General features: G+C 70.0%; 794 protein-coding genes and 2 pseudogenes. 330 read left to right on the forward strand and 466 right to left on the reverse strand.

The features are described from left to right. Nucleotides 1-415: 415 nt before the first annotated feature. Nucleotides 416-1,513, forward strand: a complete 1,098-nt coding sequence (locus ABZW60_RS16660; RefSeq protein ID WP_355477614.1) for a glutamine synthetase family protein — start codon at nt 416-418, stop codon at nt 1,511-1,513. Further along, nucleotides 1,510-2,643 (forward strand): amidohydrolase family protein, encoded by a 1,134-nt coding sequence (locus tag ABZW60_RS16665; protein WP_355477615.1) that lies wholly within the window; start codon nt 1,510-1,512, stop codon nt 2,641-2,643. The genes ABZW60_RS16660 and ABZW60_RS16665 overlap by 4 nt, the downstream gene beginning before the upstream one ends. A 6-nt stretch (nt 2,644-2,649) precedes the next feature. Here ABZW60_RS16665 and ABZW60_RS16670 read toward each other — a convergent pair whose 3' ends face one another. Further along, nucleotides 2,650-3,354: an NUDIX hydrolase gene (locus ABZW60_RS16670; protein WP_355477617.1), complete on the reverse strand. Its 705-nt coding sequence runs from the start codon at nt 3,352-3,354 to the stop codon at nt 2,650-2,652. Between the two features lie 69 nt (nt 3,355-3,423). Between ABZW60_RS16670 and nadC the strand changes: the two genes are divergently transcribed. Genes nadC through nadB form a run of 3 tightly spaced genes read left to right on the forward strand, consistent with a single transcriptional unit; the run spans nt 3,424 to nt 6,852 of the window. Next, nucleotides 3,424-4,290: a carboxylating nicotinate-nucleotide diphosphorylase gene (nadC, locus tag ABZW60_RS16675; protein WP_355477619.1), complete on the forward strand. Its 867-nt coding sequence runs from the start codon at nt 3,424-3,426 to the stop codon at nt 4,288-4,290. Nucleotides 4,291-4,342: 52 nt separating this feature from the next. Continuing rightward, the gene (gene nadA / locus ABZW60_RS16680) at nt 4,343-5,311 is read left to right on the forward strand and encodes a quinolinate synthase NadA (RefSeq protein ID WP_355477620.1); all 969 of its coding nucleotides are present in this window, start codon (nt 4,343-4,345) and stop codon (nt 5,309-5,311) included. Then, on the forward strand, nt 5,308-6,852 hold the full coding sequence (gene nadB, locus ABZW60_RS16685) for an L-aspartate oxidase (protein WP_355477621.1): 1,545 nt from the start codon (nt 5,308-5,310) through the stop codon (nt 6,850-6,852). Before nadA ends, nadB begins: the two co-directional genes overlap by 4 nt. Here the strand turns inward: nadB and ABZW60_RS16690 are convergent. The 3 genes from ABZW60_RS16690 to ABZW60_RS16700 are packed head-to-tail and all read right to left on the reverse strand — an operon-like array spanning nt 6,831 to nt 9,798. After that, complete coding sequence (locus ABZW60_RS16690; RefSeq protein WP_355477622.1) at nt 6,831-7,772, reverse strand: TAXI family TRAP transporter solute-binding subunit; 942 nt, start codon at nt 7,770-7,772, stop codon at nt 6,831-6,833. The two genes, nadB and ABZW60_RS16690, sit on opposite strands and share 22 nt — an antisense overlap. After that, on the reverse strand, nt 7,769-9,145 hold the full coding sequence (locus ABZW60_RS16695) for a HAMP domain-containing sensor histidine kinase (RefSeq protein WP_355477623.1): 1,377 nt from the start codon (nt 9,143-9,145) through the stop codon (nt 7,769-7,771). Before ABZW60_RS16695 ends, ABZW60_RS16690 begins: the two co-directional genes overlap by 4 nt. Beyond that, nucleotides 9,142-9,798 carry a response regulator transcription factor gene (locus tag ABZW60_RS16700; protein WP_355477625.1) on the reverse strand — a complete coding sequence of 219 codons (657 nt, stop codon included), beginning with the start codon at nt 9,796-9,798 and terminating at the stop codon, nt 9,142-9,144. The genes ABZW60_RS16695 and ABZW60_RS16700 overlap by 4 nt, the downstream gene beginning before the upstream one ends. Nucleotides 9,799-10,015: 217 nt before the next feature. On the opposite strand from ABZW60_RS16700, the gene ABZW60_RS16705 reads away from it, so the two are divergent. The 6 genes from ABZW60_RS16705 (at nt 10,016) to ABZW60_RS16730 (ending at nt 24,662) form a co-directional block, all read left to right on the forward strand. Beyond that, nucleotides 10,016-13,294 (forward strand): LamG-like jellyroll fold domain-containing protein, encoded by a 3,279-nt coding sequence (locus ABZW60_RS16705; RefSeq protein ID WP_355477627.1) that lies wholly within the window; start codon nt 10,016-10,018, stop codon nt 13,292-13,294. Nucleotides 13,295-13,344: 50 nt separating this feature from the next. Beyond that, nucleotides 13,345-19,485 (forward strand): RHS repeat-associated core domain-containing protein, encoded by a 6,141-nt coding sequence (locus tag ABZW60_RS16710; protein ID WP_355477629.1) that lies wholly within the window; start codon nt 13,345-13,347, stop codon nt 19,483-19,485. 183 nt (nt 19,486-19,668) lie between these two features. After that, nucleotides 19,669-21,696: a TRAP transporter fused permease subunit gene (locus tag ABZW60_RS16715; RefSeq protein WP_355477630.1), complete on the forward strand. Its 2,028-nt coding sequence runs from the start codon at nt 19,669-19,671 to the stop codon at nt 21,694-21,696. A gap of 11 nt (nt 21,697-21,707) precedes the next feature. Then, entirely contained in the window at nt 21,708-22,670 is a 963-nt protein-coding gene (locus ABZW60_RS16720) for a TAXI family TRAP transporter solute-binding subunit (protein WP_355477632.1), read from the forward strand. 73 nt (nt 22,671-22,743) lie between these two features. Beyond that, nucleotides 22,744-23,772, forward strand: a complete 1,029-nt coding sequence (locus ABZW60_RS16725; protein WP_355477634.1) for an AraC family transcriptional regulator — start codon at nt 22,744-22,746, stop codon at nt 23,770-23,772. Nucleotides 23,773-23,789: 17 nt separating this feature from the next. Beyond that, complete coding sequence (locus ABZW60_RS16730; RefSeq protein WP_355477635.1) at nt 23,790-24,662, forward strand: SDR family NAD(P)-dependent oxidoreductase; 873 nt, start codon at nt 23,790-23,792, stop codon at nt 24,660-24,662. 36 nt (nt 24,663-24,698) lie between these two features. Here ABZW60_RS16730 and hrpB read toward each other — a convergent pair whose 3' ends face one another. From hrpB to ABZW60_RS16850, 24 genes are all read right to left on the reverse strand, one after another. After that, nucleotides 24,699-27,263, reverse strand: a complete 2,565-nt coding sequence (gene hrpB / locus ABZW60_RS16735; RefSeq protein WP_355477637.1) for an ATP-dependent helicase HrpB — start codon at nt 27,261-27,263, stop codon at nt 24,699-24,701. A 25-nt stretch (nt 27,264-27,288) separates the two neighbouring features. After that, on the reverse strand, nt 27,289-27,969 hold the full coding sequence (locus ABZW60_RS16740) for a hypothetical protein (RefSeq protein ID WP_355477639.1): 681 nt from the start codon (nt 27,967-27,969) through the stop codon (nt 27,289-27,291). A gap of 4 nt (nt 27,970-27,973) precedes the next feature. Further along, nucleotides 27,974-29,878, reverse strand: coding sequence for a DUF4157 domain-containing protein (locus ABZW60_RS16745; RefSeq protein ID WP_355477641.1), 1,905 nt, complete (start codon nt 29,876-29,878; stop codon nt 27,974-27,976). A 39-nt stretch (nt 29,879-29,917) separates the two neighbouring features. Then, entirely contained in the window at nt 29,918-33,964 is a 4,047-nt protein-coding gene (locus ABZW60_RS16750; protein WP_355477643.1) for a DUF6519 domain-containing protein, read from the reverse strand. A 13-nt stretch (nt 33,965-33,977) separates the two neighbouring features. Next, nucleotides 33,978-36,074, reverse strand: coding sequence for a hypothetical protein (locus ABZW60_RS16755; protein ID WP_355477645.1), 2,097 nt, complete (start codon nt 36,072-36,074; stop codon nt 33,978-33,980). Then, nucleotides 36,074-38,644: a hypothetical protein gene (locus tag ABZW60_RS16760; protein ID WP_355477647.1), complete on the reverse strand. Its 2,571-nt coding sequence runs from the start codon at nt 38,642-38,644 to the stop codon at nt 36,074-36,076. The genes ABZW60_RS16755 and ABZW60_RS16760 overlap by 1 nt, the downstream gene beginning before the upstream one ends. Next, on the reverse strand, nt 38,641-40,956 hold the full coding sequence (locus ABZW60_RS16765; protein ID WP_355477649.1) for a baseplate J/gp47 family protein: 2,316 nt from the start codon (nt 40,954-40,956) through the stop codon (nt 38,641-38,643). Before ABZW60_RS16765 ends, ABZW60_RS16760 begins: the two co-directional genes overlap by 4 nt. Then, nucleotides 40,953-41,312 (reverse strand): GPW/gp25 family protein, encoded by a 360-nt coding sequence (locus ABZW60_RS16770; RefSeq protein WP_355477651.1) that lies wholly within the window; start codon nt 41,310-41,312, stop codon nt 40,953-40,955. The genes ABZW60_RS16765 and ABZW60_RS16770 overlap by 4 nt, the downstream gene beginning before the upstream one ends. Continuing rightward, nucleotides 41,309-41,629, reverse strand: a complete 321-nt coding sequence (locus ABZW60_RS16775; protein ID WP_355477653.1) for a hypothetical protein — start codon at nt 41,627-41,629, stop codon at nt 41,309-41,311. The genes ABZW60_RS16770 and ABZW60_RS16775 overlap by 4 nt, the downstream gene beginning before the upstream one ends. Beyond that, nucleotides 41,629-42,132: a phage baseplate assembly protein V gene (locus tag ABZW60_RS16780; protein WP_355477655.1), complete on the reverse strand. Its 504-nt coding sequence runs from the start codon at nt 42,130-42,132 to the stop codon at nt 41,629-41,631. Before ABZW60_RS16780 ends, ABZW60_RS16775 begins: the two co-directional genes overlap by 1 nt. After that, nucleotides 42,129-43,238 (reverse strand): hypothetical protein, encoded by a 1,110-nt coding sequence (locus tag ABZW60_RS16785; RefSeq protein ID WP_355477657.1) that lies wholly within the window; start codon nt 43,236-43,238, stop codon nt 42,129-42,131. The genes ABZW60_RS16780 and ABZW60_RS16785 overlap by 4 nt, the downstream gene beginning before the upstream one ends. Nucleotides 43,239-43,243: 5 nt before the next feature. Further along, nucleotides 43,244-43,546 (reverse strand): LysM domain-containing protein, encoded by a 303-nt coding sequence (locus ABZW60_RS16790; protein WP_355477658.1) that lies wholly within the window; start codon nt 43,544-43,546, stop codon nt 43,244-43,246. 1 nt (nt 43,547) lies between these two features. Further along, the gene (locus tag ABZW60_RS16795; RefSeq protein WP_355477660.1) at nt 43,548-44,204 is read right to left on the reverse strand and encodes a hypothetical protein; all 657 of its coding nucleotides are present in this window, start codon (nt 44,202-44,204) and stop codon (nt 43,548-43,550) included. Nucleotides 44,205-44,408: 204 nt separating this feature from the next. After that, complete coding sequence (locus tag ABZW60_RS16800) at nt 44,409-46,307, reverse strand: ATP-binding protein (RefSeq protein WP_355477662.1); 1,899 nt, start codon at nt 46,305-46,307, stop codon at nt 44,409-44,411. Then, a complete protein-coding gene (locus tag ABZW60_RS16805; protein ID WP_355477664.1) occupies nt 46,307-47,515 on the reverse strand; it encodes a DUF4255 domain-containing protein in 1,209 nt (402 codons plus the stop codon). Before ABZW60_RS16805 ends, ABZW60_RS16800 begins: the two co-directional genes overlap by 1 nt. After that, nucleotides 47,512-48,000 (reverse strand): hypothetical protein, encoded by a 489-nt coding sequence (locus ABZW60_RS16810; RefSeq protein ID WP_355477666.1) that lies wholly within the window; start codon nt 47,998-48,000, stop codon nt 47,512-47,514. The genes ABZW60_RS16805 and ABZW60_RS16810 overlap by 4 nt, the downstream gene beginning before the upstream one ends. A gap of 347 nt (nt 48,001-48,347) precedes the next feature. Then, a complete protein-coding gene (locus tag ABZW60_RS16815; protein ID WP_355477668.1) occupies nt 48,348-49,064 on the reverse strand; it encodes a hypothetical protein in 717 nt (238 codons plus the stop codon). Next, a complete protein-coding gene (locus ABZW60_RS16820; RefSeq protein WP_355477670.1) occupies nt 49,061-49,576 on the reverse strand; it encodes a phage tail protein in 516 nt (171 codons plus the stop codon). The genes ABZW60_RS16815 and ABZW60_RS16820 overlap by 4 nt, the downstream gene beginning before the upstream one ends. 11 nt (nt 49,577-49,587) lie before the next feature. Beyond that, a complete protein-coding gene (locus ABZW60_RS16825) occupies nt 49,588-51,147 on the reverse strand; it encodes a phage tail sheath C-terminal domain-containing protein (protein ID WP_355477671.1) in 1,560 nt (519 codons plus the stop codon). 60 nt (nt 51,148-51,207) lie between these two features. Next, nucleotides 51,208-51,408 (reverse strand): hypothetical protein, encoded by a 201-nt coding sequence (locus ABZW60_RS16830; RefSeq protein WP_355477673.1) that lies wholly within the window; start codon nt 51,406-51,408, stop codon nt 51,208-51,210. A 24-nt stretch (nt 51,409-51,432) separates the two neighbouring features. Continuing rightward, nucleotides 51,433-52,137, reverse strand: coding sequence for a BTAD domain-containing putative transcriptional regulator (locus tag ABZW60_RS16835; RefSeq protein WP_355477675.1), 705 nt, complete (start codon nt 52,135-52,137; stop codon nt 51,433-51,435). A gap of 125 nt (nt 52,138-52,262) precedes the next feature. Beyond that, nucleotides 52,263-53,303, reverse strand: coding sequence for a DUF4157 domain-containing protein (locus tag ABZW60_RS16840; RefSeq protein ID WP_355477677.1), 1,041 nt, complete (start codon nt 53,301-53,303; stop codon nt 52,263-52,265). Nucleotides 53,304-53,342: 39 nt separating this feature from the next. After that, nucleotides 53,343-53,819 carry a ribonuclease H gene (locus ABZW60_RS16845; RefSeq protein WP_355477679.1) on the reverse strand — a complete coding sequence of 159 codons (477 nt, stop codon included), beginning with the start codon at nt 53,817-53,819 and terminating at the stop codon, nt 53,343-53,345. Between the two features lie 23 nt (nt 53,820-53,842). Beyond that, nucleotides 53,843-55,306 (reverse strand): glycosyl hydrolase family 65 protein, encoded by a 1,464-nt coding sequence (locus ABZW60_RS16850; protein ID WP_355477681.1) that lies wholly within the window; start codon nt 55,304-55,306, stop codon nt 53,843-53,845. 104 nt (nt 55,307-55,410) lie between these two features. On the opposite strand from ABZW60_RS16850, the gene ABZW60_RS16855 reads away from it, so the two are divergent. Both ABZW60_RS16855 and ABZW60_RS16860 read left to right on the forward strand, forming a co-directional pair. After that, complete coding sequence (locus ABZW60_RS16855; protein WP_355477683.1) at nt 55,411-55,809, forward strand: DUF6458 family protein; 399 nt, start codon at nt 55,411-55,413, stop codon at nt 55,807-55,809. A 9-nt stretch (nt 55,810-55,818) separates the two neighbouring features. Further along, entirely contained in the window at nt 55,819-56,160 is a 342-nt protein-coding gene (locus ABZW60_RS16860; protein WP_355477685.1) for a DUF2200 domain-containing protein, read from the forward strand. A 4-nt stretch (nt 56,161-56,164) separates the two neighbouring features. Here the strand turns inward: ABZW60_RS16860 and ABZW60_RS16865 are convergent, their stop codons facing one another. Beyond that, a complete protein-coding gene (locus ABZW60_RS16865) occupies nt 56,165-56,899 on the reverse strand; it encodes an alpha/beta hydrolase (RefSeq protein WP_355477687.1) in 735 nt (244 codons plus the stop codon). A gap of 133 nt (nt 56,900-57,032) precedes the next feature. On the opposite strand from ABZW60_RS16865, the gene ABZW60_RS16870 reads away from it, so the two are divergent. The 3 genes from ABZW60_RS16870 (at nt 57,033) to ABZW60_RS16880 (ending at nt 61,440) form a co-directional block, all read left to right on the forward strand. Next, nucleotides 57,033-59,783: an AAA family ATPase gene (locus ABZW60_RS16870; protein WP_355477689.1), complete on the forward strand. Its 2,751-nt coding sequence runs from the start codon at nt 57,033-57,035 to the stop codon at nt 59,781-59,783. Nucleotides 59,784-59,863: 80 nt separating this feature from the next. After that, nucleotides 59,864-60,655 carry an alpha/beta hydrolase gene (locus tag ABZW60_RS16875; protein ID WP_355477691.1) on the forward strand — a complete coding sequence of 264 codons (792 nt, stop codon included), beginning with the start codon at nt 59,864-59,866 and terminating at the stop codon, nt 60,653-60,655. Beyond that, the gene (locus ABZW60_RS16880) at nt 60,652-61,440 is read left to right on the forward strand and encodes an SDR family oxidoreductase (protein ID WP_355477693.1); all 789 of its coding nucleotides are present in this window, start codon (nt 60,652-60,654) and stop codon (nt 61,438-61,440) included. The genes ABZW60_RS16875 and ABZW60_RS16880 overlap by 4 nt, the downstream gene beginning before the upstream one ends. A gap of 19 nt (nt 61,441-61,459) precedes the next feature. On the opposite strand, the gene ABZW60_RS16885 is transcribed toward ABZW60_RS16880, so the two are convergent. The 4 genes from ABZW60_RS16885 to ABZW60_RS16900 are packed head-to-tail and all read right to left on the reverse strand — an operon-like array spanning nt 61,460 to nt 62,776. Then, nucleotides 61,460-61,789, reverse strand: coding sequence for a DUF3140 domain-containing protein (locus ABZW60_RS16885; protein WP_355477695.1), 330 nt, complete (start codon nt 61,787-61,789; stop codon nt 61,460-61,462). Then, nucleotides 61,789-62,001, reverse strand: a complete 213-nt coding sequence (locus ABZW60_RS16890; protein ID WP_355477697.1) for a DUF2945 domain-containing protein — start codon at nt 61,999-62,001, stop codon at nt 61,789-61,791. Before ABZW60_RS16890 ends, ABZW60_RS16885 begins: the two co-directional genes overlap by 1 nt. A gap of 11 nt (nt 62,002-62,012) precedes the next feature. Continuing rightward, entirely contained in the window at nt 62,013-62,258 is a 246-nt protein-coding gene (locus ABZW60_RS16895) for a hypothetical protein (protein WP_355477699.1), read from the reverse strand. A 50-nt stretch (nt 62,259-62,308) separates the two neighbouring features. Further along, nucleotides 62,309-62,776, reverse strand: coding sequence for an SRPBCC family protein (locus ABZW60_RS16900; protein ID WP_355477701.1), 468 nt, complete (start codon nt 62,774-62,776; stop codon nt 62,309-62,311). Between the two features lie 117 nt (nt 62,777-62,893). Between ABZW60_RS16900 and ABZW60_RS16905 the strand changes: the two genes are divergently transcribed. Further along, nucleotides 62,894-63,313 (forward strand): hypothetical protein, encoded by a 420-nt coding sequence (locus tag ABZW60_RS16905; RefSeq protein ID WP_355477702.1) that lies wholly within the window; start codon nt 62,894-62,896, stop codon nt 63,311-63,313. Between the two features lie 15 nt (nt 63,314-63,328). On the opposite strand, the gene ABZW60_RS16910 is transcribed toward ABZW60_RS16905, so the two are convergent. Then, entirely contained in the window at nt 63,329-63,988 is a 660-nt protein-coding gene (locus ABZW60_RS16910; protein ID WP_355477704.1) for a GAF and ANTAR domain-containing protein, read from the reverse strand. Nucleotides 63,989-64,388: 400 nt separating this feature from the next. On the opposite strand from ABZW60_RS16910, the gene ABZW60_RS16915 reads away from it, so the two are divergent. Both ABZW60_RS16915 and ABZW60_RS16920 read left to right on the forward strand, forming a co-directional pair. Further along, the gene (locus tag ABZW60_RS16915) at nt 64,389-65,144 is read left to right on the forward strand and encodes a GAF and ANTAR domain-containing protein (protein ID WP_355477706.1); all 756 of its coding nucleotides are present in this window, start codon (nt 64,389-64,391) and stop codon (nt 65,142-65,144) included. A gap of 263 nt (nt 65,145-65,407) precedes the next feature. Continuing rightward, nucleotides 65,408-66,133 (forward strand): GAF and ANTAR domain-containing protein, encoded by a 726-nt coding sequence (locus ABZW60_RS16920; RefSeq protein WP_355477708.1) that lies wholly within the window; start codon nt 65,408-65,410, stop codon nt 66,131-66,133. Nucleotides 66,134-66,195: 62 nt separating this feature from the next. Here ABZW60_RS16920 and ABZW60_RS16925 read toward each other — a convergent pair whose 3' ends face one another. After that, complete coding sequence (locus tag ABZW60_RS16925) at nt 66,196-66,972, reverse strand: phytanoyl-CoA dioxygenase family protein (protein ID WP_355479042.1); 777 nt, start codon at nt 66,970-66,972, stop codon at nt 66,196-66,198. A 138-nt stretch (nt 66,973-67,110) separates the two neighbouring features. Here ABZW60_RS16925 and ABZW60_RS16930 point away from each other — a divergent pair, with 138 nt between their 5' ends. Further along, a complete protein-coding gene (locus tag ABZW60_RS16930; protein ID WP_355479044.1) occupies nt 67,111-69,453 on the forward strand; it encodes an alpha-L-rhamnosidase C-terminal domain-containing protein in 2,343 nt (780 codons plus the stop codon). Between the two features lie 39 nt (nt 69,454-69,492). Here the strand turns inward: ABZW60_RS16930 and ABZW60_RS16935 are convergent, their stop codons facing one another. The 4 genes from ABZW60_RS16935 to ABZW60_RS16950 all read right to left on the reverse strand — a co-directional run bounded on the left by ABZW60_RS16935 (nt 69,493) and on the right by ABZW60_RS16950 (nt 75,197). Next, complete coding sequence (locus tag ABZW60_RS16935) at nt 69,493-69,957, reverse strand: helix-turn-helix domain-containing protein (RefSeq protein ID WP_355477709.1); 465 nt, start codon at nt 69,955-69,957, stop codon at nt 69,493-69,495. Continuing rightward, nucleotides 69,954-71,180, reverse strand: a complete 1,227-nt coding sequence (locus ABZW60_RS16940; RefSeq protein ID WP_355477711.1) for an MFS transporter — start codon at nt 71,178-71,180, stop codon at nt 69,954-69,956. Before ABZW60_RS16940 ends, ABZW60_RS16935 begins: the two co-directional genes overlap by 4 nt. 102 nt (nt 71,181-71,282) lie before the next feature. Further along, on the reverse strand, nt 71,283-72,197 hold the full coding sequence (locus ABZW60_RS16945; RefSeq protein WP_355477713.1) for an SDR family NAD(P)-dependent oxidoreductase: 915 nt from the start codon (nt 72,195-72,197) through the stop codon (nt 71,283-71,285). A gap of 39 nt (nt 72,198-72,236) precedes the next feature. Beyond that, entirely contained in the window at nt 72,237-75,197 is a 2,961-nt protein-coding gene (locus tag ABZW60_RS16950; RefSeq protein WP_355477715.1) for an AAA family ATPase, read from the reverse strand. On the opposite strand from ABZW60_RS16950, the gene ABZW60_RS16955 reads away from it, so the two are divergent. Both ABZW60_RS16955 and ABZW60_RS16960 read left to right on the forward strand, forming a co-directional pair. After that, nucleotides 75,196-75,885, forward strand: coding sequence for a sigma factor (locus ABZW60_RS16955; protein ID WP_355477717.1), 690 nt, complete (start codon nt 75,196-75,198; stop codon nt 75,883-75,885). The two genes, ABZW60_RS16950 and ABZW60_RS16955, sit on opposite strands and share 2 nt — an antisense overlap. Beyond that, nucleotides 75,870-76,739 (forward strand): GTP-binding protein LepA, encoded by an 870-nt coding sequence (locus ABZW60_RS16960; protein WP_355477719.1) that lies wholly within the window; start codon nt 75,870-75,872, stop codon nt 76,737-76,739. Before ABZW60_RS16955 ends, ABZW60_RS16960 begins: the two co-directional genes overlap by 16 nt. On the opposite strand, the gene ABZW60_RS16965 is transcribed toward ABZW60_RS16960, so the two are convergent. Genes ABZW60_RS16965 through ABZW60_RS16980 form a run of 4 tightly spaced genes read right to left on the reverse strand, consistent with a single transcriptional unit; the run spans nt 76,707 to nt 80,268 of the window. Continuing rightward, nucleotides 76,707-77,654, reverse strand: a complete 948-nt coding sequence (locus ABZW60_RS16965; RefSeq protein ID WP_355477721.1) for a hypothetical protein — start codon at nt 77,652-77,654, stop codon at nt 76,707-76,709. The two genes, ABZW60_RS16960 and ABZW60_RS16965, sit on opposite strands and share 33 nt — an antisense overlap. Next, nucleotides 77,651-78,139, reverse strand: coding sequence for a hypothetical protein (locus ABZW60_RS16970; protein ID WP_355477723.1), 489 nt, complete (start codon nt 78,137-78,139; stop codon nt 77,651-77,653). The genes ABZW60_RS16965 and ABZW60_RS16970 overlap by 4 nt, the downstream gene beginning before the upstream one ends. Nucleotides 78,140-78,142: 3 nt before the next feature. Further along, entirely contained in the window at nt 78,143-79,366 is a 1,224-nt protein-coding gene (locus ABZW60_RS16975) for a macrolide family glycosyltransferase (RefSeq protein ID WP_355477725.1), read from the reverse strand. Next, nucleotides 79,363-80,268, reverse strand: coding sequence for a patatin-like phospholipase family protein (locus ABZW60_RS16980; RefSeq protein ID WP_355477727.1), 906 nt, complete (start codon nt 80,266-80,268; stop codon nt 79,363-79,365). The genes ABZW60_RS16975 and ABZW60_RS16980 overlap by 4 nt, the downstream gene beginning before the upstream one ends. A gap of 155 nt (nt 80,269-80,423) precedes the next feature. On the opposite strand from ABZW60_RS16980, the gene ABZW60_RS16985 reads away from it, so the two are divergent. Next, nucleotides 80,424-81,671: an FAD-dependent oxidoreductase gene (locus ABZW60_RS16985; protein ID WP_355477729.1), complete on the forward strand. Its 1,248-nt coding sequence runs from the start codon at nt 80,424-80,426 to the stop codon at nt 81,669-81,671. Nucleotides 81,672-81,685: 14 nt separating this feature from the next. Continuing rightward, the gene (locus ABZW60_RS16990) at nt 81,686-82,579 is read left to right on the forward strand and encodes an RNA polymerase sigma-70 factor (RefSeq protein WP_355477731.1); all 894 of its coding nucleotides are present in this window, start codon (nt 81,686-81,688) and stop codon (nt 82,577-82,579) included. Here ABZW60_RS16990 and ABZW60_RS16995 read toward each other — a convergent pair. The 4 genes from ABZW60_RS16995 to ABZW60_RS17010 all read right to left on the reverse strand — a co-directional run bounded on the left by ABZW60_RS16995 (nt 82,566) and on the right by ABZW60_RS17010 (nt 87,271). Then, on the reverse strand, nt 82,566-83,969 hold the full coding sequence (locus tag ABZW60_RS16995; protein ID WP_355477733.1) for a PLP-dependent aminotransferase family protein: 1,404 nt from the start codon (nt 83,967-83,969) through the stop codon (nt 82,566-82,568). The genes ABZW60_RS16990 and ABZW60_RS16995 overlap by 14 nt on opposite strands. A 63-nt stretch (nt 83,970-84,032) precedes the next feature. Further along, on the reverse strand, nt 84,033-85,025 hold the full coding sequence (locus ABZW60_RS17000) for an aldo/keto reductase (protein ID WP_355477735.1): 993 nt from the start codon (nt 85,023-85,025) through the stop codon (nt 84,033-84,035). Nucleotides 85,026-85,128: 103 nt separating this feature from the next. Continuing rightward, a complete protein-coding gene (locus tag ABZW60_RS17005; RefSeq protein WP_355477737.1) occupies nt 85,129-86,601 on the reverse strand; it encodes a HAMP domain-containing sensor histidine kinase in 1,473 nt (490 codons plus the stop codon). Next, nucleotides 86,594-87,271, reverse strand: coding sequence for a response regulator transcription factor (locus ABZW60_RS17010; RefSeq protein ID WP_355477739.1), 678 nt, complete (start codon nt 87,269-87,271; stop codon nt 86,594-86,596). Before ABZW60_RS17010 ends, ABZW60_RS17005 begins: the two co-directional genes overlap by 8 nt. A gap of 92 nt (nt 87,272-87,363) precedes the next feature. Between ABZW60_RS17010 and ABZW60_RS17015 the strand changes: the two genes are divergently transcribed. The 3 genes from ABZW60_RS17015 to ABZW60_RS17025 are packed head-to-tail and all read left to right on the forward strand — an operon-like array spanning nt 87,364 to nt 92,083. Continuing rightward, the gene (locus tag ABZW60_RS17015) at nt 87,364-88,740 is read left to right on the forward strand and encodes a DUF2079 domain-containing protein (protein WP_355477741.1); all 1,377 of its coding nucleotides are present in this window, start codon (nt 87,364-87,366) and stop codon (nt 88,738-88,740) included. Then, on the forward strand, nt 88,722-89,669 hold the full coding sequence (locus ABZW60_RS17020) for a glycosyltransferase (protein ID WP_355477743.1): 948 nt from the start codon (nt 88,722-88,724) through the stop codon (nt 89,667-89,669). The genes ABZW60_RS17015 and ABZW60_RS17020 overlap by 19 nt, the downstream gene beginning before the upstream one ends. Further along, a complete protein-coding gene (locus tag ABZW60_RS17025) occupies nt 89,666-92,083 on the forward strand; it encodes a YfhO family protein (protein ID WP_355477745.1) in 2,418 nt (805 codons plus the stop codon). Before ABZW60_RS17020 ends, ABZW60_RS17025 begins: the two co-directional genes overlap by 4 nt. Before the next feature lie 382 nt (nt 92,084-92,465). Here the strand turns inward: ABZW60_RS17025 and ABZW60_RS17030 are convergent, their stop codons facing one another. After that, nucleotides 92,466-95,963 (reverse strand): indolepyruvate ferredoxin oxidoreductase family protein, encoded by a 3,498-nt coding sequence (locus tag ABZW60_RS17030; protein WP_355477747.1) that lies wholly within the window; start codon nt 95,961-95,963, stop codon nt 92,466-92,468. A gap of 157 nt (nt 95,964-96,120) precedes the next feature. Between ABZW60_RS17030 and ABZW60_RS17035 the strand changes: the two genes are divergently transcribed. After that, entirely contained in the window at nt 96,121-96,570 is a 450-nt protein-coding gene (locus ABZW60_RS17035; protein ID WP_355477749.1) for an Lrp/AsnC family transcriptional regulator, read from the forward strand. Between the two features lie 21 nt (nt 96,571-96,591). Here ABZW60_RS17035 and ABZW60_RS17040 read toward each other — a convergent pair whose 3' ends face one another. The 3 genes from ABZW60_RS17040 to ABZW60_RS17050 all read right to left on the reverse strand — a co-directional run bounded on the left by ABZW60_RS17040 (nt 96,592) and on the right by ABZW60_RS17050 (nt 97,980). Continuing rightward, nucleotides 96,592-96,846: a helix-turn-helix transcriptional regulator gene (locus tag ABZW60_RS17040; RefSeq protein WP_355477751.1), complete on the reverse strand. Its 255-nt coding sequence runs from the start codon at nt 96,844-96,846 to the stop codon at nt 96,592-96,594. Then, nucleotides 96,846-97,334 (reverse strand): DUF2975 domain-containing protein, encoded by a 489-nt coding sequence (locus tag ABZW60_RS17045; RefSeq protein ID WP_355477753.1) that lies wholly within the window; start codon nt 97,332-97,334, stop codon nt 96,846-96,848. Before ABZW60_RS17045 ends, ABZW60_RS17040 begins: the two co-directional genes overlap by 1 nt. A gap of 61 nt (nt 97,335-97,395) precedes the next feature. Continuing rightward, nucleotides 97,396-97,980, reverse strand: a complete 585-nt coding sequence (locus tag ABZW60_RS17050) for an HD domain-containing protein (RefSeq protein ID WP_355477755.1) — start codon at nt 97,978-97,980, stop codon at nt 97,396-97,398. A 178-nt stretch (nt 97,981-98,158) separates the two neighbouring features. Here ABZW60_RS17050 and ABZW60_RS17055 point away from each other — a divergent pair, with 178 nt between their 5' ends. Further along, entirely contained in the window at nt 98,159-99,073 is a 915-nt protein-coding gene (locus ABZW60_RS17055; protein WP_355477757.1) for an NADP-dependent oxidoreductase, read from the forward strand. A gap of 70 nt (nt 99,074-99,143) precedes the next feature. Here ABZW60_RS17055 and ABZW60_RS17060 read toward each other — a convergent pair whose 3' ends face one another. Continuing rightward, on the reverse strand, nt 99,144-99,326 hold the full coding sequence (locus tag ABZW60_RS17060) for a hypothetical protein (RefSeq protein WP_355477759.1): 183 nt from the start codon (nt 99,324-99,326) through the stop codon (nt 99,144-99,146). Nucleotides 99,327-99,492: 166 nt separating this feature from the next. Here ABZW60_RS17060 and ABZW60_RS17065 point away from each other — a divergent pair, with 166 nt between their 5' ends. Beyond that, nucleotides 99,493-100,224 (forward strand): GAF and ANTAR domain-containing protein, encoded by a 732-nt coding sequence (locus ABZW60_RS17065; RefSeq protein WP_355477761.1) that lies wholly within the window; start codon nt 99,493-99,495, stop codon nt 100,222-100,224. A 36-nt stretch (nt 100,225-100,260) separates the two neighbouring features. Next, complete coding sequence (locus tag ABZW60_RS17070) at nt 100,261-101,451, forward strand: MFS transporter (protein WP_355477762.1); 1,191 nt, start codon at nt 100,261-100,263, stop codon at nt 101,449-101,451. Nucleotides 101,452-101,493: 42 nt separating this feature from the next. Here the strand turns inward: ABZW60_RS17070 and ABZW60_RS17075 are convergent, their stop codons facing one another. From ABZW60_RS17075 to ABZW60_RS17150, 16 genes are all read right to left on the reverse strand, one after another. Beyond that, nucleotides 101,494-101,757 carry a hypothetical protein gene (locus ABZW60_RS17075; protein ID WP_355477764.1) on the reverse strand — a complete coding sequence of 88 codons (264 nt, stop codon included), beginning with the start codon at nt 101,755-101,757 and terminating at the stop codon, nt 101,494-101,496. A 42-nt stretch (nt 101,758-101,799) separates the two neighbouring features. Further along, a complete protein-coding gene (locus ABZW60_RS17080; RefSeq protein ID WP_355477766.1) occupies nt 101,800-102,624 on the reverse strand; it encodes a hypothetical protein in 825 nt (274 codons plus the stop codon). An 18-nt stretch (nt 102,625-102,642) separates the two neighbouring features. Then, on the reverse strand, nt 102,643-103,014 hold the full coding sequence (locus ABZW60_RS17085; RefSeq protein ID WP_355477768.1) for a phage holin family protein: 372 nt from the start codon (nt 103,012-103,014) through the stop codon (nt 102,643-102,645). Between the two features lie 14 nt (nt 103,015-103,028). Continuing rightward, nucleotides 103,029-103,367 (reverse strand): hypothetical protein, encoded by a 339-nt coding sequence (locus ABZW60_RS17090; protein WP_355477770.1) that lies wholly within the window; start codon nt 103,365-103,367, stop codon nt 103,029-103,031. A 17-nt stretch (nt 103,368-103,384) separates the two neighbouring features. Then, nucleotides 103,385-103,678 carry a gas vesicle protein K gene (locus ABZW60_RS17095; protein WP_355477772.1) on the reverse strand — a complete coding sequence of 98 codons (294 nt, stop codon included), beginning with the start codon at nt 103,676-103,678 and terminating at the stop codon, nt 103,385-103,387. After that, a complete protein-coding gene (locus ABZW60_RS17100) occupies nt 103,671-103,859 on the reverse strand; it encodes a gas vesicle protein (protein ID WP_355477773.1) in 189 nt (62 codons plus the stop codon). Before ABZW60_RS17100 ends, ABZW60_RS17095 begins: the two co-directional genes overlap by 8 nt. Next, on the reverse strand, nt 103,856-104,617 hold the full coding sequence (locus tag ABZW60_RS17105; RefSeq protein WP_355477774.1) for a GvpL/GvpF family gas vesicle protein: 762 nt from the start codon (nt 104,615-104,617) through the stop codon (nt 103,856-103,858). Before ABZW60_RS17105 ends, ABZW60_RS17100 begins: the two co-directional genes overlap by 4 nt. Beyond that, a complete protein-coding gene (gene gvpJ / locus ABZW60_RS17110) occupies nt 104,610-104,942 on the reverse strand; it encodes a gas vesicle protein GvpJ (RefSeq protein WP_355477776.1) in 333 nt (110 codons plus the stop codon). The genes ABZW60_RS17105 and gvpJ (ABZW60_RS17110) overlap by 8 nt, the downstream gene beginning before the upstream one ends. A 4-nt stretch (nt 104,943-104,946) precedes the next feature. After that, complete coding sequence (locus tag ABZW60_RS17115) at nt 104,947-105,324, reverse strand: gas vesicle protein (RefSeq protein ID WP_355477777.1); 378 nt, start codon at nt 105,322-105,324, stop codon at nt 104,947-104,949. Nucleotides 105,325-105,330: 6 nt separating this feature from the next. Next, nucleotides 105,331-105,558 carry a gas vesicle protein GvpG gene (locus ABZW60_RS17120; RefSeq protein WP_355477779.1) on the reverse strand — a complete coding sequence of 76 codons (228 nt, stop codon included), beginning with the start codon at nt 105,556-105,558 and terminating at the stop codon, nt 105,331-105,333. Nucleotides 105,559-105,566: 8 nt separating this feature from the next. Continuing rightward, nucleotides 105,567-106,322, reverse strand: a complete 756-nt coding sequence (locus ABZW60_RS17125; protein ID WP_355477781.1) for a GvpL/GvpF family gas vesicle protein — start codon at nt 106,320-106,322, stop codon at nt 105,567-105,569. A 2-nt stretch (nt 106,323-106,324) separates the two neighbouring features. Beyond that, nucleotides 106,325-106,795, reverse strand: a complete 471-nt coding sequence (gvpJ, locus tag ABZW60_RS17130; RefSeq protein WP_355477783.1) for a gas vesicle protein GvpJ — start codon at nt 106,793-106,795, stop codon at nt 106,325-106,327. Between the two features lie 24 nt (nt 106,796-106,819). After that, nucleotides 106,820-108,127, reverse strand: a complete 1,308-nt coding sequence (locus tag ABZW60_RS17135) for an SRPBCC family protein (RefSeq protein WP_355477785.1) — start codon at nt 108,125-108,127, stop codon at nt 106,820-106,822. 6 nt (nt 108,128-108,133) lie between these two features. Beyond that, nucleotides 108,134-109,063: a hypothetical protein gene (locus tag ABZW60_RS17140; protein WP_355477787.1), complete on the reverse strand. Its 930-nt coding sequence runs from the start codon at nt 109,061-109,063 to the stop codon at nt 108,134-108,136. A gap of 74 nt (nt 109,064-109,137) precedes the next feature. After that, nucleotides 109,138-109,365 (reverse strand): hypothetical protein, encoded by a 228-nt coding sequence (locus ABZW60_RS17145; RefSeq protein WP_355477789.1) that lies wholly within the window; start codon nt 109,363-109,365, stop codon nt 109,138-109,140. Nucleotides 109,366-109,381: 16 nt separating this feature from the next. Continuing rightward, nucleotides 109,382-109,597, reverse strand: a complete 216-nt coding sequence (locus tag ABZW60_RS17150) for a DUF6458 family protein (RefSeq protein WP_355477791.1) — start codon at nt 109,595-109,597, stop codon at nt 109,382-109,384. A gap of 232 nt (nt 109,598-109,829) precedes the next feature. On the opposite strand from ABZW60_RS17150, the gene ABZW60_RS17155 reads away from it, so the two are divergent. Continuing rightward, entirely contained in the window at nt 109,830-110,012 is a 183-nt protein-coding gene (locus tag ABZW60_RS17155; protein ID WP_355477793.1) for a hypothetical protein, read from the forward strand. 213 nt (nt 110,013-110,225) lie between these two features. On the opposite strand, the gene ABZW60_RS17160 is transcribed toward ABZW60_RS17155, so the two are convergent. Next, complete coding sequence (locus ABZW60_RS17160; RefSeq protein ID WP_355477794.1) at nt 110,226-110,669, reverse strand: Hsp20/alpha crystallin family protein; 444 nt, start codon at nt 110,667-110,669, stop codon at nt 110,226-110,228. A gap of 122 nt (nt 110,670-110,791) precedes the next feature. On the opposite strand from ABZW60_RS17160, the gene ABZW60_RS17165 reads away from it, so the two are divergent. Then, nucleotides 110,792-111,409 (forward strand): hypothetical protein, encoded by a 618-nt coding sequence (locus ABZW60_RS17165; protein WP_355477796.1) that lies wholly within the window; start codon nt 110,792-110,794, stop codon nt 111,407-111,409. 10 nt (nt 111,410-111,419) lie between these two features. On the opposite strand, the gene ABZW60_RS17170 is transcribed toward ABZW60_RS17165, so the two are convergent. After that, nucleotides 111,420-112,910, reverse strand: a complete 1,491-nt coding sequence (locus tag ABZW60_RS17170) for a carboxylesterase family protein (RefSeq protein WP_355477798.1) — start codon at nt 112,908-112,910, stop codon at nt 111,420-111,422. Nucleotides 112,911-113,009: 99 nt separating this feature from the next. Between ABZW60_RS17170 and ABZW60_RS17175 the strand changes: the two genes are divergently transcribed. Further along, nucleotides 113,010-115,781 (forward strand): AAA family ATPase, encoded by a 2,772-nt coding sequence (locus tag ABZW60_RS17175; RefSeq protein WP_355477800.1) that lies wholly within the window; start codon nt 113,010-113,012, stop codon nt 115,779-115,781. Between the two features lie 10 nt (nt 115,782-115,791). Here ABZW60_RS17175 and ABZW60_RS17180 read toward each other — a convergent pair whose 3' ends face one another. Continuing rightward, entirely contained in the window at nt 115,792-116,544 is a 753-nt protein-coding gene (locus tag ABZW60_RS17180) for an alpha/beta hydrolase (protein ID WP_355477802.1), read from the reverse strand. Between the two features lie 73 nt (nt 116,545-116,617). Between ABZW60_RS17180 and ABZW60_RS17185 the strand changes: the two genes are divergently transcribed. Then, nucleotides 116,618-117,673: a LacI family DNA-binding transcriptional regulator gene (locus ABZW60_RS17185; RefSeq protein WP_355477804.1), complete on the forward strand. Its 1,056-nt coding sequence runs from the start codon at nt 116,618-116,620 to the stop codon at nt 117,671-117,673. Further along, entirely contained in the window at nt 117,670-118,779 is a 1,110-nt protein-coding gene (locus ABZW60_RS17190) for a LacI family DNA-binding transcriptional regulator (protein WP_355477806.1), read from the forward strand. The genes ABZW60_RS17185 and ABZW60_RS17190 overlap by 4 nt, the downstream gene beginning before the upstream one ends. On the opposite strand, the gene ABZW60_RS17195 is transcribed toward ABZW60_RS17190, so the two are convergent. The 5 genes from ABZW60_RS17195 to ABZW60_RS17215 form a co-directional block, all read right to left on the reverse strand. Then, nucleotides 118,747-119,277 carry a LacI family DNA-binding transcriptional regulator gene (locus ABZW60_RS17195; RefSeq protein ID WP_355477808.1) on the reverse strand — a complete coding sequence of 177 codons (531 nt, stop codon included), beginning with the start codon at nt 119,275-119,277 and terminating at the stop codon, nt 118,747-118,749. The two genes, ABZW60_RS17190 and ABZW60_RS17195, sit on opposite strands and share 33 nt — an antisense overlap. Before the next feature lie 6 nt (nt 119,278-119,283). After that, nucleotides 119,284-120,840 (reverse strand): DUF3502 domain-containing protein, encoded by a 1,557-nt coding sequence (locus ABZW60_RS17200; RefSeq protein ID WP_355477810.1) that lies wholly within the window; start codon nt 120,838-120,840, stop codon nt 119,284-119,286. Nucleotides 120,841-120,882: 42 nt separating this feature from the next. After that, nucleotides 120,883-121,815, reverse strand: coding sequence for a carbohydrate ABC transporter permease (locus tag ABZW60_RS17205; RefSeq protein WP_355477812.1), 933 nt, complete (start codon nt 121,813-121,815; stop codon nt 120,883-120,885). Next, nucleotides 121,812-122,768, reverse strand: coding sequence for an ABC transporter permease subunit (locus ABZW60_RS17210; RefSeq protein ID WP_355477814.1), 957 nt, complete (start codon nt 122,766-122,768; stop codon nt 121,812-121,814). Before ABZW60_RS17210 ends, ABZW60_RS17205 begins: the two co-directional genes overlap by 4 nt. Nucleotides 122,769-122,890: 122 nt before the next feature. Beyond that, nucleotides 122,891-123,883: a hydroxyacid dehydrogenase gene (locus ABZW60_RS17215; protein ID WP_355477816.1), complete on the reverse strand. Its 993-nt coding sequence runs from the start codon at nt 123,881-123,883 to the stop codon at nt 122,891-122,893. Nucleotides 123,884-124,073: 190 nt separating this feature from the next. Here ABZW60_RS17215 and ABZW60_RS17220 point away from each other — a divergent pair, with 190 nt between their 5' ends. From ABZW60_RS17220 to ABZW60_RS17240, 5 genes are read left to right on the forward strand one after another with little or no spacing between them, the layout of a single operon-like run. Further along, nucleotides 124,074-127,535 (forward strand): putative Ig domain-containing protein, encoded by a 3,462-nt coding sequence (locus tag ABZW60_RS17220; RefSeq protein WP_355477818.1) that lies wholly within the window; start codon nt 124,074-124,076, stop codon nt 127,533-127,535. An 18-nt stretch (nt 127,536-127,553) separates the two neighbouring features. Beyond that, the gene (locus ABZW60_RS17225) at nt 127,554-130,823 is read left to right on the forward strand and encodes an alginate lyase family protein (RefSeq protein WP_355477820.1); all 3,270 of its coding nucleotides are present in this window, start codon (nt 127,554-127,556) and stop codon (nt 130,821-130,823) included. Between the two features lie 14 nt (nt 130,824-130,837). Beyond that, nucleotides 130,838-132,592, forward strand: a complete 1,755-nt coding sequence (locus tag ABZW60_RS17230; protein ID WP_355477822.1) for a putative Ig domain-containing protein — start codon at nt 130,838-130,840, stop codon at nt 132,590-132,592. A 23-nt stretch (nt 132,593-132,615) separates the two neighbouring features. After that, nucleotides 132,616-133,824: an alginate lyase family protein gene (locus ABZW60_RS17235; protein ID WP_355477824.1), complete on the forward strand. Its 1,209-nt coding sequence runs from the start codon at nt 132,616-132,618 to the stop codon at nt 133,822-133,824. 10 nt (nt 133,825-133,834) lie between these two features. Continuing rightward, nucleotides 133,835-134,821: an NAD-dependent epimerase/dehydratase family protein gene (locus ABZW60_RS17240; RefSeq protein WP_355477826.1), complete on the forward strand. Its 987-nt coding sequence runs from the start codon at nt 133,835-133,837 to the stop codon at nt 134,819-134,821. 3 nt (nt 134,822-134,824) lie between these two features. On the opposite strand, the gene ABZW60_RS17245 is transcribed toward ABZW60_RS17240, so the two are convergent. The 5 genes from ABZW60_RS17245 to ABZW60_RS17265 form a co-directional block, all read right to left on the reverse strand. Then, nucleotides 134,825-136,138: an alpha-L-fucosidase gene (locus ABZW60_RS17245; RefSeq protein ID WP_355477828.1), complete on the reverse strand. Its 1,314-nt coding sequence runs from the start codon at nt 136,136-136,138 to the stop codon at nt 134,825-134,827. 61 nt (nt 136,139-136,199) lie between these two features. Further along, on the reverse strand, nt 136,200-137,885 hold the full coding sequence (locus ABZW60_RS17250) for an ABC transporter substrate-binding protein (RefSeq protein ID WP_355477830.1): 1,686 nt from the start codon (nt 137,883-137,885) through the stop codon (nt 136,200-136,202). Nucleotides 137,886-137,922: 37 nt separating this feature from the next. Then, nucleotides 137,923-138,891: a carbohydrate ABC transporter permease gene (locus ABZW60_RS17255; protein ID WP_355477832.1), complete on the reverse strand. Its 969-nt coding sequence runs from the start codon at nt 138,889-138,891 to the stop codon at nt 137,923-137,925. Next, complete coding sequence (locus ABZW60_RS17260) at nt 138,888-139,880, reverse strand: ABC transporter permease subunit (RefSeq protein ID WP_355477833.1); 993 nt, start codon at nt 139,878-139,880, stop codon at nt 138,888-138,890. The genes ABZW60_RS17255 and ABZW60_RS17260 overlap by 4 nt, the downstream gene beginning before the upstream one ends. A 25-nt stretch (nt 139,881-139,905) precedes the next feature. Next, nucleotides 139,906-142,257 (reverse strand): glycoside hydrolase family 95 protein, encoded by a 2,352-nt coding sequence (locus ABZW60_RS17265; RefSeq protein ID WP_355477835.1) that lies wholly within the window; start codon nt 142,255-142,257, stop codon nt 139,906-139,908. Between the two features lie 136 nt (nt 142,258-142,393). Here ABZW60_RS17265 and ABZW60_RS17270 point away from each other — a divergent pair, with 136 nt between their 5' ends. Genes ABZW60_RS17270 through ABZW60_RS17280 form a run of 3 tightly spaced genes read left to right on the forward strand, consistent with a single transcriptional unit; the run spans nt 142,394 to nt 146,485 of the window. Continuing rightward, nucleotides 142,394-143,713 (forward strand): L-fuconate dehydratase, encoded by a 1,320-nt coding sequence (locus ABZW60_RS17270; protein ID WP_355477837.1) that lies wholly within the window; start codon nt 142,394-142,396, stop codon nt 143,711-143,713. Beyond that, a complete protein-coding gene (locus tag ABZW60_RS17275; protein ID WP_355477839.1) occupies nt 143,710-144,459 on the forward strand; it encodes a FadR/GntR family transcriptional regulator in 750 nt (249 codons plus the stop codon). Before ABZW60_RS17270 ends, ABZW60_RS17275 begins: the two co-directional genes overlap by 4 nt. A gap of 7 nt (nt 144,460-144,466) precedes the next feature. After that, on the forward strand, nt 144,467-146,485 hold the full coding sequence (locus ABZW60_RS17280; protein ID WP_355477841.1) for a glycoside hydrolase family 36 protein: 2,019 nt from the start codon (nt 144,467-144,469) through the stop codon (nt 146,483-146,485). Here the strand turns inward: ABZW60_RS17280 and ABZW60_RS17285 are convergent. Beyond that, complete coding sequence (locus tag ABZW60_RS17285) at nt 146,482-148,128, reverse strand: DUF4091 domain-containing protein (protein WP_355477843.1); 1,647 nt, start codon at nt 148,126-148,128, stop codon at nt 146,482-146,484. The two genes, ABZW60_RS17280 and ABZW60_RS17285, sit on opposite strands and share 4 nt — an antisense overlap. 158 nt (nt 148,129-148,286) lie before the next feature. On the opposite strand from ABZW60_RS17285, the gene ABZW60_RS17290 reads away from it, so the two are divergent. The 7 genes from ABZW60_RS17290 to ABZW60_RS17320 all read left to right on the forward strand — a co-directional run bounded on the left by ABZW60_RS17290 (nt 148,287) and on the right by ABZW60_RS17320 (nt 153,118). Beyond that, nucleotides 148,287-148,862, forward strand: coding sequence for a hemerythrin domain-containing protein (locus ABZW60_RS17290; RefSeq protein WP_355477845.1), 576 nt, complete (start codon nt 148,287-148,289; stop codon nt 148,860-148,862). A 125-nt stretch (nt 148,863-148,987) separates the two neighbouring features. Then, nucleotides 148,988-149,629: a GAF and ANTAR domain-containing protein gene (locus ABZW60_RS17295; RefSeq protein ID WP_355479046.1), complete on the forward strand. Its 642-nt coding sequence runs from the start codon at nt 148,988-148,990 to the stop codon at nt 149,627-149,629. 1 nt (nt 149,630) lies between these two features. Next, nucleotides 149,631-150,530, forward strand: coding sequence for a PfkB family carbohydrate kinase (locus ABZW60_RS17300; protein WP_355477847.1), 900 nt, complete (start codon nt 149,631-149,633; stop codon nt 150,528-150,530). Continuing rightward, on the forward strand, nt 150,523-151,425 hold the full coding sequence (locus tag ABZW60_RS17305; RefSeq protein WP_355477848.1) for a pseudouridine-5'-phosphate glycosidase: 903 nt from the start codon (nt 150,523-150,525) through the stop codon (nt 151,423-151,425). The genes ABZW60_RS17300 and ABZW60_RS17305 overlap by 8 nt, the downstream gene beginning before the upstream one ends. Before the next feature lie 102 nt (nt 151,426-151,527). Further along, nucleotides 151,528-152,022, forward strand: coding sequence for a DUF6328 family protein (locus ABZW60_RS17310; protein ID WP_355477850.1), 495 nt, complete (start codon nt 151,528-151,530; stop codon nt 152,020-152,022). 15 nt (nt 152,023-152,037) lie between these two features. Then, nucleotides 152,038-152,715, forward strand: a complete 678-nt coding sequence (locus tag ABZW60_RS17315) for a GAF and ANTAR domain-containing protein (RefSeq protein ID WP_355477852.1) — start codon at nt 152,038-152,040, stop codon at nt 152,713-152,715. A 49-nt stretch (nt 152,716-152,764) separates the two neighbouring features. Continuing rightward, nucleotides 152,765-153,118, forward strand: a complete 354-nt coding sequence (locus ABZW60_RS17320) for a hypothetical protein (RefSeq protein WP_355477853.1) — start codon at nt 152,765-152,767, stop codon at nt 153,116-153,118. 67 nt (nt 153,119-153,185) lie between these two features. Here the strand turns inward: ABZW60_RS17320 and ABZW60_RS17325 are convergent, their stop codons facing one another. After that, the gene (locus ABZW60_RS17325; protein WP_355477855.1) at nt 153,186-153,329 is read right to left on the reverse strand and encodes a GPGG-motif small membrane protein; all 144 of its coding nucleotides are present in this window, start codon (nt 153,327-153,329) and stop codon (nt 153,186-153,188) included. A gap of 127 nt (nt 153,330-153,456) precedes the next feature. Here ABZW60_RS17325 and ABZW60_RS17330 point away from each other — a divergent pair, with 127 nt between their 5' ends. From ABZW60_RS17330 to ABZW60_RS17345, 4 genes are read left to right on the forward strand one after another with little or no spacing between them, the layout of a single operon-like run. Further along, the gene (locus tag ABZW60_RS17330; RefSeq protein WP_355477857.1) at nt 153,457-154,764 is read left to right on the forward strand and encodes a cytochrome P450; all 1,308 of its coding nucleotides are present in this window, start codon (nt 153,457-153,459) and stop codon (nt 154,762-154,764) included. Between the two features lie 10 nt (nt 154,765-154,774). Next, entirely contained in the window at nt 154,775-155,767 is a 993-nt protein-coding gene (locus tag ABZW60_RS17335; protein WP_355477859.1) for an SDR family oxidoreductase, read from the forward strand. A 59-nt stretch (nt 155,768-155,826) separates the two neighbouring features. Beyond that, complete coding sequence (locus ABZW60_RS17340) at nt 155,827-156,804, forward strand: TIGR03557 family F420-dependent LLM class oxidoreductase (protein ID WP_355477861.1); 978 nt, start codon at nt 155,827-155,829, stop codon at nt 156,802-156,804. Continuing rightward, a complete protein-coding gene (locus ABZW60_RS17345) occupies nt 156,797-157,240 on the forward strand; it encodes an SRPBCC family protein (protein WP_355477863.1) in 444 nt (147 codons plus the stop codon). The genes ABZW60_RS17340 and ABZW60_RS17345 overlap by 8 nt, the downstream gene beginning before the upstream one ends. Before the next feature lie 16 nt (nt 157,241-157,256). Here ABZW60_RS17345 and ABZW60_RS17350 read toward each other — a convergent pair whose 3' ends face one another. From ABZW60_RS17350 to ABZW60_RS17395, 10 genes are all read right to left on the reverse strand, one after another. Further along, nucleotides 157,257-158,078 (reverse strand): amidohydrolase family protein, encoded by an 822-nt coding sequence (locus ABZW60_RS17350; protein WP_355477865.1) that lies wholly within the window; start codon nt 158,076-158,078, stop codon nt 157,257-157,259. After that, nucleotides 158,075-158,530 carry a MaoC/PaaZ C-terminal domain-containing protein gene (locus ABZW60_RS17355; RefSeq protein ID WP_355477867.1) on the reverse strand — a complete coding sequence of 152 codons (456 nt, stop codon included), beginning with the start codon at nt 158,528-158,530 and terminating at the stop codon, nt 158,075-158,077. The genes ABZW60_RS17350 and ABZW60_RS17355 overlap by 4 nt, the downstream gene beginning before the upstream one ends. Continuing rightward, nucleotides 158,527-159,648, reverse strand: a complete 1,122-nt coding sequence (locus tag ABZW60_RS17360; RefSeq protein WP_355477869.1) for an extracellular solute-binding protein — start codon at nt 159,646-159,648, stop codon at nt 158,527-158,529. Before ABZW60_RS17360 ends, ABZW60_RS17355 begins: the two co-directional genes overlap by 4 nt. Beyond that, complete coding sequence (locus tag ABZW60_RS17365) at nt 159,645-160,787, reverse strand: CaiB/BaiF CoA-transferase family protein (RefSeq protein ID WP_355477871.1); 1,143 nt, start codon at nt 160,785-160,787, stop codon at nt 159,645-159,647. The genes ABZW60_RS17360 and ABZW60_RS17365 overlap by 4 nt, the downstream gene beginning before the upstream one ends. A 33-nt stretch (nt 160,788-160,820) precedes the next feature. Then, complete coding sequence (locus ABZW60_RS17370; protein ID WP_355477873.1) at nt 160,821-161,915, reverse strand: Gfo/Idh/MocA family oxidoreductase; 1,095 nt, start codon at nt 161,913-161,915, stop codon at nt 160,821-160,823. After that, nucleotides 161,915-162,814, reverse strand: coding sequence for a carbohydrate ABC transporter permease (locus ABZW60_RS17375; RefSeq protein ID WP_355477874.1), 900 nt, complete (start codon nt 162,812-162,814; stop codon nt 161,915-161,917). The genes ABZW60_RS17370 and ABZW60_RS17375 overlap by 1 nt, the downstream gene beginning before the upstream one ends. Next, nucleotides 162,814-163,773: a sugar ABC transporter permease gene (locus ABZW60_RS17380; RefSeq protein ID WP_355477875.1), complete on the reverse strand. Its 960-nt coding sequence runs from the start codon at nt 163,771-163,773 to the stop codon at nt 162,814-162,816. The genes ABZW60_RS17375 and ABZW60_RS17380 overlap by 1 nt, the downstream gene beginning before the upstream one ends. Before the next feature lie 9 nt (nt 163,774-163,782). Beyond that, nucleotides 163,783-165,120: a hypothetical protein gene (locus ABZW60_RS17385; RefSeq protein WP_355477877.1), complete on the reverse strand. Its 1,338-nt coding sequence runs from the start codon at nt 165,118-165,120 to the stop codon at nt 163,783-163,785. 139 nt (nt 165,121-165,259) lie between these two features. Then, entirely contained in the window at nt 165,260-166,279 is a 1,020-nt protein-coding gene (locus ABZW60_RS17390; protein WP_355477879.1) for a LacI family DNA-binding transcriptional regulator, read from the reverse strand. Nucleotides 166,280-166,289: 10 nt separating this feature from the next. Continuing rightward, on the reverse strand, nt 166,290-167,420 hold the full coding sequence (locus tag ABZW60_RS17395; protein WP_355477881.1) for a CoA transferase: 1,131 nt from the start codon (nt 167,418-167,420) through the stop codon (nt 166,290-166,292). Nucleotides 167,421-167,605: 185 nt separating this feature from the next. On the opposite strand from ABZW60_RS17395, the gene ABZW60_RS17400 reads away from it, so the two are divergent. The 3 genes from ABZW60_RS17400 (at nt 167,606) to ABZW60_RS17410 (ending at nt 173,426) form a co-directional block, all read left to right on the forward strand. Next, complete coding sequence (locus tag ABZW60_RS17400; protein ID WP_355477883.1) at nt 167,606-169,198, forward strand: DHA2 family efflux MFS transporter permease subunit; 1,593 nt, start codon at nt 167,606-167,608, stop codon at nt 169,196-169,198. Between the two features lie 70 nt (nt 169,199-169,268). Next, nucleotides 169,269-171,257: an NAD-dependent DNA ligase LigA gene (gene ligA, locus ABZW60_RS17405; RefSeq protein WP_355477885.1), complete on the forward strand. Its 1,989-nt coding sequence runs from the start codon at nt 169,269-169,271 to the stop codon at nt 171,255-171,257. Between the two features lie 66 nt (nt 171,258-171,323). Next, complete coding sequence (locus ABZW60_RS17410) at nt 171,324-173,426, forward strand: hypothetical protein (protein WP_355477887.1); 2,103 nt, start codon at nt 171,324-171,326, stop codon at nt 173,424-173,426. Nucleotides 173,427-173,504: 78 nt separating this feature from the next. Here ABZW60_RS17410 and ABZW60_RS17415 read toward each other — a convergent pair whose 3' ends face one another. From ABZW60_RS17415 to ABZW60_RS17425, 3 genes are read right to left on the reverse strand one after another with little or no spacing between them, the layout of a single operon-like run. Beyond that, nucleotides 173,505-173,726 carry a hypothetical protein gene (locus ABZW60_RS17415; protein WP_355477889.1) on the reverse strand — a complete coding sequence of 74 codons (222 nt, stop codon included), beginning with the start codon at nt 173,724-173,726 and terminating at the stop codon, nt 173,505-173,507. Between the two features lie 39 nt (nt 173,727-173,765). After that, nucleotides 173,766-177,167 carry a sugar-binding protein gene (locus tag ABZW60_RS17420; protein ID WP_355477891.1) on the reverse strand — a complete coding sequence of 1,134 codons (3,402 nt, stop codon included), beginning with the start codon at nt 177,165-177,167 and terminating at the stop codon, nt 173,766-173,768. Between the two features lie 11 nt (nt 177,168-177,178). Next, nucleotides 177,179-178,252, reverse strand: a complete 1,074-nt coding sequence (locus ABZW60_RS17425) for a LacI family DNA-binding transcriptional regulator (RefSeq protein WP_355479048.1) — start codon at nt 178,250-178,252, stop codon at nt 177,179-177,181. A gap of 165 nt (nt 178,253-178,417) precedes the next feature. Between ABZW60_RS17425 and ABZW60_RS17430 the strand changes: the two genes are divergently transcribed. Both ABZW60_RS17430 and ABZW60_RS17435 read left to right on the forward strand, forming a co-directional pair. Continuing rightward, nucleotides 178,418-179,347, forward strand: a complete 930-nt coding sequence (locus tag ABZW60_RS17430) for an LLM class flavin-dependent oxidoreductase (RefSeq protein WP_355477893.1) — start codon at nt 178,418-178,420, stop codon at nt 179,345-179,347. After that, nucleotides 179,344-180,897: a mucoidy inhibitor MuiA family protein gene (locus ABZW60_RS17435; RefSeq protein WP_355477895.1), complete on the forward strand. Its 1,554-nt coding sequence runs from the start codon at nt 179,344-179,346 to the stop codon at nt 180,895-180,897. Before ABZW60_RS17430 ends, ABZW60_RS17435 begins: the two co-directional genes overlap by 4 nt. On the opposite strand, the gene ABZW60_RS17440 is transcribed toward ABZW60_RS17435, so the two are convergent. Both ABZW60_RS17440 and ABZW60_RS17445 read right to left on the reverse strand, forming a co-directional pair. Further along, nucleotides 180,898-182,433, reverse strand: coding sequence for a multicopper oxidase family protein (locus ABZW60_RS17440; RefSeq protein ID WP_355477897.1), 1,536 nt, complete (start codon nt 182,431-182,433; stop codon nt 180,898-180,900). Nucleotides 182,434-182,437: 4 nt separating this feature from the next. Then, entirely contained in the window at nt 182,438-182,818 is a 381-nt protein-coding gene (locus ABZW60_RS17445; protein WP_355477898.1) for a hypothetical protein, read from the reverse strand. Between the two features lie 72 nt (nt 182,819-182,890). On the opposite strand from ABZW60_RS17445, the gene ABZW60_RS17450 reads away from it, so the two are divergent. Beyond that, the gene (locus tag ABZW60_RS17450) at nt 182,891-183,772 is read left to right on the forward strand and encodes a LysR substrate-binding domain-containing protein (protein WP_355477900.1); all 882 of its coding nucleotides are present in this window, start codon (nt 182,891-182,893) and stop codon (nt 183,770-183,772) included. On the opposite strand, the gene ABZW60_RS17455 is transcribed toward ABZW60_RS17450, so the two are convergent. Then, nucleotides 183,764-184,261 carry a DUF2505 domain-containing protein gene (locus ABZW60_RS17455; protein WP_355477902.1) on the reverse strand — a complete coding sequence of 166 codons (498 nt, stop codon included), beginning with the start codon at nt 184,259-184,261 and terminating at the stop codon, nt 183,764-183,766. The genes ABZW60_RS17450 and ABZW60_RS17455 overlap by 9 nt on opposite strands. A 176-nt stretch (nt 184,262-184,437) precedes the next feature. On the opposite strand from ABZW60_RS17455, the gene ABZW60_RS17460 reads away from it, so the two are divergent. The 3 genes from ABZW60_RS17460 (at nt 184,438) to ABZW60_RS17470 (ending at nt 185,711) form a co-directional block, all read left to right on the forward strand. Beyond that, nucleotides 184,438-185,010, forward strand: coding sequence for a sigma-70 family RNA polymerase sigma factor (locus tag ABZW60_RS17460; protein WP_355477904.1), 573 nt, complete (start codon nt 184,438-184,440; stop codon nt 185,008-185,010). A gap of 149 nt (nt 185,011-185,159) precedes the next feature. Beyond that, entirely contained in the window at nt 185,160-185,459 is a 300-nt protein-coding gene (locus tag ABZW60_RS17465; RefSeq protein WP_355477906.1) for a hypothetical protein, read from the forward strand. Nucleotides 185,460-185,474: 15 nt separating this feature from the next. After that, complete coding sequence (locus ABZW60_RS17470) at nt 185,475-185,711, forward strand: antitoxin (protein ID WP_355477907.1); 237 nt, start codon at nt 185,475-185,477, stop codon at nt 185,709-185,711. A 67-nt stretch (nt 185,712-185,778) separates the two neighbouring features. Here the strand turns inward: ABZW60_RS17470 and ABZW60_RS17475 are convergent, their stop codons facing one another. Beyond that, a complete protein-coding gene (locus ABZW60_RS17475; RefSeq protein ID WP_355477909.1) occupies nt 185,779-186,240 on the reverse strand; it encodes a hypothetical protein in 462 nt (153 codons plus the stop codon). 184 nt (nt 186,241-186,424) lie between these two features. On the opposite strand from ABZW60_RS17475, the gene ABZW60_RS17480 reads away from it, so the two are divergent. From ABZW60_RS17480 to crcB, 3 genes are all read left to right on the forward strand, one after another. Continuing rightward, nucleotides 186,425-187,366 carry a hypothetical protein gene (locus ABZW60_RS17480; RefSeq protein WP_355477911.1) on the forward strand — a complete coding sequence of 314 codons (942 nt, stop codon included), beginning with the start codon at nt 186,425-186,427 and terminating at the stop codon, nt 187,364-187,366. Between the two features lie 234 nt (nt 187,367-187,600). Next, a complete protein-coding gene (locus ABZW60_RS17485; protein ID WP_355477913.1) occupies nt 187,601-188,083 on the forward strand; it encodes a CrcB family protein in 483 nt (160 codons plus the stop codon). Next, complete coding sequence (gene crcB, locus ABZW60_RS17490; RefSeq protein WP_355477914.1) at nt 188,080-188,451, forward strand: fluoride efflux transporter CrcB; 372 nt, start codon at nt 188,080-188,082, stop codon at nt 188,449-188,451. The genes ABZW60_RS17485 and crcB overlap by 4 nt, the downstream gene beginning before the upstream one ends. On the opposite strand, the gene ABZW60_RS17495 is transcribed toward crcB, so the two are convergent. Further along, the gene (locus ABZW60_RS17495; protein WP_355477916.1) at nt 188,448-189,017 is read right to left on the reverse strand and encodes a putative glycolipid-binding domain-containing protein; all 570 of its coding nucleotides are present in this window, start codon (nt 189,015-189,017) and stop codon (nt 188,448-188,450) included. The genes crcB and ABZW60_RS17495 overlap by 4 nt on opposite strands. A gap of 35 nt (nt 189,018-189,052) precedes the next feature. On the opposite strand from ABZW60_RS17495, the gene ABZW60_RS17500 reads away from it, so the two are divergent. Both ABZW60_RS17500 and ABZW60_RS17505 read left to right on the forward strand, forming a co-directional pair. Continuing rightward, nucleotides 189,053-190,399, forward strand: coding sequence for an ADP-ribosylglycohydrolase family protein (locus ABZW60_RS17500; RefSeq protein WP_355477918.1), 1,347 nt, complete (start codon nt 189,053-189,055; stop codon nt 190,397-190,399). Then, a complete protein-coding gene (locus ABZW60_RS17505) occupies nt 190,399-191,592 on the forward strand; it encodes an MFS transporter (RefSeq protein WP_355477920.1) in 1,194 nt (397 codons plus the stop codon). Before ABZW60_RS17500 ends, ABZW60_RS17505 begins: the two co-directional genes overlap by 1 nt. A 9-nt stretch (nt 191,593-191,601) precedes the next feature. On the opposite strand, the gene ABZW60_RS17510 is transcribed toward ABZW60_RS17505, so the two are convergent. The 4 genes from ABZW60_RS17510 to ABZW60_RS17525 are packed head-to-tail and all read right to left on the reverse strand — an operon-like array spanning nt 191,602 to nt 195,794. Next, the gene (locus ABZW60_RS17510) at nt 191,602-191,775 is read right to left on the reverse strand and encodes a CsbD family protein (protein WP_355477922.1); all 174 of its coding nucleotides are present in this window, start codon (nt 191,773-191,775) and stop codon (nt 191,602-191,604) included. A 57-nt stretch (nt 191,776-191,832) separates the two neighbouring features. After that, complete coding sequence (locus ABZW60_RS17515) at nt 191,833-193,506, reverse strand: alpha-amylase family protein (RefSeq protein WP_355477924.1); 1,674 nt, start codon at nt 193,504-193,506, stop codon at nt 191,833-191,835. A 45-nt stretch (nt 193,507-193,551) separates the two neighbouring features. Further along, entirely contained in the window at nt 193,552-195,468 is a 1,917-nt protein-coding gene (locus ABZW60_RS17520) for an acyl-CoA dehydrogenase family protein (protein WP_355477926.1), read from the reverse strand. A 50-nt stretch (nt 195,469-195,518) separates the two neighbouring features. Further along, nucleotides 195,519-195,794: a hypothetical protein gene (locus ABZW60_RS17525; RefSeq protein ID WP_355477928.1), complete on the reverse strand. Its 276-nt coding sequence runs from the start codon at nt 195,792-195,794 to the stop codon at nt 195,519-195,521. 158 nt (nt 195,795-195,952) lie between these two features. On the opposite strand from ABZW60_RS17525, the gene ABZW60_RS17530 reads away from it, so the two are divergent. Next, the gene (locus tag ABZW60_RS17530) at nt 195,953-196,747 is read left to right on the forward strand and encodes an NPP1 family protein (protein ID WP_355477930.1); all 795 of its coding nucleotides are present in this window, start codon (nt 195,953-195,955) and stop codon (nt 196,745-196,747) included. Nucleotides 196,748-196,768: 21 nt separating this feature from the next. Here ABZW60_RS17530 and ABZW60_RS17535 read toward each other — a convergent pair whose 3' ends face one another. From ABZW60_RS17535 to ABZW60_RS17600, 14 genes are all read right to left on the reverse strand, one after another. After that, a complete protein-coding gene (locus tag ABZW60_RS17535) occupies nt 196,769-197,392 on the reverse strand; it encodes a helix-turn-helix domain-containing protein (RefSeq protein WP_355477932.1) in 624 nt (207 codons plus the stop codon). Then, a complete protein-coding gene (locus ABZW60_RS17540; protein WP_355477934.1) occupies nt 197,389-198,321 on the reverse strand; it encodes a GTP-binding protein LepA in 933 nt (310 codons plus the stop codon). Before ABZW60_RS17540 ends, ABZW60_RS17535 begins: the two co-directional genes overlap by 4 nt. Nucleotides 198,322-198,500: 179 nt before the next feature. Further along, on the reverse strand, nt 198,501-201,065 hold the full coding sequence (locus tag ABZW60_RS17545) for a X2-like carbohydrate binding domain-containing protein (RefSeq protein ID WP_355477936.1): 2,565 nt from the start codon (nt 201,063-201,065) through the stop codon (nt 198,501-198,503). A gap of 61 nt (nt 201,066-201,126) precedes the next feature. Continuing rightward, on the reverse strand, nt 201,127-202,767 hold the full coding sequence (locus tag ABZW60_RS17550; RefSeq protein WP_355477938.1) for a carboxylesterase family protein: 1,641 nt from the start codon (nt 202,765-202,767) through the stop codon (nt 201,127-201,129). Continuing rightward, nucleotides 202,764-203,231 (reverse strand): hypothetical protein, encoded by a 468-nt coding sequence (locus tag ABZW60_RS17555; RefSeq protein WP_355477940.1) that lies wholly within the window; start codon nt 203,229-203,231, stop codon nt 202,764-202,766. The genes ABZW60_RS17550 and ABZW60_RS17555 overlap by 4 nt, the downstream gene beginning before the upstream one ends. Nucleotides 203,232-203,340: 109 nt before the next feature. Next, a complete protein-coding gene (locus ABZW60_RS17560; RefSeq protein ID WP_355477942.1) occupies nt 203,341-204,720 on the reverse strand; it encodes a glucose-6-phosphate dehydrogenase in 1,380 nt (459 codons plus the stop codon). 36 nt (nt 204,721-204,756) lie between these two features. Continuing rightward, nucleotides 204,757-206,025, reverse strand: coding sequence for a hypothetical protein (locus ABZW60_RS17565; RefSeq protein ID WP_355477944.1), 1,269 nt, complete (start codon nt 206,023-206,025; stop codon nt 204,757-204,759). Nucleotides 206,026-206,083: 58 nt separating this feature from the next. Next, nucleotides 206,084-208,162: an AAA family ATPase gene (locus tag ABZW60_RS17570; protein ID WP_355477946.1), complete on the reverse strand. Its 2,079-nt coding sequence runs from the start codon at nt 208,160-208,162 to the stop codon at nt 206,084-206,086. Between the two features lie 70 nt (nt 208,163-208,232). Further along, entirely contained in the window at nt 208,233-208,613 is a 381-nt protein-coding gene (locus tag ABZW60_RS17575) for an immunity protein YezG family protein (RefSeq protein WP_355477948.1), read from the reverse strand. Then, nucleotides 208,610-209,266, reverse strand: coding sequence for a DNA/RNA non-specific endonuclease (locus ABZW60_RS17580; RefSeq protein ID WP_355477950.1), 657 nt, complete (start codon nt 209,264-209,266; stop codon nt 208,610-208,612). Before ABZW60_RS17580 ends, ABZW60_RS17575 begins: the two co-directional genes overlap by 4 nt. Before the next feature lie 25 nt (nt 209,267-209,291). Next, entirely contained in the window at nt 209,292-211,973 is a 2,682-nt protein-coding gene (locus ABZW60_RS17585; RefSeq protein ID WP_355477952.1) for an alkaline phosphatase family protein, read from the reverse strand. Nucleotides 211,974-212,047: 74 nt separating this feature from the next. Then, nucleotides 212,048-213,421: an ABC transporter permease gene (locus tag ABZW60_RS17590; RefSeq protein WP_355477954.1), complete on the reverse strand. Its 1,374-nt coding sequence runs from the start codon at nt 213,419-213,421 to the stop codon at nt 212,048-212,050. Beyond that, nucleotides 213,421-214,365, reverse strand: a complete 945-nt coding sequence (locus tag ABZW60_RS17595) for an ABC transporter ATP-binding protein (protein ID WP_355477956.1) — start codon at nt 214,363-214,365, stop codon at nt 213,421-213,423. Before ABZW60_RS17595 ends, ABZW60_RS17590 begins: the two co-directional genes overlap by 1 nt. A gap of 100 nt (nt 214,366-214,465) precedes the next feature. Beyond that, nucleotides 214,466-215,482: a ferritin-like protein gene (locus ABZW60_RS17600; protein WP_355477958.1), complete on the reverse strand. Its 1,017-nt coding sequence runs from the start codon at nt 215,480-215,482 to the stop codon at nt 214,466-214,468. Nucleotides 215,483-215,581: 99 nt separating this feature from the next. Between ABZW60_RS17600 and ABZW60_RS17605 the strand changes: the two genes are divergently transcribed. Continuing rightward, a complete protein-coding gene (locus tag ABZW60_RS17605) occupies nt 215,582-215,998 on the forward strand; it encodes a cupin domain-containing protein (protein ID WP_355477960.1) in 417 nt (138 codons plus the stop codon). Nucleotides 215,999-216,201: 203 nt separating this feature from the next. After that, nucleotides 216,202-216,463, forward strand: a pseudogene (locus ABZW60_RS17610) (transposase); the annotation flags it as partial. A 779-nt stretch (nt 216,464-217,242) separates the two neighbouring features. Here the strand turns inward: ABZW60_RS17610 and ABZW60_RS17615 are convergent. From ABZW60_RS17615 to ABZW60_RS17635, 5 genes are all read right to left on the reverse strand, one after another. Further along, nucleotides 217,243-219,066 (reverse strand): DUF222 domain-containing protein, encoded by a 1,824-nt coding sequence (locus tag ABZW60_RS17615; protein ID WP_355477962.1) that lies wholly within the window; start codon nt 219,064-219,066, stop codon nt 217,243-217,245. Between the two features lie 889 nt (nt 219,067-219,955). Next, on the reverse strand, nt 219,956-221,749 hold the full coding sequence (locus ABZW60_RS17620; protein ID WP_355477964.1) for an ABC transporter ATP-binding protein: 1,794 nt from the start codon (nt 221,747-221,749) through the stop codon (nt 219,956-219,958). Next, nucleotides 221,742-223,493 carry an ABC transporter ATP-binding protein gene (locus ABZW60_RS17625; RefSeq protein WP_355477966.1) on the reverse strand — a complete coding sequence of 584 codons (1,752 nt, stop codon included), beginning with the start codon at nt 223,491-223,493 and terminating at the stop codon, nt 221,742-221,744. The genes ABZW60_RS17620 and ABZW60_RS17625 overlap by 8 nt, the downstream gene beginning before the upstream one ends. 121 nt (nt 223,494-223,614) lie before the next feature. Continuing rightward, nucleotides 223,615-224,664 carry a M4 family metallopeptidase gene (locus ABZW60_RS17630; RefSeq protein WP_355477968.1) on the reverse strand — a complete coding sequence of 350 codons (1,050 nt, stop codon included), beginning with the start codon at nt 224,662-224,664 and terminating at the stop codon, nt 223,615-223,617. A 97-nt stretch (nt 224,665-224,761) separates the two neighbouring features. After that, nucleotides 224,762-225,220: a nuclear transport factor 2 family protein gene (locus ABZW60_RS17635; protein ID WP_355477970.1), complete on the reverse strand. Its 459-nt coding sequence runs from the start codon at nt 225,218-225,220 to the stop codon at nt 224,762-224,764. A gap of 53 nt (nt 225,221-225,273) precedes the next feature. Here ABZW60_RS17635 and ABZW60_RS17640 point away from each other — a divergent pair, with 53 nt between their 5' ends. Beyond that, nucleotides 225,274-225,780 (forward strand): helix-turn-helix domain-containing protein, encoded by a 507-nt coding sequence (locus tag ABZW60_RS17640; protein ID WP_355477972.1) that lies wholly within the window; start codon nt 225,274-225,276, stop codon nt 225,778-225,780. Here ABZW60_RS17640 and ABZW60_RS17645 read toward each other — a convergent pair. The 3 genes from ABZW60_RS17645 to ABZW60_RS17655 are packed head-to-tail and all read right to left on the reverse strand — an operon-like array spanning nt 225,757 to nt 227,759. After that, entirely contained in the window at nt 225,757-226,161 is a 405-nt protein-coding gene (locus ABZW60_RS17645) for a hypothetical protein (protein WP_355477974.1), read from the reverse strand. The two genes, ABZW60_RS17640 and ABZW60_RS17645, sit on opposite strands and share 24 nt — an antisense overlap. A 15-nt stretch (nt 226,162-226,176) precedes the next feature. Next, nucleotides 226,177-226,536, reverse strand: coding sequence for a VOC family protein (locus tag ABZW60_RS17650; RefSeq protein ID WP_355477975.1), 360 nt, complete (start codon nt 226,534-226,536; stop codon nt 226,177-226,179). A 41-nt stretch (nt 226,537-226,577) separates the two neighbouring features. Further along, a complete protein-coding gene (locus tag ABZW60_RS17655; RefSeq protein WP_355477977.1) occupies nt 226,578-227,759 on the reverse strand; it encodes an ROK family transcriptional regulator in 1,182 nt (393 codons plus the stop codon). Nucleotides 227,760-227,878: 119 nt separating this feature from the next. On the opposite strand from ABZW60_RS17655, the gene ABZW60_RS17660 reads away from it, so the two are divergent. Genes ABZW60_RS17660 through ABZW60_RS17685 form a run of 6 tightly spaced genes read left to right on the forward strand, consistent with a single transcriptional unit; the run spans nt 227,879 to nt 234,548 of the window. After that, nucleotides 227,879-228,805, forward strand: coding sequence for an ROK family protein (locus ABZW60_RS17660; protein ID WP_355477979.1), 927 nt, complete (start codon nt 227,879-227,881; stop codon nt 228,803-228,805). A 31-nt stretch (nt 228,806-228,836) separates the two neighbouring features. Beyond that, on the forward strand, nt 228,837-230,558 hold the full coding sequence (locus ABZW60_RS17665; RefSeq protein ID WP_355477980.1) for an ABC transporter substrate-binding protein: 1,722 nt from the start codon (nt 228,837-228,839) through the stop codon (nt 230,556-230,558). 33 nt (nt 230,559-230,591) lie between these two features. Next, nucleotides 230,592-231,596, forward strand: coding sequence for an ABC transporter permease (locus tag ABZW60_RS17670; protein ID WP_355477982.1), 1,005 nt, complete (start codon nt 230,592-230,594; stop codon nt 231,594-231,596). 3 nt (nt 231,597-231,599) lie between these two features. Continuing rightward, a complete protein-coding gene (locus tag ABZW60_RS17675; protein ID WP_355477984.1) occupies nt 231,600-232,529 on the forward strand; it encodes an ABC transporter permease in 930 nt (309 codons plus the stop codon). Further along, on the forward strand, nt 232,513-233,502 hold the full coding sequence (locus tag ABZW60_RS17680; protein WP_355477986.1) for an ABC transporter ATP-binding protein: 990 nt from the start codon (nt 232,513-232,515) through the stop codon (nt 233,500-233,502). The genes ABZW60_RS17675 and ABZW60_RS17680 overlap by 17 nt, the downstream gene beginning before the upstream one ends. Further along, nucleotides 233,499-234,548 (forward strand): ABC transporter ATP-binding protein, encoded by a 1,050-nt coding sequence (locus tag ABZW60_RS17685; RefSeq protein WP_355477988.1) that lies wholly within the window; start codon nt 233,499-233,501, stop codon nt 234,546-234,548. Before ABZW60_RS17680 ends, ABZW60_RS17685 begins: the two co-directional genes overlap by 4 nt. Here ABZW60_RS17685 and ABZW60_RS17690 read toward each other — a convergent pair. After that, nucleotides 234,545-238,162: a GH116 family glycosyl hydrolase gene (locus tag ABZW60_RS17690; protein ID WP_355477990.1), complete on the reverse strand. Its 3,618-nt coding sequence runs from the start codon at nt 238,160-238,162 to the stop codon at nt 234,545-234,547. The two genes, ABZW60_RS17685 and ABZW60_RS17690, sit on opposite strands and share 4 nt — an antisense overlap. A 135-nt stretch (nt 238,163-238,297) precedes the next feature. Between ABZW60_RS17690 and ABZW60_RS17695 the strand changes: the two genes are divergently transcribed. The 4 genes from ABZW60_RS17695 (at nt 238,298) to ABZW60_RS17710 (ending at nt 243,965) form a co-directional block, all read left to right on the forward strand. Further along, entirely contained in the window at nt 238,298-239,689 is a 1,392-nt protein-coding gene (locus ABZW60_RS17695) for an MFS transporter (RefSeq protein WP_355477992.1), read from the forward strand. A gap of 19 nt (nt 239,690-239,708) precedes the next feature. Further along, a complete protein-coding gene (locus ABZW60_RS17700; RefSeq protein ID WP_355477994.1) occupies nt 239,709-241,700 on the forward strand; it encodes a heparinase II/III family protein in 1,992 nt (663 codons plus the stop codon). 40 nt (nt 241,701-241,740) lie between these two features. Beyond that, nucleotides 241,741-242,568, forward strand: a complete 828-nt coding sequence (locus tag ABZW60_RS17705; RefSeq protein WP_355477996.1) for an EamA family transporter — start codon at nt 241,741-241,743, stop codon at nt 242,566-242,568. Between the two features lie 119 nt (nt 242,569-242,687). Then, complete coding sequence (locus ABZW60_RS17710; protein ID WP_355477998.1) at nt 242,688-243,965, forward strand: peroxidase family protein; 1,278 nt, start codon at nt 242,688-242,690, stop codon at nt 243,963-243,965. Here the strand turns inward: ABZW60_RS17710 and ABZW60_RS17715 are convergent. The 4 genes from ABZW60_RS17715 to ABZW60_RS17730 all read right to left on the reverse strand — a co-directional run bounded on the left by ABZW60_RS17715 (nt 243,943) and on the right by ABZW60_RS17730 (nt 249,481). Then, nucleotides 243,943-245,295, reverse strand: coding sequence for an FAD-dependent oxidoreductase (locus tag ABZW60_RS17715; protein WP_355478000.1), 1,353 nt, complete (start codon nt 245,293-245,295; stop codon nt 243,943-243,945). The genes ABZW60_RS17710 and ABZW60_RS17715 overlap by 23 nt on opposite strands. A 62-nt stretch (nt 245,296-245,357) precedes the next feature. After that, nucleotides 245,358-248,090: an AAA family ATPase gene (locus tag ABZW60_RS17720; protein WP_355478002.1), complete on the reverse strand. Its 2,733-nt coding sequence runs from the start codon at nt 248,088-248,090 to the stop codon at nt 245,358-245,360. Between the two features lie 64 nt (nt 248,091-248,154). Then, a complete protein-coding gene (locus ABZW60_RS17725) occupies nt 248,155-248,646 on the reverse strand; it encodes a sigma-70 family RNA polymerase sigma factor (RefSeq protein WP_355478004.1) in 492 nt (163 codons plus the stop codon). Nucleotides 248,647-248,770: 124 nt separating this feature from the next. After that, a complete protein-coding gene (locus tag ABZW60_RS17730) occupies nt 248,771-249,481 on the reverse strand; it encodes an alpha/beta hydrolase (RefSeq protein ID WP_355478005.1) in 711 nt (236 codons plus the stop codon). Between the two features lie 134 nt (nt 249,482-249,615). Here ABZW60_RS17730 and ABZW60_RS17735 point away from each other — a divergent pair, with 134 nt between their 5' ends. Then, a complete protein-coding gene (locus ABZW60_RS17735; RefSeq protein ID WP_355478007.1) occupies nt 249,616-251,346 on the forward strand; it encodes an FAD-dependent oxidoreductase in 1,731 nt (576 codons plus the stop codon). After that, complete coding sequence (locus ABZW60_RS17740) at nt 251,343-252,092, forward strand: methyltransferase domain-containing protein (protein ID WP_355478009.1); 750 nt, start codon at nt 251,343-251,345, stop codon at nt 252,090-252,092. The genes ABZW60_RS17735 and ABZW60_RS17740 overlap by 4 nt, the downstream gene beginning before the upstream one ends. Here ABZW60_RS17740 and ABZW60_RS17745 read toward each other — a convergent pair. Next, nucleotides 252,069-252,950 (reverse strand): LysR family transcriptional regulator, encoded by an 882-nt coding sequence (locus ABZW60_RS17745; protein WP_355478011.1) that lies wholly within the window; start codon nt 252,948-252,950, stop codon nt 252,069-252,071. The two genes, ABZW60_RS17740 and ABZW60_RS17745, sit on opposite strands and share 24 nt — an antisense overlap. Before the next feature lie 72 nt (nt 252,951-253,022). Here ABZW60_RS17745 and ABZW60_RS17750 point away from each other — a divergent pair, with 72 nt between their 5' ends. Then, nucleotides 253,023-253,913 (forward strand): EamA family transporter, encoded by an 891-nt coding sequence (locus ABZW60_RS17750; RefSeq protein WP_355478013.1) that lies wholly within the window; start codon nt 253,023-253,025, stop codon nt 253,911-253,913. A 387-nt stretch (nt 253,914-254,300) separates the two neighbouring features. On the opposite strand, the pseudogene ABZW60_RS17755 reads toward ABZW60_RS17750, so the two are convergent. The 6 genes and pseudogenes from ABZW60_RS17755 to ABZW60_RS17780 form a co-directional block, all read right to left on the reverse strand. Next, nucleotides 254,301-254,990, reverse strand: a pseudogene (locus ABZW60_RS17755) (NADPH-dependent F420 reductase); the annotation flags it as partial. Continuing rightward, the gene (locus ABZW60_RS17760; RefSeq protein WP_355478014.1) at nt 254,963-256,024 is read right to left on the reverse strand and encodes an LLM class flavin-dependent oxidoreductase; all 1,062 of its coding nucleotides are present in this window, start codon (nt 256,022-256,024) and stop codon (nt 254,963-254,965) included. The gene ABZW60_RS17760 and the pseudogene ABZW60_RS17755, both read right to left, overlap by 28 nt. Before the next feature lie 44 nt (nt 256,025-256,068). Then, complete coding sequence (locus ABZW60_RS17765; RefSeq protein WP_355478016.1) at nt 256,069-256,407, reverse strand: hypothetical protein; 339 nt, start codon at nt 256,405-256,407, stop codon at nt 256,069-256,071. A gap of 40 nt (nt 256,408-256,447) precedes the next feature. Beyond that, the gene (locus ABZW60_RS17770; protein WP_355478018.1) at nt 256,448-257,314 is read right to left on the reverse strand and encodes an RNA polymerase sigma-70 factor; all 867 of its coding nucleotides are present in this window, start codon (nt 257,312-257,314) and stop codon (nt 256,448-256,450) included. Continuing rightward, entirely contained in the window at nt 257,307-257,531 is a 225-nt protein-coding gene (locus ABZW60_RS17775; RefSeq protein ID WP_355478020.1) for a hypothetical protein, read from the reverse strand. The genes ABZW60_RS17770 and ABZW60_RS17775 overlap by 8 nt, the downstream gene beginning before the upstream one ends. Next, a complete protein-coding gene (locus tag ABZW60_RS17780; protein WP_355478022.1) occupies nt 257,528-258,274 on the reverse strand; it encodes an SDR family oxidoreductase in 747 nt (248 codons plus the stop codon). Before ABZW60_RS17780 ends, ABZW60_RS17775 begins: the two co-directional genes overlap by 4 nt. 139 nt (nt 258,275-258,413) lie before the next feature. Between ABZW60_RS17780 and ABZW60_RS17785 the strand changes: the two genes are divergently transcribed. Next, entirely contained in the window at nt 258,414-259,634 is a 1,221-nt protein-coding gene (locus ABZW60_RS17785; RefSeq protein WP_355478024.1) for a low temperature requirement protein A, read from the forward strand. On the opposite strand, the gene ABZW60_RS17790 is transcribed toward ABZW60_RS17785, so the two are convergent. Further along, on the reverse strand, nt 259,591-260,154 hold the full coding sequence (locus ABZW60_RS17790) for a TetR family transcriptional regulator (RefSeq protein WP_355478026.1): 564 nt from the start codon (nt 260,152-260,154) through the stop codon (nt 259,591-259,593). The two genes, ABZW60_RS17785 and ABZW60_RS17790, sit on opposite strands and share 44 nt — an antisense overlap. 88 nt (nt 260,155-260,242) lie before the next feature. On the opposite strand from ABZW60_RS17790, the gene ABZW60_RS17795 reads away from it, so the two are divergent. After that, nucleotides 260,243-261,172: an SDR family oxidoreductase gene (locus ABZW60_RS17795; RefSeq protein ID WP_355478028.1), complete on the forward strand. Its 930-nt coding sequence runs from the start codon at nt 260,243-260,245 to the stop codon at nt 261,170-261,172. 48 nt (nt 261,173-261,220) lie between these two features. Here the strand turns inward: ABZW60_RS17795 and ABZW60_RS17800 are convergent, their stop codons facing one another. Further along, the gene (locus ABZW60_RS17800) at nt 261,221-262,213 is read right to left on the reverse strand and encodes a Gfo/Idh/MocA family oxidoreductase (protein WP_355478029.1); all 993 of its coding nucleotides are present in this window, start codon (nt 262,211-262,213) and stop codon (nt 261,221-261,223) included. 12 nt (nt 262,214-262,225) lie between these two features. Continuing rightward, on the reverse strand, nt 262,226-263,206 hold the full coding sequence (locus ABZW60_RS17805) for a Gfo/Idh/MocA family oxidoreductase (protein WP_355478031.1): 981 nt from the start codon (nt 263,204-263,206) through the stop codon (nt 262,226-262,228). A gap of 178 nt (nt 263,207-263,384) precedes the next feature. Here ABZW60_RS17805 and ABZW60_RS17810 point away from each other — a divergent pair, with 178 nt between their 5' ends. From ABZW60_RS17810 to ABZW60_RS17820, 3 genes are read left to right on the forward strand one after another with little or no spacing between them, the layout of a single operon-like run. Beyond that, a complete protein-coding gene (locus ABZW60_RS17810) occupies nt 263,385-264,536 on the forward strand; it encodes an ROK family transcriptional regulator (RefSeq protein ID WP_355478033.1) in 1,152 nt (383 codons plus the stop codon). A gap of 59 nt (nt 264,537-264,595) precedes the next feature. After that, nucleotides 264,596-266,329 carry a DUF4832 domain-containing protein gene (locus ABZW60_RS17815; RefSeq protein WP_355478035.1) on the forward strand — a complete coding sequence of 578 codons (1,734 nt, stop codon included), beginning with the start codon at nt 264,596-264,598 and terminating at the stop codon, nt 266,327-266,329. An 8-nt stretch (nt 266,330-266,337) separates the two neighbouring features. Beyond that, nucleotides 266,338-267,738, forward strand: coding sequence for a DUF4832 domain-containing protein (locus ABZW60_RS17820; RefSeq protein WP_355478037.1), 1,401 nt, complete (start codon nt 266,338-266,340; stop codon nt 267,736-267,738). Between the two features lie 57 nt (nt 267,739-267,795). Here the strand turns inward: ABZW60_RS17820 and ABZW60_RS17825 are convergent, their stop codons facing one another. Next, a complete protein-coding gene (locus tag ABZW60_RS17825) occupies nt 267,796-268,701 on the reverse strand; it encodes an alpha/beta hydrolase (protein ID WP_355478039.1) in 906 nt (301 codons plus the stop codon). A 101-nt stretch (nt 268,702-268,802) separates the two neighbouring features. On the opposite strand from ABZW60_RS17825, the gene ABZW60_RS17830 reads away from it, so the two are divergent. Then, the gene (locus tag ABZW60_RS17830; RefSeq protein WP_355478040.1) at nt 268,803-269,639 is read left to right on the forward strand and encodes a helix-turn-helix transcriptional regulator; all 837 of its coding nucleotides are present in this window, start codon (nt 268,803-268,805) and stop codon (nt 269,637-269,639) included. Here the strand turns inward: ABZW60_RS17830 and ftsH are convergent. Then, the gene (gene ftsH, locus ABZW60_RS17835) at nt 269,636-271,609 is read right to left on the reverse strand and encodes an ATP-dependent zinc metalloprotease FtsH (RefSeq protein WP_355478042.1); all 1,974 of its coding nucleotides are present in this window, start codon (nt 271,607-271,609) and stop codon (nt 269,636-269,638) included. The two genes, ABZW60_RS17830 and ftsH, sit on opposite strands and share 4 nt — an antisense overlap. 58 nt (nt 271,610-271,667) lie before the next feature. Here ftsH and ABZW60_RS17840 point away from each other — a divergent pair, with 58 nt between their 5' ends. Next, nucleotides 271,668-272,597 carry a nucleoside hydrolase gene (locus tag ABZW60_RS17840; protein WP_355478044.1) on the forward strand — a complete coding sequence of 310 codons (930 nt, stop codon included), beginning with the start codon at nt 271,668-271,670 and terminating at the stop codon, nt 272,595-272,597. Between the two features lie 74 nt (nt 272,598-272,671). Continuing rightward, nucleotides 272,672-273,448 (forward strand): ATP-dependent Clp protease proteolytic subunit, encoded by a 777-nt coding sequence (locus tag ABZW60_RS17845; RefSeq protein ID WP_355478045.1) that lies wholly within the window; start codon nt 272,672-272,674, stop codon nt 273,446-273,448. Nucleotides 273,449-273,558: 110 nt separating this feature from the next. Here ABZW60_RS17845 and ABZW60_RS17850 read toward each other — a convergent pair whose 3' ends face one another. The 5 genes from ABZW60_RS17850 to ABZW60_RS17870 are packed head-to-tail and all read right to left on the reverse strand — an operon-like array spanning nt 273,559 to nt 277,659. Then, nucleotides 273,559-274,521 carry a zinc-binding alcohol dehydrogenase family protein gene (locus ABZW60_RS17850; RefSeq protein WP_355478047.1) on the reverse strand — a complete coding sequence of 321 codons (963 nt, stop codon included), beginning with the start codon at nt 274,519-274,521 and terminating at the stop codon, nt 273,559-273,561. Nucleotides 274,522-274,530: 9 nt separating this feature from the next. Further along, nucleotides 274,531-274,893, reverse strand: coding sequence for a hypothetical protein (locus ABZW60_RS17855; RefSeq protein ID WP_355478049.1), 363 nt, complete (start codon nt 274,891-274,893; stop codon nt 274,531-274,533). Beyond that, nucleotides 274,890-275,753 (reverse strand): hypothetical protein, encoded by an 864-nt coding sequence (locus ABZW60_RS17860; protein WP_355478051.1) that lies wholly within the window; start codon nt 275,751-275,753, stop codon nt 274,890-274,892. The genes ABZW60_RS17855 and ABZW60_RS17860 overlap by 4 nt, the downstream gene beginning before the upstream one ends. A gap of 11 nt (nt 275,754-275,764) precedes the next feature. After that, nucleotides 275,765-276,535 (reverse strand): citryl-CoA lyase, encoded by a 771-nt coding sequence (locus ABZW60_RS17865; RefSeq protein ID WP_355478053.1) that lies wholly within the window; start codon nt 276,533-276,535, stop codon nt 275,765-275,767. Further along, nucleotides 276,532-277,659: a CoA transferase gene (locus tag ABZW60_RS17870; protein WP_355478055.1), complete on the reverse strand. Its 1,128-nt coding sequence runs from the start codon at nt 277,657-277,659 to the stop codon at nt 276,532-276,534. Before ABZW60_RS17870 ends, ABZW60_RS17865 begins: the two co-directional genes overlap by 4 nt. Before the next feature lie 163 nt (nt 277,660-277,822). Here ABZW60_RS17870 and ABZW60_RS17875 point away from each other — a divergent pair, with 163 nt between their 5' ends. Genes ABZW60_RS17875 through ABZW60_RS17885 form a run of 3 tightly spaced genes read left to right on the forward strand, consistent with a single transcriptional unit; the run spans nt 277,823 to nt 280,555 of the window. Next, nucleotides 277,823-279,271, forward strand: a complete 1,449-nt coding sequence (locus ABZW60_RS17875) for an amidohydrolase family protein (protein ID WP_355478057.1) — start codon at nt 277,823-277,825, stop codon at nt 279,269-279,271. 22 nt (nt 279,272-279,293) lie between these two features. Beyond that, complete coding sequence (locus ABZW60_RS17880) at nt 279,294-280,115, forward strand: IclR family transcriptional regulator C-terminal domain-containing protein (RefSeq protein WP_355478059.1); 822 nt, start codon at nt 279,294-279,296, stop codon at nt 280,113-280,115. An 8-nt stretch (nt 280,116-280,123) separates the two neighbouring features. Further along, nucleotides 280,124-280,555: a VOC family protein gene (locus ABZW60_RS17885; protein WP_355478061.1), complete on the forward strand. Its 432-nt coding sequence runs from the start codon at nt 280,124-280,126 to the stop codon at nt 280,553-280,555. Nucleotides 280,556-280,597: 42 nt separating this feature from the next. Here the strand turns inward: ABZW60_RS17885 and ABZW60_RS17890 are convergent, their stop codons facing one another. The 3 genes from ABZW60_RS17890 to ABZW60_RS17900 form a co-directional block, all read right to left on the reverse strand. Then, on the reverse strand, nt 280,598-281,059 hold the full coding sequence (locus ABZW60_RS17890; protein WP_355478063.1) for a hypothetical protein: 462 nt from the start codon (nt 281,057-281,059) through the stop codon (nt 280,598-280,600). Nucleotides 281,060-281,076: 17 nt separating this feature from the next. After that, nucleotides 281,077-281,658 carry a sigma-70 family RNA polymerase sigma factor gene (locus ABZW60_RS17895; protein WP_355478065.1) on the reverse strand — a complete coding sequence of 194 codons (582 nt, stop codon included), beginning with the start codon at nt 281,656-281,658 and terminating at the stop codon, nt 281,077-281,079. A gap of 66 nt (nt 281,659-281,724) precedes the next feature. Then, nucleotides 281,725-284,343: a CHAT domain-containing tetratricopeptide repeat protein gene (locus ABZW60_RS17900; RefSeq protein WP_355478067.1), complete on the reverse strand. Its 2,619-nt coding sequence runs from the start codon at nt 284,341-284,343 to the stop codon at nt 281,725-281,727. 45 nt (nt 284,344-284,388) lie between these two features. On the opposite strand from ABZW60_RS17900, the gene ABZW60_RS17905 reads away from it, so the two are divergent. Next, nucleotides 284,389-285,663 carry a S8 family serine peptidase gene (locus ABZW60_RS17905; protein ID WP_355478069.1) on the forward strand — a complete coding sequence of 425 codons (1,275 nt, stop codon included), beginning with the start codon at nt 284,389-284,391 and terminating at the stop codon, nt 285,661-285,663. A gap of 200 nt (nt 285,664-285,863) precedes the next feature. On the opposite strand, the gene ABZW60_RS17910 is transcribed toward ABZW60_RS17905, so the two are convergent. Continuing rightward, complete coding sequence (locus tag ABZW60_RS17910; protein WP_355478071.1) at nt 285,864-286,178, reverse strand: hypothetical protein; 315 nt, start codon at nt 286,176-286,178, stop codon at nt 285,864-285,866. 269 nt (nt 286,179-286,447) lie between these two features. On the opposite strand from ABZW60_RS17910, the gene ABZW60_RS17915 reads away from it, so the two are divergent. Beyond that, nucleotides 286,448-287,887, forward strand: a complete 1,440-nt coding sequence (locus ABZW60_RS17915) for an alkaline phosphatase PhoX (RefSeq protein WP_355478073.1) — start codon at nt 286,448-286,450, stop codon at nt 287,885-287,887. Here ABZW60_RS17915 and ABZW60_RS17920 read toward each other — a convergent pair. Further along, complete coding sequence (locus ABZW60_RS17920) at nt 287,856-288,962, reverse strand: serine hydrolase domain-containing protein (protein WP_355478074.1); 1,107 nt, start codon at nt 288,960-288,962, stop codon at nt 287,856-287,858. The genes ABZW60_RS17915 and ABZW60_RS17920 overlap by 32 nt on opposite strands. 71 nt (nt 288,963-289,033) lie before the next feature. Between ABZW60_RS17920 and ABZW60_RS17925 the strand changes: the two genes are divergently transcribed. Continuing rightward, entirely contained in the window at nt 289,034-289,618 is a 585-nt protein-coding gene (locus ABZW60_RS17925) for a TetR/AcrR family transcriptional regulator (RefSeq protein WP_355478076.1), read from the forward strand. Here the strand turns inward: ABZW60_RS17925 and ABZW60_RS17930 are convergent. Genes ABZW60_RS17930 through ABZW60_RS17975 form a run of 10 tightly spaced genes read right to left on the reverse strand, consistent with a single transcriptional unit; the run spans nt 289,584 to nt 299,589 of the window. Next, nucleotides 289,584-290,738 carry an MFS transporter gene (locus tag ABZW60_RS17930; protein ID WP_355478078.1) on the reverse strand — a complete coding sequence of 385 codons (1,155 nt, stop codon included), beginning with the start codon at nt 290,736-290,738 and terminating at the stop codon, nt 289,584-289,586. The two genes, ABZW60_RS17925 and ABZW60_RS17930, sit on opposite strands and share 35 nt — an antisense overlap. A gap of 22 nt (nt 290,739-290,760) precedes the next feature. Further along, entirely contained in the window at nt 290,761-291,060 is a 300-nt protein-coding gene (locus ABZW60_RS17935) for a metalloregulator ArsR/SmtB family transcription factor (protein ID WP_355478080.1), read from the reverse strand. A gap of 1 nt (nt 291,061) precedes the next feature. Further along, a complete protein-coding gene (gene groL / locus ABZW60_RS17940; RefSeq protein WP_355478082.1) occupies nt 291,062-292,711 on the reverse strand; it encodes a chaperonin GroEL in 1,650 nt (549 codons plus the stop codon). A 19-nt stretch (nt 292,712-292,730) separates the two neighbouring features. Beyond that, nucleotides 292,731-293,756, reverse strand: a complete 1,026-nt coding sequence (locus ABZW60_RS17945; protein ID WP_355478084.1) for an NAD(P)-dependent alcohol dehydrogenase — start codon at nt 293,754-293,756, stop codon at nt 292,731-292,733. Next, nucleotides 293,753-294,454 carry an iron-sulfur cluster assembly protein gene (locus ABZW60_RS17950; RefSeq protein WP_355478086.1) on the reverse strand — a complete coding sequence of 234 codons (702 nt, stop codon included), beginning with the start codon at nt 294,452-294,454 and terminating at the stop codon, nt 293,753-293,755. Before ABZW60_RS17950 ends, ABZW60_RS17945 begins: the two co-directional genes overlap by 4 nt. Continuing rightward, nucleotides 294,451-295,482: an amidohydrolase family protein gene (locus ABZW60_RS17955; protein ID WP_355478088.1), complete on the reverse strand. Its 1,032-nt coding sequence runs from the start codon at nt 295,480-295,482 to the stop codon at nt 294,451-294,453. The genes ABZW60_RS17950 and ABZW60_RS17955 overlap by 4 nt, the downstream gene beginning before the upstream one ends. Before the next feature lie 9 nt (nt 295,483-295,491). Beyond that, a complete protein-coding gene (gene mimD, locus ABZW60_RS17960; RefSeq protein ID WP_355479050.1) occupies nt 295,492-295,827 on the reverse strand; it encodes a propane 2-monooxygenase effector subunit MimD in 336 nt (111 codons plus the stop codon). Nucleotides 295,828-295,829: 2 nt separating this feature from the next. Beyond that, the gene (locus tag ABZW60_RS17965; RefSeq protein WP_355478090.1) at nt 295,830-296,927 is read right to left on the reverse strand and encodes an aromatic/alkene monooxygenase hydroxylase subunit beta; all 1,098 of its coding nucleotides are present in this window, start codon (nt 296,925-296,927) and stop codon (nt 295,830-295,832) included. Between the two features lies 1 nt (nt 296,928). Next, entirely contained in the window at nt 296,929-297,948 is a 1,020-nt protein-coding gene (locus ABZW60_RS17970; RefSeq protein WP_355478092.1) for a 2Fe-2S iron-sulfur cluster-binding protein, read from the reverse strand. A gap of 9 nt (nt 297,949-297,957) precedes the next feature. After that, nucleotides 297,958-299,589, reverse strand: a complete 1,632-nt coding sequence (locus ABZW60_RS17975; RefSeq protein ID WP_355478094.1) for a hypothetical protein — start codon at nt 299,587-299,589, stop codon at nt 297,958-297,960. 150 nt (nt 299,590-299,739) lie between these two features. On the opposite strand from ABZW60_RS17975, the gene ABZW60_RS17980 reads away from it, so the two are divergent. Further along, nucleotides 299,740-301,437, forward strand: a complete 1,698-nt coding sequence (locus tag ABZW60_RS17980) for a helix-turn-helix domain-containing protein (protein WP_355478096.1) — start codon at nt 299,740-299,742, stop codon at nt 301,435-301,437. On the opposite strand, the gene ABZW60_RS17985 is transcribed toward ABZW60_RS17980, so the two are convergent. Further along, the gene (locus ABZW60_RS17985) at nt 301,430-302,719 is read right to left on the reverse strand and encodes a BNR-4 repeat-containing protein (protein ID WP_355478098.1); all 1,290 of its coding nucleotides are present in this window, start codon (nt 302,717-302,719) and stop codon (nt 301,430-301,432) included. The two genes, ABZW60_RS17980 and ABZW60_RS17985, sit on opposite strands and share 8 nt — an antisense overlap. 56 nt (nt 302,720-302,775) lie before the next feature. Continuing rightward, complete coding sequence (locus ABZW60_RS17990) at nt 302,776-303,675, reverse strand: TIGR03619 family F420-dependent LLM class oxidoreductase (protein WP_355478100.1); 900 nt, start codon at nt 303,673-303,675, stop codon at nt 302,776-302,778. A gap of 80 nt (nt 303,676-303,755) precedes the next feature. Between ABZW60_RS17990 and ABZW60_RS17995 the strand changes: the two genes are divergently transcribed. After that, complete coding sequence (locus ABZW60_RS17995) at nt 303,756-304,388, forward strand: LysE family translocator (protein ID WP_355478102.1); 633 nt, start codon at nt 303,756-303,758, stop codon at nt 304,386-304,388. A 60-nt stretch (nt 304,389-304,448) separates the two neighbouring features. Then, nucleotides 304,449-304,931, forward strand: coding sequence for a MarR family transcriptional regulator (locus tag ABZW60_RS18000; RefSeq protein WP_355478104.1), 483 nt, complete (start codon nt 304,449-304,451; stop codon nt 304,929-304,931). Here the strand turns inward: ABZW60_RS18000 and ABZW60_RS18005 are convergent. Beyond that, a complete protein-coding gene (locus ABZW60_RS18005; RefSeq protein WP_355478106.1) occupies nt 304,909-305,937 on the reverse strand; it encodes an L-idonate 5-dehydrogenase in 1,029 nt (342 codons plus the stop codon). The two genes, ABZW60_RS18000 and ABZW60_RS18005, sit on opposite strands and share 23 nt — an antisense overlap. A gap of 124 nt (nt 305,938-306,061) precedes the next feature. Here ABZW60_RS18005 and ABZW60_RS18010 point away from each other — a divergent pair, with 124 nt between their 5' ends. Both ABZW60_RS18010 and ABZW60_RS18015 read left to right on the forward strand, forming a co-directional pair. Beyond that, nucleotides 306,062-309,346, forward strand: a complete 3,285-nt coding sequence (locus ABZW60_RS18010) for a LodA/GoxA family CTQ-dependent oxidase (protein WP_355478108.1) — start codon at nt 306,062-306,064, stop codon at nt 309,344-309,346. Nucleotide 309,347: 1 nt separating this feature from the next. Beyond that, nucleotides 309,348-310,529, forward strand: coding sequence for an FAD-dependent oxidoreductase (locus tag ABZW60_RS18015; RefSeq protein WP_355478110.1), 1,182 nt, complete (start codon nt 309,348-309,350; stop codon nt 310,527-310,529). 107 nt (nt 310,530-310,636) lie between these two features. Here ABZW60_RS18015 and ABZW60_RS18020 read toward each other — a convergent pair whose 3' ends face one another. Both ABZW60_RS18020 and ABZW60_RS18025 read right to left on the reverse strand, forming a co-directional pair. Further along, nucleotides 310,637-314,068: an error-prone DNA polymerase gene (locus ABZW60_RS18020; RefSeq protein WP_355478112.1), complete on the reverse strand. Its 3,432-nt coding sequence runs from the start codon at nt 314,066-314,068 to the stop codon at nt 310,637-310,639. A gap of 26 nt (nt 314,069-314,094) precedes the next feature. Next, on the reverse strand, nt 314,095-314,667 hold the full coding sequence (locus ABZW60_RS18025) for a hypothetical protein (RefSeq protein WP_355478114.1): 573 nt from the start codon (nt 314,665-314,667) through the stop codon (nt 314,095-314,097). Between the two features lie 33 nt (nt 314,668-314,700). On the opposite strand from ABZW60_RS18025, the gene ABZW60_RS18030 reads away from it, so the two are divergent. The 4 genes from ABZW60_RS18030 (at nt 314,701) to ABZW60_RS18045 (ending at nt 317,086) form a co-directional block, all read left to right on the forward strand. Continuing rightward, nucleotides 314,701-315,513, forward strand: coding sequence for an MBL fold metallo-hydrolase (locus ABZW60_RS18030; protein ID WP_355478116.1), 813 nt, complete (start codon nt 314,701-314,703; stop codon nt 315,511-315,513). A 172-nt stretch (nt 315,514-315,685) separates the two neighbouring features. Continuing rightward, the gene (locus ABZW60_RS18035; RefSeq protein ID WP_355478118.1) at nt 315,686-316,453 is read left to right on the forward strand and encodes a GNAT family N-acetyltransferase; all 768 of its coding nucleotides are present in this window, start codon (nt 315,686-315,688) and stop codon (nt 316,451-316,453) included. A 2-nt stretch (nt 316,454-316,455) separates the two neighbouring features. Next, nucleotides 316,456-316,680 (forward strand): translation initiation factor IF-1, encoded by a 225-nt coding sequence (infA, locus tag ABZW60_RS18040; RefSeq protein WP_355478120.1) that lies wholly within the window; start codon nt 316,456-316,458, stop codon nt 316,678-316,680. A gap of 70 nt (nt 316,681-316,750) precedes the next feature. Next, nucleotides 316,751-317,086: a hypothetical protein gene (locus ABZW60_RS18045; RefSeq protein WP_355478122.1), complete on the forward strand. Its 336-nt coding sequence runs from the start codon at nt 316,751-316,753 to the stop codon at nt 317,084-317,086. Here ABZW60_RS18045 and ABZW60_RS18050 read toward each other — a convergent pair. The 3 genes from ABZW60_RS18050 to ABZW60_RS18060 form a co-directional block, all read right to left on the reverse strand. Continuing rightward, the gene (locus tag ABZW60_RS18050; RefSeq protein ID WP_355478124.1) at nt 317,083-319,137 is read right to left on the reverse strand and encodes a transglycosylase domain-containing protein; all 2,055 of its coding nucleotides are present in this window, start codon (nt 319,135-319,137) and stop codon (nt 317,083-317,085) included. The two genes, ABZW60_RS18045 and ABZW60_RS18050, sit on opposite strands and share 4 nt — an antisense overlap. Nucleotides 319,138-319,215: 78 nt before the next feature. Next, complete coding sequence (locus tag ABZW60_RS18055) at nt 319,216-324,726, reverse strand: carboxyl transferase domain-containing protein (protein WP_355478126.1); 5,511 nt, start codon at nt 324,724-324,726, stop codon at nt 319,216-319,218. Nucleotides 324,727-324,803: 77 nt separating this feature from the next. Then, the gene (locus ABZW60_RS18060) at nt 324,804-325,703 is read right to left on the reverse strand and encodes an LLM class flavin-dependent oxidoreductase (RefSeq protein WP_355478128.1); all 900 of its coding nucleotides are present in this window, start codon (nt 325,701-325,703) and stop codon (nt 324,804-324,806) included. 63 nt (nt 325,704-325,766) lie between these two features. Between ABZW60_RS18060 and ABZW60_RS18065 the strand changes: the two genes are divergently transcribed. After that, nucleotides 325,767-327,146, forward strand: a complete 1,380-nt coding sequence (locus ABZW60_RS18065; RefSeq protein ID WP_355478130.1) for an FAD-binding oxidoreductase — start codon at nt 325,767-325,769, stop codon at nt 327,144-327,146. Here ABZW60_RS18065 and ABZW60_RS18070 read toward each other — a convergent pair. Beyond that, nucleotides 327,089-327,973 carry an NAD(P)-dependent oxidoreductase gene (locus ABZW60_RS18070; RefSeq protein WP_355478132.1) on the reverse strand — a complete coding sequence of 295 codons (885 nt, stop codon included), beginning with the start codon at nt 327,971-327,973 and terminating at the stop codon, nt 327,089-327,091. The two genes, ABZW60_RS18065 and ABZW60_RS18070, sit on opposite strands and share 58 nt — an antisense overlap. A 50-nt stretch (nt 327,974-328,023) precedes the next feature. On the opposite strand from ABZW60_RS18070, the gene ABZW60_RS18075 reads away from it, so the two are divergent. After that, nucleotides 328,024-329,181 (forward strand): pyridoxal phosphate-dependent aminotransferase, encoded by a 1,158-nt coding sequence (locus tag ABZW60_RS18075; RefSeq protein ID WP_355478134.1) that lies wholly within the window; start codon nt 328,024-328,026, stop codon nt 329,179-329,181. On the opposite strand, the gene ABZW60_RS18080 is transcribed toward ABZW60_RS18075, so the two are convergent. Continuing rightward, entirely contained in the window at nt 329,162-329,866 is a 705-nt protein-coding gene (locus tag ABZW60_RS18080) for a hypothetical protein (RefSeq protein WP_355478135.1), read from the reverse strand. The two genes, ABZW60_RS18075 and ABZW60_RS18080, sit on opposite strands and share 20 nt — an antisense overlap. A 41-nt stretch (nt 329,867-329,907) precedes the next feature. Here ABZW60_RS18080 and ABZW60_RS18085 point away from each other — a divergent pair, with 41 nt between their 5' ends. After that, entirely contained in the window at nt 329,908-330,639 is a 732-nt protein-coding gene (locus tag ABZW60_RS18085) for an alanyl-tRNA editing protein (protein ID WP_355478137.1), read from the forward strand. Between the two features lie 33 nt (nt 330,640-330,672). On the opposite strand, the gene ABZW60_RS18090 is transcribed toward ABZW60_RS18085, so the two are convergent. After that, nucleotides 330,673-331,044, reverse strand: coding sequence for a DUF5997 family protein (locus tag ABZW60_RS18090; protein WP_355478139.1), 372 nt, complete (start codon nt 331,042-331,044; stop codon nt 330,673-330,675). Between the two features lie 33 nt (nt 331,045-331,077). Between ABZW60_RS18090 and ABZW60_RS18095 the strand changes: the two genes are divergently transcribed. Both ABZW60_RS18095 and ABZW60_RS18100 read left to right on the forward strand, forming a co-directional pair. Next, entirely contained in the window at nt 331,078-331,743 is a 666-nt protein-coding gene (locus ABZW60_RS18095; protein ID WP_355478140.1) for a LysR family substrate-binding domain-containing protein, read from the forward strand. A 33-nt stretch (nt 331,744-331,776) separates the two neighbouring features. Next, nucleotides 331,777-332,292, forward strand: coding sequence for a VOC family protein (locus ABZW60_RS18100; RefSeq protein WP_355478141.1), 516 nt, complete (start codon nt 331,777-331,779; stop codon nt 332,290-332,292). A gap of 110 nt (nt 332,293-332,402) precedes the next feature. Here ABZW60_RS18100 and ABZW60_RS18105 read toward each other — a convergent pair whose 3' ends face one another. Next, nucleotides 332,403-334,346 carry a GMC family oxidoreductase gene (locus tag ABZW60_RS18105; protein WP_355478143.1) on the reverse strand — a complete coding sequence of 648 codons (1,944 nt, stop codon included), beginning with the start codon at nt 334,344-334,346 and terminating at the stop codon, nt 332,403-332,405. 68 nt (nt 334,347-334,414) lie between these two features. Between ABZW60_RS18105 and ABZW60_RS18110 the strand changes: the two genes are divergently transcribed. Further along, nucleotides 334,415-335,512 carry an aldo/keto reductase gene (locus ABZW60_RS18110; RefSeq protein WP_355478144.1) on the forward strand — a complete coding sequence of 366 codons (1,098 nt, stop codon included), beginning with the start codon at nt 334,415-334,417 and terminating at the stop codon, nt 335,510-335,512. Here ABZW60_RS18110 and ABZW60_RS18115 read toward each other — a convergent pair. Both ABZW60_RS18115 and ABZW60_RS18120 read right to left on the reverse strand, forming a co-directional pair. Next, nucleotides 335,499-336,083, reverse strand: a complete 585-nt coding sequence (locus ABZW60_RS18115) for a TetR family transcriptional regulator (protein ID WP_355478146.1) — start codon at nt 336,081-336,083, stop codon at nt 335,499-335,501. The genes ABZW60_RS18110 and ABZW60_RS18115 overlap by 14 nt on opposite strands. A 22-nt stretch (nt 336,084-336,105) precedes the next feature. Further along, nucleotides 336,106-337,107 carry a hypothetical protein gene (locus ABZW60_RS18120; protein WP_355478148.1) on the reverse strand — a complete coding sequence of 334 codons (1,002 nt, stop codon included), beginning with the start codon at nt 337,105-337,107 and terminating at the stop codon, nt 336,106-336,108. 63 nt (nt 337,108-337,170) lie between these two features. Here ABZW60_RS18120 and ABZW60_RS18125 point away from each other — a divergent pair, with 63 nt between their 5' ends. Beyond that, nucleotides 337,171-337,797: a helix-turn-helix domain-containing protein gene (locus ABZW60_RS18125; protein ID WP_355478150.1), complete on the forward strand. Its 627-nt coding sequence runs from the start codon at nt 337,171-337,173 to the stop codon at nt 337,795-337,797. On the opposite strand, the gene cpt is transcribed toward ABZW60_RS18125, so the two are convergent. Beyond that, complete coding sequence (gene cpt, locus ABZW60_RS18130; RefSeq protein ID WP_355478152.1) at nt 337,787-338,314, reverse strand: chloramphenicol phosphotransferase CPT; 528 nt, start codon at nt 338,312-338,314, stop codon at nt 337,787-337,789. The genes ABZW60_RS18125 and cpt overlap by 11 nt on opposite strands. Next, nucleotides 338,311-339,561 carry an MFS transporter gene (locus ABZW60_RS18135; RefSeq protein WP_355478154.1) on the reverse strand — a complete coding sequence of 417 codons (1,251 nt, stop codon included), beginning with the start codon at nt 339,559-339,561 and terminating at the stop codon, nt 338,311-338,313. The genes cpt and ABZW60_RS18135 overlap by 4 nt, the downstream gene beginning before the upstream one ends. Before the next feature lie 71 nt (nt 339,562-339,632). Between ABZW60_RS18135 and ABZW60_RS18140 the strand changes: the two genes are divergently transcribed. The 5 genes from ABZW60_RS18140 to ABZW60_RS18160 all read left to right on the forward strand — a co-directional run bounded on the left by ABZW60_RS18140 (nt 339,633) and on the right by ABZW60_RS18160 (nt 345,316). Beyond that, a complete protein-coding gene (locus tag ABZW60_RS18140; protein WP_355478156.1) occupies nt 339,633-341,582 on the forward strand; it encodes a potassium transporter Kup in 1,950 nt (649 codons plus the stop codon). 3 nt (nt 341,583-341,585) lie between these two features. Then, nucleotides 341,586-342,434: a DUF6597 domain-containing transcriptional factor gene (locus tag ABZW60_RS18145; RefSeq protein ID WP_355478158.1), complete on the forward strand. Its 849-nt coding sequence runs from the start codon at nt 341,586-341,588 to the stop codon at nt 342,432-342,434. Further along, on the forward strand, nt 342,415-343,641 hold the full coding sequence (locus ABZW60_RS18150) for an FAD-binding oxidoreductase (RefSeq protein WP_355478160.1): 1,227 nt from the start codon (nt 342,415-342,417) through the stop codon (nt 343,639-343,641). The genes ABZW60_RS18145 and ABZW60_RS18150 overlap by 20 nt, the downstream gene beginning before the upstream one ends. Beyond that, nucleotides 343,638-344,192 carry a dihydrofolate reductase family protein gene (locus ABZW60_RS18155; protein WP_355478162.1) on the forward strand — a complete coding sequence of 185 codons (555 nt, stop codon included), beginning with the start codon at nt 343,638-343,640 and terminating at the stop codon, nt 344,190-344,192. The genes ABZW60_RS18150 and ABZW60_RS18155 overlap by 4 nt, the downstream gene beginning before the upstream one ends. A 116-nt stretch (nt 344,193-344,308) precedes the next feature. Next, nucleotides 344,309-345,316, forward strand: a complete 1,008-nt coding sequence (locus ABZW60_RS18160) for a family 43 glycosylhydrolase (RefSeq protein ID WP_355478163.1) — start codon at nt 344,309-344,311, stop codon at nt 345,314-345,316. Nucleotides 345,317-345,341: 25 nt separating this feature from the next. On the opposite strand, the gene ABZW60_RS18165 is transcribed toward ABZW60_RS18160, so the two are convergent. Next, entirely contained in the window at nt 345,342-345,956 is a 615-nt protein-coding gene (locus ABZW60_RS18165; protein ID WP_355478165.1) for a maleylpyruvate isomerase family mycothiol-dependent enzyme, read from the reverse strand. A gap of 85 nt (nt 345,957-346,041) precedes the next feature. Between ABZW60_RS18165 and ABZW60_RS18170 the strand changes: the two genes are divergently transcribed. The 6 genes from ABZW60_RS18170 to ABZW60_RS18195 all read left to right on the forward strand — a co-directional run bounded on the left by ABZW60_RS18170 (nt 346,042) and on the right by ABZW60_RS18195 (nt 353,941). Continuing rightward, nucleotides 346,042-347,256, forward strand: a complete 1,215-nt coding sequence (locus tag ABZW60_RS18170) for a helix-turn-helix domain-containing protein (RefSeq protein WP_355478167.1) — start codon at nt 346,042-346,044, stop codon at nt 347,254-347,256. A 162-nt stretch (nt 347,257-347,418) separates the two neighbouring features. After that, a complete protein-coding gene (locus ABZW60_RS18175) occupies nt 347,419-349,299 on the forward strand; it encodes a PQQ-binding-like beta-propeller repeat protein (RefSeq protein WP_355478169.1) in 1,881 nt (626 codons plus the stop codon). Further along, entirely contained in the window at nt 349,296-351,242 is a 1,947-nt protein-coding gene (locus ABZW60_RS18180) for a hypothetical protein (protein WP_355478171.1), read from the forward strand. The genes ABZW60_RS18175 and ABZW60_RS18180 overlap by 4 nt, the downstream gene beginning before the upstream one ends. A gap of 16 nt (nt 351,243-351,258) precedes the next feature. Further along, nucleotides 351,259-352,491 (forward strand): DegT/DnrJ/EryC1/StrS family aminotransferase, encoded by a 1,233-nt coding sequence (locus ABZW60_RS18185; protein ID WP_355478173.1) that lies wholly within the window; start codon nt 351,259-351,261, stop codon nt 352,489-352,491. Next, nucleotides 352,488-353,216 (forward strand): hypothetical protein, encoded by a 729-nt coding sequence (locus tag ABZW60_RS18190; protein ID WP_355478175.1) that lies wholly within the window; start codon nt 352,488-352,490, stop codon nt 353,214-353,216. The genes ABZW60_RS18185 and ABZW60_RS18190 overlap by 4 nt, the downstream gene beginning before the upstream one ends. Next, the gene (locus ABZW60_RS18195) at nt 353,210-353,941 is read left to right on the forward strand and encodes an amidohydrolase family protein (RefSeq protein WP_355478177.1); all 732 of its coding nucleotides are present in this window, start codon (nt 353,210-353,212) and stop codon (nt 353,939-353,941) included. The genes ABZW60_RS18190 and ABZW60_RS18195 overlap by 7 nt, the downstream gene beginning before the upstream one ends. A gap of 107 nt (nt 353,942-354,048) precedes the next feature. Here the strand turns inward: ABZW60_RS18195 and ABZW60_RS18200 are convergent, their stop codons facing one another. The 4 genes from ABZW60_RS18200 to ABZW60_RS18215 all read right to left on the reverse strand — a co-directional run bounded on the left by ABZW60_RS18200 (nt 354,049) and on the right by ABZW60_RS18215 (nt 356,483). Beyond that, nucleotides 354,049-354,570: a GNAT family N-acetyltransferase gene (locus ABZW60_RS18200; protein WP_355478179.1), complete on the reverse strand. Its 522-nt coding sequence runs from the start codon at nt 354,568-354,570 to the stop codon at nt 354,049-354,051. Nucleotides 354,571-354,614: 44 nt separating this feature from the next. Further along, the gene (locus ABZW60_RS18205; protein ID WP_355478181.1) at nt 354,615-354,947 is read right to left on the reverse strand and encodes a hypothetical protein; all 333 of its coding nucleotides are present in this window, start codon (nt 354,945-354,947) and stop codon (nt 354,615-354,617) included. 72 nt (nt 354,948-355,019) lie between these two features. Continuing rightward, the gene (locus tag ABZW60_RS18210; protein ID WP_355478183.1) at nt 355,020-355,895 is read right to left on the reverse strand and encodes a type II CAAX endopeptidase family protein; all 876 of its coding nucleotides are present in this window, start codon (nt 355,893-355,895) and stop codon (nt 355,020-355,022) included. Nucleotides 355,896-355,898: 3 nt separating this feature from the next. After that, nucleotides 355,899-356,483 carry a TetR/AcrR family transcriptional regulator gene (locus ABZW60_RS18215; RefSeq protein ID WP_355478185.1) on the reverse strand — a complete coding sequence of 195 codons (585 nt, stop codon included), beginning with the start codon at nt 356,481-356,483 and terminating at the stop codon, nt 355,899-355,901. Between the two features lie 46 nt (nt 356,484-356,529). On the opposite strand from ABZW60_RS18215, the gene ABZW60_RS18220 reads away from it, so the two are divergent. Further along, complete coding sequence (locus ABZW60_RS18220; RefSeq protein WP_355478187.1) at nt 356,530-358,944, forward strand: glycoside hydrolase family 3 C-terminal domain-containing protein; 2,415 nt, start codon at nt 356,530-356,532, stop codon at nt 358,942-358,944. A 19-nt stretch (nt 358,945-358,963) separates the two neighbouring features. Here the strand turns inward: ABZW60_RS18220 and ABZW60_RS18225 are convergent, their stop codons facing one another. Beyond that, nucleotides 358,964-359,935 carry a transcriptional regulator gene (locus ABZW60_RS18225; protein WP_355478189.1) on the reverse strand — a complete coding sequence of 324 codons (972 nt, stop codon included), beginning with the start codon at nt 359,933-359,935 and terminating at the stop codon, nt 358,964-358,966. A 59-nt stretch (nt 359,936-359,994) separates the two neighbouring features. On the opposite strand from ABZW60_RS18225, the gene ABZW60_RS18230 reads away from it, so the two are divergent. Genes ABZW60_RS18230 through ABZW60_RS18240 form a run of 3 tightly spaced genes read left to right on the forward strand, consistent with a single transcriptional unit; the run spans nt 359,995 to nt 362,628 of the window. Further along, complete coding sequence (locus ABZW60_RS18230; RefSeq protein WP_355478191.1) at nt 359,995-361,221, forward strand: hypothetical protein; 1,227 nt, start codon at nt 359,995-359,997, stop codon at nt 361,219-361,221. Then, nucleotides 361,160-361,975 (forward strand): ABC transporter ATP-binding protein, encoded by an 816-nt coding sequence (locus ABZW60_RS18235; RefSeq protein ID WP_355478192.1) that lies wholly within the window; start codon nt 361,160-361,162, stop codon nt 361,973-361,975. Before ABZW60_RS18230 ends, ABZW60_RS18235 begins: the two co-directional genes overlap by 62 nt. Then, a complete protein-coding gene (locus ABZW60_RS18240; RefSeq protein ID WP_355478194.1) occupies nt 361,972-362,628 on the forward strand; it encodes a hypothetical protein in 657 nt (218 codons plus the stop codon). The genes ABZW60_RS18235 and ABZW60_RS18240 overlap by 4 nt, the downstream gene beginning before the upstream one ends. Here the strand turns inward: ABZW60_RS18240 and ABZW60_RS18245 are convergent, their stop codons facing one another. Beyond that, a complete protein-coding gene (locus tag ABZW60_RS18245; protein ID WP_355478195.1) occupies nt 362,629-363,687 on the reverse strand; it encodes a LacI family DNA-binding transcriptional regulator in 1,059 nt (352 codons plus the stop codon). It abuts the gene before it with no gap. 4 nt (nt 363,688-363,691) lie between these two features. Further along, nucleotides 363,692-366,055 carry a glycoside hydrolase family 3 N-terminal domain-containing protein gene (locus ABZW60_RS18250; RefSeq protein WP_355478197.1) on the reverse strand — a complete coding sequence of 788 codons (2,364 nt, stop codon included), beginning with the start codon at nt 366,053-366,055 and terminating at the stop codon, nt 363,692-363,694. A 257-nt stretch (nt 366,056-366,312) separates the two neighbouring features. Between ABZW60_RS18250 and ABZW60_RS18255 the strand changes: the two genes are divergently transcribed. The 4 genes from ABZW60_RS18255 (at nt 366,313) to ABZW60_RS18270 (ending at nt 370,224) form a co-directional block, all read left to right on the forward strand. Further along, nucleotides 366,313-367,677 carry an extracellular solute-binding protein gene (locus ABZW60_RS18255; RefSeq protein WP_355478199.1) on the forward strand — a complete coding sequence of 455 codons (1,365 nt, stop codon included), beginning with the start codon at nt 366,313-366,315 and terminating at the stop codon, nt 367,675-367,677. Nucleotides 367,678-367,709: 32 nt separating this feature from the next. Next, complete coding sequence (locus ABZW60_RS18260; protein WP_355478200.1) at nt 367,710-368,603, forward strand: sugar ABC transporter permease; 894 nt, start codon at nt 367,710-367,712, stop codon at nt 368,601-368,603. 1 nt (nt 368,604) lies between these two features. After that, on the forward strand, nt 368,605-369,498 hold the full coding sequence (locus ABZW60_RS18265; protein ID WP_355478202.1) for a carbohydrate ABC transporter permease: 894 nt from the start codon (nt 368,605-368,607) through the stop codon (nt 369,496-369,498). Between the two features lie 84 nt (nt 369,499-369,582). After that, nucleotides 369,583-370,224, forward strand: a complete 642-nt coding sequence (locus tag ABZW60_RS18270; RefSeq protein ID WP_355478204.1) for a hypothetical protein — start codon at nt 369,583-369,585, stop codon at nt 370,222-370,224. Here the strand turns inward: ABZW60_RS18270 and ABZW60_RS18275 are convergent. The 3 genes from ABZW60_RS18275 to ABZW60_RS18285 are packed head-to-tail and all read right to left on the reverse strand — an operon-like array spanning nt 370,205 to nt 372,797. Then, complete coding sequence (locus ABZW60_RS18275) at nt 370,205-370,963, reverse strand: FAD:protein FMN transferase (protein ID WP_355478206.1); 759 nt, start codon at nt 370,961-370,963, stop codon at nt 370,205-370,207. The genes ABZW60_RS18270 and ABZW60_RS18275 overlap by 20 nt on opposite strands. Further along, nucleotides 370,960-371,442 (reverse strand): FMN-binding protein, encoded by a 483-nt coding sequence (locus tag ABZW60_RS18280; RefSeq protein ID WP_355478207.1) that lies wholly within the window; start codon nt 371,440-371,442, stop codon nt 370,960-370,962. The genes ABZW60_RS18275 and ABZW60_RS18280 overlap by 4 nt, the downstream gene beginning before the upstream one ends. 5 nt (nt 371,443-371,447) lie before the next feature. After that, nucleotides 371,448-372,797, reverse strand: a complete 1,350-nt coding sequence (locus ABZW60_RS18285) for a ferredoxin reductase family protein (protein ID WP_355478209.1) — start codon at nt 372,795-372,797, stop codon at nt 371,448-371,450. A gap of 214 nt (nt 372,798-373,011) precedes the next feature. Between ABZW60_RS18285 and ABZW60_RS18290 the strand changes: the two genes are divergently transcribed. Continuing rightward, nucleotides 373,012-375,276, forward strand: a complete 2,265-nt coding sequence (locus tag ABZW60_RS18290) for an ATP-binding domain-containing protein (RefSeq protein WP_355478211.1) — start codon at nt 373,012-373,014, stop codon at nt 375,274-375,276. Here the strand turns inward: ABZW60_RS18290 and ABZW60_RS18295 are convergent. After that, nucleotides 375,245-375,646 (reverse strand): cupin domain-containing protein, encoded by a 402-nt coding sequence (locus tag ABZW60_RS18295; protein ID WP_355478212.1) that lies wholly within the window; start codon nt 375,644-375,646, stop codon nt 375,245-375,247. The two genes, ABZW60_RS18290 and ABZW60_RS18295, sit on opposite strands and share 32 nt — an antisense overlap. 5 nt (nt 375,647-375,651) lie before the next feature. Then, entirely contained in the window at nt 375,652-376,518 is an 867-nt protein-coding gene (locus ABZW60_RS18300; protein ID WP_355478214.1) for a helix-turn-helix transcriptional regulator, read from the reverse strand. A gap of 101 nt (nt 376,519-376,619) precedes the next feature. On the opposite strand from ABZW60_RS18300, the gene ABZW60_RS18305 reads away from it, so the two are divergent. From ABZW60_RS18305 to ABZW60_RS18315, 3 genes are all read left to right on the forward strand, one after another. Further along, nucleotides 376,620-377,657 carry an alcohol dehydrogenase catalytic domain-containing protein gene (locus ABZW60_RS18305; protein ID WP_355478216.1) on the forward strand — a complete coding sequence of 346 codons (1,038 nt, stop codon included), beginning with the start codon at nt 376,620-376,622 and terminating at the stop codon, nt 377,655-377,657. Nucleotides 377,658-377,758: 101 nt separating this feature from the next. Further along, entirely contained in the window at nt 377,759-380,173 is a 2,415-nt protein-coding gene (locus tag ABZW60_RS18310; protein WP_355478218.1) for a penicillin-binding protein, read from the forward strand. 43 nt (nt 380,174-380,216) lie between these two features. Continuing rightward, complete coding sequence (locus ABZW60_RS18315) at nt 380,217-381,488, forward strand: aminotransferase class I/II-fold pyridoxal phosphate-dependent enzyme (protein ID WP_355478220.1); 1,272 nt, start codon at nt 380,217-380,219, stop codon at nt 381,486-381,488. On the opposite strand, the gene ABZW60_RS18320 is transcribed toward ABZW60_RS18315, so the two are convergent. Further along, a complete protein-coding gene (locus ABZW60_RS18320; RefSeq protein ID WP_355478222.1) occupies nt 381,479-381,991 on the reverse strand; it encodes a PaaI family thioesterase in 513 nt (170 codons plus the stop codon). The two genes, ABZW60_RS18315 and ABZW60_RS18320, sit on opposite strands and share 10 nt — an antisense overlap. Nucleotides 381,992-382,056: 65 nt before the next feature. Between ABZW60_RS18320 and ABZW60_RS18325 the strand changes: the two genes are divergently transcribed. Together ABZW60_RS18325 and ABZW60_RS18330 are read left to right on the forward strand one after the other, a co-directional pair. After that, entirely contained in the window at nt 382,057-382,545 is a 489-nt protein-coding gene (locus ABZW60_RS18325) for a helix-turn-helix domain-containing protein (RefSeq protein ID WP_355478223.1), read from the forward strand. Nucleotides 382,546-382,623: 78 nt separating this feature from the next. After that, nucleotides 382,624-383,292, forward strand: a complete 669-nt coding sequence (locus tag ABZW60_RS18330) for an excalibur calcium-binding domain-containing protein (RefSeq protein ID WP_355478225.1) — start codon at nt 382,624-382,626, stop codon at nt 383,290-383,292. Here the strand turns inward: ABZW60_RS18330 and ABZW60_RS18335 are convergent. Both ABZW60_RS18335 and ABZW60_RS18340 read right to left on the reverse strand, forming a co-directional pair. Next, a complete protein-coding gene (locus tag ABZW60_RS18335) occupies nt 383,232-384,128 on the reverse strand; it encodes a hypothetical protein (RefSeq protein ID WP_355478227.1) in 897 nt (298 codons plus the stop codon). The genes ABZW60_RS18330 and ABZW60_RS18335 overlap by 61 nt on opposite strands. Before the next feature lie 84 nt (nt 384,129-384,212). After that, nucleotides 384,213-385,574 (reverse strand): NAD-dependent succinate-semialdehyde dehydrogenase, encoded by a 1,362-nt coding sequence (locus ABZW60_RS18340; RefSeq protein ID WP_355478229.1) that lies wholly within the window; start codon nt 385,572-385,574, stop codon nt 384,213-384,215. Between the two features lie 53 nt (nt 385,575-385,627). Between ABZW60_RS18340 and ABZW60_RS18345 the strand changes: the two genes are divergently transcribed. Beyond that, on the forward strand, nt 385,628-386,755 hold the full coding sequence (locus tag ABZW60_RS18345; RefSeq protein WP_355478231.1) for a hypothetical protein: 1,128 nt from the start codon (nt 385,628-385,630) through the stop codon (nt 386,753-386,755). 132 nt (nt 386,756-386,887) lie between these two features. Beyond that, nucleotides 386,888-388,945, forward strand: a complete 2,058-nt coding sequence (locus ABZW60_RS18350) for a M6 family metalloprotease domain-containing protein (RefSeq protein ID WP_355478233.1) — start codon at nt 386,888-386,890, stop codon at nt 388,943-388,945. On the opposite strand, the gene ABZW60_RS18355 is transcribed toward ABZW60_RS18350, so the two are convergent. Further along, on the reverse strand, nt 388,910-389,551 hold the full coding sequence (locus tag ABZW60_RS18355; protein WP_355478235.1) for a histone deacetylase: 642 nt from the start codon (nt 389,549-389,551) through the stop codon (nt 388,910-388,912). The two genes, ABZW60_RS18350 and ABZW60_RS18355, sit on opposite strands and share 36 nt — an antisense overlap. A 143-nt stretch (nt 389,552-389,694) precedes the next feature. Between ABZW60_RS18355 and ABZW60_RS18360 the strand changes: the two genes are divergently transcribed. Further along, nucleotides 389,695-391,728 carry a phosphocholine-specific phospholipase C gene (locus ABZW60_RS18360; protein WP_355478236.1) on the forward strand — a complete coding sequence of 678 codons (2,034 nt, stop codon included), beginning with the start codon at nt 389,695-389,697 and terminating at the stop codon, nt 391,726-391,728. Here ABZW60_RS18360 and ABZW60_RS18365 read toward each other — a convergent pair. After that, on the reverse strand, nt 391,725-392,345 hold the full coding sequence (locus ABZW60_RS18365; protein ID WP_355478237.1) for a LysE family translocator: 621 nt from the start codon (nt 392,343-392,345) through the stop codon (nt 391,725-391,727). The genes ABZW60_RS18360 and ABZW60_RS18365 overlap by 4 nt on opposite strands. Nucleotides 392,346-392,472: 127 nt before the next feature. Between ABZW60_RS18365 and ABZW60_RS18370 the strand changes: the two genes are divergently transcribed. Both ABZW60_RS18370 and ABZW60_RS18375 read left to right on the forward strand, forming a co-directional pair. Further along, complete coding sequence (locus ABZW60_RS18370; RefSeq protein ID WP_355478239.1) at nt 392,473-395,250, forward strand: BTAD domain-containing putative transcriptional regulator; 2,778 nt, start codon at nt 392,473-392,475, stop codon at nt 395,248-395,250. Between the two features lie 42 nt (nt 395,251-395,292). Next, nucleotides 395,293-396,069, forward strand: coding sequence for a methyltransferase (locus ABZW60_RS18375; RefSeq protein ID WP_355478241.1), 777 nt, complete (start codon nt 395,293-395,295; stop codon nt 396,067-396,069). Here the strand turns inward: ABZW60_RS18375 and ABZW60_RS18380 are convergent. From ABZW60_RS18380 to ABZW60_RS18405, 6 genes are all read right to left on the reverse strand, one after another. Beyond that, on the reverse strand, nt 396,062-396,949 hold the full coding sequence (locus tag ABZW60_RS18380) for an ABC transporter ATP-binding protein (protein WP_355478243.1): 888 nt from the start codon (nt 396,947-396,949) through the stop codon (nt 396,062-396,064). The two genes, ABZW60_RS18375 and ABZW60_RS18380, sit on opposite strands and share 8 nt — an antisense overlap. Next, a complete protein-coding gene (locus tag ABZW60_RS18385) occupies nt 396,946-397,767 on the reverse strand; it encodes an ABC transporter ATP-binding protein (RefSeq protein ID WP_355478245.1) in 822 nt (273 codons plus the stop codon). The genes ABZW60_RS18380 and ABZW60_RS18385 overlap by 4 nt, the downstream gene beginning before the upstream one ends. Next, nucleotides 397,760-398,635, reverse strand: coding sequence for an ABC transporter permease (locus ABZW60_RS18390; protein WP_355478247.1), 876 nt, complete (start codon nt 398,633-398,635; stop codon nt 397,760-397,762). Before ABZW60_RS18390 ends, ABZW60_RS18385 begins: the two co-directional genes overlap by 8 nt. A 5-nt stretch (nt 398,636-398,640) precedes the next feature. Next, nucleotides 398,641-399,735 (reverse strand): ABC transporter permease, encoded by a 1,095-nt coding sequence (locus ABZW60_RS18395; protein ID WP_355478249.1) that lies wholly within the window; start codon nt 399,733-399,735, stop codon nt 398,641-398,643. Then, the gene (locus tag ABZW60_RS18400) at nt 399,732-401,573 is read right to left on the reverse strand and encodes an ABC transporter substrate-binding protein (protein WP_355478251.1); all 1,842 of its coding nucleotides are present in this window, start codon (nt 401,571-401,573) and stop codon (nt 399,732-399,734) included. Before ABZW60_RS18400 ends, ABZW60_RS18395 begins: the two co-directional genes overlap by 4 nt. A 250-nt stretch (nt 401,574-401,823) precedes the next feature. Next, nucleotides 401,824-404,874: a hypothetical protein gene (locus ABZW60_RS18405; RefSeq protein WP_355478253.1), complete on the reverse strand. Its 3,051-nt coding sequence runs from the start codon at nt 404,872-404,874 to the stop codon at nt 401,824-401,826. Between the two features lie 89 nt (nt 404,875-404,963). Here ABZW60_RS18405 and ABZW60_RS18410 point away from each other — a divergent pair, with 89 nt between their 5' ends. Further along, nucleotides 404,964-405,758 carry an SGNH/GDSL hydrolase family protein gene (locus ABZW60_RS18410; RefSeq protein WP_355478255.1) on the forward strand — a complete coding sequence of 265 codons (795 nt, stop codon included), beginning with the start codon at nt 404,964-404,966 and terminating at the stop codon, nt 405,756-405,758. 2 nt (nt 405,759-405,760) lie between these two features. Here the strand turns inward: ABZW60_RS18410 and ABZW60_RS18415 are convergent, their stop codons facing one another. The 3 genes from ABZW60_RS18415 to ABZW60_RS18425 all read right to left on the reverse strand — a co-directional run bounded on the left by ABZW60_RS18415 (nt 405,761) and on the right by ABZW60_RS18425 (nt 407,278). Next, a complete protein-coding gene (locus tag ABZW60_RS18415) occupies nt 405,761-406,549 on the reverse strand; it encodes a GNAT family N-acetyltransferase (protein WP_355478257.1) in 789 nt (262 codons plus the stop codon). Then, nucleotides 406,546-406,713, reverse strand: a complete 168-nt coding sequence (locus ABZW60_RS18420; RefSeq protein ID WP_355478258.1) for a hypothetical protein — start codon at nt 406,711-406,713, stop codon at nt 406,546-406,548. Before ABZW60_RS18420 ends, ABZW60_RS18415 begins: the two co-directional genes overlap by 4 nt. Nucleotides 406,714-406,783: 70 nt before the next feature. Next, complete coding sequence (locus tag ABZW60_RS18425; RefSeq protein WP_355478260.1) at nt 406,784-407,278, reverse strand: MarR family transcriptional regulator; 495 nt, start codon at nt 407,276-407,278, stop codon at nt 406,784-406,786. Nucleotides 407,279-407,344: 66 nt separating this feature from the next. On the opposite strand from ABZW60_RS18425, the gene ABZW60_RS18430 reads away from it, so the two are divergent. Together ABZW60_RS18430 and ABZW60_RS18435 are read left to right on the forward strand one after the other, a co-directional pair. Continuing rightward, a complete protein-coding gene (locus tag ABZW60_RS18430) occupies nt 407,345-408,100 on the forward strand; it encodes a hypothetical protein (protein WP_355478262.1) in 756 nt (251 codons plus the stop codon). After that, complete coding sequence (locus ABZW60_RS18435) at nt 408,097-408,855, forward strand: hypothetical protein (protein ID WP_355478264.1); 759 nt, start codon at nt 408,097-408,099, stop codon at nt 408,853-408,855. The genes ABZW60_RS18430 and ABZW60_RS18435 overlap by 4 nt, the downstream gene beginning before the upstream one ends. 63 nt (nt 408,856-408,918) lie before the next feature. On the opposite strand, the gene ABZW60_RS18440 is transcribed toward ABZW60_RS18435, so the two are convergent. The 10 genes from ABZW60_RS18440 to ABZW60_RS18485 all read right to left on the reverse strand — a co-directional run bounded on the left by ABZW60_RS18440 (nt 408,919) and on the right by ABZW60_RS18485 (nt 423,907). Beyond that, entirely contained in the window at nt 408,919-409,626 is a 708-nt protein-coding gene (locus tag ABZW60_RS18440; protein WP_355478266.1) for a DUF2071 domain-containing protein, read from the reverse strand. A gap of 8 nt (nt 409,627-409,634) precedes the next feature. Beyond that, the gene (locus tag ABZW60_RS18445) at nt 409,635-409,946 is read right to left on the reverse strand and encodes a hypothetical protein (RefSeq protein ID WP_355478268.1); all 312 of its coding nucleotides are present in this window, start codon (nt 409,944-409,946) and stop codon (nt 409,635-409,637) included. A 57-nt stretch (nt 409,947-410,003) separates the two neighbouring features. Then, on the reverse strand, nt 410,004-411,005 hold the full coding sequence (locus tag ABZW60_RS18450) for a sugar phosphate isomerase/epimerase family protein (RefSeq protein ID WP_355478270.1): 1,002 nt from the start codon (nt 411,003-411,005) through the stop codon (nt 410,004-410,006). A gap of 169 nt (nt 411,006-411,174) precedes the next feature. Continuing rightward, on the reverse strand, nt 411,175-416,544 hold the full coding sequence (locus tag ABZW60_RS18455; protein WP_355478272.1) for a ThuA domain-containing protein: 5,370 nt from the start codon (nt 416,542-416,544) through the stop codon (nt 411,175-411,177). An 86-nt stretch (nt 416,545-416,630) separates the two neighbouring features. Beyond that, a complete protein-coding gene (gene xylA / locus ABZW60_RS18460) occupies nt 416,631-417,791 on the reverse strand; it encodes a xylose isomerase (protein ID WP_355478274.1) in 1,161 nt (386 codons plus the stop codon). Beyond that, nucleotides 417,788-418,951, reverse strand: coding sequence for a Gfo/Idh/MocA family oxidoreductase (locus ABZW60_RS18465; RefSeq protein WP_355478275.1), 1,164 nt, complete (start codon nt 418,949-418,951; stop codon nt 417,788-417,790). Before ABZW60_RS18465 ends, xylA begins: the two co-directional genes overlap by 4 nt. Before the next feature lie 10 nt (nt 418,952-418,961). After that, a complete protein-coding gene (locus tag ABZW60_RS18470; RefSeq protein WP_355478276.1) occupies nt 418,962-420,002 on the reverse strand; it encodes a substrate-binding domain-containing protein in 1,041 nt (346 codons plus the stop codon). Between the two features lie 22 nt (nt 420,003-420,024). Further along, on the reverse strand, nt 420,025-421,053 hold the full coding sequence (locus tag ABZW60_RS18475; protein ID WP_355478278.1) for an ABC transporter permease: 1,029 nt from the start codon (nt 421,051-421,053) through the stop codon (nt 420,025-420,027). Next, nucleotides 421,053-422,555, reverse strand: coding sequence for a sugar ABC transporter ATP-binding protein (locus ABZW60_RS18480; RefSeq protein WP_355478280.1), 1,503 nt, complete (start codon nt 422,553-422,555; stop codon nt 421,053-421,055). The genes ABZW60_RS18475 and ABZW60_RS18480 overlap by 1 nt, the downstream gene beginning before the upstream one ends. Next, complete coding sequence (locus ABZW60_RS18485) at nt 422,552-423,907, reverse strand: ROK family transcriptional regulator (protein ID WP_355478282.1); 1,356 nt, start codon at nt 423,905-423,907, stop codon at nt 422,552-422,554. The genes ABZW60_RS18480 and ABZW60_RS18485 overlap by 4 nt, the downstream gene beginning before the upstream one ends. A 158-nt stretch (nt 423,908-424,065) precedes the next feature. Between ABZW60_RS18485 and ABZW60_RS18490 the strand changes: the two genes are divergently transcribed. Further along, on the forward strand, nt 424,066-425,568 hold the full coding sequence (locus tag ABZW60_RS18490) for a lectin (protein ID WP_355478284.1): 1,503 nt from the start codon (nt 424,066-424,068) through the stop codon (nt 425,566-425,568). Here the strand turns inward: ABZW60_RS18490 and ABZW60_RS18495 are convergent. The 3 genes from ABZW60_RS18495 to ABZW60_RS18505 form a co-directional block, all read right to left on the reverse strand. Beyond that, entirely contained in the window at nt 425,565-426,110 is a 546-nt protein-coding gene (locus ABZW60_RS18495; protein ID WP_355478285.1) for a hypothetical protein, read from the reverse strand. The genes ABZW60_RS18490 and ABZW60_RS18495 overlap by 4 nt on opposite strands. Before the next feature lie 393 nt (nt 426,111-426,503). Further along, complete coding sequence (locus ABZW60_RS18500) at nt 426,504-427,301, reverse strand: dienelactone hydrolase family protein (protein ID WP_355478287.1); 798 nt, start codon at nt 427,299-427,301, stop codon at nt 426,504-426,506. Between the two features lie 32 nt (nt 427,302-427,333). After that, the gene (locus ABZW60_RS18505) at nt 427,334-428,689 is read right to left on the reverse strand and encodes an amidohydrolase (protein ID WP_355478288.1); all 1,356 of its coding nucleotides are present in this window, start codon (nt 428,687-428,689) and stop codon (nt 427,334-427,336) included. A 115-nt stretch (nt 428,690-428,804) separates the two neighbouring features. Between ABZW60_RS18505 and ABZW60_RS18510 the strand changes: the two genes are divergently transcribed. After that, a complete protein-coding gene (locus ABZW60_RS18510; RefSeq protein ID WP_355478290.1) occupies nt 428,805-429,449 on the forward strand; it encodes an alpha-ketoglutarate-dependent dioxygenase AlkB in 645 nt (214 codons plus the stop codon). 87 nt (nt 429,450-429,536) lie between these two features. On the opposite strand, the gene ABZW60_RS18515 is transcribed toward ABZW60_RS18510, so the two are convergent. Then, nucleotides 429,537-430,175: a hypothetical protein gene (locus ABZW60_RS18515; RefSeq protein ID WP_355478292.1), complete on the reverse strand. Its 639-nt coding sequence runs from the start codon at nt 430,173-430,175 to the stop codon at nt 429,537-429,539. A gap of 121 nt (nt 430,176-430,296) precedes the next feature. Between ABZW60_RS18515 and ABZW60_RS18520 the strand changes: the two genes are divergently transcribed. From ABZW60_RS18520 to ABZW60_RS18530, 3 genes are all read left to right on the forward strand, one after another. Further along, the gene (locus ABZW60_RS18520) at nt 430,297-431,553 is read left to right on the forward strand and encodes an MFS transporter (protein ID WP_355478294.1); all 1,257 of its coding nucleotides are present in this window, start codon (nt 430,297-430,299) and stop codon (nt 431,551-431,553) included. Further along, nucleotides 431,553-432,191: a pyridoxamine 5'-phosphate oxidase family protein gene (locus tag ABZW60_RS18525; RefSeq protein WP_355478296.1), complete on the forward strand. Its 639-nt coding sequence runs from the start codon at nt 431,553-431,555 to the stop codon at nt 432,189-432,191. The genes ABZW60_RS18520 and ABZW60_RS18525 overlap by 1 nt, the downstream gene beginning before the upstream one ends. 79 nt (nt 432,192-432,270) lie before the next feature. Continuing rightward, nucleotides 432,271-433,404, forward strand: a complete 1,134-nt coding sequence (locus ABZW60_RS18530; protein ID WP_355478297.1) for a sensor histidine kinase — start codon at nt 432,271-432,273, stop codon at nt 433,402-433,404. A gap of 20 nt (nt 433,405-433,424) precedes the next feature. Here ABZW60_RS18530 and ABZW60_RS18535 read toward each other — a convergent pair whose 3' ends face one another. Then, on the reverse strand, nt 433,425-434,636 hold the full coding sequence (locus ABZW60_RS18535) for an alpha-hydroxy acid oxidase (protein ID WP_355478299.1): 1,212 nt from the start codon (nt 434,634-434,636) through the stop codon (nt 433,425-433,427). 73 nt (nt 434,637-434,709) lie between these two features. Between ABZW60_RS18535 and ABZW60_RS18540 the strand changes: the two genes are divergently transcribed. Next, on the forward strand, nt 434,710-435,471 hold the full coding sequence (locus tag ABZW60_RS18540; RefSeq protein WP_355478301.1) for an FCD domain-containing protein: 762 nt from the start codon (nt 434,710-434,712) through the stop codon (nt 435,469-435,471). Here ABZW60_RS18540 and ABZW60_RS18545 read toward each other — a convergent pair. Further along, the gene (locus tag ABZW60_RS18545; RefSeq protein ID WP_355478302.1) at nt 435,394-435,735 is read right to left on the reverse strand and encodes a DUF6069 family protein; all 342 of its coding nucleotides are present in this window, start codon (nt 435,733-435,735) and stop codon (nt 435,394-435,396) included. The genes ABZW60_RS18540 and ABZW60_RS18545 overlap by 78 nt on opposite strands. Before the next feature lie 291 nt (nt 435,736-436,026). Between ABZW60_RS18545 and ABZW60_RS18550 the strand changes: the two genes are divergently transcribed. From ABZW60_RS18550 to ABZW60_RS18575, 6 genes are all read left to right on the forward strand, one after another. Further along, nucleotides 436,027-437,166: a histidine kinase gene (locus ABZW60_RS18550; protein ID WP_355478304.1), complete on the forward strand. Its 1,140-nt coding sequence runs from the start codon at nt 436,027-436,029 to the stop codon at nt 437,164-437,166. After that, complete coding sequence (locus tag ABZW60_RS18555) at nt 437,163-437,810, forward strand: response regulator transcription factor (RefSeq protein ID WP_355478306.1); 648 nt, start codon at nt 437,163-437,165, stop codon at nt 437,808-437,810. The genes ABZW60_RS18550 and ABZW60_RS18555 overlap by 4 nt, the downstream gene beginning before the upstream one ends. Nucleotides 437,811-437,980: 170 nt before the next feature. Continuing rightward, complete coding sequence (locus tag ABZW60_RS18560; RefSeq protein ID WP_355478307.1) at nt 437,981-438,646, forward strand: response regulator transcription factor; 666 nt, start codon at nt 437,981-437,983, stop codon at nt 438,644-438,646. 34 nt (nt 438,647-438,680) lie between these two features. Further along, complete coding sequence (locus ABZW60_RS18565) at nt 438,681-439,106, forward strand: hypothetical protein (protein ID WP_355478308.1); 426 nt, start codon at nt 438,681-438,683, stop codon at nt 439,104-439,106. 76 nt (nt 439,107-439,182) lie between these two features. Then, nucleotides 439,183-440,094, forward strand: a complete 912-nt coding sequence (locus tag ABZW60_RS18570; RefSeq protein ID WP_355478310.1) for an ABC transporter ATP-binding protein — start codon at nt 439,183-439,185, stop codon at nt 440,092-440,094. Then, nucleotides 440,084-440,929, forward strand: coding sequence for an ABC transporter permease subunit (locus ABZW60_RS18575; protein ID WP_355478311.1), 846 nt, complete (start codon nt 440,084-440,086; stop codon nt 440,927-440,929). Before ABZW60_RS18570 ends, ABZW60_RS18575 begins: the two co-directional genes overlap by 11 nt. Here the strand turns inward: ABZW60_RS18575 and ABZW60_RS18580 are convergent. Genes ABZW60_RS18580 through ABZW60_RS18595 form a run of 4 tightly spaced genes read right to left on the reverse strand, consistent with a single transcriptional unit; the run spans nt 440,922 to nt 446,239 of the window. Continuing rightward, nucleotides 440,922-442,190: a glycoside hydrolase family 125 protein gene (locus ABZW60_RS18580; protein WP_355478313.1), complete on the reverse strand. Its 1,269-nt coding sequence runs from the start codon at nt 442,188-442,190 to the stop codon at nt 440,922-440,924. The genes ABZW60_RS18575 and ABZW60_RS18580 overlap by 8 nt on opposite strands. Before the next feature lie 8 nt (nt 442,191-442,198). Next, entirely contained in the window at nt 442,199-443,374 is a 1,176-nt protein-coding gene (locus tag ABZW60_RS18585; protein WP_355478315.1) for an ROK family transcriptional regulator, read from the reverse strand. Between the two features lie 46 nt (nt 443,375-443,420). Further along, nucleotides 443,421-445,001, reverse strand: coding sequence for a hypothetical protein (locus tag ABZW60_RS18590; RefSeq protein ID WP_355478317.1), 1,581 nt, complete (start codon nt 444,999-445,001; stop codon nt 443,421-443,423). 32 nt (nt 445,002-445,033) lie between these two features. After that, entirely contained in the window at nt 445,034-446,239 is a 1,206-nt protein-coding gene (locus tag ABZW60_RS18595; RefSeq protein ID WP_355478319.1) for a cysteine desulfurase-like protein, read from the reverse strand. 100 nt (nt 446,240-446,339) lie between these two features. On the opposite strand from ABZW60_RS18595, the gene ABZW60_RS18600 reads away from it, so the two are divergent. Beyond that, nucleotides 446,340-447,299, forward strand: coding sequence for a DMT family transporter (locus ABZW60_RS18600; RefSeq protein ID WP_355478321.1), 960 nt, complete (start codon nt 446,340-446,342; stop codon nt 447,297-447,299). Nucleotides 447,300-447,418: 119 nt separating this feature from the next. Here the strand turns inward: ABZW60_RS18600 and ABZW60_RS18605 are convergent, their stop codons facing one another. Genes ABZW60_RS18605 through def form a run of 4 tightly spaced genes read right to left on the reverse strand, consistent with a single transcriptional unit; the run spans nt 447,419 to nt 451,340 of the window. Next, a complete protein-coding gene (locus tag ABZW60_RS18605) occupies nt 447,419-448,411 on the reverse strand; it encodes a DMT family transporter (protein WP_355478323.1) in 993 nt (330 codons plus the stop codon). A gap of 48 nt (nt 448,412-448,459) precedes the next feature. After that, complete coding sequence (locus tag ABZW60_RS18610; protein WP_355478325.1) at nt 448,460-449,866, reverse strand: transcription antitermination factor NusB; 1,407 nt, start codon at nt 449,864-449,866, stop codon at nt 448,460-448,462. Further along, nucleotides 449,863-450,795, reverse strand: a complete 933-nt coding sequence (gene fmt / locus ABZW60_RS18615) for a methionyl-tRNA formyltransferase (protein ID WP_355478326.1) — start codon at nt 450,793-450,795, stop codon at nt 449,863-449,865. The genes ABZW60_RS18610 and fmt overlap by 4 nt, the downstream gene beginning before the upstream one ends. Continuing rightward, entirely contained in the window at nt 450,792-451,340 is a 549-nt protein-coding gene (def, locus tag ABZW60_RS18620) for a peptide deformylase (RefSeq protein ID WP_355478328.1), read from the reverse strand. The genes fmt and def overlap by 4 nt, the downstream gene beginning before the upstream one ends. A 403-nt stretch (nt 451,341-451,743) precedes the next feature. On the opposite strand from def, the gene ABZW60_RS18625 reads away from it, so the two are divergent. Both ABZW60_RS18625 and ABZW60_RS18630 read left to right on the forward strand, forming a co-directional pair. Beyond that, the gene (locus tag ABZW60_RS18625) at nt 451,744-452,883 is read left to right on the forward strand and encodes a C39 family peptidase (RefSeq protein ID WP_355478330.1); all 1,140 of its coding nucleotides are present in this window, start codon (nt 451,744-451,746) and stop codon (nt 452,881-452,883) included. Next, on the forward strand, nt 452,883-454,013 hold the full coding sequence (locus tag ABZW60_RS18630) for a hypothetical protein (RefSeq protein ID WP_355479052.1): 1,131 nt from the start codon (nt 452,883-452,885) through the stop codon (nt 454,011-454,013). The genes ABZW60_RS18625 and ABZW60_RS18630 overlap by 1 nt, the downstream gene beginning before the upstream one ends. 7 nt (nt 454,014-454,020) lie before the next feature. On the opposite strand, the gene ABZW60_RS18635 is transcribed toward ABZW60_RS18630, so the two are convergent. From ABZW60_RS18635 to ABZW60_RS18645, 3 genes are read right to left on the reverse strand one after another with little or no spacing between them, the layout of a single operon-like run. Beyond that, nucleotides 454,021-454,563: a DUF1707 domain-containing protein gene (locus ABZW60_RS18635; protein ID WP_355478332.1), complete on the reverse strand. Its 543-nt coding sequence runs from the start codon at nt 454,561-454,563 to the stop codon at nt 454,021-454,023. Between the two features lie 4 nt (nt 454,564-454,567). After that, nucleotides 454,568-455,188: an HAD family phosphatase gene (locus tag ABZW60_RS18640; protein WP_355478334.1), complete on the reverse strand. Its 621-nt coding sequence runs from the start codon at nt 455,186-455,188 to the stop codon at nt 454,568-454,570. Between the two features lie 41 nt (nt 455,189-455,229). Further along, nucleotides 455,230-456,441 (reverse strand): MFS transporter, encoded by a 1,212-nt coding sequence (locus tag ABZW60_RS18645; RefSeq protein ID WP_355478336.1) that lies wholly within the window; start codon nt 456,439-456,441, stop codon nt 455,230-455,232. 64 nt (nt 456,442-456,505) lie between these two features. Between ABZW60_RS18645 and ABZW60_RS18650 the strand changes: the two genes are divergently transcribed. Next, nucleotides 456,506-457,495: a helix-turn-helix domain-containing protein gene (locus tag ABZW60_RS18650; protein WP_355478338.1), complete on the forward strand. Its 990-nt coding sequence runs from the start codon at nt 456,506-456,508 to the stop codon at nt 457,493-457,495. A 190-nt stretch (nt 457,496-457,685) separates the two neighbouring features. Next, complete coding sequence (locus ABZW60_RS18655) at nt 457,686-458,759, forward strand: aminoglycoside phosphotransferase family protein (RefSeq protein ID WP_355478340.1); 1,074 nt, start codon at nt 457,686-457,688, stop codon at nt 458,757-458,759. A gap of 4 nt (nt 458,760-458,763) precedes the next feature. Here the strand turns inward: ABZW60_RS18655 and ABZW60_RS18660 are convergent, their stop codons facing one another. The 11 genes from ABZW60_RS18660 to ABZW60_RS18710 all read right to left on the reverse strand — a co-directional run bounded on the left by ABZW60_RS18660 (nt 458,764) and on the right by ABZW60_RS18710 (nt 468,446). Next, on the reverse strand, nt 458,764-460,800 hold the full coding sequence (locus tag ABZW60_RS18660; RefSeq protein WP_355478341.1) for a primosomal protein N': 2,037 nt from the start codon (nt 460,798-460,800) through the stop codon (nt 458,764-458,766). Between the two features lie 86 nt (nt 460,801-460,886). Beyond that, nucleotides 460,887-462,080 carry a methionine adenosyltransferase gene (gene metK, locus ABZW60_RS18665; RefSeq protein WP_355478343.1) on the reverse strand — a complete coding sequence of 398 codons (1,194 nt, stop codon included), beginning with the start codon at nt 462,078-462,080 and terminating at the stop codon, nt 460,887-460,889. Nucleotides 462,081-462,269: 189 nt separating this feature from the next. Beyond that, entirely contained in the window at nt 462,270-463,382 is a 1,113-nt protein-coding gene (locus ABZW60_RS18670) for a winged helix DNA-binding domain-containing protein (RefSeq protein WP_355478344.1), read from the reverse strand. A gap of 9 nt (nt 463,383-463,391) precedes the next feature. Then, nucleotides 463,392-463,883, reverse strand: coding sequence for a GNAT family N-acetyltransferase (locus ABZW60_RS18675; protein WP_355478345.1), 492 nt, complete (start codon nt 463,881-463,883; stop codon nt 463,392-463,394). Nucleotides 463,884-463,896: 13 nt separating this feature from the next. Continuing rightward, nucleotides 463,897-465,126, reverse strand: a complete 1,230-nt coding sequence (coaBC, locus tag ABZW60_RS18680; protein ID WP_355478347.1) for a bifunctional phosphopantothenoylcysteine decarboxylase/phosphopantothenate--cysteine ligase CoaBC — start codon at nt 465,124-465,126, stop codon at nt 463,897-463,899. A gap of 10 nt (nt 465,127-465,136) precedes the next feature. Next, nucleotides 465,137-465,439, reverse strand: a complete 303-nt coding sequence (gene rpoZ, locus ABZW60_RS18685; protein ID WP_355478349.1) for a DNA-directed RNA polymerase subunit omega — start codon at nt 465,437-465,439, stop codon at nt 465,137-465,139. A gap of 2 nt (nt 465,440-465,441) precedes the next feature. Beyond that, nucleotides 465,442-466,062 carry a guanylate kinase gene (gene gmk, locus ABZW60_RS18690; RefSeq protein WP_355478351.1) on the reverse strand — a complete coding sequence of 207 codons (621 nt, stop codon included), beginning with the start codon at nt 466,060-466,062 and terminating at the stop codon, nt 465,442-465,444. A gap of 55 nt (nt 466,063-466,117) precedes the next feature. Then, complete coding sequence (mihF, locus tag ABZW60_RS18695) at nt 466,118-466,432, reverse strand: integration host factor, actinobacterial type (protein ID WP_132145957.1); 315 nt, start codon at nt 466,430-466,432, stop codon at nt 466,118-466,120. A 105-nt stretch (nt 466,433-466,537) separates the two neighbouring features. Next, nucleotides 466,538-466,912 (reverse strand): hypothetical protein, encoded by a 375-nt coding sequence (locus ABZW60_RS18700; protein WP_355478354.1) that lies wholly within the window; start codon nt 466,910-466,912, stop codon nt 466,538-466,540. Between the two features lie 157 nt (nt 466,913-467,069). Continuing rightward, nucleotides 467,070-467,447, reverse strand: a complete 378-nt coding sequence (locus ABZW60_RS18705) for a hypothetical protein (RefSeq protein ID WP_355478355.1) — start codon at nt 467,445-467,447, stop codon at nt 467,070-467,072. Nucleotides 467,448-467,456: 9 nt separating this feature from the next. After that, nucleotides 467,457-468,446: an EamA family transporter gene (locus tag ABZW60_RS18710; protein ID WP_355478357.1), complete on the reverse strand. Its 990-nt coding sequence runs from the start codon at nt 468,444-468,446 to the stop codon at nt 467,457-467,459. Between the two features lie 70 nt (nt 468,447-468,516). Here ABZW60_RS18710 and ABZW60_RS18715 point away from each other — a divergent pair, with 70 nt between their 5' ends. Next, a complete protein-coding gene (locus ABZW60_RS18715; RefSeq protein WP_355478359.1) occupies nt 468,517-469,380 on the forward strand; it encodes a LysR family transcriptional regulator in 864 nt (287 codons plus the stop codon). Here ABZW60_RS18715 and ABZW60_RS18720 read toward each other — a convergent pair. The 9 genes from ABZW60_RS18720 to pyrR all read right to left on the reverse strand — a co-directional run bounded on the left by ABZW60_RS18720 (nt 469,350) and on the right by pyrR (nt 480,125). Beyond that, the gene (locus ABZW60_RS18720; protein WP_355478361.1) at nt 469,350-470,312 is read right to left on the reverse strand and encodes a DUF4037 domain-containing protein; all 963 of its coding nucleotides are present in this window, start codon (nt 470,310-470,312) and stop codon (nt 469,350-469,352) included. The genes ABZW60_RS18715 and ABZW60_RS18720 overlap by 31 nt on opposite strands. 134 nt (nt 470,313-470,446) lie before the next feature. Continuing rightward, a complete protein-coding gene (pyrF, locus tag ABZW60_RS18725) occupies nt 470,447-471,310 on the reverse strand; it encodes an orotidine-5'-phosphate decarboxylase (RefSeq protein ID WP_355478363.1) in 864 nt (287 codons plus the stop codon). Next, on the reverse strand, nt 471,307-472,410 hold the full coding sequence (locus ABZW60_RS18730; protein ID WP_355478365.1) for a quinone-dependent dihydroorotate dehydrogenase: 1,104 nt from the start codon (nt 472,408-472,410) through the stop codon (nt 471,307-471,309). The genes pyrF and ABZW60_RS18730 overlap by 4 nt, the downstream gene beginning before the upstream one ends. Next, a complete protein-coding gene (carB, locus tag ABZW60_RS18735; protein ID WP_355478367.1) occupies nt 472,403-475,705 on the reverse strand; it encodes a carbamoyl-phosphate synthase large subunit in 3,303 nt (1,100 codons plus the stop codon). The genes ABZW60_RS18730 and carB overlap by 8 nt, the downstream gene beginning before the upstream one ends. Further along, the gene (gene carA, locus ABZW60_RS18740; protein ID WP_355478369.1) at nt 475,705-476,826 is read right to left on the reverse strand and encodes a glutamine-hydrolyzing carbamoyl-phosphate synthase small subunit; all 1,122 of its coding nucleotides are present in this window, start codon (nt 476,824-476,826) and stop codon (nt 475,705-475,707) included. Before carA ends, carB begins: the two co-directional genes overlap by 1 nt. Then, on the reverse strand, nt 476,823-477,308 hold the full coding sequence (locus tag ABZW60_RS18745) for a hypothetical protein (RefSeq protein ID WP_355478371.1): 486 nt from the start codon (nt 477,306-477,308) through the stop codon (nt 476,823-476,825). Before ABZW60_RS18745 ends, carA begins: the two co-directional genes overlap by 4 nt. Further along, on the reverse strand, nt 477,305-478,597 hold the full coding sequence (locus ABZW60_RS18750) for a dihydroorotase (RefSeq protein ID WP_355478373.1): 1,293 nt from the start codon (nt 478,595-478,597) through the stop codon (nt 477,305-477,307). The genes ABZW60_RS18745 and ABZW60_RS18750 overlap by 4 nt, the downstream gene beginning before the upstream one ends. Then, nucleotides 478,594-479,532 (reverse strand): aspartate carbamoyltransferase catalytic subunit, encoded by a 939-nt coding sequence (locus ABZW60_RS18755; protein ID WP_355478375.1) that lies wholly within the window; start codon nt 479,530-479,532, stop codon nt 478,594-478,596. Before ABZW60_RS18755 ends, ABZW60_RS18750 begins: the two co-directional genes overlap by 4 nt. After that, a complete protein-coding gene (gene pyrR / locus ABZW60_RS18760) occupies nt 479,529-480,125 on the reverse strand; it encodes a bifunctional pyr operon transcriptional regulator/uracil phosphoribosyltransferase PyrR (RefSeq protein ID WP_355478376.1) in 597 nt (198 codons plus the stop codon). The genes ABZW60_RS18755 and pyrR overlap by 4 nt, the downstream gene beginning before the upstream one ends. 204 nt (nt 480,126-480,329) lie before the next feature. Here pyrR and ABZW60_RS18765 point away from each other — a divergent pair, with 204 nt between their 5' ends. Beyond that, nucleotides 480,330-480,845, forward strand: coding sequence for a transcriptional regulator (locus ABZW60_RS18765; RefSeq protein ID WP_355478378.1), 516 nt, complete (start codon nt 480,330-480,332; stop codon nt 480,843-480,845). A 228-nt stretch (nt 480,846-481,073) separates the two neighbouring features. Here ABZW60_RS18765 and nusB read toward each other — a convergent pair whose 3' ends face one another. Together nusB and efp are read right to left on the reverse strand one after the other, a co-directional pair. Further along, the gene (nusB, locus tag ABZW60_RS18770) at nt 481,074-481,484 is read right to left on the reverse strand and encodes a transcription antitermination factor NusB (RefSeq protein WP_355478380.1); all 411 of its coding nucleotides are present in this window, start codon (nt 481,482-481,484) and stop codon (nt 481,074-481,076) included. Between the two features lie 33 nt (nt 481,485-481,517). Next, a complete protein-coding gene (gene efp / locus ABZW60_RS18775; protein ID WP_355479054.1) occupies nt 481,518-482,051 on the reverse strand; it encodes an elongation factor P in 534 nt (177 codons plus the stop codon). A 166-nt stretch (nt 482,052-482,217) separates the two neighbouring features. On the opposite strand from efp, the gene ABZW60_RS18780 reads away from it, so the two are divergent. After that, nucleotides 482,218-483,024: a hypothetical protein gene (locus ABZW60_RS18780; protein ID WP_355478382.1), complete on the forward strand. Its 807-nt coding sequence runs from the start codon at nt 482,218-482,220 to the stop codon at nt 483,022-483,024. Between the two features lie 4 nt (nt 483,025-483,028). On the opposite strand, the gene ABZW60_RS18785 is transcribed toward ABZW60_RS18780, so the two are convergent. Further along, nucleotides 483,029-483,526, reverse strand: a complete 498-nt coding sequence (locus tag ABZW60_RS18785; protein ID WP_355478383.1) for a MarR family transcriptional regulator — start codon at nt 483,524-483,526, stop codon at nt 483,029-483,031. Nucleotides 483,527-483,600: 74 nt separating this feature from the next. Between ABZW60_RS18785 and ABZW60_RS18790 the strand changes: the two genes are divergently transcribed. Further along, nucleotides 483,601-484,506, forward strand: coding sequence for an EamA family transporter (locus ABZW60_RS18790; protein ID WP_355478385.1), 906 nt, complete (start codon nt 483,601-483,603; stop codon nt 484,504-484,506). Here the strand turns inward: ABZW60_RS18790 and ABZW60_RS18795 are convergent. The 3 genes from ABZW60_RS18795 to ABZW60_RS18805 form a co-directional block, all read right to left on the reverse strand. Further along, entirely contained in the window at nt 484,499-485,170 is a 672-nt protein-coding gene (locus ABZW60_RS18795; protein ID WP_355478387.1) for a response regulator transcription factor, read from the reverse strand. The genes ABZW60_RS18790 and ABZW60_RS18795 overlap by 8 nt on opposite strands. Before the next feature lie 174 nt (nt 485,171-485,344). Then, nucleotides 485,345-485,782: a type II 3-dehydroquinate dehydratase gene (gene aroQ / locus ABZW60_RS18800; RefSeq protein WP_355479055.1), complete on the reverse strand. Its 438-nt coding sequence runs from the start codon at nt 485,780-485,782 to the stop codon at nt 485,345-485,347. Nucleotides 485,783-485,796: 14 nt separating this feature from the next. Next, nucleotides 485,797-486,384 (reverse strand): TetR family transcriptional regulator, encoded by a 588-nt coding sequence (locus tag ABZW60_RS18805; RefSeq protein ID WP_355478389.1) that lies wholly within the window; start codon nt 486,382-486,384, stop codon nt 485,797-485,799. 56 nt (nt 486,385-486,440) lie between these two features. Between ABZW60_RS18805 and ABZW60_RS18810 the strand changes: the two genes are divergently transcribed. Further along, a complete protein-coding gene (locus ABZW60_RS18810; RefSeq protein WP_355478391.1) occupies nt 486,441-488,369 on the forward strand; it encodes an AAA family ATPase in 1,929 nt (642 codons plus the stop codon). On the opposite strand, the gene ABZW60_RS18815 is transcribed toward ABZW60_RS18810, so the two are convergent. From ABZW60_RS18815 to ABZW60_RS18835, 5 genes are all read right to left on the reverse strand, one after another. Further along, nucleotides 488,366-489,451, reverse strand: coding sequence for a Gfo/Idh/MocA family oxidoreductase (locus ABZW60_RS18815; RefSeq protein ID WP_355478393.1), 1,086 nt, complete (start codon nt 489,449-489,451; stop codon nt 488,366-488,368). The genes ABZW60_RS18810 and ABZW60_RS18815 overlap by 4 nt on opposite strands. Before the next feature lie 33 nt (nt 489,452-489,484). Further along, nucleotides 489,485-490,594, reverse strand: coding sequence for a 3-dehydroquinate synthase (aroB, locus tag ABZW60_RS18820; RefSeq protein ID WP_355478395.1), 1,110 nt, complete (start codon nt 490,592-490,594; stop codon nt 489,485-489,487). Continuing rightward, nucleotides 490,591-491,091 (reverse strand): shikimate kinase, encoded by a 501-nt coding sequence (locus ABZW60_RS18825; RefSeq protein ID WP_355478397.1) that lies wholly within the window; start codon nt 491,089-491,091, stop codon nt 490,591-490,593. Before ABZW60_RS18825 ends, aroB begins: the two co-directional genes overlap by 4 nt. Beyond that, on the reverse strand, nt 491,088-492,287 hold the full coding sequence (gene aroC, locus ABZW60_RS18830; protein WP_355478399.1) for a chorismate synthase: 1,200 nt from the start codon (nt 492,285-492,287) through the stop codon (nt 491,088-491,090). Before aroC ends, ABZW60_RS18825 begins: the two co-directional genes overlap by 4 nt. A 61-nt stretch (nt 492,288-492,348) precedes the next feature. After that, nucleotides 492,349-492,549, reverse strand: a complete 201-nt coding sequence (locus ABZW60_RS18835; RefSeq protein WP_355478401.1) for a hypothetical protein — start codon at nt 492,547-492,549, stop codon at nt 492,349-492,351. A gap of 123 nt (nt 492,550-492,672) precedes the next feature. Here ABZW60_RS18835 and ABZW60_RS18840 point away from each other — a divergent pair, with 123 nt between their 5' ends. Then, nucleotides 492,673-493,788 carry an ADP-ribosylglycohydrolase family protein gene (locus ABZW60_RS18840; RefSeq protein ID WP_355478403.1) on the forward strand — a complete coding sequence of 372 codons (1,116 nt, stop codon included), beginning with the start codon at nt 492,673-492,675 and terminating at the stop codon, nt 493,786-493,788. On the opposite strand, the gene ABZW60_RS18845 is transcribed toward ABZW60_RS18840, so the two are convergent. From ABZW60_RS18845 to ABZW60_RS18925, 17 genes are all read right to left on the reverse strand, one after another. Continuing rightward, nucleotides 493,789-495,366: an FAD-binding protein gene (locus ABZW60_RS18845; RefSeq protein ID WP_355478405.1), complete on the reverse strand. Its 1,578-nt coding sequence runs from the start codon at nt 495,364-495,366 to the stop codon at nt 493,789-493,791. A gap of 87 nt (nt 495,367-495,453) precedes the next feature. Beyond that, entirely contained in the window at nt 495,454-496,161 is a 708-nt protein-coding gene (locus ABZW60_RS18850) for an A24 family peptidase (RefSeq protein WP_355478407.1), read from the reverse strand. Nucleotides 496,162-496,181: 20 nt separating this feature from the next. Beyond that, the gene (locus ABZW60_RS18855; protein ID WP_355478409.1) at nt 496,182-497,234 is read right to left on the reverse strand and encodes a DUF2330 domain-containing protein; all 1,053 of its coding nucleotides are present in this window, start codon (nt 497,232-497,234) and stop codon (nt 496,182-496,184) included. Between the two features lie 14 nt (nt 497,235-497,248). Further along, entirely contained in the window at nt 497,249-498,817 is a 1,569-nt protein-coding gene (locus tag ABZW60_RS18860) for an FAD-binding protein (protein WP_355478410.1), read from the reverse strand. Continuing rightward, nucleotides 498,804-499,628, reverse strand: coding sequence for a shikimate dehydrogenase (locus ABZW60_RS18865; protein ID WP_355478412.1), 825 nt, complete (start codon nt 499,626-499,628; stop codon nt 498,804-498,806). Before ABZW60_RS18865 ends, ABZW60_RS18860 begins: the two co-directional genes overlap by 14 nt. Beyond that, nucleotides 499,628-500,821 carry an endolytic transglycosylase MltG gene (gene mltG / locus ABZW60_RS18870; protein WP_355478414.1) on the reverse strand — a complete coding sequence of 398 codons (1,194 nt, stop codon included), beginning with the start codon at nt 500,819-500,821 and terminating at the stop codon, nt 499,628-499,630. The genes ABZW60_RS18865 and mltG overlap by 1 nt, the downstream gene beginning before the upstream one ends. Further along, complete coding sequence (gene ruvX / locus ABZW60_RS18875; protein ID WP_355478416.1) at nt 500,818-501,276, reverse strand: Holliday junction resolvase RuvX; 459 nt, start codon at nt 501,274-501,276, stop codon at nt 500,818-500,820. The genes mltG and ruvX overlap by 4 nt, the downstream gene beginning before the upstream one ends. 13 nt (nt 501,277-501,289) lie before the next feature. After that, entirely contained in the window at nt 501,290-503,959 is a 2,670-nt protein-coding gene (gene alaS / locus ABZW60_RS18880) for an alanine--tRNA ligase (protein ID WP_355478417.1), read from the reverse strand. A gap of 5 nt (nt 503,960-503,964) precedes the next feature. Continuing rightward, on the reverse strand, nt 503,965-504,201 hold the full coding sequence (locus tag ABZW60_RS18885) for a DUF6167 family protein (protein WP_355478419.1): 237 nt from the start codon (nt 504,199-504,201) through the stop codon (nt 503,965-503,967). Next, nucleotides 504,198-504,608 carry a DUF948 domain-containing protein gene (locus ABZW60_RS18890; protein WP_167209706.1) on the reverse strand — a complete coding sequence of 137 codons (411 nt, stop codon included), beginning with the start codon at nt 504,606-504,608 and terminating at the stop codon, nt 504,198-504,200. The genes ABZW60_RS18885 and ABZW60_RS18890 overlap by 4 nt, the downstream gene beginning before the upstream one ends. A gap of 209 nt (nt 504,609-504,817) precedes the next feature. Then, complete coding sequence (locus tag ABZW60_RS18895) at nt 504,818-505,582, reverse strand: excalibur calcium-binding domain-containing protein (protein ID WP_355478421.1); 765 nt, start codon at nt 505,580-505,582, stop codon at nt 504,818-504,820. Nucleotides 505,583-505,666: 84 nt separating this feature from the next. Continuing rightward, a complete protein-coding gene (locus ABZW60_RS18900; RefSeq protein WP_355478422.1) occupies nt 505,667-507,100 on the reverse strand; it encodes a replication-associated recombination protein A in 1,434 nt (477 codons plus the stop codon). Nucleotides 507,101-507,159: 59 nt separating this feature from the next. Continuing rightward, nucleotides 507,160-508,104: a hypothetical protein gene (locus tag ABZW60_RS18905; protein WP_355478424.1), complete on the reverse strand. Its 945-nt coding sequence runs from the start codon at nt 508,102-508,104 to the stop codon at nt 507,160-507,162. Next, the gene (locus ABZW60_RS18910; protein ID WP_355478426.1) at nt 508,101-508,349 is read right to left on the reverse strand and encodes a hypothetical protein; all 249 of its coding nucleotides are present in this window, start codon (nt 508,347-508,349) and stop codon (nt 508,101-508,103) included. The genes ABZW60_RS18905 and ABZW60_RS18910 overlap by 4 nt, the downstream gene beginning before the upstream one ends. Then, a complete protein-coding gene (locus ABZW60_RS18915) occupies nt 508,350-508,979 on the reverse strand; it encodes a VC0807 family protein (protein ID WP_355478428.1) in 630 nt (209 codons plus the stop codon). 70 nt (nt 508,980-509,049) lie between these two features. Then, the gene (locus ABZW60_RS18920) at nt 509,050-511,629 is read right to left on the reverse strand and encodes an accessory Sec system translocase SecA2 (protein ID WP_355478429.1); all 2,580 of its coding nucleotides are present in this window, start codon (nt 511,627-511,629) and stop codon (nt 509,050-509,052) included. Nucleotides 511,630-511,674: 45 nt separating this feature from the next. After that, nucleotides 511,675-512,472: a GNAT family N-acetyltransferase gene (locus tag ABZW60_RS18925; RefSeq protein ID WP_355478430.1), complete on the reverse strand. Its 798-nt coding sequence runs from the start codon at nt 512,470-512,472 to the stop codon at nt 511,675-511,677. A gap of 64 nt (nt 512,473-512,536) precedes the next feature. Between ABZW60_RS18925 and ABZW60_RS18930 the strand changes: the two genes are divergently transcribed. Then, nucleotides 512,537-513,139: a hypothetical protein gene (locus tag ABZW60_RS18930; RefSeq protein WP_355478432.1), complete on the forward strand. Its 603-nt coding sequence runs from the start codon at nt 512,537-512,539 to the stop codon at nt 513,137-513,139. A 51-nt stretch (nt 513,140-513,190) separates the two neighbouring features. Here the strand turns inward: ABZW60_RS18930 and ABZW60_RS18935 are convergent, their stop codons facing one another. Together ABZW60_RS18935 and ABZW60_RS18940 are read right to left on the reverse strand one after the other, a co-directional pair. Next, on the reverse strand, nt 513,191-515,212 hold the full coding sequence (locus ABZW60_RS18935; RefSeq protein ID WP_355478434.1) for a GxGYxYP domain-containing protein: 2,022 nt from the start codon (nt 515,210-515,212) through the stop codon (nt 513,191-513,193). 77 nt (nt 515,213-515,289) lie between these two features. Beyond that, complete coding sequence (locus ABZW60_RS18940) at nt 515,290-515,829, reverse strand: hypothetical protein (RefSeq protein ID WP_355478436.1); 540 nt, start codon at nt 515,827-515,829, stop codon at nt 515,290-515,292. A 57-nt stretch (nt 515,830-515,886) separates the two neighbouring features. Here ABZW60_RS18940 and ABZW60_RS18945 point away from each other — a divergent pair, with 57 nt between their 5' ends. Beyond that, nucleotides 515,887-516,606: a class I SAM-dependent methyltransferase gene (locus tag ABZW60_RS18945; RefSeq protein ID WP_355478438.1), complete on the forward strand. Its 720-nt coding sequence runs from the start codon at nt 515,887-515,889 to the stop codon at nt 516,604-516,606. On the opposite strand, the gene ABZW60_RS18950 is transcribed toward ABZW60_RS18945, so the two are convergent. From ABZW60_RS18950 to ABZW60_RS18965, 4 genes are read right to left on the reverse strand one after another with little or no spacing between them, the layout of a single operon-like run. Next, nucleotides 516,591-516,944, reverse strand: coding sequence for a GntR family transcriptional regulator (locus ABZW60_RS18950; RefSeq protein WP_355478439.1), 354 nt, complete (start codon nt 516,942-516,944; stop codon nt 516,591-516,593). The genes ABZW60_RS18945 and ABZW60_RS18950 overlap by 16 nt on opposite strands. Nucleotides 516,945-516,956: 12 nt before the next feature. Continuing rightward, a complete protein-coding gene (locus tag ABZW60_RS18955; RefSeq protein WP_355478441.1) occupies nt 516,957-517,382 on the reverse strand; it encodes a VOC family protein in 426 nt (141 codons plus the stop codon). A gap of 33 nt (nt 517,383-517,415) precedes the next feature. Then, nucleotides 517,416-517,841 carry an AraC family transcriptional regulator gene (locus tag ABZW60_RS18960; RefSeq protein WP_355478443.1) on the reverse strand — a complete coding sequence of 142 codons (426 nt, stop codon included), beginning with the start codon at nt 517,839-517,841 and terminating at the stop codon, nt 517,416-517,418. Between the two features lie 29 nt (nt 517,842-517,870). Beyond that, nucleotides 517,871-518,815: a glycoside hydrolase family 19 protein gene (locus tag ABZW60_RS18965; protein WP_355478445.1), complete on the reverse strand. Its 945-nt coding sequence runs from the start codon at nt 518,813-518,815 to the stop codon at nt 517,871-517,873. Nucleotides 518,816-519,016: 201 nt separating this feature from the next. On the opposite strand from ABZW60_RS18965, the gene ABZW60_RS18970 reads away from it, so the two are divergent. Together ABZW60_RS18970 and ABZW60_RS18975 are read left to right on the forward strand one after the other, a co-directional pair. Next, a complete protein-coding gene (locus tag ABZW60_RS18970) occupies nt 519,017-520,363 on the forward strand; it encodes a chloride channel protein (RefSeq protein ID WP_355478447.1) in 1,347 nt (448 codons plus the stop codon). A gap of 54 nt (nt 520,364-520,417) precedes the next feature. Then, nucleotides 520,418-521,290 carry an aquaporin gene (locus ABZW60_RS18975; protein ID WP_355478449.1) on the forward strand — a complete coding sequence of 291 codons (873 nt, stop codon included), beginning with the start codon at nt 520,418-520,420 and terminating at the stop codon, nt 521,288-521,290. 3 nt (nt 521,291-521,293) lie between these two features. On the opposite strand, the gene ABZW60_RS18980 is transcribed toward ABZW60_RS18975, so the two are convergent. From ABZW60_RS18980 to ABZW60_RS19000, 5 genes are all read right to left on the reverse strand, one after another. Then, nucleotides 521,294-522,025, reverse strand: coding sequence for an ion channel (locus ABZW60_RS18980; RefSeq protein ID WP_355478451.1), 732 nt, complete (start codon nt 522,023-522,025; stop codon nt 521,294-521,296). A gap of 21 nt (nt 522,026-522,046) precedes the next feature. Then, nucleotides 522,047-523,489: a DUF2252 domain-containing protein gene (locus ABZW60_RS18985; protein WP_355478453.1), complete on the reverse strand. Its 1,443-nt coding sequence runs from the start codon at nt 523,487-523,489 to the stop codon at nt 522,047-522,049. A 142-nt stretch (nt 523,490-523,631) separates the two neighbouring features. After that, nucleotides 523,632-525,410 carry an aspartate--tRNA ligase gene (gene aspS, locus ABZW60_RS18990; protein WP_355478455.1) on the reverse strand — a complete coding sequence of 593 codons (1,779 nt, stop codon included), beginning with the start codon at nt 525,408-525,410 and terminating at the stop codon, nt 523,632-523,634. After that, nucleotides 525,407-526,753: a histidine--tRNA ligase gene (gene hisS, locus ABZW60_RS18995; RefSeq protein WP_355478457.1), complete on the reverse strand. Its 1,347-nt coding sequence runs from the start codon at nt 526,751-526,753 to the stop codon at nt 525,407-525,409. Before hisS ends, aspS begins: the two co-directional genes overlap by 4 nt. A 13-nt stretch (nt 526,754-526,766) precedes the next feature. Then, nucleotides 526,767-527,456 carry an MBL fold metallo-hydrolase gene (locus ABZW60_RS19000; protein ID WP_355478459.1) on the reverse strand — a complete coding sequence of 230 codons (690 nt, stop codon included), beginning with the start codon at nt 527,454-527,456 and terminating at the stop codon, nt 526,767-526,769. A 238-nt stretch (nt 527,457-527,694) separates the two neighbouring features. On the opposite strand from ABZW60_RS19000, the gene ABZW60_RS19005 reads away from it, so the two are divergent. Together ABZW60_RS19005 and ABZW60_RS19010 are read left to right on the forward strand one after the other, a co-directional pair. Further along, nucleotides 527,695-528,921, forward strand: coding sequence for a DUF349 domain-containing protein (locus ABZW60_RS19005; RefSeq protein WP_355478461.1), 1,227 nt, complete (start codon nt 527,695-527,697; stop codon nt 528,919-528,921). Between the two features lie 289 nt (nt 528,922-529,210). Further along, nucleotides 529,211-529,696: a hypothetical protein gene (locus ABZW60_RS19010; RefSeq protein ID WP_355478463.1), complete on the forward strand. Its 486-nt coding sequence runs from the start codon at nt 529,211-529,213 to the stop codon at nt 529,694-529,696. 71 nt (nt 529,697-529,767) lie between these two features. Here ABZW60_RS19010 and ABZW60_RS19015 read toward each other — a convergent pair whose 3' ends face one another. Next, nucleotides 529,768-530,442: an HNH endonuclease family protein gene (locus tag ABZW60_RS19015; RefSeq protein ID WP_355478465.1), complete on the reverse strand. Its 675-nt coding sequence runs from the start codon at nt 530,440-530,442 to the stop codon at nt 529,768-529,770. 68 nt (nt 530,443-530,510) lie between these two features. Here ABZW60_RS19015 and ABZW60_RS19020 point away from each other — a divergent pair, with 68 nt between their 5' ends. Continuing rightward, the gene (locus ABZW60_RS19020; protein ID WP_355478467.1) at nt 530,511-531,374 is read left to right on the forward strand and encodes a hypothetical protein; all 864 of its coding nucleotides are present in this window, start codon (nt 530,511-530,513) and stop codon (nt 531,372-531,374) included. Nucleotides 531,375-531,380: 6 nt separating this feature from the next. Here the strand turns inward: ABZW60_RS19020 and ABZW60_RS19025 are convergent, their stop codons facing one another. The 3 genes from ABZW60_RS19025 to ABZW60_RS19035 all read right to left on the reverse strand — a co-directional run bounded on the left by ABZW60_RS19025 (nt 531,381) and on the right by ABZW60_RS19035 (nt 533,452). Beyond that, nucleotides 531,381-531,947 (reverse strand): GrpB family protein, encoded by a 567-nt coding sequence (locus ABZW60_RS19025; protein ID WP_355478469.1) that lies wholly within the window; start codon nt 531,945-531,947, stop codon nt 531,381-531,383. A gap of 166 nt (nt 531,948-532,113) precedes the next feature. Next, entirely contained in the window at nt 532,114-532,869 is a 756-nt protein-coding gene (locus ABZW60_RS19030; protein WP_355478471.1) for a hypothetical protein, read from the reverse strand. A gap of 1 nt (nt 532,870) precedes the next feature. Further along, nucleotides 532,871-533,452 carry a papain-like cysteine protease family protein gene (locus tag ABZW60_RS19035; protein WP_355478472.1) on the reverse strand — a complete coding sequence of 194 codons (582 nt, stop codon included), beginning with the start codon at nt 533,450-533,452 and terminating at the stop codon, nt 532,871-532,873. Nucleotides 533,453-533,638: 186 nt separating this feature from the next. Between ABZW60_RS19035 and ABZW60_RS19040 the strand changes: the two genes are divergently transcribed. Further along, nucleotides 533,639-534,538 (forward strand): hypothetical protein, encoded by a 900-nt coding sequence (locus ABZW60_RS19040; RefSeq protein WP_355478474.1) that lies wholly within the window; start codon nt 533,639-533,641, stop codon nt 534,536-534,538. Here ABZW60_RS19040 and ABZW60_RS19045 read toward each other — a convergent pair. The 11 genes from ABZW60_RS19045 to ABZW60_RS19095 all read right to left on the reverse strand — a co-directional run bounded on the left by ABZW60_RS19045 (nt 534,535) and on the right by ABZW60_RS19095 (nt 546,328). Continuing rightward, nucleotides 534,535-535,509, reverse strand: coding sequence for a hypothetical protein (locus ABZW60_RS19045; RefSeq protein WP_355478476.1), 975 nt, complete (start codon nt 535,507-535,509; stop codon nt 534,535-534,537). The genes ABZW60_RS19040 and ABZW60_RS19045 overlap by 4 nt on opposite strands. Nucleotides 535,510-535,549: 40 nt before the next feature. Then, nucleotides 535,550-537,739, reverse strand: a complete 2,190-nt coding sequence (locus ABZW60_RS19050) for a bifunctional (p)ppGpp synthetase/guanosine-3',5'-bis(diphosphate) 3'-pyrophosphohydrolase (protein ID WP_355479057.1) — start codon at nt 537,737-537,739, stop codon at nt 535,550-535,552. Nucleotides 537,740-538,044: 305 nt separating this feature from the next. Then, complete coding sequence (locus ABZW60_RS19055; protein WP_355478478.1) at nt 538,045-538,584, reverse strand: adenine phosphoribosyltransferase; 540 nt, start codon at nt 538,582-538,584, stop codon at nt 538,045-538,047. Next, entirely contained in the window at nt 538,584-539,759 is a 1,176-nt protein-coding gene (secF, locus tag ABZW60_RS19060) for a protein translocase subunit SecF (RefSeq protein ID WP_355478480.1), read from the reverse strand. Before secF ends, ABZW60_RS19055 begins: the two co-directional genes overlap by 1 nt. Next, nucleotides 539,759-541,513 carry a protein translocase subunit SecD gene (gene secD, locus ABZW60_RS19065; RefSeq protein WP_355478482.1) on the reverse strand — a complete coding sequence of 585 codons (1,755 nt, stop codon included), beginning with the start codon at nt 541,511-541,513 and terminating at the stop codon, nt 539,759-539,761. Before secD ends, secF begins: the two co-directional genes overlap by 1 nt. Before the next feature lie 87 nt (nt 541,514-541,600). Further along, entirely contained in the window at nt 541,601-542,086 is a 486-nt protein-coding gene (gene yajC / locus ABZW60_RS19070) for a preprotein translocase subunit YajC (protein ID WP_355478484.1), read from the reverse strand. 237 nt (nt 542,087-542,323) lie between these two features. Further along, complete coding sequence (ruvB, locus tag ABZW60_RS19075; protein ID WP_355478486.1) at nt 542,324-543,376, reverse strand: Holliday junction branch migration DNA helicase RuvB; 1,053 nt, start codon at nt 543,374-543,376, stop codon at nt 542,324-542,326. Nucleotides 543,377-543,379: 3 nt separating this feature from the next. Then, nucleotides 543,380-543,982: a Holliday junction branch migration protein RuvA gene (gene ruvA / locus ABZW60_RS19080; RefSeq protein ID WP_355478488.1), complete on the reverse strand. Its 603-nt coding sequence runs from the start codon at nt 543,980-543,982 to the stop codon at nt 543,380-543,382. Nucleotides 543,983-544,023: 41 nt separating this feature from the next. Then, nucleotides 544,024-544,620 carry a crossover junction endodeoxyribonuclease RuvC gene (gene ruvC, locus ABZW60_RS19085; RefSeq protein WP_355478490.1) on the reverse strand — a complete coding sequence of 199 codons (597 nt, stop codon included), beginning with the start codon at nt 544,618-544,620 and terminating at the stop codon, nt 544,024-544,026. Between the two features lie 73 nt (nt 544,621-544,693). After that, nucleotides 544,694-545,854, reverse strand: coding sequence for a GNAT family N-acetyltransferase (locus tag ABZW60_RS19090; RefSeq protein WP_355478492.1), 1,161 nt, complete (start codon nt 545,852-545,854; stop codon nt 544,694-544,696). Nucleotides 545,855-545,863: 9 nt separating this feature from the next. Beyond that, nucleotides 545,864-546,328, reverse strand: coding sequence for a hotdog fold domain-containing protein (locus ABZW60_RS19095; protein WP_355478494.1), 465 nt, complete (start codon nt 546,326-546,328; stop codon nt 545,864-545,866). A gap of 128 nt (nt 546,329-546,456) precedes the next feature. On the opposite strand from ABZW60_RS19095, the gene ABZW60_RS19100 reads away from it, so the two are divergent. The 10 genes from ABZW60_RS19100 to ABZW60_RS19145 all read left to right on the forward strand — a co-directional run bounded on the left by ABZW60_RS19100 (nt 546,457) and on the right by ABZW60_RS19145 (nt 559,782). After that, a complete protein-coding gene (locus ABZW60_RS19100; RefSeq protein ID WP_355478496.1) occupies nt 546,457-547,473 on the forward strand; it encodes a LacI family DNA-binding transcriptional regulator in 1,017 nt (338 codons plus the stop codon). Further along, entirely contained in the window at nt 547,473-548,108 is a 636-nt protein-coding gene (locus tag ABZW60_RS19105) for a DUF1961 family protein (RefSeq protein WP_355478498.1), read from the forward strand. The genes ABZW60_RS19100 and ABZW60_RS19105 overlap by 1 nt, the downstream gene beginning before the upstream one ends. A gap of 453 nt (nt 548,109-548,561) precedes the next feature. After that, the gene (locus ABZW60_RS19110) at nt 548,562-549,179 is read left to right on the forward strand and encodes a DUF624 domain-containing protein (protein ID WP_355478500.1); all 618 of its coding nucleotides are present in this window, start codon (nt 548,562-548,564) and stop codon (nt 549,177-549,179) included. A 10-nt stretch (nt 549,180-549,189) separates the two neighbouring features. After that, nucleotides 549,190-550,737 carry an extracellular solute-binding protein gene (locus ABZW60_RS19115; RefSeq protein ID WP_355478502.1) on the forward strand — a complete coding sequence of 516 codons (1,548 nt, stop codon included), beginning with the start codon at nt 549,190-549,192 and terminating at the stop codon, nt 550,735-550,737. A gap of 18 nt (nt 550,738-550,755) precedes the next feature. Then, on the forward strand, nt 550,756-551,748 hold the full coding sequence (locus tag ABZW60_RS19120) for an ABC transporter permease subunit (RefSeq protein WP_355478504.1): 993 nt from the start codon (nt 550,756-550,758) through the stop codon (nt 551,746-551,748). Between the two features lie 11 nt (nt 551,749-551,759). Further along, entirely contained in the window at nt 551,760-552,647 is an 888-nt protein-coding gene (locus ABZW60_RS19125; RefSeq protein WP_355478506.1) for a carbohydrate ABC transporter permease, read from the forward strand. Continuing rightward, nucleotides 552,644-555,244, forward strand: coding sequence for a Tat pathway signal sequence domain protein (locus tag ABZW60_RS19130; protein ID WP_355478507.1), 2,601 nt, complete (start codon nt 552,644-552,646; stop codon nt 555,242-555,244). Before ABZW60_RS19125 ends, ABZW60_RS19130 begins: the two co-directional genes overlap by 4 nt. 5 nt (nt 555,245-555,249) lie before the next feature. After that, nucleotides 555,250-557,910 carry a Tat pathway signal sequence domain protein gene (locus ABZW60_RS19135; RefSeq protein WP_355478508.1) on the forward strand — a complete coding sequence of 887 codons (2,661 nt, stop codon included), beginning with the start codon at nt 555,250-555,252 and terminating at the stop codon, nt 557,908-557,910. Between the two features lie 10 nt (nt 557,911-557,920). Continuing rightward, nucleotides 557,921-558,919 carry a rhamnogalacturonan acetylesterase gene (locus ABZW60_RS19140; RefSeq protein ID WP_355478510.1) on the forward strand — a complete coding sequence of 333 codons (999 nt, stop codon included), beginning with the start codon at nt 557,921-557,923 and terminating at the stop codon, nt 558,917-558,919. A 68-nt stretch (nt 558,920-558,987) separates the two neighbouring features. Further along, complete coding sequence (locus ABZW60_RS19145) at nt 558,988-559,782, forward strand: hypothetical protein (protein ID WP_355478512.1); 795 nt, start codon at nt 558,988-558,990, stop codon at nt 559,780-559,782. 105 nt (nt 559,783-559,887) lie between these two features. Here the strand turns inward: ABZW60_RS19145 and ABZW60_RS19150 are convergent, their stop codons facing one another. From ABZW60_RS19150 to ABZW60_RS19170, 5 genes are all read right to left on the reverse strand, one after another. Next, nucleotides 559,888-560,649, reverse strand: coding sequence for a YebC/PmpR family DNA-binding transcriptional regulator (locus ABZW60_RS19150; protein ID WP_355478514.1), 762 nt, complete (start codon nt 560,647-560,649; stop codon nt 559,888-559,890). 33 nt (nt 560,650-560,682) lie between these two features. Then, on the reverse strand, nt 560,683-561,276 hold the full coding sequence (gene pdxT, locus ABZW60_RS19155; RefSeq protein WP_355478516.1) for a pyridoxal 5'-phosphate synthase glutaminase subunit PdxT: 594 nt from the start codon (nt 561,274-561,276) through the stop codon (nt 560,683-560,685). Further along, nucleotides 561,273-561,854 (reverse strand): hypothetical protein, encoded by a 582-nt coding sequence (locus ABZW60_RS19160; protein WP_355478518.1) that lies wholly within the window; start codon nt 561,852-561,854, stop codon nt 561,273-561,275. Before ABZW60_RS19160 ends, pdxT begins: the two co-directional genes overlap by 4 nt. Continuing rightward, complete coding sequence (gene pdxS, locus ABZW60_RS19165) at nt 561,851-562,750, reverse strand: pyridoxal 5'-phosphate synthase lyase subunit PdxS (RefSeq protein WP_355478519.1); 900 nt, start codon at nt 562,748-562,750, stop codon at nt 561,851-561,853. The genes ABZW60_RS19160 and pdxS overlap by 4 nt, the downstream gene beginning before the upstream one ends. A 72-nt stretch (nt 562,751-562,822) precedes the next feature. Then, nucleotides 562,823-564,175, reverse strand: a complete 1,353-nt coding sequence (locus ABZW60_RS19170) for a PLP-dependent aminotransferase family protein (protein WP_355478521.1) — start codon at nt 564,173-564,175, stop codon at nt 562,823-562,825. Between the two features lie 67 nt (nt 564,176-564,242). Between ABZW60_RS19170 and ABZW60_RS19175 the strand changes: the two genes are divergently transcribed. Further along, entirely contained in the window at nt 564,243-565,898 is a 1,656-nt protein-coding gene (locus tag ABZW60_RS19175) for a bifunctional 3'-5' exonuclease/DNA polymerase (protein ID WP_355478522.1), read from the forward strand. Nucleotide 565,899: 1 nt separating this feature from the next. Here ABZW60_RS19175 and ABZW60_RS19180 read toward each other — a convergent pair whose 3' ends face one another. Both ABZW60_RS19180 and ABZW60_RS19185 read right to left on the reverse strand, forming a co-directional pair. Beyond that, nucleotides 565,900-566,832: an RNA polymerase subunit sigma-70 gene (locus ABZW60_RS19180; protein ID WP_355478524.1), complete on the reverse strand. Its 933-nt coding sequence runs from the start codon at nt 566,830-566,832 to the stop codon at nt 565,900-565,902. Next, the gene (locus ABZW60_RS19185; RefSeq protein ID WP_355478526.1) at nt 566,829-567,323 is read right to left on the reverse strand and encodes a hypothetical protein; all 495 of its coding nucleotides are present in this window, start codon (nt 567,321-567,323) and stop codon (nt 566,829-566,831) included. The genes ABZW60_RS19180 and ABZW60_RS19185 overlap by 4 nt, the downstream gene beginning before the upstream one ends. A gap of 116 nt (nt 567,324-567,439) precedes the next feature. On the opposite strand from ABZW60_RS19185, the gene ABZW60_RS19190 reads away from it, so the two are divergent. Both ABZW60_RS19190 and ABZW60_RS19195 read left to right on the forward strand, forming a co-directional pair. Next, nucleotides 567,440-568,237 (forward strand): S-methyl-5'-thioadenosine phosphorylase, encoded by a 798-nt coding sequence (locus ABZW60_RS19190; protein WP_355478528.1) that lies wholly within the window; start codon nt 567,440-567,442, stop codon nt 568,235-568,237. Further along, a complete protein-coding gene (locus ABZW60_RS19195) occupies nt 568,234-569,259 on the forward strand; it encodes an NAD-dependent epimerase/dehydratase family protein (protein ID WP_355478530.1) in 1,026 nt (341 codons plus the stop codon). The genes ABZW60_RS19190 and ABZW60_RS19195 overlap by 4 nt, the downstream gene beginning before the upstream one ends. Here ABZW60_RS19195 and ABZW60_RS19200 read toward each other — a convergent pair. After that, nucleotides 569,239-570,408 carry a HAMP domain-containing sensor histidine kinase gene (locus ABZW60_RS19200; protein WP_355478532.1) on the reverse strand — a complete coding sequence of 390 codons (1,170 nt, stop codon included), beginning with the start codon at nt 570,406-570,408 and terminating at the stop codon, nt 569,239-569,241. The genes ABZW60_RS19195 and ABZW60_RS19200 overlap by 21 nt on opposite strands. After that, nucleotides 570,405-571,103, reverse strand: a complete 699-nt coding sequence (locus ABZW60_RS19205) for a response regulator transcription factor (protein WP_355478534.1) — start codon at nt 571,101-571,103, stop codon at nt 570,405-570,407. The genes ABZW60_RS19200 and ABZW60_RS19205 overlap by 4 nt, the downstream gene beginning before the upstream one ends. A gap of 122 nt (nt 571,104-571,225) precedes the next feature. On the opposite strand from ABZW60_RS19205, the gene ABZW60_RS19210 reads away from it, so the two are divergent. Genes ABZW60_RS19210 through ABZW60_RS19225 form a run of 4 tightly spaced genes read left to right on the forward strand, consistent with a single transcriptional unit; the run spans nt 571,226 to nt 575,364 of the window. Further along, complete coding sequence (locus ABZW60_RS19210) at nt 571,226-571,876, forward strand: glycosyltransferase family 2 protein (RefSeq protein ID WP_355478536.1); 651 nt, start codon at nt 571,226-571,228, stop codon at nt 571,874-571,876. Continuing rightward, nucleotides 571,873-573,123 (forward strand): DUF2064 domain-containing protein, encoded by a 1,251-nt coding sequence (locus tag ABZW60_RS19215; RefSeq protein ID WP_355478538.1) that lies wholly within the window; start codon nt 571,873-571,875, stop codon nt 573,121-573,123. Before ABZW60_RS19210 ends, ABZW60_RS19215 begins: the two co-directional genes overlap by 4 nt. After that, nucleotides 573,123-574,559, forward strand: coding sequence for a DUF3040 domain-containing protein (locus tag ABZW60_RS19220; protein ID WP_355478539.1), 1,437 nt, complete (start codon nt 573,123-573,125; stop codon nt 574,557-574,559). The genes ABZW60_RS19215 and ABZW60_RS19220 overlap by 1 nt, the downstream gene beginning before the upstream one ends. Further along, on the forward strand, nt 574,516-575,364 hold the full coding sequence (locus tag ABZW60_RS19225; protein ID WP_355478541.1) for a hypothetical protein: 849 nt from the start codon (nt 574,516-574,518) through the stop codon (nt 575,362-575,364). The genes ABZW60_RS19220 and ABZW60_RS19225 overlap by 44 nt, the downstream gene beginning before the upstream one ends. A gap of 25 nt (nt 575,365-575,389) precedes the next feature. On the opposite strand, the gene ABZW60_RS19230 is transcribed toward ABZW60_RS19225, so the two are convergent. Then, on the reverse strand, nt 575,390-575,650 hold the full coding sequence (locus ABZW60_RS19230) for a WhiB family transcriptional regulator (protein ID WP_355478543.1): 261 nt from the start codon (nt 575,648-575,650) through the stop codon (nt 575,390-575,392). Nucleotides 575,651-575,734: 84 nt separating this feature from the next. On the opposite strand from ABZW60_RS19230, the gene ABZW60_RS19235 reads away from it, so the two are divergent. Next, nucleotides 575,735-576,664, forward strand: a complete 930-nt coding sequence (locus ABZW60_RS19235) for a threonine/serine dehydratase (RefSeq protein WP_355478545.1) — start codon at nt 575,735-575,737, stop codon at nt 576,662-576,664. Here ABZW60_RS19235 and ABZW60_RS19240 read toward each other — a convergent pair. Both ABZW60_RS19240 and ABZW60_RS19245 read right to left on the reverse strand, forming a co-directional pair. Continuing rightward, entirely contained in the window at nt 576,661-578,106 is a 1,446-nt protein-coding gene (locus tag ABZW60_RS19240; RefSeq protein WP_355479059.1) for a glycosyltransferase 87 family protein, read from the reverse strand. The genes ABZW60_RS19235 and ABZW60_RS19240 overlap by 4 nt on opposite strands. Before the next feature lie 144 nt (nt 578,107-578,250). Beyond that, a complete protein-coding gene (locus tag ABZW60_RS19245) occupies nt 578,251-578,742 on the reverse strand; it encodes a MarR family transcriptional regulator (protein ID WP_355478547.1) in 492 nt (163 codons plus the stop codon). Nucleotides 578,743-578,782: 40 nt separating this feature from the next. Between ABZW60_RS19245 and ABZW60_RS19250 the strand changes: the two genes are divergently transcribed. Together ABZW60_RS19250 and ABZW60_RS19255 are read left to right on the forward strand one after the other, a co-directional pair. Beyond that, nucleotides 578,783-579,784 carry an EamA family transporter gene (locus ABZW60_RS19250; protein ID WP_355478548.1) on the forward strand — a complete coding sequence of 334 codons (1,002 nt, stop codon included), beginning with the start codon at nt 578,783-578,785 and terminating at the stop codon, nt 579,782-579,784. Beyond that, nucleotides 579,693-580,700 (forward strand): LacI family DNA-binding transcriptional regulator, encoded by a 1,008-nt coding sequence (locus ABZW60_RS19255; protein WP_355478550.1) that lies wholly within the window; start codon nt 579,693-579,695, stop codon nt 580,698-580,700. The genes ABZW60_RS19250 and ABZW60_RS19255 overlap by 92 nt, the downstream gene beginning before the upstream one ends. On the opposite strand, the gene ABZW60_RS19260 is transcribed toward ABZW60_RS19255, so the two are convergent. Genes ABZW60_RS19260 through ABZW60_RS19275 form a run of 4 tightly spaced genes read right to left on the reverse strand, consistent with a single transcriptional unit; the run spans nt 580,680 to nt 586,209 of the window. After that, nucleotides 580,680-582,683, reverse strand: coding sequence for a beta-galactosidase (locus tag ABZW60_RS19260; RefSeq protein ID WP_355478551.1), 2,004 nt, complete (start codon nt 582,681-582,683; stop codon nt 580,680-580,682). The two genes, ABZW60_RS19255 and ABZW60_RS19260, sit on opposite strands and share 21 nt — an antisense overlap. 4 nt (nt 582,684-582,687) lie before the next feature. Next, on the reverse strand, nt 582,688-583,593 hold the full coding sequence (locus tag ABZW60_RS19265; RefSeq protein WP_355478553.1) for a carbohydrate ABC transporter permease: 906 nt from the start codon (nt 583,591-583,593) through the stop codon (nt 582,688-582,690). Next, nucleotides 583,590-584,498 carry an ABC transporter permease subunit gene (locus ABZW60_RS19270; RefSeq protein WP_355478555.1) on the reverse strand — a complete coding sequence of 303 codons (909 nt, stop codon included), beginning with the start codon at nt 584,496-584,498 and terminating at the stop codon, nt 583,590-583,592. The genes ABZW60_RS19265 and ABZW60_RS19270 overlap by 4 nt, the downstream gene beginning before the upstream one ends. A gap of 46 nt (nt 584,499-584,544) precedes the next feature. Further along, the gene (locus tag ABZW60_RS19275; protein ID WP_355478556.1) at nt 584,545-586,209 is read right to left on the reverse strand and encodes an ABC transporter substrate-binding protein; all 1,665 of its coding nucleotides are present in this window, start codon (nt 586,207-586,209) and stop codon (nt 584,545-584,547) included. 143 nt (nt 586,210-586,352) lie between these two features. Between ABZW60_RS19275 and ABZW60_RS19280 the strand changes: the two genes are divergently transcribed. After that, a complete protein-coding gene (locus ABZW60_RS19280; protein WP_355478558.1) occupies nt 586,353-587,543 on the forward strand; it encodes an ROK family transcriptional regulator in 1,191 nt (396 codons plus the stop codon). A 172-nt stretch (nt 587,544-587,715) separates the two neighbouring features. After that, a complete protein-coding gene (locus ABZW60_RS19285; protein WP_355478559.1) occupies nt 587,716-590,589 on the forward strand; it encodes a glycoside hydrolase family 3 C-terminal domain-containing protein in 2,874 nt (957 codons plus the stop codon). Here the strand turns inward: ABZW60_RS19285 and yicI are convergent. Further along, on the reverse strand, nt 590,538-592,781 hold the full coding sequence (gene yicI / locus ABZW60_RS19290; protein WP_355478560.1) for an alpha-xylosidase: 2,244 nt from the start codon (nt 592,779-592,781) through the stop codon (nt 590,538-590,540). The two genes, ABZW60_RS19285 and yicI, sit on opposite strands and share 52 nt — an antisense overlap. A gap of 120 nt (nt 592,782-592,901) precedes the next feature. Here yicI and ABZW60_RS19295 point away from each other — a divergent pair, with 120 nt between their 5' ends. The 3 genes from ABZW60_RS19295 (at nt 592,902) to ABZW60_RS19305 (ending at nt 595,284) form a co-directional block, all read left to right on the forward strand. Continuing rightward, complete coding sequence (locus tag ABZW60_RS19295) at nt 592,902-593,579, forward strand: response regulator transcription factor (RefSeq protein ID WP_355478562.1); 678 nt, start codon at nt 592,902-592,904, stop codon at nt 593,577-593,579. Nucleotides 593,580-593,593: 14 nt separating this feature from the next. Beyond that, the gene (locus tag ABZW60_RS19300; protein WP_355478564.1) at nt 593,594-595,006 is read left to right on the forward strand and encodes a HAMP domain-containing sensor histidine kinase; all 1,413 of its coding nucleotides are present in this window, start codon (nt 593,594-593,596) and stop codon (nt 595,004-595,006) included. Between the two features lie 86 nt (nt 595,007-595,092). After that, nucleotides 595,093-595,284 (forward strand): DUF1918 domain-containing protein, encoded by a 192-nt coding sequence (locus tag ABZW60_RS19305; RefSeq protein WP_355478565.1) that lies wholly within the window; start codon nt 595,093-595,095, stop codon nt 595,282-595,284. Nucleotides 595,285-595,294: 10 nt separating this feature from the next. Here ABZW60_RS19305 and ABZW60_RS19310 read toward each other — a convergent pair whose 3' ends face one another. Next, entirely contained in the window at nt 595,295-596,182 is an 888-nt protein-coding gene (locus tag ABZW60_RS19310) for a LysR family transcriptional regulator (RefSeq protein WP_355478566.1), read from the reverse strand. Nucleotides 596,183-596,263: 81 nt separating this feature from the next. Here ABZW60_RS19310 and ABZW60_RS19315 point away from each other — a divergent pair, with 81 nt between their 5' ends. Beyond that, nucleotides 596,264-597,127: a DMT family transporter gene (locus ABZW60_RS19315; protein ID WP_355478568.1), complete on the forward strand. Its 864-nt coding sequence runs from the start codon at nt 596,264-596,266 to the stop codon at nt 597,125-597,127. Between the two features lie 6 nt (nt 597,128-597,133). On the opposite strand, the gene ABZW60_RS19320 is transcribed toward ABZW60_RS19315, so the two are convergent. Both ABZW60_RS19320 and ABZW60_RS19325 read right to left on the reverse strand, forming a co-directional pair. Next, nucleotides 597,134-598,516, reverse strand: coding sequence for a ricin-type beta-trefoil lectin domain protein (locus ABZW60_RS19320; RefSeq protein ID WP_355478570.1), 1,383 nt, complete (start codon nt 598,514-598,516; stop codon nt 597,134-597,136). A gap of 31 nt (nt 598,517-598,547) precedes the next feature. Next, nucleotides 598,548-599,651, reverse strand: coding sequence for a crosslink repair DNA glycosylase YcaQ family protein (locus tag ABZW60_RS19325; protein ID WP_355478571.1), 1,104 nt, complete (start codon nt 599,649-599,651; stop codon nt 598,548-598,550). Between the two features lie 162 nt (nt 599,652-599,813). Between ABZW60_RS19325 and ABZW60_RS19330 the strand changes: the two genes are divergently transcribed. After that, nucleotides 599,814-600,617: a hypothetical protein gene (locus ABZW60_RS19330; RefSeq protein WP_355478573.1), complete on the forward strand. Its 804-nt coding sequence runs from the start codon at nt 599,814-599,816 to the stop codon at nt 600,615-600,617. Between the two features lie 117 nt (nt 600,618-600,734). Next, nucleotides 600,735-601,004: a hypothetical protein gene (locus ABZW60_RS19335; protein ID WP_355478575.1), complete on the forward strand. Its 270-nt coding sequence runs from the start codon at nt 600,735-600,737 to the stop codon at nt 601,002-601,004. Between the two features lie 19 nt (nt 601,005-601,023). Here the strand turns inward: ABZW60_RS19335 and ABZW60_RS19340 are convergent, their stop codons facing one another. From ABZW60_RS19340 to ABZW60_RS19360, 5 genes are all read right to left on the reverse strand, one after another. Further along, on the reverse strand, nt 601,024-603,393 hold the full coding sequence (locus ABZW60_RS19340) for a glycoside hydrolase family 65 protein (RefSeq protein ID WP_355478577.1): 2,370 nt from the start codon (nt 603,391-603,393) through the stop codon (nt 601,024-601,026). Beyond that, the gene (locus ABZW60_RS19345) at nt 603,390-604,142 is read right to left on the reverse strand and encodes a beta-phosphoglucomutase family hydrolase (protein WP_355478578.1); all 753 of its coding nucleotides are present in this window, start codon (nt 604,140-604,142) and stop codon (nt 603,390-603,392) included. Before ABZW60_RS19345 ends, ABZW60_RS19340 begins: the two co-directional genes overlap by 4 nt. Nucleotides 604,143-604,152: 10 nt before the next feature. After that, nucleotides 604,153-605,139: an RNA polymerase subunit sigma-70 gene (locus ABZW60_RS19350; RefSeq protein ID WP_355478580.1), complete on the reverse strand. Its 987-nt coding sequence runs from the start codon at nt 605,137-605,139 to the stop codon at nt 604,153-604,155. Further along, on the reverse strand, nt 605,136-605,561 hold the full coding sequence (locus tag ABZW60_RS19355; RefSeq protein ID WP_355478581.1) for a glyoxalase superfamily protein: 426 nt from the start codon (nt 605,559-605,561) through the stop codon (nt 605,136-605,138). The genes ABZW60_RS19350 and ABZW60_RS19355 overlap by 4 nt, the downstream gene beginning before the upstream one ends. 94 nt (nt 605,562-605,655) lie before the next feature. Further along, nucleotides 605,656-606,660, reverse strand: a complete 1,005-nt coding sequence (locus ABZW60_RS19360; RefSeq protein WP_355478583.1) for an acetylxylan esterase — start codon at nt 606,658-606,660, stop codon at nt 605,656-605,658. Nucleotides 606,661-606,745: 85 nt separating this feature from the next. Between ABZW60_RS19360 and ABZW60_RS19365 the strand changes: the two genes are divergently transcribed. Continuing rightward, nucleotides 606,746-608,266 carry a sulfatase gene (locus ABZW60_RS19365; RefSeq protein ID WP_355478585.1) on the forward strand — a complete coding sequence of 507 codons (1,521 nt, stop codon included), beginning with the start codon at nt 606,746-606,748 and terminating at the stop codon, nt 608,264-608,266. Nucleotide 608,267: 1 nt separating this feature from the next. Here ABZW60_RS19365 and ABZW60_RS19370 read toward each other — a convergent pair whose 3' ends face one another. Then, nucleotides 608,268-611,006, reverse strand: a complete 2,739-nt coding sequence (locus tag ABZW60_RS19370) for an AAA family ATPase (RefSeq protein WP_355478586.1) — start codon at nt 611,004-611,006, stop codon at nt 608,268-608,270. Nucleotides 611,007-611,140: 134 nt separating this feature from the next. Between ABZW60_RS19370 and ABZW60_RS19375 the strand changes: the two genes are divergently transcribed. Genes ABZW60_RS19375 through ABZW60_RS19395 form a run of 5 tightly spaced genes read left to right on the forward strand, consistent with a single transcriptional unit; the run spans nt 611,141 to nt 615,656 of the window. Continuing rightward, nucleotides 611,141-612,007, forward strand: coding sequence for an alpha/beta hydrolase (locus tag ABZW60_RS19375; protein WP_355478588.1), 867 nt, complete (start codon nt 611,141-611,143; stop codon nt 612,005-612,007). Continuing rightward, nucleotides 612,004-612,720, forward strand: a complete 717-nt coding sequence (locus ABZW60_RS19380; protein ID WP_355478590.1) for an SDR family oxidoreductase — start codon at nt 612,004-612,006, stop codon at nt 612,718-612,720. Before ABZW60_RS19375 ends, ABZW60_RS19380 begins: the two co-directional genes overlap by 4 nt. Nucleotides 612,721-612,730: 10 nt before the next feature. Continuing rightward, nucleotides 612,731-613,588: a DUF427 domain-containing protein gene (locus ABZW60_RS19385; RefSeq protein ID WP_355478592.1), complete on the forward strand. Its 858-nt coding sequence runs from the start codon at nt 612,731-612,733 to the stop codon at nt 613,586-613,588. Beyond that, the gene (locus tag ABZW60_RS19390) at nt 613,585-615,225 is read left to right on the forward strand and encodes an MOSC and FAD-binding oxidoreductase domain-containing protein (protein WP_355478594.1); all 1,641 of its coding nucleotides are present in this window, start codon (nt 613,585-613,587) and stop codon (nt 615,223-615,225) included. The genes ABZW60_RS19385 and ABZW60_RS19390 overlap by 4 nt, the downstream gene beginning before the upstream one ends. Next, nucleotides 615,225-615,656, forward strand: a complete 432-nt coding sequence (locus tag ABZW60_RS19395) for a VOC family protein (RefSeq protein ID WP_355478595.1) — start codon at nt 615,225-615,227, stop codon at nt 615,654-615,656. The genes ABZW60_RS19390 and ABZW60_RS19395 overlap by 1 nt, the downstream gene beginning before the upstream one ends. Here the strand turns inward: ABZW60_RS19395 and ABZW60_RS19400 are convergent. Beyond that, nucleotides 615,643-616,677 carry an enolase C-terminal domain-like protein gene (locus ABZW60_RS19400; RefSeq protein WP_355478596.1) on the reverse strand — a complete coding sequence of 345 codons (1,035 nt, stop codon included), beginning with the start codon at nt 616,675-616,677 and terminating at the stop codon, nt 615,643-615,645. The genes ABZW60_RS19395 and ABZW60_RS19400 overlap by 14 nt on opposite strands. A gap of 3 nt (nt 616,678-616,680) precedes the next feature. Continuing rightward, on the reverse strand, nt 616,681-617,712 hold the full coding sequence (locus ABZW60_RS19405) for a DUF4037 domain-containing protein (protein WP_355478598.1): 1,032 nt from the start codon (nt 617,710-617,712) through the stop codon (nt 616,681-616,683). 42 nt (nt 617,713-617,754) lie between these two features. On the opposite strand from ABZW60_RS19405, the gene ABZW60_RS19410 reads away from it, so the two are divergent. From ABZW60_RS19410 to ABZW60_RS19435, 6 genes are all read left to right on the forward strand, one after another. After that, the gene (locus tag ABZW60_RS19410; RefSeq protein WP_355478600.1) at nt 617,755-618,396 is read left to right on the forward strand and encodes an HAD hydrolase-like protein; all 642 of its coding nucleotides are present in this window, start codon (nt 617,755-617,757) and stop codon (nt 618,394-618,396) included. Nucleotides 618,397-618,520: 124 nt separating this feature from the next. Next, nucleotides 618,521-619,264 (forward strand): universal stress protein, encoded by a 744-nt coding sequence (locus ABZW60_RS19415; RefSeq protein ID WP_355478601.1) that lies wholly within the window; start codon nt 618,521-618,523, stop codon nt 619,262-619,264. 43 nt (nt 619,265-619,307) lie between these two features. Further along, nucleotides 619,308-622,040, forward strand: coding sequence for an AAA family ATPase (locus ABZW60_RS19420; RefSeq protein WP_355479061.1), 2,733 nt, complete (start codon nt 619,308-619,310; stop codon nt 622,038-622,040). A gap of 51 nt (nt 622,041-622,091) precedes the next feature. After that, nucleotides 622,092-622,460, forward strand: coding sequence for a VOC family protein (locus ABZW60_RS19425; RefSeq protein ID WP_355478603.1), 369 nt, complete (start codon nt 622,092-622,094; stop codon nt 622,458-622,460). A gap of 67 nt (nt 622,461-622,527) precedes the next feature. Next, a complete protein-coding gene (locus ABZW60_RS19430; protein ID WP_355478604.1) occupies nt 622,528-623,703 on the forward strand; it encodes an amidohydrolase family protein in 1,176 nt (391 codons plus the stop codon). An 82-nt stretch (nt 623,704-623,785) separates the two neighbouring features. Then, nucleotides 623,786-625,051 (forward strand): ABC transporter ATP-binding protein, encoded by a 1,266-nt coding sequence (locus tag ABZW60_RS19435; RefSeq protein ID WP_355478606.1) that lies wholly within the window; start codon nt 623,786-623,788, stop codon nt 625,049-625,051. Between the two features lie 974 nt (nt 625,052-626,025). On the opposite strand, the gene ABZW60_RS19440 is transcribed toward ABZW60_RS19435, so the two are convergent. From ABZW60_RS19440 to ABZW60_RS19455, 4 genes are read right to left on the reverse strand one after another with little or no spacing between them, the layout of a single operon-like run. After that, the gene (locus ABZW60_RS19440; RefSeq protein ID WP_355478608.1) at nt 626,026-626,868 is read right to left on the reverse strand and encodes a carbohydrate ABC transporter permease; all 843 of its coding nucleotides are present in this window, start codon (nt 626,866-626,868) and stop codon (nt 626,026-626,028) included. Then, complete coding sequence (locus ABZW60_RS19445; RefSeq protein ID WP_355478610.1) at nt 626,852-627,802, reverse strand: sugar ABC transporter permease; 951 nt, start codon at nt 627,800-627,802, stop codon at nt 626,852-626,854. Before ABZW60_RS19445 ends, ABZW60_RS19440 begins: the two co-directional genes overlap by 17 nt. Before the next feature lie 4 nt (nt 627,803-627,806). Then, complete coding sequence (locus ABZW60_RS19450; RefSeq protein ID WP_355478611.1) at nt 627,807-629,093, reverse strand: extracellular solute-binding protein; 1,287 nt, start codon at nt 629,091-629,093, stop codon at nt 627,807-627,809. Between the two features lie 17 nt (nt 629,094-629,110). Continuing rightward, the gene (locus ABZW60_RS19455; protein ID WP_355478613.1) at nt 629,111-632,497 is read right to left on the reverse strand and encodes a DNRLRE domain-containing protein; all 3,387 of its coding nucleotides are present in this window, start codon (nt 632,495-632,497) and stop codon (nt 629,111-629,113) included. Between the two features lie 184 nt (nt 632,498-632,681). Here ABZW60_RS19455 and ABZW60_RS19460 point away from each other — a divergent pair, with 184 nt between their 5' ends. After that, complete coding sequence (locus ABZW60_RS19460) at nt 632,682-633,707, forward strand: LacI family DNA-binding transcriptional regulator (RefSeq protein ID WP_355478614.1); 1,026 nt, start codon at nt 632,682-632,684, stop codon at nt 633,705-633,707. An 11-nt stretch (nt 633,708-633,718) separates the two neighbouring features. Here ABZW60_RS19460 and ABZW60_RS19465 read toward each other — a convergent pair whose 3' ends face one another. Both ABZW60_RS19465 and ABZW60_RS19470 read right to left on the reverse strand, forming a co-directional pair. Then, nucleotides 633,719-634,399 carry an N-acetylmannosamine-6-phosphate 2-epimerase gene (locus ABZW60_RS19465; protein WP_355478616.1) on the reverse strand — a complete coding sequence of 227 codons (681 nt, stop codon included), beginning with the start codon at nt 634,397-634,399 and terminating at the stop codon, nt 633,719-633,721. Between the two features lie 326 nt (nt 634,400-634,725). After that, complete coding sequence (locus tag ABZW60_RS19470; RefSeq protein ID WP_355478618.1) at nt 634,726-635,385, reverse strand: type 1 glutamine amidotransferase domain-containing protein; 660 nt, start codon at nt 635,383-635,385, stop codon at nt 634,726-634,728. Nucleotides 635,386-635,457: 72 nt separating this feature from the next. On the opposite strand from ABZW60_RS19470, the gene ABZW60_RS19475 reads away from it, so the two are divergent. Then, nucleotides 635,458-636,333 (forward strand): LysR family transcriptional regulator, encoded by an 876-nt coding sequence (locus tag ABZW60_RS19475; RefSeq protein ID WP_355478619.1) that lies wholly within the window; start codon nt 635,458-635,460, stop codon nt 636,331-636,333. Nucleotides 636,334-636,485: 152 nt separating this feature from the next. Continuing rightward, on the forward strand, nt 636,486-637,766 hold the full coding sequence (locus tag ABZW60_RS19480; protein ID WP_355478620.1) for a hypothetical protein: 1,281 nt from the start codon (nt 636,486-636,488) through the stop codon (nt 637,764-637,766). On the opposite strand, the gene ABZW60_RS19485 is transcribed toward ABZW60_RS19480, so the two are convergent. After that, on the reverse strand, nt 637,767-638,531 hold the full coding sequence (locus ABZW60_RS19485; protein WP_355478622.1) for a sulfite exporter TauE/SafE family protein: 765 nt from the start codon (nt 638,529-638,531) through the stop codon (nt 637,767-637,769). Between the two features lie 308 nt (nt 638,532-638,839). Here ABZW60_RS19485 and ABZW60_RS19490 point away from each other — a divergent pair, with 308 nt between their 5' ends. The 6 genes from ABZW60_RS19490 to ABZW60_RS19515 all read left to right on the forward strand — a co-directional run bounded on the left by ABZW60_RS19490 (nt 638,840) and on the right by ABZW60_RS19515 (nt 646,874). Then, nucleotides 638,840-640,120 (forward strand): sugar ABC transporter substrate-binding protein, encoded by a 1,281-nt coding sequence (locus ABZW60_RS19490; RefSeq protein WP_355478624.1) that lies wholly within the window; start codon nt 638,840-638,842, stop codon nt 640,118-640,120. Further along, a complete protein-coding gene (locus ABZW60_RS19495; protein ID WP_355478626.1) occupies nt 640,120-641,079 on the forward strand; it encodes a sugar ABC transporter permease in 960 nt (319 codons plus the stop codon). Before ABZW60_RS19490 ends, ABZW60_RS19495 begins: the two co-directional genes overlap by 1 nt. Nucleotides 641,080-641,088: 9 nt before the next feature. Continuing rightward, the gene (locus ABZW60_RS19500) at nt 641,089-641,958 is read left to right on the forward strand and encodes a carbohydrate ABC transporter permease (protein ID WP_355478627.1); all 870 of its coding nucleotides are present in this window, start codon (nt 641,089-641,091) and stop codon (nt 641,956-641,958) included. Nucleotides 641,959-641,964: 6 nt separating this feature from the next. Then, nucleotides 641,965-643,908 carry a family 43 glycosylhydrolase gene (locus ABZW60_RS19505; RefSeq protein WP_355478628.1) on the forward strand — a complete coding sequence of 648 codons (1,944 nt, stop codon included), beginning with the start codon at nt 641,965-641,967 and terminating at the stop codon, nt 643,906-643,908. Between the two features lie 21 nt (nt 643,909-643,929). Next, complete coding sequence (locus ABZW60_RS19510; RefSeq protein ID WP_355478630.1) at nt 643,930-644,997, forward strand: LacI family DNA-binding transcriptional regulator; 1,068 nt, start codon at nt 643,930-643,932, stop codon at nt 644,995-644,997. 134 nt (nt 644,998-645,131) lie between these two features. Beyond that, complete coding sequence (locus tag ABZW60_RS19515) at nt 645,132-646,874, forward strand: beta-galactosidase family protein (protein ID WP_355478632.1); 1,743 nt, start codon at nt 645,132-645,134, stop codon at nt 646,872-646,874. Here the strand turns inward: ABZW60_RS19515 and ABZW60_RS19520 are convergent. The 12 genes from ABZW60_RS19520 to ABZW60_RS19575 all read right to left on the reverse strand — a co-directional run bounded on the left by ABZW60_RS19520 (nt 646,871) and on the right by ABZW60_RS19575 (nt 665,829). Then, nucleotides 646,871-648,682 carry a heparinase II/III family protein gene (locus ABZW60_RS19520; protein ID WP_355478633.1) on the reverse strand — a complete coding sequence of 604 codons (1,812 nt, stop codon included), beginning with the start codon at nt 648,680-648,682 and terminating at the stop codon, nt 646,871-646,873. The two genes, ABZW60_RS19515 and ABZW60_RS19520, sit on opposite strands and share 4 nt — an antisense overlap. 17 nt (nt 648,683-648,699) lie before the next feature. After that, on the reverse strand, nt 648,700-650,025 hold the full coding sequence (locus ABZW60_RS19525; protein WP_355478635.1) for an EsaB/YukD family protein: 1,326 nt from the start codon (nt 650,023-650,025) through the stop codon (nt 648,700-648,702). A gap of 5 nt (nt 650,026-650,030) precedes the next feature. After that, nucleotides 650,031-651,047, reverse strand: a complete 1,017-nt coding sequence (locus ABZW60_RS19530; RefSeq protein WP_355478637.1) for a DUF6177 family protein — start codon at nt 651,045-651,047, stop codon at nt 650,031-650,033. Next, entirely contained in the window at nt 651,040-651,426 is a 387-nt protein-coding gene (locus ABZW60_RS19535) for a hypothetical protein (protein ID WP_355478638.1), read from the reverse strand. Before ABZW60_RS19535 ends, ABZW60_RS19530 begins: the two co-directional genes overlap by 8 nt. After that, nucleotides 651,423-655,424, reverse strand: a complete 4,002-nt coding sequence (gene eccCa, locus ABZW60_RS19540; RefSeq protein ID WP_355478640.1) for a type VII secretion protein EccCa — start codon at nt 655,422-655,424, stop codon at nt 651,423-651,425. Before eccCa ends, ABZW60_RS19535 begins: the two co-directional genes overlap by 4 nt. Before the next feature lie 26 nt (nt 655,425-655,450). Beyond that, a complete protein-coding gene (locus tag ABZW60_RS19545) occupies nt 655,451-655,774 on the reverse strand; it encodes a hypothetical protein (RefSeq protein ID WP_355478641.1) in 324 nt (107 codons plus the stop codon). Between the two features lie 6 nt (nt 655,775-655,780). After that, entirely contained in the window at nt 655,781-656,326 is a 546-nt protein-coding gene (locus ABZW60_RS19550) for a YrhB domain-containing protein (protein ID WP_355478643.1), read from the reverse strand. Further along, nucleotides 656,323-663,696, reverse strand: coding sequence for a toxin glutamine deamidase domain-containing protein (locus ABZW60_RS19555; RefSeq protein WP_355478645.1), 7,374 nt, complete (start codon nt 663,694-663,696; stop codon nt 656,323-656,325). Before ABZW60_RS19555 ends, ABZW60_RS19550 begins: the two co-directional genes overlap by 4 nt. Next, nucleotides 663,696-664,208 carry a DUF6507 family protein gene (locus ABZW60_RS19560; protein WP_355478647.1) on the reverse strand — a complete coding sequence of 171 codons (513 nt, stop codon included), beginning with the start codon at nt 664,206-664,208 and terminating at the stop codon, nt 663,696-663,698. The genes ABZW60_RS19555 and ABZW60_RS19560 overlap by 1 nt, the downstream gene beginning before the upstream one ends. 10 nt (nt 664,209-664,218) lie before the next feature. Then, a complete protein-coding gene (locus ABZW60_RS19565) occupies nt 664,219-664,524 on the reverse strand; it encodes a hypothetical protein (protein ID WP_355478649.1) in 306 nt (101 codons plus the stop codon). 12 nt (nt 664,525-664,536) lie between these two features. Continuing rightward, complete coding sequence (locus ABZW60_RS19570; RefSeq protein WP_355478650.1) at nt 664,537-664,887, reverse strand: hypothetical protein; 351 nt, start codon at nt 664,885-664,887, stop codon at nt 664,537-664,539. 99 nt (nt 664,888-664,986) lie between these two features. Continuing rightward, entirely contained in the window at nt 664,987-665,829 is an 843-nt protein-coding gene (locus tag ABZW60_RS19575; protein ID WP_355478651.1) for an AraC family transcriptional regulator, read from the reverse strand. 87 nt (nt 665,830-665,916) lie between these two features. On the opposite strand from ABZW60_RS19575, the gene ABZW60_RS19580 reads away from it, so the two are divergent. Further along, on the forward strand, nt 665,917-666,735 hold the full coding sequence (locus tag ABZW60_RS19580) for a phytanoyl-CoA dioxygenase family protein (protein WP_355478653.1): 819 nt from the start codon (nt 665,917-665,919) through the stop codon (nt 666,733-666,735). A gap of 121 nt (nt 666,736-666,856) precedes the next feature. Here the strand turns inward: ABZW60_RS19580 and ABZW60_RS19585 are convergent, their stop codons facing one another. The 5 genes from ABZW60_RS19585 to ABZW60_RS19605 all read right to left on the reverse strand — a co-directional run bounded on the left by ABZW60_RS19585 (nt 666,857) and on the right by ABZW60_RS19605 (nt 670,985). Continuing rightward, complete coding sequence (locus ABZW60_RS19585) at nt 666,857-667,615, reverse strand: trypsin-like peptidase domain-containing protein (RefSeq protein ID WP_355478655.1); 759 nt, start codon at nt 667,613-667,615, stop codon at nt 666,857-666,859. A 181-nt stretch (nt 667,616-667,796) separates the two neighbouring features. Continuing rightward, entirely contained in the window at nt 667,797-668,735 is a 939-nt protein-coding gene (locus ABZW60_RS19590; protein ID WP_355478656.1) for a VWA domain-containing protein, read from the reverse strand. Continuing rightward, complete coding sequence (locus tag ABZW60_RS19595) at nt 668,732-669,661, reverse strand: DUF58 domain-containing protein (RefSeq protein ID WP_355478658.1); 930 nt, start codon at nt 669,659-669,661, stop codon at nt 668,732-668,734. The genes ABZW60_RS19590 and ABZW60_RS19595 overlap by 4 nt, the downstream gene beginning before the upstream one ends. Beyond that, entirely contained in the window at nt 669,658-670,665 is a 1,008-nt protein-coding gene (locus tag ABZW60_RS19600; protein ID WP_355478660.1) for a MoxR family ATPase, read from the reverse strand. The genes ABZW60_RS19595 and ABZW60_RS19600 overlap by 4 nt, the downstream gene beginning before the upstream one ends. Further along, entirely contained in the window at nt 670,662-670,985 is a 324-nt protein-coding gene (locus ABZW60_RS19605; RefSeq protein WP_355478662.1) for a hypothetical protein, read from the reverse strand. The genes ABZW60_RS19600 and ABZW60_RS19605 overlap by 4 nt, the downstream gene beginning before the upstream one ends. Before the next feature lie 125 nt (nt 670,986-671,110). Here ABZW60_RS19605 and ABZW60_RS19610 point away from each other — a divergent pair, with 125 nt between their 5' ends. The 4 genes from ABZW60_RS19610 (at nt 671,111) to ligD (ABZW60_RS19625) (ending at nt 674,960) form a co-directional block, all read left to right on the forward strand. Beyond that, the gene (locus ABZW60_RS19610; protein WP_355478663.1) at nt 671,111-671,803 is read left to right on the forward strand and encodes a response regulator transcription factor; all 693 of its coding nucleotides are present in this window, start codon (nt 671,111-671,113) and stop codon (nt 671,801-671,803) included. Beyond that, a complete protein-coding gene (locus ABZW60_RS19615) occupies nt 671,800-673,053 on the forward strand; it encodes a HAMP domain-containing sensor histidine kinase (protein ID WP_355478664.1) in 1,254 nt (417 codons plus the stop codon). Before ABZW60_RS19610 ends, ABZW60_RS19615 begins: the two co-directional genes overlap by 4 nt. A 99-nt stretch (nt 673,054-673,152) precedes the next feature. Continuing rightward, the gene (gene ligD, locus ABZW60_RS19620) at nt 673,153-674,073 is read left to right on the forward strand and encodes a non-homologous end-joining DNA ligase (protein WP_355478666.1); all 921 of its coding nucleotides are present in this window, start codon (nt 673,153-673,155) and stop codon (nt 674,071-674,073) included. Continuing rightward, entirely contained in the window at nt 674,070-674,960 is an 891-nt protein-coding gene (ligD, locus tag ABZW60_RS19625) for a non-homologous end-joining DNA ligase (protein ID WP_355478668.1), read from the forward strand. Before ligD (ABZW60_RS19620) ends, ligD (ABZW60_RS19625) begins: the two co-directional genes overlap by 4 nt. Here ligD (ABZW60_RS19625) and ABZW60_RS19630 read toward each other — a convergent pair. Genes ABZW60_RS19630 through ABZW60_RS19660 form a run of 7 tightly spaced genes read right to left on the reverse strand, consistent with a single transcriptional unit; the run spans nt 674,957 to nt 684,804 of the window. Beyond that, complete coding sequence (locus ABZW60_RS19630; RefSeq protein WP_355478670.1) at nt 674,957-676,090, reverse strand: glycoside hydrolase family 172 protein; 1,134 nt, start codon at nt 676,088-676,090, stop codon at nt 674,957-674,959. The genes ligD (ABZW60_RS19625) and ABZW60_RS19630 overlap by 4 nt on opposite strands. Before the next feature lie 25 nt (nt 676,091-676,115). Further along, entirely contained in the window at nt 676,116-677,279 is a 1,164-nt protein-coding gene (locus ABZW60_RS19635; protein WP_355478672.1) for a Gfo/Idh/MocA family oxidoreductase, read from the reverse strand. After that, nucleotides 677,276-678,328, reverse strand: a complete 1,053-nt coding sequence (locus ABZW60_RS19640) for a Gfo/Idh/MocA family oxidoreductase (RefSeq protein ID WP_355478674.1) — start codon at nt 678,326-678,328, stop codon at nt 677,276-677,278. The genes ABZW60_RS19635 and ABZW60_RS19640 overlap by 4 nt, the downstream gene beginning before the upstream one ends. Before the next feature lie 17 nt (nt 678,329-678,345). Beyond that, nucleotides 678,346-681,552, reverse strand: a complete 3,207-nt coding sequence (locus tag ABZW60_RS19645) for a glycoside hydrolase family 97 catalytic domain-containing protein (RefSeq protein WP_355478675.1) — start codon at nt 681,550-681,552, stop codon at nt 678,346-678,348. A 7-nt stretch (nt 681,553-681,559) separates the two neighbouring features. Next, the gene (locus tag ABZW60_RS19650; RefSeq protein WP_355478677.1) at nt 681,560-683,188 is read right to left on the reverse strand and encodes a hypothetical protein; all 1,629 of its coding nucleotides are present in this window, start codon (nt 683,186-683,188) and stop codon (nt 681,560-681,562) included. Nucleotides 683,189-683,218: 30 nt separating this feature from the next. After that, on the reverse strand, nt 683,219-684,127 hold the full coding sequence (locus tag ABZW60_RS19655) for a carbohydrate ABC transporter permease (RefSeq protein WP_355478679.1): 909 nt from the start codon (nt 684,125-684,127) through the stop codon (nt 683,219-683,221). Then, on the reverse strand, nt 684,124-684,804 hold the full coding sequence (locus ABZW60_RS19660) for an ABC transporter permease subunit (protein WP_355478680.1): 681 nt from the start codon (nt 684,802-684,804) through the stop codon (nt 684,124-684,126). Before ABZW60_RS19660 ends, ABZW60_RS19655 begins: the two co-directional genes overlap by 4 nt. Before the next feature lie 482 nt (nt 684,805-685,286). On the opposite strand from ABZW60_RS19660, the gene ABZW60_RS19665 reads away from it, so the two are divergent. Further along, nucleotides 685,287-686,315 (forward strand): LacI family DNA-binding transcriptional regulator, encoded by a 1,029-nt coding sequence (locus ABZW60_RS19665; protein ID WP_355478682.1) that lies wholly within the window; start codon nt 685,287-685,289, stop codon nt 686,313-686,315. Here the strand turns inward: ABZW60_RS19665 and ABZW60_RS19670 are convergent. Beyond that, the gene (locus tag ABZW60_RS19670) at nt 686,254-687,441 is read right to left on the reverse strand and encodes a helix-turn-helix domain-containing protein (protein WP_355478684.1); all 1,188 of its coding nucleotides are present in this window, start codon (nt 687,439-687,441) and stop codon (nt 686,254-686,256) included. The two genes, ABZW60_RS19665 and ABZW60_RS19670, sit on opposite strands and share 62 nt — an antisense overlap. Before the next feature lie 115 nt (nt 687,442-687,556). On the opposite strand from ABZW60_RS19670, the gene ABZW60_RS19675 reads away from it, so the two are divergent. After that, on the forward strand, nt 687,557-688,483 hold the full coding sequence (locus ABZW60_RS19675; RefSeq protein ID WP_355478686.1) for a proline dehydrogenase family protein: 927 nt from the start codon (nt 687,557-687,559) through the stop codon (nt 688,481-688,483). Between the two features lie 12 nt (nt 688,484-688,495). Here ABZW60_RS19675 and ABZW60_RS19680 read toward each other — a convergent pair whose 3' ends face one another. From ABZW60_RS19680 to ABZW60_RS19690, 3 genes are all read right to left on the reverse strand, one after another. Further along, nucleotides 688,496-691,228 carry a TIM-barrel domain-containing protein gene (locus tag ABZW60_RS19680; protein WP_355478687.1) on the reverse strand — a complete coding sequence of 911 codons (2,733 nt, stop codon included), beginning with the start codon at nt 691,226-691,228 and terminating at the stop codon, nt 688,496-688,498. A 362-nt stretch (nt 691,229-691,590) separates the two neighbouring features. Further along, the gene (locus tag ABZW60_RS19685; RefSeq protein ID WP_355478689.1) at nt 691,591-694,884 is read right to left on the reverse strand and encodes a TIM-barrel domain-containing protein; all 3,294 of its coding nucleotides are present in this window, start codon (nt 694,882-694,884) and stop codon (nt 691,591-691,593) included. Between the two features lie 75 nt (nt 694,885-694,959). Next, nucleotides 694,960-696,141 carry an ROK family transcriptional regulator gene (locus ABZW60_RS19690; RefSeq protein WP_355478691.1) on the reverse strand — a complete coding sequence of 394 codons (1,182 nt, stop codon included), beginning with the start codon at nt 696,139-696,141 and terminating at the stop codon, nt 694,960-694,962. Nucleotides 696,142-696,302: 161 nt separating this feature from the next. Between ABZW60_RS19690 and ABZW60_RS19695 the strand changes: the two genes are divergently transcribed. The 6 genes from ABZW60_RS19695 (at nt 696,303) to ABZW60_RS19720 (ending at nt 703,874) form a co-directional block, all read left to right on the forward strand. Next, complete coding sequence (locus ABZW60_RS19695; protein ID WP_355478693.1) at nt 696,303-697,502, forward strand: ROK family protein; 1,200 nt, start codon at nt 696,303-696,305, stop codon at nt 697,500-697,502. Then, nucleotides 697,499-698,452 carry a sugar ABC transporter permease gene (locus ABZW60_RS19700; RefSeq protein ID WP_355478695.1) on the forward strand — a complete coding sequence of 318 codons (954 nt, stop codon included), beginning with the start codon at nt 697,499-697,501 and terminating at the stop codon, nt 698,450-698,452. The genes ABZW60_RS19695 and ABZW60_RS19700 overlap by 4 nt, the downstream gene beginning before the upstream one ends. After that, nucleotides 698,445-699,248 carry a carbohydrate ABC transporter permease gene (locus tag ABZW60_RS19705; protein ID WP_355478697.1) on the forward strand — a complete coding sequence of 268 codons (804 nt, stop codon included), beginning with the start codon at nt 698,445-698,447 and terminating at the stop codon, nt 699,246-699,248. The genes ABZW60_RS19700 and ABZW60_RS19705 overlap by 8 nt, the downstream gene beginning before the upstream one ends. Nucleotides 699,249-699,261: 13 nt before the next feature. Continuing rightward, on the forward strand, nt 699,262-700,521 hold the full coding sequence (locus tag ABZW60_RS19710) for a sugar ABC transporter substrate-binding protein (RefSeq protein WP_355478699.1): 1,260 nt from the start codon (nt 699,262-699,264) through the stop codon (nt 700,519-700,521). 131 nt (nt 700,522-700,652) lie between these two features. Then, nucleotides 700,653-701,729: a glycoside hydrolase family 15 protein gene (locus tag ABZW60_RS19715; protein WP_355478701.1), complete on the forward strand. Its 1,077-nt coding sequence runs from the start codon at nt 700,653-700,655 to the stop codon at nt 701,727-701,729. Then, nucleotides 701,730-703,874, forward strand: coding sequence for a TIM-barrel domain-containing protein (locus ABZW60_RS19720; protein WP_355478703.1), 2,145 nt, complete (start codon nt 701,730-701,732; stop codon nt 703,872-703,874). A 50-nt stretch (nt 703,875-703,924) separates the two neighbouring features. On the opposite strand, the gene aqpZ is transcribed toward ABZW60_RS19720, so the two are convergent. After that, nucleotides 703,925-704,689 carry an aquaporin Z gene (gene aqpZ, locus ABZW60_RS19725; RefSeq protein WP_355478705.1) on the reverse strand — a complete coding sequence of 255 codons (765 nt, stop codon included), beginning with the start codon at nt 704,687-704,689 and terminating at the stop codon, nt 703,925-703,927. 127 nt (nt 704,690-704,816) lie between these two features. On the opposite strand from aqpZ, the gene ABZW60_RS19730 reads away from it, so the two are divergent. Beyond that, nucleotides 704,817-705,791 (forward strand): L-threonylcarbamoyladenylate synthase, encoded by a 975-nt coding sequence (locus tag ABZW60_RS19730; protein ID WP_355478707.1) that lies wholly within the window; start codon nt 704,817-704,819, stop codon nt 705,789-705,791. Here the strand turns inward: ABZW60_RS19730 and ABZW60_RS19735 are convergent, their stop codons facing one another. Next, nucleotides 705,792-706,517, reverse strand: a complete 726-nt coding sequence (locus tag ABZW60_RS19735; protein ID WP_355478708.1) for a hypothetical protein — start codon at nt 706,515-706,517, stop codon at nt 705,792-705,794. It lies immediately after the preceding gene. Nucleotides 706,518-706,625: 108 nt separating this feature from the next. Here ABZW60_RS19735 and ABZW60_RS19740 point away from each other — a divergent pair, with 108 nt between their 5' ends. Beyond that, complete coding sequence (locus tag ABZW60_RS19740) at nt 706,626-707,435, forward strand: inositol monophosphatase family protein (protein WP_355478710.1); 810 nt, start codon at nt 706,626-706,628, stop codon at nt 707,433-707,435. On the opposite strand, the gene ABZW60_RS19745 is transcribed toward ABZW60_RS19740, so the two are convergent. Further along, nucleotides 707,422-708,042 carry a hypothetical protein gene (locus ABZW60_RS19745; RefSeq protein WP_355478712.1) on the reverse strand — a complete coding sequence of 207 codons (621 nt, stop codon included), beginning with the start codon at nt 708,040-708,042 and terminating at the stop codon, nt 707,422-707,424. The two genes, ABZW60_RS19740 and ABZW60_RS19745, sit on opposite strands and share 14 nt — an antisense overlap. A 213-nt stretch (nt 708,043-708,255) precedes the next feature. On the opposite strand from ABZW60_RS19745, the gene ABZW60_RS19750 reads away from it, so the two are divergent. Continuing rightward, the gene (locus tag ABZW60_RS19750; protein ID WP_355478713.1) at nt 708,256-708,768 is read left to right on the forward strand and encodes a pyridoxamine 5'-phosphate oxidase family protein; all 513 of its coding nucleotides are present in this window, start codon (nt 708,256-708,258) and stop codon (nt 708,766-708,768) included. A 13-nt stretch (nt 708,769-708,781) separates the two neighbouring features. Here ABZW60_RS19750 and ABZW60_RS19755 read toward each other — a convergent pair whose 3' ends face one another. Continuing rightward, nucleotides 708,782-709,255, reverse strand: a complete 474-nt coding sequence (locus ABZW60_RS19755) for a GyrI-like domain-containing protein (RefSeq protein ID WP_355478715.1) — start codon at nt 709,253-709,255, stop codon at nt 708,782-708,784. A gap of 91 nt (nt 709,256-709,346) precedes the next feature. Next, nucleotides 709,347-710,567 carry a low temperature requirement protein A gene (locus ABZW60_RS19760; protein WP_355478716.1) on the reverse strand — a complete coding sequence of 407 codons (1,221 nt, stop codon included), beginning with the start codon at nt 710,565-710,567 and terminating at the stop codon, nt 709,347-709,349. Between the two features lie 158 nt (nt 710,568-710,725). On the opposite strand from ABZW60_RS19760, the gene ABZW60_RS19765 reads away from it, so the two are divergent. Then, on the forward strand, nt 710,726-711,226 hold the full coding sequence (locus ABZW60_RS19765; protein WP_355478718.1) for a nitroreductase family deazaflavin-dependent oxidoreductase: 501 nt from the start codon (nt 710,726-710,728) through the stop codon (nt 711,224-711,226). Between the two features lie 15 nt (nt 711,227-711,241). Here ABZW60_RS19765 and ABZW60_RS19770 read toward each other — a convergent pair whose 3' ends face one another. After that, the gene (locus ABZW60_RS19770; protein ID WP_355478720.1) at nt 711,242-712,606 is read right to left on the reverse strand and encodes a beta-N-acetylglucosaminidase domain-containing protein; all 1,365 of its coding nucleotides are present in this window, start codon (nt 712,604-712,606) and stop codon (nt 711,242-711,244) included. A gap of 69 nt (nt 712,607-712,675) precedes the next feature. Further along, a complete protein-coding gene (locus ABZW60_RS19775) occupies nt 712,676-713,635 on the reverse strand; it encodes a DUF5937 family protein (RefSeq protein WP_355478722.1) in 960 nt (319 codons plus the stop codon). A 56-nt stretch (nt 713,636-713,691) separates the two neighbouring features. Between ABZW60_RS19775 and ABZW60_RS19780 the strand changes: the two genes are divergently transcribed. Beyond that, the gene (locus ABZW60_RS19780; protein WP_355478724.1) at nt 713,692-714,942 is read left to right on the forward strand and encodes an MFS transporter; all 1,251 of its coding nucleotides are present in this window, start codon (nt 713,692-713,694) and stop codon (nt 714,940-714,942) included. A gap of 3 nt (nt 714,943-714,945) precedes the next feature. On the opposite strand, the gene ABZW60_RS19785 is transcribed toward ABZW60_RS19780, so the two are convergent. Further along, nucleotides 714,946-716,295, reverse strand: coding sequence for a serine/threonine-protein kinase (locus ABZW60_RS19785; RefSeq protein ID WP_355478726.1), 1,350 nt, complete (start codon nt 716,293-716,295; stop codon nt 714,946-714,948). A gap of 110 nt (nt 716,296-716,405) precedes the next feature. Between ABZW60_RS19785 and ABZW60_RS19790 the strand changes: the two genes are divergently transcribed. Further along, complete coding sequence (locus ABZW60_RS19790) at nt 716,406-717,248, forward strand: NmrA/HSCARG family protein (protein WP_355478728.1); 843 nt, start codon at nt 716,406-716,408, stop codon at nt 717,246-717,248. On the opposite strand, the gene ABZW60_RS19795 is transcribed toward ABZW60_RS19790, so the two are convergent. Genes ABZW60_RS19795 through ABZW60_RS19805 form a run of 3 tightly spaced genes read right to left on the reverse strand, consistent with a single transcriptional unit; the run spans nt 717,235 to nt 722,627 of the window. Further along, entirely contained in the window at nt 717,235-719,436 is a 2,202-nt protein-coding gene (locus ABZW60_RS19795; protein WP_355478729.1) for a discoidin domain-containing protein, read from the reverse strand. The genes ABZW60_RS19790 and ABZW60_RS19795 overlap by 14 nt on opposite strands. Nucleotides 719,437-719,466: 30 nt before the next feature. Then, nucleotides 719,467-720,492 (reverse strand): LacI family DNA-binding transcriptional regulator, encoded by a 1,026-nt coding sequence (locus ABZW60_RS19800; RefSeq protein ID WP_355478731.1) that lies wholly within the window; start codon nt 720,490-720,492, stop codon nt 719,467-719,469. An 11-nt stretch (nt 720,493-720,503) separates the two neighbouring features. Further along, nucleotides 720,504-722,627: a discoidin domain-containing protein gene (locus ABZW60_RS19805; protein WP_355478733.1), complete on the reverse strand. Its 2,124-nt coding sequence runs from the start codon at nt 722,625-722,627 to the stop codon at nt 720,504-720,506. Nucleotides 722,628-722,863: 236 nt separating this feature from the next. Here ABZW60_RS19805 and ABZW60_RS19810 point away from each other — a divergent pair, with 236 nt between their 5' ends. Further along, nucleotides 722,864-723,796 (forward strand): DUF1996 domain-containing protein, encoded by a 933-nt coding sequence (locus ABZW60_RS19810; protein WP_355478735.1) that lies wholly within the window; start codon nt 722,864-722,866, stop codon nt 723,794-723,796. A gap of 64 nt (nt 723,797-723,860) precedes the next feature. Continuing rightward, the gene (locus ABZW60_RS19815) at nt 723,861-724,409 is read left to right on the forward strand and encodes a DUF305 domain-containing protein (protein WP_355478737.1); all 549 of its coding nucleotides are present in this window, start codon (nt 723,861-723,863) and stop codon (nt 724,407-724,409) included. Between the two features lie 8 nt (nt 724,410-724,417). On the opposite strand, the gene ABZW60_RS19820 is transcribed toward ABZW60_RS19815, so the two are convergent. The 10 genes from ABZW60_RS19820 to ABZW60_RS19865 form a co-directional block, all read right to left on the reverse strand. Continuing rightward, nucleotides 724,418-726,040 carry a helix-turn-helix domain-containing protein gene (locus tag ABZW60_RS19820; protein WP_355478739.1) on the reverse strand — a complete coding sequence of 541 codons (1,623 nt, stop codon included), beginning with the start codon at nt 726,038-726,040 and terminating at the stop codon, nt 724,418-724,420. Between the two features lie 94 nt (nt 726,041-726,134). Next, the gene (gene menC / locus ABZW60_RS19825) at nt 726,135-727,241 is read right to left on the reverse strand and encodes an o-succinylbenzoate synthase (protein ID WP_355478741.1); all 1,107 of its coding nucleotides are present in this window, start codon (nt 727,239-727,241) and stop codon (nt 726,135-726,137) included. Next, nucleotides 727,238-728,113: a GNAT family N-acetyltransferase gene (locus ABZW60_RS19830; RefSeq protein ID WP_355478743.1), complete on the reverse strand. Its 876-nt coding sequence runs from the start codon at nt 728,111-728,113 to the stop codon at nt 727,238-727,240. The genes menC and ABZW60_RS19830 overlap by 4 nt, the downstream gene beginning before the upstream one ends. Then, complete coding sequence (locus tag ABZW60_RS19835) at nt 728,110-729,222, reverse strand: M20/M25/M40 family metallo-hydrolase (protein WP_355478745.1); 1,113 nt, start codon at nt 729,220-729,222, stop codon at nt 728,110-728,112. The genes ABZW60_RS19830 and ABZW60_RS19835 overlap by 4 nt, the downstream gene beginning before the upstream one ends. Next, complete coding sequence (locus tag ABZW60_RS19840) at nt 729,222-732,497, reverse strand: serine hydrolase (protein WP_355478747.1); 3,276 nt, start codon at nt 732,495-732,497, stop codon at nt 729,222-729,224. Before ABZW60_RS19840 ends, ABZW60_RS19835 begins: the two co-directional genes overlap by 1 nt. Next, nucleotides 732,494-733,246 (reverse strand): ATP-binding cassette domain-containing protein, encoded by a 753-nt coding sequence (locus tag ABZW60_RS19845; RefSeq protein ID WP_355478749.1) that lies wholly within the window; start codon nt 733,244-733,246, stop codon nt 732,494-732,496. The genes ABZW60_RS19840 and ABZW60_RS19845 overlap by 4 nt, the downstream gene beginning before the upstream one ends. Next, the gene (locus ABZW60_RS19850; RefSeq protein ID WP_355478751.1) at nt 733,243-735,153 is read right to left on the reverse strand and encodes a dipeptide/oligopeptide/nickel ABC transporter permease/ATP-binding protein; all 1,911 of its coding nucleotides are present in this window, start codon (nt 735,151-735,153) and stop codon (nt 733,243-733,245) included. The genes ABZW60_RS19845 and ABZW60_RS19850 overlap by 4 nt, the downstream gene beginning before the upstream one ends. Further along, nucleotides 735,154-736,152 carry an ABC transporter permease gene (locus tag ABZW60_RS19855; RefSeq protein WP_355478753.1) on the reverse strand — a complete coding sequence of 333 codons (999 nt, stop codon included), beginning with the start codon at nt 736,150-736,152 and terminating at the stop codon, nt 735,154-735,156. A 4-nt stretch (nt 736,153-736,156) separates the two neighbouring features. Beyond that, entirely contained in the window at nt 736,157-737,695 is a 1,539-nt protein-coding gene (locus tag ABZW60_RS19860) for an ABC transporter substrate-binding protein (protein ID WP_355478755.1), read from the reverse strand. A gap of 26 nt (nt 737,696-737,721) precedes the next feature. Next, nucleotides 737,722-739,110 (reverse strand): serine hydrolase domain-containing protein, encoded by a 1,389-nt coding sequence (locus tag ABZW60_RS19865; protein ID WP_355478757.1) that lies wholly within the window; start codon nt 739,108-739,110, stop codon nt 737,722-737,724. A gap of 195 nt (nt 739,111-739,305) precedes the next feature. Here ABZW60_RS19865 and ABZW60_RS19870 point away from each other — a divergent pair, with 195 nt between their 5' ends. After that, nucleotides 739,306-740,019: a neutral zinc metallopeptidase gene (locus tag ABZW60_RS19870; protein WP_355478760.1), complete on the forward strand. Its 714-nt coding sequence runs from the start codon at nt 739,306-739,308 to the stop codon at nt 740,017-740,019. Between the two features lie 2 nt (nt 740,020-740,021). Here the strand turns inward: ABZW60_RS19870 and ABZW60_RS19875 are convergent, their stop codons facing one another. Next, complete coding sequence (locus tag ABZW60_RS19875) at nt 740,022-740,699, reverse strand: GAP family protein (protein WP_355479063.1); 678 nt, start codon at nt 740,697-740,699, stop codon at nt 740,022-740,024. Between the two features lie 226 nt (nt 740,700-740,925). Between ABZW60_RS19875 and ABZW60_RS19880 the strand changes: the two genes are divergently transcribed. Beyond that, entirely contained in the window at nt 740,926-741,909 is a 984-nt protein-coding gene (locus ABZW60_RS19880) for a lysylphosphatidylglycerol synthase domain-containing protein (protein WP_355478762.1), read from the forward strand. 164 nt (nt 741,910-742,073) lie between these two features. After that, on the forward strand, nt 742,074-743,216 hold the full coding sequence (locus ABZW60_RS19885; protein ID WP_355478764.1) for a trypsin-like peptidase domain-containing protein: 1,143 nt from the start codon (nt 742,074-742,076) through the stop codon (nt 743,214-743,216). Here ABZW60_RS19885 and glsA read toward each other — a convergent pair. The 8 genes from glsA to ABZW60_RS19925 form a co-directional block, all read right to left on the reverse strand. Next, nucleotides 743,213-744,199 (reverse strand): glutaminase A, encoded by a 987-nt coding sequence (gene glsA, locus ABZW60_RS19890; RefSeq protein ID WP_355478766.1) that lies wholly within the window; start codon nt 744,197-744,199, stop codon nt 743,213-743,215. The genes ABZW60_RS19885 and glsA overlap by 4 nt on opposite strands. 1 nt (nt 744,200) lies before the next feature. Then, complete coding sequence (locus ABZW60_RS19895; protein WP_355478768.1) at nt 744,201-745,997, reverse strand: SLC13 family permease; 1,797 nt, start codon at nt 745,995-745,997, stop codon at nt 744,201-744,203. A 9-nt stretch (nt 745,998-746,006) separates the two neighbouring features. Further along, nucleotides 746,007-747,722, reverse strand: coding sequence for an AbgT family transporter (locus tag ABZW60_RS19900; protein ID WP_355478770.1), 1,716 nt, complete (start codon nt 747,720-747,722; stop codon nt 746,007-746,009). Continuing rightward, a complete protein-coding gene (locus ABZW60_RS19905; RefSeq protein WP_355478772.1) occupies nt 747,671-749,200 on the reverse strand; it encodes a leucyl aminopeptidase in 1,530 nt (509 codons plus the stop codon). The genes ABZW60_RS19900 and ABZW60_RS19905 overlap by 52 nt, the downstream gene beginning before the upstream one ends. A 121-nt stretch (nt 749,201-749,321) precedes the next feature. Beyond that, nucleotides 749,322-751,976: a LuxR C-terminal-related transcriptional regulator gene (locus ABZW60_RS19910; RefSeq protein ID WP_355478774.1), complete on the reverse strand. Its 2,655-nt coding sequence runs from the start codon at nt 751,974-751,976 to the stop codon at nt 749,322-749,324. 127 nt (nt 751,977-752,103) lie between these two features. Continuing rightward, nucleotides 752,104-752,937 (reverse strand): c-type cytochrome, encoded by an 834-nt coding sequence (locus ABZW60_RS19915; RefSeq protein WP_355478775.1) that lies wholly within the window; start codon nt 752,935-752,937, stop codon nt 752,104-752,106. A gap of 32 nt (nt 752,938-752,969) precedes the next feature. Beyond that, nucleotides 752,970-753,476 carry a hypothetical protein gene (locus ABZW60_RS19920; protein WP_355478777.1) on the reverse strand — a complete coding sequence of 169 codons (507 nt, stop codon included), beginning with the start codon at nt 753,474-753,476 and terminating at the stop codon, nt 752,970-752,972. Between the two features lie 108 nt (nt 753,477-753,584). Then, nucleotides 753,585-754,481 carry a YhjD/YihY/BrkB family envelope integrity protein gene (locus ABZW60_RS19925; RefSeq protein WP_355478779.1) on the reverse strand — a complete coding sequence of 299 codons (897 nt, stop codon included), beginning with the start codon at nt 754,479-754,481 and terminating at the stop codon, nt 753,585-753,587. Between the two features lie 211 nt (nt 754,482-754,692). On the opposite strand from ABZW60_RS19925, the gene ABZW60_RS19930 reads away from it, so the two are divergent. Next, complete coding sequence (locus ABZW60_RS19930; RefSeq protein ID WP_355478781.1) at nt 754,693-754,914, forward strand: hypothetical protein; 222 nt, start codon at nt 754,693-754,695, stop codon at nt 754,912-754,914. A 21-nt stretch (nt 754,915-754,935) separates the two neighbouring features. Next, nucleotides 754,936-755,316: an SHOCT domain-containing protein gene (locus ABZW60_RS19935; RefSeq protein ID WP_355478783.1), complete on the forward strand. Its 381-nt coding sequence runs from the start codon at nt 754,936-754,938 to the stop codon at nt 755,314-755,316. Between the two features lie 21 nt (nt 755,317-755,337). Here ABZW60_RS19935 and ABZW60_RS19940 read toward each other — a convergent pair whose 3' ends face one another. Continuing rightward, complete coding sequence (locus tag ABZW60_RS19940) at nt 755,338-755,802, reverse strand: RDD family protein (protein ID WP_355478785.1); 465 nt, start codon at nt 755,800-755,802, stop codon at nt 755,338-755,340. Beyond that, nucleotides 755,799-756,416, reverse strand: coding sequence for a hypothetical protein (locus tag ABZW60_RS19945; RefSeq protein ID WP_355478787.1), 618 nt, complete (start codon nt 756,414-756,416; stop codon nt 755,799-755,801). Before ABZW60_RS19945 ends, ABZW60_RS19940 begins: the two co-directional genes overlap by 4 nt. Before the next feature lie 125 nt (nt 756,417-756,541). On the opposite strand from ABZW60_RS19945, the gene ABZW60_RS19950 reads away from it, so the two are divergent. From ABZW60_RS19950 to ABZW60_RS19960, 3 genes are all read left to right on the forward strand, one after another. Continuing rightward, nucleotides 756,542-757,300, forward strand: a complete 759-nt coding sequence (locus tag ABZW60_RS19950) for a GAF and ANTAR domain-containing protein (protein ID WP_355478788.1) — start codon at nt 756,542-756,544, stop codon at nt 757,298-757,300. A gap of 283 nt (nt 757,301-757,583) precedes the next feature. Continuing rightward, nucleotides 757,584-759,077, forward strand: a complete 1,494-nt coding sequence (locus ABZW60_RS19955; protein ID WP_355478789.1) for a cryptochrome/photolyase family protein — start codon at nt 757,584-757,586, stop codon at nt 759,075-759,077. A 40-nt stretch (nt 759,078-759,117) separates the two neighbouring features. Further along, nucleotides 759,118-760,347, forward strand: coding sequence for an NAD(P)/FAD-dependent oxidoreductase (locus ABZW60_RS19960; RefSeq protein ID WP_355478791.1), 1,230 nt, complete (start codon nt 759,118-759,120; stop codon nt 760,345-760,347). A 15-nt stretch (nt 760,348-760,362) separates the two neighbouring features. Here the strand turns inward: ABZW60_RS19960 and ABZW60_RS19965 are convergent, their stop codons facing one another. Further along, complete coding sequence (locus ABZW60_RS19965) at nt 760,363-761,700, reverse strand: TIGR01777 family oxidoreductase (protein ID WP_355478793.1); 1,338 nt, start codon at nt 761,698-761,700, stop codon at nt 760,363-760,365. 168 nt (nt 761,701-761,868) lie between these two features. Here ABZW60_RS19965 and ABZW60_RS19970 point away from each other — a divergent pair, with 168 nt between their 5' ends. The 4 genes from ABZW60_RS19970 to ABZW60_RS19985 are packed head-to-tail and all read left to right on the forward strand — an operon-like array spanning nt 761,869 to nt 764,773. Then, nucleotides 761,869-762,708, forward strand: coding sequence for a DUF4397 domain-containing protein (locus ABZW60_RS19970; protein WP_355478795.1), 840 nt, complete (start codon nt 761,869-761,871; stop codon nt 762,706-762,708). After that, nucleotides 762,705-763,397, forward strand: coding sequence for a sortase (locus ABZW60_RS19975; protein ID WP_355478797.1), 693 nt, complete (start codon nt 762,705-762,707; stop codon nt 763,395-763,397). Before ABZW60_RS19970 ends, ABZW60_RS19975 begins: the two co-directional genes overlap by 4 nt. 25 nt (nt 763,398-763,422) lie before the next feature. Further along, nucleotides 763,423-764,001: a sigma-70 family RNA polymerase sigma factor gene (locus ABZW60_RS19980; protein ID WP_355478799.1), complete on the forward strand. Its 579-nt coding sequence runs from the start codon at nt 763,423-763,425 to the stop codon at nt 763,999-764,001. Next, on the forward strand, nt 763,982-764,773 hold the full coding sequence (locus tag ABZW60_RS19985) for an anti-sigma factor (RefSeq protein WP_355478801.1): 792 nt from the start codon (nt 763,982-763,984) through the stop codon (nt 764,771-764,773). Before ABZW60_RS19980 ends, ABZW60_RS19985 begins: the two co-directional genes overlap by 20 nt. Nucleotides 764,774-764,776: 3 nt before the next feature. Here ABZW60_RS19985 and ABZW60_RS19990 read toward each other — a convergent pair whose 3' ends face one another. The 3 genes from ABZW60_RS19990 to ABZW60_RS20000 all read right to left on the reverse strand — a co-directional run bounded on the left by ABZW60_RS19990 (nt 764,777) and on the right by ABZW60_RS20000 (nt 768,939). Then, on the reverse strand, nt 764,777-765,646 hold the full coding sequence (locus ABZW60_RS19990; protein WP_355478803.1) for a MerR family transcriptional regulator: 870 nt from the start codon (nt 765,644-765,646) through the stop codon (nt 764,777-764,779). Nucleotides 765,647-765,672: 26 nt separating this feature from the next. Next, entirely contained in the window at nt 765,673-767,388 is a 1,716-nt protein-coding gene (locus ABZW60_RS19995) for a ubiquinol-cytochrome c reductase cytochrome b subunit (RefSeq protein WP_355478805.1), read from the reverse strand. Nucleotides 767,389-767,511: 123 nt separating this feature from the next. Next, nucleotides 767,512-768,939 carry a PLP-dependent aminotransferase family protein gene (locus ABZW60_RS20000; RefSeq protein ID WP_355478807.1) on the reverse strand — a complete coding sequence of 476 codons (1,428 nt, stop codon included), beginning with the start codon at nt 768,937-768,939 and terminating at the stop codon, nt 767,512-767,514. A gap of 140 nt (nt 768,940-769,079) precedes the next feature. Here ABZW60_RS20000 and ABZW60_RS20005 point away from each other — a divergent pair, with 140 nt between their 5' ends. Next, nucleotides 769,080-769,574 carry a hypothetical protein gene (locus tag ABZW60_RS20005; RefSeq protein WP_355478809.1) on the forward strand — a complete coding sequence of 165 codons (495 nt, stop codon included), beginning with the start codon at nt 769,080-769,082 and terminating at the stop codon, nt 769,572-769,574. A 6-nt stretch (nt 769,575-769,580) separates the two neighbouring features. Here the strand turns inward: ABZW60_RS20005 and ABZW60_RS20010 are convergent, their stop codons facing one another. After that, entirely contained in the window at nt 769,581-770,795 is a 1,215-nt protein-coding gene (locus ABZW60_RS20010; RefSeq protein WP_355478811.1) for an ROK family transcriptional regulator, read from the reverse strand. 153 nt (nt 770,796-770,948) lie between these two features. Here ABZW60_RS20010 and ABZW60_RS20015 point away from each other — a divergent pair, with 153 nt between their 5' ends. The 7 genes from ABZW60_RS20015 to ABZW60_RS20045 are packed head-to-tail and all read left to right on the forward strand — an operon-like array spanning nt 770,949 to nt 777,561. Continuing rightward, a complete protein-coding gene (locus ABZW60_RS20015; RefSeq protein ID WP_355478813.1) occupies nt 770,949-772,337 on the forward strand; it encodes a sugar ABC transporter substrate-binding protein in 1,389 nt (462 codons plus the stop codon). A gap of 1 nt (nt 772,338) precedes the next feature. Beyond that, nucleotides 772,339-773,235, forward strand: coding sequence for a sugar ABC transporter permease (locus tag ABZW60_RS20020; RefSeq protein ID WP_355478815.1), 897 nt, complete (start codon nt 772,339-772,341; stop codon nt 773,233-773,235). Continuing rightward, nucleotides 773,232-774,125 carry a carbohydrate ABC transporter permease gene (locus tag ABZW60_RS20025; protein WP_355478817.1) on the forward strand — a complete coding sequence of 298 codons (894 nt, stop codon included), beginning with the start codon at nt 773,232-773,234 and terminating at the stop codon, nt 774,123-774,125. Before ABZW60_RS20020 ends, ABZW60_RS20025 begins: the two co-directional genes overlap by 4 nt. Before the next feature lies 1 nt (nt 774,126). Beyond that, the gene (locus ABZW60_RS20030; RefSeq protein ID WP_355478819.1) at nt 774,127-774,444 is read left to right on the forward strand and encodes an EthD family reductase; all 318 of its coding nucleotides are present in this window, start codon (nt 774,127-774,129) and stop codon (nt 774,442-774,444) included. Continuing rightward, nucleotides 774,441-775,526, forward strand: coding sequence for a Gfo/Idh/MocA family oxidoreductase (locus tag ABZW60_RS20035; RefSeq protein ID WP_355478821.1), 1,086 nt, complete (start codon nt 774,441-774,443; stop codon nt 775,524-775,526). Before ABZW60_RS20030 ends, ABZW60_RS20035 begins: the two co-directional genes overlap by 4 nt. Beyond that, a complete protein-coding gene (locus ABZW60_RS20040) occupies nt 775,526-776,734 on the forward strand; it encodes a Tm-1-like ATP-binding domain-containing protein (RefSeq protein WP_355478823.1) in 1,209 nt (402 codons plus the stop codon). The genes ABZW60_RS20035 and ABZW60_RS20040 overlap by 1 nt, the downstream gene beginning before the upstream one ends. Further along, on the forward strand, nt 776,731-777,561 hold the full coding sequence (locus ABZW60_RS20045; protein WP_355478825.1) for a phosphoenolpyruvate hydrolase family protein: 831 nt from the start codon (nt 776,731-776,733) through the stop codon (nt 777,559-777,561). Before ABZW60_RS20040 ends, ABZW60_RS20045 begins: the two co-directional genes overlap by 4 nt. Nucleotides 777,562-777,673: 112 nt before the next feature. Here ABZW60_RS20045 and ABZW60_RS20050 read toward each other — a convergent pair whose 3' ends face one another. The 4 genes from ABZW60_RS20050 to ABZW60_RS20065 form a co-directional block, all read right to left on the reverse strand. Further along, nucleotides 777,674-778,066, reverse strand: a complete 393-nt coding sequence (locus tag ABZW60_RS20050) for a hypothetical protein (RefSeq protein ID WP_355479064.1) — start codon at nt 778,064-778,066, stop codon at nt 777,674-777,676. Beyond that, nucleotides 778,066-779,436: a DUF4331 domain-containing protein gene (locus ABZW60_RS20055; protein ID WP_355478826.1), complete on the reverse strand. Its 1,371-nt coding sequence runs from the start codon at nt 779,434-779,436 to the stop codon at nt 778,066-778,068. The genes ABZW60_RS20050 and ABZW60_RS20055 overlap by 1 nt, the downstream gene beginning before the upstream one ends. A gap of 47 nt (nt 779,437-779,483) precedes the next feature. After that, nucleotides 779,484-779,762 (reverse strand): twin-arginine translocation signal domain-containing protein, encoded by a 279-nt coding sequence (locus ABZW60_RS20060; protein ID WP_355478828.1) that lies wholly within the window; start codon nt 779,760-779,762, stop codon nt 779,484-779,486. Nucleotides 779,763-779,899: 137 nt separating this feature from the next. Beyond that, a complete protein-coding gene (locus ABZW60_RS20065; RefSeq protein WP_355478830.1) occupies nt 779,900-781,708 on the reverse strand; it encodes a GAF domain-containing protein in 1,809 nt (602 codons plus the stop codon). A 161-nt stretch (nt 781,709-781,869) separates the two neighbouring features. Between ABZW60_RS20065 and ABZW60_RS20070 the strand changes: the two genes are divergently transcribed. The 9 genes from ABZW60_RS20070 to groL (ABZW60_RS20110) all read left to right on the forward strand — a co-directional run bounded on the left by ABZW60_RS20070 (nt 781,870) and on the right by groL (ABZW60_RS20110) (nt 790,973). Next, complete coding sequence (locus tag ABZW60_RS20070; RefSeq protein ID WP_355478832.1) at nt 781,870-782,115, forward strand: hypothetical protein; 246 nt, start codon at nt 781,870-781,872, stop codon at nt 782,113-782,115. Nucleotides 782,116-782,200: 85 nt separating this feature from the next. Then, entirely contained in the window at nt 782,201-783,853 is a 1,653-nt protein-coding gene (locus ABZW60_RS20075; RefSeq protein WP_355478834.1) for a hypothetical protein, read from the forward strand. 19 nt (nt 783,854-783,872) lie between these two features. Then, the gene (locus ABZW60_RS20080; protein WP_355478835.1) at nt 783,873-784,910 is read left to right on the forward strand and encodes a 2Fe-2S iron-sulfur cluster binding domain-containing protein; all 1,038 of its coding nucleotides are present in this window, start codon (nt 783,873-783,875) and stop codon (nt 784,908-784,910) included. Beyond that, nucleotides 784,907-786,094, forward strand: a complete 1,188-nt coding sequence (locus ABZW60_RS20085) for a hypothetical protein (protein WP_355478836.1) — start codon at nt 784,907-784,909, stop codon at nt 786,092-786,094. The genes ABZW60_RS20080 and ABZW60_RS20085 overlap by 4 nt, the downstream gene beginning before the upstream one ends. Continuing rightward, entirely contained in the window at nt 786,091-786,465 is a 375-nt protein-coding gene (gene mimD / locus ABZW60_RS20090; RefSeq protein ID WP_355478838.1) for a propane 2-monooxygenase effector subunit MimD, read from the forward strand. The genes ABZW60_RS20085 and mimD (ABZW60_RS20090) overlap by 4 nt, the downstream gene beginning before the upstream one ends. A gap of 15 nt (nt 786,466-786,480) precedes the next feature. Further along, complete coding sequence (locus tag ABZW60_RS20095; RefSeq protein ID WP_355478840.1) at nt 786,481-787,524, forward strand: amidohydrolase family protein; 1,044 nt, start codon at nt 786,481-786,483, stop codon at nt 787,522-787,524. Then, on the forward strand, nt 787,524-788,231 hold the full coding sequence (locus ABZW60_RS20100; protein WP_355478842.1) for an iron-sulfur cluster assembly protein: 708 nt from the start codon (nt 787,524-787,526) through the stop codon (nt 788,229-788,231). Before ABZW60_RS20095 ends, ABZW60_RS20100 begins: the two co-directional genes overlap by 1 nt. 2 nt (nt 788,232-788,233) lie before the next feature. Next, nucleotides 788,234-789,259 carry an NAD(P)-dependent alcohol dehydrogenase gene (locus ABZW60_RS20105; RefSeq protein WP_355478844.1) on the forward strand — a complete coding sequence of 342 codons (1,026 nt, stop codon included), beginning with the start codon at nt 788,234-788,236 and terminating at the stop codon, nt 789,257-789,259. A gap of 19 nt (nt 789,260-789,278) precedes the next feature. After that, nucleotides 789,279-790,973, forward strand: coding sequence for a chaperonin GroEL (gene groL / locus ABZW60_RS20110; RefSeq protein WP_355478846.1), 1,695 nt, complete (start codon nt 789,279-789,281; stop codon nt 790,971-790,973). A 6-nt stretch (nt 790,974-790,979) separates the two neighbouring features. Here the strand turns inward: groL (ABZW60_RS20110) and ABZW60_RS20115 are convergent, their stop codons facing one another. The 3 genes from ABZW60_RS20115 to ABZW60_RS20125 are packed head-to-tail and all read right to left on the reverse strand — an operon-like array spanning nt 790,980 to nt 793,527. Continuing rightward, nucleotides 790,980-791,636, reverse strand: a complete 657-nt coding sequence (locus ABZW60_RS20115) for a DUF2278 family protein (RefSeq protein WP_355478848.1) — start codon at nt 791,634-791,636, stop codon at nt 790,980-790,982. 50 nt (nt 791,637-791,686) lie between these two features. Beyond that, the gene (locus ABZW60_RS20120; protein ID WP_355478850.1) at nt 791,687-792,322 is read right to left on the reverse strand and encodes a response regulator transcription factor; all 636 of its coding nucleotides are present in this window, start codon (nt 792,320-792,322) and stop codon (nt 791,687-791,689) included. After that, on the reverse strand, nt 792,319-793,527 hold the full coding sequence (locus tag ABZW60_RS20125) for a sensor histidine kinase (RefSeq protein WP_355478852.1): 1,209 nt from the start codon (nt 793,525-793,527) through the stop codon (nt 792,319-792,321). Before ABZW60_RS20125 ends, ABZW60_RS20120 begins: the two co-directional genes overlap by 4 nt. Nucleotides 793,528-793,660: 133 nt before the next feature. On the opposite strand from ABZW60_RS20125, the gene ABZW60_RS20130 reads away from it, so the two are divergent. From ABZW60_RS20130 to ABZW60_RS20140, 3 genes are read left to right on the forward strand one after another with little or no spacing between them, the layout of a single operon-like run. Further along, nucleotides 793,661-794,737 (forward strand): ABC transporter permease, encoded by a 1,077-nt coding sequence (locus ABZW60_RS20130; RefSeq protein ID WP_355478854.1) that lies wholly within the window; start codon nt 793,661-793,663, stop codon nt 794,735-794,737. Then, nucleotides 794,734-795,402 carry an ABC transporter ATP-binding protein gene (locus ABZW60_RS20135; protein ID WP_355478856.1) on the forward strand — a complete coding sequence of 223 codons (669 nt, stop codon included), beginning with the start codon at nt 794,734-794,736 and terminating at the stop codon, nt 795,400-795,402. Before ABZW60_RS20130 ends, ABZW60_RS20135 begins: the two co-directional genes overlap by 4 nt. Before the next feature lie 42 nt (nt 795,403-795,444). Beyond that, nucleotides 795,445-796,323 carry an NAD(P)-dependent oxidoreductase gene (locus tag ABZW60_RS20140; RefSeq protein WP_355478858.1) on the forward strand — a complete coding sequence of 293 codons (879 nt, stop codon included), beginning with the start codon at nt 795,445-795,447 and terminating at the stop codon, nt 796,321-796,323. Here the strand turns inward: ABZW60_RS20140 and ABZW60_RS20145 are convergent. Together ABZW60_RS20145 and ABZW60_RS20150 are read right to left on the reverse strand one after the other, a co-directional pair. Then, complete coding sequence (locus ABZW60_RS20145) at nt 796,318-796,509, reverse strand: hypothetical protein (protein WP_355478860.1); 192 nt, start codon at nt 796,507-796,509, stop codon at nt 796,318-796,320. The two genes, ABZW60_RS20140 and ABZW60_RS20145, sit on opposite strands and share 6 nt — an antisense overlap. A 176-nt stretch (nt 796,510-796,685) precedes the next feature. Further along, nucleotides 796,686-797,081, reverse strand: a complete 396-nt coding sequence (locus ABZW60_RS20150) for a hypothetical protein (RefSeq protein WP_355478862.1) — start codon at nt 797,079-797,081, stop codon at nt 796,686-796,688. A 174-nt stretch (nt 797,082-797,255) separates the two neighbouring features. On the opposite strand from ABZW60_RS20150, the gene ABZW60_RS20155 reads away from it, so the two are divergent. The 8 genes from ABZW60_RS20155 to ABZW60_RS20190 all read left to right on the forward strand — a co-directional run bounded on the left by ABZW60_RS20155 (nt 797,256) and on the right by ABZW60_RS20190 (nt 807,298). After that, complete coding sequence (locus ABZW60_RS20155; RefSeq protein ID WP_355478864.1) at nt 797,256-797,603, forward strand: hypothetical protein; 348 nt, start codon at nt 797,256-797,258, stop codon at nt 797,601-797,603. A 24-nt stretch (nt 797,604-797,627) separates the two neighbouring features. Then, nucleotides 797,628-798,512: a hypothetical protein gene (locus ABZW60_RS20160; protein ID WP_355478866.1), complete on the forward strand. Its 885-nt coding sequence runs from the start codon at nt 797,628-797,630 to the stop codon at nt 798,510-798,512. Next, nucleotides 798,509-799,027: a hypothetical protein gene (locus tag ABZW60_RS20165; protein ID WP_355478868.1), complete on the forward strand. Its 519-nt coding sequence runs from the start codon at nt 798,509-798,511 to the stop codon at nt 799,025-799,027. The genes ABZW60_RS20160 and ABZW60_RS20165 overlap by 4 nt, the downstream gene beginning before the upstream one ends. Next, a complete protein-coding gene (locus ABZW60_RS20170) occupies nt 799,024-799,605 on the forward strand; it encodes a hypothetical protein (RefSeq protein ID WP_355478870.1) in 582 nt (193 codons plus the stop codon). The genes ABZW60_RS20165 and ABZW60_RS20170 overlap by 4 nt, the downstream gene beginning before the upstream one ends. A 13-nt stretch (nt 799,606-799,618) precedes the next feature. Continuing rightward, nucleotides 799,619-800,401: a PASTA domain-containing protein gene (locus ABZW60_RS20175; RefSeq protein WP_355478872.1), complete on the forward strand. Its 783-nt coding sequence runs from the start codon at nt 799,619-799,621 to the stop codon at nt 800,399-800,401. Nucleotides 800,402-800,407: 6 nt separating this feature from the next. After that, complete coding sequence (locus tag ABZW60_RS20180) at nt 800,408-806,146, forward strand: FAD-dependent oxidoreductase (protein ID WP_355478873.1); 5,739 nt, start codon at nt 800,408-800,410, stop codon at nt 806,144-806,146. A 16-nt stretch (nt 806,147-806,162) separates the two neighbouring features. Next, nucleotides 806,163-806,435 (forward strand): hypothetical protein, encoded by a 273-nt coding sequence (locus ABZW60_RS20185; protein ID WP_355478875.1) that lies wholly within the window; start codon nt 806,163-806,165, stop codon nt 806,433-806,435. Nucleotides 806,436-807,043: 608 nt separating this feature from the next. Next, complete coding sequence (locus tag ABZW60_RS20190; protein ID WP_355478877.1) at nt 807,044-807,298, forward strand: LuxR C-terminal-related transcriptional regulator; 255 nt, start codon at nt 807,044-807,046, stop codon at nt 807,296-807,298. 15 nt (nt 807,299-807,313) lie between these two features. Here the strand turns inward: ABZW60_RS20190 and ABZW60_RS20195 are convergent, their stop codons facing one another. Continuing rightward, nucleotides 807,314-808,615 (reverse strand): HAMP domain-containing sensor histidine kinase, encoded by a 1,302-nt coding sequence (locus ABZW60_RS20195; protein ID WP_355478879.1) that lies wholly within the window; start codon nt 808,613-808,615, stop codon nt 807,314-807,316. A gap of 16 nt (nt 808,616-808,631) precedes the next feature. Beyond that, nucleotides 808,632-809,309: a response regulator transcription factor gene (locus tag ABZW60_RS20200; RefSeq protein ID WP_355478881.1), complete on the reverse strand. Its 678-nt coding sequence runs from the start codon at nt 809,307-809,309 to the stop codon at nt 808,632-808,634. A 99-nt stretch (nt 809,310-809,408) separates the two neighbouring features. Here ABZW60_RS20200 and ABZW60_RS20205 point away from each other — a divergent pair, with 99 nt between their 5' ends. Genes ABZW60_RS20205 through ABZW60_RS20215 form a run of 3 tightly spaced genes read left to right on the forward strand, consistent with a single transcriptional unit; the run spans nt 809,409 to nt 811,599 of the window. Then, nucleotides 809,409-810,344 (forward strand): ABC transporter ATP-binding protein, encoded by a 936-nt coding sequence (locus ABZW60_RS20205; protein ID WP_355478883.1) that lies wholly within the window; start codon nt 809,409-809,411, stop codon nt 810,342-810,344. Beyond that, complete coding sequence (locus tag ABZW60_RS20210) at nt 810,341-811,126, forward strand: ABC transporter permease subunit (RefSeq protein WP_355478885.1); 786 nt, start codon at nt 810,341-810,343, stop codon at nt 811,124-811,126. The genes ABZW60_RS20205 and ABZW60_RS20210 overlap by 4 nt, the downstream gene beginning before the upstream one ends. Continuing rightward, nucleotides 811,123-811,599, forward strand: coding sequence for a hypothetical protein (locus ABZW60_RS20215; RefSeq protein ID WP_355478887.1), 477 nt, complete (start codon nt 811,123-811,125; stop codon nt 811,597-811,599). Before ABZW60_RS20210 ends, ABZW60_RS20215 begins: the two co-directional genes overlap by 4 nt. Before the next feature lie 67 nt (nt 811,600-811,666). On the opposite strand, the gene ABZW60_RS20220 is transcribed toward ABZW60_RS20215, so the two are convergent. The 7 genes from ABZW60_RS20220 to ABZW60_RS20250 are packed head-to-tail and all read right to left on the reverse strand — an operon-like array spanning nt 811,667 to nt 819,059. Continuing rightward, complete coding sequence (locus ABZW60_RS20220) at nt 811,667-813,358, reverse strand: right-handed parallel beta-helix repeat-containing protein (RefSeq protein ID WP_355478889.1); 1,692 nt, start codon at nt 813,356-813,358, stop codon at nt 811,667-811,669. A gap of 7 nt (nt 813,359-813,365) precedes the next feature. Then, the gene (locus ABZW60_RS20225; RefSeq protein WP_355478891.1) at nt 813,366-814,355 is read right to left on the reverse strand and encodes an acetylxylan esterase; all 990 of its coding nucleotides are present in this window, start codon (nt 814,353-814,355) and stop codon (nt 813,366-813,368) included. A gap of 10 nt (nt 814,356-814,365) precedes the next feature. Further along, nucleotides 814,366-815,238 carry a MurR/RpiR family transcriptional regulator gene (locus ABZW60_RS20230; RefSeq protein WP_355478893.1) on the reverse strand — a complete coding sequence of 291 codons (873 nt, stop codon included), beginning with the start codon at nt 815,236-815,238 and terminating at the stop codon, nt 814,366-814,368. After that, a complete protein-coding gene (locus ABZW60_RS20235) occupies nt 815,235-816,713 on the reverse strand; it encodes an extracellular solute-binding protein (protein WP_355478895.1) in 1,479 nt (492 codons plus the stop codon). Before ABZW60_RS20235 ends, ABZW60_RS20230 begins: the two co-directional genes overlap by 4 nt. Nucleotides 816,714-816,730: 17 nt before the next feature. Further along, nucleotides 816,731-817,642, reverse strand: coding sequence for a carbohydrate ABC transporter permease (locus ABZW60_RS20240; RefSeq protein WP_355478897.1), 912 nt, complete (start codon nt 817,640-817,642; stop codon nt 816,731-816,733). After that, nucleotides 817,639-818,535 (reverse strand): ABC transporter permease subunit, encoded by an 897-nt coding sequence (locus ABZW60_RS20245; RefSeq protein WP_355478899.1) that lies wholly within the window; start codon nt 818,533-818,535, stop codon nt 817,639-817,641. The genes ABZW60_RS20240 and ABZW60_RS20245 overlap by 4 nt, the downstream gene beginning before the upstream one ends. Continuing rightward, nucleotides 818,532-819,059, reverse strand: coding sequence for a YesL family protein (locus tag ABZW60_RS20250; RefSeq protein ID WP_355478901.1), 528 nt, complete (start codon nt 819,057-819,059; stop codon nt 818,532-818,534). Before ABZW60_RS20250 ends, ABZW60_RS20245 begins: the two co-directional genes overlap by 4 nt. A 147-nt stretch (nt 819,060-819,206) precedes the next feature. On the opposite strand from ABZW60_RS20250, the gene ABZW60_RS20255 reads away from it, so the two are divergent. Beyond that, nucleotides 819,207-821,384: an SGNH/GDSL hydrolase family protein gene (locus ABZW60_RS20255; RefSeq protein WP_355478903.1), complete on the forward strand. Its 2,178-nt coding sequence runs from the start codon at nt 819,207-819,209 to the stop codon at nt 821,382-821,384. A gap of 3 nt (nt 821,385-821,387) precedes the next feature. Here ABZW60_RS20255 and ABZW60_RS20260 read toward each other — a convergent pair whose 3' ends face one another. From ABZW60_RS20260 to ABZW60_RS20275, 4 genes are all read right to left on the reverse strand, one after another. After that, complete coding sequence (locus ABZW60_RS20260) at nt 821,388-822,848, reverse strand: hypothetical protein (RefSeq protein WP_355478905.1); 1,461 nt, start codon at nt 822,846-822,848, stop codon at nt 821,388-821,390. A 5-nt stretch (nt 822,849-822,853) separates the two neighbouring features. After that, nucleotides 822,854-824,239, reverse strand: coding sequence for a hypothetical protein (locus ABZW60_RS20265; RefSeq protein WP_355478907.1), 1,386 nt, complete (start codon nt 824,237-824,239; stop codon nt 822,854-822,856). A 152-nt stretch (nt 824,240-824,391) separates the two neighbouring features. After that, nucleotides 824,392-827,622, reverse strand: a complete 3,231-nt coding sequence (locus tag ABZW60_RS20270) for a hypothetical protein (RefSeq protein ID WP_355478908.1) — start codon at nt 827,620-827,622, stop codon at nt 824,392-824,394. A gap of 73 nt (nt 827,623-827,695) precedes the next feature. Continuing rightward, complete coding sequence (locus ABZW60_RS20275) at nt 827,696-827,866, reverse strand: hypothetical protein (protein WP_355478910.1); 171 nt, start codon at nt 827,864-827,866, stop codon at nt 827,696-827,698. A gap of 606 nt (nt 827,867-828,472) precedes the next feature. Here ABZW60_RS20275 and ABZW60_RS20280 point away from each other — a divergent pair. Together ABZW60_RS20280 and ABZW60_RS20285 are read left to right on the forward strand one after the other, a co-directional pair. Further along, nucleotides 828,473-829,051, forward strand: a complete 579-nt coding sequence (locus ABZW60_RS20280; RefSeq protein ID WP_355478912.1) for a Na/Pi symporter — start codon at nt 828,473-828,475, stop codon at nt 829,049-829,051. A 47-nt stretch (nt 829,052-829,098) separates the two neighbouring features. Next, nucleotides 829,099-829,980, forward strand: coding sequence for a universal stress protein (locus ABZW60_RS20285; RefSeq protein ID WP_355478914.1), 882 nt, complete (start codon nt 829,099-829,101; stop codon nt 829,978-829,980). A 98-nt stretch (nt 829,981-830,078) separates the two neighbouring features. Here the strand turns inward: ABZW60_RS20285 and ABZW60_RS20290 are convergent, their stop codons facing one another. Continuing rightward, nucleotides 830,079-830,927 (reverse strand): LLM class flavin-dependent oxidoreductase, encoded by an 849-nt coding sequence (locus ABZW60_RS20290; protein WP_355478916.1) that lies wholly within the window; start codon nt 830,925-830,927, stop codon nt 830,079-830,081. Nucleotides 830,928-831,034: 107 nt separating this feature from the next. Between ABZW60_RS20290 and ABZW60_RS20295 the strand changes: the two genes are divergently transcribed. After that, nucleotides 831,035-831,277, forward strand: a complete 243-nt coding sequence (locus ABZW60_RS20295; RefSeq protein ID WP_355478918.1) for a hypothetical protein — start codon at nt 831,035-831,037, stop codon at nt 831,275-831,277. Between the two features lie 286 nt (nt 831,278-831,563). Here ABZW60_RS20295 and ABZW60_RS20300 read toward each other — a convergent pair whose 3' ends face one another. From ABZW60_RS20300 to ABZW60_RS20310, 3 genes are all read right to left on the reverse strand, one after another. Next, on the reverse strand, nt 831,564-832,163 hold the full coding sequence (locus ABZW60_RS20300; RefSeq protein WP_355478919.1) for an acyltransferase: 600 nt from the start codon (nt 832,161-832,163) through the stop codon (nt 831,564-831,566). 48 nt (nt 832,164-832,211) lie between these two features. Then, a complete protein-coding gene (locus tag ABZW60_RS20305) occupies nt 832,212-833,909 on the reverse strand; it encodes a SulP family inorganic anion transporter (RefSeq protein ID WP_355478921.1) in 1,698 nt (565 codons plus the stop codon). A gap of 98 nt (nt 833,910-834,007) precedes the next feature. Continuing rightward, complete coding sequence (locus ABZW60_RS20310) at nt 834,008-835,831, reverse strand: alkyl sulfatase dimerization domain-containing protein (RefSeq protein ID WP_355478922.1); 1,824 nt, start codon at nt 835,829-835,831, stop codon at nt 834,008-834,010. 470 nt (nt 835,832-836,301) lie between these two features. Between ABZW60_RS20310 and ABZW60_RS20315 the strand changes: the two genes are divergently transcribed. The 7 genes from ABZW60_RS20315 to ABZW60_RS20345 all read left to right on the forward strand — a co-directional run bounded on the left by ABZW60_RS20315 (nt 836,302) and on the right by ABZW60_RS20345 (nt 842,661). Further along, entirely contained in the window at nt 836,302-836,493 is a 192-nt protein-coding gene (locus ABZW60_RS20315; RefSeq protein WP_355478924.1) for a hypothetical protein, read from the forward strand. Next, complete coding sequence (locus ABZW60_RS20320) at nt 836,490-837,221, forward strand: LysM peptidoglycan-binding domain-containing protein (RefSeq protein WP_355478926.1); 732 nt, start codon at nt 836,490-836,492, stop codon at nt 837,219-837,221. Before ABZW60_RS20315 ends, ABZW60_RS20320 begins: the two co-directional genes overlap by 4 nt. Nucleotides 837,222-837,296: 75 nt before the next feature. Next, entirely contained in the window at nt 837,297-838,490 is a 1,194-nt protein-coding gene (locus tag ABZW60_RS20325; RefSeq protein ID WP_355478928.1) for a patatin-like phospholipase family protein, read from the forward strand. A 27-nt stretch (nt 838,491-838,517) separates the two neighbouring features. Next, nucleotides 838,518-840,047: a hypothetical protein gene (locus ABZW60_RS20330; protein ID WP_355478930.1), complete on the forward strand. Its 1,530-nt coding sequence runs from the start codon at nt 838,518-838,520 to the stop codon at nt 840,045-840,047. Continuing rightward, complete coding sequence (locus ABZW60_RS20335) at nt 840,040-841,218, forward strand: hypothetical protein (protein WP_355478932.1); 1,179 nt, start codon at nt 840,040-840,042, stop codon at nt 841,216-841,218. Before ABZW60_RS20330 ends, ABZW60_RS20335 begins: the two co-directional genes overlap by 8 nt. A gap of 83 nt (nt 841,219-841,301) precedes the next feature. Beyond that, nucleotides 841,302-841,955, forward strand: a complete 654-nt coding sequence (locus ABZW60_RS20340) for a hypothetical protein (RefSeq protein ID WP_355478934.1) — start codon at nt 841,302-841,304, stop codon at nt 841,953-841,955. Nucleotide 841,956: 1 nt separating this feature from the next. Further along, a complete protein-coding gene (locus ABZW60_RS20345) occupies nt 841,957-842,661 on the forward strand; it encodes a hypothetical protein (protein WP_355478936.1) in 705 nt (234 codons plus the stop codon). Nucleotides 842,662-843,245: 584 nt separating this feature from the next. Here ABZW60_RS20345 and ABZW60_RS20350 read toward each other — a convergent pair. Continuing rightward, a complete protein-coding gene (locus tag ABZW60_RS20350) occupies nt 843,246-843,848 on the reverse strand; it encodes a hypothetical protein (protein WP_355478938.1) in 603 nt (200 codons plus the stop codon). A 1,155-nt stretch (nt 843,849-845,003) separates the two neighbouring features. On the opposite strand from ABZW60_RS20350, the gene ABZW60_RS20355 reads away from it, so the two are divergent. The 3 genes from ABZW60_RS20355 to ABZW60_RS20365 all read left to right on the forward strand — a co-directional run bounded on the left by ABZW60_RS20355 (nt 845,004) and on the right by ABZW60_RS20365 (nt 846,947). Continuing rightward, nucleotides 845,004-845,294, forward strand: coding sequence for a hypothetical protein (locus ABZW60_RS20355; RefSeq protein ID WP_355478940.1), 291 nt, complete (start codon nt 845,004-845,006; stop codon nt 845,292-845,294). Nucleotides 845,295-845,910: 616 nt separating this feature from the next. After that, complete coding sequence (locus ABZW60_RS20360) at nt 845,911-846,453, forward strand: hypothetical protein (protein ID WP_355478941.1); 543 nt, start codon at nt 845,911-845,913, stop codon at nt 846,451-846,453. Nucleotides 846,454-846,653: 200 nt separating this feature from the next. After that, nucleotides 846,654-846,947 carry a DUF167 domain-containing protein gene (locus tag ABZW60_RS20365; protein WP_355478943.1) on the forward strand — a complete coding sequence of 98 codons (294 nt, stop codon included), beginning with the start codon at nt 846,654-846,656 and terminating at the stop codon, nt 846,945-846,947. Here ABZW60_RS20365 and ABZW60_RS20370 read toward each other — a convergent pair. From ABZW60_RS20370 to ABZW60_RS20385, 4 genes are all read right to left on the reverse strand, one after another. Then, complete coding sequence (locus ABZW60_RS20370; RefSeq protein ID WP_355478945.1) at nt 846,918-847,718, reverse strand: hypothetical protein; 801 nt, start codon at nt 847,716-847,718, stop codon at nt 846,918-846,920. The two genes, ABZW60_RS20365 and ABZW60_RS20370, sit on opposite strands and share 30 nt — an antisense overlap. Nucleotides 847,719-847,778: 60 nt before the next feature. Beyond that, the gene (locus ABZW60_RS20375; protein WP_355478946.1) at nt 847,779-849,158 is read right to left on the reverse strand and encodes a glutamate decarboxylase; all 1,380 of its coding nucleotides are present in this window, start codon (nt 849,156-849,158) and stop codon (nt 847,779-847,781) included. 219 nt (nt 849,159-849,377) lie between these two features. Further along, complete coding sequence (locus tag ABZW60_RS20380; protein WP_355478948.1) at nt 849,378-850,181, reverse strand: GAF and ANTAR domain-containing protein; 804 nt, start codon at nt 850,179-850,181, stop codon at nt 849,378-849,380. Nucleotides 850,182-850,369: 188 nt separating this feature from the next. Beyond that, on the reverse strand, nt 850,370-851,197 hold the full coding sequence (locus tag ABZW60_RS20385; protein ID WP_355478950.1) for an aminoglycoside adenylyltransferase domain-containing protein: 828 nt from the start codon (nt 851,195-851,197) through the stop codon (nt 850,370-850,372). 361 nt (nt 851,198-851,558) lie between these two features. Between ABZW60_RS20385 and ABZW60_RS20390 the strand changes: the two genes are divergently transcribed. Beyond that, nucleotides 851,559-851,723, forward strand: a complete 165-nt coding sequence (locus tag ABZW60_RS20390; RefSeq protein WP_355478952.1) for a hypothetical protein — start codon at nt 851,559-851,561, stop codon at nt 851,721-851,723. Nucleotides 851,724-851,828: 105 nt separating this feature from the next. Further along, complete coding sequence (locus tag ABZW60_RS20395) at nt 851,829-853,052, forward strand: aminoglycoside phosphotransferase family protein (protein WP_355478953.1); 1,224 nt, start codon at nt 851,829-851,831, stop codon at nt 853,050-853,052. Between the two features lie 379 nt (nt 853,053-853,431). Here the strand turns inward: ABZW60_RS20395 and ABZW60_RS20400 are convergent, their stop codons facing one another. Continuing rightward, complete coding sequence (locus ABZW60_RS20400; RefSeq protein ID WP_355478955.1) at nt 853,432-854,004, reverse strand: hypothetical protein; 573 nt, start codon at nt 854,002-854,004, stop codon at nt 853,432-853,434. Between the two features lie 293 nt (nt 854,005-854,297). Here ABZW60_RS20400 and ABZW60_RS20405 point away from each other — a divergent pair, with 293 nt between their 5' ends. After that, nucleotides 854,298-854,753, forward strand: a complete 456-nt coding sequence (locus ABZW60_RS20405) for a hypothetical protein (protein ID WP_355478957.1) — start codon at nt 854,298-854,300, stop codon at nt 854,751-854,753. 7 nt (nt 854,754-854,760) lie between these two features. On the opposite strand, the gene ABZW60_RS20410 is transcribed toward ABZW60_RS20405, so the two are convergent. Continuing rightward, nucleotides 854,761-855,282: a DUF1360 domain-containing protein gene (locus ABZW60_RS20410; RefSeq protein ID WP_355478958.1), complete on the reverse strand. Its 522-nt coding sequence runs from the start codon at nt 855,280-855,282 to the stop codon at nt 854,761-854,763. Nucleotides 855,283-855,460: 178 nt separating this feature from the next. On the opposite strand from ABZW60_RS20410, the gene ABZW60_RS20415 reads away from it, so the two are divergent. Further along, a complete protein-coding gene (locus tag ABZW60_RS20415) occupies nt 855,461-855,685 on the forward strand; it encodes a hypothetical protein (protein WP_355478960.1) in 225 nt (74 codons plus the stop codon). A 114-nt stretch (nt 855,686-855,799) separates the two neighbouring features. On the opposite strand, the gene ABZW60_RS20420 is transcribed toward ABZW60_RS20415, so the two are convergent. After that, complete coding sequence (locus tag ABZW60_RS20420) at nt 855,800-856,357, reverse strand: hemerythrin domain-containing protein (protein ID WP_355478962.1); 558 nt, start codon at nt 856,355-856,357, stop codon at nt 855,800-855,802. Between the two features lie 82 nt (nt 856,358-856,439). Beyond that, nucleotides 856,440-857,981, reverse strand: coding sequence for an FAD-dependent oxidoreductase (locus tag ABZW60_RS20425; RefSeq protein WP_355478963.1), 1,542 nt, complete (start codon nt 857,979-857,981; stop codon nt 856,440-856,442). A 280-nt stretch (nt 857,982-858,261) separates the two neighbouring features. Between ABZW60_RS20425 and ABZW60_RS20430 the strand changes: the two genes are divergently transcribed. Then, nucleotides 858,262-859,140, forward strand: coding sequence for an SDR family oxidoreductase (locus tag ABZW60_RS20430; protein WP_355478965.1), 879 nt, complete (start codon nt 858,262-858,264; stop codon nt 859,138-859,140). A gap of 103 nt (nt 859,141-859,243) precedes the next feature. Here ABZW60_RS20430 and ABZW60_RS20435 read toward each other — a convergent pair whose 3' ends face one another. Next, the gene (locus ABZW60_RS20435; RefSeq protein ID WP_355478966.1) at nt 859,244-859,474 is read right to left on the reverse strand and encodes a hypothetical protein; all 231 of its coding nucleotides are present in this window, start codon (nt 859,472-859,474) and stop codon (nt 859,244-859,246) included. A 204-nt stretch (nt 859,475-859,678) separates the two neighbouring features. Here ABZW60_RS20435 and ABZW60_RS20440 point away from each other — a divergent pair, with 204 nt between their 5' ends. Then, entirely contained in the window at nt 859,679-859,846 is a 168-nt protein-coding gene (locus ABZW60_RS20440) for a hypothetical protein (RefSeq protein WP_355478968.1), read from the forward strand. Nucleotides 859,847-860,058: 212 nt separating this feature from the next. Here ABZW60_RS20440 and ABZW60_RS20445 read toward each other — a convergent pair whose 3' ends face one another. The 4 genes from ABZW60_RS20445 to ABZW60_RS20460 all read right to left on the reverse strand — a co-directional run bounded on the left by ABZW60_RS20445 (nt 860,059) and on the right by ABZW60_RS20460 (nt 863,103). Next, nucleotides 860,059-860,667, reverse strand: a complete 609-nt coding sequence (locus ABZW60_RS20445; RefSeq protein ID WP_355478970.1) for an NAD(P)H-dependent oxidoreductase — start codon at nt 860,665-860,667, stop codon at nt 860,059-860,061. Nucleotides 860,668-860,759: 92 nt separating this feature from the next. Next, nucleotides 860,760-861,584: an SDR family oxidoreductase gene (locus ABZW60_RS20450; RefSeq protein ID WP_355478971.1), complete on the reverse strand. Its 825-nt coding sequence runs from the start codon at nt 861,582-861,584 to the stop codon at nt 860,760-860,762. A gap of 20 nt (nt 861,585-861,604) precedes the next feature. Continuing rightward, the gene (locus ABZW60_RS20455) at nt 861,605-862,561 is read right to left on the reverse strand and encodes a TIGR03557 family F420-dependent LLM class oxidoreductase (RefSeq protein WP_355478973.1); all 957 of its coding nucleotides are present in this window, start codon (nt 862,559-862,561) and stop codon (nt 861,605-861,607) included. A gap of 17 nt (nt 862,562-862,578) precedes the next feature. Then, on the reverse strand, nt 862,579-863,103 hold the full coding sequence (locus tag ABZW60_RS20460; RefSeq protein WP_355478975.1) for a pyridoxamine 5'-phosphate oxidase family protein: 525 nt from the start codon (nt 863,101-863,103) through the stop codon (nt 862,579-862,581). A gap of 178 nt (nt 863,104-863,281) precedes the next feature. Here ABZW60_RS20460 and ABZW60_RS20465 point away from each other — a divergent pair, with 178 nt between their 5' ends. Beyond that, nucleotides 863,282-864,106 (forward strand): endonuclease/exonuclease/phosphatase family protein, encoded by an 825-nt coding sequence (locus ABZW60_RS20465; RefSeq protein WP_355478977.1) that lies wholly within the window; start codon nt 863,282-863,284, stop codon nt 864,104-864,106. Here ABZW60_RS20465 and ABZW60_RS20470 read toward each other — a convergent pair. Next, the gene (locus ABZW60_RS20470) at nt 864,073-864,723 is read right to left on the reverse strand and encodes a response regulator transcription factor (RefSeq protein ID WP_355478979.1); all 651 of its coding nucleotides are present in this window, start codon (nt 864,721-864,723) and stop codon (nt 864,073-864,075) included. The genes ABZW60_RS20465 and ABZW60_RS20470 overlap by 34 nt on opposite strands. Further along, nucleotides 864,692-865,681: a sensor histidine kinase gene (locus tag ABZW60_RS20475; RefSeq protein ID WP_355478980.1), complete on the reverse strand. Its 990-nt coding sequence runs from the start codon at nt 865,679-865,681 to the stop codon at nt 864,692-864,694. Before ABZW60_RS20475 ends, ABZW60_RS20470 begins: the two co-directional genes overlap by 32 nt. A 195-nt stretch (nt 865,682-865,876) precedes the next feature. Between ABZW60_RS20475 and ABZW60_RS20480 the strand changes: the two genes are divergently transcribed. From ABZW60_RS20480 to ABZW60_RS20490, 3 genes are read left to right on the forward strand one after another with little or no spacing between them, the layout of a single operon-like run. Then, nucleotides 865,877-866,218 (forward strand): TraR/DksA C4-type zinc finger protein, encoded by a 342-nt coding sequence (locus ABZW60_RS20480; protein WP_355478982.1) that lies wholly within the window; start codon nt 865,877-865,879, stop codon nt 866,216-866,218. A 20-nt stretch (nt 866,219-866,238) separates the two neighbouring features. Beyond that, a complete protein-coding gene (locus ABZW60_RS20485; RefSeq protein WP_355478984.1) occupies nt 866,239-866,601 on the forward strand; it encodes a TraR/DksA C4-type zinc finger protein in 363 nt (120 codons plus the stop codon). Next, a complete protein-coding gene (locus ABZW60_RS20490) occupies nt 866,598-867,359 on the forward strand; it encodes a rod shape-determining protein (RefSeq protein WP_355478986.1) in 762 nt (253 codons plus the stop codon). The genes ABZW60_RS20485 and ABZW60_RS20490 overlap by 4 nt, the downstream gene beginning before the upstream one ends. A gap of 44 nt (nt 867,360-867,403) precedes the next feature. Here the strand turns inward: ABZW60_RS20490 and ABZW60_RS20495 are convergent, their stop codons facing one another. Next, nucleotides 867,404-867,835 carry a DoxX family membrane protein gene (locus ABZW60_RS20495; RefSeq protein ID WP_355478988.1) on the reverse strand — a complete coding sequence of 144 codons (432 nt, stop codon included), beginning with the start codon at nt 867,833-867,835 and terminating at the stop codon, nt 867,404-867,406. A gap of 86 nt (nt 867,836-867,921) precedes the next feature. Here ABZW60_RS20495 and ABZW60_RS20500 point away from each other — a divergent pair, with 86 nt between their 5' ends. Further along, nucleotides 867,922-868,641, forward strand: coding sequence for a helix-turn-helix domain-containing protein (locus tag ABZW60_RS20500; RefSeq protein WP_355478990.1), 720 nt, complete (start codon nt 867,922-867,924; stop codon nt 868,639-868,641). 92 nt (nt 868,642-868,733) lie between these two features. Here ABZW60_RS20500 and ABZW60_RS20505 read toward each other — a convergent pair whose 3' ends face one another. The 3 genes from ABZW60_RS20505 to ABZW60_RS20515 all read right to left on the reverse strand — a co-directional run bounded on the left by ABZW60_RS20505 (nt 868,734) and on the right by ABZW60_RS20515 (nt 869,798). Beyond that, nucleotides 868,734-868,913: a hypothetical protein gene (locus ABZW60_RS20505; RefSeq protein WP_355478992.1), complete on the reverse strand. Its 180-nt coding sequence runs from the start codon at nt 868,911-868,913 to the stop codon at nt 868,734-868,736. Between the two features lie 175 nt (nt 868,914-869,088). Further along, entirely contained in the window at nt 869,089-869,556 is a 468-nt protein-coding gene (locus ABZW60_RS20510; RefSeq protein WP_355478994.1) for a universal stress protein, read from the reverse strand. A gap of 98 nt (nt 869,557-869,654) precedes the next feature. Then, nucleotides 869,655-869,798, reverse strand: a complete 144-nt coding sequence (locus tag ABZW60_RS20515) for a hypothetical protein (protein ID WP_355478996.1) — start codon at nt 869,796-869,798, stop codon at nt 869,655-869,657. 84 nt (nt 869,799-869,882) lie between these two features. Here ABZW60_RS20515 and ABZW60_RS20520 point away from each other — a divergent pair, with 84 nt between their 5' ends. Further along, nucleotides 869,883-870,458, forward strand: a complete 576-nt coding sequence (locus ABZW60_RS20520; protein ID WP_355478998.1) for a helix-turn-helix domain-containing protein — start codon at nt 869,883-869,885, stop codon at nt 870,456-870,458. Nucleotides 870,459-870,721: 263 nt separating this feature from the next. On the opposite strand, the gene ygiD is transcribed toward ABZW60_RS20520, so the two are convergent. Continuing rightward, nucleotides 870,722-871,579: a 4,5-DOPA dioxygenase extradiol gene (gene ygiD, locus ABZW60_RS20525; RefSeq protein WP_355479000.1), complete on the reverse strand. Its 858-nt coding sequence runs from the start codon at nt 871,577-871,579 to the stop codon at nt 870,722-870,724. 178 nt (nt 871,580-871,757) lie between these two features. Here ygiD and ABZW60_RS20530 point away from each other — a divergent pair, with 178 nt between their 5' ends. After that, nucleotides 871,758-873,629 carry an FAD-dependent oxidoreductase gene (locus ABZW60_RS20530; RefSeq protein WP_355479002.1) on the forward strand — a complete coding sequence of 624 codons (1,872 nt, stop codon included), beginning with the start codon at nt 871,758-871,760 and terminating at the stop codon, nt 873,627-873,629. A gap of 476 nt (nt 873,630-874,105) precedes the next feature. Next, on the forward strand, nt 874,106-877,750 hold the full coding sequence (locus ABZW60_RS20535) for a discoidin domain-containing protein (RefSeq protein WP_355479004.1): 3,645 nt from the start codon (nt 874,106-874,108) through the stop codon (nt 877,748-877,750). Between the two features lie 324 nt (nt 877,751-878,074). On the opposite strand, the gene ABZW60_RS20540 is transcribed toward ABZW60_RS20535, so the two are convergent. Then, nucleotides 878,075-878,515, reverse strand: coding sequence for an SRPBCC family protein (locus ABZW60_RS20540; protein WP_355479005.1), 441 nt, complete (start codon nt 878,513-878,515; stop codon nt 878,075-878,077). A 325-nt stretch (nt 878,516-878,840) separates the two neighbouring features. Beyond that, nucleotides 878,841-881,033, reverse strand: a complete 2,193-nt coding sequence (locus tag ABZW60_RS20545; RefSeq protein ID WP_355479007.1) for a hypothetical protein — start codon at nt 881,031-881,033, stop codon at nt 878,841-878,843. Nucleotides 881,034-882,020: 987 nt separating this feature from the next. On the opposite strand from ABZW60_RS20545, the gene ABZW60_RS20550 reads away from it, so the two are divergent. Both ABZW60_RS20550 and ABZW60_RS20555 read left to right on the forward strand, forming a co-directional pair. Then, nucleotides 882,021-882,686, forward strand: a complete 666-nt coding sequence (locus tag ABZW60_RS20550) for a fasciclin domain-containing protein (protein WP_355479009.1) — start codon at nt 882,021-882,023, stop codon at nt 882,684-882,686. A gap of 323 nt (nt 882,687-883,009) precedes the next feature. Next, a complete protein-coding gene (locus ABZW60_RS20555) occupies nt 883,010-883,852 on the forward strand; it encodes a serine hydrolase (protein WP_355479011.1) in 843 nt (280 codons plus the stop codon). Nucleotides 883,853-883,921: 69 nt separating this feature from the next. On the opposite strand, the gene ABZW60_RS20560 is transcribed toward ABZW60_RS20555, so the two are convergent. After that, a complete protein-coding gene (locus tag ABZW60_RS20560) occupies nt 883,922-884,773 on the reverse strand; it encodes a GNAT family N-acetyltransferase (RefSeq protein ID WP_355479013.1) in 852 nt (283 codons plus the stop codon). A gap of 332 nt (nt 884,774-885,105) precedes the next feature. Beyond that, a complete protein-coding gene (locus ABZW60_RS20565; protein WP_355479015.1) occupies nt 885,106-885,594 on the reverse strand; it encodes a hypothetical protein in 489 nt (162 codons plus the stop codon). 333 nt (nt 885,595-885,927) lie between these two features. Between ABZW60_RS20565 and ABZW60_RS20570 the strand changes: the two genes are divergently transcribed. The 5 genes from ABZW60_RS20570 to ABZW60_RS20590 all read left to right on the forward strand — a co-directional run bounded on the left by ABZW60_RS20570 (nt 885,928) and on the right by ABZW60_RS20590 (nt 888,258). Continuing rightward, nucleotides 885,928-886,374, forward strand: a complete 447-nt coding sequence (locus tag ABZW60_RS20570) for an Hsp20/alpha crystallin family protein (protein ID WP_355479016.1) — start codon at nt 885,928-885,930, stop codon at nt 886,372-886,374. A gap of 67 nt (nt 886,375-886,441) precedes the next feature. Then, a complete protein-coding gene (locus ABZW60_RS20575) occupies nt 886,442-886,729 on the forward strand; it encodes a hypothetical protein (RefSeq protein ID WP_355479018.1) in 288 nt (95 codons plus the stop codon). A gap of 245 nt (nt 886,730-886,974) precedes the next feature. Continuing rightward, entirely contained in the window at nt 886,975-887,451 is a 477-nt protein-coding gene (locus tag ABZW60_RS20580; protein WP_355479019.1) for an Hsp20/alpha crystallin family protein, read from the forward strand. After that, nucleotides 887,448-887,852 (forward strand): J domain-containing protein, encoded by a 405-nt coding sequence (locus ABZW60_RS20585; RefSeq protein WP_355479021.1) that lies wholly within the window; start codon nt 887,448-887,450, stop codon nt 887,850-887,852. The genes ABZW60_RS20580 and ABZW60_RS20585 overlap by 4 nt, the downstream gene beginning before the upstream one ends. Further along, nucleotides 887,839-888,258: a hypothetical protein gene (locus ABZW60_RS20590; protein WP_355479023.1), complete on the forward strand. Its 420-nt coding sequence runs from the start codon at nt 887,839-887,841 to the stop codon at nt 888,256-888,258. The genes ABZW60_RS20585 and ABZW60_RS20590 overlap by 14 nt, the downstream gene beginning before the upstream one ends. Before the next feature lie 509 nt (nt 888,259-888,767). On the opposite strand, the gene ABZW60_RS20595 is transcribed toward ABZW60_RS20590, so the two are convergent. The 3 genes from ABZW60_RS20595 to ABZW60_RS20605 form a co-directional block, all read right to left on the reverse strand. Further along, nucleotides 888,768-889,607, reverse strand: a complete 840-nt coding sequence (locus tag ABZW60_RS20595; protein ID WP_355479025.1) for a GNAT family N-acetyltransferase — start codon at nt 889,605-889,607, stop codon at nt 888,768-888,770. Next, complete coding sequence (locus tag ABZW60_RS20600) at nt 889,604-890,074, reverse strand: GNAT family N-acetyltransferase (protein ID WP_355479027.1); 471 nt, start codon at nt 890,072-890,074, stop codon at nt 889,604-889,606. Before ABZW60_RS20600 ends, ABZW60_RS20595 begins: the two co-directional genes overlap by 4 nt. Before the next feature lie 102 nt (nt 890,075-890,176). Then, nucleotides 890,177-891,409 carry a cytochrome P450 gene (locus ABZW60_RS20605; RefSeq protein WP_355479029.1) on the reverse strand — a complete coding sequence of 411 codons (1,233 nt, stop codon included), beginning with the start codon at nt 891,407-891,409 and terminating at the stop codon, nt 890,177-890,179. 146 nt (nt 891,410-891,555) lie between these two features. Between ABZW60_RS20605 and ABZW60_RS20610 the strand changes: the two genes are divergently transcribed. Continuing rightward, a complete protein-coding gene (locus tag ABZW60_RS20610) occupies nt 891,556-892,038 on the forward strand; it encodes a peroxiredoxin family protein (RefSeq protein WP_355479031.1) in 483 nt (160 codons plus the stop codon). Between the two features lie 45 nt (nt 892,039-892,083). Here the strand turns inward: ABZW60_RS20610 and ABZW60_RS20615 are convergent, their stop codons facing one another. The 4 genes from ABZW60_RS20615 to ABZW60_RS20630 form a co-directional block, all read right to left on the reverse strand. Continuing rightward, nucleotides 892,084-892,395: a hypothetical protein gene (locus ABZW60_RS20615; protein WP_355479033.1), complete on the reverse strand. Its 312-nt coding sequence runs from the start codon at nt 892,393-892,395 to the stop codon at nt 892,084-892,086. Next, a complete protein-coding gene (locus tag ABZW60_RS20620) occupies nt 892,395-892,682 on the reverse strand; it encodes a hypothetical protein (RefSeq protein WP_355479035.1) in 288 nt (95 codons plus the stop codon). The genes ABZW60_RS20615 and ABZW60_RS20620 overlap by 1 nt, the downstream gene beginning before the upstream one ends. 14 nt (nt 892,683-892,696) lie before the next feature. Then, entirely contained in the window at nt 892,697-894,142 is a 1,446-nt protein-coding gene (locus ABZW60_RS20625) for an NAD(P)/FAD-dependent oxidoreductase (protein WP_355479036.1), read from the reverse strand. 77 nt (nt 894,143-894,219) lie between these two features. Next, complete coding sequence (locus ABZW60_RS20630) at nt 894,220-896,949, reverse strand: AAA family ATPase (protein ID WP_355479038.1); 2,730 nt, start codon at nt 896,947-896,949, stop codon at nt 894,220-894,222. Between the two features lie 160 nt (nt 896,950-897,109). On the opposite strand from ABZW60_RS20630, the gene ABZW60_RS20635 reads away from it, so the two are divergent. Beyond that, the coding region (locus ABZW60_RS20635) for an ATP-binding protein (RefSeq protein WP_355479040.1) at nt 897,110-899,669 on the forward strand (2,560 nt) is incomplete at its 3' end.

An 899,669-nucleotide genomic window follows, 5' to 3' on the forward strand; every position in this document is an offset into this window, starting at 1 on the left:
CGAACCGCCTTGGCCCGGGTCTGCGCGTCGTACTTCCTCGGCATAGATGCCACCTTCCCAACGAAGGAGGTGTGCATCAAACCCGGGGTGGTTCACTGTCGGTATGTTGACCGCCGCTTGGCTGTCTCGTCGGGTCGTGTGGGGTTGAGCGGCGGCGAGTGAGAAGGTCTCTTGTATGGCCTCGTATCTCCTTCCCGTGCTCGGTGATGGTGAGCTTGTTGAGCTCGACGCTGAGCTTGCTCGGGCCGCGGTCAGTGCGGTCGCGGTCACCGTCGTTGATCCCGGGGGTGTGCCTCGGGCGAAGTTTGTGCCGCGGGAGAGGATCGCGGAGACGCACCGGTCTGGGCTGGGGGCGGCGCCGAGTTGGCATGTCTTCTGCGTTGACAATGGGATCGCGTTCACGCCTGAGCTGGGCGTGGTTGGTGACCAGCGGCTGCGCCCCGATCTGCGCGCGTTGCGTGTGCTCGGCGGCGGGCTGGCCTGGGCGCCGGCGGAGGTGCATGAGCAGTCCGGTTCGCCCTCGCCGCTGTGCACACGTGGCCGGCTACGGGAAACGGTGGGCGAGCTGGCGGCGCTCGGCGTGACCGCGACCGTCGGTTGTGAGGTCGAGTTCGTCCTCACCGCCGCTGACGGCGCGGCGCTGACCGAGCGCCCGTGGAACTGCTACGGCCTGACCGCGGGCCTGGACCGGGAGGCCTTCCTGCTGCGGCTCCTGGACGACTGCCGAACCGCCGGGCTCGACGTCGTGCAGTGCCATGCGGAGTACGGCGACGAGCAGTACGAAATCTCCTTCTCCCCCGCAGATCCGGTCACCGCGGCCGACATGGTTGTTCTGGCGCGCATCGTGATCGGCCGCGCGGCGCGGCGCGCAGGGCTTGCTGCGTCGTTCTCGCCGGTGCCGTTCGCGGGTGGTAGCGGCAACGGGGCGCACATCCATGTCTCGCTCGATCGCGACGGTACGCCGATGCTGTCCGGCGGACCCGGACCACACGGGCTGACCGTGGAGGGCGAGTGGGCGATCGGCGGAATCGTCGCCGGGCTGCCCGGCATGGTCGGCGTACTCGCCGGCTCCGTGCTGTCGGGTCAGCGGCTGCTCCCCGGGCACTGGTCGGGCGCGTTTGTCTGCTGGGGACTGGAGAACCGCGAGGCCGCAGTGCGTCTGTGCGCGGTCGAGGCAGGCAGCGCCAACATCGAGGTCAAATGTGTCGACCCGTCAGCCAACCCGTACCTCGCGACCGCGGTGGTGCTCGGCTTGATCGCGGACGGACTGCGGCGCAGGTCCCCGCTGCCGGCCGAGGCCACCACTCATCCGGCCGACGCGCAGCACCGGACGCTGCCTACCGATCAGACGGCGGCGCTGGACGCGCTCCAGGATTCGGCTCAGGCCGAACACATCCTCGGCGCCGACCTGCTCTCCGCGCTACTTGCCGTGCGGCGCCACGAGGCGACCGCCTTCGAAGGACAGGATCCGTCGGCCGTGGCCGACCGGCTGCGGTTCGCGTGGTCGGCATGAGCGAAAGCGTCGCCGAGCTGGCCGCCGAGTTGCCGCTGATCGACCACCACTGCCACGGCGTCCGGACCGGCACCGCGACCGATGCGGAGGTGCAGCTGCTGGCCACCGAATCGGACTGGCCTGCCCCACCCGGCACGTCGGTGTTCGACAATCTGTTCGGGATCACGGTGCGCGCGGTGTGCGCGCCGCTGCTCGACCTGCCGCGGCATTGCACCGCCGAGGAATATCTTCGGCGCCGCGGCGAGCTGGGCGGAGCGGAGGTCAGCGCGCGGCTGTTGGCTGCGAGCGGCACCGAACGGTACCTGCTCGACACCGGCTTTCGGGCTTCGACGATCACGACGCCGGACGAGCTGGCGAGACTGACCGGCGCGGCTACCGAGGAGATCGTGCGCCTGGAAACACTCGCCGAGTCGATCGCGCCAGGCTGCACCGCCGCAGGGTTCGCGGACGCGTTCGACGAGGCGCTGGACACAGCCGCCGCGAACGCTGTCGGGGTCAAGTCGATCATCGCCTACCGGTACGGTCTCGACTTCGACCCCGCCCCACCGGAACCTGCTCAGGTCACCGCGGCCGCGGGCCGCTGGCTGACGGCGATCGAGGCGGGCGCACCTGCGCGTCTCGCGGAACCGACTCTGCTGAGGCATGTGCTGTGGCGGGCGGTGGAACTCCGCAAGCCGATCCAGTTGCACGTCGGGTACGGCGACCCGGACATCGTGCTGCACCGCTGCGATCCGTCCCACCTCACCGGGTTCGCGCACGCGACGCGTACGACGGGCGCTCAGCTGATGCTGCTGCACTGCTACCCGTACATCCGTCAGGCCGGGATTCTCGCGCAGCTCTTTCCGCATGTTTGGCTGGACACCAGTTGCGCAGTCAGCCATACCGGGCCGTCCAGCGAGACGCTCGTGCGTGAGTCACTGGAGATCGCGCCGCTGCACAAGGTGCTTTACGCCTCGGACGCGTTCGGCCTGCCCGAGCTGTACGCGTGCGGATCCTGGCTCTGGCGCCGAGCCGTCGGCCGGGTGCTCGACGAGTGGCTGGCCGACGATCTGATCGGCGCGGCGGACGCACGTCGCTACGTCGAAATGCTCGGTCGCGGCAACGCCGTTCGAGCCTACGGTCTGGAGTAGACAGGGTCAGCGTGGTGGGCGCAGTACTGCGAACGGATCGGTGACGGTCAGTTCGCGGGCTGCGAACTTGTAGACGGTGGCCGGGCGGCCGCCGCTTTGGCCGGGGGTGGCTCGGCGGTTGGTGGGGGCGATGACGTGTCTGCGGGTCAGGACGCGGGTGAGGTTGGTGGCGCCGAGCTCGTAGCCGAGTGCGGCGCCGAAGAGGTCGCGTAGCTCCGCGATGGTGAACTCCAGCGGGGCCAGGGCGAAGCCGATGTTCGTGTACGACAGTTTCGCGCGCAACCGCGCGACCGCGGCCTCGATGAAGAAGTGATGGTCGAACGCGGTCCGCGGCAGCTCGTCGACGGGATGCCACTGCGTGTCGGACGGAAGCTTCGGCTGCACGTCGGACGGAACCAGGCCCAGATAGCCCGTCGCCAGCACGCGGGCCCGCGGATCACGATCGATCGCACTGTGCGTGGCCAGCTGTTCGAGGTGCGCGACGTCGCGAACGTCGACCTTCGTCGCGAGGTGCCCGGTGATGGCTTCCCGGAGCCGCTCGGTGGGCTCGACCCCGCCGCCGGGAAGCGCCCAGCGGCCGCGGTACGGACCCTGTGCGCGTTTCCACAACAGCACGCACAGCCTGCCGTCGCGAACGGACATGACCACGGCGAGCACCTCGTGCGGGTAACCGGGGAAGTTAACCGGATCACCTTTCTTGGCTGTTGACACGAGGCCGATGGTAGCGTGCAGCTAGTTATCGCCTCAGAAGCGAAAACATCACAGAGAGCAGGCCGGCAGATGCAACTGACGACGGAGACGGTCCGGACCGCGGTGGCGGCCGCACTGTTCGAGGACCAGGCGGCAGACGATGTCACCACCCGATGGAGCGTCCCGGAGACGCTGGAGGTCGAGGCGACGATGATCGCCAAGCAGTCCGGTCGCGTGGCGGGCCTGACTGCCGTACAGGAGGTGTATGCCGCGGTCGATCCCACCGTGAAAGTGCGGACGGCCGTTGCCGACGGCGAGACGGTGGTCCCGGGGCAGCCGCTCGCCTGGATCAGCGGCCCGGCGCGGTCGGTCATCACCGGCGAGCGGGTGGCGCTGAACTTCGCCCAACGGATGTCGGGCATCGCGACCCTGACGTCGGCGTTCGTCGCCGCGATCGGGGCGCGCCCGGTAGCGCTCCTCGACACCCGGAAGACAGCACCCGGCCTCCGGGCCATGGACAAGTACGCCGTGAGCTGCGGCGGCGGGACCAACCACCGGCTCGACCTGTCCGCGATGGTGCTGCTCAAGGAGAACCATCTCGCCGCGGCCGGCGGGGTCCGTCAGGCGGTTCAGCGTGTCCGCAAAGGCATGGTTGCCGAGGGCGACAGCATGGCGATCGAGGTCGAAGTCACCACTGCCGAGGAGGCCCGCGAGGCGCTGGACTGCGGGGTCGAGTGGATCCTGCTGGACAACATGCCGGTCGAGCAGATGGCCCTGATCGTCGAGCGGCGCAACGCCTCCGGATCGACCACCCGGCTCGAAGCCTCCGGCAACATCACCCTGGACACCATTGCGGAGGTCGCCGCCACCGGCGTCGATGCCGTTTCGGTCGGCGCCCTGACCCACTCCCCCACCGCACTCGACATCAGTCTGCTCGTGACCCGCAACCACGGGTGAACCCATGCCCAGTTATCGCTTATCAAGCGAAAACCACCCGAAAGAAGGACCTGTGACCACGACAATCACCTGGCAGGAAGAGGTACGGCGCCTCGCCCGGGAACGCGATGCCGTGATTCTCGCCCACAACTACCAGGAACCGGCGATCCAGGACGTGGCCGACCACGTCGGCGACTCACTCGCACTGTCGCGGATCGCTGCCAGTACCGAGGCGTCCACGATCGTGTTCTGCGGCGTGCACTTCATGGCGGAGACGGCGAAACTTCTCAGCCCCGCCAAGACCGTGTTGATCCCGACGGCCCAGGCGGGCTGCTCGCTGGCGGACACCATCGACGCGGACCAGCTACGGGCCTGGAAGGCCGAGCACCCCGACGCCGTTGTTGTTGCCTACGTCAACACCAGCGCGGCGGTGAAGGCCGAGGCCGACATCTGCTGCACCTCGTCCAACGCGGTGGAGGTGGTGAACTCGATCCCGGCGGACCGGCCGGTCTTGTTCCTGCCGGATCAGTTCCTCGGCGCGCACGTCCGGCGGCAGACCGGCCGGGACAACATCGAGGTGTGGATGGGCGAGTGTCACGTGCATGCCGGGATCACCGCGGCCGACCTGCGCGCTCAGGTGGCCGCCGATCCCGCGGCCGAGGTCCTCGTGCACCCCGAGTGCGGCTGCGCGTCGTCGGCCGTCTGGCTCGCCGGCGTGGGTGATCTTCCGGCCGAGCGGACCCACATCCTGTCCACCGCCGGCATGCTGGACACCGCTCGCGGCATGACCGCGAAGACGGCACTGGTCGCGACGGAGATCGGCATGCTCCACCAGCTGCGCAAGGTCAACCGTCGGACGACGTTCCTGCCGGTGAACCCGAAGGCCTCGTGCCGCTTCATGAAGATGATCACCCCCGAGCTGCTGGTGCGGTGCCTGCGGGAAGGACGCGACGAGATCCAGCTACCGCCGGAGGTCGTCGAGCGGGCACGGCGTTCGGTCGAGCGGATGGTTGCCATCGGCAAGCCTGCGGGTGCGCGATGACACGCGCAGCCGATGTCGTTGTGATCGGCTCCGGTGTGGCAGGCCTGTCGACGGCACTCGGTCTCGCAGCGACCCGCTCGGTGATCCTGCTGAGCGCCGGCGACGGCAGCACGCCCTGGGCACAGGGCGGCATCTCGGCCGCGTACGGCGACGACGATCCACTCGACCACTGGCACGACACCGAGGTCGCGGGCGCGGGATTCTGCGATCCCCGCACTGTCCGCGCGCTGGTCGAGGAGGGACCGCAGCGGCTCGCCGAACTCATCGCTCACGGGGCGCGCTTCGACCGGAACGGCGACGGCTCACTGTCGAGGACCCTGGAAGGCGGCCACGGCCGTCCCCGGGTCGTTCACGCCGGCGGCGACGCCACCGGTGCCGAGGTCCATCGCGCGCTCCTCGCCGCCCTGCAGCGAAGCAGCGTACAGACGGTGACCGGCCGTACCGTCGGTCTGCTTCAGTCGGAGTCCGGCAGCGTGGTCGGGGTGCTCGTCGAGACGGGCACCGAGCGCACACAGATCGAGGCGCGCGCCGTCGTACTGGCCACCGGCGGTATCGGCAACGCGTACCTGGCCAGCACCAACCCCGCGTCGGTGCGTGGTGACGGGATCGCCCTGGCGCTGCGAGCCGGCGCGTCGCTGGTGGACATGGAGTTCGTCCAGTTCCACCCGACCGCGCTCCACACCGGGGAGACCAGCGGTCAGCTGCCCCTGGTCACCGAGGCTGTCCGAGGTGAGGGCGCCGTACTGCGCGACGCCCACGGCCGCCGGATCATGGCCGGACGGCATCCGCGAGCCGACCTGGCGCCGCGGGACGTCGTCGCCCGGGCGATCGAGGCGACGATGCGCCGCGACGGATCCGATCATGTCTGGCTGGATGCGACGGATGTCGCGCCGGACGTACTCCGGAAGCGGTTCCCGACCGTACTGGCCTCCTGCGCCCGCATCGGCGTCGACCTGTTGTCCGAGCAGATCCCGGTCGCGCCGGCCGAGCACTTCCTGTGCGGCGGCGTTCGGACCGATCGGAACGGCGCCACCGACGTACCCGGCCTGTACGCGGTCGGCGAGGTCGCCGCGACCGGCGTCCACGGGGCCAACCGGCTCGCCTCGAACAGCCTGCTGGAAGGACTCGTCTTCGGGCGACGCGTCGCAACGGCTCTGACCCTCGACCTGCCCGCGAGGGACCTCGGCAGGGTCCGTGAGCTCGTGCTCGGCGAGGATCCCCGACCGGAGCGGATCCGCACGATCCTCAGCAGGTACGCCGGCATCCGTCGCGACGGAGCCGGTCTGAACGCCGCCGCGGACGAGCTCGACGCCATGGGCACCGGGCCGCTCGCGACGGTGGCGCGGGCTGTCGTCGTCGCGGCGACCACACGACAGGACAGCCGCGGCTGCCACTGGCGTTCCGACCATCCGCAGACCGACGAACGATGGGACGAGCACATCGTCGTACGCCTCGGCCGAGAAGGCCGCCCGACTGCTCTCCTGGAGCAGAACCTGTTGCCTTCTCTGGAGACGTCCGCTCAGCCGTGGACGCTGCGGTAGCGCTCGGCCGCGCCCGGGTGGAGCTTCAACGGGCTGGTGCCGATGAGTGAGTTCGGATCGAGGTAGTGCGCGCCGACCGCAGCGGCGGGCACTAGCCCCGAAGCACGCTTGACGAGCACGTCGACGATCTTCGACGCGACCGCCCGCGGGACTTCGGGCCGGCAGATCAGCAGGTTCGGTACGCCGATCGTGCTGATCTCCTCGACACCGCTGTAGGTGCCGGCCGGGATCTGCGCGCGCTGGTAGACCACGCCGTACGCCGTACGCAGCGTGGACAGCCAGCGATCGAGTGGCAGCAGGCGGATCGGCACCTGAGCGGAAAGATCCGACAGCCGCCGGGTCGGGACCCCACCGGACCAGAACATCGCGTCGATCCGCCCGGCGGCAAGCGCGTCCGTGGCGTCCGACAGATGGAGGTTGGCGATCACGGGGGCGCGCTCGGCGTGCATGCCGGCTGCGATGAGCAGCCGGTTCGTGGTCAGCGCGGCGCCGGCGCCTGGCGGCCCGGAGGAAACCCGCCGGCCCACGAGGTCGGGCAACCGGCGAACGGGGCCGGCCGCGCGGACAACGCACTGTAGATAGTTCTCGTACACCCTGCCGAGGGCGACCACCTCACGGGACTGCGCCGCGGCGTCGGCGAGGCAGATTGCCAGGTCTGCCTGCCTGAGACGCAGGAGCTCGAGATTCTGCAGGCTGCCCTCGGTCGACCGCACCTCGACGGCCCGGGCGACCTTTGCAGCCGTCAGCTGGGTGGCGAGGAGCTGCGCGAACTCCAGGTAGAACCCGCCACGCTCACCGCCGGCCACCACCAGCCGATCCACCAGGGGGCGGTCAGCGCCGCAACCACCGACGAACGACGCCAGTCCGGCAGCCAGCAGAGCCCGCCGGGACAAGCGCAGCATGCCTACTCTGTCGCTCATGTCGCCGTCCGCAGGTCGACGTGCACCGCCAGGCCGTGTGGCGGCACCGCCTCGATCGTGAGCGTCCCGCCGGCCGCGCTCACCAGCTGGTCGACGATCGCCAGGCCGAGACCGCTGCCTCGCGACGACTGGTGCTGATCGGCGCGCCAGAACCGCTGCAACGCCAACTCACGTTGCTCCTGAGGAAGGCCCGGCCCGTCGTCGACGACACTCAGCCGTACGCCGTCCGCGCCTGCCTGCTCGATCCGGACGATCACCCGCGCTCCGGCGCCGGCGTACTTGATCGCGTTGTCGACGAGAGCGCCGACGATCTGGCGGAGGTCGGTCTCGCTGACCGCCACCGGCGGCACCACGGCGAGATCGGATGCCAGGTCGACACCGTTCTCGGCAGCGAGCAGCCGCCACGCTCCCACTTCACCGGGCAACACCTCGGACACCACCGACTGACCGGCCACGGCATCCGGGCGCCGGCTCTCGGCCTCGGCCAGCCTGAGCAGATCGTTGAGCAGCGCTTCGAGCCGATCGAGGTCCTGCTGGATGCCGGCGAACCGCGGGCTGGACGGATCGCGGAGCTCCGAGGCCAGGGCGTCGAGCCGGAGCCGGACGGCCGCCAGCGGGTTCCGCAGCTGGTGCGACGAATCGGCCACCATCCGGCGCTGCATCTCCAGGGATCGTGTGACCGTGGCCGCCATGTCCGCGAACGATCGGGTCAGATGGCGCAGCTCCGGCGGACCGGACAGCATCACAGCCGGGCCCGTCGTCGGTGTCTCGGCAAGACCGACGACGGCCTCCTCGAGCCGCCGGACCGGAAGAACCACCCAGCGGGTCAGCAGGATCGCCAGCTCGAGGAGGAGCAGCTCGGCGGCGATCGCCCCGGTCACGATCAGCGCCCAGTCGCGACGGACGCCGGAGATCGCCCGGCCGGCGTCGACGCGCAGCACGACTGCGCCGGCCAACTCATGCGGGGTGCCGACGGGACGGGCCAGCAGATGCCGTGGCTCGCTCCACGGCCGAACCGGGTCGAGGGTCGTCTGCGCAAGGTTCCGCGACGCGGATGCCAGGGTCTCGCGCACACCCGGATCGTTGAGGTCCAGCGAGCCAGTGGACATGAGAGGGTGTCCGCTCGGGCCCACCAGCAGCAGGTCTTCGCCGTACACCTCGGTCATCCGGGACGCTTCCGCCTGCACGGTGGCCAGGTCGCCGGCATCCCTGACCTCTCTGGCCAGTGCGGCGAGCTGGTCGAGCGTTGCGACGCGGCTGAGCAGCAGCGCCTGCGTGCGGGCCTGAGAGGTGGTCGCGAGCAGCGGCAGAACCAGTCCGGCAACGGCGACGAGCGAGAAGATCGTCAGCACGATCAGCACTCGCGTTCTCATGAGCCGAGCCGGTATCCGAAGCCGCGGATGGTGGTGATCAGGCCGGGCCTGCCGAGTTTGACGCGCAGCTGGGCAAGATGGACGTCGAGCGCCCGTGAGCTCGCCAGGAAGGCGTCGCCCCACAGCTCGTCGAGGATCACCTCGCGACTCACCGCGGCACCTGCTCGGCGTGCCAGCGCCCCGAGCAGGTCGAACTCCTTCGGAGTGAGCGCGATCTCTTGCTCGTCGACCCGGACGCGTCGAGCGGTCAGGTCGATCACGACGTCACCGGCCTCGACCACCCCGGCCGGCAATGAGCTCCGGGCGCGACGGGTGACCACCACGTCGATCCGGGCCAGCAGCTCGCCCAACCGCACGGGCTTCACCAGGTAGTCGTCCGCGCCGAGCCGCAGGCCGCGCACCACCGACCGCTCGTCACCGCGTGCGGTGACGACCAGCAGCGGGACCTCGCTGACCTGACGCAGCTTCCGCAGTACGTCCAGCCCGTCTCCGTCGGGCAGGCCGAGGTCCAGCAACACGACATCGGCCGAGCTGTGCCGAAGAAGCACGTCGGCGCCTCTGGACACCCGATGTGGTTGGTGACCGTGCGCGCCGAGGACGTCGACCAGCGCCTCACCGACGCTGTCGTCGTCCTCAGCAATCAGTATCCGCACATGGACATCCTGTCATCGCAACGGTCTCGGCGTAGAAATCCTTACGCGCACGTCTGTTGTTGGTACGCGCAGGATCGTCGGGGACTTCGTGGACGCGACCGTGCCGGACCATGTTCCTTGACACGGAGGACTCAGTTCTTCCTTCGTCGCCATGGAGGCCGTCATGCCGTCTCGTACTCTTCAACGCCCGCGTAAGGCCGGTTGGTTGGCGGTGGCGATGAGCAGTGTGCTCGCCCTCCTCGGAAGTTTGCTGGTCGTCATCGCGGCGAGGCCGGCTGCTGCCGCAACGGTGTTGGATGAAGAACAGGCGCGCGATGCCGCCGCCAGGACAGGGCGCCAGGTCGAGGTCGGCGCGCTGACCACCGAGACAGGGCAGGTGTTCGCCAATCCGGACGGCTCGTACACCCGGCACGAGTCGGCGTTGCCGGTCCGGGTCCGCGGGTCGTCCGGGTGGGTGCCGGTGCACATGACGTTGCGGGCCAGAGCGGACGGAACGGTAGCGCCGGTCGCCGGCCCTCTCGATCTGGCGTTCTCCGGCGGCGGCGATACGCCTCTGGTGCGGCTTCGCCGGGACGGCCGTGAGCTGGCTGTCGGCTGGCCGGGCAGACTGCCCCAGCCGGTGTTGTCCGGCGACACCGCGACGTACCGGGAGGTCTTTCCCGGTGTCGATCTCGTCCTGACTGCCTCGACTGCCGGCCTGTCGCAGATCCTGGTGGTCAAGAACGCGGCGGCCGCGGCGAACCCGGCGCTCGGATCGCTGCCGTATCGCCTGACAGCCAAGGGTTTGGTGGTTCGTGCCACGGCGGCCGGTCTGACCGCGACCGATCCGTCCGGCGAGGTCGTGTTCAGCGGACCCGCGCCGTACATGTGGGACTCCTCCGGTCACGGGTCCGCCGTACAGCCCGGTGGCCGGGTCACGGCAGTCGGCGCCCGGGTGGCCGGGGATCAGCTGTCACTGGTGCCGGATCGGGCGTTGCTGACCGCCAAGACCACCCGGTTCCCGGTCTACATCGACCCGTCGTGGTCCGGCAGCAAGCAGGCCTGGACCCAGGTGTGGAGCAACTACCCGACCACGTCGTTCTACAACGGAGCGAACCTCGGCACTTCGGAGAAGGTCGCCCGGGTGGGCTACGACAGCACGGACAACAAACGCACCCGTTCGTTCTTCCAGTTCGACACCAGCGGCGTGAAGTACAAGCACATCCTCAAGGCCACGCTGCAGACATTCGCGAACTGGTCGTGGTCCTGCACGGTGCGCGAGGTGCAGGTGTGGGCGACCAACCCGATCTCGTCGGCGACGACCTGGCGGAACCAGCCGACCTGGGCGTACCAGATGGAGAAGAAGAGCTTCGCGAAGGGCTTCTCGTCGTCCAGTTGCCCGGCCGGCGGGGCGGAGTTCAACGTGACCAGCCAGGTCACGAACGCCGCGGCCAACGGCTGGTCCAACGTCACGCAGGGGCTCCGGGCGTCGACGTGGGCGGAGAGCCACAACGATGCGTACTCGTGGAAGAAGTTCGCCAACAACCCGAGCATCACCATCGACTACAACACGATCCCTGACAACCCGGCCAACCTCACCACGGAAGGCTCGGCGTCGTGTGTGACGGGCGCCGATCGGCTCGTCGTGTCCACGGTGACGCCGACCCTTCGAGCGACTCTCCAGGACGCCGACAACTCGGTCCAGGCGCACTTCGAGTGGTGGACGGTCGACGGTTCGGCCCCGGTCGGTGAGTACGTCTCGCCGACCGTCGCGGGCGCGACGCCGACGGTCGTGGCGACCTCTGTTCCGTCGGGCGCCTTCGGCAACGGCGCGGTCGGCAAGTGGCGGGTGCGGGCGGAGGACGGCATCGACGTCAGCGCGTGGAGTCCGTGGTGTGAGTTCGCCGTGGATGCCACCGTGCCCGAGGCGCCGACGGCGGCGTCGTCGGGGTTCCCGGACAACGGGGCCGGTGACGCGGTGATGGGGACGAGCCTGCCCGTGACGTTCGGCGCGAACGGGGAGTCCGATGTCGTCAGGTACGAGTACGCGCTGAACGGGACCTCGACCGCGCTGAACCTGACCGCGACACCGTCGGCGCCGGGTGGCGAGGTGACGGTCTCGGTCGTGCCGGACCGGTACGTGAACTGGGTGCACGTCCGCTCGGTCGATGCCGGGGGCAACCGTTCCGCGGTGGTCACGGCAGTGTTCTACGCGGGCCCGGCGCCGGGCCCGGTCGCGGACTGGGGGCTGGACGAGACCGGTGACGGCACGGTGGCGGTCGACTCCGGGCCGGGAGGGCACAGCGCCTCCCTGGGTGGCGGCGCGTCCTGGGGTGACGGCAGGCAGGGCGGTGCCCTGACGCTCAACGGCACCACGGGGTACGCGGCGACGAGCGGGGCGGTGGTCAACACGCTGAACTCGTTGTCCGTGTCGGGCTGGGTGCGGCTGACCGACACGTCGCGCAACTCGGTGATCGCCACCCAGGTCGGGAACCAGGCCGGCGCCTTCACGTTGTACTACTCGAGCTCGTACCGGCGGTGGATCTTCAACCGCACCTCGGCCGACGTCGCCTCGCCGACCTACGTCCGGGCGATCTCCACCACGGTGCCCGCGGCGGACGGCAGGTGGGTCCACCTGGCCGGTGTGTACGACGCGCCGAACGCCCAGATCCGGCTTTACGTCAACGGTGTTCTCGAGGCCACCACGGCGTACACCACGCCGTGGAGCGCGGCCGGCGCGTTCCAGATCGGGCGGTCGAAGGTCAACGGCGTCTACGGCGAGTACTGGCCGGGTGACCTGGACCAGCTCCAGGTGTACAACCGGGTGTTGCTGCCGGGCGAGATCCAGCAGGTGGCCCGCCGCGACGGTCAGTGGCTGATGGACGAGAGCTCCGGCACGACGGCCGGGGACACCGCGGGGGCGCATCCGGCCAGTTGGTCGGCCGGCGGTGTGTCACGCGTGGCCGGCAAGACCGGCAACGCGGTGCAACTGAACGGCACCACCGGTGTGTTGACGGCGTCCGGTCCGGCGGTCCGCACCGACGGCAGCTTCACGGTGGCCGCCTGGGTGAAGCCGTCCGCGATCGGCAAGAACGAAGTCGTGATCAGTCAGGACGGCTCGCAGGTGAGCGGTTTCAGCCTGGGATACGTCTGGGACGACATGTACGGCGGTTACCGCTGGTCGGTGGCGATGCCGGTCGCGGACTCTGCGGCGGCGGAGGTGCACACGGCGGTCGGCCCGTTCGACGAGCCGGTGGCCGGCGGATGGACGCACGTCGCGGGGGTCTACGACGCGAAGGCCCAGATGCTGCGGCTGTACGTGGGCGGCCAGTTCGTGGCCGAGACGTATCACCGCAGTGCGTGGAACGCGGCCGGGGCGTCCCGCTTCGGAGCGGGGTTCACGTCGGCGGCCGGCCTCGGTGGCTTCTTCACCGGCGCCATCGACGACGTGCAGATGTACTCCGGGGTGCTCTCGGATCAGCAGATCGCTGACCTGTACCTGCCGTCCCAGCAGTAACCCACTCGTGGTCACAGAGTTCCGCCCCGCTCGATGAAAGGAGTGGCGCCATGCTGGTGCCGTTCACCGGAATAGTCACGGCCATCGCGCTCGCTACCGGCAGCCTGGTCGACGTACCCGCGGCGCACGCCGATGTCGGTGCGTCGGATGCCTGGCGGCCCGCGGCACAGACCGAGTGGTCGGTGCCTGGGCACGATGCCGCGCCGAGGTCGCGTCCGGCCGATCCGAAGGCGGCGTCCGTGCTGCGGCAGCCTCCACAGGTGAGTCGACCGGAGTCGGGTGAGGCGGAGGTCTCGCTCCCCCGCGACGGCACCACGACGCAGGCCGGCCGGTGGCCGGTTCGGGTCGGCGCCGGGCGGGTCCAAGGCGCTGCGTCGACACCCGTGAACCGTGTCCGCGTTCAGGTTCACGACCGATCGGCTGCTGAGAAGGTCGGCGCCTCGGGGATGCTGTTCAGCGTCGGTCGTACCGACCAGGTCGCGAGCAGTGGCCAGGTGAAGGTCGAGGTGGACTACTCGACGTTCCGTTCGGCGTACGGGGGTGACTGGGCAAGCCGGCTGCGGCTGGTGCGGCTGCCGGCGTGTGCCCTGACCACACCGGACAAGGCCGGGTGCTCGGACGGGCAGGTGCTGACGTCGAGTGCCAGCGGCAACAACCGGATCGCGACCGAGATCGCCGCCTCGACTGAGGCGACGGTGCTGGCGTTGACGTCGGCGCCGGCCGGCAGCGCCGGTAGCTACAAGCCGACCGCGTTGTCGGCGTCGGCGTCGTGGAACGCGGGCGGCTCGTCGGGCGCGTTCACCTGGGGTTACTCGATGGATGGCCCGGAGAGCCTCGGCGGCCCGGAACCGGATCTGGATCTGGGCTATTCGTCCGGTGACATCGACGGCCGGGTGGCGTCGACGAACAACCAGTCGTCGTGGGTCGGGGAAGGCTGGGGCCTGGACGAGGGGTTCGTCGAGCGGCGGTACACGTCGTGCTCGGACGAGGTGACGACGACACCGAAGCCGCAGGACCTGTGCTGGGAGACCGACAACGCCTACCTGGTGCTGGGTGGGACCGCGTCCGAACTGGTCCGTGACGACGCCACCGGTGTCTGGAAACTGCGCGACGACGACGGCTCGCGGCTGGAGCGGTTGACCGGCGGAGTGAACGGCGACAATGACGGCGAGCACTGGCGGCTGACGTCGCTGGACGGAACGCAGTACTACTTCGGGTTGAACCGGCTGCCGGGGTGGGCCGCGGGCAACGAGGAGACCGGTTCGGTCTGGACCGCGCCGGTGTTCGGCAACGACGCGGCTGAGCCGTGTCACGGGACGTCGTTCGCGGCGTCGTACTGCACGCAGGCGTGGCGCTGGAACCTGGACTACGTCGTCGACCCGAACGGCAACGCGATGTCGTACTTCTACGACAAGGAGACGAACTACTACGGCCGGAACCTGACCGCGACCGCCGGCACCCAGTACGTGCGCGGCGGGTACCTGAAGCGGATCGACTACGGCCAGCGGTCCACGTCGATGTACTCGGCGCCGGCTCCGATGCGGGTGTCGTTCACGGTGGACGAGCGCTGCGCGGCGGGTGCGACCTGCGGGACCGGCGACATCACGTCGGCCAATGCCGCGAACTGGCCGGACGTGCCGTACGACCAGAACTGTTCGGCGGGTAAGTCGTGCACCGGGCTGTATTCGCCGACGTTCTGGACGCGCAAGCGGCTGACGTCGGTGACGACCCAGCTGTGGGTGTCCGGGACGACCTACCGGGATGCGACGTCGTGGGCGTTGGGCTACGAGTTCCGTGACCCTGGCGACGGAACATCGCCGGCGTTGTGGCTGGCGTCGATCACCGCGACCGGCAAGGTCGGCGGGACCGCGTCGCTGCCTTCGGTGTCGTTCCAGGGTGTGCAGCTGGCCAACCGGGTGGACGCCGCGGAGGGGATTCCGCCGATGTACAAGTGGCGGCTGACCGACGTGTACGACGAGGCCGGCGGGCACATCCACGTGAACTACTCGGCGGCGGAGTGTACGGCGGGGTCGTTGCCGGCTCCGGACCAGAACACCAAGCGGTGTTTCCCGCAGTACTGGCAGGCCGACGGGTCGGAATCGTTGACGCGGGACTGGTTCCACAAGTACGTACCGGTCACGGTGCTGGAGGATGACCAGGCCGGCGTGGCCGGGACCGAGCGCACCGACTACGAGTACGTCGGCGGCGGCGCGTGGCACTACGACGACAACGAGCTGACCCCGGCGAAGTACCGCACGTGGGGACAGTGGCGCGGCTACGGCCAGGTCCGGGAGCTCCACGGCAACCCCGGCGAGACCCGCTCCCAGGAGGAGAGCCTGTACCTGCGCGGCATGGACGGCGACAAGCTCGCGAACGGCAGCACCCGCTCGGTGACCGTCAGCGACTCCCTCGGCGGCACGATCACCGATCACCCCGCGCTGGCCGGGTTCCAGCGCGAGTCCCTCACCTACACCGAGGCGGGCGGCAGCGTGCTCGAGGGCCAGATCACCGACCCGTCGATCTCCTCCCCCACCGCCACCCAGGTCACCCGCAACGGCACCATCAAGGCCTACATGGTCAACGAGGCCGCCGAACGGTCCCGCGAGGCGCTGTCGTCCGGCGGATGGCGCAACACCGAGACCCGCACCACCTACGACTCCTACGGACTCGAGGTCGAGGAGAACGACCTCGGCGACACCGCCAAGACCGGCGACGAGGAATGCACGCGCACGACGTACGCCCGCAACACCTCGTCGTACCTGATCGATCTCGAGGCCCGCGAACAGACAGTGTCCGTGGCCTGCACCGTCACACCGTCGTACCCGGCCGACGCGGTGTCGGACGACCTGACCTACTACGACGGATCCACCACGCTGGGTGCGGCGCCGACCAAGGGTGACGAGACCCTCAGCAAGGAACTCGCCTCCTACTCGGGCACCACGCCGGTGTACACCCAGGAGGGACGCACGGTCTACGACACCTACGGCCGGCCGATCGAGACCTACGACCAGCTGGACCGCAAGTCGTCGGCCACCTACACGCCTGCCAGTGGCGCGGCCGTCACCACCATCACCGTGACCAACCCGGCCGGGCATGTGACCACGACGACCGTCGAGCCCGCGTTCGGTGAGTCGGTCGCCGAGGTCGACCAGAACGGGCGGCGTACCGACACAACGCGGGACCCGCTCGGCCGGATCACCGCGGTGTGGCTGCCGGACCGGTCCAAGGCGGCCGGGAAGACCCCGAACACCAAGTACTCCTACCTCATCCGGCAGGACGCGCCGTCGGTGATCAGCACCGAGGAGGTCCGGGACGACGGCACGTACGAGGCCAGCTACGACCTGTTCGACGGGCAGTTGCGCGAACGGCAGACCCAGGACCCCGCGCCTGACGGCGGCCGGGTCGTGACCGACACGTTCTACGACTCACGCGGCCTGGAGGTGAAGTCCAACGGCGCGTACTGGAACAACGGCACCGCCGGTACGACGTTGCTGACCGGCGTGAGCGACGCGGCCGTGCCCGGCCAGGACCTGACCGTGTACGACGGCGCCGGACGCGAAACGGTGGAGATCTTCCGCTCGCACGGGTTCGAGAAGTGGCGCACCACCACCACGTACGGCGGAGACCGCATCAGCGTGGACCCGCCGGACGGCGACACGGCCACCACGTCGATCACCGATGCGGACGACGCGGTCGTGGAGCTGCGCCAGTACACCGGCGGCTCGCCGACCGGTTCCTACGACGCGACCACGTACACCTACAACAACCGCGGCGACATGGTCGCCACGACCGACCCGGCGGGCAACACCTGGGACACCACCTACGACCTGCGCGGCCGGGTCACCCAACGCGAGGACCCCGACACCGGGACGAGCAGCTTCACCTACGACAACGCCGGCCAGCTGCTCACCAGCACGGACGCGCGCGGCACCACCCTCGCGTACACCTACGACGCCATAGGCCGCCGTACTGCCATGTACGACGGGTCCACCTCCGGCACCAAGCGCGCTCAGTGGACCTACGACACACTCGTCTCAGGCACCAGCGTGAAGGGCATGCTCGCGAGCTCGACCCGCTTCGTGAACGGCAACGCCTACACCAAGTCGGTCGACGCCTACGACATCCGGTACCGGCCGCTGACCAGCACGGTCACGATTCCCGCGTCCGAGGGCGCGTTGGCCGGGTCGTACAAGACCAACACCGGCTACACCGCCACCGGGCTGCCGTCGCTGGTGTCCTACCCGGCAGCGGGTGGGCTCGCGGCGGAGACGCTGCGGTACGGCTACGACGCGGCCGGCCGGTTGCAGACGGCGAGCAGTGGCCTCGGCACGATGCTCACCGCGGCGACCTACACCCCCTACGACGAGGTCGCCCAGTCGACCCTGTCCGCCGCGGCCGGCAAGCAGCTCGTCCACACAGCGTTCTACGACGACGCGACCCGGAACCTGGACCGCGTCCTGGTCGACCGCTCCACTGCCCCCGAACACCTGGCGGACGTGAAGTACACCTACGACCCGGCCGGCAACATCACGAAGATCGCCGACACGCCCCAAGGCGGTACGAGCGATGTCCAGTGCTTCAGCTACGACTACCTGCGCCGAATCACCGAGGCATGGACCCCGGCTGCCGACTGTGCCACCCAGCCCGGAGCCGGCGCACTGGCCGGACCAGCGGCGTACTGGCAGAGCTGGAGCTACGACAAGACCGGTAACCGGCTCAGCGAGACCAATCACGACCCGGCCACCGGCGCCGCCACCACATCCAACTACACCTACCCAGCCGCCGGAGGGCCCCGGCCGCACGCGCTGGCCGGCGTCGCCACCGGCACCCGGAACGACACCTTCGCCTACGATGCCGCGGGCAACACCACCGCCCGCAACGTCGCCGGGAAGGCCCAGACGCTCACCTGGGACGCCGAAGGCAATCTGGCCACCCTCACCGAGAACGGCAAGGCCACCAGCTACCTGTACGACGCCGACGGTGAGCGGCTCATCGCCCGCGACACCGGCGGCACCACCCTGTACCTCGACAACACCGAACTCCACCTCAGTCCCACCGGCACGGTGACACCCACCCGCTTCTACGACCTCGGCAGCACCAGCGCCGTCCGCAACGAGTCGGGTCTCACCTTCACCGTTGCCGACCACAACGGCACCAACACCCTGTCGGTCAACGCCACGGACCTCAGCCAGGAGCAGCGTCGCTTCACACCGTTCGGCGTCGAACGCGGCACCAAGCCCACGACCTGGCCCGACCAGCACGGGTACGTCGACGGCGTCGACGATCCCACCGGACTCACCCACCTCGGCGCCCGCGAATACGACTCCGCCCGCGGACGCTTCATCTCCACCGACCCCGTGGCCGACTTCGACAACCCGCAACAGCTCAACGGCTACGCGTACGCCGACAACACGCCGATCACGGCCAGCGACCCCGACGGCCAATGGCGCGTCCTGCCCGGCGGCCACTACTGCGACGGCTGCGGCGGCTACAACCACGCCCCCAAGAAAAAGAAGAAGGCCGCGAAGCACAAGAAGGCTGCCAAGAAGGCCAAGCACTACTGCGACGGCTGCGACTACCAGCGCTACCTCGCGAAGAAGAAGAAGGAGAAGATCGCGGCGGCCAAGCGGGCCGCCGCCAAGAAGGCGGCCAAGAAGGCGCGCGAGAAGGCAGCAAAGCTCAAGAAGAAGAAGGCCAAGAAAGCCGCCAAGAAGCCCAAGAAGAAGGAACAGCGCAAGCGGCCGAAGAAAGGCAAGAATTCGATCCTCGGCGGCGAGAACTACACGCTGGTGAAGGTCGCCGGTACCGGATACGCGATCTGCCGGTTCATCAGGGGCACGCCGGCCAACACCTGCGCCGTCCTCGGCTCGGCTCTCGCCAAGGGGAAGACCGATGGCGGCGGGTGGTACTACGTCAAGTGGTACGTCGTCGCCCGTGGCAGCTGGACCCTCTACCGGGTCGGCGAGATCTGGAAGAAGGGCGGCGTCACCCCGAGAGGACAACTCGGCAAGGTCAAGGGCGAGTTCAGAGCCGATGGAAAGGCCATGAGACGAGGCCTCGGCTTGTGGTTGCTCTACGACATGCTCGGCGGAGACACCCGCTCACCACATCGCAACGACAAGCCCAAGCAGAAGACGAAGTGCGTGGTCTCGTGGAAGGTCTGGGGCCACAACGTCTTCAGCATCTGCTGAACCTGACCGCAAGTTCTGCCTGCACCGGCGGGGATCACCCCGCCGGTGCAGGCGTCCGTCCGGCCTCCGAACAGTGTTGTCCAGGGATTCTTCTTAAGGCGAGGTAAGGATGCGGCAGTGGGGGTTGTGAGATAGCTGCGGACTGAGGATTGTTTGCGGAAGATCATTCACAGGAGGCCCCTTATGCCGGTGTCTGTAACTGTCGATTCGGTGAGCGCCGGCCCGAGTGCGGAGGAACTGGCAGCTTTCGAGCAGGAAAGGCCGGCGCGGAGGCTGAGCCCGGTCCTGGACCGCGCTATCTCGGTGTGCTGCGCATTGGTCAGTGTCGGCGTTCTGGTGCAGGTATTCCTTCCGATTCCCGCAGGGACGCAGTTCTACCTGATGCTGTTTCTTGCCGCGGTGCTGCCGGGTGCGCTGCTGTGTTACCGCGGTTGGCGTGTGCCGGCGTTCCTGAACCCGTTCCGCGGAGATCGGCGCCGCGACGACCCGCCGGTGGCGGACTGGGTCCTGGCGTCGGTCGCGCTGGTGGTCTCGCTGTATCCGTTGCTGGACTTCGACGCGTTTCTGGAGCGGCGGCAGGCTCCGACGCAGCTCGACCTGCTGGCGGGGTCGTTGCTGCTGGTGCTGGCGCTGGAGGCCTGCCGGCGTACGACGGGCTGGGTCCTGCCGGTGGTGAGCCTGTTGTTCATCGGATACGCCTATTACGGCGGCTATTTGCCGTACACGTGGTCCTTGGCGCACCAAGGTTTCGACTTCTCGGCGATCGTGGCGCAGTTGTTCATGGGTACGGCGGGCTTTTACGGGACGCCATTGGCAGTGGCCGCGAGTTACATCGTCCTGTTCACGATCTATGGCGCCGTACTGGACGCCTCGGGTGCGGGCAAGTTCTTCATCGACGTGTCGTTCGCGGCTTTCAAACGCAGTCGCACGGCGCCCGGGCGGACCGTCACACTGGCGGGTTTCCTGCTGGGCACGGTGTCGGGTTCCGGTACGGCGACCGCGGTGTCGCTGGGCACCGTCGCCTGGCCGATCCTGCGCCGCGCGGGATATCCGTCCGAGCCGGCGGGCGGCATGCTGGCAGCGGCCGGTATCGGGGCGATCCTGTCGCCGCCCACGCTCGGCGCGGCGGCGTTCATCATCGCCGAGTATCTCCAGGTGAGCTACCTCGTGGTCCTCGGCTACGCGACGGTCCCGACGGTCTTGTACTACCTCGGCATCTTGCTGGCGATCGAGATGGACGCCCGGCGACACGGCACCGAAGCGGCCGAGCCGTCGACCCGGTCGGCGCGCCGGCTGCTGCTGCGGTTCGGATACCACTTCGTGTCGCTGTTCCTCATCATCGGCTTCATGGCGATGGACATTCCGCCGTTCAAGGCCGTCGTCTACGCGACGTTGCTGCAGATCGGGCTGTCGTTCCTGGACCGTGAGCACCGGTTGACGCCACGCCGGCTCGGCCTGGCGCTCGCGCAGGGCACCCGCTCGGTGCTGCCCGTCGTGGCGACCTGTGCCGTCGCCGGCATCATCGTCGCCGTCGTCACCCAGACCGGTCTCGGCCTGAACCTGGCCGAGATCATCGTGTCCGCGGCATCCGCGATCTCCGAGAATCACACCGTGGTGCTGATCATGACCGTCACGCTGTCGGCGTTCGCGGTCATGGTGCTCGGGTTGGCGGTGCCCGTCACCGCCTCGTTCATCATCGCCGCCGTGGTGATCGCGCCCGCCCTGTTCCAGCTCGGCGTGGCTCCGGCCGAGGCGTACATGTTCATCTTCTACTACGCCGTCCTGTCGGAGGTCTCGCCGCCCACAGCGCTCGCTGCCGTCGCGACGGCGGCGATCACCGGCGGGCGGGCGATCCCGACGATGTGGCAGGCGTGGAAGTACACGCTGCCCGCGTTCCTGGTGCCCTTCGCGTTCGTGCTGACGCCGAACGGGGCCAACCTGCTGGGTCTCGAGGGCCTGGGAGGTGCGGCGTGGACGCTGGTGGTCTCGGCGCTCGCCGTCGCCGCGCTGGCGGTGGTCACCGGCGGATGGATCGCCGTCCGGACCGGCTGGCTGGAGCGCGTCATCTGTTTCCCGGCCGCGTTGTTGTTGCTCTATCTCGCACCCACCACCATCGGCGTCGGCCTGGGACTGCTCGGGGCCGCCGTCGTCATCAACCTCGCACGGCGTCAACGCCTGCAGAACACCACAGAAGGGCCGAACCCCACATGAGACTCCGTTCTTTGTCCACTCTGGTGGTCGCACTCGCGGTGACGGTCTCGATGGCCGCCTGCGGCGGGCAACGCAAGCCCGAGCAGGGTGACGGCGCGGGAGGTGGTCGCCTCACCATCGCCACCGGTAACACCACCGGCGTGTACTACCAGCTCGGCGGTGCCCTGGCTTCACTGATCTCGGACAACCTCGAGGGTTACCGCGCCACCGCGAGCGAGACCGGCGCCTCGGTGCAGAACATCCAAGGACTGACCGCCGGGAACTACGACATCGCCTTCTCCCTGGCCGACACCGCCGCCGACGCGGTCGAGGGCAAGAACAGCTTCACCGCGCCGCAGGACGTCGTCGCGCTGGCCCGGCTGTACTCGAACTACACCCAGGTCGTCGTGCGGGCGTCGTCCGGCATCACCACGATGGCCGATCTGAAGGGCAAGCGGGTCTCCACCGGCTCGCCGAACTCCGGCACCGAGGTGATCGCGCGGCGCCTGCTCACCGCCGCCGGCGTCGACCCGGTGAAAGACGTCACGGCCCAGCGGCTCGGCCTGCCCGAGTCGGTGGACGCGATGAAGAGCGGACAGATCGACGCGCTGGTCTGGTCCGGCGGCCTGCCCACCAGCGGCATCACCGACCTCACCACGTCGATGGGCGCCAAGGTGCGCTTCATCCCTCTCGACGACGTGCTGCCCGCCCTGCAGAAGGAGCACGGCAAGGTGTACGCCGCGGGCGTGATCCCGGCCGCGACGTACAAGCAGCCGGCCGACACCCGGACGATCATCGTCCCGAACCTGCTGCTGGTCCGTAAGGACATGCCCGACGACCTGGCCGAGAAACTCACCAGCCTGCTCCTCAAGAACAAGGAAGCCCTCGTGCAGGTCAATCCCGCGGCCAAGGGGATCGAGCTCAAGAACGCCGCGATGACCGACCCGGTGCCGTTGCACGCGGGCGCGACGAAGGCCATCGACGCACTCGACTGATCCTCCACCGTCGATCGACGAGCCGTCAGAAGTAACCGCCCAAGGCTCTTTGCGCCGGAAAAGTGAGGCCCCCATGTCAACCGTGATCTGCAGAGGTGCGTCCTATTCGATCGACTCGTGGACGACGGACGACGTCAGACCGCCGGAACGTGTCGAGTACTGGATGAGCGTGATCAGCGCGGCAACCCGTTACCGGGTGGATCCGACCTGTTCGCCAGGGACCTTCCGGGGCCGGCTGCTTCGCATCGGCACGGTCGCCTACACACTCGGCCGGGTGTCGGCCGACTGTGCGCAGGGCCATCGGACCGCGGCGATGGCGTCCGAGGATCCGCACGACGTGCGCACGCTGATGGTGACGATCCGCGGGCAGTTGCTGGTCCGCCAGGATGATCAGGAGTTCCGGGTCGGCCCGGGTGCGGCGTTCCTGGCCTCGTCGAACTCGACCTTCGAGGCGAAGCTCGACCACGCCGACATCGCGCTGCTGACGATTCCCGGGGCGGAGGTGGACCACCGCCTGCGCCCCGGGGCGCGCCGGTCGGCATCCCGGTTTCTCGACATCAACCGCGGCTTGGGCCGGGTCCTCGTGGGCATGCTGGGTGAACTGTTCGCTCAGCGGGCACACCTGTCGGCAGCCGAATTCGACGCGGTCTGCGATCGGCTCGTCGATCTGCTGTGCATGCTCGCCGTCGGTGACGACCGGCCGGACACCGAGGGCGGCCTGGGCGAGGTCGAAGCGATGGTCAGACGATACGTGCGAGAGCATGCCACCGATCCAGGGCTGACCGGCGCCACGGTGGCACGTGCCCTGGGCTGGTCGCTGCGGCAGGTTCAGCTGGCCATGCAGCAGGCAGGCACGACGCCCCGGGAACTGATCCGGGAGGAACGACTCGCGCTCGTGCACGAACGCCTGCGCAGCCCTGCTCACATCGTCATCGGCGACCTCGCCCACAGCAGCGGCTTCTCCTCCAACAGCGCACTGAGCGCCGCATTCCGTCAGCGCTACGGCATCAGCCCTCGGGAGTTCAGAGCGCAGTATCTGCTGGCCGCAGGCGGCCCGCCGGGCAGACCTGAGCGGTTCGGGTTGCGTTTGAGTGCGCTCTAAGCCCTAGCGTCGCGGGCATGAACACGACAAGGGACAACAGGACCTGGATCATTACCGGCGCCAGTTCCGGGCTGGGGCTGGCGTTGGCCGAGGGTGCGTTGGCGGCCGGGGAGCGGGTTGTCGGGACGGCTCGCCGGGTTGAGCGGTTCGACACACTTGCGGCTCGGTACGGCGGCCAGTTCCTCGCGGTCGAGCACGACGTACGGGACACGTCCACGGCTGCCGACGTCGTCGAGCGCGCTCTGGACACATTCGGGCGGGTCGACGTACTGGTCAACAACGCCGGCGCCGGGCAGGTCGGCGCGGCTGAAGAGGTCACCGACGACCAGCTGCGCGACATGCTCGAGCAACACCTGTTCGGCCCCGCCGCCTACGTCCGCGCGGTACTCCCCCACCTGCGCGCCAACCGCTCCGGCGCGATCGTCCAGATGAGTAGCCAGGGCGGCCGGATGTCATTCCCCGCCGTCGGCAGCTACTCGGCCGGAAAGTTCGCTCTGGAAGGCTGGTCCGAGGCTCTCGCCGGTGAGGTCAGGCCGTTCGGCATCCGGGTGCTGATCGTCGAGCCGAGTCGCTTTCGCACCGAGTTCAACGCATCCGACGTCCTCAACACCGCCGAGCAGAACACGACGTACGACGATGTCGTCGGAGCGGTGCGCTCCAACATGGCCGAGGCCGACGGCCTGCAGGAAGGCGACCCCGAACGCGCCGCTCAGGCGATCCGCACCATCCTCGACACCCCCGACGCACCCCTGCGCCTACCTCTCGGCGCCGAAGCCGTCCGCAACCTGACCCGCGTCTACCAACGCGACCTGGACGACGTCCGGAAGTGGGCCGCAGTCAGCGAGTCGGCGGACTTCCCTGGCATGCCGCCGGCGGTCCGCGCCTTCTGAACCCGCAACACCCGCTGAACGGCAACTCGCGGTTGTTCAGTGGCGGGGTTTTGGGCGCTTGGTCGGGATGGCGGTGAGTGGGTCTTCGGGCCAGGGGTGGCGCGGGTAGCGGGCTCGTAGGTCGGCTCGGACCTGGGGGTAGCCCTGGTGCCAGAAGGAGGCGAGGTCGCTGGTGATGGCCACCGGGCGTCGTGCGGGCGACAGCAGGTGGAGCACGACCGGGACGCGGCCGTCGGCGACGGTGGGGGTGGCGGTCCAGCCGAAGACCTCCTGCAGCTTTACGGCGAGGACCGGCGGCTCGGCACCGTCGTACGCGAGTCGTATGTCGGAGCCCGACGGGACCTTCAGCCGTTCCGGTGCGAGCTCGGCGAAGCGGGTTGCTGCGGGCCAGGGCAGTAGTCGCCGGAGCGCCGACGTCACGTCGATGGTGGCGAGGTCGCGCGAGCTTCGTACGGAGGCGAGCTCGGTGCCCAGCCAGTCGTCGAGATCGGCCAGGAGCGCCTCGTCGTCGACCGCGGGCCACGGAGCGCCGAGGTGGGCGTGGCAGAACGCGAGCCGCTGCCTCAAGGCGAGTGCGGCGTCCGACCAGCGCAGTACGGACAGACCGCTGCGCCGGATCCCGTCGCGGACGGCGGCTTGGACGAGCAGCGGGTCGGGGTGGGCCAGCGGTACGTCGTTGAGCACGATCGCGCCGAGCGCCTCGACCCGCCGGGTGACGATCCGGCCGCCGTCCCAGCGGATCTGGTCGGTGGTCGAGACGAGGTCGCCGGCGACGTCGCGCGCGGTCTGCTCGTCGATCGGCGCCGCGGACCGGATCCTGGCATCGGCCCGACCAGGCGCCCGGTCCGCAGCCGCGACCGCCAGCCAGGTCGTGCTCCGCAACGCCGACCGCGGATCCAGCGCAGCCCCCGTCCCCCCAGCCATCTGATACGTCGCCGAGCCAACCCCCCGAACCCGCGCAACCCGATCCGGATAAGCCAGCCCCACCACAACCCCCACCACCAGATCATCCGGCACAAAGTGCGCGCCCCCACCGCCCGCCGGCCGTGCGACGGCATCGCCCGCCAGTCGCGCTTCGGCTGCGTCTGCTGGGTTGCCGTTCGTCGTGCCTCGGGTGAGGCGTTTTGTTTCCTCTCGCCAGCGGGCTGTGGCGGCGCGGTCGTCGCCGCGGCGGAGGGATCTCCAGCGGGCCGGGAGGTCGTCGCCGAAGTCGCGGCCGGCGTCGTCCGAGAGCATCGCGACGATCTCGCGCGCCCGGTCGGCGCCGACCCTCGGCGTACCGTCCAGCAACGCGCGCGCCAACCGTGGGTGCGCCCCGATCGCCGCCATCCGCCGTCCGCGCTCGGTGATCCGGCCGTCGTCGTCGACCGCCTCGAGGCGATGCAGCAACTCCGTGGCCGCGTTCATCGCCACCGCCGGCGGCGCCTGCAGCAACGTCAGACCGGCACCAGCAGGCGCACCCCACGCCGCGAGGTCGAGAGCGAAGGACGCCAGGTCGGCGATCTCGATCTCCGGCGCCGGATGATCGTCGAGATGGACATGGTCGGTCGCGGACCAACAGCGATACACCCGACCGGGCGCCTCCCGGCCGGCGCGCCCCGCTCGCTGCTCGGCCGACGACTTGGACACCCGGCAGGTGACCAACGCACCAAGCCCCCGCGACTGATCGGTGCGCGGCTCCCGGGCAAGCCCCGAGTCGACCACGACCCTGACCCCGGGCACAGTCAGCGAACTCTCCGCCACCGATGTCGTGACCACGATCCGGCGAGCCACGCCGGGCGCCAGCGCGCGGTCCTGCTCAGCCTTGGACTGGCGACCGAACAACGGCAGAACATTCTGACCAGCCAACCGGCGAGTCACACCGTTGATCTCGGCCTCCCCCGGCACGAACACCAGGATGTCGCCGTCGTTCTCGGCCAGTGCACGCTGCACGACGGCCGCGATGTGATCCAGCAGGCGTGGGTCGACCCGCCCGCCGGGAAGCAGCGGCACCGGGATCGGCGGCGGGGCCCACTCGACCGCCACGTCGAACAGCGCGGCAGTCGCGGTGATCACAGGCGCCGGACCGTCCACGCCCAGAGCGCGACCGAGTCTGACCGTGTCCGCCGTGGCCGAGGTCGCGACGAGCGCCAGGTCGTCGCGGAGATTCGCCCGGATGTCGAGGCAGAACGCGAGCAACAGATCGGCGTCGAGATGCCGCTCGTGGCACTCGTCGATCACGATCGCGGCGACTCCCGGCAGCTCCGGGTCCTGCTGCAGACGCCGTACGAGGAGCCCTGTCGTGACCACCTCGACCCGGAGTCCCTTGCCGCCGCTCCTTTCACCGCGCATGGCGTATCCGACCCGCCGGCCGAGCGGCTCGCCGACCAGCGACGCCAGCCGCGAGGCCGCCGCCCGGGTCGCCATCCTGCGCGGCTCGGCGACGACGATCGTGCCCCCGAGCGCGTCACCCAACGCAAGCGGCACCAACGAGGTCTTCCCCGATCCAGGCGGCGCCACCAGCACCGCCGTACCGCCCGAACGCACCGCATCGACCGTCGCAGGCAACACCGCCCGCACAGGCAGATCAGCCCCCGGCACCGACAACCCAGGCAACAACACGCCCCGACGCTATCCGACGGTTCCGTCAGCGCCGCAGGGCTTCGATGATGTGCAGGGCGGCGTCGAGCTCGACGGTGGTGGCGGCCAGGTGCAGGTCGGCCCGGTCGGCACGGTCGGCCAGGGTCAGTCCGAATCCGTGGGCATGCGGTAACAGGGCGCGGGCCGGCCCGGCCCGGTCGGCTGTCAACGGCAGTGAGAACAGGATGGGACGCTCGGCCGCCATCTGATCGAGGTCGGTGGCATCGACCTCGTCCGGGCTCGGTTCCTGCAGGATCGGCCACCCGTCGGTGAGGTTCGGGAAGATCTCGACCTGAACCCAGTCCGGAGCCGGATCGCCGTACTCCGTCCAGCGGCGAGTAATCCACTCCGGGTCGTCGTCCTCGTCGGCCGGCACCCGTCCCAGCGTCCATCCGATGCCACCGGCGGCGAGTTCCTCGCGCCATTCCCGTGCAGCGGGGAGGTTCCACGGAACCTGGACCCAGCGGGCGGCGAGACCTCGCGCGACTGCGAGTGCCGATCCGTTCTCGCGGAGCTCGACGCAGACGGCAGCCTGGTCCACGGCGTCGGCCACGGACTTCGCCGACGCCATGTCGAGGATCCGCCCGTTCGCCCGGTCGTCGACGACGAGGCCGATGACATCGGCGCCCGCCGATTCCAGCCACCGGGCTTCGGCCGGCTGCGCGACGCCGTACACCGCTATCCGCACGGCGTCATTCCTCCTCGTCCGGCGCGGGTCCACCGACCGGGACGGCCTCGCCGGCGCTCTGTGCGAGGCTGTTCGCAGCCACCGCGCGCACCAGCCAGCCCTCGAGATTACTCATGTAGAGGATTGTCGCCTTCTCGCCGGCGATCGGGACGTACGTGGCCTTGTCCACGACTTTGATGATGCCCTTGTCCGAGGTCGAGATCTTGTAGTACGACCCGCCGTGACGGCCGCCACCGGGGTGCACCTGGATCTGCGCGATCCGCCGGTCGCCCTTCACCTCGAGAATCTCGGCGAGCTTGGAACCCTTCCTGGACTGCCTGGTCACGACGTTGCGGCCGGCCAGGCGCAGAGCGTCCGCGATCTCCTGCGGGCTACGACCCCAGATGATCCTCGGGTTGGCCAGCAGGCGCTCGATCCAGCGCGCGGCGGCGACCGCGTCCTCGGCGATGACGCCGCCTCTGGACAGGACCCGGCTCAGCCGTTGCGCTGCCTTGCTCGCCTTCACCGCCTCGACGAACTTCTCCACCTTCGGCAGCGTGGCGATGACCTTCGCCACCTTCGATGCCTTGCCGATCCATTTGATGCCGGCGATCACCCCCTCGGAGAAGACCAGCAGCAGCACTTCCATGATCGCGTAGCCGATGACCCACCCGCGGAAGTGCCACCGAGCGAGCAAGCCCGGCGCGTTCCATCGCTCGAGGAAGTGGTCCAGCCACCCCTGCACCAGAGCACCCCAGTCGAGGTTCATCAGCTGCTCCCAGAGCGCTTTCGCATCCGTCAGCAGATTGCCGGTGAACAGGCTCTTCAGGATGTCCCACACCATCACCACGAGGTCCTTCAGACCGACCAGGACGTCCCACAGCGATTCCAGCGCACCATGGATCAGGCCGGCGATGAACGCGGCGCCGCCGGCGACGAACTCGGCGACCGCTTCGGCTGCGGCCTTCACCGTCTGCCAGGCCTCGTACGTGATCGAGCCCGACGGCACCTTGCCGCGCAGTGTCCGCAGGAACGCCAGGCTGGGGATCCAGATCATGAAGCCGGCGCGCGTCTGCGTCGTGTCCCAGTCGGCCTCCGCTGAAGGTTTGTAGATCCCGCGGCGGCCCTCCCCGGCGTTGACGAACACCAGACCGTTCACGAAGAAGCGATGGTCACTGCCCCATTCGGCCTCGCCGCCGTAGTAGCGCCGCGAGATGTCGAGCGCGGTCTCTCCGGGCACGATCCAGTGGATCTTCGCGTCCGGTTCGGGCAGTCCGGTCTTGATGTGTGTCTGGGCGCAATAGCCCCACCGGCCGTCGTCCGTCGTCACCAGATACCAGCCGGATTGTGCCGAGTCCACGAACACCCGGGTGTTGAACGGCAGGAGGGTGACCGTGGTCGCCTGCGGGACCGGGGCGTCCCGCAGCGTCACTCCCTCCAGCTTGTAGACGATCCCGTACTGCTTGACACTCGTCGTCGGCAGGGGTGCGGTAGCCGTTGCCTCCTGGCGCAGCACCGCACCGCGGCTCACCCGGCCGGTCGAGAACTGCACGACGTGGGCGAGTTCGTGTGCCAGCAGACGCTGGCCGGCGCGCGAGTCGGGTCGGTAGGCCCCGCGGGCGAACACGATGTCCGGCCCGATCGTGTACGCGGTCGCGCCGAGCGACGCCGCCTTGCCGGCAGCGGCCGAATCCGCATGGATACGGACGTCGCCGAAGTGGTGGCCCAGGCGGGACTCGAAGAATCGCCGCGTCCCACCATCCAGTGGCCCACTGCCACCTGAAGGCCCCGGGAGGTTGCCCGTGCGCAGTACGTCGTCAGCGACACGGTCGGCCTCGAGCTCCTCGGGATCGCCACGCGTGCTGACTCGCCAGGCGCCATCGGACTGCGGGTGCTCGGCGTGGACACGAGATGCGCGACCTCCGGCCATGCGCCCAAGCTAGTCTCGAGACGTCACTGAGCCGTCACTTCAGTCGCCGTTGGTCCGTAGGTCGTTCAGTTGGGTCTCCAGGGTCTCGAGACGGGTGCGGAGGTCGGTGAGGTCATCGGTGGTGGGGCGGGCGGGTTCTGGCGGTGGGGAGATGCGTAGGGCGTTGCGAGCCTCTGTCCACTGGCCGGCAGTGGCGAGGCGGGCACTGGTTCGGAGCGAGTCTCTTCCCTTGCGCAGCAGGGCGAGCGGGTCTTCGCCCTGGACCGCTTCCAAGAAGGCCAGCAACGTGGACGCCGGCACGCGGTCGGTCGAGTTGTCGTGGTTCGCGGTGCTGTAGCTCGCGAAGCGGTCGGTCAGGAGCTCGCAGGCGAACTTGATCAAGTGCTCACGGAGGAAAGGCAGGAGCGGGACCAGCGACAGCCAATAACCGACTGTGGGGAACGACTTGACGTACCGGCGCCGTGAGAAGTTGCAGACGCGGTAGACGGAGCCACCGCGGATCGAGATCGCGGCCAGATCCAGGTCCTTCGTGGGTGGAGCTTTCGGCGGCCGCACCAGCAGATGGTCGAATGCGCAGTCCTTCACGTACTGCGTGAAACCGCCGAGCAGGTCCCCGAAGGCTTCGACGGCCTGGCGCCGGTACTGCGTGAGCGGCGCGAGATCGAAGCTGTTCGCCCTGACGATCGAGGGATCGATGACCGTCAGCGAGTTGCTCACCAGGTTCAGTACTGTCAGCCGGCCCGGTGGGACGACGAATGGACCGAGGCGCAGCGGCGGCGGCTCGATGGTCATCGAGGTCGGAGTGACTTGCACAGGGATCCGCAGACCGTCGACCAGTGCCCCGGTACGTGTCTCGTAGACCGACGCCGTCGTGGTGTCGCTGCCGACGATGACGACGCGACCCTCGACCACGGCGAGCGAGATCGACCCGCTCGTGTCAGGGAGCGGGACCGCGTTGCGCAGCGGCTGGCCGTCCGAGCAGTTGAAACCGACCAGTGAGCGGGTCGTCCCGCGTCCTGTGACCGTGTACACCAACGTCCGGAGTACGACGTTCAGCGGCAGCTGCTGCCGCACGGTCTGGAGCGCGAGGTCGTCGGTGCCGTCGGCTTGCAACAGGATCTCGATGCCCAGGCTCGGTCCGTTCGCCGAGATGCTGATCACCCGCAGCCGGTTGTACGACGTCGCCGCCGCGCCGGCCGCTCCGCAGCTGACCACCGCGGTCCCGTCGGGTGTGATCGCCATCGGACCGACCGGGTTGAGCTGTTCGGTGCCGGGAACCGGCCCGAGGTCGTCGGGTACGTCGGCGAAGGGGATCCGCCAGACGCCCGCACCCTCGAACTCCTTCAAGCTGAACCCTGACCTGCCCGTCGCCCGGCGCCGGAGCCCGACGGCGTACACGAAGCCAGGGTCCGCGGCCGTGGTCACGAGGGTGACGAGCCGGACGCCGCAGATCGTCGCCGCCGGCCGCCAGTTGACCGTAGCGCCGGAGATCTCGCCGACCCGGAAGATCGTGTCGTTGTCGTCGCGGGTCGGCACCGCCACCGCGACCAGTTTGCCGTCGGGTGAGAAGGTCACATCCGTGACGGCCGCCGTGGTGCTCGACGCCGAGTCGCCGCGGGCCAGCTCCCGGCCGGCGATCGGGTCGATCCGCGCGACCAGCGTCTCGGTGTTGAGGTTGTAGCGGTTGACGAGCGTTCCCGGCGTCAGAGGGCTCAGCCCGCCACCTGTCGTCCAGACCTCCTCGCCGCCCGGCCGGTTCCGGACCCGGGAGTGCGAGCCCACACCGGAGACGGTGCGGATCCCGGTGAGCGAGGCCGGGTAGTCGGGATACGGCCGTGCGTCGTCGAACAAGGCGCAGAACGTCTCGCTCTGCAGCCGCTTGCGGAGCCCCGCGTAGAAATCACGGAGCAGCGCGTCCTCGGTCTCGGCCACGAAGACGTCGCCGCCCGACTTCGGATTCGCGACGTACGTCGCCAGGTTCGTCAGCGCGGTCCGCAACCGGTAGGCGCGCTGGTCGGCCACCGGGTCGCTGCCGTCGCCGGGGTTCAGTTGCCGGCGGATCCAGTTGAACGGCGACGCGATGCAGTCGTCGTAGATGTCCTTCAGCAAGGTGCCGTCGAGGAAGTCCCGCGGTGGTGTCTCCGGCTCGTACTTCTTCACGGCGACCAGTGGGCCGTTGTCGTCGCCGCGCAGGACCAGGCAGACTTCGCCGTCGCCGTCGGGATTCAGCACACCTCCGATCCCGCCGATCTCGGTGAGCACGTCGACCACCGTCGGTTCCGGCAGGTCGAGGTCGTTGCCGTCCGCATCGATCGCGCTTCCCGGCTGCACGGTGACGTGGCGCCGCAGGTCGACGTCGGCGCCGTCCCGGAACGCGGTCCGCCGTTCCTCGGTCGGCAGGACGGCATGCACCCGCTGGTCCGGCGGCGCGGTCTCGTCGCCGCAGTGCACCGCGAGACCGGACACGATCCCGTACCCGTGCAGGAGCCGGTTGTGCCGCCGCAGATCGTTCGCCCGGCACAAGGCGTCCAGCGCGTCCTGCACGGTGGCGACGGCCGGCAGGTCGCAGATCTCGTTGCTGACGGCAATGTCTTCGGCAGCGAGTGCGGTCAGCGCAGGGAACCGATCGCGCCGGTCCCGGACGACTGTCACACCGTCGACGTCGTGTCGCAAGAGGGCGATCTTCGCCGTGTGGTGCCTGACTCCGGCGGGCAGCTGGGCCACCGGCCGGCCCGACGAGTCTTCCGGCCACTCGATGCCGGCCTGTGAGCTCCGGGCCGGCACCAGCCAGTAGTCGTGCCGGTGGAAGGTCCCGCCGGCCGGGAACCGCACCTGCACACCCTTCTCCAGTCGTAGCCAGTCGTCGGTGCTCACGGTGACCGAACCGTCCCACCGCCGGACCTGCGGATTCCTGCCGAAGTCTTCGATCGTCGTCGGACCGTTCGGCGCGGTCGTCGTGTCAAGAATCAGCTGATCGCCGCGTGCGTCCTTCAGCCGGACCAAGGTTCCCGGCCGGCCGTGCAGTACGCGGGTGTCGTCGAACAGCTCGACGAGATCACCCGGACCGAATCCGAGGACCGCGTCGCGCCCGATGCTCTCCACCTGCAAGGTGCCGGCGGCGGCGTTGCCGAGCCAGCGCGTGACGACCGACCCGTTCTCACGACTCCAGACGATCACCGGGTCGCCCGCGTCGACGTCGTACAACTGGATCCGGTAGAGCTGGTTCTCGAGGCCGATGTACCCGCCGGCCGGCGTCGGCCGGCAGAGATCGACGCCGGCGGGTGGCGGTACGGCGCGCGCCGCCATCCGGCCGGTTCCTCCGGCGACCTCCGCAAGTACGGCGTCCAACTCGACCTCCTCCGGCACGTCGGTGAGATCGAGCAACCGGACCTGCCACACCACCTTGCTGCGCGTGGTCGTGTCGACGCCCAACGCAGCCTCGGCCAGCGACGGCTCATCAGCCGCGGTGATCGGTCGTTCCCACACGTCCAGGTACGCCAGGTAGGTGCCGTCGGCGAGATCCAGGACCCGGGGACCCGTGCTGACCGCCTGAGCCGTGTGCTCGGGCTCGGGCAGATCGGGCTGGGTGCAGTACGACGTCCGTCGGCGCAACCCGACCGCCTGCCCGACCGGCGCAGCGAGCGTGACTGTCCTCGAACCCGTGTCGACGGTCTCGATCCGGGCGATACCGGACGAGCCGACGACATCCATGGCCTCGACCCAGTCATGGGCCCGCAGTTCGGCGCCGTCGAGCACCAGCGACGTCACCACCACCGACGTCGTCGACGGCTGGTCCGTCACCTGGGTCACCTCGCCGTCGACCTCGCACAGCAGGCCACCGACCCATGCCCGCCCGGTCGACAACAGCAGATCGCCGTCGACGACCTCGACGCCGAATCCGCCGCCGGTCTTCGGCACGCCGGACGCTCCGACGACGTCGGCCGACTGCGCCTCGTCCCGGTACGCCGTCACGTCGACCTGTTCGTTCCAGTCCGCGTCGAGCTGGACGCGTCCTTGCTGCATACGCACGCCTGAGTAGTGCCGGTACGCCCGGAACGTCGATCGGGTCAGGTCCCCACCGTTCATGCTTCGCATCCCCTCAGCTCTCCCGCACCACCCCGGCGTCCAGACCGATCCGCAGGTACTCGTCCAGCACGGCCGCCAGGTTGGCTTCCCGCTGCGGCTCGGCCAGCTCCGCATAGGCCCCCATCGCCGAACCGTTCGACGATCCGGCCCGCAACGCGACGTCGCTGCGGCTGTCCAGTCGCGCGAACGCCGGATCGCCGTACTCGGTCGCCGTGAAGACCGGAGCAAGCCGGGCGCGGACGGCTGCGGCCTCGGCCGGATCGGTGACGGCTGCCAGTGCCAGATCCGGCTGGCAGCGGTATCTCCGCGGCGTGGCCGTCCCGCCGGCCAGATAGCTGAAGCGGAGGCAGCCCTGTTGCCGGCGTTCGACGGTGACCAGACCGTCCAGCAGGCAGTCAGTCGCGTCCAGCTGCCGCGCCACCACCGGACCGAGCACGGTCACCTCACGCAGCACCACAGGTGCACCGACCGCAGTGATCCGCTCCACCACCGACTTGGTCACCTGAAGCTCGGGTCCCTGAGCAGGAATCGTCACACCGGCGGCGATGCTGCGTTCGACCTCCACCACAAGGCGTCCGTTGTCGGTATCGGACGAGACCGGCTCTTCGACCCTCAGCTCGAGCACCGTGCAGCTCCGGACGTCGAGGCGACCAAGGTCACCCGCCGCGACTGTCACCGCTCCCTCGAGCAGGAAGCCGTCCAGCGTCAGTTCCCCCGGCACACCGTCCCCCGCGCCGCCGAGAACCGTCAGCGACCCGAGCACATGAGGCCGGCGGTCCGCAGGCACGGCGTCCGCGGGATCCAGCGCGGCCGGAAGGTCGGTCTCCGCCGCGGGCCAGCCGGCCGCGACGATCAGCAACTCGCTTCCGGAGGGCATTGTCACGTCCAGATCACCCGGGTAGCTGCGGTTGTCCAGGACAACGATGACGCCGACCGCGCCCGGCGGAACGGCGTTCCAATCGGCGACGGCCTCGGCCAGGCCGGCCAGACGGACGTCCGCGATCGGCTCCTGCGCACTGCTGACCACGCGGAACCAGGTTGCCCGGCTCAGCACATCCGCAGTTCGGGGGTCGCGCCGATCATAAGCACCCGCGCCGACTCGGCCGGGCGAGGCGACCGACGCGGTGACTTCGACGGTCGTCGGCAGCAGACCGGCGCGGAAGGCAAGCCGCCCGAGAACCGGGTCGACGGCGACCGTCAGCGGTGCAGCAGGCCGGGGCCAACCGCCCGCCGACCCAGTGAGGTCGGCCGCGGTCAGCTCGGCCCGCGGTACTGCTCGCACGCCGGTGCCCAGATCGGCGAACACCTCGACGACCGGATCGTCACCGAACCAGCGCGGCGGTCCGGGCTCTCCCCCGCGGAGCGCCTCGAGTTCGTCGTACAGCGCCCGGCGCCGCAACGGCGCCGGCACGTTGTGCTCGGCCGTCCGGCTGTCGAACGACGGCTCGGTGCTGCCCGGGTTGAACAGCGGTACGTCGAGACCGCGCGGATCGACCGTGTAGCGGCCGTCGGGAGGATCGACGACCGCGTGCGCCGTCGCCCTGCCGACCCGCTGGGGAACCAGCCGCCAGACGTGGAGTCCGATCGTTCCGATCCCGAAACGTCCGCCGGGCGGCCGCCGGACCTCGGCTGTTTGCGCAGTCGTGCCGAACGGGCCTCCGATCAGCTCCAGGTCGGCCGGCCGCCGCAGATCGGGAACCTGCAGACGATCCGGACGCGGATGTGCCAGGTACTGCGTGGTGCCGAGCCGGGTGAAGTACTCCGCGGCGGCGGTCGGCCATCCGGTCACGTCGTACCCGAGCCGTTCCAGGCCCGCAACGGTTCCCTTGCGGCGGCGGTGGTCGAGTATGTCGGCCACCAGTGCTCTCGTCCGACCGGCGCCTGGCCCGACCGGGTACAGCAGCCGGACACCCAGCAAGTCGCCGATGTACGGGACCAGGGCATCGGCGCACGTCTCGATGAACCAGTCGTCGTACAGCAGGCCGAGGTCCTTCGCCACGACATCGGCCTGCTCGCCGAGGACCTGCAGGAAGGCCTCCAGGACTCCGTCGGCATCGCGCCGTCGGTGCAGTTGCGGAAGCAACCGGATCAGCTCGTCGCGGTAGCTCATCACGACACCGTCAATCCGTTCGGCGCCATCGCGACCAATTGCGCGGGCCGCACCCGGCCGGCCGACATCCGGGCCGGAAGAGCCGGCATGTCCGTCGCGGGTTCGGTGACGTTGACCGCCTCGACGCCTGGTACGCGATGCGCGGCAAGGACGATCTCGCCCGTGGTGAGTGGCTCGGCGAGCTCGCGTCCGCCGACCGCGAGCGCAGCTTCGACCTCGACCGTGACACCAGCCAGTACGGACGCGCGGTCGTAGCCCGCAGCAACGAAAACGGTCATGGCCACCGGGACCAGCAGCAGCTCGGCGCGGTCGACGAGCAACGGCATTCGCCGGTCACCAGCGGCCCGCAGCACCGCCGCAAGGTCCTTCAGGGCCTGGTCGTCGACGTCCTGACCGGCGACGCCGGTGACCGTGACGTGCACGGCCGGCCGGCGACCGTCCCAGAGCCTGGCCGCCCGCGCCTTTCCGATGCCGGTAACCGTCCGGGCGAAGTCCTCCACGTCGAGGAGCGAGACGACCCGGTCGAGAGTGAAGAGAGGCCGGGCCGCGTTGTCCCGGACACTGTCCGCCGGTTCGGGGTCAGCCGCCAGACCGGCCGCCAGCCGGTTGGTCACCGCCTTCAATCCGAGCGGCCGGGTCATCGGCAGCGTGAGCTGCCCTGCGTCCACGCGACCCTCGAGTCCGGTGCCGATGCGATACACGGCGGTGACGTTGGCGGTCCCGGTCGGCAACCGCGACCCGGTGATTCCATCGCCGAATCCGATGGTCGTGACGCCATCAGCATCCGCGCGGGTCGTATAGACCTCGTCCTCGGGGCCGGCACCGTACAGCTGCGGTACTTCGGTCCACAGCCGACCGCCGACTCTGACCTGCAAAGTCGACACCACCGCGCCACTGGCTGCCGCGACGTAGGTCAGTGGCGACTGCGTCAGCTTGAAGCTCTGGTACGCGGTCGCCGCGTCCCCGCTGCCCAGTACCTGGGACCGGGTCTCGCCATGAGTCGCCGCCGCGACGTTCGCCTCCACCCGAACCGACTCACGGTCGTAGCATCCCGTCAGCGCGACCGCGAAGACCGCGCCGTCCACCGTCTCCGTGTCGGCGGTCGGTCCCGCGATGATCGCGAGCTCGGTATGCACCTGCGCGTCGTCGGGGGGACGGATCGTCACGACCTCGCGTGGCAGCGCAGTGACCGTGCCACGACTCGTGGGCCAGGTGATGGAGCCGTCGTCGTTGCGCACGACGGGAGCGATCACCTCGAGGATCTCGCCAGGGTGCAAGGCCACGCTGCCTCCGTGCTCCGGCGTGATCGCGAGCCCACGCACTCCGGACGCCACCTGGACCAGTGGATGCGGACCCCGGACGACGACACGCCGGCCCGCGTCGAGAGTCGGCACCGAACGGGCGAGGTCGAGCCGATCCCCCTGCACCGGTGTGGGGTCCGGCACCTCCGCGAGCGGGATGCGCTCGGAGCCGACCCACACGCTCGTCTCACGGACCTTGACGTCGAACCGCCGGCGTACCGACGGTCCGCGCACGGTGAGCCGGCTGACTCGGGAGGTGAGCGCGAAATCCGTGCGCGACTCCGCGCGCACGACCTCGATCAGGTACGGCTCCACTGTCCCTGTGCGACTGAGAACCGCCCACGATCCGGCGATCGCCGTTGGATAGAGCGCGTCCAGGTCCACGACGTTGTCCTTCTCCCCGGGCGCGACGACCTCCCAGCCGGGCCAGTCACCGGTCGGGATCGGCTCCGGCAGCGGCAGCTGGTCCCCGGCCGGCCGCGCGACCGCCCGCGGTGCCGTTTGCTTGATCAGTCGATGATCCGGCGCGTTCACGCCGAACACCCCGGCCCGGCGACGCAGCACGTACAAACCGGCGTCGACCGGATCCGGCGGCGTCGCCAGCGGTTCGATCCAGGACAACCTGGTCACGTCCAGCGCGGGCAGCAGCTCGACACCGGACAGCATGCGGAACTCCCACTCCGCCGCGGTGTCCGAGATCTCGCGTTCCCGGCCGACGAGCAGGAGCGCGTCCCCCACCGTCAGGTCGGTCCGGAGACCCGCGGCGTACGCGTCCACGGCGCCGGGGCCGAGCTCCTGGACGGAGGTGCTCCGCGCGCCCATCGCATTCCAGGCCGGCCGCGCGTCGAGGTGCTCGACTGTTTCGTAGTTCTGCGGCGTCTGCCCGGGTCCGGGCATGCTCGCGACCTTCGTCCCCGCCGGGATCGGCACCCGCGGTGGTGCGCCGATCGCGTCTTCGACCGTGAAGCTCAGCCAGGTCGCCGCGGCCCGTCCGCGGCCAGGCTGGTAGCCGACACCGTGGGCGAGCTCGTCCACCGACCAAGCTTCGGTTGCGGTCGGCAGATACGCCTCGTTCGCCAGCCGCTCGGAGTAGAACGTCAGAACGTCGAGTACAGCGGACCAGGCGTCCACCAGCGCGATCGACGGATCATCCGTCCGCCGCTCGGTGAAGCCGTCGAGCGCCGGCTGCCGTCCCAGGCGGCTCACCATGGCCGCACCGAACGTGGCCGCGGTGCCGGCCCGCCGCTGGACGGCCGGAGTGTCCGTCATCGCGCACCGACCACGGTCACGGTCAGCAGCCCGCGCTCGGGGCGGTCGGGATCGTTCGTCAGCTGGGCGATCTCGAGGTCGTGCACCCGCAGGACCCCGGCAACGAGTTCCCCGCCGGCGGGCTCGCCGTACCGCTGGAACGTCGTGGCCCGCACCGACGCCACCCCCGGGACCGCGAGCACCGTCGCGTACACCGGGCTGAGGTACACCGGTGTGCCGAACGTGAAGTTGTCGGGGTGGAACAACCCCCGCCGGCCGTCGCGCAGTACGCCGGACGACAGCACTTCGAGCACGGCGGCCGCGATATCGGCGCCGAACCGGGTCGGCCGTGCTCCGACGAGCAGCTCGAGCTCCAGCGGCACGGGCTTCGGTGCGGACACTTCGACGTCGACGCCGGCCATCCGGTAGCGATCCAGGAAGTGTTTGACGGCCTGGATGAACGGCGCATCGATCGCCGCGCCGCCGACCCGGTCGGCGGTGACGTAGGCCGTGTACCAGCTGCCGGTCCAGCGCATCCGCCCGGACGCACGCTGGATGCCGGGAAAGCGCTCCGTGGTGAGGGTTCCGTAGTCGGCCTCGGTGACGGCGCGGTCCTGCGTCCGGAAGGCACGAGGCGCGTCCGTCCGGACCTTCTCCACCGGCTCCGGGTCGACGCCACCCGTCGCGGCGAGCGGGTTGCGAACTCCCCGGACACGGTGGTCGCCGGGTTCGAGAAGCGCGATCGACTCCGGTCCGACGTTCCCGACGGTCCCGTGGCCCTGGCGGTAGCGCACCGTGTGGCGGGTCGTGGGGTCAGGGCGCCGCCCGTAGACGCCATCACCGAAGCGAAGCGTCGCCGTGCCGTCGTCCTCCGGCTCCACGACGAACTCGGCTGCATCCGGGTCGGACCCGAGGAGATCCACGACCGGGTCGTAGTCGCGGTCGCCGTCACTCACCTCGACAACCGGCCTGGCATCGCTGGGCTCGACAGCGAGCTGGCCGACCGCAGGCGCGCTGTCGTCGAAGGGCACCGCGTACGTCGGACGGCCGCCGGGCAGGGCCGGTCGCCAGCGGTCCGCGGCGTCGATCTCGTCCGTCAGCTCGACCGGTGGCATCCGGGCGCCGTGCTCGACCAGCACAACGTTGCCGCGGGCAACGCCGCAGACCACCCGTTGCCGGGGGCCGTCCCGGGTGTCGACGATCGAGCTGACCCGCAGCGGGAACGGCAGCGCGTCCTCGGGCGACCAGGTGGCTTCCACCACCTGTGTACCGTCCAGTGGGTCGACTGTCGGAGCCACTGTGACCAGTCGTACGACATGTCGATGATCACGATCCGCATCGGCCGCCCGTCCCGATGCTGGTCCGGCGATCTCTTCGAGCAGCAAGAAGTCGCCGGGCGCCAGCGTTCCGCCCGACGTCAGGGTCGCGGACGTCGCACCGGCCGGCAGCACGCACTGGTCGTCCGTCCAGGTGTAGAACTCCATCCGGTTGTTGCTCGGGTCTGCCGCCATTTCGTGCAGGGCTTCGAACGCGAACTCCCGGTCGGCCGTGCGGAACTGCCGACCGGCTTCGATCACCGCCGGCTGACTTGACTCAACCTGGACGAAGGCGCGAGCCGCGCAGCCCTCGTGCACGCGATAGCCGAGGAGGCGGGCATGTCGCCGTATCGAGACCCTGCGCCGCGCCGTGCCGAGGTAGGCCTCCATGCCGACCGCGTCCTGCTCGTAGCTCAGCCGGTCCGCCACGAAAGCGAGCAGTTCTATCAGGGTGACCTGCAGATCGGCCGGGTTGCGCTCGGTCCACTCCGGCACGGTCGCGGCGAATCGGTCCAGCATCAACTGCCGGAAACTGTCGTAGTCCTTCGCCAGATAGTCCCGCACGCGCGAGCTGTCGACGGTCGCTGGGACGTCGGGCCGGGTGCGGCAGTCGAAACGCGTCGGGCAGCCGGCCTTGAACGAGAAGGCGATCTCACTCAGCCGCGGGTCGAACCCGTCGGGCGTGCGACCGGTCACCGGGTCCACCAGCTCGAGCCGGTACGTCGAGAAGTCGCCAGGACCGGACAATGTCACGGTCAGCACGTCGCCGGACGTCGAGGTGGCGACGACGCGGATGTTCCTGACCCGGTCCCCGCCGGCAACGACGAGGTGCGTCCGATTGAGGCGGGTGCCGCCCACGGGTATCCCGTCCACCTGGCCCGGCAGCCGATGGAGGAAGTGCACTTCGAGCCGGGTCTGGCCGCCGACCACCTCGAGGTAGTCGATGCCGTTGACGGTGTCGGCGTCGCGGACCGCCTCGGCGCGGAGCTCGTCGGCACAGGCGTACGGCCTCGTCACGGCGTACTCCGGAACTCGTCGACGCGTGCCTCGTCGGTCGCCCGCACCGTGTAGGCGACGGTGACGCGCAAGATCTCTTCGTCGGCACGGACCTCGACCTTGTCGACGCTGATCAGGTCGCCGAGCCATTCGTGCAGGGCGGCCTGCACGGTGACCCGCACGGCCACGGCCAGCGGTTCGGAGTTGGGCTGGAACACCAGCTGCAGCAGGCCGCATCCGAACGTCGGTCGATTGACACGCTCGCCGGGAGCCGTGAACAGCACCTGCTCGACCAGCTGCCGGACATGGTCCTGCCGACCGGCCCGGGCGGTGCGGCCGCGGCTGTCGATCCGGAGCGGGAATGCGATGTCGCTCATGTCGCCTGGACCCGGGTCTGGAACGCCACCACCTGCAGACCGGTTCCGGTCGGCACACAGACCGCCGTGCCGCTGTTGATGAGCAGCGGCACCCCTGACGACATCACGCGCGTCGCGGCGACCACCCAGTTCGCGGTCACACACGGAGGGGGTGTGCTGGGCGGCGTCAGCGGGCAGCCGGAGATCGTGTACGGCGACGACTGACCGATCGCCGGCCGGCCGTCCACCTTGACCCTGGGCAGTGGCGTGGCCGGCTGAGCCTGACCGCCGTGCATGCACAGCACGGTGTCGCTCTGCGAGACCACGAAGGCGGCCATCAGATGACCTCGAGCGCGCCGTCGTTGACCGCGACCTTCGGTCCGGTCAGCTTGATCGAGCCGCCGCTGCCGTTGACGATCTCGAGGCCCGTCGCGCTCAGCTTCACCGACGCGCCGTCCGCCGTCTCCAGCGTGATGCCGCCGGCGCCCGGAGTGTCGTCGATCGTGATGCTGTGCCCGGCCGAGGTGACGATCATGACCTTCTGGTACGGCGGTGACAGCCACTTGCCCGGCAGTTCGGAGCTCGAGCCCCACCAGCAGCCGGACCAGATCGGATAGTCCGGGTCGCCGTGCTCGAACTCGATCCAGACGCCGGCCCCGACGTCCGGCAGTGCGAAGAACCCGAGCTGGTCGCCACCGAAGGGCGCGCAGGGCAGGGCCCAGCCGCTCGAACCGTCGCCGTACACATCAGGGACGTCGGCCTTGATCCGCATCTGCATCAGTGGGTCGTTGACGTCGTTCACGACTCCGCGGTACTTGCCCCAGAACTCCTTGGTGCTCACGGCGCCACCACCGGTGTCAGTGACGAGGTGCCCTCCCGGCTGAGCGCGAAGCTCTGGGTGTACGAGCCGACCGAGATCCGATGGGTGACGCTGCGGACGTAGTAGTAGCCGTCGTAGTCCGTGCCGGCGCCACGCAGCCCGACCAGACCACGCGCTCGCAGGATCGATCCGTACCGGGCCGTGTCGACAGACCCGGTTCCGCTGACCGCCTCGGGCGCCTTCGTCGCGGCGGCCGCCGAGGCCAGCAGCCCGAGCGCCGGCCCGGCGTTGGCCGCCGTGCGCAGCTGGGTGGTGCGCCGGACCGGCGCCGGCCGCGCCGACAGTGGCGGCAGGCGCAGGGCGGGCATCGCGGGGAGCGGGATCTTCAGCTTCAGGATCGGATCGACGACCGACCCTTCCGCGCCGACGGCCGCCAGGGAGTCGAACCCGAACGACAGGCTGCTCACGTTCTGATGGGCTCCCATACCGACGGTGAGCCGTGGCTGCGGAAGTGACGTGCGCAGCACCGGCCCCCAGTAGGCCTTGTTCACGCCGAACGTCAGCGGCTCGGTGTAGAACACGAAGCCGTTCGTGCCGGCCAGCCGTTCGATCAGCGACAGATCGGTCTCGTTCTGCTGCGGCGTGCGTTCGAGCTCGAGCGGTATGTCGGTGGTCGGGGTGACCGCGGGCACCAGACCGAGTTCCGGATACTGCCCGAGCACCTTCGCGACGATGACCGAGTCGGGCTGATTCGGATGCGGCTGGTTCCGTTCGGACAACCCCAGCAGCGAGGTGATCGTCGTGCCAGTGACGGTGAGCGTCGACTCGCCGGGCGTTCCGCTGGGCGTCAGGTCGTGGCGCTCGACGACTGCGTCGATCAGCGGCTGCGGTACGACGCCGAGCACCGCACCGATCCACACCCGCGTGCCGGGCGCCAGGGTGTCGATGATGTCGTACCGGCCGAGGCGATTCTTGGTCAGCGCGAAGCTGAGCTGGAAACCGTCCATCGAGTCGCTGTCGTTCGTGACCTCCGCCCTCCGCAGGGCAGACAGCAGGTGCGGCTGCGGAAGCGGCAGCGGATCACCGGCCCACAGCAGCAGCCGGACACCGAGTACGTTCTCGAGCACGGCCGTCACCCGCTCGGCGGCATCGCGATCGGTACCCGCCGGCCCGGCCGTTCCAGCTCGGCCGGCCGGAGTACTCCGGCGGCGTCGCAGATGCGCCAGAACTGCGTGGCATCGCCGAGATAGCGCTCGGCGAGGTGATCCAGCCGCTCCCCCGGCTCGACCGTGTGCTGGGCGAGCAGAGCGTGGTCCGCGGGCCGCGGGAGCACGCGCCGGCGGACGTACGTGAGCTCGCGCGGCTTTCCGTCGGGCCCCGGAACCGTGATCGTGGTGGTCGCGAGGGCCGCGTACCGGCTGGTCGGGCTGAACACGTCAGACCCTTCCGCCGAGGCCGGCGGTCGCGGTCGCGGTGAAGGCGTTCGCTCCGGCCATGGTCGCCATGACCTCCTTGGCGATCTGGTGCACCAGGTACAGGCCACCGCCCACGCTCGCCAGGCCGAGGTCGTCGTAGGTCAGGACGCGCAGTGCCACCGTGGCCTTGGCCTGGATGGGGTTGAGAGCCGGGTCGTACGCCTCCTCGGCCACGGTCAGATCGGTCACGCGGACCGGCAGCACCCGGCTCGGACCCCAGACCAGCAGCGCCAGCGGGGCTTCCGGTGCGATGACCTCGATCAGGCCCGCGAGCATCAGCGCCTCGTTGGCGATCACCAGAGCGGACGGCGGATAGAGCATCATCTCCAGTGACGCGAGCTGTGGCGCGATCCCGAGGCCTTCGGCGATCGGATCACCACTGGCCAGTTGGTCGGCCGCGTCGATCTCGATGTCCAGGTCGAAGGTCTCTTCCGGTGGACCGGACAGCCGCAGCGCCTCGCCCTCGGAACCGTCCGACCCGGTGGTCTTCGGCCGCAGCCGCCGGGTGACCCGCTCCGGGTTGTACTGGAACACGACGACGCCGGCCACCGGCTTCAACGGGTCAAGGCCGATCAACGCGCCCTTGAACACCTGCGGAGAACCCGAGAATCCCGTCACCCGTCCAGCGTCCCGACCGAGCCGTCACCGCCCCGTCACGAGAGTTCAGGCGTCGGACGGCGTCCGCTACAGCAGACTCCAGCGTTCCCTTGTCCGTGGTGCGGGCCTCCCGCAGAGCCTGCGCAATCGCTGCGAGCAGCGCTGCCCGTTCGACCCGTCCACCGGTGACGGTGACGTCGTGCAGCACGACTGTCCTTTCCTCGTTCACCGCGTGACCTCCTGGCGGAGCGACGACACCGGCAGTCCTGCCTTGACCGCTTCCAGCCGCGCCGCCTGGACCAGGTGGGCCATCCGGAGCGGTGTTCCTGCGTCCGCGGCGAGTACGGCTGCATTGACGGCAACGTTGCGGATGCCGCCGCCGGACAACGCGAACTTGGCCAGCTCGGGTACGTCGAGCTCTTCCGTCGGCGTGTCCACCCCGAACGCCCGCCGCCACAAGCCGGCGCGCAGCGTTTCGTCGGGAAAGGGGAACTGCACGACGTATCGGATCCGGCGCAGGAAGGCGGCGTCGATCGCCTCGGCCAGGTTGGTGGTGAGGATCGCGATCCCGCGGTAGGCGTCGAGCCGCTGCAGGAGGTACGACACTTCGACGTTCGCGTAGCGGTCGTGGCTGTCCCGGACCTCGGTGCGCTTGCCGAACAAGGCATCGGCCTCGTCGAAGAGCAGGACAGCGGCTCCGTGGTCGGCGGCGTCGAAGACCTGGCGCAGGTTCTTCTCGGTTTCGCCGATGTACTTGCTCACCACCGCGCTGAGGTCGACGCGGTAGAGATCGAGCCCGAGCTCGTGCGCGATCACCCCGGCCGCGAACGTCTTCCCGGTCCCGCTCGGCCCGGCGAACATCGCCGTGCTGCCGAGTCCGGTGGTGCGGCCCATCCGCAAGCCCCAGTCGTCGTACACCCGCACCCGATGCCGGGCATGAGCGACCAGCACCTCGAGCGTACGGCGCTGTGGCGCGGGCAGGACCAGATCGTCCCAGTGCGCGGCCGACTCGACCCGCTGCGCGTGCGCAGCCAGCCTCGGGCGGTCGACGGCCCGGCATGCCGGCCACAGCGCGGCAGTGTCACCGTCGGCTGCCGCGGCCGCGGCGCCGATCGACGCCGCGTTCAGGTCGAACGTGGCGACCAGTTCCCCGACCGGCGCGTCCGGGCCGACGGCCGCGCGCCACAGGCCGCGCTGTTCGACGGCAGTCGGCGCCGGCACCTCGATCGCCAGCGTCGGGCAGCGGGGCAGGTCGGCGGGCTGGTCCGCCGAGACCGCGATCCGTGCCCGCGCCGTGGCCACCAGCGCGTCCACGCCGGGCCATGACGGATCATCACCGCAGTCGATGACGAACGCGGTGGCGCCCAGGACGGCCTCGCGCTCCAGCAACCTCGCGAGCTCCTCCCGGGCCGGGACGGCGGCCGGGATTGCCGTTGCTTCTAGCAACGACAAACGCAGGCCGAACTCCTGCGCCGCATGGGACGCGACGGCGGCGCGGGTGCTGCGGTCCGCTCCGATCAGCACCCCCACGAGATCCCCGGTCGATCGCCACGCGTTCACCAACGAACGTACGGCAGGTCGTTGCCCAGGCGTGATCGGCGCGGTGCTCCCGACCGGGGCGACCAGACCGGCCAGCTTCGCATCGGACGTGCGCAACCCGGTCAGGTGATGGAGGACGCGTTCGTCGATGCGCAACTCGGCCGTCGTCAGCGGGCTGTGCCCGGCGACCTCGAGCAACCGCCAGCGCCGGAGGGCTCCGTCCGGCGTGAGCGCCGACCAATGCGCAGCCGGAAGCGCCGCGAGTGCGAGTCCGAACGTCGGCCAGGGCCGGGTAGGGTCACCAGCCGCTTCCGCGCACAGCGAAGCGAAGCCGGAGTCCAGTTCGATCCCTGCACACAACAGCAGAATCGCACGCTCGAACGACGACAGACCGAACGCCTCACACAGTGTCTCGAGGGCGGGCGGTGGCTCCGGCTGCCGGAGCGGTCGTCCGGTCACAGGCTCGGATCTGTGGGTGAGGGCTGCCGACACCTCCGCGAGGGCGGCGACCAGGTAGGCCTGGTTCGCGTCTGCCCAGCTCCGCTCGTCCGTGGCAGCTCCCTCGGTGCCCACAGCTGCGGCCATCAGATCGTCACCACCGGCGCCGTGATCGGCAGACCGGTCGCCGGCGTCAGTGGACTGTCGGCGCCGTCGACCTGCAGGACAACGGCGTACTGGCCACTGGCCAGATCCTTCAGCGTGACGCTCACGGTCGCCGAGTCACCAGGCCGATCGGGCACGTCGACGGTCCGGACGACGCGACCGGTCGTCGGCGCCAGCAGGCGGATCGACACGCTTTGACGTGCGCCGATGATCAGGTCGCTCGTCACCGCCAGCTGATCCCCACCGAAGGAGGCGGTGATCCGGGGCGCGAGCACAATGCCGGCGACATTGCTGGTCTCACCGGCGCGCGGTTCCGCCGGGTCCCCGACCAGCCAGCGATGGGCGACAACCACCGGCAGGAGACCGGCGTGCAGTCCGGCGGCTGACCCCAGAGCGACGGTCAGCTGGGTGGCGCTCACAGCTGTCGGTGCGAGTTCGGCGCCGCCCACGCGAACCGCCGTCTGTTCGCCGCGCAGACCGCTGCCCTCGACGACGAGTTCGCTGTCGGCGATCACCGGGGCGCCGGCGCCGGCGGAGTTGCGGACTCCGATGATCGTCGGCCGAAGGAGACCGCGAACGGTGAGCTGCTCGCTGAGGACCGGCGGCGCAGGTAAGGCGACGTCCTTCGTCTCCTCGAGGAGAACGGGCGAAGCGACGTACGTTGCCGACAGTTGGTAGGCCGTCTGGAAGAAGACCGACCACAGCTTCGTGAGCTCGTCCAGATCCATCGGATCGGGTGACAGCCGGACGAGCTCGTCGGCGGCGGCGAGATCGGTCGCGGCGAGGAACTCGTTGCGAGGCGTCGGGTCCGTTGCCTCGGCGACCACCTGATCGATCAGTGCGCGGGTGATCAGCGGGCGCGAGTGCAGCCGAGCCAGGGTCGCGCCGAGCAGCCGCTGCGGAACCAGCTCGTCGTCCTTGCCGTGGAAGGTCAGCAGGTAGTGCAACCGGGTGGCCAGACGCGGTCGATTGCGGATCGCGCCGTTCAGCTCCCGGGTCGGGAGGTCGTCGTTGCGTCGCGCCGCGTCGTCCGATGTGCGGTAAAGATAGATGTTCACGCCGGCTGTCTGGCGAGGTACGTCCGACCGGTCGGTCCACACCGTCGCGCCATGGACCGCGGCTTCGATGGCGTCGGTCAGGAGCTCCTGAACTGCGGCCGTGACCGTGGCGACCGCCAGCGAGTTGCTCACCGCCCGCTCCGCGATCGCAGGTACGCCGCGAGGTCAGGGGTCGACGTCGTACGACGTCGTGGCCCGGCTCGTGAGTCGGCTTGCGGGGCGGCGGCTTGTCGGGCGGCTTGTGCTGCGGTGGGCTTGCCCGCGGAAGGCTCCACGATCTCGATCCGCCCGATCGTCACGGTCACTCGAGGCTCCGCCTGCGCGCCGCGAGCCTGCAACCGCGGCACGGCGACCACCGGCTCGTTCCACACCAGCGAGTCCGGCTCACGAGGGTTGTCCGGGCCCTCCGGGGTGGCAGGCACTCTCTGGCGCGCATCTCCAGGATCCGCGCCGTCCGGGACCGCAGGCTTGTCCGGCATCGCACGCTTCAGCACCACGTGGTCCGCGCTGCTCGACAATCCGCGATCGACCTCTGCGCAGACCTCGTCCTCGATCCCGGCATGTTTCGCGGTCCGTGCGGCCTCGTGGTCCGAGCCGGCCGGGGCGTGGTGCCGCACGGCCGGTCCAACAGCGGCCGGAGTGGCCGATTCGGGATGTTCTTCCGGCACAGGCCGTCCGCGCGCAGGCATCTCCCGGGTGACCGTTCGAGGTGCTCCAGGCGTCTCGACCCCCGGCATCTCGCGAACACGGGTCACCGGCGGCACGCGCTGCTCCCCAGTCTCTGTCACCTGGTTCGCCGGGCGGGCCGGAACCGCGCTCGCCCCGGGCGCGTCGGCGGGCGATCGTCCTAGGTCAGGCTCATTGTCGGCGGCGGGTGTCTCGAACACTCCCGGCGGCCGCGGCCGCAGACCGGTGTCGCCCCGGGCCGAGCGCAACACCAGCCGCCTGAGGTATCCCGAATCGCTCACGGCGCGACCGCCGACAAGTACAACCGCCGCCGGAAGGGACTCAACCGGAGGATCTCCGCCTCACTCCACCCATAGGCCTGGGCCAGCGTATGTACGTCGACCGCGAGTCGCCGGGCCGCGTGCTCGACAGACGTCCACGCGAACCGCACCGGGTCCAGCGAGCTCGACCACTCCGCGCCGCACTCGGCGCACGACAGCGTCACCTGCACGTCGGCGCCCGGGTCGGCCGCCGCCATCGCCGACTCGACAGCCAGCAGGACCGGCTCCGGCAGCACAGACGATTCGACCGCGCGTCCGGCATGGTCAGCCGACACCACACACCGCGCGAGCAACGCAGTACGAAGCTCCTCGACCAGCCCTGACGGCGATAGCTGGGCGAGATCGTCACCTGTGGGCAACCTGGCAACGACTCGGTACTCGCCGCAAACCACCGACACCTGAGGCTCAGAGGCAGTTGGAGCCACCAACGCCGCCGGATCGAGTTCGACGTCGAGCTGCGACCCGCAGGACGGACACTCTGTCACCGCATCCAGCCAACGGCCGGCCGGAAGACAAGCTTGCAGCAGGGCCCGGTCACGCTCGCCGACCGGCCGGCTGCCTGCGTCGTGGCGGCCTGCCGCGCCCAGCAGCAGCAACGCACGGGCGGCCGGCGTCATCGACAGGCCGATCTCCCAGACGTCGAGCGCGTTCCCGACCTGGTGGTGGCTGGTCATGTCAAAGCCGGCTCCTCCGGCTCGGTCACCTCGAGGTCGCGTTCCCAGCCCTCGTTCTCGAGCTTGATCGTCTGGATCGCGACCGCGTTGGCGTTCGCATCCAGATCCGGCAACGCCTGGTACTCCGACACCCAGCAGCGGAACACCTTGTAGGCGAGGACCTTCTGGCCGGCCTCGTTGTAGACCTCGATGATCACGTCCTTGCGGAAGTCCCGTAGTGACGACTCGGCGCCGAGGCCGGCGCCGAAGTTCCAGACCTTGGCCGCCCAGTTCTCGAACTCGGCGTCATGGGTGACCCCGCGCTCCAGGGTGACCGCCTCGTACTCGCTGCGGCCGGCGGACTTCCGGGTGGTGCTCGGATCGCCGCCCTCGCGATGCTTGACCACCTCGGTGGTCCGTTTCAGCGCGCCGACCTTGCTGACCCCGGCGACGTACCGTCCATCCCACTTCACCCGGAACTTGAAGTTCTTGTACGGGTCGAAGCGCTGCGTGTTCACGGCGAACTGGACCATCGTGCTGCCTCTCAAGCGGCGGCCTGGCCGGCCATCTGCTGGATCTGGATGACGACGAACTCGGCCGGCTTCAGCGGCGCGAACCCGACCAAGATGTTGACGATCCCGCGATCGACGTCGCCCTGTGTCGTCGTGGTCCGGTCGCAGCGGACGAAGTACGCGTCCCGAGGAGTCGCGCCCTGGAATGCCTGCTTGCGGAACAGGTCCTGCAGGAACGCCCCGACGTTCAGCCTGATCTGCGACCACAACGGCTCGTCGTTCGGCTCGAAGACGACCCACTTGAGACCGGCGCGCAGACTCTGCTCGATGTAGAGCGCTGTACGTCGCACCGGAACGTACTTCCACTCGCTCGCGAGCAGGTCGGCGCCGACCAAGGTCCGTGCACCCCACACGACGTTCCCGACCACCGGGTACGTGCGCAAGGCGTTGACGCCGATCGGGTTCAGGCGCGCGCTGTCGGCATCGTTCACGACCGAGTTCAGGTCCGCGCCCCGCAGCGTCGCCTCGATGCCGGCCGGGGCCTTCCAGACGCCGCGGGTCGCGTCGGTCCGGGCGAAGATCCCGGCCACCGCGCCGCTCGGACCGATGTCGCGCGGCACCCCGTTCGCCAGCGGGTCCGGCATGCGCAGGCGCGGCCAGTAGATCGCAGCGTTCCTCGATCCGGCGGGGGCGTCGGTACCGGCCGCCCAGGCCGCCATCTCCGCGCCGGTGTCGGTCGCCGCGCCGGGCGGTGGGTCGACGATCAGGAACGCGAAGTTGTCCTCGCAGAACTTCGACGCCTTGTCGACGAGATCGTCCAGGTCGCCGCCGAGCGTCGCGGCCGCCGGGATACAGAGCAGGTTGAAGACAGCCGGCTCGATCCGGGTCAGCGGAGCCAGGCCCGCCTCCAGGGCGGCCGACAGCCGCGTCGCGTCGTTCGCCGTACCGTCGGCCTTCAGCACGGTGGCGTCCGCACCGCCGGTCAGCGCCCCGTAGGTCGTCGCGTCCGACGGCTCGCCCGTGGACGTGGCGGCGACGGGTTCCGGGCCCTTGGGTGTGGCCGCGATATCGGTCAGCCGGATCAGGTCCGACGCCTCGTTGACTGCCGCGATCAGCTCCGCCGCCTGCAGGTTCCGGTGGACCTCGCGGACCGCGATCGTTCCGTCGGCGCCGACCTCACCGACGACGACGTTCACCGCACCGGCGGCGCCGGCCGTCACCGCGACCCGAACGCCGTTGCCCCACGCGCCTGCGGCCGACGCGGTCACCGTCAGGGTGTCCGCGTCGTCCTCGTCCTTCAGGCTCCCGGTAGCTGCTTTGTCATCAGCCAGGCCGACACGAACGATCCATGCGGTCGCGCCGCCGTTCAGGAAGTACTGCATCACGGCGTACGACGCGCAGCTCTGAGCGTGCAGCCCGCCGAAGACGCGGGTGAACTCGTCGAAGCTGTCCACCCGCGTAGCGACGCCGACCGGTCCACGCGCGAACCAGTCGACGAACGCCGTGAAAGACGTGCTGACCCCGACGATCGGGCCGGGCCCTCCGCGCAACTCCTCGATGTAGATTCCGGGTGCGCTCAGTGTCGAGGGCATGATCTGTGTCCCATCCGCCGGTCGGCCAGTGCTCCCAGCGAACTCCGGTGCCCGTCACATTCACGTCACCGGTCCGAGGATCTCGTCGAACCAGCGCTCGACGAGCCTCAGCACCTCGTCCCGGCTCGTGACCACCTCCGTCCGCGCCGCCTTCTCCCGGGGGTCGGTGGACATGGTGAGGCGTACGCGGATCACCCCGTCCGCCTCCGTCCACAGCCGGATCACGACGAGGCCGCCGGGCCGGGAGTCCTCGATGCTCATGGACCATTCATGCGCTCCCGACCGTCACGTCGGTGTCAACATCCGGCTCCGTTGCGGCAGCATCACACTCAGTCGCTGCGACGGCTCGATGCCCAGCTCGCTCCACAGCAGGTCGCGGTACACCCGGTAGTGCTGGATCGCGTCGGACATGTTTCCCTCCGCGACGTACACGGTCATCAGCACCTCGTTCGCGGTCTCGCGCAACGGTTCGGTCCGCACCGCCTCCAGTGCCAGCCGCAGCGCGGCGTCCAGCCTCTCCTTCTCGACGAACAGCCGAGCAGCGAGCTCCAGTGCGTGCAAACGGAGCTGGCTCAGCCGCTCTCGTTCGAATACGACCCAGTCGTCGTACCAGCCGGCCAGCAACTCCGGCTGGCAGAGAGTCTTCAACGTCGAGTCGTCGACCTCCCGCCGACTCAGCACATCGTCGACGACCCGCTCCTGCTCAACAGTGTCGACCCAGGCGCCGGGGGCGAGGCACAGCCCGTCGCCGGCAGTCTCCAATATCCCTGCCGCCAGCCGGTTCATCCGCCACACTGTCGTCCGCAGACTCGCCAGAGCTTGTGTCTCCGGTACGTCCGGCCACAACGCGCCGGCCACCAGGCAGCGGTGCGAGATGCCGCGAAGCCCCAGGAACGCCGCCAGCCGCTGCAGACCGAGTGGCAACTCGATCGGTGCTCTGGCCCGCTCACAGGAGAAGCGTCCGAGCAGACGCACCCGTAGTTCATCCATAGCGCACCCCCCTGGCTCAGCCATGGCGAGTCGGACTCACCGGGAAGCGCAACGAGCGGTAAGCCTGGCCCTCCCCCACTGTGACACGATGCGCAGCACGCGCCAAGGCGTCGCCAGGCCGGAGATCACGGCGCCTTGGGGTAGGTGACGGAGACCTTCGTGAGACCGATGACGCTGTGATAGTTCAGCCGCTTGATCGTGCTCATGGTTCCCCAATCGACGTGTACACAGCCATGTGAGCTGGCGTCGACAGGACCCGCGTGGAGCGCCTCGCCCCGGTTGTAGAACACCGCGAAGCTCATGTTGCTGAGCCGGTCACCCAATGCGTCCGGTTTGCTGTACCTCTGATTCGGCCCTTCTCGTTCGGACAGCTTGAAGTCCACCCCGGCCGTCCCGGAGAAGGAGCCGCTGTTGTAGCCGGCACCCTCGATCCGCTGCACGGTGAAGTTGCCCCGGTCCGTCAGCCCCAGCCCGCTGGACCCGCCGGCTACCGGAAAGGTGAAGTCGGTGCCCTTCACCGGATTGTTGAAGTACGACGCCGTGCCCGTTCCCTTCCAGAAGCTGAAGCCGTCCGCATCCGTGTCCTTGCTCGCGAACGACACTGCGACCGACTGAATCCAGGGCTTGGTCGCCTTGTCGGTCGTCGGGTTGAACGAGTCCTCCTTCAGCCCCGCTTCGTCTTCCACCCCGAAGTTGAACGCCTTCGCGCTGCGATAGCGCCGAACCACTCCGGGGGTGCCCTGGACGACGTGCGCCAGCTCGTGCGCGAGCACCTGCCGTCCCGCCGGGCTCGTCGGAGCGTAGGAGCCGCGACCGAAGACGATGTCGTCCCCGACGGTGAACGCGGAGGCGCCGACGTCTCGGGCCGATTCGCTCGCGCTGTCGTCCGTGTGCACGCGCACCTTCGAGAAGTCGTGCCCGAACCGGCGCTCCATCCTGGCGCGGACCTCGGACGCCAAGGGCCTCCCGCTCCCGGCCAGCGCGCGGCCCACGCTCGCCGGAGCTCGCCTGGCGCCAGGCCCGGCTGTTCCCGGTGACCGCAGACCGGGCCGACGCCCGAGCCCTGTCATTGCCGCGGCGGTCTCCGCCTCGCGCTCGACGGATTCGTCGTCGGCGATGACGGGTGCGGGCTTCTTCAGCACACCTACGGCGTACCTGCGATCCATCCCTCGATCATGCGCCGACCATCGACCGACCGGCAACGGTCAGTGTGAGGGGAAGCAGGCGGCGACGGCCAGTTGGTCGACGAAGTCGTTCATCTCGTGGCCGGAATGACCCTTCACCCACTGGAAGGCGACATCGCCACGCTCGACCACCAACTCGACCAGCGGCTCCCAGAGGTCCCTGTTGGCGACCGGCTTCTTCGCCGACGTGAGCCACCCGCGCTCGAGCCACCCGGCGTACCAGCGGTCGCGGAAGCAGTTGACGACGTACGTCGAGTCCGACACCACCAGCAGCGGACCGTCGTTGGCCCGCACGGCCTCGAGCGCCGCGCGGATCTCCATCCGCTGATTCGTCGAGACGGCCTCGTGACCGGCCGCGAACTCGGTCGTCGACAGCGCCCAGGCCCACCCGCCGGGCCCGGGGTTGCCCGAGCACGCGCCGTCGGTGAACACCGTGCGCGCGCCGGCGGGAACGGTCATGTCGGCCGGGCGCGGCCGGCGAGCGCGAACTGTAGGCATCGGAACCAGATGCTACCCCGGCGCTACAGCCTGGCCGTGTCCAGCGTGATCTCGATCGTGTGTTCCCCCTGCAGTGATGCCGGTACGCCGAACTCCGTCCGCGGGCTGCCGTCGAGCTCGAACGCGCGGACGACGTTGCCCGTACCGCGAAGCGTCACCGACAGGCCGGCGTCGCGGTACCGCAACCCGCTCAGCGTGACCTCGCCCCAGCCGGCCGGGAGGGACGGCGCGAACGTGAGGCCGTGCGCGTCGAACCTCATCCCGAACAGACCGGTGTGCATCATGTCGATGAACGCCGTCGCCGACCAGGTCTGGTCCGGCTCCGAGTCCCAGCGGCGTGTCAGTACGCCGGTTGCGCCCTGGTACCCGCCCTCGACCGCACCGGTGTTCCCGTCGTAGATCTCCCAGAAACCGCCGCTGTTCCTGACGAGCTGCGCGAGCAGCGTGGTCTCGCTCGCGAACCCCTCCAGGTCGCCGCGCTCGGCCAGGCCCTTCGCCCAGAGTCCTTGCACGAGCGGCCAGACGATCCCGTTGTGCCGCCCGGGCTCCGCGCTCGAGTACCTGTCCCAGTGCGGATAGGTGTCGGGCATTCCCCACGGCATCCGCTGCGCGTTCGAGATCAGGGCACTGGCTCGAGCGTCGTCGGCGATGCCGAAGAGCAGAGCGAAGGCGAGCCCCGTACCTTCCTGATAGACGCCCGGTGTGCCGTCGGCCGTGAGCTCGTAGTTGTAGCTTCCGGTCTGCGGGTTCCAGAAGTGCTCGTTGACGGCCTGCTTGATCGCCGTCGCCTTGGCGCGATGACTGTCGGCCGGCCCGCCGAGCATGTCAGCCATCTCGGCGGCTCGGGTGTAGGCCGCGTAGTAGAGCGCGTTGGTGCTGAGGTACATGGACGAGACGACATCCGGGTACGACGTGCTCTCGCTCCCCCGCGACTCGCCGCCGTCGGCCGTCGGCGCCGGGAAGCCGGACACGCCGTCGTTGAAGAACGACGGACCGGTGAACAGGCCGTAGCGCGCATCGGGGCCGAAGACCGTCGCCTGCTCGCGGAGAGCGAGGGTGTTCGCGACGGTGGCGTACGCGCTCTGCAGGAAGTCCTTGTCGCCGGTCACCAGATAGTGGTGCCAGGCGCCGACCGTCCACACCACCTGATCCCACTGCTGGCTGTCCTGCTGCAGCCTGAGCTTGCCCTCGGCATCTTTCTCGACGACCGCCCACAACGTGTTCGCGGCCAGCGCCGGCGCCAGCAGGCTCGTCGCGTTCCAGCTGTTGATCGTCGCGTCCCTGGTCCACGGCTGCTCGTAGCCGCCGCCGGCCCGGACCATACCGACGGCCGGATCCATCAACCCGCTCCGCGCGTGGATCTCGCCGTACGGAACCGTGTTGGTGCCCAGCAGGTTCTCGAGCGCCGCCGCGTACGTCGCGCCGTACAGCGCCTGGCTCTCCGGATCGTCGAACCGCAGCGCCGGCCGCGCGTCTGTCGTGGTCATCCGCTCATTCCATCAGACCGGCCGACCACGACGGCAAGGCGCTGTCCAAGGGTTGACGGTGGGTACCGGGGGCTCGTCAGAGCCCGGTCAAGGGAGGCGGCGTGATGAGTATTGGGTTCGGGATCTTTCTGATGGCCGCGGGCGCGATCATCGCCTTCGGCCTGCGCGACCGCAGCGACGCGGTCGACCTGCCCGCCGTCGGAGTGATCCTGATGCTGGCCGGAGCGGCCGGCATCTGGCTGTCGTGGGTGATCACCAGCAAGCGCCGCCGCGTCGCGACACCGGCCCTGGACGAGTCGGTCGAGGAGGAGTACCGAGACGTCCGATCGGCGCGACGCTTCCGCGCGTACGTCGCCCGCAGACCCAGGCCCGCACCGCCGACCACGGACACGCCGGCACCCCGCACGATCAACCTCGACCCGGCCGCCAACGGCCTCCCCACCGCGCCCACAACCGCAGAACCCGCCGATGTCGCCGCCAGGAGTCATCCGGGCACACGTTAGCTTTGGTGGATGAGCCGGATCTTCGCCGTCAGTTTCGCGTCTGTGTATCCCTTGTACGTGGCGAAAGTCGAGAAGAAGGGGCGCACGAAGGCCGAGCTCGACCAGGTGATCGGGTGGCTGACCGGATTCGACGACGCGGCGTTGAAGGGTCACTTGGAAGCGGGTACGACGTTCGAGGACTTCTTCGCCGACGCGCGACTGAATCCCCGCGCGTCGTCGATCACGGGCGTCGTCTGCGGTGTGCGCGTCGAGGACATCGACGACCCGCTGATGCAGAAGATCCGCTACCTGGACAAGTTGGTCGACGAACTCGCCAAGGGCAAACCGATGACCAAGATCCTGCGGGAGTAGCCGGTCACCCGATGCCTCGGGCGGCCTCGAGGATCGTTTCGGTGACGGCTGCCGGTTGGGACAGCATGACGGCGTGTGAGGAGCCGACGGAACCGAGGGTCGCGGCGGCGCGTTCGGCCATCCAGCGCTGGCCGGCGGGCGGGATCGCGTTGTCGTGCTCCGCGATCAGTGCCCAGGACGGCTTGTCGAGCCAGGCGGGGCGGGCGGCCGCGACGCCGGTCAACGCGCTGAGCGACAGCGGCCGCTGCTCCAACGACATCAGCCGCGTCTGCTCCTCGGGGAGGTCCGCCGCGAACACCTCGGCGAAGTGATCCACCGCGATGTACAGGTCGCTGTCGGTACCACCGGGGGCGTCGGGGTTGGCGAACGGCCGCTCGAGGGTGGTGTCCGGGCCGAGGAGGCTGCCGGGGAACCGCTGCGGATCGAGGACGGTTGCGATGCTCTCGCCCTCGTCGAGGATGTACGCCGCGACGAACACGAGCGCCGCGACGTTGTCCGCACCGCGGGCGGCCTCGCCGATCACTGCCCCGCCGTACGAGTGTCCGACGAGCACCACCGGGCCTTCGATGGTCTCCAGCACGCTGCGGACAGAGCGGGCGTCACCGGCGAGCCCGCGCAGCTGATTGGGGATCGCGATGACCGGGAACTTCTCCGCGTCCAGCGCCGCGATGGTCGCCGACCAGCCGCTGGAGTCGGCGAACGCGCCATGGACGAAGGCAATCGTGGGTCGGCTGATCATCGGGCGCTCCTGGTGGTCGGGGACGGTTTCCCCGAGACTGTTCCGTCGGACCGCCGCGCGCTTGAGGACGATGACTCAATCGACGACTGCAGGCGGCTTGGACGGAAGGCACCCGGCAGCGCATGCTCTGTTCATGACGGTGACCGATGGTGGGCGGCTCTTCGGTCGCGACGAGGTACAGGACCGCCTGCGGCGCCGGCTCGACCAGGTGGACAGCGGCGGCTTCTCGATCGGTCTCACCGGCGAGCCCGGTGTCGGCAAGAGCGCGCTGCAGGCGTGGATCGCGACGTACGCGGAGAGCGCGGGCTTCACCGTACTGCGCGCCCGCGGCATCCAGTCGGAGTCGCAACTGCCGTACGCCGTACTGCACCAGGTGCTGGCGCCGGTGCTGCCGCGCATCTCCGCGATGCCGGCGCCTCAACGGCAGTCGCTGCTGGCCTGTTTCGGGCTGGTCGAGGCACCCGACGTCAACCCGTTCTTCACATCGCTCGCGGTCCTGGACCTGCTCGTCGAGTCGGCCGCCGACGCACCGGTCCTGGTCTGTCTCGACGACCTCCAGTGGATGGATCGCGCCTCGGTCGACACGCTGGCGTTCGTGGCGCGACGGATCGCCGCCGAGCGCGTGGTTCTGCTCAGTACGTCGGGATCCGAGTCGCCGCTGCTCGGCGACGATCGGACGACCGCCTGGATCCAGGTCGAGGGTCTGCCCGCGGACGCGGCGCACGATCTGCTGCGCTTCCGGGCGCCCGACCTGTCGACAGCGTTCCGTGACCGCGTCGTCGCGCAGGCCGCCGGCAACCCGCTCGCACTGATCGAGTTCGCGAGTACGCCGCCGGCCGGGGCGGACGACGAACTGCCCATGACCACGCGGCTCGAGCGCGCCTTCACCGCGCGCGCCGACGAGCTGGATCCGGTCGGCCGTGCGGTGGCGGATGTGGCCGCGTTGGACGACGGCGAGGAGGTCGACCAGGTCCTGGCCGCGGCGGCGATCGTCGCGGGCGAGGCTGTCGACCGGGACGCCGTACGGCGCGTGCTCGACGCCGGTCTCGTCACGCTGTCAGGGTCGAAGTACGCGATCGTCCATCCGCTGATCGGCTCGGCCCTTCGCCGGGCGATGACGCCCGACCGGCGTCGGCAGGTGCACTCCGCGCTGGCGACGATCCTGTCCGGCGTTCCGGACCGGGCCGTCTGGCATCGGGCCAGTTCGGTGTCCGGGCGGGACGAGGCCATGGCGGCGGAGCTCGAGCAGGCCGCGGGCGAGGCGCAACGTCGGGGAGCGTTCGCGACCGCTCTGTCCAGGCTCGAGCGAGCGGCAGCGCTCAGTCCCGACCCGCTGGACGAGGCCGGGCGGCTGATCAGCGCCGCCGAACTGGGGTATCAGCTCGGCCGGTTCGCCCAGGTCGAGCAGGTGACGTCCCGGGTCACCCGCAGCACGCTGCGCCCGCGGGACCGGTCGCGGCTCACCCGGTTGACCGGCGTCTTCCACGACGGCGCGACCAGCGAGCCGGGCGAGATCCTTCACCTGGTGCAACTGGCGCGACGAGCGTCCGGCGACGGCGACGCCGACCTGGCACTGCAACTGCTGTTCGGAGCCGCTCGCCGGGTCTGGTGGCGCGACCCGGGTGAGTCGGTACGGCGGGACATCGTCAGCGCGACACGCGAGGTCCCGGCGCCGTCCGGCGATCCCCGCGTACTGGCCGTGCTCGGCCTCGCCGACTCGCTCGAACTGAGCGCCTCGGTCATCCAGCAGCTGGACCGGACACCGCCGGAAGCCGGTGACCGCGCGGACGTCGCGGCGCTGCTCGGCATCGCGGCCTTCTGCGCCGGTGATTTCCTCCGGGCGGAGTCCTTCCTCTCGACCGCGGTCCAGGATCTGCGCGCGGACGGCCGGTTGAGCCTGCTCGCGGAGGCGCTCGCGATCCGCTCGTGGGCCGAGATCAACCTCGGCGTCTTCGACGCGGCCCGGTCGGCCGACGAGGGCATCCGGCTGGCGGACGAGACCGGCCAGCGGGTCTGGGCCGGTACGGCGCGGCTCGCGGCAGCCTTCGTCGACGCCGTCAGTGGACGCTGGGGCGCGTCGCCCGCGCTGCTCCTCCAGGCCGAACACACCGCGCTCCAGTTGCCGAACGCGAGCTCGTCCCTGCTGGCCGGCGCGCAGCTCGCCCGCGGCCTGGGGGAACTCGGCGCGGATCGACCCGGCCAGGCGTACGCAGAACTCCATCGGGTGTTCGTGCCGACCGACTCCGCCTACCAGCAGGTGCAGCAGCTCTGGACCATCAGCTACCTGGTCGAGGCCGCGACCCGCAGCGGCCGGCGTGACGAGGCGAGGAAAGCCGTCGACTTCCTCGAGGAGCAGGCACACGGCTCCTCGGCGATCGGCACCACGATCGCCTTCGAGTACTGCCGGGCCGTGCTGGCCGACGACACGGTCGCCGAAGACCAGTTTCGCCGGGCACTGGCAGGCGCCGCGCGCCCGTTCCCCTGGCACCAAGCCCGGCTACAACTCAGCTACGGCTCGTGGCTGCGCCGCCAACGACGGGTCACCGAGTCCCGGGATCCACTGCGTGCGGCCCGAACCGCCTTCGACGCACTCGGCACCAAGCCGTGGGCACTGCGAGCCGACCAGGAACTGCGAGCGACGGGCGAGCGCGGCTGGCACCCCACCGCCAGTGGACGCGAACAGCTGTCGCCACAGGAGGCCCAGATCGCTGAACTCGCAGCGCAAGGGCTGTCCAACCGGGAGATCGGCCAGCGGCTCTTCCTGTCGCACCGCACGATCGGCTCGCACCTCTACCGGCTGTTCCCCAAACTCGGGGTCACCAGCCGACAGCAGCTGGCCGGGGTACTGACGGACCGGCTGAAGGACGTGCAGTCATCCGACTGAAGCACACCGCGTCCCGGCCGTCATAGCGTCGCAGGTGCCGCGGTGCGCTCCAGCACCCGGCGGGGACGAGGGAGCCGACTGTGGGAACATCCGTGCTTTTCATCCACGGGCTGTGGCTGCACGCCACGTCGTGGGAACCGTGGCTGGCACGGTTCCGCGACGAAGGGTACGACGCGCAGGCGCCGGGCTGGCCGGGCGACGGCGAGACCGTCGAGGAGTCGCGCCGGACCCCGGAGGCGATCGCGGATCACGGGATCGACCAGGTGGTGGCGCACTTCGCCGGGATCATCGACGAGCTGCCCGAACCACCGATCCTGATCGGTCACTCGTTCGGTGGGATGATCGCCCAGAAGCTCCTCGGGCAGAACCGCGCCAAGGCGGCGATCGCCATCGACGCCGCTCAGATCAAGGGCGTCCTGCCCGTGCCGCTGTCGGCGCTGCGGGCGACGCTGCCGGTGTTCAAGAACCCGGCCAACAAGCACCGGGCCGTCTCGCTGACCGTCGAGCAGTTCAAGTTCGCCTTCGGGAACGCGGTCTCCGACGAGGAGTCGGCCCAGCTGCACAGCCGCTGGACCATTCCGGCTCCCGGCCGGCCCCTGTTCGAGGCGGCGAGCGCGAATTTCACCCCGCACTCCCCTGCCGAGGTCGACACCGCCAACCAGGACCGTGGCCCGCTCCTGCTGATCGCCAGCGGGAAGGACCACACGGTTCCCGAGTCGGTGACCCGGGCGACGCTGAAGCAGTACCGGCATTCCGATGCCGTCACGGAGCTGAAGACGTTCCCTGATCGGGGCCATTCACTGGTCATCGACGCCGGGTGGGGCGAAGTCGCGGAGACATGCCTCGCCTGGCTGCGGGGGCAGTCCCTGTGAAGCTCGGGCTGGACGGGAAGACCGCTGTGGTGACGGGCGCGAGCAAGGGCATCGGGCTCGCGGTGGCCCGGGCCCTTCGGGAGGAGGGTGCGTCCGTCGCTGCCGGGGCGCTCAACGGCAGCGACGAACTGGCCTCGCTGACGAAGGACGGTCAGGCCGTGGCGGTGCTCGGCGACCTCACCACGACGGCAGGCTGCCAGGCGCTCGTGGACGAAGCCGTCGACCGGTTCGGCGGCATCGATGTGCTCGTCAACAACGTGGGCGGGGTACGGCCGCGCACGCAGGGCTTCGAATCGGTCACGGACGCCGATTGGCAGTGGGCGCTCGAGGTCAACCTGCTCTCCGCCGTCCGCGCGACGAGGGCCGCGCTCCCCCATCTGATCCGTGCGGCGCCGTCGACGATCGTCACGATCTGCTCGGTCAACGCCTCGCTGCCCGACCCGGGCGTGATCGACTACAGCGCCGCGAAGGCCGCCCTCCGCAGCTTCTGCAAGTCTCTGTCCAAGGAACTCGGTCCCGCGGGCGTCCGCGTCAACACCGTCAGTCCGGGCCCGGTCGAGACGGCACTCTGGCTCGGTCCTGGCGGCGTAGCAGACACCCTGAGCCAGGCGCAGGGTGTAGACGCCCGAACGATCCGCGACGCGGCCGTAGCCGACACGCCGACACGCCGATTCACCCACCCGGACGAAGTAGCCCAGGTCGTCCTCCTGCTCGCCTCGTCCGCGGCCGGCAACATCACCGGCACCGACATACTGATCGACGGCGGCATGGTCACCACGATGTGAGCCAGGGGCCTACATCCGGCTACTTGGCTGGGTCGTGGCCCCAGTTCATGAGGGAGTAGCGCCAGTCGGTGTCGGTGACGTCGCCGGACGGGCGCTGCTTGCTGTGACGGTGCACGTAGCCGATGACCTTGCGCATGTGGGCGTAGTCGCTGTCGGTCAGGTCGTCCTTCTTGGTGTTCAGAAGCTCGATGATCCGGCGGCCGCTGCGGTGGCCGACGGATTCGGAGTCGCCGCCGGACTTCTGGCCCACGTCCTTCGACTCGTCCGTCCCGAGCCAGTCCTCCAGCTGCTTCGGCGTCATGTTCACGGCGTCGCGGAACTCGCGGCGGGTCGCGTCCTGGTCGGTCATCACGAGCTCCGGCGGCGCAGGGCCGATGGTTTGTGGACCGCCGTGCCGCCGGACTTCTCGCTGCGGACCAGGTACTGCGGCTCGTCCGGCGATGCGTCCACCGTGCGACCACCGGCTTCGGTGCGTTCGGTGATCTTGCGTTCCACGGTGCCGTACGCCGTACCGCCGTGGCTGTCCCACTCCACCGTGTCGCCCTTCCGGAAGTCACTCACGTCGTCTCTCCTTACCTGCGTGTCCTGCTGCGAGTCCTGAACACCAGCAGGGTCATCGTGATGATCAGCACGAAGGCGACCGCGGCGCCGACCACGACCCACGGCGTACCCGTGAAGTCGTTCGGATCCCCGTCCGCCGACCCCGGCGGGTTCGGCGCGGGCGTCGGCGACGCCGCCTCCGCCGCGCCGGCCGACAGGAGCAGCACCAACACCGGCGCGAGTACGGCGACAGCTGTCCGCGTGATCTTGCGGCACATCGATCCTCCTCGGCTCAGGTGTGGTCAGGCCCCGCGAGCGGGATGTAGCGCTAGTTCTTGCTGCCCGGATCGACGTTGCCGCGCCACGCACCGGTCTCCCGGCCGTCGCGGGTCTCGATGAATTCCTTGAAGCGCGCCATGTCGCCCTTGACCCGCCGGGACACGACGCCGGTCTTGTCGGCGACCGTTTCGGCCAGCCCGTCCGGGTCCATGTCCATCTGCGCGGTCACCCGCGTCTTGTCCTCGCCCAGCCGGTGGAACGTGATCACGCCGGCGTGTCGCGGACCGGAGTCCGACGTCCAGGCGACCCGCTCGTCCGGGTGCTGCTCGGTGATCGTGGCGTCGAACTCGCGCCGTACGCCGCCGATCGAGACGACCCAGCGGGTGTGGGTCGCGTCCAGCTGGCGGATCTCGTCGACGCCCTCCATGAAGCGTGGGAACGACTCGAACTGGGTCCACTGGTTGTACGCCGTGGTGACGTCCACGTCCACGTCCACCGATTCGGTCGTGTTGCTCATCAGGTCGTCCTCCTCGTCGGGTAGCGGCTGATGGTCACGCGGTGCCCATCCGCGGAAGCTGCAAACTTATGCACCATCGATGCGCAAGGACCGCTTCGTTCCGGGTACCGACCACGCATGAACGAACTTCCTGAGCGATTCGCCCGGCCGGCCGGCGTCGACCATGAGACCGTCGAGGCCGTCGGCGCGCTGACGCTGGCCATGGAGACCGTGATCCGGGCGCGCGGCGCGCTGTACGAGTTCCATCAACTGACCGGCAAAGCCGACAACGAACTCATCGAAGCGATTCGCCTGCTTCGCGGCGCCGGTCACGCGCACATCGCGGACGAACTCGAGAAGGAACTCGTCGGGCTCAACGTCAACGCCGGCCGATGGACCTTCCAGATCGTCGAGGACTACGAGCGGATCTACTACACGGCCTGGGACAGGCACCATCATCGGGTCGTCGACGACCTCGTCGACGGCCGTCCGCACCAACGCGAGGCCGAGATGAAGCAGGACCGAGCCACCCCCGGCGAGCCGAACCACGGCTTCTGAACCGCGACTGGGCGGTCAGGCGAGTTTGCCGGTGTCGATCAGTTGCTGGGCGACCTCGCGCAGGGTCAGTCTGGTGTCCACGGAGTCTTGTTTGAGGACCTCGAACGCGTCGTAGCCGTCCATACCCTCGCGCTCCATCAGGATGCCGGTCGCGCGTCCGACCAGCTCCCGGGCGTCCGCGGTCACGACCAGGCCGGCTTCGGGACGGGCGGCGGCGATCGCGATCGCCGCGTGGGTGCCGAGGATGTGCGCGAACGCGACATCGTCGTCGTCGAACCCGTCCCGGATGTCGCTGAACAGGCTCAGGATCACCAACGAATGCTCACCGACCAGCAGCGGCACGTGGACCAGGCTGCGGATGCCGGCCGCGAGTATCCGATCGGTCCACAGGTGCGACCAGCGCTGCTCGATCAGCACGTCCGGAACGAACTGCACCTCGTCCGTCGCGAGCGCACTGATCAGCGGCCCCTCACCGAGGTCGATCTGCACCTGGTAGAGCCCGGCCAGCTTCGCGTCGCTCAGCGCGACGATCTCGAGGCTTGCGCGCTCGCGGACCAGGACCACCGACGCGTACGTACAACCGGCCGCCTGGACGGCGAACCGGGCGACCGCATCGACGGCCGGCTCGACACACTCGACAAGACGCAGCCCGGCCGGCGGCCGATCCTCAGTCATCGCGTCACTCCGCATAGTGGCCACATGTCGTAACCAAGACGCACAGGGACCCTCGTGGCGAGAGTCCTGTTCGCGCACTATCGGTGCCCGCATCACAGCACCCCCAAACCGCTGACGCTGTCGAGATCTCTGGTTCGAGGTGTAATTCCCTGATTTCTGGGCACCGCTGCACCAACGCGGCGGTCCCGTGTCACGGGGGCCGGTTGCCGCGCGAACGGGGAACGGGGTGGACGCAGGGGCGTCGTACGAAGCGGGGGCGCCCCTGCTGCTCACCGCCGAGCGCCCGGACGACGCTCGAACCTCCGGGCACCTGCTGAAATCCTCGTGAATTGCCGCCGGCGCAGCCCGGACCTAGCTGCGCGCCTTGTGTGTACGGCGGCACAGGGAGGAGGTACAGGTCATGCCGGAGGAGACGAACAGTGGCCGGACGGGCCGGGGCCGGCCGTCGCCGCAGGACACCGGGACGATGGAGGGACAGGACCTGCTCGCCATCGAGCTAGGACACGTCGCACGTGCGCTGCAGGAGACGGACGACTCCGGGGATCTCCTGAACGAGATCGTCACAACGGCCGTGCACATGGTCCCCGGAGCTGAGCACGGATCCATCGCCGATGTCATCGCGCACCGGCGGATCCAGCACAAGGCGGCGTCCAGCGACCTGGCCCGTGGAGTCGACCTGCTGATGCAGGAGACCGGCCAGGGCCCCTGCCTCGATGCAGCCTGGGAGCACACGACCGTCCGGGTCGACGACACGTCGACGGAACAGCGCTGGCCGAGATTCGCGAAACTGGCGGCCGAAGCGGGAGTCCGCAGCATGCTGTCGATCCAGCTGTACGTGAAAGCGGACGACCTGGGCGCGCTCAACCTCTACAGCGGCCGAGCCGGTGCCTTCACCGACGAGTCCGAGCACGTCGGCCTTCTCGTCGCCGCCCACGCCGCGGTCGCCTATGCCGACGCCCAGCGCCAGGACCAGCTCGAACGGGCGATCGACACCCGCGACCTCATCGGCCGCGCCATCGGCATCACCATGGAGCGGTACCAGATTCCCGGCAATCGCGCGTTCGCCGTCCTGGCCAGGCTCAGCCAGCAATCCAACCGCAAGCTGCATGACCTCGCCGACGAACTGGTCCGGGCCACGGAGAAGCGCTACGGGTAGACCGGCGCGTGCTTACCGGCGAGTCAGCTGGGCACTGCTTGATCAGGCGGCACTGACGCCCGCGGGTGAACCTGTCGCCAGGTCGTGCACGTCGGGAACACGGCGTGCGCGACCGCCCCAGTTTTCGGCACAGCTTGACCTGCGCCGCCTCCACGGCGAAGGATGGAAGGGCTGTGCGGTGCGGTGCGTTCCAGGCGCTGCCCGTTACGGCTGGCTCAGACCGAGGGCCTGTGGATTCTTATGCCCCCGGAAGCGGTGCCACCGTGACGACTCACATCGAGCACGCGAGCAAGTTGGCCACCATCGTTCATCAGTTGCACGAGCTCGACGACGTCGAGGAAGTCGCCGCAGCCGCCGTCGAGGAAGGCGCGGCACTTCTCGGCTCCGGACACCTCAACCTGATGCTGAGCCGTCACCGGCGTCTCCAATCGGACTCAGCGTCCGACCACGCGCTGGCAACGGCCTGTGAGGCGCAGACAGATCTGGACCAAGGCCCTGCGATCGACGTTCTCCACGGGAGCGGCGCGGACTACTGCCCGGATCTGACACAGACCGGCCTCTGGCCGCTGTGGGCGCCGGTCGCCGCCGATCAGGGCTGGCGCAGCTGGCTGAGTATCGCCCTGGTCGCACGCGGCCGCCTGATCGGAGTCTTCAACTACGCGGACACCGACGCGGGAACCCTGAGCACCGACCAGAGCGACCTGCTCCGCGAACTGTCGGTCCACAGCGCGGTCGCGCTGGACTCGATCCAGACACGGGTCAACCTCGCGCGCGCCGTCGAGGCGAGATCCCACGTCGGCCAGGCGATCGGCGTCCTGATGGAGCGCTTCGGTATCACCGCCGACCAGGCGTTCGCGATCCTGCGTCGCTACTCCCAGGACCAGCAACGCAAACTCCACGACGTCGCCACCGAACTGCTCGACACCAACGAGCTTCCCGCCCCGTCCCCCACCAACCGCTCAGGCTGGACCGACCAACCACGACCCTGAACATCGGCCGGCGAGGCACCGGCCTTCGATGTGGATCGGAGGCCGGTGCAGTTCGGCGTGGGTCAGATGGGTAGCGGCTCGTAGTTGGCGCCGAACGGGGCGTCCGGCCTGGCGAACTCTCCCATCAGGGCCCGTCGCAGCGGTGTGGTGCGTTCGAGGAACTCGGGGTCGTTACTGAGGCGGTCGGCCGCGCGGACCCACGGCGGGCTGTAGACGTAGTGCGTGGTGAAGCGGTCGTAGTCGCCGTCGTGGCGGAAGGTCCGGTGCCAGACACCGTTGTGGAAGACCAGGGCGGCGCCCGCCTCGGCGCACACGACGTGGCCGATCGCGATGTCGCCCTTGGTCTTGCGGATCGAGTCAGGCAGGCCGACCCGCGAGCGGTGACTGCCGGGAATCAGCTCCATGTTGCCCGTACCGGGCACCGTCTGGTCGGTCAGCAGGTACGACACGCGCAACTGCAGCAACGGGACCGGGTAGCCCAGGTCCTTGAAGTCGAAGGCTGACGATCCGTCCTGGTGCCACCCGCCGTTCCCCGCGTGCGCCGGCTGCATGGTGTTCCAGCCGGCCTGCAGGACGAACCGGTCGCCGAGCAGACCCTGCACCTTCGGCAGCACGTCGGGGTGGTCGATGAGCCGCTCGAGCACCGGCTCGCTCTCGTAGGTCCGGCCGATCTGCCCGAACTCGCGGTCGCGGCTCTGGTGCAGACGCTGTGACACGTCGTAGGCCTCGGCGGCCTCGTCCTTGGTCAGGACGTCGGGAATCAGGAAGTAGCCCCACGACTCGAAGATGAAGCGGTCGGTCTCGGTCAGCTGACCTTTGCCGACGACAGGATCGAGCATCACTCTGCCCTCTTCTTCATGGTGTTGGACGTTCTCGGATCGGGTATGACGGCCCACCCCGGAGGCAATTCTGACGCCAGTCGTGTACCGATAAACATCCCAAAACATCGATTTCCCGCAGAATGGACACCTGTGACGATGCCCGAGCACACCGACGTTCAGCAGCTCCAACTCGAGGACGACCCGTTCGCGGGAGACTGGCCCGCCCGCTGGATCGTGGCGGCGGGGAGCGGCGACGTGGCCGGCTTCCGGCTGCGGGTCGAGTGCGCGGAGGCGGCCGAGGTCGTCGTCCACGTGTCCGCGGACGAGCGGTACGAACTATGGCTCGACGGCGACCTCGTCGGCCGCGGACCGTCACGTGGCGAGGTCGGGCACTGGGCGTTCGAGAGCTACCGGCTGCGGCTGTCCGCCGGCGGGCACTGGCTCGCGGCCCGCGTGTGGAGTCTCGGCGACGACGCTCCCCTGGCCCAGCTGAGTCTCGGCGACGGCCCGACCTTCCTCCTCGCCGCCGAGGCTGTCCGCGGCGAGCTACCCGAGCTCGGCACCGGTACGGCGACCTGGCGAGCGGCCGCACTGCCTGGCCACGGCCGCCGACCGAAAGGCGACGGGTACGGGTGCGGCGCCAGGCATGTCAGTGACGGCCGTGCGTATCCGTGGGGTTGGCAGACCGGTGCGGACAACCTCGCCTGGTCCACAGCCGAGACCGGACGTGAGGCGGCGCGGTTGCTGGTGCCGTCCAGCCTGCCCGCACCGGCGCAGCGCTGGGCCGAGGGCGCCCGGATCCGCCTGGTCGCGGAGCATCCCGCGGGCGAGCCGACGCACGATCGCGTCGTCGATCCGGCGGACAACCTCGACGGCGAGGCCCGCGACTGGCAACGGCTCCTCGACGGTACGGCGCTGGTGCTGCCGCCCCGGACGTGCCGGCGCGTGCTCATCGACCTCGACCAGTACGTCTGTGCGTACCCCGTGCTCGACCTCGCCGGCGGACGTGACGCCGCAGTGCGGGTGCACTGGCAGGAGTCCCTCTACGAGACCGAGCCCGGAGCAGGCAAGGGCCATCGCGATGTCGTCGCGGGCAAGCTGTTCGGCCGGCCCGGGCTCGAGGCAGACGGTATCGGTGACCTCTTCATCGCCGGCGGCGGTCACGAGCAGCACAGCACGCTGTGGTGGCAATCCGGCCGGTACGTCGAGGTCCTCGTCACCACCGCGGCCGAACCGCTCACGATCACCGGCCTGCGATTCCGCGAGACCCACTATCCGTACGAGGACCGCAGCCACTTCACCGCCAGTGACCCGCGCCTGGCGCAGGTCGGCGTACTCGCGTTCCGGACGCTGCAGGCCTGCAGTCACGAGACGACCATGGACTGCCCCTACTACGAGCAGCTTCAGTACGCCGGCGACACCCGGCTGCAATGCCTGATCGCCTATGCCACCACCGGCGACGACGCCCTCGCCCGGCAGGCACTGCGCGCGTTCGCTCACAGCCAGGGTGACGACGGGTTGGTCAAGTCCCGGACACCGTCCCGGCAGTCGTCGCCGATCCCGCCGTTCACGCTGTGGTGGGTCGCGATGGTGCACGACTTCGCGCTGTGGCGCGGCGACCTGGCGTTCGTCACCGAGTTGATGCCCGCTGTCCGTGCGGCCGTCGAAGCTCACCTCCGGACGGTCGACGACCGCGGGATCTTCCACGCCCTGCACGGCTGGAACTTCACGGACTGGGTGCCGGGCTGGGACGCCGGCACTCCGCCCGGGATCGTCCAGGACGGGGAACAACACCCTGACTGGCCGGGCCCCGGGCGCGGTGTGTCGGCAGTGCTGCAACTGCAGCTGGCACTGGTGGCGCGACAGGTCGCCGACCTGGAGTCCTGGGTCGGCGAGTCCGACGCCTCCGCCCGGTACTCACAGCTGACCGACCAGCTCCTCGAGGCCGCCGACGAGACCTTCTACGACACCGATCGCAGGCTGTACGCCGACGACCTCGACCACACCGCCTTCAGCGAACACGCGCAAGCCCTGGCCCTGCTCGCGGGGGCGAAGTACGGCGACACGGCTGTCCGGACCATGCTCCAGGAACCACCCGAGGCGCTGGCGCGAACCACTGTGTACTTCGACCACTACCTGTTCGAGGCGCTGCATTCGATCGGGCGGACCGACGTGCTGCTCGCCCGGCTCGAGCTCTGGTTCGGGCTGCTGGAGCAGGGCCTGCGCACAGTGATCGAACACCCCGAACCGACCCGCAGCGACTGCCACGCGTGGGGCGCACATCCGCTGTACCACTATGTCGCGACGCTGCTCGGTGTCCGGCCGACAGCCCCGGGCATGGCGTCCGTGACAGTCGCTCCGCAACTCGGCGGCCTCGAGTGGGCCCAGGCTTCCGTACCGACCCCGCACGGCCCGCTGGAGGTCAGAGCCGAGACCGGCAGACCAGCCGATGTCAGCGCCCCGCCAGAGATCACCGTGACGATCGCACCGACACGCTGATATCTCAGCTCCAGGTGATCCCGGTCGCGGCTGATGTGATCAGCGCCAGGCGCGGCGGGTGGTCGGGAGGCCGGGGGCTGGGTCGAAGGTGACATTGTCGGTGGCGACCGGGGTGCCGGATTCGGTGGTGAAGGTGACGTTGACCAGTTCGCCGGAGTCCTTGGCGTGCCGGAGGACGGTCGGGCCTTGCTCGCGAGGGACGTGGACGTCGCCCCATTGCTGGAGGGCGGCGAGGACCAGCTTGAGGTCCTCGCCCGCGGGGGTCAGGTGGTACGACGAGCGGGTGCGTTCGCCCTGCTCCCGGTACTCGCGCTTCTCCAGGAGGCCGGCGTCCACGAGGTCGTTGAGGTGATTGGTGAGGATGTTGGGCGCGATGCCGAGGTAGTCGCGGAAGTCCGCGAACCGGGTGGTGCCGAGGTGTGCCTCGCGGAGGATCAGGAAGGTCCAGCGATCGCGCAGGTACTCCAGGGTTCGGGCGATCGAGCAGGCCGGCTGGGTTGTCATGCGCCCTCCTTGCGAGTGAGTACGAAGGTGGCCGCCAGGACCAGGAGGGCCAGCGTACCGATCACCGTGACGCCGAGAGCCAACGCCGTACTCAGGCCTGCGGCGGTTGCCACGACACCGAGCGTCAGCGCCGTCGCGCCCTGCAGGATGTAGGCGACGAGGTAGACGGCCGACACGGTCGCGCCACGGTGGTGAGCCGGCGCGTGCGCAGCGATCAGGCCGAGTCCGCCGGCGAACAGCAGCGCGTACGCCGTGCCGCCGACGGCGGTCGTGGCGACGAAGAACGGGAGCGAGTGCACGGTCGCGGCCAGCTCGAGCAGGACCAGGTCGACGATCGTCAGGACGGCGCCGAGCGGGACGAGGCGGCGCGGCGCGAAGCGGCGGCCGACGATCGCGGTCGTCCCGGTGGCGACCGAGAAGATCGCGAGCAGCAGGCCGATGACGAAGATGTTGCCGGTGCCGACCAGGTCACGAACGATCTGGGCGCCGAGGGCAAGGAAGACCGAGCCGAACGCGTAGGCAGCGGTCACCGAGAGCGCCGCGGCCAGGTACAGCAGTCGGATGCCTCGGGCAACGGTCACGCCACGTGGACGCCAGCGCCCCTGAGCCTCGTCCTTGGTGTGGCGCGGCATTCCCCAGACCGCGGCGAACACACCCGCGACGACGGCGAGCAGGACCCAGAAGTCCAGGTGCAGCGGAGCCGGCGCGTACTCGATCAGTCCCCCGCCGACGATCGTCGCCAGAGCCAGCCCGGCCGCGGTGGCGGCCGTCGTCACCGAAGCGGCTCGTGCCGCGCGACCGCGGGCGCTGAACTCCACAGCTGCCGCAGTCGCCGGGGCCAAGGCCAGACCAACACCGGCGCCCATGAACGCGCGGCCGGCATACACCCAGGCCACGGACGGGGCGAGCGCGAAGAGCAGTACGCCGACGAGCATGGCGCCGACGCCGTACAGCATGGTGGCGCGCCGGCCGATGTAGTCCGAGAGCTGGCCGAACAGCAGCAGGACCACGACCAGGACGACCGGGTACACCGCGAAGATCGCGGTCGTCGCCGTCGGCGTCAGATGCCAGGTCTTGGCGTAGAGCGGGTACGACGTCGTGGGAGCCGCGCTCGTCCACAGACTGATCCCCGCCACCGCCGCGGCGGTCCAGAAGCTACCGCGCCGGCCGAGCACGCGAGGCGACCGGGAGCCGGCCGAAACAGGAAGATCAAGGGTGGTCATGCCGAGGTGTCCTTCCGAGCTGAGTTGCGCGATGAAACTCAGAACGCCTGGATAGCTCTCGGCAATCCAGCTGACGGTGTGACCTCGGTCACACGACGCGGGTCAGGCCGGGTCCGGCCGCACCCCGGTCAGCTCGGCGGTGCGGGTCCACAGGCGCGCGCGGAGTGCCTTGTCCTGGGCCCGTGGATCGATGCGGGCCGGGCCGACCCCGCGGAAGAACTCGCCGAACTTGCTCGGCCCGTAGTAGTCGCCACCCCGGACGTCGGGCGCGGTCGCGGCGTACAGCAGCGGCAGCGTGCCTTCGGGCACGGACTGGGACAGCGCCTTGGTCAGCGCGTTCAGCGGCCGCGCGAACGCGCCGAGACCCTGGTTGCGGGCGCCCGCGGCGCCGACCTCCGTGCCGGTGAATCCGGGGTGGGCGGCGACGCTGACCACCGGTGAAGCCTCGTTGTGCAGGCGTTCCTGGAGTTCCAGCGCGAACATCAGGCAGGCCAGCTTGGACTGGGAGTAGCCATACGCCATCCGGAACCGCCGGTGATCGAAGTTCGGGTCCTCGACGTCGAACCCCTTGCCGCGGTGGGCGATGCTGGACATGGTCACGACGCGGGCCGACTTCCCCGCGCGGAGTGCGGGCATCAGCAACCAGGTCAGCGCGGCATGCCCCAGGTAGTTGGTGGCGAGGATCGACTCGTGTCCCTGAGCGGTACGCCGGAACCGGCCGGCCGGGATGCCCGCGTTGTTGATCAGCAGGTCGACGCGCTCTCCCGTACGGTCGTGGATCTCCGCGGCGGCCCTTCGTACCGAGTCCAGGTCCGCGACGTCCGCCAGTACGAGCTCGCCGCCGACCGCGGCCGCGGCGCGCTCCCCGCGCTCACGGGACCGGCAGGCGAGGATCACCCGTGCCCCTTTGGCCGCGAGCACGGTCGCCGCGCGCAACCCCAGCCCCGAGTTCGCGCCGGTGACCACGACCGTACGGCCTTCCTGGTCGAGGATGTCGTCGTCGCCCCAAGTCAGCATCGCTGAATGCTAGCGCTGTAAAAGGGCACCCCAGCCGCCCTAGGCCGACGTCGCCGCGCCCTCGGCCAGTCGGTTGGCGATCTCGCGGCGGGAGGCGATGCCGAGTTTCGAGAAGACCTTGCGCAGGTGCCAGTCGATGGTGTGCGGGCTGAGGAACAGGCGCGCGGCGATCTCGTGGTTGGTGAGCCCGTCGCCGGCGAGGCGGGCGATCTGGGACTCCTGGGCGGTGAGTGCGGTCTGTGCCGCGACGGTGGGCTCGCGGATCGTCGCGCCTGTCGCCTGCAGTTCGCGGCGGGCGCGCTCGGCGAACGCGTCGGCGCCGAACTGGCGGAGCAGGTCGTGGGCGATCGTGAGCTGCGTCCGCGCGTCGACGGCGCGGTCCTCCCGCCGCAGCCACTCGCCGTACAGGAGATGGGTCCGGGCCAGGTTGAGGCGGACGCGGGTGCGTCCGAGTCGCTCGATCGCCTCGCGGTACCGGTCCTCGGCGGCCGTCCCCTCGCTGAGCAGGGCGCGTGCGCACGCCTCGGCACCGAGCGCCCAGTCCGTACCGCTGGCCCGCGCCGTCTCCGAGAGCTGGTCCAGAGCGTTGTACGCCGCCCCTGGCGAGCCGCTGCGTACGGCCGCCTCGATCAGCTCGGCGAGTGCCCATCGCGGAGCGCCGAACTCCTCCTGGTACCGCGCTGCGCGGCCGGCCGCGCTCATCGCCTCCTCGTACTGGGCCAGGCCGTTGCAGAGCACCGCATGGTGGCAGTTCGCGACCGTCACTCCGAGGCCCTGACCGTGGAGCGACCCTTCCTTGACAGTGCCGTCGATCAGCGCGCGTGCGTCACGCGCCTGACCACGCGCCGCGGCCAGCGCCAGCGCCCCGAAGGGTGGCTGGACGGTGCCGGTCGCCGTACTCACCGTTCGCACTTCCTCGACCACCGCGGCCGCCGCCGCCAGCTCACCGGCGAACACCAGCACGACCGCCGACGAGTCCAGCGCCAGCGGCAGGCCGCTGAGCGCGCCTGTCCGGCGGGTGAGCTCGACATGGCGCGTCGTGACCGTCTGCCAGCGCTCGAGATCCCACAGGTCCGCCGCGATGACTCCCGCCAGCAGGAGCCACCGCAGCGACTCCTGCACCGGAAGGTCGTCGGCCGAGAAGGCCGTGAGCGCGCTCTCGATCATCGGCACCGAGGCGGTGAAACCGTCGGTCAGACGGATCGCCAACGCGTCGAGCAACTCGTCCGCGGCACCTGGCGGTTGCGACGGCGGCGGCGCACCACGCGCCGCCGCCCCGACCTCCGACCATCCCGGGCTGCGCGCGAGATGGCCGTTGAAGATGACTGCCGAGACCGCCTCCAGGTAGGTCTCACGAGCCGAAGCCGCGTCGAGCTTCTCGAGCCGGCGCGCCGCGGCGAGCAGTGGCGCGGGAGCGTCCAGGCCCCGGCCCTGCGCGAAGGCCAGACCGGCCCGCAGTACGTCGATGCCCGCGCGCGTCAGCTCGTCGGGCGGGTCGGCGCTCGCTGTCACCAGCAGATTCGTCGCCGGCTCGAACGCCCCGGCCCGGAACTTCGCCGAGGCCGCGGCCAGCGCGCGGGACGACCGCCGGCCGGGATCCTCGGTCAGCTCGGCCGCGCGTTCCAGGAACGCGGCCACGGCTGCCGCGCCGCCGCGTGCCTGGGCACGGACGGCCGACCGCTCGAGCTCGGCCGCCACGTCCTCGTCGGGGCCCGGCGCGGCCTGCGCCCGGTGCCAGGCCCGCCGATCGGGATCCACCTCCGGATCGATCGAGTCCGCCAGCGCGCGATGTGCCGCCCGGCGATCGCTCCCGGACGCGGCCCGGTACGTCGCCGAGCGCACCAGCGGATGCCGGAACCGGACGTCGGAGCTCACCGACAGCAGGTCCGCCGCGTTCGCGAGGGCCGCGCCGACGTCGATGCCGAGCCGCTCGGCCGCCCGTCGCAACAGCCCGGCGTCACCGACCGGCTCGACGGCCGCGACGACCATCAGCGATCGGGTCCCGACCGGGAGCGACCGGATCCGGCGGACGAACTCCCCCTCGATCTGGCTCTCCAGCAGCCGCGTGTCCGGGGCCGCGACGCCGCCGGCCACTCCCGCCTCCGCCCAGCTGTGCGGCAGTTCGAGAAGGGCCAGCGGGTTGCCGCCGGCCTCGGCCACGATGCGGTCGCGTACCCGCGCGTCGAGCGGACCGGTGACGACCGAGTCCAGAAGCCGTCGGGCGTCCCGGTCGCGCAGGCCCTTGACCGGCAGCTCGGGGAGGCCTGCCAGCGATTGGTGCGCTGCTGGTTCCCGGACGGCCAGCAGCAGTACGACGGACTCCGCGAGCAGCCGGCGGCCGACGAAACCCAACGTCAGGGCCGACGCCTGGTCCAGCCACTGCGCGTCGTCGACGACGCAGAGCAGCGGCTGGTCGCCTCCGGCCTGCGCGAGCAGCCCGAGCGCGGCGAGGCCGACGAGGAACCGGTCGGGAGCGATTCCCGGCCGGACGCCGAACGCGGCGCCGAGCGCATCGCGCTGCGGCCCCGGGAGATGATCCAGCCCGGCCAGCAGCGGAGAGCAGAGCTGGTGCAGGCCGGCGTACGAGAGCTCCATGTCCGACTGGATCCCGGCCGCGCGCACCAGGCGGTATCCGTCCGACCGCTCGAGCACGTAGCGCAGGAGTGCGGTCTTGCCGATCCCGGCCTCTCCGCGCAGGACCAGAGCCGCGCTCCGTCCCACCCTGGCGCCTCGCAGGAGGTCGTCAAGGGCTCGGCATTCGTTGCGCCGCCCGATCAGTGCGGCGTTGTGCGGGCCAGGTCCCACCGGTCGAGCGTACCCGCAATCGCCTCCGGGCCGGTACGACCACGAGGCCCGTAGTTGCACCGGGCACGTAGTTGCCAGGCCCACGTGGTCGGCCACGGGTGCTCGGGGGCGCGAAACCAGGGACGGCGGCGGGAGCGTGATGGGTGGGGGGATTTCGCGCACCACCGGCCGGAACGCGAGGAGGGCCAGGAGCATGAGCGTCGGAATCGAACCATCCACACGGCAGGACGGGCTGCGGCCCTGGCAGGTGATCGAGGGTGCGCCCGAGCCCGAACTCGCCGAGGCGCTCGCCGTGTTCCTCGGTGAGCGGCGGCGACTGACCGCGATCGCGTCGAGGATCCTGCGGAACCGCAGCGAGGCGGAGGATGTTGTCCAGGAGGTCTGGCTGCGCTGGCAGCAGACCGACCTGACGACGGTCGGCAACGCACGGGCACTTCTGGTGACCATGACGACCCGCAGAGCCATCAACGTCAAACGATCGGCCAGGCGTCGCCGTGAGACGTACGGCCCGGCGGCCCCGGACGTCGCGGATCCGAACGCGAATCCGGTGGCCAGGATCGAGCAGGGCGAGGCTCTCGAGGAAGCGGTCGCGCTCGTCCTCACGCGGCTCACCGCGAACGAACGCGCGGCCTACATCCTCCGGGAGCTGTTCGACTATCCGTACGACCGGATCGGGGTGCTGCTGCGCCTCAGCCCGGTCTACACCCGCCAGCTGGTGTGCCGCGCTCGGCGGCATCTCGCCACCGACCGGCCCGGGGTCGTGAGCCCGGCCCACCACCGCCGGTTCCTGCGGACGTTCCTCGACGCGACCCGCGGCGGCAACCTCACCGGCCTCGAGGATCTGCTGAGTGGACGCACGGCAACGCCATGTCTCACCGAGTGACTCCCGACGGCCTTCGCCGCTTCGTCGAGCAGTTCGCCGACGACCATCCGCCCCTGTCGCTCGGCGCCGCGGATCTGACGATTCATCGTCCGGATCTCGTCCGGCAGCGGTACGGCGCGGTCTTCCACTACCTTGCCCGCGTCGAGCTCGATGTGGAGCGCAACGTGCTCGAGTTGCGGGCCCTGATGCCCGACGCCACCGCCACGGACAAGTTCTTCTACGAGGACGTCTGGTCACCGCAGGAGCTCCAACACGGCGTCTTGCTGGACGCGGTCCAGCAACGCTGCGGGCTCACCCCGGTGACCGCGGACGTCAACGTGAGCGCCAGGATCCAGCTGCTCGGGCTGCTGTCGCACCTGCCGGGCATGCTCGGCGTCGTCCGGCTGCTCTACTACCTGACCGGTGCCGCCACCGAACGCTCAGCCGTGGTGGCCTACTCGCGCCTGGTCGACGGGCTCCGGCACCTGGGCGAGCACGCGATCGCCGAGACCGTCGTCGCGCCGATCAAGCGCCAGGAACCGGGCCACTTCGCGTTCTACCGGCTGTCGGCCGAGGTCCTGGTCGGTGCGGAAGGGCTGCGTGACTGGCAGCTCCAGCTCGCGCGGATCCTGCGCCGGCGATCGTTCAAGCCGGTCGGTGTGAACAACCGCCGGCAGCTGGCGGACTTCGGTGACGTGGCCCGCGCACTCGGCCTCGACCGGGATCTCCTGGAGGTCGCCCGGCAGGTCAGTCTGGTGGAACGCGAGCTCCTCTGGGCCCGGCACGCCGGCCTCCAGGTGCCGCAGTACATCTTGTCCGCGCTGCGCAACGCGATCGAGCTGTCAGGCCTCCGCGACGCCGGCCTGAAGATCTGACCGCGGTGCGGCGCAGTACTCCCTGATCAGGTCGATCACCGTGCCGGTGGTGCGATCGAGGTGGCTGCGTCTGTCCGGCAGGGTGGCCGTCGGGCTGATGTAGCTGCGTGGGCCGACGTGCGTCGCCGGCTCGAGCGTCCGGACGGTGACCTTCCCGGCCCGGACGGCGCGGTTCCAGCCGCTGCCGCGGAACAGCCGCCACCGCTGCGGGAAGATCCAGGTCCCGACCCGCTCGATACGATCCTTCGAGCTCGTCAGCCGGTACACGTGGTCGACCCGCGACAGGTCGTTGGCGCCGTTGTGGAAACCGCCGAGCATGATCACCAGCACACGCGCGCCCAGCGCGCGATGGATCTCGTCGACAGCGCCCGTGGAGACCTGGGCGCCACCGCTGTAGCTGAGGAGCACCACCGGGATGTCACTGCCGTCCCGGTATCCGGCCAGCCGGAGCTGCACGACGATCTGCTGACCGACGGCCCGGTTGTACAGCGGACGGTACCGGCGGTCGGCCGCCACGAAGGTCTGCATGACGTTGTGCAGGAACAGCAGCAGACCAGCCCGGCGACGCAGCCACGCCCACACGGGCCGGTCCGCGAGCGGCGCGGCCAACGGCGAGTAGGGCTGCACCTGGCCGAGCACGCGCAGCTCCGGAGCCCCGGCGATCACGGCCTGGACGAGCTGGCCGCCGTCGCGGGTGTCACGGAACTGCCGCTTCCCGATGCCGTCGAGATAGACCAGGTACGCCGAGGGCGGGCGATCGGGCGCCGCGCCGCGCGCGTACGGCAGGCCGTCCGGCAGCTCGGTCGTCGAGACCCGCCAGCCGACGCTGTACGCGAGTAACTCGTACCGGGCCAGGACGCCCTCGACGATCAGCACCAGTCCGATCCCACCGAGCAACAGCACGACGCTGTTCATGCGAACGACTCCCCTACCCGGAAGGCCAGTACTCTCGCGACAAGCCGTCGAACCAGCTCGACCGCACTCGCCAGGCCGAACCCGGCGACAGCCAGACAGCACGCGGCTGCCGGCCAGCTCAGGCCACTGGCGTCTGCCAACGGACCGGTCAGCGTGGCACCCACCGCGACCAGTAGCAGCAGGTGAAGCAACGGACCGAGCCACGGAAAGGCCAGCACGCCCGCGAGCACCAACGGTGCGATGAGGCCCGGTGTCCAAACCAGTCCGGCGGCGTCGGGCACCGGGTCGGACTGCAGTGCCTCGGCCAGCGCCCAGGCGGTCCGCGGCCAGAGCGCGATCACGGCGCTCTCGATCAGCGTGCCGGTCAGGAGCAAGCCGACGACCACGGGCCGGGACATCCCGGGGCGGCGGGACACCAGCGGCAGGACACGTCCGGTCGCCTCGGAGAGTCCGGCGATCAGCAGCAACACCAGAACCGGCGACATCGGTCACGCTCGCCGCGAGGGATCGGCAGGTGTTTCGAGGTCACCGCGCCCGGCCGCGCGCAGGTACCGCTCGAGCTCGTCGGCGGCCCGGCGGAACCCGCCCGCGTCGCGCTCCGCGTCCTGCAGGGCCAACGCCGCCTTCCGGAACCCGGGCTCGTCGAGAAGTCGTCGCGCGAGTGTCCGTACGGCGTCCTCGGTGATCTCCTCGTTCCGGATCGTCAGCCCCGCGCCGAGCTGCACCACCCGGCCGGCCACCAACGGCTGGTCGGCGCCCTGCGGAACCAGCAGCATCGGAACCCCGGCGTACATCGCCTCGTTGACGCCGTTCATGCCGCCGTGCGTGACGAACAGGGACGCACGGGCCAGCACCTCCGGCTGCGGCACCGAGCGACGGGCGAGGACGTTCGCGGGCAACGGACCGAGCGCCGACGGATCGGTCTGCCCGGTTGCGACGACGACGGTGTCGGCCAGCGGCGCGAGCGCGGCCGCGACTGTCCCGAGCAACTGCGGATCCGCCTTGAACACGGTGCCCAGTGAGAGGTAGGCGACGCGGCCCCGCAGCCGGTCGATGGGGAACGACGGGTCGGGCGGGCGTGCCCCGATACTCGGGCCGACGAAACGGAACGAGTCGTCGAACTCCTCGGCCCCGGGCTGGAACGTCTTGGACGTGTAGACGAGGTTGAGCGGCTGGCGGATGTTGCCCAGGTCAACCAATCGCAGGCCGCCGGCGTCGAAGCGCCGCCGCAGGACCCACCGGGATCGCACGTAGCGCTTGACGTGCAGCGGGTTCGCCGCCGCTGCGCGCAGCAAGCTCCGCGACGCCCCGGTCGGACTGGGTGCGTGGCGGTTGAAGGCGAAGGTCGTGAACGACGACGCCGCAGGCACTGCGAGTTCCCGGGCCGCGATCGCACCCCACAGGCACGCCGAGTCGTGGACCACAAGATCGGGCCGTACCGCGCGCAGGTCGTCGATCACGCCGGGCAGCACCTGTACGGCGGTGTGCGCGAGCCCTTCGAGCAACGCGATCGGCGTCGGCGGATCCGGCAGGGACTGCTCGCCGCCGGCGTAGTAGTGGACCGTGGCGCCGGCGCGTTCCACCTCCGGACCGAAGGCCGGTGAGGTGTGATAGCTGACCGCGTGGCCGCGCCGGACCAGGTCGGCCACGATCGGCAGGGTCGGGTTGACCCGGCCGTGCATCGCGATGTTGAGGAAGGCGATTGTGCTCACTGGCTGGTTCCTGTCTCGGCGCGAGCCGGCGACGACTCGCGATCGGGGTCGGCTCGGTACAGGCCGGGGCCGTCGACCTCGAGCCCGTCGAGAAAGCGCTCCGCGGTCGCCATCGCGGTGCTGATCAGCCGTTGCGAATGGCTGAAGTCCCACGGCGCGGGCCACTTGTCGATGCCGGTCGGCAGCACGACGGCCGGGATGTGCGCGGACACGTCCTGCAGATCACACTCGATCTGGTGGTGCACCTGCAGGACGGCGGACCGCCAGGCGATCGCACCGGCGCGCCGATGCGGTGATGCCGGCGGCAACGGCCAGCTCGACGGCCCGGTCGACAGGACCAGCACACTGGCCGCGCCGGCCGCGTAGGCGGCGCGCACCGGCACGTAGGCGATCAGCCCGCCGTCCACGAGCGTCCGGCCGTCCCGGACCACCGGCGGCAGTACGCCGGGGATGGCGGAGCTCGCCAGCAACGCCGACTCGAGGTCGCCCTGATCCATCCGCACCTCCGCACCGGAGGCGAGATCCATCGCCACGGCGGTGAACGGAACCGGCAGATCGCCGATCCGTGCCGGCAGCTCGGCAGCCGAGATCAACCGGCGCAGGCCACGGTCGGAGAACAGACTCGCCCGCGAGGACAGATAGCCGAGCGGGAACACCTCCCGCCGGCGCAGATGGATCCACAGCTCGTCCAGCCGCGCGGCCGCGGAATCGGGACGGGCGGCCGCGATCGCGCCGGTGAGAGCGCCGACCGACGTACCGACGATCAGGTCCGGGACGAATCCGCGCCGTTCCAGCGCGTGCCCGATCCCGACATGGGCCGCGCCGAGCACGCCGCCGCCGCCCAGGACCGCGGCGACCGGGCGCGGCAGCGTCGCCAAACCTCCACTGATCATGTCCCGCATGGCCCACCTCGTGGCGCTGACTGACTCCTCACAGGGAAAGACCGGGTAGCGCCCCGCCGTGTGACACACGACGCCCCGAAGTCGCCGGTGCGGACCTGTCACAACCGCCGATGTGCCGGTGTCTTTAAGGCTGCACCTGGAGCGAAGGAGTTGCCATGACAAAGAAGACCGACGTCGTCGTGGTCGGCGGCGGCTACGCCGGCGTGATGGCGGCGAACCGCCTGACCCGGCGGCACGACGTGAACGTGACGCTGATCAACCCCCGTCCCGAGTTCGTCGAGCGGATCCGCCTGCACCAGCTCGTCACCGGATCGGACGACGCCGTGGTCGACTACCGGAAGGTTCTCGCCGGCGGCGTCACACTGGTGGTCGACACCGTGACGCGGATCGACGCGGCAGGACGCCGGGTGACGCTGGACAGCGGCGGCGAACTCGGGTACGACTACCTGATCTACGCCGTCGGCAGCGGGAGCCCCGTGCCCGATGTGCCCGGCGCGGCGGAGCACGCCTACCGGATCTCCGTCCTGGAAGAAGCGGAGCGACTGCAGCCGGTCGTCGACGCCGCACCTGGCTCGGCAACCCTGACCGTGGTGGGAGCCGGACCGACCGGCCTCGAGACCGCGTCCGAACTGGCCGAGCAAGGGCGCAAGGTCACGCTGGTCTGCGGGAAGACCCTCGGGCCGTACCTGCACCCGCGGGCCCGGCGAGCGGTCGCCAAGCGGTTCGCCAAGCTCGGCATGACCGTCGTCGAAGGGCCTGACGCTACGGTGACGGGCGTGACGGCGGACGCCGTCCAGCTGGCCGACGGCCGCGAACTCCCGAGCGACGTGACCATCTGGACCGCGGGATTCGGCGTCCCGGATCTGGCGGCCCGCAGCGGGCTGAGTACCGATGCGATCGGGCGGTTGCTCACGGACGAAACCCTGACGAGCATCGACGACCCGCGAGTGATCGGTACCGGGGACTCGGTGGCACCGTCGGACCTGCCCGTGCGGATGAGTTGCCAGTCCGCGGTCCAGATCGGTCCCCAGGCCGCCGAGACCGTGCTCAGCCGGATCGCCGGGAAACAGCCCGAGAACTTCGAGGTCGGATTCTTCGGCGAGTGCATCAGCCTGGGACGGCGCGCGGGCGTCGTGCAGTTCGCCCGCAAGGACGACAGCGTCTCGAGGGTGTACCACGAAGGCACCAAGTCGATGGCGATGCTCAAGGAGGCCGTGTGCTGGAGCACGGTCTGGCAGCTGCGCCAGGAGGCGCGCAAGCCCGGCCAGCTCGACCTGTGGTTCAAGGACCGGCAACGCCCGAAGCGGCTCCAGGCCAAGAACGCCAAGGATTCCAAGGATTCCAAGTCCGCCCAGACCGCCGAGACCGCCGAGGCGCCGGTGGACGCCGGCCCCGCAGCCTGAGGAGAACTGCCCGGATGAGCGACGACCAGGCCGCCGCGACCGAGACCTTCGTTGCCCTGCGCAACCTGCTGTTCACGGTCGCGTACGAGATCCTCGGATCGGCCGTCGATGCGGAGGACGTGCTCCAGGAGACCTGGCTGCGCTGGGCGAAGGTCGACCTGGACGAGGTGCGGGATCCGCGCGCGTACCTGATCCGGATCACCACCCGCCAGGCGCTCAACCGGCTGCGCACCCTGCAACGCCGCCGCGAGGCGTACGTCGGTCCGTGGCTGCCGGAACCGTTGCTCACCGCACCGGACGCGGCCGACGATCTCGAGCTGGCCGAGAGCGTGTCGATGGCGATGATGCTGGTCCTCGAGACGCTCTCGCCGACCGAGCGGGCCGTCTTCGTCCTGCGCGAGGCGTTCGAGCTCGGGTACGACGAGATCGCGGCCGCCATCGGCAAGACACCGGCGGCGGTGCGGCAGATCGCCCATCGCGCGCGGCGGCACGTCGACGCGCGCCGACCGCACCGGACCGCCACGCCGAGCGAGGGCGAGGCGGTGGTGAAGGCCTTCCAGCGCGCGGTCGAGGCCAGTGATCTCGAAGAGCTGATGCAGCTGCTCGCGCCCGACGTGGTCGCGGTCAGCGACGGCGGCGGGCTCAAGCTGAACGCGATGCAGCCGATCGTCGGTGTCGAGAAGGTGATCCGGATGTTCCTCGGCAGCATGCAGAAAATCGGCGGGACGCTCACCACCCGCCCGACACAGATCAACGGGAACCCGGCGCTGCTGTTCAGCTTCGACGGCCGGCTCGACGGTGTCGTCGCGCTGCGGATCGAGGACCGGCGCATCGCCGGCATCTACTACGTCCGCAACCCGGAGAAGCTGTCCCGCCTCGAGCGCGAGACCTCGCTCACCCTGCGCTGAGCGACTCGGCGGCCGTCGCGAGGGAGCGGATCGCCGGGTCGACCTCGTTGTCGGCGAGGTTGCCGTAGCCGAGCACGAGGCCGGCTTCGCGGCCGTCGGCGTGGACTCGGTAGTCGGCCAGCGCAACGACGCGGGTCCCGGCGTCCCGGGCCGCGAGCGTGAGCCGGCCCGTGTCGAGGCTTGCCGGTTGGGTCAGCGTGAGATGAAGCCCGGCCGCCGCCCCGCCGATCGTCCACGTCGGCAGCTCCCGTCGTACCGCCGCGAGGACCTGGTCCCGGCGGCGCTTGTACCGGCGCTGCATGGCCCGCAGATGCCGGTCGTAGGCGCCGGCGGCCATGAGTTCCGCGAACGTCGCCTGGTCCAGCGTCGACGGGCAGTGGCCGGACGATCGTTCCAGCAGCTCCCGCCACCGGCCCTGGGCCACGAGCCAGCCGATCCCGATCGCCGGGCTCAGCGTCTTGCTCACCGAGCCGAGCAGGACGACGTGCTCGGGCGCCATCCCCTGCAGCGTGCCGACCGGGCTGCGGTCGTACCGGAACTCGGCGTCGTAGTCGTCCTCGAGGATCACGCCGTCGTTCCGCCGGGCCCACTCGATCAGCTCCAGCCGGCGCTGCGGTGCGAGCACGACGCCGGTCGGGAACTGATGGGCCGCGGTGACGAGCACGGCCCGTGCGTCGTCCCGCCGGGCGAGGCACGCGACGTCGAGGCCGTGCTGGTCGACCGGTATCGGCTCGGTCCGCAGGCCCGTCGACTCGATCACCGCACGCAGCCGCGTCCAGCCCGGGTCCTCGACCGCGATGCGATCGATCCCGAGCTCGCGCAGGCCCGTGCAGAGCTGGCGGACGCTCGCGCTCACGCCGCTGCGGATCACGACGTCCTCGGCGGTCGCGATCGCGCCGCGACTGCGCTGGAGGTAGTCGGACATCAACTCGCGCAACGGCGGGTAGCCCTGTTCGTCCGGATAGCCGAGGCTCGCGGTCGGCACCGTCCCCGCGGCCGCGCGCGCCGCCTCGGCCCACCGTGTGCGCGGGAACGCCCGCAGGTCGGGAGCGCCCGGCGCCAGGTCGAACCTGTACGTCGAGACGCGGGCCGCGGTCGTACTCCGGACCGGCCGGCGACTCCGGCCCGACCAGCTGACCCAGGTCCCGGACCCGACGCGGGTGGCCAGGTAGCCCTCGGTCACGAGCTGTCCGTACGCCTGCGTGACGGCCCAGCGCGAGCAGCCCAGCTGCGCGGCCAGTTCGCGGCTGGGTGGCAGCACCGTCCCGCTCGACACCCGTCCTGATCGGATGGCCTCACGCAACGCGCGCTCGACCTGCCGGTGCAGCTTCCCGGAACCGTCGAGCGTCAGGACGACAGTCCAGGCCGTGCGCGTGGACTGCCTCGCCATGACCACAGATCCTAGTCACGACGCCGGAAGGCCGGTACGGCGCGTCGCCGTACCGGCCCGGGGTCAGCGCTGGAAGTTGCGGAGCAGGTCGTACGGATAGACCGGCGGCTTCTCGCTGACCGCCGTCAGACGGTCGAGCTGGTCTTCGCTCAGCGACCAGCCGACGGCACCGATGTTGTCGACGTAGTGCTCGAGCGTGCGCGGTCCGATGATCGGAGCGGTGACAGGCTCGGTCTGGATCAGCCACCGCAGCGCCACCTGCGCCACGCTCCGTCCGGTCGTGGCCGCGATGTCGTGCAGCGCGTCGAGGACGTTCCAGGTCCGCTCGTTGTTGTAGTAGTCCCATGCCTCCAGCAGGCCACGGTCCGCCGCGGCCGCCACCCTGCTGTCCGCCGGCGGCGCCTCCATCCCGCGGTGGAACCGGCCCGCCAGCCATCCCGCACGCAGCGGGCTCCACGGCATGACGCCGAGACCCTCGTTGCGGCAGATCGCCAGGAGCTCCCACTCGGCCTCACGGTCGAGCAGGTTGTAGAGCGGCTGCAACGCGCTGTACCGGTTCGGCCCCGCGAGGTCGATCGCCTTCTGCAGCTGCCAGCCGGTGACGTTGCTCGCCCCGAGGTACCGGACCTTGCCCGACGTGACGAGAGTGTCGAGCGTCGCCAGCGTCTCCTCGAGCGGCGTCGCGGTGTCCCAGACATGCGTGTAGTACAGGTCGATGTAGTCGGTGCCGAGGCGCCGCAGGCTCGCTTCCACGGCGGACAGGATGTGCTTGCGGCTCAGCCCGTCGTCGTTCGGACCGTCGCCCATCGCGCCGTACACCTTGGTCGCGATCACGAAGGCGTCGCGGTCGCGGCCCTTGAGCCAGCGGCCGAGGACCGCCTCGGACTCCCCCGCGTTGTACACGTCGGCCGTGTCGATGAAGGTGCCGCCGGCGTCGGCGAACTCGTCGAGGATCCGGACGCTGGTCTGCTCGTCGGTCGGTCCGCCGAAGTGCATCGCGCCGAGACAGACCTCGCTGACCTTCAGTCCTGTCTTCCCGAGATTGCGGTACTCCATGAATCGATCCAGTCCTTTGCCCTGTTGGTCGTTGCGCACCGCCAATCTAGGCGCGAGCCGGTCGGAATCCACGCCCAATCGGCCGGTGGAATCACGGACCAATTCAGCCGGCGGCCGTGCGCATCGTCACCGTGAGCCGCGCGCCGCCGGTGGGTGGCTCGGCGGCGGTGAGGGTGCTGTGATGCCGGTGCGCGATCTCCCGGGCGATGGCCAGGCCGAGCCCGGCTCCGCCGGCATCTCGGGTGCGGGCCTCGTCCAGGCGGGTGAACCGCTCGAACACCCGTTCGCGGTCGGCCGGCGGGATACCGGGGCCGTCGTCGTCGACGTGCAGTACGACGTGCTCGGGCCCCTGCTCGATCCGCACGGTGACGCTGGTCCGGGCGTGCCGTACGGCGTTGTCGAGCAGGTTGCGGAGCAGCCTCTCCAGCTGCCTGGGGTCGCCGTTCACCATCGCTGACTGGGCCGACTCGAAGTGCAGCCCAGGCCCCTCGTCGATTCGCCGTGCGACCTGGCGGCGAGCCAGTTCGGCCAGGTCGACCGGCTGCAGGGTGCTTGACGCGTCGGCGTCGAGCCGGGCCATCAGGAGCAGGTCGTCGGCGAGTTGCTGGAGCCGGTGGATCTCCTCGACGGCGGTGCTGTTCACCTGCGGCCAGTCCGCCCGGTCGGGATGCTCGCCTGCCACCTCCAGGGTGGTCCGCAGCGTGGCGATCGGGCTGCGGAGTTCGTGGGCGGCGTCGGCGACGAAGCCGCGCTGCTGCTCGGCGGCCGCCTCCAGCCGCGCGAGCGTGTCGTTCAGCGTGGTCGCCAGCCGTGCGACCGCGTCCCCGGTCGCGGGAATCGGCAGGCGCTCGTGCAGGTTCCGCTGACTGATCGCCGCGGCCCGCGCCCGCATCCGGTCGACCGGCCGGAGCGCCAGCCGCGTGCCGACGTACGTGCCGACCATGATCAGCAGGACCGCCAGCGGCAGCGTTCGCTCGAGCACCCGGTCCACCTCGGCCGCCGCGTCCTCGGCCTCGAACGGCAGCACGAAGACCGACACCACCACGACCCTGTTCGGATCGCCTTTCAGCAGGACAGCGCGGGCCGGGACGACCTCCCGGTCCACCCACAGGCGCCGCCCGGCCATCCTGGCGGCGACGGCACAGTCGCCCTGCGGCGCGAGGGCGCAGTGCGAGTCGGGGGCGAGACCGCGAACGGTCACGAACCTGCTGTCCTTCAGGTTGTGGCGGTCCGGGCCGGGCGCGACAGGATCCGGTCCGAGCGCGACCGGATCCGCTCCGAGCGCACGGATGACGAAGCTCGAGTCCACGACCTTGCCGGCGTCGTCGACAACCTCGAACACCGCGTTGGTGTGCGGCGCGGCGAGGCTTCCGGCGACCGGTTGGAGGGTTCGGTAGCCGTACATGTTCGCGATCAGCTGCTGCCGGTCGGTGTCCGCCTGATCCCGGAGGTCGTGGTAGCGCGAGGTGTAGATCTGGTGATGGATCCAGAACGCGAAGCCGATGGCCAGCACCGCGGCGACCAGTCCAGCGACCAAGGCGGCACGGACGGCGGTCGACAGGCGGAGCTCACGCATGGGTACTGCCGGTGAGCCGGTAACCCATGCCGCGCACGGTCTGCAGGGTGTTCCGGCCGAACGGCTGGTCGATCTTGCGCCGCAGGGCACTGACATGGACCTCGACCACATTCACGTCACCGTCGTAGTGGGCGTCCCAGACCTGTTCGAGGATCTCCCGCTTGGTGACCACCACGTCGCGCCGCCGCGCCAGACACTCGAGGATCGCGAACTCCCGCGCCGTCAGGTCGATCGCCTCCGCACCCCGCCGGCAGGTCCTGGCGGCCGGATCGATGACCAGGTCGCCGACCTCCAGTTCGACCCGGACCGCGCCGCTGCGCCGCAGGAGTGCGCGCAGCCGGGCCACCAGGACAACGTACGAGAACGGCTTGGTCAGGTAGTCGTCGGCGCCGGTGTCCAGCCCTTCGGCCTGGTCGTACTCGCCGTCCTTCGCGGTCAGCATCATGATCGGTGTCGCGTCGCCGCCGCGGCGCAGGCTCTCGCAGACGCGGTAGCCGTTCAGGCCGGGCAGCATGACGTCGAGGATGATCGCGGCGTACACGTTCTCCTCCGCCGCCCAGAGCGCCTCGGGACCGCTGTGCACGACGTCGACGGTGAAGCCGTGCGACTCCAGTCCCCACTGCAGCGCCGCGGCGAGCCGGCGCTCGTCCTCAACCACCAGTAGCCGCACCGTCCAAGGATCACATACCCGGCGCCGCATCCTGAAGAAGTCTTCAGGTTGCTTCAGGCCCCCTTCGGGACGCCGAACCCATACTCCCCCGCATGCTCCTCGCCCATCGCCGGCCCGCGCGCCGGTTCGCGCGTTCGCTGGCAGCCGTCGCGGAACGTCGCGCCGGCGCCCGGCCGTCCGCTGCTCTGGCCGCCGGGTTCGCGGCCGCCTACACCTGGTTCGCGGTGCAGCGGCACTGGTCGTACCGCTCGGGTGGTTTCGACCTCGGCATCTTCGACCAGGCCGTGCGGAGCTACGCGCACGGCCGGCTGCCGGTGTCGACGATCCGGGACCCGCAACTGATCCTGCTCGGCGACCATTTCCATCCGATCCTGGTCGTACTCGCCCCGTTCTACCGGCTCTTCCCGACAGCCGAGACGCTGCTGGTCGCGCAGGCGCTGCTGTTCGCGGCTTCGGTCTTTCCCATCACCCGACTCGCGTGTACGGCGCTCGGCAGCAGGATCGGACTGGTCGTCGGAGCGTGCTACGGCCTGTCGTGGGGTCTGCTGAACGCGATCACCTTCGACTTCCACGAGATCGCGTTCGCCGTACCGCTGGTCGCGTTCGCGGTGACCGAACTGCTCCACGGCCGGCCGGGACGCGCCGTCGCGATCGCTGCTCCTCTCGTCCTGGTCAAGGAGGACCTCGGCCTGACGCTGGCCGTGCTCGGCCTCCTGATCGCCCTGCGCCCCGGCACCCGCCGGCTCGGGCTGCTCACCGCCGCCGGGGGCACCGCGGCGTCGCTGCTCAGCGTGTTCGTGATCATCCCGGCGTTCAGTGCCTACGGCAACTACAGGTATCTGGGAGCGGGTGGGCTGCGCGCGCCGGAGGCCGCGCTCTCCGGCGACTTCCTCTCGTCGGGGAAACTTCATTTGGTGCTGCTGCTTCTGCTGCCGACGCTGTTCATCGCGCTCCGATCGCCCCTGGTGCTGTTGCTTCTGCCGACCTTGGGGTGGCGCCTGATGAGCACGTACATCCTCTATTGGATCCCGACTTTTCACTATGACGCCGTACTCATGCCGATCCTCTTCTGCGCGCTGATCCACGGCCTGGTGCTTTTCAAGCCGCGGCTGCGCGGCGTTCTGCCTGCCGTGGCCGCCGCGCTGACGGTGACCTGCGTGACGCTGTTCCTGCAGTCCTCGGCCGCGAACGGCCCCGGGCATCGCTCGGAGTTCACCGCCGCTGCCGACCGGCTGATCGCCAGGATCCCGGACGGGGCCACGGTGAGTACGACGGACTCGATCGCGCCGCACTTGTCGTCCCGGACCGACGTGTACCTGCTCAAGGCGAAACGTCCGACCGAGTGGACGCTGGCGCCGTACGACGATCCGCACCTGGCGCCGCACCCGGACGATCTGGTCGTCCGGGACGGCGACCTGGTCCTGCTCCGGCGCAACGCGGAAGGAGGAACATGGACGCGGTCGCGGTGATCGTGCCCTGCTACAACGAGGCGGCCGCGGTGCGGAAGGTGGTCACGGAGGTCCGCGACTCGTTGCCTACGGCGCACATCTACGTGTACGACAACAACTCGACCGACGACACGGCCGCGATCGCCGTTGCCGCGGGGGCGACCGTCCGGCACGTCGCGCGCCGCGGCAAGGGCAACGTGATCCGCCGCGCGTTCGCCGACATCGAGGCCGAGGTCTATCTGCTGATCGACGGCGACGACACCTACGAGGCCGCCCGTGCGGCCGAACTGGTGGACGTCCTGCTCGCCGGACCGTACGACCACGTCGTCGGCGTCCGGCGGCACGCGGACGCCGCGGCGTACCGGCCGGGCCACACGCTCGGGAACCGGATGCTGACCGGGGCCGTCGGCGCGTTGTTCGGCCGCGACATCACCGACATGCTCAGCGGCTACCGGGCCTTCTCGCGGCGGTACGTGAAGTCGTTCCCCGCGCTGGCCCAGGAGTTCGAGATCGAAACGGAGCTCACGATTCACACACTGCACCTGCGGGTCCCGGTCGCCGAGGTCGAGGTCGGCTACAAGGAACGGCCGCCCGGCGGCGAGAGCAAACTGCGGACGTATCGTGACGGGCTGCGGATCCTGCGCTGGATCCTGCAACTCGCGCGACTGGAACGGCCGGCGTTGTTCCACGGCATCCTCGCGGCGATCCTCGGTACGGCGGCGTTGGTGCTCGGCGCTCCCGTCGTCCTCGACTTCCTCCGGACCGGGCTGGTGCCGCGTTTCCCGACCGCGATCCTGGCGTCGTCCGTCGGCCTGGCGGCGATCCTCGTGCTCGTGCTCGGCTATCTGCTCGACGCGGTCTGCCGGAGCCGGCAGGAGGCCGCACGGCTCAGCTATCTGAGACATCCGGCGCCTTCGCAGGCTCCGGCGCCGGCCGGGACCGACTCGTGAGGCGGCACTGGCCGGCGCCGGTCGCGGCCGTCCTCGCCGGTCTGACCTTCGTGGCGAGCGGGATCCTGCGCCACACCTATCCGTTCGGCGATCGTCCGCGGAGCACCAACGACCTCGGTCAGCAGATCGTGCCGATGTACGCGCACTACCGCGACGTGCTGACCGGCCACGGCGGTGATCTGTTCTTCAACTGGTCGAGCGGATTCGGGGTGCCGTTCCTCGGCGACTTCATGGCGTACGTCGGTTCCACGCTGTCGTGGATCACCGTGCTGTTCCCGCGGGACCGGGTCGACCTGGTGTTGTTCCTGGTCGACGTCCTGGCGATCGGGCTCGCGGCCGGCGCGATGACGGCGTACCTGCGGTATCTGCGTCCGGGCCCGGCCTGGGTGGCGGTGATCGCGGGGGTGTCGTACGGCGCGTGCGGGTGGGCGATCGACGACGCGGCGTACATGAGCGTCTGGCTGAACGGGCTCGTCGCGTTCCCGGTGCTGTGCTTGTTGTGCGAGTGGATCCTGCGGCGGCGATCGGCGGTGTCGATGATGGTGACGCCTGTCGTGGTCGCGCTGCTGTGGACGTCGCACTTCTATACCGTCTACATGGCGTTGATCGGCGCGGCGCTCGTCGTGGTGGCGCGTCTGCTGGCGTACGACGCGACCGTGTCGTGGCGGCATCGGCTGACCGGTGGCGTGCGGTGCATCGTTGCCGTCAGCCTCGGAACCGGGCTGGCGGCTCCGTTGCTGCTGCCGACGTTCGAGGCCGTGCGGGCCGCGCGGCCCAGCCCGGATGTCGTGTTCCAGCCGGTGCTTCCGCTCAACTTCCTGGCCCGGTTGCTGCCCGGCAGTGAGGGGGTCGGCACGACGCCGGGGCTCGCTGTCGGCACGGTCATGCTGCTGCTGGCGGTGAGTCTCCCGTTCAACCGGTTGGTCCCGGCCCGCGAACGGATCGTGTGGACCGCGACGGTCGTGCTCGCGATGCTCAGCCTGCAGTTCCGGATCACGCACGAGATCTGGCACGGTTTCGACGCGCCGAACGGGAGCCCGTACCGGCAGGCGTTCGTCGTGGCCGGGTTGCTGGTCGTCGTCGGCTGGATCTCCCTGTCCGCCGGGATCCGGTCCGTGCTGACGGTCGCTGCGCCGATCGGTGCTGTGCTGCTGCTGTACTTCGTGTCGCGGGACATCCGCAGTTCGACGCGGGTGACGCATCTCGTAGTACCCGTGATGGTGGTCGTCGCGCTCGGGGTGTGGGTGCTGAATCGATGGCCTCGTTGGGTACGGCGTGGCGCGGTGGCGGTGCTCGTTGCCGCGGTGTTCGTCGAGGTCACGCTGTCGTCGGCGGCGATCGACGAGCGCCGGAGCAAGATCCTGAGCGCGAAGGCGCCGTGGGGCGACGAGCACACCGCGCTGCGCTCGCTGGTGACGTCCGCGGCGGACTGGCCGACGTACCGCACGGCACCCGGTGCGGAGCAGACCGTCAACGATCCGATGCTGATCGGCGGGCAGGGGCCGCAGTACTACTCGAGCACGATGCCTGACAGGGTCTCGCAGCAATTGCTGGACCTCGGGTTCGGGTACAGCTCGTACGGCCGGGCCGTGGTCGATCCGCGGAACCCGGTGGTCGACGCGATCTTCGCGATCCGGTCGCGCGTCGTGGTCGATCCCGGGGCGCGGCTGGAGCGGTCCGACGTACCGCCGGTGGTCACCGTTCGACCGGCTACGGCCTGGTCGTCGAGTGATCCCGGTCCGTTCGGTGCGCAGGAGTCGGCGCTCGGCGCGGACGTGTACACCGTGCCGAGCGTGCGCACCGAGAAGGGCCGGGCGACCGTGTTGCTCGCGTCCTGCGCGCCCGGCTCCGAGATCTGGTTCGCGGCTCCCGACCTCGTCGGCACGGTTCTGGTGCCCGGCCGCGGCTGGGTCGTCAACCTGTCCGCGCGAGTGAAGTCCCCGGGCCTCTACGCCGGCGCACCGATGCTCCGCGCCGGCACGGTAGGCGCGAGCGGCATCGCCGCCGTACCGATCCGCCCCGGCCCGCGCGCGACCCTCCCCGCAACCCCCATCGGCTGCCTCGACCCGGCCAAACTCAAGTCCGCCGTCCGCTCCCTGACCCCACCCACCCCACCCAAGGTGAAGGCCACCGGCCACACCATCACCATCCACCTCACCCCGAGCACCACCGCGACCACGCTCGTCATCAGCACAATCCGAACCAAAGGCTGGCACTGCTCCCCCAACGCCACCCCCGACAACCGCGCAGGCCTCATCGCCGTGCCACTCCCCCCGGGCACCTCCGACCTGTCCTGCACCTACCACCCACCCGGCCTGAGCCAGGGCCTGACAATCGGAGCAATCACCGCCCTGGGACTCCTGCTGGCCGCAGTAGCTCTGGCCCGGGTACGCCGGACCAGAGCTGCGCGGTAGGTCAGGAAGAGGTTTGAATGGCGTCGTCGAAGATTCGCTCCGAGCTCGCGCAGTACGCGTAGGACCCCGAGACCGGCCGCTTCCACGCGCCGAACCGCACGGTCACCGCTCCGGTGCTCGTGTGGCAGTACGCCACCGCACGATAGGTACCTGTCCCCCCATCACACGTAGCCATCGCGTAGTTCGCCCAGGAACCGGGGACCCACGAGCTGCAGCCGTACAGCGCGACCGACTCGGCAGCCTGGGCCGGCACCGTGATCAGACCGCTCGCAACCGCCATCGTTCCAGCACCAACACATCCCACAAGAAGCCGTCGCATCTGTCCTCCTGGTCGAGCCGAATGGTGGCCACGACGCTAGACAGCCGTCCTTTCACTTGCCTTTCACTCGCAGAGTGCGGGTGGTTCGACGTCGAGGGCGCGGAGGGCGGTGGCGTAGCGGGTGATGTTGCGGAGTTTGACGGATTCGTAGCCGCGGATGAGGTCCGGGAGGTCGGCGAGTTGGACTGCGCGGTCGTAGGACTCGGCGGTCAGGGTGGCTGTCACATCGGTCATCAGGGTGCGGTAGTGGTCGCGCAGGGTGCGCTCGAGTGTGCGGAGGTGGGCGTAGCCGAAGAGGTCGGCGCGGGTGCCGCGCAGCGGCTTCAGCTTCGCGAGGATGCGCAGGGTGGCGTGTGACTTCGGGCCGAAGGTCAGCTTCTTCTTGCGGCCCAGCGCACGCAGGACCGGCGGGTGCAGCTTGAACGAGACCGCGCCGCCCGGGAAGGACTCGCCGGTCGAGTCGAGGAACGCCGGGTCCGTGAGCAGGCGGGCGACCTCGTACTCGTCCTTGTACGCCGTCAGCTTGAACAGGTTGCGGGCCACCGCCTCGCTGAGCCGGGTGTCCGCGGTGACGGCCTGCTCGGCGGCCGCGACCCGCGCGACGAAGTCGACGTACGAGTTCGCGAGCCCCACGTTCTGGTACGCGACGAGATCAGCGGCGCGCCGGGAGACCAGGCGCAACACCTCGCCCTGCAGACCGGACGCCGCAACCGACGCCGGTACGACGGGACTCGCCACCGCGGCCGGCTTCGTCCCAGCGGCGCTGAACGCGGCCGGGTCGGCGACCGCCACACGGCCCCAGGTGAACGCGGCGATGTTCGCGGCCACCGCGGTGCCGTTGATGCTGATCGCTTCCTCGATCGCCGCGGCGGGCAGCCGGAGCGCGCCGGTCTGGTACGCGGCACCGACCAGCAGGAAGTTCGCCGCGATCGTGTTGCCGAAGATCCGGTCCGCGGCCTCGAGCGCGTCGAAGTCGAACAGTTCCGCGCTCGCGGTCCGCACCCGCTCCAGCAGCCCGGCCTCGTCCGGGTGCTGGACGGCCGGGTCGTACACCATCGCCCCGGTCGCGGTGCGACTCGTCGAAACCACCGTCCGGCTCACCGCACGGTTGCCGTAGGCAAGGTTCCGGTCCTCGGCGAGCGTCAGCAGGTCGAAGCCGAGCAGGCAGTCCGCCGACCCGGGCGTGAGCCGGTTGGCCGGCTCGAGCTCCCCGTCCGCGAACCGCAGATGACCGGTGACCGGTCCCGCCTTCTGGCTCAGCCCGGTCTGGTCGAGCGACTCGACGGCGTACCCGGCACGATGCGCGGCGGTCGCGAGGACCTGGTTGACCGTGACGATGCCGGTGCCGCCGATGCCGGCCAGGAAGACGTTCTGGGTGGCGGTGACGCGGTCCTCGGCGCTGCTCGGCGCGACCGGCGGCGGCGCCGGGAACGACGCCTTCTTCCGCGTCACCTTCCGGGTACGACGGGAGGCCGTCTCGACGACCACGAACGACGGGCAGTCGCCGTCGAGGCAGCTGTAGTCGGTGTTGCAGGACGTCTGCTCGATGCGGGTCTTGCGGCCGTACTCGGTCTCGACCGGCTGCACCGAGAGGCAGTTGCTCTTCACGCCGCAGTCGCCACAGCCCTCGCACACCGCCTCGTTGATCACGACGCGCTGCGTACGAGCGGGAAGGCTGCCACGCTTGCGCTGACGCCGCGCGTCGGCGGCGCAGTGCTGGTCGTAGATCAGCACCGTCACACCGGGCACCTCGCGCAACATCCTCTGCGCCTCGTCGAGACGGTCGCGGCTCCACAGCAGCGTGCCGGGCGCCAGGTCGCGACGGCGGTACCGGTCCGGCTCGTCGGCGCAGACGACGATCTTGCGCACACCCTCGACGGACAGCTTGCGGGTCAGCTGCGGCACGGTCAGCGCACCCTCGGCGTCCTGCGCACCGGTCATCGCGACGACGTCGTTGTAGAGCACCTTGTAGGTGATGTTCACCCCGGCCGCGATACAGGCCTGGACGGCGAGCTGCCCGGAGTGGAAGAAGGTGCCGTCGCCGACGTTCTGGAACATGTGGCCGGCGTCGGTGAACCACGCCTGGCCGATCCACTGGGCGCCCTCGCCGCCCATCTGGGTGACGCCGGTGACGGCGCTGTCCTGCCGGTCGGAGATCGTGACCATGGCGTGGCAGCCGATCCCGCCACCGCCCATCGACCCCTCGGGGAGCGCGGTGGAGCGGTTGTGCGGGCAGCCGCTGCAGAAGTACGCCGAGCGGCTCGTCGACAGCAACGGGAGCGGGGTCCGCGGCGCCGGGGGCGGTGTGATGGCGACCAGGTCCTGCAGCAGGGACCGCAGCGGCGCGAGCAGCCGGCCCGACGTGAGCTCGCCGTCGGCGGGAATCAGCGGCCGGCCGCCGGTGTCACGCTTGCCGACGATCTGCGGCGCGTCCGGCGTACCGTAGAGGATCTCCCGGAGCTGGGTCTCGACGAACGCGGTCTTGTCCTCGACCACGACGATCCGGTCCAGCCCCTCGGCGAACGAGCGCACGGTGCCGGGCGCGACCGGGCTCATCAGCCCGAGCCGCAACACCCGGACGCCGGCCCGCGCGAGTGCCTCGTCCGTGACGCCGAGGTCCTTCATCGCCTGCCGCATCGAGTCGTAACAGCTGCCCGAGGCGACGAATCCCACCCGCGCGTGCACCGGGTCGACGTCGACCACGTCGAGGCCGTTCTCGACCGCGTACGCGCGGACCAGCTCGGTGCGGGGCCCGACCAGATCGGCTTCGGCGCGCACGATCGCGTCGGGCCGGACGACCATCGGGCGCTGCTGGTAGGTGTAGGGCTTGCCGTCCCACTCGATCGCCGGCATCACCGGGAGGACGTCGCCGGCGGCCGCGTCGACCGCCCAGGCGCCGTCGGCGACGTCCGCGACGATCTTGAGCGCGACGACGCAGCCCGTCACCCGCGACAGCTCGATCGCGTGCAGGCCGAGCGTCACGATCTCGGCCGCGTTCCGCGGGAACAGCACCGGGATCCCCAGCGCGGCCAGCGACCGCTCGCTGACCGCCGGTACGGTCGAGGACTTCGAGGCGGGGTCGTCGCCGACCAGCAGGACGGCGCCACCGCGCGGGTTCACGCCGTACATGTTGGCGTGCCGCAGCGCGTCGGTCGCTCGGTCCACGCCGGGCCCCTTGCCGTACCAGAAGCCGGTGACGCCGTCGTGCGTACCGGTGCCGAGCGGCAATTCGATCTGGCTGCCCCACACCGAGGTCGCGGCGAGCTCCTCGTTCAGGCCGGGCACGAACCGGATGTCGTTCTCGTCGAGCACGTCCCGCATCCCCGCGAGCAGCCGGTCGAGTCCGCCGAGCGGGCTGCCCTGGTAGCCGGACACGAACGACGCCGTCCGCATCCCGCGGCGCCGATCGAGCGCGCGGTGCTCGACCAGCAGCCGAGCGATCGCCTGGACACCGGTCAGCAACGTCGGCGGTCCGGACGGACGGAACCGGTCGTCGAGGTCGTACGGCGGCGCAGCGGCGAGTCGCTCCGCAGTGATCTCGGCAGGGGCGATGGCGGTCATCGGCTCTCCAGGGGTCCGCGGCAGTTCCCCAGAGAGTGCGGGCTGGGTGGGCCGGGTCACAAGACTTGTCGTCGAGTTTGGCGACGATCCGCAATCCCCGCCACGCTGCCTCCGGCATCGGCGCAACAAATGGTCTCTCCGGAGTAGAGTTCGTTGCGTGCCCGAGCAAGCCAGCCTGGACGACACCGACCGCGCGATCCTCGACCTGCTCCGCGACAACGCCCGCCGTCCGCTGCGCGAGATCGCGACCGCGGTCGGCCTCACCGTCGCGCCGGTCCAGCGCCGGATCACCCGGCTGGAGAAACTCGGCGTCATCGAGCGCTACACCGTGCAGATCAACCACGGCCGGATCGCCGGCGGTATCGAGGCGATGACCGAGCTGCACTTCGCCGACGACCTCGACCTCGCCCAGATCATGGAGTTCGTCGCCCAGGTCCCCGAGGTCAAGGAGGTCCTCACCCTGGCCGGCGACCCGGACGCCCTGGTCCGCATCCAGGTCGAGGGCGTGGAGGACCTGCGCCGCGTCGTCAGCTCGTTGCGCTCCGCCGAGGCCATCGCCAGCACCAAGACACTCGTGGTTCTCGAGCAGTGGACCCGCCGCGGCTGACCACGCAGCCTGTCCCGCGCTTCAGGCCCCGCGGCCGGCCGTCGAGCTCGAGGTGGCGGCGGGATCCTGGTCGTCCGGGATCCAGCGCAGGAGGTCACCGGGCTGACAGTCGAGCACCTCGCACAGCGCGGCCAGCGTGCTGAACCGGACGGCCTTCGCGCGGCCGTTCTTCAGCACGGCCAGGTTCGCCGGGGTGATGCCGACGCGCTCCGCGAGCGTACCGACGGCCATCTTGCGGCGCGCGAGCATCACGTCGACGTCGACGACGATCGGCATCAGATGACCTCGTCGAGCTCGGCCCGGAGCTGCTGCGCCTCGTTGTCGGTGGCAACGGCCTGGACGAGCAGCATCCGCAGCACGTAGACGACCAGCGCGACACCGGCCACGACCACCGACAGCCCGCAGACCAGGCCGACGACGCCCGGCGCGACCGCCTCGCCCGGCGCCAGGGTGACCGCCAGACCGAAGATGAGCAGTGACGCGGCGGCGATCGCGCCGATCACGATGTCGACGTACCGGAAGGCGCCGCGGGAGAACACCGTGCCACGCCCGACCATCGTCAGCAGCCGCCAGACGCAGACCGCCGTCACCTGCAACGTCACGATGGCCAGCACCACGATCACGATCACCGGGACCCGCACCGCGGCGGGCGCGTCGTCGAGGTCCGTCCACAGCAGCGGCACCATCACGCCCTGCACGACCAGCGATCCCAGCAGCGCGACCGCCAGCACGGCCCGCAACGCGAGCACAGCAACTCGTCCCATTCCAACCCCCTTGACCGACCAACGATATAAATCTATCGACAGTCGATAGCCGCCGCAAGGCTCACAGGTCGAGCGGGTTCGCTGCCATCCGTGTCGTGAGGCCGGACCCGACGGCCCGGGCCGCGGAGCTGCCGGGCTTGCGGGCGGCCTGGGCCTGGAAGCAGGCAAGGAACTCGGTGGCGAGGCCCGAGCGGGGATACCGGTCCAGGATCTCGGCGCGGAAGGCCGGGGTGAAGTCGTCGAGGTCCCTGCCCACGATGTCGACCGCCGCGGCCCGCGACAGCAGGTGGCCCTCGACGTCGTCGGCCGGATCCACCTCGGGCCACATGTGCCGGACGATGACCTCGCCGAGGCGTTCGCGGCGTTCGCCCGGCCAGCCCGCACCGGCGGCGAACACCCGGGCGACATGGCCGCCGGCCTCCTCGAAGGACATGGTGTGGCTGTCGAACACCGGCACCAGGCTGATGTCGTGGAACATCGCCGCGACGAACAGCAGCTCGGCGTCGTACCGGAGGCCGTGCTCGTCACCGTACGTCGCTCCCCAGAGATAGACGCGGTGTGAGTGACTGAGCATGGTCGCGGACAGGTAGGTCGCGGCCACGTCGAGGGCCGCCGACGAGGCGGCCGTGTCAGGAATCCCGATCATGATTCGACGGTACGGCGCGGCAGGCCCGCGTCGCCGGTCCAATCCACTGCCGCTCCGGTGGGCCACCCGGACCCGAATTGGCCCATCGTCACCGGTGCCGAATGGCCGTCCGGTCGTGGGCCGGGAGCGCGTAGCGTCGGAATCGACGCAAGCCCGACGACTACCCCCGAGGATCATCATGCGAGCCATCACGGCCCGGGACCGCGCGGCGGGTGTGGACGGATTGGCGCTGGCCGATCTGCCCTACCCCCACGCGTCCGAGAACGACGTCATCGTCCGAGTCCACGCGGCGGGCTTCACCCGTGGCGAGCTCGACTGGCCGGGAACGTGGACGGACCGCGCCGGTCACGACCGCGCGCCGTCCGTGCCCGGCCACGAGCTGTCAGGCGTGGTCGCCGAGCTCGGCTACGGCACCACCGGTCTCACCGTCGGCCAGTCCGTCTTCGGCCTGGCCGACTGGACCCGCAACGGCTCGCTCGCCGAGTACACGGCCGTCGAGGCCCGTAACCTCGCGCCGCTGCCGGCCGGCGTCGACCACGTAGCGGCCGCCGCGCTGCCGATCTCCGGCCTGACGGCGTGGCAGGCGCTGTTCGACCACGCCGACCTGAAGGCCGGGCAGACCGTCCTGGTCCACGGCGTCGGCGGCGCCGTCGGGACCATCGCCGTCCAGTTGGCTCGCGAGGCCGGAGCCCACGTGATCGGCACCGGCCGGGCCTCCGACCAGGACGCTGCCCGCGATCTCGGCGTCCAGAGGTTCCTCGACCTGGACAGCGATCGGCTGGAGGACGCCGGCGGCGTCGACGTGGTGCTCGACGTGATCGGCGGCGAGATCCGCGACCGCTCCACCGCGCTGATCCGCCCGGGCGGCACCCTGGTCACGATCGCCGATCCGCCCACGGTGCAGCCGTCCGGCGGCCGGGCGATCTTCTTCGTCGTCGAGCCGGACCGCGGGCAGTTGACCCAGCTCGCCGACCGCCTCCGCGACGGCCGGATCGTCCCCCTCGTCAGCACCGTCCGCGACCTGGCCGACGCCCCGGCCGCCTTCGCGCCGGGCGTCCGCGGCCGAACCATCGTGACCGTGGCGGCCGACTGAGGTCTGCGATTGCGGACCCGCCCCCTCCCCTGAACTTCGACGGGCCCGCAATCGGACTGTGGGGCAGCGATCACGCGACGGCGGACCGGTGCCGGCGGCGGCAGGCCAAGGTGCTGAGAATCCTGCGTTTGCGCTCGATCACGGCGTTGAGTTGCTCACGGTCGGCGTGCCGGCGCGCAGTTCGCAACTCGTCCTCGACCTCGTGCAGGGCGAGCAACAGTTCACGAACGGTGCGGGGATCGGAATCGCGCATGACACCCCTCGGCATGCTCGAAAGAAATTCGGCGCCCGGGCTGTCTGAGGCTGAACCACTATGACCGGACGAACGTGTTCCCGGCAAGCCCCGTCCGGAAGTTTCTTCTGCTGCTGGACGATCCCGGCCGGTCGGTGCTATTCAGAAATGGTCCGAGGGAAATGCCATGAACGATTCCAGCTCCGCGCCGAGATCCACACCGGCCTCAGGGCCGGACGGACTGGCCCGCGATCTCAGCGAACTGGCCCGTGACCTGCACCGCGCCGAGGCGCCGGACGCTGTGCTGCGGGAGGCGGTGCAGGCCGCCGTCGAGCTGGTGCCGGGCGCGCAGGACGGCTCGGCGACCACGATCGTGGTCGGCAAACTCGTGTCCCACAAGGCCGAATCCGGCACCCTGCCGATGCGCGTCGACGCCCTGATGTCGGAGCTCGGCGAAGGCCCGTGCCTGGACGCGTTGCGCGAACACAAGCCGCTGGTCCGGGTCGACGACATGCGCACGGAATCGCGCTGGCCGCGCCTCGCGCCCCGGGCCGCGGAACTCGGCGCACTCAGCGTGCTGACCTTCCCGTTGTACTACAAGGACGACAACCTCTCGGCGCTCAATCTGTACGCCGGCAACGCGCACGCCTTCACCGAGGAGTCCGAGCAGATCGGCTGCCTGATCGCCGTCCACGCCGCGGTGGCCTACGCGGGCGCCCAACGCACGGAGAACCTCCTGGCCGCCCTGGAAACCCGCGACCAGATAGGCCAGGCGGTCGGCCTCCTGATGGAGCGCTACTCGATCTCCTCCGACCGCGCCTTCAACACCCTCGTCCGCTTCAGCCGCCAGACCAACCGCAAACTCCGCGACGTAGCCCTCGAACTCATCACCGACGCCGAGGCAGGCTCCATCAGGTAAGTGATTGACTCATAGCCCGTCGGGCACAGGTCCCGGGTGCGGACCCCTTTCCTGCGCCTGGTGCTGCCCGGCGTCGCGATGATCGCGGTCACGTTCGGCCTGGCGCGGTACGGCTACGGACTCCTGCTGCCGCAGATGCAGGCCGACCTCGGGATCACCTCCCACACCGCCGGCCTGATCGCGTCGGGCGCCTACGCGTCGTACCTGAGCACCAACATCGCCGTCATCTGGATGACCGTCCGGCTGGGCTCCCGGTGGCCGATCGCGCTCGCGGCGGTCCTCGCAGCCGCCGGTATGACGGTCGTCGCGGTGGCACAGACCTCCACTGGTGCGGCAGTCGGCGTCATCATCGCCGGCGCGGCCGCCGGCCTGGCGTTCCCGCCGTACGCCGACATCGTCGATCAGGAGGCACCGGCCTCGCGGCGCGCGCAGGCGTGGTCGACGATCAGCTCGGGCACCGGCTGGGGTGTCGCGATCGCGGGGCCGGTCGCGGTCGGGTTCGGGGAGAACTGGAGGTTCGCCTGGCTCGCGTTCGTCGTCCTCGCGGTCGCCGCCGGGATCGCCGCGACGGCGTTGGCACCGGCGAGGATCCGGCACGAAGGACGAGCGCGACCGCCGCAGCTGAGCTGGACCTGGTTCGTGTGCCCGAAGTCGCGACCGTTGCTGCTGTCATCGGTGCTTGTCGGCGCCGGAAGTGCCGTCTGGTGGACGTTCAGCGTCGAGGCGCTCCGATCGGCCGGGCTGTCGTCCGGCCAGGCCCGCTTCGCCTACGCCTTGTGCGGAGCGGCGTCGATCATCGCCTCGTGGAGCGGTTCGGCCGTCCATCGCATCGGTCTTCGCAACTGCTATCTCAGTGCCTGCGCAGTGCTCGCGATCGCGTTGACACTCGTCGCCCTCGGCACCAGTCAGTTCGCCGCCGTGCTCGCCGCGGCCGTGATGTTCGGAGCGTCGTACGGCGCGGTCGTCGCGAGCCAAGGCATCTGGAGTGCCCAGGTCTTCGCGTCCCGGCCCTCGGCCGGTCTCGCCGCCGTCAACACCGCCCTGACCCTCGGCACCATCAGCGGACCGGCCGCCGCCGGACTGGCCATTCAACCGGTCGGGTACACCACGACCTTGCTCGCCGCAGCTGCCCTTGCCGGCGTCGCAGTCTTCTTCTGCCCTCCGTCCGCCCACCGCAGAAGGGTTCTCGCCGCCCATCAGTGCCGCGCGGCACCCGTGCGAGACTGACCCGCGCCGCCCCTCAGAGCGCAGGTCAGTCTCCGTTCGGAGTCAGGAGGAACGGCGTACGGCCTGGGCCAGTTGCTCCTTCGTCATCTTCGAGCGGCCCTTGACGCCCAGGCGCTTCGCGTCGGCGTACAGCTCCTCTTTCGACGGCGCGCGACCTGTCGGCCGTGCGTTGCCGGGCCGGCTGGGCGTGAGGCCGATGCGCGGTTCCGGGTCCGGTTCGGTGAGCTTCTGGGCGACGTCCTTCAAACCGGTCTTGACGTTCTCGACCTGTCGTTCGAGCTTGTCGCCCAGTGACTTCTTGGGCATGATCTCTCCTTCTTTTCGAGCTGTACGGCGTACCGCCCCGCGTCAGACGATGCCGTCGCTCCGCGGCGGAGGCGGCGGCGTGGACCTGCGAGCTCCGCCCAGCGGCTCGCCAGGCAGGCCGACCGTCGACGACTCCCCCGGCTCCGTGTGCCACTGGGTGCGTTCCGCGTCGTCGCGGCCGCGCGGGTACGTATGCTCGCGCGCCCGGGCGTTCGGAAGGTCCTCCTCGGCCCGGTCGAGCCACCGGTCCCAGCGCCGCTGCATCGGCCGGATCATCCCGCCGCCCATCCCGACGACGATGACGCCGCCGACCGTCGCGAGGACCGCGACCAGGACCGGAGTGGTCACCGCGGTGGCGACACCGATCTGGTTCAGCGCCGCGATCACGCCGAGCGCGATCACGAAGATCTGCACGATCCTCGCGATCAGCTGTCCGTAACTCAACGCCGACAGTGCGCTCCCGACCAGGTCGCGCAAGGCGTTGGCGATCGCCGCGGCGACCACGACGATCACGATCGCCACCACCGCTCTCGGCAGCCAGCCGACGATCGCCGCCAGCAGGTCACTGACCGGGTTCGGGCCGAAGACGCCGAACGCGAACTGCAAGGCGATCAGCAGCACCGCGTAGTAGACGAGCGCGGCGATCAATCCGCTGGCGTCGTACTTGGACTGTGCGAGGGCGCGTCCGACACCGCCGCGCTCGACGGCGCGGTCGAACCCCACGCGGGACAGTACGACGTCGACGAGTTTGCGCAGCGCCGCCGCGATCAGCCATCCGATGAACAGGATGACGAGGAACAGCACGAACTTCGGCAGGAAGGTGATCACCGCGCCCACCGCGTCGTTCCATGATTGGGTCAGATCCATTGTCCTGTTTCCTTCCGCTCAGTCCGTCTCGAGCTTGTCCGGGAGGACGACGTTCATCAGCCAGCTGACCACCGTGATGATCAGCGCGCCGATCAGCGCCGTGCCGAAGCCGTTCACCTCGAACGGGATGTCGAGGCCGTCGCTGATCCAGGACGTGATCAGCAGCATCAACGCGTTGATGACGAAGATCAGCAGGCCGAGGGTGAGCACGATGAACGGCAGCGACAGGATCGTCGCCAGCGGCTTGATCAGCGCGTTCACCAGTCCGAAGATCGCGGCCACCACGATCAGCGTGACGATCTTGGCGGCGGTGCTCGAGCCGCTCAGCACGATGCCGTTCAGCATCCAGGCGGCGACGGCCAGCGCCACCGCGTTCACGACCAGTCTCATGACGAGCTTCATCGTCAGCCTCCGACCGCACCGGCCAGGCGGCCGGTCATCTTCTTCAGCTTCTTGCCGGCCTTCTTGCCGCCCTTGCGCACCCGTTTGCCCACGCGTTCGGCATCGCCGGACAGGTCACCGCGCGCCCGCAGGCCGAGACGCTTCCGCACGCCGCGTTTCACCTCAGGCGCCGACGGCACCAGCAGTTGTACGCCGTACCCGTACAGGCGCAGCCCGAGCGCCATCAGGGGCAGGCCGAGCGGCAGCAGCACGATCGTCACGCACAGCACCGCCGCGAGAATCATCACCACCGTCGCGAGCAGCCAGACCAGCGCCGCGCCGAGTCCTCGAAGTACCTTCATCATCACCACATCCAGACCTATTCCGGCAGGAGTGAACCGAGCGGGCCGAGATCGATGTTGAGATCGGACGCGCTCAGGCCGAACTGCTCGCGCAGCGCGGTCATGGCTTCCTCGAGCCGCATCAGGCCGAGCCCCAGTTCCTCGACCTGAGCCGTGCTCAGGTCGCCCTGGTCCATCCGGCGGATCGCCTGCCGTTCCATCAGCTGGCGGACCAGTTCGACGATCGTCAGCACGAGCTTGAACAGCTCGCGTTCGACGGTGTCGGCGTTCGCCTCGATCCGGTCGGTCAGCGGCAGCAGCGGGTCAGTCATGCATCCCCATCTCCTCGCGGACGGAGCCGATCACGGCCGAGAGCTGGATCCGCACCAGATCGACCTCGGCCAGCGACACGACGATGTCGCCGGTGATCACGACGCCCTTGCCGAGCAATCGGTCGAGCAGGTCGACCAGGCTCGGTTCGGCCGCTGTCGCCGGGTACGACTGGACGGTCATGACTTGTCCAGCACCGCGAAGGAGTACGGCGGCCAGGGCCCGTTCACCTCGACGTCGAGCGACGGGTACCGGGTGCGGATCGCGTCCACCAACTCGAAGAAGTCCGTGCTGCGGTCGTCGTCGACGAGGAACGCGACGTTCAGCGCCATCGTCTCCCGGCGCCCGCTGAGGCGCTGGTCCTGTGCCGAGAGCCGCCGGGTCGCGGCGGCCGCGGGCACGAGGTCCCAGAACAGCTGGTCGGCCAGCAGTTGCTGCTCGGTCACGGCCTCGCGCTGTTCCCGGATCTCGGCGCGACGCCGTTCCAGGTAGGCGATGCCGGACCCGGCCGGTGCGGACGGCACCGACGCGCCCGGCTGCACGCGGCAGAAAGCCTTCACGCTCCACTCGCTGCGCCGGTCGACGCGGTCGAGTGCGCGGACGAGGTCGTCGTACAACTCCTCCAGCCGGTCGCGCGCCGCGTCGTCGGACCGGTAGATCGTGACGAGCCGGAACGGCGCGAGCGCCGTCGTGATCGCCGCCACCCGCCGGACGATCTCGTCGTGCCGGCGGGCGGTCTGCTCGACCCAGGCGAGATTCTCGAGATTGCGGCGCAGGGCGGCCTCGCCGAACTCGCCGAGGTCCACACTGCTCACCACGGCGGTCAGCTCCCGGTGGCCGATCACCCGGACCGGCGCGTCGCCGACGCCTTCCAATCCGTTGAGCAGTTCCTCGTCGATGGTCCGGCCCACGGCGTAGACGTACGTTCCTGTCTCACTCACGGTCGCGCTCCAGCTCCTCCAGCCGCTCGCGGAGCTCGCGGTTCTCGTCGGCCAGTTGCTGGGCGTCGACGGACAGCATCGGATCGCGTTTCCACCAGTCGATGCCCATTTCCATCGCCTTGTCCACCGAGACCACCAGCAGCCGGATCTTCACGGTCAGCAGCTCGATGTCGAGCAGGTTCACCCGGATGTCGCCGGCGATGATGATGCCCTTGTCGAGCACCCGCTCGAGGATGTCGGCCAGGCCCTCCGGACGCGGCGCCGGCGAGCTGAACCCGTACCGGTCCATCCCCGGGCGGCGGGAGGAGATCGTCGGTTCGCTCATCGCCCTACTCCTGGATCCGTCCGCGGACGTAGCGGTCCGCGCGCCGGTAGCCGGTGACCGCACCGTCCTCGCCGACCTCGACCTCGTACACCGCGAGGATGTCCGTCGTCGCCGGGATCCGGCGCGCCTCGACCACCTGGACCTGGACCAGCCAGCCCTCGTCCCGCTTCTCGACCGCGACGATCGACTCGGGGGTGTGGCCGATCAGTTCCGCGAGCTCCCGCGCGGCCGAGACCGCGACCGTCCGCAAGGACTGCGGCCTGGGCTTGGGCTCGGCCTCTGGCTCCGGGCGTGGTTTGGCCTCTGGCTCGGACCGTGGTTTGGGCTGTGGTTTGGGCTGTGGTTTGGCCCGGGTCTGGGTCGTCTTGCGCGTGGTTGCCATCGATGATCAGGTCTCCTCGCGTCGTGCGTAGAGCCGGCTCACCAGTTCGTCCTCCCAGATCGCGGCCTGCTCCGGGTCGAGCTGCCCGCTCTCCCGCAGTACGTCGATCTGCTCCAGCTGCAGCCGGATCCGGGCCGGGTCGTAGTACTCGGCCTCGGCCTGGCGGCGAATCTGCTCGGCCAGCGCGATCGTGGCCCGAACCGGTGCGAGCGGCAGGGTCAGCAGGTTCGTCATCAGGCCCATCACTGCTCCGCATCCACGAAGTCGTACGGCGCCGTCGGGCCGATCAGCTTCAGCCGTGCCCGGCCGGCGAACCTCTCGGCCAGGTCCTCGACGGCCCGCTCGAACTCCGCGCGCCGGCTGTCCTCGACCAGCACGGCGACGTCGAGCAGCCGGTCGATCCCGGCGCTCTCCCGGATGTTCAGGGCGGCCACGTGCCGGTCGAGCTCGGTGAGCAGGGCTCGCCCGTCGTCGGCGCTCTTCACTTCCAGCGCCCTGGCCACCAGCTCGCCGAGCCGGACCCGGGCGCCGTACGTCGACTCGTCCTCGCGGTCGCGCGTCAGCTCCCGGAGCCGCGCGATCTCCGGGTTCTCGGCCACGACCTCACCGAGCACCTGCTGCTCCTCGTACCGGGCCCGGACGGTGAACTGCACGCGGCCGGTGAGCTCCTGGAGCATCGCCCGGAAGCGGTCGTGCTCGGGTTCCAGCAGTTCGCTGGTGACGGCGTCCTGGTCCTGCAGCACCGACCCGAAGCGCACCGGAACCACAGGTCCCAGCCCTGCCAGTGTGTCGAGGACGCGGCCGTGGGCCAGCAGATCCGAGCGGCCGGCGAGCGTGCCGTCGCTGTCCATCGGGCTGATCACGGCCGCCACGTCGCCGTACGGCGCGACGCCGACGACCTGGTCGCCGACACCCCGCAGATCCGCCGGTACGACGACGTCCGCCGCGACGATTCCGTACACGTAGCATCCGAGGCCGATCTGGCCCGGCGTGGTCACGGTCACTCCTCAGTCCTCCGGCGACGGGCGGCGGCGGCCTTCTTGGCCGGGCGACGGCGGCGCGGACGGGCTTCCTCCGGCTCCTCGTCCTCGTCCTCGTCGCCCCGCTCGAGCTGGCGATCGTCGTCGTCGGACCCGAACAGTGCCTCCTTGGCGCCGGTGAGCAGGCCCTTCGACTTGCCCTGCGCCGTGCTTTCGGTCATGTCCTGGATGACCTCGGGAAGGTCTTTGCCCTTCTCGTACAGGTCCAGGCGGTTCGTGGCCTCCGCGAAGTGCAGGTAGGTGTCGACGCTGGCGACGACGATGCGTGCGTCGATCGTCAGCAGCTCGATCCCCACCAGGGAGACCCGGACGTAGGCATCGATCACGAGCCCCTTGTCGAGGATGCTGTCGATGACGTCCGCGAGACTGCTCGGGGCAGGCCGGTCCAGGTAGCCGCCGGACCGGCGTTGGCCGTTGGCCGCGATGGTCATGAGTCTTCCTTCCGATCGGCTCGCTCAGCTCGCCCGGCGGCGAGGCCGCGACTCAGGCTCTTCCTCGTCGTCCTCGTACTCGTCCTCGGGCAGGTCTTCCTCGTCGTCGTACTCGTCCTCGCCGTACTCGGCGTCCTCGTCCTCTTCGCCCTCGTCGTCCTCGTACTCGTCCTCGGGCAGGTCTTCCTCGTCGCCCTCGTCCTCGTACTCGTCGGCCGGCTCTTCGTCCTCGTCGTACTCGTCGTCCTCGTACTCGTCCGCGGGCTCTTCCTCGTCCTCGTCGTACTCGTCGCCCTCGTCCGCTTCCTCGTCCTCGTACTCGTCCGTGGGCTCTTCCTCGTCCTCGTCGCCCTCGTCCTCGTACTCTTCCTCGTCCTCGTCGTACTCGTCGGCCGGCTCTTCGTCGTCCTCGTACTCGTCGTCGTCCTCGTACTCTTCCTCGCCCTCGTCGTCGTACTCGTCCTCGTCGTACTCGTCGCCGGACTCGTCCTCGTCCTCGGAGCCTTCCGACACCCGGCCCTTGTGGATCTCGCCGCGCCAGCCCTCGACCTCGTCGGGGTGCAGGATCACGTCGGTCATCACGTGCCGCTGGAAGTGCTTCAGCTCGACCCGCGCCCGGCGGCCCTGGGCGCGCCAGATGTTGCCGACCCGCTCGAACAGGCCCTGCGGGTAGTACTCGAGGACCACCAGCACCCGGGTCAGGTTCGAGGCGAGTTCGTGGAACGTGACGGTGCCGTCGACGTGGCCCTTCTCGCCCTTCGAGCGCCAGACGATCTTCTCGTCCGGCACCTGCTCGAGGATGCTCGCCTCCCAGGTGCGGTGCGACCACAGGATCTTCGCCTTGAAGTCGAGCTTCTCGTCGGTCTTCTGCTCGACCTTCTCGACCTTCTTCATGAATCCGGAGAAGTCCTGGAACTGCGTCCACTGGTTGTACGCGACGTCGATCGGTACCCCGACGTCGATCGACTCGATGATCGTCGTCGCCTTCAGCGGGTTCTTGCCGCCGGAGCCGCCGGATCCCCCGCCGAGCATCTCCGCCGCCTTGTCCTTGGCTCCCATCACTCCGCCCTTCAACGCACCCAGCAGGGGCGACCCGCCGGTCGCCGCCGCCTTGCCTCCCTCGGCCAGCGCCTTACTCGCGACGCCACCGTTGGACGCCACGTCGGTGAGCCGGTCGGTGAGACTGGAGATCTTGTCCGTCGCGGCTTCGGCCGTGCGCTCCGCGGCGGCCGAGAGCGCCCCCTGGAGTTCGCTCTTCAGCCGGTCGACCGGGAGCTCGTCGAGGATCGACAGGAAGCCGTTCTGCTCCTCGTCGCGCGATCGTTCGGCCATCATCGGTCACCCACGCTTCCGAGCCGACGAGCCGCTCGTGGACCGGCTCGCGCTCTTCTTGGCCGCGGTCTTCTTCGCGGCGGTCTTCTTGGCCGCGGCCTTCTTCGCCGGCGCCTTCTTGGCGGCCGACTTCTTGGCGGGCGGCGCGGTCTTCTTCGCCGTGGCCTTCTTCGCGGCCGACTTCTTGGCGGGTGCCGGGCTCTTCCGCGCCGCGGTCTTCCGCGCCGTCGAACTCCGCGTACCCGACGCCGAGCCGTTGCTGCTCGCCGCGCGGGCAGCAGTCCGCTTGCGGGCGGGCCGCGAGCCCTCGCCGGACGAGGAACGCTCGCCGGAACCCCGCTCTGCGGAGCTCCTGTTCTCGGAACCCCTGCTCCCGGAGCCGCTGTCCTCGGAGCCGCTGTCCTCGGAGCCACTGTCGCTCGCGCCGCGATCGGACCCGCCGTCGCTCGATCCGCTGCTGTCCTCGTCGCTGCGGCGGCGACGGCCACGGGCACCTTCACTCCGGCGGCCGCTCGGGCGGCTACTGCGGCGACCCGGGCGCCTGCGACGCCTCGGCCGCTCCTCGTCCTGCCCGGCGTCCTCGCCAGTGTCCTGATCCGAATCCTCGTCCGCGGCCTGTCCGTTGCCGGCCGACAGCATCCGGTCGGTCCGGTCCCTGATCGAGTCGCTGACCCGGTTCAGCCGGTTGCTCGCCGCGGCCACGGCTGCTTCGCGGCCCGCCGTGACGAGTCTGCCGCGCACCTGGTCGGACAGCTTCGACAACTCGGGATTCTGCTCCACGACCTCGGCGAGTTGCTTCACGATGGCGCGTGGATCGGTGGCGATCCGCTTACCGGCCAGCAGTCCGCCGACCGTGATCGCCAGCTTGAGCTTCTTGGTACGTCCGAGCAGGTAGCCGCTCGCGACGGCGGCCGCCACCTTGGCGGTGGTATTCATGGATTCTCCCTACAGTGGTACCGCCCGCGGCGGCTTCTCAAAAACGTGGCCTGAGGCAACGAACGGTGTGGCTGTCACTCCGTGAGCGCGGCGATCCGGCGCAGGATGGGCAGGCTCGGATACTTCTCGTCGCGCATCCGGCGCACCAGCAGCCGTACGTACATGTCCACCTCGTCCGGGCGGAGCTGCGCCTCGATCATGTCCAGCATCGACACCGACGGGTACCGATCCTCGGCGATCTTGTCGAACAACAGGTCGAGCAGCACCTCGCGTGCGTCGCGCGGCTTGCGTTCTTCAGGCATTCTCACTCCCCGTGCGTCACAGGTCGTCGATGTCGCGACGTTCGTGGACGGTGGTCCGGGTCGCCCTGGTCCGCTGGTTGGCGAACATCAGGACCACCGCGAGGCCGATCGCGCCGGCGCCCATCAGCACATACCCGACGACAGTCAGGTCGACGCCGCTGAGCCGGTCCGAAACCCCGAACGCCAGAATTCCGCCCACCGCGAGCAGGAACACGGACATTCCGATTCCCATGAATCCTCCTAACGAGCCACCCCGTTCCGAAAATGCGATAGCCCAGCGGTACCCACGCGAAATGCTGCAAAACGATCACAACCCTGCATACTTTCCGCGTCGGACCGAATGCATTACGCGTCGGTTCAAATAAACGACCACTTGAAATGCACGGTTCAAATCGGTGCTCGGGAATGCGGGCAGCACGGATGGGTACCGGGCGGCATTCTGTTCGACCGGTGGAGGGACGACGATGCGTTTCCCCTGGTCCCGGCACTGCGAATGCGTCGCCGACCTGGCGGCGTACTGCGTCCGCCCGGGCTGCACCCGCAACGCCACCCACGCCGACCCGCTCGCGATCTCCCGCGCCGGCGACCTGATCGAGGAACTCACCTGCTGCCGGCACCACCACCGCCCCGGCGTTCATACGTCCTGAATTCCAGGTGTTTCCGGGCTGAATACGCACCGCAAAAACAATGACCGCCCGGCCTTTCGGCGGGGCGGTCACGAGATAACTGCGGCTTGGGTGGGGGACGACGTGGCGGCCGCCGGTGGGACGTGAACCCGCGGAGTCGGCGCATGGACTCGCGCGTGGCACCCGGGGGCCGCCACATCGCGCTTCGGTCGGCCGGGACCGGGCCCGGCCGGGTCAGGCGTTGATCTGGCGCGGACGGTCGGCGCCGGTGACCGCGATCCGCCGCGGCTTGGCCTGTTCCGCGATCGGGATCCTCAGCGTCAGCACGCCGGCCTCGTAGCCGGCTTCGATCTTGTCGGTGTCCAGCGTCTCGCCGAGGAACAGCTGGCGCGAGAACACGCCGAGCGGCCGTTCGGCCACCTGCATCTCGACATCCTCGGGCAGCTCCGGCGGACGTCGCTCCGCCTTCACCGTCAACACGTTGCGCTCGACGTCCAGCTCGATCGCATCCGGCGCGACACCGGGGAGATCGAAGGCGATCACGTACTCGTCGCCGACGCGGTACGCGTCCAGCGGCATCGGACTCGGCCGCGACCACGTGCCTTGACTCCCCGCAGCACCGAAGAACTGCTGTGTCAGGCGGTCGAGCTCCCGGAAGGGATCTGTGCGCATCAACATCTGTCCTGCACCTCCTGATCGTCGCTGGGGATCGGTGGCGTCAACACGCATTCCTGTTCTAACATGTCATCGAATCGATGACAAGATCAGTGGTCAGCAATCCGTTGACGAATGAGGATGCGATGGACGACCGATTCGACGGGCTCGAGCTGCTCGGCAACCCCGGGGCACTCGAGGACGCCGACGCCGCGGAGGTTCTCGGCACGCTCACGACACTGCACCGCCTGCGCGAGTACCTCGATCAGTGGGAGCCGGTGCTCGTGGACGCGGCGCGGGCGCGCGGCGTGACCTGGGCGGAGATCGCGCCGACCCTCGGGCTGGCGAGCCGGCAGGCGGCGGAGCGGCGCTACCTGCGGCTGAAGCCCCACACCGCCGACCAACCGGGCACCACCCGCGAGCGCCGCGTCCAGGCTGCGCGGGATCGTCGGTCGGGTGACCGCGCCGTCGCCGGCTGGGCCCGCGACAACGCCGGGGCGCTGCGCCAACTCGCCGGACAGGTCACCGCGCTGCCGTCCGACAGCAGCAATCCGTCCGCGGCCGACGCGGCGCCCGCGATCGACCGCCTCCGCGACGCGCTCGGCGGCGACGACGTCGCCGAGCTGATCCAGCCGCTGGCCGCCGCCGGCCGAAAGCTCCGCGAGAGCCATCCGGACCTCGCGGACGAGATCTCCACCGTCACCCGGACCGCCGACACGGTCCGGACCACCGATCTCGCCCGCCGCACACCGGCGGACGACTGACCTCCAGCTGCTACCGCGGAGCGACCGGTTCGAGCGGCACGAAGGGATGGTTCTGCCAGAGGGCACGGGAGGCTTCTTCGGGGTAGGTGGTGACGGCCGGTGGGACGTCGAAGAGGCGGGTACGGCGGTGGGCGGTGTCGTACGGTGGCCAGCCGGGATCGCCGTGGGTGGCGAAGGCTGTCCACGCCGTGCGGAACTGGGCGGAGAGGTCGAACGCCTCCGCGGGCGGCGGATCGCCGATCAGCATCGCGGGCCCGCCGCTGCTGAGGTTGCCGAAGACCAGCGGTACGTCGAGGCCGTGGCAGGCGCCGAGCACCGGGGCCGGCCAGGTCAGCTCGTAGAGGTGTGCCCGGCCGCCGCCGGCGACCTGTGCCTCGACCAGGTGAAGGCTCGGCATCCGGAACAGCCAGTCCGCGTTGACCAGCTCGTACAGCTGCTCGTCGGTCGCGGCCGGGTACGCCTCCCGGTACCGGCGAGGATCCGGCGCGAGCATCCGCAGCGCGGTCTCGGTCTGCTCGTGGGTGACCTGGCCGAGGACACCGTCGATCAGGCTGAACAGCCGATGCTCGTCCCGGGTGTGGCCGGCGAGCAGGTCGACGTCCCGCCCGGCGCCGGCGGCCAGCGCCTGCCACGGCGTCACCGGCAGAACGTTGCCGTCGACAACTGGTGCGAACGGGATCGGCCGGTGCGTGATCGGCCCCCACCGCTCGCGCCACCGGCCCATCTCCGGCAGGATCGCATCGCCCACCGCGGGCAGCATCGCCGCAGGTACGTCGGCCAGCGCCGCGGCCGTCGGCGCGACACCCACCTGGCCGGCCAGGGCGGCCGCGATCTCAGCGGCCAGCTCGGCGGAGAAGAACGTGCCCGGCACACTCTGGGCGATCGCCCGGCGGAAGAGTCCGGCGGCGCTGGGCATCGCGAGCAGCGCCGCGACCGATCCGCCGCCCGCCGACTCCCCGAAGATCGTCACCCGGTCCGGATCGCCGCCGAAGGCGCGGATGTTGGCCCGCACCCACCGCAGCGCGGCGACCTGGTCGAGCAGCCCCCGGTTGGCCGGCGCCCCGCCGAGCTGCGCGAACCCCTCGATCCCGAGCCGGTAGTTGACGGTCACGACGACGACACCGCCCGCGACCAGGTGCGCGGCGTCGTACTCCGGCAGGCTGGAGTTGCCCAGTGCGTATCCACCGCCGGGAATCCACACCATCACCGGCAGCCCACCGGCGAGGTCCGGCGTCCACACGTTGAGCGTCAGCCAGTCGTCGCCGGTTGTGTCCGGTGCCGATCCCAGCAGACCCGACTGCGGTGGTGGCGGACCGTACGCCGTCGCCGGCCGGACGCCCTCCCACGCGAGCACCGGTCGCGGTGCCTGGAACCGGAGCCGGCCGACCGGCGCCTCGGCGTACGGGATGCCGCGGAACACCAGCAGCTCGTCCGTACCGCTGCCGCGAAGGACGCCGCTCGCCGTACGGACGTCCACGTCACTGCGCGTGTCGCCGGCCACCCGCCGAGCATCACAACACCTGTCCATGCAGAGCAAACCAATAAGGAGCAGTCGCGTTTGCCGCCGAACAGCTTTAGCCTCTGGACAGGAGGGGGCGCGATGATCGGTGGTGGGTCGTACGCACTGCGCGGCCGGCGGCCGGAGCTTGCCCGATTCAAGCGTCTCGTGGCCGACCTCCGCGCCGGGCACGGCCAGGTCCTGCTCGTCCGCGGCGAAGCAGGTATCGGCAAGTCGGCGCTGCTCGACCATCTCGCCCGGACCGCCGACGGCTGCGTCGTCGCCCGCGCGTCCGGTGTCGAGTCCGAGATGGAGCTGCCGTTCGCCGGGCTGCATCAGCTGTGCGCGCCGATGCTCGACCTCGCCGACCGCCTTCCGCACCCGCAGCGTGAGGCGCTGGAAGTGGCCTTCGGCGTCCGGGCGGGCGCCGCTCCGGACCGGTTCGTTGTCGGCGCGGCAACGTTGACCCTGCTCTCGGAAGTGGCGGCCGACCGTCCGCTGCTGTGCATCGTCGACGACGCGCAGTGGCTCGACCAGGCGTCGGCCCAGGCGCTGACCTTCGCCGCGCGGCGGCTGTTCGCCGATCGGATCGGCGTGGTGTTCGCTGCCCGGCAGCCGGTCACCCGGCCCGAATGGCGCGGGCTGCCAGAGCTGGTGATCCGCGGCCTCGCGGACCACGATGCCCGGGCGCTGCTGGCCGCGGTGGTGCCCGGCCGGATCGACGAGCACGTGCGGGACCGGATCGTGGCCGAGACCCGCGGCAATCCGCTCGCTCTCCTCGAACTCCCGCGCGGCCTCAGCCCGGCCGAGCTCGCCGGCGGATTCGAACGGCCGGACGCCCAGCCCCTGGCGAGTCAGCTCGAGCAGAACTTCGCCCACCGCATCTCGGCACTCCCCGCGCAGTCCCGACGACTGCTGTTGACCGCGGCGGCGGAGCCGGTCGGGGACATCGGCCTCCTGCAGCGCGCACTGGCTGTCCTCGACGTACCGATCGGTGCGGCCGGTCCGGCCGAGGAGGCAGGGCTGATCGAGCTCGGGGCCACGGTCCGCTTCCGGCATCCGCTGGTGCGCTCCGCCGCGTACCGGGAAGCGTCGCCGGCCGACCGCCGGGCGGCACATCAGGCGCTCGCCGACGCCACCGATCCGGATCTCGATCCCGACCGGCGGGCCTGGCACCGCGCGAACGGCGCACTCGGCCCGGACGAGGTCATCGCCGGCGAGCTGATCGCGTCCGCGGATCGTGCCCTTCGCCGCGGCGGGATCGCGGCCAGCGCCGCGTTCCTGCACCGCGCGACAGACCTCACCCCGGACCCCACCGTCCGGGCCGACCGGGCGCTGGCCGCCGCGCAGGCAGCACTGGGCGCCGGCGCCTTCGAGACCGCGCTGAAGCTGCTCGTGATCGCCGACGAGGACCCGGCCAACGAGCTCCGGCAGGCACAGGCCGAGCTGCTCCGGGCGCAGATCACGTTCGTCACCGGTCACGGCATGGAAGCGCCCCGGCTGCTCCTCGACAGCGCGCGCCGGCTCGAGCCGCTCGACGCCGGCCTGGCCCGCGACACCTACCTCGACGCGCTCATGGCCGCCATGCTCGCCGGCCGGCTCAGCGGTGACGTCGATCTCCCGGTAGTCGCGCAGGCGGCCCGGGCCGCGCCGGTTCCCCCGATCCCGGACAAGCGGGACGTGCTGCTGGAGACGCTGGCGCGGTTCTTCTCCGACGACTTCCCGGCCGCGGTGCCGCTCGGCCGGGAGGTGATCGAGTCGTTCTCCGGACGCAACGGGTCCGACGACTACGCCGACCTGCGGTGGCTGTGGCTGGCCGGGCTGGTGGCGATCAACCTCTGGGACGACGCGGGCTGGGACGTCCTGACCGCGCGGCACGTCCGGGTCGCGCGCGACGTCGGCGACCTCACGCAGCTCCCACTCGTGCTCGGCCCGCGGCTGGTCATCGACCTGTTCGCCGGGGACTTCGCGGTCGCGGAGTCGATGGTCCGCGAGATCGAGATGGTCCGCGAGGCGACGTACGCCGTCGCCGCCCGGTACGAGGCGATCACCCTGGCCGCCTGGCGTGGCCAAGCCGATCTGGCCGGCCGGCTCATCGACGCGAGCCTGACGGATGCGCGAGCGCGCGGCGAAGGCGGCGGTGTCGCGTCCCATCTGTGGGCTCGCGCCCTGCTGATGAACAGCCTCGGCCAGTACCAGGACGCGCTCGCCGCGGCGGAGGAGGCCACGGCGTACCCGATCGAGTACGGCGTCTCGAACTGGGCGTGGAGCGAACTGGTGGAGTCGGCGGTGCACACCGGCCGTCCGGAGGTGGCGGCGAAGGCTGTGGAGCGCCTGGCCCTGTTGGCGGAAACCAGCGCGACGGACTGGGGCCTGGGCGTCCTCTCCCGTTCACGCGCACTACTCGCCGTCGGCGACGTCGCCGAGTCGCACTACCAGGAAGCCATCGACCTTCTCAGCCGGACGCGGCTCCGGATGGAACTCGCGCGGGCCCACTTGCTGTACGGCGAGTGGCTCCGCCGGGAGGGACGGCGACGGGACGCGCGCGGGCAGCTCCGCACGGCGTACGAGATGTTCTCCGAGCCTGGCGCGGACGCGTTCGCGGAGCGGTCGCGCCGGGAGCTTGCCGCCACCGGGGAGACCGTCAACCACCGTGCCGAGCAACCGCGTGAGGCGCTCACCGCGCAGGAGGCGCTGATCGCCGAGCTCGCCGCCTCCGGGCTGACCAACCCCGAGATCGGCGCCCAGATGTTCCTCAGCCGGCACACCGTCGAGTGGCATCTCCGCAAGGTCTTCACCAAGCTCGGCATCACTTCACGACGCCAGCTACAGTCCGCGCTCCCCCGGTCCACGAACGGCGGCCCGGTCTCCTGAAGGCCTCGGGTCATCTGACCAACAGGTCCTGCTGCCAGCTGTCGACCAGGCGAACGAAGGCTTCCGGGCGGTCGTGGTGGAGGAAGTGGCCGGTGCCCGGCCAGACGACGACGCGGGATCCGGGCGGCAGGTCACAGGTGACGTCCCAGGCCGCCATCGACCGCGTCGGCCGGATGCACAACACCGGTTGCGTCAGGCGGCCAAGGACTTCCGCGGCGGCCGGGCGGGCTCCGAAGGCATCAGGCTCGGTGTACATCCCCGCGTAGCTCGCCGCCAGCACCTGCCCCGGCGTACGCGACAACTGCTCGCGAACGCCGGTCGTCAGCTCCCCCAACTGCCGTACGGCGGCGGCCGCGCCGTCGCGCCGGAGCTCCGCCAGCCGCCGCTCGAACGTCGCGGCCTCCACCTCGTCCGCGCCGTACGCCGGATCGACGACCACCAGCGCGCGCACCAGGTCGGGATGATCCAGCGCCAGCCGTACGACGATCTGACCGCCCATCGAATGACCGACCGCGACCACCGGCCCGAGACCCGATGAGCGCACCAGCGCGGCAAGGTCGGCGGCGTAGTCCGCGGGACGATACCCGGCGGCCGGCACCGGGGACCGGCCGTGCCCGCGCAGGTCGGCCGTCAGGACCCGGCGGCCCGCGAACCGGACGGGCTCCCACGCCCGGCCGTCCCCACCCCAGCCGTGCACCAGCAGGATCGCGTCGCCGACGTCGCCGGTCACGACACTGTGGAGGGTTTCGACATCGGGCAGCATGAATGGCAGCATAGTTAACGTTTTCTATCCGCTGCCACGGCAGAAAGTTTCGATCCGCGAGGAGCGCGTCCAGGTGGCCCGAACGACCTCCGGCCGACGGCCGACCGTCAAGGACGTCGCCGCGTCCGCCGGCGTCAGTGCCACCACCGTCTCCCGGGTGCTCGGCGGCAGCTACCCGGTGAGCGCCTCGACCCGCAACCGGGTGATGCGGGCGGTCCGCGAGCTCGACTACGTCATCAACGCCCAGGCCCGGGCCCTCGTCGGCGGCTCGACCCGCACGGTCGCGTTCATCGTCCGCGACCTGGTCGGCCCGCTGTTCGCGTACATCGGGCAGGGTGTCGAACTGCAGGCGACCGCGGAGGGCAGGGTCTGTCTCGTCTGCACCCATCACGGCGACCCCGATCGTGAGCTCGAACTGATCGAGCTGATGCGCCAGCAGGGCGCCGAGGCGGTCGTCCTGGTCGGCGGCGGGCTGCGGACGGAATCGCACGTCCGCCGGATGGCGGAGATCGCACACTCGCTCGACCGCGCCGGTTCGCGGCTCGTGCTGTGCGGCCGGCCGCCGATCGGCGCGGACGTCCCGGCCACCGTCGTCGAGTACGACAACGAGGGCGGCGCCTTCGCGGTCACCGACTACCTGATCTCGCTCGGGCACCGCCGGATCGCGTTCGTCGGCGCCGGTGAACGCGAGCACACCACGACCGGGGCGCGCCTCAGCGGGTTCCTCGACGCGCACGCCACCCGGGGGCTCGCGGTCGACGAGGAACTGGTTGTCGACGGCAACTACGACCGCGAGTCCGGGTACCGGCAGACCAGGATGCTCCTGGACCGCGGGGCCGCGATGACAGCTGTCGTCGCCGTCACGGACGTGGTGGCCAGCGGTGTGCTGGCCGCCCTGCGGGACGCCGGAGTCCGCGTGCCGGACGACGTCTCGGTCGTCGGGTACGACGACATCCCGCTCAGCGCCGATCTGAACCCGGCGCTGACGACGGTGCATCTTCCGTACGAGGAGCTCGGGCGGGCCGCCGTACGGCTCGCGCTGCACCGCGACGAGTACGCGCTCGACCAGCACCTCAAGCTCGGCACCCATGTGGTCATCCGGTCGTCCACCGCGAAGAGGGAGTCATGACAGAGTCAACGCCGGGGCGCCGCCGGCCTTCGACCGGCCCGACGCTCGCCGACGTGGCGGCCCACGCCGGCCTCTCCCCCGCGACGGTGTCCCGGGTCCTGGCCGACAACTACCCCGTCTCGCGGTCGGCACGCCAACGCGTGCTCAACGCGGTCCGGGAGCTGAACTACTCGGCGAACACGCACGCGCGAGCGCTCGCGGCCGGGGCCCGGTCGAAGACGATCGCGTTCATCCTCGCCGACGTCCGCGGGCAGTCCTTCGCCGATGCCGCGCACGGCGTCGAGCAGGAGGCCGCGAAGCAGGGCTGGCTGAGCCTGATCGGCACCACCCAGGGCGACGCGGACCGGGAGCTGGCCCTCGTCCAGCTGATGCGCGAGCAGCGGGCCGGTGCGGTCGTGCTGATCGGCGGCATCATGGAGGGCGCCGCCGAGTACCGCCAGAAGCTGACCGAGCTGGCACGGTCGCTGCACGCGGCCGGGTCGCTGCTGGTGTTGTGCGGTCGGCCGTCGCTCGGGGACGACGTACCCGCCGCGGTGATCGAGTACGACAACGAGAACGGCGCGTACGCGCTGACGAGTCATCTGCTGTCGCAGGGCCATCGGCGCATCCTGTTCCTGGCCGGGCCGGAGCGGCAGACCACCAGCAACGAGCGGCTCGCGGGTCATCGCCGGGCGCTGTCCGACTTCGGCGTACCGGACGCGCCGGAACTGGTCGAGCACGGCGTCTTCACCCGCGCGTCGGGCTACCAGGCGATGCGGCGCCGGCTGGCCGCGGGGGTGGACTTCACCGCTGTCTTCGCGGCCACCGACGTCGTGGCCGCCGGGGTGTACGCCGCCGCGGCCGAGCAGCGGCTGACGATCCCCGACGACCTGTCCGTCGTGGGGTACGACGACGTCGAGCTCGCCCAGGACCTCCGCCCCCGGCTGACCACGGTGCACGTGCCGTACGAGGACCTCGGGCGGACGGCGGCGCAGATCGCCGTCGCCGACCAGCACCTGCAGCCGGGCTGGACCGGCGACCACCGGCTCTTCAAGACCCACGTGGTGATCCGCAACTCGGTCACCCGGCCGGAATCACCCCGCCAGGTCGACGGGAACCGCGGCTGATCCGTCCAGTACGACGGCCAGCGCCGGCCCGACCGTGTTCTCGGCGCCTGGCCCGACCTGCACGCACGGGATCTCGTGCGCCGCGAGGTAGCCGAGCTGGGCGTCGGTGAACTCGGCGCCCAGCCCGATCACGCCGCGGGTGCCGCGCGCGAACACCTGCTCCAGCCAGACCCGGGGCACCCGCGACCCCGGGGCGACCGTCGTGACGACGACGGCCAGCCCGGGCTCCCGGACACGCTCGGCGAGGCCGGCGAGAACCTCGCCGGCCCAGCTCCGCCCCGCACCGGCCACGACGACGTCGACCAGCGCCGACTCCTCCCGCCGTACGCCGGTCGCGGCGTTCTCCACCGGGTACCCGAACCGCCGTAGCGCCTCGCGCACCCGGGCCCGGGTCGCCGGCGCGACGTCCGGGTAGGCCCGTAGCACCTTGGACACCGTCGACACCGAGACGCCGGCTTCACGGGCGACGACGGCGAGCTTCCTGCGTGGGGCGGTCATCGGCGCTCACTGGCCCTTGAGGTACGCGTTCGCCTGCTTCTCCAGCTCCGCCTGGAGCTCTGCCAGTCCGGCCTTCTCGACCGCCTTCTTCAGCGCGTCGAGCCCCTTGTCCACGTCGACCGCGCCGATCCACAGCGGGTTGCCGTACTGCGTCATCGCCGCGCTGACCTGGCTGTCCTGCCGCTTCACCGGCGTCACGTCCGGGACGAACGACGCGTACGGGTCGACGGTGAAGTTGTTGTAGTCCTGCGCCCAGTCGAACCACGCCTCCTCGGTCGGCGTGATGTCCTTGATCTTCAGCTCGAGCTTCTGCCGCCAGCACAGGGCGTACCCGGGGAAGCCGTACTGCGAGAGCTGCTGGAACTTGTCCTCGCCGACCGGCTTCCAGTCCGTGCCCTCGATGCCGTAGCTGAGCAGGTCGTGGTTCTCCTTGATCGAGACCCAGTCCTCCAGCTGCATCGCGCGTTCGTTGCTCTTGCCCTTGACGTTGAGGACGACGAAGTTGTCGGCCTGGAAGGTCTGGTTCGGCTTCGCGCTCCGGCCGCCGCCCAGCGGCATGACGTTCGCGATCTGCGCGCTCGGCACCGCCTTGCGGAGCGGGGTCAGCGACTGCGACGACAGCCCGTCGGTCATCGCCCACCGGGTCGCGATCCGGCCGGACTCGAACTGGGTGCCGATCGTCGAGGAGTCGACGTTCAGCGCGTCCTTGTTGATGATGCCGTCCAGGTAGTACTTGCGCACCCGCCGCAGGGCGTCGACGACCCCGGGCGCCTCCCAGAACGGGATCGGGTGCGCCGAGCCGGTGGTCTTCCCGTCCTGCGCCAGGTAGAACGGGAACGAGCCGCCGCTGAACGACTGCACGCTGACGTGCGGGTTCTCCCAGTCGTGCTGGTTCAGCCAGCCGACCGGCGCGAACGCGACCAGCAGCTTGGGCATGTTGGAGGAGATGCCGACCGGCGTGACCTTCTCCTTCTGCTTCACGTCGTACCAGAACTTCTCCAGCTGGTCGAACGCCGTGATCTCGCCGATGCCGAGCTTGTCGGCCAGGTCCTGGCGGACGGTGAAGTGGTGGAACCGGGCGGCCGAGTTCACCTGCGGGATCCCGTACAGCTTGCCCGACCACTTGTTCTGCTCGAGCAGCTGCGGGTCGAGCGTCTTGCTCAGGTTCGGGTACTTGCCGATCAGGTCGCCGACCGGGACCAGCGACTTGCTCGCGACCAGCTGGATCATGTTCAGCCAGCGGGCCTGCAGCGCGGTGTCGAAGGTGTCGCCGGCGGTGAACTTGAGCAACGACTGCTGCTGGTAGTTCGACCAGGCGACGAACTGCGGCGCGATCGTGAAGCCGAGGTCGTTCTTCAGCTTCTCGTTGACCTTGGCCAGGACGGTGTCCCAGCCCGGCTTCGCGTCCCCCGGGAGCAGCACGGTGAGGGTGTCGGCGGTGCTCTTGGTGCCGGACGACGAGTCGCCGCAGCCGTTCAGCCCGAGAAGGGCCGCGATGGACAGGCCGCCGCTCGCGGCCAGAAAGCCGCGCCTGCTGAGACCGGCGGGAGATGTGGCGGGCACGATGCCTCCTGAAAGTAGTGCCTGAGGTGAGGGAGGGAGCCGTCAGCCCTTGGTGGCTCCGAGGGTGATGCCTTTGACGAAGTAGCGCTGCGCGAACGGATACGCGAGCAGGATCGGGCCGATGGTCACGACCGTCAGGGCGAGCCGGAGCTGGTAGACCGGCGTCGACTGCTCCGCGGCGGTCGGCAGCATCTGCGAGAACGACACGTTCGAGATCAGGTTCTGCAGCAACAGCGGGAGCGGGTACTTGTGGATGTCCGACATGAACAGCAGCGCGGTGAACCATTCGTTCCAGTAGTGCACCGCGTAGAACAGGCCCACCACCGCGAGGATCGGCTTCGACAGCGGCAGCCCGATCCGGAAGAAGATCTGCATCTCCCCGGCCCCGTCGACGCGCGCGGAGTCGAGGATCTCCTCCGGCAGCTGGCGGAACGCCGACACCTGGATGAACACCAGGAAAGGTGCCACCAGCAACGGAAGGATGACGGCGAAGTAGCTGTTCTGGAGCTTCAGGTACTGCGTGACGAGCAGGTACAGCGGGACGAGCCCGCCGGTGAACAGCATCGGGATGTAGGCGAACACCGACAGCGGCCTGCTGATGTAGGGCAGCCGGCGCGCGATCACCCAGCTCAGTCCGGACGTGCAGGCGAGCGCCAGCGCCGTACCGACGAGGGTGATGAACACGCTCGCGGCGTACGCGCTCAGCAGCGTCGGGCCGGTGAAGATCAGGTCGTACGCCGCGGTGGAGAAGGGGCGCGGGACGATGCTGTAGCCGGTCGTCGCGAGCGTCTGCTCGTCGGTGAACGACCCGGACACGATCATCCAGAACGGCACCAGGCAGACGATCATGAACGCGGTCACGCCGATCGCGCTGATCACGGTGAACGCCTCCGGCCGCCGCCGGCGGCGGGTCGCCGTCCGCGCGGACGTCTTGGCCAGGCTCGAGGTCAGGGCCTCGGTAGCAGCAGGGGTCACAGCAGGCTCGTTTCCTTCGAGTACTTGCGCTGGATCAGCACCGCCGTCGCGACCAGGACGAAGCCGACGACCGACTGGAACAGGCCGATCGCGGCCGTGGTGCCGAAGTCGCCGATCTGGCGCAGCGAACGGAAGACATAGGTGTCGATGACGTCGGTGGTCGGGAACAACGTGCCGTTGTCGCCGACGATCGCGTAGATCGTGCCGAAGTCGCCGTAGAAGATCCGGCCGACTCCGAGCACGAGCAGCACCGCGGCCGTCGGTTTCAGCAGCGGCAGCGTGATCCGCAGCGCCATCTGGGCCCGGCTGGCGCCGTCGATCTGACCGGCCTCGTAGACGTCCTCGGGAATCGACGTGATCGCGGCCAGGAAGATGACGCTCAGGTAGCCGCCGAGCTGCCAGACCTTCACGACCGTGAGGATCCACGGCCACGGCCCGGGCTCGGTGTACCAGCTGACCGTCGGCAGACCGAAGCCCGCGAGCGCGTCGTTGACCGCGCCACCGGAGCCGGCGGGGCCGGACAGCAGCACCTGGAGCATGATCGCGATCACGACCGGCGACACGAAGTACGGGAAGAAGATCGTGGACTGCGCGACCCGCTTGAAGTACCGGCCGCGGAGCTCGTTGAGCATGATCGCGAGCGTCACGCCGGCCGCCAGGGTCGCGGCCAGGAACAGCACGTTCAGCAGCAGCGTGTTCACCAGGATCCGCTGGGCGTCGCCGGAGCTGAAGAAGTACCGGAAGTTGTCCAGGCCGTTCCACGGGCTGCCGAAGATTCCCTTGCTGATGTCGAACTCCTTGAAGGCCACCACCAGGCCGGCCATCGGCGCGTAGCTGAAGACCAGGAAGAACGCCACGGCCGGCAGGGCCAGCACCCCCAGCCACAAGTTGCCCCGCAGCGTCGCACGACGGCGTGCGGCGCTCCGCCCGGGGCCGGTCGACCGGTCGGTCACGGCGATCTCCTCTCTGCGAACCTGCACGATATAGAAAGCGCTTTCCATCTGGCCGTGACCGTAGCCGTGGCCATCGGAGGGTGTCAAGGGCTGAACCGGGTAGGAATCGTTGTCCTGCCGGGTCAGGCGCCGCGGTCGAGGTCGGCGAGCGCGACCGGGTGCCGGAGCGGCTCTCCGGCCAGGAACCGCGCGAGTTCGTCCGCGACGCAGGCCCCGAGCCGGGCCAGCTCGTTGCCGTGCGATCCGGCGACGTGCGGCGTCACGAAGGCGTTCGGCAGGTGGAACAGCGGCGACTCGGGCGGCAGCGGTTCGGGGTCGGTGACGTCGAGGACGGCCGAGAGCCGACCCGACCGCAACTCCTCGATCAGCGCGTCCGTGTCGACGAGCTGCCCGCGGGCGGTGTTGACGAGGGTGGCGCCGTCCGGCATCAGTGCGAGCTCCGCGCGGCCGAGCATCCGATACGTCTCGGCCGTCGACGGCGCGTGCACGCTGACCACGTCGCTGGACGTGAGCAACGTCCGCAGGTCGACCAGGGGTACGTCGAGATCGGCGGCGTACGGGTCGTACACCCGCAGGTCGACGTCGAACGGCCGCAACAGGTCGATCACCTGCCGCCCGATCCGCGAGGCTCCGATGATGCCCACGCTGCGCCGGTAGTTCCCCACGCCTGGATGGATGAATCCCAGTTCGAAGAAGCGTTCCCGGCGATAGCGCTCGCGGAAGCCGAACGCGCCCTTGCCGGCCAGCAGGATCGCGGCGAGCGCGTACTCGGCGACCGGTACGGCGTTGGCGGCGGCGGCCGACGAGACCGCGATGCCGCGCTCCCACACCTCCGGGCACAGGTGGCCCTTCACGCTGCCGGCCGCGTGCAGCACCGCCCGGAGCTTCGGCATCGCGTCGAGTGCCGGTCCGTCGATCGCCGGGCACCCCCAGCCGGTGACCAGGATCTCGGTGTCCGCGAGCCGGGCGCCGAGCCGCGGATCGTCCAGGCGGTCGACGACCAGGGCCGGATCGAACTCCACGAGCTCACCGAGCCGGCGGTGGACGAGGTCCGGGAACAGCGACGGCCAGTGCTCCGCGGACATGGCGACGACGGCCGTCGGTCGATCGGACACGGTACCTCCAGGGGTCGGAGCGCCCATCGAGAGCGCTTTCTTCCGGCAGGCGGGATCTGCGCCTCAGCGTGGCATAGCAAACGTTGTCTTTGGGGTTCGGAAATTTTCGGAGTGCGCTGCGTTCTTGGCCCCGCACGGCCGTGATGCCAGGCTCCGATCGCGCCGAGACCGACGACCTGGGAGTGCAGCGATGCCTGATCCGGACCGAGTTCCCCCGCCCCGCCGCCGCTTCGCCTGGCTGGGCGCCACCACGGTGATCGCAGTCCTGTGCGGCCTGCTCGGCACACCGTCCGCTCAAGCGCAGCAAGTGGCGTACCCGCTGCCGGCCATCAACCGGGTGACCTCGGCGGCAGGGTTCGTCCATCCCGGCATCGCCGTCAGCGCGTCGTCGCTGGAACGGGCCCGCGCGCAGGTGCGGCAGGGCGCCGAGCCGTGGGCGTCGTACTACGCCGCGATGATCGCGACGTCGTACGCGTCGGCGACGTTCAGCTCGAAGAACGCCGGCCCGGGCACCGACCAGCCCGCGAACACCGCGTTCAACTCGCAAGGCGTCCAGTCGCTGTTCATCGACGACGCGTTCCGCGCCTACACTCAGGCGATCCAGTACGTCGTCACCGGCGACCCGGCGTACCGCGAGAACGGGCTGCGGCTGGTCCGGATCTGGAGTCACATGGATCCGGCGAAGTACGCGTACTACCCGGACGCGCACATCCACAGCGGGCCGCCGCTGATGCGGATGCTCGCCGCCGCGGAGATCCTCCGCTACACGAGCGTGAACCCCGGGTCCACCGGCTACGACCTGCGCTGGAACGCCGACGACACCGCGAACCTGGCCACCAACCTCGTGGGGCCGATGACCCAGACGTTCCTGTATCGCAACCGCAACTTCATGAACCAGCACAGCTACTCACTCGTCGGTGCGATCGCCGGCTACATCTTCACCGACAACCTTCCCCGCTACCGCGAGGCGGTCGAGTGGTTCTCGGTCAACGCCACCAACCCGGACGACGACACGAACGGCGCGCTGAGCAAGGTGATGCCCGTCATCGCCGCCGACGACCCGCGCAATCCGTACCACCGCACGTTCGTGCAGCTCCAGGAGATGGGCCGGGACCAGGCCCACGCCTGGGACGACGTCACGATGCTGACTCAGCTGGCCCGGGTCGTCGACGTGCAGGGAACCCGCCTCGATCCGGTGCGGGGTACGCCGTCGACGCGGCGCGACGCGGTCTCGCCGTACGTGTTCGGCGGCTACCGGCTGCTGCGTGGGTCCGAGCCGTTCTTCGCGTTCATGATGGGCAAGGACATTCCCTGGATCGACACCACCCAGCGCGGCGGCGTGCTCTCGCAGGCTTATCGCGGGCGGCTGTTCGACCCGACCAACGAGCTCTACCACGTCTACAAGGACCTGCTCGGGCCGGCGATCTCCGCGGTCGCGCCGAGCATCACCGAGTTCGCGACGACGCAGGACGGCGGGCCGCGGTTCTTCTGGGGCACGTCGGCGTACAACTACTGGAACAGCAACCCGGACTTCAACCCTGACGCCTGGCTGTCCTTCCCCGCATCGGCCGCCTCTCCCCCGGTGCAGCAGGACGCGTTGGTGCAGGCGGAGACTCGCACCGTGCCGGTCACGCCGGGGACCTCTGTACGGCGGGAGGACGAGCGCACGTTCGTGCGGATGAAGACCCGAGCCACCCTCGCGGTGCGCACCCTGCTGTACGCCGACCGGACCGGGTACAGCCCCGTCGGTGTCCTGATCCGGACCAACGGAACGGCGACGCTGCAGATCCGCAAGGAACGAACGCTCGCTCCGTACGCCACCGTGACGCTTCCGAACACGCACGGGCTGTGGCGCTACATCGCCTACGACATGAGCACCGCCAAGCTCCGGGGCAGCGCCGGCGGCGAGAACCTCGCGTACTACACGATCCTCAGCTCGCCGACCGTCGACGTGGACCTCGATGCCGTCAACCTGCAGGCCAAGACACAACTCAGTCCTCCGCAATTCCAGCAGGGCGACGACGTCCACCTGCTCGCCGTCGCGGGTGAACCGCTAACGGCCCCACTGCCGGCCACGGATCAGGACCCCCTGACGTACGCGGCCGGTACGACGCTGCCCACCGGGGCGAGCCTCGACAGTGGCACTGGCACGCTCGCCTGGACACCCACAACAGAGCAGCTCGGTCGGCACCATGTCCTTGTGGTGGCGTCCGACGCCGCGACAGATGCCGTACTACGGGTCCGGCTGACCGTCAGCCCGGATCGCCGTACCGCGATCGACGCGGCGCTGGAGGGCTACGAGCCCGCCGCCGAGTACGTCGAGGCGACGAAGAACGCCGTCGAGGGTGCGAAGTCGCTCGCGGAGTCGCACGTGGACAGCGCCGATGCGGCGGCGTTCGCCAAGGATCTCGCCGCCGTCCAGGCCGCGGTCGCCGGGCTGGAGAAGCTGACACCGGCCATGCCGGACGACGGGTCGTTCGACTACTGGGGACGGGCCACCTCGGCGGCGCTGTCCCAGGTTGCCCTGGGCAACCTGCTCGACGGTGACTTCAACACCTTCTCGGGCGACCTGCGGGCGCCGGCGGTCATCGACTACGGGACCGGGTTCCGGATCCGCTCCGACGCGTTCGGGTTGCAGGCCCGCTACAACTTCGCCAACCGGTCCCAGGGCGCCAACGTGTACGGCTCGAACGACGGCCGGACCTGGACCCTGCTGACCTCCCGCGAGACCACCGACACCTCGGGCAACGGTTTCGCGCTCGAGCGGATCCCGGTCCGCGCCGAGGTCAAGAACCTGAGCTTCCGGTTCCTGAAGCTCCAGGTCGACCACCCGGGCGTACCGACCGATCCGGCGTACCCGGGCCTGTCGAGCTTCAGCGAGTTCCGGATCTACGGCGAACGCGTCGAGATGAGTACGGCGCTGACCTCGGTCTCGATCGCGTCGAGCAACAGTGACCCGAAGGTCGCGCAGAACGGCGACAAGGTCACGCTGACCCTGGCAGCCACCGAGCCGCTGAGCACGGTGACGGCAACCGTCGAGGGCGCCGACGCACAGGTCGAGCGCTCCGACGCGACACATTGGACGGCGTCCGTGACGCTTCCGGACAACGTGGCGTACGGGCGCGCGCTTCGCTTCACGGTCGACTACACGACGGCCACCGGACACACCGGCGCGACGATCGTCGACACGACCGACGGCACCGCGCTCCAACTCTGGAACAGCGCTGTTCGCACGGTCGCGGTCAACCAGAGCTGGGTGACCGCGTCCAGCCCGGCCTTCCCCGGCGTCGGCACTCCCGAGGCGAACGGCTGGCGGATGTTCGACGGCGACCTCAACACCTTCACCGACACCACCAGCGGCAACGGCTGGGTGACAGTGACGCCGCCCACCGGTACGACCCTCGACTTCGACACCGTCCGGGTCCGTCCCCGGAGCAACCTCCCGGCCCGCGCCAACGGCACGCTCGTGCAAGGCTCCGCGGACGGCGGCGCCACCTGGACGACGCTCGCCACGATCACCGGCATCACCGACGGGAACCAGTGGTACGCCTTCCCGCTCGCGGCCCCGGCCGCGCAGCCGATGCTCCGGATCTATGACGGCCACGGCGGCTTCACCAACCTCGCCGAGGTCCAGCTCCTCGACGCCCCCTGATCCGCGGAGGAACCCAGCGTGAACCCACGACCCAGCCGCCGTACCGTCCTGCTCGCCACCGGCGGATCGCTCGTCGCCACCCAACTCTCCTTCCAGCCGGCGCAGGCCGCGACCACCGGCTTCGCCCACCCAGGCATCCTGCACAGCGCGGCGGATCTCGGCCGGATGCGCGCCGCGGTCGCCGGCCGGCAGGCGCCGCAGTACGACGGCTTCCTCGCGCTCGCCGCGCACCCCAGATCGTCGTACGACTACGTGGTCCGCAACACCGGTCACATCACCTCGTGGGGTCGTGGCCCGGCCAACTTCATGGCCGAAGCGGTCAGCGACTCGTGCGCGGCGTACCAGAACGCGCTGATGTGGTCCGTGACCGGCGACGTCCGGTACGCCGACAAGGCGCGCGACATCCTCGACGCCTGGTCGGGGAGCCTCGAAGCGATCACCGGCGCGGACGGTCAACTCGGCTCCGGCCTGCAGGGCTTCAAGTTCGTCAACGCGGCCGAGCTGCTCTGCCACACCGGCTACACCGGCTGGCCGGCGGCGGCCGTCGACCGGTGCCGCGAATCGTTCCGCAAGGTCTGGTACCGCTCGTTCGCCGGCAATGCCCTGTTCGCCAACGGCAACTGGGACGTTGCCGCGCTGCAGACGATCATCGCGATCGCGGTGTTCTGCGACGACCGGGTGATGTTCGAGAACGCCGTCCGGTACGCCGTCGCGGGCGCGGGGAACGGGCGGATCGAGCACATCGTGGTCGAGGCGACCGGCCAGGGCCAGGAAAGCGGACGCAGTCAGGCGTACGCGCAACTCGCGCTCGGCCTGCTCGCCGACACCGCCGCGGTCGCCTGGAACCAGGGCGTCGACCTCTTCGGGCACAGCGACGACCGTCTGCTCAAGGGGTTCGAGTACACCGCCCGTTACAACCTCGGCGACGACGGTGTGCCGTTCGGGCCCGACCTCGACCGCACCGGCAAGTACCTCAAGACGGTCATTGCCACGGGCAACCGTGGACAGTTCCAGCCGATCTACGAGCTTGCCTACGGCCACTACGTCGGGCGACGCGGGCTACGGGCGCCGTACCTGGAGCAGGTCGTGTTCCGCAACGGCAGCCGCTTCGTGGAAGGCACGAACGACGACCACCCGGGCTGGGGCACGCTCACCCACGCGCAGGAACCCGGCGCGACGTCGGCGCCGGACGCCCCACCCGGAACGCCGTACGGCCTCACCGCACAGGCCGATCCGGCCGGCGTCGCACTGCGCTGGGCGGGATCCGTCGAGCCGCTGAGCTGTACGAACGCGGCGAGCTACACCGTCAAGCGCTCGACCGGCGACGCGTTCACAACGATCGCGGGCGGGGTCACCAGCACCTCCTACACAGACACCACAGCGCGTCCGGGCCGGACGTACTACTACACGGTCGAGGCGACGAACGCCGCCGGCACCAGCGCGGCCTCGCTGCCCGTGGCGGCCGAGCGGTCACCGTTGGCCGGCCGCGACATCGGACCGGTGCGACGCACGGGCAGGACCGATTTCGACGGCCGCACCTTCGTCCTCGAGGCCGCGGGCGCGGACATCGGCGGGACGCGGGACAGCTTCCGGTTCGCGTACGTGCCGATGACCGGCGACGGCGTCGTCACGGCCCGCGTCGTCCATCCGGTGAGTTCGCAATACGCGAGCGTCGGTGTGATGATGCGGCGCTCGCTCGAGCCCGGGTCCGCGCACGCGTCCATGCTGATCAAGGGTCTCCCGCTGCACACGTGGAGCGGAGTATGGACCGTCCGGCCCGACACCGACGCGCCGACGACGGGCACCGGAAGCACGCTGGTCCCGCCGTCACAGCAGGTCGCGATCACGTCGGACGCCGGATTCCCGATCTCGAACCTCGGCACGCTGCCCCGGTCCGCGACGCCGCTCGAGGCGCCGTACGTCGAGGCGGCGAGCGACGGCTACCGGCTGCGCAGACCGTACTGGGTCCGGCTCGTTCGCAAGGGCACGACCTTCACCGGCCTCATCTCCCCCGACGGCACGACCTGGACCGAGGTCGGCTCGTCGAAGCTCCAGCTCGGCGCCCGCCTGTACGTCGGGATCGCCGCGTGCTCGACGCTCGACACGACGTACGCCGAGACGACCACGGCCGCGTTCGACAACGTCACCGTGCCGGGCTGGTCGGTCCGCCGGCCGGACCCGATCGCCGGTCCGCTCACGGCGACGAGCGCCGCGAGTGCGATCGAGCTGGCCTGGACCGATCCGGACGTCTCGGCCTCGTACGCGATCCACCGCAGCGCGGGCGGCCGGTACCAGGTGATCGCGAGCGACGTGTCCGGGTCCGGCGTCGAGGCCCGCTATCGCGACGCGACCGGCGTACCGGGGACGACCTATCGCTACGTTGTCACGAAGACCAACGTCGCGGGGGGCGGCGAAGTCTCGGCGGAGGCCCGCGCGGTGATGCCGACCCCGGCCGCGCCCGCCATCACCAGCGCGACCGTCGCGTACGCCAACGCACGCAGACCGTTCCGCTACCGCATCGCGGCCACGAACGATCCGGCGACCTACTGCGCGAACGCCCTCCCCCGCGGGCTCTCCGTCGACCCCCGAACCGGCGTCATCTCCGGCACTCCCGTCGAGCAAGGCACCTTCACGATCACGATCGCCGCGACCAACGCCACGGCCACCGCCACCGCGCAGGTCACGCTGACCGTCGCCGCCCCGCCACCCGAGCCGTGGTCGTACCGCGACATCGGCGACTACGTCCTGGACGAGCGCGAGCTCGGCACGTACAGCGCGGTCGCGATCCGTGCGCCCGGCATCACGAGCCACGCCGACGGGAGGTTCACGGTCCGGGGCGCCGGCTCGGACCTCAACTTGATCAACCAGGGCATGACCGCGCAGTACGCCTCCGTGCCGCTCATCGGCGACCACACCATCACCGCGCGCATCGTGAGCAGCGACCCCGGCGGCCGGGTCGGACTCGTCATGGCCAAGTCGTTGTCGCCGTTCGACCAGCTGGCCGGTGTGATCGTGACCGGCGACAAGACGCAGTTCGTACGACGCCTGCGCGTGGCGACCGGTCTCGTCACGACCGAGGCCGGCAGCGCCGTCTGGCTGCGGCTCCGGAGGGCCGGCGCGACGTTCGCAGCCGAGACCTCCCCCGACGGCCAGAGCTGGACGCCGCTCGGTGAGCCCGCCGCGATCGCGGGCTTCGGCGACGCGCCGTACCACGCCGGTCTGGCGGTCGTGTCCCGCAATCCGTTCGTCCTCAACACCACCGTGTTCGACAACGTCTCGATCAGCTGAGGAGCGCCCCACCGATGAATCCAGACATCACCCGACGCCGGCTGCTGCAGGCCACCGGCGCGAGCATCGCCGCCGGTTACGTCACCACCCGGGTCAGCACGGCGACCGCCACGCCCACGGCCCCGGCCGTGGTCACCTACCCGATTCCGGACGGGATCACGCAGGCCTCGACGTTCGAGGTCAAGGTCCGCACCGGCCCCGGTCCGTGGCAGCCGGTGGCGACCTACTCGGTCAACCTGAAGCAGATCAACGCCACCACCGGCGCCGGCCAGGTGCTGAAGTCCTCACTCGCGTACTTCGACTTCGACGGCGCGGTCGAGGTGATGGTCAGGTACACCAAGGGCACCGTCGACACCGCCCGGATCCGGCCGCTGTCGTACGGCATAGAGCCGCGGATCGAGGACGACACGCTCCGGTTCACCCTCACCGGGCCACGCAAGATCGTGGTCGAGGTGAACGGCGAGATCTTCGACTGCCTGCATCTGCTCACCCGCCCGGTCGAGACCTCGGTCCCGGCCCCGGACGACCCGGACGTCATCTACTTCGGCCCCGGCGTCCACACGACCGCGACCGGTCAGCTGGTCGTCCCGAGCGGCAAGACCGTCTACCTGGCCGGCGGCGCCGTGCTGAAGACGTCGGTGATCTTCAGCAACGTCACCGACGCCCGCTTGCGCGGTCGCGGCGTCATCTACGGCACCGCCGGCGGCGGCTGCACCATCGTGAGCTCGAAGAACATCAGCGTCGACGGCATCTCGATGCTCAACCTGACCACCGGGTACGCCATCACGGCCGGCATGTCCGACCAGGTCTCGATCACCGACTTCGGCTACTTCAGCGCCGGACAGTGGGGTGACGGGATCGACATCTTCTCCAGCAGCGAGGTGCTGATCGACCGCTCGTTCCTGCGCTGCTCCGACGACTGCATCGCGCTCTACACGCACCGCTGGGACTACTACGGCGACACCCGCAACGTCACCGTCTCGAACTCCAGCCTCTGGGCCGACGTGGCACACCCGGTCAACGTCGGGACGCACGGCAACACCGCCGACCCCGAGGTGCTGGAGAACCTCACGATCAGCAACGTCGACATCCTCGACCACCGCGAACCGCAGAAGTGGTACCAGGGCTGCATCGCGCTCAACCCCGGCGACAGCAACCTGGTCCGCAACGTCCGGATCGAGAACGTCCGGGTCGAGGACTTCCGCTGGGGACAGTTCCTGCACCTGCGCGTCGCCTACAACAAGTCCTACAACACCTCGCCCGGCCGCGGCATCGACGGCGTGTACGTCAAGAACCTCACCTACACCGGCCGGAACGCCGAGACCGCGATGATGCTCGGGTACGACGAGGCGCGCGGCATCAACGACGTGACGTTCCAGAACCTCGTCGTCAACGGCACCGTGATGGCGTCGACGATGCGCAAACCCGGCTGGTTCGCGGTCGCCGACATGGCGAACGTGCACGTCAACGAACACGTGACGAACCTGCGCTGGCTGGACGCGGCCACGGCCCCGACGACGGCGCCACCGGCGATCACGACCCCGGGCAACGCGGCGGTCACGGCCGGCGCACCCGTCGTACTCACGATCACCGCAACCGGCTTCCCGACCGGCTTCGGCGCCCAGGGCCTGCCCGCCGGCCTGACCGTCGACGCGACCACCGGCGTCATCTCCGGCGTCCCGACGACCCCCGGGACCCACAACGTCGCCCTGACCGTGACGAACGCGGCCGGCACCACCACGAAGAGCCTCATCCTCACTGTGTCCTGACACCACCGCCCCGAAGGAGAAGGATGAAAGACAGGGAGATCGATCGACGCACACTGCTGAAAGTCGCCGGAGGTGCGGCCGCGGCCGCGGCCGGCGTCCTCGGGCTCGGCCGGAGCGCGGATGCCGCGCCCGCGACGTTCACCCACCCGGGTGGCCTGCACAACTGGGGTGACCTGAACCGGGCGAAGGTTCGGGTCGCGGCCGGTGACGACCCCTGGCTGTCCGGATGGAACCGGCTGGTCGCGAACGGGCACGCCCAGTCGACCTGGCGGCCGAACCCGCAGGCGACCATCGTCCGCGGTGGCACCGGCGAGAACTACGGCATCCTCTACAACGACATCCACGCCGCCTACCAGAACGCGCTGCGCTGGTGGGTGCAGGGTTCGACGGCGCACGGCGACTGCGCGCGGGACATCCTGAACGCCTGGTCCGCCACGCTCACCACGGTGACCGGTAACGCGGACCGGTTCCTGGCGGCCGGCATCTACGGATACCAGTTCGCGAACGTGGCCGAGCTGATGCGCGGCTACTCCGGCTTCGACCTGACCCGGTTCAAGACCATGATGCTGAACGTCTTCTATCCGCTGAACAACTCGTTCCTGCTGAACCACAACGATGCGTGCATCACCAACTACTGGGCCAACTGGGACCTGTGCACGATGAACTCGATCCTTGCCATCGGCATCCTCTGCGACGACGCCGCGAAGTACGACCAGGCGGTGAACTACTACAAGTTCGGCGCCGGCAACGGCTCGATCCGGCACGCGATCCCGTTCGTGTACGACGACCAGGGGCTGGCGCAGTGGCAGGAATCCGGGCGCGACCAGGGCCACACGCTGATGGGCATCGGGCAGCTGGGCGCGTTCTGCGAGATGGCGTGGAACCAGGGCGAGGACCTGTACGGCTACGACAACAACCGTTTCCTGAAGGCCGCGCAGTACGTCGCGAAGTACAACCTCGGCGAGGACGTGCCGTTCACCACGTACACCTGGGGCACCGGGCAGAACTGCGCACACCAGGAGCACACCGTGATCTCGAGCGCGAGCCGCGGCCAGCTCCGGCCGGTCTGGGAGATCCTGCACTACCACTACACCCGGCGGAAGTACCTCTCGGTCCCGTACATCTCGGCGATGGCCGCACAGGTCCGTCCCGAGGGCGGTGGTGGCGACTACGGCCCGAACAGCGGCGGTTTCGACCAGACCGGCTTCGGCACGCTGGCGTACGCCAAGTAGATTGCGAGGTATGAGTAGCCTGCGTGTGCTGTTCCTCGGCGGGACCGGAATCATCAGCTCGGCCTGTTCGTGGCGAGCGATCGAGTCGGGCCTCGACCTGACGATCGTCAACCGCGGCAAGACCGCCAGCCGTCCGGTCCCGCCGGAGGCGCGGGTGATCACCGCCGATATCGACGACCCGGCGACGCTCGCCGAGATCGCCGGGCAGGACTTCGACGTCGTGGTCGACTGGATCGCGTTCACCCCCGATCACGTGCGCGCCCGGACCGGCGCGCTACGCGGGCACGTCGGCCAGTACGTCTTCATCAGCTCGGCCTCGGCGTACCAGACGCCGCCGGCCCGGTTGCCGATCACCGAGTCGACGCCGCTGCGGAACCCCTACTGGCAGTACTCGCGCAACAAGATCGCCTGCGAGGACCTGCTCACCGGGCTGTACCGCGACGAGGGCTACCCGGTCACGGTGATCCGGCCGTCGCACACGTACGACCGCACGCTGGTCCCCTTCGACGGCGGCTGGACGATCGTCGAGCGGATGCGCCGCGGCCTGCCGGTCGTCGTCCACGGTGACGGTACCTCGCTGTGGACCCTGACGCACCACCGCGACTTCGCCCGCGGCCTGGTCCCGCTGCTCGGCCACCCCCGCACGCTCGGCGACACCTTCCAGATCACGTCCGACGACATCCTGACCTGGGACCAGATCGCACACACCCTCGCCGCTGCGGCCGGTACGTCGGCGCAGATCGTCCACGTCCCCTCGGACGCCATCGCCGCCGTCCACCCGGGCTGGGGCGACGGCCTCCTCGGCGACAAGACCCACTCGGCGGTCTTCGACAACAGCAAGCTCCGCAGCGTGGTCCCCGACTACGTCGCCACCATTCCCTTCGAGGCCGGCGCCCGCGAAATCATCGCCTGGCACGACGAGGACCCGGCCCGCCGCCACGTCGACCCGGCCGTCGACGAGGCGATGGACACTCTGATCGCCCGCTACCGCCCCTGACCGTCAGCCGGCCAGATCGATCGCGAGGCAGTTCGCGACATCGACCGGTGCGGTGTCGGGGAGGCGGACCACGAGTACGCCGTGGGCCTGCTCGAACGGGACCGGCCCGTGGCCGAGCAACCGGACACCGGTCACGGTCTCGTGGCCGGTCAGGCTCCGGACGACTGCTCGCCGGTCGTCCGGCCAGGCCAGCATGAACGCGTACAGGGTGTCGTCGCGCCGGGTGAACCGGAAGTCGGAGCTCGTCCAGCTCACCCGGTCCTCGGTGAAACCCTTGATGACGACGGTCGACGGTCCCTCGCCGAACACCCGGAACGGCCGGGTGCCGTAGATCCCCTCCCCGCAGATCCGCGTCCACGCGCCGAGATCGTCCAGGAGCTGGGAGCACTCGACGTCGATCGTGCCGTCGGGCAGCTGCGGGACGTTGAGCAGCAGGTTCCCGTTCTTCGCCACGATGTCGACGAGCATCTCGATCACGTGGCCGGCCGTCTTGTAGACGTCGCGGACGTTGTAGAACCAGTCACCGACCGACGTGTCGGTCTGCCACGGTGCCGGGTTGATACCGGGTGTCTGGCTCCGCTCGATGTCCATCACGCCGACCGCGCTCACCTCGGGCCGGCGGTCCTTCTGCTGGTACACGGCGCGGGGGTTGGTGTTGTAGAGGCGGGCGACCGCGCGGAGGCCAGGTGTGTAGTCCACCTCACCGAACGGCAGCGGCCCGTCGGAGTACAGCAGGTCCGGCTGATAGCGGTCGATCATCTCGGTCACGGCCTCGAGCCAGTGCCGGTGCCACGCGGGATCGTCGGTGTACCAGGGATCCGGCACCTCGGGGCCTTCGGTGGCCTTCATCCAGGTGAACGACGCGCCGTGGTGCTCGGTCAGCCCGAACGGTAGCCCGCGCCGGTCGGCGGCCGCCTTCCACAGCCCCACGATGTCCTTGCCCGGTCCGACCTTCACCGAGTTCCAGGGGTTGACGGCCGAGTCGTAGTTGAAGAAGTTGTCGTGGTGCACGGCCTGCGCCACGAAGTACCGGGCACCGGCGGCCGCGAACCGGTCCATCAGCTCCTCGGGGTCGAAGCGCTCCGCCTTCCACAGCCTGACGACGTCCTCGTAGCCGAACCGCGACGGGTGCCCATAGGTCCGCAGGTGATAGCGGTACTGGTCGCTGCCCTCGCGGTACATGTGCCGCGCGTACCAGTCGCCGTACCGGGGCACCGACTGCGGTCCCCAGTGCGACCAGATGCCGAGCTTGGCGTCGCGGAACCAGTCAGGGCATTCGAACGTGGTCAGAGAGTCGAAGGTTGCGTCGAACGACACAGGTTGCTCCTCGTCAGGGGTGAGGGACCGGCCGGAGTGCCCCGGCCGGTCCGCGGAGGTGCTACTTGTTGGGCATCTTGTCGTAGGCGGCCTGCTGGATCTCCAGGTAGCGCTTCAGGCCGAGGCCGTCGAGGCCCTTGACGTAGCCGTCCCAGTCGGTGTCCAGGTTCTTCGAACCGGTGACGAACTGGAGCGCGTTCTGCTGCACGTAGTTGTCGATGTTGGTCTGCAGCGTCGCCATCTCGTTGGCCAGCGTCGGCTCGATCCACACCTTCCAGTACGGGTAGATCTTGGACTTGTCCTCCTTGCCCGCGTAGAGCTTGGTCGCCTCGTACAACCGCCGCTCGTAACCCGCCGGCGAGTACACATCGGTCGCGATCGCCTCGGAGTTCCGGTACTTCGCGTTGTTGTTGTACTGCGCGAGCGCCTGCCAGCCCGAGTTCGGCGGCTTCGCCCCCGGCTTCTGCTGGATCTGTGCGTACAGCGGTTTCAGCGACTTGTCGAGCGCGACGTCACCGGCCTGCGGCTTCCGCCAGGTCTTGCCCTCGGTGCCCCAGAACGCGTTGATCTCGCCCTCTTCGGTGAACATGTAGTCGAGCAGTTTGATCGCCTGGATCTGCTCCTCCGGTGTCGCCTTGTTGGTCAGCACGAAGGTCGCGCCGGGCGCGCTCGGGAAGTTGTAGCCGGTGAAGTTCGCGCCGCTCGGCCCGGTCAGCGGCGGTACGGCGTCGTACTGCTTGTCCCGTCCGTCCGGCGAGCCGGTGTTGACGAAGATCCCCGGGTGCAGCACGGTCGCGGAGCCGAGCACGACCGTGCCGGCCTTGTTGCCCTGCTGCGCCAGCGCGTCGGGGTTCTGGGTGAACGCGCCGCGGTCGATCAGGCCTTCCTTGTACAGCGAGTTCAGGTACCGCAGGCCTTCACGCCAGCCGTCCTTGTTCGCCTGGATGTCGACCTTGCCGTCGTTCAGCACGAGCGTCGAGTTGTTGTTGCCGCTGGTGCCCTGCGGGTCGTAGATGAACGCGTTCATGAAGTACGGGATCAGGACGTCCCGGACGTCCGCGCTGAGCGGGATCTCGTCGGCCTTGCCGTTGCCGTTCGGGTCCTGGGTCTTGAACGCCTGCAGCACCTTGCGCATGTCCTCGGTGGTCTTCGGCTGCTCGAGACCGAGCTTCTTCAGCCACGCCGAGTTCATCCAGAGCTTGTCCTGGTAGGTGCAGTGGAAGCAGTCCACCCACTGCGGCATGCCGTAGATCTTGCCGTCCGGCGCGGTCGCCATCGCCTTCCACTCGGGCGTGGAGTCGAGGGCCTTCTTGATGTTCGGCGCGTACTGGTCGATGAGCTGGTTGAGGGGGATGACGACGCCCTGGTTGGACAGCTTCAGCAGGTCGGCCTGGGTGAACTGGTCGACCCACGGGATCAGCAGGTACAGGTCCGGGTAGTCGCCGCTGGCCAGCGAGATCTGCCGCTTCTCCTTGGCCGGGCCGCCGTCGAACGTCGTGTTCTGCCACTTGATCGTGATGTTGAACTTCTCCTTCACCGCCTTGGTGAAGTCGTTCGTGGCCAGGTTCCAGTCGGCCGACTGGGGTGCGAAGACGTCGAGGGTGACGCCGGGATTCCCGGTGATCGTGGGCAGCGGTTTGGCCTGCTCGTCGCTCGAGCTGCCACCGGAACACGCCGCCAGGGCGAGTGCCAGGAGACTCGTGCCGACGATCGCGGCACGCCTCCGCCTTCTGAACTGTACAGACATAGGTCCCTCACAGGGGTCGAGGTGGTGATGCGGAGGATCAGCCCTTCACGGCGCCGATCATGATTCCCTTGGTGAAGTAGCGCGCGACGAACGGATAGATGAGCAGCACCGGCACGCTCGCGACCACGATCAGCGAGTACTTGAGCAGGTCGGCCAGTTGCTGGCGTTGCAGCAGGACGGAGGCGTCGACCGCCCCACCGCCGGTCGTGTTCAGGATCAGGATGTTGCGCAGCACCAGCTGCAACGGGAACAGATCCGGGTTCTTCAGGTAGATCAGGGCGTCGAAGTACGAGTTCCACTGCATGATCGCGTACATCAGCGCGACCACCGCGATCATCGGCTTGGCCAGCGGGATCACCACCGACCACAGGAACCGCAGGTCGCCGCAGCCGTCCAGCTGTGCGGCCTCGACCAGTTCCTCCGGGATCGCCGTCCGGAAGTAGGTCCGGGCGATGATCACCTGCCAGACCCCGATCGCCTGCGGGATGATCAGCGCCCACCGGGTGTCCAGCAGACCGGCCGACTGCACCACCAGGTACGTCGGGATCAGCCCGCCGGTGAACAGCATGGTGAACAGGATCAGCGTCATCACGACGTTGCGGCCGACGAGCGTCCGGCGGGACATCGGGTAGGCGATCGCGATCGTCAGTGTGACGCTGACGATCGTGCCGACCACCGTGTAGAACAACGAGTTCAGGTAGCCCTGGACGATCTGCGGGTTCTCGAAGACGGCGTGGTAACCGCGCAGCGAGAACTCCACCGGCCAGAACAGCACCCGGCCCGACGACACCGCCTCCGGACTGCTGAACGAACTCGCCACGATGTAAAGCAGCGGCAGCAACACCACAGCCAGGAAGACGAGCAGCAGCAGATAGACACAGAACAGGAACATCCGGTCGGTCCGCGACTCCCGGATCCGCCGGGCCCGGGCCGCCCGGCGTTCGTTCCGCTTGGTCGACCTGGTGGGCCGGCCGGGCATGGTGCGCGCTTCGGCTTGGATGGTCATGACCACAATCCGTTCCCGGTGATCCGCTTGGCCACCGCGTTGACCCCGAGCAGCAGGACCAGGTTGATCACCGAGTTGAACAGCCCGATCGCGGTCGCGGAGCTGAAGTCCGCGTTCAGCAGACCGGTCTTGTAGACATAGGTGGCGATGATCTCGGATTCGCTCAGGTTGAGGGGGTTCTGCAGCAGGAAGGCCTTCTCGAAACCGATCGCCATGATGTTGCCGACAGCAAGCACGAGGATGATGACCGCGGTCGGCATGATGCCGGGCAGGTCGACGTGCCGGATCCGCTGCAGCCGGCTCGCGCCGTCGATCCGGGCCGACTCGTGCAGCGCCGGGTCGATGCCGGCCAGGGCGGCCAGGTAGATCACCGCGGAGTACCCAGTGGTCTGCCACACGTCGGACCAGACATAGATATGCCGGAAGTAGTCAGGGTTCCCGAGGAAGTCGATCGACGGGACGCCGAAGAACCCGAGGCCCTCGTTGACGATGCCGAGGCGCGGGGACAGCACCAGGATCGTCATCGACACGACGACCACGGTGGAGATGAAGTACGGCGCGTACGTCACCAGCTGCACGGTCCGCTTGAACAGGCCGGTCCGGATCTCGTTCAGCGCCAGCGCGAGGATGATCGCAATCGGGAAGCTGGCCGCGACGGTGTAGACCGAGAGCAGGAAGGTGTTCTTCACCAGGGTCCAGAACACCGGATTGTGGAAGAACAGCTCGAAGTTCTGCCAGCCCACCCACGGGCTCCCCCAGATGCCCTTGACCACGTTGAAGCTCTTGAACGCCAGCACGGCGTTCGACATCGGGATGTACTTGAAGACCGCGAACCAGACCAGCGGCACGACCATCAGCAGATACAGGGTCCAGTGCCGGCGGAAGCTGCGCCGCAGGCCCTGGATGCCCGGGCGCTCCCGGCGCCGCCGTTTCCTGGACCGGGACGGTGTCTCGCCGGCCGGTGGCCGGATTGTCGTCAGGGTTGCCATGTCTCCTCCTCGTCCACGCCGGCGATCAACTCGAGCTCACGCGATGACCGACACCGGCCGTCAGCCTGACCCGCACCCGGCTACCGCCGCGGCGGACGACGCACTCCTGGTCACGGTCGGCGGTCAGAACGGCCTCGATCCCGTGCGGTGTCCAGGCGATGTCGACCGCCACGCCGCCCCGCGCCCGCAGGCCGGTCACCCGTCCGGTGGTCCAGGCCGCAGGCAGCGCCGGCAGCAGTTCGATCTCACCGGCGTGGCTCTGCAGGAGCATCTCGGCGATCCCCGCGGTGGCACCGAAGTTGCCGTCGATCTGGAACGGCGGATGGGCGCAGAACAGGTTCGGGTAGACCCCCGCGCCACTTCCCGGCCGCCCCCTGGCGGAGTCGTCGGCCGGCTTCAGGAAGGCCTGGACCATGCGATGGGCGGCGGCGGCATCGCGCAGGCGGGCCCGCAGACAGATCTTCCACGCCAACGACCACCCGGTCGCCTCGTCACCGCGCAGGTCGAGCGTCCGTGCGGCGGCAGCCGCGAGTTCCGGCGTGCTGTCCGGTGTGATCGCCTCTCCCGGGAACAGGCCGACCAAATGCGACGTGTGCCGATGGTGGGGATCCTCCTCCGGCAGGTCGGCGGCCCACTCCTGCAATTGCCCCCGCGCGCCGATCGACGGATCAGGCAGCCGCTTGCGCGCAGTGGAGATCTCGACGACGAGCGGATCCACGACCTCGAGCAGCTCCGCCGCCTGCTCGACCCGGGCGAACAGGTCCGAGATCAGCGCGAGATCCATCGTCGACGACTCGGTGACCGATGCGGGCTGCCCGTCGGGCGCGATGTAGTCGTTCTCCGGCGACGTCGAGGGCGACGTGCCGAGACTGCCGTCGGGCATCTCGACCAGCCAGTCGAGGCAGAACTCCGCGGCGCCCCGCAGCACCCGCCACGACCCGCCGAGGAATTCCAGGTCGCCGGTGAACTCGTAGTGGTCCCAGAGGTGCCGGGCGAGCCAGGCGCCCGCGAGCGGCCAGTTCGACCAGCGGGGATCACCCTCGACCGGCGGGGTCCAGTACCAGGCATCGGTGTTGTGATGCGCGGTCCAGCCCCCGCAGCCGTACCGTTCGCGGGCGGTAGTACGGCCGGCTTCGGCGAGATGATCGATAAACCTGAGCAGGGGTTCGTGGCATTCCGGCAGGTTGGTGGTCTCGGCCGGCCAGTAGTTCATCTCGGTGTTGATGTTCACCGTGTAGTTCGAGCTCCACGGCGGCCGGAGGATGTCGTTCCAGATCCCTTGCAGCGTGGTCGGCAGACCGCCCGGCCGGGAGCTCGCGACCATCAGATAGCGCCCGTAGTTGAAGACCAGCGCGGCCAGGGCGGGGTCGTCACCGGCGCGGCTGATCCGCTGATCGGTGGGCAGGCCGGAGTCGGCGGTCCCCGGCAGGTCGAGTGCCGCGCGGCGGTACAGCGTCCGGTGGTCCTGCTGGTGATCGGCCAGCAGCCCGTCGTACGCGCGATCGAGTGCCGCGAGCACGATCTCATCCGCTGCGGACCAGCACTCCTCCGCGGTCGTCGAGCTGCCGTAGCCCGTGGCGGTCGAGAGAATCAGCGTGATCTCGGTCGCGCCGGAGATCCTGAGTCCGGCGTCGCCGGACCGGATCTCGCCGTCGCTGGTGGCACGCAGGGCGATCGCGGCGGCCATCCCGCGGTCCGCGCCGTCGGAGTACCGGATCGGCTCCGGCACGTCGCGATGCGGAGGGGCCACGTCGGCCGGCGCCCGGACAAGCAGTCCGAGCCCGTTCGCGACGGCGTGCGGACGGGACCTCAACTGCGACGTCAGCCGGCAGCTCAGCCCCAGCACCGGCTCGGACGCGGTCAGTCTCTGGACAAGGACGCCGTCCGGCGCGCTGACGAAGACCTCCTGCCTGACCGTCACTCCTCCGGCCTCGTACGCCGCCGTCGCCGTCGCGGCGTCGAGGTCGAGTTCCCTCCGGTACCGCGTGACGTCGCCGGCCGCGGGGACGACGCCGTCGAGGGAAACCTCGAGCAGGAGATCGCCGAGCGGCAGGTACGCCTGCGAGTAGCCGGAGTGGAAGCCGCAGGACAACTCGTGCGCCCGGCGGATGTCACCGGCGCGCAAGGCGTCGCGCACCGCCTGCACCGCGTCGGCACCGACCGCGCCGAGCGGAGCCGACAGCAACCGCGCGGTCTCGGGACCGCCCGACCACAGGGTTTCGTCGTTCAGTGCGATCCGGTCGGTGCCGATGCCGCCGAAGCACATCGCACCGATCCGGCCGTTGCCGAGCGGCAACGCCTCCAGCCAGGTGTCCGCCGGGCGGTCGTAGTGCAACCGCCGGGTGCCGGACGAGTCCGGGCTCACCAGGTGCCCCATACACGATCCTCCGTCAAGGAGAGGAGATTGATCCTATGAATTGCCGGGATCGTAGCGCTGTGCTCGGCAGTGGTCCATACTGAACGCCAACCAAAAGGCAGAAAGATCCCATCTATCTCTGACAGTGAGGGCCGCCATGCCGCGCATCACCTCGGTGGAGGTTGTCGATGTCCGCTTCCCGACGTCCCTGACCCGGGACGGCTCGGACGCGATGAACAAGGACGGCGACTACTCGGCGGCGTACGTCGTGCTGCACACCGACGACCCGGCTTTGTCCGGGTACGGGTTCACGTTCACGATCGGGCGCGGCAACGACCTGTGCGCCGCCGCGGCCGCCCAGCGCGGCGCCGCGCTCGTGGGCCGCGAGGTCGACGAGCTCCGCGCCGACCTCGGCGGGATCTACCGGGAGCTGCAGTCCGACAGCCAGTTGCGCTGGCTGGGTCCGGACAAGGGGGTCGTCCACCTCGCGCTCGCGGCGGTGATGAACGCGGTCTGGGACCTCGCCGCGCGACGGGCCGGCGTACCGCTGTGGCGGTTGCTGTCGGAGATGTCGCCGGAGCAACTCGTCGCGGCCGCCGACCTCCGCTACCTGTCCGACGTGCTCACTCCCGAGCAGGCGGTCGCGCTGCTGGCCGGGCAGGAAGAGGGCCGCAAGCAGCGGATCGCGGAACTGGAGGCCACCGGCTACCCGTGCTACACGACGTCGGCCGGCTGGCTCGGGTACTCCGACGCCAAGCTGCGCAGGCTCTGCGAGGAAGCCGTTGCCTCCGGCTACAAACACGTCAAGCTCAAGGTCGGCGCGAACCTGGCCGACGACATCCGGCGCTGCGGGATCGCCCGCGAGGTGCTCGGGCCGGACGGTCACCTGATGATCGACGCGAACCAGGTGTGGGACGTCCCGGAGGCGATCGAGTGGGTCCGGGCACTGGCCGGGTTCGACCCGCTGTGGATCGAGGAGCCGACCAGTCCCGACGACGTCCTCGGTCACGCCGCGATCCGCAAGGCGGTGGCGCCGATCGGCGTCGCCACCGGCGAGCACGGCATGAACCGGGTGCTGTTCAAGCAGATGTTCCAGGCCGGCGCGATCGACTACTGCCAGCTCGACGCGGCGCGTCTCGGCAGCGTGAACGAAGTACTCGCGGTCTACCTGCTGGCCGCCTGCTTCGACGTGCCGGTCTGCCCGCACGCGGGCGGCGTCGGCCTGTGTGAACTCGTGCAGCATCTGGCGGTCTTCGACTACGTCGCCGTGTCGGGCAGCCTCGACGGACGCGTGACCGAGTACGTGGACCATTTGCACGAACACTTCGTCGAGCCGTGCGTGGTCCGGAACGGCTCGTACGTCCTGCCGGACGCGCCCGGTTACAGTGCCGAGATGCACACCGAGTCAGTCGAGATGTACCGGTTCCCGGACGGCGCCTACTGGGCGGCGCGCGCGGAGACGGATCCGCTGCCATGACGTCCGGGAAGCTGGCCGAGCAGCCACGGACCCCCGGCGTCTCGCAGACCGACGTCGTGGTGCAGGGCATCCGCCAGATGATCATCGAGGGGCGCCTGCGGCCCGGCGCCCGGCTACCGGTCGAGAAGGATCTCGCGGCGGCGCTCGGGGTGTCGCGGAACCCGTTGCGCGAAGGGGTCCGCGCGCTGTCCGTGATGGGTGTCCTCGAGACGCGGCAGGGCGACGGTACCTACGTCACCAAACTGGATCCCTCGATGCTGCTCGCCCCGATCGGCTTCGTCGTCGACCTGCACGACGGCACCGGAACGACCCACCTGCACTCGGTGCGCCGCATCCTCGAGACCGAGGCGGCCGCCCTGGCGGCACGGCAGGTCGGCCCCGGCGAACTCGAGGCCGCGGCGGAGCTGCTGCGCGCCAACGAAGCCGAACTGGCGCACGACCAGCCCAACCACGAAACGGTCATCGAGAACGACATCGCGTTCCACCGGATCATCGCGGAGGCGTCCGGCAACCCGGTGCTGGCCGCCCTGATCGACGCGCTGGGCGGCCGCACCATGCGGGACCGGCTCCGTCGGTCGATCTCCCAGCCGGGCGCCGACGAGACCGCCCACCGGGAACATCTCTCGATCCTCGCCGCCCTCACCGCCCACGACCCCGACCGGGCCCGCACCCGGATGTCCGCCCACCTGCTCACGGTCGAGGACTACCTCCTCGAAAGAGACGTCGTGACGACCACCACGGAATGAGATCCGCGTGAACCTGCTGCGCTGGAGTACTGCTGAGCTGACTCTGATCTTCACGCTCGACGACGGGCCGGTGCGGCTGGTCGCCGTACGGGAAGCCGATCAGCCTGTGCCGGAGACGAGTCAGGCGCTGGTCGAGGCCTCGGCTGTCGGGTCCGGGCGGTCGCCGAGCAGCAACCGGCATGTCGAGACAGTGCTCGGTCAGCGGCTGCGGTACGTGAGCCACGAGGACTCCGGCAGCACCTTGCGCATCGTGCAGGAGGACGCGGACTCCGGGCTGCGCGTCACCAGTGTGTTCGAGGGCGGAGCCGGGGTGCGCGCGTGGTCGGAGGCGTCGATCGCCGGTTCCGGTTCGCTCGAGCTGACGTTCCTGTCGTCGCTGGCCGTCGGCCTCGCGTCGGTCGAGGCCGAGCTGTACTCCGCGGCCAACAGCTGGATGGCCGAGAGCAGATGGTCGTCCGGGACGCTCCGGGCCGGGGCGCTCGCCGACATCGTGAGCGAAGGCCATCGGCACGTCGCGCGGACGCGGCATGCGGTGACCAACTTCGGCTCGTGGTCCTGCGGCGAGCACCTGCCGATCGGCGTACTCGTCGACCGGAGTACGCCGTACGCGCTCGGCTGGCAGGTCGAGCACAACGGGCCGTGGCACTACGAGATCGGCGAGAGTCGGCACGGTGGCTACCTATTGCTGAGTGGCCCGACCGATCAGGAACACCAATGGAGCGTGACGCTCACCGAGGACGCACCGTTCACCTCGGTGCCGGTCTCACTCGTCGCCGGGACCGACCGCGACACCACGTTCGCCGCGCTCACCCGCCAGCGACGCGCCGTCCGTCGGACGCGGCCCGTCGACGACCGGATGCCGGTGATCTTCAACGACTACATGAACACGCTGCTCGGCGACCCGACCACGGAGAAACTCCTGCCGCTGATCGACGCGGCCGCCGACGCCGGCGCGGACTACTTCTGCATCGACGCCGGCTGGTACGCCGAGGGCGACTGGTGGAACACCGTCGGCGCCTGGCAGCCCTCGACGACCCGCTTCCCGAACGGTCTCGGCGAGGTGATCGACCGGATCCGCTCGCACGCGATGGTGCCCGGCCTCTGGCTGGAACCCGAGGTGATCGGCGTCCGGTCGCCGATCGCCCACGAACTGCCCGACGACGCCTTCCTCACCCGGCGCGGCATCCGCGTCGCCGACTCCGGCCGGTACCTGCTCGACCTGCGGCACCCGGCCGCGCGCAAGCATCTCGACGACACCGTCGACCGGCTGGTCGCGGAGTTCGGCGTCGGCTTCTTCAAGTTCGACAACAACACCATGACCGGACCCGGAACCGACAAGGGCGGTACGTCGCCGGGCCACGGGCTGCTCGAACACCAGCGCGCGCTGCTGGACTGGCTCGACGGACTCCACACCCGTCATCCGGACCTGCTGATCGAGAACTGCGCCTCCGGCGCGATGCGGATGGACTACGCGATGCTGTCCCGCCTGCACCTGCAGTCGACCTCGGACCAGGAAGATCCGTTGCTCTACGCACCGATCACCGCGGCCGCGCCCGCCGCCGTACTGCCGGAGCAGGCCGGTCACTGGGCCTACCCGATCACCGGAACCACCCGCGAGCAGTTCACCTTCGCGCTCGTCAACGGCATCCCCGGCCGGCTGTACCTGTCCGGCCACCTCAACCGGATGACGGCGCCGGAACTCGACCTGGTCCGGTCCGCACTCGCGGCGCACCGGGAGATCCTCAAGGACCTCGACTCGCTCGTCCCCAGCTGGCCTCTCGGCCTGCCCGGCTGGACCGACGAGTGGATCGCCCTCGCCCTCGACGGCCCGAGTGCGACGTACCTGACGTTGTGGCATCGCGGTCCTGGCCCGGCCACGATCAGTCTCCCGATCCGCCGGGCCACGATCACGCCGCACTTCCCCGGTGACGACGACACCTGGACCTATACCTGGGCCGACGACGTACTCACCGTGACCACCGACGTCGCCGAGCCGTCCGCGCGCGTCCTCCGGCTGACGCCCTAGGACGCTGTCAGGGCCTCGGTCATCCGGCGGCGGGCTTGGTAGTAGTGGTCCGGGTCGAGCACCGGCCGGTCGAAACGCAGGGTGCGGCCGGGGTCGGCGATGTCGTGCGCGGCCTCGGCGCCCTGGGAGGCGCGCACCGCCTGGAGCGCGCGGTGGTCCCACATCGCCTGGGCGAACACGCGGTGCCGGATCGACGGCCACGGCGTACCGTCCGGGCCCGGGTAGACCACGAACGGATCTCCGGACGGGAACGCGCCGCCGGCCGAGGTGTCCGCGAACGGGTCGATCCGGCGGAGCGCGTGCCAGGTGTACCAGAAGTTGAATCCCCAATGGAGAAAGCCGTCCACGCCCGACGCGAACAGCTGGTGCCCGATCGCGCGGTTGCGCGCCGAGGGCATCCCGATGAAGCGGTTCGCGACGTCGCGGTCCTGGCTGACGCAGTAATACACCCAGAGGCGTTCCGGTCGCTCGGCCAGGAACGGTTCGACATGGTCCGTGGCGACAACCGGTACGGCGACTGCGCCGGACGTGTAGAACGAGTGCTCGCTGAGGGCGTCGACGACCGTCCAGCCCTTCAGGAGATCGGAGACGACTGCCTTCGCGGCGAGGTAGCCGGCGAGACCTTCCTCGCCGGAGGGCTCGTCCGACACGTGGAACACCACGTGCTCGCGATCCCACTCCTCGTCGAGCACGGCCTGCAGCGCCGGCAGCAGCGCCTCCATCAGCTCGCGGTACCGCGCGTCGGTGGCCGCGACGTCCCAGCCGAACGCGCGCTCGCCGTTCACCACGATGCCGGGCGTGGCCTTCGCGCCCCACTGGGTGAACAGATGCGCGACCTCGACCCCGGTGATCCCGGTACGCCGGCAGATGCCGAGCCACCGGCGCAGCCGCTCGAAACCGAAACGGTAACCGTCGTCGGTCGCGGTGATCTCGATCAGCTGCACCACGGTGCGGTACGTGCCGATCGCGGTGTCGAGCGGCGGCGTCCAGACCGGCGCGAGCAGCGAGGTCGCGCCCATTTCCGCCGCCGACGCCATGAAGCGCTCGACGACGGCCCAGTGCTCCTCGCCGAAGACCTCGAGGCCGTAGTGATCCGCGAGCGCGTCGACGTGCAGCCAGTGGCTCGACACGATGTCGAGCGGCGGCAGCTGGATCCCGGTGAGCTCGACGGTGACGGGCACGCGGTGCAGTTCGGAGCCGTCAGGCGCGACGATCACGATCGTCAACTCGTGGACGCCGCCCCGCGCCTGATCGGTCGTTGCGACGTCGAACCAGAGGGCTCCCCAACTGCCGAAGCGCACCGGGACCTCGCCGTTCGGCAGCGGGCGCAGGAGGTCCGGGTAGAGGCCGGGCTCATCGTACTCGTAACCGTCGTCATGCCCGGGGAGCGCGACGAACGAGCACGGCACGAGCTCCACACACGACACGGCGACCAGGTCGGCCGCTGCGCCCTCGACCCGCACCTGCAGCGGACTCGGGTTGCGGAACGCAGGGTCGAGCGGCGGACGGTAGGCCAGCTGGAAGGACGCCGGCTCCCCGAGGAACGCCTGGAACCGCGTCTCCGCGGACACCGGACGCGGCTCCCGGACCGGGTGCACCTTGGCCAGCGCATCGCAGAGCACGAACTCCCACTTCGCGGTCACTCCGGACCACTCCTCTCCCGATCCTGCGTATTCGTGGAACCAATGATGCAGATTCGCGCATCAACGCACAACGCCCGGTCCGCGCACCGAACCACTCCCGCGTTTGCCCACCGCGCGCCGGGGCACCGCTCGCACACGTCGAGTTCGAGGAGCTGACCATGGCTACCGTCTCCCCCGGGGACCGGAACGACCTGATCGGTCTGATCATGAGCGACCATCGGGCGGTCGAGGGGGTCTTCGCCGAACTGATCGCCGGCGCGGGTGACGCGCAGCACCGGCGCGCCCTGGCCGACCACCTGACGACCGAACTGGTCCGGCACTCGGTGTCCGAGGAGCTGTACCTGTACCCGGCCGCCCGTCGGGCACTGCCGGACGGGGACCAGGTCGCCGACCGTGAGATCGAGGAACACGCCGACGTCGAGCGGATCCTCAAGGAGCTGGAAGGCGTCGAGCCGGCCGATCGCCTGTTCGACGACCTGATCGGGAAGCTGTACGTCGACGTCCAGGACCATGTCACGCAGGAGGAACGCGATCTGCTCCCCCGGCTCCGGGAGGTGTGCGATCCCGGCGAGCTGCAGGAGCTCGGCGAGCTGGTAGCCCGTACCAAGGCGGCGGCACCTACGCGACCGCACCCGTCCGCGCCGGACCGCCCGCCGCGCGATCGCGTCCTCGCTTCCGGTACCGGGATGATCGACAGGCTTCGCGACGCGCTGACCGGCGGCAACCCCCGCTGACGCCCGGGCTGACGCGCCGCTGATCCCGGTGGCTGTGGTCGCGCAGGTCGGCGATGCATGATGAACGGGTGGACGAGAACTCTGGCGACGTCGCCCCGACCGCGGAGACCTTCGCGCAGCTGGCGATGGAGATGCACGACGCCGAGGGCGTGGAGGAGACCGTTCAGGCCGTCGTCGATTTCGCTCTGCACGCTCTCAACTGCGACTACGCCGGCGTGGCGCTGCGCACGAGCGGCGGCCGTCCGGAGATCCCGGCGGTCACCGACCCGGTGGTCGCCGAGATCTACAACTTCCAGCTGGCCGGTGCGGACGGAGCGCTGGTGCAGTGCATGCGCGACCGGGCGACCGTCCGCGTTCCCGACACCGTGCACGAGACCCGCTGGCCCGAGTGGTCACGCAAGGTTCTCGAGCTCGGGGTCCACAGCGTGCTCGACGTACCGCTGTGGGACGGCGGCGGCACGGTCGGCGTCCTGGGCCTGTACAGCAAGCAGACCGACGCGTTCGGGACCGACGAGGAGGCGATCGCGTACATCCTCGCCCGGCACGCGGCGGTGGCGGTCGCGACCGCACGGCGCGAGGAACACCTCTCGGTCGCCGTCGACGCCCGCAAGCTGGTCGGCCAGGCGATGGGCATCCTGATGGAGCGCTACAACCTGAGCGGCGACCAGGCCTTCCAGGTCCTGCGACGCTACTCGCAGGACACCAACACCAAACTCCGCGAGGTCGCCCAGCAACTCATCAACAACCGCCGCCTCCCCCACACCTGAGATGGCCACGGATCGAGGCCTGCTGGTCTGTGTCGGGGATCTTGTCGAGGATGTGGTGGTGTGGGCGGCGGAGACCGCGCGGGTGGGGACCGACAACGTGGCGCGGGTGTGTCGGGCGCGGGGTGGGGCGGCCGCCAATGTCGCTGCTTTCGCAGCCAGTTCGGGGACGCCGGTGCGGTTCGTCGGGCGGGTGGGTGCCGACCTCGTCGGCGAGGCACTGATCCGGGGACTGGCCGCCGCAGGCGTTGACGCCAAGGTCCAGAAACAAGGTCGGACCGGGACCATCGTCATCCTCGTGGATCCGCAGGGCGAACGGACGATGTACCCCGATCGTGCGGCCGCGGCGGAGCTGGCCGACGTGCCTGACGGCTGGCTGTCCGGTGCCGGCGCGGTGCACCTGTCTGCGTACTCCCTCGCGGGTCCCTCGCTGTCCGTTCTGCGCCGAGCGTCGCAGCTCGCCCGGAGCGACGGTGCGGTGCTGACCGTCGACGCGTCCTCGGTCGCCCTCATCGAGGCGATCGGCCCGGCCCGGTTCCGCGACCTGATCAGGTCGCTCCGTCCGACGTACCTCTTCGCGAACGGCGTCGAGGCCGACGCCGGTTCTCTGCGCGATCTCGCAACCTCCGGTACGACGGTTGTCGTCAAGAACGGCGTCGAACCCACCGAGCTTCACTTCGACGGCATGCTGTCCGCCACCGTGCCCGTCCCGCCCGCGAGCGACGTGCGCGACACGACCGGCGCCGGTGACGCCTTCGCCGCCGGCTTCCTCACCGCCGTACTCGATGACGCGGACGCCGTCGCAGCGGTCGCGGCCGGTCATACGCTTGCCCAGCGGGTCCTGGCCGAACCAGGCGCGGCGCTGTCCCCGAAGACCGAGATGAACGGAGCCACAGGTGATTGAGCCGATCCTGTCCGACGACGTGGCGCGCGCACTGTCCGGCGGGCGCGCGGTCGTGGCGCTCGAGTCGACGATCTTCTCGAACCTCGGTCTGCCCGCCCCGGCGAACGCCGACGCGCTCGAACTGTGCAAACAGGCAGTCGTCGGCAACGGCGCCGTACCGGCCGTGGCCGCGATCCTCGACGGCCGGCCGCAGCTCGGGCTGTCCTCGGACGAGGAGAAGCGCGTCCTCAACGGCACCCGCAAGGTCGCCGAACGCGATCTCCCGGTCGCGCTCGCACAGGGCTGGGACGTCGGCGTCACGACGGTGTCGGCCACCGTCTCCCTGGCCCACGCCGCCGGTGTCTCGGTGTTCGCGACCGGCGGTATCGGCGGCGTGCATCGCGGCGCCGAGCTGACCGGCGACGTCTCGGCCGATCTCGATGCCCTCGCCAACCATCCGGTCATCACCGTCTGCGCCGGCGCCAAGGCATTCCTCGACCTGCCGCGGACGCTGGAGTATCTCGAGACCGCGGGCGTGCCGGTCCTCGGCTGGCGGCACGACTGGTTCCCCGCGTTCTACACCCGGTCGAGCGGCTTGCCCGTCCCGCACCGCGTCGACGACGAGCGCACGGTCTGCGACGTCCTGCGGTACCGGTCGCGGCCGCACACCGGCGTACTGCTGACCGTGCCGATCCCCGTCGACGACGAGATCCCGGCGGCACGCATCGACGCCGGGATGACCGCCGCGCTGGAGGCGAGCGCACAGGCCGGCATCACCGGCCCGGCCGTCACGCCGTACGTACTCGCGAGGATCGAGCGGGAGACCGACGGCCGCAGCATCCCGGCCAACCTCGCACTGGCCCGCAACAACGCCGCCGTCGCGGCCCGGGTCGCCGTCGCCCTGACTCGGCAGTAGCCGGCCGGAGGAATCAGGTTGTCCGCAAGGGCCTTCGCCATCGTGTGTGGCGGCCGGACTTCGTGGGTACCGGCGCGTAGACGTATGAGGGAAGGCCGGCCGATGGAGTTCGATCAGGTGACGTACAAGCGGGACGACGAGAGTTCCGGTGAGCGCCTCGATCGGCACTGGAGCGAGCTGCTGCAGGAACTGCGGCTCGCCCAGACGGGGACACAGATCCTGTTCGCCTTCCTGCTGGGGATCGCGTTCCAGAGCCAGTTCCACTCGGCGGACGCGTTCACGCACGTGATGTACGCCGCCACGCTGGTCGCGGCGGCGCTGGCCGCCGCGTTCTTCCTCGCGCCGGTCGCGCTCCACCGCGCGCTGTACGGGCTGGGCCTGCGTGACCGCCTGGTCACTGTGACGGATAGGCTCGCACGCGCCGGTATGACGCTGCTCGTCGCGTCGATGTCCGGCGGCGTACTGATCGCGCTGGACGTCGTACTCCCCCGGCCGCTCGCGGGGGTGACGGTCGGTGGCGTGCTGATCGTGTTCGTGTCCTTGTGGCTCGTCCTGCCGGCGTACGTCAAGCACAAAGCACCGGAGAAGCGGAACTGACCCCACGGAGACGCAGTGGATCGCGCGGCGGTACTCGGACGGCTCGCCAGGCTGGTTGCGGCCGGTGACCGGCGGCAGCAGTTCGCGATCCGGCTGTGCGACGCGGGCCGTCGGCTCGTCGGCGGTCAGGGCAGCTCGATCAGCATCAACAGCGGCGACACCGAGGCGCGGATGACGCTGGCCGCGACCGACCAGGTGGCGGCGCAGCTCGAAAGCCTGCAGGACATCCTCGGCGAAGGTCCGTGCCGAGAGGCGTACCGGCAGGACGAGGCGATCGTGACGGACCTGGACGATGCCGTCAGCACCTTGTGGCCGGAGTTCACCCGCTCGGCCCTCGAGACCGCGGGCGGAGTCACCTTGCACTGCTTCCCGATGCGCGCGGCGAGCCGTCCGTTCGGCGTCTACGCCGTCTACGCGTACGACGACCTCAGCGAGCCGGACGACGTCGTACAGTTCCTGGCCGACGTCGTGGGTATCGCCGTACTGCAGGACGCTTCCGCCCCTCGTCCGGACGACATCTGGTCGGCCCGCTCGGTCGTCTACCAGGCCACCGGCATGGTGTCGGTGCAACTGCAGGTGACCCCCGCCGACGCTCTCGCCATGCTCCGCGCCCACGCGTTCGCCCACGACGCAACCCTGGACGAGATCGCCGAACACGTCGTGGCCCGCCGCATCGACTTCCGGACCCGCTGACCGCGTCCGAGATGCGTGGTTGCCCCCGTGACCGGGCACCGGCAAGGTCATGACTGTGAAGCTGAACGAGAAAGCCTTCGAGCACGCGAAATCCCTGGTACGCAAGGGACAGACGGCCAAGGACGAGCGGGACGACTGGAGTGAGCACGCCCCGACCGCGGCCGAGCAGAACGCGTACCTGGACAAGCACGGCTGGCAGGACTACGGCTTGTGGTTCCTCGGGGTCGACACCGAGATGGACGAGGACACCAAGGGGCACTACGAGTTCCCGTACGGCGACTTCCGGCGGGTGCACCGCTGTGGCGTGATCAGCGCCGAGTCCCGCGCCGCGCAGTACGACCACCCCGACATCCAGCACGCCCTCGAGCAGATCCACGCGTTGCTCGACGGCGACCACAGCTGAACCGCCTGAACCGGCAGGCGCGCCACCCCCACCAGGAGCGTGGGGGTGACGCGGAGGCCGACGTCGGTCAGGTGAACAGGCTGACGCCACCCGGGCCGACGAGCAGGCCGAGGACGATCAGTGCGGCGCCCCACAGCATCTGGCCGCGGAACAGCGACACGATTCCGGACACGACGAGGATCACAGCGATGATCCACAGAATGAACTCCATGGCCCTTCCCTTTCCGACACCGGGTAGGCACCCGGCAGTTGAAATCCCCGTGCGACCTTTCGGTGCCCGCGCGATCCGGGCGCAAACCTGACCGTTTCGGCCGCGGACCGGCGGACACCGGACCGGTATGCCGACACTCCTGCCGACCGCCTCCGCGCCGGACAGCGGCCGGATCCTGCGCGACGTCCTCGGCCCGGTCGTGGCCCGGGGAGCGATCCTGCGCAGACCCCGTCTGGGCGCGCTGGCCGAGACGCTGCGCGTCGACGACCGTGCGCTGCGTTGCGTCCGACGGCTCCGTCGCACGTACGGCGACGGCCCCGTACTGTTCCGCGTCCCCGGTCGCACGCTCGCGCTTGTCCTCGCCCCGGACGACGTCCACCGACTGCTCGCCGAGACACCTGACCCGTTCGCCGCCGCGACCGGGGAGAAGGTCGGCGCCCTCAGGCATTTCCAGCCGCACGCGGTGTTGGTGACCGATCCCCCGCTCCGCGCCGCGCGCCGGGAGCTGAACGAGCAGGCCCTCGACACCCACAGCCCCGTGCATCGCCACGGTCATCGGTTCGTCGAGGTGGTCCGCGAGGAGCTCGGCGACCTGCACGCGACCCTCGGCTGGACCGACTTCCGCGAGATCTGGTCGCGGACGGTACGCCGGATCGTGCTCGGCGACGGAGCCCGGGACGACGTGGAGCTCACAGCGCACCTCGACCAGCTCCGTGCCGACGCGAACTGGGCGCAGTTCGGCCGGGGCCACGACCAGCTCCGCAGCCGTTTCCTCGCCGCGCTGTCGCAGTACGTCGACAAGGCCGAACCGGGGAGCCTGGTCGATGCCCTCGACCACCGGCCGGGAACGCTCGACCCGGCAGGTCAGGTGCCGCACTGGCTGTTCGCGTTCGACGCCGCGGGCATCGCGCTCTGGCGCCTCCTCGCGGTCCTCGGCACGCATCCGTCGGCGCTCGGGACCATCGTCTCCGAAGCTCGCCACCCGGAGGCTTCGCCGCTGCTGGCCGAGGCCGGAGCCGCCGTGCAGGAATCCCTCAGGCTCTGGCCGACCACCTTGGTGATACTGCGTCAGTCGTCGGCGGACACCGAGTGGCGCGGGCGATCCGCACCGGCCGGTACCGAGTTCGTGATCGTCAGCTCGGTGTTCCACCGCGACGACGAGGCACTCGACTTCGCGGACCGCTTCGAGCCGGGCGCCTGGCTGGACGGCCGGACCGACGGCGGGTGGCCGATCATCCCGTTCAGCGAGGGTCCGGCCGAGTGCCCCGGGCGGAACGTCGTCCTGCTCACCGCGAGCACCGCGGTCAGTCACATCGCCGACCGCTACGACCTCGACGTCGATCCCACCACCCGGGCGAAGCTCGGCGGCGTCCTGCCCCGCACGTTCAACCATGCCCCGGTCCGCATCGGATTCTGGCCGCGGGCAACCAACTGAGGAGTCATCGATGGGACAGGTTGTTGTGGTGACCGGAGCCAGCGCCGGCGTCGGCCGGGCGACCGCGGTCGCGTTCGCCCGGCGCGGCGCCAAGGTCGCGCTCCTGGCGCGCGGCGAGGCCGGCCTGGAGGGCGCCGCACGCGACGTGACCGAGGCCGGCGGTACGCCGTTGCCGATCCCGGTCGACGTCGCCGACCACGCCGGGGTCGAGGCTGCCGCGGATCAGGTCGAGAAGGAGCTCGGCCCGATCGACGTCTGGGTGAACGTTGCCTTCACCTCGGTGTTCGCGCCGTTCCTGGAGATCGAGCCGAGCGAATTCAAGCGGGCCACCGAGGTCACCTACCTCGGGTACGTCTACGGGACCCGGGCCGCGCTCCGGCGGATGAAGCCGCGCGACCACGGCACGATCGTGCAGATCGGCTCGGCGCTCGCCTACCGCGGGATCCCGCTGCAATCGGTGTACTGCGGGGCGAAGCACGCGATCCAGGGCTTCCACGACTCGCTGCGCTGCGAGCTGCTGCACGACAAGTCCCAGGTGCGCGTCACCATGGTCCAGCTTCCGGCCGTCAACACCCCGCAGTTCTCCTGGGTCCTGTCCCGCCTGCCGAAGCATCCGCAGCCGGTGCCGCCGATCTTCCAGCCCGAGGTCGCCGCGGACGCGATCGTGTACGCGGCCGACCACCCGCGCCGGCGCGAGTACTGGGTCGGCGCGCCGACGGCGGCGACCCTGATCGCGAACAAGTTCGTGCCCGGGCTGCTGGACCACTACCTCGGGCGTACCGGCTACAAGTCGCAGCAGACGGACATGCCCAACGAACAGGCCGCGAACCTGTGGGGACCGGCCGACGACCGCAGTCGCGACTACGGCGCACACGGTGCCTTCGACAACAAATCGTCCGGGCGCAGCTATCAGGTCTGGGCGTCGAGGCACCGGGGCCTGATCGGCGCGGTGGCCGCCGGTGCCACGGCGGCGACCATGTACTTCGCCCGCGGCCGGCGCTAGGTGATTGGAGAACGGCGCGGCCGGGCACCCGAGGGGTAAGCGACGACGCGGAGGTGCGCGTGAAGATCGGATATTTCCTGTCCAGCGAGGAGTACACGCCGGCAGAGCTGATCGAGCAGGCGCGGATGGCCGAGGAGGCCGGGTTCGACGGCTTGTGGATCAGCGATCACTTCCACCCGTGGAACGACGAGCAGGGCGAGAGTGCGTTCGTCTGGTCGACGATCGGCGCGATCTCGCGGGTGTGCGAGTTGCCGGTGACGACCGCGGTCACCTGTCCGACCGTGCGGATCCACCCGGCCGTGATCGCCCAGGCGGCGGCGACCAGCGCGGTGCTGCTGAACGGGCGGTTCACGCTCGGCGTCGGGACCGGCGAGGCGCTGAACGAGCACATCCTCGGATCGGTGTGGCCGACCCTCGACGTCCGCCTGGAGATGCTCGAGGAGGCCGTCGAGATCATGCGCCGGCTGTGGACCGAGGACGGCTTCGTCAACCACCACGGCAAGCACTACACCGTCGACACCGCGCGGATCTACACCCGGCCGCAGGAGCCGTTGCCGATCTACATGTCCGGATTCGGGCCTGAGGCAACCGATGTCGCGGCGCGGATCGCGGACGGGTACATCACCACGGCGCCGGACCGGGACCTGCTCCGGCGGTTCCGCGACCACGGCGGCCTCGACAAGCCGGCGCAGGCCGGATTCAAGGTCAGCTACGCGCCGACCGAGGACGAGGGCGTCGAGCAGGCCCACCGGATCTGGCGCAATTCGGGTCTGCCCGGAGAGCTCGCCCAGGTTCTTCCGTCGCCGCGGCACTTCGAACAGGCCAGTGAACTGGTCACGAAGGAGTCCACGGCGCGGTCGGTCGCCTGCGGGCCGAAGGCCGAGACACACGTCGAGGCGTTCACGCCATATGTCGATGCCGGGTTCAACGAGGTGTACGTGGCGAACATGGGCCCGCACAGCGTCGACATGATGAATCTCTACCGTACCGAGGTCCTGCCCGAACTCCGTCTCCGCAAGGAGCAATCCCATGAATAGTCACCAAGCCTGGACCACCGTCGACGTCGCGCCGAACATCCTGTTCGACCGGCTGTCCGACCTCGAGCACCTCCCCGACTACCTGCCCTGGCTGACCTCGCTGCGCCGTACCGAATCGACGCCGGTCGAGGCCCAGGGCCCCGAGGCGCGCCGCCCGCACCAGGCCGTCCACGAGGAGGTCGACGTCACGGCCGGCGACGGCCACCGCGAAGGCTGGATCGACGTCCTCGACGAGGACCGCATCCTGCGGTGGCGGGTCGACGGACCGCACGCGTACCACGGCGAGCTGGCCGTGGACTTCGTCGCCGACGGTACGTCGAAACTCACTGTCCAGCTGGAAACCACCGCGAGCACTGACATCGACCGCGAACTCCAGCAGGCACTGTCCGACATCAAGACCTCGTTCGAGCAGAACCCGCCGACCGAACAAGCGTGAGACGTTCCGGCGCGGGTTACTCGGGGATCTTGTAGAAGCGGCGGGCGGTGGTCGAGTAGATCTGTTCGCGGTCGGGCGCTGACAGGTCGGCGAGGGCGGCGGACAGGCCGGCGAAGACCTGGTCGTAGCCGCCGGCCGCCGTTGAGATCGGCCAGTCGCCGCCGTACATCAGGCGGGCGGGGCCGAAGACGTCGAGGGCGCGGTCGACGAAGGGCTGGATCGACTCGCGGTCCTCGGGGTAGAGACCGGAGAGTTTCGCGTGCACCAGCGGGTTCTCGGCGGCGGTCTCGATCAGGCTCCACCACGGCTCATGCCCGGTCTCGCCGATCGGAGGCTTCGCGAGGTGGTCGATGACGATCCGCAGGCCGGGGTGCCGCTCCGACAGGGTCGGGACGTGCTCGAGATGCCGGGGCAGGACGGCGACGTAGTCGAACGTCACGTCCGCGCGCTCCAGGACGCCGAGGCCCTCGTCGACCTCGGGCCGCAGGATCCAGTCCGGGTCCGGGATGTCGTGGATCAGGTTGCGGATCCCCACCACGCGAGGATCCTTGCGTAGCTGGGCGAGGCGATCCGCCGCGGCATCCGGCCGGTCGAGCGGCACGTACGCCACCACGGCCACGACCTCGGGATGCCGATCGGCCACCTCCAGCATCAGGTCGGTGTCGCCGTCATGGTCGTCGGACTGCACCAGCACCGTCGCATCGACGCCGTTGCGGACCAACTGCGGCTGCAGCTCCTCGAAGGTGAACGTCCGGTTCCACTGCGGCACGTGTGGTCCGAGCCACGGGTACGGCGAACGGTCCAGGTCCCACACGTGCTGGTGGGCGTCGATGATCATGACTGACCTCGCTTGTCGACCAGGTAGAGATGGGTAAGGACCAGCACGGTCTCCCCGCGCTGGTTGGTCACGCTGACCTGCTCGTGAACATAACCGTGCGTCTCGGGCGTGCGCTTGTGGTCGGACTTCTCGCTGATGACCGCGGTCACCGTGATGGTGTCGCCGATGAACACCGGCTTGATGAACCGGATCTTGTCGTAGCCGTAGGACATCGACCGCGGGTTGATGTCGCCCGCGGTCATCCCGACGGCGACCGACAGGATGAGCGTGCCGTGCGCGATCCGCTGCCCGGCCGGCTGCGTCGCCATCCACTCGGCGTCCATGTGGTGCGGGAAGAAGTCGCCGGTCTGACCGGCGTGCAGCACGATGTCGGCCTCGGTGATCGTCCGCCCGACGGTCGTCCGGGTCTCCCCGATCTCGTGGTCCTCGAACCAGCGGTCGGCAACCTTCATCGATCCCCCAGCAGTCGTTCGGCCAGTGCGTTCGCGCGCCGGACCAGGTCCGCGTCGGTCGACTCGCCGCGCAGGGTCGCGGTGACCCAGGGCGAGACGACGTCCTGGAACTCCATGTAGCCCGCGGTTCGCGGCCGCACCCACGCGCCTTCCAACGTCTGCCGGGTGCTGCGGAAGAAGTCCCACGAGTCCTCGTTCAGCCTGTCGTCGTCCCACGACGACGCGTACCCGGGCTGACCGCCGGCGTCGTAGTACACACCGGCCTGGACCTCCGGCGACGCGAGCCACACGGCGTACGCACGAGCCGCGTCGAGTTCCTCGGTGTACGCCGAAACCGCGATCCCCGCCCCGCCCAGCTGCGATCCGGCGACGCCACGCGGCCCGGCCGGGATGTCGACGTACTTGAGCCGGTGTGGCCGGAAGCCGCGACGCGAGTAATTCGTGTACCCGTACGCCAGCGGCGCATAGGACCACCGCTCCTCCCCCGCCAGCGCCTCCGCGACCTCGATCGGGTTGGCCTCCAGACACCAGTCCGGCACGCGCTGCGCGAGCCGGTGCATCAGGTCGAGTACGGCGCCCGCGTCGTCCTCGGCGAGGAAGCGTCCGGGCTCGGCCGCGACCGGTGTGCCGCGGTTGGCCGCGAGCGTGCACAGTGTCGAGTACGCGTCGATCGGCTTCGCGGGCCACAGCACCCGGCCTTCGCCGGCCAGTTCGAGGACGCCGTCCCAGTCGGTCGGCGGCGCCGGCAGCAGATCCGGCCGGTGGACGGCGACCTGCGCGGCGGAGTCGGTGGCGAGACCGTACTGGTGCCCGTCGTAGGCGTACGACGCATGACTGTTGCCCACGGCATCGGCCGCGAGCGCTGCCAGCTCCTCGTCGTGCCCGGCGCCGTCCAGCGGCGCCAGCAGACCGGCCGCCAGCGGGACGTGCGGATGGTCGATGACGAGCAGGTCGTAGCGGGCGGCGAGGCCCGCGATCGGCTCGTCGGCGAAGGCCTGCAGCGAGCGGTACTCCCACTGGACGTCGACGCCCGTCCGGCGGGCGTACTCCTTGGCCGCCGCGACCTGGCAGTCGTACCCGCGGGGATGCTCCCAGGTCATCCCTCGCAAGGTGGTCATGCGCTCTCCTCCACGTCGACGAGGTCGTGCTCGCCCAACCGAGGCGCCGGCCGCTCGCTGGTCAGCCGCTCGCCGTCGATCCGGATCGGGCTGCGGGTCGTGGTCAGGTCGAGACCGTCACGACGGAGCTGCTGCGTCATCGCGATCGCCCGGAAACCGTCGTGCTCGACCAGTTCGTCCAGAGTCAGGACCGGCGCGCACCAGACATCCTCGGCGTCCAGAACGGCGAGCCACTCGTCCCGCGTCCGGGTACTCAACCGCTGTGAGAGCAGCTCCTCGATCTCCTCCTGCCGGTCCCACCACGACTGCGGATCGGTCATCGCGGCGACCTCCGGCAGGTCGAGCAGCCGGCCGATCGTCGGCACCGGGTTCATCGCGATCGCGAGATAGCCGTCGCTGGTCGGATAGATGCCGTACGGCGCCGGCAGGAACGCGTGCGCCGACCGGATCCCCTTGCGCCGTACCTCGATCGACGGGTCATTGAGCCGCGTCGTCAGCAGCTCGAACTCGAGGTCGAGCAGGGCCTCCAGCAGGCTGGTCTGCGCGTGTCCACCTCGGCCGGTGCGGAAGCGGCGTACCAGCAGGGCGGTGATCCCCTGCGCGAGGTGACAGCTGGCCAGATGGTCGGCGACGGCCAGCCCGACAGGCATCGGTGGATCGTCGCGGGAGCCGTTCAGCCAGGGCAGTCCGGCGATCGATTGGGCGAGGAGGTCCTGTCCGGGGCGGTCCTTGAACGGGCCGGTGTCGCCGTACCCGCTGACGCTGCCGTACACGATGCCAGGGTTGATCCGGCGGACCGTCTCGTAGTCCAGGCCGAGGCGTTCCATCACACCCGGGCGGAAGTTCGAGACGACCACGTCGGCCGTCGCGACCAGCGCACGGACCCGCGCCAGGCCGGCCGGATCCTTCAGGTCAGCGACGATGCTCTCCTTGTTCCGGTTCATCGCGTGGAACGACATGCTGTCGCCGTCCACCGTCCGGCCCGCGAACGCCAGCTGCCGGCCCGCGTCACCGCTGCCGGGGCGCTCGATCTTGATGACCCGCGCGCCCAGGTCGGCCAGGCGCAACGCCGCGACCGGCCCGGCCAGGAACTGGCTGAAGTCGAGCACGGTGACCCCGGACAGGGGTAGTTCGGTCACTCGTGGGTCCTCTCAGGTCGTAGTTCAGGCAGTTCAGGTCTCGTACGGCGGCGGCTCGCCACCGCTCGCGGCGGACGTGTGGGCCGCCTCGACGACCGCCATCGTGTGGAAGACGTCCTCCACCGACGTCGGCAGCGACGGGATCGAGCCGTCGAGGTAGCGCTGCACCACGCCCATCGAGCCGATGAACGCGTCCGGGAACCACGAGCCGTCGAACGGCACCGGTCGCCAGCCGTCGGCCGGCCGGTCGTCGGTGACCAGCTCGAGCCGGTCCTCGCCCCCGCGCGGGTAGTCCAGCAGGAGCCCGAGCTGCACCCGTACGGCGCCCTTGGTGCCTTCCCACTTGATGAAGCTCTCCTCGTACCGCTCACCGAAGTGGTGATCGTGGTTCGTCGACACCACGACCCGCAGCGGGCGGTCGCCGTACGTCAGGGCGATGTCGGAGCGGCTGTTCGCGTGGGACTTCCCGGGATGCCGGAGTGTCACCGCGGACACGCCGGTCGGATCGCCGAGGAACGAGCGGACCAGGTCCAGGTAGTGGACACTGTGCATGTTGATCTCGAGCCGGTCGAGCGCGAGGACGTACGGGAACATCTCCCACGGCGTCCGGACCGAGACCCGGATCTCCAGGTCGTACAGCTCGCCGATGGTGCCGTCGGCAATCAACTTGCGCGCGACGGCGACGTACGGCGCGAACCGCAGCTGGGTGTTGACCGCCGCGACCAGCCCTTTGCGACGGCAGACCTCGCGGGTCCGGACGCCTTCCGCGAGGTGGTTGCCGAGCGGCTTCTGGAGCAGTACGGCGGCCCCGTCCGGCAGCTGTTCGAGGACCTCGACGTGCGCCTCGGGCGGGAGAGCGACGTCGTACACCGCGTCGGCGGGCGCGGCCGCGACGGCTGCGGCAACGTCGGCGTACGCCTCAGGTACGCCGTACTTGTCGGCGAGCGTCTGTGCGCGGTCCAGCTGGAGGTCGGTGATGCCGGCGACCGGGAACCCGGCCTTGCTGTACGCGGGCAGGTGGGCGTCGCGGACGATTCCGCCGGCCCCGACGATCACGATCGGGCGTGGGTTCGCCGGCCGCTCCAGGGTGTAGCCGGGGTGCGGGGCGAACTCGGGCAGGCCGGTCATCAGCCCTTCACCGCCCCGACCGTCTCACCGCGGATCAGGAACCGCTGGGCCCCGAGGAACACGGCCAGCAGCGGCAGCATCGAGATGAACGTCGCCAGCGCCAACTGGGGCATGTAGAGCTTCACGTCCAGCCCGGCGGCCACGGTCGGGTTGAACAACGGGCTCGCTCCGATCAGTTGCTGCAGACCGATCGACACGGTCTGGTTCTTCTGGTTCGACGACAGCAGGGCGAGCGGCAGGAAGAAGTTCGTCCAGTTCGCGACGAACGCGAAGAAGGCGACCAGGACGACGACCTGCTTGGAGATCCGCAGCCCGATCCACCAGAAGACCGAGACCTCGCCCAGCCCGTCCAGGCGGGCGGCTTCGACGAGCTCCTTCGGCATCGTGGTCAGGTAGTGGATGTAGGACAGGTACACGCCGAACGGGAAGAAGCCCATGATCAGCGCCACCGGCCAGAGCTGCCCGACCGCGCCGACCGCGTTCACCTCGAGGAACAGCGGGATCACCAGCACCGTGTTCGGCATCACCATCGTCACGAGGGTGACCAGCAAGACGGCCCGCCGGGCGCGGAACCGCAGCCGGGCCATCGCATAGCCGGCCGGCAGCGCCGCGACGACGGCGAGGATCGCACCGCCGCCGGCGACGATCAGCGAGTTCGTCAGCCAGCGGGAGAACAGGCCGCCTTCCGGCCCGAAGCCGTTGACCTGCGACCAGCTGTACCGGACGTTGCTCCAGGCAATGTCCCCGAGGCCGAGGAATCCGCCGCTGCCGGCCTCGACGCCGTCGTTCGACCGGAAGGCCATCGCGACGAAGCCCGCGATCGGCAGCAGGAAGATCGCGGCGACGAACAGCATCGACACGACACGGGCCAGCCGGCCCGGGCTCCAGTTCTCGATCATCAGTCGTCCTCCTCGCCGAACAGCCCGCTGCGGAACACGATCAGCAGGCCGATGCCGAGGGTGATCACCAGCAGGATCAGCGACATCGCCGCCGCGGCCGGGAAGTTGTAGTTGCTGAAGGCGAACGCGTACCCGAGCTGGGTCGGCGTCCACTGGTCGGGCAGGGCGTTGCTCGCGACCTGGTCCAGCAGTTGCGGTTCGAGGAAGAGCTGGAAGCCGTACGCGAGGTTCATCAGCGCGGCGTACCCGATCCACGGCCGGATGATCGGCAGCTTGACGTGCCAGGCGAGCTGCCAGGCGTTCGCGCCGTCCAGCGCGGCCGCCTCGAAGAGCTCGTCGGGGATGCCGTTCAGCCCGCCGTTCACGACCACGATCCAGGAGCCGACGCCCTGGAAGAACATCATCGCGGTGAGGATGAACGGCAGCTGCCCGGGCGCGGCGACCGCCTGCTTGATCGTGTCGACGCCGATCGCGTGCCAGAACCCCTCGATCGGCGACTGGCCCGGATTGAGCAGGTACACCCAGAGGACGAAGTTCGCGATCCCGGCCAGTGCGCCGGGGATGTAGTACACGAACCGCATCGCCGAGCCGAACCGGCCGGGACTGGCGTGGATCAGCAGTGCCAGCCCGACGATGCCGATCATCATGATCGGCAGCCAGATCACCAGCGTCGCCAGGACGTTCTGGAAGGTGTCGACGAAACGGTAATCGGTGAACACCGTCTTGAAGCTCGTGACGCCGCCGAACCCGGTGCTCGGGTCCAGCGGTGTCGGCGGCTTCTCCAGGGCGGTCTTGACGGCGTACCCCACCGGGACGATGCCGCCGACCAGCAGCAGGACGACGTACGGCGACAGCAAGAGCCAGGCGCCGCGGGCCTCACTCGACCTGGACGCCTTCGACCGCTGGGGACCCGGCACCCGGACGTCGGTGTCGCGCTCGTCGATCAGGGCGGTTGTCATCCGGTGCCCCTACTTGACCGTGTAGCCCATGGCCTTGGCCTGCTTGAGGAGCTCGTCGTTGAACCCGGTCCAGGCCTGGTCGACGGTCTTCCCCGAGGCCAGGCCGGCGGCCATCGTCTCGGTCCAGACGCTGCCGGTGTTGTAGAGCAGGTAGGAGTGGTCCGGCTGGACGGCCGCGTTCGCGCCCTTCATCGCGGCGAACGTCGTCGCGTTGTCGGCGAAGTACTTGCCCTTGGTCTGCTTGGCGATCCACGCGTCCTGGGCCGGGCCGTAGGCCGGCAGACCGGTGGACAGCTCGACCTGCCACTTGGGGTCGGTGGCAACGAACTTCGCGAAGGTGAGCGTGTTCTCCAGTTGCTTGCCGGTGATGTGGCGCGAGAAGCCCCACAGGCCGCCGCCCTCGTTGCCGGTGGCCGGCTTGTCCTCGCCCTGCCAGGGCAGCGGCGCGACGCCCGTCATCTGGCCGGCCGGGATCTTCCAGGACTGCCGGAACAGGTAGTCGCCCCACCAGGCGGCGCCCGGGCTCATCACGAGGTCCTTGCCGGCCTTGGCGGCGTCCGCGTCGAAGATGCCGAGGGTCGACACCGCCTTGGCCTGCACGAGTTTCGCCAGCAGCTCCTTCGCCCGCACGCACTTCGCGTCGCTCAGGTCGACGTGCACCTCGGTCTCGGACTTGCGCGCGTTCGTCGGGCAGCCGGAGGCCCACAGGTACCGGTCGGGCGCGTACGCGTCGCCGGTGAAGCCGCTGAGCTTGCCCGGGTGCTCCTTCGCGATCCGCACCGCCAGGTCGCCGTACTCCTCCCAGGTCTTCGGGACCTGGTAGCCGTACTGGGTGAAGAACGCCTTGTTGTACCAGAAGATGTCCGGCGCGGCGTCGTTTCGCAGGCAGCGGATCTTGCCGTCGATCTTGCACGGCGCGATCACCGCGTCCTCGTAGCCCTTGATCACGTCGGGCACCAGGTCGGTGAGATCGGCGGTGTAGTTGACCTGGGCCCCCGACGCCCAGGCGATGTCGTCGTTCGACGGGAAGAAGATCGCGTCCGGCCAGCCCTTGCCGGCCTGGTTGAACTGCGCGAACTGCTGCTGCAGCGACTTGCCGCCGACGGTGCCGTCGATCTGGTTCAGCGTCACCTTGATCTCGGGATGCGCCTGCTGGAAGGCCTTCGCGGCCGGCACCCGCGGCGGGTCGACCCAGACGGTGATCGCGCCACCGGAGTCGGTCTGCTTGACATCCGCGCCGGCGCCGCCGGCCGACGAGCCGCACGCGGTCAGCAGCGCCGCCGCGCAGGCGAGGGTCGCGGCGGCCAGCGTGCGCACGGTTCCGGGACGAGAACCGGGTGACTTCATGACGGACTCCTTCGGGTGCCACCAGCTGCTCAAACGTTGGAGCAGAACGCTAGACCGGGGCGCCGGATCTGGTCAATCGTTTGAGCACGGACTTTTGCGCAACCGCGACACAATCCCGCGCGGTTCAGTTCGGGTGGGATCAGCTGGTACGGCGTGGAGCCGCCGTGGACTCGCGGACGACGAGCTCCGGCGGCGGGTCGGTGACCACCTCGTCGGAGGTCTCCCCCGTCTCGATCCGCCGGATCACGCTGCGCACCGCGGTACGTCCGACGGTGTAGAACTGCATCTTGACCGCGGTCAACGGCGGCCAGGTGTTCTCGGCGGTCCACGAGTCGTGCACGGTCACCACGGACAGGTCGTCCGGCACCCGGATCCCCGCCCGGCGCGCCTCCCCCAGCAGGCCGACGGCAGCGTTGACGTTGGCCACCACGATCCCTGTCGGTCTCGGGTCCAGCGCCATCAGCCGGTGCAGCGCCGTCCGCCCGTTGTCCACGGTGTAGCCGACCCTGGTCTCGTACTCCTTCGGCACCCGCACGCCGGCCGTTTCGAGCGCGAGCTTGTACCCCGTACGGCGCCGCTTGGCAGTGAAGGACCGCGGCAACCCGTTCGCGAACGCGATCCGCTCGTGCCCCAGCTCGAGCAGGTGCTGCGTCGCGATCAGCGCACCGCGGTGATCGTCCAGGGTCACCGAGCCGACGTGGTCGGGACTGGACGAGTTCACCAGCACGATCGGCGCCTGCGTGGTCAGCAGGTCCCGCAGACCCGCAGGCAGCACGGCGTCACCGACCTGCAGCGCCATACCGTCCACGCGGCCTTCACCGATCAGGCGCGCGATCACCTCACCACCGGGCCGTACGTCGTCCGAGCGCCCGAGCAGGACGGTGTACCCGCGCTCGGTGGCCTCGTCCTCGGCGCCGTGCATGAGCTCGGTGAACAGCGCGTTGGTGATGTCCGGCACGACCAACCCGACGACCTGCGTCCGCGCGGACTTGAGCGCCCGCCCAGCGAAGTTCGGGCGGTACTGCAACTCCCGCGCCGCGTCGACGATCCGCTGCCGGGTCGCCGCACTCACCCGCGAATCCGGCGCGTCGCTCAGCACCCGGGACACCGCGGAGATCGACACGCCGGCACGGGCAGCAACATCACCCAGGGTCGCCATGGGCCACACCCTACTGATCGATCGGCGCGCCGACGGTGAACGGGGCCGCACCGTCGCGCAGCCTTCCCTGGGCTCCCAACCGCGGGGCGGCCCGGCCGGTCCGAAGGACCTGGCCGTCGATCCGGATCGGGCTACGCGTGGTCGTCAACCGCAGCGTCTCACCACCCGGCTCGACCGGCTCCCGCTCGACGACCTGCGTCATCCCGATCGCGCTGAATTCCGCCGACGCGATCAGCTCGTCCAGCGTGCGCAACGGCGCGCAATCAACTCCCTCAGCACGCAGCATCTGGACCCAGTCCGCGGTACGTCCCGCCGCCAGCCGCTCCGCGACCCAGTCGAATCCGACTGCTCCGTGGTCGCCCTGGAGGGCGCGGAGCAGCCTGTCGGGGTGCGTCGGCCCGATGGCCAGGTGGCCGTCGGCCGTGGCGTAGAGGGCGGACGGCACCAATGCGTCTCGGGCGGGCAGGTCGGTTGCCGGCCGGTTGAGGCGGGCGGTGAGGCGGGCGGACTGCAGATCGAGCATGCCCTCGAGGAGACTTGTCTCGATCAGGCCCCCGCGGCCGGTGCGCAACTTGCGGACGAGCAGGGCCGTGACGCCCTCGGCGAGGTGGCAGCTCATCAGGTGGTCGGCCAGTGAGAGTCCGACGGTCACGGGACGATCGCCGCCGCCGACCCGGGCGAGCGCCGACACGGATTGGGCGAGCAGGTCCTGTCCCGGGCGGTTGGCCCACGGGCCGTCGGCGCCGTACCCGGACGCGGCCGCGTACACGAGACCCGGATTCAGCGCCCGCGCCGACGTGTAGTCGAGCCCCAGCCGCTCCATGACTCCCGGCCGGAAGTTGTGGATCAGTACGTCGGCACGCGCGACGAGCCGCCGCACCTGCTCGAGCTCGCCCGGGTCCTTGAGGTCGGCAACGACGGCCTCCTTGTTCCGGTTCATCGCGTGGAACGAGACCGTGTCCTCGTCGGCCCACCGTCCCGCGAACGCCAGCGTCCGGCCGATCTCACCCGTCACCGGCCGCTCGATCTTGATCACCCGGGCCCCGAGATCGGCGAGCCGCAGCGCCGCCACCGGCCCCGCCAGGAACTGACTGAGGTCCAGCACCACGACACCGGCCAGCGGAAGGTCCGCGTCCTCCACCCCGTCCCCCGTTCCGAGCTGCTCAATCGTTTGCGCAAACGATAGGCCACGCACTCCCCCACCTTCAACCGAGCGATGGGTGACATCTGGTCACTCTCGGTAGCCGTCGGCCGAAAATCTAGCCAGGGAGCGGGTCGACGGGCGTAGTGTCTGCACAGAGCGCATCGTGCGAGGGGGGCCAGACCGTGAGCGATCCAGCAGCGACCCGTTCCGAGTATCCCGACCACATCGACGCCGCGGTCCTGAAGGTGGCCGGCGTCGTGGTGCTGGGCGCGATCATGTCGATCCTCGACATCACCGTGGTCAACGTCGCGCTGCCGACGTTCCAGGACGAGTTCGGCACACCCGAGAGTCCGGTCGCCTACTCGACGGTCGCCTGGACCGTCACGGCGTACACGCTCGCGCTGGCGACGGTGATCCCGTTGACCGGCTGGGCCGCCGACCGGTTCGGCACCAAGCGGCTGTACATGATGGCGATCCTCCTGTTCACCCTCGGTTCCGCGCTCTGCGCCACCGCGACCAGCATCAACATGCTGATCGGCTTCCGGGTGCTGCAGGGTCTCGGCGGCGGCATGCTGATGCCGCTCGGCATGACGATCATGACGCGGGCCGCCGGGCCGCACCGGATGGGCCGGCTGATGGCCATCCTCGGCGTCCCGATGCTGCTCGGCCCGATCCTCGGCCCGATCCTCGGCGGCTGGCTGATCCAGGTGGCGAGCTGGCACTGGATCTTCCTGATCAACGTCCCGCTCGGCGTGATCGCGCTCGTCTACGCGTGGTTCGCGTTGCAGCGGGACACGCCGCACCGCTCCGAGACCCTCGACGTCGTGGGCGTCCTGCTGATGTCGCCGGGGCTGGCGTTGTTCCTGTTCGGCGTCTCGTCGCTGCCCGCCGAGAACGGTGACTTCGGTGCGCCGCGGGTCTGGGTCTCGATCCTGGTCGGGCTGCTGCTGATGGGGGCGTTCGTGTGGCACTCGTTCCGGCCCGAACATCCGCTGCTCGACCTGAGGCTGTTCAAGAGCCGCAACCTCACGGTGTCGATCGTGACGATGTTCCTGTTCGCGGCCGCCTTCTTCGGCGGGCTGCTGCTGGTGCCGACGTACTTCCAGCAGATCCGCGGCGAGTCGACGCTGCAGGCCGGTCTGCTGGTCGCGCCGCAGGGGCTCGGTGCGATGGTGACGATGCCGATCGCGGGACGGCTGGTCGACAAGGTGCCGGTGGGCCGGATCGTGCCCTTCGGACTCGCCCTGATCGTGATCGGCATGTTCGGGCTGACCCAGCTCACCGCGACGACGCCGTACGGCATCATCATCGTGATGCTGGTCGTGATGGGCTTCGGGATGGGCGGCACGATGATGCCGCTGTTCACCTCGGCGCTGCGGACGCTCGCCGGGCCCCAGGTCGCGCGCGGCTCGACGCTGCTCAACATCACCCAGCAGATCGCGTCCTCGGTCGGTGTCGCGACGATGTCGGTCATCCTCACCAACCACCTCAACGACTCGCCGATCATCCCCGGGACGGACCAGATCCCCGGGCTGGGCGACGGGCTCCGCGAGACCGAGGCCGCCATCCTGGCCAACACCCGCCCGGTGATCATCGCCGCGCTGCACCTGGATCCGGCCGCGCTCGCCCGCGGCCTCGCCGACGCGGCGGCCGCGTTCTCGAGCACGTTCTGGGTGGCGTGGGTGCTGGTCCTGCTGACCCTGATCCCGGCACTGATGCTGCCCCGCAAACGCGAGGAGACCCACCTGACCGAGGGCAGCGCGGTCATCGAGTAGCCGTCGCCGTTCTCGCACCACGGTCCGGGAGATCGCACGGATTGTCCGACGTCCCCGGTAGGGTCCTGGCGTGGATATTGGGGAGCGGATTCAGGAACTCGCCGAGCGCATCGTCGTGCTGCGGGACGCCTACTACCAGGGGACGCCGACGGTCGCCGACGCTGAGTACGACGCGATCGAGGACGAGTTGCGCACGCTCCTCGCCGCCCACCCGGAGCTGACCCCCGACCCGAACCCGCTGGACCAGGTCGGCGCCCCCGCGGTGCTGCACGCGCCGGTGCGGCACTCGCGGCCGATGCTGTCGCTGGAGAAGGCCACCCGCCCCGAGCAGGTCGAGGCGTTCTTCGCCCGCTTCCCCGGCCAGTCGGTGGTCGTGATGCCGAAGCTCGACGGCCTGTCCCTGGCGCTCGTCTACGAGAACGGTCGCCTCGCCCGGGCGGTCACCCGCGGCGACGGCACGACCGGCGACGACGTGACCCCGCTCGTGCGCGCGCTCGCCGACGGCGTCCCCGACCGGCTCGACATCCCGGACCGGACCGAGGTGCGCGGCGAGGCGGTCATGTTGCGCTCCACCTTCGCCGCCTACAACGCGGCGCACCCGGACAAGCCGCTGATCAACCCGCGGAACGCGGCGGCCGGCACGCTGCGCGCGAAGGATGCCGCCACCGTCGCCGAGCGGCGCCTGCAGTTCCTCGCGTTCGATCTGCTCAGCGACCAGGCCGAGGCCGATCTCGAGCGCGCCCTGCAGACCATGGGCTTCACCGTGGCCGACATGCGCCACTGCGACGACGCCGCCGCGGCGCAGGCGGTGATCACCACGATCGAGCAGCAACGCAACGAGCTCGACTACGACCTCGACGGCGCCGTCCTGCGGCTCGCCGACCGGGACGCCTTCGCGGCCGCCGGCACCCGGTCGAGTTCGCCCCGCGGCGCGCTGGCGTTCAAGTTCGCCGCCGAGGAGAAGACCACCCTGCTCGCCGACGTGGTCTGGGACGTCGGCAAGACCGGCAAGATCGCGCCGGTCGCCTGGCTCGAGCCGGTCTTCGTCGGTGGTACGACGGTCACCCGCGCCACCCTCGCGAACCAGGAGGTGATCCGCGCCCGCGACATCAAGATCGGCGACACGGTGCTGGTCCGCCGGGCCGGCGACGTGATCCCGTTCGTGGCCGGTGTGCTCGACGCGTCGAAGCGCACCGGGCAGGAGCGCGACATCGTGCCGCCCAGCACCTGCCCGTCGTGCGAGCAGCCGCTGACCGAGCAGGGCAACAGCCGCGAGCTGTTCTGCACCAACGTCTCCTGCCCGGCCCAGACGGTGCGGCGGCTGATCCACTGGGCGTCCCGCGCGGCGGCCGACATCGACGCGATCGGCGGCGTCTGGATCGAGCGCCTGGCCGAGGCCGGGATCCTGGAGAACCCGTCGGACTTCTACCGGCTGACCGCCGAGGGGCTGCTGGAGTTCGACCGGATCGGCGAGATCTCGGCCGCGCGGATGATCGAGTCGATCGACACCAGCCGGCAGGTCGGCCTCCGGCGCGCGCTGATCGGCCTCGCGATCCCGATGGCGTCCGAGGGCACCGCGGCCCGGTTGTGCCGGGCCGGGTTCGGCTCGCTCGAAGAGGTCGCCGACGCGGGGGTCGACGGCCTGGTCGCCGTGGACGACATCGGCCCGAAGGTCGCCGCCTCGCTGATCGAGCACCTCACCCGCCTGCGCCCCGAGCTCGAGCGGCTCCGGGCCGCTGGCGTCTCGCTCGACGTCCGCGAGGAGGACCTGCCGCCGGTCGTCGCGGCCGGCGCGCCGCTGGCCGGCAAGACCGTCGTCGTCACCGGTGCGATCAGCGACCCGCGCTCGGGTGAGAAGGTCGCGCGGCCCGCCTTCCAGCGACTGTGCGAGCGGGCCGGTGCGAGCATCGCGTCGTCGGTCTCGGCGAGCACCGACCTGCTCATCACCGGCGCCGACGTCGGCGCGTCCAAACTCACCAAGGCCGAGAAGCTCGGCGTCACCGTCGTCGACCAGTCCGAGATCTGGCAACAGCTCCAGGCCGCCGATCTGCTGCGCTGATCGCGTCGTGTCCACTTCCTGACAGCACGCTGGCGTCCGGCGCGCGGCAGCGGACAGGGTGGAGATATGACGACCAGCAAGGACGACGAGCTGACGGGCTTCCAGGAGCAGGCGCCGTACGACGAATCGATCGATCTGCGCACCGATTTCGTCATGGCCTACGGCCTCAACGACAGTACGCCGGAGCGCATCGCCCGCTGGCGCGCGGCGGGCTACCGGGTGCACCTGATGACCGGGATCTCCTGGGGGACGTACCAGGACTACCTCGACGGGCGGTGGGACGGCGCCGGCCACTGGGACGACGCGCAGACCGCGGGCGACGGGTCGCCGATCCTGCACGGCGAGAGCACCGACATCCCGTACATGGTGCCGACCTTCACCTTCACCGAGTACCTGCTGCACAAGCTCCGGCCGATCATCGAGCTCGGCGTCGAGGGCATCCATCTCGAGGAGCCGGAGTTCTGGGCGCGGGCCGGCTACTCGGAATCGTTCAAGCGCGAGTGGCAGGCGTTCTTCGACGAGCCGTGGCAGCCGCCGCACAGCACGCCGGAGGCGCACTTCCGCTCCGGGCAGCTCAAGCAGCACCTGCTCTCCCGCAGCCTCGACCGGGTCACCTCGGTGCTCCGGGACGAGGCGCTGCAGCAGGGCCGCCAGGTGCGCTTCTACGTCCCCACACACAGCCTTCTGAACTACACGCAATGGCAGATCATCAGCCCCGAATCGCGGCTGCGGACCCTGCCGTCGATCGACGGCGCGATCGCGCAGGTGTGGACCGGCACGTCCCGGACCCCGAACGTGTACGCCGGGAAGGTCGCCGAGCGCACGTTCGAGACGGCCTACCTGGAGTACGGCATCGCGCAGGACCTGACCCGTGGCACGGACCGGCGGATGTGGTTCCTGCACGACCCGATCGAGGACCACCCGGACCGCACCTGGGAGGACTACCTCGCCAACTATCAGCGCACCCTCGTCGCGTCGCTGCTGCATCCCGGCGTCTCGCGGTACGAGGTGGCGCCGTGGCCGCACCGGATCTTCAACCGTCCGTACCTGCGGGAGGGATCGACCGAGCGCGAACTCATCCCGCCGGACACCGCGACCAGCTACCTGATCGCGATGAACAGCCTGCGCGATCTCGACCAGCCCGACGTGCGCTGGTCCCAGGAGGGCCCGCGGATCGGGATCGCGCTGTCGGACACCGCCATGTTCCAACGCTGGGCGCCGGGTGGTGAGAGCGGCCACTACGACGGCCTGCAGAACGCGTTGGCGCTGGAGGGTCGCGAACAGCTGCACTTCTCCGACTTCTACGGACTGGCGCTGCCGGCGCTGTTCGAGGGGCAGCGGGTCTGCCCGGTCCAGCTGGAGAACGTCATCGATACCCCGGACGCGCTGGACGACGTCGACGTCCTCGTTCTCAGCTACGAGTTCCAGAAGCCGCTGGCGCCGGGCATCCACTACGCGCTCGCCGGGTGGGTCGACCGCGGCGGCAGCCTGCTGTACGTCGGCGACGGCGCGGACCCGTACCACGAGATCCGCTCGTGGTGGACCGGGCGGTACGACACGTGCGCCGATCATCTGGCCGAGGCGCTCGGGGCGGACCGCTCGCGCGACGGCGTGCAGGATGCCGGTCAGGGGCGGGTGCGATTCATCGCGTCCCGGCCGGCCGACTTCACCGCATCGCCCGAGCGCGCGGCCGAGCTGGTCGGGGCGATCCGCGAGCTGGCCGAAGCGGGCGGGCACAGCTGGAAGTCGAGCAACTGGCTGTCGGTGCAGCGCGGTCCGTACCTGATCGGCGCCGTGCTGGAGGAGGCCGGCGGCTCACAGGTCGTCGAAGGCACCTACCTCGACCTGCTCGACCCGCGCCTGCCGCTGGTGCGGCACCGGGAACTCGGCCCCGGGCAGTTGGCGTGGCTGCGCGACCTCACGTACGACGACGAGGCGGTCCTGGCGTCAGCGGGCCGGATCGTCGACTGGGAGCAGGACCAGAGCGGCATCCGGTTCAGCTGCGAAGCGCCGCGCGGCGTACAGGTCACGACCGCTCTGCGCGTGCCGTCCGAGCCCGAGGTGGTAGGCGGCATCACCGAGACGAAGTACGACGACGGCATCCTGTGGCTTCAGCACCCGGGTGACCCCGCCGGCACCCGCATCGAGCTCAGCTTTCCGCAGCCCTGACGGGTGCGGACGCGCGCTCGGCCGGACGGCCTCCGGTGGAGGTCGTCCGGCCGGGCGGATGATCGCCTCGGTCCCCGGTCAGAGGTTGTGCAGCTTGTGGAACGGGGCCATGACCCGCAGGAGATGGCCCTTCCCGAGGTCCACCACCACTGCTTCGGTGCCCTCGACCGCAGCGATGCGGCCGATGCCTTCCTTGTCGTGGGAAACCCGGCCACCGACTTCGAACGTCTTGATCGGTGCGGCCACCGGCTGCTTGAAGGGACTTGTGGCTAGGCGGCGCTTCGCGCGTGATGTCTCCATTTGCCCCCAGTATGCGCCAGCCGGCGCCGTCTTGCCGACCTACGGGGTGTGGCGCAGGACCACGGTCGCCTGGGTGGTGCCGCGGGGCAGGCGGACGGTGCCGGTGGCCTGGTCGACGACGGCGCCCTTGGTCGAGACCTGGGCGATGTTGTCGCGCAGCGCCGGCAGTTCGAGGCTGTAACCGGTCGGCTTCGAAGTGTCACCGGTGAGCCGGAGCGTCACCGTCCTGCCGGACGTGGTGAGCTGGTAGCCGATGCGGCCTCCGGTGACCGGGTAGCTGTTCAGCGCGATCCTCTGCCGGTTGCCGATCCACTCGTCCGGTACGCCGCGGCCGATGACCACCGTGCCGTCCGACTTCTCCGCGATCAGCGAGTCGAACAGCACCTTCGTGGCCGTGGACTGGCCCCACATGTGCTGGTTCGAACCGCCGCCGCCCCGGGCGTGGTCGATGTCCCACGGCGAGTCCGCGCTCGGGTAGTCGACGCCTTCCCACCAGCCGAACGGCCCGCTCATCGTCTTGTCGATCATGTACTGGTACGACTTGATCCCGAGGTCGCGGTACTGCTCACCGCGCAGCGCCGCGCTGCCGTACCCGGCGTTGTACGCGCTGGAGAAGTACCCGTGCGGATAGCCGCCGAAGTTGTAGATCGTGTCCGAGACGTCCTTGCGCCGCTCGAAGCCGTGCGTGTACGTGGCGTCGATCTTGTCGAACATCGTCCCGTGCTGGTCGGCGCCGAACAGGTACCCGTCCCAGGCCCAGCGCCCGAACAGGAACATCGACGCCCAGTTCGCGTCCCGCGGGTCCTTGCGCGGCCCGGTCTCGTTCGGCTCCACCATCGAGATCGGGATGTAGTCGAGGTCGTACTGCTTCATGGTCTGCTCGATGCGCGCGGTCGCCACCTTCAGCAGGTCGTCGTACTCCGCCTTCGCCCACGCGGCCTCCGCGGTCTCGCCGAGCGCCGTCGCGAGGTAGCGGTACGTCGTGAGTCCGGTCAGCGCCGACCAGTTGTCGATCGTCCAGTAGCCGTGCGAGTCGATCGCGTCGGTCTGCTTGATGATGCCGGTGCCGCCGTCGATCCGGTCGGTCTCGATCGTGTGGGTGTTCTTCTTGATCGTCTCGAACCGGCTGCGGAGGAAGTCCTTGTCGCCGGTGCGCTGCAGATACAGGGCGTACGGCCAGCTGTACTTCCACTTCGCGTCGTCGTACTGCAGCTGCGCCGGCAGCGTCGACAGGTAGTCGCGCGCGTAGGTGAAGTCGCCGATCGTCAGCAGCGTCGACACGATGCCGATCGTGTCGTGGTCGAACATCTCGTCGTACCCGTTCTCGCCGACGTGCAGCTCCTTGGCGCCGTTGACGTCGTCGCGGATGATCAGCGTGTAGATGTATCCGGCCTTGTAGGCGTTGATCAGCCGCTTGTCGGGCAGGTCGGTGATGTCCGCGATCGCCGAGAGCCGGCTGTTCCAGTACTGCCGCATGTGGCCGTAGTGCTGGTCGAAACCGCCGAGCTGCTGCAGTTGCGCCCCCGACACCCAGTCGTACGTGCCGCCGAACCGGTCAGCGGCCACCGCGTAGTCGCGGACGACGGTCTGCCCGGCGCCGATCGTGGTGGCCGACGTGTCGTTGAGCGGCGTCAGCAGGCTGGACACCCGCGGCAGGCGGGCCGGCGCCGAGGTCGTGTTGGTGACCGTCATCCGCGAGTACGCGACCTCGAAGCGGTTGCCGTCGACAACGACGAGGTCGGCGAAGTTCTCGACCTTGATGCCGAGACCGTCCTTGGCGTACTCGCTGACGAACGCGGGCAGGTAGCCCTCGGCGTTGGACCACTTGATCTTGCCCGGGATGTTCGGGACGCCGAACGTGATCATCGCGTCGCCCCGGCTGCGCAGCCGGTAGCTGCCGTCGATGAAGGCGATCGGCGCGTTCAGGTCGCCTTCCCAGCCGAACGACGAAGTGAGTCCGGGGTTCGTGACGTAGGTGTACTGCGCGTTCGCCGCCGACGAGACCGCCTCGTCGAAGGCCGCCTTCAGGAACGCGTACGCGAGCCGTAGCTCGTCTGCCTGCGCTCCGCCGTCGGCAAGGGTCGCCGTCGCCGCGGCGATCTCGTTGTCCAGCTGCTGTTGCGCGGACTCGCTCGCCGCGTACACGTCCGCCGCCGCGGCCTGGTCGAGCATGTTCTGCACCAGAGCCCGGTAGTTGCCGGCCGAAGCCAGCGTCACGCCCGCGAGCGTGACGTTGCCGGAGGCATGCGTCTTGCGGGTCAGCTGAGCGCTGACACGGGCCGACTGCCCCGGCTCGAGGTTCAGCTCGAACACCCGGGTGACCGACGGGTCGGTGCTGACCAGTTCGGTGCTCACGTACGTCGGCGTCGACGCACCGTCGAGGTAGACCGAGATCTTCGCCGCGGCACGCCAGACGCCGGAGACGAAGTGCAGGGTACGCCGTTCCGCCGCGGCCGGGACCGTGAGGTCGTAGCCGTACGGATCGGTGAGGTCCACGCCCGTGTTCGCGCCGTCGGCGAAGAAGATGCCGCCGTGCCGGGTGCCGGGCTCGGACGCGGTCGGCGTACCGTCGGTCCACGCATAGCTCACGGGGTTGTCGCTCTGCGATCCGATCGCTCCCCCGGACTGCCGATTGGCGACCGCGAGCACCGGCGCACCGGCCCGGCGGTTGATCGTCGATCCGTCGAGATGCATCCAGTCGCCGACACCCTCGGCCGTCAGGTTCAGCGACACCGGCGTGGCGGTCGCGGAGAACCCGGTGCCCAGCGTCGAGAGCGCCGCGGCCGCCAAGGACAAGTTGCCGGCGGCATTGAGTTTGCTCGCGAACCGGCCGGTCACCACGACGCCCTGACCCGGCCGGATCGTGACGGTGTACCGCTTGACGGCGGCGGTGCCGCTCGCGGTGATCTGTGTGGTGTAGGCACTGCTGCCGTCGGTCGCGGTCACGGTCACCGATCCACGCGCCTGCCAGATCCCACCCACGAACACCAGGCGTCGTGGCGAGTCCGCGGCCGGGACGGTGATCCGGTACCCGGCGTCGTGGGCGGTCGTGTCGCCGACGGTCGTCGTGTCGTAGTTGAAGACGCCGCCGGTCGTCACGCCGCTCGCGGGCGACGCACCGTCCGACCACCCGAAGGAGACCGGGCTGTCGTCGAGCGTCGTCCGCCCGCCGGCCGGGTTCAGGTCGTCGACGGTGAGCGCCTGCGGTACGCCGGCCTTGCGGTCGATGCCGGTACCCGTCAGGTGGACCCAGTCGAGATCGCCGTACGACGTCAGGTCCATGGCTCCGCCGACGCCACGGCCGTTCGGGAGGTTCTCGACGCCGACCACGAACGGGCCGGCCGGCAGGGTGGCCGCCGGAGCGGCCGGGGCGGAGATCACTGCGGTCACCACGAGTGCCGCGGCGGCGACCGCCGCGAGCATTCTGGTTCCGTGCCTCATCTTGTGTCCCTTCAGGAGGTTGGCACAGCGGACGTGCGGGGCCCGGGGAGGCTGGATCCGCGAACCACCAGCTCCGGCTCGAGCAGCACGTGCTGCGGCTCACGGGGATCGCCGGCCATCAGGTTGTCGATGGCCTGGATCAGTTGCCGTCCGACCTCGTCGATCGGTTGGCGCAGGGTGGTCAGTCCGGGACTGACCAGGGCGGCGGTCGGCGAGTCGTCGTACCCGGTGATCGCGACGTCGGCTCCCGGTCGCAGGCCGCGCTCGTGCAGGGCGCGCATCACGCCGAGCGCGAGCGTGTCGGACCCGCAGACCAGGGCGGTCGCGGGACGGGACGCGTCGAGCATCCGGTGCGCGGCCTGCCGGCCGGCCTCGAGCGAGTCGACCACCGCCGCCTGCAGGTCGGTCTCCAGCTCGCGGTCGCGACAGGCGTCGAGCCACCCTTCGCGGCGGTCCTGGCCGAGCTCGGACTCCGCGACCCAGCCGATATGGCCGATCCGCCGGTGCCCTTGGGCCGCCACGTGCTCGGTCGCCGCCCGCGTCCCGGCGCGGCCGTCGACGTCGACCCAGGCCAGGCTCTCGTCGCCGTCCCAGGAGCGGCCGAACGACGCGAACGGCACGCCCCACGAACGCAGCGCCGCGACCCGGTCGTCGTGGTGATGCGTCTCGGCCAGCACGAACGCGTCGATGGACGTCTTCTTCAGCAGCTCCCGGTACGCCTTGATCTCGCCGGCCGGGCCGTCCTCGGCGTGGCACAGGATGAGGTGGTACCCGGCCTCGACCGCGGCGGCGTTGAGCACGTACAGGAAGTCGTCCATCAGCAGTGACGCCTTGTCCGGGCGGGACGGCCGCATCTTGAAGGCGATCAGCGACGAGCTCCGGTTGCGCAGCGCCCGGGCGGACAGGTTCGGCTCGTACCCGAGCTCCTCGACCGCGGCCAGGATCCGCTTCCGCGTCTCCGGCGCCACCCGGTCGGGGTTGTTCAGCGCGTTCGACACCGACTGTGCCGACACTCCCGCCCGCTGCGCGACCTGCACCAGCGTGACGTGACCGTGCGGAACCGGCCCACGGTTCGTGTGCTGCATCGGCACCCCAGGGATATTAACGTTAAAAAGATTGCCTGCAAGCTACTGAGTCGCGAGCGGCATCGTCAAGACCTCGGGCGCCTCGACCGGTTTTAACGCTAACCAAAGCGCCGATTCCCGGGCGGGAATTGTCCGGGCGGCCCGGTGATCGCGACGATCGGCGGCATGAACTCGGAGGCGAAGGTCGGCGTCTTGCTGCCGACGGTGAGAGCGCAGTGGACCGCCGGCGACGACCCACGGCAGGTGGTCCGGCTGGCGGTCGAGGCCGAGCGGCTGGGGTACGACTCGGTGTGGGCCAACGACTCGGTGCTGACGCCGCGGATCGAGGCGCTGACGGCCTTGACCGCGGCGGCCGCGGTGACCGAGCGCGTGACGGTCGGTACGGCGACCTTGATGCCGGTCACCCGGCGCCCGGTGAACGCGGCGCACAGCCTGGCGTCGCTCGACCTGCTGTCGGGCGGACGGCTGGTGGTCGGCGTCGGCGCGGGATTCCCCGGGCGCTTCGGCGTACCACTGCATCGGTTGTCGGAGGTTCCGTGGGAGCGGAGGTTCGCGCGGCTCGACGAGACCGTCGCGCTCTGGCGGCGGCTGTGGAGCGCGGACGGGCCGGTGACGTTCCACGGCGACGTGCTGCAGCTGGACGACGTACCGCCGACGATCCGGCCGCACACGACGGGCGGACCACCGATCTGGCTCGGCGGATCGACCCCGGCCGCACTGGAACGGACCGGCCGGCTGTACGACGGCTGGCTCCCCTATCCCCCACGCGCCGACGACTACGCCACCGGCCTGAAGGTCGTGCAACAGGCCGGTCGCACCGTCACGCCCGCGCTGTTCGTGTCGGTCGCGATCACCGACTCGCTGCCCGAGGGCGAGGCGCGTCTCACCGGCTATGCCCGCACCAATTACGGCATGGACCTCGAAGACCTCCGGCAGATCCAGGCCGTCGTCGCCGGCCCCCCGTCCCACGTCGTTGAATACCTCCAGGCGTACGTCGACGCCGGCGCCACGCACCTCGTCTGCAGGCTCGCCGCCGCCGGCCTCGATGATTACCGCCGACAACTCGAACTGCTCGCGGCTACTGTCAACGCATGAGCGAACTTGTGGTGCATGCGCCGATCGTCGCGGTGACCGTGTATCCCGATCGGGCGCGGATCACACGGCGCGGGCGGGTGGTGGTGCCGGCCGGGGATCAGACCGTGTACGTCGAGCCGCTGCCGCTGTTGCTGCAGGACGACTCGGTGCGGGTGTCCGGGCGTGGGCCGGCGACCGTGCTCGGGGTGGACGTGGCGACGCGGCACCACCCGCAGGCGCCGGACGAGACGGTCGCCGAACTCGAGCGGCAGCGGCGTCAGGCGCAGGACGAGATCGCCGCGCTGACCGACGCGGACGACGTCCAGGTCCAGCTCGAGACCTTCCTTGCGCAGCTGGCCAAGCGGGCCGGTGGAAGTTTCGCGCGGACGCTGGCGTCGGGTGACGCGACCGCCGAGCTCGGCGGGTTCACCGAGTCGCTCGCGAGCCGGCTGGCCGCCGTACGGGCGACGCGCCGGGAGCTGACCGTGCAGCGCCGGGACGTCGAGGACCGTCTCGCCGCGGTCGGCCGGCGACTCGCCGCGCTCTCCGAACAACGCGTACCCGACCGGCGTTCCGCGGCCGTCACGCTGGAGGCGGAGTCCGAGGCAGAGGTCGAGATCGAGCTCTCGTACGTCGTGCCCGCGGCCGGGTGGAGCAGCTCGTACGACGTGCGTCTCCGCGGCGATCAGCTGACACTCAACTGGTACGGCCTGGTCACCCAGGCCACCGGCGAGGACTGGCCGGAGTGCGACCTGACGCTCTCGACGGCACGGCCGACCGTGACGGCGAAGGTGCCCGAGCTCGACCCGTGGTTCCTCGACCGCTCTCATCCTCCGGTGCCCGTCGCTGCTGCCCCGCTGAGCCGCGGCATGGCGAGGACGGACGCCTTCGCTGAGACCCTCCAGGCCGCCGCTCCGGCGTTCGTCGAGCAGCAAGCAGCCGTCGAGCAGGGCGTGACGGCGGCCAGTTACACCCCGCCGCGCCCGGTCGCCGTCCCCGCGGACGGCGCGACCCACCGCGCGACCATCGCCGCGATCGAGCTCGACGCGGCGCTGGACTACATCACGGCCCCGGTGCGGTCCACCGACGTCCACCTACGCGCCACCGTGGTGAACTCGTCCGCCCACACGCTCCCGGCCGGGAAGGCCGCGGTCTTCCACGACGCGGATTTCGTCGGCTCGGCCGCGCTGCCGCTGTGGGCTCCCGGCGAGGACGTCGAACTCGCGCTCGGCCTGGACGACCGCGTCCGGGTCGAGCGGAAGCTGGTCCGGCGGGATGCGACCAAGGCGACCCTCGGCTCGACGCGGCGACGGCAGGTCGAGTACGAGACCAAGATCGAGAACCACACCCCGCGGGCCGCCCGGATCACGGTCCTCGACCAGTTCCCGGTCGCCCGCGACCACGAGATCACCGTCAAGCGCCTGACCGCCGAGCCCGAACCGGCCGAGACCACCGACCTGGGCGTCGTCACCTGGAAGCTGGACCTCGGGCCCGGTGCGACGGCCACCGTCAGGTTCGCGTTCCGGGTCGACTCCGCCAAGGCGGTCGACCTCACCGGCTGGCGCGAATGATCAGGTGATCTCCAGGTTGGCCATCATGCCCATGTCCTCGTGCTCGGCGTTGTGACAGTGGAAGAGGTAGCGGCCGCGGTACCCGTCGAAGCGGGTGATGATCTCGGCGGACTCCCCCGGGCGCAGCGACACCGTGTCCTTGAGCCCGGCATCGTGCGGAAGCGGTGCGCGGCCGCCGCGTGACAGGATCCGGAAGCCGACCAGGTGCAGGTGCACCGGATGGTGGACGTCGGCAACCAACCGCCAGATCTCCACGTCGCCGAGCCGGGCGGTGACGTCGGTCCGGTCCGGAGCGAACGGCCTGCCGCCGATCAGCCAGCCGTGGCCGTCGCCCATCTGCCCGGCGCGGAACGAGAAGTCCCGCACCCGCACGGCCTCCGATCGTTGCCACTGCGGCAGGTCGTCGGACAGCACGTCCGGGATCCGGCTCGGGTCGGCGGCCTTCCGTACGACGTGGAACGCCATCACGTCGCGGGTCCGGCCGGTGCCCGAGCGATTCACGATGCGGACCCGGCTGCCGACAGGGATCCGGCCGAAGTCGAGGATCACGTCGTACCGCTCGGCCGGGGCGATCGGCAGGTTGCGATGCGTCACGGGGGTGTGGAGCAGGCCCTGGTCGGCGCCGATCTGGACGAGGTCGAGCCGGCGTCCGTCGTCGAGGACCGCCTCGAGGTCGTAGTGTCGCGCGTTCGAGGCGTTCAGGATCCGCAGCCGGTAGCGCGCCGCGTCGACCTCGTGCACCGGCCAGGGTGCGCCGTTCACCAGGACGACATCGCCCAGAACCCCTGCCAGATAAGGCTCTTCCACGCCGGGCCGCGTCATCAACGACGGATCGATCGAGGGATACGTCAACGAACCGTCGGCCGCGAAGGCCCGGTCCGCGATCATCAGCGGCAGTTCGCGCGAACCTGACGGCAGGCCGAGCGAATCCTCGGCGTCGTCGCGGACGAGCTGCATCCCGGCGAGGCCGCGCCAGACCGCCGGCGCGGTGAAGTCCATCCGGTGATCGTGGTACCAGAGCATCGTCGGCCGCTGGCCCAACGGGAAGGTGTACTCCCGTGTGACATCGCTCGTCACCGCCCGCGGATCGTGCATGCCGTGGCTCAGGTGTCCCCATCCGGCCGGCAGCACGAGGTCGGTCGGGTACCCGTCGGACGCCGCCGGCGTCCGCCCGCCGTGCAGGTGGACGACGGTCGGCACCGGCAATTCGTTGCGATGGGCAACCGTGATCGCGTGTCCCCGGCGCGACTCGATCGTCGGGCCGGGGAACGTGCCGCCGTACGTCCACACCTTGGTCGGCACACCGGGCAGGATCTCGGCGGTGACCTCGCGCTGCACGATCTCGTACCGGTCGGCGCCGGACAGCACCGGCGGGATCGGCAACGGGACCTGGAAGGCGGGCGGCAACGGTACGTCGCTCCGCAGCTCGGCTCCCGTCGACGCGGGCCGCCGCGACAGTGCGGCCGCGCTCGACAACCCGCCCGCTGCCACCAGTCCCAACGCTCCGCCGATGCCCAGCACCTGACGTCTACTCATCCGCTCACGCATGCGCGGCCTCCCGCCGTACGACCGGTTGCCGCCAGACCGCGATGAACAGCACGACGACGGCGGCGACCGTCAGCACGCCCAGCGGGAGGTGCAACCACAGCGCGCCGTCCTGTCCCGCGAAGTACTGCATGGTCTCGGCCGCCACCACTCCCAGCGAAGCGACGAACGGCCAGACCTGCCGCAGCCGCACCCACACGACAAGCGCGGCGATCACCTGCAGATAGCCGATCGACGTGACGATGTCCGCGCCGGCCGCATGCAGGCGCAGCCCGTCGAAATCGCCGCTCAGGTAGACGCCGGCGAACACCGGCTGACCGAAGACCGCCACCAGATGCGCGCTCACCAGGCCGCGCAGAACCCAACCACTGACCATGCGGCGACACTATGATTCACGCGTTATGAGCGTCCAAGACCAATATCGCTATCTCGTTATGACGGAAGGGTCATGATGGACCTGACCATGCTCCGCCAGTTCGCGGTCGTCGCGCGCCTGGAACACCTCAGCCGCGCGGCCGACGAGCTTCACGTCGCCCAGCCGTCGCTAAGCCGCACGATCGCGCGACTGGAGAGCGAGCTCGGCACGCCGCTGTTCGACCGGGCCAACCGACTCCGGCTGAACCCGGCCGGCGCCTTGTTCCGCGGGTACGTCGAGCGTGCGCTCGGCGAGCTCGACGCCGGTCGGCGCGCGGTGGCGGAGGCGACCGAACAAGGCTCGGGCAGCGTGCGGCTCGCGGCGGAGACCTTCCTCGCGCTCACCGAGCCGATCGCGACCTTCAAGCGCGAGCACCCGGCCATCGAGATCGAGCTTCAGCAGATGTCCGCGGTGGACATGCCGCGACGACTGCGCGCCCAGGACATCGACTTCTGCGTCGCGTCGCAGCCGGTGCCGGGCGCCGGCCTGGAGTCGGCCGTGCTGCTCGACGAGGCCATGCTCGTCGTGACGCCGCTCGACCATCCGCTGGCCGGCCGTGCGTCGGTGTCGGTGGCGGATCTGGTCGACGAGCCGTTCGTCATCGCCCGCAAGGGACAGTGGCAACGCCGCCTGCTCGACCGGCTGTTCGCCGAGACCGGCGTGACACCGCGGATCGTCTGTGAGAGCGACGAGGCGGCCGCGATCCAGGAACTGATCCGGTCCGGTCTCGGCATCGGCTTCAACCCGGTGTTCGCCCGTCGCGCGATCCCCAGCTATCCGGTCGCGGCCGTTCCGGTCGCGCATCCCGAGTGCCGCCGTACGCTCACCCTGCTGTGGAACGCCGACGCGCACCTGTCCGCCGCGGCGCAGCTCATGCGCGCGGCGATCACCGGGTGGGACTGGCCGTCAGAGTGAGCCCGACAGCCAGGACCAGGCGACCTCGAACTTCTTCTCCAGCCGGAGACGGACCGCCTCGGCAACTAGTTGCTCGAGGCGCGCACCGACGACCGGGACGGAAGCCGTCACGTGCAGATCGAAGGCCTGCGTGGTCCCCCGGCCTTCCGGGATGATCCGCGTCGTGCCGCTGAGCTTCACCGGTACGCCGGTCACCGCTCCGTCGACGTCGGCCAGTCGCGCGCCGTCGATGCCGGCCCGGTGCCAGAGCTTGGACTGCTCCAGCTCCAAGGTGTTCCCGACGAACCGCCGGGCCACGACCGGTACGTCGGACAGTTGCGTCTGCCAGTGGAACTGCACCGCCAGGTCGTCGCCGTCGTCTCCCACCACCACGTCGTACGACCGCGCCTGGAGCCGCTCGAACACCTGCTCCTGGAACGTGATGTCGGTGATCATCGCGAACACCTCCTCCGGAGAGGCGTCGTACGACGTGGCGAGAGACAGATCCATGCGCCCATCTTGCAGGTGTTTCGGCGACTGTGTGGACAGGTGGTGACACGGTGGGCGACATTCGGTAACCTTTTCGTGATGTTCACGGCGTAGCTGACTGAGAACGGGGCTTAGGAAGCGCATGGCCATCAACCACTTCGCACCGGGCGGTGCGTAACCGAGACATGTCCATCCATATGTCCGCACACACCGCCACACCTTCCGACGATTCCGACGACGAGGACGAACTGATCAGGCTCGCGCAAGCGGGCGACGGAGCGGCCTTCGGGCGGCTCTACGATCGGTACCTGCCGTCGATCTACCGGTACACCTACTCCAAGACCTCGTCGCGCAGTGCGGCCGAGGATCTGACCAGCGAGACGTTCCTGCGGGCGTTCCGTGCGATCGCGCGCCGGCCGCGGGCGCGGCTGAACTTCGCGGCCTGGCTGGTGACCATCGCCCGGAACGTGGTGATCGACCATCACCGCTCCGGCTGGAGCCGGCTGGCGATCGTCACCGACGAGGTCGACCCGCAGGTCGACGACGCCATCGGGCCGGAGCAGGCCGCGCTGGCGTCGGTGAGTGAGGCGTCGCTGCGCGGCGCGCTCACCCACCTGCCCGACGACCAGCGTGAATGCCTGCTGCTGCGGTTCTTCGCCGGTCTGTCGATCAGCGAGACCGCCGCCGCGATGGACCGCACCGACGGCGCGATCAAACAACTCCAGTTCCGTGCCACGAACCGGCTGCGGCGCGTGCTGCAGGAAGTGTGAACACCCTCCGAACACGGCAGCGCAGTGCTTGCGCGGCCTTCTACCTTCCGGTAGGAAAGGGCGGGTGCCATCCGGCTCACGACCGCCCCGCCGGACAGCTTGTGCGGCACCGGGCGGTCGGAAACTCATATCTCACGGGGAGATAGCGCATGAGCAATCCGTACGAAGAGCAAGGCAACGACAGCGAGTACGGCGAGCAGGGCGGTCGCGAGGATTCCGGCAACAGCTACGAATCCGGTGACCGGGGCAACGAGTTCGGCGGGGATTCCGGCGGAGGGGAATCCAGCGGCGACCACGGCCAACGCGAAGAGTCCGGCAACAGCTACGGCTCCAACGAAGAGTCGGGAAGCAACTACGGCTCCGGCTCGGGCGAGGAGTCGGGCGGCGGTTACGGGCAGTCCGACGCGGACGACGGCGGCAGCAACGACAACAGCAACTACGGAAACTGAACGGGGAACACGGACATGGGCGTTTTCGACAACCTCAAGGACGCGGCCGAAGGCCTGAAGGACAAGGCGGCCGACCTGGTCGACGGCCACGGCGACAAGGTGTCCGACGGCCTCGACAAGGCCGGCGACTTCGTCGACGAGGAGACCGGCGGCCAGTACGGCGACAAGATCGACCAGGGCGTCGGCGTGGCCAAGGACCAGCTCGACGGCCTCGACGGCCAGAACGACGACATCCCTGACAACCAGGGCTGATCAAAAGTCAGCACGCTGAGGCGGTCGTGGGCACACCCCACGACCGCCTCACGGCTTGTCGGGGCTGTTAGTCCTCGGGTTCTTCGGTGGTGGCGAGGTGGATGAGGCGTTCGGCGACCTGGGCGCAGCGTTCTTCGGCGCGGCCGCGGGACGAGCCGGTGAAGCGTAGGCGGGCGGTGGCGGTGAGCGGGTCGGCGCGGACCTCGATCAGTGCGCCGCCGGGCCGGGGCTGGACGTTCACCGCGATCCGGACCCAGCCGCCCAGCCCGCTGCGCAGCCGGACCACCAGTTCGTGATCGGGTCGCCAGGTCTCGACGACCGCGACGACCAGCTGCCGGTTGTGGGCGTGGCGGGCGCGCGGCTCGCGGCCGTCGTCGCGCTCGATGACACTGCCGACCTGTGGCCAGTTCGCCGCGGCGCGCAGCTCGGGCGGTACGGCGATCATCCAGTCGGCGAAGGTTGCCGGGTCACGGATCACGGTCATGACGGCGTCGACGTCGACGGCGCCGAACCGCCAGGCCATCACCATCGAATCCGCTTCCCCAGTCCACTCCGCGTGCGTACTCCCGTGTCTACCAGTAGGCAGCGCCACCGGGGCGTACGCACCGCTGTAGCGGACGTCACATCGGCGTCGAACTTTTCTCCCGCCGCCCGACTCCAATGCGGTACGACGGAGGCTGGGGTGCCTCCGCGTACAGGGGAGGACGATCCAGATGTTTCGTAAGACCGTAGGTCTGGCTTCGGCCGGCGTGCTCGCGATGGGTCTCGGGGCGGCCATGGTGCCGTCGGCGCAGGCCAGGCCTGCCGCGGCGGAGAGCACGACGGCCACGACCGCGGCGTGCGCGCTGCGGCTCGGCTCGGTGACGTCGACCGGTGCGTTCACCAGCCGGATGATCAACGCGACCGCGCCGATCACGATCGGCGGGGTCCGCGGGACGGCCGGGGTGTTCTCGGCCAACCAGGTACAGAAGATCAGCACGTTCACCGGTACGCCGGTCGGCACCAGCGGCGAGGCCCGGTCCGGCCTCACCGTGATGTCCGGCGCGCTGTACTCGAGCTCGTTCGTCGTCGACGGCCAGAGCCAGCTCGACCCGCACTACCCGCACAACAACCTGCGGATCGGCGGCGGCTGGTCCAACTACCGCTGGATCGAGCAGTCGGTCCTGCAGCCCGCGAACGCCGGGCAACCGGCCCGCACGCTGCTGTACGGCCAGCGCACCGACGGCATCACGCTGCGCTGGATCTCCGAGGGCGCGGGCTGGCGCAGCACCGGCGGCGCCGGCGGGCTCAGCACCGTCAAGGGCATCGCGCTGATCGGCCGCTCCGCCACCTCGGAGACGTTCCTCGCCAACACGCGCGGCGGCTCGCTGGTGACGGTCACCTGGCCGACGAAGTACAACGCCGGCCCGACCAGCCGGGTCGTCCGGAGCTCGACCTGGCAGGGCTTCGAGCAGCTGATCGCGACCAAGTGCGGCGCGACCGGCACGCTGCTGCTCGGGATCGACCGGGACACCAAGTCCGGTTACCTGTACGCCGTTGGTCACGCCAACGGAACCGGCACCGTGATCAAGAGCCTGGGCAAGGTCCCGCTGACCTTCTCCGACCCGCAGTACTTCCGGATCGCCCCGAAGTACGACGTGCTCAACGGCGGCTGAGCGATCTCCCCGACGCCGTCCCCCGAGCGCCCGCGCCTGGCGGACGGCGTTCCCATGCCGTCCACGTGGGGGACGCCGCCGGTGGACCGCTGAGCGGCGACGGTATGCTGGTGCGAGTTCGACCGGCGGTGGGGCTCGCCGGCTCCAACTGTCGCCGTCCGGCGGCCAACAGTCCCTACCTGAGGAACCTCGTGGCGCCGTGCCGCGAGGTCGATTCCGGTAGGAGGACTGTCTGTGGAGCACCACCCCGTCACCCCCTTGCCCAAGGGGCCCGTCGACCCCGACGTCGACCTGCGGATCGACGGCCGCGCGGGGCGCGCGCACGACCCGGTGATCCTGGGCGTCATCGCCGTCGGCGGAGCGATCGGCGCCACGTCCCGGTACCTGGTCGGGCTCGGCTGGCCGACGCCGGCGGGCGGCTTCCCGGTGGCCACGCTGGTCATCAACGTGGTCGGCTGTGCCCTGATCGGAATCCTGATGGTGCTGGTGTCCGACGTCTTCACCCGGCAGCGGCTGCTGCGTCCGTTCCTCGGCACCGGCGTCCTCGGCGGGTTCACCACGTTCTCGACGTACGCAGTCGACATCCAGCGCCTCGTCACCGGCGGTCACGCCGGGACCGCGCTGGTCTATCTCGCGGTGACGATCGCCGGTGCGCTGCTCGCGGTCCGCGCAACGGTGTCCGCGACCCGTGCGCTGATCGTCCGGAGGACCCGATGACGCGGCTGCTGCTGGTGATCGCGGGCGGCATGGTCGGGGCGCCGCTGCGGTACGTCGCCGACCGTGCGGTCCAGGCCCGGCACGACTCGCTGTTCCCGTGGGGCACGTTCAGCGTGAACGTGCTGGGATCGCTCGTCCTGGGTTTCCTGGCCGGCGCCGCGGCCGCGCTCCCCCACGACGTCCAGCTCTTGGTCGGCACCGGGTTCTGCGGCGCGCTGACGACGTACTCGACGTTCTCCTACGAGACCATCCGCCTCTCCGAGGACCGGGCGCGGTTCCTCGCGATCGCCAACGTCATCGCGAGCATCGTGGCCGGTCTCGGCAGCGTGTTCCTGGGCGCGGCCGTCAGCGAGGCGATCTGGGGCTAGCGGTCCCGGGTCGCGATGCCCGGGTAGTCCAGCACCAGCCCCGACGCGTCGAAGACCAACTCGCACGCGAAGTCGAACGTCGCGGACTCGTAGTGGAAGACGTGACGCTGCTCGTCCGAGCTCGTCAGCGTGTACCGCTGCTCGAGCCGCAGGACGGTCAGGTCGTCGGCCCGGACGAACGCGGCCGGTACGTCGAGGGCCGCGCCGGGGACGAACGGCAGCCGGTGCACCGGGAGCGTGTTCGTGACCGCCGACGACTCGAAGTCGACGTCGCGGCAGCCGTCAAGGTCCGGCCGCGCGACACCGTCCACGACCCAGCGGTCCGCGGCGGAGCGGGTCAGCACGACCTCGTGATCACCGGTGACCGTCGAGTTCACCGCCTTCACGGCCTCGGTCGCCCAGTCGGCGCCGACCGTGATGTCGTACCCGACGAACCAGGTCGAGTCGTCCTCGCGGGCCGCCGTCCGGCCGCGCAACCGGCCCGGGGCCGCGAACAGCACCTCGAATCCGGCCCGCGCGCCGCGGTGCGTCCACGAGGCGGCGGCGGGCAGGGCGCGCAGGTCCATGTCCAGACTTTATCGGGACATGATGGACTTATCAGGTGACTGTCGATCTGGCGCCGGGATACTCGAGCGAGCACTACGACGCGATGCAACCGGTGAATCTCCTGCACGACGAGGTGCGGCAGCGGCGCGAGACGGGGTACGACGTCGACGAGCTGGTGCGTGAGGCCAACCGGACCGACCCGGCCGACCGGCAGGCGGTGCTCGACCTGGTGGACCGGCTGTCACTGGCCGCGCGTCTGCCCGGCTGGCAGTACGTCGAGCCGGACGACCTCGCCGACATCGAGGAGACCCTGACCGCCGTCCCGGAGGCGATACCGGTGCCGGAGACCGAGCTCGCGGACAAGATCCACGCCGCGTGGCTCGGGCGGATCGCGGGCTGCAACGTCGGGAAGCCCGTCGAGTCCGGCAACTACTGGACGTCGGACCGGATCCGCGCGTACCTGACGCTCGCGGACGCCTATCCGCTGCGGGACTACGTGCCGGTGCTGGACCCGATGCCGGACGGGTTCCGGCTGACGGACTGCTGGCCGGAGACCACCCGCGGCAACGTGCAGGGGTCCGCGCGCGACGACGACATCGACTACGCGATCCTCGCGCTGCACCTGCTCGAGACCCACGGCGCCGCGTTGCGCCCCGAGCACGTCGGCGTGGCGTGGACACGGCTGTTTCCGATCGGGCAGGTGTTCACGGCCGAGCGTGCGGCGTACCTGAACCTGGTCAACGGGTTCACGGTGCCCGAGGTCGCGCGGCGACGGAACCCGTACCGGGAGTGGATCGGGGCACAGATCCGCGGCGACGTCTTCGGGTACGTGCACGCCGGCGACCCGTGGTCGGCCGCCAGGCTCTCGTACCAGGACGCCGCGCTGTCCCACGTCGGGAACGGGATCTACGGCGAGATGTGGGCGGCGGCGCTGGTCGCGGCCGCGTTCACGGCGTCCTCCCCGCGGGAGGTCGTCGAGCGGGCGTCGGCCGTCGTACCGCCACGGTCACGGCTGGCCGAGGCGCTGCGGGACGTCCTTGAACTCGCCGCGTCGGGCAGCACCTGGGAGGCCGCGCTCCGGGCGATCCAGGAACGCTACGGGCACTACTCGTGGGTGCACACCATCAACAACGCGGCGATCGTCGCCGCCGCGCTGCTGTGGTCGGACGGCGACTACGCGACCGGCGTCGGCCGGGTGGTGATGAGCGGCTGGGACACCGATTCGAACGGCGCGACCGTCGGGTCCGTCCTCGGCGTCCTCACGGGTACGAAGCACCTGCCCGAGCACCTCGTCGCGCCGTTGGAGGACCGCACCCGCTCCGCCCTCTTCGGCTTCGACAACTCCCGGATCTCCGACCTCGCCGACCGCACCGTGCGCCTCGCCGTCCGGGGACCGGAGTGATGCTCGACCGGTCCGAGTCCGCGCTGGGCATCGTCCTCCGCTCACGGTTCTACCGCTCCGCGTTCCTGTCGCTGCTGATCGCGGGTGTGGGTCTGTCCGCCGCGACGCCACAACTGACGCTGTTCCTGGTGCGCGAGCTGCACACACCGCTCCCGGTCGCCGGGCTGTACTACGTGACGAACCTGGCCGCCCCGGTCGCCGGCTTCCTGGTCGGGCGATGGTCGGACCGCACCCAGGACCGGCTGTTGTGGTTCCGGATCTGCTCGGTGATCGGCGCGGCCGGCTGGCTCGCGATGGCGTCGGCGACCGCGGTCTGGATGCCGTTCGTGATCAGCGCGCTCGCGCTGAGCGTGGCCGGCGGCTCGATGGCGCAGCTGTTCGCGGCCTGCCGCGACGAGTTGAGCCGGCATCCGACCCGGGCCGAGAACCGGGTGGTCGCGACCATCCGGATGGCGTTCACCACCGGGTGGATCCTCGGGCCGGTGTTCGGCAGCTGGTTCGGCGGCGTCTTCGGCCTGCGGACGTTGCTGGTGGCAACGGCTGTCTGCGTGTTCGCGCAGATGATCCCGCTCGGCCGGCAACGCGTCGAGCGGTACGACGAGCCGGGCCGGGAGGCGTCGTCCGAGCGCCGCCGGATCGACCACATGATGCCGCTGCTGGTGTTCACCGCGGTCTGTGTGCTGGCGATGACCGGCGACACGATCAAGTTCGGTTACCTGCCGATCTACATGGCCGAGGAACTGCACGTGTCGGACTCGATGCGCGGCGCGGTGATCGGCATCCAGCCGCTGCTCGAACTTCTCCTGCTCCCCGTGGTCGCGCGGCTCGCCGACCGGTACGGCGCGATCCGGGCGATGACGGCCGGCGCCGTGCTCGGGCTGGCGGGCAATCTCGCCTACGCGCTGAGTACGTCGGTGGTCGGACTGTTCGTCGGCCAGGCGCTGACCGCCGGGCTGTGGGCCTGTGTCGGCGCCCTCGGCGTCTCGATCGCGCAGCGGCTCTACCCCGAGGGTGTGGGGACCGCGTCCGGAATCTTCCTGAGCGCGATCCCCCTCGGATCGGCGATCGGCGGCACGATCGGCGGGATCGGCGTGGCCGCGATCGGCCTGCCGCACGTGTTCTTCATCCCGGCCTGCCTGACCGCGCTCGCGATCGTCGCCTTCGTCGTCCTCGGCAATCGTGAGAACAGCTGACCCGGCGGGTCAGTCCTTGAAAGCGTCCTTGACCTTCTCGCCGGCCTGCTTCAGGTCCGCCTTGGTCTTCTCGGCGCGGCCTTCGGCCTGCAGGTCCCGGTTGTCGGTGGCGTCGCCGGTCGCTTCCTTGACCTTGCCCTTCGCGGACTCCGCCGCGTTCTCGACCTTGTTCTTCTTGCTCATCGTCGTCTCCCGTCTTCTCCTACGAGCCGCCCGGTACCCGGCCCGCGGCCCGGCGAATCACACCAGATAGCGGTCCCCCGGGCGAACGATCCGCAGCCAGCGGCAGCCGTACGGCGCGAGGTCGAGCGACAGCACACCGTCGTCGCCGACGGTCGTCGTACCGGTGGTCAGCAGGTCGACCGCCCGCAGCCCCAGGCCGTTGCCGGCGACGGCCAGGTCGACCCGGGTCGCGTCCGGCGCGAAGTTGTGCACGGCAACGATCGTGCCGTCCTCGTGGTCCGAGCGGTGCGCGAACACCGACCGTACGCCGCTGTCCAGGACGGTGCAGCTGCCCCAGGACAACTCGGGCGACTCGCGGTACCTCCGGATGAGCAGCTTCATCCAGTTGAACAGGGAGTCGGGATCGTGGCGCTGGGCCGCGACGTTCACCTTGTCCGGGCCCAGCTCGCCCTCGACCATCGGGGCCGGCAGCCGCGCGGGATCGGCCGTCGAGAAGCCGCCGTTGGCGTCGGCGGTCCACTGCATCGGCGTCCGGACCGCGTGCCGGTCCTCGGCGGCCAGGTTCTCCCCCATCCCGATCTCCTCGCCGTAGAACAGCACCGGCGTACCCGGCAGCGAGAACAGCAGGCTGTAGACCATCCGGAGCCGCTCCTGGTCGTTGCCCAGCATCGGCGGCAGCCGGCGCCGCAGTCCGCGCCCGTACAACTGCATGTTCTCGTCCGGGCCGAACGCGTCGAACACCTCCTGCCGCTCGGCGTCGGACAGCTTGTCCAGGGTCAGCTCGTCGTGGTTGCGGACGAACGTCCCCCACTGCGACTCCTCCGGCGGATCGGGCCGCTCGCGCAACGCCTGCACGAGTTCGGCCGGGTCGTTGCGGGCCAGCGACAGGTAGAGCCGTTGCATGCCGATGAAGTCGAAACACATCGTCAGCTCGTCGCCGTCCTCGTCGCCGAAGAAGCGCCGGACGTCGGGATACGGCAGGTTGACCTCGCCGAGCAGGATCGACGAGCCGTGCCGCCGGTGCAGGAACGCGCACAGGTCCCGGAGGAAGTCGTGCGGATCCGGCAGCCCGGCCGCGTCCGCGGCACCGGCCGTGTCGAGCAGGAACGGCACCGCGTCCACGCGGAACCCGGACAGCCCCAGCTCCGACCAGAAGCCGACCACTCGCTCGATCTCCTCGCGCACCTCACGATTCGCGATGTCGAGATCAGGCTGGAACTTGCGGAACCGGTGCAGGTAGTACTGACCCGCCTCCTCGTCGTACTGCCACAGGCTGGTCTCCTGGCCCGGGAAGACGACGCCTTTGTCCGCGTCCGGCGGCGGCTCGTCCCGCCACACGTACCAGCCGCGGTACGGCGACTCGCGCGACGCCCCCGCACTGCGGAACCACGGGTGCTGGTCCGAGGTGTGGTTCACCACCAGATCGGCCATCACCCGGATGCCGCGGTCCTGTGCCAGCCGGATCAGCTCGACCAGGTCGCCGTGCGTCCCGAGCCGCGGGTCGACGCCGTAGAAGTCGGTGATGTCGTAGCCGTCGTCGCGGTCCGGGGTCGGGTAGAACGGCATCAGCCACAGGCAGGTCACACCGAGCTCGGCCAGGTGGTCGATCCGCTGGCATACCCCGCGCAGATCACCCCGCCCGTCACCGTCGGTGTCGAAGAAGGTCTCGACGTCGAGGCAGTAGATCACCGCGTTCTTCCACCAGACGTCGGCCGTTTCCGTCAGCCGCATATCGCGCCGGTACCCGCCGGGTGCCGACGTACACGTCCGGGTTCGTCAGCGGTAGTGCCGGTGGAGGTTGTCGGCCTTCGAGGGGCCGGCCGTCCACTCGGCGATCCACGGGCCGGTGCCCTCGGACGGGTCGACGATGCCGGTTTCGAGCCAGGTGTAGGCGCCGGCGAGAACTCTCGCGGCGGTTCGGCGGTCGGTGTCGTCGGTGTTCGACCAGAGGGCGTCGAACAATCGCTCCACCCGGACCCTCGACTGCTCGCAGAAGGCGCCCGCCAGCTCGTACGCCGTTTCGCCCTGCGCCCGGTCTGTTGTTCTGAGCGTGTCGGCGTAGGAACAGGCGGCGGCCATCGCGAACAGCTCGGCGCCGATGTCCACGATCCGGCCCAGGAAACCCTGCCGGTATTCGAGTTTCGCCTGCCAGCGCGCCATCCCGTAGAACGTCTGCCGGGCCAGCTTGCGAGCCGACCGCTCGACGTAGCGCAGGTGCTTGGCGAGCGGGCCGAACTCGCCGTACGAACGGGGCACGGATCCCTTGCCGACGGCGAGTTGCGGCAGCCACTTCGCGTAGAAGCCGCTCGCCCCGACCGCCGCGCGCGCCTTGTCCTGGAGACCTGCGTCGGCCGACGCGAGATCGCCTGCCGCGGCCAGGTGCGCATCGACGGCCTCGCGGGCGATCAGCAGGTGCATGATCTCGGTCGATCCCTCGAAGATCCGGTTGATCCGCAGGTCGCGCAGCACCTGCTCGGCCGGTACGGCGCGTTCGCCGCGGGCCGCCAGCGAGTCCGCGGTCTCGTAGCCGCGTCCGCCGCGGATCTGCACCAGCTCGTCGGCGATCTTCCACGCCATCTCGCTCGCCCACAGCTTCGCCAGCGCGGCCTCGATCCGGATGTCCTTACCGCCCGCGTCGGCCAGCCGCGCGGACAGCGCGAGCACCGACTCGAGTCCGAACGTGGTCGCGGCGACGAACGAGATCTTCTCCGCGACGGCGGCGTGCTCCCCGACCGGCCGTCCCCACTGGACCCGCGCCGCGGACCATTCACGGGCGATCTTCAGGCACCACTTGCCGGCCGCGGTGCACGTCGCGGGGATGGACAGCCGGCCGGTGTTCAAGGTGGTCAGAGCGATGCGCAGGCCGTCGCCCTCCCGCCCGAGCCGGTTCCCGGCCGGGACACGGACCTGGTGGAACCGCGTCACGCCGTTCTCGATCCCGCGCAGTCCCATGAACGCGTTGCGGTTCTCGACGGTGATGCCGGGCGCGTCCGCCTCCACCACGAACGCGCTGATCCCGCCGCGTTGTCCGTCGTGTTCCGGAACTCGGGCCATCACCACGACCAGCTCGGCGATGACGCCGTTCGTCGTCCACAGCTTCACGCCGTCCAGCAGGTACGCCGTACCGTCGTCGGTCGGCGTCGCGGTCGACGCGAGCCGCGCCGGGTCCGAGCCGACGTCCGGCTCGGTCAGCAGGAACGCGGTGACGGCTCCGGCGGCGCAGCGCGGCAGGAACTCCTGCTTCTGCTCGTCGGTCCCGAACTGCTTGACCGGCTCGGGCACGCCGATCGACTGGTGCGCCGAGACCAGCGCGCCGAGGCTGGGATGGACCGAGGCGATCAGCATCAGGGCCTCGCCGTAGTACGTCATCGGCAGGCCGAGACCGCCGTACGCCGTGGGGATCTTGATCCCGAACACGCCGAGCTCGGCCAGGCCTCGGAGGTACTCGTCCGGGATCTTCGCGTCGCGTTCGATCAGCGCGCCGTCCAGCGTCTCGCAGTACGCCCGGAGCCGCGCGAGGAACTCGTCGCCGCGCGCGGTCTCCTCGGCGGTCCCGACGCGCGGCTGCGGATGGATCAGCGACAGGTCGAAGTCGCCCAGGTACAGCTTCTTGGCGAAGCTCGGCCTCGTCCACTCGGTCTCCCGCGCCGCCTCGGCAACCGACCGCGCCTCCCGCTCGCTGACCTGCGCCATGCTGCCTCCCTCCGATCTACCCGCTGGTACCCGGCGGGCTCAGGGACCAATCAGACATGGACGGCGAGCGCCGCGACGAGCACCGAGAGCGCCACGCCGCCCAGGATGATCAAGGCAACGATCAGCAGCGGGCTCTCGTCGGACGGTGGCCCGTGATCGCCGACCTGGTCGAGCCGGTCAAGGTCGGGTCCCCAGCCGAACGGGCCCGACCACCGTTGCTCGCCGTGGGCGGCTCCTGGCAACGGGTGACGGCCGTAGGTCGGCATGGATCCATCGGGCAGTGCGGGCGGCGGATGACGAAGCTCCGCCTGCTCCTCGTCAGGCACGTGTCCTCCCGGCACAGCCGCCGTTCCTCACGGTCTCCCCACCGCGGCAGCTGACCGTTCCCACTCTATCCATCCGACGTCTAGGCGGGAGTGGCCAATTCCTGCCATTCTCGTTCTCGTTCCTTTCCGCCCTGAATTAAGTTTCGAAGGAGCAATCGATGCAGGACTCCGCCCCACCCCGCCGCGGCCTGCGCAGGACGCTCGGCGTCGTGCTCGGCACCGCCGCACTGACCGTCACGTCGGCCGCGCTGGCGTACGCCGCCCCGCCGCCGCACCTGCCGCAGAACGCCGGCGGCTACGAGCAGTCGTTCTCACCGGCGTACGACTACGACACCGACGGCTGCTACGCCACACCCGCGATCGGACCCGACGGCACGCTCAACCCGGGCCTGAACCCGACCGGCGCCGTGAACGGCAACTGCCGTGACCAGTCCGACCTCGACAACTCCCAGACCTACGCCCGCTCGAAGTGCAACAACGGCTGGTGCGCGATCGTCTACGCCAGCTACTTCGAGAAGGACCAGGCCGTCCCCGGCAGCAGCCTCGGCGGCCACCGGCACGACTGGGAGCACGTGATCTCCTGGGTGAACCAGTCCGCCAACCAGGTCGAGTACGTGACCACGACCCAGCACTCGAGCCAGGTCACCTACACCCGCTCGCAGGTCCGCTTCGACGGCTCGCACCCGAAGGTCGTCTACCACAAGGACGGCGCCGGCACGCACTTCTTCCGGCTCGCCAACAGCAACGACGAGCCGCCCGAGAACCACTACCACGACTGGCGCTACCCGCCGCTCGTCGACTGGAACGGCTACCCCAGTACGGCGCTGCGGGACACGCTGATGACCGCCGACTTCGGCTCCGCGACGATCAAGATCACCGACAAGGACGACCGGTTCCGCAATCTGCTGAACGCTTCCAAGCCGTCGGGGATCCCGTTCGACCCCTGGGCCTGACCGTCCGGCCGGCGTGCGCGCTCAGTCCCGGGCGCGCACGCCCCCGGTCAGCGACTCGGCGATCAGGTCGATCATCGCGGTGTGGCGTTTGACGGCCGTGTCGGCCTGCCCGAGCGCGACCGTGTCGAGGAAGACCCGGGCGACCACCAGTTCCGCGGCCGCCTGCACCCGCTCGGGTTCGGCCACGACGTCGTCGGCGCCGGACAGGACGTCGGCGATCGTGTCGGTCGCCTCGGCGAACAGCTCGGCCGCCCGGGACGCGATCTCCGGCCGCCCCTGCGCCTCGCGGAACACGATGATCCGGGCCGCGCGGTCGTTCTCCAGCTCCTCGGCCATCGCCGCGACGATCGCGCGCAACCGCCGCCGGACCGTCCGGCCGCGTGCCGCGGACCGCAGGACCTCGCTCGGCGCCGGGCGCTCCTGCACCACCGCGAGCAGCAGGTCGAGCTTGGTGGCGAAGTGGTAGAACACCAGCCCCGACGGCACGCCGGCCTCGGTCGCGATCCGGGCCGTCGAGGTCGCGTCGTACCCGTGCTCGGCGAACAGCCGCTCGGCGTTCTCGATGATGAGCTGCCGCTTCGACGGCCGCCCGGTCGGACGTCCCGGGTGTCGCGTGGGATGGCGCGCGTGCGCGTGGGTGGTCATGAGCCTGCTGGTTGGGCCGCCGGCCAGACCTCGCCTCTCCGCTCGGCAGCGAGCACGGCGGCCCGCTTGAGGGACTTGAACACGTAGTCCGGCACCCGCAGCCCGCGCCGGTGCGCGAACATCAGCTCGTACTCGGCGCGGCCGACCTGGCGCGCGTACTCGCGCAGCTCCGCCTCGCCGCCGTCGCTCATCTTCAGCCTGTCCATCACGTCCCCGAAATCAGCCACCTGCCGCTTGTTGTAGGCACCGACTACTTCGAACGTACGCTTCCGCAGGCCGCGCGTCAGCCATTTCTGCCACCCCGACAACTGGTCCCACAGCTGCTGGGCGGCCATCTGGTAGTACGCGAAGTGCCCCGGCTCCTGGCGGCGGATCGGCGTGACCACCGTCGCGGCGATGGCGCGCTCGCCGAGCTCGACCAGCCCGGCGTGAAGCTTGTTGTAGGCAAGGACCGCGGAGCGCTCGGTGGCCAGCCCGGTCAGGTAGTAGAGCATCCGGCTGATGTCCTGCACGCCCGGCATCCGGCCGAGCGCACCGAGCAGCTTCAGGCTGAACGACACCTGGTCCAGGTTCGCCTCGTGCGGGTCGACACCGATCAGCTGCTGCAGCTTGTCCAGGATCTGCCCGTGCCGGGTCTCCTGCGGCATCCACACGTCGGCGTAGAAGTGCCGGTCGACCTCGGGTGGATCGGGCAGCAGGATGTTGAGCTCCAGCACGTTCCGCTCGACCTCGAGCTCGACCCGGGTCATGTAGGCCAGGACCGGCCCGAAGCGGTCGGCGAGCAGGCCGGGCTTCTTCATCGTGTAGTCGACACTGCCGAGCTCGATCGGCGGATGCTCCTCGCCCAGCCGATCGACGTGGTCGGCGAGCCGGGAGTCTTCGCGCCGGCGACCACGCCGGCGCGGAACGGTCAGATCGCTCAACGACATAAGGCGGCACCTCGCTCGTTCGTCGGGGATGCCAACGTGATCCCCCAAGGCAAGGCTAACAAAGTAACTGACTGATCAGTCAGTCAGAGCGCCACCAGTTCTGTGACCCCGGCAACACGACGGCGGGTGGCGGTCCCGAGGACCGCCACCCGCCGCAATGCTTTGTATTACTGGGCAATCTATTTGGCGACGGAATACCGGAGCGCGTCGTTGCGCAGCACGTCGCCGTTGACCTTGACGATGCGCACCACGTGTTGCGCGTTCTTCAGTCCGGTCGCGGAGAACACCGTCTTGTTCGTCACCCGGGCATCGCCGTGCAGGTGCACCCGGCGGACCAGCTTGCCGTCGACGTACACGTCCGCGTCGCCCTGGTCCGGGGCGAGCGCCGTACTCCAGTCCACGCCGGTGCCGGTGAACGTGAGGCTGACCGCCGCACCGTCGGCCTTGGTGGCGTGGATGTCGTCGCGGTAGTCACCGCGGAACCGGACGTCGAGCGCCGCGTTGCCGACCGGCAGGGTCGCGAGGTACGCCTTGCTGATCGTCACCAGGTTGCCGTTGACGGTGTAGTCGGCGCCCTTCACCAGGTCCTTGCCCGCGTTCGCGATGCCGTCCAGTTCGCCCGGGTCACGCCCGAGCTGGACGCTGACGTCGACCGGCGCGCCCTTGTCGAACGTCGCGGTGTCCGGGGTGAGCAGGCTCTCCTGCCGGATGTTCAGCTTGTCGAGCAGCATGAACTGGCCGGACTTCTTCACACCGCGGATCGTGTGGCTGCCGTTCGGCAGGTCCGAGACGCTGTACACGACCTGCTGGGGTTTGTTGTGCCCCTGGGCCGGATCCAGGTAGGTGCTCACGGTCTGCTTGAACTCGCCGTCGATGTAGATGTCGACGTCGCCCTGCCCCGGATCGGTCTCGGTCACGTAGTCGACGCCGGTACCGACGAAGCTGTACGAGAACGAGTCCCCGTTCCCCTCCGTCCACTGCACGTCGTCCTGGTAGTCACCCAGCCCGCGGCCGCCGCTGTAGTTCCAGTTGCCCTGGTAGACGATCTGCGAGTTGTTGTTGTTGATCTCGACCGTCCTGGTGCCGACGTCCGCCGTAGCAGTCGCTGTCGCCGCCGTCGCCGCCTGGTCGGTGTCGCCGGCCGGTGCCAGCTTCTTCGCGAGCGCACCCTGCGGCTCGGTCGCCTGCTTCGCCTGCGGGGCGCCGGCGGACGAGTCCGTCACGCCGACGGTCAGGGCCTGCGAGACCGCGGGAACCTCGTAGTTCTTGTTGCGCTCCCACACTCCGTCGTACGCGACCCGCGGGTCGTCGTCGTTGACGGTGATCGCGGCGCCCTTCTGCGGCGTGACCTTCAGCAGCCGGACGCCGTGGATCGGGACGTCCTTCGCGGTGTAGCCGGAAGCGAACGTGCCGAGGTCCTTGCGGGCCCACAGGTCGCGCACCGCCGCGGCGCCGTTCAGGCCGAGGTCGGAGAAGTTCACGGTCATGTCGGCGTCGGTCTGGCCGAGGTTGAACAGGGCAACGGTGTACGAGCTGTCCGGGTTGAGCGCGAACCACACCTGGCGGTTGGTCTTCATGGACAGCGGATGCGCGGGACGGCCGGCCTGGTTGACCGCGATCACCTCGCGGTTGGTCAGCAGCTCGAGACCGTACGAGTCCAGCCGGGTCATGTCGTTGCCGACGTACATCGGCGCCGCGGACACCGCCCACAGCGTGGCCGCTGTCCGCCGTTCGTCCTTGGTGAGACCGTCCATCTGGCCGTTGCCGACGTCGAGCGAGTCGAGGTCGTTCCAGCCGCCCGGCCCCGCGTGCCGCCACCACTCGGCGAGCTTCGGGAACAGCCGGTTGATGTTCGGCCAGGCGGTGAGCGCCGTACCGGTGCAGTAGCACTCGACGTCCCACTCGATCCGCCAGCCGTTGGCGTACTGCTTCCAGGTGTCGGCGTAGTTGATGTCCAGCGCCCAGGACAGCTCGAGCCAGATGTTGCGCCGCTTCAGCGCCTGCGACCACGCCTTCACGTCGTCACGGGCGTCCACCGACAGGTCGCTGATGCCCGAACCCGGCGTCACGCTGTCGAACTTGAGGAAGTCCAGGCCCCACGAGCCGAACAGGTCGGCGATCGAGTCGATGTACTTCTGCGCGCACGGCTTCGAGAAGTCGATGCGGTAGCCGATGCCCCAGTAGTCGCCCTTCTGCAGCGGCTGCACCGGCAGGTCGGCGGTCGTGCACCCCGGGGCGTTGTAGATCGGCAGCTTGGCGTCGATGACGGCCTTGCTGATGCCGGGGATCGTGTAGAGACCGACCTTCTGGCCGTTGGCGTGGATGTGGTCGATGACCGCCTGCAGGCCGTTCGGGTACAGCTTCGCGCTCGGCTTCGGCCGGCCGTACTCGTCGATGCCGTCGTTCCAGCCGGCGTCGATGTTGATGTATTCGTACCCGTACGGCTGCAGCTTCGCGTGCATCGCGTCGGACTGGGCGATCAGCTGATCCGCCGTGATCCAGCTGCCGCCGTTCGGGTTGTAGACCTGCATGCTGTAGCTGCTCCAGCCCATGTACGGCTTGAGCGCCTTGTCCCCCGCCGGCCCGGACAGCCCGGTCGCGGCGACGGTGGCGCTGGTCGGTGCTGGTGCTGCCGGTGATGCTGGTGCTGCTGTCGACGTACTCAAACCTGTCGGCAGCAGCCCAGCGACTACGAGCCCCGCAAGCGCGGCTCGCAACACCCTGCTCCGAACGGATCTGGTCATGGCGGTGACCTCTTCCCAAGAGAACTTCTCAGAAACCGAATCGGATAGGATATTGGAACTATTACTTAACCTTGTCAAGATTCTGTGCGAAAGTGGCACAGTGATGACGGGCCGCGAAGTCCGTCGAGACCTGCGCCGCCGGGAGCTCCAGCGACAGGACCTTGCCGTACGACGGCCAGTGAACCGCGGCTGTCGACGGGCTGCCGGTTGCCGCGAACTTGACCCAGGCCGCGCGCATCGTGTCCGCGAGCTTGGTCTGCTCGGCGTTCAGCGGGACCGGGAAGGGGGCGTTCGGAAGGTCGAACAGGTACCACATCTCGGAGCCGTGGGTGGCCACGTCAACGAGGCCTGCCGGAGCGAAGAGGAAGGGGGCCGTGTCGTCGTTGAACTCGTAGCCGTAGGTCGGTACGTGGCGCGCGGTCCAGGTGTTGACCTGATCCACACCGCAGGCGAAGGTCGCGTCGCCGATCAACGTGCCGAACGCCTTGTCAGGTGTCGGGTAGGCCGACAGCGGGTAGTCGGCGGCGATGGCTGCGGCTTGGGTCGGCGTGATCCGCAGAGCGGAGGCGATGTTGGACTGGTAGTTGTCCGCGGTGACCGGGCTCGTGTAGGCGACGTTGTAGCCGCGGCTGACCACGCGGCCGCCCAGTGTGAAGAGGGCCTCCTCGTCGTGGTTGCTGCCGTTCAGGATCGTCACGTGGTTGAACCGGCCGGCCGCGAGCGCGGTCCCGATCGACTCCTTCAGCACCGCGCCGTCGACCACGCCGGGGATCAGCGCGGTCGCCGTGGAGATGTTGTCGACGAGCGTCTGCACGGGAGCCTTGCGCAGGCAGTCCGCGGACTGATCGGCGCAGCCGACCTTCGTGGCGAACTCCTTGCCGAAGGCCTCCGCCTTCGCCAGCGGCTCCTGCTCCAGCGCGAACGCTCCGCTCTCCACGATCGCCCGCTGGAACAGACCCTTCGAGCTGCGGGACGTGACGTGCGCGAGCACCGACAGCCCGCCCGCCGACTCACCGGCGATCGTGACATTGTGCGGGTCCCCGCCGAACCGTCCGATGTTGCGCTGCACCCAGCGCAACGCGGCCTGCTGGTCCATCAGCCCGTAGTTGCCGGCCGCTCCCCCCGATTCCAGCGCCGGGTGGGCGAGGAATCCCAGGGCGCCGAGCCGGTAGTTGACGGTCACGACGACCGCTCCGGCCTTCGCCAGCTTCGTGCCGTCGTAGTTCGAGCCGCTGTCGCCGGTCAGTCCGCCGCCGTGGATCCACACCAGCACCGGCTTCTTGACGACCGGGTGCAGCGCCGGTGTCGTGACGTTCAGGAACAGGCAGTCCTCGGAGAGGGCGGCGCTCGGCGGAGCGACCACGCTCGGCGCCTGCGGACAGCTCGCGCCGTACGAGGTGGCGTCGCGGACGCCGTACCAGCCGGCGGCCGGCTGCGGCGGGCGCCAGCGCAGGTTCCCGGTCGGTGCGGCGGCGTACGGCACACCCCGGAACGACGACGTGCCGTCGGCGGACAGGCCGCGCACGGCGCCCTTGTCGGTGGCAACGACCGGACTTGCCTCGGAGGTCGAGATGGCAGTGGAAGCGGTGGTGGAGCTGGCGTCGGCCGCGCCGGCGGCGGTCAGTGCGCCGGCGCCGACCGCCAGCACCGCGGCCGCGGCGCCGAGCAGGACGCGCGGGCGCCGGGAACGGATGATTCTCATGCGTCGTGTACCTCGTTCGTCAGGGGGTAGCGGGCCTCGATCGCCCGGAGGGTGCCGGCGAATGCCTTGCCCAGGACCTGCTTGCCGACCAGCGCGAACAGGGCGCCGACCAGGCGGCCCTTCACGTTCTTGCCGTCCCGGACCACGACCGCGTCGATCGCGGTCGTGCCGTCGGCACGCTCGGTGAGCGTGTAGGTGTGGCCGGACGCGCCGCCCCAGTGGCTGGAGTCGGTCGTCGTCAGGACGATGTGCCGCGGGTCGGACCAGTCGTAGCTGAGTCGCTCCCACACACCGCCGGCACCCTCGGTGACATCGGCGTACCCCGGTCCCTGACTGTGGACGCGGAGGTAGTCGTCGTGGCTGTTGGCGAAGAGTTCCGCGCGGCCGGGCCCGAAGTCGGTCAGCCCCGCGACGAACTGCTCAGGCTTCAGCGTGGTCACCGCGCTGAAGTGGATGGTGGTCATGGATCCGTTCCTATGCTCGAGAGTGAATCGCTACTGCCTTCACTCTCCAGCCCGTCGACCACCCGTCGCCCCAGGGTAAGTCCCTGGTCCCGTGGTGACAGCCGCGCGGCTAGGCGGCGGACTCCCGCTCCGCCTGCCAGTCGGCCGGACCGTCGGAACCGGCGCCGTACTCCTCCAGCGGCACCTCGTCGGCCCGCCAAGCAGCCACCACGGGCTCGACGATCTCCCAGCACCGCTCGGCCACGTCACCGCGCACCGACAGCAGCGGGTCACCGCGCAGGATGCCGTTCAGCACCTCGCCGTACGGGAGCACCGCCGACGACGGCAGCGTCGCGTCCAGGAACACCTGGCCCATCGTGTACGGGCCGTCGACGCCGAGCGCCGGGACGGACAGCGACAGCTCGCCCGGATTCAGGCCGATGCGCAGCGTTTCGCCGTCGCGGCCGCCGTGCAGGCCCGACGGGAGATGCCGCAGGGGCTTGAACTTGATCACGATCTCCTTGCGCGCGGCACCGAGCGCCTTGCCCGAGCGCAGCGTGAACGGGACACCGGCCCACCGGTTCGTCCCCACCTCGACCGTCACCTCGGCCAGCGTCTCGGTCGCCCGGTCCCGGTCGACGCCCGCTTCGTCGGCGTACGACGGAACGACGCGACCGTCGGCGACGCCCGCGGTGTACCGGGCGCGCCGGCTCGCCTCGATCGCCGAGCCGCCGTACAGATGGGTGCTGCGGAGCGCGCGGGCCATCTCGCTGCGGACCTCGACGGCGTCCATCGTGGCTGGGGCGTCCATCGCCAGCAGCGCGAGGACGAGCAGCAGGTGGCTCTGGATCATGTCCACCAGGGCGCCCGCGTTGTCGTAGTACTGGGCGCGGCCCTCGAGGCCGAGCGTCTCGTCGTACACGATCTCGACGCTCTCGATGTGTTCGGCGTTCCAGACCGGCTCGAAGAGGCGGTTGGCGAACCGCAGGCCGATCAGGTTCAGCACCGCGGTGCGGCCGAGGAAGTGGTCGACGCGGTGCACGTTCTCCTCGGGGACGAGGTCGCCGACGAGCTTGTTCAGCGCGGCGGCGGAGGCGGCGTCGGTGCCGAACGGCTTCTCGAACGCCAGCTCGGTGCCGTCGGGGAGGTCGGCCTCCTGCAGCTTCGCGACGATCTCGGTCGTCACGGCCGGCGGCAGCGAGAAGTACAGCACCGGGGCCGGCCCGGCGAGCTCCAGCAGCGCGCGCAGGTGCGCGGCGTCCGTCGGGTCGCCGGCGACGTACTGCGTGGTCGCCAGGGTGTCGGCCGCGGCGGGGCTCAGCTCGCTTCCGAACGCGGACCGGACGCGGTCCGTCCACTCGTCCGCGGCGAGCGGCGAGCGGCCGGTGCCGATGATCCGCACGCTGGAGGCGCGCGGCCCGGCGAGCAGACTGCCCAGGCCGGGCAGCAGCAACCGCGAGCTCAGGTCGCCGCTGGCACCGAAGATGACGACGGTTCGTTGACTCAACACGGTCAAACTCAACCATGTCAGGGGCAACCGCATTCCCTACCCGGCGGTTGTCTCAACGGGTGGGTACGGCGCCTCGGCGAGGCCGAGGTTGCGCCAGACGAACCGCGGCACCCGGCCGAGGAAGCCGCGCAGGTACGCCGAGCAGAACGCGATCGCGGGCTGGCTGTGTTCCCCCGGCGAGAACCAGACCCAGTCCTCCTCGATCCGGAACGGCGCGCCCGGCGTCGCCATCAGGTACTCCATCTGGCGCGGATGGATCACGTCGTACGCGAACTTCGTGTCCGCCGCGTTGACCGCGAACCGCTCGTTGAACGCGTTGCTCTCGAAGCCGATGCCCTTGCGCAGCCCACGCTGCGCGACGCTCAGCGGCGGCATCCGGATCGGCAACTGGAACCCGAGGATCGGTTCGGAATGGTGGTCGGTCACGGTCCGGGTCTGCGAGTTGCCGTTGCTGTCGGTGTACGTCTCGGTGTGCGACGTCTTCCAGTGGTGCTCGAACGCGACGAACGGCGGACCGTCGCCGTCCCGGCCGCGGATCACGTCCTCGGTGCGGTGACCGTAACCGCCGCGATTGACCGGCGTGTACTGCAGCAGGCTGTCGTCGACCCCGACCCAGTACCACTCCGGGTGGTGGTAGAACCTCAGCCGCGGCTCCGGCTCCGGCTGGACCCAGTGGTCGAGCGGTGTCGCGTCGATCGCCGCCGCGATCGCGCCGAGCTGGTCCAGCCAGGGACCGAGCTGCTCGATCTCCTTCCGGGGCGGGTTCAGCACGACGACCTGGTCGCCGTCGACACCGAGGTTCACGCCCGGCTGACCGGCGGCCATCGCGTTGAGCTGGACACACAGCTGCGGGGTCATCACCTCGTGCGCGAACGCCGGGTCCATCGCGCCGACCTGCCACCCCGGCCCGAGCTGCGCCGGGGCGGCCACGCCGTGCGCGAGGACGCCGTACCGGGGCGCGGTCTCGCCGCCGGTGATCCACAGCTCGGGGAGCCGGCGCGACAGGGTCACCATGCCGACCCAGCCGGACCAGTACGCCGACTTGTACTCGATCACCTGGAAGGGCCGGCCGGCGGCGGTCAGCCCGGTGATCTGATCGTCGGGTTTGCGCGCGAAACCGAGACCGAACGGCGGGTTGCTCAGCCGGGCGACCGCGTCGAACGTCGGGCTGTTGACGAACGCCCAGCCGCGCTGACGGATCGAGCCGATGTACTGCTGCCGGCGGACGAGCGCGACGATCCCCCAGGCGATCGCGGCCACCACCAGCAGCAGCGCGATCGCCATCAGGATGATCAGTCCGCTCACGTCCGCTCTCCCCCGCTCCGCTCCGTCCGGCTGCCTGCACGATAGCGTCGCGGTGGGATCAGGCCAGGGCGTCCGGCAGCGGTTCGGCGTGGATGATCTGCAGGCGGCTGACGGCCCGGGTGAGGACGACGTACAGGCGGTGCAGGCCGCGGGGCTCGGCGGCCACGATGTGCGCCGGCTCGGCGACCACGACCGCGTCGAACTCCAGGCCCTTGGCCAGCGTGGCCGGCACGCAGACCAGCCGGACGGTGTCGATCTCGTCCTCGGTCTCGCCGAGCATGGCCGTTTCGAGCCCGGCCGCGGTGATGGCATCCCGCAGTCCGGCGACCTGGTCGTCCGCCGCGATCAGCGCCACCGAACCTTCACCGGCGAGCGCGGCCCGGCACTCGGCGACCACCTGGTCGGCGAACGTCGACGCGTCGGCGGTCACGATGCCCAGCGCGTCGGCAACCGTCCGGACGCCGCTCGGGGTGCCGAGCGTCGGCGCGATCGCCGGCAGCAGCTTGGCCGCGAAGTTGATGATCTGGGCCGGCACCCGGAACCCGCGGTCGAGCTCGGCCACCACGCCGTCGCTCTTGCCGAGATGACCGAGCACCCGGTCCCACGATCCGGCGGCCCACGGCGTCGTCGCCTGCGCGAGATCGCCGAGCACCGTCGCCGAGCCCGTGCGGCAGCGCCGGCCGAGTGCTCGCAGCTGCATCGCCGACAGGTCCTGGGCCTCGTCCAGCACCAGGTGCCCGAGCGATCCGGTCCGCCGCTCGATCAGGTCCTCGAGCTCGTCGAGCAGGACCGTGTCCGCGAACGACCACTTCGCCGACTTCCACGAGCGCGGCGGCTTCGTCCACACCAGCGCGGCCCGTTCCTCGTCCGTCAGCTCCGGGGCCGCCGCGGCCAGGAAGTCGGCGTCCGAGAGCAGGCGGTGCAGGATCTGCTCGGGGACGACGCGGGGCCAGACCGCGTCCAGCACGTCCTTCACGGGCTTGGAACGTGCGACCGCGTTCTGCACGCGATCGTCGGGCGACTCGGCCCGCTCCTCCATCCGGACCAGCACGACGTGCGCGATCCGCTGCGCGAGAGCGTTCCGGCCGGGCGCGTACCGGGTCGACTCGCGCAGGTCCGACACGATGTCGACGACCTCGTAGTCGTGCACCCGGTAGCGCCGGGAGCCCTTGCTGTACAGGACTCCCTCGGTCGGCGTCCCGACGTACGACCACAGGGCGCGGCGCAGGACGCCGGCCATCCGCGCGTCACCCTTCAGGGCCTCGGCGGCCGGCTGGTCCGTCGCCGCGAACGGGCGAGTGAGCAGCTCGTCGATCGTGATCTGCCGGACGTCGACCTCACCCAGTGCGGGCAGGACCTTGCGGATGTAGGACAGGAACGACCGGTTCGGGCCGACGATCACGACGCCGCCGCGGCCGAGCCGGTCCCGTTCGGTGTAGAGCAGGTAGGCGACGCGGTGCAGACCGACTGCGGTCTTCCCGGTGCCGGGCGCACCCTGCACGCACACGCTGGGGTGCAGCGGGGCGCGGACCAGGTCGTCCTGCTCGGGCTGGATGGTGGCCACGATGTCGCGCATCGGGCCGGTGCGCGGACGCTCGATCTCGGACCGCAGGAACTTGTCCGCCTGGTCCGAATCGACGGCCCCGGTCAGCGGCTCGTCCTCGAAGCCGGTCAGCTCGGCGTGGTCGGAGAACCCGTAGCGGCGGCGCATCAGCACGCGTCGCCGGTCGGTCTGGGTCGCCCGGTAGAAGGGCACCGACACCGGCGCGCGCCAGTCGATCACCAGCGGGACGCCGGTCCCGTCGTGGACGTGGCGGCGGCCGATGTAGATCTGGTCCAGGTCCTCGATCGTGCCGTGCTCGTAGTCGAGCCGGCCGAAGAACAGGGGTACGTCGGGCAGGTCTAGGAGCGCGTGGGTGCGCCGCTCCTTGGCCCGCTGGTTGGCCTCGTTGGTGAAGCGTTCGTCGTTGTCCTCGCCGCCGATGACCTGGACCTCACGGTCCACGACCTCGGCGTACATACCGCGCAGGGCGGTGCGGGCTTGGGAGAGATAGGCGCGTTCGGCCTCTAGTTCCGGTTCGACCATCGTCGAGGAGCCTCGAATCGTGAGCTGGGTCCCGCCCCGGAGCAGATCCATCCGGTTCGATTCGATCCCGAAAAAGACAGGCGAGCGACGCTACCAGCAGCTCTCGGTCGTCACCACCGATTTATTTCATCCAGGCGGGCACGTGCTCCGGGTCCCGGGGAAACGTGGACAGGTCCTCGGCGTAGATGCCTTCGTCGACCGGGATCGACCAGGCCGGCCGGTTGTCGTAGTCGAAGTCGGTCGCGAAGTGCCCGGTGGAGGTGACGGTCAGCTTCGCCGTCAACCACGCGCCCTTGCCCGGCTGGTACATCTCCCGCCGCAGCTCCTCGAACTGGTCCTCGAGCCCTTCCGGCAGCGGATCCAGTTGCGCACCGTCGACGTCGGCGTCCAGCTCGGCGTACGACGTCGTGGCGCGGTACACCGCGGACACCTGCTGCCACTGCGCGGGCAGGTCCGCCACCAGCGCGCGGGCGATGGTGTCGATGACAGCGATCTCGCTCATCCAGTTCCTCGGGCCGTCGGCTTGGTCTCTCTGAAGATACGCCTCGGCGATCGTTCGCCCTGACTGCGCGACACCACGGTCCGGCTCGACGGCCGCAGCGTCGTCCCGTTCGCGTGCTTGACGTCGATCGCGGCGTGCACCTGGACGCCGGCGACCCGCATCGCCTGCCAGGTCTGTTCCATCCGGCGCCAGTTCTCGCTGCCCCTGACCGCACGATTCTGCTCCTGCGACTGCGCGGTCAGGTTGATCGACTCCCCCGGCCCGTCGAACACCGTCGCGAACAGGTGCCCGCCGTCGTCGGTCCGCTGCCGGTCGGGCACGCCGGCCTCCCGCTGCGCCTCGACGTTGCGGCGCTCGTCGTTCTCCGCAGTGGGCAGCCGGCCGAGCCAGCCTTCGGCATGCGAGACCCGGCCGTGGTCGTCGGTGACGTACAGGTACCGCTCGTCGACCACGTACACGGCCGACGGCTCCGGCTCCATCAGCGAGTTGTTCCAGTCGCCGATGTGTCCCGACTCCTCCTTGTGCACCGGCAGCCGGGCGTACCGCTCCGGGACGACCGGTACGTCGTCCGGGCCGTAACCGACCGCGCGGACGTCGGCCGGATCGGCGGGTTGCTCGATCCGGGCCGACGCCCGCGACGGTTGGTCAGGCATGCGCTCTTTGTACCGGCCGAAGGTGTCAGCCGTCGTTCTCGGCGGCCGGGATCACCGCGCCGGGAACGTTCTGCGGCGCGAAGATCTGGGCCTCACCCGGGTAGGGCAGGGACCAGCTGTGCGCCTCGTACCAGTTGTAGTGGTTCATCTGGGCCGGGTTCGCGAAGTCGGCCCGGGCGTTCGGACCGGTGGTGCGCTGCTGGTCCTTCCACGCCGACCACTGCGCCGCCATCGACTCCATGCCGGCCGGTACGGACACCGCCGGGGCGGCCGCGACGGTCGGGTTCTGCGCCGCCGGCACGTCGAGACCGCAGGACGGCGGGGTCTTCAGGCCGTCGGTCAGCGCGACCCGGTTGGGCAGCGCCGTGAACGGCGTGAAGTCCGGCTTGGGGGTGAAGGCACCGAACATCGGAGTGGCCGCGGTGTCCTTCTGGTTCATCGGCTTCATCCCGAGGATCTGCTCGATGGTCCGGATCATCGTGATCTGGGTGTAGTAGTGGCTGTCCACCGCACCGTGCTGCGCGTACGGGCTGATGATCTGGATCGGCGCCCGGTGCCCGTCGACGTGGTCGAGACCGGCCTGCGAGTCGTCCTCGACGACGAAGATCGCCGAGTCCTTCCAGTACTTGCTGTGGGTGATCTCGTCGACGATCCGGCCGGTGGCCAGGTCGTTGTCCGCGACCTGCGCCGGACCGTTGGCCGGACCACCGGTGTGGTCGTTGGACAACCAGAACATGTTCAGGTTCGCCGGGCCGTTCTTGCGGAAGTCCTTGCGCCAGATCTCGGTCTTGTAGATGTCCGGGACGCTCGTGTCGAACTGCGGGAAGCCCTGCACCGACACGTCGTTCAGCGACGGGATCGCCGAGCCGGTCGTGATCGGGTACTTGGTGTCCGCCCCGGTCGCGATCATGTTCTTGGTGTCGCAATAGTAGTTCTGCCAGGTGCCGTCGGCCGGCTTCTGCTCGATCGACAGGAACTCGCCGTAGTTCTTCACGGTCTTCCCGGCCGCCTGCACACCGGTCCACAGGAAGCCGCTCTTCTGGTGGCCGAGGGCATCGTTCTCGGTGTCGTAGCTGCGCAGGTACTCACCGGCCGAGGACTCGGTGTACTCCGGGTTGTCGGCCTGCATCAGCCAGTTGTGGCCCTCGGCGGAGTTCGTGCCGATGTCGTAGGTGTTGTCGTACAACCCGAACTGCCGGGCCAGCGCGTGCTGGTTCGGCGTGACGTTCTCGCCGTACTGCGTCAGCGCCGCGTCGCCGTTGCCCTCCGGCATGTCGCCGTACACCTGGTCGTACGTCCGGTTCTCCTTGACGATCAGGAACACGTGCTTGATCGTCGACGGGTCACCGAGCTTCGCCGGGACCGGCACCGGGTTGCGGTGCCCCTGACCAGTGTCAGAACCGGTCGCGACCTGCGCCGAGCCCTTCGTCCAGCCGTTCTGGTCGAAGACGGTCTGCGTGTACTTCTTGATCGCGTGGTCGTCCGGCAGCTGGAACTTGGTCAGGCTCGACGTGGTGTCGTGGGTGCCGTGACCGGCAGCGGTGGTCTCGCGACGGGCGTCGACCCCGCGGGTGTTGGACACCACGATGTCCTTGCCCACCTGCGCGAGCTCCGCCGGGAAGTAGTCGGTCGGCAGCAGGCCGACGTAGCTGACCGGCTCGAGCGGGTTGCGGTACTTGTAGACCGCGACCGCGTTCGCACGGCCGAGCGACACCAGCAGGTGACCGTCGTCGGTGAGCGTGACGCCGTCCGGCTCGTAGCCGACCGAGGCTTCCGCCCAGGGCTGCGTCGCGATGGTCTGGACGACCTTGTCCCGCTTGGTGTCGATCACGGACACCGAGTTGGTGGCGGTGTTGGTGACGAACACGGCGCCGTTCTTGGCGTAGATCGCCGTCGGGTGCAGGCCGACGTCGATACTGGCCGGCGCGGCCGACGGGTTCGACAGGTCGATCACGCTGACCGTACCGGTGGTGGTGATCGCGTTCCGGTTGGACACGACATCGGTGCCGTACGAGTTGACCGTCAGGTCGCCGGGCTTGGCCGTGCGGCCGCCCTCGTTGCTGACGTACAGCTTGGTGCCGACCATCACCATGTCACGCGGCGCGTTGCCGGTCGCCCAGCTCTGCTTGATCGCGCCGGTCGCGGTGTCGATCGCGACCACCTTGTTCTGGCCGTTCACCGCGGAGTACACGGTCGAGCTGTCCGCGGAGAACACCGCCTCGGCCGCCAGCGAATGCTTCGCGCCGTCGGCCGGGATCGCGACGAACGCCGGGTTCGCCAGCGTGCCGTCCGAATTCACGGTGAACTTCCGGTAGCCGTCGGTCTGCCCGAGCCAGACCTGCTTGCCGTCCGGCGAGTACGTCGGGCCTTCCTGGCCGACGTCGTTGCCGGGGATCTTCAGGTCCGCGGCGGCGTTGTTGCCGACGTACTGCTGGACCTTCCAGTTCTTCAGGTCGATGATCGCCAGCGCCATCCCACCGTCGGTCACGGAGGCGGCCAGGTGGCTGCCGTCCGGGCTGACGGTGGACGACATGATCTTGCCCTTCTGGAGGACGAGCCGGTCGCCGAGCGGCTTGATGTACTGGTCGGCGGCGACGACCTGGCCCTTGTCGGTCACCTGCCCGACCTGGTCGTGACCGAAGCCGGTCGTCGAGGCGACAGCGGTACCGGCCAGCGTCACCGCGACGGCCGTCGTACCGGCTGTCACCAGTGGTACCCTGCGCCGGAGGGGACCGGACGATCTCTTTTCGTCACGCCTGCGGCGTGTTACCTGCATGGGTGCTATCCCTTCGGGTTGACAGGTAGCAGTTCGATGTTGCCGTCGAACTGCCACAGGGGGTTCGGTTCGTCCCCGGACGGGGTGCGGACCAGGAAGAAGCCGTTCACTTCTTTCGGTCCGTCCCCGTCGGCCACGTACCGACCGAGTGGGTTGATGTCGAGCTGGTAGATCGCCGAGCCGGCCGCGGCCACGCCGGGGATGTGCCAGCTGACGACGCAGCGCCAGTCGTTGCCGGGTCCGCGCGCCGCGACCTGGTCGCCGCCCTTGGTGCACTCGGCGCCTGCTTGCAGCTGGTCCTCGGTGACGTCGGCGCGGTTCAGCTGTTTGGTCTGCAGCCGGTACAGGTGCGCGAACTCGACCGCGACCGCCCGCTGCACCTTGTCCTGGTCGATGCCCGATCCGAAGCCGGTCACCGGGGCCACGGCCGCCGTCGTCACGCCGAGCAGTACGACGAGAGGCAGCAGGCCGGCCGTCAGCGCGAGCCGGCCCGATCCGTCGTGGGTCGGGTTGGTGAAGTCACGGCGGACGAACAGGAAGTAGGCGAGACCGGTCGCCACGAGAGCCCAGACCAGGCTGACGATCACGCCGATCAGCAGCGGGCCGAGCTGCGCCGGGCTGGTGAACAAGCCGTTCCAGCTGATGAACGCGTAGCCCGGCAGCGCCAGGCGGAAGGCCACCGGAACCGGGAGCTGCTGGACGATCTGCATCGCGAGCGCGACCACGGCCGGGAGCAGCAGGCCCATCGGCGAGCGGCCGAGCGCGACCGAACCGAGTAGCCCGATCGCCGCCAGCGCGAGGGTCGGCGCGAGCGCGCACAACCAGGCGAGGAAGACGGTGCCGACCGCACTGCCCGGCGACAGCAGGTGGCCGTCGAGGCCGATCAGTTGCCGGTTGCCGACGACCAGCAGACCGCTGATCGTGCTCGACACCACCAGGCCGATCACCAGTACGAGGATCACGGTCAGGCTGGACAGCGCCTTCGACACGAAGATCCGGCGCGGCGAGCGGACCGCGACCAGCAGATGCCGCCAGGTGCCGAGGCGGTCCTCGGACGCGAACACGTCACCGGCGATCAGCGACGTCAGCAGCGGCAGCGCCCACGAGCCGGAGAAGCCCAGCAGAACAAGGGGTCCGGCCCAGCCGGTGGCGTGCATCCACCGGCCGAACAACGTGTCGACCGGCAGCGAGGCCTGCTGGCTGACCACGGCGACGAAGAGCGCCGGCGCCAGCCAGCACGCGACGATCAGCACGCGGACGCGCCACTGCGTGAGCAGCTTGACGAGCTCGAACCGGTAGCCGCGGAGAATGGGTACACGACGGACCGCGGGGGTCTCGGGGGTCTCGGATGTCTCGGGGGCAGCCGCGGTGGCTGTCATCAGTTGGTCTCCTGCTGCTCGGTGAGGGCGAGGAACGCGGCCTCGAGGGGCGACACCACCGGCGCGAGTTCGCGGACGGCGATGTCGTCGCGGACCAGCCGCTTCACGAACTCGTCCAGCGTCGGCACGGACGCCGAGACCACAAGGACCTCGACACCGTCCTGTACGGCGTCCTGCGCGCGGAGGCGGAGACCCGCCGTACCGATGGCGTGGCGCCGGGCGGCCGTCGGGTCGGAGGTACGGATCCGGTAGTCGAGCTCGCTGGTCTCCGAGGCCAGCTTGCTGATCGGGCCCGAGAACGCGACGCGCCCGGTCGACAGGATCGTCACCTCGGAGCAGAGCGCCTCGACGTCGTCCATGCGGTGGCTCGACAGCATCACCGCCGTACCGTCCGCGGCGAGCCGGGTGAGGACGCCGTACACGTGCTTCTTGCCGGCGGGGTCGAGGCCGTTGGACGGCTCGTCGAGGATGAGCAGCCGCGGCTTCGTGAGCAACGCCGCGGCGAGGCCGAGGCGCTGGCGCATGCCGAGCGAGAAGCCGCGCACCCGGTCGTCGGCCACGTCGGTCAGCCCGACCTGGTCGATGGCGTCGTCGATGTCCATCGTGTTGTCGCCCGTGTTGTCGCCGCGGAGAGCTGCCAGGGCGGCGAGGTTCTGCCGGGCGGTCATCGCGGGGTACAGGCCGGGGCCGTCGACGAAGCCGGCGACGCCTTCAGGGACGGCGAGGGCGCGGCCGACCGGCGTACCGAGGATCTCCAGGGCGCCGCGGTCGGGAACGGCGAGACCGAGCAGGAGCCCGAGGAGCGTGGTCTTGCCGGCTCCGTTCGGTCCGACCAGGCCGTGGATCTGGCCGGGGGCGACGTCGAGGTCTACACCGTCGAGCGCGACGACCTCACCGAAATACTTGGTGATGTCGCGGGCACGGACAGTGGGCGGGGCGTCCATGGTTAATACATTAGAAAGCAATGTACGGCGAAGTGAAGACCGAAGGTTAACTATTGGCGAACTGGGAGGAACTCCTTTCAGCTCGGCTCTCAGCGGCCTCTCAGTCTCGCTGCTCCGGATCGACGTACTGGAAGGTCGGACCAGCTGTCGTGTGGTCGTCCTCGCTCAGCTGCATCAGTTTCAGGGCTTCGGATTTGAGCCCGAACATCGCGCGGACCGCGTCCCGGATCAGGGCCGGCTCACCGGTGAACGCCTGCTCCAGCAGGAACAGTAGCGTGCAATAGGTGTTGTCGAACTGCTCCTGCGCGGCGCGGATCTGTGCGTTGTCCGAGCGGTGCGGGTTCACCTGCATCGGCGAGACGCCGGTCAGGTCGACCGTCACCGGCTCGCCGGTCGGACCGGACTGTGGGGTGTCGCCGCGCTGGTAGCGGCGGCCGAGCTTCAGTTCCTGGAACCGGTAGTAGTGCGCGACCTCGTCACGATCCGGGTGGAAGATGTCGTGATCGCCGTCCCAGACCTCGCCCCGCGACGTACCTTCACCCTGCTCGACGATCTCGTCCAGCGCGGCCAGTGCGGACGCGAGGTCGGTGACCGGCTGCAGCGTGCCGCCGGTGTGGTGGAACGGGCCGGCCGTCACCTGGCGGGCTTGGTCGCCGGAGAACAGCTTGTCCTCGCCGAGCGTCTCAGCCAGGTACCGCAGGCCGTCTTCGATCGCGTCGTAGAACTGTCCGATGGTTTCGTAGTCGTCGCCCTCGGCCGGAGAGCTGGGCGCTTCGGGCTTCTCCAGACGCAGGAACATTTCCAGCGCATCCGGACCGAACGGCAACAGCGACAGGTCGATCGAGCTGTGCGGGAGTTGGCGCGGATACCCGGGAAGCAGCTCCGGCCGGTCGAGCCGCGGTTCGCCACCGACGGCGTTCAGCAGGTTGGACACCAGCGAGAGATGAATCATCTCCTCGACGAACACGCTGCTCACCAGCTCGACCGCGTCCAGGTTTCGCGCCGGGTCCAGTGAGTACAGGGCACACAGATACGGCGGGAGCGTCGCGTGCTCGAGCTCGATCGCCCACTGCAGGTGCTCGTGGAGACTGTCCAGGGTCTCGATGCGCTGGTTCATACCTGAAGAGACAGACCAACCCCCTCCCCTGTGACCGTCACACCGGGTCTTCCTGCCTGGTCTCTCAGTACAGACCGATCAACCGGAAGGTGAACCCCGATGACCGACACGACCGAGCACCGGTCCACTGCCTGGCAGACCGCCCTGACAATGCTGCAGGAGGTCGAGCCGCCGTACGTCCCCGAGGGCTTCCACGTGATGACCGTCGACATCGAGTACCCACCCGGCGACCCCGGCGCCCCACCCCACCGCCACTCCGGCCCCGCCTTCGGCTACGTCGTATCCGGCGAGATGCTCTTCGAACTAGAGGGCGAACCACCCCGCGTCATCAAGACCGGCGAGGCGTTCTGGGAACCCGGCGGCGACATCATCCACTACCAGGACGGCAACAACCGCTCCGACATCCCGCTGAAGTTCACCGTCACCATGCTGTGCGCCCCTCACCAGGAAATGTTCACCCTGGTCCCAGAAGCCGAACTAACCCAACGAGCCAACCGCCGCGCCCAAAGAGCTTGAGAGTGGTGGCCGGCGTCGCCGGTCAGCCGTCAATTTGTCGGCCCGACGAGAGCGTGTCACTGGGCTGCTCGGCCAGGTGTTTCGGGTTCTTGACGACCGGCCGCAGGGCTCGGCCCCTTCGGTAGACCACCTACCGAGGGGGCTGCTGGGGGCGCGCGCCGTGCCTTGTGCTGTACCGGCAGGTCGCGCTGTTTCTGTACCTGTTGCTGTCCTCGGACGCCGACAACGTGTGCGGTGTCGCCTTCGGGACCCGCAACCCCGGCCAGATGAACTCCCGCAGCGGCTATCGCACGGCGAGCTCGACACCCGGATCGGCGCGCCGGATCTCGCGGTCCCCACCTGCGCGAAGGGACCTACTTCCTCGACTGACTGCTGGAACGGCGCCGGCGCACTGAGGCGGCGCTCACGAACGTCGTGGCGACATGTGACCTGCTCGGTGTGTCGACACGGCGGATGGACCACCTGGGCACTCAGGCAGTCCTCCACGTCCTTGCTCAGCCTCCGGCCCTCTCACCGGCCGGCTGACCGCCCCGCGGCACCGCACAGCCTGGCCCGGCGCCCCGCAGCGCCGTACGACGCGAGCGCCCCGCGGCGCCGCACGGCGTGCCTCGGCGTCCGGCAATCCCCACGGCCTTGCCCAACCTCCACCTCCCACCAGCCCCGCTAAGCGCCCGCGGCACCGCACAACCTGGCCCGGCGCCCCGCAGCGCCACACGACGCGAGCATCCCACGGCGCCGCACGACGTCCCTCGGCGTCCAGCAATCCCCCACGGCCTCGCCCAACCTCCACCTCCCACCAGCCCGGCTGAGCGCCCGCGGCACCACACAGCCTGGCCCGGCGCCCCGCAGCGCCGTACGACGTGAGCGTCCCACGGCGCCGCACGGCGTGCCTCGGCGTCCGGCCTCGGCGTCCGGCGATCCCCCACGGCCTTGCCCAACCTCCGCCTCCCACCAGCCCGGCTGAGCGCCCCCGGCACCGCACAACCTGGCTCGGCGTCCGGCGGCGCCGTACGACGTGAGCGTCCCGCGGTGCAGTACGGCGTGGCTGAGCGTCCGGCGGCGCCGAGCGTCGTGCTGCGGCGACGGCGGGGCCCAGCTCGGGCGGGTGACTGGACGACCCCGCTGGCGATGTGGATATGCCAGTGGCCGTTGTGCAGCTCGGCGTGGTGGCGGCGGCAGGGCAGAGTCAGGTTGCCGATCTTGGTCTCGTGCCGTCAATCCAAACGTTGTTGTATTGCCCGGCATCAACCGGTTGCCGCGAAGGCAGCCGCTTGCTCCAAAGCGGCATGGTCCGCCCGCCACCGCGACCGGGCCGCGCTGGTCTCTCCGGCGGCTGGTGGATGGACGTCCGGCAGTGCCCTACATCCGGGCTGCGCGTCCGGCGGTCCCGCACGATCTGGCTCAGCATCCGGCGGTGCCGTGCATCCAGGCAGGGCATCCGGGGGTGCCGTAGGTCGTGGCTGAGTGTCCGGCGGCGCCGTACGGCGTGGCTGAGTGTCCGGCGGGGCCGTACGGCGTCGCTGGGCATCCGGCGGCACCGTACGGCTTGGCTGGGCATCCGGCAGCCCTGATCGTCGTGCTGCGGCGGCGGCCGGCGGGTCCGTGGCCCAGCTCGGGCGGGCGACGTGGACGACGCCGTCGAGGATGGTGATGCGCCAGTGACCGCGGTGGACGTCGGTGTGATGGCGGCGACAGAGCAGAGCCAGGTTGGCGACCTTGGTGTCGCCGCCGTCGATCCAGGAGACCAGGTGGTGGGCGTCGCACATGATCGGCGGCGCTCCGCAGACCACGCAGCCGCGGTCGCGGGCGTCCAGGGCGCGCCGCATCGCCTTGGTGACCAGGCGCTCGCGGCGCCCGACATCCAGCGGCTCAGAGTTCGAACCCAGCACCAGCGGGATCACGTTCGCGTCGCACGCCAGCCGCCGGATCGTGGCGGCCGACAGCCCACCGCTGTAGACGGTCCGCCCGATCGCGTCCGCGGTCGCGGCCTTCAGGTCCTCGAAGTCGATCGTCACCGTGATGTTCGCCTTCGCGCCGTACCCGGCCACCCGACGATCCTTCCCCACGCTGCCAGCACTGCCAGCACTGCCAGCACTGCCTGCGTTGCCCGCATTGCCCGTACTGCCAGCACTGCCCGTACTGCCCGCATTGCCTGCGCTGCCAGCGCTGCCCGTGGCGGGTGCAGCTGCTGTGGGTGCGGTGGGTGTGGTGGGTGTGGTGGGTCGCGTGGTGTCCCATGCGGCGGCGGCGATGCTGAGGGCGGTGGACAGGGCGTCGGCCTGGCGTTTGTCGCGGGGTCTCGGGTCGGGTTCGCCGTCGACGGTCTTGTGCGGGCGGGCGCCGGCGTGCACGACCGCGCGCAGGAGTTCGGCGTTCTCGTTGGCCAAGAACCCGGTGAGCTTCACCCCGTTGTCGGCGGCCGACAGTGTCAGGGACTCGCGGGCGTAGGCCTTGTGTTCTTCGGGTTCGGGGCCGTCGGAGTCGAGCAGGTCGGCGATCTCCTTGGCGGCGGTGCGCAGTTCGCCGGGTGACAGGTGACCTGCCAGGGCGACCAGCTGTTCCGCGGCCGCGTCCAGGTGTTCCACCGGGACCCGCGACCTCACCCGGTCGAGCCCGAACACGATCGCGGCCGCCTGCGCCGGCCGCAGCAACCATCCACCCCCAGAGCCTCCGCCCGCCGCGTCGGTGCTGTCGGTGCTGTCGGTGCTGTCGGTGCTGTCGGTGCTGTCGGTGCCGTCGGTGGCGGTTGTGCCGGCGTCAGGTACGTCGGACGTCGCGCTGGAGGCGGTCTGCTCGAGGGCGGTCGACACGGCCGGGTAGTGCGTGGCGGTTTGGGTGAGGCGGAGGGTGCGGCGGGCGGTGGCGGCGTCCAGGCGGTAGCGGAAGCGCAGGAGCTCGGCGGTGTCGCGGGCTCCGAGCTCCTCGGCGTACCCGGTGGTCTCGATCGCGGCGATCACGCTCAGCCGGTAGGACTCCAGACGGGCGAGCTCGGCCTCGAGCGTGTCGAGGGTGGACAGCAGTTCGCTGCCACCCATCGACCACGCCGGCCGCCCGCCCAGGAGTTCCATGGCATCGACTCTAGACGGTCCCACCGACAGTTTCTGAGCCGGAATCCCCTTATTTTGTGGGCAATTCGGGGGCCCACACCAGTAAACACCACGCGCACCCTCGGGGGCTGGGCGTCATCCGCCGTGGGCGCCAGCACTTGCTCCGTACGCCGCACGGTTCACATCATCGACACAGCTCCAGACCTGCGCCTGATCCTGGCTGATCGCCGCTGGCCACCGGCCCGCAGGGTTGAGTGGCAGGATGATTCGGCAGCTGACGACATCCTCAGGGCCACCCGGTCTGGAGCTGCCGCCTGGCCGGTTGAACAGGCAGACCGCGGTGGGATGGGTACCCAAAGGGCCGACGCGTCAGAAGTCGCCTCGGCCCACGTTTCGCGACACCGACCAGCAAACGGTGCTTCAAGCCGAGTTCATGCTCCTGGCATCTTCTTCCACCCACCCTTGTGAGGGCGAGCACCAGGTAGGTGCTTCAAGACGAGCTCACGCTCCCGCATGCTGCTTCGAACCCAGTCAGGCGAGTGATTCACACCTCGAACTGGGTGCCTGACGCACCGGCTGATCAGCTGAGGTGTGGTCGGCTCGTACGCAGAAAGCAGATGCGTCGCCACCCTCGGGCCGGTCCTCCGGGTGGTGCAGCATGTCGCCACCTGAGTCGGCGAGCGCCAGCGGGTTGTGCTGGTCCGGCAGGGTAAGCCCGAACCAGATGGTTCCTCGAAGGTCGCCGGCCTGACTCCGTAGTCCTGGAGCACCGCCGACTGCAGCCGACCCCTGGCAGGCACCCAACGTCGCTCTGTCGCCCTTGCTTTGGCGCCCGTCGAAGAGTTACCAGACCGCCAGCCAACTTCCTGGTGCTGGAGCGCCGCCGGCTGCAGGCGGGCACCCAAGTGCGTCAGCGGTAGGCGCGGGCTTGGAGTTCGAAGAGTTCGGCGTAGCGGGCGTTGGCGGAGAGGAGGGCTTCGTGGGTGCCGAATTCTTCTATGCGGCCGTTGTGCATGACGACGATCAGGTCGGCCATGCGGACGGTGGAGAAGCGGTGGGAGACGAGGACGGTGATGCCGCCGGTTTCGGCGGCGGCTATCTTGGCGGCTGCGGCGTACTGCTCGTAGAGGCGGTGCTCGGCCTCGGGGTCCAGGGCCGCGGTGGGTTCGTCCAGCAGGAGGAGTAGCGGGCGTTCGCGCATGAAGGCTCGCGCCAGGGCGAGCCGCTGCCACTGGCCGCCGGAGAGTTCGACGCCGTCGGTGAACTTCTTGCCCAGCTGGGAATCCAGCCCGCGCGGCAACCCGGCGACCACCGACGCCGCGTCGCCGCGCAGAACGGCGGCCCGTACGGCGGCCTCGTCGTCGGCCCGCTCCACGTCGCCGATGCCGACGACCTCGCGCGCGGTGAGTTCGAACTTCACGAAGTCCTGGAACCCCGCCGACAGTTGCGACCGCCACGCGTCCGGCTGGATCGTCGCGAGGTCCACCCCGTCGACCAGGATCCGCCCGGTCGTCGGGTCGTACATCCGCGCGAGGAGTTTGACCAGCGTCGTCTTGCCGGCGCCGTTCTCCCCCACCAGCGCGACCGCCGACCCGGCCGGCACGCTCAGATTGATCCCGCTCAGCACGGCCGATTCCGAACCAGGGTAGGAGAACCCGACGTCCCGCAACTCGATCCCCGAGGTCAGCCGCTCGGGTGCCGGCGTCTGGCTCGAGCGCCACGAGTTCTGCTTCGCGTACTCACGCAGCCAGTCGTAGCGGCTGAAGCTCCGCACGACCTCGCCGACCCAGTACACGTTCTGCGCGATACCGCCGGTCATCTGGTCCACCTGCGGCGCGAGCAGCAGCACGAGCACGACATCCCCCGCGTCGGACTGCCCGTTCCGCGCGCGGACGACGACCCAGACGACGGCCGCGGCGTACGCGATCCCGAACACCAACCGCACCGAGCCGTCGACCTTCCCGCCCCACCGGGCCGCGGCGACGCGCCGCTCGAAGCGCTCCGTCTGCAACGCGAAAATCCTGTCCAGCAAGACCTTCCCGAGCCCGAACACCCGCAGCTCCAGCGCCGTCCGCGGATCCTTCGCGACCTCGATCAGCTTGTCGACCAGGCGCTCCTGCGGCAGCGAGTCCTCCCAGGCCTCCTGCTGCCGGGTGCTGCTCAGGTACGCCGACCAGATCCGCGCGCCGCCCAGCAACGGCAGCACGAGCAGCAACGGATGCACCGACCCGAGCAGCGTCAGTACGGTCGCCGTGTTCGTGACGGTGGCGAACGCCCAGAGCAGGACCTCGGCGCCGACACCCATCCGCCACGCCCGCTCCCGCACCAGCTCGAGCCGGTCGGCGACGTCCGGACGCTCGTGATGGGACAGGCCCGGGATCCCTGCGGTCACGTCCAGCAGGTCGGCGTGCACGCGGCCGGCCATCCGCTCCTGTGCGGTGTCCTGCAGCGGCCAGCCGAGTCCGTCCGCGAGGAACGACACCGCGAGACCGCCGATGATGATGCCGATGCCGAGCGCGATCGTGCCCGAGTCGTCGGACGCGATCCCGTCGACCAGCCGGCTCACGCCGTACGTCTGGGCCGGTGCGGTGATCGCGCGGGCGGCGACCAGCACGGTCGAGATCGCCATCAGCCACGGCGCCGCGCGGAACGACGTGCTCAGCCACAGCCACAGGATCCGCGGTGTGCGTCCCCGGTCAGACATCGATCGCCTCCGATCCGGTCACGTACCGCTCGGCCTGCAGCCGGAACATCCCGGCGTACTCGCCGTCGCGGGCGAGCAACTCCTCGTGCGTCCCGTCCTCGACGATCCGCCCGTCCGACAGCACGCAGATCCGGTCGGCGTTGCGCACCACCGAGAACCGGTGCGAGATGATCAGCGACGCCACACCCGTGGTGAGCTCGAGGTACCGCTCGACGAGCTCGGCCTCGGCCCGGACGTCGAGCGCCGCCGCCGGCTCGTCCAGCACCAGCACCCCCGCGCCCGCGTGCACCGCGAACAACGCGCGGGCCAGCGCGATCCGCTGCCACTCGCCGCCGGACAGGTCGACGCCGCCGTCGAACGTCTTGTCCAGCACGGTGTCCCAGCCTTTCGGCAGACCACGGACGACGTCGTCGATACCGGACTCGCGCGCGACCCTGGCCAGGTTGAGCTCGTCACCGGCGCGCTCCACCGCGCCGAACACCACGTTGTCCGTGACCGGCAGCGGGAACCGGAGGAAGTCCTGCACGATCGCGGCCACCCGCCGCTGCCACGCCGTGAGGTCGAGGCCGGCCAGGTCGACACCGTCGACGAGGATCCGGCCGCTCGTCGGCTGGTACGCACCGCCGAGGAGTTTGACCAGCGTGGACTTGCCGGCGCCGTTGACCCCGACCAGCGCCAGCGCCTCGTGTGCGTTGATCGTGAGGTCGAGCTCGCGCAGGACGTCGACGTCCGAGCCCGGGTAGTGGAAGCTGACCTTCTCGAAGCGGATCTCGCGGGCCGGCATCGTCTCGATCCGGTGCTCGGTCGTGGCGACCGGCTCCGGGTGCCGCTCGGCGATCGTGTCCGGCAGGTCGCGCATCGCCCGGTACGCCGACAGGCCGCGGCGGACCTGCACCACGCCGAACCCGTTGTTCGCCTGGCCGATGGCGAGGATCGCGGGCAGCGTCGTCGCGACCTGGGTGAGCGGGAGCGAACCGTTCATCGCGGCGCGGCCGACCGCGAGGATCGCGACGCCGTTGGCCAGCAGGTGCACGCCGCCGATCAGCAGCGACCACTTCGCGTTCGTCCGCCGGCGGGCCCACACCGGGAGGTAGCCCGTGGTCCAGTCCCGCACATACCGCTCGACGAGCCAGCGGTGCAGGCCGAAGACGCGCAGCTCCTTCGGGGCGTCGCGCATGCCGAGGTTGAACAGGTACTGCGCCCGGCGCTGCTCCTCGGTGTTGCCCCACCAGACGTCGATCTCACGCTCGACCAGGCGGCCGCCGTACCACTCCAGGAGCAGCGTGACCGCGACCAGCATCGCGGCCACCCACCACCGGAACATCGCGCCGACGATCAGCGCGGAACCGATCAGCGTCACCCGGCTGGCGAGCAGCCACGGCATCTGGCTCATCCCTTGGGCGAGGTGGAACCCGCCCTTGCCCTTCGCCCGCTCCTGCACGTCCAGCACCTCGGCGTCCTCGAGGTGCGCGATCCGGCGCGGCCGGAGCAGCGGCTCGGTGATCCGCGCGCCGATCGCGCGGACCAGGCCGGCGTCCATCGTCAGCGAGGCGACATGCTGCAGCGCCGGCGACAGGCTGTCGACGACGAAGACCGCCAGCAGTGCGCCGAGCAGCCAGCTGAACTCGCCGAGCGGCATGGCGTCCGGGCGTCCTTCGACGACACCCGGGACCGCCCCCACGACTTGGCCGGTCAGCAACGTGACCGCCATCCCCAGCAACGAGCCGAGGACGGCCAGACCCATCGTCAGAAGGGTGCTCCCAGGTGCAACACGAACCCCGTACCGCAGCAATGTCAGCACTCGACCGACCGTAACCGCCCCCACCGACAGAACGCATCCGAGTTTCCGGTCAGGCCCGCAAACCTCAGAGGATGCCGCGGTCCGCGAAGGCCTTCTGTACGACGCTCGCCTGGCTCGGGCCGTACAACGAGCGGGCTGTCGCGACCGTAGCGCGGGCGGCGTCGGCGAAACTCGTGTCCGGGGCGAAGTCGAACTGGGCGTCGACGATGATCCGGTCCGCGACTGCCGGGCCGAGGGCCGTGCGGATCTGGAACAGGGCCTGCGACCAGATCTCACCGTCCGCGTGCACCTCGCCGACCACGCTCTCCGGGTAGTGCTTGCCGGCGTCGAGGCGGCGCAGGCAGTGCGGCACCGTCGACGTGTACGACGTCGCGTCCCAGTCCATCACGCACGCCAGCGGCGCCTTGACGGGTACGCCGTACTTCTTCGCCACCCAGTCGCCGACGGTCACCGCGAAGTAGTCGCCGAACGCCTCGCCGATCGACCCGGCCTCGAGCGACGTACCGAACCCCGGCACCTGCGCGTCGTGCACGGCGTGACCGGTCTCGTGGACGATCACCTCGCCGTCCTCGGCGTCGTCGACGCCGCCCTTGCCGAGCGTGATGGTGTCGTGCTTGTCCCACGAGAACGAGTTGTCGACGCCGTACTGGTCGACCTTGTAGTCCTGGCTCTCCGCGTTCACCGGCGGCAGGGTGCTCCCGAAGCCGAGCGACTGCAGGTACTTCTGCGCCTCGGTCCCCCAGAAGTACGCCATCACCTGCTCGAACTGGTCGTCGTGCCGGTCGTAGAAGTAGGTGCCGTTCGTGGTGTACGCCGGTGTCCCGGTGGTACTACGGACGTTCGCCCAGGTCCCGCTCAGGTACCCCGAGCCGTCCAGGTCGGTCAGCGTCACCTCGTAGTAGTCGCCACGCGGCACCGCCGCCGCCGAGTCCTTCTGGTCGGTCAGCGACTCGTCACCGCTCGACTGCACCGGGTTCGGGATGAAGACCAGCGCCTTCGCCGTCGTGGCGCCGGTCGGCGGTTTCGCGTCGGCGGCGGAGGCGGTCAGGGCCGCCAGGGTCAGCACGGCAGCGGAGGTCAGGGCAACGGATGTTCTCCAGGTCTTCGACCGCATGGCTCGCTCCGGATCGTTCGCAGGGGACTGCACTGGGACTTCCTAGGGAAGTGCCCCCACAAGGTAGATGCCGATCAGCTGCGGTGGAAGATCTCGGTTATCCGGTGATCGGGGCCGCGTGGGCCTCGGGGTAGCCGGCGGCGGCGAGGCGGTCGAGGGTTCGTTGCAGGACGGCGGTGTCCTCGAGGGTGCGGACCTCGGTGATCCTGCCCCACCTGATCCGCAGGAACTGGTGCACGACGTTCTCGTACGTCGACCCGTCGACGACGTTGACGTGCACGGTGACCGCGGTCGCGACCTGCGTGTTCCACGGCCACCCGCCGACGATCACGTCCCGGACGTCGAACCGCGTCCCGGGCAGCAGCCGGAAGCAGCGCTCCCACCAGCGCCGCAGCGCTTCAGGTGTTCGCCGCTCGCCGCCGAGCGCATGGTCGCCGTAGAACCGGTACGTGAACGACGGCGCCATCCCGGCCACCATCGCCTCCCAGTTCCCCGCGCTGATCTGCGCGAACGCGTTCCGCACCTGCCGCGCCACGATCCGGTGGTAGATCCCCATGCCCCCACCGTAGGGCCAGTGAGTTCAATAACGCAACTGACTACACTCGGGGCATGCGGAACACCAGCTTCGCCCCGATGCACTGCTCGCTCGCCCAGTCCCTGGAGCTGATCGGCGACTGGTGGACGCCGCTGGTGCTGCGCGACCTCTACCTCGGCCTGAACCGCTTCGACCAGTTCGTCGCCGACCTCGGCATCTCCCGCAACCTGCTGACCGACCGCCTCGCCACACTCGTCGACGGCGGCCTGGTACGACGGACGCCGTACCAGCAGAACCCGGTGCGCTACAGCTACGAGCTGACCGAGGCGGGGCGGGAGCTCGTACCGATCCTGATGGCGCTGACCGCCTGGGGCGACCGCTGGGCGACTCCCCCGGCGGGCCAGCCGATCCGGTTCACGCACGCGACCTGCGGCAAGCTCACGACGCCCACGGTCTGCTGCTCGGAGTGCGGCGAGGCGCTGGACATGGCCGACGTCGAGCCGTCGCCGGGACCGGGCGGGCGGACGGCGCCCGGTACGGCGTTGATCGCGAGCGTGCTAGGACTCGAGCCGGAGGCGTAGCAGCTCGGCCAGCGGCATCGACTCGCCGTCGCGGGCGCCCTGGCCGACGATCAGCGGCGGGTCGGACGGCTGGACCCGCACGCCGGCGACGCGGGACTTGAGGCTGGCGGGCACGCCGAGGATGTAGAAGTTGCCGTCGACGTCCACGGCGAGTGAACGGTTGCGGCGCAGGTACCACCCGGTGAGATCGGTGCGGTAGCTGGCGTTCGACCCGACGACCTGGGCCCGCAACGGCTCGGGCTGCTCGCCGCGCTCCTGCATCGTCGCGACGAAGCCGGCCAGCAGCTCACGCGCCTGCGCGGCCTCGGCGGCTCGCTTGCGTTCCAGCGCGGCGCCGTGCTCGGCGGCCGCCTGCCGTCGTTCCTCGCGCCAGCTCGTCACGCTCTCAATCTATCCTCAATCAATACAGAGGCAGAACGGGTGTCCGGCCGGGTCCAGGAAGACGCGGAACGACGTACCGGGCTGGTGGTCCGGCTTGGTGGCGCCGATCGCGAGGACCTCCGGTTCGGCCTCGTCGAGGTCGCGGACCATGACGTCGAGATGCAGCTGCTGCGGGACGTCCTGGGTCGGCCAGGTCGGCGGTTTGAAGTCGGACACCTGCTGGAAGGAGATGCAGTTGCTGCCGTCCTCCGGGCGGATCTCCGCCCAGCCTTCGCGGGACTCGACCTTCCAGCCGAGCAGTTCACCGTAGAACTGCGCGAGCCGGGTGGAGTCCGGACAGTCCAGGACGAACGCCGGGTACATTGCGATAGCCATGGCTCGCACACTAGCCGCGGTTGCGGACGTTCTGCGTCCGGTTATGCGGCCGAGTTTCCGACCAATGTCTGCCAGGCCCGGTCGACACCGGCCGCGAGGCAGCCGGCCACCACGGTCTCGGTGCCGAGCACGCTCGCCTTCACCTCGGGCATCACCGGCGCGAGCTGGCGTAGCTGCTTGGTGACGGCCTCGAGGAATCCGGGCGCCTGCCCGATACCGCCGCCCAGCACGACCAGGTCCGGATCGACGACAGTGATCACCGTGCAGACCGCCTTCGCAACCAGCAACGCCTCTTCGGCGACCACCGCGGCGGCGAGTACGTCGCCCCGCGCCGCGGCCGCGAACACCTTTTCGGCCGTCGTGGCGCCGCGGACACCTGCCCGACGTGCCGCCCGGACGACGGCGGCCGCCGACGCGGAGGCGTCGAACCCGCCGCGCTTGCGGGCGTCGCGCGGGTCACTGCCGCTCCCTTCGGTGAACGGCAGGTACCCGATCTCCCCGGCCACCCCGTGCGAACCGTGCCGGAGCTTGCCGTCGAGCACCAGGCCCATGCCGATACCGGTGCCGACGCTCACGAAGGCGAAGCTGTCGACGTCCCGCCCGTGGCCGTGCACCCGCTCGGCGATCGCGGCGGCGTCGACGTCGTTCTCGATCATCAGCGAGGGCCCGAACCGCTCGCGCAGCGCGGCCAGCGTCGCCGGCGAGTCCCAGCCGGACAGCCTGCCGGTCAGGGTCAGCGCGTCGAGCCGGGGATCGTAGACACCCGGACTGCCGAGCACGGTCTGCGTGAGTTGCCCGACCTCGATCCCGGCCTCGGCGGCCAGCGTCGCCGTCAGGTGCTCGAGCTCCTCGATCCGCGCCATCGCGTCGCCGGCCTTGGTCCGCACACTCAGCCTGCTCCGCACGGTGCCCGCGAGGTCCGCGATCCCGCCGCGCAGGTACTCCCGCCCGACGTCGAGGCCGAGCACGAACCCGGCCTCGGGCCGCACCTCGTACAGACTGGCCGCCGGCCCCGGGACGCCGGTGCGCTGACCCGTCACGTGCACCAGACCGGTCCGTTCGAGCGAGCCCAGCGCCGCGGACACCGTCGGTTTCGACAGACCGGTGCGCCCGGCGAGCTCGGTCCGCGAGATCGGCCCGGACCGCCTGATGTGGTCGAGCAGCACCTGCTCGTTGATCTCGCGAATCAGCTGTGGTCGCGCCCCGCCGGCGACAACTGTCACGTCGACCCCCTCGCTCGCTAACAACTCGGCCAACAAGTCGTAGTTAAGGCTTGTGGTGCGCTGGTTGTTAAGTTAGTTTCCTATCGATTCTATTGGTCGGCGCGAGGAGGTGCCACCCCGTGGTTTCGACACCGGTCGTCCTCGGGCTGGACTTCGGCGGGACGAAGATCGCTCTCGCCGTCGGTGACCTCACCGGCCGCCGTCTGGGCGGCACGGTCATCGACAGCCGGGACGGATCCGGTGACGCCGCCGAGGCACTCACCCGGAGCCTCGCCGCGGCCCACGAGCTCCTCGCCCCCGGCCAGGAGCTGGCCGGGGTCGGCGCCGCCACGCTGGGTATCCCGTACGACGACCGCGTCGAACTGGCTCCCACCTTCCCGGGCTGGGGCGAGCTGCCCTTCGGGCGGCTGGTGCGGGAGGCCTTCCCCGGCGTACCGGTCCGGCTGGCGACCGACGTGAAGGCGGCCGCGGAGGCCGAGCTGCGCTGGGGTGCGCTGGCCGGCTGCGACCCGGCGCTGTACGTCAATCTCGGCACCGGTCTGGCGGTCGCGATCGTTGCCGGCGGCACCGTGATCACCGGCGCGCACGGCGCGTCCGGCGAGATCGGCTACAACCTGCGCTCCCCCGCCGACGTGTACGCCGGCGGCGACGGGCGCACGATCCTGGAACACGTCGTCAGCGGCCAGGCGCTCGAGACCACCGGCACCGCCCGGCTCGGGCGACCGGTCACGGCCGCCGACGTCTTCACGATGGCGCGGACCCGCCCGGACGCCGCCGTCCTCACCGACGAGTTCGTCCGGGAGCTGGCGATGCACCTCGCCAACCTGGCCATCGCCGTCGATCCGGCCCGGATCGTCGTCGGCGGCGGGCTGGTGCGGTCCTGGGACCAGCTCGGACCCGGCCTGCGTCGCGCCCTCGACGCGGCCGTCCCGTTTCCACCGGAGCTCTCGGTGGCACGGTTCCCGACGGAGGCACCGCTGATCGGGGCGCTCGCCCTGGGCGTCGAGGCCGCAGGTGCCGTCCTCGGCGCGGAAGCATTCGCATGAGCAGGATTCCAGTAGCGAAAGGCAGAAGACGATGAGGGGCATCACACGCATCGCCGTCGCCGCCCTGGCGGTCGGCGCACTGACCGCCGGATGCGGCGGTGGCGACAAGCCGATCGGGAACGCGGCGTCGTCCAACCCGTCGTCGTCGAGCAGCGGCGGCAACGCGGGCGGCAGCACCGGCGAGCACAAGAAGGGCGGCACCGTCACGATCGCCAACGTCGGCGGGCAGACCTGGCCGTGCCAGTTCAACCCGTTCAACCCGGCGGTCAACCAGGTCGCGCTCGGCTTCGTCTACGAGCCGCTGACGTTCGTGAACGTGCTGAAGGCCGGCGCCACCACACCGATGCTGGCGACCGGATTCAGCTGGTCGCCGGCGAAGGACTCGATCGTCTTCACGATCCGCGACGGCGTGAAGTGGAGCGACGGCCAGCCGTTCAGCGCCGACGACGTCGTCTACACCTTCAACCGGATGAAGGAGCAGCCCGCGCTCGACCTGTACTCGCTGTGGACCGGCGCCGGCCTGACCAGCGTCACCGCCGCCGGCAACAAGGTCACGCTGAAGTTCAAGTCCGCGGCCGAGCCGTACTTCTTCAACTTCGCCGGCCAGGTCGGCATCGTGCCGAAGCACATCTGGTCGACCGGCGAGGCCGCCTCGAAGCCCGCCACCTGGACGAACACCAAGCCGATCGGCACCGGGCCGTTCACCGTCGAGTCGTGCAGCCCCAACAACATCTCGTACGTCGCCAACGGCAGCTACTGGCAGCCGGGCAAGCCGTACGTCGAGAAGGTGCAGTACCCGGCGTACCTGGACAACAACCCGGCCAACCTCGACCTGGCCAGCGGCAAGGCGCAGTGGGGCGGCCAGTACATCCCGAACATCGACAACTTCTACAAGGCGAAGTCGCCGGAGAACAACTACTGGTTCCCGCCGACCGCGAACGTCGCGCTGGTCCCGAACAACGACCCGTCCCGGCCGGCGACCAGCAAGCTCGAGGTCCGGCAGGCGATCGCGTACGCGCTCGACCGCGAGCAGATCTCGAAGATCGGTGAGAGCGGGTACCAGCCGGCCGCGAACCAGACCGGTGTGGTCACGCCGACGTTCGACAAGTACTTCGACAAGGACGCGCTGGCCGCGGCCGGGTACGACAAGCCGAACCCGGACAAGGCGAAGCAGTTGCTGCAGACCGCCGGGTACTCGGAGTCGAACCCGCTGAAGCTGAACGTCATCACGGTCACCGGCTACACCGACTGGGACGCGTCCCTGGCTGTCGTGAAGCAGCAGTTGGCGAAGGTCGGGATCGAGCTGACGATCCAGGACCTGCAGCAGCAGTCGTACAACCAGAAGCTGTACACCGGTGACTACGACCTCGCGTACTCCAGCCTGTCCGGCGGCCCGACGCCGTACTACGAGCTGCGGCAGCTGCTGTACTCGAAGAACTCGGCGCCGATCGGCAAGCAGGCGAACAGCAACTACTCGCGCTACATGAAGCCGGAGGTGGACAAGCTGTTCGACCAGTACGCCGCCGCGGACCCGGACACGCAGGTCAAGCTGATCAAGCAGATCTCGTCGTACATGATCAAGGACGTGCCGCTCATCCCGACCACCGAGTCGGTCGACTGGTACCAGTACAACACCAAGGACCTGCAGGGCTGGCCGACCCAGGACGACCCGTACGCGCAGCCCGCGCCGTACAACATCCCCGACGTCGGCCAGGTGCTGACCAACCTGTACTCGAAGTCCGCCCAGAAGTAGTGAGGATCTGACAAGCGTGAGCACGAGGAGCTGGTGGGAGTGCGATACCTGATACGACGCCTCGGGTTCTTCGTGCTCACGCTGTGGGCGGCGATGACGCTGAACTTCTTCATCCCGCGGATGATGCCGGGCAGCCCCGAGGAAGCACTGCGGCAACGGCTGAGCAAGGGCGGCGCGGTGGTCACGCCCGAGCAGTTGCGGACGGTCCTGGCCGAGTTCGGATTCGACCCGGACAAGAACATCGTCCTGCAGTACGGCGAGTACCTGAGGTCGATGGTCACCGGGCACTGGGGCGTGTCGATCGGCAGCAGTCTCGGCGTCCCGGTGACGACGCTGATCGGCGACGCGCTGCCGTGGACGCTCGGGCTGGTCGGTATCGCGACCGTGCTCGCGTTCGTGATCGGCACGCTGATCGGCACCGTGGCCGGCTGGCGGCGCGGCGGCCTGATCGACGGGATCGTGCCGCCGGTGTTCATCGTCACCTCGGCGCTGCCGTACTTCTGGGTGGCGCTGCTGCTGATCTCGCTGTTCGCGATCGGCAGCAACCCGATCCTGCCGAACGACTTCAACTACGACCAGGGCCTGACGCCGGCGTTCACCGGCGAGTTCGCCTGGAGCGTGGTCAAGCACGGCATCCTGCCGGCCGCGACGATCCTGATCACCGCGGTCGGCGGCTGGATCCTCACCATGCGGAACAACATGGTGACCACGCTGGCCGAGGACTACGTCCGGATGGCCCGCGCGAAGGGCATCCCGAACCGCAAGATCATGTTCGGGTACGCCGGGCGGAACGCGTTCCTGCCCAACCTGTCCGGGTTCGCGATGTCGCTGGGTTTCGTGATCTCCGGGACGATCCTGGTCGAGTACGTCTTCAACTATCCCGGGCTCGGCTACATGTTCTACAACGCGACGGTGAGCACCGACTACCCGTTGCTGCAGGCCCTTTTCCTCCTGGTCACGCTGGCGGTGCTGATCTGTGTCCTGCTCTGCGACTTCGCGGTGTTCCTGCTCGACCCCCGAGCCCGGACGAAGGGGTAGCCGATGAGTGCAGTTGTCGCCGGTGCGTCGGCTCCGGTCTCGGGTGCGGCCCGCCGCCCGCGTGGTGGTCTGTTCCGCGCCATCCTGCGCAACCGCAAGGCCATGGTGGGGGCGGGTCTGCTGCTCCTCTTCATCCTGCTCGCCGCCTTCCCGGCGCTGTTCGTGCCGGGGGCGCACCACGATCCACAGGCGATCGGCGACCTGCCGCTGCAGAAGCCGTCCGCCGAGCATTGGCTCGGTACGACGGGACTCGGGCAGGACGTGTACGCCCAGCTGATCTACAGCACCCGGGAATCGCTGGTGATCGCCGTGGTCGCCGGCCTCGGCGCCACGATCCTGTCGGTGCTGATCGGCGTCTCGGCGGCGTACCTCGGCGGGTTCGCGGACGACGGGCTGTCGATGCTGACCGACATCTTCCTGGTGCTGCCGACGTTCCCGCTGATCATCGTGCTGGCGACGTACGCCGGCAAGGGCAACCTGACCGTGATCATCATCGTGCTGATCCTGACCGGCTGGTCGTACGGCGCCCGGCAGATGCGGGCGCAGGCGCTGTCGCTGCGGAACCGGGACTTCCTGGAATCGGCGCGGGTCAGGGGCGAGCGGCGCTCGTACATCATCGTGGTCGAGGTGCTGCCGACGATGATCTCGCTGATCGTCGCGAACTTCCTCGGCGCCGCGCTGTACGCAGTGCTGACCGCCGCCGGCCTGCAGTTCCTCGGGCTCGGTGATCCCAACTCGCTGAGCTGGGGCACGATGCTCTACTGGGCGCAGAACCAGGGCGCCCTGGTGAACGGCCTGCCCGCGTGGGCGCTCTCGCCGGGCCTGGCGGTCGCGCTGCTCGGTGTGTCGTTCGCCCTGCTCAACTACGCGTTCGACGAGATCAGCAACCCCGCGCTGCGGCCGGTTCGGAGGCGACGTGCACGGCAACACTGAGAGCAGGCAGCTTCTCGAGGTCCGGGACCTGACCGTCTCGTACGACACCGGGGACCGCCCGGTCGTCGCGGTCGATCAGGTCGACCTCGACGTCCATGCCGGCGAGTTCGTCGGCATCGTCGGCGAGTCCGGCTGCGGCAAGTCGACGCTGCTGTTCGCGATCGCGCAGCTGCTGTCGTCGCCGGCCGCGATCACCGGCGGCAGCGTGACCTTCCAGGGGCAGAACCTGGTGACGATGACCGAGAAGCAACTGTCCGCGTTGCGGTGGCGCGACTTCTCGGTCGTGATGCAGAGCGCGATGAACGCCCTGAACCCGGTGAAGAGCATCGGGGCGCAGTTCCACGACGCGATCATGGCGCACGACGAGACGGTCGACGACAACCGCCCGGCCGAGGTGCTGCGGCTCGTCGGCATCGACCCGATCCACCTTCGCAGTTACCCGCATCAGCTGAGCGGTGGCATGCGACAGCGGGCGATGATCGCGATGGCGCTGCTGTTCACCCCCGATCTGATCATCATGGACGAGCCGACGTCCGCGCTCGACGTGGTCGCGCAGCGGTCGCTGATGGTGCAGATCAAGGAGCTGCAGAAGCAGCTCGGGTTCGCGGTCGTCTTCGTCACGCACGACATGTCGCTGGTCAGCCACTTCTCGGACAAGCTGGTGGTGATGTACGCCGGGCAGGTCGTCGAGTTCGGCGACACCCGGGCGGTGTTCGACGCGCCGCAGCACCCGTACAGCGCCGGGCTGCTCGACGCGTTCCCGTCGATCCGCGGGCCGAAGGTGCCGCTGACGGGGATCCCGGGCAGTCCGCCGAACCTGGCCGATCCGCCGCCGGGCTGCCGGTTCCAGCCGCGGTGCCCGAAGGCGTTCGAGGACTGCCCGAAGATCGCCCCGGACCTGTACCAGGTGGGCGGCGGCGGACAGGCTCGTTGCCTGTTGCACGTACCTGATCTCGTTCGGGAGGCGCAGTGACCACCGCCGACATCTCCCCCGCGGAGACCGCGTCCACGGCCGAGGCACCGTTGCTCGAGGCCAAGGGGCTGACGCGGCACTTCCGGGTCGGGCGCGGGTTCTCGCCGCAGCTGCTGCACGCGGTCGACGACGTGAACTTCTCGATCGGCCGGCAGGAGATCGTCGCGCTCGCCGGCGAGAGCGGGAGCGGCAAGAGCACGATCGCGCGGCTGCTGGCCGGGGTGTACCGGCCGACCGGCGGCGAGATCTTCTACCAGGGACGGGCGATGTCGACGTACCGCTCCCGCAAGGACCAGCTGTCGTACCGCGGTGACGTACCGATGGTGTTCCAGGACCCGTTCAGCTCGCTGAACCCGGCGTTCCGGGTGTCGCACGGTGTGCTGCGGTCGCTGAAGCTGCACCGGCGGTCGCTGTCGCGGGCGGAGCGGTTCGCGGAGGCCGAGCGGGTCATCGAGGCGGTCGGGCTGTCGCCGGCCGGTGAGATCATGCACCGGTACCCGTACGAGCTGAGTGGTGGCCAGCGGCAACGGATCGGGTTCGCGCAGGCGCTCGCGCACAAGCCGAAGCTGATCCTCGCCGACGAGCCGGTGTCGATGCTGGACGTGTCGATCCGGATCGGGCTGCTGAACCTGATGGCGGAACTGCGCAGCTCCGAAGGGGTCTCGTTCCTCTACATCACCCACGACATCGCGAGCGCGCGGTACGTCGCCGACCGGTTGATGATCATGTACGCCGGGCACGTGGTCGAGACCGGTCCGACCGAGTCGGTCCTGCAGAACCCGAAGCACCCGTACACCGATCTCCTGCTGGGCGCCGTCCCCGACCCGCGAGCCCCGCTCACGACCGGCATCGAGGGCGACACCGGCGAACCCCCGAAGGTCATCGACCCCACCCCCGGCTGCCGCTTCCGCTGGCGCTGTCCCCTGGCCATCGACCGCTGCCACCAGGAAACCCCGGTCCTCCGCACCCTCGGCGAGAACCACCAGGCCGCCTGCCACGTCGCCACACCCGACACCACCTCGCCTGGTGACTCCTCGGCCGGCTAGCTGACGGTCACCTCCAGCGTGACACCAGGTACGACGGCCGCCGGCCGGCCGAGTGTGACGACCGCTCGGTTGCCGACAGCAACGACTCGGGCGGGCACCACGGCATGCCCGAGCTTGACCTCGACGTGGTGAGCCGGCTTGGTGGTTTCGAAGGACAGGGTGTTGAGGGTCAGGCGGCCGTAGCGGATCTCGATCGAGGCGGAGAGGTTGCCGGGCGTGCGGCGCTGGCGGTACGAGCCCCAGCCTTCCGCTGCGGTGAACGCGGAGCGGAAGTTCTCCGGGTGGATGCGGGGCGCGAAGCCGAGGTGACCGCGGGGGCCGTGGTACTCGTAGCCGCAGGCGGCGAGGTAGACGCCGTAGCCCATCATCGCGCGGGCGTAGTGGTCGCTGGCCTCGATCTCGTTGTAGGGGTTGCGTTTCTCCGCGGAGTACCGCTCGTACATCGCCCGGGTGACGGCCAGCGCCTCCGCGGTCAGGCCCTCGGCGAACAGATGGGCCGCGAACTGGTACTCCTGCCCGGTCCAGACCTCGTTGAAGTACATCAGCCCGCGCGTCTCGGACGACCCGCCGTGCGGCCAGGTCGCCATGATCACGCCGCTCTCCCCCTCGGTCGTGTACACCCGCCCGACGCCGATCCCCGGCGGCCGGTACGTGCCCGGCTCGGCGCGGAAGTTGGACTCGTACAGGCGGCGCAACGCCGTCCGCGCCTGGTCCGCCGGGAACACCCGCGGCAGCCCGAGCTGCGCCGCGTACGTCTGCCCGTACATCTGGTCGACGAACAGCCCCCGGTTGCTGTTCTCCGCCGTCGGATGCGCCGGGTCGACCTTCTGCACGTAGTACCCGTACTCCTCGTTCCACAAGTTCTTGGAGAGGTACGCCGACCCGCGCTCGGCGATCGCCGCGTACCGGGCAGCGCTCGCAGCATCGCCGACCTCGCCGGCCATCGCGGCGGCCGCCCGGAGCGCGGCGACGTACAGCCCGCTGATCCACGGGACCTCGCCGAACCACTCGGTGTCGAGCGTGTTCCACTGACTGCCGCGGAAGATCCCGTCCTCGTCCGGCCCGTCCCGGTGCGTCACCAGGAACTCGACCGCCGTCCGCACCCGCGGCCAGACGCGGCGCAGGAACGCCGAGTCCTTGCTCATCTGGTGCTCGCGATAGATCCGCAGGATCGTCCCGGTCTGCCCGTCCGCGAACGACGTCGACGCGTCGCCGGCCTCGCCGCGGTTGCCGATCTCGCCGGTCGGCCGGAACGCGATCCCGAGGTCGACCCGCTCCCGGGTGTCACGTTCCAGGTCGGGGAACAGCCGGCCGATCGCCTGCGCGTAGTTCCACACGTGCTCGCAGGTCCCGGCGCAGCAGTACGTCCCTTCCCAGGCGTAGAAGCGGCCGTCGTCCCAGCGATAGCAGGTGCTCGTCGCGATCGTGGACGCGGTGGCCAGGGTCCGCTCGAGGAACCAGTGCGGCAGCGTCGAGTCGTCGTACCAGGTCTTCACCCACAGCTTGGTGTCGCGCTCGAGACGCTCGACATGCACGGCCAGATACGACACGACGTCGCGCGCGGAGTCGAACCGGGTCGCGTAATGCCGACGGAACGTCGAGGCGCCGACGAGCTCGGCGAACAGCTCGCGCTCGGGGTTCGGGAAGAACCATCCGTACGCGAACCGGAGCGTCCGCGACTCCCCCGGCTGCAACGTCACCGTCACGGCGACGGTCCCGGCCTGCGGCCCGACTGAATCCGCCGGCGCCGAGCCCGAGTCGAAGAGCGCGTCGGCGGAGGACCAGTCGGCGATCGACGGCCGCACCACCCCGCCCGGCGTCAGCGCGGCGAGCGCGAACGTGCCGCCGTCGGGGCGGTCCGCCACCGGCTGCCGGCGGATCGGGCGGTCGCTGAACAGGATCCGGTCCACGTTCACGTGACCCCAGCCGCCGGTGTTGCTGTCGACGATCTGGAGGTGCGCCGTCTTCCCGGCGTAGGCGCCGACGTCCAGCGACACCGCGGTCAGCGGCTCGATGTCCGTGCCCGCCGCCGACGCCACGACCTGCCCGTCGACCACGACGTTCAGGCAGGTCTCGCCCTTGTGATGCCCGCCGCCGACCCAGGCCGTGACGAACCGCCGCTCGACCACGAAGTCCCGGCTCGTCAGCGTGCCCGTGGACCGGTCCGGGTCGCCGGTGCCGCGGAAGTTGTACGACGTGACGAACCGCCCGCTCACGTTCAGCTCGGTCCGCACCCCGAACGGCCGGCGGAAGCCCTCGGGCGTCTCGGCCGCGGTCACCGGGCCCGCGCCGAACGCCTCACCCGTCACGGTCCAGCCGTCGTACGCCGGCCGGTCCCAGGTCTCGAACACGATGTCCGGCCGGTCGGTGAACACGATCGCGTCACAGCTGAGGTGACCCCACGCCCCCGTGGACGCGTCGACGATCTCGATCCGCGCCGTCCGCCCCGCGTACGCGCCGACGTCGAGCATCTGCGCGACCAACGGCTCGCTCTCGTCCCCTGTCGCGGACGCCACCACCTGCCCGTCGACGACCACGTTCACGCACGTCTCTCCGGGATGTCGCCCGCCGCTGACGCCGACCGCGACGTACCGGCGCTCGATCGTGAACTCCCGGCTGGTCAGCTTCCCGACAGGCCCGTCGTACCCGCCGCCGCGGAAGTCGTACGACGTCACGAACCGGGTCCCGGACACGTTCAGATCGCCGAACCGTTTCATCAGGTTCGGTACGTCGAGGGGCCGCACCGGGCCCGCACCGAACGCGTCGCCGGTGACGGTCCACCCGTCGTACGTGTCCTTCTCCCAGTCCTCGAAGACGATGTCGTCCTGCTCCGACTCGTCGTCGACGGCGCCGAACTCGAGACCGCCCCGGAAGCCGCGCGCCCGCAGGGTGGTGGGCTGGCGGAAGCGGCTCTCGATGCAGACCGGGTTCTCGGCGTACCCGAGCAGCGTCGCGCGGACCGGGGCCGACGTGGTGTTCCGCAGCGTGAACGCCATGACCGTCGCGGGCAGCGTCGAGTCCAGCGTGGCCAGCGGGACGAACGGCGAGAAGGCCTCCAGCCGCACGGACACCGGGCTGTCCGGGTCGGCGTACCCGACCCGGCCGATCGGGTACGAACCGGTGAACTCCACGTCGGCGAACCCGGTCGCGTCGACGCGGCGCGTCGTGGTCCGGCCGCGGGACGTCGTCCGGAGCGCGAAGCCCTGGCCGAACTGCGCGGCGCCGGGCTGGTCGGCGGACAAGGGATCGGCGTAGTTGTGCCCGGAGAAGTCGGCGCCGCCGAGCGGGAACGACGTCGGGTTGAAGATGTCCCACGCCCACAGCCGCCCGTCGCCGGCCAGGTAGACCTGTCCGGTCGTACCGCCGCTGACCGGCATCCCGATCCGCGGCAGCGCGGCGCCGGTGTACGACGTCGGTGTACCGCGGTCGAACAGCACCGCGTGGGAACGCTGTGGCGGCGCTGCGAGGGCGGCGACCGCCTGACCGGGAACGGCGAGCGCACCGACCGCGGTGGCGCCGAGAGCGATGAAGGTACGGCGACTCAGGTGGGCCCGGGGACAGTCGCCGGCACAGGATCTGCTGGCACAACCGGGCGGCGTTTCCTGCGGGGTCATTCGGTTCTCCTTGACGGGCGGGTGCGGGAGAAATCGATTTCCGACACCGTAGCCAGCGATCGGGACGAGGTCAACGGGTCCCAGCTGCCGGAATATTGTTCGACGCATATCGAACATGGTCGTAGGGTGGCCGGCATGCCCCTGGAACACCGCCGGCCGGTCGTCGCGCTCGCGCTGATCGCCTCGTTCATGGTCTTCGTCGACAGCACGATCGTGAACGTCACCCTCGCCCAGCTCGCGACCCACCTGAGCGCCTCCCGCGCCGAGCTCGAGTGGTCGCTGAACGCCTACACGTTGTCGTTCGCCGCGCTGATGCTCGGCGCCGGCGCGATCGCGGACACGCTCGGCGCGAAGCGGGCCTTCCTCACCGGCTTGCTCGTGTTCACGCTGTCGTCGGCGGTCTGCGCGGCGGCCGGTTCGATGCTGATGCTGAACCTCGCCCGGCTGGTCCAGGGCGCGGGCTCGGCCCTGCTGCTGCCGAGCGCGCTGGTCCTCGCGACCGCCTCCGCGACCGACGAGCACGCCCGCCACCGCCTGGTCAGCTGGTGGGCCGCGGCCGGTGGTGCCGGGATGGCGGCCGGTCCGCTGCTCGGCGGCGGCCTGGTCGCGCTCGCGGACTGGCGCGCCGTTTTCGCGGTCAATGTCGTGATCGGGATTCCCGCCGCGCTCTGGGCCTGGCGTTCGATGCCGTCGGTCGAACGACGCTTCCGCCGACTCGACGTCGGCGGGATGGGGACCGCGACCGCGTTCATCGGCGGGCTGGTGTTCGCGCTGATCGAGGCTCCGGCGCGCGGCTGGCTGGATCCGGCCGTCATCGGTGCGGTCGCGATCACCATTGCGGGCCTGGTGGGTTTCGTCCTGGTCGAGCGATCCGTCCGGTCGCCCCTGCTGCCATTGAAGCTGTACGCCGAGCGCGGCTTCGCGACCGCGGCGTTGCAGGGCACGCTGCTGAACTTCGCCTTCTACGGCGTGCTCTTCACGATGAGCCTGCTGCTCCAGCAAGGACGGCAGCTCAGCGCACTGGTCACCGGCCTGCTGTTCCTGCCGCTGACCGGACTGATCTCGATCGCCAACCTCTGCTCCGCGCCGCTCACCCGCCGCCTCGGCAGACCGGCCGTGCTCGCGATCGGCCAGGCGGTGCTGACCGTCGCGCTGCTCGCCCTGGCCTGGGCGAGCTCGTCGCCGGCCGTGTGGCCGATGGTGCTCGCACTGGTCCCGATCGGGTTCAGCTCCGGGTTGCTCGTCCCGACCATGACCGCACAGTCGATCGCCGCGGTCGAGCCCGGTCTGCACGGTGCCGCGTCGGCCGCCTTCAACACGTCCCGGCAGATCGGCGCGGCGATCGGTGTGGCGACGTTCGGCCCGCTGCTGGGCGCCGCGCACAATCTCGCGAGCGGCTTCGTCACCTGCGCGCTGGTGGCCGCCGCGGCGAGCCTCGCGGGCCTGTGCGTCACCGCGTTCGGCCGGCGGACGCCGGTTCTCGTACCCTCTACGGACGCAACCAATCGGGGGGCACGGAGCGTCTAGTGGGTGGAGGAGGGGGCGAGTGACGCAGCCGACCAGGCGGTTGGGTAGGACCGTCGCGCTGACGCTTGCCTGCGTCCTGGTCTGCGGCATCGCCTTCGCCGGCGCGGTCTTCGTCCTGATGCCGGGCGCCCGCCACCGCGGTACGACGGCCTCCGCCGACGGGCCGCTGACCCCGGGCAGCCCGCCGCCGAGCCCGAAGCCCAGCCCCCGGCCGTCCGTGCCCGACACAACCTCGAGCGAAGAGCCGCTGCCGGGCGTCGACACCCCGGCCACTCCCCCACCGTCGACGCCGGTCGCGAACACCGGCACCTACGAGTGCCCCGGGTTCAGCGGTATCCAGTCCGGCGTCCCGCTGCCGATGCTGCTGCAGGACACGTTCGCGTGGGGCGACGACCCGCCGTACAAGGTCGGCAACGGCAGCGGCGACATCAACTGGCGCTCCAACCCGTACCAGAAACCGAGCTGGTACATGTGGCTGCACTCGCTGCGCTGGCTGGGCAACGGCATCGAGGCGGGGCAGCGCGGCGACCGCAAGGCGTTGCGGCATGTGCTGGCGATCATCCGCGACTGGGTGCGGGACAACCCGTACACCTGGAAGGGCGACGTCGGCGCGTGGGAGGCCACGATGCACCGCACGAACGTGCTGCTGTGCGCTCGCCAGGCCGTTCTGACCGGGATGCGCGTCAGCTCGCTGCCGGCGCAGTACGCCTGGCTCGACAAGGCGCTCGTGGACCACGCGCAGTTCATGATCGTGAACTGGAGCGGGCCGTCGAACCACGGGACGGACGAGAGCATCGCGCTGTTCGGGGTGGGCTGCACGCTGAAGCGCCCGGAGCTGAAGAAGCTGGCCGTGGACCGGCTGACGCAGGCGATCACGACGGCGATCGATCCGCAGGGGTCGACGAACGAGCAGTCGGTCGGGTACGCGATGTTCAACTACCTGCTGTGGGGTCGCGCGACGACGACGCTGCAGCGCTGTGGAGCCAACCCGGGGCAGGTGATCGCCCAGCGGCGGGCGGCGTTGTCGGAGTGGCTCGCGCTGGCGACCAAGTCGACCGGTGAGCTGCAGCAGGTCGGTGACGCCGTCCGGCAGAAGCCGACCGGCGCGGCCGGGACAGCGCTCGACTACGTGGCCACGCTCGGGAAGCGCGGCACGAAACCGTCCAAGCGGGTCGCGGTCTTCGACGCCGGCTATGTCTTCGGCCGGACAGGGTGGGGCGAGACGCGGCCGTTCGGGCAGGAGTCGACGTACAGCATCCGGTACGGCGCCGCACGGACCCTGCACGGCCACGACGACCACATGTCGATCACCTACTCGTCCCACGGGCAGGACGTGCTGATCGACCCGGGCCACTCCGGGTACCAGCTCGACAAGTGGCAGGCGTGGTCGAAGAGCCAGGCCGCGCACAACGTGATGAGCATCCCGTCGGCGGAGACGGTGAGTGTGCAGACCCAGCTGCTCCGCGCGTCGATCACGCCGACCTGGGAGTCGTACTCGCTCGCCGACTCGCCCGCGCCGGGCGTGACCCGCAAGCGCGACGTCCTCGTCCTCAAGGATCCGGACCTGATCATCACGCTCGACCGTGGGCAGGCGACGAGCTCCCAGCGGTACGAGACGCTCTGGCACCTCGCGCCCAACCAGAAGGTGACGGTCCAGTCGCCGACCACCGCGATCGCCACCGGCGGCAAGGCGAAGACCTACCTGCTGCAGATCCCCTACCAGCAGCAGCCGCCCGGCGACGGCATCAAAGTCGTCCAGGGTCAGCAGGACCCGGTCCAGGGCTGGTACTACCCCGACATCTTCCACCGCGAGCCGGCCCCGGTCGTCAAGTTCAGCCGCAACGGAAACGCCGCAACGGTCCTCTCCGCGATCGTCCCCGCCGCCTCCACCGAGACCGTCACCTACAAGACCCGCACCGCCAGCGGCATGTTCTTCGTCGACCTGACCGTTGGATCCCGCAAGACCACGATCCGCATCCAGCAGGACGGCCGCCTCACCCGCATCGGCTGATCACCGTTTGGTACCCGACGGGCCGGATACCGGACACCCGATGGGTGTCGGACTCGCACTGGCGTCCGCGCTGTGCTTCGGGCTGTCGGACTTCGCGGCCGGACTGGCCGCCCGCCGCCTGCACAGCGCGGTCGTCGTCCTGCTCGGTCAGATCTGCGGAGTCGTCCTGGTCACGCTGACGGCCCTGTTCGTGGCCGCACCGGGCGTCACGCCGACGGATCTCGCCTGGGGTGCGGTGTCCGGGATCGGGACCGGCCTCGGTGCCGCGTTCCTGTTCCAGGCGATGAAGGTCGGCCGGTTCAGCCTCGTCGTGCCGCTGAGTGATGTCGCCGGCGTGGCGATCCCGGTGGTGATCGGCGTGGCGCTGCTGCACGACCACCTGCACTGGTGGGCCTGGGCCGGATTCGCGATCGCCGCACCTGCGATCTGGCTGATGACGAGCCGCCGCGGACCACGCAACGGTACGACGGCGGGCGCGGGGTGGGCATTGCTGTCCGGCGCCGCGTTCGCACTGCAGTACGTCGCCCTCGCACGCGCCGACGAAGCCGCGGGGCTGTGGCCGCTGGCGTTCAACCGGCTGGTGGCCGTGCTGACGGTCGCGCCGATCGCCGTACGGCGTGAGCGGCTGCGGATGGCCGGCCGGACGGCGATGCTCGCGGTCGCGTCCGGGGTGCTCGGGACGTGCGCGATCGGCGCGTTCCTGCTCGCCTCCCGCGAGCAGGCGCTCTCGGTCGCGGTCGTGCTGACCTCGCTCTATCCTGCCGTCACCGTGCTGCTCGGCCTGACCGTGCTGCACGAACGCCTGACCGTTCGGCAGGTGGCCGGGCTGCTGTGCGCCGCGGCGACCGTGGTCCTGGTCTCGCTCTGAGCAGCGCGGTCACAACCGCGGCGGCTGCTCGGTCTTTCCTGTGGATTCGGATCTTCGGGAGGTAGTGGATGAGCAGGCATCCGGCGGCACGCGACCATTGTCTGAGCCTGGTGCGCAGCGTGGATCGGCCGACTGGCGGGGCGCGGTACGGGCGGATGTTTCCGGGGCTGGAGCCGCTGGGGGCGGATCCGCAGGTGCTGATGCGGGCAGGCGCGGACGGCGGGATCTGTGACGCCGCCGCGGTGCTCGATCCCGGCAGCGGCGGGGACGACGCGGACCAGGCGGCCGGGTGGCCGTTCTTCGGGCAGTTGCTGGCGCACGACACGACCGCGGACCGCTCACCGATCGCGGGCGGCGTCGAGACCGGCGCGTTGCGGAACGCGCGCTCGCCGCGGCTCAACCTCGAGATGCTGTACGCCGACGGGCCGATCGGCTCGCCGTACCTGTTCGACCTGCACGACCCGGCGAAATTCCTGCTGGCCGGGGACGACGTGCCGCGGAACCCGCAGGGCGTGGCGCTGATCGGTGACCCGCGCAACGACGTCCACCTGTTCTCACTGACGCTGCACGTGGCGTTGCTGCGGGCCCACAACCGGATCGTCGACTGGCTGCGGGCGAGCGGCATCCCCGAGCAGGAGGTGTTCGAGCGGGCGCGGATCACCCTCACCTGGCACTACCAGTGGGTCGTGGTGCACGACTTCCTGCCGCGGCTGGTCGGGCGGCCGCTGGTGGACGAGGTGCTGACCGACGGCGGGACGTGGTTCACGCCGGAGCCGCTGCAGGCGTTCATCCCGTTGGAGTTCGCGGACGCGGCGTACCGCTACGGGCACGGCCAGATCCGGCACACGTACCGGCTGGTCGAGGGTGGACCCGAAGTGCCGCTGTTCCCCGATCTGGTCGGCTTCGGCCCGCCTCGGCAGCGGCTCGATCTCACGCAGGTGTTCGACGTCCCCGGCCATCCGCCGGCGCAACGCGCGAAGCGGCTCGACGGCCGGCTGCCCGCGAGCCTGATCGGACTGCCCGAGCAGGTCACCGGCGCCGTCGACGAGACGGCCTACAAGTCCCTCGCGGTGCGCGACCTGCTCCGCGGCGGCACCACCGGTCTGCCCAGCGGCGAGGAGGTCGCCAAGCTGCTCGACGTACCGCCGCTCGCCGACGGCACCTGGCCGGGCGGTACGCCGCTGTGGTTCTACATCCTGAAGGAGTCCGAGTACCTCGGCGACGGCGACCGCCTCGGACCGGTGGGCGGCCGGATCGTCGCCGAAGTACTGATCGGACTGCTGCGGGCGGACCCGGCGAGCTATCTGAGTCTCGAGCCCGGCTGGCAGCCGACGCTGCCGGCCGCCGGCGAGACGTTCGGGCTGACCGACCTGCTCATCCCGGACGGCTCGCGCTGAGGCTGCGGGACGGCGTCGACGTCCGAGCCTCGGTCTGGAACGCCTCCCGCGGACTCTGGACCGAGGCCAGCGACACGATGTCGCGGCCGTAGAAGAACGACACCAGCCAGATCGACAGCACCCGCATCTTCCGGTCCCAGGTCGGGACCGCCAGCACGTGGTAGCCGCGGTGCATCAGCCAGGCCGGCAGGCCCTTGATGACGAGCCGCTTGTACTGGAAGATCCCGTGGCCGAGGCCGAGGGTCGCGATCACGCCCAGGCTGTTGTGCCGGTAGTTCTTCGGCGCCCGCCCGCGCAGCGACCGCAGCAGGTTCTTGGCCAGCAGCTTCCCCTGCCGTACGGCGTTCTGCGCGTTCGGCACCGTGTAGGCGCCCTTGACCGGCGACGCCAGGTCGGGCACGGCCGCGTCGTCACCGGCGGCCCAGGCGTCGGTGATCACCTCGGCGTCGGTGCCGATCCGCAGGTCCGCCCGGACCTGGACCAGGCCGCGCTCGTTGTGCGGCAGGTCGGTGTGGTTGCGCAGCAGCCGGGTCGCGGCGTTGCCCGCCGTCCAGACGATCAGCTCCGAGTCGAACTCGGACCCGTCCGACAGCACCACGTGACCGTCGTCGGCCGACTGCATCGTGGTGTTCAGGTGCACGACCGCGCCGCGCTTCTCGAGCATCTTCACCACCCACTCGCCCGGCCGGTCGGTCACCTCCGGCAGGATCCGCGGGGTCGCCTCGACGAGATGGAACCCGAGCTCGTCCGCGGACAGCTCCGGGTACTTCTTCAGCAGCGCGCGAGCCAGCGACAGCAGCTCCGCGAACCCTTCGACGCCGGAGAACCCGCCGCCGACGAACGTGACCGTCAGCAGCTTGCGCCGCTCCGGCCCCGGTGGCAGCCCGGCCGCCTCGTCGAAGGCGGTGAACAGCCGGTCCCGGATCGCCACGGCCTCCTCGACGTGCTTCATCCCGATCGCCCGCTCCGCCACGCCCGGTACGTCGAACGTCCGCGTCACCGCGCCGGCGGTCACCGCGATCACGTCGTACGTCATCTGGTAGTCCGGCCCGTCCGCCGGGTGGATCGTCACGGTCCTGTCCGCGTGCGAGATGTTCGTGACCATGCCGGCCACGAGCTTGGTGTGCCGCAGGTTGCGCCGCAGCGACACCGCCGCGTGCCGGGCCTCGACGGACCCGGCGACCACCTCGGGCAGGAACGGCTGGTACGTCATGTACGGCCGCGGGTCGACCACGACCACCTCGGCCTCGCCGCGCCGCAGCTTCTTCTCCAGCCGCCACGCCGTGTAGAACCCGGCATACCCGCCGCCCACCACCAGGATCCTGCGCACCGCACTCTCCGTCCGTCGACTTTCCCACAAGTAAGACACCCGGCCACGGCCGGATGTGACATCTACGGGCGGAGCTGTTTGCGGGAGGTGATCCCCAGCTTGGCGAAGACCTTGCGCAGATGCCACTCGACAGTGTGCTGGCTGAGGAACATCTGTGCACCGATCTCGGCATTCGTCAGCCCCGCGCCGGCCAGCTCGGCGATCCGCGCCTCCTGCGCGGTCAGCGAGTCCCGGCCCGAGGTGTCCGCCGCCCGGCGTTCGTCCAGCACCTCGCCGGTCGCCGCGAGCTCCCGCGCCGCCCGCTCCGCGAACGCGCCGGCGCCGGCCTCCGAGAACAGCTTGTACGCCATCCGCAGCTGGCCGCGCGCGTCCTGCCGGCGTCCTTCCCGCCGCAGCCACTCGCCGTACACCAGGTGTGTGCGCGCCAGGTCCATCCGCATCCGCGTCCGGCTCAGCCGCTCGATCCCTTCCTGGTACGCCGCCTCGGCCGCACGGCCGTCCGATCGCAGACCGGTCGCGCGGGCCAGGATCCCGAGGCCCCAGTCCGTCCCCGTCGCCTCGGCCTGTTCCTTCAGCCGGGCGTACCCCTCCGCCGCGTCGTCCGGCCGACCCGCGCGCGACGCCGCCTCGATCAGCTCCGGCAGGGCCCAGCTCGCCGCGCCGAGCTCCGCCGGATAGGCGGTCGCCGCGAGACCTGAGGCCAGCGCGGTCGGGTACTGCGCCTGGCCGTTGTGCAGCAAGGCGTTGGCCATGTGTGCGAACGACACCGCACCGCCCTCGCCGCGCGTGGCCGAGTCGTCCAGGCTGGCGGCGATCAACGCCGCCGCGTCGGTCTGTCCACGCCACGCCGCCAGGCAGATCTCGCCGTACGACGCCAGGTCCGCGCCGGTCGCGTCGTGGATGGTCCGCACCTCGGCGAGCAGCGCGGCGCCCGCGGTGAGCTCGCCGCCGAACAGGCTCAGCATCACGCGGTGGTGGAGGACGAGCGGCAACTGGTTGAGATCGCCGACGTCGCGGGCGATCCGGAGGTGCCGGGCGGTGAGCAGGTCCCAGTTGCGGTCGTCCCACAGGTTCACGGCCAGCACCGCGGTCAGCCACATCCAGGTGAGGTCGTCCGTCTCCGCCGTCCCGTTCTCCGCCTCGAACGCGCTCATCGCAGCCCGGGCCGGCGCGACCATGGCCGGGTAGCCGTCCGCGAACAGCGTGGCGACCGCGTCGTACAGCAGGTCACGTTTGCGCGGTTCCGCCAGCCGCGGCACGGCCTTGGCGGCGCGGGCGACGTACGCGATCCCGTGGTCCCGGCCGAAGCGGCCGGCGAACTGGGCCGCGGCGAGGGCGTTCAGATAGGTGTCCCGCGCCAGGCCGAGGTCGAGCGGTTCGAGCCGCCGGGCGGCGTCGAGCAGCAGCGGCGGCGCTTCCAGACTGTGCCCGGACGCGAAGGTCACCTGGGCACGCATCAGGTTCACGCGCGCCTGGTGCAGGTCGTCGACCGGCCCCTGGCCGGCGGTGTTCAGCAGTCGCAGCGCGGTCTCGAACGCGCCCGCCGCCAGGCTCGCCTGCGCCGCGGCCAGGGCACGGACCGAGCGCATCGCAGGATCCGGCGTCAGCTCGGTCGCGCGCTGCAGGAACGCGGACGAGGCCGCCATCCCGCCGCGGCGCTGCGCCCGGTCGGCCGAGCTCACCAACTCGGCGGCGACGTCCTCGTCCGGGCCGTCGGCGCCCTGGGCGCGATGCCAGGCGCGGCGGTCGGGATCGAGCTCCGGGTCGATCGCCTCCGCGAGGGCCTGGTGCGCGGCGCGCCGGTCCGCCGGATCCGCGGCGCGGTACGTCGCCGAGCGGACCAGCGGGTGCCGGAACCGGACCCGGGCCGCGATATCGATCAACCCGGCTGCCTCGGCAGAAGCCACCGCGCTCATAGGTACGCCGAGCAGGGCCACGGCGCGCACCAGCAGCGGTACGTCGCCGACCGGCTCGGCGGCCGCGGTCAGCAGCAGCCGCTGCGTGTCCCGCGGGAGCGTCTGGACGCGGAGCGCGAAGTTCTGCTCGATCTGGCTCGCGAGCGGCCGGGTGTCCGGTCGCTCGAACCCGCCGGCCAGTTGCGCGGCGGTCAGCCCGCGCGGCAGCTCCATCAGCGCGAGCGGGTTGCCCCGGGTCTCGGCCACGATCCGGTCGCGCACCGGCGCGTCGAGCCGCCCGGGGACGACGGAGTCGAGCAGCGAACCGGCGTACTCGTCGGCCAGCCCTCCGACCGCCAGCTCCGGGAACCCGCTCCACTCCGGTCCGGTCACCGGCTCGCGCAGCGAGAACACCAGACCGATCCGGTCCGCGAACAGCCGGCGCCCGACGAAGGTCAGCGTCTGGACCGAGGCCTGGTCGAGCCATTGCGCGTCGTCGACGACACACAGCAGCGGCTCCCGATCGGAAGCCGCTGACAGCAGACTCAGCGTCGCCGCACCGATCAGGAACCGGTCCGGCGGTCCCCCGCTGCTCAGACCGAACGCGACCTCCAAGGCTCCGCGCTGCGGACCCGGCAGCCGGTCGCTGAGACCGAGCATCGGCAGACACAACTGGTGCAGGCCGGCGAACGGGACTTCCATCTCCGACTCGACCCCGGACGCGCGCGCGACCCGGCAGCCGTCGGCCCGTGCGGCGACGTACTCGAGCAGCGCCGACTTGCCGATGCCGGCCTCGCCGCGCACGACGAGCACCTGCCCCTCACCGGAGCGCACCCCGGCGACCACGTGGTCCAGGCGTGCGCATTCCGCTCGCCGCCCGCGTAATCGCTCCCACCCCACCCGTCAGAGGCTACGTGGGAACAGCGATACGGGTACAGAACCCCCGAGTACCGCAACCGCCCGGTCACACGGCTTCCTGCGCCAGCCGGTCGCGGGCGCGCTTGACGAGCTGCCGCGCGTTCGGCGTACCGATGCGGAGCGTCTCGGCGATGTCCCGGTACGGGTACCCGAAGCCTTCCCGCAGGACGTACGTCGCCCGCTCGGCCGGCGAGAGCCGGTCCTTCAGCAGCTGGACGGCGACCGCGAACGCCTCCTGGTCCTCGGCATGCGCCTGCGGATCGGGCCCGGTCGCCACGCGCTCGTCGGGTAGCCAGGGCCCGACCGTCGTCTCGTGCCGGCGCCGCGCCGACTGCACCAGGTTGATCGCCAGCCGCGACACCGTGGTCGCCAGGAACGCCTGCGGGTCGGCGACCCCCGACCGGTCCGTCCGCTGCCAGCGCACCCAGACGTCCTGCACGAGCTCCTCGGCCTCGTGCGGATTGCCGACGATCCGGCGCGCGATCCGGAACAACCGCGGCCGGGCCTGCAGGAACTCGTCCAACCCCGCCGTACTCACGATCCGGCCTCCTGACGCTGGGGAACACTGTCAGCGTCGGCCGTCGACCACGGGGTCCGCGCCCTGGAGACCCCATGGTCGAGTTCGTGGTCGGGTTCGTGGCCGCGTGCGTGGCCACGGGTGGTCAGGCGTTCATGGCGTCCAGGATGGTGGCCGTGACGGCCTCCGGCTGGGACACGCTGAGGGCGTGCGAGGCGCCGGCGATCTCGCGGGTGTCCTTGGCGCCGGCGCGGTCGGCGAGGAACCGGTGCAGCGCCACCGGGATGTTCAGGTCCTGGTCACTGAACACGAACCAGGACGGGATCGTCTGCCACGCGGGCGTGGCCGTGGGCAGCGGCGCGGTCAGCGCGGCCTCGGTGGCCGGCCGCTGGGTCGCGGCCATCAGCGCGGCCTGCTCGGCGGGGACGTCGGCGCAGAACTGCTGACGGAACACGTCCGTACGGATCGCGAGCTCGTTGCCGCCGGTGCTCACCGGGTACGCGTTCAGTGCCGCGCCGAGCGTGCTGCCCGGGAACATCAGCGACAGCTGGAACGCGGTCTCGCCGTGGTCCGGTGCGAACGCGCAGACGTACACGAGCGCCTGCACGGCGTCGTTGCCGGCGGCGGCCTGCGTGATCACCATGCCGCCGTACGAGTGCGCGACCAGGACCACCGGCTTGCCGATCCCGGCGATCACGTCGCGGACGTACTGCGCGTCGCCTTCGAGGCTGCGCAGCGGGTTGGCGACCGCGACGGTCTCGATCGACCGCGCCCGCAGCCGCTCGACGACGCCGTTCCAGCTGGCCGACTCGGCGAACGCACCGTGCACCAGGACGACGACCGGATTCTCACTCATGGGGATCTCCTCTTGTCTCGGGTACTGGGTGAGACCGGACAGACAGCCGGGGTGTGACCGGGGAGACAGTCACAGAACGCCACTCTGCGTTGTCCTGGTGAGTGAGAGCATCCGCGGCGCACGAAGGAGAACAGATGAGCATCACCGAGCAGCAGATCGCCACGTCGGTCCTGGTGATCGGAACCGGTGGTGCCGGCCTCCGGGCGGCGATCGAGCTGGCCGAGCAGGGCGTCGAGGTTCTCGCCCTCGGCAAACGCCCGCGCTCCGACGCGCACACCTCACTGGCGGCCGGCGGCATCAACGCGGCACTGGCGACGATGGACCCGGCCGACACCTGGCAGCAGCACGCGGCCGACACCCTGCAGGAGAGCTACCTGCTCGCGAACCCGGTGACCGTGCAGGTCGTCGCGCAGGGCGCGGCCCGCGGGATCGAGGACCTCGAACGCTGGGGGATGCCGTTCGCGCGCGAGGCCGACGGGCGGATCTCGCAGCGGTTCTTCGGCGCGCACACCTACCGCCGGACCGCGTTCGCCGGCGACTACACCGGGCTGGAGATCCAGCGCACGCTGATCAACCGCGCGGTCCAGCTCGGCGTACCGATCCTGGACACCGTCTACGTCACCCGGATCCTGGTGAAGGACAACACGGTCTTCGGCGCGTACGGGTTCGACCTGACCACGGGCCGGCGGTATGTCATCCACGCCGACGCGGTGATCCTGGCCGCGGGCGGTCACACCCGGATCTGGCGGCGGACGTCGTCACGGCGCGACGAGAACACCGGCGACGCGTTCCGGCTGGCCGTGCTGGCGGGCGGGCGGCTGCGCGATCCCGAACTGGTGCAGTTCCACCCGTCCGGGCTGATCGAGCCCGAGAACGCGGCCGGCACGCTCGTCTCCGAGGCGGCCCGCGGCGAGGGCGGCCAGTTGCGCAACGCGCTCGGCGAGCGGTTCATGGCCCGGTACGACGCGGAGCGGATGGAGCTGTCGACACGGGACCGGGTCGCGCTGGCGGAGTACACCGAGATCGCGGAAGGCCGCGGGACGCAGAACGGCGGCGTCTGGCTGGACGTGTCGCACCTGCCCCGCGAGACGATCATGCGGCGGCTGCCGCGGGTCTACCAGACGCTGCTCGAGCTGCAGATGCTCGACATCACCAGGCAGCCGATCGAGATCGCGCCGACCGCGCACTACTCGATGGGCGGGGTCTGGGTCCGTCCCGAGGACCACGGCACCGGCGTCGACGGGTTGTGGGCGATCGGCGAGGCGGCCAGCGGGTTGCACGGCGCGAACCGGCTCGGCGGCAACTCGCTGATCGAGCTGCTCGTCTTCGGGCGGATCGTCGCCGAGGAAGCCGCGAAGTACTCGATCGGCCGGCAGGCCCAGCTGCGCTCCGCGGATGCCGTCGCCGAGGCCCGGGCCGAGGTCGACCAACTGCTGACGAACGACGGCCCGGAGAACGTCCGCGCCCTGCAGCGTGCGCTGCGCGACACGATGACGGCGCGGGCCGGTGTCGTCCGCGACGAGGCGGGTCTGGAGGCCGGCCTCGCGGAGCTCGCGGACGTCGAGGAACGGATCACGCAGATCGGCGTCCACCCGGACATCGCCGGCTTCCAGGACCTGGCCCACGCCTTCGACCTGAAGGCGTCGGCGCTGGCCGCGCGGGCGACGCTGGATGCGGCGCTCGTACGACGGGAGACCCGCGGCTGCCACAACCGGTCGGACTACCCGGACCTCGACGAGTCGCTCCAGGTCAACCTCGTCTGGTCCGGTCCGGGCGCGATCGACCAGGAGCCGATCCCGCCGATCCCGGACGAGCTGCGCACGCTGATGCGGCACGTCTCGTCCGACGGCAAGCTGGTGGAATGACCGCGCCGGCGATGGTCGCCGAGTTCGACGACGTGGCCGCCTGGACCGCGGAGGCCGTCGAGCACCTCGGGGACCAGCACGCGATCCCGGCGGCCTGCCGCGGCAGTTCGAGCCCGGCCGCGCTGGCCTGGCTCGCCGAGGCGTGCGAATTGTCGCCGGGCGACCGGCTCCTCGACGTCGGCGCGGGCTCCGGCGGCCCCGCGGCCTGGGCGGCCCGGCGGTTCGGCGTACGTCCCGTGCTGCTGGATCCGATGCCCTCCGCGGGCCGCGCCGCGTCCCGGCTGTTCGGCCTGCCGGTCGTCACCGCCGACGGCCGGCACCTCCCGCTGCGCGACGGGTCGATCGAGGTCGCCTGGTGCCTCGGCGTCCTGTGCACGGTCGAGGACAAGGCCGCCGTACTGCGGGAGATCCACCGCGTCCTCGGACCGCGCGCGTCCCTCGGCCTGCTCGTCGTGGTCGCGAACCGTCCCGTCCCGGAACCGCCCGACGGTAACCACTTCCCCACCCAGGCCGAACTCACCGCCGTCCTCGACCACACCGGCTTCGACCTCGTCGAGCAGACCGAACGCCCCGCCGCCGTTCCCCTGTCCTGGACCCGCCGAGCCGCCGAGGTCACCGCCCACATCACCGCCCGCTACCGAACCCACCCCGCCTACACCCTCGCCACCCGCCAGGACACCCGCCTCACCCACCTCTTCGCCAACGGCCACCTGACCCTGCAACTACTTCACGCGGTCAGGCGCTAGCAGGCCGAGCAGGAGTGCGAGGGGTGGCCAGTCGGTGCGGCCGCGGCGGATCAGGGCGTGGGCTCGCATTCGGGGCTCGGGGTCGTGGAGGCGGCGGAGGGAGAGGCCGGTCGCTCGCGGGTAGGAGGCGGGGAGGAGGGCGACGCCGAGGCCGGCGAGGATCATCTCCTGGACGAGCCGCAGACTGTCGGCGCGTTGGGTGACGCGGGGTTCGAAGCCGGCCAGGGCGGCGATGGTGCGGACGACCTGTGCGTCGGCGGTGTGCCGGGAGTTCACGATCCAGTCGCTGTCGGCGTACGCGCCGATGACGTCGACCGCCGTACCCGTCGTACGCCGGGAGCGTGACGGGACGGCGAGGCTCCAGCTGTTCTCCCACAGCGGGACGGCTTGCACCGCGGCGTCATGTGGCGCGGGCGCGAGGTTGTAGTCGTAGGTGAGCGCGAGGTCGACCTGATCGCGTTCGAGCAGTGCGATCGCCTCGGGTGGTTCGTGCTCCTGGATCTCCACCCGGACGGCGGACGGCAGCCGCGGTACGACGGGCAGCAGCGTGTCGCGGATCGCGGTGTGGAAGGCGGCTACGCGGACGGTGCCGGCCGGTTCGGCGGACGGGTCGAGGTCGGCTCGGGCTGCCTCGTGGGCGGCGAGGATGTGGACGGCGTGCTCGGCCAGCCGGCGGCCTGCCGGGGTGAGACGGACGCGGCGGCCGTCGGGCTCCAGCAGCGGTGTGCCGACCTCCTGGGCGAGCGCCGCGATCTGTTGCGAGACGGTCGAGGTGGTGACGCCGAGCACGTCGGAGACGGCGCGCATCGAGCCCAGGCGCGACAGGGCGAGCAGGAGCTCGAGCCGGCGGACGTCCATTCACTGATCATGAACGATATATCCAGGATTCTCACGTGGACGCGAACGAAATCCCCGGCTTCACTGGACGGTATGCGCACACGTGAGACCGGTATCGCCTTCGCCGTGCTGTCGATGACGATGGTCCAACTGGGGCTGGCCGCCTCGGTCGGGCTGTTCGACCGGGTCGGGCCCGAGGGTGCTGCCTGGCTGCGTCTGGTGTGCGCCGGGCTGATCGTGCTGGTGCTGTTCCGGCCGCGGCCGAGCTCGTTCGATCGCAACGCGTTCCTCGCGGCGGTCGGCCTCGGCGTCGCCACGGCCGGCGTGACGCTGTTGTTCATGGCCGCCGCGGCTCGTCTCCCGCTCGGCACGGCGAGTGCGCTGGAGTTCCTCGGCCCGCTGTCGGTCGCCGTACTGCGAAGTCGCGGGCGACTGGTCTGGCCGGCGCTGGCGTTCGCGGGCGTCCTGCTCCTGACGCAGCCGTGGCACGGGTCGGTCGACGGGCCCGGCGTACTGTTCGCGCTCGGCGCGGCGGTGTGCTGGGCGGCGTACATCGTCCTGACCCAGCGCGTGGGCAGCAACGTCACCGGTCTTCAGGGGATGGGCGTGTCGCTCCCGGTCGCCGCGGTCGTCGCGACGGCCGCCGCCGGACCCGCGACGATCCCGGTCATGACGTGGCAACTGGCGGTCGTCGGTTTCGGGCTGGCGCTGCTGCTGCCGGTCATCCCGTTCAGCCTGGAGTACTTGGCACTCCGCCGCCTGGACGCCGGGGTCTTCGGAACCCTGATGAGCCTCGAACCGGCCCTGGCACTGCTGATCGGCTGGCTACTCCTCAGCCAATCCCCCACCCTTCTCCAGGCCTTCGGCATCGCCTGCGTGATCGCCGCCGGTATCGGAGCGGAAAAAGCAGTCCGCCATCGCCCCGAGCAGACAAAGCACGACCACCCCGACAACACCGTGATACCACTGCCAGCCGACGCCTAGCCCGACGAACCCGTCGACCACCATCACGGCCGCCCCGGAGCCGGCACCTGCCAACAGCAACACCACACCGGCCAGCAACACCCTCCGCGGTACGCCGAACCCGCGCACCGTCGCCACCGCGAGGGCCGCGCCGACCAAGCCGGTGATCGCGGCGAAAGCCTGCGCCGGCGCCGGGTCCAGGAAGTACGCGTCCTGCTCCGCGGCCGTCACGACCGGGCCGGTCGGGAAGCCCAACCGGCCCTCGACCGCGAACACCGCTTTGCCGACGGCATACCCGACCATCAGCACGGCAACGCCGTACGCCGGTAATTTCCGCATAGCCCGACCGTAGGAGTTCGCCCGGCGAACGGACTCCCTCCTACGGGTGATCGCTGTCCCCCACCTGAGCTAGGCGGCTGTGCGGGCTCTCGCTACTTCCTGGCCGCGGATGGTTTCCGGGTAGCGGTCCAGCATCTGCTGGAGTTCGCGGGCGTCGACGTTCGCGCCGAAGGGTTCGGTGCCCGGCTCCAGACGCTTGCCCTCGGCAAGTGGTCCGGCGAGGACCGGGTCGAAGCCGAGGGCGTCGACGATCTTCGCGACCTGCTCGGCGTCGGCCGGCTCGCCGGCGACGGCGATGGCCTTGCGATGCGCGGCGTGGGCGCCTTCGTCGAGGTCGTGGTAGCCCATGTGGTTGAAGGCCTTGACGACGCGCGACTCCGGCAGGAAGCGCTGGACGATCTCCGACGAGGACGTCCGCGGATCGGTGAGGTCGTCGCGGATGCCGTCGACCTCCCACCAGTAGTTCATCGCGTCGACGACCAGCTTGCCGCGCAGCGCCTCGACCGGGATCGTCCGGTGCTTGCCGAGCGGCAGCGCGAGGATCACCACGTCGGCCTCGGCGGCCGCCTGTTCCGCGGTCACCGCCACGGCGCCCGGCGTCACCACCTCGACGATCAGCGCGATCCTCGACACGTCACCCGACCCGGCGATCAGCACCCGGTACCCGGCCGCGACGGCGAGCCGCGCCAGCACCGTCCCGACCTTGCCGGCGCCGAGGATCCCGATCGTCGTCATGCGGACTCCGCCAGGATCTCGCGCACCAGCGGGACGACCTTGGTGCCGTACAGCTCGACGGCCTTCAGCCGTGCGCTCGACGGCAGCGGACCACCCGAGTAGATCAGGTCGAACCGCTCGACCCCGAGCGCCTTGACCGCGCCCGCGATCCGGCGCGCGACGGTCTCCGGCGAACCGACGTACATCGATCCGTGCAGCACCTCGGACTCGAACTCCTCCCGCTTCAGCGGCGGCCAGCCGCGCAGCGCGCCGATCCGGTCCCGCATCACCTTGTACGGCGCGTAGTAGATCTCCTTCGCCTGCTCGTCGGTCTCCGCGACGAACCCCGGCGAGTGCATCCCGACCGGGTGCGCGACGGTCCCGAACTGCTGGGCCGCCCGCTGGTAGAGGTCGATGTACGGCGCGAACCGGTCCGGCGACCCGCCGATGATCGCGAGCATCAGCGGCAGGCCGTAGTACGCCGTCCGCACCACGGACTGCGGCGACCCGCCGACCCCGACCCAGGTCGTCAGCCGGCCGGACTCGGTCTTCGGGTAGACCTCGATGTTGTCCAGCGCCGCCCGCACGGTGCCTTCCCAGCTCACCGGCTTCTCGTCGAGCAGCCGCACGAACAGCTGCAGCTTCTCCTCGAACAGCTTGTCGTAGTCCGCGAGGTCGTACCCGAACAGCGGGAACGACTCGGTGAACGAGCCGCGCCCGAGGATCACCTCGGCGCGCCCGTTCGACAGCGCGTCGACGGTCGAGAACCGCTGGAACACCCGGACCGGGTCGTCCGAGCTCAGCACGGTCACCCCGGATCCGAGCCGGATGTTCGAGGTCTGCGTCGCGATCCCGGCCAGCACCGTCTCCGGCGTCGAGATCGAGAACTCCGGCCGGTGGTGCTCACCGAGCGCGATCGCGTCCACGCCGATCTGGTCGGCCAGGACGGCCTCGTCGACCACCTGCCGGATCGCGGCCGCGGCCGTCACCGGCGCACCGCTGTCGTCCACCGGGATGTCACCGAAAGTATCGAGTCCGAAGGCCAGTTCGGCCATCTCCGCACGCTCCTGTCCACTCACGCACCAAGTCTAGGTTGACATGTCAACATCAGACCGGCCGGGGTTCATTCCCGCGGGCGCCAGTGCCGGAGCTTGTCCGGGTTCAGCACGATCCACACGGCCGACACCTTCGGGCCGGTGACCTTCAGGCTGATCACCGCGACCACCCGGCCGACGGCCCGCAGGACGACGCCCGGCTGCCCGTTGACCGCCTCCACAGTCAGCACCGTCTCCGGACCGACCAGTGCGGTGACGCAGCGCGCGACCTGGTCGGCGCCGTGCACCGGGTCCGGCGCCGCGACCACCCGGCCGCCGCCGTCGCTGACCGCGACCACCTCCGCCGCGAGCACGCTGCGCAGCGCCCCGGCACTCCCGGCCCGGCAGGCCGTCGCGAACCGGTGCACGACGGCATGATCGCCTCGCCTGAACAACTTCGCCTCCTGCTCAAGCGACCGCGGTGAGCTTCGCCGGGTTCATCTGCCACAACACCTCGTCGATCCCTTCGGCGGACGCGGTCACCGTGCAGACCGCGAACACCTCGCCGTCGCGGCGCAGCATCGCCGCCGCGCGGCCGTTCGCCGTACCGAACTCCACCTCGACACCGACCCAGAACCGGGTGTGGAACGACCGGTAGTACTTCGCCACCCGCGACCGGCCGACCACCGGGAACTTCGACGCCCGGGCCGCGCCGCCGCCGTCGGAGTAGCTGATCGCGTCCTTGGCCAGCAACTGCTCCAGTACGGCGAGATCGCCCGACCGCGCCGCCGCGACGAACGCCGTCAGCAAGGTCTTCTGCTGGTCCCCGCTGACCTCGGTCCGGCGTTCCGCCCGGATCCGCTTGCGGGCCCGACTGACGAGCTGCCGTACGGCGGCCTCGCTCGTCTGCAGCATCGCGGCCAGCTCGTCGTACGGGTAGTCGAACGCCTCCCGCAGGATGTACGCCGCCCGCTCGGTCGGCGACAGCCGTTCGAGCACGAGGAGGACCGCGAAGCTCAGCGCCTCCCCGTGCTCGGCGCCGAGGTACGGATCGGCGCTGGTGTCGACCGGTTCGGGCAGCCACGGCCCGATGTAGGTCTCCCGGCGCGCCCGCGCGGACTGGCTGGCGTTGATCGCGAGCCGGGTGACCGCCGTCGACAGGTACGCGACCGGGCTCTGCACCGCGTCGCGGTCGGCGGCCTGCCAGCGCAGCCACACCTCCTGGACCAGGTCCTCGGCCTCGGTGTGGCTGCCCAGCATCCGGTACGCGATCCCCATCAGACGCGGCCGCACCTGGTTGAAGACCGCGACCGCGTCGTCCAGATCCTCAGTCATCTGCTGGAGGATACGGCCCGGGATCTCCCTCCAGCGCCTCGATCGCGCTGTGCAGGCTGTTCAGGTCGGCGGCCTCGGCCTGCACCTCGAACGGGTCCATCAGCCACTCCGCCGGCGACTCCTCCTCGGGCGGCGTCCCGGCCGCGTTCAGCCGGATGTCCGCCTCCACCTCCACATCGAGCTCACGGAGGAACTCCGACTCCGACGCGCCGTTCATCGGGCCGCGTACCAGTCGGCGTAGTGCAGCTCGCCCAGCGTGGCCTCGCCGAGCGGGACCAGGCTGCGCTCGGTGAGCTCGGAGCCGAAGTACGTCGCGTGCGGGTCGGAGACCACCTCGCGGGGGTCGCCGCTCTCGGCCAGCGCCTTGCGGATGAACTCGTCCATCCGGACCTCGTCCGGCCCGGCGATGTCGATCCGCCGGTTCAGCGGCTCGCCGACCGCGGTCCGGCCGAGGATCCTGGCGACGTCCTCGGCGGCGATCGGCTGCCAGGCGACCGGCGCGATGTGCACCTTCCCGTCCTCCTGGGTTCCGGAGTCGGCGGTCGCCGGCACGAACTCGAAGAACTGGGTCGCGTGCACCAGCGAGTACGGGATGCCCGAGGCCTTGATGAGCTCCTCCTGGGCGATCTTCGCGGCGAAGTAGGCGTTGTCCGGCATCCGCTCGGTGCCGACGATCGAGATGCCCACGTGGTGCCGGACGCCGGCCTCGTCCTCGGCCTGCAGCACGTTCGCGGTGGACGTCCTGAAGAACTCCATCACCGGCCCGGCCTCGAACGACGGCGAGTTGGCCACGTCGACGACCACGTCCGCGCCCTTCAGTACGTCCGCCAGCCCCTCACCGGTGATCGTGTTGACGCCGGTGCTCGGTGCGGCCGCGACCGCCTCGTGGCCGTGCTCGGTGAGCTTCGCCACCAGCTTCGTGCCGATCAGGCCGGTGCCGCCGATCACGACGATCTTCATCGCAGATCCCTTTCGATTGTCCTGAGCTGTCATCAGGTAAGACAGGGCACCCCCGGCGCTTGTGACAGTCACATCGGCGGCCGCTGCCCTGTCTTATCAGTGCTGTCTTGTCTGTGACGTCATACGAGAGGAGAGGCAGTTGCCCAACGCCACGGTCCGCATCCGGGTGCGGATGACGGCGCGGCCGATCGACGAGCCGCACCGGGTCGCCAGTCAGCTCGAACTGCTCTTCGACCTGACCTTCGTGGTCGCGGTCGCCGCGATCACCGAGCAGTTCGCGCACACGATCGCCGAGGGGCACGCGGGCGACGGCGTGCTGCCGTTCCTGCAGGTGTTCTTCGCGATCTGGTGGGCGTGGATGAACTTCACCTGGTTCGCGTCGTCGTACGACACCGACGACGTCACCTACCGGCTGCTCACCATGGTGCAGATGGCCGGCGTGCTGCTGCTCGCCGCCGGCGTCCCGGCCGCGGCGGACCACGGCGACTACCTGATGATCACCTCGGGCTACCTGGTGATGCGGCTCGGGCTCATCTCGCTGTGGCTGCGCGCGGGGATCGAGGACCCGGCGTCGCGGCGGACGGCGTTCCGCTACGCGATCGGGATCGGGGCACTGCAGATCGGCTGGTTCGGCCGGCTGTACCTCGCCAACACCGGCGCGTCCGACGCCGTACTGCTCGTTGCCTTCCTCGCGCTGGCGGTCCTGGAGCTGTCGGTGCCGCTGTGGGCCGAGCGGCCGCGGGCGACGCACTGGCATCCGCACCACATCGCGGAACGGTACGGCCTGTTCACGATCATCCTGCTGGGCGAGGCGGTGCTGGCCGCGTCCAACGCCGTACGCCGGGCCGTGGCGGAGACCGATGTCAGCGCCGAGCTGATCGCTGTCGCGGGCTGTGGGCTGGTGATCCTGTTCGCGCTGTGGTGGCTGTACTTCCTGCATCCGGCCGGTCCGCGGCTTGAGGACCGGCGGAACCGCTCGTACCGCTGGGGTTACGGCCACTACGGCCTGTTCGCCTCGCTCGCCGCGCTCGGCGCCGGCCTCGAGGTCGCCGTCGAGCAGACCGGCCACGAGCTCCACCTGTCCCCCACCGGAGCGAGCTACGCGGTCGCCGTACCGGCCGCGTCGTTCATCGCTTTGCTCTGGGCTGTGCACCGGGTCATCGCCGACGTGTCCCGGGTTCACCTCGGTACGGCGGTGACGGGCGTCGCCGTACTGCTCGCGCTGCCGCTCGCGACACCGGCGATCGGCTCGATCGCGGACCTTGCCCTGATGGCCGCGACCTGCGTCACCGTCGTCGCGGTGGCCTCGTGGGACGCTAGGCAGTCAGCGCGGACAGTGTCTTCAGCGTCGACCGGATGACGTCGGCGATCGGCACGTCGTCCGGCGCGGTGATCCAGCGCTCGAACGACACCCGGAACACCGCGACCCCGGTCTCGGCCGCCAGCGCGGCGACGTCCGGGTCGACGCCACGCGCGAGCAGACCTTCGGTGAGCGACGTCGTCATCGACGCCATCTTGATCAGCTCGCGCTCGCGCAGCTCCGGCGTCGACGCGATCACGGCGGCCCGGCGGCGCGAGTAGTCCCGGCGGGTGCCGTCGAAGAACTCGGCCGAGGCCAGCACCGCGGCGGTCACGGCCTCCATCGGGGACGCGTCCGCGGGCGCCGCGGCGAGCGCCGCGACCATGTCCTGCCCGAGCAGTTCGGATCCGGCGAACAGCACCTCGCGCTTGTCCGCGAAGTGCCGGAAGAAGGTCCGCGCGGTGACGCCGGCCCGGTCGGCGATCTCGGCGACGGTCGTGCCGTCGTACCCGCGCTCGGCGTACAGCGCCATCGCCGCTTCGCGCAGCCGCCCGGCCGCGTCCGGTTCCCACCGTGCCATGGCCTCGATCCTAGCCGATGTCATCCAGTGACATCAGGGTGTAGCATCGGTGATGTCAGTCAGTGACATCACTGGAAGGATTCCCGCAATGCGTATTTTCGTCACCGGAGCGTCAGGCCACGTCGGCTCGGCGCTGGTCCCGGAACTCCTGCACAACGGTCACCAGGTCCTCGGCCTGGCCCGCTCCGACGAGTCGGCGAAACGGCTCACCGACCGGGGCGCCGAGGTCGTCCGCGGCGACCTCGACGATCTCGACCGGCTCAGCACGGCGGCGGCCGCCGCGGACGGCGTCGTCCACCTGGCGTTCCGGCACGACCTGATGGTCGCCGGCGATCTGGCCGGCGCGGCCGAGTCGGACCTCGCCGCGCTGCGGACGATCGGCGACGCCCTGGCCGGCACCGGGAAGCCGCTGGTCAGCACATCGGGCACCGGCATGCTCGCCGGCGTCGTGAAGGACCGTCCGGGGACCGAGGCCGACTTCAGCGACGCGGGCGGCTACCGCATCGACGCGGAGAATCTCGTCGTCTCGCTGGCGGACCGAGGCGTCCGGTCGTCGATCGTCCGGCTCCCCCAGGTGCACAGCGAGCTCGACCACAACGGCTTCGTACCGTCGCTGATCAGGTTCGCCCGCCGCAACGGCTTCGCGGCGTACGTCGGCGACGGGTCGAACCGCTGGCCGGCCGTGCACACGCTGGACGCCGCCCGGCTCTACCGCCTGGCGCTCGAGTCGGCGCCGGCGGGTTCCCGCCTGCACGCCGTCCAGGACGAGGGCGTCACGTTCCGGACCATCGCCGACGCGATCGGACGCGGCCTGCAGTTGCCGACCCGCTCGATCACTCCCGAGCAGGCTCCGGAGTACCTCGGATTCCTGGCGGCCTTCGCCGCGATGGACAACCCGGCCACCGCGGCGCTGACCACCGAGCTGCTCGACTGGCACCCGACCCAGCCGACCCTGCTCGACGACCTCGCCAAGCCGTTCTACTTCGAGGAGGACCAGACCTTGAACACCTCCCGGTGACCTTGGACAAGTCATGACCTGTCCAAGGTCCCGGCGACGTGTGGCTGGTTACACCTTGAGGACCGGCGCGACGGTCTTGGACTTCGAGCCCTCGTACGCCGCGAGCAGGATGCCGAGGACGGCGATGCCTTCCTCCTCGGTGTGCAGCGGACGCTGCTTGCCGGCCAGCGAGTCGGCGAAGTGGCCGATCTCGGCGACGAACGTGTCGACCGGTTCGAACGTGAAGGTCTCGGTCTCGCCCGACCGGAGGCGGTAGGACAGCGTCGTACCGTCGCTGGTCAGTGAGCCGAGCTCGCCGACGGCCGAGAACCGCTCGGTGCCTTCGGCCGGCTGGTACGCCCAGCTGGTCACCAGTTGGCCGACGACCCCGTTGTCGAACCGGATCAGGACCTGGGCGGAGTCCTCGCCCTCCATGAACTTCAACCGGTGCGTGGAGAGCATCGCGGTCGCCTCGACCGGCAGCCCGCCGGCGAGGTGCAGCATCAGATAGGTGGGGTGGTACCCGGTGTCAATGAGCTCGCCACCACCGCTCGTCCTACTGCTCGCCCGCCAGCCCATCGACGACGGATCGAAGTCGTTGTAGAAGCTGTCCGTCGTCCGGACCTCGTACACCGTGCCGATCGCCCCGGCCTGCAGCAACTCCCGGGCCTTCGCGACCGCGGGCATGAACAGCTGGTTGTGCGCACACATCAGCGTCACGCCGTTCTCGGTCACCGCCTTGCGGACGTCCGCGGCCTCCTCGGCGGACAGGCACAGCGGCTTCTCGCACAGGATGTGCTTGCCCGCCTCGGCCGCCGCGACGATCGCGTCCCGGTGCAGGTGGTGCGGCAGGCAGATGTCGACCGCGTCCAGCTCCTCGGTGGCGAGCATCTCCCGGTAGTCCGTGTAGACCGCGGCGTCCAGCTCCTCGCCGCGCTTCTTCGCCGTCTCCTCGACCGCGTCCGCCACCGCGGTGACGGCGATCCGGTCCGCGTGCGCCCGGTACCCCTTGATGTGTGCCGAGGCGATCCCGCCGGCACCGATCAAACCGACCTTGATCATCCGCAGGTCCTCTCAGCTGTAGGAAATCACTCGGTTGGACTCGGCCGCCGCGTTCGCCGCCACCACCAGGCGCGTCAGCTCCACGGCGCGTTCGATGTTCTCGTCGGCCCGGGTGTCGTGGACGATGTGGTCGACCCACTGCGCGAACGGATCCGGCGAGTGGTCGGGCACCTCGACCTGCTCGCCGTTCACCAGGAGCACGTTCCCGCGATCGGTGTAGGTGAGCGTGCCCTCGGTCCCGAACAGCTCGATCGTGAACGGGTTGTTGCTCGCGAACCCCGCCTCGATCACGCCGATCTTCTGGTCGCCGTACCCGGCCACCACGACCGCGTTGTCCTCGAGCCCGCGCCCGGCCACCGACCGGTACGTCGCGCTCACGGTGTCCGGCGTCGCGCCGAGGAACAGCTGGGTCAGGTACACCGGGTGGCAGCCGAGGTCGGTGAGCGCGCCGCCGATCGCCGCCTTCGGCTCGAAGAACCGCTGCGGCAGCCAGCCCTCCTTGCCGTCGCGCGGGATCGCGCCGTCGTGCGAGAGCCTGACCCGGCCGTAGGTCAGCTGTCCGAGCGTGCCCTTGTCGAGCACCTCCCGGATCGCGGTCGTGTACCCGTGCGCGAGCCGCGGCAGCGAGACCGTCAGCTTGACGCCGGCGGCATCGGTGGCGGCCACGATCTCCTCGGCCTCGGCGACCGTCGGCGCGAGCACCTTCTCGGTGTAGATGTGCTTACCGGCCCGGGCGGCCTTGACCATGATGTCGCGATGCACGTCGGTCGGCGTCGTGATCACCACGCCGTCCAGGTCCTCGCGCGCCAGCAGCGCGTCGAGGTCGCCGGTGAACTCCACGCCGAACTGGCCGGCGCCGGACCGGCCGCGCTCGGCGTCGTCGTCCCAGACGGCCACCAGCTCCGTCCCGGGGTGCGCCTGGGCCTGCCTGGAGTAGTCGCCGGCATGGACGTGCCAGAAGCTGAGCGTCGCGATCTTCAGCGGATTGGACACGCTGGTCCTCCTCAGTGGAAGCCTTCGGAAACGTTTCGGATCGAGCGTCGGCAGATCACGGTACAACGTTGTCAGGAGTGCGCAACAGACTTCCGGCGCGCCCGTTCACACGGTGAGACCCGCGCGCAATCGGGATGCTTATAGTTATCCAGGACTCCACGAATAAGTGAGGTGGCAGATGAGCGAGGAACCGGTCGGCGGGGACCTCTCGCGGCTGCGCCAGCTCAACGCCGCCGCCGTCCTGCGGGCATTGCGCGGGGATCAGCCGCTGACACTGACCGAGTTGTCGAAGCGAACAGGTCTGTCGCGCGCTTCGACCGAGGACGTGGCGCGGGACCTGCTCGGGCGCGGCTGGCTGACCGAGGTCGCGCCGGCGTCCGGGTCCGTCGGGCGGCCCGCGCGGCGGTACCGGTTCAACGCGGGTGCCGGCCGATTACTGGGGATCGACATCGGCGGCCACAAGGCGCTCGCCCTGGTCACCGATCTGGACGGCGAGGTGATCAGCCAGGCGCGGCTCGAGGTCGACGCCGGGGTCGGCCGCCGCGCGCGGCTGGGGGCGCTGGACCGGTGCGTGACGAAAGCGCTGGCGGGCGCCGGCGACGGGCAGATCTGGGCGACCGGGGTCGCGACCACCGGTCTCGTCGACGGGACCGGGAAGGTGATGCTCTCGGACTCGCTGCCGGAGTGGAGCGGGGTCGACCTGGCCGCGCACGTCCGGCGCCTGGTCCCGGGCCCGGTCCGCGTGGAGAACGACTGCAAGCTCGCCGCGCTCGCGGAGACCTGGCGCGGGGTCGCCCGGTTCGCCAAGGACGTGGTCTTCCTGCTGGCCGGCCTGCGCACCGGCGCCGGGCTGATCATCGACGGCAAGCTCCACCGCGGCTTCGCCAACTGGTCCGGCGAGATCGGCGCCCTCCCCGCCGCCGGCTGGTTGCAGGCCCCGACACACCTCACCGCGTGGCTCGAGAAGGCTGGCCGAACGGCAGCGGCCCCCGGCGCACCGGAGGTAGACGGGTTCGAGCGGGTGTTCGTGGCTGCCCGGGCGGGCGATCAGGAGGCCCAGGCGGCGGTCGAGGAGTACGTGCGTGACCTGGCGGTGGGCGCGTCGGCGCTGGTGCTGACGCTGGATCCGCAGCTGGTCGTCATCGGCGGCGGATTCTCCCGGTCGGCGGACGTGATGGTGGAGCCGTTGCGGCGCGAGCTGGACCGGTGGTGCCTGCGGACCCCGGAGATCCGGGTGTCGGCGTTCGCCGACGAGGGCGTCGCGCTCGGCGCCGTCCGGCTGGCGCTCGACGAGGTCGAGTCGACCATCACGACCGAGCTCAGGCCTTGACATAATTTTCCTGGACTCCATGATTATCCCCATCGCCACGCCCAGCGAGAGGAAGCATCATGATGCGTCCGTTCCGTCTGCTCACCGTCGTCGCCACCGCGGGTGCCCTGCTGGCCGCGGTGCTGACGTCCCCGGCCCAGGCCACCATCAGCGGCGCGACCGCGACCAATACCGCGACCACCGTCACCTACCGCTTCTCCTACACCGGCACCCCGCAGTTCCTCCGGGTGTACGTCGACACCGACCGCAACCCGTCGACCGGGTTCGCCCAGGCCGGCACCGGCGCCGACTACCTGCTCGAGAACGGCAGCCTGTACCAGCACACCGGCACCGGCTGGAGCTGGACGCTGGTCCGGGCGGTCACCTTCAGCACCACCGGCGGGGTCGCGCAGTGGACGACCGCACGCGCCGACCTGGGTGAGACCGCCACACCGAACGACGCCGACCTGATCTTCCAGGCGGAAGCTCCGCTGGAGACGTCCGCGAAGTACACGCAGGTCTACACCGGAACCAGCGGCGGAGTGACCTACACGCCGTCGACCGAGAACTTCGCCAACCCCGAACGCGGCTTCTATCACCACACCGGCGACTGCGACAAAGCCGACTTCTCCCAGTCCACCCTGCAGAGCTACCGCACCAGCCAAGGCATCTCGCTGGTGATGTGCGTCTTCTACCTGGCCGAGTACAAGAACGGCCCGATCGCGCAGGCTGCGCTCGACCAACTGCAGCAACAGCTCAACACCGTGCGCGCGGCCGGCCTCAAGATGGTCCTGCGCTTCGCGTACACGACGTCCACCAGCGGCGACGACGCGACGAAGGACCGTGTCCTGGCGCACCTCGACCAGCTGGCGCCGTACCTCGCGGCCGGCAAGGACGTGATCGCCGTCGTCCAGGCGGGGCTGATCGGCGCCTGGGGCGAGTGGTACTACACGCAGAACTTCGGCAACGCCGGCGTGGTGACGGCAACGGACTGGGCGAACCGCAAGGCGGTCACCGACAAGCTGCTCAGCGTCGTGCCGTCGACCCGGATGATCCAGCTGCGGACACCGAAGTTCAAGCGCACCCTGTACTCGACCTCCCCGGTCCAGCCCGGCGACGCATACAGCGGCTCGACCCTGTCCCGCATCGGCCACCACAACGACTGCTTCCTCGCCAGCGCCGACGACTTCGGCACGTACGAGAACCCGTCCGTCGAGTACCCGTACCTGCAGGCGGACACGACGTACGTCGCGATGGGCGGCGAGACCTGCGCCGTGAACGCGCCGCGCTCCCAGTGCCCCACCGCGACCGGGGAGCTCGCGCAGTTCCACTGGTCGTACCTCAACACCGACTACGAGCCCAACGTCCTGAACTCGTGGAACTCCGGTGGCTGCCTGACGACCGTCAGCAAGAATCTCGGGTACCGCTTCCGCCTCGAGTCCGGGACGTATCCGGCCACGGCCTCACCCGGCGGCAGCCTGCCGGTGTCCTTCACCGTCCACAACGACGGCTACGCGACGCCGTTCAACCCCCGCACGCTCGAACTGGTCCTGCGGAACACCGCGACCGGCAGCACCTACAAGCTCCCGATGACGTCGGACCCGCGCCGCTGGACCGCGGGTGCGTCGACCACGGTGTCGCAGACCCTCACCGTGCCCACCAGTCTTCCGGCAGGTTCGTACACGCTGCTGCTCAACCTGCCGGATCCGCTTCTGTCCACTCGCCCCGAGTACTCCGTCCGCCTCGCGAACCAGGGCACCTGGGACGCGGCGACCGGGATGAACTCGCTCCTGCACACCGTCAGCATCAGCTAGGAGACGACATGAGACGAAGGCTCGCTGCAGCCGTCTGCGCGATCGGCCTGCTGCTCCCCGCGCAGCAGGCGCTCGCAGCACCGACCAGCACGCACACCTACACGACCAGCGACGACGTGATCGCCAACCCCGAGCGCGGCTTCTACCACCACACCGAGACGCATTACCGGGCCGACGGCACCGGGTACGTGCCGCTCGACCTCACCACCCTTCGCAACTTCCGCACCCAGGAGAACGTCACCCAGATCCTGCGCGTGTTCTACCTGGAGAAGTTCGCGAGCCAGGACGTGCTCGACAAGCAGTACCTCGACCTGGTCCGGGCCGACTTCCGGACCGCCCGCGCGGCCGGCATCAAGGTGATCGTCCGGTTCGCGTACGCGCTGCCCGGGGCGGGCTGGCCGCCGCCGACGCCGTACGGCGATGCACCGGTCGCCCGCGTGCTCAAGCACATCCAGCAGCTCACGCCGGTGCTGCGCGAGAACGCCGACGTGATCGAACTCGTCCAGTCCGGCTTCGTCGGCCTGTGGGGCGAGGGCTACTACACGGATCACTTCAGCGACCCGCAGGACCCGAGCCAGGTCTCGGACCAGAACTGGGCCGACCGCAAGGCCGTCACCGACGCCTTGCTGAAGGCGCTGCCGAAGGACCGGATGATCCAGGTGCGCACGCCGTACATGAAGCAGCGGATGTACGGCGTACCGACCGGGACCGAGGGCGCGCTGACCGCCGAGCAGGCGTACGACGGTTCGCCGCTGGCCAGGATCGGGCATCACAACGACTGCTTCCTGGCCAGCCCGGACGACTTCGGCACCTACCTGAGCGACCCGGTCGAGCTGGACAAGGACTTCGTTGCCCAGGACACCAACTATCTGCCGGAGGGCGGCGAGACGTGTGCGGTGAACCCGCCGCGCTCGGAGTGGGACTCGGCCGCCGCGGAGATGGCCCGGCTGCACGTGTCCTTCCTGAACACCGACTACAACAAGGACGTGCTGGGCAGCTGGGGCACGAACATCGAGGTGGCCAAGCAGAAGCTCGGCTACCGGTTCGCGCTCGACCAGAGCACGGTCACGACCCGGCGCGGAAAGGTCGAGGTCGACCTGCGGCTGCGCAACGACGGCTGGGCCGCGCCGTACAACCCGCGCAAGGTCCAGCTGATCCTCCAGAGCGCCAAGCACACCTACAAGGTCGACGTCCCCGCCGACCCGCGCCGGTGGGGAGCCGGTACGACGACCGACCTCAGCTGGAAGGTCGCCGCACCGCCCGTGCCCGGCAAGTACAAGTTGTCGCTGAACCTGCCGGACCCGCGTCTGTCCACGCACCCCGAGTACTCGATCCGCCTGGCGAACGACGGCACCTGGCAGCCGAGCACCGGTTACAACGATCTCCAGCAGACCGTGACTGTCGGATAGGCCCCACACGGTCTGTTCGGTGCGCCCGGAGACCTGCATCCGGGCGCACCACGTCGATCAGGCAAGCGCCCCGGCGAAGTAGCCGGTGAGCTTGCTGACCGCCGGTGTCACGTACTCGTCCCGGTCGTACAGATCGACGTGCGTGGCGTCGTCGATCCAGGCGAACTCCTTCGGGCCGCGCGCCTTCTGGAACGCCTCGACACTCATCCAGGCGGTGACGGCGTTGCGGCCGGCGATCATCAGCAGTGGACGCGGTGCGATCAGTTCCACCGCGTGGAAGGCGTCGAAGGTCGCGATCCGGTCGACGCTGGTCCACGGGAGGATCTTGGTCGACCGTTCGTGGCAGCCGCGGGGCGTGCAGTAGTACTCCCACCCCTCGTACACGTGCTGCCCGCCGGCCCGGGCCGCGTCCTCGGTTTCCGGGAAGAGGCTGAAGGTCTGGACGTCCGCGCCGCCCGCCTCCGCCGTACGAGCAGCCGCCGCGGCGGCCAGCAGCCCCTCGAACACAGCCGGATCCTGCGTGCCGTCGGCGCCGACACGGAACTGCCGCGCGATGTCGGCCGCGCTCACGGTGGCGAGCGCCTTGATGCGCGGATCGGTCGCCGTGGCGACGAGACCGTATCCGCCGGACGCACAGATGCCCAGGAGGCCGATGCGCTCGGGGTCGACCTCCTCCCGCGTCGTCAGGTACGAGACGGCGGCCTTCAGGTCCTCGACGCGGTGCGCCGGGTCCTCGAGTCCGCGCGGCAGGCCCGCACTCTCACCCTGGTACGCCGCGTCGTAGGCCAGGGTCACGAAACCCTGTTCGGCCAGCCGCCGCGCGTACAGTCCGGCCGCCTGCTCCTTGACGCCGGTGCCCGGGTGACCGACCACGATCGCCGGCCGCGGGCCGTCGCCGTCCGGAACGTAGAGGTTTCCGGCGATCGTCAGGCCGCCGCTGATGAAGTTCACGTTGGTTCGCATGTCTCCAAGCTCGCGTCCGCGCAGCCTGTGTTCCAGGGAGGGTTCTGCCTAGGCAAGCCAGTACCAGGCACGCAGTACGGCGACCCCGCACACTAGGAGGCATGGACAACGAGCTCGGCGAATTCCTCCGGTCCCGACGCGCCGCCCTGGAGCCGGCGCAGGCCGGGCTGCCGGACGACGGACGGCTGCGGCGCGTGCCGGGGCTGCGCCGCGAGGAGCTCGCCCAGATCGCCCACGTGAGCGTCGACTACATCGTCAGGCTCGAACAGGGCCGCACCCGGCGCGTTTCCCGCCCCGTCCTGGACGCCCTCGCGGACGCGTTGCAGCTCGCCCCGGACGAGCGGGCGTACCTGTTCACTGTCGCCGACGTCACGCCTGCCTCGTCACGCCGGCCGGTCCAGCCCGACGTTGCACCTCAGCTCAGGCAACTTCTCGACCGCATGCACGACGTACCGGCGATGGTCCTGCACCGCGGCATGGCCGTCCTCGCCTGGAACCAGGGCGCCGCCGCGCTCCTCACCGACTTCGGCGCGCTGCCCCCGGCGCACCGCAACCTGATCCGGCTCACGTTCCTCGACGAGCGCGTGCGGGCTCTGTACGACGACTGGCCGCGGGCCGCCCGGGACTGCGTCGCCGTCCTGCGGATGGAAGCCGGCCGCACACCGAACGATCCCGCGATCAGGTCGCTGGTCGGTGAGCTGAGCGTGCAGGACCCGGACTTCCGCACCTGGTGGGCGTCCCACCAGGTGCGCGGCCCGCGGCAGCTGGTCAAGACCTACAACCATCCGGCCGCGGGCAAGCTCACCCTCGACGTGCAGCAGTTCACCGTCGACACCCATCCGGAGCAGTTGCTCGTCGCCTACACCGCCGAGCCCGGCACCCCGTCGTACGACGGGCTCCAGTTCCTGCTCCAGTGGTCGGGGGCGCCGGTTCGCTAGGTGCGCGAGCCGTGGGTGAGCCCGGCCGCGGCGTAGGCGTCGGCCTCGTCGAGGGTTTCGTGTTCGAGCAGCTGCTCGGCGATCGAGTCCAGTCTCGGACGGTTCTCACGGAGCAGGCGGCGGGCCTCGGCGTAGCACTGCTCGATCAGCCGCCGGACCTCGTCGTCGACGGTGTTCAGCAGCTCGTCGGAGACCCCCGCCATCCGGGCGTCGCCCTCGGACGGAAGGACCGAGACCGGGCCGATCGCCTCGGACATACCCCAGCGGCCGACCATCGACCGGGCGATCCGGGTCGCGGTCTCCAGGTCGCTCTCCGCGCCGGTGGTGACCACGCCGAGCACCTCCTGCTCGGCCGCCATCCCGCCGAGGGCGCCGATGATCCGGCCGCGCAGGTAGTCCACGTCGTACCCGTAGCGGTCCGACTCCGGCGTCGACAGCGTCACGCCGAGCGCCCGGCCGCGCGGGATGATCGACACCTTCCGGACCGGGTCCGCGCCCTTCTGGATCATGCCGAGCAGCGCGTGTCCGCCCTCGTGGTACGCCGTCCGCCGCCGCTCCTCCTCCGGCATCACCACGTTGCGCGCCGTCCCGAGCTGGACCTTCTCCAGTGCGTCGGTCAGGTCCCGCTGGGTGATCTGCGACTCGCCCTGCCGGGCCGCTGCGAGCGCGGCCTCGTTCAGCAGGTTGGCGAGGTCGGCGCCGGTCATGCCGGGCGTGGACCGCGACAGCGCCGCCAGATCGGCGTCGGCCGCGAGCGGCTTGCCGCGCGCGTGCACCTTGAGGATCGCCTCGCGGCCCGGCTGGTCCGGCGCGTGCACGGTGATCGTCCGGTCGAAGCGTCCGGGCCGCAGCAGCGCCGGGTCGAGGACGTCGGCGCGGTTGGTCGCCGCGAGCACGACGACGCCCTCGGTGCCGGAGAAGCCGTCCATCTCGGTGAGGATCTGGTTCAGCGTCTGCTCGCCCTCGTCGTGCCCGCCGACCGAGCGGGCGCCGCCGCGGGCGCGGCCGATGGTGTCGATCTCGTCGATGAAGATGATCGCCGGCGCCACCTTGCGCGCCTCGCCGAACAGCTCCCGCACCCGGCTCGCGCCGACGCCCACGATCATCTCGATGAACTCCGAGGCGCTGGCGGAGAAGAACGGCACGCCGGCCTCGCCGGCGGTCGCCCGCGCGAGCAGCGTCTTGCCGGTGCCGGGCGCGCCGGCCAGCAGCACACCCTTCGGCGCCCGCGCACCGAGCCGCCGGTACTTCTCGGGATCCTTCAGGTAGTCGACGACCTCCTCGATCTCGGCCTCGACCTCGTCGATCCCGGCGACGTCGGAGAACGTCACCCGGACGGTGCTCGGGTCGATCGGCTTCTTCTGCCGGCCGCCGCCGCCGAGCAGGCCGCCCAGGCCGCCGCCGGCCCGGCTGCGCCGGATCAGCCAGAAGTAGAACGCCGCGATCAGGATGAACGGGCCGAGCGAGATCAGCAGGTTCCACAGCACACCGCGCTGCGCGACCACCGGCGTCGCCCGGACCGTGGCGCCGCCCTTCTGCAGGTCGCCGTACAGGTTGTCGTTGGCGAACGTCGGCCGCTCCGTGGTGAACTTCGTGTAGGTCTCGCCGCTCTTGCCCGGCACCTCCGCGGCTTCCTTCAACCGGCCCTCGATGGTGTCGCCGCGGGAGAAGATCTCGGCCACGTTCTGCTTCTGCACCTGTGCGGTGAAGTCGGTGTAGGCGATCGTCTGTTCGCCGCCGGCCATCTGGTCCTGCATCGTGGTGAGCAGGAAGAGCACCAGGTACCCGCCGACGATCCACGCGACCCACCGCCACCACCGCGGCCGGCGAGGCTTGTCGTCGTCGCCGTGCCCGGCCGGCAGCCCCTCGGTCCGCCACGGCTTGTGCGGCGGCCGCTGCGCACCGTCGCTCTTGCGATCAGCCTGGTCGGGGCCGGACTCGTTCGTCGCCGGCGGCTCCTTCTCGCTCATGAAGCCAAACATAGGACCTGAATCGGCTGCGACCCAGCAACAACTCGTACTCTGGCCCATGGCCACACCGTTGATCCTCGACTGCGACCCGGGCCACGACGACGCGCTGGCGATCCTGCTCGCGGTCGCCGATCCGGCCATCGACCTGCTCGCGGTGACGACCGTGGCCGGCAACCAGACCGTCGACAAGTGCACGGTGAACGCGCGTCGCGTGCTCTCCTTGGCCGGGGTGTCCGATGTGCCCGTCGCGCGGGGTGCCGACCGGCCGCTGGTGCGGCGGTTGCGGATCGCCGACGACGTCCACGGCACGACCGGGCTCGACGGTTCGGCGTTCATGGGCGAGCCGTCGGTGCCGGAGTCGCCGTACTCGGCGCACGAGGTGCTGGTCGACGTACTGCGGTCCCGGCCGGCGACGGTCGTGGCGACCGGGGCGTTGACGAACATTGCTCGGCTGCTGGTGGACGAGCCCGGACTCGCGGCGAACATCACCGAGATCGTGTGGATGGGCGGGTCCACGGAGCGCGGCAACATCGCGCCGCTGGCCGAGGCGAACGCGTTCGTGGATCCGGAGGCGGCGGATCTGGTGGTGCGGTCGGGGATTCCGTTCACGATGTGCGGGCTGAACGTGACGCACCAGGCGCTGGTGACGGACGACGTCCTGGCCCGGCTGGAACGGATCGGGACGCCGCTGGCACGGATCTGCGGCGAGTGGATGACGTTCTTCGCGTCGACGTACCGTGACCTGTTCGGCTTCGAGGCGCCGCCGCTGCACGACCCGGTCGCGGTGGCGCGGGTCGTCGACCCCGCGATCGTCCGGTGCGTCGAGGCCAACCTCGTCGTCGAAACCACCGGCGAGTGGACCGCCGGCGCCACAGTCGTGGACCTGGACGGCTACACCGGCCGCCCGCCGAACGCCCGGATCGCCGTCGCCCTTGACCAAGAAGCCTTCTGGAACAGACTCCTCACCGCGATCGCTGCCCTCCCCTGATCCGTCTGCTCACAGCGGAACCCCCTTCACGCCCGCGGCCGACTGCCCCAAGGTGGATGTGTCGAGGAGGACAGATGAGCACCAAGAACCGACCGACCACCAGCGCCCTGAAACACCCCGGCGCGGCCGCACTACCCCATACCGGCGCAGGCCTGCCGGGCCGGCCCCGCGCGGGCGTGCTGGGCGCGGGGGTTCCGGGGACGCCAGGCCCTGGGGTGCCCGGGCCGGGCCGGCCCTGGCCCGAGATTCCCGGGGTGCCTGACGTGCCGGGGCAACCGGAGCGGGCGCCACAGCCGATTCTGCCGTCCTGGTACGAGCCGACGGCGATCACGCTGGAGCGGGAGTTGGCTGACCGGCTGCTGGCGGAGCGGGTGATCCTGGTGGGCGGGCGGCTGGACGACGCGCTGGCGAACCATGTCGCCTCGCAGCTGCTCCTACTGGGTGCCCAGAGCAACGACCCGATCAAGCTCCACCTGTCCGCGACCGACGCCGACCTGGACGCCGCCCTGTCCGTGGCCGCCGCGATGGACCTGATCACCGCCCCGGTCCACGTCGTCGCCCGTGGCACCGTCCGCGGCGCCGCGATCGCCGTACTCGCCGCCGCACCACAGCGCGAGGCCCACCGCCACGCCACGTTCGTCCTGTCCGCACCCCACTTCACCGCCGACGGCACCGCCGACGAACTCGCCGCCCTCGCCGAAGAACACGAACACCAGACCGCCCGCCTCCGCGACCTCGTCGCCCAGGCCACCGCCCGCCCCGCCGACGAGATCGCCGCGGACCTCGACCCCGGCCGAGTCCTCGACGCCCAGCAAGCCCAGGCCTACGGCCTCATCACCCGCATCCTCTGACGACACGGCAGCTCGACAGTACGTATGCGTCTACTACCCGCGCTCGCACGCCGGGCGACCTGCCCGGTCGCCCGCCAGTGGGCGTATACGTACTGTCGTCCTGCAGAGGTTCAGATGGTGAGGACCAGGCGGCCGGCAGTGTTGCTGGTGGATTGGCGCGTCCAGGCGGTGCTGACCTCGGCGAGCGTGACGGTCTCGTAGGCGACCTTGATCGCCCCGACGGCGGCGTGCTGGAGTACGGCGGTCAGGGCGTCGCGACGCTGGTCCGTGGTGAGGGCGTTGTTCGTGTAGCCGAGCACACTCGCCGACCGGCTCCGCAGTAAGGACGACGAGAACACCGCCTCATCACCGGACGAACCCCCGAGGTTCACCAGCCGTCCGCCTGGGGCCAGCACCCGCGAGGCGGCGGTGGCGGCGACCCCGAACACCGGGTCGATCACCACGTCGTACGCCGGTTCGCCCAGCCGCTTCGTCAGCTCGTCGACATCGGCGCTCAGCGCAACCACTTCGTCCGCACCCGCCGCCAAGGCACGCTCCCGCGACGCGTCCGACCGTACGACGGCCACGACCCGCGACGCCCCGAGCACCCGCGCGGCCCCGATCGCCACCTGCCCGACCGCGCCGCCACCGCCCAGCACCAGCACCCGCTCCCCCGCCTGCATCCCGGCCCGCGCCGTCAGCGTCATCCAGCCCGCGACCCCGGACAACCCGATCGCGGCCACTGCCGCGTCGAGCACCGGCACGTCCAGCGCCACCAGATCCACGTCCGGTACGGCGGCCCGCTCCGCGAAGCTCCCGTCGCCGGCCGTCATCCCGGCCGAGGTCGCGAAGAACACGCGAGTACCGGCGGGGACGCTCGACGACTCCTCCACCACGCCGACGCCTTGCACGCCCGGTACGTACGGAAGCGCCGGCGGGCCGAAGTACGACGTACCGGAAGCGCACAGCAGGTCGAGCGGGACGATCGGCGCCGCGGTCACCCGGACGATCGAGAAACCTTCACCGGCGACCGGGTCGGGGTGTTCGGCATGCGACGGCGGTTCGCCGTGGGTGTGCAGGACTGCGGCGCGCACGCGGACTCCTCAGGTAGCGATATCGGGATACGGCAACGCGTACTGCTGCCGCAGCGCGCGGCCGTACGCCTTCTGGTACTCCAGCGGGCCGTGATCCCGCTCGAACATCGCGATGAACAAGGTCAGCGTAAGGAACGGATGCGCACCCAGGCCGAACAGGGCGAGGTGGTCGTGCTCACGCAGCGCCTTCCGCTCGTCGTCGGTGAACGCGAGCCAGGTCGACTTCTCCGCGACCGCGCAGTTGAGGATCTCGTTCGCCTTCTCCTGCTCCCACCAGTCCACCGTGCCGGCGGGATCCTCCCGGTACCGCTCCACCAGGTCCGGGTCCCGGTCGACGGTGTAGAGGAACTTGTTCAGCAAGTACTTGCTCATGCCGGCACTCCGTTCGGGTACCAGGTGAAATACGCCTCCATCGTATGGAACAGGTCGAGCGAGTCGACATGGTCCGCCTTCGCCCCGGCGCCCGCGACACCCATCATCAGCATGAAGTCCATGAAGCCGTGCGTCGCGTTGCCCGGCAGGTGCAGGCTGTCCAGCGTCACCTCGGACAGGCACCCGTCGAGGTCCCCGCTCGCGATCCAGTCCACCGCCTTGCGGTCGAACTCCGGGTCCGGGCCGTGCTCGCCGAACTGCCGCGGCCCGCCCAGCTCGAGCGACAGGTGCCCGGTGCCGATGATCGCGACCCGTTTGTCGATCGGCCACGACTCCACCAGTTGCCGGATCGTCCGGCCGAGCTCGACGAACCGGCCGGGGCGCGGCAGCGGGGGCGCGAAGATGTTGGTGTAGATCGGCACGATCGGCAGGTCCGCGTCCGGACGCAGCGTGATGATCGGGCAGGTGATGCTGTGGTCGATCCGCAGTTCGTTGCTGAAGGCAAGGTCGAAGCCGGCGTCCAGGCCGTTGCGCAGGATGTGCCCGGCGAGCTGCTCGTCGCCGGCCAGCCGCATCCGGGGCAGGCCGAACTCGCGCTCCTCGTTGTACCAGTTGGCGTCGAAGTACGGCGCCTTGCCGACCAGGAACTGCGGCATGTTGTCGAGCCACAGCTGGTGGAAGTGGTCGCTGCCGACCATCACCAGGATGTCCGGCCGCGCCTTCGTCAGGGTCTCCCGGAAGGCCTCGATCTTCGCGACCCACTCATCGGCGAACGGCGGGCGGTCGGCGCCGGTGGCGGTGCTCGCCCGGTAGTAGAACGGATGGTGTGTGGAGGCGATCACCGCGGCGACTGTGGCCATGTGGTGCTCCTTCAGGGTTCGACGTACACGGCGTTGCGATCGACGGTCAGGTAGGCGTCCATGCCGATGGGCCTGCGGCGCTCCTCGGCCAACTGGCCGAGCAGTCCGGCGGCTCTGGCCAGCAGGGCGAAGCCGCGCAGCATCTCCACCGGCAGGCCGAGGTCCGCGAGTGCGGCGCCGCACACTCCGGCGCCGTTGAGCGGCAACTTGCGTCCCAGCACCTGCTCGTGCACCCGCCCGATCGCCTGGAAGAGCTTGAGATGCGGCCCTTCGAGCCCTTCCTCGCGGGCGATGCCGATCAGCACAGGCGTCCGAGGGTCCTCCACTTTGTGCACCGGGTGCCCGAGCCCGGGGATGTAGGTCCCGCGGGCCTTGGACTGCCGAACCAGTTCCAACGCAAGCGCATCCCACCCGGCCTCGTCCTCCGGGGCGGCGGCGGTGTCCAGGCTCTGGTGCAGGAAGGTGGCGCAGTCTTCCGTGACGCCGAGGAAGCGGGATCCCCCGCCCAGCAGACCTGCTGCGAGGGCGCCCTGCAGCGAGTCCGGGGCCGACAGGTACGTCAGCCGGGCGGCTATGGCAGTGGGGGTGAAGCCGTGGTCGGCGAGGGCGACGAGGACCGACTCGAACACCCGGGTCTCGGACGGCGTCGGCCGGCGGAGCGCGACCAGCCAGAAGGCGAGCTCGCCGAAGCCGACCTTCCCCATCAGGTCCTTGGTCAGGTCCTGGCCGAGCAGGCGGATCTCGTCCGCCGTCGACGTCCCCAGAGAAGTAGGAAAAGTCATGCGGACAACCACTTCCTCAGCTCGGCGCCGTGTTCGTCCAGCTCGGGCGGCGGCAGCCGGTACGACGCCGCGCTGCCGGAGAACGTGATCGGGTTGCGTACCGTCGGGATGTCCCCGACCGTCACCACCGGGTCGAGCCCGATGTCCTCGGCGAACGCGACCCCGGCGTCCACGGTGTTGATCGGTCCGCACGGCACCCCGGCGGCGATGATGTCGCGGAACCACTCCAGCTTGGTCCGCGTCATCAACCGTTCCACGAGCAACGGCCGGAGCTCCTCCCGACGCGCCGTCCGCTTCTCGTTCCGGTCGAACCGCGGGTCGTCGGCCAGCTCCGGCACGCCGAGCACCTCGACCAGCTTGCGGAACTGCCCGTTGTTCCCGGCCGTGATGATGAGGTCCCCGTCGGCGCACGGCAGCGGCTCGTACGGGAACAGGCTCGGATGGCTGTTCCCCATCCGCAGCGGTACGACGCCGCCCGCGACGTACGCGCTCGACTGGTTGACCAGCCCGGACAGCGCCGACGACAGCAGGTTCACCTCGACGTGCTGCCCACGCCCGGTCTCGTGCCGCAGGTTCAACGCCGACAGCACCCCGATCGTCGCGTGCATCCCGGCCATCACGTCGAACACCGAGATCCCCGCCCGGTACGGCTCGCCCGACGGGTCGCCGGTCAGGCTCATCAACCCGGAGATCGCCTGCACGATCAGGTCGTACCCGGGCAGCGCGGCGCCGCCGGGCCCGGACCCGAACCCGCTGATCGACGCGTACACCAGCCTCGGGTTGCCGGCGGCAACGGTCTCGTAGTCGAGCCCGAACCGGGCCAGCCCGCCGGGCCGGAAGTTCTCCACCAGCACGTCCGCGCGCCGCGCCAGCTCCTGCGCCGCGGCGAGGTCGGACGGATCCTTCAGGTCGAGCGCGATCGACCGCTTGTTCCGGTTCACCGCGAGGTAGTACGTCGAGACGCCGTCGCGGACCGGCGGCTGCCAGGACCGGGTGTCGTCACCGCCGGGCGACTCCACCTTCACCACGTCGGCGCCGAGGTCGGCGAGCAGCATGGTCGCGTACGGACCGGCCAGGATCCGGGAGAAGTCGGCCACCAGCACCCCGGACAGTGGACCCTTCACCTGACCTCCCGGATCTACGGACACCTGTCCGCATCAGTCTCGATCTCCCTGTACGACCTGTCAACAGGCTCTTGACACCATCAGGCAGCGCTCAGATAGTGAGGCTGACCGCCCCAGTGACCGTCATACGGACGTATGTCCGGGCAACTTGTTGGAGGCATCGATGACCACAGTGCTGTTGCGGGGCGGGACCGTGCTGACGATGGACGACCACCACACGGTGGTCCAGGACGGCGATGTGCTGATCGAGGGCGACACGATCACGGCCGTCGGGCAGCCGGGGCAACGCCTCGACGTCCCCGAGGGCACCCAGGTCGTCGACGCGTCCGGCGGCATCGTGATGCCGGGGATGATCGACACCCACCGGCACATGTGGCAGACCGCGATGCGCGCGTACGGCGCCGACTGGACGCTCACCCAGTACTTCGTCTGGTACTACCTCGAGCACGGCAAGACCTTCCGGCCCGAGGACATCCACGCCGGCAACCTGACCTCGGCCTGGGAGTCGCTGGAGGCCGGCGTCACCACCACCGTCGACTGGTCGCACGGGCTGCAGAGCGTCGACCACGCCGAGGCCGCCGTGGACGCGCTGAAGGCCGTGCCCGGACGGTTTGTCCTTGCCTACGGCAACATCCAGGCCGGGCCGTGGGAGTGGACGGCCGATCCGTCCGTGCGCGCGTTCCTCGAGCGCCTGCGCGACGACGACCGGATCGGCCTGCAGCTGGCGTTCGACGTCACCGGCGACCCGGCGTTCCCGGAGCGGGCCGCGTTCGAGGTCGCCCGCGAGCTCGGCCTCGGCGTCACCACGCACGCCGGCGTCTGGGGCGCGACCAACGACAACGGCATCAAGCTGATGCACGAGAACGGCTTCATGACGCCGCAGAACATCTACGTGCACGCGGCGACCCTGACCACCGACTCGTACCAGCGGATCGCCGCGACCGGCGGCTCGATCTCGGTCTCCACCGAGTCGGAGCAGAGCGCCGGCCAGGGCTACCCGCCGACCTGGCAGGTCCGCCGCCACAACATCCCGGTGTCGCTGTCGCAGGACACCAGCGTGTGGTGGAGCGGCGATCTGTTCAGTGCCATGCGGACCACACTCGGCGCCGACCGGGCCCGCGAGCACCTGGAGGCGCACATGAAGGGCGCCACCGTGACGCACAGCCACCTGCGCGCCGAGCACGTCGTCGACTGGGCCACCCGCGGCGGCGCCCGGGCCCTCGGCCGCGACGACCTCGGCAGCCTCGAGACCGGCAAGAAGGCGGACGTCATCCTGATCAAGAACGACGCCTCACCGGTGTCGTTCCCGCTGATCAACCCGTACGGCCAGGTGGCGTTCCAGGCGCAGCGCGGCGACGTCCACACCGTGATCGTCGACGGCCGCGTGGTCAAGCACGAGCACCAGCTGGTCGGCTGCGACCTGCCCGCCGTACGACGGGAGGTCGAGGCGACCGTCGACTACTTGCGCTCGGCGCTCGGCGAGGAGGCCTGGCGGAGCGGGATGAACCCGGAGCTGCCGAAGGGCGAGGTGCTGGACAACCCGTACCAGTACACCGACTACAAGTCCGACTCCACCCGCGAGGCACGTGGCACCATCTTCGGTGAGCGGTAGCCGACCAACCAGGAGGAACCAGATGGCAGGGCGTGGCGCGGGCCCGGACTTCGTCGAGTCGCTGGCTCGCGGGCTGGACGTGCTCGCCTGCTTCGACGCGGACCATCGCACGATGTCGCTCAGCGAGGTCGCGGCCGCGGCCTCGCTCGCCCGGCCGACCGCGCGGCGGTTGCTGCTGACGCTGGAGGAGCTGGGCTTCGTCCGCACCGTCGGCGGCGCCTTCCAGCTCACCCCCAAGGTGCTGACGCTGGGGATGGCGTACGTCGGTTCGCTCGGCCTGTGGGACATCGCGAAACCGCATCTCGAAGCACTCGTCGCGCGCACCGGCGAGTCGTCGTCGATGGCGCAGCTCGACGGTTCCGACATCGTGTACGTCGCTCGCGTGTCGGTGCCGAAGCTGATCGCGCTGCGCGTCGACATCGGCACCCGGTTCCCGGCCGCGCAGACGTCGCAGGGCAAGGTGCTGCTCTCGGCGCTGTCCCCCGACGAGCTGGCCGACGTCCTCGCCCAACCGAGCCGCGCCGGACTCCCGCCGTACATCGGGCGGACCGCGGACCAACTGCGCGACGAACTGACCGGGATCCGGGCCCGCGGATGGGCACTCGCGGACGAGGAACTCGCCCCGGGGGTCCGCTCGGTCGCCGCGCCGGTGCGCGACGGCAACGGCACCGTGCGGGCCGCGATGAACGTGACGGTGCACGCGGCCGAGACCTCGGTCGACACGCTGCTGCACGACCACTTGCCGCTGCTCCTGCGGACAGCCGGCGACGTCAGTGCGGAGTGGGCGCTGTGGCAGTCCAGGCCACACGTCGAGATCGAGCAGCGCGACGAAACGACTGCTTGAATGGAAGCATGACTGTTCTCGACTCGCCCATCCCCCGGTTCCATCTCGCGATGCCGGTCGACGACCTGGACGCGGCGCGGCACTTCTACGGCGAGGTCCTCGGCCTCGAACAGGGCCGCAGCTCGCAGACCTGGATCGACTGGAACCTGCGCGGCCACCAGTTCGTCACGCACGTCGCACCCGAGCGGGCGCAGCGGATCCACAATCCGGTCGACGGCCACGACGTCCCGGTGCCGCACTTCGGGCTGATCCTGACCGTCGAGGAGTTCCGGACGTTCGCCGAGCGACTGAAGGCGGCCGGCACCGAATTCGTCATCGAGCCGTACGTGCGGTTCCAGGGACAGACCGGCGAGCAGTGGACGATGTTCTTCCTCGACCCGGCCGGGAACGCCCTGGAGTTCAAGGCGTTCGCGGACGACTCGCAGGTGTTCGCGGCCTGAGGCCATTCACAGCCGCTCACAGCCGCTGACAGCCGCTGACGGCTAGGGCGTGATCCACCCGGTCAGGATCGTCGTACCGGACCCGGTCTGGCACACCAGCCGGTACGGCGTGGTCGGCGGCGGGCCGAGCACGAAGAAGCCGAGCTCGTCGATCTCCGCGGTGGCCAGCTTGCCGCCGTCGCCGCGGGCCGTGACCGTGCCGACGTCGGGCGGGTCGAGCTGTCCGAGCACGGCGTCCGGCGTCAGTTCGAGCTCGACCGTCCAGCCGTCCGAGGCGAACGTGAGCGACCGCAGGATCGCACTCTCCGAGCGGATCGCCAGCGCGTCCAGCGGATCCTGCGCGGAGTCGTAGGTGAGCGCCGCCAGTTCGGCGTCGATGGTCCGCCACGCGAACGCTGCCTTACCGGCCTCGACGAACGCCGGCGGTACGTCCTCCGCGGAGGCCAACGCCTCACGCAAGGCCTCGATCAACTTCTCGTCGTCGTGCCACTCGGGATCCATCACGGGTCTCACCTCCCCACTCACTCGTCGGTCCGTCCGGGGCCGTCCGCCGCCAGCATGGCCAGCGCGGGCGTCTGCCGCAGCCTGCTCAGGCACCGCGCCCGGTTCGGCCCGATGCTGCCGATCGGCAGACTCAGTCGCTTGCTGATCTCGTCGTACGGCGCCGGCGGGTCCTGCATCAGCAACGACAGCAACTGCTGGCATTTCCGCGAGAGCTCGCCGAACGCGGTCCGCAGGATCGCGCCGCGTTCGTGCCGCAGGACTTCTTCCTCGGCGATCGCCTGCTCGGGAATGTCGGGCGACTGCACGAGGTCGACCGGCTCGACCCGGCTGGTCGCGCGGATCAGCCGGAAGCACTCGCGTTGCGTCGTGGTCGCGATCCAGCCCGGCAGCGCGGCCGGCTCCCGCAGACCGGGCAGGTGCTCGACCAGCCGCAGCCACACGCTCTGGCCGATGTCGTCGATGTCCGGCTGGGTCAGGCGATATCGCCTGCACACCGAATAAACGAGCGGCGCGTATCTCTCCACCAGCTCGTCCCAAGCGTTCTTCTCGCCGTCCCTGGCCCGGATGACCAGGTCGACGACTGTCGGATCGTCCCGCATGCCGTCCCCCTTTCCTCCGGACCGCTCTCTTACTGATACAGAGCGGTTCGGACCACTGCTGATACATCACGCGCCGAGCGCGACGAACGACCGGCCGGCGGCGTCGGCGACCGGGTCACCTCCTGTCCCGTGACGCGCCGTGGTGAACGCGGCGGCCAGTGACCGGCCGGCCCGCAGGTTGTCGTGCAGCGCGAGCATCAAGGGAGCGGTCGCCGGGTCGTTCACCGGTACGACGCTCGCGAGGATGCCGGCCGCGCCCAGCGGGATCAGGCTGCTGCTCAACCCGAGCAGCTCGTCCGCGCCGACCGGTTTCGCCAGGCCGGAGTCGCAGCTCGACAGCACCATCCGGTACGGCGCCCTGCGCAGCCGCTCGAAGTCGTACACGGTCAAGGGCCCGTCGTCGAGCCGCAACGACGAGAACAGCGGACTGTCCGAGCGGAACGTGCCGTGCGCCGCGATGTGCGCGATCCAGGCGCCGTCGAGCTCGCGCAGTACGTTCTCCGCGGTGGCGTCGCCGTCGGCCAGGACCGTCGCGTCCGGGTACTCCTTGGCCAGCCGCAACACTTCGGCGCGACCTGCGGACAACCCGGGCCCGAGCACCAGCACGACCCGCCGGTCCGCGGGCGGCCGCAACTTCCGCGCCCGCAACCAGGTCGCCGCCGACGGCACCACGTTCACGGACCGATCGGCCAGCGCCGGCACCAGTCCCCAGGGCAACGCCTGCAAACGTCCCGGCGGCACCACAACCATCGGCCGATCCCCCAGCAGCTCCTGCGCACTCCCGAGAATCGCTTGCCCCAGCCGGGCGCCCAGCACCTCGAGCGACGGTCCACCCTGCGGCCGGCCATGCGGATGACCATTCGGATGGCCATGCGGACGCGTATGGGCCAGCCGCCGCAGACGGAACCTGGACCGCTCGACCTCCAGCGCGGCCGCGGCCATCGGACCGACCTCGTGCCTGCTGATCCGCCCGTCCCGCACCACCACCGCGTGCAGCACGCCACCAACCTCGACCAGCTCGACGAGGACGGTCTCCCCCAACGCCTCGACCAACTCGTCGACGTCGAACCGCGACACACCACCTGAATCCCCACCAGCAGCACGCAATGCCCGGTCGCGAACAGCCTTCTCGAGGCGTCGGCGTTCCTTGTCCAGCGAAGGATCCGGTGACGCGTCCAAGCGCCGTACGACGTCGCGCAGGGCGGCGAGTTCGCCGACCAACTGCTCGTCGTCGGGCGGCCGGACCGGTGGGACGCCGAGGGCCGTCGCGCGCCACCGCTCAGCCCAGCTCAGCAGCCGGCGCGGATCGTCGCGCCGCAACGCGTCCCGCAGCGCCAGCTCCGCCAGCTCGGCGCCCTGACCGGTCGCCAGCGCGCGCAGCTCGGTCGCCCCCATCGCCAATCGGTGCTCGTCCAGCGCGTCCAGCCCGCGGGCGCACGCCGACAACATCCCGCGCACCTCGCCCCGGGCCTCGGCGCGCAACGCCTTCCCCAACCAGGCAGCGCTCCGCGCGATCGGCGGCGCGTCCTTGCTGTGCCGTCCGGCCAGCTCCAGTTGACGATCCGCCGCCCGCGAACGCCCCGCGGCCAACGCGAGCCGTCCCGCCAGCAGATGCGCGCCCGAAGCCTCGGATGCACCCAGCGCATCCAGCCGGGCCGCCACCGCACTCACGCGGCGCAGCAGCCGCTCGCCGCGCTCACCCGACTGGTACCGAGCCTCGAGCAGCACCATCGACGAACGCACCGACCACCACTCCCGCCGCTGCGCCGAGAACAACCGCCGGGCCTGCTCCGCCCGCTCCCGCGCCGCCGCCGGATCACCGGCCGCCAACGCCGCGGTCGCCGCCGCGAACCACAGCTCGCCGCGCTTGGTCGCCGCACCACCCTCGGCCGCGATCGCGTGGTCCATCTCAGTCAGTGCCTCCGCGCTGAGACCGGCCGCCAGTAGGACGCCGCACCGATCGATCGCGAGGTCCGGCCAGACGACACCGACGGCCGCGAACCGCCGGCCGGCTTCGTCCAGATACCGCAGGGCCGCCGGCAGGTCGCCCCGCGAATACGCGACCAGTCCCCGGTTCTGCCGGGCTTCGGCGTACTCGAACTCCTGCCCCGTCGCGGCGTACAACTTCTCCGCGACCGCGAAATCCGCGTCCGCCCGTTTCGTCCCGCCCAGCGCGAGCTGGATGAATCCGCGATAGTTGCGCGACCGCGCCTCCCAGACCTGGTCGCCCGACCGCCGCAGCCGCGTGATCGCCGACCGCAGGTCGTCGAGCGCCTCACGGTGCCGCCCGAGCACCAGCAGTACGTCGGCCCGCCGCAGCAGCACCCGCCCGGTCAGGGCGCCGCGGCTGAGGTCGACAGCGCGGTCGAGGCGCGCCAGCCCCTCCCGGCTGCGGCCGGCCCGGCCGAGCGTCGCGCCCAACGTGGCAAGGACATCCGCCTCCCGCTCCGACCGCCCGGACTGCTCGGCCAGCCGCAGCGCGGTCCGCAGCTCGCGGACCGCCTTCGTCACGTCGCCGAGCTGCCGCAGACCGATGCCCCAGGCCTGATGCGCGATCGAGGCCTCGACCTGCGCCGGATCACCGGCCAGCAGCGTCCGCGCGGAAGCGATCGCGTCGTGCGGGCGCGACAAAGCGAGCGGCAGCAGATTTTCTGCTGCCTCAGCACTCCCCCCTGCCGATGGCACTCTGTAATCATATCGACCATTCATGCATCTGGGGGAAGGAAAGAAATGGCGGATCAAACGAGTGAGAGAAAATACATCTCTCAGATCGAACTGATTCTGGAGGCTTTCGGGCGCGAGGTCGCGGTCTGGCCGGAGGACTGGGAGAAACGGCCGGAGGGGGCCGACTATCTGTACCGGACCGGGGTCGTCCTGGTCCGCGACGAGGACGTCCCGCGCGTGGTCGAGCTGTTCCGCGGCGGCCGGCCCGCGGAGGGCGGGATCGGGGGCGTCACCCGGCTGCTGCTGCCGGACGAGGTGCCACCGGAGGCGCCCGAGGACCGGTCGCCGACGCAGCGGTTCCTGAAGTACGCCGACCTGCGGCTCGGCCGCGGCGTGGTCACGCCGGAGCACCTGTTCTACGTGACGCCGAGCGTCAGCCCGTGCCCGGCGACCGAGCCCGAGGAGGTGCCGCCCGGGATCCCGCCGGACCCGGTGCTGCCCACGCCGTTCCTGACCGCGGGCGCCGCGGACGGTCGCGGCGTCAAGGTCGTCGTCCTCGACGTGGGCTGGTCGGACGCGCCGGCGGCGTACTGGTTGGCCGGGGTGACCGGCGATCCGGAGAACGCGTTCGACGGCTCCGGGCGGATCCGGCCGTACGCCGGGCACGGGACCTTCATCGCCGGCGTCCTGCGGGCGATCGCGCGCAACGTGGAGGTCGTGGTGAAGAGCTACTTCACCACCGCGGGGGCGATGTGGGAGTTCGATCTCGCGCAGGCGCTGGACGAGGTGCTCGACCTGGCGCCGGACATCATCAGCCTGTCGGCCGGGACCCGGACCCGGTTCGACCTGCCGGCGCTCGGCCTGGACGTGTTCATCCGGACCCGGCTGAACCGCGTCAACGGCCTCACGCTGGTCGCCGCGGCGGGCAACGAGTCGTCCAGGGACTACTTCTGGCCGGCCGCGTTCCCGGAGGCCGTCGGCGTCGGCGCGCTCGCCGAGAACGGGCGCGACCGGGCGTCGTTCAGCAACTTCGGCGGCTGGGTCGACGTCTACGCACCGGGCGAGCACCTGGTGAACGCGTTCCTGACCGGCGACTACGAGTGCACCGAGCCGCCGAACACCGGCCAGCTGCGCTCGTTCCAGGGCATGGCCCGCTGGAGCGGTACGTCGTTCGCGACGCCGCTGGTGGCCGGCCTGATCGCCGGCCGGATGTCGGTCACCGGTGAGAACGCGAAACAGGCGGCCGACGCGCTGCTGGCGTTCGCCCTCACGCAGCCGGAGCCGGGCGTGGGTCCGGTCCTGCACGCCGGCGACGCACTCGGGTCCCTCGGCGCGCCCTGAGCCATATCCTGAGAGGCGCCTTGACAGCGCCGACGCGGTGCGGACCTCCGGCCTGACCAACCGGACCACCGCACCGCGTCAGCCTCCCCCTCTGCGCGCCCTCGTCCCGTCCTCCCCCCTGCGACGGCCCGAGGGCTTGCCCCCATTTCTGCGGAGTCACCCTCGGTGCGGGTTGATACACCCCGCATTCAGGAAAGTTTTCAACGAGCGGGCGGCTGCGGCTGCTCACAAAGGAACGGCGCCCGGTGGCCGCCGGAGTGGTAGTGGTACTGCTTGCCGCCGGCCTCCAGCACGGTCCGGTTCCCGGGCACCAGGGCCTGGGTGTAGTGCATACCCGGCTCCGGGCAGCCGAGGCTGCCGTCCGGCCAGGTCACGTCCTCCGAGCTGACCACGGTGACGTCGGCGGCCGCGACACCGAGCCGCTTCACGAGGTCGGCCTTCGCCTGGTCGGCGACACCGCGACCCGGGCTAGCGGATGCGGAACCGCTACTGCTGCTACTGCTGCTCGGGGTCATCGACGGTTGTCCTCCTGTCGGGGCTTCATTGCCACATGCAACCAGAAGCACGGCTGCCGCCACCATGCCCACCACCATGCCCACCACCCTGCCGACCACAGGGCCTGCCACGGTCGTCACACTGCGCATCACCATCACCTCCCACAGTAGACGTCCGGCCGGGACGATTCGTTGCGGATCGTTTGTTCAAGTTCTGTTTGCCGTGCGTCAGTCCACGGCGTGAAGTATCTCGACTGCTCGGGAACCGCCTTTTCCAAGGAGTCAGACCCATGTCAGTCGATCGTCGTTCCGTCCTCCGCGGCGCCGCCGCCGGTGCCGCCGGGGTCGGGTTCACCACCGTCGGGGCCGTCCCGACGCTCGCCGAGGCCGCGCCGGCCTCGCACGGCGACCGTTCGCCGTTCCCTCAGCACAAGCCGTTCCCGCCGCTGCTGGACGACCCGAAGGGCATCCTCGCGCTGCCGCCCGGCTTCCGGTACAAGATCGTCACCCAGGCCGGCGAGACCAAGCTCGCCAGCGGGCAGGCGACACCGAACGCGCACGACGGGACCGCGGTGTTCAGCACCGGGAACAAGTACCTGCTGATCCAGAACCACGAGATCAGCGCCGACAGCGCCCTCGGCGTGCCGCAGATCCCGGGCACCGTGTACGACAGCGGCGTCGGCGCTGCCGGCGGCTGCACGGTGATCAGCGTCGACCGCGACGGCACCAACCGCGGTGAGTGGGTCGGCATCTCCGGCACCCTGACCAACTGCGCCGGCGGCCCGACGCCGTGGGGCACCTGGATGACGTGCGAGGAGACCGAGAACAAGGCCAACGGCACCACCCGGCTGAAGGACCACGGCTACGTCTTCGAGGTCTGGAGCGACGGCAAGACCGCGCACCCGGTGCCGCTGAAGGCGCTCGGCCGGTACGCCCACGAGGCGCTCGCGATCGACGAGGACCGGACCCACATCTACCTGTCCGAGGACGCCTCCGGCCCGAACGGCACCTTCTACCGCTGGTCCGCGCCGCGCGGCTACAAGCTCGGCCCGAGCAGCTGGAAGGACCTGCAGAACAAGGACTTCGGCACCCTGGAGGCGCTCGCCATCCTCGGTGACGACGGCAAGCCGATCCCGGACGTCGCGTACCTGACCTCGGCGCAGCTGCTGCGCCCGTTCCGGGTCGCGTGGGTGCCGGTGCCGGACCGCGACGGCGCGACGACCTCGGTGCGCAAGCAGTTCACCGACGGCCAGATCACCCGCGGCAAGAAGTTCGAGGGCGTCTTCGGCACCGAGCAGGGCGTGTACGTCGTGAACTCGTACGCCGAGTCCGGCACCGCCGACCTGCCCGCCGACGCGGTCCCGCACGACGGCATGGTCTGGTTCTACAACTACGCCGAGCGGACCATCCAGCTGGTCACGTACTTCCCGGAGAACGCCGCCGCGAACTCGCTCACGTCGAAGTTCCAGGACCTCAACTTCGACGGTCCGGACAACGTCACCGTGACGCCGTGGGGCTCGCTGATCCTCGCCGAGGACGGCCAGGCCGCGAGCCACGTCCTGAGCGCGACGCCCGGCGGCCCGACGTACGCCATCGCCCGCAACATGCTGAACGACTCCGAGTTCACCGGCCCGACGTTCTCCGCCGACGGCAAGGTCCTCTTCGTCAACATCCAGACCCCGGGCATCACCCTGGCCATCACCGGCCCGTGGCGCGACTACCTCGACTGAGCCCCTCGAGCAACACAGCCGGGCGTTCGTCGGGGCCGATGCGCACCTGGTTCATCAAGTAGGAGAAGGCGATCTCGCGGCGCGGCCAGGCGCCGTGTCGCGAGCCGCCGGCTCCGGCGTGGCCGAAGGCGTCGGGGGCGTCGCCCATCCGGCCGTCGCCGGTCTGCAGTTCGAAGCCCGCGCCGTACCTCATCGGGCTCCCCCAGGTCGGCTCGGTCCCGCGCCGGATCTCCCGGCGCCCGAGTTCGACGGTCTCCGGGGTCAGGACGCGGGACCCTTCCACGTCGCCGACCAGCGACGCGTAGAACCGGGCCATCCCGCGGGCCGTGGCGTACCCGCCGACCGCGGCCAAGCCGGCGGTACGGTACTCGGGGCTGTTCCAGATCTTCTCCGAGCCCGGGATCCACAGCGGATTCGGCCGGTTCAGCTCGGTCCACGGCCCGTCGACGAGGACGCCGTCCGGCGCCACCATCGTCGCGGCCCGGCCGTGCAGTTCCTCGGGAAGCCCGATCCACACCTCGAGTCCGAGCGGCCGCGCGAACTCGTCCGCGAAGAACCGGCCGACGGTCCGCCCGTCCACCCGGCGCACCAGCTCGTCCAGCAACCAGCCCCACGTGACGGCGTGATACATGAACCCGGCACGGGCATCCGTCGCCGGAGGCTGCGCGGCCAGGTGTGCCGCCATCGCCTCGTGGTCGAGCAGATCGGCGTACCCGGCCTCGACCCACGGCAACCGCGCCTGGTGGGAGAGCACCTCGGCGATCGTGACCGCTTCCTTGCCCTGAGCACCGAACTCCGGCCAGTAGCGGGCGAGCGGATCGTCCAGCCGGAGCTGCCCGCGCTGCATCAGCAGCAGGACGCACGCGCTGGTGAGGCCCTTCGTGCCGGAGAACATCAGGTGCACGGTGTCGCGATCCCAGGCCCGGCCGGTGTCCGGGTCCGCCGTACCTCCCCACAGGTCGACCACGAGCTCACCCCGGTGGTACGCCGCGAACGCCGCGCCCACCTCGCCGCGCTCGGTGAAGTTCTGCCCGAAAGCCTCGGCCACGTCCTCGAAACCCGCTGCTGTCCACATGAACGATGATGGTACCGATCGTTCTTAACTTGGTCCAGCTCGGTAAGGTGGACCCCGGAGGTGGTGACGCGATGCCGGTCAAGGCTGGGGAACGGCTGGACCCGGAGGCGACGAAGGCCCGGATCCTGAAGGCGGCGGCGGACGTGTTCGGCCGGCGCGGGATCCACGCGACCGGGATCAGCGACATCGTCGAGGCGGCCGGCGCGTCCAAGCTCACCATCTACCGGAACTTCGGCTCCAAGGAGGGACTGGTCGAGGCCGTTCTCACCGACCGCACGCACCGGGTCCGCGCCTGGCACGACCAGGCCGTCGAGGCGGCGGCGCCCGGCCGGGACCGGATCCTCGCGGTGTTCGACCTGGTCGCGACGTGGTACGCCGAGGCCGGGTTCCGCGGTTGCGCCATGATGAACGCCGCCACCGAGGACCGCGGGCAGGACGGGGCGCCACGGCGGCTCGCGCAGGACCATCTCGCCTTCTACCGCGACCTGTTCGAGCGACTGTTGTCCGAGGCCGGAGCCCTGGACCCCAGGACCACGGCGCGGCAGCTGGTCGTCGTACTCGAAGGTGCGACGCTGATCAGCGCGGTGGACCAGGATCCCGGACTGGGCACGGAGGCCCGGGTCATCGTCGAGACCCTGCTGGACGCGGCATTCTGAGCAGGACGGCGACGCACACGACTCCCGCCCCGGCGGCCACCAGGAAGGCCGCGCGGAACCCGGCCCGCTCGGCGACGAGCCCGCCGAACGGACCCGCGACCAGCACCCCGAGATCCCAGAACGACGTCATCACTCCCATCGACACACCGGGACGCAGCCCGCGCACGCGATCCAAGGTCATCGACACACACGCCGGGTAGATCAGCGCCAGCCCGACCCCGGCCGACGCGACGAACACCAGCGCTCCGACAGGACTGCGAGCCAGCGCGATCCCGGCCAGCGCGACGATCTCCACCGCAACAGTCCAGGTAGCGACCACGCGCCCGCCGAATCGATCGACCAGCGGGCTGCCGGCGAACCGCACCACCAGGAAAGCTCCGGCGAACACCGCCAGCGCACTGCCGTCGACGCCGATCGCATCCGCCCGCAGTCGCAACACCAGCAGCGCGGCCACGGTGCCGTAGCAGTACGCCGCCAGCCCGATGATTGCCCCAGGCAAAGGAACGCCGGGCGGCACCAGATCCCGGACCCCGCGGATCCGGACCAGCGGTTCGACCGGGCCGGAGTCGCGACGGGTGGTCAGCACCAGCACCGCCGACGCCAGGGACAACCCGACAACCACCCACCAGACCGCACCTGCCGGGGCGCCACCGAACGCCGGCGCCATGATCGCGGACGCGATGACCGGCCCGCCCGCCAACCCACCCCACATCGACAGTCCGAACCAACCCGCCAGCCGGCCACGCTGCGCCGGTCGCACACCCGACAGCACCCACGGCAACGCGGCCGAGAACAGCGCCGCCTCCCCCGCGCCCATCACCAGCCGCGCGACCAGCAGCACCCCAAGATCCGGCGCCAGCAGTTGCCCGAAGCCACCGATCGCCGCCAGCACTCCCCCGGCCAGGACGACCGGCCGCGACCACCCCGCGTCCGCGAGCCACCCCGCGAACGGCCGTCCGCAGGCCGTCGCGAGGAACGCGATCCCGATCGCGGTCGCACTCGCCAGAGCCCCACCGCCGTACCGGTCCGGCACGTCGGCCGGCAACACCTGCAGCGCCGCCCCGAACGCGAGATACCCGCACAAGACCGCGACCCACAACCGCCGTACCGGAACCACCATGGACTGATGGTACCGATCGTTACTATCTATTGTCGACGTGGTCGAACATCTGGTCGACGAGGGTGCTGATGTGCGGGTCGTCGACCGTGTAGAAGTGCTGCCGGCCGTGGCGGCGGACCTTGATCAGGCCGGCGATGCGGAGCTTGGCGAGGTGCTGGCTGGCGGTGGCGATCGGTACGCCGGCCTGGGCCGCCAGGGTACCTACGTCGTGCTCCCCCCGGGCGGCGAGCCAGACCAGGTGCAGCCGGACGGGCGGCACCAGCAGGCTGAACGTCCGGGCCGCCGCGGCCAGCTGCGCCGCGGTCGGCTCGGAGGTGTGCATCTCAGTAGATGTTCGAGGGCCGCACCATGCCCTCGGCCAGGTCACCGAAGCCGGGAGCCAGGATCGCGCCCGGGTGCGTGAGGACCTCTTCGACCACCGCGGTCTCGGTGGTGATCAGCAGCGCCGCGATCGACGCCGCACTCTCCAGCGCCGCGCGGGTGACCTTCAGCGGGTCCATCACGCCTTCGTCGAACATGTCGTCGTAGTGCCCGGTCAGCGCGTTGAACCCGTGGCCCAGCGGCAGGCTCGCGACCTTCGCGACGACCTCGTCGCCGTCGTACCCGGCGTTGATCGCGATCCACCGCAGCGGCTCGGGCAGCGCGCGACGGACGACCTCGCGGCCGATCGCGTCGTCACCGGTGAGCTCGACCCGCGACACCGCCTCCTGCGCCTGGACGAGCGCTGTACCGCCGCCGGCCACGACGCCCTCCTCGACCGCCGCGCGGGTGGCCGCCAGCGAGTCCTCGACCCGCAGCATCCGCTCCTTGAGCTCGACGCTCGTCGCGCCGCCGACGCGGATCACCGCCACCCGCCCGGACAGCCGCGCCATCCGCAGCTGCAGGCTGTCCCGGTCGGCATCGATCCGGGCCCGCTCGAACTGGGTCTCGAGCTGCCGCAACCGCGCCTCGACCAGCGCCGGGTCACCGTGCCCGCCGACGATCGTCGTACTCGCCTCGCTGATCGTGATCCGGTCGCACGTCCCGAGGTGCTCCATCGCCACCTCGGCCAGCTCGAGCCCGGTGTCCTGGGCGATCACGTGGCCGCCGAGCGCCACCGCGAGATCCTCCAGCTCGGCGATCCGGCGGTGCCCGAACCCGGGCGCCCGGACGACCACCGACCGCATGGTGCCGTGCATGTTGCCGCCGACCAGGAACTGCAGCGCCGGGCCGGTGACGTCCTCGGCGAGCACCACCAGCGGCCGGTCGGCCCGCTTGGCCACCTCGACCGTCGGCATGATGTCCTGCACCTGGCTGATCTTCCGGTTGGTGAGCAGCACGACCGGCCGCTCGTGAACGGCCTCCATCCGCTCCTTGTCGGTGACCATGTACGCCGACGTGTAGCCGTGGTCGAACTCGATGCCGTCGACGACCTCGACCGACATCCCGAGCTCGTCGGACTCCTCGGTGGTGACGACCCCGGTGCGCCCGACCCGCTCGACGGCGGTCGCGATCACCTCGCCGATCGACTCGTCGTCACCGGCGGCCATCGTCGCGATGTGCCGCAGGTCCTGCCCGCCGCCGACCTCGGCCGCCCAGGACCGCAGCGTCGCCACCACGACCGGTACGGTCTGCTCGATGCCGCGGCGGACCCGCATCGGGTTGGCGCCCGCGTCGACGGCCCGCAGCCCTTCGCGGACCATCGCCTGGGCGAGCACCGTCGCGGTCGTCGTCCCGTCGCCGACCACGCCGTTGGTCTTCATCGCGACTTCCTTGACCAGCTGGGCGCCCATGTTCGCGAACGGTTCGCGCAGCTGGATCTCACGGGCGATCGTCACCCCGTCGTTGGTGATCGTCGGCGGCCCGGTGAGCTTCTCCAGGACCGCGTTGCGGCCCTTCGGCCCCAGCGTCACCTTCACCGCGTCGGCCAGGGCGTTCACCCCGGACTCGAGCAGCCGTCGTGCTTCCTCGTCGAACCGCAGTTCCTTGGCCATCGTCGGGCCGCCCTTCGGGTTATGGGATGAGAATCGCCCGGCCGCGGACCAGGCCGCGGTCGAGGTCGTCGATCGCCCGCTGGAAGTCGGCGAGCGGGTACTTGCTGGTGTGCAGGGTGACCTTGCCCTGCGCGGCGAGAACCATCAGCTCCTGCAGGTCGGTGTAGGAGCCGACCAGGTTGCCGACGAAGTTGATCTCGGTCGAGATGATGTCGATCGTCGGGACGTCGAGGTTCTCGCCGTAGCCGACGACGAAGTAGTTGCCGGCCCGGCGCAGCATCGCCACGCCCTCCGCGGTGGAGCCGCCCTCGCCGACGAAGTCGATCACCGCCTCGGCGCCGCGGCCGCCGGTGAGCTCCAGGACCTGCTGCACCTGGGTGCCGTCGGCAACGATTCCGTGGTCGGCGCCGATCGAGATCGCCAGCTCGACCGCGGCCGGGTTGCGGTCGACGACGACCAGCGTGGCCGCCGAGATCGCCTTCAGCACCTGGATCCCGATGTGCCCGAGACCGCCGGCCCCGATCATCAGGCAGACGTCGCCCGGGTGCAGCGCCCGCGCGGCCTTGCGCACCGCGTGGTACGCCGTCAGCCCCGCGTCCGCGAGCGCCGCGACGTCGGCGGGTTCGAGGCTGTCGTCGATCCGGACCACGCTGCGGGCGGTCGTGCGGAGGTACTCGGCGTACCCGCCGTTGGTGTCGATCCCCGGGAAGCTGCTGTTCTCGCAGTGCACGTCGTCGCCGCGCCGGCAGGCCCGGCAGAGCCCGCAGGTGATCAGCGGGTGCAGGATCACCTTGTCGCCGGGCTTCACGTTCGTCACGGCGTCGCCGGTCGCGTGCACCCAGCCGGCGTTCTCGTGCCCGATCGTGTACGGCAGCGCGACGCCGGACTTCTCGGCCCACTGTCCTTCGAGGATGTGCAGATCGGTCCGGCACACCCCCGCCCCGCCGACCCGCACGATCACGTCGAGCGGGCCCTCGATCTTCGGCTCCGGTAGGTCGCCGAGCTGGAGGTCGGTGTGATACCCGACCACTTGAACCGCTCTCATGGTGTGCTCCCATATCTCGTCGCCAGCAGTCCACGGCAGAAGTGCGCGTTGCCTTCCATCGAGATCCGCACCGACTTCGCGAACCGCAGCCTGAGCGGGACGTCCGCGGCCGCGAGTGCCGCACCGGTCTCGTCCACGACCAGCAGGCCGCCCGGGTCCGTGCCGAGCCCGACCGCGGCCCGGCGCCGGAGCAAGGCGTCCTTGTGCGCGCCTTCCGGTACGTCGGCGAGCGTGACCAGGTGCAGATCGTCCACCGTCACATCGGTGGTCCTGAGCAGGTGCTCGGCGCACCGTTCCATCGCCGCCGTGTGCGCCTTCTCCCGGAAGATCCGCCGCAGGTCCTCCAGGCTCTCCTCCGCCTCGACGCCGAAGGTGCCGACGTACCCGGCGTCCGCGGCCAGGCCGGCGTTGATCTTGTCCGAGTCGTGGTGGTCGTCCAGCTGCACCTCGACCCCGCGCAGGCCCTCGACCCGGCGCAGGGCGTCGACCGCGTCGGACGCCATCAGGTAGGCGAAGTTCGGCGAGCAGAACGACGTCGGCAACCGCAGGTGCACGGTCACGCGGCTGTTCTCGATCCGGACCGAGCGGACGAAACCGAGGTCGGTGATCGGCTCGTCCAGCTCGGGGTCCGTCACGTCCGACAGGGCCGCCAGGACCCTGTCGGACAGTGACGTCGCGGTGCCGGCGACCGCGATCATGGCCGGGCGCCCGCCGCGACCTCGACGGTCGCGTCGCCGGCTTCGGTAGGCAACCGCAGTTCAGCCGGTACGTCCAGGTCGTACAGCTTGGCCGCGTTGAGGCCGAGGATCTTCTTCTTCTGCGCCGTGGTGATCGGCGCGTACTCGGTCAGGTCCTCGGGGATCTGGAAGTCGACGAACTTCTCCACCAGCCACTTCGGCGTCCACAGCGCGTAGTCGCTGGAGAAGAAGATCTTGTCCTCGCCGATCCAGTAGAGCAGCTCCCCGATGATCTGGGCGAAGTACTTCGGCCGGGTGTGGATGAACGGCATCGCCACCGCCAGCCCGCCGTACACGTTGGACTCCTGGGTGGCGATCCAGCAGAAGTCCTCCAGCCGGGGCAGGCCGACGTGCTCGACGACGAAGTTCAGGTCGAGGTAGTCGGTCGCGACCTTGTCGATGTCGGCGACGTCGAACGCGTCCCGGTCCAGCGGCCGGATCGTGGGGCCCTTGTGGATGTGGATGTTGTGGATCCCGAGCTCGAGACACTCCTCGAGGTACCGCCGCGACCACGGGTCGTCGAGCTTGTAGCCGCGCGAGTCACCGTGCCACTCGGCGGTGTAGAGCTTGACGCCCTTCAGGTTCATCCGCTCCGCGTCCCGGCGGAGTTGCTCCAGGCCCGCTTCCCCGTTGCGCGGATCGTAGGCGTGGTTGTACGTCAGCTTGTCCGGATGCTCCTGCGCCAGTCCGAAGGCCTCCTCGGTCTGCCCGAACCCGTTCGTGTAGAACTCACCGAGGATCGCCGGCTGGAAGATCGCGTGGTCGACGTAGCCGTCGTCGAACAGGTCCTTCATCAGCCGCTGGCCGCCGTAGTACGTGTAGGTGTCGTAGTCCCACAGGACCTCTTCCGGGCTGAGGTTCTTGTGGTAGTCGTAGAAGCAGTCGATGAACTGCTTGCCGTGGATGTTCTTGTGGTTCGACGCCCGCCCGTCCCACAGGGCGATGTGCGCGTCGACCACGAAGTAGTTCTCGCCGTCCTTGCTGTACATGCGCGTCTCCTAGTGGACGGTGAGGTCGAAGCCGATGTACTCCGCGGCGTCCTCCGGGCTCGCGAACAGCAGCGTCCGCTCGTCGAGGTGGACCATCCGGCCGTAGTGCGTCGAGCTGATCTCCTCGAACACCGAGCCGTCGAACTCCGACCCGAGCGCGTCGGTCAGCTCGGCGTAGTCGAAGTCGAGGACGCCGGTGCCGTCGACCCGGATCATCGACGGGTACTCGGTCAGCTCGACGCCGTCCTTGGCGCCCATCACCCGGGCCACCACCCGGCCGATCGGCGTGTTCATCAGCGTCACACCGCACTTGTTGGAGAACTCGGTGGCGGATCCGAACTGCATGCTCACTGGTCCAGCTCCTTCGGAGTGTCGAGCCCGAGGTCGTCGAGCAGGGAACGGAACTTCTGCTTGGCCGCGTCCAGGCTGACCGCGAACGTGACGGACTTGTCGGCCGGCTGCGACCAGATCGGCTGCAGCGCGTGCGCGGCGTCGAGGCACCGCGGCACCCAGAGCGCGAGCCACTCGCCGAACAGCGCCTTGTTGGCCTCGCCGAACTCGGGGTCGCGGGTCAGCAGCCGGAACAGGCTGCGGGTGTAGCCGAGGTCGCGGTCGTAGTCGTGCTCGCCGGTACCGACGATGGTCGGCGTGATGTAGTCGCCGTTGCGGGCCGCGATCTGCATCACGAGCTCGGTCCGGAACAGCGAGCCGACCAGCTGCTCGAACACGATGTTGGTGGCGAACAGCAGCTGGCACCAGTCGCCGACGGCGGTCAGCCGCTCGACCACCTCGCGGGTCGGCTGCCACTCGGGCGCGTCCTTCCAGACCTCCTTGTGCGCGCTGCCGTCGAACGGTACGTCGGCCTCGGCGAGGTCGAGGTTGAACAGGGCCAGGTCCTGCGCGAACCGCATCTTGTGCGCGGCGTTGACCGCGACCGCGGTGTTGATCATGTTCGTCGGGCCGGACCGCTGGATGCTGGTGAAGACGTGCAGCGCCAGGCCGTTCTCGGCGTGCATCCAGGCGCCGAGGTTGCGCTCGATGAACTTCAGCCAGGCCGGGTTCCAGCTGTCGTACGCCCTGGCCCGCTTGGCGTTCTGCAGGCACAGGTCGACCTGCCGGACGACCGCGGAGTTGTTCCGGTAGATGGTCTGGTTCCACTCCTCGTTCGGGTCGAGGAAGGCGTGCCAGTTCGACGACTTCGCGGCCGTCCACTCCTTGGGGTAGCCGCCCGGGCCGTCGCCGAAGCCGTAGATCCAGCCCTGCGTCAGGTGCCGGTCCGGGTCCGGCTGGACGTCGACGGTGACGTCCTCGTACATCGTGGCGCGCAGCTTGGCCGGCTTGTAGTAGTTGTAGCTGCGGCTGGTCGAGCTGGGGAACTCCAGCGCGCCGGCCTCGGAGTCGGTGAACTCGATCCTCGGGAAACTGCGTGGCTTGGTCTGCGTCATCTCAGACTCCCTGAGTAGCTGGGCTGGTGAATTTGTCGTAGAAGACCTGGTCCTTCGGTACGCCGTGGTTGTCGAGCAGCGCGAGCGCGGCGTCGACCATCGGCGGCGGGCCGCACAGGTACGCCTCGCACTTGCCGAGCTGCGGCTCGCGGCGCTCGACCACGTCGGTGACATTGCCGGTCTCGAACGCCCCGTCGGCGGTCTCCGACAGGCAGGCCACGAACTCGAAGTCGGCCAGCGCCGCTCCCAGCTCGCGGATCGCGTCCAGGTAGAACAGGTCGGCCGCCGTCCGGGCCCCGTAGTAGAACCGGACCGGACGGGTGCTGCCGGTCGCGCCGAGGTGCCGCAGGATGGACAGGATCGGCGCCATCCCGGCACCGCCGGCGATGCAGACGACCGGCAGCACGTGGCCGTCCTTCAGCGTCGACGAGCCGTACGGTCCGGTCATCGACAGCTCGTCGCCGACCGCGAGGCCGTCGTCGAGCAGCCCGGAGAACCGGCCGCCCGGGTACTTCTTGATCAGGAACTCGATCTCGTTCGCGGGGGTGGTAGCCATCGAGAACGACCGGTGCTCGTCGGTACCGGGGATGGTGAGGTCGACGTACTGCCCGGGCTTGAAGTCGAACTCCCCGTCCGGTGTCAGCCGCAGCGACACGATGTCCCGGGTGACCGGCTCGATCGCCGCGACCGTCGTGGTCACGGTCCGGATCGGGATGCCGCCGAGCAGTTCGTCCTCGTCGAAGTTGAGCAGCTCGATCGTGCAGTCGCTGAACGCGTGCGACTTGCACAGCAGCACGTACCCCTCGGCGACCTCGGCGTCGTTGCAGGCGAACGTCGAGTACCGCTCCATCTGGATGTCACCGTCGAGCAGGTACGACTTGCAGGCGGAGCACTGCCCCTCGCGGCAGCCGTGCATCAGGTGGATGCCCTGCCGGAACGCGGCGTCGAGGATCTTCTCGTCCTCGTCGACCTCCATCTCGATCCCGACCGGCTCGAACTGGATACGGTGCTTGTCTGCCATGGTCAGTCCTCAGGCGACCTTCGTGCCGTTGGCGCGGTACGCCGCGACGTGGGCCTCGCGGTCGGCGTCGGACATCTCGTTCAGCAGCACGTTCGGGCTGTTGAACGTGTTGCCGCGGACGTCGTCGAGGGTCCACATCTTCTTCGGGTCCAGGTCGAGGTGCGGCTGCCCGATCAGGGTCTTGCCGTCGTCGCGGACGTACCCGAGGTCGGAGACGATGTCGGCCAGGTCCTTGCCGTGGTGCAGGGTCTCCCACTCGCGGAATCCGGTCAGGCGGCCCATGTTCGGCGTCGGCCGGCCGTCGTACTCGCCGCGGAAGGCGACCGCGTCGGTCCAGTAGCAGGTCTCCGAGCAGTATGTGCGCCACTGGTCGTCGACCTTCTCGACCACCATGTCCTCGCGGATCAGCGCCGGCACCATGCAGGTCCAGCAACGGTGCGGGTACTGGTAGCCGACGTCCTCGAAGGCGATCGGCTTGTTCCGGCCCGGGTACGCGAGGCGGTTGTAGTTCTCCCACCACTTGCCGTACTTCGAGTACCAGCCGGGGTACTTGCCCTCGAACCACTCGAAGTCCGCGTCCGTCATCGCGTCGATCCGCCAGTAGTTCACCGGCCAGCCGGTGGCGAAGAACCGGGCCACCTCGTGCACGTAGCCCTTGGTGGTGATCCGGTTCCACGCTTCCTCGACCAGGTCGTGCGGAATCGTGAGCCCGTACTTCTCCAGCGGCAGCAGGTAGCTGCGGTAGTAGTCGTCGTAGATCCAGCGGCGCCACATCTCCGCATAGCTCTCACGATCCTTGCGGCGGTCCTTCGTGCCGTACTCGATGAACGTGCCGATGGCCGCGTCCACGACACAGTGGTTGTTCCACCACGCGTAGCGCAGGTCGCGCTCGAGCAGCGGGCGGTTGCGTTCGTCGGCGAGCGCCATCAGCAGGATCGAGTACCCGTTGCTGATGTGCCGCGACTCGTCGGACTGCACCGAGTGGAAGACGGTCGGCAGCAGGTAGTCGCCGTTCGCGGCCGCCTCGTCCGGCATCGCGACGAACAGCGTGTTGGTGAACGCGGTCTCGGCGACCACGGTCAGGTAGATGTTCGCGGCGGTGATCGCGTCACCGGTGATGAACCCCTCGCCGAACTGCCGGCCGATGGTGCCCGCGTAGTTGTTCGCGAACGCCTTCTCGGTCATGTCGAAACCGGCCGGGTCGATGTAGTTGTTCATGTACAGCTTCTTCAGGTTCATCTGGATCGTCGAGTGCCGGACCTCGTCGATCATCTGCACCGCGAGCCCGTTGTGGATCTCCGGGTTCGGGACCGCGTCGATGGCCATCGGCATCGCCCGCGCCGCGGAGATCTCCGGGAACGGGATGATGCTCAGGAACAGCTTCTGCCACTCCAGCCAGCGCTGCTGGACCTGGCGGAACATGTTGCCGCGGATGGCGCCGTCCATGGCGCCGTACACCCGGTTGTCCTTCTCCTCCTCCATCGGGAAGTACGACCGCATGATCTGCTTCAGCGGGTCCTTCTTCGGCGCCTTCTCGAACGTGTAGTCGGTGCCGAACCGGGTCGCCGGGGTCGCGAACGTCGGCTCCCACGAGAGCTCGGTGATCTTGGCGTGCGCCTTGGTGAGACTCTGCCTGCTCATTTGTCTGCCTCCTGCGTAGGCGAGCTGATTGCAGAGATGAAAGCGGTCCGGCGCAGGGGGTGCTGTCTCAATGTGAGATACCGGTCACACTGTTGCGGAACTACCTTGGGCAGTGTTCGCTGGCTGTTCTTCGGCGCGAGGAGGTTGCAGATGGCATCCAGCCGATCGGTGCGTGACTCGATCCTGATGTCCTGGCAGCGCTCGGAGGCGTCGCTGGTCGACGCCGACCAGCCGTCACCGGCGTACTTCGCCGGGATCGACGTCGACACCACGCTCACCCGCGCCGCCCGGCCGGTCATCGACGCGCTCGCCTCGGAGCTCACCAACGAGCCGGTGTGCATCATCCTCACCGACGCCAAAGGCATCGTCCTGGACCGTCGCGGCGGCGATCCGTCGCTGATCCGCCGCCTGGACGCGGTCGACCTGTCCCCCGGGTTCACCTACGCCGAGTCCGCGGTGGGGACGAACGGGATCGGCACCGCGCTCGAGGTCGGCGGCCCGATCCTGGTGCTCGGGCCGGACCACTACAGCGGTGTCCTGCGCCGGTTCGCCTGTGCCGGCGCGCCGATCACGCACCCGGTCACCGGCGGGCAGCTCGGCGTCCTCGACATCACCACCCAGGCCCAGAACTCGAACGCGGTGCTGTTGTCGTTCGCCAAGCTCGCGGCCCGGCGGATCCAGGAGCGGATCGTCGAGGAGGCGAACGCGCTCGACCAGGCGCTGCTGAGCGACTACTACGCGGCCTGCCGGCACTCCGGCGGATCGGTCATCGCGCTCGGCGACGAGGTGTTCATGATCAACGCGCACGCCCAGGCGCACTTCGACTCGGTCGACCAGGCCGCGCTGATCGACCGCACCCGCGACGCCCGCGGCGGGACCAGGCCGTGCACGTTCATCGCCGACCTGCCGAGCGGGATCACCGCGCGGCTCGCGTACCAGCCGACCTTCCTGGGCGACAGGCTGGCCGGCGGCGTCGTCCAGGTCCGCGAGCAGCGGGCCGGGCTCAAGAGCGCGGGCGGCTCGGCGCGGGTGCCGACGCTGCCAGGTGTGATCGGTACGAGCGCGTTGTGGCGGCACACCACACAGGAGGTGCTCGAGTCCGCCGGCCGGGCGGAGTGGATCGTCACCGAAGGCGAGCCGGGCACCGGCAAGCTGACCCTGCTGCGCGCGGTGCACCACTACTCCCGGCCCGGCAACCGCCTGGCGATCGTCGACGCGGACGATCCCGGACTCGTCAACGCCGTCGCGAGTGAGCTCGAGTCAGGCTCGGATCTCATCCTCCGGCACGCGCACCGGCTGTCCACCGAAGCCATTCACGCCCTCGTCGACGTCTTCCAGGGCGTCCGCGACAGCCTGGCCGAGGACCAGTGGATCGCGCTGACGGTCGCCACCGGTCAGTCCGGCGCGCGGGACGAGCTCGACACCCAGCTCCTGCGGTTCTTCCCGCGCACGGTCGCCGTCCCGCCGCTGCGGCATCACCTGGACGACGTCCAGGCCCTCGTACCGCACCTGCTCGCGCGGACCGGAGTCGCCGGCGTGACCCTGTCCCAGGGCGCGATCAACCAGCTGATGCGGCTGCCGTGGCCCGGCAACGTGACTCATCTGCGCACGGTGCTCGCCGAGGTGGCACGGCGGCGCCGGTCGGGTGTCGTGGAGCTCGACGGCCTGCCCGCCGAGTGCCGGGCGACGACACGCCGGCACCTGACCCGGCTCGAGGCCCTCGAGCGGGACGCGATCGTGGACGCGCTCGCCGCGCACCCGGGCGACAAGGCCGCCGCCGCGGCCGCGCTCGGCATGTCGCGGGCGACGATCTACCGCAAGATCCGCGACTACGCGATCGTCACCTGACCCGGTCGAGCAGGACGACCTCGCAGTCGTAGTGCTGGGACGCGGTCATCTCGCCGCGGAACCAGAGCAGCGGGACGCGGCCCGGGTCGCCGGGGGCAACGATCGGACGGAGGTTGTCGACGGTCGAGTTCTCGGTCACCGGCGTCCACGTCCAGGTGGCCCCGGCATCCGTCGTCCGGCCGTGGAAGATCTCGTGGTGCTTCAGCGCGCTGCCGTCGCGTGGGTCGATCGGCGTCGAGGCGTACAGCGAGTCGAGGTCGTACGGGTCGATGGCGACCAGACCCGTGTAGTCGTTCTCGTGGACGAGGAGACCGTGGCCGGCCTTGGCCAACTGGCGGACCTGCCAGGTGCCGCCGGTCAGGCGTGCGTAGAAGAATCGGTGGTCAGGCACCGGATGCTCCCGCGCGAACGCGTCCTCCGGCTTCTCCGGCACGTCGTGACGGGCCAGCAGGATCGCCGCGAGCTCGTCGCCGACGCGGCGGATGTCGACCGTCCAGCAGTGTGTCATCGGCTCGCCGTCCCAGACCGAGTCCGCGGCGAGGAGCGTGGTCAGTTCCACCTGCGACGGCGCGTCGGCGTCGAGCGCGTGGGGATCCACGACGGTCCCGTCGGCGCGGTGCAGCGCGCCGGCTTCCAGGTAGCCGTGGTAGATCGAGTTGTTGTAGTCGCGTGGATGGTGGTCGGTCGTGATCAGGTCGACGCGCGCCGGCGTCGAGACGTAGCGGGTGTAGCCGTTGACGTAGCCGACCTTGGGGCGGGTGAAGAGCTTCCCGGCGTACGTCCAGGTGTCGCCCTCGTCGTCGGACACCAGCGCGCACGGGTCGTCGTTGACGGCTCTCGCGAAGCAGTACAGGCGGCCGTCGAGCTCGTGCAGATTGGAGTACGTGACGCCGCGGCCGCCGGTGAACTCGCTCCAGTCGAAGGTCTGCTCCGGGCCCCACGTGCGCGGATCACCCGGCTCGCTGATCCGCCACCGGGTCAGGTTGTCGGTCTTGTGTTTGGTGTAGACCGCCAGCCAGCGCCCGTCCCGGCGCCGCCACAACGCCGGTACGTCGTGGTCGTCGGCCTCGAAGCGCTCGTGCAGTACGACGACGTCGGCCGCGCCGGACCGCAGGTCCACCACGGTCAGCTCGACGTTGCCCGCCCGGCCGTCACCCCCGGGCCCCTCCGGCGCCGCGATCGATCCGGCCACCAGCACACCGCCGTCCGGATCCACCACCGCCCGCTCGTCCTGGAACCAGCACCAAGCACCGTTGTCGTTGATCACCCGAGCCGTCTCCATGGACAGTCAGTCTGGCAGCTTCCGCACGCCATGGGTAAGCGTTTGCCAGTATGTGGTCAGATCGTTCGGCGCAACTCCGCCAGCAGACCGAGCTGCTGGTCGGCGTCCTCGGCGGAGTCCCAGAAGACGTGGTCCGCGCCGGACCCCGAGAGCCGGCCGAGATCCTCGAGCACCTGCTCGACGCTGCCGGTCAGCGGCGCCCGGTCGTCGACCGGCGAGGCGCTCAGCCCGCCGTTCACCCGCACGACGACCGGCAGCGTCGACAGGTCGTGACCCGCCTTCGCGGCCGCCGTGCGGAACGTGGCGATCGCCCCGTCGAACATCTCCCACGTCATCATGATCAGGTTCAGCCCGACGCCCGTCCGGCCGGCCCGCTCGATCGCCGTCGGCGCCATCGCGCCGGCGAGCAGCCGGACACCGCCCGGAGCGGCCGGTTTCGGGCCGACCCAGGACGAGGCGATCTTGTAGAACGCGCCGTCGTGTGTCACCGGGTCGGGGCCCCAGACCGCGCGCACCGCGCTGATGTGCTCCTCCATCCGCGCCCCACGCCGCTCGGTCGGGACGCCGGCCGCCTCGAACTCGGCGACCATCCAGCCGACCCCGACCCCGGCCAGCAGCCGGCCGCCGCACAGCTGGTCGAGCGTCGCGAGCCGGCGCGCGAGCACGATCGGGCTGTGCAGCAGCAGGTCGAGCACACTCGTCCCCAACGTGATCGTGCTGGTGCGCGCGGCGACGTACGCCAACGTCTCGAGCGGGTCGTACACGCTGCGGTAGCTGTCCGGGAGCAGCGTCGGCTCGGTGCTGCCGATGCCGATCGCGCCGTCGACCGGGCTCATCAGCCGCTCGAACGTCCAGATCGAGTCCAGGCCGATCCGCTCGGCCTCCTCGGCCACCCGGGCGATCACCGCGGGGCTCGTCCCGGCCCCGGAGGTCGGCAGTCCCATCCCAAGTTTCATCTCAGCTCCTGTCGTCACCGCCCATCTCACCGCGGCACGCTTTCAAACCGCTGTCACGGGCCGCGTGCGACGATCGGAGTATGCCGATCGATCAGCATCCTCTGCTCGCGTTCCTGCTCACCACGACGATCGCGATGATCACGCCGGGACCGGACATGCTGTTCATCCTCGGCTGCGGGATGCGCAGCGGACCGCGGGCCGGTCTGCTCGCCACGGCCGGCGTGGCGACCAGCGAGGCGGTGCACGTCGCGGTCGCGGCGGCCGGGCTGGCCGCGTTGTTCGCGGCGGTGCCGGTCGCGTTCACCACGGTGCGGATCGCCGGCGCGGCGTACCTGGTCTACCTCGGCGTCCAGATGATCCGGCACCGCAACGACCCCGTCGACGACACGCCGGCCGGCCAGGCCGCGATGTCCGGGCGGAAGGCGTACCTCGCCGGGCTGACCACGAACCTGCTGAACCCGAAGATGGTCACGTTCACGATCGCGTTCCTGCCGCAGTTCGTGGTGCCGGCGCACGGGCACGTGTGGCTGCAGTTCGCGGTGCTCGGCGCGATCCTGATCGTGCTGGAGTTCCTCGTCGACGGGACGGTCGGCCTGCTGGCCGGGCGAATCGGCGCCTGGCTGCGCACCCGGCGCACCGCCCGGCGCCGGATCGACACCGCCACCGGCGGCATCTTCATCGGCCTCGGCGTCCGCCTGGCGCTGCTGCGCTAGCGGTCGCCCGTCCCCACAAGATGGTTGTAGAGACAATCATCGGGATGGCAGGATGGCGGCGTGCGCACACGGTGGCTGGACGAGACGGAGATGACCGCCTGGGTGCGGCTGGCCGCCGTCCTCGAGCTGCTGCCGGGCGTTCTCGACTCGCAGCTGCGGCGGGACGCGGAGCTGACCCACTACGAGTACTACGTGATGGCGATGCTGTCCGAGGCGCCGAAGCGGACGCTGCGGATGACCGCGCTCGCGCAGCGGACGAACGCCACGCTCCCCCGGCTGTCGCATGTCGTGAAGCGGCTGGAGGGCCGTGAACTGGTCGAGCGGTTCCCGTGCCCGGAGGACGCCCGGGCCACCAACGCACGGCTGACCGCGACCGGCTGGAAGAAGCTCAGGGCGACCGCGCCCGGCCATGTCGAGACGGTCCGGCAGCACGTGATCGACGTCCTCACCCCGGAGCAGATCTCGCAGCTGGCCGGGATCGCCGGGGCGATCCTGGAATCGGTCGACCCCGACGGCAACCTCAGCGCCGTGTATCGCCGCTGAGGTCCAGCAGCACCTTCGACGCGACCGTCCGGTCGGTCGCCAGGTCGAACGCCGCTTGCGCCTCGTCGAGCGGGAACGCGTGCGTGACGATCGGGTCGACGGGCAGCCCGCCGGCCAGCAGCGCGATCGCGGTGTCGAACTCGTGGTCGAACCGGAACGCACCGGTCAGCGTGAGCTCACGCGTCATCAGCAGGCTCCCGGCGAACGCGGTGTCGCCGCCCGGCAGCGATCCGACCTGCACGACGGTGCCGCCGCGCCGCACCCGCTCCAGGCAGGTCCGCAGGCCGCCCGCCGTACCGGATGCCTCGATCGCGACGTCGATCTCCTCCGGCCAGTCCGTCGTACCGGGGTGGATCGTCTGCGTCGCACCCACCTGCGCCGCCAGCGCCAGCGGGGCCTCGTGCAGATCCGTGACGACGACCTCGACCGCACCGGCCTGGCGGAGCGCCGCGGCCACCAGCAGGCCGATCGGCCCCGCGCCGGTGACCAGCGCCCGCTTCCCCTGCACGGCCCCGTCGCCGGCCTGCCGCACGGCGTGGATCGCGACCGACAACGGCTCCGCGAGGACGGCGGTCCGCAGCTCGAGGTCGGCCGGCAGCACCCGGACCTGTTCGGCCGGGACGATCAGTTCCTGGACGAACCCGCCCTGGATGTGCGGATCCCGGGCCGCGCTGCCCAGGTAGTTGCTGTAGGCACAGATGTTCCGGCGGTCCCGGACGCATTCGGCGCACCCGCCGCACGGTGTCGCCGGGTGGATACCCACCGGCGTACCGGCCGGGAGATCGCCCGCGCTGATCCGCCCGACCACCTCGTGCCCGAGCACCAACGGCTCCCGGATCCGGAAGTTCCCGACGCCGCCGTCGTGGTAGTAGTGCAGGTCCGACCCGCAGATCCCGCCGTACTCGATCCGCACCGCGACCTGCCCCGCACCGGGCTCGACGGCCGCCCGCTCCTCGACCCGCAGGTCCCCCGCGGCATGCACCACACAGGCGTACACGTCATCCACCGTCCCGGTAATCGCTCTCCACCCCGACCCTATCCGCCCGCGCCGCCGGGCGGATGCGGTGTATCGCGGGGTGGTCCTCGATCCTCCGTCCGGGTAGGGGCGAACCAACTTGGGGGGGAAACGTATGGCGACGACGTACAAGATCCATCCGGCGATCGGCATCGCGCGGGTCGGGAACAGCCCGGACGAGTTCTTCGTCGGGCCGGAGCGGCTCGGCGAGCGGCCGGAACCGGCGGGTGGGTTCAAGGACGCGCAGTGCCGGGTGAAGCGGCAGGCGGCGCGGTTCCGGATCTTCGCGCATCACGACGACGGCAGTGTCGAGGAGCTGACCGACGCCACCGCCGAGATCTCGTGGACCGTGCACCTGGTGAACGCCAAGGCCGCGCACCCGAACCGCGGCAACAGCGAGCCCGCCGGTCAGCTCACGATCGACCCCGGCCCGCGGACACTGACCGGGCCGGACCAGCGGGAACTGTTCGACACCGGCACGATCGACTTCTCCGGCGAGCCGTCGGTGACGGTGCCGCTCGGCGAGATCCGCAGCGACGACGACAACCACCTGCTCGTCCTCGGCGGGCACGGGACCTCCGCGTCGCCGGCCGGCAACGTGATCGGCAGCTTCTGGGGCAACGCCGGATGGTACGACGACGTGTCGGACGGGCCCGTGACCGCGACGATCACGCTGCGGGCGGACAACTCGACGCCGGCGGTCGAAGGCGCCTGGGCGATCGTCGCGCCGCCCAAGTTCGCGCCGCACCAGGACAGCGTGACGACGCTCTACGACCGGGTCCTGCAACGGATGATCGACGTCGGGCTCGCCGCGGCGCCCACCACCACGTCGTACACGAACGACGTGTACCCGATCCTGCAGCGCGCCCGCGACATGCGCTGGGTGGAAGGGATCTTCGGCGCGCACAGCTGGCCGGACCCGGTCACCGCGCAGCCGCTCGTCGACGCGATCTTCGCGCGGCTGCGGCCGCCGGGCGACATGCCCCGGCTCAACGGCGGCGACTCCGCGCTGACGCCGACGCAGTACGCGCACATGCAACGCTGGCAGGCCGGCAACTACGCCGCGGACTGGACCGGCGTACCGCCGCCGCAAACCGACCTGACCCCGGACGGTATGGACCGCGCCGCGCTCGAAGCCTGTGTCGGGGGCGCGTTCTTCCCCGGGATCGAGGCCGGCGGGCTGTCGGCCGGAGACCGGCCGATCATCGAGACGTCGTACGCCGAGGCGTTCCGGATCGACCCGGCCGTCGCCGCCGGCACGATCAGCCAGGCGATGGCGCTGCCGTGGCAGGCCGACTTCAAGGCCTGCGGTGACAACTGGTGGCCGGTCCCCCGGCCCAACGACGTCATCGCCCAGGACGCCGGCAGCCCCGCCCGCTGGGACCGCGACGTCGCCAGCATGGACGACATGGTGACGCTGTGGCACACGCTCGGGTTCGTCGTCGAGCAGGGGTCCGAGCACGTCGAGGTCGAGCACTGCGACGAGGCGTCGATCACGCTGCTCACCCCCGAGCTGCGGTTCGTCGACGTACCGCAGGGGCCGATGGGCATGGTCCGCGAGGCCGCGCTGGCGATCACTTTCGAGGTGCTGTCGCCGGGGTCCGCGGTCACGCTCGACTACGCGCCCGGAGGTGCGCCGGCGCATCCGCAACTGGTCGCCGCCACCACCTCGGTCACCGTCGGCCCGACCGCGCCGAACGGCGTCGCCACCGCTCGGCTGTGGGTCGTGTACCGCACCGGCGCGGCGCCGTCGTCGATCCCGCCGCAGGTCCTCACGGTCCAGGAGGCCGCATCCGGTCAGACCTGGCAGGTGACCGTGACCGGCAACACGGTCCCGCGGACGACGGCCGCGACCGCTCTGGTGCTGGACCGCTCCGGCAGCATGAGCGAGGACCGCGGCGACGGCCAGAGCAAGCACGTCGCGCTCCAGCAGGCCGCGAACATCTTCGTCGACCTGATGCTCGAAGGCGACGGCGTCGGCATCGTCCGCTACAACGAGGACGCGCAGCCGCTGCAGTCCGTCCTCGAACTCGGCGCGGGCGGTCTGTCCGACCTGAACCGCAGCGCGACCCACGACACGATCAACGGCACCGGGCTCGATCCGCAGGGCGCGACGTCGATCGGCGACGGCATCTTCGAGGGCCGCGGCCTGCTCGACGCGGCACCGCCGTACGACGTGAAGTCGCTGGTCGTCCTCACCGACGGCATCGAGAACAGCCCGCGCTTCATCTCCGACGTCGCCGCGCAGATCAACGAGCGCACGTACGCCGTCGGACTCGGGCAGCCGCAGAACATCAGCGTCCCGGCGCTGCAGACCATCTCCGGAAACAACGGCGGGTACCTGCTGGTGACCGGCGCGATCACCACCGACAACAGGTTCCTGCTGCAGAAGTACTTCCTGCAGGTGCTGGCCGGGATCAGCAACGCCGAGGTGGTGCTCGACCCGGACGGTGAACTGACGGTCGGCGCGGTGCACCGCATCCCGTTCCAGCTGTCCGACGGGGACTCGGGCGTGGACGTCGTCCTGCTGACGCCGCGGCCGGACGCCGTCGACTTCCGGCTCCAGACGCCGAACGGCCTGCTGATCGAACCGTGGCGGGCGCAGTCCGAGCCGGCGATGCGGTACGTGACCGGCGACGGCGTCGCGTACTACCGGCTCACACTGCCCGTCCAGCTCCGGCCGAACCGGTTCGACCAGGCAGGGACCTGGCACGCGCTGCTGACCATCGGCCGGCCACACACCGGGAGGACCCCAGATGACTCCGACGGCGTCGACCTGTCGATCCTTCGCGGCCGCGCGCATCCGGCCGTGCACGCTGCTCCGCCCGCGCGGCGTCCGTTCGAGTTCGAGCGCGCGTTCGCGGTGGCTCAGGAGCCCGTCGCCGGGGAGCAGCCCGGGCGGCGCGGTCTTCCGTACAGCCTGGTGGTGCACTCCTACTCGAACGTGTCGTTGCGCGCCGCGGCCGACCAGCGATCCTTCGAGCCCGGCGCCTCGGTGACGATCAACGCTTCGCTCACCCAGTCCGGTGTGCCGGTGTCCGGGGATCCCTCTGTCTGGGCCGACGTGACACGCCCGGACGGGTCGATCGTGACGCTCGTGCTCGATCCGTTCGCGGCTGGGGAGTTCGAGACGAGCTTCGGTACGACGGTCCCGGGCGTCTACCGGATCCGCGTACGCGCTCGCGGCCGGACACGCATCGGGCGGCCGTTCACGCGGGAACGCACGCTCACCGCGGCGGTCTGGCGCGGCGGTGACAACCCGCCACCGACCGGCGGTGGTGGCGACTCCTGCTGCTGCGAATTGCTGTCCTGTGTGCTCAAAGGCTTCGACGACAAGCTGATCGAGCGGTTGCGGCGCCTCGGTTTCGACCTCGACGCGATCCGCAAGTGCGGCTGCTGACATGGTCCCGACGTACGACGTCGTTGTCGCCGGCGGTGGACCCGCCGGCGCAGCGACCGCGTTGCGGCTGGCGCGCGCCGGGCACAGCGTCGCGTTGCTGGAGCGCAGCCGTTTCGAGCGGCCGCGCGTCGGCGAGACGCTTGCCCCCAGCATCCAGCCGCTGCTGCGGGAGCTCGGCCTGTGGTCGCGTTTTGTTGCCGCAGGCCACCTTCCGTCGTGGGGGACGCGGAGCCTGTGGTCCGGGCCGGCCGCCGAGCATTCGCACCTGATGAGCGGCTACGACTCGGGGTGGCACGTCGACCGCCTGACCTTCGACCGGATGCTCTTCGACGCGGCCGGCGAGGCGGGCGTGTCGACGTACCTCGGTTCGTCGCTCAGCTCCTGCGCGTACGACGGGACGTGGCGACTCGCCTGCTCCGACGGCAGCCGGCTGAGCGCCCGAGCCCTGATCGACGCGACCGGCCGCTCGGCCACGATCGGCCGCTCACTCGGCGCCCGCCGCATCGCCTTCGACCGGCTGGTCGGGATCACCACGCGCTGGGACGGTGTCGAGGTGGCGAACGAGCAGTACCTGCTGATCGAGGCGGCTGCCCACGGCTGGTGGTACACCGCACCGCTGCCGGACAACGCCCTGATCGCCATGCTCATCACAGACACCGACCTCAGCCGCCACTACCACCTGGCCACGTCCACCGGCTGGACCAGCCACCTCGACACCACCACCGCAACCGCCCACCGTCTACACACCGCCGGCGCGCTCCCGCCAGACCCCGGCGGCACCGCACCGACCGCTTCGTCGGCGCACTCCACCGCCCCGCGACCGTCGTGCTCCGGCGGTCCTGCGCCGCGGGTCTACTCGGCGGCCAGCCAGCGGTTGATCCGGCCGGACGACTTCCGGCCGTGGCTTGCCGTCGGCGACGCCGCGCTCGCCGTCGACCCCGTCTCAGGCAGCGGCGTGCCCCGTGCGCTCCGTACCGCCGAGGCCGCCGCCGAGGCCGTCACTCGCCTGCTGGCCCACCCCACCGACCCCGGGCCGATCACCACGTACGAGTCCGACCGCAACACCGAATGCACCACCTACCTGACCACCCGCGCCACCTACTACAACGCGGCCGCCCACCACCCCACGCCCTTCTGGACCCGCCGCCAGACCCCTGTTCCCCGAGTCGTGGAATACGGCTGACAACCTGTTCGTCGAGTCGTGGGATGTGGCTGTGGAAAGCGACCACGATCCACGACTCGGCATTCCCGCCACGAACCAATTGCCACGACTCGGCGTGCGAGGGTGGATCAGCGGAAGTCGCGGGATCTGGTGCGGGCTGCCAGCGGGAGGTGCTGGAGGTGCTCGGCGGAGAGGTTGGTGACTTCGCCGGCGCGTTCTACCCGGCCGCGGACGATCAGAGCGGCGGCGTTGCGGGCCACGGCGGCGTGGTGGTGCCAGCAGCCGACGGTGATGACGATGTTGGCCATGCCGGTCTCGTCCTCGAGGTTCATGAACGTGACGCCGGAGGCGGTGGCGGGGCGCTGCCGGTGGGTGACGACGCCGGCCACCCGGACGCGGGCGCCGTCGGGGGCGGCGCGCAGCTCGGCCGCCGACAGGATGCCGTCGGCGCGCAACTGCTCGCGGACGCGTTGCATCGGGTGGCTGGTGGTGGTGATCGACGTGGACCACAGGTCGGCCATGTCGGCCTCGATGTCGCTCATCCCGGGCAGGGTCGGCGGCGGGCCGGCCGCGGTGATGCCGGCCAGCTGGCCGGGGCGCTCCTCGGCGGCGCGGCCCGCCTCCCACAACGCCTGCCGCCGGTCGAGGCCGAAGCAGTCGAACGCGCCGGCGGTCGCCAGCGCCTCGACCTGGGCCGCGGTGATCCCGGTACGCCGGACCAGGTCGGCCATCTCCGTGAACGGCCCGCCCCGCTCCCGCTCCTCGACGATCAGCTTCGCGCCCTTCTCCCCCACGGTGCGTACTTCGGCCAGCCCGAGCCGGACCGCGAACGCGCCGTCCCGCCGATGCACCGTGGTGTCGAACGGCGCCTTCGGGTCGAACGGCCCCACCACCGGCTGCGGATCCGCCAGGCACGAGTCGAGACCGGTCGGCCCGGTCAGCTCCTGCCCCTCGACCAGGAACTCGAGCCCCGCGTCGACACCGGAGAGATGCAGGTGCGGGCGCCGTACCTCGACACCATGCCGGCGGGCGTCGGCGACCAGGGACTGCGGCGAGTAGAAACCCATCGGCTGCGCCCGGAGCAGCGCGGCCAGGAACGCGGCCGGGTAGTGCAGCCGCAGCCAGGTGCTGGAGTAGACCAGCAGCGCGAAGCTGATCGAGTGCGACTCGGCGAACCCGAAGTTCGCGAACGCCTCGATCTTGGCGTAGATCTCGTCGGCCAGGTCCCCGGTGATCCCGTTGCCCGCCATCCCGGCGTACAGCTTGTCCTTCAGCGACGAGATCTTCTCGATGCCGCGCTTGGACCCCATCGCGCGGCGCAGCAGGTCGGCCTCGTCGCCGTCGATCTCGCCGACCGCCATCGCCATCTGCATCAGCTGCTCCTGGAACAGCGGCACGCCCATGGTCCGCTCCAGCACCGGCCGCAGCTTCGGGTGCAGGTAGGTGACCGGCTCCTCCCCGGTCCGGCGGCGGATGTACGGGTGCACGGCGCCGCCCTGGATCGGGCCGGGCCGGATCAGCGCGATCTCGGTGACCAGGTCGTAGAACCGCCGCGGTTTCAGCCGGGGCAGCGTCGCCATCTGCGCGCGGGACTCGACCTGGAACACGCCCACCGAGTCCGCCCGGCAGAGCTGGTCATAAACCCCGGCCTCTTCCCGGGGGATCGTGTGCAGCTCCCACGACTCCCCGATCTGCTCACGGACCATGTCCAGGCAGTACTGCAGCGCGGCCAGCATGCCGAGCCCGAGCAGGTCGAACTTCACCAGCCCCATCCAGGCGCAGTCGTCCTTGTCCCACTGCAGGACCGTCCGGTTCTCCATCCGGGCGTGCTCGATCGGCACCACCTCGCCGACCGGGCGCTCGGTCAGCACCATGCCGCCGGAGTGGATCCCGAGGTGCCGCGGGAACTTCAGCAGCTCGGTCGCCATCGCCACCACCTGCGGCGGGATGTCGTGCTCGGTCGAGGTGATCTCCGGGCTCCAGCCGTCCACCTGCTTCGACCACGCGTCCTGCTGACCGACGGAGTAGCCGAGCGCCTTGGCCATGTCCCGGACGGCGGACTTCGGCCGGTACGAGATCACGTTCGCCACCTGGGCGGCGTTGTGCCGGCCGTACTTGGAGTAGACGTGCTGGATCACCTCCTCGCGGCGCCCGGAGTCGAAGTCGACGTCGATGTCCGGCTCCTCGGCGCGCGTCGTGGCCAGGAACCGCTCGAACGGCAGGTTGTAGAGGATGCTGTCCACCGCGGTGATCCCGAGCGCGTAGCAGACCGCGGAGTTCGCCGCCGAGCCCCGGCCCTGGCAGAGGATCCCGTGGTCGTGGGCGAACCGGACGATGTCCTCGACGATCAGGAAGTACCCCGGGAAGCCCTTCTCCTCGATGACGTCGAGCTCCCGCTCCAGTCGCTCGTACGCATCCGGGCGCTGCTCGCGGGTCCCGTACCGCTTCGCGGCCCCGCGGAACGTCAGCTCCCGCAGCCACGACATCGGGTCATGACCATCCGGTACGTCGCGCAGCGGCAGCTTCGGCTTCGCCCGGGCGAGGTCGAACGCGAGCTGGTCCGCCAGCGTCACCGAGCGCGCCACCGCCCCGTCGTACCGCTGGAAGCGGGCGGTCATCTCCGCGCCGGAGCGCACGAACGCCATCCCGCTCGACGGCAGCCAGCCGTCCATCGCGTCCAGGTCGCGGCGGGCCCGCACGGCGGCCAGCGCGGCCGCCAGCTTGTGCTGGGCCGGGGTCGCGTAGTGAACGTTGTTCGTGGCAACTACCGGGAGGCCGCGGTCGGCGGCCAGGCCGGCCAGGACCCGGTTCCGCGTGGTGTCGGCGGGGAGGTGGTGGTCGATCAGCTCGACGACCACCCGGTCCTTGCCGAACAGCGCCGTCAGCCGGTCCAGCTCACGCCCAGCCGCGGCCGGGCCGTCGGCCCGGCCGCCGAGCTCGAGCGCCTGCCGGACCAGGCCTTTACGGCAGCCGGTCAGGATCACCCAGCTACCAGCGCCTTTGTCGGCCAGCCGCTCCAACGAGTAGACCGGTTTGCCCTTCTCCCCGCCTTTCAACTGCGCCTCGGTGATCTCGCCGGCCAGCCTGTGGTACCCCTCCTGCCCTTCGGCCAGCACCAGCAGGTGACTGCCCTCCGGATCGGCGACCCCGTTCTGCGGGCCGGTCAGCCCCAGCGACAGCTCGGTGCCGAACACGGTCGGCAGCGAGTACGCCGCCGCGGCCTCGGCGAACCGCGCCGCGCCGTAGAACCCGTCGTGATCGGTCAGCGCCAGCGCGTGCAGCCCCTGCCGAACGGCGGCCTCGACCAGGTCCTCGGGCTGGGAGGCACCGTCCAGGAAGGAGAAGTTCGAGTGCACGTGGAGCTCGGCATACGGCACCGCGTGCTCCGGGCGGACAGCCAGCCCCTTCGAAGGCACATACGGCCCGCGATGCTGGGACCAGGCAGGACTGTCCCCGCCGTCCGCCGTCACCGGACGACCACCATGGCTGCCCGGACGCGAGCGATCCGACAACTTACGCTCGAGCTCCGACCACTTGATCGGCGGATTGTTGTAACCCACGCGACCATATTAGAACATATGTTCCCCTAGGTCCTCGGTTGCTGCAGCGCGTCGAACACATCCCGGACGAAGTAGGTGTCTGCCAGCGCATCGTGGATCGCGTAGGACGACTGGTCGATGCCGATGGTTGCCGACATCTCGCCGACCTCCGCGGTCGGCGGGTGCTTCGTGTGGCCCAGCAGTTGGCTGATGACGCAGACGAGGCGGAAGTCCCACGGCACGTCCGCCGCGTCGTCGGCGACCAAGCCGTTGAGGTGCATCAGATGCAGTACGTCGGTGGCATCCATCCACGGCGCGGCCCCGACCCACAACGGCTCGTCCGCGGTCAGCTCGACCATGAGCTCCGCGACGTCCCGGCCACTGCACACATCCTGTTCGGATCCGTTCAGCGACGGGTGACGATGGAAGCGGCTGATCTCCAGCGCCCGCTCCGTCGCGGCCGACAGGTCCAGCTCGTCCAGCCGGATGAACCGGTTGTACGCCGTCTCCCGCCCGTCGTCCTCGCGGCGGATCACCGCCAGCTGCCAGATCTGCCGGCCACCTGGGAGCCACGGCTCCCGGACACTCGTGGTTTCCAGGTCGACGAAGAGAATCGGCATCCTGCAATCCAACCAAAGCGATACCGTGGCGGCATGTTGAGGCAGGTTGCGGAGGGTGTGCTGGTCCACCGGAGCGAGTTGCTCCAGAACAACACCGTCGTCGTGCAGGGCACCGCGGGTGCGCTGCTCGTCGACCCGGGCATCACGGGTGCCGAGATGGGCTGTCTCGCCGACGACCTGCGGGCGATGGGTCGACCCGTCGTCGCCGGCTTCTCGACGCATCCCGACTGGGATCACACCCTCTGGCATCCCGACTTCGGCGACGCACCCCGCTACGCCACCGCTCGAGGCGCGGCCTTCCTGCACGAGCTCCTGTCCGACGCCGGCTGGAAGGACCGCGTGGCCGAGGGGTTGCCGCCGGAGATCGCCGACGAGATTCCGCTGGACCTGTTCGGCCGCGTCACCGCCCTGCCGGCCGGAACCACGAGGTTTCCGTGGGACGGACCCGAGATCCGGATCATCGAGCATCCGGCGCACGCCCAGGGCCATGCGGCGCTGCTGGTCGAGGAGCCCGGCGTCCTGATCGCCGGCGACATGCTGTCCGACATCCTGATGCCGTTCCCCGACCCGGCGGCCGCGGATCCGCTGGCGGATTACCTCGCCGGACTGCAACTCCTCGAGGAGGTCGCGGACTCCGTTCAGGTCGTCGTCCCCGGGCACGGCTCCGCCGGCGCGGCCGATCAGGTCCGGCCGCGGATCGCCCTGGACCGGGAGTACGTGCAGGCCTTGCAGGACGGCCGTCTCGCCGACGACCCGCGGATCGGCGCGTCGGCCACCTACGGCACGGACTGGCTGCCCGCCGTGGCGGACTGGCATCTGCAGCAGTTCGGCCGGAAAACCGATTGACCGGCACCACGGCCGCACTGATACCGTGCCGTCGTCCGTGACAATCACACCAGGAGGTGAGGCCCCGATGAACGCTGTAGCGCAGTGGGTGCTCCCCCTCTCGTGGTCACGGGCGGGCGATTGACGTAGGTGTCGTCGGGAGCACCGCAGAAGCTCCCGAAGGGAAACACCTATGAACTCTTTGCCTTTCAGTCCGGGCGTCGGCACGGTGACGATCACCCGCGTCGCGGACAACCAGTGGCACGCGATCGAGAACGATCTCGTCGTCGGCCGCGGTCACGCGTCCCGGCGGCTCGACGGCCGGACCTTCCTCAGCATCGACACCTGGCGGGACCCCGTCTTCGACCGGCTCGCCGCGGCGATGCTGGCCGACCGGGCGGAGCCGCTGTACACGGTGGTCGACGAGACCGACCGTGACCTCACGGCCAACTGGGAACGCGCCGGACTCAGGATCTGGCGCTGCGAGTCGGAGTACGTCGTCCCGACCCGGCCGTTCACGCCGACCGGGGTGGATATCGTCACCGACGTGGCCGAGGCGCCGCTGCGCGAACTGGACCAGGCGATCCGCGACGAGGTCGGATCCACCGTCGGCTGGCAGACGATGCCCGCGGAGGTGCTGCCCTGGCAGGGCGGGACGAGACCCCTCGACCCGTCGAAGTTCACCGTCGCGATCCGGGACGGCCGGTACGTCGGCATGATCCGGGTGGCCACCAGGACGCGGCGCCCACGGATCGGGCTGGTCGCCGTCCTGGCGGCCGAGCAACGGCAGGGCATCGGCCGGGCGTTGCTCGGCCACGTGCTGGACGGGCTGCACCGGGCCGGCGTCGAGGCGGTCACGGCGGAGGTCGACGAGACCAACACCGCGGCGACGGCCCTGTTCGAAGGGATCGGCGCCGAACGCACCGGCCGCAGTCTCGAACTCACCAGCGGAAAGGCCTGACCATGCCCAGAGCAGCAGGCGGTATCGAGATCGAGGGCACCGTCGTCGAGTGCCTCCGCAACGCCAACTTCCGGGTCGAACTCAGCAACGGCCACAAGGTCCTCGCCCACATCAGCGGCAAGATCCGGAAGAACTACATCAAGATCCTCCCCGAGGACCGCGTCCTGGTGGAACTCAGCCCCTACGACCTGGACCGGGGCCGGATCATCTTCCGCTACCGCAACTGATCCCATCGCACACACCTCCCACTGCGATCAAGACTAGAACATGTGTTCGATGAAGAGTTAATCTGAAAACATGCTTGGTCGGTTCACGGTTCGCCCGGCCGACGACGGATCCGACGGGTTCGGCGTCTGGGACGGTGCGGTCAACGGGTGGCGTGCAACAGGTATCGGCGACGAGGCGCGGGCCCGGGAGGTGGCCGCCGATCTCGACGTGCAGTACGACGCCCACGGTCCCCGGGCCGCGGACGCCGTGCGGCACGTCGACCCCGCGCAGCCGGTGCAGCGGGCGACCTGGTCGACCGGCGAGCTGGACGTCTGGGTGCGGGACAACGGCGTCTGGCTCGGCCGGTTCCGCGACAAGGACGGGCAGGTCACCTGGGTGCCGGGGACGGACCTCAGGCCGCTCTAGCCGGGCGGCCTGGGCTTCTGCGCGGGCTCGGCGGGCTTGGGGTTCGGGTCGCCGATCAGCCGCTTCGGCGGCGCGACGAAGCGCTCGGCGGGCAGGCCGCGCAGGGCGCCCTGCATGGCGGTCTTCCACAGCGGCCCGGCGGTGCCGGAGCCGGTGGGGTCGGCGATGTCCTGCCCGTTCAGCGTGTGCCGGTACATCAGGTTGGTGTACGGCAGGTTGGCGTCGGCGACCACCGCCGCCGCGGCCAGGTTCGGCGTGTAACCGGCGTACCAGACGGCCAGGTTCTCCTGGATCGTGCCGGTCTTGCCGGCCATGTCCCGGGTACCGAAGCGCAGCCGGCCGCCCGTCCCGCCCGGCATCATCACCGCGCTCAGCACCCGGTTCACACCGTCGGCGACCGCGCGCGGCAGGACCTGCCTGCAGTCGAACCCGGGACCGGGGATCGGGCGCCCGGACTTGTCCCGCACCGACGTGACGACCAGCGGGTTGCAGTACTTCCCGCGCGCCGCGAAGGTCGCGTACGCGTTCGACAGCATCAGCGGCGTCACGTACCCGACACCCAGCGTCATCGAGATCACCTGGTCGAGCGGCTGACCGGTCTGGCCGTTGTACATCCCGAGCTTGGCCGCGACCGTGGCGACCGCGCACAACCCGGTCCGCTGCGACAGTTGCAGGAAGTAGGTGTTCGTCGAGTACCGCGCGGCCTCGACCATGGTCAGGTTCCCGCTGCGGGTCGAGTTCTTCGGCCGGTACTCCGGGTCGCGCGTCCAGCCGTGGCAGGTCCGGAACTTCTTGTTGCTCAGGTCGATCTGGTCCGGGGAGTTGATCCGGTAGTCCATCGGGATGCCCTTGGCCAGCGCCGCCGCGATCGTGAACGCCTTCATCGTCGAGCCGTTCTGGAACCCGCCGTACCCGCCGGCGTAGGACTTCTCGACGTTGTAGTTGTAGTTCGTGTGGAAGCGCCCGTTGCCGTACGGGCGGCTCTGCACCATCGCCTTCACCAGGCCGGTGCCGGGCTCGACGATCGTGATCGCGGCGATCGCGGAGTCGGTGCGCTTGCTGTGCTCCAGGATCGACGCCTGCGCCGCGGCCTGGATCTTCGGGTCGATCGACGTCCGGATCAGCAGCCCGCCGGTCTTCAGGTAGTGGTCGCGGTCCTTCACGGTCGCGCCGAGCGCCGGGTTCGCGAGCAGTTTGGAGACCACGTAGTCGCAGTAGAACGGGTACCGCGAGTTGGCGCAGCCGTTCGGCACCGGCTCGACCAGCGCGAGGTCGATCACCGGCGTCTTCAGCGCCTGGTTCGCCTGGTGCACGGTGACCACGCCGAGTTCGAGCATCCGTTTGATCACCAGGTCCCGGCGGGCCTTGGCGCGGACCAGGTCGTTGGTCGGGTCGTACCCGGTCGGGTTCTTCACCAGTCCGGCCAGCATCGCGGCCTGCGGCAGCGTGAGATCGGCGGCGGTGGTCCGGAAGTAGTGCTGGGCCGCGGTCTGGATGCCGTACGTCCCGTCGCCGAAGTTCGCCAGGTTCAGGTAGCGCTCGAGGATCTCGTCCTTGGACAGCTCGCTCTCGACCGCGATCGCGTACCGCAGCTCGGTGAGCTTGCGCTGGTAGGAGACCTCGGTGGCCTTCGCCCGCTCGGCCGCGGTCCTCGCCTTCTCGACCAGGCTCATCTTCACGTACTGCTGGGTGATGCTCGAGCCGCCCTGCTGTACCTCGCCGCCGGTCTGGTTGCGCACCATCGCCCGCACGGTGCCCTTGAGGTCGAGCGCGCCGTGGTCGTAGAACCGGGAGTCCTCGATCGCCACGATCGCCTTGCGCATGATCGGGCTGACCTCGCTCAGCGGCACCGGCACCCGGTTCTGCTCGTACAAGGTGGCGACCAGTGTGCCGTCCGCGGCCAGGATCCGGCTGCGGACGGCCAACGGGTCGCTCTCGAACTCGCGCGGCAGGCTCTGCACGGTCTCGGCGACCTGCTCCGAGCCGCGCCCGGCGAAGCCGGCGAACGGGACCGCGAGCCCCGCCGCCAGCGCACCCGAAAGTACGCTCACGCCGATGAACAGAATCAACGACCGAGCCTTACTGCGACCGCCCCTGCCGGTACGCACCCTTCCAGGCTAGACCAGCGATCAAGCTCCGGGTACCCCGGAATTGATTGCCTCGATCAACTTTGGTCGCAGTTCCCGGGCACTGATCACCGCGTCGACCGACCCGACGTCGCGGGCCCGCTCGATGCTGTGCACCCGGTCGAACTCGGCCGCGACCTCGCCCAGTTTCTCTGCCCGGACGACGGTTCGCACGTCCGCGAGCTCCGTGGCCAGGGCCGCGCGCTCCGCGCCCGACGCCTCGCCGACCCGCTCGGCCAGCGACGCCACCCGCGGATCCGCGGCGGTGCGCGCGTCGACCTCGGCCGCGAACACCACCGCCGCCGCCGGCGCGCCGCCGAGCACCGAGGCGAACGAGCCCTCGACCGCGAGCACGGTCATCGACGGGTTCAGCGACTTCGAGAACACCACGAACGCGCCGCCGTGGTACCGCGACACGACACAGAACACGATCGGCCCGCGGAAGTTCACCATCGCGCGCCCGATCTCGGCGCCGTACTCGAGCTGCAGGTTGCGCATCGAGTCCGGTGACCCGTCGAACCCGGACAGGTTCGCGAGCACCACCAGCGGCCGGTTCCCGCTGGCCGAGTTGATCGCCCGGGCGACCTTCTTCGACGACCGCGGGAACAGCGTGCCGGCGGTGTAGGTGTCCGGCCCGTCGGTGGGCGGGAACCCGCGCCGCGGCACCGACCGGGACTCGATCCCGACCAGGCACACCGGGAACCCGCCGAGCCGGGCGTCCTGCACGACCGCGGTATCGGCGTCGGCCATCCCCGCCCAGCGCTCCAGGACCGGGTGGTCCTGGTCGGTGACGGCCCGCATCAGCGTACGGATGTCGAACGCCTTCTTCCGGTCCGGGTTCGTCGCGCTCGAGAAGATCTCGCCGATCGTCTTGAAGTCGCTCCCGGCCACGTCGTGCGGGTACGGCGTGACGTCGCGATCCGCCGGGTCCGAGGTCTGAGCCCGCCGCGGCCCGCTCTCCCCCGGCAGGACGTACGTGTGGTCGTAGTACGTCATCAGCACGTCCCGGGCGCCCTTCAGGTCCGGCGCCCAGTACTGCGCCTGGCCGTTCGGGCCCATCACCCGGTCGTAGCCGCCGATGCCGAAGTTGTCCTCGGCCGAGACGCTGCCGGAGAAGTCCAGCGTTTGCTTGCCGGTCAGCACCATCGCGCTGTCCGGCGTCATCACCAGGATGCCCTTGGTGTGCATCAGCATCGTCGCCTCGGCGTTCCAGTACGGCTGCGCGCCGACGTTGATGCCCGCGACCACGACGTTGATCTCGCCGCCGGCCTGGGTGAACTCGACGATCCGCTTCAGCGCCTTCGCGACCCAGTCCATGTTCTCGGTGCCGGAGTCCATCGAGATCCGGGCGCCGGCGGACAGCGAGTACCACTCGACCGGGACCCGCATCCGCTCGGCCAGGTCGAGGGCCGCGATGATCCGCGAGCACTCCGCCTCGGCGACCGCGCCGAGCGCCTTCGTCGGGTCGCCGCTCATCGCGACCCGGGTGACGCCCTCGGGGTACCGCTCGGTCGGCGTGCTGACCAGGCCGACGATCAGGCCGGCCTTGTTCAGGCCCTTCGGCCGGTCCACCGGGACCAGGGCGCCGCTGTCGTCGAGGTCGTGCTCGACGAACGAGCCGCCCTGGCCGGCGACCATACCGCTGACCTCGTACGGGTAGATCGTGTTCCGCCGCTTGGACCGCTGCACCTTCTGCGCGTAGTCGTCGAGCGGCAGCAACCGCCCGGTCGGCGGCTGCTCGATCGACGTGACGACGCCGGCGCCGTGCTGGTAGTAGAACCGCGCCGCGACCGGGTTGACCGAACCGTCCGGCGCCGCGACGTCGCCCTGGACCAGGACCTCCTCGATCCCGGCGCCCGCGGTCATCGGGGCGATGTTGCGCTGCAGCGCGGTCACCTCGTCGACCTGGACGTCGACCACCGGCCAGATCTGCACCCACACGTGGTTCATGTCGAGCTTCGCGCCGGCCGCGCCGCGCGCGGTGCGGGCCCGGCGGATCGCCTCGAGGCAGTTCGAGATCGCGCGCTCCGCGTGCGGCAGCGACGTGACCTGCCCGTCCTCGTCCCGGACGACGGCGAACTGACGGACCTGCGCCAGCGCGACGAGCCGCCGGTCGGCCTCGTTGTCGCGGGCGACGCAGTAGTAGAGCAGCACGTCCTCGGGCGCGTCCAGCCGGGTGATCCGGAAGTCGCGCAGCCGCCACAGGTTCAGCCGGCGGCCGACCATCGGGTGCACGCCGCGGACGTTGTCGTCCTCGGCCATCGACCCGCCGGCCGGGCGGTAGGTGAAGTACGAGACCGGCCCGTCGTGGCCGGGCGCGACCGCGACCGAGATCCGGCGGACCCGCTGCGCGATCGGCAGGTCGGCCACCATCCGGCGGTACAGGTCCGAGGCCTCCTGCTGCGACTCGGGCAGGTCCGGGCCGTGCAGGTAGAGCTCGACGACGGCCTCGTGGCCCGCCGTCCGGGCGTCGATCCGGTCGGTCAGCGCGCGCACCAGGCCGCTGCCGGTGTCGGCCAGCTCGGCGACCGTCCCCACCGTCGTCACCAGGTGGCTCGGCCGGTCGTCGATCGTGTAGTCGGCGGTCGCGAACGGCCGCCCGTCGACGGCGAACGCGCGCAGGTCGTGCAGCTCGTACTCGCGGTAGTGCCGCCGGACGAGCACCTCGAGCATCGGCTCCCGCTCGCCCCAGCCGCGCTCCAGCCGCTGGGCGAGGAACCGGACGATCGGCTCCGGGATCGCGGCCAGCGCGTCGATCCGCCGCTGCCGGTCCGGCGAGTCCGGCTGCGCGGCCAGGTCGGCGACCTCGTCACCCACCCCCGCGATGATCGACGCCCGCTCGGCGTCCACCTGCGGCTGGTCGAACCAGCGGAACCGCACGCTCCGGGCCAGGTCCCCGACGACCGGGAAGCGCAGCTGCGTGGCCAGCACCAGCCGGTCCAGCAGCTCGTGCACGGCCTCGTCGAGCGGCGCGTCCGGCAGCGGCTCGGCGATCCACCGCTGCAGCACCGACGTCACCAGCAGGACGTCGGGAGTCGAGCGCAGCTGCGCCAGGAAGATCCGGAAGACGGCCTCCTCCAGCTCCGGGCTCCGCTCCAGCCCGGTCACGCCGTAGTGGCTCAGCACGCGGGTCAGACGGGCCTGGAACTCGGCCGGCAGCCCGCCGCGGTCCGGGTCGAGGCTCTGCAGGTAGGTGTAGAAGTACTCCCGCGGGCTGTGCACCCGGTTCTCGAGGGTGGTGTCCGTGCCGGCCGGCCGGTTGCGGCTCAGCTCGGCGAAGTCCGCGAACACCGTCAGCAGCTCGATCTCGGCGCCCACCGGCGGCTCGGAGCGCTGGTGCGCGAGCTCGGACCGCGCGGACAGGTAGTCGGCGAGCATGCCGCCCTCGTCCTGCGGGTCGATGTCGAACCCGAGCAGCATGCTGCGCAGGTCGTCCAGGCCGCGCTCCACCCGCTCGGCCGCGGACTTCTCCCCGGTCCCGTTCGGCAGATCGAGCTGTACGCCGTTGTGGACCGGAGCCGCTTCCTCGGCCGCGGCCTCGTCCGCCACCGGCTCCAGCCGGATCAGCGGCGCGCCCGTCTCCACCTGGCTGCCGGTCGAGACCAGCAGCTCCTTCACGGTCGCCTTGAACGGCGCGTACAGCACCGTCTCCATCTTCATGCTCTCGAGCACCAGCACCGGAGCGCCCGCCTCGATCTCGGCACCGGTCTGGACCGGCGTCGCCACCACGAGCGCCGGCGCGGGCGACCGCAGGACGCCGCCCTCGTCGCGGCTGACGCGGTGCGTGACGCCGTCGACCTCGACCAGGTGCACCGGGCCGTGCGTCGCGGTCACCAGGCGGAACCGCTGCCCGCCGACGACCAGCCGGCTCCGGTAGTCGTCCAACCGCTCGAGCTCCGCGTCCACGATCTTCAGGTGCCCGTTGCCGACCCCGACCCGGAACCGTTCCGGCCCGATCCGTGCCACGGTCACCTGGTAGCTCGCGCCGCGCAGTTTCAGGTCGATCGCGCGGCCGACCTCGTGCTGCACCTGCGGACGGCCGCCGTGCGCGGTCTCCAGCAGCCGGGTCCGCTCGACCTGCTCGGCGTCCTCGTACCCCTCGATCGCGGCCGCGACCAGCGCGACGCCGGAGTGCCGGTGCGAGACCAGGCGGCCCTCGCCGCGGACCCGGTCGATCCAGCCGGTGTCCGCGCTGCCGTCGATCACCTCGGGCTGGTCGAGCAGCTCGAGGATGAAGCTCTTGTTGGTCGCGCCGCCCTCGATCAGCACGGTCGTCGCCTGCATCGCGCGCCGCAGCCGGGCCAGCGCCTCCTCGCGGGTCCGCCCGTAGCCGATGATCTTCGCGATCATCGAGTCGAAGTCGGCCGGGATGCTGTCCCCGGCGCTCACGCCGGTGTCGACCCGGATGCCCGGGCCGGCCGGCAGGTCCAGGACGACGATCCGGCCGGGTGACGGCGCGAAGTCGCGGTCCGGGTCCTCGGCGTTCAGCCGGGCCTCGACCGCGTGCCCGCTCTCCACCGGGCGGGCACCCTCCAGCCGGCCGCCGGACGCGACGTGCAGCTGCGCCTTCACCAGGTCGAACCCGGTGGTCAGCTCGGTGATCGGGTGCTCCACCTGCAGCCGGGTGTTCACCTCGAGGAACGCGAACGACTTCTCCCCCGGGTGGTACAGGAACTCGACCGTCGCGGCCCCGCGGTAGCCGACCGCGATCGCGAGCCGCTCCGCCGACGCCTTCAGATCCTCGACCTGCGACGCGGACAGCAGCGGCGACGCGGACTCCTCGATCACCTTCTGGTTGCGGCGCTGCACCGAGCAGTCCCGGACGCCGAGCGCCCACGCCGTGCCCTCGCCGTCGGCGATCACCTGGACCTCGACGTGCCGGGCGCCGGTGACGAGCCGCTCCAGGAAGACGATGCCGCTGCCGAACGCGCGAGCGGCCTCCTCACTGGTCCGCGCGTACGCGTCGGCCAGCTCCTCCGCGGAGCTGACCATCCGGATCCCGCGGCCGCCGCCGCCGGCCGTTGCCTTGAGCATCAACGGGTACCCGATCCGCTCGGCCGCCTCGAGCGCGGCGTCGAGCGACTCGACCGCGCCCCGGCTCCACGGCGCGACCGGTACGCCGACCTCCTCGGCGATCAGCTTCGAGCCGATCTTGTCGCCGAGCTTGCGCATCGCCCCGGCCGACGGGCCGATGAACGTCACGCCGATCCGGTCGCACAGCTCGGCGAACGCCGGGTCCTCGGCGACGAAGCCCCAGCCGACCCAGGCGGCGTCCGCGCCGGTCTCGCGCAGCGCGCGCTCCAGCACCTGCAGGTCCAGGTACGGCCGCGCCGACGCCGGGCCGAGCGGGTAGGTGATGTCCGCGGCGCGCACGAAGGTCGCGGTGCGCTCGCCGTCGGTGAACAAGGCCACGGTCTCGATCGGGTCACCGCCTTCGGCGTTGACTTCCCGGACCGCGTTGATCAGCCGCATCGCGGCTTCTCCCCGGTTCACTATTGCGATACGCTTGAACATCGACCGCCTCCGTGTCTCACCCTGCCTTGTGCAGCAGGGATCGCCTACTGCTGGCACAGGTTTTCAGCACATGGCCGTTACCGTCGAGTCGGCCCCCTGTTCAGGCGTGTTTCGACCTCTGGTACGACGTCTCGCGCGAACCGGATCGTCTGCGCCAGCGGGTCGCCTTCCGGCCAGAACACGAAGGCGCGGAACGGCTGCTCCGTCACCAGCCCGGCGATGAAATCGGCCCACTGCCCCGGCGTGCCCCGCAACGGAGCGTCACCATTCGTCGTGTCGTTGTCACCTGGCGCGTCGGTCACGGTGCCGACGATCTGCACGATCCGCAGCACGTCGGCGGGATCGCGGCCCGCGGCCTTGGCCGCCTCGTCGATGATCGCGTTCGCCGGCGCCAGGTCCTGGTACGGCAGATAGCTCGGGATCGGCGCCGCCCAGCCGTCGGCCAGCCGGCCGGTCAGTCGCAGCGAACGCGGCCCGATCGAGCCGATCCAGATACCGATGTCGTGCGCCGGCGGCGGTCCCGGCCGGGTGTTCAGCGAGTAATACTTGCCGTCCGCAACCACTCGCTCGGTGCCGGACCACAGCCGCCGCAACAGGCCGATCCCTTCCTCCAGGGCCTCGAGCGCCGCACCCGGCGCCCGGTCCGGACCGCCGAACCCCTTGATCGCCCGCGGGATGCCGCCGGCTCCGAGGCCGAGCTCGAACCGCCCGCCCGACACCTGGTCCAGTGTCGCCGCCAGGTTCGCCAGCATCCCCGGCGGGCGCAGCGGCAGCGGCGTCACGTCGGGGAAGAACCGCAGCCGCTCGGTGCGGCTCATCAGATCCCCGATCACCGCCATCGCGTCGAGCTGCGTCGGTGCGTACGGGTGGTCCTGCACACCGACGTACGTCAATCCGCCCTCCTCCGCGGCCGCGACGACCTCGCGGTGTTCGGCGAGGTCCGGGGTCGGGGTCACCTGTACTCCGAAATCAACCATGCAACGAGCATGACCCCAGGGTGGGGAAAACTGCCCGGCAGGGCTTATGGGAGGGGAACCGAAGTGACTCAGGAACTGATCACCCAACTACGCAGCGAGGTCGCCGGACCGGTCCTCGCGCCGGGTGACGAGGGGTACGCCGAAGAGCTGTCCGGGTTCAACCTGGCGGTGACGCACACGCCGGACGTCGTCGTCGGGCTCACGTCCGAGAGCGACGCGGTGGCGGTCGTGCGGGCCGCGGCGGCGACCGGTACGCCGGTCCGCGTGCTGGCGACCGGCCACGGCATCCCGAACCCGATCCGGGACGGGATCGTCGTGACGACCGGCCGGATGACGGGGGTGAGCGTGGACGCCGAGGCGCAGGTCGCGCACATCGCCGCGGGCAGCCGCTGGGCCGAGGTGGTCGCGGCGGCGGCACCGCACGGGCTGGCGCCGATCACCGGCGCGTCCGACGCGGTCGGCTGCATCGGGTACACCCTCGGCGGCGGGCTCGGGCCGCTCGCCCGGACGTACGGCTTCTCCTCCGACTGGGCCCGGAGCTTCCGGGTCGTGACCGCGGCCGGTGAGGCGGTGACCGCGAACGAGACCGAGCACGCGGACCTGTTCTGGGCGTTGCGCGGCGGCAAGGGCGGGTTCGGCATCGTCACCGCGATGGACTTCGGGCTGGTCGAGCTGAGCACCCTCTACGGCGGCTCGGTGTTCTTCGACGCCGGGTCCATCGCACCCGCGCTGACCGCCTGGGCCGAGTGGACCAAGACGCTGCCGGAGAGCGCGAACACGTCGGTCGTGATCCTGCGGCTGCCGCCGCTGGAGTTCATCCCGGAGCCGTTGCGCGGCAAGACGGTGCTGAGCGTGCGGTTCGCGTACGTCGGCGCCGCGGCCGACGGGAAGCGGCTCTTCCAGCCGATCCGGGACGCCGGTCCGACGCTGATCGACGCCGTCGGCGAGATGCCGGCCGGCGACATCGCGCTGATCCACAACGACCCGAAGGACCCGACGCCGGCGTGGGACCGCGGGCTGATGCTGGACGAGCTGGACGCCGAGTTCGTCACCGCGTTCCTCGAGGTGGCCGGCCCGGACCAGCAGATCCCGCTGGTCGCGGTCGAGCTGCGGCACCTCGGCGGCGCGACCGAGCGCGACGTCCCCGAGGGCAGCGCGGTCGGCGGCCGCGGTGGGGCCGGCACGCTGACGATGATCGGCGTACCGGACCCGAACCTGTTCGAAAAGGTGCTTCCGGCAACGGTCGACGCGGTGCTCGGGCGGCTCGAGCCGTGGGTGTGCGCGGAGACGACGGTGAACTTCGCCGGCGGGTTCGCGCTGCCGGGCTCGTACGAGGCGTCGTGGCCGGCCGACACGTTCGCGCGGCTGGCCGACGTCCGCGCGGCCTACGACCCGGACTCGCTCTTCCCGTTCGGGCCCCGCCAGGAGAACTCCGGCTCGTAGCCGAGCAGGCGGCGCGCCTTCTCGATCGACAGCAGCGTCTCGTTCGGGCCGAACGGGCGCTTCACCGGTACGCCGGGGAACACCTCGGCGAGCAGCTCCTCGTTCGGCCGGGACATCACGGTGTCGGCGTTCGCGACGATGAACACGTCCGTGCCGGTCACGTCGTACTCGAGCGACTTCCGGACGGCCTGCGCGCCGTCGCGGGCGTCGATGTAGCCCCAGAGGTTCCACTTGCGCGCGTGCGCGTCGGCGTCGAAGCCGGGGAACCGTGCGTAGTCCTCCGGGTACATCACGTTCGAGAAGCGCAGGCCGATCAGCTTCAGGTCCGGGTGCCACCGGCAGAGCTGGCGGGCCAGTTCCTCCTCGAGCGTCTTCACCAGTGAGTAGGTGCTGTTCGGCCGCGGCGGGTAGTCCTCGTCCACCGGCACGTACGGCGGGAACTCGTCGAACGGCAGGCCCAGCACCGTCTCGCTCGACGCCCACACGATGTTGCGGACCCCGGCCCGCAGCGCGGCGGAGAACACGTTGTACGTCACGGTCATGTTGTTGTGGAACGTCGCCGCGTTCGGCCGCAGGCCCGGCGCCGGGATCGCGGCCAGGTGCACGACCGCGTCGACCCCGTCGTGCCGGTCGTCGACGCCCGCGATCGCCTCGTAGGTCTGGCCGAAATCGGTCAGGTCCACGCGTGTCGACGTCACATCGGCCCGCGCCGGTGCAGCCTGGTCCAGGGCGACCACGTCCCAGCCGTGGTCCGCCAGATGATCGACGACGGCCTTGCCGAGCTTCCCGCTGCTCCCGGTGACCGCTACCCGCCTCGTTTCGCTCACGCCGAGATCATCGCACTAGGGTGTGACATGCCACGTTGGAAGGACACATCGTGAAACTTGCTGGCCGGATGGACCGTTTGGGGACCGAGTCGGCGTTCGAGGTGCTCGCCAAGGCGAAGGCCCTGGAGGCCCGCGGACGCGAGATCGTGCACCTGGAGATCGGCGAGCCCGACTTCGACACGCCGCCGCACGTGATCGCGGCCGCGCAACAGGCCCTGGACAAGGGCTTCACGCACTACGTGCCGGCGCCGGGGATCCCCGAGCTGCGGACCGCGGTCGCGGACTTCCTCGGCCGCACGAACCGGCTGACCGCGACGCCCGACCGGGTGCTGATCACGCCCGGCGCCAAGCCGATCATGTTCTTCACGATCCTGGCGCTGTGCGAGGAGGGCGACGAGGTCCTCTACCCGGACCCCGGGTTCCCGATGTACGCGTCGATCACGTCCTTCGCCGGCGCCAAGCCGGTGCCGGTCCCGCTGCGCGAGGAGAACGGGTTCGTCATCGACCCCGACGAGCTGCGGTCGCTGGTGACGGACCGGACGAAGCTGCTGATCCTCAACTCCCCGCACAACCCGTGCGGCAGCGCGTCGACGCCCGAGCAGCTGCAGGCGATCGCCGAGATCGCGATCGAGCACGACCTGGTCGTGCTCAGCGACGAGGTCTACTGGGCGCTGCGGTACGACGGGGAGCACCACAGCGTGCTCGACCTGGACGGCATGGCCTCGCGGACGATCCTGCTCGACGGCTGGTCGAAGACGTTCGCGATGACCGGGTGGCGGCTGGGGTTCGGCGTGTTCCCGGAGCCGCTGGTCGAGCCGGTGACCCGGCTGATGATCAACTCGGTCTCGTGTACGTCGGCGTTCAGCCAGCACGCCGCGATCGCCGCCCTCGAAGGCCCCTGGGACGACGTCGACCGGATGCTCGAGGCGTTCCGCGAACGGCGCGAGGTGATCGTGTCCGGGCTCAACGCCGTACCGGGCGTGTCGTGCGTGGAGCCGGGCGGCGCGTTCTACGCGTTCCCGAACATCACCGAGCTCGGCGTCTCCGCCGCCACCCTGGCCGACCGCCTGCTCGACGAGGCCGGGGTCGCCTGCCTCCCCGGCACGTCGTTCGGCGCGTACGGCGAGGGCCACCTGCGCTTCTCGTACGCCAACTCGGTCGACAACATCCGCCGCGCCCTCGACGCGTTCACGACTCTCGTGCGCTGACCGCCATCAGCCAGTCGGCGCCGACCACCCGGTACCCGAGCCCGTACAGGCCGCGGAGAATGCCCGGCACGTGCTTGGCGCCGTACACGACAGCCACCTCGAGCTCCTCGTCGCCGCGGTCCCGAACCACTTCGGCGACCGCGGCGACGGCCCGGTCGTCGCGGCGGTCGAGCAGCAGGTCGAAGAAGCGGTCCCACTCCTCGCCGCGCAGCTCCTCCTGCCTGGTCGGCAGGTCGTGCACCTCGATGTCGGGCGTCAGCAACGCGCGCCGGCCGGCGAAGAACTGGCTGATCGTCACCACCGGCGTCGCCGCCCACATCATCGCCCTGGTCTTCCACGGCAGCTCCTGGAAGCCCTCCTGGAACTCCTCGCCGGTCATGTCCGGCGCCACGAACGGCACGCCGAGGTCGTCGTACGGGATGTCGTCCTCGACCAGCCCGGACTCCTCGTCGGCCGGCAGCACCCGGTACGTCATCGTCATGCCGTCGACCGCCGAGGACTCGCCGCGGATGCCTTCGACGACGAGCAGATCGCACGCGCGCAGGCGGGCCTCGACGTCGCGGAAGAACTGCGGGTCGGCCACGTGCAGCATCGGGAAGACCACGATCCCCGGTCCACCGCCGTGCTTGGTCAGCCGCAGGACCGCGGACCGGGTGCCCACGATGCTGTTCTCGATGATCTGCATGGTCCCATCCCCCAACCGCCCTGTGGCACAGTGAGCTGATCATGACCAATCAGCACGGGCACACGCATCGGCTCGATCTCGACGACGCTACGGTGCGGGAGTGGGACGCGACGGTCGTCGGTTCGGATCCCGCGCGCGGGATCGTGCTCGACCGGTCCGCGTTCTACCCCGGGGGCGGTGGGCAGCCGCCGGACCAGGGCGTGTTGCTGTGGGGTGGCGTGCGGACCCGGATCGTCGGGACGAGCAAGGGCGACGACCTGTACCTCGTGCCGCACGAGGACGACCCGGTGCCGCCGGCCGGGACCGCGGTCCGCGGGGCGCTCGACGACGAACGGCGTACGCAGCTGATGCGGACGCACTCCGGGCTGCACGTGCTGACCGGGGTGGTGTTCCGCGACTTCGGCGCACTCGTCACCGGCGGGAACATGGAGCCGCTGTCGGCGCGGATGGACTTCGACCTGGCCGAGGTGCCGCCGGACTTCAAGGACCGGGTCGCCGAGGCGGTGAACGCGGAGATCCGCACCGACCGGCGGATCTCGGTCAGCAATCTCCCGCGCGAGGAGGCGTTCGCGATCCCGGACATCATCCGGACCGCGACCAACCTGCTCCCGCCCGATATCGAGATCGTCCGGATCGTCGACATCGCCGGCCTCGACACCCAGGCCGACGGCGGCACCCACGTCGCCTCGACCGCCCTGATCGGCCGGATGGAAGTCGTCAAGATGGAAAGCAAAGGCCGCGGCTTCCGCCGCCTCCGCGTCCGCATCACCTGACCCCTGGCGCCGGCCGGGCGAGTCCGGCGGCCGTCAGTCGGTGGGCTTCTGCTTCTGCTCGGCGGCCTGTCGGCGGACGTCGGCCTGGACGGCGCGCTCGTGGTCCAGCCAGTCGGGGTTGTCCGACTTGATCGCGTCGATCTGATCGGTCGTGAGGGCATCGGTGATACCGGCGCGGGCCAGCCCACTGATCGACACGCCGAGCTTGGCGGCGACCACCGGGCGCGGGTGCGGGCCGTCGCGGCGCAGGTCGCGCAGCCACTCGGGCGGATCCGCCTGCAGGGCGTTGAGCTCGTCCCGCGACACCACACCGTCCTGGAACTCCGCGGGAGTGGCCGGCAGGTACACGCCGAGCTTCTTCGCCGCCGTGGCAGGCTTCATGGTCTGGGTCTTGCGCGCCGTCATGGCAGCAGCGTATCGGCAGGTAGCCTGACCACCGTGACCGGATTCCGGCTGGGGTACGTCCCCGGCGTGACGCCCGCGAAATGGGCCCGGATCTGGACCGAGCGGCTGCCCCGCGTCCCGCTCGAGCTCGTCCAGGTCTCCGCCGCCGACGCCCCCGACGTGGTCCGCCGCACGGAGGTCGACGCCGCCCTGCTCCGGTTCCCGATCGACCGCACCGGGCTGCACGCGATCCCGCTGTACGTCGAGCAGACGGTCGTCGTGGTGCCCAAGGAGCACCTGATCACCGCCGCCGACGAGGTCACGATCGACGACCTCGCCGACGAACTGATGCTGCACCCGCGCGATGACGTCCTCGACTGGGAGCGCCCGCCCGGCCGGCTGATCGACGACCGCCCGGTCCGGACCGCCGACGCGGTCGAGTTGGTTGCCATGGGCACCGGGCTGCTGGTGGTGCCGCAGTCACTGGCCCGCCTGCACCACCGCAAGGATCTCACCTACCGCCCGCTGACCGGCGCTCCGGAGTCGCAGGTCGCGCTCAGCTGGCCCGAGGACGAGACCAGCGAACTCGTCGAGCACTTCATCGGCATCGTCCGCGGCCGGACCGTCAACAGCACCCGCGGCCCCGCCACACCCAAGAAACGGCCGGCCCGGACCCAGCCGCCACCACCGCGCCAGAAGAAACCCCGTCGCCGCCGCTAGATTTCAGTTGAGCTTTCAACTATCATCAGCGGTATGGCGATCTTCCGGTTGAACCACGCGGTCCTGTACGTGCGCGACGTCGCGGCGAGCGTCGCGTTCTACCGAGACGTCCTCGGCTTCGGGTACACCGAGACCGGTGACGCCATCCCCGGCGCGGCGTTCCTGCGCGCGCCCGGCTCCACCAACGACCACGACCTGGGCCTGTTCCAGATCGGTTCGCAGGCAGGCCCGTCGGGCGCCGGGCGGACCACGGTCGGGCTCTACCATCTCGCCTGGGAGGTGGACACCCTCGGCGACCTCGAGGACCTGGCCGCCGCGCTCGGCGAGAACGACGCACTGGTCGGCGCGTCCGACCACGGCACCACGAAGTCCCTCTACGGCAAGGACCCCGACGGCCTCGAGTTCGAGATCGTCTGGATCATCCCGGCCGACCTGCTCACCGACGAGGACCGGAACAAGACCGGCATCGCCCGGCTGAACCTCCCGGCCGAGATCACCAAGTACGGCCGCGAGGCGCGCAGCGGCGTCGGCATCTCCCGGGTGGGCTGACCCGGCCTCCCGCCCGATAGCGGGTTGTTTCGCCGCTGGCCGGTTGCAGGCCGCTAGCGGGCAAATAACCCGCTAGCCGGGCGTGGTGCCTCAGCCGCGGGTGTGGTGCCTCAGCCGCGGGTGAGGTGGTCGGCGACTCGGAGTGAGTTGGCGAGGACCGTGAGGACCGGGTTCACTCCGCCGTTGGTTACGTGTAGAGAGGCATCGGCGATCCAGACGTTGCCGTGGCCCCAGACCTTGCCGAACGGGTCGGTGACCGAGCGCGCGGGGTCGTCGCCCATCCGGCAGGTTCCGGCCTGGTGCTGGCCGATACTGGGCCGGCCCAGCGTCCCGGGCCCACCGACCGCCGTCCGGGACGCGCCCGCCTCCTCGAGCCAGGCCTTCGCCTTGGCGCTCATGAAGGCCTGTGCGCGGACGTCCTCGGGATGGATCGAGCCGCTGGACACCACCACGGGATTGCCGAGCCGGTCCACGACGGCCGGATCGACGCGGACGCGTGAGTCCGCCGACGTGACCTCCTGGATCGGGCCGACCACCCGCAGCATCCGCCGGACGTGGTGCCGCATCGCGTCCAGGCTCTCCGCACCGGCCGGCGGGATCAGCCCGGCACCGGTCAGATAGTCGTACGTCGACGCGGGCGTCGGCACGAACTCGTTCGCGAGCATGCCGCCGCCGACGACGCCGTCGTTGCCGTGCCGGAAGTCGCAGGTCGCGATCGACACGCCGGGCCCGACGAGATCGACGACCTCGTCCGTGAACAGTCCGACGGCACCGGCGTACACATGCGCCTGCAGGTGCCGGCCGACCTGGTCCTGGTTGTTGCCGATCCCGTCCGGCTCGCCGTCGTGCGCGCTGTTCAGCAACAACCGCGGCGTCTCCGACGCTCCGGCGGCGACCACCACCTCGTCGCAGGAGACAGTCCGCCGCCAACTCCCGTCACCGGCGGCCAGCGCGACGGCCACGACTCGGCCGGTCGGGTCGGTGACGAGACGCTCGGCCGTGGTCTCGGTGACGAGCGTGCAGTTCCCGGTCGCGAGCGCTGCCGGCAGTGCGGTGTTGTGAGTCCCGCCCTTCGCCTCGACCGGGCAGGCGAACCCGACGCACAGGCCGCAGCGCACACACCCGGAGCGGCCTTGGTAGTCGACCGAGTTGATCAGCAGCGGTACGTCGAGCGTTCCCCACCCGAGGCGCTCCGCCGCGGCGGCCAGCATCGAGGTCGGTCCGGTCCGTGGCAGCGGCGGCATCGGCAGCGGGATCGACCGCGGCCCGTGCCACGGGTCGATCCCGCCGCCACTCACCCCGAACCGCTGCTCCGCCATCGAGTAGTAGGGCTCGAGGTCGTCGTACGAGATCGGCCAGTCGGCCAGTGCGCTGCCCTCCGGAACGCCGTACGTGGTGGCCATCCGGAAGTCCTGTGGCACGAAGCGCCACGCCTGCGCGCCGTACACTCGGGTGCCACCGCCGACCGTGAACGCGTTGTTACCCCAGCCGCCGTCGGGCGGGAGCACCTGACTCCGCACGCCGTCCACCACCGAGACCCGCGGCCGTCCCGCCGGGTCCGGGTCCGTCGGCGCCGGGAGCCCGGCCACCGACCGCGGGTTGCGCAGGTGGTCACGCGCCAGCGATTCCGTCGACGGGTAGCTGCCCAGTTCGACGACGAGCACCGACCGGCCCGACTCGGCGAGCACCTGAGCCGCCGCACCACCGCCGGCGCCGGACCCGATCACCACGCAGTCGTACCGCTCCGCAAGCTGCTCCCGTGAAGTCACGCGCAGCTCGGTCTTGACTGGCTCGAACGTCTCGCTCCGCCAGCCGACCATCTCCCAGGCCGCCGGGTCCGCATAGAACCCCTGCGCGACCAACCGCACCAGCCAAGCCCGGTCCGCGTCCGCTGTGTCAGCCAGCGCACGCTCCACCCTGGCAAGCCAGTCCGGCCGATCGGCCGTCAGCACCTGCTCGACAAAGCCCACAGCCGCCCGCTGCCACCCGTGCCCCGGCACCACGGACTCCGCCAGCCGCTCCAACTCGACCCGCTGCTGCTCAGACAAACGCATTCCCAGATCCTTTCACGATCCAAGGTTCTGTACTTGCCGGTCCATTTTTGCCGAGCAACGCTGTGGGCATGGCACTTGACGACTACTACCTTCTCGGGCGGTCCGGGCTGCGCGTCAGCCGGCTCGCCCTGGGCACGATGAACTTCGGGCAGTCCGGTTTCCACGCGCCGTACGGCAAGACCGAGGACGAGGCGCGGGCGATCTTCCGGGCGTATATCGATGCCGGCGGCAACTTCATTGACACCGCCGACTTCTACACCGCGGGTGAGAGCGAGCGGATCCTCGGCCGGCTGATCGCCGAGGCTGGGGTCCGGGAGCGGATGGTGCTCACCACGAAGGCGACCAACAGCGTCGACTCCGGCGACCCGAACGCGGGCGGCAACAGCCGCAAGCACCTGATCCGCGCCCTCGACGAGTCCCTGCGCCGGCTCGGCACCGACTACGTGGACCTGTTCCTGCTGCACACCTGGGACCGCATCACGCCGGTCGACGAGGTGCTGCGGACCCTCGACGACCTCACCCGCGCCGGCAAGATCCGGTACGCCGGGCTGTCCGACGTACCGGCCTGGTACGCCGCCCGCGCGCAGACCCTCGCCGACGCGCACTCGCTGACGCCGATGGTCAGCCTGCAGCTGCCGTACTCGCTGGCCGAGCGGACGATCGAGACCGAGCACGTCGCGATGGCGCAGCAGCTCGGCCTCGGGATCACGGCGTGGAGCCCGCTGGCCGGCGGCTTCCTGACCGGCAAGTACCGGCGTGACGACACCCACGGCGTGACCGGCGACGGCCGGCTGACCGGGGACGGCGCACCGGAGCGCACGTGGAGCGACCGGCACTGGGACCTGCTCGCGACGGTGCAGGACGTTGCCGGCAAGCTCGGCGTGACACCGGCCCAGGTCGCGGTGAACTGGGCCGCGACCCAGCCCGGCATCGCGTCCGCGATCGTCGGCGCGAGCCGCCCGGAGCAGCTCGAATCCAGCATCGCGGCGCTCGGCTTCGAGCTGCCGGCCGAGCTCCGGGCCGCGCTCGACGAGGCCGCCGCCGTACCGCCGGACTCGGTCTACCGGATGTTCACGCCCGAGTACCAGGGCTGGCTGGTGAACCCGGGCGCGAAGGTCGCGGACAAGCCGGCCGGGTACCAGCCGCCGGTGCTCAACTGGCGCTGAGGTAGTCCAGGCACAGATCGAGCGCGTACTCCAGGTGGGTCGACGATCCGGACGACATCAGGATCGCGACCCCGCCCTGGATCGCGGCGATCAGTGCGCCGGACGCGCGGGCGGGATCCACGTCGGCACGGATCTCGCCCGCGGCCTGCATCTCCTCGATGCCGAGCTCGAGCCGGTGCTGCCACTGCGCGAGCAGCTGACCTGTGACCGCCTGCGCGGCCGGGGTGTGCCGGCCGATCTCGGTGATCAGGACGCCGAGCGGGCAGTGCACGCCCTGCCGGCGGTACTTCTCGACGACGGCGTCACGCCAGTCGTGCCACGCGTCCCAGGTGGTCAGCTTCCCGAGGTGCGGCTCCTGGTCGTCGAGCACCTGCTGGGCCTCCCGCTCGGCGACAGCGAGCAGCAGCTGTTCCTTGCCGTCGGGGAAGTAGTGGAACAGCTGGCTCTTCCCAGTCCGGCTGCGCCGTCCGACGTCGTCCAGCTTCACCGAACTGATCCCGCGCTCCCGGATCTCCGCCGCGGCCGCCGCCACGATCCGCTCGCGCGTCGCCGCGCCTTTCGCTGTCAGCACGCCCTCAAATGTACCTACGGGTTCACTCGTTCAGCACGGCCAGCTTCGCGAACACCTGCTTCGGCTCCCAGTGCCCGTCGTCGTCGACCGCGACCAGCCCGTACGACGAGAGGTCGAGGTCGTGCTCCGGGTCGTCCGGCCGGTGCGGCAGCGCGAAGCCCGCGAAGCTGAACCAGAACGCCGCCGCGAGCTCGATCCGGTCGAACTCCTCGACGAGCTCGCTCAGGTACTCCACCTGCTCCTCCTCGTCCCGCTCGTACACACCGTCGAGCGCGGGCGGGTCGACGCTGCGGTTCACGATCATCCAGCCGGCACCGCCGCGGTCGGCCGCGCCGCGATAGGCGCAGCAGCCGAACTCGGTCGCGACGACCGGCTTGCCCCACTTCTTCCGCGCCGCCAGCTCGTCGGCGAAGGTCGCCGCGTTGGCCGCGTCCCGGTACGCGTCGACGCTGACGATGTCGAACAGGTCCCAGTTCACGTCCTCCCACAGCCCCGCGGCGTAGGTGATCCTGCCCGCGAAGACGCTCCGGGCCGCGGACGCCAACTGCTGCTGCACCTCGCCCCAGCGCGCCAGGCCTGCCTGAAGCTCGGTGAGCTTGGCGGGATCGGTCCAGGTCGCGGGGTCGGCCATCAGCGCCAGCCGCTCCCCCGAGGTCTCGCCGGGCACGAATCCCTTGCAGAACACGGAAAGCTCGCACCCCAGCACGAGAACGACCTCTCCCCGGCCCGACCGCCGCAGTGCCTCCGCGCGCCGGCCGCAGTCGGTCAGGAAGGCGACGAAGTCGTCCGGCTCCAGATCCATCGGGACCGGCGAGAACCAGAGATCGAGGCCCGCGGCGAGCGCTGCCTCCCCGGCCGTCACCAGCCGGTCCGGATCATTGCCCGACACCCGGACGGCGGGCGCGTGCAGCTCGCCGGCGATCACCGCCAGGTCCTGCCGCACCTCGTCGGCGTCGAAGCGCTCGCGGGTGCTGCGGCCGTCGTACCGCAGGCCGGTGTCGTAGTTCACCCCGATCGAAAGCATGACCAGCACAGTAGCAAGCAAAGTCATACTCAGTACATCTTTTTATCCGGTATGGTTAGCGCCGTGGAGGGTCGCCGGGAGCGGAAGAAGGCGGAGGTCCGCGCCCGGATCTCGGACATCGCGACCGGGCTGTTCCTCGCGCGCGGTTTCGACGCGGTGTCGGTGTCGGAGATCGCCGAGGCGGCGGATGTCGCGCGGCCGACGGTGTTCGCGCACTTCGCCCGCAAGGAGGACCTGCTCTTCGACCGCTACCCCGAGGCCGAGGCGCTGGTCGTTGCCGCGATCAACGACCGTCCGGCCGGGACGTCCGCGGTGCGGGCGCTGTCCGGCCTGCTCGTCACGCTGGCCGACGAGGGGCACCCGCTGTCGGCGATGCGCGGGCAGTTCCGGCGGTTCTGGGAGGTCGTCGCCGAGTCCAGGGCGCTGCAGTCCCGCGCCCGCGAGCTCCTCGACCAGCTCGAGCAGGCGATCGCCGCCGCGATGGCGCACACCGCCGTACCGGAGCCCAGGCTCACGGCCGCGCTGGCGGTCGCCGCGTATCGCACCGTCCACCTGGAAGCAGTACGCCGGATCCTCGCCGGCGAGGACGCCACGGCCGTCGCGGCGGACCACCGCACACAAACCCTGCACGCCCTCGCCGTCGTCGACGATCACCTGGCAGCGGGCCGGCGCGGATCCGCTACTGAGTGAGGTAGCCGGCGATCGCGCGGGCGCAGTCGACGGACTCCGCGTGCGAGCTGTCCACCTCGACGTCGTACGTGACGCCCTCGTGGACGACGTACGCCTGCTGCTCGGCCATGCCGCGGGTGCGGTCGCCGCGGGCCAGTTCGCGGCCGGCTGCGATCTCGGGGTCGCAGCGGACGCCGACGAAGAGCGTCTCGACGTCACCGGCCGCGTCCCGCCAGCGCTGCTGCGAGCCGGCGCCGCCGAGGAAGACGTCGTCGACGATCACCCGGCCGCCCGCCCGGCACATCGCCACGATCCCGGCGGTCCAGGCCGCGTCCAGCTCCCGGAACGCGGGCCCGACCGACACCTCGCCGTCCGGCCCGAACTCGATCCCGCCGTCCATCACCGCGGGCAGCGCGTCCACGAAGTCGTCCACGCTGAACCCGAGCCAGGGCTCCGGCAGCACCGCCTGCAGACACCGCACGATCCCGGTCTTCCCGGAACTGGACCCACCGTTGAGGATGATCAGTCGAGCCGTCACCCGCGCAAGGCTAGGGCCTGGTCGGCCGTGTCCTCGACAGGTTTCCTGCGCCGCGCCAGCCCGAGCAGCGGCACCGCCAGCGTCTGGATGGCCGCCGTCACCAGGTACGCCGGGCCGTAGCCCCACGCGTCGGCGGACCGGCCGAGCACCGGCTGGATCACGACCCCGCCGGCCGAGCCGAGCAGACTGTCGAACGACAGCACCGTCGCCCGCTGCGCCGACGGGATGTGGCTGTTCAGGTACGCCTGCCGCACCGGCGACATCGCCGCGAACAACGTGCCCCACAGCATCAGCAGCACGAGCGCGACACCGAACGACGTCACCAGCCCGATCACCGCGATCACCGCCCCGGACGCGGCGATCGCCCCGATCAGGACCCCGATCCGGTCCCGGAACACGCGGGCGACGGACGACGCGGACGCACCGCCGGCGATCTGCGCCCCGGCGACGATCCCGGCCGACAGGCCCGCGATCGCGTACGAGCCGGCGTGCCCGTACAACTGCAGCAGGTACGGCTGCGCGGCGTAGAAGCCGTAGACGCTCGCGCCCGCCGTGAACGGCCCGGCCAGCATCACCCAGCGGACCCGCCGGTCGAGCAGGCCGTGGCGCAGCGACGCCCGGACGATCCCGGCCATCTCGCCCCGCACCGAGCCCCGGGTCTTCGGCGTGAAGCCGATATCGCGCATCGACCGCGCGGCCACCGCGAGCGTGACCAGCAGCAACACGGCCCGCACGACGTACGGCGCGCCCAGGTTCGTGAGCTGCGCCAGCACCCCGCCGCCGATCGTGCCGGCCATCATCGCGATCCCGCTCGCCACCTGTCCCTTCGCGAACGCCGCGTCCAGCGATCCGGTGTACCCGGTCGCGTGCAGCCCGTCGACGAGCCAGGCCTCGGTCGCGCCGCTGAAGAACGTGAACCCGAGACCGAGCAGCATCGACACCGCCGCCCACAGCACGAACGGTGCGTGGGCGCGCCACAACAGCAGATAGAGCAGCGTGGTCCCGATCAACGTCACGGTGCCGAGCAGGTACGACGTCCGCCGCCCCACCGTGTCCGCGACCACGCCGGTCGGCACCTCGAACAGCACCATGCCCGCGGTGAAGAACGCGTTCGCCGCGAAGGTCTGCCCGATCCCCAGTCCGGCGTCGAGCAGGAACAACGTGTTGATGCCCCAGATCATCGACGACGCGCCCGTCGACACCACGACCAGCGTGAGATACGTCCGGAGTACCCGTTCGGCTGTCATACCCGCTACGTCGGAGCCCGGAGCGGCGGTTCGACACGCACTCGTTCCCCGGGCGGGTATCGTCCGGGGACGTGACGGACCAGAAGGCGGAGTCGGCGCAGGCGCCGCAGCCTCATCCCAACGCCCACGACACGGCCAGGCTCGCGGTGATCGTCGGGGCGCTCGGCGTCGTGTTCGGTGATATCGGAACCAGTCCGATCTACACCCTGCAGACGGTCTTCAACCCCGAGGACCCGCACCCGGTGCCGCTCAGTGACCACAACGTGTACGGCGTGGTGTCGCTGATCTTCTGGTCGGTGATGATCATCGTCACCGTCACGTACATCCTGCTCACGATGCGCGCGGACAACAACGGCGAGGGCGGCGTGGTGGCGCTGATCACGCTGCTCCGCAAGTGGACCCGTACGCACCCGGGCCGGAAGGCCTCCGCGGTGCTGGCGACGGTGGGCCTGTTCGGTGCGTCGCTGTTCTTCGGCGACGGCATGATCACGCCGGCGATCTCGGTGCTGTCCGCTGTCGAGGGACTGAAGACGGTGGAGCCGTCGCTGGGCGAGTACGTGGTCCCGATCACCGCGGTCATCATCATCGGGCTGTTCATGGTCCAGCGGCGCGGCACCGAGCAGATCGGCCGGGCGTTCGGGCCGGTGATGATCGTGTGGTTCGCCGTGATCGGCGCGGCCGGGATCGGCGGCATCCTCGAGCACGGCGAGATCCTGAAGGCGCTCTCCCCGACGTACGCGATCGGGTTCCTGGCCGGGCACTTCCACATCGCGTTCTTCGCGCTGGCGGCGGTCGTGCTGTCGATCACCGGCGCCGAGGCGCTGTACGCCGACATGGGGCACTTCGGCCGGAAGGCGATCAGCCGCGGCTGGTTGTTCCTGGTGCTGCCGGCCCTCACGCTCAGCTATTTCGGCCAGGGTGCGCTGATCCTGAAGAACCACGAGAACATCACCAGCCCGTTCTTCCTGCTGGTCCCGGACTGGAGCCGGCTGCCGCTCGTCCTGCTCGCGACCGCGGCGACCGTGATCGCCTCGCAGGCCGTCATCACCGGCGCCTACTCGGTGATGGCCCAGGCCGCCCAGCTCGGGTACCTGCCCCGGCTCCGGGTGACGCACACGTCGGCCACGACGATCGGCCAGATCTACGTACCGTTCGTGAACTGGCTGCTGTTCGTGTCGGTGCTGACGCTGATCTTCGCGTTCCGCAGTTCGGCCGCACTGGCGTACGCGTACGGCATGACCGTGACCGGGACGATCACCATCACCACGCTGCTGTTCTTCTACGTCGCGCACTACCGCTGGAACGTGCCGCGGTGGCTGATCCTGGCCGGCGCCGTACCGCTGCTCCTGATCGACGGTCTGTTCATCGCGGCCAACCTGACCAAACTGCTGCACGGCGCGTGGCTCCCGCTGCTGATCGCCCTCACCGCGTTCACGGTGATGACGACCTGGCAGCGCGGCCGTGAGGTCGTCACTCGCGAGCGGGAGCGCGCCGAGGGCCCGCTGCAGGAGTTCATCGACGAGCTGAGCTCCGGCAAGCTGCCGGTCCGGACGGTCCCCGGTACGGCGATCTTCCTCAACCGCGGCGGCGTCAGCGCACCGCTCGCGCTGCGGGCGAACGTCGAGCACAACCAGGTCCGGCACGAGCACGTCGTGATCGTCGCGATCGAGACCGAGCCGGTACCTCGGGTCCCTGACGACCAGCGGGTCACCGTGAACGACCTCGGCTACGGCGACGACGGCATCACCCATGTCACGATCAAGTTCGGGTACATGGAGTCCCCCGACGTCCCGGCCGCCCTGGCACGGCTGGAGCCGGCCGAGTCCGAAGGCCCGCTCGACCTCGCCAAGGCGTCGTACTTCCTGTCGAAGATCGAGCTGCGCCGTGGCAAGGCCGCCACGATGGCGGGCTGGCGCAAACAGCTGTTCCTCGCCACCTCGCACATCACCGCGGACGCGGCCGAGCACTTCGGTCTCCCCCGCGACCGCACGGTCATCATCGGATCGCATATCGAGGTGTAGGCCGTGGAGCAGACGTACGACGAGAGCGCGCCGGTGCCGGCACTGACCGGCCTCGTCCGTACGGTCTGGATCCAGCGGACCGGCGCGCGGCCCTATCCGCAACGGGACCTGCCGACCGGCGGCGTCGAGCTGCACTGCCCGGTCGGCGGCGTACCGCGGCTGATCGGGCCGTTGACGCGGGCGCACCTGCAGGTGATTCCGCCGCGGACGACGATCGTCGGCGTGCGGTTCCTGCCGGGGGCGGGGACGCCGCTGCTCGGTGTACCGGCGGACGAACTGGTCGACTGTGCCGTGGACCTGTGGGGTCCAGCGGCGGACGCGATCGGGTCCGCGGTCGCCGTCGCACCGAGTCCGCAGGCGGCGCTGCTCGGGGTGCAGCGGTATCTGGCAGGGCAGGAGCTGCGCCCGGATCCGGTCGTGGCGGAGTTGGTGCGGCGCCTGATGCCGTGGGAGCGGACCGGGATCGCGTCGCTCGCCGACGAGTTGGCGTTGTCGGAGAGCCAGCTGCGGCGGCGGTGCCTGACAGCGACCGGGGTCGGACCGAAGGCGTTGCAGCGGACACTGCGTTTCCAGGGATACCTCGCGCTGGCGCAGGCGGGATTCGGCAGCGGGCTGTCGGACCTCGCCGCCGAGACCGGGTACGCCGACCACGCGCACCTGACCCGCGAGTGCGTCCGCCTGACCGGCGTGACGCCGCGCGACCTGCTCGGCGACAAAGCCGATCGCTGCGACTGCGGCCACGACCATTCGGCGTCGTACCGGCCGTTCCTCGCCGGGTGGTACGCCCGTTTCGTTCAAGCGCGACGAGGCGGTCCGCTTCTAGCGTCGGCTCATGGAACTGATCGGTCCTGACCACGAGCTGTACGACGTGCTGCGGCGCCCGGCGCTGCCGCAGTACGACGAGATCCGTCCACAGGCGATCGCCCGCTGTGCGTCGGTCGACGACGTGGTCGAGGCGCTGGCCTACGGCCGGTCGGCCGGGCTGCACGTCGTACCGCGGGGTGGCGGGCACTGTTTCGCGGGGCGTTCGTCGACGACAGGTTTGATGCTCGATCTCTCGGCGCTGTCCGCGATCTCGGTGGATGAAGGGGTGGCGACCATCGGGGCCGGCGCTCGGTTGGCTGACGTGTACCGGGAGTTGTACGAGTCTGGCCTGACGATTCCGGCGGGGTGTGGGCCGACCGTGGGGATCGTCGGGCTGACGTCGGGCGGCGGACTCGGGTTGCTCGGGCGCCGGTACGGGCTGACGTGCGACCGGCTCGTCGCGGCGACCGTCGTGCTCGCGGACGGCGACGTCGTGAGGTGCGACGCGGAGCGCGAGCCCGAGCTGTTCTGGGCGCTGCGCGGTGCGGGCGGTGGTCAGTTCGGCGTGGTCACCTCGCTGGTCTTCGCCGCCGTACCGTCGCCGGCCGCGACCCGGTTCCGGCTCACCTGGTCCCGTGACCGGGCTGCTGAGGTGATCGCCGCGTGGCAGGCTTGGGCCCCGGACGCGCCGGACGAGATCACCGCGTGTCTGCAGGTGACCGCCGACGGAGTGCAGGTGTTCGGTGCCACGCTGACGGATTTCGACGCCGGTCCGCTCGGCGCGCTCGCTCCCGGGGTCGACCTCCGGAGCGACTTCAGCTGGCCCGCGCTCAAGGCGTCTCTCTCGGAGGGCGGCGCCGACCAGCAGGTCGTCCACAGCAAGTCGGAGTTCTTCCGCGCTCCGCTGCCGCCGGACGCGGTGACCCGGCTCCTCGACGCCGGCTGCGAACTGAACTTCACCCCGATGGGCGGCGCCTACAACCGCGTACCGGTCGACGCCACCGCCTTCGCCCACCGCACCGAACGCTTCCTGCTCGAACACGTCGGCCCTGACCGGACGGCCGTCCGCCGCTCCTGGTCGATCGCCCACGATCACGCCTCGGGGCATGTCTATCCCAACTTCCCGGACCCCGATCTGACCGACTGGGCCACCGCCTATCACGGCCCGAACTACCCGCGCCTGCGCGACCTGAAAGCCCGGTACGACCCCGCAGACGTGTTCAACTTCCCTCAATCGCTAGGAGGTAGCAGATGATCCGGCTGGACATGAGCATGTCACTCGACGGTTTCGTGGTCGGGCCCGACGACAGCACCGAGGAGCCGATGGGGCGCGGCGGGTTCCGCCTGTTCAACTGGCTCGACGACCGCGACTCCGACGGGCCGAGCGGACAGGTCTATCGCGAATGCCTGGCCACGGGTGCGCTGATCGCGGGCCGGCGCACGTACGAGCACGCCGGCCGCTGGAACGGCGACCACCACGACGGCGTACCGATGTTCATCCTCACCCATCACGTGGACGACGAGCCGCCGGGCAGTGCCGTCTACGTCACCGACGTCGCCGACTGCGCCGCCCGGGCGAAGGCCGCCGCCGGCGACCGCGACGTGATGGTGCACGGCGCCGGCGCGGGCCAGTCCCTGCTCCGCGCCGGCCTCCTCGACGAGATCGAGGTCCACGTCGTCAATGTCCTGCTCGGCCAGGGCCGTCGCCTCTTCGACAACCTCCCCGCCGAATACATCGAGCTCGAGCAGGTCCGCCAGCTCCCCGCCCGCGACGTCACCCACCTCCGCTACCGCGTGCTGAAGTAACTTCCCGCAGTTTTAACTGCAGGTGGCAAAAATGTTCGGGCTGTGGTCTTGAGCCCGTCGGACATTGCCTTCAAGCTGTGGTGCGACTGGTCCCACGCCCCTGGGAGGTTGTCCGCATGTGGAAGGCTGTGCTGCTCGCTGTCGTCGGTTCGTTGGTGGCCGTGGTGCCTGCGCACGCTGCCGCGCCCGGTCCTGTGTACGCGCCGGACAACTCGGTCGCCGATCCAGGAGTCCTGCGATCCGGCGGTGATTTCTACACCTTCACGACTGGCCCCGAAGGACGGGTGAGCCGCGGCGACACGGCGAGCGGGCCGTGGCAGAGCGTCGGTGCGGCGCTCGATCTGTCGACGCCGCCGGCCTGGATGGACACCAGCGCCGACGTCTGGGCGCCGGACGCGTGGCAGACGTCCGCGGGATTCGTCCTCTACTACTCGGCCGTCGCGAAGAGCTTCGGCGGGCAGCGCTGCCTCGGGGTCGCCACGTCGAGCACCATCGGCGGACCGTACAAGCCCATCGGCGACACCCCGCTCGTCTGCCCAGGAGGGCGGCACGGCGGCGAGGACGCCGTCCCCGGCCGGCCGATCGCGTCCGCCGGCGTGATCGACCCGTCTCCGTTCCAGGACAGCGAAGGGCGGCGCTTCCTGCTGTACAAGACGCAGCAGGTCCCCTCGTCGTTGCGGATGGTGCGACTGACCGACGCCGGCCTGCACTGGGCGGGCAGCGACAGCCGTGAACTCCTGCAGCGTGACGGGATCATCGAGAACCCGACGATGGTGCAGCGCGGCTCGCAGTACGTGCTGTTCGCGTCCCGCTACGGCTACGACAACTGCAGCTACGCGACCGTCTGGCTGCGCTCGACGGATCGCTGGAACTTCGCCGGCGCTACCGAGCACTCACTGATGACGTCGGGCGGCACCGGTCTCTGTGGCCCCGGCGGCGCGGACGTCACCCCGTCGCTCGACGGCGGCTGGCGAATCTTCCTGCACGGCTGGGTCTGCGGCACCGGTACGTCGCCCTGCACCGACAGCCAGATCGCCAACGGCGTCGCCCACCGCCGCGCGCTCTACGCCGCGATCCTCAACTGGGCCTCCGACGGCACACCGTCCGTCGGCATGTTCCTCTGATCAGACCTCCGCGCCGTGATGCCGGTCAGAGCCAGGGCGGGAGTGGCGGCGCCGGTGTGCCGTCCGGGCTGACGACGTCGGCGTACGGGCGGCCGGACAGGTACGCCGCGAGCTCAGGCAGTGGCCCGCCGACCTCGGGTACCTCGCCGCGCTGGGTGCGGATGTCCTCGCACAGCGCCTCGAGGAAGTCCGCGGGGAGATCCGTGAAGGTCAGACCGCCGCCGAAGTCCACGGCGTGGATCAACACCTCGTGGGACCGCATCCACGGGATCCTGGTCGCCGGGATCGGCGCGCCCTGCGCGGTCCGGACCGGGGCCTGCCACTGCGCGTCGGTCAGCGTCGCCATCGCCGCGTCCAGCCCGGCGGACGACTCGTCGAACCACGACCGCAGTTCGTCGGCCGACCGCGACGTACCGGCCTCGATGTCGGCGTTGCGCGCCGCGGCGGACGGGTACATCGGCCGCTCCTCGCCGGTGCGCGCCCACTCGACCAAGTTGCCGAGGGCTTCCGCGTTCAGCGACAGATGCGCGGCCAGGTGCCGCCTGGACCAGCCCGGTAACAGCGACGGTGCCTCCAGGTCACCCAGTGCACTCCGGCACAGCGCCGTACCCTCGTCGATCCACTCCAGCACGCGCTCCATCAGGCGAACGTAGCCCACGTCGGCGCGGGTTCTTGCAGCGGTGGGGTGTTGTGGTGAGACTGGCCCGCATGAAGGGGGACCGCACATGGTGACGACGATCGGCGTAGTAGGACCGTCGGACCTGGTCACCTCCACCAGCCGGATCATCAAAGGACTGCGCGGTGTCGAGGTGGTCCCGCTGCGCTACCGCCGGGAGACCGACACGCCGAAGGTGATGGCCGACGCGCCCGGCAGCGTCGACGCGTGGCTGTTCACCGGTGTCGTCCCGTACCAGATCGCCGCCGCGCAGGACCTGCTGGACCGGCCGGCCGCCCACGTCGAGTACACCGGCGCCACCCTGATGCGCGCCCTGGTCCAACTGCTCAACGACGGCCAGGACGTGACCTCGCTGAGCATCGACGTCCTCGACGAGGCCGAGGTCCGGGAGACCTTCGACGAGGTCGGGCTGCCGATGCGCGGCGTCCAGGTGCTGCCGTACCGGCCGGGGCTGAGCCTCGACGAGATCGTGGCCTTCCACCAGGAGGCCGGCGCGACGGTCGCGATCACCTGCCTGCGGTCGGCGTACGAGAAGCTCCGCACCGAGCAGACCACGCTCCGCCTGGCCCCCTCGGTGCACTCCGTCCGCGCCGCGGTGAACAGACTGCTGCTCGTCCATGACGCTTTGCGCAGTGACGATGCGCAGATCGCGCTCGGCCTGGTGGAGATCTCCCCGGACGCCGAGACCGCGCTCCGGCGCGAGGCCGGGTCGCTCGGCGGCAGCGTCATCCGGTACGACGACAAGCGCTGGCTCGTGGTCGCGACCCGCGGCCCGCTCGAGCAGGCGACCGCCGCGTTCACCGAGCTCGGCATGCTGACCCGGCTGAAGGAGCAGTTCGGACCGGTCCGGATCGGGTTCGGCATCGGCGGATCCGGGACCGAGACCGAGGCCCTCGCCCGGCGCGCGCTCGGCCGGGCGAAGACGGCCGGACGGACGGCGGCCGTCGTGTCACTGCGCAACGACATCGACCTCGTCCTGGTCGGTGGAGCGCCGCCACGGGCGCAGCAGCGCTCGAAGCTGCAGCTGCTCGCGCAACGCGCCGGCCTCTCGAAGGCCACCCTCGAGCGGCTGCAGGAGCTCGTCCACTCCACCCCGGACGAGGGCCTGACCACGCGCTCGGTGGCCGACTACCTCGGCATCCAGCCGCGCACCGCGCGCCGCGTCCTGAACCGCCTCGAGCGCGCCGGCCTCGCGGACGCCACCGGCACCCAGCTCGGCACCGGCAGCGGCCGGCCGCTCGTGGTTTATCGCGTTCATCTCTGATTCCCGCTGTTGAGAAGACGCAGTCCGAACGGTTGACGCACTGACGCGCGTCCGGCTAATTTCAGCCATGACCGTAATTCGGTGCGTACTGTCCCGGGAGGCCTTGTGGACAAGCGATTCGCACGGGGATTGATTGCTCTGGTGGTCAGCTGCGCAGGGTGGGTGAGCGTTTCCGCTCCGGCCGGCGCCACGATTCCGGTCGGGACCGAAACCCCGACCGTCACCAGCCTCGGTCCGGCGTCCGCCGTGACCTCGACCAGCGTCGCCGAGCAGGTCGGCGACCGGATCTGGACCATCACCTCCGGCGTCTCCCCCGTCCAGGTCGGAGCGTTCGACCCGGTCGGCAGGACCGTCGACCGCAAGTTCTCGCTGCCGACCGGCGCCGGAGCGTGGGCGATGACCCACCTCGGCACCGACCTGTACATCGGCCTCTACACCCCCGGTGACGTCTACAAGGTCGACACCACCACCGGCACCGCGGCCAAGGTCGCGCAGTTCGGCTCGTTCATCTGGTCGCTGGCCGCGACGCCGGACGGCAGGATCGTCGCCGGGACCTACCCCGACGGCGGCGTCCACGAGTACGACCCGGCGACCGGTGCCACCAAGTCGTACGGCGCGGCCGTCGCCGGTGAGCAGTACGTCCGCAGCATCGCCGCCGACGCCACCACGATCTACGCCGGCGTCGGCACGAAGGCGCACCTGATCGCCATCGACCGCGCGACCGGCGCCCGCCGCGACGTCCTGCCGGCCAAGTACGCGGACCGCACGTTCGTCGCCACGCTCGCGCTCGACGGGACCAAACTCGCCGCGAGCCTCTCCCCCACCGGCACGATGCTGGTCTACGACACCGCCGACCTGAGCAACCCGGTCGAGGTCCAGACACCGGGCGGCGACCAGTACATCACCGCGATCACCATCGCCGGCCCGGACATCTACCTCGGCACCCGCCCCTCCGGCACCCTCTACCGGTACCGCGACAACGCGCTGACGCGCCTCGGTTCGCCGTACGACGGGGCGTACTTCAACCGGATCTTCGTCGACGGCGTCACGCTACGGGCCGAGCTGACCAGCCAGGTCGTCGACTTCGACGAGGCGAGCGGGACGTTCACCGGCACCGATCTCGGTCAGGCCGGCCTGCCGCCCGCGCCCGAGCAGGCGATGGCGATCACCGCCACGCCGACGTCCGTCCTGGTCAGCGGCAAGGCAGGCATCCAGGTGCACGACCTCGCCACCGGTGGCAGCAGCCGCACGTTCCTGCCCGGCGAGGCGAAGACCATGACCCCGATCGGGAACAGCGTCTACCTCGGCGTCTACACGCTGGCGCGGCTCTGGCAGATGCGGCCCGACGGCTCCGGCCTGCACGAACTCGGCCAGATCGGCAACGAGCAGACCCGCCCGACCGACGCCGCGTACGACGACCGCTCGCGGACGTGGCTGGTCTCCACCGAGCCCGACTACGGCAAGTACGACGGCACGCTCGTCGAGCAGCACCTGGACAGCGGCGCGCGCGAGGTGCACCGCGGCGTCGTACCGCACCAGTCGGTGCGCTCGGTGACCACCGCGGACGGCGTCGCGTACCTCGGCGGCGCTACCCGGAACAGCCTCGGCACCGACCCGATCCTGCCCGAGGCCACCGTCGTCGCCTTCGACCCGCGCCGCAACCGGGTGCTGTGGGAGTCCGCCGCGCTGCCCGACGCCCAGACCTACAGCGATCTCGTGCTGTACCGAGGCCGCCTGTACGCGACCACCGACGACGGCCGGCTCGCCGTCATCGACCCGAAGACCGGGAAGCTCGTCGGCAGTGCCACGCTGGGCACCGGTCAGTCCACGCTGACGATCGCCCGCTCCGGCCTGTACGGCACCGACAGCAAGCGCGTCTTCAAGGTCACGCCGAGCCCCAGCGGCGCTCCGGCGGTGAGCACCGCGGTCGACGGCCTGGCCGCGCAGATCTACAGCTACCCACTCATCACCACGTCCTCGACGGGCGACGCCCTGTACACGATCAAGGGCCGCGACCTCGTCCGGATCGGAGGGCTCCGATGATCATCTCCCGCCGTACGGCGCTCGCCGGCGCGCTGGCGACCGGCGCGGTCGCCGCTCTGCCCACAACCGCTCATGCGGAGGACAGTCCCATCGACGGATCCACGCTGCCCACGTCAGGTCCCGCGGTCGTCACGGCCGCCGTCGTCGCGATGGCGGTGCACGACGGCCACGCGTACGTCATCAGCCGCGGCATCGTGCCGCCCCGGCTGAGCGAGGTCGACCTGACCACCCGCCGCGTCACCAGGACGGTCGAACTGCCGACCGGCGAGGGCGGCTGGGGCATCACCGTTGCGGCCGGCAAGGTGTACGCCGGTCTCTACCCGACCGCGGACGTCTACTGCTTCGACCCTGCCGACGGGTCCGTCGTCCACGTCGGGGCCCTGGCCGGTCCCGGCGGCTTCGTGTGGGACATGACGACGGCGCCCGACGGGCAGGTGTTCGCGGTCAGCTACCCGAACGGCGCGGTCTGGCAGATCGACCCCGCGACGAACGTCCCGACCCGGCTCGGCGCGCCGGTCGCCGGTGCGCAGTACGGCCGGTACGTCGGGGCCGCGGGCAACTACGTGTACGCCGGCATCTACACGCCGTCGCAGCTCGTCGGGTACGACCGCGGTACCGGGACCTTCCGTGATCTCACGCCCGAGTCGTCGCGCGGGCAGACGTTCGGCCCGATCACCGGCGCCGGTGACCGGGTCTACGTCGGCAGCAGCAAGGCCCTGCTGACCATGGCGCTCGACGGCAGCGACGTGCGCAGCGTGCCGTTGCCCGAGGGCGAGTCGAGCGTCGACGCGATCACGGTCGCCGCCGACGGTACGGCGTACCTCACCACCCGGACCTCGGGCACCGTGTGGTCCTGCGGGCCGCAGGACACCAGCCTCACCGCGGTGGCGACACCGGCGCCGGCCGACGAGCACCGCCGGCTCGTGATGCTCGACCCGGCCACGCTGCTCGGTTCGACCGGGTCCGGCGTGCTGTGGTGGCTCGACGTCGGAACGGGTGAGTTCGAGCTGCTGGACCTCGTCGACGCCGGGTTCACGCCCGCGCCGGACAAGCCGCAGTCGATCGTGACCGGCGACCCGCACCTGTACGTCGGCGGCCACTGGGTCGTCACCGAGCACGCGATCGACACCGGCGCCACCCGCCGGATCCGGGTCGCCGGCGAGGCCAAGACGCTGACCTGGGTCCAGGGCGAGCTGTACTCCGCGCTGTACCCGAGCACCGAGGTGGTCCGGATCAACCCGCGGACCAAGGACGTGCACAGCTTCGGTCACATCGGCCACGAGCAGATCCGCCCCTGGCAGGCGGCGTACGACCCGAAGTCGAAGCTGCTCGCGATCGCGTCGGCGCCGGGCACCGGCAAGCTCACCGGCGCCCTCACGCTGCTGGACGTGCGTACGGGCGAGCTGGACGTGCGCTACGGGGTGCTCCCCGGCCAGAGCGTGATGACGGTGTCGGTCGTCGACGGTATCGCCTACCTCGGCGGCGACGTGGTCGGCGGCGGTGGCATCACGCCGACCCGCACCTCGGCAGCGATCGCGGCCTTCGACCTCTGCCGCCGCGAGCTCCTCTGGACGGTCGAGCCGCTCGCCGGAGAACGCTCGATCCAGAGCGTCGCCGTCCACGACGGCATCCTGTACGGCGTGCTGAAGCGGACCAGCGGCGCGTGGTTCACCTACGACCTGCGAACCAAAACCGTGGTCCGCGGCGCGAACAAGCTGTCCGGCTACGGCCAGATCCACACCGACCGGACCGGCGTCTACTGTGAAACCAACTTCGGCGGCAACCTGTACCAGCTGGGGCCGGGACTCGGCACGGCGAAGCTGCTCGTCAACAAGCTCGGCGACGGCTGGTACACCGTGCCGCAGCTGACCCCGGTGCGTGGCGCAAGGCACAGTGTGTGGGGTCTGTCCGACCGCGATCTCGTCCACCTGCCGTTGCCTTAAGCAAAGGATTCTTGTGATGGAGAACAGTCAGCTCGCCCGCGACGGCGGGACGCCGGTGCGCACCGATCCGCTGCCGTCGGTGATGAACGCCGGCGGCCGGCGCTTCGGCGACGACGAGGTCAAGGCGGTCGAGCGGGTGCTGCGCAGCGGCATGCTCTCGGCCACCTGGGGGACGGAGGTGCCCGCGCTCGAGCTCGAGTTCGCGTCCCTGCTCGGCGCCGGGCACGCGGTCGCCTGCAGCTCGGGGACGGCGGCGCTGCACCTGGCCGTCGCGGCGGTGAACCCGGAGCCCGGCGACGAGATCATCACCACGCCGATCAGCGACATGGGCACGGTGTTCCCGATCATGATGCAGAACGCCGTCCCGGTGTTCGCGGACGTGGACCCGCTGACCGGGAACCTGACGCCGGAGACCGTGGCGGCCGCGATCACGCCGCGCACGAAGGCCGTGATCGTCGTCCACCTGTTCGGCAAGCCGGCCGCGGTCCGGGAGCTGCGCGCGCTCTGCGACCGGCACGGGATCCTGCTGATCGAGGACTGCGCGCAGGCCTACCTCGCCCCGGTCGGCGACACGTACGTCGGCCGGATCGGGCACATCGGCTGCTTCAGCCTGCAGCAGACCAAACACATCAGCGCCGGCGACGGCGGTCTCGCGGTGACCGACGACGCGCAGCGGGCCCGCAGGATGCGGCTGTTCGCGGACAAGGGCTGGCCGCGGGACACCGACGAGCGCACCTACCTGTTCCTCGCGCTCAACTACCGGATGACCGAGCTGGTCGCATCCGTCACGCGTGCCCAGCTGAACCGGCTGCGCGGCGTCGTCCAGGACCGTCGTACGGCGGCGCTCCGGGCGACGGCCGGGATCGCGGACCTGGCCGGGGTGACGGCCCCGACCGACGGTCAGGACCACGTGTACTGGCAGTACCCGCTGATCATCTCCGAGGAGGCCGGCGACATGCGCGAATGGGCCGCCGCGCTGACCGCCGAGGGCGTGCCCGCGAACGGCGGGTACCTGACCAGCCCGCTGTACGCCGCGCCGGCCGTCCGCGAGCGGATCACGTACGGACGGTCCGGATTCCCGCTGCAGGACGTCGCGTATCCGGCCGGCCTGTGCCCGAACGCCGAGGAGCTGATCGAGCGCCGGCTGCTCGTCCTCGGCTGGAACGAGAACTACACCGAGTCCGACGTCGACGACATCGTGGCGGCGATCCGCAAGGTCCACCACGCCCTGTCCCGGAAGGAATCATGACCGACACTCCCCTGCTGCTCGACTGCGACATCCTGGTCGGGCACGACGTGACGACGGGCCGCTGGGGGCGGCCCGAGAACGTCGCGAAGGTGTTCACCGACAGCGGGATCTCGGGCGGTGCCGTGGCCGCGCTGCGGGCGGTGCACTTCGACGTGCCGTCCGGGAACGACGAGGCCCGGCAGGTTGCCGACAGCAACGGGTGGACGACGTGCCCGGTGCTCGACCTGCGGGACCCGCTCGGCGCGGAGAAGGAGCTCGAGCGGCAGCTGGCCGGCGATGTACCGCCGCGGGCGATCCGGCTGGCGCCGACCGCCCAGAGCGTCGAACCGGCGTACCCGGCCTTCGGACACGTCGTGCAGCTGCTGGTGAACGCCGGTCTGACGATCTTCGTCGAGGGCGACGTCCGCAAGGTCGGGCCCGCGCTGCGCGGGCTCGGCGCCCGCGTGGTGTTCCTCGACACGCACTTCTACTACCTCGGCGACTTCGTGCTGCTGGCCCGCTCCGAGCCCGGGTTCCACACCTCGACCCGGATGCTCACCGGGCCGGATTCGCTGGAGATCGTGGCCGCGGAGGTCGGCGCCGAGCGGCTCGTGCTCGGCTGCCGGACGCCGTTCCACGAGACCCGCTCGGTGATCCGCCGGCTGCTGACGTCCAAGCTCAGCGCCGACGAGATCGCGCAGGCCGGAAGCCGCAGTCTCACGACCCTGCTGGAGCCCGCATGCTGATCGACGTACACGCCCACTGGGGACCGTGGTTCTTCTCGATGGACGTCGCGAGCATCGACACCAACATCGACGGACTCGACCGGTTCGGCATCGACCTGCAACTGGTCTCGGCGATCGAGGCCATCGTGTACGACGCCCCGCTCGGCAACCGGTCGCTCGCCGCGCAGTTGCCCGCCGACCCGCGGCTGCGCGGGATGGTCGTCGTCGACCCGCGCCGCCTGGACGAGGCCCGGACCGACCTCGACGAGCTGCTGTCCGGCGACGGGCGGTCGCGGTGGGTCGGCGCGAAGATCCACAGCGAGTACAGCCGGACGCCGATCAGCTCCCCCGCGATGCAGGCCGCGATCGAGCTGACCACGGAGTACGGGCTGCCCACGCTCGTGCACACCTGGGGCGACACCGTCGTCGATCTGGCCGACGTCGCCGCCCGGGTGCCGGGTGCGCGGCTGCTGGCCGGCCACATGGGCGCGAACGGCTGGCCCCGGGTCCCCGAGGCGGCGGACCGCTCGGACCGGATCTGGTTCGAGCCCTGCTGGTCCGCCCCCGAGGCGAACCGGATCCGCTGGATCCTGGACCGCATCGGCCCCGGCCGGATGATGTTCGGCACCGACGCAACCCTGATCGACCCGTCCGTCGCCCTCGGTGCCCTGGAGGCGGCCGACCTGACCCCCGAGGAACACGAAGCCATCACCCACGCCAACGCCGAGGCCCTCTTCACCCTCTGACCACCACCAGGGGATATCCCCGCGAACTGGGGGTTCTTCGCTGGTACGGGAAGGAAGAACCCCCACCGCGAGGGGTTATCCCCTCGCGGTGGGCGGTGGGCGGTGGGTCAGGGGGTGACGAAGACGACGATGTCGGTTTCGGGGCCGTGGGGCTGGGGTTCGCGCCAGCCGACGTGGCGGTAGAAGGCCAGGGCGTCGTGGTTCTGGTTCCAGGCCAGCAGCCAGGCGCGGTCGCGCTCGCGGGTGACGGACTCGAGGAGGCGGCGGGCCAGGCCGGTGCCGCGGGCGTGCTGGAGTACGCCGAGCTCGTCGACCTCGAAAGCGCCGATCAGCAGCTCCCCGACCTGCTCTGCGCCGAGCCGGTCGAGCACGCTGCCGTACGCGCGGTCGGTGCGGAACGGCGCCGGCGTCGTCCAGCCGGTCAGGAACCCGGCGATCCGCCCGTCCGCGGACCGCTCGACCCACGCCCGGAACCCGTCCCGCTCCGCGTCGGACTCGAGCCGCGTGCGGAACGCGGCCCCGGTCTCCCCGGGATCGCGATGCTCGAACGGCGGCGCCGTGAACACCTCGACGTACGCCGTGGTGAGCTCGTCCGCGATCTCCAGGATGTCCCGCCCATGCGTCTGCACCGCTCCAACCTACTGATGGAGCGGTGCTTCCCGCGGGGACGCCGTCAGTTCGTCGTGACCGCCGGCTCCAGACCGGCCGGAGCACTCTCGGCCGGCCCGCTGCGCGCGGCGGTCATCGACGCCGGTGCCGCCGCGATCGTCTCCAGCTCGGTGCGGAACTGCGGAAGCATCCAGCGCAGCGGCTGGTCGAGAACGCGGGCGATGGCCGCCTCGTCGACCTTCAGCAGCGCCCCGATCCGGGCGAGCGCGTCCGGCTCGTCGGTGGCGGCGTACAGCAGGTGGACGACCTCGTGCCGGTGCGCGAACACGGCGAGTGCCGCGGCCGCCAGGCCGGCGTCGATCTCGGGCGGACTGGTGATTTCCCCGTTGACTGTCACGACACCAACAACCCGTCCGGGCCCTGATCGGTTACGTGTCGGTCTTGACAGTTGACCAATGCTCAACAGGCGTCAGCTGGGCAGCCAGGACACTTTGCCGAGCAGATACGTGGCGCCGATCAGGGCGGCGGTGTCGATCAGGGTGTGGGCGACGACGAGCGGCATCACGCGGCCCCAGCGCCGGTACAGGTAGGTGAAGATCACGCCCATGACCACGTTTCCGACGAACCCGCCGAGGCCCTGGTACAGGTGGTACGACCCGCGCACCAGCGAGCTGGTCGCGGTCGACTTGCGCACCGACCAGCCGAGCTGGTCCAGGCGGTGGTTGAGGTAGCCGAGCACGATGACTTCCTCGAGGACGGCGTTCTGCGCGGAGACCAGGATCAGGATCGGGATCCGCCACCAATAGTCGGGCAGCTGGGACGGATCGACGGTCAGGTTCGCACCGGTCGCGTGTGCACCGATGTAGAACAGCAGTCCCGCTCCCCCGACGGCGGCCGCGATCGCCGTACCGCGGCCGAGGTCGCGGAGTCGGTCCCGCAGGTCGAACCCGATCGTGTGGAACGACTCGCGCGTGCGGGCCAGGAGATGCCCGACCAGCGCGACCGGGACCAGCGCGGTCACCACCGCGAAAACCTGCCAGGACAGATCGAGCCACGGCCGCCCCGGCGCCCGGGACCCCACGATCACCGCCGTCTGTCCGCTGATCGGCTTCGCCGACGTCAGCACCCCGGCGAACGAGATGATCGCCGCAACCCCGGAGGCGCCGAGGGACAGCGCCAGCACGAGCCAGACCTCCTTCGTCAGCACCGACCGGGTGATGGCCGCGGGCTCGACAGGCGCTGCAGGTGCCGGAGTCGCGGCGGAGGGCCCGGACGCCGCCGAAGCTGCGGCTGGTGGACTGGCGAGCTCCGCCGGAGGGTCCTGGTCGTCGGCGGCACTCGTCATGGATCAACTATCGCGCGCGGGTCCAGCCAGCAGGGTGAGCAGGTGGTCGAAGAGGTCGCCGGGGTCGGTGGACAGCTCGTACTGGGACTGGATCTGGAGGCCGTCGGACAGGGCGATCAGCAGCGTGGCGATGGCGTCGGGGTCGGCCGCCGGGTTGAACGTGCCGGCGGACTGGCGGGTGCGGACCGCGTCGGCGAGGGACTCGCGGATCCCGGCGTAGCGCTCGACGAAGTACTCGTGTGAGCTGTGGTCGGGATCGCCGGCCTCCGCGGAGAACGTCGAGTACAGCTGCACGAGCCCCGGCACCGACCGGTTGTGCCGGACGATCGCGGTCAGGTTGTCGATCGGATCGGCCGTCCCGAACCGGCTGAGGTCCGCCTCGTCGCGGGCCCGGAGCACCGCCTCGAACAGCTGCTCCTTCGAGCCGAAGTAGTGCAGCATCCCGGCCTCACTCAGCCCCGCCGCGGCCGCCAGCTCGCGCGTCGACGTCTTCCGGTAGCCGTGCCGCGCGATCACCTGCAGCGCCGCCCGGAGGATCTCGGCGCGCTTCGCGACGCCCTTCGCGTACGGACCGCGGGAATTCGCCATGACCAAAACCTAGCATCACTCGGTTTTCAGACGTACAGTTTCCGCCATGAACGTCGACGACCTGCTCGCCCGGCTCTCCCTGGAGGAGAAGGTCCGGCTCCTGACCGGCCAGGACTTCTGGTCCACGCACGCGCTGCCCGCGATCGGGCTGCGCTCGATGGTGCTGTCCGACGGCCCGAGCGGCGTCCGCGGCGCGGTCTGGGACGAGCGCGACCCGTCGCTGAACCTCCCGTCCGCCACCGCGCTCTCGTCGTCCTGGGACCTCGGCATCGCGCATCGGTACGGCGTGGTGTCCGCCCTGGAGGCCCGCCGCAAGAACGTCGACGTGGTGCTCGGCCCGACGATCAACCTGCACCGCTCCCCGCTCGGCGGCCGGCATTTCGAGGCCTTCAGCGAGGACCCGGTGCTGACCGCGGATCTCGCCGCGGCGTACGTGGCCGGCGTGCAGGAGCTCGGCGTCGGCGCCACCCCGAAGCACTACGTGGCCAACGACTTCGAGACCGACCGCTTCACCGCGAACGTGGTGGTCGACGAGCGCACGCTGCGCGAGGTGTACCTGCTGGCCTTCGAGAAGGCGGTCACCGAGTCGAAGGCGTGGCTGGTGATGAGCGCCTACAACTCGATCAACGGCGCCACCGCGTCGGAGAACGAGCTGCTCGAGACGCCGCTCAACACCGACTGGGGTTTCGACGGCGTCGTCGTCAGCGACTGGACCGCCGTCCGCAGCATCGAGAGCGCCAAGCACTCGCAGGACCTGGCGATGCCGGGGCCGGTCGGCGCCTGGGGTGACGCGCTCGTCGAGGCCGTCCGGTCCGGCGAGGTCAAGGAGGAGGCGATCGACCGCAAGGTCCGCCGGATCCTGGCGCTCGCGGCCCGCGTCGGCGCGCTCGAAGGCTTCGAGAAGCCGGCCGACCCGCAGCGGATCGACGGTGTCGCCTTCGCCCGTACGGCGGCCGCCGAAGGCACGGTCCTGCTGCGCAACGAGAGCGGCGCGCTGCCCTGGGGCGACGTACAGAAGCTGGCCGTCATCGGTCACAACGCCCGGGACGCGCGCACCCAGGGAGGTGGCAGCGCGACCGTGATCCCGGAGCAGGTCGTCTCGCCGCTCGAGGGTCTGCGCCGGGCGCTACCGGACGCGGAGATCACGTACTCGATCGGCGCGATCGTCCAGGAAGGCGTCGCCGAGCTGCCGCCGGCCACCATGACCAACCCGCGGTCCGGCGGGCCCGGGGCGCACGTGCGGTTCCTCGGCGCCGACGGCTCCGAGCTGTTCGCGGAGGACCGGTTCTCCAGCGCGCTCGTGTACCTCGGCGGCGACGCACCGGTCGTCGAGACCGCGGTCTTCGAGTTCCGCACCACCTGGACGCCGACCGAGTCCGGCGCGGTCCGGCTCGGCTTCGCCTCGGTCGGCCACGGCCGGATCTTTGCCGACGGCAAGCTTCTCCACGAGGACACGGCGGTCCCGGTCGGCAACGATCTCGGCGCCGCGATCCTGTCGCCGCCGTCGGTCTCCACCCCGCTCGACGTGACCGCCGGGACGCCGGTCGAGGTCCGCGTCGAGCTGGACCTGCACACGGCCGAGGGCGGCCTGGGCAACGCGCTCAGCATCACGGTCGGCGTCGAGCCGGCCGACGAGGACCCGCAGGCCCTGATCGACCAGGCGGTCGCGGCGGCCCGGGCGGCGGACGTCGCGCTGGTGGTCGTCGGCACCAACTCGAAGGTCGAGTCCGAGGGGTACGACCGGACCTCGCTCGCCCTCCCCGGCCACCAGGACGACCTGGTCCGCGCGGTCGCGGCGGCGAACCCGCGCACAGTGGTCGTCGTGAACGCGGGCTCGCCCGTCCTGCTCCCCTGGCGCGACGACGTCGCCGCGGTGCTGGCGACGTACTTCGGCGGTCAGCAGTACGGCGACGCGCTCGCCGATGTGCTGCTCGGCCGGGTCGAGCCGGGCGGTCGCCTCCCGACCACCTGGCCGCGGACACAGGAGGACGTCCCGGTCATCGACGTGACCCCGAAGGACGGCGTCGTGCGGTACGACGAGGGCGTCCACATCGGGTATCGCGCCTGGCTCAAGGCCGGCACCGAGCCGGCGTACGAGTTCGGGCACGGTCTCGGCTACACCACTTGGGAGCTGTCGGACCTGCGCGCGAACGACCCGTCGTCGGTCGCGCTGACCGTCCGCAACCTGGGTGACCGGGCCGGCAAGCACGTCGTCCAGGTGTACGTCGAACGCCCGGACAGCACCATTGACCGTCCGGTCCGCTGGCTGGCCGGGTTCACCATCGTACGCCTCGACGCGGGCCAGGCCCGCGAGGTCACCGTCACCCTGCACGAGCACACCTTCGAGCACTGGGACGGTGGCCAATCAACGGGCTGGACCACGGAACCCGGTGCCTTCACGATCCGAGCCGGCTCGTCGGTTTCGGACCTCCCGCTCTCCACGGAGCTCGAGATCCGTTAGCTGCCCGGCTGTACGAGCTTCATCGGGGCTCGGGGCGGTTCGACGCCGGTCGCCGAACGATCCGGCGGCCGGTGTCGGACTGCCAGTACAGGACCGATCGGCCGGAGCGGCGGCGTTCCAGCAGCCCGGCGTCGGTCAGGACGCGCAGGTGGTCGGACACCGTGGCGAGCGATAGTCCGGTGGTCGCCACCAGCAGGGTCGTGCTGACCGGTTCGGAGGCCTCGACGAGGATCCGGGCGCGGTTGCGACCGAGCAGCTGGACCAGCGGTTCGTCGGGAGTCGCGGTGGTCGCGAAGATCCCGGTCACGGGGTACGTCAGCGCGAACCGGTCCGGCAGCCGCCAGCTGACGTTGACGCGCTGCGTGTGCGCGGCGATGAACATCAGGTCCCGCCCGCGCACGTCGGTCACCGGATAGTCCCAGCGATTCACCTGGATCCGCCCGTCACCCAGCCAGCGCACGTCGGGGCCGAGCCCCCGCAGCACGCCGGACCACCCCTGCTCGCTGAGGCGCGACGTCCGCGACACGATGTCGGCCTGCAGCACCCGCAGCCGCCGCGGCCAGTCCGGCTCGACCGTCTCCTTCCACACCCAGCGCAGCAGCTCGGCCACCGCGGCGGACAAGCCGGAGCTTTCGCGGAGGACGAGCGGCAACGGCGTCCGGACGACGCTCAGGTCCGCGCGGATGTGCTCGTCGTCCAGCGACGTCAGGTACTCGAGCTCCTCCTCGATGGTGAGGTCGGGCTCCAGCGGCGGCACGGTGAGGAAGTCCGCGACCCAGCTCCGCCCGAACGCGGCGTCCAGCAGCCCGGCCCAGACCGGGTACGCCGCGACGGCGGCCTGGAACGCGGCGCCGTGCGTGTCCTTCCACGGCCGGAACCACGGCTCCACGGGTGCGCGGAGCAGCTTCAGCGCGGACACCGTCTCGGTGAGCTGCGATGTACCGAACCGTGCGTTCACCAGCGTGTCGGCATCGACCAGGAACTCGGACAACGTTTCGCCTCCACCCGAAACTGTAGGTGACGCGCGGACGACGGTCGATGCTGCCTGGCATGGGCACCTACCGGGCGATCTTCGCCAACCGCGAGTTCCGGAACCTGTGGATCAGCAGTGCGCTGGGCAACGCGTCGTCGACGATGACCAGCCTGACGCTCGCGATCCTGGTCGACGCCGCGACCGGCTCCGCGTTGCTCGCCGCAGCGGTCATGTTCGGGCCGTCGCTCGCCCAGGTCCTCGGTGTCTCCACGCTGATGTCCGCCGCGGACACCGCGCGGCCCCGCCAGGTGCTCACGCTGCTCGCGGTGCTGTCGGCCATCGCGGTCGGCGTCCAGGCCGCGGTCGATCTCTCCCCCGGCCTCCGGCTCGTCCTCTCGCTCGCGGTCGCGTACGGGCTGTCGATCGGCGCGGGTGTTCGGTGGGGGCTGCTCGGCGAGGTGGTGCGTTCGGACCAGTTCGTCCTCGGGCGGTCGGCGATGAACCTGTCGGTCGGCGCGATGCAGATCGCCGGGTTCGGCGTCGCCGGTGTCCTCCTGCAGGCGGTCAGCCCGTCGACGGTGTTGTGGATCGCGACCGGGTGCGCGGCGCTCGCCGTACCGGTCATCCGTCTCGGTCTGCACGACCGCGCGCCGCGCCGGGTCGCGCGGACCGGGCTCGCCGAGACGTGGCGCGGCAACCGCACGCTTCTCGCGGAGCGTCGCACCCGTCCGCTGTTGCTCGCCCTGACGCTTCCCAACGGCCTGATCGTCGGCTGCGAAGCTCTCTTCGTGCCGTACGCCGGGTCACGTGCCGGCTGGCTACTCGCCGCGGGGGCCGCCGGCATGATGACCGGCGACCTCGTCGTCGGCCGCTATCTCACCCGGCAGAGGCGCCGCAGCGTGGCCCACTGGCTGCGCTTCCTGCTCGCCGTACCGTTCCTGGGCTTCGCCTTCGACCTCCCCCTCGCGGTGCTCTGCGTCCTGGTCGCGGTCGGCAGCAGCGGGTACTCCGCGTCGCTCGCCCAGCAGGAGATCCTCGTCGACCTCACACCGGCCGAGCTGCGAGGCCAGGTGCTCGGGCTGGAGTCCGCGCTCCGGATGACGACGTTCGGCGTGACGGCGATCCTGGCCGGCGCGATCGCCGACCTGACGTCGGCCGCTCCCACGATGACCGCCTTCGCGGCCGCATCCCTGCTGGTTTCGCTCGTCCTGAGTAGACCACTGGCCCGGCTAGGCTCGCCGCATGGAAGTGGTCCGGCTGCGGAAGGTCTCCAAGCGGTACGGGCGTCGGGAGATCCTCGCTGACGTCGACCTGGGGCTCGACGCCGGTGAGCTGCTGGCCCTGGTCGGCGCGAACGGGTCCGGCAAGTCGACCGTCCTGCGGCTGATGGTCGGCCTGTCGCAACCGTCCGCCGGGACGGTGCAGCGCAACGCTCGCGTGGTCAGCTACGTGCCCGACGTGTTCACATCCCACGACCGCCTGTCGGCGTCGGCGTACCTGCGGCATATGGGGCGGATCCGTGGACTCAGCACCCGAGCGGCGCGGGACCGGTCCCTCGAGCTGCTCGACCGTCTCGCGCTCGCGGGCGGTGCGGACACCCCGATGCGGAAGCTGTCGAAGGGCAACGCGCAGAAGGTCGCGCTGGCGCAGGCGCTCCTCGATCCGCCGCAACTGCTCGTCCTCGACGAACCCTGGGCCGGCCTCGACACCACCGCCCACTCGACGCTGCGCGAGCTCCTGACCGAGGCCGCCGACCAGGGCGCCGCGGTCGCGTTCACCGAGCACTCCGCCGACGTCGTCCGCTCGACGGCGACCCGGGTCTGCGCACTCGACCGCGGCCGGTTGACCACCGTGCACCGACCGGCCGACCTCACCGAGCTCCAGCTGATCCCCGGCGCCGACATCGACTGGGACCACCACCCGGACGTCCTCGGCGTACGGCGTACCGCTGCCGGCGTCGCCGTGCTGCTGCCGACCGGCCGTCACGACGCCGCCCTGCTCACCGCGCTGAACCACGGCTGGTCGGTCGTCACCGTGCGGCAGGTGAAGCCCGAGTGAGCGCGCTCTACCGCTACCTGCTGGCCAGCGCGCTGCTCTCCCAGCGATACCTCCCGCCGACGCTGATCTTCCTCGCCGCGATGGCCGTGGGTACGACGTCCGACAACGGGCCGCTGCAGTCGTCGTACGCGTTCTGCGTGCTCGCGATGCTCGTCTGCACCACCTGGCTCACGGTCAGCATCGTCAATCACGAGGATCCGACCCAGCGCAAGATCACGCTGGTGACGGTCGGCAGCTCACTGCGCGTCCTGACGACCACGGTCGCGGTCGTCATCACCTGGTGCGTACCGCTGCTGGTGATCGGTCTCGTCTACCCGATCGTCACCGGCAAGCACACCGTCACCGCCGCGGACCTGGCCGTCGGCGCTGCCGCGCAACTCGGTGCGGCGATGACCGGGATCGCGATCGGCCTGCTCTGCTCGCGCCTGGTCATCCCGCGGATCGGTGTCGCGATGCTGACCGCGGCGGCCGCGATCCTCGCCGTGCTGCTGATCCGCTGGATCTCGCCGATCCGGCCGATCATGACCGTGCTGTCCGACGAGAAGTCCGCCGGCGCGAACGCCGTACCGCTGACGCTGCTCGCCGTGCTCTCGGCGCTGCTGCTGGCGGCCGCCGTACTCGCGACGAAGGTGCTCGCCGACCGGAAGGAATGATCAGGACGCGGCGACCGACGACAGCCCGTGCGGGGCGGCCGAGCCGCGGACGATCAGCGACGTGGCCAGCTCGACGTGATGCGACGCGACCGGCTCGCCCGCGGCGAGCTGCAGCGCGGTACGCACGGCGACCGCGCCCATCTCGCGCAGCGGCTGCCGGACCGTGGTGAGCGGCGGCGAGGCGAGCCGGGCGACCTCGGTGTCGTCGAATCCGACCACGCTGAGATCCTCCGGTACCCGCAGGCCGCGCGCCCGCGCCGCTTCCAGGATCCCGAGCGCGACCTCGTCGCTGCCCGCGAAGATCGCGGTCGGCCGGTCCGGCAGGTCGAGCAGCTTGGTACCGCCGGCCAGCCCGTCGTCGTACAGGAAGTCGCTCATCCAGATGTACTCGGTCCGTACGCCGGCGCCGATCGACTCCATCGCGCTGCGGTAGCCGCTCAGCCTGGCCTGGTTGCAACCGGACGTCGGCGGACCCCCGACGTATCCGATCCGGCGGTGGCCGAGGGACAACAGGTGCTGCGCCGCGGCCATTCCACCGGCGAAGTTCGTCGAACCCACGCTGATCACTTCGGGCTCCGGGGTGTTCGCGGGGTCGATGACCACCAGCGGCAACCTCGCCCGGGCCAGCGCGGCCAGGTCGGCGGCGGACAGCTCGCTGGTGACACCGATCGCGGCCAGCCGGCCGCTGGCGGTCAGCTGCCGGATCCAGCCCGCCGCCCGGCCCGCGGTCGCGCCGCCGCTCGCGGTCGGCGGATGCTTCGGATGCGAGGTCAGCACGACATCGACGCCGGCGGCCTGACCGGCCTCGACCACGCCCTGGATCACCTCGACCGAGTAGGCGTTGACGACGCCCTGGTAGAACAGCTCGATCGTCTCCCGCCGCACCGTGTCCGGGCGGCGTCCGACGTACCCGTGCTTCTCCAGGACCTCCTGGACCCGCGCGCGGGTCGCCGACGACACGTCGCTGCGCCCGTTCAGCACCTTGGAGACGGTGGCGACCGAGACTCCGGCCGACCCGGCCACGGTGGCCAGGGTGACGCGACCCTTCAACCGCGACATCTCATCACCCTCCTCCAGGGTCCTCGCTGATCGTCACCGGGGTGGTCAGCACCCGGTCGTGCCCGACTACCCTCACATCCCCGGTGATCCGCAGCATGGCACGACACGGCAGGTCGAGCGACGACGTGCCCACCATCACTTCCAGGTCACCGGGCTCGACGATCCGCTGCAGGCCGGGATCCGTGTAGGCGGTGCGATCGGCGTGCACCCGGAACGTGACGTCGGCCGCCTGTCCCGGCGCGAGCGACACGCGGGCGAAGCCGGTCAGCAGCTTCAACGGCCGGGCGACCCGGGCGACGACGTCGCGCAGGTACAGCTGCACGACCTCGTCGCCGCCCCGGTCACCCGTGTTCGTCACCCGCACCGTGGCGGTGAACTCGCCGTTGCTGCCGATCTCCGGCACGCTCAACCGGAGATCGGCGACCGTGAAGTCCGTGTACGACGCCCCGTACCCGAACGGATAGAGCGGCCTCGTCTCGAGCCCGCTGATGCCCGCGCTCTCCACACTCCCGAGCGCCGGCTGCAGATACGTACCGGGCTGCCCGCCGACGTGCCGCGGGATCTGCACCGGCAGCTTCCCGCTCGGCACGATCCGGCCGCTCAGCACGCCCGCGATCGCCGCAGCGCCTTCCTGCCCCGGAATGAACGCCTGCACCAGGCCTGCCGCGCGGTCCGCGAACAACCCGAGCGCGTACGGCCGCCCCGAAATCACGACCACCACGACCGGCTTCCCGGTGTCGAGCAACGCGTCGAGCAGGTCACCCTGGACGCCGGGCAGTCGCAGGTCCTCCGCGTCGCACCCTTCCCCGGAGGTCCCGTGCCCGAACAACCCGGACAGGTCCCCGACGAACGCCACGCACAGCTCCGAGTCCTGCGCCAGCGCGACGGCCTCCTCGAACCCGGAGCGGTCGTCCCCCATCACGCCACAGCCCTTGGCGTACGAAACCTCGACCCCCGCCAACTCGTTGCGCAGGGCATCCAACGGCGAGGCGATCTCGATCCCGAGCCCGCGCTCCGGGTACCGCGGCAGCACGTGGTTCGGGAACGCGTAACAGCCCATCAACGTCCGCGGGTCGTCGGCACACGGCCCGACGACCGCGACCTTGGTGAGATCGGTGAGCGGGAGAACGGACCCGGCCTCGAGCAGCACGACCGACTTCTCGGCCAGCTCGGCGGCGATGCTCCTGTTGCCCTCCGAATCGAGGTCGATCGAGCCGTTGCCGATGGACCGCTCCGGCGTCCAGTCCTCGTCGAGCAGACCGAGGTCCGCCTTCTGCAGCAGGACGCGGCGGGCCGCCCGGTCGATCAGGTCCTCGGACAGCTCGCCGGCCTTCACCTTGTCCAGCAGACCGGCGTACCCGATCGTGTCCGGCAGCTCGACGTCCGTCCCGGCGGTCAGGGCCAGGGCACCCGCGTCCGAATCGTCCGCGGCCACCCGGTGCATCGACGCGAGGAACGGCACCGCCCAGTAGTCCGAGACGACCGTCCCCTCGAAACCCCACTCGCCGCGCAGCACGTCGGTGAACAGCCACGGGTCCGCGCTCGCGGGCAGGCCGTCGAGATCGGAGTACGAACTCATCACCGACCCGGCGCCGGCCGTCGCGATCGCGGTCTCGAAGGTCGGCAGGATGATGTCCAGCAGCTCACGGCGCCCCATCGACACCGGCCCGTGGTTCCGCCCGGCGCGCGAGGCGGAGTACCCGGCGAAGTGCTTCAGCGTCGCGATCACGCCGCCGCTCTGCAGACCCCGCACGTACGCCGAGCCCAGCATCGCCACCAGGTAAGGGTCCTCGCCCATCGTCTCCTCGACGCGACCCCACCGGTAGTCACGCACGACGTCGAGCACCGGCGACAGTCCCTGGTGGACGCCGACCGCGGCCATGTCCCGCCCGATCGCCGCGGCCATCCGCTCGATCAGCTCCGGATCGAACGTGGCACCCCACGCGATCGACGCCGGATAGACGGTCGCGCCGTACGTCGTGAACCCGGTCAGGCACTCCTCGTGGACGATGGCGGGCACACCGAGCCGGGAGCCCTTCAGCACCACCTCGTGCTGCCGGATCACCTCGGCGACGCCCTGCTCCACCGTCTGCGGGTAGCTGCCCCAGACCCGCGTCAGATGGCCCAGCCCCTCGCGACTGGCGTCCTCCAGCGACAGCGAGCCGCCGACCGAGAACACGTCCTCCATCGGCGCGACGTTGATCGTCTCGTCCTCGGGCAGCTCGGCATCGGCCATGTCGTTACCGGCCCAGCGGCTGCCGAGCTGCGCGATCTTCTCCTCCAGGGTCATCGCCGCCAGCAGCAGTTCCGCCCGTTCCGCGGCCGGCCGCGCCGGGTCGCGCCAGGGCCGCTCAGTGTCGATGGACAAGAAAATCTCCCTTGATGATCATTCGTTTCGGTGAGCAATTATCGAAAAGTTTTCGACACTCTCCGTTCGACCCGGCGAGTTGGCCCCGGTCGCTGAATCGCCTGTGTAACAGGGGATTGCGTGACCTTACTGTGACCCCAAACTGAGGTTAGTTCAAGTCTTGACAGCACTATCTCCGAAATCTATGTTTCGAAAACAAGTCATATCGGCAGGTGCTTCCGCAACCTGTGGGGGCAGCACGGACGACGGAGATCACTGTGGATCCCAACACGACATCCCGGCGGACCTTCCTGGGTCTCGTCGGTGGCGGCGCACTCGCTGCCGGCCTCGCCGCGTGCGGCAGTTCCGGCCCGACGAGCACGCCCGGGTCGACCACCGGGGCCAGCGGCAACGCCGGCAGCGGGGCGACCTACTGGTTCCTCACCGGCCAGCCGCAGCAGGGCATCCGGGAGGCGCAGGTCAAGCGGTTCAACGACGCGAACTCCAACACCAAGATCAAGACCACCGAATTCCAGAACGACGCGTTCAAGGCCAAGATCAAGACCGCCATCGGCGCCGGACAGGGTCCGACGCTGATCTGGGGCTGGGGCGGCGGCGGCCTGAAGGCCTACGTCGACGCCGGCCAGGTCGAGGACCTGACCGACTGGTTCAACAACGAGCAGGCCGACCTGAAGAACTCGATCTTCCCGTCCGCCTTCACCGCGGCGACCGTCAACGGCAAGCTCTACGCGATTCCGGGCGAGACGGTGACGCCGATCGTGCTGTTCTACGACAAGCGCTCGTTCGAGAAGATCGGCGCCGAGCCCCCGAAGACGTGGCAGGACATCATGAACCTGGTGCCCAAGTTCAACGAGAAGGGCATCGCGCCGTTCTCGCTCGGCGGCCAGTCGCGCTGGACCAACATGATGTGGCTGGAATTCCTGTTCGACCGGATCGGCGGCAGCGAGGTCTTCCAGAACATCTACGACGGCAAGAAGGACGGCTGGTCCGACCCGTCCGCGCTGAAGGCGCTCGAGGAGATGCAGAACCTGATCAAGGCGAACGGCTTCATCAAGGGCTTCTCGTCGATCACCGCGGACTCCAACGCCGACCAGGCCCTGCTCTACACCGGCAAGGCCGCGATGATGCTGCACGGCGCCTGGACCTACGGCAACATGAAGGCGTCTGGTGGCGACTTCGTGACCGGTGGGCACATGGGCTACATGAACTTCCCGACGTACGAGGGCGGCAAGGGCGACCCGAGCGACACCGTCGGCAACCCGGGTCAGTACATGTCGGTCTCCTCCAAGGCGAGCCAGGCCGACAAGGACACCGCGAAGAAGTTCATCGCGAACAACACTCTCGACGACGCCACGGTGGACGCCTGGGTGAAGTCCGGCAACATCCCGGTCGTGAAGAGCGCGAAGGACAAGCTGTCCTCGATCACGGACAAGAACGACTCCGAGTGGCTGAACTTCGTCTACGACACCGCGGCGAACGCGAAGAACTTCGCGCAGTCCTGGGACCAGGCGCTCAGCCCGACCCAGGCCGAGACGCTGCTCGACAACATTGCGAAGCTGTTCCAGCTGTCGATCTCGCCGCAGCAGTTCGCCGGCAACATGAACGCGGTGATCGGCCAGTGACGGCGACCGCTCCGCCCGTAGCGCCGGAAGCAGTGCGTACCAGGCCCACGTCCGGCGTCGGGCGGAGCGGTCCGGTCGCCTGGATGGTGCTGCCGGCGCTCGTGCTGTTCATCGTGTTCGGGGTCGTGCCGCTGGTCGGCGTCCTGGTGCTGAGCTTCACCACCTGGGACGGTCTCGGCGCCATCACGCCTGCCGGAGTGTCCAACTGGAAGACCGTGCTGAACGATCCCCAGTTGCCGCACACCATCCTGGTGACCTTCGAGATCATGATCTTCTCGTGGCTGGTGCAGACACCGATCAGCCTGCTGCTCGGCACGTTCCTGGCCGGCCGGCAGCGGTACCGCGCGTTCCTCGCGGTGCTCTACTTCATCCCGCTGCTGCTCAGCTCGGCCGCGATCGCGATCACCTACAAGGCGCTGCTCGACCCGAACTTCGGGCTCGGCCCCGGTCTGCACCTGGACTTCCTCACCCAGGACTGGCTCGGCAACAGCACCCTGGCGGTCGCCGTGGTGATCTTCATCGTGTCGTGGCAGTTCATCCCGTTCCACTCGCTGATCTACCAGGGCGGTGTCCGGCAGATCCCGACCACGATGTACGAGGCGGCGTCGATCGACGGCGCCGGCCGGGTCCGGCAGTTCTTCAGCATCACCGTGCCGCAGCTGAAGTACACGATCATCACGTCGTCCACCCTGATGGTCGTCGGGTCGCTGACCTTCTTCGACCTGATCTTCGTGCTCACCGCGGGCGGTCCCGGCGACGCCACCCGGGTGCTCGCCCTCGACATGTACAAGCGGGGCTTCATGTCCAACCAGATGGGGCCGGCCAGTGTGATCGCGGCGCTGATCGTGCTGCTCGGCCTGGCGCTCGCGCTGATCCTGCGCCGGCTAGGCGGCAGTACGACGGCCAGCCAGCAGGAAGGTGCGTGACATGGCAGTGGCAACCAGCAGCACGAGTACGGCCGCGCGCCGCCCCGTGAGCCAGCGGCCGAGCCGTGCCTACAAGCTGCTCCGGCTGAACTGGTTCGGCGGCCTGGCCGGCTGGATCTGGCTCGGGATCGTGCTGGTCCCGCTGTACTGGATCGTCGTCACCAGCTTCAAGGACCAGAGCGCGTACTTCACCCAGAACCCGTTCGCGCTGCCGTCGGCGCCGACGACGAACAACTACAAGCTGGTCATCGAGTCCGACTTCCCGCGGTACTTCCTGAACAGCGTGATCGTCACCATCGGCACGATCCTGCCCGCGGTCGCGATCGCCTTCATGGCGTCGTACGCGATCATCCGCGGGGCCGGCAGCAAGTTCCTGGCCGGCGTCAACGGCCTGTTCCTGATGGGGCTGGCGATCCCGCTGCAGGCGACCATCATCCCGGTCTACCTGCTGATCATCCGGATGCGTCTGTACGACAGCCTGCTCGCGCTGATCCTGCCGTCGGTCGCGTTCGCGATCCCGCTGTCGGTGCTGGTGCTGTCGAACTTCATCCGCGACGTGCCGAAAGAGCTCTTCGAGTCGATGCGGGTCGACGGCGCGACCGAGTGGGGCATGATGACCAAACTCGCGCTGCCGCTCACGCGGCCCGCACTCGTCACGGTCAGCATCTACAACGGCCTCGGCGTCTGGAACGGGTTCCTGCTGCCGCTGATCCTGACCCAGAGCCCCGACAAGCGGACCCTGCCGCTGGCGCTGTGGACGTTCCAGGGCCAGTACAGCGTGAACGTCCCGGCGGTCCTCGCATCCGTCGTGCTCACCACCCTCCCGGTCGTCATCCTGTACGCCGTCAGCCGCAAACAACTCCTCGGCGGCCTCACCGCAGGCTTCAGCCGCTAGCCTGCTTGCTCATCACCCCACTCCGGGTCGTGTTCGTGGCCTCACGGACTGCTAGCCTCGACGCTCGGCCTGGCCAGTGGGGTGATGAGTACTTTGGCTGACGAGAAGCCCGAAGCGAACAGCTGGTTCGACAGGCACCAGAGGAGTGCCTGGATCGCTGCCGGTGCGTCGATCGCCACCGCTCTGATCGCCACATTGGTGCCGGTGTTCGCCAACTCCGGTGACGACAAGGACACCGCGGGCGGCCCGGCCGCCGTCTCCACGCCGTCGGCTTCCACATCGCCGACGGCGTCGGCACCGACCACCACGCCGACGCCGGGCGAGAGCGAGTCGCCGAGCTCCAGCGGCTCGCCCGCCGGGAGCCAGCGGTGGAAGGGAGTGCTGCTGGTCGACGCCGAGCCCAAAGACCTGGACGCGTTGCCGGATCCGGATGGTTCCGACGACAAGGGCGACGTGTTCATGGTGCTCAACTACGAGTTCGGCGGTCAGAACAGCACGCGGATCGCGCAGTGGGCGGGAGCTTCCGGTGCCCTGCCCGGGTACCAGGAATGCTCGGATGCGGTCGACGCCCTCGGGAGCCGCGACAACGTGAAGCTCTCGAAGAAGACCGTGCTCTGTGTGCGGACCAGTGCCGGGAACGTCGTCAGGCTCAAGGTCTCCAAACTCGGCGAGACCAGCATCGACACCCACACCACGTTCGACGGGGTCATCTGGAACGGGAGCTGAGCCGGGCAGTCTGCCCGAACACCTGGCGGGTGCCGTCGGCGTGGATGATGAGGCCGGTGCGGTTCGGGCGGGTTTGTAGCCAGGCGGGGCCTTCGGCGCCGAGGGCGAAGGCTGTGGTGGCGTCGATGTCGGCCTGGGTCAGTGAGCGATGTACGACGGTGACCGACGCGAGCGCCGTCGGGGTGTCGCCGGAGCGGGCGTCGGTGATGTGGTGGCCGCGGCGGTGCAGGCCGGAGGTGGCGATCGCGCCGTTGCGGATCGGGACGACCGCCGCCACTCGGTCCGGGTCGAACGGGTCCTCGATACCGATCCGCCAGGCCTCGGACCGCGGACCCACGCGGCAGGTCATGTCACCGCCCGCCGAAAGGCAGTAGTCGGTGCCGGCCAGCCGCTTGAACGGAGCAGCGGCGCGTTCGACGGCCCACCCCTTCACCACCCCGCTCGGATCGAGCCCGCCCGAACGCCGTACGTCGAACGCGCCGCCGGACTCGATGCGCGCCTGCTCGCCGAGCTCGAGGACCTCGGCGACCTCGGGCGGGCAGTCGGCGACGGCCAGCTCGCCGCGATTGAGGCGGGAGACGTGCGAGTCGTCGCGATACGTGCTGAAGATCCGGTCTGCGGTGCGCAGGATGTCCAGCGCGTCGGCCCATGCCTGTGCCGCGAGCTCGTCGTCGGCGTGCCGGCCGCGCAGGGCGAGGCTGATCGGCATGCCCATGACGTGCTCGACGTACCGCTTCACTTTGCCTGGTCCAGGGCGCTTTGCAGGGAACGGATGTAGCCGTCGCTGGTGACCGTCGCGCCGCTGACCATGTCGATCTGTGCGTTCTGCGCCTTGACGGTCTCGTCGATCAGGATCGGCAGCGCGTAGTCGTTGATCTCGACGTCGCGGTGGTTCCCGTTCGGGTACTGCAGGACGTTGACCGCGGTGATCTTGCCGGCCTGCACGGTGAGCTGCACCTGCACCGGACCCCACTGCGTCTGCGCCACGTCGCCGGTGACCGTCGACGACCCCGACGAGGCCGACGGCGCCGAGGAGGACGGCTCGGACGACGGTGCGGCCGAGGGGCCGGTCGACGGCTCGGCAGGCGTGCTGTCGGTGCCGTCGCCGCCGGCGATCGGCGCGACCGCGGCTTCCGGGCCCGAGGTCGAGGTGTGGTAGCCGAACATCAGGACCACCGCCGAGACGGTGCCGAGGAGCCACAGGACGATTCGTTTCACGGCGGTCACCACTTGAAGGTCTCGAGATGGAGCCGCTCGGCCGGCAGACCGGCGGCAGTGAGGCTGGAGCTGACCAGCGCGGTCCACGCCTCGGGCCCGCACAGGTAGACGTCGCGCTCGGCGATGTCCGGGATCCACTGCAGGAGCGCCCGGACGTCGTCGTCCTCGCGGACTCCGGCGCCGAACCACGAGTCCGGCCGCCGCCGCGTGCCCGGCAATGTCAGCAACGACAGGCCCCGGTCCCGCCACAACGCCTGGAACTCGTCGTGGAACAGCTGCTGGTCCGTGTACCGCTGCACCAGCACCGCGTCGCCCGGCGCGTAGTCGAGTCCCTCGGCGAGCGCCCGCAGCGGGGTGACACCGACACCCGCACCGATCAGCGCGACCTTGCGCCGGGTCCGCGCCCGCGGGCTCATCCGCCCGTACGGTCCCTCGATCAGGACCCGCGTCCCCGGCACCAGCGAGCCGACGGCCGCGCTGCCGTCCCCCGCGTCCTGCACCGTGATGCGCAGACCGCGACCGTCCGGCGCGGCCGACAACGAGTACGGGTTCGCCCGGGTCCAACCGGGTCGCCCGAGGAACCGCCACGAGAAGAACTGCCCCGCCTCGGCCCGCAAACGGTCCAGCCGGCGCCCGGCGACATACACGGACACGACCCCCGCCGCCTCCGGTACGACGGCAGTCACGCGGAGCCGGTGCCGCACGTTGCGGTGGATCGGTACGCCGACCCGGAAGACGAGCACGGCCGCGGCGGCGACCGCCCAGGCCGTCCACCAGAACACGGTCCGCCCGGTCGACGACAGGAACTCCTGCCCGGTCCACAGCTGGTGCGGCAGCGCGATCCCGACTCCGAGGTAGGCATAGAGATGCAGGAGATGCCACGACTCGTACCGGATCCGGCGGCGGGCCGCCCTGATGCTCGTCAGCACACTCAGGCACAGACAGACGGTGCCGCCGACCGCGAGCAACATGCCCGGGTAGTCGACCGTCAGATCCCACAGCGTCGCAGGGGTCCTGCCCAACTCCCCCGCCGCGTAGCCCCAGGTGATCGTGACGACATGCGCCAGCATCAGGTTGAAGGACGTGAAGCCGATGATCCGGTGCAGGCCCGCCAGGCGGTCCTGGCCGAAGGCAGATTCCAGCATCGGTACCCGAGCCATCAGCACGACCTGCGCGAGCAGTAGCACCGACGCGGCAAGACCGGTGATCCGGCCGGCCGAGGTGAGGCCGGTCGCCCAGCCGCCGAGCTCCTGCACACCACCACCGGCGACCCACCAGTACGTGACGAGCAACAGACTCAGCCACAGGGCTGCCAGTGCGCCGAGCCGGACGGCGCTGTCGTTACGAGACCGCATGCCCGTCAGTGTTGCGGCGCCGGCTGAGTGCGTCCTTCGGCTTGTCTGTGAGTCGGCTGTGAAGCGCCCGTTCGGCTCCGCCGGTTGCCGGCTGCCCGGGAAATAGATATCGTTGAGTGTTTGTGCCGAAAAACAAAAAAGAAGCCCTCTTCGGGCTTCTGAGTTCAGAATATCAGAGCTTTCCGGGCAAAGCAAGAATCGATCGGGGGCAGGGGTGCTGGAGCAGGAGATCGCTGCTGAGCAAGGCGAAGTGACGCTGATGTACGAACGGCTCGACGTGCTGCGCGAAAAGGCCCGCGGTGAACTGGGGCGCGTCCAGGTCGAGGAAACCACCGGGACGGAGCAGGCCTGGTCGGAACGCGAATCGTTCACGGATCTGTTCTCCGGCCGGTTCTCACAATTGTCGTCGGTCGAACGCGGATTGTGTTTCGGCCGGATCGACGAGACCGCCGGCGAGCGGTTCCACATCGGGCGGATCGGGTTGTTCGACGACGACTACAACCCGCTGCTGATCGACTGGCGGACGCCGGTCGCGCAGGTGTTCTACCGGGCCACCGCCGCCGAGCCCCTCGGCGTCAAGCGCCGGCGGCACATCCGTCTGCACGGCCGGACCGTGGTCGGGGTCGACGACGACCTCCTGGACGCCGGGGCGCTGGCGGACGGCGAACGCAGCACGCTGATCGGCGAGGCGGCACTGCTGTCCTCGCTCGGCGCGAGCCGGACCGGGCGGATGAACGAGATCGTCGCGACGATCCAGTCCGAGCAGGACGAGATCATCCGCTCCGGACTGCCCGGGGTGCTCGTGGTGCAGGGCGGTCCGGGCACCGGCAAGACGGTCGTCGCCCTGCACCGGGCGGCGTACCTGCTCTACACGCATCGCGAGCAGCTCGGGCGCAGCGGTGTGCTGGTCGTCGGGCCGAACAGCACGTTCCTGCGCTACATCGACGAGGTGCTGCCCTCGCTCGGCGAGAACGACGTCGTGCTCGCGACGATCAGCGAGATGTTCCCGGGCGTCGCAGGCACCGCGCCGGAGCCGGCCGACGCGGCGCGGATCAAGGGCAACCCGGCGATGGTGGACGTGATCGCGCAGGCGATCGCCGGCTTCCGGGTGGTGCCTGCCGAGCCGGTCCGGCTGAAGGTCGACCAGGACGAGCTGGTGCTCCGGCCGGCCGCGATCCGCAAGGCGCAGCAGGGCGCGCTCGCGGCGCAACCGCTGCACAACCGGGCCCGGCCACTGTTCGTCCGGCGCATCCTCAAGACCCTGACCAGCCAGGTCGTCGACCGCATCGGCCGGCAGTACGTCGGGGAGGCGGACATCGAGGACATCCAGCGGGAGCTGTTCGAGGACGAGCGTGTGCTGCACCTCCTCGACCGCCTGTGGCCCGAGCTCACTCCTCAGCTCCTCGTGTCGGTCCTGTTCTCCTCCGACGATCGACTGGCCGCCGCGGCGCCGCACCTCACCGCGGCGGAGCGTTCCGCCGTACTGCGACCCCTCGGCGCGGACTGGGCTCCGTCGGACGTCGCGCTGCTCGACGAGGCGGCCGAGCTGCTCGGCGAGACCGCGGACGTCGTGGTCGGACGCCAACGCCGCGCGGCCGAGGAGTCCGCGGCGGCGGAGGCGAGCCGGGAGTACGCGCACGGCATCGTCGACATCGAGCTGACCGCCGAGCGGATCACGATCGAGCCCTGGGAGATCGAGCAGTTCAAGGACCTGGTCGCCCAGCGCACGCGGGTGTTCGACAACCCGGCGGACCGCGCCGGCAGCGTGGTGTACGACCGGAGGTGGGTGTTCGGGCATGTGATCGTCGACGAGGCCCAGGAGCTGTCCGCGATGGACTGGCGGATGCTGATGCGCCGGTGCCCGCGACGGTCGATGACGATCGTCGGCGACATCGCGCAGACAGGTTCCGCGGCCGGCGTCCGGTCCTGGGCCGAGCTCCTCGACCACTACGCGCCACGCCGCTGGCGCACCGCCGAGCTCACCGTCAACTACCGCACGCCGTCCGAGATCATGACCGTCGCCGCCGACGTCCTCGCGGCGATCGACCCGGCCCTGACCCCGCCGACGTCGGTCCGCGAGACCGGTACCGAGCCCATCATCGACCCGGTCCCGGCCGCGGCCCTCGCCGATTCGGTCCGCACCGCGATCAAGTTCGAGCGGGGCGAGATCGACGACGGCCGGCTGGCGGTCATCGTCCCGGCGGGCCGGTACGGCGAGTTCGCCGCCGCCCTGCCGGAGGTTGCCCACGGCCACGACCCGTCGGTCCTCGACGGCACGGTCGCACTGCTCGACGTACCGCAGTCCAAGGGGCTGGAGTTCGACGCCGTGCTGATCGCCGACCCGGCCGGCATCGTCGCCGGGTCCGACCGCGGCCTGTCCGACCTCTACGTCGCGATCACCCGCGCGACCAAACGACTGGTCGTCCTCGGCAACCTTCCGGAGGTGCTCACCCGGGGACCACGTACTCCGCGTCCGTGACGTGTTCGCCCCACTCGGTCTCGGGCTGGTCGCCGTCGGCGCCTTCCCAGATCGCGGTGTGGACCATGAAGTTGTCCGGGCAGCCACCGTGCCAGTGCCACTCCCCCGGCGGCGTGTAGATCACGTCGCCGGGGCGGATCACGGTGACGGCGCCGCCGCGGGACTGGATCAGGCCGACGCCGTCGGTGACGTGCAGGGTCTGGCCGTTCGCGTGCCGGTGCCAGGCGGTGCGGGCGCCGGGAGCGAAGCGGACGGTGTTCACCCGGACGCGTGACGGGGCCTCGCCCCGGATGATCACGTCGAACCAGACGTCACCGGTGAACCACTCCGCCGGGCCTTTGGCGGTCGGCGGCTTGGGAAGGATCTCCACAGCAGCTATTCCTTGTCGTGAGCAACGGTTTCCTGGGTGGCCGCCCAGCTGGCCAGCAGCGCGAACGCGTCCGCGGTCGGCGAGCCGGCCGGCGCGGTGTAGACGACCATCGCGAGCCCGGGGTCGGACGGGAACTCCATCGCCTCGAAGTCGACCTCGAGGTCGCCGACCACCGGGTGGTGCAGCCGCTTGCGGCCGGAGCGGTGGAAGCGGACGTTGTGGTCCGCCCAGCGCGTCCGGAACGTCTCGCTGCGGGTCGACAGTTCACCGATCAGCTCGCTGAGCGCCTTGTCGTGCGGGTTCTTGCCGGCCTGCAGCCGCAGGACCGCGGCGATGTCGTCGGCGGCCCGGTCCCAGTCCACGAAGAACTCCTGCGAGGCCGGGTCGAGGAACGTGAACCGGGCGGTGTTCGGCGGCCGGTGCGGGTCGGCGAACATCGACGCGTACAGGGCCCGCGACATCCGGTTCGCCGCGAGGATGTCCAGGCGGCCGTTACGGATCCATGCCGGTGCGTCGGCGATCGCGTCGAGGACCTGCTGCAGGGCCGGTCGGAGCCCTTTGGCCGCGGCGCGCCGACGTACGGGTGTCGCGTCCGCGTCGCGGGCCAGCGTGAACAGGTGATCGCGCTCGGCCTCGTCCAGCTGCAGCGCCCGCGCGAGCGCCTCCAGGACGCTCTCGGACGCGCCGGACAGGTTCCCGCGCTCCATCCGGACGTAGTAGTCCACCGAGACACCGGCGAGCAGGGCGACCTCTTCGCGGCGCAGCCCCTTCACCCGGCGGTTGCCGCCGTACGCCGGCAGGCCTGCCTGCGCGGGGCTGATCCGGGCGCGGCGGGAGCTGAGGAACTCCTTGATCTCCGCTCGGTGGTCCATGCCGTCCAGCCTACGGACCGGGCGGCACCCGAGGGAGGCACTGGCGTTACCTGGAACGACAGGCACTGCCACGCCGGCGGACGGCGCCCTTCACTGGAGCCATGCGAGCGACTTATCTGTACGGCGCCGGAGATGTACGTGTCCTCGACGTGCCGGATCCGGTGATCCAGCAACCAACAGACGCCGTGGTGCGGGTCGTCAGATCCTGCATCTGCGGCAGTGACCTGCATCCGTTCCACAACCTGCCCGCGACGCCGGGCGGCAAGACCATGGGCCACGAGTTCGTCGGAGTGGTCGAGGACGTCGGGCGGGATGTGGTCACGCTGCGGCAGGGCGACTTCGTGATCGCACCGTTCGCGTGGTCGGACGGCACCTGCGACTTCTGCCGGGAGGGCCTGCAGACCTCCTGCCGCCACGGCGGCTTCTGGAACGCGAACGGCGTCGCCGGCGGTCAGGCCGAAGCGGTCCGGGTACCGCTGGCGGACGGCACGCTGGTCAAGGTGCCCGGCGGCGAGGACCCGGCGCTGCTTCCGTCACTGCTGACGCTGTCCGACGTGTACGGCACCGGGTACCACGCGGCGCTCAAGGGCGGTGTCTCGCCGCGCACGACGGTCACCGTGATCGGCGACGGTGCGGTCGGGCTGCTCGCCGTCCTCGCGGCGAAGCAGTTCGGCGCCGAGCGGATCGTCCTGATGGGCCGGCACCAGGACCGCACCGATCTCGGCGTCGAGTTCGGCGCGACCGACGTGGTGCCCGAGCGCGGCGCGGAGGGCATCGCGAAGGTCCGCGAACTGACTGGCGGCGACGGTACGCACGTCGTGCTCGAGGCGGTCGGGCATCTGCCGGCGTACGAGCAGGCGCTCGGCGTGGTCCGTGCGGGCGGGGTGATCAGCCGCGTCGGCGTACCGCAGTACGACGAGGCGCCGATCGGCTTCGGCACGCTCTTCCTGCCCAACCTCACGCTCACCGGCGGCCCCGCTCCGGCCCGCGCCTACATCGAGCGGCTGCTCCCCGGCGTCCTCGACGGAACCGTTGCGCCCGGCAAAGTCTTCGACCGGACCGTCGGCTTCGACGGTATCCCGGCCGGTTACCGCGCCATGGACGAACGCAGCGCACTGAAGGTCCTGATCCAGCCCTGAGTGACCGAGCGTTCACCAACGGTGAGATCGTGAGGTTAATGTGTAAATTCCGTAACCAGGAGACTGCCGGAAGGCACTCGGCTCACGTACTCTGCCCAACCATGCACAGAGGCGAGCGGCGGGCCAGGCGGCCCAATGTCGTGTGGTCCGTGTTCGTGTTCCTCGCGGTCAGCGCCCTCGCCGGTGCGCTGACCGCCGGGCTGGCCCTTCCGTTCGCCGGCCTGGCCGGTGTGACCACGTCCGCGGCGCACGACAGCGTGCAGTACCTGCCCCAGGACCTGCAGACGGCACCGCTGGCGCAGAAGTCGATCATCCAGGACAGCGAGGGCAAGGTCATCGCCACGCTGTACCAGCAGAACCGGACGCCGGTGACGCTGAAGCAGATCAGCCCGGTGATGCTGCAGGCGATCGTCGCGATCGAGGACGACCGCTTCTACGAGCACGGCGCGCTCGACTTCAAGGGCACCCTGCGCGCGCTGCTGCGCAACCAGTCCTCCGGCGGGGTCCAGCAGGGCGGCTCGAGCATCACCCAGCAGTACGTGAAGCTGAGCCTGATCAACAAGGCCCGGACGCCGGAAGAGGTCAAGCAGGCCACCGCCGAGACCTACGAGCGGAAGGTCGCCGAGCTGCGCTATGCGATCGCGGTCGAGAAGGAGGTCAGCAAGCGCGAGATCCTGAACCGCTACCTGAACCTGGCCTTCTTCGGCGACCGGTCGTACGGCATCGAGGCCGCGGCCATGCACTACTACGGCGTGCACGCCGCCAAGCTGACGCTGCCGCAGGCCGCGATGCTGGCCGGCTTGGTGAAGAACCCCACCGGCTACGACCCGATCGACAACCCGAAGCGCGCCAAGGCCCGCCGCGACGTCGTCCTGCGCCGGATGCAGGAACTGAACATCATCACCGCCAAGCAGGCCCAGGACGCGCTCAAGACGCCGGTGATCGACCTGGCCAAGGTCCGCGTGATCCCCAGCGGCTGCGCGAACTCGACGTACCCGTTCTTCTGCGAGTACGTCGTGTCGAAGCTGAAGGCCAACAACGCGTTCGGCAAGAACCCGGAGGAGCGGGAGAACTACATCGAGACCGCGGGCCTGGTGATCAAGACCTCGCTCGACCGGAAGATGCAGACCGCCGCCCAGACCGCGATCACGCAGCATTCGAAGGCCGGCGACCAGGCGATCGCCGCGATCACGATGGTCGAGCCGGGCACCGGCCTGGTGAAGGCGATGGCGCAGAGCCGTCTGTACGGCGCGAAGAAGGGCCAGACGGCGTACAACTACAACGTCGAGAAGACCTACGCGGGCGGTTTCGGCGGCTTCCAGAACGGTTCGACGATGAAGGCGTTCACGATCGCCGCCGCGATCGCGAAGGGCGTGCCGACGACGTACCGGATCCGTTCACCGCAGACGATCGACCTCAGCGGACAGAACTTCAGCACGTGCAACGGCCCCGTCGCGGACGACTCGTACATCCCGAAGAACTCCACCAAGACCGTGCTCGACCCCTCGATGGTCGACGCGGCCCGCGCCTCGACCAACACCTACTTCCTGCAGCTCTCGCAGCAGATCGGTATCTGCCCGATCGCGACGATCGCGTCGAAGCTCGGCATGTACGACGGGCAGACGCTGAAGCCGCTGGATCAGGTTGTCTCGTTCACGCTCGGCTCCGTGGGTCTGATCACGCCGCTGATGCTGTCCAACGCGTACGCGACGTTCGCCGCCCGCGGGATGTACTGCACCCCGCAGATCATCACGGCGATCGCCTCGCTGAAGACCGGTAAGGCGATCCCGACACCCGGCCCGAACTGCCACCGGGTGCTGTCGCCGGGCGTCGCGGACGGCGTCAACTACGTCCTGCAGCAGGTGATGGCCAAGGGCGGCACCGGCGCCAAGCTGAAGTTCGGCAAGAGCGACCTGGCCGGCAAGACCGGCACGATCGACGAGAACATGGCGGTCTGGTTCGCCGGGTACTCGTCGAAGCTCGCGGCCGCGTCCGTGGTCGCCGACGCCGACCCGCCGGCGAAGAACCTGATCGGCCAGGTCTTCAACGGCAAGAAGCTCAAGGACGCCTCGGGTTCCGGCACCGCCGGACCGATCTGGGAAGCCGCGATGCAGGCCGCGCTGCAGGGTCTCCCGACAACCAAGTTCGTGAGGCCCGACGACATCATCATCCGCGGCAAGGTCAAGGACCTGCCGTACCTGAAGGGCATGACGCCGGCCGACGCCGCCGCGAAGTTGATCTCGATGGGCTTCAAGCCACAGATGGACCGCGGCCCCCGCGTCGACTCGGACGCCCCGAACGGGACCGTCGCCTGGACCAACCCGCGTCAGGAGGACGGCGCACCTGACGGCGCGACGGTCGTCCTGTACATCTCCAACGGCAGCAAGGCTCAGCCCCCGACACCACCGGTCACCCCACCGGTCCCACCCGGCACCCCACCAACGATCAAGCCACCACCCGGCTTCCCCACCTGTCCGCCATGGGACCCGCGCTACCCGAAGTGCAATCGCCGCTGACTAGGCTGGGGTCCAACACCTAGTACTTGTGAAAGGACCCCCCGTGAGTGTGGATGAGCTGGTAGGTCAGGTCGAGCGTGCCCGTCGCGATTACGAGGCGCTGGTGGCCAAGGGGCTCAAGCTGGATCTGACGCGGGGGAAGCCGTCGCCGAAGCAGCTCGACGCGGCCAACGGGGTGCTCGGGCTGAGCGGTGACCCGGTAGGAGCGGACGGCACGGACCTGCGGAACTACGGCGGGCTGAACGGCCTGCCGGAGGTGCGGGCGATCTTCGCCGCGGACCTGCAGGTGCCGGTCGAGCAGCTGCTCGCGGCCGGGAACTCCAGCCTCGAGCTGATGCACGACGCGGTCGTGTTCGCGCTGCTCGGCAAGGTGCCGGGCGCCGAGCGGCGGTGGGCCGACGTCGAGGGCCTGACGTTCCTCTGCCCGGTCCCCGGGTACGACCGGCACTTCGGGATCTGTGAGCGTTTCGGCATCACGATGGTCCCGGTGCCGATGACGCCCGAGGGCCCGGACATGGACGTGGTCGAGCGCCTGGTCGCCGAGGACGCCGCGATCAAGGGCATCTGGTGCGTGCCGAAGTACAGCAACCCGGACGGCACCGTGTACTCCGACGAGACCGTCCGGCGGCTGGCCGCGATGGAGACCGCGGCGCCGGACTTCCGGATCTTCTGGGACAACGCGTACGCCGTGCACCACCTGACCGACTCCCCCGCGCAGCTCGCCGACATCCTCGCCCTGAGCGCCCAGAACGGGCACCCGGACCGGCCGTTCGTGTTCGGCTCGAGCTCGAAGATCACCTTCGCCGGCGCCGGCGTCGCGTTCTTCGGGTCCTCGCCGGCCAACATCGAGTGGTGGCTGAGCCACACGGTCAAGCGCAGCATCGGGCCGGACAAGATCAACCAGCTGCGGCACGTGCAGTTCCTCCGCGACGCCGACGGCCTGCACGAGCACATGCGGACCCTGGCGGCGCTGATCCGGCCGAAGTTCGACGTGGTCGACAAGATCCTCACCGCCGAGCTCGGCGGCACCGACCTGGCCTCCTGGACCGCTCCGGCCGGCGGCTACTTCGTCAGCCTGCAGGTCCCCGAGGGCTGCGCGCGTGAGGTGGTCGCGAAGGCCAAGGCCGCCGGGATCGCGATCACGCCCGCGGGCGCCACGCACCCGTACGGCGACGACCCGGCCGACCGCACCATCCGGATCGCCCCGACCTACCCGGAGCTGCCCGAGGTCGAGGCGGCGATCGCCGGCCTCGCGACCTGCGTCCGCCTGGTGGCGAGCGAGAAGCTGCTCGCCGACCAGGGCCGTCAGGCCTGAGGCAGGTCGAAGATCAGGCAGTTCGACGTCGCGTGGGCGAGGAGCTTGCCGCGTTCGTCGTACAGGTGCGCCTCGGCGACCGCCGTACGACGACCGCGGCTGATGATCCCGCCCTCGCAGCGGAGCACGCCTGAGCCGATCGTGACCGGCCGGACGAAGCGGGTCATCAGGTCGAGCGACGTGTAGCCGACGCCGGCCGGCAGCGTCGAGTGCACGGTGCAGCCGGCGGCGGTGTCGAGCAGGGTGGCGATGACACCGCCGTGCACCGAGCCGAGCGGGTTGTAGTGGAACTCGGCCACCGGCATCAGCACCGTGACCTTGCCCTCCTCGACCTCGATGCCGGACCCGCCGACGAGGTGCAGGATCGGCGGCGCCGGAAGCTCGCCGTCGCGCATCGCCCGCAGCATCTCCAGCCCCGACGAGCGGCCGACCCGGGCCGCGGTCTCCGCCGGGTCCGACCACGCGAACGTCCGGCTCCGGGTCGCCTGCTGAGTCTCCGTCATGGACCGAGCGTCACACCGCCCAGCTGGGTCTGTCAACGAGACCTAGACCTCACTACCATGACGGCATGAGTGGTACGACGTACAACGCGCTCGACTGGTCGGTGGCGAACTGCCCGATCGGCCGCGCCATGGAGATCATCGGCGAACGCTGGACCGTGGTCGTGCTGCGCGAGGTGTTCAACGGCATCCGCCGGTTCGACGACCTCCGGGTCCGCACCGACATTCCCCGGCAGGTGCTGTCCAACCGGCTCGCCACCCTCGTCGAGCACGGCATCCTGCGGCGCACGCCGTACCGCGAACCTGGCGCGCGGCAGCGGTACGAGTACCGGCTCACCGAGCAGGGGCTCGACCTGTACCCGGTGCTGATCGCGATCCGCGACTGGGGCGACAAGTACCTGGCCGGTCCCGAGGGCTCGCCGCTCAGCATCGAGCACCGCGACTGCGGCGCCCCGGTCCACACCGAGATCCGGTGCGCGTCGGGCCATCGCGTGGTGTCACCGCGCGACGCCGTACCGCGACCGGGTCCGGGCGCCCGCCGGCGGACAAGCGCTTAATTTCCAGGGATTTCCGGCCCTGCTGTCTCCCCGTGACCCGTCAGTCGCTAGTCTTCTGCGGGTACTGGGGGAGGAAGAGTGAGGCAGTTCAACGCACCGCCCGGTTGGCCCGACCCGCCGACCGCACGCTGGCGACCACCGAAACGCTGGGAGCCGCCCGAATCGTGGCCGCCCGCACCGGCAGGATGGGCCTTCTGGGTCGACGCGTCCGGCAAACGGGTTCGCGGTCCGATCGGCAGGTACGGCGCACCGAGCAGGACCAAGGTCGCCACGATCGCGACCGTGCCGCTCGCGCTGATCACGCTGGTGCTGCTCAACCCGTTCGACGGCGGCGACGAGTCCGCGAGCACGGCGCCGGTACGGACCTCGGAGCCCACGTCGGCGCCGGCGAGCACGCCGGTCACGGAGCCGACGACCACCGGTCCGACCGCGACCACCGAGCCGACGACTCCGCACCCGACCGAGCCGACCTCGGTGCCGACGACGACGCCGTCAGCGGAGCCGTCGGAGAGCCGGACGCCGAGCGCGACGCCTGTTCCGACCGAGCCGGCCGAGCCGTCACCGACGAGCTCGCGGACGGAGCCGACGCCGACCACGGCCCCGGTCACCACGTCGGCGGTTGTGTACAAGAGCTGCGCCGAGGCGCGCGCAGCCGGCGCGGCGCCGCTGCATCGCGGGGACCCCGGCTACTCGGCGGCGCTCGACCGCAACGGCGACGGCGTGGCCTGCGACCGCGGCAACTCCTGACGCAGACCCTCGTTCCACAGCTCCTGCGTCTGGCTGATCCAGAAGGCGGCGAACAGCACGATCAGCGTGCCCTCGATCCACAGCACGGCATGCTCCCAGCCGAAGGCCTTCTTCCAGCCGAACATCAGCAGCGGGACGACGACCATCGCCGCGGCGATCACCGAGTACCGGTTGGCCGGTGAGTGCCGGACCGCATGCGTGCGCTGCTTGCGCCGGAACTGCTCGGCGTTCAGCAGGACGACCGCGACGATGCACCCGAACATCACGATCGCGGCCGCGTAGTGCGCGTTGGCGATGAACCCGGCCCGGTCGACCAGGAACCAGGCCAGCCCGCCGCCGAAGATCAGCGCCGCGACCACGAGACCGAGCACGTACATCGGCGTCCACCCGGCGGGCTGCCGGATCCGGTCCCGGACGATGAAGACGGCGGCCAGCAGCAGGCACGGTACGCCGACCACGAACACCGCGAGCATGTTGTTCGTGACGTTCGCCGCCGCGTCGCCGAGCACCACCGGCACCGAGTGGCACCGGCCCTGCCCCGGCGTCGGCACCAGCGCGACCCCCGGGGCGAGGATGCCGGCCACGTTGAGCAGGATGTCCTCCGGCTCGGTGTTGCCCTTCAGCACCACCATGCAGACGCCGATCGTGATCAGCGAGCCGACGAAGATCGCCCGCACCGGCGTGTAGTAGTACGCGCTGATCGAGGTCTGCAGGCAGTGCGGGTCGGTCTTCGACCACTCGATCACCAGTGACACGGCGAGCAGGGCGATCATCGCCACCATCGCCATTCGCAGGTACCGATAGGTCTTGATGGCGTAACCGCCGGGCACGGTCATCCGCGGTCCCCTCGCGACGAGCTCCCTGGTGCCGTCAGTATGCGCCCGTTCACGGACCGGCACGAGAGGAGGGCGCGCCGTCCGTCAGCCGAGCCGGATGGACTTCTTGTTCATGAACTCCTCGATGCCGGCCGGGCCGAGTTCGCGGCCGAGGCCCGAGCGTTTGATGCCGCCGAACGGCAGGTCCGCCTGGGAGCCGCCGGCCCGGTTGAGGTAGACCATGCCGGCGTCGATCCGGTCGGCGACACGACGGTTGCGCTCGGGGTCGGTCCCCCACACCGAGGCGCCGAGGCCGAAGGGCGTGTCGTTGGCGAGCTCTACCGCGTGGTCCTCGTCGGTTGCTCGGAAGACGATCACGACCGGGCCGAAGATCTCCTCGTAGTACGCGTCCATGTCCGGCGTGACGTCGGTGAGCACGGTGGCCTCGAGGTAGGCGCCAGGAGTGATCCGGTGACCGCCGGCGCGCAGCGTGGCGCCCTGCTCGACCGCCTTCGCGACCTGTGCGGCGACCTCGTCCGCGGCGGCGGCCGAGGCCAGCGGCGGGAGCTTCGTCGCGGGATCGGCCGGGTCGCCGGGCACGTAGTACTCCGTCACGCGCTTGGTCAGCCGGTCGACGTACTCGTCGTAGATGTCGGCCAGCACGATCATCCGCTTCGGTGCGTTGCAGGACTGGCCGCAGTTCCGCATCCGCGCGGTCGCGGTGGCGTTGACGGTCTCGTCCAGGTCGCCGGTGTCGAGGACGATCAGCGGGTCGGAGCCGCCGAGCTCGAGCACCGTCCTCTTCAGGTTCTTCCCGGCCTCGGCGGCGACCGAGATGCCGGCCTGCTCGCTGCCGGTCAGCGAGACGCCGGCGATCCGCGGGTCGGCGAGGATCGCCGGGATCTGCCGGCTCGAGGCGAAGGTGTTCACGTAGACGTCGGCCGGGACGCCGGCCGCGTGCAGGATCTCCTCGATCGCGCGCGCCGACCGCGGGCAGATCGAGGCGTGCTTGAGCAGGATCGTGTTGCCGAGCACCAGGTTCGGCGCGACGAACCGGGCGACCTGGTAGCACGGGAAGTTCCACGGCATGATCCCGAGCAGCGCGCCGATCGGGCCCTTGGTGATGACGGCCCGGCCGCCCTTGATGTCGATCGGCTCGTCGGCGAGCAGCGCCGGCCCGTGCTCGGCGTAATACCGGAAGATGTCGGCGACGATCCCGACCTCGCCCAGCCCCTCGCTGACCCGCTTGCCCATCTCCAGCGTCATGATCGCGGCCAGCTCGTCCGCCCGCTCCGCGAACAACTCCGCCGCCCCCGCGACGACCGCGGCCCGCTCCCCCACACCCCGCCCCCGCCAGTCCGGGTACGCCGCATGCACCCGGCCGATTGCCGCCCGCACCTCCTCCTCCGTCGAGTTCGCCACTTCCTCCACCAACACCCCGCGCGCCGGATCGGTGACCGAGTACATGGGTACCTCCATCCAGAATCAGAAGACGCCACCATACTGTATACAGTCTTCGCATGACGTGTCGCCTGCGCGATCGACAAGCAACGCTTACGCTCTTAGAACGGACGATCACACAGGGTGACGGAGGCCGCGCCATGGAGCCACATGCAGACTTCCTGACGCTCGTCGCCTTGCGCGCCAAGAAGGGAGAGTTCATGGCGCTCAAGTCGCTCCGTGCCGACCAATCGGTCCAGCCGCTGCTGATGCTCGACCAGGTACCGGAGGATGGCGCAGAGCGTCTGCTCGACCGTGTAGAAAGCGCAGTACGCGGGCTGTGGACGCTCGGTCGGGTCGCGATGATCGATGCGACAAACCTGGCTGTGGGTCCGGGCCCTGGAGCCGCAACCGTTCTCGAGCGTCTGAGCCATCGGCTCGAGCCGGACGCGGTCCTGCTTCTAGAGGACGACTTGGTGCCGTTCATCCCGGTGGTCAACACCGGTGCGGACCAGACGCTACTGACCCGGGTCGGCCAGTTGTCCGGCGAGATCGGCTATGGCTGCGCGGTGCGTGCCGACGTACCTGGCACAACGCCCGCGGCGCTCGGACACCTGCTCGAGCGACTGGCGTTCGATCCCGCGCGAACAGACCTGATCCTCGATGCCGGCTACGTCGCCGGGCTCGACCAACAGTTGGTGGACGAACTGCTGGCACTGCTCGACAGCCTGCCGATGTACGACCAGTACCGATCGATCACCGTCCTCAGCGGGTCTGTCCCCAAGCAACTCGAGCAGATCCATCATTGGGAGCAGCCGCGCTTCGAGGAGATCCTCTGGCGCACGATCAAGGCGTCGGCATCGGACCGGATCAGGTTCGGTGACTACGGCGCGGTGCATCCGGCTCCGTCCGAGCCATGGCCCAGCAAGCACATCAATCTCAAGTACACCTGCTCGGATCACTGGCTCTACCTCCGGGAGCGAATGCTCGACACCGACGCCGAGAATGCGCGGGCAGCGACCGTCCGCTTGGTGTCGAGCGAGTTGGTGAACTCCGGAAGCTTCTCCGGAGCGGACTACTCGTGGGGCGATGATCGACTCGCCGAAGCTGCCGACGGTCGAGGGCGCGGTCTCGGCGACACCAGCGCTCCGGTCGCCTTCGCGACCTCCCACCATCTCGCCTACCTGGGTGCATTCGCGGCTGCCTGAGCGGCGAACCCGCGTACGCGCCGGGACGTCTTGTGACATGGGTGTCGAAAGGGCATGCTCATGTCTGCCCGTTGTCCCGCCTCATTGATCGGATGCCCGCCCGTGTCTGAGCAACGGAAGTTTCGTCGTGTTGTGCAGTTGATCGCCGTACTGGCTGCCGTTTCGGTGCCCTCGATGGCGCTCGCCGCGCCGGGTGCGCCGCCGGATCCGGTGAACGCCTGGCAGTATCCGCACTGGCCGCAGAAGCAGCCCTGGCAGGAGTCGGGGGCCGACGCGCGGGTCGCGAAGACCTTGGCCTCGGGGCTGCCGGGGCCGATCGACCCGCAGAACTGGGAGAACCCGGACCACATGACGTGGGACGACTACGTCAAGCCGCCGGGGACCAACTGGGCCGACCCGAAGGTGAAGGGATCCCAGCGCACCTTCAAGGGCGCGCTCGTGCTGCTCGACTACCCGAACCAGGACTTCGTGGTCACCCAGCCCAAGGGCTCGACCGTGTTCGGCAACCCGAGCGCCGCCGCGAACGGCGTGCCGCGCGACCAGGTCGCGAGCTTCTACCACGACTTCCTCAACAAGCCCGAGCCGCTGAACCACGGCCACACGCTGCACGAGTACTGGATGGAGGACTCCGGCGGCCGGTACGGCGTGGACCTCACCGCGTTCGGCCCGTACCGGATGCCGGGCAAGTCGCACGAGTACGCGATGGAGTTCCAGGGCCCGACGGCCTGCCCCGCGGGCGACACCTGCGACCGCGACATCCGCACCGACGGGCGCGCCGCCTGGGTCGCCGACCAGGGCCCCGACGTACCGGCCGGCTACGACTTCGTGTTCTTCCTCAGCGCCGGGCAGGACGAGTCGTCCACCTGGCAGGAGTTCGGGATGATGAAGTTCCCGACCAAGGAGGACGTCACCGACGACTTCGGCCCGCCGGACCCGGCGCTGCCGAACTGGTCCGACACCCGGTACGTCGACTGGACGTCGTGGGCGGCCGGCGCGTCGATCTGGCCGAACGCCGGCGGCGGCTCGTCGACGCAGGCGGAGAGCTCCGGGATGGCGGTGTTCGCGCACGAGTTCAGCCACATCCTCGGCATCGGCGACAACTACAACAACCCGTACGGCGTGCCGCCCCGGCGCGCGTACACCGGCATCTGGGAGATGCTCAGCCGGGGCAGCTTCAACGGCCCGGGCGGCCCGCACAGCCGCTGGATGATCCCGGCGACCGGCGGCGCGTCGATGGGCGCGCAACACATGCTGCGCAACAAGATCAAGCTGCAGATGGTCGACGAGCAGAACGTGCTGCGGCTGTCCCGCGAGGCGCTCGCGTCGTCGGGGGTGGTGATCGCGAACGTGACGGCCCGCAGCGTGAACCCGGGCGTCAACGACCTGTCCGGGATCAACATCGAGCTCGGCGGCGCCGGTGATCTGGACGCACCGTGCAGCACCGCCACCGACCCGATGTGCGACGGCCGCGGCTACCAGAACTACACCGTCGAGGTCGTCGACCGGATGGGCACCGACTCGTTCACGCCCGATGCCGGTGTGCTGCTGGCGAAGACCAAGAACCAGGACCGTGCGCCCTTCGAGTGGGTGATCGACGCGAACCCGCAGAACATCGACATGACCGACTATGTGCTGCCCGACGGCACGAAGGTCCCGATCACGATCGGCGACTACCGGCAGCTGTCCGACGCGCTCTTCCACGCCGGCACGAACTCCGGCAGCGAGTACGAGTACACCGACACCGCGAACCGCCTGCACTTCTACATCACCAACGTGCACCGCAACGCGAAGGGCGAACTGTCCTACACGGTCGCGGTCCGCTCCCTCGACGGCGCCGGCGTCCAGAAGCGCGGCGTCCGGCTGCTGCCGACCGTCGCGAAGCCGGACCGCAACGGCGTCCAGACCTGCAACTTCAGCCTCACCAACACCGGCAGGGCCGGGACGACGGCCGGCCCCGAGGACATCACGCAGTACGTGAAGGGCGACGTCTACCGCCTGTCCGCCAAGTCCGACGGCTGGCCGATCTCCCTGCCGAACGCACTCGCCACCGCGAACGCGGGCCAGCAGGTGACCGTCCCCGTCCACACCAAGGCCGCTGCCGGCCCGCTCGCCAAGATCACCCTGACCGCCACGTCCGAGAGCGACCCGACCAAGTCAGCCACCGCGACCTGCGTCGCCGTCAAGCGCTGACCGCAGCGCGCCGGGCGTCCATGCCAACCGGACGCCCGGCGCCGCCTGCAGGTAGTCGACCACCCGGGCGAGCTCCCAGCCGTGCGCCTCGATCAGGCCGGTCGCGATCCAGCGCAGGTACGGCGCGGTGGGTGCGACCGGTTCGAGGCCGGCGGCTCCGTCGTGGGTGACGGTGAACATCGGTACGCCGTCGCGCTCCCCCAGCCGGACCACGGTCTCGTACCGGCCCGGGCCCATCGTGTGGAGCGCGGCGACGTCGGGCAGCAGCGCCGCGAGGTCGCGGGCGAACTGCCCGCCGGGTTCGCGGCGCATCTCCTGCGCGGCGACGTCGCCGACCTGGTCGGGTGTCAACAGGTACGCACGGGCAGCGACCTGGCCGGGCGCGGACAGGTCGTAGAAGGCCGATCCGCCGCCCCACACCTTGGACGCGCCGGCGAAGACCAGCCCGCCGGGCACCAGCACGCCCTCGGCCCGGACGGGATCGGAGCGATCACGGCAGCCGGGGTACACCCGGGCGCCACCGTGTGGCCGCCCGCCGGACAAGTAGCAGCGGAATCGTGCGAGGGCGAGGTTGGAGCCGTAGGCGACGTACCAGACGCGATCCACCGCACCTCCGTGAGCCGGCCACCAGCGTCCGCTCACAATAGTTTGAAACTCACCTCAACTGAACAGCACGGTTCATCTTCCGTCAGTTAAACGTTCAGACTAAGGTGCCGGGAGGCTCCACCCGCCCCGACAAGGAGACCCAGATGCCAGACATCAACCGCCGGAGGTTCCTGCAACTGGCCGGAGGGTCGGCCGCGTTCGCCGCGATGACGAACAGCATCGAGCAGGCCGCCGCGATCCCGGCGCACCGCCGCCTCGGCACCATCCAGGACGTCGAGCACATCGTCGTCCTGATGCAGGAGAACCGGTCCTTCGACCACTACTTCGGCACCCTGAGCGGCGTCCGCGGGTTCGGCGACCCGCGGCCCGCGACGCTGCCGAGCGGCAAGCCGACGTTCTACCAGAAGAATGCCCTCGGCAAGGAGATCCTGCCGTTCCGGCCGGAGGCGGACAACCTCGGCCTGCAGTTCATCCAGGACCTCGCGCACGGCTGGCCGGACGCGCACCAGGCGTTCGCCAACGGCCGGTACGACCAGTGGATCGCGGCGAAGACGTCGACCACGATGGCGTACCTGACGCGCGAGGACATCCCGTTCCACTACGCGCTCGCGGACAAGTTCACGGTGTGCGACGCGTACCACTGCTCGTTCATGGGCTCCACCGACCCGAACCGGTACTACATGTGGACCGGGTACACGGGCAACGACGGCACCGGCGGCGGCCCGGTCCTCGGCAACGACGAGGCCGGCTACGGCTGGACGACGTACCCGGAACGGCTCGAGCAGGACGGCGTCTCGTGGAAGATCTACCAGGACATCGGCGACGGGCTGGACGCCGGCGGCAGCTGGGGCTGGATCGACGACGCCTACCGCGGCAACTACGGCGACAACTCGCTGCTGTACTTCAACAGTTACCGCAACGCGCAGCCCGGGAGTCCCTTGTACGACAAGGCGCGCACCGGCACGAACGCGAAGGCGGGTGAGAGCCTCTTCGCGCAGCTGGCCGCCGACGTGCAGAACAACCGGCTGCCGAAGATCTCGTGGATCGCGGCGCCGGAGGCGTTCACCGAGCACCCGAACTGGCCGGCCAACTACGGCGCCTGGTACATCTCCCAGGTCCTCGACGCGCTCACCGCGAACCCCGAGGTGTGGAGCAAGACGGCGCTGTTCATCACCTACGACGAGAACGACGGCTTCTTCGACCACGTCGTCCCGCCGTACCCGCCGATGGACGCCAACCAGGGCCTGTCGACCGTCGACCCGAACCCGGACCTGTACACCGGCAACAAGGCCGCGCACGGCCAGTACGGTCTCGGTCAGCGCGTCCCGATGCTCGTCGTGTCGCCGTGGAGCACCGGCGGCTACACGTGCTCGGAGGTGTTCGACCACACGTCGATCATCCGGTTCATGGAGACCCGGTTCGGCGTCCACGAGCCGAACATCTCGCCGTGGCGCCGCGCGGTCTGCGGCGACCTGACCTCGGCGTTCGACTTCGGTACGTCGGCCACGCGCCCGGCGCAACTGCCGGACACCAGCGCCTACGAGCCGCCGGACAACAAGCGGCACCCGGACTACGTGCCGACGCCGCCCGCCGTCGGCCAGCTCCCGGCGCAGGAGCGCGGCTCCCGGCGTACCCGTCCGTTGCCGTACGCACCGGTCGTCGACGGCGCTGTCGCCGACGGCAAGTACCGGCTGACGTTCGGGTCCGGGGCGCGGGCCGGCGCGCAGTTCCTGATCACGTCCGCGAACCGCACCGACGGCCCGTGGACGTACACCACCGAGGCGGGCAAGACCGTCGCCGACAGCTGGAACCCGGTCTACTCCGGCGGCGTCACCGACCTCACCGTCCACGGCCCGAACGGCTTCCTCCGCACCTTCAAGGGCAAGCCAGCCACCGCCCTCGAACTCACCGCCCGGGAGAACCCGGCCACCGGCAACGTCGACCTCACTTTCACCTCCGACGTGGCCCGCACCGTCACTCTCACCAACGCCTACGGCGGCACCCCCAAGCAACTCGCCCTCCGCCAGGGCAAGACCACCTATACCGTCACCACCACGAACCGCTGGTACGACGTCGCCATCACCACCACCGCCGACCCGACCTACCTCCGCCGCCTCGCCGGCCACGTCGAAACCGGCGCCCCGGGCGTCACCGACCCGGCGATCAAGACCGTCTAGGTCAGCACCGCGAGTCCGGCGAGGGTCAGGTAGACGCCTCCGGTGGTCTGCTTGATCCGTCGCCGGGCTCGCGGAGACTGCCGGATCCGCGGCGCGAGCGCGCCGGCCACGGCCGCGTAGGTGGCGTCGCAGGCGGCGGCCAGAAGGACGAAACACACGCCGAGGACGAGGATCTGCGTCGGCCCGGACCTCTCCGCCGGGCGGACGAACTGCGGCAGGAACGCGAGGAAGAACAGCACGGTCTTCGGGTTCAGCAGGTCGACGAGCACGCCGTCGCGAATCATCCGCAGGCTGTTCCTCGGCAGCGCACGATGCTTGGGCGCGCTCTCCTTCACCGGGCCGAGCTCGCGGACCCCCATCACCAGCAGGTAGGCGGCCCCGGCGTACTTGACCAGCCGGAACACCTCGGGTGACGACGCCAGCACCGCGCCGAGTCCCGTGGCAGCCGCGATCACGTGGACGAGTGCACCGAGTTCCAGGCCAAGGACACAGGCGAGGCCGGCGGCGCGGCCGTGGCGCAGACTGCACGCGACGACGTAAGCGACCGACGGCCCTGGTGCGACGAGTACCACCAGGGCCGCAAGGCAGAACGACAGGACTGTTGTCCCGCTTGGCATGATCCCCCCGATCCGGGCCTTCGCCCGCTCGCCAAGAGACAGTACGGATGGGCGCTGCCAATTCGCTGTCAGTCCGCGACGACCCGGTCGATCGGTACAGTGGACAGCCATATCTCTCGGGGGTGAGATGGGACGTCTCGACATTCGGCTGCTCGGCCCGTTCGAGATCTGGTCGGACGGGCAGGTGGTCCGCGTTCCGGGGCGCAAGGTCCGGGCGTTGCTGACAGTGCTCGCGCTGAACTGCGGGCAGACGGTTTCGTTCGACGAGCTCGGTCGCGCGCTCTGGGCCGACGATCCGCCGCAACGCCTGCGCGGCAGCCTGCAGACGTACGTCGGGCGGCTGCGACGCGTGCTCGGCGACGACGCGGTGACGACCGAGCCGACAGGTTATCGCCTCGACATTCCGGCGGAGAGTGTCGACGTACTGCGCTTCCATCGCCTGCTGGACGACGGGAAACCCGAGCAAGCATTGACGATGTGGCGCGGAGACCCGTTCGGCAGCGCGCTCTCTCCGTGGCTCGAGGACCACGAAGCACCCGCGCTGGTCGAGCGCTATCTCACTGCGTGCGAACAACAGGCCGACGCAGACATTCCCGAACTGCAGAAGCTGACCGCGCGCTACCCGCTCCGGGAAACGCTGTGGCTGAGGCTTCTCACCGCACTCCGCGACGCCGGCCGCCAGGCCGAAGCACTCGAGCGCTACGAGACCGTCCGCCGGCATCTCGCCGACGAACTGGGCACGGACCCGGCCCCCGCGTTACAGGCCCTCCACCAGAACCTGCTCACGATGCCGAGGTCCAAGGCACGCAGCGTCGCGCTGACCCGCTTCTTCGGACGCACCGCGGAGCTTGCCCGGGTCGGCCGCCTGCTCTCCGAATCGCGACTCGTCACGATCGCAGGACCTCCCGGGGCGGGTAAGACCAGGCTCGTCCGGGAGTACGCGGCCCAGCACGACGCCTCCATCCTTGTCGAGCTCGCGACCGCTGACTCTGTGGCGAGCGGAGTCGAGCGGGTGCTCGGGCCGGACACGGCGCGGGAGCCGGCCCGTGAGCTGTTACTGATTCTCGACAACTGCGAGCACCTGGCGACGGAGGCCGGAGAGTACGTCGTCCAACTGCTCGAGGACCGCCCAGCCATGCGGATCCTCGCCACCAGCCGGGTCCCGCTCGGAGCACCGGGCGAACACGTCTACCGGCTCCCACCCCTGCCGGACCGGACGGCGGCCGAACTCTTCGTCGAGCGCGCGCGGCTCGTCAACGCAGACTTCCCCGGCGAGCACACCGCGACCGTCCACCGGATCTGCCGCCGGCTCGACGGTCTCCCCCTGGCCATCGAACTCGCCGCGGCCTGGATCCGCGTCCTGTCCGCGCAGCAGGTCCTCGACCGCCTCACCCCGCTGCTGCACGAGCAGCACGGACGGCGAGCGACGATGCGCGCCGCACTCGACTCGAGCTACCGCCTCCTGCAACCACCGCAGCAGCGGTTGTTCGGACGTCTGGCCGTGTTCGCCGGCGGGTTCGACCTGGACGCCCTCGAAGCGGTCGCGGGCATGGGCACCGAGCTCCTCACCGCACTCACCGCCCTTGTCGACCACTCGCTCGTCCTCACCGAGCCGCTGCCCGACGGCCGCCTGCGGTTCCGCCTCCTGGAACCTGTCCGCCAGTACGCCGTCACCGTGTCCACCGACGACGACGCCGTACGCGAACGTCACGCCCGTCACTACCTGGCGATCGCGCGCGCCGGTGACGCGGGCCTTCGCGGTCCGGATCGCGCCGCGGCGCTCGTCGACCTGGAGCGCGAGGAAGCCAATCTCCTGGCCGCGGTGGCGTGGGCGCGCACGCAACCCACGGACCTCGCCCTGCGCTTGTGTACGACCCTCGGCTACTACTCGGAGCATCGCGGCCAGGTCAACGAGGCCCGCACGCGGATCGAAGATGTTCTCGACCACGCTCCGGCCGAGCCCAAGGTGCGCGCCGCCGCGCTGGCCCGGCTGGGTCGCCTCGCCTGGCGGCAGCGCGACTATTCAGCCGCGCAGCGCACGTACCGGCAAAGCCTCGTCCTGCGCCGGCAGATCGGTGACGAGTACGGCGCTGCGCGCAGCCTGCGCGATCTCGCGCTGGCCACAGCCTCCGGCGGCGACACGGCGCTCGCGGCAGAGCTCTGCGAGCGGAGCATCGCGATGTTCGCGCGGTCCGGCGACGAGCGCGGTCGCGGCTGGGCGCTGACCGTGCTGGGCCTGACGCTGTTCGAGACCGGTCGCTGGGCCGAGGGCGAAACGCACTACCGCGAAGCGCTGGCGGTCAGCCTGGCCGGCGGCGGCGCCGCGATGACCGTGACCGCGCGACTCGGTATCGCGTTCGCTGCGGCGGTGGCCGGCGACGTCGAGACCCATCGGCGGCAGCTGGCCGGCGTGGTGGATCAGCTCCGCGCGGCCTCGGGCCTGATCGAGGATCCGGAATGGCTGTGGGCCGCCATGAGCCTGGCAGCCAACGAAGGACGCGGTCGCGCCGCGTTGCGGCTCGCCGGAGCGGCGGTCGCACTCAGCCGGCAGGGCGGACGGATGTCCGGAACCATGACAGCCTTCTGCGACGCGACCGTCGAACGCCTGCGCCGCGAGGCGGGGGCCCGCCGCGCGGGCCGGCTGATGACCGCCGGCCGGGAGCTGTCACAGGACGAGCTGATCGCCGAGGCGCTCGCTCCGCCGACCGTCGACGACCGGCCGTTGAGCCGCCGCGAGCTGGAGGTCGCCGACCTCGCCGGCCAAGGGCAGAGCAACGACGACATCGCGCGCTCCCTGGCGATCTCCCGGCGGACCGTCGAGACCCATCTCGACCACGTCCGGCAGAAGCTCGACCTGTCCAGCCGGTACGAGGTGGTCGCCTGGGCACTGACGCGATCCGGATGATCCCGGATGTGCGTGGTGCCCGGCCCGCGCGACCCTGCCGGGATGGACTACGTCTTCGAAACCGGCAGCGACCTCGGCCGGGACCACATGCAGTATCTCGGCACCCTGCTCGATGCCCCGACCCGCTGGTGTCTCGAACGCGGCGGTCTGTCGGCCGCCGCGCGCTGCCTGGAGCTCGGCGCCGGCGCCGGCTCGATCGCGAACTGGCTGGCGGCGCGCACCGGCGAGGTCGTTGCCGTGGACATCGACACCAGCCGGCTGACGGACGTCGCGGCGAACGTCGAGGTCCGGCGGCACGACCTCCGCGAAGGCCTCGGCGTGGACGGCCCGTTCGACCTGATTCATGCGCGGCTGGTGCTCGTGCATCTCCCCGAACGCGAGCAGGTCTTCGCCCGGCTGGTCGAGGCGCTGGCGCCCGGCGGCCGGCTCGTGATCGGTGACTTCACCGGCCGCCGGCTGCATCCGATCACCATGCCCAGCCCCGAGGACGAGGCAGTCTGGGCGCGCATCCAGTACCTCTCACACGAGGTCGCGGGTCCGGCCAGCGGCATGAGCATGACGTGGGCGGGCAGCACGGCAGCCCGGATGACCGACGCCGGCCTGGTCGACGTACACACCATGGAGTACTCCGAGACGACGACGGGTGGCACCGACGGTTGCTTGCTGCACCGCAACCTCAACCAGCAGGCCGAGCCGCTGCTGCTCGGCGTCGGCGCCACCCCGGACGAGCTCAGGCGCTATCGCGAACTGATGACCGACCCGTCCTTCAGCGCGTGGTTCTACCAGTTCCTGTGTACGTCGGGAGTGCGGCCTAAATGATCGGCACCTCCGGTTTGGTGGTGTCGGCCGGGGTGTTGTCGTCGACCTGGTCGAGTTCGTCGACGGCGATGCGGCTGGTCCAGCGCTGGTCGGGGTCGGGCTGGGGGATGGAGTCGAGCAGGAGTTTCGTGTAGGCGTGGGACGGCTCGTGCATGACCGTGGAGACCGGGCCGCGTTCGACGATCTGGCCCTTGGTGATGACCATGACCTCGCCGCCGAGGTAGTAGACCGTGGACAGGTCGTGGGTGATGAACAGCGTCGTCATGCCGTGCTCACGCTGGAAGTCGAGCAGGATGTCCAGGAAGTGCTTGCGCACCTGGGCGTCCAGCATCGACACCGGCTCGTCCGCGATGATGAACGACGGCCGCAGCATGTGCACCCGGGCCAGCATGATGCGCTGCCGCTGGCCGCCGGACAGCTGGTGCGGGTACCGTCCGAGCACGTTCTCGGGCTCCAGGCGGACGGCGCGCAGCGACTCCTCGATCAGCTCGAGGCCCTTGGCGCGGGTGTCCGCGAGGTTGAACTTCTTCACCGCCTTCCAGAGCACGCGGTCGACCCGGTAGAACGGGTTGAAGATCGCGTACGGGTCCTGGAAGACCGGTTGCACGTCGCGCCGGTACTCGTCGTACTCGGCACGGCTGAGCTTGAAGATGTCCTTGCCGCCGTACAGCACCTGCCCGGCCGTGGGCTTCTGCAGGCCGAGCACGTTGCGGGCGATCGTGCTCTTCCCGCTGCCGCTCTGGCCGACCAGGCTGACGATCTGCGGCGGCGACGCGGCCAGGCTGAAGCTCACGTCGTCCACAGCGGTCACGTACCCGTCGGCGACCCCGCGGGCGTGGAACCGTTGCTGGACGCCGCGCAGTTCGAGTTCCGATTTCATGAGGCCCTCCGTCCGACCTGCGGGATCGAATCGATCAGCTGCCGCGTGTAAGCGTCCTGCGGGTCCTTGAACACCTGCCGTACGTCGCCTACCTCGACCAGCCGGCCCTCGTACATCACCGCGACCCGGTCGGCGAGCTGCGCGTGCACGCCCATGTCGTGGGAGATCACCATCAGCGTGACGCCGAAGTCGGTGCGCAGGTCCGCGAGCGACTGCAGGATGACCCGCTGGATCGTCACGTCCAGCGCGGTGGTCGGCTCGTCGGCGATGACCAGGTCGGGCTCGAGCGCGACCGCGATCGCCATCAGCACCCGCTGCTTCATCCCACCGGACAGCTCGTGCGGGTACATCCGTGCCACCCGCGGTTCCAGCCCGACCTGGTTGAGCAGCCGCGGGATCAGTTCCCCGAGCGAGTCCTTGCGCTGCGGCGCGTGCTCCAGGATCACGTCCTTGAACTGGTCCTGGACGCGCATCACCGGGTTGAGGGAGCTCATCGAGCCCTGCGGGAGGTACGAGAGCGCGCTCCAGCGCAGCACCCGCAGTTCCTCGCCCTGCACCTTCAGCAGGTCGACCGGCGAGCGGCCGCCCGGGTGGAACATCACCGAGCCGCCGGTCACCTTGCCGGGCGCCTTCAGGAGCCGCAGCAGCGCGACCGCGAGTGTGCTCTTCCCACTGCCCGATTCCCCGGCGATGCCGAGGATCTCGCCGCGGCGGACGTCGAGGTCGATCCCGCGGACCGCCTTCACGTCGCCGCGGTTCGTGGAGTAGGCGACCTCGAGCCCCTTGACCTCCAGGACGTTCTCGGCAGCGTTACTCACCGGCCACTCCCCTCAGCCGCGGGTTGTAGACCTCTTCCAACCCGATGTTCACCATGTTCAGCGCCGCGAACAGCAGCGTCAGCAGTGCGATCGGCACGACGAACATCGGCCACGCGCCGAGCGTCAGCGCCCCGGTGCCGATCGCGTTGAAGATGATCTGGCCCAGGTCGATCACGCCGCCCGGCCCGAGGCCGATGATCTCGAGTCCGACCAGGCCGAAGATCGCGCCCAGCGCCGACGACGCGAACCCGACGCCGATGAACGGCAGCAGGTTCGGCAGCAGCTCGGTGACGATGATCTCCAGGTCGCGCGACTTGCTCACCCGCGCCAGGTCGACGTACGGCCGGGTGCGCAGGCTCAGCACCTGGGACCGGATCGTCTTGGCCGCGAACGGCCAGGAGAAGATCGAGATCATCACGCCGACCTGGAACAGGCTGACGTTCTTGGCGTACGCCGACAGCGCGATCAGCAGCGGGAACGTCGGGATGACCAGCAGGATCCCGGTGAAGGTCGAGAGCACGTTGTCGATCCAGCCGCCCTTGTAGCCGGCCACGAACGCGACGATCACACCGGCGACCGTCGAGATGACACCGGCGATCGCGCCGATCTGCAGCGAGACCGACAGCGCCTTCACCACCATCGCGAACACGTCGCGACCGAACTGGTCGGTGCCCAGCAGGTGATCGGGGCCGGGGACCAGCCACTTGTCGTAGGCCGCCAGCTCGATCGGGTCCTGGCCACCACCGATGGCCTTGCTGATCAGCGGGCTGAACAACGCGATCAGCACCAGCACCCCGAGGATGACCAGCCCGGTCGCGAGCCGCCTGCTGTTCCGGATCGTCCGCAGTACCGCGGTCAGGAGTCTCATCGGCATCACTTCCAGTACTTGACCCGCGGGTCGAGCAGCGGGAGCAAGAGGTCGAGGAGCAGGACAGCGGTCAGCACCGAGAAGATCGCGATGTCGGTGACTCCGAGGATCGTGTTGAAGTCGAGCTGCTGGATCGCGGTGACCAGCGTGGTGCCGAGCCCCGGGTAGTTGAACAGCTGCTCGACCAGCACGTTGCCGTTGAAGATGAAGCCGAGCGAGATGCCGAACGCGGTGACCTGCGGCAGGTAGCAGTTGCGCAGCGCGTACCGGGTCAGGATCCGCCAGCCCTTGAGGCCCTTCGCCTCGGCGTACACCAGGTAGTCCTCGCCGAGCACGGGGATCATCAGCATCCGGGTGGACAGGATCCAGCTGAAGGTCCCGATGATCACGATCGACAGGCCGGGCAGCAACCCGTACTTGAGCACACTGCCGATGAACTCCGGTGTGATCCCCGGATTGATATTGGAGTCGTACGCCGATCTGGCCGGCAGCACACCCATCGAGTACGCGAAGACGTACACCAGGATCAGCGCGACGAAGAAGTACGGCACGTGCGACAGCGCGATCGACAGGTTGGTGGCGATCGCGGAGCCCAGCTTGCCGCGCCGCCAGCCGGCGAGTGCGCCGATCACGACACCGAGGATCCAGGCCAGCACGGCCGAGATGCCGAGCAGGCCGATGGTCCAGGGCAACGACCGCAGGATCACGGTCTGCGCCGGTGTCGGGTAGTTGATCAGGCTCGGCCCGAGGTCGCCGTGCAGGACCAGCTTCTGCATGTAGGTCACGTACTGGGTCAGCAGGTTGCCGTCCAGCCCGAACTCGTGCTTGTAGCGCGCGATGATCTCCGCGCTGGCCGTCTGGTTGTAGATGTAGTTCTGCTGCAGCGTCTGGATCAGCGTGTTGATCGGGTCGCCCGGCATCAGCCGGAAGAAGAAGAACGCGATGGTCAGCGCGCCCCACAGCTCCACGACGTACAGCCCGAGCCTGCGGATGGCGTACGCCGCCAGCGGATGCCGCGACAGCCAGGCCCGCACCCCCGAACGGGGTGCGGAGTCCTGGCTCTTGTCGACAGCTACCACCGGCGGGGCCTCCGCCGTCACGCCGGTCCCTTCTGCCCGGTGGGCTCGATCTTGCCGAGCACGAAGATGAAGTGCTGCCACCAGTTCAGCGGCACCTCGTACAGGTCGTCGTCGGTCGGCCAGCCCTTCCAGAACGTGGTGTTGAAGTACGACGGGTAGCCGGTCTGGATCACCGCCAGCATCGGCAGCTCCTGGAAGTAGATCTCCAGCGCCTCGCTCAGCAGCGGCTTGGCCTCCTCGCTCTCCGGGTCCAGCCCGGCCAGCTTCTTGGAGATCTCGTCGAACTTCGCGTTCCGGAACCGCAGCTTGTTCTTACCGGCCGCGTTCTTGCCGACCGGCTGGTACTTGTCGCTGGTCCAGTCGGTGTACAGCTGCTCGGGGTCGATCGCGATCCCGGCCCAGCTGGAGTCGATGTCGTACTCGCCGCGCTGGAACTTCTCGTCGTGCACGTTACCGGCCAGGCTGCGCAGGGTGGCCGGGACGCCGACCTTGGCCAGCTCGGTCTTCAGCACGTTCGCGATCGCGTACTCACCACCGTCGACCGGCGACGGCGTGATGATCTCGAGGTTGATCTCCTTGCCCTTGTAGGTCCGCTTGCCGGCGGCGTTCTTCGGGGCGATCTCGTCGAGCAGCTGGGTGGCCTTCTCCGGCGAGAACTCGAACTTGTACTTGTTCGCGATCTCGTCGTTCTTCCACTTGTCGTTGGTCGGGTAGTCCGCCCACGGGTACTGCGCCGGCGGCACCGGGACCGGCCAGATCGACTTGCCGATCTTCTCCCGGTCCAGGCAGTAGTTGATCGCCCAGCGCATCTTCGGCTCGGAGATGACCCCGCGGGACGGGTCGCAGTTCAGCCACATCACCCGCGGGTTCGGGTCGTGGAACTGCGTGGTCTGCAGCGCCGGGTAGCCGGTGTTGCGCAGCTGCTTGGCGTGCTGCTCGTCGACCGAGCCGACGTCGAACTCCGCGCGCTCGAAGGCCAGCGACGCCTGGTCGAGCTGCTTCGACGTGCTCTGGTACACGACGTACTGGGGCTTGACGTCGAGTTTGTCCTTGTTCCAGTAGTTCGGGTCCTTCTCCCAGACGAACATCTTCTGGTTCCGGATCGCCTGCTTCAGCTTGTACGGCCCGCTGTGCACCGGCGGGTTGTCCTTGTACTTCGTCGGGTCCTGGGTCTTCCAGATGTGCTCGGGCATGATGCCGAGCGGCGGACCGGCGATCGCGGAGATGAAGTTGTAGTGGAACCGGGGCGCCGGCTTGAGCATCTTCACGACCGCGGTCTGGGCGTCCGGAACGTCGATCGCCTTGACGAACTCCTTCAGCTCACCGCCGCCGCCGAACAGGTCCGGCCGGTCCTTCAGCAACATGATGGTGAACTTGAAGTCGGCGGCGCCGAGCGGCTTGCCGTCGTTCCAGTGCGCCTTCGGGTCGAACTTGAAGGTGACCTCGGTGAAGTCGTCGTTGTACTTGTACTCGGTCGCCAGCCAGGGCTTCATCTCGCCGGTGGCGAAGCTCAGGTAGAACAGCGGCTCGGTGCTGAGCTCGACGCCCGCACCACCCGGTGAGCCGTTCGGGATCATCCCGTTGAAGCTGTCGAAGACCGTGTACTCGACCTGCCCGACGATGACCGCCTGGTCCCGCGGCACCGGGATGTTGGCCTTGCCGATCTGGATCGACTTGGTGGCGACGGGTTTGTTGTTGTTCGCCGGTTTGTCGGAGTACGAGGAGCCACCGCCGGAGCAGGCCGCGAGGAAGGCGGTCATCGCGGCCGCGGCACCTCCTCCGACCAGGCTTCGCCGACTCAGCTGATAGCGGACGACGTCTTGGACGTCTTCGAACTGGGGCCGCGGTGCTTCGTTCATGACGAAAGTCACCTCCGTTTCCGTTGCGCGGACAGGCTGATCACCGACCGAGAGGTGCCACGGACTATAAGTAGGGCTGACAACGTTGGCAAGAGTTCATTCCCACGTTGAAACCGTGAGGTTATATCCGCAGATCAGTCGATATACCAACCGATGACAACGTTGGCTCGCTCTCCGTGACGCCGCACGCGGAAACGCTTCCAGCAACCGTCACGCGGCGTGTACTTTCGGGCCCCGCGTCCGGATCCGGTCAGTCGTAGACCGCGTCGACCAGAAGTTCCACGGAACGGTCCGGTTCGTTGAGAACCGCGCGGATCACATGCCGCCGGTCCCAGCGCCCGGCGGCCCAGGCGAGCGCCTTCGCCAGCCCGTCGAACGTGGCGGCGTGCGGCGCCCCGTCGGCGTCCACCCACCACGACACCTCGACACCGTCGACGGTGAGCTCCTCGTGCTCCCACCAGGTCGCCGGCACCTCGGGCACCAGCTCGGCGACCAGGGCCGGTACGTCGGCCTCCGTCCCGCCGGCGTCAAGATTGCCTTCAGCAACTTCTTGGGCGAGCGGTACGTCGAACAGGTCGCTCAGCCCGTCCGCCGCCGCGCCGGACCCGATCACGAACCCGCCGAGGTCCTCGCGCTGCACCCACATCGGGCCGTCGACCACCACCGCGCCGTCCGCGTCGGTGACCCGGGTCGTCCCGTCGGGGTCCAGCACCCGGACCTGGTCGGGCGCGTCGCCGGGGAACAGCGCGAGCGTGCCGAGCCGGTCCCACAGCCGCAGGATCGACGCCTCGTCGACCTCGCGCGCGGGGTCGGCCAGCCGGTCGAGCACCAGCGCGATCCCGTCGGCGTCGAGGTCGCCGACGTCCCGGACCAGGCCGACCGCCGTCCGGACCTCGGGATCGAGCCCGGCGGTCCAGGCGGGCGCCACGTCGAGGAAGGTGGCGAGCACCGGTTCGGCGTCGGGATCCGCACGTCCGGCGAGCGGTTCGCCGTCGTCCAGCAGGACGTGCTCACGGATCCACCAGGCGGCGTACGACGGCACGCCGAGCGGCCGGTCGTCCGGGCCGACGACCCGCACCTGGGTGACCAGCGCGCGGCGCAGGCCGGGGTCGGATCCCAGCAGCTGAAGGACTTTCGGCCAGCTGCCGTCGGTGATCCAGTCGAGGTCACGGATCGCCTCGAGCTCGCCGACGGTCGCACCGAAGCGGGATCCGTCGGGTGCCACGTCGTACGCCCAGTCCTCGATGCCGTCGAGGTCCTGGAGGGCCTCGGGCAACCGGTCGAGGGTGACGTCGGACGCGGCGATCACGCCGAGCGAGGCGAGGACACCGACGGCCTCCAGCGCGGGCAGACCGTAGCGGTCGAGCACGTCGCGCGCGATCGGCGCGACTTCCTCGGCGTCGAGGACCGCGTGCGCGTCGGAACCCTCGACCACCAAGGCGTTCGCGGGCACGAGGTCGCCGTCGGCGTCGCGCAGGACGAGGTCGGACAGCCACCACAGGCCGTCGGCCTGCGAGGGGTCGGCGGCGACCAGACTGAGGACGGCGTGCGCGATCGCGTCCGGGTCGGCCGAGTTGTCAGGGTCGGCGGAGTGCTCGACCGCGGTCCGGACGGCGCCGTCCTCGAGGAGCGAGCGTGGTGTCGCGGGGATCGCGCCGAGCCGTTCGAGGACCGGGTCGACGGCGTCGGGGTGGACGACGCGGACGCCGTACTCGCCGAAGGCGGCGAGGGTGTCGAGTGGGAGCTCGGGGCCGGGCAGGAGCAGGCCGCGGGCGCCGCGGACCAGGCGGCCGTCGGCGAGCGGGACCGGGAGGGTGCCGAGCGCTTCGCGGATCAGCGGGTCGGTGGTCATGGTTCCGAGGCTGGTGTAGAGCGTGCGCCACCAGGCCGGCGACTCCTCTCCCCCGAGCTGGTCCACCACGTCGGCGAGCTCGAGACGCCTTACCTGCAAGGCATCCAGCGCGAGCCGGTCCTCGCGGCGCGCGTGCACCAGGCCGGGGACGAGCGGCGCGAGTACGGCGTTGAACGCCTCGTCGGCGCCCTCCACCACGACCGCGTCCTGCGGTCGGAGAACGGCGCCGTCGACGGCTGTGAGCATGGGCGTTCGGGGCAGGATCGCGAGGATCTCTTCGCGCAGCATCCGGTCGAGGGCGCCCGCGGCGAGACCGGTCGGGACGAGTCGCAGTACGTCGTCCGCGGCCCGCTCCTGCAAGAGGTTTGCGTAGGCTGTCGCGGCTTCGTGCACCAGTCGGTCTGTCAGCGGTCCTCTGGCCACGTGCCGGCGGGTGGAGTCGAGCGGGAAAGTTGCCAGCAGCAACGCCGGCAGCGCGAACGGTTCGTCGGTCGGCGTCGGTGCGTGGATCACGGCCGGCAGATCGACGTGCGGGGCGCGCGGGAGGGCCCAGACGACGGACCAGGCCGGGCGGGAGCGTTCTTCGGTCGGGCGGTCGGCGAGCAGGGTTTCGCGTTCGGCGGTGTCGAAGGTGCCGCCGGTGCGGTGGATATGCCAGCGGGCGTTGACGTTCTCGAGGATCCGGTGGCCGTCGTCGGTCTCGATCTCGATGCGTTCCAGACCTGGCAGGGCGAGCAGGAGAGCATCGTCGGCTTCGGCGAGCAGGCGGCGCACGAGAGCCGCGGCGGCCTCGTCGCGGAGCGGGAGAATGACGGCGGTGTCGTACCCGGCAGGCGGTTCACCTTCAGCCGCGAACGGCAACCGCAGCACCGGAACCTGCCCGTCCCGCCGGCGCACCTCGGTGTCGAGCGACGCCTCGCCGAGCTCGGCGATCGCCGCCGCGGTATCAGCCTTCGAGAACCGCACTCCCCCGGTCCTGGACAACACCACCGGCTCATCGGTCACCGCCAGCACCGCGGAGAACCCCACACCGAACCGCCCCACCGCCCCAACCTCGCCCACAGCGTCGCCCACGCCCGGCTGGGGAGGATTTCTGCCCGGCTCGGGAGGGAAAACCTCCCCGGCCGGGGCGGTTCGGGTGGGGAGGAGCTTGGCGGAGGCGCGGAGGGTTGCGAGGGACTCGACGCCGTCCGCATCCAGCGGGGCGCCGGTGTTGGCGACGACGAGGGTGTTGTTGCGGAACTCGTACAGGACTCGGCCGGGTAGGCCCGCGCGGGCGGCCGCGTCGGCGGCGTTCTGGGCGAGTTCGACGACCAGGCGGTCGACATACCCGCCGAGGGCGAGTTCCTCCTCGGCGTTGGCGTCCTCGCGGAACCGCACGGGTGCGGCCGCCCATCCCGCCAGCACCCGTTCGCGGATTCCCGTCGTACCGAAGGCGTCGTCAGTCACCGACGCAGTATGCCGTACCTCCGGGCACCGGCCGGCGGGCTGCTTCTGTCGTCGGCTGGACAACCCGGCTCATCATCTATCGTGGTCCGGTGATCGCATCCGGCAGTCGGTACGTCGCTCTCGGCAGTTCGTTCGCGGCCGGACCGGGGATCAGCCCGATCGTGCACGCGCCGGCCGGTCGCTCGGGCAACAACTACGCGCAGCTGGTCGCGCGTGAGCTCGGACTCGACCTGGTCGACGTCTCGTACTCCGGCGCCACCACAGCGCACCTGCTCGACACCCGGCAGGACGACGCCCCGCCGCAGCTCGAAGCGCTCACACCGGACACCGCGCTCGTCACGATCACGGCCGGCGGCAACGATCTCGAGTACGTCGGGACGTTCCTGCGCGGGAGTTTCCTGAACACGATCGCGAGACCCGCGACGATCCTCGGCCGCCGGGTGGCGAACCGGATCCGCGCGCGGGTCAGCTATCTGAAGGACGAAGCGTCGTACCAGGCCGTCACCGATGCGCTGACGGCTGTGGTCGAGCAAGCCCGGGAGCGATCCCCGCAGGCGCGGATCCTGCTGGTCGACTACCTCAGCCTGGTCGGACCTGCGACGCGGCCGCGCCTGGACGTACCGCTGAACGAGGAGCAGTTGCCGAGCATCGCGCTGATGGCCGACGGCCTGGCGGCTGCCTTCGCGAAGGCAGCCGCCGCCACCGGAGTCGACCTGGTCGCCGCGTCGGCGGTGAGCCGGGAGCACGCCATCGGCTCCGCCGAGCCGTGGACCACGGGTTTCACGATGCTCCCGCCCACCCTCGGCGGTTTCGTCCCGTACCACCCGAACGCGGCCGGCATGCGCGCCGTCGCCGACCTGATCCTCGGGGTCCTGCGGGACTGAAGCTACTTCCCGGGCGTGGAGACGTACGGCGTGGTGGTGGTCACCGCGACGAAGCCGAGACGCTGGAGGATCGGGGAGCTGTCGTCGGAGGCGTCGACGTGGAGGTACTTGTAGCCGAGGTCGACGGCTCGCGCGGCGCGGATCGCGACCAGCGCCTTGTAGATACCCCGGCCGCGCCATTCGGCGAGCGTCGAGCCGCCCCACAGGCCGGTGAACTCGGTGCCCTTCTTGTACACGGCCCACGCCGCGGAGACCACCTGGCCGTCGGCTTCGGCGACGTAGACGTCGGTGCCGCTCGCCTGCCGGCGGACCAGGTCGTCGGCCAGCCAGGACCAGTCCTCGCCCCAGACCGTCGACTCCATCGCGGCGATGCGCTCGAAGTCCGCGCGGTCGGTGACGAGCCGGATCGTGATGCCGTCGACCGCGTCGCGGCCCTGCAGGCGCTCGGCGATGGCGGCGCTCTCGGCGACGAGGACGGTCTCCTGCTCCTCGGGCTCGAACCCGGCGGCCTTCAGCCGGTCCGGGAGGTCGGCCGGCAGGTCGTGGCCGCGGAGCTTCCACTCGACGGCCTGCCCCTTGGCGGCGAAGTAGTCGCGCTGGCGGGCGATCAGGGCGTCGATCCCGGCGCCGTCGAGCCCGTCCAGCGAGCGGTAGCTGACGAATCCGCGGCTCGGGTACTCGACCCGGATCACGGGTCCGTCGGTGCTCGTCGGTACGTCGGCGGTCTCGCTCGTCCCGCGCAGCTGGTCGTCGTACGCGGCGAGCAAGTCGTTCTTCAAGGCATCAGTCACGGGGTGACTCTGACACGACTCGCCCAGATCCGCCGGACATTTCGGGCCGCCAGGACCTTCGGGGCGCGGCGGCGCCGCCCGGCGGCCTCACTCAGTCCGTGCTTGTTCTCACGCTCGGCGTTCGCGAAGTGGCTCAGCGACACCATCAGGTTCAGCGGTTCCATCGATCCGTCCTCCAGTTTCCGGCGCTTTGACCAGAGGTCGGATCAGATCGGCCGAACTCGACATCGGCGGCTAGGACTTGTTCTCGGTCACCAGAACCAGGCGCCGCAGCAGGCCGTCGAGAAGGGCGCGGTCGGCCTCCGGCAGGTGGTGGACCAGCTCCTCCTCGACCCGCTGGATGTCGCCGATCCCGCGCTGCCAGAGCTCGTTCCCGGCCGGCGTCAGCGTCGCGACGACCTTGCGCCGGTCGTCCCGGTCGTGCGCACGCTCGACGTACCCGCGCCGCTCGAGCGCGTCCAGCCGGTTGGTCAGGGCGGCCGCCGACATGCCGAGCTGCCGCGCCAGCTGGCCGGGTGTCGCGCGGTACGGCGTACCCGCGCGGCGGAGCATGTGCAGCGTCTTGAACTCCCACAGCTGCAGCCCGTACGCCGCGAGCACGGCCTCGCGGCGGCGCTCGAGGTACCTCGTCAGCACCTGCAGCCGCACGGTGATGCCCTCGACCTCCCGGTCCAGGTCGTCCAGCTGCCCGGCCCAGAGGTCGACGTGCGCGTCCACGAAATCCTTCACCCGTCCAACTTTTCAGCGACTGAAGGTTAGTTGTCAAATATTTCGACGTCGAAATACCGTGGCGGCATGAGCCATCTCGCAGCCACCGATCTCGTCACCGCCGCCACCCATCTCCTGCGCGCCGGCCAGTGGGCCGCCGCGACCGACCTGCTGACCGCGGCCGGCACGGACGATCCCGCCGAGCGCGAGCTGCTCGCGCTCGCCCGGGCGGAGGTCGCCGTCGACCAGGACTTCGGCCGGCCGACCGACCACGCCGGCGCCGCACTCGCGGCGGTTCCCGGCGATTCGTGGGACCTGGCGATGCTGAGGTTCCGCAAGGACTACGCGACCGCCCTGTTCCAGGGCGGTGATCGCGACCTCCAGGTCCGCGCTCGGGCGCTGATCGAGCAGGCGCCCGACGACGCGCGCCGAGGGTGGGCGAGCTTCTGGACGGGCGCGACCGCCGACAACGTGGGCGAGCAGCCCGCGGAGGCGTGCGCACACTACGAGGTCGCGTTGGAGCTCGGCGAGAAATGCGGCGACGAGTTGCTGGTGGCGCAGGCCCTGCGGCATCTCGGCCATCACGCTCACGCGGCCGGCGACCTGGCCCTCGCGCGGACCCGGTGGGAGCGGTCGACCGAGCTCTTCCAGCAGGCCGGCCAGCTGCGCCCCGCACTCGCGCAGCAGGCGTCACTCGCGGTCCTGCTCCGCGACGAGGGCGACCTCGCGGGAGCGCGAGCACTCGCGACCGAGACGAACCGTTGGGCGCGGCAGCTCGATGTCCCGTTCATCGCCCAGCAGACCGCCGAGCTGATGGCTGAGCTGATGGAGGTGCCGGCATGAGCCGGCTTGCTGCGACTGACGTCGTCGCCGCCGCCACTCAGTTGATGCGCTCGGGGCAATGGACTGCCGCGACCGATCTGTTGACCGCCACCCGGCCCGACGATCCGGCCGAACGCCGCACCTTGGCCCTGGCACTGGCCGAAGTCGCGGTCGACCAGGACTTCGCCCAGCAGACCGATCACGCCTCGGCCGCACTGGCCGCCGTCGAGCAGGTCGCCGACGAGAGCATCGCGTGGGACGTCGAGATGCTGAAACTCCGCAAGGACTACGCGAACGCACTGTTCGGATCGGGCGGCGACGCCGAGGAGCTCGCGGAGCGGGCCGCGCGGCTGATCGACCAGGCGCCGGACGACGGGCGGCGTGGAGCCGTCAGCTTCTACGCCGGTGTCATGGCGGACAACCTCCTCGACCGGCCGGACCAAGCGTTCGCCCACTACGCCGACGCGCTCCGGCTCGGCGAGAAGACCGGCGACCCGTTGCTGATGTCGTACGCGCTGCGACACCTCGGCGACCACGCACACACCGCCGGCGACCTCGCCCTCGCCCGGCAGCACTGGGAACGCTCCACCGAGCAGCGCCAGCAGGTCGGCCACCTGCTGGGCGCACTGGCGCAGCAAACCCTGCTGGCCGTGCTCCTGCGGGACGAGGGCGACATCGCCGGATCACGAGCACTGGCGACCGAGATCAACCGCTGGGCACGCCAGGTACCGATCCCCTCGCTGGCGCACCAAACAGCTGATCTGATGGGTCGTTGACACGCTCGGCGTACCCGGACTCTCTGCGTGTGAGCGGACAGGTCGTCTGGGATGCGGCGGTGATCAAGCGGTCCAGCGGGCGAACTCCGCAGGAACACCGGCGCTGAACGCCACATGATCGGGCTCGCGCTCCGGCGGGACGAGGCCGACCGAGCCGAGCAGGTCGTCGGCCTCCAGCGCGGTGATGCTCGCGGCGTTCAGGATCCACGGCGGGTGCCGGTTCGGCAGGTACCAGGTCCGGCCGGCGTGGTGGACGTGCAGGCCCCAGCGCGCGGTCAGGAAGTCCTCGAGCGGCCCGGCAGGGAGCCGCTCGCCCATCTCGACGCCGACGACCGCCGCGGCGCCGGAGCTCCGGACGGTCGACGTGTACGTGTGGTGGTTGCCGTGGCGCTCGTGGCACATCCGGGCCCAGCGGTACGGCAGCCCGAAGACCGTACGCGCCGTCTTGACCACGGCCAGCCGGTTCGCGTCGAGGCTGAGGAACACGACACCACGCCGGCCCGTGTCGTCCACCGAGTACAGGCGGATGTTCGTCTCCAGGAACGAGCCGACGTACGGAACGGCGGGGCCGTACGGGAGCCCGGTGCCGACCATGCGGAACGGGATCAGGCCGACGTACGTGCGTCCCTCGAAGGTGTCCGGCCGGGTCCCGGGCGGGAAGAAGTGCGCGACGTCGTCCGGCGCGAACGCCCAGTGCACGAACGTCAGATCCAGCCACCGCTGCCGCAGGATCCGCGGCCACGGCAGCTCCGGCGCCTCCGGCCAGCTCACCGGCCGGCTCACTCCGCCGACGCTCGGACCTCGCACGTCGGCCTGCCGTCGTTCAGTTCACACACCAGGTACGCCGGCGCGCCCGGCTCGGCGGGCTTCCACGGCATCACCGCGTCGCCGGCCAGGAGCGCGTCGAGCGTCTGCAACTCCGGATCCCGCTGCTCCGCGTGATGCCGGTACCCGGCCGCGCCCAGCGCCAGCGCGACCGCCATCCCGAGCAGATTCACCTCGGTCGGCTTCTCGGGCACCGTCGTCCCGTCCCCCGGCTCGAGCTTGATGCCGTGGTCCGGGACTTCGACGATGCGGGCTACGTACCTCATGGGATCGAGCGTAGCCCCAGCGATCGGGTTCTGGGTGCCGTCGCCGCCGGTTTCGGTCTAGGACGAGAAGGCGGCGTCGAAGGACGCGGTCGGTGGGTCGAAGGCGAGCTCGCGGACGAACTTCACGGCTTCGGCGGCGCCGACCAGGCGGTCCATGCCGGCGTCCTCCCACTCGACCGAGATCGGGCCGTCGTAGCCGATCGAGTTCAGCATCCGGAAGCACGCCTCCCACGGGACGTCGCCGTGCCCGGTGGAGACGAAGTCCCAGCCGCGGCGCGGGTCGCCCCAGGCCAGGTGCGAGCCCATCCGGCCGTTCCGCCCGTTGCCGACCTGGCGCTTCGCGTCCTTGCAGTCGACGTGGTAGATCCGGTCCTTGAAGTCCCAGAGGAAGCCGACCGGGTCCAGGTCCTGCCAGACGAAGTGCGACGGGTCCCAGTTCAGCCCGAACGCCTCCCGGTGCCCGATCGCCTCCAGTGTCGCGGTCGTCGACCAGTAGTCGTAGGCGATCTCCGACGGGTGCACCTCGTGCGCGAACTTCACCCCGACCTCGTCGAACACGTCGAGGATCGGGTTCCACCGGTCCGCGAAGTCCTGGTAGCCGGCCTCGAGCATCGCCGGCGGCACCGGCGGGAACATCGCCACCGTCTTCCAGATCGACGACCCGGTGAACCCGACGACCACGTCCACACCGAGCGCCCGGGCGGCCCGGGCGGTGGTCTTCATCTCCTCGGCGGCGCGCTGCCGGACGCCTTCGGGGTCCCCGTCGCCCCAGATGTGCGCGGGCAGGATCGCCTGGTGCCGCTGGTCGATCGGGTCGTCGCAGACCGCCTGCCCGAGCAGGTGGTTCGAGATCGTCCACACCTTCAGGTTGTGCTTGGCCAGGATGTCCAGCCGGTCCTGGACGTACGCCGGGTCCTCGGCGGCACGGCGGACGTCGAGGTGGTCACCCCAGCAGGCGATCTCCAGCCCGTCGTACCCCCACGACGACGCCAGCCGGGCCACCTCCTCGAACGGCAGGTCGGCCCACTGGCCGGTGAACAGCGTGATCGGTCGTGCCATCGTTCTCTCCTTGTCGGGTGGTACTGCAGGGGTGTCCCCGGCGGCGTCCGGAGCGCGTGTACGCCGCCGGGGACGGTCACCGCGGGACTCGCCGGGCCGTCGCCCGTCCGGGGCCGAACCAGCCGGGGCGGCGGCAGGTGTACGGCGACGAGATCCCGCGGCGACGTCATCAGCCGAGCCGCGTCTTCAGGTCCTGGCCGACCGCGGTCAGCAGGGTCCGGGCCGGTACGTCGGCGACCGTGCGGGCCGTGGCCAGGTACAAGGTCAGGGCGACGTTCGCGGCCACGCTCTGGTGCCTGGCCGCGGCGCGTTCGGCGGTTCTGAGGTGTGCCTTCAGCACCGTGGCAGTGGCCAGCGGCACCTTTCCGGCGGAGTAGTAGCGGTCGACCAGCTTGACCGCCTCGGCGTACGACGCGACCACCGTGAACGGCACGTTCTTCACTGCGCTGTTCCCCGCGACGTCAGTAGCAGTCGCGGTCAGGACGTGCTCCCCGAGCCCCAGCACCGCACCGTCGACCGCTCCTGTCGTCGCCTTGCTGTCCAGGGCCAACACGACAGTTCCTGGCCCGGAGAGGGCATCCGTAACAGTCGCGCGCACCGAGGCGGTCGAGGCAACGCCCAGCGTCGCCGCCAGACCGGTGACCGCCGTACCAGGTGGTGTCTGGTCGATCTTCACCGTGACGGACGAGGGCTCCGAGACGTTCCCGGCTGTATCACTCCCCCGGACCGTCAGCGTGTGGGTCCCGTCGGCGGTCAGCATGACCGGCGCGGTGTACTCCGACCAGTTGCCGTCGCCAAGTTTCTGCTCCAGGTACACCTGCCCGGGCCGGTCGTCCACACCCATCGCCGTAGCGGTCACCGGCCCCGTCCACCAGCCCGCTTGTCCGGACGGTGTCGAGGGGTTGAGCCCCACGCTGACCGTGGGAGCCGTCGTGTCGGTGACCCGCCGGAAGTAGTCGAACTTCGCCTTCTTGGAGGCGGCCTGGTCGACGCCGAACGCGTACACACCGAACTTCGCCGAGCTCAGCGCGGTGTTCGTCACGGGTGCGAGCGCGGTCCAGGTCACGCCGTCCGAGCTGTACGAACCGGTGAAGGTCGCGTCGGACTTCGAGAGCCGGAGGTACCAGACGCCCTGGGTCGGTGACGGGGCGGCGTTCGGTTGTGGCGACTGGACCACGTCGGCCACCTCGCTGCGGAGCTCGATGCCTCGGGCAACCGGTGATCCGGCCGCGTTGGTGGTCAGGTAGTCGAGTTTCACGTAGTTCGCGTCGTCGGCGTACACCAGCAGACCTGCCTGCTGGAACGCCTCGTCGAACGACGACGCGTCGACCTTCGTCTCGATCGTCCAGTCGCCGTCCGGCGCCGGCTGCAGCATCAGGTTGCGCGGGTTGGTCGCCGTACCGCCGTAGATGTCGCCCTTGCCGGTGTCGATCTCCAGCCCGCCGCCGGTCACCCGGTAGGCGGCCGGATCCGGCCGTACGACGTCCGTCCAGCGACACGCGTCGAGCGTCGTCCCGCCGAACTCGTCGTCCGCGGTGGGCTGCTCGGCGGTGTCGTCAGGTGTGATCGAGAAGTAGTCGAACGACGCGGTGATCGGCAGTGCCTCGGTCCGGTTCGTCAGGCCGAACAGGCCGATCCGCGGGTTCGTGATGCCGGCCAGCTGCTTGGTCTCCGGCATCTCGGTGAAGGTTGCGCCATCGGCGCTGTACGCCGCCTTCAGGTTCGCGCCGTCGGAGGTGAATCGGACCCAGACGGTGTCCGGGTAGGCCGCGCCGAGGTTCGCCGTGTTCGACGCGGCGACCTCGTTCGGTACGCCGTTCTCCTCGCGGATGAACTGGAAGATCCGGTCCGCCGCCGAGGGTGATCCGGTGGAGCGGCCCTGCAGAACCATCTTGGCGTAGTTGTCGTCGTCGCCGTAGACGATGAGTCCGGCCTGCTGGTAGGCCAGCCGGGCCGGCAACGTGACCTTGGTGGTCGCCGACCAGGCTCCGGCCGGGAGCGGCTGCAGGACGAGGTTCGGCGTCCCGGTGTTGCCTGTGCCGTAGATGTCGGTCGCGGTCAGCGGGATCGAGAGGTTGCCGTCGGCCACCGAGAGCTCTTGGTTGCCTCGGACAACTGCCGACCAGCGGGTGGTGTCGAGAGCGCTGCCGTCGAAGCCGTCCGAGCGTCCGGTCAGGCAGGTCGGCGCCGACGGTGAGTCGACGGTTACGTCGACCTTCGCTGTTCCCGCGGCCCCGCGCGCATCAGTGACCGTCGCTGTGACGGTGTGTTTGCCCGGGACGGTGAAGGTATGCGAGGCAGCCGGCCCGGTGGCAGTACCTCCGTCGCCGAAGGTCCAGGCGTAGGTCAGCGGGAGGTCTCCCTCCGGGTCGGTGGCCGCGGCCGTGAAATCGACGGCCAGGGGTGCCTTGCCTTGAGTCGTCGAAGCCGTGACCGTGACTGCGGGACGTTGGTTCTCCGTGACGCCCTTGCCGATGAACTTGACCCAGTTGACGTTCAGCTGGCCGGTCGTCTTCACGAAGTACAGCGGCCCGCTGTCGAGTGAGGCGCCGCTGACCGCGCCGGTGAAGTCGCCGTAGGTCTGCCAGGCGCCGGTCGGGGACACCTGGATGGTGGCGACGACAGGGCCGTCCGTCGGCGACCCCTGCCGGACCTGCACCGTCGCGCCGGCGTCGGGAGATGCCGCGCGCAGCTGGATCTGGTCGATGTTGGTCAGGTTGGTCGGTTTCCAGCCCCACCAGTCGCCGTCCTCGATGAACCCGATGTTCTTCCCGCCGCCCGCGGTGTCACCGGTGTCCTCGACCTGCACGCCGGGCGCCGAGCCCGGTCCGCCGGTCTCGCTGAAGAACTCTGCCTCCCGGGTCTTCGGCTGCAGCTGGACCACCTTCTGCGTGGTGATCCTGCCGGTTCCCGGCGCTCCCTGGTCGGTATAGGTGACCGTGACGATGCCGAAGATGTTCGCGCCGACATGCCCCTGGTCACCGGGTAGCGGGAACGTCCCCTCACATCCGTGGTACTGCTCGTACCCGTGGGCGTGCTCGTCGTGCCCGAGCGCCGGCTGGGTGATGACGTCGTCGCAGTCGACCGTTCCGTCCTCGGGATCGGTGACCGTCACCCGGTAGTGGATCGTGTCGCCGAAGTCGAAGAACCCGCCGTCGACCGGCGCCTGCACGGTGATCGTCGGCGCGGTGTTGCCGGCCGTGATCGTCCGGTTCGACACCGCCGTCCGCCCGTCCGGATCCGTCACCGTCAACCGCGCGGTGAAGACCCCGGCCGTCGTGTACGTGTACGACGGCTTGGCGTCGGTGCTGTCCGTCGTACCGTTGCCGTCGAAGTCCCACGCCAGCGTCACCGGCTGACCGTCCGGATCACGTGAACCGGTGGAGTCGAACGCGACGGTCAGCGGCACCGGACCGGAGGTCTTGTCGGTGCCGAACTGCGCGATCGGCGCCCGGTTCCCCTGGATGTAGTCGATGCGGTAGATCCCCGAGTCCGCGTTGTTCCCGCCGAACCCGCTCCCCCACTCGATCACGTACAGCGCGCCGTCCGGCCCGAACTGCAGCGCGTGCGGCCGGATGAAGTTCAGCTTCTGCAGCATCCGCGACACGTCGGCCACACCGGTGCGGTCGTCGTTCAGCTGCACCGAGAACAGCCGGCTGTCGTTCCAGTCGGCCCACACGGCCTTGCCGTCGAAGTACGCCGGCCACTTGCGATCCGACGGGTTCGCGGCGTCGTACTTGTAGGCCCCGCTCGTCATCGGCGCGCCGCTGCCGCCGATCTCGGGGACGCCGGTCGTCGACTTGCCCTGCCACATCGTCGCGGGAATTGCCGCCGGCAACTGGGTCAGGCCGGTGTTGTTCGGCGACTCGTTGACCGGCGCGGCGCAGTTGAAGGTGGCTCCGGAGGTTCCCGTCGCGAAGTCGTAGTCGTTGTACGGCGTGTTCGCGCCGACGCAGTACGGCCAGCCGTAGAAGCCCGGCCTGGACAGGATGTTCCACTCGACGCGGCCGTCCGGACCGCGGGTCGGCGAGACGGCACCGGCGTCCGGTCCGTAGTCGGCGACGAACAGGTGGTTGGTGGTCGGGTCGATCCCGATCCGGAACGGGTTGCGGAAGCCCATCGCATAGATCTCGGGCCGCGTCTTCGCCGTCCCCGGCGGGAACAGGTTGCCGGCCGGCACGGTGTAGCTGCCGTCGGCCTCCGGGTGGATGCGGAGCACCTTGCCGTTCAGCACGTTGCTGTTCGCCGCCGATCGCTGCGCGTCCCAGGCGGTCCGGCCGGCGCGCTCGTCGATCGGCGCGTAGCCGTCGGAGTCGAACGGGTTGCTGTTGTCGCCGGTCGCGATGTAGAGGTTGCCGTCGCCGTCGAACTCGAGCGCACCACCGGCGTGGCAGCACTGGTCGCGTTGCGTGTCGATCCGCAGAACCTGCTTCTCGCTCGCGAGGTCGAGGGTGTCACCAGTCACCGTGAACCGCGAGACCCGGTCGTACGGCTCCGTGCTCACCGGCGAGTAGTAGAGGTACACGAACCCGTTCGTCGCGAAGCCGGGGTCCAGCGCGATCCCGAGCAGCCCGAACTCCTGGCCGGTGTAGACACTGAGCGTCCCGGCGGTCACGACCGAGCCGTCGGTCTTGACGATCTTCACCGCGCCGTTCCGGTCGATGTAGAAGACCCGGCCGTCGTCGGCGATCGCCAGCTCCATCGGGTTCGACGTGTCGTCGTCCAGCGTCACCTTCTCGTAGCTGTCGCTCAGCGACGCGCCGCAGTCCGCGGGCTCGGCGCCGGCCGCGGTCTTGATACCGCCGAGCAACTGCTTGCGGAACGTCGGGTCGGTGTACGACTCGATCGTGTGGCCCATACCCGTGTACCAGGCCCGTCCGCCGTCGTAGTCCTGGCACCAGGTGATCGGGTGCTCGGGGCCCATGTTGCCGCCGCTGTACGACGACTCGTCGAGCGAGGCGAGGACGTGGACGGCGCCGCGCGGATTGGTCCGGTAGTTGTACCACTCGTCCGTCCGCGGCCACAGCGTCGGCGCGTCCTTCGTCGACGGGTGCGCGTGGTCCTCCACCTTCACCGTCGCGTCCGGCGTCCCCGCGGGGTGGCTGTCGAAGTAGCTGCCGACGAGCTTGCCGTACCAGGGCCAGTCGTACTCGGTGTCGGACGCGGCGTGGATACCGGCGTACCCGCCGCCGCCGCGGATGTACCGCTCGAACGCGGCCTGCTGGTCCGCGTTCAGCACGTCGCCGGTCGTGGACAGCCAGATGACGACCTCGTACTTCGCCAGCTCGGTGTCGTTGAACATCGTCGCGTCCTCGGTCGCGGTGACCGTGAAGCCGTTCGCGGTCGCCAGGTCCTTGATCGCCTGGATGCCGGCCGGGATCGAGTCGTGCCGGAAACCGGCGGTCTTGCTGAAGATCAGGGCGTTGAAGGTCTCGTCACCGTGACCGGGATGGGCCCGGGCCGGCAACGGGGTCAGCAACGCCGCGAACAGGGCGAGCACGAGCATCATCAAGAGGCCGTGCCTGCGTAGCTGGATCATGCGGAGCTCCTCATGGGTCGGACAAGGGCGCGCGCTCCACTACAAGTCCCGTGCTCTGCCCTGCGCGGGATGTACTACCGGTCAGATCAGCGAACGCCGAGCAGGTGCTCCATCGCCAGCTGGTCCAGCCGTTCGAACCCGAGACCGCGCTCGGCCAGCGCCTCCCGGTCGTACGTCGCGTTGCGGAGGTCGTCCAGCGACTCACCCTCGGCCAGGGTGGGTTCGGACATCTCCGCGACCCGTGCGGCGGCGAGCGCCTCCGCGACCTCGGGGTCGGCACGGAACGCCTGCACCTTGTCGCGCAGGATCAGGTAGTTCCGCATACAGCCCCGCGCGGTCTCCCAGACGCCTTCCTCGTCCTCGGTCCGCGGCGGCTTGTAGTCGAAGTGGATGTAGCCGTCGTAGGCCGGCTGGTTGCCCGAGCCCTGCAGGACGTCGACCGTCCAGAAGGCCTCCCGCAGGTTCCCGGCGCCGAACCGCAGGTCCTGGTCGAACCGCGGACCGTGCTGGCCGTTGAGGTCGATGTGGTAGAGCTTCCCGTGCCACAGCGCCTGCGCGATGCCGTGCGCGTAGTTCAGCCCGGCCATCTGCTCGTGCCCGACCTCGGGGTTGATCCCGACCAGCTCGGGGTCGGCGAGGTCGTTGATGAACGCGATCGCGTGCCCGATCGACGGCAGCAAGATGTCACCGCGCGGCTCGTTCGGCTTCGGCTCCAGCGCGAACCGGATGTTGTAGCCCTGCGCGCGGACGTACGCGCAGAGGATGTCCATCGACTCCTTGTACCGGTCGAGTGCCGCCCGGACGTCCTTCGAGCCGCCGGACTCGGCGCCCTCCCGGCCGCCCCACAGCACGTACGTCGTCGCGCCCAGCTCGGCCGCCAGGTCGACGTTGCGCAGCACCTTCGCCAGCGCGTACCGCCGGACCTGACGGTCGTTGGCGGTCAGGCCGCCGTCCTTGAACACCGGGTGCGCGAACAGGTTCGTGGTCATCATCTCGACGACCATGCCGGTGTCGGCCAGCGACTTCGTGAAGCGCTCGAGCGTCTGCGCCCGGGTGCTGTCGTCCGGTACGACGTCGTCGTCGTGGAACGTGACCGCCGCGGCGCCCAGTTCCGCGAGCTTCTCGACCGCGTGCACCGGGTCCATCGCCGGGCGGACCGCCGTACCGAACACGTCGACGCCCTGCCAGCCGACGGTCCACAGACCGAAGGAGAACTTGTCGTCCTTGGTCGGGGTGTACTCACTCATTGCGGAATCTCCTGCCATTGTCGGGATGCCGAGCTGGCCTCGACCGCGGCCAGCACGCGCTGGACTCGCAGCCCGTCGGCGAACGACGGTTCCGGATCGGCGCCTTCGGCGATCGCGGTGACCAGGTCGACGACCTGATGGGTGAACCCGTGCTCGTAGCCGAGCAGGTGACCCGGCGGCCACCAGGCGGCGACGTACGGGTGCTCGGGTTCGGTGGCGAGGATGCGGCGGAAACCCGCCGTCCTCGAGTCTTCGGTGGCGTCGTAGAAGTGCAGGAGATTCATGTCCTCGAAGTCGAACGCCAGACTGCCGAGGCTTCCGTTGATCTCGATCCGGATCGCGTTCTTCCGGCCGGTCGCGAAGCGGGTCGCCTCGAAGACGCCCAGCGCACCGGAGCGGAAGGTGGCCAGGAACACGGCCGCGTCGTCGACCGTCACGGGTCCGCGCTCGCTTCCGGCGGTACCGGCCAGGCCGGAGTGCTCGGCCGCGACCGGGCGCTCCTTGACGAACGTCTCGAGCCGCGCGCTGACCTCACCGATGGTGTCGCCGGTGATGTACTGCGTGAGGTCGATGATGTGCGCGCCGATGTCGCCGAGCGCGCCCGAGCCGGCCTTCTCCTTGTCCAGCCGCCACGACAGCGGCGCCTCCGGATCGGCGATCCAGTCCTGGAGGTACTGCGCGCGGACGTGCCGGATCGTGCCCAGCTTGCCTTCGGCAACCAGCTGGCGGGCCAGCCCGATGGCCGGCACGCGACGGTAGGTGAACCCGACCATCGACCTGATCCCCCGGGCCCTGGCCGCCTCGGCGGCCGCGGTCATCGCCTCGGCCTCCTCGACGGTGTTGGCCAGCGGCTTCTCGCACAGCACGTGCTTGCCGGCCTCCAGGGCTGCGATCGCGATCTCGGCGTGGCTGTCGCCCGGCGTGCACACGTCGACCAACTGGACGTCGTCGCGAGCGATCAGCTTGCGCCAATCGGTCTCGGTCTCCTTCCAGCCGAGCTTCGTCGCCGCCGCCCGCACAGCCTCGGCGTTGCGGCCACCGAGCACGTTCAGCTGGGGATCCAGCGGCAGGTCGAAGAAGCGCGGCGCGCTCCGCCAGGCCTGCGAATGGGCCGCCCCCATGAACGCGTAGCCGATCAGGCCGATGCCCAGGTTCGTCATTGCTCTCCTCTTAGCTCTCGAATGCGGTGGGCAGGTACTGGTCCACGTTGTCCTTGGTCACCACCGGCGCGTACAGCTGCACGGTGCGCGGCACCTCGACCTCCACCAGGTCGCCGAGGGCCTTCTTCTGCACGAGCAGCCGGGCCAGCCGGACACCGTCGGCACCCTGCGTGGACGGGTAGATGACGGTGGCCTTGAGCAACGAGTTGCCGGACTTGATGTCCCGCATCACGTTCGCCGAGCCGGCCCCGCCGACCACGAAGAACTCCTTGCGGCCGGAGTTCTTGATCGCGGCCATCACGCCGACACCCTGGTCGTCGTCGTGGTTCCAGATCGCGTCGATCTTCGGCGCGGCCTGCAGCAGGTTGGCGGCGGCCTTCTCACCGGACTCGACGGTGAACTCGGCGGCCACCCGGTTGCTGACCTTCAGCCCGCAGTCGGCGAGCGCGTCCTTGAACCCCTTGCTGCGGTCCTGAGTCAACGGCAGCGAGTCGATCCCGGCGATCTCCGCGACCACCGCGTCCTTCTTGCCCTTCAGCTGCTGGCAGATGTACGTGCCGGCCGACACGCCCATCCCGCGGTTGTCGCCGAGCACCGTCGTCCGGGCCGCGAACGAGCTGTCGAACTCGCGGTCCACGTTCACCACCGTGATGCCGGCCTCCATCGCCTTCGTCGCGACCGGGGTGAGCGCGGCCCCGTCGAACGGCAGCAGGACGATGGCGTCGACCTTCTGGTTGATGAACGTCTCGACCTGGCTGATCTGCAGGTTCACGTCGTTGGTGCCCTCGGCGACGACCAGCTCGACGTCGGAGTACTTCTTCGCCTCGGCCTGGGTGGCCTTCGTGATCGCACCCATCCAGCCGTGGTCGGCGGCCGGTGCGGAGAACCCGATCTTGACCTTCTTGCCGGGCTCGTCGTTCTTCACCGCGGCCTGCTCGGCCGGCTTGTTGCCGTTGTCCTCCTCGGCCTTCGGGGTGTTGCTGGTGCAGGCGGCGAGTGCGAGCACACCGAGTCCTGCGATCACCAGTGTGCGAGCGGAACTTCGGGACATCCTTGTCCTCCTTCTGTGACTGCTACGAGCTGGTGGTACGACGCGCCAGCCGTTGCTGGAGGAGGACGGCGATCACGATGATCGCGCCCTTCGCCACCGACTGGGCGGAGATGCTCAGGTTGTTGAGGGTGAAGACGTTGTTCAACGTCGTGAAGATCAGTACGCCGAACACGGTGCCGACGATCGTGCCGCGGCCGCCGGACAGCAGCGTGCCGCCGATCACCACCGCCGCGATCGCGTCGAGTTCGTACAACTGACCGTGGGTGGAGCTCCCCGTGGTCGTCCGCGCCATCAGCATCACCGCGGCGATCCCGCAGCACAGTCCGGCCAGGACGTACAGCGCCACGGTGTGACGCTGGACCTTGATGCCCGCCAGGCGGGCGGCTTCGGCGTTCCCGCCGACGGCGAAAGTGCGGCGGCCGAAGGTGGTGCGGTTCAGGATCACCCAGCCGGCCGCGGCCACCAGCACGAAGATCCAGACCAGCACCGGGACGCCGATCAACGAGCCGCCGAAGAAGTCGACGAACGAGTTGACCGTGATGATCTGGGTCTTCCGGTCGGAGATGATCTCGGCCAGGCCGCGGGCCGCCGCCAGCATCGCCAGCGTGGCGATGAACGGCACGATCTTGCCGTAGGCAACCAGGAGACCGTTGACCAGGCCGCAGGCGGCGCCGACCGCGAGCGCCGTGGTGACCATGAAGATCCAGTGGTAGTCGGCGGCCAGCTGCTGGGTCGCCAGCGTGGTCGCCCAGACCGACGCCAGCGCGACCATCGCGCCGACGCTGAGGTCGATCCCGCCGCCGGTGATGACGAACGTCATCCCGACGCTGACCACCCCGATGACCGCGGCCAGTCGCAGGATGGTCAGCACGTTCGCACCGGTCGCGAACGTGTCTCCTGCCGTGACCGCGCCGACGATGCAGAGCAGGACCAGCGCGATGACCAGGCCCAGGTTGCGCCCGAAACCGGTCTGCAGAAGGCTCGTGGACCGCTGGGCGGCCGGTGGGGTGACAGTTTCCTGGGTGGATGAGGTTGTGATGTCCTCACTCATCACATGGCACTTCCTTCCATCACCAGGTCGAGGACCTGGTGCTCGTCGATGTCTTGCGCGGGCCCCGTGTGGACGGCACGCCCCTCCCGCAGTACGACGACCCGGTCGGACAGACCGAGCACTTCCTCGACCTCGCTGGAGACCAGCACGATCGCGACCCCGTTGGACGCCAGCTCCCGGATCAGCGCGTAGATCTCCGACCGCGCCCCGACGTCGACTCCCCGGGTCGGCTCGTCCAGCAGCAGCACCCGGCAGTCCCGCAGCAACCAGCGCGCGAGTACGACCTTCTGCTGGTTGCCGCCGGACAGGTTGCGCACCGGGTGGTCGACCCCGGGCGGACGGACGTCCAAGGCCTTGGCCAGCTTGGTCGCCGCCTCCCGCTCGGCCCGGCTGTTCAGGAATCCGGTGCTGGCGAAGCGTCCCAGCGTCGACACGGTGATGTTCTTGAACACCGCCTCGTCGAGCAGCAACGCCTGACTCTTGCGTTCCTCCGGGGCGAGCCCGACCCCGGCCTTGACCGCGGCCTGCACCCGGCCCGGTCTGAGCGTGACCCCGCCGACTCGCACGGACCCGGTCGCCGGGCGGCGGGCGCCGTACACGGTCTCCAGTACTTCGGAACGGCCGGAGCCGACCAGTCCGGCCAGCCCGACGATCTCGCCCGCGCGGACCTGGAAGTCGATCCCGGAGAACTCACCCGGCCGGCTCAGGCCGACGACCTCCAGCAGGACGGGCGCGGTGGACGGGATCTCGGCACGGGGCGGGAAGACGTACTCGATCGACCGGCCGGTCATCAGCTGGATGAGTTCCTTGGTCGGCGTCTCGCGGGCGTCCAGGCCGGTCGCCACGGTCGCGCCGTCCTTCAGCACCGTGACCCGGTCGCCGATCTCCCGGATCTCCTCGAGCCGGTGCGAGATGTAGACGACCGCGACACCGCGATCGGTCAGGCCGCGGATCACCCGGAACAGGTTCGACACCTCTTCCGGGTCGAGCACGGCCGACGGCTCGTCCATCACGATCAGGCGGGCGTCGCGGGACAGCGCCCGGGCCATGCTGACGATCTGCTGCCCGGCGGCCGGCAACGAGCCGACCGTACGGTGCACCGGGATCTCGGCATGGCCGAGGCCCTGCAGGATCGTGCGTGCCTTCGCGTTCGCCTCGTGCGTGCGGCTGAAGCCGTAGCGGGACGGCTCGTGACCGAGGAAGATGTTCTCGGCAACGGTCAGCTCCGGCACCAGGTCGAGCTCCTGGTAGATCGCGGCGATACCCCGCTGGATCGCCGCCGTCGGGCTGTTCAGCTGCACCGGCTCGTCGTTGATCCGGATCGTGCCCGCGTCCGGCTGGTGGGCGCCGGTCAGCACCCGGATCAGCGTGGACTTTCCGGCGCCGTTCTGCCCGAGCAGGCAGTGCACCTCGCCCGCGCGGACGTCGAGGTCCACGCCGTCGAGTGCCCGGACGCCCGGGAACTGCTTGACGATGCCCGTCATGGTCAGCAGGTCGCTCATGCCGCCGCCCCGATCCGGGTCGGGTCGACGAAGATCCGGTCGAGCGAGATCTGCGCCCCGCCGCGGACGGCCGCCGCGAAACCGAGCTCCGACCGGACGACCCGGCAGCCGCCGCCGTCCGGTGCGATCACGCGGTCGCGGATCGCCTTCTCCAGAGGTTCCTTCAGCCACGGCCCGAGGACGGCGAAGTAGCCGCCCAGTACGAGCACGTCCGGATTCAGGATGTTCACCAGGATCGCTCCCCCAATCCCCAGCCAGGTGCCGACGTCCTTCAGCGCGGACAGCGTCCGCGTGTCCCCCGCTTCGGCGCGCCGGGTGATCCCGGCCAGCCGTTGCTCCACGTCCAGCGACGGGTCCCGCACCGGGTCGTCCCTGTCCGTTGCCTTATGCAACAGTGCGGTCAGCCCGACGACGGTCTCCCAGCAGCCGGTCCGCCCGCATCCGCAGGTCCGCCCGGGCGGCGCGACCGGCATGTGCCCGACCTCGCCGCTGTAGCCGCGGCCGCCGCGCAACAGATGCCCGCCGGTGACCACCCCGCCACCGACACCGACCGCCCCGGTCAGCAGCACCAGGTCATGCGTCGGACGACCCCCGCCGCCGCTCCTGTCCCCGCCGCTCTGGTCTCCACGGCCGCCGCTCTGGTCCCCGCGGCCGCTGGCCTGGTCCCCGCTGGCCGCGCCGTCCTCGGCGCGGCGGAGTTCGGCGTAGGCGGCCAGTGCTGCGAGGTTCGCCTCGTTCTCGACGTGCAGTGGGTACTCCGGGTTGCCCAGCCGGCCGCGCATCTCCCGGGCGACCGAGACCTCACCCCAGCCCAGGTTCGGCGCCAGCTTCAGCTCACCGGTCTCGCCCTGGACCAGGCCCGGTACCGCCAGCGTCACCCCGGCGAGCTGCCCGCCCCGGGCGGACACGGCCGCGAGCGCCTCGCGAACCAGGTCCGCGAGCCGGTCGAGCGTCGTGGCCGGCTCGAGGTGCGCGACATCCACCGGCACGCGCTTCTCCAGGACCACCCGCCCGGCCAGGTCGAGCGCCGACACCGCCAGGTAGTCGACGTTGATCTCGGCGCCGACACCGCACACGCCGGTGCCGTCGAGCTCGACGAGCTGACCCGGGCGGCCGAGCGCGCGGCTGGAGTCGGCCGAGCCCTCGCGCAGCAGGCCGCGTTCGACGAGTTCGGCGACCAGGCTGCTGACGGTCGCCTTGTTCAGCCCGGTCTCCTCGGCGATCCGGGCGCGGGACCGCGGACCGAGGTCGCGGACGTGCCGCAGGACCACCGAGAGGTTGTTGCGCCGCAGTGACACGTGATCGGCGGCAACGCCCCGGCTTCCCGGGCGGCGACCGTCGGTCAACGTCATCTGGGCACCCCTTCCCGGACTTTGTCTGTTGATCCAACAAACTAAGTTCACGCCGTCCGGCCGTCAAGGGTTCGTAACAGTCGAGTTCTTGCAGGAGTTTGTAGGGTTTTGTACGCTCACGGAACTTTCTCCTGCCCGCCCCCACCAGGAGCACGCCCATGAAGCTCTCTCGCCGTACCCTCCTCGCCGGCACCGCCGCAGCCGCCGCTCTGGCCGGCCGGTCCCAGTTCGCCTTCGCCGCCAGTCCCTCGGGCGACGTCGTCGGCAAAGTCACCGTCGGCTACCAGGGCTGGTTCGCCTGTGCCGGCGACGGTGCCCCGATCAACGGGTGGTGGCACTGGAGCCAGAACTGGGGGCAGCCGCCCTCGCCGACGAACACCGCGATCGTCAGCTGGCCCGACGTCCGCGACTTCACGGCCACGTACCAGACGGCGTACGCGAACCTCGGCAACGGCCAAGCCGCCCGGCTGTTCTCGTCGTACGACCAGCAGACCGTGAACACGCACTTCCAGTGGATGCAGCAGAACGGCTGCGACACGGCCGCGCTGCAGCGATTCAACCCGACCGGCGGCGAAGGGCCGACCCGGGACGCGATGGCCGCGAAGGTACGCCAGGCCGCGGAGCAGTGCGGCCGCAAGTTCTACATCATGTACGACGCGACCGCCTGGACGAACATGCAGTCGGAGATGAAGGCCGACTGGATCAACAAGATGCGCGCATACACGTCGTCACCGGCGTACGCGCGGCAGAACGGCAAGCCGGTCGTCTGTATCTGGGGCTTCGGTTTCAACGAAGCGAACAAGGCCTGGCCGGCGGATGTCTGCCTGGACGTCGTGAACTGGTTCAAAGGCCAGGGCTGCTACGTGATCGGCGGCGTCCCGACGCACTGGCTGCCGGGCAACGAGGACTCGCGGCCCGGGTACCTGGACGTGTACCACGCGTTCAACATGCTCTCGCCGTGGATGGTCGGGCGGATCAGCGACGTCGCGGGCGCCGATCACTACTACAACAACGTGAACCAGCAGGACCAGGCGGACTGCAACGCCCACGGCATCGACTACCAGCCGTGCGTCATCCCCGGCGACCTGCAGTCCGGGCACCGGCGGCACGGCGACCTGATGTGGCGCCAGTTCTACAACCTCACGCGCGTCGGCGTGCAGGGTCTGTACATCTCGATGTTCGACGAGTTCAACGAGGGCAACCAGATCGCCAAGACCGCGGAGACGGCCGCCTGGGTCCCGGCCGGCTCGGGGATCCGCGCGCTCGACGAGGACGGCACGGCCTGTTCCGCCGACTACTACCTGAGGCTGACCAACGACGGCGGCCGGATGTTCAAGGGCCAGGCGCCGCTGACCGCGACCCGACCGACTGTGCCGATGCCCGCACCGGGCGCCGGTGTGGTCTTCTACGAGCACGTGGACTACGGCGGCGCGTCCGGTGCTTCGCTTGCCAAGGGCAACTACACGCGAGCCCAGCTGCAGGCGGCCGGCATACCGGACAACTGGGCCTCGTCGGTGCGGGTGCCGGCCGGCTGGACGGTGACGGTCTACGCCGACGACAACTTCGGCGGGCAGTCATGGGTGCGCACGGCGGACACGCCGAACTTCGTCGCGCTGACGCCCAACGCCAACGACCAGCTGACGTCCTGCCGGATCTCCTAGAACAGCTCCATGCTGTCAGCGGTGGCCGTGATGACGGGGTTGTCGAAGTAGAGGCGGCAGGCGATCGCATGGCCGGTGCAGGTGAGCAGGGCCGGACCAGCGGCGTCGACGACCCGGTACGCGACCGGGTGCTCGCAGCGCTCGACCTCGCCCTCGTTCTCACGGCCGCAGCCGAGGACGTGGCAGGTGACCGTCTCGCCGACGTTCATCAGCGTCAGGCCGTGCTCGGGACAGACGCCCCAGCCGACGCCACACGCCTGTCCCTCGTTCGCGGCGAGGCGGACGAGCTTGCCCGCGGTGACCTCCAGCCGGCTGGCCAGGTCACGGAAGGTGGTCGCGGCCTGGTCGAGGTCGCGCCGGAACTTCCGCAGCTCCACGGACTCGGGCATGTTCTGGGTCGCGGCGTGCAGGTCCTCGGCGAGCGTCATCGCCGCGACCGCGATCTCGTCGACCCGGACCGGCGTGTTGAACTGCCGCAGCGTCGGACCGGACGTCTCCCGCGGCCGGTCCCGCACCTCGGACAGCCACTCCGACCGCGGCACGACATCCTTCGGCTGCTCCAGCTGGATCTCACCGACCTGCTGCCCCGGCTGCCACCCGGCCGGGGGGTCAAGGTGAGAGCTTGGTTGCGGAGCGTGACCGTTGGTGCCGTTCGCCGCTGGACTCCCGTTCGCCGGAAGCCGGCTTTCCTGCGCAGTCCGCCCGTTCATAGAGCCTCACTCGTCCCAGTCCCCTGTGGTGCCTCGGTGGCCGATCGTGCCATGCGTCCGGTACCCAGGACCAGAGGAAAAACGACAGCGTGACCCACCGCTCCCCCACTTTCGCAGACAGCAACGAACACCCCCAGCAAAACCGAGGATTCCCCGCCCGAGGGCCACCGAATCACACGGTTCGGGTTACACAACGCGATCTTTGCATTTCGGCACGGAACGTCGTCATCCGGTTGCTGTCAGGTGCCGGCGGAGGAAGTCCACGGTCCGGGTCCGGGCGTGGTACGCCGAGTTCGGCGGGTCCTCGCGCAGGTCCCGGGTCAGCACCGAGTGCGCGGAGCTCCCGTACCCGTCGGGATTGCCGGGAGCCGAGTCCAGTTCGATCACCTCGAACGCGTCGCCCAACTGCGCACGCAACGTGACGAACCGCTCGGCCGGCGACATCCGGTCCCGGCTGAACCGCAGCCCGAGGACGCAGAGCCCGTCGGTCCGGACCCGCTCCTTGACCGCCTCGAGTTCGCGCTCGGACAGGCCGGGGTCGCGCCGCAGCCCCGGGGTCACCGCGAACGGCGTCGACGGCTGGCTCAGGACCGGCGCCGTCACCACGTCCTCGACCGCGGTCGCGAGCGCGAAACCGCCGGTGAAGCACATCCCGATCACGCCCACCCCGCGGCCCGGCGTCCGCGCGGCCAGATCGGTCGCGACGGCGCGCAGGTACCTGGTGATCGGGCGCTCGGCGTTCGCCGCGAAGCACCGGAACTCTTTCGAGACGCACAGCCGGGCGATCACGCCCAGCGTGTAGCCGGGGGTCTCGGCGCGCCCCGGCGTACCGAACGGCGACGGGATCACGACGGTGAACCCCTCGCGCACCAGGTGCTCGCCGAACGCGGCCACCTCCGGCGTCAGCCCGGGGATCTCCGGGATCAGCACGACACCGGGCCCCTCGCCCTTCTCGAAGCAGTCGTAGGTCAGGCCGGCGCCGGTGAACGGCGCCCTTCGCCAGGAGGCCAGATCCGCGGTCATGGCGAGAAGCTTAGGGTCACGGCTCGCGCACGTCAGGGTGCGTAGCGTTGCACCGCTCCGCCGGTGGACAGGTCGACGAGGGTGTGGGCCAGGGATCGTGCGTCGGCGAGGATCTCGGCGAGGTCCATGGTCGTGAGTCGGCGGTCGCGAACCACGACCTGGCCGGCGACGAGAACCGTGACGACGTCGGAGGCCCGGACGGAATAGACGAGCGCGGCGCGTGGGTCGTGGAGCGGCTGGTTGTGGGGTGCGCTGAGGTCGACGAGGGCGATGTCGGCCTGCCGGCCCGGCTCGAGGACGCCGATGCGATCGGCGAGGCCGGCGGCCGCGGCACTGCCCCGCGTGGCGAGGCGGAGGGTGTCGGAGAGGGTCATCCATTCGGCGTCGTGTTCGCGCTGCTTCTGGGTGAGGGCGACCATGCGGATCGCTTCCCAGACGTCGAGCGTGTTGTGCACGGCGGCGCCGTCCGTGCCGATGCCGACGTCGACGCCTGCCGCGCGCAGCGCCTTGATCGGGGTGACTTCGCCCATCGCCAGCTTCAGATAGACCTTCGGGCAGGACGCGACGGCCGTACCGGCGTACCGCTCCAGGATCGGGAGGTCGTCCGCGCGGATCCCGCAGCCGTGCGCGACCAGGGCTCCGGCTTCGAGGACGCCGGTCCGTTCGAGCACCTGGATCGGCGTGACGCCGTGCTTGTCGAGCGAGGCCTGTGTCTGGTCGTCCGTCTCGGCTGCGTGCAGGTGGATCCGCAGGCCTTCCGCCCGCGCGAGGTCCGCCGTACGCCGTAGGTCGTCGTCGGTGACCGTGTATGTCGCGTGTGGCCCGAGACTCGCGGTGATCCGCGGGTGCTGGTGCGCGAGCTCCCGGGTCGTGTCGAAGGCCGCGCTGATGGCCTGCTCCCCTGCCGAGGAGAAGAACGTCGGCGCCAGGTCCGCACGAATCCCCGACTCGATCGCGGCCGCGGCGATCTGGTCGGCGTGGAAGTAGTGATCGACGAACGTCGTCACTCCCGCCAGCAGCATCTCCGCACAAGCCAGCCGAGCCCCGACCCGCACCCGCTCCGGCGTCAGATTCACCTCCATCGGCCAGACCCGCCGATTGAACCAATCCTCGATCGAGAGATCCTCCGCCGCCCCCCGCATCATCACCATCGGACTGTGCGTATGCGAGTTCACCAACCCAGGCACCGCGAACAACCCGGCCCCATCCACCACCTCGACAGCCGCACCACTCCCCCGATCACCCAGCGGATTCGCGTCGGGTGAGGTGGGGGTGATCGCCGCGATGCGGTCGTCTTCGACGTAGATGTCCTGCGCCTCGTCGACGTGGCACTCGCCCTGCTCGGGCACGACCAGGACGGACACGTTGCGGATCACCAAGCGCGACATTCATCCTCCAGGCAGGCCGGGTCCGTCGACGGACAGCAGTCTTGTGCATCCCCAGGTCCACCGGGTTCGTGAAGTCAGGGGAACAAATGTTCGAGTTTCGGGTATGGTGGGTCGCATGGGTGCTGATCTTCAGGGCTCGTTGCTGGACGCCTTCGCGGATCCGGAGTTGGGGCCGCTGGACGGGGTTGTGCGGACCGAGCTCGGGCGCGGGGCCTGGATCGACGTGCTTCCCGGGTGGTTGACGGGGGCCGACCAGGTGTACGAGCGGCTGGCTCGCGAGGTCCCGTGGCAGGCCGAGCGGCGGCAGATGTACGACCGGGTGGTCGACGTGCCCCGCCTGTTGTGCTTCTACGGCGAGACCGCGGAGCTGCCCCTGCCGATCCTCGACGAGGCGCGGGACGCGTTGAGCGCGCACTACACGGAGGAACTCGGCGAGCCGTTCCGTACGGCGGGGTTGTGCTACTACCGCGACGGCCGGGACAGCGTGGCCTGGCACGGCGACCGGATCGGGCGCGGCAACCACGAGGACACGATGGTCGCGATCCTGTCCGTCGGTGAGCCCCGAGTGCTCGCCCTACGACCACGCCCAGGCGGCTCCACCGGCCCAGTCAGCTCCGCGGTGCGCTACCCACTCGGCCACGGCGACCTGATCGTCATGGGCGGCTCCTGCCAACGCACCTGGGAACACGCCATCCCGAAAGCCACCGGCCGAGTAGGCCCCCGAATCAGCATCCAATTCCGCCCCCGCGGCGTCCGCTGACCACCCCCTCACCCAGGCACCAACGACAGCCAGCCGCAGCTGAGGTTGGCTGCCGGTCAAGCGGCGCAGGCCGGGTAGCCGCTTGGGTTAGGCGGCGGCTGCGGGAGTGATGGTGGCCGGGCGGTAGACGCCGTCCTTTGCGGCGACGTAGAAGCCGAGGAGGCGGATGCCGGCGGCGCGGCAGATGGCGGTGGCGGCTTGTGACCACTGGGTGTCCAAGTCGGTGAGGCGGGCGGGGCCGGGGCGGCCGAGGGCCAGGATGAGGGCTGTGCCGGGGGCGGTGCGGACCGCCGGGATGATCGGGTCCATGGCGGTCCCGCAGAGCTGGGCGGGGCTGGTGCCCGCCACGCGGGTCCAGCGGTCGGGTGGGGTGGTGACGCCACGCGGGATCGCGTCAGGTGGGATCGCGTCGGACCGGATGGCGCTGGACGAGATCGCGCCGGACCGGGTGCCGCCGGACGGGGTGCCGCCCGATGGGGTGGCGCCGGACGGGGTGGCGCCGGAGGGGGTGGCGTCGGGTGTGGTTGCCTCGGATGGGATGGCTTCGGGTGGGAGTTCGATGGTGACGGTGGCTTGGTAGTGGTTGGTGGGGTCGCAGATGAGGACCGTGAGGGTGCCTCGGTGGCGGTCGCCCAGGTTGACCATGAGGTCTACTACGTCGGCGGTGAAGGTGGGGTCGGTCAGGGGACGGTCGGGCCAGGTGGGTGGGAGGGATTCGAAGGTCATGCTGGTAAAGGTGCCGTGAATCCGAGGCCCGGTGGGGGTTGTCCACAGAGCTAATTGGCCCATGTTGTCGGAGTCAGAATGGATCTCTTGGTTGGGCCGCCGCGCGCCTAGGCTCAGACGCATGAGCAGCAGACTCGGGCAGATGCTTCCCCCGGCCGGCGCGCCGCGGGATCTCGCGATGGCGCAGTTGGCCAACTCGGTCGGCGACGGGGCGTTCGTCGTTACCTCGGCGTTGTTCTTCACCCGCGTGGTCGGCCTGTCGACCGCGGAGGTCGGGCTCGGGCTGACGATCGCCTGGCTGGTCGGATTCCTCGCGGGCGTCCCGCTCGGGAACCTCGCGGACCGCCGGGGAGCCCGCGGCACCGCGGTCCTGCTGGCGCTGACGACCGCGACGGCGGTGGCGTCGTTCCTGGTCGTCAGGAGCTTCGCCGGCTTCCTGATCGCCGCGATCATCTACGCCTGCAGCCAGACCGGCCTCACCGCGGCGCGGCAGGCCCTGCTCGCCGGCCTGGTCCGCCCGGCCGAGCGGACGAGGATCCGCGCGTTCCTCCAGTCCACCGTGAACGCCGGGCTCGCACTGGGCGCGCTCCTCGGCGGCGTCGCGCTCCGCTTCGACACCACCGCGGCGTACCTGGTCGTGTTCGCGGTCGACGCCCTCAGCTTCCTGATCGCGGCCGGGCTGCTGCGCCGGGTGCCGTCGATCGCGACCACACTCCGGGTCGCCGGCGAGCCGCGGCTGGCCGTGCTGCACGACCGCCCGTACGCCGTCCTCGCGCTGATCAACGCGGTGATGCTGCTCTTCATGCCGCTGATCAGCCTGGTCGGCCCGCTCTGGATCGTCACCCGGACGAACGCGCCGAGCTGGGTCGTCGCCTCGCTGATGATCGTCAACACCCTCGGTGTCACGCTCTTCCAGGTCCGGATCGCCAAGAGCGTCAAGGATCTCCGCACCGCGTCCCGAAGCGTCCGGTACGCCGGAGTCGCGATGCTGGCCGCCTGCGCCGTGTTCGCGACCACCGCCGCCGACCTGGGCGCTCCGGCCACCGCCGCCGTCCTCGTCCTGGCCGCCGCACTCCTGACCCTGGGCGAGATGAAGCTGGCCTCCGGCGCCTGGGAGATCAGCTTCGGACTGGCCCCGGCCGACAAGCAGGGCCAGTACCAGGGCTTCTTCGGCACCGGCCCCGCGATCGCCCGGATGCTCGGCCCGGCACTGCTCACCACGGTCGTCCTCGGCTGGGGCCCGATCGGCTGGCTGGCCGTCGGCGCACTGTTCCTGGGGACCAGTTGCGCGACTGGTCCCGCCGTACGATGGGCTGCGCGGACGAGGGCCGTCAACGAGGACGCCACGCCGTCGCTGGTAGAGGAGAACGCCGCCTGATGGAGATCCCCGGACTGGTCGAGATCACGACGTACGACGAACTGCGGGACGTCGTCCCGCAACCGCTGGCGGCCGCCGCCGGCAAGGCCCGCAAGGAGTTGCACGACCTCGACCGGGAGTGGCTCGCGGCCTCGCCGTTCTGCCTGATCGCCACCTCCGCGGACGACGGCACCTGCGACGTCTCCCCCAAGGGTGACCCGGCCGGGTTCACGAAGATCTTCGACAGCACCACGATCGCGATCCCGGAGCGGGCCGGCAACCGGCGGGTCGACGGGTTCACCAACATCCTCTCCAACCCGCACGTCGGGCTGATCTACTTCCTGCCGGGCCGCGGCGACACGCTGCGGATCAACGGCCGCGCCCGGATCGTCCGCGAGGCGCCGTTCTTCGACGAGATGGTGGTGAAGGGCAACCGCCCGCAGCTCGCCCTGCTGGTCGAGATCGAGGAGATCTTCCACCACTGCTCGAAGGCGTTCCTGCGGTCCCAGCTGTGGAAGCCCGAGACCTGGAACCCGGAGGCCATGCCGAGCCGCCCGCGGATCGCGAAGGCGCTGGAGCGGCCCGACGATGAGCTCGCGACGCTCGAGGAGTACTACGGGCAGGCGTACGAGGAGAAGATCTACAAGGTCAAGTACTGAACTACCGCGCCGGGCGCAGGCCGATGTACTCCGTGGCGACGATGACATCGCCCCCGCCCGGCCTCTACGGTTCCGTACTGTGAGCACGACAGCGGTGACCCCGACCCTCGGGGCACGAGTGCGCCGCGTGCTGCTGCCCGTGGCGCTGGCCGTGTTCTCGGTGGTCGGCACGTTCGGTGCGTCCCGCGGCCAGACCGACCGCCACGAGCCGGACTGGTTCATGGTGGTGCTGCTGCTGATCGGCTCGCTGTCGCTGTACTGGCTGTGGACGAAGCCGATCCCGGTGCTGTGGGCAACGGTCCTCTCGACGCTGGTCTACATGCTCCGCGAGTACCCGTGGGGCCCGGTCGTGTTCGCGTTCGTGATCGCCGTGTTCACCACGATCCGGCTCGGTCACCGGCTGGCGGGCTGGCTCGGGCTGATCACCCTGTACGTCGGCCATGTCGGCGGGCGGATGATCCTCGGCATCAACGAGCAGGGCGTCTACCAGGTGCTGCTCGTCGGCACATGCTTCTGTGTCCTCGGCTTCCTCGCCGAGCTCTTCCGCGCGCACCGCGACCGGGTGATGGCCGCCGCACGGACGCGGAAGGAGGAGGAGCTGCGCCGCGCCGGCGAGGAACGCCTGCGGATCGCGCAGGAGCTCCACGACGTCGTCGCGCACCACATCTCATTGATCAACGTGCAGGCGTCCACCGCGCTGCACCTCGTCGACCGGCAGCCCGAGCAGGCCGCCCCGGCGCTGTCCGCGATCAAGGACGCGAGCAAGGAGGCGCTGGTCGAGCTGCGGTCGATCGTCGGCGTCCTGCGGCAGTCCGACGAGTCGGCGCCGCGTCAGCCGGTCGCCGGACTCGATCACCTCGACCACCTGATCAGCCGCACCGAACGGGCCGGCCTCGACGTCCACAAGATCGTGCACGGCGATCCGCGGCCGCTGCCGGCCGGCCTCGACCGTGCCGCGTTCCGCATCGTCCAGGAGTCGCTGACGAACGTCGTACGGCACGCTCGGGCGACCTCGGCGACGGTCCGGATCCAGTACGGCGAACAGGCGCTGGTGCTGCAGGTCGACGACAACGGCGAGTCGCTGGCCGGACCGCCGATCGAAGGCAACGGCATCTCCGGGATGCGCGAACGTGCCACCGCGCTCGGCGGCACGCTGACCGCGAACCGCACGCCGGCCGGCGGCCTGCGGATCACGGCGACGCTCCCGCTGTAAGGCTCCTGTGGCCGGCTGTATCAGGGCAGCCGGACGTGCGACGGGTTCAGGTCGGCGACGCTGGAGACGCCGAGCAGAGCCATCGTGCGGCGTACCTCCTTGGTCAGGATGTCCGCGGCGCGGGCGACACCGCGCTGCCCGCCGGCCATCAGGCCGTACAGGTACGCGCGACCGACCAGGCAGGCGTCCGCACCCAGCGCGATCGCGGCGACGATGTCGGCGCCGGACATGATGCCGGTGTCGAGGTAGATCTCCGCGTCGCTGCCGACCGCCTTGCGGACGTCCGGCAGGATTCGCAGCGGCGTCGGCGCGCGGTCCAACTGCCGGCCGCCGTGGTTCGACAGCACGACCGCGTCCGCGCCGGCGTCGACGACCCGGCGGGCGTCCTCGACCGTCTGGATGCCCTTGACGATCAGCGGCCCGTCCCAGATCGAGCGCAGCCAGTTCAGGTCGTCGATCGTCATCGTCGGGTCGAACAGCTTGTCGAGCAGCTCCGCGACCGTGCCGTCCCACGTGGACAGCGACGCGAACGTCAACGGGCGGGTGGTCAGCAGGTTCGCCCACCAGGCCGGGTGCAGGGACGCGTCCAGGACGGTCTTCGCGGTCAGCGACGGCGGGATCGTGAAGCCGTTGCGGACGTCGCGGAGCCGGGCCCCGGCGACCGGTACGTCGACGGTCAGCATCAGCGCCTCGTACCCGGCGGCGGCCGACCGCTTCACCAGGTCCTCACCGGCTGTGCGGTCCTTCCACACGTACAGCTGGAACCACTTGCGCGCGTTCGGTGCCGCGGCGGCGACGTCCTCGATCGAGGTCGTACCCATCGTCGACAACGCGTACGGGATGCCGACCTGCTCGGCCACCTTCACGACCGCGCTCTCGCCCTCGTGGTTCATCATCCGGGTGAAGCCGGTCGGCGCGAACGCGAACGGCAGCTCGGAGCGGCCGCCCAGGATCGACGTCCCCAGGTCGATGTCGGAGACGTCGCGCAGGATCGACGGCTGCAGCTCCATCTCGGCGAACAGCCGGCGGGCCCGGCGCAGGCTGATCTCGGCCTCCGCGGCGCCGTCGGTGTAGTCGAACACCGACCGCGGCGTCCGGCGCTTCGCGATCCGGCGCAGGTCCGCGATCGTCAGGGCCTTCTCCAGCCGCCGCTCGGTCGCGTTCACCGTGATCGGCTTCGGCCGCAGCAACGGCTTCAACTCGGACCATTTGGGCATCTGGCGATCGGTCATCACGTCTCCCGGCTGATTCTGTGGTCGGACCACACCCTACCCTGTGGTCCGACCACACAGGTAGGGTGTCCACGTGAAGAACTACGAGCTGGTCCTGCACCGGGTCGAGGCCGATCTGGCGGCCGGGCGGCTGCGGATCGGCGGACGGCTGCCCGGCGAGCGGGCACTGGCCGAGCAGCTCGGGATCAGCCGGCCGTCGGTGCGCGAGGCGGTCCGGGTGCTGGAGGCGATGGGCGTGGTGCGGACCGCCACCGGGTCGGGGCCCGAGGCGGGCGCGGTGATCGTGGCGGAGCCGGTGTCGCCGCTGACCGCCGTACTGCGGTTGCATCTGGCAACCAATCACCTGCCGATGGGGGACGTCGTGCAGACCCGGCTGCTGCTGGAGTCCTGGTCGGCGCGGGAGGCGGCGGCGCGGGAGCTCGAGCCGGATGAGCTGAAGGTCGCCGAAGAGCTGCTCGACCGGATGGACGACGGCGGGTTGTCGCCGGAGGAGTTCCACGTGCTCGACGCGGAGTTCCACGTCGCGCTGTCCGGGCTGGCGGGGAACGTGCTGATCGCCGCGGTGATGACGTCGCTGCGGTCGGCGATCCACGGGTATGTGCTGGCCGCCGTACCGAATCTGCCGGACTGGGAGGCGACGGCGGTCGGGCTGCGGAGCGAGCACCGGGCGATCCTGGCGGCGGTGCGGGGCGGTGAGCCGGAGCGCGCGGCCGAGCTCGTGACCGCGCACATCCGGGGGTTCTACCAGGCGGCTCAGTTAGCACCGTTCGGCGGCGCTGAGGGCGGTGCGGCGCAGGCCGAGGATCACGACCGCGCCGACGACGAGGTGGAGTGAGGCGAGGCCGAGCTTGGCGCCGGGCCCGATGCCGTTGGTCAGCGGGCTGCCGAGTGAGGTGATGCAGACGATCGCGGCGACGACGGTCCAGATGTTCTGGGCCCGCGGCGTATGGCGCTCGAGGATCGCGAGCAGGCCCCAGCCGGCGAACGCGACGAACACGGTCGAGACGAACACGGCGGCGGCACCGATGTGCTGAGTGCCGCCTTGCCGGGCCTCCAGGGTGATGCCGGCGAGCGGCCCGAGAATCGCCCAATCAGCCAAGGCCGCAAGAGCCGCAACTCCCACAACAGCCAGCCGGCTACGCCCGGGAACACGACGAGGCGCAGCCGAGTCAGCAGGCAGAGCTGGTGCCGTGTGCGGCGGCTGGGAGCTGGGTTGGGGCGAGCGGTTCTGCATCGTGGGCTCCTGGGGTGTTGGGGTTGTGGGATCACCTTCTTGGGGAGTGGGTGGTGGTGGCATCGGTCGTGGGGCTGGGAGTGGCTGGTCGGAAGTCTGTGGGGGTTCGACTTTGGTCGGTGGTGGGGATCGCGGGTGACCGCCTAGGGTCGCGGCATGGAGGAGTGTGTGCCGCGGCGGCCGACGATGCGGGTTGAGGTGGTCGCGACGCTGGCGGTCGGGCTGCTGGTGGCGATGACGATCGTCGGGCGGCTGTCGGACCCGGAGCACGAGAAGTACCTGGTGCTCGACATCGCGGTCGGCATCGTCTCGGTCGCGCTGATCCCGGTGGTGATCCGCCGCCCGGTGCACGGCGCGGTGGCCCTCGCCGTACTGGCCGCCCTCTCCCCCGCCGCCACCCCGCCCTCCACCGTCGGCACGTTGTCCGTGGCGATGCGCCGCCCCTGGCGTACGGCGGCCCTGGTCGCCGCGCTCGGCACCGTGGCTCATCTGATCCAGGGCCTCTGGCAACCGATCCACGGCCTCCCGTTCCTGTGGTTCGCCGTGCTGGACGTGGTCGTCCACGCGGCGCTGCTGGGATGGGGCCAAGGAGTACAAGCCCGGCAGCAGCTGCTGGAGTCGCTGCGGGAACGCGCCCGGCGCGCGGAAGCCGAGCAGGGCCGCCGGGTCGCCGAGGCCCGCTCCCTCGAGCGCACGAAGATGGCCCGCGAGATGCACGACGTACTCGCCCATCGCCTCTCGCTGCTCGCGACGTACGCCGGCGCGCTCGAGTACCGCCCCGACTCGTCGCCGGAGAAGCTCGCCAAGGCGGCCGGCGTGATCCGGACCGGCGTCCACCAGGCGCTCGACGAGCTCCGCGAGGTGATCAACGTGCTCCGCGACGAGGACGTCTACGAGGGCCGGCCGCAGCCGACGTTCGGGGACCTGCGGGCGCTCGTCGACGAGTCCCGTGACGCCGGGACGACGATCGCGTACGACGACCGGGTCGCGGACCCCACATCGTTGCCGCCGGCAACCGGGCGGACGGCGTACCGGGTCGTCCAGGAGGGACTGACGAACGCCCGCAAGCACGCCGCGGGCCACCCGGTGACCGTGCTGGTCTCCGGTCACCCGGGCGACCGGCTGCGGATCGAGCTGACCAACCCGGCCTCGAACGGTACGCCGCTGGCTCCGGGGAGCGGGACCGGGCTGGTCGGGCTGACCGAGCGCGTCCAGCTCGCGGGCGGCACGCTGGACCACGGGCGGGTGCCCGGTGGCGGGTTCCGGCTGGAGGCCTCGCTACCGTGGCCCTCGTGAACATCCGGGTACTCGTGGTGGACGACGACGCGTTGGTGCGGGCCAGCCTCGAGATGATGCTCGACGGCGCGAACGGGATCTCCGTGGTCGGTCAGGCCGCCGACGGGGACGAGGTGCCGGCCGCGGTCGACGCGCACTTCCCGGACATCGTGCTGATGGACCTGCGGATGCCGCGCGTCGACGGGATCGTCGCGACCCGGCGGGTGCGGGCGCGGACGAATCCGCCCGAGGTCGTCGTACTCACCACGTTCGACACCGACGAGAACGTGCTGCACGCGCTCCGCGCCGGGGCGAGCGGGTTCCTGCTCAAGGACACGCCGCCGGCGCAGATCGTCGACGCCGTCCGCCGGGTCGCGGCCGGTGACCCGATCCTGTCGCCGGCGATCACCCGCCGGCTGATGGACCGCGCCGCCACACAGGCCGACGCGCACACGATCGCCCAGCAGAAGCTGGAGCGGCTGTCGCCCCGCGAGTACGACGTGATGCTCGCGGTCGCGCAGGGCAAGGCGAACGCGCAGATCGCGTCCGAGCTGTACATGAGCCTGGCGACGGTGAAGGCGCACATCTCGCACATCCTCACCAAACTCGAGCTCGGCAACCGCACGCAGATCGCGCTCCTCGCACATGACGCGGGGCTCGCATAGAGGACGCGCGGACAGGTGGTGCCGTCGCGAGCGACGTCCCGCGGAGTGCTGGGCAAGGCGGAGGAGGGAGACGGGACGGAGTCCCTTCGACCGACGACAACGCCGCCCAGCGCCCGCGGGGCGGCGCGGAGCAGGTGCCATCTGTCCGCGCGTCCTCTAGGCTCCAGCGCATGATTCGGGTGCTGCTGGCGGATGACCAGGCGTTGGTGCGGGCCGGGTTCCGGTCGTTGCTGAACGCCGAGGACGACATCACGGTGGTCGGCGAGGTTCCGGACGGCGCCGAGGCGGTCGTGGCCGCGCGGCGGGAGAAGCCGGACGTCGTACTGATGGACATCCGGATGCCGGGGACGGACGGGCTGGAGGCGACGCGGCAGATCGGCGCGGATCCCGAGCTGGCCGACGTCCATGTGGTGATCCTGACGACGTTCGACCTCGACGAGTACGTGTTCGAGGCGCTGCGGGTCGGGGCCAGCGGGTTCCTGGTGAAGGACACCGAGCCGGTCGAGCTGCTGCAGGCCGTGCGGGTGGTGGCGCGCGGGGACGCGCTGCTGTCCCCCGGGGTGACACGGCGGCTGGTGGCGGAGTTCGCGTCGCGCTCGCGGCAGCCGCACGCGAGCAAGGAACTCGACGTACTCACCGAGCGCGAGAAGGAGATCGTCGCGCTGGTCGGCGAGGGTTTGTCGAACGACGAGATCGCGGAGCGGCTGGTGCTCAGCCCCGCGACCGCGAAGACCCACGTCAGCCGGGCGATGATCAAGCTCGGCGTGCGCGACCGTGCCCAGCTGGTGGTGGTCGCGTACCAGACCGGGCTGGTCCGCCCCGGCTGGCTGGGTTGACCTTCCAGCCGCTCGAAGCCCGAGAGTGATGGCCATGATGAAGCTCGCGGAGATCACGGCAGCCGTCGAACTGGGACGCTCCGGGGATCGTGACGCCGCCCGTACGCAGCTGACCGCGCTCTGGGACGAAGTGGACGACCGGGCCACCCGGTGCGTGGTCGCGCATTTCCTCGCCGATGTGCAGGACGAGACCGAGGACGAGCTGACCTGGGACCTCCGGGCCCTGGAGCTCGTGTCCGACGACCAGTGGCTGCCGTCCCTGCACCTCAGCCTCGCCGACGACTACCGCCGCCTGAACCAGATGGACCGAGCCGCCGAGCACCTGGAGGCCGCCCGACCGCATCTCGCGATGCTCCCCGAGGGTGAGTACGGCGACGTCATCCGCAGCGGCTTCGACCACGTATCGGAAGCACTCGCCGCCGGCAGTGTGCAACGTCTGGAGACCAACCCCAGCACCTGAGTACTCCGGCTGCGGTAGGTGCGGTGACTCCTCCTGGGCGACGCAAGAACCGGCTGCCGGCAGCCAGGCTCTAGGTATGGATGCGCTAGTTGAGGTCAGTGGGCTGACGAAGCGGTACGGCGACACCTTGGCGGTTGACGGTGTCGATCTGACGGTGTTGCCGGGTGAGGTGTACGGGTTCCTGGGCCCGAACGGGGCGGGTAAGACGACCACCCTCCGGATCCTCACCGGGCTGATCGCGCCGACGAGCGGAAAAGTGCGGGTGCTGGGCGGCTGGCCGGGCGAGTCCGGCGTACTGCGCAGGACCGGGTCGATGATCGAGTCACCCGCGTTCTACCCGTACCTGTCGGGCCTGGACAACCTGCGGCTGCTGGCCGAGTACGCCGGGGTGTCGCGGCAGCGGATCGACGAGGTGCTGGAGCTGGTCGACCTCGCCGACCGCGCCAAGGACCGGTTCTCGACGTACTCCCTGGGGATGAAGCAGCGCCTCGGTGTCGCCGCGGCGCTGCTCAAGGACCCCGAACTGGTGATCCTCGACGAGCCGACCAACGGCCTCGACCCGGCCGGGATGCGCGACATGCGCCGCCTGATCCGCGAGCTCGGCACCGGCGGCCGGACCGTGCTGCTGTCCAGCCATCTGCTCGGCGAGGTGCAGCAGATCTGCGACCGGGTCGGCATCATCAACGCCGGCCGGATGGTGGCCGAGCACCACGTCGACGAGCTGCGCGGCGAGCAGGAGCTGGTCGTCCGGGCGACACCGAAGGAGCAGGCGCAGTCGATCCTGACCCGCTTCGGCAGTGTCCACCAGTACGACGACACCCTCCGGGTGCAGGTGGATCCGGCGAAGGCCGCCGAGGTGAACCGGGCGCTGGTCGAGGCCGGGATCGCGGTGTCCGAGCTGCACACGACCGAACGAGCCCTCGAGGACATCTTCTTCGAGCTGACCACAGACCTGTCGACCCGGGAGGAGACGACCGATGTTGGGTAGCTACCGCGCCGAACTGCTGAAGCTCCGCAAGCGATCCGCCGTCTGGGTCCTGTTCGGCGCCGGCCTGGTGCTGAGCCTGATCTTCGGCTACCTGCTGCCGTACCTGGGCTACGCGACCGGCGACGACAACCCGCAGACCGACGGCGTACCGCGCGCCGACATCCTGCGCGGCATGCTGCCGGCACGCGTCGTCGACAACACCATCGGCGGGTACCCGATCTTCGCCGGCGCGCTGGCGCTGGTGCTGGGCGCGATCGTGATCGGCGGCGAGTACACCTGGGGCACGCTGAAGACCGTGCTCACCCAGCGCCCGCAGCGCGGCACGATCCTCGGCGCGCAGTTCCTGGCGCTGGGCACGATGATCGCGCTCTGGGTGGTCGGGATCTTCGCCGCCTGCGCGCTGTGCAGCGTCGGCATCGCCGCGGCCGAGGACGGCTCGATGAGCTTTCCGGGCGCCGGGGACCTCCTGCAAGGCCTGGCCGGCGGCTGGCTGGTGCTGATGACGTGGTGCCTGGCCGGCGCGGTCCTGGCCGTTGCCTTCCGCAACGTCGCGCTGCCGATCGGCCTCGGCGTGGTGTGGATCCTCGGGATCGAGACGCTGCTGGCCGGCGTCGTGAGCAGCCTGCTGCCGAGCCTCGACTGGCTCGCCGACGCGCTCCCCGGGACGAACGCCGGCTCGCTGGTCTTCAGCGTCACCGGCATGGCCGCCGCCGACGCACCACCCGGTGTGCGCGACGCGGTCGGCGGAGGCCGCGCGCTGCTGACGCTGATCGGCTACTGCGCGGTCTTCGCGGTCATCGCGGCCTGGACGACGCGGCGCCGCGACGTCACTTGATCCCGGCGTGCACCAGCGCGAGCTCGCAGAACATCGCGTTGGCCCAGGAGAACCACTCGCGGGTGTACTGCGTGGGGTCGTCGACGTCGAAGCCCTCGTGCATCTGCCCGGTGCCGCCGGTGGTGTCGCGCAGGAGCTCCAGCAACTGCTGGCGCTCCTGCGCCGACGTGCTCGAGATGCCCTGCACGGCGAGCGCGATGTGCCAGATGTAGCGCGGCGGGGTGTGCGGGCTGCCGATCCCGGCGGCCGCGGATCCGCTGTAGTAGTACGGGTTGTCCGGGCTGAGCAGCAGTGACCGGGTCGCGAGGTACGTCGGGTCGTCCGGCGCGGCGTACCCGGTGAGCGGGATCGACAGCAGGCTGGGCATATTGGCGTCGTCCATCAGCAACGTCTCCCCCAGCCCGTCGACCTCGTAGGCGTACACCCGGCCGTGCACCGGATGCTCCACGGTGCCGAAGCTGGCGATGCCCTCGTCGATCTCGGCCTTCAGCGCCTTCGCCCGGTCGGCCAGCGGCTCGTCGCGCAGCACCTCGGTCGCGATCTCCTGCAGGTACCCGAGCACGACCGACGCGAACATGTTGCCGGGCACGTTGAAGCCCAGCTCGGTCGCGTCGTCACTCGGCCGGAACGCGCTCCACGACATCCCGGTCGGCCGCGTCAGCCGCCCGCGCCCGTTGCGGACCAGGGTGTCCGACGGCCGGTCGTCGTGCCGCTGGAACCGGTACGGCGACCGGGCCTCGTGGTCCTGTTCCACGGTCCACAGCTCGACGATCGCCTCCGCGGCGGCCCGGAAGCGCTCGTCGATCACGTCCGCGCGGCCGGTGATCCGCCACAGCCGGTAGGCCAGCTCGAGCGGGAAGCACAGCGAGTCGATCTCGTACTTGCGCTCCCACACCCACGGCGACATCTCGGTCTCGTCGGTGACGTGGCCGGCGCCGTTGGCCTCCTGGTTGAAGGCGTTCGCGTACGGGTCGAGGACGACGTACTCGAGCTGCCGGTGCAGGACGCCGACGAGGATGTCCTGCAGGCCCGGATCGTCCTCGCACAGCAGCAGGTACGGGCGCATCTGGGCGGCCGAGTCGCGCAGCCACATCGCCGGGATGTCGCCGGTGAGCACGAACGTGGTGCCGTCCGGCAGCCGCTCGGCGACGGCCGGCAGGTTGCCGGCCATCGAGCGCCGGAACATCTCCGCGATCACGTCGTCACCGCAGGCCTTCCGGACGGCGGCCGTGGCGCGGGCGAGGACCTCGGGGTCGATCATCAACACATCTACCTTTCACCATCAAGAGTCAGGCCGAGAGAGGGGTCGGGCGAGAACGTCCGGTCCAGGACCAGGCTCGCGGCGCCGATCGCGCCGACGTCCACGCCGAGCGCCGTACCGGTCACCTCGAACGGGTGCACCGCCTGCAGCAGGAAGCGTCCCGCCAGCGCCTCGCGGACCGCGTCGTCGAGGACCGGGGCGAGGTGTTCCCAGTGCGGGCCGCCGAAGACCACGCGCTCCAGGTCGAGCAGGTTCGCCACGTCCTCGACCACCTTGGCGATCCGTTCCGCGAGCGTGGTGACGATGGTCCGTGCGGGCCCGGAGCCGTCCGCGGCGAGCGCGCAGAGCCGGGCGAAGGCCGCCTCGACGGCCTGCCGGTCGTCGAGGTCGATGCCGTCGGCAAGTACTTGGGCCCGCACGCCCTGCTGCACCAGGTAGCGCGGCTGGCTGGCTTCGCCGACGCAGCCGCGCCGTCCGCAGTAGCACAGCGGACCGTCCGGATCGACGATCACGTGGCCGATCTCGCCGACGTTGCTGGACGAGCCGCGGACCACCTCGTCACCGATCACCAGCCCGGCGCCGACACCGGTGCCGAGGTAGAAGAACACGAAGCTGCCGCCCTGCCCGGCCCACCGCTCGGCGGACGCGGCCGCGGTGACGTCCTTGTCCAGGACGATCGGCAGACCGGTCCGTTCACCCAGCTCGTCGCGCAGCGGCACCAGATGCCAGGTCGACAGGTTCGGCGGGTCGACCACCACGCCACGCTCGACGTCGATCGGTCCGGGCGCGGCGATCCCGACGCCGGTCACCCGGTCCCACGGCGCACCGGCCTCGGCGATGACTTCCTCGATCGTCTTCGCGATGCCGTCGATCAGCAGGCCGGGGTCGTCGGCGTACTGGTCCACGGGGCGGCGCGCGACCACCTCGCCGGTCAGGTCCAGCAGGACGACGGTCACGACGGACGGGTCGAGGTGGACGCCGACGGCGTACCGGCCGGTGGGCTCGAGCTCGAGCAGGGTCCGCGGCTTGCCGAGGCCCGCGCCGCGCAGCCGTCCGGCTTCGCGGACCAGGCCCGCGTCGAGCAGGCGGCGCACGATGTTGGAGATCGCCTGGCCGGACAGGCCGGTCGCCTCGGCGAGCTCGACGCGGCTCAGCTGCTCGCTGCGGCGGATCGCGTCCAGCACGACGGCATCGTTGAATCCCCCGACGCGATCGAGGTTCGTCCCCCGTCTAACCAATTGGATCCGCACCCCACGGTTGCGACCAGTCGTAGTCGATGGTCTCGTCGCCCGCCCGCCACACGTTCGGCGTGGTGTTGACCAGCCAGTCGACCGGCTCGATGCCGGACTCCTCACCACGACCGACGGCACCACCGTCGAGCGCCAACCGTATACCGTCCCGCAGCGCCCGGTCCGACCGCTCCGTCCGGGCGGCGGGATCGATCGACAGGAACAGCGCCGTGCCGGAGCGTGCGACCAGGTCGAGGAACCGTTCGTTCAGCTCCCACGGCGTCTGCGGCGTGCACGGGACACAGTCGGCGTCGACCGTGAAGAAGCGGTTGTGCTGCGGGAGCCGGAACGCGAGCGTGTTCACGCCCATCTTCCGGGTCCGCTCCCAGTCCCGGCCGGACGTGTCGTCGCCGGTCCGCTGGACGTCGACGAGCCCCGCGGCGAGGTGGCCGACGGTGTTGCAGCCGATCAGTACGACGTCGTCCGCCGCCGCCCGGATCTCGCGGTAGAACGCCAGGACGATCTCGGCGGTCGTCCGGGACTTGTCGTGGAACTGCCAGCCGCCGCTGGTGAGTCTCGATCCCATCGCAGGGCCGAAGTTGCCGAACACGTCGTACGTGCTGAAGTCGTGCTTGACCAGCTCGAAGCCCCAGGACCGGAAGCGTTCGAGGTCGGCGCGGACCCCGTCCAGGACCTCCGGGCGGCTCGGGTCGAGGGCGCGGCCCGGCTTGTCGTGCGGGCCTTTCGACGCCAGCGCCGACGGCTCGCGCACCAGCAGGGGGCGGAACCAGAGGCCCGGGCGCGCGCCGATCGCCTTGATCGCGGCCGCCGTGCCGGCCAGGTCGTCGAAGACGCCCGGCGTACCGCGGTCCCAGGGGCCGCCGGAGGCGATGCCGCCCGGGTACCAGCCGTCGTCGACGACGCTGAACGGCCGCACCGGGTGACCGTCGGCGAGCTCGACGATCGTCGAGGCGTCCTGGAGGACCGCCTTCTCGTCGAAGTTCTCGCCGTAGGCGTAGTACCAGTTGTTGGCACCTACCACAGGCCCGGCGACAGGCCCGGCCACCGGCGCGGGCTCAGGTCGCGCCGGTAGCCGGGTGCTCATGGAGGCGACCGCTGCGTGCAGGGTCTGCCAGGGGGTGCCGGCGTCCTCGAATCGTCGCACGACCGCTGCTGTCAGCGTACGACCGTCCAAAAGCGCCGGCCCACCGCCGTTGCGCAGATCGAGCCAGAGCGTGAAGCCGTCGCGGTCGACGGTCCAGGCACAGAACGCGTTCGGCTGCACGTCGACACCCATGCCGAAGGTGCCCGCGGCGGAGTGGGCGAGGAAGTACCACGGCAGCAGCCGCTCGGGCTGCCGGTGCCGCCACTGCAGGTCGCCGTACGAGCGTTCCCACGCGTCGCCGAGGATCAGGGCGTCGTCCGGCAGCTTCTCCGACCAGCGCAGGGCGACCCGGGAGACCTTCGCCGCGGTGACCTCGACCGTCCCGTCGTTCCAGCTGACCTCGACGCCGGCCCGCGCCGGACCGGTCAAGCCGTCCGAGGGGTCCGCCTGGACGAAAACAGCGTTCGGTTCTCTCACCTGACTCCCTCGGGTTAATTTCCCCAGAGACTTTAGTTAGTCGCGCTCGGGCCGGTCAAGGCGGTCAGCGCGGCCACGAGACGCGCAACGTCCGACCGGTCCGTGTACGGCGCGAGACCGGCGCGGATCGCACCCGCCGGGCCGAGTCCGAGGTGCTGCGCGGGCTCGTAGGCGTAGAACGAACCGGCCGGGGCGTTCACACCCGCCTTGGCGAGGTGCTCGGACACCTCGGCCGGCGTGTGACCGTCGAGCGTGAACAGCAGGGTCGGCGTGCGGTGCGCGGCGCGGCCGTAGAGCGTGACGCCGGGGATCGCCTTGAGGCCTGCCTCCAGCTCGTCGCGCAGCGCGTCCTCGTGCTCCTCGACGCTCTGCAGGGAGGTCATCAGACGCTCGCGCCGCGTGCTGCCGGTGCCCGCGAGACCGGCGATGAAGTCGACCGCGGCCGTCGTGCCCGCGAGCAGCTCGTACGGCAAGGTGCCCAGCTCGAAGCGCTCCGGCACGGCATCCGTCGACGGCAGCAGCTTGTCGGGCCGCAGCGTCTCGAGAAGCTCCGGCGCCGCGGTCAGGACGCCGAGATGCGGGCCGAAGAACTTGTACGGCGAGCACACGTAGAAGTCGGCGTACCGCGCGTCGATCGGCGCGTGGGCGGTCAGGTGGACGCCGTCGACGTAGATCAGCGCGCCGGCCTCGTGGACCTGGCCGGCGATCCGCTGGGTGTCGGGACGGGTGCCGAGGAGGTTCGACGCGGCGGTCACCGCGACCAGGCGGGTGCGGTCGGTGAGCAGCGGCGCGATGTCGTCCAGCTCGGAGGTCTCCGGGTCGAAGCCGAGCCACTTGACCGTGGCGCCGGCGGCCTCGGCGGCCTGCACCCACGGGCGGACGTTCGCGTCGTGGTCGAGGCGGGTGATGATCACCTCGTCGCCCGCGGACCAGGTCCTCGCGAGCGTGCGGGAGAAGTCGTAGGTCAGCTGCGTCATGCTGCGGCCGAACACGATCCCCTCGGGGGTGGTGCCGAGCAGGTCGGCCATCGCCTGCCGGGCGCCGACGACGATCTCGTCGGCCCGGCGCTCGGCGGCGGTCAGCCGGCCGCGGTTGGCCAGTGCCGACGTCATGGCTCCCGCCACCGCGTCGGCCACGGCCTGCGGCGTCTGCGACCCACCGGGGCCGTCGAAGTGCGCGGCGCCCTCGTCGAGCGCGGGGAACTGCTTGCGGACGGCGACCACGTCGAAGGCATTCATGCGCGTCATCCTCTCTCGCTCCTGACAGCCCGCGCCAGCGGCTGCCCGAATACGGATAAAAATGCGCGAACTGTCCGAGGAGTAGTGCAGGATGTCAGGAGTGAGCACGCTAACGACTCCTGACAGCACCGCGCCGGCCCCGGTCCGGGCCTGGCTCCCGATCATGCTGGCGCTAGCGGCCATCTGGGGCTGCAGCTTCCTGTTCATCTCGGTCGGCGTCCGCGAGTTGCCGCCGCTCTACCTCGCGCTCGGCCGGGTGATCGCCGGGTCCCTCGTGCTGCTCACGATCCTGGTCGCCAAGCGCGAGCCGCTGCCGCGCGACCCGCGGCTGTGGGCGCACTCGTTCGTGGTCGGGGCGATCGGCTCGGCGATCCCGTGGACGCTGTTCGGGTACGGCGAGGAGCGGATCCCGTCGCTGCTGGCCGGCATCTGGAACGGCATCACCCCGCTGGTCGTGCTGCCGATCGCGGTGCTGTTCTTCCGGACCGAGAAGTTCTCGGCGCAGCGTGGCGCCGGGCTGCTGATCGGGTTCGCCGGGATGCTCGTCGTGCTCGGCGCCTGGAGGGTGCAGGGCGGCGCGGACCTCACCGGTCAGGCGCTGTGCATGCTCGCCGCGGTGTCGTACGGGCTGGCGATCCCCTACCAGAAACGGTTCCTGGCCGGCACGACGCTGTCCGGCACCGCGCTGTCCACAAGCTTGTTGCTCTGCGCAACCGTGCAGCTCGCCGTCGTCGCTCCGCTGGTCACCCGGCAGGCGCCGCCCGCGCCGTGGTCGCTGTCCGCGGAGACCGTGCTGAGCGTTCTCGCCCTGGGCGCGCTGGGCAGCGGGCTGGCCTTCGTGCTGAACATGCGCAACATCCGCCTGATCGGCGCCAGCCGCTCGTCGATGGTCACGTACCTGATGCCGATCTTCTCGATCGTCGTCGGCATCCTCGTCCTGCACGAACACCTCACCTGGTACCAGCCGGTCGGCGGCCTGGTCGTCCTCTTCGGCGTCGCCGTCTCCCAGGGCGTGCTGACCCTGCGCCGCAAGCCAGTCGTTGCGGCCGCTGCAACCTGAGGGGTGCGGACCTGCACCACTCAGTAACCCCGCCCGGCGGGTGGCCGCCGGCCGGGTCTGAGCGTCGGGCGCCGGGGCGGGCAGCGGTTGGTGAGTGCTGGAGGTCCGCCCCTCGCTGGTCAGATGCGGCGGAGGTTGGGGATCGCCGCGACGACCACCGCGACCAACGCGAGCAGGGTGCCGGCGACGACTGGCGTGGTGACGGGCTTGTCCGCCACCGGCAGGAAGATGTCGATGAACAGGCTGGCGATCAGCTGGCCGGCGATCGTGCCGAGGCCGAGGACGAAGACGCCGACGACCCGGACCACCGCGGCCGCCGCGCTGATGAAGATCACGCCGCACGCGCCGCCGAAGTACAGCCAGGGCTCGCTCGGCAGGTGCCGCGGCGCACCGCGGAGCGAGAGGTCGACGAGGAACACCAGCAGCAGCGCGGCGAAGCCGACCAGGAAGTTCACCACCCCGGCCGCGACCGCGCCGTACGCGTCGGAGGACGCGGTCCGCGCCACCCGCCCGTTGATCGCCTGCTGCACGGCCGTGCCGACACCACCCAGCGCAGGCAGGATCGCCAGCAGCAGGCCGTCGGGGTGACTCAACTGCTCGGACACGGCCAGTCCGACCGCGGCCAGCGCGATCACCGCACCGACCACGCGGACGGCGGTCAGCGGCTGCGGGCCGGCCGGACCGAACCCGAGACGGTCGACGACCAGGCTGCTGATCGCCTGCCCGGCCACACCCGCCACCAGGAACACCGCCACACCGATCACGGACACGGTGATCGACTGCGTCGCGACGAGGAACGCGCCCGCGATGCCGCCGAGACACTGCCACCAGCGCAGGCCGCCGTACCCGCGCATCGGGCGCCGGATCGTGCGCCAGACCTTGACCAGGCCGCGCCGGACCGGCGGCACGACCGCGGTCGCGAGCAGCAGGATCAGCAGACCGGAGCCGAAGGAGATCAGCGCCGCCGGGATGCCGTCGCCGAGGATGGCGCCGAGTTCACCGTTCAGTCGGGACTGGACCGCGACCAGCATCCCGATCCCGAACGCCGAGGCGAGGCCGACGACGTGGTGCCGCCGGGTCGAAGGGGCGGGACGGGTGGCGGTGATGGTCACCGCACTATCATGATCGTTCGGCCGGTAGCGCCTGACAGCAGGTCCGCATCATGACCTGCGGATCAGCGCCAGGTACATCGCGTCGGTGCCGTGCAGGTGCGGCCAGAGCTGGACATCCGGCCCGTCGCCGAGATCGGGTACGCCGGGGAACAGCGGCCGGGCGTCCTCCAGGGCCGCGTCGTCGCGGCGGCCCAGGACGGCGTCGACCACCGCGCGGGTCTCGTCGGGATGCGGCGAGCAGGTCACGTACGCCACCACGCCGCCCGGCCGGACGGACGTGATCGCCGAGTCCAGCAACGCCTCCTGCAGCGGGCGGAGCTCCTCGACGTCCTCCGGCGTACGGCGCCAGCGCGCTTCCGGGCGGCGGCGCAGCGCACCGAGGCCGCTGCACGGCACGTCCGCCAGGACGCGGTCGTACGAGGCCGCCGGCCAGGTCGGCTTCGTACCGTCGCCGACGAGCACCTTGTGGTTGCCCGGGATCGCGCGCAGGTTCTGCCGCACGAGGTCCGCGCGGTGCTTGAGCGGCTCGACCGCGGTCAGCTCTCCGTCCTGGACGAGCGCCGCCAGCAGCGCCGACTTGCCGCCCGGTCCCGCACACAGGTCCAGCCAGTGCGCGTCGTCCCCGTCGACCTTCGCCGACGCCAGCGCGACCGCGACCAGCTGCGACCCTTCGTCCTGCACACCGGCCCGCCCGGTCGCGACCGCCGCGATCAGCCCCGGATCACCACCGCTGTCCAGCACGGCCCCGTACGGCGACCACTGAGCCGGCGAAGCACCCGAGGCCACCAACTCGTCCACATCAGCAAGCCCGGGCCGAGCCACCAGCATCACCCGCGGGGGGTCGTTGTCGGCAACCAGCAACCGCTCCAGCTCGTGCGTGGTCTCACCCGGCGGTGCGGCGCCCGGACCAGCGGCGAGCGCACGGTCGAACGACTCGATCACCCATCGCGGATGTGCTTCGGCGATCGCCAGGTAGCCGAGGAGATCGTCGTCCGGGTGCGGCGCGGTCGTCGAGATCCACTGGTCCAGCGTGCGCTGACTGATCTTGCGGAGGACGGCGTTCACCAGGCCGGTGCGCTTCTGACCGAGCTCGGACCGGGTCAGCGTGACCATCTCGTCCACCGCGGCGTACGAGTCCACCCGCATGTTGAGCAGCTGATGGGCGCCGAGGCGGAGCACGTCCAGCAGCTCGGGGTCGAGGTCCGCGAGCGGCCGCGAAACGCACCGCTTCAGAAAGGCGTCGTACGTGCCCTGCCAGCGCAGCGTGCCGTGCACCAGCTCGGTGCAGAACGCCGCGTCGCGCCCGCCGAGTTTTGCGTCCCGGAGCGCCTTGTTCAGCGCGAGGTTCGCGTACCCGCCCTCGCCGGTGACCTGCCGGATGACCTGGTACGCGACCTTCCGCACCCGATCCGGCCGCCGCTGCGGCGCCCTGTTGCGCGCATTCCGATCCGTCACGCGGAGGGTCCCAGCCGGTCCTCGTCGGTGAGGCGGATGCCCCGGGCCCAGTCGGCCGCGGCCATCGGCTTCTTGCCCTGCGGCTGGACCGTCACCAGCTCCACCGCCTTGCTCCCCGTCCCCACGCGCACGCTCGACTTCGTCGCGGCCAGCTCACCCGGCTTCAGCTCGTCGTCGGTCAGCCGTACGGCGAGCACCTTCAACCGCTCGCCACGGAACATCGTCCACGCACCGGGCGCCGGGTTACACCCGCGCACCAGCCGGTCGACCCGCTGCGCCGGCGCGGTCAGGTCCAGCTCCGCGTCCTCGACGGAGATCTTCGGCGCCAGCGTCACCCCGTCCGCGGGCTGCTCGCGGGCCTCCAGTACGCCGGCCTCGATGCCGTCCAGCGTGTCGACGAGCAGCTTCGACCCCGACACCGCGAGCCGGTGCAGCAGATCGCCCGACGTGTCCTCGGGCCCGATCGGTTCGGTGAGTACGCCGAACACCGGGCCGGCGTCGAGCGCCTTCACGATCCGGAACGTGCTCGCACCCGCCACGCCGTCGCCCGCGATGATCGAGTGCTGCACCGGCGCGGCGCCACGCCACGCGGGCAGCACCGAGAAGTGCAGGTTGATCCAGCCGTGCCGCGGGATGTCGAGCGCCGCCTGCGGCAGCAGGCCGCCGTACGCGACGACCGGGCAGCAGTCCGGGGCGATCTCCCGCAGCCGGGCCAGGAAGTCGGGATCGCTCGGCTTCACCGGCTTCAGGATCTCGACGCCGCCCAGCTCCTCGGCGTACTGCGCGACCGGCGACGCGACCAGCTTGCGACCGCGACCGGCCGGTGCGTCCGGGCGGGTGACGACCCCGACCAGCTCGTGCCGGCTGGCGACGATCGCCTCGAGTGCGGTGACGGCGGGTTCCGGCGTACCGGCGAAGACGACTCTCACAGACCGAATCCGTTCGTGGGGTGCGGCGACACCTTGACCTGCGGCGGGCCGCCCAGGCCCGACCACTCGGCCTCGCGGATCGCCTTCATCGCCTGCTTGCGGGTCTCGCGGTCGAGCCGGTCGACGAACAGGACGCCGTCCAGATGGTCGGTCTCGTGCTGGATGCAGCGGGCGAGCAGGTCGGAGCCCTCGATCACCACCGGGTCGCCGTACATGTTGAAGCCCTTGGCGATCACCGACTGCGCGCGGCGGCAGTCGAAGGTCAGGCCGGGGATCGACAGGCAGCCCTCGGGGCCGAACTGCTCTTCGAGCGACAGCGTCAGCTCCGGGTTGATCAGGTGCCCGAGCTCGCCCTCGACGTGGTACGTGAACACCCGCAGGCCGACCCCGATCTGCGGCGCGGCCAGACCCGATCCGGGCGCGTCCTGCATGGTGTCGGTGAGGTCGGCGACCAGCCGGCGCAGCTCGGCGTCGAAGTCGACGACCGGCTCGGCCTTGGTGATCAGAACGGGGTCGCCGAACAGACGGATGGGTTGGACCGACACAGACTCTCCACAGGGCTGCACGAAGCGGGACCGGGCAAGTCTAGTTGGCCCGCCGGGTGGTTTTCCGGAGGGAGGCCCCTCCCGTTTGTTGCCACAAGCACGTACTGTGGTCCCAGGCGTACCCTCAGTCACTGCCGTCCCACGCCGCTCGGGAGACCCAATGCGCACAGCAGCACGGGGAGCAACTCTGGTCCTCCTGGGTGCACTGCTCGCCCAGGCACCCCTCACCGCCCAGGCCTACCAGCCACGCGAGCCGGAATTCCGCACCGGACCGACGGGTCCGACGACTCCGAGTCCGGAACCTGGTCCGGAACCTACTGCGGAACCTACTGCGGAACCGAGCGCGGAGCCGACGTCGAGTTCGAGCTCCGGCCGGCCTCCGGCGCGGTCGTGGAGTGAGGTGGTGAAGCAGGTCTCCGAGACGTCGCCGGGTGACGTGCAGTTGCGGTCGGCGGACACGTCCGCGCAGGCCGCGTCGATGCTTCGGTGTTTCAAGCTCGACACCGAGAACTACTGCCTCGGGCTGGGGTTCGTGCAGGAGGTGCCGACCGGGCCGCAGCGCCACGCGCTGATGGCCGAGCCGAGCCTGCGCGCCGCGGACGAGGTGGGTGCCGAGCAGGACATCGCGACCGGTGATCTGACGCCGGCCGCGTTCGTGGCCGAGCGGGCCGCACTGCCGAAGAGCCGACGCGTCACCGCGGAGCTCGACGAGATGGAAGCCGCTTGGAACGGCCGCGCGAAGGCCCGCGAACTCCGCGAACTCGCCGAAGCCGAGACGCCGGCGCCCAACCCGCAGACGACGCAGACGACGCAGACCCCGAGCGAAACGGCACAGCCGACCACGCCCGCGACACCGCCGGACGAGGCAAGCGCAGTACCGACCACCACGCCGACCACCACGCCGACCGGCACTCCCACTGTGGCGCCGACGCGGACTGCTCCCACCGCCGGGACGCCGACCGCGGTGCCGTCGACTCCGGTGGCGCCGGTCGCGGCGCCCGCCTCGGCGTACCTGATGAAGGGGTACCAGACCTCTCAGGAGAAGGGCTACTGGTGCGGCCCGGCGACGTTCCAGTCGATCGACTGGGCCGACGACCAGCAGAAGGACACCCAGGCGTCCTGGGCGAAGGACCTCGGCTCAACCACCTCCGGTACGGCGATCTCGGCGATGGTGAAGCAGACCAACCTGAAGACCGCGTGGCCGAAGTCCGCCGGCACGTACATCGTGCAGAACGTCTCGCACTGGAATGCGCAGACCTTCTTCACCGTGCACCAGAAGCACCTCGGCGTGTACAAGGCCCCGGTGATCGAGCACGTTCAGCTGCTCAAGCGGTACTTCCCGTACCTCGCCTTCAACCACAGCGGCCACTACCAGGTCGGCCGCGGCTACGACACGGCGAAGGGCACGATCGCGATCTTCGAGGTCTTCAACGAGCGCCGCTTCAACAGCCGCGGCAACGTCACCGACGGCCCGAAGAACATCCCGGCCAGCGCCCTGTTCAACGCCACCCTGGCCAACTCCTTCCAGAACATCGGGCTGTGATGCGGCGCCGTACCGTTGCCGCAGGCACCTTGCTGGTCCTGCTCGTCGCGGGCTGCTCCTCGGACCCACCGCGGAGCAGCCCGCCCCCCAGCCGCACCCCGGCGACACCAACCGCATCAGCGACCCCGTCGACGCCAACGGACACCGGTACGGCGTTGCCGGCCTGGGCGAATGTTCTGCGGCAGCCGGTCGACGGGCAGCATCTCGTTACCCGCCAGCGCAAGTACGTCGTCACGCGCGGCAGCGACGAGGCCGGTACGACGACGATCGCCGACCGCGCCAGCAAGAAGGTCGTCGTGCGGCACGTCCCGGCGAGCGGCTTCGTCGCCCAGTCCCCCGTCGTCATCGACGACCGCTGGGCACTGGTCGAGGACATCCGCTCCGACGGCCCCGACCCGCAGATCAAGGTGGTCCGCTACGACCTCACGACCGGCAAAGCCACCGTGCCGGCCGGGTTGCCGCCCGTGTCCGAGCCGGAGATCGGCGCGTACGACGGAACCTTCGCGTACAGCTCGACCGACGCGAAGAACCGCTCCTGCCTGATCGTCGCCGACCTCGCGACACTGAAGTCCCGCATCGTCACCTGCGTCGCGGCCCCCGGCTACGTGGCCGATCCGGTGGTGTCGGCCGACACGGTCACGTTCAGCGAGATCGTCGCGCCGGAGACTGCTCGCCGGTGCAAGCGCATCCTGGCTGCTCCGCTGACCGCGGGCGCCGCGCAGCCGGTACCCGCGGCCACCCATTGCATCCAGTGGAGCGGCGCGACACTGCGTGGCGCGACCGTGTGGTCCGAGGTCGGCGCCGCGGACCCGGACCAGTACCAGAGCAAGGCCTACGTCCGGGAGTCCGGCGACTCCCCCGCCCGCCCGCTCGGCACCGTCGTCACCGACACGATCATTGCCTGCAGCAACTGGATCCTGTGGGAGACGAGGACCGTGAGCCCGGCCGGCGAGGAGACGTACCAGATCAACCGCTGGCGCCCCGGCCTCGCCGCCCCGCAACGGCTGTACGCCGCCGAGCCCGGCGTCGCGCTCACCCCGATGACCTGCCAGGACAACACCGTGTACGTCGAGGCGGCCTACCTCGCGAGCTCCCCGACGTACACCGAAACCATCTCCGCGGAGCTCTAGACAGGCTCTAGCGGCGCGCGTGCCGGATCTTCAGCCGGCCGAAGCCCATCACGCCGGTGATGCGGATCCGCGGGCCGGCGCCGGTGGAGTTCCGCGCCGGCTTGTACCGGCTGTCCTTCCATTCGGTGCGGACCGCGTCGAAGTCGACGACCGCGTCGCGCGGCAACGTGATCTTCACGCCGCCGTGCAGCACGTTCAGCTCGATGTCGACGTCCCCGTGCTCGAACTGCGCCCGCGACAGGTCCAGCCGCACCCGCCCGTGCAGCGACTCGACCTTCAGGTGCCGCGGCACCCGCCAGACGCCGCGCCGGACGATCCGGCCGGCGGACGCACCGATGGTCGCCGAACGCCCAGGCTGCTCGGCCGGTAGCGCGGCGACGGCGACCTCGAGATCCTGGCGGGTCCGGGCCGACAGCACCTGGTGGAGCTGCTGCTCCATCTCGTCGTGCGTGAGGTACCCGCCGGTGTACGCCGCCTGGACGCGCTCCACCGCCTCGTTGCGGTCCACGTCCCCGATCGCGGGCGAGCGGTCTTCAGGTACGGAGGTCACCGGCTCACTCTAGTGGCAGGCCCCGACCACGCAGCTGGTCGCGCAGGTCCGCGGCACCGGTGAAGACCTCGGCATCGAGGCCGACCGCTCGCGCGCCGTCGACGTTGTACGCCATGTCGTCGGTGTAGAAGGTCCGCGCCGGGTCGAGGTCGAACCGGTCGATGAGGATCCGGTAGATCTTCTCGTCCGGCTTCACCGTCTGCTCGACACCGGACACGACCTCGCCGTCGAAGTGGGTGAGGATCGGGAACGCCTCCTTGGCGATCTCCCACTTCTCACCGGAGAAGTTCGTCAACGCGTACGTCGGGACGCCGGCGGCCTGCAGCTCGGCGAGCACCGCGGCGGTGTCCTCGAACACGCCCCTGACCATCTTCAGCCAGCCCGTGTCGTACGCCTCGATCCACTCGGCGTGCTCCGGGTGCAGGCTGGTCAGCTCGGCGACCGCCTCGGCCCACGGACGTCCCTCGTCCTGCTGGTGGTTCCAGGCCGGCGTGGCGACCTTGGTGAGGAAGTGCGTGCGCTGGTCCTCGTCCGGGATCAGCTCGGCGTACAGGTACGTCGGACTCCAGTCCAGCAGCACCCCGCCGATGTCGAACACCACCACGTCGATCGTCCGCTCACTCATACCGCAACCCTACGAGACGCCGACCAGGCGGACCGCTCACCTCAGGTGGTCTCGGCGTTCGACTCGGCGCGGGCGTGCAGTGCGGGAGCCAGCGCGTACTGGCCGAGGAAGATCACGACGCCGAGGACCGCGCAGCCGAGCCAGGTGGCGGTCGGGCCGAGGTGCTCGAGAGCGTTCGTCCCGGCGAGCGGGCCGATCACCGTGCCGACGCCGAAAGCCATCCCGGACAGGCCCAGGTAGCGGCCGCGCAGGTCGATCGGGGCCAGGTCGGCGAACACCGCGCCGATCACCGCGGCGAACCCGATCTCCCCCAGCGTCCACACCACCACCGACAGTGCGTAGCCCCACCAGCTGTGCACGACCGCGCCGACGCCGAAGCCGAGCCCGACCACCAGCATCGAGGAGGCGAGCAGTTTCGGACGGTCGAGCTTCACCATCCACCGGCCGAGGAACGGCTGGACGAGCACGATCACCACGCCGTTCAGCCCGATCACCAGGCCGTAGACCTGCGACGACAGACCGTCTCCCGCCATCGCCAGCGGGAGGGTCGAGTAGCCCTGCATGTAGATGGTCGCGTAGCCGATCTGGAGCAGGATCATCAGCAGGAACACGGTGTCGCGCGCGACCACCGGCAGCAACGACCTGCTCGCCGATCCCGCCGCGGGCGCCGGGCGGCTCTCCGGCACCATCGTCCAGATGACCAGACCGGCGACCATCGACGTGGCGGCGTTCACCCAGAACAGCAGGCCGTACCCGAAGGAGGCCAGGACACCCGCGCTGACCGTCGAGACCGAGAAGCCGAGGTTGATCGCCCAGAACAGCAGACCGTAGGCGCGGACCCGTTCGGTCGGCTGGAGCAGGTCCGCGACGGTCGCCTGGACTGCCGGGCGGAACAGGTCGCCGAGCAGGCCGACCAGGAACGCGGTCACCCAGATCAGCGCCATCGACCGGGCCGAGCCGAGCAGCACCAGCGCGGCGCCGGTCCCGAAGAAGCAGATCAGCATCGTCAGGCGGCGGCCGATGCGATCGGCGAGGAAGCCGCCGACGAGCTGCGCGGCGACCGATCCCGCGCCGACGGCGGCGGCGACAGCGCCCGCCGTCCCCGCGGAGAGGTGCCGGTCATGGGTCAGGTAGAGGACGAGGAACGGCTGCACGAAGCTGCCGAGCCGGTTGACCAGCTGGCACACCCACAACGCCCAGAAGGCCCGCGGCAGTGCGGCGGACCTGGGGTTGCCGACGGCGATTGCGCTCATGGGGCAACTGTCCCGGTCCACCGCGGGCGTTGTCGACAATTAGGCTCAGGGCTAATCTTGGCTGGTGATCACGATCAAGCTGAACGCCGGCGACATCGGGCGGATCCGGTTCGCGCTGTCGCCGTTGTGGGAGGTCGTCACGAGTGTGCGGGCGCTGAGCAACAACACCGCCCGCAGCGTGCACGGGCCGTGGCTGCAGAAGGTCCGGCCGACGATCGAGGGCGACGACCTGACGTTGCTCAGGGCCCTTATCCCGCCGGACGGCTACGTCCCGGACTTCCTGACGCCCGCGCCGCCGCGCCGGTCGACGAGCCTGGAATCGGGCCTGGCCGCGATCGCGTCGACGCCGCACGCGCTCGTGTCCGCCGAGCTGACCAGGCTGTACCGGGACACGCCGCACCCGATGCTGCCGGACCTGATCGCGCGCCCGGCGGCGGCGCTGGACCTGATCATTTCGGCGACGGAGACGTACTGGCGGCGCGCGCTCGAGCCCGACTGGCGGCGGATGCGGTCACTGCTGCAGGAGGACCTCGCGTTCCGGCTGGACGAGCTGGCCGCCGGCGGGATCGAGCGGCTGTTCCGCAATCTGCACCCGTCGATCAAGTTCAGCGGCGACCGGATCGACATCGAGCGGCCGTACTGCTGCTTCGGCGAGCCGATGGCCGGTCAGGGCGTGCTGCTGGTGCCGTGTGTGTTCACCTGGCCGCGCGGGCTGGCGGTCACCAGCGCGCCGCACGTCCCGACGATCACGTACCCGCCGCGCGGCCTCGGCCGGCTGTGGGAGGACCGCCAGGACACCACCGACTCCCCGCTCGCGGACCTCGTCGGCCGCACCCGGGCCGCGATCGTCAGCCACCTCGACCTGCCGATGTCCACCACCCACCTCGCCAACCAGCTGGGTGTCTCGGCCCCGACCCTCAGCGTCCACCTGAGCATCCTCCGCAATGCCGGAGTCGTCACGTCGCGCCGCGACGGCCGGGCCGTCCTGTACCACCGCACTCCCCTCGGCAACCAGCTCCTGGCCGCGTCCACGACCCTGGCCACGACCGCCTGATCCTTGACAACGGCCCGGGCCGTCGGCCAGATTGGCTGACGGCGCCGACCGGTCGCCGAGCTGTGGGACATCCGCCCCAGTCGGGGTTCCATTCGCGAAGGGGAATCAGCCCTCTCGGTCGTCGATGCCAGCAGGCCATCTCTCAACACCACGTCACTGGGGGACGAGGGTGTCGAAGAGGAGGCTTGTCATGACCAAGGACGGCAATTTCAAGAAGGTCGTACGGCGGCACGCCAAGGAGACCGGCCAGCGGTACACCGAGGCGCTGACCGATCTCGAGGGGCTGAACGACCGCATCCACCACGAGCCGGACGGCGATCGGCTGCTCGTCCACCTCCGGGACCGCTACGGGATCGACGCGGTCGCGGCCACCAGGCTCAGCGTGCACAAGACGTACGTCTTCCGGATCGACCGCGGCGACGGCGCCCCGTGGATCGCTCGGGCGTTCCCCCCGGCCCGGCCGTTCTCCGATGTCGAGGGCGACGCCGCGGTCCTGCGCTTCCTCGAGCAGCACGACTACCCCGCGGAGCGACTCGCGGTGGACGACGCGGTGTCCGACTTTGACGGCAGCGCGGTGCTCGTCACCGAGTTCGTCGAGCACACCGCGCTTCCGGCCGGCGAGGGATTCGCGATCATGGCCGACCTGCTCGGACGGCTGCACGCGTTGCCGTTCGACGAGTCGGTCAGCCGGCCCGGTGGGGCCAGTGGTGAGGACCCGAGCCGGATGGGCACGCCTCGGCAGGATCTCCTGGCGGGCCTGGCCTTCCTCGACGCGGTGGACACCAAGGTCGGGGCCGCCGACCGCGAGCGGTTCGAGCAGCTCCTCGAACAGGTGCGCTCCGCCGACGACGCCGACGGCCTGCCCGAGGGCCTGCTGCACGGCAACCTGCTGCACGCTCCCGATCACGCGGTCATGGGGCCGAACGGGCCGGTAGCCATCAACTGGAAGGCGTCCGGGCGCGGACCGCGGCTCGCCGACCTGGCCTTCCTGCTGTGGGGAACCGGCAACTGGGCTCCCTCGAGAAGCACCAACGAGGAGCACGTCAACGCCGTCGTCACCGCATACCGCAAGCACGTCGAGCTCACCGACGAGGAACTCGACCGGCTCGAAGCAGTGATGTACATCAGGCCGCTCTACCTGGTGTGCATCGGCTACCGGCGCGACCTCATGAACGGCGTGCCGTTCGACGAGTGGTGGTTCATCGAGCCGCCGGAGTACATCGCCTCGACCGCCGCCGCGGCCAGGGCCGCGTTCCGCAGGTAGGCCGCTAGCCGAAGTTCGGTGGATCGACCTGGATCCGGACGGTGCCCGGGTTCTTCTTGGTGGTGCGGGCCGACTGGGATTCCTTCAGGGCCCGCACCAGGGTCTGGCCGTGGGCGCGCGGGGTGCGGACCACGGCCCGGACGGTCTCGTCGTCGATGTCCACCGGACCCAGGACCTCCAGCCCTGCCGACGGCGGGACCAGATCGCGGAGGCGGGTGACGAGGTCGTTGACGGACTCGGACGGGCCGGTGAGTTCCGCGAGCTTCGCCGCCGGAGCCAGGCGGGCGGTGCGGCGCTCTTCGATCTCCCGCAGTGCATACCCTTCGGGGCTCCAACGGACGAGTGCCTGCAGCGGTAAGGCGGACGGGTCGCCGACCAGGATGACCGGTGCGGCCGGGCGGACCAGGGCGGCCGCGTTGAACCAGCGGCGGACGGCTTCCTCGGCGGCTCGCAGGTCGGGGCGGGAGAGCATCAGCCAGGTGTCGAGGAGGAGCGCCGCGGCGTACCCGCCGTCGGCGACCGGCTCAGCGCCGGGGGTGGTGACGACCAGCGCGGGCGCGTCCGGGACCGAGTCGAGCACGTTGTCGCCGCCCGACGTCCGCACGACGACGCCGGGAAACGCCCGGCCGAGCTCCTCCGCCGTACGACGGGCGCCGATGATGGCCGCACGCATCCGGGTGTCGCCGCACTCCGGGCACCGGTGGTCGACGGCCGGCCGGCCGCACACGCTGCAGCTCGCCGGCCCTGATCCCCCGGTACGGCGTAAGGTCCCGCCGCAGGTCGAGCACCGCGACGGCGCCCGGCAGGTCTGGCACACCAGACTCGGCAGGTACCCGGCGCGTGGGACCTGCACCAGCACCGGCCCGGACCGCAGTCCCTCGCGCGCGATCTCGAAGGCCCGGTGCGGCAGCCGCGCCGCGCGTGCCGCCGGGTCACGGGCCAGGTCGTGATCGGACTCGCCCGCGATGTGCACCGACGGCGCGGCCGCCCGGATCACCTTGCGGTCCGCGATCAGCTCGTGCGCGAAGCCGGACTCGATCAGCGCCGCCGCCTCCGTGGACCGCGCGAACCCGCCGAGCAACGCCGCACACTGCTGCCGGAACGCCCGCAGCAGCAGCACTTCCCGGGCATGCGGGTACGGCGCGCGCGGCTCGGCGTACGACTCGTCGCCGTCGTCCCACATCGCCACCAGCCCGAGATCCGCCACCGGCGCGAACGCCGCCGCCCGCGTCCCGATCACCACCCGCGCACATCCGTGCAGCGCGGACAGGAACGCGCGATAGCGAGCCGTCGGCCCTAGGTCCGCGGACAGCGTGACGAAGCCGGACTCCCCCAGCACCTCTGTGCACGCAGCAGCCAACCGTTCCAGATCGCGCGCGTCCGGCGCCAGCAACAACGCACCCCGGCCCGACGCGGCGCACACCGCGGCGGCCTGCGCGAACGCCAGCGGCCAGTCGGCCCCCGGCACGGCGGTCCACACCGCGCGCGGCGACTCCGCGCGCTCGATCGCGTCGAGGAAACCCGGCGGGTACGGCGTCCACTCGGAGCGGGACGTCGACACCGGCGGCCGCGCCGGCTGGTCGCAGCGCAGCGGCTCCCCCTCGACCTTCGCGTGCCGCGGCGGGACCGCCAGCCGCGTGACGTCCGCGAGCACCCCGGCATACCGATCGGCGACCGCCCGGCACAGGTCCGCGATCTCGGGTGTCAGCACCCGCTCCGGCGACACGACCTTGCGCAACCGGACCAGCTTGCCGTCGTGGTCCGACTCGTCGAGCCGCTCCAGCACGAACCCGTCGAGATCCTTGCCGGCGAACCGCACCTTCACCCGGGCCCCGGGCTGCGCGGCCGCGGCCATGTCGTCGGGCACCAGGTAGTCGAACGGCCGGTCCAGGTGCGGGAGCGAGACGTCGACCGCGATCCGGGCCACCGGCGACGACGCGGTGATCTCGGCCGGTTCCTTGGTCCGTGACTTGCGAACGGTGTCGCGCAGCAGCGTCAGCTGCTCCGGCGAATCCCCGCCCGGGGTCACGTTCGATGTCACTGAGGAATGCTAGAGCAGCGGGCCGACAGTGCGGTTGCGCACTGCCGACCCGCTGTGGACAACTACTTGCCGACCTACCTGCCGACCTACTTGCCGACCGCCGCCTTGAGGGCCTCGACGCGGTCGGTGCGCTCCCACGTGAAGCCCTCGCCGGTGCGGCCGAAGTGGCCGTTGCGCGCGGTCTGGGCGTAGATCGGCCGGAGCAGCTCGAGGTCGCGGATGATCGCGGCCGGCCGCAGGTCGAAGACCTCGCGGACCGCGTCGGCGATCTTGTCCACCGGCACCTTCTCGGTGCCGAACGTGTCGACGTAGAAACCGACCGGCGCGGCCTTGCCGATCGCGTACGCGACCTGGCACTCGACCCGGTCCGCGAGCCCGGCCGCGACGATGTTCTTCGCCACCCAGCGCATCGCGTACGCCGCCGAGCGGTCGACCTTGGACGGGTCCTTGCCGGAGAACGCGCCGCCGCCGTGCCGCGCCATCCCGCCGTAGGTGTCGATGATGATCTTCCGCCCGGTCAGCCCGGCGTCACCCATCGGGCCGCCGATCTCGAACCGGCCGGTCGGGTTCACCAGCAGCTTGTAGTCGGTCGCGTCGATGTCGAACTGCTCGAGCACCGGGTCGACGACGTGCTTCTTGATGTCCGGCGTCAGCATCGACTCCAGGTTGATGTCCGCCGCGTGCTGGCTGGACACCACCACGGTGTCGATCCGGACCGCCTTGTCACCGTCGTACTCGACCGTGACCTGGGTCTTCCCGTCCGGCCGCAGGTACGCCAGGGTGCCGTTCTTGCGGACCTCGGCGAGCCGCTCGGACAGCCGGTGCGCGATCGTGATCGGCAGCGGCATCAGCTCCGGCGTCTCGTTCGACGCGTAGCCGAACATCAGGCCCTGGTCACCCGCCCCCTGCAGGTCCAGAGCGTCCTGGGACGCGTCCGAGCGCGTCTCGTAGGCCGTGTCGACACCTTGCGCGATGTCCGGGGACTGGCTCCCGATGGCGACCTGCACCCCACAGGACGCGCCGTCGAAACCCTTCAGGGACGAGTCGTAGCCGATCTCGAGGATGCGCGACCGCACGATCCCCGGGATGTCGACGTACGCCGTCGTGGTGACCTCTCCCGCGACGACGACCAGACCCGTGGTGATCAGGGTCTCGACCGCGACCCGGCTCTTCGGGTCCTCGGCCAGCAACGCGTCGAGAATGGAGTCGCTGATCTGGTCAGCGATCTTGTCCGGGTGACCTTCGGTCACGGACTCGGACGTGAAAAGGCGCCTCGCCACAGTTCTCCCTCGGATTCCTCTTGTGCCGCCCGGTTGCGCGTTGGCACAACCGCGCGATCCCCCCATGCACCGGCGGTTGGCGATGCATCTTGGGAAGTATGCCAGCAGTTTCCGCCCGCGTCCCGGTGACGCTCCGAATTCATCCAGGATACGAGATCCTCGATCACATTCTGGACAAACGGCACTGATTCAGGCGTGCGCGCCGACCGTCACGTCGCCCAGTGTGAGCGACGGCGTACCGCCAAGGATCGCAGCCAGGCGGTCCACCTCCGCGGCCAGCAGCGTGCGCCGGCGACGGTTCAGCGGAGTGAGGGCCTCGACGGTGACGTGCAGTGTCCGGCCGGACTTCTTCTGGTGCCAGACACCGGCCACGACGCCGTCGACGAGCAGCAGCGGGTAGTTGCCGGCCTGGCCGCGGGCGGTCGCGCGGGCGAAGGCCTTGCCCGGGAAGAGCAGTTCACGCGGGAAGCTGCCGACGCCGTACGCGTCGAAGTACGGCAGCAGCCGCACGCCGTCCGCGCGGTCGTCGGGGAACTCGTCGTCGCCGGGAGCGAGCCAGGCCGTCTGACCGTTGAGCTCGACCCGCGGGAGCCCGTCGAAGTACCGCTTGACCACCGTCGGGGTGGTCTTGAGCCAGCGGGCGAACTGCTGCGGGGTCGCCGGGCCGTACGAGTACAGGTAGCGGTGCAGCAGTTCGGTGAGCGCCTTCTCCGCGGGCATCGGCTCGAACGGGCGGAACCGGTGCGGGTTCGAGTACGTCGTGAGTCGCCCGCGCAGCGGCCCGTGACACAGGACGCCGGCGTGCGCGGCGACGTACACCGCCTGCCGCCAGCGGGCCCAGGCACCCTGGAACGCGGGGATCGTCGGCGTCCGGGCCCATTCGCCGGTCCGCCGGACGACTTCCTCGGTGAGCTCGTCGACGGTGAGGTCCGCGTCGGCGAGCGCCTCCCCGATCGCGACCACGACCTGGTCGATCTCGTCCGGGCTCATCCGGATCGGCTCGGGCTGCACACCGCTCGCCGGCAGCGCGGACAGCGCACCGGTCCACATCGGCAGGTCCTCCAGCGGCAGCAGATGCACGGTCCCCCGCGGCCCGAACGTCTTCACCAGCTCCTGATCCCGCTGCACCGTCTCGCGCGTCGCCTCGGCGACCCTTAGCGCCACCGAGACCTCCCCCGCCGCCGCGATCTGCGCATGCGCCCCACACATCGCCCGCACGGCGTCCGCCGCACTCGCCGCGGATCCGACCAGATGATGCCGCCGCATCCGCCGCGCGACGACGGCCTCCCAGGTGATCTTCATACGACGACCCTAGGGCGAGAAGCGGACAGCTTCTGTCCTCTTGTAGCGAAAGACCTGCCGGGACCCACCGTCCGGGCCGTCCGGCGCCGGTTCCCCCGGCACGAAGCCAAGGCGCTCGTAGAACACCCGCGCACCACTGGCCACCGCCCCCGGATGGTCCGCGCCGAACGTCACCACCTCGACGACCTCCCCCTCGGCGAGTCCCCGGCCCCCGGTGAGCCGCTCGACCACCGCGGTCATCAACTGCCGGCCGACGCCACGGCCGCGCGCCCGCTCGGAGATCACCAGCCAATGCACCGCGAACCGCAGCGACGACCCGCCGAACAGGACAGCTCCCACCAGTCGGCCGGCATCGGACGCCACCAGCGCACGCTGCTCGGCGACGTGGCGGTCGAGGGCGTGGTGAAAGCCTGCTTCGGCAACCATCGGACCGAACCAGTGCTCGACCTCACCGGCCAGGCCGAGGATCCCCGGTCTGTCGGTGGCGACTGCCGGCCTCACCTGTGGCACCGGGTCACTCCCAGTGGGTGGCGACCAGGTTCCAGATGACGCCGGCCAGGGCGTCCTTGCTGCCGGAGGGGACGGGGAGGGCGCTGCCGGAGCGGTCGAGGATGACGGCCTCGTTGACGTCGCTGCCGAAGACCTTGCCGCCGGAGACGTCGTTGACGACCAGCAGGTCGCAGCCCTTGCGCTCGAGCTTGGCGCGGCCGAGCTCCAGGACCGTGTGGTCGGCGTCGCCGGTCTCCGCGGCGAACCCGACGATCACCTGGCCGGTGCGGGCCCGGTCGTGCGAGATCGTCTGCAGGATGTCCGGGTTCTGCACCAGGCTGACCGCGGGGACCGAGCCGTCGGCGGTCTTCTTGATCTTGTGCTCGGCGACGTCGGCCGGGCGGAAGTCGGCCGGGGCGGCCGCCATCACGATCGCGTCGGCGTCCCCGGCGCGCCCGGTGATCTCGTCGTACAGATCGCGGGTGCTGGTGACCGGGACGACCTGGACGCCGGCCGGGTCGGGCAGCTCGGAATTCGCCGCGACCAGCGTGACCTTGGCGCCGCGGGCGGCCGCGATCCGGGCGAGCGCGTAGCCCTGCTTGCCGGACGAGGAGTTGCCGAGATACCGCACCGGGTCGAGGTGTTCGCGCGTACCGCCGGCGCTGATCAGCACCTGCTTGCCGGTCAGGTCGGCGACCGACTGGCCCGCCGCGCGGGCGGCCTCGTCGGCGAGCATCAGCTGGCTGATCGCGAAGATCTCCGACGGCTCCGGCAGCCGGCCGCGGCCGGTGTCGGCGCCGGTCAGGCGCCCGACCGCCGGGTCGAGGACCGTGATCCCGCGCGAACGCAGCGTCGCGACATTCGCCTGGGTAGCGGGGTGCTCCCACATCTCGGTGTGCATCGCGGCCGCGAACAGGATCGGGCAGCGCGCGGTGAGCAGGGTGTTCGTGAGCAGGTCGTCGGCCAGCCCGTGAGCGGCCTTGGCGATCAGGTTCGCGGTCGCGGGCGCCACCACGACCAGCTCGGCGGCCTTGCCGATCCGGACGTGCGGGACCTCCTGCACGTCGTCGAACGGATCGGCGGTCACCGGCTGCCCGGACAGCGCCGCCCACGTCGCCTCGCCGACGAACTCCAGCGCGGCCGCGGTCGGCACCACCCGCACGCTGTGCCCGGACTCGGTCAGCCGTCGGAGCAGGTCGCAGACCTTGTACGCCGCGATGCCGCCGCCGACCCCGAGCACCACGTTGGGCTTCATACGGGGTGAGTTACTCGGACTTCTCCGCGGCAGCGGCTTCCGCCTCGGCCTCGGGGTCGATGTCGGTGCAGGTCAGCACGCCGTCGTTGATCTCGCGCATCGCGATCGACAGCGGCTTCTCCTGGACGTGCGTCTCGACCAGCGGCCCGACGTACTCCAGCAGGCCCTCGCCGAGCTGCGAGTAGTAGGCATTGATCTGCCGCGCCCGCTTGGCCGAGTAGAGCACCAACTTGTACTTCGAGTCGGTGTGGGTGAGCAGGTCGTCGATCGGCGGGGAGGTGATGCCGATGGCGACGGGCTGGTTGCCAGACAAGTTCAGCTCTTTCCAGAGATGGAGGGTGATCGAATCAACTTTACCAACTGATCGGCGGCCTCCCGAACCGAGGCGTTGACGATCGTCACGTCGAACTCCTTCTCGGCGGCCAGCTCGACGGTCGCGGTCTCCAGCCGCCGCTCCCGCTCCTCCGGCGTCTCGGTGCCGCGGAACAGCAGCCGGCGGACCAGCTCGTCCCAGCTCGGCGGCGACAGGAACACGAACTGCGCGTCCGGCATCGTCTCGCGGACCTGGCGCGCGCCCTGCAGGTCGATCTCCAGCAGGGCCGGGCGGCCGGCCGCGAGCTTGTCGAGCACCGGCTGTTTCGGCGTGCCGTAGCGGGCGGCCTTGTGCACCACGGCCCACTCCAGCAACTCGCCGTCGGCGATCATCCGGTCGAACTCGGCGTCCGACACGAACAGGTAGTGCACACCGTGCACCTCGCCCGGCCGCGGCTTGCGGGTGGTCGCGGACACCGAGATCCAGATGTCCGGGAACCGTTCCCGGATGTCGGCCGCGACGGTCCCCTTGCCGACCGCCGTCGGCCCGGCCAGCACGGTCAGCCGCGCCGGGTCAGGACCGGCCGACGGCTCGTTCGAACTGTTTCCCGCGTGCGTGGTCATGGTCACACCAGTGTCCAACGAGCCGGTCGGGGTTTTGGTCTGACTCACCCTGGGATCACTCGGCGAATTCGCGCTCGAGCGCGGCGATCTGGTTCGAGCCGAGGCCGCGCACCCGCCGCGTCTCCGAGATCCCCGCACGCTCCATGATCTGCTGGGCGCGGACCTTGCCGACCCCCGGGATGCACTGCAGCAGCTGGCTGACCCGCATCTTGCCGATCACGTCGTTCGTCTGGCCCTCGTGGAGCACCTCCGTCGGAGACGCTCCCGAGTGCCGGATCCGGTTCTTGATCTCGGCTCGTTCACGCCGCGCCGCCGCGGCCTTGTCCAGAGCTGCCGCACGCTGCTCCGGGGTCAAAGAAGGAAGTGGCACCGTTTCACCTGTCCCGTTGTATGGCTTCGCAAGGGAACCTAACACGGGTTCAGCCCGCCGTCCGGCGGTGGTGGAACAGAGTCGCGGATTCGAACGATCAGTTGATCAGTTCAACGCCGGGAGGTCGACCTTGCAGCTGTCCTTGGCCTGGCTGGTGATGTTCTTGTACGCCGTCATCACACCGCCCGTCTGCTTGCTCAGCTCGGCCAGCTTGGCCGCGTCCGTGCCGGCCTTCTGTGCCTTCTCGGCGAACGTGACGACGACACCCCAGTCGTCCTTCACGTCCTGCGGCGCGGACTCCTGGAGCTTGTTCGCGTCGTCCAGGATCTTCACGTAGTCGACCGGCTTCTGCGGATCGACGTCGACCGCCTTCGCGGCGTACTTGGCGAGATCGACGCAGTACGCCTGTTCGTCGGTGCAGGCGGTCAGCACACCGGCACCGGTGGCCACGGTCGCGAGGATGGCGAGAGAACGCTTCACACCCCGCACGCTACCGGGAGTGACCTAATCATCGGAAACGAATACGTTCCGCAGTGCCCTCAGGGGGCCGACAGAGGCCGCCTGGGGCCGGCGGTGCCTTCCGGGCCGGTGGGAAGGAACGGGCAGAGCCGTCCCACCGGGCCCGGTCGGCGACGCGTCAGTTGCCGGCGCCCGGCAGGTCGATCTTGCAGGTGTCCTTCGCCTGCTTGGTGATCGCCTCCATGGCGGGCTGGACCTTGGAGCCGTCGGACTTGGCCAGCTCCATCAGCTTGTTCGTGTCACCCTTGGCGTCCTGCGCCTTCTCGGCGTAGTCGATGACGACCTTCCAGTCGTCCTCCAGGTCCTTGGGAGCTGACTTCGAGACCTTCTTCATCTCGGTGAGCATCTTGCCGACCTGGTCGGCGTTCTTGATGTCGACGTCCTTCGCCGAGTCGACGTACCCCTTCAGGTCCGCGCAGTAGTCGCCACCCGAGCAGGCCGTCAGGGCGCCAACACTCATCGTCACAACGGCCGCGAGGGCTGCCAGCTTCCGCATCGTGTTCCTTCACTGTGTCGCGCGGGAAGTCATTGGCTCCCCGTCCGCCGACACCTTTCCGAACGCCGGGGTCATCGCGAGGTCCGGCACGCCGTGAAGAACGTCGCACGGCGCGACTGGAACCGGGTTGTGATCTGGCGCGTCGCCGTCCTTCGAGTGGACTTCAGGTCTGGCGAACGTGATCGCGACCGCGTTCGCCGAGACGATCACCAGGATCGCCACCCAGTCGAGGACCGCGAGCCGCTGCCCGAGAACCACCAGTCCGACGAGCGCCGCGAGCACCGGGTTCACGCTCATGAAGACGCCGAAGAACTGCGCCGGGACGCGGCGCAACGTCAACAGATCAACGAGGAACGGTACGGCGGACGACAGCAGACCGGCCACCAGCGCGTACGACACCGCGGCGAGCGTCGGCGGGTGATTCAGCAGGACGACGACGCCGACCGGGACGTACGCCAGGCCGGACAACGCCGCCGCCGCGGCCGAACCTGTTGCACCCGGCAACTCCCTGCCCACCTTGCGGTTGAGCAGGATGTAGCAGGCCCAACACGTTGCCGCGAGCAAGCCCAAGCCGATCCCGAGGTAGTCCGTCGTTGCTTGCGGGCGGGCCAGGAGGACCACTGCGGGGGCGGCCGCGAGCGCGCACAGCAGGTCGAGCAGGCGCCGAGAGCCCAGCAGGGCAACGGAAAGTGGTCCGAGGAACTCGAGCGTCACCGCCAGGCCCAGGCCGACGCGGTCGATAGCGGTGTAAAGCGACAGGTTCATCACCGCGAACACCACGGCCAGACCGATTACCGGGCGCCACTGGTGGGCCGTGATCGACCGCAGCCGCGGGCGGCCGACCGCGAGCAGCGCGATCGCCGCGACCCACTGCCGGATCGCCACCACGCCCGCCGGGCCGATCACCGGGAACGCCAGCGCCGCCACCGACGCACCTACCTGCGTCGACAGCCCGCTGCCGAGCATCATCGCCACACCGGTCAACCGTTCTCGCCTCACGATCAACGAGAGTCCTCGGTCCGGCGCCGTCCGCAAAATGCAGGAGACAGCCGATCTATACGCTGGAGTCATGGATATCCGGCAGCTGCGGTGCCTGGTGGAGATCGTCGACTCCGGCACGTTCACCGACGCCGCGATCGAGCTGGGGATCTCCCAGGCCGCCGTGTCGCGCAATCTCCTCGCGCTGGAGCGTGAGCTCGGCGTTCGTCTGCTGCACCGGACCAGTCGTTCGCTGACCCCGACCGCGGCCGGTGTCCGGGTGCTCGCCCGGGCGCGGCACATCCTCGCCGAGCTCGACGAGCTGGTGAGCGAGGCGACGAGCGGCCACACGCGGCTGCGGGTCGGCCATGCCTGGTCGGCGTTCGGCAGCCGCACCCGTGAGTTCCAGCGCCGGTGGGCCGCCGAGCATCCCGGCGTCGAGCTGCAGCTGATCCGCACCAACACCGCGACCGGCGGGCTCGCCGAGGGCCTGTGCGATCTCGCGGTGGTGCGCAGCCATCTTGAGCTGGGCCGTTTCGCCCATGTCCTCCTCGCCCGGGAACGCCGGTACTGCGCCCTGCCCGCCGACGACCCGCTCGCGCGCAAGCGGTCACTGACGCTCGACCAGCTCCGCGACCGCACCGTCGTCATCGACCGCCGCACCGGGAGCACCACGGCCGACCTGTGGCCGCCGGACGCGCGGCCGAAGATCGAGCTCACCCACGACGTCGACGACTGGCTGGCCGCGATCTCGTCAGGCCGGTCCGTCGGCCTCACCCCGCAGGCGACCACGACGCAGTACCGCCGCGACGGCGTCGTCTACCGCCCGGTGCGGGACGCGCCCCCGGTCGACGTCCACCTGATCTGGCACCGCGAGGACCCACACCCCGCGACCCGAGCCGCCGTCAGCCTCCTGACCAGCCTCTACCGCGACCCGAGCAGCCCCAGCACCTGACGGCGGTCGTCCGCCTTCCACAGCAGGTCGCGGACACGGTTGATCCCGCCGACGGGCCAGCGTTCGCAGATCCGGAGGACCTCGGGATCGCGGATGCCGGCGTGCAACGCGCCGATGTAGTCGCCCCACACCGTGTCGAACGGCCGGCCGAACATCCGCTCCACACCGAGCTCCACCGGCTCGGTGATGCCGAGCCGGTTGTGCAGCTCACCGACGGCGCGATAGGCCGCCTCCAGCGCCTCCGTGCGCTCCTGCCAGGTCTCGGCCCGCCCGACCTCGCGGAGCAGCGGCGTCATCGCCGGACCGCAGGACAACCGGCCGAAGGCCGTCCCGAACCACTTGGAGTACGGCTCGTAGGTGCGCTCCATCAGGAAACACAGCCGCATCAGGTCCTGTACCAGCTGGGCACCGATCAACGACGACCCGAGCTCGTCGCCGACGTACCCGGCGCGGCCGACGAGGTTCATCTCCGGGTGCACGCGCCACCAGGCGGTGATCAGCAGATACCGCCAGAGGTCGTCCGGGTAGTACGCCAGCCGCTCCCGGACCGCATCAAGGCCGAGATCGTCGTGGAACACGGCACCCGCGGTGTGCTGCCGGAGAATCGACTCGGGAAAGGTCAGCCAATCCCCCGGCGTCAACTCGGCGTCGACCTCGAAACCGAACTGCTGCCGGAAGTACTCGCGCACGGTGTGCACCTCCACCAGCGTCGGCCGCCCCGCGAACGTCTCAGGCACCTCCGGCCGGAGCTCCCCACCGTGCTCGACAAACAGGAGCACGCGGGCCTCACAGTTGTGGTCGGTCGACATCTCGTCGTCGAATCCGAGCACCTCCGAACCGCGCCCCATCAACGCCGCACTGTGCGGCACGTCGACCAGCGGCCGAACAACCTCGGTGTAGAACCGCCGGCACAACTCCAGCCCCGAACCCATGCCGAAGAAGATCGCACACCGCCGCTCGCTCTGCAGCTCGACAGGAGGTGTCGGCCCTTCCGGGCCGATCTGGTGCCCGGACGAGCGCGACTGCTGACGGCTGGTCCGGACACCTCCTGTCGAGCTGCAGATCCTCAGTAGCCGAGGACGCTTCGGTAGGCGTCGTTGGTGCGGGCGGCGGCGTCCTGGAGGGCGGTGGCATCGGGGCCGGCGCCGAGGATTTCGCGGGAGCTGGACGGGACGACGTTGCGGACCGCCGGGCCGAACACCTTGGCCAGGCCCTCGGCCGTGCCGCCCTGGGCGCCGAGGCCGGGGGCGAGCAGCGGGCCGTTGATGTCCAGGTTCTCGTCGGTCGAGCTGATCGTCGCGCCAACGACCGCGCCGAACGAGCCCAGGCCCTCGGCGTCCGCGTTGAGTGCGCGCAGGCCGTCGAGGACCGCGCCCGCGACCGTCGGCCCGTCCGCGGTGCGGGCGGACTGGAACTGCGGGCCTTCCGGGTTCGAGGTCAGCGCGAGGACGAACAGCCCCGCACCCGACTCCCGCGCCTCGTCGATCGCCGGCTGCAGCGAGCCGAAGCCGAGGTACGGGCTGACCGTCAGCGCGTCGCACGCCAGCGGGCCCTTCTCGGCCAGGTACGCCGCCGCGTAGCCCGCCATCGTCGTGCCGATGTCACCGCGCTTCGCGTCGATGATCACCAGCGCCCCGGCCTCGCGCAGCCGGATCGTCGCCTGCTCGAGGACGGCGACCCCGGCCGACCCGAAGCGCTCGAAGAACGCGGACTGCGGCTTGAACACCGCGACCCGGTCGGCGAGCGCGTCGACGACGCCGTACGTGAACGACGCCAGGCCCTCCGCGGTGTCCGGCAGGCCCCACGCGTCCAGGAGGTGCTGGTGCGGGTCGATGCCGACGCACAACGGGCCGCGGGCGTCCATCGCGGCGCGCAGCCGGGCGCCGAACGGCTTGTTACGCATGTCGCTCCCCAAAGGTTGATTGCTCATAGCAAGCTCCTGTTGATCTGGCGGATCAGGCCGGGGCCCTTGTAGATGAGTCCGGAGTAGACCTGGACGAGGCTGGCGCCGGCGTCGAAGAGACGGGTCGCGTCCGACGCGTCGACGATCCCGCCGACACCGATGACCGGCAGCGCTCCCCCGGTCTCGTGGTGGATGTGGGCGACCACCTTGGCCGAGATCTCGGCGAGCGGACGGCCCGACAGGCCGCCGGTCTCCTTCGACAGCGGGTGCGCCGTGACGTCCGGGCGGCCGATGGTGGTGTTGGTGGCGATGATGCCGGCGACGCCGGTGTCGGTGCAGACCTGGAGCAGCTCGTCGATCGCCGACGTGGTCAGGTCCGGCGCGATCTTCACCAGGATCGGCTTCGGGCCGAGGCCCGCGACGGTCAGCGACGCGGCCTCGGTGTGCAGCGCGGTGAGCAGTTCGCGGAGGTGGCCGGCGTCCTGCAGCTCGCGCAGTCCGGGGGTGTTCGGCGACGACACGTTGACCGCGAAGTAGTCGCCGTACCGGTAGAGGCGGCGCAGCGAGGTCACGTAGTCCTCGACCGCCTCCTCCAGCGGTGTCACCTTCGACTTCCCGATCGAGATCCCGAGCGGGTAGCCGAGGTCGCCGTACGCCGCCAGTCGCGCGGCCAGGGCCTCGCTGCCGAGGTTGTTGAAGCCCATCCGGTTGATGACCGCCTCGTGCTCGACCAACCGGAACAACCGCGGCTTCTCGTTACCCGGCTGCGGGTGCGCCGTGACGGTCCCGACCTCGACGAAGCCGAACCCGATGGCCGGCCACGCCCGGAGGGCGATCCCGTTCTTGTCCATCCCGGCCGCCAGGCCGACCGGGGACGGGAATCGGAGGCCGAAGACCGTCCGAGCGAGGCCCGGGCCCCCTGCCGGAGCCGAGCCTGCCGCGCCGGCCGGTGTCGAGCGGGAGCCGGAGGCGCCGAAAGCCCGGGCTCCGATCCGCGCTGCGCCGGGGATGCGGCCGAGGAGGCGGAGGGCGGCGAGCGTCTGCTCGTGGGCGACCTCGGCGTCGCCCTTGCCCAGCCGGTACAGGACCGGCCGGACAAGGCGCTCGTACATCGTCCGGTCAGACACCGCGGATCCTCGGCACCCAGTCCTGCAGGGACCGGACGCCGATGTCGCCGGCCCGCTGCGCCTCGATGCCCTGGACCGCGGCCGCCAGCCCTTGCACCGTGGTGATGCACGGGATGTTCCGCGCCACCGCCGCGCTGCGGATCTCGTACCCGTCGAGGCGCGGCGAGCCGCCCTGCGTGATCCCGATCGGCGTGTTGACGATCAGGTTCAGCTCGCCGTCCTGGACCATCTGGACGATCGTCGGCTCACCGTTCGGGCCCGGGCCCTGGCTGCTCTTGCGGACCGTGACCGCCTCGACCCCGTTGCGGCGCAGGACGTCGGCCGTCCCCTCGGTCGCGTAGATCTGGAAGCCGAGGTCGGCCAGCCGCTTGACCGGGAAGATCATGTGCCGCTTGTCCCGGTTCGCGACCGAGACGAACACCTTGCCGTCGCCGGGCAGCGGCTGCGACGCCCCCGTCTGCGACTTGGCGAACGCCGTACCGAAGGTGTCGTCGACGCCCATCACCTCGCCGGTGGACTTCATCTCCGGCCCGAGCACCGTGTCGACCGACGACCCGTCGATGGTCCGGAACCGATTGAACGGCATCACGGCCTCCTTGACCGCGATCGGCGTGGTCGGCGGCAGCGTGCCGCCGTCGCCGGAGGCCGGCAGCAGCCCCTCCGCGCGCAGCTCGGCGATGGTGGCGCCGAGCATCACCCGGGCCGCCGCCTTCGCCATCGGCGTCGCGGTCGCCTTCGAGACGAACGGCACCGTCCGCGACGCCCGCGGGTTCGCCTCCAGCACGTACAGGACGTCGCCGGCGAGCGCGTACTGCACGTTCAGCAGGCCGCGGACTCCGACACCGCGGGCGATCGCCTCGGTGGACTTGCGGATGTTCTCGATGTCGGCGTTCCCGAGGGTGATCGGCGGCAGCGCGCACGACGAGTCGCCGGAGTGCACCCCGGCCTCCTCGATGTGCTCCATCACGCCGCCGAGGAACAGCTCGTTCCCGTCGAACAGCCCGTCGACGTCGATCTCCACCGCGTCGTCCAGGAACCGGTCGATCAGCACCGGGTGCTCGAACGCCCCGTCGCCGCCGAGCCGCTCCAGCGCGGCGCTCAGCTCGGCCGTGCTGTAGACGATCTCCATGCCGCGCCCGCCGAGCACGTACGACGGCCGGACGAGGACCGGGAACCCGATCTCCTCCGCGACCTTGTGCGCCTCCTCGGCCGACAGCGCCGTCCCGTGCTTCGGCGCCGGCAGCTTCGCGTCCGCGAGCACCTTGCCGAACGCGCCCCGCTCCTCGGCCAGGTGGATCGCCTCGGGCGAGGTCCCGACGATCGGTACGCCGGCGTCCGCGAGCCGCTGCGCCAGCCCGAGCGGCGTCTGGCCGCCGAGCTGGACGATCACGCCCGCGACCGGTCCGGCCTGCAGCTCGGCGTACACGATCTCGAGCACGTCCTCGCAGGTGAGCGGCTCGAAGTACAGCCGGTCGGAGGTGTCGTAGTCGGTCGAGACCGTCTCCGGGTTGCAGTTCACCATGATCGTGCAGTAGCCCGCCTCGCGCAGCGCCATCGACGCGTGCACGCACGAGTAGTCGAACTCGATGCCCTGCCCGATCCGGTTCGGCCCGGAGCCGAGGATCAGCACCGCCGGGGTCTCGCGCGGCGCGACCTCGGTCTCCTCGTCGTACGACGAGTAGTGGTACGGCGTCTCGGCCTTGAACTCGGCCGCACAGGTGTCGACCGTCTTGTAGACCGGCCGGATCCCGAGCGCCTGCCGGACGCCGCGGACGACGTCCTCGGTCAGGCCGCGGATCTCGGCCAGCTGCAGGTCGGAGAACCCGTGCCGCTTGGCCAGCTTGATCACGTCCGGCGTCAGCCGCGGTGCGGCCGCGACCTGCAGGGCGGTCTCGTGGATCAGGTACAGCTGGTCGACGAACCACGGGTCGATCCTGGTCGCGTCGAAGATCTGCTCCGGCGTCGCACCGGCGCGGATCGCGTCCATGACCGTGCGCAGCCGGCCGTCGTGCGGCGTCTTGATTGCCTCCAGCAACGGCTCCAGCTCGCTGGCGGGCTGCCCGGCCCAGGAGAACCGGGCCTCCGGCTTCTCCAGCGACCGCAGCGCCTTCTGCAGCGCCTCGGTGTAGTTCCGGCCGATCGCCATCGCCTCGCCGACGCTCTTCATGTGCGTGGTCAGCGTGGCGTCCGCGGCCGGGAACTTCTCGAACGCGAACCGCGGCACCTTCACCACCACGTAGTCCAGCGTCGGCTCGAAGCTCGCCGGGGTCTGCTGGGTGATGTCGTTCGGGATCTCGTCGAGGGTGTAGCCGATCGCGACCTTCGCGGCGATCTTCGCGATCGGGAACCCGGTCGCCTTCGACGCCAGCGCGGACGAGCGGGACACCCGCGGGTTCATCTCGATCACGATCAGCCGGCCGTCGGCCGGGTTCACCGCGAACTGGATGTTGCAGCCGCCGGTGTCGACCCCGACCTCGCGGATGATGCCGATGGCCAGGTCCCGCATCACCTGGTACTCGCGGTCGGTCAGCGTCATCGCCGGCGCGACCGTCACCGAGTCGCCGGTGTGCACGCCCATCGGGTCGACGTTCTCGATCGAGCAGATGATCACGACGTTGTCGGCCTTGTCGCGCATCACCTCCAGCTCGTACTCCTTCCAGCCGAGGATCGACTCCTCGATCAGCACCTCGGTCGTCGGCGAGGCGTGCAGGCCGGCGCCCGCGATCCGGCGCAGGTCGGCCTCGTCGTAGGCCATCCCGGAGCCGACGCCGCCCATCGTGAACGACGGCCGGACGACCAGCGGGTACCCGAGCTCGCCGGCCGCACTCATCACGTCGTCGAGCGTGTGGCAGATCCGCGACCGCGCGACCTCGGCGCCGAGCTTCTCGACGATGTGCTTGAACGACTCCCGGTTCTCGCCGCGCTGGATCGCGTCGACGGACGCGCCGATCAGCTCGACGCCGTACTTCTCCAGCACGCCGTTGTCGTGCAGGGCGATCGCCGCGTTCAGCGCGGTCTGGCCGCCGAGGGTGGCGAGCAGCGCGTTCGGGCGCTCCTTCTCGATCACCTTCTCGACGTACTCCGGTGTGATCGGCTCGACGTAGGTGGCGTCGGCGAACTCCGGGTCGGTCATGATCGTGGCCGGGTTGGAGTTCACCAGGACGACCCGGAAGCCCTCCTCCTTGAGCACCCGGCAGGCCTGGGTCCCGGAGTAGTCGAACTCGCAGGCCTGGCCGATCACGATCGGGCCGGACCCGATCACCAGGACCGAATCGATGTCTGTCCTGCGCGGCATCAGTTCCGCCCTTCCATGAGCTCTACGAAGCGGTCGAACAGGTACGCCGAGTCGTGCGGGCCGGCCGCCGCCTCGGGGTGGTACTGCACCGAGAAGGCCAGCACGCGGCCGTCCTTGCCGGTGAGCTTCAGCCCTTCGACCACGTTGTCGTTGAGCGAGACGTGGGACACCTCAGCGGTCCCGTACGGCGTCTCGACCGTTTCCCCGATCGGGGCGTCCACGGCGAACCCGTGGTTCTGCGCGGTGATCTCGACCTTGCCGGTGGCCCGGTCGAGCACCGGCTGGTTGATGCCGCGGTGCCCGTACTTGAGCTTGAACGTGCCGAGCCCGAGCGCCCGCCCGAACACCTGGTTGCCGAAGCAGATCCCGAAGTACGGCTTGTCCTGCTCGAGCAGCTGCTTGAGCAGCGTCGTCGGGTGCTCGGTGGTCTCCGGGTCACCGGGGCCGTTGCTCATGAAGATGCCGTCCGGCTTCACCGCGAGCACCTCGTCGAGGGTCGCGGTGGCCGGCAGCACGTGCACCTCGATGCCGCGCTCGGACATTCGCTTCGGCGTCATCGACTTGATGCCCAGGTCGAGCGCGACCACCGTGAACCGCTTCTCGCCCTCGGCCGGTACGACGTACGGCTCGAAGGTGGTCACCTCCGACGCGAGGTCCGCGCCGATCATCGGCGGCTGCTCGAGCACCTTGGCCAGCAGCTCGGCCGGGTCCAGGACCTCGGTGGAGATGCCGGCGCGCATCGCGCCGCGCTCCCGCAGGTGGCGGGTCAGCGCGCGGGTGTCGATCCCGGAGATCCCGACGATCCCCTGGCCCTTCAGCTGGTCGTCGAGCGAGCGCGTGGCCCGCCAGTTCGACGGGACCCGGGCCGGGTCGCGGACGACGTACCCGGCGACCCAGATCTTCTGCGACTCGTCGTCCTCGTCGTTGATCCCGGTGTTGCCGATGTGCGGCGCGGTCTGGGTGACGATCTGCCGGTGGTACGACGGGTCGGTCAGTGTCTCCTGGTAGCCGGTCATCCCGGTGGTGAACACCGCCTCGCCGAAGGTGGATCCGGTCGCTCCGTACGACGTGCCGGCGAACGACCGGCCGTCCTCCAGGACCAGCAGTGCTGGCTGGCTCATGATGCTCCGATCAAGGTCGAGATGGATGCGGTCAGGGCGGCGGTGTCGGCCTTACGGCGCGGACGGAACCCGGTGTCGAGCTCACGTCCGTCGTGGGTCCAGGTGACCACGACCAGGCCGGACTTCTCCGCGGTCACCTTGCCGGCGATTCCACGGTCGGTCCGGACCCCGGTCAGCCGGTCCGCGGGGATGAAGACATCCGCCGCGCCCTGCCGGTGGAAGATCAGGCCGGCCTCACTGACGGCCAGGTCCGCGGTCGCGCGGACGCCCAGTTCGTGCACGGCGATCCGGTCCATCCAGTCGCCGGCGGTCGTCGTGGCGACATACACGCCTTCGACGCCGCGCAGGTTGTCCTCCGGCGCCGCGGGCAGCGGCGCCAGGTCGGCCTGCCGGTGCTGCCGGTTGCGCCAGCCCCGGTACATCCCGAAGTAGCCCGCCGCCAGCACCACCAGCGTGCCGAGAATGCCTAGGAAGGCCTTCACTTGGTCAGCTCACCGTCCAGGACGGTCGGCGTACCGCGCAGGAACGTCGCGACGACCTTGCCCGGCAGCGTCATGCCCTCGAACGGCGTGTTCCGCGACAGCGACACCGACTCCTCCGGTACGACGGTCCGCTCGACCCGCGGGTCGTACAGCACGACGTTCGCGGGCGCACCGGCGACGAGCGGCTGCCCGTGGTCGGCGGCCTGACCGATCGCGGCCGGCCGGTAGCTCATCCGGTCGGCGACGTCGGCCCAGGTGAGCAGCTCGGTGTCGATCATCGCGTGCTGGACCACGGACAGCGCGGTCTCCAGGCCGGTCATGCCGAACGCGGCCGCGCTCCACTCGCAGTCCTTGTCCTCGACCGGGTGCGGCGCGTGGTCGGTGGCGACGATGTCGATCGTGCCGTCGGCCAGGCCCTCGCGAACGGCCTCGACGTCCGCCTTGGTGCGCAGCGGCGGGTTCACCTTGTACACCGGGTTGTAGGAGGCGGCCAGGTCCTCGGTCAGCAGCAGGTGGTGCGGCGTGACCTCGGCGGTCACCTCGAGGCCGCGGCGCTTGGCGGCCCGGACGATCTCCACCGAGCCCTTGGTGGACAGGTGGCAGATGTGCAGCTTCGACCCGACGTGCGCGTTCAGCAGGATGTCGCGGGCGATGATCGCCTCCTCGGCGACACTCGGCCAGCCGGTCAGGCCGAGGACGCCGGACAGCGCGCCCTCGTTCATCTGCGCGCCCTGGGTGAGCCGCGGCTCCTGCGCGTGCTGCGCGATCACACCGTCGAACGCCTTCACGTACTCCAGCGCGCGGCGCATCAGCGCGGCGTCCCAGACGCAGTCGCCGTCGTCGGAGAACACCCGGACCCGGGCGGCGGAGTCCGCCATCGCGCCCAGCTCCGCGAGCTGCGTGCCCTTGCGCCCGACGGTGACCGCGCCGATCGGGTACACGTCGGCGTACCCGGCGTCGCGGCCGAGGCGCCAGACCTGCTCGACCACGCCGGCGGTGTCGGCGACCGGGTCGGTGTTGGCCATCGCGAACACCGCGGTGAACCCGCCCTGCGCGGCCGCCCGGGTGCCGGTGAACACCGTCTCGGCGTCCTCCCGGCCGGGCTCGCGCAGGTGCGTGTGCAGGTCGACCAGCCCGGGCAGCGCGACCAGGCCGGTGGCGTCGATCGTGGTGACGTCCGCCGGCGCGTCCAGGCCGGTGCCGGTGGCAACGATCTCGCCGTTGTCGATCAGCAGGTCCGCGACCTCACCGCCAACGATGCTCGCGCCGGTGATCAGGTATGCGGTCATGCCGTGGGCTCCTCGGTCTCGTTGGTTCCAGAAAGCAGCAGGTACAGGACGGCCATCCGGATCGCGACGCCGTTGGTGACCTGCTCGACGATCACCGAGCGGGTCGAGTCGGCGACCTCGGCGCTGATCTCCATGCCGCGGTTCATCGGGCCGGGGTGCAGCACGATCGCCTCGTCCGGCAGTTGCGCCATCCGGTTCCTGTCCAGGCCGTAGCGCCGGGTGTACTCGCGGGCGCTCGGGAAGAACGCGTCGTTCATCCGCTCCCGCTGCACCCGCAGCATCATCACCGCGTCGCTCTTCGGCAGCACCGAGTCGAAGTCGTACGACGTGACGCACGGCCAGGTGCTCATGTCGACGGGCAGCAGGGTCGGCGGGGCGACGACCGTGACGTCGGCGCCGAGCGTCGACAGCAGCAGCACGTTCGACCGGGCGACCCGGGAGTGCAGGACGTCGCCGACGATCGTGATCCGGCGGCCGTCCAGGGACCCGAGGTGGCGGCGCATCGTGAACGCGTCGAGCAGCGCCTGGGTCGGGTGCTCGTGGGTGCCGTCGCCGGCGTTCACCACCGAGCCGGTCATCCAGCCCGACGTGGCCAGCAGGTGCGGCGCACCGGACGAGCCGTGCCGGCAGACGACCCCGTCCGCACCCATCGCCTGCAGCGTCAGCGCGGTGTCCTTGAGGCTCTCGCCCTTGCTCAGGCTCGACCCCTTCGCGGAGAAGTTGATGACGTCCGCGGACAGCCGCTTGGCGGCCGCCTCGAACGAGATCCGGGTCCGGGTGGAGTCCTCGAAGAACAGGTTCACCACGGTCCGCCCGCGCAGCGCGGGCAGCTTCTTGATCGGCCGGTCGGCGAGTGATCGCATCTCCTCGGCGGTGTCGAGGATCAACTGCGCCTCGTCGCGGCTCAGGTCCCCCGCGCTCAGCAGGTGCTTCATGCCTGTGCCCCCTTGTCCGCGATCAGGACCGCGTCTTCCCCGTCGAACTCGTCGAGATGAACGGTGACCCGCTCGACCAGCGAGGTCGGCAGGTTCTTGCCCACGTAGTCGGCGCGGATCGGCAGCTCGCGGTGGCCGCGGTCGACCAGGACGGCGAGCTGGACGGCGCGCGGGCGGCCGAGGTCGCCGAGCGCGTCGAGGGCCGCGCGGATGGTGCGGCCGGAGAACAGCACGTCGTCGACGAGCACGACGACCTTGCCGTCGATCCCGTCCGCCGGGATGTCGGTGTGCTCCAGGCCGCGCGGCGGTTTGAGGCCGATGTCGTCGCGGTACATGGTCACGTCGAGTGACCCTGTCGGCACGCTCTGCCCCTCGACGGCCTGGATGCGCGCCGAGACGCGCTGCGCCAGCGGGACACCGCGGCGCGGGATGCCGAGCAGGACGACCGGGTCGGCGCCGCGGTTCCGCTCGAGGATCTCGTGGGCGATCCGGGTCAGTGCCCGGGAAATGTCGGAAGCGTCCAGGACCTCGCGACCGCTGCGTTTCGGCGGCTGCTCGGCCTGGCTCTGCTCTGCGCTCTGGGCAGGGCTCATCGCTACCGTTCCTCCTTTCCCGCCTCTCTGGACGGGTCTTTAAAGGACGTTCGGACCGCTTGACATGGTATCGGATGTGACACGCCGTCTTGACGCTGGCCTCCGCCCCGGAATATTGTTACTCTGTGTAACCGAGGGGGGTTCACCTTACCGGGCCGTTCCGGCGGGCCGGACATGACGAACTAGTCGGAGGGAAGAACCAGCGTGCCTAGCGAATACGCGAAGACACTGGGTGGCAAGTTGCGCGCCATCCGCCAGCAGCAGGGACTGTCGCTGCATGGCGTGGAAGAGAAGTCCAAGGGTCGCTGGAAGGCGGTCGTCGTCGGCTCGTACGAGCGCGGCGATCGAGCCGTCACGGTCCAGAAGCTCGCGGAGCTCGCCGATTTCTACGGCGTGCCGATCCGTGAACTGCTTCCTGGGTCCGCCAGCGCGGCCGCCGCGGCTGCCGCTCCTCCCCGGTTGATCCTCGACCTGGAGGCCCTGCAACACCTCGACGCGAGCGAGGCCGGTCCGCTGACGCGGTACGCGGCCACGATCCAGGCTCAGCGCGGGGACTACAACGGCAAGGTGCTGTCGATCCGTCAGGACGACATGCGGACGCTGGCGGTCATCTACGACGAGTCGCCGACGACCCTCACCGAGCGCTTCATCTCCTGGGGTGTGCTGAACCCGGAGGCGAAGGGTGAGGTCGAGGAGTCGCCCGAGGCCGCCGGAGCCTGACGCCTGAACGAAGGCACCAGACGGTCGGGGCTTGTAGCAGCTGGCCCGCGGCCGCCCGCCTTCCTTCAGCTGACCGAACAGAGCAGCAACCGCGACAACCGCAGTAACCACGCGGCAGGTACACCTCACCGGCCGCAGAACGGGGACGCAACGGCGGCCCGGGACCGTACCGAGACGGTCACCGGGCCTGACAACTCCAGAGGGCTCGCCCCCCTCGCTTCCTCTTGCTCAGACGCCCAGTGTGGGCTTCAACTGCAGCAGTCTGGCCAGCAGTCCGTTGACGAACGTCGGGGACTCGTCGGTCGACAGGTCCCGCGCCAGCGCGACCGCCTCGCTCACCGCGACCACGTCCGGGACCTGGTCGTCGAACAGGAGCTCGTAGGCGCCGATCCGCAGGATGTTCCGGTCGACCGCCGGCATCCGGTCCAGCGTCCAGCCCACCGAATGGGTCTCGAGCAGCTCGTCGATCTGCTCGCTGTGTTTCGCGACCCCCTCGACCAGCGCCACGGTGAACTCGTTCACCGGCGGGTCGTTGTCGGCCACCCGGTCGGCCAGGGTGCCGCCGACCGGCAGCCCCCTGACCTCCGACTCGAACAGCACGTCGAGCGCGCGCTTGCGGGCCTTGCTCCGGGCAGACATCTTCTGTTGTCGCTTCCCTTGGTTAGTCAGCGATCAGGAGGTGACGCGGCCGAGGTAGTCCCCGGTCCGGGTGTCGACCTTGACCTTCTCGCCGGTGGTCAGGAAGAGCGGGACCTGGATGGTGTAGCCGGTCTCCAGCTTGGCCGGCTTGGTGCCACCGGTCGAGCGGTCGCCCTGCAGGCCGGGCTCGGTGTACTCGACCAGGAGCTCGACCGAGGCCGGGAGCTCGACGTACAGCGGGAGGTCGTCGTGCACCGCGACGATCGCGTCCTGGTTCTCCAGCAGGAAGTGGGAGGCGTCGCCGACCACGTCGGGCTGGATCTGGAGCTGGTCGTAGGTCGACTTGTCCATGAAGACGTAGGCCGAACCGTCGTTGTACAGGTAGGTCATGTCACGCTTGTCGACCGTGGCCACCTCGACCTTGACGTCGGCGTTGAAGGTCTTGTCCACCACCTTGCCGGACAGCACGTTCTTCAACTTGGTCCGGACGACGGCGCCGCCCTTGCCCGGCTTGTGATGCTGGAACCACACGACGGACCACAGCTGCCCGTCCAGGTCGAGCACCATGCCGTTCTTGAGGTCGTTCGTCGTTGCCACGCGGGTATGCCCTTCGAAGATCGATCAGCGGTAACACGTGATTGTAGCGGCCACGTGCCCATTCCTCCGATTCGCGCACCTCGGGGGCCTTAGGCTGGTCCCCAGTCCGTCGGACGCGATGTCAGGAGGCCGGGCGATGACGGGGTTCGTGATCTTCGTCGTGGTGATGATCGTGGTCGGCCTGATCAACAAGGCGCGGCAGCAGGCCACCCGCGGCAACGGTCAGCCGAACGCGCGGATGCAGGCGCTGATCGAGCGGATCCAGGCGCAGCAGGGCGGCAACCAGCCGGTGCAGTTCCAGGGCCAGTTCACCCAGGCCGCCGGACCGGGCGGGCCGCCTCCGGCGCCGAACGCCACGTTCCCGGTCCAGTCCGGGGACCCACAGGGCAGCCAGCAGGCGGCGGCCGCGTTGCAGCAGCTCATGCAGAGCGGCCGGCAAGCACCTCGCCCCGGCGAATGGGCGACGCCGGCCCAGCCGCAGTACCCGCTTCAGTACAACCCGACCCCGCACCAGGCAGGTCCGTACCAGCCGCCGGCGCACCGACCGCAGCAAAGCAACCTTCCGACGGCGAAGCAGGATCTGGACGCCAGGGTGCGCGAGTTGATGAGCGCGGGCAACGAGGTCGGCGCGATCCGGTTGCTGAGCGACGAGCGCGACCTGGGCATCCTCGAGGCGCAGAAGTACGCGCGCGAGCTGGTCGCCCCGCCGACGGCTCCGCGACAGGACGCCACCGCCCTCGACGAGCCTGGCGGCGCAGACGAGGACGAAGCGCGGTACGTCGGTTCGGCCGCCTTCGCGGAGTCGATCTTCAACCTGGACGACCGCGAGGAGAACGTCTGGGCCAGCGGCTGGGTCGACAAGCCCGACCCCGACGACCGCTCCGACATCGACGAGCTCTGGCAGACCGTCAGCAACCCGCCCGGCCGGCCCCGCCAGTCGTGACCCGTCAGCCCCGCTTGTCCCCGAGCGATTCCAGCAGCGCGCGGAGCAGGTCCGCCAGCTGATCGCGTTCGGCCGGCGACAGGCCCGCGAGCAGCTGGGACTCGGTGTCGATGTGCGTCGGCAGCACCTTGTCGATCAGCTCGAGCCCTTCGGGCGTCAGGCTGACCAGGACGCCACGGCGGTCGGTCTCACTCGGCGCACGCGTGACCAGGCCGCGGGCCTCCAGCCGGTCCAGCCGCTGGCTGATCGCCCCCGACGTGACCATCGACGAGTGCATCAGGCCGGCCGGCGTGAGGCTGTGCTCGGGGTTGCTGCGCCGCAGGGTGGCCAGGACGTCGAACGACGCGCGGTCCAGGTCGTGCTTGGCGAAGTTCCGCCGCAGTTCGGCGTCGAACAGCGCGCCGAGCCGGCTCATCCGCCCGATGATGCCCATCGGCGACGGATCCAGGTCGGGCCGCCGGGCACGCCACTGCTCGAGGACCAGGTCGACGTGATCTGCCATGGGCCCAGCCTAGCGCGAGATTGCTTAGCGATGAGCGACTTGAAAGTTACTTAGCACTGAGATACTTTATCTTAGTGCTAAGCAATCGACGTCTCCTCCTGCTCCTGACCACGGCGATCGCGCCGATGCTGTGGGGCACCACCTACGTGGTCACCACAGAGTTCCTGCCGCCGCATCGCCCGCTGCTGGCCGCGCTGCTGCGCGCACTACCGGCCGGCCTCCTGCTCGTCGCGATCACCCGGGTCCTGCCGCGCGGCGACTGGTGGTGGCGCTCGCTCGTGCTCGGCACACTCAACATCGGCGCCTTCAACGCCTTGCTGTTCGTCGGTGCGTACCGGCTGCCGGGCGGCGTGGCGGCGACGGTCGGCGCGATCCAGCCGCTGCTGGTCGCGCTGCTGTCCGCGGGCCTGCTCCGGCAGCGTCTCTCCTTGCGTACTGTCCTCACTGCCATCGCCGGCGTTTTCGGAGTCGCTCTGCTGGTGCTCCGCGCGACAGCGCGACTCGACACCTGGGGCGTGCTCGCGGCGGCCGGTGGTGCGATCGTGATGGCGTTCGGCGTCGTCCTCAGCAAGCGCTGGACGTCGCCCGCTCCCCTGCTGGCCACGACCGGATGGCAACTGGTCGCCGGTGGACTGGTGCTGCTGCCGGTGACGTTCCTGGTCGAGGGCGCCTTCCCTGCCTTCACACTGCGGAACCTCGCCGGCTATTCGTACCTGGCGCTGTTCGGCTCCGCGGTCGCGTACGCCCTGTGGTTCCGCGGACTCCGCGAACTCGTCCCGACCGAGGTCACGTTCCTCGGCCTGCTGAGCCCGGTCGTGGCCACCACCCTCGGCTGGCTGATCCTGGCCCAGCACCTCACAACACTGCAGGCCGTCGGCGGCTTCGTCGTCCTCGCAGCGCTCGTCACCGCGCAGCTGCGACCTGCAGCTCGACAGCCGGTGAGACCTCCTGTCGAGCTGCAGGTCCAATGCGTCAGATAAGGCCCTCGCGGAGCGCGTAGGCGACGGCGTGCGAGCGGTTCCTGAGTTGCAGGCGGCTGGTGACGTCGTGCAGGACGTTCTTGACAGTGCGCTCCGAGTACGACAGCTCGCGCGCGATCTCCTGCGTGTCCTTGCCGTCCGCAACGAGTCGCAGGACCTGCGTCTCCCGGTCGGACAGACCGGTGTGGGACAGGCCGCGCGGCGCCAGGACGTGCCGCTGCATGCGCGACACCTGGCCGAGCAGCCGGCCCAGCAGGTCCGGAGGCAGGCTGCCGTCACCCGCGGCGGCGGCCTGCACCAGGTGCACGATCCGGTCGGCGGTCGCCTCGGTACGCCGCAGCACACCGGAGACGCCCAGCTCGACCGCGGTCATCAGTGCCTCGTCGTCGATCGAGCTGCCGATCAGCACGGTCCGGCGGCAGCCCCGCTGCGTCGCGGCCCGCAGTACCTGTACGGCGCCGGCGTCCAGCGCGTCGACGGCGACCAGAGCGACCACTGGCGGGGCGGTGCGGCCGCCGGCCGCCTGCGCGGGCAGCAGCGCCGACAGGTCGGCGTCGCCGACCAGATGGACCTCCGGGCGCTGCCGGAGCGTGTGCACCAGCCCGAACTGCGACAGCGGGTCGAGCGCCTTCACCCAGACCGGGATCCGCTGCGCCCCATGCACCTCCCCGCCACTGTCCCCACGATGGTCCCCGACAGGTTGCCCAAGATGTTGCCTCGTCACACGAACCCCCAAGTCGTCGTTGTCCTCCCGATCGTGCGGCCGGACCGTCGGCCCGTCCCGTTCGGCGGTCCGAAAGCTGCCCACAACCATTTGATGCCCGAAAGGGCAGTTTGGTTATGAAGCGAGCGTGGTGAGGGCGCGGAGGGCGAGGCGGTAGGAGTCGAGGCCGAAGCCGGCGATGGTGCCGGTGGCGACGCCGGCGACGACGCTGGTGTGGCGGAAGTCCTCGCGGGTGGCGGGGTTGGTGAGGTGGATCTCGATCAACGGGGCGGTGCGCTGGGCGATCGCGTCCCGCAGCGAGTACGAGTAGTGGGTGAACGCGGCCGGGTTGAGGACGACCGGCGTCCGGCCGTCGGCCGCCTCGTGCAGCCAGCCGACCAGTTCGGCCTCGTCGTCGGTCTGCCGCACCTCGACCTCGAGCCCGAGCTCGGCGCCGGTCTTCTCGCACACCCCGACCAGCTCGGCGAAGGTCGTCGTACCGTACTTCTCCGGCTCCCGCGACCCCAGCCGCCCGAGGTTCGGCCCGTTCAGCACCAGCACACGCCTGCTCACATCTGTCACAGCACTCACCCTAGCGGCAGCCCGTCGAAGGCCGTTTCGGCTTCGGTCACCGCGTCCAGGTAGCGGTCGTCGGCGGGCTGACCGGCGTCGACGACGGCCCAGTTGCGGCGGGACAGGACCCGCTGGACCGACACCACCTGCGCGGCCAGGAGTTCGCCGGCGAGATCGCCTCCGAGCGCGGCCGCGAGCGCGCGCTCGTCGTCGTCCATGAACTGGTGGAGCCGGGTCGCCAACGCGGGCGTGGTGAAGACGAGCCGGTAGTACGCGAGGACCTGCGGATGGTCGTTCAGGCCGGTGATCGGGTCGCGGGCGACGAGCCCGGCGAGGAAGTGCTCGCGCAGCGCCCGGACCGGTGGGACCGCGGCCGCCGCGACGACGCGGGCGGACTCGTGCCGGTGGTCGGCGATCCGGTGCAACACGAGGTCCTGCTTGGTCGGGAAGTACTTGAACAGCGTCGGCTTGGAGACGTTGGCGGCCTCGGCGATGTCGGTCACCGACACCTCGTCGAAGCCGCGCGCCAGGAACAGCGCGATCGCGGCCTCGGACAGGGCGTCGTGCGTCTGCTGCTTCTTCCGCTCGCGAAGTCCGGTCACACACGCATGTTAACCTAGGCAAAAGATTGACCGAGTTAATCTTTTGTGGAGGGCGGATGCGGGACATCACCGAAGAGCGTGCGTACGCCGGGCGGTGCCGGGAGGCGCTGCGCCGGATGGTCGCCGGCGCGCGCGAGAACGTGGCGGTCGGCGAGCACACCTGGGGCGACCGGTACACGGCCGAGCGGCTCGGCTTCTACCTCAAGACACTCGCCCGGGACATCGGCGAGGAGGGCGACAACCCGCCGTTCTTCGGCGAGCACAGCCGCCAGACCTACTACCTCGGGCGCCGGCACATCGCGGACGCGATCGGCCGGCCGCCGATGGTGATCGACTGGCGCGCGCCGGTCTCGGCGGCGTTCTACCAGGCGTCGGCCGTCGAGCCGCGCGGCATCGACACCCGCCGCCGCTTCGGCTGGTCGGCCGGCGCGCTCACCAGCTTCGAGGACGAACACCTCCGGTCAGGGACGCCGTCCACAGGCCGGCTCGTCCGGCGGGAGATCGAACGCGCCCGGGTCGGTCCGATGCGGGACATCGTCGCCACGATCCAGCCCGAGCAGGACGCGCTGGTCCGGACCGGCCTCGACGTCTCGGTCTGCGTCCAGGGCGCGCCGGGCACCGGCAAGACCGCGGTCGGCCTGCACCGTGCCGCCTATCTCCTGTACGCGCACCGCTCACGGCTCGAACGCACCGGCGTCCTCGTCCTCGGGCCGAACCGGGCGTTCCTGCACTACATCTCCGCCGTGCTCCCGACACTCGGCGAGGTGAACGTCGAGCAGACCACGATCGAGCTACTGCTGGACCGCGAGGTCCGCGCGACCGACGATCCGGCGGCGGCCGCGGTCAAGCACGACGCCCGGATGGCCGACGTCCTGCGGAAGGCGGTGTACGACCGGATCGTCCGGCCCGAGCAGGCGGTCGTGGTGAACGACGAGTCGTACAAGTGGCGGGTCAACCAGCACGAGTTCGCCGAGATGGTGGCCGAGGCCGAGGCGACGACGTACCTGAGCGGGCGCGAGCGCGTCGTCGCCCGGCTCGTCGCGGCGCTGCAACGGCAGGCCGAGGCGCGCGGGCAGAACTGCAACGGCGCCTGGCTGCGGCGGATGGCCCGCGCCGTGACGCCGTCCGTCGACGCGGTGTGGCCGCAACTGAAGGCCGACGAGGTGCTGGCCGAGTACCTGAGCGATCCCGGCCGGGTGGGCATCCTGACACCGGACGAGCAGCGCGCGATCGCCTGGCCGCGGCCGCGCAAGGCGAAGAGCGCCCGCTGGACGGCGGCGGACGCCGTACTGCTCGACGAGGTGGGTGCGTTGCTCGAGCGCCCGCCGACGTACGGGCATGTGATCGTGGACGAGGCGCAGGACCTCTCCCCCATGCAGTGCCGGGCGATCGCGCGGCGCAGCGAGCACAGCTCGATCACCGTGCTCGGCGATCTGGCGCAGGGAACGTCGGCGTGGGCCGCGACCGACTGGGAGACGCAGCTCGCTCAGCTCGGGAAGCCGGCCGCGGAGATCGTTGCACTGAGCACCGGTTACCGCGTCCCGGCGACCGTGGTCGAGCTGGCGAACCGCTTGCTGGCCGCGCTCGACGTCGACGTTCCGCCGACCACGTCGTACCGCTCCGACGGTGAGCTCACCGTCACCCGGGTCGACGACCTTGAGGCCGCGGCCGTCGAGACCGTACGGCGCGCGCTCGGCACCGAGGGCTCGGTCGGCGTCATCGCGGCCGATCACCAGCTCCCCGCGCTCGGCGACGCGCTGAAGGCCGCCGGGATCGAGACCGCCGCGGCGGACGGCGACGGCCGCGTGACCGTCGTACCGGCGAGCCTGGCCAAGGGGCTCGAGTACGACCACGTGATCGCCCTCGAACCGGCCGAGATCGTCGCCGCCGAGCCGCGCGGCCTGAACCGGCTGTACGTCGTTCTCACCCGGGCCGTGTCCCGGCTGGACATCCTGCACAGCCGGGACCTCCCGCCCGAGCTCTAGGCCCAGGGGGCGCCGGGGCCGCCCATGCGCTGTGCGTACGGCGTGCCGTGGCCGAGCTCACCGCGGCGGACCGGCTTGTCGGTGAACGCGGACGCGTAGATCGCCGCGGCGAGTTCGAGCGTGTTCCGCGCCTCGGCGAGCGTCACCGGCGTCGGCTCGCCCGCGGCCTTGGCGTCGAGGATCGCGGCGAGCTGCGCGGTGTGACCACTCGCAACGTCGGGCAGGTCGGCCGACCAGGCGGCCGCGACGTCGTCGTGGCCCGGCGCCGGCGTGATCGTCCAGTCAGGGTTCTTGTACCCGTAGAGGTGCTCCAGCTCGACGGTCGCGTTCTCGCAGTCGAAGCGGAGCTGCGACGTCTGCCGGGCGGACACCAGCGAGTTGACGACCGACGCGACCGCGCCGTTCTCGAACGTCACGAGCGCCATCGACACGTCCTCGGTCTGCGTCGGACGGGCCTGCCGGGCGGCGAGCGCGGCCACCTTCTCCCACGGGCCGAGGACGGACAGCAGCAGGTCGTACTGGTGGATCCCGTGCCCCATCGTCGGGCCGCCGCCCTCGACGTCGAACGTGCCCCGCCACGGCGCCGCGAAGTACTCGTCGTCGCGGTACCAGACGGTGTTGCACAGGGCAACCAACGGGCGGCCGAGGACGCCGTCGGCGAGCAGCTCGCGCAGCCGCACCGCGCCGGATCCGAAGCGGTGCTGGAACACGCACGCCACCTGCGCCGCGGACTTCTCCTCCGCGGCCAGCAGCGCGTCGAACTCGTCGAGCGACAGCGTCGGCGGCTTCTCCAGATACACGTCGACATCCGCGGCGAGGCATTCGGCCGCCAGCGGGACGTGCGAGTTCGGCGGCGTGCACAGGTGGACGAGATCGACCTGCCCGGCCGCGAGCAGCTCGGTCAGGCTCGGGTACGTCGCCGGGATGTTCCACCGGTCGGCGAACTCCTTCGCCCGGTCCAGGTCGACGTCGACGGCGGCCACCAGCTCGGCCCGGTCCGGCAGCGCGGCGACGGCCCGGGCGTGCGAGCCCGCGATCCCACCGGTCCCGACGATCGCGATCCGGTGCTTGCGGTCAGTCATATGGAAAGCCCTTTCCGAGGCGTTTCCAGAACCCTAACTGATCTCGCCGTAGGCCGCGACCAACAGGCTCGGGTCGGGAGCCTCCAGGATGGTGGGCTTCGCCAGCGCGTCCAGGACGACGAACCGCAGCCGGTCGGCCCGGGTCTTCTTGTCGAGCTTCATCGCGTCCTGCAGGTGCGGCCAGGCGTCCGCGCGGTAGCTGGTCGGCAGGCCGAGCGACTCCAGCACGGCGCGGTGCCGGTCGGCGGTCGCGTCGTCGAGCCGGCCGGCCGCGCGGGCGAGCTCGGCGACGAACACCATGCCGATGCTGATCGCGGCGCCGTGGCGCCACTTGTACCGCTCGACGCGCTCGATCGCGTGGCCGAGCGTGTGCCCGTAGTTCAGCGCCTCGCGCCCGATCCTGCCGCCGGCCGTCGTGGTCCGCTCCCGCAGGTCCGCGCCGACGGTGTCGGCCTTGACCTGGATCGACCGGGCGATCAGCTCCTCGGTCGCGCCGTACGACGGGCTGGTGGCGGCGGCCGGGTCCTTCTCGACCAGGTCGAGGATCACCGGGTCGGCGATGAAGCCGCACTTCACGACCTCGGCGAGCCCGCTGACGTAGTCGTTGACCGGCAGCGTCTCCAGCGCGGCCAGGTCGCACAGCACACCGGCCGGCTCCCAGAACGCGCCCACCAGGTTCTTGCCCTCGGCGGTGTTGATCCCGGTCTTGCCGCCGACGGCCGCGTCGACCATGCCGAGCAGGGTGGTCGGGATGTGCACGACCTTCACGCCGCGCAGCCAGGTGGCCGCGACGAACCCGGCGAGGTCGGTCGTCGTGCCCCCGCCGACGCTGACGATCGCGTCCGAGCGGGTGAAGCCGGCCTGCCCGAGGACCGACCAGCAGTAGGCCAGCACCTCGGCGGTCTTGGCCTCCTCGGCGTCCGGGATCTCGATCGCGTGCGCGGTGAAGCCGGACCCGGTCAGGTCGTCACGGATCGCGTCGCCGGTCTCGCGCAGCGCGCGGGGATGGACGACGGCCACCCGTTGCACGCCCTCGCCCAGCAGCCCCGGCAGCTCGCCCAGCAAGTTGTTGCCGATGACAACGTCGTAGGGAGCCGCCGCGGCGACCCGGATCCGTGTCGGCCCGGCCGCGCCGTCGGTCATGCGAGGTGCTCCAGGATCTCGTCCGCGATCTGCTCGGGGGGCTTGCCGTCGGTCATCACGGTCAGCTTGGCGACCTCGGCGTACAGCGGACGCCGGGCCTCCATCAGGTTGCGGAGCTGGGTGCGAACGTTGCCGAGCAGCAACGGCCGGGCGACGCTCAGGCCGACACGCTTGGTCGCCTCGGCCAGGCTGACGTCGAGGAAGATCACGGCGTGGCCGGCCAGGTTCGCGCGGGTGTCGGCGTCGAGGATCGCGCCGCCGCCGAGCGACAGCACCTCACCGTCGGCCTGCAGCGCCGTGACGATCGCGGCCCGCTCGAGCGCGCGGAAGTGCGGTTCGCCCTCGTCGACGAAGATCTCCGAGATCGGCTTGCCGGCGGCGGCCTCGATGTCGGCGTCGGTGTCGCGGTGCCGGACGTTCAACCGCCCGGCCAGCAGCGCCGCGATCGTGGACTTGCCCGATCCGGGCGGGCCGACCAGGACGACGACCGGGCTCACTCCCACTCCCGCGGGGTGATCGTGGCCGGCAGGTTCGCCAGGTAGGACTGGTGGTTGCGCGCGGTCTCCGCGACCGAGTCGCCGCCGAATTTCTCCAGCGACACCTCGGCCAGCACCAGCGCGACCATCGCCTCGGCGACGATACCGGCCGCGGGCACGGCGCAGACGTCCGAGCGCTGGTGGTGCGCCGCGGCGGCCTCGCCGGTGGCGGTGTCGATCGTGCGCAGCGCCCGCGGAACGGTCGCGATCGGCTTCATCGCGGCCCGCACCCGGAGCGTCTCGCCGGTGCTCATCCCGCCCTCGGTGCCGCCCGATCGCCCGCTGGTCCGCCGGACCGTGCCGTCCTCGGCGACGATCTCGTCGTGCGCCTGGGAGCCCGGCGTCCGGGCCAGCTCGAAGCCGTCGCCGAGCTCGACGCCCTTGATCGCCTGGATGCCCATCAACGCGCCGGCCAGCTTGGAGTCGAGGCGGCGGTCCCAATGCACGTAGCTGCCGAGGCCCGGCGGGAGACCGTCGACGACGACCTCGACGACGCCGCCGAGGGTGTCGCCGGCCTTCTGCGCGGCGTCGATCTCGGCCACCATCTGCTTGCTCGCGTCCGGGTCGAGGCAGCGCACCGGGTCGGTGTCCAGCTTCGCGACGTCGCCAGCCGCCGGGATCACGCCGTACGGCGCCTTCACGGTGCCGAGCTCGACGACGTGGCTGACGATCGTCACGCCGTACGCCTGGCGCAGGAAGCGGGCCGCGACCTCGCCGAGCGCGACCCGGGCCGCGGTCTCGCGGGCGCTGGCCCGCTCGAGCACCGGGCGGGCCTCGTCGAAGCCGTACTTCTGCATGCCGGCCAGGTCGGCGTGGCCGGGCCGCGGCCGGGTCAGCGGCGCGTTCCGGGCCAGGCCGTCGAGCGTCTCGGCGTCGACCGGGTCGGCGCTCATCACCTGCTGCCACTTGGGCCACTCGGTGTTCCCGACCTGGATCGCGACCGGGCTGCCGAGGGTCAGCCCGTGCCGGAACCCGCCGACGAACGTCACCTCGTCCCGCTCGAACTTCATCCGGGCGCCGCGGCCGTAGCCCAGGCGACGACGGGCCAGGGCGTCGGCCACGTCATCCGTGGTGACCTGAACGCCTGCGGGAAGACCTTCGAGTACGGCGACGAGCGCTTGTCCGTGCGACTCGCCGGCGGTGAGCCAGCGCAGCATGGGCCCGATTCTTTCACGCCTGTCCCAGCTCCCAGACAGCGGTCTCAGAGTGGGCACCGGCTCAGTCGCAGGCCTGGTTCTCCTGGGTCGGGCCGGTGCGGACCGCGAGGACGGCGTTGAAGGTCTTGGCGATCGGGGAGTCGGCGCAGCTGGTACTGGCAGTGGCTGCCTGACCGCCGGCGATCGCGGCGCCCGTGAGGGCGGCCGTGGCGAGGGCCGCCGCGGCCAGGCGCCCGGCGGTACGACGGAATGCGGGGGTCATCGTGCGCTCCTTGAACGATCGGTTTCTGTTACCAACGACCGTAGAAGCCGCGAGCGCCACGCGAACTGGCTCCAGATCCCGTCTTGGGGGTAGCGCTGGCACCACCCCTTATAGGGTCCTCGCATGACACGGCAGGTGGAGGAGACGTGGCGGGCGCGGGTGCGGGGGTGCCTGCTGGGCGGGGCGATCGGGGATGCGCTGGGCGGGCCGGTCGAGTTCGAGGATGGTCGGTCGATCGTCGCGAAGCACCCGGATCGTGTGCGGGCCTTCGTCGATGGCGGGCCGGGCTGGCCGCCGGGGACGATCACCGACGACACCCAGATGACGCTGTTCACGATGGAAGGCCTGATCCGGGCGAGCGTGCGGACCGACCGCGGGCTCGGCTTCACCGTGGCGGTCGTCCAGCACGCGTACGACCGGTGGCTCGACACCCAGAACCTCCCGGGTCCGACCGGCGAGCCCGACGGCTGGCTGCTGGGCGAGCAGTGGCTGTACGCGCGCCGCGCGCCGGGCAACACCTGCCTGACCGCGTTGACCGAGGCCCGCAAGGGAGAGCCGCGCATCCCGCAGTACGGCGACCAGGCCGTCAACGACTCGAAGGGCTGCGGCGGCGTGATGCGGGTCGCGCCGTTCGGGCTGCTGCCGGACTACTTCCCGGCAGACTGGGTGTTCGACTCGGCCGCGACCGCCGCCGGGTACACGCACGGTCACCCGACCGGCAAGCTCGCGTCCGGCGCGCTGGCCGCGATCATCCGTGAGCTGTGTGCCGGCGCGAGCCTCGACGACGCGATCACCCACGCCACCAGCCTCCTCGTCCAGCACGAGGACCACGAGGAGACCAGTACGGCGCTCGCGCTCGCCAGGCACCTCGCGGCGACGGCACCGGCCGGACCGGTCACGGTCGAGCGCCTCGGCGGCGGCTGGGTCGCCGAGGAGGCGCTCGCGATCGCCGTCTTCGCTGCCTTGTCCTACCCCGAGCCCGAGCAGTTCCTCGACGCCCTCGCGCTGGCGGTCACGCACTCCGGCGACAGCGACTCCACCGGCGCGATCTGCGGGAACATCCTCGGCGCCCTCCACGGCGAGACGGCTCTCCCCGCGGAGCTCGTCTTCACCGTCGAGGGGCGCCCGGTCATGCTCCAGCTCGCGGACGACTTCGCGCTGGAGTTCAGCCAGGGGAAGCGGCTGCACGGCGACTACGGCCCGCACACCTCGTGGACCACCCGCTACCCCGGCTGGTGACTACTTCGGCTCGATCGAGAGCTTGTGGCGGAACACGTTGCGTGGATCCCATTTCGCCTTGATCTGCTGCAGCCGCGGGTAGTTGCCCAGGTAGTACAGGTCGTGCCACGGCACGCCGGAGGTGTTGTACGCCGGGTCGGCCAGATCCACGTCCGGGTAGTTGATGTACGACCCGGCGTTGATCGCGTCCGGCGCCGGGACACCGCCCGTACCGCGGTAGATCCCGGCATACACCTTCCGCGCCCACGCGATGTGCTTGTCGTCGTCGGCCGCGGAGTCCCACGCCGCGCTGAGCACCATCTTCGCGACGACGTCCCGCTGCGCGGCGGCGGTCGCGCCGGACGGAACGGTGTTCACCTTGCCGCCGTACGGGATCAGCAGCACCGAGGACTCCGGCCCGGTGTACGTCGTGTCGGTCAGCCCGCGGTGCATCGCGAGGATCTGCTCGTCGGTGTACCCCTTCTTCAGGTAGCCGGCCTTGTACTTCCCGCGGCCCGGCGACGGCGTCTCGGCGATCGACCGCTCCATCGTGGTGTGCAGGAACGCTCCCTCACCGACGTCGATCACCTGCGGCTTCGGGTCCACGCCGGCGACCATCGCCGCGTTGAACGCGTTCATCAGCCCCGCCGAGTCGGGCGCGGCCGCGTCGATCTGCCTGGACAGCAGGAACTGGCCCGCCGACGAGTGGGTGAGGATGAACGGCGCGTAGAGCGTGGCGTACGGCGAGTCGGCGGTGTTGTGCTGCTCGAAGAACGTGAACCAGTTCCGCACCGTCCGCAGGAACCCGGCCTGGGTCATCGTCTTCCAGTCGTAGATCAAGAGGCTGGACCGCAACGCGGCCGGTGCCTTGGGCAACGAGTCGGCGGGTGACCGGCCGGACGCGCCGGCGGTGCGCATCAGGTAGCGCGTGACGACGCCGAAGTTCCCGCCGCCGCCACCGGTATGCGCCCACCACAGGTCGCGGTAGGCGTTGTCACGGGTCGCGACGACCGATCGCGCCCGGCCCCGGGCGTCGACGACGACGATCTCCACGCCGTACAGGTGGTCGACGACCGAGCCGTACTTCCTGGACAGCGGCCCGTAGCCACCGCCGGCGAAGTGACCGCCGACGCCCACGCTCAGGCACCCGCCGCCGGGCACCGTGACACCCCAGCCGTAGAACAGGTCCTTGTAGACGGTTTCGAGCGTCGCGCCCGCCCCGATGGAGAACGCGCGGTGCTGCGGGTCCCAGGTCACCGCGTCGTACGTCGACATGTCGAGCAGCACCTCGGTGTCGCTGCTGTCGACGAAGTCCTCGAAGCAGTGCCCGCCGCCGCGCACCGCGATCCGCTTGCCGCTCCGGACCGCCTCCTGCACGGCCGCGACGGCGTCCTCGGTCGACCTGATCACCCGCGCGTAGTCGGGTTTCGCGACGAAGCGGCGGTTCTGGCCGCGCAGCACGAGGTCCTGGTACCGGGCGTCGTCCGGACCGATCGTGTCGCCCACGACGACCGGCGCCGCCGACGCCGTACCGGGGATGGCGAGTGCGGCACCCGCGACGGCCGTTCCGGCCAGAAGACCACGACGACTGACTGGCATTTGATTCCCTCCCGAGTTCGAATGCTTCGACCCTAGGAAGGCGGGACATGTCCGCACATCAACCATCTGGTGGAGTCCGCTACTCCGCTATCCGGCGTACAACCGCTCCAGCGGGGCGCCCAGCAGGACGCCGGCCAGCGCCCCGGCGAGCATGAACGGCCCGAACGGGACCATCTGTTTGCGGGTCATCACCCGGGTCGCGATCAGCACGATCCCGACGATCGAGCCGAGGAAGAACCCGCCGTACAACCCGGACGCGAACTCGCCCCAGCCGAGCCAGCCGAGCGCGAGCCCGAGCAGCCCCGACAACCGCACGTCGCCGAACCCGACGCCGCGCGGGAACGCGAACCACAACACGTAGAACACCGCGAACCCGATCGCCCCCGCGATCGCTGCCCGGCGCAACGACCCCCACTCCCCCGTCGCCGCCGCGGCGGCCACCAGCCCGGCCGCGACCACGGCGTACGTCGGCCAGATGATCACCGACGGCAGGAACCGCGTGCGCGCGTCGATGTACCCGAGGATCGCGCCGGCCACCGCCAGCACGAGCCACGTCGGCAGCACCGCGTCGAGGCCGAGGAACCAGCCGAGCAGACCACCGGCCACCGCGGCGAGCCCGCCGCACCACAGCGTCGCCCGGCGGCCGGCCAGCGACGCGTACCGGACCTTCGTCTCGCCCTCGTCCAGCTCCGGCTCGGGAATGCGGCGCATCAGCCAGGGACCGAGCAGGGCCGCCGCGGGACCGCAGACGACCACGCCGATCCCGGCAGCGAGCAACGCGTTGTCAGCCGGCACGATCGACGACCCTAGACGATCTACCGGCCGGCGCGCGCGGCCGCCCGCCGGGCCAGCACCCGCGCGAGCACGACGGCGCCGACGCCGAGCAGCAGCACGAACCCGAGGAGCACGCCGACCGTGCTCCAGAATCCTTCGTTCCGGGTGACGTAGGTGATCCGCTGGTACTCGTCGTCGTTCGCGGCCCGGGCGAAGGTGAAGTCGTCGGTGATGTTGCCCGGCTCGCGGTAGGTCGCCGTGTACGCGGTCAGGAAGTCGGCCGGTTTCGGCAGCGCCTCCAGGACGACCCGGCCGGCGAAGAGCAGCTCAGGCGTGACCGCGGCGTCCGGCACCTTGGTGGCGTCCACCCGGTGCTCCGCCGCGACGTACACCGTCACCGTCTGCCACGTCGTCGCGCCCTTGCTCAGCCGCATCGGGTACACGATCCGGTCCGACGCGAACGTCAGCCGCAGCGGCGGCGTCTCGCCGGACAGGCGCTCGCCGTCCCGCTTCGGCGCAAGCTTCACCGCGACGATCTCCCACTTCTCGGTCAGGTACGGCGTGAGGTTCGCGGCCAGCGTCGCCGGTACGACGTACCCGTTCGTCCGCAGCCAGTCCGTGACCGCCGTCCCGCTCGATCCGGTGAGCCGCGTGACGGCGAACGGGCCGAGCCGCATCTGCGCCTCGACGTTCACCCCGGCCCCCGGCGCGGGCGCCCCGGCCGAGTCGCCGCGGCCGCTGCCCATGATCCCGAGATCACGGAACGGCCAGTACGTCGTCCTCACCACCCGCTTCGGCTTAGTCGCCTGCGCGAGCTTGTCGAACAGGTAGTTGTCCTCGCCGAGGTCCACCTTCGCGGCCGCCGGGACCGGCATGATCCAGGCCGCCTTCTTCGACGCGCCGCGCACCGCCATCGAGAGCGTGATCTGCTCGGTGCCGCCGGAGTACTGCACGAGCGCGTTCTCGCCGTACGCCCGGGCCGCCGACTGCGCGTCCGGCAGGTAGCCGCCGCAGGCGCACGCCCACGCCGGAGTCACCCCGGCCGCGACGAATCCGACGGCCAGCACACCCGCGATCACCCGCTGAAGCTTCACGGGCCGAACACTAGCTAGCCGAGGGTGTAAGCCGTGTGGAAGAAGTTCGCCGGGTCGTACCTCTGCTTCGCGGCGTCGAGCTTGGCCGCGCTCGCGCCGTAGTACGAGCTGACCGCCCGGCCGGTCTCGACATAGTTCACGTAGGCGCCGGCGGAGAACGCGCGGACGGCCCGGTGACCGTTCGCGATGAAGGTCTGGGCGCCCTTGGTCTGCGCCGAGGAGTACCACTGGATCACGGCCAGCGCGCTGCGCCACGGCCAGGACGACCCGCCGGCCGGGGTCTTCGCGGCTTGCCCGCCGAGCGGGTCGAGGATCGCCGACGCCGGTGTCGCGGCCCGCGCGGCGGCCTTCACCGCACCGAGGAGCGCGGTGATCGTCGCGGCGTCCATCGGGCCCTTGAGCACGTCGGAACCGGCGAGGAACCCCTGGCGCGGACTCGTCGTACCGCCGCCGAGGTACTTGACCGCGTCCAGATGCGACTTGACCGAGAGCGTCCGCGCGGACGCCTTCGCGCCGACGAAGGACTCCAGCTGCGCGGCCGCCGCGGTCGCGTCGCCGGTCGTGGAGACGCCGAGTACCCGGATCGACAGCGTTCCGTTGCTCTTGGCATCGATGTGCAGGTTGCCCCAGACCGTGGTCGGGGCGCTCTGGGCGAACTTCTGCCAGCCGCGGACGACGGCCGCGGCCTGCGACTCCGGCCAGGTCAGCCGGAAGAACCCGAGCTTCGTCGCCGGGATCGTGGCGAACTGGAACGAGGTGACCACCCCCAGGTTGCCCCCGCCACTGCCGCGCAGCGCGGCGAACAGCTCGGGCTCGGAGGAAGCACTGACGGTGTGCGCCTTGCCGTCCGCGGTGACCACGCCCATCGCCACGACCCGGTCGCAGGTCAGGCCGTAGGTCCGGGTGTGGACGCCCATCCCGCCGCCGAGGGTCAGGCCGGCCACGCCGACGGTAGGACAGGTGCCGGTCGGCAGCGAACGGCCGTAGCGGTCGAGGAACGCGTGCACGTCGTACAGGCGTGCGCCGGCGCCGACGGTGAGGACATTGTTCGAGTAGCTCATCGTCTTGAGGCCGCCGACGTCGAGCTGCAGACCGTTGGCGATCGTCGACGCGCCGACGTACGAGTGACCGCCGCTCTTCGCGACGAGGACGAGCTTGTTGGTACGGGCGAAGTCGATGGCCTTCTGGACGTCGGCCGGCACCGCCGCCTTCACCACGGCGGCCGGGCGGACGCTGTCCCAGCGCGGGTTGAAGAGCTGGTGCGCGGCGGCGTACCCCGAGGTGGAGGGCAGGTACAGGCGGCCCTTCAACGAGCCGGCGAGGGTGTTCCAGTTCGGCCCGGCCCCGGTTTGCGTCGGTGCCGACGTACTCGGGGTGCCGCTCGCCGTGCTGCTGGGCGTCGCCGACGCGGTCCCGCTCGGCGGAGCGGTCGTCGAGCTGGGTGCGGTGCTCGGGGTCTGCGAGGGGCTCGCCGTACCGCCGGTGTCCTTCGAGTCGCCGCAGCCCGCGACGGTCACGAGCGCTCCACCGACCCAAACGGCACCGCCGGCCTTCAGAACGGTACGACGGTCAAGCAGGCTCACGATCCCCCAGCTCCTCACGCGCGGCAGCCCTCATGGCCGCCAGAGGAGCCGGCGACCTACCCGTCATCATCTCGACCTGGAGGGTCGCCTGATGCACGAGCAGATCAAGTCCGTTCAACAACTCCGTACCGACGCGGTGCGCCGCGATCGCGAGCTTGGTCGGCCACGGGTGGTAGGCCACGTCGAACACCACCGGCGCGACACCGGCGAAGTGCTCGGCCCACGGGTCGACCGCACCGCCGGGCAGCGTCGACACGCACAGGTCGAAGCCGCCGATCTGCTCGACCTGCGAGAAGTCCGCGACCGCCGTCCGGAGCCCGAGCTCCGCGGCCAGGTCGCGCAGCCGCTCCGCCTTCGAGACGTCCCGGACGACGACGGTCACCTCGCTGACCCGCAGGCCGCGCAGCGCGGCGAGGGTCGACGCGGCGGTCGCTCCCCCGCCCAGCACGACGGCGGACTCGGCCGCCGTGATGCCCCGCTCGCCGAACGCGTTCGCCAGGCCCGGCACGTCGGTGTTGTGGACGGACCGGGACCCGTCCGGCTCGAACACCATCGTGTTCGCGGCACCGATCAGCTCCGCGACCGGGTCGACCGTGTCGGCCAGGTCGAGCGCGACGCGTTTCAGCGGCATCGTCAGCGACAGCCCCCGGACGTCCGGGCCGAGAGCCGCCACGAACCCGGCGAGCTCGGCCTCGGCGACCTCGTAGGCGTCGTACTGCCAGTCCAGGCCGAGGGCGGCGTATGCGGCCCGGTGCATCGCCGGTGACAACGAGTGCGCGATCGGCGAACCGAGCACGGCACAACGGGTCATCAGCACCGGCCCTTGTGCGCCTGGCACCAGGTCTGGAACTTCTTCACGTTCACCTCGTGCTCCTCGGCCGTGTTGGCGAACGCGGTCTCACCGGTGTCGAGGTTGACCAGCGTGAAGTACAGCCAGGAGCCCTGGGCCGGGTTGATCGCGGCCCGCAGCTCGTCCCGGGTCGGCGAGTTGATCGGCGTCGGCGGGAGGCCCTTGTACATATAGGTGTTGTACGGCGAGTCCGTCCGGCGCTGCTCGGGTGTGGTGTAGACGCCGCCGTCCTTGCCGACGACGTAATGCACCGTCGAGTCCATCTGCAGCTTCATCCCGGCCGCCAGCCGGTTGTAGATCACCCGGGCGACCTTGGCGTAGTCCTGCGACTTGTTCGTCTCCGCGCCGATGATGCTGGCCACGATGACCGCCTGGTACGGGTCGAGCTTCTTCCGCGACGCCGTGTTCACCAGGTCCAGCGAGGCCGCGTTCTTCGCGTACTCCGCCGTCATCAGCTTGAGCATCGTGGTCGCGGTCGCGTTCTTCGGCACGTCGTACGTCCCCGGGGACAGGAAGCCCTCGACGTTGTTGTGCGCATACGCCGGGAGACCGAGCGTGGCCGGCTTGGCGATCGCGCCCGCGGCGGCACCGGCCGGCAGCTTCAGCTTCGAGCCCTGCAGGATCAGTGCGACCTCGGCCTTGGTCTTGCCGGGCGGGACGCTGATCCGGGCCACCCGGACCGACTCGGCGGTGTTCAGCATCAGGTCGAGGGCGGCCTTGGCCGACATGTGCTTGCGCAGCGTGTAGGTGGCCGCCTGGATCTGCAGCGAGCGCGGGTCGTCGCGGGCCACCCGCTCGAAGGCGCGGGCGCTCTTCACGACTTCCTTCTTCTCCAGGGTGTCCGCGATCGACGCGGTCGCCTGGCCCTTGGTGATCTCGACGACCACCGTGCCGGTGCCGGCGCCCTCGTAGTCGGGCGCGGAGAACAGGCCCTCGAGCTTGTCCTTGCCCTTGCCGAAGCCGACCACCGCGCCGGCCACCAGGGCACCGACGACGAGCAGCGAGATCAGGCCGGCGAAGCAGCCGAACGCCCGGCGGCCGCGGGCCCGGCGCCGGTTGGCGCGGCGCTCCACCCGCGACTCGGCGCGCAGCCCGAGCCCGCTGCCGAGGTCCTCACCCTCATTGGTCTGCTCGTCCAACGACGGTCCGTTCACAGGGGCCTCCCGGGTGGGTTGCCGGTCTCGCGCTCGAGATCGAGCGCGTGCTGGAGAATCACGACCGCCGCGGCCTGGTCGACCACCGCGCGTCGCTTCGCGCCTTTCTTTCCCCGTTCCCGCAACATCCGCTCGGCGGTGACCGTGGTGAACCGCTCGTCCACCAGCCGCACCGTCGTTCCCGTGTCCTTCTCGTGCACCTTGTCCCGCACCTGCTCCGCCGTCTCCCGGATCTTCACCGCGGCCGGCCCCTCGCCCCCGGACAGGGAGCGCGGCAGCCCGACCACGATCTCGAACGCCTCCAGTTCGGCGGCGAGTGCCGCGATCCTATCCAGATCCCCGGGGCCACGGCGGACGGTCTCCACAGGCGTGGCCAGGATCCCGTGCGGATCGCTGCTGGCGACGCCGATCCGGGCGTCCCCGATGTCCAGCGCGATCCGCACGCCACGTCTCATCTGCTCACGTCTCTCAGCCGGTCACCTGGTGACCGATGGCGTGCTCGACGGCGCTCAGCGCGGCGTCGGCACCGGCGGCGTCGGTGCCACCACCCTGTGCGACGTCGTCCTTGCCGCCGCCCCGGCCGCCGAGCTTCTCGGCCGCGACCCGGACCAGGTCACCGGCCTTCAGCCGCCACTCGCGGGCGGTGTCGTTGAGCGCGACCACCACACCGGGCTTGCCGTCGTTCACACTCAGTACGGCGACCACGACCGGCTTGTCGTTGCCCATCCGGCCGCGGACGTCCAGCGCCAGCTTGCGCAGGTCGCCGCCGTTCACGCCGTCGGGCGCGCGGTGGCCGACGTACTGGACGCCGAAGACGTCCTTCGGCTCCTTCGCCAGCTCGGCCGCGGCCTCCAGGACCCGCGCGGCACGGACCCGCTCGAGCTCCTTCTCGGCCACCCGCAGCCGCTCGGCCAGGTCGGCGACCTTGGCGGGCAGCTCCTCCGGGCGGGCCTTCAGGTTCTCGCTCAGCAGCCGGACCAGCGCCCGCTCGCGGCCGAGGTAGTGCAGCGCCTCCATGCCGACGAACGCCTCGATCCGCCGGACCCCGGCGCCGACCGAGGACTCGCCGGTGACGGTCAGCGCGCCGACCTGCGACGAGTGCTTCACGTGCGTGCCACCGCAGAGCTCACGCGACCACGGCCCGCCGATCTCGACCACGCGGACCTGCTCGTCGTAGGTCTCGCCGAACAGCGCCAGCGCGCCCCACTCCCGGGCCTCCGGCAGCGACATGTACTGCGCCGACACCGGGAGGTCCTGCCGGACGGCGAGGTTCGCGACCTCCTCGATCTCCGAGCGGGTCGCCGCGTCCAGCGCCGACGACCAGGCGAAGTCGAGCCGCAGGTAGCCGGGCTTGTTGTACGAACCGCTCTGCAACGCGTTCGGGCCGAGCACCTGGCGCAGCGCGGCGTGCACGACGTGCGTCCCGGAGTGCGCCTGGCAGGCCGAGACCCGCCACTCGTGGTCGACCGCCGCGTGCACGTCCTCACCCGGACGCAGGACGCCCTCGAGGACCTCGACCTTGTGCACGATCAGGCCCTTGACCGGCCGCTGCACGTCGAGCACCTTCAGCTTCAGGCCGTCACCGGTGATCAGGCCCTCGTCGGCGATCTGGCCGCCGGACTCGGCGTAGAACGGGGTCTTCTCCAGCACGACCTCGACGGTCTCGCCCTGCTCGGCGAACGGCGCGACCGCGCCCTCGCGGAGCAGGCCCCGGACCTGCGAGTCCGACGCCAGCTCCTGGTACCCGGTGAACTCGGTGACGCCCTTCTCCCGCAGCTCCCGGTAGCCCGAGGTGTCCGCGTGACCGGCCTTCTTGGCGCGCGCGTCGGCCTTGGCCCGCTCGCGCTGCTCCTTCATCAGCGAGCGGAAGCCCTCGGTGTCGACGTTCAGGCCCTGCTCGGCCGCCATCTCGACGGTCAGGTCGATCGGGAAGCCGTAGGTGTCGTGCAGCTGGAACGCCTTCGCGCCCTCGAGCTGGTGCGCACCACTCGCCTTGGTGTCGCGCACCGCCACGTCGAAGATCGTCGTACCGGCCGTGAGGGTCCGGCGGAACGCCTCCTCCTCGGCGTACGCGACCTGGCTGATCCGGCCGAAGTCGGTGACCAGCTCCGGGTACGACTTCTTCATCTGCTCCAGGCTCACCGGGAGCAGCTCGACCAGGCTCGGGTCCTCGTAGCCGAGCAGGCGCATCGAGCGGATCGCCCGGCGCAGCAGGCGGCGCAGCACGTACCCGCCCTGCTCGTTGCCCGGCGTCACGCCGTCGCCGATCAGCATCAGCGCGCTGCGGACGTGGTCGGCGACGACCCGGAACCGGACGTCGTCCGCGTGCTCGGCGCCGTACTTGCGGCCGGTGAGCTCGGTCGCCTTCTCGATCACCGGGTAGATCTCGTCGATCTCGTACATGTTGTCGACGCCCTGCAGCAGGTACGCCACCCGCTCCAGGCCGAGACCGGTGTCGATGTTCTTCTTCGGCAGCTCGCCGAGGATCGGGTAGCCGTCCTTGCCGCCGCCCTCACCGCGGATGTTCTGCATGAAGACCAGGTTCCAGAACTCCAGGTAGCGGTCGCCCGCCTCCCAGTCCCGGTCCGCGCCGAACTCCGGGCCGCGGTCGATCAGGATCTCCGAGCACGGGCCGCACGGGCCGGGGATGCCCATCGACCAGAAGTTGTCCTTCATGCCGAGCCGGACGATCCGGTCGTCGGGCAGGCCGGCCACCCGCTTCCAGATGTCGATCGCCTCGTCGTCCTCGTAGTACACCGAGGCGTACAGGACGGACTCGTCGAAGCCGTAGCCGCCCTCGTTCTGGGGCTTGGTGACCAGCTCCCAGGCGTACTCGATGGCCTTCTCCTTGAAGTAGTCGCCGAAGGAGAAGTTGCCGTTCATCTGGAAGAACGTGCCGTGCCGGGTGGTCTTGCCGACCTCGTCGATGTCCAGCGTCCGCACGCACTTCTGCACGCTGGTCGCCCGCGGGTACGGCGGGGTCTGCTGGCCGACGAAGTACGGGACGAACTGGGCCATGCCGGCGACGTTGAACAGCAGGTTCGGGTCCGGCGACGGCAGCGGCGCGCTCGGCACCACGGTGTGGCCGCGGTCCTCGAAGTACTGCAGGAACCGCCGCCTGATCTCACTGGTTTCCATGGGTGTTACCGGTAGTCCTCACGATCGTTGGTGTTCTCGATGCCCAGCGCGTCGCGCAGCTCGGTCTCCCGCTCGGCCATGCCCTCGCGGACCTGGTCGCCGAAGTGCCGGACCGCGGCGGCCAGCTTGGCCGCGGACTCCTGGACACTGTCCGGAGCGAGGATCTGGGCCCGCTTCTTCAGCCGGGTGACGGCGTACACGCCGACGGCGATCCCGATGATCAGCCAGAAGATCCGTTTCACCGCTTCCGCGCCTTCCGCTCGGCCTTCATCTCGTCCTTGACGCGCTTGGCGACGTCCTTGCGCTGCTGCTCACCGAGCGCCCGGCGCACGCCGTACGTGAACGCGGCCGCCTTCACCAGCGGGCCGCCGGCGGTGGCCGAGAACAGCGACATCAGCGCGGCCGCGTTGGTCGTCACGGTGGTCGCGTTGTCGGTGATCGTGTCCACCTTCGCCAGCTGGGCGTTGGTGGTCGCCACCGTGGTGGTCACCTCGCCGAGCAGCGGGACACTGGAGTCGGAGACGCCCTTCACCATGATCCGGGTCTCGTCGAACACCTTGCCGAGCTTCAGGATCGGATAGGCCAGCAGGCCCACCAGGATGAGCAGCGCGCAGGCGGCTATCAGCCCCGCGACTTCACCGACGCTCATGGAAACGATCCACCTTCCGTAGCGACCTCATGCGACCTGACGCGAACTCTCCGCGACTCCGCGCGACTCTCCGCATCATTGTGGACCGCCCGACCTTATCGCGCGGCCCTGTCACGCTCCGCTCCAGGACACCATCCCTCACATCACAGTCCCCCACCAAACCCCCTCGTCGGTGTCGGCCGAAGATCTGGCGAAACTGTGGGGAGAAGTCAGGAACTGCCGCGTTCGCAGGCGATGCCGTCGCCGTTGCGGTCGAGGGCTTCGGTGTAGCCGGGGTCGCCGCGGTAGAGCGGTGCCTTGCCGGCGGCGCGGACCTCGGCGCAGTTGTTGTAGACCACGGCCGGTGTGGTGGTCGGTGTGGTGGTCGGTGTCGTGCTGGGTGTGGTCGGCGGGGTGGTGGCCGGGCTGCTGGTGCTCGGCGTCGCGCTCGGGCTGGTGCTCGGGCTGGCCGGAGCGGTGCTCGGCGGGGTGGTGCCCGGGGTAGTCGTGCTCGGGGTCGTCGTACCGGGGCTGCTTGTCGACGGTGTGCCCGTGGTGGGGCCTGTCGTCGTCGGAGTCGTCGGGTTGCCCGTCGCGCCGGTGGTCGGGGCGGTGGTCGACGGGTCGCTCGGGGTGCCGGACGACGTTGTGCCGTTGCTCAGGCTGCCCGGCGCGGCTGCTGTCCACGGTGTGGCCGGGGTCCAGGTCGTGCTCCACGGCGTACCGGCTTGCAGGGGCTTGCCGACCGGCATGGACGGCCGGGCGCTCGACCGCGACGTACCTTCCGACCGGCCGAGCTGCGGGCTCGAGGATTCGGCGGAAGCCGGCGGCTGCGACTCGGCGGTGTTGCGCGATCCGGTCGGGACGAAGAACCACGCGGCGGCCACCGCGGCCACGACGGCCGCGGCAACGCCGAGCTTCAGGAGGGGTAGGCGCCGGCGACTGTGCCGCGCTCCGAACTTCCGTGCATGTCGACCTAGGCGGAACTGCCTCACGAGAAAACCCTTCACCCCCAGGCCATGCAGCAGCCTACCCAATACATACGCTTCAATCGAAGCTCACGGTGAGCGCCCGCACTGCTACTTGCGGTCCCGGAGGATCTTGCGGATGGCGGTGACGCGGTCGGCGTACGACGCTTCGCCGCCGCGGCGGGTGGGTTTGTAGTAGTCGGTGCCGTCGATCACGTCGGGGGCGTACTGCTGCGGGACGATGCCGCGCGGGTCGTCGTGGGAGTACTGGTACGACGACCCGTGGCCGAGCTTCTTCGCGCCGGCGTAGTGCGCGTCCCGCAGGTGCGGCGGGACCGGGCCGACCTTGCCGGCCTTCACATCCGCGATCGCCGCGTCGACGGCCGTGATCACCGCGTTGGACTTCGGCGCGAGCGCCAGCGCGACGACCGCCTGCGCGAGGTTGATCCGCGCCTCCGGCATACCGATGAGCTGCACCGCCTCGGCGGCCGCGACCGCGACACCGAGCGCGGTCGGGTCGCCCATGCCGATGTCCTCACTGGCCGAGATCACCAGCCGGCGCGCGATGAACCGCGGGTCCTCCCCCGCCTCGATCATCCGGGCCAGGTAGTGCATCGCGGCGTCCACGTCGGACCCCCGGATCGACTTGATCAACGCCGACGCCACGTCGTAGTGCTGATCGCCCGCCCGGTCGTACCGCACCGCGGCCCGGTCGACGGCGGTCTCCAACGTGACGAGATCGATCAACGCCCGCTCAGCCGGCTTGTCCGCTTCGGCCTCGTCGTCGGCTTCGGCCTTCGCGTACTTCACGGCCTGCTCATGCTTCGCGCGGGCTCCGCCTGCGGCTGCTTCCAGATAGGTAAGGGCCCGGCGGGCGTCGCCGCCGGCCATCCGTAGCAGGTGGTCCCGGGCGTCGGCGGCCAGCTCGAACTCGTCGTCCAGCCCACGCTCATCGACCAGCGCACGGTCGAGCAACAAGGAGATGTCGTCGTCGGTCAGCGACTCCAGCGTGAGCAGCAGGCTGCGCGACAACAGCGGCGAGATGACACTGAAGAACGGATTCTCGGTCGTGGCGGCGACCAGAGTGACCCAACGGTTCTCGACACCAGGCAGCAACGCGTCTTGCTGGGCCTTCGTGAAGCGATGCACCTCGTCGATGAACAGCACCGTCTCGACCGCACCCGTCGCGCGGGACAGATCCCGGCGCGCGCCGTCGATCACCTGCCGCACGTCCTTCACGCCCGCGGTGACCGCCGACAGCTCGACGAACTTCCGGTTGGTCTGGTGCGACACCACCGCCGCGATCGTGGTCTTCCCCGTCCCCGGAGGACCCCAGAGCAGCAGCGACATCGGCTGGTCGCCCTCCACCAGCCGCCGCAGCGGCGAGCCCGGCGCCAGCAGGTGCTGCTGCCCCACCAGCTCGTCCAGACTCCGCGGCCGCATCCGCACCGCCAGCGGGGCCGCGGTGTGGTCCATGTCCGCCAAACTCCCGCCACCACGGGCAGGCGCCGGCGCACCAGGAAGATCGAACAACCCATCACTCACGCCAGAAGCCTAACCAGCCCCACCGACATCCCCGCTCGCGACCGCTTGCGCAGGCAGCGCTACCGGCCCGGCCCGTTGCGGCGGTTGGCGGCGTCCCGGACGGCGCGGAGGTCACGGCGGGTGGCGGGCGGCGCCGTGCCGAGGGTGTTCACCATGTCGCCACGGTCGAACCGGAGCTGGTCCTGGGCAGGATCGTGCTGGGTCGCGATCGCCTCCTGCTGATCGCGGCGGAGCCGCAGGAAGTCGTGGATGTACGCCGCGACCAGAGGCACATGGGCGGCGAGAGTCATCGTGGGTGAGCCGGTGAGCGTGCTGACGGCATTGACGCCCAGGCTCGCGAGGGCGTACTGCCCGGTCAGACGGCCCTTCTCGGCCCGCTGTTCGCTCCGGTCGATCGGCCGGTCGTAGCTCCGGGCGAGGTCCAGCCGGTCGCCCGTCAGCTGCCGGCCCTGCTCGACGAGTACGTCGGCCGCCTGGCGGAGCGGTTCGCTGACCCGGACCCTGGCGCCCGACTCGACCACGGTGCGGAGCAGGTTCGCCCGGGCGAGCCGGGTCAGCGACTCGGCCAGCCAGGTGTCGTCGTTCGCCGGTTCACCCGCACGTCCGCCGTACGCCTGCTCGAACTGCTTCCGGAAGTCCGCGATGCGCTTGGTCGGCGGCTCGCGACCTTCCATCGAAGGCTCGGTGTTCGCCAGCGCGGCGGCCTCGTCGAGGTCCAGACCCTCACGGTTCTCGGGATCGAAGCACAGGTCGGCGGCCTTCACGAGGATCTGCTCGGCATCCCCGCCGGCCCGGTCGAGAGGGAGATCGTCGAGGTCGAGCTCGCGCCACCAGTGCGCCAGCCGGTCCGCGGTCTGCTGGGCACGGTCCGGGGCGTCCGGCGGGAGGGAGCGCTGGTACCGGTCGAGCGCGAGCAGGGCCTCGGTGGCGAACAGGTCCACGACCTGTCGCGCGGCGGCGACCTCTTCGCGGACCGGCTCCGCTCGCTCGGTGCTCGGCGTCATTGGCGGCCGTCCAGCTCGGCCTGTACCTGTTCGATGGCGTCGGCCCTGCGCTTGAGACGGTCGAAGCTCTCGGCCTTCTCCGGGTCGGCCGGCTGGTAGTCGGCGTCGTCCGGGGCTTCGACCGGGACGTACCACCAGCGCCCGTCGTACCAGGTCGGACCGATCTCCAGGCCGGGGAGCATCGACGCCGCCTGTCCGCTGTCGGTCAACTGACGCATGCGTTCTTGCGAAACGTAGTCGGTCACTCACCCGACTGTAGAACGCCGAGGGGCGAACACGAGGTGCCACGTGCCGCTGCGCCGGAGCAGGACCAGCGTCGGGATCTGGAGGACGACGATGGTCGCCACGGTGATCACCGGGTCGGTCGCCGGGACGACGGAGATCGGCAGCGTGTACGCCACCACCACCCGCACGATCCCGTCGACGATCGTCGCGATCCCCCACCACACGGTGATCCACTTCCACGCGTCGCGGAAGCGCGCGTTCGTCTCCCAGAGCCGATCCATCACGGCCGCCCGCGGCGCGAACATCGCGCGGGTCACGACGTACGTCAGCGGCTGCGGGTGCCGCAGCGACCACAGCGTGAGGCCGGCGAACGGCAGGCTGATCCAGGCGTTGCGGACCAGCAGCAGCCGCGCGTCCCCGCCCATCACGGCGACGACCGTGCTCGCCACCATGCTGATCACCACGGCCATCCCGACCAGGTCCGTCCGCCGGGTGCGCGCCAGCGACACCGCCGAGCTGATCAGTCCCGGGACCACGCCGACGAGCAGCGCGGTCAGGTCACTCGCCCCGAGCGCTTTGAGACCGTAGAAGAGGACGAGCGGGATCGCGATGTCGACGACGAGCAGCCAGGGGCCTTTGTGCGTGGGCATGCGGCGAGCTTCGCCGACGGAGCCGCCGGCCCGCATCGAGCCGACGGCTGTCCACCCCTAGACCAAAGTCTCAGTCCTTCTTCTTCGCGGCCCCGTCGTCATCGTCGGCGTCATCTTCGCCGGCGGCGCGGAGCTCCTCCGGAAGGTCCTCGTCGTCGAGGTCCCGGAGCTCCTCGGGCAGGTCGTCCTCGTCGAACTCCTCGGCGAGGATCTCCTCGGGCTCGGCGCCGGACTCCGGCTTGATCGCGTTGCGGAGCCGGCCGAGGATCCGGTCGGCCTCGGTGCCGAACGGGTTGTCGTTGACCAGGTAGGTCCAGGTCGCGGTCGGCCGCGGGATCCCGCCGGCCTCCTCGTTCAGGCCGTCGGCGGAGATCTCCGCGTCCGCGAACGTCGCGGCCGCGTCCTTCCAGGCGTCCTCGATCAGCGTGTCGAACGACGCGATCGCCGACTTGTTGAACTCGTCGATCGGCTTCAGGTGCACGATGCCGCCGGCCAGCGACCGCAGGTGGATGCCCTCGCGCAGGTCCGCGAGATAGGCCAGGTGGTCGGTCCAGCGCCGGTCCAGATGCCGCAGCGCGATCCGCCGCGCGGCGCTCTTCACCACGTCCTCGCCGACCTCGTCGACCAGCTCGTCGTACCGCTCCTTGGCGCGCTCGGCCAGCTCCGTCGCGGCCAGGTCCTCGGTCAGCACCTTCTCGCGCGTCTCGAGCAGGATCGCGCGCTGCTGTCCGGTGAGCCGGTTGTACTGCCAGGTGGTCCGGTGCAGCTCCGCGTTGGCGCCGTCCGCGACCCGCTGGGCGTGCTCCAGCATCCCGACCGACTTGCGGTCGGTCAGCCGGCCGGTGCCGTCCGGGTGCGGCCGGAGGCCCGACGACACGGAGTACCGCGTCACCAGCTCGTCGGCGAGCGACGCGAAGAACAGGGATCCGCCCGGGTCGCCCTGCCGCCCGGCGCGGCCGCGCAACTGGTCGTCCAGCCGTCGCGAGGCGTGCAGGCCGGTGCCGATCACGTACAGGCCGCCGAGCTCGATGGCCTTGTCCTTGTCGTGCGTCTCGTCCTTGCCGCCCAGCCGGATGTCGGTACCGCGGCCGGCCATCTGGGTCGACACGGTCACGGTGCCCGGTACGCCGGCCTCCGCGATGATCGCCGCCTCCTCGGCGTCGTTCTTCGCGTTCAGCACCACATGCGCGATCCCGGCCGCCTCGAGCTGGTCGCTGAGCTGCTCGGACTCCTCGACGCTGTGGGTGCCGATCAGGATCGGCCGGCCGGTCTCGTGCACCTCGCCGATGTGCTTGACCAGCGCCTCGTTCTTCTGGTCGACGGTCAGGTACAGCCGGTCCTGGTCGTCCTTGCGGACGTTCGGCTTGTTCGGCGGGACGACCGCGACCTCGACGTCGTAGAACTCCTGCAGCGACTCCCCGACGACGACCGCCGTACCGGTCATGCCGCACAGGGACTTGTAGCGCTTGATCAGCGCCTGCACGGTGATGCTGTCGAGCACCTCGCCGGAATCACTGACCGGCACCGCTTCCTTGGCCTCGACGGCGGCCTGCAGACCGTCGGGCCAGCGCTGCAGCTTCGCGATCCGGCCGCGGTTGTTGTTGATCAGGCTGACCTTGCCGTCGCGGACCAGGTAGTCGACGTCCTTACGCAGCAGCACCTCGGCGTGCAGCGCGACGTTGATCTGGGTCAGGCGGTCGAGGTTCTCGTCGTCGTACAGGTTGAACACCGGCCGCTCAGCCTCGACCGCGGTGTCGTCCTCGTCCTCGCCGTCGTCCTCGGAGTCGACATCAGCTGCTTCTGCCTCGGCTACGGCAACACGTTCACCGAGGGCCTTCTCGACCTTGTCGGTGCCGCGGTCGGTCAGCGCGACCGTGCGGCCGTCGCCGTCGATCTCGTAGTCGACGCCCGCGCGCAGCGTCCGGACCAGCTGGACGACGTCGTCGTCGAGGGCCTCGTTCCGGGTCGCGCCGGCCAGCACCATCGGCACCCGGGCCTCGTCGATCAGCACCGAGTCCGCCTCGTCCACCAGCGCCACGTCCGGCGCGACGGTGACCCGGTCCGCCACGTCGGTGACGAGCCGGTCCCGCAGGACGTCGAACCCGATCTCGCTGACCGGGACGTAGCAGACCTCCGCCTGGTACGCCTCGCGGCGCTCCTCCGGCGTGGACGCCTGGCCGACGTGTGACACCGTCACGCCGAGCAGCTCGTACACCGGCCCCATCCACTCGGCGTCGCGCTTGGCCAGGTAGTCGTTGACCGCCAGCACGTGCACCGTACGGCCGCCGACCGCGTACCCGGCCGCGGCGATCGCGCCGGCCAGGGTCTTGCCCTCACCGGTGGCCATCTCGACGATCCGGCCCTGCAGCATCGCCAGCGCGCCGACGACCTGGCCGTCGAACGCCCGCTCGCCGATCGCGCGCCGGCCCGCGTCCCGCGCCAGCGCGAGGAACTCGATCTGCTCGTCCTCGTGCAGGCCGCCGGTGGTGCGCAGCTCCGCGACCGCCTCGGTGAGCTCCTCGTCGGTCAGGGAGAGGACCGATTCCTCCGCCTCGCCGACCAGCTGGGTGAGCCGTTCGTACGGGCCGAGATCGATCGAGCCGGGGCGCTGCAGCAGCCGGCGGAAGCGGGAAGCGATTTTCAGGGCCATGATGCAGGCAACGTACAGCCTCGGTGTGTCGTTCCGCAGGTCAGGTCAGGGTGTCCACTCGTAAGGCGTTGTCGTGGTGACCCCGTGGAGGCCGAGTTTCTGCAGGATCGGGCGCGAATCCGCTGATGCGTCGACCCGGAGGAACTCGTAGCCGCGCTCCTTCGCGAGGCGGGCGCGGTGTACGAGGAGGGCGCTGTACAGGCCCTGCCGGCGCCATTGCGGCAGCGTTCCGCCGCCCCACAGACTGGCGAACCCGGTCCCGGGATGGAACCGGATCCACGCCGCGGACACGGCCGGCCCGTCCGGGCCCTTCAGCGCGTCCTCGACCAGGAACACCGACAACCGGTCCGGGAACATCCGCGCCTCGCCCTGGAGCCGCTCGACGATCCGCTCCGGCCCGTTGTGCCACAGGGTGTCGGTGAGGACGCCGATCCGGTGGTAGTCCTCCGGTCCGTCGGCCTCCCGCAGCCGCACCTTCGACGGCAGCGCGGACGGCCGCTCGAGGATCCGGTCCACCTCGCCGAGGATCAGCGTCTCCGGATCGCCCTGGGCGAATCCGGCGCGGACCAGCCGCTCGCCGAGATCGGCCGGCTCGTCGTACGCGTAGGTCTTCCACTCGAACGGCAGACCGCGCTCCCGGAAGAACGCGACCTCCCGCGCGATCACCGCGTCCGGGTCGTCGCCGAGCCCGCGCGGCGTCTCGACGAACCCGGCGCCCTCGCCGCCCTCGATGTACGAGCGGTGCACGGGGCCGTCGTGCTCCTGCTTCCAGCCGGGGATCGCATCCGCGTCCGGAAGCCGGATCCGGCGGTGGAACACGTCGAGAAGTTCGTCAGGAGTCATCTTCGAAGTCAACCAACCGGGGCCTTCCGGCGTCCAACGAGTAAGTCCTGAAAGGGGGGACATCATGAGAATCCACCACATCACCCCCAAGGCGATCCTCACCGCGGTCGCGGTGCTCGCAGTGCCCGCCGCCGCCTTCGCGGCCCCGGCCGTCACCGGATCGTCCGCCGCCCCCCGAACCGCCACCCAGCTCAGCTCCGCGTCCGTCTCCTGCCCGACGGGCTGGGGATCGTTGCCCGAGGCCAGCGGCCGGATGGTGCAGTCCCCGCTGACCGGCGTCCGCACCGGCCGGCACGCCTGCTTCGACCGGCTGGTCGTCGACCTGAACGGCCGCGCCGCCGGGTACGACGTCCGGTACGTCGGCACCGTCCGCCAGGACGGATCCGGCTTCGCGGTGCCGCTGCGCGGTGACGCGCGCCTGCAGGTGGTCGTCCGCGCCCCGTCGTACAGCACGTCCGGGAAGACGACGTACGCACCGGCGAACCGGCGCGAACTGAGCGACGTGCGTGGGTACAGCACGTTCCGGCAGGTCGCGTTCGCCGGCAGTTTCGAGGGTCAGACGACGATCGGACTGGGTGTCCGCGCCCGGCTCCCGTTCCGGGTCTTCACCCTCGCGGGGCCGGGCTCGAACTCGCGGCTCGTGGTGGACGTCGCCCACCACTGGTGACCGCCCTCCCAGCGGCCGCCCGATCCCACCCGGGCGGCCGCACCTGCGTCCTTACGGGAGGACTCTGTTGAGCAGGTCGTAGAAGCTGTTCGCGAGGATCAGCTCGTACGGGTCGGTGAGCAGCGGCCCGAGTTCGGCCATGTCGGACGGCGTCCACGACCAGGCGCCGATCAGACCCGACACGAACAGCGGGCTCGCCCCGTCCCAGTTCGCGATCCGCCGGTCCAGCGCGGCCTTGAACTCCGCCGCCTTGCCGGGTGCGCCCCAGCCGCCGGTGATCGGAATGCCGCCCTGCCGGACGGTGAGCGGATCGCCGTCCCAGGTCTGCATGATCCCCTTGGTCGGCGTGTACTCGGCGAACCCCTCGGCGATCTCCTTCGACAGCGGCACCCAGGTGTTGTTCTCACGGCCGCTGTAGGCGTAGATCACGTCCAGCGCGGTCCGGCGCATGAACGAGCCGGTCATCTTCAGGTACTCCGTGAGCTCCTCCGGCTTCCACGACGCGGGGTACGTGTAGCCGCCGCCGGACGGTCCGCAGACCAGCAGGTCGTTGGCGGTCGCGGTGCGCTGGAAGTAGCTGTAGATGTTGGGACCGGACTCGGCGAGCAGCGGGCTGATCGTCCAGTTGGTCGGCACCTGACCGCGCTTCGGGTCGTCCCAGATCTCCCGCAGCCGGCGCTGGCAGTACTGGATGTTGTCGCCCTCGCCGAAGGTCAGCGTCACGTAGACCTTGTTCTTCGGCTTGTCGATCCGCCGGATCGGCCGGGGCTTGTCGGAGATCGGATCCGCGGTCCCGGCGTGCACGGTGCCGTTCATGTAGAAGTCGGCCGCGACCACGGGCGAACCGCCCTTGCTGGCCAGGTCGACGCCGTCCCACTCGCCGGAGACGTCGTTCGCGAACCAGCCCATGTACGGCGCCAGCGTCGGGTACTTCGCGTAGTGCTCGATCAGCAGGTCACCCGTCGCACCGCCCGGCGGCAGCCAGCTCACCAGGGCCTTGGTGGCCACCACGTAGTCGCGGAAGTACGGGAACGGCTCGACGCGCGTCGGCGACGTGTCGGTGGCGGACACCAGGTACTGGTTCCACATCTCCACGGTGACGACCAGGGAGGTCGTACCCGCCGGCGGTTCGAAGCGGTAGATCCAGTAGTTGCCGCCGTCGGCGAAGCGGTTCGCCTCACCACCGATCGACGAGTGCGACCCGTCGAACAGGTACGGCGCCTCCTCCGGGCTGTTCGGCTCGAACCGGGCGATCTCGGCGCCGTTGGCGGTCACCACCACGTGCCGGACCGAGGCGCCCCAGCCGTCGTCGGTGAACGAGTCCGCGAACCGGACGTACACGGCCTCCTTGCCGAGCTTGGCGGAGACGTCCAGGTTGTACGTGCCGCGGTTCGACGAGTCGCGGATCTGCTGGGTCTCGCGGGCGATCTCCAGCCACTGGACGCCCTCGACGTCGACCACGCGGGTCGGCGGCAGGCCGGCGAGCAGCTTGTGCGTGACCTTGGGGAACAGATTGTCGAGCTGCCAGCGGTAGGTCTTCACGCGGTCGTCGTCGAACATCCCGCGCAGGTCCTTCACGATCTTCAGCCCATGCGCCTTGGCCTGATCGGCGTCGGCGACGACCGCGTTCTCCAGGCCGGCGAGCGTCGTCGCCACATTCAGCGAGTCCGGTACGTCGGGGTCGTGCACGATCGCGCCGCGGACCCGGCCGCGGTACTTCGCGACCAGGTCGAGCGGGTTCTTGTACAGCTTCTTCGGCAGGCGCATGTCGGACAGCCAGCGGGCGTCCGGAACGCTCTCGGTGCCGGTGTCGTAGATGAAGTACAACTCCGGCTCAGTACGGTTGACGATGCCTTGCAACGTTGTCAGCAGGGTCTGGTCTCCCCCGCTGAGTTTGCTGACGTCGCCGTAATCCAGGTGCTTCGGGCGGTTGAACACCGGCAGCAGCCGAGCGGGGCTGCCGGACGTCGATGAAACTGCGGCCTGTGCTTCGGAAGCGAGCATCGGGACCACCCCGAACCCACCCACCGCCACCGCGCCGCCACCCGCCAGGAACGTACGTCTCGAAACCATCGCGACCACTCCCTGAGGTTGACATCGATGTCAAATCAGCCCGGAATCTAGCAACCCCAGGAGAGCGTGTACATAGCTCAGCCGATACTTCTGGAATCGTTTCCGGCCGAGGGCTTGCGACGGCTGAAGCGGGAGCGGAACGAGCCGTCGTACTCGAGTTTGGTGTAGCCGGCGGAGTGGACGCCGACGGCGAAGATGCCGGCGGCCAGGAAGGTGATGCCGGCGGGGAGGGAGATGTGCCAGAAGGCTGCGGTGAGGCCTACGAAGGCAGAGCCCTCCGCGAGAGTCTTGGCGACGCTGACCAGGCGGGATCTGGTCACCTGGCGGCGGAAGGCCTCCTGGCTGTTCAGGACCAGGAGGGCCGCGAGCAGCGGGATCGAGACGGCGAAGGCGACCACGCAGATCGTCGCGGTCAGGTCGAGCGGGGACGTGGTCAGGAACGGCTGGACGACGACCAGCCCGGCGGCGCCGAGGCCGCCGTAGATCAGGTTGGACTGGCGGATCCACTCCTCCTGCACCGCCGGGTCCGATTTCGCTTCCTCGGCGTCGTCCCGGAGACGGTAGGCAGCCTCCACCGCCGAGTCCTCCGCCGCGCCCTGCTCGGTCTCGTCGCCCATCTGCCCGCCCTCCGAAAACGCTGGCCCGCCGTACGGCGGCGAGCCATACTAAGGCGGGTGCGGTACTACTACGCCGAGCACCAGGCGGCCTACCAACGGCTCGAGCGGGAAGGTCTGACCCAGTGGAACGACCTCTTCGACGAGGACCGGACCGATGACTTCGAGGCGTTCCCGAACCGGCCCTTCCTCGAACGCGTGCTCCCGGACCTCCCGCCGTCGGCCGACGTCCTGGAGTACGGCTGCGGCACCGGCGCCGCCGCCTGCTTCCTCGCCGCGCGCGGCTTCCACGTCGACGCGATCGACCTGATCCCCGAGGCGATCACCCTCGCCCGGCGCTTCGCCCGCGAACGCGGCGTACAGGTCGACTTCAGCGTCCAGGACGTCTGCGCGATGCCACCCGGAACGAAGCAGTACGACGTGGTGCTCGACAGCTACTGCCTCCAGTCGATCGTCACGGACGCGGACCGCTCCAGCCTCTTCACCGCCGTACGCGACCGCCTGAAACCGACGGGCCGCTACATCCTCTCCACGGCGGTCTACGACCCCGACCGCGTCTACGAGGAGGACTTCCGGTACGACGCCGGCACCGGCATCTGCTACCAGAAGACCAGCACCCCGGCCCCCGACGCGGTCCACCTCGACAACACCTGGCACCTCCCCCACCGCCGCCACCTCCACCCCGAAGCCCTCCGCGCCGAACTGGCGGACAACGGTCTTCAGGTCACCTTCCAGAGCGGTGGTGATGTCGTCGCGCGGCTCGGTTACCAGGCGCGGTGAAGGATTTCGGTGGCTTCGGCGAGGGAGAGGCCTGCCTGGCGGGCGGTTGCGGCGAGGTTGGCGGCGGCGGTGTGGGTGGCCGCGTCGTTGATCTGGCTGCGGGAGGCCAGCACGAAGGTGCCGTTCCGGCCGCGGGTCTCGACCAACTGGTCGGCTTCCAGCTCCTTGTAGGCGCGCGCGACGGTGTTCACCGCCAGTCCGAGGTCGAGTGATAGCTGGCGTACGGTCGGCAGCCGGGTGCCGCGGGCCAGTTCGCCGCCGCGGATCAGTGCCTCGATCTGCGAGCGGACCTGCTCGTACGGCGGTGTCAGCCCGACCGGATCGACTGTGATGTCCATCCGGTCAGCATCTCAGGTGAAGTCCTCCGCCGTGTACGGCCGCTGCTCCACCAGGACCAGCCAGTTCCCCGAGTTGTCCCGCAGCACCGCCTCCACGCCGTACGGCCGGTCCGACGGCTCCTGGATGTACTCCACGCCCTTGCCGACCAGCTCGGCGAACGTCTTGCGGCAGTCGTCGGTGGCGATGCCGAAGCCGTGCATCGTGCCCTTCGCCATCATCCGCCGGACCGCCGCCGTGGACTCCTCGTCGAGCGGCGGGCCCGGCAGCGCGAGCTGCAGCTCCAGCTCGGGATGATCGGCGTGGTGCACCGTGCACCAGCGGAAGTCGGGCAGCGTCACGTCGCTGTTCAGCACGAACCCGAGCTTGCCGGTGTAGAACGCCAGCGCCTCGTCGATGTCGTCGACGAACACGCTGATCAGGCTGATGTTGGTGATCACAGTTCCTCCTGGAGATCCGGGGTCAGTACGACGTTAGGCCCCGGACTCGCCCGCCGGCTTCTCCGGAATTGCGGAGTTCAGCCCGAGCATGAACACGAAGCACCCCGGGATCCGCGCGCCGCTCCGGGTCCGCTGGTACTGCGTCGGCGGCATCCCCACCAGCTCGGTGAACCGCTGCGAGAACGATCCGAGGCTGCTGTACCCGACCATCCCGCAGACCTCGGTCACGGTCAGGTTGGTCGCCCGGAGCAGATCCGTCGCGCGCTCGATCCGCCGCCGGGTCACGTACTGCATCGGCGTCTCGCCGTACGCCGCCGCGAAGCACCGCAGGAAGTGGTATTTCGACACCCCCGCCGCGCCCGCGAGCGCGGCGAGGTCGAGCGGCTCGGCATAGTTGCGATCAGCAACGTCCCGCGCCCGCCGCAGGTGCGGCAGCAGCTCCACCGGTACGTCGCTCATACCAGCGAGCTTAGATGCGCCGGCGTGGGTCAGCCCAGCCCGGCGCCCTGCTTGGCGAGGTCGGCGAACTGGGTGCGGGTGAGCTTGCTGGTGTCGCCCCGCAGGGCGGACGGGCGGGTGCAGATGATGCCGGCCGGCACCGAGCCGGTCAGGTAGCGCAGGGCGTTCTTGAAGGAGTCGCAGCGGCGCGTGTCCTCGGCGCCCGCCGGGTAGCCGATGGCGGCGTTGACGCGGCCCATGTCGAGCGCGTCGGCGTACGGGTTGATGTCGCGGGCAACGGTCCAGTACCAGCGGGCGATCGGCGCGCTCCACTGCAGCGACAGCGCCAGGTCCGGGTTGCCGAGCAGGTCGATGCCGAAGTACTGACCGGCCGGCCCGTAGTTGAAATCGCCGGTGAGCTGGATGTACCCGCGGCCGCCGTACGGCCGGGTGTCGCCGATCTCGCGGATGTTGTACTCCAGCCGCGACTCGTGCACCAGCGTGGCGAGGAAGGCGGCCTTACGGTACGGCGTGTTGATCTGCGCGTCCCGCATCGCCTGGTTCAGCGACGGGAGGCCGGTCTCGACGATCGACGGGTTGGCGATCCGGCTGCCGAACATCGCCTGCACGTCGGCGAGCGTGATGTCGCCGGTCTGCGGGGGATCCTCGCCGCAGACCGGTACGCCGGGCAGCTGGTCCTCGGGAATCGCGACGTACACGACCGTCACGTAACCACCGAGGGCGGGCACATGCGCCCACCACTTGCTGGTCCCGTCGGCGTTGCTGACCAGGTCGCCTTCCTTCTGGCAGTCGGCGTCGATCGACGTCGGACCGCTCAAGGTACCGACGACGGCGGCGGACAGGTAGGCGTCGGCGCGGACGTTCACGCCGCTGCCGTAGGTCTGGAAAACGGTCGCGTACGCCGGTGACGCGGCGACCAGAGCGCCGGCGGTGAGGCCGAGGCAGGCGAGAACTGCGATCAGGAAACGACGCATCGAACAACTCCTGGGGCGGTAGGAGGGGGCGGTGCCGTGAAAACCTAACCATGCATTCCCACGACATCGCCAGTTTCCTCCACAACCCCTGGGTTGCTCAACCCCGCAACCTCCCCGCCGGCGCCGCGGGGTTGTGAGGTCCTGTCTGCGGCGCGCATGGTGGTGCGAGGGGCGGCGATCGTCGCAGGGGGTGGGCAGGCGATGAGTCAGGCGAGTGAGCAGGCGGGCGGGGAGCCGGCGACCGGCGGTCGGTCCGCCGATCCGCAGGTGCTGATGCGAAGCCGGCAGTACCGCGGCCTGCTGGTTTTCGCGGCCCTGATCGGCGTCGTGGTGTCGATCGCGTCGTGGGGCTTCCTCGAGGGCACCCACTGGCTGCAGGAGGCGGTGTACACCGACCTTCCGAAGACGCTCGGCTTCGATTCGGCCCCCTGGTGGTGGCCACTGCCGGTGCTCGTCCTGAGCGGACTGGTGATCGCGTTCGCCATCGTGAGACTGCCCGGCCACGGTGGCCACGAACCGTCCGAGGGCCTGAAGACCGGCGCCCCGACCACGCCGGCCGAGCTGCCCGGCGTCGTCCTGGCCGCCGTCGCCACGGTCGGTCTGGGAATGGTCCTCGGACCGGAGGCGCCCCTGATGGCCCTCGGCGGCGGCGTGGCGTTGTCGCTGGTGGACCTGGCCAGGCGACCGGTCCCCGACCAGGCCAAGCTCGTCCTCGCCGCGGCGGGCGGGTTCGCCGCGCTCGCGACGATCTTCGGCTCACCGGTCATCGGTGCGGTGATCATCATCGAGGCCGCCGGCCTCGGCGGACCCACGTTGCCGCTGATCCTGCTGCCGGGTCTGCTCGCGTCCGGCATCGGCTCACTGGTCTTCGTCGGGATCGGCAGTCTGACCGGCCTGAGTACCAATGCGTACGCGCTTCCGCCGCTGGCGCTCCCGGACTACCCGACGCCGCAGGTGGTCGACTTCCTCTGGACGGTCCCGCTGGCCCTGGCGGCGGCCGTCGCGGTCTTCGCGGTCATGACGCTGGGGCGGCACACCCGCTCGCTGGTCGCCCGGCGGCCGTTCGTGCTGATTCCGGTCGCCGCGCTGGTGGTCGGTCTGCTGGCCGTCGCCTTCGCCCAGATCAGCGGGCAACCCGCCGACGCGGTGCTGTTCTCGGGTCAGGACGAGATGTCCGCGACCATGCAGGAGGCCGCGAACGTCTCGCTGGGCACGATCGGGCTGCTGCTGGTGGTCAAGGCCCTGGCCTGGGGTGTGTCGCTCGGCGCCGCGCGTGGCGGACCGACGTTCCCCGCCATCTTCCTCGGGCTGCTCGGTGGCCTGCTGGCGTCGCATCTGCCCGGGTTCGCGGAGACGCCGGCCATCGGAGTCATGATCGGGGCCGGTGTCGTGGCGGTGCTGAGACTGCCGCTGTCCGCGATCGTGCTCGCGCTGCTGCTCACCCACGCCGGGGCCGGGGTCGCGCCGCTCGTCATCGTGTCGGTGGTCGTGGCGTACATCGGCACGCTGATGCTCTCGGCGCGCGGCACGTTCACCCGTACGGGGTGATGCCGGGCGGGGTACCGCCAGCGATGCTGACAGCCGGACAAGGGGGGTTCCATCATGGCCGGTAATCCGGACGGGAAGGCCACACCCGCGACGCAGCAGCAAGCTCGAGGGAGCGAGCACGTCGAGGTCGCCCTGCGGTCCTTCGGGGTGCCGAACTCGGTGGCCCACGAGTTCGACTTCTGGGACGGGAGTTACGAGGGCCGGCGGTTGTTCTCCGAGCTGCTCGGCACGTTCCTCCTGGTCCTCGTCGCCGTCGGCGGCGGGATGGTCAACGCGCGCTTCGGCGGCGACGCGGTCCCGTACGGCGCGCGCGTCGTGTCGCCGGCGCTGATGGTGGCGGCGATCATCCTGTTCATGGGCGCGGTGTCCGGGGCGCACCTGAACCCCGCGGTCAGTGTCGCGTTCGCGCTCCGCGGCGACTTCCCGTGGAAGCGGGTGCCGGCCTACATCGTCGCCCAGTTCGTCGGCGCCGCACTGGCCACGCTCCTCCTGGTCGCGCTGATCGGCAAACAAGGCAGCGCGGGGCTGACCCTGCCCGGCCAGGGCATCTCGGGAACCACCGCGATGCTGTGGGAGATCGTGCTGACCACCGGGCTCGTGAGCGTGATCCTGGGGACCGCCTCCGGCGCCCAGCAGATCGGCCCGTTCGCTGCGCTCGGAGTCGGCAGCTATATCGCGTTGGCCGGGTTGTGGGGATCACCGGTCAGCGGCGCGTCGATGAATCCGGGACGCTCCCTCGGGCCGGCCTTGGTGCTCAACGACTGGACTGCCTGGTGGGCGTACCTGGTCGGACCTGTCGTCGGCGCCGTCATCGCCGTCGGTCTGGCGTACGTACTGCGGGGACGTGGCGGCGGGCAGAGCGGGATGTCGGCCGCGCAGGGCACCCTCGGCGTGGAGTGGCGGACCGGCACGAAGCCGCGCGCCTGAGCGTCAGCGGCTGTCGTCGGTGGGCGGGCGTTCCCGGCCCCGGCCGGGAACGACGGCGTTCACGACCTTGGCCACCGCCGTCACGAGGAACAACTGGCCGATCAGCATCTCGCCGACGGCGAGGCTCTGGCCCGGGTTTCCCGCCGGGACCAGGTTGCCGTATCCGGTCGTGGTCAGCGTCGTGAACGAGAAGAACAGGTCTTGAGAGATGTTGCCCTCCCCCTGGGCCCCGAAGAACGGACCGTGCTGAAGGACCCCCAGGGCCCGGTAGGAGAACGCGAACGCCATCCCGAGCATCAGGTAGGCGGCGATCGCACCCAGCAAGGTCTCGGCGTCCACGGTCGGGCGCAGCACCAGATGGCGGACGATGACGCCTGGCGCGATCAGGTACAGCAGGCCGCAGGTCACCGCGATGAGACCGCTGCCGAACCGCTCATCAGTGACGAACAGCTGCAGGATCGCCACGACGGCCGAAGCGACCAGGACCGCGGCGGCGACGGCGCGGAGACGGCGGTGGGCCTGCGAGGCCTGCAGTGTCGTCCAGATGGTGGCGATCTGCACGAACAGCACCAGTGACAACGCCCATGTCGCCGTGGCCGTCGCCGACACCAGGTAGGCGATCACGATGAGCACAAGCACCAGGCCGTAGCGGTCCGGCGCGCCGAAGAGGTCGCGCATCCGCCCGGTGCGACGGCGCCGTGGTTGCCGCACCTGGTGGTCGGGGATGTCCGCCATGACGCTGTCCCTGGACAGAGCTCAGAGGCCCACGACCGCCTCGATCCGCCCGGATCGGACCGCGTCGGCGAAGGTCTGGTAGTCCAGCTCGTTCTGGTCGGCGTAGCTGTCGGAGAAATCGGCGATCGACTGCTCGAAATCCTCCCGCTTGCCCAGGTAGGCATGCAGCGCGACCGGATCGCCGGAGCGGGCGTGTGCCCGGGCCAGGGTCCACCCGCAGATCCGCGCGTAGAGGGTGAGACCGGCCGGGACCATCGCCTCGACGTCGGCCGAGCCTTTCATGTCGCGCAGTTGCCGCCAGTAGTAGTGCCGCTCGACGTCGAGACCCTTCGTCCAGCCGAGGAAGATGTCGCTCGCGGCCTGCATCATCCGCTGGCCGTAGACCACCCGCTCGCCGTGCTGCTGGTACCGGCTCCGGGGCAGATGATCCTCCAGGACGGACCTCGTCGCCTCCTTGACCTGCAGGAAGAGCGGATCACCCTGGTCGCGGCCCTGCAGCAGACCGATGAACGCCCGGGTCCCGACGCTCCCGACCCCGACCACCTTGCGGGCGACGTCGACCAGCTCGAACCGCTCCAGCAGCTGGCGCTGATCGTCGCGCAGCGTCGCACGGTAGGCACGGAACTGCTCGTGGAGCCCCTGCTCGACCTCGTCGCCGGACAGGCCGTAAGTGCTCTGCAACTCCCGCATCGGGACCACGATCGGCGGCCGGCTGACGATCCGGTAGCGTCCGTCGACCAGCTCACCGAGCTTCGACAACGCCTGCAGACTGTCCCGCGTATGGGCCTTCTCGAGGGCTTTCACGCCGGTGGCCTCGGCCCGCTCGACCGCCTTCGCCTGTTTCTTGTGCTTGCCGGCCTTGGCCGCGGCCTTGCGCATCGCGGCCATCAGGTCCTGCTCGTCCAGGTGCGCGTACCAGATGTCCAGCGTGCCCATCCGCGCGAAGCCCGCCATCGCCTTGCGGTACGCCGCCGCCGCCCTCAGCGTCACCGCGCGGATGTCCGCCTCGCCGAAGCCGTTGTTGCGGGCCGCGATGGTGAAACTGGCCGCCATCCGCTTGACGTCGTACTCGAACGGCCCGGGCAGGGTCTCGTCGAAGTCGTTCAGGTCGAACATCAGATGACGTTCGGGCGAGGCGAACGCCCCGAAGTTCGACAGGTGGGCGTCACCGCACAGCTGGACGTCGAGACCGGCCGTCGGGGTGCCGTCCAGATCGGCGGCCATGATCTTGGCCGCGCCCCGGTAGAAGGTGAACGGCGACGCCAGCATCCGCCCGTGCCGGACCGGGACCAGGTCGGGCTCGCGGGTCGTGTTCTGTTCCACCAGCAGCCCGACCGGGTCGGGCCGGTCGGCGGCCGGTTTCCAGTCGCCGTGACTGGACAGTGGCACCCGCTCTCGCGCCTCCTTGCCCCGGAACCGCCGTTCCTCGATGTCCGGGTGCGGAACGCTCGCTCTCGCTGTCATCTGAGGTCACCCTCCCCTGGTGCTTCACCTCGCACTTCGATGACACCCTGACGCGGGTCGCCCTGGCATCACCCTGCCCGGGTGACACCCGACCATCAGCTGCGCCGGCCGGGCCACACGGTCCGGCCGGCACAGCCGCTGCCTATTCCGCCTTCTTCTCCTCGGGCTTGGCGTCCACGCCGGCCTCCTTGCGCTGCTCGGGCGTGATCGGCGCCGGCGCCGCGGTCAGCGGGTCGAACCCGCCGCCGGACTTCGGGAACGCGATCACGTCGCGGATCGACTCGGTGCCGGCCAGTAGCGCCGTGATCCGGTCCCAGCCGAACGCGATCCCGCCGTGCGGCGGCGCGCCGAACTTGAACGCGTCGAGCAGGAAGCCGAACTTCTCGCTCGCCTCCTCGTCGCTCAGGCCCATCACCTTGAAGACGCGCTTCTGCACGTCCTCGCGGTGGATACGGATCGAGCCGCCGCCGATCTCGTTGCCGTTGCAGACGATGTCGTACGCGTACGCCAGTGCCGACCCCGGATCGGTGTCGAACGTCTCCAGCGAGTCCGGCTTCGGCGACGTGAAGGCGTGGTGTACGGCGGTCCAGGCGCCGGACCCGACCGCGACGTCGCCCGCCGCGGTCGCGTCGTCGGCCGGCTCGAACAACGGCGCGTCCACGACCCACACGAACGACCAGGCCGACTCGTCGATCAGGCCGCCGCGCCGGCCGATCTCCAGCCGGGCCGCGCCGAGCAGCGCCCGCGACGTCTTGACCGGGCCCGCGGCGAAGAAGATGCAGTCACCCGGCTTCGCGCCGACGTGGTCGGCGATCCCCGCACGCTCCTGCTCGGACAGGTTCTTCGCGACCGGACCGGCGAGCTCGCCGTCCTGCCCGACCAGCACGTACGCCAGGCCGCGGGCGCCGCGCTGCTTCGCCCACTCCTGCCACGCGTCGAGCTGCTTGCGCGGCTGGTCGGCGCCGCCGGGCATCACGACCGCGCCGACGTACGGCGCCTGGAACACCCGGAACGGCGTGTCCTTGAAGTACTCCGTGCACTCGACCAGCTCGAGGCCCATCCGCAGGTCCGGCTTGTCGGAGCCGAACCGCGCCATCGCCTCGCCGTAGGTCATCCGCGGGATCGGCGTCTGCACCTCGTACCCGGCGAGCTTCCAGAGCGCGGTGAGGATCTCCTCGGACAGCGCGATGACGTCGTCCTGGTCGACGAAGCTCATCTCGATGTCCAGCTGGGTGAACTCCGGCTGCCGGTCGGCGCGGAAGTCCTCGTCGCGGTAGCAGCGGGCGATCTGGTAGTACCGCTCCATACCGGCCACCATCAGCAGCTGCTTGAACAGCTGCGGCGACTGCGGCAGCGCGTACCAGCTGCCGGGCTGCAGGCGGGCCGGCACCACGAAGTCGCGGGCGCCCTCCGGCGTCGACCGGGTCAGCGTCGGCGTCTCGATCTCGACGAAGTCGTGCGCGGCCAGCACGTCACGGGCGGCTTTGTTCACCTGGCTGCGCAGCCGCAGCGCGGCGCCCGGGGCCTGCCGGCGCAGGTCGAGGTAGCGGTACTTGAGCCGGATCTCCTCGTTCACCGGCGTCGCGTGGTGCTCCTCGACCGGGAACGGCAGCGGGGCCGCCTCGTTCAGGACCTCGACCTCGGTGGCGATCACCTCGATCTCGCCGGTCGGCAGGTTCGGGTTCGCGTTGCCCTCGGGGCGCGGCGACACCTCGCCGACGATCTTCAGGCAGTACTCCGAGCGCAGGCCGTGCGCGGCCTCCTCGTCGCGGATGACGACCTGGACCGTGCCGGTCGAGTCACGCAGGTCGATGAACGCCACGCCGCCGTGATCGCGTCGCCGCGCCACCCAGCCCGCCAGAATTACCGTCTGCCCGGCGTGCTCGGCACGCAACGAGCCTGCGGAATGGGTACGGATCACGAGTTCTCCCTCTGCGATTCAATACTGTGCGTTTCGATGCTTGGACGTAGGTCGTCGGCGGGCGGGGCCCAGGTCGCGGCGTCGGCCGACACCTGCTCACCGCTGCGGATGTCCTTCACCTCGGGCCCGTTCTCGGTGCTGAACCAGACGAACGGGATCCCGCGCCGGTCCGCGAACTTGATCTGCTTGCCGAACTTCGCCGCGGCCGGAGCGACCTCCACCGCGATCCCCCGGCCGCGCAGCGTGATCGCCGTCCGCATGGCCTCGGCCCGGTCCGCTTCGGAGTTCAGCGCGATCAGCACGGCCGTCGGCGTCCGGCGGCTCGCGGTCAGCAGTCCCTTGCTGAGCAGCCGGTGCACCAGCCGCGACACCCCGATCGAGATCCCGACCCCGGGGTAGGTCGTCCTGCCGTCCGACGCGAGCGAGTCGTACCGCCCGCCGGAACATATCGACCCGTAGCTCTCGTCACCGATCAACTGGGTCTCGTAGACGGTGCCGGTGTAGTAGTCGAGGCCGCGCGCGATCTTCAGGTCGGCGACCAGCAGACCCGGGGCGTGCTCGTTCGCGGCCGTCATTATCTGGGACAGCCGCTCGAGGCCCTCGTCGAGGATCTCGTGCTGGACGCCGAGCGCGCGCACCTGATCCGCGAACGACGCGTCCGTCGACGAGATCTCGGCCAGCCGCAGCACCTGCTTGGCGGTCTCCGCGGACAGGCCCGCATCGGTCAGCAACTGCGTGACCTTGTCGGGGCCGATCTTGTCCAGCTTGTCGACGATCCGGAGCGTGCCGGTGATGTCCTCGATGCCGAGGCCGCGGTAGAAGCCCTCCGGGATCTGCCGGGTGTTCACCTGGATCCGGAACGGCGGGATCGGCAGCTTCCGGAACGCGTCCGCGATCACCAGCGGCAGCTCGACCTCGTAGTGGAACGGCAGCTCACCGCTGTCGATGATGTCGATGTCCGCCTGGGTGAACTCGCGGTACCGGCCCTCCTGCGGGCGCTCGCCGCGCCACACCTTCTGGATCTGGTAGCGCCGGAACGGGAAGACCAGCTTGCCGCTGTTCTCCAGGACGTAGCGGGCGAACGGCACGGTCAGGTCGAAGTGCAGACCCAGGGCCGCGTCCTCGTCGGCGCCGGCCGCGAGCCGCCGGACGCCGTAGATCTCCTTGTCGGCGTCCTCGCCCTGGTTCGACAGCCGCTCGACCGGCTCGACCGCGCGGGTCTCGATCGAGGCGAATCCGTGCAGTTCGAACGTCTCCCGGATCACGTCGAGGAACTCCAGCTCGACGATCCGGTCCTGCGGAAGGAATTCGGGGAACCCGCTCAGAGGGCTGATCTTGCTCACGATTTGGCCTTGCTCATGGTTGTGGAATCTCCAGGTCCTGCAAGTAGGGGTTGGTCGCCTTCTCCCGGCCGATCGTGGTCTGGCCACCATGACCCGGCAGGACGACGATCTCGTCGCGCATCGGCAGGATCTTGGTGGCCAACGTATGCAGCATCGCCGGATGGTCGCCGCCTGGCAGATCCGTCCGGCCGATCGACCCGGCGAACAACACGTCACCGGAGAACAGCACCGCGGGCACGTCCTCCGGCCCGTCGTACGGCGTGGTGAACGTGACCGAGCCCCGGGTGTGGCCCGGGGTGTGGTCGACGGTGACGTCCAGGCCCGCGAGCTCCAGGCGCAGCCCGTCCTCGAGCTCCGCGACGTCGTCCGGCTCCGCGAACGAGTGGTTGCCGCCGAGCAGCATCCGGGCCGTCTCCGGGCTGATGCCGGCCATCGGGTCGGCCAGCAGGTGCCGGTCGTCGGGGTGGATCCAGGCGGTCGCGTCGTACGTCCCGCAGACCGGGAGGACCGAGAACATGTGGTCGATGTGACCGTGGGTGAGCAGCACCGCGACGGGTTTGAGCTTGTTCTCCCGGACCACCTGCTCGACGCCCGGGGTGGCGTCCATCCCCGGGTCGATCACGAGGCATTCCGCGCCCTGGCCGGTGGCGACGACGTAGCAGTTCGTACCCCACGACCCCGCGGGGAACCCGGCGATGAGCACGACTGACCTTCCTGGAGCTGCGATCGGGACCCACCAAGGCTACCGGTCGGCAATCGCCGAGTTCGAACCGGATTGTGACGCAACACCGTTGCGCCTGAGCTGGGAGTTTGTGATTGTTCAGGGATAAGCGTCGAGAAGGCAGCTCGACGCGCCCAGGCGGGCCCCTGTTCGCACGGTTGGACCGGGGACTGACCAGAATGGGCACGAGCGCAGTGCATACCGCCGGAAGGGGCGAGTTGTGGCCGGAGAGAACTGGGGCCGGGTAGCCGAGGACGGAACGGTCTTCGTACGGACGAAGGACGGTGAACGGGCGGTCGGCCAGTGGCCGGACGCGAACCCCGAGGAGGCGCTCGCCTTCTACACCCGCCGGTACGACGCGCTGGCGTTCGAGGTGGAGCTGCTGGAACAGCGCGTCCAGGCGGGCACCGTGTCACCCGACGACGCCCGCGCCGCGGTCAAGAAGGTGACCGGCGCGATCGAGGACGCGCAGGCGGTCGGCGACCTGGACGGGCTGCAGACCCGGCTCGAGGCGCTCACCCCGCTGGTCGCGCAGCAGCGTGAGCGGCGCAAGGCCGAGCGGGCCGCCAAGGTCGAGGAAGCCCGCTCCGCGAAGACCAAGATCGCCACCGAGGCCGAGACCATCGCGGCCGGGACCGACTGGCGGCACGGCGTGACGCGGCTGCGCGAGCTGCTCGACGAGTGGAAGGCCCTGCCCCGGCTCGACAAGTCGTCCGACGACGAGCTGTGGCACCGCTTCTCCTCCGCGCGCACGACGTACACCCGGCATCGCAAGCAGCACTTCGCCGAGCTGTCCTCCAAGCGCGAGGAGGCCGCCGTGGTGAAGGACCGGCTCGCGGCCGAGGCCGAGACGCTGGCGTCGTCGACCGAGTGGGGCCCGACGTCCGGACGGTTCCGGGACCTGATGCGGCAGTGGAAGGCCGCCGGGCCGGCGCCGCGCGAGGTGGACGACAAGCTGTGGGCCCGGTTCCGGGCGGCGCAGGACCAGTTCTTCGGCGCGCGGGACGCCGTCCAGGCCGAGGAGAACGCCGAGCAGGTGGAGAACCTGCGGGCCAAGGAAGCGCTGCTCACCGAGATCGAGACCATCCTCCCGGTCGAGGACGCGCGGGTCGCCCGCGAGCAGCTCCGCGACTACCTGGACCGCTGGGACCAGATCGGCAAGGTCCCGCGCGACTCGATGCGTGCCGTCGACGGGCGGCTGCGGGCCGTCGAGCAGGCCGTCAAGGCGGCCGAGGACGAGGTCTGGAACCGCTCGAACCCCGAGGCGCGCGCCCGCGCGGAGGCGACCGTCAAGCAGCTCCAGTCGCTGATCGCGGACCTGGAGAAGCAGGCCGCCAAGTTCGAGTCCCAGGGCAACACCCGCAAGGCCACCGAGGCCCGCGAAGCCATCGCCGCCCGCCGCGAATGGCTCACCCAGGCCCAAAACGCGCTGTCCGACTTCAGCTGAGGAAGCTGAGGAAGTAAACCCACGCAGGCTACGCGGGCGCTCAGTTCGTCGCAGGCTCCTCACCGCGCCCGCTTCACCTGCTCCCACCCGCCCGGCGCTTCCGCTGCGCGGGGCTCCCTCGCACAGCTCGGGGTGCTGCTCGCTGCGCTCGCGTTCGACTGCCACGGGCAGGCGTGGTCTGCCATCAGGCCCTGGTTACGGGTCCGACTACCTCCGAGCGGACGAAAAGCGGTCCAGCTAGTCGCCGCTGTCATCCGTCCTGCCCTGCGCGCCAGGACTGGAACGCGAGATGACGTTCAACGGTGGTGTACTCCCAACGAGCGAGGATCAAAATGTGGTGTTCTTTGCCGTCAACGGTCAGAACGGATTTCCATCGACGATCCGGCTTCTCCGATCCATGGGAATTCCGTGGGTGGTACTTGCAGACGGCCCGGCGCTACGCCCAGGAAAGCGGTTGGCGAAGTACCTCCGTGCAGAAGGGTTGCTCGAATCAATGCCTCCTGCACAGAGACTCGAGGATGTGCGCAAGGTCTGGTCAGCGGCGGGGGTGTACTCATTCGCTACCGAATTCGGCGACGACGGTACGAAATCCGGTGAGATCGACGCCTTCATGGAGTCGATCGACCCAACGGCCCTCGCAGCTGCACGAAAGACGGTCGGAGCACAGAAAGGTGCACGGGTCGGCGCGGCCTTCGCCGCAGCCGTCGCTCCGCCACCTGTCGTCGCAGATCTTTGGGCACAAATGTGCAATCGCTTGATCGGCGCCAACAACTGATTCGCCGCGGTCCTGGTGCGAGCGTGGGCGCCGGGGCCGCAGCGACCGTGTCGGCGACGCGGTGGGCAGCGTCATGGGCAGCTGTGGGTGATGGATCTGGCGGTGGTGGCGTCGGTGGTGGTGATCGGGAGGGTGTACTTGGCGGCCACCCGGAGGTACTCGAGGACGTAGGTGCACCGGTAGGTGCGGTTGAGAGGGAGCCACTCCCCCGGGCCCTCGTCGCTCTTGGAGGCGTTGGCGGAGCCATCCACCACCAGGAGGTTGGCGGACTCGTCGTTGGCGAAGTCGACCCGGCGTTGGGTGGGCCAGGTGGACGCGCCCATGTCCCAGGCGCGGGCCAATGGATAGATGTGGTCGATCTGGAGCTTGGACGCGTCGGCCTTGCGGAACTCGATGCGGTGGCCGGTGTACGGGTCGGAAGGCAGGACCCCAGCGGTGACCACGCACTTGGTGTGGCCGCGGTACTGAACGGCCGTCAGGCGTGCGGCCAGCATGTCGTTGCGGGTGTCGCAGCCGTTGTGGCCCCCGACGCCGGCGTGCTTGTCCGACCAGGTCTGGCCGAACCGGTCGCGCTGGTAGCCAGGGACCTTCGGGCGGTTCGGGACGACTCGCACCTTGGCCAGCTCGGCGGTGATCAACTTCGCCGTACCGGTGCTGGGCGGGGCCGGTGTCGATTCGGTGCCTTCCACCGGAAGCGTGCAAGCGGTCAGAAACAGGACTGCCAGGGCGGCGAGCAGCGGGCGCATCAGGCGACCTTAGGGCAGGCTGTGGACAACGTCCGGCAGGATCGCGGGGTTTCGGCGATCCTGTCCCGATGCTGCCTGCCGACTTCCCGTACTACTTCTGCGGCCTGCCGTTTCGTCCTTATCAGGTAGGCCGGAAGCTCAAGTGGTTGCTTGGTCTCGGCGATATCCGTCCTGTGATGAAGGGCGTGTACGTCGACTACCGGGTGCCGGACTCCCAGCAGCTGCGGGCGGACGCGCTGCGGCTCCTGACACCTCCGGAGGCGGTCGTCTGCGGACCGGCCGCCGCCTGGCTACACGGCATCGACACGACCGCACTCGGCCCGGCTGAGCTCGTTGAAGCCCAGTGGACGCGGACGGCCGAAGACACCGTCGCGGTGCACGGCCTGCGGACCCTCAGCCCAATCGCGAGCGCCGTGGAGCTCGCGATGCGGCTCCCGAGACCCTTCGCGCTCTCCGCCGTCGACGCGTTCCTCCGTACCGGCAAAGCCGACCTCTGGGCCCTCCGCGCCGCATCGGCCGCCCACGAACGGCACTCGGGCTATCGCCAGAGCCAGGAGGTGCTGCGCTGGGCCGACCGACGTGCGGCCTCCCCGGGCGAGTCCTGGCTACGGCTTCGGTTGATCGACGCCGGGTTCGGCAAGCCGGAGCTGCAGGTGCCGGTCAGCGGACCGGCACGCGACTACCGCCTGGATCTCGGGTATCCGGAGCGGCCGGTGGACGGGCGGCGGCTCGGGCTGGAGTACGACAGCGACGCCTGGCACTCGTCGACCAAGCAACAGCTGAAGGACGAGACCCGCCGCACCGAGCTCGAAAGTCTGGGCTGGCACGTCATCTCCGTGCGGCGTACCGACTTGTGGGGCTCGTACCCAGCCTTGGAACTGGCTGTCGGCGGCTTCCTCTGCCAGGAACCACGCCTACCGCGGCGGTGGTGAGACGGTCTAGAAGGCCCAGTTCGTGGTGCGGGACCAGCGTTCGGCGGCGATCATCAGGACATCGGTGGCAGGTGCCTTGATCTGGCCGTAGTCGAAGAGGTCGGGGACGGACTGGGCGAGGCGTTGTTTGAAGGCTCCCCAGGCCACGCGGGCGGCTCCGTCGGCGCGGAGGTAATCCCTGAACAGCAGCGCGTACCGCGTGTTCGGGCCGGTGGTGATGCGGACATGGACGTTCGTGGCGCGTTCGCCGACGGGCGGGGCGAAGACGAGCTTCTCGCAGGCCTGGCCGTACGAGGTCTCGGTGCGGTTCCACGGTTCGGGGCGGCAGCGGAAGCCGGCCGACTCCAGGAGGTCGATCAGGTCCGTCGCGAGCTCGGTCACCCGGATCTGGGCGTCGATGCAGTTCTTCGCGGCGAGCCCCGGGACGGAGGTGGAGCCGATGTGATCGATCGCGACGGCACGATCCCCCACCGCCGCGTGCAGCCGGCCGGCGAGATGCTCGAACTCCAGCGGCCACTTCACGTCGTACTCGACGACCGCGACCGCAGGACCCAGCTCATCGGGAAAAGGCATTGGCCCATTCTCCCGGCCGCCCGGTCCACCGCGGTCGTGGGTCGGCGCGGTGGACCGGGCGGGACAGATCCCGCGCGTCCGGCGGGGACATGGTGCCGGGCGGCACCAGTCCGGTACGGCGGGACGGCCTTCGGCCCGACGCCCAGCAGCCGAAGGAGTTCAGGCGTCAGGCGACGGAGCGGCGGCGGCGGATCAGGATCAGGAGTGCGACGGCAAGTACGCCGCCGGCGATCGCGGTGATCGGGAGCACGTGGGATCCGGCGGGCGCGATCTGCGCCGTAGCGGCAGCGGTGTCGTAGCCGCCGGCCGTGCCCACGTCGTTGTAGTGGCTGCCCGGCAGCTTGTCGGAGTACCGGCTGGACACGAGGTCCTGATAGGCGGCCACCGTGATCGGCTTCGCGCCGATCGACTTGACGGCCGACTGGTTGAGCGGGCGGACCTTGGTGCCGTCCAGGGCGTACCAGGCGCCGATCTGCGGCTCGGTGAACACCAGCCCACCGGCCGCGGCCGAGACCATCCGCGACTCGGTGTTGCCGGAGGCCACGTTGACGGCGTGCCACGCGCCCTTCTCGTCCGGGGCGGTGAAGACCGTCAGCGTCCGGCCGCCCTGTGCGGCGCTGGTCGCGGCGTACCAGAACGTTGCCACGGGCGCCGACGCGTCGCGGACGAACGCCGGGTTGAGCGCGTAGATCGGGTGCGTGTCCCGCGCGACACTCGCCGCGGCCTTCGCCGTACCGCCGGCCTTGCCCAGCAGGCTCAGCGCGTCGGACGAGCGCGCCGCATCGGTTGCCTTGGACAACTCGGTCGGCGACACCGGCTGCGGGCCCGCCGCACCGGCCGGGCCGGAGGCGGCGAACGAGAACGCGAGACCGGCGGCCAGTACGGCGGCGCAGCGGAGCAGGAGGTTCTTCGGGCGGCGCATGTCAGGCTCCGATCCGGTACAGGGAATGCGTCCAGGTGAACTGCGAGTTGGACCGGTACCAGGTGTAGGTCGAGTAGTTGTAGCGCGGGTCGTCCGGCCACGGGTTGTAGTACTCGATCGTCGAGTCGGAGGCGTCGTACCCGATGATGTCCATCATGTGGCCGCCGCCCGACGTCCAGCCGATCCGCGTCATCACCGGGCGGCCGGCCGCGATCTCGGTGACGAGGGTGCTGAAGCTGAGCGTGGACGAGACGTAGCTGCCGGCGCTGATCCCGATCGTGCGGAACGCGCGCTGGTCGTTGGCGAGCGTCGCCTGGTTGTTCGGGCAGGTGGCGTTCAGGCTGTACCCGAACGCCATGTTGCAGAACTGGTTCTGGGAGTACGACCGGCCGTAGAACGCGGCGATGCTGTTGCCGCTCGCGGCCCAGCACCAGTTCGACTTCTGCTGGGCCTGGCCGGTGATGTTCAGGTAGTAGCTGCCGGGAGCGGCCGAGGCCGGCGGGGCGAGTGGTGCCAGCGTCGCCAGCCCGAGGATCGTGGCCAGGAGCAACGACCAGGTGCGGCTGGGGCGGAGCCTGCGCATGAGTCCTCCTTCGAGAGGTACTGCGGGGTGGGCGGAGTCCATCGTCGAGACGTCGCCCCCGCGCGGCAAGGACTCGGGACGCGGGCCGGAGCCGGGTGTGAACGGCGGATTCCCCGTGAACAGCGGGTGACGAGGCAGTGCCGGACCGTGCTGTGAATGTTTACACTGCCCCCAAGGAGCGTGCCGATGATCGATTCCACTGTCCCGGTGGTGACGCCGGAAGCGCCGTTCGCGGACGCGTTGCGGCAGGCGATCGCCCGGCGCGGCCTGGCCCTGAACCGGATCCGGACCCACCTCGCCGACCGCGGGCTGCACGTCGGGGTCGCGACGCTCAGCACCTGGCAGAGCGGCCGGCGGGTGCCGCGCGAGGACTCGCTGGCGATCGTGACGGCGCTCGAGGAACTGCTGCAGGTGCCGCCCGGCTGGCTGACCGTCCGGATCCCGCCGTCGCGGACCGATCCCGCCGCGACCCCGCGGCCGTACTCCGTCGTCGACTACGCCGAGGCGCTCACCCGGCTGCTGGACCGGCTCCGCCGCGACGCCCACGGGCGGCTGCGCAACGTGACCGTACTCGAGGAGGTCCGGCTGGGCCCGGATCGGAGCGCTCACCGGCGGCGCGTGACCCAGAGCGTGGTCGCCGTACAGCCGGTGGATCGGCTGATCATCGCGCACCAGGGCGAGCCGGGGTGCGACGCCGAGAAGCTCACCCTGCGCGCGCTGAGTGGTTGCCGGACCGGCCGGATCGCGCGCTCCCCCGAGGCCGGCGCGATGCTCGGCGAGTTGCTCCTGGACCGGGTGCTCGCGGTCGGCGAGACGGCCGTCGTGCATTACGAGATCGAGGATTGCGCCGGACTGCCCGCGACCGAGTACCAGCGGTTCAGCGAGTGGGGCGGGATGCACTACGTGCTGGAGGTGCAGTTCGACCGCGCCGCGCTTCCGGTCCGCGTCCACGAGATCCGCCGGCGCCATACCTCCGGCCCGAACCTCGTCCACCGCGAACTGATGCTCACACCCGACGGCCGCGTCCACGTCATCGAGGCATCCGCCGAACCGGGCACGGTCGGCATCGAGTGGGAGTGGGACTAGGTCGTGAAACCGGCGTGGACGTGGTCGTGGTGGGTGCGGTCGGAGAAGTACGCCGTCCCGGAGAGTTGATAGGGACCGCCCACGTTGTACGAGCCGAGGGCCTCGGTGGCGCGCATGTACGACGTCACCAAGGAGCGGGGCGTGGCCGGGTCGACGACCGCGCGGCCGTTGATCTGCCAGGTGTCGAACGCGCGGCCGCGGGGGTGATCGCTCGGGCGGTTGGTGCCGAACACGTTGATCGGGTGGCCGGAGCGGATCACGCTGATGCCGATCCGGTACGTCGTGGCGAGCTCGAGCATCGCCGCCAGCACACTCTCGTGGACCTGACCGGAGCGGATGTCCGCGGCGGACGCCGGCGGGAGTGCGATCTGCGCGTTGCTCAGCACCTGTCGCGCCGCCGGCGTCAGTTGCGTCGTTGCCTTACCGGGCTGGGCGGGATGGGTCGCGGTCACCCGCCAGATCCCCCGCGTCTTGGTGAGCCGTACGTCGACGGTCGTGCCGCCGGTCTCCACACGGCTGTCCGAGAGCGTGAAGACGCGGCACGGCACCAGCACGCTGGCGGTGTCGCTCAGGATCCCGCCGTACTGCGCGTCGATCACCTCCACCACACCACGCGCCCCCCGGGGCCGCACCAGCTCAACCACCGCTGCCACCGCCACCCGCTTGGCGGCAGGCTCGATCTCCCCCGCGCCAGGCACCCAGGCCCGCACCCGCGGCAACACCACCTCACGCGGCGTACCGGACGACGCACCAGCCGATGGACTACTCGAGGGGGCGGCCGACGACGGAGTACCCGGAGACGGCGTACTCGACGACGCAGCCCCGGACGACGGCCCACTCGGCACCCCCGCCGACGACCCGGCGCCCGACGGGACCGACGTCCCACTGACCTGCCCACCCGACGACGCACGACACCCGGCCAGCACCCCGACCCCGGCCACCAGCAACCCACGCCGCCCGAAACCGCCCATACCCGCAGTCTGCCAACCGGGCCAAACCGCGGGCTGCGGCCTACTGCGTGACGCGGTAGACGTCGAAGACGCCCTCGACGGAGCGGACCGCTTTCAGGACGTGGCCGAGGTGGGTGGGGTCGCCCATCTCGAAGGTGAAGCGGGACTTGGCGATGCGGTCGCGGGTGGTGGTGAGGGCGGCGGACAGGATGTTCACGTGGTAGTCCGACAGCACCCGGGTGATGTCGGACAGCAGGCGGGCGCGGTCCAGTGCCTCGACCTGGATCGCGACCAGGAAGACGGACTGGGCCGTCGGGGCCCACTCGACCTCGACGATCCGCTCGGGCTGGGTCTTCAGGTTCTCCACGTTCGCGCAGTCGGCGCGGTGCACCGAGACACCCGCGCCGCGGGTGATCCAGCCGATGATCTCGTCGCCGGGCACCGGCGTACAGCACCGGGCCAGCTTCGACAGCACGTCGGTCGCACCCTTGACGATGACACCGGCGTCGCCGCGTGCGGTCCGCTTGCGCCGCTCGCGGGTCTGCGGCAGCCGCAGGCCCTCGGCCAGGTCCTCGGCCGCGCCCTCCTCACCGCCATACGTCTCGATGAGTCGCCGGACGACGGCCTGCGCGCTCACGTGCTGCTCGCCGACGGCGGCGTACAGCCCGGTCACGTCGGGGTAGCGCAGCGAGTTCGCGACCGCGGTCAGGGTCTCGTGCGAGAGCAGGCGCTGCAGCGGCAGACCCTCCTTGCGGAGTTGCTTCGCGATCGCGTCCTTGCCGTGCTCGATCGCCTCGTCGCGGCGCTCCTTGGAGAACCAATGCTTGATCTTGTTCCGCGCGCGCGGGCTCTTGACGAAGGTCAGCCAGTCGCGCGACGGCCCGGCGCCCTGCGCCTTCGAGGTGAACACCTCGACGACGTCGCCGTTCTCCAGGGTGCTCTCCAGCGGCACCAGCCGCCCGTTCACCCGGGCGCCGATACAGCGGTGCCCGACCTCGGTGTGCACGGCGTACGCGAAGTCGACCGGCGACGACCCGACCGGCAGCGACATCACGTCGCCGCGCGGGGTGAACACGTAAACCTCGGCGTTGTTGATCTCGAACCGCAGCGAGTCGAGGAACTCCGACGGGTCGGAGGTCTCCCGCTGCCAGTCGACCAGCTGCCGCACCCAGGGCATGTCGTTCGGCCCGCCGATGTCGGTGCTCGGCGCGGCCGGCGCGACGGAGGTCGGGTCCTCCTTGTACTTCCAGTGCGCGGCGATGCCGTACTCCGCGCGGCGGTGCATCGCGAACGACCGGATCTGCAGCTCCACCGGCTTGCCCTGCGGGCCGATCACGGTGGTGTGCAGCGACTGGTACATGTTGAACTTCGGCATCGCGATGTAGTCCTTGAACCGGCCGGGGACCGGGTTCCACCGCGCGTGCATGATGCCGAGCGCCGCGTAGCAGTCGCGGACCGACTCGACCAGGACCCGGATGCCGACCAGGTCGTAGATGTCGCCGAACTCGCGGCCGCGGACGATCATCTTCTGGTAGATCGAGTAGTAGTGCTTCGGGCGGCCGGTGACGGTGGCCTTCACCTTGGCCGAGCGCAGGTCCTCGTGCACCTGGTCGATCACGGTCGCCAGATACTCGTCGCGGGACGGGGCGCGCTCGGCGACCAGGCGGACGATCTCGTCGTACACCTTCGGGTGCAGGGTCGAGAACGCCAGGTCCTCGAGCTCCCACTTGATCGTGTTCATACCGAGCCGGTGGGCCAGCGGGGCGTAGATCTCCAGCGTCTCGCGGGCGATCCGCTCCTGCTTCTCCTGGCGCAGCGAGCCGAGCGTGCGCATGTTGTGCAGCCGGTCGGACAGCTTGATCACCAGCACCCGGATGTCCTTGGACATCGCGACGACCATCTTGCGGATCGTCTCGGCCTGCGCGGACTCGCCGTAGCGCACCTTGTCCAGCTTGGTGACGCCGTCGACCAGCATGGCGATCTCTTCGCCGAAGTCGCGGGTCAGGTCCTCCACCGTGTACGGCGTGTCCTCGACGGTGTCGTGCAGCAGCGCGGCGCACAGCGTGGTCGTGGTCATGCCGAGCTCGGCGAGGATGGTGGCGACGGCGAGCGGATGCGTGATGTACGCATCGCCGCTCTTGCGCATCTGGCCGGTGTGGTACTTCTCCGCGGTCCGGTAGGCGCGCTCGATCATGCCGAGATCGGCCTTGGGGTGGGTCGCGCGGACCACCCGGAACAGCGGCTCGAGCATCGGCGCCCGGTTCGGGTGCCGGGTGCCGCCGAGACGGGCGAGCCGGGCGCGGACCCGGGCCGGCGCGATCCGCGGCGGCTGGGTCGCGGGCGGCGGCGACACGGGAGCCGGCCGCACCGGTGACGGCGCGCGCGGAGGCTCCTGCGGTACTGCGTTCGGTACCGCCGATGTCATCGCCGGGTCTTCGCCCACGTTGTATCCCTCCGCCGACAGAGCACCAGTCTAGAGGCCCGCGTCCAACCAGGCGGAATCGCCTGTGGACAACACGCCGAGTCAGCTTCCGGCGACGGAGAGTTTGCCCGACATCAGACCGTGACGAGGGCGCTGACGCTCTCGCCGGCCAGGCGTTCGCGGCCCGGGAGGAAGGAGAGCTCCAGCAGGACCGCCGTACCGAGCACCTCGGCACCGCAGCGCCGGATCAGCCGCAGGCAGGCCTCGACGGTGCCGCCGGTGGCCAGGACGTCGTCGATGACGAGCACGCGGTCACCGGGCGCGAACGCGTCCTGATGCACCTCGATCGTCGCCTCGCCGTACTCCAGCGCGTACGACTCCTCGTACGTCGCCGCCGGCAGCTTGCCCTTCTTGCGCACCGGCACGAACCCGGCACCGAGCGCGAGCGCGACCGGCGCGGCCAGGATGAAGCCGCGGGCCTCGATCCCGACCACCTTGTCGACCACCGGGTTGCCGTCGTCGTCCTTGCCGGCCGCCGCCAGCGCCTCCACCACCTGGGTGAAGCCGGTGTGGTCGGCCAGCAGCGGGGTGATGTCCTTGAACACCACCCCCGCCTGCGGGTAGTCCGGGATGTCGCGGATGCCGTCCGTGAGGACCTGCTCGAGCGACCGCATCACTTGCCGCGCTTCGACCGCGGCTTACGCGTCGGCTGCGGCCGACCGGCGGCCGCCGCCTTCATCGGCCGCGACGACGGCGTCGGAGCCGCACCGCTGGCCCGGTCCGCCTTCCGCGGCGTGTCCTGGACGGCGGAACGCGTCGCCCCGGCGGTTGCCGGCACGGCCACCGGGGCGGCCGCGGCGGCAGCGACCTGCGCCTTCTTCGCGGTCACCCGCTTGCGCAGCGCCTGCATGCCCGGCTCGCGCTCCTTGAAGACCGCGAGCAGCGACGGGGCGATGAAGATCGACGAGTAGGCACCGACGGCGATACCGACGAACAGCGCCAGCGACAGGTCCTTCAGCGGGCCGGTGCCGAGGACCCAGGTACCGACCACCAGGATCGCGCCCACCGGCAGCAGCGCGGTGACCGTGGTGTTGATGGAGCGGACCACGGTCTGGTTGACAGCGAGGTTGGTCGCGTCCGAGTAGGTGTAGCGGTTCGACCCGGTGATCCCGCGGGTGTTCTCGCGGACCTTGTCGAACACCACGACCGTGTCGTACAGCGAGTAACCGAGGATCGTCAGAACGCCGATCACGGTCGCCGGCGTGACGTCGAAACCGATGATCGCGTACACGCCGACCGTGATCGTGACGTCGTGCACCAGCGCGATGATCGCCGCCATCGAGGCCTTGGGTTCGCGGAAGTACAGCCAGATCACGAAGAAGACCAGGCCGAGGAACACAGCCAGCGCCAGGATCGCCTTGTCGGCGATCTGCTTGCCCCAGGAGGCGCCGATCTGCTGCGACGTGACCTGGTCGGCCGGGATCCCGGCCTCCTTGGCGATCGCCGCGCGGACGACGCCGATGTCGTTCTGGGCCAGCGGCTTGGTCTGGACCCGGACCTTCTCGTTGTTGATCGTGGTGACGACCGGGTCGCCGAGGTCCTTGGCGTTGGTCGCCTTCACGGCGTCGCCGAAGTCCTGCACCGTGTTGTCGGTGACCTTGACCTTCGCCTCGTACTCGACGCCGCCCTTGAACTCGATCCCGAGCGCCAGGCCGCGGGCGAACAGGCCGGCCAGCGAGATGATGACCAGCACCGCCGAGAGGCTGAACCAGAACTTGCGGTGACCGACGAAGTCGTAGGAGACCTCGCCGCGGTGCAGCTTGGCACCGATCTGTCCGAGCTTCGACATCAGACCTCCCCTCCGACCGGCTTGCGCGTCGACGGCGTCTTCCGCGGCCGGGCCGACGGTTTCGTCTGTCCGGGCAGTCGTTCGACGCCCAGATGTTCAGGATCGAGTCCGGACAGCTTGTGCCCGTGGCCGAAGAAGTCGGTGCGGGCGAGCAGCGTGACCAGCGGCTTGGTGAACAGGAAGACCACGACCAGGTCGATCAGCGTGGTCAGGCCGAGCGTGAACGCGAAGCCGCGGACGCTGCCGATCGCCAGCACGTACAGCACCAGTGCGGCGAGCAGCGAGATCGAGTCGGCCGCGATGATCGTGTGCTTCGCGCGGGCCCAGCCGGTCTCCACCGACGAGCGCAGGCTGCGGCCCTCACGGACCTCGTCGCGGAGTCGCTCGAAGTAGATGATGAACGAGTCCGCGGTGATACCGACCGCGACGATCAGACCCGCGATACCGGCCAGCGTCAGCGTGAACCCGATCGCCTTGCCGAGCAGGATCACCAGCGTTCCGGTGAGTACGGCGGCGGCGCCGAGCGAGAGCACCACGACGAGGCCGAGGCCGCGGTAGTACAGGAAGCAGAACACGACGACGAGCGCGAGACCGGCCAGACCGGCCCAGATGCCCGCGGACAGCTGGTCGCCACCGAGCTGCGGCGACACCGTCTCGACCGAGGAGATGTCGAACTTGACCGGCAGCGCGCCGTACTTCAGCACGTTCGCCAGGTCGCGGGCCTCGGCCTCGGTGAAGGTACCGGTGATCTGCGCCTGGCCGCCCGGGATCGGGTTCTCCACGCTCGGCGTCGAGATGGTCTCGCCGTCCAGCACGATCGCGAACAGGTTCTGGCCCTGGCCGCGCTTGGAGATCGCGGTGGTCGCCTTCAGGAACTTGTCGCCGCCCTCGCCGGTGAACTTCAGGTTCACCTGCCACTGCAGGCCGTTCTGCGGGATGCCGGCGGAGGCGTCCGACAGGTCGGTGCCCTTCATGATGGCCGGGCCGAGCAGGTACTTCGAGGTGCCCTCGCGGTCGCAGGAGAAGATCGGCTTGTTCGGGTCGTCGACCTGCTTGTCACCGCACTTGAACGTCGCGAACGCCGCCTGCGTGGCCGCGTCCGGGGTGTAGTTCAGCGGGTCGCCCGCGGCGGCCGGCGTCGACGGCGTCGCGCTCGGCGTGCTGCTGGGCTTGGCGGTCGGCGTGGTGCTGGGCTTGGGGGTCGGCGTCGGCGTCGCCTCACCCAGCGCGCTGCTCCAGGCCCGGCCCTTCGGCGAGCTGGGCGTGGCGCTCGGCTTGATCGTGGCACTCGGCTTCGGCGTCGTGGTCGCCTTCGGCGTGGTGCTCGGCTTCGGCGTCGTCGACGGGGTGGTCGACGGCGTCGGCTGCGGCGCCGCGGCCTGCGCGTCGTACACGATCCGGAAGTACAGCAGGGCGGTCTGGCCGACCTGCGACACCAGAGATTCCTTCGTGGCGCCCGGCACGGCCACGTTGATGTGGTTCGCGCCGGAGGTGGTGATGTCGGACTCGGCGACACCGGCACCGTTGACCCGCTGGCCGATGATGTTCTTCGCCTCGTTCAGCTGCTCGGCGGTCACCTTGCCGCTGCCGTCGATGGTGCTGGCGGTCAGCGTGATGGTGGTGCCGCCCCGGAGGTCCAGCCCGAGCTTGGGCTTCCAGGTCTTGGTCAGCGCCATGATCCCGAACAGCAGAACCACGACCACCAGCAAGCCGATCAGGCTCCGCCCGGGGCGGGATGTCGAAGTCGTTGCCACGTCAGTTTCAACCTTTGTACTTCTGGGCGCGCCGCACCGTCTGGTGGACGCCGAACGCCGCGCCGCAGGCCGTTGTGGGGAAGGAGATCAGTTCTCGGTGTGCGTCGGCGGCAGCTTCGGCGCGTCCTGCACCTTGCCGTCGGCCTTCTCACCGGCCTTGCCCGCGTCCGGTACGTCGACCTTCGCAGCCTCGTCGGCGTCGTCGCTGAGGTCGGTGGTGCCGGCGGCGGTCTCGTCGGCGGCCTCGGGCGCCTCGACCTCGTCGGTGGCGGCGGCGTCCTCGTCCGGGATCACCCGGCCGATCGCGGCCTTGACCACCTGGACCAGCACGCCTTCGGAGATCTCCAGCGTCACGTAGTCGTCGTCCGTCTCCTCGACGATGCCGACCAGACCGCTGGTGGTGATCACCTTGGTGCCGGGCGTGAGCGCGGCGACCGTGTCGGCCTGGCGCTGGCGCTGCTTCTTCTGCGACCGGCTCATGAACCAGATCATTCCGACGATCAGGATCAGCGGCAGCAGCAGCGTGATGCCGCCACCCCCGGAGGAGGCCATCGGTACGGCGAGGAGTTGCATCGGGTCTCAGAATCCTTCGTCGGGTCGGTTGGTCAGCGGGCTCTGCGCGAACGCGCAGGTCGCAGCGGACGACCTGGAGGTCAGGCCACCGGGGAGTCTAACCCTGAGCGCCAACAACTACCTCATGACACCGGGTCACGTTTGAGTTACTCGCTACGTATACGTCACGCAGTGTCTACGTTCCGGCGCCGGTCGACGTTCCCCGGTCTCCGCTTTGTTCAGTTGGAGCCGAACTCCTCAGTCCTCGTCGGTGTCGAAGAGCGTGTCCGCGAACGTCGCGCCCTTCGGGACCTTCAGCCCGATGTGCCGCCAGGCCGCGGGCGTGGCGACGCGACCGCGCGGCGTACGGGCCAGATAGCCCGACCGGACCAGAAAAGGTTCCGCTACTTCCTCCACGGTCTCACGTTCTTCGCCCACCGCAACCGCCAGCGTCGAAAGACCCACCGGTCCGCCCCCGAACCGGCGGCACAGCGCGTCCAGAACCGACCGGTCCAGGCGGTCGAGGCCCATCTTGTCCACCTCGTACAGATCCAGGGCCGCCTTGGACAGCGCGAGCGTGATGATGCCGTCCGCGCGGACCTCGGCGTAGTCGCGGACCCGGCGGAGCAGCCGGTTCGCGATCCGCGGTGTCCCCCGGGACCGGGAGGCGATCTCGGTCGCGCCCTCGGGCGTGATGTCGACCTCCAGCAGGGCTGCCGACCGGTTCACGATCTTCTCCAGCTCGGCCGCCTCGTAGAACTCCAGGTGGCCGGTGAACCCGAACCGGTCGCGCAGCGGGCCCGGCAACAGGCCGGCCCGGGTGGTCGCGCCGACCAGCGTGAACGGCGGGATCTCCAGGGGGATCGCGGTGGCGCCCGGGCCTTTGCCGACGATCACGTCGACCCGGAAGTCCTCCATCGCCATGTAGAGCAGCTCTTCGGCCGGCCGGGACATCCGGTGGATCTCGTCCAGGAACAGGACTTCGCCTTCGCTCAGCCCGGACAGGATCGCGGCCAGGTCGCCGGCGTGCTGGATCGCCGGACCGCTGGTCACGCGCAGCGGCGCGGACATCTCGCTCGCGATGATCATCGCGAGCGTGGTCTTGCCCAGGCCGGGCGGACCGGACAGCAGCACGTGGTCCGGCGCGCGGTTGCGGCCGCGGGCCGCGTGCAGGACCAGCTCGAGTTGCTCGCTGACCCTGCGCTGCCCGCCGAACTCGGCGAGTGTGCGCGGCCGCAGCGCGGACTCGATCTTGCGCTCCTCGAGATCCACCGCGTCCGCGGAGACCAAGGGGCGAACGTTGTCTTCCATCGATTACGCCTTGGAGAGCACGCGCAGCGCGGCGCGCAGCAGGTCGGCGACGGACGGATTCGGGTTGTCGGCGGCGAGCGGCGACACGGCGGTGACCGCGTCCTCGGCGTCGCGCGCGGACCAGCCGAGACCGACGAGGCCGGCGTGCACCTGGTCGCGCCAGGCCTCCTGCGCCTGCAGCGGCCGGCCGGTGACCGTCTTGGACGGCGCGCCGATCTTGTCCTTCAGCTCCAGCACGATCCGCTGGGCGCCCTTCTTACCGATGCCCGGAACCTTCACCAGGAGGGCGAGGTCCTCGGTGGCGACCGCCTGCCGCAGCTGGTCGGGGCTCAGCACCGCGAGCGCCGCCTGGGCCAGCTTCGGCCCGACACCGGACGCGGTCTGCAGCAGCTCGAAGGTGGTCTTCGCATCGTCGTCCGCGAACCCGTACAGCGTCAGCGAGTCCTCACGGACCACCATCGACGTGGAGATCCGGGCCTCCTGCCCCGGTCGCAACCCGGCCAGCGTGCCCGGGTCGCAGTACACGAGCAGGCCCACTCCCCCGACCTCGACGACGGCACTGTCCACTCCGATGGCCGCCACCGGGCCCCGTACAAAGGCGATCATCGCCAGCCTCCAAGCCTGCTCACGTCTCGCTCACTGCTTGATCACCGCTTGCCCTGCTGAGCGGCCACCGCGGCCCGCAGCCGCGCCACCTGCAGCCGCGACTGCGCCTGCGCCGCCGCCTCGAGGTTGACCCGGCTCGCGGCCGCCTGCTGCAACTTGCTCGCGACGCCGCCGCGCCACACCTGGCAGATCGCCAGGGCCAGCGCGTCGGCGGCGTCCGCGGGCGTCGGACGCTCGCTCAGCTTGAGGATCCGGGTGACCATCGTGGTCACCTGCTCCTTGTCCGCGCGGCCGGAGCCGGTGACCGCGGCCTTCACCTCGCTCGGCGTGTGCAGGGCGACCGGCAGGCCGCGACGGGCCGCGACCACCATCGCGATCCCCGACGCCTGCGCCGTCCCCATCACCGTCCGGACGTTGTGCTGGGCGAACACCCGCTCGACGGCGACCGCGTCCGGCTGGTGCCGGGCGATCCACTCGTCGAGCTCTTCCTCGATCCGCACCAGCCGCTTGGCCACGTCCAGGTCGGCCGGCGTCCGGATCACCCCGACGGCGACCAGCGCCGGCGGCTTCCCCGGCGTCCCCTCGACGACACCGAGGCCGCACCGGGTCAGTCCCGGGTCGACGCCGAGCACCCGCATGGACCACCTCCGAACGTTTGTTCGACAACCCTAGTCGGAGGCGACGGGCCTTTGGAAATCGGCGCGCCGGGGCTCAGAAGTCGTCGAGCATGTACGGCGCGGGACCGCCGAACGCCGCGTCGAACGCCGCGTCGGCGGGCGCCGCTCCCCCGCCAGCCAGGCCGGCTCCGCGGAGCGTCGCCAGCGGCGTACCGGCGTACAGCGCGGCCAGCCCCCGCGGGCCGAGTCGCAGCGCTTCGCTCGACGGCTCGGCGGCGGTGAGCCGGGCCGATCCGTTGCCGACCGAGAGGTGCCAGTCGCCGGTGTTGGCCGGCAGTTCGGGGTCGTCGATCCGTAGATCCGCCTCGAGTACGACGCCGTCCGGAAATCCTCGTCCCGCGAGGGCCGCCGGAGCGTCGACGAGCCGCAGCATCCAGCGGTTCTGCCAGGACTTGCCGGTGGCCTCGTGCTCGGCCATCAGATGGATCGCGTCGAAGGGCGGGCAGCACGCCTCCACGGTCTTCGCGATCGACGCACCCGAGCCGACGGTCGCCCAGAGCGCGCGAGCGGTCTCCTCCGATCCGGCGATGAGCTCCTCGACGGCGAGCTCGCGGTCGGACCACTTGTAGACCACGAAGCCGTCCTCGGCGACGTACGCGAAGCTGTTGTCGTCCTCCAGCCACGACTCGACCTGCGCGCGCGGCCAGACCAGCGGACCGTTCGAGCGCCGCGCCTCGTGCACCTTCCCGGCCAGCTCGAGGAACAGGTCGGCGTCGTCACGACCCGCCTTGCGCACCGCCGTACCGTTGCGGCCCAGGGTCCGCAGATCGGCCGCCTGGAAGGTGTACAGATGCCTGCTGCCCGCGAACTCGTACCCCAGGCGCCGGTACAGCACCGTGGTCGCCGGATACAGCGAGGTCAGCGGATAGCTCTTCTCGGCACAGCGAGCGAGCACGGCTCGCATCAGCAGACTGCCGACGCCGCGGCCGCGGTACTCCGGCGCGACGACCACGCCGGCCACACCGCCGTTCGCCACCCGACGCCCGCCCCACCACTGCTCCAACGGCCAGATCCGCGCCGCCGCGACCAGCTCGTCACCGTCGACGACACCGAGATAGCGCCCGTCCGCGATGAACTGCCGCGCGGACTTCTTCCACTCGTCCCGGTCACCGCCCGGCCCGAACGACCGCGTCCGCACCTCGAACACCGAGTCCAGGTGCTCCTCGGCAACCTCCACCACCCGCAGCTCAGTCACGGGGCGACCCTACGTCGATTTCTTGTCCGTCACCCAGAGATAAATCGTCCCCTCGACGACCACCGTCCCGTCGTCACGAGTCGCCTTGACCCGCACCGGCACATCCGGCCCCGCGCTCCAGGTCTCCGGATCCGTCTCCGCCGAGCAGGTCAGATCCGACGTCGACTTGGCCAGATACGCGACCTCCATCCCCTTCGGCAGCCACCGCTTTCCCGCCGGCACGGTCGCCTCCGCCAACGCCCCCATCGCCGCCTCCAGACCGTTGCACACAGCAATCGCATGCACGGTCCCGATGTGATTCAGCACCGCCCGCCGCTTCGGCAACGTCAACGCCGCGAAGTTAGGACTCACCTGCACGAACCGAGGCCGCACCGACCGAAAGTAAGGCGCCTTCCACGCAAACCCCCAAGAAAACACCCGCTCCCCACCAGGCACCCCACGCAACCGCTCCCACAACCCCAACACCTGACTCATGCCGTCATGTTACTCACCAGTCACATCAGTGGGAAGGGCCGCGCACCAGGCCGCGCCGAGGTTGATTTTGACGATTCAATTCGGGATAGACTGCGGGCGACCGGGATGACGCTGCTGGACGGGGGACGATGGGGACGCCCAGCATCAAAGAGGTTGCGCGGCGGGCCGGGGTTTCGGTGGGGACGGTCAGCAACTTCTTGAATCGGCCTGCGATCGTGGCGCCGGCGACGCGCGAGCGGGTGCAGGAGAGTATCGACGCGCTCGGCTTCGTGCGGAACGAGGCGGCGCGGCATCTGCGGGCGGGGAAGAGCCGGACGGTCGGGCTGGTGGTGCTCGACGTGACCAACCCGTTCTTCACGGATCTGGCCGAGGGGGCCGAGGCGCTGGCGTACGAGCACGACACCGTGGTGATGTTGTGCAACAGCAAGACCGACCCGGTGCGCGAAGGTCATCACCTCGACCAACTCGAGCAGCAGCGCGTGATGGGCATCCTGATCACGCCGTTCGACAGCACCGATCCGCGGCTCACGGCGCTGGTCGACCGCGGTACGCCGGTGGTGCTCGTCGACCGTACGGCGGACCGCGGCCTGTGCTCGGTGTCCGTCGACGACCAGCTGGGCGGACGCCTCGCCGGGAACCATCTGATCGAGGCCGGGCATCGCCGGATCGCCTTTGTCGGCGGGCCGTTCACGATGCAACAGGTTGCCGACCGCAAGGACGGCATCACCGCGGTCGTCGAGCAGGCCGACGACGTCGAGCTGCAGTACTACGAGGTCGACGTGATGGGCGTCGTCGAGGGGCGCGCGATCGGCGAGGAGATCGCGGCGATGCCGGTGCGTACCCGTCCGACGGCGGCGTTCCTCGCCAACGACCTGCTCGCGCTCGGATTCCTCCAGGGGATGGCGGTCGCCGGGCTGCGGGTCCCCCGCGACATGGCGATCGTCGGGTACGACGACATAGATTTCGCCCGCGCCGCCGCCGTGCCGCTGTCGTCGGTGCGGCAGCCGGCCGAGCTGCTCGGCCGGTCCGCGATGGAGCTGCTGCAGGAGGAGGTCGAGTCGGCCGAGCTGCACCGGCATCGCCAGGTGATCTTCCAGCCGGACCTGATCGTTCGCGAGTCGAGCGACTTCAAGCGCCGCCGCTGATGACGGTCCTGTACGAGAACCCGCTCGCCTCGCCGGCCGATCTCGAGGGTTTCCGGCTCGAGGGCGACGGCGCGACGTCGTACCCGCTGGGGCGTCTGCGGCTGGAGAGCGTACGGCCCGCGGCGGACGGGCAGGACGCGAATGTCGTGCTGTGGTGCCCGGAGGAGTTCCCGCCGGACATCACCGTGGAGTGGGACTTCTGGCCGATCCGCGAGCCGGGCCTGTGCATCCTGTTCTTCCACGCCAAGGGTCGGCACGGCGAGGATCTGTTCGGGCTACGGCCGCGCACCGGGCCGTACGAGCAGTACCACCACGGCGATCTCGACACGTACCACGTCTCGTACTTCCGCCGACGCTGGCCGGCCGAGCGGGCCTTCCACACCTGCAACCTGCGCAAGAGCTACGGCTTCCACCTGGTCGCGCAGGGCGCCGACCCGATCCCGGACGTCGCCGACGCCGACGGCCCGTACCACCTGCGCCTCACGGTGCAGCACGGCGAGATCATGTTCGCGATCAACGACCTGCTCAGCTTCACCTGGCACGACGAGCACCCGCTGCCCGGCGGCAAGCTCGGCTTCCGCCAGATGGCCCCGCTGATCGGCGAGTACGCCAACCTCCGCATCAGCCATCCCTGACCCACGAACGCCCGCCGGGGTACCCACTCACCTGGAGGGTTGCCCCCTCGCATTCCGGGCAGGCAACCGCCCAACCGTACGGGCTTCCCCTCAGCCGGAGGGTTCGCGGGGCCGGCGATGGGTTGCCTCGGCAGTTGGAGGGTTGCCCCCTCGCATTCTGAGCAGGCAACCGCCCAACCGTAGGGGCTTCCCCTCAGCCGGAGGGTTCGGGGGGCCGGCCATGGGTTGCCTCGGCAGTTGGAGGGTTGCCCGCTCAGATTCTCAGTGGGCAACCCTCCGGGCGGAGGGGCATCCCTCCGGGCGGGTGGCGCGGGGTGGGGCGGGGGGCGGTCGGGGTGGCGGAACGCGGCTGGGTGACCAGTCTCTGACAAACGCTTTCCGAGGTGTTGACATTGAGACGATTCAACCATACGGTCACATCACTTTTCGCCCCGAAACAAGGCAGGAAGCGGCATGGACACAGGCTGGGCCGTCAAGCTGTACGGCGCTGCGGACGAGGTCCTTTGGGTGATCAAGCTGAACGCCCTGTGGATCCTCTTCACGCTGGCCGGCGGCGTCGCTCTGGGTATCGGACCGGCCACGCTCGCGGCCTATTCACTGGCCAGACGCAGGTCATCCGATGAATCGTTTCACGCCTTTCCTGCTTTCCGTACCGCGTTCCGCCGGGAGTTCCGGCGCGGCACGCTCGTGGTACTGCCCCTGGTCGCGGCCGCCGTCGTCCTCGTCGGCAACTACCTGTACTTCGCCGCGCTCGGGGCCGCACTCCCCCGCCTCGCCAGCCTCGCGGCACTCGTCGCGCTCGGGCTGATCGCCGCCTACGCGCTCCCGATGGCCGTGCACTACGACCTCGGGGTCCGCATGTTGTTGCCCAAGGCATCGCTGGTCGCGCTCGCGCGGCCGGCGTCGTCCCTGGTCCTGCTGTTCGTCGCGGTGTCCGTCGCCTTCGTGTCGGTGAAGTTCCCGGTGTTCGGGTTCGTCCTGGCCGCCGGCGCCTGGATCCAGCTCGACACCTGGCTCTGCCTGCGCTTCTTCGCCGAGAACGACGCGCGCCTGCACCCGAGTGGTAACTGAAAGGGAACCGATGACCATCTTCTCCCGACGGCGGATCGCCGTCGCCGCCGTCACGACGGCACTGCTCGCCGCCTCCGCCTGCTCCGGCGGCGGCGACGACAACGGAGGCCAGAGCGCCAGTAACGAACTGACGATGATGGCGCCGCTGTTCGGCACCGCGCCGGATCCGAACGGCGAACTGCAGCAGGCGGTCGAGAAACTGATCGGCAAGAAGCTGCAGATCACCTGGGTGCCGAACGCGGAGTACGGCGACAAGTCGAACGTCACACTCGCGTCGGACAAGATCCCGGACGTGATGGTGGTGAACGAGAAGAGCCCCTCGTTCGTGAAGGCGGCCGAGGCCGGCGCGTTCTGGGACCTGACCGGCAAACTCGACAAGTACCCGAACCTGAAGCCGTCGAACGAGCAGACCGCGAAGAACTCGCAGACCAACGGCAAGACGTACGGCATCTACCGGGTCCGCCCGCTGCTGCGCTCCGGCATCGTGATCCGCAAGGACTGGCTGGCCAAGCTCGGCCTGAAGGAGCCGCAGACCACCGAGGACCTCTACGCCATCGCGAAGGCGTTCACCGAGAAGGACCCGGACGGCAACGGCAAGAAGGACACCTACGGCCTGATCATCCCGAAGTGGCCCGGCAACTACGCGAGTGCCAGCCCGTACGACGTGATCGAGACCTGGTTCGGCGCCCCCAACGGCTGGGGTGAACGCGACGGCAAGCTGGTCCCGGGCTTCGACACCCCCGAGTTCCTGAAGGCCAACGAGTGGCTGCGCGGCTGGGTGAAGGAAGGCCTGGTGAACCCGGACTTCGCGACGCTCGACAGCGCGAACTGGAACGACCCGTTCGTGCAGGGCAAGGGCGGCATGATCATCGACGTGAACGTGCGGGCGACCCAACTGCTCGACCTGTTCAAGGAGAAGAACCCGAAGGACTTCGACAAGGTCACCCTGGTCGGCAACCTGACGGGCCCGGACGGCGCGAAGCACTCCTACCCGTTCACCGGCTACAACATGGTGATGGCGATCTCCAAGCAGCACGTGCGCAGCGAGGACCAGCTCGACCAGGTCCTGCAGACGCTCGACAAGCTGGAGTCGAAGGAGGGCTCGATCCTGCTGACGAACGGGATCGAGGGCCGTAACTTCAAGGTCGACGGGCAGTACGCGGTGCCGGTCGGCCAGGACGACCCCAAGGTGAAGGCGATCCAGAACGACGTGGACAAGGCCTTCATCCAGCTCGGTACCCGGGCATCGGTCGGACTGGGCGCGTACGCGCTGCGGCCGAACGACGAGGCCAGCCGGAAGATGCGGGAGAAGTTCGACGTCCTGATGAACGAGGACCTGAAGACCGCGGTGTTCAACCCGGCGCTCAGCATCATCGCCCCGACCGCCGTGGCGAAGGGCCAGACGCTGGACACGATCGTGCCGGACGCACGGATCAAGTACCTGTCCGGAGCGATCACCGAGGAGCAGCTGAAGGCGCAGATCAAGCGCTGGTACGACAGCGGCGGCACGGACATCGTCAAGGAGGTCAACGACCTCTCCGCCAAGGCCGGCGGCTGACGGGCCCGGGGTCGACAGATGGCCACCGACCTCGTGCCGGAGGTGGTGCAGCCGGCCGCGGATTCTTCGCGGCCGGCGCCCGCCGCCAAGCGCACCCGCCGTACCCGGAACCTGCCCCGGGACCTCTTCCGCTACCGCTGGCTGTACCTGTTGCTGCTGCCCGGTCTCGTGTACTTCGTGGTGTTCAAGTACCTGCCGATGTACGGGCTGACGATCGCGTTCAAGGACTACGTGCCGTTCCTCGGCTACTCCGGCAGCGAGTGGGTCGGACTGAAGCACTTCCAGGAGCTGTTCACCGGCCCGGACTTCGGCCGGCTGCTGTTCAACACCTTGCTGCTCGCCGTGCTGACCATCGTCTTCGTCTTCCCGGCGCCGATCGTGGTCGCGCTGCTGCTGAACGAGCTGCGGATCAACGTCCTGAAGCGGTCAGTGCAGTCGCTGGTCTACATCCCGCACTTCCTGTCCTGGACGATCGTCGCCTCGCTCACCTATCTGTTGTTCTCGGTGGACTTCGGCGTGATCGCGAACTGGATCCACGGGCTCGTCGGCGGGCAGAAGACCGACTACGTCGCCCAGGCGGACTGGTTCCGGCCGCTGATCGTGCTGCAGTTGCTGTGGAAGCAGACCGGCTGGGGCACGATCATCTACCTGGCCGCGCTGGCCGGGGTGGACTCGCAGCTGTACGAGGCGGCCCGGGTGGACGGCGCCGGCCGGTGGCGGCAGTTCTGGCACATCACGCTGCCGGCGATCCAGCCGACGATCGTGGTGATGGCGATCCTGACGTCCGGGCACCTGATGGACTCCGGGTTCGAGCAGATCTGGCTGATGACCACGTCGCTGAACCGCGACGTCGCGGACGTGTTCGACACGTTCGTCTACTACATCGGTATCACCCAGGGCTCGTTCAGCTACGCGACCGCCGTCGGCCTGTTCAAGGGCGTGGTCGGCGTCGTGCTGATCTTCGGCTCCAACCTGCTGGCCAAGCGCCTGGGCCAGCGCGGCCTGTTCTGAGAGGAGGATCGATGAAACAACGAGTGCGGTACTACGACTCCGTCGGGAGCCGGGCCTTCGACGTACTGAACGTCGTGTTCCTGACCGGTCTGGCTCTCGTCACGGTGCTTCCGCTGCTCTACGTGCTCGCCGGGTCGTTCGCGACCGAGTCCGAGATCAGCTCGCGGCCGTTCTTCCTCTGGCCGCACAAGTTCGTCACCGACACCTACCACTACATCTTCTCCACCGACACGTTCGTCCGCGCGTTGCTGACCACGGTCGCGGTGACCGCGGTCGGCACGGTGATCCAGCTGCTGCTGACGCTGACCATGGCGTATCCGCTGGCCAAGCGGTTCCTGCCGGGGCGCGCGCTGGTGCTGAACCTGGTGATCTTCACGCTGGTGTTCAGCGGCGGCATGATCCCGACGTACCTCGTCGTCCGGGATCTCGGGCTGCTGGACAGCTACTGGGCGCTGATCCTGCCGCTGGCGATCAACCCGTTCTACCTGATCGTGGTGAAGAGCTTCTTCCAGGAGTTGCCGGAGGCGCTCGAGGAGGCGGCCCGGATCGACGGCTGCAACGAGCTGAACGTGTTCCTGCGGATCGTGCTGCCGTTGTCGAAGCCGATCATCGCGACGTTCTCGCTGTTCTACGCGGTCGGGATCTGGAACGACTACATGTCGCCATTGCTCTACATCGACGACAGCAAGAAGTGGACGTTGCAGATGATCGTCCGCCAGCTGACCGCGGCGAACGCGGACTCGGCGAACGTGCTGCAGCAGCTGGAGACGGTCACGTTCCCGGAGCAGGGCCTGAAGTTCGCGGTGGTCGTGGTCGCGACGCTGCCGATCCTGTTCTTCTACCCGTTCCTGCAGAAGCACTTCGCGAAGGGCGTCCTGATCGGGTCGGTGAAGGAATGACGACACTGGCGACACTGCAATGGCTCGAAACTCCGTGCCGGCAGGGTACGACGTGGGGCGTTCCGTGGCCGCGCGGCACGGTTGCCGACGGCACCAGCTTCGCCTTGACCGACGGTACGCCGGTGCAGAGCTGGACGACCGCCACCTGGCCGGACGGTTCGGTCAAGTGGTCAGCACACGCGATCGGGCCGCCAGAGCAGCCCGGGCAGCCTGAGTCGTCGTACGAGCTCGTCACCGGCGAGCCCGCGACGCCGGCGTGGCCGGTGACGGTCGAGCGGGTCACCGGCGGGGTACGGGTATCAACCGGCCCTGTCACGTGGGTGCTGCAAGAGCCCTGGCTGATCGCCTCGATCAGCTACGGCGGTCAGGAAACGGTGCAGCACGTCCGGCTGGTCAGTCTGCGGCAGGACCGGCCGGACGACGACCTGGGCGTGTCACGGCAGCAGACGATCGCGGCGGTGGATCGCATCACGGTCGAGCAGGACGGGCCGGTGCGGGCAGTTGTCCGGCTGGAGGGCAAGCACGGCGACTGGCTGCCGTTCTCGGTGCGCGTGTACTTCTACGCGGGCGCGACCGACGTACGGGTCGTGCACAGCTTCGTCTGGGACGGCGATCCGGACCGTGACTTCTTGGCCGGCCTGGGTCTCAGCGCAGACGTGGTGATGCGCGACGAGCCCCACAACCGCCACATCCGACTCGCCGGCCCGTCCGGCTTCCTCACCGAGGCGGTGCGCGGTCTGACCGGTCTGCGCCGCGACCCGGGCGAGGAGGTACGCCGTACGCAGGTCGCCGGCCGCACTGTCGAAGCGATCCCGAACCCGGACGTGGCCGACCGCTTGCACCTCATCCCGCAGTGGAACGACTACACGCTCGACCAGACCAGCGCGGACGGCTTCACGTTGCGCAAGCGCACCGGCGCGGGACAGGGGTGGGTCACCATCCCCTCCGGTACCAGAGCGCCCGGCTACGGGTACGTCGGTGGGGTCAGCGGTGGGCTGGGCTTCGGACTGCGTGACTTCTGGAAACTGCACCCCACCCGGCTGGACATCCGCAACGCGGCCTCCGACGTCGCCACCGCCACCGTGTGGATGTGGTCGCCCGGCGCGCCGGCCATGGATGTGCGGTACTGGCACGACGGCATGGACCAGGACACGTACGCCGAGCAGCTCGAAGGACTCGAGATCACCTACGAGGACTATGAGCCCGGCTTCGGCAACGCCCACGGCGTCGCCCGCACGCATGAGCTCAGCCTGCGTGTGCACAACACCACCCCGTCGTCAGAGGAGCTGTCAGAGCACGCAGCGCTGCTCAACTCCCCCGGCCTACTCACCGTCTCCCCGGCGCGTCTGCTGGAGGCAGGGGTGTTCGGCACCTGGAGCCTGCCCACAGCTGACCACCAAGACATCGAGGCCCGCCTGAACTTCCTGTTCCAGTACTACGTCGGTCAACGCGAGCAGCGCCGCTGGTACGGGTTCTGGGACTACGGCGACGTCATGCACACCTACGACCGCGACCGGCACACGTGGCGGTACGACGTTGGTGGCTACGCCTGGGACAACTCGGAGCTGTCCCCCGACTTGTGGCTCTGGTACCAGTACTTGCGGACCGGCCGCGCTGACGTGTTCCGCTTCGCGGAGGCGATGACGCGGCACACCGGCGAGGTCGACGTCCATCACCTGGGTCATTGGAAGGGCCTGGGGTCGCGGCACAACGTGCAGCACTGGGGCTGCAGCTGCAAGCAGGTGCGGATCTCCAGTGCGATCTACCGGCGCTTCTACTACTACCTGACGGCCGACGAGCGCACGGGCGACCTGATGGACGAGCTGGTGTCCATCGAAGAGGCCTTCCTGGCTGTCGACCCGCAGCGCAAGGTCCGGCCGGACGTCTACACGCCTGACCCGCATGCACTGTCCATCGAGCTGGGTGTGGACTGGGGTGCGCTGGCCGCCGCCTGGCTGACGCGGTGGGAGCGGCACGGGGACGAGCGCGCCCGCGCTCGGCTGGTCGGGACAATGAGCGACATCGCTGCCCTGCACTTCGGCTTCCTCACTGGCAACGCGCGGCTAGACCTCACGACCGGCCGGTTCGACACCAGCCGGCGGGGTATCGCCGTCTCGCACCTGTCGTCGCTCTTCGGGCTGCCCGAGATCTGTTCCGAGCTGATCGACCTGGACCTCGACGTACCCGGGTTCGAGAAGGCCTGGCTCGACTACTGCCGGCTCTACCTGCTCTCGCCCGAGGAGCAGGCCGCGGCGGTCGGCCAGCCCCTGCAGGGCATCTCCCTCGTCCAGGCCCACAGCCGGCTCGCCGCGTACGCCGCCGCGCGCACAGGTGACACCGAGCTGGCCCGGCTGGCCTGGCGCAAGTTCTTCGTCGACGAAGGCGACCAACTCAACCGCAATGCGATGCAACGCGAGGCCGAGTGGAAGACCACCCCGGTCGACGGCGCGCTGATGCCGGTTGACGAGGCCGCGTTCGTGAGTACCAACGGCGCGTCGCAGTACGCGCTGGCAGCGATCCAGAACCTGTCCCTGATTTCAGAACACAGACCTGACAGAGGTGGAGCAGCATGGAGGTCTCCCGACGTACGGTCCTAGCAGGTATGGCCGCAGTACCTGCGGTGTCCCTGCTCGACAACATCCAACCGGCCGCGGCCGCCGAGGCTCCTGAGGTCAGACTCAGCTGGCTCGAGGGCAAGCCCACGACAGCGGCCGTCACCACCTGGGGTACGCCGTGGCCGAAGGGCGTCGTACCAGCGAACCAGTCCTTCGCACTGAAGTCCGCCGACGGCACCGACGTACCGCTGCAGAGCTGGCCGACCGCGTACTGGCCGGACGGCTCGCTCAAGTGGAGCGCCCACGCGATCGCGGTGGACTCCCCCGCCGAGTCGTACACACTCGGTCCCGGTACGGCGACAGCGCCCGCGCGTCCCGTCACCGTCAAGGACGAGAAGCTGTACGTCGACGTCGACACCGGCGTGATCCGGACCCGCATCCGCAAGAGCGGGTCGGAGGTCGTCAGCCAGATCTGGCGTGGTGACGTCCTGATTGCTCACAAGGGCGTGCTGGTCAACCTGAAGCAGGACAAGATCGCCGACGACGAGGACGGCGGCGCGGTCCGGGAGCGGTACGAGAGCGACATCCAGAAGGTCACCGTGGAGCAGGCCGGTCCGGTGCGCGCGGTGGTGAAGGTGGAGGGCCGGCACAAGTCACGCAAAGGCCTTACCTGGTTGCCGTTCTCGGTCCGGCTGTACTTCGTGGCCGGCGCGGAGAACGTGCGGATGGTGCACACGTTCGTGTACGACCGCGACGGGCAGAAGGACTACATCGCCGGTCTGGGTGTGCGGTTCTCGGTGCCGATGCGCGACGCGGCGTACGACCGGCATGTCCGGTTCGTCGGCGAGAGGCACGGGGCGGTGTCCGAGGCGGTGAAGGGCATCACCGGGCTGCGGCGCGACCCGGGTGCCGCCGTCCGGGCGGCGCAGATCGCCGGGACCAAGCTGCCCGATCCGGCGACGTGGGACCAGCGGGTGACGACGCGGCTGCAGTACATCCCCGAGTGGGGCGACTATTCGCTGAGCCAGTTGACCGCGGACGGGTTCACGGTGCGCAAACGCACGAAGAAGGGGTACGGCTGGATCTCGGTCGACCAGGGCAAGCGCGCCTCCGGGCTCGGGTACGTCGGCGGCGTGAGCGGTGGATTCGCCTTCGGGCTGCGGGACTTCTGGCAGCGGCACCCGACGCAGCTGGACATCCGCAAGGCCGCGACCGAGGAAGCCGAGGTCACCGTCTGGCTGTGGTCGCCGGCGGCCGGTGCGATGGATACGCGCTTCTACCACGACGGCATGGGGCAGGACACGTACCCGGAGCAGCTCGAAGGACTGAACATCACCTACGAGGACTACGAGCCCGCGTTCGGTACGCCGTACGGCATCGCCCGGACGTCGGAGCTGACGTTCTGGGCGCTGGAGGCGACGCCGTCGGCCGCGCGGCTGGATGACCTGGCCGACCAGGTCCGGACTCCCCCGCAGCTGATCAACCCGGTGGATCAACTGGTGAGCACCCGGGTGTTCGGCGGCCTGTTCACGCCGGTGGACCGGTCCGTGCCCGCCAAGAAGTCGATCGAGGACCACCTGGACTTCCTGTTCGACTACTACCGCGGCCAGGTCGAGTCCCGGCACTGGTACGGATTCTGGGACTACGGCGACATCATGCACACGTTCGACGAGGACCGGCTCGTGTGGCGGTACGACGTGGGCGGGTACGCGTGGGACAACTCGGAGCTGTCACCGGACCTGTGGCTCTGGTACGCGTTCCTGCGCTCCGGGCGGGCCGACATCTTCCGGTTCGCGGAGGCGATGACCCGGCACACCGGTGAGGTCGACGTCTACCACCTGGGTCAGTGGGCGGGCCTGGGTACGCGGCACGGCGTACAGCACTGGGCGGACAGTGCGAAGCAGCAGCGGATCAGTACGGCGGTGTACCGGCGGTTCTACTACTACCTGACGGCTGACGAGCGGACGGGCGACCTGCTGTCGGAGCTGGTCGACTCGGACAAGACCTTCCTGGTGCTGGATCCGCTCCGGAAGATCCGGACCGAGCCGTACACACCTGACCCGCATGCGTTGTCCATCGGTCTCGGGACGGACTGGAGCGGTCTGGCGGCCGCCTGGCTGACCGAGTGGGAGCGGCAAGGGCCCAAGGCGGCCCTGGCGAAGGCCAAGCTGCTGGGGACGATGGAGACCATCGGTGCGATGCCCAACGGGTTCGTGACCGGCAGCGGGCTCTACGACCTCGACACCGGCCGGTTCGCGCCGGTGACCGAGAAGATCGTGAGTGTGTCGCATCTGAGCGCGATGTTCGGTCAGGTGGAGATCTGCGCCGAGCTGATCGACCTGGTCGACATGCCCGCCTTCGAGGCCGCGTGGCTGCAGTACTGCCGGCTGTTCAACGCGACCCGTGCCGAGCAGACAGCGGAGTGCGGGGCGTACTTCGGCAACCTGATCCTGCGGCAGGGCCATGCCCGCTTGACGGCGTACGCCGCTGTGCGGCTGGACCGGGACGACTTGGCAGCCCGGGCGTGGAAGGACTTCTACACCGGCGACGGCTACGCCCCCAACCTGCCCTGGTCCGCCGAGGACGTGACGACCACCCTCAACCCGACCAAGGCCGCCAAGTGGGTCTCGACGAACACCACAGCCCTCTATGGCCTGGCCGCGATCCAGACGCTCGCCCTGGTCGGCGACCAGATCGTGAATCCGTGAGGTGGGTGCCATGCTGCGCGTGCTCGCCGCAGGGGTCGTGCTGGCGCTCGGTGCACAGCCGATGACGGCCGCCGCAGCGGTCCCGTCGGAGTGCACCGGATCAGCTCCTGTGGTCTGTACGTACGACGTGCCGCCCGGCGACTACGACGTGAAGGTGGTGTTCGGTCCTGAGCACGGGCCGGTCGACGTGGAAGCCGAGGCCCGGCGTCTGGTGGTGTCCGGGAGTACGGAGCCGGTCCTGCGCTTCACCGTCAACGTGCGGGATCCGGAGGGGCAGCAGAACGGCTTCGGCGGGCCGGGTACCCCTGGCCTCACGCTGCGCGTCTCCGGCGCGACCCCGGCGAACGTTGTCGTGACCCCAGCGGCACCCAGCACCCGGCGGGTGTTCCTGGCCGGTGACTCCACGGTCACCGACCAGGAGACAGCGCCCTACACGGGCTGGGGCCAACGGCTGCCCGGCCGGTTCGGGCAGGGGCTGTCGGTCGTGAACCACTCGGGATCGGGTGAGAGCACGGTGTCGTTCCTCGCCGAGCCGGCGATGTGGGCGGCGCTGCGGCCGCAGCTGCGGCCGCGGGACGTCGTACTCGTGCAGTTCGGCCACAACGACAAACAGACGACGGCCGCGCAGTACCGGGCCAACCTGACCGAGATCGTCACCGGCATCCGCTCGGCCGGCGCGACGCCGGTGCTGGTGACGCCGATCGTGCGCCGATGGTTCACCGGGACGAAGCTCAACGCGACCGGCCTGATCGTCAACGGTCTGGGCGTCGATCTCCCGGCCGAGATGCGGTCGGTCGCGGCGGCCGAGCAGGTCGATCTCCTCGACCTCACCGCCCGGACGCAAGGCCTCGTCGAGGCACTCGGCCCGGAGGACGCCAAGGCGCTGTACCTGACCCGGGAGAAGCGCGACGACACCCATACGTCGGAGTACGGCGCCACTGTCTACGCCGGTCTGGTCGCGGCCGGGCTGGCGGAGCTGGGCCTGGTGGAGGACCGCTACTGGAACTGATCGCAACTTTTCGCGCGCCGGCCGCATCTCCCTCAATAGCTGCACGGGGAGTGCGGGAGGGGAGCAAGATGCTGACACGTCGTACGGCGGCCGGCGCGATGGTGGGCGTGCTGGTTGTACTCGTTGCTGGTTGCCGGGGATCCGACCCGGCAGCCGGCGACGCCTTGGGGACCACGCCGACACCCACACGAACGACATCCGCCGTCGCGCCGTCCTCGGCGCCGCCGGCGACAACGCCGGCCGCCACGCCGACGAGCGACATCGCCGGGCTGCCGGCGAGCAAGATCCTCGAGAAGGCGCAGGCCGCCGCGAAGGCCGCGGGCAGCGTGCGGATGAAGGGATCGCTGTCCGACGACGGGGACCGGATCGTGCTGGACATCCGGCTCGCGAAGACCGGCGGTCAGGGCACGATGAGCCTCAACGGGGACGCGTTCTCGCTGATCGTGCTCGGCAAGACCGCCTACCTGAAGATCAGCGACAAGTTCTGGCGCGCGCAGATCACGCCGAAGGCGGACGCGGACGCCGTGATCGCGCTGGTCGGCGGACGCTGGATCAAGACGCCGCTGACCGACAAGGACCTCGGTGAGCTCGCCGCGTTCGCCAGCAAGCCGAAGTTCTTCGACACGCTGTTCGAGCCGACCGGCACGCTCCGCAAGACCGCGCCGCGGACCGTCGACGGCGTGACCGCGATCGGGCTGCGCGACACCGACGGCACCCTCTGGGTCGACACCGCCACCGGACGCCCGGTCCGGCTGGAGTCGTCGAGCAAGGACGCGCTGACGTTCAGCGAGTACGACCAGGTCAGCACGCCGAAGGCCCCGCCGGCCGCGCAGGTGATCGACGGCAAGGCCCTCGGGATGTGACGGTCAGGCGTTGGCCGCTTCCATGATCTCGTCCGAGACGTCTGCCTCGTCGGAGACGAAGTCAAGTACTGCGCGAAGCGCGAACTTCGATGCGCGCGGGCGCGATCAGCCGACGTTTTCCATGATGTCGTCCGACACGTCGAAGTTCGCGTAGACGTTCTGGACGTCGTCGCTGTCCTCGAGGGCGTCGATCAGGCGGAAGATCTTGCCGGCGCCGTCGGCGTCCAGCTCGACCGTCATCGACGGGACGAACTGGACGTCGGCGGAGTCGTAGTCGATCCCGGCGTCCTGCAGCGCCGTCCGGGCCGCGACCATGTCGGTGGCCTCGGTGACGACCTCCCAGGACTCGCCGAGGTCGTTGACCTCGTCGGCGCCGGCCTCGAGCACGGCCTCCATCACGTCGTCCTCGGACAGCGACTTGCCGTCCTGGTCCTTGGCGACGACGATCACGCCCTTGCGGTTGAACAGGTACGCGACCGAGTTCGGGTCGGCGAGCGAGCCGCCGTTGCGCGACATCGCCGTCCGCACGTCGGCGGCGGCCCGGTTCCGGTTGTCGGTGAGGCACTCGACCAGCATCGCCACGCCGTTCGGGCCGTAGCCCTCGTACATGATCGTCTGGTACTCCGCGCCGCCCGCCTCGGCACCCGAGCCGCGCTTGACCGCGCGGTCGATGTTGTCGTTCGGGACCGAGGACTTCTTCGCCTTCTGGATGGCGTCGTACAGGGTCGGGTTCCCGCCGGGGTCGCCACCGCCCATCCGGGCGGCCACCTCGATGTTCTTGATCAGCTTCGCGAAGAGCTTGCCGCGCTTCGCGTCGATGACGGCCTTCTTGTGCTTCGTGGTGGCCCACTTGGAGTGGCCTGACATGGCGAACCCAACCCTTCTACCTACAACACAGACTCAGCGGCCCCGGACCAGATCGGCGAAGTACCCGTGCAGCCTGGCGTCCCCGGTCATCTCCGGATGGAACGAGGTGGCCAGCAGCCGATCGTGGCGGACCGCGACGATCCTACCCGTGGCGGGGCCCGAGCTCACTGTCGAGAGTACCTCCACGTCCCGGCCGACGCGCTCCACCCACGGTGCCCGGATGAATACCGCGTGGTACGGCGTGTCGAACGCAGCGAACTCGAGATCCGCCTCGAACGAGTCCACCTGCCGCCCGAAGGCGTTCCGCCGGACCGTGACGTCGAGCCCGCCGAGCGTCTCCTGGCCCTCGATCCCGCCGGTGATCTCGTTCGCGAGCATGATCATCCCGGCGCAGGTGCCGAACACCGGCATCCCGTCCGCGATCCGCTTCTGCAGCGGCTCGAACAGGTCGAACGCGCGGGCCAGCTTGTCCATCGTGGTCGACTCGCCGCCCGGCAGCACCAGCGCGTCGACCGCGGCGAGCTCCGCGGGCCGGCGGACCGGCACCGCCTCGACGCCGACCTGCTGCAGCATCGCGACGTGCTCCCGCACGTTCCCCTGCAGCGCGAACACACCGATCACGGTCATAGGTTCACTCTCCGTTGCCAGGTCAGCGTGACCTCGATCCGGCCCTCGTCGAACGTCGCCGGCAGGTCGTGCTGCCGGAGCAGGGCGAGCACGTCCTCCAGCAGCGGCTCACCGGGCGCGACGTTGGCGGTGTCCGGGTGCCAGAGCTTCAGCTCGAGCATCCCGAAGTCGACCGCGTGCCAGACGTCGGTGTCGGTGAAGAACACCAGGCCCTGCGGCTGCTCCGCGGACTCCAGCGCCTTCCGGGCCGCGTGGTGGTCCGACGTGTACCGGACCACGACCAGGCCCAGCGACTCCAGCTCGGCCAGTACGGCGTCCAGCCGGTCCGGGTCCGTCGTCGCCGGCCAGCTGGAAGCGTCCTCGTTGAGGTCCATCACCGCCTCGCCGATCAGCAGCGGCACGAGCGCGGCCGGGTCCATCGAGGGCGCGTCCTCCGACACCGCCTCGGTCAGCGCGGCCGTGATCGCGGCGTGGTCGGCGTACCCGGACCGGACCAGCACGCGGGCCAGTCCGCGCAGCTCCCGGGCGGTCCGCTCGTCCACCGACGGCAGCCCGCCCGGGCTCTTGGCCGACGTCACCAGCCGCGCTCGGCGAGACGGTGCGGCTGCGGGATCTCGTCGACGTTGATGCCGACCATCGCCTCGCCCAGACCGCGGGAGACCTTGGCGATCACGTCCGGGTCGTCGTAGAAGGTGGTCGCCTTGACGATCGCCTCGGCGCGCTGCGCCGGGTTGCCGGACTTGAAGATGCCGGAGCCGACGAAGACACCCTCGGCGCCGAGCTGCATCATCATCGCGGCGTCGGCCGGGGTGGCGATCCCGCCGGCGGTGAACAGCACGACCGGCAGCTTGCCCAGCGCGGCGACCTCCTTGACCAGCTCGTACGGCGCCTGCAGCTCCTTCGCCGCGACGTACAGCTCGTCCTCCGGGAGGTTCTGCAGCTTGCGGATCTCCTGGCGGATCTGGCGCATGTGGGTGGTCGCGTTGGAGACGTCACCGGTGCCGGCCTCGCCCTTGGAGCGGATCATCGCCGCGCCCTCGGTGATCCGGCGCAGCGCCTCGCCCAGGTTGGTCGCGCCGCAGACGAACGGTACGGTGAACTGCCACTTGTCGATGTGGTTGGCGTAGTCGGCCGGGGTGAGCACCTCGGACTCGTCGATGTAGTCCACCCCGAGGCTCTGCAGCACCTGCGCCTCGACGAAGTGACCGATCCGGGCCTTGGCCATCACCGGGATCGAGACGGCGTTGATGATGCCGTCGATCATGTCCGGGTCGCTCATCCGGGAGACGCCGCCCTGCGCGCGGATGTCGGCCGGGACCCGCTCCAGCGCCATCACCGCGACCGCGCCGGCGTCCTCGGCGATCTTGGCCTGCTCGGCGGTGACGACGTCCATGATCACGCCGCCCTTGAGCATCTCGGCCATGCCGCGCTTCACCTTGGCGGTACCGGTCTGCGGGGTCTGGTTCTCCGTCACTACTTCCTCCTGGTCGTGGGCTCACTGCCCAGGTTAGGAGGTGACGAGCATCGATCTTCAGTCCACCGTGGATCAAGTGGACTGAAGCGCCTCCTCCAGCCGCGCGACCACGAGCCGGAGCGTTGCCGGCGGGGCGGTGAACGGGATCCGGATGTGCCGGCGATCGGTGGCGTCCGGCGTGAAGAGGTCGCCGGCGCCCAGCAGCAGGCCCTGTTCGCGGGCTGCGTCCAGGACGCGGCGGGCGCGCGTCTCGGTCAGCTCGAGCCACAGCGTCATACCGCCCGTCGGCGTGGGCCACGCCACACCGCCGAGCGTCCGGAGTCCGGTCTCCAGCGCGTTCAGGTTGGCCCGCAGCCTGGTCCGGCGCCGGCCGATCACCTTGTCCAGCTTCGGCACGATCGCCCGAGCCAGCAGATCATCCAGTGCGCTGGGCGAGGGCACACTCAGCTGAGCCGCGGTATTGATCCGCCGCCGCAACTGCTTCCCCGTCCGGACCCACCCGACCCGCAACCCGCCCCATACGGTCTTGGACAGCGAGCCCACACTCACCGTTCTGGGATAGCGGCTCAGCGGCTCGGCCTGCTCCCCGTTCGCCAGCCACAGCGGCCGCAGGGTCTCGTCGCTGATCAGCGCGGCGCCGTACCTGCGTGCTATCTCGACAACGGCCTGCCGCCGGTCTGCGGGCAGGCTGAGACCAGTGGGGTTGTGGTTGTCGGCCTGCAGATAGATGACCTTCGGCCGGTGCCGCCGACAGAGGTGAGCCAGCTGGTCGGTGTCCCAGACACCCGCAGGCCAGCCCGCCACGTCGAGCCGGTGTTTGCGCAGCAGGTCGAAGGCAGCCGGGTACGTCGGGGTCTCGGTGATCGCTACGCCCGGTCCGAGGTCCAGTCCGGCCAGTGCCGCGTTCAGACCGGCTGCTGCGCCGACCGTGAGGGTCAGTTGCTCGGGCTCGGTCGGTACACCCTCTGCGGTCAGACGCTCGGCCAGCGCGGCACGGAGCTCCTGCGATCCACCTGGCGGTGGCCCGTCGCCTCCCATCGCCTGCGGCAGTCCGTCCTGCACGATCTGCGCCGCCGCCTCAGCCACGTCGTGCGGCGCGGCCGTGGTGGCGAACCGCAGGTCCAGCACGGGCCTGTCCCCTGCCGTGACTGTTGACGCCGGCGCGACCGGGTCGAGCAGCCGGTCCAGTGGCCGCACCACTGTCCCGGAGCCGCGTTTGGTCTCCAGTACGCCGTCGCGCCGCAGGTTCTCCAGGGCTCGTACGACGGTCACGCGGCTGACCTCGAGCCGCTCCGCCAGCACCCGCTCCGACGGCAGCCGGGACCCGATCGACAGGTCGCCGCGCTCGATCCGCCGCAGGACCAGCCCCTCCACCTGCTCGGTCTTGGTCCCGTCCGCCGCGTCCAGATCCCCCGCCCGCCACATAAGTCCAGTCTGCCACAACTGGCCTCATGAGCTGCGGACTGTCCGTCGCGGGTGCTTGGATTTGCCCATGGACGAACGGTGGCTGATCGCTCCGGAGGAGGGCGGCGGGGCGATGCTCGTCGCCCTGCACCCGGACGGGCAGCCGGCCGGGGAGGTCGTGCACGAGCCCGACCTGGTCGCGTCCGTGGCGTCGCGGCCGCAGGTCACCCGGTGGGTGTGGCGTTCGTCGGCGGAGATCTACCCGCGGCTGCTCGCCGCCGGCGTGCGGGTGGACCGGTGCTACGACATCGAGAACTCCGAGGGTCTCCTGCTCGGCCACGAGGGTCGGCTCGGCGAGCCACGGTCCGCGGCGGCGGCCTGGGCGCGGCTCAGCGGTCGCCCGGTCCCGGCGGATCCGCCGCTGCGCGCCGTCGTGCCGGGCGAGCAGTCGTCGCTGTTCGAGATCGCTGTCGAGCCGGTCCCGTTCGAGGCGCTGCTGCGGGTGTATGCCGATCAGCTCCGGCGGCACGCCCTGGCCGAGCATCCCGACCGGATGCGGTTGCTCACGGCATCGGAGTCGTCCGCGATGCTGGTCGCGGCCGAGATGGACCTGGCCGGGCTGCCGTGGAGCGCGGACGCGCACCGGGAGGTGCTGAGCGAGCTGCTCGGCGAACGGTTCGCCGGCTCGGGTGAGCCGCGGCGGCTGACCGAGCTCGCCGACGAGATCTCCGCGGCGTTCGGGCACCGGGTGCGGCCCGAGCTGCCGGCCGACGTACTGAAGGCGTTCAAGCAGGCCGGGTATCAGGTGAAGTCGACGCGCAAGTGGGAGCTCGAGCACCTCGACCATCCGGCGGTCGCGCCGCTGCTGGAGTACAAGAAGCTCTACCGGATCTACACGGCGAACGGCTGGTCCTGGCTGAACGACTGGGTCCACGACGGGCGTTTCCGTCCCGGGTTCCTGCCCGGCGGGACCGTGTCCGGGCGCTGGGTCACCAACGGTGGCGGCGGGCTCCAGATCCCGAAGGTGATCCGCCGCGCGGTGGTCGCCGACCCCGGGTGGCGGCTGGTGGTCGCCGACGCGTCCCAGCTCGAGCCGCGGGTGCTCGCCGCGATCTCCCGCGACCGGGCTTTGATGGAGGTCGCCGCCGACCCCGGGGACCTCTACAAGGCCGTCTCGGACCAGGCGTTCTCCGGCGACCGCGCGCAGGCGAAGCTCGCCGTCCTGGGCGCGATCTACGGGCAGACGTCGGGCGACGGCCTGAAGAATCTCGCGATGCTACGCAAACGGTTCCCGCAAGCGGTCGCGTACGTCGACGACGCGGCACGCGCCGGCGAGGAGGGCCGGCTCGTCCGCACGTACCTGGGCCGGACCTGCCCGCCGAGCGGTCATCCCCTGGACGAGGCCATGCTGGAGGGTCCGCCCGCCGATATCCCCACCACAGACCCCCGCCACGCCAGAGCCCGCGGCCGCTTCACCAGAAACTTCGTGGTCCAAGGCAGCGCCGCCGACTGGGCCCTCCTCCTCCTCGCCGCCCTCCGCCAATCCCTTGCCTCACTCAAGGCGGAGCTCGTCTTCTTCCAGCACGACGAGGTCATCGTCCACTGCCCCACCGAAGAAGCCGACCAGGTAACCCAAGCCATCCAGCACGCCAGCAACCTCGCAGGCACCCTGACCTTCGGCCCCACCCCCACCAACTTCGCCTTCACCACCGCCACCGTGGAGGTCTACGCCGACGCCAAGTAGCTCAGAGCGTCGCCGGGAGTTCGTACAGCCGGTGGTTCGTGGTTTCGAAGGCGGTGATCTCGGCGATTCGGCCGGATTCCATGCGGAAGACGTCGAGGGCGAAGAGATGGTTCTCCAGGTAGGCGGCGAGGGTGGGTTGGTGGTTGATGGTGGTGGGGACGAAGCGCCAGTGGCCGCGATAGGTGGGGTTGAGGTTGGGCGTCAGGGAGCGGATCGCGTCGTCGATGCCTGAGAACCAGAACGGGTACGGCGGCATGGTGATGCGGATGTCTTCGTGCATGAGGGCCGCGAGCGCGGCGGGGTCGGCGTTGTCCCAGGCGGTCAGATAGCGGCGGAGGAGTTGGCGTTCGGCCTCGGACGAGTCCCTGGCCGACCACTCCGAGCGGTGCGACGGGAGGTGGTCGCGCAGGACCGGGCGGGCGCGTTGGAGGGCGGAGTTGACCGCCGCGACGGACAGGTCGACGGCGGCCGCGGTCTCGCGTGCGGACCAGCCGAGGACGTCGCGGAAGATGAGAACGGCGCGCTGCCGCGCGGGCAGGTGCTGGATCGCGATCAGGAACGCCAGCTCGATCGTCTCCCGGCGGATCGCGACCGCGTCCGGCTCCTCGGCCCGGTCCAGCAGTACGTCGGGGAACGGCTGCAACCACGGCAGGTCCTCCCGCGCCGGCAACGCTGTCGCGGGGAACGAGGCCGGCTCCAACTGGTACGGCAGCACCCGCCGCGGCCGTCGTACGTCGATGCACGCGTTCGTCGCGATCCGGTAGAGCCAGGCCCGCACCGACGACCGCCCCTCGAACTCCCCTCGGGCCCGCCACGCCCGCAAGAACGTCTCCTGCACCAGATCCTCGGCCTCGTCGTACGACCCGAGCATCCGGTAGCAGTGCACCCGCAACTCGTGCCGGTACCGCTCCAGCTCCTCCTCGAAGCTGCTCATCGTCCGTCCTCCAGCTCGATCGTGGTCGGCATCGGGGCACGACCGGCGAGGCGAAACCACGTGACGAGGCGGCGCCGCCGGAGTTCGCGGGTGGAAACGACGACGTCGTTGTGGAACCGCCGCGCCAACTGGACGCGGCGCATGGCCAGGGTCAGTTCTCCTGCCCAGGGTTCGATCTCGGTGCCCGTGGCGTGGATCGCGCGGGTGAGCGCGGACTCGGCCTGCTCGCGGACCTCGATCGCGTCCAGCGAGGCGGCGCGGGCGCGATGGGCGGCGTCGAGCAGGAGCAGCGCGGACGCCGGGTCCAGGATGTCGCTGCCGGCCAGCTCAGCCACCAGGGCAGAGCGGCGCGCGAGTTCGGTCTCCAGCGCCGCGCGAGCAAGCTCCACACGGTGATGCAGCCGGTCGAGCCGCCCGGCGGTCCAGCTCGCGTAGGCGCCGAACAACAACAGCACCGCCCCCACGGCGAGCAGCACCCAGGAGATCTCCACACCCCAACCCAACCTCACCGCCCGGCCCACCACCACCCGGCCCCGGCCATTACGGAGCGCTGACGGTCCGTCCGGATTCGGTAGTCATCGCGGTCAGCGCGACTAGCGTCGGCGGCATGGTTGATGTCGGTGTGATCGGTGGGTCGGGGTTCTATTCGTTCCTGTCGGGTGCGCAGTCGGTCGAGGTCGATACCCCGTTCGGCCCTCCGAGCGAGCCGCCGGTCGTCGGTGAGCTCGACGGGCGGGAGGTGGCGTTCATCCCGCGGCACGGTGCGGACCACCGGTTCCCGCCGCACCGGGTCAACTACCGCGCGAACCTGTGGGCGCTGCGCGAGCTCGGCGTCCGCCAGGTTCTCGGCCCGTGTGCGGTCGGCTCGCTCAGACCAGAGCTGACGCCCGGCACGTTCGTGGTCCCCGACCAGTACGTCGACCGCACGTGGGGCCGGCCGCACACGGTGTACGACGAGGCGCCGGTGGTGCACACCTCCGCCGCCGACCCGTACTGCCCGGCCGGCCGCGCCACGGTGATTGCCGCTGGCAACGTCGTACCCGACGGCACGATGGTCGTCATCAACGGCCCGCGGTTCTCGACCCGCGCCGAGTCCCGGTGGCACGCCGCGCAGGGCTGGTCGGTCGTCGGCATGACGGGCGCCCCGGAGGCGGCGATCGCCCGCGAACTCGCGCTCTGCTACACCTCGATCGCCGTCGTCACCGACCACGACGCCGGCGTGGAGAGCGGCACGGGCGTCACCCAGGCGGAGGTCTTCGAGGCGTTCGAGCTCAGCATCGAGCGCCTGCAGGCACTGCTCAGAGACGTGATCCGCGAACTCCCGAAGCCGGACGCAGACTGCGCCTGCCGCCACTCCCTCGACGGCACTGCGGCAGCACCGGCCGCCGACGAGGTGGGGCGATGAAGGTCCTCCTGACCGGCGGAGCCGGTTTCATCGGCCGCCACGTCCACGACCAGCTTCTTGCCGAGGGCCACGAGGTCACAGTCCTCGACTCCTTCCGCCCGGATGTGCATGCCCATCGGCCGGAGCCGCGACCCGGCCTGATCATCGGCGACATCCGCGACGCCGACACCGTGGCCGAGGCAGTACTCGGCGTCGACACCGTCATCCACCTGGCCGCGAAGGTCGGCCTCGGCGTACACCTCGACGACATCGACGACTACGTCTCGTCCAACAGCCTCGGCACGGCAGTACTCCTGAAGTCCCTCGGCACCGTCCGCAACTTCGTCTACGCCAGCTCGATGGTCATGTACGGCGAGGGGCGCTACGACTGCGACGAGCACGGACAGGTCGCGCCGGGCCCCCGACGGACCGACGATCTGGACGCTGGCAACTTCGAGCCACCCTGCCCACACTGTGGAGCCCCGCTCCGGCCGGGTCTCGTCACCGAGGACGCCGTACCGGATCCGCGGAACGCGTACGCGGCCAGCAAGCTCAACGGCGAGCATCTCGCCGCCACCTGGGCCCGCGAGACCGGCGGGCGGGTCACCGCGCTGCGCTTCCACAACGTGTACGGGCCCGGCATGCCGCGGAACACGCCGTACGCCGGGGTCGCCGCGATCTTCCGGTCCGCGCTCGAGCGGGGTGAGACGCCGCGCGTCTTCGAGGACGGGGGTCAGCGCCGCGACTTCGTGCACGTCCGCGACGTCGCGGCCGCGGTCACGCTGTCGGCTGCCGCGGTCCCCCAGCAGCCGGCGTTCCGGGCGTACAACGTCGGCACCGGCACCGTCACCACCATCGGCGAGGTCGCCACCGAACTGGCCCGCGCGTACGGCGGCCCGGAGCCGGTCGTCACCGGCCAGTACCGCCTCGGCGACGTCCGGCACATCACCGCCTCGTCCGACCGCTTGAAGGACGAGCTGGGCTGGAAGCCGGCGTACGACCTGCCCGCCGGCCTGAACGATCTACTCCGCTCGGCCGGTTAGCACCGGCACCGGCGGAAGGTCGATCTGGAACGCACAGCCGCCGTCGACGTTGCTGACGGCAATCTGTCCGTCGTGGGACTCGACCACGCCGCGCGCGATCGCCAGTCCCAGACCACCGCCGCCGCTCGACCGGCCGTCGACCGACTCGGGTGTGCGCTGCTCGTCGCCGCGCCAGCCGACGTCGAACACCCGGTCCAGGTCGTCGGCCGGGATCCCGCCGCAGCCGTCGGTCACCGCGAGCCGCACCCGCCCGTCGGTCTCGCGATCGACCGCCAGCGTGACCGTCCCGCCCGGCGCCGTGTGCCGGATCGCGTTGCCGACCAGGTTGGTGACGGCGCGCGTCAGCTCGTCCGGATCGCCTTGCACAGCGAGCCGATCGTCCCCGGAAGGCGTCGACACCATGAGCTGGACGCCTTCGGCCCGGGCGTGTTCGCTGTTCTCCCCCGCGACGTCCTCGGCCAGCTCCCGCAGGCTGACCGCCGACCGCCGGCGCGGTGGCGGCGCGGCCGACAACCGGGACAGCTCGAACAGGTCGTCCACCAGCCCGGTCATCCGGTCGACCGTGGCCCGCATCTGCCGCAGCGCCCCCGGTACGTCGTCGATCACGCCGTCCTCGAGCCCCTCGGAAACGGCCCGCAAGCCGGCCAGCGGTGTGCGCAGATCATGCGACATGAACGCGACCAGTTCCCGCCGGCTCGTCTCCAGCGCCCGCTCACGCTGATGCGACGCGGCCAGCTTCTTCCGGGTCATCTCCAGCTCGTCGGTCAAGGCGGACAGCTCGGCCGGCACCGCCCCGCCGGCGGACTCGGTCGGCTCGTACGACGTCCCGAGATGGCGCAGCCGCCGCCCGACGTCCCGCGAGCCGACGCTGATCCAGTGCCCGAGCAGGACGGACATCGCCAGCCCGAGCAGCGCCGCGAACGCCAGCGTCCACAGCACCACCCACGAGTCGTGCTCGGAGATGAACATCGCGCGGACGCTCTGCAGCACCGCGGCCAGTGCGCCGGCCATCGGGGCCAGCGCCGCCACGATCATCGTGATCCGCAACGACCGCCGCCGGAACCGCCACAGCACGACCGCCCCGACCGCGGCCACCACCAGCGTCCACAGGGTGGTCAGCGCCAGGATGGTCGCCATGTCCCTGTTCATCCGGCGTCACCCGCGAACAGGTACCCGGTGCGCGGCACCGTGAGCACGAGTTTCGGGTCGGACGGATCCGCCTCGATCTTCTCCCGCAACCGCCGCACGTGCACGGTGACGGTGGACGAGTCGCCGAAGTCCCAGCCCCAGACACGGCGCAGCAGCTCGGCCTTCGTGTACGCCTTGCCGGCGTGCGACACCAGGTACGCCAGCAGGTCGAACTCGCGGTGCGTCAGCGACAGCTCGGTCCCGCCGAGGTACGCGCGCCGCGCCGCGGTGTCGACCATCACCGGACCGGCGCTCAGCTTCGTCGGCGTCAGGTCCAGGCCGGCCAGCCGCTCCTCGCGCCGGACCATCGCCTGCACCCGCAACGTCAGCTCCCGCGGGCTGAACGGCTTGACCACGTAGTCGTCGGCGCCGACCTCGAGCCCGACCAGCCGGTCCTCCTCCTCGCCACGCGCGGACAGCATGATCACCGCGGCGCCGTCGTCAGCCGCGCGCATCCGGCGCAGGACCTCGAGCCCGGACAGCCCCGGAAGCATCACGTCGAGGACGACGACGGACGGCTTCCACTGCTGCCAGACCTCGACCGCGGACGCGCCGTCCGCGACCACGCGGGCGTCGTACCCGGCCTTGGTCAGATAGGCCGAGACCACGTTCGACACGGTCGGGTCGTCGTCCACCACAAGCACACGAGTAGCCACGCTCAGAGCGTAGATCCTCCGCTCGCCCCGCCGCCGCACCAGCACCGGAACGCAGTACGCCGTAAGCGACCCGTAGTCGTGTTCGGCGGCCGCCGGTCCGGATTCGTCCCTACCGTCGAAGCATGTCCGTCGATCTCGTCCTGCCGTGCCTGAACGAGGCGGCCGCCCTGCCCTGGGTCCTCGAACGGCTCCCACCCGGCGTCCGCGCCATCGTCGTCGACAACGGCTCCACGGACGACTCGGCCACCGTCGCAGCCCGCCTGGGCGCGACCGTTGTGCAGTGCGAGATCAAGGGGTACGGCGCCGCGTGTCACGCCGGTCTGGAGGCGGCCGACGCGGACATCGTCGCAGTGATGGACGCGGACGCCTCACTTGATCCGCGGCAGCTGGTCCGGGTGGTCGCACCGGTCGTCGCCGGCCGCGCGGATCTGATCGTCGGCCGCCGGCGGCCCGTGTCCCGCCAGGTCTGGCCGTGGCACCTCCGGCTGGCCAACGCCGAGCTGTCCCGCCGGATCAGGCGCCGTACGGGCGTGGCCTTGCACGATCTCGGCCCGATGCGCGCGGCCCGGCGTACCGCGCTGCTCGATCTCGGGCTGACGGACCGGCGCTCCGGCTACCCGCTGGAAACGGTCGTCCGCGCCGCCGACGCCGGGTGGCGGATCGCGGAGGTCGACGTCGACTACCTCCCGCGCTCCGGCCGGTCGAAAGTCACCGGCACGCCGTTGGGCGCCGCCCGCGCGGTCCTGGACATGTCGAAGGTCCTCGTCCGGTGAACACGGTGATCGTGATCGCGAAGGCGCCGGTGCCCGGGCTCGTGAAGACGCGCCTGCAGACCGAGTTCACAGCGCGCGAGGCGGCGGCACTGGCCCGGGCCTCGCTCGTCGACACGCTCAGCGCGGTCCAAGCGGCGCCCGCGGCACGACGGGTGATCGCGCTCGACGGCGAGCCGGGGCCGTGGTTGCCGCCCGGGTTCGAGATCGTCGGCCAGCGCGGCGACGGGCTGGATGAGCGGCTCGCGGCGGCGTTCGAGGACGCGTACGACGGCACGCCGATGCTGCTCGTCGGGATGGACACACCACAGCTGAAGCCGGAGTTGCTCGGCTTCCACTGGTCCGCACACGACGCGGTGCTCGGCCTCACCGAGGACGGCGGGTACTGGTGCCTGGGGCTGCGGCAGCCGGACCGCCGCGCGCTGGTCGGCGTACCGATGTCGACCGACCACACCGGACGGGACCAGTTGCGGCGGCTGCTGTCGTTGGGGTTGCGGGTGCGGATGCTGCCGACGTTGCGCGACATGGACACACCGCGGGATGCGGCGCACCTCGCCGCCGAGTTCCCGTCGTTGCGGGTGTCGCGGCTGTACCGGCGGTTGCAGCACGCGGCGCATCCCGGACTGCTCTTCGACCAGGCGCTCGGCGGGACGACACGGGTCGTTGCCACCGGCCCCGACGGGCGGACCGTGCCGTCGTTGTCCGAGCTGGATCGCTGGACGGCGCCTGCGGACGAGGTCGATCGGCTCGCGCTCAGCCGGTGCGAGGGGCCGGTGCTGGACATCGGGTGCGGGCCGGGGCGGATCGTCACCGCACTGGCGGAACGCGGGATCCCCGCCCTCGGCGTCGACGTGTCGCCGCGTGCGGTCTCGCTCACCACGTCGCGCGGTGCGGCCGCGCTGCATCGGCCGGTGCAGGACCGGCTGCCGGGCGAAGGACGGTGGGGCAGCGTCGTGCTGATGGACGGGAACATCGGGATCGGCGGTGACCCGGCGGACCTGCTGCGCCGCTGCGCCGAACTCGTCCGGCCCGACGGGCTCGTGCTGGTCGAGGTCGACCCGGACGACGAACTCGACGACAGCACACCGATCGTGCTGCGCAGTTCCAGCGGCCGCCACTCCACTCCGTTGCCCTGGGCAAGAGTCGGGACCCGGGCCCTGATCCGGCACGCCCGCGCCACCCGCCTGCACCCCACCGAGGACTGGCGAACCCCCCACCGGGCCTTCCTCACCCTCCGCCGGACCGCCTGATGCGCCCCTCGATCCCCGACTTTGTGCACCAGGCGCGTACGAAACCCCCGCGGAAACGCGGAAACCGTGCACAAAGTCGCGGTTGGTGGGCCGGCGCTGTGGTCGCGGTCGGTGTCGTGGTGGTCGTTGTCGGGGCGGCGGAGCGGCAGTGGTGGCCCAACCTGGTGCTGGCCGGCGGGACCGTCCTGGTCGGGCTGCTGGTGTGGCGGTTCGGGCGGGGGCTGACTGTCGGCGCGGTGGTGGTTGTGGCGGGACTGTGCCAGGTTCCGGGGCTGCTGCACGCACCGATCACGAGCACGGACGCCTACCGGTACGTGTGGGACGGGCGTGTGCAGCTGTCGGGCCACTCGCCGTACGGCTATGTGCCTCTGGACGACCGGCTGGCGCACCTGCGGGACCCCGTGCTGTTCCCGGGGTTGTCGCCGGATCGGCGGTCCGGCGTGACGAGCATCCCGAAGGATCCGGCGAGTCTGCCGGTCGACGACGCCCGTACGCGGATCAACCGGCCGGGCGTGCCGACCATCTACCCGCCCGTCGCCGAGGCGTATTTCACCGTGGTCGCACTCGTCACGCCGTGGTCCGTCGGCACGCTCGGTCTGCAACTGGCGGCCGGTTTGCTCGCGATCGCACTCACCTGGCTACTCGCCGTACAGAACCCGCGGTGGGCCGCCTTGTGGGGTTGGTCACCGATCGTCGCCCTCGAAGCGGGCAACGCCGCCCACGTCGACGTCCTCGCCGCACTCCTGATCACGGCCGCCGTGGTGACGGCCGCCCGCCGGCCGAAGGTCGCCGCTGTTCTCCTGGGCGCGGCCGGCAGTGTGAAGCTCCTGCCCCTGCTGCTGCTCCCCACATTCCGTCGACGGAAGCCACTCGTTGCCGTGGGCACCTTCGTCGCGTCGTACCTCCCGCACGTCCTTGCCGTCGGCATCTTGGTACTGGGTTTCCTGCCCGGCTACCTCAACCAGGAAGGCTTCGAGGACGGCAGCTCCCGGTCGGCGATTCTCGCGCTCCTGCTGCCTCCTGAGGCCCGGCAGCTCGTCGCCGCCGCCCTCGCGCTCGGCCTCGCGGCGCTCGCCTTCCACCGTGCCGGACGCGACCCGATCGCCCTGACCTGCTGCTGGCTGTACGGCGCGGCGCTGGTGGTCGCCACCCCGACGTACCCGTGGTACGGCCTCCCGCTGATCGCCCTCGCCGCGCTGGCCGGCCGGCCCGAGTGGCTCGCCGTACCGGTCGCGTCGTACCTCGCCTACGGGAGCTTCGGGCACGACACCCGGCAGGGCCTGATCCACCTGACCGCCGCCGTCATCGTTGTCATCGCGATCACGCTCCGTCGCCAGGTCGCTGCGGATTCAGGTTTGACCGCAGCGCCTCTCGCCGCCAACACTGACGGGCGTGACGAAACGCATCGCCCTCGCAACCTCGGCCGACTACGCTGAGTTGCACCCGCACGAACGCCCGCTCCTCGACGCGCTCCGCGCCGCGGGCCTCGACCCGGTGGTCGAGGTCTGGACCGACCCGTCGGTCGACTGGTCCGCCTACGACGCGGTCCTGCTGCGCACGGTCTGGGACTACTTCCGGCTGTACGAGGTGTTCACCGAGTGGCTCGACCAGCTCGACAAGGCCGGCGTACCGGTGCTGAACTCCACGGACCAGGTCCGCTGGAACAGCGACAAGCAGTACCTGCTGGAGCTCCGCGAGCGCGGTGTGGCGATCGTCCCGTCCCAGGTCGCGGCCGGCGCGTGCCTGCGCGAGGTGGTCGCCGGGCTGACCGGTGAGCAGATCGTGGTCAAGCCGACCGTGAGCGGCAACGCGCTGCACACCGTCCGCGGCGTCGCCGGATCGCCCGAGCTCGAGCAGGCGCTCGACGAGCTGCCCGACGTGGTGTACCTCGTGCAGCCGTTCGTCCCGGAGATCCAGTCCGACGGCGAGTGGTCGCTGCTGTTCTTCGACGGCGAGTTCAGCCACGCGGTCGTCAAGCGGCCCGCGACCGGCGACTACCGGGTCCAGGAGTCGTACGGCGGTCAGACGACGCCGACCGAGCCGCCCGCCGCGGTCCTCGACGCTGCCCGCGCCGCGCTGGAGGCCTCCGGCCCGACGCCGGCCTACGCGCGGGTCGACGGGGTCGTCGTCAACGACCGCTTCCTGCTGATGGAGATCGAGCTCATCGAGCCGTACCTGTTCCTCCCGCAGTCCCCGGCCGCGGCCGGCAAGCTCGCCGCCGCCGTCGCCGGCCGGATCTAGCTGTACTCGGCTCCAGCTCCCTGGTCTAGCTCGCAGCCGACTCGGGATGGCCGCGGCGGCGCCCGTACAGCAGGGTCTCGCCCGCGGCCGTCCCGGTGTACTTCGTCCGGCGCGCCCATTCGCGGCACTCGGCGAGCACCGGGCAGGACGTCAGGCACAGCTCGCGCGCCTTGCGCTGCTCCCAGCGCGACGCGGTCTCGTCGTACGCGGGCGCCTGGCCGATACACGCGGCGCGGCTCATCCAGCGGTCGGCGGGATCCACGATCACGGTCAGCGTCGGCCTCATGACTCCGACGGTAAGTCCCCCGCGACCGCGGCGATCCTTTGTCTCGCAATATGATCGGCTTAGTAGACTTTTAGTCTCTGCGCTATGCCGACGCTCGACGCCATCCGCCAGGCCGCCCGCGCTCTCGACGGGCGGATCCACCGCACGCCGCTGCTGACTTCGTCCGCGCTGAACGAGCACTTCGCCGCCGACCTGGTCCTCAAGGCGGAGCTGTTCCAGAAGACCGGCAGCTTCAAGGTCCGCGGCCTGCTGACCAAGCTGCTCCGGCTGAGCGCCGCCGAGCGGGAGCGCGGGGTCGTCACCGTCTCGGCCGGGAACGCCGCCGGCGCGCTCGCCTGGGCCGCGAAGGACGCGGGCGTTCCGGCCACTGTGGTGATGGCGACAACCGCCGTCCCGGCGAAGATCGCCGCGGCCCGCGGGTACGGCGCCACGGTCGAGCTCGTCGACGGTGACCTGATGGCGGCCTACGAGCGGATCCGGGACGAGCGCGGACTGACCGGGGTGCACCCGTTCGACGACGAGGACGTGATCACCGGCCACGCCGGCCTCGGCCTCGAACTGCTGGCGGACCGCCCGGACCTCGGCACCGTCCTGGTTCCGGTGGGCGGCGGCGGGCTGATCTCGGGCGTCGCGACGGCGGTGAAGCTGCTGAAGCCGGGCATCCGTGTGATCGGGATCGAGCCGGAGCAGGCCGACGTGGTCAGCCGCAGCCTGGCGGCCGGCGAACCGCAGCGGCTGCTCACCGCACGGTCGATCGCCGACGGCCTCGCGGCGCCCGTCTGCGGCACGCGCAACCTCCCGCTGATCCAGCAGTACGTCGACGAGGTCGTGCGGGTCAGCGAGGAGACCCTCCTGGAGGCGACACGCCTGGTCATGTCGCGCACGAAGCTGGCCCTCGAGCCCGCGGCGGCCGCGCCCTTCGCCGCACTGCTCGAAGGCAGCGTGCAACCCACCGGACTCACCGCCGCGGTCATCAGCGGCGGCAACCTCGATGTGTCGAAGCTGATCCTCTAAGCCGTGGCGAGCCGAGCCTGTGCGCGGGAGCGGACGCCGTCGGAGGGGTCGTCGACCGCGTCGCCCCGGCGTACCGGATCGTTCTCCGGGAGCAGGATGTCGCGGGCGACCACCAGCATCAGCCAGAGCGTGCCCGCCATCCGCAGGATCACCGAGAACCAGTAGATCCGGTCCGGGATCTGCGGATTACCGGGCGCCAGGAACTGCGCCAGATGCATCCACACCAGCATCCAGTAGAAGCATTCACAGGCCTGCCAGATCAGCCAGTCACGCAGCCGCGGGCGGGCCAGCGCCACCAGCGGCAGCAGCCACAGCACGTACTGCGGTGAGTAGACCTTGTTGATCAGCAGGAACGCGGCCACCACCAGGAACGCCAGTTGCGCGAACCGCGGCGGTCGTGGCGCCATCAGGCCGAGGATCGCGATCGACAGGCACAGCCCCGCGAAGATCACGATGTTCAGCTGGTTGACGTCCGCGACCTCGTGCTTGGCGAGCTTCAGGACGTACCAGATCGAGCCGTAGTCGCTCTCCCGCTCGTCGTTGAACTGCCAGAACGACAACCACTCGTTCTTCGCCAGCAGGTAGATCGGCGCGTTCACGAGTCCCCAGGCGATCGCGGCGGCCAGCGTCGCCTGGACCCACGGCCACAGCTTCCGCCCGCGGATGCAGACGATCAGCAGCGGGCCGAGCAGCAGGAACGGGTAGAACTTCGCCGCCGTCCCCAGCCCGAGCAGGACGCCGAACCAGATGGGTTTTCCGCGCGACCACGCGAACATCGCCCCGGCCGTCAGTGCCACCGCGAACAGGTCCCAGTTGATCGTGGACGTCAGTGCGAGCACCGGCGCCGCGGCGACGTACAGGGCGTCCAGCGGCTGCCCTCGGGCCGCGCCGGGTCTGGACTCGACGCCGCGCGCGGTCGCCACCGTCAGGCCGACGATCAGCAGCGCGCAGAGGAACAGCAACACGGTGTTGACCAGGAAGAACACACCGGCGGTGTCGCGCTTCTGCTCGACGGTCAGGTCCTTCTTCGGGTCGCCGGTGATCAGCCAGGTGATCTGCGCCGCGACCTCCATGAACCCGCCGGTCAGCACCGGGTACTCGAGCACCGGGTAGTTGCCGGTATCGAGGAACGGCCGGTTGCCCTCCGCGAAACCGCGCTCCTGGTAGAGGAACCCGATGTCGGAGTAGCAGAGCGCCTTGAACGGCCGCCAGCTCTGCCGGTCCCAGCCGGCCTCCATGCAGGGCGCCTTCTGCAGCACGCCGAGCCCGAAGGTGATCGTGCAGACCGCGAGCGCGATCCGCAGCGGCGTCCACCACGACGAGCTGAGCCGGGCGAACCGCCCCGAAGGCCCACCGAGCCCGACAGTCAGGCCGGCGAGGGCCGGATCAGCCTCCGACGGCGTCTGCGCGAGCTCGCGCTGTGGTCCGGTCACGGTGGGCATCATCTCCTATCGGCTCACCTGGCGACCAGGAGAGGTTACCCACCTGTGCCTTACACCGCGCGCAGGTGGTTCCCGCGCGCCGTCATCCGGGGTGTGCGTGCTCGGCGCGGAAGCGGTCCGGTCCAGATCCTGCCGGCCGGAGCCTCAACTGTCGGGCTCGAGGCGGGCCAGCCAGGTGGTGAGGAGTTTCTCGAGTTGTTCGGTCTCACTCGGTGTGAGGGCCTCCAGGAGGCGTTGCTCGTTGGCCATGTGTGCGGTGAAGGCCTTGTCGATCAGCCGGCGACCAGCTGGGGTCAGGCGGACCACCCGGGCGCGACCGTCGGCGTCGCTGCGCCGGCGATCCACCAGCCCGGCCTCCTCCAGGCGGTCGACCCGCTTGGTGACCGCGCCCGTGGTGACCATCGTGTGCAGCGCGATCTCCCCCGGCGCACGCTCGTACGGCGCACCCGCGCGCCGCAGGGCCGCGAGGACGTCGAACTCCCCCTCGGTCAGCCCGTACTTCGCGTACAGCAGCGTCAGCTCACCGGTCAGCTGGTTCGCGATCCGGTGCAGCCGCCCGATCACCCCTTGCGGAGTGGTGTCGACGTCCGGCCGCTCGGTCCGCCACTCCGCCTGGATCCTCGCTACGTGGTCCACGGGTTCCACTCTATCTTCCCGGGAAGATACAATATTTTCCATGGAAGACACTTTCCGCTGGACCCTGGTGACCGCGATCGCCCCGATCGCCTGGGGCACGAACTACTTCGTCACCCACGAGTACCTGCCGGCCGGACATCCCTTGTACGGCGCGGTTCTCCGCGCCCTGCCCGCGGGCCTGCTCCTGCTCGCGCTCGCCCGCCGTCTCCCCCGCGGCGCCTGGTGGTGGCGATCGGTCGTGCTCGGGATCTGCAACATGGGCGCCTTCTTCGCGCTGATCTACCTCGCCTCTCAGCTGCTTCCGGTCAGCCTGGCGTCGACGATCATGTCCGCGGCGCCGTTCACCATGGCCCTGTTCGCCTGGGGCCTGCTTGCGGAGCGCCCGACCGTCCAGGTCCTCACCGGCGCGACCGCCGGGATCGCGGGCGTCGTCATGCTGCTCGGCGCCGGCTCGGCCGCGGTCGACCTGCGCGGCGTCGCGGCATCGGCCGCCGCGCTGACGATGTCGTCGTGCGGCTATGTCCTGGCCAAGAAGTGGGGGCGCGCGGACGAGGGCCCGCTCGCCACCACCGCGTGGCAGCTGATCGCGGGCGGCATCGTCCTGGTCCCGTTCGCGATCGTCGTCGAGGGCCGTCCGCCACACCTCGACGGACCGGCTGTCGCCGGTTTCGCGTACGTCGGACTCGTCGCGACCGCGCTCGCCTTCACGGCCTGGTTCGCCGGGCTGCGCCGTCTCCCCGCCGCGACGGTCGGCCTCATCGGCCTGCTGAACCCGGTCACCGGCGTACTTCTCGGCGTGCTGTGGTCCGGCGACGTCCTGACCGCGCGGCAACTCCTCGGCCTGGCGCTCGTGCTCGTCGGGATCGCGCTGAGCCAAGTACGATCAATTGGCGTGTCGAAGCGCTTCGACTGGGGTAGAACTGGGGAGCCGACGGAAGAGGGGAAGCACCATGGTCACGATCGCGGACGTCGCCCGGCATGCCGGGGTGGCGACCAGCACGGTGTCCTACGTGCTCAGCGGCAAGCGGACGATCTCGCCTGACACCCGCGAGCGGGTGCAGCGCAGCGTCCGCGCCCTCGGCTACCGGCCGAACGCGAGCGCCCGCGCCCTGGCCAGCCAGCGCTCCAACGTGCTGGCGCTGGTGATCCCGCTGCGCACCGGCATGCACGTCCCCGTGATGATGCAGTTCGCGACCGCGGTCGTGACGACGGCCCGCCGGTTCGACCACGACGTCCTGCTGCTGACCGCGGACGAGGGCCCGGAAGGACTCGAGCGGGTCGCGCAGAGCTCGCTGGTCGACGCGCTCGTGGTGATGGACGTCGAGCTGCACGACGAGCGGGTTCCGATGCTGCGTGAGCTGCCGATGCCGTCGGTCCTGATCGGGTACCCGGACGACGCCGCTGGGCTGACCTGTATCGACCTGGACTTCGTCGCCGCGGGCGCCCAGTGCGTCGATCACCTGGCCGACCTCGGCCACCGCTCGCTCGCCCTGCTCGGTACGCCGTCGGCCGTGTACGAACGGCAGACCGGCTTCGCGCAGCACACGCTGACCGGGTTCGCCGACGCCGCCGCGCGCCGCGGGGTGCTCGGCGTCGAGACGCCCTGTGAGCACACGTTCGACGCGATCCTGCACACGGTCGAGCAGCTGCTGACCGACCACCCGGACATCACCGGGCTCGTCGTGCAGAACGAGCCGATCATCGGCCCGCTGCTCGACGTCCTGCGCCGGCTCGGCCGCCGGGTGCCCGAGGACATGTCCCTGGTCGCGATCTGCGCCGACGACGTCGCCGAGCGCCAGGTCCCGCAGCTGTCCTCGGTCACGATCCCGGCCGAACAGATCGGCGAGCAGGCGGTGGAGTCGCTGATCGCCAAACTCGAGGGCGGCACCGTTCCCGAGCTGACCTTGCTGGCGCCCACCCTCACAGCGCGCGGCAGCTCAGCCCTCTCGCAGCACTGAGTAGCCCCCGCCAGGCACCACCAGCTCACCATCCACAGCCGTGCCACTCACCAGCTCGATCCCAACAGCCGGCACGACAACCTCCGAGCCGCCGTGGTTGATGAAGAACGTCCACAAGGTGTCCCCGCCCCGCCGCCGCACGGTCTCCAGGACCCCGCCCGGGTGAACCCCCGCAGCCTCCCGCTCCGCGCCTGGCCGCGCTGACTCGGCCGGGCGGCCTGCCACGTTCTGCGGCTCGACGGTGGGGACGAGGTGGGTGACGAGCTTCGCCGCAGTCCGGTCGTCGAGTTCCGTCGAGACGTACCACGCCGTACCGTCCCCCACTTGGCGGCGCGTCACGGCAGGCTTCCCGTCGAGCACTCCCCCGGCGTACCGGTCGACGACCTCGGCCGACACCGCCTCGACGTCCTCGCTCCACAGCCGCCCGCGACCGCCCGACGCCAGCTCGACCTCGTCCTCCAACGGGTGGAACTCCTCGACCCGCACCCCGAGCAGGTCCGCGAACGCGCCGGGATACCCACCGAGCCGCACCCGGACGTCCGGATCCACGATCCCGCTGAAGTACCCGACCAGCAACTGCCCGCCGTTCTCGACGTACGCGGCAAGGTTCGCGGCTGCCTCGTCCGAGACGAGATAGAGCGACGGCACCATCACGAGCCGGTACGACGACAGGTCGGCGTCCGGAGCCGCGAAGTCCACCGTCACGTCCGCGTGCCAGAAGTGCCGGTGCGCGGATCGTACGGCGGCGAGGTAGTCCAGCGAGGACGACGGCAGGTGCGTGCCCTGCATCGCCCACCAGCACTCGACGTCCCACAGGATCGCGACATCCGCGACCACGCGGCTCTCGGCCACCTCGGCCAGCCGCGGCAGTACGGAGCCGAGCCGCGCGATCTCCCGGAACCTCGCGCTGTCCGCGCCCGCGTGCGGAACCATCGCCGAGTGGTACATCTCCGCGCCGCCCCGGGACGCCCGCCACTGGAAGAACAGCGCACCGCGCGATCCGCGGGCGATGTGGGACAGGCTGTTCCGCGCCATCCGGCCCGGCTCCTTGGTGTGCCACCGCCCGCCGGTGTTCAGACCGCCCGCGGCGTGCTCCATCAACAGCCACGGTTTTCCGCCGGCCCATGCCCGCGCCAGGTCGGCGCCGAACGCGGTCTGCTCCTCCGCGCCGATCCCGGCCTGGTCCGGATAGTGGTCGATGGCAACGACATCGACCTCGGCCGCCCAGCGTGCGTGGTTCACCGGGACCCAGCCGCCGAAGACGAAGTTCGTCGTCACCGGTGCCGCCGAGTGGTCGCGGATCACGGCCTTCTGGTCGAGGTACGCGGCCAGCAACTCGTCGGACCAGAACCGGCGATAGTCCAGGTATTGCGTCGGATTCACCAGGTACTGCGTCGTGCGCGGCGGCTCGATATCCGCCCAGTCGGCGTACCCCTGGCTCCAGAACGCGGTCGTCCACGCTTCGTTCAGCCGATCGAGCGACCCGTACCGGTCCCGCAGCCACCCGCGGAACCGCTCCGCCGCGAACGAGCAGTAGCACGTGGACCCGTACTCGTTGTGCACATGCCACATCGCCAGCGCCGGGTGATCGTGGTACCGCTCGGCCAGCGTCCGCGCGATCCCGCGGGCCGCGTCACGGTACGCCGGTGCGCACGCGCAGTACGTGTCGCGGCTCCCGTGCGTCAGCCGTACGCCGTCAGCCGTCACCGGCAACGCCTCCGGGTGCAACCGGCTGAACCACGGGGGCGGCGAGGCGGTCGGCGTGGCCAGGTCGACGCGCACCCCGCCGTCGTGCAGCAGGTCCAGCACCTGATCGAGCCACGCGAAGTCGTACTCGCCCGGTGCGGGTTCGAGGCTCGACCACGAGAAGACACCGACGGTCACCAGGTTGACGCCGGCCTGACGCATCAGGTCGACGTCCTCCTTCCAGACCGCCGGATCCCACTGCTCGGGGTTGTAGTCGCCGCCGTAGTAAAGACTCATGGGGTCAGCCTTTCACCGCGCCGATGATGACGCCCTTCTGGAAGTGCCGCTGGATGAACGGGTAGACCAGCAGGACCGGCACGATCGCGATCACCACGATCGCCATCTTGATCGCCAGCCCCGGCGCGGGCTGAAGTCCCAGGCCGACCCCGGTCGCTACGCCGCCGGCACCGGTCGGGAGCGGTTGCTGCTGCACGATGTACGTCCGCAGCACCATCTGCAGCGGCCACTTGGAGTTGTCGTTGATGTAGAGCAGGGCGTTGAAGAACGCGTTCCAGTAGCCGACGGCGTAGAACAGCCCGACGACCGCGACCACGGCTTTCGACAGCGGCAGCACGATCCGGCGGAGGATGGCGAACTCACCCGCGCCGTCGATCCGGGCGCTGTCGATCAGCTCGCCCGGGATCCCCATGAAGAACGACCGCATGACGATCAGGTTGAACGCCGAGATCGCGGCCGGGAGGATCAGCGACGCGTAATGGTCGATCAGCCCGAGCGCGTTCACTACGAGGTAGCTCGGGATGATCCCGGGGCCGAACAGGAACGTCAGCAGCACGACGAACAGCAGCGGCCGGTGGAACAACGACCCCGGACGCGACAGCCCGTACGCCGCGAGCACGGTGATCCCGAGGCTGAACGCCGTACCGACCGCGGTGATCACCACGCTGATCAGCAGCGCACGCGTGACCACGCCGCCGGACAGCAGCTGCACGTACGCCGCCACGGTCAGCTCCCGTGGTACGACGACCAGGCCGCCGGCCCGCGTCACGGCCTCCGTCGACGACAGGCTGGTCACCACCACGACGTACAGCGGGAACGCGACCGCCAGCGCGATCAGGGCCAGGACGACCGGCTTGCCCAGCCGGTCGACGAGCGTCGGCTCTTCTTCCCAGACAGCTCTTTCACTCATGATCGGGAATACACCCCCTGCTCGCCCACCATGTGCGCGAAGCGGTTGGCCACCAGGACGAGGACAAGGCCGACCACGCCCTTGAACAGGCCGGCGGCCGCGCCGTAGCCGAAGTCGCCGACGAGCAGGCCCTGGTAGTAGACGTAGGTGTCGAGCACCTCGGCGGCGCCGCCGCCGACGGCGCTGCGCTGCAGGATGAACTGCTCGAAGCCGACCGTCAGCGCGTCGCCGAGGCGCAGGATCAGCAGCAGGACGATCACTGGGCGCAGCCCCGGCAGCGTGATGTGCCAGAGCCGGCGCCAGCGGTTCGCGCCGTCGGCCGCGGCGGCCTCGTAGAGCGCCGGGTTGATGGTCGACAGCGCGGCGAGGAACACGATCATGCCCCAGCCGGCGTCCTTCCAGACCGCCTGCGCGGTGACCAGGAGGATGAACGTGTCCGGCTTCGTCATCAGGTCGACGGCCTGGTGGCCGTTGTCGCGCAGGGTCTGTGCGAGCAGGCCGGCGCCGCCGATCATCTGCTGGAACAGCGAGACGACGAGCACCCAGGAGAAGAAGTGCGGCAGGTAGACCACGCCCTGGATGATGTTGCGGAGCCTGGACGACAGGACGCTGTTCAGCAGCAGCGCCAGGGCGATCGGGATCGGGAAGAAGAACGCGAGCTGGACGGCGGTGATCGACAGGGTGTTCGCGACGGCCTTCCAGAACGCCGGCTCGGAGAACATCCGGCCGAAGTTCGCGAACCCGACGAAGTCGCTGCCGCGGATCCCGGCGTACGGCGAGTAGTCCTGGAAGGCGATCACGTTCCCGAGCGTCGGGAAGTAGTGGAACACCCCCAGCAACACCACCACCGGCAACACCATCACCAGCAACGGCCAATCCCGCCGCAACCGATGCCCGAACCCCATCCCACCCACACGAGCGGTTCGAACCCTCGCGCCCCGGACGCGGACCCTACCGACCGTTGTCACTGAGGACCTTGGCGTAGAAGTCGCGGCCTTCGTTGCCGCCGTTGTCCTGCCACTGCTTGACGGCCGTCTTCAGCTCGCTGACCGGCCGGCGCCCGCGGAAGATGTCCTGCAGGGCGTCGTCGAACGGCTGCGCGAGGGCCGCCATCTTGGCCGGCTGCTCGACCCGGATCCCGTCGAACAGGTTCTTCTCCCGCACCTTGGCCGCCGCGTTCTGCCACGCGCTCATCGACTGCACGTACCCCGGGTACTCGCTCTGGGTGATAGCGGTCGGCCGCCCGCCGAGGAACACGTAGGTCTGCGAGACCTCCTTCTGCCCGAGCGCCGTCAGCTTCGGGGCTCCTGACGGCTGCTTGGTGTAGTGCTTGCCCTCCACCCCGTACGTGTAGAGCTGGTACTCCTCGGTCCCGAACGGCGCGGATGTGTAGTTGAGTACGCCGAGCAGCTCCTTGACCCGCTCCTCACCGACCCCCTTCTTGACGAACGTGAAGATCCCGGCCGGGTCCCCGCTCCACACGATCGGCGTCCCCCCGTCGTGGGCGAACGGCAGCACCGGCTGCGGGTCGTACTTCGGGTTGATCGGCAACTGCCGCTGCAGCGACTCCTGCCAGCCGCCGAGGCCGTTCTGCCGGATCAGCAGCTTCCCGCCCTCGAACAGCGCGTTCTCGTCCGCACCGGCGTTGGCGACGACCTCCGGATGCACGTAGCCCGACTGGAAGAGCCTCCGCACGAACGCCACCGCTTCGGCGTACTCCGGCGTCTCGATCTTGTTCACCAGCTTGCCGCTGGAGTCCTTCCGCCAGCCTCCCGGCGCCCCGAACGACCGGATCACCTCGTCGGCGACACTGCCGAACGCCCAGCGGCCGGCCTTGGCATCGGTCAGTTGCTTGCCCAGGGCCAGCAGGTCGTCGGCGTTCTTCGGCGGCTGCGCGCCGAACTGGTCGAAGAGGTCCTTGCGGTACATCATGACCCAGGGGAAGCCCTCGCCGGGGAACGGCACCGCCTTCAGCTGCGAGTTCCAGACGCCGTACGCCCAGGCCCGGGTCGGCAGGTTGGCCAGCATCGGGTACGCCGCGGCCTTGTCGCCGGCCAGGTGCGGCGTGAGGTCCTCGAACAGCTTGTCCGCGGCCTGCCCGAACCGGGTCAGGCCGGAGATGTTCCAGCCCGGGATGCAGAGCAGCTCCGGAATGTTGCCGGCCGCAAGGATCGGGCCGAGCTTGTCGCCGTAGTCGTTGCCGTTCAGGATGTTGAACTTGAGCGGCGCACCGATCCGCTCGTTGTTCGCCTCGAAGTACGAGTTGCCGGTGAGCGGCGGGATCGGGCTCCACAGCGGCGTCATCGCCGACACTTCCTTGCCGCTCGGCACCATCGTGTCGGGCACCGCGCGCTTCAGCTCGGCCGGGTAGTGCGAGAAGCCCGGCGAGGCGCCGTTCTCCCCCGGCAGGTCCGGCGCCACCGACTCGTACGGGATGTACTTCGGCAGCAGGCCGGACAGCTTGTCCTCGGTCTCCGCGCGGCCCGCCGTGCCGGAGCCGGAGCCGCCGTCCGAACACGCTGTCAGCGTCACCCCGCCCGCGGCCGCCGCCGCGCCGGCGCCGAGCAGGGAGATGAAGGTCCGGCGGCTGGGTCCGCCGATCTCTGGTCCGGTCACGTCGCATCCCCTAGACTTAGTTGGGCTAGTAGCCAAACAAATTAACGCAGAGCGCACAGCCCGACAAGGTGTAGAACTGACCCAGGCGATCTTTCAGCGGCTCTCAGCGGCTTTCGGCGACACAGCATTCGACGGGACGGACCTTGACCACACAGACCGCGGACCACACCGACATCCGCGCCACCAACCTGGCGGCGGTGCTCGGCCACCTGCGCCGCGAGGCCCCGTGCTCGCGGGCCGCGATCGCGGCCGGCACCGGGCTGAACAAGGCCACCGTGACGAGCATCATCGGCGAGCTGCTGGAGCGCCGACTGGTCCGCGAGACCCAGCAGACCCAGAACCACGTCGGCCGCCCGGCGACACTGCTCGTCCTCGACGGCTCGGCGTACGCGACGATCGGGCTCGAGGTGGGCGCCCGCGGCCTGACCGCCCTCGCCTGCGACACGGCCGGCGACCAGGTGCTGCGCTGGCACCGGGCCGGCCCGGGGGTCGACGCCGGGCCGGCGAAGACCGTCGCCGCCCTCGCCGCGCTGGCCCGCCGGGCGATCACGACCGTGCAGTCGTCCGGGCGCCAGGTGCTCGGCATCACGGTCGGCGTCCCCGGCCTGGTGAACCGCGACGGCGCCGTCGTCCTCGCCGCCGCCCTCGGATGGACCGACGTACCGCTGCGCGCCGAGCTCGCCGGAGCACTCGGACGGCCCGACATCCCCGTGACCGTCGACAACGACGCATCGCTGGGCGTATTGGCCGAGCATCTCTACGGTGCGTACGCCGGAACGCCGAACCTCATCCAGATCACCGGCGACACCGGCGTCGGGGCAGGCATCATCACCGACGGCCGCCCGCTCGCGGGGCATCTCGGGTACGTCGGCGAGATCGGGCACCTGCGCCTGGTGCCGGACGGGCCGGCCTGTGGTTGCGGCCGCCGCGGCTGCCTCGAAGCGCTGGCGAGCCTGCCGGCGATCCTCGAACGGGTCGACGGCACCGTCGACGACGATCCCCAGCAGCAGCTCGAGGCGCTGATCCGTCGCGCCGACGCCCACGAGGCCGGGGTCACGAAGGTGCTCGCCGAGGCCGGGACGCATCTCGGTGACGGGATCGCGGCGCTGGTCAACATCCTCAATCCCGGGGTCGTGCTGCTCGGCGGCGCGTATGCCCTGCTCTTCGATCACCTCGCGCCGGCGGTCGACATGGCGCTCCGCGAGGCCACCGTCGCGCCCGACGCCGGCGGCTGCACCGTCGCCGCGTCCACCTTCCCGCACACCGCCACTCCCCTGGGCGCCACCGCCCAGGCCCTCACGCCACTGAACCGCGGCCGCCTGCCGAGCCGCTGACCTGGCCGATACCCGCTGCTGGAAAGCGCTCCCCGTCTGCCCGCCGAGGTCTTGACCCTGGGCGTGCGGGATGCAACCCTCTGTTCACGCCCGATCTGTCGAAGCGCTTCGATCATCTTCCACCACCCATCGATCGAAGCGCTTCGACACCAGACCGTGGAGTCGACCGCCGATGAGTACTCCTGCCCCGTTCCGCGACCCTGCCCGGCCGGCCGGTGAGCGGATCGACGACCTGCTCGCCCGGCTCACCCCGGCCGAGAAGATCGCGTTCCTGCACCAGTACCAGCCACCGGTCCCCCGGCTCGGCCTGCAGGCGTTCCGGACCGGCACCGAGGCGCTGCACGGCGTCGCCTGGCACGGTCCGGCGACGGTGTTCCCGCAGGCGATCGGCCTGGCCAGCAGCTGGAGCCCCGAGCTCGTGCGGGCGGTCGGTGCGGCCGTCGGGGACGAGGTCCGCGTGTTCCATCGCAAGGATCCGGCCGATGTCGGCCTCAACGTCTGGGCGCCGGTGGTCAACCCGCTCCGCGACCCGCGCTGGGGCCGTAACGAGGAGGGGTACGCCGAGGATCCCTGGCTGACCGGCGTCATCGCCACCGCGTACGGGCACGGGCTGGCCGGCGACGACCCGACGTACCTCAAGACCGCTCCGACGCTGAAGCACTTCCTTGCCTACAACAACGAGACGGACCGCTGCACGACGTCGAGCAACCTGCCGCCGCGGGTCCTGCACGACTACGAGCTGCCGGCCTTCCGGGCGCCGATCGCCGCGGGTGCGGCCGTCGCGGTGATGCCGTCGTACAACCTGGTGAACGGACGGCCCGCCCACCTCAGCCCGCTGATCAACGACGTCCTCCGGACGTGGACGGCCGACGAACTCCTGGTGGTGAGTGATGCCTACGCACCGGCGAACCTGTCCGGCCTGCAGCAGTACCTGCCCGACGGACCGACCGCGTACGCCGCCGCACTGAGAGCCGGCGTGGACAGCTTCACCCAGGACGGGACCGACACCGCCCCGACCATCGAGCGGCTGACGACGGCCCTCGACCGCGGGCTCGTCACGACCGCCGACCTCGACGCCGCCGTACGGCGAGTGCTGGCGATCCGCTTCCGGCTGGGCGAGTTCGACCCGCCCGAGCTCGACCCGTACCGCGCCCTCGAACCCGAGCTGGTCAACTGCCCGGCGCACCGCCGGCTCGCCCAGGACGCGGCCCGCCAGGCGATCGTGCTGCTCAAACACGAGTGCCAGGTCCTTCCGCTCGCTCCGACGACTCGCGTCGCCGTTGTCGGACCGCTGGCCGGCACGCTCTCGGAGGACTGGTACGCCGGCACGCTGCCGTACCAGGTGACCGCGCTGGACGGGTTGATCGAGCGACTGGGCACCGAGCGTGTTGAGTACTGCGAGGGCGTCGACCGGATCACGCTGCGGATCGCGGGCTCGTCGTCGTACCTGACTGTCGGCGCCGACGCGGTGCTGCGGGCCGGCACCGAGCCGGGTGAGTTCGATCTGTTCGACTGGGGTGGAGAGGCGTGGGCTCTGCGCTCGGTGCGGAACGGCCGGCATCTGACCGCCACGGACGAGGGTGAGCTGGTCGCTGACCAGCCAGGTCCGAACGGCTGGGAGGTCAAGCAGACCTTCCGTCTCGTGCAGTCGTCGGGCAGTCTCCTGATCCAGCATCTGCACAGCGGCCGGTACCTCCAGGTCGACGCGGACGGCGCAGTCGGGCTGGCTGAGCAGGGTACGACGTTCGAGCTCGACGTGGTCGTCGACGGCGCGGCGACGGCCGCCGAGCTCGCAGCCCGGGCCGACGTCACGATCGTTGTCGCTGGCAACCACCCGCTGGTGAACGGCCGCGAGACCGAGGACCGTGTGACGCTGGATCTCCCGCCGGCACAGGACCGGCTCGTCCGGCGGGTGCACGCGGCGAATCCGCGGACGGTGCTGGTCCTCAGCAGCAGCTACCCGTATGCGATCGGCTGGGCCCAGCAGCACGTTCCGGCGATCCTGTGGTCCGCGCACGGCGGGCAGGAGTACGGCCGTGCGCTGGCCGACGTCCTGTTCGGCGACCACGACCCGGCGGGCCGGCTGACGCAGACGTGGTACCACTCCGCCGCCGACCTGCCCGACCTGCTCGACTACGACATCATCGCCACGGACGCGACGTACCTGTACTTCCGCGGCACACCGCTCTACCCGTTCGGCCACGGCCTCAGCTACGCGACCTTCGCGTACGGCGGCCTGCGGCTGAGCGCACCCTCGATCGCAGCGGATGGCGACGTCCGGGTCACGTTCTCCGTCACCAACACCGGCGATCGCGCCGGAACCGAGATCGCCCAGCTGTACACACGCCAGCAGCGCTCACGGGTCAAGCAGCCGCTGCGGCAACTGCGCGGCTTCCGGCGGGTCTCGCTGGACCCCGGCGAGACCACCGAGATCGAACTGACCGTCGCCGCGGCCGACCTCGGCTTCTGGGATGTGACCCGGGACCGGCGCTGTGTCGAGACCGCGCGACACAGCATCATGGTCGGCCGCTCCAGCACCGACCTGCGCCTCACCACGACCCTCGACGTGCGCGGCGAACGGATCCCGCCGCGAACCCTCACCCGGCTCGCCGCCACCAGCTTCGACGACTACTGCGGCATCACCCTGACAACCGCAACCCGCGACCACGGCGACGCCGCCCTCGCACTGGAACCCCGAGCCTGGCTCGCATTCGACGACGTGCAGGTCGACCCGACAAGCTACGTGGCCCGCGTCGCCAACCGTGGCGCCGACCCCGCGACCATCGACTTCCGCCTGGACGACCCCCTCCACGGGCACCTGCTCGGCACCCTCCAGGTGCCCCCGACCAACAGCCTGATCTCGCTCGACGGCGAGTTGCAGCTCGACAGTACGTATAGGCCCACTGCCGGCGAGGGCTCGCCGGCGCACGCCTCAGATCCGGCTCAGCCGGTGGGAAGTGGCCGTATACGTACTGTCGAGCCGCCGCACACGCTCTACGCCGTCTTCTCGGCGGCTGGGGTCATGCTGGAGAGCTTGACTGTGTAGCGCTCGCAGGTGCCTGAGAGGACGCGGGACTCGACCTGGCCGGCGCGGAACGTCAGCTCGATGACGACCTCGCCGGTCGCGGACGGGACGGTCACGGTGGTGACCTGGCCGTCGGACGGCTCGAACCAGCGCAAGTCGACGCCGTCCGCCCAGTCGTACTCAGGCCGGTCGTCAACCGCACCGACCGGGATCACCGCTCCCTCGCGAACGAACAGCGGCAGCGTGTCGAAGCCGTGCGTCTGCCGCACCCACGCCGGGCCGGTCAGCACCTCACCGGTCAGCAGCGACGTCCAGCGCCCGCGCGGCAGGTAGAACGAGACCTCGCCGTCGAAGCTCATCACCGGCGCGACCAGCAGATCCGGACCGAGCAGGTACTGCCGGTCCAGGTACGCGACCGCCGGATCGTCCGGGAACTCGAGCGCCATCGGCCGCATCATCGGCACCCCGTCCCGATGTGCCTCCTCGGCGGCCGCGGCCAGGTACGGCATCAGCGACAGCTTCAGCCTGGTGAACTTCCGCAGCACGTCGACCGCCTCCTCGTCGAACGCCCACGGCACCCGGTACGACGACGAGCCGTGCAACCGGGAATGCGACGACAGCAGCCCGAACGCCACCCACCGCTTGAAGATCGCGGGATCGGGCGTGCCCTCGAACCCGCCGATGTCGTGACTCCAGTAGCCGAAGCCGGAGGCCGCCAGCGACAACCCGCCGCGCAGCGACTCGGCCATCGCCTCGAACGTCGACTCGCAGTCGCCGCCCCAGTGCACCGGGAACTGCTGACCGCCGGCCGTCGCCGACCGGGCGAACAGCACAGCCTCCCCCGCCCCGCGGTTCTCCTCCAGCAGCCCGAACACGGCCGCGTTGTAGAGCTGGGGATAGTAGTTGTGCATCCGCTCCGGGTCGGACCGGTCGAACCAGACGACGTCGGTCGGGATCCGCTCGCCGAAGTCGGTCTTGAAGCAGTCGACGCCGATGTCGATCAGCGCCTGCAGCTTCGCGCGGAACCAGGCCGTCGCGTCCGGGTTGGTGAAGTCGACGATCGCCATCCCGGCCTGCCACAGGTCCCACTGCCAGACCGAGCCGTCCGGGCGCCTCAGCAGGTACCCGAGCCGGCGGCCCTCCTCGAACAGCACCGAGCGCTGCGCGATGTACGGGTTGATCCACAGGCTGACCCGCAGCCCGCGGTCCTTCAGCCGGCGCACCATCCCGGCCGGGTCCGGGAACGCGACCGGGTCCCAGACGAAGTCGCACCAGTGGAACTGCCGCATCCAGAAACAGTCGAAGTGCAGAACGCTCAACGGCAGGTCCCGCGACGCCATCCCGTCGATGAACGCGCTCGTCGTCTCCTCGGTGTAGTCCGTCGTGAACGACGTCGACAACCACAGCCCCATCGACCACGCGGGCACCCGGGCGGGCCGTCCGGTGAGGGCGGTGTAGCGGCGCAGCACGTCCTTCGGCGCCGGGCCGGCGAACACGTAGTACGCCAACTCCTGGCCTTCGACGCTGAACTGGTTGCGGGACGTGACCTCGGAGCCGACCTCGAACGACACGTGGGCAGGGCTGTCCACGAGGACGCCGTACCCCTTGCTGCTCAGGTAGAACGGGACGTTCTTGTACGCCTGCTCGCTCGACGTGCCGCCGTCGGCGTTCCAGCTGTCGACGACCTGGCCGTTCTTCACGAACGCGCCGAACCGCTCGCCGAGCCCGTAGATCGTCTCGCCGACGCCGAGCGCCAGCTGTTCGTGCACGTACTGCTTCCCGTCGGCGTCGGTGATCAGGCCGACGCTGCGCGCTCCCGAGTTCGTCAGCTCCTTGCCGTCCTGCTCGAAGCGCACGTCCCACGGCCCGTCGAGCGCGATCACCACACTCAGCTCGCCGGACGTCAGCCGCGCCTCGGCGGCGCCGACCTCGACCTTCACCGGATGCTCGTCGTCGGTGTTCAGCCGGTACGACGGGTGCGCGGGCAGGCCGCCGAGGTGGTGCGCGATCCGGACGCCGATCACGCCGCGGGCCGGGGACGAGAACGTCATCGTGAACATCGGCTGGTTGAGCGTGTCCCCGCGCCGCTCGATCCGCTTCGCCGGCGCGAACACGGTCAGGTCCCGCTCCCCCGGCACCACGCTCTCGACCTCGGCCGGCCGGAGCCGGGTCAGTCCCGCCCGGAGCTGCCAGTACCCGTCGGTGAACTTCATGCCGGCCAGCCTCTCTCAGGGTTGTCGAAGCGCTTCGACAACCGTAGGGACGACAACTTCACGGCGTCAAGTTGCGGACCTCTCAGCGGATTCTCAGCGCCCTGCGGTGAGACTGGGAGGATGCGAGTGCTGATGGTCGAGGACGAACTGCGGCTGGCCGACACGGTGCACCGGGGACTGACCGATGCCGGGTTCGTCGTGGAGCTGGTGCACGACGGCGAGAACGCGGTGTGGGCCGCGACCGAGCACAACTACGACGTGATCGTGCTGGACATCATGCTGCCGAAGCTGAACGGGTACCGCGTGCTCGAGCTGCTCCGGGCCCGCGGCGTCTGGACGCCGGTGCTGATGCTGACCGCGAAGGACGGCGAGTACGACCAGACCGACGCGTTCGATCTCGGCGCGGACGACTACCTGACCAAGCCGTTCAGCTTCCTCGTCCTGGTCGCCCGGTTGCGGGCGCTGATCCGGCGCGGCGGACCGGAGCGCCCGGTGGTGCTGACGGCCGGGGACCTGACCCTCGACCTGACCCGGCGGCGGGTCGAGCGCAACGGACGCGAGATCACGCTGACACCCCGCGAGTACGGGCTGCTCGAGTTCCTGATGCGGCACCGCGGCGACACGGTCAGCAAGACCGAGATCCTGGCCGGGGTCTGGGATCCCGCCTTCGACGGCGACCCGAACGTCGTCGAGGTCTACGTCCGCTACCTGCGCAAGAAGATCGACACCCCGTACGCCCGGCACGCCATCGAGACCATCCGCGGGATGGGCTACCGACTGAACCCCGAAGGCGGCTGAGCGAAACTGGGGGCGTGAGCACGGTGGTGCGACGGCGCGTCGACGGGTGGTACCGGACCGCCGGCGGTCTGCGGCAGGCCAGTGTCCGGAGCCGCTCGACGGCGGCCGCGGTGATCGTCGTGGCGGTCGCGATGATGCTGGGCGCGGCCGCCCTGCTGCTGCTCCTGCAGCGGGCGCTGATCACCGAGGTCTCCGACGCCGCCGAGGCCCGGGTCGGCGAGGTGGCCCAACAGGTCACCGCGGACGGTACGGCGGGACTCGCGCGCGACCTGGCCGAGTCCACGCGCGGCGGTCAGCTGATCCAGGTGCTCGACCCGTCCGGACGGGTCGTCGCCGCGTCGTCGACCCGGGTCGGGTCCACCCCGCTCACCGATCTCCGGCCCCCGGCGGGTGCGCTGCTGCGGGCCCAGGTCGGCGAGATGCCGCTCATCGACGACGACCACTCGTTCGTGATCGTCGCGCAGGGAGCGGCGTACGGCGTGACGACGTACACGGTGGTCGTCGCCTCGTCGGTGGAGACCCAGCGGCAGACCGTCGCGACCGTGGCCAAGTACCTCGCGATCGGGTTCCCGGCGCTGCTGATCGTGGTCGGCGTGGCCGGGTGGCTGATGGTCGGCCAGGCGCTGCGGCCGGTGGAGCGGATCCGGGCCCGGGTGCAGCGGATCGGGACGCGGGACCTGACCGAGCGGGTCCCGGTGCCGCGGACCCGGGACGAGATCGCGCGGCTCGCGGTGACGATGAACGAGATGCTCGACCGGCTGGAGACCGGGCATGCGACCCAGCGGGCGTTCGTCGCGGACGCGAGCCACGAGCTCCGGTCGCCGCTGGCCACGCTGACCGCGGCGCTGGAGGTCATCGAGGCCGACACCACCGGGCAGGCGTGGCACGACCTGCGACAGGTGATGGAGACCGAGACCGACCGGATGCGGCAACTGGTCGAGGACCTGCTGCTGCTCGCGAAGGCCGACGACACCGGGTTGCGGATGCGCCAGGTCGACGTGGATCTCGACGACCTCGTCGCCGCCGAGATCCAGCGGCTGCGAAGCTCGGCGCCCGAGCTGACGGTCACCGGTGACGTGCATCCGGTCCGGGTCGTCGGCGATCCGGCGCGGCTCGGTCAGGTGCTGCGGAACCTCGTCGACAACGCGGCCCGCGCGGCGCACACCACGGTCCGCCTGACCACCGCGGAGGAGAACGGGTCAGCGGTCGTCACGGTGTCCGACGACGGCGACGGGATTCCCGAGCAGGACCGGCAGCGGGTCTTCGAACGCTTCGTCCGCCTGGACACCAGCCGGTCCCGCGCGAGCGGGGGTTCCGGGCTCGGGCTGTCGATCGCCCGGGAGATCACCCGCGCGCACCACGGCACCATCACGCTCAGCTCCTCGAGCACCGGCGGTACGACGGCGACCGTCACCCTGCCGAACTGACCACGCACCGAGAACCACCGGCGCTTGCGCGGCATCGACATCCACCGGGACCTGGCCCAAGCTGGAAGGTGAAGGAGGTGGGTGTGGTGAAAGCTGCAGCAGGCGACCAGGTCGTGGTGGAGAGCAGCCACCTGATGGCGCACCGGCGTGAAGGGCAGATCGTCGAGGTGCACGATCCGAACGGCGCACCGCCGTACCTCGTGCACTGGACCGACACCGACTCCGAGTCCCTGTTCTTCCCGGGTCCGGACGCGCACATCGTGCATGTCGAGCGGTAGCTGATCCGGATCAGTCGCGGACGGCCGCGGTGGCGTGCCGGAGCTCGGTGAGGACTGTGCGGACTGCCTGCCGCGCGGCGCGTTCGGGACGGTAGAGCGCGTCGATGTGGCGGCGGGTGTGGACGTCGCGCAGCGGACGGAGCGCCACCGCCGGATGAGGTCGGGCGGTCCAGCGCGGCATCAGGGCCAGGCCGGCCCCGGCCGCCACGAGTTCGGCGACGACCGTGAACTCGTTGACGCGATGCACCAATTCGAGGCGGTGGTTCGCGGCCGCTCCGATCGCCTCGATCGTCGCCATCAGCGGGAAGCCGTCGTGGACCGTGATCCACGGTTCGTGCGCGACGTCGCGCGGCGTGAGTGACCGCTTGGCCGCGAGCGGATGATCGACCGGCAGGGCGACGTCGAGCGGCTCGTGCAGCAGCGGTGTGACCGCGACCGTCAGCGGCCAGGGGGCGGCGTGGTCGAGGCGGTGCGCCAGGACCAGGTCGTACTCCCGGGTGAGCGCCGGGAACTCGTCCTGCGGCACGTCCTCGTCGTGCAGGCTGAGCCGCGGCGCCGTGCCGGCCCGGAGCAGCCGCGGGAAGAACGCCGCGGCCGCGCTGTGGAAGGCCGCGACGGACACCACCCCGTCGGGCTGGTCGACGAACTCGTCCACGGCCTGCCGCGCCCGCGCCAGCGCCGCCTCGACATCCGCCGCGGCACCCGCCAGCGCCCGTCCCGCGGCGGTCAGCACGACCCGGCGGCCGTCGCGTTCGGTCAACGGCACGGGGATCGACCGCTGCAGCAGCCGGAGCTGCTGCGAGATCGCCGACGGTGTCACGAGCAGGGCCTCGGCCGCCGCGGTGACACTGCCCAACTCACCGACTTCGCGGAGCACGCGGAGCTGCCGTTCGTCCATTTCTTCACTGTAGCTGTGCTACATCGTCGCTGAAGACTTTGGTACTTGGCTTCAACGTCCGCACGCCGCACCGTTGATCCCGTGCCCGGATCCCGCCGTACCGATCTCGTCCTGCTGCTCGTCGCCGTCGTCTGGGGCTCGAGCTATCTCGCGGCCAAGACCGCGACCGGCAGCGCGCCGGTGCTGACCGTGCTCTTCCTGCGGTACGGGATCTCCGCGCTCGCCCTGGTACCGCTCGCCCGCGGCATCAACCGGCGGGAACTGAAGGCGGGGCTCGTCCTCGGCCTCACGCAGGCAGCGGTCCTGCTACTGGAGACGTACGGCGTCACGCACACCAGCGCTGCGAACGCCGGGCTGATCATCAGCCTGACGCTCGTGCTCACGCCGCTGTTCGACCGCCGCGGCCTCCCGCCGCGCTTCTACCTCGCGGCCGGGATCTGCGTGGTCGCCGTCGGGCTGCTGATGTCCGCCGACGGCCTGCACGCCCCAGGGGTCGGCGATCTGCTGATGCTCGCCGCCGCCGTCGTCCGCGCCGGCCATGTCGCGCTCGTCGGCCGGCTGTCCGCCGGCCTGCGTCCGGTGCAGCTGACGACGGTCCAGACCCTCGTCGGCACGGCGCTGTTCGCCGTCCCGGCGCTACCGCACCTGCCCACCCACGCGGGTCTCGGCACCTGGCTCCAGATGGTCTATCTCGCCTTGTTCTGCAGCGTTTTCGCCTTCCTGGCCCAGACCTGGGCGATCCAGCGCACCTCGGCCAGCCGCGCCAGTCTGCTGCTCGGCACCGAACCGATCTGGGCGGTCGCCATCGGCATCGGCCTCGGCAACGAGCACCTCACCGCCGCGGCGCTCCTCGGCGCCGCGCTGATGCTCACCGGCACCACCTGGGGCCAATCCATCGAACGGACCAACCGCGAGTCACGGCCCCAGCCGGTGCCGGTCAGCTAGCCGCGATCAGCTGCGGGTCCACTTCTGGTCGGCCGAACCGTTGCAGGCGGCAACGACTACCGCCGCGCCGTTCCCGGTGCCATTGGCTGTCAGGCAGCCTGCCGCCGACGTGACGGTCTGGTCGGCGTTCAGGTGCCAGACCTGGTTGGCGCCGCCGGTGCAGTTCTCGATGGTCACGGTCGAGGTGCCGGCGGTCATGCACTTGTCGGCGTAGACCGTCAGCTGGTTCTCGGCGGTAAGGTTCCACGACTGGTTCCCGCCGTTGTTGCAGTCCCATAGGTCGAGCGCTGTTCCGGGACTGGTCGAGAAGCCCGGCACGTCGACGCAGCGGTTGCTGGCAACACCGCGCAGGGGCTCACCCGGGGGCGCCGGCGGCTCGGAGTTCGTCGGCTCGCTCTTGAGCAGACCCCAGCCCCACCACAGCTGGTCGCGGCCGCTGATGCTGTTGACCTGGAGATCGGACGGCCCGACCTGCGTCGTCATCGAGTACGAGTCTCCGGTCCGCAGCCCCGGCCAGTAGACGATGCCCATCTGCTGCTCACGGGCGACCTGCGTCAGCGCGGCGAGGTACGACGTGTAGACGTTGCCCTCGTGGTTGCCGTAGTTCAGGCCGATCGTCATCGGCGAGCCGGCCTCGTCGATGATCGTCCGCCAGCCGTACGAGCCGATCCGCGGCCGCAGGTTCGCCAGCCAGGCGGCCTCGGTCGTGTCGGAGGCCCAGAAGCCGTAGAAGTGCAGCGACAGCAGCGTTCCGTTCAGCTCGGGCGCCGCGCCGACGCCGGTCACGTTGTCGTTGTAGCCGGTCCCGGAGATGACGATCCGCCCGCGCGGAACGTCGCTGTGCCGCGCGATCCACGACGACGTCAGCGACACCCACTCGGTCAGCGAGTAGCCGAACGGCTCGTTCATCGGCTCGAAGTACACGCGCGGGTTCTTCCCGTACGCCTTCACCACCGTGTCCCACATCGCCTGGTACGCCGCCGGGTCGTCGACCCGACCGTCCTTGGCGTTGTCGGCCTCCCAGTAGCTCAGGATCACCTTGAACCCACTCGCCACCGAGGCGTCGATCGCCCCGCGGTAGGCACGCCACCAGTCGGTGCCCACACTCGACGGGTTGATCGGCAGCCGGATCGTGTTCGCCTTCAGCTCCTTGCGGAACTCCCCCACGATCCCGAGGGCCTTGCGGTACGTCGTCGCGTAGTCGTCGGCCGTGCTGAGGCCGGACGGGACGACCTCGTCGTCGGCGTAGTTGTCGCGCGGGTCGGCCCAGTTGACGCCGCGGAACTCGTTCGTTCCCGGCGGGCTCGCGGCGGCGGTTCCGGGAACCGCGGCGGCGAGCGTGAAACAGCACAGCAGGACGGCGAGGAGACTGCGGACGGTTGATCTCACGCCGCGATGTTTACGTAAACAGAGCTGGTCGTCAAGAGCTCGGCACGAGTTCCAGCCGCAGCCACTTCGCCAGGTCGCGGATCTCCCGGTGCACCGCGGCGGTCAGGGTCTTCGAGAACGGCTCGTCCTCGTGGATCGCGTCGACGCGGAACACCCCGGCCTTCCGGTCGGCCGCCGCGTCGAGCTTCCCGACCAGCCGGTCGTTGTGCAGGATCGGCAGCGCGAAGTACCCCCAGCGGCGCTTCGCGACCGGTTTGTACATCTCCAGCTGGTAGTCGAAATCGAAGATCTCCAGCAGCCGCTTCCGGTCGTACACCAACCGGTCCAGCGGTGACAGGATCGCCGTCCGCCCGGTGAACGAGCCGTCGAGCAGCTCGGGGTCGACGCGCCACTCGCCGCGGACGCCGTCCACCACGGCCGGCTCTCCCACGTGGCCGGCGTCGAGCGGCTCGCCCGGACACGCCGGTCCTTTCGAGCGGAGCAGGCCCATCGACCGCAGCCGCTGCTCGTGCCGGATCCGGACGGCGTCCTCGATCGGCACGACCGGATCGTCCGGGTAGACCCGCGAGGCCAGGTCCCACAGGCGGTCCCGGCCGTCCCGGCCGGCGATCGCCACCTCGCCGCGCTGCACCATGAACTCCAGCAGCTGCGACACGTTGCGGTTGTTGGTCCACCCGCTCGACCTCCACGGCCGCACGCAGGTGTCCGGCAGCTCACGCATCACCAGCGGGCCGTCCTGGCGCAGCCGCTCGAGGATGTCGACCCGGCAGCCCTCGTTGGCCCGGACCCAGTCCTGCCGGTACTGCTGCCAGTCGAGCGGCTCTCCGTCGCTCGGCCAGGCCGCCATCTCGGCCCGGAACAGCGCCAGCGTCTCCGGCAACCGCGCGAACCCGCGGAACTCGACCAACTCCAGCGATGCCAGCGCGTCGGCCAGCTCGGTCGGGTCGTACGCCGACCCGAGACGACTCCAGGCCACCAGGTCCGCGTTCGGCGCGACGTAGGCGGTCTGGTCGAGCTGCACCACGGTCAGGCCGCGCACGACCTCGAACAGGTCGGCCGGTCGCTGCCTGGTCAGGAGCTGCGCGCGCACGGCCAGCCGCCGGGCGTCGCGCTTCGACAGCTGGTGAACGGTCACGAACTGAGGCTAAGTCACGTCACGGACACTCTGCGGACAGTATGGTGGAAGGAGATCTGAGGAGTAGCCGAGCGGGTGGGGACCTGGTGCTCGGAGTTTCAGGGGGTCATCGTGTCGTTACGTGATCGGGCACTCACGCCCTGTGTTGTGTCGGTGGCGCTGATGTCGTTGCTGGTGGTCGCCGGGTGTTCGGACGCCGGCGGTACGACCGCGCCGACCGAGGGGGTGCCGACTCCGTCGATCGTGCTGCCGCCGACGCAGGGGGCGCTCAAACCGGCGACGGACTGTGCGCGGTCGACCGAGATGCTCCCGACCGAGGCTGGGGCCGACGGCGTGCAGCTGACCGTCAGCACCGATCCGAGCCGCACGTCGCTGCTGCTGAAGAACACCGGCAGCCTGTCGGTCGTGGTCATCCCGGACACCAGCTTCAGCACCCGGCTGGCCGCGGCGCCGTACGCGAATCCGAAGGACGCGGCCTCGCGCGTCGCCCTGATCGCCGTCAACAACAGCGGGGCGAAGGTCGCGGACATCCCGCAGTACGTCCCGCAGACGCAGGTCGTCACGCTGCCGCCCAGGTGGGCGCTCTGTGCGCTGACCGACGACGTCAAGGAGTCCGCGGCCATCCGCTACCTCCAGGACCGGCCGTCCAGCGCCGAGTACTTCGTCACCAAAGCACTCGCCGACGAGCTGCTCACCAGCACCAGCGCGGCCCGGGCCCAATCAGCCCTCGTTCGGTGCGCGAAGAGCACCCTGAACGCGCTCAAGATCCACCCGGAGATGTCGGACATCGAGCTGTACGTCGAGATCCTGAGTCCGAATCCCGGCTGCCGGGCCGGCTACAAGGCTTTGCTGCGCGGCGACATGGAGGCGACCGAGCAACTCGAGGCAAGGGTGATCGGACAGCTCGGCGGCGCTCCCCGGCTGCTCGCGAACAGCAGGCTGTACAGCGTCACGACGCGTCCCTGAACCGCCCAGCCCGGCCAGGGTCGGGTCCGGGTTCGATCAGGGAGAACTCCCCTGCCGCGCGGCTCGTCACGGCCGCAGACTGGAGTCCTACCGTTCGACTCTCGGAGGACATCAGCCATGATCGGCTTCATCATCGCCGGACTCGTCATCGGAGCGCTGGCCCGGCTCTTCACGCCCGGCAAGCAGAAGCTCGGCCTGCTCGCCACGCTGCTGCTCGGACTGGCCGGTTCGGTGATCGGCGGGACCATCGCGAGCATTCTCGGCACCGGCGGCATCTTCGAGCTGAACATTCTCGGCTTCATCGTGGCGGTGATCTCCTCGGTGATGCTGGTCGGCACCGCCGAGACGCTGTCGGCCCGCCACCACAACCGCGCCCTGAAGAACTGACCCGCCCGGAGCGCCGGTCCTACACCTCCTCGTTGATCGCCATCGCCGGCCGCGGCTCGCGGCCCGGCGGCTGTGGCGGCCGGGGCAGCAACGGCCGGCGCTTCTCCAAGGTCCGGATCACCGGCTGCTTCGCGGTGACCGTGATGAGCTCACCGGCGTGCCGCAACGTCATCGACGCGTCCGGCCCGTCGTGCACCGAGTACTTCACCGACAGCGGGTCGATCTCCACCCGGAGCCGGATCCCGCGCCAGCGGACGGCGAAGCTCAGCCCGGCCAGTCCGACCGGCAGCGCCGGATCGAAGCACAGGCAGCCGTCCCGCTCACGCAATCCGCCGAACCCGGCCACCAGCGCACTCCAGGCGCCGCCGAGCGAGGCCATGTGCAGGCCGTCGCCGGTGTTGTGGTGCAGGTTGCGCATGTCGATCAGGGCGGCCTCGTACGCATAGTCGTAGGCCAGGTCCAGATGCCCGACCTCGGCGGCCATCACCGCCTGCACGCAGGCCGACAACGACGAGTCCCGGACGGTGAGCCGCTCGTAGTAGTCGAAGTTCCGCGCCTTCTCCTCGGGGGTGAACGCGTCGCCGCACCAGTACGTCGCCAGCATCAGATCGGCCTGTTTGACGACCTGGGTGCGATACAGCTGGAAGTACGGCGCGTGCAGCAGCAGCGGATACCTGTCCTTGTAGGCCTCGAAGTCCCAGACGGCGTACCCGGTGAAGCCTTCGGACTGCGGGTGGACACCGAGATCCGCGTCGTACGGGATGTAGACGGCGGCCGCGGCGTCCCGCCAGCTCGCCTCCTCCTCGCTGTCGACACCGAACTCGCGGGCCTTGACCGGGAGCCTGGCCGCGATCTCGGCCGCGGACCGCAGGTTGCGCGCCGCCATCAGATTGGTGAAAACGTTGTCGTCGGCAACTGCGCTGTACTCGTCCGGGCCGGTCACGCCGGGCAGGTGCCAGCGGCCTTCGCGGTCGTGGTGGCCGAGCGACATCCACAGCCGGGCGGTCTCGACCAGCAGCTCGAGCCCGACCTCGTCGAGGAAGTCGTCGTCGCCGGTCGCCCGGTGGTACCGCATGACGGCCTCGGCGATGTCGGCGTTGATGTGGAACGCCGCCGTCCCGGCCGGCCAGTAGCCGGAGCACTCCTGGCCGCGGATCGTCCGCCACGGGAACGCGGCCCCGCGGAAGCCGAGCTCCGCGGCGCGTTGCTTGGCCATCTCCAGGGTGGAATGGCGCCAGCGCAGCGCGTCCGCGGCGGAGTCCGGCATCGTGTAGGTCAGCACCGGCAGCACGAAGCCTTCGGTGTCCCAGAACGTGTGCCCGTCGTACCCTGCGCCGGTCAGTCCCTTCGACGGGATCGCCCGCCGCTCGGCGCGCGCCCCGGCCTGCAGGATGTGGAACAGCGCGAACCGGACCGCCTGCTGCAACTCCGGGTGCCCTTGCACCTCGACGTCGGCGCCGTCCCAGAAGTCGTCCAGGAACTCGGCCTGCTGCCTGGTCAGCCCGTCCCAGCCGGAGAACCGGGCGCTCGCGAGCGCGGCCGCGACCTGGTCCCGGATCGCGGTCTCGGACCGCAGGCTGGACCAGCCGTAGGCCAGGTATTTCACGACGCGCAGGCTCTCGCCCGGCTGCAGCTGGCAGATCACCGTGGTCCGCGCCCAGTCCTCGCGGACGTCCTGGTCCATCGCATACCGGACCGAGGTGTCGACCTCGTGCGACATCGCCGCGGCCATCAACTGCTGGCTGCGTGTCGTGCGGTGGATCAGCACCGTGCCGTGCTCACCGCCGTCGTGGCTGACCGGTTTCAGCGGGTTGTCCAGGACGGCGGCCACGCGCGGGTCGTCGGACAGCTTCGGCTGCGCCTCGTTCGCCACCAGTTCGGACTGGATGACGAACCGGGCGGGCTGGTCGACGGGCTCGACGACGTACTCGATCGCGGCCACCGCACGCTGGGTGAGCGACACGAGCCGGCGGCTGCGGACCTTGATCCGCTTGCCGCCCGGCGAGGTCCAGTCCACGTCCCGCTCGAGGATGCCGGTGCGGAAGTCCAACGAGCGCTCGTGTTTGGACAGGTAGCCGTAGCGGATGTCGAACGGCGAGTCGTCGACGAGCAGCCGGATCAGCTTGCCGTTGGTGACGTCGACCAGGGTCTGCCCGGACTCGGGATAGCCGTAGCCGGCCTCGGCGTACGGCAGCGGGCGCTGCTCGTAGAACGAGTTCAGGTACGTACCGGGAATCGCGTACGGCTCGCCTTCGTCGAGGTTGCCGCGCAGGCCGATGTGACCGTTCGACAGGGCGAACAGGGACTCCGCCTGCGCCAGCTTGTCGAGCGCGAGCCGCGTCTCGCGCAGCCGCCACGGCTCGATCGGGTGGTGGCCCCGGTCGATCATTCGCCCACCTCCGGCTGCAGCAGCTCGGCCAGGTCACGGACCACGACGTCGGCGCCGTGCGACTTGAGGTCGGCCGCCTGACCGACCCGGTCCACTCCGATCACCTGCCCGAAGTGACCCGCACGGCCGGCGGACACACCCGCCAGCGCGTCCTCGAAGACCGCCGCCTCGGACGGGTCGACGCCGAACCCCTTGGCCGCGGCGAGGAACGTGTCCGGCGCCGGCTTGCCCTTCAGGCCCTCGGTCCGGATCGTCACGCCGTCGACGATCTGCTCGACAAACCTCGCCAGGCCGGTGACGTCGAGCACCTGGCGGGTGTTCGCACTCGAGGACACCACGGCCCGGCGCAGACCGGCCTGCTCGGCGGCCTCCAGGTACTTCCGGGAGCCCTCGAAGACCTCCACGCCGTCGGTGCGGATCCGTCGCTGGACCGCCTCGTTCTTCCGGTTGCCGAGACCGTTGACCGTCGGCGCGGACGGCGGGTCGTCGGCGGTCCCCTCCGGCAGCGAGATACCGCGCGCGGCGAGGAAGTCCCGGACGCCGTCGGGCCGCGGCTTGCCGTCGACGTACGCGTCGTACTCCGCGCGGGCGTCGAAGGGCACGAACGCGATCCCGTGCCGCGCCGCATAGTCGCGGAGGAACTCGTCGAACATCTCTTTCCACGCGGCAGCATGAACGGCGGCGGTGTCGGTGAGCACACCATCCAGGTCGAACAGGCAGGCCCGGATCCCCGTAGGTAGTCCCAGCATGATCACCACACTAGCGGTCCGGGGACAACTGGTCGGGGAGGCCGAAGCCCGGGAACCGGGACGCACCGAACGTGGTGATCTCGACGACCTTGCCGTGGTCGACCCACAGCACGTCGAGCTTGAAGGCCCGCCAGATCGAATCGCCCGGCCGCTTCAGGTACGACGCCGCGGCGGGCAGCCGGTTCGCCGAGGTCGGGACCAGGCGCCAGTCGCCGTCGCGGTCCGGACCGAAGGCCCGCTCGAACAGCGGCAGGCAGGCGCGCAGCCCGGTGAACGACAGCCGGTCGGGCGGCATCGAGACGCGCAACTCCTCGCCGGCGATCGCGATCGCCGCTTCGGCGTCGCAGCGCTCGTGGGCGTCGATGAACCGCGCCAGCACCTCACGCTCCTCCGCGGTCGGCCGCGGCGCGGACCAGTCGGCGCGGTGCACCGGCAGCCGCTGCTGCATCGTCGCCCGCGCCCGCTGCACCGCGCTGTTGGCCGCCGCGACGCTCGTGTCCAGCAGCGTGGCCGTGTCCGCGGCCGACCAGCCGAGCACGTCGCGGGCGATCAGCGCTGCGCGTTGCCGGGCCGGCAACGCCTGCAGCGCGATCAGGAACGTGAGCTCGATCGTCTCCCGGTCCACCACGACCGCGTCCGGCTGATCGGCCGGCGGCGCGATCTCGTCGAGCAGTCGATCGGGATACGGCTGCAGCCAGACCAGCTCGCCGGGTGAGTCCGTCGCGGCGGGCACCGGCCGGCGGTTGCGTTGCCGGGTGAGATCCAGGCAGACGTTGGTGGCGATCCGGTACAGCCAGGCGCGGAAGAAGGTGCGCCCGTCGTACTGATCGCGGCTGCGCCAGGCCCGCAGCAACGTCTCCTGGACCGCGTCCTCGGCATCGTCGAACGAGGCGAGCATCCGGTAACAGTGCACGTGGAGCTCGCGGCGATGCTGTCCCGCGAGGTCGGCGAACGCGGACTCGTCACCCGCGAACGCCGCCTCCTCGAGGGTCGTCACGACGTGGTCCTTCCCACCTCCTGGACCGTCCAGCCGTTGCCGTCCGGATCCTCGAAGGACAGGAAGGTCTCGTAGTCGCCGCGCTCCGGCGCGAGACCGGGCCGCTTCCCCTCGGCGGTGAAGTGGAACGGCTCGCTCACCTCGACACCGCGGCCGGCCAGCTCGGCGTGCGCGGCCTCGATGTCCTTCACCACCAGGTGGGTGCCCTGGTAGCTGCCCGGCGGCGCGGTGGTCAGTCCGGTCCCGATCGTGATCGAGCACGCCGACCCGGGCGGTGTCAGCTGCACGACCCGGAACGAGTCGCCCGCCCGATGGTCGACGTCCTCGGCGAACCCCAACTGCTCGGTGTAGAACTTCTTCGCCCGGTCGACGTCCGTCACCGGGACGATCACGAGCTCGAGTTTCCAGTCCATCTGCGTCATCTCGGGGCCTCCGCGGTCAGGTCGGTCCAGTCTGACCGACGTTCGATGACCGTGTAACGACGCCCGGGCCGAAAACTCATCGGTCCCGCGATGACTATTTTCCGGCGGCCTCGAAGACCTTCGCGAACCAGTCGAGCTGGGCGAGCTGCTGGTACGTCTGGCCGCCCTCGTGCTCGTTGTAGTGGTACACCTCGATGTCCTTCTGCTCGCTCCCGGTGGCGCCGTAGTGGTTGAACGCGGCGAACACGGTCGAGGGCGGGCAGATCGGGTCCATCAGCGCGACCGAGAACAGCGCCGGCGCCGTGGCCAGCCGGCCGAGGTTGACGCCGTCGAAGTAGCCGAGCGTGTTCAGCGCGGCGTCGACGTCCTGACGGAACCCCTTCAGATAGCGCGTGATCTCGCCGTACGGGTCCTTGTCGGTGATCTGCAGGGCCCGCTGGAAGTGGCACAGGAACGGTACGTCGGGCGCGCAGCCGAGCAGGTCGATCCCGGCGATCGGCGCGAGACCGGCGGCCGCGATCGCGATGCCACCGCCCTGGCTGCCGCCGGTGACGACCAGCTGGTTCGGGTCCACGAGCGGCGACGTCCGCGCGGCGTCGAGGGCCCGGACCGCGTCGATGAAGACCCGGCGGTAGTAGTACGTCTCGGGGTCGGTGATGCCCAGCGTCATGAACCCGGGCGTGTGGTTGAGACCGGCGTACGGCGTGGCGTCCGGCGTCCCGTCGACGCCGCCGGCGCTGTACCCCTGCCCGCGGGTGTCCATCACGAAGTGGGCGTACCCGGCCTGCGCCCACAACGTGGTCGCGTGCGGGAAACCCCGGCCCCCGGAGTACCCGTGGTACTGCACGACGGTCGGCAGCGGACCGGTCGCGCCGGCCGGAACGTGCAGCCAGCCCTTCACGGGCGAGCCGTCGAAGCCGGCGTAGGTGACGTCGTAGGTGTCGATCACCGCGAGCTTGTTGTCGATCGGGGTGAACGTGGCGGACAGGTCGTCGGTGCGCGCCTTCTCGATCGAGCGGCGCCAGAAGTCGACCAGGTCGGCGGGCGCGGCCACCTCGGGCCGGTACTCGCGGAGCTTGTCGAGGGAAAGGTCGAACATGGCCATAACCGGCAAACCTACGCCCACCGCGGTCCGACGGGTAAGCGATGTCCAAAACCGGCCGCCGGTCATCTAGGGTGAGGTGATGCCGACTCCGAACATCGTCTTCGTGATGTCCGACGACCACGCCGCGCACGCGATCTCGGCGTACGGCAACACCGCGCGCAGCACGGTGAACAGCACACCGCACCTGGACCGGCTGGCGCGCGACGGCGTCCGGATGGACGCGGCGTACTGCACGAACTCGATCTGTTCGCCCTCGCGGGCCTCGATCCTGACCGGGACGTACAGCCATGTGAACGGCGTCGCGTCGATCTTCACCGAGATCGACTACCGGGTGCCGACGATCGCCGAGGTGCTGCAGGAGGCCGGCTACCAGACCGCGCTGTTCGGCAAGTGGCACCTGGGTGAGCGGCCGGAGTCCGCGCCGCGGCACTTCGACGACTGGCGGGTGTTCCCCGGCCAGGGCGACTACGTCGATCCGCTGATGATCGGACCGGACGGCGCGGCGACGGTGCCCGGGTACGCGACGGACATCGTCACCGACCAGAGCATCGACTGGATCCGGCGGCGCGACCCGGACCGCCCGTTCCTGCTGCTCGTCCACCACAAAGCCCCGCACCGGCCGTGGGTGCCGGACGAGAAGCACAAGCACCTCTACCCGGTCGGTTCGATCCCGGAGCCGAGCACGCTGTTCGACGACCACAGCACCCGCAGCCAGGCGGTCCGCGGCGTCCGCATGTCGGTCGCGGACGACCTGGGCGCGGACGAGCTCGGCGAGGAGCTGCCCGACGAACTGCGCGGCCCGGAGAACCGGGAGGCGCGGATGCGGTGGAAGTACCAGCGCTACCTGCGCGACTACCTGCAGTGCGTCCAGTCGATCGACGACAACGTCGGGCGGCTGCTCGACGTCCTCGACGAGGAAGGTCTCAGCGACGACACGGTCGTCGTCTACACGTCCGACCAGGGCTTCTTCCTCGGCGACCACGGGTGGTTCGACAAGCGGCTGATGTTCGACGAGTCGTTGCAGATGCCGATGATGATCCGCTGGCCGTCGGTGATCCCGGCCGGCAGCACCTGCGACGCGATGGTCACCAACGTGGACTTCGCGGCGACCTTCCTCGACATGGCCGGCCTGGAGGCGGCGTCGGTGCTGCCCACGTCGCAGGGCAGGAGCTTCCTGCCGGTGCTGCGTGGCGAGGAGGTCCCGGACTGGCCGACGGCGATCTACTACCGGTACTGGGAGCACGACGACCCCAACCACCACGCCCCCGCGCACTACGGCATCCGGACGCGGGACTTCAAGCTCATCCACTACTACGGCGCCGGCCTCGGCGTCCCCGGGTCGTCGGACAGACTGTTCGAGCCGGAGTGGGAGCTGTACGACCTGCACAAGGATCCGGAGGAGCTCGTCAACGTCGCCGACGACCCGACGTACGCCGAGACCCGCGCCGCGTTGACCACCCGACTGGCAGAACTCCAGGCGCACTACGCGGACCTGCCGTACGACGGCCCGTCGACACCGGCACCGAAATGGTCCCGGGCCGATGAGAAGTCACTGCGAGAGTCCGTGGAGTACAACCAGAGGCTCGACCAGCAGGCCTGACTCAGCGCGGAAGGGCCTGCTCGAGTTGGGCGCGCGAGGTGATGTCCAGCTTCGAGAAGACCTTCCGCAGGTGGTACTGGACGGTGCGGGCGCTGATGAACAGGCGCGTGGCGATCTCGGGGTTGGACAGGCCGTCACGCGCCATCCGGGCGATCTGGGTCTCCTGCGCCGTCAGCTCGCTCTGCGCCGGTACGGCGCGCTTCCGGGCGGTGCCGCCGGCGGCCTGGAGTTCGCGCCGGGCGCGTTCGGCGAAGCCGGCCAGGCCCATCGCCTCGAAGCTCGTGTGGGCCGTCCGCAGGTGGTCGCGGGCATCGGTACGGCGTCGCTCCCGGCGCAGCCACTCGCCGTACAGCAGGTGCGCGCGAGCGATGTCGACCTTGACCCGGGTCTTCTCGAGCTGCGCGATCGCCTCCCGGTACAGGTCTTCCTCGTCGCTGAGGAGTGCACCGCATCGAGCCTGAAGACCCAGCGCCCAACTGGTGTTGCTCGCGCCGGTCATCTGCTCGAGCAGGCGCCAGGTCTCGATCGCCTCGTCGGGACGCCCGGACCGCACGGCGGCCTCGACGAGCTCGGCCATCGGCCAGACCATCGAGGCAGGGTCCGCCTCGAACGCGGTCGCGCGCCGGGCAGCGGACAGCGCCGCGTCGTACTGCCCGAGTCCGTTGTGGAGCACGGCCATCGCCCACTCGGCGAGCGTGATGCCGAGCCCTTCACCGCGGCGCTTCACGTCCTCTTCGGTGGCGTCGAGCAGGGCCTGCGCCTGTGTCGCGTCGCCGCGGAACGCGGCCAGCCCGAGGGCGCCGTACGGTGCCAGGCTGCTGCCGGTCGCCTCCTTGACCACCTGCGTTTCCGCGGCCAGATCAGCAGCCGCGGTCAGATCGCCGACGAACAACAGCAGGTAGGTCCGCAGCGTCAGCGCCAGTGGAAGTTCACTCAACGCACCCGTCGCGCGCGCGATCCGGATGTGCCGGGCGGAGAGCGTGTCCCAGTGCGCGTCGTCCCAGGTCCGCATCGCGGCGACTGTTGCCCATGACAACCAGTGCAGCTGTTCCTCGGTCGACAGGTCGTCGCCGAACGTTGCCAGCGCCCTGCGGAGCGACGGGAGCGCCGACGCGTACCCGCGGTTGTAGTCGGCCGCGAGACCGTCGAGCAGGAGGTCGGGAGCCCGCGCGTCCCCGGGTGGCGGGGGTGCCGCCTCGGCGGCGCGCGCCACGGCCAGCACGTCACCGCCGGGGTCGGCCAGGCGCCCGGCGAAGATCGCGGCCGCGAGCGCGTCCAGATAGGTCCCACGGGACATGGCGGCGTCGACAGGTTCGAGCCGCTTGGCCGCCTTCAGCAACAGCGGCGCGGCGTCCTTGCCGCGGTTCGAGACGTACGCGAACTGCGCGTGTGCGAGGTCGGCGCGGGTTTGTTGCAGATCGTCCAGTGGCCCCGCTTCGGCCACCGCGAGCAGGTCGATCGCCGCATCGAACCCGCCACACCGGATCTCGGTTTCCGCGGCGGCCAGCGCACGGCCGGCCCGCAACGCCGGATCGGCGGTCAGTGTCGCGGCCTTCTGGAGGAAGGCGGCCGCCGCGGCCAGGCCGCCCCGTGCGTGCGCCCGGCCCGCGGATCGTTCCAGCTCGGCCGCGACATCGGCGTCCGGTCCGGCGGTGGCCTGGGCCCGGTGCCAGGCCCGCCGGTCCGGGTCGAGACCCGCGTCCGTCACCTCGGCGAGCGCCTGATGGACCTGCAACCGATCCGCTGCCGAGGCGGACCGGTACGCCGCCGACCGCATCAGCGGATGCCGGAACCGGATCCGGGTGCCGAACTCCGCCAGACCGGCCTCGACCGCCGGCCCGGCCGCCTCCGGCGCGATCCCGAGCCGCGCCGCCGCCCGGCGTACCAGCGCCTCGTCACCGGACGGGTCTGCGGCGGCGAGCAGCAGGAGCTTGCGGGTCTGCTCGGGCACGGCCGCGACCCGGCGTACGAAGCTGTCCTCGATCGTTCCGGCGCCGGGCAGTCCGAAGCCGCCCGCGAGCTGGGCCGGTGTCAGCCCGCGCGGCAGCTCGAGCAGGGCGAGCGGGTTGCCGTGCGCCTCGGCCACCAGCTGGTCACGCACCTGCGCATCGATCGGCCCGGTCAGTACCGCGTCCAGCAACGCGCGGGCGTCGGCGTCGGCGAGGCCCGCGACCGGGAAGTCCGGCACGCGGGCCAGCGGCGTGCCGATCGACCGGGTCGCGAAGATCAGCCCGACCGACTCGGCCCCGAGCCGCCGGGCGACGAACGACAGGATCTGCGTCGAGCACCGGTCGAGCCACTGGTGGTCGTCCACCAGGCACAGCAGCGGTTTCTCCGCGGCGGCCTCGGAGAGCAGACTCAGCGCCGCCAATCCGATCATGAACAGATCCGGCGGCGGTCCGGCGCTGAGGCCGAACACGGTGCGCAGGACCTCCTGTTGCGGCGGCGGCAGCCGGTCCAGCCGGTCGAGGACCGGGGCGCACAACTGGTGCAGGCCGGCGAACGCCAGCTCCATCTCGGACTCGACCCCGGCGACCCGGGTCACGCGGCACCCCAGCGCCTGGACCGCGACGTACTCGAGCAGCGCGGACTTCCCGACGCCCGCCTCGCCGTGCAGCACCAGCGACCGGCTCTGACCTTCCCGGACCGCGCCGATCAGCCGATCCAGGACGCCGCACTCCGTCCGGCGTCCGGTCAGCTCCGCCGCACGCCGCCATTCCGGCAGGTCATGACCATGCACGGGATCACGCTAGCCCCTGGCCGGCGACCAGCACGACGGCTGGCCAGTGGCGGATGCGAGCACCGACGGGCCTGGCGCAGGGTGGTCCCGGTCGCCGACGGCGATCACCACTTTTCACCGTGATGGAGCGGAAAATGACCATGATCCAGCACCGCTACGCGACCGTGCGCGGACAGCGGCTGTTCTACCGTGAGGCAGGTCCGGCAGGTGCGCCGACGGTGGTCCTGCTGCACGGTTTCCCGACGAGTTCGTTCATGTTCCGTAATCTCGTCCCGCTGCTGGCGGACCGGTTTCACGTCGTCGCGCCCGATCACCTGGGCTTCGGTCTGTCCGACGCGCCGCCGGTCGACGAGTTCGAGTACAGCTTCGACGCGCTCGCGGAGCTGACCGGGGAGCTGCTCGACCAGATCGGTGTCGACCGGTTCGCGATGTACGTGCAGGACTACGGCGCCCCGGTCGGCTGGCGGCTGGCGCTCACCCGCCCGGAGCGGATCACGGCGATCGTCACGCAGAACGGCAACGGCTACGAGGCCGGTTTCGTCGAGGACTTCTGGAAGCCGGTCCGGGCGTACTGGACGGATCCGAACCCGACGACCGAGGTGGCCGTGCGCGGCGCTCTGACGCTGGACGCGATCCGGTGGCAGTACCTGACCGGCGTGGCCGACGAGACCCTGGTCAGCCCCGACACCTGGTACCACGACTTCGGACTGGTGTCCCGGCCCGGGAACGACCTCGTGCAGCTCCGGCTGTTCGCCGACTACGGCAGCAACCTGCCGTTGTACCCGCGCTTGCACGCCTACCTCAGGGAGAGCGGCGTCCCGCTGCTCGCCGTCTGGGGACGCAATGACGAGATCTTCCAGGCGGCCGGTGCCCTGGCCTTCGCCGACGACTCGCCGGGCGCCGAGATCTGCCTCCTCGACGGCGGCCACTTCCTGCTCGAGAGCCACCTGGACGCGGCCGCGAACATCATCGGCAACTTCCTCGGGAGGACCCTGCGATGAACGCTCCGCTGACGGACAGGACCGTGCTCGTCGTCGGGCGCGGCGGCGGCATCGCGCGGGCGGTGGCGCTGGCCGCCCGCGACGCCGGCGCGCGGGTCGTCGCCGCCGGCCGGAACCAGGACGCGTTGAAGGCGGCGTACGACGGCGAGCCGGGGATCACCACCGAGTACGTCGACCTGACCGACGAGGACTCGATCGCCGCGCTCGGCGACCGGCTCGGCGGCATCGATCACGTCGTGTCGACCGCGTCGGCGCGGGCACGGGGTGTGCTCGCGGACCTCGACCGGGACGCGGTCCGGCGCTCGTTCGACACCAAGGTGATCGGGCCGCTGATGCTGGCCAAGCACCTCGCGCCGCGGATCGGCGAGGGCGGGTCGCTGACGATCTTCTCGGGCGTCGCGGCCGCCAAGATCGCGGTCGGGACGCTGGCGGTGGCGATCACGAACGGCGCCGCCGAGGTGCTCGCCCGCTCGCTCGCGGTGGAGCTCGCGCCGATCCGGGTGAACGCCGTCTCCCCCGGCGTGATCGACACCGGCGCCTGGGACGGACTGGGCGAGGGCAAGGCCGGCTACTTCCGCGACATCGGCGCGCGGAACCCGGCCCGGCGGATCGGTACGGCGCAGGACGTGGCGGCGGCCGTGCTGTTCGCGATGACCAACACCTTCGTGACCGGTACGACGCTGCGCGTCGACGGTGGCGAACCGCTGACCTGAGGAGACTGAGATGGGACTGGCATGGCAGCAAGGACCGCTGGCGACGGGCGCGATCGGACGGTTCCTGGTCCCGGTCGAGATGCCGGAGCGTCTGCTGTTCGCGGAGCCGTTGCGTCGGCGGATGCGGGTGAAGTTCGGTGACAGCTGGATCGCCGACAGCGAGGACGTCGTTCTGCTGCACGAGCCGGGCCGGTACCCGGTGGCGTACTTCCCGCTCGAGGACGTCGCGGCCGGCGTCCTCGAGCCCGAGGAACGGTCGACGCGGCACAAGGACCTGGGGCCGACGGCCTGGTTCGCGGTGAGGACCGACACGGCCGGGAAGCCACGGGCAGCCTGGCAGCACACCGAACTGCCCGACCACGCGAGCGAGCTGAAGGGACGGGTCGCGTTCGCCTGGCGGGCGATGGACGCGTTCTACGAGGAGGATGAGCGCATCGTCGGGCATGCGGCGGATCCGTACCACCGGATCGACATCCGGCAGACAAGCCGTCATCTGGTGGTCCGGGACGGCGACCGGGTCGTGGCGGACTCGTCCCGCCCGGTGGTGCTGTACGAGTCCGGCTTCGCGCCACGCTGGTACGTACCGCGGGAGGACGTCGACGAGTCCGCCCTGACCGCGGTCGAGGGCCAGACGTTCTGTCCGTACAAGGGTCTGTGCAGCTACTTCGACATCGGGGGCGAGCATCGGGCAGCCTGGTCTTACGAGGACGCCTGGACAGAGGTACGCCGGATCTCCGGGCTGGTGTCGTTCGAGCCGGACAAGGTCGAGGTGGAACTGGACGGCAGGCGTTTGCGGTTGGAGCCTGGCCAGGGAGTGGTCTCGCACGGTGTCGACCGTGACCTGACGGTGGAGGAGCTGTCCGGATGAGTGAAGCGACTGTGGTGTCGGTGAACGTCGGTCTGCCGAAGAACGTCGAGTGGAACGGGAAGACCGTCTACACCGGCGTCTGGAAGCAGCCGGTCGACGGACCGGTGATGGTCCGGCGGCTGAATCTGGCCGGCGACGGCCAGGGCGACACCGCCGGCCACGGTGGCGAGCAGCGCGCGGTGCTGGTCTACCAGCTGGATTCCTACCGCTACTGGGCGCAGCACTTCGGACGGGACGACTTCGGCTACGGACAGTTCGGCGAGAACCTGACCGTCGAGGGGCTGCCGGACGACGAGGTCTGCATCGGTGACCGGTACCGGATCGGCGGCGCCGAACTGGAGGTCACCCAGCCGCGGGTGACCTGTTACCGGGTCGGCCTGCGGATGGGTGAGCCGGAGCTGCCGGCTCTCCTGGTCAGCCACCACCGGCCGGGCTTCTACTGCCGGGTGATCACCGAAGGCGAGATCACGGCCGGTGACCCGATCGTGAAGACGGTCACCGGTCCCGGCGCCCTGAGTGTCACCGACACGGACGCGCTGCTGTACCTGCCCGACCGGGACCTGGAGAAGCTGCGGATCGCCGTACGCATCCCGGCGATGAGCCCGGGGTGGCAAGGATCGTTCCACGACCTCCTCGAGCAGGAGACCGCACCGGGGCCTGCCTGGGACGGCTTCCGGCAGCTGCGGGTGACAGATGTCGTTGCCGAGGCCCAAGACGTGTTCTCGATCCAGCTCGCGGCACCCGACGGCGACGAGCTGCCGGCGGCTCGGGCAGGTCAGTATCTGACCTTCCGGCTGCCGGAGGTGGTGCGCAGCTACTCACTCTCCACCTCACCCGGCTATCGCGTCAGTGTGAAGCGCGAACCGCACGGGGCCGGGAGTGCTTACCTGACGCAGCTGACGTCCGGCAGCCTGCTGGAGGTCGCAGCGGCCCGCGGTGAGTTCGTACTCGACGACGGCACCGGACCGGTCCTGCTGATCTCGGCAGGCATCGGCGTGACCCCTGTCCTCGCAATGCTCCACAGCCTGGCAGGGAGTACCCGCGAGGTGTGGTGGATCCACGCGGCCCGCGGACCGGCGGAACACGCGTTCGCCGCAGAGGCGCACGAGTTGCTCGGACAGCTCCCGAACGCTCACGAGCACGTGTACTACAGCTCGATCGGCGGTCGGCTGACCAAGGACAAGCTGCTCGAGCTGGCTCTGCCGCCCGACGCCACGGCGTACATCTGCGGTCCACAGACCTTCATGACCGACATGCAGGCAGCACTGAACGCAGTAGGCGTGACACGGGTCCGCACGGAGCTGTTCGGCGCCCTGGCATCGCTGAACCCCGGTGTGGTCGGCCAGGCGCTCAGGCCGCCGCACCAGCCGGACGGAGCCCCAGGAAGCGGACCGATGGTGACGTTCGCCCGGAGCGGCGTCTCGACGGCCATGCGCGACGGCACCCTGCTCGAGCTGGCCGAGGCCTGTGACGTGCCGGCGCGGTGGAGCTGCCGCACCGGCGTCTGCCACAACTGCATCACGCCGCTGCTCTCCGGCGACCTGACCTACTCCCCCACTCCACTCGAACCGCCGCCGAGCGGGCAGGCACTCATCTGCTGCTCCCGCCCGGCGACCGACCTGATCCTGGACATGTAATGGACTACACGATCGAAGTACTCACGCTGCCGGTCCGCGATGTCGACGCGTCACTGGCCTTCTACAAGGCGATCGGCTTCGCCGTCGACGTCGACTACCACCCGCGCGACGGCTTCCGCATCGTCCAGCTGACACCGCCGGGATCCGCGTGCTCGATCCAGTTCGGCGAAGGGCTGACCGACGCGGCTCCCGGCTCGGCGCGCGCCCACTACCTCGTCGTCCCCGACCTGGCGGCGGCGCACGCCGAGCTGGTTGCCCGGGGCATCGACGTCGGCGCGATCCGGCACAAGACCCCGGCCGACGCCTGGGCCGGCGAGTTCGCCGCCGGCCCGGATCCCGAACGCCGGCCGTACGCGAGCATGGCCGACCTCGCCGACCCGGACGGCAACACGTGGATCCTGCAGGAGATCAGCCGGGCTACGGCAGGGTGAGGCCGAAGCCGGGCTCGTCGGAGAGGACGACGTGGCCGTCCTCCAGGGTGTAGAAGCCCGGGCCGGGGACGCCTTCGACGATCGGGATGTTGCCGAGGCCAGCGGCCAGGTGCGCGGCGTACAGGGTCTTGAGCGGTTGGCCCCAGGCGTGCGGTGATGCTTCGGCGGACAGGTCGGGCATGGTGCGGCGCCACGCGGTGAGGCCGTGGCCGGTCACGTCCATCAGGGCGACGTCGACGAGACCGTCGCGCGCCAGTTGGAGGACGTGCTCCACGTTCGGGTCGTACTCGCCGTCGGCGACCTTGGGGCGGTGCGGCAGCTTCTGCAGGTACTCGTGGAGAGCTTCCAGGTCCGGGCGGCGTTCGGCGAAGGGCTCCTCGATCCAGTACAGGTCGCAGTCCGCGACGCCGTCCAGGTACTCGAACAGGGTGTTCACGCTGAAGCCGTCGTTGCCGTCGACAAGGATCCCGGCGTCGGGATACAGCTCACGGGTCAGCCGGGTCACCTCGATGTCCCGTCGCAGCCCGTCGTGGGAATCCATCCAGCGATGCCCGCGGCCGATCTTCAGCTTGAAGTCGCGGAACCCGAACGCGTGGTCCTGGGCGAGGTTCGCCCGGATCGCGTCCAGCCCGCCGTCCAGATCGTCGAGGTAGATGCCGCCGCTGTAGCAGCGCACCCGCGGCGACCCGGCCGCGCCGAGCATCTCGTACACCGGGACGTCCAGGATCCGCGCCGCCAGATCGTGCAACGGGTAGTCGAGGAACTCGGCCGCCGCGTCGATCACGCCGCGGTCCGGGTCGATCAGTTCGGCGAGCTTGCGGCCGACGAGCGGTCCGGGGTCCGCGTCGTACAGCGGCAGCCCCCAGCCCGTGGCGCCGCGGTCGGTCTCCACGACGTACGCCGTGGTGCTGCCGCCGCTCCCGTGACTGCCGAGGAACGAGTTGCGGCCGATCGTGCGGAGGTAGTCGTAGCGGATCTCGGTGGTCGTGACGGAGCTGATGACGTGCCTGGCGAGGGTCATCGGTCAACGATAGACAGTCACCAGTCTCCGGAACGCGGCCGGATTGCTGAGCACGTCGGTGTTGTCCGCGAACTGGTCGATCGATCCGATCAGCCCGTGCCGCGCGACCGCGTCGTCGGTCACGGTCGCCAGGCATGCCTGCACGAAGCGGTCCGCGCCGATCACCTGCGCGGGCCGGTCGTGGTACGGCCGGGGCGACGGGTCGAGCTCGTCGGTGACCCCGAGCGCGTTGTGCCGCCGGGCGACCAGCTCGTACGCCGTGACGAGCGCCCGCTCGCGAGCGGCGTACGACCCGGCCGCGACCGCGTCGGCCAGCGCCGCGTCGAGCCCGTCCGGGTGTTCGAGGCGGGCGAACGCCGTACCGAGCCATTTGGTGTACGGCGCGTAGGTCCGCGCCTGCAGCAGCGCCAGGCGCATCAGGTCCCGCACCAGGCGGGCGGCCACCACCCGGGACCCGAGCTCGTCGCCCACCTCGTGCGTGCGCTGGACGAAGGCCTCTTCCTGGGCGATACGGGACCACTGGCAGGCGAGTGTCCACCGCCAGATCTGGTCCGGGTACCACGCGAGCGCCTCACGGACCCGGGCCAGCCGCCCGTCGTCGGCGTACACCCGGCCGGACACCACGCCGAGGAACTGCTGTTGCGGAGTGACCAGCCAGTCGTCGATCCCGATGCCCTGCGAGGCGTCGAACCCCAGCCGTTCGCGCAGCCAGTCCCCCAGCGTCGCGACCGTCACGTGGTGCCGCGGCGTGAGGGTGTCCCAGCCGAAGCGCACCGGGTACCCGTCGTACTCGTCCGGCAGTCCGTCGTCGACCGCCTTCCGCACCCGCTCGACCTCGTCCGCGTCGACCAGGACGACGACCCGCGGCCCCCAGCCGTGGTCCATCGAGCGGGCGGTGTCGTAGCCGAGCACGTCCGACCCCCACCCGAGCAGCCCGGCCGCGTAGTCGATGTCTCCCACGAGTGGAGCGATCACGTCGGCGTGGAACTCGCCCGCGACCTCCGCTGCCGGCCTGAACTCAGCCTTCGAACCCACTGGGTCACCTTTCTGTCCGGAGCGCCCGTTTACAGTTGCGCGGTGAGACACGTGGTGTGGGACTGGAACGGAACGCTGCTCAATGACAATCACGCCGTCCTGGCCGCCGTCAACGAGGTTTGTGCCGGGTTCGGGCGGGCGGAGCTGAGCTGGGCCGAGTGGCAGGCGGCGTACGCGCGGCCGATGCGGCTCTCGTACGAGCAGATCCTGCGGCGCACCCTCGACGAGGCGGAGTGGGAGCAGGTCGACAAGCTGTACCACGACCGGTACGACGCGCTTCTGCACACCTGTGAGCTCGCTACCGGGACGCACGACGTGCTGCGGGCCTGCACCGCGAGCGGGCGGACGCAGTCGTTGCTGTCGATGTGGTTCCACTCGCGGCTCACGCCGACGGTCGATCACTACGGACTCACGACGCATTTCACCCGGGTCGACGGGCTGCCGGGTGAGGTCGGCGGCGGCTCGAAGGCCGACAGCCTGGTCCGGCACCTGGAGGCGCAGCAGCTCGACCCGGCCGACGTCGTCCTGATCGGGGACGTCGTCGACGACGCCGAGGCCGCCTCGGCAGCGGGGGCGCGCTGCGTGCTCGTCACCACCGGCGCGATGACGCTGCAGGCGCTGCAGACCACCGGTGCGCCGGTCGCGGCGTCGATCACGGAGGCGCTCCGCCTGCTCGACGCCTGAGCCGGGTCGAGCAGCCCGTCGCCCGGGACCCCAGGGTGCGGGCCCGTGGTTGTCCCTGGTGTGAGGCACCTACCTGCGACGAGACGGTGGTGTCACACCGAAGAGCGTCCAGGGAGGCACCCCGATGAAGCAGTACTACGGCCCAGTGGTCGTCCTACTCGACAGCCAGGACACGCTGGAGTGGGCAGCGGCCGAGGCCGCGGCCCGGGGCACCGAACTGCGCATCGTGTACGCGTTCCGCTGGCCCCACCTGCTCGACCCGCTCGGTGAGCTCACGGTCGACGAGCATGACCTCGCGGCCGCCGAGGAGGTCGTCGACGAGGCGACCGGCCACGTCCAGCAGATCTTCCCGAGCCTGCGGATCTCCTCCACGGTCTTCCCCGGCCGCCCGGTCACGGCGCTGCTGAACGAGGCCCGCGAGAGCACCGGCGCGCTCGTGGTGGTGGGGCACGGTCGCCGCTTCGAGCGGAGCCTGGCCCGTCGGCTGGCCCGCCGTACGACGGCCTCCCTGGCAGTGGTCGGGTTGACGTCGGACCACACGGCCGGACCGTCCACGGGACGTGTGGTCGTCGCCGTCGACGGCCACGACCGCTCCGATGCGCTGGGGTTCGCGTTCGGCGCCGCGCGGCGGCGGGGCACTGGTCTGACCATCCTGCAGACCGGTCCGGCCGACGTCACCGCGTGGCAGACGGCGTACCCGGAGGTCGACGTACGGCGGAGCCCCGTCACCGGCACCGTGGCGAGCGCCGTGCTGGCCGAGTCAGCCGCCGCGGCCCTGACCGTCCTGACGGCTGACCGCACCTGGCTCCAGCAGACCGGCAACGCGACGGTCGCCCGGCTCGCGCGCGGTCCAGTGGTACTGGTCTGACCAGTGCACCCAGGTCGGCCCGGCTAGGCTGACCGGCGTGGGGATGGCAGATGGCGAGCATCGAGAGCTCAGGGGCCGGCAGCGCGAGACCGAGGTACTGAGGGGGCTGGTCGGCGAGGCGAAGGCCGGCCGCAGCCAGGTGCTGCTGCTGACCGGCGAGGCCGGTGTCGGCAAGTCGGCCTTGCTGGACACCCTGGTCGCCGGTGCCGATGGTTGCCGGATCACCCGGACCGCCGGGATCGAGTCCGAGATGGAACTCGCCTACGCCGGCCTGCACCAGCTGCTGCAACCGTTCCTGGATCACCTCGAGCGGCTGCCGGCACCGCAGCGCGAGGCGCTCGGGACGGCGTTCGGCCTGGTGAGTGGCCCGACGCCGGACAAGTTCCTGATCGGGCTCGCGGTCCTGAACCTGCTCGCCGACGCCGCCGGCGACCAGCCCGTGCTGTGCGTGGTCGACGACGCGCAGTGGCTGGACCTGATGTCGGCGCGCATCCTCGCGTTCGTCACGCGCAGGCTCGCGGCCGAGTCCGTGGTGATGGTCTTCGCGGTCCGTGACGGCATCGAGCACGCGTTCACCGGCCTCACCGAACTGGCCGTCCGCGGCCTCGACGACACCGACGCCCGAGCGCTGCTCGAATCCGTGCTGCCCGGGCCGATCGACCCACGGGTACGCGACCGGATCGTGGCCGAGACCAACGGCAATCCGCTCGCCCTCCTGGAGCTTCCGCGCGCCTGGACCCCCGCGGAGCTCGCCGGCGGCCTGACCGCGGGCAGTCTGGTGAGCCGGATCGAGGACGGATTCGTCCGGCGCCTCGAAGTCCTCGAGCCCGACACCCGGCTGCTCCTGCTGACCGCGGCGGCCGAGCCGCTGGGCGATCCGACCCTGCTGTGGCGGGCGGCCGAACGGCTCGGGCTGGGGGCCGACCCGGCGGCCGGCGCGATCGAGTCCGGGCTGATCGCCTTCGGCCAGGACATCCGGTTCCGGCATCCGCTCGTGCGCTCCGCGGCGTACCGGATGGCGACACCGCAGCAGCGGCTGTCCGTGCATCGCGTCCTCGCCGAGGTGACCGATCCCGAGACCGACCCCGACCGGCGGGCGTGGCACCGGGCGCAGGCGACCACGACACCCGACGAGGGCGTCGCCGCCGAACTCGAACGGTCCGCGCAGCGCGCCCGTGCCCGCGGCGGGTTCTTCGCGGCCGGCACGTTCCTGGAGCGCTCGGCCGCACTGACGATCGACCCCGGCCGCCGGGCCGATCGGGTGCTCGCCGCCGCGACCGCCCAGCGCAGCGCCGGCGCGCTCGACGCCGCGCTGGACCTGCTCGGCGCGGCCTCGACCGGTCCCGCCGACGCCGTCCGGGACGCGGAGATCCTGCGGTTGCGCGGGGAGATCATGTTCGACCGCGGACACGCGACCGAGGCCGCGCGGATACTGGTCGACGCGGCGAAGCAGCTCGATCCGCTCGACCACGAGCAGGCCCGGGTCGCGTACCTGGAGGCGATGTCGGCCGCGATCTGGGCGAGCGGCCCGGACACGCCCGGGATCCTCGCGGAGGCCGCGGCCGCCGCGCCGGCGCCGGCGCCGTCGGACCCACCGGGCGACCTGCTCCTCCAGGCGCTCGCGCTGCGCTTCACCCGCGGGTACGCCGAGGCCGCGTCCCAGCTCGTCAAGGCCGTCGAACACGCCCGGCAGAGCGACAGCGAGGCCGAGGACGTCCGCGGCTGGCTGTGGCTGGCCGGCAGCCGGTCCAGCGGCATCGTCGCGATCGACGTCTGGGATCTCGACGCGGCGCTCGACCTGGCCGCCCGTCACGAGCGGATCGCGCGCGACAGCGGGGCGCTCGTCCAGCTCCAGTGGGCGCTGAACTTCCGCGCCAACGTGGTGTCGATGACCGGTGACCTCGCGGCCGCCGCGGCGTCCGTCGAGGAGGAGCGGCAGATCGGCGCCGCGACCGGCAACCGGGTGCTCGGGATCGGCCGGATGCAGCTCGCCGCGCTGCGCGGGCACGAGGCGGAGGCGACCGGGCTGATCGACGCGATGATCCGCGAGGCGCGGGCCCAGGGGCAGGGCCGGATGACCGCGATCGCGACGTACACGAGCGCGCTGCTGCACAACGGCCTCGGCCGGTACGAGACGGCCCGCGACGCGGCGCTGCAGGTGTTCGAGCAGGACGTCGTCGCGTACGGCGCGCTCGTGATCGGCGAACTGGCCGAGGCGGCCTCGCGGACCGGGGACACCAAGCTCGTCGAGACCGCGCTGGCCTGGCTCAACGAGCGCGTCGCCGCAACGCCGACGGACTGGGGCCGCGGGATGGAGTCCCGCGCGCGAGCTCTGCTGACCAACGCCGAGGACGCGTACCGTGCGTCGATCGACCACCTCGGCCGGACCGGTCTGCGCATCGAGTCGGCCCGCGCCGAGCTGCTGTACGGCGAATGGCTGCGCCGCGAAGGCCGCCGTCAGGACGCCCGCGAGCACCTGCGGATCGCCCACGAGCAACTGGCCGCGATGGGCGCCGAGGCGTTCGCCGAACGCGCCCGCCACGAACTCCTCGCCACCGGCGAGACCGTCCGCAAGCGCACCCCCGAAACCACGAACGACCTGACCGCGCAGGAGTCCCAGATCGCCGGCCTTGCCAGGGACGGCCTGACCAACCCGGAGATCGCCGCTCAGCTCTTCATCAGTCCCCGCACCGTCGAGTGGCACCTCCGCAAGACCTTCTCCAAACTCGGCATCACCTCCCGCCGCCAACTCCGGACCGCCCTCGCCCGATCCTGACCAGGGTGTTCCACGGGTGCGACGGGATGCCGGTGCGTCGACGCTGGTGGGGTGGACAGCAAGCTCGCGGTGGTCGTCGTACCGGTGTCGGACGTGGATCGGTCGCGGCATTTCTACCGGGCCGCCGGGTTCCGGCTCGATCGTGACGATGCGCGCGGCAGGGAGCTTCGGGTGGTGCAGCTGACGCCGCCGGGGTCGGCATGCTCGATCTTGATCGGCACTGGTCTGACCAGTGCACCGCCGGGGTCCTGCCAGGGTCTGCATCTGGTCGTGGACGACGTGGAGGCCGCCCGGGCGGAGCTCGCCGGCCGGGGCGTCGCGATCAGCGACGTCGTCCGGGACTCGGTCTTCCGCCACGACTTCGCGTCCTTCGCCGACCCGGACGGCAACGGCTGGATCGTGGAACAGCTCACCCGTTGAGCAGCCTCCTTGCCGCGCGTCCCAGGATCTAGTTGGGTTGTCCGCAACCCGAGACTGAGGAGGCCCGGTGACGAGCGAGGTCCTGGAAGGCCGGACGGCAGCCGGCCGCGGGATACGGGTGCGGTTCTCGGCCGACGGCATCGAGGAGATCACCGATCACCCGGCGGCGCCGGACCTGTTGCTGATCCCCGGTCTGGTCGACATCCAGCTCAACGGGTACGGCGGTCTGGACGTGAACGACCCGTCCCGTCCGGCGAGCGAACTGGCCGATCTCGTCCGTCTCCTGTGGGGCCAAGGGGTGACGACCGTCTACCCGACGATCATCTCCGCGGACGACGCGACCACCACCGCCCTCGTCAGGCGAGCCGTCGCCGCGCGCGCGGCCGATCCCGACGTCGCGTACGGCGTACCGGGCCTGCATCTGGAAGGCCCGTACATCTCGTCCGCCGAAGGTGCCCGCGGCGCGCACGACCCAGCCGTCATCCGCGACCCCGACCCCGACGAGTTCGACCGCTGGCAGACGGCAGCCGAAGGCGCGATAGCCATCATGACCATCGCCCCCGAACGCCAGGGCGCCATAGCCTTCACCCACCACCTCACCACCATCCCCCGGGCCGGAACGCGACCGGTCGTTGCCTCGGTTGGGCACTCGCTCGCGAGCGCTGCCGACATCCATGCCTTCGCCGCGGCCGGCGGCCGGCTCTCCACCCACGTCGGCAACGGTCTTCCCGCCCAGGTCGACCGGCACCACAACCCCATCTGGCCCCAGCTCACCGAAGACCTGCTCACCGCCGGCCTGATCGCCGACGGCCACCACCTCCCACCCGACACCTTCGCAGCGCTGGTCCGCGCGAAAGGTCCCGGCCGCTCCGTCCTCACCAGCGACGCCGCCGCCCTCGCCGGATGCGCACCCGGCAACTACCGCACCGCGGTCGGCGGCGCCGTCACCGTAGGCCCCGACGGAAGCCTCCGCCTCCAGGGCACGCCGTACCTGGCCGGCAGCGGCGCCTCGCTCCTCGACTGCCTGCGATGGGCGACCGGGCCCGGCGGTCTCCCCCTCGACACAGCCGTCACGATGGCCACCACGACACCCGCCGACCTGCTCGGCCTGCACGACCGCGGCCGCCTGGAAGTCGGCGCCCGAGCAGACCTCGTCCAGCTGACCCGCACCCCGGACGGCGCCCTCGGCGACCCCACTGCCGTCGTTGTCAACGGCCGCTTGGTTGCTCGCAGCAACAGTTAAGTATTGGATCGTGCCCCGCGCAACCACTTCGCGGGAGGCCCGATGCTTGCCGGTGAACCGTAAGTTCCCGTATAAGCCTTACATGACGGCGATCCGGCTCGACGCGGTGTCCAAGGTGTTCGAGGGCGAACACCTGGCCGTCGACGAGCTGTCGCTGGACATCGACGACGGCGAGTTCATGGTGCTGCTCGGGCCCTCCGGCTGCGGGAAGACCACGCTGCTGCGGATGATCGCCGGCCTCGAGCGGGTGACGTCCGGCGAGGTGTGGTTCGGGCGTACCAACGGCACCCGGCTCGCACCACGCGAACGCGGCGTGGCGATGGTCTTCCAGACCGGCGCCCTGTACCCGAACCGGACGGTCCAGGAGAACATCATGTTCCCGCTCCAGGTCGCCGGGCAGAACGACGTCCAGGCCGGGTCCACCGCGGCGGGCCTCGCGCAGATCCTCAGCATCGAGTCCGTCCTCGACCGGATGCCGCGCACGTTGTCGGGTGGTCAGCGCCAACGGGTCGCGATCGGCCGGGCGCTGGTCCGCCGGCCGGAGGTGTTCCTGCTGGACGAGCCGCTGTCGAACCTCGACGCCACGATGCGCACCGAGCTCCGGCAGGAGATCGGCGCGATGACGCGCGACCTGAACGTGACCACGCTCTACGTGACTCACGACCAGGTCGAGGCACTGACGCTGGCCGACCGGATCGCGGTGATGCGGGACGGGCGGATCGAGGACGTCGGTACGCCGACACAGGTGTACAACGATCCCGCGACCGCGTTCGTGGCCGGCTTCCTGGGTACGCCGCGGATCAACCTGCTCGCCGCCACCGTCCGGGTCACCGCGCACCACCGCGTCGCCCTCGACCTCGGCACCCAGTCGATCTCGCTCGACCCGACCGACCGCCGGTCACTGATCCTGCGGCACCACGACGGCGCCCAGGTGATCGTCGGCGCCCGCTCGAACGCGTTCAGCCTGACCGAGGACGCGCCGAACCAGCTGACCGGCACGATCCGCGCCTTCGAGTTCCACGGCCAGCAGTCGATCGCGTTCGTCCACTGCGGCATCGAGGTCGTCGACCCCGACCGGGTAGGCCGCGCGAACCCGGCCCACGCCTACCCCGCGGCCGATGTGACGCCGTCCTTCCTGGACAGACTCCGCTCACGCATCGGGCTGGGCACCCCCGCCCCTCCCCCACCCGAACCCCACGGCGCCACCCACCGCCGCGCCGACGTGATCGTAGAACTCCCCGTCGACACCGAACTCGCCCGCGGCACACGGGTCCACCTGGCCCTCGACACCACCCGAATCCACATCTTCGACCAAACCGGCCACCGAGTAGACCGCATCACCCGCTAGCCCGACCACCTTCTGGCCGCCGGCGCCGGTACGAGCAACCCCACGCGGTGCTACGCACGGCTCCTCCGTCGCCGCACTTACGCGCCGCTCCCACCCGCCCGTGCAGCGGTGCGTGCTGACGCGCGCTCCTTTGCGCTTGGCGCGCGAACCTACGCGCTGCCGCCCGTGAGCTGCTCGCTGACGCTCGCGGGCTGCGGGGCTGGCGCCCGCGGGGTTGCTCGCTGGCGCTCGCGGGATCGCGGGGCTAGCGCCCGCGGGTCGCTCGCCGGCGCTCGCATCAACCACTCGCACGCGGCTGATCCGGCGTGGAACTGGCGGCCCCCGGAGGCTGGTGCGACTGGACTGTCCGGCCGGAGATTGGTGCGACGCGGAACCGCTGCTCCGTAAGCCGGTGCGACGTGGAACTGGTGCTGCGTGGACCGGCGGGTGCGTGGACCGGCGGGTGCGTGGACGTGGAACTGGTGCGACCTGGAACTGGTGCGACGTGAAACTGGTGGTGCGTGGAGGTTGATGAGCGACGGGTCGATACGGCGACAACCTGTCGGGGGTGCCGGACGGATCGCTCTGGTCCCTGGGCCTGCCTACGGACTACCCACTCCCTCCGCGTACGGCTGGGCCTGGGAAGCACGTGCGGAAGACGCTCGACTCGTACGTCACGCGCGCCATAGCCGTGCCCGCCATTCCTCGTCCGGACAGGTCGCCGGCGCAGCGCCCAGTGACCCAGCGCGACCCCTGCGCCGACCACGAGCCGCCGCCACGAGGCTTTCACCGCGAGCGCTAGCGAGCAACCCCGGCGGCGCCAGCCCGCCAACCCTGCGAGCGCCAGCGAGCAACCCCGCGGGCGCCAGCCCGCAGGTTGCGCGCGCTAAGCGTAAGGAGCGCGCGTCAGCACGCACCGCCCAGGGGTGGGTGGGAGCGGCGCGTAGTGCGGCGACGGAGGAGCCGTGCGTAGCACCGCGTGGGGCTGACCAGGCTCAGCCTTTCAGTCCGGTCGTCGCCACCCCTTCCACGATGCGTTTCTGGAAGATCAGGAAGATGACGACGACCGGGATCAGGGCGATCACGGACATGGCGAACATCGGGCCCCACAGGGAGTTGCCGCCCATGTTGTCCTGGAAGCCGCTGAGGGCCACGGGGACGGTCTGTTTGGCGGGGTCGGTGAGGTAGATGAGTTGGCCGAAGAAGTCGTCGTAGGTCCAGACGAAGGTGAGGATCGCGGTTGTCACCATCGCGGGGCGTAGCAGCGGCAGGATGATGTGCCAGTAGATGCGGGCGGGGCCGCAGCCGTCGATCACCGCGGCTTCGTCGAGTTCGCGGGGCAGGCCGCGGATGAACTGGACCATCAGGAAGATGAAGAACGCGTCGACGGCGAGGAACTTCGGTACGGTGAGCGGGAGGAACGTGTTCACCCAGCCGGCGCGGAAGAACAGGTAGTACTGCGGGATCAGCAGCACCTGGTGCGGCAGCATGATCGTGCCGAGCATGACCGCCATCGCCGCGCCGCGGAACCGGAAGCGCAGTCGTGCGAACGCGTACGCCGCCATCGAGCAGGACAGCACGTTCCCGATCACGCAGACGACCGCGACCAGGAACGAGTTGACGATCGCCGCACCGAAGGAGTTGCCGGCGCCTTCCCATCCGGTCGCGTAGTTCGACAGGTCCCAGGACCGCGGGATCAGCGACGACGTGGTGAAGATGTCGCCGGCCGGCTTCAGCGAGCTGCTCAGCATCCACGCGACCGGGTACAGCATCAGCACGACTCCGGCGAGCAGTACGACGTGGCGGACGGCAGCGAAGCGTTTAGTGCTCGTCGTCATAGAAGACCCAATACCGTGAGAAGAGGAAGTTGACCGCCGTGAGCGCGGCGATGCCGAGCAGGAAGACCCAGGCGATCGCGGAGGCGTAGCCCATCTTGAACTCGACGAATGCCGCCTTGTAGAGATACAGGCTGTACACGAGGGTCGACTCGGCCGGACCGCCCTGGCCGTCGCCGACGACGTACGCCTGGGAGAACGCCTGGAACGAGCCGATCACCTGCATGACCAGGTTGAAGAACAGGATCGGCGTCAGCAACGGCAGCGTCACACGGAAGAACCGGCTGACGGCTCCCGCGCCGTCGACGCTGGCGGCCTCGAGCAGGGTCCGCGGGATCTGCTGCAGCCCGGCGAGGAAGATCAGCATCGGCGTGCCGAACTGCCAGGCGGCGAGTGCGACCAGCGTGTAGATCGAGTAGTCGGGGTTCGAGACCCAGCTCGGCGCGTCGATGCCGGCGACGGCGAGGAAGCGGTTCACCACGCCGTCGCCGGTGAACAGCTGCCGCCACATGATCGCCACCGCGACGCTTGCCCCGAGCAACGACGGCAGGTAGAACACCGCGCGGTAGAACGACAGCCCGCGGAGCTTGGTGTTCAGCACCATCGCGACCAGCAGTGCGATCGCGAGTTTCAGCGGCACCGACAACCCGACGTACACCAGCGTGACCTTGATCGACTGCAGGTACGTCGGATCGTCGGTGAGCAGCTCGGAGTAGTTCTGCCCGCCGACCCAGTGCGGGCTGCCGAGCAACCCGAAGTCGGTGAACGAGAAGTACAACGACGCCGCCATCGGGCCGAGGGTGAGCAGGACCAGCCCGAGCAGCCACGGGGTGAGGAACAGCCCGCCCCAGCGCCCGTCGGTACGGCGGCGCCTGGGCGCAGGGGTGGGGCGAGCCGGCACCTGGGTGTCCGGCTCGCGGGTGACGACGGTCGACATCGGGTCAGCCCTTCAGCGCCTTGGTCGCGTCGGCGATCAGGCCCTTGGCCGCGTCGGCGACGGACATCTTGCCGAAGGCCACCTTGTCGGCGTAAGTCTGGAAGGCACCGGACACGTCGCCGCCGCCGGCCGGGAAGACGACGTTCGCCAGCGGTGTCTGGTGCTGCTCGATCAGCTTCAGGTGCGTGAACTCACGCGCCTGGTCGGGTGTCGCGGCGGCCTCGACAGCGGCCAGGTTCTTCGGGTTGTTCGGTACGCCGAGCTGCGTGCGGATCAGCATCGCGGCGTCCGGGTCGTTGACGAGTCCGTCGAGGACCTGCGCCGCCTTCTCCGGGTTCTTGCTGCGGCCGTAGACCGCCCACACGCGCGACGGCCGGATGTAGGCGCCGGGCCGATCGCCCTGCGGGTACGTGGTGGATCCGAGCGGCCGGCCGGCCAGGGTCTGGTTCGACAGGATCCGGTTCGAGAAGTCGAAGTTCATCGCGGCCTTGCGCTTGACCAGGTTGTTGTTGTTGAAGTCCGCGGCCGCGGTCACCTCGGCGGGTACGGCGGCACCGGTGTCGCGGAGCCGTTTCCACAGGTTCCAGAACTCGACGACATGCTCCTCGGTGAAGCCGATCGCACCGTCCGGCGTGAACAACTCGGCCCCGTTCCCCCGGATGTAGACCTGGAACGTCTGCAGGTCCCGCCCGGCGTCGCTGGTGCCGTACGGCTTGCGCGCGTTCGCCTTCGAGACCTCCGCGGCGATCGCCGCGAAGTCCTCCCACGTCCACGCGGGGTCGAGCTTCGTCACGCCGGCCTTGTCGAAGGCGGGCTTGTCGTACAGCAGGCAGAACGAGTTCACGCCGGTCCCGATGCTGTACTGCTTCCCGTCGACCTGCGCCCCCTTCAGCAGCTGCTGGTCCCAGTCCCCCGTCTTGATCCTGTCCGGCAGGTACTTGCCCAGGTCCAGCGCAGCGTTGCTCTTCACATAGTTGCCGAGGTCAATGGTGTTGGCGAGGAAGATGTCCGGCCCGTCGCCGCTGGCGATCTGGGTCCGCACCTTGGTGAAGAACGCGTTGTCGCCGCCGAACTCGGACTGGATCGTGACCCCGTCGAGCTTGGACTGGATCTTGTCCAGTGCGAGGCCCACCTGCTTGGTGCGCTCCGCGTTGCCGTCGTACGCGACCCGGATGGTGGCCGCCTTGCCGCTGCCCGCGCCGGAGCCGCCGCCGCACGCGGCCAGGACCCCGGATCCCAGTGCGAGTCCGCCGAGCTGGAGCGCCCGCCGCCGGGAGATGTGGGTTGCCATGTCGGATGTCCTTCCGATCAGAACGTGAGGTGGAGGTACGGCGGGTTGCTCGCCGCCTCTTTGCTGTTGAAGGTGGTGAACGGGCCGTACGCAGGCACCGTCGAGGCGATCGCGAAACCGATCGGCCGGCCGTCCGCGAGCTGGGCGCGGACGTACTGGGTGACGTCGACCGTTCGCCAGGCCATGGTGTTGTCGAGGGTCGTCGTGCCGAGCTGTTCGCCGAGCGCGGGGCGGTTGTTCCAGTTCAGGGCGGACTCGGTCCAGTCGGTTCCGGTCGCGTACACGCCGTTGACCGTCGGTGTCGTCGAGCTGTCGGCGATCCTGCCGTACACCTGCAGCGTGGCCGATTGGATCGGTCCCGGCACCGTCTTCGGATCGAACCGCAGGTACGCGATCCGGTCGTAGCCGCTGTTCAGCTCTGGATTGTTCCGGACCTCGAGCGCAGAAGCCGTTCCGTACGTCGTACCGGCGGCCGACCCGTTCCGGACGAAGCCGTCCGCCGCGACGTCGATCCGCGACGGGTCGACGACCGTGACCGGTACGCGGGCCACCTTCACGACCGGCGGGACCGTCACCATCGCCGCCACAGCTGTCGACCCACCCGCGGCCGCGGTCAGCAGGCCGTTTCCGTCGACCGTCGCTATGGCCGGGTTGCTGCTCTGCCAGTCGACCGTCGCCGCTGACAGATCGACGGGCTTGCCGTCCGTCCGCGACGCGGTCAGCGACAACTGCCGGTTGCTGCCGACGGACAACTCCGGTGGCTGCGAGATCGAGACCGTCCCGAGCACGACAGGACGCGGCGGCGCATCGGCTTTCGCGTCGGCAGAGCTCGCGTACAGCCGCACTTCGAGGATGCTGTTGAAGGTGCTCGCGGAGTTCCCGTGCCCGACGATCCGCACGTACCGCGCCACCGCGGCCGGCAGTGCGAACACCTCCAGGTCGTCCGTCGTCCCCGACGACACGATCCCGGCTCGCGCGGTCCGCCACGTCGTACCGTCCGTCGACGTCAGCACGTCGAACTTCGCCGTCCGCCGGGATCCGTTGTAGAAGGCAACCGCCGCCGCGCCGACCGTGCGGGTCCGGCCGAGGTTGTAGGTCAGGTACTCGTCGTCCCCCGCGGCCGACCACCGCGTCGACAGACTGCCGTCCACCGACCCGGCGGCGCCGTTCCCGTCGTCGCTGCTGGCATCGGCCGCCGCGATCGGGAAGGACCGCCCGGCCTTGCCGGCCTGATGGAAGTGGATCTCGTACGTCGGCCCGCGCTGACCGGACCTCGAGGTCGCGATGGACGCGACGCCCGACACCCCCATCGCCTGCGAGACGACCGCGGACGTCCCCGAAGCAGGTACGCCCGAGACCTTCGGCGCATCGGTAGCGGTCCACGGCAGCGTGACGTCGTACCGGAACCGCCCGGACTCGAAGCCACCAAGTTCTTTGCCGCCGACCACAATTCCGCTCAGACCGGAAGGAGCCGTTGCCGTTCCCCACGACGAGAGCGGGACGATGGCGGGTGTGGTCGTCGGCGGCTGCTCCCCGGTCGCGAGCGGCACCGCACGGATCGCGACGGTCGTGGTGCTGATGTTCGGGCGGTTGACCATCAGCTTGCGGACACCGGACTGCGTGCTCTGCCCGGCCGGACTAGGGCTGCCGGGCAGCGGCGTCGCATCACCGACCAGGAGTTGCGCAGCGGCTGGTCCGACCAGTTGCACCCACAGTCGCTGCCCGCCGCGGTAGAGCATCGCGGACCTGCCGTCGGCCGCCACCACGATGTCGGCGCGGGTGTGCAGGAAGGACCAGTACGAGATGCCCTGCGTCGACTCCACCTCGTCCTGGATCAGCACCTGACGACGGTCGTCGAACAACTGCACGCCGCGCTGCGCCCGCTGCACGCGCCCGCCGTACATCCCGGTCAGGTCCGTGATCTCGTAGAACTGCTGCGCCGACGATCCCGTCTCGATGACCGGCGCGCCGTTCGTCAGCGCGGTCTGCGGCGTCGGGCCGGAGCCGAGCACCATCGTGTTCTGTCCCTCGGGACGCGCGACGTAGTAGTCCCAGCGGCCGCCGGTGTTCTTCTGCCAGTCGAAGTACCCGGGCAGGCTGTAGCTGTCGGCACCGAGGTCGTCGAACCAGCGCACGCCGTTCGCGTCCAGCACCAGGTCGCCGGCGTCGAGATTCTCGTGCGCGACAACCTGGTCGTACCCGGCGCGGAGGCCCTTGGTGCCGATGGACACGGCGTACGGGTCGTCCCACGCGCTGCGCGCCGTCACCACCTCGGTCCCGCGGAACAGCCAGTCGGTGTACGCCGGATGGGTGGTTCCCGTCGTCCTGGCCGGGTCGTACCAGAGGATGTCGAGCGGACTCGCCGAGCGATCGGCACGGGCCGCCTCCCAGGCCGCGAGGTACGACCGGTCGAAGCGGCTCGCGAGCCACATCATCGACGGCAGATGCCACCCGGACGTGACCGCGCCGGCCAGCTCGGTGCCGCCGTCGCCGAAGTTGAAGAGCTCTCCCCCGGCGCCGGACACCTGGATCGGGAAGTCGCCGGTGATCGACAGCCCCGGCAGCGCCGACAGGCCGAAGTCGGTCCCCACCGCGGTCTTGAACGCGGCGAGGTAGGTGACCAGGTACTCCGTGCCGTAGGCCCAGTACGTCGGACTCTCCGCGTAGCCGCCGCCCGGGTTGTACTCGCTGATCCCGTTCTGGATCGACGTGATGCTCTTGCGCAGGATCTGGTCGGCGAGGTCGGGGCTCTCGTCGCCGATCGCCAGCGCGCCGAGCGCGACCGCGTTGCAGACCAGGTTCCAGTTGTGCGACTGCGTGTAGAAGCTGGTCTGCTGGTTGTAGATCGCGAGCGCCGGTTGCAGCGCCTTGGTCTCGATCGCCTGCCGGATCGTGGTCCGCTGCGCGGCGGTCAGGTAGTCGTACAGCCAGTCGTAGCCGATGGCAACGGCATTGGTCATCTCGCCGACCTCGAGGAAGTGCGACGGGTTCCAGTCCGGGTACGCCGAGACGGCCAGCAGTTCCTGTGCCGCGCGGGCGGCGTACCGGCTGTCACCTGTCAGCCGGTACACCAGCGCCAGCGAGTAGACGCGGCGCTTCACCTCGCGACTGTTGTCGAAGTTGTTCGGCGGCGCCTTCGGCGTCGTGCCGAGGATAGCGTCGGCGTCGCTGCGGACCTTCGCGAACCAGCCCTGCAGGCGGGTGTCGGACTGCAGGCGCTGCCCCGCCGTCGTGAAGTCGCCCTGGCGGGCGAGCAGGCGGGGGTGCTGGGTGGTCAGCATCGAGACCACGCTCGCCGGCGGCTCGATGGCGGCAGTCGTCTGCTCCCCGGCTGCCGCGAGGCCGGGAGTGAACGTGATCAGGGCGGCAGCGGCTGCTGCCAGTCGGGTCAGGTGGGACCGCATGGGCACGACCTTTCGTCGAGGGATCGGGCGACTCTCCATCCGCGATCTGACGAGAAAGGTAAAACGGTTGCACACCGGGGTCAAGAGGCTGAGGACGCTCAGAGCAAGCGTTTTCCATCCACTGAGCCTGAATCTGCTGCTAGGATTTCGTACAACGCTTTAACCGATTATCGGAGGACGGCGCATGAGCGATGGGCGGCCGAGCATCCGGGACGTCGCGGCCCGGGCCGGCGTCTCCGTGACGACCGTTTCGCGGATCCTGAACGGCAGCTATCCCCCGGCCCCGAAGACCCGGGACAAGGTGCTGCGCGCGGTCCAGGAGCTCGACTACGTCGCGAACCCGCACGCCCGCGCGCTCACCCGGCAGGGCACCGGCACGATCGCGCTGGTGGTGATGATGCTCGACGACGGGTTCCTGATGAGCCTGGTGGAGAGCATCGCCACCGGGGTCGCCGAGGCCGGCAAGCTGTGCCTGATCGGCACCAGCGGCGGCAACCTCGAGCGCGAGCTCGCCGTGCTCCGGCAGATGCACGCCCAGCACGTGGAGGCGATCATCCTGGTCGGCGCCGTCGTCGAGAGCGACGAGTACCGCGAGCAGATGGGCGCGTTCGCCGCGCAACTCCGCCAGTCCGGCACCCGGCTCGTGCTGTGCGCGCGGCCGCCGATCGACACCGGCTTCCAGGACGCGTCGGTGGAGTACGACAACGAGGGCGGTGCGTACGCGGCGACCAGCCACCTACTGTCGCGCGGCCATCGCCGGATCCTGCTGCTCGGCGGACCCGACGGGCAGAGCATCACCACCCGGCGGACGACCGGTTATCGCAAGGCGCTCCGCGATCTCGGCGGCGACCTCGACCCGGACCTCGAGATCCACCCGGCCTGGAACCGCGAGACCGGGTACGCCCGGGTGCGTGAGCTCCTCGACGCCGGGCCGCCGACGTTCACCGGCATCCTCGCCCACAACGACCACGTGGCCGCCGGCGCCATGCAGGCCCTCCGCGAAGCCGGCCTCCGGGTCCCCGACGACGTCTCGGTCGTCGGCTTCAACAACGACTCGTTCGCCGCCGACCTGCAGCTCACCACCGTCCACATCCCCGCCCGCGAGCTGGGCCTCCGCGCCGCCGCTCTCGCGCTGGACCCCAACCCCACCGAAAACCACACCACCCTCGGCACCCACGTCATCGTCCGCGAGACCGTCGCCCAGCTCTGAGTCGCCCGGGATCACTGCAAGGCGCTGGCAAACCAAGTGGTGATGGTGGTGGGATGGGTGATCGCGGTGCCGACGACGACAGTCCAGGCACCGGCGGCGATCGCCTGGGCCGCCTGCTCGGGGGTGTGGATGCGGCCTTCGGCGACGACCGGTGTGCTGATCGCCGCGGCCAGCCGAGCCACCAGCTCCAGGTCGGGGCCGTCGGTTTTCGTGGTGTACGGCGTGTAGCCCGACAGCGTCGTACCGACCAGATCGGCGCCGGCGTCCGCGGCCGCGACCCCTTCCTCGAAGGTCGAGCAGTCGGCCATCACCAGCTTGCCGGTGCGGACGTGGACCGCCTCGATCGTCTCGGCGAGGCTGCGGCCGTCCGGGCGCGGGCGGTGCGTTCCGTCGAGGGCGACGACGTCGGCGCCGGCCTGAGCGACCGCGAGCGCATGGTCGAGGGTCGGGGTGATGAAGATGTCGTCGTGGCCGTCCTTCCACAACCCGATCAGGGGGAGCTCGACCGCCGCGCGGATCTCGGCGATGTCCGCGATGCCCTGCACCCGCAGGGCAGCCGCGCCCCCGGCAACGACCGCCTCAGCCACGGCGCGCATGGTCGCCGGCGAGTTCATCGGCTCCCCCGGATACGCCTGACACGAAACGACCAGCCGCCCGCGGACAGCCTCCAGCACTCTCGGCCCGACGCTCATTGCACCATCGTCCCTCACCCGCGGCGGGCCATGACGGCAGCAAGCAGTTCCTCGGGCGTTTCCAGTTGCGGGAGGTGGCCGGCAGGACGGTGTAGGTCGATCGCGGGATCGCTGCTCACCCGGGGACTCTTCCGCAGCGCGATCTCCGCGGCGAGCCAGCCGCCGCCTCACCGCGAAGGGCGAGCAGCTCCGGGCCGAGGGCCAGGAAGCCGTGCACGACGTCTTCAAGACGTCGTTCCACAGCCTGTCGGCCGCCCAGCTCCAGCACTTGGGCGATCTGCTGGACGCCGCCCTCGGCCCGGACCCGACCGCTTGATCCGACTGGTTCAGGTGGTGAGGACCGCGACGACCGCTTCCGCGGTCGAGGTGGCGGACTGCGGGTTCTGGCCGGTGACGAGGCGGCCGTCGGTGACGGTCTGCGGGGTGAAGTCCGCGGCCGGGTGATGGATCGCGCCGCGGGCGGTCAGCGCGTCGGCGAGCAGGAACGGCACAACCTCGGTCAGACCCACCGCGGCCTCCTCGGCGTTGGTGAACGCGGCGACGTTCTTGCCGTCGACCAGGTGACTGCCGTCGGACAGGGTCAGGTTCACCAGTGCCGACGGGCCGTGGCATACGGCGGCAACCACGCCGCCGTGCTCATAGATGCCCGCGGCAAGTGATGCCAGCGCCTCGTCGTTCGGGAAGTCCCAGACGGTCCCGTGCCCGCCGGCGAAGAAGATCGCGTCGTACGCCGAGGCGTCGAGACCGGCCGCGGCCGGGGTGTGCTCCAGGTCCACCGACGCGAGGAACTTCTGCTGGATCGGGTCGTCCTCGTCCAGCCCGTCGATCGGCGGACGGCCGCCGGCGACGGAGACCAGGTCGACATCGAAGCCGGCCGCGGTGAAGACGGACCACGGCTCGGCTGCCTCGGAGGCGTAGAAGCCGGTGGTCCGGCCGGTGTCGCCGAGCTGGGAGTGGCTGGTGAGAGCGATCAGTACGCGTGTCATGGCTTCATGATGCGAGCGCGGAGGCATCGGAAACCAATAGGGTTCTGTGTAACATGGCATAGGATTTCTGATATGAGCCCGTCCCTCGACCTGCTCCGGACGTTCCTGGCCGTGCATCGGGCCGGCTCGATCACCGCCGGCGCGGAGCTGCTCGGACTCTCCCAGCCGACCGTGACCGCGCAACTGAAGACGCTCGAAACCGCGCTCGGCCGGCCGCTGTTCGAGCGGCTCGCCCGCGGCGTCCGGCCGACCGGCGCCGGCGACGAGCTCGCCCGCCGGGTCGCCGATCCCATCGACGCGTTGCACGGCCTGCTGCTGGACGAGCTCGCCGCACCCACCGCGACGACCGTCCATCTCGGCGGCCCGTCGGACTTCCTGTGCACCATGGTTCTGCCGTCGCTGGCCGAGCGGCTCGCGAAGGGACTCCAGGTCCGCGCGACCTTCGGCCTGCCGGACGACCTGCTGGACCGGCTCGTCGACCGCAGCCTCGACCTGGTGATCAGTTCGACCCGGCCGCGCCGCGCCGGTGTCCGCGCAACCCCCTTCTACGACGAGACTTTCGCGCTGGTGGCAGCGCCGAAGTGGTCCGCCGGCCCGCCGACGACCTCACCGGAGCCGCTGCGGAAGATCCCCCTGATCGCGTACGCCGAGGAGGCGCCGATCATCCGCCGTTACTGGCGAACCGTCTTCTCCACCCGCCTGACCCGGACCGCCGACCTCGTCGTACCGGACCTGCGCGGCGTCCTGGCCGCGGTGCGCGCCGGAGCGGGCGCGAGCGTGCTGCCGACGTACCTGTGCGACGAGGCCCTGGCCGCCGGCGAACTCGTCCTGCTGTCCGATCCCGAACTGCCGCCGCTCAACACGCTCTACCTGGCAACGCGGTCGGCCACCGGACCGGACAACCCGACCGCCGTCGTGCGGGACCGGCTGCTCCGAACCTTCGGCTGACCCGCCTGCCCGAACGGGCAGTTTGTTGAGGTTTCGTTTCAACACCGCACTGGTGATCAACCGAAGTGGTGCGCCCGGGCGTCTCAGCCTGCATTACCGGGGGTATTTTTCGAAATTCGGGGGAATTCATGAGTGCGGTCCGTTGTGATCCGATGCTGCCTGACGTCCGGCTGCCGTCGCCACTGCCGTGGGGGCGACGGATCTTCAAGCATCCGCGGCTGATGCAGAGCCATCGGCTGGCGTTGCTCGTCGTGCTGATGAATTGCGGGTACGCGCTGGGCGGTCAATGGTGGGGCGATGTTCAGGCGCTCGCACTGATCGCCCAGCTGAATTTCACACTGGGAATTCTGGTACGCCAGCAGTTCTTCGTGAACTGGCTTTCCCGCTGCGTGATGAAGGCTCCGAAGTCGTGGCCGCTGCGGCTGCGCTGGGCGCTGGCGAAGGGCTATCACCTGGGTGGACTGCATGTGGGCGGTGCTGTCTGCGGCACCGTATGGTTCCTGGTGCTGACAGTCGTCGCGACCGGGCGGGTCGGCGCGCTGCTGCTGCTCGTGTACTACGTCCAGGCGCTTCTGCTGCTCGCGATCGTGATCACGGCGAGGCCGCGTGCGCGCGCCCGGCGGCACGATCTGTTCGAGCGGGTCCACAGGTTCGGAGGCTGGGGACTGTCCTTGCTGTTCTGGATCGGCGCGGTCCTGCTCGCGGACGAACGACGCGGGGCCACGCCACTCGCCTGGGCGTTCGTGACCACGCCGACGGTATGGGTCCTGATGCTGACCACGATCAGCTCGCTGGTGCCCTGGACCATGCTGCGAAGGATCCCGATCGAGGTCGTGCGCCCGTCCTCCCATGTCGCACTCGTCCGGGCCGGCCGCGGCCGGCCGCCGGCCGGATCGGCCCGCGCGATCGCCCGGCATCCGTTGCGGCAGTGGCACAGCTTCGCGGTGATCCCGACGCCGGGCGGTCCGGGCTTCCGGATGACCGTGTCCCGCGCCGGCGACTGGACGAGTGACTTCATCGACAACCCACCGACGCACATCTGGGTCCGGGGCGTCGCGACCGCCGGTATGGCGAACTACGGGACGGTGTTCCGCCGGGTCGCCTACTTGGTGACCGGCAGCGGGATCGGTCCGGTCCTCGCGCACGTACTGGCGGCGCGGGTGCCGCACAAGCTGGTCTGGGTGACCCGCGATCCGGTCAAGACGTACGGGCAGGACCTGGTCGACGAGATCCTCGCCGCGCAGCCCGACGCGCTGATCTGGGACACCGACGCGCACGGCAAGCCCGACATGGTGAAGCTCGCCTACTCGGCGTACGACGAGTCCGGCGCGGAGGCCGTGATCTGCGTGTCGAACAAGTCGCTCACCTGGTCCGTCGTCCACGGGCTGGAGCGCCTGGGGATCCCGGCGCTCGGCCCGATCTGGGACTCCTGACTACCGGAGCATCAGAACCGCGGCGGTGACGCCGGCGACCACGATCAGCGCGCGGAGCAGGCCGCTCGGGAGCCGGCGGCCGATATGCGCACCGACGTACCCGCCGGCGACCGACCCGGCCGCGAGCAGCACGATCGCGGTCGGGTCCAGGTCGGCGATGAACAAGAAGATGATGCTGGCCACGAGATTCGCGGCCAGCAGGGACAGGGTTTTCAGCGCGTTCGCGACGCGCAGCTCGAGATCCAGGCCGAGGCCGAGCACGGCCATCATCATCACGCCCGCCCCCGCGCCGAAGTACCCGCCGTACACACCGGTCAGCGCGGCGAAGAACGTCGTCGCCGGCGTCATCGTCGTCCGCGTCTCCTGCGCGGTGTCGTGCCGGGACCGCAGCCGGCGCGAGATCCACGGCTGGACACCGACGACCAGGCAGGTGAACAGGATCAGCCACGGCGCGGCCGCCGCGAAGACCCCCGGCGGGAGTGCCAGCAGCAGCGCCGCGCCGCCGATCGCGCCGATCGCGCAGGTCAGCACCACGGCGATCGTCGTCGGCCGCGACACCTCGCGCAGCTCGCGCCGGTACCCGAACGACCCGCTCATCGCACCGGGCAGCAGGCCGATCGTGTTCGACGCGTTCGCCACGACCGGCGGGATGCCCAGCGCGATCAGCGCCGGGAAACTGATCAGCGACGCGACACCGACCGTGGACGTGAGCACGCCGGCGCCGAGCCCGGCCGCGACGATCGCCAGATGCTCCGCACCGGTCACGACCTCGACTCCATGGGACAAGCTTATGCGCGACCGGCGCGGCGCCTGGCCAGGGTTCTGTTTACGCAAACAGATGGACCTGGGCAGATCATGGTCCCAGGTCGGTGACGACGTCAAGAGGTCAGCGCCGCCGAGACCTCCGCACGCGCGCCGAGACGCTCAGATCCCAGCAAAACAACGGCTTCGGCGAACTGAACCGGATCAGTCGAAATTCCCGGACCCGGGCTCTTGACGTCGGATCAGCCAGGGCGCTCTAATCATCGGCACCTTCTGTTCACGTAAACATTCTTGGCTCTCCGGAGGTAACGATGACCCCGCCCGCCAACGTCTCCCGTCGCGCCGTGCTCGGCGGAGCACTAGGTCTGGCCGCCGCAGGGGTGCTGGGCGCCTGCGGCTCCAACAAGGGAACCGGAGCTGCTGCCGCTGGTGGCGGCAGCAGCAAGGTCTCGCTCAGCCAGTGGTACCACCAGTACGGCGAGAAAGGGACGCAGGAAGCCGCGAAGAAGTACGCCGCGGAGTACACCGACGCGACCGTCCAGATCCAGTGGATCCCCGGCGACTATCCGGCGAAGCTCTCCAGCGGCCTGTCGTCCGGCAACGGGCCCGACGCCTTCGAGGGCCACCTCGAGCGCTCGCTGGTCAGCTCGGGCCAGGTGGTCCCGCTCGACGATCTGATCGCCGACGTCAAGGACGACTACGCCGAGGGCGACCTGGCCGCCAACTCGATCGACGGGAAGCTGTACTCGATCCCGATGATCAACGACCCGCAGATGCTCTACTACCGCAAGAGCCTGTTCGAGGCGAAGGGCATCAAGCCGCCGCAGACGCTCGACGACCTGATCGCGGCCGCGAAGGAGCTGACCGACAAGTCGGTGAAGGGCTTGTTCGCCGGCAACGACGCCAACAACACCGGCGGCGGCCTGACCACGGCGGCGATCTACTCGACCGGCGGACGGTTCCTGACCGCGGACCACAAGATCGGCTTCGAGCCGCCGAAGGTCGCCGAGGTGCTGCTCAAGCTGCGGAAGTTCGCCGCGGACAAGAGCCTGCTGCTCGGTGCGCCCACCGACTGGTGGGACCCGTCGGCGATCAACCAGAACCTGTGTGCGATGCAGTGGATCGGCATGTGGGCGGTGCCCGGCATGACGACCGCTCTCGGCGCGGACGAGATCGGCGTGTTCCCGTTCCCGGCCGCGGCCGGCGGCAAGCCGGCGGTCGTGTCCGGCGGCTGGTCCGCGTTCGTCAGCGCGAAGTCCAAGAACATCGACGCGGCGAAGGCGTTCACCAAGTGGCTGTGGGTAGACAAGGCCGACCTGCAGGAGGACTGGTCGCTCAGCTACGGCTTCCACATCCCGCCGCGCAAGAGCCTGGCCGCGAAGGCCTCGAAACTGCAGAGCGGCCCGGCGGCCGAGTCGGTGTCGCTGAACACGCAGTTCGGCGTCCAGGGCGACCCGAACTGGACGCCCGCGATGGGCACCGCACTCACCGACGCCGTCACGCGGGTGCTCGGCAAGGGCGGCGATCCGGAGACCGAGCTGGCCGGCGCGGTCAAGAAGATCAACACCGAGCTCGACAAGATCTTCGGCTGATGTCGCAGCAGACGACCGCTGCCTCCCAGGTGCGCCCGGTCGGCGGGCGCACCCGGACCGCGCGCAGAACGCGCGCGATCCACGGGCAGCGGCGCGCGTTCTGGCTGTTCGTCGCGCCGTTCCTGATCGGGCTCGCCGTCTTCGTCTACTTCCCGATCGGGTGGAGCGCGTTCCTCAGCTTCTTCGACGCGCAGGGCACCGTGACGCCGACCAAGTTCGTTGGTCTGGGCAACTACACCGCGATGTTGAGCGACAAGGCGTTCGTCTCGTCGCTGGTGACGTTCACCGCGTTCGCCCTGCTCATCGTCCCGACCACCTTCGCGGTGTCGCTGTTCCTCGCGGTGCTGGTGAACCGGGTCCGGGTGGCGCGGGCGTTCTTCCGGTCGGTGTTCTTCCTGCCGACCGCGTGCTCGTACGTCGTGGCGTCGCTGATCTGGAAGTTGTCGATCTTCAACGGCGTCCGGTTCGGGATGGCGAACACGCTGCTCGGCTGGATCGGCGTGGAGCCGATCAGCTGGCTGGCCTCGCTCGACCCGCCCTGGTACTGGCTGGTCATCGTGACCGCGCGGCTGTGGCTGCAGGCCGGCTTCTACATGATCCTGTTCCTGGCGGCGTTGCAGAACATCAATCCGGAGCTCTACGAGGCCGCGTTCGTCGACGGCGCCAAGCCCGGCTGGCAGGTGTTCCGGCACATCACGCTCCCCCTGCTGCGGCCGACCTCGATCTCGGTGCTGCTGCTGTGCCTGATCGCGGCGTACCAGGCCTTCGACGAGTTCTACAACCTGCTCGGCGCGGTCGAGTACGCGCGCCCGCCGCTGGTGTACCTCTACCACCTCGCGCTCGGCAGCCAGCAGAACTTCGGCCTCGGCAGCGCGGGGTCGCTGATCCTGGCCGCGATCATCGCGGTCGTCACCGTGCTGCAGGGCAAGCTCCTCGGCTTCGGCAGACCCGGCGACTAGGAGATTCCCATGGACACCCATCAACCACGCGCCGTCGGGTACCGCCGGACCGTCACCGACCGGATCGCCAACGGCGCCGGCATGACCGTCCTGATCGTGATGACGGTGCTGTTCCTGGTCCCGTTCTACTTGCTGATCAGGAACGGGCTGGCCAGCACCAAGGACATCACCGCCCCGGGCTGGACGTTCTTCCCCAAAGACATCCAGTGGCACAACCTCGCGGACCTGTTCAGCGATCCCGAGATCCCGATGCTCAGCTCGCTGCGGAACTCCGCGGTCGTCGCCGTCCTCACCACCGCCGGCACGCTGCTGGTCAGCTCGCTGGCCGGCTACGCGCTGGCCCGCATCAACCACCCGCACAGCAACAAGATCTTCTACGCGGTGCTCGCCACCTTGATGATCCCGGGCGCGGTGACCTTCGTGCCGAGCTTCGTGATCGTGTCCTGGCTCGGGTGGGTCTCGGACTACCGCGGCCTGATCATCCCGTCGCTGTTCAGCGGTTTCACCGTCTTCCTGTTCCGCCAGTACTTCCTCTCGTTCCCGAAGGAGCTCGAGGAGGCGGCCCGGATCGACGGCCTCGGGTACGGCGGCACGTTCTGGCGGATCGTCGTACCGAACTCCGGGAACTTCATCGCGGCGATCGCGGTGATCACGTTCATCGCGAGCTGGAACTCGTTCCTCTGGCCGCTCGTGGTCGCCCAGGACGAGAGCGCCTGGACCGTGCAGGTGACACTGTCGACCTTCGTCACCGCGCAGACCATCAACATCCCGCAACTGTTCATGGCGGCCGCCGTCTCGATCCTGCCGCTCGTCCTGGTCTTCGTCTTCCTTCAGCGCTATCTCGTGCAAGGTGTCGCCCAAACCGGCTTGAAAGGCTGAAACCGTATGCAACGACGAAAGATCCGGGCCGTGGCGAGCGTCGTGCTCGCCGCGGTCGGGCTCGGTCTGTGGTCGTCCCCGGCCAACTCGGCACAGCCCATCGCGAACACGTCCTTCCGCCCCGGTCAGCCCTGGCCGGACGCGAGCGGCAAGGTGATCCAGGCCCACGGCGGTCAGGTCGTCCCGGCCAAGGACGACGACGGCCGGCGCATCTACTACTGGTACGGCGAGGACCGCAGCAACGGGTACTACGACAGCCCGGGTGTGCACCTGTACTCGTCGTACGACCTCTACAACTGGAAGGACCAGGGGCTCGCACTCCGCGCGATGAGCTCCCCCGACCAGTTCGAGAGCGACCCGTACTTCGCGAAGCTCTACAAGAAGTACACGCCGGCCCAGAAGGACGTCGTCTGGCGTGACCTGTCGACCAACAGCGTCCGCACCGACGGCTGGGCGCGGCCCTCGATCCTCGAACGCCCCAAGGTCATCTACAACAAGGCCACCGGCAAGTGGATCATGTGGGTCCACTCCGACGGCCCGTCGTCGCCGACCAGCACCTCGACGTACGCGCGGGCCGAGGCAGGGGTGGCGATCGCGGACTCGCCGAAGGGCCCGTTCCGCTGGATCGACTCGTACCGCCTGAACCGGGTGCCGAGCGACTCGGTGCCGTGGTGCGGTTCGGGGTCCGCGTTCGACCCGGCCGGCGGGATGGCGCGGGACATGAACCTGTTCGTGGACGACGACGGCACGGCGTACATCATCTACTCGTCCGAGGAGAACCGGACGATGTACATCTCCAAGCTGAACAAGTCGTACACGTACCTGTCCGCGGCGCCGGAGAACGCCGTCCAGGGCAAGGACTTCGTCCGCACGCTGGCCTGCAACCAGCGCGAGGCGCCGGCGATGTTCAAGTCGGAGGGCACCTACTACCTGGTGACGTCAGGCGCCACCGGCTGGGACCCGAACCCGGCCCGCTACGCGACCTCGCAGAACATCCTGGGCCAGTTCACCGACCGCGGTGTCCCGATCAGCGGCGACGGAGCGGCGACCACCTACCGGTCGCAGAGCACGAACGTGATCCCGGTCGACCAGCAGCAGAACAAGTTCGTCTTCATGGGCGACCGGTGGACGCCGAACGACCTCGCGAACGCGCCGTACGTCTGGATGCCGATGACGTTCGGCGAAGGTGGTGCGCTGACCATCGGCCCGGATGCCGAGTGGAAGCTCGGCGACCTGACGCCGTACACGCGCTGGACCGTCACGAGCACGATCCCGGACAGCGTGTGGCTCGGCGACACGAGCACGCTGCCGTCCGCCGTCACAGTGACGACGGCCGCGGGATCGGAGCAGGTCGCGGTCACCTGGGACGCGGCGACGATCGCGCAACCCGGGCCCGCGACGCTGCGCGGCACGCTGGCGGACGGCCGGACGTTCACGCGCTCGGTCGTGGTCGTGCCGCACGGCCTGCGGTACGCCGTGAACGCCGGCGGGACCGCGACGCCCGACTGGACCCGCCTCACCCAGGTCGCGTCGACCGAGCAACCCCTGCTCAACTCGGCGCCGGAGCAGCCGCTGGGCACCGATCCGGTGACCGGTACGCAGTGGGGCTACACCGGATCGAGCGCACCGGCCGGCACCGGCGATCTCTACACCACGCTGCGGTACGCGAAGAACCACGAGCCGCTGGTCTACACGTTCGGGAATCTCGAGCCCGGCACGTACACCGTCCACGCGGGCTACTACGACCCGTGGCCGTGGGCCAACCGTGCGGCCGAGGTGTCGGTGAACGGATCAGTGGTCGACCCGCAACGCCTGTTCACCGCGACCGGCGTCGCGGCGACGTACGGCGGGATCGCGGTCGGGGCCGACGGAAAGGTCACGGTGTCGATCGCGCCGACCCGCTCACCCGACATCCAGGTCAGCTGGCTGATGGTCGCTCGCAGCCAGTGACGCCCCGCCTATGCTGATGCCATGTCGAGCGAGGTCAGGGGCGCGCGCCGCGGCGCCAAGGGACACCCGAAGTCGGGACCGTCCATCGGCGACGTGGCGCGGTTGGCCGGGGTGTCGTCGCAGACCGTGTCGCGGGTGTCCACGGGCTCGGAGCCGGTCCGGGCCGAGACCCGGGAGCGGGTGCTCGACGCGATGAGGCAGCTGGGCTACGCACCGAACCTCGCCGCCCGGGCACTGCGGCAGGGCAACTTCCGGTCGATCGGCCTGATCGCGCACCAGGTCATCCGCACGGGTGAGTCGAAGACCATCGAGGCGGTGATCGAGGCCGCCCGGCGGGAGGGCTACTCGGTGAGCCTGGTCGACGTCGAGACCCCGTCGTCGAGCGACGTCAGCGAGGCGGTCCAGCACCTCAGCCACCAGGCGATCGACGGCCTGATCATCATCCGGGCCGAGACCGCGACCCCGGCCGCGCTGGCACTGCCGCCGACGCTGCCGGTCGCGGTGTCCGACTCGCGGTTCATCGGGCACCATCCGGCGGTCGGGGCCGACCAGGCCGGCGGCAGCCGGGCCGCTGTCCAGCACCTGCTGGATCTCGGGCACCGGACCGTGCACCACATCGCGGGGCCGGGCGACTCCGGCCCCGCGGACCTGCGGGCGACCGCCTGGCGGCAGACCCTGTCCAGCGCCGGGTGCGAGGTGCCGGAGCCGTTCGTCGGCGACTGGTCGGCCGAGTCGGGCTACACGATCGGCAGCAGCATCGCCGGGCGCGACGACGTGACCGCGGTGTTCGCGGCGAACGACGAGATGGCGGCCGGCCTGATGCACGCGCTGCACGAGGCCGGCCGCCGGGTGCCTGACGACGTGAGCGTGGTCGGGTTCGACGACATCGACCTCGCTGCCCACCTGTGGCCGCCGCTGACGACGGTCCGGCAGGAGTTCCACCAGATCGGCCATGACCTGGTCGAGGTGATCATGCGGCAACTCGGCGGCCGCGAACAGCTGACCGGCTACCACGGCACGGTGCCGGCGCCGCTGGTCGTCCGGCAGAGCACGGCCGCGCCCCGCCCGCGCCGACGGACCCGCCGCTGATCACGGCGCTGATCACGGCGCCGATCACGGCGCCGATCACGGTGGACATTCGTGACGTCTTCAAGTTACCGTCGCTGACGACAATGTTTACGTAAACAACGTCGCCGGTACGGCTCGACAAGAGATGAGAACCCATGCCTGACTTCGCCATCGGTGAGTCCGACTTCCTCCTGGACGGCCGCCCCTTCCAGATCATTTCCGGGGCCCTGCACTACTTCCGGATCCACCCGGACTGCTGGGCCGACCGGATCGAGAAGGCGCGGCTGATGGGGCTCAACACCATCGAGACCTACGTGCCCTGGAACCTGCACAGCCCGCGCCCCGGCGTCTTCGACACGTCCGGCCTGCTCGACCTCGGCCGCTTCCTGCGCGAGGTCGCGGCCGCCGGGCTGTACGCGATCGTCCGGCCGGGACCGTACATCTGCGCGGAGCTCGACAACGGCGGTCTGCCGGCGTGGCTCTTCCGGGACAGCAGCGTCGGCGTCCGCCGGTACGAGCCGGCCTTCATGGCCGCGGTCACGCAGTACCTGCAGGACGTGCTGGAGATCGTCCGGCCGCTGCAGATCGACCAGGGCGGGCCGGTGCTGCTCGTCCAGGTCGAGAACGAGTACGGCGCGTTCGGGGACGACCAGACCTATTTGAAGGCCGTCGCCGAGGTCATCCGGACCGCGGGTACGACCGTTCCGCTCGTCACCGTGGACCAGCCGACCGACGCGATGCTCGCCGCGGGCGGACTGGACGGCGTCCTGCGGACCGCGTCCTTCGGGTCCCGGGTCCGGTCCCGGCTCGAGACACTGCGCAAGCACCAGCCGACCGGGCCGCTGATGTGCATGGAGTTCTGGGACGGCTGGTTCGACTACTGGGGCGGGCGGCATCACACGACGTCGGCGGCCGACGCGGCGGCCGAGCTCGACGCGCTGCTCGCGGCCGGTGCGTCGGTGAACATCTACATGGTCCACGGCGGCACGAACTTCGGGCTGACGAGCGGGGCCAACGACAAGGGCGTGTACCGCCCGACCGTGACGTCGTACGACTACGACGCGCCGCTCGACGAGGCGGGGAACCCGACGGAGAAGTTCCACGCGTTCCGCGAGGTGATCTCGCGCTACGCGCCGGTGCCTGACGAACTGCCGACGGTGCCCCCGGCAGCCGCTGAGTTCAGCGTCGCGCTGGCCGATCCGATCGGGCTGCTGCAGGGCTGCGGCGGCGCCTGGTCCGAGCACACCGAGCTGCCGACGCTCGACGAGCTCGACGCGCGGCTGGCGATCTTCCGCACCGAGTTGCGCCACGGCGGCCCGGCGTTGCTGACGTTCGCGGAGGTCCGTGACCGTGTCCAGGTGTTCCTGGACGGCGCGCCGGTCGGCGTACTGGAGCGGGAGCGGCACGAGCGATCGATCATGCTCCCGCACACCCGCGGCCGGCTCGAGCTCGTCGTCGAGGACCAGGGACGGGTCAACTACGGCCCCCGGATCGGCGAGCCGAAGGGGCTGATCGGCCCGGTCCGCCTGGGCGCCGAGGAGGTCACCGGCTGGTCGGCGTGCGGGATCGACCTCGACAAGCTCCCGCAGCTGTGGGGTTCCGCCGGCCCGACACCGTCCGCGCTCGGCATCGGGCCGACCGCCTGGCGTACGACGTTCGAGACCGACGGCGCGTCCGACCTGTTCCTGCGAACCGATGCCTGGGGCAAGGGCATCGCGTGGGTCAACGGCTTCTGCCTCGGCCGGTACTGGCGCCGCGGCCCCCAGGAGACGCTCTACGTCCCCGCGCCGCTGCTGGAACAGGGCCAGAACACTCTCGTCGTCCTCGAGCTGGAGGTCATGGACACACCGACGGCGACCTTCACAGGGTCGGCGTCGCTCGGGTTCACCGACCTCTAGCCGGTCTTCCGGACACTGAGCTCGAACGTCGTCCGCGCCGAGGCGTCGATCGCGAGTCGATGCACCTCGGGGCCCCAGACCCCGCTCAGCAACTCGTCGTCGAGCGGGCGACGTTCGAGCGTGCCCTCCCCCAGTTCCTCGTCCCAGGTCAGCGTCACCACGGCCCCGGACAGGGCCCGGACGACGAGTTCACCGGGTTGCCGGCGTTGCGGCGTACCGGCGATCACGAAGTGCTCGATGACCTCGTGTCCCGCGGGCCACGTGTCGAGGACTCGTACGGCGCCGGCGTCGAGCACCGTTTTCCGTCGTACGGCACCGTCCGGCAGCGTCAGGGCGAGCTCCTTTCCTTCCTGGACGTCGATCTGCGTTGCCTTGGAGTCCGCGCCGGCAGACTGCTCCTGGCCGTCGACCAGCGGCACGTTGTGCCAGATGCTCCGCACGACCCACTGCTCGTAGCGCCGCGGCGAGAACGAGATCGCGGTATAGGTCGGCTGGCCGAGATCGATCAGCACCGGTGACGAGTCGACCGCCACGATGATCGACCCGACATCGTTGTGGTTGTGGTTCTCGTCGTTGTGGCCGCCCTTGGCGGCGAGCGTCAGTCCGGCCCCGGGATCGCGGGCGACGAAGACCTGGGTGTCGGGCAGCCAGGTCGAGCGCGGAAGGCCTGTGGCGCCAGGCTTCGCGGCCCACCAGTCGGGGTCGAACAGCGCTTGCACCAACCGGCCCAGTCCCGCTTGTGGTGCGGGCAGCTCGTCGCGATGCGTCGCCGCGAACGTCGTCACGTCGTCGTCACCGATCCGGCGGCCCCAGCGATGCAGCACGTGCCACGGCTGGCGAGCGTTCGGCCGGGCGGGTCCGTCGCCGATGTTGACGTACCAGCCGTCGCCGAGCGCCATCCGGCCCGGGTACCGCGCCAGCTCGGTCAGCGGCGGAACACCCCACGGGTCGAAGGCGCTCCCGGTGATCCGGTCGAGAAGTTCGAGCGCCGTCGCCAGGCGGGCCGGGCCGTTCCACCAGTACGCATAGCCTTCATCGCAACCGCCGTCGGACGGCATCGCAGCGAGGTAGCGACTGAGGCCCTCCACGACCAGGTCGACGAGCCGGAGTCGTTCGTCGAGGTCGGGTTCGAGGAGCAGGGCGGCGCTCAGGATGTGGCCGTGGATCCACGGGTTCCAGTTGTGCAGCCGGCCGTCCAGCCCGAGCCAATGCCAGTCGCGGTGCTGCAGGAACGGCACGAAGACCCGGGCCCGTGCCTCGCGCCACAGACGGCGACGCAAGCCCGGCACGCGATCGTCGAGAGCGGGCCCGAGGACCAGGTCGGCCCAGGCCAGCACCTCGACGGTCTCGGCCGCTCCCAGGTCGACGTACGGATCGTCGGGATCGGGGACGACCTCGTTGCGCGCCGTGGCGAACGACTCGTGCGCGGCCCAGCACCAGGTGGTCTGCTCGCACAGCAACTGCAGTCCGTCGGCGGCGTGGTCGAGCCACGACTCGTCACCGGTGATCGCGGCCGCCGCCACCGCTGCCGACGTACGACGGCGCAGCTCGCCGACCGGCTCCTCGTAGGCGACCCGCACGCCGTCACGCCAGTAGCGCGCGTAGTCCGAGAGCAACGTGTGCGGCCAGGGTCGTGCGCGATCCTGCTCCGCCTCCCCCAGCACCGCGGCGACCGCCTCGCGGTCCAGCGCCTCCCACGCCGTCCGCTCACGGATGTCCGGTACGCCGAGCCGCCGAGCGGCATCGCCGACGGCCGACCGACGCTCCTCGACGGGAAGGGACATCCACAGCCGCTCCAACGACGTCACCCGGACACCGTATGCGGTCAGGCGACACCGAGCAGCTTGTTATAGACGTCGAACACGCCGAACGCGAGCGGTACGAACGCGATCATCGCGGCGACCTCCACCGCGTCGAGCAGCTGGGAGGCGCGGGCCCGGACGTGCTGCGGGGACTCCGGGCGCATCCCGAAGGCGGCGACCATCCCGACGACGACCAGCAGCCCGACCGAGATCAGCGCGCCTCCGGTGTCCTTCGTGGACAGCTCGAAGGTGAGCACCAGCATGATGCCCAGCGCCGCCGCGCACAGCACCGTGACCTCCGTCAGCAACGGGTAGAGCCGGGCCCGGGACGCGAGCAGGAAGGCCAGCAGCACCGCGATGCTGATCGACCAGCCGTTCCAGGTCCGCAGCATCAGCACCGCCACCGCCACCGCCGAGATCGCGACCGGCACAGTCGCCAGAGCGATGCCGAGGTGCGCCGCGTTGATCGCCGACTGTACGTCGGTGCGCTGCACCTCACCGCCCTGGGCGCGCCGGTCGTCGAGCCCGGTCAGACCCGACATCGCCAGGCCGATTCTCGGCAGCAGCCCGAGCACCAGCACGGACAACGCGCCGACCAGGACCGCGACCCGATCCGCCTCGACGCCCAGTTGCACACCGCCGATCCACAACACCGCGAAGGCGATGGTCACCGAGCCGCCGAGAACCCCGCCCCGGGACAGTCCCGCGCCCGCGAACAGTACGGCGCCGGCTCCTACGCCGACCGCGCCGCAGGCCAGCGCCATGGGCGTCGACCAGCCGGCCGCGAACGCCCACACCGCGAGACCGATCGCCAGCGTTCCGGTGGCGATCGCGAGCAGAGGGATGCCGACCACCGGTCGCCGGTAACGCCCGAGCACGACGCCGACGAAGCCGGTCAGCGTGGTGACCACCACGAGCAGGAACAGCGCCAGGTCGGAATCCGAGTGGCTGACCAGTGCGATCGCGCCGGCCAGCACACTGAGCGCCAACGCCGCGCCGGACAACGCCCGGCGGTGACGCGGCTGGAAGGCGGTCGCGCGGCGGTCCAGGTCGTCGACCGCCTCCTCGGTGATGTCGTACACCGTCGGTGCCGGCGGCAACTCGCCCTCGGCGACCAGCCTGAGCACCGCACCGTCGTCGAGCCGAGCGCCGGCCAGGCTGTACTCCGGTGCGACCTGCTCACCGCTGACAGTGGTCAGGAACCTGCGCCTCGGCCACCGCTCCACCGGCTCGTCGAGCATCTGCATCAGATCCGGCAGGAGCTTGCCGAGAGGCTCGTCGGCCGGCAGGACAGCGTCCATTCGCCGGCGCCGGCCGACCACGGTCACCCTGCTGTACGTCGTACCCATTGACCTCATCCTCTTCTGGTCGTGCCGGAGACGGCGTCACGCAGCACGCCGCCGAGTCGTTCCCAGTCCGGCACGCGGGTGCCGTCGCCGATCGGGTACCACGCGGCCGGGCGCGAGGCCGGACCGATCGGCACCGGTGTGACCGGCTCGTCGATCAGGGCTTCCTGCGGACCGAGCGCAAGACCGATCGGCCCGGGGAACCCGGTGAACCGCGGGTACGACGTGGTGTCGGGCGCCGCACCCGCCGCGGTCACCAGCACCGCGACGAGTTCGACCTCGTCGGCGAGCCGGGCGATCACGTCCCGGAGCACGTCCGGGTCGGGTGGTTGCAGTCCGGGCTGTGCCACCGCGAGCATCACGGTCTCCTCGATGCCCGCGGGCCGGCTGTTGATCACCGCGGAACCGGTCGCGGGCCGGACTCCGTCGGCGTGCGCGCCGACCACGGTCAGCAGGGACGGCCGCGGGGACCGGCGATGGCAGTACGCGGTGAGGGCCGCGCGAGCGTCGGCGTTCCACGGGCGGTTCACCGGCTCCTCGGTGCCCCACCCGGCCGGCAGCGCGCCGGTCAGCTCGGTGAACAGCAGTTCGGTGGCTCGGCCGACCACGGTGCTGTCCAAGGACGGATAACGCACCCGGGCGAGGATCTGCAGGTTCGCCCGGACATCCAACGGTGCAACGTCTTTCGTCCAGGCGTCGGCGATCTCGCGGCGTCCGACGGAGGCGAACTTCTTCCCGTCCCACTCGAGCCTGAGACCCGTCAGACCGTCGTACACGTCGTCACCACTCGGGGCATGCACCACCCACGTGGCGTTGCGAGCCGAGAACAGGCGGGTGCGTGCGGGATAGCTGAGCCGCACACCGGCCGGTGTCACCACCTGGATGCCGCGTCCCTCGCGCTCGGCGGCGGCCGCGGCGTCGAGCAGCCAGGCGGACAGGCCGAGCACCGGCCGGTCCTGCATCATCACTGCCACGTCCTCGGTGATCAGGTCGACGCCCGGGCTGTAGTCCAGTGCGTTAGGCATCGGCACCTCCCGCTTCCGCGGCCGGGCCGGGCGGCGGGGCCCAGATGCGGCCGCCGGCGCGATCGACCAGTTCCTCGGCGTACCGCCAGGCCAGCTGCGAGCAGCCGTCGCGCGTCGCGGCGCGGATCTCCACCCACCACGTCGGCACCGGTACGTCGGCGTACGCCGGGCCGAGCAGCCGCAACGGCTCGCCCGGCGCCTGGATGTACATCGGGGTGTCGATCGACACCAGCGGCATGTCGCCCTCGTCGCAGAGCTGGATCACCAGGCCGCCCGACACCGCCCGGACCCGGTGCTCGGTCCCGGTCGCCGCCAGCGCCGCCAGCGCGTCCTCGTCGGAAGGCATCCGCTCCAGCAGCGCCACCACGTCGTACGTCATGCAGTGCCTCCTTCTCCATGTCCCACTCCGTGTCCCAGCGGGCCGGTGCCGTCGGCGAGCGCGGTCTGGATCAGCACCGGACCGTCACCGCGCCGGACGAACAGGCCCCGTCCGGCCGGGTAGCTGCCGGGCCGGGCGCCGGTGAAGATCTGCCCCTCGCCCGGGTCCCCGGCCATCACCAGACCGGCCGACCCCGACTCGAGCACCGACTGCAGGAACGGTTCGTACATCGACCGGGACGCACCCGAGGCCCGCCGGGCGACGACGAAGTGCAGGTCGAGATCGCGGCCGGACGCGACGTACGGCAGGAACGGCTCCAGCGGCGACTGCCCGCCGGTGGTCAGCAGGTCGTAGTCGTCGACCACGACCACGATCCGCGGCCCCGGGGCCGACGTACCGGATTCGTCCGGCAGGCGCCGCTCCAGCTCGGTCGCGATCGCGCTCGCCAGGCCGGCGGCCTGCCGGATGTTCGTGGCATGACCGCCGATGTAGTCCTCGGGCAGCGACTTCACCACGTCGAGCAGCGACCGTCGCAGGTCCATCACGCCGAACACCAGCTCGGACGACGCGGCGTACCGGTCGGCGAGCTGCTGCATCACCAGGCGGAGCAGGTTCGTCTTACCGCACTCGTTGTCGCCGAAGGCAACCAAATTGCCGTCGTCGCCGGACAGGTCGAGCAGCACCGGCGCCAGACCGGCCTCGTCCAGCCCGATCGGCACCCGCTCCGGCTCGGTCACCGAGCTCGGCAGTGCGCGACGACCGACCTGGAACGGCAGCACCCTGACCTGTGGCGCCAGCGCGCCGCTCCACGCCGACCTGATCGCGACCGACTGCGACTCCAGCACCTGGCTGAGCTGCGCGTCATCGGTGCGGCCGTCGACCCGCGGCAGCGCGACCTGCGCGAACAGCTTGCCCTGCGGGGTGAGCATCCGGCCCGGCCGCGCGCTCCGCAGCGTGCCCTGCAGACGCGTGTCGATCATCGAGTCGGACGGATCGTTCAGCCGCAGCTCGAGCACCGTGCCGAACAGCGACTGCAGCTGCATCCGCACGTCGTTCCAGCGCAGCATCGCCGCCACGACGTGCACGCCGTACCCGCTGCCGCGCTGCAGGATGTCCGCGATCGGCTCGTCGATCTCGTCGAACTGGGTCCGGATCGCGCCGAAGTTGTCGACCAGCAGCACCACGTCCGCGCACGGCAGCTCGGGCACCTGGCCCGCGCCGTGGAGTTCGCGCAGCGTCTCCATCGTGTCGATCCCCCGGTCGCGGAACACCCGCTCGCGGTGGTCGATCATGCCGCGGACCTCCTCCAGCGTGCGGCGCAGCCGGTTCCGGTCGGTACGGATCGCGATCCCGCCGACGTGCGGCAGGTCGCGCAACGGCTGCAGCCCGCCGCCGGCCAGGTCGAGTCCGTAGATCGCGACCTCGGCCGGCGTATGGCTGTGCGCGAGCGCGGTGACGATGGTCCGGATCGCGGTGGTCTTGCCCGACTGCGGTCCGCCGATCAGCGCGCAGTGCCCGCCGGCCGCGGTCAGGTCGAGCCGGAACACCTCCTGGCGCTGCCGGCGCGGATCGTCCAGCACACCGATCGGCGGCGCGAGCTGCGGTGACCCGACCGGGAACTGCAGGCCTCGCGGCCCCGGCCGTGGATCGCCCGCGAGCTGGTCCAGCGTGCACACGGTCGGCAGCGGCGGCAACCAGATCTGGTCCACCTTCTTCGCGGCCGGCTTGATCTGGCGCACGAACGTGTCCAGCACGGTCGGGCCGGTGGTGCGTTCGGTCGCTTCCGCGTCGGCCTCGTCGGCTGCGGGCGTTAGGTCCTGCTGGTACGGCGTCAACAGGTACGGCCGGACTGCCTGTGTCGGCGCGTCCGGCTCGCGCGTGATGCGGCCGGTGTACGGGCCGGACACGTACGCCGCCTTGAACCGCTGGTACACCGAGACATCCACCTTGAGGTAGCCGAAACCCGGCAGCGGCGGGAGATGGAAAGCGTCGGTGGTGTCCAGCACCGAGCGGCTCTCGTCCTCGGAGAAGGTCCGCAGACCCAGGCGGTACGAGAGGTAGGTGTCCAGGCCGCGTAGCTGACCGCTCTCGATCCGCTGGCTGGACAGCAACAGGTGGACGCCGATCGACCGCCCGATCCGGCCGATCGACAAGAACAGGTCGATGAAGTCCGGCCGGACGGTGAGCAGCTCGCCGAACTCGTCGATGATCACGAACAGGTGCGGCAACGGATCCAGCTCGGGCCGCTGCCGGCGGAGCAGCCGGTAGTCGGTGATGTTCGCGATGTTTCCGGCGTCGCGCAGGACCCGCTGACGGCGCTGCACCTCACCGGCCAGGCTCGCGTACGCCCGCTCGGTCATGGTCGGGTCGTCGACCAGGTTGGTGATGATCCCGGCCACGTGCGGTACGCCGTCGAACGGGGCGAACGTCGCGCCGCCCTTGTAGTCGATCAGCACCATCGCGAGGTCGTCCGGCGTATGCGTGGCGAGCAGGCCGAGGACGAGTGTGCGCAGCAGCTCGGACTTTCCCGAACCGGTCGCGCCGACGCACAGGCCGTGCGGGCCCATGCCGAGCTGGGCCGATTCCTTCAGGTCCAGCATCACCGGGGCGCCGGCCTGGTCGAGACCGATCGGGACCCGCAGGAAGTTCCGCTCGCTCCGCGCCGACCACATCCGCGCCCGGTCCAGCTCACCCGGGTCGTCGATGCCGAGCATGCCCATCACGTCGACGTCGGACGTGTACGCGTCCTCCTCGGCCGATTCCTTCGACAGGCGCAGCGGCGCCAGCATCCGGGCCACACCCTCGGCCGTGGCGGTCGCGGTCCGGTCGGGCCGGCCCGCGGCAACCAGCGGCTGGGCGCCGCGGAGGTCCTCGACCACGACCTCGTCGCCGTGCACCGAGATCCGGACCGACACGTTGCTCGGCTCGTGGGTCCGGTCGGCGACCAGGTGCAGCACCGTCAGCCCGAGGATCTCCTGGGCCTCACCCGGCGCCTCGACCTCCGTGCTGACCTGTCCGTACGTGTCGTGCAGCACCAGCAGACGTTGGGTCAACCGGCGGGTGTCCTGCTGCCCGATCGAACCGCGCCGGGCCTCACTCGCCCACTTCGCCCGCTCGGCCAGATCGTCAGCGATCAAACCGGCGAGCGCTTGCGGTGTCTGCGCGATCCGGCGGAACGGATGCGGGCCGTCCTGACGCTCCGGGTCGAGGACGTGCGGCAACCAGTTCAGCCAGTCCCAGTCCGTCAATGCTCTTGGTGGAAAGCAGGCCGCGAGCTCGACGTCCTCCGGTGCGTGAAACACCGCCGCCTGCAGCAACAGCGACCGCGCCACCGTCACGACACCCTCGCGATCGCCGACGACGCTGACATTGCCCGCCTGGTCCAGCGGCACCGTGAGGGGCATCTCCGGCATCAGCGCGAAACGGCGTACGACGGCTTGTGCCTCGGCCATCATGAAGGGGTCGGGCGGGTCCATCGCGGCACCCGGGTTCTGCGTCACCGTGGCCGGGCCGACCGGGATCCGGCCCGTGCCGCACCGCACCCGCAGGAAGTCGGTGTCGGTCCGCCGGCGCTCCCACAGCCGCGCCGGGTCGCGGGCGCAGTCGACCAGCGCGTCGGTCGGCGGGTCCAGTACGCCGGCCTCCGAGCGCACCGTCCGCTCGGTCTTCGCGAACTCCTCGCGCAGTCGCTCCAGGTAGTCCAGGTACCGCTCGCGCTGCCTGCGCCGGTCCCGGCCGGCGCGACCGCGCTGCGACATCGCCGACCCGAGCACACCGGCCAGCGTGGCGACCAGCATCGCCGCGCCCACCACCATGAACAGAGTGCTCCGCGTCACCGCCATCATGCCGACCGATCCGAGGACGCCGGTGATCGGCAGCAAGGCCTGCATCGGCCCGCCACCGCCGCCGGCCTGGCCGAGCGTCGGCGGTGCCTCGATCACCTTCGGCGGCTGCTCGCCGAGATGCCGGGTGCTCCGCGCCGGGCGGTGCACGAACACGGGGGTCTCCTTCCGGTCCTGGGTGGTCAGCGGGACGGGCCGGCCGTCGGTTTCTTGGTCTGACCAGTTGACGTGGGGCTTGGCGACGGGCTGGCGCTCGTCGTCCGGGTGGGCTGGTTCTGTTGCTGGTTCTGTTGCTGCTTCTCCTTGGCCAGCTCACGATCGATGAACGACCAGCCGACGCAGCCGGCGCAGATCACCGCGGCCAGCGCGACACTGGCGAACAACTTGCCGACACCCTCGTCCAGGCTGTGCCGCGCCCGGTCGCCGCCGAACAGCATCGCGTCCCGCAGCCGCTGCCGGCGTACGCTGACCGACTCGATGACCTGGTGGTTGTACTCCCCTGGCACGACGCGTCACCCCACCCCGCCGGCCGCGGCCAGCGCCTCGTCGACGGACCGGCTACTCGGGTGGAACTCGTACACGACCGCGTCGCGCACCAGGAACATCGTGTCGCTCAGCCCCGGCATCTCGAACAGCCACCAGTCCCCCACTTCCCGGCAACGCCAGCTGGCCAGCTCCGTGACCGTCACCGGGTCCGGTCGGTGCGAGTGCGCGGTCAGCCAGGCGGCCAGGACAGCCGCGGGATCGGCCGCCTCCAGGGAGGTCGTGTGCTCGATGCCGTGATCAGCCGCGTACGCCGCCAGCTCGTCGTCGTACGGCGTCGCACTGTCGAGCATCCAGGTGTCGCCGCTCTCCTTCACCACGACGATCGGACCGGCACCGACCGGCGGCCGCCCCTCGCCCGTGTCGAACCATTGCGCCGTCGACCACGCGAACACCCACGCCCAGCGGACATCGGCCACCTGCTCGTCGCTCTCGGGCAACCGCAGCGGCTCGCCGGTGGTCTCGACGCTCCGCAGGAACGCACCCGCCGCCGCTCGCGCCTCGGTCAGATTCATGTCGGCCGTCCTTCGTTGCTTCCGTAGTTCGTCCGCAGCAACTCGAGCCCGCGGGTGAACCGCTCCAACCGCGCCCAGCCGCGCTGCTGCGGGTCGACGTAGTACACGCGGCCGTTGCGGTTGACGACCATGAACACATGCCCCGACATCGGGATCCCGAGGAACGAGCGATAACCGCAGACCAAGCCGCGCGCCCCGTCGCCGGCGTCGTAGATCTCCCGCGCGATCTCGCCGAAGTCCCGAACCTCGCGGAACAGGGCGAACGGCAGGCCGACCCGCTGCATCATCCGCACCCGCTGACTGCCGTCGAGCTCGAACGGACTGACCATCACCGCCGACGACGGCTGCCCGCGCAAGGTGAGCTCAGCCGCGATGACGGACGCCTCGCAGTTCAACCACTTCCGCCGCGGCGGCAACCCCGGCCGCTCCGGGTTGATCTCCAGCAACTCCGGGAACAGCTTCCCGAAATCCTCTCCCCGGCCGTTCCGCCGATGAACCTGCGGCACCACTGTCCGAAGATTCCGAGGTGTCCCGGGAGTTGCTGCGGGCAATGGGTCGTGAGGCGGCTCGTGGGTCGACGTACCGGGTGGGTCGAATCTCTCGAACTCACCGTCCGGGTGCCGGACGACGGCGCTGCCGTCGTGGCTGAAAACGCCGCGCCCGCCCTGCTCCAGGGTTCGGCCGGTCTGCGGATCGACAACCTGGTACTGCACCCTGAGCTTGCCCGCCCCCTCGCCGGGCAGCGAGGACGCAAGCTCGGCCCGTATCTCGTGGCCGGACCTGATCCAGTTGTCCCACTCGTCACCCATCCGTTGCCACGCGCCGGCATTGACCGTCGCGTCCCGCGGTAGCAGCCGATCCACGGCATGCCACGGAATGTGCCGTGCGGGCCCGTCCGGCGAGACGGTCTCGCGGGCGGTCACGCGTACCACCGGCGTACCGTGGTCCGGCGTACTCGACCAGAACTCGTTGCGTCCCAGCCGTTCCACGGTGCCGCCGTCGGCCGGCGAACTCCCGCCCGCATCGTCACCGGCCTGCTGTGTGGTGCCGGGTGTTGCTGGGCGCTCGGGTTGTGGGTAGCGGTAGTCGAAGATCTGCGGCTCGTCGGGCAGCTTCCCGAGTTCGCCCCAGCGGCCGTCCTGGCCGGGCGTCAGCCACCGCTCACCCGGCCGCCGCATCGCGACCTCGAGCCCCCGGACCGGCTGCGTCGACGGCGGCCACGCACCGGTGACCGGCGCGTGCTCGTCGTACAGCCGTCGGTTGCCGTCCCACCAGCGCAGCTTCCCGCCCCGGTCGACGAACGCACCGAACGCGTGCCCGCTGCCCCCGTGCCAGTCCACGCCGAGATACGCCACTGTGCCCGGCGGGCTCCCGCGCAGCGACCTCTCCAGCTGGCGGTAGACCTCGCCCGTGAATGCCTGCGGTGTACCCAGCCGCGGATCGTGCGCGCGGTACCCCGGCCGGCCGCCGAGCCACTCCCACATCTCCACCCGCGACTCACCGGTACCGAACGCGTTGCCCGGAGCAACCCGCGGATCCCCGCCCTGCAGGATCTCCGCGAACGCCCGGAACCGCTCAGCACAGCCCGTCCGCGTCCCGAGCTGATCGACCGACCCGCCGTCCAGCTTGTCCGCCCAGTCGTCGACGCCCTCCACCCGGTCACCCGGCAGCGAGTCCCGCAACCGCTGCAGCTTGCTCCCGTCCGGATCCACGTTCTCCCACAACACCGGCCGAACCCCCGGCCGGTACTCCCCCGGCGCCCCCACCCGCTGCCGATCCGACCGCAACGACTCAATCAACCTCTCATCCCCAGGCCGCCACCTGGCCGCCCGACTGATGTCACCCCCACCACTCCCCCCATCCCCCGAACCCCACCCACTCCCACGCCCCTGCCGCCGAGCCCCGCGCGCCCCCTCAACACCTCCCGAGGTCCGTTGCCCAGCCGAACCGTCCTCCCCCACCGCCGTACGGCCAGCGCCGTCCACGCCACGCTCGCTGCCAACCGAGCTCTCGCCAGAGTCCCGCCAACCTCGACTCCCCTGCCGACGAACACCCTCCGCCCCCTCAGCGCCCCCCAAAGTCCCTCGCCCAGCCGAGCGGTCTTCCCCCGACAGCCTCCGCTCGATGTCCCCCAGTCCCTCCGCGCCTTCCCCGTGCCTGCCCTCCCGCCCTTCCCCGTGCCTGCCCTCCCGCCCTTCCCCGTGCCTGCCCTCCCGCCCTTCCCCGTACTCCTTCGGCCCGGCGTGCCCCGTCGGCTCGGCGTACCCCGTCTGCTCGCCGTGCCGTGTCGCCCCGGCATGCCCCGTCGGCTCGGCGTGCCCTGTGTGCTCGGCGTGCTCCGTCTGTCCGTCCGTGCTCTGTCGGTTGCCGCGACTCGCATTGCCGTCGGGCGTGCGGTCATGCTCGCCGTCATTACCACTCGGACCATCGTTGCCCGACAGCCTCTGCTCGATCTCCCCGAGCCCTTCAGCTCCTTCCCCAGGCCCCTCCTCGCCGTGTGCGTGCGGCTCGTCCACGCGTGGCCGCTCCGCACGATCCGCGTCGCCGCGAGGCAGGCGTTCGCGGTCGCCGGTAGCGCCTTCGGTGTCGCTGCTCCGGTCGTCTCCACTGCCGCTGCCGCTCGGTCCCTCGTGCGCCGCGCCCTCGTGGCCGAGCGTCTCGGATGCGCTCGCGTGGCCGGTCGCCTTGGTGGTGGCTGTGCCGGACTTGACCGCAGATACCGGGGCGGCCACAGGGCCGGCTGCCGCTGGACTTGCGGCAGCCGCCTGGCGGTCGGGCCGAGCGTCCGGCGGGTGCTGGCTATCGGCGGCGCGGTGGAGCGTGCCGTCGGGTTCGACGCGGTGTACTGGCGGGCGGTTGCCTTCCGGCAGATGGTGGAGGATCTCGGTCGCCGCATAGGACGGAAGACCGGGCGTTGGAGTGCGGCCGTGGTCCATGCCGAGTGAGCGGTCGAACGCCTTTCGCGCATCGCCCGTCAGCTGTCCGCGGATGTCCAGACCGCTCCGGGACGCGTGGCGCACCAGCTCGCGTACGCCGGACTCCACCGACCCGTGCGTCGGCTTACCACCGAGACGGAGCTCCTCGATCTGTACGTGCGTCCGCAGGTCCCGGATCGACAACACCGACGCCGGGCGGCCGTGGCCGTCGTACGACACGAACGATCGCCCATTCGCCGGCACCGTGACGCCCTCACCGTCGCCCAGGTCGACGTGGGTGTCGGCCTTCGTGTCGTTCTCCACGACCTCGACACGACCGCCGTCGCCGTGGAACTTGTCGGCCGCCCGCACCAGCTTGCCGGCCGTGGCGCCGGGGTCGATCCCGGCCGGCGAGCCGGCCACACGTGCGGCGTGCAGGTCCGCGAAGTCCCGGCGTACCAGGTCCGCCGTCGTGCGGTCGAAGAACGACTCGGCCTGCTTGGCGATCTGCCGTACGTCGGGCGCGGACCACTCGGACAGACCGCTTCCGGGCAGCCTGTCGGTGCGACGCCCGATCTTGTGGTGGAACTCGTGCGCGTCGTTGAGCGGCATCTCCGACGTGACCGGGAGACCGCCGTTCTCCGCGGCGTACCGCGCGATGAAGTGCTCCACCGCGGTCGCCGCACCACGCGGGCCACTGCGGCCGAGGCTGCCGAGCTTGTTGAGTTGTACCTCGCCATGGCGTACGTCGAGCGAGATCGCGCTGGCGAGCCGGTCCCCGACGCTGGCAACCACCGCGTACGGGTGCGACGCGTCCAGCGCTTCGGCCATGTATTCGTGGCCCTTGAGTGCCCGTCCCGACAGATCGCCGGTGTTCGTGTCGCGGCGCGTCTGGTGGGCGTCCAACTCGTGGCGGGCTTGCTGGGCGAATGCTTTGTACCGCTCGCTGCCGCGCTCGAGCAGCTCGACCCGGGCGCCTAGGTGTGAGTAGAAGCTCCGGACATGCTCGCCGATGAACTTGATCGAAGACCGCGGTACGCCGTCACCGATGTTGCGCTCGGCAACTACCGGGGCGTTGGGCTCGTCCCAGAGGTCACCACTGGTGCGCCACGGCGTACGTTCCGGCGCGGATCGGTGATGATCCGAGCCCCGCCCGGCCTCGTCGCCGGAGCCACGGTGCCGCGCATCATCCGCTCTGCCCTGCCCGGCCCGAGCCAGATGCCCGGCATCACCACCAACCACCGCCCCCACCGGCACAAACGGCGCCGGCTCCAAACGATCCCGACCCCGCCCACCCTCAGAACGCTCCCGGTCACCACCACGCTCGTCCCTCGAACGGTCACGATCGCCGCCGCGGTTGTCCCTCGAACGGTCGCGATCACCGCTGCGGTTCTCCCTGGAGCGGTCGCGGTCGCCACCGCGGTCCCCATCGGGACGATCGTCGTCCCGACCGTGCTGGTCCTTGGAACGGTCGCCGTCCCGGCCGCGGCCGTCCCTGGTGCTGCCCCGGTCCTCATCGTGCTCGTCCCTAGAACGGCTCACATCCTTGCTGTGCTCGTCCTTGGAACGGTCCCGATCGTCCCCTCGGTCACCATCCGAGCGGTCGGCGTCCCGATCGCGGTCGGCCCCGGAGCGGTCGCGGTTCGGGCTGTGCTCGTCCTTGGAACGGTCGCGGTTCGGGCTGTGCTCGTCCTTGGAACGGTCGCGGTTCGGGCTGTGCTCGTCCTTGGAACGGTCGCGGTCCCGGCCGTGTTCTCTGTCGGGACGGTCGCTCTCGCCACTGCGGTCGTCCTTCGCGTGGTCCCGGCCACGGTCACCCCTGGTGGGGTCGCGGTCGTCGTCGGAGCGGTTGCCGTCCTTGCCGCGTTGGTTGTCGGGTTGGTTGGGGTCGTGGTGGCGTGGGTCGGTGCGGCCCGGCGTACTGCTGTTGTTGCCGTCGGGTGCGTGGGCGGGAGTTCGCGAGCCGTCGCCGGTGTGGCGGGGGTTGGAGGGGCCGGGGGTGCCTGCTGGGACCTGGGTTGGGTTGACGAGGGGTTCCGGGGTGCGTTCGCGTCCGGGCTGGCCGGCTTCGTTGCGCCCTGCCGGCTCGTGCGTTCCCCGTGACTCGTTCCGATCCCCCGGCTCCCGCTTGCCCTGCGACTCGTTACGGTCCTCGGGTTCGCGGCGGCCGTGCGAATCGTTGCGGTCCTCCGGCTCGCGGCGGCCCTGTGGGTCGTTGCGGTCCTCGGGTTCCCGGCGGCCGTGCGAATCGTTGCGGTCCTCCGGCTCGCGGCGGCCCTGTGGGTCGTTGCGGTCTTCGGGCTCGCGGTGGCCTTGCGGGTCGCGTTTGCCTTGGGGGGCGTTGCGGGTGTGGTGGGGGTCGGGGGTGGTGACTGTCGGCTTGTCTGTGGAGGTGTTTTCTTGCTTTCGGCGGCTGTGGTCCGTGGTTCGGGGGTCCGGTACGCCGTTGCGGTCCTGGCCACGTCCGTCGCCAGGGTCCACGCGACTGGGATCCACACGGCCGGGGTCCACACGACCGGGGTCCACACGACTCGGGTCCACACGGCCTGGGTCGACGCGGCTCGTGGGACGGCCGGGTTCGACGGGGTGGCCGGGGTGGCCGGGGTGGCCGGGGTGGCCGGGGACGACTGTGCGGCCTGGCTCCACGGGCTCGCCTGAAGCGCCTGGGCGGCCGGGGTCCACTGGGTTGCCTGGGACGACCGGGTGGCCTGGTACGACCACGTGGCTGGGGTCGGCCGGCTCGCGGGGGTGTGCCGGGTGCCCTGGGACTCCGGGGCGGCCCGGGTCCACTGGCTCGCCTGGGATGACCGGACGGCCTGGCACGGCCACGCGGCCGGGGTCCACTGGCTCGCCCGGGCGGCCCGGATGGTTCGGGATGATCACGCGGCCGGGGTCGACCGGCTCGCGTGGGTTCGTCGGGTGGCCCGGCTCGACTGGCTCACCTGGGGTGCCGTGGCGGACCGGGGTGCCGATGTGGCCGGGGTCGATGGGTTCGCCGGGACGACCCGGGACAGTTACGCGGCCGGGGTCGACGGGTTCGCCAGGTTCGCCGGGGCGGACCGGGGTGCCGATGTGGCCGGGGGCGACGGGCTCTCCGGGGCGAGCCGGGACAGTCGCGCGGCCGGGGTCGGCGGGCTCGACGGGGACGGCTACGCGGTCGGGTTCGCCGGGGTGGGTGGGGTGGGTGGGGTGGTCGGGGTTGGGGAGTTCGGGTTGGGGGAGTTCGGGGGGTTTGCCTAGGGGGACGCCTCGGTGGATGCGGACTGTTTCGCCGAGGATGGGGATGTGGGAGATGCCTTTGAGGACGTCGCCCAGGACCGGAAGTTTGGTGGCGCCGCGGATGACCGAGGCGCGGATGTCGGCTTTGAAGCCCAGGTAGGCGCCGGCGGCGTCGGCGATCTTGCCGATGACGGGGACCTTGGTGGCGAGGCCGGCGAAGCGGCCGGTCTTGGCGGCGATCGTGGCGAGTTTGCCGAGGCCGGGGACGAAGCCGAGGACGCCGGCCACCGCGCGGACCTGGTTGCCGGAGTCCCAGTCCTCGCGGATGTCGTCGATCTGCGCGTCGAAGCGGGCGTCCAGGTCTTCACCGAAGCCGTCCGGCGTGACCAGGTCCATGGCGTCGCCGACGCCGGGAATGGCGTGGATCAGCGCAACGAAGTCCGTCGCCGCCTCACCCCACGCGTCGAACGTCGTGTACATGTCGGCCGTCTCGTGACCGAACATCGACATGACGTGGAACTTCTCCCGCAGCAACCACTGGAGACCGCTCATCACGGTCAGCGAGTCCACGACGTCGACGGCGAAATCGCCGACGTCCATGATCCACGGCTTGTCCCACTCCTCGTACCCGCCCCACGGCGGGTAGACCGGCTCGTCGGTCTTGGAGATCACCTTCGGGCTGGGCCGGTACGGCATCCCCGGCTGCCAGTTCCGGTCCATCGTCTCCGGGTTCCAGCCGGCGCCGCCGTAGATCGCCTCGATCTTGTTGGCCCAGCGGACCTGGCAGCCGAGGATCTCGAGGACGAGGTTGCTCATCGTCTCGGCGAGCCGGTTGTTGTCCGCGATGATGTTCTCGTGGTCGTTCCAGTCCTCACCCTCGGACGTGACCTCCCGGTCGATGACCTCGAGGAACGTGTACGCCTCGCGCTTGGCCCGCTCCAGCCGCTCGTGCAGCGGCCGGACCTCGCGCACGTACCCCTGTAGCGCGTTGCCGGCGTCCTTGATCGCGTTCCCGACCCGGGCGCATTCGTTGTACGCCGGGTTGATCGTGGTCATCAGCTGGTACGCCTCGGGTGCGACGTACACGCCCTGCAGCCGCCAGAAGGCCTGGCTGACCGCGGCGCCGGTGTCGGTGATGTACTGCCCGACGTCGGACAGGTTGCGGCCGTTGGACTCGACGTAGTCGAGGTTGCCGGGGATCAGGTCCGGCAGGCCGTCGGGGTTGACCAGCGGCATCAGGCCGCTCCGCCCGGGGTCTTGCCGGACTCCACCGTCGACGTGGCGCCGGTGCCGGTGTACGGCTCGGCCGGCCCGAGCTCGTCGCCGCCCGCCTTCTCGAACTTGCCCGCCCCCGGACGGCCGCTCGAAGAGGGCTCGCGCTGGCCCTCACGCGCCTTCAGCTGCTCCTCCGACTTGCGCTGCGCGACCTGGTGCTCGCGGTCGAAGGCACCGTTGGCGCCGCGCTGGGCGTTCAGCGCCATCTCGTAGTGCCCGTCCAGGTAGGCGATCGTGGCGTCCTTGGCGCCGGTCATCGACGCGATCACCTGGGCCGCGATCGCGTTGAACGACCCGTTGTAGCTGATCGCGAACCCGTTCAGCGCGTCGGCGATCAGCCCGCCGGCGTTGCTCGCCGCGCCCTGCAGGTACTGCCCGTAGTTCCCGGCGTACGTCTCGAGCTTGGTCGCCTCGTCGTACGTCGCCTGCAGCACCTGGCTGACCCCTTCGGGGTCGATGTCCCAGTCCGTCATGACGCGCCGATCAGTGCGGGATCTGGTTGACGGCGGAGCGGGCCTTCTTCAGCGCCGCGTCCGCCGTACGGTCGTTGGCCTGCAGGGTGTCGGTGAGCAGCTTGATGATGCCGCGCACGTCCTCGGCCGCCTTGCTGAACGCGGACTCGATGTTGCGGTACTCCTCGGTGACGTCCGAGATCGAGGCGTCGGACAGCAACGCCTGGACGGAACGCTCGTGCTGGCTGATCAGGGAGTTGATCTGCCCCGAGAGTTGCTTGACCCGGGTCTGCACCTGCTCGGAGGCGCCGATGTCGTAGCTGTTGCGCTCGTTCATGTCCCGGCCCCCTCAGCGTCCGCTGAACCGGCGGGCGGCGTCGGACTGGCCCTCGGCGGCGCCCATGTTCTGCTTGGCCGTGGTCACCTGCTCGTTCTGGGCGGCGTTCATCGCGGTGCCGACGCCGTGCTGGCCAACGGCGAGGTGCGCCATCCCCGCGTTCAGGCTCGCGGCGATGCTGTCGACGTTCTGCTTGAACGCGTCGAACTGCTTCTTGCCCTCACCGCCGAACTTCCCCTCCAGCGGCGCCGCGGCCTCGACCAGCTGCTTGACCAGTCCGCCCAGGTCCTGTGCGCGCCCCGCGGTCCCCTTCGCCGCGTGGTCGAACGCGCCCTGACTCATGTCCCATCGCTGACCAGTCATCCCTCGTGCCTCCCGAGCCCGCTCGACGTAGATCTCCGTACACAGTCGACTCAGAGTGGCCGAGGCCGCTTTCAAAACGCTTTCATCTAGCTCCCGGGCTCAGGTGGGTCGGAGATGGGTGGCCCGGTACCGGCTGGGTGGCATGGTCTTCTGTTCGCGGAAGCGGCGGTTGAAGTTGGCGAGGTTGTGGTAGCCGCTGCGGGTGGCGATCTCGGTGACCGGGAGCGCGGTGGTGGTGAGCAGCCGGCACGCGGTCTCGATGCGCAGCTGGTTGACGTAGTCGGTCAGCGTGCAGCCGATGGCGCGGCGGAAGAAGCGGCTGAATGACGTCGGCGACATGTGGACGAGCCCGGCGATCTCGTCCAGGACGACGGGCTCGGTGTGCGCCTGCTGGAGGTGCCGGCACACCACATCGACCCGGTCCCGTACGGCGGTACTCGGCGCGGCGGCGTACCCGGCACCGGTGATCGGAGTCGCCCGCGTGTCCTCGGCGAGGCGATGCAGTACGTCGAGAAGCCGCACCGTCTGGAGCGTTGGCTCGAGCCGGGGAAGAGCCGCGATATCGGCCTGCAGCTCGGCCGCGATGTCGCCGAAGTACAGCCCGCGAGCCGACCGACTCAGCAGGTCCTGGACGGCGGCGAACTGCGGGAGCTCGAAGAAGCCCGCGCCGAGGAAGTCGTGCCGGAACTGCGTGACCGCGGCCTCGGACTGCTCCTCGGAGGCGTACGTGTGCGGCAGGTCGGGCCCGAGCAGGACCAGATCGCCCGGCAGATACCCCTCGACGCTGGTACCCACATATCTCGTCCCCGGCCCCGCGGTGATGAGCGTGAGCTCGTACTCCCGGTGGAAGTGCCAGGCGAAACCGAACGAGCGCTCGCGCCTCGTGAAGCACGTGAACGTCGTACCGCTCGGGACTCCCGGGCGCTCGTAGCGCGGGTTCATCCGGACAGTCTAGGAGGACAACTGAGTACCGGAACCGGTCATCAGCGGCGTAGCATCCGAGCGGCCCGGCTTGGAATCGTGGAAGTCATGACGACCACCGACCTGTCCATCGACGAGCTCGATACGCCGTACGACGGCCTGCCGCCGACTGCCACCGCCGACTTCAACCGCGACGGGTTCGCGCATCTGTCCGGCGTCCTGAGCCCCGACACGATCGCCCGGTACGAGCCGACGATCACCTCCGAGGTGATCCGGCTCAACACCCAGCACCTGCCGCTCGCCGAGCGCGACACGTACGGCAAGGCGTTCCTCCAGGTGACGAACCTGTGGCGGCAGAACGCGCTGGTGAAGGAGCTCGTGTTCTCCCGGCGCCTGGCCGGTATCGCGGCGCAACTGCTGGGCGTGCACGCCGTACGGCTGTACCACGACCAGGCGCTCTACAAGGAGCCGAGCGGCGGGATCACGCCGTGGCACGCCGATCAGTACTACTGGCCGCTGTCCTCCGACCGGTGCGTGACGATCTGGTTGCCGCTGCAGGAGACGCCGTTGGAGATGGGGCCGCTCGCGTTCGCTCGTGGCAGCCACAACTTCGCGTTCGGCCGGGATCTGCCGATCTCCGACGAGTCCGAGGAACGGCTGAAGAACGCCGTGGCGGAACAGAACTTCGAGGACGTCGTCGAACCGTTCGCCCTCGGCGACGCGTCCTTCCACCGCGGCTGGACCTTCCACCACGCCGGCCCCAACCGCGGCACCCAGCCCCGCCGCGTCATGACCGTCATCTACATCGACGCCGACATCCGCGCCGCCGCCCCCACCAACACCAACCAGCACGCCGACCTGGCCAACTGGATGCCAGGCACCACCCCCGGCCAAGTCCCCCAATCCCCCCTCAACCCGATCCTCTAGCTGCATTTGGACAGTACGTATACGTCCACTACCACGACCGCACGCCGGACGACCGGGCGGATGGGGGTGCAGTGGACGCATACGTACTGTCGACCTGCCGCAGATCCGCACACCCTCGCCGTCAGTCCAGGAGGCTGTTGACGATGGTGGTCATGCGGTCTACCGGGATGGCGAAGCCGATGCCGATGTTGCCGGAGCGGGTGGTGCCGAGGGTGGCGATGGCGGTGTTGACGCCGACCACCTGGCCGGCGGCGTTGACGAGAGGGCCGCCGGAGTTGCCGGGGTTGATGGCGGCGTCGGTCTGGATCGCGGTCTGGCGGGTGCCGTTGTCGCCGAAGCGGGCCTGGCGGTTGACGGCGCTGACGATGCCTGCGGTCACGGTTCCTTCCAGGCCGAGGGGGGATCCGACGGCCAGCACCGGGTCGCCGACCTGGAGTTGGGCGGACCGGCCGAGCGTGAGCGCGCGCAGGGCCGCGGCGTCGGCGGACGCGACCTGGAGTACGGCGAGGTCGTTGTTCTCGTCGGCGCCGACGACTGTCGCGTCGACGGTACGGCCGTTCGACAGGACCAGTGAGACATCGCTCGCTCCTTCTACTACATGGGCGTTCGTCACCACGTGGCCGTCCTGGTCGACTGCGAAGCCGGAGCCGGTCGCGCGGCCTGCGCGTACCGAGACCACTCCGGGCAGGACGCTCGCGGCGGCCGCGGTGATCGAGCCCTGGGCGGCTGCCGGAGGTGCTGACGACTGCTGGAGGTCTGTGGCTGGGTCGCGAGCGCCGGTGAAGGCACCGGCGAGCCCACCGGCGGTGAGGGAGAGCGCGAGCGTCCCGATGACGAGCCCGGCCCGCCGACGACCACCAGATCGCAAGCCGGCCGGCACAGCCGGCGGCGTGAGCGGCGGGGGCGCGGGTGCGGGGACCGTCACCCCGGCCTGAGGTGCCGCTGCCGGAGAGGGGGATGCCGGAGCGGGGACCGGGGTGACGGAGTTGGGGGGTGGACCCGGGAGGTAGTCGGGTCCGCGGAAGGGCTGGCCCAGGTGTGGAGACATAGGTGGCTCCTGATCAAGGAAGACGGGAGAACCAGAGGAGTGACGCGAGTGCGGCGAGCAGCGCCGCCGCCAGGGCGACTCCGGCGACGAGGTTGGTGATCTCGCGCGGCTCGGTGGTCCAGCCGATGGACGACTGCAGGTCGGAGTACACGTCTCTCAGCTGCTCGTCGCTCTCGGCTTCGTAGAAGGATCCGTCGGTCGCGTCGGCCAGACCCCGCAACGCCTCGGCGTCGGCGGGCACCGGGATGTCCCGGCCTTCCAGATTCACCGTGCCGTCCGGTGTGCCGTACGCGATCGTCGACACCGGCACGCCGGCCTGCGCGGCCGCCTCGGCCGCCTGGTCGATCGGGCTGCCCGCGGTGTTGCCGCCGTCGGACAGCAGCACGATCCGGCTCGGCGGCGGATCGTCCGGGTCGATCGTCCGCACCGCCTGCAGGCTGGTGAGCACGGCGTCGCCGATCGCCGTCGAGTCGCTCAGCTGCAGGCTGTTGATCGCGTCGACGGTCGCCTGGTGATTCGTGCTCGGGGCCGACACCACACTCGCCGTCCGCGCGAACGACACCAGCCCGACGTTGAACTTCTCCGGCAGGTCCCGCACGAACTCCACGGCCGCCTGCTTCGCGACCTCGAACCGGTTCGGCGCGACGTCGGTCGCCGCCATCGAGTTCGAGATGTCCATCGCGACCAGCACGGTGGCGCGCTCGCGCGGGACCCGGATGTCGGCGACCGGCCGGGCGATCGCGATCGTCAGCACGGTGAGTGCGGCGAGGAAGGCCGCGGCCGGCGCGTGCCGGCGCCAGCCGGGCCGCTTGGGGGCGACCTTGTCCAGCATCGGGAGGGTCGCGAACCGGACGGCGTACTTCGTCCGGCGGCGCTGGGCGATCAGGTACGCCGCCACCAGCGCGGCGACCAGTACCAGCAGCCAGAGCCACAGTGGTTGCTCGAATCTCATCTGGTCCTCACAGCGGTCGGGTTGCGCCGGACGCCGGCCCGGCGGCGCGCGGTGGTGAAGGCGGCGACGTCGCGGACCCAGTCGGTGTCGGTGCGCAGCACGAGGTGCGCCGCACCGGCGGCCCGGATCGCCTGGGTGGTCTGTTCGCGGTGCGCGGCCATCGCATCGGCGTACCGGCAGCGCAGCTTCCGGCTCGAGGTCCGGACCTCGCGGCGCTGTCCCGTTTCCGGGTCGACGAGGGTGAGCAGGCCGACCTCGGGGAGCTCGAGTTCGCGGGGGTCCAGGACCTCTACGGCGATGACCTCGTGCCTGGCCGCCAGCCTCCGCAGCGGGTCCGCCCAGCCGGTCTCGTGGAAGTCCGAGACGATCAGGCGCAACCCGGGCCTCGGATGATCGCGGTTGAGACGACTGATCGCACGACCCAGATCTGTCCTGGGGACCGCGCCGGGTTCAGGGCGCGGAAGCGAGAGCAGTGTCCGGAGGGTACGGCGGAGTTGGACCGCGCCCGCGGCGGCCGGCAGGCGGCGGAGGTCGTTGCCTTGGGCAACGCGTACGCCCAGCCGGTTGCCGGGGCTGTCGGACAGCAGCCCGACGACCCCGACGATCGCGACGGCCAGGTCGCGCTTCTCGCTCAGCGCGGTGCCGAAGTCCATACTCGCGGACGCGTCCAGCAAGGCCCACGTCTCCAGCTCCCGCTCCGCCAGCGGTGCTCGGACATGCGGTTCCAGGGAGCGGGCGGTCACGTTCCAGTCCATCCGCCGTACGTCGTCCTGCCCCGGCTGGTACGGGCGCGCTTCGTTGGGCTCGCTGCCGGGACCGCTGCGCAGACCGGTGATCTCGCCGTGCAGGAAGCCTTCGAGCTTCCGCTTCACGGTCAGCTCGAGCGCGCGCAGTGCCCGCTCCCGCCCGGTCAGCAGGTCGGTCATGCCGCCGACCCCTGCGCATTGTCGGAGGGCACCACGTGCGGCTGCTCGATGGTGTGCAGGACGCGTGTGACGACCGACCGCGGATCGACCCCGTCGGCGAGCGCGTCGAACGTGAGCACCAGCCGGTGCGCCATCACGTCGACCGCGACGTCGTACACGTCGGCCGGCAACACGTAGTCCCGTCCGCGCAGCAACGCCAGCGCCCTCCCGGCCGCGACCAGGCCCAGCGTCGCCCGCGGGCTGACACCGAACTCCAGCACGCCGGCCAGGTCGTGGATCCCGTACTGCCCCGGCACCCGGGTCGCGTGCACGAGGCGGACGACGTACTCCGCCACCGCGTTGTGGACGAACACGTCGTCCGTTGCCTCCTGCAACTGTGCGACCTGCTCCGGGGTGAGGACCGCGTTCGCGTGCGGACGGTGCGCGCTCATCCGCTGCAGGATCGTGAGCTCCTCCATCGGCGTCGGGTAGTCGACCGTGATCTTCAGCAGGAACCGGTCCCGCTGCGCCTCGGGCAGCGCGTACACGCCGTCGGACTCGATCGGGTTCTGGGTCGCGAGCACCAGGAACGGCTCCGGCAGCCGGTACGACGTGCCGCCGATGCTGACCTGGTGCTCGGCCATCGCCTCCAGCAACGCGGACTGCACCTTGGCCGGCGCCCGGTTGATCTCGTCGGCGAGGACGAGGTTCGCGAACACCGGGCCGAGCTCGGTGTCGAACCCCTCGGCGGACGGCCGCCAGATCCGGGTCCCCATGATGTCGCCGGGCACCAGGTCCGGGGTGAACTGCAGCCGCGCGAACCGGCCGCCGATCACCTCGGCGAGGGTGCGCACGGCGAGCGTCTTGGCGACGCCCGGCACGCCCTCGAGCAGACAGTGGCCGCGGGCAAGCAACCCGACGAGCATCCGCTCGACCAGCTGGTCCTGCCCGACGACGACCCGCTTCACCTCGAACAGCGCGTGCTCGAGGGACGCCGCCGTCGCGGGGAGATGTGTCTCGGTCATGCGTTCCCGGCCGGGTTCTGCTCAGCAGGCTGCGACGGCTGGGAAGGCTGCTCCCCCTGGCCCTGGCCCTGCTCCCCCTGGCCCTGGCCCTGCTGCCCCTGTTCGCCCCGCCCGCCCTGGCCGTTCTTCTCGGGGCAGTCGTCCCGGTTCCCGTTCTGCTGCGAGGGCGAGGGCGACGGCGTGGTCGCGTCGTCGTCGACGGTTACGTAGCCCTGCTCCGGCGCGGGGTCGTTCCCGGCGGCGTACGCGATCCCGCCGGCACCGAGCGCCGCCACCGCTACCGCGGTGCCGAGGATCAGCCGTTTGCCTGGGAGGTTCATCAGGTTCTCCTTCGCTTCGATTGGCCACAGCTCATCAAGGGCCTGCGAAAACGACCGGAAAGCCGACCGAAAGCCCGGCGAAAGCGCGGACCGGCCGGGTGGGGGTTCCCGGCTACCTTGGTTGCGTGCGACTACTTGTGGTGGAGGACGAGGAAGGCCTGGTCAGCGCGCTGCGCTCGGGACTCGGCCGGGCCGGGTACGCCGTCGACGCGGCCACCACCGGCGCGGAGGCGATGGACAAGCTCGCGAGTACGCCGTACGACCTGGCGATCCTGGACATCACGCTGCCCGACACCAGCGGCCTCGACCTGTGCCGCGCGGTCCGCCGCGGCGAGATCGAGGTGGCGTCCGGACGCGAGCTGCGGGTGCTGATGCTGACCGCCCGTGCCTCGCTGGCCGACCGCGTCCGCGGGCTCGACGAAGGCGCCGACGACTACCTGACCAAGCCGTTCGCGCTGGTCGAGCTGCTCGCCCGGATCCGCGCCCTGCTCCGCCGCGACGTCACCAACGGCACCACCCAGCTGCACGTCGGCGACCTGGTTCTGGACTCCTCCCGGCACCTGGCCACCCGCGCCGGGCGCGAGCTCCCGCTGACGCTGAAGGAGTTCGGCATCCTGCGATACCTGATGTCGCGGCCCGGCCACGTGATCTCGGCCGAGGAACTGCTCGAACACGTCTGGGACGAGAACGCGGACCCGTTCACCCAGACCGTCCGGGTGACCGTCGGCACTCTGCGCCGCAAGCTCGCGCGCGAGGGCGAGGAACCGATCCTCGAGACCGTGATCGGCCGCGGCTACCGCCTCCGAGGTGACAGATGAAGCTTCCGCTCTGGGCGCAGACGATCCGGTTCCGCCTGACGCTCACCTATTCGGCCGTCCTGATCGCGCTGTCCGCGCTGCTGCTCGGCGGCGTGTACGTCGCGCTGTCGCAGATCCTCGAGCCGAAACCGCTGGACCAGATCGAGGTCCAGAAGTACTACAGGGACGCGCAGGGCGAGCTCCACCTCAAGCCGGGCCAGGTGATCCAGGCCGCCGAGCTCTCCGGTGTGCAGTCCGCGGTGAACTACCAGACACTCCAGACACTGCGGGACTACTCCGCGGCCGGCATCGGCGCACTGCTCCTGGTCAGCCTCGGCACCGGCTGGTGGTTGTCGGGCCGGGTCCTGCGTCCGGTGCGGCGGATCACCGCCACCGCGCAGGAGATCTCCGCGACCGACCTGTCCCGCCGGATCGCCCTCGAAGGTCCGCACGACGAGTTGCGCAACCTGGCCGACACCGTCGACGGGATGCTCGAGCGGCTCGAAACGGCGTTCCTGGCACAGCGGCAGCTCGTCGACGACGCCTCGCACGAGCTGCGCAACCCGCTCGCCGTGATCCAGGCGAACGTCGACGCGGTCCTCGCGCACGACGACACGCCGCCGGACGACCGGGCGCAGGCGACCGCGATCGTCGGCCGCGCGATCCAGCGGATGACCCGCCTCGTCGAGGACCTGCTCGCCTCCGCCCGCCGGTCGTCACCGGCGTTCGTCGACGCCGACGTGGACCTCGCGACGATCGCCGGCGAGGCGGCCGAGGAGTACGAACTGCTCGCGGCCGATCGCGAGCTGCGCGTCGTCCGCCGCCTGTCGCCCGGTCCGGTTGCCGCCGGGGACGCCTCGGCGCTGCGCCGGGCGGTCGACAACCTGCTCTCGAACGCGGTCCGTCTGGCGCGCGGCGGCAGTGAACTGGTCCTCGCGGTCGGTAGCCGCAACGGCTGGGCGTGGATCGCGGTCCGTGACGAGGGCCCGGGGATCGCGGCCGACGACGCGGACCGCGTGTTCGACCGCTTCTACCGGGCCGGCCAGCAACAATCGCCCGCGACCGTGCCGTCGACCGGGCAGCGACGAGCCGGTCTCGGCCTCGCGATCGTCCGGCAGATCGCCGAATCCCACGGCGGCACCGTCACACTGCACTCCGAACTCGGGGTCGGCAGCACGTTCGTCATCTGGCTCCCCGAGCGCTCGCTCACCAACACGACCCGCCGCTCCCCCGCACCCCCGACCGGCGACCCGCTGGGCCCTCGCCGCTGAACCTTTCGGTCACCGCTCCGTTCCACCCCGATGCATGCGACGCGCCGCACTGGGCACCAGGACCTGGTGGCGGGTCGTGACGGAGCGTGGATCTCTCCGATGCTTGCGACGTTGACCGCTGAGCGGTTCTCGGATGCGGAGTGGATCTACGAGCGGAAGCTCGACGGCGTCCGGTGCCTCGTGCATCGGACAGACGGGCGCGTGTCGTTGTACTCGCGGAACCGGCACGAGCTGAACGACAGCTACCCCGAGCTGGTGGACGCGCTCGCGGCGCAGGAGGGCGATTTCGTCCTGGACGGTGAGATCGTTGCGTTCGCGGGTCACGCCACGAGTTTCGCGCGGCTGCAGCAACGGATGCAGGTCAACGATCCGGACAAGGCCCGGCGCAGCACCGTCGCCGTCTACCTGTACCTGTTCGACGTCCTGCGGTCCGACGGCCGTGACCTGACCGGCGTCGAGCTGCGCGATCGCAAGGGCATCCTCCGCCGGCTCCTCGCGTACGCCGATCCGCTCCGCTACACCGCGCACCGCAACCGCGACGGCGTCGCCTACTGGGAACACGCGTGCCGGCACGGCTGGGAAGGCGTGATCGCCAAACGCGCGGACTCGACGTACACCTCCGGCCGCTCCAGGAACTGGCTGAAGTTCAAGTGCGTCATCGCCCAGGAGTTCGTGATCGGCGGCTTCACCGATCCCCAGGGCACCCGGTCCGGCTTCGGCGCGCTGCTCGTCGGCTACTACGAGGGCGACGAGCTCCGGTACGCCGGGAAGGTCGGCACCGGCTACGACCAGCGCACGCTCGACGACCTTTCCCGCAAACTCTTCGCGCTGGAGCAGGACAAGCCACCCTTTGCCACCGGCAAGCTTCCCCGCCTCCGGGTGCACTGGGTGAGACCCCAGCTCGTCGGCCAGGTCGCCTTCTCCGAATGGACCCGCGACGGCATGCTCCGACACCCCAGATTCCAGGGCCTCCGCTTCGACAAGCAAGCACACGAAGTCATCCGGGAGCGTGCGCAATGAGAGTCGGCCGCCGGACCGTCGACCTGAGCAACACCGCCAAGGTGTTCTTCCCCGGCGACGGTCTGACCAAAGGGGACCTCGTCGAGTACTACGAGACCGTCGGCCCGCACATGACGCCGTACCTCCGCGGCCGGCCGCTGTCGCTCGAACGCTATCCCGACGGCATCGACGCGCAGCAGGTCTTCCAGCAGAAGGCGCCGGAGTACTTCCCCGACTGGATCGAGACCGCGGCGGTGGATCGCGCCGACGGCAGCGGGCAGGTCGTCCACGCGGTCGCGCGGGACACCGCGACCCTCGTCTACCTGGCGAACCAGGCCTGCATCACGCCGCACGCCTGGCTGTCGCGCGCCGATCGCCCCGACAATCCCGACCAGCTGATCTTCGACCTGGACCCGCCGGACGGCTTCGAAGCCGCCCGGCGCGGCGCACTCGACCTGCGCGCACTGCTCGACGATCTCGGCCTGCCCGCGGTCGTCAAAACCACCGGAGGCAAGGGCCTGCACGTCCATGTCCCGCTCGACCGCAGAGCCGATTTCGACACCGTACGGGCGTTCGCACGGCAGGTCGCCGAGGTGCTCGTCGCGCGCGAGCCGGACCGCTACACGCTCGAGCAACGCAAGGCCTCCCGGCACGGCCGCCTGTACCTGGACATCATGCGCAACGGCTACGGCCAGACCGCCGTACCGCCGTACGTCGTGCGCGCCCGGCGCGGCGCCCCGGTCGCGACGCCACTCGACTGGAGCGAACTCGACGACCGGAAGTTCCGCTCCGACCAGCACACGCTGCGCACTGTGCCGAAGCGCATCGACCGCGACGGCGACCCCTGGCCACACCTACGCGGCCGCTCCCTCACCAAGCCCCGCCGCCGCCTCGAACGGACCGCCTAGCGCGGGTGGCGGAGGGGGGATGGTGGGAGGGGTGGGAACGGGGTGTGGGGGGCGAGTTGGTACCAGTACGCCGTGGTGGCGATGTCGTCCTGGCGTTCGAAGAGGCCGTGGTCCCAGGCGCCGATCTGCTGGACGGTGGCCTTGAGGCGTTCGGTGAAGTGGATCGGGTCCGGCAGGTGCCAGCGGTAGAGGCCGTGCATCGGCAGGGCCTCGGTCGAGAACGGTGACGCCTTCGTCCGGTCGCGCGCCGAATGGAAGGGATAGCCGCAGTACGGCGCGCTGAAGGTGCGGATCTCCGGTTCCGGGGCGGTGCGCAGCTCGTCCTGGAAGGCCCACGCGCCACCCGCGTAGTCCTCCAGGCCGGTGCTGCACAACGTCGGGAACTCGTCGTCGCCGTCGACGTAGAACTTGACCTCGCCCTCGCCCCACCAGTACCGGTGCAGGGAGGTCAGCGCGAGGTACGTACCGACGTACGTACCGCGGCCGGACACCCCGTCGAGGATCACATGGTCGGTCCCGAGCGGCGCCGTGCCGTCCGAGTGCCGCCACTGGGCATGGAAGTACGGCGTACCGGCCGGGATGTCGTCGCCGAGCGTGTAGTCCACCTGGTAGTACACCCCGTGTACGTCGCCGGCGTGCTCGCTGTGCAGGGTGATCCGGGCGCCCGCGCGGAACGGCATCGGGAAGTAGCAGTTCATCCCGCCGGTCGGTGCGACGACGATCGGCGCGGAGGTGACCAGCGCCCGCGTGCCGAACCCGTTGCAGAAGAAGTCGCCGAGCGGAACCTCCACCGAGGGCAGGTCCGAGCCGTCCCAGTACGCCCGCAGCACGAGGTCCCGCAGGACGAACGGACCACGGTCGGTGCGATCGGTGACGGTCAGCCAGATGTGACGGATCACCCCGGGGCCTTCGATCTCGGCCAGGGTGAGGGTCTCGCCCGCAGGCAGTGAGACCGCGGGCGAGCCCTTCCGGCCGGGCCCGAGCGCCGACGCGGCACGCGCGGCGGCGCCGGGCGCGCCGGTCGGGTTCTCGGCGTTGATCGACCGACTCACCACACCGTCGGGCAGGACAGGGACGTTGAACGTGGAGAACAAGAGATTCCTCTCGAACCGGTCAGCCCCCGTGGTCACCCGCTGAGGCAAGCCTACTTTCGCGTCACGGCAGGAACGACTCGGCGACCTGGGTCGCGGGGAGGTCCCCGTGCAGCGCGCGGTAGAACGGGTGGTCCGGGGTGAGATCGGTACGGCGGACCGGCCGGCCGGTGATCGACGACGCGTAGAGGGCCGTGACGAACTCCATCGTCGGCCGCGTGCTGGTCAGCGTCGTCTCGTGCGAACGGCCGCTCACCAGGTCGTCGACCAGACGGCTGATCTGGGCGTCGTGATTGCTCGCGACGTCCTCGCCGGCCGACGCGGCCCACGGGTCGGCGCCGGTCTCGGACGCACCCGATTCGACCAGCAGGCCGTCTGCCTGCCGGACACCGGGATCGATGCCGAGCGTCGCTGCCTTGGCCGCGTCGGGTGCAGGGTGGAACGTCCAGTCCCGGTCGGAGTAGCCGTAGACGTGGTTCACCTCGAGCGTTCCACCGGTCGTGTCGATCCGGATCCGGCTCAGCTCGCGCGGCGACAGCAGGCTGTTCACCACGGTCGCCACCGCGCCGCTCTCGAAGGTCACCGAGGCCATCGAGACGTCCTCGAACTCGACCGGACGCTCCAGCCGGACCGCGGACGCGGTGATCGTCCGCCACGGCCCGAGCAGGTGCAGCAGCAGGTCGATCTGGTGGATGCCGTGGCCGAGGGTCGGTCCCCCGCCCTCGCCGACCCAGGTGCCGCGCCACTCCGGGTCGAAGTAGCTGCGCGGCCGGAACCACAACGTCTCGCAGACCGCGACCAACGGCCGGCCGAGTGCGCCGCGGCCGAGCAGGTCGGCCGCGCGCACCGCCCCGGACCCGTGCCGGTGCTGGAACACCACCCAGACCGACCCCGCGCTCGCCTCCTCGGCCCGCGCGACCGCGTCCAGCTCGGCCAGGCTCAGCACCGGCGGCTTCTCCAGGAGCACCGACTTGCCGGCAGCCAGCACCTCGATCGCGATCTCGGCATGGCTGCCGGGCGGCGTCGTCACCGAGACCAGGTCGGGGCTCTCCGCCGCGAGCAGCTCCGTCACGCTCGCGTACGGCTTCGCGCCGTACTTCTCCGCCGACGCGCGAGCCTTGTCCTCGACGATGTCGGCGACGCCGACGAGATCGGTCTTGCCCGTCTTCGCGTAGGCCTCCGCGTGCCGGTGGCTGATGTTGCCGCAGCCGACGATCGCGACCTTCATCGGGCCGCTCCGCGGACGGTCGCGTTCTGCTGCGCGGTCAGGGCCAGCCGCATCGTCTCGAACGTGTGCTCCTGCGGCGCGGCCGTTGTCGTCCGGTCCCGTACGTCGCGCAGCAGGTCCGGGTAGTAGGTCAGCTCGACGTCCGAGCAGTCGATGTAGTGCGTGCCCTTGTTGTCCACGAGGAACAGGTGGTTACCGCCCGGGCGGCCTTCGAGGTCGACGTACTTGCGCATCTCGATGTAGCCCTCGGTGCCGAGGACCGTCAGCCGGCCGTCACCCCACGTCGGCAGGCCGTCCGGGGTGTACCAGTCGACGCGGATGTAGCCCTGGGCGTTGTCGCTGCGCAGCAGGATCTCGCCGAAGTCCTGCAGACCCGGCTCGTCGGGGTTGGCGAAGTTCCCGACCGAGCTCGTCACCACTTCACCGGTCCGCGCGCCGGTGAACCAGAGGAACTGGTCGATCTGGTGCGAGGCGATGTCGGTCAGGATGCCGCCGTACCGGGCCTTGTCGTAGAACCAGTCCGGGCGGCCGCCGCCACCGGCCAGATGACCGCGGTCCCCGATCCGGTGCGGCCCGACGCCCAGCGTCTGCACCACGGTGCCGATCCGGCCCTCGCGGACCAGCTCGCCGGCCTTCACCACGCACGCGACCTCGAACCGCTCGGAGAACGTCACCGACCAGAACCGGCCGCTCTCGGAGACCGCCCTCTCGACCTCGTCGAGCTGCTCGAGGGTGACGCACCCGGGCTTGTCCGCGACCACGTCCTTGCCGGCCCGCAACGCCGCGACCGCGATCGGCCCGCGCCGGTCCGGTACGGCGGCGGTCACGACCAGGTCGATGCCGTCCCCGGCGATCAGCTCGTCCGGGTCCGCGGCGAACGGTACGTCGGGGTACCGCTCGCGCATCGTGACCGCGACCGCCGCCGACGGGTCGTCGGTGGCCATCCCGGCGAACGTCGCACCGGCCTTGATCAGGCCGGCGACCTGGCCGAAGATGTGCGCGTGGTCGAGCCCGACGGCCGCGAAGCGGATGGGTTGGCTGGAGTTCAAGGGGGTTCCTTCCGATATCAGCCGACGACGCCCGGGTCGGCTGCGAGGGTGATGGAGTCGAGATTGACGTTGCCGTTGTCGTCCGGGCCGACCGCGAAGGTCAGCGGCGCCGCCCGGCTGAGCGGCATGCTGACCTCGTGGTCCGACCAGGTGTCCCAGTCCGGCAGGGTGGGTAGCCGGAGCTGGACAGACTGTGTCCCGCTGGTGAGGGTCATGGTTTGGGTGGTGCCGATCGCGTTCGCGTACCGCACACGGACGGTGTAGAGGCCGTCGGCGGTGACCGGCGTGTCGAACCGGACGCCGCTGCCCTTGGTCTTCAGGCACGCCACGAACCCGGACCCGGTGTAGTTGCGATGGTCGGTCCGCAGGCACGCCCCGTTGACGAGTTGGGCGGCCTCGGCCTCGATCGTGCGGGGTTCGTCGAGCAGCGCGTTGCTCGCGGCCAGCAGCTCGGCTGCGGTCCCAGGGGCGATCGGCCCGGCTTCGACCAGGGCCGTGAACCCGCGGAGGGCGTCCCGCATGCCGGCCGCGTCGTGACGCGTCGCCGCGGCGATCGCCGGTTCGAGCGCGGCGGCGAGCTTGGCCGACAGCGGTACGCCGATGGTGCCGGCGTCGGTCCCCAGCCGCACTTTCAGCGCGATCGAGAAGAGCCCCTGCGGTGAGCCCAGCCGAATCGTGAGTCGATCGTCGATGACCGTGCGGGCGGGTGCTGTCACTTCGGCGACAGGGAGGCTGTAGAGCGAACGGCGGACGTCCTGGAGGGCCAGCAGACGACCGGTCGTGTTGCCTTGGCGGAGTTGCGCGTCCGCTGTGAGGATCCCTCGCTGCAGCAAGTGCATCGCGTACGAGGTTACCTCGCCGGCCTTGCGCAGGTCGCTGACAGTCTCAAGCAGTGATTGCGTCTGCGGGACCGCCACGGACCGGCCACGCTCCCCCACCGCGACCCGGAAGTCGCGATCGGGCACCGCGGCCGCGGGAAGCGTCACTTCGACCGTCCGGGTTCCACCGCCCGCGACGCGGACCGGCAGCGCCTCGCCGCTGGCCCGACCGTCGACGTACACCTGTGTCTTGAACTGCGCCACGCTGGTGCCCGAGTTGGTGAGCTGCGTCTTCACGGTGAGCCGCTGGGTGGCCGGGTCCAGAACCGCGTCCGGGTCTCCGTAGCGCACCTGAGGTACGGCGTACCAGGACAGCTCGCGGCGCTCCTCGACGGTCGCCGGCCTGATCCGGACCGCCTGCCCTCCACCGCCGACGAGCGACATGGACAACCGGGTCGACGAACTGACGAGCGTTTTGCGGATCTCGATCGGCAGCGGGTCACCTTTCCAGGTGGTGTCCTGCGCGTCGGCGTAGATCTCGGCCACGAACGTGCCGCGCGGGAGGAACGACAGCGGCGCTTCCAGGGTCCGGTCGTTCTCGTCGGTGATCGCGCCGATGTACCAGTCCTCGCCGCTGCGCCGGGCTGTCGTGACGTAGTCGCCGATCGCGCTGTCCAGGACGTGGGTCTCGTCCCAGCTGGCCGGCATGTCCTTGAGGAACGCGAATCCGGGATGTGCCGCGTAGTTCTCAGGAGTGTCGGCGAGCATCTGCAGTGGGCTGAAGAACGTCGGGTAGAGGGCGAGCTGTGCCGCCGAGGTCGTCTGCACGCGGGTCCCGAGCCGGGCCGGGTCCCAGGTGACGTCGAGGACACCGGGCGTGTAGTCGGCGGGGCCGCCGAGGAACCGCGTGAAGGGCAGGATCGTCGCCTGCGCGGGCGGGTTGCCCTTGGCACCCATGTAGTTCTGCTGTTCCATCCCGGCGACGCCTTCGCCGGTCATCATGTTCGGGTAGGTGCGCGCCAGACCGGTCGGCTTGATCGCCTCGTGGGCGTCGACCGTGATGCGGTGCCGGGCCGCCACGTCGATCACGCGCTGGAAGTGGCGGACCGCTTCCTGGTCGAAGTGGCTGCGGTTGACCCCGCCGAGCACGAACTTGGTGGCGTAGCCGGTCTTCACCGCGTGGATCCCGAGCTCCTGGTAGCGGGAGAAGATCGCTTCCAGGTTCCGGTCGTAGTAGTCGACGTCGCCGCGGGTCTCGTTGTGGGCGATGAACCCGATGCCGTTCGCGGCGGCGTACCGGAGGACCTCGGGCAGGTCGAAGTCGGCCTGCGGGGTGAGGAAGTCCTGGCCCGACCAGGCGCCGCCGGCGTTGGTGTTCCAGCCCTCGGCGAGCACGAACTTCGCGCCGGCCTGCTTGGCCAGATCGACGTACTGCTTGACGCGCGCGGTCGTCGCGCCGTGCTTCGGGCCGGCCGTCCAGGTGGTCTGCCGGCGCTGCAGCTCCCACCACACACCGACGTACGTCGCGGGCTCGATCCACGACGTGTCGCCGCAGAGCGCGCACGGATCGTTGAGGTTCTCGATCAGGTGGGACTCGGCCAGGTCGCCGGGACGGCCGCCGACGGTCAGCGTTCGCCACGGCGTGGAGAACTCGCCGCTCAGCTTGGCCTTGGTCCCGTCCGGAAGCGCGATCAGTTCGCTGCTGAACACACCGGGCCGGCTCGCGACCGCCTTCAGGGTCATGCTCGGGTAGTCGGTCAGGTCGGCCTCGTGCACCACGACGTACGAGTCGGCGGCGGGCGCCACGGTCATCGGCGTCTGCGCGGTGGCGACCGTGGCCAGCGGCTGGTCGCGGTAGTGCTGCTCGTCGGCGGACCAGGTCGTGCCCGCCGCGAGCGACCAGCTCCGCGCGGCGGGATCGAGCGCGAACTCGGTCCGCTCGGCGGTGACGACGTACGCGTCCAGCCCCGGCTGATCCGGGAAGTGGTAACGGAAGCCGACCCCGTCGTCGAAGACCCGGAACACCACGTCGAGCCTGAAGCCCGTCCCGGCCTGGACCGTGTGCAGGGTGAGCTCGTTCGCGTGGTTCCTGACCTCGCTCGCCGAGCCCCACACCGGCTTCCAGGTCTCGTCGATCGTGCGGCGCTCGATCGATTCGACGGTCATGCCCTGGGTCAGGCTCGGGCGGCCGGCGAGATCCAGGCCGAGACCGGACGCGCCGACGAGCTGTCGGCGGTCCTTCGTCACGCCGTAGGTGATCCGACCGCCCACGGTGGTGACCGCGACCCGCAGTCCCCGGTCCGGCGATTCGACGAAGGTGCCGGATTCTTCACCGTGCGCCGGGGTCGCCATGATCCCTCCGGAGATCAGCAGAGCCGCCACTACCGCGAGCAGTCGTCGTCTCATGGCCGGCTCAGCGCGACGCTTTCAGAGCCTGGGCGAGCTCGTCGGCGATCTTGTCCCCGCCGTCGCTCTTCCACTTCTTCACCGCGGTGGCCCACGCCGACACGGGCTTGCGGCCCTGCACGATGTCGTCGGTGACCTGGTTGATCGCGTCGTTGAGCTGCTTGTTCTTGCGGTTGCTGGTTTCGGAGTACACGCCGGCCGCCGGGTTGGCGAGCGCTGTCGGGCACACCGACTTCATCGCGTTGAACTGGTTCTCGGCACTGCCCTCCTTGCCGGGCAGGAAGATCGTCCAGGGCGCGTCGGCCTGGTACATCAGGCCGAGCTGGGTCTCGCTGAAGCCCTTCGCGTTCAGCACCGGGCTGCCGTTCGCCATCGTGTGGTGCACGCCGGCCAGACCGAACTTGCGGAACAGGTACTCCTGCGTGCCGAACGGCGCCGCCAGGAAGTTCAGGTAGGCCAGCAGTGTCTCGACCCGGCCCTCGGCCTTCTTGCTGATCGCGGTGACACCGATCGCCGGCGCGCCCAGCCAGGTCTTGCCCTGGCCGGAGCCGTCGTGCTTCGGCGGCGCGATGATCGCGATCTCGGCCTTCGGGTCGGTCATCATCTGCAGGTACGTCGGCCAGCCGCTGAACGTGTCCTGGACGAGCGGGCTGGAGCCGTTCGAGAACCGGGTCTTCAGGTCCTGGTTCTGCCCGGCGTAGGCGTCCGGGTGGATGTAGCCCGACTTCCAGAGCTTCTGCAGGATGCCGAACACCTCCTCGTGCGCAGGGTGCTCGAGGTTGCTGACCAGCTTGTCGCCGTCCTTGCTCCAGGTGTTCGGGATCTCGAACATGTTCCGGACGAACTGCGTCGGCGCGGAGGCCAGCGCGAAACGGTTCAGCTTCTTGTTCGTCAGGCCCTTGCAGAGCTCGACGAACTCGTCGGCGCTCTTCACCCCGGCCTGCAGCCCCTCGGCGGCCAGGATGTCGCCGCGGCTGTACATCACCTGCGAGCTGATCGCGCCGCGCGGGATCGGGACGCCGTAGATCTTGCCGTCGAAGATGCCCGAGTTCCACGCCACCTCGGGCAGGTTCGCCAGGAACGGGTACTTCTTGATGTTGTCGCCGGACAGGTGCGGCGTCAGGTCCACGGCCTTCGCGGCCAGCATCTGCGGCGTCTGCGCGATCGCGCCGACCACGAACAGGTCACCCAGCTGGTCGCCGGCCACCGCGGTGGCGAACTTCTTGTCGTAGTCCACCGACGGCGTCAGGTTCACCTGCACCGGGGATCCGACCCGCTTGTTGAACTCCTGCCAGAAGGTGTTCTGCTCGAGCTTCGGCGGGATCGGCGTGTTCGTGTACGTCGTCACGGTGATCGGCTTGCCGTCGCCGGGCGCGGCGTCGATCGCGCGCACCGGATCGGCCGGGTACTTGGTGAACGCGTCCGGGATGTTGTACTCGGCGCCGGCCAGGTCGGGCTTGACCCCGGTGTACCGCTCGTACGCCGGCCGGATCTTCGACCGCGCCGCCTCGTCGTTCCCCGCACCCGACGTCCCGCGGCCGTCGTTCGAGCAGCCGACCGCACCGGCCAGGCCCAGCGCCGCCCCGCCGGCGAGGACCGCCCGGCGCCCCAGCGGCCGTGCATCGTAGACACTCATGGACATACCTACCTCTCAAGTCTTTTCGGGTCAGCCCTTGACGGCGCCGGTGAGGACGCCCTTGGCGAAGTGGCGCTGGATGAACGGGTAGACGCAGAGGACCGGGACGATCGAGATCATCAGGATCGCCATCTGGATCGAGGTCTGCGGCGGGACCGCCTCGCCCGCCAGCCCGAGGTCCTGGCCGCCGATCTCGACGCCGTTGACGACGTACGTGCGCAGCACCAGCTGCAGCGGCCACTTGCTGCTGTCGTTCAGGTAGAGCAGCGCGTTGAAGAAGCTGTTCCAGTAGCCGACGCCGTAGAACAGCCCGACCACCGCGACCACCGCCTTGGACAGCGGCAGGCCGATGTGCCGGAACAGCTTCCATTCGGAGGCGCCGTCGATCCGGGCGGCGTCGATGATCTCCGCGGGCAGCCCGACGAAGAACGCGCGGACGACGATGACGTTGAACGCACTCACGCTGACCGGCACGATCACGGCCCACAGGCTGTCGAGCAGTCCGAACTGCTGGACGACGAGGTACGACGGGATCAGTCCCGGGTTGAACAGCAGACTGATCAGCACGAGCAGCAGCAGCGGCCTGTTGCCGATGGTGCCGCGGCGGCTCAGCGCCCATCCGAGCGTGCACGTGAGCACCAGCGCGAGCGCCGTACCGACCGCTGTCACGAAGCCGCTCACCAGAAGGGCCTGCGTGACGGTGCCGCCGGAAAGGATCGAGCGGTACGCCGTGAAGTCGAGTCCGTGCGTCGGGAAGAGGACGAACCCGCCGGCCTTGGTCACTTCCTCCGCCGGTGCGAGGCTCGTGGAGATCACGCCGATGAACGGGAACACCACGACCGCGCAGATGATCGTCAGGAAGACCGCTTTGACGATGCGTTCGGTCCGGCCCGGCAGCGGCATACCGCCGACCATCGTGGGCGCCGATTTGGTCCTCATCCGCGATAGACCCCTTCCTCGCCGAAGCGGTGGGCGATCTTGTTGGCGGACAGCACCAGGGCGAGTGCGACGGCGCTCTTCACCAGGCCGACCGCGGCCGCCACTCCCCAGTTCCCGCCGAGAATGCCGTTGTTGTAGACGTAGGTGTCGAGCACTTCACTGGCATCGACGCCGACCGCCTGCTGCTGCAGCACGATCTGCTCGAAGCCGACCGTCAGCGAGTCGCCGAGCTTGAGGATCAGCAGCAGGATGATGATCGGCTTCAGCCCGGGCAGCGTGACGTGCCAGGTCTGCCGCCACCGTCCGGCGCCGTCCACCGCCGAGGCCTCGTAGAGCGCGCGGTCGATCTGGGACAGCACGGCGAGGAACAGGATCGTCGCCCAGCCGGTGTCCTTCCAGAGGACCTGCGAGGTCAGCAGCGCCCGGAACGCCTCGACGTTCCCGATCACGTGGATCGGGTCGTAGCCGTGGCCGCGCAGCCAGTTGTTGATCATCCCGGTCCCGCCCAGCACCTGCTGGAACACCGCGACCACGATCACCCAGGACATGAAGTGCGGCAGGTAGATGATCGTCTGCACGATCTGGCGGAGCTTGTTCGACAGCAGGCTGTGCAGGACGAGCGCCACCACGATCGGCGCCGGAAACACGATCACGGTCTGGATCAGGGTCAGAATCAATGTGTTCCGGACCGCGTTGAGGAATTCCGGATCACCATTGAAAATGACGGAGAAATTCTCGAATCCGGACCACAGACTCTTCGCCGTTCCCAAGAACGGCTGATAGTCCTGGAAGGCGATGATATTGCCCCAGAGCGGGTAGTACTGGAACGCCAGCAGGACGAGAAGGCCCGGTATCGCCAGTAGAAGCACGGGATAATCGCGTCTCAGCCGGGACAGCACGGACCGCGCGCGACCCGTGGCGCGAGCCCCGGAATCCGCGTCCACAGACGCTGGATCACGGACTGGATCACGCACCCGAGAAGCAGTGTCAGCTTCAGCCACAGGCACTCCTTCGCCACTCGAATAAAAAGTGATCGATCCACTTCTGAGCCGGTAGCTAACCGCAGCCCACTTTTGGTGTCAAGGCCTCGCCGCGCTATTCGGACGGGCGCTGGTGATAAGCTGCCCGGCCTGAGACGGCCTGGCACGAGGAGGGGAACGTGGCGGACCCGGCGCCCAAACGGCCGGCGACCATCCACCAGGTGGCCAGCCTGGCCGGGGTGTCGCACACGACGGTGTCGCGGTACCTGCAGGACAAGGACAGCCTGAAGCCGAAGACCAGGATCAAGGTCGAGTACGCGGTCAAGGCCCTCGACTACCGCCCCAACCTGGTCGCCCGGTCGATGCGCACCCGGCACACCAACCGGCTCGCGATCGTGCTCGCGTCCGGCGCCCACTTCCCCGGCCGGCTGCTCGCCGCGGCCTCGCGGACCGCGCACGAGGCGGGGTACCAGGTCGAGATCGTCAGCGTCGAGGGCGGATCGCAGGAGCGGTCGGTCCGCATCGACGAGCTGGCGCGCTCCGGACAGGTGGAAGGCATCCTGGCCCTGTCCCCGATCAGCCTCAGGGGCAAGCAGTCGAACCGGGTGCCGATCGTCGTCAGCGGTTCGTACGACGACAAGCTGCACGGCCTGGCCGAGCTCGCCGACGCCACCGAGATCCGCGACATCGTCGAGTACCTGGTCTCGCTGGGACACCGGACCTTCCTGCACGTCGCCGGCGACCAGAACTTCGCCTCGGCCCGCAACCGCAAGAGCGTCTACCTGGAGACGATCGAGCAGCTCGGCCTGCGCTCGGTCGGAGCCGTCGACGGCGACTGGTCGGCGCAGTCCGGTTTCGACGCGATCACCGGCCTGCCGGCCGACTGCGGGGTGACCGCCGTCGTCGCGGCCAACGACGTCGTTGCCATGGGCGTCATCCGCGGCGCCCTCTCGCGCGGCTGGAACGTGCCCGGCGACCTCAGCGTGTTCGGGTGGGACGACGAGGAGATCGGCCGGTTCGCCACGCCGTCACTGTCGACCGTCGCCGTCGACCGCGAGGCGCAGGGCCGGGCCGCGATCCACCGCCTGGTCGCCGAGATCCGCGGCGAGCCGATCCCGGAGCCGACCACCCAGACGATCAACCACCTCATCTATCGCGAGTCGACGGCCCGTCCGCCATCCCGTCCCCCAGCAGGGGCGCCATCGTGAGGGCAAGATGCAGGACCAGCCGATCTTCACCACGCCGCAGGTCGAAGCCGGTCACGGCTTCGATCCGCCGCAACCGGTAGTACGCCGTCTGACGGTGGATCGCCAGCTCGGCAGCCAGCTCCTGCACGTTCCCGGCCTTGTCGAGAAACACCTGAGCCGTCCGCACCAGCTCGCCGCCCTCCGCGATGAGCCGTCGCGCCCGCGGATCCATGACGGCGTCCACCAGCGCGGCCTGCGGACCGCACGAAACCAGCCGCCGCACACCGAGCTCCGACCAGCGCGCCACCACACCTGAACCCGGAACCGCGGCCAGGATCTGCACGGCACGGCGTGCCTGTTCATGGCTGGTCCGGACCGGGGCGAGCCCGCGCTGCGGATCCCCCACACCTACCAGCAACCGGCTCGCGGCCTGCTCTCCCAGCCGCTGGGCATGCAGCTGCCGGAGCCGGTCGATCGCCTGGTCGATCCGCGACGACCGGTCGACGCCGAGGTCGAGCAGCAACGTCGTGAATCCCTCGCCGGACAGCGCGATCACGTGCCGCGGCAGCGACCAGAGATTCAGCGGGATCACCTCCCGCGGCTCGCCCGGCGGCTGCTCCGTGTGGACGACCACGACCGTCGCCGTACGCCGAATCAGCCCGCGGCCGTCGAGCTCGTCCGCTGCCCGCTGCGACACCTCGTCGTCGGGCGCCAGCAGGTTCGTCAGCAGCAACGAGGCGTCGCGACCGCCACGGGCCCGCTGAGCGAGCACGGCACCCGCTTCCCGCGCGACAGCGGCAGCCGCCTCGAGCTGCTGCGCCGTCCCGAGTCCGGCCTCGGGGTCGAGGAGCCAGAAGTACCCGTAGGTCACACCGTTCCACCGCACCGGCAGGCACAGCCGGGGCAGGATACCGAGGCTCGGCTCGGCGGGCGTCCGGACCGGGCCGGTCGCGCCGGCGATACCGAACTGCTCGAACCAGCTCCGCACCTCAGCGGTCGACCGGCGCCGCAGGATCGAACCGGCCCGGACCGCGTCGATCTCGTTGGGCTGCGTGTTGTACGCGACCAGGTTGAAGTCGCGGTCCTCGAGGACCGCCGGGGTCCCGAAGACGTCCGAGATCGCACCGACCAGCTCGTCGAGGTCCATGACGGCAGTTTAGACATCTGTATGAAGATCTGCTCCAGCTTCCTGCCAACTGGATGAGGCTTCGGGCGGGCCGGGCTCCTTACAGTGCCGTCATCTGACCTCGAAGGAGCCACCCATGCTCGGTACCGCTCTGCTCGCCGCCTCCCGGAGCCCCCGCGTCCGGGCCATGGTCACCAGGTCCCGCGTCACCCGCCGGGTCGTGACCCGCTTCATCGCCGGCGACGACGCCGACTCGGCCGTGGAGGCCACCCGCCGGCTGACCACCGGCGGTTTCGCCGTCACCCTCGACCGGCTGGGCGAGGACACCCTCGACCGAGCGCAGGCCGAGGCCGCCCGGGACGGTTATCTCCAGCTGATCGCGCTACTCGACGAGCATGGTCTCGCGGCCGGCGCCGAGGCGTCGCTCAAGCTGTCGGCGATGGGCCAGGCGCTGCCCGGCGGCGGCGAGGAGCTGGCCGCCGACAACGCCCACGCGATCTGCGCGGCCGCGGCCGGCGCCGGCATGACGGTCACCCTCGACATGGAGGACCACACCACGGTCGACTCGACCCTCGGTGTGCTCGCCGACCTGCGCAAGGACCACCCGTGGGTCGGCGTCGCGCTGCAGGCCATGCTGTACCGCACCGAGGCCGATTGCCGCGACCTGGCCGGCGCGGGGTCGCGGATCCGGCTGGTCAAGGGCGCGTACGCCGAGCCGAAGTCCGTCGCCCACGCCGCCAAGAGCGACGTCGACGCCGCGTACGAACGCTGCCTCGGCATCCTGATGGGCGGACTCGGGTACCCGATGGTCGCCAGCCACGACCCGCGGATGATCGACGCCGCCCAACGGCTCGCGAGCCGGCACGGCAAGGGACCGGACGACTTCGAGTTCCAGATGCTCTACGGCATCCGGCCGAGCACCCAGGAGCAGTTGCGCTCCCAGGGCTCGCGGATGCGGATCTACGTCCCGTACGGCGACGACTGGTACGGCTACTTCATGCGCCGCCTCGCGGAACGGCCCGCCAACGTCGGGTTCCTGCTTCGTTCGCTCGTGACGAAATAGGTCAGGGGTAGGTCAGAAGCCTCCGTTCGTCGTGCCGCCGCTGCCGGTGGCCGGTGTCGTGAACGAGATGTTCGGGTCCGGGCCCCACTGGTCGGCGGTCGCCGGGTAGTTCGCCTCCTGGCGTTTGACGCACTTCCACTCGACCGTCGTGTTCGGCGGCAGGTTGCTGATCGTGCCGGTCCACGTCGGGTAGGCGGTCGGCGACAACTTCACCGCACTCGCCACCGACCAGCCGCCGAGCTGCGGCACGCTGCCGACCACGTACACCGACTGACCGGAGGTCGTCGTGCCGTTCGCGCAGCTGAAGGTCTTCGAGACGACCGCCTGCCCGAGCGTGAAGGCGAAGGTCTTGGCCGAACCGACCGAGAGCGACGCCGACTTGGCCACGACCAGGTTGCCGCCGGCGTTGTACCAGCCGCTGCTCGCGGCGTCGAAGGCCGCCTTGTTCGCGTACTGCGTCAGGGCGCTGCCGTTCAGCGTCACCGCGGACGCCTGGGTGTCGGCGACCAGCTCGACGACGTTCGACCGGGCGGACGGCGCTCCCGTGTAGGTGCCGGAGGACGCCGCGATCCCGATGGTCGCCGTGCTGCCCGACAGCTGCTGGGTCAGGTCGGTCGTCCGCTTGGCGCCGGTCTGGTACCCGACCGTCGTCGCGTCGTCCTCGGCCAGCGTGAACGACGACGCCGTACTGTCCGCATAGACCCGCGCGACCAGCTCGTTGCGGGTGGTCCCGTCGGCGCGTTTGCCCAGGACGTTCATCGTCTGGTCGTCGACAGTCATCTTCGGGATGATCGCGCCGGCCCGCGCGTATGCCGGGAGCTGGAACTTCCCGTTCCGCCAGAGCGGGACGTTCGTGAGTGTCTGACCGGTGCTGACGGTCTTGGTGTTGGTGTAGTAGTCGAACCAGGTGCCGGCCGGCAGGTAGACGTCACGCTGCCGTTGGTTGGTGCCGGCAACGACCCCGACCAGCAGGTCCTTGCCGATCAGCTTCTCGTGGCCGATCTCCCGGACATTCGGGTCGTTCTGGTACTGGTAGACCAGCGGCGGCATCAGCGGGTCGCCGGTGGTGTAGGCCTTGTGCGCGAGCGAGTAGTAGTACGGGGTGAGCTCGTACCGCTGGCGCAGGTTCGCCAGGTTGCTCGGCACGTCGCCGATCGAGTCCGGCGAGGTCTCGGCGCAGTTGCACAGGTTCTCGGTGTGCGGACGGATCGGCACGTCGAACCACGCCGAGTTGGCGAACCACTGGGTATAGAGCTCGTTCAGGTCGGAGTTCAGCATCTCCCGCCGGAACCCGCCGATGTCGGAGCCGAAGTAGTCGATCCCCGACATCGACATCTGCATCTGGACGTTCTGCTGGGACGCGAGCGCGGTCAGCTTCGAGCCGATGTCTCCCGACCACAGCGCGGCGCCGGTCCGCTGCATGCCGCCGGCGGCCGACCGGGCGAGCATGAACGGGCGTTGCTGGACGCCGTTGTCCGCATAGCCCTTGGCGATGCCGCGGGCCCATTCGAGGTTGTAGAGGTTGTGGTAGTCGGCGTGTGCGTGTTTGCCGGCGAGCAGGCCCGCGGTCCAGTCGTTCGCGTCGTACATCTCCGGCTCGCCGAGGTCGAGCCAGTGCCCGACCACGCCGTCGTTGACCAGCGGCTGGCGTTGGGTGTTGTGCCAGTACGTGCTCGCGGCCGGCTGGGTCCAGTCGATCATGCCGCCGCGGCCCCACCAGTCGTTGCCGGTCAGGTACGCCGGGCTGCAGGTGGAGCATCCCGCGCGGATCAGGTAGCCCGCGGTCGCCAGCGAGGAGTGCTCCGGCAGGTTCTTCCCGACGTACGACTCCTCGATCGTCATCACGCCGACGCCGTTGGTGTTCTGGTACGCCGCGAGCTTGGCCGCCGGGTTCGGGAAGTTGACCGGGTCCCACTCGAGCGTGCCCATCCGGGTGTTGTCCGAGCCGGCCGTGACGCCGCCGAACCAGTTCACGTCGAGCATCAGGCCGTCGGTGGGGAACTTGTTCGCGCGGAGCCCGGCCAGGGTGGTGTCGATCTCGTTCCAGTTGTCGTAGCCGTACTCCGACATCCACAGGCCGAACGCCTTCTTCGGCGGCACCGGCGGACGGCCGGTCAGCTCGAGGTAGTCCTTCCGCAGATCGGGGAGGTCCGGGCCGGACATCACGTACCACCGGAGCTGGTCGCCCCAGGTGTCCATCGTCCACGGATCGCCCGTCAGGTCCCACTGCTGCTTGTAGACCTGGTCGACGAACATGCCGTAGTTCGCGTTGTTCGCACCGACCGCGAACAGCACCGGGATCTGCGCGTTGGCGACCGGGCCGTTGTCGGTGTCGTAGACCATCGCGTTGCCGTAGGTCCCGCCCGGTGTGCGCTGCCGACCGACCCAGTCACCGTCGGCGCTGCCACCCAGGAAGAACTGCTCACCCAGCCCGTACGCGTTCTGCATCGAGGACTTGGTGAAACTTAGCCCCTTCCAGGCCTGGCTCAGGTTGCGCGGACAGGTCGTGTTGAGCACCAACTGCGGCACGCGAGTGGTGTCGTACACGGTCGCGCACAGGGTTGTCTGGTTCACATCGACCTTGATCCCCGGCGTAGTCAACACACCACCCGCCTGGGTAAGGCTGGTAGGCCCGGGGTAGTTCGTCTTCGCGATCTGGGTGGTCGTGAAGATCGGCGAGCCGGTCCCCGGCCCGGCGCCGGCGCCCATCTCGAAGTGCACCAGATCATCGTCCAGAAACTCCACCACCAAATAGTTGCCCCCAGCACTGAACTGCACCCGCTGAACAGCAGCCTGCGCTGTCTGCACAGGCAGCACAACCAACGCCGGCAACAACAGAAGCAACACCACCACCCGAGCCACCCGAGACCTCCACACAACCCCACGCCGCTCGGCAGCCAGCCCAAACCCACACCGCTCCGCGGCTTGCCCGAACCCACGGAGCTCCACGGCACGCCCAGACCCACGGCGCTCCGCGGCTTGGTCGGGTCTGCGGTGCTTCAGCGTTCGCTCGAGAGCGTGGCGCGCCAGACCTTGTGCGGCCTCGGCGAGGCTTCTTGTCCTCCCCGCCCCCGAGCGGAGCGAGGGGGCGGTTCTTCTTTGGTTCTTCATGGTCTGGTCACCGCCACGTTGTCGAGGTTGATGCCGCCGGTGGCGTAGATCGTCTTCAGCGTGTGTTTGCCGGCGGTGAGGGTGGTGGTCAGGGTTGCTGTGGACCAGGTGTCCCAGTTGCCGGTGGACGGGAGGTTCAAGGTGCCGACGGTCACACCGTCTACCTGGATCGTGCGGCTTGCCGCGGTGGCTGCTCCGTTGGAGTAGCGGAACTTCAGGACGTGGGATCCGGCCACGTCAGCCTGGGTGTCCACCGAGACCGCGTCACCGGCTGTCTCGAAACCGTCGACGAACCCGGTCCCGGTGTAACCGGCGTGGTCCGTGTTCGTCGTCGTGCCGGTGCTCGTACCGAACTCGGCCTCGTACGCCGCCTTGTCGACCCCGTTCAGCACCACGGACCGAGTCGACGCGCTCGAGGCCGTCTTGACCAACGTCAGCTGCTGCACCGGATCCCAGTACCACCCCTCGCTCGCCGACTGCAGCGCGCCCAGCGTGGCGTGCGCCGTCATCGTCACCCCGTCCTTCGTCACGCTCGACGGCTTGGACGACGCCACCTGCAGCGTGCTCTTCGTACCCAGCGGCGGCACGCTGACCGTGACCTGGTGACCGGCGAAGTTCTCGGTCGACGTGATCGTCCGGGTCTGGTTCGCCGAGTCCTCGAAGTAGCCGTAGCTCGACGTGCCGGACGGATACACGCGGAACGTCAGATTCGTGTAGCTGTCGACACTGTTCCCGATCGTGCCGCCGAGCTCGTAGTTCGCGTTCAGGTTCAGCGGGACGATTGCCCCGGCCTTGGCGTACACGGGAATCGTGCCGGTGCCCGCGCCGTACACCTTCGTGCCTGCGCCCTGGGCCCGCCCGCCGTTCCAGAAGTCGTACCACTCCCCGGCCGGCAGGTACACGTTCTTGCTGGTCGCGCCCTGTGTGGTGATCGGTGCCACCAGCAACTGCCGGCCGAACATGTACTGCTGGTCCTGCGCTGCGGCCGTCGTGTCGCCGGGGAACGCCACACTCATCGCCTGCATCATCGGCAGCCCCGTCGCCGAGGAGTTCTTTGCCTCGGTGTACAGGTACGGGATGAGGTTCATCCGGGTGTTGGCGAACTTGCGGAACGTCGGGATCACGCTGGTGTCACCGGTCCGTGCCTGCACGTTCCAGGGCGTCCGCGCCTCCGACGGGCTCGGGCTCGACTTCTCCGAGTGGTACTGCATGATCGGCGCGAACGTGGCCTGCGCCGCCGACCGCAGGTACAGCTCACTGCTCGGGAACGACCCGGTGAACCCGGCCAGGTCCCACGACCAGAACGGGACACCGGACTGGCCGGCGCTCTGACCGGCCCGGACGGCCTGCTGGAACGCGTCGAACGTCGACGCCTGGTCGCCCGCCCAGAAGATCGAGTTCGCCTGCGCACCCGCCGTACCGCCGCGGCTGAACAGCGTGCCCTGGCCGCCGGTCTTCGACTCGACCAGGTCCTTGTACGCCCGGGTGTACTCGTTCGGGTAGGCGTTGTGCAGCTCGTCGCCCTTGCGACCGCTCGCGCTCGTCACGTTCCGCCCGAACACGGCCTCGCTGCCGTCGGTCTTCAGCCCGTCGATCCCGATGTCGTCGAACAGGTAGGCGCGCTTGCTCATCCACCAGTTGCTCGCGGCGGTGCTGGTGAAGTCCGGCACCGTGCTGTTGCCGAACCACTGCCCGGCCGGGATCCGGTACGGACCGCCGGCGCCGTCCCCGAGCACGTACCCCTGGGACACCGCGTAGTCCCGGTCGTTGACGTGCTGCTGCGGCGGCGTCGACGGGTTCGTGTCGAAGTCTTGCTTGAGCACCGGGATCTGCCAGAGCACCATCTTCACGCCCTGGTTGTGCGCCGCGGTGACCATCGCCTTCGGGTCGGTCCACTCGCCACCGGCCGGGAACGTCAGGTCTGCGTACGTGAGCGCCTGGCTCCCGGCCTTCGGGGTGTACGTCGCCCCGTGCCACAGGTAGAAGGTTGCCTCGTCACTCCATTGCTCGAGCACCATCGCGGTGTGCGGGATGCTGTTCGAGGTCATGTTCACCAGCTCGGCGCTGACCTCCGCCTGCGTGTTCCACTCGTTCGCGGAACCCCACAGGCCGAACGCCCACTTCGGCGGCAGCTTCGGCCGGGCCGTGGTCGCGGTGTACTGGTCGAGGATCTGCGCCCGGGTGCCGGTGAAGAAGTAGTAGTCCGCGGTCGAGTTCGCGGCGCCGCCGGTGTCGATCGTGAAGCCGGCCATGTCGCTCAGGTACGTGCCCAGGTTGAAGATCGAGTACCGCGTACTGGGCACGTAGATGCCGTAGCCGGCCGAGTTCGTGAAGAACGGCACGCTCAGGTAGGTCCGGTGTGTCGGGCCCTGGTCCTGGTACTGGTTGTAGACGTAGTTGTGCACGTCCTTGCCGCGCTGGTCGAGCGCGTCGTACCGCTCACCGAGGCCTTCGAACCGCTCCCCCGCGGGCGTCAGCCAGTGGTCCTCGACCTTGGTGACGCTGTTGCCGCCGTCGCTCGCCCAGCCGGTGTTGCGAAACGTCGCCGGGTCGTACTGCCGCGCGATCAGGGTCGTCCCGTCACCCTTGTAGACGGCCACGCGGTACGGCGTCTTCTGGATCTTGACCACCACGTTCGTGGTGGCGAGCTGCAGCGTCGACGCGGTGTCGGTCACGGTGTACGACGCACTGCCGGAGATGTTCAGGCCCGTGCCCTTGGGGGCCACCTGGACATGGAACCGGTCGGCGCCCGGGAACGCGAAGCGGATCTTCGGCGTGAAGCTGCCGGCCGTGTCGGTGGTGGTCACGTCCACGCTGGTGCCGTTGTTCACGAAGCCGGTGACGTTGCCCGCACCGCTGAACGACGTGACCGCGAACGAGAACGGGCCGGTCGTCTTCTGGTTGGCGCCGTCGACGTCGGCGTTCACCGTGTAGGTGATCTGGTCGCCACGGTTGAACGTTCCGAGGTTCAGCTTCCAGTACGTGTTGTTCCCGCTGTTGTAGTCGAACGCCGCACCGATCGGCGTCTGGTTCACGCCGTTCTTCGTCCAGGTGATCCAGACCGTCTGACCGGACGAGACCGGCCAGGTGGTCGCCTTGATCTCGACGGCCTGGCCGGCCATCGGATCGCGGGGTGTGCGCTCGGTCGGTTGACTGTTGTAGAGCTCGTCGGCGCCGTACGGCGCGTGGAAGACGCCGGTCAGCGTTCCCGCCCAGGCGGGGGTGGGAGTGAACTGGAAGAGCACCGCCGCGAGCACCAGGAGCCCGGCGATCCATCTGTTCTTGGACATGACGGCATGACTCATCGACTGCCTCACTTCGTCGAAGCGTGCGGGGGTGACCGGCCGGCGGAGCGGCCGGGATGACTAGCCCGCGGAGCGGGCGGTCAGGGAGGGGCGGCCGGCCTCGTCCGGTCGCAGGTTCGGCTGGAAGAGCTCGCCCAGGAACAGGCCCGCGGCACCGCGGGCCCAGGCCTCGTCGTCCCAGTCGTCGACGACGATCTCCAGCTCCTGCTGGAGTCCGTCGAACACGGCCGCACGCAAGGCGTCGCCGAATCCGGGCAGGATCAGCTCACCGGCCCGGGTGCCCTCGCCGGCGAGGACGATCAGCTTCGGATTCAGCAGGTTGACCAGATTGCCGACGGCCGTGCCCAGGATCCGGCCGGCCTCGTCGAACACGGCGCGCGCGGTCCGGTCACCGTCGCGCGCGGCCGCGGCGGCGTCCTCGAGCGTCGGCCGCCCGGTGCGGGTCAGGAGCGCGGGCCCGCCGATGACTGCCTCCAGACAGCCGCGGCCGCCGCAGGCACACTCGGGGCCGTCGGCAACCTTCAGGTGACCGAACTCCCCCGCGCCCCCGGCGGCGCCCCGGTAGAGCCGGCCGTCCAGCACCATGCCGAGCCCGATACCGCGGCCGATACTGACCACGGCCATGTCGGCCACGCCGCGTCCCGCGCCGAACCACTGCTCGTTCGCGACCAGGGTGTTGACGTCGTTGTCCACGACCACCGGCAGTCCGAGCCGCTGCTCCAGCAGACCGGCAAGATCCACGTCCCGCCAGTCCGCGTACGTCGCATGCCGCACCACGCCGCTGGCCCGGTCGATCACACCGGCCAGCCCGACGCCGACGCCGTACAGCGGGCCGTCCTCCGGGCGCAGCTTGCGCACCACCCGGGTGATGACCCGGACGACCGTCCGCACGTCGTCGGCCGGGACGGCGGCGGTCGCTCGGTCGACGATGGAGGCGTTCAGGTCGGTGCGGACCGCGATCACCTGGGTCTCGGTGACCTTGATCCCGATCACGAACCCGGCGTCCGCCTTCAGCGCGAGCAGCACCGGTTTGCGCCCGCCGCCGGAGACCGCGGTCTCGCGTTCCTCGACGACGCCGCGGGCGATCAGGTCCGCGACGATCTCGGAGACGGTCGGCAGGCTGAGGCCGGTGCGCCTGGCCAGGTCGGTGCGCGAGACCAGGCCGGTCCGCAGCTCGGCGAGCACGAGCGAGGAGTTGATCTCGCGGATCAACTCCTTGCTGCCCACGCGCACCGGCTGCATCGCACCCCTCCCTCGATCCGACACTTCCTAAGGTCACCGAAGCAAGTGCCCCGGAACGTATCCCCGGCGATCACGGGCGGTCAAGACCTCGACCTCTTGACAGTTCTGAGCAGTCCTGCTTAGTTTCTGACTAAATTTAGTGCTGAAGGAAGTAGGCGAGTGTGACCGGTCAGAGTCCCCGCGGCGATCTGGTGCCGTCCGGCATCGTGGCGATGCTCGGCACCCGCGGCCCCACGTCGCGGACCGCGATCGCGCGCAATCTGGGGCTGAGCCCGGCCACGGTGACCCAGGTGACGAAGGACCTGATCGCCCGCGGCGTCGTCGAGGAGCTGGAGTCGGTGCCGTCCAACGGGGGCCGGCCGGCGCGACTGCTCGGGCTGGTCAGCCGGACCGGCGTCGCGCTCGGCGCGAAGGTCACCGCCGACCACGTGGCTGTGGTCACGGTCGAGCTGGACGGGAGCGTGCGATCGTCCAGCTCGCACGACTTCGACCCGCGCGCCGACGACGCCATCGACCGGCTCGGCCGGATCCTGACCCAGGAGGTCGCCGGCCTCGACGACCAGCTGTTCGGCGTCGGTGTCGGCGTCCCCGGCTCGGTCGACTCGCAGGCCTCCGGGATCGTCGACGCGCCGACGCTCGGCTGGCGCGCCGCGCAGGTCGGGCCGCTGCTGCGGCAGGCCGTCGGTACGCCGGTGCTGGTCGACAACGACGTGAACACGCTCGCCGCGGCCGAGCGGCTGTACGGGATCGGCCGCGAGCACTCGTCGTACCTGGTGGTCACGATCGGCCGCGGCATCGGGTGCGGGATGGTCGTCGACGGCGGCATCTATCGCGGCGCCAACGGCGGCGCCGGCGAGATCGGGCACATCCCGGTCTGGGCCGGCACCGACGACCAGCCGCTGTGCACCTGCGGCTCGACCGGCTGCCTGGAGGCGTACATCGGCGCGGACGGACTGGTCCGGACCGCGCGCGGCCGGGGCGCGCTGGGACCGCGCGGCACGCTCGCCGGTCTGTTGCGCGCGGCCGCGGCCGGGGACGAAGCGGCGCAGGCGGTGTACGCCGACGCGGGCGACCTGCTCGGCCGCGCGCTGGCCGGCGTGATCCACACCGTCGACCCGGAGGTCGTCGTCCTGCTGGGTGAAGGAGTGGACGGATGGGAGTTCTGGCAGCCCGGCTTCGAGCCGTCGTTCCGGCGATCGTTGCTGCCGGCCCGCAAAGGCGTGCCCGTGCTGGTCGAGCCGTGGACGGAGGACCAGTGGGCGCGCGGCGCGGCCTCGCTCGTCCTGGCCTCGCCCTTCGACTCGGCAGGCAACGGCGGCGAGCAGAGCCGTCTGGTGCGCGCCCGGCTGGGAGCGTCATGAGTACGCCGACACTCACCGAGCGCCGCAAACAGCCGCGGCAGTCGCCTCCCCCGGTCCGTCCGGGACGAAACCGGCGTCCGGGCGGCTGGAAGAAGCTGGGCTGGGCCCTGTTCTTCCTGCTGCCCAGCGCGATCCCGCTGCTGGCCTTCACGCTGGTGCCGATGGTGTCCAGCCTGTGGGTGAGCCTGCACAAGTGGAACCTGATCTCGCCGATGCAGTGGGTCGGCCTGGACAACTACGCCAACCTGCTGACCGACCCGATGACGCGCCGCGTCTTCCTGCACACGCTGATCTACGTCGCCGGCTACCTGCCGCTCGTATACGCCGGTGGGCTCGGGCTCGCCCTGGTGCTGAACCAGCGGCTCAAGGCACGGGCGTTCCTGCGGGCGACGTACTTCCTGCCGGTGGTGACGAGCTGGGTCGTCGTCGCGCTGGTGTGGAAGTGGCTGCTCAACCCCGCGAACGGTCTCGTCAACGAGGTGCTCGGCTTCTTCGGCGTACCGGGTCCGGGCTGGTGGACCGACCCGCAGTGGGCGCTGCCCGCGGTGATCCTGTCGTCGGCCTGGAAGGACCTCGGGTTCGTGATGGTGATCCTGCTCGCCGGCCTGCAGTCGATCCCGTCCGACGTCTACGAGGCCGCGCTGGTCGACGGCGCGAACAACTGGCAACGGTTCTGGCGGATCACGCTGCCGCTGCTGTCCCCGTCGACGTTCTTCGTCGTGGTCATCTCGCTGATCAACGGCTTCCAGGTGTTCGACCAGGTGTTCGTGATGACCGGCGGCGGTCCGTCCGGCAGCAGCCAGGTCGTGGTCGGGCAGATCTACGACCTCACGTTCCGGTACGGACGCGCCGGTGAGGCGTCCGCACTGTCCTGGATCCTGTTCGCGGTGATCCTGGTGATCACAGTGGTCCAGATCCGCGGCCAGCGGAAGTGGGTGCACTATGCGTAGGTTCTGGCTGTACGCCGCGGTCGTGGCCGGCGCGGTGATCATGCTCTTCCCGTTCCTGTGGACCGTGATCACCTCGATCACCCCGGAAGGCTCGCTCGCCGACGGACCGAAGCTGATCGTCCACAACCCGACCCTGGACGCGTATCGCACGCTGCTGGACGCGATGCCGATCTGGCGGATCCTGGTGAACTCGCTGCTGATCGCGATCGCCTCCACCGTGCTCCAGCTGATCACCGGGTCGATGGCGGCCTACGGGTTCGCGCGCCTGCACTTCCCGCTGAAGAACGTGATCTTCGGCTGCTACCTGGCCACGCTGATGGTGCCGCTGCAGGTGCTCGTCGTCCCGCTGTTCATCGAGATGAAGACGCTGAACCTGCAGGACACGTACTTCGCGCTGCTGGCCCCGACGATCGCGTCCGCGTTCGGCGTGTTCCTGCTCCGGCAGGCCGTCACCGCCGTACCGGCCGAACTGGACGAGGCCGCCACCATCGACGGCGCCGGGCACCTGCGGATCTTCACCACGATCGTGCTGCCGCTGATCCGGCCGGCACTCGCGACGGTCGCGGTGTTCGCCTTCATGGGCAGCTGGAACAGCTTCCTCTGGCCGTTGGTGGTGATCCGGTCGCCGGAGTTCATGACCCTGCCGCTCGGCCTGTCCACCCTGCAGGGCCAGTTCACCACCCAGTGGGACGTCGTGATGGCGGGCTCCGTCGTCTCGATCGTGCCGATCGCCCTCGTCTACCTGCTCGCGCAGCGCCACATCATCGCCGGTGTCGCACACACCGGTATCAAGTGAGAGGAAACACCCCATGCGCCTACTCAAGTTCGCCGCCGTCTCCGCACTGAGCCTGACGGCCGCGCTCGCGCTGACCGCCTGCGGGCAGGGATCCGCGACCAAGCAGGCCGCCGCACCGGACGGCAAGTCGGTCGTGCGCTACATGAACTTCTCGTCGAACGACGGGCACGAGAAGGACCTGACCGCGATCGTCAACGCCTTCCAGGCGGCGAACCCGAACATCACGGTCCAGGTCGAGACCGTGCCGTACGCCGACTACTTCACCAAGCTCCAGACCGCGGTCGCTGGTGGCACCGCGGCGGACGCGTTCGAGCTGAACTACGAGAACTTCGTGACGTACGCGACGAACGGCTCGCTGGCCGAGCTGAAGGACGTGGACTCGTCGGTCTACAAGAAGACGCTGTACGACGCGTTCAACAACGGCGGCAAGCAGTACGGCGTGCCCGAGTCGTTCTCGAACGTCGTGCTGTTCTACAACAAGACACTGTTCAAGCAGGCCGGCGTCGCCGAACCCACAGCCGACTGGACCTGGAAGGACGAGCAGGCCGCGGCCGCGAAGCTGACGAACAAGGCGACCAAGACCTGGGGCGACTACCAGCCGGTGTCGTACAACGAGTTCTACAAGGTGCTCGCGCAGAACGGCGGTGAGTTCCTGAACGCCGACCGGACCGAAGCCACGTTCAACTCGCCGCAGGGTGTCGAGGCGGCCAAGTTCCTGGTCGGCAAGGTGGGCAAGACGATGCCGACCGAGGCCGACGGCGCCGGTACGCCGGACTTCGACTCCAAGCTGTTCAAGTCCGGGAAGCTCGCGATGTGGCACACCGGGATCTGGATGTTCTCGGCACTGGACGGCGCGAAGTTCGACTGGGACGTCGTCGTCGAGCCCGGCAACACCACGAAGGCGTCGGCGATGTTCGCCAACGGGCTGGTGGTGAACGCCGCCTCGAAGAACGCGGCCGCGGCGCAGAAGTGGATCACCTACCTGTCCTCGTCGGACGAGACCACGAAGACCCGGCTCGCGTCGTCCTGGGAGCTGCCGCCGGTCGCCGACGAGAGCAAGCTCAAGACGTACCTCGACCAGCCGAAGCCGGCCAACCGCGAAGCGGTCTTCACCGCGCTGGAGCAGCCGGTCCTGCCGCCGGTGATCGAGCGCCAGCAGGAGATGCAGGACGCGGTCACCCAGGAACTGAGCTCGGCCGCCGCCGGCCGGAAGACGGTCGAGAAGGCACTCGCCGACGCCCAGTCCAAGGTGAACGGTCTGCTGAAGAAGTGAAAGGCACAGAAGAACCGACCCCCTCGCTTCGCTCGGGGGCGGGGGTAAGAGAATCCGCCCCCTCGCTTCGCTCGGGGGCGGGGGAGGTCGGCGAAGTGCCCGGCACCGGGCGTGGGTTTGCCGTGGGCGACGTGGCGCGCTTGCAAGCGCTGGCCGAGTACAGCCACGCGGTCATCACTAAGTACCAAGATGTCGGTGGGGCGTATCCGGCTGCGCCCACCTTCTCGGCGTACCAGGGGTACGCGTGGTTGCGGGACGGGTCGTTCACCGCGGAGGGGATCTCGCGGTACGGCGACGTCAACTCGGCGGATCGCTTCCACGACTGGGTCGACCGTGTACTGCGGAGCCGGCGCGCGCAGGTGGACGACCTGCGCGCGGCCGTCGCCCGCGGCGACACTCCCCCGGACTCGGCGATGCTGCCGACGCGCTTCACGTTCGACGGCAAGGACGGATCGGACCCGTGGTGGGATTTCCAGACCGACGGGTACGGGACGTGGCTGTGGTCCGTCGTCACGCACGCGGACCGGCACGGACTCGACCTCGAGCGGTGGCGTGACGGGATCGACGTCGCCGTCGACTACCTGGTCCCGTTCTGGGACCGGCCGTGTTACGACTGGTGGGAGGAGCACGTCGAGCAGCGGCATGTGTCGACGCTCGGCGCGATCCACGGCGGCCTGGTCGCGATCGCGCCGCACACGCGGATCGACGTACTGGACGTCGCCGGGCGCATCCGTTCGCTGGTCGTTGCCGAAGGCATGCATGACGGGCATCTGACCAAGTGGCTGGGCACGGCGGCGGTCGACGGCTCGCTGCCCGCGTGCGTCGTACCGTTCGGGCTCGCTTCCGGGGACGCCGGCGCCGCGACGCTCGCGGCGGTCGCGCGGGACCTCGACGCCGACGGCGGCGTACACCGGTTCACCGCCGACGTGTTCTACGGCGGCGGGCAGTGGATCCTGCTGTCCGCACTGCTCGGCTGGAACCTCGCCGTCGCGGGCGACACGGCCGGGGCGTGGCGGCTGCTGCGCTGGATCGCCGACCAGGCGACGCCGGCCGGCGACCTGCCCGAGCAGGTCCCGCACCACCTGCTGCACCCCGGGTCGCGCGACGAGTGGATCGCTCGCTGGGGCACCGTCGCCACTCCCCTGCTGTGGTCGCACGGCATGTACCTGATCCTCGCCGACGAACTCGGCATCACGAAGAAGGCCTGAATGATCACGCATCGCCCGCACGGCATCGAGCACCCGTACGCCAGCTCCCCGGACCAGCGCGTCCCGGTCCTCCCGCTCGCCGGCGAGCCGGTCCGCCTCGGCGTCGTCGCCTCGCCCGACGTCACATCGGTCGTCTGCGAGTGGGGCTCGGCAACGCTGGAGCTGACACCGACCCAGGCGACCGCGTCCGACGCCGCCGCGCTCGCGGGCGGTGAAGGTCACCTGAGCGAAGCCCAGGCGAAGTCCCTGGGCTCCGACGACAGCTGGTCTGTCGTCACTCCTCCGCTCACGGAGCCGGTCCGCTACCGCTTCCACGCCCAGACGGCTGACGATGCTGAGACGACTGCGTGGTTCGACGTGGCGCCGGCCGAGTGGTTGCCCCGGGGCGGCGAGGTGCGGGGCGGGGGTGATCGCGTGCACGACGTGGCATGGCTGGTGTCGGCCGAGGGCGTGCATCGTGCGCGGTTCCGCCTGCCGTTGCAGCCGTCGGATCATCTGGTCGGTTTCGGTGAGCGCTACGACCGGCTGGATCAGCGCGGGCAGCAGCTGGACGCCGTCGTGTTCGAGCAGTACAAGGCACAAGGCGTCCACGGCCGCACGTATCTGCCGATGCCGTTCGCACATGTGGTCAACGGCGGCTGGGGCTTCCACGTGCGCACCTCACGCCGTACCTGGTTCTCGTCCGACGACACCGGCCTCACCGTGGAAGTCGCGCTGGGCGACGAGCCCGTCGTCGACCTGGGAATCTACGAAGGCTCCCCGACCGAGGTGCTGTCGGCCTTCCTGGACGAGGTGGGCCGCGCGGAGGAGCTGCCCGACTGGGTGTTCCGCCTGTGGGCCTCCGGCAACGAGTGGAACACCCAGGACCTGGTGATGGCCCGGATGGACACGCACCGCGACCTGGACATCCCGGTCGGGACCGTGGTGATCGAGGCGTGGAGCGACGAGGAAGGCATCACCATCTGGCGCGACGCGCAGTACGACGTCACACCGGACGGCAGCGCCCACAAGGCCGCGGACTTCAGTTACCCGGCCGACGGCGCCTGGCCGGACCCGCGGGCGATGATCGACGAGCTGCACCGGCGCGGCATCAAGGTCGTCCTGTGGCAGATCCCGCTGCAGAAGAGCGAGTTCGACAGCGGCCAGGTCGCCGCGGACGCCGCTGCCATGGTGCGTGAAGGTCACGCGGTGCTGGAGGCCGACGGTTCGGCGTACCACAACCGCGGCTGGTGGTTCCCGAAGGCGTTGATGCCCGACCTGTCCGTGCAGCGCACCCGGGACTGGTGGACCGAGAAGCGCCGGTACCTGGTCGAGGACTTCGACGTCGACGGCTTCAAGACCGACGGCGGCGAGCACGCCTGGGGCCACGACCTGCGGTACGCCGACGGGCGGCGCGGGGACGACGGCAACAACCTCTTCCCGGTGCACTACGCGCGCGCGTTCGGCGACCTGCTGCGGTCGGCCGGCAAGGCGCCGGTGACGTTCTCCCGCGCGGGTTTCACCGGGTCGCAGCCGCACGGTGTCTTCTGGGCCGGCGACGAGGACTCGACCTGGGAGGCGTTCCGGTCGTCGATCACGGCGGGTCTGACCGCGGCCTCGTGCGGCATCGTCTACTGGGGCTGGGACCTGGCCGGGTTCTCCGGGCCGGTGCCGGACGCCGAGCTCTACCTGCGCGCGGCCGCGGCGTCGGCCTTCCTGCCGATCATGCAGTACCACTCGGAGTTCAACCACCACCAGCTCCCGCTGCGGGACCGGACGCCGTGGTTCGTGGCCGAGACCACCGGCGACGACCGCGTCGTCCCGGTCTTCCGCGCGTACGCCGTCCTCCGGGAGAAACTCGTCCCGTACCTGGCGGCGCAGGCTGCGCGCGCCGTCGCCACCGACCGGCCGCTGCTCCGGCCGCTGTTCTTCGACCACGCCGACGACCCGGAGATCTGGAACCACCCGTACCAGTACCAGTTGGGTGACGGGCTCCTGGTCAATCCGGTCCTCGAGCCGGGAGTCACCACCTGGACGACGTACCTGCCCGAAGGCATCTGGTACGACGCCTGGACCGACGAGCCCGTCGAGAGTGGACTGGTCACCCGCGACGTGCCGATCGACATCATCCCGGTCTACAGCCGGACGCCCGGCCTCCTGCACTGACCCGCCGGCTCCGTGCCTTCGCCGAGGCACGGAGCCGGCGGGTCATCCGCCTACGGGTTGTTCGCGACGCCCGCGTCCACCTGGGCCTCGACCCCGCGTGCGCCGGTGATGGCGGCGTAGCTGGTGCCGGCGATCGCAGCGCCGATGATCGGGGCCACGATGAACAGCCAGACCTGGGCGAGTGCGCTGCTGCCGGCGAACCAGGCGACGCCGAGCGACCGCGCCGGGTTCACCGACAGGTTCGTGACCGGGATACCGACGAGGTGGATCAGGGTCAGGGCGAGACCGATGGCGATCGGCGCGAACCCCTTGGGCGCCCGGTCGTCGGTCGCGCCGAGGATCACGTACAGGAAGAAGGCGGTCAGGACGACCTCGACGATCAGGCAGGCCAGCAACGAGTAGCCGCCCGGTGACCGGTCGCCGTAGCCGTTGCTGGCGAAGCCGCTCTCGACGGCGCTGAACCCGTCCTTGCCGCTGGCAACTGCCAGCAGGACGGCGCCGGCCGCGCCGGCCGCGACGATCTGGGTGGCGATGTACGTCGGGACCCACTTCCACTCGATCCGCCGGGCGACCGCGAGGCCGATCGTGACCGCCGGGTTGAAATGACCGCCGGACACGTGGCCGACGGCGAACGCCATGGTCAGCACGGTCAGGCCGAAGGCCAGCGCCACGCCGAGGTAACCGATGCCGACCGGCACCTTGTCCGGGCTGAGGACGACACCGGCCAGCACGGCGGCACCACAGCCGCCGAACACCAGCCAGAACGTCCCCAGGAATTCCGCGCCGATCCGAGCCGCAGGACTGGGTGATTCCACGACTGCCTCCTTGAGGACCCCCCGATGGAGTGAAGCACTGTTGTCACAGTAAGCCATCACGTCGTGACATTTAGTGAAATCGGTGTCGATTGAGCCGCGGCCGGGCGGCAGTGGGAGGATTGCGGGCGTGTTCGCAGGAAGTGCTGAGATCGAGAAGGCGGCCGCGGTGCTGCGCGCCGGGGGCCTGGTCGCGGTCCCGACCGAGACCGTGTACGGCCTGGGCGCGAACGCCGAGGACCCGGCGGCGCTGGCCCGGATCTTCCAGGCCAAGGGCCGCCCGCCGTCGCACCCGCTGATCGTCCACCTCGGCTCCGCGGACCAGCTCGGCGACTGGGTCGCGGAGGTGCCGGAAACGGCCCGCCGGCTGGCCGAGCACTTCTGGCCCGGGCCGCTCACACTGGTGCTGCGCCGCGGTCCCCGGGTTCCGCTCGAAGTCACCGGCGGTCTGGAGACGGTGGCTCTGCGCGTCCCCGCGCACCCGGTCGCGCTCGCGCTGCTGGCGGCCTTCGGCGGCGGTATCGCGGCTCCGTCGGCGAACCGGTTCGGCTCGGTCAGCCCGACCACGGCGGATCATGTCCGTGCCGAGCTCGGCGACGCCGTCGACTTCGTGCTCGACGGCGGGCCGTGCCAGGTCGGCCTCGAGTCGACGATCGTCGACGTCAGCGGCGACACGCCGACCGTCCTGCGCCCCGGCGGAGTCACCCGCGAGGACCTGGAAGCCGTGCTCGGCGTCCGGCTCGCGGTGCCCGCGACGAGCCACATCCGGGTGCCGGGTCAGCACCCCTCGCACTACGCGCCGAACGCCAAGGTCGTCCTCGTCGAGCCGGGCGACGTCGTCGCCGAGGCCGAGTCCGCCCAGGAGCGCGGGCACCGGGTCGGCGTCTTCCTCCCGCCCTCGCTGGCCGGCGCCGCCGTGAAGGCGCACGCGGTGGTCGCCGTACCGGAGTCGGCGGAGGTGTATGCGCGCGAGCTGTACGGATTCCTCCGTGAGCTCGACCAGCGCGGCTGCGACCTGATCATCGCCTCGCTGCCGCAGGAGAAGGACCTGGGCCTGGCGATCGCCAACCGGCTCCGCCGCGCCGCCGGTCCCCGCGGGGCCTGACTACTTCCGGGTGCCGGAGGCGCCGCCGAGTACGGCTCCCACCAGCGTGACGAGCAGGATCGCCGCGATCGCGATCAGCGCCGCCCGGGGCCGATCGGGCTCGGCGACCGGGACCACCGACCAGTCGATGCGGGCCACGACGTCGTACTCGCGGTCCGCGAGGTAGCCCAGCCCGGCCAGGACGGCGGACGCGAACCAGCTGAACAACCAGACCTCCAGGCCCTGCTGGGCGCCGTGGGTCGGCACCATGCGCGCGGCGGCGTACCCGCCCGAGAACGCACCGACGGCCACCGACACGACGAGGAGTGCCCACAGGCCGACGAAGAGCCAGCCGCTCGACCAGTCCTCGAGTTCGTCCCAGCCGATCACCGTGCCGACCCCGCCCACCAGGGCCATCAGCAGGACCGACGTGCTGCCGGCAACCAGCCAGCCGAAGAACGCGACGCCGAAGGACGCACCCGCCGGCCGTGGTTCGGCCCGCCGATGTTCCGCCGGCTGAGCGTCGGCCGGCCGAGTGCCGACCGGCTGAATGTCGACCGGCTGAATGTCGACCGGCTGAATGTCGACCGGCTGAGTGTCGACCGGCGCAGCGTCGACGTCCTCGTCGGTGTCCCAGTCGCTGTCATCCACCGTGCTCACGCCAGGCCACAACAGTTCGTCCAGCCCGACCTGGATGACCTGCTCGGACCGTTTTTCTCGATGAACCGTGCCTCGCCGACGCGCCATGGCGACTCCCCTGACAAGCACACCTCTCAACGACGGTGCACTCGCCATCCTGGTACCCCGATGCCCCACCCGCCACCCCTCGGCCGACCGGCGACTAGGGTCGGGCGCATGGGGCAGAGTGATGCGGACGTCGCGATCGAGGCAGCCGAAGCGGGCGCGGCGGTCGTCGCGGCGTCGTACGGTCGTGAGCACCTCAGGTTCGCGAAGTCGGCGACCGATTTCGCGACGCAGACCGACCTCGATGCCGAGCAGGCGATCACCGCGGTGCTCTCGGCCCGGCGGCCCGACGACGCCCGCGAAGGCGAAGAACTCGGGCGCTCAGGCCCGGCGGCTACCGCCCGTCGCTGGCTGATCGACCCGCTGTGCGGGACGCTGAACTTCGCGGCCACGACACCGCTGATGGCCGTCAACGTCGCCCTGCTCGACGGTGGTCGCACGATCGCCGCGGCCTCCGCCGACCCGATCGCCAGGGAAACGTTCTGGACCGACGGCATGTCCGCGTCCGTCCGGCGCGCCGGCGACGACCACCCGTTGACACCTTCCGGCCTGACCGGACTCGTCGAGATCAATGCCGACCGTCCCACCGGTGCCGCATCGGTCAGCGCCCAACTGGTCACCGATGTCGCGTTCCGGGCGCAGTTCTCACCGCGCGTGCTCTCCTCGACGCTGGGCGTCGCCTGGGTCGCGGCCGGCCGGCGCGCGGCGTACGTCACCGACGGCGAGCTCCGCGATGACCTCCACTTCGCCGCCGGTCTCGCCCTCGCCGAGGCGGCCGGCTGCCTGGTCACCGACCTGTACGGCGCCCCGCTCGGCACCAGCGACGGCGCCGTGATCAGCGCCTCTGTCGAAGTACACACAGCGATCCTCGGTTACCTCGTGCCACACATCGAAAGCCTGCGTGGACCTATTGGCTCTTGAGGAACCGTTCGGGGTCACCGGCGGCGCTGGCGGCGGAGGCCAGCCAGGCCTGGAAACCGTCGGGGTCGCGGCGGCCGAGTTCGTCCAGGCAGCGCTGGCGTTCCAGGACGATCCGAAGGCGATGCGCATCGCTCGTCGCCCGGCGCAGTGCGTCGTAGCTGTCGCGCCACTGCCGGCACAGCTCCGCGGTGCTCAACTCCGGTAGCGTGGCGCGGCGGGTTCGCCCTCGTCCGCTGTACCACCGCACCGCGGGGGGCGAACTCACTCCGAGGAGCAGGACCAGCCAGAGCACGGTGTTCCCGAGAACGTCGATCAGGCCGAGAATCATCGTGCTCGCGCCCGCGAGCGCCGCCACCACGACGGACACCTGCAGCCTCGACCAGCGGGCGATCCAGGTGTTGTCGCGGCTGTACATCGCCGCGGCCGTCGCGCCCGCCGCCGCCGCGAGTCCTACCGCGAGCAACACGATGTCCACGGGCAGCAACAGCAGGGCAGCGGCAACGCAGAGCACGATGAACGCCACGCAGAAACCCCACCAAGCGGAGCGGTAGAGCGCCATCCGCGCATCCGCCGTCCCCTCGGCGTCGGAGAACCGGCCTGAGCCCATGGCGGAGCCTCCCCCCGTCGGACGCCAGGGCGGCCGACTACGTCATGTCTCCACAATGCGCCGCGAGTCCTCCCCCGGCTAGGGTCCGAAGTCCCGAGATTTCGCCCGCGGTCAGCGGCGGCAGGGCCCAACGGCACCGCCGATGAGGCCGATCGGCCCTTGGAGGCGAACGCCGCGGCGCGGTCGACTGGAGGCCGCTCGAAAGGCGGGTCGATGGTCGAGACAAGCAACCGGGTGCAGGCGGCCCCGGCGCCCGGGGTGACCGGTGCGCAGGTCTGGAAACAGCTGGAGAAGCGGTCGTTCGCCGTACTGAGCTATGTCACGCCGACCGGTGAGCCGAGGTCGAGCGGCGTCGTGTACGTCGCCGCGCCCGGCCGGCTCTACGCCGCCGTCGCCCCCGACAGCTGGAAGGCGAGGCACATCCCGGTCACCGGCCAGGTCGCGGTGACGGTGCCGGTACGGCGCGGCGGTCTGCTCTCGCTCATCTGGCCGATCCCGCCGGCCACGATCAGCTTCCGGGCCAGGGCGGTCGTCCATCCGCGGGGAGCCCTGGACGTCGACTCGCTGTCGTCGCAGCTGGCCACGCTGGTACCGGCCGAGCGGCTGGCCGACACCCGGATCGTGGAGATCTTCCCGGAGGGCTTCTTCCTCACCTACGGCATCGGTACTCCGTTGCTGAAGCTGCGCGACCCGGCCGCGGCGCGTGCCCGCGTGCGGGTGGGGTGAGTACCTCGCCTGGTCAGTGCGTGAAGCTGCCGACCGGCGCGAGACGGAAGGGCTGGACGACCTCGGTGGTGTACCCCGACCGGTCGCCGCCCGCCCCGCGGTAGACCTCCCACGCGTCGCCCGTACGGACGGCCTGCTCGGCCTTCAGCCAGTCGTCGATCGCCTGATAGGCGTCCGCGACATCCGCGTACGACCCGATGTGCCGGGCCACGACGACCGGCCCGGCGGGCAGGCTCGACGGCCGGACCTCGCCGTCGCCCTCGATCTCGGCAGGGACCGGGAACCCGGCCTCCAGCAGGTAGGAGCCGTCCGGGAGGAGGTGGTCCCGGGCGAACGGGAACCCGCACGCCGCGATCCCGTGCCGGTACAGGTAGTCGGCGACCGTGGAGAAGGCCGCGTCGAACCAGCCGACGACGTCACGACGCCCCAGTGTGGCCCGCAGTACCGCGGTCGGCTGCTCGCGAACTGTCCGGAACTCGGCCTGCATGTCCCCTCCCCAGGTGGTTTCATCCCCTCCACCATGACCCCTGCACCGCGAATTCGGGAGGGCCCTTGGTCCTGGATCCAGGAATTTCCGGCTAGGACGCCGCGCCGCCGGCGTGATGCAGCTGCTCGCGGTCCCGGGCGTAGTAGACGGACTCGACGACGACCAGGACGGCCAGCACCGCGGTCAGTACGCCGAGCTGCCCCAGTGCGGGCACCTTGCCGACGAGCAGCGCCGCGACCACCAGCGCCAGCGCTGCGGCCAGCCGGGTCGTGCCGACGATGTGGACCGTGCGCCACTTGAAGCCGACATGACCGAGCAGGTAGACGACGACGCCGAAGTACAGCGCGTACAGGCCGATGCCCTTCAAGGGATCGGCCAGGTCGTGGTGCTCGGCATCACCGACGGACTCCAGGACCTTCTTCAGCCCGAGGGCGAGCAGCACGACGCCGGTCACCATCGGGAAGTGCCAGAAGGTGTACGCGTCGCGGGCCATCACCGACCGGGTCTCCTCGGGCTCCGCCGCCAGCGCGTGCTCGCCGTAGTGCACGGTCGCGTCGAAGTAGATCCACCACAGCGCGGCCGACACGGCCAGGCCGAGCAGCGACGCGACCAGGATCGGCCAGGAGATCGGCAGGTCCGTGACGCCGACCCCGATCGCCACGATCGACTCGCCGAGCGCGATGATCACGATCAGCCCGTGCCGCTCGGCGAAGTGCGACGCGGACCGGAACCGCCAGCCGCGGGCGTCGATCAGGTACGTGCCGCCGTAGTCGGCCGCGAGCGCGCCCGCCCACAGCGCGGTCTGGGTCCAGCCGTGGAACTGCGACGCGACCAGCAGCAGCGCCGTGCCGCCGAGCATCGACGGCGTGAACCGCGCCAGGGTACGGCGCAGGGTGCGGTCCCCGTCGGCGATCAACCAGAACAGCACCAGGTGCAGCGCCCGGAACGCGAAGTACGCGCACGCGATGACGACCGGGCCGGGCAGGCCGCCGGGCAGGTCGTGGAACGCCTCCGGGATCGCCAGCGCGATCACGAACATCGCCGCCATCGCGAGCAGCAGCACGCCGCGGAACGTCCCGACGTCGGCCTTCACGATGTTGCACAGCCAGGCGTAGCCGATCCAGCTCCACCAGAGCAGCCCGACCAGCAACAGCCCGCGGACGACGCCGTGCCAGGTCAGGTCGTGCGCCATCAGTGCGGTGATCTGCGTCAGCGCGAACACGAACACCAGGTCGAAGAACAGCTCCAACGTGGTGACCGGCTGGTCGCGCGCCGCCTCCGTGACCCGAAGCGGATGCCTGAACGTCGCCATACGCCGCATCCTGCCACGCCCCGGCGTCTCCTCCGGCAAGTCCCGGCGCAGTGCCGGACCGGTCCCGGGCCGTCTGCCGAGGCCGGTCAGGACCTTCGCCCGTTCGTCCGTCGCACCGCCGGGCGGACGATCGAGGTAGGCACATCGGCGGAGGACTCATGAAGCACGCTGACACCACGTCCGCGGGGATGCTGCACCGGCTCGATCGGTGGATGTACCGGGGCGGCCGTCCGAACCGGGTCGCGCGGGTGCTGAACCGGATCGGGGCGGTCCAGTACGCGCACCGGATCGCGGCGCCCCGGCAGGCGGTCACGCTGGAGGTGGTCGGCCGGCGAACCGGCAAGGCCATCTCGTTCCCGCTGGTGCTCACGCCGTACGACGGTCAGCGGTACCTGGTCTCGATGCTCGGCGAGCACACGAACTGGGTGCGGAACGTCCGCGCCGCCGACGGCCGGGCCGTCCTTCGCTCCGGTCACCGCGAAGCCGTACGACTGGTGGAGGTCGAACCGGCCGACCGGGCGGCAATCCTGCGCAAGTACCTCGACCTGGCCCCCGGCGCGAGGGCCCACCTCCCGGTCGACCGCACGGCCCCACTCACCGAATTCGAACGCATCGCCCCGGACTACCCCGTCTTCCGCATCACGCCTGCCCCGGCATGAGCCGGAAACAGCGCTTCAGCGGGGTTCGTCGGGGAAGGTTGGTGTGCCGCCGCCGGAGAGGGCGAGGGCGTGGTCGGCCAGGGTGTAGGGCGCTCCGGCGGCGATGGACATGCGGGGCCAGTCCTGGAGGCCGGTGCGGAGGGCGGCGATGTCCTCGTTCCGCACCGGGTCACCGGCGCGTGCCGCGGTCATGGCGCGGACGGCGGCGGCCGAGATCGGCAGCACCGTCCGCAGTGCGTCGAGCCACGGCCGGAGCTCGGTGGCGATCGGCCCGTCGAGCGCCGCGGCGGCGATCGCGGCCTGGGCGACCGTCTCGTCGAGCGCGGACAGGGCCGTGGGGTCCGGACCTGCCAGTGCGCGCAGGCACGCCTCGGCGAGGCGGCCGGGACGTTCGGCCAGGATGCTCGGCCCGGCGAGTTCGGCCAGTACCTTGAGGGACTTGCCCTGACCGGTCTCGTCCAGCGCCCGCGCGAACGATTCGCCGGGGTCGTAGCCCTGCGGATCGCGCGCCCAGTCCAGCGCCGTACACAACGCGGGCAGCCCGGCCAGCGGTTGCAGCGCCGCGTTCGCGCCGTACCCGGCGAGGACGTCCGCCAGCCCGGGATCCCAGCCCTGCAGCGGCGCCAGCGGGAGGCGCCGGGGCGTCAGGGTGTTCGCGAACGTCGCCTCGACGGAATCCCAGTCGTTGACCGGGTAGTTGTCCCACAGCCAGATCGGGCGCCGGAGTTGCTCCGCCACCGCGCGCACCTGAGCGGCCGTGATCGTCGGCGAGATCACGGCCGGCCCGGTCCAGCAGGCGGCGAGATCGCTGTGCAGCAACGCACCCAGCCGCTCGCGGTACCGCGACGACTCGACGCCCCAGTAGTGCGTCGGGCACACCAGCAGCTCGACCCCGAGCTCGGCGAGCCGGTCGTGGACGGCGTTGACCACACCGGCCTGTGCCGCGGCCATCGGGTGCGGGTCGTCGACGTACGCCGACCTGGTGGCCGGATCCAGCTCCGCGTCGATGTCGTCGAACGCGATGATGACCCGGCCGAACCCTCGCCGCGCGATCTCGGTCACCCGCTCGATCAGGACGGCCAGCTCGCCCGCGTCGGCCAGTCGCATCGCCCGCTCGCGGCGCAACGGCGCACCCGGTGAGACCCGCCAGGTGGCCGTCATCCCGAGATCGTTGGTAAGAGCAACCAGTTCGTCCAGGTGGTTGCCTTCCGCCCCGTACGGACGCCGCCAGTCCGGTCCGGTCCGTTCGTCGGCGGAAGGACCGTAGACATAGGCCGTCGCGCCGTGCCGGTGGGCGCGGCGGACGACCTCGGCACGGTCGGCGGGACTCCACAGAGGGCCGTAGAAACACTCCAGGACGGCCCGGTCGGTGATCGGCACGGCTCGTGTCTACGGGCGTGCTGTCGTGGTTGTCAATACTGGACTAGACGAGTTGACGGCAACTTGTCGTCAGGCGCCGCGAACCAGCCGGTCGCCGAGGTCCGAGCGCCGGTACAGCACCGAGCGGCCGTGGCGGGCCGACAGCAGCAGACCGGCCGCGCGCAGCGCCCGCAGGTGCTGGTTGACCGCGGTCGGTGTGACGCCCAGGCGTACGGCGAGTTCGGTCGACGATGTCGGCGTCTCGAGCAGGCTCATCAGCCGCGCGCGGACCCCGCCGATCACGCCGACCAAGGCATGCGGCGGGCTGGTCGTCTCGGTCTGCCACAGCGTCCCGAGGCCACGGGCCGGGTACATGATGTGCGGCGGCTCGTCGGCGGAGATCGGCGTCGACGCCCGCCGGCTGAACAGCGCGGGGACGAGCGTCAGCCCACGACCGGCGGTCGAGCAGCGGTACGAGAGGTCGCTGCGCAAACGGACGGACACAACGCCGTCCTCGAGGCGGACATGCGGGTCGATATCGGCGAACATCACCGCGAGGCCGGACTGCGCCATCACCCGCCCGCGGTACACGACGTCGGCCTCCAGCACGGTCCGCATCCGCTGCCAGTACGGCTCGAAGCATGCCTCCCAATACTCGCCAAGCGCCGACAGCACCCGGGCGAGAACCCGGTCCGGCCGGCCTCGCAGTGCCGGCGGCAACCCCATCGGATGGACCTCCGCGAGATCCGCGCGCACGACGGACCCGGGCGTGCCGGCGAGGGCGGCGAACTCGTCGTCGATCCTGCCCAGCGGCGTGTACGGCCGCGGCGTGAGGAAGTCCGGCGTCCACAGCGCCTCGTTCGTCAGCGCGCGCAGCAGGTCCAGCCGAAGCGCGGCGCGCGCCGGCTCGGTGGCCCGCAGCCAGGGCAGCTGCAACGGGAATCGGCCGGGGTCGCGCAGGGTCCGCAGCGACAGCACCAACTCGTTCAGCGGCGAGATCGCGAAGCGCACCTCACCGAGATCGTTGCCGACGAGCTCGTACTGGATCATGAAGCAATACGCTACATCGGTGGCGTCGTCGCGCGGGCGGATGCGACAACTGACGGGTGCCTGAGCTCCTGCGTGATCCCGTCGAACGGGCGCTCGCCAGCGCCGTCGCTGCCCTCTCCCTGTCCCGCGGCATGTTCTTCGCCGTCAGTGCCCTCTACTTCACCCGCGGCGTCGGCCTCTCGCCGGCCACCGTCGGAATCGGCCTCACCGTCGCCGGTGCGGTCGGCGTCCTGGCGTCGTACGCCGGTGGCCGGCTGAGCGACCGCGTCGGCGCCGACCGGCTGCAGCAATGGGCGCTCGCCGCGAACGGTGCCGCTTTGCTGGGCTACGCGTTGGCCCGCGATGTCGTCAGCTTCGTCCTGGTGGCAGCCTGCGTCTCCGCGTCCCGCGGTCTGCAGAGCACCGCGCAGATGACCTTGCTCGCCCGCTGGTACGTCGGCCCGGAGCGGGTCACCGTCCGCGCCCGGCTGCGCGTCGTCATGAATGTCGGCATCGGCATCGGCACCCTGCTCGCGGGGCTGGCCCTCCTGGTCGACACGGCGACCGCCTATCGCCTGACGGTGATGCTCGTCGGCGCGATCACCATGCTCGGCACGATTCCGCTGATCGGTCTGCGCCGCAGGGTTTCCGGGCTGCCGGAGCGGATGGATTCCGCGGCCGCCCCCCAAGCACCGCGAGGCCCGTCGCCGCTGCGCGATCGGACGTACGTCGCGTCGACGGTGCTCAACGCCGTACTCGCCATGCACTTCGGGCTGACGAGTATTGGCATCCCGCTGTGGGTCGCGGACCACACCGAGGCCCCGACCGTCGTGGTGTCGGCGCTTCTGGTGGTGAACACCGCCTACGTGGCGCTGTTCCAGGTGCGGGCGTCGCGCGGCACCCAGGATCTGCGCACGGCCGGACGATCGGTACGCCGCGCCGGCCTGCTCCTATTCGCCGCCTGCGTGCTCTTCGCCGTCGCCGGTCACCTCGGCGCCGCCGCCGCGACCGGCGTACTGCTACTGGCCGCCCTTGCTTCCTCGGCGGCCGAGACCCGCGGCGAAGCCGGCAGCTGGGGTATGGCGTTCGAACTCGCCGACCCCGCTCGGGCGGGCGCCTACCAGGGCCTCAGCCAGACCGGCCTCGCGCTCGCGCTGATGCTCGGCCCGGCGGTCGTCACCACCACCGCCGTCGACCACGGCACCCCCGGCTGGATCGCCCTCGGCACGATCTTCGCCCTCACCGGCGCCGCGACCGCGGTCCTCGCGAACCACGCCGCCAAGGACCGGTCCGCGCTCGTCGACCGGCCCGCCGCCGGCGTTTCGTGAGCGCTACGGCGTAGGGGTGGCCGACGGGGGCGGTGTGCTCGTGGACTTCGGCGTCGCCGTCGGCGACGGGCTCGGCGAGGACGCGGTGGGAGTCGACGACGGCGTGGGCGACGAGGACGACTTCGTCGGGGTCGGGGACGACGAGGGGGTCGCGCTCGGCGTGGCCGACGGCGTCGGCGTCGTCGGAGTGGGCGTCGGCGTCGGACTCGGCGTGTCCGACGGCGTCGTGCTCGGGGTGGTCCGCGTCGTCCGGCCGGCCTGGGAGGGCCGCGTCGTCGTCGGGTCGCTGGTCGTCGCGGAGGTCGTCGGGGTGGCGGCGGACGTGCTCGGACGCGGACCGACGTCGACGGTCGGCGGCAGGTCGTCCCCGGTGTTGCGCAGGCCGATACCCGCCGCGATCGCGCCGGCCAGGACCAGCACGGCAGCGGCGGCGATCAGCAGCGGCTTCCGCCGGCCGGCCGGCCCGGCCACCGGTGGAGCCACCGGTGGGACGACCGGCTCGGCCGGTGCTTCCACTGGTGGTTCGACGGCGAGCGGGATTGTGGGGAACATCTCGGCCGCGAGCGACATCACGGTGAGCTGCTCGGCCGTCGGACGGTCCTCTGGCGCCTTGGCCAGCATCCGCAGCAGTACGCCGTCGTACGGGCCGGCCAGCTCCGGACGGAGTTGAGCCGGCGGGACCGGCGGTGTGTCGACGTGCTGGTACAGCACCGCGGTCGGGTGGTCGCCGACGAACGGCGGGCGACCGGTGACCAGCTGGTACAGCACGCAGCCCAGCGCGTACACGTCCGACTCCGGTCCGCCCTGCAGGCCCCTGGCGCGCTCGGGGGCGAGGTAGTGCGGGCTGCCGAGGATCTCGCCGGTGACCGTCAGCTCCTGGGTCTCGGCTCCGGGCAGGTGGGCGATCCCGAAGTCCGCGACCTTCACGGTGCCGTCGGCCGTGACCAGCAGGTTGCTGGGCTTGATGTCGCGGTGGACGACGTTCTGCGCGTGCGCGGCCGCGAGGCCGACGGCGGCCTGCTCGACGATCGTGATCGCGCGCTCCCACGACAGCGAGCCGCTCTCGGCCAGCTCGGCCGCGACCGACCGGCCCTCGACGAGTTCCATCACCAGGTAGAAGGTGTCGTCGTACTGCCCGAAGTCGTACACGGCCACGATGTGCGGATCGGTCAGTCGCGCGGCCGCCCGCGCCTCCCGCTGGAACCGCTCCACGGCCGAGGTGTTCTCCCCCGACCGGAGCATCAGCTTGACCGCGACCTCACGCCCCAGCGTCTCGTCGGTCGCCCGGTAGACCTCCCCCATACCGCCCCGCCCCAAGGACGCGCCCAACCGGTACCGCTCCGCGATCAGCATCCGACTCCCGTACCCATGCCACTCCGCCCACAACCGCCCGAAACCACCAAACCTCCAGAGTATCCCCCGCCCCGACGCGCCCTTAGCCTGGCTGGAAGGGGGTGCGTGGCATGGGCGGGGAGATCGCGGTCCTGGGGGCCACCGGACGGCAGGGAGGCGCGGTCGCACGGCATCTGCTGGCCGCGGGCCGGCCGGTGCTCGCGCTCACCCGCGACCCGGAGTCGCCCGCGAGCAGAGCGTTGCGGTCCGCCGGCGCGAAGGTCGCCCGATGCGACATGGACGACGCAGAATCACTACACCGTGTGTTCGCCGGGGTGCACGGCGTCTACAGCGTGCAGAACCCGATGATCGCCGGGCACGAGGGTGAGATCCGGCAGGGAACGAACGTCGCGGACGCGGTGCGGGCGACCGGCGTACGGCACGTGGTCTACGGCTCGGCGGGGCCGGGTCTGCGCGGGACCGGCGTCGACTCCTGGGAGTCCAAGCTGATCATCGCCGACCACCTGCGCGCCACCGGCGTTCCGCTCACCGTGTTGCGGCCGATGGCCTTCATGGAGCTGATGACCGACAAGGACTTCTATCCCGCGGTCTCGGTCTGGCACGTGATGCCGAAGCTCACCGGCGATCGGACACCGATCCCCTGGCTCGCCGTCGACGACCTCGGCGCGATCGCGGCCCGGGCGTTCGCCGACCCGGCCCGGTTCGCCGGTGCCGAGCTGCCGCTGGCCGCCGAGTTCCGCTCGATCGCCGACTGCCGGCGGGCCTGGGCCGCGGCGAAGGGCCGGCCTCCCCGGGGCTTCCCGATGCCCGTCCGGCTCTTCGAACGCTTCGTCGGCACGGACCTGACCACGATGTGGCGCTGGCTCGCGAACCACCCCGAGCCCGCCGATCCGGCCTCGACCGCGTCACCACGGTCGAGAAGTTCCTGGCCGGGCCACGTCAGGGATAGCTGACCACGTAGCGCTGCTGGTTGCCCGTGTTCGCGGTGCCGCCGGTGGAGTTGATGACGTTGGCGATGGTGCCGACGCCGCCGAGCGAGACCGAGACCAGGTCGTGGAAGCGGACGCCGGCGGTGTCCGGGACCTCGAACGAGCGCGCCGCGACGATCGAGGTGTTCGGGCTGAAGAAGCAGTAGCTGCCGACGCCCCACGCCTCGTGCGACGTGACGCCGTTCGCCACCTTGTACGCCGCCCAGCCCTGCGTGCCGCCGCCGCTCGACCACGAGGCCTGGTCGGGTACGTCGTACGGGAACTCGTTCTGGAAGAAGTACGTGCGGCCGCCGTTGCCGTTCCAGAGCACCTCGTACTGCTGGTAGTGCTCGACGAACAGCCCGTACATCGTCACGTCGTTGCCGTTGACCACCAAACCGTTGGCGGCGGTGTTCACGGTCCAGCCGACGCCGTCGCCGTGGTCGCCGCGCCACAGCCAGAGGTGGTCGCCGATCACGTCGTTGCTGTTGACCTGCACGCTGACCGTGGCCTTGCCGACATGGGCGCCGCCGACTCGTGCGTACACGTTGTGCAACGAGGTCGGGTTGGCGGCGTGACTCGCTGTCGACCCGGCCGGACCGACCTGGATCAGCACCGGCGAGTTGACCGGTCCCGCGTCGACGAGCAGACCGGCGAGCTTGACGCCGTCGACGTCCGCGACGCTGATCGCCGCCTGGCCGGTGTCCGGGATCAGTGTGGCCAGGCCGAGACCGAGGACGACGGTGTTCGGCCGGTTCACCCGGATGGTGTCGTTCAGGTGGTAGACGCCGGGCGTGAACAGCAGATGCTTGCCCTGCTCGAGAGCGGCGTTGATCGTCTCCACGGTCGCGCCCGGCTTGACCACGAAGAAGTCGGCCAGGCTGATCGACGAACCGGCGGCCGGGCCGTGCGACCAGCTGGTCCCGGCCGTGGCGGACCGGATCGCCGGCACGAACACGTTGTAGTTGCCCGCCGCATCGACGTACAGGAACGGCTTCTCGCGGACCTTCGGGGTCTGGCCGACGACGGTGTGGGACGGGTTCGGGAAGTGCTGCGCGGGGGCGCCGGTGGTGCCGACGAACACCATGTTCCAGACCGACCCGTTCCAGGCGCCGAACTCGGAGTTGCGCGACAGCCACTGCTGCTGCGACCCGGAGACCACGGTGTTGTCGATCTTCGTGTCCGCGAACAGCCCGCCGCTGGCCCAGCCGTCACCGCCGTTCCACAGCTGGATCTCCGGCGCGCCCTTGAGATGCATCCGGCGGTACGGCGCCGCCTGGGACACCGCCCAGCGCTCGATCTGGCCGGCCGGCGTGGTCACGGCCAGGTTCTCGGCCGACCGCCAGAAGTTCTGGGTCGCGTTGCCCTTGTTGTTCGGGTTGTCGCCCTGCTGGAGCCAGTCGGCCTCGACCCGCACGTGCCCGTTGAGGTTCACGTCGTCCGGCGACAGGCCGAGACCCGCGGCCTGGGTGTAGAAGCCGAGGTTCACGTCCGCGGTGTAGGTGCCGGGCTTCCACAGGACGGCGTACCGCTGGGTGCCGAACTGGTTCGTGTGCATCTCGGCGGCGATCTGGTCGAGCCGGTTCTGCATGTCGGCCTGCGGCGTGCTCGGGCCGAACACCGACACGTTCGGCCCGAAGTCCGGGTTCGCGGGATCGGTCGGTGGGACGACCGGTCCGCTGCTGCCGTCGACCGTCCGCACCGCGACCTCCCAGAGCGAGTAGCCGTAGCCGGTGCCGCGCTGCGTGCCGGTGATCCGGACGTAGCGGCCGGTCCCGGAGATGTCGAGCGATTGCGTACCGCCGGTACCGCTGGTGGTGTCGTAGACCTGGCGCCAGGCGGCGGCGTCGTCGGACAGCTCGATCCGGAACGCCTTCCCGTACGCCGCCTCCCAGCTGAGGCCGACCTGGCAGACCGCGACGCTCGATCCGAGGTCGATCTGCAACCACTGCGGATCGGAGAACGCACTCCCCCAGCGCGTCGCCGGGTTCCCGTCGACCGCGGCCGAGGCCGGCAGCCCCGCGTTCTCGGTCGACGACGCGGTGGCGGGGCGGTTCACCGCGACGTTGCCGGTTCCACAGGCCTGCGTCGAGGCTCCCGCGTCAACGGCTTGACCGGCGCCGATACCACCGGCGACGAGTGAGAGCATGACGAGATACCGCAAGTACTTCATGGCGAGTCCAATCGGTGGGGCGGAACGGAACTAGGCGGATTCGCGGATGATCAGTCCGGGGTCGAAGACCACCGAGGTCAGCTCGGTGGCGCCGGACAGGTGGTCGAGCAGGATCGCGGCCATCCGTTCGGCCATCTGCTCGACGGGCTGGGAGATAGTGGTCAGCCGCGGCCGGGCGAGTTGGGCCGGCTCGCTGTCATCGAAGCCGATCAGGGCGACGTCGTCCGGGACCGACCGCCCGTGCTCGTGCAGGACGCGGAGGGCGCCGACCGCCATCAGGTCGTTCGCCGCGAAGACCCCGTCCGCGTCCGGGACCGTCGCGAGCAGTTCGGCCATCGCGCGCTCGCCGCTCCCGATGGTGAAGTTGCCCCGGGCAACCTCGACGTACGGCACGCCGCGGCGTTCCATCGCGCGCTGGAACCCGGCGAGGCGGTCGTTCGCGGCCGGCAGGTCGGCGGGCCCGGCGATCGTCACGACCCGCCGGCACCCGCGGTCGGCCAGCCGGTCCGCGGCCAGCGCGGCACCGGCCGCGTGGGCGAGGTCGACGAAGCTGATCGGCACCGGCACCGCCGGCCGCGCGAACAGCACGGCCGGGACCCCGGCGTCGACGAACAACCGCGGCAGCGGGTCGCCGGCGTGGGTGGAGACCAGCAGGGCGCCGTCGGCGTTCCCGCGCCGGACGAAGTCGACCGCCTCCTGCCGGGCCTCGCCGGAGTCGGCGAGCATCAGCGTCGGGTGCATCGAGCGCGAGCGCAGGTGCCGCAGCACTCCCCCGGTGATCCGCCCGAAGAACGGATCCCGGAAGAGCTGGTCGGCCGAGCCGTCCGACCCCGAGATCACCAGTGCCACGGTTCCGGTCCGGCCGTTGACCAGGGTCCTGGCCGCGGCGTTCGGGATGTAGCCGGTGGTCTCGATCGCCTTGGCGACCTGGTGCCGCATCCGCGCGTCGACCGTGGTGCTCCCGTTCACCACCCGGGACACCGTCGCCCGCGACACCCCGGCCGCCTTGGCGACGTCCTCCAAGGTCGGCGTCCGCTGGGACAGCTTCTCTCGCACTCCGCACGACCTCAGTTCTTGTAGATGCCGAATTCGTACAACGAGTAGCCGTACCCAGTGCCGCGCTGCGTCCCGGTCAGCCGCACGTACCGCCCGGAACCGCCGGCCGCGAGGTCGTCGACGTCACCGTTCCCGTCGGCTGTGGCGTACACCTGCCGCCAGTTGTTCCCGTCGTCGGACACCTCGATCCGATAGGCCCGCGCGAACGCCGACTCCCAGATCAGCTGGATCTTGTCGAACGACGTCACCTGCCCGAGGTCCACCTGCACCCACTGTGGGTCCGACCAATCACTGGCCCACCGGGTGGCCGCGTTGCCGTCGGTGACGTTCGACGGCGGGTACGGCGCGCCGTTGCCGACCTGCTGGTACGACGAGGCGGTCGCCGGCCTGCCGCGGGCCACATTCGTCCCGGCGACCGGCGGCGCGACGACCCGGAACGACCTGGTCTCGATGCTGACGTTGCCGTGACCGTCCCGGACGTAGTCGTAGAGCTTCCACACGCCGAGCCGCTGCGGGACGGTGACGGTGAACGGGCCGCTGCCGCTCGACGGCGTGGTCACCAGCGCGCCACTGCCGTCGACGTACTTCCCGCCGACCTTGAACTCGTGCGTGAGCGCGTCACCGTCCGGATCGCCGGCCGCGACGCTCACCGAGATCGTGCCGCCCGCCGGTACGTCGGTCGTGCGGCTGAGCGTCATGCCGGTGATCACCGGGGGCGTGTTGCCGCCCGCCGGACCGCCGTACGCCTGCCGGATCGCGTACCAGGCCAGGCTCTTCTCGTTGCCCGGCGTGATGTTGAACCAGACCGCGCCGAAGTCGTTCTCGGTGCCGTAGTGGAACAGGGTCGCGCCGAGTGCGACGCCGGTGTGGCTCATCAGGCAGTTCCAGGCGTTCGTGTAGCCGTCGCGCTTCTGCACGTCGGTCGGCTGATCCGGTACGCCGTTCGCGTCGTTCGGCACCTCCCACTCGCCGGCCGGACCGCCCTCGGTGAGGATGTACGGCTTCGTGTAGTGCCCGTCGATCCAGTCCTGCTTCACCTGACAGACATGGCCGTACGAGTTCACGGCGAGCAGGTCGAGGTCCGGCGCGTACTGCGCGAAGTACGGCCAGGCTCCGGTCCAGGCGTCCGTCGAGGTCACCGGGTGGTTCACGTCGATGGCGTGGATCGCCTTGGCGGCGTCGTTGACGAAGGTCGCGTACGCGATCCGCTGCTGCTCGAGCTCGGTGCCGGAGTAGCAGTTCTGCAGCCCGAGCACGGACTCGTTGCCGACGTCCCACAGCAGGACGCCCTGGTTGTCCTTGTACTCCGTGGTCCAGCGCCGGATCTCGCCCAGCATCGTGGTCTTGTAGTTCGTATCGGTCACGTAGTTGACGCAGCCGCCGCTACCGGGTCCACCACCAGGCTGGAGCCAGTAGCCCGCGACGACCCGCATGCCGTTCGCGGCTGCGGCGTCGAAGAGCGGTTTGGAGCCGGCGTCGGTGCCCCAGGTCCGCACGGTGTTGACGCCGATCGACTTCAGCTCGGGCAGCCGTTGCGCCGCTTCTGTTGCCGGCGGCCCCCAGGTCAGGCCCTTCACGGTCCAGGGAGCGTCGTTCACCAGCAGCTGCCAATTGCCCTGGCTACCGGCGATGCGGACGGTACCCGAGCCTTGCGGCGGCCCGCCCGTACCGGGGGTGCCGTAGACCTGGAACTCCCATAGCGAGTAGCCGTAGCCGCCGACCCGCTGGGTCCCGTAGAGGCGCACGTACCGGCCGGATCCGCTCACCGCGAGCGTCTCGGTGCCGCCGTGTCCGGTGGTCGTGCTGTAGACCTGGTTCCACTGCTGGCCGTCGTTCGAGACCTCGATGCGGTAGCCGGTGGCGTACGCCGCCTCCCAGCGCAGCACGACCTGGTCCAGCGTGGCCGTCGTCCCCAGATCCACCTGCAACCACTGCGGATCCTGGAACGTGCTCGACCACCGCGTGCCGAGATCACCGTCCACGGCGGCGGTGGCCGGCGTCGACGCGCCCTCGCTCGAGGACGCCGTGACAGGTTTGCCCTGTGACAGCAGGGTTCCCGCGGCCAGCTGGGCGGCCGCGGGTTGGACGAAGCTCAGCAGCAACGCACCGGCTGCCGCGAGTGAGAAGAGTTTCATCGGGGCGGAACTCCTTCGGAGAGAGGTGAGAGAGCGCTCTCTCGCGGCACCGATGTTCCCGACGCCGCACCGCCTTGTCAATGCCTCCCCGGTTCCGGAACCGGCAGAGGGTTGACACTGTGCGGGCCCCGCACGATGGTGGCTGAGAGAGCGCTCTCCCGCGGATCCGTCCACCTGTTCCTCCCGCGGGCTGCCCGATCCACCGCCCCCGCGGAATCCCCCACCGGAGGAGTTCCGTGTTCACCAGGAAGAAGAAACTGCTGTCCGCCGGCGGCGCCGTCGCCGGTGTCGTCGCGGCCTTGCTGACCGCAGCTGCCGGTCCCGCGGCCCAGGCCGACGACCTGGTCACGCACCACGAGTTCCAGGTCAACTGCACCGTCCACCACCGCGCGCCCGACGACCCGATCGTGTTCCCGAACCTGCCGGGCGCGTCCCACGAGCACAGCTTCGTCGGCAACACCACGACGAACGCCGCCACGACGCTGGACAGCCTGAACGGCGCCGGCGCCTACTCGACCACCTGCCTCAATCCCGACGACCTGTCCGCCTACTGGTGGCCGACGATGTTCCGCGGCGACCAGCCGGTGATCCAGACCTGGGCACAGGTCATCTACTACAAGTCCGGCATCCTCGACTACCAGGCGGTGCGCCCGTTCCCGCCGGGTCTGCGGTTCGTGGTCGGCAGCCCGTCGGCCACCCAGGACGCGTTCCGGACCGCACCGGGCGCTGTCGAAGGCTGGGAGTGCGGCGACAGCTTCCACAACTGGGACTTCCCGGCGAGCTGCCCGGCCGGGACCCAGCTCAACATCCGCTACCAGGCGCCGAGCTGCTGGAACGGCCACGACCTCGACTCGGCCGACCACAAGAGCCACATGGCGTACCCGGTCAACGGCGTCTGCCCGGCCTCACATCCGAACCCGGTGCCGATGCTCGAGTTCAAGATCGCCTTCCCGGCCGACGGTGACCTGACCGGGATCCGGCTGGCCAGCGGCCGCGGGTACTCCTGGCACTACGACTTCTTCAACGCCTGGGACCCGCCGACGCTCGCTGCCCTGGTGAGCCACTGCATCAACGGCGGCCTGCAGTGCAACTCGAAGGGGTTCGACCTCTACAAACCCGACCGCGGCCAGGTCCTCGGCGACAACTACCGCCTGCCGGGCCGGCCCTGACAGTTCCTGCGGTGCCGGGCGGGGGCAGACCCCGGCACCGCAGGTCGACCCCCAAGGACCCCGCATGTCTCTCGTACGACGCTTGCTCGTGCTCGCCGGCGCCTTGCTGTGCGGGTTGCTGACCGCGTGCGGCACCACTCAGCCGGCCGCTCCGGACACCCGCTCCACCGTCAACCCGACCGACGCCGCGTGGCTCGAACTGATGATCCCGATGGACGAGCAGTTCCTCCAGATCCTCGACCTCGCCCCGACCCGCTCCCACAACCCCGCCGTACGACGTCTCGCCGCCGAACTCGCGCCGAGCCATCGCACCGAACTCCAGGAGCTCGTCGCCCTGCGCACCCTGGCCGGCCTGCCGACCACCAACCCGCACGAGGGCCACGACATGCCCGGCATGCTCCGCGCCGACGAAGTAGTTGCCCTCAGCAACCTGAAGGGAGCCGCCTTCGACAAGATCCTCGGCACCGAGATCCAGGACCACCTCAACCAGTCCGCACTGATCACCCGCAGCGTCAAGACCGCCGGCCAGTCCCCGGCCGTCAAGTCCCTCGCCACCAGGATCGAGCAGACCCGAACCACCCAACTGGCGTCCCTTCACCCGTCCGGCACCTAGCGTGCGGGTCAGTCCGGACGGGCGCGGTTCGGGACGAGGACGCGGAGCTGGAGTTGGAGGCCGAAGCGGGTGGCGGGGTCGGCCAGGTCCAGGTCGCCGACCTCGACGGCTCGGCGGAGGCGGTAGCGGAAGGTGTTGGCGGGCACCTGCAGGGCGTCGGAGGCGATCGCGACGTCGCCGAACGCGTCCAGCCAGGCGTGCAAGGTCTCGACGAGGTTGCTCCGGTGCCGGGCGTCGTAGCTGATCAGCCGCTCGAGCGACTCACCCGGACGGTCACCGCGCGCCGTGGCCAGGTCGCGGAGTTCGAGCACGAGCGATTCGACCTGGACGTCGGCCAGCCGGGCGATCCGCGGAGCGCCGCGCCGCTCACGGAGCACCCGCAGGGCCCGGTCCGCACAGGCCCGCGCGTGGACGATGCCGGCCAGGTCGCGGGCGGCGGGCCCCAGCCCGATGATCGGGCACATCCGGTCCCCGACCCGGTGCAGGAAATCGGTCGCGATGCGGACGACGCTGTCCTCGGTCGCCGGGACCAGCCCGTAGACCACGCCGCCGACGAGCGCTGCCGCGGATCGTGGCTGCACCGCACCCAGGTGGACGGCCAGCGCGTCGCCGACCCGCTCGAGCTCCTGCGCGACGATCGCCCCGTCGGCCGTTGATTCGCGGAAGGCGACCGCGAGCACGACCAGGGACCGCCCGGCCAGGCCGAGCCGTTCGAGCGCGTCGTGCGCACCCGCACCGCCCTCGAGCGCCGAGCTGAGCAGGTCCGCGCGGAGACGACGCTGGACGTCGGCGCCCGCGCGCACCCGCAACAGGTGCAGGGCGACGAGCTTCACGGCGTCGGTCAGAGCCTCGGTCCGCTCCTCGCTCAGCGGCTCGGACACCGCCGCCCAGATCGAGCCGAGGAACTGGTCTCCCGCGCGGACCGCGATCGCCACCCGGAGCATCGTCAGTCCCGAGCGCCGGTCGGGCAGCGGCTCGATGTAGACCGGCCGGTCGCTGCGGTGTAGCTCGCGGAACACTCCGCGCTCGGACAGCATCCGCGAGAACCGTTCCGGGACCTGCCGGCCGAGGATGGTCTCGACCCGGGACGCGTCGGCCTCGTCCTGGCGGCCGGAGAAGGCCAGCACCCGGGAGTTGCGGTCCTCGATCGTGATCGGCGCGTCGAGCAGCGCGGCGACGGCGTTCGCGACCGCGAACAGGTCGCCGGACGGCAGTCCGCCGAGCGACTCGGGCTCCGCGACGCCGACGTCACCCTCGGCCAGCAACGACCGCAGCATCGCGGCGAGGTGTGCCCACGGCACACCCCGGCTGAGGCCGAGCAGCGCGACCTCCGCCGTATCCGCCGCGGCCCGGACCGCGGGCGTCAACGGCACCGGCGCCCGCAGGACGAGCGCCGCGGCCGCACCGCGGCGCAGGCTCCTGAGCAGGTCCGCGATCTGCTCGGCGTCGTCCAGGCCGACGCCGAGGATCAGCGCGTGCGATGGCAGCGGCGGCGCGTCGACCGGGTCGTGGATGACCACGCCGCCGATGCCGACGGCGGGTTCGGTGTCCCCGTGCACCAGGTCGAGCAGGGTCGCCCCGAGGTCGTCGACGATCCGGGACAGGCTGGCACGCGGGCGGCTCGAGCTCATCGGGGAGAGCACCTCCCGACGGTAGGCGCGGACGCGGCCACAGTACTTCGTCCGGGCGGACAAGATCCAGCACGAAACCTGTCCGCCCGGACGACTACACCGCCAGCCACTCGACTCCGGTGGTGACCTCCTCCAGCAACTCGGGCACGGGCGACACCCCCACCCCAGGTCCCGTCGGTACGGCGAGGTGCCCGTCGGCGAGCACGAACGGCTCGGTGATGTCCGTGCGGTAGTAGCGCCCGGACGCCGAGGTGTCGCCCGGCAGGACGAACCCGGGCAGCGCGGCCAGCGCGACGTTCGCCGCCCGCCCGATGCCGGTCTCCAGCATCCCGCCGCACCACACCGGCACACCGTGCGCGACGCACACGTCGTGGATCCGCCGCGCCTCCAGGTACCCACCGACCCGGCCGGGCTTGATGTTCACCACCTGGCAGGCGCCCAGCCGGATCGCCGCGGCCGCCGATCGCGCGGACGTGATCGACTCGTCCAGGCAGACCGGCGTCGCGATCAGCCGCGCGAGCTCGGCGTGCCCGAGCACGTCCTCCTCGTCCAGCGGCTGCTCGATCAGGAGCAGCCCGAACGGGTCCAGCCGGGCCAGGTGCCGCGCGTCGGCCAGCGTGTACGCCGTGTTCGCGTCGACCTGCAGCAGTACGTCGTCGCCGTACCGCTCGCGGACCGCCCGGACCGGCTCGACGTCCCACCCCGGCTCGATCTTGAGCTTGATCCGCAGGTAGCCCTCGTCGAGATAGTTGCCCACCGCATCGAGCAGCGCCGGCACGCTGTCCATGATCCCGACCGACACCCCGCACGGCACCCGGTCGTGCACCGCGCCGAGCTCCCGCGCGAACGAGCGACCCTCGGCCCGCAGCTCCGCGTCGAGGACGGCGGCCTCGAGCGCGGCCTTCGCCATCCGGTGCCCGCGGTACGGCGTCAGCACCGTCGCGACGGCGTGCGCGTCGATCGGGCCCGCCGCCGCCAGCGCCGGCACCAGGAACCGCCGCAGGACGTCGGCGGCGCCGTCGGCGTACTCCGACGAGTACAGCGGATCGGTCATCGCCACGCATTCGCCCCAGCCCTCGGACTCGTCGGTGACGACCCGCAGCAAGAGCACGTCGCGCGTGGTCTGCGTGCCGAACGACGTACGGAACGGGGCGACGAGCGGCATCGAGATGTGCCGCAGTTCAACACCTGTCAGCTTCACTGCTCTCTCCTCACCACGTACCAGCCTGCTCGGTCGAATCCGGTGATCCGCCCGCCGTCCGACAGCAGCGCGCCGAGCGTCTCGCGGACCGCGGTCCGCCACGCCCGGGCGAGCGCCGGCTGGCGCACCCGCAGTCCCTCGACGTCCGGCGGCACCGCGACCAGGCACATGCCGTCGCCCGGCGGGCCCGCGACCGGCGCCCCGGCGTCAGAGATGCCGAGGGCCACGACCGCCGCGCCCGTGTCGACGGCGTGCGGCATGCCCTCGCAGGCCGCCATCACCGCCGGGTCGGCGAGCCGCCAGCGCACCAGCAGCCGGTCGGAGTCGTCGCCGCCGTTGATCGCGTCGGTCATCGCGCCGTAGAAGTTCGGCAGGTACTCGTCGGCCCGGGCGCCGAGCTTCACCAGGTTGAAGTACGCGTTGCGCCTGATCAGCGGGTCGAACGTCCACGCCACCTCCGAGACACCGCGCCCCAGCGCCCAGGACCGCTGGTGCAGCTTGAGCGCGAAGCCGATGCCCCGTCCGATGCCGTCCCGGGACACCCCGGCGATGTGACTGTGCAGCGCGTCCTCGGAAGGGGCGTGGAAGAAGCCGACGCAGGCCCCGACCAGCCGGTCACCGGCGAAGGCGCCGCCGACGTAGTTCCCGGCCTTGGTCAACGCGCGCAACAGCTCCACGGTGACCTGGGGGTTGGTGCCGTTGCCCCAGATCGCGGCGTACAGCCGCACGACCTCCTCCAGCTCGGTCAGCTCCCGGATCTCCCGGACTGTCACCCCCGCGGTCAACGCCGCCGCCTCGGCGGCGGCCGTCGCGCGGTCCAGGACCGGGTCGGCCAGCACCCGTAGCCCCCCGTGGTCTTCAGCTCTCGTCATCGTCGCCCCGTGCCAGTCGTCGTCAGGTGCCGGATCGGATCGGTCAGCAGGTCCTCGACGAGCGCGCGCAGGAGTTCCGTCCGCGTTGCCAGCGGTTCGATCAGGACGTGCTCGTCGTCGGCGTGTGCGCCGCCGCCGACCGCGCCGAGGCCGTCGAGCGTCGGCGTACCGACGCCGGCCGTGAAGTTGCCGTCCGACGCACCGCCGACCGCAGCCGCCGTCGGCGCCGGCATCCCGAGCCGGGCGGCGACCGCGCGGATCCGTTCGAATAGTGCGGCGGAGGATTCCAGCGGCGGCCGATTCGGCCCGCCGGCGATCTCGATCGCCGCGCCCGGCAGCGCCGGTCGCAGCGCACGCATCGCCGCGTCGACGCGGTCCTGTTCGGCCGTCGTCCGGGTGCGCACGTCCACCGCGAACGACCCCTCGGCCGGCACGGTGTTCGTCGTCGTCCCGGCGCGGGAGGCCGTCGGCGTCACCGACGTACCGACTTGCGGTGCGCCCAGCGCGTGCACGGCGAGTGCCTGCTGCGCGAGCTCCAGGGTCGCGTTGATCCCGCGCTCCGGCTCGAGGCCCGCATGGGCTGCGCGGCCGGTGATGCGTACGTCGTACAGCGAAACGCCTTTGCGTTCGGTCTTGAGTGCGCCGCCGTCGGCCGAGGCCTCGAGAACCAGCGCGGCCTCGGCCGCCCGGGCTTCGTCCTCGATCAAGGACCGCGACGACGGCGAGCCGAGCTCCTCGTCGCCGGTGACCAGCAGAGTGACACCGTCCTGTCCGGCGGCCGCGTGGAAGGCCATCGCGAGTCCTGCCTTCATGTCGAAGCAGCCCGGCCCACGCAGTACGCCGCCCTCGACCGAGTACGGCCTGGTCGCCAGCGAACCCAGCGGCCACACCGTGTCGTGATGGCCGAGCAACAGGACGCGCGGCCGCTCGCCGAGCCGCCAGCGCAGATGGGTACGGCCGTCGAGCACGATCCGCTCGGGCTCGACCCCGAGGCGAGCGGTCCCGACCCGCTCCACCACCGCGGCGGAGCGGGCGACCGCGGACAGGTCGGCCGACGGCGACTCGCACTCCACGAGGGTCCGGATGTCCGCCAGGAGATCGGTCAGCATCACTTCACCCGCGGTGTCGCCCGCACCCCGAAGTGGACGTACCGTTCGCCGGTCGGCAGCTCGTAGAAGGTGACCGGCGCCCACGTCTCGGCCTCCGGCGGCTTGACCAGGAACTGCTTCGGCCCGAACGGCACCATCGGGTACTCCTCCACCGGATCGGGCACGAGCTCGGCGAGCGGACCCGTCAGGATCGTCCGCAGCACCGGCCCGTCGGCCGTCGCCTCCACCTCCATCCGGACCGACGCGCGCTCGTACGTCCCGACGTACGGCGTGACGTCCACCTCGACCGGCTCGGCGGGCGGAGCCACCGGCGCAGGCATCGCCAGGCCGGCCAGCTCGGCGAAGATCTCGCGGTACAAGTCCTCGTACAGATCGCGGGTGTTGCCGCCGTTGGTCAGCAACGTGACCGCAAGTCCTTGCGACGGCAGGACCCGCAGGAACGCGGCCTGCCCGAGAGTGTTGCCGTCGTGGCCGTACAGCCGCTGACCGTCCCACCCGAAGCGGATCCAGCCCAGCCCCCACGAGTCGCCGAGCACGTACTTGTCCGGCAGGTCGGCCTGGTGCTCGGTCATCGCGGTCGCACTGGCTTCGGCGAGCACTCGCGTCCCGTCGGCCGTCGTCCCACGGGACAGATGCAGACGAGCGAACGCCAGTACGTCGGCCACCGTCGACGTCACGAGCCCCGCGGGACCGACAGAGCGCGGCAGTCCCCAGACCCGTACGGGCTGCTGACTCCCGTCCCGCTCCTCATGACCGACGGCCGCGGCGAAGACCAGCGCTTCTTCCGGGAGCGTTGTGGTGTGGGTCAGGCCGAGCGGTGTGAACAGCCGCTCGCGCATCGCCTGGTCCCAGGTCTTGCCGGTGACCTTCTCGATCACCCGGCCGAGCAGCGAGTAGCCCGAGTTGCAGTACGACCAGGTCGCGCCGAGCGGATGGTTCTGCGCCGCGTCGGCCAGCAGCTCGACGTACTTCTCCAGGCAGTCGTCGCCGCGGCCGGTGTCGGTGAAGATGTCGCCGTCGATCCCGCTGGTGTGCGTGAGCAGGTGCCGCAGCGTGACGGCCTTCGTCACGTCGGGGTCCCGCAACCGCAGTTCCGGCAGTACCTCCACGAGCGGCGTGTCGAGATCGAGCAAGCCTTCGTCGACCAGCTGCATCGCGACCGTCGCGGTCCAGACCTTGGTGATCGAGCCGATCTGGAACACCGACTCCCCGGTCACCGGGGCGCCCGTGTTCAGGTTGAGGACGCCGTACGACGCCTCCACCTGCTCGTCGGCCCGGAGAATGCCGAGTTGCGCACCCGGCACGTGATGCCGTTCCGCGAGCCGGGCCAGCCGCTTCTGCCAGTGCGCCACATCGATCCGTGGCCGTCCCGAACGGACGACGTGCTGCTCGACCCAGTCGACGATGCGGCGGTTGAAGTCGAGCCGCTGCGACGGCGGGCCGGTCAGGATGAAGGCGTGCGACGCGTCCGGGTACAGGACCAGCCGCGTCGGTACGCCGAGCTCGCGCAACGCGGTGTGCCACTGCTGCGCCTGCCCGACCGGACACCTGAGGTCGTCGGCGCCGTGCAGGATCAGCGTCGGCGTGCGGACGGCGTCCACGCTCGTGATCGGCGACATCGCGGCGTACCGCTCCGGCTGCGTCCAGGGCAGGCCGCCGAGTTCGTGGACGCTGAGGAAGTGCCCGTCGTCGGAGGTCCCGGCCATGCTGACCAGGTCGCTGACCACACCGCCGGCCACCGCGGCGGCGAACCGGTCGTCGTTCGCGGTCAGCCAGCAGGTCATGAACCCGCCGTAGCTGTAGCCCGCGACGGCCAACCGCTCCGGATCGACCGACCCTTCCACGACCAACTGGTCCAGTGGTTCGAGGAAGTCTTTGCTGTCGGCAACACCCCAGGCGCCGACCGCCCCGTCGAAGAAGGCCTCGCCGTACCCGTCGCTGCCGCGCGGATTGACGAGCAGCACGGTCCACCCGCGCGCGGCGAGTTCCTGGTGGTAGAGGTGGACCTCGTCGGCAGCCCCGTTCCACGCGTTGTGCGGCCCGCCGTGGATGTCGAGCAGCAACGGCGTGGGACCGGAGCGGTCCGGGTCACGCACCAGCCAGGCTTGCACCTGCGTACCGTCGGAGATCGTGAACGTCCGCTCCTCCCGGGGGAACAGCTCCACGTCCTTCAGCGCGGAGCCGTGCTCGGTGAGGACGGTCGGGTCGCCGGTGGCCAGGTCGACGACCGCGATCTCGCCGTACGACGTACCGGTCGCGAGCGTGATCGCGGCGTTGCCGGCGGCAACGGACAGACCGCCGACCACGCGATCGTCACCGGCCAGGACCGCCCGCGCCCCGGAACCGTCGAGAGCCACCGACCACAAGCTGGTGCAGCCGCGGTCGCGGACGCAGAAGTAGACCCGCCCGTCATGCTCCTGCGGCCGCCCGCCCGGGTACGCGGTCGCGCCCGGCATCACGTTGCGATCAAGCGATCCGGACAGATCGACGGTCTCGCCGCCGTCCAGCGGAACGAGCAGCAACCGCAGATGGCCCTTCGGGTCACCTGGCCAGCCGATGACCAGCAACGCACTGCCGTCCGCCGTGTAGTCGACGGTCGCCGCGAGACCTTCCGTCAGCGCGACCGCCCGCGCTTCGGTCTTCGGGTCGTCGACCGCGAGCAGGTGTACGGCGGTCCGGTACCGCAGGTCGCTGTCGTCACCGGCGCGCCGGGTGAAGGCCAGCGTCGTACCGTCGGGCGACCAGACCTGCTGGCCCGCGCTCTCCGGATCGTCCGTGAGCCGACGGACGTCGCGAGTCGCGAGGTCGAGGACGTGCAGTTGGCTACGCACAGCGCCGTACCGGCCGGCGCCGTCGGCCTGGTAGTCGACGCGGTCCGCGACCAGCGGGCCACTCACGTCGTCCTCGACCGGCGCGCTGAACGCGAGTCGCCGGCCATCCGGACTCCACACCGGCACACCGGCACCGAGTGGCAGGTCGGTCAGGGTCTCCGACTCGCCTCCGTCGACGGCCAGTACTGCGAGTTGTCCGTCTCTGACGAACGCGACGCGGGCCCCGTCCGGTGACCAGGTAGGCGCGCCGTCCTTCGGGCCCGCGGTCAGGCGGCGGGCCGGGCTCCCGTCGGTTGCCGCGAGCCACAGTTGGTCGACGTTGCGGTCGAGGTCGGCGTCCAGGGTCCTCAGCACATAAACGATTCGGGTACCGTCCGGGGACAACGCCGGCTGGGACGGGACCACGAGCTCGGTCAGGTCGTCGATACGCATCCGTCGGGTCATCGTGTGCTCCTGTCGGTCGGGGCCTTCGGCCCGGGAACGGCGGCGAGCAGCTCGCGCGTGTAGTCGTCGCGAGGCTCGGAGAGGACGCGGTCGGTCGGTCCGTGCTCGACGATCCGGCCGCGGTACATGACCGCGACCTGCGTCGACACGTAGCGGACCACCGCGAGGTTGTGCGAGATGAAGAGGATGGACAGGCCGAGCTCCCGCTGGAGTTCGCGCACCAGGTTGAGCACGGCGCCCTGGATCGAAACGTCCAGCGCGGACGTGATCTCGTCGGCGATCACCACCCGCGGACGGCCGGCCAGGGCGCGAGCCAGTGCGACCCGCTGCCGCTGACCGCCCGACAGCTGCGACGGGTAGGACCCGGCCTGGGCGGGATCGAGATGCACGAGCCCGAGCAGCCGCTCGACCTCCGCCCGGCGTTCGGCGCGTGACCCGCCGGGCGGGACGACCTCCGCGACGCTCTCACCGATCCGCATCCGTGGGTCGAGCGAGGAGTACGGGTCCTGGAACACCATCTGCAGCGGACGCTGCCGGCCCCGGGTCGGCACCGGCCGGCCGTCCAGCAGGATCTGACCTCCGGCCAGCGGCGCGAGTCCCACCGCGGCCCGGGCCAAGGTGGACTTCCCCGATCCCGACTCGCCCACCAGGCCGACGATCTGCCCGGCCGGGACGGTCAGGCTGACACCGTCGACGGCCGTGGTCCGGCCGTAGCTGACCCGCACGTCGTCGAAGCACAACTCGCTCACGGCGCCTCCACCAACTCGTCGACGGACGCTTCGTCCGCGAGCGGCTCGCCCGCATGCCAGCACGCGACCCGGCGCCCCGCGCTGTCGGCCGCCAGCGGCGGATTCTCGGCCCGGCACCGCTCGTCGGCCAACGGGCACCGGGCGGCGAACGCGCAGCCCGGCGGAAACTCCGCGGGCGCGACCGGCCGGCCGGGAATCACGGCGAGCGGCTGATCGAGGTCGGTGTCCAGATCGGGTACGGCGGCCACCAGCGCGCGGGTGTACGGATGCCGCGCCCCGGTCGTCAGCTCGCTCGCCGGCAGGTCCTCCACGATCCGGCCGGCGTACATCACCAGCACGCGGTCGCACACCTCGCGGACCACGGTGACGTCGTGACTGATCAGGACCAGCGCGACGTCGTCGGCCTGCCGGATCGCGTCGAGCAGGTCGAGGATCTGCCGCTGCACGGTGACGTCCAGCGCGGTCGTCGGCTCGTCGGCGACGATCAGCGCCGGCGCGCTCATCAACCCCAGACCGATCATCGCGCGCTGCCGCATCCCGCCCGAGAACTCGTGCGGGTACTGCCGGATCCGCCGCTCGGCGGCGGGGATCCGCACCGCCCGCAACCGGTCCGCGGCCCTGGCCAACGCCGCGCGCCGGCCCAGCCCCTGATGGTGGTGCGCCACCTCGGCCAGTTGGCTGCCGATCCGCTGGGTCGGGTTGAACGACGTCATCGGGTCCTGGAACACCATCGCCAACGACGTTCCGAGCAACCGCTGCCGCGCCTTGGTGTCACGGCCGCGCAGATCGGTCCCGAGGAACTCGAGCCGCTCGGCGTCGACCCGGCCCGGCGCGTCGATCAACCGCGAGACCGCCAGCGCGGTGAGCGACTTGCCGGAGCCCGACTCCCCCACCACGCCGAGCGCCTCGCCCCGCCGGACGACGAACGACACGTCGCGCACCGGGTGGATCTCACCGGAAGGGCCGGAGAAACGTACGGAGAGGTCGCGGACGTCGAGCACGACGTCCGGCGTCGCGGCCTGTTCCGCCTGTCCGTGGTCGCGCTCGGGCACAGCCCGGTGCGTCGTACCGCGGAGCGTGCCGATCCGGGTGACACCGAGGCCCTTGGCAACGGTCTCGCCGAACAGGTTGAACGCCAGCCCGGCCAGCAGGACGGCGGCGCCGGGCGCCAGCGCGGCCGCCGGGTTCACGTAGATCGCGCCGATCCCGTCGTACAGCAGCCGGCCCCAGTCGTAGGCGGGCGGCTGCACACCGAGGCCGAGGAACGACAGGCCCGCGAAAGCCAGCAGCGCGCCGCCCGCGCCGAGCGTGGCGTTGACGACCAGCGGCTCGGCGATGTTCGGCAGTACGTGCCGGAACAGGATGCGGATCCGGCCGACCCCGGCGATCCGCGCGGCGGCGATGAAGTCGCGCGCCGCGAGCCCGGCGACCAGCGTTTGCGTCAGGCGGGCGAACGCCGGAGCCCCGGCCAGTCCGATCGCGAGCACCGCTCCGGTCGCGCCGACACCGAAGATCACCGCGAAGAACAACGCCAGCAGCAGTCCCGGGAAGGCGACCGCGACGTTGACCGCACCGGTCACGAGCCGGCCGAGGCGGCGGCCCAGCAGGAACGGCGCGGTGCCGAGCAGCAGACCGATCGCGATCGCGATCAGGGTCGCCGCGAGCGCGAGCTCGACCGTCAGCCGGCCGGCCACCAGGACGCGGTAGAAGATGTCCCGGCCGAGGTTGTCGGTCCCGGCCCAGTGCTCGGCCGACGGTCCGGCCAGGATGTCGCCGGTGTCGACCGCGCTCGCCCGGCCCGACCAGATCACCGGCCCCAGGACGGCCAGCAGCAGCACCACGACCACCAGGGCCGTCGCGGTGAGTCCGAGCGGGGTCCGGAGCACACCGATCCATCGTCGCCGCATTCAGTCCTCCCGGATGATCGAGCGCGGGTCGAGCAGGGCCAGGGCCACGTCGACGGCGGTGTTCGCGGCCAGCACGCCCACGCCGTACACGAGGACGATGCCCTGGACCACGGGATAGTCCTTGTCGAGGATCGACTGCACGATCGTCATCCCCAGGCCCGGCCAGCTGAAGACGTTCTCGATCAGCACCGTGCCCGCGACCATCGAGCTGAGGATCAGCGCCCCGAGGGTGAGCGCGGCGGTCGCCGCGTTCGGCAGGGCGTGCCGGAGGTAGACCACACGGGCCGGCAGCCGCTTGGCACGGGCGGTGCGGATGAAGTCCGCGTCGAGCACACCGACCAGTTCGACGCGCAGGATCCGCGCCAGGATCGCCGCCGGGCCGAGCGCGAGACAGAGCACCGGAAGGACGTAGGCGGCCGGCGACTGGTTGCCCGCGACCGGCAGCCAGCTCAGGCTGACGCCGAAGACGAAGACCAACCCGACCCCGATCAGGAAGTCCGGGATGATGCCGAGGATCACGCTGCCGGCGGTGAACGCGAGCTCGGTCCGGCGGCCGCGACCGCCGCGGGTGAGCACGCCGACCACGACACCGACCGGCAGCGCGATCGTCACCGCGAGAGCGAAGGCGAGGACGGCCAGGGTCAGTGTCGACGGCAGTCGTTGCGCGATCACGTCGGACACCGGGAGCTGCGACACCAGCGAACTGCCCAGATCGCCGCTCAACAGCCGCTCCAGGTAGGCGCCGTACTGCCGCCACAGCGGGTCGTCGAGGCCGAGCGCCGCCCGTTTCGTTGCCACCAGCTCGGCCGGGGCGGTCGGTCCGAGCGCGGCCCGGACCGGGTCACCCGGGATCAGGTGGATCATCAGGAACGAGGCCGTCACCACCACCCACAACGACACGAGCAGGCGGCCCAGTCGCCGTACGCCGAACCGCACCCAGTCATGCGCCCACAGGCCTTGCCGTACGGCGCTGTCGAGCGCCGGATCCGTTGTCGTCATCTGATCAGTTCGCCAGCATCCGGATGCTGGTCGGGACGAGCCCCGGTGCCGCGAACCGCGCCTTGGCGCCGAACATCTGGACCGCGCTGTTCGCGAACGGCACCAGGTCGGCGGCGGCCACGATCGCGGACTCCGCCTCCGCCCAGGTCGGGCAACTCTCCTTGCCGGACATCGCGGCGGCCTTCTGGACGGTGGCCTCGTAGGTCTTGTTCTGGATCGCGGCGAAGTTGGTTCCGTTCGGTGCGGCCGGCCCGGACAGGAACGGCACCACCTGGTCCGGACTGCTGACGCCCAGCGGGATCCACGCGATGTCCCAGTCACCGGAGCTGAACAGCGTCGAGTTCAGCGCCGTGCCGTTCATGCCTTTCGCGGTGACCTTCACCCCGGCGGCCTGCCACTGCTGGACGGCGAGTTCGGCCGCCGCGGCGACCCCGCTGCCGCGACTGTTGTCGTACAGGAAGGTCAGCGGCGGCACGTTCGCCTTCTGGACGGCGGCTTTCGCGGCCGCGACGTCCCGCGCCGGCAGGCTCCGCGCGAGCGCGTCGCCGACGCAGGCAGTCGGCTCGATCGTCGCGAGAGTGGTCGGCGGCGTGCCCTTCCCGGAGGTGATCACCTTGCGGAGCTCAGGCAGGTCGAGTGCCTGGGTGAGCGCCATCCGGACTGTCGCGTCGCTGGTCCCACGGCCCTTGGCGTGGTTGTACCACTGCTCACCGACCAACGACGTCGTCTTCGTGGCGAACAGACCGGCCTTCTCGAGCCGCTGCGCGTCCGGGCCGATGATCACCGCGGCGTTGAGACCCCCGGACAGCATCAGGTTCGCCGCGGTCGTCTCGTTCTGGATGACCTTCATCACGACGGTCTTCGGCATGCCCTGCGTCGCCGTCGACGCTCCGTTCGGTCCCCAGGTGTAGCCGTCGCGACGCTGGTACGTGTAGTGGTCGCCCGGCGCCGCCTCGGTCAGCTGGTACGGTCCCGTGCCCGCGGTCTTGTTCGCCAGCGACTTGCGGTCGGTCAGACCCGACGGGCACACGATCGGCAGGCTGGCCAGGCCGTTCAGCACGAACGGCGCGGGTGTGGCGAGGGTGATCGTGACGGTCCTCGTCGCGTCGTCGGCCTTCCCCGTCGCGCCGACCGGGAGGAAGGTGCCGAGGAACGGGCTCTTGTTCTTCGGGTCGCCGACGTACTTCAGGTTCGCGACCACGCCCGACGCGGCCAGCGCCGTACCGTCGGAGCATTTGATGCCGTCGGCAAGGGTCAGCGTGACGGTCTTCCCGTCCACCGCCCACTTGGTCGCCAGGCCGGACTTGATGTCGCCGTTACCGGCGTCGACCGACAGCAACGGGTCGTAGGCCAGCTGGGTGACCGTGAACAGCGCGCCCGCGGCCGACGACTGCGGGTCGAGGTTGCCCGGATCGGTCGGCAGCGCCATCGTGAACGTGCCGCCGTCCACCACCGGGGCGTCACCACCGCCCTTCGCGCTCTGGTTGCTACAGGCAACGAGTGAGATCAGGACGGCGGCGCAGACAGGAGCGCGGAGATTCATGGCGGGTTCCGTTTCGTCGAGGAGTCTCAGGCGCCGGCCCGGCGGACGGCCCGGCCGACATGCAGGTACAGGGCGTGGCCGTGACCGTCGTCGCCGAGGAAGACGTGCGGCAGGTGCATGCCGCGGTCGGCCTCGACCGGGATCAGGCTGTTCTCGCCGTACGGCACGAGCTCCTTGCGCTCGGCCTGTTCGCCGAGCTCCGCGAAGACGCCCTTCGGCTTCTGCACCAGCCAGATCCGGCCGTCCTCGTCCTGGCTGACGGTCATCTCCATCACGTCCGCCTCGTAGGTGCCGACGTACCGGCCCGCGTCGACGCGCTCCGGCGCCGCGGGAGGCTCGGGCAGGGCGGGCAGACGCACGTGGCCGAGCTGTTCGAGCACGTGCCCGACGACGTCGCGGTAGAGGGACACGGCGTCGCCGCCGTTGGTCAGCAGGGCGACGGCGACGCCGGTTCCGGGGACGATCCGCAGGAACGCCGACTGGCCGATGGTCCCGCCGTCGTGCCCGATGACCAGGCCGTCCGGGGTCTCGAACCGCTCGAAGCCGAGCCCCCAGGAGGTGCCCATCAGCCCGAGATCGGGGAGGTCGACCTGGCGGTCGTGCATCCGGCCGGCGGTCCCCGGAGCGAGGACCTGCGTGCCGTCGGCGGCCTTGCCGTCGTTCAGGTGCAGCTGCGCGAAGGTCAGCAGGTCCCGCGGCCGCATCGCCAGCGAGGATCCGGCCGGCGCGTTCGACCGGACGAGGGCCCAGACCGGCGCCGGTTGGTACCCGGCGCCCGGCTCGGTCTCGATGTGCCCGACGGCCGCGCGGAACAGGATCGCCTCGTACGGGCCGGGCGCGGTGTGGGTCAGCCCGAGCGGCGTGATCAGGTGGTCGCGCAGGCACACGTCGTACGGCGAGTTCCTCAGCACCTCGACCAGCCGGCCGAGGACGCAGTAGCCGGCGTTGTTGTACGAGAACTGCTCACCGGGCGGGAACAACTGCGTCACACCGTGCAACTCCCGCAGGTACTTCTCCACACAGTCGTCGCCGCGACCGGTGTCGGTGAAGATGTCCCCCTCGAAGCCCGCGGTGTGGGACAGCAACTGCCGCGTGGTGATGCGGGCCGCGGCGTCCTCGTCGGCGATCCGGAACTCGGGCAGATACGTCCGGATCGGTACGTCGAGGTCGACCTTGCCCTCGTCCACGAGCTGCATCACCAGCGTCGCGGTCCACAGTTTCGTGATCGAGCCGATCTGGAACACCGAGTCCGCGGTCGCCTCGACGACCGTCGACCTGCTGAGGACGCCCGCGGCGCCGTCCACCACTTCTCCGCCGGCCAGAACCGCCCACGCCACCCCGGGTACGTCGTACCGCTCGATGGCTCCCGGCACGGTCTCGGCCAGCCACTTCTCGATCTCCGTCAACGCTGCCATGCCGCCAAGCTAGAAGGCCGGCCCGCCCGGGGATCCGTCCCGCCGGACAGAATCCACCCGGCTTGTCCGTCCGCCCCGACAACCACCCCGACAACTGCCCCGACAACCGGCGCGATCACCCGGCGAGGAGGAGGCGGTCGGCTCGCCGTCGTCCGAGCCTGGAGACCTGACACGGCTCCGGAAGGAAGCGGGAACATGGACGTGGCCCGACTCTCAGCTGCCGCCTTGACCGCTGTCGTCCTGGTCACCGCCTGCACCGTGACGACGGACCCGCAGGAGGTTCCGGCCCCTGCGGAACCTTCGACGTCGTCGACAGCGCCGGCACCGACCGTGACCGGAACGGTCGATCGCGCGGCGATGAAGTCGGACGAGCAGGCCGCCGTCAGCGCGGTGGACGCGTTCTGGCGCCGGTACTTCGCCGATCAGCCCGGTCAGCCGCAGTACCGGGGTCCGCGCGTGGCCGGGGCGTACGTCGGTACCAACGGACCGCCGTGCGGAGGCGAACCGGAGTCGGTGCCGTTCAACGCCGTGTACTGCCGGCCGGGTGACTTCGTGGCCTGGGACGACAACCTGATGGCCGCCGGCTACCAGCAGATCGGCGACGCCTGGATCTACCTGATCATCGCGCACGAGTGGGGCCACGCGATCCAGGCCAGGCTGAGCGCCGATCGCGTCTCGGTCGCCGCCGAACTCCAGGCGGACTGTCTCGCCGGAGCCGCACTGCAGGGGGCGGCCGACGACGGGCTGATCGAGATCGAACCGGGTGACAGCGAGGAGATCGCGAGGACGCTGGCGGCGGTCGCGGACGACTACCCGTGGACCGATGTGAGCGACCACGGGAACGCCGAACAGCGAACGGCGGCGTTCAACGCCGGTGTCGAAGGCGGTGTCCCCGCCTGCCTCACGTGACGTCAACGGAACAGGTCGAGGCCGTTGCCGATCAGGGCTGCCGCGAGTACGACGAGGACGACGACGGTGATCGTGGTGAGGTTGCGCACGAGCCATTCCTCGAAGGACTTCAGGACGGGCGCGGACCGCTCGGCTCCGGCACCGGCGACCGCGACGACCGGCAGGACGACGGTCGCGGAGGCAACGCCGACGAACACGAGAACCGCGCCGGCCGTGGCACCGGCACTGAGGCCGGCTGCTCCGATCGAGCTGCCTGCACTCAGTACGAGTGGGAGATTCTTGACGTTCGCCAGCGCGGCGCCCGCACCAGCCAGCGCCAGGCCCGGTCCGGACAGCGTTGCGATCCGGTCGAAGATCCGCGGACGCTCCGGCTCCTTGTCAGGACCGGGTCGCCGCCGCCAGTAGCGCACGGCCAGCAGCGCGAACAGCACTCCGGCGGCCAGTTGCAGGACGTCGTTGCCGTCACGTGCCGACTCCTCGTCGGCGGCCGCGACCTCATGGGCGAGCCCAGCGACGAGGCCGGTGACGATCACCAGCGCCGCGACCCAGCCGGCCGCGAAGACGAGTCCCGCACGCACGGGCCGGGCCGACATCAGCACCAGCACGATGCACGCCATCGGCACGGGACTCAGCGCGATCGCAGCTGCCTGGGGCAACACCGCACCGACGACCGGCCACATCACGACCACTCCTTGGAAACCCTGGGCACGGCGACCGAATCCGACTGTCCCGCACCCCGGACCGCCCGACCTCCCCCGTCCCGGGCGACGGCATCCCGCGGCGGAAGTGCCTGTCTGCCGCCCGTCGGCAGGTCCCCCGGATCGTGGGAGGCCCGCGTCGCCGACTGCCAGCACCGTGGGTGGAGTGGCAGACCTCTCCGCTCCCGCTCGACGGATCCCACGACCGGTGCTGCGGCTCGCGAGGATCCTGCTCGTCGTGGTCGTCGGCTGGTTGCTCCTGCGGCTGCTCCGCAGCGTGGACTGGAGCGAGGTGGCCTACGCGCTCACCCATCTCGAGATCTGGCAGATGGTCGCGCTGCTGGCAGCCGTCGCCGTCCGGCGCTTCGTCCTGGCTGCTCCGCTCGCGCTGTTCATACCGGGTCTGGGTCAGCTGCGAGCCATGGTGAACGATGTCGCCGCGGCGGCCGTCGCCACCCTGACTCCGTCGCCCGGTGATGTCGTTCTCCGGCTGGCCATGATCCGTTCCTGGGGTATCGACGCCACGAACGCGGCGTCCGGTCTGACGCTGAGCACGGTCCTGTTCTACGTAGCCCGGCTGGCCGCGCCCGTGCTGGGATTCCTCACGTTCTGGGCCGGACGGTCGTTCTACGCCCCGTTCGGCTGGGCGGCGTTCGTGTTCGGAGCCGGGGCCGCAGTGCTGCTGGTCGGCCTGCTGTACGCGCTGCGCGCCGAGCGTTCGGCCGCCGCGGTGGGACGACTGCTCGGCCACGCGCTCCGCCGCGTACGCCCGGCGAGCACCGGCCCGGACGCGTGGGCGCAGCGACTCACGGACTTCCAGGCGCACAGCGCGCGGAACGTCCGCAGCCAGGGCTTGCTGGCCGGCCTGAGTCTGGTGGGCGTGGTCGTGACGGAGACGGCCGTGTTCGTGCTCTGCCTGGCTTTCGTCGGCGTACCGCTCGACCGGGCCGACCTCCTCGTCGTCGCCTGCAGCTTCCTGGTCATCTATCCGCTGACCGGTCTGCCGCTGATGGGCGCCGGCATCCTCGACGCGACGTACGCCGCCTTCGTCTCGTCGCACAGCGACCTGGATGCGACGAGCCTCGTCGCGGGACTTCTGGTCTGGCGGGTCGCGGTCCAGGTCCTCCCGGTCGTGGTCGGCCTGTCCACGATCGCCTGGTGGCGACGCACGGAGGCTGTGCGGTACCGGTGAGCGGTGTCACCGGATCACCCGTTTCGGGTGAGTCGGGCCGGCCGAGCCGTGCCGGCGGCCGGATTCACCCGGAGTGGATGACCTGCCGGCAGCAGGCCGAACCTATGCTCGGGACGGTCGCGGAAGCGTAGAACTCGATCCGATCCGCACCTGAGGAGGTCGGGATGACCCAGGCGGGCGGCACTCCATCCGGTCCGCAGGAAACGCCCGCCACCACGGGACGCCGCTTCCACTTCGCGCAGCTCCTGACGATCCCCGTCCTGGTCGGCGCGCTGGTGGGTGCGCTCGTCACCGCGCTGATCGTGCTCCTGGTCGATCGCGGCAGCACCGACCAGTCGGCGGCGGCCGACCCGGCGGACCCGGGTACGGCGATGTGCGCCGCGGCCCCGATCGCCGACCGGGTGCTGCCGTCGGTGGTCACGATCTCGGCACGCCGCGGCGCGCAGGCCGGCACCGGATCGGGCCAGATCATCAAGCAGGGCGGCTACATCCTCACCAACGACCACGTCATCTCGGTCGCCGCGAACGGCGGCAGCGTCTCCGTCCAGTACAGCGACGGACGCTCGTCGGACGCGCGGATCATCGGCCGCGACCCGAGCACGGATCTCGCCGTCCTGCAGGCCGCCGACGAGGCCAAGAACTATCCCGTCATCGCCCTGGGGTCCTCCGCGGCCCTGCGGGTCGGTCAGCCCGTCGTCGCGCTCGGCGCACCTCTCGGCCTCAGCAGCACCGTCACGTCCGGCATCGTCAGTGCGCTGGACCGCTACGTGCCGGTGCCCGGCGACGGTGTCACGCACCACCTGGTCGGCGCCGTCCAGACCGACGCGTCGATCAACCCCGGCAACAGCGGCGGAGCCCTGGTCGACTGCTCGGGACAGCTGGTCGGCGTCAACGCGGCGATCGCCACGGTGCCGAACGCCGCCGGCGTCGGCGGCGGCGGGAGCGTAGGCCTCGGTTTCGCGATCCCGATCGATCTCGCGAAACCGATCGCCGAGCAACTCATCAACACCGGGAAGCCCGGTCACCCGACGACCGGCCTGCAGGTGCAGGAGATCCCGGCCTCGGTCACGCAGGCGCTCGGAACGTCGGCCGGGCTGTTCGTGGTGTCGGTCGACGCCGGCGGGCCCGCCGCGAAGGCCGGGTTGAAGGCGGGCGACATCATCACCGAGATCGACGGCGATCCGGCGGTCAGCAGCGAGCAGATCGTGGTGGCGACGCTGACCCGCCAGGCCGGCGACACCCTCGAGATCAAGTACACCCGCTCGGGCACGCCCGGCACCGCCACCCTGACGCTGGCCGCGGCCTAGCTCGTAGCGGCGGGTTGCGAGGCCAGGAGGTCGAGGCCCAGTTCCCGGGCCAGGTACCTCGCGGCCGACTGCCCGTTGACGCTGTTCCCTGCCCGATCCAGCCGCGGTGCGAAGGTGCCGAGCGCGCCCTTGCCCGGCGAGACCGTCACGATGCCGCCGCCGATGCCACTCTTGCCGGGCACGCCGACATCGAGCAGCCAGTCGCCCGAGGTCTCGTACAGGCCGGCGATCGTCATCACCGCCAGCGTGACCCGGGCGATGTCCGCGCCGACCACCCGTTGCCGGGTCGTCGGGCAGACCCCGCCGTCCGCGAGGGTCGCACCCATCACCGCCAGATCCGCCGCGGTGACCGTCAGGCAACTCTGCCGGGTGTACAGCTCGGTCGCGTCGTCCGAGTCGCCGTCCAGCGCACCAAGACTGCGGAGCAGCGCGGCCAGCGCCCGGTTGCGGTGGTTCGTCGCCGACGCCGACGCGAGCACCTCGGTGTCGAGGACGAGCTCACGGCCCGCGAAGCCGGACAGTCCCTCGACGACGAACTGCCAGCGCGCCTCCAGCGAACCGCCCGGCACCAGGCTGGCGGTGGCGATCGCTCCCGCGTTCACCATCGGGTTCGTACGCCCGTCCGGCGACTCCTCGACCGCGCGGACAGAGTTGAAGGGCAGCCCGGTGGCGTTCACCCCGACCAGTTCCCGGACCGCCTCGACACCGATCGCCTGACAGGTCAGCGCGAACACGAACGGCTTGGCCACACTCATGATCGTGAACGGCTGCCGCGAGTCCCCCGCCTCGAACAGCCGCCCGTCGATGGCGGCGACGCAGACGCCGAACAGCTCGGGATCGACGCGCGCCAACGCCGGGTACACCTCGCTCAGCATCCCGTCGGTCCGCCCACGGAACCGTTCGTACGCCGCCTGCACGAGCCCGGCGACCGTGTCCGCCGGCGGCAGCCCACCGGTCGAGACGTACCGTTCCAGGCCCGGCACGTCAGAACCGCCAGACCAGCGGAATCACCACGAGCGCGGTGAGCAGCCACCACAGCAGCACCGGCAGCCCGAGCTTCCAGTAGTCGCCGAACCGGTAGCCCGCCGGGTTCATGATCATCATGTTGGCCGGCGTGGCGATCGGCGTCAGCAGCGACGCCGCCCCGGCGACCGCGACGAGCATCAGGACCGGCTGGACCGACGTCCCCGTCCCCTGGGCCGCGGCGACCGCGATCGGCGCCACGATGAGCACCGTCGCGGTGTTGCTGACCACCTGCCCGAGAGCGGCCGTGAGCAGGAAGAGCGCCAGCAGCAGGAGGTACGGCCGCCCCGGTCCGACCGCCTCGACGATCAGGTCGGCGATCCGGTCCGCACCGCCGCTGGTCTGGATCGCCGTGGACAACGGGATCAGCGCCCCGATCAGGACGATGATCTGCCAGGAGATCGCGCGGTAGGCACGCTGCGGGCGGACGACTCCGGTGAGCACCGTCGCGGTCGCGGCGAGCAGGCCCGCCATCGCCGGCGGGACCGCGCCGGTCGCCAGCAGGACCACCATCGCCGCGAGGATCGCGACCGCGAGCGATGCCTTGGGACCCCAGGGCACGGCCTGGCGCCGGATCAGCTCGGGCGAGTCGACGAGCAGGACGTCCCTGTCCTTGGTCAGCTCCTCGAGTGCCGGCCACACGCCGTGGACGAGCAGGGCGTCGCCTTCGGCCAGCCGCGTCGGCCGCTTGCCGCGGTCCTTGCCCATGCGCTGCACCGCGACGATCACGAGGTCCGGCCCGCGGTGCATCCCCGGGAACACCGTCTCGCCGACCAGCGACGACCGCGGCGGGACGACGACCTCGATGACCCCGGTGTCCCGCGTCATCAGGTCCTCGACGCGACCCGGCACCCTGCTGACCGCCAGGCCGGCGTCGGCGGTGAGGCTCCGCACCTGCTCGGGCGGCCCGTTCACCACGAGTACGTCGCCGACACCGAGCGCCGCGTCCACGTGGTACCGGCCTTGGGTGTCCTGCACGCCGACGACCACCAGGTCCGGGTACGGCGTGAGGTCGAGTTCGCGCGCTTCCTGGCCGAGCAGCGGCGACAGTTCGCGGATCCGCAGGCGGTAGAAGGCCTCGCTGCGCGAGTAGTGCAGACCGAGCGTCTCCGCGTGCAGGGCGAGATCCGCGGGCGGATTCACCGGTCGAGCGGCCGGCAGCAGACGCGGACCGGCCAGCACCGCGATGGCGATGGTCCCGATGACCAACGGGACGCCGACCACGGCGAACGAGAAGAAGGCGAACTCACCGGCCCCGGCCTTGCTCGCGGCCTCGGAGACGATGATGTTGACCGGCGTCCCCGTCAGCATCAGCAGCGATCCGGCGCTGCCCGCGAAGGTCAGCGGCATCAGCATCCGCGACGGCGGTTCGCCGATGCGCACAGCGAGCATCACCACGAGTGGGAGCAGCGCCGCGACCGAGCCGTTGAGCGTGATCAGCGCCGTCAGTACCGCGCACAGGCCACATACTGCGAGCAGCAGGCGGGTGCGGGTCGTCCCGGCGTACCGCACGATGGCCTGCCCCGCCCAGGCGGTCACACCGGTGGAGTCGACTCCCTCGCTGACGACGAACAGGGACGCGATGAAGACGACCACGGGATCGCCGAAGCCCGAAATCACGGCCGGGAAGCCGAGCACGCCGGTCGCCCACAACGCGAGCGCGGTGAGCACCGCGACGACCTCGACCGGCAGCTTGTTCCAGACGAACACCGCGACGGTGAGCGCCAGGATGATCAGGCTCAGCGTGCCGTCGTCCATCGCCTCGGCCTAGCCGAGGTGGACCGGAGCGGACGGCCCCCACGGGATGCCGATGAGGTACCAGGCGATGTAGAACAGCGTCCACGCGACCAGGACGATGGCGGTGTAGGGCAGCATCATCGACACCACGGTGCCGAGGCCGGCCTTCTTCCGGTACCGCTGGGACACCAGCACGATGAACGGCAGGTAGACCATCAGCGGTGTGATCACGTTGACCGGGCCGTCGCCGACACGGTACGCCGCGATCACGGTCTGCGGAGCGATCCCGAGGCGGTAGAACAGCGGGATGAAGATCGGTGCCAGGATCGCCCATTTCGGGATCACGCCGGGCATGATCAGGTCGATGACCGCGACCAGCAGGATGAAGCCGATCAGCAGCGGCAGCGCGCCGATGTCGGCGCGCTCCAGCAGGTCCGCGAGACCGGTCGCGGCCAGGCTGGAGATGTTCGAGTAGTTGAAGTAGGCGATGAACTGGGCGATCAGCAGCATCAGGAAGATCAGGCCGCCGAGGCCGTTGAAGGTCTTCACGATCGCGTTGATGACGTTGGTGCTGCCGGTCAGCGACTTCGCGCCCCGGCCGTAGCCGAGGCCGGCCGCGAGGAACAGCATCGAGATGATGAACAGCAGGCTGCTCATGAACGGTGAGGAGCCGAAGATCTCGCCGGTGTCGGGATTGCGCAGCGGCGCTCCCGGGATGAAGGTCAGCGCCGACACGATCGCGACGGCCACCAGCAGGTAGTAGACCGACCACCGCAGGCCGCGCGCCTCCAGCGCCATCTCCTCGTCGGTGGGCTGGTGATCGGCCGGCGCGTCCGCCGGCGCCTCGGCCGGGTCGTACTTGCCCAGCCGGGGTTCGAGGAGCCGCTCGGTGATCAGGGTCATCACGACCGCGCAGAACAGTGTCGCCGCGACGCTGAAGTAGAAGTTGTGCGTGACGTTGAGATGGACGTCCGGAGCGACCAGCGCGACGGTCTCGTTGGTGACCTCGGTGATGATGCCGTCGGCCGGCGTGATCAGCACGTTCACGAAGAACGCCGCGCTGACACCGGCGTACGCGGCCGCGATCCCGGCGAGCGGGTGCCGGCCGAGGGACACGAACGCGGCCGCGCCGAGCGGGATCAGGACCAGGTAGCCGGCGTCCGAGGCGACGCTGGAGATGCCGCCGAGCAGCACGATGATGAACGTGATCGCACCCTTGGGCGCCACCTTCACCATCCTGCGGATCAGGGCCGCGATCAGGCCGGCCTCCTCGGCGACGCCGACGCCGATCATCGCGACCAGGATCACGGCCACGACCCCGAAGTCGTTGAAGTTCTGGACCGCGGTGGTGAAGATGTAGCGGATGCCGTCGCCGCTCAGCAGGCTCTTGGCCGTGATGGTCTCTTCGTGCACCTCGTACTGCGGCACCGGGGGCGGGGGCGGCGCGTCGTTGCCGGGCACACTCGTGCCCCCCGGGTACTCGGGCCCGACCTGCACGGTCGCGGGCTCCGCGACCTCGGTGGTCACGCTCGCGCCGGTCCAGGCGAGCACCTGCGAGAGCACGATCACCAGGCCGATCAACGCCAGGAAGATCAGCGCCGGGTGCGGGACCTTGTTGCCGACCCGCTCGATCCCGTCGAGGAACCGTTGCATCGCTCCCTTCTTGGGCTGCTTCTCGCCCACCGCCTTGGCGATCACCGCGACGTCCCGGGCCGGCCGTCGGCCGCGGGCGGCGTGAACGCGCACGCGAACTCGATCAGCAGCTTGGTGCCGAAGCCGGTCGCCCCTTTGTTCCGCCACGTCCTCGGCGCCGGCAGCTGCGCCGTCCCCGCGATGTCGACGTGCGCCCACGGGTGCCCGTCGACGAACTCCTCCAGGAACAGCCCGGCGGTGATCGAGCCCGCGTTGACACCGCCCATATTGGTGAGATCGGCGATCGGCGAGTCGAGCTGCGCCCGGTACGGCCGGTGCAGCGGGAGCTCCCAGACAGGCTCGTCGGTGACCTCGCCGGCCCGCTTCAGCTGGTCGACGACGGCGGGGCTGTTCCCCATCACGCCGGCGAGCTCGACGCCGAACGTCCGCAGGCAGGCGCCGGTCAGCGTGGCGATGTCGACGATCGCGTCGACGGGCTCCTCGGTCGCCAGGGCCAGCGCGTCGGCCATCACGAGGCGTCCCTCCGCGTCGGTGTTCAGGACCTCGACGGTCGTCCCGTTGCGCATCCGCAGCACGTCGCCGAGCTTCATCGCCGAGCCGGAGGGCATGTTGTCGGTGCACATCAGGTAGCCGGTCACGGCGGTGGTGCAGCCGAGGTCGCGCAGTGCCGTCATCGCCGCGAGGACCGCCGCGGCGCCGGTCATGTCGTTCTTCATCTGGGCGTGCGACTCGTCGCTGGGCTTCAGGCTGATGCCGCCGGAGTCGTACATGATCCCCTTGCCGATCAGGGCGATCCGGCCGGTCGGTTCGGCGGGCAGGTAGCGCAGCCGGATCATCCGGGGCGGCTCGACACTGCCCCGGTTGACGCCGAGCAGGCCACCGCAGCCCAGCTCCACCAGCTGGTCCTTGTCGAAGACCTCGACCTGCAGCCCCGCCGGTGGACCGACCTCGAGCGCGACCTCGGCCATCCGGACGGCCGACAGCGTGCTCGCCGGGCAGTTCGCGAGATCCCGGCCGAGACCGCACGCCGCGGCGACCAGCCGGCCGCGTTCGACACCGGTCCGGACGGCGTCGACCTGCTCCTCGGACGCCACGACCAGGAGGGATTCCAGCGCCGGACGGTCGGCGTCGCGCCCGAGGAAGTACCGCCAGCGAGCCAGCAGGACGCCTTCGGTGACAGCCTGGGCGTACGCCGCGGCGGCGGCGCCGGTCTCCCGCGCCGGAACCTCGATCGCGAGGCGCTGGTGCCAGGGCACCGCGCGGGCGAACTCCGCGGCCACGTCGCGGACGACCGTCGGATCCGCCCGGTCCGGCGTACCCGTACCGACCGCGACCCGGGCCGGACCGGTGGGATGGGCGTGCACCAGCGTCTGTCCCGGCTCCCCGGTGAAACCGGCGGACGCCAGCCCGGCCGCGTCGAGGCCGAGTTCCTCCGGCACCTCCGCCCCGACGGCCACGGGGACCGCGAGGGCGTCCGCGTCCACCTCTGCCTGCTTGAGCGCGACAACGGTGACGGCGGGTCGACGACGGGTCGACGGGATCGGATCGAAATCGTCCGGAAGCGTAGGCACGAGACGTCCTCCAACCGGGGCCGCCGGCTGGGCCCCCGCGCTGCATCCCATCAGGCGGCCCGGCGGACCGGCTCCTCCGATTAGGGTGAGGTGCGCCGATCAGGAGGTGATCTCCGGCCGGCTACATCAGGCCGACCGACCGGGCCGTGCGCAACGCCGCGGAACGCTTCTCGACGCCGAGCTTGCGGTACAGCGACATCAGGTGCGTCTTCACGGTGTTCTCGGTGATGTAGAGCGCCTGGGCGATCTCGCTGTACGACGATCCGAGCGCCAACTGCTGCAGCACATCGGCCTCGCGCGCGGTGAGGCGGATCCGGACACCGCTGACGACGGCGTCGAGGTGACGCACGGCCGGGGCAGCCAGGTCCGGCCGGGTCCGGCCCAGCAGGGTCTTCCCGCCCGCGTCGCTCCAGGAGTACTGGTACCCCGAGAGCCCTTCCAGGACGACGGAGGCGAACGGATGCGGATTCGGGCCGGCGACGTTCTTGCGCACCTGGTCGAGGAACACCGTCTCCCGGCCCACGGGGACCAGTGAGTGCAGGGAACGTTGCGGCGTCACCCGGTTCAGCGTGTCGAGCAACGAGGCCTCGGCGGCGGACTCGTCACCGGCACGGACCAGCAGCACGGTCCGGAACGACGCCGCCGCACACGCCAGCGGCGGATGCACCTCCCGGTCGCTCAGCGCCTCGTCGATCCTCGTCACAGCGGTTCTCGCGTCGGCGTCCTGGATCGAGAGGACGGCCCGGACGAGCTCCGCGTCCGCATCGTTGCCGGTCTCCTCGAGGATCCGCACCTGATGGTCGACACCGTGCTTGTCACCGATGAGAACCGCCAGGCGGAACCGCAGCAAGGCGAGATCCCGCGAGAGGAACGACGGCAACGGGCCCGCCGCCGCGGGATCGGTGTTGATCTCCGTCAACGCCTCGTCGAGGCGTCCCGACTCGACCAGCAGCACGGCCCGCAACATCATGCACAGCGCGGCGACCACGGTGTCGGCACCGGCCATGTCGGCGGAGGAGGCGAGCCGGTGCCAGTGCCGGGCGCTGTCCAGATCGAGCTGGTTCAACGCCGCGAACCCCAGGACGACATGAGCCCGGACGCTGTACTCCTGCGGCAGTTCCGCGTCGCCCACAGTGTCGAGCGCGGCCTGGGCCGACTGTGCCGCACTCAGTCCCTGGCCACGCACGTACTGCACCACGGACCGATGGGCGAGCGCGGCGGCGATCAGCCGGGTATGGCCGACCCTGCGTGCCGTGACGAGGGCCTCGTCGAGATGGGTGAGCGCGGCCTCGAGATCGTCGGCCCAGGTCTCGGCCGCGGCCAGCTCGATGAGAGACCAGGCCAGCCGCTCCGGACCGAGCACCGGACGGTGCCGGCCCGCGGCGGTCGGACCGTCCACCGCCAGGAGCTTGCGGGCGCGGTCGATGGCGGCGTGTACGTCGTACCAGCCGTAGCGGGACTCCCACAGGCGGAGCAGGATCGTGTCCGCGGCCAGCGCGTCGTCGGCCGGTGTCAGCTCGCGGTTCTGCGCGGTCGTCAACCGGTCCGCGGCGGCCGAGTCCATCACCGCCCCGGTCACGTCGCCGGCCACCAGCCGGGTCAGGCCGCGGACACCGAGCAGCTGCGGGTGCGCATCGATGTAGCCGGCCGGGAGGGCGTCGAGGCCCGCGGCGACGAGGCTCTGCTCGCCGGCCGCGAGCAGCTCCGGACCGTGGACCAGCAGAATGTGAGCGACGAACTCGGCGTCGTCGCTCAGCAGGGAGTTGTGCAGCGCGGTCCTGGCATCACCGTGATTCTCGTAGTACAACGCCGACCGGTGGTGCGCGTCCGCGACCGTTCGCGCGGCCTCCGGACTGGTCGCGACCTTGCGGCGCAACAACTCGACGAGCAGCGGGTGATAGCGGTAGAGCGGTTCACCGCCCGAACCGTCGGAGTACGCCGTGACCAGGAGCCCGTTGGCCGCCAGGTCGCTGAGCATCGGACCGGCCTCGAGATCACCGCTCAGCACCGCAGCCATCTCCGCCGTCACCGAGTCGGCCTCGTAGGTGCCCAGCAGCATCTCCAGTACGCGCTCGTCCAGCGTCGTCACGGTCTCGCCGAGCAGCAGGTCGAGCACCGGCGGCTGGCTGACGAACAGCTCGTCGCTGTCGCCCGCCGCGGCGACCCGCCGGGCGGCGAGGACCAGCGCCGCCGCCCAGCCCGCCGTCTTCTGCTGGCACACGACGATGTCGTTGGGCGTCGCGTTCCGGGCGTGCGCCCGGACCAGAGCCGTGGCCTCGGCATCGGTGAAGCGCAGATCGCGCGCACGTAGCGTCAGCGCCAGCCCTTTCAGCTCCAGTTCCGGAACCGGCAACGGAAGGTCGTAGCGGGTGGCAAGTACCAGCCGGACTGCCGCCTGCGGCCGGGTCAGCGCCCGGGCGATTGCTGCGATGTCAGCGGTCGCCAGCAGGTGCGCGTCGTCGACGACGACCGGCACCGGCTGCCCGGCGGTGTCCGATGCGGGCTCCAGCTGGGCCCTGAGGGCCCCGGGCGCCTGACCGGAGATCCAGACCACGGGCCGTCCCGACTGCCGCCGCCGCTCCACCCAGTCCGACAGCAGGACCGTCTTGCCCGTGCCGGCCGGTGCCACCAGCATCGTCAGCGGGGTCCGCACCCCGAGGTCGAGCGCGGAGTGCAGCCGCTCACGGGACACCAGGGTCAGCGGGGGCTGGGGGATCCGGCCTGACGTGCGGTCCTGACGACGCACACCGTCGTGTTGCGGCGTCGGGACTGTCACGGGCCCCGCCTCCCCCGGCCGCCGTGCCCCCTGAGCTCAAGGCCCTCTTGGCTCCCCAGGATTCCGAGACTATGCGCTCCGCAACCATTTGGGCAGGCCGATCCGGGATTTTCCTGAGAATCGCAGGTCATTCACGGCGCCGGGGCACCGTCGGCACCTTCAGGCCGATCCAGACGGCGACCGCGACCAGCAGGCCGATACCGACGAACCAGCCCCACAGGCCCTCCGACACCGGACCGAGCCGGCCGAGGCCGAGCCCACCCGGGTCCTGCTGCTCCTGGAGGGCGGCGATGTAGGCGATGATCGACCGCTTGTCCTCCGGCAGCAGCACGGCGTCGGAGAACACCGGCATCTGCTGCGGACCGGTCAGCATCGCGAGGTACGCGTCCCGCGGCGTGGTGTGCATCAACGACGGTGCGTACCGGCCGTTCGGCAACGCACCACCGCGGCCGGAGAAGTTGTGGCAGGCCGTGCAGTTCGTCCGGAACAGTTCGCCGCCGCGGGTGATCTCCTCCTGGGTGACCTTGCTGATGTCGTACGCCTCCGCCGGCGGTACGGCGGGGCCGGGCGCGAGCGAGGCGACGTACGCCGCCAGCGCCGCGGTCTCCTCCTCGGTGTACACCGGCGGCTTGCGGGGAACCTGGGCGCCGGGCTGCACGGCCGGCATCCGCCCGGTTCCGACCTGGAAGACGACCGCGGCGGCGCCGACCCCGATCAGCGACGGACCGGTGAACCGGCCGTCCCCGTCCGTGCCGCCCTCGGCGTGGATTCCGTGGCAGCTCGAGCAGCCGACCGCGAACAGCTTCCGTCCTTCTTCGATCTGCTGCGACTGCGGTCCGTCGGCGCCCGCGGCGCCGTCCGGCGCCAGTGCGCCGTACCCGAACGCCACCGCGACCAGGGCACCGCCGATCACCAAGATCCTCGCGAACCGGCCCCGCCGCAGCGGACGAGCTGTGCTCATCTGTCGATCCTTCCCGGCGTCGGGTGCCGTGCTCAGCGGGCGTCGCGCTTGGCCTGGCGGCGCGCGCCCGCAGCCCTGGTCGACGCGTCCTTCTTCAGGCCGCCGGTGGTCTTCACGGTCCGTGCCCGCGGCTTGCCGTCCGGCGCCGGCTGCTCGGCAGCTCGCGTCGTCGCGGCCGTGAGGGCGGCCGGCTTCTCCGCCCTGGCCGCCGCGAGCCGTTCGCTCCGGAGCTCCATCGACGCCCGCCGCGCAGCCGCCGCGACCTCACGGCTGACCCGTGCCAGGACCGACTCGAACAGCTCGGCCTTGTCCCTGTCACGCTGGTTCTTCGGGTACGCCATGCCGCGCCCGCCGCTGGCGGCGACACCGGCGCTCGCCGCCCGCCGGTAGTTCTTGACGTACTTCGTGCGTGCCCGCCGGATCCGTTGGTGCAGTTCCAGCAGCTCGTCCTCGTCGAGCCCCTTCAGGGCGTCGCGCTCGGTCTCCGCGACCAGCAGCCGCTCGGCGTCGGTCAGTGACATCAGCAAGCGTTGGTTCATCGCGGGTCACCCATCTGCGCGAAATGGTCCGGCTCAGGTGCCACCCTGCCCCGCGCGCGCCGTGTGCGGCTCACCCGTCCGGGGTGAGTCCGGAGCCGCCGGCCCTGGTCACTCCTGCTGATCGCCCTCGACATCCGGGTGATCCGGGCGCTGACCCGCCCGGGCGCGATCCGGACCTGACGCGCGGGTCTCGCGCTCGGCGAGGGTGGCGCCCACCTGGGCGCCGACGACGGCCGACGCGACGATCAGCAGCGCGAGGATCACCAGCCAGGAGATCAGCGCGATCGCCACGCCGATGACGCCGTACCGCTCCGCGTTCTGCTCGATCAGGTGCGGTACGTACCGGCTGCCCACGGCGCCCACGAGCACCTGGCCGAACGCGCTGACGACGGCCCCGGGCAGCAACAGGCGCCACGCCACCCGCCGGGTCAGCAACAGCCAACTGGCGACCCACCAGCCGGGGACCGCGACGACGGTCTGTGCCAGGACTGTGACGATCCGGCCGCCGGGCAACTCGTCTGCCAGGCTCGCGAGGTAGGCGAGCGCCATCAGCATCAGGAGGACGAGGCACGCGCCCTGGATGCCGTGGACGGTGCCGCGCAGTCCCCGGGCGGGAAGCTTCCATGCCGTCTCGTAGGTTCGCTGGACCGATCGCGCGAAGCTGCTCGCCGACACCAGGACCGTCAGGACACTCAGGATCGTCAGGCCGCCGGACGCCGACGGCGGGCGGCCGAACAACGAACGGACGGCGTCGGCGGCCCCCGCGGTGAGCTCGAACTTGTCGATCAGCCAGTCGGCCAGCGCCAGCGCACCCGAGCCGCTGAGCATCGTCGCCACCACGATCAGCAGCGGAACCAGCGCGATGAAGGCCTTGCCGGCCAGGGTCAGCGCCCGGTCGTACAGCCGGATCTCGAGTGCGGCCACGACGATCCGGCCGATCAGGGTCGTCCGGACCCGTTCGACGAATCGCCGCACACGCGGATGCTCGGCCCACTCCCGCTTCATTCGCCGCCCTTCGCCGTCGCCGGGCCGGTGCGTCCGCCGTCGGTCCCGGTCCAGCGCCCGCAGTCCGACGCTAGGCGCGCGAGCACCCGGCGGACTCACCCCGCACGGATGAGGGCCGCGTCCGGGCCCCTCGCTCCCCCAGGAAGGGTGATGCCCGGCGGCCGGAGGCGGTGCAGAGTCGGCGCTGTCGAGCACGGAAGAGGGCAGAGACATGGCTCATTACGTCATTCGGGTGCAGGGCGATCTGTCGCCGGAGCTGACCGACGTCTTTCCCTCGCTGGCCGCGGATCACGAACCCGCGCAGACGGTCCTGCACGGCGACCTCGACGACCAGGCGGCGCTGGCCGGCGTACTGAATCACCTGGACACGCTCGGCGTCACGATCATCGAGGTCGTCCAGGTACCACCACCGCGAGTCACCCGATCCGGGTGATCCGGCGAGAAGGGAACTGACATGTCATTCTGGGACGTCGTGTGGTTCATCATCATCAGCTTCGCGTTCGTCGCGTACCTGATGATGCTGTTCTGGATCCTGACGGACATCTTCCGTGACCGGGAGACCTCCGGCATCGTCAAGGCGATCTGGATCATTTGCCTGTTCTTCCTGCCGCTGCTGACCGCGCTCGTGTACGTCATCGTGCGCGGCGGGTCCATGGCGGAGCGCCAGGCGAGGAGTGCCCGGGCCGCGCGGCACGAGCAGGAGAACTACATCCGGGACGTCGCGGGCACGGCCACGCCGGCCGATCAGATCGCCCGGGCCAAGGCGATGCTCGACGACGGCACCATCTCGCAGAGCGAGTTCGACACGCTGAAGGCGAAGGCGCTGGCGGCGTGAGGGCTGTGTGAACAGCGGCGGCTAGTGGACCCGCCAGTCGTAGACGACCGCCGTTCGCAGCAGCAGGTCCTGCAGCGAACGGCGGCGACGGCCGAAGATGCACAGCAGCAGCCCGATCGGGAACGCGACGTAGAGAACCGCCCGCACCAACGCGACGTAGGACCGCACCGGTCGTCCGCCGGCGCCGACGACCCGCAGCCCCATCACGCGGCAGCCGTACGTCCGCCCGCTCAACCACCACGCCACGAACAGGTAGCCGGTCAGCACGCACAGGCCGACCGTCCGGCTCACCACCGACGACACGCTCACGAAATGGAACTTCCTCGGGTCGACGACGAACAGCGCACCGTTGACCGCCAGGTATCCGGCCGCCAGCAAGGCGAGCACGAAGACGACGTCGACGATCCCGGAGGCGGCCCTGCTCACCAGCCCAGCCGGTTTCCCCTGGTACGGCCGCGCCCCCACCGGGACCGCACCCAGGCTCACGGCTCCGTCCGCGCCGCCGTCGGTGCATGCTTGCGGCTGAACCGCACCCGGATCCGGCCGGTCGCCCTGTCCACGGCGTCGTCGCCCGAGATCCCCTGCATCCGCGCGCCCTGGACCGTGTCGGAGGTCAGCGAACCGGTCGACTGGCGGATGATCTCGGCGACGTCGACCTCCGCGATCACGCCCTCGGCCAGGCCCGCGATGTCCATCCGGCCGACCACCGCGTCGAGATCGACGTCCTGGACGATGCTGTTCACGTCGACGTACCGCTTGACCGTCTCGGTCAGGTCGATCCGGTCGAGCACCAGGCGCAGCAGGGTACGGACCACGTCGTCACTCAACGAGGTCAACCGATCCCAGAGCTCGTCCTGCTCCCGCTCGCCGCGCCGCGCCAGCTCGACCACCCAGCTGTCCACGCGATCGTGTCCGGGGACCTGGACGCGTCCAGGCACCTGGAGGACCGTGGCGACAGCCTGCTTCGCACCGCGACCGGCGGCGACGGTGCGCGCGACCACCAGGGTCGAGGCCCCGATGACCACATCGAGGGCGAAACCCGGACCCCGATGCGCTGCCGAACCGGGCTCGTCCGGCCCGGACGCCTCTGCCGTGTCCATCCCTCATCATCGGCACACGATCCCGTCCGGCACCTCATCCACAGCGGGCGAGACGAGGGCTGCGGATGAGGTGCCGGACGGGGTGGCCGACGCTGCTCCCGGCGCCGATGACGCATGATGGCGGCATGGACGACATCATGGGACTGGCGCAGGAGCTGGCCGAGATCAGCCGGCTGGTCGAGGACGACGACGTCACCAGCACGCTGGGCCGATTCGTCAGCCGGATCGTGCGGACCGTGCCCGACTGCGACGCCGCCGCGATCGCGGTGCTCGCGGACGACGAGGTCGAGATCGTCGCCCGGCACGACGCGACGGACCGGACCTCCGAGCCGGCCCAGCCCATGTTCACCGCTCAGCTGATCGCCGCTGACGGTCCGTTACACGACGCGCTGGTGTACGGCGAACCGCACCGGATCGGCGACCTGGCCGCGGACCACCGCTGGCCGAAGTTCGCCGCCGCCGCGATCAACGCCGGCTACCGGAGCTGCCTGTTCCTGCCGCTGCCTGCCGAAGGCGACGCGGCGGCGGCCTTCAGCCTGTTCTCCGCCGCCCCGGACGCGTTCGGAAGCACGTCGTACGACGTGGCGCTGCTGTTCGCGCTCAACGCCGGGGTGGCCTTCGACAACATCCAGCTGTTCGACGACAGCCGGACCCTGATCGAACAGCTCCGGACGGCACTCGTCACCCGCAACCTGATCGGTCAGGCCCAGGGACTGCTGATGCACCGGTACGGCATCACCTCGAGTGTGGCGTTCGACGTCCTCAAACGGTGCTCCCAGGACGGCAACATCAAGCTCCGCGAACTGTCCCGCGAATTCGTCGACGCACAGAACAACGACGGGCTCTCCGCGGCGCTCCGCAAGCGCGGCCTGCGGGCAGATTGAGGACAGACTGAGGGCGGATCGAGGCGGCTGATTGCCTTCCCGGTTCCCCAACGGATCCGGGAAGGCAATCAGCGGGCCGGGTCCGCGCTCTCTGCTGAACGGCGGACCGGTCAACTTCGCGACCCACCGGTACCCAACGCTTCGGCAGACATGTACGTCGGTCCGTGACAGGCGTTGCGGTTTCCGGATTGCATCGACTGTGCATAGATTTGGGGTGTCCAGCCGGCGAGCCGAAGGAGCCCGATGAGACCGCGTAGCCGAGCGGCTCGACCAGCGCGTCCGCATGGCCGATGACCTCGGGCGCCGCTGGTTGTTCGCGGACCAGCTCGGACCTCACTTTCTCGATCAGCTGCGGCAACCGGTGCTGCTGGTCGAGTCCCGCAACGCGTTCGCCCGGCGCCGCTTCCACCGGCAGAAGGCACATCTGGTGCTGTCCGCGTTGCGCCACCGTGCCGTCGAGCTGGGTCGCCAGGCGAGGTTCGTCCAGGCGGACACCTACACCGCCGCTCTCGCCCAGATCGACGAGCCCTTGACGGTCTGTGGACCGACGACGCACGCCGCGCAGCGTTTCGTCGAACGACAGGAGTCGGTGACCGTCCTGCCGGCCAGAGGTTTCGTGACCAGCCGCGCGGACTTCGCCAACTGGGCCGCGAACCGGGGCCGACGGCGCCTGCTGCTGGAGGATTTCTACCGCGACGTCCGCGTCCGGCGGGAGATCCTGATGGACGGGACCACACCTGCCGGCGGTCGCTGGAACTTCGACCACGACAACCGGCAACCGCCACCGCGGGGCAGCAGCCGGCTCGGCGCACCCGATCCGTGGTGGCCGGAGGAGGACGAGATCGACGTCCAGGTCCGCGACGACCTGGATCGGTGGGAACGCGACGACTCGGTCGGTTTCGTCGGATCGGACGGTCCGCGGCGGTTCGCGGTGACCCGCTCCGAAGCCCTGTCCGCCCTGCAACACTTCGTCGAGCATCGGCTGCCCGTCTTCGGCGCGCACGAGGACGCGATGCTCGCGGGTGACGACTGGATGGCGCATTCGCTGCTGTCCGCTCCGCTCAATCTGGGCCTGCTCGATCCCCTCGAGGTCGTCGAAGCCGCCGAGGAGTCGTACCGCTCCGGGCACGCACCGATCGCCGCGGTCGAGGGCTTCGTCCGCCAGATCATCGGCTGGCGTGACTGGACCTGGCATCTGTACTGGCATTTCGACCAGGAGTACCGCACCCGGAACGCGCTGAACGCACGCCGCCACGTACCGGACTGGTTCCAGGATCTGGATGCTGAGGGCAACGTTCAGGCCCGATGCCTGTCCGAGTCGCTGCGCGGCGTCCGGGAGAACGGCTGGGCGCATCACATCCAGCGCCTGATGATCCTCGGCAACTACGCGCTGCAGCGCGGCTGGCGTCCGGACCAGGTGACGGACTGGTTCCACCGCAGCTTCGTCGACGGCTACGACTGGGTCATGGTCACCAACGTCGTCGGCATGTCCCAGCACGCCGACGGAGGCCTGCTCGCCACCAAGCCGTACGCCGCGGGCGGCGCGTACATCAACAAGATGAGCGACTACTGCGGCAGTTGCCCGTACGACCCGAAGGTGCGCGTCGGTCCCGACGCGTGCCCGTTCAGCGCCGGGTACTGGTGGTTCCTGAGCAGGAACGCGGAGCGGTTGCGCGACAACCATCGACTGGCACGCCCGCTGAAACAGCTGGAAACGCTCGAGGGCATCGAGGAGGTCGTCCTCCAGGAGCACGACCGAGGCTCCGAAGCCCCTTGATCGAGCGGATCGACCATCGACGGACCGGAAGGAACAGGTCGTGGAAGACGCCGACGTGATCGTTGTAGGAGCAGGGCCGGCCGGTCTTGCCGCGACCGTCCACCTGCAGGCCGCGGGCCTGCGGGTGCTGCTGCTGGAAGGATCCGACGAGGTCGGCGGCCGGGTGCGCACGGACGTGGTCGACGGCTTCCTCCTGGATCGAGGCTTCCAGGTGCTGCTCCCGGCGTACCCGGAGCTTCGGCGCCTGCTGGACCCGCAGAGCCTCGACCTCAGATTCTTCAGCCGCGGTGTGGTCGCCCAGGGAAGCGACGACAGGTGGGACCTCGACTTCTCCGCACGGGACCGCGAGACCCTGCTGTCCTTGGCGCGGTTCGCGGCCAAGCGCCCGCTGGACGCGCTGGCGGTCGGTGCCCTCACGCTCCGCGACACCACGGTCGCCCCGAACCGGATCCGCGCGGCGGTACCCACCGAGACCGGCCGCGAGCTGGCGAGGTGGCGGATCTCGCGGCCCACGATCGAGGAGGTCTTCCGGCCGTTCCTCGCCGGGGTCTTCCTGGATCCCGAGCTGACGACGAACTCCAAGCTGCTCCACCTGCTTTGGCGGTGCTTCGTCCGGGGCGGCGCCGCAGTACCGGCCGACGGGATGCGGATGCTGCCGCGCGCCCTCGCCGGCCTCGTCACCGACGATGCACTCCGCCTGTCCACAACCGTCGCCTCGGTCGACCGTGGAGCCGTCAGAACGGCAGATTCCGCCGTACCGCTGCAAGCCCGGGCCGTCGTGGTCGCGACCGACGGCGCGGCGGCGTCCACGCTGGTACCGGGGATGCGCGCCCCGGAGTGGAGCGGCGTGACGACCTGGTACTTCGCGGTCGACGAGCCGCCGCTCCGCCGCCCGACGCTCCTGCTCGACGGCGCCTCCGGCTCGCTGATGAACACGGCGGTCATGAGCGAAGTGGCGCCGACCTACGCGCCCGGCGGGCGGGCCCTCGTCGAGGCGTCGGTCCCGGGCGACACCGGCGCAGTGAGCGCGATCAGGTCCCGGCTCGGTGAGCTCTACCGGACGTCGACCAGTGGATGGGAGCTCGTCGCGGAGTACCGCATCCCGCACGCTCTGCCCCGGATGAAGTCGAACCACGTCTTCACCAGTCCGGCCAAGGTCGGAACACAGCTCTACGTCTGCGGTGACCACCGGGACACCAGCTCGATCCAGGGCGCGCTGGTGTCCGGGCGGCGGGTGGCAGCAGCAGTCGCTCGCGATCTCGCGCGGTGACCGCGGGCCGCGCGATCAGCCCTGCGGCCGGCCGAGGAGGTGCCGCAGGGCAGGTTCGAGCTCCGAGTACCGGAACACGTGCCCGGCCCCGGCAAGGCGGGTCGGCACCACACGTTGGTTGGCCTCGGCCAGCTCCTTGGCGCCCTCGGCTCCGAGCACGAGCCGCGGGCCGAACGACGGGGTCGGCACCAGCGCCGGCCGATGCAGGACCCGCGCCAGCGTGTCCGCGTACTCCTGGTTACGGACCGGCTCCGGTGCGACGGCGTTCACCGGACCGCTGAGCTGCTCGTCGTACAGCGCCCGGTGGTAGATGTCCAGGAGGTCGTCGATCCCGATCCAGGCCTGCCACTGCTTGCCGCTGCCGAGGCGACCGCCGAGACCGGCGGCGAACAACGGGTAGAGCGCCTTCAGCGTGCCGCCCGCCGGCGTCTGCACGAGCCCGGTCCGGACCTGCACGACCCGCAGCCCGCCCGCGGCCGCCGGCTCCGTCGCCTGCTCCCAGTCGCTCACCAGCTCGGCGAGGAAACCTTCGCCGGGGGCACTGTCCTCCGCCAGCTCCTCGTCACCGCGGTCGGCGCCGTAGTACCCGATCGCCGACGCGGAGACGAACACCGACGGTCCTGTGTCGGTCGTGGCCGCGAGCTCCGCCAGGACGGTGGTCGGACCGATGCGGGAATCCCGCAACTGCTGCTTGTGCTGCGGTGTGAAGCGGCCGGCGATCGAGGCGCCGGCCAGATGGACGACGGCGTCGATCCCTTCCAGCAATGCGCGATCCGGGCTCGCCGGGTCCCAGCGACGCTCGCCGGTGTCGCGCGGTTCGCCGCGGACCAGCTTGACGACGGTGTGACCGGCGGTGCTCAACAGGGCGCAGAGCGAGCGGCCGATGGTTCCGTGCGTCCCGGTCACGGCGATCGTCAGCGGGCGCATCCCCGCGGCACGCGCCCGCTGCTGCGCGGCGAGGTCGTCGGCCAGTTGCCGGTGCCGGTAGTCCAGCATCGAACGCAACAGGAATCCCGGGACGTTGCTGCGGATGTCGTCGACGACCCTGGTGTGATCGTCGTCCTCGGCAACGAACTCGTGGGTGTGCCGCCACTGCACGACCTGCCGCGCCAACGGCGTGTCGAACTCGTCCACGAACCGCTCCGGCGCCTCGGCCGAGCTGTGCCGCGCGATCCAGCGGAAGCCCAGCGGGAAACCCAGCACCGCGGTGCCGCCGGCCAGGTCCGTCGCCTCCTGCTCGATGCTGACCGGCATCCAGGGCGGCGTCAGCCGGACGATCGCTCCCGGCCGCTCGTGCCAGGCGAACACCTCCGGCCGCGGCGCCGCGACAACAGCCGAACGAGTGAGTCCCATGAACGGTTACCTCCGGATCGGGCCTGCTGGGTTCCCCACGCCGGCCAGCATCTCACGAACCGCCGAGGGTTTGATGCCTCACTTCTGCATAAATTTCGCCGGCCCCGCATCCGTGCCGCCGGCTGCGTCGGAAGAGGGAGTAAGTAGTCCGATCCTAGGAGGGTTCCTATGTCCGTGCGTCGAGTCAGTGCACTGCTCGCCACCGGCCTCGTGGTCGCCGGCGCGCCGGTAGCCGTGGCTGCCAGCGCCGAGGCGAAGCCGGCCGCCACCTCGTCCGTGTCAGTACTGCACGCGGTGCCCGGTGCGACGGTCGACGTCTACGCCAACGGCAAGGCACTGCTGACCAACTTCAAGCCCGGTACCCTGACCGACCCGGTCAAACTCCCGGAGGGCACGTACGACCTCAAGGTCACCGCGGCCGGTGCGGGCGCCGGAGGTGCGGCGGTCATCCAGGCGAACGACGTCAAGGTGCCGGGCGGCGCCAACATCACCGTCGTCGCGCACCTGTCCGCGGCCGGCAAGCCGGTGCTGACGCCGTACGTCAACGACGTCTCCAAGCTCTCGGCCGGCCAGGCCCGGATCACCGTGCGGCACGACGCGGCGGCCCCCGCCGTCGACGTCCGCGCGAGCGGCAAGCCCGTGTTCAAGGGGCTGACCAACCCGAAGGAGGCCAAGGCCGACCTGCCGGCCGGCACGGTCAAGGCCGACGTGGTCCTCGCCGGAACGTCGACCGTCGCGATCGGCCCGGCCGACGTGAACCTCAAGGAAGGCACCAACACGATCGTCTACGCCTGGGGCAGCGCCGCGGACAAGAACCTGAAGCTGGCCGTCCAGACGATCAGCGGCCTGCACGGCAACCCGTCCGGCGTCCCGGGCGGAACCGGCGGTCAGGCCGCCGCGCAGGACTCGTCCACGAGCATGCTGTGGCTCACCGGCGTTCTGGGCCTGGTTGCTCTCGGCATGATCGGCTTCGGTACGGCGGCCATCCGGCAGCGTGCCCGGTCGTGAGAACCACCCGCGGTGCGGCCGTCGTCCTGATGGCCGCACTCCCGGTCTTCGGCCTGGCGGCCGGCTGCTCGTCCTCCGGCGCAGCACCGGCCGGCAGTGACCGAAGCGAGCGGACGGAGCAGACCGCGTCGGTGTCCCCCACCACCCCTTCACCGGCGCGGCCTACCGCTCCGTCCGCTCCCCCGGCCACGGCCGGCAACGGGATTCGCGTCCGGCCGGCCGATCCGCCGACCGCGACCAAGGCGGCGCTGCCGACCCGCTTGGGGCTCGACGCCATCGGGCTCGACGTACCGGTCGTAGCCGTCGGTGTCGCGGCCGACGGGCAGATGGAGCTGCCGCCGAATCCGGCCGTCATCGGCTGGTACCGCTTCGGGCCGAGTACCACCGACCAGCGAGGCTCCGTCGTCCTGGGCGGCCACCTCGACAGCAAGCAGTACGGCGTCGGTCCGCTGGCCCGGCTCCGCAAGGCCCGGCCCGGCGACACGGTGGCGATCCGGCTGAGCGACAACTCGACGAGCACGTACCGGGTCCGGACCGTCGAGGACATCGCGAAGTCCAAGCTGGCCCTGGACCGGGTCTTCGATCGCGACGGTGCTCCGCTGCTGCGGATCATCACCTGCGGCGGGCCGTACGATCGCAACGGCGGCGGCTACCGGGACAACCTCGTCGTCACGGCGGCGCCGGTTTGATGGGGGATTCGCTACAGTGCCGTCTGTGACCAGCATCGAGGCCGGCGCGCCGTCGCCGGCCGACATTGCGAAAGGTCTGGCGGAAGGGCGCGAGCAGAGCCTCGCGGACGCTTACCGGCAGTGGTCAGGCCTGGTCTTCACCCTGGCCCTGAGAGTTCTCGGGGACCGCGCCGACGCCGAGGACGTGACCCAGCAGGTGTTCGTGTCCGCCTGGCGCGGGCGGACGAACTTCGATCCGTCCCAGGGCGAGCTCGGCGCCTGGCTGACGGGTATCACCAGGCACCGCATCGCGGACCGGCTCGCCGCCCGGGCCCGGGAACATCGCAAGGCCGAGGCGGCCGGCGGCCTGCTGCACACCGACGTATCATCCGAGCGCGTCGACCAGGACACCGTCGACAAGGTGTTCCTGGCCGACGAGCTGGCCAAGATCGACGACCCGCGCAGAACCATCCTTCGCCTCGCCTTCTACGAAGACCAGACGTACCCCGCGATCGCCGAGCAGCTCGAGCTGCCGCTCGGAACCGTGAAGAGCCACGTCCGGCGCGGCCTGCTGCACCTGCGTGACAGACTGAAGGAGGTGAAAGGTGACGACACATCTGGATGAGGAACGGCTGGCCCAGTGGGTCATCGACGGCGAAACACCCGATGACGCCGCCGCCGATCACCTGCGACTGTGCGACCACTGCCGCGAAAGCCTGAAGGAACTCCAGGCAGTAGCCGGTCACATCGGCGACCTGCCACGCCTGGACACGCCCCCCGCGGACGTCTGGGCCCGAATCGGCGCCGAACTCGCCTTCGACGCGTCGTCGACGCAGGCACCCCCACCCGACGCCCCGACCACCACGCCGAACCAGAACAACAGCACCGCCCACACCCAACCAGAGCCGCCCTCACCCGGTTCCTCCATTGCTGAGTTCAGGCGAGCGCGGCGACCCATCGGCAGGACGGCGTTGGCCATTGCCGCGTGTGTTGCTGGGGTGGTGGGGATCGGGGTCGGTGCGCTCGGCGCGGTGCTGGTCACCTCCGACGACTCGGATCGGCCGACCTCCGAGGCGGTCGCCAGACTGGAGCCCCTGGCCGGGAAGTCCGGCGACGGTAACGCCGACCTGCTCCGGGGCGCCAACGGGATCGAGCTGAAGGTGACCGCGACCGGGCTGGCGGCGAAGCCGGGCTTCTACGAGGTCTGGCTGATCAACGAGGACGGCAAACGGATGATCTCGCTCGGCGTGCTGAACCCGAGCACCGGCGGAACCTTCCAGATCCCGTCCGACCTGACCGGCCAGGGCTACCGCATCGTCGACATCTCGCTCGAACCGGACGACGGCAACCCGGAGCACTCCCACGACAGCATCATCCGGGGAACGCTGCCCAGCTGACGATCAGGCCCGCTGCAACTGGCGAGAAGCCGCGACGATGCGCGTCACGGCCCCGTCCAGGTCGTTCAGTTCACGCTCAGGACCGGGCCAGCCGTGACCCGCCTTCAGAACCTGATGCCCCTGACGCTGCAGGCGCCGGCTGAGCGCGGTCTGACCGCTGCGCCGAAGCGTGGTCCACAGCACGACCATCGTGGGATCGGTTCGCTCGGCCGCCGCCACCACGGCGTCGTCGTTCAGCCCGGCCTCGAGCGCGATCACCGGAAGGCCGCGCTCGAGCAGGCACCCCCGCAGGACCGTCATCGGCAACGTGTGGCGCTCGTCCGGGCAGATGGCGAGCAGGCACGGCCGCCCGCTGTGCTGCAGGCCGCGGCCGGCGATGTAGCGCTCGATCGCGTCCTCGACCGTCCTGGCCAGCAGGAACGTCAGATCGATGCAGTCACCGACAGCGGTGAACCGTCGTTCCAGCTCGTGGAACGCGGGCGCCACCACCTCGTTCCAGGCGGGCCCGGCACCACGCTTCTGGAGCAGGTTGTCGAGGAGCTCCGCCATCGTGGCGACCCGGTACGACTCCGCCGAGGCGAGCAGCGCGTCGGGTTCGGTGACGCCCACTCCGGGACCCGCGGTGAGCCGCGCGGCGTCCACCGGCGCGGCGCCCTTCGCGATCAACGCGATCATCCGGCGCAACCTGGCCACGTCGTCCGCCGAGTAGCGACGATGCTGACCGGTGCTGCGCTGCGACGGGCCGATGCCGTAGCGCCGCTCCCAGCTCCGGATCGTGACCGTCGGTACACCGAGCATCTCCGCGACGCGTCCCACCGGCCACACCATCTCCTCCGGGACGGCGCGTCGGGAGGCACTCGGACGGTTCGGCATCCTTCTACGATAGTCAAGACGACGGGCTAGGTGTCGGAGCGCTCCGATCGGGCCGCGGCCTCGAGCTCCCGGGCACCACCGGCCCCGACGGCGCGATCGGCCTCGCCGGCGCGATCGGCGCGATCGGCGTGTGCGGCGCGATCGGCGTGTGCGGCGCGATCGGCGTGTGCGGCGTCGAGCTCGGCGGCGGTGGGCTTCGGTACGGCGTCCGCGAAGTAGAAGCGGCTCAGCGCGGCCCGGACCCGGTCGCGCCGCCGGTACGGTCGGGCGACCCCGTTGTCGTCGGCCTCCGGCGGCTCGTCGAGCACGGTGTCCCGGTCGCGGGCCGTCAGCGCGTACGCCTCGTACACCGAGATCTCCTCGTGCTTCTCGGCGTACCCGCCGTCGGGCGCGCGCACGATGATGCCGCTCTCCCGCCCGTGCAGCAGCCGCTCCCGGTCCGCCCGCTGCAGCGAGATCGCCCAGCGCCGGGCGATCCAGAACGCGAGCACCGGCCCGACGACGATCAGCACCCGGCACGTCCAGGTGATCGCGTTGATCGAGCTGTGGAAGTGCGTGGCGATCAGGTCGTTGCCGCTGTTCAGCCACAGCACGCCGTAGAAGGTGATCATCGCGACGCCGACGCCGGTCCGCGTCGGGTTGTCGCGCGGCCGGTCGAGCAGGTGGTGCTCGCGCCGGTCGCCGGTGATCCACGCCTCGAGGAAGGGGTACAGGGCAACGAACCCGATGAACAGCGGCGGCACCAGCAAGGCCGGCAGGAAGATGTTCCAGCTGATCGTGATGCCCCAGAAGTGCGACTCGACACCGGGCATCAGACGGACGGCGCCGTCCAGCCAGCCCATGTACCAGTCGGGCTGCGAACCCGCCGTCACCTCGGCCGGGTTGTACGGCCCGTAGAGCCAGATCGGGTTGATCTGCAGCAGGGCGCCCATCAGCGCGGTCACGCCGAAGACCACGAAGAAGAAGCCGCCCGCCTTCGCGACGTACACCGGGAACAGCGGGAAGCCGACGACGTTCTTCTCGGTCCGGCCGGGTCCGCGGTACTGCGTGTGCTTGTGGTACACGACCAGGAACAGATGCACCGTGATCAGCGCCAGCAGGATCCCCGGGATCAGCAGCACGTGGACCGTGAAGAACCGGGAGACGAAGTCGTCACCGGGGAACTCACCGCCGAAGATGAAGAACGCCAGGTAGCTCCCGATCACCGGAGAGGCCAGCACCAGGCCCTGGGTGATCCGCAGGCCGGTGCCCGACAGGAGGTCGTCGGGCAGGCCGTAGCCGATGAAGCCTTCCACCACGCCGAGGAACAGCATCACGATGCCGATCAGCCAGTTCAGCTCGCGCGGCTTGCGGAACGCGCCGGTGAAGAAGATCCGCAACAGGTGGACGCTCATCGCGGCGACGAACAGCACCGCGGCCCAGTGGTGGATCTGGCGCATCAGCAGACCGCCGCGGACGTCGAACGAGATGTTCAGGGCCGACTCGTACGCCTCCGACATCCGCAGGCCCTTGAGCATGCTGTACGAGCCCTGGTACTCGACCTCGGCCATCGACGGCTTGAACCACAGCATCAGGAACACGCCGGTCAGCACCAGGATCAGGAAGCTGTAGAGCGCGATCTCGCCGAGCATGAACGACCAGTGGTCCGGAAAGATCTTCCGGAGGTTCTTCTTCCCGATCTTCGCGATCCCGAGACGGTCGTCAGCCCACCTGACCGCCGCCGGAAGCTGCTCCTGTGCCATCGGTTGCCGCCCGCCGTGTCGGTTGTGTCCCGGCTCGCCGGTACCCGGGAGCCGTCGAACCAAACTTATGCACAATTGATGCACGCCAGGGTCGGGTACGCAACCCCCGCAGCGGATCCGGCGTCAGGACCGGATGACCGCCCGCAGCCGATCGAGTCCTGCGTCGATCCGCCCCAGCGGGATCGCACCGAACCCGAGGACCACACCGGGCTCCACCTCGCCGAGGGCGTAGTCCCCCACCGACCCGATCGCGACGCCCTCCTTCGCGCACGCCGCGACCCAGGCGGCCACGGTGTCGTGGTCCGCACCGGTGCACCTGGCCGCGAGATGCAGGCCGGCCACCGTCGGAATCGGTCGCAGGTAGGGATGGAACGACCGGTCCAGCACCATCGCGATCCGGTCGCGCCGCTGCTCGTACTCGCGCCGCATCCGGCGCAGATGGGCCGCGAGCTGCCCGTCGTCGATGAACCCGCCCAACGCCAGCTGGGTAAGGCTCGACCCGTGCCAGCCGGCGACGAACCGGGCTCGCAGCAGCGCGTCGAGTACGGCCGGCGGGGCAAGGCAGTAGCCGACCCGCAGAGCCGGCAGCAGCGACTTGGAGAAGGACCCGACGTAGATCACCCGGCCGGAGTCGTCGAGTACGTGCAGCGGGTCGATCGGCCGGGCGCCGTACCGGAAGTCGGTGTCGTAGTCGTCCTCGATCACCGCGGCGCCGGCGGCGCGGGCCCATTCCAGCAGGGCAGTACGCCGGGCGAGGCTCATCCGGACGCCCAGCGGGAACTGGTGCGCCGGGGTGACGTAGACCGCCGTCGCACGGGCGGGAAGCCGGTCCACGACGATGCCCTGCTCGTCCACCGGCACGGGCACCACGGTGGCGCGCGCGAACTCGAAGGCCCTGCGGGCAGGTGGATAGCCGGGGTCCTCGACCGCGACCACATCGCCGGGTTCGACCAGCACCTGACCGAGCAGGGACAAGGCCTGCTGTACGCCGTCGGTGACGAGCAGGTCGTCCGGGCCGACGCTCAGGCCGCGCGAGACGCCCAGGTGACGGGCGATCGCGGCGCGCAGCACGGCAGGTCCCGCGGGGCCGGCATACACGGCGTACCGGCTGCTCCTGCGGACGACGGCGTCCACGTGCCGACGCCAGGCCGGGTACGGGAACCGTGAGTCGTCCGGCAGCCCGGTGCGGAAGTCGTACGCCGGTGGCTCGCCGTCCAGCACCGGCACCTGCAGCGATCCGCCGCGCCACAGCCGCGCCGGCGTCAGCGGAGAGGGCCGCGGCCGCTGCGCGGACCGCGCCGCCGGGTCGGCGTCGGGACTGACGAACGTCCCGACGCCGGCTCTCGCCTGCAGGTACCCCTCGGCGACGAGGTGGTCCAAGGCCGCGGTGACGGTGTTGCGGGCGACCCCGAGCGACTGCGCCAGCTCGCGACTCGACGGGAGTCGCGTACCGGCGGGGAGTCTGCCGGTCAGGATCGCGCCGCGGAGCTGGTCGTAGATCTGCTGCGTCAGCCCGCTGCCCTCGTCGAGGCTCAGGTGAAGGTCCACCACCCCCGCGATGCTAGGCGACGGCGGCTCACCCGGGGGTTATCCGATCGACACCGGACCAGCACAGATCGCGCCCGATTGGCCCCACCGGCGATCGACCGTCCCGCCTAGCCTGCTGGGAATCCGCCACGACAGGAGGCTCCATGAGATCCCCGCGCATCACCGCTGCCGCCGCCGTCACCGCCGCGGTCGGCATCCTGGCCGGTACGTCGCACGCAGCAGCGCAGCCCCGCTGCCGACAGGTCGACGCAACGATCTCCGACAAGGTCGTCACCGAGGGCTGCCCACCGGGTATCCCGGTCTGCGTGGCCGGGACCGTCCGCGGCAAGCACGGCTTCGACGGAACGACCGTGTTCGTGCTCGGATCACGCGGCGAAGCACCGCCGACAGCCCCGGACCAGCGCCCGGTCAGCGGGACGCTCACCTACACCTTCGACGACGGGTCGACCCTGACCGCGCTGGAGACCAGCATCGGCAACGTCAGCACCCAGACCGGCACAGGCCACGCGGGCGGCACCCAGCAGTTCACCGGCGGCACCCACCACTACGAAGGCGCGACCGGCTTCGCCTACCTCGCCCAGCACTGGGAGACCGACCACTTCGCCACCCGGATCCAAGGCGAGGTCTGCACGTCCTGAGACGCCTCAGCCGGTCCGGGTTGCGATCAGGTAGGCGTCCACGGAGGCCGGCTGGAGGGCCTGCTCGATGACCATCATGGCTGCGCCGTAGAGGCCGGCGTCGGCGCCCAGGGTGGCCGGCTCGATGGTGACGGCGGCAGCCGGGCCGGAGAGTGCGGACCTGGCGATGCCTTCGCGGATGCCGGCCGACAGCTGGTCTCCGGCTTCGGCGAGGTAGCCCCACAGCGTGATCGCGGCCGGGTTGAGCAGGTTGACGGCACCGGCCAGTACGTCGCCGATGTCGCGGCCCGCCGCCCGGACAGCGCGGCCGGCCTCGACGTGCCCGGCACGGGCGAGTTCGGCGACCGCCCGGGCGTTCGGGGCGTCGACCCCCTGCTCGCGCAGCCGCCGAGCGACCGCGGCCCCGCTGGCGACCGCGTTCAGGCAGCCGACGTTGCCGCAACTGCAGGGCGCCTGCGAGTCGCCGACGCGGGTGTGGCCGATCTCCCCCGCCATCCCGGACGCCCCCTGCACGACCCGGCCGTTGACGACCAGGCCACAGCCGATCACGGTCCCGACCTTGAGGCTGAGCAGCGCCTCGGGATCGCTCTCCCGCGCGCAGAGCTCGCCGAATGCGAGCAGGTTGACGTCGTGATCGACGAAGACGGGGACGTCGAGCCACTGCTGCAGCTCGGCGGTCACGGTGTCCTCGGTCCAACGGTCCGCGGAGCCTGCGTGCGCGGCGAGCTCGACCCGCGCCGGCAGGCCGAAGCCGATGCCGTGCACGCTGGCCACGTCCTCGCCCAGCTCCCGCAGCGAGCGTGCGAACGCGCGGGTGACCTGCCGCAGCACGTCGGCGAGCGGATCGGCCAGGTCGATCTCGATCATCTCGCTGGTCAGGATGTCGCCCGCCAGGTCGGTCACCGCGATCCGGACGCCGGAGATGCCGAGCTGGGCGGCGAGCGTCGTACCGGACCGCGGGTTGAACTCCAGCCCGACGGCCGGCCGGCCGCGCGAGCCTCCGGACGGCTCCGAGGTGGTCAGCATGCCGCTCGCGAGCAGCGCCTCGACGCGGTCGTTGACCGTCGACCGGGCCAGGCCGAGGTGCTCGGACAAGTGCGCGAGCGTGGTCGCCTGCCCCCGCCGCACCAGGTCCAGGATCTCGCCGGCCCGGGCGATCCGGGCGGGTGCGAACCGGCCGCGGCTCGACGGCGGACCGTCGCCGATCTCCTCGGTCTTCATCGCGCTCCTCTCACGCACACGCCAGCCTAGTCACCATCATTATGTCGCAGATCGACATCTTTCTGTTGACCATCGACATTAAAGCATCTAGATTCCCGGCCAAGCCCAGTGATGCCTTCCGCGGCATCGCGGCGACGGACCGAGGAGCAGGCGATGACACGTGCCGAGCAGTTCCGGCCGACCAGGCGGCAAGTCTTCCGAGCCGGCGGCGCGGCGGCGCTCGCCGCCGGGCTCGCACCCACGCTGAGCAGCTGCGGCGGCTCGGGCAGCGCCGGGAGTCGGTCCGGCGAGCTGACCTTCATGTACTGGGGATCCGCCTTCGAGAAGAAGGCGATCGACGAGATGCTGAAGCAGTACGCCGAGGAGCACGACGGCGCGAAGGTCGACCCGATGTTCGTGCCGGTGGCCAACTACCCGACCAAGGTCTCCAGCCTGGTCGCGGCCAACACGACGCCCGACCTCGGGTACCTGGGGACCAGCCAGATGTACGACCTGGCGCAGAAGGACGTGATCCTCAACCTGTTCCCGTACCTCGACAAGTACCCGGAGCTCAAGGACCGGCTACCGAGCAGCTATTTCTGGTACGGCAAGGACAAGCTCGCCGGGAACCAGCTCGCGATGGGCGTGCAGATCCTCTACTACAACACCGACGCCTTCCAGGCGGCCGGTGTCGACCCGGCGCCGTTCACCGCCGAGACCGCGTGGAGCTGGGACGACTTCGTCCAGGCCGCGGACAAGCTGACCGTCGACCAGAACGGCAAGCACCCGTCCGAGGACGGTTTCGACGCCGGCCGGGTCAGGCAGTTCGGGACCATCGCCCCGTTCGGCGGCGGCGGGCTCTACAGTCTGCTGCGCTCCAACGGCGCGGACATCGTGAACGACGACGGCACCACGTACGCGTTCGACTCGGCGGCGGCGATCGACGTACTCAAGAAGCTCCAGGACCTGATCTACGTGCATCGGGTCGCCCCGACACCGGCCCAGCTGGGCAAGAACGCGCCGACCACCTCGGTGCAGCTGCAGACCAAGCGCGTCGGGATGATCATCGACGGCAACTGGCAGATGCTCGACCTGATGGAGGGCAAGGTCCCGTTCGGTGTCGGCGTCCTGCCGAAGTTCCAGGAACCGCTGACGATGACCGGTGGCGCGTCCGGGGCGATCTTCGCGAAGACGAAGCACCCCGAAGAAGCGATCGAGCTCTACCTGTACTACAACGACCCGGCCCACGTGGACCTCTTCAAGGACGGGCTGTGGGCGCCGCTGCAGAAGAAGTACTACACAGACCAGGCCGAGATCGACAAGTGGGTGCTGAAGGACAAGTACCCGCCGAACTTCCAGAGCGCGGTGGTCGAGACGACGCTGAAGCACGGCGTCACCGACTGGGGCCAGCAGGTCAAGAACGGCGAGCGCATCTTCCAGGTGCTGGACCCCGCGATCGAGCAGATCAGCCTCGACAAGGGCGCCCCGGTCGACATCGTCAAGGCACTCAAGCCGAAGATGCAGCCGCTCCTGCAGGGTAAGTGGCCCACCCAGGAGCTGTGACATGGCTTCCTCCCCGATGAAACAGGAAGCCCGCTGGGGCGTGCTGCTGGCGCTCCCCGCGATCATCGGCTTCGTCGCGTTCACCTTCCTGCCGATGATCGCCTCGGCGGTGATCAGCCTGACCGACTGGACCATCGGCACGACGCCGAAGTTCGTTGGCTTCGCCAACTACCAGCGGATGTTCACCGCCGACGACAGCTTCTTCAAGTCGCTGTGGGCCACGCTGTACTACACGCTCGGCGCCGTGCCGCTGCTGCTGGTCGTCGCGTTCGCGGTCGCGCTGCTGCTCAACCAGCCCGTCCGTGGCCAGGCGGTGTTCCGGGTGATCTACTACCTGCCCGCGATCGTGCCGATCGTCGCGAACTCGATGCTGTGGATCTGGCTGTTCAACCCCGACTTCGGTCTGCTCAACACGCTGACGGGCAAGGCCGGGCTGCCACGGTCGCAATGGATCTTCGACGAGAGTACGGCGATCCCGTCGCTGGTGCTGATGTCGGTCTGGGGTTTCGGCAACGTCGCTGTGATCTTCCTGGCGGGACTGCAGGGCGTGCCACGACAGCTCTACGAGGCGATCGCGGTGGACGGCGGCGGCGCGTGGCGGAAGTTCCGTCACATCACGCTGCCGATGATGACGCCGACGATCTTCTACAGCCTGGTGACGAGCGTGATCGGGGCCCTGCAGGTGTTCGTACAGGCCGCGGTGATGACCGAGGGCGGCCCGAACGACTCCACGCTGTTCTACATCTACTACCTGTACCGGACTGCGTTCACGAACAACGAGATGGGATACGCCAGCGCGCTCGCCTGGATCCTGTTCCTGGTGATCATGGCGATCACCGTGGTGCTGTTCCGGAACTCGAGCCGCTGGGTCTACTACGAGGCCGGGAGCACGCGATGACCGCCGTACTCGACAAGCCCGAGGTGGCGACCGCACCGCCGCCCGCGGCGCGACCGCTCGCACCGCGGGGCCTGGGCAAGAAGGTCCTGGTCTACGCGCTGCTGATCGCCGGCGCGGTGCCGACGCTGCTGCCGCTGATCTGGCTGGTGCGCAGCGCGCTGATGGACTCCGGCCAGATCTTCGTCTCGCCGCCGGAGTGGATCCCGAGACCGTTTGCCTGGGACAACTTCAGCGGCGCGCTCACCCAGGTGCCGTTCGCCCGGTACTTCCTGAACACGCTGATCATCGAGGCCGGCGTCCTGGTCGGCACGGTGCTGTCCTGCTCGCTCGCGGCGTTCTCGTTCGCCCGGCTGCGCTGGAAGCACAAGAACCTGGTCTTCGGCATCCTGATGTCGGGCGTGATGCTGCCGTACGCCGTGACGCTGATCCCGACGTTCCTGTTCTGGCAGAAGCTCGGGCTGGTGAACACCTACGTCCCGCTGATCCTGCCGCACTGGTTCGGCACCGGCGTGTTCAACATCTTCCTGCTCCGCCAGTTCTTCCTGTCGATCCCCTACGAGCTCGACGAGTCGGCGTACATCGACGGGGCGACGCCGTTCCAGGTCTACTGGCGCATCATCCTGCCGCTGTCGAAGCCGGCGCTGGCCGTGGTCGGCGTGTTCACCTTCCTCGGCGTGTGGAACGACTATCTCGGACCCCTGATCTATCTCAACGACTCCGACAAGTACACGCTGGCGATGGGGCTGGCGTCCTTCCAAGGCACCTACACCGCACAGTGGGGGTACCTGATGGCCGCGGCCGCCGTGGTGCTGCTGCCGATCGTGCTGTTGTTCGCCTTCGCGCAGAAGTACTTCGTCGAAGGTATCGCGCTGACCGGACTGAAAGGCTGACATGTACAAGGTGACCGTGCTCTACGGGCCGCCGGACTCCGCCGCGGAGTTCGACCGGTACTACGACGAGACGCACATCCCGCTCGCGCAGAAGATGACCGGCCTCACGCGCTGGACGGTGTGCCGGTTCGAGCCCGCCCCCGACGGGACGCCGCCGCGGTACCACTACCAGGCCGAGCTCTACACCCGGAGCCGGTCCGACCTCGAGCTGGTGCTGGCCTCGCAGGCGGGGCAGGACGCCAACCAGGACCTGGAGAACTTCGCCACCGGCGGTGCGGTCTTCCTGTTCGGCGAGGAGCGGGAGGTGCCGGTCGGATGAGCATCGACGTCATCGTCGTCGGTCTCGGCTTCGGCGCCGACTTCACCCCGATCTACCAGGCCCATCCGGACGTCGGCCGGGTCGCGGTGGTCGACGCGGATCCCGCACGGACCGCGGCCGTCGCCGACCGGTTCGGGATCGCGGACCGGTTCGCGAGCCTGGACGAGGCCCTGGCGGCTCCCGGGTGGGACGCCGTCCATCTGCTGACTCCGGTGCGCTTCCACGCCGAGCAGGTCCAGCAGGTACTCAAGTCCGGACGGCATTGCGCCTCAGCGGTGCCGATGGCAACGACCTTGGAGGACCTGGACGCGCTGATCGCCGCGCAGGACGATGCGCAGCGCAACTACATGATGATGGAGACCGCGGTCTACTCCCGCGAGTTCTTCCACGCCAAGCACCTGCTGGACTCGGGGAGACTCGGCCGGCTGAGCTACTTCAAGGGCGACCACCTGCAGAACCTCGACGGGTACCCGGAGTACTGGCGCGGCTACCCGCCGATGCACTACGTCACGCACGCCCTGTCCCCCGCGCTCGCGCTGGCGGACACCCGCGTCGAGACGGTCCGCTGTCTCGGCTCGAGCCGGTTGACGCCCGACCACATCGGGCTCGCGGGTGACGGCTTCGGCACCGAGGCCGCGCTCTTCAAGCTGGCCGGCGACGATCTGGTCGCGAACGTGACGATGTCGTTCTTCCAGCTCGGCCGCAGCTACCTCGAAGGCTTCTCCGTGTACGGGGACGAGGGGGCGCTGGAGTGGCCGCAGCTCGAAGGCGGGCCGATGAAGGAGTTCGCCCTGCAGCCGCTTGCGGAAGGCCGCCGAGGTCGGGCGGTGAGCGAAGCGGACGTCCACCCGGCCGGAAGCCCCGAATTGCTGCCGGAACCGCTGCGCCCGTTCACCGCGGGTGGGCACGGCGGATCGCATCCGCACCTGGTCCACGAGTTGGTCTCCAGCATCGTCGAGCAGCGCACGCCGCGGGTCGACGCCCGGACGGCGGCGACGTGGACGGCGCCGGGGATCTGCGCACACCGGTCCGCGCTCCAGGGTGGCGCCGAGATCGCAGTACCCGACTACGGGGCCCGCTGATGACCGTCATCGCACTCGTCGGTGCTCTCGACACGAAGGCCGAGGAGTACCGCTTCCTCGCCGATCGCATCGAGCAGCTCGGCGCGTCCTGGATCCTGCTGGACATCGGCGTGCTCGGCGAGCCCGGCCTCACCGCGACGTACGACGCCGGCACGATCGCCCGGCACGGCGGCGGTCGGCTGGACAGTCTCCGAACGGTGGCCGACCGCAACGAAGCCATGCGGGTCATGGCGGCGGGCGCCGGCCGGGTCCTCGGCGATCCGGCCGTCGGCGTCGACGGTGTCGTGGCGGTCGGCGGGTCGAACGCGGCGTACGTGATGGCCGAGATCTGTGCGGTCCTGCCGTTCGGGCTGCCGAAGGTGCTCGTCTCCACGATCGCCGCCGGCGACACACGGAGGTACGTCCGGGAGGCGGACCTCACGCTGATGTATCCCGTCGTCGACATCAACGGGCTGAACCGGCTCACCCGTTCGGTGCTGACGAACGCCGCGGCGGCCTGCGTCGCGATGGCGTCGGCACCGAAGGAGCAGGCGTCCGACCGGCCTGTCGTCGGCGTCACCATGTTCGGCGTCACCACCGCGTGTGCGAGCGCGGTGGCGCAGGGCCTCACCAGGCGCGGGTACGAGGCGCTCTCGTTCCACTGCACCGGGGTCGGTGGCCGCTCGATGGAAGCGCTGATCCGCAAGGGCAGCGTGCAGGCCGTCGCGGACCTGACGACCACAGAGCTCGCCGACGACCTGGTCGGCGGCGTCTGCTCGGCAGGACCGGACAGGCTCACCGCGGCGGCCGCGGCCGGCGTACCGCAGGTCGTCAGCCTCGGCGCCCTCGACATGGTCAACTTCACCGGGCCGGAGAGCGTGCCGGCCCGGTTCAGGAACCGGCGGCTCTATCCGCACAACCCCGCCGTCACGTTGATGCGCACGACGGCGGACGAGTGCGCCGAGCTCGGCCGCCGCATCGCGGACCGGCTCAACACGGCGACCGCGCGCACCGCCGTACTCATCCCCCGTCGCGGACTGTCCCAGCTGTCCGTCCCGGGTGGACCGTTCCACGACCCGGTGGCGGATCAGGCGCTCTTCGACAGCCTCCGGGCGGGGCTGTCGCCCACCATCGCCGTGCACGACTTCGACACCGACATCAACGATCCGGTGGTCTCCGCGACCGCCGTCGACCTACTGGCCACATGGCTGGACAAGGGGCCCTCATGAACAAGCTGACCCGTGCCGAACTGCTCGCCGGCTACCGCGGCAAGATCGCCGCAGGCCGGCCGATCATCGGCGGCGGCGCCGGGACCGGGCTGTCCGCGAAATGCGCCGAGGAGGCCGGGCTGGACTTCATCGTCATCTACAACTCCGGCCGCTACCGGATGGCCGGCCGCTCGTCGATGGCGGGCCTGATGCCGTACGGCGACGCGAACGCGATCGTGATGGACATGGGCTCGGAGATCCTGCCGTTGACGCGTTCCGTCCCGGTGATGGCCGGCGTCTGCGGCACGGACCCGTTCCGGGACATCCCGCGCTTCCTCGACCAGGTCAGGGCGGCCGGGTTCGCCGGCGTCCAGAACTACCCGACCGTCTGCCTGTTCGACGGCATCATCCGCGCCAACCTCGAGGAGACCGGGCTCGGCTTCTACCGTGAGGTGGAGATGATCGAGGCGGCGCGGGAGCGGGACCTGGTGACACTGGCCTACGTCCACAGCGAGGACGAGGCGACCGCGATGGCGCAGGCCGGCGCCGACATCCTCGTGCCGCACATGGGTCTGACCACCTCCGGCCTGATCGGCGCCCGGACCTCGCTCAGCCTGGACGAGTCGGTCGACCTCGTCACCCGGCTCCGCGATGCGATCTTCGCCGTCGACGACGACGCCGTGGTGATCTGCCACGGCGGACCGATCGCCACCCCCGAGGACGCCCGGCACATCCTCTCCAAGGTCGACGGCATCGTCGGCTTCCTGGGCGCCAGCAGCATGGAACGGCTGCCGACGGAGGTGGCGATGACCGACCACATGCGCAGCTTCCACGCCATCGCCGACTAGACGGCGCCGGGCCCGCAGACACCAGTGGCCGGCCGTCCCCGTGGACGGCCGGCCACTGGGCCGTGAGCTGGATCCGATCGGCGCGGACCGGGGGCGGCCACTCGGCTGCGCCCTAGTGTGGCCAGTCGGCTTCTGTCACCGCTCCCCCGACGACGTCCGCCGTCAGCCGCACCGGTCCGGCGGGGCGGACATACAGCTCGTACCTGCCCTGCGGGACTTCGAAGAAGACTGCGGAGTGCACGACCTCCCCCGCCGGGGACGGCCGCGGCACGACCGCGACATGCGGCAGCGCACCATGGCCGTGCCCATCGCCGTGCCCATCGCCGTGCCCGTGGCCGTGCCCGTGGTGGCTGCCGGCGACGGTGGTGTGCCCGGCCGGCCGGAGTTCGATCTCCTGCCCGTCCAGCTCGGCCGGCATCCTCACGACCAGCGCACCGATGTCACCGCCGATGTCGAGCAGGACCGACGATCCTCGACCCGCGTGCGGGTTCTCTACGCCGGTCATCACGCGGCCGGGTTTCCGGGCTCGGACTGGTAGCCGCCGGCCGGCGTGCCGAGATACGGGAACGACGGACGGTAGTCCGCGTTCGTGTTCGACGTGCCGTCCTTGATCGCTGCCGCGGCCGCGTCGGGCTGGTACGACGGATCCACGAGCGGAATCGTCAGCCCCGCGACGGCCCGCAGTTCCACGGTCACGACGTCGTCGAAGACCCTGCGCCCGTTCGGGAACCCGGCCGCGTCCCCGGCCACCAGGCCCAGCGGGTTCGGTGCCTTGGCGGGCGGCACCGCGACGTTGAGCCGGAGCAGGTCGGCCTGAACGGGTCCGGTGAAGTTCTGGAACCCCGGTACGACGCCCTTCGGGATGCCGGTGAGCAGGATCGCCGCCAGGTCGGCGCGCGGCTTCTGGTACGCGGCGAGGTTCGGGAACACGCCCGGGTACAGCACCGGCAGCAGACCGGCCAGCTCGGGCTTGGTCACGAACCCGGCGTAGCGCTTGTCGTCCTGCGGCGCGCGACTGTTCCACCGGTCCTTCTCCGCCATCGGCACGATCACCTCGTTGAACAACGGGTTCCCGAGCCTGGAGACCTGCTGGTACGGCCCGTGCCAGGTGGCGATCCCGCCGTCGAGGATCTTCGACGTCTGCCGGCTCGCCGAGGCGTAGACACCGATCACCGCCGCCGGGTCCATCACGTCCTTGGGCCTGCGGCCGTCGCGGGTGAGGTCGGTGATCGGAACCTGCAGCGCGATCGTGTGCACGTTCGAGCCCTGCAGACCGTTGACGCCGGCCGCGGCGGCCGACGGGATCAGGTGGGCCATCTGGAAGGGCCGCAGCGTTCCGAGGTCGAAGATGCTGCCGAGGTCGGCGAAGAACCCGTCGGCGCGCTGACCGGCGAAGACCTTCCGGTGGTTGCCGATGGTGTGGATCGCCTGCCGGGCGAGCTTCGCGTAGTTCGGCGTACTGCGCACGCCGACGTTGACCGGCGGCGCGGGCAGGTTGCGGGCGAGGACCCGCGAGCTGCCGTTCTCGACCCGCGTGACCGAGTAGTACTGCGGGCGGTTCCAGGTCTGGTCCGTGATGGACGTGATCGGCCCGGTGTTGTACAGGAACGTCCTGGCGTTCCGGATCCTGGCGTGGAACCGGAACTGGTAGCTGACGTCGGCACGGCCGGTGCCGCGGTTGGAGATGTGGATCGCGTACAGCACGTCGTCGCCGAACTCGTAGAAGTTCGGCCCGCCGTACGGGTTCTGGAACGGGATGAAGTTGGCGATCAGCGTCACGGTGTCCGGCTGGTCCGGGCTGACGAACGCGTAGACATCGGTGTTGTCCGCGACCGGATCCTTCGAGATCTCCGGCGCTTCGCGGTGTGAAGACATGACTGTTCCTCCGGTGAAGGCGTGCGGGGTGTGCAGGGATGGCCGGATCAGGCGGTCGTGACGCCGGCCAGGCGCGCGGCCAGCTCACGGTCGGTCAGGACGACTTCACGGTCCCCGACCAGAATCGCCATCTCCCCCTTCCGCACGTCCTTCACGTGGACGACGAACGACTCGGCGGTCGCCAGGTCGGCCGCCCGCAACTCGTCCCCGCCCGCGGTCCGCGCGGACCGCTCACCGAAGATCTTCGGTCCGGCCACGGCGCCGACGGCTGCCGCGGTCCCCGCCCCGGCGAACACCAGAAAGCCCCGGCGTGTTGCGTCACTCATGGTTCTGCCCCTTCCCTGTCGAAAGGCCCCGGCGATGCAGCGGGTGCCCGAGGGGTGTTCGCCGCCGGCTGCGGCCCGGATGGGGCCGAACAGCAGGGACTACGTGGGGCGATCGCAGGCTCACTCGAAGCGCTGGGTCAGACCGGTGGGGGCTGGATGCCGTAGTCGTGGATCTTGCGATAGATGGTGGCGCGGGACATGCCGAGTGACTTGGCGGCGCGGCCTTTGTGGCCCTCGTTGGCGATCAGGCTGCGGACGATCGCGTCGCGCTCGAGTGCCTCCAGCTGGCTCAGGCTGCGGCGGCTGATCGCCTGCACGTGGGCCGGCAGGTCGGCGGGGGTGATCACCCCGGCGCGACGACGGCGTACGACGATCTGGCGGAGGATCTGGGCCAGCTCGGCGGTGTTGCCGGGCCAGGCCGAGCGCATCAGCTGCTGCATCGTGTCCGGACCGCAGGTCAGATCGCCGTGGCTCAGGCGGTCGAGGAAGTGCGGTACGAGCTCGCGGATGTCCTCGATGTGGTGGCGCAGCGGCGGCACCTCGATGGTCAGCGGGAAGATCGTCAGCAGGTCGCCGAGATCGGGCGGATCGGCAGCGTCGCCCGTCAGCGTGAGGACGATCCACGGCGGCTCCGCCGGCCGGCGTTCGACGACGTCGTACAGCGCCTCGACCGTGGCCTGCGCCCGGTCCTGGTCGAGCGCCTCGGCGTGGCGGATCACCAGCGCCTGCAGCGCGTCGTCGCCCAGCTCGGTCTCCAGCTCACCGGCGTAACTGTCCCCGAGGCGGGCCACGTCGATGACGTGGAACCGGCCCGACTGGCTGTTCTGGCGGTGCGCCGCACGAGCGAGCGCGACCTTGCCCACCCCGCGTTCGCCGGTCAGCACGACCCACTGGCCCGCCCGGCAGGCGTTGTCGACGTCGCGGCTGCTGCCGAGCCAGGGCGCGGTATGGCCGACCAACCCGGGAAGGGCGGGACGCGGCGGCGGGCGGTGGCCGGCGGCCGGCAGGCCGGTCCGCGTGCCGGAGGAGTGCGGACTGACCTGGACGATCCCCGCGCCGCCGCGACCACCCGGTACGACGGGGCGGCAGGTGATCCGGACCCGGGCGCCGGTGGGCAGCTCGGTCACGATCGCCTCCGCCGCCCCGTGGCTCATCATCTCGGCGGCATGACCGAGCACCGCCCGCTGGTCGACGGCGTCGAGCGCCTGACCGGCTTTGGCGTTCATCAGCAACAGATCGTCGTCGACCGCGATCACCATGTCACCGAGCCGGCGCGAACTCTGCAGGTAGGCCCGCAGCAGCCGCAGCTCCCGGGCGGAGCTGTCGTCGAGCAGCGCCCGCCGGATGTTCTCCGCGGTCGTCTTGGCGAGTGCCATCAGCAGCGCCCCGGCGTCCTTGCGCCAGCAGGTGAGGTCGATGGCGCCGATCGTCTTGCCGGTGACCGGATGCTTGATCGGTACGCCGGCACAGGCGAGCTCCTCGAGATCCTCCGCGTAGTGCTCGTGACCGAACACGTGCATCGGCCCGCCGCCCTCGAGCGCCGTCCCGATGCCGTTGGTGCCTGCGAACTCCTCGGCGTAACTGAAGCCCGGCGCCAGGTAGACCCTGTCGAGATGCCGCGCCAATTGGGCGTCCGCGGTCAGCCGCTCGAGGACCAGGCCCGTCCGGTCGGTGAGGATGACGCTGATCGGCTGGCCCTCGAGATTCTCGTGCAACTGCTTCAGCACCGGCCGGGCGCTGCGGGTCAGCGGCAGGTCCAGCTCCGGATCCGCGACGTACGGCAGCTTGATCCGGTCGGCGGGCAGGTTCCAGCGCCGCGATCGCTGCCACGAGGCCAGGATCGGCGGCCGCACGTCCTTCGGACTGACGGGATCGAGGGTCAGGAAGTTCAGCCGGGCCGTAGCCGCTCGCTGGTTGTCCGCCGCCGAGGGCGCGAGTTCGTCCACGGGACCTCCTGACGCCGGGCGGCTGCAGCCGATCCACACGGCCCCCGCCCGGTCATCCCCTTCCGAGAATAGTGCAGCCGGGCACCAGCGACGTCTCAGAATGAGACAGCCGTCGGGCCGCCACGGGCTTGTGATGCCAACAGGCGACCACGGAGGTTCCGATGGACAACGATGTCTCGCGGCAGGAGTCGTACAACCCTTGGACGGTGGTCCGTCTGGTCTTCGATCACTTGGCCGAGGCGGGTCTGCACCCGGTGCTCGGTCCGACGGGACACCCGGGCGAATCGGCCGCCGAACTGCTGCGCTGCCTGGGCATCCGGCCCGATCCGCAGGGCGACCACCGCACCGCCGAACGCAAGGAGGCGGAGCTGGCGAGGCTCCGCGAAGCCTACCTGGACCAACCGTGACGGGTGTCTCAATTTAGGACCTCGTTCCCCCGCTGACGGGGCTGTACTGCAGATGACAGCCGGTCACATGAGCGGGAGGAGTGCCATGAGTCGCCAGAGTGTGGCGAAGGCCCACCAGAAGATCCAGGAGTTGTCCTGGGAACCGGCGTATCACGAGCCGGTCTCCCAGTACGGAACGGACTACACGTTCCGCAAGGCGCAGAAGAAGGACCCGCTGAAGCAGGTTCTGCGGTCGTACTTCCCGATGCAGGAGGAGAAGGACCACCGGGTGTACGGCGCCTCCGACGGCGCGATCCGCGGAAACATGTTCCGCCAGGTGCAGGAACGCTGGCTGGAATGGCAGAAACTTTTCCTCAGCATCATTCCGCTGCCGGAGATCTCGGCCGCCCGGGCGATGCCGCTGCTGTTCCGGACCGTACCGAACCCCGAGCTGCACAACGGCCAGGCGATCCAGATGATCGACGAGGTCCGGCACTCGACGATCCAGCAGAACCTCAAACGCCTGTACATGAACAACTACATCGACCCGGCAGGCTTCAACTCCAGCCTGCGGAACTTCCAGAGCGACTACTGCGGCACGATCGGCCGGCAGTTCGCCGAGGGGTTCATCACCGGTGACGCGATCACGGCGGCCAGTATCTACCTGACCATCGTGGCGGAGACCGCGTTCACCAACACGCTGTTCGTCGCGATGCCGGCCGAGGCCGCGGCCAACGGCGACTATCTGTTGCCGACCGTGTTCCACTCGGTACAGTCCGACGAGTCCCGGCACATCAGCAACGGCTACGCCACCTTGCTGATGGCGCTCGCCGACGAGGACAACCACCAGCTGCTCGCCCGCGACCTGCGGTACGCCTGGTGGAACAATCACCGCGTCGTCGACGCCGCGATCGGCACCTTCATCGAGTACGGCACCAAGGACCGCCGCAAGGACCGCGAGTCGTACGCCGAGATGTGGCGGCGCTGGATCTACGACGACTACTACCGCAGCTACCTGGTGCCGCTGGAGAAGTACGGTCTGGAGATCCCGCACGACCTGATCGAGGAGGCCTGGAACCAGATCTGGAACAAGGGCTACGTGCACGAGGTCGCGCAGTTCTTCGCCACCGGCTGGCTCGCCAACTACTGGCGGATCGACCCGATGACGGACAAGGACTTCGAGTGGTTCGAGTACAAGTACCCGGGCTGGTACGACAAGTACGGCAAGTGGTGGGAGAACTACAACCGCCTGTCCCGGCCGAACGGGCACAAGCCGATCGTGTTCGAGGACGTCGACTACGAGTACCCGCACCGCTGCTGGACGTGCATGGTGCCGTGCCTGGTCCGTGAGGACATGGTGATGGCGAAGGTCGACGGGCAGTGGCGGACGTACTGCCACGAGATGTGCAAGTGGACCGACGAGACCGCGTTCCGCCCGACCTACATGGGCCGGAACACGCCGAACATGGGCCAGCTGATCGGCCACCGTGAGTGGGAGACGCTGTACCACGGCTGGAACTGGGCCGACGTGGTGTCGGACATGGGCTTCGTCCGCGACGACGGCAAGACCATGGTCGCGCAGCCGCACCTCGACCTGGACCCGGACAAGATGTGGACGCTGGACCACCTGCGCAAGTGCCCGCCGCTGGCCAGCCCGAACGTACTGCTGAACGAGATGAGCGACGACGAGCGGACCGCGTTCGCCGCCCGCTACGTGAAGGGTGGTCCCGCCGGCCGTCCCGCCCCGGCCGAAGCCTGACGACCAGATGAAGCACGTCGTGAGGTTCGAACCGGTCGGCATCGAGATCGAGGTCGACGAGGAGCAGACGATCCTGCGCGCCGCGGCCGAGCAGGGCGTGATGCTCATGCACGGCTGCAAGGAGGGACAGTGCGCGTCCTGCAAGTCGTTCGTCCTCGACGGCGAGGACATCGACCTGGACCGCTACTCGACCTTCGCGCTGCCGGAGTACGAGCTGGACGAGGGCTACACGCTGCTGTGCCGGGCGCATGCCTTCGAGGACCTCACGATCGAGCTGCTCAACTACGACGAGGAGATGATCCGTTCCGGGCTGCCGATCCAGGAGCGCACCGCCGAGGTCGTGGCGATCAACCCGGTGACCCACGACCTGCGGCACCTGGTGCTGCGGGTGTCCGGCGAGCTGAAGTTCTTCCCCGGGCAGTACGTCGACATCTCGGTCCCGGACTCCGGCGCGAGCCGCTCGTTCTCGATGGCGAACACGTCCAGCCGGGAGAGCGGCCTGCTCGAGTTCGTGATCAAGGTGTACCCGGGCGGTCTGTTCTCGGAGTTTCTCGACCGGCGTCTCCGGGTCGGCGACCGCCTGGACCTGACCGGGCCGTTCGGGGTGTTCACCCTCCGGGACAACCCGGACGCCCGGCTGGTCTTCGTCGGCGGCGGGGCCGGCATGGCGCCGATCCTCGCGCTGCTGCGCTCGATGGCCGAGCGCGGCATCGACCGGCCGACGACGTTCTACTACGGCTCCCGCACGCAGCTCGACCTGTGTTTCGAGGACGAGCTGCGGGAGCTCGAGCAGACCCTCCCCCGGTTCCGGTACGTGCCGGCGCTGTCGGAGGCGGACTGGGACGGTGAGAGCGGGCTGATCACGGACGTGGTCCAGCGGCTCGAGCCCGACCTGACCGGAGCGGATGCCTACGTGTGCGGTCCACCGCCGATGGTCGAGGCGGCGATCCCGCTGCTCGAACGCCTCGGCGTCGCGACCAAGCACATCTACTACGACAAGTTCACCACGACCGGCGACGCCGGCGACTCGAAGGTGCTGGAGGCAGGAAGCCGATGACCACCACACACGACGCCCCCAAGACCGAACGCAGTGTTCCCAAACCGGTCTTCACCGATGCCGAGGCCGGCGCCCGCGAGTTCCCGGACTCGACCCTGCGGCACTACAACTACTACAAGCCGCAGAAGCGCAAGCAGAGCCACTACGAGGACGTCACGGTCGACGTCCAGCCGGATCCGCGGCACTACCTCAGCCAGGGCTGGCTGTACGGTTTCGCCGACGGACGCGGCGGCTACCCGATGGACTGGACCGTCCTGAAGGCCTGGGGTTCCGACCAGCCGGCGCCGAAGCGCGGGCCGGGCTCCGGCGGCCTGTTCGTGAAGGATTGGCCGGCCACCGGCTGGCACGAGTTCCGGGACCCGAACGAGGAGTGGGAGCTCACCCTCTACCGCTACAACTCCAACGTCGTCCGGCAGGTCACCCAGAACGTCGAGGCGGCCCGCCAGTCGAAGGCCTTCGAGCAGTGGAACCAGAACTGGGTCCGCTTCGTCGAGCACCACATCGGCGCCTGGATGCACGTCGACCACGGTCTCGGCCTGTACCTGTTCGCGAACGCGAACCGGCGCGCTCCGACCAACATGCACAACAACGCGATCTCGGTGAACAGCATGCACCGGATCCGCGCCGCCCAGGACCTCGCGCTGTACAACCTCACGCTCTCGGAGGAGATCGAGGGCTTCGACGGCAGCGCGCACCTGGAGACGTGGAACCACGACCCGGCGTGGCAGGGCGTCCGTGAGCTGGCCGAGTCGCTGACGGCGATCGACGACTGGTGCGAGGCGATCTTCGCGGCGAACGTCGTGTTCGAGCCGCTCGTCGGCGAGCTGTTCCGCAGCCAGCTGGTCCAGCAGGCGGCGCCGCGCAACGGCGACTTCGTCACCCCGACGGTCGTCGGCGCGGCGGAGTACGACTTCGCCGAGCGCGACCTGCGCTACACCACGGCGATGTTCGAGCTGCTGACCAACGACAAGGAGTTCGCGGACCACAACAAGACGATCATGGCGGGCTGGCTGTCGAGCTGGACCGCGAAGGCCCTGGCCGCAGCCCGCACGCTGCAGCCGTTGTGGTCGCAGCCGGACGCCAAACCGCCGCGGTTCGAGGACGGACTCGACCGCGCGAAGAGCCGGTTCAGCGGGATCGTCACCGCGCTGGGCCTGACCGAACCGAAGGAGTTGGCACAGTGACCACGCTCAAGGCAGTCGTCGAGAGTCCGTTCAAGTCCGACAGCACGGCGTCCAACAAGTGCGGCTTCACGCTGATGAACAACCAGGTCGGCGTCGTCGTCGCGGACGTGATGAAGGCCTACGACAACGTCACCGTGACACCGTTGCCGTCGATGATCCGGGTCGACGCGATCGGCAAGATGGAGGTCGTCTACGACGACGTGTCCGAGGCGCTCGGCGAGGAGCCCGGGTACTTCGACCAGGCCGAGTTCGAGGAGAACATGTCCACCCACTACGGGCGGATGGTGCACCTGGACGACCGGACGATCCTGTTCGCCAACCCCGAGGACGCCGCCGACTACATCGGTTTCGACCTGACCGCATCCAGCTGACACAAGGGGGTTCTCGTGTACGAGAAGAACGGTGAGAAGTACTTCGTGGTCGACAGCCACATGCACTTCTGGAATGCGGCGCCGGACAACTGGGTGCCGGGCGCGGAGCAGTACGCGAAGGGCTGGATCGAGTGTTTCCACGCGTACATGAGCCTGGCGCCGAAGGAGACGCACTGGCCGCTCGAGAAGTTCATGCGCTACACCGAGGACGACCTGATGAAGGACGTCTTCGAGGACGGCTACGTCGACGTGGCGGTGTTCCAGCCGACGTACCTGAAGGAGTGGTACAAGGAGGGGTTCAACACCACCGAGCAGAACGCGAACCTGGGCGAGAAGCACCCCGGGATGTTCGTGCTCAACACCCGGTTCGACCCCCGTGACGGTGACGCCGGCCTGGAGGAGCTCGCGCACAACGTCGACCGGTACGGCTCCAAGGGCGTCAAGCTCTACACGGCCGAGTGGAACGCCGGGTCCCGGGGCTACAAGCTGACCGACACCGCGGCGTACCGCTACCTGGAGAAGGCGCAGGAGCTCGGGATCAAGAACATCCACGTCCACAAGGGCCCGACGATCTGGCCGCTGGACAAGGACGCGTTCGACGTCTCCGACGTCGACCACGCCGCGACCGACTTCCCGGAGCTGAACTTCATCGTGGAGCACGTCGGGCTGCCGCGGATCGAGGACTTCTGCTTCATGGCCACCCAGGAGCCGAACGTGTACGCCGGTCTGTCGGTCGTCATCGGCGGCCTGATGCACGCCCGGCCGCGGTTCTTCGCCAAGGTGATGGGCGAGCTGCTGTTCTGGGTCGGCGAGGACAAGATGACGTTCGGCAGCGACTACGGGATCTGGGAGCCGAAGTGGCAGGTCGAGGGCTTCGTGGACTGGGAGTTCCCCGACGAGCCGGAGTTCGCGGACTACCCGCGGCTCGGGGTCGAGGGGAAGAAGAAGATCCTCGGGCTGAACGCCGCCAGGCTGTACGACCTCAAGGTGCCGGACGAACTGCAACTGAAGGAGGCGACGCCGGCCGCCCAGGACGACGCGAAGCTGGTCGAAGCCTGATGACGACGATCGTCACTGAGCGGGACCGGGTCCTGGACGCGCTGGCCGCCGTCCGGGACCCGGAGCTGGACGAGCCGATCACGACGCTGGGTTTCGTGTCCACCTGCGTCGTGTCGGCCGCCGGTGACGTGGTCGTGCGGCTCCGGCTGCCGACGTACTTCTGTGCGCCGAACTTCGCCTTCCTGATGGTCGCCGACGCCTACGACGTGGTCTCCGCGGTGCCCGCCGTACGCTCGGTCGACGTCGCACTGGAGGACCACTTCGCGGCCGCGCAGATCAATGCGGGCGTGGCCGCCCGGGCCGGATTCGTGGCGTCCTTCGACGGTGAGGCAGCGGCGGAGCTCGACGAGCTCCGCCGCACGTTCGTCGCCAAGGCGGTGCTGGCCGGGACCGACCAGGTCTGCCGCCCGCTGGTTGCGTCAGGCATCGATCCGGCCGGCGTCGCCCGGCTGGCGATCGCCGACGTACCGCCGTCGCCCGAGCTCGACCGGCTGCTGCGGCGCCGGGCCGAGCTCGGGCTGCCGGTGGGTCCGGACGCGCCGCTGCTCGTGGACGCCGGCACGGGCGCGGCGATCACCGAGGACGCCGCGGCACGGCATCTCGGGCTGGCCCGGCTGACCCGGACCGGGATCGAGGCCAACACCGGGATCTGCAGGGGAATGCTGAAGCACCGGTACGCCGAGACCGGTGCGGGCGAGGAGGGGTAGCGATGAAGGCCGTTCGACTGCACGGGTACCACCAGCAACCAGTGGTCGACGACGTACCGGAACCGGTCGTCAAGGGCCCGCTGGACGTCGTGGTCAAGATCGGCGGCGCCGGGGTGTGCCGTACCGACCTGCACATCATCGAGGGCCAGTGGGACGCGGCGATGCACCCGACGCTGCCGTACACGATCGGCCACGAGAACGCCGGCTGGGTGCACGAGATCGGCTCGGCCGTCACCAACGTGCAGGTCGGCGACACCGTCATCCTGCACCCGACGCCGACCTGCGGGCTCTGCGCGGCCTGTCGCGCCGGCGACGACATGCACTGCGAGAACAGCACGTTCCCCGGCCTGGACAGCGACGGCGGGATGGCGGAGTACCTCCTCACGTCTGCCCGCGCGTGCGTCAAGCTCGACCCGAGCACCCGGCCGCAGGACGTGGCGGCGCTGGCCGACGCCGGCATCACGGCGTACCACGCGGTGCGCAAGGCGATCCCGTTGCTGCCGCCGGGGACGACCTGTGTCGTGATCGGCGCGGGCGGCCTCGGGCACATCGGCGTCCAGTGCCTGGCGGCGCTGACCGCGGCCCGGATCATCGTCGTCGACCGCAACCCGGACGCGCTCAAGCTGGCCGAGCAGCTCGGCGCCGACCAGACCGTGGTTGCCGATGGCAAGCAGGTCGACGCGGTGCTGGACCTCACCAACGGCGCCGGTGCGCAGGTCGTCCTGGACTTCGTCGCCGAGCAGGGCGCGGAGCACGACGGCTTCGCGATGACCGGCCGGGCCGGGTCGTACTTCGTCATCGGGTACGGCGGCCAGGTGCAGATCCCGACCCTCGACATCATCTCCACCGAACGCAACATCGTCGGCAACATCGTCGGCACGTTCAACGAACTGGCCGAGCTGATGGCGCTCGCCCAGGCCGGGAAGGTCACCCTGCACACCCGGACCTACCCGCTCGACGCGGCCGCCGACGCGGTCGCCGATCTCGACGCCGGCCGCGTCCGCGGCCGCGCGATCCTCGTTCCGTAACGACCATTTCCGGAGGGATTTGATGGCCAAGGAACTCAGATTCGGAGAGAACGCCCGTGATCTGTTGCTGGCCGGGGTCGACCAGTTGGCGGACGCGGTGAAGTCGACGCTGGGCCCGAAGGGCCGCAACGTGATCCTGGAGAAGATCACCGGGTCGCCGGTGGTCACCAACGACGGCGTCACGATCGCCCGGGAGATCCACCTCAAGAACCAGTTCGAGAACATGGGCGCCCAGCTGGTCAAGGAAGCCGCGATCAAGACCAACGACATCGTCGGCGACGGCACCACGACCGCGACCGTGATCGCGCAGGCCATCATCCGCGAGGGGATGGCCGCGATCGGCTCCGGCGGGAACCCCGTGCTGGTGAAACGGGGGATCGACCTGGCCGTCGGGAAGCTGGTCGAGCGGCTGCGCGAGGTCGCGCACCCGGTGGTCACCGAGCAGGACTACGCGCGGGTCGCGGCGATCTCGGCGAACGACGACGACGTGGTCGGCGCGGTCATCGCGAAGGCCCTGCACACGGTCGGCGACGGCGGCATCGTCACGGTCGAGGAGTCCTCGGTGCACGGGATGACCGTCGACTTCGTCGAGGGTTTCGAGTTCGACAACGGCTACCTGTCGCCGTACATGGTGACCGATCCGGGCAGCCTGCAGGCCGTCCTCGACAACCCGTACATCCTGTTGTGCAGCGAGAAGATCACCAAGGTCCAGGAAGTGATGCCGCTGCTGGACCGGATCATGCGCGAGCCGCGGCCGCTGGTGATCATCGCCGAGAGCCTCGAAGGTACGGCGCTCAGCATGCTCGTCCACAACCACGTGAACGGGCTGTTCCAGTGCGTGGCCGTGAAGGCGCCGGGGTTCGGCGACCGGCGGCTGCACAAGCTGGAGGACATCGGGGCGATCACCGGGGGCGCGGTCTACAGCCGGCACTCGGGCTTCAGCCTCGAGACCATGACGCTCGACCAGCTCGGCCGGGCGGACCAGGTGCGGGTCACCGCCGACCGTACGGCGATCGTGGCTCGCTCGGGTCACGAGGACGCGGTCGCGTTCCGGATCGCCCAGTTGCGGGCCGAGCTGGAGCGGGCGACGTTCGGCGTCGACGAGGACGTTCTCACCGAGCGGATCGGCGCGCTGTCCGGGAGGGTGGCGGTGATCCGGGTCGGCGCACCGACGCCCGCCGAGCTGAAGGAACTCCAGCACCGTGTCGAGGACGCGCTCTCCGCTACCCGCGCCGCGATGGCGGAAGGGATCGTGGCGGGTGGCGGCATGGCCCTCCTGCATGCCTCCACCGCGCTCGACGGTCTCGACGTGCAGGGTGATTACCGGACCGGGGTCGACATCGTCCGGCGCGCGTTGCGCGAACCGGCGTACCTGATCGCGGCGAACGCCGGCTACTCGGGCGCCGAGGTCCTGGAGCGGACGTCGGCGATGGACGTCGACGACGGGTTCGACGCCCTCGACGGCCGCTACGGCAACATGCTGACGATGGGCATCATCGACCCGCTCCGCGTCGCTCGATCCGCCCTGCAGAACGGCGCCTCGGTCGCCGGCCTGCTCCTCACCACCAACACCCTGATCGCCGAGGAGCAGACCCCTTGGGGAGGCAGCCCTGCCTTGATGACCGAGTACGGCGCCCTGGACGAGGGACTGCACCAGCCGTCCCCCGACTCCAGTACCCCACAATCCCTGGGCCTCGGCCCCTCGGTCGCCTAGGAGGCTTTACAGAGGCAAGCCGTTGCTGTCGGTGTTGAGGGACTGTGGTTTGAACTTGGTCAGGACGGCGGTCAGTTCCCCGCCGGGACGCTGGATGATGGTGCCGCCGTCCTGCCAGATCCCGTCGAGGTGCTGGAAAGGTCCTGGCGGGTCGCCCTGGTTGTAGTGGATGTCGTGGACGCCGAGGCCGGTCGAGTACGGGGCGCCGTACACGTAGACACGCTCGCATCCGAGCAGGCGCTGCTCGAGCAGGTTCAACGCGTTGTCGGCCGTGCTCTCGACCCAGCCGAACCTGGGCGACTTCAAGATCCCGTTCAGCCAGGCGACGAGCGGGTCGTAGACGACAGTCACGCACCCACCGGATCCCCGCAGCAGCGGCGACCGGATGTAGTCGAGCGCACCGGACGTAGGCGTACTGGCCAGCAGATGCCACCCGTCACTCAGGGCGGCCGTCGACGCGAACAGCTGCGGATTGAGGTTTCGTACTTCGCGATACTCCACCGGCACCCCGCTGGGCGTCGACACGTCCACCGCACACTCGTACTCACCGGCCGGCGCGGCGATGTACATCTTCCCGTGATACCAGGACCCGAAGTCATCCGGATCCTCGCGCGCGAACCGCACCAGCCGGCCGACGAGAACCCCATAGCTCGTTAAAGGCATAGCTCCTCCCCCTCCACCCTTCAGCATGGACTTGTTGTGGGTGTCGCGCACTAGCGCCGGATCAGGCCGAGAGAGGTGGCTGTGGCGACGGCGGCGGTGCGGGAGTCGACGCCGAGTTTGGTGTAGATGCGGGCGAGGTGGGACTTCACGGTGCCCTCGGTGAGGTGCAACTGCCCGCCGATGGCCTGGTTGGACAGCCCTTGCGCGACCAACCCGAGGACCTCGGTCTCGCGCCGGGTCAGGGCAGTGCCCGGTGTCCGGAGCCGGGTCATCAGGCGATCCGCGACGCTGGGCGCCAGCGCCGTACGGCCTTCGGCGGCGGTGCGCACGGCAGCGGCCAGGTCTTCCGGTGGGGCGTCTTTGAGCAGGTAGCCGGTCGCGCCGGCCTCGATGGCGGGCAGGATGTCGGCGTCGCTGTCGTACGTCGTGACGATCAGGACGCGGGGCGCTCCGGCCCGGCCCACGATGGCGGCCGTGGCCTCGGTGCCGTTCAGGTCCTTGCCGAACTGGATGTCCATGAGGACCACGTCGATGTCGCCGCGGGCGGCCCGGACGACGGCCTCCTCCGCCCTGGCTGCCTCGGCCACCACCTCGATGTCCGGCTCGGTCGACAGGACCGCGCGCAGCCCGGCCCGGACGATCGGGTGGTCGTCCGCCAGCAGGACACGGATGGGTACGTCGGTCACGAGCGAGCCCGGGTCGTCGCAGCGGGCAGTGCCGGCAGTGCGGCCAGCACCCTCGTACCGTTGCCGGGGACGGAGCTGATCGTCAAGGAACCGCCGAGCTCCTGCAGGCGGGACCGCATGGCGGGAAGCCCGAAGCCGCCACCGTCCGGCGCCCGGTCCGTCAGTTCGTCCGGGTCGAACCCGCGTCCGTCGTCAGCGATGCCCAGGACGACTTGGCCGCCGGAGAAGCTCAGGGTCACGTCGGCCACGCTCGCGCCGGCGTGCCGGACGACGTTCGCGAGCGCGGACTGGGCGACGCGCAACAGCGCCACCTCCAGTGCCGTCGGCAACGGTACGGCGTCACCCTCCACGCGGAACCGTGCAGCGAGGTGGTGCCGGGTGGCCGTCGTGGCACACAGGCGCTCCAACGCGCCGGCCAGGCTCGCGCCTTCCAGCGAGGGCGGTGCGAGTGCGGCGACGAACCGCCGTACCTCAGCGAGGTTGTCGGCGGCGGCGCGGCGGGCCTGGTCGACGTACTCCGAGGCGTTCTGCGGATCGGCTGGAAGGGATCGTTCGGCGGCGCGCAGCAACAGCTGGATGCTCGACAGCCCCTGGGCGAGCGTGTCGTGGATCTCGCGGGCCAGGCGTTCCCGTTCGGCCGCGACGCCGGCGGCGTGTTGTGCGGTCGCGAGATCGCTGCGCGTGGCGGTCAGCTCGCCGATCAGGCGCCGGCGTTGTTCGCTCTCCCGGTACAGGGCCTGATAGCCCCAGACCACAGCCACGGCGACGGCGGCTCCGAGGGCAGGTCCGATCGCGATCGCGACACTGAAGGAGCCCTGATGCGCGGCGAAGCCGACGATCGCCACGATCGCTGTCAGCACCACGGCGACCAGACCGGTACGCCGGGGCGCCAGGTGCAGCAGCAGGAAGTACAGCGGAAAGGCGAGCCAGACCCCATCGGCGGAGAGCGCCAGTACGACCACCCACGCCGCCCCGAGAACGGCCAGCCACACAAGGGCGTTGCGCGACGAACGTCGTACGGCGGGCAGGGCCGGGCCGGCCACATAGACCGCGGCGCAGATCGCGGCTGCGACCACGACCGCTGCCACTCGCGGGTTGCCGTCGGCCACGGCCCGGATCACGGTCAGGGCCAGCAGGGCGATGACCAGCAGATGCAGGCACCACGCGAGCATTCGAGTGGTCGGGGTCAGGACAACGGCGTTCACTGTGCTCCCAGGTTAGAGGCAAAGCGCTCGCCGGACCTCTATCGAAAGATGGAAGCCGGTGGCCGTCTTCCGGCGCCGCGAATGCCGTCCTCCGCCAGATGTCCGGCACCGGCCCGGTTGCAACCCTGGGAATATGTTCGTTGCCTGGAGAGACCTGAGGTTCGCCAAGGGGCGTTTCGCCCTGATGGGGACCGTCATCGTGCTGATCACGTTGCTCGTCGGATTGCTGTCCGGCCTGACCGCCGGGCTCGGCCGGCAGAACGTGTCCGCGATCACCGACCTTCCGGCGAGCCACATCGTGTTCGGCGCCGCGGGTGACGGACAGGGACCGTCGTACTCGAACTCCACGGTCACCGAGGCCCAGTGGCAGCAGTGGGCGCGGACGCCCGGAGTCCGCAGCGCGGAGCCGCTCGGCATCACGCTGACCAGGGCCGTCGCCGGCGCCCGGAGCATCGGGGTGTCGGCGTTCGGCGTTCACCCCGCGTCCGCTCTCGCTCCGGCCGGCGCGGCCCTCGACGACCGTACCGCGGTGCTGTCGGCCGCCGCCGCGGACGACCTCGGGGTCACCGCGGGCGACACCGTGACGCTCGCGGGGCGGCCTCTCGTCGTCAGCGCCGTACGTGGTGATGCCTCCTTCAGCCACGCGCCGGTGGTCTGGATCAGCCTGAACACCTGGCAGCAGGCCGCTCGTACGGACGGGCCGACAGCCACGGTCATCGCCTTGGACACGACGTCCGCGGCCGACCTCGGAGCCGCGGACCAGGCGGCGGGAACCCGGACGGTCAGCAAGGGCGACTCGCTGTCGGCGATCGGGTCCTACCGTTCCGAGAACGGCTCACTGCAGTTGATGCGCGGCTTCTTGTTCGCGATCTCGGCGCTGGTGATCGGCGCGTTCTTCACCGTGTGGACGATCCAGCGCAGCGGCGACATCGCCGTACTCAAGGCCCTGGGGGCCTCGACCGCGGGCCTGCTGAAGGACGCACTCGGCCAGGCCGTCGTCCTCCTAGCCGGCGGCACGCTGATCGGCACCGGTCTCGCGGCGGTCCTCGGAGCTGTCGTCGCCGGTTCGGCCGTGCCGTTCGTCCTCACTCCGGCGGTCGTCGCCCTCCCGGCGGCGGTGATGGTCGTCCTCGGTGTCGCCGGAGCCGCGTTGTCCGTCCGCAGGATCACGTCGGTGGATCCGCTGACCGCTCTGGGGAGCGCCCGATGAGCCTGGAACTGTCCGACATCACCCTCACCTACCCCGACGGCGACTCCCGCCTGACCGCGCTGGACCGCGTCACCCTCCACGTACCTCCGGGCAGCCTCACCGCCGTCATCGGCCCCTCCGGCTCCGGCAAGTCCAGCCTCCTCGCCGTTGCCGCGACCCTGATCACCCCCGACAGCGGCACAGTCACCGTGGACGGCAGCACGACGGCCGGACTCACCCGCGGCGAACTCGCCGAGCTCCGCCGCCACACCATCGGCATCGTGTTCCAGCAACCGAACCTGCTGCCGTCCCTCACCGCCGCCGAGCAACTCCAGGTGATGGCACAGATCGACGGCCGCAGTCCGCGTACCGCCGCCCGCAAGGCATCCGAGCTCCTCGACGCCGTCGGCCTCGCCGGCCAGGCCGGCCGGCGACCGCACCAGCTGTCCGGCGGCCAGCGTCAGCGCATCAACATCGCCCGGGCGCTGATGAACGACCCGAAACTCCTGCTCGTCGACGAACCGACCAGCGCACTCGACCACGAGCGCGGCGCGGCCGTCATCGACCTCATCACCCGGCTCACCCACGACCACTCGACCGCCACCGTGCTCGTCACCCACGACCGCGCCCACCTGAGCGCCGCCGATCAGATCGCCGAGGTCGCCGACGGCCGCCTCGCCGGGTAACGTCGCGTCGGTCGCGTTCCCGACTCGATGTGGAGGATCCCGATGGGCACAGTCCTGGTCACCGGTGCGTCAGGTATCGCCGGGCGGGAGGTGTCGCGGGTGCTGGCCGCGGCGGGTCATCACGTACGGCGCGCCGACATCGCCCCGTCCGCCGATCCCGCGGACTCCGCGATCGGTGAGTTCGTGCGCTGCGACACCCGGACGCCGACCGACGTGCTGGACGCGGTGGCAGGCTGCGACGCGGTGGTTCACCTCGCCGCCTGGCACAACGCTCACCAGCCGGGAGTCAGCGACGCGACGATCTTCGCGGTCAACGTCGACGGTACGTTCAACGTCGTCCAGGCGTGCCGCGCGGCGGGCATCCGCAGCGTCGTCTTCGCGTCCTCGATGGCGTACGGCTGGGGAAGTGTCTACAGCGTCACGAAGGTCCTCGGCGAAGACCTCTGGAAGATGTACCGCGAGGTCACCGGCGCGTCCGTCGCGCTCCTGCGCTACCACGGCTTCGTTCCCGAGCAGTACCTGCGCTGGGGCGAACGGCTGCTGCGCAACGGCGTCGACGTCCGCGACATCGCGACCGCGACCGCCGCCGCGACCGAGGCCGCGCTGGCGGGCCGCATCGACCTCTTCAGCACGATCGTGCACAGCGATCACGCACTGCCGAAGGAAGTCCAGGACGACTTCACGACGCACGGCGCCGCGTGGGCGGAGTCGAGACTGCCCGGCGCGACGGCTTTGATCGAGCGCCACCAGCTCGCACTGCCGGACCGCGTCGAGCAGCACGATCTCAGCGCGGCCGCAGACCTCCTGGGGTGGCGCCCACAGCACGACTTCATCGAGTTCCTCGAGGACCTGCAGCGCCGCGAAGCCGCCGGAGAAGACGTCAACGACCTGTGGGCACCGGGCCGCATCCCGGCCTCATAGCATCGCGCAGTCCCCTGGGCAGCTCGCGACGAGGGCTGCGCTGCTGTCGGTCGTGCCGGACGGCGGCGGGCCGTCGGAGTCGGACAGCGAGCCCCAGATCGCGATCGCGACGGCCACGCCGACCAGGAGCAGCAGGAATGCCAGGAAGGCGGCGCCGAGGGCGCCTCCGGACTTGTTCTCGGTCATTACTCTCCCAGGAGCCGAACGCTTCGCATCCTGCCAACAGCGCGACCGTTCGGGAAGCGGGATCGCCAACACACCAAGGATTCTGCAGGTACCTGCCACCGCATCTGCTCTGCGTGTCACCGGCCTGCTACGAAGCGCGTCCGTCCACGACGCGATGTTTGACGACGCGCTGTCGATCAGGCACTGCGAGGTACGACGGTGTAGCCGCGGCCCCGGATCGCCTCGAAGCTCTGCGCGCGAACCTCGTCCGACGGGAACGCCGCGACGAACGTCTCCACGAACGTGCCGACCACCGCCGGCAGCAACCGGGCGCCGTCCACCGTCATGTTCGCCAGGCACCGCGGCTGCTCCCCGGCGGGCAACAGCGCGTACTGCCGGGACATCTCCCCCAGCAGCACGTCGTACTTGCGCACCGCGTCCCCGACGGTCAGCCCCTCCTCGACCGTTGCCCGACGCAACGTCTCGCGGGCGTCGGCGATCGCGGTCTCCTTCATGGCCCGCAGCACGCCGACCGTCTCGGCGGCGTACCGCACGGTCCCGTCCTCGCGCGCGACGAACCGGACCTGGATCATCCCGGAGCCGCGCGATTACACCGCGTGTCGAAGCGCCGCCGCCAATAGGTCCGGGCGTCGGTGAGAACTGGTCCCGCAGTTGGATCCACGACGGTTCTTTCGGATCATTCGCCGGCGCGGACGGGACCGTAGCGTGGCCCGGAGAGGGGTGGACGAGCGGGTACGGAGGTGGCCGTGACTCGGGTTCTCGTTGCCGATCGGCCGTCACCGGTGTTGCGCGCCGTCCGGGAAGCAGTCGTCGGTGAGAGCGAGCTGGAGCTCGAGCCGGCGTTCGGCACCGAGCTGGAGCTGATGCTGGCCGTCGCCGAGCTGGAACCGGACCTCGTCGTGGTGTCGATGTCCGGCCGGGTTGTGCCGCCGTTGGCCGAACGGCTCCTCGACGAGTACCCCCGGCTGATGGTTCTGGCGCTCGATGTGGACCACAGCGAAGGCCTGGTCCAGACGAGCGGGTCTCGTGGGGAGCTGATCGAGGACCTGTACGGCGAGCGTCTGAGAGAGGTGCTCAAGTCCGCAGTCGGCTGATTCGTCGCCGGGAGGGAGCAAGAGATGCCGGAGACCGACTACCCATATCTTCGGGACGCACTGGACGACCGATTCTCCGGGCTGACCGATGCCGAGCTGGACTCGGTGTTCGCGACCGCGTTCGGGGACGACGTCACACCGATCGAGTACGAGGAGTTCTTCTCCGACCTCGGGAAGGCGTTCAGCACCTTCGCGCGACAGGCCGCACCCGTGGCCGCGACCGCGTTGCAGGGCGGTCTCGAGGGCGGGATGAAGGGCATGAAGTACGGACCGTACGGCGCGCTGGTCGGAGCTCTCGCCGGCGGCACCGGCGCCGCCCTGCAGAAACACACGACCGGAACCGGTCGCGACGTCGGCTCGGTGCTCAGCGGCGTCGTCAACATCGCCGGCGGCGGTCTCGGCGGCCCCGCCGGTGCCCCGGCGCCGCTGCCACCAGGCCCGCCCACCGGTGCGGCGCCCGGCGCGACAGCAAGGCCGCCGGCCACTGACCAGCTGATGCGCCTGCTGGCGACGCCCGAGCTCGGTCAGGCACTTGCCGCGCTCATTCGCGGCAGCAACAGCACCGTACCGGCCGGGCCCGGCGGCACGCCGGTACCGGCCAACGCCTACGCAGGGCTGTTGTCGGCGCTCGCCCGGGAGTCGGAAGCCGAGGCCTCGGGCTGGGACGAAGCGACAGCGGTGCCGGCCTACCTGGTCGGCCCGGACGGCCGCTTGGTCGCTGATCCGAGCGATCCGGACCAGCGATCCGGGCGACTGCTCCAGCTGCTGTCGGCGCAGCCTCGGGAGCAGGAAGAGCGGGACGACGGTATCGAGACGGTCGTCTTCCCGGAGGACTATCCCGAGGCCTACGACGAAGCCTATGACGAGGCTTTTGACGAGTACGACGAGTACGAGGACGCGTTGGGGTGAGCACGATGCCGGACGCCGATGTGGTCGAGGTTCTCAAACAACAGCTGGCCAGCGGTCAGAGCCTGGAACAGACCGTCAAGAACCTCGCACAGAACGACCCGCAGCTCGCACCGATCGTGCAGGCCCTGACCGACCGCGAGGCGGAGCGGGAGCACGGAATCGAGCAGGACGAGCTGCAAGCCGAACAGGAGCGTCAGCAACTCGAGGACGCGGCCGAGCACCGTCGCCGGACGACGGCGCTGCGGACCCACTTCGACGAACTCGTTCTCGAGCTCGACGCACTGCGGGAACGCCTGACGGAGCTCGCCGGCGCACTCGGCGCCTGTCCCGAGTGCCTCGGCGACGATCCCGGATGCCGGTGGTGCCGGGGCCGCGGGGCGCCCGGGTTCATGCCACCCGAGCCGGTCGCGTTCGAGCGGCTGGTGATGCCCGCACTGCAGTTGCAGGCCCGTCTGCACGGGCGACAGATCGCGGCGGTGGACCGCGGGAGCACCGATGAAAGGAGTGCTTCATGAACGGATACTCGGAAGACCTGGAATCACTGCTCGACAGCCTGGACTACGAGGCCTTCGACGAGGCGTTCGACGAAGCGGCGCCGCGCCGTACGGCCGTCCGGACGCCGACCCGCCGGAGCAGCTTCGTCCCCCGGCAGACGACCACGCCGGCGAGTCAGACCCAGGTCCAGAGCGCGGCGCGCAACCTGGACAGCAAGATCGAGACCTTGAGCAGTGCGGTCCAGGCACTCGAGACCCGCACCAACACGCTGTCCACGACGCAGGACCGTCAAGGCAGCCTGCTACGCCGGGAGGTCGCGGACCGTCGCAAGACCTCGGATTCGATCCGGTCCGATCTGCAGCAGACCAAGATGCTGGCAGTACTGCTCCCGTTGCTCAGCCAGGAATCGATCGAGGGAACCGACGACAGCGGCCGGTCGGTCCGCGTTCTCACCCAGTCGCAGAACCAGCTGACCACTTTGCTGCCGTTGCTGTTCCTCCTGCCGGGCTACTCCGGTGGTGACAGCAAGGGCGGCTTCGGTGGCGGCGACTCGACCATGATGCTGTTGCTGCTCGTCCTGTTGCTCGGCCGCCGGTGAGGGGGTGCGCGTCATGGCATTGGTCAGCCCGGCACTCGGCAGCGGTAGTGCTACCGGCACCCAGGTGGGGGTGCCCAACGTCGTCGGCAGGACGCAGGGAGAGGCCGAAACCATCCTGAGCGGGTTCGGGCTCAAGTCGAGGGCCGAGAACATCGAGGCCGACTTCGAGGAAGGCAAGGTCTTCGCGCAGAATCCGGAGGCCAACTCGGTCCGGCCGAAGAACACGGTCGTCACCCTGCTGATCGCCAAGGCACCCGTCGTGCCCGTGAATCTCGGCGAGCTCCTCGAGGAGCTCAAGGCGGCGGTCGACCCGATCGCACCGGCGGTGCAAGCCGTCGGCACACAGGTCACGACGCTCGACGAGAAGGTCGGCAGCACGGTCACCAAGCTCGACGACCTCACCACCAAGGTCGACACCGCCACCGGCAAGCTCGACGACCTCACCGCCAAGGTCGACACCGCCACCGGCAAGCTCGACGGCCTCGACACCAAGGTCGACGGGGTGCGCACCAAGGTCGACGACATCGCGACCTCCGTGGGTGCCGTCGCGACCAAGGTCGACGGGCTGGACGGAAAGGTGGAGACGGTGTCCGGCACCGTGGACGGTCTGGTGACCAAGATCGACTCGATCGCCACCGCGGTGGCGGCGGCCGAGACGGACACCGCGGCCGAGGACCGGATGCAGAAGATCCTCGACAAGCTCGACGAGGGCCAGGTCGCGCGCGGGAACGGCGGTAGCGGCGGAGGTGCCGCGAAACGGTCCGCAGGCTCGCGCCGGAGTGGAGACCCCGGGTGATCCTCGATGGATCCCGCGCTGCAGGAGCTCGTGCGTTCAGGCGAACCGGAGGACGAGGTCGCGGTCATCCTCCGGCTCCGCCGGCCGGGTGACACGCCCGCGCTGGGCACGATCGTCAGCCGGTTCGGGGACATCGCGACGGCACGGGTGCGACGCGACGACATCCATCGACTCCGCGCGGAGCAGACGGTCGTCAGTGTCAAGGCGCCCCGGCTCTACACCCCCGACCTGGAACCCTGGCCGCAGGAGAACGAGGAGCCGGCCGACCCGAACGACGCCCCGTTCACCGACCTCGGAGCGACCGGGCGGCACATCGCGGTCGGGTTGGTCGACTGGGGCCTGGACGTCACCCATCCGGACTTCCGCAACCCCGACGGATCGACGAGGGTCGTCGCCCTGTGGGACCAGCGCCCGGGCCCGCAGGATGCCGCCTCGCCGTACGGCTACGGCCGAATCCTCGACGCGGCCACGATCAACGCAGCACTCGACACGGCCGACCCGGTCGCGACGCTCGGCTACGACGCGGCCGACTTCGATGCGGGCCCCGGAGCACACGGCACGCACACGACCAGCATCGCGGCCGGTAACGGCCGCGGGGGTGGCCCAGCCGGCATGGCACCGGAAGCGGACATCATCTTCGTCAATCTCGGCCGTCGGCGCGGAACCGCCGAGGTCCCGCTGGGCGACTCCGTCGAACTGCTCGAAGCCCTGGATTTCATCGTCCGAACCGCCGGTGACCGCCCGTGCGCCATCAACCTCAGTCTCGGCCGTCATGCGGGTGAGCACACGGGGCACTCGCTCGTCGAGCTCGGCATCGACCAACTCGTCTCCTCGAGGCACGATCTGGCCGTCATCGCCAGCGGCGGCAACTACTTCCGCCGGCGGACCCACGCGGCATGGCGACTGCGCCCCGGATCGGTCCGCACCTTCCGCATCGAGGCCGACCCGGCCGACCGAACGGTCAACCAGGTCGACATCTGGTACCCCGGACGCGATCGCCTGGGCGCAACGATCACGCCGGCCGGCGGTGCACCGACGGTGGTTCCGCTCGGCTCGAGCCGCGTCGTCGTGGTCGACGGTCGCGAAGCAGCGCGGATCTATCACCGTGCCTGCGATCCGAACAACTTCGATCACCAGATCAGCGTGTTCATCGATCCGGGCGTACCTGCCGGTGGATGGGAGATCACCCTGACCGGTCAGGACATCGTCGACGGGAGGGTCCATGCGTGGATCGAACGCGACACCGCCTGCCCGACCTGTCAGGCCCGGTTGAGCCCGGGCGAGGCCAATCGACGGACGACGACCGGCTCGATCTGCAACGGCTATCGCACGATCACCGTCGGCGCGTACGACGCGCACCGCGACGACCGTCCGCTCGGAGCGTTCAGCAGCTCGGGGCCGACCCGCGACGGGCGGCAGAAGCCCGAGCTGGTGGCGCCTGGCGTCCAGGTGCTCGGAGCACGGTCCGGGACAGCCGGCGACGACGGTCCGCGCTATGTGCGCATGAGCGGCACCAGCATGGCCGCGCCGGCCGTCACCGGAACCGTCGCCTTGATGTTCGAGGTGGCCGACCGGCCCCTGGCGATCGACGAGACCCGCCGGGCCTTGCTGGCCGGCTGCGACGTGCCGGAACCGGGCGCGGACCTGCTCCGGCTCGGCAGTGGATACCTGAACCCCCGACGCGCACTCGACGCGGTGCGGTCGTCTCTCCCCGAGGAGGAAGCCGTGCCCGAGCTGCCTGCCGAAACCCTTGATCCGCTGCCGCCGGTCGATCTGTCCGAGGCCGAATCCGTCACCGAGGCCGTCCGGTCCGGCTGCCTGCCCACGACCCGGGTGGCCGTCATCGGTGCCGGGTTCGCCGGTCTGATGGCGGCCTGGACCCTCGAGACCGGCGGAACGAAGGTCACTGTCTTCGAAGCGAGCGGCCGGCTCGGCGGCCGGGTGCGTACCGATCCGGGCCTGGTCAAGGGCAAGGTCGTCGAGGCCGGCGCGGAGCTGATCGGGGAGAATCACACGACCTGGATCCAGCTCGCCCGACGCTTCGGTCTCACGCTCGAGAAGGTCAGCAAGGAAGCGGACTACGAACGCCGCGGTCTCAAGGTCAGGGTGCGACTCGGCGGCAAGGACCTCACCGACGCCGAGTTGGCCGACATCGAGCGAGAGCTCCTGCCGATCCGCACCCGCATCGCGGCCGACGCGGCGAAGATCGACGCACTCCGCCCCTGGACCTCGCCCGACGCGGCCGCGCTGGACGCCAAGTCGCTGGCCGAGCGCCTCGACGAACTGTTCGGCCGGTCATCGAGCAACGCCAGAAGGTACTTCGAGTTCGTCGCCGAGAACGACCAGTGTGCCCCGGTCGCGCGGCAGAGCTACCTCGGCTACCTGGCCGCCGTCCGCGCGCACATGCTGCCCGGCGATCCGCTCGCCTACTGGACCCGCACGGAGACCCACCGCTGCAAAGGCGGCAACGAGCAGCTCGCTACCCACCTGGCCAAGACGTTGCGGGACGTGCGGCTGAACACCGCCGTGAGCGCCGTCGAGATCGGATCACGATCGGTCCGCGTCACGTTCGGTACGCCGGCGACCGGTGAGGACTTCGACTACGTCGTCCTCACGACCGCACCGAAGGTCTGGCCGCGGATCCAGGCGGGTACGCCGTTCCGCCCCGCCGACTACACGATCAGCCATGGACCGTGTGTGAAGTTCCTCAGCGGCGTGTCCCGCCCGTTCTGGGAGGACGCGAAGCTTGCCCCGAGCGCGTTGTGGGACCGGATCGGCAGCGTGTGGGAAGGCACCGATCGCCAGACCAGCGGACCGGCTGCCTGCCTGTCCGTCTACTCCGGCGGTGGATTCGTCCTCGACGCCCGGCGCTACCAGGAGCGCCTCGAAGACCTCTATCGCGGATACGCCGCGCAGCGCCCGCGGATCAGCTTCGCCGACTGGCCCTCCGAGCCCTGGGTGCGGACCGGATACTCGATCCCGGCTCCCGGCGAGGTCACCACGATCGCTCCGAATCTCACGAAGCCGTTCGGCAACCGTTTGTTCTTCGCGGGCGAGCAGGCCTCACCTGGGTTCTACGGCTACATGGAAGGTGCGTTGACGTCCGGCGTGCTCGCGGCGTACCGGATCGTGAACGCGGTCTGGGCTTCGTGCCGCGATGCGGCGCGCAGCGAGTCCACGGATCAGGAGCTCGACGTCGCGCTACCTGACATCCAGGTTCCGGCGGCGACACTCTTCGACCTGTTCGTCACCGGTGTCGGGCCGAACGAGTTACGGGAGTTCTACGACATCGTCACGAGCCCGCGGGGACGGCTCGGTGTACTGCGCCCCGGAGACCTCGTCGTGAGCCGGGGGCGCGGCAGCCCGTTCGGCCGGATCGCGATCGTCGCGTCCGGTGCACTGCGCCATCGAGGGCAACTCGTCTCAGCCGGCTACCGCTCGGACACCCGCGTGCCCGGGCTCTACGCACATGTCGTCGAAGCGCCGGCACACCCCTGGTCCGATCGGTACGCCCGCCGGGTCGCCGACCAGCAGGGCGTCACCCCGTCGCACGTTCTGGTGCTTCGCCCGAGTGCGAGCGACTTGCCGACCGAGACGGTCAAGGGCCCGTGTCCCGACGTACCCGTACCACCCGCGAGCAGGCCGCGGGTCCTGCGCGACGGATCACGTCACACGGCCGTCCGGGAGATCCAGCGCAAGCTCAACGCCTTCCATGCCTACCGGATCGCCGCCGGCCAGTCGGGCCTCGCCGACGCGCCGCTCGAGGAGGATTGCGAGTACGGCGGACACACCCGGACAGCAGTCGAGTCCTTCCAGCGGCTCGTCTTCCCCACGACGCCTGCTGAGGTCGACGGCGAGGTCGGCAGCCACACCTGGGCTCAGCTCGACGCCATCGTCGTGGGTTCGACCGGAACCGCGCAGGTCATCGTGGAGTCGTTGTGGTTCGCCGGTCCGGGCGGGGCCGGCACCTCCCTGCGCTGGGACGAGGTACTCGGTGTCGACACTCCGGCGGTCGAGGTTCTGGCGACCGCTTCGGGCCTGCCGCTCGCGACGATGCCGGCCGAGGTCACCGTCGAGCTGATGAGCCGGCCACCGAATCGCGAAGCGGGCCGGGGAACCGCGGCATCGCCGGTGTCCTGGACGATCGCGCGGGAAGGTCCGGATCCGGCGAACCCGACCAGGCTGCGGTACCGCGGCACTCGAACGGTCGGCTCCCTCGGCGGGTTCCTGACGCTCGATGCGACCCACAACGAGGTCGCGACCGTGGTGAGGGCCGGCGGTACGAGTGACGCCGCCTTCCGGTCCGCGCTGGCCGCGACGAGCCGAGGCAGCGGTACGCAGCCGTCCTCGACCGGGGCGTCGACCGGCGCGGAGGCCGGTGAGGTGCCGGACGCGATGGCGCTGTTCCGCGCCGGCGGGGTCGAGGTCGCGGAGCTCACGGTGCGCCCCCGACCGAATTGGCGCACGCCTGCCGCGGTACGGCGCCTGATCCGCAGCCCCGCCGACATCTTCTACTACTCCGGGCACGGCCTCTCGTCCAGCGGCATGCTGGCGATCGAAACCACCGGTGCGGCCTGCGGGTCAGCCGGTACCTTCGTCAACTGGCTCGGTCCGGCCGACCTGGCCCGCGCATGGCCGGCCGGCATGGATCTCGACGTACTCGTCATCGCCGGATGCTCGGTCCTGAAGATCGACACCTCGAAATCACCCGCCACCGGACCGGGCGTCGCCTGGGCACGTCTGCTCAACACGCAGGGCGGACCGCTCGTCGCGCTCCTCGGCTATCAGGGCAAGGCTCCGTGTGACGCCCCGAACGGCGACGCGATCGCCGCGGCGTTCGCGGCGAAACTGCGGAGCGGGTCGACCGACTACGTCCGGGACTGGCTGACCGTGAACGGCGACCACAACGCGAACAACGCGATCGGCATGGACAGCCGCGGCCTCTGGACCATCGAGACCACCTGGACCGGCGGATTCACCATTCGCGGACCGAAGCCGATGAGTACGGCGCCGCCCGGCGAGGCTGCCGACGAAGAGACCTGGTCGGCACCTGCGGGCTCCGACGCCGAGGCGACCAAACTGCCCGCCCGGCTCGGCACTCAGGCGCCGAGTGCGTGGGAGGCTCTGACGCCGATCGCGCCCCGGTCCCCCGGCAGCTGTTCAGGCGGTCTGAAGAATCTCGGGACCTTGCTCCTCGTCCATGACGCCGAGACCGAGATCGACCTGCGCGACTACGGCGGCTACACCGACGCGAACGCGTGGATCCTGGTCCACACGGTCAGCGATCTGATCGAGGCGATCCGGTCGTACGTCGGTACCTGCGGCTACCTCACCGGGATCCACATCGAGGCGCACGGCGGCTGGTCCGGCAGCGGCGGGTTCCGCCTGGGCAACGACACGGACGGCGACGGGCACATCGAATCAGGCGAGGCGAACGACATGGTGTCCGGCACGACCCAGGCCACGAAGTTCGGCACGATCATCAAGAACGCGTTCGGCGGCGGAGCGTCGTTCGTCGCGATCGCCGCCTGCTCGTCGGCGGGCCCGTCGGACATCTTCATCAAGTCCTTGCAGGCCGCGACCGGCGGTATCGTCATCGGATCGGTCGATTCGTGCCGCTCCGGCGGGAACTGGTGGCACAAGGCCTGGTGGGAGGCCGAGAAGGGCCGCAGCCAGGTCAACCGGGACGGCTCGGTCAAACTCGACACCCGCGACGAGGGTCGCGGCATCTGGCGACCCTTCTGAGCGAAAGGCGGACGACATGCCTCTGACCGATCAGCGAACGCGCCTCCTGCGCCAGGACAAGGCGACCGTGCAGGCCCTGCTCGGGCGCCCGGCCAGGATCGGCTACTGGACCACGACGACCCTGCCGCGGAACGCGAGTGCCGCGATGGTCGCCGAGTTCCGCGCGCACACGCTCGACGAGATCTGGATCTACCCGACCGGCCGGGTTCACTTCACCCTCGACGGCCGGGCCGCGAAGGTCGACGACAAGCCGTCGCTCGACCTGCCGCCGGCGCCGAATCTCGTGTGATCCCGGGCCTTGTGACGAGTCGACGTGAACCAAAAGATCCGGGCCTCCGAGTTTGGACCTCCCCGTCGGACCTGGCTTGTAGCACTCTGTAGGAGGGGATATTCGCCGCGTTCCGGGACGCGGCCGAACGGGGCGGCGCGACCTGGTCCACGTTTTGCTGGAGGGGGCCATGGCACAAGCGTTCGTTGCAACGACGACGGCAGAGCGTGAGGGCGGGAGCGGGTACCGCGCTGCCGGATCGGTGGTCGTCGCGATCGTCGGGCCGGTGCGCATTCACCGGGAGAATCTGGCGGCGGCCCTGCGACAGGTCGCCGGTATCGATGTGATCGGGACCGCCGCCGATCTGGACGATCTGGGCGATGGGGTCAGGCCCGACGTCGTCCTCGTGGACGTCCACCCCCGGTACGGCGTACCGCTCGTCCCCGCCCGGCCGGCGGATCGTCCCGGCCCGCGGCTGGTCGTCCTCGGCGCGCCCGAGGACGACGAGACGATCATCGCTTGCGTGACCGCCGGGGTCGCCGGGTTTCGTCGCCTGCGAGGCAAGCCTGGGCGACGTCGTCACGACCGCGACCGCCGTCGCCCGCGGCGACTCCGCCTGCCCGCCCAGAGTGACCGCTGCCCTGCTCCGCCGGATCGGGTCCGCCGCCGGTCAGGCGGCCGAGCAGTCCGGCTCGACCCAGCTCACCACCCGCGAACGCCAGATCCTCGATCTCATTGACGACGGGCTCTCGAACAAGGAGATCGCCGGACGTCTGTGCATCGAGATCAGCACGGTCAAGAACCACGTCCACAACATCCTCGCCAAACTGGGCGCCCGCCGACGCACCGAAGCCGCCGCCAAAGCCCGCACCCGCCATCGCTGACCCCGGGCAATCCGGTCAGGCGTCGGCGGCCGGCAGGCGTACCTCCAGGGTGGCTCCGCCGAGGAGGCTTCGGGCGACCTGGACGTTGCCGCCGTGTGTGCGGGCGACCTGCGCGACGATGGCGAGGCCGAGGCCGCTGCCGCCGTCGGCGCGCGATCGGTCCTCGCCGACGCGGACGAAGCGCTCGAAGACGCGGTCGCGCTCCGCGGGCGGGATGCCCGGCCCGTCGTCGGAGACGCTCAGGACGACCAGTCCGTCGGCCTCCACCAGCCCGAACGCGATCCGGCCGCGGGCGTACCGGGCGGCGTTCTCGGCGAGGTTGGCCACCAGCCGCCGCAACGACGCCTCGTCGCCGCTCACCCTGCCCGCGGAGACCGCGCTCGTGCCGATCAGCAGATCGGTCCGATCGCGCAGCCGTCGCGCCTCGTCGAAGACCAGGTCGTCGAGGTCGATCGATGCCATCGGCAACCGGATGTTCCGTTCGTCGGCCTTGGCCAGCACCAGCAGGTCGTCGATCAGCCGCTGCATCCGCAGATCCTCGGCCAGCACGGTCCCGGCCAGCGCGCCGAGCGTCGTACGGTCCGGATGGGCCAGCGCCACCTCGGCGTGCTGACGGATCGAGGCCACCGGCGACCGCAGCTCGTGCGAGGCGTCCGCGACGAAGCGCCGGTGACTGTCGTGGGCGTGTTCGAGCCGATCGAGCATCCGGTTCATCGTGGTCGCCAGCCGGCCGATCTCGTCGGCGCTGTGTCGCGTCGGCACCCGCCGGTGCAGCTCGGTCGCCGAGATCTCGTCGACCTCACGGCGGATCGCGGCCACCGGCGCGAGCACCCGGCCGGCCACCAGCCAGGTGACGAGAGCCACGAGTACCAGCACCAGCAGCAACCCGATCACCAGCACGCGGGTGAGGTATCTCGTCGAGTCCAGTACGTCGACCAGCGGCCTCCCGACCACCACCTGTTCCGCTCCGTCCGGACGAGGGCGAGTGACGGCGGCCGACACGAACGCGTAGTCCTCGTCGTGCCCCGGCGGCTCGACGGCCACGCACCGCGCACCCGGATCCGCCAGGCGCGCCGCGTCGGACCTGCCGACCACGGCACCGGAGCGATCGAGGTACTGCACCAACTCCACCGACGGTGGGGCGTCCACCTCTGGCGCAGCCGTGGACGCCAAGTACGCCGCCCGCTCCCCCGTAGCCGCGCACACCTGATCGGTCAGCGCGGAGCTGAGCAGCCCGACCAGCACGAACCCACCCGCGACCAGCGCTCCGCCGACGACCAGCGTCGCGATCAGCGTCAGGCGCAACCGGACGCTCATCCCCCGCCGTCCGACCTCAGCCGCCATCGTCGGCCAGCCGATACCCGGAACCCCGGAGGGTCTGCAGCGAACCCTTGCCGAACGGACGATCCAGCTTGTTCCGCAACCGCCGCACGTAGACCTCGACGATGTTCGGATCACCCTCGAAGTCGTAGTCCCAGACGTGGTCCAGGATGGTCCGCTTGGACACCGCCTCACCGCGATGCCGGATCAGGAACTCCAGCAGCGAGAACTCTCGTGCCGTCAGCCCCACCTCGACCTCGCCACGCCAGATCCGGCGTGCCGCGGGATCCAGCCGCAGATCGCCGGCGCAGATCACCGCCGGCCGCTCCGCCGCACCGCGGCGCAGCAACGCCCGCAGCCGGGCGATCAGTACGGCGTACGAGAACGGCTTGGTCAGGTAGTCGTCGGCGCCGGTGTCCAACGCCCGCACCTGGTCGGCGTCGGCGTCCCTGGCGGTCAGCATCAGGATCGGCGTCCAGACGCGCTCGTTGCGCAGCGTCGAGCAGATGTCGAAGCCGTCCACCCCGGGCAGCATCACGTCCAGCACGATCGCGTCGTACGACTCCTCGCGCGCCAGCCAGAGGCCGTCGGTGCCCGTCAGCGCCACGTCGACCGCGAACCCCTCGGCCTCGAGACCGTTGCGCAGGCCCGCCGCGAGGCGCTTCTCGTCCTCCACCACCAGTGCCCGCATGACGCATCACCTTCCAAGACGATCATGCGCCAACGGCTCTGACAGCGGGCTGAAAACCGTTCAGCCGTCGTTCAGCGTCCCGGTTCTACCGTCGTGTCCATGGCGACCATCGAGGCTGCTCGGCTCAGCAAGCGGTACGGCGCTCGCACCGCGCTCGACGAGCTGACCTTCAGCGCCCGGCCGGGTGAGATCGTCGGGCTGCTGGGCCCCAACGGCGCCGGCAAGACGACGACGATCCGCCTGCTCACGACGATCCTGCGACCGACCAGCGGCACCTTCACGGTCAACGGCGTACCCGGCAACCAGACGGCCCGGATCCGGGAACACATCGGCGTACTGCCCGAGAGCGCGGGCTATCCGGAGCACCAGACCGGCGCCGACTACCTGCGTTACGCCGCGCGGCTCTTCGGCGCCACCCGCCGGCAGGCCGAGACCGTTGCGGACCGGCTCCTTGGCGATGTCGGACTCGCCCAGCACGCCGGCCGGCCGATCTCGACGTACAGCCGCGGCCTGCGCCAACGACTCGGCATCGCCCGGGCCCTCGTGAACGACCCGGCCGTCGTGTTCCTGGACGAGCCGACCCTCGGTCTCGACCCGGCCGGACAGCGCGAGATCCTCACGACCATCCGCCGCATCGCCGCGGAGCGTGGAGCCACGGTGGTGCTGTCCACACACCTCCTTCCCGAAGTCGAAGAGGTCTGCACGACGCTGCTGATCCTCGATCACGGTCGACTGCTCGCCGCGGGCAGCGTCGAGGAAGTGACGAGGTCGGTGGGAGTCCACCGCACAGGGCTGCTCCGGGTCCCGCCCGGTCGCGCAGATTACGCACTCCAGGTCCTGCGGCGACTCCGCGCGCTCAGTGCCACTGTCGCGCCCGACCGGCCGGACACCATAGAGCTGCAGGCAGAGACCATCGCCTGGAACGACGTACTGCGCGCATTGATCGCCGCAGAGATTCCGGTGCTGGGCTTCGAGGCCGACAGCACCAGCTTCAGCGACGCCTTCCTCGATCTGACCCGGGAGGCCTCGTCATGAACGCAGCGACGACGCGATGGACCGTACTGGCCGAGCAGGAGTGCAGTGACCTCTGGGCGCGCGGCCGCGGACCGCTGCTCGTCTTCACCTTCAGCCTGCTCCTCAGCGCCATGACCTACCTGTCGGCCACGAACCAGGCCCTGAACTTCCTCGAGCACCGCGAGGCCGTCAACCTGACCCTCCAGGTCGCCCTCGCCGTAGGTGTCCTGCTCACCCTCGTGGTCAGCGCCGACGCGATCAGCGGGGAACGCGAGCGCGGCACTCTCGAGTCGCTGCTCCTCACGCCGGTCTCACGGCGGTCGATCGTCGGCGGCAAGCTGTGCGCCGCGATGACGCTCTGGTTCGGTTGCCTGATCGTCGCCGTTCCGTACTTGTGGGCGCTCGGGCACGGGGTCGCGGTCACTCGTCAGGCGGTTGTCCTCGCCCTCGGTGTCGGAACGACGGTTGCCGCAGGACTGGGCTGCCTCGGACTGCTGATCAGCGCGGTCGCCGGCTCCAACAAGACCAGCCTCGCGACCAGCCTGCTGCTGCTCTTCGTACTGTTCGCCCCTACACAGGTGCCGGCGCTGCCGAAGACCGGATTCGGCGAGGCCCTGGTCCGGATCAACCCGATCGGCTCGGCACTGCACTACATCTCGACGGTCCTGGTCAGCCGGCAGAGCTGGACCCACGATCTCAGCTACCTCGCGGCGCCCGTCGTCCTCGCCGCGGTCGCAGGCAGCGTGCTGATCGCGGCGGCGCCACGGCTCGTCAGCCTGACCGGAGGAGTGAGCGCCCGATGAACACCCTGGCCGCGGTCATGATCGCCCTGCAAACGGTGCAGCCGCCGCAGCCCACCATCACCTTCGGCCAGCAGACCCTCGACGCCACCATCGGGCAGACCCTGACGCTGGAATCCACGGTCACCCAGGCCGACGGCGGAAGCCGCATGATCGCCCACCTCAACGTCACCAGCCTCGACGGCACGTACGTCGACCTCGAGGACTGGGCCAGGGACGTGACGCGACCGGTACCGCCGACGCCCGAGACCCAACTCGACTGGGAGGTCCAGGCCGTCAACGCCGGCCACTTCGCCGTCTACGCCGTCCTACTGCCCGGCGACAACACGCCTGCCGTCGTCAGCCCGCCGGTCCACGTCACAGTGACCGCCCGGCAGACCCTCAACACGGGCGCCGCTCTACCGATCGCGATCATCACGCCGGCCACGCTGGGCCTCGCAGCACTCGGCACCTACCTGCGCAGGCTCAGGCGATGACCGCTGTGTGAGCTCGGTCGGCATCGGCCTCCCCCGGTGCGGTGGGAGGCCGATGCCGGGCGCGGGGCTAGCCGGCGTCGGCGCCGATGTTGGGTGGGTTGGGGATGGTGGTGCCGAAGTAGTCGACACCGCCGTTGCCGGAGACCGGGGTTCCGGCTCCGAGGGCCGGGGAGCCGGTCTTGAGGGTGTAGGCCTGCGGGCACGGTTGCGGGCCGGTTCCGGACGGCGGTGACCAGGTGCAGGTGCCGCCGGCGCCGGGTGAGGTGAAGAGCGGGTCGCCCCACACGGCGCCCGATTCGAGTCCGGCGGCGGTCCAGGCCGCGAAGTCGGCGTACGTCGTGCCGCTCCAGCGCCAGCCGCCGGTGTTCGTCCCGTAGTACAGGTTGTTGGCCAGCGTCATGCCGGTCTGGTTGTAGGGGTTGTAGTAGAACTGACCGGTCTTGCCGAAGTTGTTCCGGTTCGTCAGGTAGCAGATGTTGTCCTTGATCTGCGAGCCGGCGGCCCAGACGCCCGTGCTGTAGCCGAAGTTGAAGCACGCGCTGGCGCCCTGCTTCTTGTTCGCGCTCTGGTCCTTGTTACTGAAGAACGTGTTGCCGTAGATCGACAGCGCGTTCTTCGGCGCGGCCGGCACGACGTCCATCAGGCCGCCCTGCGCCAACGCCCAGTCGTCGTTCTGCGAGATGTTGTACCGGTAGGTGTTCGGTCCCCAGACACGAGACGCGGCCGTCGAGGTGTAGGCGAGCAGCCCGCTGCCGGCGTTGTCGTGGGTGTAGTTGTACTCGACGAGCGAGTTCGTCGTACCGCCGTCGAGGTCGATGCCGTCCCAGTCGCAGCCCGCCGTGTACGCCGGCACCGGCTGGACCTTGTACACCTCGTTGTTGCGAATGGTGATGTTGTTCGACGTGTACGACATGATGCCGCTGGTGCCGCCGCAGGACGTCACGTTCGCGCCGATGTCGTGCACGATGTTGCGCTGGATGAGTGCGGTGTTCCAGCCGTTCGCGGTAATCGCGGCGCCGGTCGAGTTGGGCGCCATGCCGAGGTTGTAGACGGTGTTGCCCTCGACCCGGACGTTGGTGATGTTGACCCCGGAGCCCCAGCCGTAGACGCCCGGTCCGGCGTTCGACGTCACGCTGGCGCCGTACAGCTTGTTGTTGACGATCTGTACGTCGTTCAACGGTCCTGAGTTCCCGTTGACCGCGTAGCCGAGCACCATGATCTGCCCGCCGAACGTGCTGGTGCTGCCGCTCGGTGTGGCGAAGCCCGAGATGTCGGCGTTGTTGATCTGCAGGCCGCTGGTCGCGGTCGACGAGGTCTGGTTCTGCAGCAGCACACCGGCCGCGGTGGTGCCGCCGTTGACGAGTTTGACGTTGTTCAGCTGGAAACCGTTCACGGCGTCCGCGGTGACGGCCGCCGAGTAGTCACCGGTGCAGCTGGAGCTGATCGTCGCCTTCCCGGTGCCGTACGACGCGACCCGGAACGGCACCGACGCGGACGACGCCGGGACGTTGGTGGAGTTGAAGACCAGGCAGCCGGTGAACGTCTGCCCGCCTTCGAAGGAGATGAGGCTGCCTTGTGGGTAGGTGGAGCTGTTGACCTTGCCGATCGTCTTCCAGGCCTGGTCGGCCGAGAGACCGCTGTTGCTGTCACTGCCGCTGGGCGATACGTAGTACGTCGCACCGGCGGCCTGGGCGGGACTTGTGAGTGCGCCCGCCAGGAGGACACTCACGAAGCCGGACACCAGCAATCTTGTTCTCATCAATTTCCTACTTCCTGAAGATGTTCGCGAACCAGTCGAGCTGGGCGAGCTGCTGGTACGTCTGTCCTCCTTCGTGCTCGTTGTAGGGATAGACCTCGATCTCCTTCTGGTCGCTGCCGTAGTGGTTGAAGGCAGCGAAGACCGTCGAGGGCGGGCAGGTGGCGTCCATCAGCGCGACCGAGAACAGCGCCGGCGCCGTGGCCAGCCGGCCGAGGTTGACGCCGTCGAAGTACCCGAGCGTGTTCAGCGCGGCGTCGGCGTGGTGCCGGAAACCCTTCAGGTACTGGGTGATCTCGTTGTAGCGGCCGTGGTCGGTGATTTGGAGGGCCCGCTGGAAGTGGCACAGGAACGGTACGTCGGGCGCGCAGCCGAGCAGCTCGATCCCGGCGATCGGCGCGAGACCGGCGGCCGCGATCGCGATACCGCCACCCTGGCTGACCCCGGCGACGACGAGCTTGCCGGGGTCGACGAGCGGCGAGGTGCGGGCGGCGTCGAGGGCCCGGACCCCGTCGATGAAGACCCGGCGGTAGTAGTACGTCTCCGGATCCGTGATCCCCGCCGTCAGGAATCCCGGGGTGTGGTTCAGACCGGCGTACGGGCTGTCGTCCGGCGTACTGCTGCCGCCGGCCGTCCAGCCCTGCCCGCGGGTGTCGGTGACGAAGTGGGCGTAGCCGGCCTGCGCCCACAACGTGGTCGCGTGCGGGATCCCGCGGCCGCCGGAGTACCCGTGGTACTGCACGACGGTCGGCAGCGGACCGGTCGCGCCGGCCGGGACATGCAGCCAGCCCTTCACGGGCGAGCCGTCGAAGCCGGCGTAGGTGACGTCGTAGGTGTCGATCACCGCGAGCTTGTTGTCGATCGGGGTGAACGTGGCGGACAGGTCGTCGGTGCGCGCCTTCTCGATCGAGCGGCGCCAGAAGTCGACCAGGTCGGCGGGCGCGGCCACCTCGGGCCGGTACTCGCGGAGCTTGTCGAGGGGGAAGTCGAACATGGCCATGGGAAGCCCTTCAGCTGTCAGGACGGACGACGGGTTGCCCCGGCCCGTTCGGCGCGTTGGCGGTGAGGTGATCGGGGACGCGCTGCGCGACCAGCACGAACAGCAGACCCGCGGTCAGGGTGTCGCTCGCGCGGCCGGCGAAGAACTCGGTCCAGGTCCCGCCGACCGGCGTACCGGTGTCGAGGGTGACGTCGGCGGCGCGCCCGAGCGGTGATGCGGGGACGCCGGTGATCGCCACGGTCAGCGCACTCCGTGCCTTGGAACGCTTGACGTACTCGAGCATGGTGTTGTCGTGGCCCGAGCGCGTCACGACCAGCGCGACGTCGCCCTCGCCGAGCAGTCCGGCGCCGATCTCCGACGACTGCGGACCGTCGAAGAACCACACCGGGATCCCGATCCGCAACAGCCGGATGTACAGCTCCCGCGCCGGGATCGCGTCGCCCCACTCGCCGTAGATGTGGGTACGGCGAGCGGCCGCGATCGCGTCCGCGACCCGGGTCGCCGCGTCCAGGTCGATCGCCGACAACGCGGTCCGCAACGCGTTCGCCTGCGTCGACGCCAGCACGTTCAGCACCTGCTCGGGCGGATCCGCCGGGCCGATCGCCGACCCGATGTCACTCGTCCAGCCGGCCTCCAGACCGCGGCCGACCTCCATCGCCAGCGCGGCCCGCAGCGCCGGGTACCCGGCGTACCCGAGATGCGTCGACAGCCGGGTGACCGCCGAGGCCGAGGTCTGCGCGGCCTCGGCCAGCTTGGTGATCGAACCGCGCGAGACCTCGTCCGGATTCGCCAGGATCTGGTCGGCGACCCGCCGGAGCGAACCGCTCAGCTCCGGCAGGGCCCGTTTGACCAGCGCGACCGGGCTCGGACTGCCTGCTTTCACTTGGCCAGTCCGAGATCGGTCAGTTGCTGCTGTGCACTGTCGACGTACTTGCCGTAGCCGAACTTGTTCGTCAGGTCGCTGACGAAGGCGTCGTACTGCGAGAGCGGCTTCTTCCCGCTGATGAACTGGACCAGCTGCTCGTTCGAGTACCGGTCGGCGTCGACCTGGTTGTAGCCGTTCGGATTGACCACCAGGCTCGTGTAGGTGTCCAGCAGCGGCTGCTTCGCGGCGAAGTCGATCTCCTTCTTCTGCGCGGCGAACTTGATCCCGAGATACTCGCCCTCGTCCCGTCCGGTCAGCTGGTAGAGCCAGAACCAGCCGCCGTCGGTCGCCAGCTTCGGCGTCGCCTTGACCTTGCCGTCGGCAACGGTGTAGTGGGTGCCCTCGATGCCGTACGAGACCAGCCGATTGCCGTCCTGACCCGAGATGTACTCGACGAACTTCATGATGTTCTTGAGCTTCGCCTCGTCCTTGGCGACCTTGGCCGGGATCGCGTAGATCGACGCGAAGTTCTCGTCATAGGCCATCGCCCCCGGACCACCCGGTCCGGCGAGCGGCGCCAGCTGGATCCACTGCGCACCCGGCTGTGCCTTCTTCGCGGACGCGGTGAACTCGGGCTTGGTCATCTGCGGCCAGCTCTGGCAGAGGATCCCGGCCTTGCCCTGCATGGCACGCTCCTGAGCCTGTGCAAGCGTGCTGCTGGAGTAGTCGGGGTCCACCACCTTCGCGCTGACCAGCTTGGCGACGTACTCCAGTGCGGTCTTGGTGTCCGGATCCTGGTAGCCGTTGACGATCTTGCCGTCCTCGACGTACTCCGCGCCGGGGCCACCGGTTCCGAACCCGCCCCACAGCGGCGCCCACGGATCGGCGTCCTTGCCGCCGGTGATCCCGTAGGTGTCCGGCTTCCCGTTACCGTCCGGGTCCTTCGTGGTGAAGGCGGTCGCGACCGTGAACAGGTCGTCGGTCGTCTTCGGTACGGCCAGACCCAGCTTGTCCAGCCAGTCCTTGCGGATCCAGTACGTGCTGTACGCGTACTGCGGGCGCTTCACGACGCCGTACGTCTTGCCGTCGAGGATCGCCGCCTTCATCTGGTCCTTGCCGACGAACGCCGTGTACTGCTTGAGGTCCGAGTCCAGGTACTTCGTCAGGTCGAGCACCAGGCCCTGCTTGACGAACTGCTGCAGCCGCGAGCGGTCCACCTGGAACAAGTCGGGCGCATCCCCACCGGCCAGCGACGCGGAGAGCTGGGCGTAGTAGTCGTCGCTCGAACCGACGGCGTTGAGCTTGACGTCCAGGCCCAGCTCCTTCTTCAGCGCCTGCCCGATGACGTCGTCCTTCGGCGGCGTCGCACCGAACGAGACCTCGCTGACCGACACTTCCGTGTCCGCGGCTCCGTCCGCGCCTCCTTCCCCCGACGAGCACGCCGTGAGCAACAACGCGCCGCCGAGGGCAACCGCAACAACACTTCTGTACATCTCTACTCCTAGTTGATTCAGCCCTTCACGGAACCGAGCAGAACGCCCTTCTGGAAGTGCTTCTGCACGAACGGATAGACAGCGATCATCGGGATCGCCGCGACCACGACCGCGGCCATCTGCACGGTCACCAACGGCAGGACGGCGTCCGCGTTCTCGGTCGCCTGCGAACGCGCCAGCAGGTTGCGCACCACCACCTGCAGCGGCAGCAGATCCTGGTCGCGGACATAGAGGACGGCCTGGAAGAATTCGTTCCAGTGCGAGACCCCGTAGAACAGGCCGAGCGTGAGCATCACCGGCACCGAGAGCGGCAGCAGCACCTGGATCAGGATCCGCAACTCGCCGGCGCCGTCGATCCGGGCCGCGTCGACGAGTTCCTCGGGGATGCCTTCGAAGAACGTCTTCATGATCAGCACGTTGAACACCGACACCGCGCCCGGGACGATCATCGCCCAGACGGTGTCGAGCAGACCGGTGGCCTTGACGATCAGGTACGTCGGGATCATCCCGGCGCCGAACACCGTCGTGAACAACGCGATCAGGAGCACCGCGCTGCGCCCCGGCAGGTCCTTGCGGGACAGCGGATAGGCCATCAACGTGGTCAGCAGCATGTTCAGCGCGGTGCCGACGACCGTGATGAACACCGTCACCGACAACGCCCGCGGGATCGCCGGATCGGACAGCAGCTCGCGGTAGGCGTCGAACGTGATCGATCGCGGGATCACGACATAGCCACCGTTGCGGAGCACCTCGCCGTACGGCGTGATCGAGGCGGCGACCACGAACAGCAGCGGGAAGACGCAGACGATCGCCACCACGATCAGGGCGAGGTACACGATGCCGTTGGCGATCCGGTCCTCGCGGCTGCTGATGCGAGTCGTGCTGCGGGTGCCGGGGCGGGTCTTGATCCTGGTCCTGACCAGTGTCACCACAGTTGACCGTCCCAGCGCTTGGCGATCCGGTTGGCGGCCAGGATCAGCACCAGCCCGATGATCGACTTGAACAGGCCCGCGGCCGCGGCCAGCGAGAAGTTGAGGTTCTCCAGGCCGGTGCGGAACACCCAGGTGTCGAGGATGTCGGCGACCGGGTACACCTGCAGGTTGTAGAAGATGTACACCTGCTCGAACCCCGCCTCCAGCACATGGCCGAGGCGCAGCACCAGCAGCAGGATGATGACGTTGCGGATCCCCGGCAGCGTGATGTGCCAGATCTGCCGCAGCCGGTTCGCGCCGTCGACCTTGGCGACCTCGTAGCGGGACGGGTCGATACCGACCATCGCCGCCAGGTAGATGATCGCGCCCCAGCCCATGTCCTTCCATACCTCGGTCCCGACCAGCACCGTCCGGAACCAGTCCGTGCTCGTGAGGAAACCGATGGTGTGGCCGGTCAGTTGCTCGAGCCAACGATTCACCAGGCCGGTGCTCTCGGACAGGAACGCGCCGGTGATGCCGAAGATGATCACCCAGGACAGGAAGTGCGGCATGTAGCTGAGCGTCTGCACCCAGCGCCGCATCCAGGTCAGCCGGCACTCGTTCAGCAACAACGCCAGCACCAGCGGCAGCGCCGTACCCCAGACGATCTTGTAGATCGACAGCAGGAACGTGTTGCGCAGCAGCTGGCCGAAGTACGGCGATCCGAACAGCTCGCTGAAGTGGCCGTACCAGGGGTGCACCCACGGGCTGGCGACGATGCCCTCGCCCAGCGAGTAATCCTTGAACGCGACCACGATGCCGTACATCGGCGCGTACTTGTAGACCGCGAGATACACCAGCGCCGGGACGAGCATGACGTACAGAACCCAGTACCGCCGGGCCCGGATCACGGGGCGCACCAGCGCTGGACCGACGCGACCAGCAGGCCCGTCACCAGCAGCGGCGCCGCCGGGAACACGACCGTCAGAGCTACCGCGAACGCCAGCAAACCAAGGGTTTTCGCGGTGGCCGCCGGTTTGCCGACGGCGAGCTGGACGGACGCTTTGAGGATCTGCGGCAGCGACATCTCGTAGCCGACCATCAGCGTGAACGCGTACGCCGCGATCACCGCTGCCAGCGCCGCGGCGACGACCGTGCCCGTCGGCAGGAACAGCACCAGGAACAGGAACTGCAGCACGAACGCCTGCCGGAAGTTTTCCCGGAAGTACCGCAGGAACGACCGCGCCAACGGCGGCTCGAGGCCCCGGTTCCAGTCCCGGACGACCCCGAACACCGCCGCGGTGGCCGGCCCGGCCGTGACCACCGGCAGACACGCGACCAGCCACAACACATTGAGCGCGACCACCCGGGCGAACCGGTCAGCGGCGGTATAGGCCCGGGACGCGAGCACGTCCCCAGGCGATCTCGACCTCACACGCACGCTCCTCTCATCCACCAGATCGCGGAAAAGATTAGCGAGAGAGACCGGTCTTGCCTAGCTTTCGTGCAAATGTTTTTCAGACAAGCTCATGGCGATCAGGGCCGGTACGGCGCGGTCCCGAAATCTGAGATGGAGGCCTGAATGTCAACCAAACCAGTTGACTTTGAACAACTGATCGTCCCTACAACGTCGCAATGTATTTGCCGGCCCCACCGTTCGGTCCGAAGAGCAAGGGGCAGGTTCGATGCTCGGACCGGACGTGCAACAGGGGGCGACATGGCCGATTCAGGGTCAGCACAGGAAGCGACGGCACCATCAGCGCGCTCTGCTGCACGGGACAAGAGGGTGTGGATCCCGCTGAGTATCGGAGTTCTGATCCTGGTGGGATCGAAGTTCGTGGGCGGCGACGTTCCGGCGGTCGTGTATGTCGCCGCCGGCGTCGGTCTGATCGTATGGGGTCTGCTGCGATTGCTCGGGACGATCGACGAGCAATCGAAGCACAGCCGGGACATCTGGCTCGCGATGGCCGTATGGTTGGGCGGATTCGTCCTGATCGGCATCTGGCTGCTGCTCGACGTCGACGGTCTCGGGGTCGTCGGGTCGGTCGCCGGGTACGTCGCCTTCGGGCATCTCCTGCTCGCGGCCCGCGCCTCCACGTGTGGCGCACCCTGGCGAGGGCCCGTCGCTCTCGCGATCTGCGTCGCAAGCTTCGTCGTCGGCTGGCTCGTAATGATGCCGTCGAAGGATCCGGGCGCATGGTGGCCCTGGGTTCCACTGATCCTTCTGGGCGGCTCGCTCGTGGCCGCCCCGGTGGGTGTCTCCCTGTTCTCCGCGGATGTCCTCCGCCACCCCGGAGTCATGGCTCGGCGCGACCGCAACATTCGGATCTTCACCGTGGTGGGCCTACTCGTCCTCGGGATCCTCACCGTGTTGTTGCTTCAGCAACTCGGACAGATCTACCGGCCCGTGCTGGTACTCGGCGTCGCCGGATTCTTCCTGCTCGGCCTGATCGCAGCCCGAACGCAGGCCGACACCGTCCTCGTCGCCGGGCTGTTGCTTGTCATGGCCGTCATCGCAGCCCATCCCACGCCGGCTCCGCCCGCGCCGAGCGCCGGCCGGATGATCGTCGCGCTGGGCGACTCGTACATGTCCGGAGAGGGTGCCGGCTCCTTCTTCCAGGGAACCGATGACGCCGGCGCGAACGAGTGTCGCCGAGCTCCCACGGCGTACCCGTTCGTCTACGCCGAGAATCTCGGCGCGGCGAAGTATCCGGGCGGCGTCGTCTCGTTCGCCTGCTCGGGCGCCCGGACCTCGCATCTGAACCTGCCCGCAGCCAGCGGCATCCCGCAGTATTCGGGCGAGCCGGTGGACGGCTCCGCCGGACAGACCCAGTTCCAGCAACTCGAGTCCCTGCTCGACAGCGGCGCGGACGTCGATCTCGTTCTGCTCAGCATCGGAGGCAACGACTCCGGGTTCGCGACCATCGGAACCACGTGCCTGGCCCCCGGACACTGCGACGAACTGGAGAAGCTCTGGACCGGGAACCTCGGCAACGTACGGCAGGCGATCCGGACCACCTATGCCGCACTCAAGTCGATCCTCGAACAGCGCAACCTCCGGACGCCGGTCCTGGTGGTGCCCTACCCCGACCCGATCGCGGAGCGCAGGTGCCCGGACCTCGCCTTGGCGAAGACCGAGATCGACTTCTTGCACCGCTTCATCAACCAACTCGACACCGTGATCCGGGAAGAGGCCGCGACCGCCAAGTTCCTCTACCTGGACACGATGCCGACAACATTCGTCGCGAACAAGCTGCGGCTGTGTGACCACGGACCGAAGACCGGAGTGAACTTTCTCAACGCGCAGTCGGTCAATGGGTCAGTCGAGGCGCAGGTCTACCCGAAGAACTGGGTGCACAACAGTCTGCATCCCAACGAGGACGGTCACGAGCAGATGGCGGCCACACTCGCGGCATGGCTGACCGCACACCCGCCGCGCGACCAAACGTACGCCGAGACACCGGCAGTCACTCCGCCGGAAGCCACTCCACCCTGCGGCCTGGCCGAACTCGACGTGGAGAAGACCGGCAAACGCTGCGACCGTGAGGCACAGCACTGGGCGCTGCTCAGGATCAAGGACCGGATGCTGCCGAGCGTATGGCTCATCGGGATCCTTGCCGCCGGCGCCTGGCTACTGTGGATCGCCGAACTCGGCAGGTACCGCAACGGCACCGGCATCCTGCACGGCATCCACAACCGCCTTCAACGATTCCGGGGAACACCTGCGAAACCGGAAGCCACACCGCCGAAGGTCCCCTGACACTCAAGGGACGACCTTCCCGCTGCGTACCAGCCAGGCGAGTGCCAGGTCGTCGAGGGCCGCGGCGTCCAGGGGTGCGTCGATGTGCTGTACGAGTCCCGTGAGCGCCGCACTGCCGCTTGGGCGCGTCGTGCCGACGAAGACCCGCTGGACCCAGGCCAGGTCAGTGGGTGGCACCATGGCGAACTCGCGGCCGCCGATCGTCAGACTGCCACTGAACAGCCGTGTCTGGTCTTCGATCAGCTGAGCGATCGCGTTGCGAGAGGAGGCATCGCCGGCCTTGATCTGGCCGGCGAACAGGACATAAGCCTTGGGCGGGTTCAGGGTCTCGTTGACGACGAGCACCGCGTCGTCGACAAACAGTTTTCCGGCCTTGCCCGTGGCGCCGGGAGCGAAGATGGCCGCGTTCGGCTTGACCGTCTTCCACGCTGGGGTGGCACCACTTCGGACGGCACCGGTGTTCAAGGTCGCGGCCAGCGTTTCAGCGCGTCGCACAGCGCGGGACATGGACGACTGGTAGGCCGGACTCGCCGTGCCGACTGCCTCGGCGAGCGCGGCACGAACCCGAGTCACCAGCGCCTTGACCTTCTCGATTTCGCTGGCCTTCACCGGTTCGAGGCTTGCGATCTTGCGGCCCAGACGGCCCCACGCATTCGGTGACGCCTCGATCGCCGGCGAGAGATGCCGCCAGAAGAGGGTCCGCTTCGTGATACCGGCCGCGCGCTGGGCGCGGAGGAGATCGCCGACAGCGACTCCGAGCTGCCCCAGGACCTCGAGCGCTCCTTCGTCGGGAAGCTGCTTGGTGAGCGCCTTCGTGGCTTCCTGGACCGCCTTCACGTAGGTGCTGGAACGGCCGAGGACCTTCGTCGTCGCTTTCTTGGTGCTGATGGCACCGAGATTGGCGCAGAGCTCGTCACGGGCGGCCGCCAGTTCGGCTGGGTCGAAACCGCTCGCTGCGTCGTGCCAGCGAGCCAATGCCGTGCGCAGAGGATCGAGGGTCGCATCGTTGTGCGCGGCGGTCGAGTAAAGGAACGACTCCAACTTCCCGAGCTTGGTCACTCTGGTCGGAGCCAGCTTCGGCGCGCCCTTGGCCGGTAGCCAAGCCAACGCCTTGTCCACGTTGGTGATCTCAGCCCGGATTCGGTCGGCCAGAGCCTTGTCCGCCTTCTGCGCGGCCGCCTCCAGCGCCTCTTTCAGTTGGCGTGACTTGACCTGAAGCAGGGTGTCGGAGATCCACGATTCGGGATGCAGCGTCTTGCGCCAGTACGCGAACCGGAACTCGTGCGCGGCCTGTTCGGCCGCCGGGGCGAACTGCGCGGCCTGGTGTAGGACCGTGGACACCCCGACGATGAACTTCGGCGGCGTGTGCTCGGTCAGGTCACGTGCCGCTCGTGCGAGCGTCGAGGCCGTCCTGGACTCGGTCTTCAGCGCCTGCTCCAGCAGTTCCTCAGCACCTTCGCTCACGCCGGTCACTGTGTGGTCCCCGGCCTGAGGCGCATCACCGTCTCGGTAACTCCGAAAGCGAGCGCGGGAACGAATCCGGGGACGGCCGACCCGACCAGTCCGACGATCGACGCCTCGACCTGGCGCAGGCTCGGTGGCACAGCAAGCGAAGAGGCCGGGTCGAGTACCGCGCGGTGAGCGTCGCGCTGGTCCTGGTAGTCGACGACGTCGTGGAACAGATTCCACAGCGCCGTCGTGACGCCGAGGGGCACGCCGACGGGAGGAGCGGCCAGGCTGACCGCCAGCACGCCTCCTGTCATCAGGTGTGAAAGGCCGTTGTACTCGCTCGATCCGGCCGTTACCGAACTCGCCGCGACGGCGACCGGAGACGGCGGCAAGAAGCCAAGCTCCTGCAACGCGGCGTCGATCATGAGCGGGTAGCGCCAGGGTCCGCGTGGGCTGTGCATGTTGCGGGTGAAGGGGTTGGTCAGGGTTGTGCCGATGGTCAGACCCGCCGCCTGCCACCCGGCTTGCGCTTGCGCACCGGTAATGGTGTCCGTCGCCCAGACTCCACCGTCATGGACCGCGCTGCGCACGGACCTGATCGCATCGCTGATCGTCACGAGCTCGTCGAGAATCCTGGCGAGCAGGTCATCGTCGTCGATCGTCGGGTCCGTGCCGACCAGCCAGGCGACCAGCGGCCAGTACTGCGAGACCTCGTACACGCGCTGGGCTCGGCGAAGCTCGAACGCACGCAGCCGCATGACCGACTTGTCGAGGATGTAACTCAGGTTGGGATTGCCTCGCACGAGGTCGCGCTGCGACCTCACGGCGGCTCGCTCCCACTGAACCATCCGCTCGCTCGGTGCGAGATCCGCCAGCATCGAACGCAGGGCCGTCAGATGTGGGCCTGGACGAAGTGTCAGCCGCTGCCGTGTCGAGCGCAGGTAGCCGATCGGGGCCCTGTCGACCCCGGGGCCGGCGAGGAACGTCAGCCGTGCGGCCCGTACCTGCTCCTCGCTCAGCTTGAGACGCTGCAGCACGATCTCGCGGGCCAGATCCTCCACCTCGGCCAACTGCGGGACGATGTCGTAGATGGCCGCGTTGGCTTCGGCGTACACCAACTCCGTCAGACTCGGCACGCGGTGCTCCTCCACCTTGCGTACGAGCTCGAGGAGCGCCGGCCAGCCATGACTCAGGCAGTCGGCAACGGTGTCCGCCATAGCGACGGGGTCCGCTTTGATGGTGACACTTCGCTGTTCCTTGGGCAGAGCGGCCAGCGCGACGTCGAGTACGACCTCACGGGTCGGGACGCGCGACCAGTCCACCTGACTGCGTCGAAGTAGCCCGGCCTGAAGCTCGCGCCGGCGTTGCTCCAGCTCGCCCTCGTCAGGCAGCACCGTGCTGACCACCAGCGCCTCAGTCCCTTCCTTGGAGGCGCTCCCCTGGCCGACGGAGCTTGCTGCCGAGCCTCGCTGCGCTGACGGCGAGCGCTGCTGCCGCGCAGAATGGCGACGCTGACTGGCCGCGGCCGCCCGGCTCGCTGTTCCGGCCATCGCAGTCTCTACGGCACCGGGTCGACGGCAGGTTCGACCTCGTGCGTGATCAGTTCGATCCGCAGCGGCCGCGGTGGCGCGACCGGGTCGTCGTACTGCTCGTCGTCCAGGCGCAGGCCGCGCCGACGTACCTCGGCCTCGGCAATGCCCGCCTCGGCAGCGGCCTTGCGCTTCTCGATGTCGTGCATCGCGCGCTCGTGCGGTCCGCACCCGTCGCAGACGCCGAGCGTCGTGGTCACGGTCATACCGGGAGTCGGCAAGATGTAGTCGTCGGCCTGCATCCGCTCCTCCGCCTGCGCGGCCTCGTCCGACGCCTTCTCGAGGATGGTCTTCAGGTCCTCGACGGTCTTCACCAGCTGTGACTCTCCGACGGGTGTCAGGGGAAGGGCGAGCAGCGAACCGTTGTTGGCGACCACGCGTGGCTCGAAGAAGCCGACTCGCAGTTGCGGGGCGAGGTCGGTGAGGAGCTTGAGCTGCTCACCCGGTGGCAGTGCCTGGAACAGCACGAATCGGTAGTAGTCGGCGTGATCCTTGAGATGAGCCAGGAGCGCTTCCTCCCGCTCATGCGCATCGGCGACCACCTCGAGGCCGTACTTCATCTCGAGTTTGTCGACCCAGTTCGCCGCCGCCTGCTCCTGGTTCGCACCGGCCACCATCTGCTGCTGGGTGAGAAGCGCATCGCCTTCGGACGCCTTCGCCTCGTAGTCCCGCAGCGCCTGGGTGAGCCGACGGTGCGCCGCCGCGAAGCCGCAGTCGTCGGGGCTGTACATCCCCTGATCGCGGACCTGACCGGTGAACCAGCCCCAGTTGCCGAACCAGCCGTAGTGCTCCTTGATGGCTGCGGCGAGTCCGGCGTCCTCTTTGTCCGTGTCCTTGAGGCCGGCCAGGTCGGTCAGACCTGGATACGCCGTGGACGGCAAGGCATCGGCGAAGGTGCGCGCGTACTCGACGGAGAGTGTCGCGCTCCCGATCTCGCGCATCTTCGCCACCAGCGAAGCGCTGACCTTGTTCTGCACGAGTGTCCGGAAGAGCCACCGCTGAGCGGACTGGGCGTGATCGGGCGTCGCGCGATGGTCACTGCGGTCAGCGATGTCGCCGAACGCGGGCTTGTAGTCGCCCTTGACGAGGAGGTCGGACGCCTTCCGGAGCTCGGCCAGCGCCGCGAGAACATCCTTCAGCTGCGGCGGGTCCGGCTTCTCGTCCTGCTGGCCGCTGCCGGCTCCTTGCTGCTGCTTCGCACGCTGCCGGTCGAGCTCGGCGACCTCCTTGGACTTGGCTGCGATCGACGCAGCCTCGTCCCAGGCGAATTCGTACGAGCGCAGGAGGCGAACGGCCTCGAACGCGTCGGCGAGCTCCGGGTTCAGGAGCGCGTTACGGAGTGCAGTCTCGTTCGTGCGCACCAAGAGGCCGGTGAACTCGGTCGAACCCAGCGGATTCTCGATCATCACCACGACACGCACCCGTTGCGGAAGGAACTTCGTGGTGACCGTGTAGTGGGCCAGCCGCTCGTGATAGTCGAGGGTCAGCGTGTTGCAGCTGTTGGGGTTACGGATATGACGTACGACGTCCTCGCTGCGGCCCGCCTCTACCTGCTCAGTGATCTTCGTGACCCGCCGCGAACGAACCCGCGTCGTAGCTCGTCGCACCGTTTCTTGCATGTGCTGCTGCGACGACCGGGCGATGGAGCCGACGTTGTTGCCGGAGGTGATACTGCCGTCGACGGCGACCTGGATCGAGGCGACGCCTGGACTGTAGCTCGCATCCAGCGACGCCGAGGCCTGCGCCTGAAACTCCTGCGACGACGTCATTTCCCGGAAGACGTCCTCGGTGTCGCGCGTGGTGGAGGTGAAGTCGGCGGTGATGTCCGTCTCGGTCTCCGACATCTGCTCCAGTGCCTTGGAACGGCGCTCCCATTGCGACACCCGGATGGTGACCTCTTCGCCCGGAGCCAGCGCGATACTCGAGATCAGGTTTCCTCTGGAGAAGCCGACCAGCTTCCATTCCTGACGCCACGGCAGGAAGACCGCCACCCGCAGCCCTTTCGGACGCGGGATCGCAGCCTTCTTCTCCGGTACGACTTCGGTCCCTGATTCGCCGCCTCCTTGGAGCCCGCCAAGGTGCTTCAGGCCCTCACCATACGGACTGTGGAAGAAGTCGTAGGTCAGCTCCAACTCCTCGATCGGCTCATGTCCGAGACCGGGCCAGTTCAGGATGACCGATGTACCTTGGCCACGCCCGGGGTTCGTGACGGCCTCGGGCCCGAGCACCAGCCGGACGTCACGGCCGTTGATGTCGGTGAGTACCGAGCCGTCCCGCCGCAGGCCCGCGGCGAGATCCGCTGTCATGGGCACCTGGATCGGGCGCCCGTCGAGCGACGGCACCATGGGCGATGCGAAGAAGCCCGGCGCATCGGCGATGACGAACCTGCGCGCCGCGGGCTGGTCGCCTGCGCCGCGAATTCCGGAGCGCGGTGTGAGCCGGAACGGCTGTGCCTTGTCCTGAAAGAGTCCAGGTGCGACGACGCTCCGGTTGGCGAGCAACGCCTGCGCCACCTCGGGCGTGGGCGGAATCGTCACCACTCCCCCGCCGGCGACACCGACCTCGCGGCCGGCGAGGACGGCATCGACCGCGTCCGCGTCAAGGTCCACAGCCGTGACCTTCGGCATCAGCCGGACAACAGTCGGGTCGCCACCGTCAGCGTCTGTCGCCACAACGGTGACGGAACGCCCGCCCCACAAGGCGGATACCTCCTCGACCCCCAAGCGTGGTCGCACCTCTCGGCCGTTGATCTCCACTGGATCGCCGGCAACGACGGCGCTGATGTCCGCAACCGGCACCGCACCGGGACGTGCCGTGACGAGTTCCAGCGCCTCGTCACCGGCGACATAGGCGATGTCGAGCGGGACGCCGCCAAAAGCCTCCGCGAGCGAGCCTCGGGGAAGCGGTTCTCCCTGCAACGGACCGCCCGCGCCGATCGTCGCCGCTGCCCGGATCCGCGGCCGCCGGTCATCGTCGTCGGGGTCCTCGCCCTCGCCGTACACAGATCCGCCCTCCGACACGACCAGAGGCATCGACGTCGTCTTGCCGTTCAGCTTGCCCTCTTGCTGCAGCAGCACGAACTGTCCGAAGTCGAACCGCCGCGTCACGCCCCACGCCTCGAGCGGTTGCTCGCAATCGTCGTCCAACTTCGGATCCGGCGGCTTGACCACCGGGTTCCACGAGTTGTCGTCTGCACGCACATCGTGGATCGAACTCATCTCAACCCCCCGTCGACAACGCGTGAACGCACGGCCTCTGTGCACGAAAGACCAGCTAAGAAATCGCGTTCGCAACCAAGATGATGGTGAAGAGAATGAGGAGCACAATGGCGAAGGCAGCGATACGCCCGCCGATCCCGACGTTCCCGTGCTCGGTCACGCCAAAGACGACCGCCAACACCAGGATCGTAATCAGCGCGACCAACGCATGAGCAGCCCCACCCATACAAGCCCCCCGGAGGCACACTGTCCCCGGCTCCAACTATCACACCACAGACACAGCGATGGAAGATGCCGCGAACAATGCCGCTGTCACTAATCAGGCGATTAAATCGCCGACTTCAATGAATTGCTCTGCGCTAATGCCGGTCGGCGCTGTTCTCGCTCGCTGGGCGATCGAGCGTCGCTGGTCAATCAGCTGCCGGCGGCTCGGAGCCTCCTGCCAACAGCGGCGCCGAAACTGCACAGCTCGCCCCGTGGATCAAGGCCCTCGGGTGGTGCGGGGTCGCCGGGCCGATCTACTTGCTGATCTGCGCAGGGCGCGATCCCCATCATCCTCGGCGCGAACGTCGGCACCACCGTCACGACCAGCCTCGTCGCACTCACCTTCATCGGCGACCGCACAGAGTTCCGCAGGGCGCTCGGCGCGTCCACCGTCCACGACTTCTACAACTGGCTCGCGCTGCTGATCTTCTTCCCGGTCGAGTTGATCTGGCATCCACTTGAGCGCGTCAGCGGGGCGTTGACCGACGCGCTGTACGGCACCGGCTGGCTACCGAATCCCGTCCATTTCAACTTCATCCGGGCGGCAACCCGGCCGGTAGAACACGCTGTGATTCACGCGACCTCCCAACTCAGCAGTGCGCTCGGTCCGCTGGTCACGATCGTGATCGGCGCAGGCCTGATCCTCGTCGCGGTGCGGTACGTGGGAAAGTTGCTCAAACACCTGATGGTCGGCAAGGCGCGCGACGCGCTGATCAGGGCGGTCGGCCGCAACGCCTACCTGGCTATGGCGTCAGGCATGGGCGTGACCGTCGTTACCCAGACCTCGACCATCACCACCTCGGTGCTGGCCCCCTTCGCCGGAACGGGCATCCTGACACCGGCGCAGATCTATCCGGTCGTCGTCGGCTCCAATCTCGGTACGACCTTCACGGTGGTACTCGCCGCGTTCGCGGTCGTCGGACAGGACGCAAGAATCGGCCTGCAGGCAGCCTTCGTGCACCTGATCTACAACGTGTTCGCGATCGTCGCGATCTACGTCATCCCGCTCCTGCGCCCCGTACCGCTGTTCTGCGCCCAGAGCCTTGCCCGGATGGCATCCGAGCGCAGGTGGGTCCTCGCCGTCTGCCTCATCGTCGTCTTCATCGCGCTCCCTGCCGCGGTCATCATCCTGGTCGGCGTGCTCTGAGCGGGCTAGATTCGGTGGGGTCGGCTCTCGTGGCGGGAGGACGTCATATGACCGGTCGGATCGTCGTCGGTATCGACGGCTCGCAGCAAAGCGGCAACGCGCTCGAATGGGCGGTGGCGCGGGCACGTCTCGGAGGCGAGCAGCTCGAACTGCTCAACGCGTACACCCTTGTCCCCGAGCTCAACTTCTACGGCTACCACGGCGTCCCGAGCCAGCCCGTGGACTGGTACGTCGAGTTCTCCGGGCAACTGCTCGAAGCCGCGGCGAAGCGGGTACGCGAGCTCGCGCCCGAACTGACGTGCAAGCTGACCTCGGAGCTTGGTCATCCGGCTCATCTGCTCGCGGAGGCTTCTGAGGGCGCGGACGCTGTCGTGGTCGGCCGGCGTGGGCTGGGCAGCGTTGCGAGCGCGCTGATGGGTTCGGTGAGCAACCGCCTGACGAGCCAGGCGAAATGTCCGCTGGTCGTGGTCGGGGAGGACGACCGACCGACGACCGGCCCGATCGTGGTCGGCGTCGACGGCTCGGAGTACGGCGCGAACGCCCTGCGCTACGCGATCACCGAGGCCGCCGTACGCGGAACCACGGTGCGAGCCGTCGCCGCCTACGAGCTACTGCATCCCGCCCTCCGCGACGACCCGGAACTCGTCGCACGAATGCGCGCCGACGTCGAGCAGGAAACCGCCGCCGCCATCGCCCACGCCCTCGACGAGGCGAAAGGGACGGACACCGCGCCGGTAAGCGTGGACCCAGTCGCGGTCGAAGGCCCCGCCGCCGAAGCGATCCTGAGCCACGCCGAAGACGCCCAACTGATCGTCGTCGGCACACACGGCAAGGGCTTGGTACGCCGCATCCTCCTCGGATCCGTCAGCCGCCAGGTCCTCAACGACACCAACCGCCCCGTCGCCATCATCGACCTCCCCGAAACCTGACCCCGACCGACCAGATTCACCCGGCCGTCCCCGTCCAATCCCTCATCAACCGCCAGTACGGCGACCGTCGCCGGGCTGACCTGCGGCATGTCTGACACCTAGTGGCCGGCCAGCTTGGCGACGGTTGGGGCGAGGGTGTCGGCGAAGTCGGCGCCGATCACGAAGTACGAGAAGCCGATCTCGTCGCGTCGGCGCTGGATCTCCTCGGCGGCTGCCCCGGGATCGCTGGGAAGGATGACGAGCGAGTCGGCCGCACGGAGCGCCGCGGTGTCGAGGTTGGGCGCCGCCATGAACGGCGCGACACGGTCTCCGACGGCGGCGACATGCTGGGCGAGTTCGATGTCCGTGCGGCCGGCGAAGTCGCGTACCCGCTTCGTGGTCGCGACCCGATCGTCGTCCGCTGCGAGTACGAACGTGACCGCATCAGCAACCTCGAGCGCGAGCGCCTCCGACTTCGGCCCACTCACCGCCATGACCACCGGCGTACGCCGATCGGCCCCGTCGAATGTACGCAACGCAGCCACGGTCTCCCGCATCCTCGCCCGACGCTCAGCCACGGAAACAGCCGCCAGCCCCAACTCCACCTCGATCCCGGGCCGACCAGCACCGATCCCCATCTCGAACCGGCCATCCGTGAGCATCGACAGCGAGTGAGCCTCCCAAGCCGTACTCCACGGGTCACGCAACGCGGCCGCATACACCCACGAGCCGACCCGAAGGTCAGCCAGCGCAGCCGCGGTCGCCAGCGTAGGCCCAACCGCCGGCTGCCAAGTAGGCACGTCAGGCATCAAGAACGTCGAGTAACCACTATCGGCAATCCGACGCACCCGATCCCGCCACGCCGACAGATCAGACCCGACCGGCGCAACAACCCCAAACCGAAACGGCCTGGTCACACGCCTGCCCTGCTCGGACATCCTGTTCCTCCTTGAGTCTGAGGCCCTCATTTCGGTCCCGTTGTCCTATCCACGAACATGCCACCCCAAATCCGACACCGCCACACAAGATCCCGCGACGGACACCCGCTCAGGCACCCGCGCGTAACCTGCCGCGGGTGATCGACGTACCGGAGGTCTTCGCGCAATCAACCGTCGAGCGTGAAGGCGAGCCCGGTGCTGCGTGGTTGGCCGGGATGCCCGCGCTGCTGGCTGAGTCGCTGGCTCGGTGGGAGTGCGAGGCAGACGACCGGGAACGTGACGGCCCGCAGGACCTCGCCGATGCCCCGCCGCGACCCGGAGCTGTTGACCCCGTGGTCTCGCAGTACCGAGTCGGTCAGACCCAGGCATCCGGCACGTGACAGCCCGCACGACCCTCACCGGCACGCTCACCGCGACGCGGAGCTGCTGCCCCCGTGAACCCGCCGTACCGAGCTGGTCAAGCTCGGGCATCCGGATCCGTCACAGCCCGCAAGCCCCTCGCCGGCGCGCCCGCCGCGACGCGGCATCGCAGACCACGTGAACCCGCCGTACTGAGCTGATCAGGCCCGGGGATCCGGATACGTGATAGCCCGCACGATCCTCGCCGGCGCCCCCGCCGCCGCGACGTGGCAGTGCTGACCGCGTGAGCCCGCCGTACCGAGCTGGTCAGGCTCGGGCCTCCGGATAGGTGACAGCCCGCAGGACCTTCGCGGGTGCGCCTGCCGCGACCGAGTACGGGGGGATGTCCTGTGTGACGACGCTGTTGGCGCCGATCACGGATCTTTCGCCGATTGTCACCCCGCTCGTGACGACGACGTTCGCGCCCAGCCAGACGTTGTCGCCGATCCGCGTCGGGCCTTTGGAGTCGAAACCCTGCCACGGCACCGGGCGGTCCGGGTCGTCGAAGCGGTGATTGGCGTCCGTCACGAAGCACCCGTTCGCGAGCATGCAGTGCGATCCGATCTCCACCAGGTCGAGCGCCGCGACCATCACCGCGACGTTCAGGAAGGTCCCCTCCCCGATCCGCACCCGCCCCTCGTCGCCCATCGTGATCCACACGTTGGGCTCGAACAGCGTGTTGGCCCCAACCTCGAGCCGCCCGGACTGCAAGGCCTCCAGCACGTTCCCGTGCAACGGCCACCGTGCGAACGCACCGCGCCGCATCAGCTCCCAGTGGATCCGCCCCCGGTTCCACGGCAACGAACTCCGCTGGTACCAAAGCCACTTCTGCGCCCAGACCTTCAGCTGCCCACGGAGCTCCTCCACACCCGCCAGGCTACGCGGCAGAGCGGCCCGACGACTGACGCAGCCGCGTCAGTTGTCAGGCCGCCCCGAATCTGCCCGCGCCGCGGCGACGGCCGCGCCGATGTTCCGGTAGATCACGAGTCCTGATCCGTTGCCGGTGTGGTGGAGGACGTCGCGGACCTGGCCGATGTCGCGGGCGAAGTAGAGGCGGACGGCGCGGGCGGCGAGTTCGCGGCTCAGTTGATCGAGCATGCCGGCCGCGGTGACGTCGATGAACGGGCTGCTCTCGCCGTCCAGCACGACGGCGACGAGGCCGGGCGCGACGAGGGTCCGGATGCTGTCGCGGACGTGATCGGCGTTGGCGAAGAACAACCCGGACTCCACCCGGATCACGAGGATGCCGTCCTCGGGGCGTACGTCGGGGTGCCGGTCGGCGTCCACCCAGAGTCCCGGCGTGTCGCGGAGGCGGACCAGCCGGGTCACGTGCGGCCGGCCGGTTCGGTAGAGCAGCAGCGTCATCGACACGGCGATGCCGATCACCAGGCCGGGCAGGGTGTCGAAGACGAGTACGCCGAGCATCGCGGCGATCGCGGCGACGAAGTCCGCGCGGGCGGCGGGGCCATAAATGCCGCCGAGCCGTTCGGACCAGACGCGGTACAGCCGGCGCAGGGCGGCGATGTCGACCAGCTCGATGACCGCGGCAATCACGATGGCGGCCAGAGTGGCCTCCGGGAGCTCCTCGAACAGGCCGGTCAGGAACAGCAGCGTCACGACCGTCAGTGCGGCGACTGTCAGCCCGCTGACCTGGGAACGGGCGCCGGCCCCGCCGTTGACAGCGGTCTTGGACAGGCTGCCGTTGACGATCATCCCGGAGGCGAGGCTTGCGCCGAGGTTCGCCACGCCCAACCCGGCCAGCTCCCGGTTGGCGTCGATGTCGTACCCGGCCCGGGCGGCGTACGTCTTCGCGGCCGCCAGTCCCTCGGCGAATCCGACCAGCAGCACTCCGGCGGCCGGCCCCACCAGGGCGAGATAGTCGTCCCACGCCACGCCCTCGGGGAGGCCGACCCGAGGCAGACCGGACTGGATCGGCCCGACGATCGCCACGCCATGCTGGTCGAGATCGAACAGGGCGACGGCGGCGATGCCGAGCAGGACCGCCACCAGGGACCCAGGGACAAGCGGCAGCCACCGGCGCAGGACCAGCACCACGACCAGGCTCAGTACGCCGATCGCGAGTGTGGTCCCGCTCGTCTGGTCCAAAGAGGTGAGCAGGTGCCAGAGCTTGGCGAAGAAGTCGCCGTCGCCTCCCTCGACTCCGAACAGCTTGGGGAGTTGTCCGGCCACGATCGTCAGCGCCAACCCGACGATGAATCCCTTCAACACCGGCTCGGAGATGAACGAGGCGAGAAACCCCAGCCGTGCCAGTCCGGCAGCCACGCCGATGACACCGGTCACCAGTGCGAGCGCCGTGGTCAGCGCGGCATATTTGGCGTCACCGGCGGCGACGAAGGTTCCGATGATGCCCGCCGATAACGCTGCGGTCGCCGACATCGGGCCGACCACGAGATGCCGGGAACTTCCGAAGGCCGCGTAGAGCACCAGCGCCGGCACTGCCGCGTACAGGCCGACGACCGGCGAGACGCCGGCGATGGTGGCGTAGGCCAGCGACTCGGGTACCAGCACTGCCCACACTGTCAGGCCTGCTACCAGGTCACGGCGCAGCCATGGGAGCCGGTACCCGGCCAGCGATCCGAACAGCAACCCCATCCGTGTCCCCGCCTCCCTCATCAGCCCGCCGCCGACGATCCGCCGAAGCTCCGGCGTCCCTCGCCCGGGACGCCGGCGGCGCCGCGCGAGGTTTCGTCTCAGTCGGGTGTGACGATGGCGAAGTCCGGGTCGCCGGGGTCGAGAAGCGCGAACAGGCGGTCGAGGACCGCGGTGTCGCCAGTGATCTCGATGCCGGCAGCAGTCAGCGCGGCGGGGTCGGACGCAGCGCGGGCGAGACCCGGCAACGACGCGCGAGGCAGGGTCAGGGTCACGTCGGGGTCGTCGCTCTGTGCCGCTGAGCTGTACGTCAGAGCGCCGTTGGACAGCCGGAGCCGGTAGCGCTCGTCGACGTCGCCGAGGACGACATCGATCGACAGGGTCTGGTCCCAGGCGCGAGGTCCGTCGATCTGGATCGCGAACGCGTCAAACAGCATCTCCGGGCTGAGGTTGGAGACCAGGTCCGCGGACGCGGCCACGGTCGGGGTCCCGAAACCGCCCTCGCGCAGCTCGGTGGCACCGGACAGGTAGAAATTGCGCCAGGTGCCGTTCTCGGAGCCGTACCCGAGCTGCTCGTACGTATCGGCGAGCAACTCCCGGGCCGCGGCGTGATCCGGCTCGGCGAACACGACGTGGTTGACCACCTCCGCGACCCAGCGGAAGTCGCCGTCGTCGAGGTACTGCCGGGCCTTCTCCACGACGGCATCGGCGCCACCCATGAACTCGACGTACCGGGTGGCGGCCTCGACAGGCGGGTGCTGCCACAGGTGAGCGGGGTTGCCGTCGAACCAGCCCATGTACCGCTGGTAGATGGCCTTCACGTTGTGACTCACCGAGCCGTAGTAGCCGTGGGTGTGCCACGCGTTCTCCAGGGCGGGCGGGAGCTGGATCACCTCGGCGATTTCCGGGCCGGTCAGGCCCTTGTTCAGCATCCGCATGGTCTGGTCGTGCAGGTAGGCGTACAGGTCGCGCTGGAGAGTGAGGAATTGGACGACCTCCGCGTTGCCCCAGGTCGGCCAGTGATGGGAGGCGAAGACGACGTCGAGGTCCGCACCGAACAGGTCGAGCGTCTCGGTCAGATAGCGAGACCAGACATGCGGGTCGCGGACCAGCGCGCCTCGCAGGGTGAGGAGGTTGTGGAGATTGTGGGTGGCGTCCTCGGCCGCACATAGCGCCTTGCGCCCCGGGAAGTAGATCAGCATCTCCGAGGGCGCCTCGGTGTCGGGGGCCATCTGGAACACCATCCGGACACCGTCGACGGTCACCTCGTGCCCGGTGGTGGAGATGAACTCGGTCGGCGCGATCAGCGTGATCGTTCCGGTCGAGGTCGTCTGCCCGAGCCCGGCGCCGACCTGGCCGCGCGGACCGCGGGCCAGTGCCGCGCCGTACATGTAGCCGGCCCGTCGGCCCATCGCGGTGCCGGCGTACACGTTCTCGGAGACGGCGTGCTCGGTGAACCCCTCCGGCGCGAGGATCCGCACGCGCCCGGCGTCGACGTCGTCCTGCGAGATCACGCCCTTCACGCCGCCGAAGTGGTCGACGTGCGAGTGGGTGTAGACGACGGCGTGGATGGGCCGGTCGCCCCGGTGCTTGCGGTACAGGTCGAGGGCGGCGGCAGCGGTCTGCTCCGACAGCAGCGGGTCGATGACCACGAGCCCGGTCTCACCCTCGACGAACGTGACGTTCGACAGATCGAAGCCGCGCGCCTGGTAGATCCCCTCGACCACCTCGAAGAGCCCCTGCCGCGCAACCAGCTGCGACTGCCGCCACAGGCTCGGGTGCACAGTGTCCGGGGCGTCTCCGTCCAGGAACGCGTACGAGTCGTTGTCCCACACCACTTCCCCGCCCGCGGCCCGCACCACCCCCGGGCTGAGCTCGCCGATCAGACCCCGCGAGGTCGCATCGAAGTCAGCAGTATCAGCCATCGGCAAGGTCCCGAGCGCCGCCCAATGCTGAACGCGCACGGCAGCACTGGCATCACGAGGAGTTGTCATACCCCCGACCCTACCTCGCCCCGACAACACCGGACGTCACCCGAGCAGGATGAATTCTCGCCGGCAGGCCACGCTGATCAGGTCACCACCCACGACCTGCCAGACATCAAGGCAAACGTTGATCAGAGCAATCACATGAGACAAGCGCGAAGGTGATGATCGCGGCGTACGGCCGAAGGCGGGCGAGATCCGGTGCATGGGCTGGAAATTCGTGCGGCCGCTTCATTCTGTCCCGTCCTTGACTTCAGCTATTCGGAGGAGTACTGAGGAAGCAGGGGTGGGTATCCAGCGGGCGGCGGGTGCTCAGGGGGAGATTTCGGCGTGCCGTCTCCTGTCGGCCGGCTGCCGGTCTCGACATGTGCGCTCCACGTTCACCGGGCGCAATTGGCAGGGGGATTCACATGAGTGAAGAACAGCTCGAGCCCGTCACGATCGAAGAGCTCGATCTCAGGGGCGAAGACGACGACGTCCTCGAGGAGGACGACGAGTCGCCGGAGGCAACGGCGGAAGCCGGACTCACCGACGAGGGTGTCGAACTGGAGCCGTCGGACGACGTCGAGTTCGAGGAAGACGACAGCGGGGTGGCCCGATGAGCACCGTACCGTGGATGGCCGACGCATTTCGGAGTAACGGCCTCAAAGTCCTCGAGGTCACAGGCTGGAAGACGCGGGGCCGACCGGGCACCTTCGAGCCGCGGGGCGTGGTCTTCCACCACACCGCGTCGGGCCGGAACGGCGGCTCGGCACCGTCGATCAAAACCGTCCTCAACGGACGGCCGGGCATCCCAGGGCCGCTGTGCCAGGTGCTGATCGGCCGCGACCTGACGGTCCGCGTGATTGCCGCCGGCCGCGCGAATCACGCGGGTCTGGGCGGACCGATCATCGGCATCCCCAAGGATTCCGGCAACTCCTTCCTGATCGGTGTCGAGGTCGAGAACGACGGCGTGGGCGAAACCTGGACACCGGGTCTCCTCCAGACCTGCGACACCGTCTTCGCGACCCTGCTCCTCGGACTCCGCCGCCAGCCGGCGATGCTGATCGGTCACAAGGAATGGGCGCCCAAACGCAAGATCGACCCGGCACGCACGAACGCCGGTCTCCCGACCATGGACCAGGTACGCGCGCGGGTTACGGCAAAGCTGCGCACCATGGGCCACCCGGACGTCCGTGCCGCGTCGTCGGGGATCCACGTCGTCAAGGCAGGCGACACCCTCTTCAGGATCGCGCTGCAGCACCGCATGTCGGTCGCCGAGCTGATGAAACTGAACAACCTGAAGAGCACACTGATCAAACCCGGCCAGAAGCTCAAAGTACGACGCTGACGACCACAGCAGGCCCGCTGTACCCCACCTGAGCGACCCGATCGTCGATTCGGCACGCCGTTGGGGGGATCAGACATGACCGAGCCTTCACTCACGAACGCCGGAAGCGAGGACTTCGCGTTCGCCAGCCCGGTGCGACCAGGACCGGACGACACCGTCGAACTCGAGCCGGGCGTTGGCTTGTGCCTGTCCGGCGGAGGCTTCCGCGCGATGTTGTTCCACGTCGGGGTCCTGAAGCGGTTGAACCTTGCCGGCCGGCTCCAGCAGTTGGACAGGGTCTCCAGTGTGTCCGGAGGATCCATCACGGCGGCGTTGCTCGGACTCCGCTGGAAGAAGCTCACCTTCGTCAACGGGGTCGCGACCGACTTCGACAGGCACATCACCGACCCACTCAGGGCCTTCGCGCACCTGAAGGTCGACATAGAGGCCGTGGCGACAGGTACGGCCCTGCCCTTCGTCTCGATCTCCGAGCGAGTGGTCAGCAAGATGAAGAAGCATCTCTACGGCGATGCGACGCTGCAGAGTCTGCCGGCCGAGCCCGATCCGCGCTTCGTCATCAACGCCACGAATCTCGAGTCGGGCGTACTGATGCGTTTCAGCCGGCCGTACCTGGCCGACTACAAGGTGGGACGAGTCGAGGACCCGACGACCTTGCTGGCCGAGGCCGTGGCGGCGTCGTCGGCCTTTCCGCCGTTCCTCTCCCCCTTCGAAATCGATCTGTCCCACGCCAAATGGGAGACCGTCAAAGGCAACGTGCACACCTCTCCCGGCTATCGGTCCGACATCCTGCTCAGCGACGGCGGTGTGTACGACAACCTGGCGATCGAGACAGTGTGGAAGCGGTACGAGACCGTCTACATCAGCGACGCGAGCGGGCATATCGACGCAGACGCCGATCCAGCACGCGACTGGGCGCGCGGCATCATCAGGGTGCTGCACATCATCGACTCCCAGGTGCGATCGCTGCGGCGCAGCGCCGTCATCAGCGCGTTCAAGAGCCCAAACGACCCGCACAACGGATTCTTCATCAGCACGGTCAGCGATTTCCGGAACTGGCCGGCCGAGACCAAGCGGCCGTACATGGACGTGGATCCCACGGTCACCGCGCAACTGGCGAAGATCAGCACGCGACTGAACGCTCTGCCCGACGACCAGCAGGAGAAGCTCATCAACTGGGGCTTCGCGGCCGCCGACGCGGGCCTCCTCGCGTACGTCGACGAGGACCTTCCTCTCGAGTCGTGGCCCTACCCGGACAACCGGCCGAGCTGAACGCCGGGCGCACGAGGGGGTGCGGAGATGACCGATCCGTTGGCCAAGGTCCACCTGCTCATCCAGGACGGCGCGCTGACAGCAGCCGACCAGGCAGGTGCTGAACTGGCGCGAGAGACCAGGAATCTGGAGATCAGGGACGGACAGAACGACAGGTTCGCCGACGGGCCCGCGTGCCGCCGGCTCGCGGTCGTCGACTTCGACCCGCGGACCGGCGAGCCGCTGCCTCCCCCAGCACGCTTCGTACCGTCCAAACCTGGCTCCGTACGCGGCGCGTTCCCCGACGACGGCGATCCGTCGTCGGCCGCGTCGATCGCCGTCAACGCGTTCGGCATCGCGTTCCGAACGATCCAGATGTTCGAAGGCGCCGAAGCGTTGGGCCGCCAGGTGCGGTGGGCGTTCGACGGCGAGCAGTTGCTCGTCGTCCCGAGAGCCGGCGAATGGGAGAACTCGTTCTACGAGCGCGCGACCCGGAGCCTGCAGTTCTTCTGGTTCGAATCCACCGCCAAGAAGATCATTTACCTGGCCTTGAGCCGTGACATCGTCGCCCACGAGTGCGGGCACGCCTTGCTGGACGCGGTGGTTCCCTCGCTGTACGACTGCTCGACAGCGCAGTCGCTGGCGATCCACGAGGCGTTCGCGGACCTGATCGCCGTACTGATGGCCCTGGACAGCGCGATCTTGCGTACGGAGGTTCTCAAGAGGTCCAAGAACGACCTGGACGGGTCCAACGCGTTCAGCAGCATCGCCGAGGAGTTCGGCCGATCCGTCCCCGGCCCGGGTGGCCTCGCGCGCACCGAGCTCAGGGCACTCTCGAACACGTCCACGTTGCCCGACCTGGCCGGCGCCCGGCCGCACGTGCTCAGCACCGTGCTCTCCGGCATCTTCTACGACACCTTGCGCTCGATCTTCATCACCCGGTTCTACGCCGAACTGGAGAAGTCGGCGGATCCCGGCGACACGAAGATTCGCGATCAAGCCGCGAACAAGGCGCTCGGCACCGCACAGATCATCTTCCGCCGGCTCCTGCTGCGCGGCATCGACTACCTGCCGCCCGGCGAGCTCAGCTTCGCCGATGTCGGGAGGGCGATCACCGCGGCGGACAGAGCCGTCTATCCGGACAGCCGCACTCTTCGGGACGAACTCGCGCAACGCTTCGTCGACCGAAAGGTCGTCCCGGACGTGACAGACCTCGAATCGGACCGCCCGCACAGCCTCGAACTCGCCCCCGAGCGACTGGCCGAGCTGAGGGACAGCGACTGGGCCGCGTACCAGTACGTCGAGCAGCATCGCGACGTACTGGAGATCTCCAGGAGTCTGCCTTTCACGGTCCTGCCCCGCGTGGACAGTACGAAGGCGACCGGCGTGGAAAGCGACGGCCAGCGGGCAATGCACCGCGAACTCATTCTGAAGGTTTCATGGAATCGCGATGACGGCCCCTCAACGCGACCGGTACCGACCGGTGCCACGGTGAGCCTGTCCTGGCAGGACGGCTCCTGCCTCGCGCTCGTACGCGGAGGCCGGTCACTCAAGTCCGAGGTGAACCACCATGGATGAACTCGTTGTCCGTGCCTACAACATCGGCTTCGGCGACGCGGTCCTCGTGTCGATCCCGGAGCGCACAGCCAATGCCGGCAGCATCACCAGGCATCTTCTCATCGACGTGGGCAACCTGCTCGTCGGCGAGGACAACGCCGACGACGTCTTCATCAAGGTGGTCAGCGATATCGAGGCGCGGACCAACGGGGTCGTCGACCTGTACGTGATGACCCATGAGCATCTCGATCACGTCCAGGGTCTGCTGGCCGCGTCCAAAGCCGGCGTCGCGCTCAGTGCGCAGTACGCCTGGCTCACCGGATCCGCGCATCCGGACTACTACGAGACCCACGACGACGCGCGGAGGAAGCGGCGAGGCCTCGTCGACGCGCTCGGAGACCCGCGGCGTCTGCGACAGGCCGACAGCGATGCCTGGCTCGCGATGATGGTCAGGAACAACTCCTTGACCATGACCCAGGCGTTCGCGCTGACCACCGCCGACTACATCGACCACCTCCGGACGATCGCACCCGCGTCCCGGACCCACTACGTGGATCGGACGATGGACCTGACCGGAAAGCACCCGTTCGAGGAGGCACATCTGCGTCTCCTCGCCCCCGAGGAGGACACCTCCTCCTACTACGGGCCGGTGCTCCACGGCGCCTCACTCGCGGCCTCGGCAGCTGACGGCGCCCCGGCGGTACCGGCCGTCGACGACCTGCCGAGTCCTCCACCGGGCGTCGCCCCGGGCGGGTACTTCGACCTGGTCCGAGCACGTCGCGACGGCATCCGCCAGAACGTCAGGGAGATCGACAAGGCCAACAACAACACCAGCGTCGTACTGGAAATCGAGTGGAGCGGTTGGCGGCTCCTGTTTCCCGGCGACGCCGAACTGAAGTCCTGGCAGATGATGCACGACCTACAGATCCTGAGGCCGGTGCATTTCGTCAAGATCGCCCACCACGGCAGCCACAACGGCACCCTGGACCAACACATCGACGACATACTGCCGGCCGCCGGCCCCGACGGCCGCGAACGGCAGGCACTCGTCTCGACCCACAACGACGACTGGCCAAGCGTGCCCGACGACGACACCCTCGACCTCTACAAATCCAGAGCGACCGTCCACGACACGCGAACGGTTGCCCGCGGCTCCCACATCGAAATCAAGTTCCCGCGAACGCCGCGCTGACCCATATCGCCTCGGCTTATCTCCCCGCCGACGGTTCAGAGAGAGGGGGCCGCTTTATGGGGTGCTATATCTGCGCGTATCAAGTGAAGAAGACGCCCAGCACGGTCATGCACCTGCCCGTAGGGAGCTCGGCGGCGGCCAATGATCCGATCGGCACGTGTACCGATTGCGGTGTGTGGGCCTGTTCGATGCACGCCACGCGCTATGCGGCCTTTCAATGCGCGATCTGTTTACCGGCCGCTGCGGTGGTGAGCGCGGTCACCGGATCCGCGAGTTCAGCCGCCAACGCAGCCAAGTCCGCACCCGCTGCCAACCGCTCGGATCTGTTGATTACCGGCCGGCGTGTTCTGCAGAGGATTGTCGGGGACATGCGTCACGTGGGGTTGACCATCGCGCCGGCAGGACGACCGAACCTCATCACGGAGCTCACGGAGACGCTCGAAGCCGAGATGGCGACGAACCGGCAACTGACTGCGGATGAACGGCCCGTGCCATCGGCGGCCGATGTCGGAGCAGCTGTTTCGAATCGCATGGGTCGCCTTGAGCCCAACCCCCGCGAGGACGCGCCTGCGATCATCGTCGGCGCGGTCGCGATGGCCTACCACCTCGCAGGCGAAGGCGACATCGCAGAGCGGGCGAACGGTCTCCAGCAGCTTCAACGACCATGGCTTGTCGAGACGCCGCTGCTGCTGGACCCGGTCCTGTGGATGGTTGCCGTCGCGACCCAAGAGGTCTGACATGAATCTCTCGAAAAAGGCCACGCCAATCAAACTCGAACTCCAGAAGTCCGAGCAGCTCAACCCCGGCACGATCTACGTCCTCGAGGACGCCGACAGTTCCACAGCGGGCGTGACCGGGGGACGGCGTACTGTGCTGAAGACCGCGGACGGCAGCTCCCTCGAACTGCTCACCGTTGACACCATTCACGGCAACCCCACTGTCGCCGGCGCCTATCTCGCCCCCGACGACTTGAGATTGCTCAACTCACGGGCAGATCCGACGCTGCGCCTGTACTTGGCGCGAGATACCTGGCGCAAGCTGTTCTCGAGCACCGGTGCGGGTGCTGTTGTGCCTCTCCTGCTCGCTCTGACCAGTGCACTTGTCGCAGTCATCTTCGTGCTCTCTGTTGCCGGCGCTCCCTCCAGCGAAAGCCAGGCGCAGGCGCTGCTGGACTGGGTACGCCAGCCGGCGGTCGGCGCCGCGGACCCCACGGGCGTCGCGAAGCGGGCTGACGAGGCGCAGCGTTGCCTCGCCACAATCGTCGGCAGCTCCGACAGCCAGGCACCTTCCGTACCCGGAATCAGTTGCAAGCCGCCTGATACGCACTGGTGGCAGGACGCGACCGTTGGCTCGATCATCACGGGCGCCATAGGCGTACTGGCTGCTGTACTGGCCTTCACGCCCTTGCGGAAGCAGTTCGGCTTCCAGGGCTCCGCAAAGTGACGCCAGCTGACTGTCCTGTGGCGGCGGGAACCTCCCGGACCAGCGAGCCCCCGCCTAGCGGCGGGAACGTCGCGGACCAGCGAGCCCCCGCCTGGCGGCGACACGAACGCCCATGTCAGCTTCGTCTGGCTCAGGTACGACCGTCTGCGCCGAGCCCCTCTGCGGTCCAGGAGCGCTGCCGGGCTCCCGGCGTCCGGCGCTTGGCGGTCTCCGCGGAGCGCGGTCCAGTCACGTGTGCCTGCGCCAGCAGCCGGCCCACCGGATGCTGGGTTTGCGTCCGGCCCACCGGATGCTGGGTTTGCGTCCGGCCCACCGGATGCTGGGTTTGCGTCCGGCCCGCCTGGTCGCCGACGCCGGTTACGCCGCCGTGGCCACCAGCACGGGATGCAGTAGCTCGTAGGCGGCGACGGCTCGCAGCGCTGCTCCACGCACGGCGGCCTCGGCGATCGGGGTACCGCAGCGCCTTCGTGCCGAACTCCGACCTGTCCACCAGGATCGGGGCGGTCACCCTCCTCAACAACGTACCAGTCCACGAACTGGCTCGGCTCGCCCTGGTGAAAGCAGTCATCTGGTACGCCGTCTGGTCAGGACTGGCGGCCGGTCCATCGCGGGGAGACCTGCCTCCACTCGCGAGCCCACTCCTCGGCACGGCGGCGATCCAGCGGACGGCGGGACAGACGGAACAGACCGAAGATCAGGGGCCACGCGAGCATCGGCAGTGTGATTCCGGTGGCGACGGCCGGGGCCGCGCTGTCGGCGGGTGGGCGAGGTGCCGGCCGCATCGCACCTGACCGGTCGAGCCAGATCGTCAGCTCGGTGCCGGCCTTGGTACCGATCAGCACGTCGGCCTTGGCTTCGTGCGGAGCTCCTCGGCCGTCGTACCACCGGATGCGCACCGGTGTCGTGGTCAGACCGAGGGTCGACGGAACGGCTTGAGCGGTCCCATCCAGCGTCCGAGCCTGAACTGGACGAACTTCAGCACGCGCTTGAGCGGCGGACTGTTCGGCCCGATCGCGGACAGTGGCACTCAGCGCCGCCGCCGCGGGGATCACCAGCAGCGCAGCCGTGAGGGCAACGATGCGCAGTACCGCCTCAAGCCTGTCGACCCTCCGACGCAGCGGGTTGTTCCCGAACGAGAGCAGACGCAACTGCATCACGACGTAAAGCTCGGCACGGCGTTGTGTCATCGCACTCTCCCATCGATCCCAAAGGAGAAGACAACACAGCCACCTGCCCTGTGACGTCGGATCGCGATGGCCGCCGCTGTCCCGCCTTCGAGTGACTTGAGCGCGAACTGTGCGAGGGACTCGCCACGGGACGTCCGCCGGAACGACCGACGCCGGGCAGCCTCGTTACCGGCGACGCATCTGCTTGAGAGCACCACACTCGCGCACGTCACCGTACAACTCCCCAACCTGCTGCCAGAACACGCGATCCTGATCCACGTGTCGGCGTCCGAGCTTCGACCTGGCGAGGTGCCAAAGCCCATGTAGGTATGGCTATTCAGCTGGCCGGGCCATCACCCCTTGGCCGGTCATTCGGGCCGGTGCGTCACTACAACCGTCCAGCGCGCCGACGGATCTCCGACCACGCTGATCAGGTCACCGCCCGCGATCTGCCGGCGGAACTGTACGAGGCCGCAAGGAAGCTGTATGTCCCCGCCGAACTCGCCCTCGAGTCCGACTCGACCTCCGCTGCACCGTGCGTACAGCGCGATGTCCGGAATCGCGGGGAGAGCAACCGGGGTCCGGCTGTTGCCGGCGCCTGACCTGATCGTCAGAACAGTCTCTTCGGGCGGAATGTGAACGATGGTGTCAGGCACACCCACAGCTCGCCCTGGAAACGGATCAGGGCTGGCGGCATAGCGGCTCCGGTCGGGGCGCGTGTAGGTGTGCGGTTCATTGTCTGGCGACGCTGCACAGGCCGTCGTCACAAGCGCAGTACCGACCACGACTGCGACAACCCGCCTTAATGGGGTCAACGTAGAGACCAACTCCTGTGAATCCGGCGCGTCCCTCGAACGCACGCTGAGCGATGGAAACCGAACCTTGCCTGGAGAAACTCATCGGAGTACCCCTTTCGCTCAGCACGAAGGAACCGGCCGCAAACCACCGGTATTCACAGAGCCCGCGAGCAACCTCGCCTTACGGCCCGTTGGAACGTCAACTCCCGCCACCCTCGCACTCGTCTAGTCCACTGTCCACACAATTACCCATGGGCTACGGCCTCTGCCTTGGGAGGTTTCACTCATCAGTGATCGACGCTTCTCAACGTCAGCTACCAACTCTCAGAGACTCCCGCCCGTGCTGCTTGCTCCGGCAGGTCCGATATTGTCGGGCCCCATGACTGCGTGGAACGTTGGCCCGAGGCAACAATCAGGAGTATCCGATGCCCGCCGGCGGGGCGGCGTCGCGGGCGTCGTCGCCGGCGTGGTCCTGCTGGGTGTCGCGCTGCTCGTCCTGATCCTCCCCTTCGGCCTGTTCCTCCTCGGAGGCGGCGGCGACGGCGACCGCTTCAGCGCGATCCTGAAAGGATTCCTGATCGCCGCCGCGATCATCGCCGCACTGGGCATCGCCGCACTGACCTTCGGCATCGCCGCGGTCAGCTCGTCCCGCCGAGGCGCAGCTCAGTAGGTGCGAACCGTACTGGCCGGGTGGCAGGGGACGGAGCCCAAATGCACGCGATCGGCGTCGCCGAGGCAGTGACCCCACCATGCGAGCGTGGATGTCGCCGCAGCAGAGCTCGGGGCACCAGGCCCCGCTGGTTCTACGCCATACCCCATGTAGACAGGGTTCAGCTCAGACGAGCTGCTTCCTAGCGCCGCGACCTCCCGAAGCGGTGGGCTTCGTGGCAGTCACTCGCAACACCGAGTGATCGGCCGACAGCAGGCTCGGAACTACCCAGCTTTCCGCAGCGACGTTCGGCGGGCAGCTTGGAACACTTCTGGAACGAACCGGAGGTAACCGACTCGGCAAGCGCCAAACTCCGGCGAGCGCCTGGGGCTCAAGTCCACCGGGGGCTCCAGTCGACCTTTGGTTATTCCGGCCGGCGGCCTCCTAATCCGTCGGTCGCAGGCTCGCATCCTGCTGAGCGCGCCCTGTGATGACTCGAGACACCTGGCGAACGATCGCGTTTTGGTCGGTCGGATCACCCGTTGAGGAGGATGTTGCTGGGTTCGGGGGCGACGAGGATGGTGGGGCGACGGGGGACGAGGGCCGTCGCGTCACCGGCAGGGAAGGGGGACCGGGCATGGCTATCGGACCGGTGCAGTTGGTGGTGCTCGGGTTCAATCACCCGAACTTTCACGGGGAGATCATCGAGGAGCTCGAGCGGCTGCGCGAGACGGACGCCATCCGGGTGATCGACGCGCTCGCCGTCCACAAGGACGCCGAGGGCGAGATGCAGGTCGCTCATCTCAGCAACCTGACGCTGGACGAAGCCGTCGAGCTGGGCTCGAAGATCGGCGCCCTGATCGGCCTCGGCATCGAGGGCGAGAAAGGTATTGAGGAGGGCGCCGAGGCAGGCGCCGAGGCCGCCGCCGACGGATTCGAGGTCTTCGACGAAGAAGATGCCTGGGACGTTCTCGAGGAGATCCCGAACGACTCGGCCGCCGCGCTCGTCCTGCTCGAGCACCACTGGGCGGTGCCGCTGCGCGACGCGGTGATGCGCGCCGGTGGATTCCGGCTGGCCGACGGGTTCATCAGCCCGATGGACCTGGTCGGCATCGGGCTGATCGAGGCCGCCGAGGCCAAGGAACTGCACGAGATGGAGACGGCCGCCGCGGCGAAGTGACGCCGTCGGCCGGAACACAACGCTGGAGGTGACCATGTTCGGCTCTCGAAGGGTGGCGCGACGGACTGCCCGTCGCACGGCGCGGCGTGTCGACCGTCGCCGTCGGTAACCAGCCCATCGGCGGCGCGTACCCGACAAGGACGCGCCGCCGCGGCAGGTCATAGCGTTCGATCCGCGCGTTGATTCGTGAGAATGCCGGCATGCGAATTCTGCTGCGCGTCCGGCCTGGCGCGTCCCGTACCGCTGTCGGCGGTCAGTACGACGGCGTCGCGGGACCGGCTCTCGTGGTCGCGGTGCCGGCCCGCGCGGTCGAAGGAAAGGCGACGAAGGCCGTTCTGGACGCAATCGCCGCGGCCTTCGGCGTCCGCCGTGCAGCGGTCACCCTGGTGCGTGGCGCAACCAGTCGCGACAAGGTAGTCGACGTCGACGGCAGCGACAACGACATCCGGCAGCGCCTCGGCGAACTACTGACCAAGACGCGCGACACCGGATGACGCCGCCGCGGCGCGGCCCTCGGGCATCATCAGCAGCGAGGCGATGAGGAAGCAGACGGCGCCGAGGAAGGTGCCGCCGTTGGCGAGTTGGACGTTGGACAGCTCGCCGGCGGAGGTGACATGGGCGCCGATCGCGGACAGGCCGAAGAAGACCGAGCCCCAGAGGTTGAGTGCGGTGATGTGCCAGTCGCGTTGGCCGGGCCGCCACGACCACCAGCGGTGCCCGGCCTCCGCGAACGCGATCGCCGACGACACCAGGAAGCACACCGAGCCGATCGCGTCCGGCCGCCAGACGATCCGGTTCTCCAGATCGGACGGTACGTCGAACAGCCCGGCGAGCGTGGTCACGTTGAAGTAGAGCGTGCCGACCAACTGGATCAGGCACGCCCAGAACCCCGGACTGCGCGGCGCCCACGCGAACCAGCGATGGCCGGCCTGCCGCACCACCTGCAGGCAGGACAGGTATGCGCCGGACGTGAAGAACAGCGAGCCGACGAAGTACGTGAGCGCGTCGACGTGCCCGCCCACGGTCTGCGCGTACTCCGGGATCGGCCCGACGACGAAACATGCCGATCCGACGGCGAACAGCAGTCCCGCCCACCACGTCGTACCGAATCCACGCGCGCCGGCTGCCTTCCGGCGGGCTCGTGCCTCCCACCGCACCACGCGGCCGTCGGCGCGCCGGTACTGCACGCGAGTGACGAACGGGCGCGGGCCCTCGACCACCAGATCTGTCGCGTCCGGCGGCACATCGACCGGCAGCCTGGTCACGGTCGCGACCTCGTCACGATCTGCCTGGTCACGGTCGTGACCTCGTCACGATCTGCCTGGTCAGTGGCCGGAGCCGACCACCATCTTCTTGCGCTCCGACTCGTGCGCCCCGCCCTTCTTCTCGAGCGTGCGGCACGCGTCCTCGATGTCCCGCGCCAGGGTGTCGACCTGCTCGCGGCTCAGCGTCTGCTTGACCAGAGCCCGCATGATCGTCACGTCCTGCGCGTCCGGCGGCATCGTGTACGCCGGGACCATCCAGCCGCGCTCGGCGGACAACTGCCAGGCGACGTCGAACTCGTCGTACGGATGCCCCTCGGTCAGCTTGAACGCGACCAGCGGAAGCTGCTCGTACTCGCGCCCGATCACGCGGAAGTCGCCCATCTTCTCGAGTTTGTCGGCGAGCACCTCGGCGTTGCGCCGCATATTCTCCATGATGTAGCTGTAGCCGGGGCGGCCGTAGCGGACGAAGTTGTAGTACTGCGCGACCACCATCGCCGATCCGGTCGAGAAATTCAGCGTGAACGTCGAGTCGGTCTTGCCGAGGTAGTTCTCCTTGAACACCAGGTCGGGGTTGAGGTCGTCCTTCGTCCGGAAGATCAGCCAGCCGATGCCCGGGTACACCAGGCCGAACTTGTGCCCGGACGCGTTGATCGACCGGACCTGCTCGAGCCGGAAGTCCCACTCCGAGTGCGGATACAGGAACGGCCAGACGAACGCACCGCTGGCGCCGTCCACGTGCAGTGGTACGTCGAGGTGCCGCTCCTTCTTGATCCGGACGAGCAGGTCATTGATGCCGCCGATGTCGTCCTTGTGGCCGGTGAACGTCGTACCGAGGACGGCCGCGACGCCGATCGTGTTCTCGTCGATGTGCGGCTCGACGTCCTCCGGGCCGATCGTGTACTTGCCAGGCTGGAGCGGGACGATCCGCGGTTCGACGTCGAAGTACCGGCAGAACTTCTCCCAGACCACGTGGACGTCGCCGCCGAACACGAGATTCGGGTTGTCGGTCGGCAGCCCCGCGTCGCGGCGGCGCCGGCGCCAGTTCCACTTCAGCGACAGCGCCCCGAGCATGATCGCCTCGGACGAGCCCTGCGTCCGCGCGCCCGTCGTCTCGCCGGGGGCGTGGAAGAGATCGGCCAGCATCCTTATGCAGCGCTGCTCGAGCTCTGCCGTCCGCGGGTACTCAGCGTGATCGATGAAGTTCCGGTGCAGGTTCAGCGCGATCAGCTTCTGCGCCTCCGGCTCCATCCAGGTCGTCACGAACGTGGCGAGGTTCCGCGCCGGCAGCCCCTCGAGCGCCAGGTCCTCGGCCACCAGCCGCATCGCGTCGACAGCAGTCAGGCCCGACGAAGGAAACTCCCGCGTCGGCACCTCCCGGGCGACGAAACTGCTGCCGAACAACTCGGCGCTCTTCTCGTACGACCGCTCCGTCTCACCCACGACGACTCCTTTGCCCCGCCCCACGCTGCTGACGTGCCATCATCAGCACCTCGGCTCCGGCCGAACATCACCCCGTCGGGGTGACTTCAGAACCTGATCCTGGGGCGGCGGGGAGACGTCGTCGCTCCTGCCCGCAGTGCGAGTCTGGAGGTGGACTCGTGGCTGGATTCCCTGACGGTGCAGCTTTGCCTCGGTCGCCGGCGCCACCAACGGCCGGCGCTAGTGACCGGCTGGTAGTCCTCGGGTGTCGATCAGGAACCGGGCGACGTCGCGGAGCTTGGTGTTGGTGTCTTGGGAGTAGCGCCGCAGCACCGCGAACGCCCGGTCGTTGTCCAGTCCGTAGCGCTCCATGAGGATCCCCATCGCCTCACCGATCAGCTGACGGGCGTCGACCGCGACCTCCAGATTCGCCTCCGTCCGTGCCGACTCCATGGCGACGGCCGCGTGCCGGGCGAGAATATGGGCAACAGCCTGGTCGTCGGCGTCGAAACCGTCCGGCTTGGGATGGAACAGCGACAGCACACCGATGGTGCGATCGTGGGCGACCATGGGGACGTGCAAGACGCTGCCGATCTCGAGCTCGGCGGCTCGGGCTTGCCACTCGGGCCAGCGAGTCTCGGTCATGACGTCGTGGACAGCGACAGTGACGGTGCCGCCGAGCGCCGTCAGCAAAGGCCCTCCCCCGCTGTCGGCCTGGGCTTGATACAGCAGTCGCACGACCGGGTCGGTGACCGCTCCGACCTCGAAGGACCCACCCGAGCACGCGAGCGCGATACCGGCGTACCGGCAGCCGACGGCACGGATGGCGAAGTCGGTAGCCGCCTCCGCGGTATCGGCCAGACCGTGCGCGTCGTGCAACTCCACAGCAAGCTGCGAGAACCGCATCGCCGACTGGTCACCCGTCACATCGCCGACAGACCCGCGAACAGCCTCGTCGGTAACCGCACCGCCGTCCTCACCAGGCACCCTGTCAGGCTTGCCCGGCTCGTCGGCTGCGCCGTCCGCGTGGTCTAGGCGGGACATAACCCAATCATGCCGCTTCCGTCACCGACTGGGGCACCACCGATGCAAAATGTTGATGTAGAGCCGGAAGTTGTCGATGTGTCACCGAACCGAGGCCGGACTGAACGGGACCGGTTCCGCGCGGCCGCGGTGCTCCGCGACGGGCAGGTACGACTGTGGTCGCGCAATGGCAAGGACCAGATGGATGGTCATGAGGCGTTAGTCGGGACCACAGGCTTGCCGGTGGCGGTCTCCACTACGTGGGCCAGGAAATCCCGGACGTCCGCGAGTAGATCGGCCTGGTCGGTGTAGTTGGAAGTGCCGGTGGCGTCGCGCAGGCGTAGGCCCTCGGTCAGTACCCGGTGCCAGCGCTCGTCGTAGTGGGTCAGTGCCCAGCGGCCGGCGCGGGATTTCGCGGTCATCTCGCCGGTGACCAGGAGGTGGTGCAGACGCACGGAGGCGAGGATGCAGTGCGTGAGCAGATAGTCGCGTTCGCGCTGGTCCGTCGGGAGGTCGGCGGGGGTTGACCGGGCCAGGCCTTCGGCGTTGCGGCGCCAGTAGGTGTCGAGGTTGTCCAGGGTGTAGTCATGCAGCGCCTGCTTGTCGGTCCAGACCTGAAGAGTGGACAGCTCTGGCCCGGTGACCGTGATCCCGGCCTCGGCCAGTTCGTGCCAGGTGATCATCCACGACGGCGAGGCGAGAACCTCGAGTTTCCTGGTGGGGATCATCTGCGGCGCCGGCGGCAGCGTGCGCGGGTCGCACGCCAGGTCGGCGGCGAGCAGGTGCGGCCCGTCGAACCGGATCGAGGAGTACGCCACCATCTGCGCGTGGACGCCCCGCAGCGCCTCCACCTCCGCCGGCTCCGGCCGGTGGGCGAGCGTAGCGAGGAAGTCGACGTCGGACTCCCGCGGCGCCCACTCGCCGAAGACCACCCCACCATGGAGATAGAGCCCGGTCAGCAGCCCCGTGGGCAGCTCCCGCTCGGCCAGCAACAGGAAGCGGTCACACAGGTCCTGGACCGGGGCTGGCAGGGTCACGAGCTTCTCCTGTGTCAGGGTGCCGGAAAGGCCCACCGTAGCCAGGACCAGGACCATGCTGGCGAGAACAATCCCGCTCCGACACTTGATCCCATCGTCAGAACCGCAGCAGCGACATGGGTACGCCCGCACCGTGTACTGGGAGGAGTCGTTGGCCACCAGTTGCAACAACCATTCAGTGCCCGGCCCCAACTCCAGGCCCGCGGCGTCGACCACGAGAAAGTCCCGGCTGCCGCCCCGTCGCCGCCCGAACTCAACCGTCGGCAGGCACAACCGGATCGGACATCCTGCTACTACCAGCCTTGCCTGCAACAGTCCTCCCCGCACACACCGGCCAACCGTTCCGACCCGCGCTCGAACCATGCAGGCTGATTCGGCTAATACACCGCCGCTGCAGGTCTCCCCCGTCACCGACGATCTGGCCGAGGCGCAGGAGTGGTACGACGTACCGCCCGGGGCGACGGGGATCGAGGGCCCGGCGGTGAAGGGCGGGAGCACCCGGTACGCCGACGGGCGACGCGAGTGACTGAAGGTGAATTCTGTTGGGGTGGTGGCTGTTCGGTTACCTGAGGTATGGGGCGTTGTGACGTGGTTGCGCTGTGCGCGACACGTGTCGTGGACGGACGGCGGCGTGACGGCGGAAGGTGCCTCGGGATTGACCGGTCCGGTCGAGTTCGAGTCGCTCGGTCGGTCGATTGGTGCCGGCGAGCGTGCGTTGCCGGAGTGGTTCGAGGGAGAGCCGAAGCGGACGGCCATCTTTACTGCACAAAGCAAGCTGGAAATGGTGGCGCCGAGCCTCGATCTCGTCCGCTTCTCGGTGAGGAAAATGGCAAGCACTGGGCGTGGAAAGGTGCCAGGATGCCGGCATGGTTGCGCGCGCGGTGAGATCGGAGTGGTGGCGACCAGCCATCCGGGCGGTGATCGGCCCTTCGACCCGATGAGCCAGGGCAAGCATCCCGAAAAGCTCCCGATCGACGTCCTGGACGACGTGGCCAGAGTGGTCGGGGCAGAGGTCGCTCTTCTCAGTCGCCTCCCCGGAGGCTTCGACGTGGGTGCCTTGCGCGTCCAGTTGGCCGGCAGGGCGGAAGCAGTGCTCAAAGCATGGCCCCGGACACGTCCCAATCAGCTGGATGAGGTGTTGCGGGCCCAGCGAGTGGTCGAGCACATGCGTAGGCGCGGTTATCCCACCCCGGCCTGCCTCGGAGTGGGAGCCACTGCCACTCATGTCTGGCATCTGATGGACTTCGTTGACGCGACTCCCGCGCAAGAGCTGACGCCGTCCATCGTTGAGCAACTGATGGAGATCACTGAACTCCAGGCTGGCCAAGCCTCCGAGCCCTACGACCACTGGTCGTACGCCTGGCGGCTCGCGACCGGTCAAGAATCCGGTCAAGACTTGGCTCCAAGTCTGTCGAGGGCCGTTGCCGATCTTTCGGGGTATTCCTCCGTGGTGTCGGCCTTGGTCGAGCGCCTTCGGCTCATGTGCGCCGACGTCCCAGCGCCACGAGAAGCACCTGACATGGTCCATGCCGATTTCAACCCCAACAATGTCCTGGTCCGCAACGGAGCCGTGGTGGCCGTCGTGGATATCGGGAACGCAGGTAGCGGCACGCGCGCGACTGATCTGACCACCCTTCAGTGGCACACCTTCCAGGATCCGCGGCTGGATGGTGTCCGGAGGCGGCTGAGGACGAGAATCCTCGACCTGGTCGATTGGGAGGGAGCGGCAGTCCTCGCCGCGACACAGATCCTTACGCAGCTCGAGTGGCCCATCCGTCACGGGCACCACGATGTCGTTCCAGGAGTGGTCAAGCGCGGCCATCGCGCCCTCGACGAGCTGAACACGCTCCGTTAACCGTCGCCGGTGAAGATGGTGTGCGAAACGGGAACCTCCGACTTCGGCCGACCGAGACCGACCCTCGGTGGTCGTGGGAAGTCAGCGATGATGCCGCGGCCGTGCGGTATCGCGTCGCCGTGCCCTGACCAGTACGGGCTCGGGTTGTCCGTCCGGCCGCCGGGATCTGTGGTGTGGCTCATCGTCCGGCTGCTCGGATATCGCGTGGATCGGTGCCGCTCGGAGGGGCGGTCGGCATCCCGAGGTGTACGACGGCGCGGCGGGTCGTGCGCAGCACCCGGATCGTCTCGATGATCTGGTCGCGCTCAGCGGGCACGAGGTGTTGACATGGTCATCGAGGCGCCGGATCCCCCGGGCTGAGCCCGGCCAGTGGTTCCGGCTAGGTCATCGGTGTCACATCAAGGTCTTTGCCCAGCTCCAGCATCTTCTTGTTGGTCTTGAGCCCGACCAGGGGATCGGTCGCCATGCCGGCCAGGATGTCGAAGCTCACCGGCAGGTCCGACACGGTCGGGGACGGCCAGACCCACACCGAGACGACCTCTCCATCCGCCCGCTTCGTCGAGACGCCCGTGCCCTGCTTGCCCGAGGTGGTCAGGTGAGCCACTGCGGCCTTCGTACCGTCGTCGAGGGTACGGATCTCGCAGATATCGGGCGCATCGGCTTCCGACGGGCAGTCGAAGTCGCCCATCCACGGCAACTGCTTGTTGGGTTCGAGGCTGAACGACACAGGCCGTCCACCGATCTCGTAGTCGAGCATCACCACGAACCGGTCCGCCGTATTTCCCAACCCCTCGCGCACACGGACCAGCTTCGCCTCGGCAGGCATATGCCGGTGCGCCGCGGCGGCCAGTGCTCGCGTGGTGGTCGGCAGCGTCGGGTCATCCCGGCCGGCGAACCAACGGATACCGACAAACGACCCCGCACCAATCACAAGCAAGGCCAGAACCGCCACAAGGTACTTCCTCAACCCAGCCTCCCCTCGACCCCGAGAGCGGGGAGTCTACAACCGGATCACTGCCGGGATCCTGACCGCTGGTGTGAGGTTCAGGCCAGGGCCCTCGCTGCGGTCGGGGCGGTCGTGGTAGACCGCTACGAGCCCGCAGTAGTACTCGTAACCTCGGCGCGCTGACCACGGAGCACTACGTCCTGCCGTCCGCGGCCGGTACCGCGATCTCCGAAGCCGGCGCTCGGGCGACCGCGTTCATCCTCACGGTGCCCAACTCGATGGTCGCCATCTGATTCACCGTGCACGACGAGCGGGTCTTCTGGCCCTACATCTCGGCGGTCCTGCCGTTGATCTTCGACCTCGGAGTCGTCACGACGATCCGGCTCATCGAGACGGGCGTCCAAGGGCTGATGTACCAGCAGGCGATCGCCCAGATCCGCCGCTACTACCGCAATCTCGACGCCGATCACGCGATCTACTTCGGCAAGTACAGCGCCCACAACGATCCGGCCGACACGACCGAGGCGCTCGCCATGCTCGGCACCAAACAGCGGCCCGAACTCTTCTCGATCGCCACGACCGCGGCACTTATCGCCTGCGGAATCGCAGGCATCGGCGGCGCGCTCGTCGTTGTACGTATCGCCGGCACGAACGCCCTCCCCATCGCCTACCCGACAGGCGTCGTGGTCTTCGCCGCGCTGACAACCGTGTTCTTCCGATACGAAAGGGCCCGATACCGCGAAGTCTCAGGCTGAGGCCCGTCTAGTGCTTGTTCTCGGCCACCTGTTGCATGTGCGCGTACACCAGTTGCAGGTAGTCCGACCCGGCGACCGCCGTCAAGGCTGAGGCCACGACCCGCGTGACACCAGGCGCGAAGAGGAAACCGATGCTGAACCCGGTCGCCACCCAGACCGCGAGGCAGAAGGGGCAGCTCACGAGCTCGCCGACGGCGTGCCGAAGCTGGCCCGTCTGGCGGACGTCCTCCATTACCTCGGCCGGTCCGCCACTGTCTCGATATCGCGTGAACGGGGCTCGCCGCGGACTCGTGACCGCGTCCTTCGACGCCAGCCGCGACAGCTTGTGCGTCCCCGCGGTCATCAGCAGGAGCTCGTACGGCGTGATCCGCCGGCCACTCGTACCTCGCACGGCGGCCACCGCACCGGCGAGGCCGACCAGTCCGGCGAACGCCGTCATCACCAGCGCGTACCCGCCCAGCGGCCGCTCTGCACCTTGCCGGTACTCGTCAGCCTCGGAACGAACGGACTCGGACAACTTCTCCGTCATCTCTCCATCACCTCCTGTGCTAATCCCCCTGCTCGAAGGCATGCCGATCAGGTTGCATCAACTGCCGGTACCCGCCGACCGGCCGTGGACGCACAGCTCCCGGGCGGGCGTGGCGAATGCTTGGCGATGGGTACCGGTGCGTCGGGATCCGCCCGCACGGTCGATCCAGGAGGTTTCGATGCCGGGCAAGTCAGCGAACGTCAAGAACGAGAAGCAGTACGAAGCGCTCAAGGACAAGGGCATGTCGAAGGAGCGCGCCGCGAAGATCGCGAATTCGCCTGAATCCAGCAAGCACGGCGGCCAGGAAAGTGGCAGCGGCGGCAACAGCAAACAAGGCGGCACGACGGCTCAGAAGAAGAAGGCCGGCCGCAAGGGCGGCAAGGCAGCAGCCAACAAGAGCTGAATCCGGCGCAGCACCCCCCACGGCCCGCACCCGCCAAACCGGTGGCACCCGCAAGCCCATCGCCGCCGGCCTGTCGCAGTGCCGCCCAAGCAACCGGAAAGAAACTCGAGCGACTCAGAGCTCGCCTTCGCTCTCGACCTTCTTCTTCAGTTCTTCCTTGCTCAGTCCGGACGTACCTGAGATGTCCGCGTTGGCGGCTTGCTGCGCCAACTGGTCGCGGGTGATATCGCCGGGCTGCTCGCCCAGGTGCTGCTTGCGGCTGGCGGCGAACGCCTCGCCGAGCTGAGCGCGACGATCATCGGAGAGGTTCGAGCGCATTCCGGGCAGAACCTTGGTCTCCTCCTCCTCGACGTGATGCGACACGGCGTCGATCAGATTCTGCAGAACCTTCTCGAAATTCGGCGAGTCGGGATCCGTCGCGGCGAGCTTGGCCAGCAGCTGGTCGGCCTCGATGTGTTCCTGCTGGCTGTGTGAGACCTCCTCCTTCTCACCAGCCTCTTCCGCGGCCACAGGGTAGACCTCTGCCTCCTCGGCGCGGCTGTGCGCGGTCAGCAACGTGGTGAGTACGGGCAAGAGATTCGGCCGCTTCTCGGGGTTGTCCTTCAACTCGTCGAACAGCCTCTCGACCTCGCGATGGTCCTGCATGATCAGGTCGACGACATCTGCACTCATCACACTGCCCCTTCTTATCTGGCTTCTTCTTGAGCGTTCGGTACCCCGGTTCACACGCCGGGGCGACAAGGCCGCCCGCGGACTACCGCTGGGGTGGGGGAATCTGTTCGAGTGGCTCGACAGCGGGGCCGTTGAGGATGCTCCCGTCCGGGTCGAAGCGGGAGCCGTGACAGTTGCAGTCCCAGCTGGTCTCCGCCGGATTCCAGCGCAAGGGACAGCCCAGGTGTGTGCACGTCGGACGGACGGCGTGCAGCCCGCCATTCCGGTCCCGGTACGCACCCACCGTCGTACCGTCGAGGTCGGCGAGACCGCCCTCGCCCGGCTCGAGTGCGGCCGCGGGCGCGGCCCCGGTCCGCGCGAGACGGCCGGCCACGAACTCCTTGCCGACCTTGAGATTGTCCTTGACCAGTTCGCCGACCGCGTGCGCATCGCCGATCCGCCGCGCGTCGAACGCAGGCAGCCAGGCGTTGTCCCGTCCGGCCAGCGCATCGGTCAGGATCATCGCCGCGGCGGTGCCGTTGCTGAATCCCCATTTCTGGAACCCGGTGGCGACGAACACGTGTGAGCTCAGCGGGGAGCGGCCGACGTACGGGATCCGGTCAGGGGTGGAGTAGTCCTGCGAGGACCATCGATAGTCGACGGACTCGACGTCGAAGGTTGATCGGCACCACCGCTCCAGATCGGCGTACCTGCCCTCGGAATCGGGTTCCGCGCCGGTCTCGTGTCCGTTGCCGGCAACGATCAGTCCGTTGGGTCCGGCTGTCGGCCAAGGACGTGTCGATCGGGTCAGGGAATCGACGGAGATCGCCATCGTGGTCGGTGCGGCAGACTTCAGCTGTACGGCGAGGCCGTAGGATCGCACAGGCCTGCTTCTGGCGAAGTATCCGCCGATGATGCCGAGCGGCAAGAGGGTGGCGACCACAACTTGGTTCGCCCGGATCGTGTGACCGGACGCGGTGAGCTCGGCTGCTCGACCATGTTGTTCGTCGATGTCGCGGACCCGTGTCCGGTCGAAGATCAGGCCACCCGCGTTCGCGACCGCGGCAGCGATCCCGGCGAGGTACCTGCCCGGGTGAAGGTGGAGCTGATTCTCGAAGCGGACGGCGGCTTCGATGTCGAACGGCAGGTCGATGTCGTGGGTGAGCTTCGCCGGCAGCCCGAGCATCGCGGCGGCATGGGCCTCGGCGTCGATCTGGTCGCGCTGGTCGGGCCGCCTGGTGTAGGCGTACGCGGGTGCGCGGGTCAGGTCGCACTCGATGCCGAGTTGGCTGACGAGTGTGGCGATCTGTTCCACGCCGGCCTGGTTCGCGTCCGCGTACCGTCGCGCGTCGGCTTCTCCGTGCCGCTGGATCAGATCGGCATAGATCGTCGAGTGCTGCGACGTCACCTTCCCGGTCGTGTACCCCGTCGTACCGGCGCCGATCCGGTCAGCCTCCAGGACCGCGACGCGGGCACCGTCACGCTGGGCGAGCAACGCGGTGGTCAACCCGACCAGACCGCCACCCACGACAGCGACATCGACGTCGATGTTGCTGTCCAGGGTCTGATACACGGGTAGCTCCGACGTGGCCAGCCAGACGCTTTCGTGCTCGACCGTCGCATCAACATCTGTGAAGTCAGCCATGACCAATCTCCTCGAGTGCTCCGTCGCGCCATCGCGGCGACGATCTCGGTACCCAGCACTGACGGCAACGAACACGCCTCGCACCTTGAACCCAGCTCCTGCACGGCCGCCGGGTTGGCGATCGTGCGGTCGGCTACCGAGCCGGCATGGATCACGACGCGAGCCCGCTCCTGGATGCGCTCGCGGAGTACCACCGGCGTGGCTACGCCGATTTCGCGCCGCCCGGCCACAAGCAGGGGCACTGGGTACAGCGAAGACAACATTCGACGAAAGGCGTCCGATGAGCAGCGACCCCAGGAGCAGGTACGCCGGGCCCGAGCAGCAGGAGCCGCAGCAGCAAGCGCATCCCGGGCGCAGTGCAGCGATGACGCCGGAGCCGGATTACGGCGAGACGACGTACCGAGGCAGCGGGAAGCTGAGCGGCAAGCGGGCGCTGATCACCGGCGGCGACTCCGGCATCGGGCGAGCTGTCGCGCTGGCCTTCGCGCGTGAGGGCGCGGACGTGATGATCTCTCATCTCGAAGCCGAACAACAGGACGCCGATGAGACCTGCCGACTCGTGAGCGAGTCCGGAGCCACCGCGGCCTCGCTGGCCGGCGACATCCAGAGCGAGCAGCACTGCCTACGACTCGTCGACCACTGCGTGCAGGAGCTCGGCGGACTCGACATCCTGGTCAACAATGCGGCATACCAGATGTCGCGCGAAGGGATCGCAGACATCTCCACCGAGCAGTTCGACCAGGTGCTCAAGACCAACGTCTACGCGATGTTCTGGCTGTCCAAGGCCGCTCTGCCGCACCTGTCCGAAGGATCGGCGATCATCAACACCACCTCGATCCAGGCGTACCAGCCGTCCCCGAACCTGCTCGACTACGCCACCAGCAAGGCAGCGATCCTGAACTTCACCAAGGGTCTGGCGCAGGAGCTGGCACCGAAGGGTATTCGGGTGAACGCCGTCGCGCCCGGACCCGTCTGGACTCCGCTCATCCCGGCGACGATGCCCGCGGACAAGGTCGACGAGTTCGGCGCCGACACACCCCTCGGCCGAGCCGGCCAACCCGCCGAGCTGGCACCGCTGTACGTGTTCCTCGCCTCCGACGACTCCACCTACATCACCGGCGAACGCATCGGCGCCACCGGCGGCCGCCCCCTCCCCTGACACGACCGCGGCTCCGCGCGGCTGCTACCCATGACCTACCGCGAGATCGTCGAGGGTCAGTGAAGGCTCGTCCATCGCGGCGACGACTGTGCGGCCAACGGTTCTACGTGGGGTCTCTGTCCTGCTGCTCGTCGTCGGAACCCGAGACAGCGATCTCCACCGACCTGTCTTCGCTTGTGCGGATCTGGTCGCGTCGCCGCTCCAGCAGGCGGAGGACACCTGACCGTTCGCCATGAATGCGCTCATACCCGATGAGCTGCTCAACCTGCTCGATGTCCAGACCGCTGATCCGCGACGGCAGAGCCGCGGCCGGCAGCAAGTCGAAGTCCGGCACAGGCAGAGAACCATTCCGGCTTGCCATAGTTGCATTCCTTCCGTTTCGCCACCAAGTTCGCTTCGTACATCACACGCCCTCCGTGTCGCAGGCCTACCGGTACACAGAGATCGGTCGGCTGCGAACCCGCCTCAGCGAGTGCGGGGCCTCCGGGCGAGCAGCACCGCGAACGGCAACATGCTGGTGGCTTTGCCTGGCTTGGCTGTGAACGACGGTGTGCTGCCGACGAGGACAACCGCCACCCGGTTGCCGTTGCAGGCCTGGCTCATGCTGAGGTCGGCGCGGGTCGTGTCGCGCCTGCGGATCGGTGCGGTTGAAGGCTGCGGGCTGCTGATCGAGAGTCTTTTCGAGGTGCGCCATGAGCGCGAGTAGGGCGCAGATTGCAAGGAGCGGCCCAGCGATGAGTAGGACGATGACATCCAGGTCATTCGTCATCGACTCACCCCTCGTCATCCATTGCTGCCGGATGCTCCAGGGTTTGTTGGGGCGGACCCTCTCTTTCGATGCTCTGCATGTCTCCCGCCTCACGTCGGACCAAGGCGTTCGGTGCCCACTTCCGCCGCAGGTAACCAGCCCGAGGCATATCAGGCGGGCGCGTACTCCTGGTCTCGCAACAACCGGGCGAGGTGAGCGGCGTTGGCGGCGGCCGTCTTGGTTGTGGTGCCGGTGGTGTCAGGCTTGGGGCCCGCTTCGTTGTAATCCACCGATCCCATGGCCTCGCCCACCCAGTACGTGGCTCCGGCTGCCGGGATCGTGAAGCCGACGTCGTTCAGGGCCTGGAAGACCTCGGCCGTCACGTGGTGTGCGCCGTCTTCGTTGCCCACGACACCGACCACGGCCACCTTGCCGTACACGAGCGGCATTCCCTTGTCGTCCTTCTCGGACAGCTCGGCGTCCAACCGCTCGAGCACCAGCTTGCACACGCTGGCCGGTTGACCCATCCAGATCGGCGTCGAGATGATCAGGATGTCCGCCGCCAGCACCTTCTCCCGCAACGCCGGCCACTCGTCGCCGTCGCCTTCGTCGACGCTCACTCCGAACCGTACGTCGTGATCGGCGACTCTGACGACCTCACCTTCGACGTCGTGGTCGGCCAACGCGGTCAGCAGTTCCCGCCCCATCAGCTCCGAACTCGACTTCGCCGGTGACTTCTTCAACGAACAGCTCAGCACCAACGCGCGCAGCGACGACATCTGTGACAACTCCCGTTCCGATGCGGCATCGGCAGCCACACCTTCCGAACCGGTACCCAAGCCGGCCAGCTCTAGCTGCCCGGAGCGACCGATCACGCCGTCAGGCGCTGGGCGAACCGGTCGAACAGCCGGTCCGGGACCAGCCGGCGGACCCTCGGTACGACCTTCGCGGCGACACCACCGGCGTACCGGGTGCGGGGACGCGCCGCGGTCAACGCGTGAACGATCAGCTCGACAGCCTGCTCCGGGCCGGCGCTCGTCTTGCCCATCCGTTCCAGGCGCTCGCGTAGGGCCCGCACGCGATCCCCGTACCGGTCGGTCGACGGCAAGGCGTCGAGGCTGTGCGCGGCCTTGGACCAGATCGGGGTTGCCAATGGACCCGGCTCGACCAGCGCGACCTGTACATCATCCGGAGCCAGCTCCTGCCGCCACGCGTCCCCGATCGCCTCCAAGGCGTACTTCGAGGCGTGATAGGCGCCGGCGAAACCGACCGCCACCAGACCGCCCACGGATCCGACCAGCACCACGCGCGACCCCTCCGAACGGCGCAGCGCGGGCAGGAACTGCTGGGTCACCGCGACCTGACCGACGACGTTCACCTCGAGCTGCTCACGAAGCTTCTCGATCGGCAGCGTCTCCAGCGGGCCGGCGAAGCCCTTACCGGCGTTGTCGACCAGCGCATGCAGGCCGTCCGCGCCGAGCTGCAGGTAGACCAGGCCCGCGAACTCCTTGATCGAGCTCGCGTTCGTCACGTCCAACGGAGCAACCGTCACCCGATCGGAGGTCTGCCGGTCGAGGACCGGGATCTCCTCCGGGCCGTGGACCCCGGCGAATACCCGCCAGCCGTCCCGGTCAAGACGTACAACCGTCGCGGCGCCGATCCCGCTGCCGGCTCCGGTGATCACCACACTACGCATCGATCGTCCTTTCTGGCTCGTCACAGCTCGCGGAGCGCCGGACCGAGCTCCTTGGTGAAGAAGTCGAAGAACCCGGACATGTCCGGGCCGGCATTGATCAAGGCGAGATGGTCGTACCCCGCCGCCGCGAAGGGCCGGGCAATCGCCAGGTGGCGCTCGACGTCCGGGCCACAGCCGAACTGCTCACGCAGGTGGTCCGGCGTGATCAACGCGGTCGCAGCGTCGAAGTTCACCGGGTTCGGCAGCTCGGACTGAACCTTCCAGCCCGTCAGGCCGAACCGGAACAGCCGGTGCGCCGACGTCGCCGCAGCGTCCTCCGACGGAGCCCAAGCGAGCGGCACCTCCGCATACCGGGGACCGCTCCCGCCCGCTTGCTCGAAGGCGGAAACCAGTTCCGGCGCCGGCTCGGTCACGAACAGGGCGTCGCCCAGCTCAGCCGCGAGCCGCGCCGCCTCGGGGCCGCCCGCCGCGACCGCAATGTCGGGCAGCCGGTCGGGTAGATCGAAAACCCTGGCGTCTTCGAGCTGCAGGTGCTTCCCCTCGTACGACTGGTAGCCGCCCTTCCACAGCAGCCGGATGATCTCCAGGGCTTCGCGCAGCATCTGGTGCCGGATACCGACTGCGGGCCAGCCTTTCCCGACCACATGCTCGTTGAGGCGTTCGCCGGCACCGACGCCGAGAGTGAAGCGGCCCCCGGACAGGATCGAGATCGTCGCCGCGGCCTGGGCGACGATGGCGGGGTGGTACCGGATGAAGGGGCAGGTCACCCCGGTGGCAAGACCGACGGACGACGTTCGCGCCGCGATCGCCGCCAGCATCGAGAACGCGAAGCCGGAATGCTCGTGCTCGCCGACCCACGGATGAAAGTGATCACTCACCTCGACGAAGTCGAATCCGGCCTCCTCGGCCCGCACGGCCTGCTCGACGATCTCGAGCGGGCCGTAGGCTTCCGCGATCAACTTGAACCCGATCTTCACAGCTCCACCTCCCGTTCCTAGCGCAGCTCGTCGCCGCTCCCACTACCCGGCAGTGCGACGATCTCGTTCTCGCCCGGGAACTTGTCCGGATTCCGGGTCACGGCCGCCCGGACCGCGCCGAACAACTGCACAACTTTGCTGCTCGGGCTGGACCAGTACTCCGCGGTGTCGGCGTGGACCTTGATCAGGACGAGCCCGGGCGTCTCGAGCCCGTCAGGAAACCAGACCTTCAACGGAGCCGACCACAGCTCCGCTGCCTTCTCCCGGTCGACGACGATCTCGGCAGAGCCCGCGATCGACGTCCATTCGCTCTGCTTGACGTTCGAGAACGACACGTTGACCTGGGGATTCGCCCCGATCTCGCCGACCTTCGCCGACTCGGCGTACGTGAAGAACCACAGGTCACCATCGAACTCCACCTCTTGCACAGCCATCGGCCGGGCGACGTGCCGACCGTCGGTGGTCATCGTGGTGAACATGCAGATGGTTGCCCTGTCGACCAGTTCGGCGACAGTCGCAACGGAGTCCTCGGTTTCTGTCATTTCGGTGCGGTACCCAGATCTGCGCGCTCCATCCACACAATCCGCTGATGCACGGAGATCGGATCATCCGCGACGGATTCGTTCTATCGCTGACGGGTACTGGCGAAAGAGCTCATCAGGGCGGAAGGGCGCCCGATTGGAGCAAGACCGAGGGGACGTTGTGCCTGAACGGATTCGTGTGGCGACTCTCAACATCTGGTGCCGGCACGGGGACTGGCCTGCTCGGCGTGAGGTGCTTCGCGACGGATTCCGCGAGCTGCGGCCGGATCTCGTTGCCCTCCAGGAGACGGTTGTCGACGAAGCCGGCGATCAGGTCCGGGAGATCTTCGGCGACGAGTACGCCGTGCTGCACCAAGGTCGTCGTACGCCTGACGGTATCGGCTGCTCGGTGGTGAGCAGGTGGCCGCCGGTCCGAGTGGCCGAGCTCGATCTCTGCGTGACCGGGCGGGTCGATCCGCACGACTTCCCCGGACAGTCCACGGCGGCCGAGTTCGCTACGCCGTCGGGGACGGTGCTCTTCGTCAATCACAAGCCGAACTGGCAGGTGGGGTATGAGCGGGAGCGCGAACTGCAGGCTCTCGGCGTTGCACGGTGGATCGACGAACTGGCCACCGGCCGGGACGATCTTCATGTTGTCCTGGCGGGTGACTTCGATGCCCGGCCCGAATCCGCGGGCGTCCGGTTCCTCACGGGACGGCAGTCGCTGGGCGATCGGAGCGTGCACTACCAGGACGTCTGGGAGATCGCGCGGCCTGGCGAGGACGGGCACACCTTCACGCTCGAGAACCCGACGATCGTGGCCGAGGCGGACTGGTCGCGGATCCCGCCCAGACGAATCGACTACGTCATGATCCGTTGCGACGACCGCGGCCCCACCCTCCGCGTCCACTCCGCTGATCGCCTCTTCGACTCCCCGACCGACGGCGTCTACGGCTCCGACCACTTCGGCGTCGTCGCCGACCTCGAGTCTCAGGGTTCGACGAGGCCGGCACGGATCGCGTAGCGGGCCAGGTCGAGGCGGTCGCGAAGGCCGAGCTTCTGCAGCATGTTCGAGCGGTGCCGTTCCACCGTCTTGATGCTGATCGTCAGCAGCCCGGCGATCTCCTTCGACGAGTTGCCCTCAGCAACTAGCTTCAGAACTTCCTCCTCGCGCGGAGTGAGGATCTGCGCCGGGAGGTCGACGCCTTGCCGGACGCGATCCAGGTAGCTGCGAACGAGGGTGGTCACCGCCCCGGCGTACAGGAAGGGTTCGCCGCGCATGGTCGCGCGGCACGCTTCGACGAGGTCGCGGTCGAGCACAGACTTCAGCACATACCCCGACGCGCCGGCCTTGAGCGCCTGGAAGAAGTACTGCTCGTTGTCGTACATGGTCAGCATCAGCACGCGTACCTCGGGCCGTACGACGGACAGCTCCCGCGCGGCCTGGAGTCCGGTCATGCGCGGCATCGCGATGTCGAGGATCACCAGATCCACCGGCTGACTGCGGGCCAGCGACACAGCCTCGTTGCCGTCGGCGGCCTCTGCGATGACCTGCAGATCGGGCTCGCGGTCCAGGATCAGGCGGACACCGCGGCGTACCAGGGCGTGGTCATCGGCGAGCAGGATCTTGGTGGGCTGCATGGTCACCTCCCACGCGGTGCAACGGGACTGTCAGGCTGACGTCAGCGCCGCCACCCGGCGCGGCGCCGATCTCGAGCGTCGCACCGATCAACAGCGCTCGCTCGCGCATCCCCCGGATTCCCGCACCCTCGTGAGCCAGGCCGATGCCGCGGCCGTCGTCCTGGATCCGCAGTACGACGGACTCTTCGTGACCGGTGAGCGCCACATCGACGCCGGCCGCGTCCGCGTGCCGGGCGACGTTCGTCAGACTCTCCTGGGCGACGCGATAGAGGACCAGCTCGGTCTGCTCGTCCAGGCGCGGCAGTCCGGACTCGAGCCGCCGGCGGACGACCAGACCGGTGTGATCCGCCAGTTCCGTCGTCAGCGCGGTCAGGGCACTGACCAGTCCGAGGTCCTCCAGTACGCCGGGTCGCAGCCGATGAGCGAGGCGGCGTACCTCGTCGAGGCTCGCGCGCGTGGTCTCCTGAGCCTGCGCCAACTCGGCGCGCAGACCAGGATCCGCCGAGCGATCGGCCGCCCGGTCCAGGTCCATGAGTACGACCGTCAAGCTCTGCCCGACCTCGTCATGAAGCTCCCGGGCGATGCGCTGACGCTCCGACTCCTGCGCCGACAAGGCCCGTGCTGCGCTGGTCGCACGCTCACGCTCGAGACGGTCGAGCATGTCGTTGAACGCACGGATCAGAGCCGGAACCCCGCCGTGCCCACTGACCGCAAGGCGCTGACCAGGGCGCAGGATGTCGACCGTCGACATCCGCCGGGTCAGCCGGGCCAGCGGTGCGAGGCCGATCCGCAGCAGCGCCGCGTTGGCGACCAGCATCACCGCCAGACCACCGATCAGGACGACTGCCTCGGTCAGCAGCACCGGCACCGACACCGTCACCGGCGCCCACAGCAACAGCGCGGTCGCCGCCCCGAGCACCACCGCGTTCAGAACGAAGATCCGCCAGAACAACGACACCGCGCCACAATCCCTTCTGGTGATCCAACTCCCTCCACTATCCCCCACGTCGATCCGGTCCGGAGGCGACGGCTTCAAGCCTGCCGGTTCGACCGGTCGGCGTCGATCCGTGCTGACACCCATGTCGTCAGGCACCGCGAAAGATGGGTGTTGGTCCCGATAGGCATCCCGATGCCGAGCGGCGAGGGTGGGGCCATGAAGACACCACGGATGGCCTCCAGCACGGTCGGTACGGGCCGTCAGCCAGAGCCGCACCGCAGGCAGGAGATTCTGCAACGCCTGCAGCACGAGCGGAACACCCGGCTCGCCCAGGTCAACGCCATGGAAGCCGACAAGCCCAACGCGAACGAAGACCTGGTCAAGGCCCAGACCACCGCGATCCGCATGGTCCTGGCCGAAATCGACGCGGCGGTGGAGCGCGTGCAGGACGGTTCGTACGGCGTCTGTCATGGCTGCCAGGAGCGGATCCCGGTCGGGCGACTCGAGATTCTGCCCTATGTCCGCTACTGCGTGCGCTGCCAGCAACAAGCCATGTGACGACGGACCGAGGAGCACCCGTGATCAGCCGGACGGCGACCGCCTTCAACGCCGGCCTACCTCGGCAGGAGCTCAAGACTCTGCGAGCAAGGCTGCTGGAGCAGCGCGCCTTCCGCCGGGAGCAGGTCAGGACCCTGCACCGGTCGACGCCGGACGACTCGCTCGGCGCCGACCGGTCCGCCCACGCCGAGGTACAGGACCATCTGGCCGTTGCGGCGCGGGTCGTCCTGGCCGACGTCGAGGCCGCCCTCGACCGGATGGCCACCGGCCACTACGGACGATGCATCCGGTGCCGCAGCGCCGTTGAGTTGCATCGGCTGCAGATCTGCCCCGAGACGGTGTACTGCGCCGAGTGTCACCGCCTACAGGAGTCTCAACGATGAGGGCATCGCTCGGATCCCTGCGTCGCAGCACGCCGTCCCGGCCTGCTCCTGCAGGTGTCGCCATCGACCTGGGCAGCGCGCGGACCAGAGCCTGGACGCCGGGGCACGGCCTGCTCGTCGACGTGCCGACCATGCGCCCCGTGACCGGGCAACGGCCGGTACACCGCGGGAGAATCGTCGACGGATCCGCGGCGGCCGACGTCGTCGGTCAATTGCTGGAATCCCCAATAATCGCGAGACAGTGCCGCACGATCGTGGCGACGATCCCGGTCATCTCCGATGAGATACATCGCCGTCGGCTCCTCGCCGCACTCGATGTCCTGGGCCCTGACACCGTCCTGACGATCGACACGGTCAAGGCCGCGGCCCTGGGCGCCGGCGCCGATATCACCGAGCCGCTACTGGTCGTCGATATCGGCGCCCAACTGACCGAGGTCGCTCTGCTCGCAGACGGCCGTACACGCGGCGCGCGGTGCACGCAGTTGGGAGTACGTGATCCGGTGGCGTCGACACAGCTCGTTCAGGAGATCGTCGAGTCAACGCTCCAATTGATGGGTGCGTGTGGTCCGCAGATGGTCGATGCACTGGACCGTCACGTGCTCCTGACCGGTGGCGGCGCGCTTCGCCCCGAAATCACGGACCAGCTCGCGACCCAACTCGGAGCCACCGTCCAGCCCGCCCCGGCGCCGCACGCCGCCGCGGTCCGCGGCGCCGGCCTCATCCTCCAGGCAACCCACCGCCACCCGGGAACCTCCTGAGCCGGCCGGCATCAGCCTCCTCGTCAACGGATGGATTCAGCCGCTCAGGAGCTGTGCCGTCCGGGTGCGTAGCGGGTGGCGAGGCGGGCGAGTGCGACGGCGGCGACGAGGAGGCCGAAGTCGCGGAGGGCGACGTCGTAGAAGCCTGACAGGGTGAGCAGGTTGAGGATGATGCCTGCGAGCCAGGCGGCGACGAGCAGGGCGCCGTAGCGCGGGATGAGGGCGACGGCGATGCCGGCGACGATCTCGATGACGCCGACGAGGTACATGGCGTCTTGGCCCGAGCCGGGGACGATGTCGTTGATCCAGGGAGCCAGGTAGTTCGGCCAGTCGGTGAGCAGGTTGGTGAACTTGTCGAGGCCGAACAGGATCGGCGCCACCGTGAAGACCGTTCGCAACGCCAGGAACGCCTGGTACGCCGGGTCCGACAGCGACTCCCGGCCGGTTGTGTGGGCTGTACGCCCCTCACTGCTCATGATCCGCTCCTTCTAAAGTAGATGTAACTTGACTTTAGAAGCGTGCTCGATTTTCGTCAATGGGGCTTGGCTTTAGAATGGCTCCCGTGAACGAGTCCAGGGACGCTCGGATCTTGGCGATCGCAGCGTTGGAGGAACCGACGCGGCGCAGGCTGTACGACCACGTCGTTCGCCAGACCGGTCCGGTGACCCGCGACGAGGCCGCCGCCGCCCTGGAACTTCCGCGCTCGACTGCCGCCTTCCACCTCGACAGGCTCGCCGAAGAAGGGCTGCTCGAGGTCGTCTTCGAACGCCGCACCGGCCGAAGCGGTCCTGGAGCAGGTCGGCCGTCGAAGCTCTACCAACGCTCCAGCGACGACATCGGCATCTCCCTGCCCGAGCGTCGCTACGACCTGGTGGGCGGTCTCCTTGCAGCCGCCCTCGAAGACGTCGAAGCCTCGGGCGAATCGCCCCGGGTGGCCCTCGACCGCCGCGCCCGGCAACTCGGAACCGCCCTTGCCGCAGCTGTCGATGACACAACCGACGACCCAGCGAGCCCGCGCGTGCTGATGCAACTGCTCGAGGACCAAGGCTTCGAGCCACGCGCTGACGCGGACGCGATCGTCCTCGGCAACTGCCCCTTCCACACTCTCGCCCGACAGCACACTGACCTGGTCTGCGAAATGAACCGGCGCCTCCTCGAGGGCGTTCTCGCAGGCCTCGGCATCACCCGACTGCAGGCGAACCTGAAGCCGGCTCCCAACCACTGCTGCGTTCGCCTCGAGCCCGACACCCGCCGGCCTCCGATGACCCCGTCACCGAGCTGATCCAGGCGAGCGGCAACGCGGCCGCGGAGTTACTCGAAAACGTGCGGTCGACCAACGCGACCTAACCGGCATTGGCAGCGGGCCTCGCGATGTCAAGGGTCGTGCTGTGTAAGGCCGTCTGCGGTGGAACGCCGAATGGGGATCCGGGTCTGCTCGGCCAATGCTTCTTGCTTGCGCCGGTACTCCCGTGCGGCAACTCGGATCGTGATGATGACCACCGTCACCCCGAGCAGCATCAACAGAACGATGTCGCTGCCACCCGATGCCGTCATGCTCACAACTCCTCTGGAGGCCGATTTGCGCCGCACACCTCTCGCACCGGCCATACCGTCCCGTGCCCATCCGGACCAGAGCGGCTTCGACATCGTTCAGTACCTTCAACTCGGCCAGATCGCGGGCCGACAACTGACGCATGCCCAAGGCAACCACCTCGCGGCCAACCATCCGTCAGCCATCCGGCTGACTGCTGGAGTTGTGCGTGACCTTCGTAGCCGGCGGGATGATGACCACCGGGACGGTGGACTCATGCGCAACCTGCTGACTCACCGATCCGAGCAGCAGCCCAACGAATCCACCGCGCCCACGTGAGCCGACAACCAGCAAGGTCCCGTCCTGCGCAGTTCCGAGCAGCGCAGGCGCGGCGGGGCCCTGGACGATCCGCAGGTCGGGCTCGTGCGCCAGACCGGTGAGATCCACCATCGCCAGACTATCGGCTAGGGTCTTGCGCGCCGTCTCTGCGAGGGCGTCATGATCGGCCAGAAGCGGAGCATACGGGGACATCAGCGCCGCCGCGGGTTGCTGCCAGGCGTGAACGACGACCAGCCCGGTCCCGCGCACCTTCGCCTCGGCAACTGCCCATTCCAGTGCTTCTCGGGCAGCATCGCTGCCGTCGATGCCGACAATGATCTTCTCCATATTCACTTCTCCTCAGAAGTTCTTCGTACGCTTCGAGCACGTCTTTCGCGTGGCCTGACGGGTGCTCGCAGACTCACCCTGTTCAAGCGGCGGATGCGTTAGCGGTATGGCCGGTCAGCGCCCTTCCTGGCCGACGAGCGCTCTTGCGCCCGATAGGCGAACCCGATACCTCCGACGCAGATCAGCGGTGCTGCCACCGCGATGATGATCAGTAGCGCCATGTCGATCGCATCGATCGTCAACGGACTCACTTCCTCCTCATCACATTTTCGCTACATCATCTGTAGCGGATATGAAGCCGGGTCCGTTCCCGGCAAACTGGGCCTATGCCACCCACCACGAGCGGCCGCGGCCGGCCCCGGCTCGAGTCGACCGACCAGCGCATCTTCCAGGCGGCGCGCGAACTGCTTCGCCTGAAGGGTCCGTCCGCGGTGAACATCGATTCCGTCGCGGCCCGCTCCGGTGTGGCCCGGACGACGATCTACCGCCGCTACCGCAGCCGGAACGAATTGCTGCACGCCATCCTGGAGCACCTCATCGACCCGGGACCCCTGGCGCCCGACCTTCCGGTCGACGAGAAACTGCGATGGGTCATGGACCAGATCAGCGACATCCTGGAGAACCGGCTCGGACCGGGCGCCACCGCCGCGATCATCGCCGACAGCGATCCCGAGTTCACAAAGGCCGTACGGTCACGACTGGCCGGCCGGCTGAGCTCGCTGGCCGACCTGATGAACGTCGACATCAAGGCCGGGCTCCTGCAGCCGACGACCGATCCCGACACGGTCCTCGGCGTACTGGTCGGCGCCTACCTCGCCGAGACCCTCAGGTTCGGCTCGCCGCGCACGGGATGGATGGACCGCGCCGTAGCACTGCTGGCTCCAGCGGTCGTCAACAACTGACCCACCGGACCGCCCGCTCAAGAACGCCTGGGCGCGCCAGACGTCCGGCTTGCCCCGGAACGCTCGCGCAGCGAGTCGGACCAGCAGGAGCACCACACTCGCCCCGAGGAGCATCACGAGGAGTGCTTCAATCGCGCTCGAGGTCGTCATACCTGCATCCCTTCTCTCGGGTGATCCACGGAAACTTTTCGATACATTGAATGTAGCGTAAGTGGTTGCAGATCTATTCCCCGAGGCGGCTGACGACTCGGATCACTCCTGATTCAGAGGTTGCTTTCGGTCGCGGGGAAGCCGCCGGGCAGCAGGGCGGCCGGCCCCGCGTTCGAGCCGGCAGTCGCGTCACAGTCCAGCCCGAGGGTGTAGGCGGCCATCGAGATCGAGCCGGCGGCATGTCCGTCGACCAGGAGGTCGAACGGCTCGTCATCGGCGAGCCCCGCGGCGTACAGCAAGGGCAGGAAGTGGTCAGGCGTGGGGACCGCGCGGGTGAAATCAGGATGGGCGTCCAACGTCGTCACCTCCGACGGCGAGCCCTGGAGCAGCTCGCGTGCGGACTCGTCGAAACGCAGCGCCCAGTCGTACCCCGTGTCCGGCTTGCGGTAGTCGACGGCGCGCAGATTGTGGACGATGTTGCCACTGCCGACGATGAGCACGCCCTCATCGCGCAGCGGGCTCAGTGTGCGGCCGAGTTCGAGGTGGTGGTCGAAGTTCTTGAACGCGTTGAGCGACAGCTGGACGACCGGGATGGAGGCGTCGGGGAACGCATGCAGGAGTACGGACCAGGTGCCGTGGTCGATTCCCCAACTGTCGATGTCCTGCCCCACCCATCTGGGCTTGCAGACATCCGCCACGAGTTCCGCGACATCCGGCGCCCCGGGCGCCGGGTACTGCACATCGAACAACTCCTGTGGGAACCCGTAGAAGTCGTGGATGGTGCGCGGCCGGGGCATGGCGGTGACCGCGGTCGCATTCGTGTACCAATGCGCTGAGATGACCAAGATCGCGCGGGGCCGCGGCACCGATGCGCCGAATGCTCGCCAAGCCTCCGTGTAGCGGTTCGTCTGTAGCGCGTTCATCGGGTTCCCGTGGCCGAGGAAGGCAACGGGCATGCGGGTCACATCCACGGTCATCTCCCGACTCGGGGTCCAGGCCGACCTTACGCCGGTCAGAGCCTGCCGGGAATAAGTTCGCGGAGCTTTTCGCTACACCTCATGTAGCGAAAAGCTTCGGAGCGACAACGCCCGAGGGACGGATGCCTTCCCGAGTGGGAGGGCCGGACGGCAACGGATCGTGGAGGACCTGATGGTTGACAGTTCGACTCAGCAGCGCGGCTCTATCGGCAGCGTGACCCAGCTCGGCATTCCCGACGAGGTGGACGTGGCAATCGTCGGCTCGGGCGGAGCCGGGCTGATGGCTGCACTCACCGCCGCCAAAGAGGGGGCTCGGGTCATCGTTGTGGAGTCCCGGGAACTCGTCGGCGGCGCCACCGGTATTTCGGCGGGCGCGGCGTGGATCCCGAACCACGGCTTCGCCACCGCGGACCTCAAGGTGACCGACGACCTGGACCAGGCGCGGCGCTACATCTACGGCGAGGGCCGGGACAAGATCCTTGATCACGCGCTGGTGGAGCAGTTCCTGCACACCGGCCCCGAGGTCGCCCGGTTCATCGAGGAGCACACTTCGTTCGGGTGGATCCCGACGATCTGGCCGGACTACCGTTCCGACATCGACGGCGCGTCCGTCGGGCGGGCACTCTTTCCCGGCCCCTACTCCCCCGCTGGACTCGGCGACGCCGCAAAGTACGTGCGGCCGGCCCTGACGACGGGCATGGCCAAGAACCCGCTCCCGTTCTGGTTGCTGGGTGGCATCGGTACCAAGGACGTCTGGCTCGCCGGCCCGGCATTGGTCGGAGCCTTGCTCGAGGCCGGCCTGCGTCACGGGGTCGATGTACGCGTCGAGGCGCCCGCGGTCCGGCTCATCACGGACGGACCAGCCGTGCAAGGCATCGTGATCCGGTCGGACAGCGTCGAACACACAGTGCGCGCCACCAAGGGCGTCATACTGGCCAGCGGCGGGTTCGAGAGCTCGCCCGAAGCCTCCACGACCTACCTCGGGGCGCCCTTCGGCGCACAGGTTTCTCCCCGGGGCCACGATGGCATCGCGATGCAGCTGGCTCAGGAAGTAGGCGCCGATCTGACCGGCGTGGAGGACGCGTGGTGGATGCCCGCCGTCCAGTTGCCCGGTGAGGAACTGGAGGGTCGTCCGCTCAGTCGAGTCTTCCTGGGTGAGCGTGCGCTGCCACACAGCATCATGGTGAACAGCAAGGGTGAGCGCTTCGCGAACGAAGCCCTTCCGTACGACCAACTCGGGCAGATCATGCGCGAGGTCGACACCGAGACTGGCACCATGCCGAATGCCACCGCCTGGCTGATCTTCGACCAGACCTACTGGACGAAATTCGGGATCTTCGGCGTCCCACCTGGCGGAGACGTGCCCGACTATCTCCACCGTGCCGGAACCCTCGCGGAACTCGCGGCCGAGATCGGCGTCGACGAGGTGGGACTGCTTCGCACGGTCGACCGCTTCAACCCGGAGGCCGCTCACGCCCGGGACCCGCAGTTCAACCGCGGAGACACGCTGTTCGACCGCTACTTCGGCGCCTTCTATCCGACGCTGGGCAGGTACTCGCCCGACGCGCGGTTCCCCGCCGCCACCGCGAAAGCACGGACCCGCATCGCCGCGGCGATCGGACCGATCGTCAGCAAGCTCGCCGGACGAGTGGCGAAGAAGGACGATCCCGACCGCATGCGGTCAATCGTGGTGAGGCCGCTGGCGAGACTCATCCGGCCCGTGCTGAAGAGCCCGAAGTCGAGCGTGCTGGGCCCGGTGGATACAGCGCCGTACTACGCACTCAAAGTCGCGGCCAGCGCCCTCGGCACCGTGGGCGGTCCGAAGACAGACGCAAGGGGGCGCGCGCTGGACACCGATGGAAGGGTCATTCCTGGCCTGTACGCCGCCGGCAACGCGGGTGGCGCACCTACGAAGGGCTTCTACGGAGGCGCTGGAGGCACCATCTCACTGGGCCTCGTCTTCGGCCACCTCGCCGGCCGAGACGCCGCACGGCGACTCGCAGAACACGGCGCCGGTGCCGCAGGAATGGCGAAAGCCCTTTAGATCAAGCTGTTTGAGCTGCGCAGGAGTCTTCCCAGGCAGGCGGCTGGGGACCAGCTGGTTCATGGCTCATCCGGAGGGCCGTCACCGTCGCGTACGACGTGGAGGGTGGCATGGGCGCAGCTGGGCCGCGCGTGACCGTAGGCGCTCGCGGCACCCGCCGCGAGCCCTTCAGTCCCGCGATCTCCCCATTTCTCATCAATGATTAATGGGTCTCACCAATGAGTAATTGGGTTCTTCCACAGCGTGATGAAGTCCATAACGAATCGTTCGTGGTTCCATCTTTTTGCTTGTTTTTCGGTTGACAGAGAGTGACTTAGGCTACGGTTTGCCGCAAGGGGAGAGTCACAATCCGGGGGGCCGGCATGCCGAAACGTTTCGCGACCGCATTTTCCGTTCTCACGACTGCGGTCGTGATGATGTTAGGCCTCACCGCCCCGCCCGCATTGGCAGCGGAGGGTGATCCTGCGTCCTCCGTTGTGGCGACGTGGTCCTGCACCAGCAGCCCGTGCCCGTGGGGACCGTCGGACACCAGCAACACGGCGGTCTGGCCGGCCGCGGCCGAGCCGGTCCGGGCCCGCTACGGCTATACCGTCTCCCACGACGTGTACGCCCCGGCGCCCAAGGTGGCGGGCTGGAAGATCACCGTCACGTCCGGCAGCGCCACGGTGTACGCGGGCCCGGCCGACGACTCGCACTCGGCGCTGGCCAGTCTGCAGACAGGCGACAGCTACACCGTGCCCAGCACGCTGAGCAGCAGCAGCCTCGTGAGCGTGCAGGACGGTGGGTCGTTCCAGTACACGATCACCGCCGGCACTCCGACCGACCCACCGCCGCCGGCCTCCGGTGACAGCTCGGTGCCGGCCACCTGGAACTGCACCAGCAGTCCCTGCCCGTCGGGTCAGAGCTACACCAGCAACGCGGGCGTTTGGCCGGCCGCAGCCGAGCCGGTCCGGGCCCGCTACGGCTACACCGTCTCGCACGACGTCTACGCCCCGGTGTCCAAGGTGGCCGGCTGGAAGATCACCGTCACCTCCGGCAGCGCCACGGTGTACGCGGGCCCGGCCGACGACTCGCATTCGTCGCTGGCCAACCTGTCGGCCGGCCAGAGCTACACCGTGTCCAGCACGCTCAGCAGCAGCAGCATCGTGAGCGTGCAGGACGATGGCGCGTTCCGGGTCACCTTCACTCCCGGCGAGCCGACCACGCCGCCGGCGTCCGGCGACGGCTCGGTGCTGGCCACCTGGAACTGCACCGGCACGCCCTGCCCGTCGGGTGCGAGCTACACCAGCCACGCGGCGGTCTGGCCCGCGACGGCCGAGCCCACCCGGGCCCGCTACGGCTACACCGTCTCCCACGACGTGTACGCCCAGGCGGCGAAGGTGGCGGACTGGAAGATCACCGTCACGTCCGGCAGCGCCGCCGTGTACGCAGGCCCGGTCGGGGACTCGCACTCGTCGCTGGCCGCGCTGTCAGCCGGCCAGAGCTACACCGTCTCGAGCGCCCTGAGCGGCAGCAGCATCGTCAGCGTGCAGAGCGACTCCGCGTTCGCATACACGTTCACCCCGGGTGAGCCGGGCACGCCCCCGCCGGCCGGCGACGGCGAGTCGCCCCGGGTGACCTGGACGTGCACCAGCAGCCCGTGCCCGTGGGGTCCGTCGGACAGCGGGTACGCCGCCGTCTGGCCGGCCGAGACCGACCCCAGCCGCGCCCGCTACGGCTACACCGCCTCGCACGACGTCTACGCGCCGGCCCCGCAGGTGGCGAACTGGAAGATCACTGTCACCTCTGGCAGCGCCACCGTGTTCTCCGGCCCGGTCGGGGACTCACACGCGTCGCTGGCCAACCTGTCGGCCGGCCAGAGCTACACCGTGCCGACCACTCTGAGCGGCAGCAGCATCGTCAGCGTGCAGAGCGGTTCGCCGTTCGAGTACGCCTTCGTGCCCGGCCCGCCGGTGCCGCCGACGCCGGTCGCCTGTACCGACCCCACCACCTGCGACCCGGTCTCCTGGGTCAACGCCCGCTGGCGCTACGCCGGCACCGGCGAGAACCCCGGTGACTGGTACGGCGGCGTGATCACCTGGCCGGTCGGCACGGCCTACCAGGGCAACGGCCGCTCCGGCGACAACGCGCGCAACGTCTACTCGGAGTCGGGCGTTCCGCTCTACCCGTACATGGGTGCCTGGGCCGACGGGTGCACCATCAGCGTGGTCACCGGCCGGGTCCTGATCATCGAGTGGGAGCGCGGTACGGACGAGTGGCGGGAGACCCGCGTCAACGCCGGCCAGGCGTACACCATCTCGCTCACCGGCTCCGAGGACGGCGCCATGATCGAGACGGACAACGACGTCCAGCCCTTCACGCTCTCGGTGAGCAACTGCACCCCGCGGCCGCTCTCGGAGTCGAACAACCGCGTCCCGGTGGCGAACGCCGGTGCGCCGCAGTCGGTCGTGGCTGGTACGACCGTGACCCTGAACGGGTCCGGGACCGACGCCGACGGCGACGACCTCACCTACGCGTGGACCCAGACCGGTGGGCCGGCGGTGACGCTGTCCAGTGCGACGGCGGCGCAGCCGACCTTCACCGCCCCGTCCTCGGCGTCCACGCTGACCTTCAGCCTGGTGGTGCGGGACGGCAAGGCCAACAGCGCAGCGGCGACCACCACGGTGACCACCACCCCGGTCAACCAGGCGCCAGTGGCGAACGCCGGTACGGCGCAGACGGTCAACACGGGTACCACGGTGACGCTGGACGGCTCCGGCAGCCGCGACGCCGACAACGACCCGCTCACCTACACCTGGACCCAGACCGGCGGGCCGGCGGTGACGCTGTCCAGCCGGACGGCACAGAAGCCGACGTTCACCGCCCCGTCCACCAAGACCACGCTGACGTTCAGCCTGGTAGTGCGTGACGGCCAGGCCAACAGCGCGGCCGTCACGACCACGGTCACCACCAACACGGTGCCGGTGGCGAACGCCGGTACGGCGCAGTCGGCGGAATCCGGCGTCACCGTGACACTGGACGGCTCCGGCAGCCGCGACGCCGACAACGACCCGCTCACCTACACCTGGACCCAGACCGGCGGGCCGGCAGTGACGCTGTCCAGCCGGACGGTGCAGAAGCCGACGTTCACCACCCCGGCAACACCGGCCACGCTGACCTTCAGCCTGGTCGTGCGGGACGGCAAGGTGGACAGCGCCGTGTCGACCACCACGGTGACCGTCACCGGTCCGAACCTGGCCCGGGGCAAGACCGCCACCCAGTCGAGCACCAGCGGTACCGCGGTGGCGGCCCGGGCGGTGGACGGCAACACCAACGGCGTGTTCGCGAACGGCTCGGTGACCCAGACCAACCTCTCCACCCAGCCGTGGTGGCAGGTCGACCTCGGTTCCGCGGCGGCCGTCTCCACGGTCACGGTGTGGAGCCGGACCGACGCGAACCGGATGGGCAGCGGCTCGGTGTTCATCTCCTCGACCGACATGACCGGCCGGTCGATGTCCTCGCTGCAGGCCGACGACTCGGTGAAGGAGATGTCGTTCTCGGCGTTCTCGTCCACCACCAACAGCCTGACGCTGAACGCGGGCAACGCCACCGGCCGGTACGTGCGGGTGCAGCTGTCGAGCATCTTCGCCACGCTGAACCTGGCCGAGGTACAGGTCGGCGGCACCACCGGCGCCGTGAACCTGTCCGCCCACCGGCCGGCCACGCAGTCGTCGACCGACGTCGGCACCGCCGCCCGGGCCGTGGACGGGAACACCAACGGCGTCTTCGCAGCCGGGTCGGTGAGCCGGACGGCGTCCAGCTCGCAGCCGTGGTGGCAGGTCGACCTGCTGACGAGTTCCCGGGTCAGCAACGTCACGGTGTACAACCGGACCGACGCCTCGACCGACAAGCTGAACAACGCGGTGGTGTTCCTCTCCACCGCCAGCATGTCGGGCCGGACCTACACCCAGCTGATGGCCGACTCCACGGTGACCAAGCTGAACCTCGGGCCGACGCCCGGGGCGGTCACCAGCCTGCCGACCAACACCGTGGCCCGCTACGTCAAGGTGCAGTCGCCGGCCACCAGCGCCGGTGTGATCAGCCTGGCCGAGGTCACCGTGACGGGCACCCAGCCCAACTGACGCACGACCCACGGATCCGTCTCGGTTCGCTCCATCGCCAAAGCGCACGGTCCGGGCTCCACGCCCGACCGTGCAAGAAAGCCAGCGATGAGCGAGCCGGGACGAATCCTTTGCGCGGCGGCTCCGCCGGCGGACGGCGAAGCGCCGGCCCTGCTGTCCGCCTGGATGACGAGCCGCCGGCAGGCCGACCTGCCCCCGACCTGATCCTCCTGGAACGCCAACTGCGGCACGTCGGCATCAGTCGGGCTCTCGCCTGATCGTCGCTGTGCTGCCGTAGCGTCTAGTTGAAGGCCGAGTACACCGGCGTCTGATCGACTCCGGCAGTCAGCGCGCTTCGAGCACCGATTTCAGGCGGGCGAGATCCTTCTGGTTGGCCCGGCGCATCGCCGCCGCCATCAACGGGGCCGCGACGCCCGCGAATCCCGACGGCTCGCCACGATTGCGCAGTGACATGCGCGTCGACCCTTCGGCCTCAGCCGACCAGCGATAGCTGGTCTCCATCGGGAACGGTCCTTGCGCGGTCCGCATCACCAGACGCTCCTGCGGAACCAGCTCGATCACCTCGTACGTGTAGGCGAGACGCCGCCCCAGAAAGTGCGCGACAAAGTCCATCCGCGACCCGACGGCGACCGGCGGCTCGGTCTGCCACTGGACCGACTCGATGTTGCTGTACCACTCCGGCGCGTTCGACGGATTCCCGACGTACTCGGCCACGACGCCGACCGGCCGGTTGATGACGATCTCGGTCACGACATCGACAGCCATCGACCCTCCTGGTGCACGCCGCCGGTCCCCTGAATCAACGGTGCACGCCTCAGTACAGAACTGTCGAGGCAACCATCGCCCTCGGCTCGAACTCGGCCTTGCCGATGTGTCGCGCCCCGCCGTACCTCAGGTCCGGCCGTCAAGTCATCAGATCCCAAATCACGGCCGCCCGGAGCATGACAGAGGTCTAAGTCCGGATCGCCGCCCGGCCAGCGACCAGAGCCGCAAATCCCCGCGCTAAGTGCGGTACGTCACCGTACAGTGGCGGACACCGCGCCCCGGTCTGAGAGACCGGGGCGCGCTCGGCATGTTCGCGGTTGCCCTGCTATTGGACAGTGAACGTGCGAGTGGCCGTGGCGAAATAGCCGCCCACGATGTTGGGCTGGATCTGGAGCGTGTGCCGGCCGCTCGACAACCCGCTCGCGGTGAACGGTGACGTACAGGTGCCGAGGAACTCGCCGTCCAGGATGCACTGGGTGCCATCGCCACTCACGGCGGAGGTGTCGAACGGTATCGACACATCCGGACCGCTCATCGCCGGGACGTCCGCGATGACGACGTTGTGTCCTTGCCACGTGAGGTCGACGATGCGTTCGGCCGTCGAGTTGTACACGGGGGCACTGAAGCTGAGCCCACCACCACCGAGAAAATCACCGGCGTCGAAAGACTCGATGATGTCGCGGTCCCCGGACCTGGTCAGAACGGCGAGCTGGCGACCGACGGTGTCCCACTCGAGATCCTCGATGGTCTGTCCCTCGACGAAGCCGAGGTCGGCCACCGTGGCCGTTCCGCCGTCGGGCGGCAGGAACACGACCAGTCCGCGCGTACCCGCAGGCGCGTACGCCAGTACGTTCCCAGTCGGTGACAGCACAGCTCGCGTAGCACCCTCAGAACCCTCGAGAGTGGCGATCCGTGCTCCCTGCTCCGCTGCCGCGACATGGGTCAGCGGCGCCCCTGCCAGGCTCTCGTCCTGGACGATGAGGGAGTGGTTGTCGGGGTGCCAGATCGGATGATCGAGGTTGCAGCCCACCCTGACCACCGACGAGTCGGACAATGTCAGGATGTCAACACAGGCGGACGAATCGCTGCCCGTCGTATTGAACGCGATCCGCGTGCCGTCCGGCGACCATGCCGGATGCGCCATCCCGGCCGCGGACCGGACAAGCCTGTCGGCGCCCTGCTGACGAACCCACAGGTTGTCGCCCAGCACGTAGGCGATGTCGATGCCGTTCGGCCCGCTCGTCACCTCGGTGGCGTCCGTCGGCGCGTTCTCGACCGGCACGATCTGAGTGGCCTTCGGCACTGCGAGACTCCCGAGCACGACCGGCTCGTTCGGCCGCCGGTAGAGGGCGGCGACCTGCCCCCTCGCCCTCATCGGCGACACGCGCTCGGTTTCCAAGCTCGGCTCGAACTCGTTGACAGCCCACATTTGGTACGTCACCGGACCGGACGCCGCGGTCCACGGCTCGGTCCAGTGTGTCTGGTCCGGCGCGATGTTGAACGTGGTGTCGATGCCGCCGAGCGTCCGCCGGATGACGAATCCGACCGGCGTGGCGTTGCCCCATGATCCCGGCGTCCACGAAAGATCCACGCCGCTGTAGGTCGCAGTCGCCGTGACCTTGCCGGGCGCGCCGGGCCGGTCATAAACGCTGGCACTGAAATGAAGGTGACGCACACCTCGCGAGGTGCCGTCGAGGATCTCGACACTCTGTGCGTACTCGCCGGCGCTGGTCGCAGTGAGGCTCATGCCGACCACACAGCTGACGCCTGGCCGGACGATGCCACCGCACCCAGCGTTGCCCAGCTGCCAGCCGAACCCACCCTTCAGCGGCTGCACGGAAAGGATCAGGTCAGTCGTCCCCAGGTTGGTCAACGTCGCTTGCTTGCCGGGCCGCTGCGTACCGGCGAAGACCTTGCCGAAATCCACCCGCGGCGTGTCGACAGCGATCGCCGCGTACGGCTTCGTGCTTTTCACGCGGATCTCGCCGAAGACCGACGACGCGCCGGCGCAAGAACCCTCGTACGTCGCACTCAGGGTCGCGACCTGCAGATCGGCGGAGTACGCGACCTCCGTGACATCCAACGTCCCGTTGAGCGCACACTCGGCGTCGTGCTGCTTGAGAACGAACGTCGAACCGTTCGTACCAAGAGCAACGGCGCCCACGCCGGACAGAAGCCGGGGCAAAGTGATTTTGATGTCGCCTGCCGACAATGTCCGCGAGCCGCCGGCCGACACGTCCGTGACCTGGGCAGAAACCTCGTCCGTGAGCCAGGTCGATGAGCCGCCCGGGTCGGCGTCGACGGTCAGTACGTCGCTCGCGCCGACCGCCGGGTCCGTCGCCGGCCTGGTGCCTGTTGCGGTCGCGCTCGGCTGACTCTCGCCGTCGGCGTTCACGGCGATCACGCGGTACGTCGCGCTGGCGCCTGCCTTGACACGCGAGTCGACCCAACTCGTCGTACCGGCGGGCAACTGCTTCGACGCATCAGCCCACGCGCCATTGGTGCGAAGCGACTGCACAACATATCCGTCAGGCACACCACCATCGACAGGCGCAGCCCACGCGACACCGAGGCCGCCGAGGACCGGGAAAGTCTGTACGGCGGTCGGCGCCGCCGGGGCGACGTCCACCTGCGCGGACCACTGTGGTGCAGCAGCCGCAGGGACAACCACGCTGAAGGGCAAGGACAGGACAAGGGCAGACGTCAGCAGCAGACGGGCGCGACGCATCAACACTCCATGATCGGGCGGATCCGGCGCACCCCGAGCAACACCGGCGAAGGTCAGACAGATATGTATCGTTCAAAACCCACCGAGGGCAACCCTCTTGCAGCTTGTTGCAAGGTCCCGTCAGCCACCGGCCCGAAGCCGAGCCGATCGAACTTGCAAACAACACGCTCCGCAGCCCACCACACGACCGCGCGTTCATCGCGAAGCAGTTTCTCGACCTCAGAACGGGCGGACGTGCCCCGGGCTGGTCGAGCCCGACAGCGGCAGGTGGCGCCGGTGCAGAATTGCGACCCGGCCCACTTAGCGCATCGCAGCCGCGTAAGCCTCGGCATCACCGATCGCCCATAGAACGAAACCGAGACGTCACCTATGCAAGACCAACACCTATAACTGCAATGACCTCATCAAAGTCGATGACTTCATTTTCTCGGCGATCGAAGACTTACATCGTCTCGCTCATCTTCGATCAGTTCTTGTACGGCATGACCGCCTGCCCATGATTCGCGACCCTGGAAAGCCATGCCCGATCGCCATTCGAAGCAACACCTCGACAGGCACCTTGATTACTATGGCCGCCGGCAGGCTGGCCATCTCGCCTGAACACCGGCAGGCCCGGGAGCTGTCGACTCGAACTTATGCGTAATCGATACACACAGTACCCATGTCTTCCTGCCACGTAGCGTCGTCTGCCGTGCATCCGTCGAGCGCAGTCAGCGGGAAGTACCGGTAACAGCGGCCGCGAGGGCGCGGCCGTGCTGAGCGTAAAGGATGCCCCAAATGCTCACCATCTCACGACGCCTGATTCGTACTCTGGCCACAGGCTTCGTCGCGTCCGCCGTCGTGGTCACGAGCGCAGTCGCGACCACGACCCAGGCATCCGCCCATCGCCAGGCGGGGAATCGCAGTCTGGCCACAGTGCTGGCCGCGGACGGTGACACCTTCGACAGCAACTGGAACGAATACGACGTGCTGACCAACGCTGTCGGCGCGGTACTGGCCGCGAAGCCGAACAGTGCGGTCAAGGTGCTCGCCGACGGAAATGTCGCGCTGACGGCGTTCCTGCCGAGCGACAGGGCCTTCCGCATCCTCGCTCACGACCTGACCGGCACGTGGTACCGCTCGGAGAGCGCGTTGTTCTCACGTCTGGCCGGCCTGCTCGGTGTCGACACCATCGAGGCCGTACTCCTCTACCACGTGATCCCCAGCGCGACGATCGACAGCCGTATGGCACTGAAGTCCGACGGCGCCACCCTGAAGACGGCTCTACCCGGTGGCGCCGTCAAGGTCGACGTGATCAGCAAACGCTTCCGCATCGTTCGGCTGATTGATGCCGACCCCAACGACCGCAACCCGCGACTGAACCGTTGCGCGCTGGACATCAACAAGGGCAACAAGCAGATCGCCCACGGCATCACCCTCGTCCTCCGGCCGCTCGACATCTGAGCGCACCGACTCCCGCAGTGGTGGAACGCTCCGGCCCGGTCCGCGTCCACCACTGCGGTTCCAGATCACAACGGCTCGAGCGCAGCGCTGGCCTCTGTTTGCGCCTCCTAGTAGGCAGTGACGCAGCGAGCGGCTAGCTCGCCCAAGAGTTGCCGTACTGAGGGAGCAACAGGCACCGACACGAGCTCTGCTGCTCGGCGAGCCTCGTCTGTCTCTCGCCTACCGGGCCGGCAGCCGCCACCAGCCGCGGATCGAGACCGGCGTCCGGGTCCTGGTGATCGGCCCGGTTCAGGCGTTCGAAAGCTGGTCGTTCAGTGCCGGCTGTGCCTGTTGACCTGGGCGAGTATGAGAAAGTGCGCGCCATGGAGATCGCGGAACGGATTCGCAGCTTCGGACCCGACGATGTCGGCGTGTGGATCGGGCGGCTCGACGGAGCGGCGGTGTTCGAGCACCGGGCGGCGGAGCTGCATTATGCGGCCAGCACAATGAAGTTGCCGCTGGCAATGGCGGTGATGCGCCAGGTGGAGGCGGGCGACCTGTCCCTCGACCAGCTGCTGGAGGTCCACGACGACTTCGAGTCGCAGGTCGGCGGAAGGTTCCGGGTGGACCGCGAGGACGACGACGCACCGGCCACCTGGACACAGCTGGGATCCGAGGTCTCACTCGCCTGGCTCGTCAGCGAGATGATCACGGTGTCCAGCAATCTGGCGACGAATCTCGTGCTGGAGGTGGTCGGCGTCGACCGCGCGCACGCGGCTCTCGGGCAGTTCGGCGACCGAGCGGGCGCGATCCGGCGTGGGATCGACGACGCCGCCGCACGAGCCGCCGGAATCACCAACGACATCAGCCCGGCCGGGTTGGCCGCCGCCTTGAGAGCGGTAGGCAACCAAGCCGGCGCATCGGGCTCGTACCTGCGCGACCTGCTCTCCGCCAACCAGTGGAACGACGAGATCCCCGCCCGGCTCCCCGCCGGAACCCGGGTCGAGCACAAGAACGGCTGGGCCGGACGCAGCTTGCACGACGGCGGCATCGTCTACCCTCCGGACGCCGAGCCTTATTGCATCGTTGTCTGCACCACCTCCGACGCCTCCGAGCAAGAAGCACAGCGCCTCATCGCAGACATCTCCTGGCACGCGTGGAACCACCGTCACGACCTGGCCTTGTGAGGTCGACCGGACCGTGGCGCTCCGACAAGGGCCGTGCTGTTGCCCCGTGCGCCTCATCTCTTCTCGGAGCTACTTCGGCGATCTCCCTCCCCGGTCGGAGGTGCCTCCACACGGGACGGCTTGGTGCCAGATCTGCGGTGTGCGATCTGTCAGGGCCTCGAAGCCCAGCCGCAGCATGTTGGCCAGCGACGGGTTGTGCCTGCCTGGCTCCGGCTTGTAGGAGCCCGTGGTCACCAGGTCGCAGCCTTGCGCGAAGGCGTCGGCGATCCGGCGGGTGAGCAGCGCCGACTGCGCGCCTCTCCCCCGGAATGCCGGGTGGGTCGCGCCGCTGCGCAGCCGGCCAACGCCGTCCACGACATGCAGGGAACCGGTGGCAACCATCGTGTCGCCGTGCCAGGCGGCGTACGCCGTGACGCCGGGCCAGTCTGGGTACGCCGCGAGCATGGCGCGGAAACCGTCGTCGCGCATCTCGTACGCGTCCACTTGCAGCTGTGCCCAGACATCGGCGTATTGCGGCCCGACCGGCTCGATGCGGAAGTCGGACGGTGCCTGCTCGATGGGCCCGGCTGCGCGCGCGACCTGGACCGTGGTCTGTCCGGCGGTGATTCCGTACGACGTGGCGATGGCGTCCCAATCCGGCGGAAGCGCACTCGGGGCGATGCTGAGGCCGGCCGTCGTACAACCGGCCGCCTTCAGATAATCCAGGACCTCGCCGATCACCGCCGAGGTCACCGGCCCGTCCAGGCCTAACCCGGACGCCTGGGACCAGAACGACAAGGTGTCCCGTGGCGCCGCCAGAGCCACGACCGAGCCGAACCGGCGGCGCGTCAGCCCCAGCAGAGACGGGCCGGGTCCGGGGATGTCACCGAAACTCCAGACCAACTCCGTCTCGGCCCGTTCGATCCGCTCGATCAGCTCCATCCCGCCATCATGCCGGGACCGACACGGCCGAAGGGCGGTCGGGGGCATCGATCGTTTCTCACCACCCGCGCCGGCGTGGTCTTCCGGCCGACACGCGCGTGCCGACTCTCGAGAAACCCGTTGAGCGGCCCACGTCCTCGGTCTGACTCGCCGCGCAGCTGATCGCATACGACCACACATGCCTGCCAGCCAACGGCGAGGGCCGGTTCCATCAGTCGTGCGGGTTGTCGCCGAGTGCTGGCGACCTGCTTCAGCTGGAGCCTTCCTCCCGGGCGCGACGGATCATGTGCCACCGCACCCCGGTCAGCAGCTCCACCGCCCGCCGACTCCCGTCATTCAGCTGGGGTGGCTCGTAGCCGGTTGGTGGTCGTGGTGATGTCGGCGGTCTGTTCGGCCAGTGTGGGGTGGGTGTGCTGGAGTCTGTCTCCGGCGTCGGCCAGGGGTGTCAGCAGGGTTGCGGTGTCGTTGTCGCCGGGGGCGTGGAGGACGCGGTCGACGGCTTGCTGGGTGCTGGGGTCAAGGCCGTCGCGTGCGGTGATCTGGGCGGCCAGTCGGCGCAGTCGGCGCAGTCGGGGCGCGTTGGTGCGTGCCCATTGGTTGGCGGCGCGGTCGCCGGCGCGGCGGTCGCGGGCTGCCTGGACGCGTTCTTCGCCGGTCATGCCGACGGGGTCCGTGGCGTGGGGGTCGAGTCGCAGGTAGCGGCGCTCGGCGGCCTGGCGGCTGGCGACGCCTAGCGCGGGCGCGATCGCGGCCCAGCTGACCCCGCGAGCGCGGGCAGCGCCGATGAGCAGCGGCTCCCATGCGGCGAGCCGGTCCTGCACGGCCCGCAGGCCGGCCAGCGCCTCCAGTACGTCGTCCGACTGGAGGCGGACTCAGCCCGCCCGGGCGACGGGCTGCCTTGCGCGACCTGGTGGACGGTTTCCTCGTCGGCCGCGATCGCGGCCGACGCCGCGGCCTCTGCGGCCTCCGCGGCCTCCGCGGCCTCCGCGGCCTCCGGCCTGTCGCAAGCGTTGCCTGCCACGTCCACCTCCTTCTGCCTCCATGATGTCAGCGATCCGCTGACGCTTCTGCTTGTCATCGTTCCGATGACGTGCTACAACGAAGGTGCGTATTGACACCACTGTTGGATCAGCACTTTCAGGAGGTGTAGGACGATGTTGATGCGCACCGACCCGTTCCGGGAATTGGACCGGTTCGCCCAGCAGTTCTTCGGTAGCCAGGCGCCGGGCACGTGGTCGCGGCCGACCCCGATGCCGATGGACGCCTACCGTGCCGGCGACCAGTACGTCGTGTCGTTCGATCTGCCCGGGATCTCACCGGACGCGATCGACCTGGACGTGGAGCGCAACGTACTCACGGTGAAGGCCGAACGCCGGCCGCTCGAGCTCGGCGACGGCGTCGAGATGCAGGTCGCCGAGCGTCCGCTCGGGGTGTTCTCCCGGCAACTGTTCCTGGGCGACACCCTCGACGCCGACCGCATCGAGGCGAGCTACGAAGCCGGCGTGCTGACGCTCAAGATCCCGATCACCGAGAAGGCCAAGCCGCGCAAGATCGCGATCAGTGCCGCGGACAGCGACGACCGCAAGCAGATCGACGCCTGACCCGGGGCGACCCACGCCACGCACCAGTCCCGGTGACGTGCGACGAGTTGTCGATGAGGTGAGATCGATGACGGCGACCAACCAGCAGCAGATCCTCGCCGAGGCCGAGGTCTTCGTCGACCTCGTCCTGGACGATGACGATCTGATGCGTGCCGAGTTCGACGCGCTGATCGCTGCCTGCTGGGAGTCGCCGTCCGAGCCTCCGCGCCGCAAGCTCTCGCCGCCCGGCGGCGGGTGGGCCAGGCGGCCACCACGCCGGTGGCCGTCATGGCATCGGTACCGACTGACCGGCAGCGTCCCGGCGCGGAGACCCCAGAGCAGGCAGCGCGGTCCCCCGCGCCGGCGGAGGCGATGACCGCCCTGCCCTGACGATCCCCGATGGAGCCGCAACGAGAGATTCAGGGAGGTGGTACCCCAATCGAACCTGCTCTTTGACCCGATCTGGTGGTGCGGCCGCCCGCGCTGACACACCCTCATCGCGCGGCGGCATTCGACCCCGCCGCCTTGTCCTTCCCAGGACGACACCATTGCGGGCCGCCGCACCACCCAGTGGTTCCACCCGAACCACCGAACAACGACCCTGACGAAGAGGTGAGCGATATGACCCTCGGCGCCGTCCGGCAGCCGCCGGCCGTGCGGTGGCTGCCGGCCGACCCGTTCGCTCACCTCGACGACATCCACCACCGCACCCGCCGCGGCCTGCGTCATCTCACCGCCGTGGCATCGACCAGCAACGGACCGCCATCGGCGGTCGATGTCGAGGAAACCACCGACGCGTTCATCATCGAGCTCGACCTGCCCGGCGCCGCCGCGCGCCAGGTGACCGTGCAGTGCAACGGCCGGCATCTCGTCGTGCGGGGCCGGATCCCCGCCCACGTCCACGCCGGGACGCTGCGCCGGCACACCCGGTACACAGGGCCGGTATGTCACACCATCAGACTTCCCGAGCCGGTGCAGGGCAACAACATCACCGCCACCCTGACCAACGGCGTACTCACCATCCACGCCCCCAAGGCCCGCCCGGCCCCCGCCGTCTGCATCGTCGACCCCGACACGCCTGATGGATATCTGCCATGACCGCGCCGCCACTCGACCCGTACGCGATCCTCGGCGTCACCGTCGAGGCCTCCGACGACGACCTCGACCACGCCTTCCGCGGACTCGTCCGCGGGCTGCACCCCGACACCCGCACAGCAGAGCCCAACAACGACGCCGAGGCCGCCGTTGACGCCGACCGGCGCCTGCAGGAGCTCCTCAACGCATACGCCACCCTGCGCGACCCGATCCGCCGCGCCGCCTACGACCGGGCCGTAGTCCACCACGCCACTGCACCCAGTCCGTCCTCGACCGGCGCACCTTCGCCGCGGCCACGGAACTCCGGAGCCGCCGCACCGATCCGGGTCGATCCGGCGATCCGAGTCGGCCCAGTGCGCTGGGAACCGCCGGCATCAGGAGGAAAACACAATGGCCCCCGTTGACGACATCGAGACCTACTGCGACAACGGCATCTGGAAGACCCGCTGGCGCAACAGCCCCGAACCGTTCGCCGCCGGCGGCGGCCGGGACCGGCAAGTCTCCCAGGGTGCAACTGTCGCGCAGTGGTACGGCGTCGACCACATCGTCACCAACCCAGACGGCAGCGTGGCCGAACACAACTCCTACCGCTATCGCCGCGAAGCCCACGCCCCCGGGCCTCTGGACGTCGCCCCAGCGGCATCGGGCAGCTCCACGCTCACCAGCGCCCGGATGCGCGGCGCGCAGTTCGGAGCGCCCTACGAAGGACATCAGGGGCGATACACCAAACTGTTCAGCCAACAAGCCGAGCGGCCATCCTCCGACGCTCCAACAAGGCGCGGATCTCGTCGCGGCAGCGCAAGGAATTGACCGCTCGGTTCCCCAGATACCTTGCGGCCGGCGAAAGTGGTGCGCTCGACTCCCCGGCCGTCGGCGAGGGCTGCCCGACGGTGCCGTACTCGACGGCTTGATCTGAGTCGCAGGCTACGTGTTGCATGACGACGAGCTGGGCGCGTTCCAGCCGTGGCCGTGGTGAGTTTCGCTGTCGCCACAGTGCGCAGATGGCGTTGACGATCCGCGACGCGAGCCGCCCGGCTGCCTCACCCGTACGTCGTTCCGGCCGTTCTTGGCGCGCTGCGTCAAAGAGGTCCAGCGTCACAACCCCGGCGCCCCGAACACCGAACTGTTCCACAGACTCGTCGGCCCGGGAGTCGGACTCGTCGACCGCCTCGGCGACAGGCTGACCGGTCGGTCCACTCAGCCGCCCGCCGACCGACTGGCCACGTCAGACACATGCCTGGTGATCCATGCTGTTCGGGCTGCAGGCGTCGAAGCACGCAGGTGCCGCCGGCCAGTCGCGGGTGACAAGCCGTCGCGGCTCAGGGGTGTTTGACGAGAACCGCTCGGGTGTAGAGGAGGTCGAAGCCGCTGCGTTGGGCGTTTTGCTGGGACTTGGACGCCGGTTGCGTGGTGATGACGCCGACGTCGCAGCCCGCAGCAGCGGCGTCGGCGAGGCGGGTCGTCAAGAACGCTGTCTGGATACCGCGTCGTCGGTGAGCCGGAAGTGTGGCGGCGCCGGCGAACTGAGCGATGCCCGCCACAGTACGCAGGCCGGCCCCGCCCGCGATCTCACCGTCCCGCAACGCGACGTACCGAGTGATATCCGCCGCGGCCGCGTCTCGTTCCGCCTCGATGTAGGTCTCGCGCGGAAACTCCTCCCGCCACGGAACGCCCTGCGTATCCGGTGCGGCGACCGCGTCAGCCATCACGTCCAGCCACTGTTCGAGCTCGTCGTCACCACTCACCCGGATCGTGATCCCGTCCGGCACGACCACGTCGTACCGCTGCCCGATCGCGAGGCCGAGCACATTCTCGAACGATTCCAGCTGGTACCCGCGACGGCTGAGAAGGATGCCGATCTCCGGGTCGCCGAGATGCGCGAGTTCGACCTGCACCGGCGCGCCGACCCGAGCGTACGCCCGCTCGATCTCGTCCAGCTCCCGCTCAGCAGGGACACCGCCGAAACCGAGCCCGACGACCTTGTTGTACGGCGAGTCGTCATCCGCGAAGCTCGCGAGGCCGCCGCCCACCGGGATCACGAACCCCCGACCGTCGCCAAGCCGACGATGAGCGGCGCGAGCGCTGGCCTCGATCAACCCGGCCTCCACCCGCTCGATCCGCTCCGCGAGGTCGAGGTCGCAGAAAAGCCGTTCACTCATGACGCATCCACCACGAGTTCCCGATCAAGCCAGATCCGGTCTCGCAACGGGACGCCGTCGATGACGATCCCGTCCGGGTACCCGGACGCGGCAGTGAAGGCATCCCGCTCAACCCGAAGCATCCGGAACCCCAACCGCTGATAGAACCGCAGATTCCCCACATCCGCCGTGGCGGTGGCAACCACCATCCGAGAAACCCCACCCCGCCGGCAGTGCTCCACAGCAGCCTCCACCAACGCCCGGCCAACACCGGTCCCCCGCCGCTCCGCCAGCACCGCCATACTCTTCAACTCAACCGCCCCGTCAGCATCCACGACCTGCAGATGCCCGACCACCAACCCGTTGTCCTCAGCAACAAAAACCTCCCCCGACGTCAGGTAGCGATCGACCTCCGCCGCGGAGTCATCCGCATCCCGGAACAGTCCCCGCAACACCTCACGATCCCCGCCCCACAAACCAATCACCATCCCTCCACCCTCGCACGCCCGAACCACTGCCGCACCCCCGTACGCGAGCGGTGAGCCATCCGTAATCCCCGTCCTCGAGGGCGCCTCGCCACGACCGCAGCTCTACTCAGCGGGGTCCAGTAGTACCGGGAGTGTCTGGTGGCCGTTGCCCATGATGCTGGGGAGTGGGAGCAGGTCGGATTCGGGGACCGCCAGGCGCATGCGAGGGAAGCGATCGAAGAGCCTGGACAGCGCGATGGTCGCCTCGGCTCTGGCGAGTGGGGCGCCGAGGCAGAAATGAGCGCCGTACCCGAAGGCGACATGCCGCTTGTCCGGGCGGGTGACGTCGAACTCCCCCGCGGTCTCGCCGTGCGTCCGTGGGCTGTTGCTCGCGGCACCGAACGACGCCAGGATCGCCTCGCCCCGGCGGATCGTCGTACCGTTCGGCAGCGGGATGTCGGTCACCGCGTAGCGCATCGGGATGTGGCTGACCGGGGCGGCGTACCGCAGTGTCTCCTCGACGACTTCGGACCACTCGACCGTGCCCGCCCGCACGAGCTCGAGCTGCTCCGGGTTGACCAGCAAGGCGCAGATCGCCGAGTCGAGCAGGTTGACCGTCGTCTCGTAGCCGGCCGCGACCACCAGGAGCAAGGTGTCGATCAGCTCCTCCTCGTCCAGCGCCGACCCGTCACCCTCGTCGTCACGAGCAGCGATCAGGGCGCTGGTGAGATCGTCCCCGGGCGTCGACCGCTTGAGGGCGACCAGCTCATGCAGCATCGTGTAGACCCGCTGCGTGCTGGCCACGGCATCGTCGGAACTGGACGTCGTGTTCCAGATGCTGTCGATGGTGGTCCGGAATCCGAGCCGCATCGCTTCCGGGATTCCCAGCAGGTCGCTGATCACCCGCACCGGCAGCTGAGCGGCGAACGACTCCCGCAGATCGACGACTTCCTCCGGTCGCCTGGCGATCTCGTCGAGCAGCAGCTCGGTGTTGCTCCGCACCGACGGCAGCAGCTGGTCGGTCCTCCGTGCCGAGAACGCGGGACTGACCAAACGGCGCAGTCGACGATGATCGGCGCCGTACGCCGTGAACATGTTGTTGACCGCCACCTGCAGGTACAGCGGCCACTTCCCCACGATCTCGCCGTCGATGAACCGCGGCCAATGCTGCCGTGGATCCTTCGACACCCGTGCATCGGTCAGCAGGCTCATCAGCAGCGGCTGGTCGGCGATTGCCCACGCCCGTTCGCCCAGGATGTCGACGAGTACTGGCCCGTCCGCTGCGTGCAGGACGCGTTCCTCCTCCGGCCGACGCCGTCCGGTCGGGTCCAGCACAAGAATGTCGTCGCGCTCCACGGATCGATTCCTCCAGAGGTGTGAGTGTGAGTTCAGATATGCCCGGTGCCGGACCGGGGACCAGGCCAGGGCTCTGCCGGAAGCGCCGGGGGGCCGGGGTTCGAAGACTGAGGGGAAACAACGCCCACTCGACAGGAGACCTGCTGATGCCCCTGCTTCATCCCGGCGACCGGTTCCCGGACCTGACCTTTGCCGTGCCCGGTGGTGAGAAGGTCACCGTTCCTGTGTTGTTCGACGGCGGATTCGGCGTGATGCTGTTCTACCGGGGCTCCTGGTGCCCGTACTGCAACACGCAACTGCGAGCCTTCCAGCGAGCGGCGAGCACCCTCGACGAGCTAGGGGTCCGGGTAGCGGCGCTCTCGGTCGACGACGAGGCAACCACGGCCGAGTCGGTTGCCCGGCACAAGCTCACCTTCCCGGTCGGCTTCGGCGCCGACGCGGCGTCGGTGGCCGACCTCACCGGGGCGTTCGTGAACCCCGACCCCGTCTACCTGCAGTCCACCGGGTTCGTCCTCGACCCGGACGGCCGGGTCGTTGTCAGCGTCTACTCCAGCGGCGCGATCGGCCGGCTCGTCCCGGAGGACGTCGCCGGGCTCATCCGCTACGCGCAGGAGCACCCCGCCGCCTGACGCCGGGAGGCCCCGGCCCATCGGGCCGGGGCCTTCGCCTGCCGGCTATCCCTCGTACCGCCCGTCGAACCGCGATCCCCGCGCCTGGTCGACGAACGTCAACCCGACCGCGACCCCGTCCTCGACGATCCACCGCAGGTCGTACCAGGCCCGATAGGACGGCGGCCAGAACGAGCAGAACCTGCCGTCCTCCACCGACCACGTCCCGTGTGTTGCGCTGCTGGCCTCGGTGTACGTCGTAGCACCCGACGCCTCGAACACCTGTCGCGACCCGTCACCGTACAGTAGCGGGGCGGTGGTGACTGCCCGTGCGATGTCCGCGGGGTCGACGACCTGCCCGTTGCTCAACGGCTCCATCACCGCTCCCCCTTCCGCTGAACGGTGAAGCCCAACTGTCCGAGTACCTTGACCGCGCCCGCCTTGCCGCCCTCGAAGTCGGCGGATGCCAGCCGGTCTCCGGTCGCGAACTCGAACGCCGTCCCCAGGATCGCCTTCGGCGGGTACGTCCGCCCGTCGCGGACCAGCCCGTACGTCGTCGTGGGCGCGAAGCCGTGCGCGGCGAAGAACGGCTCGGCACCCAGCCGGTCGTACTCGTCCATCGCGCGCTCCACCTCCGCCGGCGTCACCTGTCTCCAGTCGATCATGCCCGGCTCCTCCTTCAGCCTCGGTACGTCTCGAGGAGGCGCAACCACACCTCGCTGATGGTCGGGAACGACGGGACCGCGTGCCACAACCGGTCGATCGTGACCTCACCTGCGACCGCCACCGTCGCGGAGTGCAGGAGCTCGGTCACACCCGGGCCGACGAACGTGACACCGAGCAGGGTGCGGGTGTCCTCGTCCACGACCATTCGGGCGTGGCCGCGGTACCCGTCGGCGAACAACTTGGCGCCGACCACGACGTCACCGATCTCGACGTCCACCACGCGGATCCGGAAGCCGTCCGCCTCGGCCCTGGCCGCGGTCCGTCCGACGGATGCCGCCTCGGGGGTGGTGAAGACCACCTGCGGTACGGCGGCAACGTCGGCGCTGGTGACGTGCGGACCCCAACTGCCCGGCTCGAGCGGCCGTCCGGAGGCCTGGTCCACGATCGCCTGGCCGGCGATCCGCGCCTGGTACTTGCCCTGGTGAGTGAGCAGCGCCCGGTGATTCACGTCCCCGAGCGCATACAGCCAACCGTCGTCGACCCCCCGGACCCGGCACGTGTCGTCGACGTCGAGCCAGGTCCCGGACGGCAGCCCGACCGTGTCCAGACCGATGTCGCCGGTCAGCGGGATCCGTCCGATCGCGAACAGCACCTCGTCGGCCTCGACTGTGTCGCCGTCATCAAGCACGACCGTCACCGGCCCGCTCTCGACCGGACGGCGTAGCGACTCGACGATCGATGCCGTCCGGACCGTCACGCCCTCGGCGGTGAGCCCATCGGCCACCAACTCGCCCGCGAACGGCTCCATCTGCGTCAGCAAGCGGTGCTCACGTGCGATCAGGGTGACCTCGGCGCCCAGTCCGTGCCAGGCGGTCGCCATCTCGACGCCGACCGGGCCGCCGCCGACGACCACCAGCCGGTCCGGGACCACGCTGCTGTCGGTCGCATGCCGGTTCGTCCAGGGGCGTGCTTCGGCGATGCCCGGGAGGTCCGGCGCCGCGGCGATGCTGCCCGTACAGATCGCGACCGCCTGTCGTGCCGTCAGCACCACCACCCGGTCGTCGGCTGTGGTCACCGCGACCCGTCGGGGACCGTCGAGGCGTCCGTGGCCGCGAACCAGTGTCGCACCGATGCTGCCGACCCAGTCCGCCTGACCGGTGTCGTCCCAGTCGGTCACGTACCGGTCGCGGCGGCCGAAGACGCCCTTGGCGTCGATCGAACCCGTCACCGCCTCACGCGCGCCGTCGACCTCCATCGCCTCAGCGATCGCGACCACCGGCCGCAACATCGCTTTGCTCGGGATGCAGGCCCAGTACGAGCACTCGCCGCCTACGAGCTCACGCTCGACGACCGCAACCGCCAGGCCACCGGCTCGCGCACGGTCGGCCAGCGACTGGCCGATCGGGCCGGCACCGATCACAACGACGTCGAACTCCTGCGTTTCCTCTGCACTGGTCACGACAGCGACTGTCCGTCACCTTGCCCCGTTGTCGCGTCCGTCAGATCCCCGGTGTGCGATACCGGCAACCCCCGGGCTCAGCCGGCGCCGGGCAGCTGCTGATGCCGCAACTGCCTGCGGGACGTCAGCTGGAGCTTCGCGAACACCTTGCCGAGGTGCCACTCGACCGTTCGCGGGCTGAGGAAGAGCCGAGCGGCGATCTCCGCGTTGGACAGGCCGTCTGCCACCAGCCGGGCGATCTGTGCCTCCTGCGCGGTCAGCAGGTCCGGCGCCTCCGGGCCCGGGTTCGTCGGCACCGAGTCACCCGCCGCCCGCAACTCGCCGGCGGACCGCTCGGCGAACGCCTGCATCCCCATCCGGTCGAACTGCTCGTACGCCGTCCGCAACTCCGCCCGCGCCTCGGTCACGCGGGCCGCCCGACGGAGCCACTCGCCGTACAGGAGGTGACTGCGGGCGAGTTCGCCGTGGATCCGCGTCTGCGAGAGGTGCTCGATCGCGGTCCGGTAGTGCGCTTCCGCCTCGTCGTCGGCAGCCAGCAGCGCCCGGCATCTCGCTTCCACGCCGAGTCCCCAGGCCGTACGCGTGGCCGTCGTCGTCTCGGCGAGCCGCTCGCAGGCGATGGCGGCCTCGGTACGACGCCCCAACCGGACCGCTGCCTCCGTCAGCTCGGCCAGGACGGCCCACGGCTCCACACCCATGACCGGTGGCCGTTGCGCGGCATTCGCCGCCTCGGTGAACGCCTCGTCGTACCGCCCCAGGCCGTTGTTCAGGACCGCGGCCGCCATCCCTGTCAGAATCAGTCCGAAACTCTCGCCGCGACGTTTCGTCTCCAGTTCCGCCTGCGCGATCAACCTCCGGGCGCGTTGCTCCTGGCCTTGCCAGGCGGCCAGCAGCAAGGCGCCGTACGGAGCCATCGGCAGGCCGGTGACCTCGTTCACTGCGTCGAGCTCGGTCTGCAGCGCCGCGGCCTCACGGAGCTCCCCGGTCATGACATGTGCACCCATCCGGACGCTGAGCGCCAGCGGCAACGTCGCCATCGCCCCGAGTTCACGCGCCTTGTCGAGGTGGCGCTGGTTGTCGAGTGTCTGCTCACTCCAGAGATTGCCGGCCACGATGTGCGCGAGCCAGAACCACCGCATCGACTCGCTCGTCAGCTCCAACTCCTGGAAGGCTGCCAAGGCATCGGTCAGCCGCGGCACCGCGGCCACGTAGCCTTCCGTGAAGCGCACCGCCAGGCCGTCCAGGAGCAGGTCGGACGCGCTCGGAGAGCTCGGCCGGACCGCGTTGCGGGCCGCCTCGGCGACCTCGTGGAGGCTGTTCGAGGACGAGTTGTCGTCGGCGAACATCGCCGCGAACAGCGCGTCCAGGTACGTCTCACGAGCCGTCGGTGGGTCGATGGCCTCCAGCTCCCGTGCCGCCCGCAGCAACAGCGGTGGCGCGTCGGCGCCGCGGTTGGCGGTGAACGCGATCTGCGCCCGGAGCAGGTCGACCTCAGCCCGCGTCCGCTCGTCGGGCCGGCCCGCCTCGGCCACCGGCAGCAGCCGCAACGCATCCTCGGCATGCCCGGCCTGGTGGTAGGCCCGGGCGGCGGCGATCGCCCGTCGCGTACGACGCGACGCCCCGCCGCTCAGCTCCGCCGCCCGCGACAGGAATGCGGCGGCGGCGATCAGACCGCCGCGGCTCTGGGCCCGCGCGGCCGACTCCTCGAGTTCGGTGGCGATGTCTTCGTCCGAACCGTTCACCGACTGCGCGCGATGCCAGGCCCGCCGGTCGGGATCGATGTTTGGATCGGTGACCGACGCGAGCGCCGCGTGTGCCTGACGGAGCTCGTCCGGCGCGGCCGAACGGTAGACGGCCGACCGAACCAGCGAGTGCCGGAACCGGAACCGCGTCCCGAGCCGCACCAGACCGGACGCCTCCGCCGGCTCGGCGGCCGACAGTCCGATGCCGAGCGTCTCCGCGGCGCGCCACGTCAGCAGCGGGTCGCCGAGTGGCTCTGCCGCCGCGATCACCAGCAGCCGCCGGGAGTCGGCGGGCAGCTCACCGAGCGCACGAACGTAGGTCTCCTCCACCGAACGCGGCACGAGCTGCGACCCCGGCGCACCGAAGCCACCGGCCAGCTGCGCCAAGCCAAGCGTCCGTGGTGCCTCGATCAACGCCAGCGGGATCCCCCGCGACTCTGCGACGATCTGATCGAGCACCTGCCGGTCCACGGGACCAGGCAGCACCGAGCGCAACAGTTCGCGCGCGTCGTCGCCGCCGAGCCCGTCGAGCGCCAGCTCCGGGATGCCGTCGAAGTCCCTGGCCCCGGCACAGTCCCTCGCTGCGAACACCATCGCGATCCGCTCGGCCACCATCCGCCGGGCGGCGAAGGTGAGCGCCCGGAGCGACGCGGTGTCGAACCACTGCGCGTCGTCGACGATGCAGACCAGCGGCTGCTTGGTCGCCGCCTCTGCCAGCAGGCTCAGCGTGCCCAGACCGATGAGGAACGGGTCAGGAGCCGGGCCGGACCGCAGTCCGAACGCGATCGACAGCGCGTTGCGCTGCGGTTCCGGGAGGACGTCGAACCGCTCCAGCAGTGGCCGGCAGATCTGATGCAAGCCCGCGAAAGCCAGCTCCTGTTCGGCCTCGACGCCTGCTACCGACGCCACCCGGCAGTCCGTGGCTCGCCCGACGAAGTGGTCGAGCAACGCGGTCTTGCCGACACCGGCCTCCCCGCACACGACGAGACTGCGGCTGCGACCGGCGCGGACAGCATCGAGGAGGCCGCTGAGCAGCCGACTCTCGTCCCGGCGATCGTGCAACACGTTGCGGAGTGTACGTCGCCACCCGCCGCGCGATTCCAGGCGACAGTGTCCCGGACCGCCGACCATTCACCTGACCGGTCACCGTCCGGTGAACACCCGGGTACAGACCCGGGTCGATTACGGGGGTCCGCAGGCCCGGAGCCGGGACAGAGTACGGCGGGTGTATCTGTCTGATCCGGCTGAACTCGTCGGCCGATCCGAAGCCATCGCTCAGCTCGAAGACCTCGTCCGGCAGGCACGAGCGGGCCGAGGCACGACGACCGTGGTGCGCGGGGCCGCCGGCATCGGGAAGAGCGCGCTCCTCGGAGTCGCGGTCCGAGCCGCCGACGGGATGCAGGTGCTGCGCTACCGCGGTGTCGAGGCCGAACGACGGATGCCGTACGCGGGGCTGCAACTGGTGCTCGGCGGCACACCCGGCCGGCCGCCCGATCTCGGCGGGCCGTTGCAGCCGGCGTTGGAGACGATCTTCGGCAAGCACGAGGGCCGGGTCGACCCAGCCCTCGCCGGGCTCGCAGCCGCGGCAGTGATCGAAGAAGCGGTCCGGCAACGACCGACGCTGATCGTCCTCGACGACGCGCACTGGCTCGACGACGAGACCTGTCCGAGCCTGGCCTTCGCGTTTCGGCGTCTCACCGGTCAGCCGCTCTGCGTCGTGGTCGCCACCCGGACCGCGAGCTCAGACCCGTTCGCCGACCTCCCGGCGCTGCTCCTGTCCGGACTCACGACCGCCGAGGCGACTGCCGTCTTCGACGCGGCGATCCTGCTGCCGATGGACGACGTCGCCCGGCGCCGGATCGTCGCCGAAGCCGGCGGCAATCCCCGGCTGCTGCTCGCGGCGGCCGCCGCGACAACAGAGGCGACGTTCGCCGGCGGCTTTGGTCATCCAGCGGCGACCCGCGGGGCGTGGCTGGACGAGCTCGGTCCGGACGAGCGGATGCTGCTGATCACCGCTGCCGCCGACACCACCGGCGACCCAGGTCTGCTGTGGCGCACCATCGACGAACTGGGTATCGACCGACGAGCAGTCACCCGCCTCGAGGACAGCGGCCGCCTCAGTGTGGGATCCCTCGTCCTGTTCACGGATCCGGACGCGCGCACAGCGGTGTATCACTCCGCCGACGGTGCCGAACGAAGAGCTGCCCACCGTGCCCTCGCAGCCGCGACGGACTCCCCTACCCACCGCGCCTGGCACCTCGCCCGAGCCGCCATCGGCCCCGACGACGTTCTCGCAGCACAACTCGACCAGCTCTCCTCTCACGCCCACTCCCCAGCCGCAGCAGCTTTCCTCGAGCGGTCGGCGCTACTGACCCAAGACACACGCTTACGAACCGTCCGCGCCCTGCGCGCCGCGGGCGCCCATCTGACAGCGGGCTCCCCCACCAGCACGACCCAGATGCTCATCACCGCCGCACTGGGTCGACAGGACCACCGCACCCGAGCACAACTGGCCTACCAGCAAGCCCGTCTTACCTCCTTCACCCACCCCAGCGTCAACGCGTCGAGCGAGCTCTTACACACAGCTCAGGCCGTCGACATGGCCGGCGCGCCATCCGTTCAGGCCCGTCTGGAGGCACTTCTTGCCATCGCAAAGGCCGGTCGGCTCGGGCCTGGAGCCGAGACGGCTGTGGACAAGCTACCGACGCGCCCGATCGTCAGGGGCCTCGTCGGCGAGCTGCTGCACGGCCTCACGCAGCGGTTCGCTCAAGGCTTCGCCGCCGGATACCCGATCCTTCGCCGAGCTCTTGATCGCGCCTCGCACGCTGAGGACATCCAGTGGCTGTGGCTGGCCGCACACGTCGCGGGTGACCTCTGGGCCGACGACTGCTGGCAGACCCTGTCGGCGGCTGCGCTCGACAGCGCACACCGCACCGGCTCGCTTCTGGTCATGCCGTCCGCACTTACGCAGGCGTGCGTGGTCCTGCTACATCGCGGGGAGTTCGACCAGGCCGCCCGCCTGCTGACGCGGATCGACGCGACGACCTCGGCAATCCAAGCACCACGAAGCTTCACAGCGGCGCTCCTGCACGCCGCGTGGCGCGGCACCGCCGAAGCCGCCGTCGAGTTGATCCGCACTGCCCGCCGTGCGGCACAACAACGTGGCCAAGGCGGCGTACTCGCAACCGCCTCCCTCGCCGAAGCCGTTTTGAACAACGGTCTCGGCCGCTACAGCGACGCCCTCTCCGCAGCACAGGACGCCATACAGCACGACGAGCTGCTGACCTACGGCCGTGCCGCGATCGAGCTGATCGAGGCCGCGTCACGCACGGGTGAGCACGCTGCGGGAAACCGTGCCCTGGCTGCTCTGACGGTACGAACCCAGCTCGTCGGCACCGACTGGGCACTCGGTATCGAGGCCCGCTCGCGAGCCCTGTTGACCGGCGATCCAGAAGCCCTCTATCGCCAGGCCATCGACTACCTGTCCCGCACCAGCATGGCTACGGACCTCGCCCGCACCCGACTGGTGTACGGCGAGTGGCTCCGTCGCCAAGGTCGCCGCGTCGACGCACGGGCCGAGCTCCACCTCGCCCACGAGAGCTTGACGTCCATGGGCGCAACCGCGTTCGCCGAGCGCGCCGACCGCGAGTACCTCGCCGCCGGAGAAAGAGCTCGGCAGGCGGCGGGGGGGGGGGGGGGCGGCGGGCCCGCGGGGGCGGCCGCGGGGGGGGGCGAAACCAAGGGGGCGCGCGGGGGGCGCCAACCCCCCAGGAAGGGAGGAGAGG

The organism is Kribbella sp. NPDC003557 (assembly GCF_040610805.1).
Taxonomy (GTDB): domain Bacteria; phylum Actinomycetota; class Actinomycetes; order Propionibacteriales; family Kribbellaceae; genus Kribbella.

What these genes read in the sequence shown, in the direction of transcription:
- ABZW60_RS17555 (WP_355477940.1), bottom strand. Translation starts at nt 203,231, where the DNA reads ATGACCACCATCCACTTCAGCGCGGTGACCACGCTGAAGCCTGAGCAG.
- ABZW60_RS18960 (WP_355478443.1), bottom strand. Translation starts at nt 517,841, where the DNA reads ATGAGCGACGTACCGGTGGAGCTGCTGCCGCACCTGCGGCGGGCGCGG.
- ABZW60_RS18030 (WP_355478116.1), top strand. Translation starts at nt 314,701, where the DNA reads ATGTTGAGGCAGGTTGCGGAGGGTGTGCTGGTCCACCGGAGCGAGTTG.
- ABZW60_RS19110 (WP_355478500.1), top strand. Translation starts at nt 548,562, where the DNA reads ATGGACACAGGCTGGGCCGTCAAGCTGTACGGCGCTGCGGACGAGGTC.
- ABZW60_RS20575 (WP_355479018.1), top strand. Translation starts at nt 886,442, where the DNA reads ATGACGGCGACCAACCAGCAGCAGATCCTCGCCGAGGCCGAGGTCTTC.
- ABZW60_RS19860 (WP_355478755.1), bottom strand. Translation starts at nt 737,695, where the DNA reads ATGAATCTCCGCGCTCCTGTCTGCGCCGCCGTCCTGATCTCACTCGTT.
- ABZW60_RS19995 (WP_355478805.1), bottom strand. Translation starts at nt 767,388, where the DNA reads ATGGCACAGGAGCAGCTTCCGGCGGCGGTCAGGTGGGCTGACGACCGT.
- ABZW60_RS17635 (WP_355477970.1), bottom strand. Translation starts at nt 225,220, where the DNA reads ATGGGGATCTACCACCGGATCGTGGCGCGGCAGGTGCGGAACGCGTTC.
- ABZW60_RS18505 (WP_355478288.1), bottom strand. Translation starts at nt 428,689, where the DNA reads ATGTCGCGCTTGGTGATCCGCAACGTGTCCGTCCTGGTCGTGCCCGAG.
- ABZW60_RS17730 (WP_355478005.1), bottom strand. Translation starts at nt 249,481, where the DNA reads ATGAGTGAGAATCCGGTCGTCGTCCTGGTGCACGGTGCGTTCGCCGAG.
- ABZW60_RS18840 (WP_355478403.1), top strand. Translation starts at nt 492,673, where the DNA reads ATGACACGGCAGGTGGAGGAGACGTGGCGGGCGCGGGTGCGGGGGTGC.
- xylA (WP_355478274.1), bottom strand. Translation starts at nt 417,791, where the DNA reads ATGAGTGAGTACACCCCGACCAAGGACGACAAGTTCTCCTTCGGTCTG.
- ABZW60_RS18445 (WP_355478268.1), bottom strand. Translation starts at nt 409,946, where the DNA reads ATGAGGTACGTAGCCCGCATCGTCGAAGTCCCGGACCACGGCATCAAG.
- ABZW60_RS19650 (WP_355478677.1), bottom strand. Translation starts at nt 683,188, where the DNA reads ATGAGTGTCTACGATGCACGGCCGCTGGGGCGCCGGGCGGTCCTCGCC.
- ABZW60_RS19395 (WP_355478595.1), top strand. Translation starts at nt 615,225, where the DNA reads ATGGACTACACGATCGAAGTACTCACGCTGCCGGTCCGCGATGTCGAC.
- ABZW60_RS20490 (WP_355478986.1), top strand. Translation starts at nt 866,598, where the DNA reads ATGAGGGCATCGCTCGGATCCCTGCGTCGCAGCACGCCGTCCCGGCCT.
- ABZW60_RS16750 (WP_355477643.1), bottom strand. Translation starts at nt 33,964, where the DNA reads ATGAACGGTGGGGACCTGACCCGATCGACGTTCCGGGCGTACCGGCAC.
- ABZW60_RS17270 (WP_355477837.1), top strand. Translation starts at nt 142,394, where the DNA reads ATGCCGCGCATCACCTCGGTGGAGGTTGTCGATGTCCGCTTCCCGACG.
- ABZW60_RS19790 (WP_355478728.1), top strand. Translation starts at nt 716,406, where the DNA reads ATGGGCGGGGAGATCGCGGTCCTGGGGGCCACCGGACGGCAGGGAGGC.
- ruvB (WP_355478486.1), bottom strand. Translation starts at nt 543,376, where the DNA reads ATGGAAGACAACGTTCGCCCCTTGGTCTCCGCGGACGCGGTGGATCTC.
- ABZW60_RS20010 (WP_355478811.1), bottom strand. Translation starts at nt 770,795, where the DNA reads ATGAAGACCGAGGAGATCGGCGACGGTCCGCCGTCGAGCCGCGGCCGG.
- ABZW60_RS17445 (WP_355477898.1), bottom strand. Translation starts at nt 182,818, where the DNA reads ATGGTCAGTGGTTGGGTTCTGCGCGGCCTGGTGAGCGCGCATCTGGTG.
- ABZW60_RS17935 (WP_355478080.1), bottom strand. Translation starts at nt 291,060, where the DNA reads ATGCACACCTCCGAGCCGACCGCGGCGCAGCTGGCCGCGGCGGCCCGG.
- ABZW60_RS19040 (WP_355478474.1), top strand. Translation starts at nt 533,639, where the DNA reads ATGATCGATTCCACTGTCCCGGTGGTGACGCCGGAAGCGCCGTTCGCG.
- ABZW60_RS19840 (WP_355478747.1), bottom strand. Translation starts at nt 732,497, where the DNA reads ATGACCCGACGGATGCGTATCGACGACCTGACCGAGCTCGTGGTCCCG.
- ABZW60_RS18575 (WP_355478311.1), top strand. Translation starts at nt 440,084, where the DNA reads ATGTTGGGTAGCTACCGCGCCGAACTGCTGAAGCTCCGCAAGCGATCC.
- ABZW60_RS17860 (WP_355478051.1), bottom strand. Translation starts at nt 275,753, where the DNA reads ATGGCCACAGTCGCCGCGGTGATCGCCTCCACACACCATCCGTTCTAC.
- ABZW60_RS20040 (WP_355478823.1), top strand. Translation starts at nt 775,526, where the DNA reads ATGACCGTCATCGCACTCGTCGGTGCTCTCGACACGAAGGCCGAGGAG.
- ABZW60_RS17625 (WP_355477966.1), bottom strand. Translation starts at nt 223,493, where the DNA reads ATGGGTCTGGCCGTCCTCGGCTCGTTGCTGGGGATGGCGGTCACGTTG.
- ABZW60_RS19105 (WP_355478498.1), top strand. Translation starts at nt 547,473, where the DNA reads ATGACGGTCCTGTACGAGAACCCGCTCGCCTCGCCGGCCGATCTCGAG.
- ABZW60_RS17435 (WP_355477895.1), top strand. Translation starts at nt 179,344, where the DNA reads ATGAGCGAACTTGTGGTGCATGCGCCGATCGTCGCGGTGACCGTGTAT.
- ABZW60_RS19690 (WP_355478691.1), bottom strand. Translation starts at nt 696,141, where the DNA reads ATGCAGCCGGTGCGCGTGGGCAGCAAGGAGTTGATCCGCGAGATCAAC.
- ABZW60_RS19555 (WP_355478645.1), bottom strand. Translation starts at nt 663,696, where the DNA reads ATGCCGCTGGTCAACCCCGACGGCCTGCCGGACCTGATCCCCGGCAAC.
- ABZW60_RS19740 (WP_355478710.1), top strand. Translation starts at nt 706,626, where the DNA reads ATGGGGCAGAGTGATGCGGACGTCGCGATCGAGGCAGCCGAAGCGGGC.
- gvpJ (WP_355477783.1), bottom strand. Translation starts at nt 106,795, where the DNA reads ATGACCATCGCGGCCAACGGCCAACGCCGGTCCGGCGGCTACCTGGAC.
- ABZW60_RS20420 (WP_355478962.1), bottom strand. Translation starts at nt 856,357, where the DNA reads ATGAGTGCAGATGTCGTCGACCTGATCATGCAGGACCATCGCGAGGTC.
- ABZW60_RS20070 (WP_355478832.1), top strand. Translation starts at nt 781,870, where the DNA reads ATGGACAACGATGTCTCGCGGCAGGAGTCGTACAACCCTTGGACGGTG.
- ABZW60_RS19865 (WP_355478757.1), bottom strand. Translation starts at nt 739,110, where the DNA reads ATGGCAGCGTTGACGGAGATCGAGAAGTGGCTGGCCGAGACCGTGCCG.
- ABZW60_RS19250 (WP_355478548.1), top strand. Translation starts at nt 578,783, where the DNA reads ATGGAAGACACTTTCCGCTGGACCCTGGTGACCGCGATCGCCCCGATC.
- ABZW60_RS18055 (WP_355478126.1), bottom strand. Translation starts at nt 324,726, where the DNA reads ATGTTCAAGCGTATCGCAATAGTGAACCGGGGAGAAGCCGCGATGCGG.
- ABZW60_RS20235 (WP_355478895.1), bottom strand. Translation starts at nt 816,713, where the DNA reads ATGTACAGAAGTGTTGTTGCGGTTGCCCTCGGCGGCGCGTTGTTGCTC.
- ABZW60_RS16860 (WP_355477685.1), top strand. Translation starts at nt 55,819, where the DNA reads ATGAGCCGGATCTTCGCCGTCAGTTTCGCGTCTGTGTATCCCTTGTAC.
- ABZW60_RS18360 (WP_355478236.1), top strand. Translation starts at nt 389,695, where the DNA reads ATGCCAGACATCAACCGCCGGAGGTTCCTGCAACTGGCCGGAGGGTCG.
- ABZW60_RS17135 (WP_355477785.1), bottom strand. Translation starts at nt 108,127, where the DNA reads ATGGCCGAACGATCGCGCGACGAGGAGCAGAACGGCTTCCTGTCGATC.
- ABZW60_RS19465 (WP_355478616.1), bottom strand. Translation starts at nt 634,399, where the DNA reads ATGAGCGTCGGGCCGAGAGTGCTGGAGGCTGTCCGCGGGCGGCTGGTC.
- ABZW60_RS20030 (WP_355478819.1), top strand. Translation starts at nt 774,127, where the DNA reads ATGTACAAGGTGACCGTGCTCTACGGGCCGCCGGACTCCGCCGCGGAG.
- ABZW60_RS19385 (WP_355478592.1), top strand. Translation starts at nt 612,731, where the DNA reads ATGGGACTGGCATGGCAGCAAGGACCGCTGGCGACGGGCGCGATCGGA.
- ABZW60_RS19180 (WP_355478524.1), bottom strand. Translation starts at nt 566,832, where the DNA reads ATGAGCAGCTTCGAGGAGGAGCTGGAGCGGTACCGGCACGAGTTGCGG.
- ABZW60_RS18750 (WP_355478373.1), bottom strand. Translation starts at nt 478,597, where the DNA reads ATGACCGCATACCTGATCACCGGCGCGAGCATCGTTGGCGGTGAGGTC.
- ABZW60_RS17330 (WP_355477857.1), top strand. Translation starts at nt 153,457, where the DNA reads ATGCCGACACTCCTGCCGACCGCCTCCGCGCCGGACAGCGGCCGGATC.
- ABZW60_RS20225 (WP_355478891.1), bottom strand. Translation starts at nt 814,355, where the DNA reads ATGGCCATGTTCGACTTCCCCCTCGACAAGCTCCGCGAGTACCGGCCC.
- ABZW60_RS19145 (WP_355478512.1), top strand. Translation starts at nt 558,988, where the DNA reads ATGCTGACACGTCGTACGGCGGCCGGCGCGATGGTGGGCGTGCTGGTT.
- ABZW60_RS19535 (WP_355478638.1), bottom strand. Translation starts at nt 651,426, where the DNA reads ATGACGTACGACGTGGTGGCGCTGCTGGAGCGGATGCCTTCCGACGAG.
- ABZW60_RS19210 (WP_355478536.1), top strand. Translation starts at nt 571,226, where the DNA reads ATGTCCGTCGATCTCGTCCTGCCGTGCCTGAACGAGGCGGCCGCCCTG.
- ABZW60_RS19600 (WP_355478660.1), bottom strand. Translation starts at nt 670,665, where the DNA reads ATGACCGAGACACATCTCCCCGCGACGGCGGCGTCCCTCGAGCACGCG.
- ABZW60_RS18105 (WP_355478143.1), bottom strand. Translation starts at nt 334,346, where the DNA reads ATGCGTTTGTCTGAGCAGCAGCGGGTCGAGTTGGAGCGGCTGGCGGAG.
- ABZW60_RS18705 (WP_355478355.1), bottom strand. Translation starts at nt 467,447, where the DNA reads ATGCGGAAGCTGGCAGCCCTCGCGGCCGTTGTGACGATGAGTGTTGGC.
- ABZW60_RS20210 (WP_355478885.1), top strand. Translation starts at nt 810,341, where the DNA reads ATGAACGCAGCGACGACGCGATGGACCGTACTGGCCGAGCAGGAGTGC.
- ABZW60_RS17695 (WP_355477992.1), top strand. Translation starts at nt 238,298, where the DNA reads ATGCCCCTGGAACACCGCCGGCCGGTCGTCGCGCTCGCGCTGATCGCC.
- ABZW60_RS18420 (WP_355478258.1), bottom strand. Translation starts at nt 406,713, where the DNA reads ATGGAACCGCTGAACCTGATGGTGTCGCTGAGCCACTTCGCGAACGCC.
- ABZW60_RS19445 (WP_355478610.1), bottom strand. Translation starts at nt 627,802, where the DNA reads ATGTCGACCGTCGTCACCCGCGAGCCGGACACCCAGGTGCCGGCTCGC.
- ABZW60_RS18310 (WP_355478218.1), top strand. Translation starts at nt 377,759, where the DNA reads ATGCACAGAGGCGAGCGGCGGGCCAGGCGGCCCAATGTCGTGTGGTCC.
- ABZW60_RS19745 (WP_355478712.1), bottom strand. Translation starts at nt 708,042, where the DNA reads ATGGGCTCAGGCCGGTTCTCCGACGCCGAGGGGACGGCGGATGCGCGG.
- ABZW60_RS17790 (WP_355478026.1), bottom strand. Translation starts at nt 260,154, where the DNA reads ATGGCACGGTGGGAACCGGACGCGGCCGGGCGGCTGCGCGAAGCGGCG.
- ABZW60_RS19130 (WP_355478507.1), top strand. Translation starts at nt 552,644, where the DNA reads ATGACGACACTGGCGACACTGCAATGGCTCGAAACTCCGTGCCGGCAG.
- ABZW60_RS17195 (WP_355477808.1), bottom strand. Translation starts at nt 119,277, where the DNA reads ATGACCGCCCCACGCAGGAAGCTCGCCGTCGTCGCCCGTGAAGCCGGC.
- gvpJ (WP_355477776.1), bottom strand. Translation starts at nt 104,942, where the DNA reads ATGAGCGAACCGACGATCTCCTCCCGCCGCCCGGGGATGGACCGGTAC.
- ABZW60_RS19595 (WP_355478658.1), bottom strand. Translation starts at nt 669,661, where the DNA reads ATGACCGACCTGCTGACCGGGCGGGAGCGGGCACTGCGCGCGCTCGAG.
- ABZW60_RS19415 (WP_355478601.1), top strand. Translation starts at nt 618,521, where the DNA reads ATGAAGCAGTACTACGGCCCAGTGGTCGTCCTACTCGACAGCCAGGAC.
- ABZW60_RS18375 (WP_355478241.1), top strand. Translation starts at nt 395,293, where the DNA reads ATGGACTACGTCTTCGAAACCGGCAGCGACCTCGGCCGGGACCACATG.
- ABZW60_RS20620 (WP_355479035.1), bottom strand. Translation starts at nt 892,682, where the DNA reads ATGATCGACTGGAGACAGGTGACGCCGGCGGAGGTGGAGCGCGCGATG.
- ABZW60_RS18245 (WP_355478195.1), bottom strand. Translation starts at nt 363,687, where the DNA reads ATGTCGCGGTTGAAGGGTCGCGTCACCCTGGCCACCGTGGCCGGGTCG.
- infA (WP_355478120.1), top strand. Translation starts at nt 316,456, where the DNA reads ATGCCCAGAGCAGCAGGCGGTATCGAGATCGAGGGCACCGTCGTCGAG.
- ABZW60_RS19450 (WP_355478611.1), bottom strand. Translation starts at nt 629,093, where the DNA reads ATGGCAACCCACATCTCCCGGCGGCGGGCGCTCCAGCTCGGCGGACTC.
- ABZW60_RS19755 (WP_355478715.1), bottom strand. Translation starts at nt 709,255, where the DNA reads ATGCAGGCCGAGTTCCGGACAGTTCGCGAGCAGCCGACCGCGGTACTG.
- ABZW60_RS19830 (WP_355478743.1), bottom strand. Translation starts at nt 728,113, where the DNA reads ATGACGAGAGCTGAAGACCACGGGGGGCTACGGGTGCTGGCCGACCCG.
- ABZW60_RS17895 (WP_355478065.1), bottom strand. Translation starts at nt 281,658, where the DNA reads ATGCGGGACGATCCGACAGTCGTCGACCTGGTCATCCGGGCCAGGGAC.
- ABZW60_RS17540 (WP_355477934.1), bottom strand. Translation starts at nt 198,321, where the DNA reads ATGTCGTTGAGCGATCTGACCGTTCCGCGCCGGCGTGGTCGCCGGCGC.
- ABZW60_RS19760 (WP_355478716.1), bottom strand. Translation starts at nt 710,567, where the DNA reads ATGGCGACGTTCAGGCATCCGCTTCGGGTCACGGAGGCGGCGCGCGAC.
- ABZW60_RS20345 (WP_355478936.1), top strand. Translation starts at nt 841,957, where the DNA reads ATGAATCTCTCGAAAAAGGCCACGCCAATCAAACTCGAACTCCAGAAG.
- ABZW60_RS18645 (WP_355478336.1), bottom strand. Translation starts at nt 456,441, where the DNA reads ATGAGCGCAATCGCCGTCGGCAACCCCAGGTCCGCCGCACTGCCGCGG.
- ABZW60_RS16940 (WP_355477711.1), bottom strand. Translation starts at nt 71,180, where the DNA reads ATGACCACCCTTGATCTTCCTGTTTCGGCCGGCTCCCGGTCGCCTCGC.
- ABZW60_RS20060 (WP_355478828.1), bottom strand. Translation starts at nt 779,762, where the DNA reads ATGAGTGACGCAACACGCCGGGGCTTTCTGGTGTTCGCCGGGGCGGGG.
- ABZW60_RS17910 (WP_355478071.1), bottom strand. Translation starts at nt 286,178, where the DNA reads ATGACCCCGAGCAGCAGTAGCAGCAGTAGCGGTTCCGCATCCGCTAGC.
- ABZW60_RS16695 (WP_355477623.1), bottom strand. Translation starts at nt 9,145, where the DNA reads ATGAGAACGCGAGTGCTGATCGTGCTGACGATCTTCTCGCTCGTCGCC.
- ABZW60_RS19655 (WP_355478679.1), bottom strand. Translation starts at nt 684,127, where the DNA reads ATGAGGACCAAATCGGCGCCCACGATGGTCGGCGGTATGCCGCTGCCG.
- ABZW60_RS17045 (WP_355477753.1), bottom strand. Translation starts at nt 97,334, where the DNA reads ATGGGACGAGTTGCTGTGCTCGCGTTGCGGGCCGTGCTGGCGGTCGCG.
- ABZW60_RS18595 (WP_355478319.1), bottom strand. Translation starts at nt 446,239, where the DNA reads ATGAATGCCTTCGACGTGGTCGCCGTCCGCAAGCAGTTCCCCGCGCTC.
- ABZW60_RS20025 (WP_355478817.1), top strand. Translation starts at nt 773,232, where the DNA reads ATGACCGCCGTACTCGACAAGCCCGAGGTGGCGACCGCACCGCCGCCC.
- ABZW60_RS20175 (WP_355478872.1), top strand. Translation starts at nt 799,619, where the DNA reads ATGGCATTGGTCAGCCCGGCACTCGGCAGCGGTAGTGCTACCGGCACC.
- ABZW60_RS19920 (WP_355478777.1), bottom strand. Translation starts at nt 753,476, where the DNA reads ATGAACCAACGCTTGCTGATGTCACTGACCGACGCCGAGCGGCTGCTG.
- ABZW60_RS19200 (WP_355478532.1), bottom strand. Translation starts at nt 570,408, where the DNA reads ATGAACAGGGACATGGCGACCATCCTGGCGCTGACCACCCTGTGGACG.
- ABZW60_RS16945 (WP_355477713.1), bottom strand. Translation starts at nt 72,197, where the DNA reads ATGCTGACTTGGGGCGACGACGACATCCTCGACCAGGAAGGCCGTACG.
- ABZW60_RS17345 (WP_355477863.1), top strand. Translation starts at nt 156,797, where the DNA reads ATGAATAGTCACCAAGCCTGGACCACCGTCGACGTCGCGCCGAACATC.
- ABZW60_RS17450 (WP_355477900.1), top strand. Translation starts at nt 182,891, where the DNA reads ATGATGGACCTGACCATGCTCCGCCAGTTCGCGGTCGTCGCGCGCCTG.
- ABZW60_RS19025 (WP_355478469.1), bottom strand. Translation starts at nt 531,947, where the DNA reads ATGCCTTTTCCCGATGAGCTGGGTCCTGCGGTCGCGGTCGTCGAGTAC.
- ABZW60_RS20425 (WP_355478963.1), bottom strand. Translation starts at nt 857,981, where the DNA reads ATGGCTGACTTCACAGATGTTGATGCGACGGTCGAGCACGAAAGCGTC.
- ABZW60_RS18630 (WP_355479052.1), top strand. Translation starts at nt 452,883, where the DNA reads ATGCGGCGCCGTACCGTTGCCGCAGGCACCTTGCTGGTCCTGCTCGTC.
- ABZW60_RS18560 (WP_355478307.1), top strand. Translation starts at nt 437,981, where the DNA reads ATGATTCGGGTGCTGCTGGCGGATGACCAGGCGTTGGTGCGGGCCGGG.
- ABZW60_RS18015 (WP_355478110.1), top strand. Translation starts at nt 309,348, where the DNA reads ATGGTCCCGACGTACGACGTCGTTGTCGCCGGCGGTGGACCCGCCGGC.
- ABZW60_RS17065 (WP_355477761.1), top strand. Translation starts at nt 99,493, where the DNA reads ATGAACGATTCCAGCTCCGCGCCGAGATCCACACCGGCCTCAGGGCCG.
- ABZW60_RS17120 (WP_355477779.1), bottom strand. Translation starts at nt 105,558, where the DNA reads ATGACGAACCTGCTGACCCTGCCGCTCGCACCGGTTCGGGCCACGATC.
- ABZW60_RS19700 (WP_355478695.1), top strand. Translation starts at nt 697,499, where the DNA reads ATGAGTACGCCGACACTCACCGAGCGCCGCAAACAGCCGCGGCAGTCG.
- ABZW60_RS20310 (WP_355478922.1), bottom strand. Translation starts at nt 835,831, where the DNA reads ATGGCTGATACTGCTGACTTCGATGCGACCTCGCGGGGTCTGATCGGC.
- ABZW60_RS20150 (WP_355478862.1), bottom strand. Translation starts at nt 797,081, where the DNA reads ATGATCCAGGTCCGGTTCGTCGCGCGCGAGGACGGGACCGTGCGGTAC.
- ABZW60_RS20580 (WP_355479019.1), top strand. Translation starts at nt 886,975, where the DNA reads ATGACCCTCGGCGCCGTCCGGCAGCCGCCGGCCGTGCGGTGGCTGCCG.
- ABZW60_RS18580 (WP_355478313.1), bottom strand. Translation starts at nt 442,190, where the DNA reads ATGATCGACCCCGAGGTCCTCGCCCGCGCCACGGCCGCCGTCCGGAAG.
- ABZW60_RS17780 (WP_355478022.1), bottom strand. Translation starts at nt 258,274, where the DNA reads ATGAAGATCGTCGTGATCGGCGGCACCGGCCTGATCGGCACGAAGCTG.
- ABZW60_RS17830 (WP_355478040.1), top strand. Translation starts at nt 268,803, where the DNA reads ATGGACAACGAGCTCGGCGAATTCCTCCGGTCCCGACGCGCCGCCCTG.
- ABZW60_RS17820 (WP_355478037.1), top strand. Translation starts at nt 266,338, where the DNA reads ATGAGACGAAGGCTCGCTGCAGCCGTCTGCGCGATCGGCCTGCTGCTC.
- ABZW60_RS19635 (WP_355478672.1), bottom strand. Translation starts at nt 677,279, where the DNA reads ATGAAGGTCGCGATCGTCGGCTGCGGCAACATCAGCCACCGGCACGCG.
- ABZW60_RS20015 (WP_355478813.1), top strand. Translation starts at nt 770,949, where the DNA reads ATGACACGTGCCGAGCAGTTCCGGCCGACCAGGCGGCAAGTCTTCCGA.
- ABZW60_RS18045 (WP_355478122.1), top strand. Translation starts at nt 316,751, where the DNA reads ATGCTTGGTCGGTTCACGGTTCGCCCGGCCGACGACGGATCCGACGGG.
- ABZW60_RS18450 (WP_355478270.1), bottom strand. Translation starts at nt 411,005, where the DNA reads ATGGCACGACCGATCACGCTGTTCACCGGCCAGTGGGCCGACCTGCCG.
- ABZW60_RS18215 (WP_355478185.1), bottom strand. Translation starts at nt 356,483, where the DNA reads ATGGCGAATTCCCGCGGTCCGTACGCGAAGGGCGTCGCGAAGCGCGCC.
- ABZW60_RS17335 (WP_355477859.1), top strand. Translation starts at nt 154,775, where the DNA reads ATGGGACAGGTTGTTGTGGTGACCGGAGCCAGCGCCGGCGTCGGCCGG.
- secF (WP_355478480.1), bottom strand. Translation starts at nt 539,759, where the DNA reads ATGTCGAAGCTCGGACAGATCGGTGCCAAGCTGCACCGCGGCGAGGTC.
- ABZW60_RS18185 (WP_355478173.1), top strand. Translation starts at nt 351,259, where the DNA reads ATGGAGAACAGTCAGCTCGCCCGCGACGGCGGGACGCCGGTGCGCACC.
- ABZW60_RS17985 (WP_355478098.1), bottom strand. Translation starts at nt 302,719, where the DNA reads ATGGAGACGGCTCGGGTGATCAACGACAACGGTGCTTGGTGCTGGTTC.
- ABZW60_RS18220 (WP_355478187.1), top strand. Translation starts at nt 356,530, where the DNA reads ATGAACGTCGACGACCTGCTCGCCCGGCTCTCCCTGGAGGAGAAGGTC.
- ABZW60_RS17480 (WP_355477911.1), top strand. Translation starts at nt 186,425, where the DNA reads ATGTTTCGTAAGACCGTAGGTCTGGCTTCGGCCGGCGTGCTCGCGATG.
- ABZW60_RS20445 (WP_355478970.1), bottom strand. Translation starts at nt 860,667, where the DNA reads ATGTCGTCGCTGCGCGCGTTGGTGCTGAGCTGTTCGTTGAAGAAGTCA.
- ABZW60_RS18475 (WP_355478278.1), bottom strand. Translation starts at nt 421,053, where the DNA reads ATGAGTGAGGACATCACAACCTCATCCACCCAGGAAACTGTCACCCCA.
- ABZW60_RS16870 (WP_355477689.1), top strand. Translation starts at nt 57,033, where the DNA reads ATGACGGTGACCGATGGTGGGCGGCTCTTCGGTCGCGACGAGGTACAG.
- ABZW60_RS20590 (WP_355479023.1), top strand. Translation starts at nt 887,839, where the DNA reads ATGGCCCCCGTTGACGACATCGAGACCTACTGCGACAACGGCATCTGG.
- ABZW60_RS16950 (WP_355477715.1), bottom strand. Translation starts at nt 75,197, where the DNA reads ATGCTCCTGGCCCTCCTCGCGTTCCGGCCGGTGGTGCGCGAAATCCCC.
- ABZW60_RS16830 (WP_355477673.1), bottom strand. Translation starts at nt 51,408, where the DNA reads ATGAGCATCGAGGACTCCCGGCCCGGCGGCCTCGTCGTGATCCGGCTG.
- ABZW60_RS20480 (WP_355478982.1), top strand. Translation starts at nt 865,877, where the DNA reads ATGAAGACACCACGGATGGCCTCCAGCACGGTCGGTACGGGCCGTCAG.
- ABZW60_RS17190 (WP_355477806.1), top strand. Translation starts at nt 117,670, where the DNA reads ATGACAGAGTCAACGCCGGGGCGCCGCCGGCCTTCGACCGGCCCGACG.
- ABZW60_RS17080 (WP_355477766.1), bottom strand. Translation starts at nt 102,624, where the DNA reads ATGGATCTGACCCAATCATGGAACGACGCGGTGGGCGCGGTGATCACC.
- ABZW60_RS19115 (WP_355478502.1), top strand. Translation starts at nt 549,190, where the DNA reads ATGACCATCTTCTCCCGACGGCGGATCGCCGTCGCCGCCGTCACGACG.
- ABZW60_RS18480 (WP_355478280.1), bottom strand. Translation starts at nt 422,555, where the DNA reads ATGAGCGACCTGCTGACCATGACGGGCATCGTCAAGCAGTTCCCGGGC.
- ABZW60_RS17690 (WP_355477990.1), bottom strand. Translation starts at nt 238,162, where the DNA reads ATGACCCCGCAGGAAACGCCGCCCGGTTGTGCCAGCAGATCCTGTGCC.
- ABZW60_RS19355 (WP_355478581.1), bottom strand. Translation starts at nt 605,561, where the DNA reads ATGACGCAGATGGACTGGAAACTCGAGCTCGTGATCGTCCCGGTGACG.
- ABZW60_RS18135 (WP_355478154.1), bottom strand. Translation starts at nt 339,561, where the DNA reads ATGACAGCCGAACGGGTACTCCGGACGTATCTCACGCTGGTCGTGGTG.
- ABZW60_RS20255 (WP_355478903.1), top strand. Translation starts at nt 819,207, where the DNA reads ATGTCAACCAAACCAGTTGACTTTGAACAACTGATCGTCCCTACAACG.
- ABZW60_RS17290 (WP_355477845.1), top strand. Translation starts at nt 148,287, where the DNA reads ATGGCTACCGTCTCCCCCGGGGACCGGAACGACCTGATCGGTCTGATC.
- ABZW60_RS16850 (WP_355477681.1), bottom strand. Translation starts at nt 55,306, where the DNA reads ATGACCACGACAGACGCGCGGCCGGCGCTGCGGTTCGACGATCCGGAG.
- ABZW60_RS17370 (WP_355477873.1), bottom strand. Translation starts at nt 161,915, where the DNA reads ATGACCGGCCTGCCCGAGTTCGCCCCGCACCCCGGCTACACCCTGGAG.
- ABZW60_RS18090 (WP_355478139.1), bottom strand. Translation starts at nt 331,044, where the DNA reads ATGACGGCGCGCAAGACCCAGACCATGAAGCCTGCCACGGCGGCGAAG.
- ABZW60_RS20005 (WP_355478809.1), top strand. Translation starts at nt 769,080, where the DNA reads ATGAGATCCCCGCGCATCACCGCTGCCGCCGCCGTCACCGCCGCGGTC.
- ruvC (WP_355478490.1), bottom strand. Translation starts at nt 544,620, where the DNA reads ATGCGGGTGCTCGGCGTCGACCCGGGACTGACCCGGTGCGGCCTCGGT.
- ABZW60_RS19030 (WP_355478471.1), bottom strand. Translation starts at nt 532,869, where the DNA reads ATGCGCCGCCCGAAGAACCTCCTGCTCCGCTGCGCCGCCGTACTGGCC.
- ABZW60_RS17155 (WP_355477793.1), top strand. Translation starts at nt 109,830, where the DNA reads ATGCGTTTCCCCTGGTCCCGGCACTGCGAATGCGTCGCCGACCTGGCG.
- ABZW60_RS16715 (WP_355477630.1), top strand. Translation starts at nt 19,669, where the DNA reads ATGCCGGTGTCTGTAACTGTCGATTCGGTGAGCGCCGGCCCGAGTGCG.
- ABZW60_RS20135 (WP_355478856.1), top strand. Translation starts at nt 794,734, where the DNA reads ATGAGCCTGGAACTGTCCGACATCACCCTCACCTACCCCGACGGCGAC.
- ABZW60_RS18670 (WP_355478344.1), bottom strand. Translation starts at nt 463,382, where the DNA reads ATGAAGATCACCTGGGAGGCCGTCGTCGCGCGGCGGATGCGGCGGCAT.
- ABZW60_RS20160 (WP_355478866.1), top strand. Translation starts at nt 797,628, where the DNA reads ATGCCGGAGACCGACTACCCATATCTTCGGGACGCACTGGACGACCGA.
- ABZW60_RS18465 (WP_355478275.1), bottom strand. Translation starts at nt 418,951, where the DNA reads ATGACGAACCTGGGCATCGGCCTGATCGGCTACGCGTTCATGGGGGCG.
- ABZW60_RS17995 (WP_355478102.1), top strand. Translation starts at nt 303,756, where the DNA reads ATGCCGATCGATCAGCATCCTCTGCTCGCGTTCCTGCTCACCACGACG.
- ABZW60_RS18550 (WP_355478304.1), top strand. Translation starts at nt 436,027, where the DNA reads ATGGAGGAGTGTGTGCCGCGGCGGCCGACGATGCGGGTTGAGGTGGTC.
- ABZW60_RS19530 (WP_355478637.1), bottom strand. Translation starts at nt 651,047, where the DNA reads ATGCCTAACGCACTGGACTACAGCCCGGGCGTCGACCTGATCACCGAG.
- ABZW60_RS17620 (WP_355477964.1), bottom strand. Translation starts at nt 221,749, where the DNA reads ATGTCTGACCGGGGACGCACACCGCGGATCCTGTGGCTGTGGCTGAGC.
- ABZW60_RS19675 (WP_355478686.1), top strand. Translation starts at nt 687,557, where the DNA reads ATGCTCGGTACCGCTCTGCTCGCCGCCTCCCGGAGCCCCCGCGTCCGG.
- ABZW60_RS20035 (WP_355478821.1), top strand. Translation starts at nt 774,441, where the DNA reads ATGAGCATCGACGTCATCGTCGTCGGTCTCGGCTTCGGCGCCGACTTC.
- ABZW60_RS20390 (WP_355478952.1), top strand. Translation starts at nt 851,559, where the DNA reads ATGCAGGCTGATTCGGCTAATACACCGCCGCTGCAGGTCTCCCCCGTC.
- ABZW60_RS19390 (WP_355478594.1), top strand. Translation starts at nt 613,585, where the DNA reads ATGAGTGAAGCGACTGTGGTGTCGGTGAACGTCGGTCTGCCGAAGAAC.
- ABZW60_RS19720 (WP_355478703.1), top strand. Translation starts at nt 701,730, where the DNA reads ATGATCACGCATCGCCCGCACGGCATCGAGCACCCGTACGCCAGCTCC.
- ABZW60_RS18490 (WP_355478284.1), top strand. Translation starts at nt 424,066, where the DNA reads ATGAAGCTCTCTCGCCGTACCCTCCTCGCCGGCACCGCCGCAGCCGCC.
- ABZW60_RS19785 (WP_355478726.1), bottom strand. Translation starts at nt 716,295, where the DNA reads ATGCTGATCGCGGAGCGGTACCGGTTGGGCGCGTCCTTGGGGCGGGGC.
- ABZW60_RS20290 (WP_355478916.1), bottom strand. Translation starts at nt 830,927, where the DNA reads ATGAGGGCCTCAGACTCAAGGAGGAACAGGATGTCCGAGCAGGGCAGG.
- ABZW60_RS19470 (WP_355478618.1), bottom strand. Translation starts at nt 635,385, where the DNA reads ATGACACGCGTACTGATCGCTCTCACCAGCCACTCCCAGCTCGGCGAC.
- ABZW60_RS16970 (WP_355477723.1), bottom strand. Translation starts at nt 78,139, where the DNA reads ATGTCGCCGGTTCTGGTGTTGCTGCTGATCGCCGGACTCTCCGAGGCG.
- ABZW60_RS17590 (WP_355477954.1), bottom strand. Translation starts at nt 213,421, where the DNA reads ATGACAGCCACCGCGGCTGCCCCCGAGACATCCGAGACCCCCGAGACC.
- ABZW60_RS19870 (WP_355478760.1), top strand. Translation starts at nt 739,306, where the DNA reads ATGGACGTGGCCCGACTCTCAGCTGCCGCCTTGACCGCTGTCGTCCTG.
- ruvX (WP_355478416.1), bottom strand. Translation starts at nt 501,276, where the DNA reads ATGAGACGTGGCGTGCGGATCGCGCTGGACATCGGGGACGCCCGGATC.
- ABZW60_RS18210 (WP_355478183.1), bottom strand. Translation starts at nt 355,895, where the DNA reads ATGACGAGTGCCGCCGACGACCAGGACCCTCCGGCGGAGCTCGCCAGT.
- ABZW60_RS19220 (WP_355478539.1), top strand. Translation starts at nt 573,123, where the DNA reads ATGCGCCCCTCGATCCCCGACTTTGTGCACCAGGCGCGTACGAAACCC.
- ABZW60_RS16855 (WP_355477683.1), top strand. Translation starts at nt 55,411, where the DNA reads ATGAGTATTGGGTTCGGGATCTTTCTGATGGCCGCGGGCGCGATCATC.
- ABZW60_RS19915 (WP_355478775.1), bottom strand. Translation starts at nt 752,937, where the DNA reads ATGAGCACAGCTCGTCCGCTGCGGCGGGGCCGGTTCGCGAGGATCTTG.
- ABZW60_RS17320 (WP_355477853.1), top strand. Translation starts at nt 152,765, where the DNA reads ATGACTGTGAAGCTGAACGAGAAAGCCTTCGAGCACGCGAAATCCCTG.
- ABZW60_RS17300 (WP_355477847.1), top strand. Translation starts at nt 149,631, where the DNA reads ATGGCCACGGATCGAGGCCTGCTGGTCTGTGTCGGGGATCTTGTCGAG.
- ABZW60_RS17350 (WP_355477865.1), bottom strand. Translation starts at nt 158,078, where the DNA reads ATGATCATCGACGCCCACCAGCACGTGTGGGACCTGGACCGTTCGCCG.
- ABZW60_RS18835 (WP_355478401.1), bottom strand. Translation starts at nt 492,549, where the DNA reads ATGACCCCCGCATTCCGTCGTACCGCCGGGCGCCTGGCCGCGGCGGCC.
- ABZW60_RS18925 (WP_355478430.1), bottom strand. Translation starts at nt 512,472, where the DNA reads ATGACTCCTGACGAACTTCTCGACGTGTTCCACCGCCGGATCCGGCTT.
- ABZW60_RS20055 (WP_355478826.1), bottom strand. Translation starts at nt 779,436, where the DNA reads ATGTCTTCACACCGCGAAGCGCCGGAGATCTCGAAGGATCCGGTCGCG.
- crcB (WP_355477914.1), top strand. Translation starts at nt 188,080, where the DNA reads ATGACGCGGCTGCTGCTGGTGATCGCGGGCGGCATGGTCGGGGCGCCG.
- carB (WP_355478367.1), bottom strand. Translation starts at nt 475,705, where the DNA reads ATGCCGCGCAGGACAGACATCGATTCGGTCCTGGTGATCGGGTCCGGC.
- ABZW60_RS20355 (WP_355478940.1), top strand. Translation starts at nt 845,004, where the DNA reads ATGACTGCGTGGAACGTTGGCCCGAGGCAACAATCAGGAGTATCCGAT.
- ABZW60_RS20430 (WP_355478965.1), top strand. Translation starts at nt 858,262, where the DNA reads ATGAGCAGCGACCCCAGGAGCAGGTACGCCGGGCCCGAGCAGCAGGAG.
- ABZW60_RS17875 (WP_355478057.1), top strand. Translation starts at nt 277,823, where the DNA reads ATGACCACAGTGCTGTTGCGGGGCGGGACCGTGCTGACGATGGACGAC.
- ABZW60_RS18010 (WP_355478108.1), top strand. Translation starts at nt 306,062, where the DNA reads ATGGCGACGACGTACAAGATCCATCCGGCGATCGGCATCGCGCGGGTC.
- ABZW60_RS16840 (WP_355477677.1), bottom strand. Translation starts at nt 53,303, where the DNA reads ATGGATCGCAGGTACGCCGTAGGTGTGCTGAAGAAGCCCGCACCCGTC.
- ABZW60_RS18970 (WP_355478447.1), top strand. Translation starts at nt 519,017, where the DNA reads ATGAGTCAGGCGAGTGAGCAGGCGGGCGGGGAGCCGGCGACCGGCGGT.
- ABZW60_RS18150 (WP_355478160.1), top strand. Translation starts at nt 342,415, where the DNA reads ATGGAACTGATCGGTCCTGACCACGAGCTGTACGACGTGCTGCGGCGC.
- ABZW60_RS19295 (WP_355478562.1), top strand. Translation starts at nt 592,902, where the DNA reads ATGCGAGTGCTGATGGTCGAGGACGAACTGCGGCTGGCCGACACGGTG.
- ABZW60_RS19735 (WP_355478708.1), bottom strand. Translation starts at nt 706,517, where the DNA reads ATGGCGCGTCGGCGAGGCACGGTTCATCGAGAAAAACGGTCCGAGCAG.
- ABZW60_RS20380 (WP_355478948.1), bottom strand. Translation starts at nt 850,181, where the DNA reads ATGTCCCGCCTAGACCACGCGGACGGCGCAGCCGACGAGCCGGGCAAG.
- ABZW60_RS17160 (WP_355477794.1), bottom strand. Translation starts at nt 110,669, where the DNA reads ATGTTGATGCGCACAGATCCCTTCCGGGAGCTCGACCGCCTGACACAG.
- ABZW60_RS17165 (WP_355477796.1), top strand. Translation starts at nt 110,792, where the DNA reads ATGGACGACCGATTCGACGGGCTCGAGCTGCTCGGCAACCCCGGGGCA.
- ABZW60_RS19670 (WP_355478684.1), bottom strand. Translation starts at nt 687,441, where the DNA reads ATGGACCTCGACGAGCTGGTCGGTGCGATCTCGGACGTCTTCGGGACC.
- ABZW60_RS19685 (WP_355478689.1), bottom strand. Translation starts at nt 694,884, where the DNA reads ATGTCCAAGAACAGATGGATCGCCGGGCTCCTGGTGCTCGCGGCGGTG.
- ABZW60_RS17005 (WP_355477737.1), bottom strand. Translation starts at nt 86,601, where the DNA reads ATGCGTGAGCTCCGCCTGTCGACCGCCGTCCGTGCCGCCTTGGTCGCT.
- ABZW60_RS17570 (WP_355477946.1), bottom strand. Translation starts at nt 208,162, where the DNA reads ATGGATCTGCTCCGGGGCGGGACCCAGCTCACGATTCGAGGCTCCTCG.
- ABZW60_RS17040 (WP_355477751.1), bottom strand. Translation starts at nt 96,846, where the DNA reads ATGCCGATCGTCGTCGACGTCGACGTGATGCTCGCGCGCCGCAAGATG.
- ABZW60_RS18380 (WP_355478243.1), bottom strand. Translation starts at nt 396,949, where the DNA reads ATGAAATCGGAACTCGAACTGCGCGGCGTCCAGCAACGGTTCCACGCC.
- ABZW60_RS20470 (WP_355478979.1), bottom strand. Translation starts at nt 864,723, where the DNA reads ATGCAGCCCACCAAGATCCTGCTCGCCGATGACCACGCCCTGGTACGC.
- ABZW60_RS17100 (WP_355477773.1), bottom strand. Translation starts at nt 103,859, where the DNA reads ATGACCGTCCAGTCGTACCCGGCGACAGCGGCCGAACCGAGCCTGGTC.
- ABZW60_RS17415 (WP_355477889.1), bottom strand. Translation starts at nt 173,726, where the DNA reads ATGGAGACATCACGCGCGAAGCGCCGCCTAGCCACAAGTCCCTTCAAG.
- ABZW60_RS20185 (WP_355478875.1), top strand. Translation starts at nt 806,163, where the DNA reads ATGCCTCTGACCGATCAGCGAACGCGCCTCCTGCGCCAGGACAAGGCG.
- ABZW60_RS17955 (WP_355478088.1), bottom strand. Translation starts at nt 295,482, where the DNA reads ATGTACAGCAAGGACGGCGAGAACTACTTCGTGGTCGACGCGCACATC.
- ABZW60_RS18890 (WP_167209706.1), bottom strand. Translation starts at nt 504,608, where the DNA reads ATGAGCGTCGGTGAAGTCGCGGGGCTGATAGCCGCCTGCGCGCTGCTC.
- ABZW60_RS19400 (WP_355478596.1), bottom strand. Translation starts at nt 616,677, where the DNA reads ATGACCCTCGCCAGGCACGTCATCAGCTCCGTCACGACCACCGAGATC.
- ABZW60_RS17250 (WP_355477830.1), bottom strand. Translation starts at nt 137,885, where the DNA reads ATGTCTGTACAGTTCAGAAGGCGGAGGCGTGCCGCGATCGTCGGCACG.
- ABZW60_RS19460 (WP_355478614.1), top strand. Translation starts at nt 632,682, where the DNA reads ATGAGCGATGGGCGGCCGAGCATCCGGGACGTCGCGGCCCGGGCCGGC.
- ABZW60_RS19255 (WP_355478550.1), top strand. Translation starts at nt 579,693, where the DNA reads ATGGTCACGATCGCGGACGTCGCCCGGCATGCCGGGGTGGCGACCAGC.
- ABZW60_RS18520 (WP_355478294.1), top strand. Translation starts at nt 430,297, where the DNA reads ATGAGCAGCAGACTCGGGCAGATGCTTCCCCCGGCCGGCGCGCCGCGG.
- ABZW60_RS20105 (WP_355478844.1), top strand. Translation starts at nt 788,234, where the DNA reads ATGAAGGCCGTTCGACTGCACGGGTACCACCAGCAACCAGTGGTCGAC.
- ABZW60_RS20360 (WP_355478941.1), top strand. Translation starts at nt 845,911, where the DNA reads ATGGCTATCGGACCGGTGCAGTTGGTGGTGCTCGGGTTCAATCACCCG.
- ABZW60_RS17115 (WP_355477777.1), bottom strand. Translation starts at nt 105,324, where the DNA reads ATGGCAACCACGCGCAAGACGACCCAGACCCGGGCCAAACCACAGCCC.
- ABZW60_RS19765 (WP_355478718.1), top strand. Translation starts at nt 710,726, where the DNA reads ATGAAGCACGCTGACACCACGTCCGCGGGGATGCTGCACCGGCTCGAT.
- ABZW60_RS18720 (WP_355478361.1), bottom strand. Translation starts at nt 470,312, where the DNA reads ATGGGTTCGGGGCTGGAGTTGTGCCGGCGGTTCTACACCGAGGTTGTT.
- ABZW60_RS16775 (WP_355477653.1), bottom strand. Translation starts at nt 41,629, where the DNA reads ATGGCCGCCTTCGTGGTCTCGCAGAGCGACACCGTGCTGTGCATGCAC.
- ABZW60_RS19345 (WP_355478578.1), bottom strand. Translation starts at nt 604,142, where the DNA reads ATGCTGGGACTACCTACGGGGATCCGGGCCTGCCTGTTCGACCTGGAT.
- ABZW60_RS18340 (WP_355478229.1), bottom strand. Translation starts at nt 385,574, where the DNA reads ATGTACTCGGTCACCGATCCGGCGCGCGGGGTGTTGGTGGAGGAAGTG.
- pyrF (WP_355478363.1), bottom strand. Translation starts at nt 471,310, where the DNA reads ATGAGCAATCAACCTTTGGGGAGCGACATGCGTAACAAGCCGTTCGGC.
- ABZW60_RS20275 (WP_355478910.1), bottom strand. Translation starts at nt 827,866, where the DNA reads ATGGGTGGGGCTGCTCATGCGTTGGTCGCGCTGATTACGATCCTGGTG.
- pdxT (WP_355478516.1), bottom strand. Translation starts at nt 561,276, where the DNA reads ATGACCGTGATCGGTGTGTTCGCGCTGCAGGGGAACGTGCGGGAGCAC.
- ABZW60_RS17465 (WP_355477906.1), top strand. Translation starts at nt 185,160, where the DNA reads ATGAGCAATCCGTACGAAGAGCAAGGCAACGACAGCGAGTACGGCGAG.
- groL (WP_355478082.1), bottom strand. Translation starts at nt 292,711, where the DNA reads ATGGCCAAGGAACTGCGGTTCGACGAGGAAGCACGACGGCTGCTCGAG.
- ABZW60_RS19045 (WP_355478476.1), bottom strand. Translation starts at nt 535,509, where the DNA reads ATGGGCGGTTTCGGGCGGCGTGGGTTGCTGGTGGCCGGGGTCGGGGTG.
- ABZW60_RS20560 (WP_355479013.1), bottom strand. Translation starts at nt 884,773, where the DNA reads ATGGAGCTGATCGAGCGGATCGAACGGGCCGAGACGGAGTTGGTCTGG.
- ABZW60_RS19195 (WP_355478530.1), top strand. Translation starts at nt 568,234, where the DNA reads ATGAAGGTCCTCCTGACCGGCGGAGCCGGTTTCATCGGCCGCCACGTC.
- ABZW60_RS17380 (WP_355477875.1), bottom strand. Translation starts at nt 163,773, where the DNA reads ATGACAACCGCCCTGATCGACGAGCGCGACACCGACGTCCGGGTGCCG.
- ABZW60_RS19550 (WP_355478643.1), bottom strand. Translation starts at nt 656,326, where the DNA reads ATGAATCTGACCGAGGCGCGAGCGGCGGCGGGTGCGTTCCTGCGGAGC.
- ABZW60_RS19235 (WP_355478545.1), top strand. Translation starts at nt 575,735, where the DNA reads ATGCCGACGCTCGACGCCATCCGCCAGGCCGCCCGCGCTCTCGACGGG.
- ABZW60_RS17475 (WP_355477909.1), bottom strand. Translation starts at nt 186,240, where the DNA reads ATGGTGATGGCCTGGCGGTTCGGCGCCGTCGACGTCGACGCCGTCATG.
- ABZW60_RS17970 (WP_355478092.1), bottom strand. Translation starts at nt 297,948, where the DNA reads ATGGCAGACAAGCACCGTATCCAGTTCGAGCCGGTCGGGATCGAGATG.
- ABZW60_RS17705 (WP_355477996.1), top strand. Translation starts at nt 241,741, where the DNA reads ATGGGTGTCGGACTCGCACTGGCGTCCGCGCTGTGCTTCGGGCTGTCG.
- ABZW60_RS20205 (WP_355478883.1), top strand. Translation starts at nt 809,409, where the DNA reads ATGGCGACCATCGAGGCTGCTCGGCTCAGCAAGCGGTACGGCGCTCGC.
- ABZW60_RS20285 (WP_355478914.1), top strand. Translation starts at nt 829,099, where the DNA reads ATGACCGGTCGGATCGTCGTCGGTATCGACGGCTCGCAGCAAAGCGGC.
- ABZW60_RS19420 (WP_355479061.1), top strand. Translation starts at nt 619,308, where the DNA reads ATGGCAGATGGCGAGCATCGAGAGCTCAGGGGCCGGCAGCGCGAGACC.
- ABZW60_RS18930 (WP_355478432.1), top strand. Translation starts at nt 512,537, where the DNA reads ATGAGAATCCACCACATCACCCCCAAGGCGATCCTCACCGCGGTCGCG.
- ABZW60_RS18230 (WP_355478191.1), top strand. Translation starts at nt 359,995, where the DNA reads ATGGGCACCTACCGGGCGATCTTCGCCAACCGCGAGTTCCGGAACCTG.
- ABZW60_RS18455 (WP_355478272.1), bottom strand. Translation starts at nt 416,544, where the DNA reads ATGATCCAGCTACGCAGGCACGGCCTCTTGATGATGCTCGTGCTCGCC.
- ABZW60_RS18845 (WP_355478405.1), bottom strand. Translation starts at nt 495,366, where the DNA reads ATGCCAGTCAGTCGTCGTGGTCTTCTGGCCGGAACGGCCGTCGCGGGT.
- ABZW60_RS16725 (WP_355477634.1), top strand. Translation starts at nt 22,744, where the DNA reads ATGTCAACCGTGATCTGCAGAGGTGCGTCCTATTCGATCGACTCGTGG.
- ABZW60_RS19495 (WP_355478626.1), top strand. Translation starts at nt 640,120, where the DNA reads ATGTCGCAGCAGACGACCGCTGCCTCCCAGGTGCGCCCGGTCGGCGGG.
- ABZW60_RS19850 (WP_355478751.1), bottom strand. Translation starts at nt 735,153, where the DNA reads ATGCGGCGACGATGGATCGGTGTGCTCCGGACCCCGCTCGGACTCACC.
- ABZW60_RS20200 (WP_355478881.1), bottom strand. Translation starts at nt 809,309, where the DNA reads ATGCGGGCACTGGTGGTGGAGGACGAGAAGCGCCTCGCGGCGGGCCTG.
- ABZW60_RS20550 (WP_355479009.1), top strand. Translation starts at nt 882,021, where the DNA reads ATGCTCACCATCTCACGACGCCTGATTCGTACTCTGGCCACAGGCTTC.
- ABZW60_RS19260 (WP_355478551.1), bottom strand. Translation starts at nt 582,683, where the DNA reads ATGAGTCTTTACTACGGCGGCGACTACAACCCCGAGCAGTGGGATCCG.
- ABZW60_RS19580 (WP_355478653.1), top strand. Translation starts at nt 665,917, where the DNA reads ATGACGACCACCGACCTGTCCATCGACGAGCTCGATACGCCGTACGAC.
- ABZW60_RS18810 (WP_355478391.1), top strand. Translation starts at nt 486,441, where the DNA reads ATGCGGGACATCACCGAAGAGCGTGCGTACGCCGGGCGGTGCCGGGAG.
- ABZW60_RS17255 (WP_355477832.1), bottom strand. Translation starts at nt 138,891, where the DNA reads ATGACCATCCAAGCCGAAGCGCGCACCATGCCCGGCCGGCCCACCAGG.
- ABZW60_RS19990 (WP_355478803.1), bottom strand. Translation starts at nt 765,646, where the DNA reads ATGCCGAACCGTCCGAGTGCCTCCCGACGCGCCGTCCCGGAGGAGATG.
- ABZW60_RS18935 (WP_355478434.1), bottom strand. Translation starts at nt 515,212, where the DNA reads ATGGTTTCGAGACGTACGTTCCTGGCGGGTGGCGGCGCGGTGGCGGTG.
- ABZW60_RS20600 (WP_355479027.1), bottom strand. Translation starts at nt 890,074, where the DNA reads ATGGTGATTGGTTTGTGGGGCGGGGATCGTGAGGTGTTGCGGGGACTG.
- ABZW60_RS16820 (WP_355477670.1), bottom strand. Translation starts at nt 49,576, where the DNA reads ATGGTCCAGTTCGCCGTGAACACGCAGCGCTTCGACCCGTACAAGAAC.
- ABZW60_RS17460 (WP_355477904.1), top strand. Translation starts at nt 184,438, where the DNA reads ATGTCCGCACACACCGCCACACCTTCCGACGATTCCGACGACGAGGAC.
- ABZW60_RS18080 (WP_355478135.1), bottom strand. Translation starts at nt 329,866, where the DNA reads ATGCAGATCATCGAGAACAGCATCGTGGGCACCCGGTCCGCGGTCCTG.
- ABZW60_RS19360 (WP_355478583.1), bottom strand. Translation starts at nt 606,660, where the DNA reads ATGTTCGACCTTTCCCTCGACAAGCTCCGCGAGTACCGGCCCGAGGTG.
- ABZW60_RS17640 (WP_355477972.1), top strand. Translation starts at nt 225,274, where the DNA reads ATGCGGAACACCAGCTTCGCCCCGATGCACTGCTCGCTCGCCCAGTCC.
- ABZW60_RS20305 (WP_355478921.1), bottom strand. Translation starts at nt 833,909, where the DNA reads ATGGGGTTGCTGTTCGGATCGCTGGCCGGGTACCGGCTCCCATGGCTG.
- ABZW60_RS17360 (WP_355477869.1), bottom strand. Translation starts at nt 159,648, where the DNA reads ATGACCACCTTGCGAGGGATGACCTGGGAGCATCCCCGCGGGTACGAC.
- ABZW60_RS18780 (WP_355478382.1), top strand. Translation starts at nt 482,218, where the DNA reads ATGACGGGGTTCGTGATCTTCGTCGTGGTGATGATCGTGGTCGGCCTG.
- ABZW60_RS20100 (WP_355478842.1), top strand. Translation starts at nt 787,524, where the DNA reads ATGACGACGATCGTCACTGAGCGGGACCGGGTCCTGGACGCGCTGGCC.
- ABZW60_RS17075 (WP_355477764.1), bottom strand. Translation starts at nt 101,757, where the DNA reads ATGCCCAAGAAGTCACTGGGCGACAAGCTCGAACGACAGGTCGAGAAC.
- ABZW60_RS19135 (WP_355478508.1), top strand. Translation starts at nt 555,250, where the DNA reads ATGGCCGCAGTACCTGCGGTGTCCCTGCTCGACAACATCCAACCGGCC.
- ABZW60_RS19270 (WP_355478555.1), bottom strand. Translation starts at nt 584,498, where the DNA reads ATGGGGTTCGGGCATCGGTTGCGGCGGGATTGGCCGTTGCTGGTGATG.
- ABZW60_RS19015 (WP_355478465.1), bottom strand. Translation starts at nt 530,442, where the DNA reads ATGCGCCCGCTGCTCGCCGCCCTGGCAGTCCTGTTTCTGACCGCTTGC.
- ABZW60_RS16930 (WP_355479044.1), top strand. Translation starts at nt 67,111, where the DNA reads ATGCCCGAGCACACCGACGTTCAGCAGCTCCAACTCGAGGACGACCCG.
- ABZW60_RS17745 (WP_355478011.1), bottom strand. Translation starts at nt 252,950, where the DNA reads ATGGACGTCCGCCGGCTCGAGCTCCTGCTCGCCCTGTCGCGCCTGGGC.
- ABZW60_RS17030 (WP_355477747.1), bottom strand. Translation starts at nt 95,963, where the DNA reads ATGACCGCCATCGCCCCTGCCGAGATCACTGCGGAGCGACTCGCCGCT.
- ABZW60_RS18525 (WP_355478296.1), top strand. Translation starts at nt 431,553, where the DNA reads ATGGAGATCCCCGGACTGGTCGAGATCACGACGTACGACGAACTGCGG.
- ABZW60_RS17880 (WP_355478059.1), top strand. Translation starts at nt 279,294, where the DNA reads ATGGCAGGGCGTGGCGCGGGCCCGGACTTCGTCGAGTCGCTGGCTCGC.
- ABZW60_RS17920 (WP_355478074.1), bottom strand. Translation starts at nt 288,962, where the DNA reads ATGTGGACAGCAGCGGGTTTCGAGGACGTGGCCGAGGCTTTCGGGCAG.
- ABZW60_RS18100 (WP_355478141.1), top strand. Translation starts at nt 331,777, where the DNA reads ATGGCGATCTTCCGGTTGAACCACGCGGTCCTGTACGTGCGCGACGTC.
- ABZW60_RS20510 (WP_355478994.1), bottom strand. Translation starts at nt 869,556, where the DNA reads ATGGAGAAGATCATTGTCGGCATCGACGGCAGCGATGCTGCCCGAGAA.
- ABZW60_RS17240 (WP_355477826.1), top strand. Translation starts at nt 133,835, where the DNA reads ATGAGTAGCCTGCGTGTGCTGTTCCTCGGCGGGACCGGAATCATCAGC.
- ABZW60_RS19885 (WP_355478764.1), top strand. Translation starts at nt 742,074, where the DNA reads ATGACCCAGGCGGGCGGCACTCCATCCGGTCCGCAGGAAACGCCCGCC.
- ligD (WP_355478666.1), top strand. Translation starts at nt 673,153, where the DNA reads ATGCTTGCGACGTTGACCGCTGAGCGGTTCTCGGATGCGGAGTGGATC.
- ABZW60_RS17520 (WP_355477926.1), bottom strand. Translation starts at nt 195,468, where the DNA reads ATGGCGCAGGTCAGCGAGCGGGAGGCGCGGTCGGTTGCCGAGGCGGCG.
- ABZW60_RS18180 (WP_355478171.1), top strand. Translation starts at nt 349,296, where the DNA reads ATGATCATCTCCCGCCGTACGGCGCTCGCCGGCGCGCTGGCGACCGGC.
- ABZW60_RS16825 (WP_355477671.1), bottom strand. Translation starts at nt 51,147, where the DNA reads ATGCCCTCGACACTGAGCGCACCCGGAATCTACATCGAGGAGTTGCGC.
- ABZW60_RS17855 (WP_355478049.1), bottom strand. Translation starts at nt 274,893, where the DNA reads ATGAGCAAGTACTTGCTGAACAAGTTCCTCTACACCGTCGACCGGGAC.
- ABZW60_RS17385 (WP_355477877.1), bottom strand. Translation starts at nt 165,120, where the DNA reads ATGAAGTCACCCGGTTCTCGTCCCGGAACCGTGCGCACGCTGGCCGCC.
- yicI (WP_355478560.1), bottom strand. Translation starts at nt 592,781, where the DNA reads ATGAAGTTCACCGACGGGTACTGGCAGCTCCGGGCGGGACTGACCCGG.
- ABZW60_RS17430 (WP_355477893.1), top strand. Translation starts at nt 178,418, where the DNA reads ATGAACTCGGAGGCGAAGGTCGGCGTCTTGCTGCCGACGGTGAGAGCG.
- ABZW60_RS16865 (WP_355477687.1), bottom strand. Translation starts at nt 56,899, where the DNA reads ATGATCAGCCGACCCACGATTGCCTTCGTCCATGGCGCGTTCGCCGAC.
- ABZW60_RS17930 (WP_355478078.1), bottom strand. Translation starts at nt 290,738, where the DNA reads ATGGTGGTTCCGGTACGGCGGTTGTGGGTCGCGGTCTTGTGCGGGTAT.
- ABZW60_RS20415 (WP_355478960.1), top strand. Translation starts at nt 855,461, where the DNA reads ATGCCGGGCAAGTCAGCGAACGTCAAGAACGAGAAGCAGTACGAAGCG.
- ABZW60_RS18345 (WP_355478231.1), top strand. Translation starts at nt 385,628, where the DNA reads ATGACGTGTCGCCTGCGCGATCGACAAGCAACGCTTACGCTCTTAGAA.
- ABZW60_RS17840 (WP_355478044.1), top strand. Translation starts at nt 271,668, where the DNA reads ATGGCCACACCGTTGATCCTCGACTGCGACCCGGGCCACGACGACGCG.
- ABZW60_RS16730 (WP_355477635.1), top strand. Translation starts at nt 23,790, where the DNA reads ATGAACACGACAAGGGACAACAGGACCTGGATCATTACCGGCGCCAGT.
- ABZW60_RS20540 (WP_355479005.1), bottom strand. Translation starts at nt 878,515, where the DNA reads ATGGCTGTCGATGTCGTGACCGAGATCGTCATCAACCGGCCGGTCGGC.
- ABZW60_RS19190 (WP_355478528.1), top strand. Translation starts at nt 567,440, where the DNA reads ATGGTTGATGTCGGTGTGATCGGTGGGTCGGGGTTCTATTCGTTCCTG.
- ABZW60_RS20520 (WP_355478998.1), top strand. Translation starts at nt 869,883, where the DNA reads ATGCCACCCACCACGAGCGGCCGCGGCCGGCCCCGGCTCGAGTCGACC.
- ABZW60_RS18120 (WP_355478148.1), bottom strand. Translation starts at nt 337,107, where the DNA reads ATGCTTTCGATCGGGGTGAACTACGACACCGGCCTGCGGTACGACGGC.
- ABZW60_RS19710 (WP_355478699.1), top strand. Translation starts at nt 699,262, where the DNA reads ATGCGCCTACTCAAGTTCGCCGCCGTCTCCGCACTGAGCCTGACGGCC.
- ABZW60_RS17815 (WP_355478035.1), top strand. Translation starts at nt 264,596, where the DNA reads ATGATGCGTCCGTTCCGTCTGCTCACCGTCGTCGCCACCGCGGGTGCC.
- ABZW60_RS17615 (WP_355477962.1), bottom strand. Translation starts at nt 219,066, where the DNA reads ATGGAACTCCTGGGCGGGCGGCCGGCGTGGTCGATGGGTGGCAGCGAA.
- ABZW60_RS19510 (WP_355478630.1), top strand. Translation starts at nt 643,930, where the DNA reads ATGTCGAGCGAGGTCAGGGGCGCGCGCCGCGGCGCCAAGGGACACCCG.
- ABZW60_RS19525 (WP_355478635.1), bottom strand. Translation starts at nt 650,025, where the DNA reads ATGGGTACGACGTACAGCAGGGTGACCGTGGTCGGCCGGCGCCGGCGA.
- ABZW60_RS20570 (WP_355479016.1), top strand. Translation starts at nt 885,928, where the DNA reads ATGTTGATGCGCACCGACCCGTTCCGGGAATTGGACCGGTTCGCCCAG.
- ABZW60_RS16755 (WP_355477645.1), bottom strand. Translation starts at nt 36,074, where the DNA reads ATGAGCTACCGCGACGAGCTGATCCGGTTGCTTCCGCAACTGCACCGA.
- ABZW60_RS16815 (WP_355477668.1), bottom strand. Translation starts at nt 49,064, where the DNA reads ATGACCAGCCACCACCAGGTCGGGAACGCGCTCGACGTCTGGGAGATC.
- ABZW60_RS17675 (WP_355477984.1), top strand. Translation starts at nt 231,600, where the DNA reads ATGAGTGCAGTTGTCGCCGGTGCGTCGGCTCCGGTCTCGGGTGCGGCC.
- nusB (WP_355478380.1), bottom strand. Translation starts at nt 481,484, where the DNA reads ATGTCTGCCCGGAGCAAGGCCCGCAAGCGCGCGCTCGACGTGCTGTTC.
- ABZW60_RS19805 (WP_355478733.1), bottom strand. Translation starts at nt 722,627, where the DNA reads ATGAAACTCTTCTCACTCGCGGCAGCCGGTGCGTTGCTGCTGAGCTTC.
- ABZW60_RS17325 (WP_355477855.1), bottom strand. Translation starts at nt 153,329, where the DNA reads ATGGAGTTCATTCTGTGGATCATCGCTGTGATCCTCGTCGTGTCCGGA.
- ABZW60_RS18155 (WP_355478162.1), top strand. Translation starts at nt 343,638, where the DNA reads ATGATCCGGCTGGACATGAGCATGTCACTCGACGGTTTCGTGGTCGGG.
- ABZW60_RS17295 (WP_355479046.1), top strand. Translation starts at nt 148,988, where the DNA reads ATGGAGATGCACGACGCCGAGGGCGTGGAGGAGACCGTTCAGGCCGTC.
- ABZW60_RS17440 (WP_355477897.1), bottom strand. Translation starts at nt 182,433, where the DNA reads ATGAGTAGACGTCAGGTGCTGGGCATCGGCGGAGCGTTGGGACTGGTG.
- ABZW60_RS17425 (WP_355479048.1), bottom strand. Translation starts at nt 178,252, where the DNA reads ATGCAGCACACGAACCGTGGGCCGGTTCCGCACGGTCACGTCACGCTG.
- ABZW60_RS18655 (WP_355478340.1), top strand. Translation starts at nt 457,686, where the DNA reads ATGACCAAGGACGGCAATTTCAAGAAGGTCGTACGGCGGCACGCCAAG.
- ABZW60_RS16995 (WP_355477733.1), bottom strand. Translation starts at nt 83,969, where the DNA reads ATGGCGAGGCAGTCCACGCGCACGGCCTGGACTGTCGTCCTGACGCTC.
- ABZW60_RS18430 (WP_355478262.1), top strand. Translation starts at nt 407,345, where the DNA reads ATGAGCCATCTCGCAGCCACCGATCTCGTCACCGCCGCCACCCATCTC.
- ABZW60_RS18110 (WP_355478144.1), top strand. Translation starts at nt 334,415, where the DNA reads ATGGCACTTGACGACTACTACCTTCTCGGGCGGTCCGGGCTGCGCGTC.
- ABZW60_RS19365 (WP_355478585.1), top strand. Translation starts at nt 606,746, where the DNA reads ATGCCGACTCCGAACATCGTCTTCGTGATGTCCGACGACCACGCCGCG.
- ABZW60_RS18535 (WP_355478299.1), bottom strand. Translation starts at nt 434,636, where the DNA reads ATGACCGATCGCCAGATGCCCAAATGGTCCGAGTTGAAGCCGTTGCTG.
- ABZW60_RS19285 (WP_355478559.1), top strand. Translation starts at nt 587,716, where the DNA reads ATGAGTACTCCTGCCCCGTTCCGCGACCCTGCCCGGCCGGCCGGTGAG.
- ABZW60_RS17545 (WP_355477936.1), bottom strand. Translation starts at nt 201,065, where the DNA reads ATGACCAGATCCGTTCGGAGCAGGGTGTTGCGAGCCGCGCTTGCGGGG.
- ABZW60_RS17180 (WP_355477802.1), bottom strand. Translation starts at nt 116,544, where the DNA reads ATGCTGCCCGATGTCGAAACCCTCCACAGTGTCGTGACCGGCGACGTC.
- ABZW60_RS20180 (WP_355478873.1), top strand. Translation starts at nt 800,408, where the DNA reads ATGGATCCCGCGCTGCAGGAGCTCGTGCGTTCAGGCGAACCGGAGGAC.
- ABZW60_RS17605 (WP_355477960.1), top strand. Translation starts at nt 215,582, where the DNA reads ATGACCGACACGACCGAGCACCGGTCCACTGCCTGGCAGACCGCCCTG.
- ABZW60_RS19855 (WP_355478753.1), bottom strand. Translation starts at nt 736,152, where the DNA reads ATGACGACAACGGATCCGGCGCTCGACAGCGCCGTACGGCAAGGCCTG.
- ABZW60_RS19435 (WP_355478606.1), top strand. Translation starts at nt 623,786, where the DNA reads ATGACGGCGATCCGGCTCGACGCGGTGTCCAAGGTGTTCGAGGGCGAA.
- ABZW60_RS18390 (WP_355478247.1), bottom strand. Translation starts at nt 398,635, where the DNA reads ATGAGACTCCTGACCGCGGTACTGCGGACGATCCGGAACAGCAGGCGG.
- ABZW60_RS20615 (WP_355479033.1), bottom strand. Translation starts at nt 892,395, where the DNA reads ATGGAGCCGTTGAGCAACGGGCAGGTCGTCGACCCCGCGGACATCGCA.
- ABZW60_RS16910 (WP_355477704.1), bottom strand. Translation starts at nt 63,988, where the DNA reads ATGACTGAGGATCGGCCGCCGGCCGGGCTGCGTCTTGTCGAGTGTGTC.
- ABZW60_RS17275 (WP_355477839.1), top strand. Translation starts at nt 143,710, where the DNA reads ATGACGTCCGGGAAGCTGGCCGAGCAGCCACGGACCCCCGGCGTCTCG.
- ruvA (WP_355478488.1), bottom strand. Translation starts at nt 543,982, where the DNA reads ATGATCGCCTTTGTACGGGGCCCGGTGGCGGCCATCGGAGTGGACAGT.
- ABZW60_RS18060 (WP_355478128.1), bottom strand. Translation starts at nt 325,703, where the DNA reads ATGGTTGATTTCGGAGTACAGGTGACCCCGACCCCGGACCTCGCCGAA.
- ABZW60_RS19875 (WP_355479063.1), bottom strand. Translation starts at nt 740,699, where the DNA reads ATGTGGCCGGTCGTCGGTGCGGTGTTGCCCCAGGCAGCTGCGATCGCG.
- ABZW60_RS17810 (WP_355478033.1), top strand. Translation starts at nt 263,385, where the DNA reads ATGAGCGAGGAACCGGTCGGCGGGGACCTCTCGCGGCTGCGCCAGCTC.
- ABZW60_RS19570 (WP_355478650.1), bottom strand. Translation starts at nt 664,887, where the DNA reads ATGACTGGTCAGCGATGGGACATGAGTCAGGGCGCGTTCGACCACGCG.
- ABZW60_RS17750 (WP_355478013.1), top strand. Translation starts at nt 253,023, where the DNA reads ATGCGCACACGTGAGACCGGTATCGCCTTCGCCGTGCTGTCGATGACG.
- ABZW60_RS18435 (WP_355478264.1), top strand. Translation starts at nt 408,097, where the DNA reads ATGAGCCGGCTTGCTGCGACTGACGTCGTCGCCGCCGCCACTCAGTTG.
- ABZW60_RS19605 (WP_355478662.1), bottom strand. Translation starts at nt 670,985, where the DNA reads ATGAACCTCCCAGGCAAACGGCTGATCCTCGGCACCGCGGTAGCGGTG.
- ABZW60_RS16960 (WP_355477719.1), top strand. Translation starts at nt 75,870, where the DNA reads ATGTCTCACCGAGTGACTCCCGACGGCCTTCGCCGCTTCGTCGAGCAG.
- ABZW60_RS19440 (WP_355478608.1), bottom strand. Translation starts at nt 626,868, where the DNA reads ATGACGACGAGCACTAAACGCTTCGCTGCCGTCCGCCACGTCGTACTG.
- ABZW60_RS20330 (WP_355478930.1), top strand. Translation starts at nt 838,518, where the DNA reads ATGACCGATCCGTTGGCCAAGGTCCACCTGCTCATCCAGGACGGCGCG.
- ABZW60_RS17470 (WP_355477907.1), top strand. Translation starts at nt 185,475, where the DNA reads ATGGGCGTTTTCGACAACCTCAAGGACGCGGCCGAAGGCCTGAAGGAC.
- ABZW60_RS17510 (WP_355477922.1), bottom strand. Translation starts at nt 191,775, where the DNA reads ATGAGCAAGAAGAACAAGGTCGAGAACGCGGCGGAGTCCGCGAAGGGC.
- ABZW60_RS19795 (WP_355478729.1), bottom strand. Translation starts at nt 719,436, where the DNA reads ATGAAGTACTTGCGGTATCTCGTCATGCTCTCACTCGTCGCCGGTGGT.
- ABZW60_RS19560 (WP_355478647.1), bottom strand. Translation starts at nt 664,208, where the DNA reads ATGACGGACTGGGACATCGACCCCGAAGGGGTCAGCCAGGTGCTGCAG.
- ABZW60_RS17235 (WP_355477824.1), top strand. Translation starts at nt 132,616, where the DNA reads ATGAAAGACAGGGAGATCGATCGACGCACACTGCTGAAAGTCGCCGGA.
- ABZW60_RS20195 (WP_355478879.1), bottom strand. Translation starts at nt 808,615, where the DNA reads ATGAGCGTCCGGTTGCGCCTGACGCTGATCGCGACGCTGGTCGTCGGC.
- ABZW60_RS16665 (WP_355477615.1), top strand. Translation starts at nt 1,510, where the DNA reads ATGAGCGAAAGCGTCGCCGAGCTGGCCGCCGAGTTGCCGCTGATCGAC.
- ABZW60_RS19010 (WP_355478463.1), top strand. Translation starts at nt 529,211, where the DNA reads ATGACGTTCAACGGTGGTGTACTCCCAACGAGCGAGGATCAAAATGTG.
- ABZW60_RS20450 (WP_355478971.1), bottom strand. Translation starts at nt 861,584, where the DNA reads ATGCGTAGTGTGGTGATCACCGGAGCCGGCAGCGGGATCGGCGCCGCG.
- mimD (WP_355479050.1), bottom strand. Translation starts at nt 295,827, where the DNA reads ATGCAGTTCGGATCCGCCACCGAGTTCTCCAACAAGTGCGGTGTGACG.
- ABZW60_RS19955 (WP_355478789.1), top strand. Translation starts at nt 757,584, where the DNA reads ATGGCCGATGACCTCGGGCGCCGCTGGTTGTTCGCGGACCAGCTCGGA.
- ABZW60_RS17020 (WP_355477743.1), top strand. Translation starts at nt 88,722, where the DNA reads ATGGACGCGGTCGCGGTGATCGTGCCCTGCTACAACGAGGCGGCCGCG.
- ABZW60_RS19515 (WP_355478632.1), top strand. Translation starts at nt 645,132, where the DNA reads ATGCCTGACTTCGCCATCGGTGAGTCCGACTTCCTCCTGGACGGCCGC.
- ABZW60_RS17085 (WP_355477768.1), bottom strand. Translation starts at nt 103,014, where the DNA reads ATGAGACTGGTCGTGAACGCGGTGGCGCTGGCCGTCGCCGCCTGGATG.
- ABZW60_RS20365 (WP_355478943.1), top strand. Translation starts at nt 846,654, where the DNA reads ATGCGAATTCTGCTGCGCGTCCGGCCTGGCGCGTCCCGTACCGCTGTC.
- ABZW60_RS18170 (WP_355478167.1), top strand. Translation starts at nt 346,042, where the DNA reads ATGGTGACGACGATCGGCGTAGTAGGACCGTCGGACCTGGTCACCTCC.
- ABZW60_RS19175 (WP_355478522.1), top strand. Translation starts at nt 564,243, where the DNA reads ATGGACGAACGGTGGCTGATCGCTCCGGAGGAGGGCGGCGGGGCGATG.
- ABZW60_RS20595 (WP_355479025.1), bottom strand. Translation starts at nt 889,607, where the DNA reads ATGAGTGAACGGCTTTTCTGCGACCTCGACCTCGCGGAGCGGATCGAG.
- ABZW60_RS18035 (WP_355478118.1), top strand. Translation starts at nt 315,686, where the DNA reads ATGAACTCTTTGCCTTTCAGTCCGGGCGTCGGCACGGTGACGATCACC.
- ABZW60_RS17580 (WP_355477950.1), bottom strand. Translation starts at nt 209,266, where the DNA reads ATGCCTGACCAACCGTCGCGGGCGTCGGCCCGGATCGAGCAACCCGCC.
- ABZW60_RS20215 (WP_355478887.1), top strand. Translation starts at nt 811,123, where the DNA reads ATGAACACCCTGGCCGCGGTCATGATCGCCCTGCAAACGGTGCAGCCG.
- ABZW60_RS18190 (WP_355478175.1), top strand. Translation starts at nt 352,488, where the DNA reads ATGACCGACACTCCCCTGCTGCTCGACTGCGACATCCTGGTCGGGCAC.
- ABZW60_RS16745 (WP_355477641.1), bottom strand. Translation starts at nt 29,878, where the DNA reads ATGGCCGGAGGTCGCGCATCTCGTGTCCACGCCGAGCACCCGCAGTCC.
- ABZW60_RS18335 (WP_355478227.1), bottom strand. Translation starts at nt 384,128, where the DNA reads ATGACCGTGCCCGGCGGTTACGCCATCAAGACCTATCGGTACCTGCGA.
- ABZW60_RS19945 (WP_355478787.1), bottom strand. Translation starts at nt 756,416, where the DNA reads ATGGACACGGCAGAGGCGTCCGGGCCGGACGAGCCCGGTTCGGCAGCG.
- ABZW60_RS18305 (WP_355478216.1), top strand. Translation starts at nt 376,620, where the DNA reads ATGCGAGCGACTTATCTGTACGGCGCCGGAGATGTACGTGTCCTCGAC.
- ABZW60_RS17055 (WP_355477757.1), top strand. Translation starts at nt 98,159, where the DNA reads ATGCGAGCCATCACGGCCCGGGACCGCGCGGCGGGTGTGGACGGATTG.
- ABZW60_RS17535 (WP_355477932.1), bottom strand. Translation starts at nt 197,392, where the DNA reads ATGACCACCCACGCGCACGCGCGCCATCCCACGCGACACCCGGGACGT.
- ABZW60_RS20140 (WP_355478858.1), top strand. Translation starts at nt 795,445, where the DNA reads ATGGGCACAGTCCTGGTCACCGGTGCGTCAGGTATCGCCGGGCGGGAG.
- ABZW60_RS16985 (WP_355477729.1), top strand. Translation starts at nt 80,424, where the DNA reads ATGACAAAGAAGACCGACGTCGTCGTGGTCGGCGGCGGCTACGCCGGC.
- ABZW60_RS19455 (WP_355478613.1), bottom strand. Translation starts at nt 632,497, where the DNA reads ATGCGGTCCCACCTGACCCGACTGGCAGCAGCCGCTGCCGCCCTGATC.
- ABZW60_RS17375 (WP_355477874.1), bottom strand. Translation starts at nt 162,814, where the DNA reads ATGATCGAGAACTGGAGCCCGGGCCGGCTGGCCCGTGTCGTGTCGATG.
- ABZW60_RS19590 (WP_355478656.1), bottom strand. Translation starts at nt 668,735, where the DNA reads ATGAGATTCGAGCAACCACTGTGGCTCTGGCTGCTGGTACTGGTCGCC.
- ABZW60_RS17740 (WP_355478009.1), top strand. Translation starts at nt 251,343, where the DNA reads ATGACCGCGCCGGCGATGGTCGCCGAGTTCGACGACGTGGCCGCCTGG.
- ABZW60_RS17140 (WP_355477787.1), bottom strand. Translation starts at nt 109,063, where the DNA reads ATGAATACCACCGCCAAGGTGGCGGCCGCCGTCGCGAGCGGCTACCTG.
- ABZW60_RS18515 (WP_355478292.1), bottom strand. Translation starts at nt 430,175, where the DNA reads ATGACCTTCGAATCCCTCCCACCCACCTGGCCCGACCGTCCCCTGACC.
- ABZW60_RS17600 (WP_355477958.1), bottom strand. Translation starts at nt 215,482, where the DNA reads ATGAACCAGCGCATCGAGACCCTGGACAGTCTCCACGAGCACCTGCAG.
- ABZW60_RS18470 (WP_355478276.1), bottom strand. Translation starts at nt 420,002, where the DNA reads ATGTCCCGAAGTTCCGCTCGCACACTGGTGATCGCAGGACTCGGTGTG.
- ABZW60_RS19815 (WP_355478737.1), top strand. Translation starts at nt 723,861, where the DNA reads ATGTCTCTCGTACGACGCTTGCTCGTGCTCGCCGGCGCCTTGCTGTGC.
- ABZW60_RS17355 (WP_355477867.1), bottom strand. Translation starts at nt 158,530, where the DNA reads ATGAAGGTTGCCGACCGCTGGTTCGAGGACCACGAGATCGGGGAGACC.
- aroC (WP_355478399.1), bottom strand. Translation starts at nt 492,287, where the DNA reads ATGCTGCGCTGGCTCACCGCCGGCGAGTCGCACGGACAAGCGCTCGTC.
- ABZW60_RS20495 (WP_355478988.1), bottom strand. Translation starts at nt 867,835, where the DNA reads ATGAGCAGTGAGGGGCGTACAGCCCACACAACCGGCCGGGAGTCGCTG.
- ABZW60_RS16965 (WP_355477721.1), bottom strand. Translation starts at nt 77,654, where the DNA reads ATGAACAGCGTCGTGCTGTTGCTCGGTGGGATCGGACTGGTGCTGATC.
- ABZW60_RS17530 (WP_355477930.1), top strand. Translation starts at nt 195,953, where the DNA reads ATGCAGGACTCCGCCCCACCCCGCCGCGGCCTGCGCAGGACGCTCGGC.
- ABZW60_RS16990 (WP_355477731.1), top strand. Translation starts at nt 81,686, where the DNA reads ATGAGCGACGACCAGGCCGCCGCGACCGAGACCTTCGTTGCCCTGCGC.
- ABZW60_RS18640 (WP_355478334.1), bottom strand. Translation starts at nt 455,188, where the DNA reads ATGAGTGAGCGGACGATCGACGTGGTGGTGTTCGACATCGGCGGGGTG.
- ABZW60_RS17495 (WP_355477916.1), bottom strand. Translation starts at nt 189,017, where the DNA reads ATGGACCTGCGCGCCCTGCCCGCCGCCGCCTCGTGGACGCACCGCGGC.
- ABZW60_RS18325 (WP_355478223.1), top strand. Translation starts at nt 382,057, where the DNA reads ATGAGTGGTACGACGTACAACGCGCTCGACTGGTCGGTGGCGAACTGC.
- ABZW60_RS19950 (WP_355478788.1), top strand. Translation starts at nt 756,542, where the DNA reads ATGGACGACATCATGGGACTGGCGCAGGAGCTGGCCGAGATCAGCCGG.
- ABZW60_RS18785 (WP_355478383.1), bottom strand. Translation starts at nt 483,526, where the DNA reads ATGGCAGATCACGTCGACCTGGTCCTCGAGCAGTGGCGTGCCCGGCGG.
- ABZW60_RS17505 (WP_355477920.1), top strand. Translation starts at nt 190,399, where the DNA reads ATGCTCGACCGGTCCGAGTCCGCGCTGGGCATCGTCCTCCGCTCACGG.
- ABZW60_RS19575 (WP_355478651.1), bottom strand. Translation starts at nt 665,829, where the DNA reads ATGAACCCGCGCTACGAGCGCCCGGGAGTCCCGAGCGGTACGACGTTC.
- ABZW60_RS19055 (WP_355478478.1), bottom strand. Translation starts at nt 538,584, where the DNA reads ATGCGGTCGCTCGAGCAGGTCCTCACGGACGGCATCCGCGACATCCCG.
- ABZW60_RS16845 (WP_355477679.1), bottom strand. Translation starts at nt 53,819, where the DNA reads ATGCCTACAGTTCGCGCTCGCCGGCCGCGCCCGGCCGACATGACCGTT.
- ABZW60_RS20350 (WP_355478938.1), bottom strand. Translation starts at nt 843,848, where the DNA reads ATGACACAACGCCGTGCCGAGCTTTACGTCGTGATGCAGTTGCGTCTG.
- ABZW60_RS16690 (WP_355477622.1), bottom strand. Translation starts at nt 7,772, where the DNA reads ATGAGCGACAGAGTAGGCATGCTGCGCTTGTCCCGGCGGGCTCTGCTG.
- ABZW60_RS20020 (WP_355478815.1), top strand. Translation starts at nt 772,339, where the DNA reads ATGGCTTCCTCCCCGATGAAACAGGAAGCCCGCTGGGGCGTGCTGCTG.
- aroB (WP_355478395.1), bottom strand. Translation starts at nt 490,594, where the DNA reads ATGACCGACGGCGCGGCCGGGCCGACACGGATCCGGGTCGCCGCGGCG.
- ABZW60_RS18510 (WP_355478290.1), top strand. Translation starts at nt 428,805, where the DNA reads ATGGGTGCTGATCTTCAGGGCTCGTTGCTGGACGCCTTCGCGGATCCG.
- ABZW60_RS20585 (WP_355479021.1), top strand. Translation starts at nt 887,448, where the DNA reads ATGACCGCGCCGCCACTCGACCCGTACGCGATCCTCGGCGTCACCGTC.
- ABZW60_RS18265 (WP_355478202.1), top strand. Translation starts at nt 368,605, where the DNA reads ATGGCAGTGGCAACCAGCAGCACGAGTACGGCCGCGCGCCGCCCCGTG.
- ABZW60_RS17265 (WP_355477835.1), bottom strand. Translation starts at nt 142,257, where the DNA reads ATGGGGCACCTGGTGAGCCCGGACTCGTCCGGCACCCGGCGGTTGCAC.
- ABZW60_RS18160 (WP_355478163.1), top strand. Translation starts at nt 344,309, where the DNA reads ATGTGGAAGGCTGTGCTGCTCGCTGTCGTCGGTTCGTTGGTGGCCGTG.
- ABZW60_RS17905 (WP_355478069.1), top strand. Translation starts at nt 284,389, where the DNA reads ATGGCGGATCAAACGAGTGAGAGAAAATACATCTCTCAGATCGAACTG.
- ABZW60_RS16905 (WP_355477702.1), top strand. Translation starts at nt 62,894, where the DNA reads ATGAACGAACTTCCTGAGCGATTCGCCCGGCCGGCCGGCGTCGACCAT.
- ABZW60_RS17965 (WP_355478090.1), bottom strand. Translation starts at nt 296,927, where the DNA reads ATGACGCAGACCAAGCCACGCAGTTTCCCGAGGATCGAGTTCACCGAC.
- ABZW60_RS18755 (WP_355478375.1), bottom strand. Translation starts at nt 479,532, where the DNA reads ATGAAGCACCTGCTGAGCGCGGGGGACCTGAGCCGCGACGAGGCGCAG.
- ABZW60_RS19230 (WP_355478543.1), bottom strand. Translation starts at nt 575,650, where the DNA reads ATGAGGCCGACGCTGACCGTGATCGTGGATCCCGCCGACCGCTGGATG.
- ABZW60_RS19505 (WP_355478628.1), top strand. Translation starts at nt 641,965, where the DNA reads ATGCAACGACGAAAGATCCGGGCCGTGGCGAGCGTCGTGCTCGCCGCG.
- ABZW60_RS20460 (WP_355478975.1), bottom strand. Translation starts at nt 863,103, where the DNA reads ATGACAGAAACCGAGGACTCCGTTGCGACTGTCGCCGAACTGGTCGAC.
- ABZW60_RS17095 (WP_355477772.1), bottom strand. Translation starts at nt 103,678, where the DNA reads ATGACTGACCCGCTGCTGCCGCTGACCGACCGGATCGAGGCGAACGCC.
- ABZW60_RS20505 (WP_355478992.1), bottom strand. Translation starts at nt 868,913, where the DNA reads ATGACGGCATCGGGTGGCAGCGACATCGTTCTGTTGATGCTGCTCGGG.
- ABZW60_RS20220 (WP_355478889.1), bottom strand. Translation starts at nt 813,358, where the DNA reads ATGAGAACAAGATTGCTGGTGTCCGGCTTCGTGAGTGTCCTCCTGGCG.
- ABZW60_RS19375 (WP_355478588.1), top strand. Translation starts at nt 611,141, where the DNA reads ATGACCATGATCCAGCACCGCTACGCGACCGTGCGCGGACAGCGGCTG.
- ABZW60_RS19310 (WP_355478566.1), bottom strand. Translation starts at nt 596,182, where the DNA reads ATGGACGAACGGCAGCTCCGCGTGCTCCGCGAAGTCGGTGAGTTGGGC.
- ABZW60_RS17950 (WP_355478086.1), bottom strand. Translation starts at nt 294,454, where the DNA reads ATGATCGCGGTCGCCGGCACCGCGACGTCACTGTCCGACAGGGTCCTG.
- ABZW60_RS19480 (WP_355478620.1), top strand. Translation starts at nt 636,486, where the DNA reads ATGCTGCCTGACGTCCGGCTGCCGTCGCCACTGCCGTGGGGGCGACGG.
- ABZW60_RS20115 (WP_355478848.1), bottom strand. Translation starts at nt 791,636, where the DNA reads ATGCCTTTAACGAGCTATGGGGTTCTCGTCGGCCGGCTGGTGCGGTTC.
- ABZW60_RS20530 (WP_355479002.1), top strand. Translation starts at nt 871,758, where the DNA reads ATGGTTGACAGTTCGACTCAGCAGCGCGGCTCTATCGGCAGCGTGACC.
- ABZW60_RS18865 (WP_355478412.1), bottom strand. Translation starts at nt 499,628, where the DNA reads ATGACCCGTTGTGCCGTGCTCGGTTCGCCGATCGCGCACTCGTTGTCA.
- ABZW60_RS19820 (WP_355478739.1), bottom strand. Translation starts at nt 726,040, where the DNA reads ATGAGCTCGAGCCGCCCGCGTGCCAGCCTGTCCCGGATCGTCGACGAC.
- ABZW60_RS20050 (WP_355479064.1), bottom strand. Translation starts at nt 778,066, where the DNA reads ATGACCGGCGTAGAGAACCCGCACGCGGGTCGAGGATCGTCGGTCCTG.
- ABZW60_RS20130 (WP_355478854.1), top strand. Translation starts at nt 793,661, where the DNA reads ATGTTCGTTGCCTGGAGAGACCTGAGGTTCGCCAAGGGGCGTTTCGCC.
- ABZW60_RS19970 (WP_355478795.1), top strand. Translation starts at nt 761,869, where the DNA reads ATGTCCGTGCGTCGAGTCAGTGCACTGCTCGCCACCGGCCTCGTGGTC.
- ABZW60_RS16955 (WP_355477717.1), top strand. Translation starts at nt 75,196, where the DNA reads ATGAGCGTCGGAATCGAACCATCCACACGGCAGGACGGGCTGCGGCCC.
- ABZW60_RS16935 (WP_355477709.1), bottom strand. Translation starts at nt 69,957, where the DNA reads ATGACAACCCAGCCGGCCTGCTCGATCGCCCGAACCCTGGAGTACCTG.
- ABZW60_RS17885 (WP_355478061.1), top strand. Translation starts at nt 280,124, where the DNA reads ATGACTGTTCTCGACTCGCCCATCCCCCGGTTCCATCTCGCGATGCCG.
- ABZW60_RS19705 (WP_355478697.1), top strand. Translation starts at nt 698,445, where the DNA reads ATGCGTAGGTTCTGGCTGTACGCCGCGGTCGTGGCCGGCGCGGTGATC.
- ABZW60_RS19265 (WP_355478553.1), bottom strand. Translation starts at nt 583,593, where the DNA reads ATGAGTGAAAGAGCTGTCTGGGAAGAAGAGCCGACGCTCGTCGACCGG.
- ABZW60_RS19170 (WP_355478521.1), bottom strand. Translation starts at nt 564,175, where the DNA reads ATGTGGCGGGCGGGGGATCTGGACGCGGCGGACGGGACCAAGACCGAG.
- ABZW60_RS17945 (WP_355478084.1), bottom strand. Translation starts at nt 293,756, where the DNA reads ATGAGAGCGGTTCAAGTGGTCGGGTATCACACCGACCTCCAGCTCGGC.
- ABZW60_RS16800 (WP_355477662.1), bottom strand. Translation starts at nt 46,307, where the DNA reads ATGGCCGCAGCTGTGGGCACCGAGGGAGCTGCCACGGACGAGCGGAGC.
- ABZW60_RS18370 (WP_355478239.1), top strand. Translation starts at nt 392,473, where the DNA reads ATGGGACGTCTCGACATTCGGCTGCTCGGCCCGTTCGAGATCTGGTCG.
- ABZW60_RS18500 (WP_355478287.1), bottom strand. Translation starts at nt 427,301, where the DNA reads ATGACCGCGGATCTGGCCTCCTGGCGAAGGGCGCCGTTCACCGGCGCC.
- ABZW60_RS19125 (WP_355478506.1), top strand. Translation starts at nt 551,760, where the DNA reads ATGAAACAACGAGTGCGGTACTACGACTCCGTCGGGAGCCGGGCCTTC.
- ABZW60_RS19615 (WP_355478664.1), top strand. Translation starts at nt 671,800, where the DNA reads ATGAAGCTTCCGCTCTGGGCGCAGACGATCCGGTTCCGCCTGACGCTC.
- ABZW60_RS17050 (WP_355477755.1), bottom strand. Translation starts at nt 97,980, where the DNA reads ATGATCGGGATTCCTGACACGGCCGCCTCGTCGGCGGCCCTCGACGTG.
- ftsH (WP_355478042.1), bottom strand. Translation starts at nt 271,609, where the DNA reads ATGAGCGAGAAGGAGCCGCCGGCGACGAACGAGTCCGGCCCCGACCAG.
- ABZW60_RS16915 (WP_355477706.1), top strand. Translation starts at nt 64,389, where the DNA reads ATGCCGGAGGAGACGAACAGTGGCCGGACGGGCCGGGGCCGGCCGTCG.
- ABZW60_RS19835 (WP_355478745.1), bottom strand. Translation starts at nt 729,222, where the DNA reads ATGCTGACCGATCTCCTGGCGGACATCCGGACCCTCGTGGAGTGCGAG.
- ABZW60_RS19150 (WP_355478514.1), bottom strand. Translation starts at nt 560,649, where the DNA reads ATGTCAGGCCACTCCAAGTGGGCCACCACGAAGCACAAGAAGGCCGTC.
- ABZW60_RS20325 (WP_355478928.1), top strand. Translation starts at nt 837,297, where the DNA reads ATGACCGAGCCTTCACTCACGAACGCCGGAAGCGAGGACTTCGCGTTC.
- ABZW60_RS18975 (WP_355478449.1), top strand. Translation starts at nt 520,418, where the DNA reads ATGGCCGGTAATCCGGACGGGAAGGCCACACCCGCGACGCAGCAGCAA.
- ABZW60_RS17000 (WP_355477735.1), bottom strand. Translation starts at nt 85,025, where the DNA reads ATGGAGTACCGCAATCTCGGGAAGACAGGACTGAAGGTCAGCGAGGTC.
- ABZW60_RS17550 (WP_355477938.1), bottom strand. Translation starts at nt 202,767, where the DNA reads ATGAGAATCATCCGTTCCCGGCGCCCGCGCGTCCTGCTCGGCGCCGCG.
- ABZW60_RS20315 (WP_355478924.1), top strand. Translation starts at nt 836,302, where the DNA reads ATGAGTGAAGAACAGCTCGAGCCCGTCACGATCGAAGAGCTCGATCTC.
- ABZW60_RS17595 (WP_355477956.1), bottom strand. Translation starts at nt 214,365, where the DNA reads ATGGACGCCCCGCCCACTGTCCGTGCCCGCGACATCACCAAGTATTTC.
- ABZW60_RS20320 (WP_355478926.1), top strand. Translation starts at nt 836,490, where the DNA reads ATGAGCACCGTACCGTGGATGGCCGACGCATTTCGGAGTAACGGCCTC.
- ABZW60_RS19775 (WP_355478722.1), bottom strand. Translation starts at nt 713,635, where the DNA reads ATGATCCAGTACGAGCTCGTCGGCAACGATCTCGGTGAGGTGCGCTTC.
- ABZW60_RS19645 (WP_355478675.1), bottom strand. Translation starts at nt 681,552, where the DNA reads ATGAGACGACGACTGCTCGCGGTAGTGGCGGCTCTGCTGATCTCCGGA.
- ABZW60_RS18085 (WP_355478137.1), top strand. Translation starts at nt 329,908, where the DNA reads ATGACCAATCAGCACGGGCACACGCATCGGCTCGATCTCGACGACGCT.
- coaBC (WP_355478347.1), bottom strand. Translation starts at nt 465,126, where the DNA reads ATGAAGCCCAACGTGGTGCTCGGGGTCGGCGGCGGCATCGCGGCGTAC.
- ABZW60_RS17925 (WP_355478076.1), top strand. Translation starts at nt 289,034, where the DNA reads ATGCCGGTCAAGGCTGGGGAACGGCTGGACCCGGAGGCGACGAAGGCC.
- ABZW60_RS19380 (WP_355478590.1), top strand. Translation starts at nt 612,004, where the DNA reads ATGAACGCTCCGCTGACGGACAGGACCGTGCTCGTCGTCGGGCGCGGC.
- ABZW60_RS17390 (WP_355477879.1), bottom strand. Translation starts at nt 166,279, where the DNA reads ATGGCGACCCTGGGTGATGTTGCTGCCCGTGCCGGCGTGTCGATCTCC.
- ABZW60_RS19340 (WP_355478577.1), bottom strand. Translation starts at nt 603,393, where the DNA reads ATGATCGACCGGGGCCACCACCCGATCGAGCCGTGGCGGCTGCGCGAG.
- ABZW60_RS16900 (WP_355477701.1), bottom strand. Translation starts at nt 62,776, where the DNA reads ATGAGCAACACGACCGAATCGGTGGACGTGGACGTGGACGTCACCACG.
- ABZW60_RS19475 (WP_355478619.1), top strand. Translation starts at nt 635,458, where the DNA reads ATGAGCCCGTCCCTCGACCTGCTCCGGACGTTCCTGGCCGTGCATCGG.
- ABZW60_RS19120 (WP_355478504.1), top strand. Translation starts at nt 550,756, where the DNA reads ATGGCCACCGACCTCGTGCCGGAGGTGGTGCAGCCGGCCGCGGATTCT.
- ABZW60_RS19750 (WP_355478713.1), top strand. Translation starts at nt 708,256, where the DNA reads ATGGTCGAGACAAGCAACCGGGTGCAGGCGGCCCCGGCGCCCGGGGTG.
- ABZW60_RS19965 (WP_355478793.1), bottom strand. Translation starts at nt 761,700, where the DNA reads ATGGGACTCACTCGTTCGGCTGTTGTCGCGGCGCCGCGGCCGGAGGTG.
- ABZW60_RS17980 (WP_355478096.1), top strand. Translation starts at nt 299,740, where the DNA reads ATGGCATCCAGCCGATCGGTGCGTGACTCGATCCTGATGTCCTGGCAG.
- ABZW60_RS19490 (WP_355478624.1), top strand. Translation starts at nt 638,840, where the DNA reads ATGACCCCGCCCGCCAACGTCTCCCGTCGCGCCGTGCTCGGCGGAGCA.
- ABZW60_RS18365 (WP_355478237.1), bottom strand. Translation starts at nt 392,345, where the DNA reads ATGCCAAGCGGGACAACAGTCCTGTCGTTCTGCCTTGCGGCCCTGGTG.
- pyrR (WP_355478376.1), bottom strand. Translation starts at nt 480,125, where the DNA reads ATGAGCCCTGCCCAGAGCGCAGAGCAGAGCCAGGCCGAGCAGCCGCCG.
- ABZW60_RS18320 (WP_355478222.1), bottom strand. Translation starts at nt 381,991, where the DNA reads ATGACGGAGACTCAGCAGGCGACCCGGAGCCGGACGTTCGCGTGGTCG.
- ABZW60_RS18570 (WP_355478310.1), top strand. Translation starts at nt 439,183, where the DNA reads ATGGATGCGCTAGTTGAGGTCAGTGGGCTGACGAAGCGGTACGGCGAC.
- ABZW60_RS18965 (WP_355478445.1), bottom strand. Translation starts at nt 518,815, where the DNA reads ATGCGTCGTTTCCTGATCGCAGTTCTCGCCTGCCTCGGCCTCACCGCC.
- ABZW60_RS17735 (WP_355478007.1), top strand. Translation starts at nt 249,616, where the DNA reads ATGAGCATCACCGAGCAGCAGATCGCCACGTCGGTCCTGGTGATCGGA.
- ABZW60_RS20410 (WP_355478958.1), bottom strand. Translation starts at nt 855,282, where the DNA reads ATGACGGAGAAGTTGTCCGAGTCCGTTCGTTCCGAGGCTGACGAGTAC.
- ABZW60_RS19565 (WP_355478649.1), bottom strand. Translation starts at nt 664,524, where the DNA reads ATGAACGAGCGCAACAGCTACGACATCGGCGCCTCCGAGCAGGTGCAG.
- ABZW60_RS18905 (WP_355478424.1), bottom strand. Translation starts at nt 508,104, where the DNA reads ATGACGCCGAGCACCGAGCGAGCGGAGCCGGTCCGCGAAGAGGTCGCC.
- ABZW60_RS17775 (WP_355478020.1), bottom strand. Translation starts at nt 257,531, where the DNA reads ATGAACGGCGCGTCGGAGTCGGAGTTCCTCCGTGAGCTCGATGTGGAG.
- ABZW60_RS19020 (WP_355478467.1), top strand. Translation starts at nt 530,511, where the DNA reads ATGCTGCCTGCCGACTTCCCGTACTACTTCTGCGGCCTGCCGTTTCGT.
- ligD (WP_355478668.1), top strand. Translation starts at nt 674,070, where the DNA reads ATGAGAGTCGGCCGCCGGACCGTCGACCTGAGCAACACCGCCAAGGTG.
- ABZW60_RS20075 (WP_355478834.1), top strand. Translation starts at nt 782,201, where the DNA reads ATGAGTCGCCAGAGTGTGGCGAAGGCCCACCAGAAGATCCAGGAGTTG.
- ABZW60_RS18715 (WP_355478359.1), top strand. Translation starts at nt 468,517, where the DNA reads ATGGATATCCGGCAGCTGCGGTGCCTGGTGGAGATCGTCGACTCCGGC.
- ABZW60_RS17015 (WP_355477741.1), top strand. Translation starts at nt 87,364, where the DNA reads ATGCTCCTCGCCCATCGCCGGCCCGCGCGCCGGTTCGCGCGTTCGCTG.
- ABZW60_RS17175 (WP_355477800.1), top strand. Translation starts at nt 113,010, where the DNA reads ATGATCGGTGGTGGGTCGTACGCACTGCGCGGCCGGCGGCCGGAGCTT.
- ABZW60_RS17575 (WP_355477948.1), bottom strand. Translation starts at nt 208,613, where the DNA reads ATGAGCGAGATCGCTGTCATCGACACCATCGCCCGCGCGCTGGTGGCG.
- alaS (WP_355478417.1), bottom strand. Translation starts at nt 503,959, where the DNA reads ATGGAAACCAGTGAGATCAGGCGGCGGTTCCTGCAGTACTTCGAGGAC.
- ABZW60_RS18920 (WP_355478429.1), bottom strand. Translation starts at nt 511,629, where the DNA reads ATGGCCCTGAAAATCGCTTCCCGCTTCCGCCGGCTGCTGCAGCGCCCC.
- ABZW60_RS17650 (WP_355477975.1), bottom strand. Translation starts at nt 226,536, where the DNA reads ATGGCTATCGCAATGTACCCGGCGTTCGTCCTGGACTGTCCGGACTCC.
- ABZW60_RS17825 (WP_355478039.1), bottom strand. Translation starts at nt 268,701, where the DNA reads ATGCGAACCAACGTGAACTTCATCAGCGGCGGCCTGACGATCGCCGGA.
- ABZW60_RS18940 (WP_355478436.1), bottom strand. Translation starts at nt 515,829, where the DNA reads ATGGGCGACGAGACCGAGCAGGGCGCGGCGGAGGACTCGGCGGTGGAG.
- ABZW60_RS19035 (WP_355478472.1), bottom strand. Translation starts at nt 533,452, where the DNA reads ATGCGCAGGCTCCGCCCCAGCCGCACCTGGTCGTTGCTCCTGGCCACG.
- ABZW60_RS17665 (WP_355477980.1), top strand. Translation starts at nt 228,837, where the DNA reads ATGAGGGGCATCACACGCATCGCCGTCGCCGCCCTGGCGGTCGGCGCA.
- ABZW60_RS17420 (WP_355477891.1), bottom strand. Translation starts at nt 177,167, where the DNA reads ATGAGGCACGGAACCAGAATGCTCGCGGCGGTCGCCGCCGCGGCACTC.
- nadC (WP_355477619.1), top strand. Translation starts at nt 3,424, where the DNA reads ATGCAACTGACGACGGAGACGGTCCGGACCGCGGTGGCGGCCGCACTG.
- ABZW60_RS20085 (WP_355478836.1), top strand. Translation starts at nt 784,907, where the DNA reads ATGACCACCACACACGACGCCCCCAAGACCGAACGCAGTGTTCCCAAA.
- ABZW60_RS18235 (WP_355478192.1), top strand. Translation starts at nt 361,160, where the DNA reads ATGGAAGTGGTCCGGCTGCGGAAGGTCTCCAAGCGGTACGGGCGTCGG.
- ABZW60_RS17915 (WP_355478073.1), top strand. Translation starts at nt 286,448, where the DNA reads ATGTCAGTCGATCGTCGTTCCGTCCTCCGCGGCGCCGCCGCCGGTGCC.
- ABZW60_RS18565 (WP_355478308.1), top strand. Translation starts at nt 438,681, where the DNA reads ATGATGAAGCTCGCGGAGATCACGGCAGCCGTCGAACTGGGACGCTCC.
- ABZW60_RS17060 (WP_355477759.1), bottom strand. Translation starts at nt 99,326, where the DNA reads ATGCGCGATTCCGATCCCCGCACCGTTCGTGAACTGTTGCTCGCCCTG.
- ABZW60_RS18815 (WP_355478393.1), bottom strand. Translation starts at nt 489,451, where the DNA reads ATGACTGACCGCAAGCACCGGATCGCGATCGTCGGGACCGGTGGGATC.
- ABZW60_RS18980 (WP_355478451.1), bottom strand. Translation starts at nt 522,025, where the DNA reads ATGGCGGACATCCCCGACCACCAGGTGCGGCAACCACGGCGCCGTCGC.
- ABZW60_RS17865 (WP_355478053.1), bottom strand. Translation starts at nt 276,535, where the DNA reads ATGACTTTTCCTACTTCTCTGGGGACGTCGACGGCGGACGAGATCCGC.
- ABZW60_RS17455 (WP_355477902.1), bottom strand. Translation starts at nt 184,261, where the DNA reads ATGGATCTGTCTCTCGCCACGTCGTACGACGCCTCTCCGGAGGAGGTG.
- ABZW60_RS19895 (WP_355478768.1), bottom strand. Translation starts at nt 745,997, where the DNA reads ATGGACGACGGCACGCTGAGCCTGATCATCCTGGCGCTCACCGTCGCG.
- ABZW60_RS17845 (WP_355478045.1), top strand. Translation starts at nt 272,672, where the DNA reads ATGAGCACCAAGAACCGACCGACCACCAGCGCCCTGAAACACCCCGGC.
- ABZW60_RS20170 (WP_355478870.1), top strand. Translation starts at nt 799,024, where the DNA reads ATGAACGGATACTCGGAAGACCTGGAATCACTGCTCGACAGCCTGGAC.
- ABZW60_RS17515 (WP_355477924.1), bottom strand. Translation starts at nt 193,506, where the DNA reads ATGCGGCTGACGGAAACGGCCGACGTCTGGTGGAAGAACGCGGTGATC.
- ABZW60_RS20610 (WP_355479031.1), top strand. Translation starts at nt 891,556, where the DNA reads ATGCCCCTGCTTCATCCCGGCGACCGGTTCCCGGACCTGACCTTTGCC.
- ABZW60_RS18950 (WP_355478439.1), bottom strand. Translation starts at nt 516,944, where the DNA reads ATGGACATCACAGTCGATCCGGTCGGGCTGACACCGCCGTACGAGCAG.
- ABZW60_RS19930 (WP_355478781.1), top strand. Translation starts at nt 754,693, where the DNA reads ATGGCTCATTACGTCATTCGGGTGCAGGGCGATCTGTCGCCGGAGCTG.
- ABZW60_RS17630 (WP_355477968.1), bottom strand. Translation starts at nt 224,664, where the DNA reads ATGCGGTCGAAGACCTGGAGAACATCCGTTGCCCTGACCTCCGCTGCC.
- ABZW60_RS16925 (WP_355479042.1), bottom strand. Translation starts at nt 66,972, where the DNA reads ATGCTCGATCCTGTCGTCGGCAAAGGTCAGCTGACCGAGACCGACCGC.
- ABZW60_RS19500 (WP_355478627.1), top strand. Translation starts at nt 641,089, where the DNA reads ATGGACACCCATCAACCACGCGCCGTCGGGTACCGCCGGACCGTCACC.
- ABZW60_RS18915 (WP_355478428.1), bottom strand. Translation starts at nt 508,979, where the DNA reads ATGCCCACGCACAAAGGCCCCTGGCTGCTCGTCGTCGACATCGCGATC.
- gmk (WP_355478351.1), bottom strand. Translation starts at nt 466,062, where the DNA reads ATGACCACGCACGCGGGAAACAGTTCGAACGAGCCGTCGGCCGGTCCT.
- ABZW60_RS17260 (WP_355477833.1), bottom strand. Translation starts at nt 139,880, where the DNA reads ATGGCAACCCTGACGACAATCCGGCCACCGGCCGGCGAGACACCGTCC.
- ABZW60_RS17230 (WP_355477822.1), top strand. Translation starts at nt 130,838, where the DNA reads ATGAATCCAGACATCACCCGACGCCGGCTGCTGCAGGCCACCGGCGCG.
- ABZW60_RS20335 (WP_355478932.1), top strand. Translation starts at nt 840,040, where the DNA reads ATGGATGAACTCGTTGTCCGTGCCTACAACATCGGCTTCGGCGACGCG.
- ABZW60_RS17800 (WP_355478029.1), bottom strand. Translation starts at nt 262,213, where the DNA reads ATGATCAAGGTCGGTTTGATCGGTGCCGGCGGGATCGCCTCGGCACAC.
- ABZW60_RS17795 (WP_355478028.1), top strand. Translation starts at nt 260,243, where the DNA reads ATGCGTATTTTCGTCACCGGAGCGTCAGGCCACGTCGGCTCGGCGCTG.
- ABZW60_RS20145 (WP_355478860.1), bottom strand. Translation starts at nt 796,509, where the DNA reads ATGACCGAGAACAAGTCCGGAGGCGCCCTCGGCGCCGCCTTCCTGGCA.
- ABZW60_RS17150 (WP_355477791.1), bottom strand. Translation starts at nt 109,597, where the DNA reads ATGGGAATCGGAATGTCCGTGTTCCTGCTCGCGGTGGGCGGAATTCTG.
- ABZW60_RS19140 (WP_355478510.1), top strand. Translation starts at nt 557,921, where the DNA reads ATGCTGCGCGTGCTCGCCGCAGGGGTCGTGCTGGCGCTCGGTGCACAG.
- yajC (WP_355478484.1), bottom strand. Translation starts at nt 542,086, where the DNA reads ATGCAACTCCTCGCCGTACCGATGGCCTCCTCCGGGGGTGGCGGCATC.
- nadB (WP_355477621.1), top strand. Translation starts at nt 5,308, where the DNA reads ATGACACGCGCAGCCGATGTCGTTGTGATCGGCTCCGGTGTGGCAGGC.
- ABZW60_RS19240 (WP_355479059.1), bottom strand. Translation starts at nt 578,106, where the DNA reads ATGCCCACCGTGACCGGACCACAGCGCGAGCTCGCGCAGACGCCGTCG.
- ABZW60_RS17770 (WP_355478018.1), bottom strand. Translation starts at nt 257,314, where the DNA reads ATGACTGAGGATCTGGACGACGCGGTCGCGGTCTTCAACCAGGTGCGG.
- ABZW60_RS17090 (WP_355477770.1), bottom strand. Translation starts at nt 103,367, where the DNA reads ATGAAGGTACTTCGAGGACTCGGCGCGGCGCTGGTCTGGCTGCTCGCG.
- ABZW60_RS17990 (WP_355478100.1), bottom strand. Translation starts at nt 303,675, where the DNA reads ATGAAACTTGGGATGGGACTGCCGACCTCCGGGGCCGGGACGAGCCCC.
- ABZW60_RS18270 (WP_355478204.1), top strand. Translation starts at nt 369,583, where the DNA reads ATGAGTACTTTGGCTGACGAGAAGCCCGAAGCGAACAGCTGGTTCGAC.
- ABZW60_RS18195 (WP_355478177.1), top strand. Translation starts at nt 353,210, where the DNA reads ATGCTGATCGACGTACACGCCCACTGGGGACCGTGGTTCTTCTCGATG.
- ABZW60_RS16885 (WP_355477695.1), bottom strand. Translation starts at nt 61,789, where the DNA reads ATGACCGACCAGGACGCGACCCGCCGCGAGTTCCGCGACGCCGTGAAC.
- efp (WP_355479054.1), bottom strand. Translation starts at nt 482,051, where the DNA reads ATGGTGCTCGACCTGGACGGGCAGCTGTGGTCCGTCGTGTGGTTCCAG.
- ABZW60_RS16835 (WP_355477675.1), bottom strand. Translation starts at nt 52,137, where the DNA reads ATGGATGAACTACGGGTGCGTCTGCTCGGACGCTTCTCCTGTGAGCGG.
- ABZW60_RS17145 (WP_355477789.1), bottom strand. Translation starts at nt 109,365, where the DNA reads ATGCCTGAAGAACGCAAGCCGCGCGACGCACGCGAGGTGCTGCTCGAC.
- ABZW60_RS19330 (WP_355478573.1), top strand. Translation starts at nt 599,814, where the DNA reads ATGTCGTTGCTGGTGGTCGCCGGGTGTTCGGACGCCGGCGGTACGACC.
- ABZW60_RS18165 (WP_355478165.1), bottom strand. Translation starts at nt 345,956, where the DNA reads ATGGAGCGCGTGCTGGAGTGGATCGACGAGGGTACGGCGCTGTGCCGG.
- ABZW60_RS18985 (WP_355478453.1), bottom strand. Translation starts at nt 523,489, where the DNA reads ATGACAGCGAGAGCGAGCGTTCCGCACCCGGACATCGAGGAACGGCGG.
- ABZW60_RS16760 (WP_355477647.1), bottom strand. Translation starts at nt 38,644, where the DNA reads ATGACGGACACTCCGGCCGTCCAGCGGCGGGCCGGCACCGCGGCCACG.
- ABZW60_RS17310 (WP_355477850.1), top strand. Translation starts at nt 151,528, where the DNA reads ATGGAGTTCGATCAGGTGACGTACAAGCGGGACGACGAGAGTTCCGGT.
- ABZW60_RS16770 (WP_355477651.1), bottom strand. Translation starts at nt 41,312, where the DNA reads ATGAGCGACATCGCATTCCCGCTCCGGATCGACAGCCGCGGCCGCACC.
- ABZW60_RS17220 (WP_355477818.1), top strand. Translation starts at nt 124,074, where the DNA reads ATGCCTGATCCGGACCGAGTTCCCCCGCCCCGCCGCCGCTTCGCCTGG.
- ABZW60_RS19050 (WP_355479057.1), bottom strand. Translation starts at nt 537,739, where the DNA reads ATGCTCGAGCCGCTGTTCCGGGTGGTCCGCGCGACCCACCCCAAGGCC.
- ABZW60_RS19335 (WP_355478575.1), top strand. Translation starts at nt 600,735, where the DNA reads ATGATCGGCTTCATCATCGCCGGACTCGTCATCGGAGCGCTGGCCCGG.
- ABZW60_RS18300 (WP_355478214.1), bottom strand. Translation starts at nt 376,518, where the DNA reads ATGGACCACCGAGCGGAGATCAAGGAGTTCCTCAGCTCCCGCCGCGCC.
- ABZW60_RS17975 (WP_355478094.1), bottom strand. Translation starts at nt 299,589, where the DNA reads ATGAGCAGGCAGAGTCTCACCAAGGCGCACGCCAAGATCACCGAGCTC.
- ABZW60_RS20045 (WP_355478825.1), top strand. Translation starts at nt 776,731, where the DNA reads ATGAACAAGCTGACCCGTGCCGAACTGCTCGCCGGCTACCGCGGCAAG.
- ABZW60_RS18025 (WP_355478114.1), bottom strand. Translation starts at nt 314,667, where the DNA reads ATGCCGATTCTCTTCGTCGACCTGGAAACCACGAGTGTCCGGGAGCCG.
- ABZW60_RS18485 (WP_355478282.1), bottom strand. Translation starts at nt 423,907, where the DNA reads ATGACGTTGACCGACGGTCGCCGCCCGGGAAGCCGGGGCGTTGCCGCC.
- ABZW60_RS16705 (WP_355477627.1), top strand. Translation starts at nt 10,016, where the DNA reads ATGAGCAGTGTGCTCGCCCTCCTCGGAAGTTTGCTGGTCGTCATCGCG.
- ABZW60_RS19095 (WP_355478494.1), bottom strand. Translation starts at nt 546,328, where the DNA reads ATGAGTCAGGTGTTGGGGTTGTGGGAGCGGTTGCGTGGGGTGCCTGGT.
- ABZW60_RS16710 (WP_355477629.1), top strand. Translation starts at nt 13,345, where the DNA reads ATGCTGGTGCCGTTCACCGGAATAGTCACGGCCATCGCGCTCGCTACC.
- carA (WP_355478369.1), bottom strand. Translation starts at nt 476,826, where the DNA reads ATGAGCCAGCCAGCACTGCTGGTCCTGGAGGACGGCCGGTCGTTCGCC.
- ABZW60_RS19925 (WP_355478779.1), bottom strand. Translation starts at nt 754,481, where the DNA reads ATGAAGCGGGAGTGGGCCGAGCATCCGCGTGTGCGGCGATTCGTCGAA.
- ABZW60_RS17410 (WP_355477887.1), top strand. Translation starts at nt 171,324, where the DNA reads ATGACGACCAGCAAGGACGACGAGCTGACGGGCTTCCAGGAGCAGGCG.
- ABZW60_RS16895 (WP_355477699.1), bottom strand. Translation starts at nt 62,258, where the DNA reads ATGTGCCGCAAGATCACGCGGACAGCTGTCGCCGTACTCGCGCCGGTG.
- ABZW60_RS16980 (WP_355477727.1), bottom strand. Translation starts at nt 80,268, where the DNA reads ATGCGGGACATGATCAGTGGAGGTTTGGCGACGCTGCCGCGCCCGGTC.
- ABZW60_RS18400 (WP_355478251.1), bottom strand. Translation starts at nt 401,573, where the DNA reads ATGAACGAAGCACCGCGGCCCCAGTTCGAAGACGTCCAAGACGTCGTC.
- ABZW60_RS19935 (WP_355478783.1), top strand. Translation starts at nt 754,936, where the DNA reads ATGTCATTCTGGGACGTCGTGTGGTTCATCATCATCAGCTTCGCGTTC.
- ABZW60_RS19100 (WP_355478496.1), top strand. Translation starts at nt 546,457, where the DNA reads ATGGGGACGCCCAGCATCAAAGAGGTTGCGCGGCGGGCCGGGGTTTCG.
- ABZW60_RS18285 (WP_355478209.1), bottom strand. Translation starts at nt 372,797, where the DNA reads ATGCGGTCTCGTAACGACAGCGCCGTCCGGCTCGGCGCACTGGCAGCC.